Genomic DNA, 902228 nt, shown 5'->3' with positions numbered 1-902228 from the left:
GCGGGCTTTGTCGAGCGCACCGGCCGGGTGCTGGCGCTCGTCGAGGGCCTGATGCCACACGCCGTGTGGCTGGGCGACGCGGAGACCCTGAGCTTTCTGCACGGTTCGGTGTCGACCCGCCGGCAAAGCGTGGCGGTCCCCGAAACCCCGATGTTTCTCGACGCCATGCTGGCGACGCAGGCGCTCGACGGCGGACTCGAGCCACGCCTGGGCGAAGCTCATCTTCGCGTTCTGACCATCGTCGGCTTTCCGGGTTCTACCGTCCCAGGCCTGCTCGACGAGCTCAATCGGCTGGCCTTTCCCTATCGCTGGACCAGTCGCGCCATCTTCCTCGACAAGGTCCAAGCCCAAGGCTTGCTGACCAAGATCCGCCGGCAGTGGTTCGCCAAGCGAAAGTCGATCGCCGCGCTCCTGCAAGAGGCGCTGACCCAGCAGCCGGCGGCGCTCGTCGACAACGATGCGTCCAACAAGGCCGCCGACGCGGACCTTGCCTTGCAGGATCTCGGCGAAGACGCCGTCGCCTATGCCTACGTCACGGCCAATGTCGTCGTCTGGGATGAAGACCCGGCCCGCGCTGAGGCCAAGCTCGCCCTGGCCGAAAAGGTCATTGCCGGCCGTGACTTCACGGTGATCCGCGAGCGGGTCGGCGCCGTCGAGGCCTGGCTCGGGACCGTGCCGGGCCACGCCTACGCCAATGTCCGCCAGCCGCCGCTCTCGACGCTCAACTTGGCCCACATGGCCCCGCTGTCGGCGGTGTGGGCCGGCCCGGAGCGCAACGGCCATCTGGGTGGACCGCCGCTCTTGATGGCCAGGACGGAGGGCTCGACGCCGTTTCGACTGTCGCTCCACGTGGGCGATGTCGGCCACACCTTGATTGTCGGACCGACCGGCGCGGGCAAGTCGACGCTGCTGGCGTTGATGGCCCTACAGTTTCGCCGCTACCCCGGGGCGAGGGTCTTCGCCTTCGACTTCGGGGCCTCGATCCGCGCGGCGGCCCTGGGCATGGGCGGCGAATTCCATGACTTGGGCGGCGTGTTGCGCGACGCCGAGCGTCCGGCCGTCGAGCTTCAGCCCCTGGCCCGGATCGACGACGACGCCGAGCGAATCTGGGCGGCCGGCTGGATCGCCGCGATCCTGGGGCGCGAGGGTGTTTCGGTCACCCCGGCCGTGCGCGAACACATCTGGTCGGCGCTCGCCAGTCTGGCCAGTGCGCCGGTCGAAGAGCGCACGCTCACCGGACTATCGGCGGTGCTGGCCAGCCTCGAACTCAAGCGGGCGCTGGCGGCGTACTGCCTGGGCGGGCCGTGGGGGCGTCTCCTGGACGCCGATCGCGAGACGCTCGGCGACCACGCGGTCGAAGCCTTCGAGACGGAGGGACTGCTGGGCACCCCTGCGGCGCCCGCCGTGCTCGCCTACCTTTTTCACCGGATCGAGCGTCGGCTGGACGGCGCCCCGACCCTGATCCTGATCGACGAGGGCTGGCTGGCGCTCGACGATCCGGACTTCGGCGCGCAGCTGCAGACCTGGCTGGGTACGGTGCGCAAGAAGAACGGGTCTGTCGTTCTGACGACCCTTTCGCTCGTCCAGATCGAACAGAGTCAGGTCGCGTCAGCCGTGATCGAGCTTTGCCTCACGCGGATCTTCCTGCCCAACGCCTGGGCCCTGGATCCGGTCGGCTCCGCTGCCTATCGGCGGTTTGGCCTCAACGAGCGCCAGACCGAACTGATCGCCCGGGCCACGCCCAAGCGCGACTACTACGTCCAGTCGCGGGCTGGCGAGCGCCTGTTCGAACTGGGTCTTGGGCCGGTGGGCATGGCCTTCGCGGGCAGCGCGTCAAAGGCCGATCAGGTCGCCATGGCGATGATCGCCGCCACCGTCCCACGCGACCAGTTCGCAGCCGAATGGCTGCGCGCCAGAGGCCTCTCCTGGGCCGCCGACCTCCTTCCCAACCTCAAGCTTTCCGGAGATTGATCAATGATCGCTCGCCGACGTCGCGTCGTGCTGGCCCTGGCGCTCGCCCTGGCCGTTCCGGCTGGGCCGGTCCTGGCCCAGTTCACCGTCTACGATCCTACGAACTACGTGCAGAACGTGCTGCAGGCCGCGCGCGCCTTGCAGCAGATCAACAACCAGATCAGCTCGCTGCAAAACGAAGCGCAGATGCTGATCGGCCAAGCCAAGAACCTGGCCAGCCTGCCATACTCTTCCCTGGCCAGTCTCCAAGCGCAGGTGGCGCGCACCAAGGCGCTGCTGGGGCAGGCCCAGCGGCTCGCCTACGACGTCTCCTCGATCCAGCAAGCCTTCACCCAGAACTATGGCGCCGCCAGCCTGTCGGCGACCAACGCCGATCTCGTCGCTCGCGCCGACGCGCGCTGGGCCACCTCGGTGGCCGGCTTCGAGGACGCCCTGAAGGTCCAGGCCGGCGTGATCGGCGGCATGGACGCCAACGCCAACGAGATGAGCGCCTTGGTCGGTGAGAGCCAAGGCGCCAGCGGGGCCTTGCAGGCGGCGCAGGCCGGCAACCAGCTGTTGGCTTTGCAGGCCCAGCAGCTCTCCCAGTTGACGGCGCTGGTCGCCGCCCAGGGGCGGGCGCAGGCGCTCGAGGCCGCCGACCGCGCCGCCGCCCGGGCCGACGCCAAGGCCCGGTTCTCCAAGTTCATGGGGCGCAACCCATGAGACGGGCGATCGTCTGGAGCCTGGCCGCGTGGATGGTTCTGATCGCCGGTTTCCTCGCGGTCCGCGCCGCCAAGACCACGCCGCAGAAACCCGCTGCGGTTTCTGTCGCCCGCGTCGATCCGGCGCTCGCGAAATGCCGGGCGGCTGGGGAGGCGGCGGCGCGTGATCCCGCCTGTCTGGAGACTTGGCGCGCGGCGCGCGCCCGCTTCTTCGGGAGGCCGACGTCATGAACGACACCGGCGTCATCGACACCTTCTTCGCGACCTTCAATCGCTACATCGACAGCGGCTTTGGCCTGCTCGGCGGCGACGTCGGCGCGGTGGCCAATATCCTGGTTGCCATCGACATGACCCTGGCCGCTCTGATGTGGAGCCTGGCGGCTGGCGAGGACGTGCTGGCTCGCCTGATCCGCAAGGTTCTCTACGTCGGCTTCTTCGCCTTCCTGATCGGCAATTTCCACACCTTGTCGACCATCATCTTGGAGAGCTTCACGAGTCTGGGCCTCAAGGCCGCTGGCTCGGGGCTCTCGGCCGACGACATCCTGCGGCCGGGCAAGCTGGCGGCGCTCGGCATCTCAGCGGGTAAGCCGCTGCTGGAAGCGGCCGCCGAGCTTTCGGGCTGGCCGGGCGTGTTTGAGAACCTCGTCCAGATCCTGGTCCTGCTCGTCGCCTTCCTGTTGGTGATCGTCGCCTTCTTCGTGATGGCGGTCCAAGTGTTCGTCGTCCTGATCGAATTCAAGATCTCGACCCTGATCGGCTTCGCCCTCGTGCCCTTCGGCCTTTTCGGCCGGACTGCCTTCATGGCCGAACGGGTGCTGGGCGCGGTGATCGCCACCGGCGTTAAGGTCATGGCCCTAGCGGTCGTCATCGGCATCGGCTCGACCCTGTTCGACCAGTTCGTTCAGACCTGGCAAGGCGGCCAGCCGACGCTGGAGCAGGTGTTGGCCCTGGTGTTGGCGAGTGTCGTCCTCCTGGGCCTGTCGATCTTCTGTCCCAGCATCGCCTCGGGACTGATGTCTGGCGCACCGCAACTGGGCCTGGGCGCGGCGGTCGGCACCGGCTTGACCGTCGGCGGCATGGCCGTCGCGGGCGCGGCGCTCACTCAGATGGCGGTCGGAGCTGGAGGTGGTCTGGCGGCCAAGGCCGCCCTTGCAGGTGGCGGTCGCCCACCACCCGGCGGGGGTAATGGCGGCGGCCAGGATGGGCCGCCGGCGCCCGCCAACGATCCGGTTCCGCCGTGGCGCCCGCCGTCCGCGCCGGCCGGCACGCCTTCGCCCGCCAACGATGAAACCGCCCCGGGGCCGAAAAGGGCCAAGAGCGCCGCGCAAGGGGCGGCCGGCGGAGGCTCGGCGCCGTCGGACGCAGTGTCGAACGCCGGGGCCGGTGCCGCGCCCGAGGCTGATGGGCCGGCCAACGCCGCGCCGCAGTGGGCCCGCGACCTCAAGCACCGTCAGGACCTGGCGCATGGAGCGGGCCTGACCATGCACGCCCTCGCCAGCGGCGACGACCACAGCGCGGGCGCTTCACCCTCACTTTCGGAGAACTAGAGCCATGAACCCGTTCAAGGGCGCGCCGCGATACGGCGTAACGCCCGGTCCCGAGACGCCCTACCAAAGGGCCGGCCAGGTGGTTGATGACAGAGACGGCGCGATACGCGTCCAGGCGGCCAATTGGCGGCTGATGGCGTTAGGCCTTCTAATCCTGAGCGGCGGCCTGGGCGGCTGCCTGGCCTGGCTCTCGGCTCAAGGCACGGTGACGCCGTGGGTGGTCCAGGTCGATCGGCAGGGGCAGGTCCAGGCGGTCGGCCCCGCCGCCAAGGGCTACGCGCCCACCGATGCTGAGGTGCGCGCCGCGCTTGGACGCTTCGTCGAAGATGTGCGCTCGATCTCGAGCGACCCGGTCGTCGTCGGCAAGGCTTGGGACCGTGCCTACGCCTATGCCGAAGGCGACGCGGCCCGCTACATCACAGACTACGCCGAGGCCAGTCAGCTGACGAGCCAGATCGGCAAGCTTCAGGTCGGGGTCGAAGTCACGAGCGTGCTGCGCGCCTCGCCCAGCAGCTTTCGCACCACCTGGATCGAGCGCCGCTACGCCAACGGGCAGCTTCAGGCCACCGAGCGCTGGGCGGCGATCCTGACCGTCGCGGTGCGCAGGCCCAGGACCGACAAGGAAATCCTGGCCAACGGCCTGGGCGTGCGGATCACCGCCATCAACTGGTCGCGGGAGTACGGCGCATGAAAGCCCTGATCTATGCCCTCCTGTCCGCGGCGGTCGCGGCGCCCAGCGTGCAGGCCGCGGCGACGCGTTCACCGCAAGCGACCGCCCCCGTCGAGTTTCTGTTCGACGAACGGGGCGTCTATCCGCTGGTCGCCGCGCCGGGTCGGCTCACCGACATCGCGCTGGAGCCGGGCGAGACCCTGGTCGAGTCCAATCCAATCGCGGCTGGCGATACTGCCCGCTGGATTATCGGTGACACTGTCAGCGGCGCAGGCGACACGCGTCGGGTCCATGTCCTCGTCAAGCCGACGGCGGGAGATCTTTCCACCAACCTGGTCATCAACACCACGCGCCGGACCTACTTCCTGGAGCTGCGCGCCTCCAATCGCGCCTTCCTGACCCAAGTCCGTTGGCGTTATCCCTCTCCTTCGATCACGACGGTGATTGCGCCGGCTCCGGTGTCGTCCGTTCCGATTGTGGCGCCCGCGGCGCCATCGTCGCCGTCGCCGCATCTGAACCTGGCTTATCGGGTTCGCGGGCCCTCCGCGTTCAGGCCAAGCCGGGTGTGGGATGACAGCGCGCGCACCTACCTGGAATTTCCGCCGGCCACGGTGCTTGCAGACCTGCCACCGTTGTTTTTGATCGGGGAGGACGGCAAGGCCGTCGAACTGATCAACTACCACGTCGCCGGGCGCGTCCTGATCGTCGACCGCCTCTTCCAAGCCGCCGAGTTGCGCTTGGGTGTCGGCAAGGCCGCACGCCGCGTCAGGATCGAGCGAAAGGCCGCGCGCGGGGAGGTGGCCCAATGAGCGCGCCCCAGTCGCCGATCGATCGCGAGCAGCAGGCCATCGCCAAGGATCTTCGTCTGCGGGGCGCGCCGGCCCCGGTCGCACGCGTCTCGCGCAAGGCGCTGATCGTGGCGGGCGCCGTGTTGTCGGCGGGCTTGGCCGGCGCCATCGGGTGGTCGTTGACCGAACATCCGAAAAAGTCGCCGCCGGAGGCCGCGCCGCAGAACCCGCCGCCGCCCGAGAAGCTCAGCACTCTGCCCAAGGATTATCTGGAACGTGGCGCGCCGCCGGCGCTTGGACCGCCGCTCCCGGGCGATCTGGGACGGCCCATTCTCAGCGCCCAGGCCCAGGGCGCTCACGCGCCGGACGTGTCGGGCGCCGCGCCAAGCAGTCCGCCTACGCAGTCGGGCTCTCCTGCGGCCCAAGCGTCGGCGCCAATCGATCCTGTCGTGCAGGCCCGGCGCGCGGAACTGGTCGCCGCACGGCAAAGCGATGTCTTCCTGAAGAAGCAGGGCCCCGCCGGAACCTCGGCGACTGCGCCAGCGGATAATGCGCCAGTTCCGGGCGGGACCGCCGAGGATGCACGGACCACCAGTCCTGAGCGGCTTCAGTCTCCAGCCTCGCCCTATCTGCTGCAGGCCGGGTCGATCATTCCTGCGGCCTTGGTGACCGGTCTCCGATCGGATGCTGCTGGTGCGGCGATCGCCCAGGTGACGCAGGACGTCCATGATAGCCTGGGCGGGGGCTACCTGCTGATCCCGGCCGGGTCCCGGCTGATTGGGGAGTACGCGACCGCGACGGTCGATGGCCAGAGTCGCTTGGGCGTCGCCTGGACGCGCCTGATCCTCCCCTCGGGACGCTCGATCGTGCTGGATAAACTTCCGGCCGCCGATCCGCAGGGCCAGGCTGGGCTTAAGGACGGCGTCGATCGGCACTGGAGCCGGGTCTGGGCTGCGGCTGGCCTGAGCACGGTGCTGGCGGTCGGCGCCGAAGCCGGCTCGTCTGGCGAAGACGATCTCAGCCGCGCGGTGCGTCGCGGCGCGAGCCAGACGGCCAGCGACGTTGGCCAGCAGATTGTTGGTCGTGGGCTGTCTTTGACGCCGACCCTGACCATTCGCCCAGGCGCGCCGTTGCGCGTGCTGCTGACGCGCGACCTGATCCTTGAACCCTTCACTGCGGAGAGCCGCCGATGAGCAAGCTGAAACTGGGCCCTATCGAGGACGACACTCCTGTGAAAGTTACGGTGGAGTTGCCGGCGGCCCTACACCGCGACCTGCTCGAATATGGCAAGCAACTGGCGACGGAGACCAATTCCAAGGTCGCCGAGCCCGGCAAGTTGATCGTACCAATGGTCGGCCGGTTCATGGAGTCCGATCGAGGCTTCACTCGTGGACGAAAGCAAAGAGCAAGGTAACGGAGGGGGCTCTTGTTGCGTGCGATGTCCGGTCTGTACTTGCCAACGGCTGTTTCCGTTCGCACGGTGAAGTTCGACCGAGAAGGCGAACTATGGCCCATCAGATATTCTTTTCGTGGCAGAGCGACACGCGCGGGGCAATCGGTCGGTTCTTGATCCATCAAGCGCTGAGCGACGCGATCGCAAAACTCAAAACTGATGCGGCGATCGACGCGGCTCAACGGGAGATTGCCGTCGACAGCGACACCCAGGGCGTTGGTGGGTCACCGCCGATCGTCGATACGATTTTTCGCAAGATCGACGGCGCGTTGCTATTCGTTTCGGACATGACCTATGTCGGCCTGAGGCCAGGCGGCGGCGGCACGCCCAACCCCAACGTCAGCATTGAGCATGGTTGGGCACTTAAATCCCTGTCGTGGCGTCGGGTGATTTCGGTGATGAACACGGCCATGGGACATCCAAAGACCCATGAGCTGCCGTTCGATCTGCGCCATGCAAAGGGGCCGATCTTCTTCGATTGTCCGCACGACGCCACCGCGGATCAGCGGCGGACGGCGAAGGACGGGCTCGCGCGAGACCTCACCAAGGCGATCCGGCTTGTCCTCGATGATCCCGAAGTTCATGCGCAACTGAAGACACCCGCGCCCGCAGACCCCCATCCGCACGACGTCGCGCTGCTGGGGCGCGCGCACCGCCAGTTCCCCGACAATCTTCGAGACCTTCTGCGCAATCACAACTTCGGAGATCCCTATCGGCGCGCAACGGTGGAACCCTTGTTTGAGATGACCGCGACTTGGTCAGGGGCGCGGTATGAATTTCATGACCCTGAAGTGCAGGCTGCCTTTGGTGACATGCGTGCGAAGGCAAACGCCTTCGAAGAGTTGCTGTTAGAGCGAACCCACGCGATGGATCGCAACATCGACATGGCTTGGCCGAGGACCACCCAGGACGTTCAACAGGGGCTGCAACCGTCCACCATCGATGCGATTAAACGCCTCAATCAACGTTCGACCGAACTAGCCGATGGTTTGGACGCCTTCGAACGCGTGGCTTCCGTCAGGCTTCGGATTGCGCTCGATGATGCTCTCAAGGCAGCCGAGCCAGATCTTCGGGTTAAGGAGGCCGCGCAAGCTCTTTATGAGATGGCGGTCGATCCGCATCGCGGCGGGTTGCCCGAAATCGTTCAGACGCCGCGGATAACTGTCCGGTTGGCGCCCTTGGCAGCGCGCGATCATGCTCGACTCGATCCCAAGCGGATCGCCAAAGTCCAAGGTCAGTTTCCACCACCGACGACGCAGGCGATCGAGACAGGCGTCGATGGTCGCCAGTGGTGGAGTTGTGGCCCGCGGGTTCGCCCGCAGCCCCTGCACAATCCAGAGACGCCATGGCGTATGCGGCTAGTTCGGCCTGGCGATCTCGAATTTCAGGCGCGCATCGGTCGGCAGGCGGAAGTCGACGCCGCAATCGAGATCGATGGACTTCTCCTCGAACACCTCGCGGTCACGACCGTTGAACGGATGGCCGCCATCGCGGTGGATCTTGGGTTCGACGGCCCAGCCTTGGTTCAGGTGTCGTTCAATGGGATGCACGAGGTCGCATTGCGGCAAGGTGATCTGGCGGCACCGCGAAGGATGCTTTTGCCGGATTTAGGTTTACCGACAGTCGAGATCCCCAACTTACGTGGCAAGATCGCTGGGCCGCTTCAAGACGGCTTTGATCGTCTTTGGCAGACTGCGGGCTGGCCGATAGGCTCGCCATCTTTCGATCGCGGCGAATGGTCTGGTTATGATCAACCGACTCGGCTGGATCTCGACAGTATATAGCCCTGTCATTGGACGATGAACGTTGGCGGCGGATTATTGGTCGAGCGCCTTTGGCGTGGTGTGTCGCCTCGCCTAAATCCCAAGAGGGATATTCTAGTTATTGTGTATTCTGCCCAGGTTGCCTATTTTGCCAAGCGGAGGACGAGTCATGAGCACCGCAAAGCAGGCCCACCCAGGCCGCGTCGCATTGACCCGAGCGATCGAAAGCAAAGTCGAGCGCATGGATATGGCTGGCCTGATCGAGCTCGCCAGCACCTTGAAGGTGCCTGTGCCCGCAGCAGCTAAGGCGCTGCGCGGGCGTGAGCGAAAGCCACTCGTTCGTGCTCCGGCGCGCGAGAGCAAAATTCTTCAAGGCAGCGGTGTCGGGCCAGTCGTCTCGGCGGCGGAAGGCAGCAAGCTTCTGGACGCCATTACGGTTGACGATGGATCGGCCGACTGGATCGAAAGCGATCTGGTCGGCGCAGGCGAATTGGCTGAACGGCTGGGCATATCGCGTGGCACGCTCGATAACTGGCGCAAGGCCAAGAAGATCATCGCCTTCCGCAAGGGGCTGCGGAACTTTGTTTACCCGCTCAGGCAGTTCGAGCGACGCGGGCCGGTTGAAGGGCTCGATCTTGTCGCGCCCTTTTTCACGTCGGATGAAGAGGCCTGGGAGTGGTTGGTCGCTCCCAACCAGATGACGGATGGAAAGCCGCCCGTCGAGGCGCTTCGCGATGGCAAGGTTCCCGCGGTCACAGACGCGGCGGCGAGTGCGTTTGACTACGCGTGAGCATTGTCACCTCCAAGCTTCGTGACCGTGTCATCCACGCCCGCATCGCAGACTGGCCGCGCATTTTGCCGAGTCGGCACCGCGCGACGCCGGCTGACGCAGGCTTTGGCTCGAGCCGCTTTTCTAGCCCATCGCGGGCCTTTCGCGTCCTGTACGCCGCCGACAACTTCGCCACCGCCTTCGCGGAAGCCGTCGTGCGCGACCGATTTGAGGGCAAGGCAAGGCGATTCCTTTACCGGCCGCATCTCGATCAGCTTTGTGTCACCGCCATTTCCTCGCATCGGGAACTGGCGTTGCTCGATCTGACGGGGGGCGCGCCCTATGAGCTCGGTATCGACACGGATGCGAGTCGGGCGCGCGATCACCTGGCGGGGCAGGCCGTCTCGGAAGCAGTTCACGCGGAGATGCCCGACGTCGACGGCATTCTGTTCAATTCGCGCCTGACCGCGGCTGGGTGCGTTGTCGTCTATGATCGGGCGTTTTCGACGCTATCGGGTACGCCGCCCATCGGGGTGCTGCAGTCGGCTATGTTGCCAGCCGAACTGACACGTCTGGGGATCACGGTGCGGCGCCAACGCGGATTCGTCGTCCCATGACCCAAGGCGCCGCCAGGGGGCCAGGGAGGGCACCGTCGTCCAGGGTGGCGAAGCTCCACATCATTTCTCCTAAACGCAACAAGCGCCTGCAGACGGGGTGGGAGGGGTTCTTCCCCTACTATGCCGGCTATCCGGAGCTCTTCGCGCGAGAGCTTTTGCGGAGCGCCAAGCTCCCACGCGATGCGATCATCCTGGATCCCTGGAATGGCAGCGGAACGACCACCTATGCCGCCAGCACCCTGGGTTTCAGTTCGATGGGCATCGACCTCAACCCGGTCATGATCATCGTCGCGCGCGCACGCCTGCTGCCGCCGAGCGAAGCCGATCACCTGCGTCCCCTGGCCGCGACGATCCTGTCGCACGCCCATGCCGCGCCCCCGACCTTGGCTCCGGACGACGCGCTGCTCGGTTGGTTCGAGCCGAGCACGGCCGCGTTCATTCGGGGTATCGAGCAGAATATTCGCCGCAGTCTGGTCGGCAGCATGACGAAGTCGCCGGATGGCGTTCATCTGGACAAGATCTCGGGGACGGCGGCCACGCTCTACGTCGCCCTGTTTGCCGCTTGCCGTAAGCTTGTCGCGCCGTTCAAGTCATCGAACCCGACCTGGCTGCGTGCGCCCAAGGTCACCGAAGCGAAGATCGCGGTCCCGCAAATCACGGTCGCTCGCTACTTTGCTGAAAACGTTCGGGGCATGTCGGCGGCGCTGGCGGCCAAGCAGGACGCCGACCTGTTGACGCCGGGCATACCGCGCGCCGGCGACTGCAAGATCAACCTGTCGGACACGGTCTCCATGACCTTGGCGGCCGAGAGCATAGACTTCGTGCTCACCTCGCCGCCCTATTGCACCCGGATCGACTACACGGCCGCGACCCGAATCGAATTGGCGGTGCTGGGCCCGCTTCTGAAGACCGAGGCGCGGGCCTTGGGAAAGCAGATGATCGGCTCGACCCAGGTGCCCGGCGCGCCGATCGAGGTCAGCGACCAGTGGGGCAGGGCCTGCGCCCTCTTCCTCAAGACCCTGAAAGCCCACCCCTCCAAGGCTTCGGCCGGCTACTACTACCGGACCCATCTCGACTATTTCGACAAGATGTCGCGATCAATGGAAAGGATGTCGATAGGGTTGAAGGTCGGCGGTCGGGCCGTGCTTGTGGTTCAAGATTCCTACTACAAGGATCTCCACAATGATCTGCCGAAAATCATCTGTGAAATGGGTGTCCAGCATGGTCTTCGTCTGAGCCAGCGTGAAGATTTCCACCTGCATTCCATGTCGGACATCAATCCAGGGCGTCGATCCTATACGCGCCCGTCCGGAGCCACCGAGTCGGTGCTCTGCTTCACCAAATAGTCGAGCGACAGTTTGATCTGCGCTGACAAGGGCGTGGCCTGGCCGTCTCACGCCCGGCGATTCTAAGCGTGGTATTGCGTGGAAGAGCGTGGAAGAGTATGTAATGAGGCATGTCCCGTCCGCTGTCCCTTGCTGATCAGCTCGTGCGCAACGCCAAGCGCCAGCAGGACGCCTATGCCGACCTGACCAAAGCGCTCGGTGCGAACAACACGGCGGCCCGCGAGCACGCGCAGGCAAAGATCACCGAGTTGACGGCTGAGTATCAGCGCCTTTCGGACGCCTTACGGTTCAGTGAGCTCGAGGCGCGGGACATCGCGACGCCCCGCGCGCGACGCCCTGGCAAGCCGCTGCGCGAATTGGCCTTGGATGCGCTCGACGATCTTGGCGTGCCGGCGCCGCCGGCGCTGATCGCTGACCTCACCGCGGCGCTCACAGGCAATCGGCCGTCCCCGTCGCGTTTCGCGAGCCTACGACGCGATGAGGAAAACGCGGCCCGCCGCAATTTGGCGGCCCGACCGGCCTGGGTCGTTCCGGCGATCAGCGCGGCGCAGCTGACGGCCATTCCCAGGCTGCTCACCAGCTCCTCCTGGGACGTCGAGCGCCGCATCATCGGCTCTCGCAGCATCCGCACGGACAACCTGCGGATCGCGATCAGCCTGGCCGGGCGCCTGGCGCGGCTGCGCGAAACGGGGGCGACCGAGGCCAAGAGTGTCGAGCGCTTGCTCTTCCCGTTCGCGCGGTCAGTTCCCGGCGCTCTGGAAACGGGCCAGGCGATCGACACGAACCGAACCATCGAAGCCGCCCAGGGCGAGCTGGTCTTGCTGGAAGGCCCCGATCTCGAAGAACGCCGCGCCGCTGCGGCCAAGCTTTCGTCGAGCAGCGCTCATTTGAAACTGTGGGGCAGGCCTATGTTGGTCGACACCGACACGATCGAGAGAGCTGTCCGGTGACCCCAGAGAATGCGCGTCTCGCTCGGTTGCGTGGTGGCATTCCGGCCGTTGAGGTCGGAGCCCGCGGCATTGAGAGCGTGGCGCGCAACGCCGGCTGCACCCGCCTTCGAGCGATCGTGATCGCCGGCCTGACCCCGAGCGCGGTCATCAAGTTCATCTTCAAGGGCGATCCCGACAACATGTCGCCGTTCGCCATGACGCTGACCCAGGCGTTCGAACGCCGGTTACTGGGCAATGGCGGCTCGTCTCTGCTGACGGCCTATCGCGAAAAGGGCCTTCTGGCTCAGCACGAAGTGAAGATCTCGTCGGTCGCCGATACCGCCCCGGGCGATGGCGTCGTCGCCCGAAACCGCCGCGAACTCGAAACGCGCCGCCTGATCGACCTCAAGCTGGACGGCGATCCGCTCGCGCCTAATCTCATCCTCAACCCGCGACTGACCCTGGAGCTTGTCGGCGTCACCCACGCCATCGAGCTCGACTATCTGATCGCAAGCGATGACGCCCGCTTCTATCGGGTCGGCGTGATCAAGTCGTTCGCCGACCGGGGCGGCAAGACCGACAGGTCGGATATCCGGGCCGCGTGTCGCGAAGCCGCCGTCGGCACCCTGGCGCTTCGCCAACATATCGCACGGCGAGGCGGCGACGCCGATCTTGCCGGCGATCGAGTGGACATGGTGTTGCGCGCCCCGGGGTCGTTCAATCCGCGGCTCTTTGCGTCGATGCGGGCCGAGGCGGAACTGGCCTCGCTGGTGCGGGTGCTGTCGACCGCGCCTGCCGACCTCGACGAGGTCGAGCAGCTTGTCCCGGCGGACGCGACCTTCGCCGACCCCAATGTGATCGAACAGCTACCCAACAACTATCGTTCGAACTGCAAGGAGCACTGTGCGCTCTGGGAGCGCTGCCGCGCCCAGGCGCTCGCGGCGGGGCAGCCCATCATCCTGGGGGATCTGGCGGCCGAGCAGCTCGCCGCCGCCGGGTCCATCGCCCGCGCGCTTGATTTGCTCGACGGGCGTGGACGGCCGCCGGACAACCGCGCTGAAGCGGCCCTCTCGGCGGAACTGCGCGCCGCTTCCCTGGTGCTGGATCGGATCGCCAATGGCTGACCTCATTCAAGTCGCCGCTCGTTTGCGCGCCCTGCAACGCGGCCAGGCCGTGCCGGTCGTCCTGCAGCGCCAGGTCGTCATCCAGCCGCATGCGCGAATCCTCACGCTTCTGTCGATGGCGGGGGAGGACACCTCCGTCCACGCCGCCGCGCTGGGACGGTTTGGCGAGCCCGCGCAAATCCAGGTCGTCGCCGATCCCCGTCGGCGCGACGATCAGTACGCCTTGCTGCGCTGGCTGCTTCCGCACTTCGAAACCTACTATGCCGAATGTCTTGCCAATGGGACCTTCCCGCAGATCTGGGTCTCGTCGACCGGGGCGCTGGGTCATCTCGACACCCTGGCCGACCGCCTGCGCTTTACCGACGAGCCCGACATTCAGCGCCTGGGCACCCTGTGGACCTATGCCGGCGAGCGTTCCCCCGTGGCGGGACAGCAAGCCCTCATTAGCGCTAGCGGGGCGCTGCGCCTGCACTACGCCACAGGCCAGCAGGAGTCGGAGGACGAGCACCTGGGCTCGCTCCTGACCTGGATCGAGCCGCCCTTGGGCCGTGACATCTTCGCGGCGGTCGCCGCCGCCGAAGCCCAGCCCATGGGGGCGAAGACCGATCCCCAGTTCGACCGGAATTTCCTCCAGCCGGCCATCGAGGATTTTCACAAGGCGACCTCTGCTGGCGAAATCGCCTTCCACCAAAGCCGTATCCAGCAGATGCTCGAAGGGGTCATCCGCCCGATCTACACCGCGACACAAAAGGCCATGGCCTTGCTGATGGCCTCGCGTTGGACGGCCAACCCCGCCCTCGACGCGCTAGCTGGACAAGAAGCCCAAGAGTTCGAGCGGTTCATGGCCGCGCGAACCAGCGGGCACTTCCTTCCGTATCACGACTCGCCCAAGGCCGGCGTGATGAAGATCCTCGCGCGCGAGCGGGCGGTGTCCAACGTCGAGTCCGGAAGGCTTCGCCATGATCATGCGGCGCGGGAGCGAGGTGTCGTAAGCGGCAGTGTTCTTAGAGCTCATGTGGTTGATAAAATTGAGGAGCATGTTGGGCCCAGGCTCTTCGAGTATCAGCTTGTGCTCAATAGCGATCAGGACAGCCTCCACCTGCGCGTTGGTGACGTCCTCTGGGCGCTCGATGGTCCCACCCTTTCCGTTCGCATTGATCAAGTGGAGCGCCGCGGGCCGTTCACGTGGGTGACCGGACAGGTGCTCAAGGGCAAGAACGTCGCCAAACGCATCGCGCGAGACGATACGTTCGACTTTGGCCCAGACGCGCCGAAATGGGATATGGGCCACGAGCTGGGCCAGATGGGTAATCGGCTGGCCAACCCGCCGTGGACCCACGGCAACGCGCTGCCCGCGCCGACGCCGTCGAGTCGACCTATGCCGTCCAACCTGCTCGCGGCCGTTGAGGGCCTCACATGAGCGAGCCATTCGATCCGGAAGCCGTCGCCAACGCCGCGCTAGAACGGGTCCTGGCCAGCCAGTGGCAGGGCGAGCCGGCGCTTGTCCTGCGGTCCCCGCCAGGCGCGGGTAAGACCGGGGTGGCGCAACGGGTGGCCTTGCAGAGCGCGACCTTGCTGGATCAGCGCTGCATGGTGGTCACCCAGACCAACGAGCAGGCCTTCGATCTGACCCGGCGGCTGGCCGCGAACGCGCGAGCGATGCCGATCCATCTCTTCGCCAAGCGCGACCTCAACCTGCCAGACGATGTGCGCCAACTGTCGAACCTCGTCATCGTCAACGACGTCGCCAGTCTTCCGCGCCAGCCGTCGATCACGATCGGCAATGCGGCGAAGTGGTCATGGATTCAGACGACCGAGGCCTACTTTGACGTCCAGATCGTCGATGAGGCCTTTCAGCTGCCCGACTACCGGTTCCAACTGATCTCGAACCTGGCGCCGCGCCACGTCCTGATCGGCGATCCGGGCCAGATTGATCCGTTTGTGAGCTGTGAAATCGAGCGTTGGCGGTGTGATCCGTCGGGGCCCCAGGTATCCTGTCCCGCCGCTCTCGTACGTCGCCACCCGAACGTGCTGCAGCTGAACCTGCCGATTTCTCGCCGGCTCAACGCCGACACGGTCAGTCTGGTGCAGCCGGCCTTCTATCCGGATATGCCGTTCCAGGCGATGAGCCGAAACCGATCCATCCGGTTCGAAGCGGCCGGGATCATGCCGTTCGATGCGGCGCTTGACGCCGTCACGACCGGCGCCTCCATCGTGATGGTCGAGCTTCCGCCGCAGACGACGGGCGAAGCCGACGGCGAACTTGCCCAAGAGCTGGTCGCTTCGATCGAGCGCCTGCTGCGTCGCCGCGCCTGGATGAGCGACGATGGTCGGGTTTCCGAAGTCACGCCCGAGAACATCGGCGTGGTCTGCGCGCATGTCAGCCAGGTCAACGCCGTGCGCGAACGACTTGGCCCCCTCCTGGCCGGGGTCTTCGTGGAAACCGCAAATCGCTTCCAGGGTATCGAGCGGCCCTTCATGTTCGTCCATCATCCGCTGTCGGGTCGGGCCGACGCGACGGCGTTTCACCTCGACGCTGGCCGCCTGTGCGTCATGCTCTCGCGGCATCGGATCGGCTGCTGGATCTTCGGCCGCCAGGGCATCAGCGAGCAACTGATGCGCTTTACGCCGGCCGGCGATCGCGCGTTGGGGATCGATGATGACGCCGAGTATCGCGGCTGGCGGGCTCACCTGACCCTGATGGCCGCTCTCGGGAGGACCAATCGCGTGTTCCCGGCGGTGAACGGGCTGACGCCGTCAAACCCAGCCCAATTGACCGGGTGATCGGACGCTCTCTTCACAACACGGGTTTCGACTGGCCCTTGATCGTTCGACCCAGCGCTGCGAGGGCGAAGGTCACTAAGCGGTGTCGACTGCCCTCAGGTTTGCGTCGGCGCGAGCAGGCCGCTGCGGGCGGCCAGGATGCGGGCTTCGAGCCGCCGCTCAAGCTCGCCTTCAGGCAAGCCCATGAAGGCGTTGATCGTGGCGGGCGTTCGTTCTTCAAGCAGGAAGTCCTCGGTGAGGCCCGCAGTTTCAACGTCCAGCCCGACCACCGTGTGGGACAGACGGGTGTGATACTGGTTGAGACGCAGCTGAAAGGGATCGTTTAGCTCGCGTAGCAAGTCCTCCGGCGTCGGGTTCGCGCCGGTCCAGAGACGATGATAAACCGCATTTACGATTGTCTCGGCGTTGAGGCGGGCGTGTACGGCGAGGTCCGGCTCCTCGAAGAACTTCGACAGCGCCGAGTAGTCATAGAAATGGACACCGCCGGTCTGCCCTTCGCGAGCGTAGGTCAGGTTTCGCAGCGCCACGAGCACCAGCGCCTTTTGCGAAGCGCCCTGGCCAAAACGCTTGTCGAGTTCCTCGGGGTGGTCCTCAAGCCCCTTGCGCAGCCGTTGCAGTTGGCGAAGGTTCTTCCGTAATTCCATCTGGAAATAGTACGCCGGCTGCGCCCGTGTGCTGGGCAGGCTGCGGTTTTTGCATTCGATTAGGAAGACATAGTCCCCCCAAACCGCGACACAGTCGTACTCATACTCCTCCGTGCCGCGTTTGAACTTGAAGCCCTCGGCGGTGACCCCGTGATCGGTGAAAAGCGATCGTACGCGGTCCTCAAACGGCGCGCCGTCGAAACCTTCTGCGGCGAGCACCGACAGGGTGATCGCCGCAGGGCTGTTGTGGACGACGGTCTGGGCGAAGATCAGAAACTGACCATCGTGCGCGCCGATCAGCGGAGCGTCATAAAGGTCGTGACTGGATTTTTTGAATCGCACGATCTCGATGAAGGCGTTCGCCTTGTCCGAGCCAAGTCCGGCGCTGATCAGCACCGTGTGGATCTGGGATCGCGTCCAGGACTGTAGCGATGCCTGATCAGCGGCAAGCCGAGACTCGACCGCGCGGCTGAGCGCGGCGTATCCCCTCAGCCATTCCACGAGCCTGAGGCCGAGATAGAGCTTGCGATGTTCTCCAACCTGCAGGCCCAGCCGCTCGCACAGCTCTAGAAACCCATGGGTTTCGCTCTCGGTTACGAACGCTGCCGGAGCCAGCGGGGGCGGGGCGCTGGGATCGGGCGTGACGATCTTGTCGCTCGCCACGCCTTCGTTGAAGGCTCGGCTTTGACGGACCCGCTCCAAAGCGCGCCAGCTTGCGACATGATTGAACCACAGGGCTCGTGGCGGCGTATAGGCGTAGACCCGCTGGACGTTGGGCGCCGCCGCGTCGGCCGGCAAGGCTTCACGGCCTTCACGCCGAAGCGCCGGGCCCAAGAACCGCGCCTGTTCTTCAATTCGCGTCCATCGTCCCCAATAACTGGCGAGCATCAGCGGACTGCCAGCCTTGTACTGATCTTCGGCGTCGGCGGGAGGGAGCGCCGGGAGCTTGACTACGTCATTCTCGAACCACTTGTTTTCGTAGGCCTCCATCATCAACGTGTCGCCCAGCGCGGTGACGATCCCGTTGATCGGCGCCTCCGCATCTATGGGGCGGCCATGGGCGTCACGAAGCGTCGGGGCGCTCATGTTGAATCCACCGCTCTGCGCGACCTGCGAGCTCGCCAGGGCGCGCGCGTGGTTCACCTCTACCTCAGCGCGCGCAAGCACAGCCGATACGCGCCGTGCCTGCTCAAGGTTTTTCCAGTCCGTTCCCGCCGTGACGGTAAGGATGCGCCGATAGCCATCCTCGGCGATCGCTAGCTGATCCAGCGCAGCCTCGATTTCATCCGTGCCGTCGGCATATTGATCTGCGACAAGCGCTCTGAGCTCGGCCGTGAAGGCGTCGCGGCGCGCTTCGGCTGTGGGATCGCTGTGCTTGAGCAGCAGGGCGCTGCATCGGCGCACGTAGCCGGCCAGCTCCGCCATCGTGGCGGGACTCCAGCCTTTGTCCTTCAGCTCGGCTTTGACCCGATTGATCTTTCGCTTGGCAAGGGCGTCGGTGATGACGCTTTCCGAAAGGCGCGGTGGGGTGGCATCTTGGCTCATAGCCAAGCTTTAAGTTGTGTGAGCGTGTTCGTGAACGGTGATTATCGCTATCGCCCATCGTTCGGCTGCGGCGTTCGGACTTGTGCTCTATCAGAGCGGCTCGAAACTGGCCTGGCCGACCTGAAACACGATGAAGGCCTCGGCCTTGACCTTGGCGATCGAGCGGACGGACGGATGGCAGAGGTGGCGCGCGTCGCCGTGCGTGATCCGGTAGTCGCGGCCGGCCTTATACACGCTGACCACAGCAGGCGCGCCGGCAGCGTCCACACCCTTTAGATGGCCCAGTAAAACTTCCTTCGCTCGCGCCAAAGCCGCCGTCTCCAGAGGGGGAATGTCGCGGCAAGCCTACCACCGCCGCAGGCGAAGAGGAGCGGATGAAATTTGGGGTGCGACCGGTTTTGTCGTTCACTCGTTGCGACGTGATTGCGTCGCTGGGAAGGACGCTGGTCATGCGCTCTGTGTCCCCTTAGACCGCTAGGTTAGGCGTCTGCCGATTCCGTAAGCTTGGGACTTCGCGTCGTGTTCAAGACCACCCGCGCCGAGGCGCTCGTGACCGCTCGCCGACTGTTGCGCGGCTATGCCAGCGCGCCCGATCCGCGGCGCCACGTTCAACAGTTTCATAGCGCGCTGATCCATGGCGAGGGTTGGTCGGCCAGCCATACGGCTGAAATCTTGGCCTTCGGAGCTTGGCTGCACAGCCGTCCCAATCTCGGCGAGCTCAAGCCCGGGTGCGAGGCGCTGCTGGGCAAGCTGGATTAGGATCGTCGGGGGAGGACGTCCGGATTCACACAGATCCTCATCCCATAGCCGTAGCGCGTCCGATGATGCAGCGCTTCAACGAGACATCGGGTGGGCGTGTGCGCCATGGGCCATGATGGTACCCTCGGGCCGAGAGCGCAGCGGCGACCTCTTAGCGCAAGCGTTTTGGATCCGAGGGTGGAGGGACCCATGACCGAAGTGAAGCTATCTGCCACCCCTAAGGGCAACGGCTACCAGGCAACGGTGAGCTTCTCGACGGGCGTTTCACTCAGTTCCGCAGAAACCTATCCAACCGTCTCCGAAGCGATCACTGCGGCCGCCCTGAAGCTATTGGATATGCCTGAGCGGATTGAGGCTCTCGGACCCGCAGAGCGGTAGAGTCAGGCGACTAGCGCCGTAATTCGTACGTAGTCGAAGCCGCACGAGTAGGGCCTCGCTGTCAGCGACGTTCAGCGTACAAGCGCCACCTTGTCGGTGATGAATTCGCCCTGACCGGTTCGGCCGCCAGCGCTCGCAGAAAGCAAATATTTGCCCCGGCGCTCGCGCGACCATGGACCGTGTTCGGAGCGGTTCCGAGCACCCAAACGCCCGTTTGCTTACTGGGCGCTTACTGGAGCGATTTCGATGACGTTCTCTTCGGGAATGGTCGGGACCCAAAGCGTTGAATTGCTTTGGGTCCCGATGGTGCCACGACAGGGACTCGAACCCTGGACCTCAGCCTTACCAAGGATGCGCTCTACCACTGAGCTACCGCGGCGAAGAGGAGGGGCGTATAGCGAGGAGAATCGCGGATGCAAAGCCCTAAATCGTCTTGACCACGGAACTTTGTCGCCGCACCCCGTGCGCATGGCGACCAGCGACGACAAGACGACCCGCGAGGCCAAGCTCGCCGAGGCGCTCAGAACCAACCTCCGTAAGCGGAAAGCCGCGGCGCGCGGGAGTTCCGGCGATCTGGACCCGGCGATCGCCGCGGCCGAGGCGGCTCCGAAGCCGTATAACGTCGTTCGAAACTTGCTGGGGATAACTCACCGCGACGGAAGCCGCGTCGACCTGGCGGTCGAACTCTCGGCGCCGTTTCCGAATCCGGACGGGCAGGGCTGGGCGGTCGCCGTGCGGCTGACGGGCGATGGCGGTCAGTTCGACACCGAGCATGGCAAGGCCGCCTTCGGCCGCGACGGCCTGGCCGCGACCCGCAAGGCGCTGGACCTGGCCCAGGTCGCCCTGGATCTGGCCAGCACGACCCACGACCTGCGCTGGCCCGGGGACGAGCGGCCCTACGACCTGTCCGCTCCGCTATAGTTGGGCCGCTTTAGCCAGCCAATTTCGGTGTGGAGCCCTTGCAACCCCTCTTGCAACGGATAGAACGCGCCCCTCACATGTGAGCCGCGCGGCGACCCCCACCTCCGCGCGCCCGAGGGACTTGAATGGATCGCATCGCCATCACCGGCGGCGCGCGGCTGAACGGGACGATCCCGGTCAGCGGCGCCAAGAACTCCGCCATCAAGCTGATGGCGGCCAGCCTGCTCACGGACGAGCCGCTGCGCCTGACGAACATGCCGCGCCTGGCCGATACGCGCTTCCTGGGCAAGCTGCTGTCGCGCCTGGGCGTCGAGGTTACCGAGAGTGACGGTCCCGACGGCCAGCAGACCCTGCTGCACGCGGCCGAGATCACCAGCGGCTTCGCGCCCTATGACCTGGTCCGCCAGATGCGCGCCTCGTTCAACGTGCTGGGTCCGCTGGTCGCCCGTTCGGGCCAGGCCAAGGTCTCGCTGCCGGGCGGCTGCACCATCGGCGCGCGTCCGGTCGACCTGCACCTGCAGGCCCTGGAAGCCCTGGGCGCCAAGATCGACCTGCACGAAGGTTATGTCTACGCCCAGGCCCCGCGCGGCCTGAAGGGCGCGGAGATCCACTTCCCGATGGTGTCGGTGGGCGCCACCGAGCACGCCATGCTGGCCGCCGTGCTGGCCGACGGCGTCTCGGTGATCCACAACGCCGCCTGCGAGCCGGAACTCGTTGACCTGCAAGAGTGCCTGAACGCCATGGGCGCCAAGGTCGAGGGCGCGGGCACCCCCACGGTGACCATCACCGGCGTCGCCCGCCTGCGCGGCGCGACCCACGCGGTGATCCCCGACCGAATCGAGATGGGCACCTACGCCGTCGCCGCGGCCATGGCCGGCGGTGAAGTGCGCCTGACCAACGCTCGCCCGGGTCTGATCGACAGCCTGCTGGTCAAGCTGGAAGAGGCCGGCGCCGGCGTCGAGCACACCGCCGACGGCTGCATCATCCGCCGCAACGGTTCGCGCCTGAACGCCGTCGACATCGAGACCGCGCCGTTCCCGGGCTTCGCCACCGACCTGCAGGCGCAGTTCATGGCCTTGATGACCACCGCCAATGGCGAGAGCCGCATCCGCGAGACCATCTTCGAGAACCGCTTCATGCACGCCCCCGAGCTGATGCGCCTGGGCGCGGACATCTCGGTCTCGGGCGGCGAGGCCCGCGTGCGCGGCGTAGAGCAGCTGGAAGGCGCCGAGGTGATGGCCACCGACCTGCGCGCCTCGGTCAGCCTGGTGATCGCCGGCCTGGTCGCGCGTGGCGAGACCACCGTCAGCCGCATCTATCACCTGGATCGCGGCTTCGAGCGCCTGGAAGAGAAGTTGGGCGCCTGCGGCGCTCAGGTCCGTCGCATCCAGGGCGACGGCGAGGCGGAGCTCTAGGATATGGCTGAACACAAGCCCCTGCGCCTGCTGGCTCAAGACGCCGACGATCTAGGCGTGCTGTCGGCCGCCTTGCAGGACGCCGTGGCCAAGATCGGCGACATCCGCTGGGACGCGCAAAGCCGCACCCTGACCATCGCCTGCAACCGCTTTCGCTGGGAAGGCGCCGGGAAGAAGGGCGAGCGCGTGCGTTCGGCCCTGCAATTTGGCGACGTGGCCGGCGTGCAGGCCCGCAACCTGCGTCGCGACGCCAAGGGGGCGGTGGTTGAACTGCTGTCGATCGGTTTCGAACCGGCCGAGGAAGCCCCGGCCGGCATCGTCACCCTGACCTTCGCGGGCGGCGGCGACATGCGCGTCTCGGTCGACTGCCTGGACGTGGCTTTGGCCGACGTCTCCGATCCGTGGGCCACGCCCCGGACGCCCGGTCACGCTGACTGAGCGCAAGCGAGCCGAAGCTTCCGAATTAGGCGCCTGCTCAATCCCTGAGCGGCGCCTTTTTTCTGATCTCTGACGAGCAGGCCGCGCGCTTGCGATTCGTCCCACGCGGTAGTGATTGGCTGGCCAATTCGCCTGAGGCGCGAGCGGTGTTAGGTTAACGCCACGCGCCCACCAGAGGCGCGGCCAAGCCTGTTCGAGAGAACAGGCTCTGTTTCAAAGATAGAGCGCGCAGACGGCGAAACCGCTCACATTTTCGCCTGCGCGCTCTCGTCAGGGAGGCCAGGATGGCCAGAAGGACAGCCTATTCGACTGGGGAAACCCAGTCGGTTTTCTTCCGCTCGTGCGACATCACCAAACCCGAACCGCCCGTGCTGCGCCACGGCGGCCCCTGCTTCGACTGGGGCCGGGCGACGCTGGTGACGCTGTGCCTGGTGTTCTGCGCCGGGCTGGCGACGCTGGCCTACGCGGCGCTGGGCTAGACGCCACTCCTCTCCCCTTGCGGGAGAGGGCGGCCGCCAGGGCGGTCGGGCAAGGGGTTGATGAAAAGATCCGCCGCGAGACGCGGTTGAGCCGGGCGCCAACCCGACGGGACTATCGACCCCTCATCCGGCCCTTCGGGCCACCCTCTCCCGGAAGGGGAGAAGGAGAAAGAACGCCGTTCCGTCGATTGCCAAGGGTCGTGAAGCGCCCATAAGCTTCGCCGCATGAGCACGCCCGACAGCGATCTGTGGAACGAAGACCTGGCGCCGACCAGCGCGGCCCAGCGCAACTGGCGCTGGCGGCACTTCGCGGCCCTGTGGCTGGGCATGGTCATCTGCGTGCCGGCCTACATGCTGGCCTCGGGCCTGATCGAGCAGGGTATGTCGGCGGGGCAGGCGGTGCTGACCGTCTTGCTGGGCAATCTGATCGTACTGGTCCCGATGCTGCTGATCGGCCACGCCGGGGCGCGCTGGGGCGTGCCCTACGCGGTGCTGGCCCGCTCGTCGTTCGGCTGGAAGGGCGCGCGGGTCCCGGCCGTGGCGCGGGCGGTCGTCGCCTGCGGCTGGTACGGCATCCAGACCTGGATCGGCGGCGGGGCGCTGCTGACCCTGCTGGGCGTGATCGTCGGCAAGACGCTGGAGGGCGCGCCGCTGCCGCTGCTGGGCATTGGCCTCGGCCAGCTGCTGGCCTTCTTCGCCTTCTGGGCCATCCAGCTCTTGTTCGTCACCAAGGGGCTGACGGCGGTGCGCAAGCTCGAGACCTGGACCGCGCCGATCAAGATCCTGATCTGTGGCCTGATGGTCTGGTGGGCGGTCAGCAAGGCCGGGGGCCTGGGGCCGATCTTTCATCAACCCTCCGCCTTCGTCGAAGGCGGCGCCAAGGCGGGTCAGTTCTGGAGCGTCTTCGCGCCCGCCCTGACAGCCATGGTCGGGTTCTGGGCGACGCTGGCCCTGAACATCCCCGACTTCACCCGCTTCGCCCGCGCGCAGTCCGACCAGATCATCGGCCAGGCCGTGGGCCTGCCGGCGCCGATGGGCTTGCTGGCCCTGGTCAGCGTGGTCACGACCTCGGCCACGGTCATCGTGTTCGGCAAGGCGATCTGGGACCCCGTCCAGCTGGCCGGCGACATCGGCGGCATCGCGGTCGTCGTGGGCCTGCTGATCATCAGCCTGGACACCGTGTGCTGCAATATCGCCGCCAACCTGGTCGGGCCGGCCTACGACTTCTCGGCCCTGTGGCCGTCCAAGATCACCTACCGCATCGGCGGCTGGATCACGGCCGGCATCGGCGTGCTGATCATGCCCTGGAAGCTGTTGGAGACCACCCAGGGCTACATCTTCACCTGGCTGGTCGGCTACGGCGCGCTGCTGGGGCCGATCGCGGGGATCCTGATCGTCGACTACTGGATCGTGCGAAAGCGCGAACTGGTCGTGGACGACCTCTACGCCAAGGACGGGGCCTATGCGTATCGGGGCGGCTGGAACCCGGCGGCGATCGCGGCCCTGGTCCTGGGCGTGCTGCCGAACCTGCCGGGTTTCCTGGCGGCCGCCGCGCCGCACCTCTTCGCCGGGGTCGGGACGTTCTGGACGGGGCTCTACACCTACGCCTGGTTCGTGGGTCTGGCGATCGCGGCGACGGTGTATGGGGTGATGATGCGGAAGACCCAGGCTTTCCCTCCCCCTTGATGGGGGAGGGGCAGGGGTGGGGGTGATGCGGCGTCGGATGCCGCGCACCGGGCCAACTCAGTAGCCACCCCCATCCCCAACCCTTCCCCCATCAAGGGGGAAGGGAGGAATTCTGGCTTGCATACCGGTAAGTTTACCGCATTTAGACCCCATGCGCCGCTTTTCTTTCACCGCCCCGGATTTCCCAGCCGCCTTCAAGGCCTTTCTTGACGAGCGTCGCGGCTCGCCGGCCGATGTCGACGCCGCCGCCGCCCAGGTGCTGGAAGCCGTGAAGACCCGGGGGATCGACGCGCTGCTCGATTACAGCCGAAAGTTCGACAAGGTCGAGCTGACCGCCGAGACCATCCGCGTCACGGCCGAGGAGATCGAGCAGGGCGCCGCCGAGACGCCCGCCGACGTCCGCGCCGCCATCGCCTTCGCCGCCGCCCGCATCCGCGCCTATCACAGCCGCCAGCGCCCGGCGGACCAGGCCTGGACCGACGAGGCCGGCGTCGAGCTGGGCTGGCGCTGGACGCCGCTGGAGGCCGTGGGTGTCTATGTGCCCGGCGGCCGCGCGGCCTATCCCTCGACCGTGCTGATGAACGCCGTGCCCGCCCAGGTGGCCGGCGTCGACCGCATCGCCATGGTCACCCCGCCCGGCAAGCTGCAGCCGGCCGTGCTGGCCGCGGCCAAGGAAGCCGGCGTCACCGAGATCTGGCGCGTGGGCGGGGCCCAGGCCGTCGCCGCGCTCGCCTATGGCGCGGGTCCGATCCAGCCGGTCGACAAGATCGTCGGTCCCGGCAACGCCTATGTCACGGCCGCCAAGCGTCGCCTCTACGGCGTGGTCGGCATCGACGCCCTGGCCGGTCCGTCCGAGATCGTCGTGGTCGCCGACAACAAGAACAATCCCGACTGGATCGCCGCCGACCTGCTGAGCCAGGCCGAGCACGACCCGGCCGCCCAGTCGATCCTGATCACCGACGACGAGGCCTTCGCCGCCGCCGTCGAGGCCGCCGTGATCGAGCGTCTCAAGACCCTGGCCACCGGCGAGGACGCCGCCGCCTCGTGGCGCGACCACGGCGCGGTGATCATCGCCCCGCTGGACGAGAGCCCGGCCCTGGTCGACGCCATCGCCCCCGAGCACGTCGAGTTCGCCCTCGACAACCCGGAAGCTCTGTCGGACCGTGTGCGCCACGCCGGCGCGATCTTCCTGGGCCGCGTCACGCCGGAAGCCATCGGCGACTATGTGGCCGGCTCCAACCACGTGCTGCCGACCAGCCGCGCGGCGCGCTTCCAGTCGGGCCTGTCGATCTACGACTTCATCAAGCGCACCTCGATCGTGAAGTGCGACGCGGCCTCGTTCGGCGTCCTGGGACCGCACACCGTGGCGCTGGCCAAGGCCGAGGGGCTGCCGGCCCACGCCTTGTCGGCGTCCATACGGTTGCCTTCCGCTGACTGACGCGCGAACCTTTGCGCAGATGAGCACCGACGACCGCGCCAGCCACAAGATCAAGTCGATCGAGATCGACGAGGACAGCCTCGCGGCCGCGTCGCGCGACCAGGAGCAGGAGCGCCAGGTCGCGATCTTCGACCTGCTGGAAGCCAACTATTTCGAACCGGCCGAGGCGGGCGGCGGGCCGTACGACATCCGCCTGTCGCTGATCGAGAACCGCCTGGCCTTCGACATCCGCGGGCCGGATTACGAGCGCCGCCACCTGCTGTCGTTGTCGCCGTTCCGGGGTGTGATCAAAGACTATTTCATGATCTGCGACAGCTACTACACGGCTATTCGCAGTTCGACGCCGCAGCAGATCGAGGCCTTGGACATGGGCCGGCGCGGCCTGCACAACGAGGGCTCGAGCCTCCTGCGCGAGCGGCTGGAGGGCAAGGTCAAGACCGACCTGGACACCGCTCGCCGCCTCTTCACCCTGATCTGCGCGCTGCACTGGCGAGGCTAAGGCGTGTCGGACTCGCTGCCCGACGCGGTGCTGTTCACCTGCAACTACAACCGTGTGCGCTCGCCCATGGCCGAGGGGCTGTTCAAGCGCTTCTACGGCAAGCGGGCCTTCGTCGATTCGTGCGGGCTGAAGGCGGATCCGGCCGGGGAGGGGGTCGACCCCTTCGTCGTGGTGGTCATGGACGAGCTGGGCCTGGACGTTTCGGACCACCAGCCCAAGACCTTCGCCCAGCTGGAGGACGACAGCTTCGACGTCGTCGTCTCCCTGACCCCCGAGGCCCAGCACCGAGCCGTGGAGCTGTCGCGCGATCGTTCGGTCGAGATCGAGTACTGGCCGACCCACGATCCCACCCTGCTGGACGGCTCGCGCGAGGCCCGGCTGGAGGCCTATCGCGAGGTTCGCGACACCCTCGCCGAGCAAATCAAGCGACGTTTCGGGGCGCCATCGACGTTTGGGGGGTGAATGCGTTATAGAGGCGCCTCGCCGCGACGGGCCCCGTCCTGACTCACCCGTCAGGCGCGCCCTCGCGGCTATCCGATTCGCTCTATTTGAGAGGCCTGATGGCTAAGGAAGAACTGCTCGAGTTTCCCGGTACGGTCAGCGAACTGCTGCCGAACGCCACCTTCCGGGTGACGCTTGAGAACGCGCACGAGATCATCGCCCACACCGCCGGCAAGATGCGCAAGAACCGCATCCGCGTGCTGGCCGGCGACAAGGTCCTGGTCGAGATGACCCCCTACGACCTGACCAAGGGCCGTATCACCTACCGCTTCAAGTAAGCGCCGATGGCCCAAACGACGGCTGTCCAGGCGACGGCCGCCCAGCCGGCGCTGGTGCTGGCCAGCGCGAGCCCGCGGCGCCTCGACCTGCTGGCCCAGGTCGGCGTTACGCCCGACCGGGTCGACCCCGCCGACATCGACGAATCTCCGTTGCGCGACGAGACCCCGCGCCGCCACGCCCTGCGCCTGGCGCGGGAGAAGGCGCGCGTCGTGGCCGCCCGCGCGCCGGGCGACTTCGTCCTGGCCGCCGACACGGTGGTGGCCGTTGGCCAGCGCATCCTGCCCAAGGCCGAGACGCGGGCCGACGTCCTTTATTGCCTGAAGTTGCTGTCCGGCCGGAACCACAAGGTGCTGACCGGCGTGGCCTTGATTGCCCCGGACGGCCGCGAATCCTCGCGTCTGGTCGAGACCAAGGTCGGCTTCAAGCGCCTGTCCGACGCCGAGCGCGACGCCTATGTCGCCAGTGGCCAATGGCAGGGCAAGGCGGGCGGCTACGGCGTCCAGGGCCTGGCCGGCGGCTTCATCACCGAGCTGCGGGGCTCGTATCCCAGCGTGGTCGGCCTGCCGCTCTATGAGACGCTGAACATGCTCTCGGGGCTGGGATACCGGCCATGAACCCCAGGACCGACCACGCTCGGGCCGCCAAGGCCCCCAGCGAGCGACGCGCGTACCTTCACAAGGGCGTCGGCGAAACCGTCGGGGTGGTGACCCTGGACGGCCGCCCCGAGCGCCTGTTCGTGTCCTGGCCCTCCGACGACCCGCTGGACGCCGAGGGCGTGCGGGGCGTGGCCCGCGTCAAGACGATCGAGAAGGCCTTCGCCTCGGCCTTCGTGGCCCTGCCGGGTGGCCAGGACGTGCTGCTGCCCATCCGCCCCGACATGCCCAAGCTGGTCGAGGGCGGGCTGGTCGAGATCGAGATCAAGACCGCTTCCCGCCTGGGCAAGGCCGCCGTGGCCCGCTTCGTCGCCGAAGGGCAGGGCGAGCCGCGCGTGCTGGAGGCCGCTCCTTCCGTCGAGGCGCTGCTGCGCCATCATGTGAAGGCCGGATCGCCCACCACGGGCGACAAGGCGCTCCTGGCGGTCGAGGAAGCCGAGGCCGACGCGCTGGCGATCGTCTTCGCCCTGCCGGGCGGCGGCGACATCGCCGTGGAGCCCACCCGCGCCCTGACGAGCGTCGACGTCGACCTGGGCGCGCGGGAAGCCGCCGATTCGAAGCGGGCCTCGCGCCAGGCCAACATGGCCGCCCTCAGCGTCGCCGCTCGCGTGCTGCGTCTGAAAGGGCTCGGTGGAATCATCGTCTTCGACCTGGTGGGGCGCGGCCATGACGGCCAGGCCCTGACCACGGCCGCCCGCAACGCCTTCGCGCCGGACAATCCGGGCGTGGGAATCGGGGCGATCAGCAAGTTCGGCACGCTGGAGATGATCGTCCCGCGCCGCGCGCCGCCGATTCTCGACCGGTTGCTGGCTCAAAATGGGTCGCTAAGTCCCCGCTATGTCGCGCGCCGCCTGGCGCGGGCGCTGGAGCGTGAGGGCAGGGCGGATCCCGGCGGCCGCCTGACGGCCCGCTGCGCGCCATCCGTGGCCGAGGCCTTCGCCAGAGAGCTGGACGCCGGCGTCGCCGAGCGCCTGGGTCGCCGCTTCGTCATCGAATCCCAATTGAACGTCCTAGGGCCGGGCTGGCCCGACGACCTTATCGAGGTGTCCGCCGCATGAGCACGGGTTGCGCCATCTGCGGCAAGCCGGTCGAAGCCGCCTTCCGCCCCTTCTGCTCCAAGCGCTGCGCGGATGTGGACCTCCAGCGCTGGCTGAGCGGTCGCTACGTCGTTCCGGGCGGCGAGGACGATGACGATAATCCCGAAGGGAATCTCTCTTCGGAAGACATCCACAGAGAATGAAAAAGGGCGCTGGACATCCAATCCGGCCTCACTTATAGACCCGGCTCCTCGCCGCACAGCGAGGTCGCCGACGCGGTTTCAACCGCCGAACGCAAGATGCCTGGGTAGCTCAGTTGGTAGAGCAGCGGATTGAAAATCCGCGTGTCACTGGTTCGATTCCGGTCCCAGGCACCACTTCCCTCGGAAGTTAGACTTTCTCGAAGACCGCCCTGAAGTCAGGCCGGTCGTCTTGTCGTTTTTCCGTCATGATGGCGGTTGACCCGCCGCCGGGACGCCCCACCTGCTGAGTGGGCAGGCGCCTTTCTTCATCGACCGATGTTTTGTTGCCTTGCTGCGGTGCAGCATGGTTTTTCTCGTTGTCAGGGAAAAACCGTCCCTTTTTCCAGAAAACCCTTTTGTGCGGCGCGGCAATGGGCGGGGGCGCGGGCCGTCTACGACGATTTTGTGCCCACATGAGCCCCTTGACGGTGCGAAAAGGGGTTGCCAAAGGACCACAGCCGCAATTCTAACATTGCGGTAAGGCCGGAGCCCCGAAAGGGCGTCGGTTGCCCGCGCTTCGAAACGATCCTTCTGGAGGGCTTGGTCCTCGTGAGGGGCGTAACGGATCGAGCGCAGCGAAGCGGGTCCGCCAGGTTGGGAGAGCAATCGACCTCCAGGTGGGCTATTCAGAGTTAGGGTGGAGACGCTCTCGCGCGACGACCCTCGGTCCAAACGTGCTAGACCAATCAGGAACTGGCGAAAGATGCTCGACATTAAACGGAAGACCCCCCTCATCGCTCTCGTTGGCGCTATCGCGCTGATGGCGAGCGCCCCGGCTTTCGCCCAAGACGCCGCGGCTCCGGCCCCCGCGACTTCGGAAGCCGCCGCCCCCGCTCCGGCCGCTGACGCCGCCGCTGCTGCTCCGGCTCCGGAAGCCGCTCCCGCCGAAGAAGGCGGCGAGACGAAGGCCTCTCACTCGCTGACCCCGGTCGGCATGTTCCTGGCCGCCGGCGCCGTCGTTAAGGTCGTCATGATCGGCCTGCTGCTGGCCTCGGTCTTCTCGTGGGTTCTGCTGCTCACCAAGATTTTCGAGTTCGCTGGCCTGAACAAGCAATCGGACAAGTTCCTGGAAGCCTTCCGCGGCGCTCGCTCGATCGCCGACATCGCGCGCATCAGCTCGTCGGAAGAATTCGAAGGCAACCCGATGGCCGACATGGCCGCCGCCGCCTCGCAGGAAGTCGAACTGTCGCGTCAAGCGGGTCTGGCCGTCGCCGGCGAGCACCGTGACTCGACGCTGGCTCGCGCCACCTACGCCATCAACGCGGTGCAAGCCTCGCTGGCCAAGCGCCTGTCCGGCGGCATGGTGTTCCTGGCCTCGGTCGGTTCGGCTGGTCCGTTCATCGGTCTGTTCGGTACGGTTTACGGCATCATGACGTCGTTCATCGGCATCGCGAACACCAACACCACCAACCTCGCCGTCGTCGCGCCGGGTATCGCTGAAGCCCTGCTCGCCACCGGTATCGGCCTCTTCGCCGCTATCCCGGCGGTTATCTTCTACAACTACTTCCAGACCCGCATCTCGGGTTACGGCACCCGCTCGGAAGGCTTTGTTGCTGAACTGATGAACGCCATCTCGCGTCAGCTCGACAAGGGGGCGTAACACCCATGGCCGCCAAACTCTCAGGCGGTGGGGGCGACAGGTTCAACGTCGAACAGAACAGCGAGATCAACGTTACGCCCTTCGTGGACGTTATGCTGGTCCTCCTGATCATCTTCATGGTGGCGGCTCCGCTAGCCTCCGTGTCGGTCGAAGTGAACCTGCCCGCGGCGGTGGCGAAAGCAACTCCCAACCCGCCGAAGCCGGTCTACATCTCGATCAAATCGACGGGACAGCTCTATATCGGTGACAACCAGACCTCGATCGACGAGATGGGTCAGGACATCGTCAAAGGTATGGGCCGACGCGACCCGTCCAAGGAGCGCATCTTCATCCGGGCCGACGAAAAGGTTCGCTACGGGGCTTTCATGGAGGTGATGAACACCCTCCAGGATAACGGCTTCTACAGCGTGGCTCTCGTTGGACGGGATGATAGCTAAGTAGGGGTGCTGCATGGCTGAACAACAAACGCCCGAGCATCGCCACTACGATCCGCTCACCTCTGACGGCCCGCGTCGCAAAAAGGGTATGGGGCCGTTCGGCGTCGCCCTGGTCGTGGTCTGCGGTCTGCACGCGCTTCTTTTCGCCTACCTGGCGAAGCAGAAGTTCGAAGCGGTGTTCCAGGAGTACTCGGACGAAGCCGTGGATGTGGAGTTGCCTCCGCCTCCGCCGCCGCCTCCGCCGCCTCCTCCGCCGCCTCCGCCGACCAACGAACCGCCGCCGCCTCCGGCCGTGGTCCAGCCGCGTCCCCCGGTGGCTCCGCCGCCGGACGTGACGCCGCCGCCGCCGCTGCCGATCCCGCCCGTTGAAAAGCGGGTCGAGACGACGGCTCCGCCGGTGATCTCCGCCGTGCCGCCGGTTCCCACGAACCCGCCGGCCCGCGCTTCGGTGATCACGCGTCCTGACTGGGCCCGCAAGCCCAGCGGCGACGACATGGCCCGGTACTATCCGGACCGTGCTCAGCGGATGGAAGTCTCCGGTCGCGCGACGATCTCGTGCACCGTGACGGCCAAGGGTACTCTGGAGAGCTGCTCTGTAGTCTCCGAGAACCCCGCGGACATGGGCTTCGGCGACGCTGCCCTGCGTCTGGCCCGTCTGTTCCGGATGAAGCCCAAGACCCTCGACGGCGCGCCCGTCGACGGTGGCCAGGTGACCGTCCCGCTGGTGTTCCAAGTCCCGCAATAGGACCTGGATCCAGGCGAAAGCTAAGAAGCGCCCCGGAGTTTCGGCTCCGGGGCGTTTTTCTTTGGAAAAACGGCAAAAGGAAACGCGCGCGTTTTCCTGTGAAAATAGCGTGTTTCGGCGCTTGATCCGGGAAGCGCGTCCGACTAAAGACACTCCCTCGCGATGCGCCGCCTTAGCTCAGTTGGTTAGAGCGCTGGTTTGTGGAACCAGAGGTCCTCAGTTCAAGCCTGAGAGGCGGTACCATCGTCATCGAAAAGCCCGGGGCTCGCCCCGGGCTTTTTGCGTTTTGGTCGCCCCCTTCGCGTTTTAGTCGCCTGGTCGACCCTTGCCTCCAAAATGTCATCGGTGTGGGATCGAACAGCTCTGCTTCGCGTTGAGATTCCCATGGGGGACAGGCGTATGGTTTTGGGTTTCCCGCCGCGCGCCCCTGGGCCCAGGCCCGGTTGGCGCATATGGTCGTCGCGGTTCTTCGCGGCGGCGGCGTTCGCGTGCGCGCTCGGCGGCGCGGCGCGAGCGGGCGAACAGGAACCCGGCTACGCCCTGAAGGCTGGCTATCTCGCCAAGTTCACCCCCTTTGTCGACTGGCCCGATGGGGCGTTCGAGGGGCCCGCCAGTCCGTTCCGGCTGTGCATCGGAGGACCTGATCCGTTCGGCGGGGCCATCGATCGTGTCGCTGGCGCCCTGCGGGTCGGCGACCATCCCGTGACGGTCGTCCGGCTGCCGATCGTCGCCAAGGGCGCGGGCTGCCACCTGCTGTTCCTCAGCGCCTCGCGCCAGCAGACGCCTCGGCAGATGCTGGCCGTGGTGGCCGGCAGGCCGGTCCTGACCGTGGCCGACGAAGCGTTGGATGCGCCCGGGGCGATGGTCCAGTTCGTGATCGTCGAGAACCGCCTGCGCTTCGCGATCCGCGCCGAGGCCGCCCAGGCGGCTGGCCTGACCCTGAGTTCGAAGCTGCTGGCGCTGTCGGCCCAGCCCAGGGAAGGGGCCAAATGACGTCGCCGACCGCTCGACCGGGCTGGCGGCCCGCCCTGACGGTGTCGATGGCGATCGGCCTGGCCGTGGCCATCGTCGCGGCCGCCTTCGCCATGGCCGCCTATAACGAGCACCTGGGCCAGCAGGAACGCTATCGCCAGGCCGAGGTGCAACTGCGCATCCTGGCCGGCAGCATGGCCGCGCCCCTGGCCTTCGACGACCGCTCGGCGGCGCGCGAATATGTCGGGGCCCAGAGCTCCAATCCGGATGTCGAGGCGGTGGCCGCCTACGACATGCAAGGCGCGCTGACGGCCAGCTTCGCGCGGCCCGGCGCGCCGCCGCCGCCGACCCGCAACACCTTGGGGCCGCCGCGCGTGGACGGCGCGCGTCTGATCCTGACCTCGCCGGTGACCGAGGGCGAGACGGTTCTGGGCTCGGTCTATCTGCGCTCGGTGCTGGAATCGCCGTCCCGGCGGGCGATGCGCTACGCCGGCTTCGCGCTGCTGATCGTCATGGCCGCCCTGCTGGTCGCGGTGCTGGGCGCCAGCAACGCCCGCGAGCTCGTGACCAATCGCAAGCTCCAGGCCGAGATTCGCGAGCGCGAAAAGGCCGAGGAGGCGCTGCGTCAGTCGCAGAAGATGGAGGCCATGGGCCAGCTCACCGGCGGCGTGGCCCACGACTTCAACAATCTGCTGATGGTGGCCTCCAGCGGCATCGACCTGCTGGACCGCACGACCGACCCCGCACGGCGCGAGCGCCTGCGCCAGGGCGTGCGCCAGGCCATCGACCGCGGCGCCAGCCTGACCCAGCAGCTGCTGGCCTTCTCGCGTCGCACGCCGCTGAAGCCCGAGGTCGTCGATATCGCGAACCGCCTGGCCGGCATGCACGCCCTGCTGGACCGTTCCCTGCGCGAGGACGTCAAGGTCGAGATCAACCTGCCGCCCGACCTGTGGCGGATCGAGGTGGACGCCTCGCAGCTGGAGGTGGCGGTGCTGAACATCGCCATTAACGCCCGCGACGCCATGCCCGACGGCGGGACCATCACCATCGAGGCCCGCAACGAGCCCTCGGGGCGTCCGGACGGGGCGGGGGACACGATCCGCCTGGCGATCCGCGACACCGGCGTCGGCGTCGCCCCCGAGATGCTGACCCGGCTGTTCGAGCCGTTCTTCACCACCAAGGCCGTGGGCAAGGGCACGGGGCTGGGCCTGTCGCAGGTCTACGGTTTCGCCCGCGCCTCGGGCGGTGAGGCGGGCGTCGAGAGCAAGCTAGGCGAGGGCACCACGATCTGGCTGCGTATCCCGCGCTCGACCAAGGCCCTGGCCGCCGAGCCCGCCGCGATCGCGCCGCGCAAGGCCGGCCCGATCGGCCGCTACCGCATCCTGCTGGTCGAGGACGACGACAGCGTGGCCCAGCTGGTCGAGGAGATGCTGCGCGAGCTGGGCTACGAGGTGGTCCGCGCCGGCGAGGCCCTGGCCGCCCTGGAGGTGCTGCGCAAGGATGGGGCCTTCGACCTAGTGTTCAGCGACATGGTCATGCCAGGCGACATCGGCGGCCTGGACCTGGCGCGCGACATCTCTCGCCTGCGCCCCAGCCTGCCGGTGATCCTGACCACCGGTTACAGCGCCGCCGCGGCCGCCGCGACCAACGAGGGCCGGCGGGTGCTGATCAAGCCCTACCGCATCGAGGCCCTGGCCAGCGAGCTGGATACGGCGCTGACGGGCGTGCAGCGGGCCAGCTAGGGTGTAGGAACCGCCCTTGCCGCGGATCGGTTGGAGTCTTTCACCGATCAAGGAGGAAGCCATGTCCAAAGCGCCCCCCATTCCGCCCGAACAACGCGCCTTCAAGGGTCAGAAGCCCGACATCGAGGGCCAGGGCGGTCGCCACGACGACCCGCGGAGCCAGGACGTCGGCAATGCCGACGTGAACCTCGACGAGCAGGGCCGTTCCGGCAACCTGCGCCAGAACACCAGCCATTCGGGCAACGTCCAGGATCGCTGATCGCGCCATGTCGGGCGGCCGACCGTCGGCCGTCCGACACTGATAACCTCTCGCAAAAACTCTTTTGATTTAGGGGCTTAGTGTTCGGAACGCCTAGTGCGGCGAACGAGTTGGTAGGCGGTCGGGGATATCGAGGGAGCCTTTCCATGGCAGCCGCCGCCAAGTCATCCAGCAAGACCAAATCCGCCAAGCCGCGTAAGTCGACGCGCCGCACCGGCCGTCGCGATCCGCTGGCCATCACCCTGCTCAAGAAGGACCACCGCGAGGTGGAAGCGATGTTCGACGAGTACGAACAGCTCGAGAGCGACGCCGAGAAGCTGGCCCTGTTCAACCAGATCGCCCTGGCCCTGAAGGTCCACACCCAGATCGAGGAGGAGGTCCTCTATCCGGAGAGCCGTGGCGAGGTCGAGGACGACCTGATCGACGAAGCCTATGTCGAGCACGACGGCGCCAAGAAGCTGATCGCCGAGATCGAGGCGATGAAGCCGGGCCAGGAGTTCTACGACGCCAAGGTCAAGGTGCTGGGCGAGTACATCAAGCACCACGTCAAGGAAGAGGAACAGCCCGGCGGCTTCTTCGCCCAGGCCAAGAAGGGCGACGAGGACCTCGAGTCCATGGGCGAACGCATGAAGGCCCGCAAGGAGGAGCTGATGGCGGAGTACGGCGGCAAGGCCGCGCACTGACGCCAGCAAAGCGCTGAACGGACGCCCGGCCGAAAGGCCGGGCGTTTTGTCATGTCAGGCCCGCCAGTTCGCCCGCCATCCGCAGGTCCTCCACGAAGTCCGCATAGGCGCGCGCCTTGGTCTCTTCGTCGGGGACACGCAGCAGGAACGACGGGTGATAGGTCACCACGCCCTGGGCCTGGTCGGGCAGTCGCAGCGCCTTGCCACGATTGGCGCCGATCGGCGTCGGCTTGCCCATCACGCCCAGGGCCGCCGTCGCGCCCAGCATGACGATCACGCGCGGCTTGACCAGGCGGCGCTCGGCGTCCAGCCACCCGCGGCAGGCGGTGACCTCGCCACGATCCGGCGTCTTGTGGATGCGCCGCTTGCCGCGCGGCTCGTGCTTGAAGTGCTTAACGGCGTTGGTGACGAAGGTCCGGTCGCGCGGCACGCCGGCTTCCGCGAGGGCCTTGTCGAACATCTGGCCCGCGGGGCCGACGAAAGGACGGCCGGCGAGGTCCTCCTGGTCGCCCGGCTGCTCGCCGACGAACATCAGCGGCGCGCGCGCCCGGCCTTCGCCCGGCACGCCCTGGGTCGCGTCGCGCCAGAGGTCGCAGCGGCGGCAGACATGGACGCCCGCCTCGACCTCTTCCAGCGTCGTCGGCGCGCCCTGACCGTACGAGGCGTCACGCGCGTGGCGCAGGGCGGCCTTCAGCACGCGGTCGGACGGTTGGCGAGGCGTGGAGGCGACCATGGCCGCGGCGCGCTCCTGGGCGGTTTCGATCAGCTCCGGAATGAGCGCCGCCTCCGGCAGGTTCCGCCAGTAGCGTTTCGGCATCTCCTGGCGCATCTGTTTCGGGTTCAGCCGGGCCGGATTGAAGATCGAGGCGTAGTAGGTGCGCCAGAGTTCCTCCTGGGCGTCCTCGGACGGCGCGTCGGCGGGATCGGCGCCCTCCGACACCATCAGCCGCTCGCGGTCCCAGGCCACGCAGGCGTCGGGCGTCAGGATCGTCCAGTCCATGTTCGTGAAGCGCCGCACGAAGAACGGCGCGGTGGCTTCGGTGACGCGGTGGGCGGGTTCGAACCAGGCGGCGTAGGTTTCCGTGGCTGTCCCCTCGATCAGACGGAAGCGGACGAAGGCCTTCATCTTGTGCGACGCGCGGCTGACGGCCTTGGCCATGTCGCGGGCGCGGGCCATGTCGGGATCGGCTGGATTGTCGATCAGTCGCGGCTCGCGCTCCAGCCGCCACAGGATGCGGTAGAGCAGGGCGAAGCGGTCGGCGCCACGGTTCTGGATCACCTGCTCGGCCAGCTCGACGAAGGCGGCGGGGACGGTGAAGTTGGCGGACGCACCGGAGGCGACGACGGGCGTATCCCGGTCGAACAGCTCCCGCTCCACCGTCCACACCACGGTCCGCGGCTCTACCCCCTCGGCCCGCAGCGCCCGCGCGGCCGTGCGCCAGCCGGCGAAGTCGATCTCGGACGCCAACCGCACCACCCGCATCAGAACAGGCTCAACTGCCGCGGCTGGACCAGGGCCGCCCTCAGGCTCTCTCGATCCGCCAGCGCCCCCGGCGTCCAGTCGGCGGTGACCACGAAGGCCCTGGCGCGCTTCAGGACGGCCCCGACACGCTTGAGGTCATCGAGGGTCAGGCGGGTGACCCTCCGGGCCGCCAGGATGCGTTCCACGGCCTTGGCGCCCAGGCCCGGCACGCGCAGCAACGTTTCCTTGTCGGCGGTCTGGATGTGGACCGGGAACTTGGCCCGGTTGCGCAGCGCCCAGCTGGTCTTGGGATCGACGGTGAGGTCCAGGTCCTCGCCCTCGGCCACGATCTCGGGCCGTTCGAAGCCGTAGAACCGCATCAGCCAGTCGGCCTGGTACAAACGGTGCTCGCGCAGCAGCGGCGGCCGGGCCAGCGGCAGGCGCGAACTGGCGTCCGGGATCGGACTGAACGCCGAATAGTAGACCCGCCCCAGGCGGTAGGCGCCGTACAGGCTGGCGCTGCGGGCCAGGATGTCGCCGTCCTTGGCCTCGTCCGCCCCGACGATCAGCTGGGTCGACTGGCTGCGGGCGAAGCCCCGCTTGCCGGCCTTCTTGGCCGGCTCGGCGTGGTCGTCGATGGCCAGGCGCATGCGGCCCATGGCGCGCTTGATGTCGGTCGGGCTCTTCTCGGGCGCTAGGGCCTTGAGGTCGTCGTCTCGCGGCAGCTCGATATTGATCGACACCCGGTCGGCATAGAGCCCTGCCTCCGCCGCCAGTTCGGGCGAGGCCTCGGGGATCAGTTTCAGGTGGATATAGCCGCGGAAGTCGTGGTCCAGCCGCAGCGACTTCGCCACCCGGACCATCTCTTCCATCGTGTAGTCGCCCGTGCGGATGACGCCCGACGACAGGAACAGGCCCTCGATATAGTTGCGCTTGTAGAAGTTTAGGGTGAGGTCGACGACCTCCTTCACCGTGAACCGCGCCCGGGGCGTGTTCGAGGACACGCGGTTGATGCAATAGGCGCAGTCGTAGATGCAGAAGTTGGTCAGCAGGATCTTCAGCAGGCTGATGCACCGCCCGTCGGGCGCATAGGCGTGGCAGATGCCCATGCCCTCGGTCGAGCCCACGCCCTGGCCGCCCACGGAGGTGCGTTTCTCGGCCCCGGAGGAGGCGCACGACGCGTCGTACTTGGCGGCGTCGGAGAGGATGGCGAGCTTGCGCCTGAGATCGAGAACGGCCATGCGCGGCACGTTACAGTTCTTATTTTGTTCTAGATAGTCTTCACGCGCGACAAGGGCATGGAGCACAATGTCGCGCGTGAAGTGAAGCGTCGGGGAGCGGACTTCGCGGTCCGCCCCCGCCCCAGATTTTTCCGTTAGCGGAAAAACCGAGGTTTGAAGCATGGAGCGCGACAGGCGCCGAAACCGGTATCCACTTTCGGCTGTCGCGCTCTCAAAGGCTTAGCCGTTGACGGCGTCCTTCAGTTGTTTGGCCGGCGTGAAGGCGACCTTCTTGCTGGCGGCGATCTCGATGGTCGCGCCCGTGGCCGGGTTGCGGCCGGTGCGGGCCGGCTTGGCCTGGACCTTGAACTTGCCGAAGCCCGGGATCGAGACTTCTTCGCCCTTCACGGCGGCGTCGGAGATCGACTTGAAGACGCCGTCGATGATGGCCTTGGCTTGGGTCTTGGTCAGCTTGTCGTCGGCGGCGACAGCAGCGTCGACCAGATCGGAAACGTTCGTCATCTCTAAGCTCATGTCCTGTGAATCAGGGAGTTGTGAGCCTGCCGAGGCGTTTTGGGTTTGTCACGCGTTAGGGAAGGTTAAAACGTCGATTCATGGGGGCAAAACGCCCGTGGGGCGGGGATTTTTACGAAATCGTCGCCTCCCGAACGGCCAAGTTAGGGGCAAAAGCGTTAATGTTGGTCTCGTAAGTGGACCATGTGGCGACTCGCGCACTAGGTGATTCTGCACGGAATCACCTCCGATCCGGGCCGCTTCTGGTTCAAATCGACAAGACCGGAACGCCGCGCCGGCCCCAGCCATTCCTCCTGAACACACAGGAGAGACCGCCATGACCGACGTAGACAATGGATGGGACGGACAGGACGGCGCCGAAGCGCTGGACGAGGATGTCGTCGGCAAGGACGGCGAGCTGCGCACCTTCGAGGAGCTGCCGGACGTGCTGGACGTCACCCAGTCCGAGGGCGACGCCGACGATGACGACGCCCTTACGGCCGAGGATCTGGACGACGACGAGATCATCGAACTCGAGCAGGACGAGGACGGCGATCCGGACGAAGAGCGTCCCGAAGTCTTCGACGGCGAATAACGACGATGGCGGCGCGCGAGCTCGCGGCCTACCAGGCCAAGCGCGACTTCAAGCTCACGGCCGAGCCTTCGGGCGAGGTCGAGGTCGCCGCGTCCGAGCGGGCGCGCTTCGTCATCCAGAAACACGACGCCACCCGGCTGCACTACGACCTGCGGCTGGAGCACGAGGGCGTGTTCCTGTCGTGGGCGGTGACCAAGGGGCCGTCGCGCGATCCGCGCGACAAGCGCCTGGCGGTCCATGTCGAGGACCACCCGCTGGCCTATGGCGACTTCGAGGGCACGATCCCCGAGGGCCAGTACGGCGGCGGCACGGTGATGCTGTGGGACCGCGGCTGGTGGGCGCCCGAGCCGGGCTTCGACCTGGAGAAGGGGCTCAAGAAGGGCGAGATCAAGCTGGTCTTCGCCGGCGAACGGATGAAAGGCGGCTGGGTCCTCGTTCGGATCAACAACGACAAGTTCGCCAAGGGCGGATCGAGCGGGAAACGCGAGAACTGGTTGCTGATCAAGCACCGCGACGAGTTCGCGATCGAGGGCGATCTGGACTTTCTCGAAGACACGTCGTTCTCGATCGCCTCGGGGCGTACGATGGACAAGATCGCGGCCGGCAAGGGCAAGGCGCCGACGCCGTTCATGACGGAAGCTGGGCCAAGGTCCGACGCGGTCTGGAACAGCAAGACCTCACCCGAAGCCAGCGGCGAGAAGGCCGCCGAGGAGACCGGCGCGCCGAAGCGCAAGGTTTCAAAGCCGGCCCAGAAACCGGCCCAGAAACCGGCCCAAAAACCGGCGAAGACGCTGGCGAAGAAGCTGGCCATGCCCGACTTCGTGCCGCCGCAGCTGTGCAAGCTGGTCGACCGGCCGCCGGGCGGCGGGGACTGGGTCCACGAGATCAAGTTCGACGGCTACCGCATGCAGTTGCGTGTCGAGGGCGGCAAGGCGGCTCTGCGCACCCGGACAGGTCTGGACTGGAGCAAACGCTTTCCGCGGCTGATCGAGGACGCAGCCGATCTGCCCGACGCCCTGATCGATGGCGAGGTCGTGGCCCTGGACGAAGCTGGCTCGCCCAGCTTCGCGGGGCTGCAGGCGGCGCTGTCGGAAGACAAGACCGACGACCTGATCTTCTTCGCCTTCGACCTGCTGCACGCCGAAGGCCAGGACCTGACCGAGCTGCCGCTGTCGGACCGCAAGAACCAGCTGAGGACGCTGCTGCCGGTCCAATCTCAAGAAGGGGGTGAGCGCATCCGTTATGTCGAACATTTCACCAGCGGCGGCGAGGCGGTGCTGCGGTCGGCCTGCCGGATGTCGCTGGAGGGCGTGGTCTCCAAGAAGCTGGACGCGCCGTACCGCTCGGGAAAGGGCGCGACCTGGACCAAGGCCAAGTGCCGCGCGGGGCATGAGGTGGTGATCGGCGGCTGGACCACGACGGGCGACGCCTTCCGCTCGTTGATCGTCGGCATCTACAATGACGAGGGCCAGCTGGCCCATGTTGGCCGGGTTGGCACGGGCTTTGGTCGCGACAAGGTGGCCAAGCTGCTGCCGGCCCTTAAGACGTTGGCGCGGAAAAGCTCTCCCTTCGCCGGCAAGGGCGCGCCACGTGGCGGCGCCAACATCCACTGGGTGGCGCCGGAGCTGGTGGCCGAGATAGAGTTCGCCGGCTTCACGGGCGACGGCTCGGTGCGCCAGGCCTCGTTCAAGGGTCTGCGCGAGGACAAGCCCGCCAAGGCCGTCGCGGCCGAGGCTCCCGCGCCGGTCGAGGATGTCGAATTGGCCGAACCGAAACCCGTCCCGGTCAAGCGCACGAGCGGCAAGGCCTCGGTGCTGGGCGTGGCCATTTCCAATCCCGACAAGCCGCTATGGCCCGACGCCGGCGATGGGACGCCGGGAACCAAGCTGGACCTGGCCCAGTACTTCGAAGCGGTCGGCCCGTGGATGCTGGAGCATGTGAAGGGCCGGCCCTGCTCGGTGATCCGCATGCCAGACGGCATCGGCGGCGAGACCTTCTTCCAGCGCCATTCGGGCAAGGGCGTCTCGGCCCTGATCGACGACGTCACGGTCAGTGGCGACCGCAAGCCGTATCTGATGTTCAACACGCTCGAGAGCCTGGTCGCCGCCGCCCAGTGGGGCGCGACCGAGCTGCATCCCTGGAACTGCCGAGAAGGCGCGCCGGAGATCCCGGGGCGGCTGGTCTTCGACCTCGATCCCGCGCCGGACGTGTCGTTCGACGCCGTGGTGGAAGGGGCTCGGGAGATCCGCGACCGGCTGGAAGCCCTAGGCCTCGTGCCGTTCTGCAAGACCACCGGCGGCAAGGGGCTGCACGTCGTCACGCCTCTGAAGGGGACGAAGGTCGACTGGCCCGCGGCCAAGGCCTTCGCCCGCGAGGTCTGCGCCCAGATGGCCGCCGACAGCCCCGACCAGTACCTGATCAGCATGGCCAAGAAGGATCGGGGCGGGAAGATCTTCCTCGACTACCTGCGCAACGACCGCATGAGCACGGCGGTGGCCCCGCTGTCGCCGCGCGGCCGGCCGGGGGCGCCGGTGTCATGGCCGGTGGCGTGGACCCAGGCGCGAAAGGGCCTGGATCCCTCGCGCTTCAACATCCGGACGGTTCCGGGGCTGGCGAAGGATCTCGACGCCTGGGACGCCTATGCGGAGAGCGAGCGGGATCTGGCGCCGGCGATCAAGAAGCTGGGGACGAAGCCGGCCAAATGACCAACCCCACAACCGTCATCCCGCGCTTTATGCGCGGGATGACGGGGAGGGAGCTAGCCAGCTTTCTTTCTGGGCGTAGCTTTGGCCGCCGGAGCCTTCTTCGCCGCCGGCTTGGCCTTCGCTGGCGCCTTGCCCAGGCTGTTGCGCAGCGCCTCCATCAGGTCGACCACATTGGTGTCGGCGGGCTCGTCCGGCGCGGAGACCTTCCGGCCCTTGCCCTTCTGCTTTTCCTTGATCAGCGCCCGCAGGGCGTCCTCGTAGCGGTCGTTGAACTGCTCGGGATCGAAGGGGCCTTCTTTCTGCTCGATGATCTTCTGGGCGATCTGGATCATCGCCGCGTCGGGCTTCTTGTCGGGGATGGCGTCGAAGTACGAGGCCGCGTCACGGACCTCGCGACGGTTGCGCAACGACCAGGCGACCATGCCGTTGTCGCGCGGCTCGATGGCCAGAAGGCGCTCGCGCTGGTGCATGACCACGCGGCCCAGGGCGACCTGGCCTTCCTTGGTCATCGCCTCGCGGATCACGCCATAGGCCTCCGCGGCCAGCTTGCCGTCGGGGACCAGGAAGTAGGGATTGTCCCAGTACAGTCGGTCGATGTCGCCGGCGGGGACGAAGCGCTCGATGTCGATGGTGCGGGTGCTTTCCAGGCGGACGCTGTCGATCTCGTCCTGGGTGACGACGATGTACTCGCCCTTCTCGTACTCGTAGCCCTTGACGATGTCGGCGCGCTCGATCGGCCCAAGATCCGGATCGGTCGGGATCATCCGGATCCGGTTATGGGTCTTCTTGTGCAGCATGTTGAAGTGCACGTCGCCGCGCGAGTCGGTGGCGGTGTACATCGCGACGGGGCAGGTCACGAGCGACAGGCGCAGGTGGCCCTGCCAGGTGGGACGGCCGGCGGCCATGGGCGTTTCTCCATTCGAGCCGACTCAACGATGCTTGGCGAGCGGCCGTTCCCGTCAGGCTTCCGAGCACGAGGCGCGGGCGGCCTCCAGAAAACGGATCACCGCCAGTTCGAAGGCCCGTTCCGAGCGGCCGGGCTTCAGCGGCAGGACGCCCTGCTGATAGGCCTCCAGCACCAGCGGGTGGATGTACGAGCCCCGGCAGACGGCGGCGGTGTTGCCCAGGAGCCCGGCGACAGCCTTGACGCAGGTGTTGACGTTGCGCTTGGCCTCGGTGGCGGTGCCGGCCTTGGGAATCAAGCACAGGGCCCGCGCCGCGGCCAGGGTGCCGGCCCAGGTGCGGAAGTCCTTGGCCGAGAAGTCCTGGCCCATCGCCGCGCGGATATAGGCGTTGACGTCGGCGCTCTCGACCGAGCGGCGCTGGCCGTCGTCGTCGAGATACTGGAACAATCGCTGGCCCGGCACGTCCTGACAGGCCTTGACGATGCTAGCCAGGCGCCGGTCGCGAAAGCCCGTCGTGTGGACCTTGCCGCTCTTGCCCTTGAACTGGAACGTGCCGCCCACGCTGGACAGCTTGGCGTGGCGGTCGCGGAGCGTCGTCAGGCCGAAGCTCTTGTTGGCTTGCGCGTATTCCTCATTGCCGACCCGGATCAGGGTCAGCTCCATCAGGCGCACGACGGCGGCGATGACCTTGTCGCGCGGCAGGCCCCGGCGGGCGAGGTCGGTCTCGACCCGGGTCCGCAGCTTGGGCAGCGACCGTCCAAAGGCGATCATGCGGCCGAATTTCAGCCCGTCGCGGTCGCGCCGCCAGGCCTCGTGATAGCGATACTGCTTGCGGCCCTTCTGGTCGCGGCCGGTCGCCTGGATGTGGCCGCGCGGCGAGGGGCAGATCCAGACGTCGGTCCAGGCCGGCGGGATGGCCAGGGTCTTGATGCGCTCCAGAGTGGCGTCATCGTCGACGCGCTCGCCGTCCGGGTCGTGATAGGCGAAGCCTTCGCCGGCCTTGACCCGGCGCAGTCCCGGATCGTCGTCATTCACGTAAAGGAGGCCGGGCGCCGCCGGCTGAAGTTCGAGCGTATCGCGCGGCATCTCGCAGGCCCTCCGTCCTTCCTCGGATCAACGGCGGCTGAGAGCGGGGGTTCCGAATGCGAAAAGGCCCGCGACTTTGACGGCGCGGGCCTTTCGAAGCTTACTGATTTCGAGAGGGCCCTATGGGGCCTCGTCGTCCACCATGGCGCGGACCAGGTCGACCACGCGGCGGCGCAGACGACGGTCGGCAAGGCGGGGGAACAGGCTGGCCAGTTCCAGACCTTCCGGCGTGGAGACGAACTCGGTCATGCGCTGGGCGAAGCCGTCGTCGATGCCGCCGTCGGTGTCCTCGAGACCTTCAAAGAAGTAGGACACCGGCGCCTGCAGCAGCTTGGCGGCGTCATAGAGCTTGCTGGCGCTGATACGATTGGCGCCGCGCTCGTACTTCTGGATCTGCTGGAAGGTGATGCCCAGGGCGTCGGCGACCTGGGTCTGGCTCAGGCCCATCATCTTGCGGCGAATTCTCAGCCGGGCGCCCACATAAAGGTCCACGGGGTGGGCTGGTTCGACTGCGGGTCGATCGTTCATCCGCCTCTATTCCAATTGCGCCGCAATGGCGGCCTTCGTGCCAATATTAACGGATATAGACCGAGCTTGGCTGCATCGTCACGTCCGGACGTGCACGGAACGGGTCTTCGCGCCAAAGTGTCGCGCCCGATTTACTATCGTTAACGATGAATGGGCCAAGTCACGGACGTGGTCGTTCCGGACTTGACGTTGGCGCGCCCGGAAGGTGTCTGCGCGCCATGACAGTTCAATCGGGCGCGCGTATCGCCGTGGCTGGGGCCGGGGCGTTTGGATCGGCGGTGGCGCTGCGCCTGGCGCGGGCCGGTTTCAAGGTCACCGTCTTCGATCCGGCGCCGACGGGCGACAATGCCTCGGGCGTGGCCGCGGGCATGTTGGCGCCGGTCAGCGAGGCGCTGTTCGACCCGGCTTCGCGAGATCACCTGGCCCTGATGCGCCGCGCCCGCGACCTGTGGCCGGCCTTCGCCGAGGACCTCGGCCTCACGATTCACCGGGCCGGCGTGCGAATCGAGGGCTCCGAAGCCTGGCGCGCCCAGGTCGGCCAGAAGCTGCTGGATCTGGGCCTGCCCGCCGGCGAGATCATTCCCGAGGACTGGCGCATCGAGGCGCGGGCGGCGCTGGAGACGCTGCGGGCGGCGGCCCTGGCGGCGGGCGCGCGGTTCGAGCCGATCGCGGTCGAGTCGTTCACGCCCGGCGCCCTGGGCCTGGCCGATGGCCGCACCGACGCTTTCGACGTTCTGGTGCTGGCCACCGGTCCCGGCGCGCGCGACGGCCGCTTGGCGCCGGAGACCACCGCGCTGACGCCCATCAAGGGTCAGCTCCTGCGGACACCTGCGATAGACGGCGATGTGGTCGTGCGGGGCGAGGGCGTCTACCTGGCCCCCGGTGAAGCCCTGGCCATCGGCGCCACCATGGAGGTCGGTCGCGACGACCTGGATCCTGACGCTTCCGCCACCCAGGCCTTGCGCTCCGCCGCCTGGGCGCTGCGACCGGAGCTGGATCTCGACAAAGCCTCGGTCGAGGTCGGCGTGCGGGCCACCACGACCGACGGCCTGCCGCTGGTCGGCTGGAGCGCTGCGCCCGGCGTGCTGCTGGCCGTAGGCGCGCGGCGCAACGGCTGGCTGTTCGCGCCGCTTGTGGCCGACATGGTCGCGGCGTATCTGAATGGCGATAACCCGGGCCCGGACGCCGCTGTCATGGACGCGCGCCGTTTCGAGAAGTCCGAGGCTGACAACGCAGGGGAGTAGGGCCGGATGTCCGGATTCTGGTTGACCGAAGAGCAGGAAGCCATTCGCGAAGGTGTCGCCAAGGTGTGCGCGGCCTTCGATGACGAGTACTGGCGCCGCACCGACGAGACCGGAATCTTCCCCGAGGAATTCGTGGCGGCGATCGCCGAGGGCGGCTGGTTGGGCGTGGCCATGCCGGAGAGCGTCGGCGGGGCCGGCCTGGGCCTGACCGAGGCCGCCGTGATGATGCAGACCGTGGCCCAGTCGGGCGCGGGCTTCTCGGGCGCCTCGGCCATCCACCTCAACATCTTCGGTCCGATGCCGCTGGTGAAGTTCGGCTCGGACGAGCAGCGCGATCGCCTGCTGCCCCGGATCATCTCGGGCGAGGACAAGATGTGCTTCGCGGTGACCGAGCCGAACTCGGGCCTCGATACGTCCAGCCTGGAGACCCGCGCCGAGAAGGTCGACGGCGGCTATCGCCTGAACGGCCGCAAGATCTGGACCACCGGCGCCCAGCGCGCCAACAAGATCCTGATCATCGCCCGCACCACGCCCAAGGACGAGTGCGCCAAGCCGCACCAGGGCCTGTCCCTGTTCTACACCGACGCCGAGAAGATCGAGGCCAAGCCGATCCCGAAGATGGGCCGCAAGGCCGTCGAATGTAACATGCTCTTCATCGAGGACCTGTTTGTCCCCGCCGAGGATCTGGTCGGTGAGGAAGGCAAGGGCTTCCAGTACCTGCTGCACGGCCTTAATCCCGAGCGGGTGCTGTTCGCCGTCGAGGCCATCGGCCTGGGCCGCGCGGCTCTGGCAAAAGCAACGAGCTACGCCAACGAGCGGATCGTGTTCGGCCGGCCGATCGGCAAGAACCAGGGCGTGGCCCATCCGCTGGCCAAGTCGTGGGCCGAGCTGGAGGCCGCCAACCTGCTCGCCTTCAAGGCCGCCGCCCTCTACGATCAGGGCAAGGACTGCGGGGCCGAGGCCAACGCCGCCAAGTACCTGGGCGCCGAGGCGGGCTTCCACGCCTGCGAGAACGCGGTCCTGGCCCATGGCGGCATGGGCTACGCCAAGGAATACGACGTCGAGCGCTACTTCCGCGAGGCGATGATCGCCCGCATCGCGCCGGTCAGCCGCGAGATGATCCTGAACTTCATCGCCGAGCGGGTGCTGGGCCTGCCCAAGAGCTATTAGGAGAAAAGGCCGGGTCGAGGCGAAACGACCCGGCCACCGTTTCAACGCCGGAGGAGGGCGCCCGCGAAAAGGGGCTGTCAAGCGCCCGCGTTGAAGCGGATCGGGATGCGGACCGTCGCGCCGTCGACGGCCTCGCCGTTCTCGGTCTGCGGCTTCATCTTGAAGAAGCGCGAGACCTTGATGGCGGCGACGCCGAAGCCTTCGTCGACCGGGGTTTCCGACAGAACCGTGCAGTTACGGACCGTGCCGTTGATGGCGACCACGCAGTTGAGCGTGGCCGAGCCCGACAGGCCGCGCCGCTGGGCGCTTTCCGGATAGTAACGGGCCATGTCGTCGGCCGAGGGCAGCTTGAGCCAGTTGGCGCGGGTGATGACCTTGGGCTGCGGGGCCGGCGGCACATTGGGCTGGGCCGGAACCGTGGGCAGGGTCGGCGGGCCGGCGATGGGCGGGCCTTCCGGGATATCCAGCGGCTTGATCGGCAGCGGATCGGGCGTCGGCAGCGGTGTCGGGACAGGCGTATGCAGCCGCATCTGGTTGCGCGGCGGCGGCTGGTCGGTCGGCGGGGGAGGGGGCGGCGGCTCCGTCGTGGGCGTGTAGGGCTCGATGAGCAGAGGCCTGTCGTCGGTCATCGGCGGCAGCGGCGAGACGTACTTCTGATAGGCCAGATAGCCGATCAGCCCGATGTGCAGCGCGCCCGAGACGCCGAGGCCGATCAGCAGCGCCTTCGAGGGCTTGCGCGGCGGGGCGCCCAGGCCGGGAATGCCGGAGCCGCTGGAGTGGAGAGCCAGGTTCATGTCGACCTCCTAAGCGAAATTACATTCGTAGCATTAGGTCAACATGGGTGGCGCGTGTTGTAAATTGACAATCGTAATCCGCGTGACGATTTGTCTTACGTCTGTAAGAATGGGTGCGGCATCTCGTCTCCGGACCCCAGCTCCGGAACGTGGTTAATCCTGAATTAACCATAGTCGCCGACTCCTGAGGCCCATGCCCGCCGTCAGTTCCATCCGCAGCGTCGTCGAGTCGGCGATCCAGCGCGCTTCCAGCGCGACCGGGGTCGACTTCACGTTCCTGATGGGCACGGCCAAGCGCGAGAGCGGCTTCAATCCGGCGGCCAAGGCCCGGACGTCGTCGGCCTCGGGCCTGTTCCAGTTCGTTGACCAGACCTGGCTGTCCACGCTGAAGAAGCACGGCGCCAAGTACGGCTACGCCCGTTACGCCGACCTGATCAGCCAGGGCTCGGACGGCCGTTTCCGTGTCGACGGCGACGAGGCCCGCAAGGCCGTGCTCGGCCTGAAGACCGATCCGCACGCCGCTTCGTTGATGGCCGGCGAGCTGGCCAGCGACCACGCCTCGTACCTGCGCGGCCGGGTAGGACGCGACCCCACGGCCGGCGAGCTGTACGCCGCCCACTTCCTGGGTCCGTCGGGTTCAGCCCGTCTGATCCAGGCCGCCACCGCCTCGCCGGGCGCCAGCGCCGCGGCCATGTTCCCGGACGCCGCCCAGGCCAACAGGTCGATCTTCTACAAGGAAGGCCGCGCCGCCACGGTGGGCGAGGTCTACGCCAACCTGACCAAGACCGGCGGCGCGACCCGCGTCGACATGGGGCCGGCTCAGCCGGTGGTCGCCCCCGACCAGGGCTTCATGCAGTACGCCAGCGGTCGCCGGCTGGAGCGCATCCGCCAACAGGAGGCGATGGTCGACCTGATCCTGCGCGGCTCGCAGGACGCTGGCGGCCCGTTCGGCAACACCGACAAGGCCAGCATGGGCGGCGGTCAACGCCTGGCCAGCTCGATGTTCTCGGCCGAGATGCTGCGCGTGCTGGCCGACGCCAACGAGAAGGTCAAACGCTAGACCTCGATCCGGCTCCCCGGCGAAAGCCGGGGTCCAGGTCTCGGAGTGCTGGGCTGACTGGACTGGCGCGGCGCTTCTAGAGTTCGCCCCAACAGTCTTCCATCTGGGTCCCGGCTTTCGCCGGGAAGACGGATTTGGAGTGGCTAGGCGGAGGCGGAAATCAGAGCGGCGACCCGATCCTCGTCCCACCCCAATTCCCTGAACACCGCCGCCGTATCCACGCCTAGCTTGGGCGCGGGCCCGCGCGGACCGTCCTCTGAACCGGGGAAACGCGCTGGACCAGCCGGGGCCTTGAACGTGCCGCCCGCGCCGTCAGGCGTGTCGACGAAGCAGCCCGCCGCCTCGGCCTGGGCGTCGTCGACCAGTTCGCGCGGGGTCTGATAAGGCGCCCAGGTGATGTCACCGGCGTCCAGGGCCTCGGCGGCGTCGTCATAGGCCATGGCGCCGAACGCTTCGTCCAGGATATCGACCAGCGCCTGGCCGTTCTCGCGGCGGGCCTTGGCGGAGGCGAAGCGCGGATCCTCGACCAGCTCGGGCCGGCCGGCGGCGGCGGCGATGCGCGGCCAGTCGACCGAGCCCTGGCGCGGCAACAAGCAGATCCAACGGCCGTCGGCGGTCTTGTAGAAGTTGGCCAGTGGTTGAACCGCCTCGCGCCGGCCACGCGTGGACGCCAGTTTCCCGAAGCGCAGCTGGATCGCCATGTCCGAACCGATGGCGTAGACGCCGGTGCGCAGCAGCGAGGTCTCGACCAGCCGCCCGACGCCCGTGCGGCTGCGCTCGTGCACCGCCGCGAGGATCGCGGACACCGTGGCCAATGAGGTGACGTGGTCGCCCATGCCGGTGCGGATCGGGAAGGGCTCGGTCCCCTTCGGTGCGGTGATCGCCCCGACTCCGGCTCGCGACCAGAAGGCCGCCACGTCCATGCCGGGCTTGTCGCGATCAGGACCGGTCAGGCCGTAGCCCGTCAGGCTGCAATAGATCAGCCGCGGATTGACCGCCTTCAGCGTCTCGAAGTCCAGGCCGGCGCGAGCCAGGGCGGCGGGGCGGACATTGGTCAGGAAGATGTCGGCGGTCGCGGCCAGAGCCTTCAGCGCGTCACGGCCCAGGTCGCCGCGGATGTCCAGCACCACCGCCCGCTTGCCGCGATTGTCGAGCTCGAAGATCGGATTGGCGTCCTGATCCGAACCGATGGTGTCGAAGAAGCGTCGCATCGGATCGCCCTCGGGCGACTCGACCTTGATCACCTCGGCGCCCCAGTCGGCCATGATCCCGGCCGCGCCGGGGGCGGCGATATAGGTCGCCAGCTCGACGACCCGCAGTCCCTCCAGCATCGTTCTCTCCCTTTTTCTCGTTGGGGGGAGGATGGGCGCGGAGAGCCTATGGGGGAAGGCTTACCTTAGGAGAGGCTACTCAGGCGGCTTCAGGCTTGGCCAGGTTGCGGTCGAGGGCGGCGGCGTCGGCCAGGGCGCGGGCCACGGCGGCCACACTGACCGGCTTGCGCAGGGTGAGGTCGGCGCCGGCGTCGAGGAATTCGGAGGCTTCCTCGCCATCGCCGTCGATGACCGCCACGATGGGCGTGTAACGGTTTGGACCCTCGGCCTCGCGCAGCGAAGCGGCGGCGCCCGGGCCGTCCAGCACCGGCATGCGGTGGTCGAACATCAGCAAATCGAACTCGGCGATCTTGGCCAGGTCGGCCGCGCGGCGGCCATTCTGGGCGTGGACCACCTGGTGGCCCAACTGCTCCAGGATGGCGCGCAGCATGGCCGCGTTCAGGGCGTCGTCCTCGGCGATCAGCACGCGCAGCGCGCGCGGCGTCCCGGGCGCCTCGGTCGAGACGGCATCCAGCTCCTGCTCCAGCTCGCACTCGGCGACGGCGTCGAAGGGCAGGGTCAGGGTGAAGCAACTGCCGACGCCCACGGCGCTGCGGGCCTCCAGGGAGCCGCCCATCAGCCGCGCCAGTTGGCGCGACAGCGATAGGCCCAGGCCCGCGCCGTTGACGCCGGCGCCGGTGCGTTCGACACGGCGGAAGGGTTCAAAGGCCTGCTCCATCTCGTCGGGCGTCAGGCCGGGACCGGTGTCGGCGACGTCGATGGCCACCACGCCCTCGCGGAGCTCCAGACGGATCTCGATGCGGCCGCGCACGGTGTATTTGACCGCGTTGCCCAGCACGTTGGCGATGATCTGGCGGGTGCGCAGGGCGTCGGCGACAACCGCGCCCTTGTCGCGACCGCGCAGTAGCGGATCGATGTGGACGGCCAGTTCCAGGCCCTTGGTGGCGGCGTGGGGCTTGTCCAGCAGAACCAGGTCCTGGACCAGGCGGATAGGGTCGAACGGCTGGGTCTCGACATTGAGACGGCCGGACTCGGCGGTCTCGCTGTCGAGGGTGGCGTTCAACACCGAGATCAGGTCCTGGGCCGCGTCCAGGGCGGCGTTCAGCTGTTCGCGTGACGGCGCGGCGCGACCGCCCTTGCCGGCGGCGGCGGCCAGAACGTGGGTGACGCCGGTCAGGCCGTTGCGGATCTCGTGGCTGAGGGTGGCGACGATGTCGGACTTGCTGCGAGCGACACGCTCGGCCTCCTCAAGCACGCGCAAGCGCTCGTCGACCAACTCCTCGTGCGAGACGGCCAGGTCGTGCTGGCGGCGGAACATGCGGTTGAGGATCAGGCCCAGGGTCAGGGCCAGGGCCGTCGCGCCCCAGGTCAGCTCGCCGGCCTGGCGGCCGTCCGGGTGCGAGAACTGGGCGATCAGCGGGCCGGCGGCGGCCAGCGGGGCGACGATCAACAGGGCCGGCAGGTACGGGGCGGCGAAGAACGCGCACAACACCGCGCCGGCCGTGGCCAGCATCAGCAGGGTGTCGCGAGCGGGGCCGGCGCCTTGAGCGAAGGCCGAGATCTGCACGACGCTCAGCGCCCAGAGCACGCCGCACAGCACCTGGATCCGGGCGCGGCGGTTAAGATCTTGCGACGCATCGTCGCGCAGCCAGTTCACCGCGGCGTAGAAGGCGCCCCAGTTGATCGCGAAGATCGCGAAGCTGGCGCTCATCCAGACGCGGTTGACCGCGAAGGACCCAACCCACACGAACAGGGCCAGACTGACGGCGAAAACGCCCAGCGCATAAGGCAAAAGCGCGGCCTGGGCGTCCAGGGCCTTGGCCAGTCGGGCGCCATCCATCGGGCTTGTCTTCAGGCGGCGCTCGGCGAGCAAGGTCGCGCTCCTCTTCAGTCCGCGCGCACCCTAGCGGATCGTGGTTTGTACCCGGTTACGGGACATCGTTAATCCACAGGTTCCTGGTTCAATCGATCATTAAGCCTAACCGCCCACCATGCGACTCCAAGCATAGCTCTCCGCAGGCGAACCATGGCCACGACACGCGCTGCACTCACCGACTCCGATATTCGCATGCTCGTGAAGGGCGCGACGCCCGACGAGCGCGCCCTGGCGGCGCACAAGCTTTGCCGGAACATCGACCGCGCCGTCATGACCGACGAGGAGCGCCAGGTCGCGCACGACATCCTGCGGGTGATGGCCGCCGACGCCGCCGAGCTGGTCCGCCGCGCCATGGCGGTCACGCTCAAGAACTCCCAGGCCCTGCCGGCCGACGTCGCCAACCGCCTGGCGCGCGACGTCGAGAGCGTCAGCCTGCCGATCATCAGCTTCTCGCCGGTGTTCACCGACACCGATTTGGCCGAGATCGTCCGCGTGGGCGGCCCTGTGCGCCAGATGGCGGTGGCCAAGCGCCCCAAGCTGTCGGCCAAGATCACCACGATGCTGGTCGAGCAGGGCAACGAGGACGTGGTCGCCACGGCCTGCGCCAACGACAACGCCCGCTTCTCGGAAGTCGCGTTGCAAAAGGCCCTGGACCGCTTCGCCAAGTCGGAACACGTGCTGCAGGCCGTCGCTTACCGGGCGGCCCTGCCGATGGCGGTGACCGAGCGCCTGATCGAGATGGTCGGCGAGCAGCTGCGCGACCACATCCTGACCAACCACGCCTTGTCGGCCGAGTTGACGATGGAGTTGATCGTCGGCGCCAAGGAGCGGGCCACGATCGACCTGGTGGACCAGGCCGGCCGCGCCTCCGATCCCAAGGCCTTCGTCGCTCACCTGCAGAAGGTCGGCCGCCTGTCGCCGTCGCTGATCCTGCGGTCCCTGGCCCATGGCCACATGACCTTCTTCGAGTGGGCCGTGGCCGAGCTGGCCGGCGTGCCGCACCACCGCACTTGGTTGATGATCCACGATGCCGGCCCCTTGGGCCTGAAGGCGATCTGCGAGCGCGCCGGCCTGCCGCCGCGCCTGTTCTCCGCCTTCCGCGCGGGTGTCGACGCCTTCCACGGGCTGGAGTTCGACGGCGGAGCGCACGATCGCGCGCGCTTCCAGGAGCACATGATCCAGCGCTTCCTGACCTCGCCGCACACGGTCTCTCGCGAGGACAACGAGTACCTGCTGGAACGCATGGACCGCAGCAGCAACAAGCGTCGGGCCGACCGCAAGGACCAGGGCGCCGCCTAAGCTCCAAAGCTAAACGAGAAAGCCAAGCGGGAAAGCTAAACGGTCGTTCGAAAGAAGTCTGGGCAAGCGCACGCGGCGGCGCCAGACTTCCTGGCATGTCTGACTCCATGCCGGGCGCGATCCGACCCGCCGCCACCGTACTGCTGCTTCGAGACGCGCCTTCGTTCGAGGTGCTGATGGTCAAGCGGCACCACCAGATCGACTTCGCGGCCGGGGCCCTGGTGTTCCCGGGCGGCAAGAGCCATCAGGGCGACAGCGACCCGCGCTGGCGCGACCTGGCGATCGGCTTTGACGAGGTCGGTCATGATGGCGTGGCCTTGCGCATCGCCGCCCTCCGCGAAGCCTATGAAGAAGCCGGGGTTCTGCTGGCCCGCGACCGGGATGGGGCCTTCTATGCCGGTGAGGCGGCCAAGGACATCCGGGACGCGGTGGCGCGGGACAAGGTCGCCTTCATCGACGTGGTCGAGGACCTGGGGCTTAGGCTGGATCTGTCGGCGCTGACCGTCTTCGCCCGCTGGATCACGCCCAAACCGATGCCCAAGCGCTTCGACACCTGGTTCTACGTGGCCCACGCGCCGCTGGCCCAGCAGGCCATCTGCGACGGCCACGAGGCGGTTGACGCCGAGTGGATCGCGCCGGGCCTCGCGCTGGAGCTGGCGGCCTCTGGCCGGCGCAAGGTGATCTTCCCAACGCGCATGAACCTGCGGCTGTTGGCCGAGAGCGCCGACCCCGCCGACGCGGTGGCGCGGGCCGAGGCGCGTGAACTGGTCACTGTCGAGCCTTGGATCGACGGGCCGGTGCTGCGAATCCAGGAGAACGCCGGGTATGGGCCAGTGACGGAGCCCCTAGACGCTCTTTGAGCGTGGTCCCTCATCCCTTCAGGCCAGACCCCGACGCGTTGACCCAAGCCACGATGTCGCCCAGCACCTTGGCCACCGCCTGGTCGTAGGCCGGCACGATGGCGCCGACGCGGTTGTCGGTCGCCTTCACGCGGGCCTCGAAGATCTGGTCGCCGACCAGGGCGCGGTCCTGGCTGCGGGTGAGCACGCTCCGCACGCGCACGACCACTTCCGGCGCGGCCTTCGGGCCGTTGACGTAATCGGCCTCGAAGGTCCGCACTTCCAGGCGCAGCATCATGTCGGCCTTGGCCACCTCGCCGCGACCGATCAGGCGGGCGCGACCGGGGTCGTTCTCGAAGGCGCGGGCGGTGGCTTCCTCGAACAGCACGAAGGCCGGCGAGACCCAGCGGGCGTCGGCGATATAGGCCATCTCGCCATTGGTGCTGGTCAGGATGCGGTCGCCGGCGGCGGCGCGGGTGAAGGACGAGGGCGTCTTCAACACCCCGAACATAGTCCCCGGAGGACCCTTGGGCACACTGACTTCGGCCTCGCCGAAGCGGTAGAGGCTGGCCGGCTCGGCCTTCGGGAAGAGGCTGATGCAGCCGGAGAGGCCGACGGCCAGGGCGGCCACCGTCATCAGGCGTGCGGCGTTGCGGATCATCGGGTTCACGGCTTGACCTCCATTTCCTTGGCGGGCGCCTTGCTGACCAAGCCTCGAGGATTCTGTTCGACGTCGGCGACCAGGCGGTCCAGGGACTCGGCGGCCGACTGCAGGGTGACGATGGCCGACGAAAGCTGCGGCAGACCGGTGGTGGCGAAGTCCGTGGTCGGGCCTTCCAGCTTGCCGACCATGCCGCGGGCGTCCTTGGCGGCGGACTTCAGCTCGGCGGCGGCGTCGCCCAGTTCCTTCAGGGTCCGCTTGGCGTCGCCCCCGACCAGGCCATTGGCGTTGTTGGTCAGGTTGGTGATCGACTGAGCGGTCTGGTCGATGCTCTGCAGCGCCTTCTGGGCGTCGGCGATGATCTCCTTGCGCTCGCGCAGTTCGGCGGTGACCGCCTGTACGTCGCTGAGCGAGGCGCTGAAGGTCTTGATATTCTGGTCCGAAAGGACCCGGTTGACGCGGTCCAGGGCCTCGATGGTGCGGGTCAGCACCGTGCCGCCGCCTTCCAGCAGGTCGGAGAGGGCGCTGCGCTGGCTACGCAGGACCGGGACCTTGCCGTTCTTGACGGTGTCCTTCAGCAGCTCCTTGGTCGGCGAGCCTGCGGTAATCTGGACATAGTTGACGCCCGTGATGCCCTGCGGCTCCAGAGTGGCGTAGCTGTCGACCTTGATCGGCACATCCGAGGTCACTCGCACGCGGGCGATCACGCGGTTGGGGTCGGTCTTGTCCAGCTCGATGCGGCTGACCTCGCCGACCTTGATGCCGTTGAAGTGCACCTCGCCGCCTTGCGAAAGGCCGCGCACGGGACCGATGAACAGGATGTCATAGAGGTCGTAGTCGCGGCTGAAGCTGACCTTGGCTAGCCAGACGACGAAGATCACCAGCCCCATGAACAGGGCCAGCGATATGGCCCCGACCAGGGCGTAGTTGGCGTTTCTTTCCATCAGAAGTCGGTCCTCGCCTAGAGCATGACGCCGAAAGTGGAAACCGGTTTCGGTTTAAGTCATGCTCTAAATATTTGATTTAAATACCTTTCCTTTCAAGCGACGTCCGTTTGAAAGGAAAGGTATTTATGGCGGATCCTCGGCGGTCGCGGCGGCGCGACCTCGGGGGCCCAGGAAGTATTGCTTGATCCAGGGATGGTCCGAACGCTCGAGCTCGCGCACGGGCGCCACGGCCACCACCTTTTTGTCGGCCAGTACGGCGACGCGGTCGGTGATGGCGTAGAGGCTGTCCAGATCGTGGGTGATCATGAAGACGGTCAGATCCAGGCTGTCCGACAGGTCCTTGATCAGCGCGTCGAAGGCCTGGGCGCCGATCGGATCCAGGCCGGCGGTGGGTTCGTCCAGGAACAGGAGCTCGGGGTCCATGGCCAGGGCGCGGGCCAGGCCGGCGCGCTTGCGCATGCCGCCCGACAGCTCGGCGGGCTTGAGCAGAGCCGCGCGGGCGGGCAGGCCGACCATGGCGATCTTCAGATCGGCGATCTCCTCGACCTCGCGGCGGGGCAGCTTGGTGTGCTCGAAGAGCGGCGCGGCGACGTTCTCGCGCACCGTCAGGTTCGAAAACAGGGCGCCCTGCTGGAAGAGGACGCCCCAGCGGCGCTCGACCGACGACCACCGCCGGCGCGAGGCCGTGCGCATATCGCCGCCGAACAGCCGGACCGTGCCGCCATCGGGAGCCTTCAGGCCGATGATGGTGTTCAGCAGCACCGATTTACCGGTGCCGGAGCCTCCGACAACGCCCAGCACCTCGCCGCGCTCGACCTTCAGGTCCAGGCCATCATGCACGGTGTTGTCGCCGAAGCACGAGACCAGGCCCCGCACGTCGATGGGATGCTTCTCGGCGTCGGCCGTGTCGATCGCTGGCGGGATGGCGGCGGGGCCGGTCATATGTCCAGCTCCATGTAGACCAGGGCGAAGACGGCATCGATCAGGATGATGGCGAAGATGGCGTGCACCACCGCCGCCGTCACGCGCCGGCCCAGCGACTCGATGTCGTTGCCGACCTCCATGCCCTGGCGGCAGCCGATCGCGGCGATCACCGCCGCCATCACCGGCGCCTTGGACATGCCGATCCAGAAGTGGGTGGCCCCGACGAAATCGATGATCCGCTGCAGGAAGAAGGTCGGCGACAGGTCCAGCACGACCCAGACCACCAGCATGCCGCCGGCCAGGCCAGCGATGGTCGCCACGAAAACCAGCAGCGGAATGGTGAAGAGCAGGGCCGCGAAGCGGGGCAAGACCAGCGCCTCATAGGGGTCCACGCCCATGACCTGCATGGCGTCGATCTCCTGGTTCATCTTCATCGAGCCGATCTCGGCGGCGAAGCTGGAGGCCGAGCGGCCGGCCAACAGGATGGCGGTGATCAGGATGTTGAATTCGCGCATGACCGAAATGCCGATCAGCTCCACGGAATAGACCTGGGCGCCGAAGTCGGTGAGCATGTTGGCGCCGAGCAGGGCCACCACCGCGCCGATGAAGAAGGTCGTGGTCGCCACGATCGGCATGGCGTCCAGGCCCGCGCGCTCGCACAACGACACCACGGGCGCCCAGCGGATGCGGCGAGGGTCGGCGATGCAGCGACCCAGGGCGACCAGCAGGTGCCCCAGGAAGATCATGGTGCTGTACGCGTCGCCGAACAGGCCGAAGACGCCGCGGCCGATCCGGTCCAGCAGCGCATGGAAGCCGCCGGGGCGCACGGTGGGCTCGGGTTCGACCTGGATGGCGGCGCCGACCAGCTCCAGCAGGCGCAGCACCTCGCGGCGGGCCTGGACCTGCTCGGGCTTGAAGCTGTCGCCGGCCGAGCGGAGAATGGCGTAGGCGCCGGCCGTGTCGCAGCGATTGACACCCGTCAGGTCCAGATCCAGCGCGCGCGGAGCGGCCAACGCTTCGGACAGCCGCAGACCGGCGTCGAACAGACCGCGCGCGGTCCAGTCCCCCGACAGGACCGCCAAGGTCCGGCCGTCCTGTTCGGTCAAGGTGAAGTCCGCGGGAAGCGCCATGAAGTCCTTAGAGGGTCTTTTCTTGGTTATATCCAAGCCCTGCCGTGGACCTGACAAGTGCAAAACGCGCCAAGGCGCAGCTTGGTTCTATTCAAGGCGAGAACGTGGCCGAAAGCTCGAAAGGCGTGGGTGTTTCCCGCGTCATTCCAAAGGGTGTGTCCACGGGCCGCATCGCGCCGAACTTCAATGTTGGTTAACAGATTCCGGTCACCAACGTGGTCAATCAAATCTTACCGTCGAGTCGGAGTTCCAAAGGCATGAGCGCGCACAAGCTTGACCAGCGGATGGCCTTCATGCGCTTCGACGAGCGCTCGCGGTCGGCCTTGCGCGCGATCAAGCCGGTGATCGACGCCGAGATCGGCTCGGCCCTGGGCAAGTTCTACAATCAGGTCCGCACCTTCCCGGAAACGCGCGGCAAGTTCCGCGACGACGCTCACATGGCCGGGGCCGAGCGCGCCCAGGCCGCCCATTGGCGCCGGATCGCTCAGGCCGATTACGGCGACACCTATGTCCGTGACGTCGAGCGCATCGGTCGCGCGCACGTCGACGCCGACCTGAAGCCGCAATGGTACATCGGTGGCTACGCCCTGGTGGCCGAGGAACTGATCCGCGCCGTCGTCGCCAAGCGGGCCAAGGGCCTTTTCAGCAACGCCGCCAAGTCGGACGCCGAACTGGCCGACGGCCTGGCCGCCCTGAACAAGGCGGTGTTCCTGGACATGGAGCTGGCCATCTCCAGCTATCTTTCCCTGCTGCAGGAAGAGCGCGACGCGATGGAAGCGGAGCGCGAAGCCGCCGAGACCCGTCAGGCCGCGGCCGTGAAGGCGGTGGGCGAGGCCCTGTCGCGCCTGGCCGCCGGCGACCTGACCGCCCGCGTCGAGGGCGACCTGGCCCCCGAATTCCAGAGCCTGAAGGTCGATTTCGAACAGGCGGCCGGCGCTCTGGCGGAAGCGATGCGTTCGGTCGAGCACTCGGCCGGCGGCATCCGCTCCGGCGCGGACGAGATCGCCCGCAGCGCCGAGGACCTGTCGCAGCGCACCGAACAGCAGGCCGCCACGCTGGAGCAGACGGCCGCCGCCGTCGAGCAACTGACCAGCGCCGTCGGCAAGACCGCCAAGAGCGCCCGCGAGGTCTCCTCGCGCGTCGGTGAAGCCTCGGCCGAGGCCGAGCGTTCGGGCCAGATCGTCACCCGCGCCGCCGACGCCATGACCAAGATCGAGGCCCAGTCGCAGCAGGTGAACCAGATCCTGGGCATGATCGACGAGATCGCCTTCCAGACCAACCTGCTGGCCCTGAACGCCGGCGTCGAAGCCGCCCGGGCCGGGGATTCCGGCAAGGGTTTCGCTGTCGTCGCGCAGGAGGTGCGGGCCCTGGCTCAGCGCTCGTCGCAGGCGGCCAGCGAGATCAAGTCGTTGATCACCGAGAGCAGCCGGCAGGTCAGCGAAGGCGTCGACCTGGTCGGCCAGACGGGCGAGGCCCTGCGCGGCATCGTCGACAAGGTCGACGGCATCGACACCCTGGTGAACGCTATCGCCGCCTCGGCCAGCGAGCAGGCCACCGCCCTCAATCAGGTCAATTCGGCGGTGAACCAGCTGGACCAGGTGACCCAGCGCAACGCCGCCATGGTCTCGCAGTCAACCGAAGCCACCCACGCCCTGCGCGTCGAGGCCGCCGATCTGTCGAACCGCGTCGGCGCCTTCCGCCTGGGCTCGCGTCCGCAGGTGACCTCGACCTTCCAGTCGACCTATCAGGAGCGTCCGGCCGAGAACCCGGTCCACGCCGCCCGCGCCCGCGTCGCCGCCTTCGCTCGCCCGGGCCGTTAGGCGGCGGTAAGGCCTACTTCGGCGGCGGGGCCGTCGAGGCGCGGTGGATCAGTTCGAAGGGCAGGAGCATGTCGACCGGCCGTTCGGGCGGTTCGCTGCTCTTGGCCCGGGTGATCAGCAACTTGGCCGCCGCCGAGGACATCTCCGCCACCGGCTGACGCACCGTGGTCAGCTGCGGCCGGCTGAAGCGCGAGCTGGGGCTGTCGTCGAAGCCCGCCACCGAAATATCGCCGGGGATCATCAGCCCGGCCTCCGCGATCGCCGCGATGCAGCCCAGGGCCATGTCGTCGTTCGACGCGAAGATCGCCGTCGGGCGGTCGGGTAGGGCCAGCAGGGCCTTGGCCTGCTCAAGCCCCGACTGGAAGGTGAAGTCGCCTTGGCGCACCCAAGCATCGGCCACCGACAGGCCGCGGCCTTTCATGGCGTCCAGATAGCCTTCCCGCCGCGCCTGGCTGGCGCCGTAGCGCGGCTCGCCGACGATGAAGCCGATGCGCTTGTGGCCGAGGTCGGCCAGGTGCTGGGTCATTTCGCGGGCGGCGGCGACGTCGTCCATGTGCACGCGCGGGCCCAGGCCCTCGGCGCGTTCGGGACCGACGCGCACATAGGGCGTGCCGGCCTTGTCCAGGGTTTCCAGCACGCCCGACTTGTCCGAGGAGGGCGGCGTCAGGATCACACCGTCGGGTTTGAGGGCGGCCAGGAAGGCGGCCACGTCCTGGCGCACGTTCGGACCGTCATTGTCGATCAGTTCGATCAGCAGGTGGTAGCCGGCTTCACGGCAGACCAGGGTCGCGCCCAGCTGGATGCGGGACAGGTAGTCCGCGCCGCGCTCGCTTTGCCAGTGGTCGATGGTCAGGGCCGCGTCGACGAAGACGGCGATCACGAACGAGCGCGACCCGGCCAGGCTGCGCGCCGAAAGATTCGGACTGTAACCGAGGTCCCCGGCCGCCTCGAGCACACGGTCGCGCATGGCGGGCCGAACGTTCGGCTCCTTGTTCATCACCCGCGAAACGGTCTTGATCGAGACGCCCGCCTTCGCGGCGACGTCGTAGATCGTCACCGAAGCCATAAACCCGCCCCGACTGCCTTGAGACTCACGCCCATCCGCGCAGACTAGGGCCTGTCGGCGCTAGAAGGAAACTCCCCGCTTAACCTCACGCGACCCCTTGTGCCGTCAGGGACGGACAGTCAGTGTGCCCTCGACGCGGCGCAAGACCGCGCAGAGCCTGTCCGTTTCCGATGTTCCATCGGAAGCGGGCAAACAGGCTCTGGTCGGGAGTTCGGAGCATGGCGGCGCCATGCTCTCGGGGAGGTGTGATGCGGCCTGACGACGGAGCGCGGCCAAAGGAGCCGGTGCGCGCGAATTTCATCGCCGCCTATACCCTCGCGCAGGTCGGGGCCTTCGTATCCTTCCAACCACTGTTGCAGGTGCTGCTGCCCCTGAAGGCCGAGGCGATCGACCATGCCTCCAAGGCGGTGGTGCTGAGTCAGGTCGCCTTCTACGGCGCCATCGTCGCCAGTGTCGCCAACCTTCTGGCGGGCGCGATCAGCGACCGCACCACCTCCCGCTTTGGCCGCCGCCGGCCGTGGATGGTGGTCGGCGCGATCGGCGCCTCCCTGGCCTATCTGGCGATCATGAACGCCAAGACGCCGCTCGCTCTGATCGGCGGCGTGATCCTGTTCCAGCTGACCTTCAACCTGTGCTTTTCGGCCCTGGTGGCGGTGATGCCCGACCGGGTTCCCGACACCCAGAAGGGCATGGTCGCCGCATTCCTCAGTCTCGGAAACCCGATTGGCACGGCCGCCGGCGCGCTGATCATAGGCGGCCTGCTGGTGGTCGAGTGGCAGCGCTACGCGGTGATCTCGGCGGCGCTGCTGCTAGGCCTGGCGCCGTTCGTGATCCGGCTGCGTGACCCGCCGCTGGCCAAGGAGGACGTGCCGCCATTCCATCTGCGCGAGTTTATCGCCGGCCTGTGGGTCAGTCCGCGCAAGCATCCCGACTTCGCCTTCGCCTGGGCGGGCCGGTTCATGGTGCTGGTCGCCTTGAGCCTGGTGCAGTGCTACATGCTCTACTTCCTCCAGGACGTGATGGACTATCCCAAGCTGTTCCCCGGCCGCCGCGCCGAGGAGGGGCTGGCGTTCCTGACGACGGTCTCGACCATCTCCAACGTCGCCCTGGCCATGCTGGGCGGCATGCTGTCCGACCGGCTGAAGCGGCGGAAGCTGTTCGCCTTCGCCTCGGCCGTCGTCCTCGCCGCCTCGATGATCGTCTTCTCGCTGTCGCCCAGCTGGCCGGTGCTGGTGGCGGCCTATGTGGTGTTCGGCTGCGGGGCGGGCTGTTTCTGCGCCGTCGACATCGCCCTGGTCACCCAGGTGCTGCCCTCGCAGCGTGACGCGGGCAAGGACCTGGGGGTGATCAATCTGGCCAATACGCTCCCGCAGGCCCTGGCGCCGGCTCTGGCGGTCTGGAGCCTGGGCCCGACCCACGAGAACTTCCAGCTGTTCTTCCTGATGGCCGCCGGGCTGGCCCTGGCTGGCGGTCTGGCGATCCTGCCGATACGAGGGGTGCGTTAGCCTCGAGGTAGTCGTGCCCCAATTCCGCGTCGTCACCGATCCCGCCGATCCCGCCGTCGCTCCGTTCCGGGCGATCAAGGAGCGCGACCTGGTCGGGCGCGAGGGCCTGTTCATCGCCGAGGGCGAGACGGTGCTGCGGGCCTTCGTCCGCGACGCCCCCGAACGGGTGGTGTCGCTGCTGATCGATCCCAAGCGCCAGGACAAACTGGCGGAGGTGTTCGTCGGCCTGCCGGACGAGACGCCGGTCCACTTCGCCGACCAGGCCGTGCTGGACGCCATCGCCGGCTTCCATCTGCATCGGGGCGTGCTGGCGGTGGGCCGGAAGCCCGAGCCGGTTTCCGCTCGCGACCTGCTGGCGAGTCTGCCCGAGCGCGCTGTCGTGCTGGTGCTGTGCGGTATCGCCAACCACGACAACATCGGCGGCATCTATCGCAACGCCGCCGCCTTCGGGGCCGACGCGGTGGTGCTGGACGCCGACTGCTGCGATCCGCTGTACCGAAAGGCCATCCGCGTCTCGGTCGGGGCGGTGCTGTCCGTGCCCACGGCGCAGTTGGGGCGAGGCGAGGACATCGCCGAGCTGCTCGCGACGACCGGTTTCGAGGGCCTGGCGCTCAGTCCGTCCGCCTCCGAGATCCTGGCTCACCTGAAGCCCGCGCCGCGCACCGCCGTGCTACTGGGCGCTGAGGGACCCGGCTTGACGCCCGAGGTCATGGCCAAGGCGCGGACCATCGGCGTCCCGATGGCGAACGGCTTCGACTCCCTGAACGTGGCGACGACGAGCGGCATCGTCCTGCACCATCTTCGCTTTGCCCAAGTCTAAAAAACTTACGCTAGGAAACCGGTTTCCAAATCGCCCGAAGCGGTTTTAGGGTCGCGCCAGACAACAACCCGTCAGAAGGCTTTTCCCATGCTGAACCGTCGCGGCGCCCTCGCGGCCTTCGTCACCGGCGTCCTGGGATCCCTGACGGCGCGCAAGGCGGAGGCCGCTCCGGTGCAAGCAACTCCGTTGGCCGACCCGACCGAAGTCATCACGCTGTGGCCGAACGGCGCGCCGGGCGGGGAGGGTGTCACGGTCGCCGAGGAGATCCTCGAGCGCGGTGATCCCAAGGGCGTCCGAGACCGGGCCATGGCCCATACCCGCGAGCCGACCCTGGTGGTGTTCCGGCCCAAGAAGCCCAACGGCGCGGCGGTCATGTTGATCCCCGGCGGCGGCTATCAGCGCGTGGTGCTGGACAAGGAAGGCTACGAGATGGGCCGGTGGCTGTCCGATCGTGGCTACACTTGCTTCGTACTGTTCTACCGCATGCCGGCCGATGGCTGGACGGCGGGCGGCGATGCTCCATTGCAAGACGCCCAGCGCGGCATTCGCCTGGTGCGCTCCAAGGCCGCCGAGATGGGCTTCTCGGCCGATCGCTTGGCGATCATGGGCTTCTCGGCCGGCGGTCACTTGGCGGCCAACCTGACCGTTCGGTATGACGCCCAGACCTATGCGTCGATCGACGCCGCCGACCAGCTGCCGGCCAAGCCGAACCTGTCGGCCCTGATCTATCCGGTGATCAGCATGGATCCGGCCATCGCCCACGCCGGCTCGCGCGCCAACCTGCTGACCAAGGACGCCTCGCCCGAGCGCGCCCTGCGGCTGTCGCCGGAGAGGCAGGCGCGGGAGGGGCTGTCGCCGGTGTTCCTGCTGCACGCCGTCGACGACAAGACCGTGCCGGTCGAGAACACCCTGGCCATGTTCGCGGCCCTGAAGGCCAAGGCGATCCCGACCGAGATGCACGTCTTCGAGGAAGGTGGGCACGGTTTCGGCCTGCGTGGCACGCCGGGCAAGCCCGTGGCGGCCTGGCCCGGCCTGTTCGAGACCTTCGCCAAGCGCCACGGGATCTAGCGGCTACTTCGCCGCCGTGGCGAAGATCTTCGATTTCATGGACGTTCCCGAGGGGACAGTGTCCCTGAGCGCGGCCGTCGCGCAAGTCCGTCAGCAGGCGGCCTTTTCCTTCAGCTTCCAGGCGGCGATCTCGGCGTCGCGGAACTTGATCCATTCGCCTCGCAGGACAGCGGGCCGCTTGCCGTGGCGCTCGTCCAGGAACTGAGCCCCGACCACGCGGTCGGTGCGGAAGGTGCGGAAGGCCTCGCGCAGCTCGCACCAGGCGATGATCATCCGGACGGTTTCGCGATAACCGACCGTGACCGGCCAGATCACCCGGGCGCTGATCGCGCCGGCCTCGTCGCTGTAGTCGAGGCGGATCTTGCGGCCGGCGTGAATCCAGGCGCGGACCTGGGCGACGTCGATGCGGTCGGTCTGCGGCTTCCAGGCGGGAGAGGCGGCGGCCGCTGGTTCCAGGACGTAGGGCCGCAGGCGATCGGGGACGGCGGCGGCGATCTTGCTGATCAGGTCGCTGGCGGCCTTGGCCAGCACGGGGTCGCCACGTCCCGCCACCCACTGGGCGCCCAGCACCGCCGCCTCGATCTCGTCGGGGGTCAGCATCAGAGGCGGCATGTCGAAGCCGGCCTCCAGCACGTAGCCCACGCCGGCCTCGCCACGGATCGGGGCCCGCTGGCCGACCAGGGCGGCGATGTCGCGATAGACGCTGCGCTTGGACGTCTCCAGCTCGGAGGCGATGGCGTCGGCGGTCACCGGCGCGCGGCTGCGGCGCAGGATCTGGATGATCTGGAAAAGGCGTTCGGCGCGTCTCATGAGCTCGACTATCGCGGATCGTTGCTGACAGCATGCTGGCAGTAGCCTGGCGGTAGCAAGTCGTCACCACGACATTCGAGATCGGAGAGGGACGATGATCACGCTGTTCGCCGCCGGAGCCGGGTTCGGGCTGCCCGAGATCAGCCCCTATGTGACCAAGACCGAGGTCCAGCTGATGATGGCGGGTCTGCGCTATCGCAAGACCAAGGGCAGCCGCGAGACCGCGCCCAAGGGCCAACTGCCGTGGATCGAGGACGCCGCCCAGGCGATCGGCGACTCCACCTTCATCCGCGCCCATATCGAGCAGAAGTACGATGTCGACCTCGACATGGGCCTTTCCGGCAAGGAGCGCGCCCAGGCCTGGGCGATCGAGCGGATGATCGAGAACCAGTTGGGCTGGGTGTCGAGCTATTTCCGTTTTCTGGATCAGGCCAACTTCGCCAAGGGCCCGGGCCGCTGGTTCGACCAGGCGCCAGAGCATGTCCGCGACGACCTGCGCAAGGGATTGCTGGAAGCGGTGGCGGCCCATGTCCGCGCCGTCGGCGTCGGTCGGCACCTGCGTGAGGAAGTGGTCTGGCTGGGCAGCCTGTCGCTGCGCTCGCTGGACGAATTGCTGGAGGACAAGGTCTATCTGATGCGCGACAGCCATCCGGTCGGGGTCGACGCCACGGCGTTCGCCATGCTGGCGGCGATCATGACGCCCTTCTTCGACTCGCCCTTGCGGCGCGAGGCCGAAAGCTATCCTCGGCTCGTCGACTATGTCGGTCGGATGATGGCTCAATTCTATCCGGCCCATCCCTGGAACCTGCGCCAGGCCGCCTAGGTTGAGATTGCTAGCGAATTGGTCGTACAAATCCCGTAAATTGGTCAGGCCATTTTCCGTTGCATGGCTAGCCAATTTGGCTAAGGTGTTTGGGCGCGACCGGATGGGGTCCTGGCTCTGTTCGGTCGTTCGCTCGTCGACCACACGCGCTGCGTAACTTGCGCTGAACCTCCTCCCGGGGCGGACGACGATGGCGGCCGGAGTCCTTACCCTCCGGCCGCTCGCCGTCCCTGGTAAGGCCACTTGTTCGCGGGCGCTTGTGAGGCGACCGAACCGGCGCTAGTCCTGTGTGACGCGCCGGTCTTGGCGCGCGTCTGCGGCCGCTTACGATGTCGACCCCTCCGTCCACGGAATCCACGCGGCTCTACCAGCAGGTGGCGGCCTCGATCAGCGCCTCGATCGCCGACGGTTCGTTCCAGCCCGGCCAGCGCCTGCCGTCGGAACGCGACCTGGCCGATGAGTTCGGCGTCAGCCGCCCTACCGTCCGTCGCGCCGTCATCGCCCTCGAAATGCGCGGCCTCCTTGAAGCGCGCCAGGGCTCGGGCGTTTACGTCCGCCTGGACCAGCCGCCGCCGCCGGCCAAGGACCTCGACATCGGAGCCTTCGAGCAGGCCGAGGCCCGCCGGTTGTTCGAAGGCGAGGCCGCCGCCCTGGCCGCCACCCTGATCACCGACGAGGAACTGCTCTATCTCGAGACCCTGGTCACCGAGATGAACAGCGAGGAGTCGACCAAGGAGCAGTCCGAACTGGCCGACCGTCAGTTCCACATCTCCATCGCCACGGCCACGCGCAATGTCGCCGTGGCGCGGATCGTCGAAAACACCTGGGACCTGCGCTACCGCTCGCGCCTGTGCATGCAGATGCTGGAAAAGGCCCGGCATGTACGCAAGCGGCCGCTGAAGGACGAGCACCAGGAGATCGTCGAGGCCCTGCGCACCCGCGACCCCAAGGCCGCCCGCGCCGCCATGCAGGCGCACTTGGGCGGGCTGATCGAGAACCTGCTGCTGACCGCCGAGCTGGAGGCCATCGAGCGCACGCGCGAGAGTCTGGCGGCCAAGCGGGAAGAAATCGCGCTCCGGGCGGCCAGCGCCGCGAAGTAGGCTTCCCGACTTCCGCGCAAAAAAAGAGACCGAACCCCCGAAGGAACCCGGCCGCGCCGAGAACGGTGCTGGCGAAGATCGTCTTGTCGAGCTTGTGGCTCATCTCTTCTGGCGGTTGAGGCGACCTCCGCCGGTCGGGGCCAGCTTGTCGGTGATGCCCTAGGTGGCGTTGGCGTTCTCGCCGGTGTTTAGGTTCTTGTGGTCGCCGGTTCGAGCTAATGGCTAATTGGTATGCCCAGCTGATGGCGCATGGCCAGGCCAATTGTTAAGTCGCGTCGTTATTCGACAGGCCGTGGTCTGGGTGATTGAATTTATTGCCCTATCCGCCGTACCGGAAAGCTGAATGGACTCAATGACAACGTTGGACACGCCCTGTGCGCGTCTTCGGCCTTTACGGCCGTGCATGCGGATTGGTAATGTCACTTCAGCAACCACAAACGAAACGGGGGATGGGTGCGCGCCTGCGAGCGACCGTCGACGAGGTCGGCGGCCAGCGGTCCGACGTCCCCCCACGAGGCCGTGACCCGCCGATGACCGTGCAGATGGACTACCGTGAAAGCACCGACCGCGCGGGTATCAGCCGCATGACGGGGCGCGAGCTGCGCGACACCTTCGTCATCGACAGCCTTTTCCGTCTAGGCGAGCTGGGCTTGTCGTATCTGGAAATCGAGCGGGCGGTGGTCGGTTCGGCCACGCCGACGACCGCGGCCCTCAGCCTGCCGACCCACAAGGAACTGGCCTCGCGGTTCTTTTGCGAACGCCGCGAGGTCGGCGTGATCAACATCGGCGGTCCGGGTTCGATCACCCTGGACGGTCAGCGCTTCGAGATGACCCGCCACGACAGCCTCTATGTCGGCCGTGGGACCGAGAGCGTCAGCTTCGAGAGCGACAACGCGGCCGATCCGGCCAAGTTCTACTTCGTCAGCTATCCGGCCCACGCCAGCTATCCCAGCAAGCGGGTGCGCCGCGACGAGGCGCGCACGATCCAGGCGGGGGAGGCGGGGACCGCCAACCGCCGGGTGATCCGCCAGGCCATCCGTCCCGGCATCGTCGAGACCTGCCAGCTGGTGATGGGCTTCACCGAGCTGGAGGACGGCAATGTCTGGAACACCATGCCGCCGCACACCCACCGCCGGCGCAGTGAGATCTACATGTACTTCGACGCCGCGCCGGGCCGGGTCATGCACCTGATGGGCGAGCCGGCCGAGCCGCGCGCGGTGTTCATGGACGAGGGCGAGGCGGTGTTCTCGCCCAGCTGGTCGATCCACAGCGGCGTCGGCACCGCCCGCTACAGCTTCGTGTGGTGCATGGGCGGCGAGAACCTGGAGTTCGACGACATGGACATGTTGGCCGTCTCCGACCTCGGTCCGGGCGCATAAGCACGAGACAACGGTACAAGAAAAGAATGGGGAGAACGCTTCGGTGACATTCAAGACCTTCCTGAAGGCGGCGGCCGCGGTGGCCATCCTGGCGGGAACCGCCGCGCCCGCCGTGGCTGGGCAGAAGTCCGCCGTGGTCGGCGCGCCGGTCTCGGCGATCGACGCCGCCGGCCGCAAGGTCGCCGCCTGGCAGCTGGCCCACATGGACAATTTCGACTACGTGCCGGTGACCTCGTTCCGCAAGGACACCGAGGCCCCGCGCGACTGGATCCAGGCGGCGTTCTACATCGGCCTCTACACCTTCGCCGACCAGACCCAGGATCCGTACCTGGCGACGGCTGTCCTCAAGCACGGCGAGGCCGAGCAGTGGGGCTTCGACCACCGCCCGCGCCACGCCGACGCCGACGCCACCGGCGCGGTCTGGGTCTGGGCCGCCGGACGCACCAAGGATCCCAGCAAGCTGACCCCGATCCGCGCCCGCTTCGACGCGGTGCTGGCCGATCCCTCCAAGGTCTCGCTGGACTTCGCGCCCAAGCCGGCCAAGGGCGACCCTTACTGCCAGGCGCGCTGGTGCTGGAGCGACGCCATCTTCATGGCCCCGCCGGCCTGGGTGTCCCTGACCAAGGTCAGCGGCGACAAACGTTACCTGGCCCATGCGGACAGCGAATTCTGGGCGACCCACGACTATCTGTTCGACAAGACCGAGCACCTCTATTTCCGCGACAGCCGCTTCATCACGCGGCGCAGCGACGCCGGCCAGAAGATCTTCTGGGGGCGTGGAAATGGCTGGGCCTTCGCCGGCCTCGCCCGGATCCTGCAGGACTTGCCGGTCAACCACCCCAGCCGTCCGAAGTATGAGCTGGCCTTCAAGCAGATGGCCGCCAAGATCGCGACCCTGCAAGGCGCGGAGGGCTACTGGCCCGTCTCGCTGCTGGAGCCGCAGAAGACGCCGGAGACCAGCGGCACGGGCTTCTTCGTCTACGGCCTGGCCTGGGGCGTGAACCATGGCCTGCTGTCGCGCGCCAAGTACGGTCCGGTCATCGACAAGGGCTGGAAGGCGCTGGACGCGGCGATCGAGCCGGACGGCCGTCTGGGCTGGGTGCAGCGCGTGGGCGTGGCGCCGGACCAGGTCGGTCGCGACGACACGCAGCTGTACGGCGTGGGCGCGTTCCTGCTCGCCGCCAGCGAAGTGCGCCGGCTAGGCCAATCTTCTTCCCAAGGTCAGGTCAAGCAGTAGAATAGCCCGGTAGAATCCATAGCGAGGATCAATGCGCGGAGCGCCGGACCCCCAGAAGCTCTATCAGCAGGTGGCCCGCTCCATCGCGGCCTCGATCGCCGAGGGGCGCTACGCCCCCGGCGACCGCCTGCCGTCGGAGCGCGGGTTGGCCGACTCGTTTGGAGTTAGCAGACCTACGATCCGCGACGCCATGATCGCCCTGGAGTTCCAGGGCATGGTCGAGGCGCGGCAAGGCTCGGGCGTCTATGTGACGGCGCGCGGCAAGTCCGAGGACGATACGACAGAGGCCGAGGTCAGCGCCCTGGAGTTGACCGAAGCCCGGCGCCTGTTCGAGGGCGAGGCCTGCGCCCTGGCCGCCGCCGCCGTCAGCGACGAGCAGATCATGGCCCTGGAGCGCATCGCCCGCGACCTGGCCGGCCTTGCCGGAACCGAGGACGGCGAGCGGCTGGAGCACGACTTCCACCTCGCCGTGGCCCACGCCACCCGCAACGCCGCTATCGTCGCGGCGGTCGAGGAGATCTGGACTCTACGCCGCCAGTTCCCCGGCTGCGGCGGCCCGCTGCGACGCGTGCGACTGGCCGACCCGGAAGGCTTCGCCGAGGATCACCGCCGCGTCGTCGCCGCCTTGCGCGACCGAGATCCCAAGGAGGCGCGCCGGGTGATTCACGAACACCTGAACCGCACGGTCGAGGCCCTATTGTCCATGGCCGAGCGCGACGCGCTGGAGCGCACGCGTGTTGAAATGGCCGAGCGCCGCGACGAACTCCTGCGCCGCACAGCCATCTGACGTTGTCCTTGACGACCCGATGTTCCGAGGCGCGATAATTCGCCGCACAAATCAAGGCCTTGCCGCCGTAGGGCGACGCGTGTTGACCTCCCTCCCAGGAATCAGGGGGTAATGATGTCGGATAATTTGGCGCCTGCGAGCGTTGAGACGGTGCTGAAGGCGATCTCCACGGAGATGTCGCTGGCCGCCGTCGCCTGTGGGCATCTGGATGTGGCGCTGGGCAAGATCCTCGAGGTCGTGCCGGATGAGCACCGCCTGTCGGTGATGCAGGAGCTGCACACCGTCGACCTGCTGGCCCAGCACATCACCGCCCTGACGGACTTCACCGGCAACCTGTCGCAGCAACACGGCCAGGGCGTTCTGGAGGTCAACGACTCCCTGAACGCCATCACCCTTGGCGATGTCGCCGCCCGCCTGCGCGCCTCGATCGCGCCTGAATAACTAGCTGGTGCGCCAGTCGGCGCCCGTCGCCGCGAACAGGCGGATAGCGTCCACAAGTCGCTGACCCTCGGCCCGCGCGCGGGCCGAGCGGGCGGCGTTCAGCGTGCGCTGGGCGTCGATCACTTCCAGCATCGTGCCGCCGCCCTTGTCGAAGGCCGCCTTGGCCAGGCGAAGGCGTTCGCCCGCCTGCTGCTCGGTGCGGTCGTGGGCGGCCAGGGCGTTCTCGTCCGCCGACAGGGCCGACAAGGCGTCCGCCACCTGGCCGAACGCGGTCAGCACCGTCTGCTGGTAGCGGGCCGAGGCCGCGCGGGCCGCTTCGCGGGCCTGCTGCCGGCGAGCCTTCAACGCGCCGCCGTCGAACAGCGGTGCGGTGAGGCCCGCGCCGATGTCCCAGCCGCTGGCGTCATACGAAAAGAGGTCGCCCGGCTTCAACGCGCCCTGGGTCAGCGACGCGCTCAGCTTGATATTCGGATAGAGGTCGGCGGTCGCCACGCCGATGTCGGCGGTGGCCGCGTGCAACTCGGCCTCGGCGGCCAGGATGTCCGGACGCTTGCGGACCAGCTGCGAGGGCAGGGCGACCGGGACCGGCGCGCTCAGGGCCATGGCCTGGAGGTCGAAGGCCGGCGCGGTCCAGTCGGCCGGAGCCTTGCCGACCAGAACGGCCAGGGCGTGGCGGGCGGCGGCCAGCTCGCCTTGCAGGGCCGGCAGCTGGGCGCGGTCCTCTTCCAGCTGGCTGGCGGCCGAGACCTTGGCCAGGCTGGTCGAACCGCCCAGGGCGTTGGCCTTGCGGATCAGCTCGATATTGGCCTGGTCGTCGGCGATCATCCGCTCGACGCTGGCGATCCGCGAGCGCAGCGTGGCGATGGTCGCCGCCTGCAGGGCGACATTGGCGGTCAGGCTCAGATAGGCCGCCTCGGCGCGGCGGCCTTGCGCCTCGGTCCGCGCGGTCGCGCTCTCGATGCGCCGCTTGTTGCCGCCCCACAGGTCGAGGTCGTAGCTGACCGCGCCACCGACCGAATAGAGGCTGAAGGTCGGGTTGGTCAGCTTGATGTCGCCGAAGCCCGTGAAGCCGAACGCTTGCAGGTTGGCGCGCTCGCGGGCGATGCCAGCATTGCCGGTGACCTGCGGGCCGGCGACGCCGCGCGCCTGGGCCAGGGCCGACTGCGACTGCGCCAGGGTGGCGTCCGCCTCTGCCAGGGTGGGGCTGTCCTTCAGCGCCTGGCGGATCACGGCGTCCAGCTCGGGTGAGTTCAGGGCCGTCCACCATGGGCCTGCATTGGCCGCATCGGCGTCGAGGCGCGCGGCGGCCGGAGCGGTCTCGCCCGCGCCCAGGCTCGAGGCCGTGGTCGGCGCGGCGGGAGCCTTGAAGTCCGGACCCACGGTCGCGCAGGCCGTGAGAGAGGTGGCCGCCAGCAGGACGGTGATCAGCTTAGTGGTCGGAGACATTGGCGGCCTTCGCCCCGGGCTTGGGGGTACGCATGAGAAGGATGAGCGGCGCGCAGGCGATGGTGATCACCAGCATCAGCCGGAAGTCGTCGAGATAGGACAGCATCGCCGCCTGCTTGCCGATCAGGCCGTTGAAGGCGGCCATGGCGGCCTGGCTGGAGAACAGGTGCGGCATGTAGGCCTGGTACAGCGGGTTGTCGGGCCGGGCGTGCTCGACCAGCACCGCGTGGTGCTTCTCGATGCCGCTAACGAACAGGGCCTGCATGATCGAGATGCCGGCCGCCGAGCCGATGTTGCGGATCAAGGTGAACAGGCCCGCGCCCTCGGCCCGGTGCCGCGGCATCACCTTGGCGAAGGCGATGGTGCTGAGCGGCACGAAGATCAGGCCGGTGCCGACGCCGGACAGGAAGCCCGAGGTCACCAGCAGGGTGGTGTCCATCTGCAGATTGTAGTGGCTCATCTGCCAGAGCGAGAGGGCGCTGATGGCCAGGCCGATGCTGAGCAGCAGCTTGATATTCATCCGCCCCATCAGCTGGCCCACCGCGAACATGGCGATGAAGGAGCCCAAGCCGCGCGGCATCGAGACCAGGCCCGTGAAGGCGACCGGATAGCCCAGCAGGGTCTGCATAAGCGGCGGCAGCAGGGCCAGGGTGCTGTAGAGCAGAATGCCGATGAAAAAGCCGAACAGGCAGCAGGTGATGAAGTTGCCGTCGGCCAGCAGTTCGCGGGCCACGAACGGCTTCTCGGCGGTGGCTAGCTGCACGCCGAACACCCAGACGGCGATGATCGCGATGATCAGCTCGATCCAGATCTCGCGCGAGCCGAACCAGTCCTGGCTGGGGCCGCGATCGAGCATCAGCTGGAAGGCGCCGATGGCGATAGCCAGGGCCAGGAAACCCAGGGTGTCGAACTTGCGCTTCTCGCTGCTCTTCTTCTCGGACAGGAAGAAGAACACGCCGCAGAAGGCCAGGATGCCGATTGGCAGGTTGATGAAGAACACCCAGCGCCAGTCGAGATTGTCGGTCAGCCAGCCTCCAAGGCCGGGGCCGAGGAGGGGACCCAGCACCGCGCCGGCGCCCCAGACGGCCATGGCCTGGCCGTGGCGCTCGGGCGGATTGATGTCCAGCAGCACGGCCTGCGACAGCGGGATCAGCGCCGCGCCGAACAGGCCTTGAAGCAGGCGGAAGAGGACGATCTCGACCAGGTTCTGGGCCACGCCGCACAGCATCGAGGCCGCCGTGAAGCCGATGATCGAGACGATCAGCACCATCTTGCGGCCCATCCGCTCGGTCAGGAAGCCGGTCAGCGGCGTCATGATCGTCGAGGCCACGATGTAGGAGGTCAGCACCCAGGTGATCTGGTCCGCCGACGCCGAGACGCTGCCCTGGATGTGGGGCAGGGCGACGTTGGCGATGGTGGTGTCCAGCGAGATCATGATCGTCGCCAGCATCACCGAGATGGTGATGGGCGTACGATTGGCGACGTCCCGGGCGTGACCCTCCTGGAGCGCCTTGGGGGTCATCCGTGGCGGCCCGACCGGATGTCGACGGTGGCTTTTGCGCTGAGGCCGGCGGACAGGTTGGCCGGCGGCGCCTGGTCAAGCGTCAGGCGCACGGGCAGGCGCTGGACGACCTTGACCCAGTTGCCGGTGGCGTTCTCGGCCGGCAGCAGGGCGAAGCTGGAGCCCGTGCCGGGGCTGAAGCTGGCCACATGGGCCTTCAGCGGCTTGTCGTAGGCGTCGACCTTGATGGTCGCGGCCTGGCCGACGCGCATATGGGCCAGCTGGTCTTCCTTGAAATTGGCCTCGATCCAGGGCTGGCCCGAGATCAGCCAGAACACCGGCTGCGAGGCAGTGACGCGGGCGCCGACCTGGAGCTGCTCGACCTTGGCCACCACGCCATCGGTGGGGGCGACCACGGCGGAATAGGAGCGGTCCAGCCTGGCGCGTTCCAGCTTGGCGGCGGCTTCAAGCACGGCCGGCTGGCGCTCGGTGGCGGGGCTGGCGTCGCCGCCCAGGTCGGCCAAGGCGGTGACGACCTGCTGCTTGACCACCGCGATCTGGCGCTGGGCCTGGTCGGCGGCGTGGCGGGCCTCGTCGGCTTGCGCCTTGGTGGCGACGCCGGCGGCGGCCAGGTCGCGCTGGCGGGCGGCCTCGCGCTGGGCGTAAGCGGCGGTTTCCTGGATGGCGGCCAAGTCGGCCAGGCGCTGGGCGTAGACCGCGCGCTTGCCCTGGACGTCGAAACGGGCCTGGGCGAGGGCGGCCTCGGCCTCGGACACCGCGACCTGGTAGTCGGCTGGGTCGAGGCGGAACAGCACCTGGCCCTTCTTGACGGGCTGGTTCTCGTGGACAACGATCTCGACGACGCGGCCATCGATGCTGGTGCTGATCGCCGTGCGGCTGGTCTGGACGTAGGCGTTGTCGGTGGTCTCGGACTTGCCGCCGCTCAGCATCACGACGCCAGCACCGACCAGGATGATCGCGGGCACGCCGATCATCAGCGGCCAGCGCAGCCGCTGGCCCAGGGTCTTGCTCCGCCGCTTGCGGGCCGCATCGACCTCGGCCTCAGCGATAGCGTCGTAACCTTCAGCGTCGCTCACGCGCTGCTCCACGTATCAATAGGTTTTGGGGAATCCTCGAGGTTCGTTCGGGTCGCGAACCTTGGCCGGTCAAATAGGACTCCGCCTGTCATGAGGGAAATGATATGTCTTCACGACAGCCATGAATGCCGTGAATTTCAGAACCGCCGACCTCAATCTCTTCCGGGTGTTCGTCACCCTGCTGGAAGAGAAGAACGCCACGCGCGCCGGCGAGCGGCTTGGCCTGTCACAGTCGGCGGTCAGCCACGCCCTGCGCCGCCTGCGCGAGATGGTCGGCGACGACCTCTTCATCCGGGGGCGGACAGGACTGCGTCCGACGCCCCGCGCGCTGGAGATCGCCGACACCGCCCGCACGGCCCTGAAGCTTTTGGAGACCGCGGTCACCGCCCAGAAGTTCGACCCGGCCGTCGACCAGCACGTTTTCCACATCGCCACCGGGACCTACATCTCCTACGTCCTGGGTCCGTTGATCGCCGAGCGGGTGCTGGCCACGGCGCCAAACATCCAGATCCACTTCCGCGGCCTGTACGCGGGCATGACCGAGGATCTCGACACCGGCGGCCTCGACATGGTCATCGGCTGTTTCGAGGCGGTCCCGGGGCGGTTCACCCATACTGAGCTTTTCGAAGAGTCCGGCGTCTGGGTGCTGCGCAACGGCCACCCGGCCCTGGCCGCCGGCGTCGACTACGAGACCCTGGCCCGCCTGCCGCGCCTGGGGGTGAAGGGCGGCAACGACGATCCCGACCGCACCTCGGCCGGCCATTTGGGCCTGCGTCGCATCACCTCGTGGGGCGAGACCTACGCGCTGGGCGACGATCCCTACCAGCCGTTCTCGGTGCAGGACTCGTTCAGCGCCATGAACATGGTCAGCCGCTCGGACATGACCTGCATCCTGCCCCGTCGCCTGGCCCAGATGGCGGCCGAGCGCGGCAAGGTGGCGATGATCGAGCCGCCGAACGCCCCGCCGCCGACGCCGTTCGGCGCGGTGCTGCGGGCCACCGACGGGCCGGACTCGCCGAACGCCTGGCTGCTGCGCCTGTGCCTTGAGGCGGCCTTGGCCCTCTAGCCGCAATCGCGTCACAATCGGCGCCCGGCCAATACAAACCGGCCAAGTTTTCCGCCCCCGCCAACGGTTAAGCCTAGCCGATGCGGCCCAGGATCCTGCTTGTCGATTCCAACCCCGAGGTACTGGCCAGTCTGGCCGACTTCCTGGCGCGGCATGATCTGGAGGTTCTCCAGGCCAGCTCGGCGCGGGAGATGGAGCAAATGCTGGGCCGGGCCGAGGTAGACGCGGTGGTCCTCGACCTGATGCGGCCCGGCGAGCACGGCCTGACGGCCTGCGGCAAACTGCGTGAGCGTACCCCCGCGCCGGCTGTCATCGTGGTCAGCGCCGTGGCCGACGAGGCCGACATCGTCGTGGGGCTGGAACTTGGCGCCGACGACTACTTGGCCAAGCCCTGTCGACCGCGCGAACTCTTGGCCCGTCTGCGGGCGGTGCTGCGCCGGCGTGGAGACGCCGCGCGGCTGGTCCGGGATCTTGCGCTCTCCGACAGCTATCGCTTCGAGGGCTGGCGGCTCAACCCGGCCACCCACCAGCTGTTCGACCCCCGCGATCGACCGGTGGACTTGTCGCCGGCCGAGTTCAACCTGCTGCGCGTTCTGGTGGCCAAGCCGCTGGAGATCGTGCCCCGCCGCGAACTGATGCCCGGCCGCTCAGCTGTCGAAGACCAGGCGCGGGACTTCCAGATCAACGTCGCCATGAGCCGCCTGCGTCGCAAGCTGGCGCGGGCCGAGGGCGGGGCGCGGCTGATCCGCACCGTCCGCCACTCCGGCTACCTGTTCACGGCGCCGGTCGAGCGCATCTCCGCCTCTTAAGCCGCCGCGCGCATTGACCGGGCCTGCGGCAGGCGCAGTTCGGCGATCAGGCCTGGATCGGCCGCCCGCAGGCGCAACTCGCCCCCGTGGGCGCGGATGGTCGAGCGCGACACCGACAGGCCCAGGCCGACCCCGGCCTTGCCCGACGCCCGCGCGCCCTCGCTGCGGTAGAACGGCTGGAACACCCGCTCCATGTCGTCGGGCGACAGGCCGGGGCCCTTGTCGGCGACCTCGATGAAGGCCTCACCGTCGCGGACGTCCAAGCTGACGCTGGCCTGCTCGCCGTACTTCAGGGCGTTGTCGATCAGATTCTCGACCACCCGCTGGACGCCGACCACGTCGATCTCGGCCAGCACGGCCGGACCAGGTTCCAGCCGCGCGGGGCCCGGGGCGTCGTCCACCACCACCTCCAGCAGCGAGCGCAGGTCGACGATCTGGCGCGAGGCCACGTGGGTTTCGTCGCGCATGAAGGCCAGCACCGAAGCGATCATCTCCTCCATCTGGTCCATGTCGCGTCCGATCGCCGAGCGCAGGGCGGGGGAGGCGCGTTCCAGCTTGAAGCGCATGCGGGTCAGGGGCGTGCGCAGGTCGTGCGAGATCGCCCGGATCATGCCCGTGCGGTCGTCGACATAACGCCTCAGGCGTTGCTGCATCAGGTTGAAGGCGTCGGCGGCCTTGCCGATCTCGGCCGGACCCGACAGCGGCGGCAGGTCGGCCGAGGGTTCGCGGCCCAGCCGGTCGGCGGACTCGGCGAACACTTTCAGCGGCGCGGCCAGACGCCAGGCGACGAAGAAGGCGAGCGGCGCGATCAGGGCGACCGACAGGCCAAACCATAGCAGCACCCGGCGCTGCCAGCTGTTGGGGAAGCCCTCGGGGCGCGGACGCACGGTGGCCCAACGGCCGTCGTCCATCTTCATGGCGGCGACGAACTCGCCCTCGACATAGGGCGCGCGGCCCAGGCTGAAGGCGCTGGCGACGGTCGGCGGCGGCAGGGTGTGCTCGGCCACGGCGGCGACCGCGGGCGCGGTGGCCTGGGGCAGGTGGGTCAGCGGCGCCCGGGCGACCTCGGCCTCGACGGCGGGGCGGATGGGCTCCAGCGGTTCGGGCGTAATCACCGGCGGGGCGGGAGCCGGCGCGATGACCGCTGGCGCGGGCGTGGCCAAGCTGGGCGTTGGCGCGCGCGGGGATGTCTCGGCGGAGGATGTGCTGGTGAAGACGAACCGCGGCGCGGGACGCGCGAACACGGCGGCGTCCAGCCGCGAGCGGATGATCGGCCCACGCGCCGGACCGTTCAGGATGTCCGGTCGGCCCGACATCTGGCCGCCGATGGCCGGGCCCATCCCTGGCGAGGCGCTCGGACCCCGGATCGCCGAGGCGCTCGGCATAGGGTTGACGCCCGACGGGCGCGGGACGCGGGATTGCCGCTGTGACATCGGCGGGCGCTGGAAGACGCTCTGGGCGGATATGAAAGGCCTGCGGGCCTCGCCCACGAGGCCGGGGCGGACCATGGGCGCGCCACCCGGCATGCGGCCAGGACCGCCCATCATCATCGGCGGCGGACCGCCAGCGCCGCCAGCCTGTCCGACCTGGATCATGCGGGGGCGCGGACCCTCGACGCGCGCCGGAGGCGGCGGCATCGGTGCGCCGGCCAGGGGCGGCGGGGCGTAGAACAGCAGGCGCACGTCGCTTTCGGCCGCGCCGACCAGCCTGGCCAGGTCTTTCGTCGCGGGGGGCGAGACCACCCAGCCGGGGCTGGCCAGGCTGGGGGCGGTATCCTCGAACGAGAGCACCAGCGGACGCTCGCGATCGCCCGACGTCTCGCCGCCGCGCAGGGCCGCGCCGATGTCCGAAAGGCTGTACTGGCTGGGCGGGGCCGGTGGGAAGAACACCGTCAGCACCAGGGTCACCACCTGGGCGGTGGCCAGGGCCCCGACCACGATGGCCAGGATGCGGGCCCACATCGGCGGGCTGAGGCGTTTGCTCCAGGTCATTCGCGGACCACTCCGGCGTCCAGCATGTAGCCGACGCCCCGATAGGTTCGGATCAGTTCACGATCCGTCTGGTCCTGGATCTTGCGACGCAGGCGGCTGATATGCAGGTCGACCGCCCGGCCCGTCTCGTCGGCCTCGTCGGAGCGCAGGAGGGCGATCAGGTCCTCGCGCGGCGCCACCTGGCGAGCGCGTTCGAGCAGGGCGCCCAGGATGGCCAGCTCGCTGCGGGTCAGCAGCAGGATCGCTCCGTTCGGCGCGCGCAGCTGACGCGCGGCCAGGTCCAGGCGGAAGTCGGCGAAGCGGTAGACACTGGTCTTGCGTGTCGCGGCGCCGGCCGGGCGGCGACGCAGCAGGGCCTTTACGCGGGCCAGGAGCTCGCGTGGCATGATCGGCTTGACCACGTAGTCGTCGGCTCCGAGCTCCAGGCCCAGGATCCGGTCGATAGGGTCGCCTTGCGCCGTCAGCATCAGGATGGCCGGACCGTCGCCCCCGGCCAGGGTGCGGCACAGCGACAGGCCATCCTCGCCGGGCAGGTTGACGTCCAGCACCGCCACCTGGATCGCGCGCTCGGCCAGGATCTTCCGCGCGGTCGGCACGTCGCCGGCCTCGTGCACGACATGGCCGTTGTCGACGAGGTAGGCGGTCATTTCCCGGCGCAGTTCGAGGTCGTCCTCGACCAGCAATATTTCGGCGACGGGAGACGTGTCGGTCTGCGGAGTCATGGCGTCGAGCATAGACCATGAGCGTGGCCGCGCGTGCGTCTCGTTTGCCGTCCCTCGCGGGACCGAACGTCGCGCCCATGTCGCGCTGATGGCCTGCTGGCCGCCGCTGCTCACAATCTGGTCTCCGCGCCGCCCCTTCGGAAGTCGGTCGGACCATTAGACCTTAAGATTGTGGGAGCAGTCGGGCGGGTTCGTATTGCGAATGTATCAAACCCTGTCGGCGCCGACACAGTCCCCGCGCGACCAGTGTTCGGCGGCTCGCTGATAGGCCAGCCCTCGGCGCCGGCCTAGGCGGCCGTCTCGGCGCTCGACAGGCCTAACCCGCGGTGGCGGCGGCCTCACGTTGGGGCAGCCGCCAACCCGGGCGAATGAAGTGGCAGGTATAGCCGTTCGGAATCCGCTCCAGATAGTCCTGGTGCTCGGGCTCGGCTTCCCAGAAGTCGCCGGCGGGCGCGATCTCGGTCACGACCTTGCCGGGCCACAGGCCCGAGGCGTCGACGTCGGCGATGGTGTCCTCGGCCGTCTCGCGCTGGGCTTCCGAGGTGTAGAAGATCGCCGAGCGATAGCCGCGGCCGATGTCATTGCCCTGGCGGTTGCGGGTGCTCGGGTCGTGGATCTGGAAGAAGTATTCCAGGATCTGGCGATAGCTGATCACCGTCGGATCAAACTGGATCTCGATGGCCTCGGCGTGGTCGCCGTGGTTGCGATAGGTGGCGTTGGGCACATCGCCGCCGGAATAGCCGACCCGGGTCTTCAGCACGCCCGGATAGCGACGCAGCAGGTCCTGCACGCCCCAGAAACAGCCGCCGGCCAGGATGGCGGTTTCGACTTGGGTGCTCATCGGTTCAAACCCTTTCTGATCCCGGCCTTTTTGATCCTGGCCGGGAAGGCTCCGTTGAAGTGGGAACGCGCGAAGGGATTTCCAGGGTCATGCGTGGGCCTTGGCGGCCCGCGCCGCCCGAGGCGCTTCGTTGCGCATTCGCCAGAGCGTACGCGCGAAGTGTTCGAGGATCGGGCCGCCGCTGCTCTCGGCGATGAGCAGATGGAAGCGTTCATCCGCCGCTTCGCCCGCATCGTCGAGGCTTATCTGGCCGCTGAGGCCACGGTGATCGTCGACAATGGCGAACGGTCGAGCTCGGTCCTGGAAGCCAGCGCCTAAAGACTTGCCGCGCCGCGCACAGATCGCTGGCCGGCGCCGCCCAACGGCCATAGAAGAGGCATGGCGAGCCGCGCGAGTTCGCCGTGATGTGAAAGTCCGTGGTTTGATCAGACAGTACGGATGGTCCGACGCGCTGGAGCGAGCCTTCGAGCCGCATATGCGCGCGGGCCACGTTCCGGGGCGCATTATCGTCCAGCATCGCGATGGCTACAGGGTCGTCACCGCCGAAGGCGAGCTGGGCGCCAAGCCGAGAGGCCGCCTGTTCCACGAGGCCGAGGAAACCGACTATCCCGCCGTCGGCGACTGGGTGGCGCTGTCGCTGGACCCCGTCGACCGCACGGCCGCCGTACACGCCATCCTGCCGCGCCGCACCGCCTTCGTGCGTCGGGCGGCCGACAGCGTGCAGGGCCTGCAGGTCATCGCCGCCAACATCGACGTCGCCTTCGTGGTCACCTCGTTGAACGCCGACCTCAATCCGCGCCGCATCGAGCGCTATCTGGCGGCCGCGTGGCAAAGCGGTGCGCGGCCCGTGGTGGTGCTGACCAAGTCCGACCTCGCCGAAGACCCGCAAGGCCAGGCCGAGGCGATCGCCGTCCTCGCGCTCGGGTGTCCGGTGGTCGTGGTTTCGGCGCGGCAAGGACTGGGGCTCGAGGCTCTGCTGACCCACGTGGCGCCCGGCGAGACCTGTGTGCTGATTGGCTCTTCCGGGGTGGGCAAATCCACGCTGGTCAACGCCTTCCTCGGCGAAGAGCGCATGGCGACCCAGGCGATCCGGGAGACCGACGATCACGGTCGCCACACCACCAGCCACCGCCAACTGGTCCTCCTGCCCGGCGGCGGCCTGATCCTGGATACGCCCGGCATCCGCGAGGTGGGCCTGATCGACGCGGAGGAAGGCTTGGCCGTGGTGTTCGACGACATCGAGCGCCTCATCGAAACCTGCAAGTTCAACGACTGCGGCCATGTCAGCGAGCCCGGCTGCGCGGTGCGGGGGGCGCTGGAAAATGGCGCCCTGGACCCTGCTCGTTGGGCCCATTTCCAGAAGCTGGGAGCGGAATTGGCCGCGATGGAGGAGAAGGCCGCGCGGCTGGCCAGGGAGGCCGAGCGCCGCCGCTTGGCGGGGCTTCAAAAGGCTTACCGCGCCACGAAACGCGACGCCCGCGGTCAGGACTGATCAGGACCGTCGTCGGGTCGTGTTCAGAATGTAGACGTCACCTCGCGCGAACCGGGCTAGGTGAAAGTTCAACCTTACGAGAGATGCCCCATGTCCGCCTTCACCATCGTTACGACCAGCGCGACCCAAGGCAGCGATGCGGCGGAGGTGAGCACGTTGAGCGACGATTTCGCCAACGAAAGCGAAGCCTTGGGATATTCGCGCCGCATGGCCGAGGAGATGGTGGGCATGGCCCATCAGCTCGCGCTCGACTTCGACTACAGCACCGTCGGCCTCTATGACGGCGACCTGATCGACGAAGAGGTCGACCCGACGCATCCCGCCTTCCTTGGCGCATGGGTCCTGGACGAGGAGGGCGTCGCCTTCGTCGGGGCGGACGAATTCCGTGACGGACCGGACGCCGCCTAGGGCGCGGCCAACCATAAGGCGTGGTCGTCGGCGCCGGACCAAGGTCCTCGGTCGGCGCCTAGAACGGAGCTGGGTCCGCGCTCCCCTTGGGGAGCGCGGACGATTGGCTAGAAGGTCTTGCGGATGCTGGCGTAGAAGTACCGGCCGTAGGGCTGGTACACCGTGCCGAGATAGCCGTTCGACGACAGCGGCGGGGCCTCGTTGGTCAGGTTGCGCACACCCAGCTTCAGGCGGGTGTTGGCCGCCCAGCCCTTGGTGAACTCGTACTGGCCATAGACGTTGGTCGTGACCTGGGAGTCGATGATCCAGGGCGCGCCGGCGGAGTCGATCAGGCCGGTATCGTCGATATCCGAGACGTATTGGGTGAACACCCCGGCCGAGAACTGGTCGAGGCTCCAGCTCAGGGCCGCGGTCCACTTCCAGTCCGGCTTGCTGTTCTGGCGGATGTAGCTGCCGCCGCCGCTGATCGTGGTGCCCGCGTTGATGGTTCCGGCCGCCCGCGCCGCCATCAGCGCCGCGATCTGCGGCGACGGCTGCTGGTAGAACTTGATCAGGTGAGCGCCGTTGACGTTGAGGTCGAAGTCACCGATCGGCGTGCCGTGCTTGCGCCACATCAGGCCGATGTCGATGCCGCGCGCTTCCTGCGGCAGGGTGTTGACGTACTGATCCTTGACGTAGAGCACCGTGCCGACCGGGGTCAGGCCGGTGCCGGCGAAGGCGGCGACGTCATCGGCCGTCGGGGCGGCGCGGACGACATTGGCGTTCGAACCGCCACCGACGCGTTGCAGATAGTCCAGGATCAGGGCGTTGCCCTCGCCGAACAGGCCGACGATGCCCTTCTGCTTCACGCGCCAATAGTCGGTGGTGAGCGTGAAGTCGCCGAACCGCGACGGGATGAACTTCGGCTGGAAGACGAAGCCGAAGCCCATGGTCTCCGAATCTTCCGGCTTCAGGTCGGGATTGCCGGAGCGCTGCGCCTGGACGCTGAGCGTGCGGCTGCAGTTGCTGAAGCTGGTGATCCGCCCGGCGCGCAGGTCAGCCTCGCAGCGCACATAGTCGGTGCGGGTGTTGGCGCGGGTGACGACCGTGGCGTTGATCTGTTCCAGGTTCGGGGCCTTGAAGCCCTGGGCCCACGAGCCGCGGACGCGGAAACCGTCGACCAGATCCCAGGCCACCGCGACCTTGGGCTTGGCCACCGAACCGACGTCGCTGTACTTCTCGGCGCGGCCCGCGAGCTGGACCTCGACGCTGCGGACCAGCGGAATGCCCATCTCGGGCGAGATCACCGGCACGGCGAGCTCGACATAGGCGGAGCTGACCTTGCGCGAGCCCTTGGTGTCGGGCGACGGGCTGGTGCCGACCATGTCGCTTCCGTAGACAATCCCCGTGACCGAGTTGGTGTAGGTGATCGTGCCGTCGACGTGGGCGTCGCGGTCGTCGTGCTGGGTCTCGCGGCGCCATTCGACGCCCGCCGCCACGCCGACGTCGCCGCCGGGCAAGTGGACAAGGTCGGCCTTGGAGACGCGGAAGTCCCACGAGGCCAGCGAGCTGGTGCTCTCGCGCTTGGACTTGAAGCGGATCGCGTCGATCGCGGCCTGGCTGTTGGGCGTGGCGTCGCCGACGCTGGGATTGGTCACCGTGCCGCCATTGAACGGATTGTAGGCGTCGGCGGTCGACAGGCCGATCTGTTTCTGAGCCGCCGTGGCGCTGATGCCGTCGGAGACGTCCTTGACCGTGGCTTGCGAGTACAGCAGCGCCGACTCCCACTTCCAACCCATGGCGTCGCCGCGCAGGCCGGCCAGGAAACGGGTCTGGTCGTTGGTGACGTCAACCTGCTGCTTGCCGGCGTCGACGAAGTTGTAGCTGGTCAGGGTGACGGCCAGACCCGTGGCGGGGGCGTTGATGCCCGCCAGGCGGTTGGGATTGGCCGCGCCGGCGAAGGTGGTCGGGCCGAAGGGGTTCCAGTAGCTGGAGGCCGGGGCCGTGATCACCTGGGCCGAAGTGGTCGTCGTCGAGGCTTGGAAGGCCCTGGTCTTGGCGTGATAGACGCCCACCTCGCCAAAGGCGGTGATGGTGTCGGTCACGTCGTAGTGACCCGTCACGAAGACGTTCAGGCGCTTCAGCGCCGGCATGACCGTCAGGTCGCTGGCGGCCGCGTTATAGCGCAGGTTGCGGTCGTCGCCCGAGGTGGCCGGGGCGCCGTCGTCGATGCTGACGCCCGCGCCGACGCTGACCAGGCTGCCTGGATAGGTTGTCGGTTGGACGTGGAAGGCGCCGGCCGAGCTGGTGATCAGGCTCGTGCCGACCCGGACCGCCGAAGCGGCCGTGAAGCTGCCCCATGGCGTGACCGTGCCGCGGCCGTCCAGGGAGGTGGCGCCATCGAACCGCGTGCCGGTGAACAGGCCGCGCTTGTCGGCCGAGGCGGTGTAGTCTTGGTCCAGCGTCCGCAAGGCGCTGCGCTTGTCGTAGGTGACGAGGGCAGTCAGGTTGCCGCGCTCGAAATTGCGGCCGAACAGGCCGTTGAACTCGTATTCCTTGAGGTGCGTGCCCTCGGCCGCGCCGTACTGGGCCTCGACATCGACGCCGTCGAAATTGTCCTTCAGCACGGTGTTGACCACGCCGGCCACGGCGTCGGTGCCGTAGATGGCGGCGGCGCCGTCGCGCAGGACTTCCAGGCGCTTGAGGCCCGAGGTCGGGATCGCGTTGGTGTTGTAGGTGATGGTCGGCACCAGGCTGTTGCCGTCGGCCTGGCTGGTCGGGTGGGCGACCACGCGACGGCCGTTCAGCAGCACCAGGGTATTGCCCGATCCGAGGTTGCGCAGGTTCACCGAACCGATGTCCCCGCGGGCGGAGTTGCTGCTGCCCGGCAGGTAGCTGCTGTTGTAGTTGACGTCGCCCATCTGCGGGATAGCCCGGAACAGGTCGTCGCCCGAACTGGCGGCCATGGCGTCCAGCTGCTTGGCGTCGACCACGGTGACGGGCAGGGCGGCCGTGGCCTTCGCGCCTTCGATGCGCGAGCCCACGACCACGATCTCCTCGACGGTGCTTTCCGGCGCGGAGGCGGCGGTCTGGGCGGCGGCTTGACCGCTCCAAGCCGCGCATAGGGCGGAAGTCGCGAGCATGGCGGCGCGTAGCGCCTTGGTGTTGGTCATCTAGTTCCCCTCTTCTTGAATCTCCGCCCCCCAAGAGCGGAGTTTGTCCGTTTTGATCCGACCTGATCGCTCCCTCTCGCCGTCCCTATTTTCGGGCTCGACGGCCCGGACGCGGTCTTCAGGCCGCGCGCCGGGCGAACTCTTATCGATCCTTAGAAGAAGACGACGTTGTCGACCTCGAGCCAGAACTTCTCGCCGCCCTTGCGGCCGCCCATGAACTCGACCTCGGTCAGGTCGGAGGCGGTCCACTCGCCCTTGGCGCCGCGCTCAGAGGCGGGCTTGAGGGCGGAGAACGGAATTTCCACGGTCTTCCAGGTCGAGCCCGCCGTGAACGGCGCCGACCAGCGACCACTGGTCGCGGTGACGCCGAGGGCATAGTCGCCATCGCCGCGGATCTCGAACCGCACGCCCTTGAAGGCGCGGGCGTCGACGGGCTGGATCGAGCCCCGCGTCAGCGGGATGATCACCCCGGCATAGGGCTTGGGCTTCACCGACATGCGGGCGTTGATCGACAGGGCGCGGCCCTGCTCGCCGCGCGGGATCAGCTGGCTGATCTCGACCGTGCGATCCAGACCGCCGTCGGGATCGTCGGTGCGCAGGGTGTCGAGGCTGGAGCGACCGTCGGTACGCTCGAAGTCGTCGATCTGGGCCTTGGCGGGAACCGACGGCATGGTCGTGGCCTGGTTGGCCGTCATGGGCGGTGCGCCCGGACCGAAGACCAGCTTGCCGTCGATGAAGACGCGGTCGGTCTTGCGCACGTCGCCGATGGCCTTCCACGGCTCGCCCTTGATCAGGACGAGGTCGGCGCGCTTGCCCTTCTCGATGGTGCCGCGATCATCCAGCAGGTTGATGACCTTGGCGCTCAGCGCTGTGCCGGCCATCAGAGCCTCCGTCGGCGTCAGGCCCGCGCGGACCATCAGCTCCATCTCGTGCAATGTCGAGACGCCGTGCGGCGTTCCCGGCATGCCCGCGTCGGTGCCCAGCGCGATGATCACGCCGGCGTCGTGCAGCTTCTTGGCGTTGCCCAGGGCGTAGTCGAACTTCTTGAAGCTCTGCTTGACCCGAGGATCCCCCTCGGGGTCGCGCGGCGGCTGGCCGGGCTTGACGGGCTCGTAGACCGCCAGGGTCGGCGTGTCGGCCGTACCGCCCGTCTTGAGGATCTCGATCGCCTCGGCGTCCAGGAGGCGGTCCTGCAGGCTGTGAGTGATGACGTCGACCTTCGAGCAGCCGGCGACCTCGCCGCGGTCGACGCTGACAGTGTGGGTAAAGACCTTGAGGTTGTTCTTGTGGGCTTCGTCGACCAGGGCGGTCAGGGTCCACTCGTCCATGCTGGTGTTGTCCGGCGCGACGCCGTAGCGCCAGCCGTCGGTGAAGGCCTTGATCAGGTCGGGCTTGTAGGGGATCAGCGCCTTGACCGCCGCGCGCGCGGCTTCGGGTGTGTTGACCCACTTGGTCGTGGCCGTGTCGGCCCAGTCGGCGCCGTGGCCGCCCGGCGTGCTCATGCGCGCGGCGAAGTTCACGTGGGGCGCGACCAGGCTCGACAACCACTGGCGACGCGGCGCGAACGATTCCGGCGCGGCGTTGAAGTCGCTGACCGTGGTGACGCCCGAGGACACGTAGGCGGTGGCGATCTGCGGCGTCGTGGCCGGAACGCCGCCCGGCGTCCAGTGGGTGTGCAAGTCGAAGAAGCCTGGCAGCAGGGCCTCGCCCTTGGCGTCGATCACCTTGGCCCCGCGCGGCGCCTTCACGTTCGGCCCGACCTCGGCGATGCGTCCGTCGCGGATGACGACGTTGGCCACATGGGGCGCCGCGCCCGTGCCGTCGAAGACGTTCGCGCCCATGATCGCGATGACTTGGCCGTCCGCGGCCTTGGCCGTCTGGGCGCCTCCGAAAGCGGCGGGCCCGAGGCTTCCCGCCAGCGCTGTGGCCGCCAGAACGGTCATACGGATAGATTTCATGGGCGCGTAATCCCCGACTTCGCCGATACAGACTATCTGATCGACGTGTGGGATTTCCGTTTCCGCCAGTCAGCCGTGTTCAAGGGCGCACAAAGGCGCTCGCGAGCAGAGGTTGGAATGGGCCGCCGCGGTTACAGCGCCAATGTTGGCGCATAAATGGAAACAATGAATTTCTATCATTTCCATTTATGCGGCGATGCGTCGCGGCCAGAGTGTTGTTGTCAGAACAACGGGGCGGCCGGGGAGCGGCCCTCCAAACATCGAAGGACGCAAGCCATGACCCAAGCCACCGCCACCCCCGGCGCCCGCCTGCTGAACGCCGACGATCACACCCTGATCATGATCGACTACCAGTCGCAGATGGCCTTCGCGACCAAGTCGATTTCCGCGACCGAACTGCGCAACAACGCCGGCCTGGTGGCCAGCGCCGCCGCCGGCTTCGGAGTCTCGACCATCCTGACCACCGTCGCCGAAAAGAGCTTCTCGGGCCCGATGTTCTCGGAAGTCACCGCGCCGTTCCCGGGCAAGGCCCTGCTGGACCGCACCTCGATGAACACCTGGGAAGACGAGGCGGTGATCGCGCGGGTCAACGCCATCGGCAAGAACCGTATCGTCCTGGCCGGCCTGTGGACGTCGGTCTGCATCGTCGGCCCGGCCCTGTCGGCCCTGGACCAGGGCTTCGAGGTCTATGTCATCACCGACGCCAGCGGCGACGTCTCTGACGAGGCGCATGAACGCGCGGTGTCGCGCATGATCCAGGCCGGCGCCCAGCCGATCACGTCGCTGCAATATCTGCTTGAGCTGCAACGCGACTGGGCGCGGGGCGAGACCTACGACCTGACCACCGGCATCGCCCGCGAGCTGGGCGGCGCCTACGGCCTGGGCATCACCTACGCCAAGTCGATGTTCGGCGCTTCGGAGAGCCACGCCGCCACGGCCTGACTCCATTCTTGAAGGAGCGGCGCGAGGCCGCTCCTCCTCTTCGGAGCGACTATCATGAAGCCCTATCTGTTTTCGCTCGGCGCCGGCCTGCTCGTCGGCGTGATCTATTCGCTGCTCAACGTGCGCTCGCCCGCGCCGCCGGCCATCGCCCTGCTGGGCCTGCTCGGCATGTTGCTGGGCGAGCAGGCGGTCCCGATCGCCAAGCGCCTGCTGACCAGGGCCCCGGTCGCGGCCTATCTGAAGACCCCCGAATGGGCCGGTCAGGTGCTGGGTCCACAGGCCATCGCCGGCGACGGCCCCGACTCGAAGAGGGACCAGGCATGACCACCCTCGATCGCCGACAAGCCGTGGCCTTGGGCGCGGCCTTCCTGTCCAGTTCCGCTTTCGCCCAGCCCCGGAGGCCCGGCCCCATGACCGATCTGCTGCTTATCAACGGTAAGTTCACGACCCTGGATCGTGGCAACCCGCGCGCCGACGCCGCCCTGGTCCGCGACGGCAAGTTCGCCGCCGTCGGCGAGGAGGGCGAGGTTCGCGGCCAGGCCGGTCCGAACCCGACGATCATCGACCTGAAGGGGCGTCGGGTGATCCCCGGCCTGATCGACAGCCACATGCACATCATCCGCGGCGGGCTGAACTACAACATGGAGCTGCGCTGGGACGGCGTGCCGACCCTGGCCGACGCCATGGCCATGCTGAAGAAACAGGCCGCCAACACCCCGCCGCCGCAGTGGGTGCGCGTGGTGGGCGGCTTCACCGAGCACCAGTTCGTCGAAAAACGCCTGCCGACCCTGGACGAGATCAACGCCGCCGCGCCCGAGACACCGGTGTTCATCCTCCACCTCTACGACCGCGCGCTGCTCAACCGCGCCGCCCTTCGCGCCGTCGGCTACACCAAGGACACGCCCAACCCGCCGGGCGGCGAGATCCAGCGCGACGCCTCGGGCGAGCCGACGGGCCTGCTGCTGGCCCAGCCCAACGCGACGATCCTCTACGCCACCTTGGCCAAGGGGCCCAAGCTTCCGCCCGAGTACCAGCTGAATTCCACCCGCCACTTCATGCGCGAGATGAACCGCCTGGGCGTGACCGGCGTGATCGACGCCGGCGGCGGCTTCCAGAACTATCCCAACGACTATGAAATCATCGAAAAGCTGCACATCGACGACCAGCTGACCCTACGCATCAGCTACAACCTCTTCACCCAGAAACCGAAGGCCGAGCTGTCGGACTTCCAGAGCTGGTCCAAGCAGGTCAAGCCCGGTCAAGGCGACGACACCTACCGCCACAACGGCGCGGGCGAGATGCTGGTCTACAGCGCCGCCGACTTCGAGGACTTCCGGGTCGAACGCCCCGAGATGCCCGCCAACATGGAGACCGACCTGGAGCCGGTAATCCGTCACCTGGTCGAGAACCGCTGGCCCTGGCGACTGCACGCCACCTATGACGAAACGATCACCCGGGCGCTGGACGTGTTCGAGAAGGTCAATCGCGACATGCCATTCGACGGCCTGCACTGGTTCTTCGACCACGCCGAGACGATCAGCGACCGCAACATCGATCGGATCGCCGCGCTCGGCGGCGGCATCGCCGTGCAGCACCGGATGGCGTTCCAAGGCGAGTATTTCATGGAGCGCTACGGGGCCAAGGCCGCCGAGGCGACGCCGCCGATCGGCAAGATGCTGAAGGCCGGCGTTCCCGTGGGCGCGGGCACCGACGCCACGCGGGTCGCTAGCTACAATCCCTGGGTCTCGCTGAACTGGTTGGTCACCGGCAAGACGGTGGGCGGCACGCGGCTCTACCCGCCGGCCAACCGCGTCGACCGTGAAGAGGCCCTGCGCCTGTGGACCACGGCCAACACCTGGTTCTCGAACGAGGAAGGCAAGAAGGGCCAGATCGCCGTCGGCCAGCTGGCGGATCTGGCGGTTCTCTCGGACGACTACATGACCGTGCCCGAGGACGAGATCCCGCGCCTGTCGGCGGTGTTGACCTTGCTGGGCGGCAAGGTCGTCCACGGTCAGGGCGAGTACGACAAGCTGGCGCCGGTCCTGCCGCCGCCGATGCCCGACTGGTCGCCGGTGCGCACGTTCGGCGGCTACCAGAACCGCTCGCGCGGACACGCGCGCGCCCTGGCCAGCGCCTGCGGCTGCGCCAGCGGCTGTAACGTCCACGGTCACGACCATGCGGCCGCCTTGGGAGCTCAAGCCCCGACCTCCGACACGCGTTCGTTCTGGGGCGTGATGGGCTGCGGCTGCTGGGCGGTATGATCATGACCAGCCCCAAGCCCATCGCCGTCCTGCTGCGCGCCCCGGCCTTCGGACCGGTCGCCCGTGCGGTGTTGACCACGCCGTTCTGGTTCGCCGGCCTCTACAAGCTGACCCATCCGCCCGCCGCCTTGGGCGAGGCCGCCCACTTCGGCCTCGAGCCCGCCGGTCTGGTGGTTGCCGCCACGATCGCCGTCCAGCTCGGCGGTTCGGTCCTGCTGATCGTCGGTCGTCTTGGCTGGCTGGCGGCCGGCGCGCTGGCCGTCTTCACCGCCCTGGCCACCCTGATCGCCCATCCCTACTGGACGGTCGCCGACCCGATGGAGCGCTTCCACGCTCTGAACACCTTCCTCGAACACGTCGGCCTGATCGGCGGCTTCATGCTGGCGGCGATACTCCTCGACAAGGAACGCGCCGCATGAGCCCGCAACCGAAACGGCTGGCCGGCGCCACCAGCATGGGCATGGCCTTCGTCGGTGGTTATGTCGACGTGATCGGCTTCGTCCTGCTGTTTGGCCTGTTCGTCGCCCACGCCACCGGCAACCTGGTCATGCTGGGCGTGGCCCTGGCCGGCGACACGGGCGGCCTGGCGACCAAGGTCCTGGCCCTGCCGGTCTTCGTCGGCGCGGCCGCCGCCACCTACGCCCTGATCCGCTGGCGCAACACCCGGGGCCAGCCTTGCGAGGTTCTGGTCCTGGCTCTGCAGGCCGTCCTGCTGCTGCTCTTCATGCTGCTGACCGTGCGGGCATTGCCGTCGGCGAGCGCCGATCAGCCGGCCGTCATGCTGGCCGGCCTGGTCGGCGTGGTCGCCATGGCCGTGCAGAACGTGGGCGCGCGGGTGGTCTTCTCGCAGCTGGCGCCGACCACGATGATGACCGGTAACGTCACCCAGATCGCCATCGACCTCGTCGACCTCGCCGTCGCGCGCGGCCGTCCCAACGAGGCGCTGCGGGCGCGGATCGCCAAGACCTGGCCCCCCGTCGCGGCCTTCGCCCTTGGCGCGATCAGCGGCGCCGTCGGTGTCCTGCTCGCGGGCGCCTGGAGTTTGGTCCTAGGCGTCATCATCGTCGCCGCGCTGGCCGTGCTTCACAGCTGGCCAGGCGGAACAGCCGCCGACTGATGGTCATATTTGGGAAAGGGAATGGTGGATGCGACAGGGATTGAACCTGTGACCCCCTCGGTGTGAACGAGGTGCTCTCCCGCTGAGCTACGCATCCGCCGGTGTGGAGAGGCCCGTGAAGGACCGATCCGCGAGAGGAGGGGGCCTATAGCCCGGTGTTCGGCGCGGGGCAAGAGGCCAAAAGCGAGATGCAGGCCTGCGGCACATCCAAAAAGCTGTGGATGACCAGATCGCCCCCCAGGCTCTCGACGGGTTCCTCGGTGTAGCCAAAGCTGACCAGCACGCTGGGGACACCCGCGTTTCTGGCGCCCAGGGCGTCGTTGATGCTGTCGCCGACCATGACGGCGCGGGCCGGATCGCCGCCCGCGGCCGCGATCGCCGCCGTGACGTGACGGCCATCGGGCTTGGCGGCCGGGGCGCCGTCGGCGCCGATCACCGCGTCGAAGAAGGGCAGCAGATCCACCGCCTCCAGCAGGGCGTCCGACAGGTTGGTCAGCTTGTTGGTGCAGACGACCAGCTTGGCGCCAGCGGCCTTCAACCCCGTCAGGACCTCGACCACGCCGGGGAAGGGCGCGCTCTCCTGGGCGATGCGGGTCAGGTAGTGGGCGATGAAGCGCTCGACCAGCGGCGGGGCGCGCTCGGCGTCCAGCGGCGCGCCGGCGGCGGCGAAGCCGCGTTCCAGCAGGGCGCGGGCGCCGCGACCGACCATCAGCCGCACCTCGTCGAAGGGTAGGGGCGGCAGGGCTTCCTGGGCCAGAATGATGTTCAGCGCGCCCACCAGATCGGGCGCGGTGTCAACCAAGGTGCCGTCGAGGTCGAAGGCGATGGTGGCCCCATTCAGGGCCTCGTTCAGGTCATGAAGCTGGCTCATGGGTCTGGCGTTTCCGCCAATTGCGCGGCTAATGCAACGCTGAACGCTCTTCAGGGAGTCGCCCGCGCCCATGACTGATTCCGCCTCTATACCGACGCGCCCGCGCGCCGCCGTGATCCTGGCCGCCGGCCAGGGCACGCGGATGAAGTCCCCGACCCCCAAGGTGCTGCACAGGCTGGCCGGCCGCACCCTGCTGGACCACGCCATCGACGCCGCCGAGGGGCTGGGCTGCGAGCGGATCGTGGTCGTGGTCGGCGCGCACAGCCCGCGGGTCGGCGAGAGCGCCCGCAAGCGCCTGGGTCCGAACGCGACCGTGATCCAGGATCCGCCGCTAGGCACTGGCCACGCCGTGCTGGCCGCCAAGGACGCTCTGGCCGATTTCGACGGCGACGTGGTCGTGACCTATGCCGACTGCCCGCTGACCACCGCCCCGGTCATCGCGCCGCTGTTCGATCTCTTGGCCGCCGGCACGGACGTCGCGGTGCTGGGCTTCGAGGCTCACAGCCCGACCGGCTATGGCCGCCTGATCCTGGCGCCGGGCCACGTGCTGCTGCGTATCGTCGAGGAGAAGGAAGCCGACCTCGCCACCAAGCAGGTCAAGCACTGCAATTCCGGCGTGCTGGCGGCTGATCGCTCGACGCTGTTCAGCCTGTTGGCCGATATCCGCAACGACAACGCCAAGGGCGAGTACTACCTGACCGACGTCGTGGGCCTGGCCCATGACCGCAAGCTCGCGACTCGCGCGGCCTTCGCGCCGGAAGCCTCCGTGCAGGGCGTCAATTCCCAGGCCGAGCTCGCCGCCGCCGAGGCCGTATGGCAGAAGGCTCGCCGCAACGCCCTGATGGTCGAGGGCGTGACCATGCCCGCGCCCGAAACCGTCCACCTGTCGTGGGACACCAAGGTCGCGGGCGGCGCCGTCATCGAGCAGTTCGTGGTCTTCGGCCCCGGGGTCAGCGTCGCGGCCGAGGCGATGATCAAGGCCTTCAGCCATCTGGAAGGCGCGGTCGTGGGCCAGGGCGCTCTGATCGGCCCGTATGCCCGTCTGCGCCCGGGCGCGGAGATTGGCCCGGAGGCCCACATCGGCAACTTCGTGGAAGTGAAGAAGGTCAAGGTCGGGGCGGGGGCCAAGGCCAACCACCTCAGCTATCTGGGCGACGGCTCCATTGGCGAGAAGGCCAACATCGGAGCCGGCACGATCTTCTGCAATTACGACGGCTTCGAGAAGTTCGAGACCCATGTCGGCAAGGGCGCCTTCATCGGCTCCAACAGCGCCCTGGTCGCGCCCGTGCGGGTGGGCGATGGGGCGATGACCGGCTCGGGCTCGGTGATCACCAAGGACGTCGAGGACGGGGCGCTGGCTCTGTCGCGCGCCGTACAGACAGCGAAGGCGGGATGGGCGACCAAGTTCCGCGCCCTCAAGCAAGCCAAGAAGGACAAGAAATGAGCGCCGACGATCAGAAGCGCGCCTCGGGCGAAGCGGCCGCCGAGCTTGTCGAGAGCGGCATGACGGTCGGCCTGGGCACCGGCTCGACGGCCGCCTGGTTCGTCAAGGCGCTAGCCGCCCGCGGCCTGAAGGATATCCGCGGCGTGCCGACCTCGGAGGCCACCGCCAACCTGGCCCGCGAGCTGGGCATCCCGCTGGCGGCGCTGGATGACGTCAAGACCATCGACCTGACCGTGGACGGCGCCGACGAGGTCGGCCCCGGCCTGTCCCTGATCAAGGGCGGCGGCGCGGCCCTGCTGCGCGAGAAACTGGTCTGGGAAGCCTCGACCCGCTGCGTGGTCATCGCCGACGCCGCCAAGAAGGTCGAGGCCCTGGGCAAGTTTCCGCTGCCGATCGAGGTGGTCCGCTTTGGCCACGTCCACACCAGCTGGCGGCTGGCCGATATCGCCGCCGAGTTCGACCTGCCGCCGCCGCGCCTGCGCCAGGCCGATCGGGGCATGGTGGTCACCGACGGCGGCAACCTGATCTACGACATGGCTTCGGGCCGCATCGACGAGCCGGCCGCCTTGGCGACGGCCCTGAAGAGCGTGACGGGCGTGGTCGACCACGGCCTGTTCCTGGACCTGGCCGACGAGGCCTTGATCGGCACGGAGCAGGGCGTAGTGCGCCTCGTTCCCTGACGTCCTACATAGAGCGCCCGAGCTTTGTCTGTAGGCAAAGCTCAGCTTTTGCTTTTGAGCATTTTTCGATCCGATAACCGCACACACTTATCGAAAAATGCTCTTTAGGTTACCCGGAGGCCGGTGATGGCTGACTACGACTTCGATCTTTTCGTCATCGGCGCGGGCTCGGGCGGCGTGCGCGCCGCGCGACTGGCGGCCATGAGCGGCGCCAAGGTCGGCGTGGCCGAGGAGTATCGGGTCGGCGGCACCTGCGTGATCCGCGGCTGCGTGCCCAAGAAGTTCATGGTCTATGCCAGCGAGGTCACCAGCCAGCTGAAGACGGCCAAGGGCTATGGCTGGACGATCGGCGAGGCCAGCTTCGACTGGAAGGGCTTCATCCACGACAAGGACGTCGAGATCGCTCGCCTGTCGGGCATCTACGTCACCAACCTGCAGAAGGCCGGCGCCAACCTGCTGCACGGCCGGGCCCAGGTCGTCGACGCCCACACCGTCGAGGTGCTGCCCAAGGAGGGTAGCAAGGACGCCGGGACCTATACCGCCAAGAAGATCCTGATCGCCACCGGCGGACGCCCGGTGCGCCCCGAGTTCCCGGGCGCGGAGCTGGGCATCACCTCGGACGAGGCGTTCCACCTACCGAAGCTGCCGAAGAGCATCATGGTCGTCGGCGGCGGCTATATCGCCGTCGAGTTCGCCGGCATCTTCGCGGGGTTGGGCGTGCAGACCACGCTGCTCTATCGCGGGGCCAACATCCTGCGCGGCTTTGACGACGACGTCCGCTCGCATCTGGCCGACGAACTGGGCAAGAAGGGCATCAAGGTCGTGCTGGGCTGCTCGCACACCTCGATCGAGAAGCAGGAAGACGGGACGCTGCTCAGCACCCTGACCAGCGACCTGACCTTCGAGACCGAAGCGGTGATGTTCGCCACGGGCCGCGAGCCTTACGTTCAGGGCCTGGGCCTGGAGAAGGCGGGCGTGAAGCTCAACGACAAGGGCGCGATCGCGGTCGATGAATTCTCCAAGACCAATGTCGCCAGCATCTGGGCGGTCGGCGACGTCACCGACCGGATCAACCTGACGCCGGTGGCGATCCGTGAAGGCGCGGCCTTCGCCCAGACCGAGTTCTACAACAACCCGACGACCTTCGATCACGAGATGGTCGCCTCGGCGGTGTTCTCGCAGCCACCGGTCGGCTCGGTCGGCATGACCGAGGCCGAGGCGCGCCATGCGTTTGGAACGGTCGACGTCTATCGCGCCGTGTTCCGCCCTATGAAGATCACCTTCTATGGTGGCCAGGAGCGCTGCCTGATGAAGATCGTGGTCAAGCAGGATGACCAGAAGGTGGTCGGCGTCCACGTGGTGGGTCCGGACTCGCCCGAGATCATCCAGATGGCCGCCATCGCCGTGAAGATGGGCGTGACCAAGCAGCAGTGGGACTCGACCTGCGCGGTGCACCCGACGCTGGCCGAGGAACTGGTCACCATGCGTGAGAAGTACGTCCCGGTCGAAGTCGGCGGGGTTGGATGACGCCTTCTAGCGTCCTGGAGACTGAACGGCGTACACGCTGGCTGGGAGGGCTCGCTGTCTTCCTGATGGCGCTGACGCCGTTGGTCGGTTACCTGGCCCCGCTGGGGTCGGCGACCGTGCTGAGCCTGGTCGGCCTGCTGGCCGTGCCGGGCCTGGCGCGCTCGCGGCCGCCGGTGTTGCCGATGTTCGCCCTGCTGCTGTTGGTGCTGTGGGCGATGGTCAGTCTGGCCTGGAGCCCCGCCGCGCCGCATCTGGCCGACTTCAAGCGCAGCAAGGACCTCGAGGATCTGACGATCCTGAAGCTGGTCGTGGAGTTGGGCGTCTATGCGGCCGCCTATGCAGCGCTTACCGACCTGTCGCGGCGCTCGGCCCGGCTGGCCGGCCGCGTGATGGTCGTCGGCGTCATCCTGCTGGCCCTGGTGACCTTCCTGGATGGCTTGTCGAAGGGCTTCGTCTACCAAGCCCTCCGCCGGCTCGACGGCGACCCCGTCAGGCCCGACATCGCCCTGGTGAAGGTCTCGATGGGGACCTACACCCTGGTGCTGCTGTTCTGGCCCGTCGCGCGCCTGCTGGACGCCTGGAAGTTTCCGGGCCGCAATATCCTGATCGCCCTGACCGCCGTCATGATCGTGGTCGGCGCGCACTTGACCGGCGCCGACGCCCCCATCGCCGCGCTGGGCCTGGCCGGCATGGCCTGGCTGGGCGTGCGACTGATCGGCAAGCCGTTCATCCGGGCGATGATCCCGATCGTCTCGGCGATCTTCATCTTCGCGCCGATGGCCATTCTGTGGGCCGTGCGCTCGGGAGCCTTCGCCTGGCTGCACGTATTGGCGCCGCCGTCCTGGGACGCACGCCTGAACATCTGGGCCCACGCCGCCAACCTGACGGTCGACCACGCCCTGCGCGGCTGGGGCTTCGACGCCGCCCGGACCTTCCCGGGCATCCCGCTGCACACACACAACGCGGCCTTGCAGCTGTGGCTGGAGCTGGGTTCGGTGGGCGCGGCTCTGGCGGCGGCCTTCTTCGCGTGGATCCTGTACCGCATCGTCGGCTGGACCGGGATCAACCGTCGCGACGGCGCGATGGCGGCGGCCACGCTCACGGCCTTCCTGGTGATCGGCGGCGTCAGCTTCGGGGTCTGGCAGGAATGGTGGGTGGCGCTGGGCGTCATCGCCGCCATCGCCTGCGGGGTCGCGCAAAAATCGAGCTCTATCCCCAAATAGCGCCGCAATGAATTTCCCCATCGGGTGGGGCGGCGGTATGATCTCGCACGATTTTGCCTTTCGTCCCTTTCGCGGTATCAACGCCGCCCTTTTTGCTTATCGAGCCTGTCATGACCGCCCGTTGGACGCCCGCCTCTTGGAGAGCCAAACCCGCCAAGCACATGCCCACCGACTATCCGGACATGGGCGCGGTGGAACGGGTCGAGCAGACGCTGCGCCAGATGCCGCCGCTGGTCTTCGCCGGCGAGGCGCGCAGGCTGAAGAGCCTGCTGGGCGATGTCGCCGAAGGCCGGGCTTTCCTGCTGCAGGGCGGCGACTGCGCCGAGAGCTTCAAGGAATTCCACGCGGACAACATCCGCGACACCTTCCGGCTGATCCTGCAGATGGCGGTGGTGCTGACCTTCGCCGGCGGCAAGCCGGTGGTGAAGGTGGGCCGCATCGCCGGCCAGTTCGCCAAGCCGCGCTCCGAGCCCATCGAGACGATCGGCGACGAGACCCTGCCGTCCTATCGCGGTGACATCATCAACGGCATGGACTTCACGGCCGAAGAACGCGTGCCGGATCCGGACCGCCTGCTGAAGGCCTATGGCCAGTCGGCCTCGACCCTGAACCTGTTGCGCGCCTTCGCCAACGGCGGCTATGCCGACCTGCACAACATCCATCGCTGGACCCTGGGCTTCGTCGGCGACAGCCCGCAGGGCGCGCGCTACCGCGAGCTGTCCGACAAGATCACCGAGAGCCTGGCCTTCATGGCCGCCATCGGCGTCACGCCGCAGAGCCATCCGGGCATGCACCAGGTGGAGTTCTTCACCAGCCACGAAGCCCTGCTGCTGGGCTTCGAGGAAGCCATGACCCGCATCGATAGCACCTCGGGCGACTGGTACGACACCAGCGCCCACCTGCTGTGGATCGGCGAGCGGACCCGCCAGCTGGACGGGGCGCATATCGAGTTCATGAAGGGCGTGAAGAACCCGATCGGCCTGAAGTGCGGTCCGACGATGGAGGGCGATGATCTGCTGCGCCTGATCGACGTGCTGAACCCTAACAACGAGCCCGGCCGCCTGACGCTGTATGGCCGCTTCGGCTCGGACAAGATCGCCGACCGCCTGCCGCGCCTGATGAAGGCGACCAAGGCCGCCGGCCGTTCGGTGGTCTGGGCCACGGACCCGATGCACGGCAACACGCTGAAGGCCTCGACCGGCTACAAGACCCGTCCGTTCGACCGTATCCTGAGCGAAGTGAAGAGCTTCGTGGAGATCGCTCAGGCGGAAGGTGTCCACCCCGGCGGCGTCCACCTGGAGATGACCGGCCAGAACGTCACCGAATGCCTGGGCGGCGCCCGCGCGGTTTCGGAGACGGACCTCGCCGATCGCTATCACACGCACTGCGACCCGCGCCTGAATGGCGAGCAGGCGCTGGAGCTGGCCTTCCTGGTGGCCGAGAAGCTGAAGTCCGCCCGCGACGACCAGCGTCGTCTCGCCGCCGGCTAGGTTCGTCGATCAGCGAACGGCGCTATCTGGCGTCGTTTCACGCCTGCCTATACCGTCCTCCCTCGGGAGGAAAGCGCATGGAAGATCAAGGCGTTGAGCGCCGCGTGCTGATGGGGTTGATCGCGGGCGCGGCGGTCGCGCCCCGCGCGGCGCTGGCGTTCCAGGACGCGCCGCCGGCTGTCGATCCGCTCAGGTATCTCGACGCCGCCAGGCGGCTGGCCGTCAAGGCGCGGGTGAACGGGGAGGGGCCGTTCGACTTCCTCGTCGACACCGGCGCCAACAGCTCGGTGATCACCGCCGAGCTCGCCGCCCAGCTGAGGCTGCCGCGTGGCGCGCCCAGCCGGCTGCACAGCATCGCTGGCGCCCAGTCCGTCGAGACCGTCAGGGTGGCCAGGCTGGCGGTCGGCGAGCGCTCGCGCCAGGACATCACCGTCTCCATCTTGGCGCGCGAGCAACTGCGGATGGACGGCGTCCTGGGCCTGGACTGGCTGGACCGCGCCAGCCTGCTGCTGGACTTCAAGCACCGCCGCATGACGGTAGGCGAGGCGCTGCCGCTGGCCGACGGCCAGACCGTAATCGTCAAGTCCAAGCTGCTGCGTAGCGGCCTGACCCTGATCGACGCCTTCATGCCCCTGCAGCGGCTCATCGCGTTCGTCGACAGCGGCTCGACCACCACCGTCGGCAACTTGGCGCTGCTGGAGGCGGCCCGAGAGAACAACGCGGTGCTAGGGTCGCTGGCCGCGACCGAACTGCGCAGCGTGACGGGCCAGGTGCTGCCCGGACGTTCGGCGATTCTCTCCCGTCTGACGCTGGGGAAGATGACGTTGCGGAACGTGCCGCTAATCATCGGCGCGATCCATACCTTTGATTATTGGGGCTTTCGCGAGCAGCCAGCCATCGTGATCGGGTCGGACATCCTGCAGAAGTTCGACAGCGTGGCGATGGACTTCAAACGCAACGAGGTGCGCTTCCGCGTTCCTGGCTAAGGCGCCTTTTTCGACGAACGGCGAAAGGTTTGCGATGCAGCGCGCGGCGTCTTGACCGGCCGCGCGGCGCTCTCCAATGGTTGTTCGAAGGGAGAGCCATACATGCGTTTGCGTCAGAAAATCCGGCGGGAGATCAAGTTCCTCAAGGGACTGTCCCGGACGCTCAAGCGCGTTAAGTCCATCGCTCCCGACAGTTCGAACCTGATCTGCGACGACCTCGAGGCCGCGGTCGACAAGTGGCGTGACCGCAAGGCGATCACATTCGAAGGTAGGACGGTGAGCTACGCCGAGCTCGACGCCATCGCCAACCGCTACGCCCACTGGGCCAAGGGGCAAGGGCTGACGCGGGGCCAGACGGTGGCGCTCTTCATGCCCAACCGGCTGGAGTACATGGCCATCTGGTACGGCCTGTCCAAGGTCGGCGTGGCCACGGCGCTGATCAACAACCAGCTGACCGGCGCGGCCCTGGCGCACTGCCTGAACATCTCCCAGGCCCTGCACTGCATCGTCGACCCCGAGACCTCGCCGTGCTTCGAGGACGTGAAGGGCCAGCTGCAGCGTCACATGCACCAATGGGTGCTGGGCCCGGTGACGGGCGAGCAGCGCGACCTGGTCAAGGCGCTGAAGAGCTGCAGCCAGCTGCGTCCCGACCGCGAAACGGCCCGCGACGGCATCGTCGCGAAGGACACCGCGCTTTACATCTTCACTAGTGGCACCACCGGCCTGCCCAAGGCCGCCCGCATCACCCACATGCGCGCCCAGCTCTACATGCGCGGCTTCGCTGGCTCCACGGGATCGAAAGAGACCGACCGCATCTATGTGACCCTCCCGCTGTACCACGCCACCGGCGGCCTCTGCGCCATGGGCGCGGGCCTGCTGAACGGCGGATCGATCGTGCTGCGCAAGAAGTTCTCGGCCACCCACTTCTGGCCCGAGATCGTCGCCGAGAACTGCACCATGTTCGTCTACATCGGCGAGCTGTGCCGTTACTTGGCCAATCAGCCCGAGCACGAGCTGGAGCGCGCCCACAAGATCCGTATGATCTTCGGCAACGGCCTGCGGCCCGACGTCTGGAACGACATGCTGGACCGCTTCAAGGTCGGCGAGGTGCTGGAGTTCTACGGCGCGACCGAGGGCAACGTCTCGCTGTTCAACTTCGACGGCCGCCGCGGCGCCATCGGCCGGATTCCCGGCTATCTGAAGAAGAAGTTCAACATCCGGATCGTCAAGTTCGACGTCGAGACCGAGACGCCCGTGCGCAGCGCCAACGGTTGCTGCATCGAGGTCGCGCCCGGCGAGGTCGGCGAGTGCATCGGCCATATCGGCAGCGACGCCCGCTCGAACTACACTGGCTACGCCGACAAGGCCGCCACCGAGAAGAAGGTGCTGCACGACGTCTTCGCCAAGGGCGACAACTGGTTCCGCACCGGCGACCTGATGAAGGTGGACAGCGACGGCTACATCTATTTCGTCGACCGTATCGGCGACACCTTCCGCTGGAAGGGCGAGAACGTCGCCACCAGCGAGGTGTCCGAGCGCATAGCGGGTTTCGAGGGCGTTCAGGAGGTCAATGTTTACGGCGTCAAGGTTGGCGACCTGGACGGCAAGGCCGGCATGGCCTCGCTGGTCGTCGAGGGCGAGTTCGACATGGTCGCCTTCGCCAAGTACGTCGATGAACAGCTGCCCAGCTACGCCCGCCCGATCTTCGTGCGCCTGCAGAAGGCGATCGAGACCACCGGCACCTTCAAGTACCGCAAGATGGACCTGGTCAATGAGGGCTTCGACCCGGCCAAGACCAAGGACCCTCTGTACTTCCGCGATCCCGCCAAGGGCTATGTGAAGATCACCAAGGCCTTGCACGCCAAGATCGAAAGCGGTGCGTTCAAACTGTAGGCCTTTTGGACCCCTTAGAGATAAGGGGCCCACATGAACGCGATCGTGCCGAAGACGCCCAACGCCATGAAGACGGAGGCCGCCACCACCGCGGCCGCCGTCAGGGCCTTCAGAGCGCCATTGGCGCTTCGCTCCGCCGCGCCATGCAGTTCCAGAAACGCCAGCGGGATCAGGTAGCTGCCGAAGGTCAGGACGATGTCGGCGGGGCCGGACATGTCCTTGGTCATGCCCACGGGGCCTCTGTTGACGACGACCCAGCCCATCAGGCCAACCCGCAGGAACCAGACGCCGCTGACCACCATGAAGGTCCGCAGGGCCCACAGGCGATGCTCCGTGAACCGCCGCTTGACCGCGTGGCGCCAGGCCAGCCCGGCGAAGATCAGGATGAGCAGGCCGTTGATCAGGATGGCGACCGCCGAGATCACCGACAGGTAAGTGCCCCTGACCACCGACAGCCCGGCGCCGCTCAAGGCCATGAAGATGGCTAGACCCAAGAAGGTGCGGCCGGTCCAGCGATGCAGCCGGGGCCACCCGCGGCGCAGGCCGGGGATCAACTGCATCAGGCCGCACAGCGTCACCACCGAGGCCAGCAGGACGTGGGCGGCGAAGACGACGTTGCCCAGGTCGTCGCCCTTTATGTAACCGTCGATGAGGGGCTTGTCGTTCCAGCCGGCGAAGTTTCCGGTCGCCGTGCGGACGCCATAGAAGGCGAGGATGAAGCCGATGAAGGCGGCCTGGCCGACGGCCGCGACGACGAACCAGAGGACGCTGGCCCAGCGCAGGGCGGCCGCGCTTCGCGGGGATGGGGTCGACATGAAAGCTCCTGACGCGACCACGAGACTGAGGTCGACGGCAGGGATGGCGGCGACGCGAACGTCGGGTCTCGCCGATTTGGAATTCGGCTAGAGATATTGTCCAAAGTCTGGGGCAATTTCGAACGGGGAGGCGCGGCATGGCGTCGGCGGCGACATTCAGTGCTTCGATCGCGGCCGTGGGCAGGGGCCTTCGACCGTGGCGCCCACGTGGTCGGCTGCGGGTTCACGCGGCGATCGCGACAGTCTCGTTTGTCTCCTACGCCCTGAGCCGGTTCGTCGAAGGCTGGGCCGCGACGGCCCTCTCTGTGGTCGGCGTCGGCGCCTGCGGCTGGGCCTGGCTGGTGGCGCGCGCCCTTTTCGACCCGGCGGAGCGGGACGTCGGGTGGGCCCGGGTCGTCGCCCTGGTCGTCGCGGTCAGCGGAGGCCTGTCGGTCCTGGTCCCGACCGGCGGCCTGGTCGGACGCGTCGCCGACAATGTCTATGCGTTGAGCGGCTCGGCCGCCCTGCTGCTGACCTTCGTGGAGCCCTTCCAGCGCCATGCGCGCGACCTGTCCGACGTCGAGAAGCGCTTCCGGTTCGGTTTCGTCACGGTCTACGCCGTCCTGGTGGCGGTCTCGGTCCTGGGCCTACGCGCGCCCGACGACGTCCTGCGCGACGACGTGGTCAAGAGCGCCTGCGCCGTCGTGGGGCTCGTGGCCGTCCTGGTCGCGGTCTGGTTCCGCCGGGGTCATCCCCTTGCCCCCGCGGCGCCGCGCCGCGCGCCGACCGACGATGACGCCCGCTTGGCCGAACGCCTGCGGCGGCTGGTGGTCGAGGAGGGCATCGACAGTCTGCACGAGCTCAAGATCGGCGACGTCGCCGCGCGACTGGGCGAGCCCGAACACAGGGTCTCGCAGTGCATCGGCGCCGCGCTGGGTTTTCCGAACTTCAATCGCTGGATCAACCACCACCGGATCGCGCGCGCCAAGATGCTGCTGGCCTGTCCCAACGAGCGGCGGTCGATCCTGGCGATCGCCTTCGCCTGCGGTTTCGCCTCGATCGGCCCATTCAACCGCGCCTTCCGCGACGAGGTCGGGACGACGCCTCGGGCCTATCGCTCGGCGGCGCGGGCCAGCGCGCGTTAGGGCGCGCCGCACACCTTGCCATCCAGCTTGCGCTGATAGGCCTCGGCCAGGCTCAGATAGGGCGGCAGGAAGGTCAGCAGCGCCACCGCCTTGCCGTCGGAGGTCGTGCCCGTCACCCCCGCCCGCAGCTCGAAGTGCAGGTGGATGGTCGTGGGCGTGCCGCCGAAGTCGTTCGACACCTTGCCCAGCTTCTGGCCGATCGCGACCTTGTCGCCTTCCTTGACCGCCAGGGTCGCTACCTGCATGTGCAGGTAGCGGTAGGTGTAGTGCGGCGCGGCCTTGGCCACGAGGGTCACGCTATAGGAGCCGATATCGGTGATCGTGCCGGCCTCGGCGGCCACGGCCCAATGCTCGTTCTTCTTGCAGGTGGCCGGGCGGATGTCCTGGCCCTGGTGGCCCGTGCCGGCCCCCGCGCACAGCGGGTTCGCGCGCGAGCGCGCCTCGCAGAAGGTGTCGCGCCAGGGCAGGGTGTAGTTCAGCGTATCGCATTGGCTGGGCTTGCCCGGCGGGCCCATGCCGCCGCCGGGGCCGTAGACCTGCGAGTTGGGGAAGCCCGCGTCGGCCATCGGCCAGCACATCTTGGGCGACCACACCGTGCGGTCCAGATAGCCCGGACCCTGGCCGGCCGGGATCGCGCCCGCGGGGGCGTGGTCGAAGGTCGCCGGCGATGGCGCGGGTGGTTCTGGCGGCTGTGGCGCGGGATCAGGGCTGGGCGGCACCGGCTCGCTTGACGGCTGCTCGGCCCCGCCGTCGACGGGTGTGTCGTCGGCCGTGGGCGGGCCGGGCTCGGGCGAGGCCGGGGTCTTGACCGAGTCACCGGTCGCGGGCGGCTTGGTGGTGTCGTCGCAGGCGGCCAGGGCCGCGAGCGACAGGACCGTGACGACGAGGAGCGGGGAGAGGCGCATGATCAACCTCCCAGCCCGGCGGCTTGCCGCGCGGCCTTGCCCATCACCACGGCCGTGGTCTTGCCGACCAGACCCAGCACATAGTTGTCGTCGATGCAGCGCGGGTCGCTGGGCGCGTCACAGCGGATCTCCACCGTGTAGAGCACGCCGTAGCGCACGAAGCTGGCCAGCTGGCCGTCGACCGTGCGCTGGATGGTCAGCTGTTCCGGCCCGGTCTCGATCTTCAGAGGCTTGCTGGCGGGCAGGGGCACGGTGGTCGTCGTGCCGCTGAACGACACCCCGCCACCGGCCGTGTCGGCGGTGATCGTGTAGTAGTCGCCGAAGCTGTAGATCCGCGCGTTGGCGGCCAGCTTGGCGTCCGTCGGCAGCAGGATCGGCACGGCGGTGAGGTCGACCTGCTCGCGGTTAAGATTGCCGCCCAGGTTCTCACCGACGCCGCCCGACTGGCGCAGGCCGCCGACCGCGCCCTGCCAGTCCACGCGGCCGCGCGGCGCGGCCACGAAGGCCGCGGCGTTCGGGCGAAAGACCGGCCGCGCGGCCGGAGCCGCCGCGCCTGGTATCGGCGCGCCCGTCGCGTCTCGCGTCTGGGCGGAGCTTGTGGTGATCCAGGTCGCCCCCGCGACCAAGGTCACGGCGACGGCTCCCGCCGCCGCCAGCCATTTTCCGTGACGCATGGTTTCCCCCGCAGAACCGCGTTCGGCGAAACCCTAGCGCGAAACGGCGCCGGTGTTAACCTTTGTCGTCATGCCGCGGTGCGATTGAACGCCGGAGGCTTCGTGCTATAGGACGTGACCTGCTTTTTACGGGCCTTGTGTGTGGCGGCCCGGAAGACCCCAAACCATTCAAAGGGATAGGCTTCCCCGCCATGCTGCTCACCATGCTCAAGGCCAAGCTGCACCGCGCCACGGTGACCCAGGCCGACCTCGACTACGAAGGCTCCATCGCCATCGACCGCGACCTGCTGGACGCCTCGGGCATCCTGCCGAACGAGCAGGTCGACGTGCTGAACATCACCAACGGCGCGCGCTTCACCACCTACGCCATCGAGGCCCCGCGCGGCTCGAAGGTGATCGGCGTCAACGGCGCCGCCGCCCGCCTGGTGCAGAAGAACGACCTGGTGATCGTGGTCACCTACTGCCAGATGGCCGCGGAAGAGGCGCGCAACTACGCCCCGACCGTCGTGCTGCTGGAAGACGGCAACCTGATCAAGAAGGCCGCCTGATGCGTCGCATCGCGCTCGGCGTGCTGGCCGCCGCGAGCCTGTCCGCCTGCTCCCCGAAGTTGCCGGACGGCGTGGACAGCAGCATCCTGACCCAAGCGGTCGGCAAGTCGATCGGCTCGCCCTCGACCTGCGTGGTCATCGCCGACGCCGGCGGCAAGCTGGTCTGGCGCGGCGGCGGCTATGTCACCTGCGCGCGCGACCTGCCCGATTGCGAAGGCGGCCAGACCACGGCCGAGGCTCTGCTCAAGGCCAGCCTGGGCAAGCCCGCCCGCTTCATCAGCTGCCCCAGCGGCTCGGCCCCCGCGAACACCGTCGGCTGGTCCATCGGCCCCGTGCCGACCGGCGACGGCAAACCGGCGCGTAACCTGACCTATGTCGCGGTCATGGAAGGCGAACGCGCCCTTCCGGGCCTGGAGATCAAGGACCGCGTCGAGCGGGCCTTCAAGAAGGCCGGCTTCTAGAGACATCAAAGCCGCCGCCGGGTCTTCCCGACGGCGGCTTTTTCATGCCTGCTAGGCAAGGCTACTTCGTGACTTCGTAGACCGCGCTGACGTCGATGCGAACCTTCAGCTCACCGCCGGCGATGCTGGTCGAGTCGGCCATCTCGCGCTTGGCGGCGAAAGCCATCATCGGGACCGGCGGCGGGGCGGGCATGTAGCCGCCGCCTTCGCTCAGATTGACCAGACGCACGGTCTTGTAGCCGGTGGCGCGGCCGTACAGCTCGGCCTTGGCCTGAAGGGCCTTGACGGCCTCCAGGCGCGCGGCGTCCTCGGCGACCCGCGGGTTGGCCAGGCCGAAGCTGACGCCGTTGATCGTGTTGGCGCCGGCGCCGACCGTGGCGTCCACTGTCGCGCCCAGCTTGGCCAGGTCACGCACCGTGATCGTCACCTGGTTCGAGGCCTGGTAGCCGGTCAGCTTCGGCGGTTGGTTCTGCTCATAGGCGTACTGGGCGTTCAGATTCAGGTTCGAGGTCTGGATGTCGCGCTCGGCGATCCCGGCCTTCTTCAGGGCGGTCATCACCTGGTTCATGCGCGCGCCGTTGGCCTTCAGGGCCTCGCCAGCGGTCAGGGCCTCGGTCTGGACGCCCAGATTGATGGTGGCCATGTCCGGCGCCACACGGGTCTCGCCATAGGCCGACAGGCTGAAGGTCGTGGCCTTGAAGGCCGCGTCGGTCGAGGTCTGGGCCAGGGCCGGAGCGGCCGCGCCCAGCAGCAGAGCACCGCCGATCAGGGCGGGCAGGGCGTAAGCGGCCAAGGGGCTGACGGTACGGCGAGCGGTGTTGGTCATCGTTCTTTTCTCCAGGGCGGGCCAGCGCAGGGAAGCGTCGCCGGACCACTATGGTTCCTTGGTGACAGCCCCAACCTGAACCGGAGCTTTAAGCCGCGTTCGGCTCATGTTATTCGCCGGCTCTCGCGTACGCTCACCCGTATCCGCGCGGGCCTGTAGCTCAATGGTTAGAGCCGACCGCTCATAACGGTCTGGTTGGGGGTTCGAGTCCCTCCAGGCCTACCAATTCTTCCAATAAATACAATGCGTTACGCTTGCATGAACACGTTTTGGGAAAATTGTTCCTTTTTTGTTCCAAATTTCCAGGAAAATATAATCATGCCGAGTCGGCGTCAGAACCGGACGTATGCGTCCTTGGAGCTAATCGACTCTTGCGCCGCTCATAGGCACATTTGTTAACGGCGAGGACGGTCCGGGCGCCGTCGCGGCCGCGATGCAGATCGGAACGTCCTGACGCCGTCATCCAAGATCCCAGGCCGTAAGGAGGCTGTGATGGACATCGATCCCGACCGCCTGCGCGCGATCGTAGGCGCGCTCGGCGGCGTGGCCATCTATGGCCTGGTGCAGGTGGGCGCGCCGAGCGGCGCGAGCCCTCGCGAACTGACGATCCGGCTGGCCTGCGCCACGGCTTCGGCCGTCATCCTGGCGGCGTTCTTCGTCAAGGCGGCGCTGCCGCTGATCCCCTGGGCGCCGATGCGCGAGGCCCATCTGTTCGGCTTCGCGATCGGGGCCTTTAACTGGGACCTGCTGCCGCTACTGTTCCGGGTCGTTAGGCGTCGCGCGGCCGAGCGGGCGGAGAAGCTCTAAGTCGCCCTGGCCAAAAAAGAAGCCCCTGTCGGGCAGGACCGACAGGGGCGCTCAAGGCTTTGGGGGAAATTTACGCGCTTAGAACTTGTAGTTCAGGCCCACCAGGAAGGTGCGGCCGTAGTTCTGGTAGTCGATGACCTGGCGCGGATCGTTGTTCTGATAGGTGACGAAAGGCTCGTTGGTCAGGTTGTTGACCTGGGCCAGCACCGACAGGCCGTCCATCGGGCCGTCGCTGAAGGTGTAGCCGATCTGGCTGTCGACCACGGACTCGCCCTTGACCATCCGGTAGTTGCGGCCGTTGCCGAAGCCGGAAACCTCGCCCAGGAACTTCGAGCGATAACGGTCGCTGACCCGGAACGAGAAGCCGTTCTTCTCGTAGTAGACGGTCAGGTTGGCCACGGTCTTGGACAGGCCGGGGATCGGGGCGGTCCGGTCGGTGGGGTTCGGCTGGATCGAGCTGTCGGTGTACGACGCGCTGAAGGTGGCGCCGAAGCCGTCCAGGATCGGGGTCAGCAGCGCGCCCGGCATCGAGGCGGCGAACTCGACGCCCTTCACCTTGCCGCCCTTGCCGTTCTGCGGGGTCGTCACCAGGCCTTGACGGGTGGCGGGCGTGCCGCCGCCGGTCGGGAAGCCGGTGAAGTCGAAGATCACGCTCTGGTCGTAAACGTAGGTCTTCAGGTCCTTGTAGAAGGCGGCCAGCGAGATGTAGGCCTGACGGCCGAAGTACTTCTCGTACGACACGTCATAGGCGTCGGCGCGCCAGGGCTCGAGCTCCGGATTGCCGCCCGTGCCGCTCCACGGCGAGAAGTTGATGTCGGTGTTGCCGGCTTTGGCGGGATCGTAGCTGAAGGTCTTGGACGCGCGCATCTGGTCCATTCGCGGCCGGGCCAGGGTGCGGGCGACGGCGAAGCGCAGGCTCTGCTCGTTGGGCAGGGCGAACTGCAGGTTCACGCTGGGCAGGAAGTCGACGTACGTCTTGCCGCCGGCCAGGTTGGCGCGGGTCACGCCCGCGCCGGTGCCCGAAGCGCCCAAGGCGGTCGAGCTCTGGTCGGTGTGAACGATCTGGAAGCCGAAGTTGCCCGTCACCGGCACGCTGCCGACGGCGGCGTCGATATTGGCCTTCAAATAGCCGACCGCGACCTTCTCCTCGACGTCCCAGCTCTTGACCAGCACGTCGGCGTTCGGGTTGCGGACCAGGTCGTACGTACCGTTCTTGATCAGGGCGAAGGGGTCGTAGCTGACCATGCCCTGGATGCCGATGAAGGCCAGCGAGGTGGTGCCGACGATCGCCGATTGCGGGATCGACACGCTGGCGGGCGACCCCTTCACGCGCAGGAACCACTCGTCGTTCACCAGCGCCTTGGAGCGTTCGCTGTAGTTGAAGCCGGCCTCGAACGACGACAGGCCATCGTCCAGGGCCTTGGTCGCCGAGAAGCGGGCCGCCTTCAGTTCGTCCTCGATCTTGGGCTGGTTCAGATAGCCGTCCTGGCCGCCGGCGATGATGTCGCTGCCCCAGCCTTGCGAGCTGGTCAGCTTGATCAGGTTGGGATCGGCGTAGTTCAGGCTCGACTTGAAGATCGCCACGCCGTCACTGTTCATCGTGAAGGTCATGTTGTCGGTCGCGCCCGTGCCCGAGCGGCCGGTGCCGGCGTAGCTCTCGACGATCTGGTCGGTGCGCTCGACCTTCGAATAGGAGAGGTCGCTGACCAGGGTCCAGTCGTCGCCGACGTTCAGCTTGTTGTTCCAGCCGACCGACTTGATCGTGGCGTCACGATCGTTGCCGTCGTTGCGCACCACGCCCTTGACGCCGTTGAAGGCGCCGCTGGTGACGAAGCCGTTCTCGATCTTGGCATTGGTCAGGGGCACGCCGCCCCAGACCAGCGGCAGTTCGATGCCGCGCTGGATCTGGTGGTTCTTGAACTCCGAATAGAAGACGTCCAGCGACGAGCTGAAATTGTCGGTCGGCTTGAATTCCAGGACGCCGATGACGCCGTCGCGCTTGAGCATGCTGGACTGGACGTACGGCTTGGCGCCGCCGATCACCAGGTTGCCGGCCGCGTCGGCGGTGGGGTAGCCCCACGAATTCCAGCGCTCGGCCTGGTAGGGCGACTCCATGTGGGCGTAGCCCAGGGCGACGCCCAGCTTACCGTCCATGAACTGGTCGATGTACGAGATCGACAAGCGGTTGCCGTGGGCCTTGGTCCCGGCGTTCAGGGCGCCGATGTCGTTCCACTCGTAGCGGGCGCCGATGGCCAGGGCGCGCTTGCCATAGGCCAGCGGGCGGACGGTGCGCATGTCGGCGGTGCCGGCCAGGCCCTGGCCGATCAGGCCGGCGTCCGGGGTCTTGTAGACCACGACGGCGCTCAGCAGTTCCGACGGATACTGGTCGAACTCGACGCCGCGGTTGTCGCCGGTCGAGACCTGCTCGCGGCCGTTCAGCAGGGCGGTGGTGAAGTCCGGCGCCAGGCCCCGGATCGAGATGACCTGTCCGCGGCCGTCAAGGCGCTGGGCGGTCAGGCCGGGGAGGCGGGCGATCGACTCGGCGATCGACACGTCCGGCAGCTTGCCGATGTCCTCGGCCGAGACGGCTTCGACGATCGAGGTCGAGCTTTTCTTCAGCGAGATGGCGCCTTCGATGCCGCGGCGGATGCCGGTGACGACGATCTCTTCGACCTTCGAGTCGTCCTGAGCGGCGGTCGTCGTGGTCTGGGCCTGGGCCGAGCCGGCCATGGCGAACGCCAGCGCCAGGCTCGTGGCGCTGCCGGCCATCAGCCACGCGCGGCGGCGCGAGAATTGGGTGTTCATCGAGTCTCCCTCCCTGTCCGGCTCTGCGCGTTTTACGTCTGCGGCGGGCCGTTGGTGCAAACTACTGCAAATTAACGCGCTGTAATCAACCCAAAAAATTGCAAGTCGCCAGCCTCGAGGCCCGCGTTTTCGGTGGAATAGCGCCGCCTGTGGCTTCTTTGCGCCACATGGTGTGAGCTTTTCGCGGCCAAAGCGCCGCAAATCCCTTCAATGAGATGGATTGACAGCCTGCGATCGGCTCTGCAAATTCTTGCAAAGAGTTGCAAGGGCGATCCCAAGGTCGCCGCGAACGGGAGGGGAGCGATGTCGACCTTGACGTCCTGGCGACGGACGCTGCTGGTCATGACGGCCGCGAGCGCGCTTGCCGTGGGCGCGCTGGCGACGGCTGTGTTCGCCGCTCCCCAGCCGTACCAGCAGCGCAAGCCGCAAGACGAGGTGATCTACTTCGTCCTGCCCGATCGTTTCGAGAATGGCGACGCGACCAATGACCACGGCGGACCCGCTCTGGGGAGCTTGGTCGACGGCTTCGATCCGGCGCGGGCGGGCTTCTATCACGGTGGCGATATCCGGGGGGTGACCCGGCGGCTGGATTACATCCAGGGCCTGGGCGCGACGGCGGTGTGGCTGGCGCCGATCTTCAAGAACCGCGCGGTGCAAGGGCCGCCCGGCCACGAGTCGGCCGCGCACCACGGCTACTGGATCACCGACTTCACCGACGTGGATCCGCATCTCGGGACCAAGGCCGACTTCAAGGCCCTGGTCGACGCGGCCCATGACCGAGGCATGAAGGTCTATATGGACATCGTCGTGAACCACACGGCCGACGTCATCCAGTACAAGGAATGCCCCGACAGCCGCTGCGCCTATCGCGGCGTCGCGGACTATCCGTATGTCCGCCAGGGTGGGGTGGCCGGCGCGCCGATCAACGACGGTTTCGACGGCAAGGACTTCAGCAAGCTCAAGCGGACCGACTGGGCCTATACGCCTTACGTCCCGGCCGGGCAGGAGCACGCCAAGAAGCCCGAGTGGCTGAACGATCCGATCTACTATCACAACCGAGGTGACAGCACTTTCGCCGGCGAGAGCTCGCTACTGGGCGATTTCGCGACGCTGGACGACGTGTTCACCGAGAACCCACGCGTGGTGCGGGGCTTCATCGAGGTCTATGGCCGCTGGATCGACGAGTTCGGCGTCGACGGCTTCCGCATCGACACCGCGCGCCACGTGGAGCCCGCCTTCTGGCAGGCCTTCGTCCCGGCCATGTTGGGTCGCGCCAAGGCCCGAGGCATCCCAAACTTCCACATCTTCGGCGAGGTGTTCGATCACGACGTCGCCGCCCTGGCGCGCCATGTGAAGGTCGATCGTTTGCCGGCGGTGCTGGATTTCGCGTTCCAGTCTGCCGCGACCGATGTCGCCATCGGCCGGACGGGCACGGATCGCCTGGCCGCGGTGTTCGCCGCCGATCCCGTCTACGAGGGCGGCGAGACGACCGCGCGCCAGCTGCCGACCTTCCTGGGCAATCACGACATGGGCCGCATCGGCTGGTTCATGATCAAGGCCAAACCGGCGATCTCGGACGAGGAACTGCTGGCCCGCGTCACCCTGGCCAACGCCCTGATGCTGACCGCGCGCGGCGTGCCGACCGTCTACTACGGCGACGAGCAGGGCTTCACCGGCGACGGCGACTATTCGGATAGTCGCGAAGACATGTTCCCCAGCCAGGTCGCCAGCTACAACGACAACCGTCTGGTCGGCTCGAAGGCGAAGGGACCGTTTTCGGCCTTCAGGACCGACGGCGTGCTCTACCAGCGCATCGCCGCGCTCTCGAAGCTGCGCGTCGCCACGCCCGCCTTGCGCGAGGGGCGTCAGGTGATCCGCGCGGCGACCGAAAAGCCGGGTCTGTTGGCCTTCTCGCGCATTCTGGGCAAGACCGAGGTGCTAGCGGTGTTCAACACTAGCGACCAGCCGCTGAAGGCCAATGTCGTGGTCGAGTCCAATTCCATCGCCTGGCGGGCGCTGCGCGGCGCATGCGTGTCGTCGGCCGGCGCGCCGGGCAGCTATTCCGTCGAGCTGAAGCCGCTCGACTACATGATTTGCGTTTCCGAGGGACGATAGTGACTGTGCAGGTTCTGGTTCGCCCCGGTGCGGAGACGTCGATGAACGCCGAATGGTGGCGCGGCGCGGTCATCTATCAGGTCTATCCGCGCAGCTACGCCGACTCGAACGGCGATGGCGTCGGCGACCTGCCGGGTGTCACGGCGCATCTGGACCACATCGCCTCATTGGGCGTGGACGGGGTGTGGCTGTCGCCGTTCTTCACCTCGCCGATGAAGGACTTCGGCTATGACGTCTCGGACTATCGCGACGTCGATCCCATCTTCGGGACCCTGGCCGACTTCGACGCCCTGATCGCCAAGGCCCACGACCTGGACCTGAAGATCATCATCGATCTGGTCTTCTCGCACACCTCGGACGAGCATCCCTGGTTCGCCGAGAGCCGCCAGGACCAGGCCAACGCCAAGGCCGACTGGTTCGTCTGGGCCGACGCCAAGCCCGACGGCAGCCCGCCCAGCAACTGGCAGTCGGTTTTTGGCGGCCCGGCCTGGACGTGGGACGCCCGCCGCGGCCAGTACTACATGCACAACTTTCTCAGCAGCCAGCCGCAGCTGAACCTGCACAATCCGGCGGTCCAAGAGGCCCTGCTGGCCGTCACCCAGTTCTGGGTCGACAAGGGCGTGGACGGCTTTCGCTTCGACGCCATCAACTTCTCGATGCACGATCCGAAGTTCACCGATAATCCGCCCTTGCCGCCGGGCGGCAAGCGCACGCGGCCGTTCGACTTCCAGGACAAGATCCACAACCAGAGCCACGCCGACATCCCGAAGTTCCTTAGCCGCCTGCGGGCGCTGACCGATGCGGCGGGCGGTCGGTTCTCGGTGGCCGAGGTCGGCGGCGACCACGCCGACCGCGAGATGAAGCTTTTCACGGCCGGCGATGATCGCCTGAACAGCGCCTACGGCTTCCTCTATCTTTATGCCGAGAAGCTGACCGGCGAGATGATCCCGCGCGGCGCGGCCATGTGGCCGGGCGCGGACGGGGAGGGCTGGCCGTCCTGGACCTTCTCGAACCACGACGCCCCGCGCGCGGTGTCGCGCTGGGCCGAGGGCCGCGACCGCAAGGCCTTCGCCGAGATGTGCCTGCTGCTGCTGATGGGGCTGCGCGGCAACGTCTTCGTCTACCAGGGCGAGGAGCTGGGTCTGCCCCAGGCCAATGTTCCGTTCGAGCGCCTGGTCGATCCGGAAGCCATCGCCAACTGGCCCCAGACCCTGGGCCGCGACGGCGCCCGCACGCCGATGCCGTGGACGGTGGGCGCGGTGAACGCCGGCTTCTCGCCGGTCGAGCCGTGGCTGCCGGTGGATCCCGAACACCTGCCGCTGGCGGTGGACGCCCAGGAGGCCGACCCGACCTCGACCCTGCACGTCGCTCGCCGCCTGATCGCCCTGCGCCGCGCCTATCCGGCCCTGCGCACCGGCTGCATCAGCTTCGTCGAGACCAACAGCCCGCTGCTGATCTTCCAGCGCGGGGAAGGGGCGGAGGCGATGCTGCTGGCCTTCAACCTGGGTCATGAAGCGGCGACCTGGTCGCTGCCCGAGGGCTGGGCCCTGATCGACGGCGTCAACCTGGGCGGCGAGGGCGAGATGCCGCCTTGTGCCGGGCTGATCGCGCGGCGGGTTTAGCAAGGACTCTGCTCCCCCGCGATGCGGGGGAGCTGTCGCGGAGCGACTGAGGGGGCGAGCGCTGCTTAAGTCCAGCTAGCCCCCTCCGGCCCTCTGGGCCACCTCCCCCGCATCGCGGGGGAGGAGAGGTTTTGTCTAGCCCCCGCAGCTCTCGCGGATGATCAGGTCGGTCGGCACCCGTTCCGACCGGCTCGCCCGCTCGCCGCTATCCAGCAGCTTGGACACCATCAGGCGGCCGGCCTTGGTGGTGTCCTGGGCGATGGTGCTGAGCGCCGGACTGGCGTAGCGGCTGAAGGGCACGTTGTCGAAACCCATGACCGAGACGTCGCCCGGCACCGACAGGCCCGCGTGCTTCAGGGCGCGCATGGCGCCCAGTGCGATCAGGTCCGAGGCGGCGACGACGCCGTCGAACGTCACGCCGTGGTGGATTAGGCTGTCGAGGGCGGCCTCGGCCGACTCGACCTCGAAGTGGGCGGGAACGATCAGGTCCGGATCGACGCCCAGCTTGGCGTGCTCCAGGGCGTCCAGATAGCCGCGATGGCGCTGCATGGCCTCGGGCGCTTCGGTGTCGCCGAGGAAGACGATGCGCTTGCGGCCCAGGCGTTGCAGATGCAGCGTGGCGCGGCGACCGCCCATGACGTTGTCCGAGCCGATCGAGCAGTAGTTCTGGTCGGGGAACTGCGCGCCCCAGACCACGAAGCGGTTCTCGGTCTCGGCCAGGCGGTTGAAGGCTGCGTGCAACGAGCTCTGACCCAGGAAGATCACGCCCTCGGCCCGGCTGGTGGTCATGGCCGCCGACAGGTCCTCGAAATTGGCCGGGGCGATGTGGCTGAGGATGACGTCACAGCCGCGTTCGCGGGCGGCTTCGCCGACCCCGGCCAGCAGTTCCTGGAAGAACGGGTCGGACATGCCGCTGTCGCGGCTCTGGACGCGTGGGGTGACGATGGCGATCGTCGCCTCGGCCCCGATCGGACCGGCGGGCATGTAGCGGCGGAAGGGGTAGTCCATCTCGCGCGCCAGCTTCCAGATCAGCTGCTTGGTGCGCTTGTTGACGGCGGGGCTGTCATTGAGGGCCCGCGAGGCGGTCGAGATCGAGACCCCTGCCAGCTTGGCCAGGTCCTCCAGTCGCGTCGCCCCCTTGCTCACTCCGAACCGCCCTTAATGCAAAGATTTCTGCAAACTTTTTCAGTCGCCCATAAGGCGCCGTTCGATCGCCTTTGCAAGCTGGGTGCTGCGAAATTTAGCTTGAAAACTGTTGCAAACTGTCCCGCGGGCTTTGCCGTTCGAGAGGGCGAGGTCGTGGGCGACTGAATGTCCTCATCCGCCTATAACCTCAATTAATCCTGGATTTCCCGTTGCACCTCACGGCGGCGCATGCGCAAATGTCCGCCACGAAGGTTTATGAAAAAACTTGCGAACCAGCCGGGAGCAACCGGCGGTCGGAGCGGGCGGAGGATCCATGGCCAGGCAAAGGCTGAACTTCCTGCAGATCTGGAACATGTGCTTTGGCTTCTTCGGAATCCAGATCGGTTTCGGCCTGCAGAACGCCAACACCAGCCGCATCTTCCAGACCCTGGGCGTCGACGTGAACCACCTGGCGATCCTGTGGATCGCCGCGCCGGCCACGGGCCTGCTCGTCCAGCCGATCATCGGTCATCTCTCGGACAAGACCTGGGGACGCCTGGGTCGCCGCCGGCCTTACTTCTTCTGGGGCGCGATCCTGACCACCCTGGCCCTGGTGGTCATGCCCAATTCGCCGACCCTGTGGGTGGCCGCCGCGGCGCTGTGGATCATGGACGCCTCGATCAACGTCACCATGGAGCCGTTCCGGGCTTTCGTCGGCGACAACCTGCCCGACGAGCAGCGGGCGACCGGCTACGCCATGCAGAGCTTCTTCATCGGCCTGGGCGCCGTGCTGGCCTCGGCCTTGCCGTGGATGCTGACGAACTGGTTCCATGTCGCCAACACCGCCCCGGCGGGCCAGATCCCCGACGCGGTGCGGATCGCCTTCTATACCGGCGGCGCTGGGCTGCTGCTGGCGGTGATGTGGACCGTCTTCACGACCAAGGAATACACGCCACAGCAGCTGGAAGCCTTCGAAACAGCCGAGTTCGATCAAGGCGTCCACGAGAACCCGGAGCCCTCGGTCAACGCCTACATCGGTCTGGCGGCGCTCGGCCTGCTGGGCGGGGCGGCCCTGGCCCTGATCGTCTGGACCGTCCGGCTGGAGAAGGAGCTCTACGTCCTGGCCGGCCTGCTGGCCGTGTTCGGCGTGGCCGGCGTCGTCGGCGTGCGGCTCAAGCGCATGGGCAAGACCCGCAACGGTTTCTCCGAGGTGCTGGAGGACTTCTTCAGGATGCCCAAGACCATGCGCCAGCTGGCGGTGGTGCAGTTCTTCTCGTGGTTCGGCCTGTTCGCCATGTGGATCTACACGACCCCGGCGGTGGCGGCGGTCCACTTCCACGCCGTCGACGCGACATCCAAGGCCTATAACGAGGGCGCCGACTGGGTGGGCGTGCTGTTCGCCGTCTACAACGGCGTGGCGGCCCTCGCGGCCCTGCTCATTCCGCTGATGGTCCAGGCCACCAGCCGCCGGGTCAGCCACGCGGTTTGCCTCGTGCTGGGCGCGCTGGGCCTGCTGTCGTTCCTGCTGATCCGCGAACCGGGCCTGCTGTGGGTCGGCATGATCGGTGTCGGCTTCGCCTGGAGCTCGATCCTGTCGGCCCCGTATTCGATCCTGGCCGGGGCCCTCCCGGCGCGGAAGATGGGCGTCTACATGGGCATCTTCAATTTCTTCATCGTCATCCCGCAACTGCTGGCGGCGACGGTGCTGGGCCTGCTGCTGAAGAGCTTCTTCGACGGCGAGGCGATCTGGGCCCTGGTCCTGGGCGCGGCGTCCTTTGCGATCGCCGCGGCCACGACCTTCTTGGTCCAGGACCGATCCACTCCTTCCCTTCAAGCCTGACGAGGTCCTCGCCATGCGCGCTCTGAAACGTCTCGCCCTGGCCTCGGCCGCTACCGTCATCGCCGGCGCGGCCCATGCCGCCGCGCCCACCACCTGGGCCTATTCCGCCAAGACCGGCGTCGGCGCGTCCTACGAGGCCTATGTCGACGGCGCCTACAAGGCCGGCGGCAAGACCGGGGCGGTGTCCAAGGTCTGGTTCTCGATCGCCGACGGCGTGCTGACCGAGACCATGTACGGCCTGATCCACGAGGCCCAGATCAAGCAGATGCGCATCGCCGTCCAGACCGCGACCGGCCTGGCTGTCGAGGGCGCGGACACGACCTCGAAGACCGAATACCTCCACGTCGACGCCGCTGGCCGGCCGCTGTCGCCGGCCTACAAGATCACCACCACCGACAAGCAGGGGCGCTTCGTCATCGAGAAGCGGATCTTCACCGATCCCGATCGCAACAGCCTGTTCTTGCGGGTGACGGTCAAGGCGCTGAAGGGCCCGGTGACCCCGACCCTGGTGCTGGAGCCGCACATGGCCAACACCGGCGGCGGCGACGTCGGATCGTCGTCGGTGGCCGCCCTGACCGCTTCCGAAGGCAAGGCCTTCCTGAGCCTGAAAGGGGGCAAGCCCTTCGCCAAGGCCGGCGCCAGCGTACTGAAGGACAACGATGCGCTGCTGGGGCTGACGGCGACCACCACCTCGGCCAAGGGCGCGATCGTTCTGACCGGCCAACTGCCGGCCGTGGCCAAGGAAGCCACCTTCGACTTCGCCGTCGGCTTCGGCTCCGACGCCAAGGCCGCCGATGCGACCGCCGCCGCCACGCTGAAGACGGGTTATGCCGAGGTGCTGGCCCGCTACAACGGCGAGGGCGCGCGGGTGGGCTGGGAAGACTATCTGGCCTCGCTGAGCGAACTGCCGCGCCTGCGCGAAGCGTCGGAAGACGGCGGCAAGCTGCTGCAAGCCTCGGCCCTGATGCTGAAGGTCCAGGAGGACCGCACCCACGCCGGCGCCCTGATCGCCTCGCTGTCGAACCCGTGGGGCGACACGGTCGACGCCACCCAGTCCTCGACCGGCTACAAGGCCGTCTGGCCGCGCGACTTCTACCAGTGCGCCATGGCGCTGGCGGCCTTGGGCGACAAGGATACGCCGCTGGCGGCCTTCCACTACCTGCCGACCGTCCAGGTCGGGGCGAAGACCGCTGGCAACAAAGGCGACGGCGGCTGGTTCCTGCAGAAGTCGCACGTCGATGGCACGCCCGAATGGGTCGGGGTCCAACTGGACCAGACGGCCATGCCGATCATGCTGGGCTGGAAACTGTGGAAGCTGGGCTGGCTGTCCGACGCCGACCTCAAGACCTTCTATGGCAGGATGCTGAAGCCCGCCGCCGACTTCCTGGTCAAGGGCGGCAAGGTCGACCTGGGCTGGAACCACTCGACCATCACCCCGCCGTTCACCCAGCAAGAGCGCTGGGAAGAGCAGGGCGGCTATTCGCCGTCGACGACCGCCGCCGTGATCGCGGGCCTGGTCGTGGCCGGCGATATCGCCGAGGCCGCTGGCGACACGGCGTCGGCGCGCACCTACCGCAAGACCGCCGACGACTATTCCGCCAAGGTCGAGGCCCGCATGGTCACGACCAAAGGCGGCTTCGGCGACGGCCACTACTACCTGCGCCTCAACAGCGACCAGGACGCCGACAACAAGAGCCCGGTCGAGGAGCGCAACGGCCAGGCGGCCGTGCCCGAGGACAAGATGCTGGACGCCGGCTTCCTGGAGCTGGTCCGCTACGGCGTGCGCCGCGCCGACGATCCGGCCATCGTCGCCAGCCTGCCCAAGGTCGACGACCAGTCGCTCGAGGACCTCCACCGCGTCCGCTACGACTTCACCTTCCCAGGCGTGGATGGGAGCTTCCCCGGCTGGCGCCGCTACGGCGTCGACGGCTACGGCGAGGACACCAAGACCGGCGCCAACTACGGGGCCGACAACCAGATGCGTCCGGGCCAGCGCGGCCGTGTGTGGCCGATCTTCACCGGCGAGCGCGGCCACTATGAGCTGGCCCTGGCGGGTCTCGCCGGCAAGCCCGACGCGGCGGCGGTCAAGAAAATCCGCGACACCTACGTCAAGGCGATGGAGCTGTTCGCCAATGAGGGGCTCTTGATCCCTGAGCAGGTCTGGGACGGCGTTGGAGCCAAGAGCGCTCACGACTACGCGCGGGGCGAGGGGACCGATAGCGCCACCCCGCTGGCCTGGAGCCACGCCGAGTATGTCAAGCTGCTGCGCTCGGTGAGCGACGGCCAGGTCTGGGACACCTATGCGCCAGTGAAGGCCCGGTTCTCGCGCTAGAGTAAGGCCATTTGGGCGCGGATTGTCGCAGTTTCGCGTCCTCATGGCATAGTTAACGAGCGCTTTAGGATTCGGCCGCGAAGACATGGTTAACAGCCACTCTCGCGGCCGGAGACCTTTGAAATGACAGCGTTCCGTCGTTTGACCATCGCCTGGAAATTGATCCTGGTGGCCGGTCTGGCGATCGGCTTCTTGCTGATCGCCGCGGCGGTGGCGGTGTCGTCGCACACCAGCGCCATCGTCTCGGGTCTGACCGACCAGTATGCGAGCGCCGTCGCCGAGGAAGCGATCGACCAAGTCAACGCCGACATTTCTTCGGCCGCCGCCGCCGCGCGGGCCATGCAGGCCTCGATCGCCGCCGCCCACGAGGCCGGCCTGACCGAGCGCGACAAGTACATGGCGATGGTCAAGCCGAACGCGCTGGCGACCAAGAGCGTCATGGGCGCTTGGCTGATGGCCGAGCCAAACGCCCTGGACGGCAAGGACGCCGAACATGTCGGCGACGCCGCAACGGCCTCGAACAAGGACGGTCGGTTCTCGGTCTACTGGGTCAATCATGACGGCAGGCCGGGCCTTGAGCTGGAATCCGACGGCAGTGACTTCGCCCAGTCCTACTATACCGACACCGTGAAGGCGGCCGGGGCGCGGCTGACCGAACCCTATTTCGACACCGTGGCGGGCGGTCAGGTCGCCATGACCTCGGTGGCCTATCCGGTGATCTCGGGCGGCAGGGTGATCGGCGCGGCCGGTCTCGACATGTCGCTGGACAACCTGTCCAAGGTCCTGGGCGAGCTGCATCCGCTGGGCGACGGACGGGTCATGCTGCTCTCGTCGGGCGGCGAGTGGGTCGCCCATCCCGACCCCGCCAAACGCATGAAGCCCTATGGGGACGCGGACGCGGAGGCCGTGCGCGGCGTCCTGGCCGGCGGGGCGGCCGTTGAGATCAAGGGCGTGAAGAACGGCGATACGGCGATGATTCGCATCGTCCGCCCGATCCCGATGCCCGAACTGAACGCCACCTGGGCCCTGGTCATGGACGTGCCGGTGGCCGCCATCACCGGTCCGGCCGACCGGCTGGCCAAGATCCTGTTCGTGGGCGGCCTGGTGATTACCGCCGCCGTGCTGGCCGCGTTGTTCCTCGCCAGCGCGGTGCTTGTGAAGAAGCCGCTGACGGGTCTGACCCGCAGCGTCGATAAGCTCTCCGCCGGCCGCTATGACGAGGCCGTCCCCGGCATCGACGGCGGCGACGAGATCGGCGCCATCGCCCGCGCCCTGGACGGCTTCCGCCACGACCTGGCCGATGGCGAGCGCCGCCGGGCCGAGCAGGAGGCCGAGCGCGCCGCCGCCGAAATCGAACGCCATCGCCACGAACGGGAGGCGCAAGCCTTCGCCAGCGCCCAGGCCAAGGCCGTTTCAAGCCTGGGCGAGGGTATGGAACGCCTGGCCGACGGCGACCTGATCTGGCGTATGCGCGAGGACGACTTCCAAGGCGACGCGACCAAGATGCCGCGCGACTTCAACGCCGCCGTCGAGAGCCTGCAGGCGACCATGGCCGGCATTCTCAACGCCGCCCGCAGCATCCGCACCGGTTGCGCCGAGATCAGCGGCGCCGCCGACGACCTCTCGCAGCGCACCGAGCGTCAGGCCGCTGGCCTGGAGCAGACCGCCGCCGCCCTCGACCAGATCACCGCCACGGTGAAGCGCAGCTCGGAAGGCGCCGAGCGCGCGCGTCAGGTGACGATCAGCGCCAAGGCCGCCGCTGAACGCAGCGGCGCGGTCGTGGCCGAGGCCGTCCAGGCCATGGGCGGCATCGAGAAGTCCTCGCGGTCGATCACCCAGATCATCGGCGTCATCGACGAGATCGCCTTCCAGACCAACCTGCTGGCGCTGAACGCTGGGGTCGAAGCCGCCCGCGCGGGCGACGCCGGTCGCGGTTTCGCGGTGGTCGCCCAGGAGGTGCGGGCCCTGGCCCAGCGCTCCGCCGACGCCGCCAAGGAGATCAAGGGCCTGATCAGCGCCTCGACCGACCAGGTCGGCAAGGGCGTCAAGCTGGTCGGCGAGACCGGCGACACCCTGCGCGAGATCCTCACCCAGGTGGCCGAGATCAACGAACTGGTCGGCGAGATCGCATCGTCCTCCAAGGAGCAGGCCGTCGGCCTGGCCGAGGTGAACCAGGCGGTGAACCAGATGGACCAGGTCACCCAGCAGAACGCCGCCATGGTCGAGCAGTCGACCGCCGCCAGCCACGCGCTGTCGACCGAGGCCGCCGAGCTGGAACGCCTGATCGGCCGCTTCCAGGTCGGGGCGGTGGTGCACGAGATGCCGGCCCGCGTCGAGCGTCGTCCAACGGCTCCGGCTCCGCGTCCGGCGTCGGCGCCAACCCGCGAAACCTTCCGCCAGCGCTACGTACAGGGCTCCAGCGCCCTGAAGATCCAGCCGGGCTCGCGTCCGGGCGAGTGGGAAGAGTTTTAAGGGGCAGGGCTGCGACGCCGCGTCCCATTGGCCGATGGCGCGTCTTTGCGGAGACTCCTACTGTGCGACGCGCGACAGCGGCGCGACGCCGTCCGGATTTTAGAGGCGACCTGTCAGGCTGGGCCTCGTGTCCGCGTGGCGTTGGCTAGTAGGGGGATCAATCATGACCGACCCGAAGGACCAAATCCCGCACATACTGCTGGCGGACGTGAACGGCCTGCGCGCGAGTATCGCGCTGGTCGAACGGGGGGGAGCGCCGGCCGACGTAAGGGTGGTGGACTGCGCTAGCCAGGACGAACTCATCGCGCTTCTTGCCAGGCTCCGCGACGGCTTTGAGGGGCCGGTTCTAGGCGTCGGAATCGCCGCGCCGGGCCCCAACCTGGACGGCGTCATCCAGCTGACGCACGCGCCCATGCGCCTGGAGGCGAAGGTCATCGCCGAGCGGCTGGGCCTGCACCGTCTGCATCTGGTCAACAATTTCACCGCCAGGGCGATGGCCGTGCCGTTGCTGGAAGGGCCGGCTCTGGAGCAGATCGGCGGCGGCGCCCCGCATCGCGACGCGCCGGCCGGAGCCATCGGCCCTTCCGAGGGGGGTGTCGGCATGTCCATCCTCAATCCGGACGGTTTCGTCGGGTGGATGGCCGCGGCGGCCGAGGGCGGCCACGTGGACCTGGCGGCGGCCAATGCCCGCGAGGCCGAGGTGATCGGCGTGCTGCGCGACATGCACGGCCATGTCTCGACCGAACACGTCCTGGCCGGGCGAGGGGTTTTGGACGTCGCCTACGCGCTTTCGGTTTTAGGGGGCGGGTCGAAGCGGCCCGCCGACATGGCGGCCCTGCTGGCGGCGGCGCGTCAGGGAGATCCTATCGCGCGGGAAACCTTCGCCCTGGTCTCGGGGTGGCTGGGCGCGGTGTCGGGCAACCTGGTCCTGATGGCCGGCGCGCGCAGCGGGGTCTACATCATCAGCGCGACCGTGCTGTCGTGGGGCGAAATGCTGGACCGGACGATCGTGCGCGAACGCTTCGAGGCCAAGGGCCGGATGGCCGCCTATCTTCGGGACGTGCCGCTCTATCTGGTCAACGAACCCAATTGCGGCCTGCTGGGGCTGACCGCCTTCTTCAACTGAACGCCCGGTCGCCCTGAAACGCGGGCGGCTCAGTTGCGATAGGGCAGGTTGAGCGCCGGGCAGGCGACCTCTCCGGCCGGGACGGGGGCGAGCGGGGCCACCATCGGACCGCTGAGGAAGGGGGCTTTCAGACGACGGCACAGGTCCAGCTCCCTCAGGCTGTTGACCATGGCCACGCCTTGCCAGGTGCGCTTGGCGCGATAGATCTCGGGGTCCTCGAGAAAGCGGCTGATCGCCGCCAGGCGCGCGCGTTCGTCGGCGCCCTCAAGGACGAGGGTGACGCTGTTGACCGCCCCGGTCGGCAAGCTTTCGATCCGAAAGCCTGGATCCCGCACATGCAGGTCGATCAACGAGAAATAGGGGCCGAGGAACTTCCGGATCTGGCCTATCGCGCCGTAGGACGGTTCTCGCGGGACATCGTGGACGCTGGCCGCCATCCGTGGGCGCAGCCCGCGTGGCAGCTTTTCGATGCTCGCCCTGTACCGCTCGCGCACCGACGGCTTGATCAGCGACGAGAAGCAGAACGGCAGGAACATGTAGCCCGGCCGCGGGCGCGCCATCTGTTCCCGCGCGGCGTCCAGGCACGCCAAGTCGCGAGCGGCCACGTCGGCGTCCTCGATCGCGCCGAAGGCCTGATCGTTCCAGGCCATCCGCCAGTCGACGCCGCTGCCGACGAAGCGCTCCTTGTTCAGATAATAGATGCCCCACCAGCCGGTATTGGGCTTGGGCGCGTCCAGAAGGTCGTTGATATCGCCCGGCGGCGGCTCGGGTTCGATCGCGGCCAGCTCATCGGCTGGCGGCGCGCCTTCCAGCGGGCCGCCCGGGGGCTTGATGCTGGTCACGGTGTTTGGGGTGATTTTGCATACGCGGCCGGTGAACTCGCCATCGTCCTCCCCGGCCAGCAGGGCCTTGAGCGCCTCGCCGTGCATGCTGGCGAAACGCATGACGTCGGTCTGGTCGCCCTCGAACGTCAGCAGCGTGACTTCACCGTCGCCTCTGTCGCCGAACATTTTGAGCTGCAGGTCTCGCGCCATGGCCTGCAGTTCGTTCGCATCCAGCCGTGTGGCGCGGGGATCGGCAAGGACGAAGGAGTACGGTGCGACCAGGCCATAGCGCCTGGGCCAGGCCCAAGCGGTTTCCAGGTAAGCGCTGGCGACCTTGCCCACGAGCGCGGCCATGGCTTCGGAACTGGCGAATCGCAGATCCTCGCCGACGAAAACCTTCAGGCAGGCGATCGCAGTCATGCCCGGAGGATGCCGATTTTACTGATTAGAATCCATTACCAGTGCGGCATGGGCGGCGCGACTCGGCGTCGCAAGGCCGAGAGAACGTCATGGAGACCCCTCGCATCCGCCGCCGGTCGCGCTATATCCGCGGCATGGCCGAAGCGTTCAACGACCTCACCCTCTCCGCCGACAAGGCGACCCGCTACGCCGAGGTCGCCGAGGAGATCGCCTCCGTGCTGGACGGCGAGCCGAATGTCACCGCCCGCATGGCGACGGTGGCGTCGATGCTGGCCAACAGTTTCGACAGCTATTTCTGGACCGGCTTCTACGTCGTCGATCCCACGAAAGAGCGCGAGCTGGTGGTCGGCCCGTATCAGGGCACGCTGGGCTGCCTGCGTATCGCCTATGGGCGCGGCGTCTGCGGCGCGGCGGCGGCGACCGGCGAGACCCAGCTTGTCCCGGATGTGCACGCCTTCCCGGGCCACATCGCCTGTGACGGCCGTTCGGAGAGCGAGATCGTCGTGCCGGTCTTCGGCCCCGACGGTCAGCTGATCGCGGTGTTCGACGTCGACTCCGACCAGCCCGCCGCTTTCGACGAGACCGACCAGCACTGGCTGGAAAAGATCATCAAGGCGACGTTCGAGACGACGATTGCATAAACGGGTAGCCGCTTCGTCGGATTCCCCACACATGGCCCGCTGATTGCAGCGCGAGGTCCATCTTTCCCTAACCCGACCCGGAGTAGGACAGGTGGACATGCTGGACGTCGAGACCCTTCACCCGAGCCTGCTGAGCGCCGCCGACGTGGCGCTGTGGCGGAGCCTGGCCGGCGCGCAAGGTGCGTTCTGCAACCCTCTGCTGGGGCCTGACTTCGCGCAAGCCGTTGGAAAGGTTCGTGAAGATGCACGGGTCGCGGTGGTCCGCCGCGATGGCCAGACCCAGGGCTTTCTGGCCTATCACCGTCGCCCCGGCGGCCTGGCGCGGCCGATCGGCTCGCCGCTGTCGGACTATCACGGCTTGGTGGCCCGTCCCGATGCGGGACTGGATCTGGCGCGGGTGCTGCGCGGCGCCGACGTCTCGGTGTTCCGCTATAGCGGCCTGATCGATCCGAACGGCGTCTTCCCAGCCTCGCCCGAGACCGACCGGACCGCCTATGTCATCGATCTGGCCGAAACGTCCGTTGAAGACTATCTCGAGGCCGTCCGGGCCGCGAGCCCCAAGAAGATCAAGAACTACCGCCGCCTGGACAACAAGCTGGACCGCGAGGTCGGGCCGGTGCGCCTGGTGGCCGGTGACGTCAGCCGTAAGGCCTTCAACCAACTGATCGACTGGAAGCGCGAGCAGTTGCTGCGCACCGGCATGCACGATTTCCTGCGCGCCGACTGGACGCGCGAGCTGATGGCCGACCTGTTCTCGGCCCGAGATGGCGACTTCCGCGGTCTGATGATCAACCTCTATGCCGGCGACACGCTGGTCGGCGGTCACTTCGGCATCCGCCAGGGCGCGACCTATCACCCTTGGCTCGCTTCGATGAGCCCCGAGCATGCCGCTTGGTCGCCGGGGCAGATCTTCTTCCTGCGCGCCATCGCCGCGATGCCGGAGCTGGGCCTGACCCGCTATGATCTCGGTCCCGGCCACGACCACTACAAGCGGTCCTACGCCCTGAAGAGCATCACGATCGGTGAGGGGGCCGCGACGGCCTCCAGCATCGGCGGGCGCGTGGCGTCGTCGATGGAGAGCGTCTGGAGCATGGCAGGCGGCCATGGCGCGGGGCCGGTCGGCCAGCTGCGCCGCAGGATGGACGCCATCGCCAGCAGCGAGCTGACCATGTCCGGCCGCGTGCGCGACTTCGTCGGGGCCGTGGCCTCGAAGGCGCAGCGCCGTGGCGGGGATCATCCGGAGGTCTGATGGCGCGCATCACGATCATGATCCCGACCCAACGACGTCTCGATGGCCTGGCCGTCGCGGCGCGTTCGGTGTTCGGCCAGACCGGCGTCGACCGCACCGAGCTGGAGCTGGTGATCGTCGACAACGACCAGGTCCCCTCGGCCAAGCCGGTCGTGGACGACCTGGCCAAGGCCGCGCCGTTCCCGGTGATCTATGTCCACGAAAAGCGCCCCGGCGTCGCCTTCGCGCGCAACGCCGGCATGGCCCGGGCGTCGGGCGAGCTGATCGCCTTCCTGGACGACGACGAGGAGGCGCCGACCAGCTGGCTGGCGGCGCTGCTGGCCGCGCGGATCCGCTTCGACGCCGACGTGGTGTTTGGCCCCGTGCGCACCCGCGCCCCGGCCCACATCGTCGAGAACCGCGACTACCTCGAGCGCTTTTTCTCGCGCGTCGGTCCGGCCGAGGCTGGGCTTCTCGATCATCACTACGGCTGCGGCGATAGCCTGATCCGCCGGGCGGCCCTGCCGGACCCGGTCACGCCCTTCAGTGTCGAGCGCAACCACATCGGCGGCGAGGACGACCTATTGTTTGGCCACATGGGCGCGGCCGGCGCGCGGTTCGCCTGGGAGCCGGCGGCCTGGGTCTGGGAAGAGCCGGTGCTGTCGCGCCTGAACCTGCGCTACACGATCGCCCGCGCCTTCGCCTACGGCCAGGGGCCGACCTCGCACTGCGCCGCCGCCATCCCGCGCGACAATGTGGGCGTCGCCCGCTGGATGATCATCGGCCTGGGCCAGGCCGCCGTCTTCGGCGTCGTGGCTGGCTTCAAGTGGCTGACCCGCGCCAAGGATCGCGCCGAATGGCTGGACCGCGCCGCGCGGGGCCTGGGCAAGACCTTCTGGTGGGGTCCCTTCAAGATCCATTTCTACGGGAGGACCGCGTGAGCGTGATCACCGACTGGACGGCGGGCAAGGCCAAGGCCTTCGGCCGCGAAAACCTGATGTTCAAGCACGCCTTGCATGAGCGTCCGATGTTCGACGACGAGGGGCTGGCGCGCCTGCTGGACCTGTATCCCCGCGACAAGCTGGGCGTCTTCACCATGGGCGAGGATCCCAAGGCCTGGACCACCTGGCGCAAGGGCTCGGCCGGCGATCTGACGGGCGACCAGTTGCTGGACGCCGCCAAGACCGGCCGCATCTGGCTGAACCTGCGCCAGACCAACGATCACGTGCCGGAGTACGCCGCCCTCAGCGACGAGATCTTCGCCGACAAGGAGGCCCATGTGCCGGGCCTGAAGACCTTCAAGCGCGACGTCGGCATGCTGATCTCCAGCGCCAACGCCCAGGTCTTCTACCACCTCGACGTGCCGCTGGTGTCGCTGTGGCAGATCCGCGGCGAGAAGAAGGTGTGGGTCTATCCGGTGGCCGATCCCTATGTGGGCGACCTGGCCTTGGAGAAGATCGTGCTGCGCGAGACCGCCGAGCAGTTCGCCTTCGAGCCCGAATGGGACGCGGGCGCCCAGGCCGTCGACCTGACGCCCGGGAACATGGTCACCTGGAAGCAGAACGCCCCGCACCGGATCGAGAACGGTCCGATGCTGAACGTCTCGATCTCGATCGAATTCATGACCCCGCCGGCCCTGATGCGGGCCAATGTCATCTATGCCAACGGCGTGCTGCGTCGCCGACTGGGCGCCAAGCCGCGCGTGCAGGACGGTTTCGGACCCACGGCCCTGGGCAAGCTGGCCGTGGCGCGCGGGGCCAAGGCGCTGGGCCTGCAGACCCCGCACGTGCGCCACCTGCCGGTCACCTTTGGCCTTGATGCGGCGCGGCCGGGTGTTTTGGTTGAAGGCTGAAGATCCTCCCCCTCTGGGGGAGGTGGCCCGAAGGGCCGGAGGGGGCAGCTCGGAGGTGGCGGTTCTGCCCCCTCCGTCAGCTTCGCTGACACCTCCCCCAGAAGGGGAGGATCTGATCTTGCCGACCGTTCCGCTTTGCCCCACTGCTTAGGCGATGAGTAAAGCGGTTACGATCGAACTGGGGGAGGGCGCCGAGCACGACGCCCGGGCTCTGCGCAATGCGTTTGGGTGCTTCACGACCGGGGTGACGGTGGTCACGACCGTCCGCGAGGACGGGCACAAGGTGGGGCTGACGGCCAATTCCTTCACTTCGGTGTCGCTGGACCCGCCGCTGGCCCTGGTCTGTGTCGACCTGAAGTCCTCCAGCCTGCCGGTTCTGGACGCCGCCGGGCGCTGGGCGGTCAACGTTCTGCATGCCGAGCATCAGGCCCTGGCCCGGCAGTTCGTCCAGAAGGACACCGACCGCTTCGCCGGCATCGACACCGAGACCTGGCGCACCGGCGTGCCGATCCTGCCCGGCTGCATGGCCAATTTCGAGTGCGAGACGCACCACGTCTTCGACGCCGGCGACCACCGGGTCTATGTCGGGCGGGTGGTCAAGCTGCGCTACGACCCCGACCACGAGCCGCTGGTCTACCTGCAAGGCAGGTTCCGCCGCGTCCATGTGGACGCCGAGTAGGGCGGTCTGAGTAGAATTTCGCGCGATACTGCGCGAACCTTGGATGCTATTGACGCCAAAAACCGCGTTAGGGAGCGCATCATGCGAGACATCGCCCATTTCGTGAACGGTCAGACCCTGGCTGGTTCCTCCGGCCGCTTCGGCGACGTCTTCAATCCCAACACCGGCGAGGTCCAGGCCCGCGTGCAACTGGCGACCGACGCCGAGCTCGACGCCGCCGTTCAGGCCGCCGCCAAGGCGCAGATCGGCTGGGCGCAGACCAATCCGCAACGTCGCGCCCGGGTGATGTTCGAGTTCAAGCGCCTGATCGAGCGCGACATGAACAGCCTGGCCGAGATCCTGTCGTCCGAGCACGGCAAGGTCATCGCCGACAGCAAGGGCGACATCCAGCGCGGCCTCGAGGTCATCGAGTTCGCCTGCGGCATCCCCCATATCCTGAAGGGCGAATATACCGAAGGCGCGGGCCCCGGCATCGACGTCTATTCGATGCGCCAGCCGCTGGGGGTCTGCGCGGGCATCACGCCGTTCAACTTCCCGGCCATGATCCCGATGTGGATGTTCGGCATCTCGATCGCCGTCGGCAACACCTTCATCCTCAAGCCGTCGGAGAAGGATCCGACCGTGCCGGTCAAGCTGGCCGAGCTGATGATGGAGGCTGGCGCGCCGGCGGGCGTGCTGAACGTCATCCACGGCGACAAGAGCGCCGTCGACGCCATCCTCACCCATCCGCTGATCCGCGCGGTCAGCTTCGTCGGCAGCTCCGACATCGCCCACTATGTCTACCAGACCGGCACGGCGCACGGGAAACGCGTCCAGGCCATGGGCGGCGCCAAGAACCACGGTGTCGTCCTGCCCGACGCCGATCTGGATCAGGTGGTCAAGGACCTGTCGGGCGCGGCCTTCGGTTCGGCCGGCGAGCGTTGCATGGCCCTGCCAGTGGTGGTGCCGGTGGGCAAGGCCACGGCCGACGAACTGCGCGAGCGGATGGTCGCCGAGATCGGCACGCTGAAAGTGGGCATCTCCACCGACGCCGACGCCCACTACGGGCCGGTCGTCTCCAGCCAGCACCGCGCCAAGATCGCCGACTACATCCGCATCGGCCAGGAAGAGGGCGCCGAGCTGGTCGTCGACGGCCGCGACTTCCAGCTGCAAGGCTTCGAGAAGGGCTTCTTCATCGGCCCGTCGCTGTTCGACGGCGTCAAGAAGGGCATGAAGACCTACCAGGAAGAGATCTTCGGCCCAGTGCTGCAGATCGTCCGCGCCGAGAGCTTCGAGGAGGCCATGGCCCTGCCGTCCGAGCACCAGTACGGCAACGGCGTCGCCATCTTCACCCGCAATGGCCGCGCGGCGCGCGAGTTCGCCGCCCGGGTCAATGTCGGCATGGTCGGCATCAACGTGCCGATCCCGGTGCCGGTGGCCTATCACACCTTCGGCGGCTGGAAGCGCAGCGCGTTCGGCGACACCAACCAGCACGGCGTCGAGGGCGTGAAGTTCTACACCAAGGTCAAGACGGTGACCGCCCGTTGGCCGGAAGGCGATGTGGGTGACTCGAGCTTCGTCATCCCGACGATGAAATAACGGCCTGGCAGCAGTCTTTGGGGCGCGGTGATGAGCATGCTGGTTCGACGATCCTTCCTGTCCATCGCCGCCGCCGGGCTTTTGGCGCCGGCCGCCCTGGCGCGGACAAAGGCCGAATGGGCCGCCATCGGCCAGTACGGCGACAAGGCCGCGCCGTTCACCGTCTTCGAGCAGGACGGGGCGCTGCACATCGATGGCGAGGGCTTCAAGTCCGCTAGGCTGACGCCCTCGGGCGGTGGTCGCTATGTCATCGCGGGCGGCGGTGAGCTGGCGCTGGAGAAGGGCGGGGTACGCCTGAACGGCAAGTCCCTGGCCTTCCACGACTTCGGCCTGGAGACGCGGGACCGCATCCGCAAGGCCGTCCGCGCCGATCCGGTGGCGCTGCGCAAGCGGGCCTTGGCCGCGACGCCGCCGGTCGAGACCGATCGCCTGCCGTCCGACCTCGTCGACGTCAAGACTGTCGATCCCGGCATCAAGCTCGACATCCGGTACGCCACGCCCGACAATTTCATGGGCATTCCGCTCTACGAGAAGCCGGCGGCGTACATGCAGCGTCCGGCCGCCGAGGCTCTAGGGCGGATCCACAAGGCGTTGGCCGCCAAGGGTTATGGCCTGCTGATCCACGACGCCTACCGGCCTTGGTACGTCACCTGGATGTTCTGGGACGCCACGCCGCTCGAGGACCACGTCTTCGTCGCCGACCCCTCGCAGGGCTCGCGCCACAACCGCGGCTGCGCGGTGGACCTGACGCTGTACGACCTGAAGACAGGCGAGGCCGTGGAGATGCCCGGCCGCTACGACGAGTTCTCGACCCGCTCCTATGCCGACTTCGTGGGCGGCACGACGGCGCAGCGGGCGCGGCGTTTGGTGCTGCGCCAGGCGATGGAGGCCGAGGGCTTCACCGTCTATCCGGAAGAGTGGTGGCACTTCGACTTCAACGACTGGAAGCGCTACCCGATCGGGACGAAGACCTTCACGGAACTGGCGGGCGGGCCCTAGGCGTCCCAGGTGAACTCCACGACCGCCCAGCCGTACGAGCGGATCCGCCAGCGGTCGCCGTCGCGCGCCTGCACGAAGGTCCAGCCGCCCAGTTCCTTGAACGGCGCGCCGTCGCGCACGCCGACCCAGCGGGTGGGCAGGGTGAAGTGGACGGTGTCGCCGGTGACCCCGAAATCGTTCGGCCGCTCGAACGTGTGACGCAGCTCGCCGATCGCGCCGGCGTGCTTGGCCATCAGGGCCTTCCATTGGGTCAGGCCCGACTGACCGTTGAAGACGTGCGGCGGGAAGTTCTCGAGAATGGTAACGTCGCCGTCGGAGAACACGCCGTCCAGCAGGGCTTCGTCGCCGGTTTCGAGGAACCGGGCCACGGCCTCGGGGCCGGCCATCATCGCGGGGTCGAACGCGGTCATGGGGAACTCCGTGGACCGAAACCTCGCCCTTCGACGGGCTCAGGGTGAGGTTTCTACTCGAACGACACGCTAAATGGAGTCCTCACCCTGAGCTTGTCGAAGGGCGAGGGCGGACCCGCGGGTGATCCAGCATCGCCAGCGCATCCCGCGTCGCCGCGCCGAATTTGGTGTTGTCAAAGACACACCAGGTTTCGGCCTCTCTGGTCAGCTGAGCGGCCAAAGCCTCAAGCGTCTCCGCCGGATAGGCGCTCTCGTAGATCGCCGGCGATCCATGCCAGCGGCGATAGATCAGGTCCGGCCAGCCGCCGGGCTCCGCGGCGGCCGGAACCAGGGCCGGATCCGCCGCGACACGGGCCACCTGGAAGTTCGCCAGCATCGCCTGCGGCTCCGCCGCGAACCAGCTCGCATGCCTCGGCTCCAGCACCGTCGGCGCGTCCGTGCGCGCTCGCCAGGTCTCCAGGAACGGCTCGACCCGTTCGACCTCGAACCTCAGGCTCGGCGGCAACTGGATCAGCAGTGGTCCGCGCTTGGCGCCCAATCCGTCCGTCTCGTCCAGGAACCGCGCCAGCAGATCGTCGATCGCCGTCAGCCGCCGCTCGTGGGTGACCGCCTGCGGAACCTTCACCGCGAACCGAAAGTCCGCCGGCGTGCTGGCCGCCCAGCGCGCGTAGGTCTTGCGCTGATGCGGCCGGTAAAAGGAAGAGTTGATCTCCACGCAATCGAACCGCGCCGCGTAGCGCTCCAGCCCCGTGCCCTCGACCGGGAAGTCGAGGTCGCGCGGGAAGCTCCAGCCGGCCGTGCCGATGCGGATGGTCATGCTTCCATCAGCGCACGATTTCGTGTCAGGTTCAGCTTCGCGGTTTCCACGCCAGAACGTCGGCGCTGTGACCGACCCCGACCTTGGCGCACATCGCCTTGACCGGACAGGCGCCGCACTTGGGGCCTTCGTGCGGGCACAGCATCTGGCCCAGGCCCCGCTTCATCAGCCAGTGCAGCTCGAACAGGTCGTCGGCGGTCCATGTGTCCGGCGCCAGGCCCATCAGCGTGTGGTAGGTGTGGTTGCTGTCGCCCGCGCCCACCAGGCCGATCCGCTTGGCGACGCGGTCGATGTGGGTGTCGACCACCAGGGCGCGCATGGCCAGCTCGCTGAAGTTCAGCACGCAGGCGGCGACCTTGACCCCCACGCCGGGCAGGGCCTGAAGCTCCCAGCGCGCCTGGTCGACCTCGAGGGTCTTCAGGTGGCTGAGCGACAGCCAGCCGACCTTGGCCTCGATCATCTTCAGGGCGGTGGTCAGGTGGCGGGCCTTGTCGCCCGGAAAGGTGACGTCGTCGATCAGCCGCGCCACGGCGGCGACCGGCGCGCGGGCCAGATCCTCCCAGCACTTGAACTCGGCCCGCAGGCGCAGGAACGCGCCCCACGAGACGGCGTCCTGGGTGCGGCCGCTGATTGACGACTTCACCAGCTGCGACACCGGATCCATGCGCGCCACGGGTCGCTGCGGGCCGAACTCGCAGAGCAGGGCGTCGCGTACGCGCTCCAGCGGGGACCGGGCCAGGCCTAGGGACAGCTGCATGGGGTCTCGTCGCTGAAGAACATAATGAGAACATTATGCGCCCCGCGCGAACTTGTCCACAGCGTGTGGGTTAACTTCGGTACCGCCCCCACAGCGCCGTCACGCGGCGGCGCAGGCGCTGAAAGGCCACGCGGACCGGCGTCGGCGCGGGATGAGGCGAGGGGCGTTCTTCCTCGGAGAGCTCGACGCCGGCGAAACGGGCGATCAGGTCGCGCAGCTCTGGCTCCTGGACGGCGAGGGCGGCCTCGACCGGGGTCATCCATTCCAGGGTGCGCTGGCCCTTCTCCGGCCACGCCTCGAGTTCGCCGGTGACCTTCAGCGGATAGACGTCGACCTTGACCAGGCGGGCCGCGCCGCTCTTCAGTTTCTTGAGGTACTCGTACTCGCCGATCGGCCGCCGCGCGATCACGCCATCGAGGCCGGCTTCCTCATAGGCTTCCTGGGCGGCGGCGGCGAAGTCGGTCTTGTCCTTCATCGGCCAGCCCTTGGGGATCACCCATCGGCGGGTTTCGCGCGAGGAAACGAGCAGGACGCGCAGGGCCGCGCCCTCGCCCCGCCAGGGCAGGGCGGCCACTTGGCGGCGCTTGCCGCCGGACTTGCGTCCCTCCTGCTTCCCCCCAATGTCGGTCACTTCATCCAGAACCCTAGATAGTAGAACAGCGCCGCCGTCAGGGCCGCCGCCGGCAGGGTGACGATCCAGGCCGTGACGATGTCCTTGGCGACGCCCCAGCGCACCGCCGAGACTCGGCGCGAGGCGCCAACGCCGACGATAGCGCCTGTGATCGTGTGAGTCGTCGAGACCGGAACCCCGACATGGGTCGCCAAAAACAACGTGATCGCGCCGCCGGTCTCGGCGCAGAAGCCCTGCATCGGGGTCAGGCGGGTGATCTTGCTACCCATGGTATGGACGATACGCCAGCCGCCGAACAGGGTTCCCAGGCCCATGGCCGTCTGGCAGGCCAGGACCACCCAGAACGGGATGTGGCCCGGCTGGTCGGTGGCGCCGTGGGCGAACAGCAGGGCGGCGATGATGCCCATGGTCTTCTGCGCGTCGTTGCCGCCGTGGCCCAGGCTGTACAGCGCGGCCGAGACGAACTGCAGCTTGCGGAAGATGCGGTCGGCGAAGAACGGCGAGCTCTTCACGAAGGTCCACGAGACGACCAGCACCAGAACCAGGGCCAGCAGGAAGCCCATGGTCGGTGAGACCACGATGCCGGCGGCGGTCTTGCCCAGGCCCGCCCATTGGATGGCGCCGATGCCGCCGACCTTGGCGATGGCCGCGCCGACCAGGCCGCCGATGAGGGCGTGCGAGCTGGAGGAAGGGATGCCCGCCCACCAGGTCAGCAGGTTCCAGCTGATCGCGCCCATCAGGGCCGCGAAGATCAGCCGATCGCTGATCACGTGCGGGTCGACGATGCCCGAGCCGACCATCTTGGCCACGTGCAGGCCGAAGAACAGGAAGGCGATGAAGTTGAAGAACGCCGCCCAGATCACCGCCCACTTGGCCGACAGCACGCGGGTCGAGACAATGGTGGCGATTGAGTTGGCGGCGTCGTGCAGGCCGTTCAGGAAGTCGAACGCCAGGGCGACGACGACCAGGAAGACCAGGATGATGAACGTGGGGTCCACGAGGCTCAGACCTGTTCGACGACGATGCCGCTGATGCGATTGGCCACGTCCTCGAAGCGGTCCATGACCTTTTCCAGGTGGCTGTAGATGTCGACGCCGACGATGAAGGCCATCGGATCACCGCCTTGGCTGGCCAGGAACAGCGCCTTGCGGCCTTCGTCGTACATCACGTCCGACTGCTCCTCGATCTCGGTGATCCGCACCGCGATCTCGCTGAGCTTATGCGCGTTGAGGCGCATCTTCGGCAGCAGCCGCACGGCCTCTTCCGTCAGCTTGGCGGCCTCGACGATCACGCGGGTCATGTCGCGCATCTGCGGCTCGAAGGTCTTGACCTCGAACAGGCTGACGACCTTGGCGGTCTTGCGCATCTGATCGATGGCGTCGTCCAGCGAAGTGGTCAGGCTCTGGATGTCGCTGCGGTCGAATGGGGTGATGAAGCTGCGGCGCACGGCGATCATCACCTGCCGGGTGACCTCGTCGGCCTCTTCCTCGTGCTGGTAGACCCGGGCGCTGGCGGCCTCGACGGCGTCGCCGCCGGCGGTCATGTCGTGCAGCGCCCGCGCGCCCGCGACCAGGGTCCGCGCATGGGCGGAGAACAGGTCGAAGAAGGCGTCTTCCTTCGGCATGACGGCCTTGAACAAGCCCAGCATCAGCGTCTTTCCTTGCTGTGGAATCGCATTCGTCCGTGAACGGATCGCTGCGCGGGCGCACCGGAACCACGGAAGGAAAGAGGCGTCAAATCCTATCTATGAAAGTTATGTGACAGTCCTCGCCCTAGCGGCGCCGTTGGGGCAAGATCGCCGCAACCTTGAGGACCGGAGCACGTCATGGCCTTCACGCTCAGCATCAACGGCGAGACCAAGACAGCGGACGTCGACGGCGACACGCCGCTGCTGTGGGTCCTGCGCGACACCCTGGGCCTGGTCGGCGCCAAGTTCGGCTGCGGGGCGGCCCTGTGCGGGGCCTGCACGGTGCACCTGGACGGCGCGCCGGTTCGGGCCTGCGTCACGCCGGTCGAGAGCGTGGGCAAGAAGAAGGTCACCACCATCGAGGGCGTCGGCAAGACGGCGGTCGGCGCCAAGGTCCAGGAAGCCTGGAAGGCCATCGACGTGCCGCAGTGCGGCTACTGCCAGGCCGGCCAGATCATGTCGGCCACGGCCCTGCTCACCGAAAAACCCAAGCCGACCGACGAGGACATCGACGCGGCGATGAGCGGCAACCTGTGCCGCTGCGCGACCTACATTCGCATCAAGAAGGCGATCAAGGTCGCTTCCGGCCAGGTGGAGGCTTGATCATGGACGGCGAGATCCCGCGCGACCCCACCCGCCGTTTCGTGCTGAAGACCGGCGCGGCGACCAGCGGCGGCCTGCTGCTCAGCTTCACCATGGCGAGCGAGGGCAGCGCCGCCGGCGCGACCCAGGTCAACGCCTATGTCCGCATCGCGCCGGACGGCAAGGTGACCATCGCCTCTAAGGTTCCGGAGGTGGGGCAGGGGATCAAGACCTCGCTGCCGATGCTGATCGCAGAGGAGCTGGACGTCGAGTGGTCGGCCGTCACCGTCGAGCAGGCCATCGCCGACACCAAGGTCTATGGCCGCCAGGTGGCCGGCGGCAGCATGGCCACGACCCTGGAATATGACGGCCTGCGCCGGGTAGGGGCCACGGTCCGCGCTCTACTGATCCAGGCGGCGGCCGCCCGCTGGAACGTCCCGGCGGAAGGCTGCAAGACAGAGCCGGGCTTCGTCGTGTCCGGCGGTCGTCGCGCCGCCTATGGCGAGCTGGTCGAGGACGCCGCCAAGCTGCCGGCCCCCGATCCCAAGAGCCTGACCCTGAAGGACCCCAAGGCCTTCCGGATCATCGGCCAGAGCCACAAGAGCCAGAACCTGGACGCCATCACCACGGGCAAGCCGCTGTACGGCATCGACACCCGCGTGCCGGGCATGCTGTTCGCCACCTTCGCCAAGGCGCCGGTGTTCGGGGCCAAGGTTGCCTCGGTCGATCTCGCCCCGGCCAAGGCGGTCAAGGGCGTCAAGGACGCCTTCGTGATCGAGGGCGGGACCAACCCGCAGGGCCTGCTGCCCGGCGTGGCGGTGGTCGCCACCAGCTGGTGGGCGGCGCGCAAGGGCCGCGAGGCGCTTGAGATCAAATGGGCCGACCACCCGACCTCGGCCCAGAGCAGCGCGGCCTTCGCCGCCAGGGCCGCCGAGCTGGCCAAGGCCCCGCCGCAACGCGTCGACCGCGCCGACGGCGACGTCGACGCGGCCCTGAAGGGCGCGGCCAAGACGGTCAGCGCCGCCTACAGCTATCCGTTCATCGCCCACGCGCCGCTGGAGCCGCAGAACTGCACCGCATCGGTCAAGGACGGCAAGGTCGAGATCTGGGCCCCAACCCAGAACCCCGAGCCCGGCCGCAAGCTGGTCGCCGCCGCCCTGAGCGTGCCGGAAGACGCGATCACCATCCACCTGGTGCGCGGTGGCGGGGGTTTCGGCCGGCGGCTCAACAACGACTACATGGTCGAGGCCGCGGCGATAGCGGCCAAGGCCGGCGTCCCGGTCCAGCTGATCTGGACGCGCGAGGACGACATTCAGCACGACTTCTACCGCCCCGGCGGTTGGCACAACCTGACCGCCGGCCTGGACGCCTCGGGCAAGGTCGTGGCTTGGAACGACCACTTCGTCAGCTTCGGCGAGGGCGACAAGTTCGCGCCCAGCTGCGGCTTCAACGCCACCCAGTTCCCTTGCCGGGCTCTCGACAACTACCGCGTCCAGGTCTCGGTGATGCCGCTGGGCGCGCCGACTGGGCCGTTGCGGGCGCCGGGCAACAACGCCTTCGGCTTTGTGCTGCAAAGCTTCACCGACGAGTTGGCCATCGCCGCCGGCAAGGATCCGATCGCCTTCCGCCGCGAGCTGCTGGGCGAGCCGCGCCTGCTGGGCGCGGCCACTGAGCGCGATAGCTTCCACACCGGCCGCATGCGCGGCGTGCTCGACCTGGTGGCCGAGAAGTCCGGCTGGGGCCGCAAGCTGCCGGCAGGAACCGGCATGGGCGTGGCCTGCCACTACAGCCACATGGGTTATGTGGCGGTGGTCCTGCGGGTGACGGTCAAGGACGGCTCGCTGAAGATCGACAAGGCCTGGACCGCCGTCGACTGCGGCCGCCAGATCATCAACCCCAAGGGCGCCGAGCAGCAGGTGCAGGGCTCGATCCTGGACGCCGTCGGCGCGGCCCTGGCCCAAGAGATCACCTTCGAGAACGGGGCGACGACCCAGAGCAATTTCGGCGACTTCCCGCTGCTGCGAATGGCCGACGCCTTCGACGTCGAGGTCCACTTCAAGCTGTCTGACAACAACCCGACCGGCCTGGGCGAGCCGGCCTATCCGCCGGCCCCGGCGGCGCTGTGCAACGCCATCTTCGCCGCCACCGGCAAGCGCATCCGCTCCCTGCCGGTCGGCGATCAACTGGCCTGATTCGCAAAGCGTGCTAGGAGCGTGGGGTCACGTTCCTAGCAGAGCCTTTCCATGACCCAGGTCACCGTCGTCAGCCACCCGCTCGTCCAGCACAAGCTGACCAAGATGCGGGACAAGCAGACCTCGACGAAGACCTTCCGCGCCCTGATGCGCGAGGTCGCGACCCTGATCTGCTACGAGATCACCCGCGACCTGCCGATGGACACGGTCCAGATCGAGACCCCGGTCGCCCCGACCACGGCCTATGAAATCGCCGGCAAGAAGCTGGTCTTCGCCCCGATCCTGCGCGCGGGTCTGGGCATGGCGGATGGCATGCTGGACCTTGTCCCATCGGCCCGTGTGGCCCATGTCGGCCTCTATCGCGACCACGAGACGCTGGAGGCGGTCGAGTACTACTTCAAGGCGCCCGAGGACATCGCCGGCCGCCTGGTCATCGTGGTCGATCCGATGCTGGCCACCGGCCACTCGGCCATCGCCGCCATCGCGCGCTTGAAGGCCGCCGGCGTCACCAACCTGCGCTTCGTCTGCCTGCTGGCCGCCCAGCCCGGCGTCGACGCCCTGCAAGCCGCCCATCCGGACGTGCCGATCTGGACGGCGGCGGTGGACGCGCAGCTGAACGAGCACGGCTATATCGTGCCGGGTCTGGGCGACGCGGGCGATCGGACGTTCGGGACGCGCTGAGACCAAGCGTCGCGCTCAGGCGTTGACCTTGATTGCCACATGAAATGACGCCATATTCGTCATTCTGAGTGGCAGTGACACAAAGGGCATCGCCATGGGTTTGGCCAAATACGCCGACGACGGGTTCTTCGCCCCGCGCAAGATCGCCGATGTCTTCCGTACAACCAGCGAAGAAGTGGCGCGCACGGCGGGGCTGGGCCGGGACGCGGTCCAGCGCCAGGAACGCTCGCGCTCGGCCAAGACCCAGCGCCGCCTGCGGGAAATGGTCGAGGTCATCAACAAGGTCGAGCCGCGCTTCGGCTCCGAGCTGATCGCCTATGCCTGGTATCGTTCCGAACCGCTGCCGGGCTTCTCCGGCCAGACGGCGATGCAGCTCGTTCGCGAGGGACGCATCGACGAGGTGCTGGACTATGTCGACGCCGTCGACGCCGGCGTCCACGCCTAGTCCGGGATGTATCGGGGGCTTCTGTACCGCGCCTTGAACCCGATCCATGCCCGTGAGCCGTTGTCCGGCCGAGGCGCGGAGCTCTATGGCGGCCGGTTCAACGCCAAGGGAACGCCGGCGCTCTACGCCTCCCTGAGCGTCATGACGGCCCTGCGCGAGGCCAACCAGGTTGGCGCCCTGCAACCCACGACGCTCGTCTCCTACGACGCGGAGATCGAGCGGGTGTTCGACACTCGCGATGCGACGGCGCTGGCCGCCCACGACATCGACGCCGAGGCGCTGGCCGACTCCGGCTGGCGGGATCAGATGCGGGCGCGGGGTGAAGCGAGAACCCAGGCCTTCGCGCGACGCCTCGCGGGCGCCGGCTACCAAGGCCTGCTGGTCAGGAGTTTCGCCCGCGGCGCTGGGGCTGACGACATGAACCTCGTGCTGTTCTCCTGGAGCGCGGGGCCGCCCTCGCGCCTGACCCTGATCGACGACGAAAAGCGGCTGACCTAGTTCGGCAGCGCCTTCACGAAGGCCTTCACCACGGTCGCGGAGTTGTCCGAGGCCAGGGCCATGAAGGTCCCCATCTCATTGGCGCCCGCGCCGCCGCCGGCCAGGTCCGAGAGGCTGCGGAAGGCGATGAACGGGGTCTTGCCGACCAGCGCGACGTGAGCGACGGCGGCGCTTTCCATGTCGACCACGCGGGCCTCGAACGTGGCGCGCAGATATTTGCGGTAGGCGGCGTTGTCGAGGAACACCGGGGCCGAGACGCCCTTGCCGCCCACGACGACCTTGGGCGGATGCGCCAGGCACTTGTCGGCGGCGCAGCGCTGCAGGGCGACCTGGGCGGCGACCTTGCGAGCGGTGTCCAGCAGGGCCGGGTCGGCCGGGAACCAGACGCGAGCGGGCGCGCCCAGGGCGTCGCCGGGCAGGACGATCCCGCGCGGATAGATCATGCCGTAGTTGGCCAGGTCGCTGTTGCGGATGAACGACTGCACCTCGAAGCCCTTGTCGGTCTCGCGCGCGAAGGCGCTTTCCAGGTTCTGGGCCCACTGGTCGGCGACCACGACGTCGCCGATGTCCAAGCTCTCGTCGACGCCGCCGGCGATGCCGGAGAAGACGATGCGGGTGATGTTGAAACGGTCCAGGGCCATCTGGGTGGTCATGGCGGCGTTGACCATCGACACGCCGCTCAGAAATACCACGACCGGCTTGCCTTCCAGCTGGCCGGTGGTGAACTGGACGCCGTTCACGTCGTAGCTCTTTTGCTGGCTGGTCGCCGCGTTCAGGGCGCCGATCTCGGGCGGGAAGGCCGAGATCACGGCCACGCGCGGGGTCTCATCCAGGCGTTGGGCTAGCGCCGGCGAGACGACCAGGAACAGGCAGGCCAGGACGAGGGCGGCCAAGGACTGAAAGGGGGGGCGCATGGGAACTCCTTCAACGGCCACGCCTGATTAGCCGTCCCGTGGCGCGGACCCAAGCACCTTGGGCGGAAAGCGCCGAAACCCTAAGAACGTGGTTTGACGCCTTAACCATCTTGAGCTTCAACCGCTCGAACGGCGTGCATCGCCGAACACGAGTCCAGGCATTGATGTCCAAGAGCGTTCCGTTGATCTACGTCGCCGATGACGACGAGCCGACGCTGGAGCTGATCGAGACCTTCCTGGCCCGCGACGGGCTGGAGGTCGTCGGTTTTCCCGCCGCCGACAGGCTGATCGGCGCCGTCGCGACGCGACGGCCCGACGCTATCCTGTTGGATGTGCGCATCCCGGGCCTGAGCGGCCTGGACGCCCTGAAGACCCTGAAGGAATCGGCCCATGCTGACATCCCGGTGTTGATGCTGACCGGTGACGGGCGCTTCGACCGCATCGTCCAGGCCATGCAACTGGGCGCCAAGGGTTATGTGATGAAGCCGTTCGACGGCCCCAAGCTGGTCGGCGAAGTCCGCGCGATGCTGAAATAGCTAGCCGACCAGGCTCCGCAGCCAGGCGACGACCTCGTTGCACCAGGCCAGGAAGTTCTCGAACAGGCTGGGCTGTTTCGGCGGGATCGGCGGCTTGATCTCGGCCGGCACGAACCAGCTGGGCGCGGCCGGTGGGGCGCAGTTCATCCGCATGCCGACGCCCTTGAGGTAGCCGCGCCGCACGCCGCCGGACGCGATGGCCTTGGCGACCGCCTTGTCGTGCTTGGCCGCGCCGGTCAGCTTGCGGATCCAGCCCCGGAAGGGCAGCACGTCGCGGGTGGTGTCACGCACGCCGGAAACGCCCACGCTGTAGGCGGCGTCCGCGACCTTCTTGCCCTTCGAGCGGTTGTCGGGCGGCGGGGCTTCGTCGAGGTCGGGACCAAGGGCCGCGTCCAGCCGGCCGACTTCGGCGGCGATCGGCTCGCAACGGTCCAGGCCGGTCATGTCGTAGGGATCGGCGACCGCCCGTTCCAGCACGGCCGGGATGCTCTTCTGCTTGAGGTTCAGGTCTTCCAGCGGCGCGGTGGCGGCGTCGCGGAAGGTGTCGTGCCGCTGCATCGTCCCCGGGTCCGTCTGAGCGACGGCCGGGCTCGCGAGGGCCAGCAGCAGGAGGGCGGGCGTTGTTCGCATCACGGCCTCCTCACCACCTGGCCGCCCTTCATGACGAAGACCACGTCGCGGGTCGCCTCGATCGCCTGGGTCGGGTCGCCCTGGACGGCGACGATGTCGGCCAGGTAGCCGGGCTTCAACTGGCCCAGGTCGTTGGCGCGGCCCAGCACCTTGGCGTCGACGGCCGTGGCGGCCAGCAGGGCCTGGGCGGGGCTCATGCCTTCCTTGACCAGCCAGACCAGTTCGCGGGCGTTGTCGCCGTGCTTGAAGACCCCGACGTCGCTGCCCATGCCGATGGTGACGCCGTTCTTCACGGCCAGCTTGAAAGCCCGCTCGGCATTGGCCATGGCGGCCGTCGGCGGGGTCTTGCCGGCGACATAGCCGCCGAAATAGGTCGAGGTGCTTTCGACCGCCGTCAGGGTCGGGAAGAAGACAACACCCTTCTCGGCCATCAGCTTGAAGGTCGCGTCGCTGCCGCCATAGCCGTGCTCGATGGTGTCGACGCCGGCCAGCACCGCCCGGCGCATGCCCTCGTCGCTGGAGGCGTGGGCCGAGACCGGCCTGCCGCTGGAATGGGCCGCGTCGACCAGGGCCTTCAGCTCCTCGATGCTGAAGGTCGGTTGCGTCGAGCCGTCGGGGCCGATGCGATAGTCGGCATAGACCTTGATCCAGTCCGCTCCCGCGCCGGCCTGTTCGCGCACGGCCCTGACCACCTCGGCGACGCCGCTGGCTTCCTGGGCGCCCTGGGGGAGTTCGGCCTCGGGGTTGTAGTTCTTGCGGGCGGGTCCGTACGAGCCGGTGGCCACGATCGCGTTGGTCGCCACGAACAGGCGCGGACCTGGGATCAGGCCGTCATTGATCGCCTTCCTCAACGGGACGTCGGCCGCGCCGACACCCTCGGTGCCCAGGTCGCGCAGAGTGGTGAAGCCGGCCTCCAGCGTCGCCTTGGCCTGCACCGCCGCCCGCAGGGTGCGGTAGGTCGGCGTTTCCTTCAGCACCTGATCGTCCCACAGGGTCTCGTCGTAGGGATGCAGGAAAAGGTGGCTGTGCAGGTCCATCAGGCCTGGAATGACGGTCGCGCCCGGCAGGTCGACGACCTCGGCGCCCGTGCTGTCGACCTGGGAGCCGGGACCCACCGCGGCGATCTTCCCGTCCTTGACCAGCACGACCCAGCCCTCGCGCGGAGAGCCGGCGTTCTCGGCGGTCCACACGCGGGCGGGCTTCAGCAGGATCGGCTGGGCGGCGACCGCGAGGCCGGGGCTCAGAAGCAGGGCGAGGGCGGTAAGCAGGCGGCGCATTGGACGACTCGTAGGTTGGACGCCCAGCTAAGCCGAAATCGCCTCAACCACCAAAGCGCAGATGGATCAACGGATAGGGCCGGCCTTGGCCGTCGGTCGCCGACCAGCCGGTGCGTTCGAAACCCATATGTTCGTAGAAGCCTACCGCCTGGGCGTTCTGCTCGTTGACGTCGGTGGTCAGGGCGGGGTGCACGGCCAGGGCGTAGTCGATCATGATCGCGCCGACGCCGGCCCCGCGATGCTCGGGATCGATGAACAACGCCTCCATGTGGCCGTCGGCGATCAACATGAAACCCAGGGCGCGGTCGCGGTCGTCGACGGCCAGAGTCAACGGGGCGGACGGCAGGAAGCCCTCGACCTCGCGACCGATCGCGACCCGGTCCTCGGGCGTGAGGAAGTCATGGGTGGCGTCGACGGCGGCGGCCCAGATCTGGACGACGCGGTCGCCGTCCTCGGGTCGGGAGGGGCGGAGCTTGATCATGGGCGCTGACCTAACCCGCCGTCGCCTTACACGCCAGCCGATCGGCTTATTACGGGGCGCCCCTGATAAACGTGGCCATGGCTCCCTATATGCGGATCAGTCGCCGTCGGGAGCGAACCGCGTCGCGGTCAACGCTTGGGCTTGGCGACACTTGAGATTTCCCCAAATGGACTGGCTCTTCCAGCTTTCCGCAGGCTGCGTTATCGCTGCGGCGCTAATGCTTCCGATCTTCCGTCTCTTCATCGTGACGCCCAGCCGCTCGCGGGCGACCTATCGCCGGGCCAAGGCGGAGGTCTGATCGTCCACGGCTGAAAGCCGATGACAAAAGGGCCGGCGCCTCAGCGCCGGCCCTTTTCATTGAGCCATTCGAGACGGCTCAGATTTCCTGGTTGTACTTGCCGACCCGATCGCCCAGGCGCGGCTTCACTTCCTGGCGGAACAGCGCCCGCATGTCGTCTTCCGACTGGGTGCTCTCGACCACGACCACCACCTCGGGCTTGTTGGACGAGGCGCGGACCAGGACCCACGAGCCGTCTTCCAGGTGCACGCGCACGCCGTTGACGGTGATCACCTCGGTGATCTTGCGCCCCAGGATCGAGCCGCCAGCGGCGAACAGGTCCTGGTATTCCTTCACCACGTCGTCGACGACGCCGTACTTCACCTCGTCGCCGCACTTGGGGCTCATGGTCAGCGAGGTGAAGGCCACCGGCAGGGCCTTGCGCATGTCCGACAGCTTCACGCCGGGATTGCGGTCCAGCATGGCCAGGATGGCGGCCGCGGCGGTCAGGCCGCAGTCGTAGCCGTAGCCCAGGTCGCCGTTCATGAAGAAGTGGCCGCTCTTCTCGAAGCCGGCCAGGGCGCCCAGCTCGGCGCTCTTGCGCTTGATGTAGCTGTGGCCGGTCTTCCAGTAGATCACCTTGCAGCCGTGCCGCTGCAGGATCGGGTCGGTGGCGTAGAGGCCGGTCGACTTCACATCGACCACGAAGGTCGCGCCCGGGTTCAGCGGGGCCAGGTCGCGGGCCAGCATCAGGCCGATCTTGTCGGCGAAGATCTCCTCGCCCTCGTCGTCCACCACGCCGCAGCGATCGCCGTCGCCGTCGAAGCCGAAGGCCAGGTCGGCGCCGGTCTCGCGCACGGTCGCGGCCATGGCGTGCAGCATCTCGGCGTCTTCGGGATTGGGATTGTACTTCGGGAAATTGAAGTCCAGATCGGTGTCCATCGGCACGACCTCGGCCACGCCCATCTTCCGCAGGGCCTCGACCACGAAGGCGCCGGCCGTGCCGTTGCCACAGGCGGCGATGACCTTCAGGGGGCGGGTGACGCTGGCGCGCTTGGCGACGTCGTCGATATAGCGCTGGGCCTGCCCCTGCACGCGGATCAGCTTGCCGCCGTCACGCTCGACGAACTGGGCGCCGAGGACGATTTCCTTCAGGCGGCTCATCTCGTCGGGACCGAAGGTCAGCGGCTTCTGGGCGCCCATCTTGACGCCGGTCCAGCCGTTCTCGTTGTGGCTGGCGGTGACCATGGCCACGCACGGGATATCCAGGTCGAACTGGGCGAAATAGGCGGTCGGCGACAGGGCCAGGCCGATGTCGTGGACTTCGCAGCCGGCGCTGATCAGGCCCAGCATCAGGGCGTTCTTGATCGAGGTCGAGTACGAACGGAAGTCGTGGCCGACCACGATCTTCGACTGGCCCAGCTCGTGGATGTAGGTGCCCAGGCCCAGGCCCAGGGCCTGCACGCCCAGCAGGTTGATCTCGGGTCCGAACAGCCAGCGCGCGTCGTACTCGCGGAAGCCGGTCGCCTTGACCAGCGGTTCGTTTTCATACGCGGCGGTATTGGCAACGAGATCGGCGCGGGGCGCGGAGAACATCGAAAGCTCGCTTCAGTTGAGATGGGGTGGCTTTAGCCGTGCGAGGGCCGCGCGACTAGCGCGTTCGCATGACAAAGTTCGATTAGTTCGGATGTGACTTAGATCACGCCGGCGCGGAGCAAGTCGTGAACATGCAGGATGCCGACCGGGCGACCGGCGTCGACCACGAACAGCACCGTAATCCGGCGATCGTTCATGATCTTCAGCGCCTCGGCCGCCAAGGCGCCGGGCGTGATGGTCCGCGGGGCCTGGGTCATGACCTCGCCGGCCGTGTGGGTCAGCAGGCCGTCCATATGCCGGCGCAGGTCGCCGTCGGTGATCAGCCCGGCCAGGGCGCCCGCGCCATCGATCACGCCGACCGCGCCGAACCGCTTCTCGCTCATGACCAGCAGGGCGTCGGGCATCGGCGCCTCCAGGCCGATCAGCGGCAGTTCGTCCTCGCCATGCATCAGGTCGCCGACCGTGCGCAGCATGGCCCCCAGCTTGCCGCCGGGGTGGAAGACGCGGAAGTCGCTGGCCGTGAAGCCGCGCCGCTCCAGCAGGGCCACCGCCAGCGCGTCGCCCAGGGCGATCTGCAAGGTGGTGGAGGTGGTCGGGGCGTTGACCTCGGCCGTGGCCTCCGGCGCGTCGGGCAGCAGCAGGACGATGTCGCCACCGCGACCAAGCTGGCTGCCTTCGAAGGCGGTCATGGCGATCAACGGGATCGAGAAACGATTGGCGTAGGCGATGACGTCGGACAGCTCGCGCGCCTCGCCCGACTTCGACAGCGCCAGCACCACGTCGTCGGGGCCGATCATGCCCAGGTCGCCGTGCGAGGCCTCGGCGGGGTGGACGAACATCGCCTGCGCGCCGGTCGAGGCCAGGGTGGCGGCGATCTTGCGCGCCACATGACCCGACTTGCCCATGCCGGTGCAGACGATGCGGCCCTTGGCGCTGAACAGGGCCTCGACCGCGCGGGTGAAGGCCTCGCCCAGAGAGTCGGCCAGGGTGCGCAGGGCGTCGGCCTCGGTGCTCAGCACGCGGCGGCCGATGGCGACGGCGTCGAAGTCCTTCACTTCCTTGGCGCTCATTGCGGGGCTTGATCCGGCATCTGGCTGGCCGCCTCGACGGCCTTCTTGGCGGCCTCGTCGCGACGCTGGGCGGCGTCCTTTTCCTTCTGGATCTTGGCCTTCATCTCGGGCGTCTGTTGCACCGGCGTGTGGCCGAACGGACCCCAGGAGCGGTCGCCCTCGCCTTGCGGCCAGACGAGCGAAAAGGCGATCAGGGCCAGGGCGATAAGCCCCATCAGCGGCATGAAGATGCGATCAGGCATGGCCCGCCTATAGCACGGCCTTTAGGGCAGGGGAGAGGCGATCGCGGCATCCGCGCTTGACGCTGCGGTCGCCTGGCCTTAGCCCGCGCCTGACATCTCCCCGATCTACGAAGGAAGCCCGATGCCGACGCTTGTCCTGCTCCGTCATGGCCAGAGCCAGTGGAACCTGGAAAACCGCTTCACGGGCTGGGTCGATGTCGACCTGACCGCCGAGGGCGAGGCCCAGGCCAAGAAGGGCGGCGAGCTGATCGCGGCCGCCGGCATCCAGATCGACCACCTGTTCACCTCGGTGCAGACCCGCGCCATCCGCACGGGCAACCTGGCCCTGGACGCCGCCAAGCAGAGCTTTGTGCCGGTCACCAAGGACTGGCGCCTGAACGAGCGCCACTACGGTGGGCTGACGGGCCTGAACAAGGCCGAGACGGCCGAGAAGCATGGCGAGGCCCAGGTCACCATCTGGCGCCGTTCGTACGACGTGCCGCCGCCGGAACTGGCGGCGGGCGGCGAATACGACTTCAGCAAGGATCGCCGCTACAAGGGCGCGGACCTGCCGTCGACCGAGAGCCTGGCGACCACCCTGATCCGCGTACTGCCGTACTGGGAGAGCGACATCGCCCCGCACCTGAAGGCTGGCGAGACCCTGCTGATCGCCGCCCACGGCAATTCGCTGCGCGCCATCGTCAAGCACCTGTTCAACGTGCCGGACGACAAGATCGTCGGCGTCGAGATTCCGACCGGCAATCCCCTGGTCATCGAACTGGATGGTGAGCTTAAGCCCACCGGCGCGCGTTATCTCGACGAGAGCCGCGCGGAGGCCCTGCCGCAGGTCGGTTAATTTCTATCGGCGTCATCCGAAGCCTTTGGAAATCCGGCGTTAATTTTGGTCTGCGCATGGTGCTCCCTCACTCTGGGATTCTATGCGAGCCATGAGCGCCGCCGCGCCGACCACACAGGAATACAAGCGCCTGACGCAGTATGACGTTGACGTCATCTGCGCCAAGCACGACCGCCTGTGGTCCGCGCGGATGGGTGGCGCGCGCGCCGTGTTCGCCTTCTGCGACCTCTCCGGTCTGTCGATGACGGGCCGGAACCTGTGCGACGCCGATTTCACCGGCGCCATCCTCGTCGGCTGCGACCTGCGCAAGACCAAGCTCGACAACGCCAACTGCTACGGCGCCGACATGCAGGGCGCGGACCTGACCGACGCCAGCATGCGCCGCGCCGACCTGCGCGGCTCCAGCCTGCGCGGCGCGAACCTGACCGGCGCCGACATGTTCGAGGCCGACCTGCGCGAAGGCACCATCGCCGCCGCCGACCGCAAGGAAGGCTACAAGGTCATCGAACTGACCCAGCGCGAGGCCTATGCCAGCGGCGCCAACCTGTCGGGCGCCAACCTGGAGCGCTCGCGTCTCTCGGGCATTGTCGCGACCAAGGCCGACTTCAGCGACGCGATCCTGAAGGACGCCAAGCTGGTCCGCGCCAATCTCAAGCAAGCCAACTTCAATGGGGCCAACCTGGCCGGCGCCGACCTCTCCGGCGCCAACCTGGCCGGGGCCGATCTACGCAACACCGTTTTGGTCGGCGCCAAGACCATGTCGTGGAACATCAACGACACCAATCTCGACGGCGCCCTGACCGACAAGCCGTCGGGCACCAGCGTCTCGGACCTGCCCTACGAGCAGATGATCGCTGACCACGCCAAGTGGATCGAGACCGGCGGAGCCGAGGGCAAGCCGTCGGTGTTCGACAAGGCCGACCTGCGCAATCTGCGCTCGATCCGGGGCTATAACCTGACGGCCCTCTCCGCCAAGGCGGCGGTGTTCTACGGCCTCGACATGGAGGGCGTGCAGATGCAGGGCGCCCAGCTGGAGGGGGCGGACCTGCGAGCCTGCAACCTGCGCCGCGCCGACCTGCGGGGCGCGCGGCTGAAGGGCGCCAAGCTGACGGGCTCGGACCTGCGCGACGCTCAGTTGGGTCCGTTGCTGATCGCCGCCGATCGTACGCTGCCCTGCGACATGACGGGCGCCATCCTGGCCAATGCCGATTTCGCTCGCGCCGACCTGCGCCAGGCCCGAATGGCCGGCGCTGACGTCTCGCGCGCCAACTTCACCGGAGCCCAGCTCAAGGACGTCGACCTGACCGGCGCGATCCGTCTGGCCGCGCGCGGACTGGACGACGTCATCTAAGAAATTGAAATTTTTCGCGACAAACGGACGCACGTTTAACAGTTCGCTCGTCCCTCGCCGCTACAGTCCGCGTAACACACAAAAGAACACTAACGGGGACCATCGTTATGAACGCCGCGCAAAGCGTGGCCGGGCGGCGACGCCTGAGCCAAGCCGAGCTCGACATGATCGTAACGGCGCACGAGAAATTCGTTACCGGCAAGCAGGGAGGCAAGCGAGCTTCCCTACGCTTCATGCAGCTGTCGGGCCTAGATCTGTCGTTCCGGAATCTGATCGACGCCGACCTCACCGCCTCGGTGCTTGAGGGTTGTCGCCTGGTCCGCACCAAGTTGGATCGCGCCAGCCTGTTCGGCTGCGACCTGCGCAAAAGCGACATGCGTCAGGCCTCCCTGGTGCGCGCCGACCTGCGCGGCGCCTGCCTGCGCGGCGCGAACCTGGCCCAGGCCGACCTGACCCAGGCCGACTTCCGTGAGGGCCAGATCGCCATCCCGCATCCCCGCAAGGGCCTCGAAACCATGCGCCACGAGACGCGCCAGGGCGAGGTCGACGAGGTCAACTTCTCGGGCGCCACCCTGGACGGTTCGCAGTTCGAGGGCGTCTCGGCGTTCAAGGCCGACTTCAGCGACTGCTCGCTGCGCGGCGCCAAGCTGTCGGGCGCCAACCTCAAGGAAGCCAATCTGGTCGGGGCGATCCTGGACGGCGCCGACGTCAAGGGCTGCAACCTGGAAGGCGCGAACCTGTCGGGCGCGGTGATGGCCGGCGTCGACACCTCCACGGCCCGCACCAGCGGCGCCAGCATGAACGGCGCCGTGGGCACCGTGACGCGCGAGGCGCTGGGCAAGGCCGAGGCGCTCTACAACCGCTGCGTCGATAATCAGCGCTGGTGCCAGACCGGCGGCAAGGAAGGGCAGGCGGCGCGTCTCGACGGCGAGGATCTGCGTCCGCTGGGCAATAGGCTGAAAGGCCTGCGCCTGACGGCCATGAGCGCCAAGGGCGCTTGCATGGTGGGTCTGGACCTGTCCGGCGCCCAGCTGCAGGGCGCCAACCTTCAGAACGCCGACCTGCGCGCGGCCAATCTGCGCGGGGCCGACCTGCGCGGGGCCAAGCTGACCGGCGCCAACCTGACCAAGGCCGACCTGCGTCAGGCCTTCCTGTCGCCATTGCCCCTGGGGCCGACGCGCCAGACGCAAGCCAATCTGCAATCGGCCCGCATGCGTTACGCCATGGTCCAGGCGGCGGATCTCAGTGAGGCGGTGCTGGACGGCGCCGACCTGCGCGGCTCGGACTTCACCGGCGCGCGCGTGGCCAAGGCCAGCTTCCGCGACGTGGACCTGAACCAGGTCCAGGGCCTGGATTTCTCACTGCCCTAAACATGAAAAAGGCGGCGCCTTTCGACGCCGCCCAAGTTCAGAGGGGATTGGGGAGACTAGGAACAGGGCCGCCGGTTAGGCGGCCTTTTCGCCTTCGATCAGGGTCGAGGAGGCGGTCGTCTTGATCTCCACCGTGCGGGGCTTCAGGGCTTCCGGCAGTTCACGCTTCAGCGCGATCGACAGCAGGCCGTTCGACAGATCGGCGTCGACCACCACCAGGTAGTCGGTCAGCTGGAACTTGCGCTCGAAGTTACGCTCGGCGAGCCCGCGGTGCAGGTACTGCTTGGCGTCGCCATCATTGGCGGCCTTGCGACCGGTGACGGTCAGCAGGTTTTCCTTCACCTCGACGGTCAGTTCGTCGGGCTTGAAACCGGCCACCGCGATCTCGATGCGGTAGTCGTTCTCGCCGGTGCGTTCGATGTTGTAGGGGGGGTAGCCCGAGGCCGCTTCGGTGCGGGCGGCGGCGTCCAGCTGGTCGGCGAGGCGGTCGAAGCCGACGAGCGAGCGGTACAGGGGCGAAAGGTCGATCGTACGCATTGGGTCAGATCCTTCTTATCAAGCAAGGTCTTTGAATGTTCGTCCCGTAGGCGACCCGAATTCGGCATCGCCAAGTGGTCCGGAAGGCCCGGGTGTCCAGCGCCTTCGTGAAAGTAGTTGGTGAGCGGATTTAGGGGTTCAAGGGGGCCGTCTCGTCAAAGAACGTGAATCGTTTGACGCACCGTCCGCCCCGGCTAAGGTCGCGGCCTCCGTTACGCCGAAGGACACGTCCCCCATGCCGCTTCGCCGCCACATGCTGTTGCTCGCCGCCGCCATCACCCTGGCCGCCCCCGCCGCCTTCGCCGCTACGGACCCGGCCCTGACGGCCGCCGTCGCCTCGCCGACCCGCCCGGCCGGCGACGTCGCCCGCGACGGCGCGCGCCATCCGGTCGAGAGCCTGACCTTCTGGGGCCTCGAGCCCAAGCAGACGGTGATCGAGATCTCGCCCGGCGGCGGCTACTGGACCGAGATCCTGGCCCCGTACGCCAAGGCCACCGGCGGAACCTACATCGCCGGCGTCGCCGACCTTTCCAATCCGAAGATTTCAGAGGGGGCTCGAAAGGGCCGCGCCGACTTCGAGGCCCGGTTCTCCGACTCCGCCAAGTACGGCCAGCCGCGGTTCGCCAATTTCGGCCCCGTGTCGGGACCGCTGGGCGCGCCGGGCTCGGCCGACCTGGTCCTGACCGCCCGCAACGTCCACAACTGGACCCAGGCGCCGGGCATGGCCGACAAGGTGTTCGCCGACTTCTTCGCCGTGCTGAAGCCGGGCGGCGTGCTGGCCGTCGAGGATCACCGCGCCGACCCGCGCTCGGAGAAGGCCGCCGGCGCCGATGGCTATCTGAACACCGCCACGGTGATCGCCCTGGCCGAGAAGGCCGGCTTCAAGCTGGACGCCAAGTCAGAGATCAACGCCAATCCCAAGGACACCAAGGATCACCCGTTCGGCGTCTGGACCCTGCCGCCCACCAAGCGCACCGCGCCGGGCGGCCAGCCGGCCGATCCGAACTTCGATCGCGCCAAGTACGACGCGATCGGCGAGAGCGACCGCATGACCTTGCGCTTCCGGAAGCCGGCCTGACTTTGGCCAAGGTCGATGGGTACGCTGGAGACGTTGTCGGGGGGATGATGGCTCCAGCTCAGTATTGGTCGCGGCGTGGGGTCCTGGCGAGCGTCGGCGCGCTGGGGCTCGCCGCCTGCGGCAAGAAGGCCGATCCGGCCAAGGTCGAGGCCAAGGCCGCCGAAAAGGCCGGGCCCAATACGATCGAAGCGGCCGTGGCCGGCGACTGGCGCCTGCCCGCCGACCGCGCCCGCGACGTCTGGCGTCACCCGGTCGAGAGCCTGAAGTTCTGGGAACTGAAACCCGGCCAGACGGTCGTCGAGTTCTGGCCCGGCGCGGGCTGGTACACCGACATCCTGGCCCCGTTCCTGGCCGACACGAAGGGCAAGCTCTACGAGGCGGTGCTGCAGACCAACGACCCCTCCGACCCGGCGGCGGCCGAGATCGTCGAGGGCTACCGTCGCAAGTTGACCGAGAAGAAGAAGGTCTATGGCGACGTGGCCTTCACCGCCTTCGGACAAACCAGCGGTCCGGTGGCGCCGGACGGGACGGCCGACCTGGTGCTGTTCCTGCGTAACCTGCACAACTGGATGGCCGGCGGAATCGCCGAAAAGGCCTTCAAGGACGCCCTGGCGGCCTTGAAGCCTGGCGGGATCCTGGGCGTCGAGGAGCATCGCGCCGACGCGGGCCGGGTGCAGGACGTGCTGGCCGCCGACGGCTATGTCCAGCAGGACTACGTGATCCAGATGGCCAAGGAGGCCGGGTTCGTGCTGGCCGGGACCAGCGAGATCAACGCGAACCCCGAGGACACCAAGGACCATCCGTTCGGCGTCTGGACCCTGCCGCCCACGCGGCTGTCGTCGCCGCGCGGCGAACCGGCCGAACCCGGCTTCGACCACGCAAAATACGACGCGATCGGCGAGAGCGACCGCATGACGCTCAAGTTCGTGAAACCCAAGTGAGGGGGGTTCAAGTGAGAGTGGCCTTAGTCCTTGCCGCCGTCTTGGCGACCTCCGCCACGCCCGCACTGGCCGAGAAAAGCGCGCCCGCCAACAAGGTGCTGTCGTACCTCGACAAGTACCTGAAAATCCCGCCGGCGGAGCGCGCGCGGGTTAGGCTGGCCTATGCGATCCGCCACGAGGGCAAGCCGGTCCCGAACCTGAAGGTGACCCTGGTCGAGAAGAGCGGCGTCAAGACGCCGATGCCGCTCACCGCCGACGGCTATTTCGAGCGCCTGCCGACCCTGGCTCAGCTGGAGGGCGATCCGACGTTGGTGTTCGACGTGCCCGCCGACTGGAAGATGGGCTCGGTCATGAATTTCCAGACCCAACTGAAGCCGGCGACCGAGTACGATGTCCGTGACCTGACGGCGACGGTGGGCGAAGCCAATACGGTGATCGGGAAGGCCGCCGGCGTCGCCAGCTTCATGGCCCCGAAAATGTCCGGCATCGCGTTTCTGAACGCCCAGGACGGCGTGGTCGTCTTCGCCGACGGTCGCACCGCGCCCCTGCCCAAGGCCAAGGAGACGCCGTACTTCCTGGCCGCCGGCCATCAGGGCGCCGTACGGGTAAAGTTGACAAAAACCCCGACTAGAGTCGCCTTCTATCAAGGGAAGAAATAGGACCCTGGGTCGTCTGAACGCTGTTTACTTAACCGGGCGGCCCGGTCTAGCTATTTGCAACTTACATCGCGCAGAGGGAGATCGCGCTCATGGCCACGCTTCAGGAAGTTACCGATCGCATCAAAGGCGCCGTGGGCGACGACAGCGGTCTCGGCAAGAGCCTCAAGTTCGACCTCAAGGACACCGGCGTCATCCACATCGATGGGGGCTCGGTGACCAATGAAGACAAGCCGGCCGACCTGACCATGACGCTCAGCCTGGACGACCTGCTGGCCATCGGCGCCGGTTCGCTGGACCCGACCATGGCGGTGATGACCGGCAAGCTGAAGCTGTCGGACATGGGCACGGCCATGGCCCTGCAGCCCAAGATGGGCGCTCTCTTCGCCAAGATGCGCTAAGCCGAATGGGAGAGGAACCGCGTCTCGTCTCGATTGCGGACGCTCCGGTTCCCGACCACGGTAAGGCTGAATGGTTTCGCGGCGCGGATGGGGCGACCCTCCGCGCCGCGACGTTTTTCCCGAAAGGTCCATCCACGTCTGAAAGAATGCGTGGAACGGTGGTGCTCAGCCCCGGCCGCACCGAGCCGATCGAGAAGTATTTCGAGGTCGTCGACGACCTCGTAAAGCGCGGCTTCGCCGTGCTGATGCACGACTGGCGAGGGCAGGGGCTGTCGGCGCGCGCTCTGCCGGACCGCCTCAAGGGCCATGCCCGGGGCTTCAAGACCTTTGTCTCGGACTACAAGGCGCTGCTCGACACCTTCGAGGACCGCATGCCCAAGCCGTGGATCGCCGTGGCCCACTCGATGGGCGGCTGCCTGACGATGCTGGCCCTGGCCCATGGCGAGACGCGGTTCGCCGCCGCCGTGATGTCCGCGCCGATGCTGGGCCTGAACACGGCCGGCGTGCCGCCCTGGCTGGCTAAGCCCCTCGCCTGGACGATGTCCCGGGTCGGGATGGCCGGCGAGTACGTATCGGCCGCCTACGATCCGTTGACCCAGACCTTCCAGGGCGATGGCCTGACCCACGACGAGACGCGCTACGATCGATACCAGGCGCAGCTGCGGGCCGATCCGGAGATCGCGCTGGGCGCCATGACCTGGGGTTGGGCGGACTTCGCCATCTCGGCCTGCGCGTGGCTGCGGAGCAGCAAGGGCGTCGAGAAGATCGCCGTTCCAGTCACGATCGTCGCGGCTGAACTCGACAACCGCGTGCTGAACGCCGACGCGGAATCAATCGCGGGACGTATACCCAAGGGCCGCTATGTCGAGGTCCCGGGCGCCTTCCACGAGATCCTGATCGAGACCGATGCCCGCCGGGCGATCTTCTGGCGGGCCTTCGACGAGACCGTCGATCCGGTCGCGCCGCGCGAGCCTCTTATTTCGCCGAACGCCTCAGACTGACCAGGGCCTCGTCCAGGGGGCGGCGGTCGCCGGAGATGACCATCTGGCCGCCGTTCGGGCCGATGGGGTCGCCGCGCCAATTGGTGACGACGCCGCCGGCGCCTTCGATCAGGGGGATGGCGGCCTCGATATCCCAGGACTTCAGGCCGGCCTCGATGACCATGTCCATCTTGCCCATGGCGACCATGGCGTAGGCATAGGCGTCGCAGCCCATGCGGGCCAGCTTGGCGGCCGCGCGCACCTGCAGCCAGGCGCCGCGCTCGGCCCCGTCGAAGCAGGCGTCGGCGTCGGTGGTGGCGATCACGGCGTCGGTCAGGTCGGCGCATTCGCGCACGTGGATCGGCGTCTCCTGGCCACGGGCCAGCAGGCGCGAGCCACCGGCATGGCCGACGAAGACCTCGCCCACATAGGGCTGGCCGATGGAGCCCAGCACGGGGCGGCCCTGGTGGCGCAGGCCGATCAGGGTGGTCCACAGCGGGAGGCCGGAGATGAAGGCGCGCGTGCCGTCGATGGGGTCCAGCACCCAGACGAACTCGGCGTCCGGGCGGTCCTCGCCGTATTCCTCGCCGATCACGCCATGCTCGGGATAGCGCTCCGAAATCAGTTGCCGGATCGCCGCTTCCGCGCCGCGGTCGGCCTCGGTCACCGGGTCGAACGCCGCGTGGGTGTCGCGCGGCAGGTTCTTGCCCGCCCCCTTGTCCTCGAGGCCGTGGTCGGCCCGGAACAGCGGCAGGATCACCTGCGCCGAAGCCCGGTTGAGATCGATGATGAAGGCGTCGAGCGTCGCGAGCGTGTCAGCGGAGAGCGTCATGGGCGGGGTTTAACGCCCCCGCCGCACGTACGCTACAACCGATCTTACGCGTCGGCGTGCTCGGGAGCGCCGCCGTTCAGTGACTTGGCCAGGTCCAGCAGGCGACGGCGCGGACGCTCGCCCAGCAGGTAGTAGGCGCGGATCAGATCCAGCGTCTCCTTGCGGGCGAACATTTCGCCGCCCTCGGCCGAGTCCGCGGTCTCGCGGCGGACCTCTGACAGGCCGTCGTAGAAGTAGCCGACCGGCACTTCCAGAGCCTCGGACAGCTGCCACAGCCGTGCGGCCGAGATGCGGTTGGCGCCGCACTCGTACTTTTGGATCTGCTGAAAACGAACGCCAACGGCGGCGGCCAGCTGTTGCTGGGTCAGACCCAGCAGACGGCGGCGGCGACGCAGGCGCTTGCCCAGATGCGTATCGATGTCGTTACCCATGGAAGCCGTGCCCCCTAGCTTTTCCGGAGCCGTCCCGAAACGGAACGGTCTGGTTCGACAGCCGCAAGTCGCGTGCCGGGCGAGAGCGCGTCAGGCGAAAGTGCGCGCGGTTTCGCCGACTAACGCGCTCTCTGTGTTTGAACTTGGAGCCTGTCTGAAATCAGACAGGCTCCGGACGGCGTTGCGCGATACGTGTGAGCTAACCTAGTAAGGAGCCATGTCGGATAAGCGTCAGCCCTGGGTTCAGGACCTTCTTTGGCGGTTGGAGGCCCTGGGCTTCGACCTTTTCATCGGCGCCGTGCGTCTGATGGGCGTCGATCGCGCTTCGGATTTCGGAGGCTGGCTGGGCCGCACGTTCGGCCCGATGAGCGGGGCGCACAAGGTCGCCACGCGGAATCTGAAGCTGGCCTTCCCGGAAAAGGACGCCGCCTGGCACGCGCGGATCCTTGACGAACAGTGGGAGGGGCTGGGCCGCTCGTTCGCCGAATTCCCCTTGATGGACAAGATCTTGCCGTCCACGGGCCGGGTCGAGGTGGTCAATGGCGAGCGCCTCGCCCAGATCGCCGAGCAGAAGATTCCGGTGGTGTTCGTCTCGGGCCACCTGTCGAACTGGGAGGTCATGCCGGCGGCCATCGTCGACAGCGGCGTGGTCTGCGAGATGACCTATCGCGCGGCCAACAACCCCTATGTCGACAAGCGCATCCGCGACAGCCGTTTCCGGTACGGCGTGCGCCTGTTCGCGCCCAAGGGCGGGGATGGGTCTCGCGAGCTGCTGAAGGGCATGATGGAGGGCCGGTCGGTCGCCCTCATGAACGACCAGAAGTTCAACAGCGGCGTGGCGGCTCCGTTCTTCGGCCACGATTCCCGCACCGCGCCAGCGCCGACACGGATGGCGATCCGTTTTGGCACGGTGCTGCAGCCCATGTCGGTGCAGCGCCTGAAGGGCGCTCGGTTCCGCGCGGTGGTGCATGACCCGATCGTCCCGCCCAGCACGGGAAACCGCACGGCCGACATCGAGGCCGGGGTGCGGATGATCAACGCCTTCATGGAAGATCGCATCCGCGAGCGGCCGGCCGAGTGGTTCTGGGTCCACCGGCGCTGGCCGAACGAAGTCTACGCGGACCTGGCCGAGCGCGAGCGCGCGGCGGCGGCCGGACAGGGCGGCTAGATCTCGACGGCGCTTCCGGCGGCGTCCTTCTCGCCGACGCGGCGGAAGGGCCCCGAATGGTGCGGGTCGACGCGGCGGCGGCGGCACGGGCCGAAATAGTCCGCCGAGCGAATGAACGGCCGCGGGTGATAGATCACCGTATTGATGCGATCCAGCAGCGAGCGGGCGGTGACCGGCTTGACCACCACCTCCGTGACGCCGGCGTCGCGAGCCTCGAACACGCGGTGACGCTCGGCGAAGCCGGTCAGCATGATGATCGGCAGGAACGGATCGACGCTGTCGGGCGAGTTGCGGGCCAGCTGGGTGAACTGCACGCCGTCCAGCGGCGACATCTTGAAGTCGACGATGGCGATGTCGGTCTGCCAGTCGCGCAGGATCTGCAGCCCCTCGGCGCCGTCCATGGCCTCACGGATGTGCCGGACGCCGACGCCCTTGAGGATGGCCGACACGATCGCGCGGATATGCTGGTTATCGTCCACCAGCAAAAAGCGCAGCTTTTCGAGCGCCGCCGACATGCGGGAGCCGCCTCCTCAAGAATCTCGCGGAAAGACCAGGACCATGGCGACCGCTCCCACGACGATCCCCTATCCCGATACGGCGGCATAGCTAGCGAATGATTGGAACTCGCGCCAGGGGGGAAACTAGGCCCGGAATGGTCCCGCGCCAACCAGGAGGGACGGGTCCAGGTTGCGGCCGCGCCACTTCATGCGCCAGCACAGGTGGGGGCCTGTCGCGCGGCCTTCCTTGCCAGTCTCGGCGATCAACTGGCCCTGTTTGACGTAAGTACCCGTGGGCACGAGGATTTTAGACAGGTGAAGATAGGCGGTCACCAGACCTTGGCCGTGATCGACCAGGACGAGACCGCCTTCGTAATGCAATCCCGTCTCGGCGAAGGCGATCACGCCGCCCGCCGGAGCGCGCACGGGCGTGCCGACCGGGGTCGCCAGATCAACCCCATAATGGGGACGCTTGGGTTCGCCGTTCAGGATCCGCTGGCCGCCGAACCGGGCCGAGCGTCGCGCGCCCACAACCGGGAGTATGAAGCCGTCGCGAAACCCTTCCAGGTCGGCCTGGCTGGCGAAACCGGCGACCTTGCGGACATTCTCGGCGGTGATGCGCGCCAGCAGGGCCGGGTCGGTCGGCGTGACCTGCTCGGACGGCAATCCGTCGATGCGCTGGATGTCGAAGTCGCCGACCGCGATCGGCCGCTCGTTGACGGCCGAGCCGTCGGGCGTGGCGATCGTCAGCGTGCTGGCCGGCGCGGCGTCGCGGTCGAAGCCGACCACGAACCAGCCGTTCGTCGAGGCGGTGCTCAGGACCTGGCCATCGACGTCGATGGTCGCGCCGGGCGTGGTGCGGCCGACGGCATAGCCGCCCTGGATGAACTTGCCCGACAGGATGAGGCCCGGCGCGGCGGCGCGGGTCGTCGTGGCGAAGACGGTGGAAAGCGGAAGCGCGGTGAGGACCGCGCGGCGGCTCAGGCCCCTTGCCAACGCTTCAGCGCCTCGCCCGGGCCGGCATAGGCTTCCTGATGCTCGGGGCTCCAGTACCGCAGGGCTTCCAACGGGATCTGCTTGTTGGTGATGGCGCACAGCACGAAGCGGCCAGGGCTGAGCACGGCATATTCACCGTCGCCATAGTGCAGGACGGCCAGGCCGTCGGACTTGCCGAGATCACGATCGAAAGCGTTCATGGCTCTTACTTTACGCCAGTATGGGGCTTCAGAACAGATCGCCCTGATCGGTCTTGGGCGGAACCGGCCTGGGCCGTGGCGGCGCCGGCGGCGGGCGCGCCGGTGTGGCCGAGGAGGGCGGCGGCCCTTCGTTGCCGATCACCGCCTCGCGCTCGCCGTCGGCGAACTGCAGCGAGACGTGATCGCCCAGCGCCAGGGCGGCGGACGAGCGGATGATGGTCCCGTCGGCCTTGCGCACCAGCGCGAAGCCCAGCTCCATCGGCCGACGCGGGTTCAGCGACTGGCGCAGCTTGTCCAGATTGGCCAACTGGTCCTCGGCGCGAACCAGGCGGCGCTTGCCGGCCGACCGCAGGCGTTCCCAGAGCAGGGGCAGGCGCGCGTGGGTCCGGGCGCGTTCCGGCGCGCGGGTCCCGCAAGCGTTCAAGCGCGCGCCCAGGTCGGCCACCCGGTCAGCCTTGGCCGCGTGCTGACGGCGCAGGGCGTCCGGCGTCAGGCGCGCGGTGACCTTGAGCAGCGCCTGGGCGTGGACGGTGGTGTTGCGGTGCAGGGCCGCGTCCAGTCGTCCCGAGGCGATGTCGAACCGCTGCTGGGCCAGGGCCAGGATGTCGTCCGGACGGGGCAGGCCGCGCGCGGCGCTGACCAGGCGGGTGCGGCGATCCTCGATCAGGCGCGCGCCCGAGCGGTTCAGGCGGCGGTCGAAGTCGGAGATCAGGGCGCGCAACTCGGCCAGCACTGGCGTCGCCATCTCGGCGGCGGCCGTCGGGGTCGGCGCGCGACGGTCCGAGACGAAGTCGATCAGGGTGGTGTCGGTCTCGTGGCCGACGGCCGAGATCAACGGGATGGTCCCTTCGGCCACGGCGCGGGCCAAGGCCTCGTCGTTGAAGGCCCACAGGTCCTCGACCGAGCCGCCGCCGCGCGCGACGATCACGATCTCGGGACGCGGCACGGAGCCGCCGGGCGTGATGGCGTTGAAGCCGCGAATGGCCGCGCTGACCTGGGCCGCGGCGGCGTCGCCCTGCACCACGCACGGCCAGACCAGGACGTGGCAGGGCCATCGGTCGCGGATGCGGTGCAGGATGTCGCGGATCACCGCGCCGGTCGGGCTGGTGATGACGCCGACCACGGCCGGCATCGAGGGCAGGGGCTTCTTGCGCTCGGGCGCGAACAGCCCTTCGCCCGCCAGCTTGGCCTTCAGCCGTTCAAGCTGCGCGAGCAGGGCGCCGACGCCGGCGGCCTCCATGCTGTCGATGACGATCTGGTAGCGCGAGCCGGCTGGATAGGTGGTGATCTTGCCGGTGACGATGACCTCGAGCCCGTGCTCGGGCCGCACGCCCAGGCCCCGGACATTGCCCTTCCAGACGACGCCGTCGATCGCGGACTTGTCGTCCTTGATGGTCAGATAGACGTGGCCGTTGGAGTGGTGGGTGACCTTGGACAGCTCACCGCGCAGCCGCACGAAGCCGTAGCGATCCTCCAGCGTCCGCTTCAGGGCGAAGGCCAGCTCGGAAACCGAATAGGGCGGCGCGTTGGAATCGTTCGGCGCGAGGTCCGTCATGGGCCCTATCTAGAGCCTCTCCCGGAAATGGAAAATCCCGGGCAGCTGTCGAGCTGCCCGGGATCCGCCGCCTGAGAGACTTTTGTTCTTATTAGATGTAGCGGCGAAGCGAGCGGGCGAGCTCGGTGGCGCCGCCCTTTTTCTTGGTCTGCTGCGGCTGGTAGGCCACCCGGGCGTGCTCGACGCAGTAGGGGCCTTCCGAGGAGCGGCGACCGCAGAAGGTGAAGCCTTCCGACGACGGGTCGCCGATCGGCCACTTGCACATGTGAGCGCCCAGGGTCAGCACGGTGGCCGAGCCCGGCTCCTCGTGACGGAAGGCCGGCAGCGGCGCGGGGGCCGAGGCCACCGGAACCGACGACGACGGCGCTTCGACCGGCGTCACGCGGCGCGGCGCCGACGGCATGGCCTGGGCGGCCGGACGCGCCGGACGCGGAGCCTTGAAGGCCGGCCGCGCCGGTTGCGAGGGCGCCGCGCGGCCCGAGAGGCCCAGGCGGTGCACCTTGCCGATGACGGCGTTGCGCGTAACGCCGCCCAATTGCTTGGCGATCTGACTGGCCGACAGGCCGTCCAGCCAGAGCTTCTTCAAGGTCGAGACCCGTTCGTCGGTCCAGCTCATAACCCGTCTCCGCCGTTGAATGGAGAGAAGCGCGTCCCCACGCTCTTCAACCCCACATCTGGTGATCAAACCGCCCCGCCGGCGGTCGTCCTACTAGATATCGTAAAGAATGTGTTAAAACGCACAATGGGCGCCATCGACTCTGTCCACAGAAACAAGATGTTGATTCAGGCAAGCCCAAGCTTGCGGAAAGGCCCCCCAAGGCGCACATGGCCAAGCAGAACAACGGGTTGAGCCTATGAGAGACATGACGAACAGCGTCATTCCGCCGCGGCCGCGCGACTATCACGGCTGGAACTGGTCCGGGTTCGTCACCCTGTATCAGCGCGAAATCCGCCGGTTCTGGAAGGTCGGGACTCAGACGGTGGCCGCGCCGGTGGTCACCACGCTGCTCTACATGCTGGTCTTCGTGGTCGCCGTCGGCTCCAGCCGACCGGCCGTGGGCGGGGTGACCTTCGGCCATTTCGTGGCCCCTGGCCTGATCATGATGGCGATCCTGAACAACGCCTTCGCCAATTCCTCGTCGTCGCTGATCCAGGCCAAGATGATGGGCCTGACGCCCGACTTCCTGACCCCGCCGCTGTCGGCGCTGGAACAGGTGCTGGGCTTTGCCTTGGGCGCGGCGACGCGCGGCGTCGTGGTCGGGGCGGTGACCGCCATCGTCATCGGCTTGCTGCCGGGCGCGGGCCTGCAACTGGCTCACCCCTGGGCGATCGTCTATTTCGCCGTCACGGCCTCGCTGATCCTGGGCCTGGCCGGCGTGCTGGCGGGCCTGTGGGCCGAGAAGTTCGACCAGCTGGCCGCCGTGACCAACTTCCTGATCATGCCGATGACGTTCCTGTCGGGCACCTTCTACCTGGTCGACAAGCTGCCCGAGCCGTTCCGCTCGGCCAGCCACTTCAACCCGTTCTTCTATCTGATCGATGGCTTCCGCTATGGCTTCATCGGCCATGCCGACGGCTCGATCGCGATCGGCGTCGTCGCCACGGGCGCGCTGACGGTAGCGCTGTTCCTGTGGTGCTGGCGCCTGTTCGTCACCGGCTATCGCCTGAAGAGCTGACACCGGTGGCCTTTGGGGCCGCCTCGCGGCTGTCCGGGAAGATCGCCGGATTTCGTCGGCTTTTCAGCGCGCTTTCACAGTCCGTTGATTGACACGACGTCGTTCCACGGCGACAACCTGCGGCCTTCCGGTCCCCGCATGAACAGTGCGGGGGCTTCTTTCCTTTTAGGAGGGCCGGTCTTGAGCACCGCGAACGCGTCCAACTCCTCGCAACACCACATCATGGGCGTCTACAACCGCGCCCCGCTGGCGTTCGAACGAGGCCGAGGCGCGCGACTGTTCTCGACCACGGGTGAGGAATATCTGGACTGCGTGGCCGGCATCGCCACCTGCGGCCTGGGCCACGCCCATCCCGTGCTGGTCGATGCGCTGAAGGCCCAGGGCGAGAAGCTCTGGCACGTCTCCAACATCTACACGATCCCCGAGCAGGAAGTGCTGGCCGACAAGCTGTGCGCCGCCACCTTCGCCGACGTGGTGTTCTTCACCAATTCGGGCACCGAGGCGATCGAGTGCGCCCTGAAGGCCGCGCGCCGCTATCACGTGGTGAACGGCCAGTCGGAACGGATTGACGTCATCGGCTTCGACGGGTCGTTCCACGGCCGCTCGTACGCCGCCGTGAACGCCTCGGGCAACGCCGGCTACCTCGACGGCTTCGGCCCGCGCCTGCCGGGCTTCGTCCAGCTGCCGTTCGGCGACATTGACGCCGTGAAGGCCGCCATCGGCCCGACTACCGCCGCGATCATAATCGAGCCCGTGCAGGGCGAGGGCGGGGCGCGGTCGCTGACCGAAGCCCAGTTGCTGGAACTGCGTCAGATCACCCGCGACGCCGGCGTCCTGCTGATCTACGACGAAGTCCAGAGCGGCATGGGCCGGACCGGCAAGCTGTTCGCCCACGAATGGGCGCCGGGCAGCGAGCCGGACATCATGTGCGTGGCCAAGGCCCTGGGCGGCGGTTTCCCGGTCGGCGCATGCCTGGCGTCGAACGAAGGCGCCAAGGGCATGACGCCGGGCACGCATGGTTCGACCTACGGCGGCAACCCGCTGGCCATGGCGGTCGGCGCGGCGGCCTTCGATGCGATCAATACCGAAGAACTGCTGGACAATGTGAAGACCGTCGCCGGCTACTTCACCCAGCAGCTGAACGGCCTGAAGGATCGCTTCCCGGACGTCATCGTCGACATTCGTGGCAAGGGCCTGCTGATCGGCATCAAGGTCGTGCCGAACAACCGCGAATTCATGGTCATGGCCCGCGATCAGAAACTGCTGATCGCCGGCGGCGGCGACAACTGCGTGCGCCTGCTGCCGCCGCTGAACCTGACCGTCGAGGAAGCCAGCGAAGCGATCGCCAAGCTGGAAAAGGCCTGCGAAACCGCGCGCGCCAAGGCCTCGGCTTAAAACGACAACCAGCACTAGCCGCCCGCTCCGGACCACGGGGCGGGCGGAACCGTTAGGGATATGGCCAAGATGACCACCCCCCGGCACTTCATCGACCTGTGGAAGCTGGACGGCGCGACGCTGCGCCTGCTGCTCGACGACGCCCACGCCCGCAAGGCGGCCCGCGAGGGCTGGCCGCGGGGTCGGGTCGACGCCGACGCGCCGGCCAAGGACCGCGTGCTGTCGATGATCTTCCAGAAGAACTCGACCCGCACCCGCTTCTCGTTCGACGCGGCGATGCGCCAGCTGGGCGGCAGCGCCATCATCTCGACCTCGTCGGACATGCAACTGGGCCGGGGCGAGACCATCGAGGACACCGCCAAGGTGCTGTCGCGCATGGTCGACGCGGTGATGATCCGCGCCAACAGCCACGCCGACGTCAAGCGCTTCGCCCAGGTCTCGACCGTGCCGGTGATCAACGGCCTGACCGACAAGAGCCACCCCTGCCAGATCATGGCCGACATCCTCACCATCGAGGAGCATCGCGGCCCGATCGCCGGCAAGACGATCGCCTGGGTCGGCGACGGCAACAATGTCTGCTCCAGCTTCATCCACGCCGCGCCGCTGCTGGGCTTCGAGCTGAAGATCGCCTGTCCGGCGGTCTATCACGCCGACCTGCACGACCTGGCCCGCGCCGAGGGCCTGCGGGGCAAGGTCAGCATGACCACCGACGCCAAGGAAGCCGTGAAGGGCGCCGACGTCGTCGTGGCCGACACCTGGGTCTCGATGGGCGACACCGACCACGACGAGCGCCTGGCCGCGCTCGAGCCCTACCAGGTCGACGACAAGCTGATGGACCTGGCGGCCGGCGACGGCGTCTTCCTGCACTGCCTGCCGGCTCACCGGGGCGAGGAAGTCACCGACGCCGTCCTTGACGGCCCGCGCTCGCTGGTCTGGGACGAGGCCGAGAACCGCATCCACGCCCAGAAGTCGGTGCTGGCCTGGGTGTTCGGGGCCATCGGTCAGGACTAAAAAGTGGGGTGTCGCCTGGCGCGCCTTCGGTAGGCTCCTTCCCAACAAGATCGGGAGGGACCTCATGAAGGCTCGTCATTTCACCGCCGTCTGCGTGGCGGCCTGCCTCATGGCGAGCCAGGCCCTGGCGGCTGATTGCTGGCTGGGCGCCTGGGGCTTCGCGCCCACGCCGCCGGCCGCGCCGCCGCCAGCCTCCGCGCCCAATCCCGCGCCCGCGCCGGCTCCCGCGCCGCCGGCCACGCAACAGACCCCGCCGCCGCCGGCCTCGCCCTCGACCGTGACCGACGTCACCCTGCGCCAGCTGGTCCGGGTCTCGGCGGCCGGGACCAAGGTGCGCGTACGCCTCTCCAACGAGTTCGGGACCGCGCCGCTGGTCATCGGCAAGGCGGTGGTCGCGCTGGCCAAGGCCGACGGCTCGGCGGGGGAGGGCAAGGCCCTGACCTTCGGCGGCCAGGCCCAGGCGATGATCTATCCGGGCGCGCCGCTGTACAGCGATCCCGTCGACCTATCCGTGGCGGCGCTGCGGGAACTGGCCGTCAGCCTGTACCTGCCCGAGGAGACCAAGCTCCCAGCCCACAGCCTGCGACAGACCCTGTCGGACAAGGGCGACTTCACGACCGCCGCCCGCTTCGGCGACAAGCCGCTGCGCCTGGGCGCGATCGTCACCGGGGTCGAGGTCGCATCACGCCAGCCGCGGCGGGTGATCGTCACCCTGGGCGACTCCATCACGGAGGGCGCGGGCTCGACGCCGGGCGCCTACCAGTCCTGGCCAGACCAGCTGGCCGTGCGTCTGGCGGGCCGCGCGGCGGTGGTCAATGTCGGCATCAGCGGCAACCGCGTGCTGCGCGAGCGCTCCGGCCAGAGCGCCCTGGCGCGTTTCGACCGCGATGTCCTCTCCGTGCCCGGCGCGACCGACGTGGTGCTGTTGGAAGGCATCAACGACATCAATCGCGCGTTCAATCCGCAATTTGGCGAGCGGGCCAATGCCGAGGATCTGATCGGCGCCTACAAGCAGCTGATCCTGCGCGCCCACGCCAAGGGCCTGCGGATCCATGGCGGCACGCTGACGCCCCAAGGCGGCTATCGCAGCCACTCGCCCCAGACCGAGGCGATCCGCCAGGCGGTCAATGCCTGGATCCGGACCTCGGGCGCGTTCGACGGGGTGATCGACTTCGAGGCCGCCGTGCGCGATCCGGCCAAGCCCGACGCCATGGTCGCGGCCTATCAGAGCGGCGACTGGCTGCACCCCGGCGACGCGGGTTACAAGGCCATGGCGGCGGCGGTCGATCTGCGGCTGTTCGGCGTCAGATAGCGGTTCCTCTCGCTTTTTTGGAAAGACGCCCTATCTAGCCTCCCCATGACCGACATCGCCCCCAACACCGGCGTCCTCGACGACGTCGTTTCCGCATTCCAGATCGAAGGCCTGCCCGTGCGCGGCCGCATGGTCCGTCTCGGCGCCGCGGTCGACGAGGTGCTGACCCGTCACGACTATCCCGAGCCGGTGGCCAACCTGCTGGGCGAGGCGTGCGCGCTGGCCGCCCTGGTCGGCTCGAGCCTGAAGTTCGAAGGTCGGCTGATCATCCAGGCCCAGGGCGACGGCCCCGTGCGCTACGTCGTGGTCGACTACGACACCAGCGGCGGCCTGCGCGGCTATTGCCGGTTCGATCCGGAAGAGGTCGCCAAGGCCTCGGAAGGCTTCACGCGTCCGGGGGCCAAGACCCTGCTGGGCGGCGGCGTGTTCATCATGACCCTGGACCAGGGCGCGGACATGGACCGCTACCAAGGCGTCACGCCCATCGAAGGCGAGACCCTGGCCCTGTGCGCCGAGCAGTACTTCGCCCAGTCGGAGCAGACCCCGACCCGCGTGCGTCTGGCCGTTGGCCAGGTCGATACGGGCGAGGGCCCCAAGTGGCGCGCCGGCGGCATCCTGATCCAGGTCATCGCGGGCGACCAGGCCCGGGGCGAGACCCAGGACGCCTGGACCCACGTGCAGGCCTTGTTCGAGACCACCGGCGAGGACGAACTGCTGGACCCGACCCTGACGACGCCCACTCTGTTGTGGCGGCTGTTCAACGAGGACGGCGTGCGCCTGCTGGAGGAAAAGCCGCTGCGGGCCTTCTGCCGATGCTCGGAAGAGCGGATCGGCGTGGTGATGGACTCGTTCTCGGCCGAGGAAGTGGCCGACATGGTCGAGCCCGACGGCAAGGTCCACGTGACCTGCGAGTACTGCTCGCGCGTCTACAAGTTGGACCCGCCGGCGGCGGCCTCGGCCTAGATCCGACAACGAAAGAAGCGGACGGTCGCCCGTCCGCTTCTCCCCGTCTGTTTCAAGCGCGCTGACTAGAGGGCCAGCGTGATGCGCCACAGGCTGGAGGCGCGGTAGTAGACGCCCGGATTGTCGTCGTCCTGCAGCAGGGTGTGGTTGTAGACCGAGAACTGCTTCTTGATCGTCCGTTCCCCGAAGCCGAAGTGCAGGTGCAGCTGGCCCGTCAGCACGGCCGAGTGCTGGCCTGGCAGCGTGAACGGCTTATCCCAATGCACCTCGCGCACGAGCACGCGGATGTCGATCGTGTCCTCCGACCGCTGCGGGATGGCGTGATGCGGCCGATAGTGGGCGTGCTTCAGCTGCTCGAGCGTCGTGCGCACGAGGTTGCTGAGCAGGTGCAGGTGGACGTCGCCCGAGGGCGGCGACACGACCTGCGGCGGCGCGATCGTCGGCGGCACGGCCTGGGGCGTGGCCACCTGCCATTGCGAGTTGGCCTCCAGCGTGAAATCGCCGTTGCCGTCGCAATAGATCAGCCCCGTGGGTCCGTAGACATTGACGCCCACGGCCTTGGCCAGGTCGTGGAGCAGCTGGGCGCCGTCCTCGCCCGCGCCGACGTGGCAGCCATAGAGGGCCAGGCCCGTCATCGTGCCGGTCATCGGTGAGAACAGCGGGCTCCAGACGTTCTCGTTGTCGATCCCGATATGCTGGTTGGCCGTGCCGACCGCCTGGCCGGCGCCGGTGACGATCAGGCCTTCCATGCCGTGGCCGACGATGTTGGCCGTCTGGCCGCCGGGCTTCTTGGGACCAAGGCACTTGGAAAGCGCCGTGGCGGCCGTCTGGACGCTGGTGTTGGGCGAGGCGGTCGGCGTCCCGGCGCGGGCGTTGTTCAGGTAGCCATCCAGCGTGGCGTCGATCGTGACGCAGCCCGCGAGGGGATGGGTCATCTTGGGCGTGGTCGCGCCGGTTGGCGTTGGGGCAGGGGCGAGCATCGTCTCGCCGCCGTATTGGGCGGTGGTGGTCATGATGAACTCCGAATGTCAGGGAGGAGGGGCGCAAGGCGAGCCGCCTGGGCGGAGGCGGCTCGCCCGCCCTCGGCGGGGCGTCGACGCGTGGTGGGGCCGCGCCGACGCCGGGCCGTCAGAACGACACGGTGAAGGCGCCGTTGATGCCTTGGATCACGGTGGCGGTGGTGCTGGCCTGGTTGGTGAAGTCGATGGTGGCGTACTCGTTGGAGATCGTCGTGACGTCGATCACCTGGCCGGCCTGGTAGTTGCCGTCGCCGACATAGAACTTGATCACCGGGGCGATGTTGTAGATCTCGTTCGGCAGGGCGTCGAAGGTGGCCACCGGCGACGGAATGGCCGAGCCGTTGTCACGGGCCAGGCCGAACACGAAGTGGTTGTTCGGATTGAAGTCGGTCGACGAGACGATCGAGAAGCAGCCAGGGCTGGCGGAGCCGGGGCTGTTCACCTGGCTGAAGCCGCGAGCGCCGGGGGCGTTGCTGAACAGGACGGTGTCGGTCGTGGCGGTGTTGACCGGGATGGTGCCGCCGGAGTCGATGATCGTGGTCGGGCTCAGGGCCGCGGCCGGCTGCGACCAGCAGGCATAGGTGGCGTCGGTATATTGCGCCGTGTCCCAGCTGCCCTGGGTGATCCCGGGGAACGAGACCCAGACGTTGCTGTAGACCTTCGGCGCGGAGCCGCCCGTACTGACATCCGGCACTTGCATGAAGGCGAAGTAGTTCTTGTCCACGCCGGAATTGTTCAGGATCTTGATGTTGTATTGCGCCATGATCGATGTTCCTGGTTTTGAGGTCGATGTGCTCGGCGAGGAACACCGTCAATCTGAAGAGAATGTTGTTTCTTTGTTTTGATCTGTGCTCTTCGCCGATGTCCAAAACCTAGATTTGTCTTGCGGAGATAAATAGATCTGGCGGCTTGCGCTGCGAGCAAACGAGCGCGTCAAAACTTGCGCTGGGCTCAAGGCGGTCCTGCTCAGGGTGTCTGGGTCACGTCGTCCAGCAGGGCCAGCAGGTGGACCCGGGCGGTGCGCCGCAGCTTGCGGACGATCTGGACGAGTTCGAATTCTTCGGAGACCAGGCTTTCGGTCGTGTGGCCGTCCATGTCGCCGCGACCCAGCACCAGCCAGTCCAGCGAGATGTCGAGCACCTCGGAGATGCGCGCGGCGTTCTCCAGGGACATGGGGCCGCCTTTGCGCCAACGGCTGATGGCGCTTTCGTGCACGTCTAGGTCCAGCGCCAGGGCCATCATCTTGGAGATGCCGCGACCCTTGATGGCGTGGCTAAGCCGATCCCCCCTGGACTCCATTACTCTGCCACTCAAAGGGACGAGGCCGAACCGAGCCGCGCCCATCCCAGGCGAAAGTTATAGAAAACAACCGGTGTTCGTATCCGGTATTGATTTACCTTATGGTTGCATTTTCGAGCGTGCTCGCGAAAACACGGGGCGCGCGAATTTCACCGCGACCGGATCGCCGTTCGCAGAGTGTGATCGGTCGTCAGGAGGGGAGGCCTGGGCGGGCGCCTAGTTCAGCTTGGACGCCGCGCCGGGCAGATGCAGCGAGAACTCAGGGATCTCGACGTCGAACACTTCGCCTTCGTCGGTGACCATCGCATAGCTGCCCTTCATCGCGCCCGAAGGCGTGGGCAGGGGGCAGTTGGAGACATAGCGGAAGGCCTCGCGGGGCTTCAGCTCCGGCTGTTCGCCGACCACGCCCGAGCCCTCGACGTCGTTCACGCGGTTGAAGGCGTCGATGATCGTCCAGCGGCGCGACACCAGGGTCACCGTCTCCTGGCCATGGTTCTCGATCTCGACCGTGTAGGACCACAGATAGAGACCCTGCTCGGGCGAGGATTCCTCGGCCGCGTAGGTCGGAAAGACGCGCACGACGATGTCGCGCGTCCGTGCTTCATAGGCCGCGCCATCCTGGCCGCGACGACGCCGCATCCGCTGCATGGGCGGAGAGGTTTCACGCCTGATCGAGCGCACGGATCACATCCCGCTTGAGGTCTTCGACGCTTTCCAGGCCCACCGACAGGCGCACGCCGCCCTCGGTAACGCCCAGCATCGGGCGTTGCTCCTCGGGCACCGAGCGGTGCGTGGTGGTCGGCGGATGGGTCGCCATGGATTTCGCGTCGCCCAGATTGTTGGAGATGTCGACGATCTCCAGGGCGTTCAGGAACTTGAAGGCCGCTTCGCGCGAACCCAGGTCCAGAGCGATCACGGTGCCGCCGCCGGTCATCTGCGACTTGGCGACGTTGTGGCCCGGATGGTCGGGGCGGAAGGGGTAGAGCACCTTCTGGACCTTCTTGTGCTCGGCGATGGTGTTGGCCAGGGCGAAGGCGCTGTCGGTCTGGCGGCGGACGCGCAGGTCCAGGGTCTCGAGGCCCTTGACCATGACCCAGGCGTTGAACGGCGACAGCGACGGGCCGGTGTGGCGCAGCATGTCGCGGTAGAACTCCTCGTTGATCGCCTCGCTGGTCAGGATCGCGCCGCCCAGCACGCGGCCCTGGCCGTCGATGTGCTTGGTGGCGGAATAGACGACGATGTCGGCGCCCAGCTCCAGCGGCTTCTGGAAGATCGGGGTGGCGAAGACGTTGTCGACGATCACCTTGGCGCCGACCGCGTGGGCCATCTCGCAGACGGCGCGGATGTCGGTGATTTCCAGCACGGGATTCGAGGGCGTCTCGATCAGCACCGCCTTGGTGTTGGGGCGCATCGCCGCTTCCCAGGCCTTGGGATCGGTCGCGTCGACGAACGTGGTCTCGACGCCGAAGCGCGGCAGCCATTCGCTGACGATCCAGCGGCACGAGCCGAACAGCGCGCGGCCGGCCACCACGTGGTCGCCGGCGCGGACCAGGCCCATCAGGGCGGCGTGAATCGAGGCCATGCCCGTCGCCTGGGCGCGGCACACCTCGGCGCCTTCCAGCAGAGCCAGACGGTCCTCGAACATCTTCACGGTCGGATTGTTGAACCGCGAATAGACGAAACCCGGGTCCTCGCCGGCGAAGCGGCGGTCGGCGCCCTCGGCGCTGTCGTAGGTGAAGCCTTGCGTCAGATAGAGCGCCTCGGCGGTCTCCATGAACTGCGAGCGCGCGATCCCCCCACGAATGAGCTTCGTCGCGACGTCCCAGTCTTTTGGATCCTCGGCCACGGGCCTTGCCTCTCTTACGCGTAAAACCGCCGGCATAAGGAGCGGCGAGGGGGTCTTGGTCAAGCGTCAACGCCCCATCCGCGACCGGAGAATTGTCACGGGCGAAAAGCGTATTGTCACAGGCGAGCAAATTCAGCTCTCGCCTTGCCTTTGCGGCGAGGTTTCGCGAGTGTCGCGCCAATGACCGACGCCCACGCCGCAGGGATTCTGCCCTGCCAGAACATCGAAGACCTGATCGCCGAAGAGGCCATCACCGCGGCCACGCCGTTCGACGTCGACCAGGTGCAGCCAGCCAGTCTGGACCTGCGCCTGGGCGCGCGCGCCTGGCGGATCCGCGCCTCGTTCCTGCCCGGCCTGCATCGCAAGGTGCCCGACCGCCTGCGTGACGTGGCCATGCACGAGCTCGATTTGACCAAGGGCGCGGTGCTGGAGAAGGGCTGCGTCTATATCGCCGAGATCCAGGAGCGCCTGGCCCTGCCGATGACGATCTCGGCGCGGGGCAATCCCAAGAGCTCGACCGGCCGGGTGGACGTCTTCGTGCGCCTGCTGACCGACCATTCTCGCGCCTTCGACGACGTCGACGCCGGCTATACCGGTCCGCTCTATATCGAGATCGCGCCGCAGACCTTCTCTGTGCTGGTGCGCGCCGGCACCCGCCTGAACCAGCTGCGCCTCAAGCGCGGCGAGCCGGCCAAGCTGGCCACCCGCAGCGTCGGCGTCGACCTGGTGTCCGACAACGGCGTCGTCGGCTTCCGCGGCCGGCGCCATGCCGGCGTCGTCGACCTGGACCACGAGGACGGCCACGACCCGCGCGACTACTGGGAGCCGCTGGAGGCCCGCCACGGCGAACTGCTGCTGGACCCGGGCGAGTTCTACATCCTGGCCTCCAAGGACGACATCGAGATCCCGGTGCTGGAAGCGGCCGAGATGACTCCGATCGATCCGTCGGTCGGCGAGTTCCGCGTCCACTATGCCGGCTTCTTCGACCCGGGCTTCGGCACCGAGGAGGCCGCCGCCGTCGGCTCCAAGGGCGTGCTGGAGGTTCGCAGCCACGAGACGCCGTTCCTGCTGGAAGACGGCCAGACCGTGGCGCGGCTGGTCTATGAACCGCTGACCTCGCGGCCGGTGCGGCTGTACGGCGAAGGCGGCTCGCACTACCAGCGCCAGGGCCTGAAGTTGTCCAAGCATTTCAAAGCCTGGAGCTGATCGGCCACGCTCTGAGTCGTTATGTCGCGGCGGCCGTTCACTAACGGCTGACCAGTCTCGCGCTTATCTCGGGGCCTAGTTTCGGTCGGGCCTTGAAGAGATGTTCAGTGGCGTATTGAGACGTCTGTCGCGCGGGGCGCTCGCGGCGGGCCTTGTCTGGATGGCGGGTGTTGGCGCAGCCAACGCCGCGCCGGCGATGTGGGAAGTCCGCGACAAGGACTCCGTCGTTTACCTGTTCGGCTCGATGCACGTGCTGCGTCCGGACGTGCGCTGGCGCACCCGGGCCTTCGAGCACGCCTACGCCGTCGCCGATCGCGTCTGGTTCGAGACCCGCGCCGACTTGGCCCCCAGCGAGGTGAAGGTCCTGCTCGACCGCTACGGCGTCGACACCGATCGCTCCCTGACCCAGAAGCTGTCGCCGACGGCCCTGGCCACCTTGCGGCCGGTGCTGGATCGCGGCGGCGTGCCGCTGGAGCGCGTCGAGCGCCTGCGGCCGTGGGCGGCGGCGATGATGCTGTCGGTCGCGCCGATGACCCGCGAGGGCGGGGCGGTCGCCAGCGGCGTCGACTCGGCCACCACGCAGCGCGCGAAGAACACCGACAAGCCGATCGCCACCTTCGAGACCTTCGAGCAGCAGCTGCGCATCTTCGCCGACCTGCCCGAACAGGCCGAGCTCGACTACCTCGACGACGTCGCCCGCGAGCAACTGACGCCGCCGCGCGACGGCGTGGCCTTGGAGCGCGCCTGGCTGGGCGGCGACATGGGGCGGCTGGGGACGCGCCTGGTCGACCGGATGAAGGCCGACCGTCCGGCGCTCTACGACGCCTTGCTGCTGCGCCGCAACCTGGCCTGGGCCGACCGGCTGGACGCCGAGATGCGGCAGGGCGGGGGGACGGACCTTGTCGTCGTCGGGGCCTTGCACATGGCGGGCGGGGAGGGCCTTCCGGCCCTGATGAAGGCCCGGGGCTATGCCGTCCGGAGGATCCAATGAGCTGTCGCAGCGCCTGTCGCGCGGCAACCCGCCGCACCACATCTGGTGGACAGTGGGTGCGAATACACAAATTCTAGCCCTTGTCCTCTCGGGGCGCGACTCAGTCACGCTTCGACGCGGAGGATGCGGAAAGTCCACGGAGGCCCCTTTGGCCCGCACTGTTCAAGACCCGTTCCTGATCCTGCAAGGCCGCGTCGAGGCCTGGGAGCGGTGTGCGCGTATTCCCGGCTGTGACAAGGCGGTCTGGCGCCAAGATTCGGAAGGGCGGGTGATCCGCTGGGCCGACTTCGGTGATCGCTTCTCACGCTACGGCTGGGAGGCCGTCAGCCGTCCGCGCCCGGGCATGCTGGGGCGCGCCCTCAAGCGTCTGGAGGCCGTCCACTGGCGCGGCGTCACGGGCGAGTCGCTCTCCGTCGACCCGTTCCTGGGCCGCAAGGCAGCCTGATCCCGTCCAAAAACGTCAAGTGTCTCCGTCGTTTAGTCGATGGTGCATGACAAAATGACAACCTTCCTTGACATTGCCTTGCTCCGATGTGACAAGTTTGCTTGTCAAATTGAGAGGGGTGCTTGTCATGGATGACGCAAAGCCCAAGTGGACCAACTGGGTTCTGTTCTTCGCCGGAGCGGCGGCCCTGTCGGCCATTCCGTTCTGGCTGGCCTTCGCCCGCCCGTTCTCGGGGGTGGCGATGCTGGTCGCGATGGGGGTTTGGTTTCTGATCTACATGGCCTATGTCTATGCCGGTTCGTCCCGACTGAAGGCCGGCCAGATCGGGCCGGTCATGAAGCGCTATCGCCGGCGGCTGGCCGTCACGATGATAGCCTATTTCCTCATCCTCATCGGCTCGCTGTCGTTGTTGCGCGGCGTCGATCTCGCCGGGCCGCTGCTGTGGATCGTGGCCGCCGCGCCGGCGATCCCGATCCTGGGCGTGCTGGTGGTCATGGGCCTCTACCTGAAGGAAGAGCCCGACGAGTTCGAGCGGATGATTCACGTCGAGGCCATGCTGTGGGGGCTCGGCGTGGTTCTGGGCGTCAGCACCGTCTGGGGCTTCCTGAGCAACGCCGGCGTCGTCCCCACGCCGCCACTGTTCTTGACCTTCCCGCTGTTCTGCCTGGTCTGGGGCTTCAGCCAGCCCATCATCCGGAGGCGGTACCGATGAAGAACCGCCTGAAGGTCCTGCGCGCCGAGCGCGACTGGAGCCAGGCCGACCTCGCCGAGAAGCTCCAGGTCTCGCGCCAGACCATCAACGCGCTGGAGACCGGCAAGTACGACCCCAGCCTGCCGCTGGCCTTCAAGATCGCTCGCCTGTTCGAACAGCCGATCGAAGCGATCTTCCAGGACGACCTCTGAGCCGCGTCCCCTAGGGCCGGCTCGCCTCCTCCGACTTTCCTTTCAAGCCGCGTGCGGCGCCGAGCGCCGAAGCCTTCCGCGCGCCCATATCCAAGGAGAAAGACCCATGCGTACGCCCAAGCCGCGCTTCCGCTTCTTCATCATGCTGATGGCCATCATGGCCGCCTGCGGTGTCTTCGGCGGCGACCACGCCCACGCCGCCGCCCAGTCCGATAGCCGCTTCACGGTCACCGTCACGGGCAAGGGGCCCGACGTCGTACTGATCCCGGGCCTGGCCTCGTCTGGCGCGGTCTGGGACGCCACCGTCAAGCAGTTGTCGGCCACGCACCGTGTTCACGTCGTGCAGGTGGCCGGGTTCGCCGGCGCGCCGGTCGCCGGCAATGCCGAGGGGCCGGTCGTCGAGCCGCTGATGGAGGCGGTCGACGCCTATATCAAGGCGGCGCGTCTGGAGTCGCCGGCCGTGATTGGCCATTCGATGGGCGGTTTCACGGGTCTGCTTTTGGCCCGCCGCCACCCCGAGGACGTGAGCCGCCTGCTGATCGTCGACAGCCTGCCGTTCTTCGCGGCGCTGTTCTCGCCGACCGCCACGGCCGAGAGCATGAAGCCCCAGGCCGCCGCCATGCGCGACGCCACGGCCGCCATGAGCGCCGACGCCTTCGCCAGCCAGCAGGCCATGACCCTACCGCGCATGATCAAGTCGCCGGAAGGCCAGAAGACCGCCCTGACCTGGTCCGTCGCTTCCTCTCAGTCGGTCGTGGCCCGCGCCATGTACGACCTGCTGACCACCGACGCCCGCGCCGAGCTGCCGGCGATCAAGACCCCGACCACGCTACTCTATCCCTATGACCCCGCGATGGGCGCGCCGACGGCGATGATCGACAAGACCTATGCCGACGCCTACGCGGCCCTGCCGGGCGTGACGCTGAAGCGGATCGACGACGCCCGTCACTTCATCATGCTGGACCAGCCCCAGGCCTTCGCCGCGGCGGTCGAGACCTTCCTGAAATAAGGCCTCCGGAGTCTGAAATGGCATTCCGCCTTGCGCGGCCGCGCGGGCGCCCCATTCTCAACCGCAAGTCACTCGGGGATCTTCATGCTTCGTCAAATGCGCCGCGCCATGACCGGTCTGGTTTCGGCCCTGGCCCTGGGTTTCGCCGGCTCGGCCCTGGCCGAGCCGGCCCTATGGGCGATCAAGGACAACGACTCGACCATCTACCTCTTCGGCACCGTGCACGTGCTGAAGCCCGACACCCGGTGGCGCTCGGCCACGATCGACCAGGCCCTGACCTCCAGTGGCGACCTGACCCTGGAGATCATCGGCGCCGACGACCCGGCGGTGATGCAGCCCCTGATCCTGAAGTACGGCCTGGATCCGTCCAACCCGCTGTCGTCCAAGATCTCGCCCGAGCAGTTCAAGCACGCCACCGAGGTGGCCCAGGGCGGCGGCGTGCCGCCCCAATCGCTGAACATGATGCGCCCTTGGCTCGCGGCGGTGTCGCTGTCGATGATCCCGGTGATCAAGGCCGGCTACGATCCCCAGAGCGGCGTCGAGATCGTGCTGGCCAAGGAGATCAAGGCGGCCGGCAAAACCGAAAACGCCTTCGAGACCCCCGAGCAGCAGATCCGTTTCTTCGCCGACCTGCCGGACAAGACCGAGGTCGACTTCCTCAGCGCCACCCTGGACGACGTCGACGAGGGCCTGGGCAAGATCGACAAGATGGTCGCCGCCTGGGCCGCCGGCGATCTGGCCAGCCTGGAGGCCGAGTTCGTCTCGGAGATGAAGAGCGACTATCCCGAGCTCTATGAGCTGCTGATCGTCAAGCGCAACCAGGACTGGGCCCAGCAGCTGAAAACCAAGCTGGCCGGCTCGGGCGTCAGCTTCGTCGCCGTCGGCTCCGGCCACCTGGTGGGCCCCGACAGCGTCCAGGCCCAACTGGCCAAGCTGAGCGTCAAGGCCGAGCGGGTGGAGTAGGGCCTATTCCGCCGCCGCCCGCAGGTAGATCGAACGTTTCGGCACGCTCATCACCCGCCGCAGCATGGGTTCGAACGCTTCCAGGGGCATCGACTTGAAGTTCGGGTCGAAGGCCTCCTGGTCGTACACATGGCAGAACTTGGCCGTGTGCTCGAAGTCCGGATGGCCCCGGAACTGGTCGCGCATGTCGCGGTCCAGGCCCAGGTGGTGGAAGAAGTAATAGCCTTGGAAGATCGCGTGGTGGGCCACCATCCAGTGGTTCCGCTCCGACACGAAGGGCTGGAGGATGGCGGCGGCGATGTCGGCGTGATTGCGCGGACCCAGGATGTCGCCGATGTCGTGCAGCAGGGCGCAGACGACATACTCTTCATCCTCGCCGGCCTGGTGGGCGCGGGTGGCGGTCTGCAGGCTGTGGTCCAGCCGGTCGATGGCGAAGCCGCCGCAGTCGCCCTTCAAGAGGTTCAGGTGCGCGATCAGCCGGGTGGGCAGCTCGCGCCCGAACTCGACCGACGCGCTGGCGATGATGCCCCAGTCCTCGGGCGTGCCGTCGGTCATCGCGTGGAACTTTGCCCGGGTTTCTTGGGCGCGCGGATGATCTTCGCCGTCGGCCATCACGGTTCTCCCCAAACGTCTGTTTGAAGCGATCGTGCGCTCGAAGCCGCCAGAGGTCAACGGAAGCGACCGTCGACGCGATGTGGGGAGCCTTGGAGCGGGCGGGGGGAATCGAACCCCCGACATTCAGCTTGGGAAGCTGACGTTCTACCTCTGAACTACGCCCGCCAAAGGGACGCTCCGTTTAGCCCGGCTCGCCCCCGTACTCAAGTCCAGGAAGCTTGGCGAAGGCTTCGGACCTAATTGCGCCCCACATTGTTTCCTACATGCCGGCCCGAACCCGAAGGGAGTCGATCGTCGCGTGCAAGTTCTGACGGAAAACCCTCGCATGGCGTTCGGTGACATCGTCATCGACATCGAAAGCCGCCGCGTCCAGGCCCCCAATGGGGCCGTTGAACTGGAGCCGCGCGTCCTCGACCTGCTGCTGGCCCTGGCCGAGCGACCCGGCCTGACGGCGTCGCGCGACCACCTGATCGAGACGCTCTGGAGCCGCCACGAGGGCTCGCATGGCGCGCTGAACCGCGCGGTGGCCGACCTGCGCAAGGCCTTGGGCGACGACGATCGCGCGCCGCGCTTCATCGAGACGGTGCCGGCGATCGGCTATCGCTGGATCTTCGAGGACCAGCCCGGCCGCGCGCCGCCCGCGCGGCGCTGGAGCCTGGGTCCCAACTGGGTCGCGGCCGGCGCGGCCTTGGCCATCGCCGTGGGCGGGGTCGCCAGCGTCGGCGCCTATGCCTGGGCGCGGGATCGGGACCCTGAGCCGCGGTCCTTCGTTCGGCGCTAGCGAGCCCTGACCTAGCGCGAGGTGTCGTCCAGGAACACCGAGGCCCAGACCAGCGGCGCGTTCCAGTTGATCGCCACCTCGTTCTGGGTGAAGGCGCGGTAGTCGTCGGTCCAGCAGGTCTGGGGCTTACACCGACCCTTCATGTCCTTGGCCACGTCGTCGCCCATGTTCGTCGAGTTGGGACCGCCTGACAGGACGCCGGCCGGAGGGGCGGGATAGGCCGGGTCGGCCTGCTTGGCCCAGAAGCGGTGGTGCGGATTGCGCATCGCCCGAGCGCCGAAGCCCGTGACGTATGAGCGGTCCAGCGGATTGCGGCCCAGGACATAGTCCATGGCGTCGACCGCGCCGTGGCGATAGGCCACCTCGCCCGTGAAGTCGTAGGCCAGGCCCAGCACCACGGCGCGGTTCAGCACCGAGCTGTTCGAGCCCCACGGATAGCCCGGGGCGGCGTAGGGCAGGGCGTAGCCTTGGCCAATGTCGTCGGCCAGGTACTTGCCGGCGCTGGTCGTCAGGTTGGCGCGGGCCTGGGCGATCTCGGCCGGCTTCAGGCCGTTGGGCGCGAGGGCCAGGGTGATCGTTCCGAGCGCCCCGACCGAGCCCCAGCTGATGTCGCCGGTCGGCCGCGCCCCCTGGGTCGTCCCTTGGGTCGGGGAGGCCAGGAACAGCGGCGAGGCGCGCAGCGCCTTCTCGACCTCGGCGTCGCCGGTGGTGGCGTAGAGTTCGGCGGCGGCCCAGTAAAACTCGTCCGTCAGGTCGCCGTCGCCATAGCCGCCCGAGCCGGTGAACGGACCCAGCTGATAGATGTCGGGATGGCGGCGGGCGGCGGCGAAGGCGCGGCGGGCGGCGTCCAGGCACTGGGCCGAGAAGGCTGGGTCGATCGTCTTCCACACCCGGGCGGCCTGGGCGGCGACGGCGGCCAGGTTCAGGGTCGCGGCCGTCGTCGGATAGTAGAGATACCGCACCTGCTTGTCGTCGGCCGGGGCGGTCGGCAGGCCGGTCCAGTAACGGTCGGCGATCTTCTGGTGGGCCATGCCCGAGGCGTCGATGGCGGTCAGCTTCAGCTTGCCGTCGGAGGGTTGCTGATTGCCGACCGGGACCCGCTGCGTCTTGCCGTCCGGGACCTGCATGGCCAGCAGGAAGGAGAGCTCGAAGCGGGCCTCGTCGAGGATGTCCGGCACGCCGTTGGCGTTCTCCGGCAGGGCCTGGGAGCCGTCGCTCAGGGCCTTCAGCGCGCCGGGGCGCTTCAGGACGGCGGTGCGTTCATAGGCGTTGACCAGGGTCCAGACCGAGATGCCGCCGTTGACGACGTACTTGCCGTGGTCGCCGGCGTCGTACCAGCCGTCGCTGGCGTCCAGGGTGTAGTCGCAGCCCGGCCAGACTTGGCCGCGCTCGTCGGCGAGGTCGAAGCAGGTCGCCTTGTCCGGCGCGTGGCCGGCCGGGCGGGCCAGGTCCGGGCGCTCGACGAAACGGGCCTCGATCGGGACGCTGGCGCGCTGCTGGTAAAAGAACGACAGGGCGGCCTTGGTCAGCTCGCCGTCGGGTTTGGCGCGCAGGGCGAAGGGCCGGCTCCGCGCCGCGCCGACCTTCAGCCGGTAGCCGTCGCCGGTTTCGCGGAAGGCCGAGAAGTCGATCTGGTGGACGTGCTCGCCCGAGGCGGGGTCGTCGCCGAACACCTTGGTCTTGCCTTGGGCGACCGCCGCGCCCGACGCGTCCAGCAGCGTCCAGTCCAGCGGGCTCTTGGAAGCATCGGCCAGCACGGCGCGCTTGGGGCCGTTGGCCTCGAGGCCGGTCTGGTTCAGGCGGATGGGCTGGACCGCGTCCTCGGCGCGGGCGGCCCCAGCCAGCACAAGCAACGAGGCGAACGACAGGGCGGCCAGACGGATCATCAACGCTTCCTCCGTGGCGCGTCTTGAAACCCCATTGGGCAGCGCGCCTTGGCGGTGACGCTAACGGATCCTAGACAGCGTTGTCATCATCTTTGTTACCGGTATCTCGATACTGGCCCCCAGAAACGCGAAACGCCGCCCGAGGGGTGTCGGGCGGCGTTCGTGGCGGCGCTGTGGATAGCGCCTAGTTCTGCGGCGGCGGGCCTTCCGGCGGCGGGCCGGCAGGCGGGCCATCGCCCTGCTGGGCGCGACGCTGGCGCATCTTCTCGAAAGCGGCCTTCATTTCGTCCAGGGTGACCTTGCCGTCCTTGTCGGCGTCGATCATGGCGAAGCGGTCTTCGGGACGGCCGGCGCCGGTCCATTCGGCCTTGTCGACAACGCCGTCGCTGTTGGCGTCCCAGCGCTTGAAGATGTCTTCCGGAGCCGGCATCTGGCGCGGACCAGGAGGCGGGCCGTCCTGGGCCATGGCCACGCCGGCGCCGACGACCGTGGTGAGCGAAGCAAGCGCGACGAGAAGCGTGCGGCGCATAGAGGGTGTTTCCTTCCGGGGTTGGACTGCTGAGATGGGCTTCGATTGTTGCGGGCTTATTTCCCGATTAGGGCCGGAAAGGGCTGGGCGCGCTCTTGAAACCCTTTCTCCGTGAGAGAGATACAAGGGATTCACGAGACCACGGGGATTGAGGGCGCTGTATCCTCGGAACTGGCGAGATCGAACCCAGCGAAATCAACCGCTTGTCGATTTTAGACGCCCCTGAATGATCCGCGTTCAGAACCACCCCCATACTCATAGCCATCCCCGTCGCGGGGGAGGGCGTTTGGATCCGGCCCAAAACGGCGGCGGGGCTAGGTTGAGCGGGGCCGCTGGCGGTTCCCGGCGGCTTCGCCAGGTCGCGTGGCTTACTCTTTAGGATCGCACGCGAGTGACGGGTCGTTTGGGGCCAAGGCCGAGCAGCGGAGCGACAGGGCGGTGATCGTATAAACCGCCTATCGTGGATCGCCGAGCTGGAGACGGATTGAGCCGATCCAGTTGGTCCACGCCCGTCCGGGGGCTCTTGGGGACCCGAGCAGACAATGCTCACGCCTCCCGTCCTCACGGAAAAAACAGCCTGGCGGAGCGGTCAGCGAGCCGAAACACACAAACCACTACGGTCTCCGGGTTCGCCCGGCCGCTCCGTCGCCTCCCCATACACCTTCAGCGGCTGGCCGCGTGAAGATGCTCCCCCGTCTGAAGGAGCGGACCAGCGAAGCCGGTGGAGAGGTCCGCGCCGTTCCATCCTCACGATGAGGGGTTAGTGCTTCCCGCGATCCCGTCCGAAGTTCGGCTCGGCGCTTTCCTGGCCGGCGGCGACGATCCCTCGCCGGATCGCCCGCGTCCGGGTGAAGTGGGCGTGCAGCGTGTCGGCGTCGCCCCAGCGGATGGCGCGGCTCATGGCCTGGAGGTCCTCGGTGAAGCGGCCCAGCATCTCCAGCACCGCGTCCTTGTTGGCCACGAAGATATCGCGCCACATGGTCGGGTCGCTGGCGGCGATGCGGGTGAAGTCGCGGAAGCCCGAGGCCGAGTACTTGATGACCTCGTTCTCGGTGACGTTCTCCAGGTCGGCCGCGCTGCCGACGATGGTGTAGGCGATCAGGTGGGGCAGGTGGCTGACGACAGCCAGCACCAGGTCGTGGTGTTTTTCCTCCATCAGCTCGACCTGGGCCCCGAAGGCGCGCCAGAAGGCCGACAGCTTGGCGACGGCGGCGGCGTAGTGCTCGTCGTCGCTCTCGAAGGGGGTCAGGATCGTCCAGCGATTCTCGAACAGCTCGGCGAAGCCCGAGTCGGGGCCCGACTGCTCGGTGCCGGCGATCGGGTGGCCGGGGATGGCGTAAATCTTCGACAGGTCCTGGGCGCGGAAGGCCTCGGCGACATTGGCCTTGGTCGAGCCGACATCGGTCAGGGTGGCGCCGGCCTTCATGGCGGGGATCACCACGGCGGCCAGTTCGGGGATCGACAGCACCGGGGTGGCGATGACCACCAGGTCGGCGTCCTTGACCGCTTGCGCGATGTCGCCGGTGACGTGCTCGGCGATGCCCAGCGCGACGACGCGGGCGCGGTTGGCCTCGCTGGCGTCGGCCACGGTGACCTCGCCGACGACGCCGTGCTCACGCGCCGCGCGGATCACCGACCCGCCGATCAGGCCGCAACCGATGACGGTGAGCTTGGGGTAGAGGAGACCGGGCGTCGACATCTAGCGCCCCATGAACTCGGCCAGCAGGTCCACGACGGCGCGGTTCTGCTCTTCCAGGCCGATGGTGATCCGGATCGCGTCAGGCAGGTTGTAGTTGCCCACGGCGCGGACCAGGTAGCCCCGCGACGCCAGGAAGGCCTCGGCCTCGCGAGCGGTCTTGCCCGGCGTCCGCGGGAAGGTGGCCAGCACGAAGTTGGCCGCCGATGGCGTGACCTCGAGGCCCAGACCGCCCAGCTGCTGGGCCAGCCACGGCCGCCATTGCTCGACCAGGGCCAGCGAGCGGGCCTGGAAGTCGTCGTCGAACAGAGCCGCGACGGCGGCTTCCTGGCCGGGGATCGAGGTGTTGAACGGCGGACGGATACGCTCGATCGGCGCGATGATGTGCTCGGGCGCATAGCCCCAGCCCACGCGCAGGGCGGCCAAACCATGCAGCTTCGAGAAGGTGCGGGTGACGATCACGTTCTCGGCGGAGCGGGCCAGATCGAGGCCGTCCTCGAAGCGCGGATCGCCGCAGAACTCGGCATAGGCGCCGTCCAGCACCAGGACCACCGACGGCGGCAGGGCCGCGTGCAGGGCGCGGATCTCCTCGCCCGTCAGCCAGGTGCCGGTCGGATTGGCCGGATTGGCGATGAACACGAGGCGCGTGCGTTCGTCGACGCACTTGACCGTCTCGTCGATGTCGATGCGGTGGTTGATCTCCTTGGCCATCCGCACCTCGGCCTGGCAGGCGCGGGCCCCGATGGCGTAGGCGGCGAAGCCGTGCTCGCCCTGGACGATGTTGTCGCCGGGCTCCAGATAGACCTGGCACAGCAGGGCGAAGATCTCGTCGCTGCCGTCGCCGAACGTCAGGCGCTCGGGCTCCAGCTTGAAGCGTTCGGCCACGGCGGCGCGCAGGATGCCGGCCTTGCCGTCCGGATAGATGTGCATCCGGTCGACGGCGTTGCGATAGGCGTCCTTGGCCTTGTCGCTGCTACCCAGGATGTTCTCGTTGCTCGACAGCTTCACCGGATGGGCGACGCCTTCGATCTTCGACTTGCCGCCGACATAGGCATGGATGTCCATGATGCCGGATTTCGGGACAGGACGGGGCGCGGCGAAGCGGTCGGTCATCGGGTTACTCAGTCTAGAGACATCCAGCTTAGGGACGGGCGTCTCTTACACGTCGAACTGTTCGGGCGCAGCCCCGATGACGCCGGTAAGGTCGCCGGGGGCGCGGACCAGACGCTCGTCCTGGGGCTGGAAGAAGCCCGACAGGGAAAACAGCTTCAGGCCGCCGGCGTCGGCGATCAGTTCGGCGGCGACGTCGGTCTGGCTCAGGGCCTCGACGATGGCCTGGGCGCTCTTGGGCGAGTCGGTGACCCAGAAGGTCTGGTCGCCGCCGGTGGGCTCGACCTCGACCTCCGCCACGGCCAGCGCCGCCTGAGGGCCCCAGGTCGCCAGGCAGGGCAGGGCGGCGAACACCTTCAGCTTCGGCTCGGCCAGCAGACGGCCCCACCAGGGCGTGTCGGCGGCCAGCGGCAGGACGCCGACACCCCAGGGCGCGCGGGCGATGGCCAGGGCGTCCTGGGCGGTGGGCAGGATCGACAGGCGCGGCGCCGTGCCGAAGCGCAGGCGGGTGAGCTCGACGGTGCGGGCGGCCTCGCGGCCCCCGAAGACGCCCAGGTGATAGGGGCCCTGGCGCGCCAGGTTGTCGGCCATGATTTCGCGCCAGATGCGGATGATCAGGGCGTCGCCGGCGCCGGTGCGTGGCGCGGCCAACAGTTTGCGGACGATCTGGGCCTCGCGGCCGGGGCGCAGGCCAAAGCCGCTGTCGCCGGAGGCGCGCTTCGCGGCCGCGACAGCGCTGGCCAGGCCGGCGCGCTCGTCCAGCAGCTTCAGGAGTTCAGTGTCGATGGCGTCGAGCCGCCATCGGACCTCTTCGAGAGACGGCGTGGCCACCGTCGCGTCGCTGCCCATGTTCTTCCCCGAAATTGGAGGCGGGACCATAGTCTTTGCCGCCAAACACGCAATAGCCAGCTTTCACGGGAAGAAAATTGCGTTTCAAGCAATCCATGGTCGATCAATAGACGGTCGGCGCGGGTCCCGTGTCGATGACGCCCAGATACGTGCGGCCGTTGTCGAATTTGAGATCCGCCTCGATCACCGGTTCCTGGCCGACGGCCTGGGCGGCGGCCGCCAGGGCCTGCTCGGGCGTCCTGATCGGCTGGGAAAGATCGGCCCGCTCCTTGATCGCTACATTGAGCGAGCCGGTCACGCGGCCCTTGTCGTCGACCGACAGCACGCCGGACTTGGCCTTGCCCTCGGCGTCGCCGGCCAGCAGCTGGCTCTGCCGCACGCTGATCTGGCCCCCGGCCTCGCTCCAGCGCTTGACGGCGGCTTCCCAGTTGCGGCCCCGCAGGTACGAGACGTGCGACAGGCGGGTTTCCAGCAGCAGCGAGGCGGTCTTGTCCTGGGCCAGGCGGCCCAGCAGGCCGGTGAAGGCGGTCTTGGCGCCGTCGGCCTTGAAGAAGATCGCGCCCTGGTCCTCGGGGCCGCCGCGCAGATGCAACTGCATCCTGTCGGCCGAGACCAGCTGGAATGGTTCGGCGCCGGGCGCGGGGGCGAAGGCCAGCTTGGCCCCCTCGACCGAGACGCGGGGCGGATATTCGGTGACATGCGAGATGCTGGCCCGCAGCGCCTCGCCGGTGATGGTCACGTCGCCGGCCTCGGGACGAGTCATGACCACGCCTCGCGGCGCGACGAGGACCCAGTGGGTCAGGTTGAAGATCTCGGCCTCGCCCTTCAGCACCGGAGCGCGAACGGCCCAGCCCGTGGGCTCGGCGACGCGGGCGTTGGCCAGGTCGACATTCATCCGGAACGGAAAGCCGTGGAAGGCGCGAGCGCTCCATGACAGGTCATAGCCGCGCGACTTCAGGTCGGCCGCCTGGGCGTCCATCCGCTGCTCGGCCTGGCCACGCAGCCAGAACCAACCGTAGCTCCAACCGCCCGCGACGAGGGCGGCGAGGATGAAAGGCGTGAACAGACGGCCGCGCCGAGCCTTCTGGGGGGCTTTGCGGGATGGGGCGGCGTCGGTATGGGTCATGAATGGGGCGTGTCCAGTCGGGATCGGGAATGAGTTTGGCAGGCGACAGTGAAGATCGCTGGGTGTTCGGATACGGATCGCTCATGTGGCGTCCCGGGTTCCCGTTCATAGACCGAAGAACGGCCGTGCTCCACGGTCGGCGACGCGCCTTCTGCATCTATTCGGTGCATCATCGCGGCACCTACGAACGCCCCGGTCTCGTCTTGGGCCTGGCGCCCGGCGGCGCCGTGCGCGGCATGGCCTATCGCGTGGCGGCCGCCGAGTGGGAAGAAGTCTACGCCTACCTTCGCGAACGCGAGCAGCCGACCGAGACCTATTTCGAGACCTGGCGCGAGGTGAAGATCGACGGCGCCGGCAAAGTGCCGGCCCTCGTCTTCCTCTCCGACATGAAGCACAGCCAGTGGGCCGGGAACCTGACCCTTGAGCAGCAGGCCCAACTGATCGCCGGCGCCCGGGGGCTGTCGGGCCGCAACATCGAGTACCTGACCGACCTCGTCCTGCACCTGCGCGAGGACGGGGTGCGCGACTACGCGATGGAGAAGCTCCTGAAGATGGTCGAGGCGACCGAGCCGAGCTAGACGCCGGAGTCCTCGAGCGCCTTGGTCGCCGTGTCGATCCGGGTCTGCAGCTCGCGCATGAACTCGCCGCGCTTCAGGCCGGCGGGGATCGGGTCGAGATATTCGAAGACGATCGTGCCGGGCTTGATGAGGAAGCCCTTGTTCCAGTGGCTGCCGCAGTTCAGCGCCAGTGGCGTGACGGGCATTTCCAGCTCGCGATAAAGCGCGGCGATGCCAGGCTTGTAGTCGCCGGACTGACCGGGAACGCCGCGCGTGCCTTCGGGGAAGATCACGATCTGGCGGGTCTCTTTCATGCGCTCGATGGCGTCGCGGACCAGCTTCTTGAGCGCCGTCGAGTGGCCGGCGCGGTCGACGACCAGCATGCCCGCCTTCAGGCCGTGCCAGCCGAACAGCGGCACCATCAGCAGTTCCTTCTTCATCACGAAGCAGGCGTCGGGCAGCAGGGCGAACTGGCTGAAGACGTCGAACATCGACTGGTGCTTGGGCGCGACCAGGGCGTTTCCGGTCGGGCGCTCGCCGCGCACCTCGACCTTGACGTCGGCCAGCCAGCGCAGGCCCCAGATCAGGCCCTTGGCCCAGGTGCTTAGCGCCCAGGTGTTGACGCGTCGCGGCAGGGGATAGGTGGCGATCATCAGGACCGCCGTCCCGATCGACCACAGCCAGAAGAACAGCTGGAACAGCAACGAACGCAGATAGATCAAGACGCTTCCTTCGCCGCCGGGGCGGCTTTCTCCTTAGGACCCAGCCCTAGGAACGCTTCGCGGCCCAGGATCGCCAGGTACTTGCAGTATTCCACGATCATCCGCCGGGCGCTGATGCTGGTCTTCCACCAGCGATGGGCGTTCAGGTCGGTCTTGACCGGGTAGGGCGACAGCGTGACGCCTGGCATGGCGGCGCTGAGCTCCAGCATCGAGCGCGGCATGTGGTAGTCGGCCGTCACAACGATCAGGCTCTTATAGCCCTTGGACTTGGCCCATTCGGCCGTTTCCAGCGCGTTGCCCACGGTGTTGGCGGCGGTGAAGCCCAGGTCGACACAGCAGTCGTAGATCGGCTTGACGGCCTTGGTCACCGTCTGGACGTCGGCGCGAGTGGCCTCGCGGTTGACGCCGGAGATCAGCAGGCGCTTGCCCTTGCCCTCTTCCAGGAGGCGGGTGGCGGCTTCCAGGCGGAGGTTCGAGGCGCCGGTCAGCACCACGACGCCGTCGGCGGTGGGCGGTTCGGGCGCGGGGGTCGACTGGTCCACGCGGCCGGTGAAGGCCAGGAGCCCAAGGCCCCAGATCATCAGCGCGATAAACAGCGCGGCCAAGGTCTTCACGGCATCTCCCCCACGATGCGCGACGCCGCCAGACGGGCCGAGAGGCCGGCGATCAGGGCCGCCACCACCGGCGCGGGCAGGGCGGCCAACAGATCGATCCAGGCCAACGGCAGAACCGGCGCAACCCCCGCGCCGCCGCCGAAATAGCGCGCGACAGCGCCGATGATGGCCGCGCTCGCGCCCCCCAGCAAGCCCGCCAGCGCGCCCATGGTCGCGAAACGGTTCTGGAACAGACCGGTAATGAAGCCCTGCTCGGCCCCGGAGAAGTGCAGCACCTCGATCACGTCGCGGCGAGCGGCCAGGCCCGCGCGGGTGGCGAAGGCGATGACGGCCGCCGTCGCCGCGGCGATCAGGGCGAAGACGCCCAGGGCCGCCAGGCGCGCCAGGTTGGCGGCGCGCTCGATATCGGCGATCCAGCGGCTATGGTCGTCCACCGTGGCGTCGACCCCGGCGACCTTGAGGGCGCGGTCCAGCGTCTCGGCGGTTGGCGGGACCTTGGGATCCAGGTCCAGGGTGACAAGGCGCGGGGTCGGCAGGTCGTCGACCAGGGCTTCCTTGCCGATCCACGGCTCGAGCAGGGCCTCGGCCTTCTCGCGGGTCAGGGCCTGGGCCTCGACCACGCCCTTGATGCCGGCCAGGGCCTCGGCGGCGCGAGCGGCGGCGCTGTCGGGCGTCTCGTTGGCGCGGGCGCGGACCACGACGGTGGCCGAGCCGGTGAGCTGGCTGGTCCAGCCGTGGGCGGCGCGGTTGGCGGCCAAGGCCGCGAAGCCGGTCAGGCAGGCCAGGAAGCACAGGACGGCGACCACGAAGACGAGCGCTCCGTCGCGGCTGTCGCGCGGCGGCAGCAGCGGGCCGGGTTTCCAGCGGGCGACCTGGAAGAATTCACTCATCCCCGTCCTCCCGCGCTGACCAGCCGGCCTTGGTCCAGGTGCAAGGTCGGACGCGCGGCGCGGGCCACCAGGTCCTCGTCGTGCGTGGCGATCAGGACGGTGGTGCCCAGGCGGTTCAGTTCGACGAACAGCCGCAGCAAGCGCAGCGACATGGCCGGGTCGACATTGCCCGTCGGCTCGTCGGCCAGCAGCACGTCGGGACGGTCGACCACGGCGCGGGCGATGGCCAGGCGCTGCTTCTCGCCGCCCGACAGGGTGGCGGGCAGGGCGTGCATGCGATCGCCCAGGCCGACCCAGCTGAGCAGCTCGGCGACGTCCTCGCGATAGGTGGCGGGCTTTCTCTTGAGAATGCGCAGGGGCAGGGCGGCGTTATCGAACACCGAAAGATGCTCCAGCAACCGGAATTCCTGGAAAACAACCCCGATCCTACGGCGCAGGAACGGCAGGTCCGAAGTGTGGGTCAGGCTGACATCGCGCCCGAAAAGCTCGACGCGACCCCGTGACGCACGGTGGGCCAGATAGATCAGCTTGAGCAGCGAACTCTTGCCCGCGCCCGAGGCGCCGGTCAGGAAATGGAACGAGCCCTGATCCAGGGAAAAGCTTATGTCCCTTAGGGTTTCGGGCGCTCGCCCGTACCGCATCGACACGCCTTCGAAGCGGACCACCGGAAGGGCGTCATCGCCCTGTTCTGTGTCGATCCGCAAGGCGCGTCACTTGGGTTTCTGGACATCAGGGTTAAAATCAGCGACCCCCTTTAGGTGTGTGGGGAGCGTTCGATTCGCGGCCATGATACTGACCTGTCCGGAGTGCGCCAGCCGCTATTTCGTCGAGGACTCCAAGGTGGGTTCGGCGGGTCGCGTCGTGCGCTGCGCCTCGTGCGGGAACCGTTGGACGGCCCGTAGCGAAGAGCCGCTCGACCTGTTCGAGGATCCAGAAACCCCGACCCTGGCCAGCCAGGCCGAAGCCCTCGATGGGGCTTCCGAGACGCTGGCCGCCGAAGGCGATGAACCGCCCGTCAGCGCCCTGCCGGGCGAGGAGCTTCCAAAGGTCTTCCGGGCCCGCGCCGACGCCGAGCGTCGCCTGCGTGAAGCCACCGCCACGGGCGTCATCTGGGCCGGCATGGCCGCCGCCATGGCGGTTGTCGTGGTGGCCGCTCTGATCTTCCGCATCGACGTGGTCAAGATCCTGCCGGGCTCGGCGGGCGCCTATGCCGCCGTCGGCCTGCCGGTGAACACCGTCGGCCTGGTCATCGATCGCGCCAGCATCAAGGCCCAGCCCTCGATGCAGGACGGCCATGCGGTCGTGATCGTCACCGGCTCCATCCGCAACATCACCGAACACGAGGTCCTGTCCCCGCCGCTACGTGTCGAGCTGCTGAGCAAGGACGACAAGCGCGTGGCCGGCCAGTTGGCCGCGGCCGCCGACGCCAAGATCCCGCCGGGTGAGGTGCGTCACTTCTCGATCACCTTCCTGGATCCGCCGCGCTCAGCCAAGGACCTGCAGATCGGCTTCGCCACCGAACCGGGCGCCGCCAAGGCGGTGAAAACCGCCCTGAAGAAACCTGAAGCGCATGGCGCCGAGCCGGAATTGTCGCTGCGCGGGGCTCAGGACGCCCCCGCCGAACACGAAGCGGCTGGACAGGAACCCCCGGGACATGAGAGCGGGGAGGAAACGCCTCCCCCTTCGGACTCTCACGAACCCGCGCATCATGAATGACACCAAGAAACCCGAAGTCCTGATCTCGGAAGCCGAGATCGCCGACCGGGTCCAGAAGCTGGCCGAGGCCATCGCGCCGCGCATCGACGACGACACCGTCGTGGTCTGCCTGCTGACCGGCGGCCTGTGGTTCGCCGCCGACCTGACCCGCGCCCTCTACAAGGCCGGCCGCGACGTGCGGTTCGACGCCCTGTGGCTGGCCTCCTATCACGACGAGCGCAAGAGCTCGGGCCGCTGCGAAGTGCGCGCCGACCTGCAGCGCCCCCTGGTGGGCCGCCGCGCCCTGGTCGTCGACGACGTCTTCGACACCGGCCTGTCGCTGTCGGAAGCCGCGCGTCTGGTCAAGGACGCTGGCGCCAGCGAAGTGCTGACCGCCGTCTTCGCCCGCAAGCCCTGGCCCAAGGACCGTGGCATGGAGCCCGACTTCGTCGCCTGGGAAGCCCCCGCGCGCTACCTGGTCGGTTACGGCCTGGACGACGAAGGCAAGAGTCGCGGGCTCCCCTACATCGGCGCGATGGACTAAGCCGCGCGCTGACCGCGCGCCGCCGATGTCTCGCCGATGTCGAACAGATCCACGCGGTCGGCCAGTTCCAGCGTCTCGTTGCGCAGGGCGTGAGCGGCGGCCGTGGTCTCCTCGACCATGGCCGCGTTCTGCTGCACCACGCGGTCCATCTCGCCCATCGTCGCGTTGACCTCGCCCAGGCCCTGGGCCTGATCGCGGGCCGAGGCGGCGATGGCGTTGACCTGGGTGTCGATCTCGGCGACGCGGGCGATGATCCGCTGCAGGGCTTCGCGGGTGCGGCCCACGCGCTCGACGCCCGCGCTGACCTGCTGGCTCGAAACGTTGATCAGGTCCTTGATTTCCTTGGCCGCGCCCGCCGAGCGCTGGGCCAGCGCCCGCACTTCCTGGGCGACGACGGCGAAGCCACGCCCGGCGTCGCCCGCGCGCGCCGCCTCGACCCCGGCGTTCAGCGCCAGGAGGTTGGTCTGGAAGGCGATCTCGTCGATCACGCCGATGATCTTGCCGATCTGACCGGATGAGGCCTCGATCAGGGTCATGGCCTCGACGGCCTCGCTGACCACGGGATCCGACCGCTCGGCTTCCTGGCGCGCCGAGGCCGCGGCGGCGTTGGCCTGGCTGGCGCTGTCGGCGGTGCTGCTGACCGCGATGGTGATCTCGCCCAGGGCAGCCGTGGTCTGGACCAGGCTGGCGGCCTGGTGCTCGGTCCGGCGCGCCAGTTCGTCCGAGGCGCGCGACATGTCGGCCACTCCGGCGGTCATGCCAGCGGCGTTACCGGCGATCTCGCGCATGGCGGCCTGCAGGCGGGACAGGGCGTCGTTGAAGTCCGCGCGCAACGGCTCGTAGCGATTGGCGAAGGTTTGTTCCAGCCGCCAGGTCAGGTTGCCCCGGGACAGGTGGCCCAGCGCGGTGGCCAGGGCCTCGACGACCTGGGTCTGCTCGGCTTCCACCGCGGCCTTCTGGCGAGCCTGTTCGGCATTGGCGGCGTCGCGGGCGGCGCGCTGGGCCTCCGCCTCGGCGTTGGCGGCGTCGGCGCGGGACGCCGCATCCAGGGCCTTGTCGGTGCGGGCGTTGACGGTGACGAACAGGCGCGAGACACCCGCGGTGAGCCAGATCAGCGACCAGGCCGTGACAATCGTGACGCCCGCGGCGAAGGCCAGGCGCAAGAGCGTGACTTCACCGCTCATCAGGACGTGCGGGGCGATCGCGGCCATGGCCAGTTCGATCCCCACCACGGTGGCCGCGCCCGCGGCGATGGCGCGCCAGTCACCATAGGCGACCAGCAGGGCCAGGGCGGCGAGATACGCCAAGCGGGCGTCGGCCTGAAGCGGATGGCCCGAGAACGCGGCGATGAACAGGCTGACCTGGCCCATCAAGGTCAGGGCGGTGGAGATGCGCTGAGCGGCGTTGTCCCGCCAGATCACCCAGCCGCCCCAGGCCAGGCCCGCCAGCAGCACTGAACCGCCGGCCAGCGGCAAGCTCGGGCGGCCGGCCACCATGGCGGCGGCCGGGGTGATCAGCACCAAGGCCGCGATGCAGGCCAGCACCAGATGGCCGCCGAGCTTCCGCTGGGCCTCGATGCTGTCGAATTCAATGAGATTACGCATCGCCGAGCTCCACTGTTCCCGAGACGGGACATCAAGTGCGGCCGCGGTGGTTAACCCCCAATGATACTAGGGTCTTTTAGGGCTTCCGTACGATTACCTACACCCAGTCCGGCACGAGGTCGCGCGCCAACATCTCGTCATAGGTCGGCCGCTCGCGGATCACCGCGTAGCGATCTCCGTCGACCAGGACCTCCGGCACGAGCGGCCGGGTGTTGTACTCGCTGGCCATGGCCGCGCCGTAGGCGCCGGCCGACATGAAGGCGACGAGGTCGCCGGCCGCGAACGGCGGCAAGGCGCGATCGCGGGTGAAGGTGTCGCCGGTCTCGCAGACTGGACCCACCACGTCATAGACGGTCTCGCCCCCTCGCTGATCTTTGGCGCGCTGGATCACCGGGCGGATGTCGTGGAAGGCGTCGTACATGGCCGGGCGGACCAGGTCGTTCATGGCCGCGTCGATGACCAGGAACTTGCGGCCTTCCGGACGCTCGTGGACATGGATCACTTCCGACACCATTACGCCGGCGTTGGCGGCGATCACCCGGCCCGGCTCGAAGGCCAGCTTGACGGGCAGTTCCTTGGTCACCTCGCCGACCATGGCGGCGAAGTCGGCGGGCGAGGGCGGTTCGGGGTTGTTGAAATAGGGCACGCCCAGGCCGCCGCCCAGGTCCAGGCGCTCGACCGACAGGCCTTCGCCCAGCAGTTGCTCGACCAGGCCCCGCATCTTGGTGAAGGCCTCGCGCATGGGCGAGAGGTCGGTGATCTGGCTGCCGATGTGGCAGGCCACGCCGATGGGCTCCAGGGCCGCGTTGTTGCTGGCGTTGGCGTAGAGGCGCGCGGCCTCGGCGAACGAGACACCGAACTTGTTCTCGGACTTGCCGGTGGCGATCTTGGCGTGACCGCCGGCCGCGACGTCCGGATTGACCCGGAAGGCGATCTTGGCGCGGACGCCCAGCTCGGCCGCGACCTGAGCGATCAGGTTCATCTCCGGCTCGGACTCGACATTGATCTCGGCGACGCCGGTCTTCAGGGCGAATTCGATCTCGCGACGCGCCTTGCCGACGCCCGAGAAGACGATGCGCTCGGGCGGGATGCCGGCGGCCAGGGCGCGGCGGACCTCGCCTTCCGAGACCGTGTCGGCCCCGGCGCCCAGGTCGCCCAGCACCTTCAGCACCGCGACATTGGAATTGGCCTTCACGGCATAGGCGACCAGCGGGTCGACCACGCCGGCCGCCGTCAGGGCGTCGCGGAACACGGTGAAGTGCCGCTCCAGCGTGGCGCGGCTGTAGACATAGACGGGCGTGCCGACCTCGGCCGCGATCTTGGCCAGGGGCACGCCCTCGCAGGCCAGGCCCTCGGGGCCGTACTCGAAGTGATTCAACTTATCGCCTTAGTTCGGGGTCGCGCCGGGGAAGCCCGCCTTGGAGGGGCCGCCGAACGGGTCGTTGGTGCCAGGCAGCGGCGCTTGGCGGATCGTGCGGTTGGCCGAGGCCGGGTCGCGGATCTCCTGGGCGCCGCCAGCGCGGGCCGGCTGGTTGGCCTGGGCCGAGGCCGCGCGGCGCTCGGCTTCCCACGCCGCCTTCTTGGCCGGATCCCACATCGGGGCCGGACGCTCCAGAGCGCCTTGCTTGCCGCAGGCGGCGGCCGTGAGGGCCAGGGCGGTCAGCGCGAGAATGGTGCGCGGTTTCATGCGAGGACTTCCTTCCAACGCGCGATCTGGGCGCGGACCTGGGCGGGGGCGGTCCCGCCGTAGCTCATGCGGCTGGCCGCCGAGGCGGCCGGAGTCAGAACGGCGTAGACATCCTGGGTGATCCGCGACTCGATCGCCTGGAATTGTTCCAGGGAAAGATCCGACAGATCGACGCCCAGACCCTCGGCCGTCTTCACGGCGGAGCCTGTCACGTGGTGGGCGTCGCGGAAAGGCATGTTCAGCGTCCGCACCAGCCAGTCGGCCAGGTCGGTAGCGGTCGAGAAGCCCGCGCCGGCCGCCTTGGCCATGTTTTCGGTGTTGGGAGTCAGGTCGGCGACCATGCCGGCCATGGCCAGCAGGCTCAGCTCCAGGGCGTCGAAGGCCTCGAAGGTCGGGACCTTGTCCTCCTGCATGTCCTTGGAATAGGCCAGCGGCAGGCCCTTCATGACCACGGTCAGGGTGGTCAGCGAGCCCAGGATGCGGCCGACCTTGGCGCGGATCAGCTCGGCGGCGTCGGGGTTCTTCTTCTGCGGCATGATCGAGCTGCCGGTCGTGAAGGCGTCGGTCAGCTTGATGAAGCCGAACATCGGCGTCGTCCACAGCACGATCTCCTCGGCCAGGCGCGACAGGTGCGTGGCGGTGATCGAGGCGGCCGACAGGGCCTCCAGGGCGAAGTCGCGGGCCGAGACGCTGTCCAGCGAGTTGGCGGTCGGGCGATCGAAGCCCAGGGCCGTGGCCGTCTGCTGGCGGTCGATCGGGAACGGCGAGCCAGCCAGGGCCGCCGCGCCCAGCGGGCACTCGTTCATGCGGGCGCGGGCGTCGCGGAATCGGCTGGCGTCGCGGCCGAACATCTCGACATAGGCCATCAGGTGATGGCCGAAGGTCACCGGCTGGGCCGGCTGCAGGTGGGTGAAGCCCGGCATCAGGGTGTCGGCATAGACCTCGGCCTGGGCCAGCAGGGCCTTCTGAAGGGCTTCCAGTTGGGCGGCCGACCGGTCGGCGGCGTCGCGGACCCACAGGCGGAAGTCGACGGCCACCTGGTCGTTGCGCGAGCGGGCGGTGTGCAGCCGGCCGGCGGTCGCGCCGATCAGCTCGCGCAGCCGCGCCTCGATGTTCATGTGGATGTCTTCGTACTCGTCGCGGAACGGGAAGGTCCCGGTGGCGATCTCGTCCTGGATCTTCGCCAGGCCGCCGAGAATTTCCTCGCCATCGCTGCTTGAAATCACGCCCTGGTTCATCAACATCCGCGCGTGGGCGCGGGAACCCGCCAGGTCTTGCGCCCAAAGGCGCTTGTCGAAGCCGATGGAGACGTTGATCGCCTGCATCAGTTCCGCCGGCTTGGCCGTGAACCGACCGCCCCACATGGCTTGGCCCTGGCCGTTCGGCTTGGGCGTATTGGAGGCGTTGTCGGTCATATGAGCGAAGTCCAATCGGAGGCGGCGGCCAAGAAGCGCAACCCTGTGAGGCTGGCGCTGGGTGGCGTCATCCTCGTCGGCGTGGCGGCGGTTCTATACGTCATCGCCACCGCTTCGTTCAAACCCTCTGGTCCCGCAGACCTCACAGAATTCAAGAAAGGGACCCTGGTAAAGCTGGACGTGCCCGCCACGCCGCGCGCCGCGCCGACCACGGTCTTCACCAGCCTGGACGGCAAGCCGGCGACTCTGGCCGATTTCAAGGGCCGCGTGGTGGTCATGAACCTGTGGGCCACCTGGTGCGCGCCGTGCAAGGCCGAGATGCCCACCCTGGCCAAGCTGCAGGCCGTCTACGCCACCCAGCCGGTCACCGTGCTGCCGATCAGCGTCGACCGCGACAGCGATCTGAACCTGATCAACGAGGAGATGGCCGCCAACCCGCCGCTGAAGACCTACCGCGATCCGGGCTACAAGCTGTCGTTCGCCATGGAGCCGCGCGCGGCCGGCTATCCGACCACGGTGATCTATGACCGCCAGGGCCGCGAGCGCGCCCGCATGGCCGGTCCGGCCGACTGGTCGGGTCCCGAAGCGCGGGGCATCGTCGAGAAGCTGCTCGCCGAGAAATGACCGACCCCGCCATTCTGGAGCCGCTGGCCGACGACGCCTGGCCGGCGCGCGAGCGTCAACGGCTGGGCGGTTGGCGGTTGAACGCCTCGTCCGGTCGCTCGATGCGGATCAACGCCTGCTGGCCGCTGGGCGCGCCGGACCGCGATCCGGAGGCGGCGCTGGACGCGGCCGAGGCCTGGTTCGTGGCGCGGGGCCTGCCGCCGCGGTTCAAGCTGACCGATGGAGTCGTCGCGCCGACCGACCTTCCCGAGCGCCTGGCCGCGCGCGGCTATGGCGCCTGCAAGGAGACGGTGGTCATGCTGGGTCCGACAGGCGGGAAGGGCGATCCAGACCTGCGTGTCTCGGCCGCGCCCGACGCGACCTTCGAAGCGGTGTTCACCGCCACGGCCGGCGATCCCGAGGACGGCCGCGAGCGCCTGGAGGCTCTGGGACGTATCCCCGCGCCGGCTCGGTTCGTCCGGCTGGACATCGACGGCGCGCCGGCGGCGATCGGGGCCACGGCGATCGGCGGTGGTTTCGCCGGCGTGTTTGGCATGCGCACGACGCCCGACCATCGCCGCAAGGGGTTGGCCCGCCGGGTCCTGCGTGGCCTGCTCGCCGAAGCAGGCGCCCTGGGCGCGGAACGGGCGTGGCTGCAGGTCGAGGCGGATAATGCGCCGGCGATCGGTCTGTATGCCGATGAGGGCTTCGCGCCGGCGTATCGGTATCGGTACTGGACGCGCTGAGCGGACCGGAAAGCGCTCGACTTCCCCCGACCTCAACACACCTCCCCCAACCCCACCACGTCTTCCTAGGCGCAAGGCCCAGGAAGGCAGTTTGGGGGATTGAGGGGTTTCACGCGTGAGTTCTCGAAGGTCGTCGGTTGGTAGACTAGTTTACAAATCAAACTTGTTGATCCACGTTGTGGCCAACTTGAGAGGGGAGCCGACCCATGCACGCGCCACTCAGCGCCACCGACCGATCGACCGTCGCCCAGATCGGCGGCCGCAACGCCCCGATCGGCGCCTTGCGCGCCTTCGTCACCCTGCTGGTGATCGCCCACCACACTGCGCTGGCCTATCACCCGTTCGCGCCGCCGCCGAAGGCGTTCGACGCCCAGCCGATCCTGTGGACGGCGTTCCCGGTTGTGGATCCGCAGAAGGTCGGCGGGTTCGGCATCCTCACGCTCGTCAACGACATGTTCTTCATGTCGTTGATGTTCTTCATCTCGGGCCTGTTCGTCGTCGACGGCCTAAGGGCCAAGGGCGATGGCGGGTTCCTGAGAGGGCGGGCTCTGCGCCTGGGCGTCCCGTTCGTACTGGGCGCGGGGCTGCTGGCGCCGCTCGGCTACTTCCCGGCGTGGCTGCAGGCGGGCGGGGCCAATTCGCTCCCGGCCTTCGCGGACGCCTGGATCCACCTGCCGTTCTGGCCCAGCGGTCCAGCGTGGTTCCTGTGGGTGCTGCTGGCCTTCGGCGCCATCGTCACCGCGTTGCACCTTGTGGCCCCCGGTGTGATCGACGCCCTGGGCGGCCTGGCCAAGGGGGCGGAGCGCGAGCCGGCCCGGTTCTTCTGGGGTCTCGTGGCGCTGAGCCTCCTGTTCTACCTGCCGCTGGTCATGACCACGCCGTTCGGTCACTGGACGATGGTCGGGCCGTTCCTGTTCCAGACCGCCCGCATCGGCCACTACTTCGTCTATTTCCTGGCCGGGATCGCCGTTGGCGCGGCCGGCGTCGGCTACGGCCTGACCGATCCCGAGGGCAAGCTGGCCAAGCGCTGGTGGCTTTGGCAACTGACTCCGATCCTGCCGATCATCGGCGGCGTGGCGACCATGATCGTGGCCTTCTCGCCCAACCCGCCGCCCCGGGCCGCCCTGGATGTGGTCGGCGGCGTCAGCTTCGCCCTGGCCTGCGCCACCCTATCCTTCGCGGCCCTGGCGACCTTCCTGCGCTTTGTCCGCAAGACCGGTCCGGTGGGGCGGAGCCTGCAGGCCAACGCCTACGGCATGTACCTGACCCACTACGTCTTCACCTCGTGGCTGGCCTTCCTACTGCTGCCGCAGAGTTGGGGCGGCCTGGCCAAGGGCGTGGTGGTGTTCGTCGGCGCGGTGGTCCTGAGCTGGCTGACGACCATGCTTCTGCGCCGCGTGCCGCTGTTGGGTCGAATCCTGTGACCGTCCATGATGCAGCGCTGAAGGGGGCAGGGCCCATGAACGATAAGCTGAAGACCGCCCAGGACGACCTGGCCTTTCTGCGTGGCCTGGCCGAAGGCGGCAACGAGCGGGGCGGGCTGGGCGTGGCCGGCGGCGCGCTCTATGGCTCGGCCGGCGTGCTCTACGGCGTTCAGACCCTGAGTTATTTCGTCCAGGAGAAGGGCCTGCTGACGTTGGGGACGACCGGGAATATCGTGATGGCCTGGGCGCCGACGGTGATCTTCCTGATCCTGATGACCATCGTTATCATCATTGATCGCAAGAACCCCCAGCGCGGCGTCACCAACCGCGCCGTCAACGCCGCCTTCTCAGGGACTGGCATCGCCAATCTGGCGCTGGTGCTGGTCTTCGCCTCGGCCGCCGCGCGCAACCACGACTTCCGCTACTGGCTGTTCCATCCGGCGGTGGTGTTCATCCTTCAAGGCGCGGTCTGGTACGTCATCTTCGTACTGCGCAAGCGGGCGTGGATGGCGCTGGTCGCCATCGGCTGGCTGGTGTCAGGCGTGGCCATGGGGATGCTGATCCATCGCGCGGACCTCTATCTGGCGATCGCGACCTTCGGCCTCTTCGCGCTCATGGGAGCTCCCGGCTTCTTCATGATGCGCCAGGCCATGCGGCCGGCCGCCTGAGGCCATCGTGACCGGCAAGTTCGACATCAGCGGGCTGGACGACGTCATCCATGGCCGGGTGCGGCTGGGGATCGTCGCCTATCTGGCCAGCGCCGAGGTGGCCGACTTCACCGAGCTCAAGGACGTGCTCGAGGTCACCCAGGGCAACCTGTCGATCCACCTGCGCAAGCTGGAGGAGGCCGGCTACGTGCTCATCGACAAGAGCTTCGTCGGTCGCAAGCCCCTGACCCGCGTGCGCCTGACCGAGCCGGGCAGGACGGCCTTCGCCAGCTACCTCAAGGCCATGAGCCAGCTGGTCGAGCAGGCGGGCGGCGGGAGCTAGAAGCCCAGTTCCGCCCGCAGGGCTTCGGGCGACATGCCGGCCGCTCGCAGCTCCCGTAGCGTCTGGGCCTTGTCGCGCTTGGCGTAGCGCTTGCCGTCCGGACCGACCAGCAGCCCGTGATGCCGGTAGGTCGGCGTCGGCAGATCCAGCAGGGCCTGCAGCAGGCGTTGGATGTGGGCGGCCTCGAACAGGTCCAAGCCCCGGATCACGTGGGTGACGCCTTGCAAAGCGTCGTCATGGACCACGGCCAGGTGGTAGGCGACGCCGACATCCTTCCGGGCCAGGACGATGTCGCCGGCGGTCTCGGGGCGCGCCTGGATGACGCCGGTCTCGCCGTCGGGACCCGCGCCTTGCTCCACGAAGGTCAGGCCCTGGAAGCCGCCCAAGGCCTCTAGCGCCGCCGCCAGCGACAGTCGCCACGCGAAGGCCTCGCCACGCGCGAGGCGTGCGGCCTCCTCATCGGCGGGCAGGGGCGCGCCAACGTATGGAACCGCCGGCTCGTGCGGGGCGCGGCCGATGTCGATTTCCTTGCGGGTCTTGAAACAGCGATAGACTAGGCCGCGCTGGCGCAGGGTCTCGATGGCGGCGTGGTAGTCGGCCAGGTGCTCGGACTGCCGGCGGACCGGCGTCTCCCACTCAAGGCCCAGCCAAGCCAGGTCCTCGAAGATCGCCGCGTCATACTCGGGTCGGCAGCGAGTGGCGTCGATGTCCTCGATGCGCAGAATGAAACGACCGGCGGCCTCTTGCGTGGCGCGACGGGCCGTCAACACCGAGAAGGCATGGCCGCGATGCAGGTAGCCCGTCGGCGACGGGGCGAAGCGGGTGACGAAGGTCACGCGGGAGCTCAGGCCGGATCGGTGAACTTCGCGAACATGCCCAGATGCTCGAACACGGCGCGCAGGAAGGCCTCCTCGCCGCCCAGCAGATCCTTCAGCGGGGCGAACTGCTTGAAGCCGATCATCTCGGCCAGGCCGTGGCCGGCGCACCAGGCGGCGATTGTCGCCAGCTCCAGGTCGATCTCGCTGACGCCGCCGCCGGCGTTCTCGTCGATCGTATTGCGCACCTGGCAGTAGGCGCCGTCGTCCTTCAGTTGGTCGGGCAGGGCGTCCTTGTCGCGCGAGCGATCGTACATCACGCGGTACAGCGCCGGGTTGTCGCGGGCGAAACAGACATAGGCCACGCCCAGATTGGTCATCCGCGCGCGGGGATCCTGGGTCGAGGCGCGGGCCGTGGACAAGGCGACGTCCAGCTCGTGCCAGCCCTCATGGGCCACGGCCTCCAGCAGTTCGGCCTTGTCCTTGAAGTGGTGGTAGGGCGCGGCGGGGCTGACCCCGGCCTCGCGCGCCACGGCCCGCAGCGAGAGGGCGGCGGGGCCGTCCGTCTCGAGGATCTTGCGCGCGGCGTCGACCAGAGCGCGGCTCAGGTCACCGTGGTGATACGGGCGGGATTCGGCGGTCGCGGTGCTCATCGGCCTCACTCTAACCCTACCTTTCTAAAATTTCATCCAAACGCTGTAAAGATTATCTTGACGGCGTTTAGATCGGTGCTATTTAAGCATCGTTCAGATTGGTTCGGCCCTATCACTTCTTAGAAGGGGGCGGCCAGGGACCCGCTGGGGGTCAGGACACAAAGAAAGGCACTATCGTCATGCAACGCACGCTCAACGCCGTTGAAACCACCTTCGACCGCCTGGCCGGTGGCTATTTCCTCGTGATCGCCCTGGGCGTCGCCGCAGCCCTGATCGGCGTGGCTATCTAAGTTCGATTGCTCGCGAACGGCGGGCGCGCGTTCTGATCCCCCTTCTGGGGAGGAACCGCCCGCCGCGGCGTTCGGCTTGAACCCTCGCTGAGAGGGAGCTAACCAAGCCAGGACGCGTTAGGCCTCCGCGCCGGATCTTCCGTACGCGTCGCAGGCATTTCCATGATCCTAGACTTCTTCCGAATCCAAGACGTTTTCCGATGAGCGTCGCCTTCACGAAAGAGGGCGACAGCGAGGCCTTCGCGGCGGACCTGCCCGATCGCCCCATCTCGACCCATCCCAACCTGGTGACGCCGCAAGGCCTGGCGCAGATCGAGGCCGAGCTCGCCGCCGCGCGCGCCGCCTACTCTACGGCCCAGAGCGCCGGCGGCGCGGCCGATGGCGACCGCACGGCCATGGCCCGCGCCACGCGCGACCTGCGCTATTGGTCGGCCCGCCGCGCCACGGCCCAACTTCTCGAGCGCGACCCGGCCAAGACCGTCGTGCAGTTCGGCGACCGCGTGACCTTCGAGCGCGAGGACGGCCGTGTGCAGACCTTCCGCATCGTCGGCGAGGACGAGGCCGATCCCGCCCAGGGTTCGGTCTCCTACGTCGCGCCGATCGCCCGGGCTTTGCTGGGCAAGGCGGTGGGTGACACCTCGCCCGCGCCGGGCGGCGAGATCGAGATCACCGAGATCGAATAGTTCAGCAAGTTCCGGATTGTCATCGAGCGCCGGGCAGGGTCCCTTGCGGCCGATGTTCGTCCCGCCGACCGCGCAAGCCATTCTCGACGCCCGCAAGTATCTGGCCGCCGTCGATCCGGCCCTGGCCGCCATGGAGGCCGTCACGCCTTCGTTCGAATGGCGCGTCAGCCTGGGCGGCTTTCCGGGCTTGCTGAAGATGGTCGTGCAGCAGCAGGTCAGCCTAGCCTCGGCCGCCGCTATCTGGGCGCGGGTCGAGGCGGGCCTGCCGGAGATGACGCCCGAGGCGGTGATCGGCCACGAGGACGCCTATCTGCTGACCCTGGGCCTGTCGCGGCCCAAGGCCCGGTACGCCCGCGCCCTGGCCGAGGCCCACGTCACCGGCGTCTGCGATTTCGCTGCGTTGCACACCCTCTCGGACGAGGAGGCCATCGCGGCGCTGACCGCCATCACCGGCATCGGCCGCTGGACCGCCGAGGTCTATCTGATGTTCACCCAAGGACGCCTGGACATGTTCCCCGGCGGCGACATCGCCCTGCAGGAAGCCATGCGCTGGGCCGACAAGGCCCAGGTCCGTCCGAACGAGAAACAGGCCTACAAGCGGGCCGAACTCTGGCGTCCGTATCGCGGGGTGGCGGCCCATCTGCTGTGGGCCTGCTACGGCGCCGTCAAACGCCGCGAGATCGCGCCTTTCTGAGGTCAAGGATCAGGATGTCTTGGTTCTGTCGCCGACATGGCCCATCCTTTCCATGCGTTCGGGAATGAATGGCGATTCCCTGAATAGCGTAGGAAGGAGGCCCGTCTTCAGTCCTGTCGCGTACCACATCAGCCGAGACGCTGAGCGTTCCGACGTTCGCCTCGAAGGGAGGATCTGATGCAGGTCCTCACACGCCCACCATCCGGCATGCCGGCCCTGGTGCTCAACGCCGACTTCCGGCCCTTGAGCTATTACCCGCTATCTCTCTGGCCGTGGCAGGAGGTGATCAAGGCGGTGTTTCTGGATCGCGTCGACGTCGTGGCCAGCTACGACCAGGTGGTCCATTCGCCGTCGTTCGAGATGCGGCTGCCCAGCGTCGTGGCGCTGAAGCAGTACGTCCCGCAGGAGCGTCCGCCGGCCTTCACCCGCTTCAACCTGTTCCTGCGCGACGGCTTCAGCTGCCAGTACTGCGGCTCGCCCGAGGACCTGACCTTCGACCACGTGATCCCACGCTCTCGCGGCGGGCGAACCACCTGGGAGAACATCATCACGGCCTGCGCGCCCTGCAATCTGGCCAAGGGCGGCCGCACGCCGCGCGAAGCCGGCATGCAGCCCTTCCACCACGCCCGCCGCCCGTCGATGCACGAGCTGCAGGAACGGGGACGTCGCTTCCCGCCCGGACGGCTGCACGTCAGCTGGCTGGATTACCTGTACTGGGACATCGAGCTGGAGGCGTAAGGCTGCAGACAGCAAAACGGCCCGGGCTATCTTTTGAGGAGAGGTGTCCCGGGCCGTGGCTGTGAGGCGGAAGGGGATCGGACCGCCCGAGCTGCAGCTTAGAATGCGGCTCTACGGCGAAGGTTCCGGGGCCGCGCGGAAAATGTTTCAGCCGCGTAACATGACCAGTGTCGGAGGTTGGACCATGCAACCCGAACCTCGACCAAAGGGTTTTTACATCCGAGGCAAAAGCCACGGGAGTTACCCAATGAACCGCAATGCGACCGACGAAGGCGAAAAGCGCCATTTCACCCACGGCACCGCCGCTTCCACCGCCGACATGGCCTCGGAGGACAAGGTCCGTTCCGAAGACCGTAACATCGATGCGCCGCACGCCCGCGAGGCCAAGCGCCCCTTGGCGGAAGGCGAGAAGCACGACCAACTGGCCGGCAAGGTCGCCAAGTCCGAGAGCCGTCAGGAAGCCTTGCTGGACGAGGGTCTTGAAGAAAGCTTCCCAGGCAGCGACCCGGTCAGCGTCAAGCGCATCACTTGATTAGCGCGGAAACCGGCGGGCGGCGCGTTCGGCGAAGCTGAGCACGACGCCCGTCTCCGCGACAACCGTCGGTTCGAAGGCCACGGCCGGACGAGCGCGCGGCTGGCGACGGTCTAGCGCGGCGATCTGGTCGAAGGTCAGGTCGCCTTGCTCGCGGGCCATCTTGCGGACCGTCTCGATCATGCTGGCGCCATAGATGGTCAGGACGCCAGCGGCGTCGGCCAGCCAGTCGGGGATATTGCCGTCGCGATGGGCGATGACCTGCGCGACCTCGACGCCCGCGCCCAGCGCCAAGGCCGCGATCATCAGGTCGTTGCGGCGCATGCGCGGAAACGCCAGGAACGAGACCGCCAACAGGCCGCCAAATGCGATCGCGTGGGCGGCCTTATCGTTCAAGCCGAAGATCGCCTCGGCGCCCTGGAACGGGCCCAAGGTCAGCACGGCCACCGCCAGGGAGCCGACCACCAGCGTGGCGCGGGCGGCGGTGACGAAATGGACGGGCTTGAACATGGAACGCGACCTCCGGAGGACACCGAAGGTCCTAACAGCGAAGGTCGCGCCATCCGGTAAATGGGCAGGGTTAGCGAGACCCTACTTCTTCTCGGCTTCCGCCTTCTTCTTGGCCTCGGCTTCGGCCTTGGCCGCGTCTTCCTGGGCCTTGTTCCAGACCTGGTACGCTTCGATGTAGGGCTGGCGGCGCAGTATCTTGGAGGCCGGATCGACGATCACCGGCGCGCTGTCGCCCACGGTGACGCGCCCGGTCCCATCGGCCATCGGCATGGTGACGAGCCTGTCGCCGACCTTGACCTCGACCGGCATGGGGAAGGGCTTGTCCTTCGGCGTCTTCCACTTCAGCACCAGGTCGCCGCCCTCGCGGGTTTCGAGCAGCTCGGGCTGGGCGGCCTCGTACAGATAGACGTCGAAGAACCAGTTGTAGTCCTTGCCGGTCACCTGGTTGACGATCTTGATGTAGTCCTTGGTGCCCAGATAACGCGGCGTGAAATTGCCGGGCTTGGGATCGTCGCGGCCATAGACGGCGATGCGGGTGATCTTGAAGAACTGCTCGTCGCCCAGCAACTGCCGCAGCGTGTGCAACATGTTGGCGGCCTTGTAGTAGATGTCGTTCCCGGGGCCGCGGTCGCCGTTGTAGACGTCGTCTTCCTTGAGCTGCTTGCCCGACACGATCGGGAACTTGTTCTTGCTGTCGACGCGCATCTTGTTCAGTCGCGCCATGTATTCCATGTCGCCATGCAGCCATTGCGACATCAAGGGTTGCATGTAGCTGCCATAGCCTTCGTGCAGCCACATGTCGTCATTGTCGGTGTTGGTCAGCTGGTTGCCGAACCACTCGTGCGCGAACTCGTGCTGCAGCAGCCAGTCGAAGCCGTAGATCTCTTTCTTGTACTTGTTGCCGTAGGCGTTGATCGTCTGGTGCTCCATGCCCAGGTGCGGGGTCTCGACCACGCCCATCTTCTCGTCCCGGAACGGGTAGGGGCCGATCATCTGTTCGTAGAAGTCCAGCATCGGCGTGAACTCGGCGAACAGGCCCTTGGCCTTCTCGGCATTGCCCTTCAGGTACCAGAACGCCATCGGCACGCTGTCGCCGAAGCGGCTCTTGTACGTCCCCGACAGTTCCTCGTAGGGGCCGACATCCAGGGCGATGGCGTAGGTGTTGGGGTTCTTGGTCCGCCAGTTGTAGGTCCGCCAGCCGTCCTTTTCGGTCATGCCCTTGAAGACGCCGTTGGCCGGGGCGACCAGCGGGGCGGGGACGGTGATGTGCAGGTCCACGAGCTTGGGCTCGCCCATCGGATAGTCGACGCAGGGCCAGAAGATGTCGCAGCCGTCGCCTTGCACGGCGGTGGCGATCCAGGGTTCCCCGCTCTCGGTCTTGCTCCAGACGAAGCCGCCGTCCCACGGGGCGCGCTTGGCTTCCAGCGGAACGCCGTCATAGGCGACGACCACGGTGACCGACTTGCCCTTGGCCACGGCCTTCGGGAGCTTGATGGTCATCCGGCCTTCCGGATTGGTCCAGTCTGAAGGTTTTAGGACCTTGCCGTCCACGGTCAGCTTGCTGATCGCGAACACGCGGTCGAAGTCGAGAACCAGGGTCTTCAGCGGCGACTTGGCCGTGAAGGTCAGGGTCGCTTCGCCCTCGATGGCCTTCTTCTCGGGCAGGATCTTGAGCTTCAGGTCAGCGTGGTCGAAGGCCAGGGCCTGCTGCTCGGCGGGCATGGCGCCGCCGGTCTCGAGCGACAGGGCGCTGGTCTTCAGAGGCTCGGCGGCCCAAGTGGGGGACAAAGCCGCTGTGGACAGGGCGAGCAGCGACGCCGCGCAGGCGGCGAAGATACGGAAGGACAAGTGGGCGACTCCCCAACGCGACGACGTGTTGGGGCGTATCGGTAGGCTCGTCGGGCCTAAACGCCAAGAGCGTGACAGTTGAAAGTGGAGGCCGGTTTCAACGACCGTCACGCGACAAGCAAAAAGAGCTTCAGATCTTCTCGCTGATCTTGATGGCGGCGCGGCAGCCGGCCTGGATCACGGCGGTGAGCAGCGGATAAGCAGCGGCCTCGTGAGCGCCTTCCTCGATGGCCAGGTCGCGGTGGGCCAGTTCGTCGTCGCGGAACTGGGTCAGCTCGGCGGCGAGCGCCGGATCGCGGTCCTTCAACTCCTCGATCTGGCCGGCATAGTGCTTCTCGATCACCGTCTCGACGGCCTCGGTGCAGGCGTGGGCGGCTTTGTCGCCGAGCAGGGCGGTGCCCGCGCCCAGGGCGAAGGCCGCCGCGCGCCAAACCGGCGACATCAGGGTCGGGCGCACATTGCGCTCGGTCAGCAGCTCGTTGAAGCGCGAGAGGTGGACCTGCTCATGGCCCTCCATCTCCTTCAACTGGTCGGCGATGCGCTGGCGGCCGGGGGCGTTGCGCATGACCGCCGCCTGGCCGCGATAGATGTGCACGGCCGCCAGCTCGCCGGCCTGGTCGACGCGCAGGATCTCGGCCAGGCGCGAACGCAGCGCGCCCTGGCCTGGGCGGGGCGGAACCGGACGCGTCATCGAAGAGTCTCCGCCTTGCGCAGGCCCGCCAGCACCGACCAGACGGCCAGCTTCAGCGAGACCAGGGCGTTCCAGCCGGCCATCGACAGGCCCAGAAATACCCAGGCGGCCTTGTCGCACATCGGCGGCTTGGCCTTCATCGTACCGTTCAGCATGGCCGAGAGGTTGGTTGCGCTGGCCGCGCCGCTGCCGGTGCAGGTGGTCGGTCCTGGCCACCACTTCCACTCGACGCCAGCGTGGAATACCGCCAGGCCGGCGCCGTACAGGAAAATCGCGCCCAACAGCAGGTTCACCGGCTGGCGCAGGCGGGTCCACAGCGGCGTGCGTTGCAGGACGGCGCCGACCAGGCCGACGGTCCCGGCGACCCAGTAGACCTCCCGCGCCTTCAGGCACAGGTGGCAGGGGGCGAGATGGCCGAAGGTCTCGAAGCCGTGGGCGATGGCCAGCATCAGCGCGCTGGACAGGAAGGCGATCAGCGGCCAGTGGCGCGTGACCAGGTCATAAGCCTGGCCAATGAAGGTCGGCGCCGCGGTCTCGATCGCCGGCGTTGGACCGCGCACCGGCGTGGCGGTCGGTGTCCCATTGTCGGTCGGGATCTTAGGCTCTTCGTTCGTCATGCGGCGCAAGCTCCACCATGTCCGCCCCCGCCCAGGAAATGGCTAGCCGTGAGGCCGATGACAATGAGGGCGATGAAAAGACCGGCGAACAAGGCCAGGCGGCGCTCGACGACCGGCAGGAGGGCCGGGCCGAACTTCTTGATGATGAAGGCCACGAGGAAGAAGCGGGCGCCGCGCGTCACGGTCGAGGCGACGATGAACACCGGGAAGCTGAACGCGGCCAGGCCCGAGGCGATGGTCACCAGCTTGTAGGGGATAGGGGTCAGGCCCTTGGCCAGGATCACCCAGACGCCGTACTTGGCGTACCAGCACTGGAACTCCGCCAGGCCGCCAGCGTGTCCGGTGGCGGCCATCATCCACAGGCCGAAGTCGCGCAGGAAGTAGCCGATCGCATAGCCCAGGCAGCCACCCAGCACCGAGGCGATCGTGCAGATGAAGGCGTAGCGCCAGGCCTTTTCCGGCTTGGCCAGGCACATCGGCGCCAGCATCACGTCTGGCGGAATTGGGAAGAACGAGCTCTCGGCGAACGAGACGGCGAAGAGGCTCTTCGAAGCGTGTTTGGAAGCGGCCAGGCCCATGACCCAGTCGTACATACGGCGCAGCATGCGAACTCCGAAGAAACGTGATGCGCCGTAGCTAGCAGGGCAGGGCCAGCTTGTCCGCAAGGATCGGCGCGCGCGGCTTCCCGGTCCACGCGCGCCTACCCCCGAGCGCCTTTCCCGCCTACGGGAAAGGCGCTCTAGGTCAGGAAAGCTTGTCCCGATTGGCGCCCGCCAATCGGGACGGGCCCGGTTAAAACCTCAGCGCAAGGGAGACGCTGTAGTTGCGGCCGGGCTGGCTGTAGCCGTCCTTGACGGTGGAGTTGTCGGCGAGGCCGCGGGCGTCGGCCCACCACCAGTATTTTTCGTCGGTCAGGTTGAAGACACCGCCGCGCAGGGTGACGTTCTGGGTGACCGCCCACCAGGCCGTCAGGTCGCCGACGGTGAACGACGGCGGCGTGAAGCAGTTGAGCGGCGAGCTGCCGGGCACGACCCCGGTGCACGACACCCCGGCGCGGCCGGCCGACTTGCGGTCCGAGTGAATGACGGAAAGGTCGCCGCCGAACTTGCCCGACGGCGCGCGATAGCCGACACCGCCCGTCAGCTTGACTGGGTCGATCGAGGTCAGGGGCGTGTTGACGCCGTTGACGCGTGAAGCGCCGCGAGCATACGAGGCCGCCGCGCGGGCGGTAAAGCCGCCGCCCAGCTCGAACGCGCCCTTGGCCTCGGCGCCGCTGATCTTCACGCCCGACAGGTTGGTGAACTGATAGACGGCCGGATTGGTCGGCGTGAAGTTACCGGCCACCTGCACCTGCTCGATGAAGTCGTCGTACTCGCCGGTGAAGCCGGTGACGGCCACGCGCCAGCCGCCGCGGTGCAGGCGGAAGCCGGCCTCCAGGGTCTTGCTGGTCTCGGGCTTCAGGTCCGGGTTCGAGATCGAGCGATAGTTCGAGATCGGGTTGGCGAAGCCGGTGTTGACCTGCGACGGCGAGGGAGCCTTGAAGCCCGCCGCCACGTTGGCGAACACGGTCACCAGGTCGGTGGCGTCCCACACCAGGCCCAGCTTGGGTGAGATGTGCGTGTCGCTCTGGCCCGACGAGGCGATGGTGAACAGCGGGTCCGACTTGGGGTCCAGCTTATAGTAGTCCAGGCGCAAGGCCGGATAGAGGGTCAGCGGACCGGCGGTGATCTCGTCCTGCACATACAGGCCGGCCAGGGTGAAGTCCGTGGTCGGGAAGGCCTTGGCGGGGAAGGTCTCGCCGGCCGGCGGCACGGCGCCGTCGCGCGTGCCCTGCTGGCGGGTGATCGAGGCGTCGCCGCCCCAGACGATCTCGTGCTTGAACGCGCCCTGGTCGAACACGCTGTGCAGCTCGACGGCCGCGCCCAGCACGCGGTTGTCGAAGGTGGCGTCGCGGGTGCGGTCGGCGGCGGTGGAGCGGTCCTCGGCCGAGAACTGGCGGGTGGTGCTCTTCTGCCAATACAGCGAGGCGCGGGCGGCGTTGATCAGGCCCTGGCCGTTGTCGAAGCGGTGGTCCAGGGCGACGCGGTCGCGCTTGACGCGGTCGAAGGCGGTCAGGCCGATGACGCTGGTCGCGGCCAGCGGCGGCTTGGCGATGGCCGACAGCACGGTCCAGTCGACGTCGCGATCCATGTGGTCGACGGTCAGGCGGAAGCGATTCCGATCATCAGGGCTGTAGACCAGCTTGCCCAGCACCGAGTTGGACTGGTTGTCCTCGGGGTTGGCGGTGGTGCGGTCGGTGTTGGCCGAATCGTTCGTACTGGCCGTCTCCTGGCCCTCGCCGTCGCGGCGGGTGTAGGCGATCAAGGCCTCCCAGCGATCGGACTTGCCGGCCAGCACCAGGCTCTCGCTCCAGCTCTCGTCGGCCGAGGCGTAGCCGACGCGGGCGCGGACGGCGAAAGTCTTGCCGTCCTTCAGGATGTCGGACGGGTCCTTGGTGATGAAGGCGACCGAGCCGGCCAGGCCGTCGGCGCCGTACAGGGCCGAGGCGGGGCCCCGCACGATCTCTACCGACTTCAGGATATCCAGATCGACATAGTCGCCGCGGCCGGTCGACTGGGCGCCGAAGGCGAAGCCGTCCGGCACGCGCACGCCGTCGACGACGATCAAGACGCGGTTGCCTTCCAGGCCACGGATGTTGAAGCCGGCGTTGCCGTCACGGCCCGTCGAGGCGCCGGCGGCGGTGAAGCGGGCGGGGGCGTTGCGTACCGACACGCCCGGCTCGTCGCGGACCAGGTCCTTGATGTCGCGGACCAGGCCGTCCTCGATTTCTTCCGACGAGATGACGCTGACGGTGACCGGGGCCTGCGAGACGGTCTTTTCCGAGCGCGTGGCGGTGACGGTGACCTTGTCGAGCTCTACCGCGTCGGCGGTGTTGTCGCCGGCGCGAGCGGTGGTGGCCAGCAGCGCGGCGGTGGAGGCCGCCGCCAGGGCGGCCAGCTTCAGGTGAGACATCGATATCCCCTTCGATGGTTTTTGCGACTTATTCGCAATTTGGCGTCGACGGCCTAAAGCGGCCCGCCGAACCGGTCAAGCTATTTGCAATTGATTCTCAGAACTAATCGCAATATGCCGAGTTCGCCGCGACTGGAGCGGCGCCTGGGGTGCTTCCGATGATCCGTTCTCTTCGCGCTGGCCTGTTGGGTGGCGCGCTCCTGCTCAGCCTGGTCACCTCCGCTGCCCAGGCCCACTCGCCCTATCTGCTGCCCAGCGTGTTCGACGCGTCCGACCGCAAGATCGTCACGGTGCAGGGCGCGTTCACCGAGAGCTTCTTCACGCCGGAAGTGGTGATGAAGTCCGACGCCTATGCCGTGGTCGGCCCCGACGGCGTCCGCACGCCGCTGACCCCGACCTACATGCGCGAGCTGGCCTTGGTCGAAGCCACGGTCGACAAGCCGGGCACTTACCGGATCACGACCGGCCAGCGCGGCGGCCGCACCGCCAAGGCGGCGTTGGTGAACGGCGAGTGGAAGTTCTTCGAGGGCGAGAAGGCCCCGGCCGACGCCATCGACATGCGGAGCATGACCATGGCCGAGGTCTATGTGACGCGCGGCGCGCCGAACGACACGGCCTTGGCGCCGCTCGGCCAAGGCCTGGAATTCAAGGCTATCACCCATCCCAGCAAGATCGTCACCGGCCAGGACGCCCTGTTCGAAGTGCTGTTCGACGGCAAGCCGCTGGCCAACCAGGCGATCGCCGTGCAGTGCGCCGACGACCGCTATGCCGACACCAAGGCCGCCGCCATGATCGTGATCAGCGACGCCAAGGGGCGCTTCGCCGTGAAGGCCGCCAAGTCGGGCGTCTACCAGATCCAGACCCGCCACCGCGTGGCCCCGGCCGCCGCCGGTCAGCCCGGCCAGAGCTTCACCTACGCCCTGACCTTCGAATCTCTCCGCTAGGACATCCCATGAAGATCCGCACGATTCTCGTCGCCGCGCTCGTCGCCTCGCTGGGCGCCGGCTCGGCTTTCGCCGCCTCGCACGCTCGCGACACCTTCATCAAGGAGCAGGACCAGAACGGCGACGGCGTCGTCTCCAAGGACGAGTTCGCCGCCACCCGCGCCCTGCAGTTCGCCGCCACCGACGTCGACAAGAACGGCGCGTTCTCGCAGGCCGAGTATGTCGGCGAGTTCAAGGCGCGCCTGGAGAAGAAGCTGGCCGCCGACACCCGTACGCCCGAGAAGAAGCAGGAAGAGCGTGAGCGCCAGATGCGCCAGGCCGACGTCCGCTTCGGTGTCCTCGACAGCGACAGGAGCGGCGCCATCACCCGCGCCGAGTTCGACTATTCGGGCTGGCGGATGTTCAACCACCACGACACCAACAACGACGGCGCGGTTTCGACGGCCGACCCGGTCAAGGAAGACCAGCAGGACTAGTGGGGGAGGGGCGGCGCGTCGCCAAACTTGGATTTTGAGCGTTTCGTGGCTATGACCGCCGGCCAGACACAGGGCCAGCCGCCCAGACCGAAAGCTTGAAGACCATGAGCGACACGCCTCCCGACCGCCTCTCGAACAATCCCGACAGCCCGCACTACGACGCGGACCTGCTGGAGCGCGGCATCGGCATCCGCTTCAAGGGCGTCGAGAAGACCAATGTCGAAGAGTATTGCATCAGCGAGAAGTGGGTGCGGGTCGCGGCCGGCAAGACGCTGGACCGCAAGGGCAACCCGATGACGATCAAGCTGCAAGGCGAGGTCGAAGCCTATTTCCGCGACGACGCCGAAGGCTGAGGGTGGCCGACGCTGACCTCGAGGCGATGGCGCGCGACGAGCTTTCGCGCGCCACGACCCTGCGCTGGCAGGACCTGCGCGGGATCGTGCCGTGGGGGGACACGTTCGAGGGCGTCTCGCCGGCCGGTCGGTATGTCGAGGTCGAACGCAGCTATATCTGGGCCTCGGAAGAGGGCGGCGACATCCTCTGCGAGGTCACCGTCTATGCCGGCCCGTCGCGCTATGACGCGGGCGAACGCGTCTCCAGCACCATTTATCGTCCATCCTGAGCACCTTGGCCGTGCATCGATAACGCTGTTGCGTTAACCATATGGCGCGCCCGTCGTCGGCGCAGCCTGTGGGGCCAAGGGGGATCGCCGTGTACCAGTCAGAATTTCCGGTCGAAACGCCGGTGCCGGTCTTCGATCCCACCCTGGTGTTCCTGCTGATCCTGGCCGGCCTGGCCATCGCGGGCCTGGCCTTCTTCGCCGGCCGCCTGACCGGGCGCGGGGACAAGGGCGAGAAGCAGAGCGACGTCGCCAAGATCATCCACGAGGCCGTCAAGGCCAAGTGCGTGGCCGCCAGCAGCGCCCATTCCGGCGAGCTGATCGTCAAGACCCAGGACCTGATCGACGAGGTGCGCTTGCGCATCGGCCCGGTGCTGGCCTTCGGCGGTCCGTGCGCCAAGGCCTTCGAGCACCTGGGCAAGGCGATGAAGGGCGACCCGCCCGAGGAGAAGAAGAAGGACGACCACGGCAAGGCCGACAAGCATGGGCACGGCCACGGCAAGGGCCACGACGCCCACGGTCATGAGCCGCATGGCCACGGCGATTCGAAGGGCCATGGCGGCGCCGAGATCGACGTCCTGACCCGCAATGTCACCATCCTGGCGCCCCAGACCGTGGTCATCGCCAACGCGCCCAAGCCCGACAAGCCGCACGATGACCACGGCCACCACGACGACCACAAGGACGAGGCTCCCAAGGTCCTGGACCACAAGGAGTTCATGCAGCTGCTGCGCCTGTCCGTGGCCGAGTTCTCGGACTTCTGGAACCGTCCCAACTGTCTGCGCGAACTCGAGGACTGCCAGAAGGCCCTGACCGAGACCAAGCCGCTGCCCAGGCTGAAAGTGCGTCTGTCCGAGCGCGATTGATCGGCCTCGAGCCAAGCCGGGGGCACAAGAACGCCATTCAGGAAGGCGAGACGACTATTCTCTGCCCAAGCGGCGTGCGAAAGTACCTGTTCGTGCAAGTGAACTCGTCGGGGCGTTGAGCCCGCGACGCGAGACGGCCACATCAAGCTTATGCGCGCGGTTCGACGCTACGAGCCGCTGACGTGAAACGGATTGGCGAAAGGCCGCTCCTCTCAAGGCGGCCACGCCCGGGAGGACGAAAGGAAGGGTATGACCGCGACGGTCTCTCCGATTACCCCTGGCGCGTCCGAAGCGCCCGAACCTGGCGTCAGCCTGGTGGACTACGTCCCTTACCGCCTGGCTACGGCCTCGGCGGCGGTCAGCCGCCTGATCGCCCGAGCCTACGAGGACCGCTTCGGCCTGACCATTCCGCAATGGCGGCTGATGTCGGTGCTGGCCGAGGGCTCCCTGACCCAGCACACCGCCGTCAGCCGCACGGCCATGGACAAGGTCCGGGTCAGTCGCGCGGCCCAGGAGCTGGTCGTCCGCCGCCTGGTGGCCCGCACCACGGTCCGCTCGGACCGCCGCTCGCACACCCTGGAACTGACCGCCGCCGGTCGCCGCCTGTTCGCCGAGATCGCTCCGCTGGCCCTGGCCTACGAGGCGACCCTGCTGGCCGGCCTGGCTCCCAGCGAGGTGGCGATGTTCAAGCGCCTGCTCGACCATCTGGAAACCGCGGCCATCCAGCTGACCGGTGGCGAGACGATCTCGCCGCCCCACGGAACCGAAGACTAATCACGGCTGGAATTCGTGCGCGGCCTTTGCTAGGAAGGCCACCCTTCGCGGTGACGCGAAGCCTGCGGGCGTGGTGAAACTGGTAGACGCGCCGGACTCAAAATCCGGTTCCGAAAGGAGTGTCGGTTCGACCCCGACCGCCCGCACCAACAATCTTTTCAATGAGTTGAGGCCGTCGCCGGGATCGGCGTGGAGGGCAATTGTGCGCTCTCTCCCGGTTTTGTGAGCGCACAGAGTTTCGGACCCTGTTCTTCCCACCTTGCCTAACCCCCTCATCCCCGCTTGAGCGGGAAGGGCTGGCCGCGACTAGCTAGGCCGCTCCGCCGCCTCGACCTTCTGCATCAGCCCCCGCAGCAACCCACGTCCTTTCATCCACGCCCCGTGGCCGCTCTCCACGTTGATGTGCCCGGCCCGCCCCAGATCGACGAACGCCGACCCCCACCCGCGCGCAAACGCCTCGGCGCGTTCGATTTCGACATAGGGGTCGTCGCGGCTGGCCACGACCAGGCTGGGGAAGGGCAGGCGTTGGCGGGGGATCGGTGAGAAGCCGACCAGCAGGCGGCCGGCCGGGCCTTCGCGATTGACGTCGGCCGGCGCGACCAGCATGGCCCCGCCGACGCCGCGTCCGCCGGTGACCTGGGCGAAGTGCGAGACCAGGGCGCAGCCCAGGCTGTGGGCCACCAGGATCGCGCCTGGCCGCTGGCGCACGGCCTCGGCCAGGCTGATCATCCAGTCGCCCAGCAGCGGGCGCTCCCAGTCCTGCTGGTCGACACGCTCGGCGCGCGGCAGCTCGCGCTGCCAATGGCTCTGCCAGTGGTCGGGGCCAGAATTGTAGAGGCCCGGCACGATCAGGATCGGCGGGTCTTCACGGTCGCCGCGATGGGCTTGCGCGGGTTCGAAGGCGGGGGGCGGGGGCATCATCATGCGAAACTCGAAGGCTGGGCCGTCGAGAGTCAGGTAGGCCCGGTCCGCCCGCCCGCTCAATTCATATCAATTGGATAGGAATTCAGAAAAGCTGGGGGAGACCGGTGCGCAACGTTGGAACTAGTTGATCCGATCGCCGCGATGCAGCGGATCGGGCAGAGGATCGCCTTCCTTCACGAACCGCAGCGACACCGAGTTGATGCAATAGCGCAGCCGCGTCGGGGGCGGGCCGTCCGGGAAGACGTGGCCCTGGTGGCTGTCGCAGCGGGCGCAGCGGGTCTCGATGCGGACCATGCCGTACGAGGTGTCGCGGATGCCCAGCACGTGGTCCTCGGCGAACGGGGCGTAGAAGCTGGGCCAGCCGGTGCCGCTCTCGAACTTGGTCTCGTGCTTGAACAGCGGCAGGCCGCACAGGCGGCACGCGTAGACGCCGGGGTTCTTCTCGCCCAGCAGGCCGCCGCAGAACGGGGCCTCGGTGCCGTGTTGCAGAAGGACGCGGGCCTCTTCGGCCGTCAGGTCGGCCTCCAGGCGTTCGCGTTCCGGCTCCGTCGGCGGCGAAAGGTCGAAACCGGCGGTTGAAAGGGTGGCTGCGTCTGTCATGAACGCCAATGTAAGCGCTCGAGCGTTGATCCGGTAGGGATCGAGGAGATCAGCATGACCATCGCCGTCGCATTCCTGCAGCCGGGTTGGGCCGATTGGGAGGCCGGCGCCGTGCTGGCCCTGCTGCGCGAATATCTGAAGGTGCAGATCGAGGTCGCCACCCCGACCGGCGATCCGGAGACCTCGATCGGCGGCGTGCTGGCGGCGGCCGACTACCGGTTCGACGATCCGGTGCTGAGCGACGCCGACGTCTACATCCTGATCGGCAGCGACGAATGGACCAAGGGCGAGAACCCGGCGATATCGGCGCTGATCCGCCAGGCCTTCGCCGACGGCAAGCCGGTGGCGGGCATCTGCGCCGGGACCACGGCCCTGGCCCATGCGGGCCTCTTCGACGGGCGGGCGCACACCTCGAACGGCGCCGAATGGCTGGCCGAGCAGGTCCCGGGCTATGCCGGCGCGGACGGCTATGTCGACAGCGCCAAGGCGGTGGTCGACGGCAAGCTGGTCAGCGCGTCGGGCCTGGCGCCCGTGACCTTCGCCGCCGCCGTCGCCCGCCTGATCGCGCCCGAACAGGAAGAGATGATCGCGGGCTACCTGGCGATGTTCGCCCGCGAGCACTCCGAGGGTTAGGCCTATTTCAGCGCGGCCGCGCCGGCGCGAGCGACGACGCCGTCCTGGGCGCCCGAACCGCCCGAGACGCCGATCGCGCCGACGATCTTGCCGTCGGACAGGATGAGCTCGCCGCCCTCGACCGCCGTCGCGCCGCTGAAGATCGGGTTCAGCGTCCCCGACTTCACCTGCTCCTGGAAGAAGGAAGTCGGGCGGCGGAAGTTGGCCGAGGTCTGGGCCTTTTTCAGCGCGACGCCGTTCGAGCCGTACTGCGCGCCATCCATCTTCTCGGCCAGGACCTGGGCGCCGTTCGACTCCAGAATCACGATGACCATGCTCCAGCCGTTCTTGCGCGCCTCGGCCTCGGCGGCCGTGACGACGGTCTTGGCCTCGGCCAGGGAGATCACCCGGGCCGAGTAGGGCGGCGCGGGGGCCGGGGCCGCGGCCGGGGCGGTCTGGGCGAGGGCCGAACCGCTGGCCAGGACGAGGCCGGCGGCGATCAGGGCAAGCGTCTTCTTCATGGCAGCACGACCTCGTCGTTCAGAGCGGTGTTTTGTGGTTGGGTGGAGACGATGCGGACCCGCAGGCCTTGAGCCTTCACGCCGGCGGGGATCTTCAGCTTCACCGTAGCGACCTTCGGCGACAGGTCGCGCGGGGCCATCAGGGTCGGGACCCCGGTGCTGGCCAGCACCTTGCCGGCCGCGTCGACCAGCTCGAGCTTGGCCGCCGCGGCGTCCTGGGCGCCCAGGCTGTGGACCTTGGCGGTGATGGACGAGCCCTTCACCACCACGTCGCCACGACCGATGCCGAGGTCGGCGCGCTTTGCCGGATCGTCGCCGGCCGTGACCAGCTTCATGTCGATGACCGTCGTCTGGCGCGGCCCCAGGGTGACCTTGGTCCCCAGGCTGCGCTCGAAGGCGACCGAGCGAGTCCTGGCCGCGCCATCAATGGCGTCGTCGCCGTTGGCGTCGAGTCCCTCGGAGAGGCTCCACTGGCCGGGCGCGACGTTCCAGCCGGTCATGGTCGCCGTCACCGGCTTGTCGGTGGTGTTGTAGGCGATGACCTTGAAGCCGGTCTTGGTCGCGTCCTTGACCAGCAGCGCCACGTCCGTGCCGTCGGCGTTGTCGAAGCGCCAGCTGACGACGTGGCCCGGCGTCATCTGGCCGCGCTTGTTGGCGATGCCGCCCAGGCGCGTGCGTTGCAGGATGTCGGACGGCAGCTCCACACGGTCGGACCACCAGTGGCCCTCGGTGTGCATGTACATGTGCTGGGCGTTCCACTGGATCTCGTCGGCATAGAGATTCTCGAGGAAGCTCTTGTCGCCGGTCAGGGTCCAGGCGCTGTAGCGCTCCAGAGCGCCGCCCTTTTTCGCGGCGCTGACGATCTGGTCCTTATTGGCCTCGCCCAGCTTCAGCTCGGCCAGGGCGTTGTCGTTGAGGCTGCCCAGCGACCGGATGCCGGCCTTGCCGATGCGCCACTTGATCGGGGTCAGGTACTTGGCGTCGCCGGTCAGGCGGTACGCGGCCCAGAACACCTGGAACGGACCGTCCGCGCCCGAGCCCTGCAGCACCGTGCCGCCGCGCTCGGTGTCGGTGCGCCAGTTGATCTCGTTCGGGTAGGAGCCGTCCTTGGCCACGTGGGCAAGGTAGCCGTCGGCCAGGCCGATGACCGTCGCCTTGGCGGTGGCGTCACCGTTATAGTCGCTGATCAGGATCGACGGGTGGACGACGCCGAACGAGTAAGGCTTCTGCCATTCCCACGGGCCTTCGCGGTACGCGATCTTGCCGCTGTACCAGTTGGTGTTGAAGTGGACGTGGCCGGCCGGGTTCTTGTCGATCACCCGGGGCAGGGCCCTCACGGTCGTGAACAGGCGCTCGACGGCCAGCGGGTCGCCGTAGTTGACGTACATCGCCTCGGAGTTGGAGTTGATGCCCTCTTCATAGGCGTGCAGCTCGTCGGTCACGATGGTCGAGAGACCGTCGGTGAACATGCCGTTCTTGTAGACCGCGTCGGTCATGCGGTTCAGCGCGTGGGTGATCTTGTCGGGCTGGACGCCCATCAGCGCCACGCCCGGCCACTGTTGCAAGAGGTCGCTGTCGTCCGACAGGCCGCCGCCGAAGTCTCCGAAATCGGCCTGGCGCTCGTCGATCCACCAGTTGATGAACTTGGCTACCAGCTTGAGGTCTTCCGTCTGGCGGAAGGCCCACAGCGGGGCGCCATCGGTCGGCTTGGGCTGATCGAAGGCCGGCCAACCCTGGCTGCCATAGGTGATGTCGCCCCAGTACTCTCGGCCGATCTGGTTGTCGGGATCGACCTTCAGCAGGTCGGTGATGTCGGCGTACAGGCGGCGATACAGGCCTTGGCGCTTGGAGGTCGTGTGCTCCTCGACCAGGAAGGCCCAGTTGTCCTTCACCTGGTTCAGGCGATCCTGGATGTGCTCGGCCTTGGCCTTGTCGCGGTCCTTGAGGACGAGGCGGATCTTGGCGCCGTCCAGGGCTTTCGGACCGAAGTCGGCGCTGTCGGCGGCGATGGTGAGATAGAGGCTGTCGGCGGTCAGGATGCGGTCGCGCAGGTCGAGCCAGACGGTGCGAGCCTCGCCGGCCTTCACCGAGACGCTGACGTCGATCATGTTGCGGCCCGGCCAGATCGGGTCCTTCACCTGGATATTCAGCGGGATTGTGGCGCCAGCGGCGCCAGGCAGAGGAGGAATGTCGATGGCCACGCCGTCCAGGCCGTCGCGGGCGTTCTCCCAGCCATAGGCCCAGTTGCGGGCCAGCGGCTTGGCGGCCGGGGCGTCGCCGAAGCCCGACGGGATCAGCACGTGCACGATCGGCAGGCCGGGCGCGGTCAGGTCGCTCGCCGGGCGCGAACGGGTCGGCGCGGCGTCCGGAATGGCCACGACCGTGGCGCGCTCGCCCGCCGGGTGACGGCCAGCGATATAGGCGTTGAGGTCGGCCAGGTTCAGATAGTCCGGCGCCACGTCGGCGCGGACCGTGTAGGTCATCTTGAAGGCGTCCTTCGGCTCGGCCCCGGCCGAGACGTTGTAGGCCCAGATCTCCTGGATCGGGGTCTCCTGCGCCAGGTTGGTGAAGGTCAGGACGCCGCCCTTCAGCGGCTGGGCCAGGGTGTTGACGGTGCGGGCCTGGTCCTTGGCGCGGAGGCCAACGCGCGAACCCTTCTCACCGGTCTTGGTGGCCCAGGTCAGGTCGCCGTAGGCCGGGCCTTGGATCTCGATGCGGTTGATCGGTTCGTCGGGCAGGGTGAGCGTCAGGGCCTTGCCGCCGTCGACATAGACGTTCCAGTCGGGCAGCTGGAAGTAGTCGTCACGGCCGGGCAGGCGCGAGCGGTTGTAGACGCCGGGCCAGGTGGTCTCCTGGATGCCGTCGTTGGCGCGCCACATCCATTGCTTGATGTCCTTGGCGTCGGCGAACTCGACCTTGCGGATCGTGGTCTTGGCGTCGGCCAGGACGGGCGGCAGGTCCTTGTTCCAACCGTAGCGCTGCTTCCAGGCGGCGTGGACGGCCGGGTCGGCCAGGGTCGGAACGGGCGCCTGCGCGGCCGGGGCCTCGTTGCGGGCAAGGGCGGCGATGGCGTCGGCCGCCAGCGGGCGGTCGTAGACGCGCAGCTCGTCCAGGTCGCCGCCACGGGTGAAGTTGTAGCGGCTCTGCACCTGGTGCGGGGCGACCACCCGGCCGGCGACGCCGAACTGGTCGAGACCGGCGTCATAGACCGCCTTGGTCTCCTTCTTGGCCGCCAGCTTGCCGTCGACATAGAGCTGGACGCCGGTGGTCTCGTCCCAGGTGAAGGCCAGGTGGGTCCAGGCGTCGGCGGCCGGGGTCTTGTCGACCTTGAACGAGACGCGGGTGCGGGCCAGGCCGTTGTCGGTGACGAAGGCGTCGAAGCCGTGGCCGTTCCAGTCGATCCGCAGGAACGCCATGTCCCAGCTTGAGTGATCGGCATAGCCGACGCGGAAGATCACGAACGGCGCGACGCCGACCGGATAGCCCGAGCGCCAGAAGAACGAGAGGGTCCCGCGTTGGGCCTGGATGTTGCCGGGCGCGTTCCACGAGACGACGCCGTCGTCCTCGGCATGGAAACCCTTGCCGGCCTTGCCGTCGATCGGCGTGACCTTGTCGGCGAAGTTGGGGATGGGATCGCCCGTGGCGACGTCCGCGACCAGGCCCTTGTCGCCGGAGACCTTGAACAGCAGGGCGGGCTCTTGCGCCACGGCCGCGTTGGCCAGGATCAGCGCGCACGCCGAGCCCAGGAAAATCGCCTTCATGTGAACCGTCTCCTCCCGATGGTCGACATCGCGGAACCATACTCTCGGTAACCGGTGTCATACCTGGGCCAAGGTTTAGCGCCGTAAGGGCATGCTTGCAAACCCGGGAGGGCCTGATAGGCCGTGCTGCAAAGCACAAAAGATACGGGCGGAAGTTTGCCGATGTTTTCCAAGATCCTGATCGCCAACCGGGGCGAGATCGCTGTCCGCGTGATCAAGACCTGCCGCCGACTGGGGATCGCGACAGTGGTGGTCTATTCGGACGCCGACGCAGGTTCTCTGGCCGTCGAGATGGCCGACGAGTCCGTGCATATCGGCGCCTCGACGGCCGCTCAGAGCTACCTCGTCGCCGACAAGATCATCGCCGCCTGCAAACAGACGGGCGCCCAGGCCGTGCACCCGGGTTTTGGTTTCCTGTCCGAGAATGCCGGCTTCGCCCAGCGTTGCGCCGACGAGGGCATCGTGTTCATCGGTCCCAACCCTGGCGCGATCCAGGCCATGGGCGACAAGATCGAGAGCAAGAAGTTCGCCCAAGCCGCCGGCGTCTCCTGCGTGCCCGGCCACATCGGCGAGATCGCCGACACCGCCGAGGCGATCAAGATCTCCGAGCAGATCGGCTATCCGGTGATGATCAAGGCTTCGGCCGGTGGCGGCGGCAAGGGCATCCGCGTGGCCTGGACCCTCAAGGACGTCGAGGAGGGCTTCCCGGCCGTCCGCGCCGAGGCCAAGGCCAGCTTCGGCGACGACCGGATCTTCATCGAGAAGTTCATCGAAAGCCCGCGCCACATCGAGATCCAGGTGCTGGGCGACAAGCACGGCAATGTCGTCCACCTGTTCGAGCGCGAGTGCTCGATCCAGCGCCGAAACCAGAAGGTCATCGAGGAAGCCCCGTCGCCCCTGCTGGACGAGGCCACCCGCGCCGCCATGGGCGCCCAGGCCGTCGCCCTGGCCAAGGCCGTGAACTACGACAGCGCCGGCACGGTCGAGTTCGTCGCCGGCCAGGACAAGAGCTTCTTCTTCCTGGAGATGAACACCCGCCTGCAGGTCGAGCACCCGGTCACCGAGCTGATCACGGGCCTGGACCTGGTCGAGCAGATGATCCGCAGCGCCTACGGGGAGAAGATGAGCTTTGGTCAGGATGACCTGAAGATCAACGGCTGGGCCATCGAGAGCCGCATCTACGCCGAGGATCCCTACCGCAAGTTCCTGCCGTCGATCGGCCGCCTGGTTCGCTACGACCCTCCGGAAGAGGGGCAGCGTGAAGGCTATAAAGTCCGCAACGACGCCGGCGTCCGCGAGGGCGACGAGATCTCAATGTACTACGACCCGATGATCTCCAAGCTGTGCGCCTGGGCCCCGACCCGGATCGCGGCGATCGACGGCATGGGCCGGGCGCTGGAGGACTTCCACATCGAGGGCCTGGGCCAGAACATCCCGTTCCTTGCCGCCGTGATGGACCAGGAGCGCTTCCGGTCCGGCAAGATCTCGACCAACTACATCAAGGACGAGTTCCCCGAAGGCTTCGCCGGCACAGAGCCGACGCCCGAGCAGCTCGACATCCTGACCGCCGTCGGCGCGGCGATGCAGCGGGTCTACGCCGCCCGCGCCCGCTCTTACGCCTCGGGCCTGGCCAGCGCGCCGCGTACGGACTGGGTCGTGGCTGTCGGCCACACCAAGCGCCGCGTGAAGGTCAGCGGGGAGGGCGACATCGCCGTCGAGATGCTGGACGAGGGCCGCACCCTGGTGCTGACCGACATCGACTGGCGTCCGGGCAAGCCGGTGTTCAAGGCGACCCTGGACGGCAAGGCCTTCACGGTTCAGGCCTCGCCCGCCGCCGAGGGTTTCGACATCCGCCACCGCGCGACCAGGGCCCGGGTGCTGGTCCTGACCCCGCGCAACGCCGAACTGCACGACAAGCTGCCCGAGAAGCAGGCCGCCGACACCTCCAAGCTGGTGCTCTCCCCGATGCCGGGCCTGGTGGTGTCGATGGACGTCACCGCCGGCCAGCAGGTCCGCGAGGGCGAGGTCGTCTGCGTGCTCGAGGCCATGAAGATGCAGAACATCATCCGCGCCGAGCGGGATGGGGTGGTCAAGGCCGTCAACGCCAAGGGCGGCGATCCCGTCGCGGCCGACGAGGTGCTGGTGGAGTTCGCGTAAGTCAGCGCCTAGATTGCCGACACGAGTCGGAGCTGAGGCGAAATGAGCGATCGTAGCGAATGGGCGGAGCTGTTCCTGTCGTCGAACGGCAGGCTGGCGCGGACGCCGTTCCTGATCGCGGCCGGCGTGTTGCTGGGGCTTGCCGTCCTATACGAGGCGACGATTGGCGACGCGCGTCCTCTCCACCTGCTCACCGGCTGGCTGGTGTATCCCGCGCTGCTGTTCTCTGGCGCGTGCGTACTGTCCAAGCGCCTGCATGATCGCGGGCGCTCGGGGTGGTGGGCGCTATTGATCCTGATGGCCACGATCGCGGTGTGGCCGATCCCCAAGAGCTTCACCGACTTTGCTTTCTCGCTCGTGCTCGTCTGGGCGATCGTCGAGCTGGGCGTCATGGGCGGCGAGCAGGGCGCCAACCGCTATGGCGTGAACCCGTTGAAGCAGGTCGCGATCTAAGCCCCACCCTCCGTTTCCCCGGCGAAAGCCGGGGCCCAGCTGGAAGAATGCTGGGGTTGGTTCCGTGAGCGCCGGTGCTCTTCCAATCAGCCCAAGCGCTCTGGGATCTGGGTCCCGGCTTTCGCCGGGAAGATCGGATTAGGGGAGGGGCGCCGCCGCCTCGGCGACCGGCCCGAACACCTTCACAAAGCTAGCCTTCAGCGCCGCGTCCGTCTCATCCAGCGTCACCGGCAGCCCCAGGTCGACCAGGCTGGTCACCCCGTGCTCGGTCTGGCCGCACGGCACGATGCCGGAGAAGTGGCCGAGATCCGGCTCCACGTTCAGGCTGATGCCGTGGAAGCTGACCCATTTGCGCAGCTTGACCCCGATCGCGGCGATCTTGTCCTCGCGGCTCCAGCCCGCGCCCTTGCGCTCGACCCAGACGCCCACCCGGCCATCGCGCAGCTCGCCAGTGACGTTGAAGGCGGCCAGGGCGTCGATGATCCAGGCCTCCAGCGCCGCGACGAAGGCGCGTACGTCACGGCCGCGCTGGGTCAGGTCCAGCATGACATAGGCCACCCGCTGGCCGGGCCCGTGATAGGTGAACTGCCCGCCACGCCCGCTCTCGAAGACCGGGAAGCGGTCGGGCTGGATCAGGTCGTCCGGCTTGGCCGAAACGCCCGCCGTATAGAGCGGCGGATGCTCCAGCAGCCAGATCAGCTCGCCCGCCGCGCCCTCGGCGATGGCGGCGGCGCGGGCCTCCATGGCGGCAACGGCTGCCGGGTAGGGCACGTAGTCGGTCGAAACCGCCCACCCCACGGGCGCGGCGTCGTCGCGTTCCATGGTCGGAAGTCCAGTATTTTCAGCGTTTAACGGGAGAGCAAGCATGTGGCCCTAATCTTGCGATCGAGACGGCGGCGACCTGTGTCGGTCGCGTGTGTCAGTTCAAGGGTCTTACTTCGTGAGCCAGGTCAACGCCGTCAATGTCGAGATCTCCGTCCTGCTCGGCCGGTCGATCCTCCCCATGCAGCAACTGCTGCGCATGGGCCGCGGCGCGGTGATCCCGCTGGACGCCAAGACCAATGACGAAGTGTGGATCCTGGCCAACAACCACCCGATCGCGCGTGGCGAGATCCAGATCAGCGACGACCGCATCGCCATCCAGGTGACCCGCGCGGCCGACGTCTACGACTACATGGCCGGCGGCGCTTAATTCGTCGCAGGCTCGAAGTTCGCACAGAGCGAACTTCCGGCTTCCCAAACCCGATTCAGTTTGCTACCTGCCGCCCCTCACCACGATGCGGTCGTGGCGGAATTGGTAGACGCGCAGCGTTGAGGTCGCTGTATCGCAAGATGTGGAAGTTCGAGTCTTCTCGACCGCACCAGTGTTGAACACAGAATAGAGCGCTCCCGGCGAAATCGGTTTCCGACTCGCTAGGGGCGCTCTAATCGTTTCGGGCCCTGATTTCGCCTCAGGGTCGCTTCATCGGACCAAAACCACGAACCCAGCAGCTCTTGAGCTCAGGAGGCCCCCATGACCCGGGACACCGCCGAACTGACTGACGAAATGCTGGACGACATCCCGCTGGCCAAGTCCGAGACCGCCGAGGAGCTGGAAGATCTCGCCCTTGGCGACGACTACGCCCTCAATCCCGAATATGTGGAAATGGTCGTCGACGCCGCCGACAGCGGCGACACCAAGCGCCTGCGCGAGCTGGTGGGCGCGCTGGACCCGGCCGATGTCGCCGACCTCATGGGCTTCCTGACGGCGGACTACCGCGAGGAGGTGATCCCGCTGCTGGATCCCGAGGCGCTGGGCGAGATCATTTCGGAGCTGGAAGACAACATCCGCGAGGAGGTGCTGGAGGCCACCCCGTCGGTGACCTTGGCTCGCGCGCTGGAAGAGTTGGACACCGACGACGCCGCCGACGTGATCGACGACCTGGACGACACCAAGCGCTTCCAGGTGCTGGCCGCCATGGGCGAGCTGGACCGCGCCGCCATCGAGACGACGCTGTCGTACGAGGACGAGACCGCCGGCCGCCTGATGCAGCGCGAGTTCCTGGCCGCGCCGGAATTCTGGACCGTCGGCCAGACCATCGACCACGTCCGCGAGGCGGGCGACCAGCTGCCCGAACTGTTCTTCGACGTCTACGTGGTCGATCCGACCTTCAAGCCGGTGGGAGCGATCCCGATCAGCATCCTGCTGCGCAGCCGCCGTGAGACGCCGCTGGCCGAGCTGATGGAGGCCGTCACCGAAATCGACGTGGCGATGGACCAGGAAGAGGTCGCCTACATCTTCGACAAGTACCACCTGATCAGCGCCCCGGTGATCGAGCCGGGCGGCCGTCTGGTGGGCCAGATCACGGTCGACGACATCGTCGAGGTCATCCGCGACGAGGCCCAGGAGGACATTCTCGCTCTAGCCGGCGTGTCCGACGCCGGCCGCGACGCCTCGGTCATCGAGATCGTCAAGTCGCGCCTGCCGTGGCTGATGCTGAACCTGGCCACGGCCACCCTGGCGGTCAGCGGCGTCGCCATCTTCCAGGCCGAGATCGCCCAGCTGGTGGCTCTGGCCATCCTGATGCCGATCGTCTCGTCGCTGGGCGGCAACGCCGGCACCCAGACCCTGGCCGTCGCCGTGCGCGCGCTGTCCAGCAAGGAGCTGACCACGGCCAACGCCCGCCGCATCGTGCTGCGCGAGCTGCTAGTCGGCCTGGTCAACGGCCTGTGCCTGGCCCTGGTGATGGGCACGGCGACCTATCTGTTCTTCGGGCCTCAAGACCATCACGGCAAGCTGGCGATCATCGTCGGCGCGGCGCTGATCGCCAACATCTTCACCGCCGCCCTTGGGGGCATCCTGGCGCCGCTAGCCCTGGAGAAGATGGGCCGCGACCCGGCGGTGTCGTCGTCGATCTTCGTGACCTTCCTGACCGACTTCACCGGCTTCTTCGCGGTGCTGCTGATCGCGGCGCTGCTGCTGCACTAGGAAGTTTATCGCCTCGCCAGGGAAAACTGGCGCCGACCTTGCGCCGGGACAGACGAACGCATCCGCGTCTGTCTCAAACTGGGTCAAACTCCGCGATGAAACCGCGCCATCAGGTCACCCGGACGGCCGTCGATCTCATCAAGAGATTCGAAGGCTACCGTCAGAAGGCCGCGCAGCTCCCCGACGGGCGCTGGACGGTCGGCTATGGCCACACCCTGACCGCTCGCGCCGGCGCCTCCGTCTCTGAAAAGGACGCCGAGGCCCTGCTGCTGTACGACCTGATCTCGGTCGCCCACTCGGTCAACGAACACACCTACGCGCCGCTGAACCAGAACCAGTTCGATTCTCTGGTCTGCTTCGCCTTCAACATCGGCCTCGACAACTTTCTCCGCTCGGGCGTGCTGCGCCGGATCAACGAGGGCTCGCTGCTGCAAGCCGCGTGCGCGATGGAGATGTGGCGCAAGGCCGACTTCGAGGGCGAGCGGATCGTCATCGACGCCCTGGTCCGCCGCCGCTCGGCCGAGAAGACCCTGTTCCTGACGCCGGCCAACGGCGAATGGGTGCCCGCGCCCAGCCCGGTGCTGCGCCCCAAGGTCGACTACGACGCCAGCTGCGCCATTCCGAAACAGACGCCGATGGCCGTCAACACCCGCACGGAAGGCGACCGTGTCGTCGCCGAGCGGGAAGAAGGCCTGCCGCTTAACGTCGTTGTCCCGGAAGAGGACGGTCCGACCGCCACGGAACAGTCGGCCGCCGCCGTCAGCGCCCGCCTGGAGGCCATCCTCTCGGAGCCGCCCCCGATCGAGACCACCACGACGACGAAGCCGGTCGTTCGCCAGGACGACCTGGGCCTGCCCGAGCCGCCGGCCCCGCCCCAGCCGGCCGTCACCGAACCGACGCCTGTCCTGTTTCAGGACGCGCCGACCACCACGCCGGTCGAACCCGCTCCGACGGCTCCGGTCGAGTTCACGCCATTCCGCCTAACCCCGCAGCCCGCCGAGGCCGAGGAAGTCGCCAAGCCGGCCCCGGTCGAGGCCTTCGCGCCCGCGCCGAAGCCGGCCCCCAGCGAGCCGAGCCTGTTCGGCGCGCCGGCCACCGGTTCGTCGGTGTTCAATCTGGGCGGCTTCTCGACCAGCGAAGAGGTCGACCTGCACCCGATGGACGTGCCGATGGTCGAGTCGGAGCAACCGCGTTTTGGCAACACCAGCCTGCTGATCAGCCTGGGCATCCTGGGCCTGGCCCTGTTCGGCGGCGGCGTCCTGTGGATCCTGACCGTGGCCGCCGGCTCTGACGGCCAAGTGAAGCTGTTCGGCTATGGCGCCAGCATGATTGGCGCGATCTGCTTCGTGGTTTCGGCCTATCTTCTGCTTCGCCGCCTTGCCGGTCCGGATACGGGTGAAGACGAAGAATAGTTTTCTTTGCTTCCCTCGCGGAAACTGAGCAAGAACGCCCACGGGTCCCAGTGATCCGTGGGCGTTCGTGCTATGGGAGGAAACTTATGACGATGAATTTCGCACCCTCGATGGATTTCGCGCTGGGCGAGACGGCCGACGCGATCCGTGAGACCACGGCCCGCTTCGCGGCCGACAAGATCGCGCCCCTGGCGGCCCAGATCGACGAGACCAATGAATTTCCGCGCGGTCTGTGGGTCCCGATGGGCGACCTCGGTTTGCACGGCATCACGGTCGAGGAGGAGTTCGGCGGCCTGGGCCTGGGTTATCTCGAGCACGTGATCGCCATGGAGGAGATTTCCCGCGCTTCGGCCTCGGTGGGCCTGTCGTACGGCGCGCACTCGAACCTCTGCGTCAACCAGATCCGCCGCTGGGCCACGCCCGACCAGAAGCAGCGCTATCTGCCCAAGCTGATCAGCGGCGAGCATGTCGGCTCGCTGGCCATGAGCGAGGCGGGTTCGGGCTCGGACGTCGTGTCGATGAAGCTGCGCGCCGAGCAGGTCGGCGACCGCTATGTCCTGAACGGCACGAAGTTCTGGATCACCAACGCCCCGCACGCCGACACCCTGGTGGTCTACGCCAAGACGGGTGAAGGCAGCCGCGGCATCACCGCCTTCATCGTCGAGAAGGGCATGAAGGGTTTCAGCGTCTCCAAGAAGCTGGACAAGATGGGCATGCGCGGCAGCGACACCGCCGAGCTGGTGTTCGAGGACTGCGAGATCCCGGAAGAGAACGTCATGGGTCCGGTCGGCGGCGGAGTCGGGGTGCTGATGAGCGGCCTGGACTACGAGCGCGCCGTGCTCAGCGCCGGCCCGCTGGGCATCATGCAGGCGTGCCTCGACATCGTCCTGCCGTATGTCCGCGACCGCAGGCAGTTCGGCCAGGCCATCGGCTCGTTCCAGCTGATGCAGGGCAAGATCGCCGACATGTACGTGGCCCTGAACTCGGCCCGGGCCTATGTCTACGCCGTGGCCCGCGCTTGCGACGCCGGCAAGACCACGCGCTTCGACGCGGCCGGCGCGATCCTGATGGCGTCCGAGAACGCGGTGAAGGTGTCGCTGGAGGCCATCCAGGCCCTGGGCGGCGCCGGCTATACCAAGGAGTGGCCGGTCGAGCGTCTGCTGCGCGACGCCAAGCTCTACGACATCGGCGCGGGCACCAATGAGATCCGCCGCTTCCTGATCGGCCGCGAGCTGATCGGGGCCTGATCCTCCCCCAGCGGGGAGCAAAAGAAAAAGGGCCGCCCCGATCGCTCGGGACGGCCCTCCATCGTCGTGGCCGCTTTCGCAGCGCGTGACTTAGAAACCTTGGGCGCTCAACGCCTAGGCGGAGACCTCACTCTTAAGGCTCCAGGTCACGACTTGCGACCGCGGTTGGAGACAATGAGACACTGGTCACCTCCTTTCAGTTGGTTGAACACTACAGCCAGCATATGGGGCTGATCGCGTGGTTGAAAAGAGGGTATCGCGCGCGGCGCGATGTCGCGGTGTCGGTGATCAAACCGACAGCAGCTTGAGCCCCACCAGGATGGCCGCCCACAGGACGAGGGCTACGCCGACCGCGATAGGGCGGTTGAAATTGAAACGACGGATGTTGGGGGCCGGGCCAGAAGGGCCGTTCGGCGCCAAGTGAATGCGCGTGGGCATACCGCGTGAATCCTTCCCTAGTAGTCCCTCTGTCGGAGACCTGACTCGGACCGTATGATGAATCTTCGCCTATAGGAAGAATTCTTCACAAAGGCGCAGGTTGCATCGGTCCGCGCGATCGGACGAGGGGAGGGATTCGCATGGCCAGTTGGGATCCGGATACCTATGCGCTCTATCGCCGATACCGTGAGCGGCCGGCCCTGGACCTGCTGACAGCCATTCCCCGCGACCTCGACCCTCTCGACATCTGGGACTTGGGCTGCGGCCTGGGCGAGCAGGCGGCCTTGCTGGCCGCGCGGCATCCGCGAGCGCGGGTGAGGGGGTTGGATTCCAGTCCAGAGATGCTGGAGCGGGCCAAGGCCCTGCCGGCGAAAGTCGAATGGATTCTGAGCGATATCGGCGACTTCGCGCCTAAGACGCCCGCGGGCCTGATCTTCTCCAACGCGGCCCTGCAATGGGTCGACGACCACGCGACCCTGGTCCCGCACCTGGCCGAAGGCCTGGCCCCCGGCGGTGTGCTGGCGATTCAGATGCCGGTGGCCGACGGCCTGGGTTGGCGGGGAACCCTGACCGAGGTCGCCGCCGACGGCCCATGGGCCCGGCGCCTGACCGGCGTCGAAGGCGTGCGCCACGCCAATGGGGCGGAGGACTACTACGCCTGGCTGGCGCCGGTGTGCCCGGACGTCGACATCTGGACCACGACCTATCTGCACGCCTTGCATGGCCAGGACCCGATCGTCGACTGGACCATGGGCACGACGCTGCGGCCTTACCTCGACGCCCTGCCGGACGAGGCCAAGAAGCCGTTCCTGGACGCCTGGCGGGCGCGGTTGGCCCAGGACTATCCGCGCCGCGAGGACGGCGTGACCCTGTTCCCGTTCAAGCGTCTGTTCATCGTCGCGCGCGCCCGCTCGGTTTAGGTGTCTCCCCTAAACCGGATCGGCGGGTGCGATTCTTAAAGTGAAGCGCGATAGCCGCCGAAACCGGCGTCCACTTTCGGCTATCGCGCTTTGGAAGGGGGGAGTCCGGCGCGCTTCTCCATCAGGCTGGGGCGACGGCGCAGTTCGGTCACCACCGCGTGCAAGCCGTCCAGCGCGAAGCTGGCCGCGATGTAGCCGGCTCGGACGGCGGGTTCGAAGGCGCGCCAGTCACGGATGTCGATACCTTCCAGCTTGGGCGTGACCAGCACGTCGGTGGCCTCGCGAGCGGCGGCCAGGTCGCGGCCCGTGGTCACCGTGGCGGCGCGCATCAACAGGGCCACGATCGGCGGGCCCTTGCGCCACTCGCCCGAGATGATCCAGCTCCAGATCGACGGCGGGCGATAGACGTCCTCGGCCGTGATGCTGCGGCCGCGGGTGACGTCGACGCCGACGATCGGGCCCGGTTGGAACGAGCGCATGACGTCGGCCGGGAAGTTCTTCATCACCGCCCCATCAACCAGAACCGAGCCGTTCTCGGTCGCTGGCGGCAGCACGCCCGGCAGCGAGATCGTGGCCCGCAGCGCGGTCTGCAGATCCCCGGTGCGATGCAACTGGTACGCGCCCGAGGTCAGGTTCGAAGAGACGCAGAAAAACGGCAGCCACAGGTCGCTGATGTCGACCGTGCCGAAATGCTCGTCCAGCCGCGCCTTGACCTTCTCGCCCCGGGTCATGGCGATCAGGGGGAAGGCGATGTCGTCCAGCGGGCTGGTGTCGACGAAGGCCTTGCGGATGCGGGTCTCCATCTCGCCGTCGTCCCAGCCCATGGCGATGCCGGCCGCGACGATCGCGCCCATCGAGGCGCCGCCGACGAAGTCGATCGGGATCCCGCGTTCGCGCATGGCCTGGATCGCGCCGATATGGGCGTAGGCCCGCGCGCCGCCACCGGAGAGGACAAGCCCCACCGACTGGCCGGTCAGCACGCGCGCCAGCCGCTGCATGTCGGCCAGGCCGTTCTCGCGCAGATGGAACAGGCGGGCGGCCCGGGTGGCCTCGACCCAGACGGCCGAGCCACTGGGGCGGGCCAGATTGGCCGGTTGCAGCAGGATCAGGTCGACCAGCCGCTGGGCCTGCAACGGCCCGGAGGCATAGCTGGGGATGCTGGCCGGTGGCGCGCGGTCGCCGCGCCCGACCCGGAACAGCCGGTCCACCTGGCGGCCGACCACGTGTTTCCAGGCTGTCTCGTCGGCCTCGGCGACATAGAGGACGAAGTCGTGCTCGCGCTCGACATTGCTGAACCACTCCGTGGGAGCCAGCAGGGACTCGCCGCCCTCGACGGTGACCGAATAGCCCAGGGTCTCGATGCAGCGGGCCAGGCGCTCGACGATCGGCCGGATCGCCGCGCCAGGCTCGACGGCGATGAAGCCGAACACGGACGGGTCGCCGATCGCCGCGTGGGTCTGGGCCTGGCGGGCGCGGCGGATCATCAACCGCGACAGCTCGAGCATGACGGTCGGATCTTCTTCGGCCGCCTCGAAGAAGTCCTCGCGCGGCAAGGCCAGAACCTCGCTGTCGCGCAGGGCCACCATGTTGGCCGAATGGGCTGTGCCGCCGATCAGGGCCATCTCGCCGGCCGGCTCTCCGGGACGGATCACGCCCAGGAACTGCGGCTCCTGGCCTTCTTCTCGGCGGAAGGCGCCCAGGCGTCCAGTCTTCAGGAAGTAGAGGTTGTCGGCGTCCTCGCCGGGCTCGAACAGCGTCGCCCCGCCAGGCAGGGAGAACCACGCGGCCACGCCGGTCCGCCGCTCGCGGGCGAAGAGGCGCGCTAGGGCCGAGTCGTCTTGCAGGGGCGTTTCCACGGCGCGGACGCTAGCGCTTTGCGGCAGGCTTGACCACGGGGGCGGGTTCAGGCGCAACTGTTGATCCCGAAGCTGAAATGTCCGAGAACGGATTTGGCTCGGAATCTTTCTGTTCGGGGTCCAAAAAACTACGACTTCCGGGATAGGGTGGAAGAGGCTAAGCGTCGGTCATGCCGAAGTTGAACTCCGTTATCGACGCGTCCGGTGACGCCTTCGCCCGTAACGCGGCCCATAACCGCGCGCTGGCCGAGACCTTGCGCGCAAAAGTCGCGGAAGCGGCCCTGGGCGGTCCCGAAAGCTCGCGCGAGCGCCACGCCGCGCGCGGCAAGCTGCTGCCCCGCCAGCGCGTCGAGCGTCTTCTGGACCCCGGCTCGCCGTTCCTGGAAATCGGCCAGCTGGCCGCCTGCGACCTCTACGACGGCGAAGCGCCCGGCGCGGGCATGATCTGCGGCGTAGGCCGGGTGTCGGGCCGCGAGGTGATGATCGTCGCCAACGACGCCACGGTGAAGGGCGGCGCCTACTTCCCGATGACGGTGAAGAAGCACCTGCGCGCCCAGGAGATCGCCGCCCAGAACCGCCTGCCGTGCGTCTATCTGGTCGACAGCGGTGGCGCCAACCTGCCGCACCAGGCCGAGGTCTTCCCCGACCGCGACCACTTCGGCCGCATCTTCTTCAACCAGGCGCGGATGAGCGCCGTGGGCATCCCGCAGATCGCCTGCGTCATGGGTTCGTGCACCGCCGGCGGGGCCTATGTCCCGGCGATGAGCGACGAGACGGTGATCGTCCGCGACCAGGGCACCATCTTCCTGGCCGGCCCGCCGCTGGTGAAGGCCGCCACGGGCGAGGTCATCTCGGCCGAGGAACTGGGCGGGGCCGAGACTCACGGCCGCCGCTCGGGTGTCGTCGACCATGTGGCCGAGAACGACGAGCACGCGCTGGAGATCGTCCGGTCGATCGTCGCCAACCTCAACACGAGCAAGCCCGAACAGCTGGTCCTGGCCGATCCCGAGCCGCCGCTGTACGATCCCGAAGAGATCTACGGCATCGTCCCGACCGACGTCCGCGCGCCCTACGATGTGCGCGAGGTCATCGCCCGCATCGTCGACGGCAGCAAGTTCGACGAGTTCAAGGCTCTGTACGGCACGACCCTGGTCTGCGGCTTCGCCCGTATCTGGGGGCAGCCGGTGGCGATCCTGGCCAATAACGGCGTGCTGTTTTCCGAGAGCGCCGTGAAGGGCGCGCACTTCATCGAGCTGGCCTGCAAGCGCAAGATCCCGCTGATCTTCCTGCAGAACATCTCGGGCTTCATGGTCGGCGGCAAGTACGAGGCTGGCGGCATCGCCAAGGACGGGGCCAAGCTGGTCACGGCCGTCGCCTCGGCGGAGGTGCCCAAGTTCACCGTCCTGATCGGCGGCAGCTTCGGGGCTGGCAACTACGGCATGTGCGGCCGGGCCTACAGCCCGCGCTTCCTGTTCACCTGGCCCAATTCGCGCATCTCCGTGATGGGCGGCGAGCAGGCCGCCAGCGTGCTGGCCACCGTGCACCGCGACGCCGCCAAGTGGACGCCGGAGGAGGCGGAAGCCTTCAAGACGCCGATCCGCCAGCGCTACGAGGACGAGGGCAATCCGTATCACGCCACGGCGCGGCTCTGGGATGACGGCATCATTGATCCGGCTCAAACCCGGGACGTCCTGGGTCTGGCCATTTCGGCTTCGCTGAATGCGCCGATCCCGGAGACGACCTTCGGCGTTTTCCGAATGTAGCGCTTAAAAAGGAACGAGCCCGCCATGACCAACCCGATCGCCGATCCCATCGTCGAGGTGAACGACACCGAGACCATGACCCCGCTCGTCCACATTGATAGCACCCCCGAGGGCGCGGTCACGGTCTGGGTCAACCGGCCCGAGAAGAAGAACGCCTTCGACGCCGAGACCATCTCGGGCCTGCGCCAGGCGTTCGGAACCCTGCACGGCGCCGAGGGCGTGCGGGTCGTGTTCCTGCGCGGCGTTGGCGGCGTGTTCAGCGCCGGCGCCGACCTCGACTGGATGGCGGCGTCCATCGAACAGGACGAAGACGACAATCGCGCCGACGCCCTGGAGCTGGCGCACATGCTCAAGGCCCTGCACGACATTCCGGCGCTGACCGTCGCCATGGTCGAAGGCCCCGCGTTCGGCGGCGGCGCGGGCCTGGTGGCCGCCTGCGATCACGCCATCGCCCTGGTCGACGCCAAGTTCTCGTTCTCGGAAGTGAAGCTGGGCCTCACGCCGGCGACCATCAGCCCCTACGTCATCCAGGCCTTGGGCCCGCGGACGGCCAAGCTGCTGTTCGCCACCGGCCGGGTGTTCGACGCCGACGACGCCTGGGGATACGGCCTGGTCGACGAGGTGTTCGAGGACGTCGCCAGCCTGGAAGTCGCCCGCGACGCCCTGATCGAGGAAATGGCCCCCTGCGCGCCCGGCGCGATCGGCGACGCCAAGGCCCTGGTCAACGACTTCGCTGGCCAGAAAATCGACAAGGGCCTGATCGAGGAGAGCGCCAAGCGCATCGCGCGCCGTCGTGTGTCGGAAGAGGGACAAGAAGGCGTGCGCGCGTTCCTCGGGCGCCGTAAACCGTCCTGGGCTGAATAGACTCAACCAGGGGGTATGGGGCGTGGTGACAGGTGTTGAACTGGAAGCGGCGGCGGCGGACTCGGCCGCCGGGCTCGTCGGGCGTCGCAAGAAGCCTTTCACCCATCAGGGCGAGCCTTGCAAGAACTGCGGGGCCACGCTCGAGGGCTGGTTCTGCCACGACTGCGGCCAGAACGCCGACACCCACCACCGGTCGATCCTGCATCTGATCTGGGAGGCCATCGAGGGGATGTTCCACCTCGACGGTCGCCTGGCCAACACCCTGCCGCTGCTGTTCTTCAAGCCGGGCAAGCTGGCCAAGGATTACATGGAAGGCCGGATCGTGCGGCACGTGCCGCCTTTCCGGACCTTCCTGGTCGCCCTGCTGCTGTTCATCTTCGCGGCCGAGCACGCCATCCACGGCATCCGCCACGAGCAGGAGCTCAAGGAGGAGAAGGAAGCCCAGGCGCTGATGACGCCTCAGGGCCGCAAGGCCAAGGCCGACGAGATCCGCAAGGACGCGACGGCCGACCGCGCCGAACGTCTGGCGGGGGCCGTCGAAGAACGCGACAGCGACCTCAAGGAAGAGGGCGCCGACAAGGCCGCGATCGCCGCCGAGTATGCCGACGACGTCAAGAAGGCCGAGGACCGCTACGCCAAGAAGGTCGCTCAGGCCGACGCGCTGCAGAACAATCCCAATGCCGGCACGGAGGCTCTGGACCGGCTGCACAACCGCAACGCCAATGCCGCCGCGCAGATCCAGAGCCTGGACTTCCAGAGCCCGGAGAAGCTGCAAGCTGACGCCAACAAGATCGCCGACGCCCAGATCGCGGGCCAGCACTTCAACGTCGTCGTGCCCGACGAGAAACAGCAGGCTGAGATCAAGGCCAAGGTTGCCGAGCAGGGGCACGTCCCGAGCGGGAAGCACGCCTCCAACGCGGAGGCGCTGGGCGGCTGGAAGGATGGCCTGGCCAAGGCCGTGGCCAATCCCGACTACTACCTGCTGGTGACGTTCGGCTGGGCTCACCGCCTGGCGGTGCTGCTGCTGCCGATCACCGGCCTGGCCCTGGCGCTCGTTTATGTGAACCGTCGCCAGTACTTCATCTACGACCACCTGCTGGTGGCGACCAACCTGCTGTCGTTCTCGTTCTTGATCAACGCCGTGTGCATGGTCTTGCCGATGTCGGCCTGGCCGGCGGCGTTTGGCGTGGTGTCGCTGTGGACGCCGATCAATCTCTTCCAGACCCTGCGCGGCGGCTACGGCTCCGGCTGGTTTGGCGCGCTGATCAAGACGTTCATCGTCTGGATGATCAGCGTCACCTCCTTCGGCGTTCTGCTCACGGGCCTGATGCTGTTCACCCTTTCCCAGATGTAGGTCTCCGCCTTGATCTCCTCCGTCCTGATCGCCAACCGCGGCGAGATCGCCCGACGCATCATCCGCACCGCCCGCGAGCTGGGCGTGCGGACGATCGCCGTCTATTCGGAAGCCGACACGAACGCCCCGTTCGTGTTGGAGGCCGACGCGGCGATCCTGATCGGTCCGGCGCCGGCCAAGGAGAGCTATCTGGATCCCAAGAAGATCCTGGCGGCGGCCAAGCAGATGGGGGCCGAGGCGATCCACCCCGGCTACGGCTTCCTGTCCGAGAACGCCGACTTCGCCCAGAGCGTCACCGACGCGGGCCTGGTCTGGATCGGTCCGCCGCCCTCGGCGATCCGCGCCATGGGCCTTAAGGACGCGGCCAAGAAGGTCATGATCGAGGCCGGCGTGCCGACCACGCCCGGTTATCTGGGCGAGGACCAGTCGGTCGAACGGCTCACGGCCGAAGCTGGCAAGATCGGCTTCCCCGTGCTGATCAAGGCCGTGGCCGGCGGCGGCGGCAAGGGCATGCGCAAGGTCGACCGCGCCGAGGATTTCGAGGCCGCCCTGGGCTCGTGCCGTCGCGAGGCCGCCGCCAGCTTCGGCGACGACCGCGTGCTTTTGGAAAAGTACGTCACTCGCCCACGCCACATCGAGGTGCAGGTGTTCGGCGACCAGCACGGCAATGTCGTCCATCTGTTCGAGCGCGACTGCTCACTGCAGCGCCGCCACCAGAAGGTCATCGAGGAAGCCCCGGCCCCCGGCATGGACGAGGCCACCCGCCAAGCCGTCTGCGCCGCCGCCGTGAAGGCCGCCCAGGCGGTGGGCTATGTCGGGGCCGGCACGGTCGAGTTCATCGCCGACGCTTCGGAAGGCCTGCGCGCCGACCGCATCTGGTTCATGGAGATGAACACCCGTCTGCAGGTCGAGCATCCCGTCACCGAGATGGTCACCGGCCAGGACCTGGTCGAGTGGCAGCTGCTGGTCGCGTCTGGCGAACCGCTGCCGCTGGAGCAGGACGAGATCACGCTGGACGGCTGGGCCATGGAGGCCCGCCTCTATGCCGAGAATCCGGCCACCGGCTTCCTGCCCTCGACCGGCAAGCTGAAGCACTTCCGCCTCCCCGAAGGCGACGTCCGCGTCGACAGCGCGGTGGAGGAGGGCGGCGAGGTCACGCCCTTCTACGATCCGATGATCGCCAAGCTGATCGCCCACGGCGCCGACCGCGAGGACGCCGCCCAGCGCCTCGCCGAAGCCTGCGCCCTGGTCGAGGTCTGGCCGGTCAAGACCAACGCCGCCTTCCTGGCCAAGTGCGCCAGCCATCCCGATTTCGTCGACGGCGCGGTCGACACCGGCTTCATCGAAGCCCGCCTGGGCGAACTGGTCGAGCGCAGCTTCAGCGACGAGCCGGCCATGGCCGCGATCGGCTGGCGGCTGGACAGTTTCCTGGAGGCCGAGGCCCGCCGCGATCCGTGGGAAAGCGCGCCGTCCAAGCTCTTGGGCTTCCGCATGAACGGGAACCGCGCGCCGATGCGCCTGCCGATGTCGGCCGACGGCAAGGCCATGCCGCTGCGGGTCGCCCTGATCGGCGGCGGGACCGACGACTGGTCCTGGGACATCCGCCACGAGAGCGGCGAGACCTTCGACGAGGTCAATCGCCTGCCGACGACCTACGGCAAGGGCCCGATCCAGGTGTTCGAGGGCGGCGACGTCCAGACCTTCGACTTCGAGGCCCAGGTCGGCGGGGCGGGCGAGGGCGCGGCCTCGGACGGCGCGATCCTGTCGCCGATGCCGGGCAAGATCGTCTCGGTCGCCGTGGAAGCCGGCCAGGCCGTCAGCAAGGGTCAGACCCTGCTGACCCTGGAAGCCATGAAGATGGAACACGCTCTGGCCGCGCCGTTCGATGGCGTGGTGGCCGAGCTCTCGGCCGTGGCCGGCGGCCAGGTCAGCGAAGGCGTGGTGCTGGCGCGGCTGGAAGCCCAGTCCTGACCCGCGTCCCGTTAGCCCTACGGCGGCGTTCACCATTTTTGGAAATGATTAACCGCGAACCTTGGCCATTCCTTAGGACCCGCCTGCGATAACCATCCTCACAAGTTCGGTTCGGTTCCAGAAGGAATTAGGTGGGTATGAAACTCTCGATCGCTTTCGCCGCGGGTCTCGCTGGCAGCTTCTTCGTCGCTCAGGCCGCTTCGGCCGCTGGTGGTTTCGAAGACCAGATGGGCCGCTGCCTGCAGCAGTTCGCCAACACCCGTGACGCCGCGCAGGTGATGCTGGAATGCAGCGCCGCCGACGGCAAGCTGTCGGACTGCAAGGTCGTCGACAACAGCGCGGCCGGCAAGGGTTTCGACAAGGCCGCCATGTGCATCGCCGAGAAGCTGCCGATGGGCGCCAAGACCGGTTCGGTGAAGGTTCCCTTCCGCTTCCCGGGCGGCGCGTAAGTCTCTTAGACTTAGCGTCTACGCTCAAATCGCCCCCGCTGGTTCGCCAGCGGGGGCTTTTTGCGTTCTGGGCCTAGAGCAGGGTGCGCTGGGCCGGTTCGGGCGGGGGCGGATCCAGCGTCTCGCCGCGGCGGCGCAGCTCGGTCTCGGCGCTGAAACGCAAGGCCGCATCGCGGTCCTTGGCAAAGGCTCGCAAGGTCTCGGCGTCCAGGCGCTGCCACGGCTTGCCGCGATCCGGGCCCGTGGGAACGCGCGGAAGCAGGCCCGGCTCGCGGCTCCAGACCAGCAGCTGTTCCAGTGAAGCCTCGTTCAGCATGTCGCGCAGGTGATGGGCCGTGACATAGGCGTCGGGCAGGGCGCGATGGGCGGGTAAGCCTAATGCGTGGACCAAGCCCTCGGGCATGCGCTGGTAGCGCAGCATCTGGTTCGAGAAGCTGATCAGGTGCGGCCACAGTCGCAGGGCGCATTTCCACGTGCAGATCCAGGGCGTGTCGCCCGTGAACCTGGGGGTGCAATAGCGCTGCTCGAAGGCCGCGCGATGGGCGGCCAGGGCCTGGGCGCCGCCGTCGGGTCGCAGGACGCTCGCGGCGATCTCCCGCCAGAACGGCGCGCCGGCGACCTCGGCGTCGAGGATATGGTGCACGGCCATGGTTTCCGGTGGGATCGGATGGCCCGGATTGACCAGAAGCGCGCCGCGTTCCTCGTCGAGACGCCAACGGCCATCGGGAGCCTGGACGACGTCCTGCCAGCCGATCTCGCAGACGGCGGTGGGGGCGGAGCCAGCGGTCTCGAGGTCGATGACACGGAGGCGGGGTAGGGACATTCAAGGATAATGGCGCGTTGGGGTCTTCGATCCAACCGGGTCCCCAAACGAGAACCGCCGCTGCGGACGGCCCCCCACAAGGCATCCGTAACGGCGGTGTCGGGCTTTCGCCCCCCGCGCCCCCACAGAACGCGATTGGCTAAGGGATAACGCTGTCATGCGGGTCGTCGATCGCTTTCCCCCAACAAGCGAGCATGCGGCGAGAGCGCCTGTTGTCTTGCTGGACCCACACGCTATCTAGCGATCCATGGCGCTTCACATCATCAAGCTGGTCGTCGGTTGCGACACCGTCGAGGATCTCCTGGCCTGGCACAAGGAGAGCGACCGTCCGTGGATCATGCACACCCGCATGACGCCCAAGCGGATCGACGAGGTGCTGGACGGCGGCTCGCTTTACCGGGTGTTCAAGGGCCAGATCCTCTGTCGCCAGACGATACTGGCCATCGATACCGTGGGCGAGGGCGCCGCCTCGCGTTGCGAGGTGACGGTGGATCCGACGATCGTTCGGGTGGCGCCGCAGCCGCGCCGGGCCTTCCAGGGTTGGCGCTATCTCAAGCCCGAGGACGCGCCGCAGGATCTGACCGAACGCGAAGCCGCCGATCTGCCGCCTGATCTCGCGCGGCAGCTGCGCGAATTGGGCGCCTGGTAGAACTTTCTGGCGAGCCGTTATCGTTTCGGCAACCGTGGCGGGTGTCATCTTGTCGCAGGGATTGCGGAGGGATGATGATGAAGGCCGGTTTCGCCGCCTTGGGCGTTGGGATGCTGTTCGTGGGCCTGATCGCAGGCTTGTTGCTCGCCTTACGACCGATCTAATCAGCCGACAGCCATGTTGTCGATCAGCCGCGTCTTGCCCAGCCACGCGGCGACCAGGATCCGGCCGCTAATACGTGCATTTGGGGCGTCGCCGATCGGACCCGGACCCAGGCGCGACAGGTCGCTGGCTTCGCGCACTTCGACATAGTCGACCTGACCAAAGCCGGCCGCCTTCAGGGCGGCTGTCGCCCTTTGCTCGGCCTCGTCGATGCGGCCGCCGGCGGCGACCTCGGCCGCGGCGGCCTTCATCGCCGTGGGCAGGGCCACCGCCGCGGCGCGCTCTTCCGCCGACAGGTAGGCGTTGCGCGAGGAGAGGGCCAGGCCGTCCTCGGCCCGCGCGGTCGGGGCGCCGATGATCGCGATGGGAATGTCCAGGTCCCGGGACATGCGCTTGACCACTTGCAACTGCTGGTAGTCCTTCTCGCCGAACACCGCGACGTCGGCTTGGCTCTGGATCAACAGCTTGGCCACCACGGTCGCCACGCCGCCAAAGAATTGCGGCCGCGCCGCGCCTTCCAGGGGCTCGGAAACGCCCGAGACCGTGATCGCCGTGGCGAAGCCGGGGGCGTACATTTCCGCGCCGTTGGGAGCAAACAACAGGTCGCAGCCAACCGAGGCCAGCTTCTCGACATCGGCCGCCTCACCGCGCGGATAGGCGTCGAAATCTTCGTGCGGGGCGAACTGCTTGGGATTGACGAAGATGGTGGCGATCACCCGGTCGGCTTGTTGCCGGGCCAGGCGGATCAGCGACAGGTGACCTTCGTGCAGGGCGCCCATGGTCGGGACCAGGGCCACGCGCTGGCCGGCGGTCTTCCAGGCGCGCACGTGCTCGCGCATCTCGGCGACGGTGCGGACGATCGTCGGGCTGCTCATGCCAACTTCACCAGACATTGGGGGCTCCACGCGGACAGGCCCGGCTTATGACCTCGCGGCCCTGAGAGGTCCACTATCCCTTGCGGGAACCCTCGTTTGGGGTGCGACAATTATGCCTGTGGATTGAACCGGTTGACCCGATAGGGCGCTGGTAACATCGTGTTAACCTTCAGTCCAAGGTCGCGCGAGTCGCGACGCATCGAGGATCGAGCCATGGCCGAAACGCGCGTCATCGTCGTCGGCAACGAAAAAGGTGGTGCGGGCAAGTCCACTATCGCCGTCCACCTTGTCACCGCGCTGCTGTACGGCGGCGCCAAGGTCGCCGTCCTCGACCTTGATCTTCGTCAACGCACCTCGGGCCGGTTCTTCGAGAACCGTGTCGCCTGGACGGCCAGCAAGAAGCTGGACCTGCCCATGCCGCTGTCGCTGGCCCTCAGCGACAACGACATCGCCCTGGCCGAGAAGTCGGAAGACGAGCAGGTCGCCGGTTTCGAGGCCGCTTTCGCCAAGGCGGCGGAGGAATGCGACTTCATCCTGATCGACACCCCCGGCGGCGACAGCGCCATCACGCGCCTGGCCCACGGCCGCGCGGACCTGGTCGTCACGCCGATGAACGACAGCTTCGTCGACTTCGACATGCTGGGCACCGTCGACCCGGTGACCCTGGAGCTGACCAAACCCAGCCTCTATTCGCTGACCGTCTGGGAAGGCCGCAAGCAGCGCGCCCTGTCGGGCCAGCGCCAGGCCATGGACTGGGTGGTGCTGCGCAACCGCCTGGCCACGACCGAAGCCCGTAACCGCAAGCGCCTGGAGGACCGTCTCACGGCCCTGGCCAAGCGCGTCGGCTTCCGCATCGGCCCCGGCCTGCGCGACCGCGTGATCTATCGCGAGCTGTTCCCCTTCGGCCTGACCATCGCCGACCTGTCGCCGCAGGTGCGCCCGGTGCCGGTGTCGCTACAGCATCTGGCGGCCCGTCAGGAACTGCGCGCCCTGATGCACAGCCTGGGCCTGTCGGCCTATTCGGGCGAGACGCTTCTGGCGGCGCAGTAGGCGCTCGACTAGAGATACAAGTGAGCGGGCGGTCGGGGTAACCTGCCGCCCGTTTTCGTATTCGGAGTTCCGATGCTGTACCTGCTGCTGGGCGCGGCCATCCTCGTCTTTCTGCTCTGGCCGAAGGGGCGCGCTTTCCTGAACGGCGACGGCTGGCGAGTGGGCGCGGGCGCGGCCTCGATCGCCGCCTTCGCCGCGGCGGCCTACGCCACGATCCGCGGCTCGTGGGGCACGGGGATCGTCCTGGGCGTCATCGGCCTGTGGAGCGTCACGGAGGCCCGTCGCCGGCCCGTGATCCGCCGCGAGATGGTCCAGCCTCAGAAACCCGAACTCAGCCTGTCGGAAGCGCGCGCCATCCTGGGCGTGGGCGCCGAGGCCAGCCTCGCCGAGGTCAAGGCGGCCTATACCCGCCTGATTCAGATGGCCCATCCCGACAAGGGCGGCACCGAAGGTCTGGCCGCCCAGCTGAATGCCGCGCGGGATCGTTTGATCAAGCGCCGCAGCTGAGCTAGGAGTGACGCATGATCAATCGCGAACGCTTCTGGCGCCGCCGCTCGTCCGGCCCGACCTGCTCTGTATGACGCTCTGACCTTGTTCAGAGCGAGCCGCCGCATGCGGCTCTGATACGTCATTTCAGTTCGGACTTCTGATCACCCCATGACCACCCAAACTATCGATTGGGCCGAGCGCTTCAGCGAGCGCATGGCCCGTGTCCGCGCGAGCGAGATCCGCGAACTCCTCAAGCTGCTGGACCAGCCCGACATCCTGTCGTTCGCCGGCGGCATTCCCGATCCCGGCCTGTTCCCGGCAGAGCGGATCCAGGCTGGCTACGACGCCATCCTGGCCGATCCGGCCCTGTCGCGTCAGGCGCTGCAATACTCTGTCAGCGAGGGCTACCTGCCGCTGCGCCAGTGGATCGCCGAGCGCATGACCCGCGATGGCATGCCCTGTACGCCCGACAACATCATGCTGACCGCCGGCTCGCAGCAGGCCCTGGACCTGATCGGCAAGCTGTTCATCAGCCCCGGCGACACGGTCGTCGTGGCTCGCCCGACCTATCTGGGCGCGCTGCAGGCCTTCAACGGCTATGAACCCGCCTATCGCGATCTGCCGGACGGCGCGCTGCGGGACCCGGAGAGCGCCGACCTGCCGGCCGGCGCGCTGGGCTACTTCGTGCCCGACTTCGCGAACCCGACCGGCGTGAGCCTAACCCTGGAAGAGCGCCAAGGCGTGCTGGCCCTGGCCGACGCCCTGGACATGACCCTGGTCGAGGACGCCGCCTATCGCGAGCTGCGCTTCATCGGTGAGCCGACCCCGACCCTGCTGGCCCTCGACATCGCCCGCTCGGGCGACATCGACCACGCCCGCACCCTGTTCCTGGGCACCCTGTCCAAGACCCTGTCGCCGGCCCTGCGCATCGGCTGGGTCTGCGGTCCCAAGCCGGTGATCGAGAAGCTCGTCCTGCTCAAGCAGGGCGCGGACCTGCATGTCTCGACGATCAATCAGATGGTCGCCCACCGCGCCGTGTCGGAAGGCTACGACCAGCACCTGCACCGCCTGCGCGGCGCTTATGGCGCCAAGGGGCGCGTCATGCTGGCGGCCCTGGAGCGGACCATGCCGGAAGGGGTGACCTGGTCGCGTCCCGAGGGCGGCATGTTCGTCTGGATCGACCTGCCGGAAGGCGTCGACGGCGCGGCGCTTCTGGCCCGGGCCATCGCAGAGGAGCGCGTGGCCTTCGTGCCCGGCGCGCCGTTCTATGCCGAGGTCCAGAAGGCCAACGCCATCCGCCTCAGCTACTCCCTGCCGACCGACGCCCAGATCGAAGAGGGCGTCGCGCGGATCGCCAGGCTGATCCGCAAGGTCATCGCCGAGGCCTAGAAAAGCAAAACCCCGGAAGGCCAGGCCTTCCGGGGTTTTATTGTATCTGGACCGTCCGAGCGCCTTACGGCTGCAGCACCATGCAGGGCATGCGCCTGGCCTTCAGGGCCGAGCACGCGCTGCGGGCGGCGTCCGAGGTCATGCCCTGGAACTGGGCGCGGAACGTACCGCCAGCGCCTTCGACGGCCCCTTCGGCGTCCGACACCATCTTGGCGAAGCGGCCGCGCACCAGCTTCAGCTGGTCGTTGGCCAGCGACTTGGACTTGAACGCGCCGACCTGCACGCCCCATTCGCCCTTCGGCTTCTTGGTCGCCTTGGAGGCAGGGGCCTTCTTGGTGGCTTCCTGGGCGCCGCGCAGGGTGGGGGAGACCTTCACCGGCGTCGGGTGCGGGTTCTCGGTCAGCACGATCCGCAGGCCGGCCTGGTCGCCATCGCCCTGTTCGGTCGAGGGACGCTCGATCGGGCCCGACGGTTCTTCTTCGAAGATGTTGGCGGCGATGCTGGTGCGCTCGCCGCGCGACCGGCGCTTCATCACGTCGAAGCCGGTCAGCAGCAGGTCTTCCATGTTGTTGTCGCGCCAGGCGGTCGAGGGGCCGCCCAGGACCACGGCGATCAGGCGGCGACCGTCGCGCACGGCCGAGCCGGCGAGGTTGAAGCCCGAAGCGTTGGTGTAGCCGGTCTTCAGGCCATCGAACCCTTCCATGCTGTCCAGCAGGCGGTTGTGGCCCTTGATGTAGTTGCCCCGGAAGTAGAAGCCCTTCACGGCGAAGTAGCTGTAGTACTGCGGGAAGTCGCGCATGGTGGCGCGAGACAGGACGGCCAGGTCGCGCGCGGTCGAGATCTGACGGCTGTCGGGCAGGCCCGAGGCGTTCACAAACCGGGTATTACGCATGCCCAGCTCCTGGCCGCGCAGGGTCATCAGGGCCGAAAAGCGCGACTCACTGCCGGCGAGTCGCTCGGCCATGGCCACCGCGACGTCGTTGGCCGACTTGACGGTCATGGCCTTGATCGCCTCGTCGACGCTCATGCTGTCGCCGGGGGAGAGGCCGATCTTGGTCGGCGCCTGGGCGGCCGCGCGGGGCGACATGGTGACCCGATCCGTCAGCTTCAGGCGGCCTTCGCTTAGCGCCTCGAAGGTCAGGTACAGGGTCATCACCTTGGTGACCGAGGCGGGGTAGCGGGGGCTGTCGGCCCTTTTGTCGTAAAGGACTTCGCCCGAATTGGCGTCGATCACGATCGCCGCGTATTTGGGCTCCTGAGCGTTCAGCTGCAGATAGGGTATGGCCGCCTGAGCGATGCTGGGCGCGGCGACGCCGAACAGGCACGACAAGGCCAGGCCGGCAGCGGCGAACAGGGAACGGGCGGAGGTAAGCTTGGCGAACATCGAGCAGCGTCCGTCATTTGAACTGGGAAGCGGTTCCGCACCGCTACACGCGTGACCAGTAACATGAAGGAAGCGGCCTTTCGCTAAAGTAAACAACTGGTGAGCGATCTTGCCGCAGGCGCGAATAAATCAGGCGCGTGCTTCCCATGCTGCAGCTTTGGGGTGCTGACCCTACGTAATGGTGCGCTGCACAAATTTGTTGACTGCTGCACTGCAACATGAGAGAACCACGGTGTTCCAACCGCAGATGGGCGAGTTGCAGCTCGCTATCCGCCCCGCCCGACTTCTTCCTCCCCAGGAGACTCCCATGGCCGCCGCCGAAACCGTCAAGAACACCGTCGAGCAATACACCGCCGCTTCGAACCAAGCGTTCAAGGATGGTGTCGAGAAGTCGCTGGCCGCCCTGGCCGAAGCCAACACCCACTCGAAGAAGAACCTGGAAGCCGTCGTCGCCTCGGTGACGGCCGCCACCAAGGGCGCTGAAGCCCTGGGCGCCCAGACCTTCGCCTACGGCAAGAAGGCCGCCGAAGACCAGGTCGCCGCCGCCAAGTCGCTGGCCGCCGCCAAGAGCGTCCAGGAAGCCGTCGAGCTGCAGACCGCCTGGGCCAAGTCGGCCCTGGAAGCCTACATCGCCCAGGTCAGCAAGGCCTCGGAGATCGTCTCGGCCTCGATCAAGGACTCGGTGAAGCCGCTGAACGAGCGCGTCACCGCCGCCGTCGAGAAGTTCCAAGCCGCTCGCTAAGAGCAGCCTTCGACGCAAGATCGAAAAGCCCGGGCCTCACGGTCCGGGCTTTTTTCTTTTGTGGTTGATCGGGCCGCGTTAAGCATGCCGCACCAGTTCAAGGGAGCGCGTGCATGTCGAAGGTCGAGGAACGTCTGAAGGCGATCGGAATCGAGTTGCCCCAGCCGGTGGCGCCGGTGGCCAACTACGTGCCCTTCGTCCGTTCCGGCAATCTCGTGACCATTTCCGGCCAGATCTCGATCGCGCCCGACGGCGGCGTCAAGGGGACGGTCGGCGTCGACGTCGACCTGGAGACCGCACAGAAGGCGGCGCGCCTGTGCGGGATCAACCTGCTGGCCCAGATGAAGGCCGCCTGCGACGGCGACCTGGACCGCGTGGTCCGCGTCGTGAAGCTGGGCGGTTTCGTCCAGGCCGGCCCCGACTTCATCGACATCCCCAAGGTCATCAACGGCTGCTCGGACCTGATGGTCGAGGCGTTGGGCGACGCCGGCCGTCACGCCCGCTCGGCGGTGGGCGTCTACAAGCTGCCCCTCGGCTTCGCGGTCGAGGTCGACGCGGTGGTGGAGATCGCCTGATGCGCTCGCGCGAACGCCCCTCGACCGACGTCTTCGGCGAGGCGTGGGAGCGCCTGTTCGATCCGCCGGTCGCCCATCGCGGCCTCTGGACCCCCGATGGCGCGCCGGAGAACTCCCTGGCCGCCTTCCAGGCTGCGTGCTCGCATGGTTATGGCGTTGAGCTGGACGTCCAGCTGACCGCCGACGGCGAGGCCGTGGTCTTCCATGACGAGCGGCTCGAGCGGATGACCGGCCAGGAAGGCCGCCTGCGCGACCATACCGTCGCCGAGCTCGGGGCCATGGCCCTGAAGGGCACGGACGAGACCATCCCCACCTTGGCCGATACGCTGACCATGATCGGTCACCGCGCCATGGTCTTCATCGAGCTGAAGACGCCCTTCGGCGATGTCGGGCCGCTGGAGAAACGAGTCACCGAGGTGCTGGTCGACCACAACGGCCCGACCGCCGTGATCGGCTTCAACCCCTATTCGCACGCCTGGTTCGCCGACCATCACCCGCAGATCCTGCGCGGCCTGGACAGCTACGGCTGGAACGACGACAGCGCCCGCAAACTCGCCCCTGAAATGCGCAAGTCGCTGGCGGCCCTGGAGCAGGTCGAGATCGCCCGGCCCGATTTCCTGGCCCTGGGCCTGGACATGTTGCCCAGCCCGCGCGCCGACCTATATCGCTCGAAGGGCATGCCCGTGATCGCCTGGACGGTCCGGTCGCCCGACCAGTGGGAAGGCGTGCGCGACCATTGCGACAACCTGATCTTCGAGGGCTTCACGGCGTGAGTTCTGTCCAGTCGGCGGTTCGCGTCCATCGCGACATCGCCGAGATCGGCAAGGACGCGTGGGACGCCTGCGCCGCCCATACCGGCGACCCCTTTGTCAGCTACGACTTCCTATCGATCCTGGAAGAAAGCGGCTGCGTCGGCCCGCGAACGGGCTGGGCGCCGCAACACCTGTCGGTCCTGGACGACAACGACGTCGTGGCCGGCGTCATGCCGCTGTATCTCAAGTCTCACAGCCAGGGCGAATACGTCTTCGACCATGCCTGGGCCGACGCCTATGAGCGGGCCGGCGGGCGGTATTATCCCAAGCTCCAGTGCTCCTCGCCGTTCTCGCCGGTGACCGGCTCGCGGCTGATCGTGCGGCCGGACGTCGACCCCGATGACGGCCGCAACGCCCTGCTGGGCGGGGCCCTGACCCTGTGCGACCGCATGGGCGCCTCGTCGCTGCACGTGACCTTTCCGGTCGAGGACGAGTGGGCCTGGATGGGCGAGCGCGGCATGCTGCTGCGCCAGGATCAGCAGTTCCACTGGGAGAACCGAGGCTACGCGACCTTCGACGACTTCCTGGCGGCCCTGTCGGCCAACCGTCGCAAGACCATCCGCCGCGAGCGCCGCGACGCTCAGGACGGACTCGAGATCGTCGCCCTGACCGGCGACGAGCTGAACGAAGAGCACTGGGACGCGTTCTTCGGCTTCTACCTGGACACTGGCTCGCGCAAGTGGGGCCGGCCCTATCTGAACCGCCGCTTCTTCTCACTGCTGCAGGCGCGGATGGCCGACAAGGTGCTGCTGATTCTGGCGCGCCGGCCGGGCGGTCCCTGGATCGCCGGGGCATTGAACCTGCTAGGCCGCGACTGCCTGTACGGTCGCCATTGGGGCTGCACGGAGGATGTGCCGTTCCTGCACTTCGAGCTCTGCTACTACCAGGCCATCGAGCACGCGATCCGGCTGGGCCTGCCGCGCGTCGAGGCCGGCGCGCAGGGCCAGCACAAGATCGCCCGTGGCTACCTGCCTAGCGCGGTCTACTCCGCCCACTGGATCGCCGACCCGGCCTTGCGGGAGCCGGTGGCCCGCTATCTCGAACGCGAGCGCGAGGCGGTGGACGCCGACATCGAGATGCTGACGGAAGAGTATTCGCCCTTCCGCCACGCACCGGATACGCCTCGCGGCGAGCGCGACTAGTTCAGCCGCACCTCGCCGACCTTGTCCTTGTATTCCTTCTTCGGGTCGGCCCCGAGCATCATCTTCACGCCGGCGAACAGGCTGTTCTCGTTCAGCCAGATCTGGGCGTCGGCCGGCTCGAAGCGCAGCAGGCGCAGCTTGGGATCGTCCTTGCCCTCGAACCAGGCGGCGATGAAGGGGTTCCAGAGGCGATCGATCGTCTCGTAGTCGGTGTCGATCCGCAGGCGGCCGTCGACGGCCGCGAACAGATGGTGGCCCTTGTCCTGGAAGTGGATGAAGGCGTCGCGACCCTGGCTGTCCAGCGAGTGGACGAGATCGGTCTCCGACGAGGTGAAGATCCAGATCGGCCCGGAATGGTCACCCTCGATCAGGGCGGTCATCGGCTGGGCGCGGCCGCCGTCGACATCGGGCAGGCCCAGCATCACGGTGCGGTCGGACTTCAGGGCCTTCCAGAACTTGGCGGCCAGATCGGCTTCCTTGGACATGTGGATCTCCTTGTTTCGCGGAGACCAACGGGGAGCGGGAAGGGGCGTTCCTAGGGCGAAGCTATGACCGCTCCCAGGCCGCCTTGAGCAGCGCCCTGACCTCGTCGTCGACCTCGGCGGGCGAGGCCAGCGGCAACTTGGCCTTCAGGCGCTCGGACCACGCCTCGTTCTTGGGCACCAGAAGGCGGGAAGAGGCGTCGGGCGTCACGGCCAGGCCCAGCATCGCCTTGCCGCCCTTGACCGGCTTCAGGGCCGCGAACTGCGCCTTGTTGGACCAGGCGGTCACCGCCTTGCGCTGGCCGGTCACCAGCCCCGGAAAATCGGCGACGGCCGCCTCCACCGTCTCCAGGATCGCCGTCGCGGCCGGGTCGGTCCACAACGCCGCGCGTAAGCCGTCGGCGTCGTCCCAGCCCATTTCCGACGGGAAGGCTACGCCGAAGATCGTGGCGGCGCGGTTCTGGCCGATGCCGTAGGTCGCTTTCAACCAGTCGGCGCGGGCCTTGGGCTTGGTCTCCTGGCACTCGACGCGGACGATCTCGACCCATTGCTCCAGCGTCTTGCCGGTCTCGCGATCCAGGTTGGCGCGCACCGAGGCGAACCACTTCCGCTGCTGCTCGGTCAGGCCCTGAGGCGTAGAGTCGTGGGGCTTGTTATCCATGGTTGCGCGCGTCCCCCCGTTTGCTACGACCGTCCTCCAGAAGGAGACGACCATGAGCCTCGACGGACGCTACGACGCCGACAACATCTTCGCCAAGATCATCCGCGGCGAGATCCCAAGCGTGAAGGTGTTCGAGGACGAAAAGGTCCTGGCCTTCATGGACGTCTTCCCGCAGTCGCGCGGCCACGCCTTGGTGATCTCCAAGGTCAGCCAGGCCCGCAACCTGCTGGAGGTCGAGCCCGAGGCGCTAGCCGAACTGATCGCCGCGACCCAGAAGCTGACCCGCGCGGTGGTCGCCGCCCTGAAGCCCGATGGCGTGGTCGTCACCCAGTTCAACGGCGCGCCGGCTGGCCAGACGATCTTCCACCTGCATTTCCACGTCATTCCCCGCTACGAGGGCGCGGCCCTGGGCCGTCACGGCGAGGGCGGCATGGCCGATGTCGAGGAGTTGAAGGCCTTGGCGGCGACGATCTCGGCGGCGCTTTAGCGGCGCGGAGTCGAACCCGTATCGGGAACGGTCTTCGTCCGCGCTCGGCGCTCTTTAACGTTTGGCGCGTTAGCGGTACCGGCGATCGCGCCGACCTGGAAACGCCATGCCTGAATTCGAAGAGGGCCGCAAAGGCCTTCGTCGCCTGATCTATGCCAGCCGCTTCACCGGCGAAGGGGACTTCGGCGAGGTGATGCGGACGATCGTGGCCGCGTCCATCCAGAACAATCGCCTCGTGGACGTCACCGGCTTTCTGCTGGCGGGGGAGGGGCTGTTCCTGCAATGGCTGGAAGGCCCCGCGACCGCCGTCGAGGAGACCTTCACGCGGATCGCCCGGGATAAGCGCCACGCCGACGTGCTGGCTCTCGCCGATGGCCCGGCCGAGCGCCGTAAATTCCGCGACTGGAACATGGGCCAGCACCGCATGGGCGTCGCGGATCAGACCTTGCTGTCGGAAGTCGGTCTGGAAGTCTTCAATCCCGCAGGCCTGGACGCCGACCGCGCCGAACGTTTGCTGCAGCGCGCCGGCGAACGGCACCTGCGGGGCGGCTAGGGGGTCAGCTTGATCAGCGCGGTGGAGATGGTCATCAGCACGGCCACGCCGCTCAGGATCGCCCAGCCCTGAAGGCGGATCTTCTCGCTGAGATCGGCGCGGAGACGGCTTTCCATAAGGGCCATGTCGGCCCGCACCAGGGCGATCTCGCTTTTGAGCTCAGCCTTGGTCGCGCAGAGTTCGACCTTGGAGGACAAGTCACCGAGGTCGGATGATAGTGCGCCGAGGTCGGTTCTGGTGGCCAAGCCGCTGATGTCAGGAAGCATAGTCGTTTGCTGCACCAGTTCGACAATCGCTTCGGCCATGGGCTGATCCATCCCGGCTTCTCGAAGCCGTTTGGAGGCGCTGAGCGTGTCGAAGCCAATCGCGGTCATGAACACACGCTAATCGTTTGTTCTCGTTATGTCCGCAATTTTCACGCGACCGAAACGAAAAGGGCCCGGATCGCTCCGGGCCCTTCGCTTAAGTCTGGCGCTAAGCCCTAGCCAGCCATTTCCGGTTCGGCTTCGTCGGTCTTGCTGGCCTTCGGATCCGGCGTGCCTTCGATCTCGAAGGCGATCTTGCCGTTTTCCAGCACCACGGTGACGTGGCCGCCGCGCACCAGGCGTCCGAACAGGATGTCGTCGGCCAGGGGCTTCTTGATGTGCTCCTGGATGACGCGACCCAGAGGGCGGGCGCCGTAGAGTTCGTCGAAGCCGTTCTTGGCCAGCCAGTCGGCCGCGTCGTCGGTCAGCGAGATTGTCACGTTCCGGTCGGCCAGCTGGGCCTCCATCTGCATGACGAACTTCTGCACGACCTGGCGGATGATGTCGGCCGTCAGCGGCTTGAAGGCCACCACCGCGTCGAGACGGTTGCGGAATTCCGGCGTGAACAGGCGCTTGAGGGCGGCCTCTTCCTCGCCGACCACCTTGTCGCGGCCGAAACCGATCGACTGGCGCTGGGCGTCCGACGCGCCGGCATTGGTGGTCATGATCAGGATAACGTTCCTGAAGTCGACCTTCTTGCCGTTGCTGTCGGTCAGCACGCCGTGATCCATGACCTGCAGCAGGATGTTGTAGACGTCCTGGTGGGCCTTTTCGATCTCGTCGAGCAGCACGACCGCGTGCGGGTGCTGGTCGACGGCGTCGGTCAGCTGGCCGCCTTGGTCATAGCCGACATAGCCGGGAGGGGCGCCGATCAGGCGGCTCACGGTATGGCGCTCCATGTACTCCGACATGTCGAAGCGGATCATCTCGATGCCGAGCGTCTGGGCCAGCTGCTTGGCGGCCTCGGTCTTGCCGACGCCGGTCGGGCCGCTGAACAGGAACGAGCCGATCGGCTTGTCCGCGTCGCGAAGGCCGGCCCGAGCCAGCTTCATGGCCGAGGACAGTTGCAGCAGGGCCTCGTCCTGACCGAACACGGCGCGCTTCAGGTCCGCTTCCAGTTCCTTCAGGGCCTCGGTGTCCGACTTGGAGACGGACTTCGGCGGGATGCGGGCGATCTTGGCCACGACGGCCTCGATCTCCTTGACGCCCAGGACCTTCTTGCGACGGCTTTCCGGCAGCAGCATCTGGCCAGCGCCGGCTTCGTCGATCACGTCGATCGCCTTGTCCGGCAGCTTGCGGTCGGTGATGTACTTGGCCGACAGCTCCACCGCGACCTTCAGGGCCTCGGCGGTGTACTTCAGCTTGTGGAAGTCCTCGTAGTAGGTCTTCAGGCCCTTGAGGATCTTGATGGTGTCTTCCACCGTCGGTTCGTTCACGTCGATCTTCTGGAAGCGACGGACCAAGGCCCGATCCTTCTCGAAGTGCTGACGGAACTCCTTGTAGGTGGTCGAACCCATGCAGCGCAGCGAGCCGGAGGCGAGCGCGGGCTTCAGCAGATTGCTGGCGTCCATCGCCCCGCCGCTGGTCGCGCCGGCGCCGATCACGGTGTGGATCTCGTCGATGAACAGCACCGCGTTCGGATGGTTCTCGAGTTCCTTGACCACCTGCTTGACGCGTTCCTCGAAGTCGCCGCGATAGCGGGTGCCGGCCAGCAGCGCGCCCATGTCGAGCGAGTAGATGGTGGCGCCTTCCAGGACCTCGGGGACCTGGTGCGTGACGATCTTGCGGGCCAGGCCCTCGGCGATGGCGGTCTTGCCGACGCCGGGATCACCCACGAGCAGCGGGTTGTTCTTGGTGCGACGGCACAGGATCTGGATCGCGCGTTCCACTTCGTTCGCGCGGCCGATCAGCGGGTCGACCTTGCCCTGGCGGGCCTTTTCGTTGAGGTCGACGCAGTAGGCTTCGAGAGCCTCGCCGCCCGTCTTGGTGTTGGGCTTCTCGCCGTCTTCCTCGGCGGCGTTCGAGCCGGCGCTGGCGCCCTTGACGCTCTTGGCTTCCGAGGCTCCGGCCTTTTTGGCGATGCCGTGGGCGATGAAGTTGACCGCGTCGTACCGCGTCATGTCCTGCTCTTGCAGGAAGTAGGCGGCATGGCTCTCGCGTTCGGAGAAGATGGCGACCAGCACGTTCGCGCCGGTCACTTCTTCACGGCCGGACGACTGGACGTGGATCACCGCGCGCTGGATCACGCGCTGGAAGCCGGCGGTCGGCTTGGCGTCCTCGTCGTCGTCCACGACCAGCGAGGACAGCTCGACATCGAGATAGTTCGAGAGGCTCTTCTTCAGCGCGGCGAGATCCACGTCGCACGCCCGCATAACGCCGGCGGCGTCCTCGTCATCGGTGAGGGAAAGCAGAAGATGCTCCAGCGTGGCGTACTCGTGCTTACGCTGGTTGGCGTACGCGACGGCGCGATGCAGGGACTCTTCCAGGGGGCGCGAAAAAGAGGGCAACGGGGAGGCTCCTCAGTCCTTTTCCATGGTGCACTGTAGAGGGTGCTGATGGCGTCGCGCCGAGTCTATGACTTGGGCGACCTTGGTTTCTGCGACTTCGTATGTGTAGACACCGCAGACGCCGACGCCGTTCTGGTGGACGTGCAGCATGATGCGAGTAGCGTCTTCACGCGACTTGTTGAAGAACCGTTCGAGAACGTAGACCACGAACTCCATGGGAGTGTAGTCGTCGTTGAGAATCAGAACTCGATAAAGCGAGGGCTTCTGTGTCTTCGGCTTCACTTCCGTGACGACCGACGACCCAGCGCCGTTGCTTTGTCCGCCTTGCTTCCGCTCGGCCATCGACTTGTTCTCTCCTGGCGAGCAAATCACCCGCCTGCCTGAATTAGATATGGAAACGCGGCGGCATTGGAAGAGCCTGACACGCGCCTGCGCCGCTTTAGCACAGGGACGCCCAGGAATTCGGCTTCACATTTGGGAGAGCGAAGACCGCCAACGAACGGTTCCAGAGCATGGCAGCCGAAAGTGTGAGCGGTTTCGGCGCCCGCCATGCTCTGATTTTAGAGGATGAACAGATCGATCGCGATCGATCTGTTCGGGGGGAGAGGTCCAAATGGTTAGCGACGATGCGTCGCGCAAGAGGGGGAGCGTCGCGACTCGCCTAACGGCCTTTTAGAGCTCGCCCGCTGACGACGGCGGCGGCCCCGAACTTGCCGCGCAGGGCGTCGATGGTGGTCTCGTTCTTCAGGGTGCGGCGCTCGTCGTCGGCGAACATGTCGGAGCCGGCGGTCTCGGCGTCGACAAACTCGGTCAGGCCCGCGCCGATCAGGCGGTAGGAATGGCCCGGTTTCTCCGCCGCCAGCAGTTCGCGCGCCACCTGGAACAGGGTCCGAGCCGTCTGGGTCGGCACCGCCAGGGTCCGCCGGCGGGTATGGATCTTGAAGTCGGGGGTGCGCAGCTTCAGCGTCGCCACCCGACCGGCGACGCCCTCCTTGCGCGCCTGCTTGGCGACCTTCTCGCACAGCGGCCAGAGTTCGTCCTCCAGTGCCTCGCGCTTGTGCAGGTCGTCGTTGAAGGTGGTTTCGGCGCTGATTGTCTTGCGTGATTGATCCGGATCGACCATGCGGCTGTCTTGACCATGGGCCAGGCGATGCAGGCGCAGGCCGCCCGAGCCCAGGCGATTAGCCAGCAGTTTCAGGTCCGCCGCGGCGATGTCGCCCACCGTCTTCAATCCGATCTCGGCCAGGGACGCGACGGTGGCCGGGCCCACGCCGGGCAGGATGCCGACCGGCTTGTCGGCCAGGAAGCCCTGGGCCTCGGCCGCGCCGATGGCCGAGAAGCCGCGCGGCTTGTCCAATTCGGACGCGATCTTGGCCAGGAACTTGTTGGGGGCCAGGCCGATCGAGACGGTCAGGCCGATGTCGCGCTCGATCTCGGCCTGCAGCCGCGCCAGCATCTGGGCGGGCGTCGCGCCATGCAGGCGCTCGGTGCCGGTCAGGTCGATCCAGGCCTCGTCCAAGGACAGCGGCTGGATCAGCGGCGTCAGCTTGTCCAGCTTCTCGTGGATGCGCCGGCTCTCTTCCTTGTACTTGGCGAAGTTCGGCTTAATGACCACGGCGTCGGGGCACAGCTTCAGCGCCTTGAACATCGGCATGGCCGAGCGCGGGCCGCTCATGCGGGCGATGTAACAGGCGGTGGTCACCACCCCGCGCTTGCCGCCGCCGACGATCACCGGCTTGTCGCGCAAGGACGGATCATCCCGCTTCTCGACCGAGGCGTAGAAGGCGTCGCAGTCCAGGTGGGCGATCGAGAGGGTCCCCAGCTCCTCGTGGAAGAGGGTGCGTGGCGAGTGGCAGGACGGGCAGCGCGGGGCCTTCGCCTCGCCCGTCCACCCGCAGTCGCGGCACAGGGACTTCATGGAGTGGTCCTTAAGCCTCCGGCGGCCACAACCACACGGCGCCGCGCACGCCGGAGCTGTCGCCGTGGACGGCCTTCTTCACCGGCGTCTCGAACACATCGGAAAAGACGTGCGGGGCGATGGCGGCGGGCAGGCGGTCATAGAGGGCGTCGACATTCGACATGCCGCCGCCCAGAACGATGACGTCCGGGTCGATGACGTCGCAGATCGCGGCCAGGCCTCGGGCCAGGCGATCGACATAGCGGTCCAGGGCCTGGGCGGCCGAGGCGTCGCCGGATTGGATGGCGTCCATGGTCGCCTGGCCCGTGGGGAAGCCCGCGTCGCGCGAGAACGCCGGGCCGGCGACCCACGTCTCCATGCAGCCCTTGCGGCCGCACCAGCAGGCGGGGCCGGGATATTCCTCCGGCTTGGGCCAGGGGAGGGGCATGTGCCCCCATTCGCCGCCGAAGCCGTTGTGGCCCTCGATGATCCGGCCATCGACCACGACCCCGCCGCCGCAGCCGGTGCCGATGATGACCGCGAAGACCACGCGCTGGCCCGCGCCCGCGCCGTCTGCGGCTTCCGAGAGGGCCAGGCAGTTGGCGTCGTTGGCCAGGCGCACCGGCCGGGCCAGTCGCTGAGTAAGGTCCTCGCCGAAGGGCTGGCCGTTCAGATAGGTGCTGTTAGCGTTGCGGATCAGGCCCGAACGCGGCGAGATCGAGCCGGGGATGCCCATGCCCAGCCGGGCGCAGGTCACGCCGGCCATGGCCTCGGCGTCCTTGACCAGCTCGGCCACGGCGTCCAGCGCGTCTTGGTAGTTCCCCGGATTTGGCTTGCGGACGCGGGCGACGAACTGGCCCTTCGCGTCCAGGGCGGCGGCCTCGATCTTGGTGCCGCCGAAATCGATGCCGAAGCGGATCATTTGAACAGACGCTCCTCGATCGCCGCCTTCAGGGCGGGCCATTCGTCTATGCGCGCGTGACGATCGGGGGCGGAAGGGGCGAAGGGGCGCAGGCGCTCGTCGCTGACCATCTGGAACCGGCCGACACGCGGGGCTTTCTCCGCCACCGATTCGAGCTGCGGCAAAAGGTCGTCGATGAAGACGGCGGGGCCTGAGGTACGACCGGAGAGTTCGGCGGCCGGCGGTCCCTTGGGACCGCTGTTGATGATCAGGGAATAATCGAAGCCGTGGGTTTTCAACCACTTGATCCGCGCCAGCCGACCGTGCTCGGGCGCATTGGTCAGAATGACGACCTCCGCGCGCGTCGACAGGTCGGCCAGGGCGTCGGCCGCGCCGATCGCCGGCGGCAGGTCGTCGGCCCCGTCGCGGAAGAAATCGTCGAACAGGGCCTTGCCCGCGATCAGATCGAGGTGTTCCGTCTCTCCAGGCCGATACAGGTTCTGGAACAGGGCGAAACGGTCGACCCGCAGCTCGAAGCCAAAGCGCTCCACAAAGGCGCCGAAGCCGCGCATGAACTGGGCCAGCACCTCGTCGACATCGACGATGACCAGCGGCGCGGCGGGGGAAATGGCGCAGGCCTGGAGGTCGGAGTAACGCTGTTCCATGATCTCGGATCGTTGGGTCTTAACGCGATTAGCGCGGGCTTAAGGATATTCGTGCCATCAGGAACTGGAAGACGGCGCGAATCCCTAGGCGTCGCCACGTGACCGTATGGTCGGGGTAAGGATGACGAAGAAGGTCCTCATCGTGGAGGATAACGAGCTGAACATGAAGCTCTTTCATGATCTGCTCGAAGCCCAGGGTTACGAGACCCTGCAGACCCGCGAGGGTCTGTCGGCGTTGTCCATTGCGCGTGACAACAAGCCCGATCTGATTCTGATGGACATCCAGCTGCCGGAGATCTCGGGCCTGGAAGTCACCAAGTGGCTCAAGGAAGACGACGACCTGGCCCACATCCCCGTGGTGGCCGTGACGGCGTTCGCCATGAAGGGCGATGAGGAGCGTATCCGCGAAGGCGGCTGCGAGGCCTACATCTCCAAGCCGATCTCGGTGGTCCACTTCCTGGAAACGATCAAGCGCCTGCTGGACAAGGTCCCGGTCGCATGAGCGCGCGGATCCTCGTCGTCGATGACATCGAGGCCAATGTCCGCCTGCTCGAGGCCAAGCTGACGGCTGAGTATTACGAGGTCTCGACCGCCATGGACGGGCCGTCGGCCCTGGCCATGGCCGCCAAGGACCTGCCCGACATCATCCTGCTGGACGTCATGATGCCCGGCATGGACGGCTTCACCGTCTGCCGCAAGCTCAAGGAAGACCCCACGACCCGTCACATCCCGGTGGTGCTGATCACGGCCCTCGACGGGCGCGGCGATCGTATCCAGGGCCTGGAGTCGGGCGCCTCGGACTTTCTGACCAAGCCGATCGACGACGTCATGCTGTTCGCCCGCGTGCGCAGCCTGACCCGCTTCAAGCTGGTCATCGACGAACTGCGCCAGCGCGAGGCCTCGGGCCGTCGCATCGGCGTGATCGCGGGCGCCGCCGCCCGCCTTGACGGGCTGGGCGGCCGGATCCTGATTGTCGACGACAACGAGCGCCAGGCCGCGCGCATCGCCGCCGAGCTGGGCGTCGAGCACCGTCCGGTCATTGAGAGCGATCCCGAGAAAGCCAAGGTCAGCGCCGGCGGTCCCGTCGACCTGGTCATCGTCAACGCCTCGGCCAAGGGCTTCGACGGCCTGCGCTTCACCGCCTCGCTGCGGTCCGAAGAGCGCACCCGCCAGTTGCCGGTCCTGGCCATGGTCGATCCCGATGATCGGGGGCGGATGGTCAAGGCGCTGGAGATCGGCGTGAACGACATCCTGTCGCGTCCCGTCGACCCGCAGGAGCTGTCGGCTCGAGTCAAGACGCAGATCCAGCGCAAGCGCTACACCGACTATCTGCGCAACAATCTCGATCACAGTCTGGAGCTGGCCGTCACCGACCAGCTCACCGGCCTGCACAATCGCCGCTACATGACCGGCCAGCTGGACTCGCTGGTCAAGCGCGCGGCCATGGGCGGCGAGCCGGTCTCCGCCCTGCTGATCGACATCGATTTCTTCAAGAAGATCAACGACACCTTCGGCCACGACATCGGCGACGAAGTGCTGCGCGAGTTCGCCCTGCGCCTGGCCTCGAACGTCCGGGCCATCGACCTGCCGTGCCGCTTCGGCGGCGAGGAGTTCGTGGTGGTGATGCCCGACACCGCCCTGGCCGACGCCCTGCGCATCGCCGAGCGGATCCGCAACAACGTCGCCGGCTCGCCGTTCAAGGTGGCTCAGGGCCAGGAACTGCTGACCGTGACCATCTCGGTCGGCGTCTCGGCCACGCTGGGCGAGGGCGACACGCCCGAGGCCCTGCTGAAGCGCGCCGACGAAGGCGTCTACCAGGCCAAGGCCTCGGGGCGGAACGCCGTGGTCGGCAAGGCCGCCTGATCGCGGCTCGCCTGATACGACGGCGCCGCTAATACATTTCCGACCTGAAACCGTTCCGTTCTTGCGCGGACGATCCGTTCGGGCGAAATCGCTTCGGATGAAGAAGATGCTTACCCGCGGCGTCCTGGCCGCCGCCGTCTCCGTGGGCTTCGCCGCGCACGCCCAGACCAAGCCCGATCCCAAGCTGGTCGTGGTCATCTCGATCGACCAGTTCAGCGCCAATCTCTACGCCCAGCATCGTGGTGAGTTCACCGGCGGCTTGGCGACGCTGAGCCACGGCATCGTCTATCCGAACGGCTACCAGTCGCACGCCTTCACCGAGACGTGCCCGGGCCACTCGACCCTGCTGACGGGCAAGCATCCCAACAAGACCGGCATCAGCGCCAACGACTGGTACGATCGCGAGACCGGAAAGACCGTCTACTGTCTGGCCGATCCCAGCGTGACCCTGGCCGATGATCCGAAGGGCAGGGCGGTCAGTCCCGCCAACATGATCGCCTCCACCTATGGCGACTGGCTGAAGGAGGTCTCGCCCAAGAGCCGCGTGTTCGGCGTCTCGGGCAAGGACCGCGGGGCGATCACCATGTCGGGCCACCACGCGGACGGCCAGTTCTGGTACCAGCCGGGCTTCGGCTTCACGACCTATGTCCGCCCAGGCCAGACGGCGGAAGAACGCCTCAAGCCCGTCGCCGCCCTCAACGCCAAGCTGGCGGCGGACCTCAAGAAGCATTCTTTCACATGGGACTACGCCAAGGACTCGGCCAAGCGCTGCAAGGCTCTGGAGGCCGACTACGAGACCGGCGGCCGCAAGTGGCGCGCGGCCCTGCCGATCGCGGCGGCGACCAGTGAAGCCGACAAGCAGCGCGACCTCTACGCCAGCCCCTATACCGACGCCGCGACCCTGGATCTGGCTCGGAGCCTGCGCGAGACCTACGGACTTGGCGATGGCCCGCAGGTCGACGTGCTGACGATCAGCCTGTCGGCCACCGACTTCATCGGCCACCGTTACGGCACGCGCGGTCCGGAGATGTGCGACCAGATGGCTCGCCTGGACGCTGGCCTGGGCGCCTTCCTGAAGAGCCTGGACAAGGTGAAGGGCGGGGTGCTGGTCGCCCTGGCCGCCGACCACGGCGGCGCCGACTTCGTCGAGCGGCTGCATGACGAGGGTTATGATAGCGAGCGCGTGATCGGCAAGCCGTGGGTGGCCAAGCTGAACGCCCGGATCCGCGCGGACCTCGATCTGTCGTGGGATCCGCTGGTGGCTGACGGCGGCATCGACCAGATCTATGTCGTGGGGGCCGATCGCAAGACGCCCTCCGTCACCGACCGCGCCCGCATTACCGCCGCCGCCGTGGCGCTGATCAAGCGCGACCCGGCGGTGGCCGACGCGTTCGATTCCAACGTCATCCTGACGATGGAGCCCGCGCCCGCCGACGCCGCGATCGAGGAGCTGTCCGTGGCCGAGCGCGTGCGCCGCAGCGTCTATCCGGGCCGGGTGGGTGACATCCTGATCGCCTTCAAGCCCAACCGCGTGCCGGCCACGGCGGGGGCGACCTACATCTCGACGCACGGCAGCCCCTGGGACTACGACCGCCGTGTGCCGATCCTGTTCTGGTGGAAGGGCGCGACCCCGCACGAGCGCGTCCTGCCGTTGGACACGGTCGACATCGCCCCGACGATCGCCGCGGTCACGGGCGTCAAGCCGCCCACCGATATCGACGGCGTCTGCCGCCCGCTGGCCTATGGTCAAGCTTGCTAAAACCGTTACAAGCGGTCGCTAGTCTTGCTCCCCTCCGGGGGACGGCATGGGCTACGATCGCTTCTACTTCCTGAAGAAGGCGTACGGGATCTATCCGGGCGTCACGGCGCCGGTGTCGGCGCGCTGCCTCGAGCCGCACTACGCCCGCCGTCAGACCCGGCGCGGGCCGCTGCGCGCGACGCTGGACGCGATGGTGGGCCTGGCGTTCAAGGCCTGGATCCCGTGGCGCGCCGCCAAGGTGCAGAAGAAGTTTGGCCTGGATGACGCTTGGCGGAGCCGGACCGTCCAGATCGCCCGCGCCCGCTTCGCCGATCCCAACGACCTTGCGTTGTTCCGCATCACCGAGGCGGCGCAGCTGGACGATTATATCCGCCGCTACGAGGACGCGGCGCTGAACAAGCGCATCAACCCACTGGGCTGGACCTCGCGCTGCGCTCTGGCCGACAAGGCCCGCTTCCAGGCCCGCTGTGACGCCGCCGGCCTGCCCACGCCCCGAACCGTGGCCATCGTCCGCGACGGCCGCCTGGACCCAAAGGCCGAGCCCGGTGGTCGCGACCTGGTGCTGAAGCCGGCGGACGGCGAGGGCGGCGACGGCGTCGCCATCCTGGAGCGGGTCAAGGACGCGGCCGATCTGGCGTCCCGCCTGCCGCGCGGCCGAGGCGTCTTTGTGGTCCAGGACCGCGTCTCGACCCACCCGGCGCTGCTGGGCCTGGCGCTGGACGCGCTGCCGACGGTGCGGATCGTGACCATGATCGACGAGGTCGGCGCGCCCGAGGTCGTCAGCGCCACCTTCCGCTTCGCCTCGGTGACCGGGGCGCGGGTCGACAACATGAAGGCCGGCGGGCTGATCGCGGCCGTCGACCTGCCGATCGGGACGCTGGGGCTGGCCTGCAAGGGTTATGGCGGCGGCGACCACGCGGTGCATCCGGTCACCGGGGCGACGATCATCGGTCGGCGGCTGCCCGACTGGCCGGCCGCTAAGGGCCTGGTCCGCCGCGCCCACGCCGAGGCCTTCGCCGACTATACGCTGATCGGCTGGGACGTGGCCCTGACGCCCGACGGCCCGGTGCTGATCGAGGGCAACGGCAAGCCGGGCGTGCTGATGCCCCAGCGCGCCGCGCGCCAAGGCCTGGGCGGCGGCCGCTACGGCGCGCTGTTGGCTTATCATCTTGCCATCAAACCTTAGCGAGCCCGTCACGAGGGGCGCTTAGGCTTGGAACCTCGTCATCCGGAGCGACCCGTGGGTAAGGGGCCCATTGGTCGCCGGGCCTGGGGAGGCAACCGATGACCCGCTACGCCCAAACCGGTCTCAAGGGGCCGCGAAGCCTTCCGCTCGAGGCCAAGCGCGCTCTACGCATCATGCTGATCGCCAAGCACGCCAAGGGGCGAGGCGAGCTGCATCCCGAGGATGGCACGCACGCGGTCTATCACTGCGAGATGCGCGAAACCCTGGAGGATATCGGCGTCAATCTGGTGGTCGCCGACGAGTACCAGGTGCTGTTCGAGCGACCGAACGTCGACTTTGTCTTTCCCCTGCTGAACCGGGCCGGTTTCCTGAACTCGGAGATGCTGGTTCCTCTGCTCTGCAATCGCCTGGGTTTGCCGTATCTGGGCGCGACCCCGATCCTGCGCGGCCTGTCGGACGACAAGCACCTGACCAAGCGCGCCGCCGTCGCGCGCGGCGTGTCGACCGCGCCGTGGGCCATCTATCGCCGCGGCGCGCCGCTGGACGAGACGCGGCTGCCGCCGGGCGACCACTTCGTGATCAAGCCCAACGCCTCGTCGGCCAGCTGGGGTGTCGGCGACGCCTTCGACTGGAACGGCGTGCGCGAGGCGGTCGAGCGTCTGCAGGACGAAGGCCACGACGTGATCGTCGAACCGTTCATCCAGGGTCACGACATCGAGGTCTCGGCCATCACGCTCGATGGCGAGCCCTTCGTCCTGCCGACCCAGATCGTCGAGCAGATCAATCCCGCCCAGCTGCGCACCTACCAGGAGAAGCGCAACCTGACCTCGGGCCAGGCCTATGAGATCCGGCCGCTGGAGGAGGGCGTCCTGCGCCGCGTCGCCGAGGAGCGGGCGCGGGTGATGATGCGTGAGTTCATGCCGTTCGACTACGGCCGCTTCGAGTTCCGTCTCGACGTCGCCACCGGCCAGGTCCAGTTCCTGGAGGTCAATCTGAACTGCAATCTGTGGTCCAAGAAGACGATCTCGATGGCCGCCCAGCAGATGGGCTGGAGCCATGCGCAGCTGATCGAGACCATCCTGGCCGAAAGCCTGGACCGCCAGGGCCTGCTGCGGAAAGCGCTCGATGTCGTCGCCGCCTAAACCGTTCGCCAATCCCTCGTTTGTAGGCGTCATTCTCGCGGGGCAACGGCCCGGCCGTGTCGATCCGCTGGCCGAGTCGGCCGGGGTCGTGAACAAGAACCTCGTGCCGATAGAGGGCGCGCCGCTGGTGCGCCATGTGGTCGACGCCCTGGCCGCGACGCCGGGCCTCACCCGCCTGCGCATCGTCGTCGAGCCCGCCACCGCGCCGTTGATCGACGCGGCCCTGCCGCATGGCGGCGAACCGCAGATCGACTACGTCCCGGCCGCCAATAACCTCGCCGACAGCGTCTATGCCGCCGTCGAGGGCGTGGGCGACATGCCCATCCTGGTGACCACGGCCGACAACGTCCTGCTGACGCCAGGCGCGGTGACGCAGGTCCTGGCGGCGCTGGAAGGCGGCGCGGACGTCTCCCTGGCCATGGCCACGCAAGCGTCGGTGCTGGCGGCTCATCCGGAGGGCCAGAGGCGGTTCTACAAGTTCCGGGACGACGCCTATTCGAACTGCAATCTCTACGCCTTCGCTGGACCGGCCGCGACGTCGGCGGCCGAGAGTTTCCGCAGCGGCGGGCAGTTCGCCAAGAAGCCGATGCGAATGATCATGGCTCTGGGTCCCATCAATCTGGCTTTGCTGCTGATGGGCCGGCTGTCGCTGCGCGGGGCGCTCAATCGGCTTGGCCGCCGATTCCGACTCAAGGTCGAGCCGGTGGTCCTGGCCGACGGCGCCCACGCCATCGACGTCGACAACCAGCGTACCTACGCCGTGGCCGAAACGCTGCTGGCCAAGCGGGCGCTGACCGCCGCGGCCTGATCGTCCAGGCGGCGCCTTATCTTGGCTAACGTGAGTTAAGGCGGTTTTTTAGGACCTCGAACATTCCTGTCGCACATCCTCCGTATGCATCCTATGCGGGAGGGCGTGGCGATGAGAGCGAGAGTTCGGGCGAGAAAGCATCCGTTTCCGGGCGGATGGCTGGTCTTGGGCCTTATGACCTGCGTGGTGCTGTTCGTGCTGGGCGCGCAGGCCAGCGATCACCTGTCGGGCGGACTGTCGACGGCCGCGATGCTGGCCGCGTTCGTCGCCGTCTGCGTCGGACCCGTGCTGCTGATCATCACGGTGCTGTGGGGGAGCTTCGCGTTCTTCCGCTGGCTGTGGGTCGGGCGGTAGGTTCTCCACCAAGCGGGGGAGGATGGAATCAAAAACGCCCGGCTATCGCTAGCCGGGCGTCTTCGTGTCGTAGCGCGTGAAGCGATCTTACTTGATCTTGCCTTCGCGGAATTCGACGTGCTTGCGGATGACCGGATCGTACTTCTTCAGCACCATCTTTTCGGTCTTGGTGCGGGCGTTCTTCTTGGTGACGTAGAAGAAGCCGGTGTCCGCCGTCGAGTTCAGGCGGATCTTGATGGAAGCCGGTTTGGCCATGGTCGAATCCCTGCGGTGGTCGCGCAGGTTCCCGCGCGTTGGAAATAAGAGGCGCGGAACATACTCATCGGCAGCTTAAAGTCAATTGCTCGAGTTCGTTCCTGTTGGGCACCGCTGGTAAGGAAAGTCCGCCGACCGGGCCTGGCCTCCGACGGAGCCCTCGATCCGGGCCACCAGGGTGTCCTTGTCGACCAGCCGGTACAGGATCCGCTGGGGGAAGTCGTGCTGCGGGTTCTCGAAGGTCACGGTGTTCTCGCCGATGTCCTTCACCGGGAAGGCCGACTCGGCCTGGCCCGAGGGAATCGCCACGTACTGCAGCTTGCCGTCGGGCGCGGGCAGGATGCGCATGAACTCGTACTCGCGCAGCTTGCCGTCGCGGACCGTGCGACTCATGCCGATCATCGCCCCGCCGGCGGGCGCCAGCCACTGTTCCTCGATCTTGGCGCCGTTGGGCCGGGTCAGGGTCCAGCAGCCGCCGATGAAGGCCAGCTTGTCGATGTCGGATGGCGCGGCCGGCGTGGCGACCAGGGCCAGGGCGATCAGTGTGGCGAGCATGTGCTTCCCCCCGGAAGCTCACCTACAAATGGGTGAGATGCCGTTTGCCATTCAGGAAGCGCATGAAGGGAGCCGGGCGTCCAGTCTCGGCAAGCCTTTGTCCGACTTCGTGAAGGACGAAGCGGGTGATGTTGGGCAAATCCAGCGCCATGGCCTCCTGGAAATCGACCCAGGCGATCTCGTCCAGCTCGCCGCAGTCGGGGCGGCGATCCAGGGACAGAAGGGCCTCGGCCGGGGCCATGAAGAAGCGGGCGTCGAAGCGGCGCGGGCGATAGGGCGGGGTGATGGCCCGGGCCACGAAGGACAGCGGCGCCAGGTCGGGCAGGGCGCCCTGGGCCAGGAATGGCCGCCAGGGCCCCGCGCCGGGGCGCTCGGGGGCTTGCTTGGCCAGAAGCAGGCCCGTCTCCTCGAAGGTCTCGCGCACGGCCGCCAGGGCCAGCGCGCGGGCCAGGCGCGTGGGCTTGGGATGGCGCGGATCCTGCTCGAGGCGCGCGGCGATGTCGGGAGAGAGTTCGGTGGCGCTGGGGGCGTCGTAATCTGTGCGGTCGACCCGGCCGCCGGGGAACACCCACTTGTCGGGCATGAAGGCGTGGCCGCCGTTGCGCCGCCCCATCAGCAGGCGCGGTCGCGGGCCGTCGGTGCGGACGATGATCACCGTGGCCGCGTGCTTGGGTTTCAGCGCCGCGCCGGTCTCGCGCACGGCGCCGTCGTTGATCGTGTCGAATTTCGCGTCGATCGGCGGCAGGCTCATGGGCGCGAGGTTAGACCGATTGCGCCGCCTGGAAAGACCGACGTAACGTCAGGCGTATCTTTGAGGGGCTCATCATGATCGGACGGATTTCGACGCTGGCGCTGGTCGCCGGCCTGGCTCTCGGCGCGCCGGTCCTGGCCGCGCCCTCGCAGGCCCAGGTCGCCGCGGCGGTAAAGGCCGTCCAGCCCAAGGTCATCGCCTGGCGACGCGACATCCATGAGCATCCCGAACTGGGCAATCAGGAGGTCCGCACCGCCGCCCTGATCGCCAAGGAACTGAAGGCCCTGGGCTTCGAGGTCCGCGAGACCGTCGGCAAGACCGGCGTGGTGGGCGTGCTGAAGGGCGGCAAGCCCGGCAAGGTGGTGGCCCTGCGCGCCGACATGGACGCCCTGCCGGTCGAGGAGAAGACCGGTCTGCCGTTCGCCTCCAAGGTCACCGCGACCTGGGAGGGGCGCACCGTGCCCGTCATGCACGCCTGCGGTCACGACACCCACGTGGCCATGTTGCTGGGGACCGCCACGGTGTTGGCCAGCATGAAGAAGGACATCAAGGGCACGGTCGTCCTGATCTTCCAGCCCGCCGAGGAAGGCCCGCAGGCCGGCGAGGAGGGCGGCGCCAAGCTGATGATCCGCGACGGGGCGCTGGACCAGCCCAAGGTCGACGCGATCTTTGGTGTCCATATCGGCCCTGGCGACGCGCATCAGCTGAACTACCGCCCCGAGGGCTTCTACGCCTCGTCCGACCGGCTGACGATCACGGTGAAGGGCAAGCAGACCCACGGCGCGCGGCCCTGGGCGGGCGTCGACATGGCCAGCGTGGCCGCCGACATCATCCAGGCCATGAACCAGATCGCCGCCCGCCAGGTCGATGTCGGCGCCTCGCCGTCCGTGGTGACCATCGCCGTGATCAACATGGGCATGCGTCAGAACATCATTCCCGAGGACCTGAAGATGGAGGGGACCATGCGGACCTTCTCCACCGCCCGCCACGACGACCTGGTCGCCAGGGTCCAGAAGGCGGTGACCGCCATCGGCGACCGTTACGGCGCCAAGGCCGAGGCGGTGTTCAGCCAGCCCTATCCAGTGACCTATAACGACCCGCCGCTGTCGGCCTGGGTCAAGGCCAGCCTGGAAAAGGCCTCGCCCGGCAAGGTCGACGACAAGGCGGCGCTGGTGACGGGGGCCGAGGATTTCTCGATGTACGCCGAGAAGGTCCCGGGGGTGTTCGTGCAGCTGGGCGGGCGCAAGGCCGACATGCCGGCGGCGACGGCTCCGGCCAACCACTCGCCGTTCTTCGACGTGGACGAAGCGGTGTTCGAGACCGGCGTGAAGGCCGAGGTCTTCATGGCGCTGGACTATCTGGAGAAGAAGTAGCGGCCTACTAGCCGCGCCGCGCCGCGAACCACGGCGTGATGCGGCGCAGGGCTTCTTCGACCTCGGCCTTCGAGACCGCGAAGCTGAAGCGGATGAAGTGCTTGCCCTCTACGGGATCGAAATCGACGCCCGGCGCGGTCGCCACGCCAGTGTCGCGCAGCAGCCGCTGGCAGAAGCCCAGCGAGTCGTCGGTCAGGTGGCCGATGTCGGCCCAGATGTAGAAGGCGCCGTCCGGCGGGGCGATTTTGCGCAGGCCCAGGGCCGGCAGGGCGTCCAGCATCAGTTGGCGGTTGGCGCGGTAGACGTCGATGTGGGCTTCCAACTCGTCGATGCAGTCCATGGCCGCCAGGCCCGCGTGCTGGGACAGCGACGGGGCGGTCAGGAACAGGTTGCCGACATAGGCCCGGGCCCGCTCCAGGTCCTCGCCCTTGGGCGTCAGCAGCCAGCCCAGCCGCCAGCCGGCCATGCTGAAATACTTGCTGAAGCTGTTGACGATCAGGGCGTCCGGCGCGAACTCCAGCATCGAGGGCGTGCGGCCGGTGTAGCTGAGGCCGTGATAGATCTCGTCGCTGATGATGCGGATGCCGCGTTCCCGGCAGACTTGGGCGATGGCCTCCAGTTCCTCGGGCGCGATAATCGTGCCGGTCGGGTTGGCGGGACTGGCGACGATGACGCCGGCCGGGGCGGGGTCGAGCTCGGCCAGGTGCTTGGCGGTCAGCTGGAAGCGATCTTCCGGCCCGCAGGCGATCTCGACGGGTTCGAGGTGCAGGGCCTTGAGGCTGTTGCGGTAGGCGACATAGCCGGGGCGGGCCAGGGCGATGCGGTCGCCGGGCGTGAACACGCTGGACAGCGCCAGCACGAGGGCCGGCGAAGCCCCACAGGTCAGCACGATCCGCTCGGGCTCGACCGTGACGCCGTAGAGGGTCTGGTAGCGCTGGGCGATCCGCTCGCGCAGCAGCGGGCTTTCCCAATAGCCCATGGCCTCGGCGTCGAGGATCTGGTGGGCGGTCTCGATCGCCTTGCTGGGCGCGCCGGTCGAGGGCTGGCCGAACTCCATGTGGATGATCGAAGCGCCTTCGGTTTTCAGCTGGTGAGCCAGGCGGCTGATGGCGATGGCGTGGAACGGTTCGATTTCGGCGCGCATGTCCGTGGCATAGCTGGGTTTGACGCGGCGCGCATCCCGCATGAGAAGAGGGCATGCTTGCTCTGCTTCTCGCCGCCGCCATCACCCAGACCGCCTTGCCGCTGAACATCGGCGGCCGCGTCGCGCCGGAACCGGAAGGGGGCTACGATTTCGGCTGGCCGGGCGTCTATTTCGAGGGGCGCTTCACAGGGGCCGAGGTCGAGATAGCGGTCGACACCAAGGCCGAGCACCTGGCCGTCAGCATCGACGGCGTGCGCAAGGCCGAGCTGACCAAGACCGGCGATATGCGGCTGAAGCTGGATCGTCTGGGTCCTGGCGACCATGTCGTGCGCCTGGATAAGCTGACCGAGAGCCAGACCGGCTTGGCGCGGTTCGGGGGATTCTTCGTCGAGAACGGCAGGGCGCTGCCGGCGCCCATGCGCCCGCGCCGGATCGAGTTCATCGGCGACTCTCACACGGTCGGCTACGGGGTGCGCTCGACCAGCCGCGACTGCACCGAGAGCCAAGTCCACGACCTGACCGACACCAGCCTGGCCTTCGGACCGATCCTGGCGGGCAGGTTGGACGCCGACTACCGCATCGAGGCCTTCTCAGGCCGGGGCGTGGTGCGCAACTACAACGGCATGGCGGCCGGCGAGCCGCTGCCGTTCCTGTTCCCGCGCGTGATCCCGGGCCTAGCCGAGCCGCGCGTGGCGAACGACGCCTGGAAGCCGGACGTGGTGGTCATCGGCCTTGGCACAAACGACTTCTCCACGCCCCTGCGCGCTGGCGAGGCCTGGGCCGACGAGGCGGCGTTGCGGAAGGACTATCGCGAGACCTACGTGACCTTCGTCCAGGGGCTGAAGGCCAGCCGGCCCGGCGCGCGGGTCTTCCTGATCGCCGGCGACACCTTCGCGGAGGATGTCGCCGAGGTCGCGGACCGGACCGGCGCGAGGGCGGTCCGGATCACCGACATGGACCGTGGCGCGTGCCACTGGCATCCGTCGGTCGCGGATCAGAAGATGATGGCGGATAGGCTGGAAGCGGCGATCACGGCGAACTAGCGCCGCTTCCCGCGCCGGACGCCTTTCGGCAAGCCGCCACGCGGCTTCACCGCCGCCTGACGCCTGGCCCCCAGCCTAGGACGCGGAGCCTTCGGATCGGGCGCCAGCGGCTCGCTGAGCATCTCGAACAGCAGGCCCCCGGTCACCGGCGTGGCCTCGACCAGCTTCACCTCGACGCCCATGCCCAGCGGCCAGCGCTTGCCGGTCCGCTCGCCGACCAGGGCGTGCATCTTGTCGTCGTGGACGAAGAACTCCGCGCCCAGGGTCGAGACCGGGACCAGGCCGTCGGCGCCGGTGTCGGCCAGCTTGATGAACAGGCCAAAGCGGGTGACGCCGGTGATGCGGCCCTCGAAGGTGGCGCCCACCCGGTCGGCCAGGAAGGCGGCGATGTAGCGGTCGGTGGCGTCGCGTTCGGCGGCCATGGCCCGGCGCTCGGCATGGGTGATGACCTCCGCCGTGTCCTTGATCTGGGCGATGTCCTGGTCCGTGAGGCCGTCGTCGCCCAGCCCAAGCGCCCGGATCAGGCCCCGGTGGACGATCAGGTCGGCATAACGCCGGATCGGGCTGGTGAAGTGGGCGTACTTGGCCAGGTTCAGGCCAAAGTGGCCGATGTTGTCGGCGCTGTAGTGAGCCTGCATCTGGGTGCGCAGGACCACCTCGTTGATGATCGCCGCGTTGGGGCTCTCGCGGGTTTCTTCCAGCAGCTTGTTGAACCGCGAGGTCTGCGGGGCCTCGCCCTTGGTCCAGCGGATCTCCAGGGTCTGCAGGAAGTCGGCGAGGTTCTGCACCTTCTCCAGGCTAGGGGTGTCGTGCACCCGATAGATCAGGGGCGAGCGCTTGGCCTCCAGGCTCTCGGCGGCGCAGACATTGGCCTGCACCATCATCTCCTCGATCAGCTTGTGGGCTTCCAGGCTGGCGCGCTTGGTGATCGAGGTGATCTCGCCGTCGCGGATGATGATCCGGCGCTCGTCGCTCTCGATGGCCAGGGGCGAGCGGGCGTCGCGGCCGATCTTCATCGTCCGATAGGCTTCCCACAGGGGTTGCAGGATCGGCTCCAGCAGCGGCCCGCTCTTGTCGTCCGGCTGGCCGTCGATGGCGCCTTGCGCCTGCTCGTAGCTGAGCTTGGCGGCCGAGCGCATCAGGCCGCGCACGAACTTGTGGCCCTTCTTGCGGCCGGACTTGTCGAACACCATCCGGACCGCGAGCGTGGCGCGGTTCTCGGCTTCACGCAGGCTGCACAGGCCATTCGAAAGCGTCTCGGGCAGCATCGGCTCGACCCGGTCGGGGAAGTAGACGCTGTTGCCCTTCTCGCGGGCGTCGCGGTCCAGGGCCGAGCCGGGGCGGACATAGGCGGCGACGTCGGCGATGGCCACCCAGACCACCCAGCCGCCGACATTGGTCGCGTCTTCGTCGAGGTGGGCGAAGACAGCGTCGTCGTGGTCGCGGGCGTCCACGGGGTCGATGGTCACGAACGGCAGATGCCGCAGGTCCTCGCGACCCGTCAGCGTCGGCTCAACGGCGGTCTTGGCCTCGGCCTCGGCGGCCTCGGAGAAGCCGGTCGGGATGCCGTGGCTGTGGATGGCGATCAGCGAGGCCGCGCGCGGGTCGTTCTCGCTGCCGACCACCTCCAGCACCTTGCCGGGCTTGGGACCGTAGCGGCCGCCGTGCGTGCCGACCTGGGCCAGCACCAGGTCGCCGTCCTTCAGGTCGTGGGCGACGCTGGGATCCAGGACCAGGACTTCCTTGGACTTGCGGTCGACCGGCTCGACGCGGATCTCCTTGCGGTGCTTGCGGATGACGCCGAGGATCTTGTGGGCGCTCTGGCCCAGTTTCTTGATCAGCTTGGCCTCGAACTCCCCGGTCTCCAGCCGTTCGAAGCGGACCAGCAGGCGATCGCCCAGACCCGGCGCGCCGGCGGCGGCTTCGCCTTTGGAGGGGGCCAGGCGGACGTTCGGCACGTCGTCGTCGGACTTTGTCAGCTTGACGTAGAGCTCGCCGTCGCCGTCGCGCTCGACCACGTCGGCCACCCCCACCGGCGGCAGGGAACCGGCCTCGGCGAAGCCCTTGCGGCCCCGCTTGGCCAGGGCGCCCTGAGCTTCAAGTTCGCGGATCATCTCGCGCAGGGCCCGGCGGTCGCCGCCCTTCAGCCCGAAGTGGCGAGCGATGTCGGCCTTCCCGGTCTCGCCGGCGTCGCGCAGGAACGCCAGCAGCGTCTCGCGATCAGGCAGGCCGGCGGCGGGCTTGGGCTTAAAAGTCTTGGGCGGGCGAATTTTGGCCATGTCCTGCCTTAACCCGTTCGGGGGGCTTAGGGAAACAGGAGGTCCGCCCACAACCCGTTTCCCCGGCTTTTCGCCGGGGAAACGGAGATGGGTTTAGTACAGGTCCTCGATCGAACGCGGCGGCGGCGGTTCGGTCGGCTTGGTCGCGGCCGGAGCGGCGGCGGGTGTGGGCGCCGGAGGCGGGGCCTCGACGACAGGGACGGCGATCGGCGCTTCCTGCTCGACGGTCTCGACCTCGACGGCCTTGGGCTTGGGCTTCTCGACCGGCGGCGGTTCGTAGGCGAGGGCGGGGGCGGCGTCCTTGACCGGCACGCCGGAGGTCTCCGCCAGCGGCTGGCTGGAGGTGTCCACTCCGCCGCGGTCGATCTTCATGGCGTTGGTCAGGCCCATGGCGAAGCCGCCCACGCAGCACAGGATCAGCGCGGACACCACGACATGGAGGGGCAGAGGACGTTCCAGCGTCGTCATGGTCGAACTCTACTCCCCTCCCTCAAGCCTGGATAGGCTTACGCCTCGTCGTCCCACGGCGCGGCGCCGTCGTCCGAAGACGCCGCGACCTTAGTCTTGGGCGCCGCCTTCTTGGCGGCTGGTTTCTTGGCGGCCTTGGCGGCCGCAGGCTTCTTCGCGGCCGTCTTCTTGGCCGGCGCGTCGGCATCCTCGCCCTTGGCGGCCTTCTTCGGAGCAGCCGCCTTCTTCGCCGGCTTCTTGCCACCGCCCTTGGCGGCGCGCTCGGCGATCAGGGCCACGGCCTCGTCCATGGTGATGGAGGCCGGGTCCTTGCCCTTGGGCACATTGGCGTTGGTGTCGCCGTGCTTGATGTAGGGACCGAAGCGTCCCGATAGCACGCGCACCGGCTTGCCGTCCTCGGGGTGATTGCCCAGTTCCGCCAAGGCCGCCGCGGCTCCGCGTTGCGGACGTCCGCCGCCGGCGCGCTTGTCGGCCAGGATGGCGACGGCGCGGTTCAAGCCGACGTCGAACACCTCGTCGGCGTTCTCCAGATTGGCGTAGGTGCCGTCGTGCAGCACGAACGGTCCGAAGCGGCCCAGGCCGGCGGTGATAACCTTGCCGTCGTCCGGGTGCTTGCCGACTTCGCGCGGCAGCGAGAGCAGGCGCAGGGCCTTCTCCAGGTCCATCGCCGAGGCGATCCAGCCCTTGGGCAGGGACGAGCGCTTGGGCTTCTCGCCGCTGTCGGGGGCGGCCAGCTCTTCGACATACGGACCAAAACGACCATTCTTCAGCCACACGGCCAAGCCGGTCGCCGGATTGGTCCCCAGTTCCTTGTCGGCGCTCTCGGCCTCGCCGTCGCCTTCCGACACGCCCAGCTGGCGGGTGTAGCGGCATTCGGGATAGTTCGAGCAGCCGATGAAGGCCCCGAACTTGCCGGTCTTCAGCGACAGCTGACCGCTGTGGCAGGTCGGGCAGAGGCGCGGATCGGAACCATCGCCCTTGTCCGGGAAGATGTGCGGGCCCAGGGCCTCGTTCAGCGCGTCCAGCACATTGGTCGTGCGCAGCTCGGCGATTTCGCCGACGGCGGCGTGGAAGTCCTTCCAGAAGTCGCGCAGGAACTGCTTCCAGTCCAGCTTGCCGTCCGACACCAGGTCCAGCTGCTCTTCGAGCGCGGCGGTGAAGTCATATTCGACATAGCGCTTAAAGAACTGCTCCAGGAACGCCGTGACCAGACGGCCCTTGTCCTCCGGGACGAAGCGCTGCTTCTCCATCTTCACATATTCGCGGTCGCGCAGCACGGTCAGGACCGAGGCGTAGGTCGACGGACGGCCGATCCCCAGCTCTTCCATCTTCTTGACCAGGCTGGCTTCCGAATAGCGCGGCGGCGGTTCGGTGAAGTGCTGGTCGGCGCGGGCCTCGATGACCTTGGCGCTGGCGCCTTCCTCGATCATCGGCAGGCGGGCGCTGTCCTCGTCGCCCTCATCATCGCGGCCTTCTTCGTAGACGGCCAGATAGCCGGGGAAGAGCACGACCTGACCCGTGGCGCGCATGCCGGTCTGGCCATCGCTGCTTTCCAGGTCGACCGTGGTGCGCTCGATGCGGGCGCTTTCCATCTGCGAGGCGATCATCCGCTTCCAGATCAGCTCGTACAGACGGCCAAGGTCCGACTCCAGGCGCAGCGAGCCCGGGTTGCGGTTCAGGCTGGTCGGGCGGATGGCTTCGTGGGCCTCCTGCGCATTCTTGGCCTTGGCCTTGTAGTAGCGCGGGGTCTCGGGGACGTAGGGCGCGCCATAGACGCTGCCGATCACGCTGCGCGCCTCGGCGATGCCTTCCGGCTCGACCGACACGCCATCCGTACGCATGTAGGTGATCAGACCGACGGTCTCGCCGCCGATGTCGATGCCCTCATACAGCTTCTGGGCGGCCTGCATGGTGCGCTGGGCTGAGAAGCCCAGCTTGCGGGCGGCTTCTTGTTGAAGCGTCGAGGTGGTGAAGGGCGGGGCGGGCGAGCGCTTGCCGGGCTTCTTCTCGACGGCGGCGATCTTGAACACGGCGGCGCCGACCGCGGCCTTGGCGGCCAGGGCCGAGGTCTCGTTGTTAAGGTCGAACTTGGTGAGCTTCTTGCCCTCGTGCTTGACCAGGCGGGCCAGGAACGGATCGGCGCCGGCCGAGACGTCGGCGTCGACGGTCCAGTATTCCTGGGTCTTGAAGCGTTCGATCTCGATCTCGCGGTCGACGATCAGGCGCAGGCAGACCGACTGCACGCGGCCGGCAGAGCGGCTGCCCGGCAGCTTGCGCCACAGCACCGGCGAGAGGGTGAAGCCGACCAGATAGTCGAGGGCGCGACGGGCCAGATAGGCCTCGACCAGCTCCATATCGACGTCGCGCGGATTGGCCATGGCCTCCAGCACGGACGTCTTGGTGATGGCGTTGAAGGTGACGCGCTGGATCGACTTGTCCTTCAGCGCCTTCTTCTTGTTCAGCACTTCCAGCACGTGCCAGCTGATCGCTTCCCCTTCGCGATCCGGGTCGGTGGCCAGGATCAGGCGGTCGGCCTTCTTCAGGGCGTCGACGATGTCGCTGACCCGCTTGGAGGCCTTGGCGTCGACCTCCCAGCTCATGGCGAAGTCGTTGTCGGGTTCGACCGAACCGTCCTTGGACGGCAGGTCGCGGATGTGACCGTACGAGGCGAGAACCGTGTAGTCGGACCCGAGGTACTTGTTGATGGTCTTGGCCTTGGCCGGGCTCTCGACGACGACGACGTTCATTCTGACTCTGGGCTGGAAAGCGGATCGCCCTGGAGGCGAGCGCCGGGAAAGTGGGGCTACACTAGGGGTCTGTCAACGCAAGCCGCTCGCAACGGCGCCGCTTAGCCGGTTGTTAAGACCGTTGTGACAGCATCTGCCTGTCGTTTTATGACCGGATGCCGATGGACCTGACCGTCAACCGGATCGCCACCGAGGCTTACGTCTCGCCGATCCAACCGATCAAGGCCGTGACCTCGAACGCCGAACGCGCGGAAATCGCCGATCGGCTGAAGCAAGCCGTGCGCGCCGCGCCGGCCGCCGGTACGGGTTTGCTGGTCGATCTGAGCGTCTAGACTCGGTTCGCCCGTCTAGGGCTCGGTTCGCTTCCCATAATCACCCCACAGTTGCCTTCCTAGGCCTTGTGCCTAGGAAGGCAGTGCGTGTGGGCAAGCTAGACCAATCGCCACGTTCCTGACGCGGGGGCGTGGCCTAAGTCGAGTCTTGGGCCGGCGCTTTCGGCCTGTGACATGGCGGACTGATGGCGCGCTGGAGACGACGCGGCGGGAAGGGTGTCGCCCTGATCGTGAGCCTGGGCGCGCATGTCGCGGCCGTGGCGGTGCTGCTCGCCGCCCATGTCACGCCGCCGGCGCCCGAGCCGCCGTCGATCATGGTGTCGCTGGTCGATCCCCCACCGCCGCCTCCGCCTCCGCCACCGCCGCCGCCCCCTCCGCCGCCGCCGCCCGCGCCGCACGATGCGCCCAAGTCGCCCGTGAAGGCGCCGACCAAGCCGCCTTCGCCCGAGAAGCCCAAGGCCAAGGCCAGGGCCGCGCCGCGCTCGCCGCTGCGGGTGACCAAGACGCCGCCCAAGGATGTCCCGACCCTGGTCGCCAGCCGCGATCCGTCGCCCAGTCCGGTGATGGGCCTGGGCGAATCCGAGCTGCGGGGCGCGGCGACCGCTGGTTCAGGTTCGGGTGGCGGCGGCGGCGGGGCGGGGTGCGACATGGTCCGGTTACTGCAGGACGGGCTGCGCAAGAACCCGCGCGCGCGCGCCTCGCTGCTGCGCGCCCACAGCGCCACGGTCGGCGCCGGCCGCGCGCCGCTGGTCTGGAGCGGCGACTGGGCGCGGGTGACCGGCGAGGAGGGCGACGGGCTGGCCGGATTGCGCGAGATGATCATGATGGAGGTCGCCTTCGCCCCGGCCGCCTGCAAGGCCGAGCCGATGCGCGGCCTGGTCCTGATCTCGCTGAACGACGGTCCCGGCGGCGCCCGCTTCGCCCTGGGCGGCGGTCATTGGCGGTGGTCGGACCTGCTGTTCGCCAAGGGCGCGCGCAGAAGCGGTGGTTAGAGCCGTTCCAGCACGTAGAGGCAGCCGAGGGTGACGGTCGTGGCTTCGCGGCGCAGGGGGATTTCCTGGCGTTCGACGATCCGGAAGCCGCGCGCGCTGGTCTCGCGGACATAGGCGTCGCCGTGGGCGTAACGCGCGGTCGGCAGCAGTTTCCAGCCATGCTCGCCCAGCTCGGTGCTGAAGGCCATCAGGCCGCCCGGCGGCAGCGCCGCCGCGGCGGCGGAGAATAAAGGCGCCAGATCGCCGAAATAGATCAGCACGTCGGCGGCTAGGATCAGGTCGTAGGCGCCGGGGTGGCTGGCGAGGAACTCGACCGCCTCGCTCTGAACCAGGGTGTCGTACCCGCCGCGCTCGGCGGCCTTGGCCAGCATGGCCGACGACAGGTCGACGCCGGTCAGCCGGCCGCCGAACCGGGCCAGATGCGGCCCGGCCAGGCCGGTGCCGCAGCCCAGGTCCAGGATACGCTCGAACCGCTCGCCGTGTTTCGCCACGAGGTCGGCCAGAAGGGCGGGGGCCTCGTAGCCCAGCATGTCGACCAGCTGATGGTCGAAGCGTTCGGCGAAGTTGTCGAACAGGGCCTCGACATAGGCGGCCGGGGCCTTGTCGATGCCGGGCTCGACCAACACCCGCAGCTCGTGCGCCCGGATGGCGTCGGCCGGGCTCCGCGTCTCCAGCCAGGCGCCGAGGGCGCGGGCCGCGTCCAGGCGCTGGAAGGCCACCAGGATGCCGAAACTCTCCCGCGCCACGGTCTCCAGGTCCTCGGCCAGCGGGCCGGCGATCCGGACGTAGAGATCCAGGGCCTCGTGCGCCGAGGCCTTGTCGAGGGCGGCGTAGGCGGCGGCGCGGGCCCAGGTCAGGCGCGCGCCCTCGGGCACGGGCTGGATCGCGTCGGCGGCGGCGAAGGTCTCGGCCGCGCGGTCGAAGGCGCCGGTCATGAACTGAGCTTGAGCCAGACACTGGCGGCGGATCGGCTCGGCGTCCGGCGCGCCGGCGGCGAGGGTCAGCGGCTCGACAGCATCGGAAAAGCGCCTGGCGTTCATCAGCGTCAGACCCAGGCCGAACTGGGCTTCGTCGTGGTCGGGGCTCATGACCAGGACGGCGCGGAAGGCGGCTTCGGCGTCGTCCAGCCGGCCCTCGGCGCTGGCCGCGATGGCGACGCCGAACATGTCCTCGATAGCCTGCATGTCCATGACACTCCTCCCGATCGACTCGGAGAGGACGTTACACGCTAGCGGCCATGCCGCCGTCCAGCAGTTCCGCGCGGCCCGCCAGGCTTAATTCCACCAAGGCCGCCATCACGGCCGAGGCGGGGGCGGCGGCGGCGCGGACCAGGTCGTTGCGCGAGACGGGCGTGGGCGAGAGCAGGGCGGCGACCCGCTCGCGCAGGGCGTCGTGGTCGATGTCCGGGTCGGGTTGGGCCTCGTAGCCGCGCTCGCGTTCGCGCAGGTGGATCTGGCCCGACAGCGAGCGCAGCACGTCCTCGGCGCCCTCGCACAGGATCGCGCCCTGGCGGATGAGGTCGTTCGTGCCCTTCGAGCGCGGGTCCAGCGGTGAGCCCGGCACGGCGAAGACGTCGCGCCCCTGCTCCGCGGCCAGGCGGGCGGTGATCAGCGAGCCGGACTTCAGCTCGGCCTCGACGACGACCACGCCTAGCGACAGGCCCGAGATGATGCGGTTGCGGCGGGGGAAGTCCTTGGCCTGGGCGCGGCGGTCGGGCGCGCTTTCCGAGACCACGCAGCCCTCGGCGGCCAGGCGCGCGTGAAGGCGGTCATGCTCGGGCGGATAGACGTCGCCGACCCCGCCGCCCAGCACCGCGATCGCGCCAGTGGCCAGGGATCCCTCATGCGCCGCGCCGTCGATGCCGCGCGCCATCCCTGAGACCACCACATAGCCGGCGGTCCCGAGGTCCGTGGCCAGTTGGCGAGCGAAGCGCTGGCCGGCCGCCGAGGCGATGCGGGCCCCGACGATGGCCAGGCTGGGCTCGGACAGCAGTTCGGCGCGTCCCAGCGCCCAGATCAAGGGCGGCGGCGGATCCAACGCCGCCAGGCGAGGGGGAAAGTCAGGCTCGCGGCCGCAGATCAGGCGCGCGCCCATCTTGGCGCCGGCCTCCAGCTCCTGCTCGATCGCCTCGCGCGGCGGCAGCGACAACGGCACGGCGCGGCCGCCGCGTCGGGACAGGTCGGGGAGGGCGGAAAGCGCCCGCTCGGGCGTGCCGTAGCGGGCGATCAGATGCTCGAAGGCGACGGGGCCGACGGTCTCGGTGCGCGCCAGGCGCAGCCAGGCGAAGCGCTGGATGTCCGAGAGCCGGCCGGCGATCATGGGGCGTCGGCGACGGGAGGGGCTTCCTCAGCGTCCTTCTTCTTGCCGATCTTGGGCTCCTGGCCCTTGAGCAGGCGGGCGATGTTCTCGTGGTGGCGGATGAAGATCAGCACGGCCATGAACAGGCCCAAGGCCACCATCGGATAGGGCTGGTCGGTGGCCAGGGCGAACGGCGCGGCCAGGACGGCGGCGGTCAGGGCGGCCAGCGAACTGATGCGGAACAGGACGGCCATGGCCAGCCAGGTGATCGCCGCCAGCACGCCCACGGGCCAGCAGGCGCTGAGCAGCACGCCGTAGAAGGTGGCCACGCCCTTGCCGCCCTTGAACTTCAGCCAGACCGGGAACAGGTGGCCCAGGAACGCCGCGCCGCCGGCCAGGGCGACCACCAGCGCGGTGTCATGGGTCAGGAACCGCGCCAGCAGCACCGCGACCACGCCCTTGCCGGCGTCGCCGACCAGGGTGATGGCCGCCAGGTCCTTGCGTCCCGAGCGCAGCACATTGGTCGCGCCGATATTGCCCGAACCGATCCGCCGGATGTCGCCGGCCCCGCCCAGCCGCGTGGCGATCAGCCCGAACGGAATGGATCCGAGCAGGTAGCCGCCGACGATGGTGATGGCGAGCGTCAGATAGGCGGTGGCGGCGAGATCTTGCACGTTTCGACCCTAAGGCGAGTTGCGCGCGAATTCAACCGCTGCGCAAGCGAGAGTTGTGGCGTTAGGTGTAGTGCAGAGTCGGGATGCTTCCAAATCTCCTCCCCCGCGATGCGGGGGAGGTGGCCCGGAGGGCCGGAGGGGGCGGGCTCGGCCTACGCCGCATTAGCCCCCTCAGTCGCTCCGCGACAGCTCCCCCCGCATCGCGGGGGAGCAGATCTTCTACCCCTCCGCCCGGTGCACCACGCGGCCGTCGACCACGGTCATCAGCACCTGGCCCTGCAGCCTGCGTCCGTCGAACGGCGAATTCTTGGACTTGGACAGCAGGCGGGCGGCATCCACGATGATCGGGGCGTCGATGTCGCACAGCACCAGGTCGGCCGGGGCGCCGGAGGCGATGCGGCCGCCGCGCAGGCCAAGCAGTTCGGCCGGCGCCAGGGTGACGGCGCGGATCAGGTCGACGAGGGCGATGCGCTCGTCGTGGTACAGCGAAAGCAAGGCCGGCAGCAGGGTCTCCAGGCCGACGGCGCCGGGGGCGGCCTCGTCGAACGGCAGGCGCTTGTCCTCGGCGGGAGCCGGGCTGTGCGAGGAGACGACGATGTCGATCAGCCCGCTGGCCAGCGCCTCGATCAGGGCCTGGCGATCGTCCTCGCCGCGCAGGGGCGGGTTCAGCTTGGCGAAGGTGCGGTAGTCGCCGATGTCCAGTTCGTTGAAGGACAGGTGGTTGATCGACACCGAGGCGCTGATCCGCAGGCCTTTTTTCTTGGCGCGATCCAGCGTCTCCAACGCTTGGGCCGAGGTGATCTGGTCGACCAGCAGCTTGCCGCCGGTGGCTTCCAGCAGGGCGACGTCGCGCTCCAGCATGATCCGCTCGGCCATCGGCGAGATCGAGGGCAGGCCCATGCGACCGGCGAACTCGCCGCCGATCGCCGCGCCGCCCTTGGCCAGCCACGGGTCCATCGGACGGTGGGCCAGCAGGGTGTCGAAACCCTTGGCGTAGGTCAGGACGCGCTGCATGACCTTGCTGTCGACGATCGGCTTGCCCGCATCGGTGATGTAGACGCAGCCGGCTTCGCGCATCAGGCCGATCTCGGCCATCTGCTCGCCGTGCAGGCCCTTGGTCGCCGCGCCGGCCACCAGGATGCGGGCGCTGTCGATGTCGCGGGCCCGGCGCAGGATGAAGTCCACCACGCTGGGATCGTCGATGGCCGGGGCGGTGTCGGGCTGGACGACCATCGAGGTGACGCCGCCGGCCGCCGCGGCCTTGGCCGCGCTGGCCAGGGTTTCCTTGGTCTCGGCCCCGGGCTCGCCGGTGCGGACGCGCAGGTCGATCAGGCCGGGGGCCAGCAAGGCGCCGCCGCAGTCGACGACCCGCACGGCCTTGGAAAGCTTGCCGAACTCGCGGCCCTTGGCCACGTCGGCGATGACGCCTTCCGAGACGATGACGCCGCCGGGACCGTCGTAACCGCTCTCGGGGTCGACCAGGCGGGCGTTGACGAGGGCGAGAGGCTGGGCGGACGTCATTGCTTCGCCTCCAGGCGGGCCGAGAGGCTGGTCAGCACCGCCATCCGGGCGGCGACGCCCATCTCGACCTGGTCCTGGATCAGGCTGACGGCCGGATCGTCGGCGACGTCGCTGTCGATCTCGACGCCCCGGTTCATCGGGCCCGGGTGCATGACCTTGGCGCCGGGCGCGGCGCGGGCCAGCTTTTCGCGATCAAGGCCGTAGAAGCGGAAGTATTCACGGGTCGAGGGCACGAAGGCGCCCTGCATCCGCTCCAGCTGCAGGCGCAGCATCATGACGACGTCGGCCCCGGCCAGGCCCGACTTCATGTCGTGGTGCACGGTGACGCCCCAGCGCTCGGCCTGGGCCGGCATCAGGGTGGGCGGACCGACCAGGCGCACGCTGGCGCCCAGGGTGTGCAGCAACGCGACGTTCGAGCGCGCCACCCGGCTGTGCAAGACGTCGCCGCAGATCGCCACGGTCAGGCCCGAGACGCGACCGAAGGCGCGGCGGATCGACAGGGCGTCCAGCAGGGCCTGGGTCGGGTGCTCATGCTGGCCGTCGCCGGCGTTGACGACGTGGCCGCTGACCTTCTGGCTGAGCAGGCTGGCCGCGCCCGACGAGGCGTGGCGCACGACCAGCAGGTCGGGCCGCATGGCGTTCAGCGTGACCGCCGTATCGATCAGGGTCTCGCCCTTGGCCACCGACGAGGTCTTGGGGTTCATGTTGACGACATCGGCGCCCAGCCGCTTGCCGGCCAGCTCGAACGAGCTCTGGGTCCGCGTGCTGTTCTCGAAGAACAGGTTCATCAGCGTCCGGCCGTGCAGCAGGTCCAGGCTCTTGGACGTCTGCCGGTTGAAGGCGACGAAGGCGTCGGCCAGATCCAGCAGGTCGGTGGCCTGTATCGCGTTCAGGTCGCCGGCGGACAGAAAGTGGCGTTTTGGAAAGGCGAAGACGCGGGCGCGGATCGCATCGATGGCCGCGCGGGCGGGGTCATGGGCTGAAGCCGTCATGAGCCCGCGTCTTAGGCGGCTTTGGCGGGGAAGGGAAGGCGCGCAGAGTGGACGGTGTGGTTCGCTCCACAGCAACATTCTTCGTCGTCATCCCGCGCTTTGCGCGCGGGACCCATTTATCCGCCGGTGGGGAGGAGCGGATATCTGGCTCTTCCGTAGAAGCTGAACCATGGATCCCGCGCTATTCGTCCGGGCGTGGCCCGGCGCTCCGCGTCCCTTTCCATGACTTCAGCGGCTGGCCGCGTGAGGGCGATGTCACTTGCCCCGCCTGACCGCTTCGCGGTCGTCCGCCCCCGGAGGGGGCAGAAGGTGGCGCGCGATCTTCTTCCCCCTCCGGGGGAGGAGCGCCGTAGGCGCGGAGGGGGCAAGTGCGTGTCTTACAGCCCCCGCATCCGCTCCAGCGCGCCCTGCAGGATCCACCCGGCCGCCATCTTGTCCACGACCTCGTCCCGGCGCTTGCGAGACACGTCATGCTCATCAATCAGCACCCGGGTCACGGCCGCCGTCGACAGGCGCTCGTCCCAGAAGGTGATCGGCAGCTCGGGCTTGATACGCAGCAGGTTCCTGGCCAGGGCGCGGTTGGACTGGCAGCGCACGCCTTCGGTGCCGTCCATGTTCATCGGCAGGCCGACGACGATGCCGAGGGCGCCGCGGCTGGCCATCAGCTTGAACAGGGCGTCGGCGTCCTGGGTGAACTTGGTCTTTTCGATCAGGGCCAGGGGGCTGGCGACCGTGCGGGTGACGTCGGAGACGGCCACGCCGATGGTCTTCTCGCCGGGGTCCAGACCCACGATCGGCGCGTGTTGGGGGAGGGCGGCGGCGAAGTCGGCGATGTCGAGAACGGGCATGGCTCTAGATAACAGAGGAGGGCGTGCTTGAAACCTTGTCTCGGGACCGCTAACCCACGCTCTCGAATTTCAGGAGATCCTCATGGCCATTGACGCCGCCACGGTGCGGAAGGTCGCCCGGCTCGCCCGCATCGCCGAACCCGAAGAGCGCCTGGAAGGGCTGGCTCAGGAACTGAACGGCATCATGACCTGGATCGAGCAGCTGGCCGAGGTCGACACCGACGGCGTCGAGCCGCTGACCAGCGTCGTGGCCGCCGGCCTGCCGCTGCGCGACGACGTCGTCACCATGGGCGGCGATCCGGCCCGCGTGACCAGCAACGCGCCCAAGTCCGTGAACAACTTCTTCGTCGTGCCGAAAGTGGTCGAATAAGATGAGCCTGACGAAGCTGACCCTGAAGGCCGCCGTCGACGGCCTGGCCAAGCGTGAATTCACCTCGGTGGAACTCACCAAGGCCCACATCGAAGCCATCGAGGCCGCGCGTGGCCTGAACGCCTATATCCTGGAGACTCCGGAAAAGGCCCTGGACATGGCCGCCAAGTCCGACGCCCGCCGGGCGCTGGGCGAAGCCGGCCCGCTGGAAGGCGCGCCGCTGGGCGTCAAGGACCTGTTCTGCACCGACGGCGTGCGAACCACGGCCTGCTCGAAGATCCTGGAAAACTTCGTGCCGACCTACGAATCGACCGTCACCAGCCAGCTGTGGCGCGACGGCGCGGTGATGCTTGGCAAGCTGAACCTTGACCAGTTCGCCATGGGCTCGTCCAACGAGACCTCGTACTTCGGTCCGGTCACCAACCCCTGGCGCGCGTCGAACTCGAACAAGGCCCTGACCCCGGGCGGCTCCTCGGGCGGTTCGGCCGCGGCCGTCGCCGCCGACCTGTGCCTGGGCGCCACGGCGACCGACACCGGCGGTTCGATCCGCCAGCCGGCCGCCTTCACCGGCACCGTCGGCATCAAGCCGACCTATGGCCGTTGCTCGCGCTGGGGCGTCGTCGCCTTCGCCAGCTCGCTGGACCAGGCGGGGCCCATCGCCAAGACCGTCGAGGACGCGGCGCTGCTGCTGACCTCGATGTCGGGCCATGACGCCAAGGACTCGACCAGCCTCGACATCGCCGTCCCGGACTTCACCCAGTTCGTCGGCAAGTCGGTGAAGGGCCTGCGCATCGGTATCCCCAAGGAGTACCGCGTCGACAACATGCCGGCCGAGATCGAGAAACTCTGGCAGGACGGCATCGCCTGGCTGAAGGACGCCGGCTGCGAGATCGTCGACATCACCTTGCCGCACACCAAATACGCCCTGCCGGCCTACTACATCGTGGCTCCGGCCGAGGCGTCCTCGAACCTCGCCCGCTACGACGGCATGCGCTACGGCCTGCGCGAGGACGGCGCCAACCTGACCGACATCTACGAGAAGACCCGCGCGTCGGGCTTCGGCGACGAGGTCAAGCGCCGCATCCTGATCGGCACCTATGTGCTGAGCGCGGGCTATTACGACGCCTACTATCTGAAGGCCCTGAAGGTGCGCCGCCGCATCGCCGAGGACTTCGACAACGCCTGGGAAAAGTGCGACGCGATCTTGACCCCGACCGCGCCCTCGGCCGCGTTCGGTCTGGGCGAAAACAGCAACGACCCGATCGCGATGTACCTGAACGACGTCTTCACGGTGACGACCAACCTGGCGGGTCTGCCCGGTCTGTCCCTGCCGGCCGGCCTCGACGCCAACGGCCTGCCGCTGGGTCTGCAGATCATCGGCAAGCCGCTCGACGAGGGGACGGTGTTCTCGGTCGCCGGGGCGGTCGAGAAGGCCGCTAACTTTTCGGCGAAAGCCGAAAAGTGGTGGTGAAAGTGATCTTCACGGCCAAGGCCGAGAAGTGGTGGTAAAACGAAAAGGGCGGCTCCTCGCGGAGCCGCCCTTCTTCTTGATCGGGGTGTGGGACCCTGATGTTACATCGGCGCGACGGGCTCGGCTGGCGTCGCCGGAGCCGGAGCGACCGGCGCCGGGATGACCAGCGGAGCCGGCTCGGCGATCGGAGCGCTCACGGTCGGCGGGGCGGCCGGAACGGTGGCGCTGACGTTGGCCGAGGCGCTGTCGGCGGCCGGAGCGCTTTCGCGGACCGGCGCGGCGCGGCGAGCGGCCGGACGGGCCGGAGCCGTGGCGCGGGCCGGGGTCGATCGGGCGACCGGAGCCGGCTCATTGGCGGCCAGTTCGGTCGGCCGCGGGATCGGGGCCGGCGTGGCGGCGGTGCTGGCCGGGACCGGCGTGGCGCTGGCCGGCGGCGGGCTTTCGGCGGCGGCGGTCCGCAGAGACTGCGGATCGGTCGGGGCCTCGGCGCGATTGGCCGTCATGGCCCAGATCATGCCGCCGGCGACGACGGCGACGATCGGCGCGCCGACCAGAAGCGGCAGGTTGCTGCCCGCCTTTTTCTTCGGCGTGCGAGCATAGACCGGTTGGCTGGGAAACAGAGCCGAAGCATTGGGATCGGTCATGACGACCGGTTCGGGAGCATCAAAATTGAGAGTAGGGCGGGCGGTGGGCATTTCTACCTCCGTGAGTGAGCTGTTCGAGAAAATGAACGGTGCGATAACTCGGCGGTTCCCTTGCCCTGCAATGGCGCCGGATTTGACTCAATCCGGCCTTATTCAAGGAAGTCGAAAATCGAACGGCTTGGCTTACCAGGAACTGGCGCGAAGCCTTGCCGGCCTTGGGCCGGAGAAGATGCTACTAGCGACGTCCGAGAGCTTTTCCGGCCCGGCCCGCTTGATGTAGAGAGACGGCCATGACGCAAGATTCCAAACAGATCCAAGGTCGCACCGGCCCCTGGGAAATGGTCCTCGGTCTCGAGGTGCACGCCCAGGTCGCCAGCAAGTCCAAGCTCTTCTCGGGCGCCGCCGTCGGTTTCGGCGCGGGTCCGAACGAGCAGGTCAGCCTCGTGGACGCGGCCATGCCGGGCATGCTGCCGGTCCTGAACCGGTTCTGCGTCGAGCAGGCGGTGAAGACGGGCCTGGGCCTGAAGGCGCAGATCAATCTGAAGAGCCGCTTCGACCGGAAGAACTACTTCTATCCCGACCTGCCGCAGGGCTATCAGATCAGCCAGTTCGACCAGCCCATCGTCGGCGAGGGCGTCGTGACGGTCGAGCGCGACGACGGCACGACCTTCGACGTGCGCATCGAGCGCCTGCACCTGGAACAGGACGCCGGCAAGTCGCTGCACGACCAGGACCCGAACGCCACCTATGTGGACCTGAACCGGGCGGGCACGGCGCTGATGGAGATCGTCTCCAAGCCCGACATGCGCACCTCGGAAGAGGCGGCCGCCTACGTCAAGAAGCTGCGGACGATCCTCGTCTATCTGGGCACCTGTGACGGTGACATGGAAAAGGGCAACCTGCGCGCCGACGTCAACGTCTCGGTCTGCCGTCCGGGCGCCTACGAGAAGTTCCGCGAGACCGGCGACTTCAAGCACCTTGGCACGCGCTGCGAGATCAAGAACGTCAACTCGTACCGCTACATCCAGCAGGCCATCGAGTACGAGGCCCGGCGCCAGATCGAGATCCTGGAGGACGGCGGCAAGATCGACCAGGAGACCCGCCTGTTCGATCCGACCAAGCTCGAGACTCGCTCGATGCGCAGCAAGGAAGAGGCCCACGACTACCGCTACTTCCCCGATCCGGACCTGCTGCCGCTGGTCCTGGACCCGGCCTGGGTCAAGGATCTGGAAGCGAAGCTCCCGGAGCTGCCCGACGCCAAGAAGGCGCGCCTGCAGAGCCAGTACGGCCTGTCGGCCTATGACGCGGGCGTCCTGATCATCGAGAGCGACCGCGCCGACTACTTCGAAGCGGCCGCCAAGGGGCGTGACGCCAAGCTGGTGTCGAACTGGGTGACCAACGAGCTGCTCTCGAAGCTGTCGTCGGGCGGCCACGAGATCGCCAACTCGCCGCTGCCGTCGTCGGACATCGCCCAGCTGGTCGAGCTGATCGAGAACGGCACGATCTCGTCGAAGATCGCCAAGGAGGTCTTCGAGCACATGTGGGCCGGCGAAGGCCGTCCCTCGGAGATCGTCGAGAAGCGCGGCCTGGTGCAGATCAACGACACCGGGGCCATCGAGAAGGCCATCGACGACCTGATCGCTGGCAATCCCGACAAGGCCGAGGCCGTGAAGGACAAGCCGCAAGCGCTGGGCTGGTTCGTCGGCCAGGTCATGAAGGCCACGGGCGGCAAGGCCAATCCCGGCACTGTCAACGAGCTCCTGCGCAAGAAGCTCGGCGTCGCCGACTAGGCGCTAGCGACGGTCTGGAAACGACGAGGGCCCGCGGCGAAAACCGCGGGCCCTTCTTCGTTGATGCGAATGTCTTGTTATTGCGGCGTCGTCGGCTGGGGCGGCGCGCTCGAAGCGCCCGGATCCGCCGTCGATGACGTGGTCGCGTCATCGTGCTTCTTGTGCTTCTTGCCCTTCTTCATGGGCTTTTCGCCGGTCATGGCCGACTGATCGTCGGTCGCCGGGGCTGTGGTCGAGCTGGGAACGCCGGCGCTGGTGGCGCTGTCGGCTGGCGCCGGAGTCTCGGTGGCCGGCGGGGCGGCGGAGGTCGTCGGGTCGGTGGCCGGCGGGGTCGTGTTCGTCGGCGCCGGCGTGGTCGTCATCGGCTGTGGGTTGGCGGGCGAGGTCTGTGGCAGGGTCGATTGGGCCAGGGCCGAACCGGCGTAAGCGGCGGCGGCCAGGGTCAGGGCGGCGGTGGTGATGCGCAGGGTCTTCATCGGGTCATGACCGTTTGCTGCAGCGTCGGAATGTGACGCGAGGCCAACGCTGGCTCGGCAATGCGGTCGAAATGACTTCGCAATCGGGCCGTTAAGCCTAATACGCGGCGAGGTTGCGGCGCTTGTGGCCGCAAAACGGCGTCCCAGGCATTGCCCAGGACGCCGTCTCGACGAACTCAAAAACTGGCAGGTCTAGTGGTTGGCGATGACGTCGAAGATCAGGCCGCTGGCGATGGCGGCGAGCACATAGTCATTGCCGGTCCGATACCAATAGTAGCCCCGGGGCGGCGGGCGCAGGCGATAACGATGATAATCGCTCACGACATAGCTGCGTCCGCGATAGTATCCGGGAAGATACGCGCCCCGTTGCCACGAGGTATAACCGGGGCGGAAGCCAGGGCGGCCGTAGTAGGCGGCCGGCGGCGGGCCATACGACCAGCGATTATTGTAATAATATCCGTTGTGACGGCCGCGGTCCCAGCGATCACCGCGGTCCCAGCCGCCACGGCGGTCGTCGCGATCCCAATGACCACGGTCACGGTCCCGGCCGCGATCCCGGTCATGATGTTCCCAGCGTCCGCGATCCTGGGCGGCGGCCTCGGTGGCCGTCAAGGCCAGCGGCCCGGCCACGGAGGCCACGGCGGCGATGGTGAGCAGCAGACGTTTCATCTCGTCTTCTCCTAGTGGTCGGGCGGCCCTTTCGAAGCGCCGCCTAGAAACTTCCCTCGACCTTGAAACGCACAATGTCCGTCTTCGGCTGAACCCAAGCTGAACGGCGCGCTCAGGCTTTCGCTCGGATCACCCTTGGCGTGGCGAACGGTCGCGACCATGTTCTGAAACAACGACGATGATAGGGGAGGGAGGGCCGATGAGCCGTCCGATCGAGCTGCACTACTGGCCTACGCCGAACGGCTGGAAGGTCTCCATCGCGCTAGAGGAAATGGGTCTGCCCTATGAGATGATCCCGGTGAACATCGGGACGGGCGAGCAGTTCAAGCCGGAATTCCTGGCCATCAGCCCCAACAACCGCATGCCGGCCATCGTCGATCCCGAAGGTCCAGACGGGGAGCCGATCTCGATTTTCGAGTCTGGAGCCATCCTGCAGTATCTGGCCCGAAAGAGCGGCAAGTTCTACGGCGAGACCGAGCGAGACCGGGTGGCGATCGACCAGTGGGTCATGTGGCAGATGGGCGGCCTGGGTCCCATGGCCGGCCAGACCCACCATTTCCGTCAGTACGCTCCGGCGATCATCGCCGACCAACGCCAGATCGCATACGGCGCCATACGCTATACCAACGAGACCCACCGCCTTTACGGGGTGCTCGACAAGCAGCTGGAAGGCCGTGATTTCATCTGCGGCCAATTGTCCATCGCCGATTTCATGAGCTGGCCGTGGGTTGTGCCTTGGAAAAATCAGGGCATCATTTTGGATGAGTTCCCCAATCTGAGGAGCTGGTTCGAGCGCGTCGGCGCGCGCGAGGCGGTGCGGAAGGGCTTCAAGCTCGGCGCGGAATTGCGGGCCGGAGGGCTGCAAGCGTCTGGAAAGGCTGCGGAAGATGCTCGCAGAGTCCTATTCGGACAGCGCGCGCGTTAACCTGCTGTATACTGGCCTTTACGGGAAGTAATCACTTCTAATAACCAGTATACTAAGTGTCGCATTCATGATGTCCGCGCGCTTAACTATATGTTCAGTGGCTCTGGACTTTTCTGCTCTCAGGCTCAGATCCGGCAAAACGTCGGGGGCGAGCTCGAGAGAGGAGACTGAGCCATGATGATGATGCAAGAACCGCCGGCCGCCGTGGTGATGCTGCCGCTACCGACGCCTGAGTCCACCGGGGACGAACTGTTCCGCATGGGCCTGCTGTATTCGACCGGTCAGGGCGGCGCGCCGCTGGACTACGTCTCGGCTCACATGCTGTTCAACCTGGCCGCTATGCGCGGTTCGGTCGAGGCCAAGCTTTACCGCAAGGAACTGTCGCAAGAGATGGCCAGCGACGAAGTCGCCGAAGCCCAGCGTCAGGCCCGCGAATGGCTCGCCCACGGCTGAGCCCGGTCCCCCGGGTTCAGGCTATCCTCGGGTTGACCGGGAACGCCTCTAGTTGACGTTCCCGTTGACCGCGTAGCTGAAGCTGATCGGCAGCAGGTCCCGGAAGTACTGCTGCATGAACAATCCCGTCTCGGCCACGCCACTGCGCGGCACGTAGACGACGTCGAAGCGGCGCAAGGGCACCAAGTCCGCGCCGCCCGGACTGGTCAGGCCCTGCAGAAGATTGGCCGTCCGCAGCATCGCCCGCCCATCGGGGCCGCGACGAATGATCACGACCTGATTGCGCTTGGCGCCGTTGGTGAAGCCGCCGGCCTGGATAACCGCGCGCAGAGCGTCGCCGTCGCCCGCCATGTCGAACACGCCGGGATTCTTGACCTCGCCGCCGACGAAAACCTTGAGCGGCTGCGTCGATTTGACCGACACCTGAACCTGTGGCCGCAGGAGCGTGCCGGCATAGGCCTGGCTGATCGAGCCCTGCAACTCCTCGATCGTGCGATCCGCCGCCATGACCGGCTGGGCAAGGGGCAGGCTGATCCGCCCGTCCGGCTGCACCGTCGCGGTCTTGCTGAGTTCAGGGGCCGACGGCACCGTCACTTCGACCTCGTCGCCCGGATAGAACCGGTAAGAAGGCTCCGCCTCGCTCCAGTCGGCGTAACCGATATTAGAGAAGTTCGCGCTAGATCGAGGGCCCGGCGTGATCGGCTCGGCGTCGATATGGCCGCAGGCGGAGACTCCGCCGGCCAGCAGGATCACGGCCAAGGCTGTCATGAGGTGCGTGCGACGTTGCATGCGACAAGTCTTAACAGGAATGGGTAACGAACCCTTAAGGCCGGCCACCCCAGGGTGCGAGACAGATTGAACCGCTTGGATTCGTATGTCGACGAGCGCCTGGACCAGCGTGCCGCACGACCCGCCGCCTAGAATGGCCGCGGGGCTCGGTGGCGCGCGTCCGAAATATGCGCCGACCGACTTCGTCACCCTGCTGTGGCGCGAGCGTTTCCTGATGCTGGTCGTCTTCTTGGTCATCGTGATCGCGGGCTTCGCCTTCGCCACGACCCTGAAGAAGAACTACACCGCCGAATCCAGCCTCTTCGTTCGCTTGGGCCAGGAATATGTCTACGAACCCCGCGCCGGCGACGCCGGTCGCGGCGCGGTGCCCAACATCGACGAGGTCATCCAGTCGGAAGCCGAGATCCTGGGCAGCGGCGAGCTGCGCGAGCGGGTTATCCGCAAGATCGGCTTCGCCAAGATCTTCCCAAAACACGCCGCCAAGTACGCCGGCGCGACCCCCGAGGGTAAGCGCAAGCTGATCATGGAAGGCCGTGACGCGATCGGTAAAAGCCTGAAGATCCAGACCGCGCCGGACAACTCAATCATCCGCCTGGGCTACCAGAGCGACGATCCGGACATGGCCGAGAAGGTGCTCAACACCCTGCTTGAGGAATACCTCGTCTATCGCCGCAGCCTGCTGATCGGCGGCGACACCACTATTCTCCAGCGCCAGCGCGACATTTTTTCGCGGAAGCTGGCCGAAGCCGACACGGCCTATCAGTCGTTCCTGACCACGAACGACATCGGCGACTTCACCGCTCAGAAGACCGCCCTGACCCAGCTTCAGGCCCAGGTCGAGCAGCAGAAGTACTCGATTGAAGCGCAGCTGCAGGACCGCGTCGGCCGCCTGGCCGCCGTGGAATCGGAGCTGGCGCGCACGCCGCCCGAAGCGATCCTCTATCGCGACATCGACATGTCGGCCTCGACCAAGCTGGCCCAACTGAAGCTGGACCGCGAGAGTCTCCTGGCCCGCTATACGACCGGCGCCGCGCCGGTGCAGGACATCAACGCCCAGATCGCTCAGCTGGAGGCCGGCCTCGCCGCCGGCCGCACCAATGGCGAGGGGGCGCGCCGCAGCGGTCCGAACCCGATCTGGCAGACCCTGACCACCACCCGTAATGACCTGCGGGCCGAGGTCGCGGCCCTGCGGCAGTCGCAGGCCGCCTACGCCCAGCAGGTCACCGACGTGAATAGTCGCTTGCTGCGCCTGGCCGGGCTGGAGCCGCAGTTCAACGAGCTGTCGCGCGACCGGGACGTCCTGTCCTCGAACGTTCGCGACTTCACGGTCAAGGAACAGCAGGACGAGGCCCAGCGGCAGATGTCGGCCGAGAGCAGCGACAACATCCGCATCGTCCAGCGCGCCGTGGCGCCCACGACGGGCAAGAGCCTGAAGAAGCCGGTGCTGATGCTGGCCATCATGTTCGCGGCCTTCACCGCTCTGTGCGTCGGCCTGGTCCGCATGTTCCTGCGGCCCGGGCTGCAAACGCCGGAATCGGCTTCGCGCACCTTGGGCATGCCCGTCCTGGCCACGGCCGGGGTTAAGCGGTGAGCTGTTTCGTCGCCTTCCGCCGACAAGGTTAATGTCGCAAGTTGCGGGCTTCTGAGTACGCGGCGATTCGTTAGATGGTCGATTTGAACGTCGAGATGACCGAGCTTTGGGGTGCGCTGGGCGCGCCTCCGGCCGGCCGTCCGCACGTCATTCAATTCGTGTCCGCCCGGCGAGGTGAGGGAACCTCGACGGTCGCCCGTGAGTTCGCGCGTTTCGCCTCGCGTCGCGCCGGCCGCAAGACCTGGCTGATCGACATGGACCTGAACAGCCCCAGCCAGTTCCGCGAACTGGCCTCCGAGCCAGGCCGCTTCGGTCCGATGGGGCCTCCGGTCGCGGCTTCGCCCGACGGTTCGGTCTTCTTCACCGTCCAGCCGCCCGCGCCGCGCGCCGAGGGCGGCGTTTGGCCCGACGCCAAATACCTGACGGGCCACAGCGTCGGCGGACCGCGCCTGTGGGTCGCCCGCTTCAATCGCGAAGCCCTCCGGGGCCGCCAGCAGGCCCATGTCATTCCGTCGGCCGACTATTGGCGGGCGCTGCGCAAGCACGCCGAGGTGATCGTCGTCGACAGTCCGTCCATCGACCGCTCCCAGGCCGGCCCCACCGTGGCCCAGCACATGGATCAGACGGTGATGGTCGTCTCGGCTGACCAGCCCGACGTGCGTCAGCCGGCCATGCTGCGTGACGCGCTTACCGCGGCCGGGGGACGCTGCGCGGGCATGTTCTTCAACAAGGTCTCGGTCGAGCCGCCCGGCTTCCTGAAGGCGATCCTGCCGTGACCAGCGTGGCTTCGGGCGCGGCCTGGGACCGCCAGGAGGCCCGGACGCTCGAGCCGTCGCTGCTGACCGTCCTCTTCGCCGTGGTCATGCTGCTGATCTACACCGGCGGCTGGCAACTGCCGCTGTTCGGAGAGAAGGCCGACGAGTCCGCCTCGGGCCTGCTGCGCGTGGCCTTCCTGCCAGCCTACGGCCTGGCTTTCCTGCTGGTTCTGGGGCGGCCGTGGAACATGGTCCGGGTCACCATCCGGCAGCCGTTCCTGATCATCCTGATGGGCGTCGTGGCCGCGTCGATCTTCTGGTCGATTCAGCCCGACGTCTCGATAAGGCGAGGCTTCGCGGTAGGCTGCACGACCGTCTCAGGCCTGGCCTTGGCCTCCCGGTTCAAATGGCTCGACTTGGCGAGGGTGTTCTCGATCACCTTCTGCGTCCTGATCGTGGCCTGCTACATCGCCTGTATCGCCTTCCCGTCGATCGGCATCATGACCGAGCTCTTCCCCGGCGCCTGGCGCGGCCTGTGGCTGGAAAAGAACTCGTTGGGCGGGATGATGGCCCTGGGGTGCTGCCTGCTGTGCGCCACGGCCCTGCTGGACCCGCGACACGCCCGCGTTTGGCTGGGCTTCGCGGCTCTGTCCGTGGGGCTGGTGATCATGTCGCAGTCCAAGACCTCGCTGGCCTCGCTGATGCTGGGCCTGATGGCGCTAGGCTTCGTCTGGATCTGTCAACGCGGTCCGGCCTACGCCGCCGCGGCGACCTGGACCGGAGTGACTGGCTTCCTGCTGCTGCTGGCGTTCATCGTGTTCGCCTCGGACGTCTTCTTCGGCATTCTGGGTAAGGACGCCACCCTGACCGGTCGCACCCAAATCTGGGAAGCCGCCTTCCGCCAGATCGAGCTGAGACCCTGGCTAGGCTATGGCTACGCCGCTGTCTGGAGCGACAAGTCCGGCTGGGGGCCGCTGGCCTGGATCGTCCATGACGCCAAGTTCACCCCGCAGCACGCCCACAATTCCTGGATCGAGCAGTTGGTCGGCATGGGCGTGGTCGGCCTGACCGCCTGGGGTTTCTTTTATCTGCAGACCATGGCCGTGGCCTTGATCGCGGTGTTCCGCGACCGTGGCGCGATGCTGGCCTTCCCGTTCCTGATCGTCTTCACTCTGGTCAGCCTGACCGAGAGCATCGCGGTCGTCTACAACGACTTCCGCTGGGCCGTGTTCGTGGCCTTGGCGGCGAAACTAGCCTTCTCGGACCGCGCCCAGGATAAGGTCTAGAGCCCGATCCGCTTGGCGCCTTCGGCCACCGTCACCACGTCGAAGCCTTCCGCCACCGCCCGGTCGATCAGTCGTTCCAGCGCGCCCGTCGTGCAGCCCCATTGCGAGGGCTCGTCGGCCACATCGTGGGTGTAGAGGATCAGCCAGGCCTTGCGGGCCTTGGCCCTGTCCAGCCAGCCGTTGGCCACGGCCTCGCCATTCTCGCCCTCGATGCCCACGGCTGGAGCCTGGTTGAGGTCGGCGCCGTCGGCGATCAGGCCGTGGTGCAGGGCGCGCAGGGTCTTGAAACGGCCGGCCAGCGCCGTCTTGGCCGGCGCGCCGACATCGCCATACGGATAGGCGAAGCTGACCGGATCGGGCGTGCCCCATTGCGCCAGGCTCTCGGCGTTCTGGTCGACATCGGCCAGGGTCACGGCCTTGGACGACTGGCCGCAGTCCAGGTGCGAGAAGGTGTGGCAGGCGATCTCGTGCCCGGCCTCGTGCAGGCGGCGGGCGTCCGCGCCCGTGGCGAAACGGCCCATCGGACCCTCACGGCCGGCCAGACCGGCGGCGAAGTAATAGGTGCCCAGCAGCCCGCGCTTCTCCAGCGCCTTGGCGCCGGCCTCGCAGGCGGTGGCGGGGGCGTCGTCGAAGCTGAACGAGACCATCGGCCGTTCCAGCGCCACCTTGGCCGGCCGGCGGTGCGCCAGGCGGATCAAGCGGCGGCGCAGCTTGCCCTTCAGGCCGCGGTCGGGCTCGTAGGCGTCGACCTTCTCGAATTGCACCTGCATCAGACGGCCTCGATATAGAGGGACGCGCGGTACAGCCGCATGGCGAACGCGCGAAGGGATAGGGGAGCGGCCTCGGCCAGGGCGAAGCTCTTCAGCATCGGCCGCCACACGCCACGCAGCGGGAAGGGCTTCAGAGCCTTGGCGACCTTGTAGCTGGGATAGGCGCTGACGATGTCGCGGTGGCTAGCCACCACGCGGGCGAAGTTGGCCGCCGACTGCTCGTACTTGGCGGCCATGGCCGGCGCCGGATCCAGGCCGAGGTGCGTGGCGGTGTTGTCGATGTGCAGGATCGGATGCCGGCGCACGACCCGCATCGCCCACTCGACATCCTCCCAGCCCCAGCCGGCGAAACCCTCGTCAAAGCCGATGGTCTCGAAGACGTCGCGGCGGACCAGCAAATTGGACGTGAAGACGTGCTTCTCCGGCGCCTTGGCGCGCCCGGGGGCGGGGGTGCAGTCGCTCTTCAGCGCCATGGCCCGGTGCAGGGCGGTCTCGGGCCGCTGCGGCGTCTGGTCCAGGGTGAAGCCGCCGAACGCCACCGAGGCGTCGCTGTCGGCCACGGCGGCCCAGCGCGAGAGGAAGTCCGGCGTGTCGGGCAGCATGTCGCTGTCCAGGAACAGGAAGTGACCACCGCGCGCATGGCTGGCCAGACGATTGCGACCCTTGGCGCGGCCCTCGTTGCTGGACAGGCGCACGAAGCGCACCGGGACGCGCAGCTTCTCGATCCGGCGGGCGATGCGTTCGGCCAGGGCGTCGTCGCCGCCGCCATCGTCTAGCACCACGATCTCGGCTCCGGCGCTGGGATCGTCCAGCGCCTTGAGCAGGGCGACGGGATCGTCGCGGAAGGTCGGGATCAGGACCGACAGGCGCGGCCGCGCCTTGGTCCAGGCGGCGTTCTCGATACGGATTTCGGTGATGGGCGCGGTCATGACGCTTGGGCCCTCCGGTGGAGGATTACAGAAAGCTTGGCCCGCAGGCCGCCGACGTCCAGGGCGAGCACGATCGCGCCATAGACGGCCGCGCCGACGCCGGCCTTCAGGGCCAGCTCCAGAACGCCGCCGAACGAGGGCAGGAGCCGCACGACCAGGGCCATGGCGACGCAGGCCGCGCCGGCCTTGGCCAGTACGTCCCACGGGATCGGCAGCGGGCAGGCGCGGCGGCCCAGGGCCCAGGCGGCGACGGCGCCGATGCCGTAGCTGACCGTCGTGGCCCACAGGGCGCCGTCCAGGCCCATGCGGGGGATCAGGACGAGGTTCAGGATCACATTGACGACGGCCGGCGCGCTCATGCTGACGATCAGCAGCGGCGTGCGGCGGGCCAGGGTGAAGGCCTGCAGCAGGTAATAGGTCGTCACGCCCGACAGCCAGCCGCTGGCGGCGATCCAGGGGGTGACGTGGCTGGCGCCGACGCGCAGATCCTCGCCGACCATCAGCTCGGCCAGCGGGCGGGCGACCAGGGCCAGGCCCACGGCGGCGGGCAGGGTCAGCAGGGTCATGAAGCCGGCCTGCTCACGCGCGGCCTCGGTCAGGGCCGGTTGGCCGCCGCGCTCCAGCGCCGAGATCAGGGCCGGCGCGCCGGCCATGCCCAGCCAGATGAACACGACGTCCAGGGTGCGGCTGCCGAGGGAATAGCCAGCGTGATAGACGCCGACCGTGGCCTCATCCAGGAACGCGCCCAGCAGCAGGCGGTCGGTGCTGGCCAGCACCAAGGCCAGGATCAGCGACATAGACACCGGCAGGCCGTAGGCGGCGTAGATTTTCGCCAGGCTCTTGTCGAACTTGCCGCCCGCCATGCGCTTCAGCTCGCCGGGCAGCACCAGGATCACGCACAGGGCCGAGATCACGCCGACGCCGAGGATCGGCGCCGCGCCGCCCAGGCCGGTGAAGGCGAGGGCGAGGCCGACGAGAAAGCCGCCCAGGGTCTGGACCATGGTCAGCATCGCCGCGCCCGATACCTCGCCGGCCGCGCGTCGGCGCTCCAGGGCCAGCTTCATCAGACTGTTGACCAGGCTCGAGGCCAGGGCCGCGACCACGGCGATCTTCAGCGGCGCGTTCAGCGGCAGGATCGTCACGATAGCGCAGGCCAAGGGCACGACGACCGCCGCGCCGATCCACAGCCGGAACAGGGTCGCGAAGTGGTCGGAGAGGCGGCCGTCCTCTGTGCGTGTCGCCAGGAAGCGGGCCATGGCGGCCTCGGTCCAGGTCAGCAGGATCGTCTGGGTCAGGCTGCCGACCGAGAACGCCAGGGCATAGACGCCGTACTGCGCGGGATCCAGCACACGCGTGAACAGGACGATGGTGAGCAAGCCCACCACGCCCTGCACCACGTTGACTGGCAGATAGCCGAGAACGCCGCGCCAGAACATCGCCGGCCGCCTAGCGCACGGCCGACCGATCCCCCAGCAGGCAGGGGATGGTCATGACGATGACGTAGAGGTCCAGCCAGAACGACTGGCGCTCGATATATTCGACATCCAGGGCCACGCGCAGGCGCACGCTCTCGGGGGTGTCGACCGGGCCGCGCGAGCCCTTGATGGCGGCCCAGCCGGTCAGGCCGGGCTTCATGCGGTGACGATGAGCGTATTGCGCGACCAGCTTGGCCGACTCCACGCCGCCGGTCTTCATGCCGATGGCGTGGGGGCGGGGACCAACGATCGACATCTCGCCACGCAGCACGTTGAACAGCTGCGGCAGCTCGTCGAGGCTGGTCTTGCGGATGAACTTGCCGACCTTGGTGACGCGGTCGTCGTCGGCGCTGATCTGGCGCGCGGCGCTGGCGTCGGCCATCTCGTGGCGCATCGACCGGAACTTCCAGACGAGGATCTCCTCGTTGTTGAAGCCGTGGCGACGCTGGCGGAAGAAGATCGGGCCGGGGCTGTCCAGCTTCACGGCCACGGCGACGATCAGCATGACCGGACCAGCGACCAGCAGGCCCGCGACCGTCACGGCCAGGTCCTGGGCGCGCTTGATCCAGGCGTGGCGCGCATTGGCGACAGCGCCCGACAGCTCGTTCTCGCCGCCAGCCGCGATGCGGGCCAGGGCCGCGTCGTCGTCGGCCGGACCGCCCACGTCGATGAAGAGGTTCAGCGGATTGGGCAGGACGCCCAGCTTGTCGACCAGCTGCCGCACGCGGTTCTGGGCGGTCGACTGCACGGCGATCACCACGCGGTCGACATAGGGCATGATGCGGTGGTCGAGCAGGGCGGTGGTGTCGCCCAGCACCGGCACGCCCATGATGTTTTCCGGCGCGCGGTCCAGGCGATCGTCGAACACGCCCAGCACATTGACTTCACCCGTGCGCATGGCCGCGTCGATCAGGCGCTCGGCATTGGCCGTGGCGCCGACGACGACGATGTTGGGGGTCAGGCGGCCTCGCTGGCGGCCGCGCGCGATCACGCTCCACCAGATGGCTTGCAGCGCGGCGAGCGCCGCGGTCGCGCCCGCCAGCGCCCACGCCGTGAAGGGCCTGGCCTGGCCGGACAGCAGCATGGCCGCGACGGTGATGGCCAGGCTCGCGCCCAGGGCTAGAGCGGCGCGGGTCAGGTGGCGCGGCAGGGTCTGCTGGCGCGGAAATTCATAGGCGCCCAGGGCGCGCAGGGCGATCAAGGCCGTGACGGCCCACAGTCCGCCCGACAGCGGATGGCCCTTCAGCGCCAGAACCAAGGCGGCCCCGGCGGCGACCACGATGTCGACGATGCGGAAGGCGCGCGCCAGCACGCGGGCTTCCAGCCTGGCCCGCGTCGGGATCAGCTGGCCAGGCCGGAACGGCCCCCGCCGCGCCCGCCCGGGATTACCCCCACCGCTTCCGCCGACGCGCGCGGACGCCTCCGGCGCGGCCACGAAGGCTGAGGCGTTTTCAGCGTGAACACGGGACTGGGAAGCAGGAGGCATGGCGCTCTTCATTGAGAAAACCATGTTCAACCTAGCGTCGCCGTCTGAGCGTCACGTTAACACCGGAATTTTCCGATATCGGCCGTTGTCATCCTGAAGCGAACAGGCTATCGAACCGCTCCCTCTCAGGAGGAGACGTGGCCGAGAGGCTGAAGGCACCGCTTTGCTAAAGCGGCATACCTCAAAAGGGTATCGAGGGTTCGAATCCCTCCGTCTCCGCCATCCCCGCTTTCATTATCATCCAGCCGTGTCCAGGTCTGTCCAGGATTGCGTATAAAATTGCTTATTTTCAAGCGTTTATGACGCTTCGGTGTGATTCTGGAGTCCGGGTGCGTCCATTCGGGTTCACTCCTATGAGTTTCCAGACCGTATAAAGAACCGTATAAAGAACCGTATAAACGATCGAGATGCACTCCATGCCTCGTCTGGTTCAGCGGCTGAATGCCATGACGCTCAAGCGACTCGTTGAGCCTGGGCTTTATCCAGATGGCGGCGGCCTTCACCTCCAGGTCACCGGCGTAGGCGGGCGGTCGTGGGTCTTTCGCTATTGGATATCGGGGCGCGAAAGGCGCATGGGCCTTGGGCCGCTGAATACGGTCTCACTCGCCGAGGCGCGGGTTGCAGCAGACAGTGCCCGCCGGCTGCGGGTCCAAGGTGTCGACCCGCTCGAGGCAAGGCGCGGAAAGCAGGTGGGGCTCCGCCCGGAGACCCATTCGCAAACGCCGTCGAACCCGGAAACTGCGCAACTGATTCCTGAGGGGGCGATGCCGGCTGACGTGACCCCCATTTCTCATCCAGCCATAACGAGAGTCCTGGGTTGATTTGAGCCTTGGTGTTGGTGGGTGGCAAGAGGCCGGCGCGCGGAGCTATCAGCCTGCGCAGCGTGCCGGCCGGTCTCTCCGCAGAAGGCGCTGGCGTACTCCCTGGGCGTCATCCAGCCGAGCTTGGAGTGCGGCCGGCGCTCGTTGTAGTCGCGCCGCCAGGTCTCCAGTACGGCGCGGGCGTGCGGCAAGGACCGGAACAGGGTCTCGTTCAGCAGTTCGTCGCGTAGCCGGCCGTTGAAGCTTTCGTTGTAGCCGTTCTGCTGGGGCTTGCCCGGTGCGATGTAATGCCAGCCCACGCCGCTGTCGTCGGTCCAGGCCAGGATGGCGTTGGAGGTGTATTCGGTCCCATTATCGCTGACGATTGTGTCGGGCCGCCGCCCGCGCTGGGCGATGATGGCATCGAGCTCGCGCGCCACTCGCCGGCCTGACAGCGAGGTGTCGGCCACCAGGGCCAGACACTCGCGCGTGCAGTTGTCGATCACCGTCAGGATCCGGAAGCGGCGGCCGTCGGTCATCTGGTCGGAGACGAAGTCCAGGCTCCAGCGCTGGTTGGGCGTCAGCGGGACCTCCAGAGGCCGCCGCGTGCCGATCGCCCGCTTGCGCCCGCCGCGCCGGCGCACGGTCAGCTTCTCCTCGCGATAGAGCCGCTGGATCCGCTTCTTGTTGACGACATGGCCCTCGCGTTTGAGCAGCACGTGCAGCCGGCGATAGCCGAACCGGCGGCGTTCCTGGGCCAGGGCCTTCAGCCGCTCGCGCAGCACGCCGTCGTCGGTCCGCGTGGCCGCGTAGCGCACGCTCGTCCGATCCACGCCCAGAACCCGGCACGCCCGCCGCTCGCTCATCTCGTAGGCCGACCCCAGATAGGCGGCGGCCTCCCGATGCGCGGCGGGCGTCACCACTTTTTTCCCAGCAGATCCTTCAGCGCGACGTTGTCGAGCATCGCCTCGGCCAGCATCCGCTTGAGCTTGGCGTTCTCGTCTTCCAGCGCCTTGAGCCGCCGCGCCTCCGACACGTCCAGCCCGCCATACTTGGCCTTCCACTTGTAGAAGGTCGGCGAGCTGAGCCCATGCTTGCGGCACAGGTCCGCCACCGGCACGCCCGCCTCCTGCTCGCGCAGGATTCCGATGATCTGTTCTTCCGTGAACCGTGATCGCTTCATTCGTCCGTCCCTTTCCTGGGGCGGACTCTAGTTATTTCTGGAGGAGTTTCAGGGGGTCACGTCACGGCCCTCACTTTTGCGGCGGCAGTAGAGGCGTACATTGATGGGAACCGAGCCGCTTGGCGAAATGAAAAGCACGCCAAGCAGTGGACCAGCACGCTAACCACTTACGCCTTTCCGCATATGGGGACTCTTGCTCTTCATGAGATAGAGACAAAGCAGGTGCTGGCGGCGTTGCAACCGATCTGGGTTGAAAAGTCCGAGACGGCCAGTCGGGTGCGCGGGCGCATAGAGGCGATACTCGACTGGGCGACGGCCCATGGGCATCGGTCAGGCGAGAATCCCGCCCGCTGGAAAGGACATCTCGACATGATCCTGCCGGCGAAGTCGAAGGTCGCTCCGGTAACGCATCACCCGGCCCTCCCTTTTGCGGAGATACGAGCGTTTATGAAGCGGCTTGCCGCCGTCAACGGTACTGCGGCGCGCGCACTTGAGTTCACGATCCTCACTGCGGCGCGCACGGGGGAGGTCATCGGCGCCGAATGGTCCGAGATCGACGTGACGGCCGGGCTATGGACCATCCCCGCTGGGCGGATGAAGGGGCAGAAGGAGCACCGTGTTCCGCTCTCGTCTCAGGCGCTCGCCATACTCAGTGACGCAAAAAAACGTGCGCTCGACCGAGGAGCGGATGCTCTTTCAGGGCCAGTTTTCCCAGGCATGCGGGAAGGGCAGGGGTTGAGCAATATGAGCCTGCTGAAGGTGCTCAAAACTTTGAACCGGCGTGACCTAACAACCCACGGCTTCCGGAGCACCTTCCGTGATTGGGCCGCCGAGACGACAAGATATTCTGGCGAGATCGTGGAAATGGCTCTCGCACACACCATCGCCAATCGCGTTGAGGCGGCTTATCGGCGCGGCGATTTACTTGAGAAGCGCCGAGGGCTGATGGAGGAATGGGCTATCGCTTGCACGCCATAGTGAAGCAGGTCACCTGCGAGCAGGCGTGTCGGCGCCGCTATCTCGATTCGATCTAAGCCCAACTCATTCGTTCGAAGCCTGTCCGGGGGCGCCGCTCCGCCCTAGCGGGCGTCTAGCTCGTGGAGGCGCGCCAACGGCGGCAAGTGGGCCTCAGGGCGCCATCGCGCAGGCGAGTTCTATTCGCGCAGTGGGGGCCACTGCCGCGAAGCGTGGAGCAGCGCCAGGATCCACACCGTGTCACCGGCCACTTCATAGACGAGCCGATAGGACTCATGGGGGAAGAGTTCGCGCGTCCCCGCGACCAAACCGGGGCGTCCCCTAGTCGCAAAGTCGGCCAGGGAGGATGCCGCACCAGAAAACAGCTGGTCCATGCGCGAGGCCGCTTGCGGGTTCTGAGCGGCGATGTAGTCCATGATGTCGAGACGATCTAAACGGGCCGAGGCCGTCCAGCGGACGTTCACCTTTGCGCCCCATCCGCCTTTCCTTCAAGCGCAAGGCGGCGTGCGGCAAACTCTGTTTCGACTTCGTCGTTTGACCAATCCAGACCCGCGACCCGATCAAGACGACCCGCCTCGACCTTGGCGCGGACGAAGACGTCATGATCACGCATCTCGCGTTGGCGCTGTACATAGTCGCGCATCATATCGCGTACGATCTGCGAGGCTGGCCGATGGGCAGCCTGTGCTTCGGCGATGAAGGCGTCGCGCAACTGTGGTTCGAGCTTCATGGTGAAGACGGCGTCTTTACCCATCAGGCGTTCTCCGTGCCGAGTACTGAAAACGTATATACGTTGTTCGCATGTCAAAAACCAGCTCCCGACGTGACCTCGCGGTGCGGCACTCTTAACCGCCGCGACCTGCAATCAAACGTATGAGCTTTTCGACGAGCATTGGCGGAGGCTTTGCCTTTGCTCCGTCTCCGCCATCCCCGCTTTCCAGCATAATCCACTGGCGTCCACAGACGTCATAAGGTCGTTGATTTATCGCGGAAAACTCGCGTTTCTGTGTCTCGACGCGTCCAGCCACATCCGCCCCTATGATGAACAGCCGTGGGGGTTAAAGCGGGGGTTTGCCCCGCGTGGGTCAAAGTGTGGGTTAGCGATGGCTCGGGTTTATGAGCGACTCACGGCCATGACGGTTCGGCAACTGCGAGATCATGGCCGGTATCCGGACGGCGGCGGCCTCTATCTTCAGGTCACGCCCGGTGGCGCGAGGTCATGGATTTTTCGCTACCGCGTCTCTGGTCGCGAACGTCAGATGGGCCTTGGCCCTCTGGAGTTGGTCTCCTTGGCCGAGGCTCGCGAAAAGGCGCGAGCGGCGCGCCTGCAACGGTACAACGGTGAAGATCCGCTAGGCGCGCGGGCTGACGCCAAAGTCCTTGCCACCAAGCTGGAGCGCAAAGGCGTCACCTTCGCCGAGGCGATGGTCGCCTACATCGCCGGCAACAAGGCCGCTTGGCGGAACGAGAAGCACATTCAGCAGTGGTCGAGCACGCTCAACACCTACGCTGTCCCGCATTTCGGATCCAAGGCCCTGGACGAGATCGAGACTGCCGATGTCCTCAACGCGCTCGAGCCTATCTGGCTGACAAAATCCGAGACCGCCAGCCGACTACGCGGACGGATCGAAGCCGTGCTGAGTTGGGGCGCGGTGCACGGCTATCGCCGGGGCGATAACCCCGCGCGGTGGAAGGGTCACATCGAGATGATCCTGCCCGCAAAGTCGAAGGTGGCGAAGGTCAAGCACCACGCCGCGCTCGACTACCGGGAGATGCCGCGCTTCATGGCCTCCCTGCGTTCGCAAGGCGGCGTAGGGGTTATGGCCCTGCGGTTCGTCATCCTCACGGCCGCGCGCACTGGCGAGGTGATTGGCGCCGACTGGAGCGAGATCGATTTCAAGAACAAGGTCTGGACGGTGCCGGCCTCGCGGATGAAGGCCGGTCGCGAGCACCGTGTGCCGCTTAGCGCGCCGGCGATCGAGATCCTGGAGCGCCAGCGCGCTGTATGGTTCGAGATCGAGGGGCGGCGACATCGCAAGACACTGAAGGAGGGTGAGACCGGGCCGACTGGGCACGTGTTCTGGGGGCAGGTGGCTGGCAAAGGGTTGAGCAATATGGCCCTGCTCGCCGTGTTGCGTCGTATGGGCCACGATGACCTCACCAGCCATGGCTTCCGCAGCACGTTCCGCGACTGGGCGGCTGAAGAAACTGAGTTCGCGAGCGAGGTGGCGGAGATGGCGCTTGCTCACGCCATCGGCAACAAGGTCGCGGCAGCCTATCGCCGCGGGGACCTCTTTGAGAAGCGGCGGACGTTGATGAATCGGTGGGCTGAGGCGTGTGCTTTGCAGGTACGTACCTAGCGCAGAGGATTTGCAGGCCCGTGCGAACATAGTGAATTCAAGCGGTTGGCTGCAAAGAGGCCGTTTTTAGCCCCTAGCAAAATCAAGGGCTTAGCCGACCCCTGCAAACCAAAGTCGGGCCTCTTGGGAGGCGCGAAATGAGCCTCGAAGCCCGCAACTGGGCGCGCCGCATCGCCGGCCTGTCGATCGCCGCCAAGGCCGTCCTGATGGCCCTGGCCGACCACGCCGACGCCGAAGGCAAGGCCTGGCCCAAGCTCAGGACCCTCGCCGAAATCACCAGCATGACCGAGCGCCACGTTCGACGTCAGATTGGCGTGCTGGAGGGCAGGGCGCTGCTGGTGCGCGAGGACCGCTTCCGAAAGGACGGCGGCCAGACCAGCAACATCTATCGCCTGGCCATTGAGCGACCGTCTCCCTCAGGTCCGCCCCCGAAGGACCCGCCGAGCCGGGGGAGGCGGACAGTAGAGTCCGACCTAAGAACCCCACCTGAACCTTCCTCTTTTGACAAAGAGGAGTGCGCGGACACGGCCGTCCCGGACGCCCGTGCGGCGTTCGACCAGGCCTTCGAGGCCTGGAAAACAGTGAGCCCGGCGAGACTGTCCAGGCCTCGCGCTTGGCCATTATGGCGTCGCTTCGCCCAGCAGCTCTCGCCTTCGCGCCTCCTAGCTGCTGCGCTACGCTATCTGCGCGAGGATCCTGATGTGAAGCGTTATGGCTCACCGCAAGGGCTCGCCAGCTGGCTAGCCGATGAAAAGTTTGAGGCCTGGCTGCTGGCGGCGGTCAAAACGACTCCTGCAACGGCGTCGTCAGTCCCCGCTGCGCTGCGAGAGGCAGCGACTTTGCGGAAGGGCGCTGCCTGGGCGACCAGTTGGTTAGCTCCATGCCGGTACGACGCGCTCACCCGCGTGCTCTATGCCAAGACTGTCTTCGCGGCGAAGACGATCGCTTCGGAGGTGGGAGGGCTGTTGCGCGATCTTGGGATCACGCTTGGCTCATTTCCGGAGCCCCATCCCGACAAACTCCATAAGGTTGCGAATTGACAACCGCTCGCGGAAGGTTGCCCATTCAATATTAACAATAAGTACGGGGGGTCTTGATGGGGCGCATTGGGAAAATCCTATCGTTGGCGATGTTTCCCGCGGCTTGGAAAGCCGCTCTCACGACAAAAACGGCTGCCGCAGTCGAGCATCGCGCGATCGTAAAGAGTGTCGCACCAACCACGTTGATAGATGTTGGCGCAAACAAAGGGCAGTTTTCACTGCTAGTGCGCGGTATGCTGGGTAAATCTGTGAAGATTTATGCCTTCGAGCCGCTTCCAGGTGAGGCTGACATCTTTGAGCGGAACCTTGGTAAGGATCCTCAGTGTCATCTGTATCGCTACGCCTTGTCTGAAGCGGCCGGGACCGCAGTATTCCATGTGGCGAGCAGGGCCGATAGTTCGTCCTTGTTGCCTTTGGCGCGCGGGCAGAACAAAGCGTATGGCGTCACCGAAGCCAGTAGAATTGAAGTCGATGTCCGTCGATTGGATCAGGTTATCACGCCAGAGATGCTAACCGGTCGAACGATGCTGAAGATCGATGTGCAAGGCGCAGAGGATATGGTGTTGGGCGGTGCCACGAAAATTCTAGATCACATAGATTTGGTCTATCTGGAGGCGTCATTCGTAGAGCTCTATTCCGGTCAGAAATTGGCGGGAGAGATCGTCTCGATAATGCACAAGCTCGGATTTTGTCTCAGGGGTGTGGGGAGCGCATCCTATACGGAGCACTTCGGGGCTACGCAGGCCGATCTGCTGTTTTCGAAAGCTGAGCTGCGAGTCTGAATGGCGCGATCTAGCGGTGGCGGTGGAGGTTTTACCGCTCCATGGCCGTTCTGTCAGGTCATTCAATTCCCTAGGCGCTCCGCCAAGTCCTGAAAGGCGATCAGGCTTTCGCTTGCCCGCTGTCATGCTATTGGCGGCGTCATGCGCCTGATGCTGCAGCTCTTGGACATCCTTGTTCGCGGCACCGCCTTGATGCTGGGCTTGTTCGGCGCGGGGATGGCGATCGCTTGCATGGGCGGCGCGTGGAGCGATCGGCTAGACACGTTCACGCATGTCGCGCCGCTATGGTTGGCGATGGGCGCCGCCAGCATACTTCTGGCCGGTCTGTTTATTAGGGGCGACGAGCGATGGGTGGCGACCACTCTCGGAGGTGTCGCTGTAACCATTTGCGCGGGGCTAATGGTCCCTGAACTCGTAGCGAGCCAGAATTTCGCACCTGGTCCAGCGCGGCCAGGCGATTTGAAGGTTATCCAGCTCAATGCCTGGGGGAGTAATTGGGCTCCTGAAAGGACTGCCGACTGGATCTTGGCTCAGAAAGCCGACGTGGTTGTCATTGAAGAGGGCGCGGGAAAGGCGCTCCCTCTCATCAAAGTTCTAAAAGAGACATTCCCTTTCTCTTCCTGTGAGCCGCATCGCCTGTGCGAAGTTTGGATCTTCTCACGAAGGCAAATTGTTACGGGCGGATCTTTTCCGGCCGTTGCGCCCTACCCATCGGGATCCTGGGCGAAGATAGCGGATGCCGCCGGCGTCTTTACCGTGATCGGTGTTCACTACGCATGGCCGGTGCCGGCCGGGCTTCAGCAAGCGCAAAGTCGCAAGCTCGTCGCGCTCATGTCGCGCTTTGATAAGGCGCGTGCGATCATCACGGGTGATTTCAACTCCACCCCGTGGTCCTTCACCTTGAGGCGCCAGGACAAGGCGCTTGGAATGAGGAGGTGGACCCGTGCTCTGCCTTCGTGGCCAGCGCAGCAGTTCTCGCGGGTGATGAGCGCGCCAACGCCCTTTCTGCCTATAGATCATGTTTATGCGGGGAGGGCGTGGCAGGCCGTGAAAGTGGAGCGCGGCCCTGCGCTAGGCTCGGATCACCGGCCTATTGTTGCGACTTTCAGGCGCCAGTAGCCGCTTCGATATATGAGGAAGCTAGAGATCGTCGGCGGAGTTTCGCCATCTCTCAGCTGCCATCGACAAGTCGATTAGAGCGTCAGTGCAATCCGTCACATCCAGGCCGATCGAATAGGTTATCCTCAAGGTTTGAGGGGCGGCCAAACTTGAGAGCGGCGCCTCACGATCGGGCGAGTATGTCCTTTGATCGTACAAGAATCGCTGCGTTGCGAAAAAAGGTTGGTTAACAACCACGGCGGGCGGTTGTTTGCGGAACGCTGATTTAGTAAAGGCTTCCTAAATCATCGGGCAAAGACCCGGCACATACACTGGTGGGGACCACGTGCTGATCGTATCTAATCCGTCAGCGGAACAGCGAAGCTGCGTCGTGAAAACGTCGCCGGTCGCCAAAGATCCGCTTAAACGAGCGATGGATATTCTGGTGGCGGGCGGCGCATTGCTGTTCTTCGCCCCTCTTCTCGCTCTCGTTGCCATTCTGATTAAACTGGAATCGCCGGGTCCGGTGATGTTCCGACAGTCGCGCGGTGGGCTAAACGGCCAAGCCTTCACGATCTTCAAGTTCCGCTCGATGCGGTGCCAGGAGAATGGGGCCAAGGTCGTTCAGGCCAAGCGAGACGACGACCGGATCACCACGATTGGCCGCATCATCCGCAAGACCAGCATTGATGAGCTTCCCCAGCTTCTCAACGTGCTGAAGGGCGACATGTCGATCGTCGGGCCGCGTCCCCACGCCCTGGCTCACGATGAACAGTATGGCGCTGTGATCGCCAACTATCATCTGCGCTTCCGCGCTCGCCCAGGCCTGACTGGCCTTGCCCAGATCAAGGGCCTGCGCGGCGGCACCGGCGCGGTCGAGGCGATGGCCGCCCGCATTGACGCGGACAACGAGTACATCGAGCGCTGGACGCTGGGCGGCGACGTCAAGATCCTGCTGATGACCGTGCCGCATCTGCTGATGGCCGAAAACGCCTACTAGCTGTGATGGCAGCGGTGGCTTTGAGGCCGCTGCTGTCGGGGGATTTTAATGCAGACCGTTCTTGTTACGGGTGGCGCCGGTTATGTCGGCTCACACGCCTGCTTGGCTTTGGCTGAAGCAGGGTTCCGGCCTGTCGTGTTCGACGATCTGTCGAACGGCCACCGTGAGCATGTCCAATGGGGACCGCTCGAAGAGGGCGATATCCGCGACGCTTTACGTCTCGATGCCGTTTTCGCCGCTCATAATCCGGTGGCAGTGCTGCATTTTGCTGCCCGGATCGAGGTCGGGGAGTCCGTCAAGAATCCAGGGACGTTCTTCGACAACAATGTCGGCGGGGCTGTGACTCTCATCGAGGCGGCCCGTCGAGCTGGCGTGAACGCCATGGTGTTTTCGTCCACCTGCGCGACCTTTGGTGATCCCGTAAACTTGCCCATGGCGGAAACCCATCCGCAGGCGCCGCTCAATCCTTATGGCCGTAGCAAGCTGATGGTCGAGCAGGCCTTGGCGGATTATGACCGCTATGTCGGGTTCAAGAGCGCGGTGATGCGCTACTTCAACGCCGCCGGTGCCGACCCGGAGGGGCGTATTGGCGAATGGCATGAGCCCGAGACCCACGCCATTCCGCTGGCGATCCAGGTCGCCATGGGGCAACGCCCCCATTTCACGATCTTTGGAGACGACTACGACACCCGCGATGGGACGGCCGTGCGCGACTATGTGCATGTCCTTGATCTTGCCGACGCGCATGTCGCGGCGCTGCGCCGCTTGCTCGCTGGCGGTTCTTCGGAAGCCTACAATCTCGGGACAGGCACCGGCACGACCGTACGGGAACTGGTCGATGGTGTCGGTCAGGCGGCGGGTCAGCCTTTGCCGGTGCAAATGGCAGCCCGACGTCCCGGCGATGCTCCCATCCTGGTTGGCGACAATGGCAAGGCGCGAGATCAGCTCGGTTGGAAACCCGTTCGTAGTCTTGACGCCATTCTTTCCAGCGCTTGGCGCTGGCACCAAGCCCAAGTTGAGCGAGGTCATTGATGAACCGGCAGCTTGAGAAGCCAGAACAATCCAATTGTCACGTTTGCGGCTTAGCCGCTGTGCAGATGAAGGTCGGGGTAAATCGATGCGCGTAGCGATGATTGGCACGGGTTATGTGGGCCTGGTGTCGGGGGCGTGTTTCGCCGATTTCGGCCACGTGGTGACCTGCATCGACAAGGATCCCAGCAAGATCGAGCGCCTGGAACGCGGCGAGATCCCGATCTTCGAGCCGGGCCTGGACGACTTGGTGGCGCGAAACGTCCGCGAAGGCCGTCTGTTCTTCACCCTGGAAGGCGCCCAGGCCATCAAGGACGCCGACGCGGTGTTCATCGCCGTCGGTACGCCCACGCGTCGCGGCGACGGTCACGCCGACCTCTCCTACGTCTACGCGGCCGCTGAAGAGATCGCCGGCCTGATCGACGGCTTCACCGTCGTGGTCACCAAGTCGACCGTGCCGGTCGGCACCGGCGACGAGGTCGAGGCGATCATTCGCAAGACCAACCCGAACGCCCAGTTCGCGGTCGTCTCCAACCCCGAGTTCCTGCGCGAAGGCGCAGCCATCGAGGACTTCAAGCGTCCCGACCGCGTGGTCGTGGGCACCGATGACGAGCGTGGCCAGGCCGTGATGCGCGACCTCTATCGCCCGTTGAGCCTGAACGAGACGCCGCTGGTCTTCACCGGTCGTCGCACCAGCGAGCTGATCAAGTACGCCGCCAACGCGTTCCTGGCGATGAAGATCACCTTCATCAACGAGATGGCCGACCTCTGCGAAGCGGTCGGCGCCGACGTGCAGCAGGTCGCCAAGGGCATCGGTCTCGACAAGCGGATCGGCGGCAAGTTCCTCAACGCCGGCCCCGGCTACGGCGGTTCGTGCTTCCCGAAGGACACCATCGCGCTCGTCAAGACCGCCCAGGACTACGGCGCGCCCACGCGACTGATCGAGACGACCGTCGAGGTCAACGATGCGCGCAAGAAGGCCATGGCCGGCAAGGTCGCCAAGGCCATCGGCGCCGAGGATCTCTCGGGCAAGACGATCGGCGTCTTAGGCCTGACCTTCAAGCCCAACACCGACGACATGCGCGACGCCCCCAGCCTGGATATCGTCCCGGCGCTGCAGGCGCTGGGCGCCAAGGTCCAGGCCTTCGATCCGGAAGGCGCCAAGGAAGCCGCCCACATGCTGCCCGGCGTCGAGTTCAAGTCGGGCGCGTATGAAGTCGCCGAGGGCGCCGATGCGCTGGTGATCATCACCGAGTGGGACCAGTTCCGAGCCCTGGATCTGGATCGCCTGAAGCTGCTGCTCAAGTCGCCGACCGTCGTCGATCTGCGCAACGTCTACAAACCGGCCGAGATGGTGAAGCACGGCTTCACCTATGCCAGCATCGGGCGAGGGTAAGATCATGAAGGCTCCGATCATCGTCACGGGCGCGGCCGGCTTCATCGGCATGCACGTGGCTGAGCGTCTGCTGGATCGCGGCGAGGCCGTGGTCGGAGTCGACGTCTTCAACGCCTACTATGACCCGGCCCTGAAGGACGCTCGGGCCGCGAAGCTGGCGAGCCGAGACGGCTTCACGATGGTCCGAATGGATATCGCCGAGCACGAGACCTTCGCCGAGCTGGTGAAGACCTCGGGCGCCAGGCACGTGATCCACCTGGCCGCTCAGGCCGGCGTCCGCTACTCGATCGAGAACCCTTTTGCTTACGAGCGCAGCAACCTGGCCGGTCACCTGTCGGTGCTGGAAGCCTGCCGCCATGCCGGCGTCGAGCATCTAGTCTATGCTTCGTCATCGTCGGTCTACGGTGATCGCCCGCTGAACGGCGAAGGGTTTCGTGAAAGCGATCCGGCAGAAAGCCCGGTGTCGCTGTACGCGGCTACCAAGCGGTCGTGCGAGCTGCTGAGCCAGAGCTACGCCAAACTCTACGGCTTCCCGCAGTCGGGTCTGCGGTTCTTCACGGTCTACGGCCCATGGGGACGCCCAGACATGGCCTATTTCGGCTTCACCGAGAAGATGCTGAAGGGCCAGTCGATCGAAGTCTATGGCGAGGGCCAGATGGCGCGGGATTTCACTTACATCGACGATATCGTCGACGGCATAGTCGGGATTCTGGACAATCCGCCCGCTAAGGGTGGGCACGAAGTCTATAACATCGGTGACAACGATCCTGTCGGCCTGATGGACATGATCACGACGCTGGAGCGCGCGCTGGGTATCGAGGCCGAGAAGGTCATGCGCCCGATGCAGCCGGGTGACGTAACGGCGACCTTCGCCAATATCGACAAGCTGCAAGCCCTGTGCGGCTACAAGCCCAAGATCAAGCTCGCCGAAGGCCTGGCGCGCTTCGTCGAGTGGAGAAGGTCGTACGACCATGGCTGAGTTGGTTTTGGACGATGCCGTCACTCGGGAGGCCACCGGCGTGAACGTCGAGGGACGAGATGGTCATCATGAGGCCGTTGTCGCCGGAGCCGAGAAGCAGTCGCTTCGCGTGCTGATCGTGGCGTTGAACTACGCGCCAGAAATGGTCGGTTGCGCCAAATACACGACGGAACTCGCGGAGGCTTTGGTCGCCGACGGCCATCAGGTTGAGGTCGTGTGTGGCCCTCCGTACTATCCGAAGTGGCAGATCCAGGACGGGTATTCCGGCGCGACCTGGCGTCGGGAAGAACTGAATGGCGTGAAGCTTACCCGGACCCCTCTCTTCGTGCCGAAGAAAGTTTCGGGCCTGTCGCGTATCCTTCACCTCGCATCCTTTGGCGCGGGCACCTTTCCGGCGGCGATCGGTGCCGCGATGCGATTCAAGCCGGATCTGGTTTTCACCGTGGCGCCGTCGTTATCGTCGTCCGTCTCGGCTGCTGTCGCGGCGCGCCTCGTGGGGGCGCGGAGCTGGCTTCACATCCAGGACTTCGAGGTCGATGCGGCCTTTGATTTGGGTTTGCTGAAGAGCCGGGCAGGGCGGAGTCTAGCCCTTGCCGCGGAGCGGACGATCTTCAAGGCGTTCGACCGTGTTTCGACGATCTCCGCTGCGATGATGAACTTGCTACTCCGAAAAGGCGTACCGCAGGAAACGATTGTCGAGCTGCGCAACTGGGTCGACGTGGACAAGACGCCGAGACTGCCTTCGTCCAACACCGCTTATCGCGCCGAGCTGGGGATAGGCGCCTCTGACGTCGTCGCGCTCTATTCGGGCAACATGGCAGCCAAGCAGGGCATCGAGATGCTTGCGGAGGTGGCCAAGGAAGCGGCTGCGCGGAACGATGCGATCAAGTTCATCTTCTGTGGCGAGGGGCCGGCGCGTTCACAGCTGGAGGACGGTTGCCAGGGACTGAGCAATGTCAGCTTCCTTCCCCTGCAGCCCTTGGAGCGCCTGCCAGAACTGCTTGGGACGGCTGATATTCATCTGCTGCCGCAACGTCCTGAAGCGGCCGATCTGGTGCTGCCGTCGAAGCTTACGGGTATGCTGGCCTCGGGACGTCCTGTCGTCGCGATGGCGGAAGCGGGATCAGGTTTGGCAGAAGAGGTTGCTGGCTGCGGGCTCGCCGTTTCTCCGTCGGCCGCTGCAATGGCCGATGCGGTTATCAAGCTGGCCGCTTCGCCCAAAGAGCGGCTTGCGTATGGCGATGCGGCTCGCTTGAAGGCCGAACAGCGCTGGCGAAAGACAGCAATCATCGGGGCCTTCGAGCAGGCGGCTATAGCGTTGGTCGGAAAGAAGAGGGCTAGGGGTGGATAACGAACCTCTGGTTCAAGACCTGCGTTTGTTTCAAAATCCACCAGGCTTCCGAGGGCGTTCGAGCCTCGTCGTCCAGCTGTGGTGGATCGTGCAGGCGACGCTCTTCGCGTGTTCTCCCCAGTTCATGTACGGCTGGCGGGCGGCGCTTCTGCGCTTGTTTGGAGCTGAGATTGGAACAGGTACGGTCATTCGACCGACAGCCCGTATCACCTATCCTTGGAAGCTCAAGGTTGGCGACTACAGCTGGGTCGGGGACTATGCCGAGCTCTATAATCTAGCCGACATCGAGATAGGCAATAACGCCGTCGTTTCGCAGTACGCCTACCTGTGCACCGGATCGCACGATCCAGCCGCGCGGGCTTTCGATATCTTTGGCAAGCCGATCATCGTCGAGGACGAGGCCTGGATTGCGACGGGAGCCTTCGTGCACCCCGGGGTAAGGGTCAGTCGTGGCTCGGTCGTGGCGGCTCGAGCAATGGTGACCAAGGATACCAAGCCCTACTTCATCCACGTCGGTGCGCCGGCCAAGTCGACCCGCGACCGCCGTTTGCCAGCGTCATAGAGCGTCGACCAACTTTTCCAGTTGGCCGGCAGCCTCGATCTTCATCTCCGCAAATCGCGCTTGCGCCCGCTGGGCCAGGTCCCGTCGGATAGACTTGTCCGCGTGCCGGGTAAGCCATGCCACTGCTTCGCGGTGGAAGCTTTCGATCGGAGCCACCAGGCCGGGCGACGAACCATGATCGCATGACATGCAGCCCCGCTTCGTGGTCAGCACGGCGGAGCCATGGGCCAGGGCTTCGAGCAGCACCAGCGGCTGGGCCTCGTTGTCGTAGTCGCTGGGGAACACAAAGGCGTCTATGGACGAAAAGAAGCGGTCCTTCTCTGCGCCGTAGAGTGGGCCAAGCCATTTGAAATCCTCGGGGAAGGCGGCCTCGGCCGCCTCGATCGCTTGCCGCGAAGCTTGGTCGCCGATAGGGCCTGCGATGCGGCCGCGGACCGATACGTTCGCTGCGCGAAGCGCCTTGTAGATCTCGACGAACCGGGAGGCACCCTTTTCAGCGGTCAGGTTCGAGAGATGGCCTATGGTCAGCACGTCGTCCCGGACGTTGTTGGCGCCTCCGGCGGCGATCATGAAGGCGTTGGGCAGAACTAGGCCTTCATTTCGCCGTGAGCTCCACTCGCTCGCATAGCGCGTTTTCAGGCCGTCCAGCATGTCTTGGCACAATGCAATGTGCGTCATTCCCGGCGGCGCCAAGCGGATCAGCGACGCCATCAGCCCCGAGCGTCTATTGACGTAGGCGAAGCTGTGGTGATGAACCCAGACCTTGTAGCCCAGCACACCGGCGGCGACCGCAATGGCAATATTCAGCGCGATGCCGGAGCCGCCATCCGAAGGCATGTAAAGGACACGGGCTCCCTTGGACTTCGCCTTCGCAAGCGTGGCGATGGCGGCCAGGGTGCGACCCACTCGGAAGACTTGCTTTCGGGCGCCTCTGTGCGCTCGCGGGCTGAGGTCCACGGTGGCTGCGACGAGGCCCCGCTCCGCCAGCTCTTGAACAACTCGCTCGTTGACCGCCGACAATCCCGTAACGGGAGGCGGCAGTTGAATAGCGGCGACGACGTACGGCGCGTTGGTCATGGGGGCGAGATTTCCTAACTTGAACCTATCGCTTCCGCGCCGAGAGGGTCTGTTCGAAGAAGTCCAGATAATTGCGGCTGACGACTTCAGGCGTCATGGCTCGTAATCGATCTTGAGCGAAGTCCAGCGTGGATGCGGTTTCGTCGCTTGCCAGCAGCTTGTCGAGCACACGCACACAAGCATCCGGATCATCTCGATCGGTGACGTAGAAGGGGTAGGAGGGGCCCAGAACGGCGCGATGTTCGGGGATATCCGACGCTACGATAGGCGTCCCTTGCGCCACGGCCTCCAGCACCACATTCGGCGTTCCTTCGTGGTGGCTTAGCGTGACGAGTGCGGCGGCGGATCCGATAAGCGAGGGGGCGTCGGAACGGAAGCCGAGTAGGGCGACGTTGGTGGCGCTGCTTTGGGCGATCAGCGTCTCCAACTCGCTCTGCAATCCGCCGCCACCAATTAGTTGGAAGCTAAAGTCGGGCCTTGATGCTGCAAGATTGCAGAATGCCTGAGCCGTGGTGGTGACGTTCTTCTGCGGTTCGAGACGGCCGACATAGACCACCGTCTTAGCGCGCGGGGACGGAGCGGTCGATCGCGGAGATTGGTCGACAATATTGGAAACGACAAAGAGATTGCCTTTGGCACCGTTGTTCTTCCAATAGGCGCGCCCGGGTTCCGAGTTGCTGATGATAGCATCCGAAAATCGTCCCAGGAGTTTCCGAATATTGTAGCGAATTTCGTTCGGATAGTAGGAGTCGCGTTCATTCAAGATCCAGCGAATACGCGGCATAGCCTTCTTGATGAAGAAGCCGTAGACATCGCAGGCGTGAAGCCAGCTAAGGACGATATCTGGCTTTATATTCTTAACCGTGCGGATGGCTGCGGCTATATTTCTGGGATCGTAGTTTGATCGAGCCGGAAGTTTATGGGTAGTGACACCGTCAGACTTCAGAAGATGATCGTGCACCCCTTCGTGAAAATACACGATGTGGAGATCAACGAGTTTGTTTTCGCCCAGATAGTTGGCGAGCTTGATGCATTGCTTTTGAGCCCCGCCGTCCCCGAATCCTGGGATCAGAAAGCAAACTCGCATACGAAACTTTCTATAAAGTAGTTGTTCAGATTTTCTCAGATTATAGCGACGCTTTTGCGTTGAACATATCTAGATAGAATTTTTTCTTTTCCGCTTCCGAAAGGTTCTTGGTCGGAAGGCCAGTGCTCAGAATCTTTGCTTCGTAGTCCCGTATCGGCTTGATCACGCGTGCGGGGACGCCTGCCGCCACGCAATTGTCCGGGATGTCTTTTGAGACAACAGAGCCCGCACCGATGACGACGTTGCTGCCGATGGTGACGCCGGGGAGAACGATGCTGCCGTAGCCGATGAAGACGTTGTCGCCGACCTTGATTGGCTTGACGATGTCGATGTCGGGATTGCCGTCCCTGAAAACCCAAACGCCGCCGTCGTGAGTTTCAAATCGAGTTGCGGTCGCGCTGACATGGTTGCCAAGCGTGATGAGGTAGGGCTCAGTGCTGAAATCGACCTGGATCAGCCGGCACTTTTCGCCGACGGTGACGCCGAGGCTTCTAGCATAGCCGATTGGATCGCGACGCTTGTACAGCGCCTGGCTCAGGGCCTTGAAAATGCCGAGCATGCTGTTGTGGGCCTTCAGTTTGATTTTGAGGCGACTGTGGGGTTCTAGCGACGGGCGACCATCTGCGCGGATGGGCGTCGGCTTTTCTTTGCGGCGGCGAGATAGCCGAGGACGCACAGCAACAGGAACGTCCAGAACATCATCCGAACGGGGGAATCCAAGCTGTAGCGTGGGAGTTCGCCGAATAGCGGCAGTGCGACCAGATAAAAGATCGTTTGCCCTGTAGAGTTATAGCGCTCGGCGGTGCGCTTCTGAATAATGCCGGCGATGAGGCCGGCCAGAGTCATCACCACTCCGACGCCTATGATCCCGAAATCAATATAGATATCCGAAATGACGTTCGAGCCGACGTTCCAAACCGCGTGTGCGCCTACCATGTAGTAGGTGATTAGATCAGCAGTGCTCAGGAACCCACTATAACCCTCGAGCACGAAGCCTCGGACGAGGGGAATAATCCCCGAGAAGCCGATGACTTTATACCACCCAAAACCATAGTTCTGGGTTTGTGGGACGATCGCCAAGGAGGCTTTCAGGGTCGTTGTGGAAATGCTGAAGCTGCCGCTCGCTAGGTTGCGATCCTGGGTCGTGCTTGTGGTCAGCTGTTCGACAAAGCCTTCAAGAGACTTTTCCGGCATCATCCGGAAGGCTTCGACGCCGTTGTAGACGAACATGGACGCCACGATGCAGGCGATCAGAATATAGGGCTGCATGCGGTACCTGAAGGTCATCAGGCCGCCGCCGGCTGCGATCGCCAAAAGGAAGAAGTTGTTCCGGTCGCCGTTGAACAGCATCTGGAAGGACCAGAGCGCCGTCACCGCAATCGAGATCCAGAGCGCGGGGAAGATCTTTCGCTTCTTGGCGACCGTATCCACGACGATGGCGATCGAGATCAGGCTGAGCATGACGATCAGCAGATAGACGCCGTTCGCGGCGGCGCCACCGCTTTCCGAGCGCGTGTAGCGCCCCACGTCGGCGCTTTGCCAGCCCGACAGCATGTACAGCGCGATGAGTGCGACCTGCAGGCCTAGCACGAGAATTTGGAACGTATTCACGGCCTGGGCAGACTCTGCCGGTCCTCCGTTCGATTCCTTGCCCGTATGGGGGCGGATCGTGGGCATACGGATGCCGGTGCAAAAGCCGACGGCTCCGATGGACGATGCAATCAACGCACGATCGGTCTGTGTGGAATAGGTGTGTTGTACGAAGTAGTTTCTGAACAGATCCGTTAGGCCAAGCACGTGATATTGGTAGGGCAGATAGAAGATGACGTAGTAGAAAATCAGGAAGAGAATTTCGATAGAGGCGTAGGAGGGCGTGTTCGGCTTGATCTTTACGGGCGACACGGCCGCCCGGGCGAAGAGAGCGTAGAATATGATGAGGTTGATCCAGATGGTGAACGTCGTTTCGCCTTCCGGGGTCAGAAAGAAGAAGGCGGTGAGCACCACGAGGAGGAGCAGCCCGACAATGACGCCGAGTTTCTGCGCTTGGTCGGTGATAGGCGAGGCTGTCAGTTTCATTTTCACGCTCGCCTATTGAAGTACGAAACAATCCTGTTGCGCGTGTTCGTGGACAGTATGCCCCAGAACGTCACGAGAACGAGAAGCGGGGCCGCGGTCGCGCCACTCAAGGCTAGCAGCAACCAATGTTTCACCTCGATCCTCAAGCCCACGAAATAGCATAGGATCAGAAGCGAAATCGCAACGAGAATGCGCCCGAATGGAAAGGCGGCCTCGTCGAACATCCTGTCGACGAAGCGCGGGAACAGGGCGGTCATCAACATGCGGCCCAGCAGGATGCCGGCGAAGACGAAAACCAAGTTGTGGAAGATCGCGAAGCCCAGCCAGCCCAGGAAAATTCCCAGGGCGGCGCTCAGAGCGCCAGTCAGCACCTTCTGGCGAATGTTGAGCCCCACGTCTTGAATCTGAGCTTCGCAACGCGCGAGGGCGAGCTGGAAAAAGGTCGCGACCATGAGGCCGTTAACGGGGTCGCCGAGGTATGATTGCGCGCCCGCCCACAGTGTCACGAACGACTTGTTGAAGAGCAGAATCGCTGCCGCAGTAATGGTCGCGATCGAAAGAATGATTTCCCGCGTCTGCCGCACCAGACCCGCCGCGTCCTGGCGTTGGCCTTCGCCCAGGAGCAAACCGATCTTAGGGGCTATGGCGCTGGCGGTAAGCAGGCACATGGAGAGTGCGAACTGCACCACATAGGACGTGAAGGTGTATTTCGCGACCTCCAGAGCCCCGAGCAGATACCCTACCAGCATGATCTCGGTGGACATCAGGAGCATCTGCACCAAGCTCCATCCCATAGTCCAACCGCTGAACTGAGAGATGCCCTTGATGTCAGCGAGTGTGGGCTTCTTGACGCCCCACCAAGACACGCGGCGTCGCGCTGACAGCAGGGTGAAGAAGCCGTTCAGCGCCGAGCACAGCACGGTAATGGTCGCCAGCAAGATCAGGTTGCCGCCCATCATGGCGGCCACGAGCATCGCTATGTTGCTGACGATCAGAAACATCGTGTTGATGTTCATGGACCGGAAGCCTTGATTGGTTCCGGTTAGAACCGCGTCTGGCACCCCGATCAGGCCGGCGATGACGACATTCAGCCCCAAGATCGCGCACGTCCACCGCAGCGTCGAGAATTCGGACGACGCCACGCCCTTGATCGCGTGAGGCGCGATGAAGACGATAAAGGCCAGGACGGCCAGCAGCAGGGGGAGCCAGGCTAGCCACAGAGCCATGGACGCGCCGACTTCGCGCCGCTTGCTGTCGTCGTCGAGTTGGGCGGCGCGATAGGCGACCAGCCATTTCAAGGCCTGGGTCGAGCGACCATCGGCCGTGGTCGCGAACTCAAGGTATCGAAGGCTAGCCTTCCACAAGCCAAAGCTGGCAGGGCCCAGTGAGCTCGCGAGTAGCGGGCTGAGCGCAAAGTTGAGCGCGCCCAGAACAATGAAGTTGGCGTAGTTCGCGATCGCGTTGAGCTTTGTCTGGCCTATCTTCATGGTCTTGGTGCTGTCAGCCAGCTAAGCTCCAGGTACATCTCCGGTGGTTCTTCGGCTCCGGATAGCTCGTGAAATCGACGGGCGGGGCAGGGTTAGGCTGATGCCGCTTCGAGCTTGTATTTTTTGAACCACTCGTAGGCTGCAGCGATACCGTCCCGGAGCTCGATGGAGGGCTTCCAGCCCATGCCGCGCAGCTTGTCCGCGCTCATGAGCTTCCGCGGCGTGCCATCCGGCTTGCTCGTGTCGGTGATGATCTCGCCCTTGAAGCCAACCACTTCGCAGACCAGTTGCGCCAACTCCAGGATCGTGACGTCCTCGCCCGAGCCTACGTTGACGTGCTCGAAGTCGGAGTAGGTCTTCATCAGGAACACGCAGGCGTCGGCGCAGTCGTCGGCGTTCAGGAACTCGCGGCGCGGTGTTCCCGTGCCCCAGATCGTGATGCTCTCCGCGCCTGCCAGCTTGGCTTCATGAGCCTTGCGGATCAGCGCTGGCATCACGTGGCTGCTGTTCAGGTCGTAGTTGTCGCCCTGGCCGTACAGGTTGGTCGGCATCGCGCTGATGAAGTCGCAGCCGTGCTGCTTGCGGTAGGCTTGGGCCAGCTTGATGCCGGCGATCTTGGCGATCGCGTACCATTCGTTGGTCGGTTCGAGCGGGCCGGTGAGGAGGCTGTCCTCCATGATCGGCTGCGGCGCGAACTTCGGGTAGATGCACGAAGACCCGAGGAACAGCACCTTGCCGACTCCGCTCCGCCAGGCCGCATCGACGATGTTCGTCTCGATGACCAGATTGTTGTAGAGGAAATCGGCCGGATAGGTGTCGTTGGCCAGGATGCCGCCGACCTTGGCCGCCGCCATGAAGATGGCGTCCGGCTTTTCCTTGGCGATCCAGGACTCGACAGCGCTTTGGCGCTCGAGGTCGAGGACGTCACGGCCGGCGGTCAGAACTTCGCAGTCCTCGGACTGCAGCCTGCGGACGATCGCGGACCCGACCATGCCTCGATGGCCGGCGACCCAGATGCGCTTGCCTTGTAGGGGGTAGAGAGCGGTATTCACGGTATCGTCCTTAAGAGAAGACGTCATCTAGACCACTTGGCCTTGAGTGCGGGTGAAGTAAGCCAGCTCCTGCGAGAGCGCTTTCACGGGTTTGGCGGGGACGCCGCTATAGAGCTGGTAGGTTTCATCGAACTTCCCGCCGAGCACCGAGCCAGCAGCCAGAATGCTGAAATCCGGCAAGCTGGAGCCTTTCAAGAAGATGCTGCGCGTGCCGACGAAAGCGTATTCTCCGATCCGAACCGGCGCGCAACGCTGGCGGCACTCCTCAACATCAATGCTGTGGGTGAGGACCTGAGATCCCCAGCCGCCGAACGTTGCATATGCCCCGACCTCGATCGTGTCGGTGCAGTCGAGGAGGTGCCGGTGGGTCACCGCTGCTTGTTTCCGAATGAGCAGGGCAGGGCGGCGGTCGGGTTGATCTTGGAAGTACTGAGAGGTTCGGGGCAAGCCCGTTACCCAGTTCAGATTGCCAAGAATGGCGCCCTCTTCGAGCACCAATTCTTCCAGCCCTTTGACAAAAGTCAGCGAGCCGATCCGAGCGTCCGCCCCCATGGTTAACTTGGCGGCGGAAACCACCGAGTAACCGATGCGCGCAGTCGGTTCGATCTGATAGCCGAGGAAGCTACGCAGGAGTGCCCTGCGTAGCGGCCACGGAAAGATCATCAGAGCGAGTTGAACCAAAAGGCCCATGGGTTGCCTCGTCTGTATGCGCTGGCGCGTTGAAGCCTACTCGGCGTTCCGACGCTGCTCCTTGGCGACATTGATCATGTCGGCGGCGACCATTTCGGAGCAGAGCTGCTCCCACTTGGTCTCGTGGACCCAGCCGAGCTTTTCCTTGGCCTTGGTCGGATCGCCGATCAGCAACTCGACCTCGGTCGGACGGAAGTAGCGCGGGTCGACCTCGACCAGCACCTTGCCGGTCTCGGCGCACGAGCCCTTTTCGTCGACGCCCGTGCCCGACCAGTTGATCGTGATACCGACTTCCGAGAAGGCCTTGGCGACGAAGTCGCGGACCAGGGTAGTCTCGCCGGTAGCCAGGACGTAGTCGTCGGCCTGTTCCTGCTGCAGCATCAGCCACATGCCACGGACATACTCGCGGGCGTGGCCCCAGTCGCGCTTGGCGTCCATGTTGCCCAGGTACAGCTTGTCCTGGAAGCCTTGCTTGATGGCCGCGACGGCGCGCGTGATCTTACGGGTTACGAAGGTCTCGCCGCGCAGCGGGCTCTCGTGGTTGAACAAGATGCCGTTGCTGGCGTGGATGCCGTAGGCCTCGCGATAGTTGACCACGATCCAGTAGCTGTAGAGCTTCGCAGCGGCGTAGGGGCTGCGCGGATAGAAGGGCGTCTTCTCGCTCTGCGGCACTTCCTGGACCAGGCCGTACAGCTCAGACGTCGAGGCCTGATAGAACTTGGTCTTCTTTTCCAGGCCCAGAATGCGGATGGCTTCCAACAGGCGCAGCGTGCCCGTGCCGTCGGCGTTGCTGGTGTATTCCGGCGTCTCGAAGCTCACCTGGACGTGGCTCTGGGCCGCCAGGTTGTAGATCTCGTCCGGCTGGGTCTGCTGCACGATCCGGATCAGGTTCGTGCTGTCGGTCATGTCGCCGTAGTGCAGGATGAAGCGCGGATTATCGACGTGCGGATCCTGATAGATGTGTTCGAGACGGCCGGTATTGAACGACGACGAGCGTCGCTTCACACCATGGACCGTATAGCCTTTCGACAGAAGCAGTTCCGACAGATACGCGCCGTCTTGCCCGGTCACGCCCGTGATGAGCGCAACCTTACCATTGCTTTCAACCGTCATTAGATCCCCACCTTCGAGAACGCAGCTATTCCGCTTTGCGTAATGGCCTCATAGCGTAAGCTTTTCGTTGATGCGACCTTGTTATTGCGATGCAGCGCTAAAAGTTGTGATTGAACGTCCCGTGGGCGCCATTAACCGTAAATAACGGATCATCTTAGTCGCCAGTTGTGACGTCGGTTTGTCGTGACCGAGATGCGAGCACCCGTCTGGCGAGACTTTACCTTAGTCGTTCTCCACTGATCTAGCGGTTGTGCGCATGCCGCTGGGAGTGAAGGTTAACCGTGGAGCGGTATGTCTAGAGTAGCGTCAAATCCGCCGGTGCGATCGACGGGAAGACCTCGCTGGTCTGGCGGCTGTTCAGGCCGTAAAGGCGCGCAATGACGCCCCCGATCAGGGCGCGGTAGTCGGTCAAGACTGGAAGATCTCTGTTTTCATTGAGCGTATCGGTGCCGAGCTTGACCTGCGGACCCGCCATGCGACCTCCTCGGACTGCTCCGCCTAGAACCCAGTAGATGCTTCCATGGCCGTGATCGGTGCCCTTGTCGCCATTCTCCCTGAAGGTCCGGCCAAACTCGGACACGACGACGACTGTGGTTTTGGCCCAATCCTGGGGCCCCATTTCCTCGGCCAAGCCGGCCAGTCCTCGACCCAGCTGACCGATCCGATCGGCGAGCACGCCGGTTGCGCCACCTTGATTGACGTGCGTGTCCCAGCCGCCGACGTCGAGGAACGCGACATTATAGTCTGACAACATCATGCGAGCGACGCGGCGCGCCGCCAGTTCAAAGCCACTGGCCGCCACGGCGCCGCGGTTAGCCGCCACCATTTCACCGGCGAGGGTGGAGTAGGCTTTGTCGCGAACTGAAAAGCCCTGGTCGACCGCGGCCCGCAATTGATGGCCTTGATACATTTGCTGAATAAGCGCCGCTTGCCGGTCGCTGACGCCGGGTTTGCCGATACCTGCGACCGCGATATTCGGAACGACCTGAGCGCCGTGGAAGATAAGCGGCGGCTGCATAGTGAAAGAGATTGTCCGGGCGGTGGCCAGTTGGGCGGCCAAACGTGCGAGAAAGCCTGAGCGATAGTCTCTAGAGCCCGCAACGGGCTGGCCCAGTTCGATAGTGTCCTGTGTTTCGAAATGGCTGCGCGTTAAGTCATCGCTTCCCACAAAAGGCACGAAAGCAATCTGCTTTTTTTGCCAAAGGGGATAGATGCTTTCCTTGAGGGCGGGGTGAAGACTCCAGTCGCCGTCAAGTTCTAGGGCGCTGCTAGCGTTCTGTCTGTCCACCCGCGCAATCGCAATGTTGGGGCGCGTTTCATGATAGAGGTCACTGTAACCCGGAATGACGACGCTGATCGCGTCGTATCCTCCCCGTAGAAAGACGACCAGAAAGCGTTGATCGGTGGCAGGAGCGCTCCACGCTCTGCCGGTAATCGCTAGTGACGATGCGCCGAAGCCGGCGGCCAGGAAATCGCGTCGATGCATGGTGACCTCATCGATGCAGGAATTCGGGCGACGAAAGGTACAGGGCATTCCACTCCGACGACGATCGAGCTTGTGCGAGGGTGGCTCTCGTGGGAGGGCTTAGTGTCTGTTGCGTCGAACTGTAGAAGAGGGCGTTCTGAAGCTGCGGGAATGCCGGCTGATCTTCAGCACTCAGCGTGTCGGGCTTGAACAGGCCGGCAGAGCCCAGGCCGATCTGGCGTGCGACCTCGAACAGCGCGGTAAGCTGGCCCGGCCCCGACCAGGCGATATCCTCGAGCGGGTAGCCGTCTGGAGTGTCGCGACCATAGAAGCTCTGACCTAGACGGCTGATCCAGCCTTGCAGCGGCGCGGTATTGAGGATCGGGCGATCGTCGTAGGCTAGGCGAACTGCCGATACGGCATAGTGGACAGGATCTTTGAGCTTCTTCCCGAGCGAGTCCCTGAATTCCGCGGAGTTGAAAAGAACGGACAGCGTCTCTGCGATATCGCCGTCGCTGCGCAGGAAGGCGGTCGTCATTCGCGCAATCAACTTGGGAGGCGCGGAGCCCATAAAGTAGAGCGCTATTTTTGCCGACACATGTCTTGCTGTGGCTGGTTGCTTCGCCAGCGTATCGAGTGTGACTTCGAACTCTAGCAGGCCCTTTCCTGATATGGCGTGACCAAGGAGAACCTTGTCGCCAAAGTCATGACGGGCCGGATTGAATTCCATGAGACCGTTTCGAACATAGAACTCTCGCTGCTCAGGCTTCAGCTTGGGTGGTGTTGGCGAGAGACTGACGCCGACGCCTGTAAGCACTCTTGCCATCTCCTCGACGTCTCTCTGGGTGTAGCCTGATCCAACTCCCATGGTGTGCAGTTCGAGGATTTCGCGCGCGAAATTCTCGTTGATCCGCCCAACTGCATTCTGGTCGTTGTCGAGATACCGCAACATCGCAGGATGAAGCTCGGCGGCTTTCAACAGGTCCTTGAACTTGCCCAGAGCATGCGGTCGAATTGCCTGATCTTCGTAGTTGCCGATCATCGCGCGTATGTCGCGCTTGTCGGCCTGAACGTTGAAGTGGTTGAACCAAAACCAAGTCATCTGCTCTTGAAGTTGGTTCGGAGAATAGAGGTCTCGTAACAGCGAGCGTGCCGCCGTCTGTTGCTTCAGGTCAGCCATCGCCTTCTGGTGCGCCTGTTGCGCAGCCTGCCGCGGGGCGGAGTCCACGATCTGGTTGGCGGCCTTGATCATCGCGTCCATGTCGACCGCTAGCTTGGTTATCGGCTCTCGTGAGATCCGCATCGCGTCGATCTGGGCTTGGACGGCGGCAGGAAGCGGGGCATTGGGGGAGGGGTGCAATTGGCCTTTCAGCCACTTCTCGGGGCCGAGACGCTCGGCCTCCTCTACGGCGCCAGAATTTTTTCCCCAGGTGATGCGGTCGACCAGGAGCGCGGTTTGAGGGCGAGGCGATGCGTTCGCGGGGTAGGCTGCGAAGGTTGCGGCTAGGGCAAAAGCCAGGATCGCTCGAGGCATACTTGAGTCCGCGGAAAGAGGCTGACGACTCTTTCGCGCTTTACGGGGCCGTTTCAAGGCTTTCCGCCGACCCGAATATGACTCGCGCGGGAGCGCCGTCCCCAGGTGCAGTCGCCGCGATCGCGCCTAGCCGAACAGCGGCACGGGCCCGCGTCCGCCGCCGTTCCAGTTGGCCCAGTTGGGGAAGATGTAGGGCATGTCGGCGGCGCTGACGCCGTACCATTTGGCGATGGCGCCGACGTATTCTTCCGTGGCGATGGACGGGATCCAGCGGCCGTCGTTGGAAGTGTCTTCCGAACCGCCGAAGGTCATATCCGGATAACGGCCATGGACCTTGCCGTTGGCCAGTGCGCCGCCGATGACGAGGTGGTTGGAACCCCAGGCATGGTCGGTGCCGCCGCTGGCGTTGCCTTTGAACACGCGGCCGAAGTCCGACATCGTGAAGGCGGTGACGTTGTCCTGCAGGCCCAGAGCCTTCATGGCGTTGTAGAAACCGGCTAGCGCGTTGGCGAGGTCGCCGTAGAGGGTGTTGTGGCTGGCCAGCTCGTTGGTGTGGGTGTCGTAACCGCCCTGGCTGACGAAGAAGGTCTGCTTGGCGTGACCCAGCGTGCCGCGCGCCTCGATCATCCGGGCCGCGCGCAGCAGCTGGCGGGAGATGTCCGAGGTCAGGGCCGCGCCGGTGGTCGGATGGACGAAATACTTGTCCACGGCCGAGGTGGTCGAGCTGATGATGGCGTTGGCGGCCACGGCCTGGGCGTAGGCCGACGACATGCCCTTGCCGGTCAGGTCGGTGATCGCGCCGTAGGACGAGCCGTCGGCGAACACCTCCAGGGCGGCTTGGCGGGCCTTCACGGAGGCATCCGTCGAAGCAGCGTTATAACCATTCCGAACGATCGATCCGCTTGACGGCAGGATCAGCGGCGCGGTGCGGTCGCCGATCAGGCAGAGGTTCGAGCCGGCGATCGAGATCAGCGGCGGCAGCGACGCGGCCTGGGCGCGGTCGTTCATGCGGCCCATGAAGCCGTCATTGTTGGTGGCGCGCGTGCGCATGCCTTGCCACTGGTTCTGCTGGTCCTCGTGAGACATCAGGTTCACCGGGCGCAGGTCCGGGCGGCTGGTATAGAGCGCCTTGGTCAGCGGGGCGAACAGGGTGCCGGTATTGAGCACCGCGCTGAGCGCGCCTTCGTCCCAGGCCGGCTTCAGAGCGGCCATGGAGCCGTGCAGGCCAAAGGCCGTGCCGGTCAGCGGAACCAGAGTGTCCTGTTTCAGGGCAATGCCCGAGCCGCGCTGCTTGGCGTAGTCGGCGTAGCGACCATCATTGGGCACGACCATGTTCCAGGCGTCGTTGCCGCCGAACAGGAAGACGCCAACCATGGCGCGATAGCCGGACGTATCGGCGGCCAGGGCGCTGGAGATGCCGAGCTGGCCCAGGGCAGCGACGGCCGAGCCGCCGGCGGTCAGGCGCAGGAGTTCACGACGAGAGACGGTCATTACGCTTACCGATCGACTTGGAAGAGCGGCGAGGACGCCACGATGTACAGGGCGTTCTGCGCGCGCCGGCGAGCTTGGAGTGCGGTATCTGTGTACTTCACGGCGGCCATGGTCGCGGCCACCGCCTTGCGTTGAGCCGGGGTCATCGTGCCGTTCAGCAAGACGAGATTGATCCGATCGATAGTCTTGTTGTCGTCTGTGCCGTTGGTCTCCCACGAAGCCCAATCTGGCGTGCTGCCCGTCGCCCCGGCGATCGTACTTTGAGTTTGAAACTCGCTGCGATTGCCGTCGCCGCCCACCGTCCAGTCATAGATGAAGTTGTGCCGGACGGTTGCCGTAGCCGTGTTGACCAGCTTGCTCTGTGGGCTGTTGAGTCCTCCACCTTGGGGGAGCGGGAATTCGTTCGGGTAGTAGTTGAAAACAGACGGGGCCCGAAACAGCGCTTGCCCCATGCCCGCGTCGCGCGTGGTCAGGGCGAAGCCGTCGGTCTTGTATCCAATGGCGCGAGCCAATGAGGTCACGACCAGGACGGGCTCTTTCACCTTGCCCGGCATTTGCGAGGTGCTCCGAGCCTCGCTATCCAGATAGATCGCGCGTACCACGGCCTTCATGTCGCCCCGGACGCCCGAACCGTTGTTGGTGAACACGGCCGCCACGCGTTCGACATAGGCCGGCGTCGGATTGGACAGCGTGAGCTGCCTGATCAGTCGTTTGCTGATGTAGGGCGCGGTGTTGGGGTGGTTGAACGCCGCATCGACGACCGCGTCGATATTGGCTTGTTGGGTTGCGTCCGTTGGTACGGTTTTGCCCAAGAACGTCTTCTCCCCGGTGTCGAAGCGCGTCGGGTACATGACCATCGGCTGGGAGAAGTCGCGATTGTACCAATCCGTGGCCGAAGCCCCATTCATTCGCGCCCATGTCCAACCGGTCAGCGCGCGGGCGATCTCTTTTACGTCGCTGTTGCTATAGGCCGTGATCGGAGTGCCAGCGTTGTCAGTCTGAAGCGTTCCATCGGGATTGAGAAGATCTGTCCCGATCGAGAACAGCTGGAGTAGTTCGCGGGCATAGTTCTCGTTGGGCTGGCTCTTGCTGGAGTCCGCCATGTCGAGGTAGTCGCCCATATAGGCGTTCAAGGTCACCGCTTTGAGAATATCGCGGTAGTTGCCAAACGCGTTCGACAGTAGGACTTGCTGGAAAGCGGCTAGTCCTGCCGTGTTATGTACTTCGACGTCAGACGCCACTACGATCTGTGACAGAGCGAAGGCCACGCGTTGACGCAACTGGTCGTCTTTGTGCACAGCGTTCGCATAGAAACGCATTTGCATTGGCGTGGCTGAGAAGTTGTCGCGGATGCAGTTCGACTGATCAGTCGCTGTCAGCGCGGAGCAGCTATTACCTGGAACTGGCTTTGCGGCCAGATCCGCGTAGGTGCTCGAAGACAGGCCAAATTGCTCGTCTAGCCAAGCGGCGACGGATTTTTTGGCGACGATAGCTGCGATCAGCTCGGGGGTTGGGCCGAAGCTCGCCTGCTTTGCAAATCGCGCAGCCTCAGCCGGCGAAAGGGCAGCTTCGGGGAGAATTGATAGCGCTGAGCCGATGTTGCTCGGGCTCTGCGAGGGCGCCCCGCCCATGCCGAAGGACGCTGTGGCGGCGGCCGCAATCGCAGCCGCTGAGCCAAACAGTTGAATACGCATACCTTTGCCACCACGCACTAGATGCCCGCGGGCCCAAGCGACAACATCGATTGACGATGTCTGTGCCGAGACTTTGAAATAGGGCGGGCCTACAATCAGATTTTGAGAAGTGTAACTCGGTCAATTAAAGTAATAAATGCGTCAGTGTGGCGCATTAAACAAAAATATAATGCACATTAAATGGTCATGTGTCGGGTATGTATCTAAATTACCAGTAATGTTTCCTAATTTACATTAATAATCATTATGAAAACATCTGCCGCATGCCAATTTGGGGCGCGAGTCGCGCTAACTTAAAATGCCTTGGTTTTTAGAAGGCGAGCGTTTCGGCGACGGCGCCGGTTTGGCGTGATCCTCTAAATGGCCAAGGCGCCAAGGCATGTCGTCGATCTCTAGCGCCGTCACTGCTCAAAACGGGTAGGGCTTCGGGTTTGCACCCGTAGATTGCCCACTTGCGGTTAAGGTATATGTCGAATGCGCGACATATACGCGCCGAGCGTCGCCCATGGCGATGCTTCTGCAACCTTCGGGGGGAGGGGCGGTGAAAAAGGCTATTCTAGCGGGGAGCGCACTGGTGGCGCTCGCTATTGGAGTGTCTGCTTTTAGCAGGCAATCATCCGTCATCATCGTCGGCGATAGTACCGCATCGCCCTATTCGCTCAGAATGATGCCGCAGGCTGGCTGGGGCATGAAGCTCCATTGCAAGCGCCATGTGATCAACCAGGCCTATCCTGGGGAAAGCACCCGTTCCTTCTTGGCTAATCGTTGGGAAGGCACATTGCGGGCGATGCGCCCAGGGGATGCGGTATTGATCCAGTTCGGCCGCAACGACGACGTCGGCAAAGCTGGTGTCGCGACCTCGCCAGAACAATACGCGCACAATCTGCATCAGATGATTGATGGTGTCAGGGCAGAGTGGGCGGAGCCCGTCCTGCTGACGCCGTCAGCGCGCCTGACTTACGTGAATGGCGAATTGATTGACGACTTGGCTCCATACAGCGCCGCAACACGTCAGGTGGCCACAGAGCGCGGCGTTCGCCTAATCGATCTCAACGCCGAGCAAGCGGAGCTGATGCGAGCCATTGGCAGGCAAGAGGCGGGGAAGTTCTACATGCTGCTGCGAAAGCGCCCGCCGTCCGACCCCGATCTGACCCACTTTACCGGAGTTGGCGCGAAGGCGGTGGCTGGGATCGTCGCCAGCCATCTGCCGGATTGTTCTGCCGGCTAAGCTTCGGGGGGGGCTTCGGCTATTCCGTCCTCGCGGAGACGGGCACCCTCCACTGATCGCAGTATCGCTGCTGCCGAGGTAGTGCGTAAGCTTATGTTCCTTCAGGCTTCTCTTCTTAGGGGGGGGGCTAGCGTCAGTCTGGTTCGACAATTGCGTCTTTGATGATGGCCGCCAAGATCGCTGTCGTGGCGGGATCGGGATGGATTTCGTCGCGATAGCTGGCCTTCGACCAACGCGGATCGCTGCCGACGTCGATGATGCGAGCAGTGGAGCCCACCACCGTTGTAAGCGGAGTGATAAGTTGACGATTTCGGGCTGCCTTGTCGTTCGCTTCCAATTTTGTCGGATAAGCAACGATGAGCAATTTTGCTCGGTTCTTGTCGCTGAACGCCGACCAGTCGTCTTTTGCCGGATAGGCCAGCTTGGCCGTCGGCGTGATCTTGGTGAACTTTTTTCATCGCGACAAAATGAAGTGCCGATACCGGGCGTCGCACCGGATGGGTGATTGGATTGCTCCAAACCGAAGGCTGTAGAAAATCTGCCGAGTTAAGAACGAAGACAATGCGATCCGCGCCGCTGGCCACATCCTTGTTGAGGCGCAGATAGGTCAATTCGTTGGCCAGGCTCCAGCTGTTTGCGCTGATCGGCCAGACATGCCCACCGATCTTGCCTTCAAGTTGCGGCCCTAGGCGTTCGACCTGGCGATATGGGTTTCCACCAGAAACGATGCTATCGCCGATTAGAACTGTGTCGGCTTTATCGGACGCCGCGAACGGCCGGGCAATGCCCATGCTACGCTCATTGAAGACCCAGTCGTTTCGGTTGAGAAACTCGCCGTGCTGGTTGGCGTGTGGGATGTAGCCATAAGGCAGCCCCGCTGAGAAAAGCGGAAAGTCAAGAACCCCCAAAAGTCTTATCGCGATTTCGATTGCGATGGCGGCCGCGACAAACGTGGCGCATGCCCAACCCAAGATTTTCATGTTTGCATCCCCGCGCGTATTACGAGTGCCTATCGTCAAGCTGTCTAGCTTAACCGTACCCGATTTCGGTGGGTCCTGAGGGGAAAGCTTCGCGCCGCTGCCGGCGGCGAGGGGGGGGGCGGCGTGAAGTCGAAGGCGTCCGAAGTTGCGGTTCTTGAGATCAAGATCGCTGCCGCATTGTCTCGGAATGGGCTATAAGCGAATCCGCCTCGCCCCGAGGCGCGGCTGCTGCCATTGCAAAGGACCAGGGGTCCACGGGGTTTCATAATCCGCGACCGTCCTCATCAACGGCCGTTGAAACGAGCAGCATGTTTCGCCAGGCCGACCTGGGGATCTTCCAATGTACGCCACCTATGAAGGCGCGAAGCGCCTTGCGCGTCGTCTTCACTATCTGCTGCGCGACGCCGAGGTTGAGATCGCGCTGCACGAATGCATGTTCGCCATGGCCCGCGGCGGCGGATATCGGGATTGGGGCCATCTGCGGGGCGCCCTTGCGCGCGGGCAGGATCGGCGCGCCGAGCTTGGTGGATTTCTGGAGCGCGCCATACTGAGTTTGCCTGAAGGCGCGGTGGCGCCGGCGACGCGGTGGATTGATGCTCAACTGGCACGCTTCGACGCCGATCTCGCAGAAGCGAGCGATTGGCGTCGAGCCGCCGCAGGCGCTGGTGTCTCGGATTTTGTCTATTCGATCCAGATCGTGCACAGGGCGCACACGCCACTCTTTCGGCCGGGATCTGGAAGCGGGCTGCGCGTTCGGCTATCGATCCTGTCCCGGTTTTCTCAGTCTATGGGCGGAGAGATGATCGACGGGCAGTCGCTGGTCATGAGGCTGTCGGGCCAGCTTGAAGCGCTCGGCTTTGTTTACATCGACCATCCGCATTTCCGGCGGGAGTTCGCTCGTCTGTCTCAGGCGGGGATCCTGAAATGGGATCCTGCTGAGAACGTGTTGCGGCTGAATCCTCCCCCGGTCGAACTGGTTCGTGCTCGGGTCGCTAACCGGCGCGCTGACGATGCCGCGTATTGGCGAGAGATGGCGGAAAGTCGCCTAAGCTGAGCGGTGACGGAGGTGTCGGGCCGCTTCCATATACCAGCGGCGATCGCGGACGAGCGGCGTCGGTGCGAGAAAAGCACGAGCTTCAGCCGTTCGGCCGTTGATCGTCATATTCGAGCCAAGCATGCGCGGATCCCGCTCGATGTGGCGGACATCCTGGCGGAGCGCATTGCCTCCCGTGAGTGGCGGGAGCCACTCACTCTTGGCCACGCGTTTGCACTGGCCGCGCAAGCGTATGTGCGTCACCGGATGACCGACTACGAGAGGCTCCTGCGCGTACCTGCCTTAACGCGAGAGGAGGCGCTATTGATTGTCAGGGGCGAGGTCGCAGCCGTCCTCAAGGCGTGGGCGACGCCAACGGCGGATTGAACAGCTCTAGGCCTCAGGTGTGATGGAGTGAGTGCAATTTGGTGAAAATAACTGCAATTCGGTGCAATTAAGTGGAATTGAGTGCACGGGAGTAGAATTCGGCGTCTCCGATGGGGCGTGATTTTGGGAATTGCACAAAATATCACTCCGTAACCTGTCGCTCGAGGCAGGATGTGTAATGTAGGCCTACATTACTGCTTACTCGCCAAGGCTCGACGGGGTTTGGGGCGGCTTCTTTGTTAAGTCGATCCGTCATACAGGCGCGCTGATGCGATCCGTTTGGGCGCGTGGTTCACCTCGGCTTGCAGGGCGTGCAGCCTTCTCTTCTAGCGTCCAATCTCGCCGGACAATCCCGTCCTTGCTTACCCGTATCCCTGGCGCTCCCGGCGCCAACTCTGACGCGAGGGAGGTGCTGTCTGTTGCCAGCAGTCGGGTTGCGGTTGTCGTAGAGGCGTGGATGGCCGCCACTGGCGGCTTGAGTATCTCTAAGAAGTTTATGCGATGAGAGCGAGTGCAATTGGGTGAAAATAACTGCAATTCAGTGCAATTGACTGCAATTCGGTGCAACAGAGTGGAATTGGGTGCTCGTGAAGGGGCGCGAGTTGGGGGAGTTTCACAAAATTCCACTCCGTAGACTGTCGCTCGAGGCAAGATAGGTAATGTAGGGTTACGCCATTCGGCGCAAACCCTACATTACGGACTTTCTCGCCAAGGGCTCGACGCAAAATCGGGCAAAAGTCTCACCTGTTTCCACTCAATTGAAGTCGTTCTCGCGTCATAGAGACAGATCGCTTCGATTTTCGGTTTCGGCCCCCCGGTGTCCCAAAGTTATGGGATACCGTGTCAGCGTATTTTCGTGACGAACGAAAATCAAAATCTGTCTCATATTGAGCCAATTTTCCGCAATTTATGGAAAATTTTGCCTTATCCATATATTCTATTTGATGTTCTGCATTTGTCCGTGAAATGAAAAGGAGGTTGTCTTCAGCTGATGAGAAATTGAATTGAGCGTCAAAAAGCGATCTTCGTCGTGGTGTTTCAGTCTCGTCAGCGTGCTCATGGCGCTGAAGGAGGCGGGGTTTTGCCCTATCGAGCTGTGGCTCGGTAACTTGCGAATTGTGATCGGCAAGGCCGGTAGCGCCTCCTCAAGTTCCACTTCGCCAGTTCATGACTACCAAGACGAGATAGCCAAGCACTTTGCCAATGCCCGCTTCTAAGCGCAGCCTGCCTAAGGGCGTCTGGTTTCAGAAAAAGCGCCTGAGCGGTGGCGAGATCATCCGCTACGGCTACCTCGGCCGTGGGCCGGGATCGATCGCGTTGGGGCGAGAGGGAAGTATAGAGTTCTATGGCGCGCTGGCTCAGGCCGTGAAGAAAGAGCCGCCCAGCAATACGGTTCACAACCTGATCTGGCGCTATAAGCAGTCGCCGGAATACCGCGACCTCGCCGACCGGACGCGGGCCGACTACGCCAAACAGCTCGACAAGATCCAGACCGTGTTCGGTGGACTGTCGTTGCGGGCCATGGCGGCGCGGGAGGTGGCGACGCATATTTATGGCTGGCGGGACAGTATGCGGGAGAGCCCGCGTCGGGCCGACTACGCCGTGGCTGTGCTGAAGCTGGTGCTGGCCTGGGGCGTTCGGCGAGGTCTGCTGGAGTTCAACCGGGCCGCCGGCGTCGAGAAGCTGTCCAATACCGACCGGCGAGAGAAGACCTGGAGCGCCGAGCAGGTCGACGCCTTCATGCGCGTGGCCGCCGAGCCGATGAAGCGCGCCATGATCCTGGCGCTGGAGACCGGGCAGCGGCAGGGCGACCTCATCACCCTGGGCTGGGGCGCGGTGCAGGGGAATGTGATCCACCTGCGGCAGGCTAAGACCGGCGTGCGGGTGGCTGTGCCGATCTCAGCAGCCCTGCGCGAATGTCTGGAGGCCGTTCCGCGCGGCGACGCGACAACCATCCTCACCAAACCCGACGGCCGGCCCTGGGAGATCAAGGGCAACGGCTTTCGGTCGGCCTGGCGGCTGACCTGCCAGGCGGCCGGGATCAAGGGCGTCACCTTCCACGATCTGCGCGGGACATTTGTCACGCGGCGGCTGTCGGAGGGCTGGACGACGCAGGAAGTCGCCATGTGCACCGGCCACACGTTGCGCGATTTGGCGTCGCTGGACACCTATGCCGACCGGGGCGCGATCGCCGAAGCGACCGCCAAGCGGATCAGCGAGCGGCTCGCCCGGGGCTGAACCGAGAACAAATTCTGCAAACCGACCTGCAAACTGGTCGAACAACGAAGGGGCTAAGTGCTTGAAAAATGGTGGAGGCCCGGCCCGGAATCGAACCGGGGTGCACGGATTTGCAGTCCGCTGCGTCACCACTCCGCCACCGGGCCATCCGGGTGTCGACGCAATCACGTCGGCGGGGGAGGGCGTTCGATACAGGAGCCTCAGCAGGGCTGCAACTTCGAATTTGCTTTATCGCCATCCCCCGGTTGGATGACGGCTGTGCTCGATGAGGAGGCCTCTCAAGTGGCGCAGTCTCATCAGAACCCGAGCACAATGCTACGCATCGTCATCATTGTCAATGCGCCTTCCCAAGACCATCCAACAGAGGGGGAAGGCGACCTCAGCGGTCGACAGGCAGGCCCTTCCTGTCGGTCGGAGGCCTTCCCTGAATTTGACGCCGCCGCAGCGGTTCGCTCGCGCAGGCCTTGCTGGCGGAAGGGCCCGCTTCCAGCCGCTCATGCAGAGCCTTCCAGCGCTGCGGATCGGCGACGGTGAGCAGTCTCTCCCCGGCGGCCCAGGGGTCACGATCGAGGGTCCGGGCCGCGAGTCTCTCCGGCCATGTCCAGCGATCAGGAGCCGCGCGCGCAATGGTGTTTGGCACCCAGATCCCGAGGAGCGTGCCGACCAGTAAAGCGGCAGCTGCGAGCTGAAGCCGGAGCCGCTTTTGGATGCTCGCCAGACGCGCGCCGTCGATCCAGCCCCGGAGATCTCGGGTGGCCTGCTGCAGCGCGTCCTGCGCTTGCTGGAGCAGAGCTTTGTCCTGTCGCCGCGCGTCCTCGGCCGCCATCGTGATCTGCCGCGCCATCTCCGCCGGACCCATCTCTAGGGTCGCTCTGGTCATTACCTTTCCCAATCGGCTGACCGCGACCGAAACGCCCTTGGAGATCTCGCCTAGCGTCTCGCTGTAGTCCGGCGCCTGAGTCCGCTCGGCCGCGAGCCCCGCGACGGCGACATTCAGGAGCGCCACCTCGCGACGCAGGGCTTCGAACGCCGTCGCCGCATCGGCTGGCTCTTTGGCGCCAACATCCTGCTCCATCGTTTTCCTCCTAGATGCCAAGCCCGCGCCCCCGGCCGATGCCGAGGTACTGCGACAACCCTTGCCCGACGCTGCGCCCCAGGTCGAAAGGCAGGCCAAGCTCGGCCCGCCGTCCGCGCAGCAGCGACTCCACCTGCGGGTCGCGCTCCAGGCTCTTGGCCATGGCGCCCAGACGCTCCTTGACCAGGCGGGCGCCCGTCATGTCGCCCTCGCGGTGCAGGGCTGACCGTTGCCGCTCCAAGCCCTGCCAGCGCTCGACGAACCGATCGGCGCGCAGGCGCGGATCTGCCCGAACCTCCGCCTCAAGCTGTAGGACCCTGATCGCCCGCTGCGTCCGCCCCGACGCGACGTCGCCGGCCAGACCCGGCTCGCGCAGATAGGCCCGCTCCAGATCCTTGGCCACGTGCGGACCGACCTCAGCCAAGGCCTCGCGCGCTTCCACCAGCGCCCGCCGCTGATGAGCCAGCACCGGCAAGCCGCGGTCGTTCATCCGCATGACGTCGGCCGCGGCGCGGGCGTGGCGCTCGATCGCGCGGTTCTGGTCGAACTGTCCGATCTCCCGCGCCGGCGCCGGCGCCGGCTGACGCGCCGGGGTGATCGGCTTGAACCCATCGAACATCCCGCGCTGGCGTCGCGGCGGTTCCTTCGGCCTCATCGACGCCGGCGCGTGGATGTCGCGCCGCTCGGCGAAGTCGCTGGCCATGTCCTTGGCCCGCTCGCGCGACAGCACGCGGGTCAGCTTGCCGAGATCCTCGAACTCGTCGCGGCCATAGTGGATCTGGACGCTGTCGCGATGGCGCGAGAGCGCCACATAGGCGCCGTGACGATCCATCCCCGGAGTCGCCAGCACGTGGGCGCGATCGACCGTGACGCCCTGGCTTTTGTGGATGGTGGCCGCGTAGCCGTGATCGACCTGGGCATAGTCCTTCAGGTCAAAGGCGACCGACCGGCCAACGTCGAGCCGCACGGTCATCTGGGTGGACGAGACCTGCTCGATCTCGCCGAGCATGCCGTTCTTCACGCCCAGCCCGCGATCGTTCTTCAAGAACATCAGCCGATCGCCAGCCGCGAAGGCGCGCTCGCCCCGTTCGGCCTTGACCGTCACGTCCTCGCCCAAGGCTCTGGCCTGGCGCAGCCGATCCCGCGCCGTCAGATTGAGATCGCGGACCTCGTCGTTGGTGTGGGTGAGGATGATGCGGCTCTTGCCCGGCTCGGCCACGCGGTCGCGATCCCAGCGCTCGACCAGATCCTCGCGCGCATGGTCGCGGGTCTCGGCGGCATGGACCATGCCGCGCGCCTCGTATGCCGCCAGCGCCTCGCCCGTGCGGCCGGTCGCCAAATGCCGGGTGGCGTCGCGCTGCCAATCCTCGTGCTGCCGCCGAACCTGGGTGATCTCGACATGGGAGTGCCGCTCGGCGATCGACCGAAATGCCGCGCCGGCCTCGATCGCCTGGAGCTGCTCGGGATCGCCGACCAGCACCACCTTGGCCCCGGCCTTCTCGGCGGCCGACAACAGCCGCTCCATCTGGCGCGAACCGATCATGCCGGCCTCGTCGATCACCAGCACGTCGCGCGGGTCCAGCAGCTCGCGGCCCTGCGCCCACTGATGCTCCAGGCTGGCAATGGTGCGCGAGGCGATGCCCGATCCGCCCTCCAGGTTCTCGGCGGCGATGCCCGACAGCGCCAGGCCTTGAACGCGATAGCCGGCGTCCTCCCAGGCCTCGCGCGCCACACCCAGCAGCGCCGACTTGCCCGTGCCGGCATAGCCGACGACGACGCCCATATCGCGGGTGGCGGTGACATGCTCGAACGCCGCCTTCTGCTCACCCGACAAGACCAAACCGCGTTGCTCGGCGCGGGCCAGAGCGCGGCGCTGATCCAGTTCGCTGACCCGGTGCGCCCGGCGCTCCGCCATCACGGCGGAGGCGCGATGTAAGCGGTCTTCGACCGCGATCATTTCCCGGCTGGTGAACCGGTCCTGGCCACGTCCGTCCTGGCCCAGCGCCACCATCTCGGGCGAGGCCTGCACCGCGCTCATGGCGCGGTCGAACTGGTCCTTGCCGTCCGAATGGCGGTGGATGAACTTCGCCAAGTCGTAACGCGTGAACGTCGCCTGCTGGTGCGTGATCGCATCCAGCGCGATGCGCGGATCGGCGATGATCTTCTCGCCATTCTCACGGGCGATGCGGTGATGATCTTCGAGCCGCTCGGTCTCGACGCCTTCGCCGGCCATACGTCCAGCCGCCGGGCCAATCTTGTTCTGCGGTTCAAGGTCGATGCCCTGGTCTTCCAGGCTGCGGTGATCGATCCGCGCGTCGATATCGAGCTGGGCCAGCCGCTCGTTGACGTGGTCGGCCCAGGCCTCGCGCCAGTGCTCAACCAGCTCGGCGCGGTTCCAATCGCGGACCTTGGCGCCGAAGACGTCTTCGTCGACGTCGCGCCCAACAACTTCACGCATGGTCAGCATGACGTGGGCGTGGGGTTTGGCCAGGCCATCGGCAGCAATGTCCCAATGCACATTGAGGTCAGCGACCATGCCGCGATCGACCATCTCGCGCTGGACGAAGTCGCGGGCCAGCGCGATGCCCTGCGCGTGGTCCATCTCGCGCGGGATGGCGAACTCGACCTCGCGGGAGAGCTGGGCGTCCTTGCGCTTTTCGCCGGCCTCGACCGTGTTCCACAGCGCCGCGCGGTCGGTCAGGTGCTCGGGCGCGCCGTCCGGCAGCATGACCTCGGAATGGACGACACCGCTCTTGTTGGTGAAGTCGTGGTCGCGATCGAGCCGCTCATCATGCAGCCGCGAGGCCGAGCGATAGGCGGCCGAGGCCACGGCGCTGGCCCCGGTGGCGCGGCTGATGACTTTGACGGAGAAGTGGTAGATCGCCATGGCGACAGACCACGTACTACTCTGAGCGCACGTCGGCACGACGTATAAGCGCGCCCTCCCAGATAAGAATCTCGGGAGGGACCGGACCGTCCCAGTGTGTTCCGGCGACCTTACAGCATTCCCGGACGTCTTGTTTTACGCTTCCACCATCATCCAAACCCGGAGACTTGGGATGCGCAAACCACGAGACTTCGACGCCGAACTTAAGAGCCTCGAAGACAAAGCCAAGACCCTGAAGGATCGCAAGGTTAGGCAGCTTGGCGAGCTTGTGATCGCCACCGGCGCGGACGCCCTCGACATCGACACCCTGGCCGGCGGGCTTCTGGATCTGGCCGATGCCGGGAACGCCGCACGCAAGGAGGGCTGGAGGAAGCGCGGCGCCGGATTCTTTCGCGGCGGGAGTGACGGCGTTCCGCCTAGCCCTGGCGGCGACCAATGACGCCGAGCGCCGGGCCAAGGCCGCGCGCCATCGCCTGGAGGCGCGTCGCGCACGCATGGACACGCGGGCCTGGGTGGTGAAGCGGCGCGAGCGCACCCGCCACCTGATCGAGCTAGGCGGCCTGGTGCAAAAGGCCGGCCTCGTCGAGCTGGCCCGCGACGATCGCACGGTGCTCTACGGAGCCTTCACTTTCCTGGCGACCATGCTCAAAGCCGACGACGTCGAGCACACCCTGGCGCTCTGGCGGCGCGGCGGAAAGCGGGCGTTCGAGGCTGAATCCCGCCCGGCGTCGGAGATCCGTTAAAGAGATCGTCAGGCGGTATCGCGGCTTTCGTCGTCGGCCATCGCGCGCACCAGATCGAGAACCTGGCGACGCACGCGACCTCGGCCGATCTTCGGGAACGTTTCGGCCAGTTCCAGGCCCTCGGGCGTGTTCAGGAACTCGGTGACGACGCGTTCGGCAGCGGCGCCGACTTCGTCGACCTCGTTGGTCATCGGGTCAGCCAAACCGTCGAAGAAGAACGGCACCGGGACCTGGAGCGTCTTGGCGATGTCATAGAGCTTGCTGGCGCTGACGCGGTTGGCGCCGCGCTCGTACTTCTGAACTTGCTGAAAGGTGAGCTTCAGCGCGTCAGCGAGCGTTTCCTGGCTGATACCAAGCATCTTGCGGCGCATGCGCACGCGGCCTCCGACGTGGATATCGACGAGGTTGGGTGTGCGGGCTTCAGGCGTATCGGTCACGAAAGTCTCCATGGTCGGCTCGCCGGCCACGCCGCCGATCCGGGAATGTGCTTGCGGCGCAGAAACACCCCGAAGCGTGGCTCTTCAAGGTCGTTCTCCACTCGCGCTCGTCACGTGCGGATTCGACGTGTGCGGACCAATCGGCGATGCTTGGGAATGTCCAAGTACGTTCCCCTGTCGGGTCATCTGCGTCGCCAGCGTCAAGACGAACTCGAACTGACCTTCGCCGAGATCGAGCGCATCCTCGGCGCCATGCTTCCCAAGAGCGCGGCCCGGCAACAGTGGTGGGCGAACACCACCGATCCCTACACGAGCCAAGTTCAGCGTAAGGCCTGGGGTGACGCCGGCTATGACGCCTTTCTCATCGCGGGCAAGGACCGTGTCCGCTTCAAGCGCGTGCGCTGACGAGGGGGTTGGGCTGAGTTTATCCGGCTGACCACCGAACTTCCGGCCATCGCCGACCTTCGCTCGGAGACAAGACGCCCTGGATCGCTTGGTGGAACAAGGGCCGGACGGGCTGGCGCGCGTCAAGGGCGCGCCCGGCGGGCGCGTCGCGGAGCGACGGCGAAGCCGCCCTTGACCCGCACCATCCCGCCCGGCAGAGGCTCTCCAAGCGCTCCAGGGCGAGCACCGACCGTTCCGGTCCTGGCTCCCGCTCATTGGGATGGGCAAGGCGGTTGCCGTAGGTGGCGCGGCTAGCGCTTGCAAACGGGCGCCCCGCAGTTCGGACAGCGCGCGTTGCGCAGCTCCTCCATCGTCGCCTTGAAGAGGTCGTACCCGTCGCCCTGCTGATGGACCATGACCTGTAGCGCCACCTCCAGCTTGGCGACGACACCGTGCAGATCGCGCGCGCGAACCTTGGGCAGGGCTTCGAGCCAGGCCTCGCGTTGGTCGAACAGCGGCTTCAACTGCTCGTCGATGGCGTCCATCTCTTCGGAGGGCAACAATTCCCCACGCTCCTCTGGCGTCATGCGCTCCCATCGCTTCTGGCGCACGAGGATGGTTTCCAGGTCAGACCAGCGCAGACCCAGACGGTCGATCTCCGCGTCGAGCGCCAGCCACTCGGCGCAGCGGGCAACGGCCGCGTCCGGGACTGCGACGCCACCGGCCCCGGCGACCACCGGTGCAGCGCTGGCCGCGCCGATGACGACGCGCCGGGAAACGGCGAAGGGCTTCCTGTCTTCAGACATCGGGATGCTCCGCGTTGGAAAGGTTGATGGGCTTGGGGCGGACGCGCTCGATCAGATCGACCGTCCGGGAAATCTCGCAGAGCGCGTCGGCCAGGCGCGCCTGAACGTCGGCGACGGAAAGCCCCAGGTGGCGAGCGATCAGCGCGTAGTCGAGCGCCTCGATGTGATTGAGCAGGAAGACGTCCCGGGTCTCCCGCCGAAGGCGGAGCACGGCGTAGGACATGACTTGCTGGGCGTTGTGCGGATCAAAGACACGGCCGCGCCAGAGACCAGGATGTCGCCACCGCCACCACTGGTTGGCCACCAGCGGCCAAGGCCTGCGGACGGGCGCCATCACGCGGCCCCTTCATGATCGGAAGCTTCGCGACCGGCGGCCACGACAACGGCGTCGATCAGATCCCGGACCGTCGTACAGGCCTGCGACCAACAGACCGATGCGACGGCCTCCGGCGGCATCTGTGAAATGGCATGGACTTGGTAGTAGGGGCCAAGAAGCGCGGCCAATTCGGGAAGGGCCGCTGGGGCGCCGTTGAACCCCGCGCGCCGCGCGAACCTCAACGCCTTGCTCAGGTCGTGGCGGAGGTAGACACGGTTCCAATCGTCGCTGATCCCTCTTTGCAGCAGGTGCGCCTTCAGCGCCAGCTCGATCGCGATGGCCAGGAAGTAACGGGTGGCCTCGGGATGTCGCGGCAACGCCGCCTCGGCCGCTTCGTGGAAGCCGGCCGCGTTACGGCGGAACGTCGCCGCCAACGGGCGGTCGGCGCCGTCGCGCCGCCGGGTGCCCCCGTCGGTCACTTGCCACCGGAGAACGCCGCGAGGTCGCGGACCGCGCGGGTGATCAGGCCGTGGGCTTCAGGATGGTCTTCCACGAAGACCAGGCGGGCCGCCACCGCCAAGTTGGCGATGACCGCCTCAACGCTCTTTGCGGGCTTGGGCCGCATGGCCTTCAGGAGGGCGTGCCGCTCGACCTCCAGCACGTCGAGCCGTGCGTCGATCTCGGCGAGCTTGGCGCCTTCTGGGATCGCGGCCTGCTGCTCCGATGCCAGCTTGTACCAATTGCGCTTGGTGATCAGCCAGCCTTCGAGCGTGCCCCACTCCAACTGGAGCCGCCGTTGTTCTGTGTCGACGGCCAGCCAGCGGTGGCAGATGGCGACTGACGGGTCGGTATCGGCTGCGACCGTGCCCCCAGCCACAAGGGGTGCTGCGGAGCCGACAGCGAGCACGGCGCGCCGTGATAACTGCGGCGCGCGCACGTCCGCACTCTCCGCCTTGCGGCGCGAGTCCATGGCCTGAACCTTTCTGTTCACGTAAGAACAGTGTCGTACCACGTCACAACGCACCGAAGCAACAAAAAATGTTCTCTTCGGAACATAAAATGTTCAACATGCTTCTTACTGCTTCGCAGATCAGGGCCGCGCGCGCTCTTCTGGAATGGTCCCAGCCTCAGCTCGCTGAAGCTGCGGGTCTCTCCATGATGAGTATCCGACGTATGGAGGGGCCATCTGGACCCGGCCAACGATCCGCCGGCAACGTGGAGGCCGTGAGAAAGGCCCTGGACGACGCTGGTGTAATATTCATTTCGGCAGACGACGCGGCTGGTCCAGGCGTGCGGCTGAAGAAGTAACGCGCGCGCCGCAGCGGACCGCCGCCGACGTCGTTAGGCACGCCGCCGCCGCCGCCCGGCGCGCCGACCTACTCTATTGTCGCCTAGAGCCTGTCTTTCTTTCCCATAGTACGATCTGGCCCCGCGAGGCCTTGCCGCCAGCGGCGAGCAAACCAATTCTGGCTCATCGAATGCCTTGAGATCCCAGTGTGTGGAGCTTGTAGCGATGGCCGACCTCGACCGAATAGTCCGCCTCAAGACCGTGCTTGCGCGCACGGGCCTGAGCCGCTCGACTCTCTACCGGAAGATCGGCGAGGGCACCTTTCCTCGCCAGATTCAGATCAGCGTGCACGGCGCCGGATGGCATGAATCCGCGATCAATCGTTGGATCGCCGATCCCGTGGGCTTCCGGCCTGAGGCTTCATCGTGACAAACGCTGAACGTTCGCGCCCTGAACGCATGGCCTATCGGGTTAGTGAAGCCGCCGAGGTTCTCGCCATCAGTCGGAGCCGCTTCTACGAGCTCGTCGCCGAAGGGCGGATCCGAACTCTCAAGGAAGGCGCAAGAACGCTGGTGCGGCGCTCCGAACTCGAGCGTTACCTCGATGATCTCGATGTTCGTGCAGAGCGTTGAACCGGCCCTATTCGATTTACGCGAGGGCAGGGGGCGTGCCTTGGAGGCCTCGAAACTAAATTTCCATCAGCGGCTGCAAAGGGAAGCGACCTTCGCGCGTAAAACAGCGCGCTGCGGGGCGGCGATCTCAATGACCAGTTTCGGTCCGGGCGCTCATTTCCGTTTTCGACCGATTGTGTTGAAAAAGGCCGGTTGAAGCGGCGCCTGCGGCCTGTTCACTCCTGTTGAAGCAGGAGGTCGCGGCCATGATGGGCGAGCGTCGGATCGAGCAGCCGGCTCTGTTCTACGAGTTCTCGCTCGATGGGCACGTGCCCCAGGATCACCTGCTGCGCGCCATCGATCGGTTCGTCGATCTGGAAGGCGTGCGGGCCCATTTGGCGCCGTTCTACAGCGCGATCGGCAGGCCCTCGATCGATCCGGAGCTGATGATCCGGATGCTGCTGATCGGCTACTGCATGGGCGTGCGCTCCGAGCGCCGACTGTGCGAGGAGGTCCACCTCAACCTCGCCTACCGCTGGTTCTGCCGCTTGGGCCTGGACGGCGACGTGCCCGATCACTCCACCTTTTCCAAGAACCGCCACGGCCGCTTCCGTGACAGCGATCTGCTGCGAGAGCTGTTCGAGAGCGTGGTGCGCCGCTGCATGGCCGAGGGCCTGGTCGGTGGCGAGGGCTTCGCCGTTGACGCCAGTATCATCCGCGCCGACGCCAGCCGGCACAGAACCGCCGTCGACGGCGCCGCAGGCTTGCCGGCAGAGGCCGCCGGGCGGGCCGTCGAGGAGTATCTGGCGGTCCTGGACGACGCGGCCTTCGGCGCGGCCACGCCCGTCACCCCCAAGTATATCTCACTTTCGGATCCGGCTTCGCGATGGACCGCCGCCCAAGCCGGGCCGGCCAGCTTCGCCTACTGCACCAACTACCTGATCGACCTGGATCATGCGGTGATCGTCGATGTTGAGCCCTCGACGGCGGTCCGCCAGGGCGAGCTGGCCGCCTGTCGCACCATGATCGAGCGGGCCAACGACCGCCTTGGTCTCTATCCCGAGCGCCTGGCCGCCGACACCGCCTACGGCACGGCCGAGATGCTCGACTGGCTGGTCCATGATCAGGGCATCGAGCCCCACATTCCTGTCTTCGACAAATCCCAGCGCGATGACGGGACCTTCTCCCGAGCCGACTTCAGCTTCGACCACCAGGCCGACGCCTACACCTGTCCGGGCGGCAAGCTGCTCAAGTCCAGCCGGCGCGCCTTCAAGGTCCCTCGCAACAACGCTCCGGCCGACGACACCATCCGATATCGCGCCAGCACCCACGACTGTCAGCCATGCCCGCTCAAGGCGGCCTGCTGTCCCAAGCAGCCCTATCGAAAAGTGACCCGCTCGATCCACGAGGGCGCGCGCGACATGGCCCGCGACATCGCCAAGACCGACGCCTACATCACCTCCCGGCGCGAACGGAAAAAGGTCGAGATGCTCTTCGCCCACCTCAAGCGCATCGTCGGGCTCGATCGCCTCAGGTTACGAGGTCCCAACGGCGCCAAAGACGAGTTCCTCCTCGCCGCCACCGCCCAAAACCTCCGCAAACTCGCCAAGCTCGCCCAGCAGCAGCCTCAGGTCTCACCAGCCTGGAGCGACAACAACTCTCAACGCTGCTCAGCGCTCGCCAGATCAGAGGCCTTTTTCAACAACATCGACCCATTGCGGACGTTGAGACCTGAAGCCAAAGTGCTCGACATGACCATCCTAGCGCGCATAGGCGCACTCGACATCGCCGAAGCCATCGCTGAGCGCATCGGGTCCTATGTGGACATGAACTTCATTCAGTTCTTGGCCGCTGACAGTGAACGTATCCATTGCTGGTACATGAATAGCGGCGGCGAAGGCCCTTCGTTTCGGATTGATCTGCTCCGAGCGGAAGGTGGATGGAAGCTCGATCTGAGCGAACTACAGCCTGGCGCAGAACAGGACGTTGAAGTCCCCTAACCACCCTGAGCTGACGCCAGGATGGTGCGCTCGGTGGCGACGGGTGCCAAGTCCGCGTTCCGCGCCGGCGCTAATCCCCGCTCCCGACCCTAATCGGACGTTGCGCACATCGAGTGTATGCTTATGGCTGAGCTATGAGCCAATCTTCTCGCCCAACCTCGTCTCAGCTCACGCCGCGCGAATACGTTCGCTTTTGGTGGGCGATCATGTGGAGGAGTTCTCTTCTTGGCTTTTTCGCTGGAAGTGTTCTCGGTGCCGTCGTCGGCATGATCCTAGGGGCGCTAGGTTACGCACGTTTCGGGGCGGCAGGTGGCGCTGTGGCTGGAGGGGTTGCGAACTTCGTCGTCAGCTACTTTGTAATTCGACATGTACTGGGCAAGCAGTTCGCCGGGTTCAAGTTGGTTGTTGAACGTCCAGCGGGGATCGTCCGAACGTGAACGGCCGCGCGTTGATCATTGCTCTCGCTGCTTCGCTGGCTTGCGGCGGCTGTACACCGAAGCGGCCAGACATCGCGACAGCGTGCGCGCGGGCAACTGAGAAGCCCGCGTCCGGCGCGACGGCGCATCGCCAAAATAGTTCAAAGCGCTGCCAAGCTGCTCCCTATATTGCCGCTTGCTCATCGCCGAGATGGGTCCCGTTCCCGACCCGGTATGTGTTTTCGGCTGGGTCGACGGGGATTTGCGGTAGCGACCGCATCTACGGCTGGGTGCGCGTCCCGGACGCGTAGTCGCAACGTCCGACATCACCCCGACCTGAACTTGATGACGTCCGCTAGTCGGAGCTTAAGGCCGCCGCGGTCCTCACCGGACGCGTACTAGTGAGACTCGGGCGCTAACCAGTCCTCGCAGCGTAGGCCGTCCACGCGCTGAAACTCTGACAGGTTGCCCGTGACGACGATCAGGCCGCGCGATCGTGCGTGGCCAGCGATCAGCACATCGTAGCCGCCGATCGGCTGGCCCACACGTTCCAACGCCGCGCGGACATCGGCGGCGTGGTCCGCGGCCACGGCGTCGAACGGCAACACCTCCAACTTCGCGGCGAAGCGCTCGACTTCATGCCGGTTGTGCTCGGGGCGCGCGGATTTGGCCGCGCCGTGCAGCAGCTCGGTCAGGACCACCGTGGAAATGCACAAGGCGTCGGCGTTGAGATTGAAGCGCTCGCGCAAACCCGGCGGCCGATCCCTCAGGACGCGGATGCACAGGTTGGTGTCCAACAGATAGCGAAGCACTAGAAGGCCTCGCGCTCTGGGGCTTGAGGTTGGTCGCGTTGACCAAGATCGACGCCAGGTGCGCTGAAGAAGTCGTCCCACAGCGCGTCGGACGGAACGATGACGCGACGATTGCCCTCACGGAGGACCGTTACCGAGCGAACACCCTCAGGGAACGCCACGTCCTTTGGCAACCGAACGGCTTGGGTTCGGTTGGATTGAAACAGCGTGGTCTTGGTCATGACTGGACTCCGGATATACGCATTGTATATCCCTGACCGGTGAAGTCCATCTTGTGTGGCTGCAGCGCCATATTCGCGCATCGCCATCAAGGCCCTTCCGGCAGCATGGCGACACCGGCTGGAGCTGGAAGGGGCAGAGGCGCGGGCGCGATCCGCCGCCGCGCAAGGGCCCGTGCGATGGCGCCACGATCGGCATAGCGCTCCAGGCAGCCCAGGTTGCGGAAACTGTGCCCGGTGCAGAACGCGACTTCTTGCAGTGTCCAGCCGGCCGCCAGTCGTTCTGTGACGAAGGTCCCGCGAAGATCGTGGAAGGTGAGGTCGGTGATCCCGGCCTTGCGGCAATAGAAACGCCAGGCGTTGCGAAAGCCGCCATCCGAAGCCCAGGGCAGGCCGTCCTGGCGCACGAGCACGAAGGCGCTGCAACGAGGCGCCATCGCCAGGGCGCTGGCCAGCCTCGGCGTGATCGGTACGGCGACGTCCTGACGGGTCTTGGCCTGACGCAGACCGATGACATCGCCGTCGATATCATTCCAGCGCAGGGAAAGGAGATCGCTCTGTCGCTGGCCCGTCTCCAGGGCCATGATCATCGCCAGGCCAAGGCCCGGCGGCGCGACGGCGACAAAGCGTTCGACGTCGTCCGGCTTCCAGACCTTGTAGCGACGATCACTGCGGTAGAGCGGCGGAATGCCCGCGGCGCGATTGCGCTCGACGAGGCCGCGGCCCGCCGCCCAGCCGAGCAGGGCCTTCAAGACCTGGACGCCGTAGTCGGCCCTGCGCGGACTGGCCGCGCGCCGGTCGCGCCAGGCGAAGATCCGCTGGGCGGCGCTTTTGTCGTCGAAGGCCGCCAAGGCCTCGCGGCCGAAGGCCAGGCGGATCCGCCCAAGCTGCTCGCGATAGTCGTCCTGGGTGCGGGCGGCCAGGCGCTTGAATTCCGGGGACTGCTGATAGCGCCAGATCAGATGAGCAAGGCTGCCGGCCTTGGGCTCGGTCCCGAGGAGCGCTTGATCGAGCCGGGCGGCGAAATCCTTGGCGTCTGGCGCGCCGAGGGGAATGTAGCGGCGGCCGCGCCGAAGATAGGCCTGAGCGTGTCCGCCACATTGGCGGGGGAGGGCGACGACCACGCCCTTGGGCATGGCGCTCGATCGCGAGATCGCATTCATCCAACAGCTCCAAATCGTCATGTTGGCGCATGAATGCTACGTATCGTCATCATCGTCAATGCTACTTATCGTCTGTCGATCCAGAGTCATCATTTTTGGATGGTGGTGACGATGAAAGCCGCGCCCTCCGCCCTTCGCCGTATTGTCGCCGACAATGTTCGCCGCCTGCGCCATGGCCTGGAGATGAGTCAGGAGGAATTGGCCGCGCAGGCTCAGCTGCACCGGACCTATGTCGGCGCGATCGAGCGGGCCGAGCGCAATCTCTCGCTTGATAATATCGAGCGACTGGCCGTGGCGCTGAAGGTCGCCCCGGCGGCGTTGCTCACGCCGTAAATGTGCTGAACGTCGCGATCACCGGCGCGCGCAAAATCGCGCAAATTTTGCGCTATCCGTCCACCCCCGTGCAGGACCGTCCCGTCGCTTCCGACCGGCGAAGGGAGGTCAAAACGGGGGTTGGTCTTCGTGGAAAAATCGTAAGTATTTGAAAGGTTTGCGGTTAATCCGGCAAATGCCCGGACTCCGTCTCCGCTGCGTCACCACTCCGCCACCGGGCCATCCGGGTGTCGACGCAAATCACGTCGGCGGGGGAGGGCGTTCGATACAGGAGCGTCCGCAGGGCTGCAACTGGCAATTCGTGGAGCCGGCGCCGCTCGGTCCCTCAATCAACGGTCGAACGTCAAAGAGGCTGCGGCCGCGGGTGGCCGCCCAAGCGCTTGGCGCGGCGTGACCATTCGCTTGGCGCGGGGTGTCCAGTGTAGTTGGCGCTGGGTGATCAGATTGATGGCTGCATGCAGCCAGCATCATGCCCGCAGCTGGCGCGCGAATTGAGCAGCATGCGTGCTGACGATGAAGCTTAGGCGCTCCAAGAACTCGCCGTCGGGATAGGGGCTCGGCCAAGCGACTCCGTTGGCCAACCGGGAGGCGTGCATCAGGGGCCATTATTCTGGTCTCGCCGAGCCGAGGCCTCGCGCGCCCATGCAGTACGGCGTTCGTAAAAGCCGCGCGCGATGTGCCGACAGTGAGCTGGGTCGGTAATGCGCTCTTGAGCGGCCCAAACATAAGAGTCAGACATTGCGCCAGCTTCGGAATGTCCGAGTTCAGTTCTGACCTCGCATCAACGTCAGGAAATGGGGCTCCGCAGCCGCCGCGGCCGGCTAACATGGCCGCGGGCGATCTAGCGGACGTCGGGCCGTGAGCTCTCCAGATATCGGAACAGATCGGCGACCAGGTCCTCCGGATCAGCTTTGCCCTTACCATCCGAAGCTAAGTGTCCGGAGAGAGCGAGATCAGCGGCGCCGTGCGCGAGCGCCAGGAGTAGCGCCGAGAGACGCTCGGGCTCGCCGGGAGGCAGGTCACCGGCCTTCTGTCCGGCGATGACAGCGGCGACCAGGTTCGTGCGGGATTCCTCCGCGGCTTGCCTCAGGCCGGGATTGTCCCTCGTCCAGCGGCCGAAGGTCAGTTTGAAACGCTCCGGGTAGCGGCTCGCCCAGCGAACATATCCGATCATGAGGTCGCGGGCCGTTGGCGCAGCGCCGGTCGTTCGAGACGCCGACGGCGGTTGTCGTTTCAGCTCGCGGCCGGCGACGGCGGCAAGCAGATCATCCTTGTCAAGGAAGTGCTTGTAGGCCGCATTGTGCGAAACGCCCGCAGCATGACCCACGGCGCGCATGGTGACGGCCCCAGGCCCGCCGCTGTCAAGCAGCTTGGCCGCCGCTGCTATCAGGTTGTCACGCGTCGTTTCGATCATAAGGCTTCTTGCTGCGGCCAGTTGACAACGTCAACCTCGGTGCGCAAGGTTGACGTTGTCAGCCGCGAGGCGCGTCATGTCCTATAACAATCCTCCACCGCTCGATTTCCATGCCCGACGGCTCGAGGGGCGGGTCATTTTCGTGACCGGCGCCTCGAGCGGCATCGGCGCTGCGGCTGTCAGGCTGTTTGCCCTGGAAGGCGCCCGAGTCGTTGCGGCGGCGCGGCGGGAAGACCGCCTGGAAATCCTAGCGGCTGGTCTGAAAGCCGAGGGCCTGACGGTCGAGGCCGTGATCTGCGACGTCACTGACGAGGAGTCCGTGAAGGCCGCGATCGACTTCAGCGTGAAGACCTTCGGGCGACTGGACGGGGCGTTCAACAACGCTGGCGTGGGAGGGGCGCGCGCGCCGCTTCACCAGGCGGACGCGTCGGCTTTCGATCGGGTGATCGGGGTAAACCTGAAGGGCGTCTTCCACTGCCTCAAACATGAGATCGCAGCGATGCTGGATTCCGGCGGTGGCTCCATCGTCAATACCTCCTCCATCGGCGGACTTGTCGGCGCCCCGGAAAACAGCATCTATGCGGCCAGCAAGTGGGGGCTTGCGGGGCTCACGAAGTGCGCGGCGCTGGACTATGCGCGTCGCGGCATCAGGGTGAACGCCATCGCGCCGGGGCCAACCCGTTCTGAAATGTTCGACCGTTGGATGTCGAGCGACGATGCGCGCGCAGCGATGGCGAACGCCTTTCCGATGAACTACGTCGCAGACCCGGATGACATGGCCCGCGCCGCCCTGTTCCTTCTCTCCGACGAGGCGCGTTGGACCACCGGCGCGATCCTGCCCTGCGAAGGCGGCGCGAGTGCTGGCTGATCCTGCTGGCTAAGGTTCACGATGGGCGTCCCCGGTCGACCGCTCGCCTAAAAGGCTGCATCTCTGGAGCGGCGTGGAGTTTGCGGATGGCCGAACCACCCATAGCGCCGCCTTAGGCGGGCAAGCGCAGGATAAGGGCTGGCGCGCTCTCGATGGGGTTTAGCGACCGCGTGGATAGTCTTGGGGGCTCAGCTCTGGGATTGGATACGGTCAACAGACGATCAATCCTGGGCGGTCGGTCGGATAACGATGCTGCCGACATCCACATCAGCGGGTTGCTCGATCGCGTAGACGACGCCGCGAGCAATCGCGTCAGGTGAAATGGCGGCGTCGCCGATGCGTTTGCTCATGGCCTCCTTCACGGCCGGGTCGGTCATCGAGTCCGCGAAATTCGTCAAGATCATGCCCGGCGATATTTCTGTGACCCTGAGGTGCGGCCCAGCCTCCAGCCGCAAGGCCTCGGTGATGGTCCGCACGGCGTTCTTGGTCGCGGCATAGACGCCCATGGTCGGCAGGATTTTCAGGCCGGCGGTCGACACGATGTTGACGAAGTGGCCCGATCCTTGTCGCTGGAAGACCGGCAAGGCCGCGGCGACGCCATAGAGGGTCCCGCGCAGATTGACGTCGACCATGGCGTCCCAATCGTCCACGCGCAGAGCATCGAAGCGCGAGATGGGTCCAATCCCGGCATTGTTGACGAGCACATCGAGCCGTCCCCCTCGCTCGATAGCCAAATGGACGAGGGCTTCGAGATCGCCGCGCCGGCGAACATCGGTCGCTTTATGGACGGCCTTGCCGCCAGCGACGGTGATCTCTTCGACGACGGCCGGGACGTGGCGCGGCTTGGCGGCGACGATACGATCGGGCTCGGAGGACCTTGGCGGCGAACTTGGGATCGTTGGGCAGTTTGAAGGTCCGGGTGCGATGCGGCGCCAGGCCATGGGTCTTCCAGATCCGCCGCACCGAGGCCAGACCACACCGCCACCTTGGCCATCAGCCGGCCGGTCCAGTGAGTGGTCGGGCGGCCCCGTCTTGTCGCGCAAAAAGGCCTTCGACCCCGGCCTCCATGAACCGCGCCCGCCAGCGCCAGGCGGCGGTTCGCAGCTGAACGTTCAGGCGCCAGGAACCCAGCGGCGACAGTAAGGACGGCGGCGATGGTCGTCGCCAACCAGAGGCTCGCCAGACCCAGACCCAGACCCAGACCCAGACGAGGCAAGGCGAGTGCGCCGGCCCAGGCCCCTGAAACCAGCCCCGCCCCGCGCATGAGAGGCGCCTACGCCCAGAGCGGCCCGCCGCGCGCCGCCATGATGGGCGTGCTGGGTGGCCAGTTTCCAGGGCGTTCCAGGAGGAGCCAAGGCGCACGCGAATGCAGGCGGCGCTAGGTGCGCGTGTCGATCTGGGGGTATGACCAGCGATCAAGAGACGCCGGGTTGAGCCGCCGGGTAGGCGCTGTCGGGCTTGGCGCGTTCCAGCGCGATCAGCTGTTCGATGCGCGCCCGTTGCTGCGCGTCGGTGGTTTGGGTCAGGATCTGGCTGAACCGCGCGATGTTGAGCCGCCTGAGTTCTGTCGGCGACATGGGCGCCTCCATGGGGCGGGCCGATAGTCCGGCCCGCGTCACCACGCGCGCCGAAACGTCTCCTGGCAAGCTCAAACTTCGCCTTTGACGCGAAGGTGTCGCGGGCGGGATGGTGATTGTGGCCGCGCTCAGAGCGACTCCGCATCAGGCTCGGTTCGTAGCTGATCGCGAAACGTCTTCAAGCGCTGGCGGTAGCCTTCGGCGTCGCCATAGTCGACAAACTCCCAATAGCGTCGATGCGGGTCGCTCAGGCGAACGGCATGCTTGATCGGGCACCAATACTGTTCGGTGCGGCTGGCCACCTCGCGAGCATAGGCGATGACGCCGTTAGCGTAGGCGCAATAGGCGCAGTTGAGCCGCTCAACGACATTGAGATAGGTCAGGCGGTCGCGGTCGAAGGCCAGGTACTGGCTTCGCCGCACGCGCGCGATGCCATAGACGCGAAAGCAGATGGCCTGATAGGCGCTCACCCAGGCGTCGGCCAGCACTAGGGGCAGGATCAAGGAATAGATCATCGGGGCGGTCAGCACCGTGATCAGCGAACTTCGGCTCAGGAACTTGCCCAGGCCCAGGCGCAATTGCCGGTGCTGGGCGGTGACGCCGAACTCGAACTCACCAATCTGGCTGGAGAGCCGCCACCCCAGCGCCTGGCGCCGACGCTCGATCTCTCGATCAAGCTCGGCCTGCAGGCCGACGATTTGGTCGGCCAGCTCCTTCATGCGCTGGGTCATTGTGAAACCGCGTCTTTGGCGACGCGGCGCGCGCCCGGCGGTGGCCCGATCAACGATCCCGGATCGCCAGGGGTGTTGCGAGCGGTCGGGCGCCGGGCGCGGAGTTCAGGTTTCAAGCTCGCCCGCCTCGACTTGATCGACATGGCCAACCCCCTTGCCGTAGTCGGCAGGGAAATCACCAGCGGCGTAATGCAATAAAGCGCCGTTTCCTTGGTCTCCCAAGCCAAAGCCCCCGCGCGGCGCCGGGAACTTGGCGACGAACAGCCGGCCCACCCGCGGAATCTGGCCGGGCTCGCTGAGCTTGGCGGCCAAGCCGCCCAAGGAGACGCCGCGAATATCGCTCCATCGCTCATAGGGCAGGTCGATGGTCAATGAGACTCGCTGATCGCGCCCCAGGTTGCGCGCCTTTGCGATTGGCCTGAGTGTCCTCGGGACCGCGGGCCTTGGACAGGCTCGAGTAGTACCGCGCATATCGCGCGCAGTGTTCGGACCAGCCGCGCGCCATACGCTCCTGGCTGCTTTGAGCGGCCGAAAGGACGGTGTTGAGCACGGACTCCGCCCCTTTGTTTGGGGGTGTCGGCTTTGGCCATGGCAAGTCGCCTTCGAGCTGAGACGCCCATCCTGCGCCCACGCCAGCGGTCAGTTTTGACCAGGGTCAATAGGCCTCTTGCGGCGAGCGCGATGATCGACAAGCGCCAAACCGGCGCGTCATCCCGACGGAGCACGCCATGTCCCTGCATGAAACCAAAACCCTCCTGCCGGCTCTGGGCCAGCAAGCCACCCACATCTTCGCGCCGCTGCAGCGCGAACTGGATCGTGTGTTCAGTGACTTTGGCCGCGGCCTGGGCGTCGCCGAAGTCTTTTCCGCGCCGAACCTGGACTTCAGCGAGACGGCCGAAGGCGTCGAGCTGAAACTCGATGTGCCCGGCTATGACGAAGGCGAGCTCAGCATCACCCTCGACGACGAAATCCTGACCATTCGGGGCCAGAAGGCCACCGAAACGGAAAGCGACGACAAGACCTATCGGGTGTTCGAGCGCCGCTCCGGCGCCTTCGCGCGCCGGGTCACCCTGCCGCGCACTATCGACGGCGACAAGTTCAACGCCACCCTCAAAAACGGTGTCCTGACCATCACCGCGCCGAAGATCGCCGACGCTCCGGGGCGACAGATCGCCATCCAGACCGCCAAAGCCGATCCTGGCGCCTGAACATGCTGGCCGTGGTCCCGGAGGACGGTCGCCTGACGACCGCCCTCCGGCCGCTCCCTCATCCTGGGCCCGGGCAAGTGCGACTACGGGTCTGCCCCTGGGGCGTTTGCCGGGCCGACCTGCACCTGCTCGATGGCGGTCTGGTCGTGAAAGGCGCGATCGTCCCGGCCACCAGATCGTCCGGACCATCGAGGCTTTAGGCCAGGGCGTGACGCGCCTAGCGCAAGGCCAGAGGGGCGGGGGTCACCTGGCCGGCCCAGGCTTGCGGACACTGCGCCTTTCGCCAGGATGGCCTCGAAAACCTCTATGAGGCCGCCCGCTTCACCTGTTGGACACAGGACGGCGGTTTCGCCCAGATGGCCCTGGCCCAGGCAGCGTTCTGCCCGCCGATTCCCGAGGCCTTCACCGACCTTGAAGCCGCGCCCCTGTCGCGTCGCCCCACCGCCTTCTGCGTATAATTGCGGATGCCGGCATGCGGCCCCAGCCACTAGCGTCTCGTCAACCCGATCCCCAAACGCCGGAGGCGACGATGAAGACGGTTCTGTTGCTCGTGCATCAGGACGAAGGTCAGGAGGCGCGGCTGCAAGCGGCGCTGGATCTGGTCCGCGCCCTGGACGGCCACCTCTACTGCCTCGACGTCACGCCCGTGGTGGTCCTGGCCGCCGACGACGGCGGCGTGGCCCAAGCGCTGGTCCAGGCCGAGGCGCAGAAGCTGGAAGCGGCCAACCGGATCACCGTGACCTCCCGCCTGACCCATGAAGACATCCCCTGGGACTGGAGCGACACGCGCGGCGACGTAGCGGGATGCCTGCTCGCTGCGGCCGGCTTGGCCGACCTCCTGGTGATCAACTGCAAGCGCGACAGTTTTATGCAGATCGAGCCGCGGGCCGTGGCCAGCGCGGTCGTCTCGGCCGCGCGCTGTCCGGTCGTAGCGGCGCCAGACAAGGCCCGCGGATTCGACGTCGGCGGTCATGCGCTGGTGGCGTGGGATGGCTCCGGGCCAGCGATGGCCGCCTTGCGCGGGGCCGCGCCGCTTTTGCGCCGGGCCGGATCGGTGGTGCTGTTCACCGTTGAGGACAAGGCCAAGGGCGCCCCCGCCGAGGCCGCCGCCGCCTACCTCTCCCGCCACGGTGTTCATGCGACGATCGAGCGGGTGTCCGCGCGAGGTCAGCGTCCGGAGGCTCTGATCCTTCAGGCCTGCGCCGACCAGCACGCCAGCTACTGCGTCATGGGCGCCTATGGTCATGGACGGTTGCGGGAGGATCTGTTTGGCGGCGTCACGCGTGCAATGCTCGACGCCGCGCGCCTGCCGCTGGTGCTGGCGCGCTAATCGGCGCCTTGGCGAGGTTGGAGCCCGCCGCCCCTCAAGCAGCGGCGTCGCCATCGGCGACAGGTCCGTGAGCACGCCGTCACGCTCTTGGGCCAGATCGGCCAAACCTGTAAGCCTCCGAAAGCGCCGGTCCATCAACCGGAACGCCAGATCGTAAAGTCCGTTGGTGGTCGTCGGCGCCAGATCGAACCCCAGCGCGTCGAAGGACGTGCCTTGCCTTCGAAAATGCAGATGTTGTGAAGGTGCACTTCGCCATGTCGCTCGCGATCCCACCCGGCTAGGCGGCGCGCTTCGATCAGCGGCGCCTAACGCTCAAAGGCGTGGCTAAGGCTCGAAAACAACGGCTCGGAGGGGGACGCGAGGCCCAGAGTCGCCGCGCCCGCCGTCTCGGTGGCGCCAGCCCGGTGACCTGGGCCTGGTAATCGACCACCCTGGGTGAGCGCCTGGACCAGACCCGCCTGGTCGGGGGGATCCGAACGATTATCATGGGACTCCCACGGCCGCCGGCCTAGTGGGCGAAGAACAGATTGAAGGCGCGACTCTTGGCGATCAACGAGGCGGTGACGCCGCCCAGGATGTCCTCGCGCAGGCGCGAATGTTCGAACGCCCCGGCGATCACCAAACCGGCGTCCCAGTTGCGGGCCTGACGCACTAGACCGTCGGCCCGCATGCCGCCGGCTTCGATGCAGATCTCGATATCGCGCACCTGATGCAGGCGCAGGTACTCGGCCAGACGCTCGGGGTCGGTGGTCGCACGCTCGCTCAGCCTCAGATGCTCGGGATCCTGTAGGATCACCACCTGGCTCGTCGGCTTGAGCAGGGGCAGGGCGGCGCGGACCGCGCGCGCGGCCGAGGGGCCGCCGTTCCAGGCAATCACGGCCGCCGGGGAGGCCTCTTGTGGCGCGGTGCTGATCGCCAGGACCGGCGTGCGGGCGGCCAGCAGGGCGTCCGCCACCAGACCACTCCAGGGGCCGAGTATCTCGAGCGTCATGCGCCCCACCACCACCAGATCGGTCAGTAGCGCCAAGCGCGACAGATCCAGGCTGTGGGCCGACTGCTCCTCGACCAGCACGATGCGGCCGGCGTCGACATCGATGTCCAGGCCCAGCTGCTCGGTGATTTGCCGAACCTGGGCTTCGACCCCGCGGCGCAGCGCCGCCTGGGCCGCGCGCGCTGCCTCGCGCACCACCGGCGCCACGCCAAAGCCGTCAGGCCCGCCGGCCCAGTCCCCGACGACCGCCAGGGGCGGGGCCAGCACCACCTTGACCTGGCCATGGGCGGCGTGCGCCATCGCCGCGGCCGATCGCAGGGTCAGCGCGTCGTCGGCCGCGCCGGTCAGGACAGTCAGGATGCTTGCAAAGCTCATGGTGGGGTCTCCTGACAACAGCTTGCGCTCGCCGATCGGGCTCACCTTGCGCTGGATCAAGACCGGGGCGCGACGCGAACGGCACGCGCGGCGCTCCTGGCCAAACGCGGTCACATCCGGGTTACGGAAAAGGGGCGGCCCACTCGCCGCGCTCCCGGCGGCGAGTGGGCCGCCCGCCCGAGAGATTTGACCTGGGTCATGATGGCCGTGAGTAGACCGGCGAAACTGGCGCAAGCTGGGAGGTAGCGCCATGACACCGGACATGAGAACCTTGGTGATCGTCGCCGATGGAGAGCGGGCGCGGGTCTTCGATGAGGCGCGCCGCGGCGGTCGGCTCATCGAGCACGCCGACTGGCTGGCCGGTCTTGAGGCGCACCCCGGATCGCGGCCGCCGGTCGGCGCGGTGCACGACCGGATGGGACATGCCCTGCATGGGCTGGCGACCGAAAGCCGCGCCGACAAGACGGCGCGGGACTTCCTAGTCCGGCTCGGCGAGCGGCTGGAGCGCCTGGTGCGCAGCGAGCGCTTCGACGCCTTGGTGATGTTCGCGCCCCCACGTGCGCTTGGACTGCTGCGCGTCGCGCTCAGCCCGGCCTTGCGCGCCAAGCTGCGCCATGATTCGGCGGCCGATCGACTGGGCGACACGCCAGATGACCTGCGTGATCACCTTCGCTCGCTGCGATTGTCCGACGCGTGAGGCTTTTCACACCCACGCAGCCGCCACGCCTTAAGGTCCCCACCATGCAACGCCCCCTAAGCGAGCTCCTCTACGTCAGCCGCAGCCGGGTTAGTCCGACCCAGGGGGCTGAGGCGGTCGCCGACATCGTCAAGGTGTCGGTTGCGCGCAACGCTGGTCTGGGTGTGACGGGCGCTCTGATGTGGACCGGCCGCGCCTTTGCCCAGACGCTCGAAGGCGATGTGGCGGCCCTCGACGTTTTGATGACCAGCATCAACCGCGATGGCCGCCACCACCAGGTGCGCGTCGTTCAGCAGGGCGCTCTAGACACCCGTCGCTTCCCGGGCTGGGCCCTGGCCTATGCGGGGGGCGCCAGCTTTGTGTCTGGTCTGATCGAGCCTCTGCTCGAAGACCCTTCCCAGCCCTGCGACTCCGCCGCAGTCGCCAAGCTGTCTCGAGCCATGCGCGCGTTCGCCGAACAGGCCGGCTCCGAGCCATACGGTTGACGACGACCCGCGGGTCAGACGGGCCGCGCCATGCTTGATTGCTCGCCCATCTCTCTGATCTTGCATCACTGAACGTGGAGCCGGTCAGCCGCCGGCCGCGATCCTATCGGCGGCCTCCGCCACGATCGGGCGTTGGCCGACAAGGATCTTGTCCAAGGCTGTCGCCAGATCGAAATAGGCCAAGGCGTCGACCTCGGGCGCCTTGGTCCATCGTCCCGATCGCGGCGGCCATTCCAGGCGGAAGGATCCGCTGTGAAAGCCGGCGAGGTCGAGATCGGCGGGGGCGAGCCAGGGCGAAATGGTCTTGCCGCGATAGGCCGGGCGTGGCGTCAGCGCCTCAAGCGGCGCGGTGAGCGTCAGTCCCGTCTCCTCGGAAAATTCCCGGCGCGCGGCGTCTTGGGTCGTTTCGCCGGGGGCGACCAGTCCCTTGGGGATCGACCAGGCGCCGGCGTCGCGGTGACGCCAATAGGGCCCGCCGGGATGGACCAGCAGGAATTGCGGCGCACCGGGATCGCCGCGCCAGACCAGAATGCCCGCTGACTGTAGCGCCATGACCGCACCTTCAAGGGCCGAGCGATCCTGGCGAGCCAGGAACAAAAAGAAATGGCCGTCCCGCCGGGGCGGTGGGACGGCCAGGGCTCATGCGGCGGGGAAAGACGCACGAGGGAGCGCGACGTCGGGGTGTGGGCTCGGCGCCGCGACCGCCGCCTCGGCGTTCAGACGCCGATGGAGACGCGGTCCTCGACGGCGCTGACGCCCGGAGCGGCCCAGGCGGCGCGTTCGGCGATGTCGCGCTCGAACCAGGCGCGCACCTTGCCGTCTAGCCGCACCTTGCCGCCGTCAACGGAGACACGAATGGCGTCAGCGTCCAGATCGGCTTGGCGCGACAGGGCGCTTTCGATACGCCGCTTGATGTCCGAGGCTTCCACGTGTGGCTTGACCTCGATCTGGTTGTAGAGGCCTCGAACGCCCTGGATGCTGCGCACGCCGCTTTCGGCGGCCGACCGCTGGAACTGCCAGTCGACCGATCCCGACAGGGTCACGAAGCCCTTGTCGACCTTGACCTTCACCGCCCCGGCCGGCACCGAAACGTGCCAATCGATGAGATTGGCCACGCGGCCGGCGATGGCTTCGTCCGACAAGATGTCAGCGAACACGCGGATCTGCAGGTCATCGACATAGCCGCGCACGCCCTTGACGCGCTTGATGCAGGCCTCGGCCGACATCTTCTGCAGGTAGTTGGCCACATGGCCGGTCAGCCGCACCACGCCGTTCTCGACCGTCACGCCAACGTCGGCGGCGTCGATGCTCGGCTCCCACTCCAGCTCTTCCTGCACCATCTTCTTGATCGTCTTGTCTTGCATCGTCTCGACTCCAAGTTTGGGATCCCAGAAGGAAATCCTCATGCAGTGTGCGCCCCACGAGCGGGACGGGTTTGACCGGCCTCAAGCCGGCGGCGAGGCGGCGATGTCATCGCCGTGCGGCACGGCGACGGGCGTCAGTCGCCAATCGGTTTGCACCGAAAAATGCTGGGCCGCGGCGGCGGCGGAGCTGTAGTCGATCAGCGACAGCAGCTTTGGACGGGCCTCCAGAAGCGCCACGGAGACGCCGGATGGATGAGGGGCGAAGCGCTGATCGTCCGGCGCGCCCCAGATGCGGCGGTTGAGCGCCTGGATGCGAACCGGGTCGTCGACCTGGCTCACCCAGGCGGCCATGGACAGGCCCAGCGGCGCGCCCTCGATCTCGGCGCCCAGGGCGATGGCGACGCGAGAATCGTGAGTGACATTGGCCAGCTTCTGGCTATCGCGGGCCACCAAGAAGAACAGCGACAGACCCTCGGCCAGGTAGTTGACCACCGTGGCCTGCGGCCATCCGTCGGGCCGTACGGTGGCCAGGGTCATCAGTCGCCCGTGGGCCAGGATGTCCAAGGCCAGCGCCTTGGCCGCTTCCGGATCGCGCGGCGCGGGGGCCGCCTTGAGATCGTCTTGCGACATGGGAACCTCCCGAAGGCCGCGCCTCGGGCTTAGGCGAGCGCCAGGTGCGCCAGCCGAGGAGCGGCCAGCACCCGAAAGCGGCGGCAGCCGTCCAAGGCGATCAGGCCATCGCCTTGCAGCTGGGTGAACATCCGCGAAACCGTCTCGATGCTCAACCCTAGATGGTCGGCGATGTCCTGGCGGCCCATCGGCAGGTCGCAGCTGGGGCCAGGCTGGCGCTTGGCGATCTGCGACAGGAAGCCAGCCAGCCTTTCGACGGCGCTCTTGCGGGCCAGGAGCATCATGTGTTCGTGGGCGCGTTCCAGTTCGCCGCCCGTGGCCCGCCAGATGAGGCGCTCCAGGCGCTCTCCGGCCTCGCCATAATGCTTGAGCGCCGCGCGCTTGGTCACCAGAATCCGGGCCGCGCCCAAGGCTTCCGCCGAGGAGCGATACACAGGACCCGTCTCCAGGCCAAAAAGGTCGCCCGGATAGTAGAAGCCAGCGATCTGGCGGCGGCCGTCGCTGAGCAGGCGCGAGGCGCGGACCGCGCCGCTCTGGACCTGGTAGACCATGTCGGTCTCCTCGTCCTGGGCGTAGATCTCCTCATCGCCCGCAAAGCTCATGCTGACGCCGATGAGAGTGAAATCGTCCCGGGTGGGACGCGGCGCGATCGCCAACGCGGCGCTGGACGCTAGAAAACCTGGCATGGACATGGCGGCTCTCCCTGAAACGTTGAAGCAGGGATAAGCCAGCGATCAGATTTCGCCCATCGTGGACAATACTTAGACCTTCCTAGCTCTTGGAAATATCTTGAGAAACCTCGGACGCTTAGAGGTCTCGCGCGGTAGCGGTATCCGTATAATCCCGCATTTCTTCGGCTTTTCCGCCCTCCTAGGGTCGATCGCCAATCCGGCGAAGCGCCATGGAGGCGGTGATGAAAACGGTACTTTTGCTTGTGCATGACGACGCGGGCCAAGAAGCCCGCCTGCAGGCGGCCCTGGACCTGACCCGCTCCCTCGACGGGCATCTGACCTGCGTCGACGTCACCCCCATCCCGACATTCATCGGTGATATCGGCGGCGCCGCCGAGGCGATGGTCCTGGCCGAGGAGCGCAAGGTCGAAGCGGCCAACAGAGCCGAGCTCCAAGCGCGCCTTACGCAAGAGGCGGTGGCCTGGGACTGGATCGACACGACCGGCGATTTTACCCATTGCCTGATGCAGGAGGCGGGACTTTCGGACATCATCGTCGTCAACAGCAAGCGCGACACCTGGCGGGACCTGGAGCCGCGCGGCGTAGTGGCCTCGATCCTTGCCCAAGCGCGCTGTCCGGTCGTCGCCGCGCCTGATCAGGTTCGCCGTTTCGACGCCAGCGGGCCAGTTCTGGTGGCGTGGGATGGCTCCCAGGCCGTCGCGGCGACGCTGCGCGCCTGCGTGCCGCTGCTCAAACTGGCGAGCTCCGTACGCCTGTTCACCGTGGAGGACGGCGGCAAGGGTGCTTCGGCCGAGGCGGCCGCGCTTTATCTGTCCAAGCACGGCATTCACGCCGTGGTCGAACGGGTCGCCGCCGAAGGCGCCAAGCCTGACGACCTGATCCTCACGGCCTGCGCCGCCCAGGGCATAGGGTACTGCGTGATGGGCGCGTTCGGCCACGGTCGCTTGACGGAAGAAATCTTCGGCGGCGTCACGCGACGCATGCTGGATGCGGCTCAGTTGCCGCTGGTCATGGGGCGCTGACAGACACTTCGGGGGACGATGGCGGCCAAGCGTGGGATCCGGAGTCAAGCCTACGATGACTTCCTGTCCGCGGCGCGCGATCATCGGCGCGACCGCCCCCCGAATCTGGGCGTCCGGCTTTTGCGCCGCCAGACGGGCGGCCATGGCCTGGGCGCCGCCGCAACGTTCGTCGTCGTCTGGATCCGCCCGATTCATCCTCAGATCCGCCGCGCAAATCCGGGCCCTTGCCGCATCCGCGGCATGGCCTTGGAGCCGACGGTCACTTCCCCCGAGCAAGCGCCCAGTTCCATCTCCAAACATCGGAGCGGCGGCTTGGGGGGCGGACGTGACCAGAGCGTCGACACCGTGGTTCGAACGGCCCGTGCGTCACGCCACCAGCCGGGTTCCACTCGCGCCGTCCAGCAGCCCAGGCAGATCATCCAAGGCCCCGATCAGCACCTCCCGGCCGGTGGCTTCGACAAACTGGCGCGCGGCCCGGACCTTTGGTCTCATGGTGCCCTCGGCGAACTCGGCCTCCACAAGCTCGGCGGCGCGGACCCGTTTCAGGGCCGTTGGGGCCGGGCCGCCCCAGCCCCTATAGAGAGCGTCGACGTCGGTGAGGATGATCAGCCGATCGGCCCCCAGGCGGATCGCCAAAAGCGCGGCGACCAAGTCCTTGTCTATCACCGCCTCGACGCCAAGCAGTCGGCCGGCCCCGTCGCGGATCACCGGCGCGCCGCCGCCGCCCGCGCAGATCACCAGGACGCCGCGAGCCACCAGCGTTTCGATTGTCGCGTGCTCGATGATCTCCAGCGGCGCGGGCGAGGGGACGACGCGACGTTGACCCGCCCCGTCCATCGCGAAGGACCACCCGCGCGCGGCGGCCAGGGACAGGGCCTGGCTGAGCGGGTAGATCGGACCGATCGGTTTGGTGGGGCGATCGAAGGCCGCATCCTTGGCGTCGACGCGGGTCTGGGTCACCACGCCAAGGGTGGCGCGCTGGGGATAGGCCGCGCTCAGCGCCTGGGCCAGCAGATACCCCACCATGCCTTGGGCCTCCGCGCCCAGGACATCGAGCGGATAGGCCGGAACGTCTTCGTAGGCCTGGGCCTGCAGCGCCAGCAGCCCGATCTGCGGACCGTTGCCGTGAACCAGGGCGGTCTCGACGCCCTCGCAGGCGCGCGCCAAGGGGCCGGCCGCTTGGGCGATGTTGCGCCTCTGGTTCTCGACCGAAGCGACCTCGCTTCTTTTGAGCAGGGCGTTGCCGCCAAGAGCGATGACCTGTCGCATTCCTAAGCCCGCCGCACGATCGTCGCGGGCCCGCCGCCGGCGGGCTCCTGCTGGGTGATGCAATGGATGTTGCCTCCGCCCAGGAGGATCTCGCGGGCCGGCACGCCCACGACCCTGCGATCCGCGAACAGTTTGGCCAGGAGCGCGTGGGCGGGTGCGTCTTGAGGATCATCGAAGGCCGGGGCCACCACAACGCCGTTTGCGATGTAGAAGTTGACGTAGGAGGCCGCCATTCGGTCGCCGGCTTGACGGGGCAGTGTGCCCGGCACGCGATCAACGCCCGCCGCCTCTTGGGCGGTGATCACCACGGGCGCGGGCTGGCGCAATTTATGGACCCGCAAAGCCCGGCCTTTAGCGTCTCGCGCGCCGCTCAGAACCCCCAGCGCCGCCGCCGAGCGGGGCCATTGCGGGTCGGACAGATCATCGGTCCAGGTCAGGACGACCTCGCCGGGCGCCACGAAGCGACAGAGATTGTCGACGTGACCGTCCGTCTCGTCGAGATAGACGCCCTGGTCGAGCCAGATCACGGTCTCCACGCCCAAATAGTCGCGTAGGCGCTGTTCGATCTGGCTCTGGCCAAGGCCGGGGTTGCGGTTGGGGTTGAGCAGGCATTCCCGTGTGGCCAGGACCGTGCCCTGGCCGTCGACATCGATGGAGCCGCCTTCGAGAATGAAGTCGGGCCCGTAGCGATCGTCTCGCTCGAGTTCGATGACCTTCTCGCCCACCAGATCGTCCTGGTCCCAGGGAAAGTAGAGCCCCCCCGCCAAGCCGCCCCAGGCGTTGAACTTCCAGTCGACGCCTCGCACGCGGCCGTCCCCATCGACCACGAAGCTGGGCCCGCAATCGCGGATCCAGGCGTCGTTGCTGGTCATCTCCACCACGCGCACCGCCGGGTCGAGCATTTCTCGGGCGATGACGTACTGCGCTGGCGAGACGCAGACGGTGACGGGCTCGCCCTGAACGATGGCGGCGGCCACGGCGGCGAAGGCGTGCTGGGCCGGCTTGGCGCCGCCGCGCCAGTTGTCGGAGCGCTCGGGCCAGAGCATCCAGCAACCAGCGTGCGGCTCCCACTCGGCGGGCATGTGGAAGCCGTCGGCGCGCGGCGTGGTGGTCAGGAGGCGGCTCATGGAAGCGGTCCGTTCGAGAGCTGTCGGCCTGGGCGGTTTACGGCTTAGGCTGACGGGGTTTGGGGCAGGGGCGGAGAGGGCCGGGGCGCGCGGCGGTTGGCCTTCATCGCGCCGATCACCCCTTCCCCGATCGCCAGGGTGACGGTGATCCCGGCCAGGATCGGGCCCGTCTTGCTCCAGTCGACCGCAACGCCCGGAACCCAGAGGAAGAAGACGATGGCCTGGAGGATGAACAGGGTGCACAGCGCCGCCAGGATCCACGCGCCCAGGACCCCGCCGGGAACGCGGTAGGGGCGGGGCGTCGCCCCATCCTTGTGCCGAAGGCGCAGAAAGGCTGGAAAGAGCGTCAGGTAGGGCAGAAGGAAGATCACCGAGCTGAAGGCGAACAAGGACCAGAACAGGTCCTCGGCGCTACGGGCCAGCACGCCGTAGGCGATGATCACGCCGGTCGAAACCAGGCCCGTCAGCACATAGGCGCCCACCGGCGTCTGGTTGGATTTGCGCAGCAGGCCAAACACCTTGGGCAGCTCGCCGTCGGCCGCCGCGGCCTGCGCGGCGCGGTTGGCCCCCATCGACCAAGTCACCAAGTTGGCCAGGATCGTGAACACCGCCGCGCCGCCCAGCACGACGATGATGAGGTTCAAGGCCGGCGCGCCGGCCAGCAGGGCGCGCAGGGTGTCGAGAAGGCCCTCGATCAGGCCAATGTCGGCGATCGGCAGAGCCACGAGGATGCCGAAGGTGGCCAGCAGATAGAAAGCCGAGATCAGCAGGCCCGCGGTGATCACCGCGATGGGGATGTCTCGCCCCGGATTGCGCATCTCCTCGCCAGCCCCGGAGACGAGCTCAAAGCCCATGAAGTTGTAGACGATGACCGGAAGAAAACCCAAGCCTGCGCCCCACCGCGGCGTCAGGCTGGCCCAGGACAGATCGTTGGCCGCGCCGCGCGTGAGCAGGACGTAAAGCCCAGCCCCACCGATCAGCAGCATGATGCCAGCCTTGATGACAGCGCCCAGATTGGGCACCCATTTGGCGGCCGACAGCCTGGTGATCCCGATCAGCACCGTGAGCCAAGTCGCCACGATCCCGATCAGGATCTTGCTCCAGAGCCCCATCTCCACGCCCGTGATCTGAGAGATCAGGCCCGCCAGCAGGATGTAGCCGGAGGGCATCCACAGCGCGACATTGACCCAGTAGTACCAGGTGGCGCGGGCCGCCCAACGGTCGCCAAAGGCGCGGCGGATCCAGGTCTGGATCCCACCCTCGCCGGGATAGGCCGCGCCCAGTTCGGCGGCGATCAGCCCGTAGGGAATGAAGAACAGGCCGAAGGTGATCACCCACCAACTCAGGGCCGAAGCGCCGATCGCCGCCGAAGCGGCCAAAGTGTCGATCACGAGGATCGCGCAGACGGTGAAGAGGGTGACATCGAGCAGGCCCATGACACGCGCGAAGCGCGGGCGGGCTCGAGCGGTTGACGGCTCGGTCATGGGTTCAATCCTCGTGCTGTGCGGCGGGCGCGCCGGCCCCCGCCAAGCGGTGATCGTGCAGGAAGGCGCCCAGGGCATGGGCGTACTGCGCCGAGCGCTTGGCCGAGGGGATCTTGAGGCGCGGGCGAACGAAGGCCACGAGAATGGCCTTCTCCGCGTGCAGGCGGTTCTCGGCCTGGTCGTAGATGATCGATCTTGGGCCATCCATCACCGCGTCGATGACTTCGACGCCGCGAGACGCAGGCAGGCAATGCATGAACTTGACGTGAGGTGAGGCCTTGTCCAGAAGCGCCGGGGTCACCTGGTACGCCGGCATGAACGCGGCCTTGCGCTCGGGAATTTCGGCCTCCTGGCCGATCCACCACCAAAGGTCGGTATAGACGAAATCGGCGTCGGCGACGGCGGCGGCCGGGTCGTCGGTCGTCGAGAACCGGCCCCCCGACTGCGCGCAATTGGCCCTGGCCACTGATTGCCAGGCCTCCGGCGCCTGATAGCGGCCCGGCGCGCAATGCACGAACTCCATGCCCATCTGGGTGCAGATCATCATCAGCGAGGAGCAGACGTTGGTCGCATCGCCGATGAAGGCCACCTTGAGGGCTTCGAGGGGCTTTCCGGGCGGGCGGTGCTCGCGCATGGTGAAGACGTCGCAGAGCACCTGGGTCGGGTGATTATAGTCGGTCAGGCCATTGATCACGGGCACGGTCGCGTAGCGGGCCAGCTCGGTCACCGTGGCGTGTTTGAGCGTCCGGGCCTCGATCGCGTCGACCATGCGGCTGATCACGCGCGCGGAGTCCTTGATGCTCTCGCGCACGCCCAGGTGTATCTCGCCGGGTTTGAGATAGAGCGCATGACCGCCCAGCTTGGTCATCGCCACCTCGAAGGAGATCCGTGTGCGGGTCGACGGCTCCTCGAAGATCATGCCCAGAGATGCGCCCGCTAACAGCGGCGGCAGCGCGCGCTCGCGATCCGCGGTCTTTAGGAGACCGATCAGATCCATGAGCCACACGAGCTCGGTCTTGGAGAAGTCCTGGGTGTCGATGAAGTGGCGCACGGCGGGGCTCGCGTGAGGAATTCTGACGCAGCCTAGACGGGCTAAGACGGGGCGGACTGATCTGGATCAACTGGCCAAGTTGGGTTCTGACGCACGACGTAGCGCGAGTAAATCGCCCCCGATCGATCCCGATTCCCGCGGCCAGGGCGGGGGCTGATGCGCCTGTTTCGGCGTCGTCTCGCCCCTGACCGGGCGAGGGGCGCCCAGTGAAAACCGAGGCCGTGACGTGCTGGTTTTGACCTTGATCAAGCCGCGCGCGCCAAAGTTCGTGCGTCGTGCGCTTTTCGCGGACGAATGGACCCGCCTGGACGCCGCTGGTCGTGAGGTTTTGGTGCCGGATCACAAGTTTGATTGGGCGTTTGACGAACTCTGGTCACGCCGCCTGCCCGCGCCACCCTCGCCCTCGGCCCAGCCGAGCGGCTTTGCTGGGGTGCGACTCAGTTTCGAGGAGGCGGAAGCCTCGCTCGAGGCGGCCGCCGAGCGCCTGGCGCTTCCGCGCCCTCGGCTGGGCGGCGGCGAGTTCAACGTGCTGGCCATCTCCGGCGGCGCCGCGGGCGGGGCCTATGGCGCCGGGGTTCTGGTGGGCCTTGGCCTGGTCGGGCGCCGCCCGCGCTTCGATATCGTCACGGGAGTTAGCACGGGGGCCCTGATCGCGCCGTTCGCCTTCCTGGGGCCGGCGTGGGATGAGCGGCTGGAGCAGGCCTATACGGGCGGCCGCGCCGCCGAGCTTTTCGGGTGGACAGCGCTCGCGGGCGTGCTCCAGGGAGGGCTGCTGACCGCCGAGAGCCTTGATGGGTTGATCGCTCCGTTCATCGACGAGACGTTGGTCGCCGCCGTCGCCGCCGAGCATCGCCGCGACCGCCGCCTGCTGATCGCCACCACCGATCTCGACAGCCAGCGCCCGGCCATCTGGGACATGGGCGAGATCGCGTGTCGCGGCGGATCCTCGGCCGTGGAGATGTTCCGGCTGGTTCTCGCCGCCTCGGCCAGCCTGCCAGGTCTGTTTCCGCCGCGGCTGATCCGCTGCGAAGCGGACGGCCAACCCTTCGACGAACTGCACGTCGACGGCGGCGTCACCACGCCGCTGTTCATCCTGCCCGAGGCCCTGTTGCGCTGGCTGCGGGTCGGCCGGCGACTGCGGCGCGGTCGCGTCTACGTCCTCATCAACACGGTGATCGATCCGTCGTCGCGCACGACATCGCCGAGCCTGCCGGCCGTCCTGATCCGCAGTTTCGACACGATGCTGCGGGTCTCCTATCGTCAGGCGCTGAATGTCGTGACCACGTTCTGCATAGGCAACAACATCCCCTTGAGCGTCGCCTCGATCCCCGCCCGCCCCGCCGCGGCGGCGAACGGCGTCATGCTCGACTTCAACACCGAAGCCATGAAAGCCTCCTTCGAGGCCGGTCGCGTGGCCGCGGCGAAGGCGGGCTTCTGGAAAACCCCCGCGGTGCGTCTGGAGCCATGGGAAAAGTTCGTGAACTCGCTATGACACTCCTCCACCCGGGCGAAACTTGCTGGCGCCTGGAGACGGCGACGCGATTGGCGTTCCTGATCGACGCCCAGGCCTACTACGCCGCCCTACTCGAGACCTTCGAGGCGGCCAGGCAGTCGATCTGGATCCTGGGGTGGGCTTTTGATCCGCGCACGCGCCTCGCGCCCGATGGCCATGAGGGGCAGAACGACCCCGACGAGATCGGCCAGATGCTCATTCGCCTGGCCAAGGCCAATCCCGCGCTGGACGTGCGCGTGCTGATCTGGAAGTCGACGCTTTCGATCAACGGTAGCCACGGGATCCTGGAGCACAGGGCGCGCAAGGCGTTCCATGGCACGCCGATCCGGTATCGAGAGGACGGCGAGGCTCCTTTCGGCGCATGCCATCACCAAAAGGTCGTGGTCATCGACGGCGAAATCGCATTTTGCGGCGGCGCTGACATCGCCGTGAACCGCTGGGACACGCGCGGACATCGAGACGACGAGCCGCGTCGCATCTTGCCGCATAGGGCGCGCCATGCGCCCCGTCACGACGTGATGGTGCTGGTTGAAGGCGCGGCGGCCGCGGCGCTGGCCGATCTCTTCAGGAGCCGATGGGCGCGCGCCTGGGGAGATGACTTCGTCGCCGACGATGTCGGCGCCGCGTGGCCGCGGGTCCAGTCGGCTGATCTTCTGGAGACGCCGGTCGCCATCGCGCGGACTGAGCCAGCCTACAAAGGGCGCCCCTTGGTGGACGAGATCCTCCGGCTCCATCTGGCCTGCATCGCGAGCGCGCGTGAGACGATCTATCTGGAGAACCAGTACTTCACCTCGCACCTGCTGGCGGACGCCTTGGCGGGCCGACTGGCCGAACCCGAGGGACCCGAGGTGATCCTGGTCCTCACCGGGCGCGCGCCGAGCTGGTTTGACCGTCTCACCATGGATCCCGCCCGCGCGCCGCTGATCCGACGGCTGAGAAGCGCCGACAGGTATGATCGCTTCCGCGCCTACGCCCCGGAGACGGCGCAAGGACGACCCATCGTCGTGCATTCCAAGGTCAGTCTGTTCGATGATCGGGTGGCCCGTGTCGGCTCGGCGAACCTTAACAACCGCGCCGAAGGCTTCGACACTGAGTGCGAGATCGCGCTCGAGGCGCGGGATCTGGACACGCGGCGCGAGGTCGCAAAGCTGCGCGCCGTTCTCCTGGCCCACTATCTTGGCGTCTCGGAAGCGGCGCTCAGCGCGACGCGAGGGGAGGTCGGCCGGCTCATTCCGGCGATCGAGGCGCTCAACAAGGGGAGGCGACTGCGGCCGATCAGACCGGGGCGGCCGGGCTGGTGGAGCGCCGTCGTCTCCGCCTGCCGGCTGGGCGATCCGGCGCACGCGCGCGAGAGTTGGCGACTGTTCAAGGATCGCCGCCGCGCGCCGCCGCCGCGCAACGGTGGCCGATGACGCCAATGAAACAGGATCGTCCATCCCTCGGAATCGGGCGTCGAATCGCCGCCAGGACTCGTCGTCATCGAAAAGTCTTGACCGCGCTCGGGGCCGTTCTGGTCGCCGCCGGCCTGGCCGCGGCCGCCTTGCCGCGGGTCGCGCCGCTGGTTATCGGCGCGCTCGCCGGCTGGCTGCTGTGGCTGTTCGGCGCGGCCATGCTGCTGGTGTCGCTGCTCATCGCCACGGGCAAGTCCCTGTGGGGCGGGATCGCGACGAGCTTGGCGGCCGTCGCCGCGGGCGCCTTTCTATTCTTCAACCCCGACGCCGGGCTGATGGCCGCCACGCTGCTGATCGGCGCCGTTCTGATCCTGGACGGCGCCAGCGAGCTCGTCCTGGCCCTGGATCTGCGGCCCGCCGGCGTATGGCGCTGGGTGTTGGCCTCGTCGCTCGCCAGCGGTCTGGCTGGCGTCGTGGTGGCGGGCGCGGGGCGAACGCGGGACCTGACGGCGATCTTCCTGGGTCTGGCCCTGGCCAGCAGCGGCGCGGCGCTCATCTCTCTGGGACGCCGGCCTCGTTTCGGCCGGCGGCGGACGCCGGGCGTTCAGGCCGGCGGGCCCAGATCCTCGCCCAGGACGCCCTCCACATAGACCATGCGCACGAAGACGTAGACGACGACCGCGAGCGGGGTGGCGAACAACACGCCCAGGGGACCGAGCAGGACGCCCATGGCCAGCACCGCGAACAGGGTCACCGCCATCGGCAGCTGCGCCAGTTGGCGCAAGACCAGCGGGGTGATCAGATTGGCTTCGAGCTGCGCCGACACCAGATAGACCAGTCCGGCCCACAGCAGGGTCTGAGGACCGGACTCCAGCGCGACCAGCAGGCCGGGCAGGGGCGCGACCATCGGACCGATCACCGGCACGAACTGGCCGATCCCGGCGATCAGGCCGAGCGCCGCGGCGGAGGGGACGCCAACGACCGCCAGGCCGATCCCGGTGGTGACGCCGACAAGGGCCATCGAGCAAAGCTGCCCCATGAGCCATTGGCGCAGGGCGCGGTGAATTTGGCCGAGCACCTGCCGCGCCCGTTCCCGACGCGGCCGCGGAAAGAGCATGAGCGCGCCGCCCACGTAGGAACCCGGATGGTAGGCCAGATAGAGCCCCGCGAACAGCACGATGATAGTTCCGGCCAACCCGCCGGCCGCGTCGGCGGCGAGCTTGGGGCCCAGGCTCACCAACCAGCCAAAGCCGCGCCAGTCTTCCAGCTTGGCCAGGGCCGCGCCGCCGAACGGCGCCGTCGACAAGCGCGCGTGGAGTTCGCCCCAGGCGCGCGGAAGCACCGCGTTGAGGGCCAGGAACTGGGCCTCGGCCTGGCGGCCGAAGATCCAGATCGCGGCGGCGACGCACGCGATGGTCACGACGACGGCCAGCGTCAGCGCCAAGGGGCGACGCAGGCGAAGCTGCGTGTGGAGCGGTTCGGCCAGCGCGTTGAGCAGCACCGCCACGAGCACGGCGCCGAACGCCATCAGGATGACGTCGGCTAGGCGGATCGCCAGCAAGGCCAGGATGACGATGGCCACGGCCAGCGCGATGGTCTGCTGGATTGCGCCGTCCGGCGGCCTTTGGTTCGTCGTCCCCATGAACGCAGCTAACCTTGGGCGATTGTCGCCGACCTTGACCCTCGTCAAGTCGACCGCCGGGCTTGACCGAGGTCAAATCGTCGCCGAGGCCCCTGGATAAGCTGCCTCGGCTCGCGATGGGCGACAGGATCGCGCGCGGGCCAAAGGAACCGTCCAACGCAGCAAGGCGCTCGGCTCGCCGCGACCCTGAAGGCGAAGATGACGCCGGCTCCGAAGTCGCAATGGGAGCACGGCGACGCGGCGACCTAGGCGATGGAGGCATTCATGTCGCCGCGCTTCCGACACGTCCAGCCCGCCATACTTGGCCTTCCACTTGTGGAAGGTCGGCTAGCTGAGCCCGTGCTTGCGGCACAGGTCCGCCACCGGCACGCTCGCCTCCTGCTCGCGCAGAATCCCGGTGATCTGTTCTTCCGTGAACCGTGATCGCTTCATTCGTCCGTCCCTTTCCTGGTCCGGACACCAATTATTTCTGGAGGAGTTTCAGGGGGTCACGTCACGATCCGCGCCTACTCACCGGGATGAGGCCGCCGTCACGATCAGATCCGCGATCGCCTTGGGGTGCGAGATCATCGCCACGTGGCTGGACGGCAGCTCGATCGTCGTGGCGTTCATCCGCTTGGCCAGGAAGCGCTCAAGGTCCGGGTTGGTTGTCTGGTCGTTGGCCGACACGGCGTAGAAGCTGGGCTTCTCGCGCCAGGCGGCGAGCGTGGTCTTACTGGCGAACAGGCTGGCGGCGATAGGCTGTTGGGTGGCGTAAAGCGCCAGGGCGCTGGCCGGTGGGAGGTCGCCAGCGAAGAAGCGCACGAAAGCGTCCTTCGACAGCCACGAATAGCCGTCGACCGTCACCACGCCCGCTCGCGCCGGCATGGCCGGGTAGGTCGCCGCCAGGGCGTTGAAGTCCTCGCCGGCGTCCGGCGCGCGGGCGGCGACATAGACCAGGGCGGTGACCTTGGGATCCAGGCCCGCCTCGGTGATCGGCACGCCGCCCCACGAGTGGCCGACCAGCACGGTCGGGCCGTCCTGCCGCGCCAGCGCCCGCCGGGTCGCGGCCACGTCGTCGGCCAGCGAGGTGAGGGGGTTCTGCACCGCCGTGACGTTGAAGCCCCTGGCTTGGAGGAGCGGGATCACCTCGCTCCAGCATGAGCCATCGGCCCAGGCGCCGTGGACAAGGACGATGTTGCGGGCCGTCGCACGCGCCAGGGCTGGCGTGGCGAGGCCGGCGGCGAGCGCGCCCAGCAGGACGGCGCGACGGTCGGGTTGAGCTTTCATGGACTTGCCCTCGAAGGCGATGATTGAGGCGGTCACGCTCCATTCGTGTCGACAAGGACAAAGGTAACGCGGTTGACGGCTTCGTGATCGCGGCGCACGCGGCGCTTGACCTTCAGGTCAAGGGGCCTAGTGTCCGGCCGTTGTTCACCGGGGGGTCGCTCGCGCGGCTGAGATTGGGCTTAGGCCCTGACCCGTAGAACCTGATCCGGGTCATGCCGGCGAAGGGAGGGAACGCGGCCGGAGCTCGCAGCCGTCCGTAAACCGACTTAAGCGCGACACGTCCGGGTCTCCTCGAAGCCGAAGGAGCGCCCGAATATGAACATCCAGACGACCATCAAGTCCGTGGCCGAGACCATCTCGACCGGTGCTATCCCCGGCTCGCGCAAGGTCTATCAGGCCGGCGAGCTGTTCCCCGACATCCGCGTGCCGTTCCGGGAGGTGGCCGTCCACCCGTCGGCCAACGAGCCGCCGGTGACGATCTACGACCCCTCGGGTCCCTACAGCGACCCGACCGTCAGCATCGACATCGAGAAGGGCCTGCCGCGCACCCGCGAGGCCTTCGTCGTGGCGCGCGGCGACGTCGAGCTGGTCACCGATCCCCGCCAGGTGAAGCCCGAGGACAACGGCTTCGCCCAGGGCAAGCATCTGGCCCCGGAGTTCCCGGACCACAGCCGCCCGATCTACCGCTCCAAGCCGGGCAAGCTGGTCACCCAGCTGGAATACGCCCGCGCCGGGATCATCACGGCCGAGATGGAATATGTGGCCATCCGCGAGAACCTGCGCCGCGAGCAGAACCGCCCGTGCGTGCGCGACGGCGAGGACTTCGGCGCCTCGATCCCCGATTTCGTGACCCCCGAGTTCGTGCGCCAGGAAATCGCCCGCGGCCGCGCCATCATCCCGGCGAACATCAACCACGGCGAGCTGGAGCCGATGGCGATCGGCCGCAACTTCCTGGTCAAGATCAACGCCAATATCGGCAACTCGGCGGTGCTCTCGACCGTCGCCGACGAGGTCGACAAGCTGGTCTGGGCCACGCGCTGGGGCGCGGACACGGTCATGGACCTGTCGACCGGCCGCAACATCCACAACATCCGCGACTGGATCATCCGCAATTCGAGCGTGCCGATCGGCACGGTGCCGATCTACCAGGCGCTGGAGAAGGTCAACGGCGTGGCCGAGGACCTGAACTGGGAGGTCTTCCGCGACACCCTGATCGAGCAGTGCGAGCAGGGCGTCGACTACTTCACCATCCATGCCGGCGTGCGCCTGCCGTTCATCCCGATGACCGCCAAGCGCGTCACCGGCATCGTCTCGCGCGGCGGCTCGATCATGGCCAAGTGGTGCCTGGCGCACCACAAGGAGAACTTCCTCTACGAGCGCTTCGAGGACATCTGCGAGATCATGCGCGCCTACGACGTGTCGTTCTCGCTGGGCGACGGCCTGCGTCCGGGCTCGACCGCCGACGCCAATGACGAGGCCCAGTTCTCGGAACTGCGCACCCTGGGCGAACTGACCAAGGTGGCCTGGAAGCACGGCGTCCAGGTGATGATCGAAGGGCCGGGCCACGTGGCCATGCACAAGATCAAGGCCAACATGGACGAGCAGCTGAAGCACTGCCACGAGGCCCCCTTCTACACCTTGGGCCCGTTGACCACGGACATCGCGCCTGGCTACGACCACATCACCTCGGCGATCGGGGCGGCGATGATCGGCTGGTTCGGCACGGCCATGCTCTGCTACGTCACGCCCAAGGAGCACCTGGGCCTGCCGGACCGCGACGACGTCAAGACCGGCGTCATCACCTACAAGCTGGCCGCCCACGCCGCCGACCTCGCCAAGGGTCACCCGGGCGCGGCGATGTGGGACGACGCCATCAGCCGCGCGCGGTTCGAGTTCCGTTGGGAGGACCAGTTCAATCTGGGCCTCGATCCGGAAACGGCCCGCAAGTTCCACGACGAGACGCTGCCGAAGGAGGCGCACAAGACCGCCCACTTCTGCTCGATGTGCGGCCCCAAGTTCTGCTCGATGAAGATCAGCCACGAGGTCCGCGACTTCGCCGCCGGCCTCGCGCCGAACAACGCCGAACTGGGCATGGCCCAGATGAGCGAGAAGTTCAAAGAGCAGGGGTCCGAGATCTATCTGAAGACCGAGTGACGGCGCGAGGCTAAGGTGATCAGCATCGGGGAGGCGACATGCCGACGGTGCTGATCATCGCTGGTCCGAACGGCGCCGGCAAAACCACCCTTGCCAACGCTCTGCTTGCCGACCGGGAAGAGGCGTTCGAATTCGTCAACGCGGACGAGATCGCGCGTCGGATCGGCGGGCGAGGCGCGGGGCGTACGGCCGACCTCTTGGCTGGTCGACAAATGTTGCGGCTGCTGGACACGCTGACGGCCCAGCGCCGCGACATCGCGCTGGAGACCACGCTGGCCACTCTCTCCCATGCTCGGCGGGTCATGGCATGGCGCGCATCGGGTTATCGCGTCGAGTTGGTCTATCTCCGGCTCGCCGACGTCGAGCAGTCGATCGAACGGGTTCGGCGGCGGGTGGAGTTGGGCGGGCACGACATTCCGGAAGATGACATTCGCCGCCGCTTCCCTAGAAGCCTTGAGTATTTGGACAGCGTCTACAAGCCAATCGTCGACATCTGGCAAGTGTGGCGGAGTGGCAAGGATGGCTTGAAGCTGATAGAGTTAGGCCCGTGACAAAACCGATCTTCGATATTGAGCGCGTCGAGAAAGCGCTTCACGAGGCTGCTCGGACGGCGCGTGAGGGCACGCGAGAGGAACGGTCTGGCAGGTTTCTTGGCAAGCAGATCGCTGTCGAGAACGCGATCGCCGCCTTCCAGCAGAAGAAGAGCGCCGCGCGAGACTGACCACAATTTCACTGGCGCGGCGGGGGAGACATCTTCACCGTCGCGCCCATGAAACGTCTGAGTCTCCTGGCGGCCGTCGCCGTTGTGTCGTTCGCCGCGCCCGCCTTCCCAACACCGGCTTGGGCCGGAAGCCCGTTCTGGCCTGTGCAGGCCAAGGGCGGATCCGTGGCGGCCGAGTTGCGGGGTGCGTGGAAGTCGCGGGGTTATGGCTGGATCGTCCAGTTCGGGCCCGACGGCGCCCAGCTGTTCCAGACGGCCGGCGAGGCTTGCTATCCCGATCCGCGTAACGAGCGTGATCCCGACGGCGTGCTGAGCCAATGGCGACCCGAGGGGCAGGGGGTGATTTCCCTGACCGGCGATCCTGACGGCACACGCTATCTGTTCGACCGCCTGCCCAACCTCCACAATGCCTGCATCAGCGCCGCGGCTTGGACGCCGGACCGTATTGTCGCCTTTACCGCCGACGCTTTCGCCGAGCTCTATCCGCGTCCGGGCATCGACTGGAAAGCGCGCAAGGCCGCGGGGCTGGCCAAGGTCTCGCCGACAGCTTCTGAGTTCCAGCTGTGGACCGCCCTGTCGGACCTGCTGGCCGGCCTGGATGACCCGCATGTCGAGCTGCACGGCATGGTCGACGGCGCTCGCCGCGACCTGGAGCCTGGCGACGCCCCGACCCTGATGCGCGTACGCGCCGCCGATCCGGCTGGTGACGAGAAGGCTTGGCTGCAGGCCTATCGCGAGGGGGTCCTGACCCAGGTCCTGCAAGGCCGGGGTCGCCAGGCCGGCAATAACCGCGTGTTCTGGGGCCGCGTCGACGACATCGGCTACCTGAACCTGGTGACCATGGGCGCCTTCGCCCGCAACGCCGCGCCGGATGATCCTCGGCCGCTGGACGCCATCCTGGACGAGGCCATCGCCGCCTTCACGGGGGCCAAGGCGGTGATCGTCGACGTCAGCAACAATCGAGGCGGCTACGACACCATCAGCGCGCGTGTCGCGGGCCGTTTCACCGACCAGTCGCACCTGGCCTATTCGAAGGTCGGCGTCGGGGCCAAGGCGCCGCTGCAACCGGTGCGGGTCGAGCCCGCGAGCGGGGCGCGTTTCACCGGCCCGGTCTATCTCGTCACCAGCGACATCACGGTCAGCGCCGGCGAGACCTTCACCCTGATGATGAAGGCTCTGCCCAACGTGAAGCAGGTGGGGGCGACCACGCGCGGGGCGTTCTCGGATCAGATGCCCAAGCCGTTGCCGAACGGCTGGGCCCTGGGCCTGCCGGTCGAGATCTACATGGATCCCAAGGGCGAGGACTTGGAGGGTCGGGGTTTGGCCCCGGAGACGCCTTTGGAGGTGTTCCCGGAGGCGGACCTCAACGGCGGCCACGCCAAGGCCATCCGGAGCTTGATGCAGAAAATTCGCGAGGATGTTCGATAGGCTGTCGGAACCGGTCGCCTTCGCACGTCCTTGGTCCGTCAACGACGATCACAAGGAGGAACGTGATGGCCTATGTCGATGGTTTCCTGGTGCCGGTCCCCAAGGACAAGCTGGACGCCTACAAGGAGATGGCCCGTCTGGGCGCGGAAGTCTGGATGGAGTACGGCGCGCTGTCCTACGTCGAGTGCGTCGCCGACGACGTGCCCTATGGCGAGCTGACCTCGTTCCCACGCGCCGTCCAGGCCAAGGACGACGAGATCGTGATCTTCTCGTGGATCACCTACAAGGACCGCGCCAGCCGCGACGAGATCAACGCCAAGGTCATGGCCGACGAGCGGCTGAAGGCCTATCAATCCGACATGCCGTTCGACGGCAAGCGGATGATCTACGGCGGCTTCCAGCCCTTCCTGGAAAAGTAGCGCGTTCTGGTTGCGTCGCTCGCGTGGCCAGTCCCGCGAGCGACGCCCCGTCCTAGCAGGATCGAATGCCCGCGACCTAACGGCGCAGTTTGTTTCTCATTTGTAACATCATTTCCCGCGCAACATGCCGTTGCCGAAAATGTGACGATATTTCAATGCTCAGAGCGCAATAAGGGCGCCGTGGGACACACCAGTGTGCGCTTTATGCTGCATTGCCTTTTCTTAACGCTGGGGGGCGTTGCGAGGTGGGGCTCAGGCCCGTAAGGAGCGACAACCCAGCGTTGGCGGCGGCATGTCCGGCGTCTTCCGTCACTCCTGTTCCGCGGGCCTGTATGACCCTTTCGACCGTCCTTCTCTACGGGCTGGCCGCCGCCGCGCTCGACCCCACGACCGCCGCCGCGACCGCGCCCCTGGCGCCGCTCGCCGCTCCGGCCGAGGTCGTCGCTAGCGAGGAAGGGCAGAAGAAGCCGGAGGTCCTACCGGCCAGGGATGACGGCCCCAACGAGGTCGAGGGCCTGACCATTCAGGCCGACCCGCGCGGCAAGGTCGAAGGCAATATCGAGCCCGAGATCGAGCTGGGCGAGGCCGAGATCCAGAGCTTCGGCGCCGCCAGCATCGGCGAGTTGCTGACCATGCTGACGCCCCAGACCACCAGCACGCGCGGCCGCGACGGCGGTGGTGGGCCGGTGATGCTGGTCAACGGCCGCCGCATCTCGGGCTTCCAGGAGATCCAGGGCATTCCGCCCGAGGCGATCGAGAAGTTCCAGATACTGCCGGAAGAGGTCGCGCTCAGCTACGGCTACAAGGCCGACCAGCGGGTCGTGAACATCATCCTGAAGAAGAACTACAGCGCCCTGATGAGTCAGGTGGCGGCCACGGTCGCCACGGATGGCGGCCGCATCGACCCGAACGCCGGCGCGAACCGCGTGCACATCAATGGCGACAAGCGCTGGAACCTCGACCTGCAGGTCTCGCACGACCCGTACCTGCTGGAGAAGGATCGCGACATCATCCGCTCGCCGAACGGCCAGCCGTTCGATCTGGTGGGAAATGTCAGCGGCATCGGCGGCGCACAGCTGGATCCGGCCCTGTCGGCCCTGGCCGGAAACCCGGTGACCTTCGCCGGCGTGCCCAGTTCGGCCCTGGTCGGCCGCGCTGGCCTGTCGGAGTTCGTCTCCAGCGCCAACCGGTACAACACCGGCGACCTGACCCGCGACCGCTCGCTGCTCTCGCAGTCGGACAAGGCCACGCTGAAGGGCTCCTATAGCCTGGATCTCAACAAGCAGACCCAGCTGACCGTCAGCGGCAATATCGAGGACGGCAGCAGCCGTTCGCTGCTGGGCCTGCCGGGCGTGACCTTCAACCTGCCGGCCGGCAGCCCGTTCTCGCCGTTCTCGCAAGCCGTGACCGGCTATCGTTTCATCGACGCGCCCAGCGCCATGGCCCGCGACGTCGACACCTTGCGCACCCAGGCCAGCATGGCCGCCAACGGGCGGATCAAGGACTGGCGCTGGAACGTCACCGGCGACTTCGACCGCACCACCACCGACACCACGACGGGCCGGGGTCTGGACACCACGGCCTTCCAGGCGGCGGTGACGGCGCGCGACCCGAACGTCAATCCGTTCGGCTACATCTCGCCCAGCCTTTACAAGACCGCCGCGCCTGACACCGCCCATTCGGTCTCGACCTCGGCCAGCGCCGAACTGGTCTTGAACGGCAATCTGTTCCAGCTGCCGGCCGGTCCCGCGCAGACCACCTTCAAGGTCGGCGCGAATAGCAAGGGTCTGGATTCGGAGACCGTCCGTTCGGGCGTGACGACGAAGCGGGACATCACTCGCACCACCGAAAGCATCCAGAGCAGCTTCAACCTGCCGCTGACCAGCGCGCGCCAGAACTTCCTGGCCAAGGCCGGCGACCTGTCGGTCAATTTCAACGCCGGTTATGACGAGCTGTCGGACCTGGGCGGGTTGACCACCCTGGGCGGCGGCCTGAACTGGAGCCCGATCAAGAAGATCAGCTTCATCGCCAGCTTCACCGACGAGGAAGGCGCGCCGACCACCAACCAGGTCAACGATCCGGTGGTCGTGACACCCAACGTCTCGGTGTTCGACTTCACGACCGGTCAGACGGTGATCATCACCCGCACCGACGGCGGCAACGCCGCGCTGCGCAACGATAACCGCCAGGTCCAGAAGCTGGGCCTGAACTACAAACCGATCGAGAAGATCGAGCTGACCTTCAACGCCACCTACACGCGGGCGCGGACCAAGAACATGATCGCCTCGTTCCCGGCCATCACGCCGGACCTGGAGGCCGCGTTCCCTGAGCGCTTCACCCGCGACGCCACGGGCCGCCTGCTGGCGATCGACGCCCGGCCGGTGAATTTCGCCAGCGCCGAGAACGAGAACATCCGTTGGGGCTTCAACCTGTTCAAGCCGATCGGCGCGCCGACGCCGGGCGCACCGGGTGGCCCCGGCGGCGGTCGCTTCGGCGGCGGACCGGGTGGTGGTGGCGGCATGATCCGCATGGGCGGCGGCCCCGGTGGTCCGGGCGGCGGCGGCCCGCCTCCGGGCATGATGCGGCCTGGGCAGGGCATCTTCCAGCTGTCGGTCTACCACACGTGGCGCCTGACCGACGACATCACCATACGCAAGGGCCTGCCGGCCCTGGACCAACTGGACGGCTCGGCGATCAGCGCCCGCAACGGCCAGGCAAGGAACGAGGTCCAGGTCCAGGGGGGCTACTTCAAGGACGGTCTAGGCGTGCGCTTCAACGGCGCCTGGAAGGCCTCGACCTGGGTCAATGGCGGCGCGACCGGCGGCCAGACCCTTTACTTCTCGGACCTCGCCACCGTGGGCGTGAACGTCTTCGCCAACTTCAGCGTTCCGGCGCGCAAGAAGGCGGTCGACAAGTTCCCGATCCTGAAGGGCGCGCAGGTGTCGCTGAACTTCGAGAACATCCTCGACACCAAGCAGGCCGTCCGCGACCAGAACGGCGCCACGCCCCAGGCCTACCAGAAGGACTATCTGGACCCGCTGGGCCGGACGGTGCGGATCAACTTCCGCAAGCTGATCAGCTAGGGTTGACTCGATAATCAACCCCTGCGTTAGCAATCAAGCTGTAATCGCTCCTTAAACTGTGAGGCGCACTCTGGAGGCCTGAGCGGCCAATTCCCGGCCGGATCGGAGACCGTCATGGCGATCATGACTTCCAGCACCCGACGCACGGGCGACCACTTCGAGCCCAGCGACGTCGATCCGCAGGTCCAGCGTCGTCTGCGAGGTTATCTCGAGCAGATCGACTATACCGCCTTCGCCTCGAACAAGGCTGTGTTGGGCGCGACGATTCCCCACGTCGACGCCGAGCGCTTCCAGCGCCTGGCGGTCGCGGCCGCCACCGCCCGCGCCAAATGGGTAGCCGAGGCCGCGTCGATGGCCGACGCGGGGGCGTCGCTGTCCGAGGCGCAGATCGCGCGCTTGGCCCACCTGCGTTCGGCTTACGATGAGCTATCGGCGGTGTATGAGGCCACGCGGCGCATGGTCGAGCGGGGCTATATCCCCTACCGCTCCAGCCAAGGGTAATTTACCCGGGTCTTATTGACTTCGTATTTCATCCGGGTAAAAGCGCGCCACAGGAGGTGCGCATGTCCGGACGCAAGGCGCTGTTGCGCGCATACAAGGAGCGCAAGGTCGAGGCCGGCATCTATGTCGTGCGCTGTCTGACGACTGGCGACGCGTGGGTCGGCTCGACGGTCGATCTCGCCACGCGCCAGAACGGCATCTGGTTCTCGCTGCGCCTGGGCTCGCATCGTGACAAGTCTCTACAGGCGGCATGGGCCGAACATGGCGCCGAGGCCTTCGCCTTCGAACCCGTCGAGACGATCGACGCCGAGGGCCTGGACAGGTTCGGCCGCGACAGTCGACTGAAAGAGCGCCGCGGGCGCTGGATCGCGGCTTTGAGCGCCACGGGATTGATGTGATGGAAGAACGATACGTGGTGTTCCATGGTCATACGCGCGTGGCCATCGGCTCGCGTCTGGCCGTGGCCCTGGCGGCCCAGCGGCTGGTGAGCGAGGCTCCGGTTCTTATATTCGGACCGGATGGTCGCGGCGTGGACTTCGACCTCAGCGGCGGACCCGACGCCTTGGCCGCGCGTCTGGCGATGCCCGAGGAAGCGCCGCGCGGACGCGGGCGGCCCAAGCTGGGTGTCGTGGCCCGCGAAGTGACGCTGCTGCCGCGTCACTGGGACTGGCTAGCTACTCAACCGGGCGGGGCGTCGGTGGCGCTGCGCAAACTGGTCGAGGCGGCTCGCCGCGAGAGCGAGGGACCTGACCGCATCCGCGCGGCCCGCGAGGCGGCCTACCGCTTTGCCTCGGCTATCGGCGGCGACCTGACGGGCTTCGAGGAGGCCATGCGGGCCCTGTTCGCCGGCGACGACGCGGGCTTCGAGGCGCGGATCCAGACCTGGCCGGTCGACATCGCCGGCCAGTTGCGCACCTATGCCGCCGAGGCGTTCGGCCCGGAAGGGGGCAGTGAAGGATAGTGCGCTCTCGTGGACGCGTCCGGGTCAGCGCGAGGTCGTGACGAGCAGCGTCGCCGGGCCAATGGCGCGGGCTCGGACCTCTGTCTCCAGCGGGATGATCGCGCCAGCGACATAGATGTCGCCATTCATCTCCAGCCCGCCTTGCAGCAGTTGCACGTTAGAGGCTGGCAGGATGACCGTCTCGCCGTCCGGGGCGCGGCGCAGCGCGACGTCGAAGCCGTCGGTGCTGACCAGGGTTTCAACGCCGTTGGGGTGGGCGGTCTTACGCGATGCGATCGAGCGCCCCCTGGCCTTGAGGCCGTCGACCAGGGTCTTCACGGACTGGCTGTCCTTACGGTGACAGACCAGAACCGCGTCGGGCTCGGCGATGACGACGATGTCGCTGATCCCGATCACCCCGACATAGGGACCTGTCGTACGCACCAGAACACCCGTGGCCTGGTGAAGGTCGACGTCGCCGTCCTGCGCGTTGCCGTCGTGGTCGCGGGTCGAGGCTTCCCAGATCGCGTCCCAGGCGCCCAGATCCGACCAGGCGAAGGCGGCCGGCACGACGGCGGCCTTTCGGGTGTGCTCCATCACCGCGTAGTCGAGCGAGATCTTCTTGGCCTGAGCGAAAGTTTCGCGGTCCAGGCGGCCGACGCCGGCTTCCAGCTCAAGGGCGGCGATGCAGGCCTTGGCGGCGGCGGCGACGGTCGGCTCGAAAGCTTCGAATTCTCCGAGCAGGGTGCTGGCCTTGAACGCGAAGTTGCCGCTGTTCCAGAGATAGCCCTCTAGCAGGTAGCGCTCGGCGGTCTCTTGGTCGGGCTTTTCGACGAAGGCCGCGACGGCGCGGACCGAACCGTCCAGCAACGCGTCACCGGGGCGGATGTAGCCAAAGCCAGTGGCGGGCACGGTGGGTTGAACGCCGAAGGTGACGATGAGGGCGCTCTCGGCCGCCTTGGCGGCGATCACGGCCGCCTCGCCGAAGATCTCGGGCTGGGCGATGTGGTGGTCGGCGGCCAGCATCAGTACGACCCCGTCCGGATCCAGGCTCTCGACATAGGCGGCGGCGGCGGCCACGGCTGGGGCGCTATCACGGGCCTCGGGTTCGACCAGGATGGTAACCCGCGTATGGATCTCGGCCGTCTGCTGAGCCACGAAGTCGACCATCGCTCCGCCGGTGACGATGACGATCTCGGCGACGCCGGGAATGTCCTTCACCCGCAGGACGGTCTCCTGGAACGACGAGCGGTCGCCGACCAGCTTGAGGAATTGTTTGGGCTGATCGCTGCGCGAAGCCGGCCAAAGTCGCGTGCCTGAGCCACCGCACAGGATCACCGGATAGATCGAAGCCAAGATAAACCCCACCACGTTTTAGTCTTTGCCCCTGATAGGGCGTTATTGCGAAGGGGGCTTAAAGGCAAAGCATCGAGGAACGAAGAGTTTTCATCATCTTGGCGTATGGGCGGGCATTTTTGGCGCGCGATCCGAGGTCGCGGCCACGGCATCGGTAAGGCGGTTGCCGACGCCGAGACGAGCCTTCGCCGAAACCAGAGGATACGGCGATCTGGGAAAGCTCGGATTCTTCGGCTATGCCGGTTCCTGGCAGGGGCATGCCAAGAATAGGATGATGAGGGGAGGTTGCGGGAGGTCCCTTGTTTCGTAGAGGGTTTTTCCGCGAGGCGCTCAGCGCCGTCCCCTGAACACAGAATGAGTTTGCAGCCTATCCATATTTTGATCACCGGCGGCGCCGGCCAAGTCGGTCTGGAGCTCCTGCGCGCGACCTGGCCAAGTGATGTCGTCCTGCATGCGCCGACACGCGATGAGCTGGACCTGACCGATGCGGCGTCGATCCAGACTCTGTTCGACAAGGTCTCGTTCGCGGCCGTGATCAACAGCGCGGCCTGGACCGCCGTCGACAAGGCCGAGACCGAGGTCGCCGGGGCGTTCGCGGCCAACGCGGGCGGCCCAGCTTTGTTGGCCGATATCACCCGCGAGCGCGGCATTCCGCTGGTCCAAGTGTCGACCGACTACGTCTTCGACGGTGACAAGGCCGAGCCCTATGTCGAGAGCGATCCGGTCGCGCCGATCGGCATCTATGGCGCTTCGAAGCTGGCCGGCGAGATGGCGGTGCGGCTGGGCAATCCGCGTTCGGTCGTGCTGCGGACGGCCTGGGTGCTGAGCGCTCATCGCGCCAACTTCCTCAAGACCATGCTGCGACTGGCGGCCGATCGGCCGGCGCTCCATGTGGTCGATGACCAGCATGGCTGCCCGACCTCGGCGACCGATATCGCCGAGGTGCTGAAGATCATCGTTTTGCGCCTGATCGCCGACGAGGGCGCGCCGACCGGCGTCTACCACTTCGTCAATGCTGGTGAAGCGACCTGGGCCGGTTTGACGCGTGAGATCTTCCGCCTTAGCGCGGCGGCTGACGGCCCCTCGGCCGAAGTCGAAGGCATTCCGTCCGAGCAATATCCAACACCGGCGCGCCGCCCCAAGAACTCGCGCCTGTCGACCGCCAAGCTCACCGCCGACTATGGCGTCCAGCCTCGGCCCTGGCAGACCGCCGTGGCCGACATCATCACTGAATTGAACTCGCCCGAACTGAACTCTCAAGGAGCCCGCGCATGAAGGGCATTATCCTGGCCGGCGGCTCCGGCACCCGCCTGCATCCCATGACCTTGGTGACGTCCAAGCAGCTGATGCCGGTCTACGACAAGCCGATGATCTATTATCCGCTGTCGACCCTGATGCTGGCCGGCATTCGCGAGGTGCTGATCATCTCGACGCCGCGCGACGTGCCCAGCTTCCAGGCGTTGCTGGGCGATGGCTCCCAGTGGGGCATGGAGATCCAGTACGCCGTCCAGCCCAGCCCCGATGGCCTGGCGCAAGCCTATATCATCGGCGCCGAGTTCGTGGGCGACAGCCCGTCGGCGCTGATCCTGGGCGACAACATCTACTACGGCCACGGCATCACCGACCTCTTCACCAACGCGATGAAACGTGAGCGCGGGGCCACCGTCTTCGCCTATCACGTCAACGATCCCGAGCGTTACGGCGTGGTCGAGTTCGACCGCCAGATGAAGGCGGTGTCGATCGAGGAGAAGCCCAAGTCGCCGAAGTCGAACTGGGCGGTCACCGGTCTCTATTTCTACGACGCCGACGTCATCGACATCGCCCGTGAACTGAAGCCATCCGCGCGCGGCGAACTTGAGATCACCGACGTGAACCGGGCCTATTTGGAGCGTGGCGACCTGGCGGTCGAGATCATGGGGCGGGGCTATGCCTGGCTGGACACGGGCACGCCGGATTCTTTGCTTGAGGCGGCGGAGTTCGTGCGTGTCCTGGAAAAACGCCAGGGTTTCAAGATCGCCTGCCCGGAAGAGGTCGCTTTCCAGAAGGGCTTCATCGGCGCCGCGCAACTCGAGAAGCTGGCGGATGCGCTCGGGAAAAGCGCCTATGGCCAGTATCTGCGGACCCATGTCCTGAGCCGATAGGGCAGGGCAGACTGTTCTAAAGCTAATGCGACGGTCTGACTTCACGCGCTATCCGCGTCTTTCGCCCGACCCGGTCCCAAACCTGGGACCGGGCGCCGTCCGAAGCCCATTTTTTGCCAGCGCTGGCAGCAATGCGTTGACACGGGTTCGGGTTTGCCGAAGTTTTGTCTCAAGCGCGTCGTGACTCTCGTCGCGCAAAGAAAAACGGGTGCGCGGCGTCGCTGTATGACACCGGTATCATTGAAAGGGGGGAGCTGATGACCAAGTTCATCCTCGCATGTCGCGCCGATGCGTCGACCGCCCCCTTCGTCATCGCTATCGCCAGGGAACAAGCCCGCCGTGGTCCAAGGAAGCCGACGTTTGTCAGCTCCCGTCTCTTGGTTGGGGCCCCACGCGCGAGGGTCTGAGGTCATCGCGCCCGTACGTCGACTTGAGAAGAGCGACGGGCGCTTTTGGGAGGGAGAAACCAAATGAGCAACTTGAGCTGGAGGGCGTCGGCGACCGTGCGCCGTCGCCGGGCGCCGCTGGCCGCCGCCGTCGACTCGATCGTGGCCGAGGGCATCGCCAAGTTCCCCGACAACAACCTGTCCGAAGCGATCCAGCGGGCGCCGGGCGTGGCCATCACCCGCGACGGCGGAGAAGGGCGCAACCTGTCGGTTCGCGGCCTCTCGGAAGAATTCACCTACAGCGACTCCGCCAGCGAACGGCTGAGCGACGACTTCCAAAGCGGTCGCCAGTACTTCGTCGGCCTGCCTTACAGCTTCTGATCCCTTTCTTGCCTTTGGGGGAGGGCCGGCGAAGACCGGCCGTCCATTCTTCATTGGGGCGCCCAGTATGAAGACCGCTTATGGCGCGGCCGCCGCGCTGCTGCTCATGTCCGCCGCGCCGGTTCTGGCCCAGAGCACGCCGGCTCCGAATACACCGGGCGGCGGCCGCGCCGAACTCACCAGCTATATCGACGGCCTGGCCCGCGAACGCCTGAAGGCGCGCGAGGGCGCGGTCGCGGGCCTGAAGTCCCAAGCCGACGCGGAGGCCCGCAAGGCCAGGAACCGCGCCACGATCCTGAAGCTGATCGGCGGCCTGCCCGAGACCCGCACACCCCTGGCCGCCAAGACCTGGGGCGTCGTCCTGGAGGACGGCTTCAAGGTCGAGAAGGTCACCTATGACAGCCTGCCGGGTTATCACGTCACCGCCAACCTCTATGTCCCGGCGGGGAAGGGGCCGTTTCCGGCCATCATCGTCGCGCCCGGTCACGGTCTGGACGGCAAGATCGGCAACCGTGGTTTCGCCGTGAACCTGGCCCGGGCCGGCATGATCGTGCTGGCCTATGACATCGTCGCCGAGGGCGAGCGGCTGCAGCACTACGATCCCGAGCTGGGCGCCTCGAAGGTGGGCCGGCCGACGGGCGAGCACAGCCTGGCCTTCTGGCAGACCGCGCCGGTGGGCGACCATGTCTCGCGCTACTTCATCTGGGACGCCATCCGGGGCCTGGATTACCTGGCCGCCCGCCCCGACGTCGACGCCCAGCGCCTGGGCGCGTTCGGCTGCTCGGGCGGCGGCACGCTGACGGCCTTCCTGTCGGCTCTGGACGAGCGAGTGAAGGCCACGGCCACGGCCTGTTATGTCACCGACTTCAACCACCTGCTGTCGACCGTCGGGCCGCAGGACGGCGAGCAGTCGATCCCCGGCTTCCTGGCCGCGGGCCTCGACATCCCCGACTTCGTCGAGCTGGCCGCCCCGCGACCCTATGCGGTGGTCTCGACCACAGAGGACATGTTCCCGTTCGAGGGCGCCAAGAAGGCGGTCAAGGAAGCGCGGGGCGTCTACGCGTTGTACGGCGCCGAGGACCGCTTGAGCTTCATCCACGGCCCAGGCGGCCACGGCGCCTTGCAGCCGATCGCCTCGGAGATCGTCGCCTTCTTCACCCGCTGGCTGAAGAACGAGCCGGACAAGCGCGCCTTCATCCAGCCCCCGCGTATCGCGCCCGAGAAACTGTGGGTCACGCCCACCGGCCAGATCTCGACCTCCATCGGCGGCGAGACAATTCAGAGCCTGAACGCCAAGCGCCTGAAGCAGGTGATGGCCGAGCGGCCGACGGTGGCCTCGGCCGCCGACGTCGCCGCCCTGCGCCAGCGGCTAGCGGCGGACATCCGCGCGGTGACCTTGGCCACGGCCAAGCCCGGCGGCGCGCCGCCCGAGGTCACGGAAGGTCCGAACGGCGCGCTGCGGTTCAAGGTCGGTGACGGTCAGTGGGCCGACGCGATCCTGAGCCTATCCGAAGGTGGCGGCCGCAAGCCCGCCGTGCTGCTCCTGACCCGTGAACCCCAGGCCGTGAAGGCCGAGGCCGCGCGCTTGGCCAAATCCGGCCACGTCGTCCTGACCTTGGTCGCGCGCGGCGCCGGCGGGACCGAGGAGATCAAGGCCAGCGTCCTGGGCGACTGGAATCTCTTGGCCACCCGCATGCTGCTGGTCGACAAGACGCCGCTGGGCCTGCGCCTGGACGACGCCGTGCGGGCCATGGACTGGCTGACGGCGCGGCCGGACGTCGACGCCAAGGCGATCAGCGTCTACGGCCTCGGCGCGCTGGGGCCGGTGGCCCTGCACCTGGGCGCGATCGACGACCGGGTCGCGGCCATCTACGCCGACAACAGCCTGGCGGCTTATCGCCTGGCCGTCGACCAGCCGATTCAACGCGAACTGCCTGAGGTGCTGCCGCCCGGCGTGCTGCGACGCTACGAGCTGGGCGACTTGGCGCTGTCGGCGTTCCCGCGCCCGGTGATCTTCATCAATCCGACCGACGCCGTGGGCGCGCCTTTGACCCAAGCCGCCTTCGACAAGGAGTTGGCCTTCGTTCGCGCCGCCGATCGCAAGTTGGGGCAGGGCGAGCGGGTGCGCTGGACCTGGAGGGGCGGTCGCGATCCGCTGGTGTCGCCATGAGCGTCTCTCGCCGTCATCTCCTGGCCTCGGCCGCTAAGGCTGGTGGTGGTCGTGCCTGCTGGCGTTTCGCGGCCCGACATGGTCAAGCACGTCGAGGGCCCGACCTTCGAGAACGTGCGCATCAACGGCCAGCCGGCCCAGCCGCCCGCGTAACAAGTTCAGTGAGTTAGGGACTTCCATGAGCCAAAGCCCAGTCTCCGCCACCCGTCGCCTGATCGTCGGTGGCATCGGCCTCGCCGCTGCTAGCGCCGCCTTGCCGGTGCAGGCCCAAGCCTCGAAGGCCAAGACGCCCGCCCGGCCCGCGCTGCCGGTCCGAAAGCTGAAGAACCCTGTCGTGCTGGATCCTCGCGACTTCGGGGCCAAGGCCGACGGCGTAACCAAGGATACGGTGGCGATCCAGACCGCCCTCGACCGTTGCGGCATGCTCGGCGGCGGCGAGGTGGTGCTGAGCGGCGGGACCTATCTGAGCGGCGCTATCCGCATTGGCTCGCGCACCACCCTGCGCATCGACAGCGGCGCGACTCTGCAAGGCTCGCCGGATCTCGCCGACTATCCGGTGGTGCAGGTGCGCTGGGAGGGCCGCTTCGTGCCAGGCTATGTCGGCCTGGTTTGGGCGCGGGAAGCCTACGACGTCGCGCTGACCGGCAAGGGCCAGATCGTCGCCTCCTCAGCGATCAAGCGGCGCATCGAGACGGCCACCGGTTACCGCCATCCGGCGCTGCTGGAGTTCGTCGAGGTGAAGGGCCTCAGCGTCACCGACCTGCGCACCGAGCAGAACGACATGTGGTCGATCCACCCGGTCTATTGCGAGGACGTCGTGTTCCGCGATGTCACCGTGCACGGCGGCGCCGACGGCGTCGACGTCGACTCGTGCAGCCGCGTGCTGATCGAGCGCTGCGACTTCGACGTCGCCGACGACTGCATCTCGCTGAAGTCCGGCCGCGGCCTGGAAGGCAACATGATCGCCCGGCCGACCGAGGACGTCACCATCCTGGACTGCGTGTTCCGAGACCGTCGCTGGGCCTGCATCGGCATCGGCAGCGAGACCTCGGCGGGCGTGCGCCGGGTGCTGGTCGAGCGCTGCAAGTGCCTCTCGGCCTACACCTTCGCGATCTACATCAAGAGCCGTCCGGGGCGCGGGGCCTTCATCGAGGACATCGTCATGCGCGACCTCGAGGTCTCGAACACTGGACAGGGCTTCCTGCGCCTGAACTTCCTGGACAGCGGCAAGCAGGACCAGTTCCCGGTCCCGGGCCTCGCCGGCATCCCGACCGTGCGCAACTTGGTCTTCGAGCGCATCAAGGTGACCGACGCGCCGGTACTGGTCGAGGCCGTGAACGTCCATCCCGACAAGCCGGTCGACGGCTTGGTGCTGCGCGACATCACCGGCACGGCCAACCGCGGCATCCGCCTGGCCAATCTGCGCAATGTCGACCTGAAGAACATCAACGTGACGATCGCCGAAGGGCCAAGGCTGGCGACCAACAATGTCACCGGTCGCGGGCTGGACGGCGCCGTGGCCGGGGATCCCACCCCGCGACCGGCCGACGTGGTCGCGACCGAGCCGGCCTATCGTTTCGGCCAACTCAGCGGGCGGCCTAACTAGAGGGAGAGACGAACGTGCGAGACCTGCGAACCGACGGGCGCTGACGGGCGCCCTGGCCCCGAGCCTGGCCGCCGCCACCCTCACGCGTCACGACGCCACCGTAGGGCGGCCACGGTTTCGGCTTCAGCCCGCGGCCGACAATCCGGCCTCGCGTTGGCCCGACGCCTTCGAGGCCTGGCCGCGTCGTCTGAATTTCATTTGACGGATGCGTTCGGGTCGTCGAGCCGGCGGGGCTCGACGACCACTCGCGTCGCACGCCATGCCCCACCGACATCTAGCGTGCTGCCGGATGTGGTTCTCGCTCAAGGTGACGGGGGCTGTCATTGATCGGAAATCCACGTTCTATTGTCCGCCGGTCCCCGACCCCGCCTTTAGAGATGTCCTTGTCCGATTCCGCCTTGCGTAGAAATGTCTGGCTACTGGACGCCCAGGACGAGGACGACGCGTTCGAGCAGTATCGCAAGGGCTGCGCGCACCTGTTCGACATCACGCTGCGGTCGCCCGAGGCGAGCTTCTTCAACAGCCTGGAAGCCTATCACCTGGGCGCGGTCGTCCTGGCCAAGTGCTCGGGCGTGCCACAGCGGTTCGAGCGCAAGCTGTCGCATATCCTGATCGACGGCGGCGACACGGTCATGGTGGTGGTCGAACTGGAGGACAGCGGCTGGCGCGGCGAGTATGACGGCCGCGCCGCGGGCGGCCACATGGGCCAGATCCGGCTAGTCGACATGGCCCGGCCATTCGACATATCGACGGGCGGCTACCGCTCGCTCTATGTGATGGTCCCGCGCGCCTTGCTGGAAGGGCAGGGCGGTTTGGATTTCCATGGTCTGGTGGTGTCCGAGGACAGTGTCAGTGGTCACCTGCTGAGCACGCACCTCCAGGCGCTGAGCGAGGTGCTCGACCGGATGACGCCGGATGACGCCGAGGCCGCCGCCAAGGCCATCGTGGCGCTGATCGGCGGCGCCATCGCCGCCCACGCGGCGCCCGCTCCTGACGATCCGCGCCCTGTCGAGAAGATGCTGCTGGCCTCGGGCCGGCGGTTCGTCGAGCGCAATCTGGACGACGTCGAGCTGTCGCCCGAAGCCGTCCGCCGTCACCTCGGGGTGTCGCGTAGCCTGCTCTACAAGGCGTTCGAGCCAGTAGGCGGGGTCAGCGCCTTCATCCAGGGGCGACGCCTGGACCAGGCCTTCGACGCCATTCTACACGACCGCGCCGAGCGGCATACGCTGGGCGAGATCGGCTATCGGCACGGCTTTCGGTCCGACGCCCATTTCAGCCGCGCCTTCCGCGCCCGGTTCGGCGTCACGCCGGGTCGCCTGCGCCGCGTCGGCGAGACCGCGCGGGGGGAAGGCCTCTCGGTGCTGGAGCGGCCGGACGACGTCTGGGCATGGCTGCGCAGCCTTTAGACCGATCAACGGCGTCGGCGCCCAAGCAAAGGCGCCTTACGGTTAAGCTTCACGCATGGGGCGAGCGGGGTTGCCCTGAGCGGTCCCGGCGACGTAGTGTCCGCGCCCTCTCGTCACCCCACCGACGAGCACCTAGCCGGCGGCGTTCAGTGAGTGCTGCCGGCCTTCTCTCTCCTCATTTTCGGGAAATACTGGCGGCCCGCGCAAACAAAACGCGCCGCCTCCGGGAGGAGAGGCGGCGCGAGTATATCCGGGCGGGGGGTAAGGAAGGACGCCCGAAGAGCGGGGAGGAAGCGCGGGTCTAGAAGCTATAGCGGAGGCCGACGATGAACTGGCGGCCGCTGTGGGTGTAGACGTTCAGGCGGTTGCTATCGCCGACGTATTGGTCGTTGAATTCGTCGGTCAGGTTCACGCCTTCCACCGAGAGCTTCAGGTTGTCGCGGATGTTCCAGCTGGCCTGCATGTCGACGTTCAGGGTCGAGTTGGTGCCCTGGATGGTGTTTCCGTCGCTGCCAGGAACCTGGGTCAGGTAGCCGCCGCGATAGGCCAGCGAGCCACGGACGCTCCATTCCGGGGTCTCGTAGTAGAGCGTCAGGTTGGCGGCGTTCTTCGACAGGCCGGTCAGGGTGTCGGTGACCGTGATCGCGCCTGGCAGGTTCGTGGTCGGATACTGGATCTTGGACGCGACGTAGGTGTAGTTGGCGATGGCGCCGAAATGGCTTAGCCAGCCCGGCAGGAAGGTGAAGGGCTGCTGGACGTTCAGCTCGAAGCCTTTCAGGTCGCCGCCGTCCGAGTTCACCGGCTGGGTGACCTGGAACACCATGTCCGACGTGGCTCCGGTGCCGGCGATCAGCGAGTCCGGCAGGCCCAGAGTGCTGTAGACGGCTTCGCGGCGCAGGGTGGTGACGAAGGTGTCGATGCGCTTGAAGAAGAAGCCCGCGGCCAGCATCGTGCCCGACGACGGATACCATTCCAGCGACACATCGATGTTCTTGGACTGGGTCGGCCGCAGGAATGGGTTGCCCGAGCTGTAGTTGCGGTTGGCGCCCTGCACCGAAACGTCGCCGCCCGGCGACAGTGAGCCGATGCCCGGGCGGGCGATCGTCTTGGCGGCGCTGAGACGGGCCACGAAGGTGTCGGTGACGTCCGCGGCCAGGTTGAACGAGGGCAGGGTCAGATTGTAGTCGCGCTTGACCTCGACCCGCCGGATCGAGCCGGCGACGGCGGCATAACCGGCCGACTCCTGCTGAGTGTGGATGCGGCGCACGCCGGCGTCGCCGCGGAAGGGGATGCCGAAGGCTTCGAACCGGTACTCAGCCTGGACGTAGGCGCCGGTGTCCTGCTCCTCGACCGCGCCATACTGGCCGCGCGCCGAGCTGTTGTTGGTGCTGGTCAGGGCGTAGATGCCGGTGTTGCTGTAGATGTTCAGCAAGGCGGCGTACTTGTCGATGTCGGGCACGAGCCAGGCGGTGGCGTTGCCGGTCGGCATGTCCAGGCCCTTGCCGAAGCCGCTGAACACCTTGGACACCGAGGCCAGTTCGGCGGGGGTCAGGGTCTGGCTGACCGTCTCGCTGGTGCGGTAGGCGCCGTAGCTATCGTACTCGAACTTGCGCCAGTCGACGCCGGCCTTGATCTTCAGGTTCTGGTTGGCTTCCCATTCGCCGTACAGCTTGGCGGTCGAGAACTGGTTCTCGACGAACTGCGGGCGGATGCGGACTTCCGACGTACCGTTGGTGGCCGACCAGTTGGCGGGATTGGTCGGGTCGAAACCCAGGTCGATCTTCGGCGGGCGAGAGTCGCGGAAGTCGTAGACGTAGTTGGCGCTGTTGGCCCGGTCGAAGGTGACGATCGTCGAGACCGGCTGGGTGAAGGTCGAGTCCGCGTAGCCAGCCAGGGCGCCGACCACTAGGCGCGAACCGATGTTGCGCTTGGCCGAGAGGGTGAACTGCTTGAACTCGGTGTTCAGCTCGTCATAGGCCGACTGGGTGCGCAGATCGACATTGTCCATGCGGGCATAGACCAGATCCTTGCCCACGACGACGCCATCGCGAATGATCGTCTGAGGCTTGCCGGTGGTGGCGCGCGACAGGCCGATGGCCTGCAGTTGGGCTTCCTTTCGCGTACCTTCCAGGTAGGCGTAGAGGGTGTCGAAGGTGATCTCGGTGTCGGCGTCCGGCTTGAACTGCAGCGTGCCGGTCAGGCCCAGGCGCTTGTTGTTGATGTCGTAGCTGACATAGGCCGGAATCCGTGGGGCGAAGATGCCACCCGCGTCGTTCTGGTTGATCTGGGCGATGGTGTAGCCCGGCACGGTCGAGGCCGAATTGAAGCCGCCATTGCTGCCGCCATAGGTCCAGCGCGTGATGTTGGCGCCTTCTTCCTTCAGGTGGCGCTCTTCGTAGGCCACCGAGAACAGGGCGCCCAGCTTGCCGTCGAAGAAGGTGCGGCTGGCCAGGGCCGAGACGCGCGGCGTGGCCTTCTCGGAGAGGTCATTGTAACTGCCGCCGACCGCCAGCACGAGCTGGGGCTTACGGGTGTCAAAGGCGCGGGCGGTGGTCAGGTCGACCGTGGCCCCAAGCGAGCCTTCCTCGACATCGGCCGAGGCGGTCTTGCGCACCGCGATGCTGTTGAAGAGATCCGAGGCGAAGACGTTGAAGTCAAAGCCGCGGCCGCGATTGGTGCCGCCGCTATTGGCGGTGCCGCCGGTGGTGGAGATGGCCTCCATGCCATTGATGCGGACGCGAGTGTATTCCGAACCCAGGCCGCGCACGGTGATCTGACGGCCTTCGCCATTGATGCGCGAGATCGAGACGCCGGGGATGCGTTGCAGGGACTCGGCCAGGTTCAGGTCGGGGAACTGGGCGATGTCCTCGGCCTTGATGGCGTCGACAACGCCAGTTTCGTTGCGCTTGAGGTTCATCGCGCTCTGCAGGCTGGCGCGGAAGCCGGTGACGACGACGGCCTCGACCTCGTCGGAGGCGGGCGCGGCCGGGGCGTCTTGCGCGGCGGCGGCGGTCGCCAGCGTCAAGGCCAGGGCCGAGGCGCTGAACGCCAAGACGGCGCGCGCGGGTTTGCGGTTGATCGACATCATCCCTCCCAGTGCCCGCGTGTCGCGGGTCTCTTTCGATCCGAAGGCGGTCGAACCACCTTCTTTGTTGGCTTCAGGATAGGAGCGGGTTTTCGTCCAGGGCCAATCTCAATCAGGTATGGACTGATGCGCTTTCGGCACGGATCGAGAGGGCAAGCTTCGCGAGAGGCCCGGTTTGGATCCGTTTTTGAGGATTCCAGAACGATGGAAGTCCGCCCAAAGCCCGATCTGGACATACTTCGATACACGAACGGCCTCGATCCATGTCGCCCGTGGATCGGTCGATAGGCTAATTGACTTAGACCTGAGGGGCGGGCGCCTCTAGCGTCACCCTGAACGATGCCGACGACAGATCGGCCCACAAGGGAAGGGATGCGTATGACCGATTCCACCAGGCGCACACGGGTGCGCTGGCTGATCATCACGGTCCTCTTCATCATCACCACGATCAACTACGCCGACCGGGCGACCTTCTCGATCGCCGGCCAGTCGGCGTCCAAGGAGCTTGGCCTTGATCCGGTGGCGATGGGCTACATTCTGTCGGCCTTCGCCTGGGCCTATGTCCTGGGCCAGATCCCGGGCGGAGCGTTGCTGGACAAGTTCGGCTCCAAGAAGATCTACACCATCGCCCTGATCGTCTGGTCGGGCTTCACGGCCCTGCAGGGTTTCGCCGGCTTCTTCACCGGCCTGATGGCGGCCAGCGTGTTGTTCGCCATGCGCTTCGCCGTGGGCCTGGGAGAGTCGCCGTCGTTCCCGGCCAACGCCCGCATCGTCGCGGCCTGGTTCCCGGGCTCCGAGCGGGGCACGGCCTCGGCGATCTTCAACTCGGCCCAGTACTTCTCGCTGGTCGCCTTCGCGCCGCTGATGGGCTGGCTGGCCCACAGCTTCGGCTGGCGCTCGGTGTTCTGGGTGATGGGCGTGGTCGGCATCCTGGCGGCGCTGGTGTTCGTGAAGCTGATCCACAGTCCGCTGGCCCATCCGGCCGTCAACAAGGCCGAGGTCGACTACATCGAGGCCGGCGGCGGTCTGGTGCGGATGGAAGAGAAGAACACGGCCAACGGCGCGGCCTTCAACTGGGCCAACGTCAGGCAGGTGCTGACCAGCCGCATGCTGCTGGGCGTCTATCTGGGTCAGTACTGCATCAACGTGCTGACCTATTTCTTTGTCACCTGGTTCCCGATCTACCTGGTCAAGGAGCGTGGCTTGTCGATCCTGCAGGCGGGCTTCACCGCCGCCTTGCCGGCTCTATGCGGCTTCGCCGGCGGCATCCTGGGCGGTATGATCTCGGACGCACTGCTGAAGAAGACCGGCAATCTGGACATCGCCCGCAAGACGCCGCTGTTGCTGGGCATGGTGCTGGCCACCTGCATCATCCTTTGCAATTACGTCGAGCAGGAGTGGCTGGTCATCGTGATCATGGCCGCGGCCTTCTTCGGCAAGGGCGTGGCGTCGCTGGGCTGGGCGGTGGTGGCCGACACCTCGCCCAAGGAGATGGCCGGCGTCACGGGCGGGATCTTCAACACCTTTGGGAATGTCGCCGGCATCGTGACCCCGATCGTCATCGGCTACATCGTCAAGGCGACGGGTTCGTTCGACGGGGCCCTGATCTTCGTCGGCGCCCACTGCGTGATCTGCATCCTGGCCTATTTCCTGATCGTCGGGAAAATCCAGCGGCTGGAACTGAAGGCGGCCTGAGCGACATGACGACCCGACGTTCCGTCCTGGCCGGCGCCTCGGCCCTGGTTTTCGCCGCCCTGGCGCGTCCTGCTTCCGCTGCACCGATCGTGACGGTCGCCACGCCGATGGCGCCGCCCGAGTGGGCGTTGCTGCAACGCGCGCTGCTGAAGGCCAACGAGGAAGCCTGCGAAGCCTTCTTCGCCCGCTATTTCGACGATCGCGGCTATCTGCTGGCGGTCGAGCGCTGGGGCGCCAACGACGGTCCCGACGACGCCATCGAGAACGTCAACGACTGGCCCACGCTCCACGCCTTGGGCGCGGGCGACCAGGTCCTGGCCATGGCCAAGAAGGCCTTCGAGGGCAATGTCGCCCAGTACACGGCGGCCAAGACCGTCGAAGTGCCCTTCGCGCGTGAAGGCATGTACTTCCGCGAATTCCCGGTCATGACCGACTGGCAGCACCTGTCCGAGGGGCTGTCGGTGTTCAACCTGCTGGGCCTGTCGGACCCGCATGACCCGCGCTATCGCGACCGGGTCAAGCGCTTCTCGGGCTTCTATACCGGCGAGGACAAGGCGGTCCCCAATTACGATCCCAAGCTGAAGATCATCCGCAGCATGATCACTGGCAGCAAGGGGCCGCTGCTGCGCCCGGCCACGCCGCTGGACTGGGCCGGCGATCGGTTCGACCCGACCCATTTCTTCATGGAGCACGGCGAGAACACCTACGAGCAGACCCTGCACCACTACGACGAATACGGCGACGTGGTCGGCGACGCGCCGCTGAACCTGCAGGCCACCAGCCTCGTTTTGAACGCCTACATGCTGGACCACGAGCCGAAGTACCGCGATTGGATCGTCAGTTACGTCGACGCCTGGATCGAGCGCGCCAAGGCCAATGGCGACGTCCTGCCCAGCAAGGTCGGCCTGGATGGCAAGATCGGCGGGCCCAAAGGCCAGTGGTGGAGCGGGACCTACGGCTGGGGCTTCTCGCCCGTCGTGCCGCAGACCGGCAAACGCGAGGACCGCAACCGCGTGCCGCGCGCGGTGGTCGGCTTTCTCAACGCCTATCTGCTGACCGGCGACGACAAGTATCTGGATGTCTGGCGTCGCCAGAACGACGTGATCAACGCCCAGAAGAAGACCGTCGACGGCAAGGTCATGACCCCGCGCATGTACGGCCCCAAGGGCTGGTACGGCTATGCGCCCGGCGAGTACCGGCTGAACGGGCTCGAGATCTGGTACATGTCGCAGAAGCCGAGCGACCGGGCCCGCGCCGCCGACCATCCATGGGTCTCGTACCTGGAAGGCAAGGACGCCGGCTATCCGGTGGCCGCGCTGCGCAAGGACCTGGAGCGGGTCCGGGCCAAGGCTCAGGCCCAACGCGACGACAATACCTCGCCCGACACCCGCCTGGCGGACGCCACCCTGGACATCACTCCGGCCAGTGTCACCGCGCTCATCCACCTGATGGAAGGCGGCATCAACATCGCCCGGCCGGCCTGGTCGGGGACCTCGCCGTCGCAGGGCGGGGCGCTGCGGTATGCGCGCCTGCGCTGGTTCGACCCCGAGCGCCGTCGCGCCGGCATCCCGCAGGACGTAGCCGCCCTGGTCGAGAAACTCGGCGAGGACGAGACCGTGGTGACCCTGGTCAACACCAACCAGGTCGGCGCCCGCACCGTGACCGTGCAGGGCGGCGCCTATGCCGAGCACCAGATCCTGAGCGCGGTGGTGGGCGAGGGGGCAGCGACGGTGGTCGACTCGTCGGCATTCACGCTGCGCCTGGCGCCCGGCGCTGGCGCGCGGATGACGCTGAAGATGAAGCGCTATACGAACGCTCCGACCCTGAGCTTCCCCTGGGACAGGGCCTAGTTTCGTGAGGAGAGATCGATGATCGGCATGATGCTGGCGCTGGCCTTGGCTCAAGCGGCGGATCCGAAGCCGATCGCGGCGGTGGCCGCCGGCGGGCCGGCCGCCACGGGTTCCGAGACCACGCTGCTGCTGGTCGACCGCGAGGCCGATGACGAGGCGCGAGGCTCGCTGCGCTGGGCGATCACGACCAGCAACGCCGAGCCCGGCCGCTATCGCATCGAGATCGCCGCTTCGACCATCGTGCTGAAATCGGCGCTGCCGCCGATCAAGGGTCCGGTCGCGATCGAGGGCCGGGCCTTCGCCCGCTCGGGCGGCCACAACGTGGTGGATGGTTCGGGCTACCTTCCGCGCGACCTGAAGTCCTGCCCCGGCATGGTGCCGGGCCAGTACGGCACGAATGTCCGCACCGCCAGCAATCCCGGCTTCGCCCTGGTCGACACCAAGGGCGTGACCTTGCGGGGTCTGGAGATCCGCAACTTCTGCATCGGCGTGCTGATCCTGCGGACCTCCAACGCGGTGGTCGTCGACAACCGCATCGTCCGCAACATCGGCGGCGCGGGCGTCATGCTCAGCGGCGACGACGGCAAGGGCGGCTCGACCTCGAACACGACCCTGGACAACAAGGTGCTGCGCAACACCTTCCTGGAGAACGGCGACGGTCTGGAGCTGACGCGCGGCGCGGCCTTCAACCTGATCGCCGACAACCTCTTCGATGGCGGAACCGACAATCTGGAACCCTCGCAGGGCATCGAGATCCTGTGGGGCAACGACAACACCGTCGTGCGCAATCGCTTTGTCCGCTACTCCGACGGCCTGCAGTCGAACTGGGGCGCGCGCAACTACGTCGGCGCGAACACCTTCGAGGCCAACGCCTTCGGGATCAGCCTGACGGGCGCTGGCAATATGGTCGTGGGCAACGAGATCCGCGGCAATGGCATAGGCATCGCCGTGCGGCCGGAAGCCAAGGTGGCCGTCAACCGGATCAGCCAGAACAGCATCGCCGGCAACGGCTTGCCCATCATGCGCTGCTCGGCGGGCGGCTCGTGCGATCCGAAGATGGCCCGGGGCGGCATCGTCATCGGCCCGCCGGGCCTGGAGCACGGCAGCTTCGTCGGCTCGCGAGGCATGGGCGTGGTGTTCGACAAGGCCGGCGCGGCGGTGATTTGCCTGAACCAGGACGATCCCGCCAACTGCCATCCGCAAGCGCAGTTCGGCCTAGCCCCGCCCAGCGTCTCGGCCGTGCGCCTGGCCGCCGGCAAGCTGTCGGTGAAGGGCGTGCTGCAAGGGCCGCCGGTCAGCCTGGTCACCGTCGAGGTCTTCGCCGGCAAGGCTGGGACCGCCGAGGGCGAGCGTTATCTGGGCGCCATCCAGGCCATCACTGACGGCGTCGGTAACGCCGAATTCGCCGGTGTGGTCGATGGCGCGGCGGCCGGCTCGGCGATCACCGCCACGACCACAACGGCGGCCGGCGCGAGCTCGGCGTTCTCCAAGCCTGTGGCCCTCCGCTAGGTCCCTTCTTTCAGGAACGGCGCGGCCGAGAACAGCTCGCGTTCTTCCTTGCGCGGATCGTCGACCATCTTCGAGGTCTCGTTGATCACCAGGGTTGGGCGGCGGGGCAGGGTGTACGGCTCCCAGGCCGGGATCGCCGCGCCGTTGGGATCGCCGGTGCGCGCGAAGTTGACGAAGGCGCCGCTCATCTGATCGCGCACCTTCTGGGCCGCTGGCCCAGTGCCGGTCTTCGAACCCTCGGCGTCCAACGTGCCGAACACCAAGGCGATGTCGTAGCTGTGGTAGGCGCCCATCTTCGGATCGGTCTGGGCCCCGAAGTCCAACTGGTACATCCACGCCGGCGCGCCGATCCTGGCCCGCTGCTCGGCCTGGATCAGGTGGCCCGGCCACGAGCGCCCCGCCGTGGTGATGGCGAAGAAGCAGTCCGAGGGGCTGTAGTCCGGATAGAGCTGGCGGTACTTGGCGACCAGGTATTCGGGCGACATGTCGAGCACCAGTTCGTTGTCCAGCTTGCCCGGCAGCTCCTCCCAGGTCAGGGCGAAGTTTTTGGGATCGCCACCCAGGAAGGCCTTGGTCTCGTCGTGAGTGTTGCCGATGATCATCGGGATGTGGCCGCTCTCACGAGGAGCATCCGGATAGAACGGGTGGCGGGCCAGGACGCCATGGTCCAGCACCGACCAGAAGACGATATTGCCCTTGCGCTCCAACGGATCGCGCATCTTCAGCGCCGCGACCAGCTGGGCGGCGGGCAGGGTCTTGAGCGCCTCGGTCTGGTCGGGCTTGAGGCCCAGCTTCTCCATGAAAGCCCTGGCGCGGATGGTGGCGTGGATCGGCCCCATGGCGGTGACGTGCTGGCCGCTCATGGTCGCGACCTTGTGGTAGAGGCCCGCCGCGCGCGGCATGGCCATCAGGGTCACCAGCTTGCCGCCGCCGCCCGACTGGCCGAACGTCATGACGTTGCCAGGGTCTCCGCCGAACGCGGCGATGTTGTCGCGCACCCACTGCAAGGCCAGGATCAGGTCGAGATTGCCGACGTTGCCGCTGTCGGCCAGCTCCGGCCCGCCCAGCCGCGCCAGATAGGCATAGCCGAAGCAGTTCAGGCGGTGGTTCACGGTGACGACCACCACGTCATAGGTCTTAGCCAGCCAGGTCCCGTCGTACAGCGGGCTGGAACCCGAGCCGTTCGCGTGGGCGCCGCCGTGGACATAGACCATCACTGGCCGCTTCTTCCCGTCGGCGATCCCCGGCGTCCAGACATTGAGGAACAGGCAGTCCTCGCTGGTCCCCTCGTCGGCCTTGCTCTGAGGACTGGCCGCGCCATAGGCGAGAGCGTCGGCTATCCCCTTCCATGGCTGGGCGGCCTCGGCGGGTTGGAACCGCCGCGAAGACGTGTCGGCGCCATAGCGGACACCCTTGAACACCTTGATCCCGTCGACCTGCGCGCCGCGCACCCGGCCGGCCGTTGTGACCGCGACCGGCGCGGCGACGCCTCCGGCGTTGACTCTCGTGGCGACGGATAGGGCGGCGGCTCCGGCCAGCACGGCGCGGCGATCGAGGGTCATGTGGTTTCTCCCAAGGTCTTGTCGTTGGGCCTTGGCCCGCCGAGGGAGAGGCGGCGCTTCAGCGCGCGCCGGGCTCCGACGGCGAGGCCTCGGCCAGGCATAGGTCGATGAAGGTCTGCAGGATCGGGCTCTCGTTGTCCTTGCGCCAGGCCATGTAGAGCTCGACCGGCCGGTCGGGCGTGGTCTGGACGGGACGGAACTGCACGTCGTCGAAGTGCAGGCTCATGGCGGCTTCGGGCACGATCGCCGCGCCCAGGCCGGCATGCACCAGGGCCAGCATCGAGTGGATCTGGGTGACGTGCTGGACGTAGTTCGGGGCCACGCCATTGGCGTCGAACAGCGTCGTCAGCATGTTGTAGAAATAGCCCGCGCCTTCGGGCGAATACATGATCAGCGGTGCGGCGTCGAAGTCGGCCAGGCTCAAGGTCGCCTTGGCCAGGCGCGCGTCGCCGGTGGGCAGGGCGGCGACCAGGGGCTCGGACAACACGCGGGCGGTGGCGAATTCGACCCGCTCCATCGGCGGGCGGACCAGGCCGATGTCGATGCGGCCGGTCAGCAAGGCCTCGACCTGCTCGCGGGTGACCATCTCGCGCAGGGTCAGGTCGGCATTGGGCAGGCGGGCCTTGGACAGGATCACCAGCCGGGGCAGGAAGTTGTAGCCGGAGGCGGCGGTAAAGCCGATGGCGATCTGGCCGGCCTCGCCGCTGGCGATGCGGCGGGTGGCGAGCGCGGCGCTTTCGGCCAGCCGCAGGATGCGGCGCGCCTCCAGCAGGAAGGCGCGGCCGGCGGGGGTCAGCCGCACCGAACGGCTGGTGCGGTCCAGAAGCACGACACCGAGGATCCGCTCGAGCAACTGAACCTGCCGGCTCAGCGGCGGCTGGGTCATGTTCAGCCGCTGGGCGGCGCGCCCGAAATGCAATTCTTCGGCCGTGGCGACGAAGCAGCGCAGCTGGCTCAGTTCGAACATCGGAAAACGCCCATCGACGACACCCTGGAGGCGCGAAGCTAGACGCTCGTTCGGCCCGATGGCCAATGTCTTCTTGCCGGGCAGGGGCGTGAACGCGTTCATCGGGGGCGCAAAGCGGGTCAATGCGTCGGATGCATCGACCCGTTCAGCTTCAGCCGTTGGCGGCGCGGCGCTGGTCGGTGATGTTGACGCGAGCGATCAAGCCCTGCAGTTCGCCGAACTCCGCCGGCGTCAGTTCGGTCAGCGGCAGGCGCACAGGACCGGCGTCGCGGCCGATGGCCTTCATGCCGGCCTTCACGATCGAGACGGCGTAGCCTTTGCCGCGATTGCGCAGGGTGATGTAGGGCAGCACGAAGTCGCGCAGGCCGGCCATCACCGCCTCGCGGTCGCGGGCGCGGACCGACTTGTAGAACTCCAGCGCCCATTCCGGCATGAAGTTGAAAATGGCCGACGAATAGGTCGTCACGCCCATCTCCAGATAGGGCAGGGCGAAGGTCTCGGCCGTCGGCAGGCCGCCGATATAGGTCAGGCGGTCGCCCATGCGGGCATAGACCCGCATCATCAGCTCCAGGTCGCCGACGCCATCCTTGAACCCGACGAGGTTCGGATTGCGGTCGCACAGCTTCTCGAGGGTGTCCTCATTGATGATGGCGTTATCGCGATTGTAGACGATGACGCCCAGCTTGGTGGCCTTGCAGACCGCCTCGATGTGACCGGCCAGGCCTTCCTGTGTGGCGTTGGTCAGGAAAGGCGGCAGCAGCAGCACGCCGTCGGCGCCGGCCGCTTCCGCGTCAGCGGCCAGGTCGGTGGCGATGGCGGTGCCATAGCCGCAGCCGGCGATGACCGGGATCTTGCCGTTGGTCTCGGCGACGGCGGCGCGAACCACCTGGCCGACTTCCGCGGGGCGCAGCGAGAAGAACTCGCCCGTGCCGCCGGCGGCGAACAGGCCGGCCAGCTCGCGCTCCAGCATCCACCCGCAGTGCTCACGGTAGGGCGCTTCCAGGAACTGGTGCTGGTCATCGAAATGGGTGACGGGAAACGACAGCAGGCCGCCGCCGAGCTGGCGGGCCATTTCCGTCGGCGACATTCGGCTCATGAAGTCCTCTCCGAGCGGCGGCCTCGTCTCGGGTCTTTCCGGGAGGCCGCTTGTTGATCGTCACGGTAGAGAGGGCTTGGGTCGCGGTCTAAGCCAAAGGCGCTATGGACCGATACAGAATTTGGCTTGATGCGGTGGAGGCGCGAACCTCCACCGCGAACGCGATCACCCGAACAGCGGCACGGGTCCTCGGCCGCCACCGTTCCAATTGGCCCAGTTGGGGAAGATGTAGGGCATGTCGGCGGCGCTGACGCCGTACCACTGTGCGATGGCCCCGACATACTCTTCCGTGGCGATCGACGGGATCCAGCGGCCATCGTTGGAGGTGTCCTCGGGACCGCCGAAGGTCAAATCCGGATAACGGCCGTGGACCTTGCTGTTGGCCAGAGCGCCACCGATCACGAGGTGGTTGGAGCCCCAGGCATGGTCGGTGCCGCCGCTGGCGTTGCCTTTGAACACCCGGCCGAAGTCCGACATCGTGAAGGCGGTGACGTTGTCCTGCAGGCCGAGCGCCTTCATGGCGTTGTAGAAACCGGCCAAGGCGTTGGCGAGGTCGCCATACAGGTTGTTGTGGCTGGCCAGCTCGTTGGTGTGGGTGTCGTAGCCACCCTGGCTGACGAAGAAGGTCTGCTTGGCGTGACCCAGCGTGCCGCGGGCCTCGATCATCCGCGCCGCGCGCAGCAGTTGGCGTGAGATGTCCGAGGTCAGGGCCGCACCGGTGGTTGGGTGGACGAAGTGCTTGTCCACGGTCGAGGTCGCCGAGCTGATGATCGTGTTGGCCTGAACCGCTTGAGCGTAGGCCGATGACATGCCCTTACCAGTCAGGTCTGTGATCGCGCCGTAAGACGAGCCGTCGGCGAAGACTTCGAGCGCCGCTTGGCGAGCCTTCACGGCGGCGTCGGTGCTGGTGGCGTTGTAGCCATTCCGCACGATCGAACCCGAGGACGGTAGGATCAACGGCGCGGTGCGGTCGCCGATCAGGCAGAGGTTGGAGCCGGCGATCGAGATCAGCGGCGGCAACGACGCGGCCTGAGCCCGGTCGTTGATCCGACCCATGAAGCCGTCGTTGTTGGTCGCGCGGGTGCGCATGCCTTGCCACTGGTTCTGCTGGTCCTCGTGGGACATCAGGTTGACTGGGCGTAGGTCGGGACGGCTGGTGTAGAGCGCCTTGGTCAGAGGGGCGAAGAGCGTGCCGGTGTTGAGCACAGCGCTCAGCGCGCCTTCGTTCCAGGCCGTTTTGAGGGCGGACATCGCCCCGTGAAGACCGAAGGCCGTGCCGGTCAACGGGACCAGAGTGTCCTGTTTCAGCGCGATGCCCGAGCCGCGCTGCTTGGCGTAGTCGGCGTAACGGCCATCATTGGGCACGACCATGTTCCAGGCGTCGTTGCCGCCAAACAGGAAGACGCCAACCATGGCGCGATAGCCGCTGGTATCGGCCGCCAGAGCGCTGGAGAGGCCGAGCTGGCCCAGGGCGGCGACGGCCGAGCCGCCGGCGGTCAGGCGCAGGAGTTCACGACGAGAGACGGTCATTACGCTTACCGATCGACTTGGAAGAGCGGCGAGGACGCCACGATGTACAGCGCCACCTGGGCGCGTTTGCGGGTTTGCAGGGCGGCGTTGCTGTTCTTGACGGCGGCCATGGACGTGAGAACCGACTGCCGTTGGGCCTTGGTCATCGTGCCGTTCAGCAGGACGAGGTTGATCCGGTCGACGATCTTGCCGTCGTCCGCGCCATAGGCCTCCCAGCTGGCCCAGTTGGGGACCGTGCCGGTCGGACCCAGGGTCGGCTTGAACTCGCCGCGCGTGGCGTCGCCGCCGACCGTCCAGTCGTAGAGGAAGTTGTGGCGGCTGATGGTCGTCGAGGTGGTCATCAGCTTGCTGACGGGGCTGACCAAGCCATCGCCTTGCGGCAGCGGGAACTCATAGGGATAGAAGTTGAAGACCGATGGGGCGCGGAACGGCGCCTGGCCCATCCCGGCGTCGCGGGTGAGGAAGGCGTAGCCATCGGTCGTGTAACCGATGGCGCGCGCCAGCGTGGTGGCCAACAGCACCGGCTCCTTCACCTTGCCAGGCAGTTGCGAGACGGTGCGCGCTTCCGGATCCAGATAGATCGCCCGCACCACGGCCTTCATGTCGCCGCGCGCCCCCGAGCCATTATTGGCGAACACGGCCGCGACGCGACCGACATAGGCCGGGGTCGGATTGGCCAGGGTCAGCTGCTGGATCAGGCGCTTGCTGATGTAGGGCGCGGTGTTGGGGTGGTTGAACGCCGCATCGACCACGGCGTCGACATTGGCCTGCTGCGTCGCGCCCGCCGGAACGGTTCGGCCTAGGAAGGTCTTGGCGCCGGTGTCGAACCGCGCGGCGTACATCACCATCGGCTTGGACCAGTCGCGCTTGCTGTTGTCGGTCAGCGCGGCGTTGTTGAGGCGGGCATAGGTCCACCCCGTAAGGGCACGGGCCACTTCCTTGACGTCCGTGTTGCTGTAGGTGGCGATCGTCGCGCCGGTGTTGTCGGTCTGTGGCGTGCCGTCCGGATTTAGGAGGACGGTGCCGACCGCGAACAACTGCATCAGTTCGCGGGCATAGTTCTCGTTGGGCTGACTCTTGTTGGAGTCGGCCATGTCCAGATACTCGCCCATGTAGGGGTTCAGGGTGACGGCCTGGAGAATGTCGCGGTAGTTGCCGAAGGCGTTGCCCAGCAGGATCTGGTTGAAGGTCGCCAGGCCGGCGGTGTTGCCGACGTCGACGGCCGAGGCCACCACGATCTGCGACAGGGCGAAGGCCACGCGCTGGCGCAGCTGGTCGTCCTTGCCGATGGCGTTGGCATAGAACCGCATCTGCATCGGCGTGGCCGAGAAGTTGTCGCGGTTGCAGTTGTTCAGGTCCGCGCCCGCGGGAAACTGGGCCGAGCAGAAGTTGCTGGGCACCGGCTTGGCGGCCAGGTCGGCATAGGTGCTGCTCGACATGGAAAACTGCAGGTCCAGCCAGGCCGGGACCGATTTCATCGAGACGATGAGATTGATCAGCTCCGGCGTTGGGCCGAAGCTGGCCTGTTTGGCCAGGCGCGCGGCCTCGTCGGGCAGGATATCACCCGAGGGCGCGACGCCGATCGTGTCGGGCAAGGGCGAGCTCGCCGGAGTGGATTCGCCCGTGCTTGACCCGCCACCGGAGCCGCCACAGGCCGAGAGAAAGATCGTCAAGCTCAGCGCCGCCGCCGAACCAAAATACTGTTTACGCATGACAGGGTCCTCGGCGCGCCGCGAGGGCGGCGCGCCTGAAGCTGAAAACTGAACAGAGTTAGGAGGTTAGCGCTCCTGGAAGGTGATCTCCCGAACCGCTCGGACGCCGTTTTGGCGGTGAAGTTGGACGAAGATGTCGACGACGCGCCGGACATGGTCGACGACGTCGGCGCGCCGCAGGTTGGCGCCGGCCTGCAGGGCCATCAGGGCCAGCTGGTCGACCGCGCCGGCCGGATCGTCGGCATGGACGGTGGTCATCGAGCCGGGATGGCCGCTGGACACCGCGCGCAGGAAGCTGAAGGCCTCGGCCCCGCGCAGCTCGCCCAGGATGATCCGGTCGGGGCGCAGGCGCAGCGAGGCCTGCAGCAGATCCTCGGTCGTCACGCGGGCCTCCCCTTGATCGCCACGGACAGCTACCAGGCCGACGGCGTTGGGGTGGACCAGGCGGACCTCCGGCGCGTCCTCGATCAGCACCAGGCGCTGGTCGAGCGGGACCTCCTTGAGCAGGGCGTTGAGGAAGGTGGTCTTGCCGGTCGAGGTGCCGCCGCTGACGACGATGTTCTTGCCCGCCCGCACGGCGGCGGCCAGGAAGTTGCGGATGTCGCCGGCGTTCAGGAAGGCGCGCAGGATGGCGTCGGAATTGGGCTTGGGCTGCGTTACTCCGGCGAAGGCGCCGTTGCTGGCGTAGTCGGTGAGGCTGAGGTCGCTGACCACGTGCTTGCGGATCGCCAGGGCCAGACCCTCGCGCGTCGCCGGCGGGGCCACGACCTGCACCCGCGCGCCGTCGGGCAGCACGGCCGAGAGCAGGGGGTGCTCGCGGCTGACGCCCTGGCTGGACAGGCTGGCGACCTGGCGGGCCAGGCGCCACAGGTTCGTCTCGTCCAGGGCCGGGACCTCGACAAGTTCAGCGGTTCCACCGAGCCGCTCGACCCAGAGTTCGCCGGGGCGGTTGACGTAGAGATCCGTCACCGCCGGATCGGCCAGCCATGGGGCCAGGGGCGCGAGATACGCCTCCAGATAGACGCCCATTCTCGACGCCTGGGGCTTGAGTGCGTGGGCGGTCATTTGCGGACGCCCGAGAAGTCCAGGTCGCGGGCCACGAAGATCGTCACCGGCGCGCCTTGAGGCGTCTGGATGGTCGGGGCGACCTGGTCGGTCTTCATCACCGTGCCGGCCATGCTGGCCGCCTGGGACGCCGAGCCGATATAGATCTGAGAGGTCGAGCGGGCGTTGCCAACCGCGGCCACGCCGGCGTTCAGCACCGACATCAGGATCGAGCCGCCGAAGCGGCTGAAGAAGTGGCGGTCGACCTTGCCCTCCAGGCCGCCGCGGCCCAGCGGGTCGGCAGCGGGCGACGCGATCTGGATCGAGACGCCGTCGGGGCGGATCACCCGGGTCCAGATCACGAAGACGCGCGAGGCGCCCATGGCCACGCCGGACTTGTACTGGCCGATGACGCGGCTGCCGCGCGGGATCAGCACGGTCGAGCCGTCGAAGCTCTTGATGTCGCGCACGACCATGGCGCGGGCCAGGCCCGGCAGATCGGAATTGATCGCCGTCTCCATCACGGCCGGGATCACCGCGCCCTGCGGAATGACGGCGTCCAACTCGCGCATGGCCGTGGCCTTGGCGGGCTCGGCGTCGCTGGCGCCGATGCGGTCGGCGAACTTCTCATCGGGGTTTAGGCCGGTGTCGACGGCCTTGGTCGCCATCGAGGCGGCCGGCGTCGTTTCGGCATTGGCCTTGATCAAAGCCGGGGCGCCGCCGAAGTCGACCACCAGGGTCGGGGCGCGGCGGCGCTGGTCCATATCGACGGCCGGAACCGGCGGCAGCGGCTCGGCGGCCATGGCGGCGATCTGGGCCGGGGTGGCGGGCAGGCTGTTGTTCTCGGTGAACTGCGGGCCAGGGATGACGGCCCGCGGCGCAGCGGGGGCGGTGAGGGCGGTCGCGGCGACGGCCGGGGCGTTGCGCGGCGGACGCGGCTGGGCGTCGGCGCGGTGGCTGGCCATCCACAGGAAGACGCCGACCCCGAGCACGCCGAAGCCGGCCATGATCACGGGCGTCGGCAGACCGGCATGGGCGCGGGCGACCCGAGGCCGCGCCTGGGCGTCGGCGGCGGCGAGGTCTTCCTGGACTTGGGCGGACTGGCGGGGATCGCTCATCGGGCGGCCTCGTTGGTCACGGTGAGGCTGGACTTGCCCGAGCGCAGCACGAACTTCGGCGCCAGCTGGTCGACGACCAGATAGCCGTCGCGGACCACGGCGTTGGCCAGGCCCTCGACACCGTCGGCGCCGACGACGAACACGGCCGGCAGATCGGCTTGTACCGGCCAGGCGAAGTAGGTCGCCGCACCGTCGTCGAAGACCTTGGTCGGCTGGATGGCGGCGTCGCCTTTGACGCTGTAGCTGGCGTTGCGGGCCACAGGCGCGGCGGGCGGCGGCGGAGGGGGCGCGGCCATCACGACGGCAGGGGCGGGAACCAGGAAACGAACCACATAGGCCAGGTCCTTGGTCGTGGCCTTGGGGCCGGCGACGACCAGCTCGAACACGTAACGGCGACGGTCGGTCACGACGGTCATGTTGGTGGCGGCCGTGCGGTCCAGCGGCTTGAGGAACAGCAGGTTGGCCTTCTTGTTCGGCGTGACCTGCCAGCCCAGGGCGTCGCCGATCGAGACGTTCTCGATCCGCTCGTCGGGAGCGAACTCCAGCATGGTCTGGATGCCGAAATAGCCGGTCAGGCGCACGACCTGGTCGGGGTCGTAGGCCACGGTGCGGATGCGCGGGTCGACGGCGCCGGGGCGCGGGGCGTCGGCGGCCAGTACGGGGCCAGCGAGAGCCGAGGCAAGCGCGAGCGCGGCCAGCAGCGTGCGGGGGTAAGCGAGGGTCACTGGTCTCTCCGGGCGCCCGAGGCGGCGCGGCGGGGGGCGGGGGTACGGCGATAGGTCTGGCCGAGCGGAGCGCTCGGGGCGGCGTAGGCGGTCTGGGTCGCGGCCTGGCCACGGTCGGAGACGATCGTCAGCAGGCGCGGACCGATCGGATCGGACGAGGTCGAGGCGACATCGCGGCGGTCGAGGGCGGCAGCCGCGGCGGCGACGGTGGCGGCGCGGCTCAGAGGCTCGACCTGCGAGGTCGTGTAGCGCGGCGCTTCCGGCGCGGCGGCCTGGTCGCTCCAGGCGCCGCCAGCCAGGCCGCGGGGCAGACGCAGGCCAGCGGCGATGACGCCCAAGGCGATGACGGCCAGCACCATGACCAGGGCGAAAACCAGGCTCAGCACCAGCACGGTCACGGCCGGGCCAATGTCGAAGGCGGCGAACTGCTGGGCCGCGCGCGCCTCGGCCAGGGCCTTCAGCGAGGGGGCCAGCATGGCCAGTTCCAGCGACAGGGTCAGGACGGCGACCATCGGGACCATGGCCAGGGCGATCATCGCCTTAAGCCAGCCCTCGACCAGGCCGCGCGTGGCCTCGAACAGCAGCAGGCCGGCGACCAGCGGGGCCAGAGCCAGCAGGATGGCCAGCACGACCTTGGAGGCCAGCAGCACGCCCAGGGTCGACAGCAGCAGCGTCATGCCGCCGGTATTGACCGCGAAGGCGCCGAAGCCCGGTCCGCCCTGCGTCGCCGCGGCGCCGGGACTGGCGCGACTGGCCATCAGGGTGGCGGACTTCTGCAGGCCGTCGAAGGCGTCCTGCAGCCCCGCGAACGGATGGACCGCTTGGCCGAGCAGGAGACCGCCGACCTCGGCCGGAGCCTTGGTCAGGGTGTCGTAGACCAGGGTCTGGAAGAACGGCCAGTTGGTGGCCAGGGCCACGACGATGCCGATCTTCAGGACCGACAGGGTGGCGTCGCCGACACGAAGGCCGCCGCGGCCCAGCATCAGGCGATAGCCGATGAAGACCACGTAGAGGGTCATCAGGCCGGTCAGCAGCAGGGCGACGGGCGAACCCGGACCGGCCAGGGCGGCGTAGCCGTTCATGGCCAGCTCGTGGACCCGGCAGTCGACCGAGCCGATCAGGCCCTGGACCATCGGGGCGTCGACGGGGAGTTGCGCGCAGGCGACCACGGTCATGCGGCCCTCACCAGCTTGGGCATCCAGGTCGCAGGATCGTCGCCCAGCTGTTCGCGCAGGGCGTCCAGCTTGCGCACCGTGCTCTCGCGGCCCGACAGCACGGTCAGCAGCTCGGGCTCGCCGGCCAGGTTCAGGCGGGCGACGACGCTGTCGGTCCCGTGCTTGATCAGGAAACAGCGCGAGGTGTCGGGCAGGGTCTTCACCAGCTCGAACTCGTGCTGGGTCAGGCCGAAGCCTTCGCAGTAGTCCTTCGCTTGAGCCTTCGGGTTGGCCATGAAGATCTGCGTCGCGGCCTGTTCGATAATGGCGCTGGCGATGCGGCTTTCCAGGGCGTCCTGGGCGCTCTGGGTGGCGAAGCCGACCACGCCGTTGCGCTTTCGCAGGGTCTTTTCCCAGTCGCGGATACGGGCCACGAACACGTCGTCGTCCAAGGCCTTCCAGCCCTCGTCGATGACGATCAGGGTCGGGTGGCCGTCCAGGCGCTGCTCCACGCGGTGGAACAGGTACATCATGGCGGGCGTGCGCAGAGCCGGGTCGTCCAGCAGCTGGGTCATGTCGAAGCCCAGGGTCAGGGTGTCCAGATCCAGGCCGTCGGCCTCGTTGTCGAACAGCCAGGCGTGCTCGCCGGTCCCGTGCCAAGACGCTAGACGAGCGGCCAGGTCGGCGGCGTCGGGACGGCGCGAACCCCGGAAGAGTTCGGCGAAATAGCGCAGGCGACGCAGGTTCGGGACCTGGTCGTAGCTGGCGTCGACAGCATCCTTGATCCGCGCGGCGTCGTCGGCCGAGAGGGCCTCGCCCGGGATCGAGACCAGCTTGGCGACCCATTCGGTCAGGAACTTGCGGTTGGTCGCCGTGTCGGCCAGGGCCAGCGGGTTGAAGCCGGTCGGCTGGCCCGGACGCAGGGTCTCGTAACGGCCGCCGATGGCGCGCAGGAAGATCTCCGCGCCGCGGTCCTTGTCGAAGAACACGATGCGCGGATTGTACTTGCGGGCCTGGGCCAGCAGGAAGTTCAGCACCACGGTCTTGCCCGAACCCGACGGGCCGATGATCGTGAAGTTGCCCAGGTCGCCCTTGTGGAAGTTGAAATAATACGGACCGGCCGAGGTGGTCTCCAGCAGGGTCACCGCGTGGCCCCAGTGGTTGTTCTCGGCTTGACCGACCGGGAAGTTGTGGCCGCTGGCGAAACCGGCGAAATTGGCGGTCGAGATCAGAGCTTTCCGGGCGATGTCCTTGAAGTTGCCCGGGAACTGGGCCCAGAAGGCGGGCTCCAGATTGATGTCCTCGCGCACGGCGATGGCACCCATCTCGGTGAAGGCCGACATCACCTCGGCGGTCGAGCGGTCGAGGCCTTCCAGGGTCTCGCCGCGCACCAGCACGGTCAGGTGATGCTCGCCGAAGGCGGCGCGGCCAGAGACGACGTCATCCTTGGCGCGGGTCAGGTCGGCGCGCAGGGACAGGCCGTCATCGTCGGCGGCCTTCATGCGGCGCAGGGCCAGGTTCATGCGCTCCAGAGTCGGCTGGCGGTCGACGAAGCCGAAGCTCTGGGTGACGACCATCTCGCACGGCAGGCGCAGCAGGTCGTCCAGCATCCCGGGCGTGGTCTGGGCCGGGTAGTCCTTGATCGAGACCATGGTCCCAAAGCCGCGGGCCAGGGCGCCGGCGCGCGAGAGCTCCAGCGTCTCCAGGCCAAAGCTGGCGCGGCGATAGGGCAGGTACTCGCCGGCGTCGCCTTGCGGAACCAGCACCGGGCGCATCTCGCCATTGTAGAGACAGGACAGGAACTCCAGCGGCTCGGAGCAGCGGCCAGTCGCGCCGTCATAGGTTCCAAGCACCCGAGCCCCGTAAGGCGCCAGGGCCGAGATCAGGCTGTCGCGGGCGCTGTCCAGCTCGCGGCGGTCGGCGGCCTGGACGGCGGCGGCCTCGACCTTGCCAGTCCCCTTGAGGGCGCGCAGGAAACCGTCGATGACGCCGCCATGCCCTTGTAACGGTCGGCGGACGATCGTCAGGAACAGGTCGTTGACGTAGAGCTTGCGGGCCGACAGGCGCTCGCTCCAGGTCGCGTCGAGGTCGGCGCTGAAGGCGTCGGCGAAGGCGCCTTGGGTGCGGGCGTCGACCTGCCGACGGACGATGTGATGGTAGATGGCGAAGCGCGAGCTGGACAGGCCGCGCAGCATGACGTCGCGCACGGCCTTGCGGTAGTTCAGCTCCTCGCTGTCGGCCGTCTCGAACGGCAGGCCGGCCAGGTGGATCACCTGCATCAGCAGGCCGTCGCGGGTCTCGAGCGTGACGTCGTCGAGATGGCGAGCATAGGGCAGGCGCTTGCCAGCCGTGGCCTCTTTACGCGGGTTCAAGCGCTGTAGCTGTTGCATCGCCAGGCTCGGAAATTGGGTACGCGGGGACAGCGGCTGACCTTGGTCAGCCAGAGATCGAAGATGCGGGGCTCGCGCAGGCAGGCCGCGTAGCCGATCGCGTGGATCACCAGCGCGGCCGCGATGGCCCAGAACGACTTGGTGATCAGAAAGAGTTCAGCGGTGACCACGCCGTTGATCACGAAGTAGCTGTAGGTCACGCCCGCGAACATCTGCGGGCGCGTCAGGGCGCCGAACACCACGTCGCGATCCAGCGGGGCGGCCATCGCTTAGGCGGCGCCCGAGGCGGCACGGATGCCGCTGACGATCGTGGTGGCGCCGAACAGGATGAAGCAGCCCAGGATCACCGTCGCGCCGTAGCGCCAGTTCAGGCGGCCGGTCAGCATCATGAAGCCCACGGCGGCCACGGCCATGACGGCCACGGCGGTGGCGACATTGCCCATCAGACTGCCTTGCAGCCACATGACACCGGCCAGCAGAGCGCCGGAGCCCCGCGGATCGGCTTGCACGGTCTGGGCGTGCGCCTGCGAGGCGGCGGCGGTGAGGGCGGTCGCCAGGGCGATCGCTTTGGCCTGGAAGAACTTACGCATCAGTTGGGGGCTCCGAGAGCGGGTACGGCGAGGGCGGCCCCGGTCGCGGTCCCCATGGAGGACATGCGGCCGAGGATCGAGGTCACGTAGGCTTGGGTTTCGGCGTAGGGAGGCACACCGCCGTGCTTGCGGACAGCGCCGGGACCGGCGTTGTAGGCGGCCAGGGCCAGGCGGACATCGCCTCCGAACTCCCAAAGCATGCGGCGCAGGTACATCGCGCCGCCGCGGATGTTCTGAGCGGGGTCGTGCGGATCGACGCCGAGGTCGCGAGCGGTGCCGGGCATCAGCTGCATGACGCCGATCGCGCCCTTGTTCGACAGCGCGTTGGAACGGAAGCGGCTTTCGCGCCAGGCCACGGCCTCGACCAGCTTGGGGTCCAGGGCGTAGGCGGTGGCGACGGTCGAGATCTGAGCGCGCACGGCCTCCGCGCCTGGCGCGGCGGTTGGCGGGGCAGGCGCGGGCGCGATGGTCTGGACGCCATCCTGCGTGAAGACAGACGGACCTTCGAAGCGCGTGACCGCGCCGTCGGCGCCGATCTCCAGCACCTGGGCCTCAGCGGGCTGGGTCAGCAGGCAGCAGGCTGCCGCGGTAGCCAGGAGCAGGGCCTGGCGGGCGATGTCAAACGTCAAGGACGCCCCCTCAAGTCCGTGGGTTACAAATCAACAGAGTTAATTGGTATCGGGAGCGTCGTTTCAGTGTAATGCGGCAGGACAGCGCATTTAATTTTGTTTTAATTGTCAAAATTGCTGATGGATAAGGAGAATTTATGCTCAAGCTCGGCGTAAAGTCGGGCCGCTGACTTATCTAATTTCTTAATCTATCATTAACATTTGTCGATATTGACCTGAATACATAACTTCTTTGGCCATGGCCTATCCCGAAGCCTGAAGACTGCTTGCCTGTGGATAGAATCACTTGGCAGCTTGGGTTCAAGTGCGTTCAGGGGCGTTGCATGTTGGCGTTGAACAAGACTCGCGAATGGCTGATCCGGAACTTCGTCGGCAGCCTGCTTGGCGGATGGCTGGTGATCATGGTGGTGGGCTGGAGCGCGCTTAACGGCTGATCGGCGCCGCTTCAGGCAAACGGCGAGGCGGCTCGTGGATCGGCCCGCTATGGCGCCTGTGCAACTTCGTTAAAGAATGTTGCGGAACGCCGTCATCTGAAAGCCCGGTTTTTGCGTTGAAAGCTTGTCTACAAACGCCGGAACCGATTTTGCCGCTCGATATCGAAGACCTGAATCGCTTGCTCTTCCAGACCGAACAGGCCCGCCGCCTGTTCGTGAGCGACCGGTTGAGCGAGCATGGCGTCATCTTCGGCCAATGGCTGGTGCTGGACGCCCTGTACAAGGAAGGCCTGTCCTCGATGACGGCTCTCGCGGCGGTGATCGGCGCCGACCGCACCACGCTGACACGCACGATCGACGGCCTGGTGAATGTTGGCTATGTCGAGCGCAAGACCCCAGACCAGGATCGCCGCCTGGTCGTCGTCGACCTGACGCCTGAGGGGAAGGCCCTGGCGGAGGCGGTGCTGGCCAGCTTGGCGTCGACCCACGAAACCGTCTTCGCCGGCTTTTCGCGTCGGGACCTGGACACCCTATCGGTCCTTCTTGCCCGATCGTTGGCGCAGATAAAGCTGGCCGCCGCTGAAGGTCCAGGGGCTAAGGCGCTGCCCCGGGTGGAGCGACGGGGCTTGCGTGCTGGCGAAACGAAGGGGCGAGCACGCCTGCGGTTCTAGGTCGATCTCGGCCAGCACGTGACCGGCGTCATCCAGAATGACCATCTGCCACGGACCCGGCTTCGCGAAGGCTTCGGGGTAATCGCGGACCAGGGCCGCTCCTAGCCGCCAGGCCTCGCGCTTGGCTTCGTCCAGATTACGCAGCAGCGCGCCTTCCGGATCGGGGAAGTGTTCAGGCGAGACGACCTCGAACCGAAACCTACGCATTACACCCTGCGCGACGCTGAATGCGTCGAGTTCGAGAACGCGCTTCCGACAAAAAGGCGCCGCAATCGGACAAGGGGGAGTTGAAAAAGCGACTTCTGGTTCCCCCGTGGCGCGATAGCTACACTAGGGCTTGCCCCTGGTATTCGTTCCGCTTTTTGCCGTTGAGCTCTGTGCGATAACGGCTTTCGCGCGTCTCCGCGTCACGGAGTCCCATGAACAGTGGGTTGCAAATCATGGAAACCAGTCGCAGCATGTGGGCAATTGATACCGGTGTCATAAGAACACCGTTCTGGGAGGGAATGAGGAAATGCCAGCATCACATCTGCGCGCTCGCCTGTTCTGCGGAGCCGCGACGCTAGCCTCGGTCCTGGCTGTCGGCGCCGCCAGCGCTCAAGAGGCCACGCCGCCCGCCGCAGCCGATGACACCGTCGAGGCCGTGGTCGTCACCGGTTTCCGCAACAGCCTGGCGCAGGCCCTGAACGTCAAGCGCCAGTCGGCCGCGGCCGTGGATGCGATCTATGCCGAGGACATGGCCAAGTTCCCGGACCTGAACCTCTCTGAATCCATCCAGCGCATCCCGGGCGTCGCCATTTCGCGCGACGCCGGTGAAGGCCGTCAGATCTCGGTGCGGGGCCTGGGCGCCCAGTTCACCCGCGTGCGCATCAACGGCATGGAAGCCCTGACGACCTCGGGGGGCACCGACGCCTCGGGCGGAACCAACCGTAGCCGGTCGTTCGACTTCAACGTCTTCGCTTCGGATCTTTTCAACCGCATCACGGTGCAGAAGACCGCCTCGGCCGAGACGGAAGAGGGTTCGCTGGGCGCGACCGTCGATCTCAACACCGCCCACCCGTTCGACAAGCGGGGCTTCAACTTCGCGGCGTCGGCCAAGATGGGCTACAACGACCAGGCCGAGAAGGCCTCGCCCCGGATGGCGGCCCTGATCTCGAACACCTGGCGGGACGACACGATCGGGGCCCTGTTCTCGATCGCCTATTCCAAGCGCGAGCTGCTGGACGAAGGCACCAGCACCGTGCGCTGGCAGACCGGTACGGCCACCGCCCCGGGCTTCCGCAGCGTGAAGGGCGTGACCTGCGCCACCAACGCCGCCGCCTGCGCCGAAGCCAACGGCGCGGTGCACCCCCGCATCCCGCGCTTCGACTGGTACAAGAACAAGCAGGACCGCCTGGGCATGACCGGCTCGCTACAGTGGGCGCCGGACGACAAGACCCAGGTCTCGTTCGACGTGCTGTACGCCGACTTCAAGGGCGAGCGTAACGAGGATTTCCTCGAGACCTTCACGCCCCAGACCGCCGGCGCCTGTACGGCGTCCTCGCCGGCCTCGTGCGGCATCAATCAGGTCGACGTCGTCGATTACACGGTGACGTCGCCACGCACGGGTCTCTCGGTCATGACCAAGGGGACCTGGAACAATGTCGACCTGAAGACCGAGCAACGCCACGACGAACTGGAAACCGAGTTCCGCCAGTTCACGCTGGCCGGCGAGCGCCAGATCACTGACAAGTTCAAGGCCAAGGGCGTGCTCGGCTTCTCGAAGTCGACCTTCTCGAACCCGGTCCAGAACACGGTCCAATGGGACCAGTACAACGTCCAGGGCTACAGCTTCGACTACAGCGCCGGCGACGCCTATCCTGTGATCAAGTACGGCACCGGCGACACGGTGAACGCCGACGCCTGGACCCTGGCCGAGATCCGCATGGTCCAGGGCTATGTCGACAACAGCTACAAGACCGCCCAGTTCGACCTCGCCTATGACTTCAGCGACGCCTTCAAGCTGAAGGGCGGCCTGTCCTACAAGGCCTATGGCGTCGAAAGCACGGCCTTCGCCCGCTCGAACGGCACGACGGCGAACATCAACCCGATCTCGTCGGCCGATCTGCGCAATGTTCCGCGCTCGTCCTATGCCGAGACGATCGACTTCTCGAGCCTGAACATCCCTGACGGCAATGTGAGCTCGTGGGTCACCCCCGACCTGGAGAAGGCCATCGCGGCCCTGCACATGAACGACGTGAACTACGGCAAGACGGTCACGACCACGCCGGGCACGGTGTGGGTCAGCCCGTTCGGCAACTCGTGCTTCACCCAAGGCTGCGGGATCTACAACCTGGGCCGCGAGCCCAGCTTGGGCAGCAATTACTCGATCGATGAGTGGGACACGACGGGCTACGTCCAGGGCGACTTCAACTTCGACGTCGGCGGCGTGCCCGTGCGCGGCGACGTCGGCGTGCGCTACGTGAAGACCCGCCAGAAAGCCCTCGGCTACGGCGTGGTGCCCTCGAGCGTCAGCGGCGTGAACTACCAGACGATCTCGGCCACGACCGCAACGCGCTCCTACACCGACGTGCTGCCGGCCATGAACGTGGTCGTCGAGCCAACCGAGGACCTGCTGCTGCGCTTCGGCGCCGCCAAGGTCATGTCGCGTCCGAACCTGGGCTCGCTGACCCCGGGCGTGAACATCGGCACCGGCAGCAACAAGACCGTGACCTCGGGCAACCCGTTCCTGGATCCGTACCGCGCCAAGACCGCCGACGCCGCGATCGAGTGGTACTTCCAGCCGGGCGCGCTGCTGTCCTTCGCCTACTTCTACAAGGACATCTCGACCTTCGTGCAGAGCTACACCTCGGCTTTGTCGACCTTCGACAAGAACCCCTTCGGCCTGCCCGACAGCGCGGCGGTCGCGGCGTGCGGCACCACGCCGGGCTGCTCGCCCAGCCTGCCGGTCTGGCAGTTCAGCACCTCGGTCAACACGCCCGGTGGTCCGCTGAAGGGCTTCGAGATCAACTACCAGCAGCCCTTCACCTTCCTGCCGGCGCCGTTCGACAAGTTCGGGTTCCTGGGCAACTACACCCACGTGACCTCGAACGTGACGTACCTGTCCTCGACCGGCGCGGTGGCGGCCATCGGCCCGCTGACCAACCTGTCGAAGGACAGCTACAACGCCACGCTCTACTTCGAGAACAAGAAGATCAGCAGCCGCGTCTCGGCCGCCTATCGCAGCAAGTACCTGACCCAGATCCCTGGCCGTAACGGTTCGGACGTGGAAGGCACCAAGGCGACGCTGAACTTCGACGCCTCGCTGACCTACACCTGGAACAAGCACCTGGCCTTCACGCTCGAGGCGGTCAACCTGACCAACGAGAAGCAGGACCAATACTACGATAGCAGCCAGCTGGTGTCGTTCTACCACGAGACGGGCCGCGAGTTCTTCGCCGGCTTCCGCTACACCTTCTAAGACGCCACGGCGCGGCCCCCTCGGAGCCGCGCCGTTTCTTTTCAAGGCTTCCCATGTCCAGATTTCCCGACCGTCGGTCGGTCGTGCTGGCAGGCCTCGCGGGCCTGACCGCCGCGCCGGCCTGGGCCAAGCCCGCGCGTTTCCCGAAACACTTCGACGCCATTCTCTCGGCCAAGCCCGATCCGCGCGCCGCCCAGCACTTCGCCACCCTGGCCCAGGCGCTGGACGCCGCGCCGGCTTCCGGCGACCGACCATTCCGCATCCTGGTTCCCAAGGGGACCTGGCGCGAGCAAGTCACCGTGCGCCAGCCCAACATCCACCTGGTGGGTGAGGGCCGGGCGGCCAGCGTCATCGTGTTCAGCGAGTACGCCGGCGGCCGCAATCGGCCGGGCGGGCCGCCCGAGATCGCGACCATGACCGTGCTGGCCCCAGGCTTTCGCGCCGAGCGCCTGACGATCGCCAACGACTTCGACTATCCTCGCAACATGCCGCCCGAGGTCGACTACGACCGCACCGGCGCCAGCGGGGCCCAGGCCACGGCGCTGAAGCTGGGCGAAGGCTCGGACCGCGCCTATTTCGAGGATGTGGCTCTGACCGGCTGGCAGGACACCCTCTTCACCGACGCCGGGCGCGGCCTGTTTCGCAACTGCTTCGTCAGCGGCTGCGTCGACTTCATCTACGGCCGGGGCGTGGCGGTGTTCGACCACTGCGAAATCCGATCGCGCACGCGGCCGGGCAAGGACTTCCACGGCTTTATCGCCGCGCCCGACACCGACCGCCGCCAACCCTACGGCCTGGTGTTCCTGGACTGCCGCCTGACGCGCGACGCCGACATGCCCAAGCACACGATGGCCCTGGGGCGCCCTTGGCGCCACACCATGAGCTTCCCGGACGGGCGCTACGGCAATCCGGACGCGGTGGGCCACACGGCCTTCATCCGGTGTTGGATGGACGATCACATCGTCCCGGAAGCCTGGTACCCGATGCACTACAATCTGAAGGGCGGACGCCGGGCCATGTACCAACCCGAGGACGCCCGGATGTTCGAATACGCCAGCAAGGGCCCCGGGGCCGGCAAGCCGTCCAAGCGGCGGCGCCAGCTGACCGCGTCTCAGGCCAAGGCCTATACGGTCTCCAACCTGCTGAGGGGCTGGAGACCGTAGCAAGTCCTACATCGGGGCCACGCCACCGCCCGGCGCGCCAAAGTCGAAGGCCGGCTCGCGCGGGCGGCGGGGATTGGGAACGCCCTTGCCGCCGAAGCCGTAGGTGAAGCCGATGAAGACGGCCCGCAGGTCCAGGTCCATGGCCCGGCGGTCCTTCAGGGCGGCGGTATTGATCACCAGCTTGTCGCCGAAGGTGTTCAGGGCGTCCTGCACCGTCACCACGCCCGACAGGCGGTCGTTGAACTTGTGGCGGTAGCCCAGGTTCACCATCCCCGTCGGCTCGCGATAGCCCTGCGGCGTCAGGCGCTTGCCGATGGCGAAGCCGCTGATCTGCAGGAAATCCTTGGGCGTGGCCTGCACGTTCAGCGCCGCGTAACCCGAGACGGTCCAGGCCGAGCGCTTGTCGGCGAAGCCCAGGTCGGTGGCGCCGATCTCGTTCCAGGCCGCGTTGCCGCTGATCGTGTACGAGACCTTGGGCGAGAGCCGGGCGTTAGCGACCAGCTCCAGCCCGCCGCTGCGGCTCTTGGCGAGGTTGGCCTTGGTGGTCAGCAGCACGCCGCCGCCCAGGTCGCGAACCACGTCGGTCACCCCGTCGCGGGCCTCGCGCCAGTACAGCGTGCCAAGATAGTAGTTGAAGCCCTTGCGCAGCTGGTAGGCGACCTCGAACGAGTCCGTGGTCTGGGGCTTCAGGCGCGGGTCGCCCTGGCGGTAGCTGTAGGGGTCCTGATAGATTCGGTAAGGGTTCAGGTCCTGGGCCGACGGACGCTGGATGCGGCGGCTGTAGCTGGCGTTGACCTGGCGCGCGTCGTCGACCTTGTACTGCACGTGCAGCGACGGGTAGGCGCGCAGGTAGTCGTAGCTGTCCTTCAGGCTCGAGGTGACTTGGTTGGTGTCGATGGTCACCTCCTCGACACGCAGGCCCGGCATAACCGTCAGGTCGCCGAAAGACCGGCTGTAGGTGGCGTAGGCGGCGTGGACGGTCTGATCGTACCGGAACTGGTTGGTCAGGGCCGGATCGACGATCAGCGCGCCGGTGTTGGGGCCACGCGCCCCGTAGTTGTCGTAGTCGTTGTCGTCGACCTGCAGCTCGTAGCCGATGTTCAGCTTGGCGCCGCCGGCCAGGGTTTTCTTGTAGTCGGCCTTCACGCGGCCCTGGACCAATTCGTCGCCGACAACCACGCGTTCGACGAAGTTGGACACGACCGGCAGCTGATTGAAGGCGTCGGACAGGCTCGTCTGGCGGTTGCGGGTGCGCTCCAGGCTGGTGTGCAGCGTGAACTCCTCGTCCTGGCCCGACATCTTGCGGCGCAGGTCGCCCGACAGGCCGGCCACCGAGCGCTTCATCTCGCCGTCGGCGCGGCGCTGGAAGCGGGCGTCGGGCACGCCGTTGATGTCCTTGCCGTCGTAGAACGAGCCGGCGTCGCTCTGGTAGGTCACGTCGTTATAGCGGGCCTCGGCGCTGAGCCGGGTCTGCTTGTCCAGGTCATAGTCGACGCCGGCGCGGGCGTTGTACGACTGGCCCCGGCTGGCGAAATTGATCTTCTGTTGGCTGGTCGCGTACTTGCCGCTGGCGAGGTCCAGGCGCTCGCGGTCGTCCAGGATCTCGCCCTTGGCCTTGTCGCGCCGCCAGCCCGCGTCACCTGACAGGGTGAGGTTCTTGGTGTTGCGAGCCAGGGTGATGCTGCCGTTCTTGCGCCCGCCCGTGCCGAGGTTGGCGCGGACCGAGCCGGTCGTGCCGACGCCGCGCTGCTGCTTGGTGATCAGGTTGATGATCCCGGCCGTGCCCTCGGGGCTGAAGGCCGCCGACGGATTGGTCATCACCTCGACCCGCTCGAACTGGCTGGCGGGGATCTGCTGCAGCACCTGGCCGCGGTTCTCGCCCCGGAACATGCCGGACGGCTTGCCGTCGATCATGATGGTGACGTTGGCGTCGCCACGCAGGCTGACATTGCCCTGCACGTCGACCTGCACCGAAGGCACGTTGCGCAGCACGTCGGCGACCGAGCCGGTGGTGGCCTGGATGTCCTTGCCCAGGCTGTAGCTGCGGCGGTCGATCGAGGTTTTCATGTCCTGCGAGCCGGGCGCGGTGATGGTCACGCCCTGAACCTGGGTCGATTGCTCCTTCTTGGCCGGAGCAGGCGTCGTCGTCGTGGTCTGGGCGAGAGCGGCCGTGCTCAAGGCGGCCAGGCCCGTGGCGGCCAGCAGGGCGGCGCGGCGGGTCGGGAAGGTCATGGAAGGTCTCCTCTGTTGGCGAGGAACCTGACCGATCGACTCGAAGCGTTGCAGTGTCTGGGGTCACGCGATCGGGGTGACGTTTGTCATGTCGCGACCAGAAGTTGCCGCGCCACACCAAGTTTTAACGGCGCCGGGCGCATCAATGCCCCGGATTTCCAGGGGAGCGGAACGTCTTTGAAACCCGCAGCGCTACATCCGGCCGCCGAGATCGGAGTCGAGACGACCGCGTCGAACGGCCTGGGCCGCGCGGCCCTGATCGCCGGTTTCGTGATGTACGCAGCCGCCGCGGGCGCGGCCTGGTGGCTGTCGCTGCGGCTGATCCCGGCCGAGCTGACCCTGACCATCCTGGGCAAGACCCTGCACACGGCGTCGGTTCACGACCACCTGAACAACATCTTCCTGGTCTTTCTGCTGTTGCCGACGGCGCTCTGGATCGAGTGCGTGGTGGTAGGCTGGCGGGAAAGCTCCCTGCGCCAATTGCTGTTCGCCCGCACCCCGTCGCTGAACACCGACATCGCCGTCTTTATCCTGGGCCAGGGCCACGTGACCGACATCGTCGGTCGGATCCTGATGCTGGGCGCCTCGATGATCTCGGGAAAATGGATCCATGACGCCATCGCGACCCATACGGGCGTCAACCTGGGCCCGCCGCCGCTGCCGTTCCTGCTGCAGCTGCCGCTCTATTTCGCGCTGTATAGCTTCTTCGACTACTGGACTCACCGAACCGACCACACCCGGTTCATGTGGCCGCTGCACCGCTATCACCACTCGGCCGAGGACTTCGGCGTGGTGACGTCGGGTCGGCAGCATCCCGTGACCTTCACCGCCATCTTCGTCGTCAACCTGCCGCTGGCCGTGCTGGGCGCGCCGGGCGAAGTGATGATCTATGTCAACGTGCTGGTCGTCGCCCTTGGTTTCATGATCCACTCCAAGATCGACTCCGACTGGGGCTGGGTGGGCCGCTGGGTGGTCCAGTCGCCGAACCATCACCGCGAGCACCACAAGCTGGACATGAGCCGCCCCACCGGCCACTTCGGCATCGCGCCGATCTGGGACCGCCTGTTCGGCACCTGGTACCAGGACAAGCCCGACCCGAAGCTGGTGATCGGCGTCGACACGCCCTACCAGCACGGCTTCTTCGTGCCGCGCGACATGCTGCGCGACTACGTGCACTTCTGGATGGGCTGGTTTGGTGGTCGCAGCGACGGCCCGGAGTCGGACCCGAAGCTGTTCCGCCGCAAGCCCTAGGCGGCTTTCAGCAGTCCGTCGAAATACTCGATCGTCCGCATCAGCCCGACCTTGAGCGGCGCCGTCGGGGTCCAGTCCAGGTGCTGCTTGGCCAGGGTGATGTCGGGCTGGCGCTGGCGAGGGTCGTCCGAGGGCAGGGGACGGTGGACCAGTCCCGACTTGCCGCCCGTCAGCTCGAGAACAAGCTCGGCCAGCTGCCTCATCGTGAACTCGACCGGGTTGCCCAGGTTGATCGGGCCGGTCACCTCGTCACCGGTGTTCATCAGCCGCATCAGGCCGTCGACCAGGTCGTCGACATAGCAGAACGAGCGCGTCTGGTTGCCGTCGCCGTACAGCGTGATGTCCTCGCCCTTCAGCGCCTGGACGATGAAGTTCGACACCACGCGCCCGTCGTTGGGATGCATGCGCGGGCCATAGGTGTTGAAAATCCGCGCCACCTTGATGCGCAGCCGGTGCTGGCGCCAGTAGTCGAAGAACAGCGTCTCGGCGCAGCGCTTGCCCTCGTCGTAGCAAGAGCGGATGCCGATCGGATTGACGTTGCCCCAATAGGTCTCGACCTGCGGGTGGATGGTCGGGTCGCCGTACACTTCCGAGGTCGACGCCTGCAGGATCTTAGCCTTCACCCGCTTGGCCAGGCCCAGCATGTTGATGGCGCCGTGAACGCTGGTCTTGGTCGTCTGCACCGGGTCGAACTGGTAGTGCACCGGGCTGGCGGGGCACGCCAGATTGTAGATCTGATCCACCTCGACATAAAGCGGCATGGTCACGTCGTGGCGCAGCAGCTCGAAGCGCGGATTGGTCAGGTTCTGCGCCACGTTCAGGCGCGAGCCGGTGTAATAGTTGTCCACGCAGAGCACCTCGGCGCCGGTCTCCAGCAGCCGGTCGCAAAGATGCGAGCCGACGAAGCCCGCGCCGCCCGTGACGAGAATTCTCTGCGTATGCATGGACGAACCAGACCTTTCGGGACTCAGCGTCGAACTGTGTTTGTACAGCGACGCCGAGCCCGGCTCCAAGGTCGTGTTTCTAGGCCGGGGCGCGACCGATTGTCGGCTCGGCGATCACCGCCGTGCGTTGGCGCTTTGACGAGGCCGCGGGTGGCGGTTCGGCCGAGGGGCCGGCGAGCTCCTCCGGCGCGAAGTCGTCCACGGCGATGACCTTGGACACCGCCAGGTCGGCGGCGGCCAGGGCGGCGGTTTCGTCCGGCGTCAGCAGGCCCTTGTCCAGGCCGTACTTCCAGGCGCGGACGCCCTGGTCCTTCAGGCGGTCGTGGATCGGCTGGGTGGCCACCACGCGCTCGAAGGCGTCGATCAACTGGCCGATCGCCTCGTCCTCGCCGCCGACATAGACGCCCTCGACCAGGCGGTCGCGGGTGGGCGAGGGGTGCAGGATCAGGTCGGCGCAGGCGCGGGTGACGCGGTCCGACGGCCCCCGGCGGCGCGCCCCGAACGGCAGCACCGCCGCCCGCAGCAGCCAGCCGGCCAGGCGATTGGGCAGGTTGGCGAAGATTTCGTCGAAGCGCTGTTCGATCGTGGCGAAGGCGGTGTCGGCGCTCCACTGCAGCAGCGGGAAGTCGTCATCCTGCCGACCCTCGTCCTCCCAGCGCTTCAGGGCGCCCGACAGGAAGTACATCTCGGACAGGATGTCGCCGAGGCGCGCCGACAGCATCTCCTTGCGCTTCAGCTCGCCGCCCAGGGTGAGCAGGGCGATGTCGGAGGTCAGGGCGAAGGCGGCGCTGTAGCGGCCCAACTGGCGGTAGAAGCGGCTGGCGCGGCCGGCGTCCGGCGCGGGCGCCAGGGCGCCGTCGGTCCAGGCGCGAGCCGTGGCCTTGATCCCGTTACGGATGGCGTGGGCCACGTGCCGCCAGAAGGCGTCGTCGAACGCGGCCAAGCCCTTGGCCTCGTCGGCGTCGCCCAGGGCCAGGATCTCGCGCAGCATGTAGGGATGGGCCCGGATCGCGCCTTGGCCGAAGACCATCAGGCTGCGGGTCAGGATGTTGGCGCCCTCCACCGTGATGCCGACCGGCACGGCGCGGTACTGGCTGCCCATGTAGTTGCGCGGGCCTTCCATGATCGCCTTGCCGCCGTGGACGTCCATGGCGTCGTTGACGACGATCCGCATGCGCTCGGTCGCGCCGGACTTCAGCAGGGCCGAGATCACCGACGGGTGCTTGCCCATGTCCAGGCCCGCGCAGGTCAGCCGCCGCGCGCCGTCGACGAGGTAGGCGTTGCCGGCGATGCGGGCCAGGCGCTCCTGAACGCCCTCGAACTTGCCGATGGCGATGCCGAACTGCTGGCGCACCCGGGCATAGGCGCCGGTCGTCAGGGTGCTGTAGGCCGCCGCCGCGCCGGACATAGCCGGCAGCGAGATGCCGCGCCCGGCCGCCAGGGCGGTCATCAGCATCTTCCAGCCCTGACCCGCGCGCTCGGCGCCGCCGATGATCAGGTCCAGCGGGATGAAGACGTCCTCGCCCCAGTTGGGGCCGTTCTGGAAGGTCTGGAAGGCCGGCAGGTGGCGGCGGCCGATGCTGACCCCGGCCGTGTCGGTCGGGACCAGGGCGCAGGTGATGCCGATGTCCTCCTCGCCGCCCAGCAGGCGGTCGGGATCGCGCAGCTTGAAGGCCAGACCCAGCACCGTGCAGACGGGGCCCAGCGTGATGTAGCGCTTGTGCCAGTTCAGCCGCACGCCCAGGACGGTGTCGCCCTTCCACATCCCGCGACAGACCACCCCCTCGTCGGTCATGGCGCCGGCGTCGGAACCGGCCTCGGGGCTGGTCAGGCCGAAGGCGGGGATTTCGCGTCCATCGGCCAGTCGCGGCAGCCAGTATTCCTGCTGCTCTTTCGTGCCGAACCGCAGGATCAGCTCACCGGGACCCAGCGAGTTGGGCACCATCGCCGTCACCGCCGCCGAGGTCGAGCGGGTGGCGATCTTGCGGACGATCTCGGCGTGGCCCAGGTGCGAGAAGCCCAGGCCTCCATGCTCCTTCGGGATGATCATGCCGAAGAACTTCTCGCGCTTGAGGAAATCCCAGGCCTCGGGCGGCAGGTCGCGCGTCTCCCAGGTCATGCGCCAGTCGTCCAGCATGGCGCATAGGCTCTCGACCGGGCCTTCCATGAAGGCCTTCTCGTCGGGGCTCAGCTCGGGCTTGGGGAAGGCGAGAAGCTCGTTCCAGTCCGGATCGCCGGTGAACAGCGCCGCGTCCCACCAGGTGTCGCCGGCTTCGATGGCGTCGCGCTCGGTTTCCGACAAGGCGGGCAGCACGCCCTTGGCCCATTGGAAGATCGGCCGGGTGATCGTGTCCCGGCGGAAGGAAGAGCTAATCATGACGCTACCTCGTTGCTACGCGAAGTGGAAACGCTGGTCGGGCGTGACGGCTCCAAGGAGAGCGGATCTCGTCAGCCCTCGCGCAACACGGCCAGGCGTTCCAGCCGGAGCGCGGCGTAGTCTAGGAACGCTCGCGCCAGCGGCGGCATGAAGCGTCCGCCGGCGGTCAGCAATTGGACAGTCAGGGGCGGGGGCTCGAAGTCGCGGAGGAGACGGACCAAGCGGCCCGCCGCGATGTCGTCGGCGACCTGGTAGGAGAGGGCGCGACCGATCCCCTGGCCCGCCAGCACGGCGGCCAGCGCGGCCTCGACATCGTTGATCCGCAGGCGCGGATCTAGTCGCACGGCGCGGGGCCGCCCGCCGGTTTCGAACCGCCACTCCGGGGTGACCGAGACCGCCGTGGTCAGCACGGTTTCGTGGTGCGCCAGATCGGCCGGTGTCTTCGGCTCGCCGCGCCGGGCCAGATAATCGGGAGACGCGATGGTGACCCTGCGAACGCCACCCACCCGCCGCGCCACCAGGCTGGAGTCGGCGAGCGTTCCGATACGCAAGGCGACATGCAGCTCGGATTCGATCAGGTCGAGGTTCCGATCGTGGAGCGTGACCTCGGCTCTTACGTCCGGGTGCTCGGCCAGGAAGGCGTTGATCACCGGCGCCAGATAACGAGCGCCGAACACCGTGGGACCTGTGACGCGCAGCAGGCCGCGCACAGCGTCGGGGGCTGAGGTCTCGAGCGCGGTCTCGTAGTCGGCCAGCAAACGGCGGGCGCGCTCGGCCAGTTCGCGACCGGCCTCGGTCGGGGCCAGGCGGCGCGTGGTGCGCTCGATCAAGCGCGCGCCGGCGCGTTCCTCCAACGCCGCTAGGGCCCGGGTCATGGCCGCGGGCGAGCGCCGCAACCTCCGGCCAGCAGCGGCCAGGCCACCGGCGTCGATCACCGCCACCAGCAGGGAAAGCTCGTCCAGACGATCCATCTAAAATTCCGAAAAATGGAAAAATATATTGCGGATTTGTTCAATTCATTGCGTCGGGCGCAACGGCCAATATGGCGTTATCGCAACGCGCTGGAGATTTCCCATGGCCGCCATTGTCCTGCACGGCACGGCTCTGTCCGGGCACACCCACCGAGTGGGGCTGATGCTGAACGCTCTCGGGCTAAGCTACGCATTCGTGGACTCGCCGAAGGACGTACGGGCGTCGCCGGCGTTCCTGGCGCGCAATCAGCTGGGCCAGATCCCCGTGCTGCAGGACGGCGAGGTGACCCTTAGCGACAGCAACGCCATCCTCGTCTACCTAGCTCGCCGCTACGCCCCGGACGGGCCCTGGCTGCCACAGGAGCCGGCGGCGGCCTCCGCGGTGCAACGCTGGCTGTCGATCGCGGCGGGCGAGGTCATGCACGGTCCGGCGATGGCGCGGATGATCGCCCTGTTCGGCCTGCCCGACGATCCGGTCCGCGCCGCCCGGATCGCCGCCCGGGTCCTCGTGTTCATGGAGGCGCACCTCGAGGACTGGACCTTCCTGGCCGCCGACCACATTACCCTCGCGGACCTCGCCTGTTACAGCTACGTCGCTCACGCGCCGGACGGTGGGGTAACGCTGGACGCGTATCCGAACGTCCGAGCGTGGCTCGCGCGGGTCGAGGCGCAGCCCTGGTTCCAGCCGATGCCGGACTTCGTCCAGGCCGCGGTGGCTTGAGATGGACCAGCCTTTCCACCGCGGCGAGTTGGCCGCCCAGGCGCGGGCCGGCCTGCACCCGCCCGGCATGACGGGCATCAGAGCGTTCATGCCCGACCAGCACCGGGACTTCTTCGGGCTGCTGCCATATCTGTTCGTCGCCACGATCGACGAGGGCGGCTGGCCTGTGGCCACCGTGCTGACGGGGGACCCGGGCTTCATCACCAGCCCGGATCCGACGACGCTGGTGATCCATGCGACGCCGCGTGACGGCGAGCCGGGCCATGAACTCTTCCGCGCCGGCCGGCCGTTCGGGGTTCTGGGCCTGGACTTCGCCACCCGTCGCCGCAACCGCGTCAATGGGGTGATCGAGGCCGCCGACGCCGGGAGTTCGCGCCTCAAGGTGCTTCAAAGCTTCGGCAATTGCCCACAGTACATCCAGACCCGCGCCGTCGAGAGCGCGCCGGGATCCACGGTTCCGGCGGAGCCGGTCACTATGGATGCGCCGGTGGTCCTCGCCCAGATCGCCGATGCCGACGCCTTCTTTGTCGCCACGGCTTCGGGCGCGGCGGTTGTCGATAACGGCGGCGTCGACATCTCGCACCGAGGTGGCTTGCCGGGCTTCGTCAAGGTCGTCGACGGCGAGCTGATCGTGCCGGATTTCCGCGGCAACCGGTTCTTCAACACCCTGGGCAACCTAGTCGCCGATCCACGGGCGGCGCTGCTGTTCGTCGACTTCGACACGGGTGACCTGCTGCATCTGCAAGGGCGCGTGGAGATCGATTGGGATCCGCCGCTTGGCGGGACTTGGCCCGAGGGTGTCCAGCGCCAGTGGCGGTTCAGGCCCAAGAGGCTTTGGCGGCGGCCCGCCGCGCTGCCGTTGCGCTGGGCGTTCGGCGACTTCTCGGCGGTCACCCTGATGACAAAGGCCTGGAACGCGGCGGCCTGAACCGGAAGGTGACGCCAAGAAGGTGACGTCAAGAAGGTGACGTTTGTCATGTCGGCCCGGTGACGGCCGGCACTGATACGCCGTCCGGCGAGGCGGCAATGTTGGCTTCACTTCGAGGGAGCCGACCAATGTCAGCCAATCTTTCGCCGACCCCAAACCTTCCACTACCGGTCGCGGCGATCTCCAAGGCGGTCAAGCGGCGGGGCGCGACCCTGGCCCTGAACGGTCTGGACCTGATGATCCGCCCCGGCCAGTGCGTGGCCCTGCTGGGTCCCAACGGCGCGGGCAAGAGCACCAGCGTCGCCCTGCTGACCGGCCGTCTGCGCCCCGACGCGGGCGAGGCCTTCCTGTTCGGCGGCGATCCGCGCGACGTCGCCGCGCGTGGCCGCATGGGCGTCATGCTGCAGGAGGCCGGCCTGCCGCGCACCCTGACCGTCCGCGAGCAGGTCGATCTGTTCCGGGGTTACTACAAGAAGCCCCGCCCGCTGGACGAAATCATCCGCCTGGCTGGCCTCGAGGGCCTTGAGCGCCGCCGCTGCGGAGCGCTGTCGGGCGGCCAGCAGCGTCGTGTGCAGTTCGCCTTGGCCATCGCCGGCCGCCCGGACTTTCTAGTCCTGGACGAGCCGACGACCGGCATGGACATCGACGCTCGCCGCGCCCTGTGGACCGCCGTCCGGGCCGAGATCGCCCGCGGCTGCGCGGTGCTGCTGACCACCCACCACCTGGACGAGGCCGAGGCGTTGGCCGACCGCATCGTGGTCATCGACCACGGCCAGGTCATCGCCGACGGCTCGCCCGAAGCCATCAAGGGCCGTGTCTCGGGCGTCGCCATCCGCTGCCGCTCGCGGCTGTCGGACGCCGAGCTGACGGGCCTGGCCCGCGTCACCGGCGTCAGCCGCGACGGCGGCCGGGTCACGCTGCTGACCACCTCCGCCCCCGCCACTCTGCGCGAGCTCTTGGCCCGCGACGAGACCGTCGACGACCTGACCGTCGCCGGCGCCTCGCTGGAAGACGCCGTCACCCGCCTGGTCGGGACCCAACGCCAAGCCGAGGCCGCCTGAGATGCACACGCTGCTCGTCTACATTCGTGAAGCCCGCGCCCAGGTCCTGGCCACCTGGCGCACCCCGCAATTCCTGATCCCCAGCGTGGCCCTGCCGCTGCTGTTCTACGGGGTCATGGGCCTGGGTCTCAGCAAGGGACGCGAGGAGATCGCCCACTTCATGCTGGCCAACTACGTGATCTTCGCCGCCATCGCCCCGGCCATGTTCGGCTTCGGCGCGGCCGTCGCCGCCGAGCGCGAGGCCAAGCTGATCGAGCTGAAGCAGATCGCGCCGCTGCCGGCCGGCGGCTATCTGGTCGGACGCCTGGCCGCCGCGCTGGCCCTGGTCGCCGCGTCGATCGCCCTGCTGGGCCTGCTGGCCTTCTTCGGCGGGGTGAAGATGGTCCCGTGGCGCTGGGCCGCGACCCTGGGGCTGGGCCTGGCCTCGGCCATCCCGTTCGCCCTGATCGGCCTGAATGTCGGCCTGCGCCTGGGCTCGCAAGGCGCGACCGCCGTGGCCAACCTGCTGTTCCTGGGCTTCTCCCTGTTCGGCGGCCTTTGGATGCCGCTGAACATGATGCCCGACTGGTTCACCCGCATCGCCCAGGTCATGCCGTCCTATCACCTGGGGCAGCTGTCGCAGATGCTGTCGGGCATGCAGCCGATGGCCGACGTCCAGGGCCACGTCTCCATCCTGCTCGCGATCAGCGTGGCGGCCCTGGTCGGCGCGTGGGCGGCTTGGCGGCGGCAGGCGGCTTGACCGTGGAGAAGCCCGCGCGCGACATCGCCGGCATGGAGACTTCGACTCGCCCTAGCAGCACTCCTCTGGCGGACGGCCACTCGCGCCGCCGCTGGAGCCTGGTCTTCCTGTGCTACGTGCCGTTCTACTTCATCTCGTGGATTTTCCGCCGGCCGGGACCGTTGGAGCTGGCGGCCTCGATCGGCGGAGTGCTGGTTTTCCTGGCGCTGTTCTACGCGATCTGGATGCGCAAGGGCCGGCCGGCGCTGTGGCATGTGCTGGCGATCTACGCCATCGGCCTATCGCTCGCGCCGTTCAACACCGGCTGGAGCGTCTACACGATCTACGCCATGTCGTTCGCCTCGCGCCTGGGCTCGCGCAAGCTGGCGGTGCGGACGATGATCGGGCTGGAGTTGGTGCTGCTGGCGCTGGGCCCGTTCTTCATGAACTACAACTGGCCGGTCTGGGCCTCGGGCGTGCTGTTCGGCGGCATCACCGGTTTCGCCGGCCTGATGCAGGCCGATATCGAGCGCAAGAACGAGGAACTGGCCCTGGCTCACGAGGAGGTCCGCGCCCTGGCCACCACGGCCGAGCGAGAACGGATCTCCCGCGACCTGCACGACTTGCTGGGCCACACCCTGACCCTGGTGGCGGTGAAGGCCGAGCTGGCCGCCAAGCTGGTCAGCCGCGACGCCGTGGCCGCCGAGCGCGAGATGGAGTCGGTGGCCGCCGCCGCCCGCGAGGCCCTGGCGGAAGTCCGCACCGCCGTGGTCGGCATGAAGGGCGCTTCGCTGACCACCGAGCTGGAGCGGGCGAAGACCGCCCTGGCCGCCGCCAACATTCAGGCCGAGGTCTCGGCCGCCGAGACTGACGGCTATCCTGGCCAGGAGGCGGTGTTGGCCATGGCGCTGCGCGAGGCCGTGACCAATGTCATTCGCCACGCCGGTGCGACGCATTGTCGGATTCGGGTAGCGCCCAGCCCCGTGGCCCTGACCCTCAGCATCGTCGACGACGGCAAGGGCGGCAGCTTCATCGAGGGCTCGGGCCTGAAGGGCATGCGCACCCGGCTGTCGGCGATCGGCGGCGACCTCGACATCGTATCGGACAAGAGCGGGACGCGCCTCGTGGCTTCCGCCCCTGTGAGCGCCCTTGGGGAGACCGCCTCGTGATCCGCGTCGTCATCGCCGAAGACCAGAAGATGGTGCTGGGCGCCCTTTGCGCGCTACTCGAGATGGAGGGCGATATCCAGGTAGTCGGGCGTGCGCCTGACGGCCAGGCGGCGCTGGATCTGGTGCGGTCCGAGAAGCCTGATGTGCTGATCTCCGACATCGAGATGCCCAACCTGACCGGCATCGACGTCGCATCGAAGCTGAAGGCGGACGGCGCCGGCACACGGGTCTTGATCGTCACCACCTTCGGCCGGCCGGGCTACCTGCGCCGGGCCATGGAGGCGGGGGTGAAAGGCTACCTGCTGAAGGACGGCCCCAGCAGCGTGCTGGCCGCCGCCGTTCGCACCATCGCGGCCGGCGGTCGGGCCATCGCGCCGGAGCTGTCGGAATCCATCTGGGACGCCGCGCCCGATCCCCTGACCGACCGCGAGCGCGAGATTCTGCGCCTGGCCGAGGAGGGGCGTTCGAACAAGGACATCGCCGAGGTGCTGGACCTCTCGCCCGGCACGGTCCGCAACTACCTGTCGGAAGCGGCCCAGAAGCTGGGCGCGGCCAACCGGGTTGAAGCGGGCCGCATAGCCCGCTCCAACGGTTGGCTCTAGGCGCGGCCCCAGAGCTTCTCCCACTTCCAGCCGGTCAGGTCCTCGACGATGGCCTTTGACTCCTCGCTCTCGGGCGCGGTGGCGCCGGCGCGCAGGCGTTCGACCTCGTGGACCAGAACTGCGTGGGTGCCGGCGTTGAGGTGGAAGCGCCACGAGATCAGCATGCCGGCGATCATCACGATTAGCGGCCCGCCAATCATCACCAGCACCAGGGCCTGGATCGCCTGGGGCGTCTGTACGGGCATCGGCTGGCCCTTGGCGGCGGACACGAAGCCGCCCATGCCGATCAGGGTGGTGGTCACCAGGATCGCGCCGGACTGGGCGATCTTGCGCACGAAGGTCATGACCCCGGCGAAGATGCCTTCGCGGCGCTGGCCGGTGACCGCCTCGTCGACGTCGGGCAGGTAGTTGTAGACGCCCCACGGCACGAAGTTCAGCGTCCCGCGGCCCAGGCCCGCCAGGATGATCGGCACGAACAGCCAGAACAGCACGGCCGGACCGGCCTTGGCGCTGAAGATGTTGCCCTCCAGGCCCGCCACGCCTTGGGCGAAGCCCGTCGGCTTGGTCAGGTAGAAGGCCAGGAACAGCAGCAGGGCCGCGCCCACGAAGCTGATCGCCATGCGGTAGGCGGCGGTGGGACCGGTGCGGATGATGACCCGGATGGCGATCATCACCGAGATCAGCTGGGCCACGTACATGGTCGTCATCAGCTGCGAGATCAGCAGGGTCGAGCCCAGCATCACCGTGGCCACGAACAGCGGGAAGGCGGTGTTGAAGATGTCCTGGCTGATATAGCCGCCCAGATAGAGCGAAAGGTGCTGGCGGAAGGCCTTGATGCGCAGGGTCGAAAACAAGTCGCGGAACATGTTGACCGGGATCAGCGCCGCCTTTGACCAGTCCATGGGCTCCGGCTGGATCAGCTGTTCAGCCTCGGTATAGGGGCGCTCCCACGAGAGCAGGACAACGATCGTCACGACGATGCTGAACAGCACGCCGAAGATGGCGGCCATGATCAGGAAGGTGTTGGGCGAGTCCTTGCCGCCGAAGTTGTTGATGATCAGGGTCGGCAGATACGAGGCCAGGATCGCCGAGCTCTGGGCGACGAGCATGCGGGCGCCCGCGAACTTGGCCTTCTCCTTGTAATCCTTGGTCATCTCCGCCGCGAGGGTCTCCCACGGGATCAGGAACATCGTGTAGACGAACTCGAAGAAGATGAAGGTCACCAGGTAGTAGGCGAAGGTCTGGCCGGTGACGAAGATCAGGGCGAAGGCCGGCAGCAGCGGGATGGTCAGGATCAGGAAGATCTTGCGTCGGCCGATCTTCCGCCCGACCCAGGTGTGGCGCAGGTTGTCGGAGATGTAGCCGATCAGCGGGCAGGTGATCGCTTCCAGCAAGCGAGGCAGGCCCAGGATCAGGCCCGTCTCGACCGGCGACAGCCCGCAGAAGGTGATGAAGAAGTAAGCCAGCCAGCCGGTGATCACGGCTTGCGCGCCGGCCCCCAGCATGTCGCCGGAGCCCCAGCCCCAATAGTTCACCCAGGTGGGTTTGCGGATGTCCGGCGTGGCCATGGTTGTCTCTAGTCCCTTTGAGGTGGGGTCTTGGCGCCCCTTACCGGTCCGACCTGATGGCCGGACCGGATGATGTGGAGTGGGTTAGATGAAGGCGCGCTGGAACTCGCCCAGGGCCAGCATGGCCAGCGACTGGCCGTACGGCATCGAGGTCAGCGGGATGTCCTTGTAGCCCTGGATCGTGTCGAACACCGGGGTGCCGAACGAGACCTGCTGCAGCTCGCCCTTGTCGTCGATATTGGCCAGCACGCCCTTGATGGCGCGGATGGCGACGGCCTCGTATTCCTTGCCGATGTAGCGCTTGCGCACGGCCTTCAGGACGCCGTAGGCGAAGCCGGCCGTGGCCGAGGCTTCCAGGTACGAGGTCTTGTCGTTGATGATCGTGTGCCAGAGGCCGGTCTCTTGGTCCTGGAATTCGGTGAGCGCCTTGATCTGGGCTTCCAGGGCGTCGATCAGGAAGGCGCGCAGGCCATCGCCCGGCTTCAGGTCCAAGAGCTCGATGAACTCGGGGATGGCGATCGTCACCCAGCAGTTCCCGCGCGCCCAGAGGGCGTCGGCGAAGTTGTGACGGCCCTCGAAGGTCCAGCCGTGGAACCACAGGCCGGTCTTGCGGTCGGCCAGGTACTTGATGTGGACCATGAACTGGCGTTTGGCCTCCTCGACGAAGTCGGGGCGGTCGAGCAGCAGGCCGATCTTGGCCAGCGGCAGCACGCTCATCATCAGCGTGTCGTCCCACAGCTGCTGCGGGTTCTCGCTGTTGAAGACGATATGTTGGAAGCCGCCTTCCTCGGTGCGCGGACCCTCGTACATGACGTAGTCGGCCCAGGTCTCGAGATAGGGGATGTAGGTGTGGTCGCCGGTGGCCTCGTAGAGGTAGGCCAGGGTCAGGAACGGCGAGACCGTGTTGATGTTCTTGGTCGGGGTGCCGGCCTCGAAGCGGTCGGCGAACCACTGGGTTATGATGTCGAAGGCGCGCTCGTCGCCGTGCATCTCGTACTGCTTCCACAGGCCGTACAGGCCAACGCCGTGGGTCCATTCCCAGTCGTTCCAGCCCTTGGTGTCGATCACCCGGCCGTCGTCCAGGCGCAGCAGGAACTCGCCGGTCTCGTCGGTGATGTCGACGAGGTTGCTGATCAGCGAGGCGATCTTGGCCTTGATGTCCTTGGCGTCCAGGCCATGAGCGAGATTGGGCACGGTAGTCTCCAGGAGTTCGGTATCAGGGTTTGAAGTCGGGAGCGGGCACGCGGGCGACGGGGACGCCGCCGCGCACGGTCCGCAGGTTCACGAGCTTGACGGCCTCCAGCGCGTCGTCGGGGGCGCCGTCGCTGGTCACCGCCAGGGCGAGGGTGTTCTTGCCACGCGGATCGACGATGCCATTGGGCAGGACGAAGGTTCGCTGCGGGCCGACATGGGCGATGAACTGGCCCATGTTCCAGCCGTTGACGAAGATCAGCACGCGGTAGCGCTTGTGCGGCGAGCGCGGCTTGTCCGGATCGCCGATCGATAGGCCCAGGGTCACGTCGTGGTCCTTGGGCAGGGCCAGATCGAAGCTGGTCCGGTACCAGGTCGTGCCGGCGGCGGGCTTGGTCGCGGCCATGTCGGCCTTGGCCCAGGTGGCGTCCGGGAAGCCCGGCAGGTGCCAGCCCTCGCGCTCGCCGTACTGGCCGCCATTGTTGGCGTTGCCGCGCACGGGGTCCTGGATGTCCTCGCCGCCCCTATTGCCCTGGATCTTCCAGGCGATCGGGACCGCGAAGCTGTAGGTCCCCGGACCCGACAGCGAGGCCGAGACCAGGCCGCGGGCTTCCTTGTGGAAGTCGTCGGCGTCGAGGTCCCAGTTGTGGCCGTTGTTGCGGACCATGACCGACAGCACGTGTTCGCCGGTCCCGCGCAGGTCTTCCGGCAGCTTGAAGGTCGCCACGCCGGTGGTGATCGGGCGTGGCAGACCGCCATCCAGCTCATGCTCGCCCAGGAAACGACCGTCCAGCCAGACTTGCAGCAGGCCCGCGCCGCCGGCCCCGTAGTGCAGGGTGAGGGTGTCGGTGGCGGCCTGGCCCTGGTAGCGGCCGCGATACCAGACATCGCCCTGGTGGAAGCCGTAGGTGCTCATGTCCAGGGCCGGCTGGCCGGTGGGGCCGCGCACGGTCGAGGCGCTGCGGCGGCCCTCGGCCTTCATCCAGGCGGCATCGTCGAACTTGGGATCGGCCTCGGGCGAGCCGGGGGCGGTCTTCCAGGTTAGAGTGGCGAGGTCGGGCAGGGCGATCACGCCGGGGCCGGCCAGGGCCTTGTCGGCCAGCAGGCTGCCCGAGGCGGTGGTCTTGGCCGCGACCTTGGCGCCGTTCCAGCGGATCGCGGTCACGGCCTTGGGCGCGAAGACTTCCAACGGGCTGTCGGTCTCGGTGTCGCCGGTCAGGGACAGCACGCCGCCCTTGATCGGGGCGCCGCGAACGAGACCCGGACCGCGCACCAGCACGTCGTCGCGGCGCCAGAAGGTCTGGCCCGTCTCGGCGTCGGCCAGCAGCAGGGTCAGGGGCGGCCGACCGCCGCCGGTGATCCGCACGCGGGCGAGGCCCTTGTGCGTATAGGTCAGTTTCAAGTCGCCCTTGGCGGCGTCGAAGGCCGAGGCGACCTCGCCCTCGATCGCCTCCACCTTCGGCGCGCTAGCGTAACGCAGCACGGTCTCGCCCGCCTCGCCGACGCGGCCATAGAGCAGAGCCAGGTCGCCGCCGTCCTGCTTCAGGTGCGTCTGGATTTCGGACGTCGAATAGACCAGCCGCTGGCCGCCCAGGTCATAGCTGGCCATCAGCATCTTGCTGTCCTGGCCCTTGATCCGCGAGGGGACCACATACTCGCCGTCGCGGGTCTTCAGCTTGAAGGTGAAGGCCTCGTCGCCGGTGGCGCTGCTGGGGTTGTGGACCACCACATAGAGGTGGCTTCCGGTCTCGGTGTTGACGTTGTGATAGACGCGGACCTTGTCGTTCGACGGAACGACGGCCTCGCCCTTGTCCATGCGGGTCAGGTCTGGGACGGCGGCGATGAACTCGCCCATCTGCTTCATCACGCGGATCTTGTCGCGCAGGCCCCGGGTCTCGTCGATGGCCGAGCCGTAGTCGTACGAGGTGAACACCACCGGGGCCGGCAGCCAGCCCCAGCTGGTCCCGCCATAGGTCATGTAGAAGCTCTGCAGCGTCAGGCCGTTGGCGATGTTGGTCCCGTAGAACACCCGCTGATAGCCGACGCCGCGATGGATGGCCGTGCAGTCGTAGTCGCCGTTGCTGCCCCAGTAGTCGAACCAGCCGCCGCCGAACTCGGCCAGGAAGCCGGGGGTGTTCGGGCTGGCCAAGGCGCCGCCTTTGGCGCCGTTCGCGCCATAGATCCCCCAGTCGGGCGCGACGCCGGGACTGGCCGGCCTACTGTCGACGCGGCAGTTGCCGCCGGGATAGCCGTCGAAGGCGTAGAGGTCATTGGGGCCTTCCACCGTGCCTGGGACGTTGGAGCCCTTGGGCACCCAGTAGCCGTTGCGGCCCTTGTCGTTGTGGAAGATCGGGACGGTGATCCCGTCGGCTTTCGCCTTGTCGTACAGCCACTGCATGTAGCGCTGCTGCGGGGCGCCGACGACATCCAGCTCGTTCTCGATCTGGTGAGCGATCACCGTGCCCTGGCCGGTGGTCAGCTGGTGGCGGGCGATGACGGCGTTGATCCGGGTCAGCCACTCGTCCGAGGCCTGGATATATTCCGGCGCGTCGGTGCGGGCGCGGGCCTGCTGGTTGACCATCCAGCCGGGGAAGCCGCCGCGGGTCAGCTCGGCGTTCACGTAAGGCCCGGCGCGGGTGATGACGTACAGGCCTTCTTCCTTGGCCATGGTCAGCACGCGATCCATGTCGCGCACGCCGCTGAAGTCGTAGACCCCCTGCTTGGGCGAGTGGTAGCCCCAGTCGAAATAGATCGCGACCGTGTTGTAGCCGCTGGCCTTCATCTTCTGGAGGATGTCACGCCACAGGTCGGGGCTGGGCACGCGGAAGGGGTGGAACTCACCGCCCCACGAGAAGAGCCGCTGGCCGTCGACCTTCAGGGAGTACTTGTCCCAGGTGATCTGGTGAGCTTGCGGCGGCTTGGCCGCGACCGCCTGATCGCCGCCTTCCTTCAGCACCGTGAAGTGGCGGACCGTGCCGGAAAGCTCAGGCAGTTCAGCCTTCTGGCTCCAGGTCCTGAAGCCGTCCTCGCTGTCGGAACGCCAGTAGCGCTTGGCCATGTACTCGTCGAAATAGATCCGCCACGCGCCGTCTGGCGTGCGGCTCATGGCCGGGCCTTCCAGGTAGCGACCCCAGCCGGCCCAGTCGCCCGTACCCTTGGGCGCCCACGGCCCGTCCAGCGACGGGGCGGTGTAGAGCTCGATGAACTTGGTCGTCTCGTTCTTGGCGAAGGCTTGATAGAGCCCGTCCTGGCGCACCACGAACGTGTCGATGAAGTTTGGTCCTAGGCCCGACAGGACCTTGGGCGCGCTCCAGGTCGCCAGCGAGGCATCGGAAGCGGTGATGCGATAGGGCTGGAACTGGCCGGCGATGCCCGTGGTCGAGACCGACAGGATCAGGCTGATCGACCCGTCCTGGTCGACGAACCATTCTGGCGCCCAGCTGTTGGTGGCGCCGGCGACGTCGATTTTCACGTCGCGCAGGAAGGTCCAGTCGGCCAGGTCCTGGCTGCGGGCCAGGCCGATGGTGTCGCCGGTCCAGCCGGTGGTGTACGCGACATAGTACCAGCCGTCCGTATGCTTCATCACGCTGGGATCGCGGATGAGGCCCTTGGGCGGCGTGTAGGCCAGCGGCTTCTTCAGGGTGAAGCGCGTGCCGTCGGCGGAGTCGTACACGCTCATGTTCGACTGGCTGGCGTTGGTGAACGCCGTCATCGTGTAGCGGACGGGTTCGGCCAGCGCGGTGGTCGCCAGCAGGGCCGTCACAAGGCCAAGAGCGGGGAGGGCGCGCATGCTCAGCCCTCGAAGTAGAAGACGGGCTTCAGCGGCCACTCGACGGGCTTGTTGTCGGGATGGACCTCCATCAGGTCCGCCATGAAGTCCCACCAGCGCTTCATCACCGGCTGCAGCGGCAGCGCGTCCTTCTTGTTGTCCGGACGCAGGCGCAGCACGGCGAAGAGGCTCATGGTCTCCTCGTCCAGGAAGATCGAATAGTCGTGGATACCCGCGTCGCGCAGGGCCTCGGCGAGGTCGGGCCAAAGCTCGTCGTGGCGGCGCTCGTACTCGGCGGCGACGCCTGGCTTCAGCTGCATGCGGAAGGCGAGGGGGCGGCTTTCCGTCGTCGTGCTCCCCATCTGGGTGCTCATCGTCTTCCTCCTGGTGTCGTTCTTGTTCTTTTTGGTTCTGGTCAGTTGGCCAGCCGGTAGACCCGCCTGGCGGTCCCGGCGAACAGCGTCTCGCGCTCGTCGTCACTGAAGTCGGCCGTGATCGCGTCATAGGCGGCGTAGAAACCGCCGAAGTTGCCGTGCGCGCGCTCGACCGGGAAGTTGCTGGCGAACATGCAGCGTTCGACGCCGAAGGTCTCGATGACCTGCAGGACGAAGGGCTTGAGGCTGGCGGTGGTCCACGACCGGTCGACCATGGCCAGGCCCGAAATCTTGCAGCTGACGTTCGGGCGCTTGGCCAGTTCGGCCAGGCCGTCGCGCCAGGCGGCGAGCCCGGCCTCGTCGCGGTCTGTCGGCATGCCAGCGTGGTTGACGATCAGCGGGATGTCAGGATGCGCGTCGGCCAGCTGCGCGGCCGTCGCCATCTGCGAGGCATAGAGCTGTAGGTCGAAAGACAAGCCGTACTTGGCCAGCAGGGCGAAACCCTTGCGCCATTGCGGGTCCAGCAGCTTGTCGGTCGGGCCGTAGGTCTTGGTCGGATCCTCGTGCCAGTTGACGATCTGGCGGACACCCCGGACGGCCTCGCGGGCGGCATGGGCCTCCAGCATCGCCTCGACGTCCGGATCGTCCAGATTGGCCCCGGCGACGATGCCGCCGATCACGCCGCGCTGGTCGGCGATGCTCTGGAGCCAGTCGGTCTCGGACAGCTGGTCCTTGGGCGGCAGGCCGCATTCGACATGCACGACCTGGACGACGTTCCAGCCCTTGGCATCGGCCAGATAGTCGTCCAGCCCATAGGACTTGTAGGCGATCCCCGACATGTCGCCGGCCGGGTTGTTCGGCAGCGGCGTGTCCTGGAGCCAGGCGTAATAGTGCCGATCGAGGTCCCACAGATGCATGTGAGGATCGACGATGGGGCCCGTATACGCCATGGCTCCAGTACTCCTAGAACGTGGTCCGGCCGCCGGAGGTGTCGAAGGTGGCCGCGGTGGTGAAGCTGCACTCCTCCGACGCCATGAAGCAGACCATGGCGGCGCTCTCGTGGATCTCGCCCAGGCGGCCCATCGGAATCTTGCCGCGCATGTAGTCGACCTGGCTCTGGGGCAGTTGCTCCAGGATTGGGCTCTCGAAGGTGGCCGGGGTCAGGCTGTTGACGATGACGCCCTTGGTGGCCAGTTCCTTGCCCAGCGACTTGGTCAGGCCGATCACCGCCGCCTTCGACGCCGAATAGGCGCCGGCGTTGGGGTTGCCTTCCTTGCCGGCCACCGAGGCGACGTTGACGATCCGGCCGTAGCCTTGGGCGATCATCAGCGGCGCGATCGACTTGGCGCAGTAGAAGACGCCGTTGACGTTGATGTCGAAGACACGCTTCCAGCTGTCGGTCGGATACTCGTACACCGGGGCCGTGGCGCCGGTGATGCCGGCCGAGGCGACCAGGATGTCGACGCGGCCCAGGGCCGCGTTGGCGGCCTGGCCGGCGGCCATGACGGCGGTTTCGTCGGAGACGTCGAGGGCGACCGTGTGGGTCGCGCCGACTTCGGCCGCGGCGGCCTTCAGGCCATCGGCGTCCAGGTCCCACAGCGAGACCTGGCCGCCTTCGGCGACGATGCGGGCGGCCACGGCCTTGCCCAGGCCCGAGGCGCCGCCGGTGATGACCGCGACGCGGCCAGCGAAACGATTGGGATAGATTCTGGGGGAGGCGGTGCTCACGAAACGCCTTCCTTCGACCAAGCGACGACGATCTGGCGCTGCTCGCCCAGCTTCTCGATACCCAGGCGGATTTCGTCGCCGGCCTTCAGGTAGACGGGCTCGGGCTTCTGGCCCATCCCGACGCCGGGCGGGGTGCCGGTGGTGATCAGGTCGCCCGGCTCCAGCGTCATGAACTCGCTGATGTACGAGACCAGCTTGCTGATCGGGAAGATCATGGTCTTGGACGAGCCGTCCTGCTTTCGCTGGCCGTTGACGTCCAGCCACATGCCCAGGTTCTGCGGGTCGCCGACCTCGTCCGAGGTGACCATCCACGGGCCCACGGGGCCAAAGGTGTCGCAACCCTTGCCCTTGTCCCAGGTGCCGCCACGCTCGATCTGGAAGGCGCGCTCGGAGACGTCGTTGATCAGGACGTAGCCGGCGACATGGTCGAGGGCCTCGTCCTCGGTGACGTAGCTGGCGCGCGAACCGATCACGACGCCCAGCTCGACTTCCCAGTCGGTCTTTTCCGAACCGCGCGGGATCATCACCGCGTCGTTCGGGCCGGTCAGGCAGCTGACGGCCTTGGTGAACAGCACCGGTTCGGCCGGGATCGGCAGGTTCGACTCGGCGGCGTGGTCGGCGAAGTTCAGGCCCACGGCGATGAACTTGGAAACGCCGTTGACCGGCACGCCGTAGCGGGGCGAGCCCTCGACGACGGGCAGGGTAGCCGGGTCGATGGCGGCCAGGGCCTTCAGGCTGGCCGGCGACAGCTGGGCGCCGGTGATGTCGGCCACGTGGCCCGACAGGTCGCGGATCTTGCCTTCGGAATCGAGCAGGCCGGGCTTCTCGGAGCCGCGCGGGCCATAGCGGAGCAGTTTCATGGATCTACGCTTTCAAATGAATCAGCGGGCGTAAGGACGGTGCAAGCCGACCTCGCGATTGAGTTCGACGCCGAAGCCCGGCGCGTCGGAGAGCTTGAGCTTGCCGTTCACCGGGACGGGCTCGCCGATCAGCTGCGGGTGGAACATCGGCACCACCTCGTCGGCCTTCGGGGCCATCATCAGGAACTCGGCGAACGGGCTGTTATGGCGCGTGATGACGAAGTGGTAGCTGTACACGGACGAGCCGTGCGGGATCATCATCACGCCCTTGCTGTCGGCCAGGTTGGCGATCTTGATCAGTTCGGTGACGCCGCCGCACCAGCCCACGTCCGGCTGGATGATGTCGCAGCACTCCATCTCCAGCAGCATGCGGAAGCCCCAGCGAGTGGCCTCATGCTCGCCGGTGGTGACCAGCATGCCGGTCGGGGCGTTCTTCTTCAGGTCGCGATAGCCCCAGTAGTCGTCGGGGCTGAGGGCTTCCTCGATCCACTTCAGGCCATACTCGTGGGCCTTGTGGGCCAGCTTGGTGGCGTAGTTGAGGTCCAGCGCCATCCAGCAGTCGAACATCAGCCAGAAGTCCTCGCCACAGCGCTCGCGCATGGTGGCCAGTTCCTCGATGTTCTTGCGCAGGCCTTCCTCGCCCTCGGCCGGGCCGTGGTGCAGGGGCATCTTGCCGCCGATGAAGCCCATCTGCTTGGCCAGGTCCGGACGCGCGCCCGTGGCGTAGAAGGTCAGCTCGTCGCGGACCTTGCCGCCCAGCAGGGCGTAGACCGGCTCCTGGCGCAGCTTGCCCAGCAGGTCGTACAGCGCCAGGTCGACGCCCGAGATGGCGTTCACCACCAGGCCCTTGCGGCCGTAGTACTGGGTGGAGAAGTACATCTGGTCCCAGATCTTCTCGACCTCGGTCGGGTCGCGGCCTTCCAGGAAGCGGGCCAGGTGCTTTTCGACGATGTAGGCGGCGGGCTCGCCGCCGGTGGTCACCGCGAAGCCGATCGTGCCGTCGGCGGCCTCGATCTCGACGACCAGCGTGCCCAGCACGTTGATGCCGAACGACTGGCGGCTCTGGCGATATTCCGGGTAGCGCGACATCGGCGTGGCGATGTGGTCGTCGATCCAGTGGCCGTCACCCTGGTCGTGATAGTCGGCGCCGCCGCCTCGAACCACGAAAGCGCGAACATGCTTGATGACCGGAAACGCCATGGACGACGAGGCTCCAACCTTGCGGCGGCCGTACTCGACGCCGCCTTGGGACAAGGGGGGCGCGCCAGCTGGAAGCGTTCCAGCAGGCCCGCGGCGAAGCCTTTAGGCCGCGCCTACCTCCCCAACATAACCTATGACACGCTATCGGTTCGCGAGGCGGGCGCGCTCATACAGAGTCGCCGTCGTTCCGCTTGCCTTGCGTTCCACAATATGAGAGGTAGTGCTACAAAATGAAACCAGCGTCAAGGGGAGCGGAACCGGTGGCGGCGGACGAAAACGCGACGACCAAGTCTCCCAGCGGCAGCCAAACCCTGTTCCGAGGCCTGGATCTGCTGGACGTGGTCGCCGAGTCCGGGACCATCGCCCTGCCGGCTCTGGCCAAGCAGCTGGGTCTGACCCGCAGCACGACTCACCGCCTGGCCACGGCCCTGGTCGAGCGCCGGCTGCTCTCGCAGGCGCCGCGCGAAGGCTACAGCCTGGGCTCCAAGCTTCTGGAGCTGGGCTATCTGGCCAGCCAGCAGATGGACCTGCCGCGCATCGCCCGTCCGCACCTGGAAAAGCTGTGGGAAGAGACCGAAGACACGGTCCACCTGGGTGTGCTCGACGATGAGCGAGCCCTGTATCTCGACAAGCTGACCGGCCGTCGCCGTATCAACATCAGCTCGCGCGTGGGCGATCGCCAGCCGATCCGCTCGACCGGCCTGGGCAAGGCCCTGGTGCTGGACGACACCGAGGACCGCTGGCGCGCGCTGTACCGCTCTGAAGGTTCCGCGCTGCCGGGCGCGCCGGACGAGAAGCAGTGGATCGACTGGATGCGCGACTACTCCAAGCGCGGCATCGCCTTCGACCTGGAAGAGAACGAGGACCGCATCCGCTGCGTCGCCGCGCCGATCCGTGGGGCCTCGGGCCAGATCGTCGGCGCGATCAGCGTCTCGGGCGCGGCGCAATACATGGACGACGACCGCATGAAGACGCTGGTCGACGACGTGCGTGACACGGCCAACGCCATCGGCCGTGACCTGGGCTGGAACGGAAAGCGGCTGGCCCGCTGATGAGCATAAAAAAGAGGTAGTGATGCTGCTGAAGGACAAGGTGGTGCTGGTGACCGGCGCCTCGCAGGGGATCGGCAAGGCCGCCGCGATCGGTTGCGCCCAGCACGGCGCGGACGTGGCGATCAACTACCACTCCGACGAGGCCGGCGCCGCCGACGCCGTCGCCCAGATCGAGGCCCTCGGCCGTCGCGCCATCGCCGTCAAGGGCGACGTCGCCAATGTCGAGACCGCCCATTCCTTCGTGCAGGCCGCCGTGGACGCGTTCGGCAAGGTCGACGTGTTCGTCAACAACGCCGGCATCTGCCCCTTCCACGCCTTCCTCGACATGCCGCCCGAGGTCATGGAGCGGACGATGAAGGTCAACCTGTTCGGCGCCTATTACATGGTGCAGGCGGCGGCCAATCAGATGGTCAAGCAAGGCCACGGCGGCGCGATCATAGCCGTCAGCTCGATCAGCGCCCTGGTCGGCGGCGGCATGCAGACGCATTACACCCCGACCAAGGCCGGCGTGCACAGCCTCATGCAGTCGACCGCCATCGCGCTGGGCAAGTACGGCATCCGCTGCAACTCGGTGCTGCCGGGCACCATCGAGACGGCGATCAACAAGGAAGACCTGGCCGACGTCGCCAAGCGCGAATACATGGCCGGCCGCATCCCGCTGGGCCGCCTGGGCGAGCCCGACGACCTGGCCGGCCCGATCGTGTTCCTGGCCTCGGACCTGGCCAAGTACGTGACCGGCGCGGCCCTGTTGGTCGACGGCGGCGCCTTCGTGAACCTGCAGTAGTCCGGTGATCGTCTCGTCCACGACGGACTTCCGCGAGGCGGCGCGGCGCAAGCTGCCGCGCTTCCTGTTCGACTATATCGACGGCGGCGCCTATGCCGAGCGGACCCTTGGTCGCAACGTCTCGGACCTGGCCGACATCGCCCTGCGCCAGCGGGTGCTGAAGGACGTCTCGGCCGGCGATCCCTCGGCCACGCTGTTTGGCGTCAAGCAGGCCCTGCCGGTGGCCCTGGCTCCCGTCGGGCTGACGGGCATGTATGCCCGCCGGGGCGAGGTCCTGGCGGCCCGCGCGGCGGCCAAGAAGGGCGTGCCGTTCTGCCTGTCGACCGTGTCGGTCTGCGATGTCGACGAGGTCAGCAAGGCCTCGTCCGCGCCGATCTGGTTCCAACTCTACGTGCTGCGCGACCGCGCCTTCATGCGTGACCTCTTGGCCCGCGCCAGCGCGGCCGGGGCCACCGCCCTGGTGTTCACGGTCGACATGCCCGTACCCGGCGCCCGCTATCGCGACGCGCACTCGGGCATGAGTGGTCCCAACGCCGCCGCGCGCCGAATGGTGCAGGCGATGTTCAAGCCGCAATGGGCCTGGGATGTCGGGCTGATGGGCCGTCCCCATACCTTGGGCAATGTCGCCCCGGTGCTGGGCGCCAATTCGGGTCTCGAAGACTTCATGGGCTGGCTGGGGGCGAACTTCGACCCGTCCATCCAGTGGAAGGACCTGGAGTGGATCCGCGACCTGTGGAAGGGCCCGTTGATCATCAAGGGCGTGCTCGACCCCGAAGACGCCAAGGCCGCCGCCGACATCGGCGCGGACGGGGTCGTGGTCTCCAACCATGGCGGTCGCCAGCTGGATGGGGTGTTATCTTCGGCCCGCGCCCTGCCGGCCATCGCCGAGGCGGTTGGCGACCGCCTGACCGTACTGGCCGACAGCGGCGTGCGCTCGGGCCTGGATGTGGTGCGGATGCTGGCCTTGGGCGCCAAGGGCGTGCTGCTGGGCCGGGCCTTCGTCTACGCGCTCGCGTCGCGTGGTGAAGCGGGGGTCACCCAGTTGCTGGACCTGATCGAGAAGGAGATGCGCGTGGCCATGGCCCTGACGGGCGTGCGCGACGTCGCCAGCATCGACCGGTCTATCCTGGCGGAGCTGGAACGGTGATTGCCGCGCTGGCCTTGGCGGCCGCGGTGGCTGCCCAGGGGATGGGGACGCCGCCCCGCATCGTCATCGCCAGCGACTCCACCGCCGCCAACTATGGCCCGTCCCAGTATCCGCAGATGGGCTGGGGCATGGTGCTGAAGTGCTCGCTGGATTCGCGTGTCGAGGTCGTGAACCTGGCGCGCGGCGGCCGCTCGACCAAGACCTTTATCGAGGAAGGCCTCTGGGACCAGCTGCTGGCCCAGCTGAAGCCCGGCGACACGGTGCTGATCCAGTTCGGCCACAACGACGCCGACACCAAGAAGATCGTCCGCTTCACCGACCCCAACGGGGCCTACGAGGTCAATCTGCGCCGCTTCGTGGCCGACGTGCGGGCCAGGCAGGGCGCGCCGGTTCTGGTCACCCCGATCGCGCGCTGGCTGTGGGAGAACGGTGAGCCCAAGGACGCCCACGCGGCCTATGCGGCGACCATTCACCGGGTGGCGGCCGACCTGAAGGTTCCGCTGGTCGACCTGGACGGCGACATGATGGCGGCGCTGAAGGCGAGGGGGCAGCTGGCCTCGCGCGGGCTGTACATGCACTACCAGCCCTATGACGGCGTCGCCCGCTTCCCCGAGGGGATCAAGGACGACACCCACATCAACGAACAGGGCGCGCGTCTGGGCGCGGCTCTGGTGGCGACCCGCCTCGCCAAGTTGAAGCTACAGGTCTCGCGCTTGGTGCATCCCGCGCCGTTGGACAATCAGACCCGGCTTGGCGGACCCAGCTGCCCATAGGCTGAAAGAAAAAATGGAGCGCCTCGCGGGGGAGGCGCTCCATATGCCCGCACGGGGGGAATGGCGGGCGAAAAGTGCGCGGCGGGGGCACGAGGAGGCGACCGCCCGCCGACAGATAAATCCCAAATTATGAGATATCATCCAATATAATGAGATTGCTTGACAGCTCGCCGGGTGTCAAGCCAAAGGTGCGAGAGAGCCTAAAGTGGCCTGACCAAACGGGAGGTGTCGTATGTCGCGCGTGTTCAGGCCGGTTCCGCTCGCGTTCGCCGTACTGGCCGCCATCGCGCCGGCCCAGGCCCTGGCCCAGCGGGCCGAGTACGCCTTCAACGACGGCTGGCGCATGGCTACGGGCGAGATCGCCGGCGCCGAGACGCCCGGCTTTGACGACACCGCCTGGAAGCCCGTCACCCTGCCGCGCGCCTTCAACGAGGACGAGGCCTTCAAGGTCGACATCCACGATCTGAAGGGCGGGATCACCTGGTACCGCAAGCGTTTCATCCTGCCGGCGGATTTCCAGACGGGCGGCAAGGCGTTCCTTGAGTTCGAGGGCGTTCGCCAGGCCGGCGAGGTCTATGTCAACGGCGTGCTGGCCGGCGGCCACGAGAACGGTGTCACGGCCTTCGGCGTCGACGCCTCCAAGCTGCTCAAGCCCGCGCCGTTCGAGAACGTGGTCGCCGTGCGCGTCGACAGCGACTGGAAGTACAAGGAGAAGGCCACCGGCAGCGGCTTCCAGTGGAACAACAACAACTTCAATGTGAACTACGGCGGCATCCACCGCGCGGTGCGGCTGCACCTGACCGGCGGCCTGCACCAGACCCTGCCGCTGTATTCGAGCCTGGGCACGATGGGCGTCTACATCTGGGCCGATGACTTCGACATCAAGGGGAGGGCGGCCACCGTCCACGCCGAGTCCGAGGTGCGCAACGAAACGGATCGCCCGCGCGCCTTCAGCTATCGTGTCACCGTTCGGGACGTCGATGGCGAGACGGTCGCCGAGTTCGCCGGCCCGACGATCACCTTGGCGCCGGGCGAGACTCGTGTCGTCTCGGCCAAGCAGCGGCTGAACGGCCTGAACTTCTGGAGTTGGGGCTACGGCTATCTCTACGCGGTCGGCACGGCGCTGGTGGAGGACGGCAAGGCGGTCGACGAGGTCGTCACCCGCACCGGCTTCCGCAAGACCGGCTTTGGCCAAGGCATGGTCCGGCTGAACGACCGGGTGATCCAGGTCCACGGCTACGCCCAACGCACCAGCAACGAGTGGCCGGCCCTGGGGACGGACATCCCGCCGTGGATCAGCGACCTGTCCAACGCCCTGATGGTCGAGAGCGGCGGCAATCTGGTGCGCTGGATGCACATCGCGCCGGCCCGCCAGGACGTGACCTCGGCCGACCGGGTGGGGCTGATGCAGGCCATGCCCGCCGGCGACGCCGAGAGCGACGTCACCGGCCGCCGCTGGGACCAGCGCAAGGAGGTCATGGCCGACGCCATCGTCCGTTTCCGCAACAACCCCTCGATCGTCTTCTACGAAGGCGGCAACGAGAACATCAGCGACGAGCACATGGCCGAGCTGAAGGCCATCCGCGACAAGCTCGATCCGCACGGCGGCCGCGCCATCGGCTCGCGCGAGATGCTGTCCAGCGAGGTCGCCGAGTATGGCGGCGAGATGCTCTACATCAACAAGAGCGCCGGGAAGCCTGTCTGGGCCATGGAGTACTCGCGCGACGAGGGCGCGCGGAAGTTCCAGGACGACTTCACCCCGCCGTTCCACAAGGACAGCCCCGACTACAACCGCAACCAGGACAGCCACGCGGTCGAGAACGTCCGCCGCTGGTACGACTACTGGCGCGCGCGGCCGGGTGGCGGCGACCGGGTCAGCTCGGGCGGCGTCAACATCATCTTCTCCGACAGCAACACCCACTTCCGCGGCGACAACAACTATCGCCGCAGCGGCGAGGTGGACGGGATGCGGCTGCCGAAGGAGGGCTTCTACGCCCACCAGGTGATGTGGGACGGCTGGGTCGATGTCGAACGGCCGCGCAGCCACATCATCGGCCATTGGAACTACGCGCCGGGCACGGTGAAGGACGTGCTGGTCGTGTCCAGCGCCGACAAGGTGGCGCTGATGCTGAACGGCCGGGCGCTGGGCTATGGCAAGAAGAGCGACGGTTTTCTGTTCACCTTCCCGCAGGTGGCGTGGGCGCCGGGCAAGCTGGAGGCGGTCGGCTACGACGCCAAGGGCAAGGTCGTCTCGCGCCATGCGCTGGAGACCACCGGCGAGCCCGCCGCCCTGCGCCTGACGCCGCGCACGGGGCCGGGCGGCTGGAAGGCCGACGGCGCGGACTTGGCGCTGGTCGATGTCGAGGTCGTCGACAGCCAGGGCCGCCGCGTGCCGACGGCGCTGAACACGATCAGCTTCTCGACGACGGGTCCAGTGGAATGGCGCGGCGGCATCGCCCAGGGCGATAGCCTTGGCCGCAAGCCGCCGCCGCCGGCCTCTACGGAACCCGAGAAGGCTGCGGGCGCGGACCAGGTGACCAAGTTCGCGGGCGCGGCGCGGTCGGACGACAACTTCATTCTCGCCAAGACCTTGCCCGTCGAAGCGGGGATCAATCGGGTCTCTCTGCGCTCGACCCTGGAGGCGGGGAAGGTGACCGTCACGGCCAAGGCCGAAGGGTTGCCGGACGCTTTTCTGACCCTGGACGTCGCCCCGCCGGTGAAGGCCGACGGCCGCTGGCCCGTGGGCGACGACGCCTCGCCGGTCAGCTTGGTGCGCGGTCCGACGCCCGCCACGCCGTCCTTCAAGCCCTGGCGCGTCACGGTGCGTCCGGCGGAGACGCTCGCGGGCTCGAACGCCGACACGGTCGCCCTGACCCAGGACGACGACGAGATGACCCATTGGGCCAGCGACGGCCACTTGGCCAACGCCTGGATCGAGTACCGCCTGGACAAGCCTCAGGTGGTCGATGAGTTGGAGCTGAAACTGATCGGCTGGCGGCTGCGCTCATACCCGCTGCGCGTCACCATGGACGGGGCGGTGGTCTATGAGGGCGTGCCGGCCAAGAGCCTGGGTTATGTGGCGCTGCCGCTGAAGGCCGTGAAGGGCTCGCGCCTGCGGATCGCCTTGACCGAGCCGACGGTGGACCGGGATGCGTTCGGCAAGATCGTCGAGATCACCGGCGCGAGAGCGGGGTTGGACACCGGAGCCGAGAAGGTCGCGGCCGGCGGGCGCCTGGGGATCATCGAGGCGGAGCTGCACCGGCGGGTGAGGTAGCTCCTCAAACCCCTACAATACCGTCATCCCGCGCTTTATGCGCGGGACCCATTTGTCCGCCGCAAGTGAAGTGCGGACCAAAGCTCTCATGTGGAAGCTAAACCATGGGTCCCGCGCATAAAGCGCGGGATGACGGATGTGGAGCTATAGCGAAGGGCGGCTACTGCGCCTTCGCCACCTCCACCGCGTACACTTGGCTCTGGCCGTGCATGTTCGACCTGAACACCAGCCACTTGTTGTCCGGGGTGAAGTTGACGTTGGGCTCCAGCCGATAGTCATGCCCCCGCATGTCGACGAGGCGCTCTGAATCCAGCACGCCCGGCGCGATCAGGTGCTCGGCCCCCGGGGCGTGGATGCCGGCCACGTCCGGCACCGTGCGGGGCTTCAGCAGCACGATCCACTTCCCGTCCGGCGCGTGGGCGACCATCTCGCTGTCGCCGCCGTCGCCAGCGAACAGCTTGCCGTCCGACGAGCTGTTGAAGTGCACCGACCAGTCGTTGCGTTGGACGTGCATCCAGTTGCGCTTGCCGGTGGCGACGTCGTAGCCGGCCACCCAGAAGTCCTCGCCGCGCGGGGTCTGCAGGTCGTACCAGACGGTCTTGCCGTCGGCGCTGAACCACTCGTGGCCCGCGATCTCCATGTTCATCGTGCGGGTGTGGATCTTGACCGGCTGGTCGCCAGCCTTGTCCGTTCGGATCAGCCACAGGCGGTCGACCTTGTGCCAGGGACCCTCGTGGCAGAACATCAGGAGGCCCGGATCGGTCGGCGAGAACTGCAGGTGGTTCAGCCAGTCGGTGGCCTGGTGGACGATCTTGCGCTCGCCGGTCACCGTGTTGATCGTGAAGATCTCCATCGGGATGCGGCTGTCCAGGCGGGCGTTCAGCTGCACCTCGCGGCCCTCGGCATAGGACAGCTCCTTGCCGTCGGCGCTCTTCACGTCGTCGGGGTTCTTGGGCAGGGCGTCCATCATGTTCGGCGGGATCGGCACGTCGTTGCGCACCACCACGCCGGCCAGCAGGGTCTCGTCGGCGTTGATGGTCTGCAAGGACCCGCGATCCATCTTGGCGACCTCGCGGACCGCCTTGGTGTAGGGATCGACCGCCATGACGGCCTTGGGGCCGCCGGGATTGTCGGTCAGGGCCTTCTCGTAATAGACCGCCCCGGTCTTGCGACCGACATACAGCAGCCGGACCTTGCCCTCGACGATCTTCGTCAGGGCGCGGGTCTTCAGGTCCATGGCGACGATGCCGGTCGGCGTCGCGAAGATCAGCCGGTCGCCCTTGGGCGTGTAGCCATTGTAGTTGAAGTACAGGCTGGAGCTGCCAGGCTCGCGCGACAGGCGGACGATGCGGTGGCCCGTGGCCTTGTCCACCCACTCCAACGGCGGCTCGGGCGCGCCGGGCTTGGCCATGGTCATGACGTCCTGGGCGTTCGCGGCGCCGGCCACGAGAAGGGCGGCCATGCCGCCGATGAGAAACGACTTCATTGGGACGCTTTCCGGGTAACGATGGCCGCGGGCTTGGGCTGTTTCATGCCTTCGCCCAGGTGGAAGCTGGTGTGGGGCGGCTGGTTGTAGGCGGTATTCTGCCAGGCGATCGAGACGCGATACTGGGGATCGTGCATCAGCGTCACCAGCCGGCGGTCAGTGGGGTAGGGCGTGGCGTAGATCCGCAGGGATCTGTTATCCTCGGCCCGCCAGATCACCTCCTCGCGCCAGTCGCCCAGGATGTCGGCCGACAGGGTCGGGGTGGCCTTGGTGCCATTGTTCGAGGTCATGCCCTCGGCGGTCAGCAGCGGTACGGCCTGGCCGGTCTTCCAATCCCACTTGCTGATCTGGTTCTTGTCCAGAAGCTCGCGCAGGGGATCGCCGTCCCACCAGATCGCGAAGTTAGTCTGGCGCGGGTGCTTGGCGCCTTCGATGGCCTTGCCCTGGGCGGTGTAGAGCGCCTCCGCGTTCGTGCCCCAGGCCTCGTCGCCGGGGAAGCGCGGGTCGATGTCGGCGGCGAGGCCCCGGCCGGTGTCCCTGTCGGTCGGCGTGCTCCACAGGACCTTGCCGGTCTTGGCGTCCAGCATGGCCGCGCCGATGCCGCCGTTCATCTTCGGGCTCTCGTGGACGCCGAACTTCTCTAGGCCAGGATGGGTCGGGTCCAGGTCGCCGACGTGCATCGCATCGCCGTGGAAGAGGCGGGCGCTCCATAGGCCCTTGCCGTTGTCGTCGACGGTCATCGCGCCGTAGACGATCTCGTCGCGGCCATCGCCGTCGACATCGGCGACGCTGAGCTGGTGGTTGCCCTGGCCGCCGAAGGCCTCGTTGCCGGGCGCGGCGCTGTCGAACAACCAACGCTCCGTCAGCTTGCCGTCCCGGAAGTCCCAGGCCGAGAGCGTGCTGCGACCGTAGTAGCCGCGGGCCATGATGATGCTGGGCCGCTGGCCGTCCAGATAGGCCGTGCCGGCCAGGAAGCGGTCGGAACGGTTTGCGTAGCCGTCGCCCCAGACCTGCGTCATCTGCTCGACGGTCGGCGCGTCGGTGCGCGGATCACGTTGCGGCGTATAGCGGGCGCTGGCCAGCGCCTTGCCGGTCGCGCCCTCGAAGACGGTCAGATATTCGGGGCCCTTGAGGATGCGGCCTTGGACCTTGGCGACCTTGGTCCCGTCCGGCTGGACGAAGGCGCCGGTGCGGTCGGCCTGGGGCCGCTCGCCGCCGCTCTCGCGCCAGTCGGCATTGGCGTCGCCCAGCACCTTGCCGGTCCCGTCGATCGTCCCGTCGCTGGTGCGCACGGCCAGTTCGGCCTTGCCGTCGCCGTCATAGTCGAAGACCTGGAACTGGGTGTAGTGCGCCCCGGCCCGGATGTTGCGGCCCAGGTCGATGCGCCACAGGCGCTTGCCCTCCAGGGTGTAGGCGTCGAGATAGACGTCGCCGGTATAGCCGCCGAAGGCGTTGTCCTTCGAGTTGGTCGGATCCCACTTCAGGATGATCTCGTAACGACCGTCGCCGTCCAGGTCGCCGACGCTGGCGTCGTTGGCGGTGTAGGAATAGGCCTCGCCCGTGTGCGTCACGCCGGCCGGCGGCGGATCCAGCGGGATCGAGAGGTAGCCGTCGGTCCAGACCTGGGCGGCGGCGCTGGCCGCGTCTTCCTTACCCTTGGCGACACGGCGGACGGTGTAGGCGCCCGCGCCGGCGGTCTTGTCGACGAAGTCCGTCGCCCCGCTCAGCGGCTTGGCGTTCAGCCTCTCGCCGTCCTTGTAGAGGTTGAAGGCCACGCCCGCCGGTTCGTCGCCCAGGAGACGCCAGCTGACCAGCACCCCGCCGTCCTTGGCGGGGACGGCGACCACGCCGCGATCCAGTGATTCCATCCAACGGGGCGCCGCGCGGGCCGCTCCCGTCGCCAGCAGCGCGACCATGCAGACAGTTGTCGCGAGTCGCCTGTGTTCTGGGGTCGTCATGAGCGCCGCGCCTCCCTCAAAGCCTTGCGCGATCCCGAAGGTTTCTATCGTGCGCGCTCACGCGGAGCGCTCCCAGGATCGCTGAGGGTTACACCACGAAAGCTTAGTCGTGTCTTCCCATAAATTGCGTTGACATCTCAACATATGAAACTACAGTATTTGTATTAAAAATGCGCCGTGTGTGTCGGGTCCGCCTTCGGGCGTCCGGCTCGCGTCAGGCGTCCGGCGCGTCCAGGGAATGCGCGCCAGGCCAACTGATAAGGGAGGGACTACCCGTGCAATTTTCGAAGGTTCGCCGCCACGCGGCCGCCGCTACGGTTTCCTGGCTAGCGCTTGGCGCCGGGCTCATGATCGCCGACCAGGCCTGGGCGCGGCAAGCGCCGACTGGCCAGGGCGCGACGGGTCAGGGCGCGAACGAAGCCACCGTCGTCGATGAGATCGTCGTCGGCACGCGCGCCAGCCTGCAATCGGCCATGAATCGCAAGAAGCGCGCCGGGACCATCTCCGACTCGATCGTCGCCGAAGACATCAGCCAGTTTCCCGACAAGAACGTCGGCGAGGCCCTCGGCCGCATCACTGGCGTCCAGCTGGCCCGCGATTTTGGCGAAGGCAACGCGGTGTCGATCCGTGGCGTCGAACCCGACCTGAACCGCGTCGAGATCAACGGCATGAGCACGTTGTCGACCGCCGGCAACCTGCAGGTCTATGGCGGCGGCGGTCGCTCGAACGACTTTCGGGAACTGGCCTCCGAGCTGGTCCAGTCGATCGACGTCTTCAAGGGCTTCACCGCCGACATGACCGAAGGCGGCGTCGGTGGCACGGTCTCGGTCAAGACCCGCAAGCCTCTCGACTTTAAAAAGCCGACGCTGTCGCTCACGGCGTCGGCCCAGAACCTTGACACCGCCGACACCTGGAAGCCGCGTGGCAACCTGTTCGCCGCGACCCGCCTGTTCGACGGCCGCCTGGGCCTGATGGCCAACGTCACCTACGACAATGTCGACACGCGCGGCGACTACGTCCGCAACTCGTCCTGGGGGCGCTTCGCTGACTTCGACGACTCGGCCAGCAAGACGGTCGACTACTACAGCACCGCCTATAACGAGCAGATCAACGCCTTGGCGCGCGGTGTCGCCAGTGAGGCGAGCTGCAATACCCTGACCACGCCGGACGCGACGCAGATCTCAACCACCAACCTGCGCAACGCCTGCCTTTCGCAATGGTACGACTACGCGCCCCGGGTCGCACGCTATGGCGTGTGGACCCGAAATGACGAGCGCATTTCGGCCGAGTTCACGGCCCAGTACCGGTTCACCGACAAGATCGACGCCTGGGTCAGCTACAACCGCAACGAGCGTAAGCAGCGCCTGAACGACATCAACTACGGCACCGACTTCACCTCGGCCACCCGTCTGCGCAACGCCGCCTCGGCCACGGCCTGCTCGGGAACCGACACGACCGCTGGCTCGGTGAAGGTCGACGCCAACCACAACGTCACCGCCTACACCCTGGGCAACTGTCTGACCACGTCGGGCGCCGGCGGCTTCAATGGCTTCGGCGTCAGCGCCCGCGACTTCGCCTACGAAAGCACGAGCAACTACTACAGCTTCGGCGCCAACTATCGCGGCGACCGGCTGCAGGTGGAACTCCTGGGTTCGAAGGCCGACACCAGCACCGTGTCGGAGACCAACAATGTCAGCGTGAGCTTCGACACGCCCGGCATGACGGTGGCCCTGGATCCATCGACCGGCAATCCGGCCTTCACCTTCGCCACCGGCTACAGCCCGGCGGACGGCTCGGCGATCCGCCAGTGGCAGATCCAATACCGTCCGTCGAACTCCGGTTCGAAGGAAGAGCAATACAAGATCGACTTCGATTACGACACGCGTCTGCCGTTCATCCCGAAGGTCGAGTTCGGCGGTCGCATGACCGACTTCTCGACCAAGGGCTACGGCTACGGCGGCTTCATCCTGAACCCGGGCGCCAACCCGTATTCGACCACCGACGACACCGTCATCTACTCGAACGCGGTGAATTCGACGGCGACGATCCTGGCCAGCCAGACGATCGACCAGACCAACCCGCTCAACGCCTCGGCGGCCTCGACCACGGGCTACTGGGCGACGACGGAGACCTGGTCGCGGGCCTTCTCGAACTCGATCTTCGCGTCGGCGATGACGAACCTGCCCAGTGACTTCTACTTCGGCGGCGGCGGCATCCCGTCGACCTGGAAGTATCCCGACTTCAGCACGGTGGCGGCCCAGCTCGACACCTCGCACTTCAACCTGAACAACCTCGAGCAGACGACCGGCAGCGACGGCAAGGCCTACGGCCAGTTCCCGTACTACATCGCGGAAAAGACCGACGCCCAGTACATCAAGTTCGACTACGAGTTCCCGCTGGGCAACTATGACGTCGAAGGCAACTTCGGCTGGCGCCGGGTCCACACCGAGACGACCGGCAGCGGCGTTTCCACCCGCCAGCAGACCTATGCGGCGACCAACGGGGGCTCCGCCACCACCTATACGATTGGCAACTCGCTCGCGAGCATGAAGAAGTCGTACACGGTGTGGCTGCCCAGCTTCAACGCGGGCCTGTGGGTCATCCCGAACAAGCTGACGGCGCGCGCCGGCTTCGCCCAGCTGATGGCGCGTCCGCGGATGGACTTCCTGATGCCGACGGTGACTTGCACCACCGACAATTCGCCCGACGCAAACGGCGAGTTCGATGAACCGAGCTGCACCGCCGGCAACCCGGAGCTGAAGCCCTATCGCGCCAACCAGTATGACCTGTCGTTCGAGTACTATCCGAACAAGGACACCCAGGTGTCGGTCGGCCTGTTCAAGAAGGACATCAAGTCGTTCTACGTCTCCAGCCGCACCCTGATCGGCAAGCGTGATGTCTATGGCGACGGCGTGCTCTACAACTACAACACCTACATCAACGGCGACGGCGCCAAGGTCCAGGGCGTGGAAATCACGGCCAAGACGGCTTTCACCTTCCTGCCGGGCATCTTCTCGGGCTTCGGCGTCGATGCCAACTACACCTACCAGAAGGCCAAGGACGTCGAGCTGTTCTCGCAGCTGGACGGCTCGCCGCTGCCGTTCCCAGGCTTGTCCTCGGATAGCGCCAACCTCACGGTCTGGTACGACAAGGGCCCGATCAACGCCCGCCTGGCTTACAACTACCGCTCTAAGTACCTGGTCTCGGCCGCGGACACCTCGGGTCAGCCCGTGTTCCGCGATCCGACCGGCTATCTGGACGGCAAGGTCACCTGGAAGCCGAAGCAGCTGTTCAACCTGCAAGGTCTGTCCTTCTTCGTCGAAGGCAAGAACCTGACCAAGGAAGAAGAGCGCTCGACGGCCGGTGACATTCGCCTGACCGAGCTCGGCTACTTCGGTCGTCGCTTCTTCGTCGGCATGGGCCTGAAGTTCTAGTTCCAGGAGCGTAAGCGTGACCAAGGGAGCGACGCGTCGCGGCGTGCTGATGTCGAGCCTGGCGCTCACGGCCGTCGCCCCTGAAGCCGCGCGGGCCGCCAAGCCCGCGTCGGCTTCGGCCGACCTGCACTGGCTGGGTGACGCCCCGCCGTCCGCGCCTGGCGCGGCGGTCTGGGGCGCGCCCTGGCCGCGCGGGGCGGTCAAGCCCAAGACGACCCTGACGGCGATCGACGCCGACGGCCAGGCCCTGCCTTTGCAGACCTGGCCGCTGGCCTATTGGCCCGACGGCTCGCTGAAATGGACAGGTCACGCGTTGGCCGGAGCGGCGGCCAAGGGCTTCCAGGTCAAGCCTGGCAAACCAATGACGCCGTCCAAGCCTGTCCAGGTGCGCGAGGCGGCCGAGCGGATCGAGGTGGCCGCGGGCGACCTCGTCTGCCGGTTCGCGCGGACAGGTTCGACCCTGATCGAGAGCGTCAGCCTGGCCGGCCGCGAGACCCTGCGTGGCGGCCGGCTCGTCGCCCTGAACCAGACCACCCCGCCTGGCGACCTGTCGCCGCGCGAGACCCAAGTCTTCGACGGCGCGATCGACGCGGTCGCGGTCGAGCAGCGCGGCCCGGTGCGGGCGGTGGTTCGCTTCGAGGGCCGCCATCGCGGCGCGGGTCGTGACTGGCTGCCATTCACCCTGCGGGTCGCCGTCGACGCCGACGGTCGGCTGACCCTGACCCACGGCTTCGTGTTCGACGGCGACGGGAACAAGGACTTCATCGCCGGACTGGGGATCCGCTTCGACGTCCCGCTGACCGACGAACTTCAGAACCGTCATGTCCGCTTCGCCGGCGAAGGCGAGGGGATGTGGGGCGAGGCCGTCCGCAACATCCCCGGCTGGCAACCGACCAAGTTCGCCCTGGCCGGCAAGTTCCAGGATCAGCTGCGCGGCGAGCGCGTCCCGGACCTCGCGGCCATGGACGCCAAGACCCGCGACCAACTGCTGACCGTGCCCGCCTGGAACGGCTACCGCCTGTTCCAGGGCGACGCCGACGCCTTCACGATCGACAAGCGGACCAACACCAAGAGCAGCTGGCTGCGCGCCGACCGTGGGGGCCGCGCGCCGGGCGTCGGCTATGTCGGCGGCGTCTCGGGCGGGGTCGCCTTCGGCCTGCGCCACTTCTGGCAAAGGCATCCCACCGCCCTGGAAATCGACGGGGCGACAACCGACGCGGCGACCGTGACCCTGTGGCTGTGGTCGCCCCAGGCCGGCGCCATGGACCTGCGCCACTATAGCGACCGCGCCCACGGCCTGGAGATCCAGTACGAGGATGTCGAGGAAGGCCACAGCACGCCGCTGGGGATCGCCCGCACCAACCAGGTCTTCCTGTGGCCTGTCGCCGCCACGCCGACGCGCGAGGCGCTGTCGGCCATGGCGAGGACGACGTCCGAGCCGCCGCTGCCGGTCGCCGCTCCGGCCTATTATCAGCGCTGTGGCGCCTTCGGTGGCGTCTGGACGCCGGTCGACCGCTCCACCCCCGTGAAGGCCAAGCTGGAAGCCGCGCACGAGCGCCTGCTGGGCTTCTATCAGCACGAGATCGAGCAGCGTCGCTGGTACGGGTTCTGGGACCACGGCGACGTGATGCACACCTACGACCAGGATCGGCACGTCTGGCGCTACGACGTTGGCGGGTATGCCTGGGCCAACAGCGAGCTGGTTCCGGACCTGTGGCTGTGGACGGCCTTCATGCGCACCGGGCGCGCCGACATCTTCCGCATGGCCGAGGCCATGACCCGCCACACCGGCGAGGTCGACGTCCATCATCTGGGTCCGTTCAAGGGCCTGGGCTCGCGCCACAATGTCAGCCACTGGGGCGACGGGGCCAAGGAGGCGCGGATCAGCCAGTCGCTGCTGCGCCGCCATTACTACTATCTGACCGCCGACGAGCGAACCGGCGACCTGATGGCCGACCTGTACGACGGCGACCATGCCCTGCTGGCCGTGAACCCGGTGCGCAAGGTCGCCGCCAAGACGAAGTATCCCACCCAGGCCCGCTCGGGTCCGGACTGGTTCGCCTTCGCCAGCAACTGGCTGGTCGCCTGGGAGCGGACCGGGGACACCAGGTGGCGCGACAAGATCGTCAAGGGCCTGGACGCCATCGCGGCCTCGTCCCACGGCATGTTCACCGGTCCGCCGTTCGGCTACGACCCGGCGACGGCCACTCTTTACGACCCCGGCACGGCGTTCCAGAGCAGCTACCACCTGGTGACGATCATGGGCGGGGCCGAGCTGGTGTTCGAGCTGGACGGGCTGATCGACGATCCAGCCTGGGACAAGGCCTGGACCCGCTTCTGCGCCTACTACAACGCGCCGCTGGCCGAGCGGCAGGCTGCTTTGGGTCCCGCGGCCGTCGACCGCTACTTCGCCTATCCCGTCTGGCACGCGCGCCTGACGGCCTGGGCGGCCAAGAAGCTGAACGACCCGGTGTTGGCCAAGCGGGCCTGGACCGAGTTCCTGGCCAAGACCAAGACGGGCCAGGAGAACAGCCCCGCGTCGATCACCCGCGTGGCCGGGACGGCGGTGCTGAACCCGATCGACGAGATGGAAGGCGTCTCGACCAACCAGTCGGCGCAATGGGCGCTGAATCTGTTCGAGCTCTTGGCCCTGGTCGGCGACGCCGCGCCGGAGAGCCTACCGGCCGGCTGGGAGTAGGCGGAACACTTCGAAGCCGCGGACCCGCAGATGGCTCTGCGTGGTCCGCAGACCGAACCAGCCGCGGGTGTAGGGCCGCGGATCCCGGTGCTCGAACAGCCGCCGGCCGTCGCTCCAGTATTCGATGCGCTGACCGTCGGCTATCAGCCGCACGGTCGTCCAGTGGTTGGGCGTCAGGAGCTCATCGGCGGCGGAGTGGTCGTGCCGCGGCAGCATCGGCCGGTCGCCGGCGCGGCCGACATAACGCCGGAAGCGGGTGCTGGTGTTCGTATTGCCGCCCTGGCCGACATAGTAGGTCTCCAGGGTGTCGTAGTCGGCGAAGGCGCCCGAGCGCGGGTGGTCCAGCGGCGAGCCGCCGTCGGCTTCACGCGCCATCCAGAAACAGTTGAGGTCGCTGACCCGGTCGAACGGTCCGCCGGCCGAGACCGCCTGGGCCTGGTAGGTGATGGCCATCGGGCCGACCAGTTCCGGCCTGAACCAGGCGGTGAAGCCGGCCGGGGCGACGATGTCGAGCACCCCGTCCTTGGCCGTCACGGTCGCCGGCTTCTCGGCCTCGATCGTCCAGCGCTTCAGGTCGCGGAAGTCGTCGGCATGGAGCCGCTTGCCCTGGCCCGCGAACGGCGTGGCGGCGAGGCCCGCGATCAGCGTGCGGCGGTCCAGGATCATGCGTCGACCTCGCGGACGTTCTCGAACAGGCGCTCGGGACGGGCGTCCGGCGTCGTGGTCTCGATGGTCAGGTTGTCGATCTTGAGGCCGTCGACATGCCGGGCCCACAGGCCGTGGACCGGGGAAGGGCCGAACATGCTGGGCTCGGGATAGGCCTGCGGCAGGTCGCCTGGTCGCCGCTCGGCCCAGGCCGCCGTGCCACCACCACGATAAGACAGCCGGATATTCGATAGGGTCACGCCCTCGATCGGCGAGTCCGGCAGGCCCGCGATCGTGGCGGCGTAGTCTGGCAGGACGTCGAAGGCCTCGATGTCGCGCAGCACGATATCGCGCATCGCCCCCAACGGCGTTCCCTCTGGCCCTCGCCGGCGGTCGCCGACGCGCAGGAAGATCGGGGCGGTGGTCACCTCCTGCAGGCGCAGGCGTTCGCAGATGATGTTCTCCATCGTCCCGCCGTCCACGACCTCCAGCGCCAGACCCCGCGAGCGGACGAAGCGGCAGTCGCGGATGGTCACGTCCTTGAAGCCGCCGTTGGACTCCGTGCCCAGCTTGATGCGGCCGGTGACGCGGTCCTGGTCGGGCGAGACCCGCTGGGTCCGGCCGAAGGTTCCGTCCAGCATCGTGCCGAGATCGAAGCCGCTGACCTCGCAGTGCTCGATGGTCACCTGCTCGGTCGGGATCAGCTCGCCCAGGGCCAGGGAACTTTTCAGCACGATGGCGTCGTCATTGGGCGTGTTCACCCGGCAGCCGCTGACCAGCACGCGCCGGCAGGCGTCGATGTCCAGGCCGTCGCGGTTGGTGTCGACGATCAGATCGCGCAGCACCAAGTCCTCGCAACCCGTCGCCAGCACCGCGAAATGTCCGCCCTGGAAGATCGTCAGCCCCTCGATCCGGGCCCGCTTGGCGCGCTTGAGGGCGATGGCCTTGTTGCCAAGGCCCGCCATGGCCTCGACCCGCGGCGACAGCTCGGCCATCGCCTCGGCCGACAGGCCGGCCATGCTGAGCGGAAACTCGCCGGCCTGCTTCGTCCAGCGTGAGCCGGGGCCTTCGCGGGTCAGGCCGGCGCCGTCGATGCGGCCGGGACCCAGTATGGCGACGGCCTCGACGTCCTCGCCCCAGATCAGGCTGTTGCGCCAGTGGGAGTGACCGAAGTCCTGCCACAGGTCGTGCGGATTGGGCTCGGCGGCGTCGTAGGTTCCGCCGTGCAGGGCCGGATCGGCGGCTTCCAGCACACAGCCGTCCTCCAGCCTCAGGGTCACGCCGCTGAGCAGGCGGATCGAGAACGACAGGTGGCGACCGGCCGGCAGCACGACCTCGCCGCCGCCGCGCGCGTGGGCGTGGACGATGGCGGCGTTGATCGTGTCGGTGGCCAGTTTCACGCGTAGAGGCCGTGGCGCTTGAAGAAGGCGTCCAGGGCCAGCGCGACCGGAGCGACCTGGCCGCTGCGATCCTTGAGCCCGAAGCCGTGACCGCCGACCTCCTGCAGGTGCATCTCGACCGGGACCTTCTTGGCGCGCAGGGCCTGCCACATCAGCATGCTGTTCTCGACCGGCACGGTCTTGTCGTCCGCCGCCGCGGCGATGAACACCGGCGGCGTGTCGGCCGGCGTGTTCAGCTCGACCGAGATCGCCTGGCGTTGGGCGTCCGTCGGGTTCGCGCCCAGAAGCTGTTTCAGCGATTGCCCGTGGGCGTAGGGAGCCGTTCCGGTGATCACGGGATAGAACAGACCGGCCGCGAACGGCCGGGTCGACAATTTGTCGGCCTCGTCGACCGGTGCGTAGGTCTCGCGGGCGAACTGGGTGGCCAGGCGCGCGGCGACGTGGCCGCCGGCCGAGAAACCGATCGCCGCCACCTTGGCTGGATCGACGCCTAGGGAAGGCGCGCGGGCGCGGATCAGGCGCATGGCCCGCTGAGCGTCCTGCAGGGCGACGTCGGGGCCTGCCGCCCAGCCGTCGGCGGGCAGGCGGTAGTCCATGACGAAGGCGGTGATCCCCAGGCTGGCCAACCAGGCGTCGATCGATCCGCCGTTCTTGCCTACGGCCACGCGCACATAGCCGCCGCCGGGGATCATCAGCACCGCCGCGCCGTTCGGCTTGGCCGGGCGGCGCATGGTCAGCCAGGGCTTGGTCACGTTCAGGAAGGCGGTGTCGTTCGGATCGCCGCCGGGCGTGCGCGGGATCACGCTTTCGGTGACGGTGACCTTTTCGCCGCCGGGCGCCGCGCCGGGCCACAGGTCGACGGTCTCGACGGCGCTATCAGCGGCGCGCGCCAGGGCCGGGGCCGCCATCAGGCCGGCGGCGAGACTCAGCAGGGCGCGGCGGTCGGTTTCCACTCTAGTTCCCACGGGGGATTTCCTGGCTGGACGCGGCGCTGGCGGGCACTGCGAAGGTCTCGGGCGAGGGGGGCCTGGCCGGATCGAACGGCGGCAGGTCCGCGACGAGGTGGACGGCGAGGTCGGGCACATTGGCCCGGATGCCCTCGACCACGCAGCGCGCCAGCTGATACGCGCCGTAGTTGTTGTGGTGGGTGGCGTCCTTGCCGCCGTCGTTGAAGGCCTTCCAGGCGTTGTCGGGACCGAGCGCCTCGTAGAAGGCCGCGCTCATCGTGTGCAGGTCGATCAGCGGCACGCCCAGCGCCTGAGCCGTCTCGCGCACCGCCCGCGGATAGTCGCCGTGGGTGTTCACGATCTTGCCGGCTTCGTCGAACTTGCGCCGATGCATCGAGGTGACCAGCACCGGTGTCGCGCCGCGCAGCCGCGCCTCGCCGACATAGGCCCGCAGATAGTCGCGATAGGTGGTGGCGGCCTCGACATAGGTCTGGGGCCACTGGAGCTTCTGGTCGTTGTGGCCAAACTGGATCAGCAGCCAGTCGCCGCGCTTGATCTTGCTGAGGATCTTGTCGAAGCGCCGCTCGACCAGGAAAGCCTTGAGCGTCTCGCCGGACTCGGCCTGGTTCGAGACCGACAGGTCCGGCTTGAAGAATCGCGGCAGCATCTGACCCCAGCCGGCGGCGGGCTCGAAGCGCTGGTCGGTGACGGTGGAGTCCCCGGCCAGATAGACGGTCGGCACGGTGACGGCTTCGATCTTCAGCCGGCGCACGGCGGCGGTGGGGCCGCGGAACTCCAGGGTCAGCTTGTCGTCCCAGTCGTAGCTGCCGTCCTCGCGAGCATTCAGCGCCACGCGCTTGCCGCCCGGCGCGTTGACCGGCGGCGGGGTCAGCTCAGGCCGGCGGACGTTGACGACGATGGTCCGGGTCTCGGTCTTGCGGGCGGCGACGCGGACGGTCTCCAGCATCAGCCGTCGGGACTCCGCCTTCACGGTCGTCTCGCTGGCCTTGTCGCCACCCAGCTCCAGAATGACGCGGTAGTCGCCCTCGGGCACGCGCACCGAGAACAGGCGGCCGGGGCCCGGCTCGAAGCCATGGCCGATGGCGGGATCATAAGCCCCGATGGATGTCGTGGCGAAATCGAAGGCCCACACGGGGACGTCCTCCCTGGCGAGCGCGGCGCTCGGCGCGAGAACGAGGCCAGCCAGCAGCGTGCGCCGATCCAGGATCATGCCGCCTCCCTATCGCGTGCAGAGTCCAAGCGCTTTGGTAACGCCACCGGGGATGGGGTTCAATGCCAAAATGCAGGACAATATACCGTAATGTGGGATTTAGACCTGGGCTGGCGCTTGAGCCGGCGTGGCGACCTCCGGCCGGGTCGTCCGCCACATGACGAGGCCGATGCCGCCCAGCACCAGCTCACGCAGGCGGCGCAGCAGCGACAGGGCCAGAGCCTGGTCGGGCGTCAGGCCCAAGGCGCCGCCCAGCAACAGGTAGCCGCCTTCCTGCACGCCCAGGGCGCCGGGGATGGCGAAGCCGACGATCTTGGCCGTCTGGGCCAGGCCCTCCACGATCAGGGCTTGGAGAAGGGTGGGGTTCAGGCCCAAGGCCCACATGGCGACGTAGGTCTCGAACGCCCCGGCGATCCAGGCGGCCAGGTGCCAGGCCCAGGAGGCGAACAGGTTGTTGCGCTGACGGCCCATCACGCGGAAGGCCTCGCCCAGTTCGCCGACCCTGCCGGCGAGAGTGGTCCAACGTTGGGAAAATTGGCCCAGGCTCCGGCTGACCCCCGCCTTGTGGGCGACGTATGCTGAGGCGACGATAGCCGCGACGATGCCGACCAGGGCCAGGCCCGCCTGGGCCAGGCGCGGATCGTGCAGGGTGACCATGGCGACGATCAGGCTGGTCAGGACGAACATGACCAGGCCCACCGTGCCGGCCAGGACGTCAACGATGCAGCTGGCGGTGGCCTCGGCCAGGGTGAGGCCGTTGCGCGCCGACAGCTTGGCCCTCACGACGTCGCCGCCGACCTGGGCGACGGGCAAGAGGGCGTTGACCGCTTCCTTGATGAAGCGGACGCGGAACAGGAACGACAGGGGTGGACGGCGATCGGGTGGCAGCAGCACCTGCCAGCTCACGGTGGCGAGGAAGGTGACGGGCAGGTGGACGGCGATGACCAGCACCGCCTGCCAGCCGACCTGGGCCACCAGCTCGCGCACCGCGCCCGCGCCATGTGTGGCCAGCATGATCGCCAGCAGCCCGACGCCGATGGTCAGCAGCCAGCCTCTCAGGGGGGAAGGTTTCTTGGCTGTCTCTAGCGTCATGCCGCCGAGCGCGCGCCAAGAGTCGGGGCGGCGCCCAGATCGCGATAGACGTCCAGCACCGAGGCGCAGATGGCGTTCCAGTCGTAGCGGGCGCTGGAGACCCGGGCCGCGCGGCCCAGGCGCAGGCGGCGCATCGGCTCGTTGACCAGGGCCAGGATCGCGGCGGCGTAGGCCTCGGCGTCCGCGCGCGGCGTCAACACGCCGTCCTGGCCATGGATGACCAAGGCGCTGGTGCTGGGCGCGCGCGGGCACAGCACGGCCAGGCCCGCCGCCATGCCCTCGAGCGTGGCGTTGCCGAAGGCCTCGGTCAGGCTGGGATTGAACAGGATGTCGGCGCTGGACACCGCGCGGCCCAAGGCCTCGCCATCCAGGTGGCCGGTGAAGATCGCTTCGGGCAGACGTTCCTCCAGGAAGTTCCGGGCGGGGCCGTCGCCGATGATCAGCGGACGGATTGGCTGGCCACGCAGGTGGACCATGGTCTCAGCCAGCACGTCCAGGCCTTTCTCCATGACCAGGCGGCCGAGGAACGCGACGACGATCTCATTGTCGGCGACGCCTCGCGCCCGACGCCAGTCAGCGTCGCGGCGAGCGGGGGAGAAACGGTCGCGGTCGACGCCTCGGCCCCAGATCTGGACGCGTTCGCCCAAGCCCTCGCCACTAAGGCCGTGTTCCCGCAGCAGGTCGGCGATGGGCGCATTGGGGGCCAGCACGCGGTCGCAGCCGCGATAGAAGCGGTCCAGATAGCGCTCGGCGCTGGGGCGCAACCAGTCGAGGCCATAGTACGAAAGATAGGTCTCGAAGCGCGTGTGCAGGCTGGCGACCAGCGGCAGGCCTTGCCGGCGGGCCCACTTGCCGGCTTGCGAGCCCAGCAGGTCAGGGGCCGAGAGGTGGACAGCGGTCGGCTTGAACTCGGCCAGGTCGGCGCGCAGGGCGCGGTTCAAACCCAGGGCCAGGCGATACTCACCGCGACCAGGGATCGCCACCGACGGGGCCGAGACCAGTTCGCCGGCCGGTTCGAAGGCTGGCGTGTCGGTGGTCGGCGAGTAGACGCGGACCTCCGCGCCCTGGCCGATCATGTAGGCGGCCAGGCGGTTCAAGGCCTGGTTGGAGCCGTCTCGCGTGTAGTTGTAGTTGCCGGAGAAGAGGGCCAATCGCAGGCCTTGGGCCGGTTTTTCCTCAGCGGGCTGACGAATGAATCTCTGCGCGAACCGCACAACGCCTCCGTAATCTACGCTCCGAGGCCCCCGCCCAATCCTCCGTATGACAATGGGCATATGGTGGAATGGTTCAGTTTCCGGAAGGGGCGCCTCCGTCGTCGGACGGACAATCTTCAGGTCAAGCTGAACCCAAGCTGAACCATGGGGCGCGGCAAGGCGCGGACGGTGGAACAGGGGCGCACCGTCACCTGTTGGACGCGGTTTGTGAAAAAGCGCGGGCAGGGGTTGCGCCGCGACGTCATGACAGGTTCTTGGCGGGCCGAGCGCCCTTGCCGTAAGGCGGGTTCGTGCTCAGTTATGCGCTCGCGGCCGCCAGGGTCGCGGTCCAACGATTCCTAAGCGGGCGAATTCAAGCCCGATCCAGCGAGATTTCGAAACGTCATGCAGCCGGTCAAGACCCTCATTCTCAGCGCCGGCCAGGGCAAGCGTCTGTCGCCGCTGACCGACGACCGTCCCAAGTGCCTGGTCGAACTGGCTGGTAAGACCGTGCTGGAGTGGCAGCTGCGGCACCTGCATCAGGCGGGCGTGGCCGAGGCTGTCGTGGTCACCGGCTTTCGCGCCGACCTGGTCGAGGCCGAGGTCGCGCGCCTGAACCTGCCGGGCATGACGGTCCGCACGCTCTACAACCCATTCTACAGCGTGACCGACAACCTCGCGACCTGCTGGCTGGCGCGCGAGGAGATGCGCGGCGCACCGTTCATGATCCTCAACGGCGACACCCTGTTCGAGCCGGGCATCGCCGAGCGCTTGATCAGCGCCCCGGACGCGCCGATCACCGTGACGGTCGACCGCAAGGACGACGGCGTCTACGACAGCGACGACATGAAGGTGCTGACCGACGGCGACGCCCTGCGCGCCATCGGCAAGACGATCACCCAGTACGACGCGGAGTCCATCGGCTTTCTCCGCTTCAACGAGGAAGGCTCGGCCCTGTTCATCGAGACGCTGGAAGGGATCATGCGCCGGCCGGAAGGCCTGAAGCGCTGGTACCTCAGCGTCATCAACGAGATCGCCCAGGCCCACGACGTGGTCCGCGTGCGCTCGATCCAGGGCCTGGACTGGGCCGAGATGGATTTCCCGGAAGACCTGGTCCACAACCGGGCGCTGACGGCGCGGTGGGCGGCCAAGGAAACCGTAGCGGTTTGAGGGCCGTCCTCGTCCTTCGACAAGCTCGGGATGAGGACTGCTTTCCGCGGCGGTTCACTAGAAGCCTCACCCTGAGCTAGTCGAAGGGCGAGGTTTCACTGCTCAGACCTCGCCCACCAGCTCCCGCACCAGATCCAGGTCGGACGGCTTGTCGACATCGACCGCCGCCAGGCCGTCGTGCGCGCGCACGGCGGCGGCCTTGACGTTGGCCAGTTTGCCCAGCTTCAGCACGGCCTCGTCCAGCGTCAGCCAGTTCAGCAGGTAGCGCAGCAGGAACGACGGCCCCAGCATGGCGGCGATCTTCCAGGGCTGCTTGCGCAGCGCTTCGACCTTGCGCCAGACGTGGACGACGTTCAGGGCGTTCTCGTTGCGCAAGAGGAAGAGGTTGCAGCCCGAATAGCGGCCGTCCTGGAAGCGCAGATAGGTGCGCTTGGTCTGGGGCGCGGCGGCCTGGACGCGCGCTTCGGGCGCCAGCAGCACGGCGACATCGGCCCAGTCGGGTGTGTCGGCCAGGAACCGCATGATCCATTCGGGCTTGAGCAGCGCGTGGTCGACGGTGGTGACCAGCAGCGGGAAACCCAGTTCTCGCGCGGCGTTCTCGACGCTTTGGCTGGGACCCGCGGCGGTCGGCAGGACCACGACCTTCGCGCCGGCGAGGGCGGCCTTGATCGCCTCGTCATTGGTCGCGACGCCGATGGTCTCGGCCTTGGCGCCCTCGACGGCGCTCAGCACGCGGCTAAGCAGGGTGCTGCCTTGCAGGGTGATCAGCCCCTTGTGCGTGACCCCGGCATAGGCGGCGGCCGGATCGACCTCGCCGCCACGCGAGCCGGCCAGGATCAGCGCCTTGAAGGGGATCCCTCCTTCCACGTTCACAGCGGCTTCTCGTAGATGCGATAGGTCTTGTAGTGCGTGCCGCCGACATTCTCGGCGATGTGGCACATGGCCTTGTTGGCCTCCAGCACCCACGAGATCTCGTATCGATTATAGCCCAGGCTCATCGCCATATCGCGGCTGGCCTTCATCATCCAGAACGGCAGCATGCGGCCGCGCTGGGTGGTCTGGAACTTCTTCTTCACGCCCATCAGCGGGATGCGGGCCGATTTCACGCCCTTGACCTTCAGCCGCCACAGCAGCTTGGCCCAGCCGAATGGCAAGAGCTTGCCCTTCAGGTCGGCGATGGCCTCGTTGACGTTGGGCAGGAAGACCACGACGCCGGCCGCCTCGCCGTCGATCTCGGCGAACCAGATCAGGCGCTTGTCGATCACTTGCTTGAGCGCCTTGCCCAGCTGGTGGGTCTCGGCCTCGGTGGTGGGGGTGAAGCCCCAGTTGTCCGACCAGGCGTCGTTGAGGATGTCCGTCAGCGTCTGGACCTCCGCGTCGTAGCGCTTCATGTCCAGCTGGCGGAGGACAACGCCCGAGGGCAGGCCGCGCTTGACGCGGCGCTGGGCGATCTCGGGGATGTCGCCGGTCTCGTCGGCGCGATAGGCGAAGACATCCTGCGCCTTGGCGTAGCCCTGTTCCTCGACGCGCTTACCGGCATAGGCCGGGTCGTGGCCCATCAGGATCATCGGCGGGGTGTCGAAGCCGTGGACCAGCAGGCCGACCTCTTCGTTGATCGACAGGTTGAACGGGCCGACCACGTGGGTGCGGCCGCGCGCGCGCAGCCAGTCCTCGGCGGCGCGGAACAGCACCTGGAACACCGCCGCGTCGTCCTCGGCGGCGATCATGCCGAAGTGGCCGTCCAGGCGGCCGGGCGTCGGCTGCGGGGTCAGCCGGTCGATCTGGGCGCTGATCCGGCCGACGTCACGGCCGCCGCGCGTGGCCAGGAACAGCTGGACCTCGGCATGGGCGAAGAACGGATTGGTTTTGGGCGTCAGGGCCTCGGTGCGCTCCATGAACAGCGGCGTGATCCAGTTCGGATCCGCGGCGTTCAGGAGGGCGGGCAGGGCGATGAAGCGCTTCAGCTCGGCCGGGGTCGAGACGGGAATGACGTGCAGGTCGGCGTTCGCGGAGTCGAAAGGCATCACCCCTCCAGGGCCAAGAAGGTGCGGACGGCCAGGGCGCCGAAGATCGCGGGCGCGGCCCAGACGGCCAGGATCGGGGACAGGGAGCCGGACTCGCCCAGAGCGGTCAGCATGCCGTTGGCCACGAGGAAGATGAGACCGGCGGCGAGGCCGGAGGTCAGCAGCACCGCCCCCTGGCCGCTGCGGAAGTTGGCCAGGGCCACGGGCGCGCTGAGCAGCAGCATGACCAGCGATACGAACGGGCCGGCGAAGGCCGCCTGCAGGTGGGTGGCGTAGAAACTCTCCGGCCGGTCCGAGGCACCGTTTTGCAGGGCGCGCTGGGCCGAGGCGGCGGTGGGCGCGGCGTCGTCGCCGAACAGGCCCTGGACGTCCCGTGGCCTCAGCCTGCTGGGCCAGGTCGTCGAGGCGGCCGTCGAGGTCTGGGCCAGGTCGCCGGTGAAACGGGTGGTCTTGGGCTGGTCCAGGATCCAGGCGTCGTGGTTGTAGCGAGCCTTCGGAGCCTCGACCTTTTCCATCAAGATGCCCTTGGCGTCGCGGCGGAAGATGGTGACGTTGGTGATCTCGCGACCGTTGGCGGAGGCGCTGGCCCCGATGACCAGGTCGGCGCCGGCCCGGAAGGTGCGCGGCGCGGCGACCTTGCGTTCGGCGACGGGGGTCGTGTTCTTCCACCAGTCGGCCAGGGCCGGATCGGCGCGCGGAGCCAGGTACTGGCCGCACAGGACGTCCAGCAGCATCACCACCACGGCGGCGGGGATGGCCATGCCGACGATGCGATAGCCCGAGACACCGGTGGCGCGCATGGCGACGACGGCGCTTTCGCGGGCCAACCCTGAGAAGGCGAACAGGCCGCCGGCCAGCACCGAGATTGGGGCGACCTGCTCGTACAGGCGCGGCAGGCGCATGAAGGCGTAGTAGGCCACGCCGGCCATGCCGAGGCCTCGGTCGAGGATGTCGGGCGTCACGTCCAGCAGGTCCAGCACCTGCAGGATGGCCATCAGGATCATGGCCGCGCCGAGAATATGGGTGGAGACGGTCCGCAGGACGTAGAGCTGCAGTCTCATGCGGCTTGTCGCTTCTTCGGCAGGGGCAGGGCGCGGACGATGCGCGCGACCAACTTGTTGATGCGGCGGACGGTGCGCGAGACCGGGGTGTCGCCCGGTCGCGTGCGGCTCCCGACGAACAGCCAGACCGCCAGGGCCGCGAATACGGTGAACGGCACCCAGATGGCCGGGAACGGCGCGAGCTTGCCCGCCTTGGCCAGGCCCTGGCCCATCAGCAGCGAGTGCTGGAAGGCCAGAAGCAGCAGGCCCGCCATGACCAGGCCCGGCGCGCGGTTGCCGCGCTTCGAAGCCAGACCCAACGGGAACGCCAACAGCGGCAGAAACGGCAGGAAGATGGCCCGCGCCCAGCGGCCGTAGAATTCGCTGAGCAGATTGGCCTCGGAGACCACGGGGTTCGGCGAATGGGCCTGCCGGTACAGCTCGCCCAGGGTCAGCTCGCGCTCGTCGCTGCCCCGGTCGCGCAGCAGCACGGCGGCGGCCGCCAGCGGCGTCTGGGTCGTGAGGCTGTCGAAGGCCAGGTTACGGTACTGGCCATTGGTGTCGCGGGCGATCCGGCGACCGTCCTTCAGGTCCATGGTGATGGTCTTGCCGCCGGCGTCCATCTTCAGGTCGGCGGAGGCGGCGGTGATGATCTCTTCCTGGCCGCGCGCGTCGAGGCGGCGGATGAACACCCGCGTAAGGCTCTGGCCGGCCAGGTCGGCGCTGTCGGCGGTGAGCAGCGAGCCCTTGTCGTCGATGAAGGCCCCACCTGCGAGCCGTCCGTTCCAGCCTGCGTTGATCGCCGCGTGCATGACGGCGCGATAGGCGTAGCGGCTATAGGGCTGCATGTAGCCGAATACGCCGACGCTGAAGACGCTGAGGAACACGGCCACGGCCAGGAACGGCGCGGCGATGCGCTCCAGCGACTGGCCGCTGGCCAACAAGGCGTCGATCTCCGAGCCGTCCGACAGCTTGGTGATGACGATGAACAGCGCCACGAAGAACGCGACCGGCAGGGCCAGGCCCAGATAGTGCGGCACCAGATTGGCGGCGAGCTGGGTGACGTAGCCGAAGCGGGCGCTGCTCTGGGACAGCACGTCCAGCAGGCGCAGAACGCGCTCCAGCAGGAGGGCGATGACCGTGACGCTCAGGCAACCCACCAGGGGCCAGAACAGCAGGCGCAGCAAGTAGCGGTCGATCAGGCGCAGGGGCCCGCTGGTCAGGTCGTTGGCGCTCACGCGGCGACCCAGGCTTGCGCGAAGTCTTGCGCCAGGCGCTGGAGGGCGTCGTCCGACAGGGCCACGGCCGAGCCCAGGGCGGGGGCGGCGGGCCAGCCGGCGTCAGGGAAAGACCGTCCCTCGTGCTCGCGAACGCCATCGTAGCGCGGAAGCACGTGGAAATGGACGTCTTTGTCGACCATCATCAGCATGAGGTAATTGATCTTCTCGTAGGCGATCTTGGCTTTCAGAAGGCGCTCGATCCCGCTCACCGCGACCCCCAGGTCGGCGAAGGCGGCGGGACTCACGTCGGAGAAGGCCTGGACAGCTTCCTTGCACACCAGGACCAAAGACCCAAATGTCGGTTGCTTCGGACGAACCAGAATCAGCCAGTGGTCTGTCTCCGCGACCTTCGAAGCGGGATAGCCGAACGCCAGGGCGGTGGGATTGGTCATGAGAAAGCCGGAACTTCAGGCGATATCACCTGCCGGCAACAATAAGGATGCGGCCTTTTAGATGAAAGCACGATCCGTTCTCGTCGGCGTAATGTTCGCGATGATCGCGACGGCGGGGACCGCGCGCGCCGAGGGCATGGCCCGCGCGCTGGTCGACAAGGAATGCGTGGGCCGCAAGACCGCCACCCGACTGAACGTGCAGGTCGGCGCCCTGCGCTCGAACGCCGGCGACGTGGTCATCGTCGTCTATCCGGGCGATCCCAGCCGCTTCATGACCGCGCGTGGCAAGGTGGCGCGCGCCAAGATCAAGACCTCGGCGCCGATGAGCCAGGCCTGCTTCTTCCTGCCCTCGCCCGAGGACGCCTATGCGGTGGCGGTCTATCACGACGCCGATGGCAACGGAGACCTGAGCCGTAGTCCGGGCGGCATGCCGACCGAAGGCTACGGCTTCTCGAACGACGCCCCGACCAGGTTCGCCTCGCCGTCGTTCGACGCGGTGCGCTTTGGCGTCAAGCCGGTCGGCGAGACGACCATCCGCGTCAAGGTCCGCTACCCGTCTAGCCGCTGATGTCGGCCAGGCTGTAGCGGCCAAGCTCGGCCAGGCCTTCGCGCCCAAGCGTGACGCCGCGCGCCACGATGCGGACGTGGCGGCCGCCTTCGCGGCGCTCCTCGATCTCGATGGCGTGCCAGCGGGCCGGCGAATGGCCCGTGGGCTGAGCCGAGGCGGAAGGCACGCCCAGCACAGGAATGGCCGCGCCGTTCGGGCCGGGCACCGAGCCGATCAGCGACTCATGGGCGTGGCCGTGCAGGACGAGATCGGCCCCGTGCCGGGCCAGGATCGCCCGTAGCTCCTCCTGGTCCTCCAGCGCCTTGCGCTTGGCCACCGCGCCCTTCTGCGGCGGGTGGTGCAGCACCACCAGGCGGAAGAGGCCAGCATAGGCGGAATCGGCCAGCAGGGCGTCCAGGCGTCGCAGCTGCGCCTCGCCCAGACGGCCGGTGGCCAGGTGCGGGGCGGTGCGGACAGCCGAGCAGAGATTGAAGATCGCGACCGGGCCACGCAGCCGCACCTGCGGGAAGCCCGTCTCGCCCGCATCCCCCAGCCACGGCCTCCACGCCCCGAACCGCTCGACCTCGTCCGGGCCGGCCAGGGCGTCGTGATTGCCCGGACTGACGGTGAAGTCGGCCGAGTTTCCCAGAGATTCCAGCCATGTGCGAGCCGCCGCGATCTCCGTACGCGAAGCAAAGTTGGTGAGATCGCCGCTGATCACCACATGATCGGGCGTCGCGGCCTTCACGTCGGCGACCAGCTCCGACAGCACATCGGGCCGGTGGATCTTGCGCTTCCGGCGCCAGGCGATGCGGCTGAGCAGGCGCTTGGTGAAGACGTCCTTCCATCCGAACGCGCCCGGCGGCGGCGGCAGGTGGGGGTCGGAGAGGTGCGCGATGCGGTATATGGACAAGACGGTTCGGGTCGTTCTGGTCGAAGCAGGCGAAGCTGCGTATCAATCGGGTCGAGATTCAAGGGGTATAACTGTCTTTGGGTAGTGAAATTCAAAACGGGCCGCGCGCTCTGACCGTTGGCGTAGCCGGTGGTCGTATCTGGGGCATGAGCTCGCCCGAGCGCCTGTCGCGCATCTATCGCCGCCTTGGCCTGATCGAAACGCCGGCCGTGGACCTGTCGAACGCCGTGGTCGCGGTCGACGCCGGCTGGGTGTTCGACGAGTCTCTGATCAAGGCCCTGGCCGGCCGCGAGGGCGCCGTGCTGGTCGACGACGCCGGTCGCGCCGTGGCCGTGCATGCGCCCGCCGCGCTGGCCTATGCCGCCACCGAGGCGCTGAACGTCGGCCAGGATCCGTCGGGCCTGGACCCGCGCCTGACCCGCCTGACCGCGTTGGAACTGGGCTCGGCCTATAACAGCGCCCTGCGCAAGCGCGAGCCGCCCGTGCTGGAGCGCCTGACGCCGGAGACCGTCCGCGCGGTCGAAAAGCGCCTGTTCCAGGGCTCTTACAAGGGCGTCACCGACTTCATCACCAAGTACGTCTGGCCGACCCCAGCCCGGATCGTCACCCGCTGGGCGGCCATCGCCAAGATGACGCCGAACCAGGTGACCTTCATCGGCTTCCTGATGACCCTGGCGGCCACCTGGCTGTTTTGGCACGGCCAGTTCGGCTGGGGCCTAGTCTGCGCCTGGATCATGACCTTCCTCGACACGGTCGACGGTAAGCTGGCCCGCGTGACCCTGACCTCGTCCAAGTGGGGCAATGTCTTCGACCATGGCATCGACCTGCTGCACCCGCCATTCTGGTGGTGGGCCTGGTTCATGGGCGTCTACGCCGTCGGCCAATCGATCCCCTATGCGGGCCTCAGCCTGGCCATCGTCGTCGGCGGCTATGTCGCCCAGCGGGTGGAGGAGGGAATCTTTCTGTCCCTCTTCAAGCTGGAGATGCACGCCTGGCGGCCGTTCGACAGCTTCTTCCGCCTGATCACGGCGCGCCGGAACCCGAACCTGCTCCTGATGACCGGCTGTGTCGTCATGGGCCGGCCGGACGTCGGCTTCACCCTGGTGGCTATTTGGACCGCCGCGTGCTTCCTGGTGCACGCCGTCCAGATTCTGCAGGGCTTGGCCGCACCGAAGGGCTCTATCCAGTCTTGGCTGTCGAAATGACGCGTATCGGAGTCGTCCGCAATCCTAAGAGCCATGGCAACCGGCTGCATCCGCCCGGGCCGGCGCCCGAGGGCGTCGTGCTGGTCGAACCCTTCGGCCGCGACGCCCTGAGGACGGCGCTGGAGGACTTCGCGCGTGACGGCCTCGACCTGCTGGTCATCGACGGCGGCGACGGCACGGTGCGCGACGTCATCAGCCTGCTGCCTCACACCTTCGGTGAAAACCTGCCGATGCTGGCGGTGCTGCCCTCGGGCAAGACCAATGTGCTGGCGATCGACCTGGGCACGCCCGACGACTGGCGGCTGGAGGAGGCCCTGGTCGCCGCTCGCCGGTCCGAGCCGACGGTCAAGTCGCGACCGCCGCTGCGGGTTAGCTGGACCGACGGCCACCGGCCCTGCCTGCAGGGTTTCTTCTTCGGTGTCGGCGCCCCGGTGAAGGCCACCACCCTGGCGCAGAAGGTCCACAAGGTCGGCTTCTTCCACAACCTGGCCGTGGCCGTGACCATCGTCACCGCGGCGCTTCGGGCGGTATTCGGCGGCAGCCGCGACGAGTGGCGCGAGGGCGTGCCGGCCACGATCGCCCTGGACGGCGAGATCCAGCCCGAGGGCGAGCGCTTCGCGGTGCTGGCCACCGCCCTGAAGCGCCTGCCGTTCGGCGTCATGCCTTTCGGCGCGCCGCGCGAGGGGCTGAAGCTGCTGGACGTCGACGCGCCCCCGCGCCGCCTGCTCAAGGCCTTCCCGATGGTGCTGAGCGGTAAGGTCGCGCCGGCGCTGGAGGGCATGGGCTATCGCCGTCGCGACCCGCGCGAGATCAGTCTGGCCGGCGGCGCGCCGTTCGTGTTGGACGGCGAGGTGTTCGAGGGCGGCGAACTGACGATCGGCCTGGGGCCGGCCTTGAGGTTCCTGGTCGGATGAGCCGCCTTCGCGACCTGGTCGCGGCCGAGCTGTCCGTTTCGACCCCCGCGCCGATCACCGCCTTCGCCGAGCACCTGGCGACGATCTTCCCGGACGCAAGGGCGGTGCTGTTCTACGGCTCGATCCTGCGGACCGGCGACCTGTCGGGCGTGCTCGACTACTACGTGCTGACCGAGCGGCCGCCAAAGGGCTGGCGAGGCTTCTTCACGCGCATCCTGTGGCCGGACGTCAGCTATCACGAGCTGGCGCATGGCGGAGCGGTGCTGCGGGCCAAGGTCGCCTCGATGACCCTGGAGCAGTTCCAGCGGGCCGCCGCCGGCGCGACCCTGGACACCACCATCTGGGCCCGCTTCGTCCAGCCCTGCGCGCTGATCTGGGCGGGGGAGGGCGCGCGGGAACAGGTCATCGACGCGGTGACCGACGCTTGCCGTACGGCCGCGTGCTACGCCCAGGCTCTGGGACCGGCCGGCGGCTCGCCGCACGCCTTGTGGGCGGCCCTGTTTCAGGAGACCTACAAGGCCGAGCTGCGGGTCGAGAAGGCGGGCCGCGAGGTTTCGATCCTGACCTTCGATCCTGGCCGCTACGACCGCGTCATGGAGGCCGTGCAGGCCGATCAAGCCGGGGCGTTGGACGCGGGCGAGCGGAGCCGCGTCCGCGAGGCCTGGACGCCGCGCAAGTTGATGGGCAAGCCGCTGAACGCCGCTCGGCTGATGAAAGCGTCCTTCACCTTCCAGGGCGCGGCGCGCTACGCCGCCTGGAAGATCGAGCGCCACACCGGCGTGGCCGTCGAGGTCACGCCCTGGCGCGAGCGACACCCGATCCTGGCCGCGCCAGGCGTGTTGATGAAGGTCTGGAGCGCGCGGCGCAGGACCTGAAAACAAAAACGCCCGGGTGTGAGCCCGGGCGTCTTCGTTTCAGCGAAGGGAGCGCTGCCGAGCGCGTAGGGACGCGCTCTATCTCTTGAATCTAAAGCCTGTTTATCGAATTTGGATGTGCATCCAAATTCGACAGGCTTTAGGCGCGGGCGCGCTTGAGGGGCTCGATGACGCCAAGAGCCGCGCCGATTTCGGCGAAAGCGCTCAGGACGGCGTCGATCTGCTCGTCGGTGTGGGCGGCGCTGACGCTGGCGCGCAGCAGCGGGCGGCTGTCGGGCGTCGCGGGCGGCAGCGCCAGGTTCAGGTAGACGCCGGCCTGCAGCAGGCCGTTCCACATGGCGATGGCGCGTTCCTGGTCCGGGATGGTCGTGGCGACCACCGGGCTGGCCGTCGGGCCGGTGTGGAAGCCCATGGCGGTCAGGCCGTCATAGAGGCGCTTGGCGTTGCGGTTCAGGCGGTCGCGCAGCTCGGGCTGTTCGACCATGCGGCGCAGGGCGGTGATGGTCGAGGCGACCACGGCCGGCGGCAGCGAGGCGGTGAACATGTAGGGGCGGCAGACGACGCGCATGACGTCGAAGTCGTCCATGTTCGAGACGCAGAAGCCGCCGATGGCGCCCAGGCTCTTGGAGAAGGTGCCGACGATGAAGTCGACGTCGTCTTCCACGCCGGCCGCCTCGGCCAGGCCGCGACCCGTCGCGCCCAGCACGCCCATCGAGTGGGCTTCGTCGACCAGCAGGTAGCCGCCCAGCTCACGCTTCACGGCGGCGATTTCCTTGAGCGGCGCGACATCGCCGATCATCGAGTAGACGCCCTCGACAACGATCAGGCGCTCGCCCGGCGTATCGCCCAGGCGACGCAGGCGCTTGGCCAGGTCTTCGGGATCGTTGTGACGGAAGCGGATGACCTCGGCGTGGCCCAGGCGCGAGCCGTCGTAGATCGAGGCATGGCTGTCGGCGTCGAGGATCAGGTGGTCGCCGCGACCCACCAGGGTCGACAGCACGCCCAGATTGGCCTGGTAGCCGGTCGTGAAGACCATGGCGTGCTTGCGGCCGTAGAACTTGGCCAGTTCCTGCTCGAGCTCGACGTGAGCCTCGAACGAACCGTTGGCGATGCGTGAGCCGGTCGTACCGGTGCCGCGCTCCTGGACGGCCTTCACCGAGGCGGCGATCGCCTCTTCGTCGAAGGTCAGGCCCAGATAGTTGTTGGTGCCCAGCAGGATGGTCCGGCGGCCTTCGACGACGCCTTCGGTCGGCGAGGTGACGGCGTCGAAGCGGACCTTGAACGGGTCGGCCCCGGCGTCCTGAATGGCCTTGTACGCGTCGCGATAGGCCAGGTGCTTATCAAACAGCCCCATTAGTTAAGCCCTAGTCCGGAGATCATTGATCAGTTTGGAAAGATCGCCGGCGGTCTCGACGGAGGCCAGGCGATCGAGAGGAATGGAGATGTCGAAGGTGTCTTCGAGCTCCATGATGATGTTCATGAGGGCCAGGGAGTCCACGGCGAGGTCACGGCCAATATGCGACTCCGCGCGCACTTCTACAGGGCGTCCCAGAACCTTGGTCGTCGCTACCCCGATCTCGCGCAAGCTGAGATCCGTCACCGTTTCCATTCTAAATCAAACCTCCGGGAGCCCCACCCGTGACACTACTGTAACGGCGAGTCTGTCAGATTTCCGCCATATTCGAATTAGGCGCCGATATTTTCAGGCAACCAACCCTCTGTCCGGTACCAATCGACGGTGTGAGCGAACCCATCGATCAGGCCGAACACGCTGGGTACTCCCTCCGCCTTCGGAGCGCTAGATAGTGACCAATCAGCGTGAAGCAACTCCTTGACCTTGCCGGAGCCGAACACGGTAGGGGTTTTCGTTGCGTAAGACCAAGCGTCCGCAAGGGTTCCGGCCAACGTCAGCACCTTGTCGGGAAGCCTTGCCAGGCGCGGGTTTGCGCCCATTGTCGCCCCCGCGGCGCTCATGATTTCCGCCCAAGTGTAACCGTCGCGCCGCACATCCGAGAGTTCGATAAGGCCCGAAACCGGATTTTCGCAATAGTTCGCAAGCTTGGCCGCGGCGTCCTGGACGTGGATCATGGCGATCCGGGTGTCGGGAGACAGCACCGGCAGGATCGGGCTTCTCGCCGCCAGCTGGAACAGGGCCAGGGTCTCGGTGTCGCCGGGGCCGTAGATGGCCGGCGGGCGGACGACCAGGGCGTCAGGCAGGATTTCACGCACCGCGTCCTCGCCGGCCCGCTTGCTGGCGGCGTAGTTCGAGAGTTGAGGCTCGCGCGCGGCCAGGCTGGAGACCAGGATGAACCGACTGCCCGCGGCCTTCGCGGCCAGGGCGACGGCGCGGGCCCCGTCGCGGTTGACGGCGTTAAAGCCTTCAAGCGAGGCGGCCTTGATCAGGCCAGCCGCGTGGATCACCACTTCGGCGCCCTTGCACAGGCGGTCCAGCGCGCCCGGGGTCTTCAGGTCGCCGACGACGACGTCGACCTCGATATCGCGCCAGAACGGATGAACCGGGTCGCGGCGCGCCAGGACGCGCGGCGTCCAGCCGTCCCGGGCCAGGGCGCGGACCAGATGACGGCCCAGAAAGCCCGTGGCGCCGGTGACGGCGACGATCCGGTCAGTCACCGTAGGTTCCGGCCAGATAGGCGGTCTTGGCCTTCGAGCGGCTGAGCTTGCCAGACGAGGTCTGGGGCAGGGCGTGGGCGCCGACCAGCTTCACCTTGGCGTCGACGCCATGGCGGGTGCGCAGCAGGGTGGCGACCTGTTCGACCATCAGCGCGCGTGTGTCGGCGTCGCCGCCGCGGGCCTGGACCAGCACGACGATCTGGTCTTCCGGCTCGGCGGGGATGGCGAAGGCGCAGACGTCGCCGCTGCGCAGGCCGTCGATCTCATGATCGGCGGTCCACTCCAGGTCCTGGGGCCAGATGTTGCGGCCGTTCAGGATGATCAGGTCCTTGGCGCGGCCGGTGATGACGATCTCGTCCTCGATCTTGAAGCCGATGTCGCCAGTGTCCAGCCAGCTGTCGGTCGACAGCACGCGCGCGGTCTCGTCCGGATTGGCGAAATAGCCGCTCATGATCGAGGGGCCCTTGGCGAAGATGCGGCCGACGCCGCGCTCGGGCAGGACTTGGCCGTCGTCACCGCGCACTTCCAGGAAGTGGTGGGGCAGGGCGGGGCCGCAGCGAGCGAAGTCGCGGGCGCGTTCGGAGCCTTCCGGCGCGTCGACGGCCAGGTTGTCACGCTCCAGGCGCTCGACATCCAGGGTCTCGGCGCGCAGACCCTTGCCCAGCGGGGCCATGGACAGGGCCAGCGTCGCCTCGGCCATGCCATAGCTGGCCACGAACGCCTTGGGCGAGAAGCCGGCCGGCTCGAAGGCCTCGACGAAGGCCTTCAGCGGCGGCATGCGGATCATGTCGCCGCCCAGGCCGGCGCTGCGCCAGTGACTGAGGTCATAGGCGTCCAGCGGCTGGCCCTGCACGCGGCGGGCGCACAGCTCGTAGCCGAAGGTCGGGCTGTAGGCGATGGTCGCCTTGTTGCGGCCGATCAGGTCGATCCACAGCAGCGGACGGCGGACGAAGGCGCCGGTGGGCAGCAGGTCGACCGTCATCTGGCAGGACAGCGGCGAGAGCAGGAAGCCGATCAGGCCCATGTCGTGATAGAGCGGCAGCCACGAGATGGCGCGGTCCGACGCCGTCACCTGCAGGCCGTCGCGGGTGATCGCGACGCAGTTGGCCATCAGGGCCTTGTGCAGCACCAGCACGCCGGTCGGGGTGCGGGTGCTGCCCGACGAGAACTGCAGGTAGCAGGGGTCTTCCGGGCTGATCGTCGGGAGCTGCGCGCCGCCGTCCTCCGGCAGGTCGGCCAGGACGCCGGCGAAGTCGAGACCCGCGCGCTCGCCGATCTCGGCCACCCAGTCCTTCAGGCCGACCGGACCGATCAGGATCTTGGCCTTGGCCGACTTCGCCAGGTTGGTGATCTGCTCGATATAGGCCGCGCGGCCGCCCAGCGGGGTCGGCAGGGCCATCGGCGCGGGCAGCAGGCCGGCATACTGGCAGGCGAAGAAGGCGCGGACGAAGTCGGCGTCGGTCTCGGCCAGCAAGGCCACGCTGTCGCCGACCTTGGCCCCCGTGGCCAGCAGGCGGCGAGCCAGCACCAAGGCGTCCTCACGCAGCTTGGCGTAGGGGATGGCCTCGACCAGCTCGCCACGCAGCGAATACAGGTTGACGCCCGTCTCGCCCGTCGCGGCGAAATCGAGAGCCTGGGTCAGGGTCGGGAAGTCGGCGAACCGGACAGTACGCTCAGACGCCGTGGGGGTGATCATAGGATAGTCTTTCATCGTCTTTGTCGGTGCGCGCGGCGTTTTCGTCCGCGGCGAGTCGGGCGAGCCTGTGGCGCGCCATGAAATACATGCCGGCGGCCATCGCCAAAGCGGACGCAACCAGGGCGGCGCCCGCGCCCGTCAGTCCGAAGGCGTTGATCAGCGGAACCAGGGCCGCCAGATAGGCCACGACGACCACTAGGCGAACCGTCAGAGCCGCGCCCGCGGCGCGCATCGAGACCAGCATCGGCTCCAGCGGCAGGGACAGGATGGCGATGGCCGCGGCGGCCACCTGCCAGTTCATGACGCCCGCGGCCGCTCCATACGCCTTGCCCATCACGATTTCCAGGATCGGGCGTCCCGCGACCAGGCTGACCAGCAACAGTACGCCGGCCGCGGCGCCGCCGATCAGGCCGATCTGAATGGCCAGCTTGGTCATGGCCTGTTGGCCGCCCGTGGCGCGCATCTTGGCCAGTTCGGGATAGAGGGCCGGGACCATCAGGCGGGCCGGCTTGGCCATGCCGTCGGCCACCTGCTTGCCGATCCGCCAGTAGGCGGCCTGCACCGGACCCAGCATGGCGCCGACAACCAGGGTCAGCACGTGGGTGAAGCCGACGTCGACCGTGCTGGAGAAGTTGGTGGCCATGGCGAAGCGCCAGACGCCGGGCAGGCCTTCAGTCGTGGGACCCGCCAGGGTGAAGCCCTTCAGCAGGCCGCGCTTGTTCAGGTCCCAGATCGCGATGGCGGCGATGTAGAAGAACGAGGCGAAGGTGCCGGCCGCCCAGGCCAGCAGGAACCACTGGATCGGCGCTGTGGTGACGGCGCAGATCGCGCAGCCGACCATCCGCACCAGCGAGCTGACCGCCTGCTGGCCCGCCAGGAAGCGGAACCGGTCGAACAGGCGCAGCAGGCCGACGCCCGTGGCCGAGGTCATCACCCCGATCGACAGGGCGTAGAGCGCGCCGTGGCCGATCACCTCGGCGGGCCATTGCAGCTGGCGCCAGAACAGGAAAGCCCCGGCCACGCCCAGGGCGGTGCCCAGGACGCCGCTGATCAGGTCCAGCAGCAGCGACAGGCGCAGCACCTGGTGGAACTTGGGCTTGTCGCCGTCCATCGCGGGCGCCGTGCCGTAGGTGATCAGGGTCTGCCAGGACTGGAAGTGCGCCACCTCGCCCAGGAACTGGGCGAAGGCGTTGATCAGCACCACGACGCCCATCGCCTCCTTGCCCAGGCTGCGGGCGGTCAGGGCGATATAGGCCAGGCCGACGACGGCGTTGACCACGCGGCCGCTCAGCAGCTGGCCGGCGTTGCCGAGCACCTTCCTGAGCGGAGAGGCCGGCTGGGCCGCGTCGGTCATGCCACGCGCTCCAGCTTGTCGACGATGGCGCGGGCCGCGCGCACCGAGGCTGGCGTGTTGCTGACGTCGAAGGTCTCGTCGATGCCCAAGGTCTGGGTCTCGAGATAGTCCTCATGGGTCGCGAAGGCCTGGTCCAGGCCCTCGCCCAGGCGGTCGATGCTCTCCAGCACGGGGCCGAACAGCCAGTGGTGAAAGCTGGGGTCGCCGCGCCAGGCCGCGCCGCCGCTGTTGAGGAACAGGCACGGCTTGGGCGTGCGCAGGAACTCGTAGACCTGACTGGAGACGTCGCCGAGATAGAGGTCGGCGGCCTTGGTGTAGGTCATGTCCGCCGCCGCGGGACCGCCCAGATCGACATGGATGCGCGGATTCTCGGCGAAGGTCTTGAACGCCGCGCGCTCTTCCATCGAGGCGGTCTCGAATAGCCGGATATGCGGGGCGAAGATCAGGTTGTAGCGGTCGTTGGTCGCGAAGAACTCCAGCACCTGCTGGCCCCACTTGGGCCAGGAGCCGAGCTCGGCGTGGAAATGCGGATTGTACAGCACCACCGGGCCGGGGTGGTCGAAGCGCGGAGCCTCGCGCTGGGGCAGCTCGTCGACCAGGTCGAATTTGGGATAGCCGACCATGGCGCAGGTGTCTTCGGTGACCCAGCCCTCCTGCAGCATGCGGTCGCGCTGTTTGCGGCCGGCGGCCATGACCAGGTCGAACAGCTTCAGGCGCGGTTCGAACGGCCCTTCGCGGTCGCCGGCGCCGTGCTGGGTGTAGACCAGCAGCGGATGGCGCACCCCGATGCGGCGGAGCAGGGCGGTGGTGCGCTCGGGCGTGATCACCGCGTCATAGCGGGCCAGGCGCAGGGCGTTGGCGATCAGCATCGGCGCCTTCGGCGGGGCGCCGCCCTTGCCGAAGCGGCGCAGCCAGGCCGGGGGCAGCAGGACGAGCTCGATCGGCGCCCCGCCCAGCTCGGCGATCAGGCCGGCGACATAGTCCAGCAGGTCGGGCGTGGTCGTGGCGATCTCGACCTTGATGGCCGGCCAGCGCCGAGCCATGGCGACGGCCACCGACAGGCTGTGCCAGACCTGATGGTGTTGCGCGATGTAGAGAAAGCAGACGCGTTTTAGGGCGGCCACGTCAGCGCCCGGGCTCCAGCCGCGTGCGCACACGGCCCTTCAGCACCACGCGGTCCCCCTTGTCGGTGACGTTGTAGCTGTTGGCCTGGGTGCTGCCCTGGGGCGCGGAGCCCGCGATGCCCGAATTGCCGCTGACCTCGCCCGTGCGCATGTCGATCAGCGCCTGCGGGGCGTCGAAGTCGTAGCCCTCGGCGCTGGTGATCTTCACCTCGTCCGACAGCAGCAGGGTGTGCTCGGTCTCGCGATAGACGCCGGTCTTGGCCGTGGCCTGAGTGGGATCGGGCGCCCCATAGCCGCGCACCAGCAGCGGCGCGGTCAGGCGCACCAGATTCGGGTCCTTGGCGTCGCGTTCGGCGTGGTCGGCGGTGATCAGGAAGGCGCGGCCGTCCTTCAGCACGCCGGTGAAGCGCGGCTTGTTCAGCACTAGGGGCGTGTTGGCCGCCTGGGTCCGGAGCTTGTTCGACGCGAAGCTGCGCAGCGACGCCTGGCCGACGACGGCCACGCCGACGCCGATGGCTAGGACGGCCAGGGCGAAGCGCAAACGACGGACCGGCGCCCGGCGACGATTCCGGGCCCGTTCCGCGGCGCTTTCAGTTGGGGGGACGGCGGAAGCGCCATCGGTCTGGGTGAGCATTTGGGGAATGGATAATCCTGTGTCGCCATTCGCCCAAGACCTTTGTTTTCCGGTGCGCGGTCCTGGCACATGTAAGTTGCCCGCGGATGGCGGCGACTGGCGCTCCGTCAAGTGCGGTTGTCCCTCGGGTTGTTTGGGGCGATGAAGCGCGTGATGATCCGCGCCATGTTCGATCGACCCACGCAGCATAAGGATTTCGGCGTCTTTCTGCCGGTCGCGAACGGTGGGTGGATCGTCTCCAAAACCACGCCCAGGCTGGACGGGCTTTATGCCCAGAACCGGGCCGCCGCGATCACGGCCGACCAGGTCGGCATGGATTTCGTGATGTCGATGGGCAAGTTTCGCGGCTTCGGCGGCGAGACCGACCACTGGGGGACCTCGCTCGAGTCGGTGACCCTGATGGCCGCCATCGCCGAGGCGACCAAGAACGTCCGCATCTGGGCCACGGTGCACCCGCTGCTGCGGAATCCGGCCGTGGCGGCCAAGATGATCGCCACCCTGGACCACATCAGCGGCGGCCGGGCGGGGCTGAACATCGTCGCCGGGGCCTACAAGGCCGAGTTCGACCAGATGAGCGCCTGGGACGATTCGTTGTCCCACGATGACCGCTACGGCCTGGCGGAGGAGTGGACGACCATCGTCAAGCGCCTGTGGACCGAGGACAGCGTCGATTTCGCCGGCAAGTACTTCACGATGAAGGACTGCCAGTCCAAGCCCAAGCCCGTGTCCAAGCCGCGTCCCGAACTGATCTGCGCGGGGATGTCCGATCGTGGCTTTCAGTTTTCCGTGCGCGAGGCCGACGCCTGCTTCATCGGCGGACGGTCGCGAGGGGAGCACCGCGAGGCCTCGCGCCGGGCCAAGGCCCTGGCCGCGACCCTGGGCAAGAGCATCCGCACCTATGCCATGTGCACGATCATCCACGCCGATAGCGACGCGGGCGCCCAGGCCCTGGTTCAGCGCTATGCCGAGGGCGCGGACATGGGCGCGATCCTGGCCATGCTGGCCAGCTGGGGCGTGCCGGCCGATCGCCTGGCTTCGGTGGCCGAAAAGCAGGGCGCGTTCATGACCCAGACCATGGTTGGTTCGCCCGCCACCTGCCGCGAGCAGGTCGAGGCCTTCATCACCGAGTGCGAGCTGGATGGGTTGATGCTGATCTTTCCGGACTATGTGGAGGGGTTGTCGATGTTTGGCTCCGAGATCCTGCCTCACCTGCGGTCGGCATTCTCGTGACCTTGCCCAAGGACTTGCGGGACTGGGTCGCGCCGGACCGCACGGCGCTGCTGATCGTCGACATGCAGGTCGATTTCGGCGCGCCCGAAGGCTTGGCCGCCCAGTGGGGGCTGGACCTCTCGACCGTGCCGGCGGCGCTGGCGGCGGCCGAACGCTTGGCGGACGCCGCGCGGGCGGCGAGCGTTCCGGTGGTGTTCGTCGGTCTGTTCACGACGCGTGAAACCGATTCCGACGCCTGGGACGAGCGAATGCGCCGGCGCGGCGCCGACCCCGAGGCTGGCCCGGCGCTCTGCCGCGCCGGAACGCCGGGCGCTGATTTCGTCGGACCCCGGCCCAAGCCAGGCGAGCGCGTCTTCCGCAAGACTCGCTACAGCCCCTTCTGGGACACCGACATCGACGCCGAGCTGGAGTCTTTGGGTGTCGACACCTTGGTGATCGCCGGCCTGACCACCGAGTGCTGTGTCGCCGACACCGCCAAGGACGCTTTCAACCACGACTACCAGGTGTTCATCGCGGCCGACGCTTGCGCGGCCTACGAGCCCGACCTGCATGCCGCCGCGCTGAAGATGCTGGATCTGAACACCGCGATCCTGACCGACACGGCCAGCGTCACCGACGCTTGGGACGCTTGATGGTGACGCCTTTCAAAGTGACTGGGGCCCCGCCGCTGGTGACCGAAGCCGAAGGACTTGGCCGACAGCGCTTGGTGTACGCCCTGACGGCTCTGGAGATCCGCGGCTGGGCCGAGCTGGGCGTGACGGCGAAGGGGCCTTCGGTCTATCGGCGCCTACATCTTGGCATGGGATGAGGTTCGTACCGACTCGATGGCCGCGCGGATGTCGTCCTCCAGCATCCACAACCGGTCTTGACCCCAATGGGCAGGCTGGCCGCTGACCCGGAAGCTGGGCGCGCCCCAGACGCCGGCGTCCAGCAGGGCGGCGCGGTTGGCCTCTGCCCGGTCGCGCCAGGTCTCGTCGGCCAGGGCGGCGGAGACTTGAGCGTCGGTCAGCCCCGCGCGTCGGGCCACGGCGTAGAGGCCGTCGTCCTCCGCCAGGGCGATCCCGTCGGCGAAGGCGGCCTTCAGGCCCAGCTCGGCGAAGTCCTCGCCAAGGCCCAGCGCGATCGCGTGGTGCAGCACCGCCAGGGCCCGTTCCGCGCCGGCTCCGACGGGATCGACGATCTTGCCGAACGGCAGGCCCAGGCGCTCGGCCTCGCGTTTGCAGTCCAGGGCGATGTAGAGGGTCTTCACCCGCGGCACGGCCAGGCCGCGCATGACCATCGGCAGGATCGGCTTGAGCTCGAGCCGCGCGCCATAGGCCCGCGCCAGTTGCCGGATCCGCGGCAGGACCAGCCAGGAATAGGGGCTGCGGAACGAGAACCACAGTTCGATGGTCGGCGCGATCAGGTCCAGCGGCGAGCCCAGTGGCGAGCTCAGCGTGGGCTCGAGGGCGGGGGCCATTGGCGGCTTTCCAGCCTCGCGGTCCAGGCCCCTGTCGGCCAGGCGGCGCTCCAGCCAGCCCAGGCGGTCGACGCCCCAGAACCACTCGCCCTCGAAGTGGAACATGCCGCCCAGATAGTGGCCGAGATCGGCGCGCTGGCGTTCGCCGGCGATCAGGATGTCGTCGACCAGGCGCGGGGCCTGGCCGCTGGCCCAGGCCGCCATGCCGGCCAGCGTCCTGGTGTCGCTGGACCATAACGCCGCCCCGGCCGCCGAGACGACGTCCTCGAAGCGGCCGCGTTCCAGGGCGTCGGCCAGCACGACTTCCAGCCGCCGGACGGCCTCGGGATCGGGCAGGCTGGCCTTCGCCGGAAAGCCCAGGCCTCGGGCGCGAGCCAGCCGGGCGGCGTCGCGCAAGCCGTAGGCGCGCAGGCGTTCGCGGTCGGGCGCGGCCGAGTCCTCAGGCGGCGGGACCAGCCAGGTGAGGACTTCGACGTCGTAGCGGACCCGCAGGCGCGGCAGCATCTGCGCCGCCAGGTGCGAATAGGGATCGTCGGCCTGGTGGAAATAGCGGACGGTCGGCCGCTCGCCACGCAGCTTGGCGCGCGCGGCGGCGAGGTCGCGGGCCAGCCGGCGGCGGGTCGGACTGGTCAGGGCGGCGGTCACGCCGCGCATGAGGACGGTGCGCAGGGACAAGGCTGGCCTCCTAGTGTCGAGAGGATGACATCTAGCGGCACGACGAATGTCAATATATGCTTCGTGGCTCGATAGGGAGGTGCGTGATGAAGGCCTGGAAGGGACTCCTGGCGGCGTTCGGGGGACTTGCCGTCGCCGTCGCCGCGGCCTGGCATTTCCGCACCGACCTGATCATCCAGATCGCGCGGGCCAAGCAGCCTAAGGCCGAGGCCAATCACCCGGTGACCTGGACCAAGGGGCCGGAAGCGGCGCCGGAAGGGCGACGGCCGCCAAACGTGGTTTTCATCCTGGCCGACGACCTCGGCTACAATGACATCACCCTGAACGGTGGTGGCGTCGCGGGCGGGACCGTGCCGACGCCGGCCATCGATTCGATCGCCCACCAGGGTGTGACCTTCGCCAACGGCTATAGCGGCAACGCGACCTGCGCCCCGTCGCGCGCGGCGATCATGACCGGCCGCTACGCCACCCGCTTCGGCTTCGAGTTCACGCCCACGCCGGTGGCCTTCTCGCGCGTGGTCGGCGGCCACGGCGGAGACGCCCTGCATCCGGCCCGCTTCAACAAGGACGAGGTCAAGAACGCGCCCAAGGACGACAACACCGAGGCCGTGCCGTCGACCGAGATCACCATCGCCGAGGCGCTGAAGACGCGCGGCTACCACACGATCCACCTGGGCAAGTGGCACCTGGGCGGGGTGAAGGGCTCGCGGCCCGAGGATCAGGGCTTCGACGAGAGCCTGGGCTTCATGGCCGGCGCCTCGATGTTCGCGCCGCCCGGCGACCCGTCCGTCGAGGAGTCGCGCCAGGACTGGGATGCGATCGACAAGTTCCTGTGGGGCGTGCGGCCCTATGCGGTGCAATTCAATGGCTCCAAGCCGTTCAAGCCGGCGACCTACATGACCGACTACCTGACGGACGAAGCGGTCAAGGCGATCGACGCCAACAAGAACCGGCCGTTTTTCCTCTATCTGGCCTACAACGCCGTCCACACGCCGTTGCAGGCGCCCAAGGCCGACTACGCCGCCCTGAGCCAGATCAAGGACCACCGGATGCGGGTCTACGCCGCCATGGTGCGGAACCTGGACCGCAATATCGGCCGGGTGCTGCGGGCGCTGAAGGACAAGGGCCTGGACGACAACACCCTCGTGATCTTCACCTCCGACAACGGCGGCGCGAACTATATCGGCCTGCCCGACATCAACCGGCCTTATCGGGGCTGGAAGGCGACCTTCTTCGAGGGCGGTATCCATGTGCCGTTCCTGCTGCGCTGGCCCGGGCAACTGCCGGCGGGCGCGGTCTATCGCAGCCCGGTGGGCCACGTGGACATCTTCGCCACCGCCGCCGGCGCGGCCGGGGCCAGCGCGCCCAAGGATCGGGTGATGGACGGCGTCGACCTGGTGCCGTTCGTGAAGGGCCAAGCGGGCGGAGATCCGCACAAGGCGATCTACTGGCGCTCGGGTCGTTACAAGACGGTGCTCGCCGGCGGCTGGAAGTTGCAGGTCGCCCAGGAGCCAAACCGCACCTGGCTGTTCGACCTGACCTCCGATCCGACCGAGCGGCATGACCTCTCCAAGGTCCGGCCCGAGAAGCTGCGCGAATTGCGGGCGACCCTGGCCCAGCTGGACGGTCAGATGGTCAAGCCGGCCTGGCCTTCGCTGGTCTCGGGCGCCTTCTATATCGACCATCCGGGCGGCCAGACGCCCAAGCCCAGCGATGAGTACGTCTATTGGGACAACTAAGAGCGGTCTCGATCCTGGCGGCCTTGGTGTTGACGGGCTGCGGTCAGCCGACGCCCAAGGCCTGTCTGGCGAGCCTGCCGATCGCCGATCCCGACCATCGGACGGCCGGTATGGTTCGGCTGGCCGGCGGCGACTTCCTGATGGGCGCGGCGCCGCTGCGACCGGAGGAGGGGCCACCGCGGTCGGTGAAGGTCGCGCCGTTCTGGATCGATCGCACCGAGGTCACCAATGCCGCCTTCGCGCGGTTCGTCGAAGCCACGGGTTACCGCACCGTGGCCGAACGGCCGCTCGATCCCGCGCGCTACGCCCAGTTGTCGGCGGCGCAGCGGCGTCCGGCCTCGCTTGTCTTCGTCGGGGGGACGAAGGGGGCGAGGTCGGACGATCCCTCGGCATGGTGGGAAGTGGTCCCCGGCGCGGATTGGCGGCATCCGCTGGGGCCGCGCTCGAACATCAGGGGCAAGGAGGCTTGGCCCGTCGTCCACATCGCCTGGGAGGACGCCATGGCCTACGCCAAGTGGCTGGGCCACGATCTGCCGACCGAGGCCGAGTGGGAATACGCCGCGCGCGGCGGCCTGACCGGTAAGCGCTACGCCTGGGGCGACCAGCCCCAGGACGCGGCCCATCCAAGGGCCAACACCTGGCAGGGACCGTTCCCTGCCCAGGACCTGGGAACCGACGGCTACAAGGCCAGCCCCGCGCCGGTCGGCTGCTATCCGCCCAACGGCCATGGTCTGGTCGACATGGCCGGCAATGTCTGGGAGTGGACCAAGGACTGGTTCCGGCCCGGCCTGGAGCCGGTCGAGGTGGTCGAGGCCGGCGGTCCGCCTCAGGTCCGGGCGCTGGACCCCGGCGAGCCCGATACGCCCAAGCACGTGGTCAAGGGCGGCTCGTTCCTGTGCACGGACGACTTCTGCTTCCGCTACCGGCCGGCCGCGCGTACGCCCGGACCGCCCGACAGCGGGGCCGCGCACGTCGGCTTCCGCACGGTTTTGCGCGACTAGTTGAGGGCGCCGGCCAGTTCGGGCTTCCACATCCGGTCGTCGTTGTGCAGGTCGCGCGGCGCGTAGCCCTGGGCGGGACGGGTGCGGATGTTCAACTGGCCGGCCAGGCCCGCCTTGCGATGGTGCTCGATGGCGTGCATCTCGGGCGAAATGGCCATGGCCTGGAAGGCGGCCAGCGACGGATACTCGGCCAGGGCCACGGCGTCCCAGAGCTCGTCGACCTCGCCTAGCAGCAGGCCGGTGACCGCGCCGCTGTAACGGATTCGCCCGCCCAGGGCCTCGATCAGGCCCGTGACGACCGCGCCGTAGCGGCCATAGGCCTCACGGCCCGACAGCTCGGCGTCCGAGCCGTCGGCATACTCCGCCTTTTCCTTGAACTTCAACAGGTTGACCATCACGAACGGACCGTCATCAGGCGCGCCGAAGAACTCTTCGAACTGGTCGGACGAGGGGAAGACGGCGTTGATGACCTTCATTCAGCGGGCTCCGCGAACGCTTTGGGCCAGACTGTGAGCGGTCTGGTCTGCAAAACGGGGTAACTGTGAAGCTAAAGGGTTTCCAGTTCATCCGAACTGGAAACGGGTAGGGACGCCGCCAGGCCATCCAGCAGGGCGGCGATTTCGCCCGGGCTGTCCTCCTGCACGAAGTGGCCGCCCTTGAGCGTGGTGTGGGCGACGTTCCTGGCGCCGGGCACGCGGCTCTGGAACACGGTCTCGCCGCCACGGGTGATCGGGTCGGCGTCGCTGAAGGCGGTGACGAAGGGCTTCTCGTAGCGCTCCAGTACGGCCCAGGCGGCCTTGTTCTCGGCCACCGAGGCGTGCTCGGGCGTGATCGGCACCAGGGCCGGGAAGATCCGCGCGCCTTCCTTGTAGGTCTCGTCGGGAAAGGGGGCGTCGTAGGCGGCGCGCTCGGCGTCTGTGAGGTCACGCGCCGCGCCGCCGTTCAGGATGAAGCCGATCGGCAATTCCGGGACGTTCTGGCTGAAGGCGAGCCAGGCTTCGAAGCCCTCGCTCTTGCCCGCGCCGATCGGCAGGCCGGTGTTGGAGACGACCACGGCGGCGAACCGCTCCGGGAAGGCCGCGACCAGCCGCAGGCCGATCAGCCCGCCCCAGTCCTGGCAGAACAGGATGATGTCGGTCAGCTCGTTGCGGACCAGCCAGTCGCTCATCCACGCGACGTGCCGCTCATAGGTGTAGTCGTCGCGCGAGGCGGGCTTGTCCGAGCGGCCGAAACCCACGAGGTCCGGCGCGATCGCTCGACGGCCGCGTTGGGTCAGGCCCGCGATCACGTGGCGGTAGAGGTAGGCCCACGAGGGCTCGCCGTGCATCAGCAGGATCGGCCGCTGGTCCTTGGGGCCTTCGTCGACATGGTGGATGCGCAGCGTCGTACCGTCGGCGTCGAACACCGGAGTATAGCGTGGCGCATAGGGCCAGTCGGCCAGCCCCTCGAACCGGTCGTCCGGTGTCCTCAACACGTCCATGGCGCGCCCTCCCATCCGGTTGTCGGATTCATATTGACACTACGAGTGTCATTATGTGGTCATCTGGTCAAGGCTTGGGGAACAGGTCGGGGAGGCGGATATGCGCAGGGTGTGGATCGGTCTTGGCGTCGTGGGCGTCGTCGCGGCTTTGGTCGCGGGCGGCGGCTGGGTGTTCCGCGGCCGCCTGGCCGAGGCGGCGATGAGCAAGGTCTACCAGCGGATTCTCGTGGGCGACCCGATCGCGGCGCTGCCGGACGGACTGCATGTCGGCCTCTGCGGCTCGGGTTCGCCGATGGCCGACCCGACACGGACCGGACCCTGCGTGGCGGTGGTGGCGGGCAGGGACCTGTTCGTGGTCGACTCCGGGCCGGGCTCGACCCGCAACCTGCTGCTGATGAACCTGCCGCCGCCCCAGATCAGCGACGTCTTCATCACCCACTATCATTCCGACCACATCGGCGACCTGGGTGAGCTGATGCTGCAGCGCTGGGCGGCCGGCGCGAGGCATGAACCGCTGCCGATCCACGGCCCGCCGGGCCTGGAGCAGGTGGTGAGGGGCTTCCAGGACGCCTACGTCCTGGATCGCGGCTATCGGATCGCCCACCATGGCGAGGCCGTCGCGCCGCCTTCGGGCTTCGGCGGGAGGCCGCACGCCTTCACGGCCGATCCGAACGCGCCCGACGTGCTGGTGCTGGAGAAGCCGGACCTGAAGGTCTGGGCCTTTCCGGTGGCGCACCATCCGGTGGCGGGGGCGGTCGGCTATCGCTTCGACTACAAGGGGCGCAGCGTCGTGATCAGCGGCGACACCGGTCCGTCCCAGCGGCTGGTCCAGGCCTCGAAAGGCGCTGACCTGTTGCTGCACGAGGGGCTGGCGCCGAACCTGGTGGCCGACCAGCGGAAGGCGGCCCTGGCGGCGGGCCGCGAGAACTACGCCCGGATCTTCCACGACATCCTGAGCTACCACACCCCGCCGGAAGTGGCCGCGCGCGAGGCCAAGGAAGCCGGGGTCAAGGCGCTGCTGTTCTACCACGTCATCCCGCCGGTCCCGGTGTCGGCGCTGGAGGGACCGTTCCTGGGGCGCTCGCGGGCGATCTTCGGCGGGCCGTTGAAGGTCGGGCACGATGGTGATTTCGTTTCGCTGCCGGCTGGGAGCAAGGATATCGAATGGTCCAACCGGCTGAACCTCCTGCCGTTTTGAGGTGGTCGAGCGTTCACCAGCGGTCTAATCAGGCCAGCAAGCCAAGGAGAAGCCGGTTCGTGAGCGCCGCCACGCGCCAAGTCCGTCCAGACGTCGAAGCGCCGGCCAAGGCCGCCGAGTCCGACGGTCGCCGCCGGCGTTCGCAGGACAGCCGGGCCCGCATCGTCGCCGCCATGCTGGAACTGGTCCGCGAGGGCGATCCCTCGCCGGCGGCCGAACTGGTCGCCACGCGCGCCGATGTCGGCCTGCGCACGGTCTTCCGCCACTTCAAGGACCTCGAGAGCCTGTATCGCGAGATGTCGGCGGAGATCGAGGCCGAACTGATGGCCCTGGTCCACACGCCGTTCAAGGGCGAGACCTGGCGTGAACGGGTGCTGGAACTGGTCGAGCGGCGCGGCGGAGCCTACGAGAAGGTTGGGCCATTCAAACGAGCCTCGGAGGCTCACCGCCACCATTCGCCGGCCCTGGCCCTGGACAACGCCAAGATGGTCGAGATCTCGCGCGAGATCCTGCGCCGTCAACTGCCGCCGGAACTGGCCAGGCGCCGCGTCCGCTTCGAGGCCATCGATTTGCTGCTCAGCTTCGACGCTTGGAACCGCCTGCGCCGTGACCAGGAGTTGTCGCCCAAGCGCGCGACCGAGGTGCTGCAATCGATGATCGACGCCTTGCTGGACGCGCCGCTGGAAGACTAGGTCTCCGGGGCTTTTTCGGGCGTGGGACGCCGGTCGGAGCTGCTCAATTCCCCGACCGGCAAGTTCGTCGACGGTAAGGGGCAGCCGACGTCCTCCGATTGGTAGACGTCTTCGCGAACGCTCACCCTCCAGCCTGTTCGAGCCCGATTTGGGTTTTTCCGTTCAAGCCTTGCATGTCGGCTCCTGTCACATCCTGGCAGCAGCGTGCGCGTACCGTCCTTGCCAGGATCGGGTGGAACGCCGAAGTTCCGGAAACGTTGTCGTCGCCAGGGCTAAAGCTTGGCCCGCTGCTTCCCGCAGGAGTGCTTATGACCCCGGACGATATGCCCGCGATGACTTTCGCGGAGACCTCGGTTGAAGCGCTTGTCGAACGCTACCAACTGGTTCGCCGCCGCACCGAAACCTTGGCGGCGCCGTTGTCGCCCGAGGATCAGGCCGCCCAGTCGATGCCGGACGCCAGCCCGACCAAGTGGCACCGGGCCCATACGACGTGGTTCTTCGAGACCTTCCTGCTGACGCCGTTCCTGCCGGGCTACAAGGTCTATGATCCGGCCTTCGGCTATCTTTTCAATTCGTATTACGAGGCTGTCGGCCCGCGGCAGCCGCGCCCCCAGCGGGGCCTGCTGACTCGCCCGTCGGCCCAGACGGTCGGCGCTTATCGCGCCCATGTCGACGCGGCCATGGTCCGCCTGCTGGACGGCCCGCTGACGCCCGACATCCACGAGCGGGTGGAACTTGGCCTGAACCACGAAGAGCAGCATCAGGAGCTGATCCTGATGGACATCCTGCACCTGTTCGCCCAGTCGCCGATCAGCCCGGCCTATCAGTCCGGTCCGGCGCCCGCGCGACCGGATCCCGGCCCGCAGCGCTTCCACCGCTTCGCCGGCGGCCTGGTCGAGATTGGCGCCCCTGAAGACGAAAAGGGGGAGGCGGGCTTCGCCTTCGACAACGAGCGTCCGCGTCACAAGACCTACGTCGCGCCGTTCCGTCTGGCCGACCGCCTGGTGACCAACGGCGAATGGCTGGCCTTCATCGAGGCGGGCGGCTACCGCCGCGCCGACCTGTGGCTGTCGGAGGGCTGGGCCAAGGTCAACGCGGAGGGCTGGGAGGCCCCCGGCTACTGGCGCCGTGACGACGCTGGCGTCTGGACCACCATGACCCTGCGCGGCCGCCATCCGATCGATGCGAACGCGCCGGTCATCCATATCAGCTACTATGAGGCCGCCGCCTACGCCGCCTGGGCCGGCCGTCGCCTGCCGACCGAGGCCGAGTGGGAAGCCGCCGCCACGGCCTCTGGCAAGACCCCCATGCGCCAGCTCTACGGCGCCGCCTGGCAGTGGACCGCCAGCGCCTACGGCCCTTACCCCGGCTTCAAGCCCGGGCCTGGCGCGCTGGGCGAGTACAACGGCAAGTTCATGGTCAGCCAGATGACCCTGCGCGGCGGCTGCGAGGCCACGCCGCCCGGCCATACGCGCGCGACCTACCGCAACTTCTTCCATCCTGGCAGCCGCTGGATGTTCGGCGGCCTGCGCCTGGCCGACGACGACCGCCTGGTCGAGGTCAAGCCGGGCGACAGCTTCCTGGACGAGGCGATCGCGGGCCTGTCGGCTTCGCCCAAGACCCTGCCGGCCAAGTACTTCTACGACGCCGAGGGGTCGCGCCTGTTCGAGGCGATCTGTGAACTGCCGGAATACTACCTGACCCGCACCGAGACGGCGCTGCTGCGGCGGGTCGCGCCCGAGATCGCCGCGCGCATTCCGGATGGGGCGGCCCTGGTCGAATTCGGCAGCGGAGCCAGCACCAAGACCCGCATCGTGCTGGACGCCGCGCCGCGGATCGCCGTCTACGCGCCGGTCGACATCAGCCCAACGGCCCTGGACGAGGCCGCCGCCAGCTTGCGCCAGGACTATCCGAACCTGGCCGTGGCGCCGCTGGTCGATGACTTCACCAAGGCCATGACCTTGCCACCGGGCGTCAAGGGGCGAACGCCCGTCGGCTTCTTCCCCGGCTCGACGATCGGCAATTTCGCGCCGGACGAGGCCGAGGCGCTGCTGCGCCAAGCCCGGGCGTTGCTGGGCGAAGGCTCGTTGTTCATCGTCGGGGCCGATGTCGCCAAGGATCCGGCGGTGCTGATCCCGGCCTATGACGACGCGCAAGGCGTGACGGCGGCGTTCAACCGCAACGTCCTGGTCCATATCAACCGCGAGCTGGGCGGGACCTTCGATCCGGGGGCCTTCGCCCACAAGGCGGTGTGGAACGCGGAAGAGAGCCGGATCGAGATGCATCTGGTGAGCACGCGCGACCAGATCGTCATGGTCGGCGATTACGGGTTCCGGTTCGCCGCCGGCGAGACCATCCACACCGAGAACTCGTACAAGTACCCGGCCGAGGCCTTCGAGATGATCGCCCAGCGCGCCGGCTGGACCGTGGCCCAGCGCTGGGTCAGCGAGGACCCGACCTTCGCCGTCTACGCCCTCACCGCGTAGACGGCAGGGGCGTTGCTGGCGCACACGCGCGAAAACGCGCCGGTTCCGAAGATCGGGACCGGCGCGTTTGGGATCGTATTCCGCTTTCGCCCTCTTTTAGAGAGCGCGTTCGCCGGGACGACCGCCGCGCGAGGACGAACCGCCCTTGCGCCCTGCGTTGGCCGCGAGATCGCGGTCCTTGGCGAAGCTGCGCTTTTCGCTGGGCACGCTAGCTCCGCCTTTCCTGGCGATTTCGCGGCGGCGTTCCGGGTCCATGGCGGCGAAACCGCGACGGCCGCGGGGACGTTCGCTATCGGTGTCCATGTGGGGCTCCTAGTCGGGACTGGTCACAAGGCGGACGGGCTAAGTCGCGGCGTCATAGGGACGGTCGTCCCCTGGATCGACCGGCGGCGAGGTGGGGGGCTCCTCGACGGGGGTGACGCCGGGCTCATACTCGGGCGGTTTAGGCTCGGGCGGGGGCGGGGTGTCTGGGTCGGTCACTGGCGTCGTTTCCTGCGCGTTCCGGTGAAGTAACCAGCGAAGACGCTTTCGGTTCACCGTGAGATCGCACTAATTACGCCGCACCGGGACAGACCGGGCGTCAAGGAGTCGTCGTGGAATGACCCGCAAGACCAAGCAGCTGGTCGATCGCGCCGCGTCTCACTGGCGTTTGGCGGCTGGTTTAGCCGCCGGAATTATCGCGTGGAGCGTGGCGAAATATTCTGGCGCGCCGCGTGGATCGCACCTGTTGCTGGGCTGGGACAGCGCCGCGTTGGTCTATCTGGTGACGACCTGGTCGCTGTTTCTCAAGGCCGACGAGGCCGAGGTCCGCCTGCGCGCCGCCCAGGAGGACGAGGGGGCGCCGGTCCTGCTGCTGATCGTGCTGGCCGCCATCGTCGCCAGCCTGGCGGCGGTGGTCGACGCCATGATCGTGGCCAAGACCGTCGCCGCCGGCGCCAAGGCCTTCATCGGCGCCTGTGCGGGGACGACCCTGGTCTTGTCGTGGTTGGTGCTGCAGTCGGCCTTCGTCCTGCACTATGCCCACCGCCACTTCGGCGACGGCAAGGGGAAGGGCGGCATCCAGTTCCCCGGCGAGCCCCCGACTAGCTACATGGACTTCGCCTATCTGGCCTTCAGCGTGGGCGCCACCTTCCAGGTCTCGGACAACAGCATCCTGACCTCGAAGCTGCGCAAGCTGGTCACCGCCCACGCCGCGGCGGCTTATTTCTACAACACCGCCATATTGGCGCTGGGCATCAACATCATCGCCAGCTTGGTCGGCGGCTAGCCGGGGCGGCCCATGCCGCCGCCACGACCTCCACGTCCGCCGCCGCCACGTCCCATGCCGCCGCCCTTTCCTTGGCCGCCCTTGGCGCCAGGGCGCGGGCCGGTCTGGGCCGGGGTCTTGGGCAGCCCATCCAGCTTCAGGACGCCGTCCTTGTCGGTGTCGAGCAAAGCAAAGCGGGTCTTGGCGGCCTTGGTCGCCTCGTCCTTGGTGATGCGGCGATCGAAATTCCCATCCGAGGCCATGACCGGCTCGGGCTCGGCGATCAAGCTGTACAGGGCGGCGCCCTGCAGGACATTGGCGCCTTGAGGACGACGGCGCGGGGCGTCGTCGCCACCGCCCTCGCCGGGACCCTGGCCCATCGGTCCGCGTCGCATCGAACCCGGCGCGGGCAGGCCGACGATCTCCGGCGCGATGCGGGTTTCGTAGGTCGAGACCTCGAAACCGTCGATGACCCCGTTCTTGTCGGAGTCGACCACGGCGAAGAAGCGCAGGGCGTCGGCCACGAACTCGTCGCGGCTCAGCGCGGCGTCATGGTTGGCGTCGGCGCCGTCGAACCACGCCTTGACGGGGTAGGGGGCGCCCGGCGGGGCGCGGAAGGGCTCGCCGGCCGGGCTGATGAACAGCCGCGGGCCGCTCGTGGGGCCGGGACCGTCGCCATGAGGACCGCCACGCCCATGCGGGCCGCGCGGCCCCTCTGGCGGCGCGGAGGCGCAAGCCGCGAGCGTGGCGGCGAGGAAGGCGGTCAGGCCAAGCGAGCGAAGGGTCATGCGCGGGGTCTCCAGTCGGCCAAGCTTTGAAGCCCAACCGGATGTCCCGGCGATGTCAGGCTTGGCCGCGGGACTTGCGCGGCGGCAACATTCGCCAAGGTTCGGCCGCAAAGGGCCCGCGAGCCTTGCCGCCGGATAACAGGAGGGCAGCTATCAGGCCGGCAGGACGACGCAGGCGCGCAGCCCACCGCCGGTGCGATTGTGCAGCGTGACGTCGCCGCCATGGGCGCGGGCCAGCGAGCGGACGACCGCCAGGCCCAGGCCGATGCCGCCCGTCTCGCGATTACGCGAGGGCTCGCCGCGATAGAAGGGCTCGAACACTTTCTCCTGCTCGCCGAGAGGGATGCCGGGGCCGTCGTCCTCGATCTCGATGATGGCCATGTGGCCCTCGGTATAGACACGGCCGCGGGCCGCGCCCCCGTACTTCAGGGCGTTGTCGACGAGGTTGGTGACCAGGCGCTTCAGGGCCACCGGGTCGCCCTCGATCACAACCTTTTCGGACCGGTCCACGGTGGTGTCGCCACCGGTCTCCGCGGCTTCGTCCATCACGCTTTCCAGCAGCGAGGACAGTTCCAGCTTGGTGCGCTCGGCCGGGCGGGTGGTGTCGCGCACGAAGCCCAGGGTGGCGGCGATCATCGCCTCCATCTGGTCGATATCGGCCGCCAGCTTGGGCCGGACATCGTCGGGCGTGGCCTCGATGCGGAACTTCAGGCGGGTCAGCGGCGTGCGCAGGTCGTGGGCGATCGCCCCGACCATGGCCGTGCGGTCCTCGACGTAGCGACGCAGGCGCTCCTGCATCATGTTGAAGGCCGTGGCGGCGGCCAGCACCTCGCTCGAGCCGGACATGTTCAGCGGCGGCGTACGCGGGTCCTTGCCCAGGCGTTCGGCGGCGTCGGCGAAGGCGGTGATCGGCTGGGCGAGGCGGCGGGCGAACAGCCAGGCCAGCGGCGACACGGCGGCCACCGACAGCAGCAGGATCAGCAGGACGCGCTGCTGCCAGCTGTCGAACCGGAAGAAGGTCGGCTTGGGCTCGACCACCAGCCAGTGGCCGTCGCTCTGGCGCACGCCCAGCTTGAAGCCGCCGAACATCAGCTGCTCGTCCTTGCCCTGCGGACGGCCGCCAGGCTCACGCGCGAAGGGTTCGCGCGCGCGGGTGGTGGGGCCTAGGGGTTTGGGCGGAGTGACGGGTTGGCGGCGTACGAAAAAGCGCGGACCGTTGTCGATCTGGATTTCTATGCGATTGACCGGCACGTCCAGCAGGCGGCTCATCTCGGCCTTGAACTCGGCGCGGCGGGGATTGTCGGGGCCGATGGCGCGGACCGAGCCGTGATGCTTGACCACCAGGAGACGGCCGTCGCGGGGCTGCACCGGCTGGCCCGTCTTGATGGCGCGCGCGATCTCGCTGGACCGGTAGAACTCCGGCGGGGGCGGGGGCAGGTTGAAGATGACCGCGATCGAGATCAGCTGGGCCGCCACCAGGGTGATGATGACGAGCCCCAGGGCCTGGACGAACAGCGGCGCGCCGCGCCGGAGCAAGGTCATGGGGTGCGGACGACCTTGGCGGTGAACATGTAGCCTTCGCTGCGGATCGTGCGGATCAGCTCGCTGCCGCCGCCGTCGTCCAGCTTGCGGCGCAGGCGGCTGATCTGGACGTCTATGGCGCGGTCATAGGCGTCGCTGTCGCGGCCTCGGGCCAAGTCCAGCAACTGATCACGGGTCAGCACCCGTTGCGGGCGCTCGACGAAGGCGCGCAGCAACGAGAACTCGCCGCTGGAGAGGTTCACCACCACCGACTGCGGCGAGCGCAGTTCGCGGCGCACCAGGTCCAGGCGCCAGCCGGCGAACTCACAGGCCGCGCCCATGGCGTCATCGACCGCGCGCGGCTCCTGCCGGCGGCGCAGTACGGCGCGGACGCGGGCCAGCAGTTCGCGGGGATTGCAGGGCTTGGGCAGATAGTCGTCGGCGCCGAGCTCCAGGCCGACGATGCGATCGGTCTCCTCGCCCATGGCCGACAGCATGATGATCGCCGGACCGTCGCCGCCGGCCGACAGGCGGCGGCAGATGGCCAGGCCGTCCTCGCCCGGCAGCATGACGTCCAGCACGATCAGGTCGATGGGGCCGCGCGCCAGGACCTGCTCCATGGTGCGGGCGTCCTGGGCGGCCTCGACCGCGTAGCCGTGGCGGGTGAGAAAGTCGGAGACGACGTCGCGGATGCCGGGGTCGTCATCGACGATCAGGATGCGCGGAGCCGCACCCCGCGGCGCGTCGTGGTCGCCTTGGCCAATCGTCCCTGGGACGGTGTTCTGGACATTTTCCATGCGTCGTTCCTGTCACGCCCCTATCACGTTCAGATTTCACGCCTGAAACAGCGACGCAACCCGGTCGTGCGATCTGATGTCGCACCGGCGGCCCGCCTTCCCCCACCCTGGTTGGCCGGCGGCGTTGGGACCTGGTCCGCTTTAGCCCCCCTTGAGCGGACCGGGTCTCGATGATCTTTCCCTAGCCGGGCGAGTGGTTTGTCGGCGCCTGGTAGCCGGCCCCTTGGGCCCGCATCGCCGCGACCACGCGGTCTCCCACGAACGGATTGCTGCGTCGCTCGGCCCCGAAGGTCGACATCGGCCCGTGGCCCGGCACGAACCGCACGTCCTCGCCCAACGGCCAAAGCTTCTGGGTGATCGAGTCGATCAGGTCCTGGTGATTGCCCAGCGGGAAGTCGGTCCGGCCGATCGAGCCCTGGAACAGCACATCGCCGACCTGGGCGAACTTGGTCTCGCGGTGGAAGAACACCACGTGGCCGGGCGTATGGCCGGGGCAGTGCAAGACCTCGAATTGCGTCTCGCCCAGAGTGACGGTGTCGCCGTCCTTCAGCCAGCGGTCGGTGACGAAGATCCGGGCCTCGGGCATGCCGTACTGCTCGCCGGACTGCTGGATGCGGTCGATCCAGAACTGGTCGTCCTCGTGCGGGCCTTCGATCGGCGCGCCGGTGCGGACCTTGAGCTCGGCGGCGCCGCCGGCGTGGTCCATGTGGCCGTGGGTGATCCAGATCTTCTCCAGCGTCAGGCCCTTGTCGGCAAGGGCCTTGAGCAGGCGGTCGACCTCGCCGCCCGGATCGATCACGGCGGCCTTCATGGTCTTGGCGCACCAGACGATCGTGCAGTTCTGCTGCAGCGGGGTGACCGGAGCGATCACGGCGCCGATGGGCATGGCGGCTTGGGTCATGAGGCGACCTCCAAAAGAAAAGGGCGGGAGCCGAAGCGCCCGCCCTTTCCGACCTAAAGCCTATCGGCTGAAGATCAATCGCGTTCTTCCTTCGAGCCCGGCGCCGGAGCGCCCGGCATCGGCGGGATGCCCACGCCCGGAGCGTTCGGATCCAGTTCCGGAACGTCCGTCAGGCCTTGGCCGACGTGGCTCTTGCGGAAGCCGTAGGCGAAGTAGATCACGAGGCCGATGGCGCCCCAGACCGGCAGCACGGCCATCGCCTCGAAGGGCAGGTTGAAGTACAGCACCGCGCAGCCGAGCATGGCGATCGGAGCGATGACCCAGACCATCGGCGTCTTGAACGGACGCGGACGGTTCGGGTCCTTCACGCGCAGCACCATCACGGCGATCGACACCATGAAGAAGGCGAACAGCGTGCCCGAGTTCGAGATGTCGGCCAGCTGACCCACCGGGAAGAAGGCGGCGGCGATGGCCACGCAGACGCCGGTGAAGATGGTGACGACGTACGGCGTCTTCCACTTCGGGTGGATGGTCGCGAAGCTCTTCGGCAGCAGGCCATCGCGGGCCATGACGAAGAAGATGCGGGTCTGGCCGTAGATCATCATCAGGATGACCGAGGGCAGGGCCAGGTTGGCGGCCAGGCCCAGCAGGTTGCCCAGGACCGGGAAGTTGATCTGGCGCAGGACGTGGGCCAGGGCCTCGTTCGAGCAGACCAGTTGGTCCTTGTTGGCGGCCAGGTTGCAGGCGGCGGTGAAGGCGGCCGAGCCCGGCTGGACGACCGAGCCGTCGATGCCGTGCACCGGCTGAGCGCCGACGGCGCCGATCGCGCCCGCGGCGACCAGCAGATAGAAGACCGTGCAGAGGGCCAGCGAGCCGATCAGGCCGATCGGGACGTTGCGCTGCGGGTTCTTGGTCTCTTCGGCGGCCGTCGAGACGGCGTCGAATCCGACGTAGGCGAAGAAGATCGAGGCGGCGGCGCCGACCACGCCCATGCCGGTGGTGCCGGTCGGGCCGAACCAGCCGTTCGGGGTGAAGGGCGAGAAGTTGCCGGTCTTCAGAACCGGCAGGGCCATGACGACGAACACGGTCAGGGCGGTGACCTTGATGGCCACCAGCACGGCGTTGACGCGAGCGCTTTCGGTGGTGCCGATGACCAGCAGGGCGGTCACGGCCAGGGCCACGATGATGGCCGGCACGTTGACGATGCCGGCGCTGAAGTCGGCGACGGGCATGAAGCCGTTCATCGACCAGGCGGGCCCGTGCCGTAGCGCGTCAGGCCAGTGGAATCCGAGCGCGTTCTCGATCAGCCCCAGGAAGTAGCCGGACCAGCCGACCGACACGGCGCTGGCGGCGACCGCGTATTCCAGGATCAGCGCCCAGCCGACCATCCAGGCCAGCAGTTCGCCCATGACGGCGTAGGAATAGGTGTAGGCCGAGCCCGAGACCGGGACCATCGAGGCCAGTTCGGAGTAGCAGAGCGCGGCGAAAGCGCAGACGGCGCCGGCGATCACGAAGGACCACATCATGCCCGGGCCGGCCTTCTGGGCGGCGGCGGCGGTCAGAACGAAGATACCCGTACCGATGATCGCGCCGACACCCAGCAGCGTCAGCTGAATGGGACCAAGCGAGCGGTGAAGGGCTTTTTTCTCAGCCGTCGCTAGGATCGCATCAAGCGATTTAACGCGCCACATAGTTCCTCCTGATAGGCAAGACTCCCCCCGGGGGTCGCCTTTAGAAAATTTTGCGGACCGTGACCCGTTTATGAGCATGGGGTCAAGGTCGAGCAGCGGATGCGCGTAAATGTTCTCCGCCGCCGTGCCTAGTCCAGAGTTGCTTGGCGCGAGGTGGCGTGACCGCTAAAGCGGGCGCGATGTTGCCCATTTTCGAGGCCCTTCCCGCGCTGAAAGGCGCCCTTGCACAGCGGGAGACCGCCGTTCTCGTCGCGCCGCCCGGCGCGGGCAAGACCACGGCCGTGCCCTTGGCGCTGCTGGAAGAGGCGTGGGTGCAAGGGCGAAAGATCATCGTCCTGGAGCCGCGCCGCCTGGCCGCCCGCGCCGCCGCCTCGCGCATGGCCGCCAACCTGGGCGAATCCGTCGGTGAGATGGTCGGCTTTCGCGTGCGCCTGCAGTCCAAGGTGTCGGCCCGCACTCGGATCGAGGTTGTCACCGAGGGCGTCTTCACACGGATGATTCTCGACGATCCGGGCCTGGACGGCGTCGCTGCCGTGCTGTTCGACGAGTTCCACGAGCGCAGCCTGGACGCCGACCTTGGCTTGGCCTTCGCCCGCGACGTCCAGAGCGTGCTGCGCGACGACCTGCGCCTGCTGATCATGTCGGCGACTCTGGACGGCGCCCGGATCTCGGCCCTGCTGAACGACGCGCCGGTGGTCGAGAGCCAGGGGCGGATGTTCCCGGTCGACACCCGCTACCTCGGCCGCGACGAGCGCCAGCGTTTGGAAGAACGCGTCGGCCGCGCCGTCGAGCGCGCCTTGGCGGAGGAGGGCGGTTCGATCCTGGTCTTCCTGCCGGGCCAGGGCGAGATTCGCCGCGCCGAGAGCTGGCTGAACGAGCGCTTGCGCCGGCCCGATGTCGATGTCGCCCCGCTTTATGGCGCGCTCGAACCCGCCGTGCAGGACCGCGCCATCAGCGCAGCGCCGGCGGGCCGCCGCAAGGTGGTGCTGGCGACCTCGATCGCCGAGACCAGCCTGACCATCGAAGGCGTCCGGGTCGTGATCGACGCTGGCCTGGCCCGCGTGCCGCGCTACGATCCCGCCTCGGGCATCACCCGGCTGGAGACCGTCCGCGTCAGCCGCGCCGCCGCCGACCAGCGCCGGGGCCGCGCCGGCCGTACCGAGCCGGGTGTCTGCTACCGCCTGTGGGACGAGCCCGAGACCCGGTCGCTGCCGGCCTTCGCGCGGCCCGAGATCCTGGAGGCCGACCTGTCGCGCCTGGCCCTGGACCTTGCCCGTTGGGGCGCGCGCGATCCTTCCGGTCTCACCTTCCTGGACCCGCCGCCGGCCGCCGCCTTCGCCGAGGCGCGCACCTTGCTCACCCGCATCCAGGCGCTGGACGCATCAGGCGATCTGACTGTCCACGGCAAGGCCCTGGCCGAGATGCCGCTGCCGCCGCGCCTGGCGCATATGGTGGTCCGCGCCGCCGCCTCGGGCCAGGCTCGCGAGGGCGCGGAGATCGCCGCCCTGCTGACCGAGCAAGGCCTGGGCGGGAAAGATGTCGACCTGCGCAGGCGGCTCGAAAATCTGCACCGCGACCGCTCGCCGAGAAGCCGCGACGCCATGGCCCTGGTCGAGCGCTGGAGCCGCGCGGCGGGGCGGAAATCCGGCGCCAAGGAACTGGAAATCGGCCTGATGCTGGCCGAGGCCTATCCCGAGCGGGTGGCCAAGGCGCGCGGCAAGCCCGGCGAGTTCCAGCTGGCCGGCGGGCGCGGCGTCTATCTCGAACCGACCGATCCTCTGGCTCGCGAGGCCTGGCTGGCGGTGGGCGAGTTGGGTGGCGGCGACAGCCGTGACCGCATCCTGCTGGCGGCCGCCGTCGACGAGGCCGACCTGCGCGAGGCCTTCGCCGACCGCCTGGTCGCCGAGGACCGCCTGGAGACCGCCGGCGGCAAGGTCCGGGCCAAACGCCTGCTGCGCCTGGGCAAGCTCGTTTTGGCCGAGCGCCTGATCGAGAACCCCGACCCGGCGATGATCGCCGGCGCGCTGATGGACCAGGTCCGCGACCAGGGCTTTTCGGGTCTACGGCTGGGGCAGGGCGTGCAGAGCTTCCGCAGCCGGATCGCTTTCCTGAAGGCGCTGGATGACGCGGCCTGGCCCGACCTCTCGGACGCCGCCCTGATCGCGCGCCTGGACGAATGGCTGGAGCCACTGCTGCACGGTCGCTCGTCGCTGGGCAGCATCGACGAAAACAGCCTGGACGGCGCGATCCGCTCGCTGGTCCCCTGGGACCTGCAGCGACAAGTCGACCAGATGCTGCCAGCCCGCTTTCAAGCCCCGACCGGCACCACGGTGGCCATCGACTACGCCGCCGAGGCCGGGCCACGCATCGACATTCGTGTGCAGGAGCTGTTCGGCCTGACCGAGCACCCCAGCATCGCCGGCGGCAAGGTCCCGCTGGTGCTGTCGCTACTGTCGCCCGGCCACAAGCCGATCCAGATCACCCGCGACCTGCCGGGCTTCTGGAAGGGCTCCTGGCGCGAGGTGAAGGTCGAGATGAAGGGGCGCTATCCCCGCCACGTCTGGCCTGATGATCCGGCGGCGGCGGCCCCGACGACACGGGCGAAGCCTCGGGGAACCTAGCCCGTGACCGTGTAGATCATGATCCCCGTGGCCACCGATAGGTTCAGGCTGTCGGCGCGGCCGCGCATCGGGATCTTGACGTTGACGTCGCAGGCGGCGGCCAGCTCGGGCGGCAGGCCCTGCTGCTCGTTGCCCATCAGGATCAGCGACGGCTTCACGTAGTCGGCGCTCTTGTGGTCGACCGTGGCGGTCAGCAGGGTGCCGACCACGCTGCCGGGCCAGGTCTCGCGCCAGGCCAGGAACTCGGGGATGGTGGCCTTGGCGATCTTCACCGCGAAGATCGAGCCCATGGTCGCGCGCACGCCCTCGACCGAATAGGGGTCGACACAGTCGCCGACCAGGATCACGCCGCCGCAGCCGGCCGCGTCGGCGGTGCGGATAACGGTGCCGAGGTTGCCCGGATCGCGGACGGCCTGCATGGCGACCCAGCACGGCGCGCTCTCGGGCACGATGGCCGACAGCGGCGTGTAGACCTGGCTGAAGACGGCGACCACCGCCTGCGGGTTGTCGCGGCGCGAGACCTTTTCCAGGATCTCGCGATTGACCTCGATGACTTCGCCGCCGGCCGTCAGGCAAGACGCGACAGCCTTCTTCAGCATCGGGTGGTCGGCCGCGTCGGGGCCGTACATGACGATCTTGGGCGCGTGGCCGCAGTCGATCGCCTCGATGACGATCTTCAGACCCTCGGCCAGGAACAGGCCGCTCTCTTCCCGCTCCTTGCGCATGTGGAGGGCGCGGACGGCCTTGACGGTGTTGTTGGTCAGGGAGGTGACGGTCTTGGTGTTCATCGCCGTCACCCTTCACCCATCTTGTCTTGGGCAGACCAGCGGGCGAAGAACGACAGGCCGATCTGGCGGTCGCCCTTTTCCTCGACCAGGGAAAGCTCACCCCAGTCGATGACGCCGCCGCGACCGCCCAGCTCCTGGGCCAGCAGCCCCGACATCGCCGCGCCCGAGACACGGGCGGCATAGGCGTTCATCAGCAGGAACGAGGCGTCTTCCGAGAGGAGGGCGGCGCAGTCCTTGGTCAGGGCGGCCAGGTCTTCGAACAGGCGCCAGACCTCGCCGTCGGCGCCGCGGCCGAACTTGGGCGGGTCCAGGATGATGCCGTCATAGGTGTTGCCGCGCCGGACCTCGCGGGCCACGAACTTGCGGGCGTCCTCGACGATCCAGCGGATCGGCTTGTCGGCGAGCCCGGCGAAGGCGGCGTTCTCGCGCGCGAAGCCGACCGACTTCTTGGAGGCGTCCACATGGGTGACGGCCGCGCCGGCGGCGGCGCAGACCAGCGAGGCCACGCCGGTATAGCCGAACAGATTCAGGATCTTGGGCTGAGGGGCTGACGTCTTGCAGAGCGCCCGGACGCGTTCGTCCTGCCAGGCCCAGTTGGCGGCCTGCTCGGGGAAGAAGGCCAGATGGCGGAAGGGCGTGAACTGGCCGTGGAACTTGGCGCCGCCCCATCCCAGGTCGAACTTCTCGATCGGCTTGCCCTTGAAGCGCCAGCGGCCGGCCTCGTCCTCGTCGCTGGGATCGAAGACGGCGTCGGCGTTGTCCCAGACCTTCTGATCCAGGCGCGGAGCCCAGAAGCACTGCGGTTCGGGGCGCACGACCGTGTAGCGGCCATAGCGCTCCAGCTTCTTGCCGTTACCACTGTCCAGCAGGGCGTAGTCGGCCCAGCCGGTGGTGCGCATGACGATGGGGGCGGGAGCGATCTTCGGAGCCATCGCCCGCCCATACCTTTTTACAGGTGGGGAGGTCCAGAGCGCGGCGTGTGCCGGGTCTTGTCCCAGCGGTGCGGCGCCGTGATGAACTGGTGCAGCGCCTTGACCGCCGCGGCGCTCTGCATGAGCCAGTAGAGGGGCATGCCCAGCAGGTGCAGCGACTTGGGCTGGCCGCCGGCCCGCATCACGCCGCGCGCCCCGGCCATCGCCGCCGAGCCCCAGCCCAGGGCGTAGAGCATCAGGTCGCAGGCCGGGATGCCGAAGGCCGCGTCGGGCAGGTAGTCGATGATCGCCGCCGCGATCGCCACGACCATCACCGGCCCATGCAGGTGCGAGGAAGCGACCGACTGGGCCAGAGTCAGGACGAGCGCCGCCGCGTTCCGCGGTTGAAGCGGCACGGGCCCGCGCGCGTGGACGGCCAGGGTCTGCATGTGGCCCTTGATCCAGCGGGCCCGCTGCGGGAACCACTGCTCGGCCGTGGTCGGAGCAGTCTCCCAGGTGGGGCGGCTGATCACGCCCAGGCGATAGCCGGCGGCCGCCAGGCGAAAGCCGACATCCGCGTCCTCGGTGACGTTGTAGGGATCCCACCCGCCGATCCGGCGCAGTAGCGCGGTTTTGAAGTGATTGCTGGTGCCGCCCAGCGGAAAGGCCAGACCCCAGCGCGCCAGGGCCGGCAGCAGCACCTCGAAGTGCGCGGCGTATTCCAGCCGAAACTGCGAGGGCAGGAACAGCGAGAAGCCCGGATCCTCGATCCGCAGCGGCGCTTGCAAGCAGGCCAGGCGCGCGTCCGAGGCGGCGAACCGGGCGGCGGCCTCCCGCAGCTGGCCCGGATCGGGCATATCCTCGGCGTCGTAGATGACGACCAGTTCGCCCCGCGCCCGGTCCAGGGCGTGGTTGCAGGCGCGGGGCTTGGTCTTGGGCGTGCCAGGCGGGGCGATCAGCACCTGGACGAAGGCGGGCAGGGCGATGGCGCGGACGGCGGCCTTGGTGATCTCGTCGTCGGCCTCCAGCACGATCAAGGCCTGGAGACGATCGCGCGGATAGTCGATGGCCGACAGGTTCTGGACCAGTTCGGCCACGACCTCGGCCTCGCGGTAGAGCGGGGCGATGACCGTGTAGCTCGGCAGGTCCGCGTCGGCCAGCCGCGGCGACAAGGCCGGCGGCAGCGGCGTGCAGGCCGCCGCCAGGCGTGTCGCCCCGCCCAGCAGGAAGACGCCGAAGAACAGGTGATGGATCGCCGTCATCGCGCTGGTCGGATCCAGCGCCAAGCCAAACGCCGCCAGGAAGCCGGCCAGGGCGATGAGCCCCGCCTGCCCACGCGACAGCGTCTGGTGCGCCCCATCGCGCGCCCGGATCTCGACCGGTCCGGCTTGCCCTACGGACGCAGGTCCGCCCATCGGCGTGGACCCAAGGTCCAGCCGTCTTTCTTCGCGCGCCATGATGTCTCTGCCTACCTCTGTTCAGGTGGCGGTCGCCCCAACGGCGTGCATAACGGAATCACAACCAAAGGCTGTCAAATGGAAAAATGCGCGTTTTGGGACGTGTTCCTCGCGCGCGCGAGGGCGGGCTCGCCCGAAATTCTCCTGCCACGCACGTTCTTGCGACGTCTGAGTGATTCCCGTTTAGTGTCGAACCGGGGAAACGCAGGGGAAGCCAAGTCCGTGACGGTCGTTCTGAAGAAGCCTCACAAATCCGCGCGAAAGCCCAAGGGCGACGGACACTTGCGTCGAGGCGAGATCCTGGCGGCGGCCGAGAAGATCTTCATCGCCGAAGGTTATTCCGGCGCGACCATCCGCAAGATCGCCGATGCGGTGGGGGTGTCGTCGACGGCGCTCTACATGCACTTTCGCGACAAGGACCAGATCCTGCTGGAAATCAGCAACGACGCCATCGAGCGGCTGCTGGAACTGAACACGCAGATCGCGGCCCAGCCGATCGATCCGGTCTCGCGGGTGCGGGTGATGCTGGAGGCGTACATGAAGTTCGCTCTCGATAATCCCAACACCTACCAGCTGGTGTTCTGCAGCACGGGAGAACACGTCTCGTCGGACAAGAGCGCCGACGTCATGGCGCTGGGCGACCGCTGCTTCGAGAAGTTCAGCGAGCCGGTGCACCAGATCGCCGCCCAGGGGCGCCTGCGCTCGGGCTCGGCGGTCGAGGCGGCCGAGGTGTTGTGGAGCGGTTGCCATGGCCTGGTCTCGCTGCTGATCACCAAGCCTTCGCGCGGCTGGTCTGATCCCGATCACCTGATGAAGGTGATGCTGGACGGCCTGCTTTATGGTCTGGTCACGGACTGATTTCGTGAACGCCGTCAAGGCTTTGCTGGCGCTTGTGGCGGCGATGACGTTCGCGCCCGCGGCGGCGCTCGCCGCCCCGCGCGTCATGTCGCTGGACTCCTGCGCCGACCAGTATGTGCTGGCCCTGGCCCCGCGCGAGACCATCGTCGGCCTCTCGCACCGCGCCGTCTCCCGCGACAGCTACATGCGGGATCACGCCGGCGGCCTGCCGCTGCGGCGGGCGACGCTCGAGAGCCTGGTGGCGGCGCGACCCGATGTGGTGGTGCGCCTGTGGGGCGGCGACGCGCGGCTCTCCAAGGCCTTGGAAAAGAAGAACATCACCACCGTCGCCCTGGACGACGCCACCGATTTCGACGGTCTGCGGGTCAATGTCCGCAAGGTCGCCGCCGCCCTGGACCGCCGCCCCGAGGGCGAGACGATCATCGCCCGCATGGACGCCCGGTTGGCCCGCTCGGCCAGGGCGGGGAAGGGGCGATCCGCGCTGTACCTGACCCCGGGCGGCTTCACGGCCGGCTCGGGCACCCTGATCGACGCCATGCTGAAGAGCGCCGGCTATTCGAACGCCACCAAGGATCCGTATTTCGCGCCGGTGTCGCTGGAGCGGATGGTCATGCAGCCGCCGACGGCCGTGGTGCTGGGTCTGTTCGACCGTATCCGCGCCGGTTCAGACCGCTGGGGTCCCGGCCGTCACGCCGCCTTGCAAAAGGTGGTGGCGACCCGGACCGTGGCCTCCTTGCCGGGAGCGGTGGTCGGCTGCCCGGGCTGGTTCGCGGCCGAGGGCTCCGAAATGCTGGCCAAGGCCGCGCGATGAGCGTGACCCGCCTCTGTCTCCTGATGCTGCTGGCCCTGGCCGGCTTGACGGCGCTGGCCGTGTCGCTGGGCGAGACGCCGCTGGCCTTGGCCCAGTACGCTCGGGCCCTGAGCCATCCGGCCTCGCCGCCGGGCGAAGTGCTGTGGACCATCCGCGCGCCCCGCGTGGCCGTCGCGGCCCTGGTCGGGGCGGCGCTGGGCCTGGCGGGCGCGACCATGCAAGGGCTGCTGCGCAATCCTCTGGCCGATCCCGGCGTGCTGGGCGTGTCGGCCGTCTCGGGGCTGGGCGCGGCCCTGGCGATCTCGGCCGGGCTGACGGTCCTGCCCGGCGCGATCGAGGTCTCGGCGCTGGTCGGGGCGCTGGTCGCCGGGGTCGTGGTCGTCGCCCTGACCGCGCGCTTTCGCGAGCCCGAGGCGCTGATCCTGTTCGGCGTGGCCCTGTCGGCCTTCGGTGGCGCGCTGACGGCGTTGGTCTTCAACCTGTCGCCCTCGCCAGTCACGACGGCCGAGATCCTGGCCTGGCTGATGGGCTCGGTCGAGAACCGCGACGGGATGGACGCCCTGCGGGCCCTGGTCCCGATGGCGCTGGGCGCGGCCCTCTGCGTCCGGGCTGGGCGGGGGCTTCGCATGCTGACCCTGGGCGAGGAGGCCGCGCGGATGTCGGGACTGCCGATGGCGCGCCTGAGGGTCTATGCCGTCGCTGGCTCGGCGCTGCTGACGGGCGCGGCCGTGGCGGCGGCGGGCGTGATCGGTTTCGTCGGCCTGGCCGCGCCGCACCTGGTGCGCGCCTTGGTCAAGGACGATCCCCGTCGGATCCTGTGGCCCTCGGCGCTGGCCGGGGCGTTGCTGCTGGTGCTGGCCGATCTGGCCGCCCGCCTGATCCCGACCGAGCAGGAGCTGAAACTGGGCGTGGTCACGGCCCTGTTCGGCGCGCCGGCCTTCGCCCTGCTGGCCTGGCGAGCCTCGCGGAGCTGGCGGGCATGAGCGTCTGGACCCTGGAGGGGCTGACCGCGCGCCAGGGCCGCGAGACGGTGCTGGAGGCCGCGTCCCTGACCGTCACGGCGGGCGAGGTGGTCGGCGTGGTCGGTCCCAACGGCGCCGGCAAGACCAGCTTGCTGCGGGCGGGCCTGGGTTTGCTGCCGTTGTCGGCGGGCGAGGCGCGGCTGTCGGGCAAGGCGCTGGCGCGGCTGAAGCCGGACGATCGCGCCAGGCTGGTCGGCTATCTGCCGCAGGACCGCCGCGTGGCCTGGAACCTGCCGGCCCGCATGGTCGCGGCGTTGGGGGCGAGCGACCTCGCCGACGAGGTCGCCGACGCCCTGGCGCTGGAGTGCCTCGACCGCGTGGGCGCCGAGGCGCTGGCCGACCGCGGCGTGCTGGACATGTCGGGCGGCGAGCGGGCCAGGGTGCTGCTGGCGCGCCTGCTGGCGACCCGCGCGCCCCTGCTGGTCGCCGACGAGCCGGTGGCGGGCCTGGATCCAGACGCCCAGCTGCTGACGCTGGACCTGCTGCGGGCCGAGGCCGGGAAGGGCGCGGCGGTGGTGGTGACCCTGCACGACCTGGGTTTGGCGGCCCGCGCCTGCGACCGCATCGTCGTCGTCGACCACGGCTGCCTTGTCGCCGAGGGGCCCCCGCGCGAGGCGCTGTCGCGGTTCATCCTCGGGCACGTCTTCCGGCTGGACGGCGAACTGGTGGAGACCGAGGCCGGCCCAGTGCTCGCCGCCCGCCGGGCTTAAGGCTGCGCCGTCGCCGTGTCGGCCGAGGCCACCGACGGGATGTAGACATAACCGCCGCGCTTGAGGTCGGACGAAAGGGTCAGCGGGCTGACGCCGCCATTCAGGCGGGCGCGGTAGACCATGGTCGTCTCCAGGGTCCGCATCACGTAGTTGCGGGTCTCGGAGAACGGGATGCACTCGATGAAGTCCAGCGGATCGGTGCCGGCGCCGCGCGGGTCGCCGCACAGGCCCGCCCAGGCGGCGGGGCGACCAGGACCGGCGTTATAGGCGGCCGCGGCCATGATGTACGAGCCGCGGAAGCCGTTGATCATGTCGCCCAGATACACCGAGCCCAGGCGCATGTTGTACGAGGCCTCGCCCAGGCGATCGATCGAATGGTTCTCGCCCAGCTTTCGCGCGACCAGCGAGGCGGTCGCGGGCATCAGCTGCATCATGCCGCGCGCGCCGACGCCGGAGCGGGCGGCCGGGTCGAAATTGCTTTCCTGGCGCGAGATCGAATAGACGAAGGCGGTCTCGGCCGCGCCCGGACCGGGCGTGAAATGGTGGTCCAGCAGCGGATAACCCCGCTCGGCCAGGATCATGCCGCGCTGGGCGGCGGTGCGGACCGCGCGCATGGCCAGGTCCTGGTCGCCATAACCACGCGCCAAGTCGACCAGCAGCGCCGACTCCTCGGCGTTGGGCAAGGTGTCGTCGATATAGAGCACCAGGCCGCGGAAGAGGTCGCGTTGCCCGATATCGGCCAGGATCCGCGCGGCGCGCACCTGTTCCCGACCATAGAAGCGCGCGCGGTCGGCCTGGGTGATGACCGGGTCGCGGTCCAGGCGCAGTTCCTTGACGCCGGCCTTCTCGGCGGCCAGCTGGCCATAGAAGGTGGTGATGTAGCGCGCGCCCTCGGAGTAGAAGGCTTGGGCGGCGATCAGGTCGCCTTGCGCCTCGGCCGCGCGGCCCTGCCAGTAGAGGGCGCGGCCGCGGGTGATCGGCGAGGCGCCGACGGCGGCGATCTGGGCGAAGTGGGCGGCGGCCGCGTCGGCGTTCTTCAGCCGGGTCAGGGCGATCCAGCCGGCGTAGAACTCGCTTTCGGCGATGTCGGCCGGGGCCAGGGCCTGGGTGTTGTCGGCGGCGGCGTAGGCGGCGGCGCTGTTTCCTGATTTCAGCGCCGAGACGACCAACTGCTTGCGCTCCCGCCAGATGGCGGTCGAGGCTTCCTCGGTCGGCGGGACGGGGAAGTTGACCACCATCGGCAGGGCCAGGGTGTCCATGCCGGCGCGGCGCAGATAGGCGGCGCGCTCGAACACCACGCCCGGCGAGGCCTGCAGATCCGGCGTCAGGCCGTTGTACAGCGTGTTGGCGCTGCTGGAATTGGAGCGGTAGGCCATGCGCACGCGGGCGGCGGCCGCTTGGGTCTCGGACAGCATGGCGACCATGTCGCGGGCGGCCGGGCCTTGCTGGCCGTACAGCAGGATGTCGGCGCGGCGGTTGTAGTCGTCGGCGGTGAGCATGCCGCCGAAGCGGGCGATCATGCCGCGCTGGACGTCGAGCTCGAACACCTTGTCGCGAAAGGTGCGGCGGATCAGGTCGGTCGCCTGCTGGGTCTTGCCGGTGGCCTGATAGGCGCTGGCCAGGGCCATGGCGCCGTCGGCGGTGGCGGGCTCAGCGCCGCCGAACCAGGCGATGATGCGGGCCGGATCAAGGCCCGAGGTCGACAGGGTCTTCTCGGCGGCGGCGTCGCGACGGGCGCCGCGCGGCCAGCCGGCGAGATCGCGGCGGGCGGCGTCCAGTTCGAAGAAGCTCAGGGCCTCGGCGTTGTTGTCGACGAACGCCCACTGGGCGATCTTCCTGGCGATCGGGTCCTGAAGGCTGTCCATGGCCATGCGCGCGCCCGAGACGTCGCCGCGCTTCGAGGCGGCCAGCGAGGTCCGCAGATTGGCCGAGTCGGTGTCCGACAGGGGGCTGGGAACGGCGGTCGGCGGGGTGGTGATCAGGCCGGGGTTCTGGCCAGGCGTGGCGTAGCCGGCCGTCGTCTGGGCGTCAGCGGCCCCCACGACCAAGGCCACGATGCAGGCTCCCCCGAGCAAAATCCGACGCGCCACTGAAGCCAAAGCACTCTCCATCACGGGCCCCCGAAAGGCCTTGTACTCGAATCTAGAGCCGTCCCCTATGCGACGATTCAGGCCCTAATAGGTTTAAGAGCGGTTGGCGGGGCTTGACCGCAACCGCTTGGCCCATCAAATCCCGCACCTGCCTTGAGGCGCCCATTGCGGGACCGAGGGGCAGGGACATATTGTCCGCCCCCATCATCCTGCCGCAACCGATGCGGCGTCTGCTCACGGCAATTTGCAAGTCATGGTCCAGTCTCACTTCAAGGGCGTCATTCCGGCCCTCGTCACGCCGTTCCGCGACGGTGAGGTGGACGAAAAAGCATTCGTGGCCCTGGTGGAGCGCCAGATCTCGGGCGGCGTCCACGGCCTCGTGCCGGTCGGCACCACCGGCGAGACCTCGACCCTGTCGCATGACGAGCACAAGCGTGTCGTCGAGCTGTGCGTGAAGACCACGGCCGGCCGGGTGCCGGTCATCGCCGGCGCGGGCTCGAACTCGACCGACGAAGCCATCGAACTGGCCGCCCACGCCAAGGCCGTCGGCGCCGACGCCTGCCTGGTCGTGACCCCGTACTACAACCGCCCCAGCCAGGAGGGCATGTACCAGCACTACAAGGCGATCAACGACGCCGTGGAGCTGCCGGTGTTCGTCTACAACGTGCCGGGCCGTACGGGCGTCGACATCTCCAACGAGACCCTGGCGCGCCTGTCCAAGCTGCCCAACGTCATCGGGATCAAGGACGCCACCGGCGACCTGACCCGGATCAGCATGCAGCGCCTGCTGTGCGGTCCCGACTGGGTGCTGCTGACGGGCGATGACCCGACGGCCCTGGGCTACATGGCCCACGGCGGCCACGGCGTGATCTCGGTGACCTCGAACGTCGCCCCGGACGCCTGCGCGGCTTTCATGAACGCCTGCATGCAGGGCCAGTGGGAAACCGGCCTCTACTGGCAGGACCGCCTGGTGCGCCTGCACAAGGCCCTGTTCCTGGACAGCTCGCCGGCCCCGACCAAGTTCGCCCTGGCCCATCTGGGCCTGTGCTCGGAAGACGTTCGCCTGCCGATCGTCCCGTGCGCCGACGCCGTGCGCCCGACGATCATCGAGGCCATGCGCGAGGCCGGTATCGATTAATGACCAAGCCGATCGCGGAGAACCGGCGCGCCCGGTACGACTACTTCATCGAGGAGGTCTTCGAGGCCGGCATCATGCTGACCGGCACCGAGGTGAAGAGCTTGCGCGTCGGCCGGGCCAACATCGCCGAGTCCTATGCGTCGGTCGAAGGGCGCGAGATCAAGCTGATCAACGCCGACATCCCGCCCTACGGCCACGCCAACCGGTTCAACCACGAACCGCGTCGGCACCGTAAGCTGCTGCTGCATCGCAAGCAGATCGACAAGCTGATCGGCGCGGTCCAGCGCGACGGCCGGACGATGATCCCGCTGAAGCTCTATTGGAACGACAAGGGCCTGGCCAAGCTGGAGATCGGCCTGGCCAAGGGCAAGAAGAACCACGACAAGCGTGAGACCGAGGCCGCGCGCGACTGGGCGCGTGACAAGGCCCGTCTGATGAAGGGCGACCGGGGCGACTGAGGCTCTTCTAAGTAACTAGGAGAGCCCGCCCAGGCTGACGAAGCCGATGATCAAGCCCAGGGCGAAGGCGCTCGCGCTGACCAGAAGGTAGGTCCGGACTTCGGTACGCAACTGGTTACGCGTGATCTGGGCCATGTGGTGGCTCCGGCAAACCGCGCCATCCCAAGCGCGGCAAATCAGTCCCCGGTGAATATGTTAGCCTTACCAGCGCTTGGCGATTGTCAACGATTGTAAAGGCTTGCGGTTTGGTCTTTGGAACGGGCCGTGGTCGAGGTTTCGGCGGGGTTGATTTAAAGCCAAACCTCGCAGCGGGCGCCAAGCCGTGTCAGCTACCAGCGGTCGCGCCGACTTCCTATCCCGACCCATGGCGGACTTCACCGCCACGAACAGACGGCCGTAGCAAACGTTGCTCCGAACAACTTTGGGGCGTATCGTCCCGCGCATTACGGAGGTCGCCGATGTTTCCAATGTGGGTGTATCTTGCTGTTGCGCTCGCGATTGCGGGCATCGCATTTGTTCTGGCCCAGTTCGCTGAAGGTCTCGGTGCGATGTTTGTTATAGGGGCGGCCACCATGTGGACCGCCTTCTCTGCTTACCGCGCCGGGAAAAGGCACCATCGATGCAACAGGTATTGATCTCTGGCGCGGTTTCATTCTTCGCGATTGCGCTTCTATTCGCGATGTCATTACGCGCAAACCACCGGTGCAAAATGGAACCTCGGCTACCCATGCAATGGGGGCTGGATGGCTCTGTGAACTGGACCGCGCCGCGCCGGACGGCTCTTGCCTTCACGCCCATCTTGGCTGGCGTCTGCCTCGCAGCCATCGTTGCACTAACGGCCTTCCTGGAGCCCAGAGCAGGTCAAGAGGACCTTGTCGTCCCTGTGAACTTCTTCGTGGCGATGGTCTTCGTTTGTGCGCATGCACTCCACCTTTGGTTCATTCGGAGAACGGTGCAGCGGCGAGGGTATCGGCCCTAGGACCCATTCGGCGATGATCGCAATTCGGCCGTATGCGCCGTCAGACCTTGATGCGCTCTATGCAATATCTATGGCGACAGGTGACCGGGGCAGTGACGCGGCGCATCTCTACTCCGACCCCAGATTGATGGGGCACATCTACGCGGCGCCCTATGCCACTCTCCAACCCGAGTTGGCGTTGGTCGTAGAGGACAGCGAGGGGGTTGCGGGCTACGCCGTCGGCGCAGGCGACACGGAAGTGTGGCAGCGAGTCCTTGAGGAAAGTTGGTGGCCGTCGCTCCGGCTACTCTATCCCCAGCCCGCTTTATCGACCCGCGAACCCACGGCGGACGAGCGCAGGATCGCGGTGATCCACAAGCCAGAGCACGCGCCGCCCAGCGTGGCCGCTCGCTTTCCTATGCACATGCACCTCAACCTGCTCCCGAGACTTCAGGGCCAAGGTATCGGTCGGCGAATGTACGAGGCCTGGATTAATCTGAGCGTCACCGGTGGCTGCAAGTCGATGCACATAGCGACCAATAGGGCGAACGCACGCGCGATCGACTTCTGGTCGCGGCTGGGCTTTTCAGACGTCACGCCGCTAGAGGACGCAGGCGGCAGGACGATATGGATGGGGCGCGCTTAAGACCGCTCACCACCCTTCGCTGAAGTTGAAAGCGGCCGCTGTCGGACAGCCTTCCGCGATGCGTATTCGCGCGCGCGCTTGCCCGCACGCTTCGTTGCGCGTGAGAAGGCCGCGGCTTTCTCCTCGCGTCGGTCTCAATCTCAGGCCTGAAGTCTCAGGCCAAGACTGGCAGTTGGTAGACCTTGGAGGGCACGCCGCGTTCGAACAGGTCGCCGCAGATGGCGAGGGCCTGTTTGTAGGCGGTTTCGACACTGTCGAAGTGGCCGGCTAATCGGCCGCCTTCGGTGACGACCCAGCCTTCGGAGACGTGGGTGATTTCTATACGCTGGCAGTGGGCGGCGTCAGGCATGACGACGAACTCCCCGAACTAGAAACGCGCCCCTGAGCTCGAGCGCGCGTTCATCCTTAACGCGAACCCGCTGCCTTGCATTGTCAACGATTGTAAACCGTGTGCGGACATTCGTGCAAGTGAGATAATCGCGAGGGTTGCACGCCCTAGCCGTTTTCAAGCGCCAGCAGGGCGAAGGTGGCTAGCCAATGCTCGCCCATATAGTCGCCAGAGACGTGCGGAATGGCCGCCGCCAGGTGGTTCAGGGCGGCGTTGATCGCGAGAGGCTTGGCCGGGTCGACCTCGGACATGGTGGCGGCCAGGGTCCGCCAGCACCAGGCGCGAGACAGGTTCAGGCCGTCCAGGTGGGCGATCTTGCCGTCGCCGCGGTCGCTGACCCGGGCGGGGGCGAACAGGGTCGCGGGTTGCTTCTGGGCCAGGTCGGGCAGGAAACGCGGGAACCACAGCTCGAACCGCTCGCGCGAGAGCAGGCGGCGCATCGCCTCGGCCTCGATCAGGGCGGGCGAGAGGAAGTCGTCGCCGGAAGGCTCCCAGGCCGGGCAGGCGGCGTCCTGGCCGTACCAGACGACGGCTCGGCTTCGCAGCAGGTCGAAGAAGGCCTGGTCGCCGGTCATCTCGGCATATTCGTAGGCCAGGACCAGGGCGAAGGCGGTATTGTAATGCGTGCCGGTGCGGACCGGATAGTCGGCGATCGGCAGGAAGGCCTCGAACCGCGCCTTGAAGGCGGCGGCTAGCGGCGCGTGGGTCGCGGCCCAGGGGCGGGCGTGGCGCAGCAGTTCGGCCTGCAGCATCAGGCTCCAGGCCCAGCCATAGGGACGCTCGAAGCCGCGGCTCTCCGGGCGGGCCAGATAGGCGACCTCGCCGACGACCTTCGCATCGGTGAAGGCGTCGTCGAACAGGGCGATGATCGTGTCCGCCTCGGGCATTTCGGGGCGCAGGCGCAGCAGGGTGGCCAGCAGCCAGTAGCCGTGGACGCACGAGTGCCAGTCGAAGCTGCCGAAAAAGATCGGGTGCAGGTCGCGCGGCGAGCGGACGTCATCCGGTCCCGCCATCACGTGATCCAGCTTGTTGGGATATTCGCGGGTCAGGTGGCCCAGAGCGATCTTGGCGAAACGCGAGGCGGTGGAGCGGGCGAGGCTCATTTGTGAAAGGCGAGGGCGTTCATCAGCACCACATTGACGACCAGCATCAGCACCGCGGTCGGCGCCTGGGCGCGGATCACGGCGTAGCGGTCCTTCAACTGTAGCAGCGCCGCCGGCACAAGGTTGAAATTGGCGGCCAGCGGCGTCAGCAGCGTGCCGCAGAAGCCCGACAGCATGCCGATGGCGCAGACCACGGCCGGATCGCCGCCGAAACGGCCGATGACCAGGGGCAGGGCGATGCCGCCGGTCATCACCGGAAAGGCGGCGAAGGCGTTGCCCATCATCACCGTGAACACCGCCATCCCCAGGCAATAGGCGGCGACGGCGGCGAAGCGGCTGTCGACGGGGGTCAGCTGCACGGCCAGCTCGCCGATGGTCTTGCCCACGCCCGCGACGGCGAACACCGCGCCCAGGGCCGCCAGCATCTGCGGCAGCAAGGCGGCCCAGCCGACCAGGTCCATCAGCCGGCGGCCTTCCTGCAAGGGCGCGGAGGCTGGCTGGCGAAACATGACCTTGGCCAGGATCGCCGCGACCAGGGCGGCGAAGGCCAGGGAGATCAGCGTCGCCTGTTTGGGGTCGACGAACGACAGGCGCTTCAGGCTCAGCGAGCCGATCAGGACCAGCACGGGAATGACCAGGGCCGGGACGAACAGGCGCGCGCCGTAGGTGGCGGCCAGGCTCTCGCGTTCCTCGGGTGAGGTGGTCTTGGGCGCGCCGACGCCCAGCTGGCCGGTCCCGGCGATCAGGGCCAGGGCCAAGGCCAGGAAGCCGTTGCCCAGGTCGCCGAAGAGATCGCCGAACAGGAAGCTCAGGGCGAACAGGCCCCAGAAGGCGGCGTTGCCGAAGCGCTTGGGGTTCTCGCGGTCGGCGGCGCCGAGGCCGGCGAAGGCCGCGAACATCAGGCCGGCCAGCAGATAGACGAGCGGCAGGCCGATCATGCTTTGAGCTTCCTGTCGAACAGCAAGAGCCGGCCGCCATGGATCACGAAGGCCGCGATCGCCGAGGGGATCGCCCACATCGACAGGCGCAGCGGCTCCACGGTGATGCCGCTCTGATCGAGAAAACCGACGATCAGCAGGATCGAACCGATGGCCAGGAAGATGTCCTCGCCGAAAAAGAGCCCGACATTGTCGGTGGCGGCGGTCATCGCCTTGACCTTCTCGCGCTGATCGTCGTCCAGGGGCTCGGCGGCGGCCTCGGCCATGGGGGCGACCAGGGGGCGGACGGTCTGGGCCTGGCCGGCGATCGAGACCAGGCCCAGGGCGGCGGTGATCTGGCGCAAAGCGAGGTAAACCAGCAGGATCCGCCCGGTGGTGGCGGCCTGGATCGAGCGGATCATGGCCCGCGCCTGGGCTTGCAGGCCGGCCCGCTCCAGCAGGCCGATGGCGGGCAGGACGAGCCAGACGACGCTGACATAACGGTTGGTGTTGAAGGCCTTGCCGAAGGCGGCCAGCACCTCCAGCGGCGACAGGCCGGCGGCCAGGCCCGAGGTCAGGGCGGCGGCGATCACGACCAGCAGCGGATTGAAGCGCAGGGCGAAGCCCAGCACGATCACCGCCACGCCCAGCAGGGTCAGCATTGGTTCCGACTCGTCCCCTCGTTCGAAGGGACGGTCCGATGGCGCGACGAGGCTGGCAAGCGGTGAGGCGGGTTTATCTTGCCTCTTGACGGCCCCCCTTGACGAGTTTGGGCCCTGGCGCGACGCTCTAAGTCAACAATGATAACCTAGGGAGGCCCACCATGGCCGACGGTGCTCTGTCCACGACGTCCCTGAAGGGCAAGGTCAGCGAAGCGGAGTGGCAGGCGCGGGTCGATCTCGCCGCCCTCTATCGTCTCGTGGCCCTGCACGGGTGGGACGACATGATCTTCACCCACATCTCGGCCCGCATCCCGGGTCCCGAGCATCACTTCCTGATCAATCCGTACGGGATGTTTTTCGGCGAGATGACCGCCTCTTGCCTCGTAAAAGTCGATCTGGATGGCAATGTCATCGACAAGACGCCGTACTACATCAATCCGGCGGGCTTCACGATCCACTCGGCCATCCACGCCGCGCGCGAGGACGCCCACTTCGTCATGCACCTGCACACCGACCAGGGCACGGCGGTGTCGGCGCATGCCGAGGGTCTGCTGCCGCTGACACAACATTCATTGATTGTCTTGCCTCAAGTCGCCTATCACGATTATGAAGGTATTGCGCTCAACTTGGACGAGCGGGAGCGGCTGGTGGCCGATCTCGGGACCAAGAAGCTGATGATGCTCCGCAACCACGGCACGCTGTCGGTGGGGGCGTCGGCGGCCGAGTGCTGGTTGGGGATGTTTTTCCTGGAGCGCGCGTGCACCCAGCAGGTCATGGCCCTGTCGATCGGACGCGACAACGTCCTCCTGGCCCCCGACGGGGCGCGGGAGGAGGTGCGCAGGCAAACCGGCATGGGCATGGGCATGATCGGCGGCCTGGCTTGGCCGGGTTGTCTGCGCAAGCTGGATCGCGAGCTGCCGGGCTACGCGGACTAGGCTTCGTCTCGGGCGTTTGGAAAGCCGTCGCGGTCCTGGCGATCGCGGCGGCTTTTTCGTTCGTGGGCGGGGCGGCCCACGCGGGCGCCTGGCCGATCGAGCCGGGCCGCGCCCTGCTGATCGCCAAGTACGAGCGCACCAGCGCCGACGAGGGCTTCGGCCCGGACACCGCGTTGGTCGACATCGGCCATCGTCGCGACGAGGCGCTGTCGGTCTTCGTCGAGCGCGGCCTGACCCCGCGCTTGACGCTGCAGGCCAAGGCCGGGGTCACGCGCGGTCATGACCAGTGGGTGGACTATTCCGGGCGCGGGCCGATCGAGGCGGGTCTGCGGTGGGCCGTGCTGCGCGGCGACCGCTCATCGCTTGCCGTCTATCTGGGCGCCGGCGAAGCGGGGGCCGGTCGCAACGCCGGATACGCCGCGCCAGGGCAGGGGAGCCTGGATCTGGAAGCGCGGGTTCTCTACGGCCGCTCGGGCGCTTGGCGGGGCCGCGAGGTCTATGTCGACCTGCAAGTCGCGCGACTGAAGCGCCAGAGCCTGGCGGACGAGACCCGGATCGACGCCACCCTCGGCGTTCGGCCGGCCCGGAACTGGCTGATCCTGACCCAGACCTATGCCGGTCAAGCCGACCGTGGTCCGGTCCGCTCACGCTGGCTGAAGGCCGAACTCTCCGTCGTCCGATCGTTCGGAGATTGGAGCGTCCAGGCCGGCTGGCGCGATACGCTTTCCGGGCGCGAAACCGCCCGCGATCGTGGCGTCGTGCTCGCTTTCTGGCGCCGCCTCTAGCTTGTTTCAGGGCTGCAACAGTCAGTCATCCGCGTGTCACTGGACGCCGCTTTAGGCTGCGGTGCATATCTCGCCGCACTTATCAGCTTCGCCGAGTCATCGGCGCCCGGAGCGTTTTCTTGATCCGCAGGCACTTCTTCCTCGTGGTGGCGCTGGCCGCCGTCGTCCTCATGCTGGTCGTGGGCGGCTTCAAGCTGGCCTTCGCCGACAAGGAAGCCACGGGCGCGGGCGGCGGCGGGCGGGCGACCGCCGTCTCGCAGGCGGTGGTGGGCGAAAAATCGTTCACCGACCGGATCGAAGTGTTGGGCGCGGCCAAGGGCCGTCAGTCCGTGACGATCACCTCCAATACACCGGAGCTGATCACCTCCGTGCATTTCAGCGACGGTCAGACCGTCTCGCGCGGCCAGGTTCTGGTCACCCTCAAGGCCGACCAGGAGGACGCCGGCGTCTCGGAGGCCAAGGCTCGCCTGGCCCAGGCCGAACGCGAGTACACGCGCTGGAAGACCTTGGCCGACAAGGGTATCGCCCCGCGCGCCACGGCCGAGCAGTATCTGTCGGCCCTGGAGGTCGCCAAGGCCTCGGTGGGCACGGCCCAGGCTCAGAAGCTGGACCGCGTGCTGCGCGCGCCGTTCTCGGGCCGCGTTGGCATCTCTGACGTCGCGCCGGGCATGCTGATCGCCGCCGGCACGCCGATCGTCAGCCTGGACGACGCCTCGGTGATCCGCGTCGACTTCTCGGTGCCGGACCGCTACCTCTCGACCCTGCGCGTGGGCCTGCCGATCGCCGCGCGCCCCGACGCCCTGCCGGGTGAGACCTTCCAGGGCAAGATCGCCCAGATCGACACCCGCATCGATCCCGCCACCCGCGCCATCAAGGCCCGCGCCGAGTTCCCCAACGCCGGCGGTCGCCTGAAGCCGGGCATGCTGGTCAAGGTCGCCATCGACCAGGGCGTGCGCAACGCCCCCGCCGTGCCCGAAGCGGCCGTGGAGTTCGAAGGCAGCCAAGCCTCGGTCTACCGCATCGCCAAGGGCCCCAAGGGCATGGTCGCCCGCCGCACCGAGGTCGAAACCGGCATCACCCAGGGCGGCTTCGTCGAGATCCGCGGCGGCCTGAAGGCCGGCGACAGGATCGTCGCCGACGGCCTCAACCGCATCCAGGACGGCGCCGCGATTGGCGGCGGCCAGGGGGGCGGCCAAGGGGGCGGCAAGCCGGGTGAAGGCAAGAAGCGCGAAGGCGTGGCCGGCTGATGCTGTCCGACCTTTCCGTCCGCCGTCCCGTCTTCGCCGCCGTCGCGGCGATCATTCTCTGCGTCATCGGCTTCGCGGCGTTCTCGTCGTTGCCGATCCGTGAGCTGCCGAACGTCGATCCGCCCGTCGTATCGATCTCGACCACCTATCGCGGCGCCTCGGCCGAGGTCATCGAAGAGCGCATCACCCAGGTGATCGAGCGTCAGGTGGCCGGCATCCAGGGCATCGACCGCGTGAACAGCAGCAGCCGTGACGGTCGCTCGCAGATCACCATCACCTTCAACCTCGATCGCGATCTGGACGCCGCCGCCAACGACGTGCGGGACGCCGTCAGCCGGGTGACCAGCAACCTGCCCGACCAGGCCGACCCCCCGCAGATCGCCAAGGCGAACGCCGACTCGTCGCCGATCATCATCCTGAACCTGACCTCGACCACGCTGGATCCGTTGCAGCTGGCCGACTACGCCGACCGCTACCTGGTCGAGCGGATGTCGACGATCGACGGCGTGGCCCAGGCCAACCTGTTCGGCGCCAAGATCTACGCCATGCGGATCTGGCTGGACGCCAACGAGATGGCCGCCCGCGGCGTCTCGGTGGACGACGTCGAGAACGCCCTCAACGCCCAGAACCTGGAACTGCCGGCCGGCTCGCTGGAAAGCGCGTCCAAGGACTTCACCATCCGCGTGGCCCGCAGCTACGCCAAGCCCGAGGACTTCGCCCGCCTGCCGCTGCGCGCGGCCGACGCCAACGGCTTCGTGCTGCGCCTGGGCGACGTGGCGCGTATCGAGGAGGGCGCGGACGAGCGTCGCCGGGTGTTCCGTGGCAACGGGACCGACCAGGTCGGCATCGGCCTGACCCGCCAGTCGCAGGCCAACGACGTCGCCATTTCCGAAGCCGTCCGCAAGGAGGTCGAGGTCATCAACGAGAGCCTGCCGGCCGGCACCAAGATGGTCGTGGCCGTGGACAACTCGATGTTCACCGCCGAGGCCATCCACGAGGTCTGGATCACCATGGGCCTGTCGATCAGCCTGGTGGTGCTGGTCAATCTGATCTTCCTGGGCAGCTGGCGCTCGGCGCTGATCCCCTCGCTGGTCGCGCCGATCTGCATCCTGTCGACCTTCATCGTCCTGGCTCCGCTGGGCTTCTCGCTGAACCTCTTGACCCTGCTGGCCCTGGTGCTGGCCGTGGGTCTGGTCGTCGACGACGCCATCGTGGTGGTCGAGAACATCCAGCGTCGCGTGGACGAGGGCGAGCCCGCCCTCGTCGCCGCCGAGCGCGGCACCCGCCAGGTGTTTTTCGCCGTCGTCGCCACCACCATCGTGCTGATCTCGGTGTTCGCGCCGCTGATGTTCCTGCCCGGCTATATCGGTCGCCTGTTCGTCGAGCTGGCTGTCGCCATCGCCGCCGCCGTCGGCTTCTCGGCCCTGCTGGCGCTCAGCCTGTCGCCGATGATGGCGTCAAAGCTGCTGCGCCCCGCGCACGGCGAGGGCTGGCTGGCCCGCCGCGTCGACAAGGCCATGGACGCGCTGAAGAACTCGTACCGCGCCTCGCTGGAAAGCATCCTGGGCGGCTGGTCGGCGGCCATAGCGGGCGGCATGGTCGTCGTGCTCGCCGCCTTCGCGGCCCTGTTGTTCGTGAGCCTGCCCAAGGAGCTGGTCCCGCCCGAGGACCGCGGCCGGGTCGACGTGTCGATCAACGGGCCGGAAGGCGCGGGCTACGACTACACCCTGGGGATCGGCCTCCAGGTTGAAAAGATCGTCGACCGATACCGCCAGGAAGGCGTCGCCGAGCGCGTCATTCTGACGATCCCGCGTTTCGGCGGCAACTCGTTCAACAGCGGCAACAGCGTCGTCGTGATGAAGCCTTGGGGCGAGCGCAAGAAGACGGCCGACCAGGTGGCCGCCGAGCTGAACAAGGACCTCGCGAAGATCACCAGCGTGAGGGCCATCGCCAGCGTGCGCGGTCCGTTCCAGCGCGGCGGCGGCGGCGGAGGGGGCGGCGGCACGAACGTCGACCTGATCGCCGTCGGCAACGACTACGTCCAACTGGCCAATTGGCTGAAGCCGATCCTGGCCGACGCCCAGGGTAATCCGGGCTTCGCGCGGCCGCGCCTCGACTACGAGCCCACCTCGCCGCGCCTGTCGGTGCAGATCGACCAGGACAAGGCCGCCACGCTGGGCGTTTCGGCTCAGTCGATTGGCCGGGCGCTCGAAACCATGTTCGGGTCGCGCCAAGCCACGACCTACATCAAGAACGGCCAGGAATACGACGTCATCCTGCAGACCAACCTCGACCAACGGCGCAGCGTCGCGGACCTGAACCAGCTGCAGGTGCGGACAAATTCAGGCGCGCTGGTGCCGCTGTCGACCGTGGTGACCACGCAGCTTCGCGGCGACACCCCGGACCGTCCGCGCGTCGACCGCCTGCGCTCGGTGACCCTGACCACCCAGCTGAACCCCGGCTTCACCGTCGAGGACGCCGTGCGCTTCTTCAAGGACGAAGCCGATCAACGCCCGACGCCCGGAATCAGCATCAAGTGGGGCGGCCAGGCCAAGGACTATCTGGAAGGCTCTGGCGGCATCGCCGTCGCCTTCGGCCTGGCCCTGCTGCTTGTGTTCCTGGTGCTGGCGGCCCAGTTCGAAAGCTGGATCCACCCCGCGGTGATCATGTTGACCGTGCCCCTGGCGGCGCTGGGCGGCCTATTCGGTCTGCTGATCATGGGCTCGACCATCAACACCTACAGCCAGATCGGCTTGATCATCCTGATCGGCATCGCCACCAAGAACGGCATCCTGATCGTCGAATTCGCCAATCAGCTGCGCGACGAAGGCCTCACCGTGCGCGAGGCGGTGATCGAGGCGGCGGCCCTGCGCCTGCGTCCCATCATCATGACCTCGGTCTCGGCCGCCATGGGGGCCTTGCCGCTAATGCTCTGGGCAGGCGCTGGCGCGGGAAGCCGCAAGACCATCGGCTCGGTGATCTTCACCGGCTCGATCTTCGCGACCCTGCTGACGCTGTTCATCGTTCCGGTGTTCTATGACCTCTTGGCGCGCTTCACGAAGTCGCCGGAGTGGACGGCGCGCCAGATCGAAGAGTATGAAGCCGCCGAGAAGAGTGGCGAGGGGCAAACCTCGCCCGCGTAGAGCGCATTAGGCGAAAGTGTTCGCGGTTTCGCCGGCTAACGCGCTCCCAGAAAAGGGGCCGAGCCTGCTTTCCGGTTCAGATGTTCCATCTGAACCGGGCAGGCTGGCGCAGGTGAGGAAGCATGGCTGATGGCCATCTGACGGCCAGGCGGCAGGAAATCGCTCTGCTGCGCCGTCTCGAGGAACGGATTCTGTGGTTGGCGGCGTGGACGATCCACAACGCCAACCATCTCCGCGAAAGTCGCGATGGTCTGAAGGTCGGCGGTCATCAGGCGTCCAGCGCCTCCATGACCACGCTGATGACGGCCCTCTATATGAAGGCGCTGCGTCCGCAGGATCGGGTGGCGGTCAAGCCGCACGCCAGCCCCGTCTTCCACGCCATCCAGCACCTGTTCGGCCGCCAAAGCCTGGACAACCTCAAGCGCTTCCGGGCGCTGGGCGGGGCGCAGTCCTACCCCTCTCGCACCAAGGACGTGGACGACGTCGACTTCTCGACCGGCTCGGTGGGGCTTGGCGTGGCCATGACGGCCTTCGCCTCGCTGACCCAGGACTACCTGGCGGCGCGCGGGGCGGTGAAGCCGGAGAAGATGGGCCGGATGATCTCGCTGCTGGGCGACGCCGAGCTGGACGAGGGCAACATCTACGAGGCCCTGATCGAGGCCTGCAAGCACGACATCCGCAACACTTGGTGGATCGTCGACTACAATCGCCAGAGCCTGGACGCGACCACCCAGGATCGGATGTTCACCCGCTATGGCGAGATCTTCGAGGCCGCCGGCTGGACGGTCGAGACGCTGAAGTGGTCCAAGCGCCAGCGCGAGGCTTTCGGGAGGCCCGGCGGCGACACGCTGAAGGCCTGGATCGAGACCGCGCCCAACGATCTGTTCGCGGCCTTGACCTACCAGGGCGGCGCGGCCTGGCGCGAACGCCTGACCGCCGACCTGGCCGATAGCCCCAAGACCCTGGCCCTGATCGCGGCCTACAAGGATGTCGACCTGGCCGAGCTGATGACCGAGCTGGGCGGCCACTGCCTGGAGACCTTGCTGGAGGCCTTCGAGAAGGCCGGGCAGGACGACCGGCCGCGCTTCTTCATCGCCTACACCGTCAAGGGCCTGCGGCTGCCGTTCCAGGGTCACAAGGACAACCACGCGGGCTTGATGACCCCGTCCCAGATCGCCGAGCTGCGCGAACGCCTTGGCGTGGTCGAGGGCGAGGAATGGGACCCGCTATCGGGCCTGTCGGCCGCCGAGCGCACCGCTTTGAAAGGCCTGGTCGCCCGCGCCCCGTTCGCCGCCGAGGCCGGGCGCCAGCACGTCGCGCCGACCATCCCGACGCCGACCGCCGACGAATTGCTCAGCGCCGTCGCGGGTGGCGGCGAGCAGTCGACCCAAGCCGCCTTCGGCAAGGTGATGTTCGAGATCGCCGCCCGCAAGGACGAGTTCGCCGGCCGCGTCGTCACCACCTCGCCGGACGTGACGGTCTCCACGAACCTCGGCGGTTTCGTGAACCGCCGGGGCGTCTTCCAGCGCCGCGCCCACGAGGACGTCTTCAAGCGCCGCCGCATCCCCTCCGCCCAGGTCTGGTCCAAGGCCGAGACCGGCCAGCATGTCGAACTGGGCATCGCCGAGAACAACCTGTTCATCGCCCTGGCGGCGCTCGGCCTGACCGCGCCGCTGTTCGGCGAGCGGCTGTTCCCGGTCGGGACCCTGTACGACCCCTTCATCGCCCGGGGCCTCGACGCCCTGAACTACGCTTGTTACCAGGACGCCCGCTTCCTGCTGGTCGCCACGCCATCCGGCCTGACCCTGGCCCCCGAGGGCGGCGCGCACCAGTCGATCAACGCGCCCGTCATCGGCATGGCCCAGCCGGGTCTCGACACCTATGAGCCGGCCTTCGCCGACGAAACGGCGGTGCTGATGGCCCGGGCCTTCGACCGTATTCAGGCCAAGGACGGCGCCTCGACCTATCTGCGGCTGTCCACGCGGGTCATCGCCCAGCCCGAGCGTACGGATGAGGCCTGGCGTCAGGGCGTGATCGACGGCGGCTATTGGCTCAAAGCCCCCGCGCCCGGCGCGCGCCTGGCTCTGGTCTACAGCGGCGCCCTGGTCCCCGAGGCGCTGACGGCGTTAGAGGCGCTTTCGGAGGACATGCCCGAGGCCGGCCTGCTGGCGGTCACCTCGGCCGACGTCCTGCACCGGGACTGGACCGCTTCCGGCCGCTCGCGCTGGACCGGGGAGGGCGCTCGCGCCTCCACGATCGAGACCCTGCTGGCCCCGCTGGACCGCGACGCCGGCCTGGTGACGCTGACCGACGGCGCGCCGCTGGCCCTATCGTGGCTGGGCTCCGTGCGCGGACAGCGGGTGCGGGCCCTGGGCCTGGAGGCCTTCGGCCAGTCGGGCGACCTGCCGGACCTCTACGGCAAGTATCGCCTGGACGCGGAAGCTATCCTGGACGCCTGCGCGGACCTGCTCGCTTAGAAAGTTAGGGGCCTAGAAGCCGCCGACGATCGTCATCCCGATCAGCAGGCGGTCGCGGAAGTGATAGGTCAGGGTCGCGCGCGTGTCGGTCCAGATTTGGCCGGCTGGACTTTCCACCGAGTACTGGGCCTCGACCGTCACGGCGTCGGCGGTCTCTTCCAGCACCCGGATCAGCTGGATGTTGGGCACGATGGTCGCGAAGATGTGGGCGAACTGCGCCATCGTGGCTTCCCGTCCCACGAAGGGCGGACCGCTTTGCAGGGTGTCGGGCCAGATCACGTCGGGATGCAGCGCCGCGCGAATGCCCGCCAGATCGCGAGCGTTGAAGGCCTCATAGGCCTCTTCCAGCACGGCTTGCAGCGCGCTCATGGTCGGTTTCCGTCCGAGTCCTCCCTGGAACCGACATCCATGCGCCAGAAAAGGCCGTCGCGGAGCGTGTAACAATGCCGCACGCACAGGTCCGACCACAGCTGGCCCGTTCGGTTCCAGACCACCTGGTTGGCGTCGACCACGATGCGGCCTTCGTCGTCCAGATGGACCTCGACCGGCGTGATCTCCACCCGGATCGACGCGTCGTTATAGGCCCAGTATTCGCGGACCGCCTCGGGGCTGATCAGCAGGCCGCCGCGTGTCACGTCCGGCCATTCCAGGTCCGGCGCGACCAGGGCGCGGAAGGCCTCGAAGTCGCGCCGCTGGTTGGCGTCGTAGAGACGCTGGACCAGCGCCTCGATCTCGGGCGGGGCCGGGCGCATCTCTAGGGGGCCGGTTTGTAGCCGGTCTCGACCTTCAGATAAGCGATCAGATCGATCCGGTCCTTGGGGTCATGCAGGCCCGCGAAGGTCATCTTGGTGCCGGGCATGAATTCGCGCGGGCTGGACAGCCATTTGTCCAGGTGCTCGGCGTCCCAGGTGAAGCCGGCGGCCTTCACGGCGTCGGAGTAGTTGTAGCCGGCCTTCGAGCCCGCCTTGCGGCCGAACACGCCGTGGAGGTTGGGGCCGGTCAGGTCCGGGCCGCCGTCGGTGATGGTGTGGCACGAGCGGCAGAGGGCGAACTTGCTCTGGCCGTTCGACAGGTCGCCGGTGTTGTAGGGCGCGGGGAGGGCGGCCAGGGCCGCGGCCTTCTGCGCATCGGTCGGCTTGGGCGCGGCGGCCGGAGCGTCGGCGGGCGCTTCGGCCGAGCCGCCGCCGTCCTTCGAACAGGCCCCAATGGCCAGGGACGTGGTCAGGCAGAGGGCCGCCAGCAGCCCCAGTTTCACAATACGCATGATGGTCCCCGACTGACGTTTGGCCGCATGGTCTGCGACGGCTCGACGCATTCCAAACCCTTATAAAATCAGGGCCGTGGGCTTGTCACGGAACAATGTTCCTTAAGAGAAGCTCCGCCGCGCCCCTGCGACAATCGCCGGTATCTACGTGATTCTTCTCACGAAAAGTGAAATCGCAAACCGTGGGTCTGCACATAACTGTTTGACGAGCGTTAACCATAAAATCTACCACTTTTCTCACGGAGCGGGCTGGCTCCGGACGGGCAGGGAAGAACGACGATGGACTGGAGCGAAGAGCGGACCGCCACCCTGAAGAAGCTGTGGCTCGAAGGCCTCAGCGCGAGCCAGGTGGCCCGGCAACTGGGCGGTGTCAGCCGCAGCGCCGTGATCGGCAAGGTGCACCGTCTGGGCATCACCGTCCGCGAGGTTCCGGTGCGCAATCGCGTCACCAGCATCCGCGTCCCGTCGCGGATCCCGGCCCGCCGGCCGACCCGCGAGACCACCGCCGCGCCGCACGTCGCGCCGCGCTTCGAACGCACCGAGGAAGACCTGCTGCCGACCTCGGGCATCCTGGAGCTGGGCGCCCACTCGTGCCGCTGGCCGATCGGCAATCCGGAAGGCGACGACTTCGGCTTCTGCGGTCGCCCCAAGCTGACCGCCCGCGGCTCCTACTGCGAGCAGCACACGGCCGGCGCCTTCCGCCGCCTTGGCAACGCCAAGGCCGTCGAGGCCTGGGCGCTGAAGGGCCTCAAGGAACGCGTCCAGCCCAGCCAGATGTAGGGCCGGCCTAGACCTTATCCTTCCGCACGATTTCCACATTTCCTCGAGATCACCGAGTAGAACCCATGAACATGGTCCTGATCGAGAACGCCGCCGGCAGCAGCCAAGTGATCACCATCATCGAGGAGTTCGCCGGCCACTCGGTGTCGCGCGACCTCAACCCCGGCGACCACGCCAAGATCCCCGTCACCCAGTTCAAGTCGATCACCGTGCGTGAGACGTATCCGGACGATTGGTTGACCCGCGGCGCCGCCCGCAACCGCGCCGCCGCCTGACCCAAGGGGCTCACGCCGGAGACCAGCGCCGCCTGGCGAGCGCGTTTTGGCGCTTCGGTTGCGCGCTTAAATTGAAAGAGATGACCCCGCGAAGCCTTTCGCGGGGTTTTTCGTTTGCCGTAGGGGCGCCGCAGATTGCGTGACCGTTAACCTTATGAGACACAGAGCGCCGCTTTGGGGGGCGAAACGACTATGCGTGAGGGGGATGAGCGGGCTGGCTTGGTCGAGGACCACGCCTTGCCGCTACCGAGCTATCTCAGTTACTTGCTTTATCAGACCGAGCAGCATCGCCGCGCGGTCGCCGCCGACCTGTTGGCCCAGCACGGCCTGACCTTCGCCAAGTGGGTGGCGATGATCTCCCTGCGCCGGTTCGGCGACCTGTCGATGACCCGGTTGGCCAAGCTGGCCGCCACCGACCGCACGACCCTGACCCGCTCGATCGACAGCCTGATCGCCGACGGCCTGGTGGCCCGGGAAGCCTCGCCCAGCGACCGCCGCATCGTCGTGGTGTGCCTGACCGACACCGGCCGCGACCTGCTGGAAAAGATCCGCGCCGAGATCCGCCCGCTGAACCGCGAGGTCTGCGCCAACCTGACGACCGAAGAGCAGGCGGCCATGACCGGCTACCTGCAGAAGATGCTCACGGGGCTGATCGTCGAGCCTGACTGGAAGCAGGACGTGATCGGCTTCTCTACGCCCGCGCCGCCTGAGACGGTCTAGCGAAGGTCCGGCGCAGCGTCGCGCCGGCCCAGGCGCCGATCAGGCACCAGCAGAGGACGGCGCTGACGCCGACGACCGGCGGGGCGTCCATGACGTGGATCTTGTCGCCCCAGGGCCAGTGCAGGACATAAATCCAGTTGATGATGGCGACGGCCTGGTTGGTGAGCACGTGGATGATCGCGGCGGCGGCGCCCAGTCGCGGACGCCAGGCGGCCAGCAGGGCGCACAACAAGGCCTTCTGAAGCAGCCAATAGCTGTAGATGGCGGGCGATCCGAGCCCGTCCAGCAGGTCGTAGATCGGAATCTCGGCGCGGAACGTCAGCTGGCTCCAGATCGGCAGGGTGCTGGCCAGGACGATGGCCCAAAACAGCCCATCCACCCGCACGCGCCAGCCGGTGGCGCTGAGCAGGCCGCCCAGCGCCCAGGAGAGGCGGCCTTCGTCCAGCACGTCGAGCTCGGCCCGCATCGCCTGGCACATCGTCCGCCGGTTCGGCGGCGCGACCCATCCGGCCAGTTTCAGGATGGCGCGAGACAGCGAGACGGTCATCGACATCAGACGGCTCCCTTCGGCGTCAGCGCCGTGAGGATGGGGGCGGGGAGGGGATTGTCGCGCAGCACGGCCTTGCCGGCGGCGGTCAGGCGATAGGCGTGGCGCGGCGGTCGGTTGGGATGTTCAGGCTCCAACCACTGGCTTTCCAGCTGGCCGCGTTCGTCCAGCCGGGCCAGGATTGGATAAAGACTGCCGGACTTCAGCCCGGTGACGCGCGCGAGCTCCAGCCCATAAGACCAGCCGCCGTCACTCAGGGCGTCGAGGACGGCGAGGGTCTGGGCGGACGGGCGACGCTGGCGAGGGCTCATGCAATAACTCTACACGGGTAGAGTTATTGCGCAATGCCTGATTGTGTAGTCGGCAGCGGTCCGTCAGTCGTCGAACTTCACCCGGCCGCGGCCGGATTTCACCGTGCCGCGCTTGGCCTTGCCGTCCAGGCGCTTGAGCTTGCTGGAATAGGTCGGCTTGGTCGCCTTGCGGGGCTTGGGGCGTTCGGTGGCCCGGCGGATCAGGTCGACGAGGCGTTCCTGGGCGTCCTGGCGGTTCATCTCCTGCGAGCGGCTGCCCTGCGAGAACAGGATCAGGACGCCGTCCTGGGTCAGGCGGCTGCCGGCCAGGGTCTCGAGCCGGGCCTTGACGTCTTCGGGCAGGGCCGGGGAGTTGCGCACGTCGAACCGAAGCTCGATCGCCGTCGAGGTCTTGTTGACGTGCTGGCCGCCGGGACCGGAGGCGCGCGTGGCCTTCCAGACCAGCTCGTCCTCGTCGATCCGCAGCCAGGACGTGATCTCGATCATCGGGGCGGGTCGTTTTTCGGTAGGGGGGCGCGCTTGGCCTTGACCACCAGCTGATCCAGCGCCTGGAGAAAGCGCGAGCGGTCCGCGTTGGCGAAGGCGGCGGGGCCCTTGGTGACTTCGCCCATCGAACGCAGGTGCTCGCCGATCGAGCGCGAGGCCAGGGCCGAGCCGATCATGTCGGGGCTGAACACCCGGCCGTTCGGGGCGAGGGCCGCGCCGCCGGCCTTGAGCACGCGGTCAGCCAGGGGAACGTCGTTGGTCACCACCACGTCGCCGGGGCCGCAGCGCTCGGCGATCCAGTCGTCGGCGACGTCGGGGCCGGCGTCGACCACGATCTGCTCGATCACCGGCGTCAGCGGCACGCGGATCCAGCTGTTGGACACGACGAAGGTCTTGAAGCCATGGCGGGCGGCGACCTTGTAGGCCTCGTCCTTCACGGGGCAGGCGTCGGCGTCGATGAAGAGGATGGCGGTCATCGACCTGAAGCCTACCGGAAAGGGGACCTGGAAGAGAATGGTGCCGGCGGAGAGGATCGAACTCCCGACCTTCGGTTTACAAAACCGCTGCACTACCGCTGTGCTACGCCGGCATTGGGCCTGAAGACCCGAGGTCAGGGCTTATGCCGTTTGCTGGCGCGGGGGGCAATACCCGTCGGGATGTGAGTGCTTCTCCTTGTCCCCTCGCGGGAGAAGGTGGCCCGCGGGGCCGGATGAGGGTTTGATAGGCCTGTCGGATTAGCGTTGTGGCGTGGGCGGTTAGGCTTGCGCGGCCCCTCATCCGACCGCCTTCGGCGGCCACCTTTTCCCGCGAGGGGAGAAGGGTGAGGCACGAGCATTCACCGCCCTCCGTCCCCGGCCTTAAAACCCGCCGTACAGTCTACTCACCTCGTCGCGAGGAAAGGGCGCATGGCCAGCGACCGTTGCGGCGACGGGGGGCGATCGAGCGGGCGCGCTCGTCGGCGCGGAACTCAAGGCGACTTGGGTCCGCGACCACGCCATCCCCGAGGTAGTCGACCGTGGAACACAGAAACGACGGTGGATGCGGGCCGAGGAGAGCGACAGGGGAGTCGAAAGGCTCCTGACCGGGACCAGGCTTCGCGGCCAGGCCCGCCCGTCGGAGGCTTCAAGGGCGGCAAGGCGCGAACAGCGTCGGGACGTCACGCTTCCGGAAAATGATCGCGCGGAGCGTCTGGCTTCGTCGAAACGGTATTCAAGTGTCAAACTCCGGACGCTGTCCGGCGCTCCGCGTCCCTTTCCATGACTTCAGCGGCTGGCCGTGTGAAGGGGCGGAGCCGTGCCGTCACAGATCAAACCGCACCCCCTGGGCCAGCGGCAGCGCCTCCGAATAGTTCACCGTCGCGGTCTGGCGCCGCATGTACTGCTTCCAGCTGTCCGAACCGCTCTCACGACCGCCGCCGGTTTCCTTTTCCCCGCCGAACGCGCCGCCGATCTCGGCGCCGGAGGGGCCGATGTTGACGTTGGCGATGCCGCAGTCGCTGCCGGCGGCCGACAGGAAGGCTTCGGCCTCGCGGACGTCATTGGTCATGATGCAGGAGGAGAGGCCTTGCGGGACGTCGTTCTGGATCGCCACCGCCTCGTCGAAGTCGCTGTACGGCACGACGTGCAGCAACGGCGCGAAGGTCTCGCGCTGCATACAGGGCGCCGGGGCGGCGAGGCGGGCCAGGGCCGGGCGGACGTAGAAGGCGTCCGGGTGCTGGTCGATCAGCAGGCGCTCGCCGCCGCTGACCGTCCCGCCCTCGGCGCGGACTTGGTTCATGGCCTCGACGAAGGCGTCATAGGCGGATTTGTCGATCAGCGGACCGAGCAGGGTCGTGATCTCGCGCGGATCGCCGACCGGCAGGCGCTGGAAGGCCGCATCCACCGCGTCGGCGACCTTGTCGACCAGGCTCTCGTGGACGATCAGCCGGCGCAGGGACGTGCAACGCTGACCCGCCGTGCCGGCCGCCGAGAAGACGATGGCGCGCAGGGCCAGCGACAAGTCGGCCGAGGGCGTGACGATCATGGCGTTGTTGCCGCCCAGCTCCAGGATCGAGCGGCCGAAGCGCGCGGCGACCAGGGGCGCGACGGCCCGGCCCATGCGGGTCGAGCCGGTGGCGCTGACCAGGGCGATACGGGGATCGCGGGCCAGGCGCTCGCCGGCGTCGCGGCCGCCCTGGATCACGGCGCACAGGCCGTCCGGGGCGTCCTCGAAACGATCCAGGGCGCGCTGGAGGATGGCGTGGGTCGCGAGCGCCGTCAGCGGTGTCTTCTCGGACGGCTTCCAGATCACCGGATCGCCGCAGACCAGGGCCAGGCAGGCGTTCCAGGCCCAGACCGCGACCGGGAAATTGAAGGCGCTGATCACCGCCACCGGGCCCAGGGGATGCCAGGTTTCGCGCATGGCGTGGCCGGGACGCTCCGACGCGATGGTCAGGCCGTGCAGCTGGCGCGACAGGCCGATGGCGAAGTCGCAGATGTCGATCATCTCCTGGACCTCGCCGGCCGCCTCGGATGTGATCTTGCCGGCTTCCAGGGTGACGAGGGCGGCGAGGTCGGCCTTGGCGGCGCGCAGTTCCTCACCGAACAGCCGGACCAGCTCGCCTCGGCGCGGGGCTGGAACCGTGCGCCAGGTTTCGAAGGCGTGGCGGGCTTCGAAAACCTTGGCGCCGATCTCGCGGGCGTCGTCGAAGGTCACATGGGTCAAAACCTGGCCGTCGATCGGACCGCGGACCGGCTGGCCGGCGTCGGCGGGCAGGGCGGGGACGCCGAGCTTGCTCAGCAGGTCGCGGGCGTGGGCGGCGGGAGAAGGCTGGCTCATGGCCCGAGCACACGCCGGCGCCGGGGCAGGGTCAAGCCCCTCCTAAGACGGTGGGCGGCGTTGCGAGTCTCGCCTCCAGGGGTTAGGGACGGGCCAAGCAGGAGATCGACCATGGCCCAGGGCAAACTCATCGACGGCAAGGCCCTCGCGGCCGATCTGCGGGCCAAGGTCGCCAACGAGGTCGCCGCCCTGAAGGCCGAACACGGGATCACCCCCGGCCTGGCCGTCGTCCTGGTCGGCGAGGATCCCGCCAGCCAGGTCTATGTCCGCAACAAGGGTCAGCAGACGGAAGAGGCGGGGATGTATTCCGAGACCCACCGCCTGCCGGCCGAAACGACCCAGGACGAGCTGCTGGCCGTGGTCGCCAAGCTGAACGCCGACCCCAAGATTCACGGCGTGCTGGTGCAGTTCCCGGTGCCGGCGCACATCAGCCAGATGGACGTCGTGGCGGCCCTGTCGCCGGACAAGGACGTCGACGGCCTGACCGTGACCAACGCCGGCCGCCTGGCCAGCGGCCTGCCGGCCCTGGCGCCCTGCACGCCGACGGGCTGCATGATGCTGATCAAGGACGTGATCGGCGACCTGAAGGGCAAGAACGCCGTGGTCATCGGCCGCTCGAACCTGATGGGCAAGCCGATGGCCCAGATGCTGCTGGCCGCCGACTGCACCGTGACCATCGCCCACTCACGCAGCCAGGACCTGCCGGGGATCGTGCGCCAGGCCGACATCGTCGTGGCCGCCGTCGGCCGGGCCGAGATGGTCAAGGCCGACTGGATCAAGCCGGGCGCGGTGGTCATCGACGTCGGCATCACCCGCTTCCCGGCCCGCGATCCGGAAGCCGCCGCGGCCGGCAAGACCCGGCTTGTCGGCGACGTCGCCTTCGACGAGGTTAGGGAAATCGCCGGCGCCATCACGCCGGTTCCGGGGGGAGTCGGGCCGATGACCATCGCATGCCTGCTGGCCAATACGGTGACGGCGGCCAAACGCCTGGCGGGGATCGCCTGATGCCCTCCTTGGGTGGAAGAATGGGGGCGTTCGTCTTCGTCGCGTCCGCCCTTTTTCTTACCGCCTGCGGATCGAAGACTCCGCCGCCGCCCACGCCCGAACAGGCGGCGGCGCTGCGTCCGGCTGACGCCAAGCTGGCCGGCCTGTACGAAACCTCGTGCCACGCCTGCCACGCCACGCCGGGCACGGGCGCGCCGCTGGTCCACGACCACGCCGCCTGGGACCCACGCTGGAAGCAGGGAGAGGCCGTGCTGCTGGACCACACCATCCAGGGCTTCAACGCCATGCCGGCCACCGGCCAGTGCGTGGCTTGCACGCCGGACGATTTCCGGGGTCTGATACGATTCATGGCGGGGCGCGAAGACTCCAAAGGCTAGAACGGGAGGCGGCATGATCTCGAGGCGCGGAGCCCTGATCGCGGGCGGAACCGGAGCGGTGGCGGTCGCCGGAGGTGGCGTCGCGGCCTACAAGGTCGCCACCGGAGACAAGCCCGAACCGCCGTCGCCGCCCTCGGTCAACTCCGAGGGCAAGCTGCTCTGGCGCAACTGGTCGGGCGTGCAGCACGCCTATCCCGCCGCTCGCCTGGCCCCCAAGGATGAGGGCGAGCTGGCCACGGCCCTGAAGGTCGCCCAGGGACCGATCCGGCCCGTCGGCGCCGGCCACTCCTTCACGGCCTTGGCGCCGACCACCGGGACCCTGGTCTCGCTGGACGCCATGGCCGGCCTCGTCGGCTGGGAAGGCGACGAAGCCATCGTCCGCACCGGCACACGGCTGGGCGCCCTGGGCCCGCTGCTGGCCGAGAAGGGGCGGGCGCTGCCGAACCTGCCCGACATCAACAAGCAGTCACTGGGCGGGGCGCTGGGCACCGCCACCCACGGCACGGGTCAGAAGATCCAGGCCATGCATGGCGACGTCACGGGCCTGCGGCTGGTCACGGCCTCGGGCAAGGTCATTGACGCCGACGCGGCCACGAACCCGGAGATCTTCCAGGCGGCCCGTGTCTCGCTAGGGGCGCTGGGGGTGATCAGCCAGGTGCGGATGCGCACCAGCGCCAACCGCCGCCTGCGCCGCCGCGTCTGGCTGGAGCCGTTCGACGAAGCCCTGGCCAATGCCGAGTCCCGCTGGGCCCAGCATCGCAATTTCGAGTTCTACGCGGTGCCGTTCACGGGTCTGGCCGCCAATATCAGCCACGACGAGACCGACGATCCGGCCGAGGCGCGGGGGCCCGATCAGGACACCGAGTTCCTCCAGGCGTTGCGGGGGCTGCGCAACCTGCTGGGCTTCGCCACGCCGCTGCGCAGGGCCGCCGCCAAGGCGCTGCTGTCGACCGCCAAGCCCGAGACCGCCGTCGACGAGGGCTGGAAGCTGCTGTCGACCGAGCGGCCGGTGCGTTTCAACGAGATGGAGTTCCACCTGCCGGTGGAGAACCAGCTGAAGGCCTTGCGGGAGGTCGTGGCGACCATCGAGAAGGAGCGTCCCGACGTGTTCTTCCCGATCGAGGTGCGCCGGATCGCGGCGGATGACGCCTGGCTGTCGCCATTCCAAGGCGGGGTGCGCGGCTCGGTGGCGGTGCACGCCTACTACCGCGACGACTTCAGCTTCCTGTACGAGCTGATCGAGCCGATCTTCCGCCGTCACGACGGCCGGCCGCACTGGGGAAAGCTGCACACGCTGAAAGGCCAGCAGCTGGAGGCGATCTACCCCCGCTGGAAGGATTTCCTGGCCGTGCGGCGGGAACTGGATCCGGAGGGCCGGATGCTCAATCCGTATTTGAAGGGGCTGTTCGGCCTGACCTAGAGGATCTTTGGTTTGGCGAGCCTGCTTGTCCGGTTCGAACATTCCGTCCGAACCGGGTAGGCCGCCCTCAGGCCGCGGCGCCCAGATACTCGGTGACGCGAGCTTCCAGTTCGGTGACCAGGGCCTTGCCCACGGGATGGGTGTCGACCTTGATGTCGTCGCGGACGCAGGCCTTGATCGCGTCGATGTGGGCGTCGACCAGGAACATCGGCGCCGACAGGCGGGTGTCCGGATCGTCGATCAGCTTGCACAGCGAGGCGGCCAGGCGGGTGATCAGCGGGAACTCGTAGGTCGCGCCGAGACCCTTCAGATCGTGGGCGCGAAGATACAGGGTCTCGACCGTCTGGGCGTTGAGGCCCTCGGTGCGAACCGCTTGGCGAGCGGCTTCCAGCTTGACGATCTCGTCGTTCAGCCACTGCGCGAAATTGCCCGACAGGCTTTTCAGCGCGGCCTCGGCCTTGGCGATGGCGGCCATGTCGATGCCGCCACGCCCGCCCACCTTGAGCTTGAGCATATTCGGCACCTGAATGACTTCAGCGGTCTTGTTCGTCACGGAGCGCCTCCCCAGTGGCGGATAGTTGGAGAACGCTAGCATAGCAGGCGTTAACATTAGATGAGACCGTTGTTTCCCGCGACCCAACGTCTCAGGGCCCCAAAACGAGGTCTTCGGATCAGGCGGAGAACTGCTCGGCCAGAACTCTCTCCTCCAGGCTGCGACCGGCGTCGAAAAGCATGGAGAGCGAGGTCCCGCGATCCTCCGAGATGTGGACCTCGATCACGTCGCGGACCTCGAAATTGTCGGCCACGGCGCTGACCGGGCGCTTGTCGGCCTCGAGGATCTCGAAGGTGACGCGGGCCGATTGCGGCAGCAGGGCTCCCCGCCAGCGGCGGGGACGGAAGGCGGAGATGGGCGTCAGGGCCAGCACCTGGCCGTCGATCGGAATGATCGGGCCGTGCGCCGAGAGATTGTAGGCCGTCGAGCCGGCCGGGGTGGCCAGCAAAGCGCCGTCACAGACCAGTTCGCCCATCCGCACCTTGCCGTCGATCGAGATGCGCAGCTTGGCGGTCTGGCGGGTCTGGCGCAGCAGCGAGACCTCGTTGATCGCCAGGGCCCGGTGCTGGGTCCGGCGTGAATCGATGGCGACCATGGCCAGCGGATGGATGACGGCGCGCTCGGCGGCGTTGATCCGCTCCAAGAGGTCGTCCTCCGAGTACTCGTTCATCAGGAAGCCGACCGAGCCGCGGTTCATGCCGTAGATCGGGGTCTGGGTGGCGATCGCCTCGTGCAGGGTCTCCAGCATGAAACCGTCGCCACCCAGGGCCACGATGACCTGGGCGTTCTCGTCGCCGACGTCGCCATAGCGGGCGGCCAAGCGCTCACGGGCTTCGATAGCCTCGGGCCGGTCGCTGGCCTTGAACGCCAGGCGAGTCACGAAGGGTTGCGCTTGGTACATGGGGCCAAGTGGCGGGAAGGCCCCACACTTGTCAAACGTGGGATCAGACCTGGCCGACGGCCTGACGGAAGGCCATGCCGGCGATGTCCGGCGTGAACGGCCCAAAGGCGCTGGCGGCGCGACGCACGCCTTCGTCGCCGCCGCCCGGACGGCCGCCGTTCAGCTGACGGACGTGCTCCAGGATGGTCGGGAATACGCTGCGGTCGATGCCGATCGCCGAGCAGGCCAGGGCCAGCAGCTCGGGGCGGCCGCTGTCGATCGCGCGGCGGATCTGGGCGGGCTCGAACTTGCCCAGACGCGCCAGGGCCATGACGAACAGCTGCAGCCGGCCTTCACGGAGCACGCGCAGCAGATAGCCGGGCCGGAGCTGTCCGGCGGAGTCGAGCTTCTCGATCAGCGAGCGCTCCATCTCCTCGCGGTCTTCATCCTGCTCGATGGGGCCAACATCGTCGTCGCTTTCGCCGCGATGGGCGGCGCGCAGGGCGTCGGTGACCGCCAGTTGCATCTTGGCTGAATCGAGGTGGAAGCGGGTCGCCAGCGCATCGCGCAAGGCGCGGCCGACCAGCAGGTAGAGCTGCTCGGCTAGGTCGCTGGAAAGCTTGGGATGCTGGGCCAGGGGCGAACGCAGGGCGACGACTTCGCGCGAGCGGCCCACCAGACGGCTCATGGCGTCGGGCGAGATCTCGGCGGTCTCGTTGGAGGCCAGGGCGGTCAGCACGGCCGGCTCGTCGCGGCTGATGATCGCCTCGACCACGGCGCCCGGCAGGCGCGGACGGCGGGCGATCTCGATCTGGTGCTCCAGCGTGGCCTGGACCAGCAGCCGGATCAGATCGTGGTCCTGCAGCACCGGGCTGCGGGCGATGATCGGTCGGGCGATCTCGATCTCGTCGAGAGCCATGATGTTGATCAAGGCGGACGGCGCCCAGTCGGCGTCGGCCAGGCGTTCGGACAACCGGCGACGGATGTCGCGTTCGGCCTCGACCACCAGGGTCATGAAAATGGAGTTCAGCAGGGCCTGGATGTCGGGGTGGGTTGGCTCGCCGCTGGCCTGGCCGGCCTCGCACAGGTCGATGATTCCGGTGAGCAGGCGTTCACGATCGCCTGCCTCGCGACTGCGAGCCAGCTTCATGAGCGAAGCGATCTGGACGGCTTGGATGGCCCGCCTCCTTCGAATCCGGAAGACCCGAGAAGGATGACCTTGCAGGCCTCAAATGAAAACATGCTTAAACAGGGCAACAGCGCCGACGCGTCGTATCGCGTCGAGATGTCGCAAGCTTGAGTGGAGGAGCGTATGGTGTCCAATACGGACGAGGATCTGATCCTGGCCCTCGACCAGGGCACGACCAGCACCCGCGCCATCCTGTTCGACCGCGCCGGCCAGCCGCTGGCCGAGGCCTCGCGGCCGCTGCGCCAGAGCTATCCGCATGACGGCTGGGTCGAGCACGACGCCGAGGAGATCTACGCCGCTTGCGTGGCGGTGCTGCGCGAAGCTTCCGAGAAGTCCGGCCGCGCCGACCGCATCGCCGCCATCGGCATCACCAACCAGCGTGAAACGGTGGTGATTTGGGACCGGAAGACCGGCCGCCCGATCCATCCGGCCGTCGTCTGGCAGGATCGCCGCACCGCCGAGGTCTGCGCCAAGCTTAAGGGCGAGGGTCACGAGCCGCGCGTCACCGAGGTTACCGGCCTGCTGCTGGATCCGTACTTTTCCGGCACCAAGATCGCCTGGATCCTGGACAAGGTCCCCGGCGCGCGGGCTCGGGCCGAGGCCGGCGAGCTGCTGTGCGGCACCATGGACTGCTGGGTGATCTGGCGGCTGACCGACGGGGCGGTGCACGCCACCGACGCCACCAACGCCTCGCGGACCCTGCTGTTCGACATCGCCGTCCAGGACTGGTCCGCCGAGATGCTGGACCTGTTCAACGTGCCGGCGGCCTTGCTGCCCAAGGTGCTGGACTGTGTCGACGACTACGGCGCGACGGGAACCGAGGTGCTGGGCCGGCCCGTGCCGATCCGGGGCGTGGCCGGCGACCAGCAGGCGGCGCTGATGGGGCAGGGTTGTGTGGCGCCCGGCCAGATGAAGGCCACCTACGGCACCGGCTGCTTCATGCTGATCAACACCGGCGAGGAGCGACCGATCTCGCGCTCGCGGCTGCTGACCACGGTGGCGGCGCGGGTGGGCGGCAAGACGACCTACGCCCTGGAGGGCTCGATCTTCGTGGCCGGCGCGGCGATCCAGTGGCTGGGCGAAGGGCTGGGCGTCACCGGCGGCCCTCGGGCGGCCGAGGCCTTGGCGCGAGCGGCGAAGGTCGACCACGGCGTCGTCGTGGTGCCGGCCTTTACTGGCCTGGGCGCGCCCTGGTGGGACGCCAATGCCCGTGGCGGCATCTTCGGTCTGACCCGCGACGCCGGCCTGCCCGAGATCGCGGCGGCCACCTTCGACAGCTGCGCCTTGCAGAGCCGGGACCTGATCGAGGCCATGCGAGCCGACGCGCCTTTGGCGTTCGGCGAGGCGGCGCAGCTGCGTATCGACGGCGGCATGTCCAAGAGCGCCTGGTTCTCGCAGCGCTTGGCGGACCTGACCGGCATCCCGGTGCGCCGGGCCAACTACCAGGAGATGACGGCGCTGGGCGCGGCCCTGTTCGCCGGGGTCGGGGCAGGGCTTTACGCGTCGGTCGAGCAAGCGGCTGAGGTCAGTCCCGCCGCTGAAACCCTGACGCCCTCGATCCGGGAACACGAGCGCGAAGCGGCCTATGCCCGCTGGCTGGACGCGGTGCCTCGTATACGACTTTAGTCGTACACCCGATTGCGGCGACAACGCTGTCTCCGCATAAAGGTCAGACCAATCAAGAAGCGGAACTCGACATGACAACCCGCCGCGCCGTGCTGGGCGCTGGAGCCGCCCTGTTGGCCTCGAGCCAGGCCTTCGCCGCGATGCCGGCCTATCCGAAGATCGGCCGCATCCGTCGCCTGTCGCCGGAGCTGGACGCCATCATCGACGCCAGCGCGCCGATCGAACAGATCGCTGACGGCATTACCTGGGCCGAGGGGCCGACCTGGGTCTGGGAAGGCAAGTACCTGCTGTTCTCGGACGTGCCCGGCAACGTCATGCACCGCTGGGACGCCAAGAGCGGCAAGACCGATTTCCTGCGGCCCTCGGGCTATGACGGTCCGCCGACCAAGATCTTCCGCGAGGCCGGCACCAACGGCGCGATCATCAGCCTGGCCGGCGAGCTGCTGGCCGCCGACTGCGGCAATCGCGGCATCGCCAAGATCGACCTGGCGACCAAGCGGAAGACGATCTTGGCCGGGACCTACAAGGGCAAGAAGTTCAACAGCCCCAACGACCTGGTCGAGGTGCGCGACGGGCCGTTGAAGGGCTCGCTCTATTTCACCGATCCACCCTATGGCTTGGAAGGCGGCGACGCCTCGCCGGCCAAGGAGCTGTCGTTCAACGGCGTCTACCTGCTGCGGCCGAACGGCGAAGTGGCGCTGGTCGACGACAAGCTGTCGTTCCCCAACGGTGTCGGCCTGTCGCCGGACGGCAAGCGCCTGTACGTCGCGATCTCGGACCCGAAGCGCCCGGTGATCATGGCCTACGACCTGGGCGCCGACGGCCTGCCGACCTCGTCCAAGGTGTTCTTAGACGCCTCCGACCTGCTGAAGGCCGGCGGTCCGGGGCTGCCGGACGGCATGAAGGTCGACGTCAAGGGGCGGCTGTTCGCCAGCGGCCCGGGCGGGATCCTGATCCTGACGCCGGAGGCCGAGCTGCTGGGCGTGATCGAGACGGGCGGGCCCGCCGCCAACTGCACGTTCGGCGAGGACGGCAAGACGCTGTTCGTGACCTCCAACCACGTCGTGGCGCGGGTGCGCACCAAGACGTCCGGCCTGGCCTGGTAAGGGAAAAACATCATGGACGAGATCAGCAAGAGGTCATTCCTGGCGGCTGGTCTCGCCGCCGCTTTGCCCCTGGGCGCCAGAGCCGCCGAGCCCGGCCGCAAGCTGGGTTACGCGATCCTGGGCCTGGGCTACTACGCCACCAGGATCATCATGCCGCGCTTCGCCGAGTGCGAGCACTCGCGTCTCGTCGCCCTGGTCAGCGGCACGCCTGAGAAGCTGAAGACGTTCGGCGAGCAGTACGGCATCCCGGAAAGCCACCGCTACAGCTACGAGACGTTCGACAGGATCATCGACAATCCGGACGTCGACATCGTCTACATCATCACGCCCAACAGCCTGCACCGCACCTTCACCGAGCGGGCGGCCAAGGCCGGCAAGCACGTGATGTGCGAGAAGCCGATGGCCACGACGGCGGCCGACTGCGAGGCGATGATCGCCGCCTGCAAGAAGGCCGGCCGCAAGCTGATGATCGGCTATCGCAGCCGCTTCCAGGCCCACAACATCGAGGCCATCAAGCTGATCCGCGACGGCGCGCTGGGGCCGGTGCGCACCGTCGTGGCCGACCATGGCTTCACGATCGGCGATCCCACGCAGTGGCGGCTGAACAAGGCCTTGTCCGGCGGAGGCAGCCTGATGGACATCGGCATCTACAGCCTGAACGCCGCCCGCTACCTGACAGGCGAGGAGCCCGTCGCCGTCAACGCCATCGAATCCACGGACCGCAGCGACGTCCGCTTCAAGGAGGTCGAGGACGTCATCAGCTTCCAGCTCAAGTTCCCCTCGGGCGCGACGGCCAACTGCTATTCGGCCTACAGCGCCAACTTCAATCGCTATCGGGTCACGGGGCCGAAGGGCTTCGTCGATTGCGAGCCGGCCACCAGCTACGAGGGCCAGTCGATGCGCGCCCGGTTCAGCGGCCAGAACGGGCCGCGCGAGCCGGCGCCGCAGCCGAAGAACCAGTTCTCGGCCCAACTGGACCATATGTCGGAGTGCATCCTCACGGGCCGCGAGCCGATCGTGTCGGGCGAGGAAGGGCTGAAGGACCTGCGGGTGATCGAGGCCATCTACCGCGCCGCTCGCGAAGGCCGGACGGTGAAGCTGTGAGGGCGCTGGTCCTGGCGGCGGCCTTGCTCGCACCGGGCCTTGCCCAGGCCCAGCAGCAGATCCCGCTGTGGCCCAAGGGCGCGCCGGGCTTCGAGAGCCGCAAGGACATCCCCGAGCAGGCCGGCGACTACTGGCTCAGGAGCATCAACAACCCCTCGGTCACGGTCTATCTGCCACCCAAGGACATCGCCACCGGCGCGGCCCTGGTCGTGCTGCCAGGCGGTGGTCACAAGATCCTGGTGATCCGCTCGGAAGGCACGGACGTCGCCAAGGTGATGAACCCGGCCGGCGTGGCGGTCTTTATCGTCAAGTACCGCCTCTGCCGCGAGGAAGGCTCGCCCTACACGATCGAGCACGCCCGCCAGGATGCCGTGCGGGGTGTCCGGTGGGTTCGCGGCCATGCCGCCGAGTACGGGATCGACCCCAAGCGGATCGGCCTGATGGGCTTCTCGGCTGGTGGCGAGACGGCCAACCTCGAGATCTACCAGGGCGCGTTGGCCAGTGACCCGAAGGTCGACGCCATCGACCAGGTCAGCGCCCGGCCGGATTTTCAGGTGCTGGTCTATCCGGGGCCGCTGGGCGTGCCCGACAAAATCCCGGCCGACACGCCGCCGGCCTTCCTGGTCGCCGCCAATGACGACGAGTGCTGCTCGGCGCCGCTGGTCGACCTGCTGTCCAAGTTCCGCGCCGCCAAGACGCCGGTGGAGCTGCACCTGTTCCAGGCCGGCGGCCACGCCTTCAACATGGGCCTGCGCAAGGAGCAGGCCTCGTTCAAGCATTGGCCGAACCTGCTGGTCGACTGGCTGGCTGACAACGGTTGGACGAACCCTCAGGCTTCGTCCAAGTAGGCCTTCACCCGCTCGAACAGCGCCTCGAACATCGGCGTCGTCAGGCGGCCGGTGTTCGTGTTGAGCCGCGAGCAGTGATAGCTGTTGAAGATCCGGTAGGGGCCGGCCTGGAACTCCGAGCCATGGCCGGGGATGCCCGCCGAGGCCTTCAGGCCAAGGGCTTTCAGCACATTGCGCCGCGACACGTCACCAAGGGTGACGATGGCCTTCAGGTTCGGGAACATTTCCAGCCGCGCGGTGAGGAACGGACGGCAGTTGTTCTCTTCCGACGTCTCGGGCTTGTTGCCCGGCGGGGCGCAGCGGACGGCGTTGGTCACGGCGGCGCCGACCAGCGTCAGGCTATCATCGGGCCGCGCCTCGAACTTGCCGGTGGCGAAGCCGTACTTGATCAGGGTGTCGTAGAGCAGGGTCCCGGCATAGTCGCCGGTGAACGGCCGGCCCGTGCGGTTGGCGCCCTTGCGACCGGGAGCCAGGCCCGCGACCAGCAGGCGCGCGTCCTTGTCGCCGAACGAGGGGGCAGGGCCGTTGAACCAGTCGGGATAGAGCGCCTGGTTCTCGCGGCGATAGGCCACCAGGCGCGGGCACAGCGGGCAATCGCGTGGCGGCTCGGCGGGGTTGGGGACCACTTCGCCGACGATGTTGGAATATTGGCTCATCTCAATACTCGTCGTCGGCTTCGCGTTCGGCCGGGGTGCGGCTGTCGCTCATCTGGCGCGGCTGGACCCGTTGCGGGCGGCCGATGATGTTCCCGAGGTCGGCGAGATCGACGAAGTTGTCGGCCTGACGGCGCAGGTCGTCGCTGGTCATTGGCGGCTGGCTTTTCATGGTCGAGACCACGGTGACGCGGCGGCCCTTGCGTTGGACCGCCTCGACCACGGCGCGGAAATCGCCGTCGCCGGAGAAAAGCACCAGATGGTCGGCGGTCTCGGCGATCTGCAGCATGTCGACGGCGATCTCGATGTCCATGTCGCCGCGCCAACGCTTGCGGCCCTGGCTGTCGGTGAACTCGCGCGCCGGCTTGGTCACCAGGGTGAAGCCGTTGTAGTCCAGCCAGTCGACCAGCGGCCGGATCGGCGAATAATCGTCGTTCTCGGCGATCGCGGTATAGTAGTAGGCTCGGATCAGGACGCCGCGCTTTTTGAACTCGTCCAGCAGCTTGCGGTAGTCGATGTCGAAGCCCAGCGCCTTGGCGGCGGAGTACAGATTGGCTCCGTCGATGAACAGGGCCAGCCGGTCGGTTGGATAGAAGGTCACGATAATCCCTTGAAAAATCAGGTCTCTAGAAATGACTTGGATGAGGCCGTGATCGTGGCGCTCGGGTGCAATCTGCCGGGAGCCTATACGAGTCGCGAGGCCTTGTTGGAAGCTGCTCTGGCGGCCCTGCCGAGCGAGGGGCTGGAGCTGGTCGCGCGCTCGACCTGGTGGGCCTCTGCGGCCTGGCCGGACCCGGCAGGGCCCGAATATCGCAATGGCGTGGCGATCGTTCGCACCGTCTTGGATCCGCATGGGACCCTCGACGCCTTGCATCGGATCGAAGAGGCGTTCGGGCGGGCGAGGGGAGAGGCCAACGCGGCCCGCACCCTGGACCTCGACTTGGTGGCGCACGGCCGCACGGTGCTGGAAGACGACGTCTGGGTCCCCCATCCCCGCGCCCACGAGCGCCTGTTCGTGATGGGGCCGTTGGCCGAACTGGCCTCGGCCTGGATCCACCCGGTCAGCGGCGAGCCGGCCTTCCGCTTGGCCGCGATGGCGACCGTGGGGCGCGACGCGCGCTCCATTGCCAAAGTTTAATCCCCGATCGGACCAAGCGGCGCCCATAGTCCCGCCAAATTTCCGCGCCAAGCGTCCCGCACGCTCACTATGGATCCGCCCGAATGAACCTGACCCGTTCGCTGCTCGCCTGCGCCGCCGCCTGCGCGCTGCTGACCGCCGCTCCCGCTTTCGCGGGCGATAAAAGCGGCGTGGACCTGACCTCGATCGACAAGACGATCAAGCCGGGCGACGACTTCTGGACCTACGCCAACAACGAATGGATCAAGGCTCACCCGATCCCGGCCGACCGCAGCCGCTATGGCATCGGCGCGGTGATGACCGAGGAGGCCAGCAAGCGCACGGTCGACCTGATCCAGGACGCCGCCAAGGGCGGGGCCGGCGACGGCAAGAAGGTCGGCGACTACTACGCCAGCTACATGGACGAGGCCGGCATCGAGGCCAAGGCGCTGACGCCCCTGAAGGCGGACCTGGCTCGCATCGCCGCCATCAAGGACAAGAAGCAGCTGGCGACGGTGCTGGGCGGCAATGTCCGCGCCGATGTCGACGCCCTGAACGCCACCGACTTCTACACCGACAACGTCCTGGGCCTGTGGGTCTCGCCGTCGTTCGACGACACCAGCAAGTACGCGCCGTTCCTGCTGCAAGGCGGTCTGGGCATGCCCGACCGCGAATACTACCTGTCGGACAAGGCCTCGATGGTCGAGGCGCGCGCCAAGTACCTGGCCCACGTCGAGAAGATCCTGACCCTGGGCGGCGTCACCGGTCCGGTTGCCAAGGCCAAGGCGATCATGGCGCTGGAGACCCAACTGGCCAAGGCCTCGGGCAGCCGCGCCGACAGCGCCGACGTCCAGAAGGCCAACAACAGCTGGACCCCGGCCGACTTCGCCGCGAAGGCCCCGGGCCTGGACTGGACCGCCTTCTTCGCCGCCGCCAAGCTGTCGGGCCAGCCGCGCTTCATCGTCTGGCATCCGACCCTGGTCACGGGCCTGGGGCAGGCGGTCAGCGACACCGGCCTGGAGACCTGGAAGGACTATCTGACCTTCCACCTGCTGGATCACTACAGCAACGTCCTGCCCAAGGCCTTCGTCGACGAGCGCTTCGCCTTCTACGGCCAGGCGCTGCAAGGCACGCCGGCCCTGTCGCCGCGCTGGAAGCGGGCGGTCGGCTCGACCAACGCCGTGCTGGGCGAGGCGGTCGGCAAGCTCTACGCCGACAAGTACTTCTCGGCGCAGGCCAAGGCCGAGGTCACGGCCATGGTCGACAACATGAAGGTCGCTTTCGAGAAGCGCATCGACGGCCTGGACTGGATGGACCCCGCGACCAAGGCCGAGGCTCGCAAGAAGGTCGCCGTGCTGAAGGTCGGCGTCGGTTATCCGGATACCTGGCGTGACTATTCGGGCTACTCGGTCGTGCGAGGCGACGCTTACGGCAACATCAGACGCTCGGAGCAGTTCGACTACGCCACCGCCCTGGCCAAGCTGGGCAAGCCCGTCGATCGCGGCGAGTGGGTGATGACCCCGCAGACGGTCAACGCCGTGAACCTGCCGATGCTGAACGGCCTGAACTTCCCGGCCGCCATCCTGGCCCCGCCGAACTTCGACCTGAACAACGACCCGGCCGCCAACTACGGCGCGACCGGGGCCACGATCGGCCACGAGATCAGCCACAGTTTCGACGACCAGGGCGCGCAGTTCGACAGCCAGGGCCGCCTGCGCAACTGGTGGACGCCGACTGACCTCGATCACTTCCAGAAGGCCGGGACCGCGCTGGCCGAGCAGTTCGACACCTACAAGCCGTTCCCGGACTTGGCGGTGAACGGCAAGCTGACGCTGAGCGAGAACATCGCCGACGTCGCCGGCCTGGGCGCGGCGCTGGACGCTTATCACGCCTCGCTGGGCGGCAAGCCCGCGCCGGTGATCGACGGCATGACCGGCGACCAGCGCTTCTTCCTGGCCTTCGCCCAGAGCTGGCTGGGCTATGCGCGCCCGGCGGCCCTGCGTCAGCAGATCATCACCGACGGCCACGCCCCGGACCAGTATCGCGCCTTCACGGTCCGGAACCTGGACGACTGGTACGCGGCCTTCGACGTGAAGCCGGGGGATTCCATGTATCTGCCGCCCGAGAAGCGTGTGAAAGTCTGGTAGACATTGACTCGCGAAGGGGGCATAAGCGCCCCCTCGCGAAAGCTAGAACATCGTGCGCGGCGTTGCGTGTCGCCGCACGGAAGCCTATTTTGCGATTGCTAATCGGCAACCCGAGGAACTCATGGCCCGCGTCACCGTCGAAGATTGCGTCGAGAAGGTTCCGAACCGCTTCTCGCTGGTCCTGCTCTCGGCGCACCGCGCCCGCGCCATCTCGGCCGGCGCCGCGCTGATGGTCGACCGCGACAACGACAAGAACCCCGTCGTCGCCCTGCGCGAGATCGCCGATGACGTCATCGACCACGAAGGCCTGAAGGAACACCTCATCAGCACGCTGCAACGCGTCGATGAGCACACCGAGGCCGAGGAAGAAGCCGAAACCCTGGCCCTGCTGGCTGATCCGAGCCACATGCAGATGAGCGAGCTGGAACTGGTCCGCGCTCTGCAGAGCGACCGCGATGGCGGTCAGGAGGAGCGGTACTGAGCCCCGAAGGCGCAGACCCTCTGACCCTGGAAGCGGTCCAACCGACCGCTCTTTCCGAACGCGCGCCCGATGCCCCTTCTTCTGGAGGGGAGTCGGGCGCGTCTTCGTCCGTGGCTCCCACCACGACGCCCGAGCCGGCGCCCAAGCCGCGCCCCAAGTTTCTTCGCCAGTATGAGCTGATCGAGCGGGTCCACGCCTACGACCCGACGGCCGATGAGGCCCTGCTCAACCGCGCCTATGTCTACGCCATGCGGATGCACGGTTCGCAGACCCGGGCCAGCGGCGACCCGTACTATGCCCACCCGATCGAGGTGGCGGGCATCCTCACCGAGTACCGGCTGGACACCGCGACCATCGTCACGGCCCTGCTGCACGACGTGATCGAGGACACCCCGGTCACCAAGGACGAGATCTCCAAGCTGTTTGGCGAGGAGATCGGCGAGCTGGTCGAGGGCGTCACCAAGCTTTCCAAGCTCGAGCTGCAGGCCGAGCACATGCGCCAGGCCGAGAACCTGCGCAAATTCATTCTGGCCATCTCCAAGGACGTCCGTGTCCTGCTGGTGAAACTGGCCGACCGTCTGCACAACATGCGGACGCTGCACTTCATCAAGAACCAGGCGAAGCGCGAGCGGATCGCTCGCGAGACGCGCGACATCTACGCGCCGCTGGCCCGTAACATCGGCTGTCATCGCATCTGCGTGGAGCTGGAGGAGCTGTCCTTCCAGCACACCAATCCGGTAGCCCGCGACGCCATCCTGCGCCGTCTGGATGCGCTGCGCGAGGAGCAGGGCGGGGCGGTGGCCCTGGTCAGCCAGGAAATCGCCGCACGCCTGGAGGCGGCCAATCTGCCCGCCCGGGTCTTCGGTCGCGAGAAGTCGCCTTATTCGATCTGGCGCAAGCTGCAGCGCAAGTCGATCGGCTTCTCGCAGATGTCGGACATCTATGCGTTCCGCGTGATCGTCGACAGCGAGGAAGACTGCTACCGCGCCCTGGGCGTCGTGCACCGGGCCTGGTCCAGCGTGCCCGACCGCTTCAAGGACTACATCTCGACGCCGAAGCGGAACAATTACCGCTCGCTGCACACCACGGTCGTGGGGCCGCGCGGCATGCGCATCGAGATGCAGATCCGCACCGAGAGCATGGACCGCGTCAACGAAGAGGGCGTCGCCGCCCACTTCCGCTACAAGGACGCCTCGTACGGCCTCGACCTGGAAGGCATGGAAGCCGCCGGCGGCCGCGACCCGCTGGCCAACCTGCGCCAGCTGGTCCAGGTGCTGGAGCACGGCGGCGACAGCGAGGAACTGGTCGAGCACGCCAAGCTCGAGATGTTCCTCGACCAGGTGTTCGTCTTCACCCCCAAGGGCAAGTTGGTCAGCCTGCCGCGGGGGGCGATGCCGCTGGACTTCGCCTATGCGGTCCACACCGATGTCGGCGACACCTGCATCGGCGTGAAGATCAACGGCGAGCTGAAGCCGCTGCGAACCCCGCTGGTCAATGGCGACGTGGTCGAGGTGGTGCGCGGCTCCAAACCCGTGGTGCCGCCGGACTGGCGCTCTCTGACGGTGACGGGGCGAGCCCGGTCGGCCATTCGCCGCCATATCCGCCTGGCCGAGAAGGAAGAGTTCCTGCGTCTGGGCAAGTCGTCGCTGGAGCAGGTCTTCGAGCGCGCCGGCAAGAGGCTGAAGGATGTGTCGCTGCGGCCGATCCTGGAACGCTTCGCCCTGGACAACGACGAGGGGCTGTTCGACGCCGTCGGCCGTGGCCGCGTCTCGCCCAGTCAGGTGCTCGAGACCGCCTATCCGGGCATGAAGGACGCCGATCGCGAGGCGGCCACGGCTCGTCGCAAGATCGAGGGGGGGCGGGACGCAACGCTCTATGTGCGTGGCGGCGGCCTGACGCCGGGCGTCTCGTTGCACTTCGCCCACTGCTGCAGCCCGGTGCCGGGCGACCGCATCGTCGGCATCCTGCGCGAGGACGGCGCCGAAAACCAAGATGGGGGCCTGGACGTCCACACCATCGACTGCCCGCGCCTGGCCGAGTTCGAGGACCGCGAGGAGCTGTGGCGCGACCTGAACTGGACGCCCGAGGCCGAACGCTCGACCATCTCGCTGACCCGCCTGCACGCCACGATCCAGAACGCCCCGGGCGTGCTGGGGCAGGTCTGCACGATCATCGGCGAGGCCGGCGGCAACATCGTCAACCTGCGCATGCATCATCGGCAGAGCGACTTCTTCGACACCGACATCGACGTCGAGGTCCGCGACGCCAAGCACCTGACCAACATCTCGGCCGCTTTGCGAGCCTGCCCGTCGGTCGAGACCGTGGACCGGACGCGCGGTTAGGCTTCAGGCTGAGTTGTTGCCGGTTTCCCGCTAGAAGCGCACTGTCAGGCCTCCAAACGGGAGGCGACCATGGGTGCGGTGCGGGTCTATTTCGCGACCAATCGCAACGAACTGCCGGACAACAAGAAGCTGGTCTTCGGGCCGCGCTTCAATCCCGACGGCGTCGCGGCCTTGCGATTTGGCCATGTCGATTTCCCGGACGGCGTCGAGACGCTGCAGGGCGGGGCGGTCCACGTTTATCCCGACATCAAGGGCGAGCCGGACGTCTCCAAGACCGGCGGCGGCCAGTTCCTGGACGACCTGCGCGAGGCGATGCTGGCCGGTCGCGACACCCTGGTGTTCATCCACGGGTTCAACGTCACCTTCGCCGGCGCGATCGAAGCCGGGGCGCGGCTGGCGCGGGAGGTCCGGATCCGGAGCGGGGCCGTCGCCGATGAGGGGCGGCCGGTCAATGTCGTGGTGTTCAGCTGGCCGTCGGACGGCGAGGCCGTTCCGTACATGTCGTACTACAGCGACCGCGAGGACGCCCGGGCTTCGGGACCAGCTGTGGCGCGGGTCTATCTGAAGCTGCGCGACTTTCTCAAGACGGTGCGGGTGGAGGACCGCTGCGAGCGCAGCGTCCACCTGATGGCCCACAGCATGGGCGCCTATGTCCTGCGCCAGGGGCTGCAGGCGGTGATCGCCAAGGATTCCGACAGCCTGGTGCGGATGTTCGACCAGATCCTGCTGGCCGCGCCGGACGAGGACGACGACGCCTTCGAGCTGGACAGCAAGCTCAAGCCCTTGCCCAGGATCGGGCGGCAGGTGACGGTCTATTTCAACCCGTCGGACCGGGCCCTGGTGGTCTCGGACAAGACCAAGGGCAATCCCGACCGGCTGGGCTCGGACGGGCCGCGGCTGATCGACATGCTGCCCAAGAAGGTGGTGCTGGTCGACTGCCGCAATGTCGCCGGCGACGCCGATGCGCTGATCCAGCACAGCTACTATGCCCGCAGCCGGGCCATGGCCTTCGACATTGGCGCGGTGCTGGCCGGCATGGACGCCGAGACCATCGGCAACCGCACCTACGTCCTGCCGCTGCGCGCCTGGCGGATCGCTGGCGAGCTTAGCGCGCCTTGAGGGCCGCCACGGCGTCGACGCTGCCGGCCGTCATCGGCGAGGGCAGGGCGTCCAGCGCGAACCAGCCCCACTCATGGATCGCGTGAGCTTCCTGGATCACCGGCTCGCCCTCGAAGCTTTCGACGGCGTAGGTGATGGCCACCCAGTGATAGTCCGGCGCGACCATGTCGGTGACCGCCAGGACGCGGCCGGCCTTGATGGTGAGGCCGAGCTCTTCGTTGATCTCGCGTTCGGCGCACGAGCGGGCGGCCTCGCCCCAGTCGAGCTTGCCGCCGGGCACGCCCCAGTGGTCGGCCTCGGGGTTCTTGACCCGCTTGACCAGCAGCAGCCGGCCCTGATCGTCGAGGATGGCCGCGCCGCAGCCAACGCGAGGGCGTTGAGGTTCTTCGCTCATGGGCCGGGTAGAGCTCAAAACGCCCGTCCCAGGCAAGCCAGCGTTTGAAGACTCAGGCTCCTGCTTCTATATCCAGCCCTCATGACCAACGATGACGTCCTCGACGAATTCCGCGCCGCCGGCGCTCTGCGCGAAGGCCACTTCGTGCTGTCCAGCGGCCTGCACAGCCCGGTGTTCCTGCAGAAGAACCTGGTGTTCATGCGGCCCGAGCGCTGCGAGCGCCTGTGCAAGGCCCTGGCGGAGAAGATCATCGCCACGGTCGGCCAGGTGGACGTCGCCGTCTCGCCGGCCGTCGGCGGCATCATCCCCGGCTACGAGACCGCCCGTCACCTGAACGTGCCGTCGATCTATGTCGAGCGCGAGGGCGGCGGCTTCAAGTTCCGTCGCGGCTTCCACCTGGAGCCCGGCCAGAAGGTCGTGATGGTCGAGGACATCGTCACCACCGGCCTGTCGTCGCGGGAATGCATCCAGGCGATCGTCGACGCCGGCGGCGACGTCGTCGCGGCGGCCTGCATCGTCGACCGCTCGGGCGGCAAGGTCGATGTCGGCGTGCCGCTGATCTCGCTGTGCAGCCTGGAAGTGCCGGCCTATCCCGCCGACGCCCTGCCGCCCGAACTGGCCGCGATCCCGATCGAGGATCCCGGTTCCCGCCGTCTGAAGGGCTGAGCCATGCTGCGTCTGGGCGTCAACATCGACCACGTGGCGACGATCCGGAACGCGCGCGGTTCCTCCTATCCCGAGCCGGTCCGAGCCGCCGAGCTGGCTCTGGCCGCCGGGGCCGACGGCATCACCGCGCACCTCCGCGAAGACCGCCGGCACATCAGCGACGCCGACATCGCCGTCCTGACCGACCTGTGCCACAAGCGCGGCAAGCCGCTGAACTTCGAGATGGCGGTGACCGACGAGATGGTCGGCATCGCGATTGGCGCACGACCCCACGCCGCCTGCCTGGTGCCTGAACGCCGGGAAGAAGTGACCACCGAAGGCGGCCTCGACGTGGTCAAGGGCCAAAGCCGCATCACCGACGCCACGACCCGCCTGCGCACCGTCGGCGCCCGGGTCTCGCTGTTCATCGAGCCCGATCCCGACCAGATCCGCGCCTCGGCCGCCGCTGGCGCCCAGGTCGTCGAGCTGCACACCGGCGCCTATTGCGACGCGGCTCGCGCCGGTGAGGTCGAGCGTGCCGAAGCCATCCTGGAGCGCCTGAAGGCGGGCGCGGCACTGGCGTCGGACCTCGGACTGGAAGTCCACGCCGGTCATGGCATCGACTACGCCACGGTCAAGCCGATCGCCGCCATCCCGCGGATCGCCGAGCTGAACATCGGCCACTTCCTGATCGGCGAGGCGATCTTCGTGGGTCTGCCGCAGGCGATTCAAAGGATGCGCGCCTTGATGGACGCCGCCCGCCTGGAAGCGGAGCAAGCGGCGTGATCATCGGGATCGGCTCGGACCTGTGCGACATCCGCCGGATCGAGAAGTCCCTCGAACGCTTCGGCGACCGGTTCACCAACAAGGTCTTCACCGAGATCGAGCGCAGCCGATCCGAGCGCAAGCCCGACCGCGCCTCCAGCTACGCCAAGCGGTTCGCGGCCAAGGAGGCCTGCTCCAAGGCCCTGGGCACGGGGCTGAAACGCGGCGTGCATCTGGCCGGCATGGGCGTGGTCAACCTGCCGTCGGGCAAGCCGACCATGGCGCTCACCGGCGGGGCCCTGAAGCGGCTGGAGGAGATGACGCCGCCGGGCATGGAGGCGGTGATCCACCTGTCCCTGACCGACGATCACCCCTACGCCCAGGCCTTCGTGATCATCGAAGCGCTGCCCAAGGCGTGATCCGCCCCAACACCGCCTCAAAGCCAAGCTAACGCGCCGCACTTGCCCCTGTGCTAAGTCCCGTCTAGCAAAGCCGAACCGGTTCGCCGGCAAACCATCTTCGAAGAGCTCAGCGCCCGCATGACCGACGCCGCCGACGACATCACGCCGCCCGAAGAGAAGGGCGTCGTCGCCGAGTTCATCGAGATCATCAAGACCGTCGCCTACGCCCTGGGCATCGCCCTGGTGCTGCGGGTCCTGCTGTTCCAGCCGTTCACGATCCCGTCGGCCTCGATGGAGCCCAACCTCTATCAGGGCGACTACATCATCGTATCCAAGTTCAGCTACGGCTGGAGCAAGCACTCGATCCCGTTCAGCCCGCCGATCATCAAGGGCCGCATCCTGGGGCATGCGCCCAAGCGGGGCGACATCATCGTCTTCAAGCTGCCGCGCGATAACCGCACCGACTACATCAAGCGCCTGATCGGCATGCCGGGCGACAAGGTCCAGATCCGCGGCGGGCAGGTGTTCATCAACGGCAAGGCCTTGCCGCGCAAGGAACAGGCGCCGGCCCTGGTCGACACTGGCTACGGCTTCACCCAACAGGTCCAGCGCTTCGCCGAGACCAATCCGGAAGGCCGCCAGTACAACACCCAGGACTTCGGTCCCGACAGCCGTGGCGACAATACCGGCGTCTACACCGTGCCGGCTGGCTGCTACTTCTTCATGGGCGACAACCGCGACAACTCGGCCGACAGCCGCTTCGACCCGGGCGTCTCGCCGTACAAGGTCAGCGCCTGCAAGTGGGACTACGAGCTGGATCAGTACATTGGCGACGAGGTCGGCGTCGGTTTCGTGCCGGAAGAGAACCTGGTCGGCCGCGCCCAGATCATCCTGCTGTCGTGGAGCGCCGAGGCCAGCCTGTTCAAGCCGTGGACCTGGTTCCTGAACGCCCGTCCCAGCCGCTTCTTCCACGTGCTGAAGTGATCGCCTCCAATGGATAGACGGGTCGCCGCCGTCGGCGACCTGGAGCGCCGGATGGGCCATCAGTTCAACGACCGGGAACTGCTCGAACGCGCCCTGACGCACGCCAGCGTCGGGGATGGGGCCAAGAAGGTCCGCGACAACGAGGTGCTGGAGTTCATCGGCGACCGCGTGCTGGGCCTGCTGGCCGCCGAGGCCCTGGCCGAGCGGTTCCCCAAGGCCAAGGAAGGCGAGCTGGCTCCGCGCCTGAACGCCCTGGTCAGCCGCGAGACCTGCGCCCGGGTGGCCCGCGCCGCCGAGCTGGGCTCGGCCCTGCGCCTGTCGGCCTCGTCCAGCAAGATCGGCGGCCGTGAGACCGACTCGATCCTGGCCGGCGCCACCGAGGCCCTGATGGCCGCCCTCTACCAGGACGGCGGTCTGGCCGTCGCCCGCAAGGTCTTCCTGGACCTGTGGAGCCAGGAGTTCGATCGGGCCGGCGAGGGGCGTCCGCGCGATCCCAAGACCGCGCTGCAGGAGTGGGCGCAAGGCAAGGGCCGTCCGCTGCCGACCTACCGCGTCTTGGACCGCGCCGGCCCCGACCATGCGCCGGTCTTCACCGTCGAGGCGACCGTCGTCGGCGTCGATCCGGCCATCGCCAAGGGCAAGTCCCGCCAGGAAGCCGAAAAGGCCGCCGCCAAGGCCCTGCTGGAGCGCGAGGGGGCGGAGTAGGGCGCTTGACCGACCCCCTCCACCGGCTTCGCCGGTCCCCCTCCCCCAAGCGGGGGAGGAGAGATATTCCTCCGCCCCGCTTGGGGGCGGACAGACCGCGCAGCGGTCAGGTGGGGGCCAGTGCTGAGCCATGGGCTCTCGTCCTCACGCGGCGGCCCGCTGAAGGTGTGTGGGGAGGCGACGGAGCGGCCGGGCGAACCCGGAGACCGTGATGGTTTGTTGCGTTTCGGCTCGTCGACCGCTCCGCCAGGCTGTTTTTTCCGTGAGGACGGGAGGCGTGAGCGTATTTCAGCTCGGGTCCCCAAGAGCCCCCGGACGGGCGTGGACCAACTGGATCGGCTCAATCCGTCTCCAGCTCGGCGATCCACGATAGGCGGCTTGTACGATCACCGCCCTGTCGATCCGCTGCTCGGCCTTGATCCCGGACGGTCCGTCACCCGCGTGCGATCCTAAAGAGTAATCCACGTGACCTGACGAAGCCGCCGGGAACCGCCAGCGGCCCCGCTCAACCTACCCCCGCCGCCGTTTTGGGCCGGATCCAAACGCCCTCCCCCGCGACGGGGATGGCTATGATTGTGCAGGCGGTTTGGACGCGGATGATTGGGCGGCGCATAAAATCGACAAGCGATTGATTTCATACGCTTCGATCTCGCGAACGCCGAGCGTTGAGTCGCGCCAATCCCCGTCGGGTCAGCCTTCGGGTCGCTCCGAACCTGATTGCGTCCCTGAGTGTGTGTAAAAGCAATCGCTCGATATTTATAAAGTATAACTACTTGGTATTTTACAATTTAATACATTCTTTACCTGAAAATTCCAGATTTCCACAGAAACCAAAATGAGTTTCTCGCAAATGCCTATGCGAAGTGACCTGAATTCTACATAGGATTTATTCCGACGCCGCAAGGTGTCTCCCACCATTGACGACTTTCTTGATCGCGGTCCGGTGGCCCACGGGGGGCGACGACGGCGCGCGGCAAGGAGACCTTGGAACGTCGTAGAAGAGATGCGCCCCGTGCCCAGTATTGTGCGTTCGAGTGACCTGAAGCCGGAAAACAAGGTGCTGGTGGTCGTCACGACCATTCTGCAGTTCTCGGCCATCATTCTGGTCTGGCTTCTGGCGATCGTGCCCGCGGCCTTGCTAGCGCTGGCGGCGATCATCGGAAAGGCGATGGCCGGGATGATCTCCAAGTCCGCCAACCGCCCGCCGACCGCCTAAGCCGCACCCTTTCCAGACGGACCTCAATGCTCGATCCTAAACTTCGCCGCGCAGCCCGGATCTGAGCGCCCGCATGGAACTTCGCCATATCCGTTACTTCCTGGCCGTCGCCGAGGCGCAGAACTTCACGCGGGCCGCGGCAAAGATCGGCATCGGCCAGCCGCCGCTGAGTCAGCAGATCCGCGACCTGGAGAGCGAGATCGGCTTCGCGCTGTTTCGCCGCCGGCCGCACGGGGCGACCCTGACCGAGGCCGGAGAGGCCTTCCTGCCCGAGGCTCGGAAGATCCTGGCCCAGGCCGAGCGCGCCATTCGCGCGGCGCGACGGGCGGGCGGCGGCGACGATGGCGCATTGCGGGTGGGCTTCACCTCGTCGGCCAATTTCCATCCGATCGTCACCGAGGCCTTCACCGTCTTCCATTGGACGCACCCCGACGCCAGCCTGGTGGTGGAGGAGGGCAACACCGCGCGCCTGGTTGAGCGGCTGCGCAACGCCGAGCTGGACGCGGTCTTCGTGCGGCCGGACAATGTCGAGGACGACAGGGGGCTGCGTCTGATCCCGCTGGGCGACGAGCCGCTGATCGTGGCCCTGCCGGTGGGCCACGCCCTGACCGGACGAGCCAGCGTGCCGCTGTCGGCCCTGCGTGCCGAGCCGTTCGTGATCTTCTCGCGCGGCATCGGCCAGACCTTCCTGGGGCTGATCGTCGAGGCCTGTCGCCGCCAAGGTTTCGAGCCCATGGTCGCCCAGGAGGCGCCGCAGATCGGCGCGATGGTCAATCTGGTCGCCGCCGGCCTGGGCGTGGCGATGGTCCCGGCCTCGATCGCCCAGTTGGCGGTCAAGGGCGTCGTCTATCGGCCCATCGACGGCGAACCGCCGCGGGTCAGCCTGGCCCTGGCCACGCGGGCCGGCGATATCCCGGCCAGCGCCCGCAACTTCCTGGCGCTGATCCCGACCGCCGAAAAGGAGGCGTGACGGCCGGTCGCTACCCCCGCGGGCCCATCGGTGCTACACGCACGCGCAATGACTGACACCACCTCCCAAACACCCACCCAGACTCGGGCCGGTTTCGCGGCCATCATCGGCGCGCCGAACGCCGGCAAGTCCACCCTGGTCAACCGCATGGTCGGGGCCAAGGTCTCGATCGTGACCCAGAAGGTCCAGACCACGCGCTTCCCCGTGCGCGGCGTCGCCATCGAGGGCGACACCCAGATCGTGCTCGTCGACACCCCCGGGATCTTCAGCCCGCGCCGCCGCCTGGATCGCGCCATGGTCCGCTCGGCCTGGGCCGGTTCGGAAGACGCCGAGGCCACCGTCCACCTGGTCGACGTGCAGGCCGAGCTGTCCAGCCGCGCCGACAAGGCCACGCCAGGCGAGTTCCGCTCGGCCCAGGACGTCCAGACCATCATCGAGGGCCTGAAAGCCGCCGACCGCAAGGTTATCCTGGCCCTGAACAAGATCGACGGCGTCAAGCGCGACACCCTGCTGGCCGTGGCCAAGGAGTTCTTCGACCAGGGCGTCTATACCGACGTCTTCATGATCAGCGCCACGACCGGCGCCGGCGTCGATGACCTGACCGCCAAGCTGGTGACCATGATGCCGGAGGGGCCCTGGCTGTATCCGGAAGATCAGACCGCCGACCTGCCGGCCCGCCTGCTGGCCGCCGAGATCACCCGCGAGAAGGTCTATCTGCGCGTCCACGAAGAGCTGCCCTATGCCGCCACCGTGGAAACGACCGCCTTCGAGGAGCGCCGGGACGGCAGCGTCCGTATCGAGCAGACCATCCTGGTCGAGCGCGAGGGACAGCGGATCATCGTGATCGGCAAGGGCGGCCAAACCTTGAAATGGATCGGCCAAGCCTCGCGTGAGGAGCTGTGCGACATCCTCGATCGCAAGGTTCACCTGTTCCTTCACGTGAAGGTCAAGGAGAACTGGGCCGAGGAGCGCGGTCTGTTCAGCGACATCGGCCTGGACTTCGATGTCTGACGAAAGGTCCGCCATCTAAATGGAGTGGGAGGACGAGGCCTATGTCCTGTCCGCCCGCTCGCATGGCGAGACGGGGGCGATCGTCGAGCTGTTGACGCAGGATCGCGGCAAGTTCGCCGCCCACGTGGCCGGCGCGGCCTCGCGGCGGATGAAGCCGTTCCTGCAGCCAGGCGCGCGGGTCATCGCCCGCTATCGCGCCCGGGTCTCGGACCAGCTGGGGTCCGCCACTCTGGAGCCGATGGGCGAGGGGCCTTCATCCCTGTTCGACGATAGCCTGGCCCTGGCGGGTCTTTCGGCCGCCGCCTCGGTCGCCGCCTCGGCCCTGCCCGAGCGCGAGGCCCATCCTGGCGCCTTCCACGCGCTGGAGGCCCTGATCCGCGTGCTGGAAATCCCGGAGATCTGGCCGGCCGTCTATGTCCGCTACGAGGCGGGACTGCTGCAGGAACTGGGCTTTGGCCTGGACCTTTCCAAGTGCGCCGCCACCGGGACCTTCGACGACCTGGTCTATGTCAGCCCACGCACCGGTCGCGCCGTCAGTCGAGCGGCGGGCGCGCCGTATCATGACAAGCTGCTGCCGCTGCCGCCGTTCCTGCTGTCCGCCCAAGGCGGCCTGGCGGAGGGGGACGTGAAGGCCGGCTTGGACATCACCGGCCACTTCCTGGAGCAGTTCGTGTTCGGCCCGCTGAACCGGCCGCTGCCGCCGGCGCGAATGTGGCTGCTGGATCGCCTGACGGAAGCCAATAGGCTTTAGTCAGCGGCTTTAAGAACCGTCACATACCCGAGCTATCGGCGGAGCTTCAGTTTCGGAGTTCCGCCATGTCCGTCCTCGACCGCTACGCCTTGAGCCGCCGTCGCCTGCTGAGCGTCTTCGGCGCCTCGGCCGTCACCGCGCTGTCGATCCCGCTGGAAAGCGGCAAGGCCCTGGCCCAGGTCCCGTTCCGGACCTATCCGTTCCAGCTGGGCGTGGCCTCGGGCGATCCCGCGCCGGACGGCTTCGTGATCTGGACCCGCCTGGCCCCCGAGCCGTTCGAGATCGGCTACGGCATGCCGACAGCCCCGGTGGCGGTCGAGTGGGAAGTCTCCGACACGGCCGGCATGCGCAATGTCGTGGCCAAAGGGACGGCCATCGCCCCGCCGGAGCTGGGCCACGCGGTCCATGTCGAGGTCGGCGGCCTGCAGCCGGGCCGCGACTACTGGTACCGCTTCACCGTCGGCAAGGAGCGCAGCATCGTTGGCCGCGCCCGCACGACGCCGGCGCCGGGCGCCGCCCTGGACCGCGTCCGCTTCGCCGTCGCCGGCTGCCAGCACTACGAGGCCGGCTACTACACGGCCTACCGGCGCCTCGCCGAAGACAATCCCGACTTCGTGTTCTGCTACGGCGACTACATCTACGAGGGCCGTGGCAATCGCACGTCGAACGGCGCGGGCGGCCCGACCGAGAACGTCCGCCAGCACTTCGGCGGCGAGATCTACAGCCTGGACGACTACCGTCGCCGCTACGCCCAGTACAAGATGGACACCGACCTGCAGGCCGCCCACGCCGCCGCGCCGTGGTTCACCGTCTGGGACGACCACGAGACCGACAACAACTGGGTCGGCGATCTCGACCAGGACGGCACGGACCCGAAGATCTTCAACCTGCGCCGCCAAGCCGCCGTCCAGGCCTACTACGAGAACATGCCGCTGCGGGCCTCCAGCTTCCCGGTCGGGACCAGTTTGCAGATCTATCGCCGCGCCGCCTACGGCCAGTTGCTGAATCTCAACCTGATGGACACCCGCCAGTTCCGCACCGACCAGCCGTGCGGCGACAAGTACGCGGCGACCTGCGCGGAAATCGGCGCGCCCAAGGCCGAGGTGATCGGCCAGGCGCAGGAAAAGTGGCTGATGGACGGTCTGACCGGCTCGAAGGCGACCTGGAACGTGCTGGCCCAGCAGATCATGATGATGGACCTGGATCGCGACCAGGCCCCCGGCGTCGCGGTCAATCCGGACAGCTGGGCCGGCTACCGCATCCCGCGCGCCCGCCTGCTGCGGAAGATCAAGGACGCCAAGGTCGGCAATGTCGTGGTGCTGACCGGCGACGAGCATCAGAACTTCGCCGGCGACCTCTATGTGGACGGTACGAAGAACGAGAGCGCGCCGATCGCCTCGGAGTTCGTGGTCACCTCGATCAGCTCTGGCGGCGACGGCGTCGACCAGCGGCCCGACATGGCCAAGGTCCAGGCCGGCAACCCGCAGCTGAAGTTCAACAACAGCCAGCGCGGCTACGCCATCTGCGACGTGACCCCCAAGGCCTATGTCACCGAGTTCAAGGTGCTGGACGCCATCTCTCGCCGCGACGGCAAGCTATCGACCCGCGCGAAATGGGCGCTGGAGGCCGGAAAGCCGGGGATTACCCAAGCCTGACGGGTCGAATCGTAGGGGGGATTTCTGCTAGGGTCCTGACCCGGAGTACGAATCCCCTCGATGAACAAGCCTGTCCTGCCCCCCGGCGGTCCCGACGACGGTGATCGCATCCTCGACGAGCCGCTGACGGAAGCCCTGTCGCGGCGCTATCTGGCCTATGCGCTGTCGACCATCGGTTCGCGGGCGCTGCCCGACGTGCGCGATGGCCTCAAGCCCGTGCACCGTCGCGTCCTGTACGCGATGAGCAACATGCGCCTGAATCCCGAGTCCGCCGCGCGCAAGTGCGCCAAGGTGGTCGGCGAGGTCATGGGTAACTTCCACCCGCACGGCGACCAGTCGATCTACGACGCCCTGGTCCGCCTGGCGCAGGAGTTCAGCCAGCGCATCCCGCTAGTCGAGGGCCAGGGCAACTTCGGCAATATCGACGGCGATAGCGCCGCGGCCATGCGCTACACCGAGTGCAAGATGACGGAAGCGGCGACGCTTCTGCTGGACGGCATCGACGAGGACGCGGTCGACTTCAAGCCGACCTATGACGGCCAGGACGAAGAGCCGTACGTCCTGCCGTCGGGCTTCCCGAACCTGCTGGCCAATGGCTCGTCGGGCATCGCGGTCGGCATGGCCACCTCGATCCCGCCGCACAACGCCGCCGAGCTGATCGACGCCTGCCAACTGCTGCTGAAGAACCCCGACGCGACGACCGAAGACCTGCTGGAGAAGGTGCCGGGGCCGGACTTCCCGACCGGCGGCGTCATCGTCGAGCCACGCGCCTCGCTGCTCGAGACCTACGAGACCGGTCGCGGCGGCGTGCGCATCCGCGCCAAGTGGGAGAAGGAAGACACCGGTCGCGGCACCTACCAGATCGTCGTCACCGAGATCCCGTACCAGGTGAAGAAGTCGGACCTGGTCGAGCAACTGGCCGACCTGATCGACAGCAAGAAGGCCGCCCTGCTGGGCGACGTTCGCGACGAGAGCGCCGAGGACATCCGCCTGGTCCTCGAGCCGAAGTCCAAGAACGTCGAGCCCGAAGTGCTGATGGAGAGCCTGTTCAAGCTCTCGGCGCTGGAAGCTCGCTTCCCGGTCAACATCAACGTGCTGGACGCGCGTGGCACGCCGGGCGTCATGGGCATCAAGCAGGCCCTGATGGCCTTCCTGGCCCACCGCCGCGAGGTGTTGACCCGTCGAGCCCGCCATCGCCTGGCCAAGATCGAAGCCCGTCTGCACATCCTGGACGGCCTGCTGATCGCCTATCTGAACCTCGACGAGGTCATTCGGATCGTCCGCTACGAGGACAAGCCGAAGGAAAAGCTGATCGAGACCTTCGGGCTTTCGGACGTCCAGGCCGACGCCATCCTCAACACCCGCCTGCGCCAACTGGCCAAGCTGGAGGAGATGGAGATCCGCCGCGAGCACGCCGAACTGGTGGAGGAGCGCGACGGTATTCTCGCGATGCTGGCCAGCGACGAGAAGCAGTGGAAGCTGGTCGGCAAGGGCCTGGCCGAGGTCCGCGCGACCCTGCTGAAGATCAAGCACCCGCTGGACAAGGGCGGTCGCCCGACGGGCGCCATCGGCCGTTCGATCTTCGCCGACGCGCCGGTGGTCGACGCCGACGCCGCCATCGAGGCGATGATCGTTCGCGAGCCGATCACGATCATCCTGTCGGAACGCGGCTGGATCCGCGCCGCCAAGGGCAAGATCGACGATCCGTCCGAGCTGAAGTTCAAGGAAGGCGACAAGCTGGGCTTCCTGGTCCCGGCCGAGACCACCGACAAGCTGCTGATCTTCTCCAGCGACGGCCGCTTCTTCACGCTGGGCTGCGACAAGCTGCCCAGCGCGCGCGGTCATGGCGAGCCGGTGCGGATGATGATCGAGCTGGACGACAAGGTGAAGATCATCGACGTCTTCCCGTTCAAGGCCGGCCGCAAACGTATTCTGGCCTCGAAACTGGGCTACGGCTTCCTGATGCCCGAGGAAGAAGCGCTCGCGAACCGCAAGGCCGGCAAGCAGGTCCTGACCGTCGACGCCGCCGGCGCCGCCTTCTGCCTGGAAGCCGTGGGCGACCAGTTCGCGGTGATCGGCGACAACGGCAAGATCCTGATCTTCCCGATGGAAGAGCTGCCGGAGATGCCGCGCGGCAAGGGCGTCAAGCTGCAGGCCTACCGCGAGGGCGGTTTGCGTGACGGCCTGTCGTTCAACGCCGAGACCGGGGCCTACTGGATCGACACCGCCGGCCGTCGCCGTGACTGGGCGGAGTGGAAGGAATGGATCGGCCGTCGCGCCGGAGCCGGCAAGCTGGCGCCCCGGGGCTTCGCGACCAACAAGCGGTTCCGGCCGAAATGACGAGGGGGCGGCTGCGTCGTCGCGCGTTGAGCCTGCTGGCCAGCGTGTTCGGCTGCGCGGCCGTCGCCGCGACCCCGGCCCTGGCCTTGGCCCTGCCCAAGGGCAAGCCCGAGGAACTGGGCTTCAATGTCGAGCGCCTGAAGAAGCTCGACGAACACATGCAGGCCATGGTCACGGGCGGCCAGGTCGCCGGCGGCGTGACCCTGCTGGCCCGCCATGGCCGCGTCGTCCACGCGAAAGCTTTCGGCCGAAGGGCCTTGAACGGCGAGCCGATGCCGTTCGACGCCATCTTTCGCATCCGCTCCGAGACCAAGCCGGTCACGGGCGTGGCCATGATGATCCTGTACGAGCAGGGCAAGTGGCAGCTGGACGATCCGATCAGCGAATACGTGCCCGAGTTCGCCAACCTGCGGATCGCCACCGGCGTCGACGCGGCCGGCCGGCCCATCCTGGCCCCGATCACACGCCCGCCCACCATGCGCGAGCTGATGACCCACACGGCCGGCTTCGCCTACGGCCTGGCCGACGACCCCGCCAGCCCGGCCGACCAGGCCTATTACCAAGCGGGGGTGCTGCAGTCCTCGTCCCTGACCGACCTGGTCCAGAAGGTCTCGGGCCTCCCGATGTTCTCCGAGCCCGGCCAGCTTTGGCGCTACAGCGTGGCGGCCGACATCCAGGGCTACATCGTCGAGAGACTGTCGGGCGAGACCCTGCCGGTCTTCATGGAAGAGCACATCTTCAGCCCGCTGAAGATGAAGGACACCGCCTTCTACGTGCCCGAGCAGAAGCAGCCGCGGCTGGCGGCGCTGTATGACGGCGATCCGGCCACCGGCCAACTGGTGCCGGCCGTCGAAGGCTCTTGGAGAGATGTCAGCAAACCCCCGGCCGCGCCGCTTGGAGGCGGGGGGCTCGTCTCGACCGCCGAGGACTTCGCTCGCTTCGCGCAGATGATCCTGAACAAGGGCCAATTGGACGGGGTGCGGATCCTCACGCCCGAGTCCGTGGCCTTGATGACCCAAAACCATCTGCCGCCCGGCTTCGTGGTCACGACCAACGGCACGACCGGCGTCCTCAAGCCCGGCCCGCGCCCGTTCCCGTTCGCCGCCGGCATGGGTTATGGCCTGGACCTTGCCGTGGCCGTCGACCCAGCCGCCTCGGGCGCGCCGGTGGGGGCGGGCACGGTCAGCTGGGGTGGCAGCGCCGGCACCTGGTTCTGGATCGACCCGGTCAACGACCTGTTCTTCGTCGGCATGATCCAGCGTCTGGGCGGGGTTGGGCCAGGGCTCGACGCCCAATCACGCAGCCTTGTCTACCAAGCCATCGAGCGCCCGCCGGTCGTGCCCGCGCCGTCGGGACAACAGCCGGCGAAGGTGGCGGCGGTGAAGACGACCGGGGCGCGGTAGGTCCCGAATTAGGGATTGGAGCGGGCGGGCTGTTTCACTATCTTCGGTTGTCTAACCGGGGGCGTTCATGCGGCTTGGATTTCTGTTCGCGGCTGCGTTTATGGCTGGCGTCCTGGCGCGATCTGTTTCCGCCGAGCCTCTCCAAGGTGAGAACCTGCTGGTTCCCATGCCGAAGGGCTTCAAGGTCGGCGCGGCCGGGCGTCGCCCCAATAGCCAGCTCGTCGAATACGTGCCGACGGGTGAGACGGTGGAGGCTTGGTCCCGTCTCATCACCCAGCAGATCTTCTATGGCGCGCGTGCGATGGATCCCGACGCCCTGCCCAATTCCATGACCGGTGGATGGAGTAGGGCGTGTCCTGGCGGAGCCGCGCGGAAGGTCCATGCCGGCGTCGAGAACAGTTATCCCGTCTCGATCTGGATGTTCCTGTGCCCGCTCAACCCGGCGACGCGGAAGCCGGAAAGCATGTGGATCAAGGTGATCAGCGGCGCGGACAGCCTCTACAGCGTCCAGTACGCCTATCGCAGCGCCGCGACAGCGGAGATGGTGTCGCCGACCATGAGTTATCTGAAGAGCGTCACCGTCTGCGACACGCGCCGCGGCGACGCGAAATGTCCGGAGGTTGGCGGCGCGCCGTCCAAGCCCTGACAAAGAAAAAGCTCCCCCCGCGGTGGGCGAGGGGAGCTCCGTCACGGGCCTTGAAGGGCTGAAGTTCTAGGCCGCGAACAGGATGTCGGCCACCTCGTTGGACTTGCCGACGGTCAGGCCGGTGACGCCGGCCAGCTTGATCAGGCCGTCGCCCGCATCGACCCCGGCCACGCCGTTGTTGTGGAAGATGTAGGTGTCGGCGCCCCACTCGAAGACGGTGTTGCTGTTGGCGGCGGTCAGGCCGGCATAGGCGGTCAGGGCCTCGTCGAAGGTGGCGGTGGTGATGAAGAACAGCTGCTTCTTCTCACCCGGCCCGACGGCTCCGGGGAAGCCGAGCAGGTCGAAGCCCTTCTGGAAGTCCTCGATCACCGGGATGCCGGTCGCCTTGCCGTCGACCAGATGCAGGCCGGCGAACGAGCCGATGTCGATATTGTCGTAGCCGGCGCCGGTGATGATGCGGCCATCGAACATTTCGACGAAGATGGAGTCGTTGCCGGTCCCGGTGTCGATCAGCCCGCGCATGGAGCCGTTGTCGACGAACACGGTGTCGTTGCCGCCGGCGGTGCGGATGTGCTTGCCGGCGTCCAGCCCGCCGACGTCGGCGATCACCGGCCTGATGACGTCGTTGCCGTCGCTGGCCAGGACGTGGGTGTTGTCGTCGGGCTCCTCGTTGAAGGCGTCGACGTTCCAGTCGTGGGCGAAGCGGGCGCTTTCGCCGGGCAGGCCCGGATCGGAAGGGCCGCCGGGGGCGTAGTCGCCGCCCTCGCCATAGGCCGAGATGAAGATGTTCAGGGGCGAAGCCTCGCCGTCCAGGCCGACGTCGGCGAGATAGGCCTTCATGGCCTCGACATAGGGGCCCTGGCCGCTCTTGACCGCCTCGGCCATCAGCCAGCCGACCATGGCCGCGCGGGTGCCCAGGCCGTTGCCGCCATCGCCGCCCAACTCGGCGAAGTATTCGCCGCGCGTATAGGTCCCGCCGCGACCGTTGGGGATGTCGTCGCTAAGGATGGCGATGATGTCGTCGATGGGCTTCTCGACGCCGAACAGCTTCAGATAAGCCTTCTGGAAGGTGGCGTAGGACGTGCCGTTCTCACCGTAGGCCTTGATGAAGTCGTCCTTGGCCTCGCCGAACTTCACCAGGTTGAGGGCGAAGTTGATGAAACGGTTTTCCAGGCTGAAGCCCGCGTAGTACGCGCTGTTCAGGTTGTTGGGATTGCTGCCCGTCGCCGAGACCAGGTAGTCGAGCCCCGCCGAGCTGAGGGTGAGGTCGGCCAGGAAGCCGTAGGACATGACCGCCACCTCGGTGGTGGCCTTCGTGCTGTCCTGGATCCAGCCGACGGCGGCGGCATAGGTCCAGATGTCGCCGGCCACCTGGCCGCCGCGCGCGATGTCGATGCCTTGCGCCATCAGCGTCAGCTGGGTCCAGGCGTTCTCGGGCAGGTCCGAATTCGCCGGCAGCCGGTGAACGTTGCGGTAGATCGAGACCAGGTTGTCGATCGTGGCCATGGTGGGTTCCCCCAATTATTTCGTAATCCCTCGTGCAGTTAAAAATATACATGAACGCCGTTCGATCAACCCAGCTTCACATTAAAAGACCTTAACGTGAGGCGAGGCGGATAACGTCCGCGTCGGCCGTCAAAAAGCGGGTTTCATCGCGGGAACACCCGCTCTAAGGTCGCTCAAACATCTGTTCGGGAGGGCGCGTTGGCGTTTCGTAGAGTAGTCGCGGCGGTGCTGGCCGCGACGTTGATGACGGGCGGGACGACCGCCGCCTTCGCCGCCGCTCCCGCCGCTATCGTGGCGGCCGCGCCCGAGAGCGTCGGCTTCTCGGCCGAGGGGCTGAAGAAGCTGGACGCTCACATGCAGGGCCTGGTCGACACCGGCCACCTGCCGGGCGTCACCACCATGCTGGTCCGCCATGGCAAGGTCGTGAACTTCGAGGTCCACGGCAAGAAGGGCTTCGACGGCCCGCCGATGACCAAGGACACGGTGTTCCGCATCTACTCCCAGACCAAGCCGGTCACGGGCGTGGCCATGATGATCCTCTTCGAGGAGGGCAAGTGGAAGCTGGACGACCCGGTCAGCAAGTACATCCCCGAGTTCGCGTCCCTGCGGGTCTTCAAGGGCGTCAACGCCGACGGCTCGTTCGAGACCGTGCCGGCCGACCGTCCGCCGACCATGGCCGAGATCATGAGCCACTCGGCCGGCTTCGCCTATGGCCTCAACCCCGACAACCCGATCGACAAGGCCTATGTCGACACCGGCGTGCTGGGCGCCAAGTCGCGCGACGAGTTTGTCCAGAAGGTCGCCGCTCTGCCGTTGGTGGCCCAGCCGGGCAAGCGCTGGAAGTACAGCGTCGCCGTCGACATCCAGGGCCTGATCGTCGAGAAGCTGTCGGGCATGTCGCTGGGCGACTTCATGCGGAAGCGCATCTTCGCGCCGCTGAAGATGACCGACACCGGCTTCTGGCTGCCGGCCGCCAAGAGCGACCGCCTGGCCTCGCTCTATCTGTGGGGGCCCAAGCAGAACAAGCTGGTCCCGGCCGAGGGCTTCATGGTGCTGGACATCACCAAGCCGCCCGCCATGCCGTCGGGCGGCGGCGGCCTGGTCTCGACCAATGCCGACTACGCCCGTTTCGCCCAGATGCTGTTGAACGGCGGCGAACTGGACGGCAAGCGCATCCTCAAGCCCGAGACGGTCAAACTGATGCGTACGAATGTGCTCGGCGACGCGATCATGAATTCCGAGGATCCGGGGTTCAGCACGGCCGCGGGCCGGGGCTTTGGTCTCGACTTCGCGGTGGTGCTGGATAGCGCCAAGGCTGGGCCGTATGGGCAGGGGACCTACAGCTGGGGCGGCGCGGCCGGCACCTGGTTCTGGATCGACCCCACCAACGACCTGTTCTTCCTCGGCATGATCCACATCCTCAACAAGGGCGGCGATCCGGCGATCAAGAACATCGACGATGACAGCGCCAAGCTCGTCTACGACGCCCTGGTCGACCCGAAGAAATGATCGACCCCAAGAAATAACAAGAACGCTGGGAGGAACGCCATGAAGGCCGCCGTCTACTACGAGACCGGGGCGCCGGACGTCTTTCGCTACGAGGACGTCGCCGATCCCGTCTGCCACCCGCAAGGCGTGGTCATTCGCGTCGAGGCGGTCAGCATCGAGGGCGGCGACACCCTCAACCGCGGCGGCGGCCAGATGGCGGGCAGCCCGCACATCGTCGGCTACCAGGCCGCGGGCGAGATCGTCGAGGTCGGGGCGGAGGTCACCCACCTGAAGGTCGGCCAGAAGGTCGTGACCGTGAACGCCTTCGGCTCTCACGCCGAACTTCGGGCGGTCCCGGCCCGCAACGCCTGGCCGATCCCAGCCGGCTTCGACATCCACAAGGCCTCGGCCATCCCGGTGCCGTTCGGCACGGCGCACGAGTGCCTGTTCGGCGCGGGTCGCCTGAAGGCCGGCGAGACCGTGCTGGTCCAAGCCGGCGCGGGGGCCGTGGGCATCGCCGCCATCCAGCTGGCCAAGCAGGCCGGCGCCACCGTGCTGGCCTCGGCCTCCAGCGACGAGCGGTTGGAGCGTCTGAAGGTGTTCGGCCTGGACCATGGTATCAACTACAGCCGCGACGACCTCGTGGAGCAGGTCATGAAGCTGACCGGCGGCAAGGGCGTGGATCTGGTCGTCGATCCGGTCGGCGGCGCGACGCTGCAGGGCAGCCTCGGCGCTCTGGGCTATCGCGGCCGCGTCTCGCTGGTCGGCAACGCCGGGCGCGAGCCGATGAAGGTCGATGTGAGCTCGCTGATGGGCGGCAACCGCTCGCTGACCGGGGTCTTCCTCGGGGCCGAGATCATGACCGACCGCGTCCACGACATGATCCAGGAGCTGATCGACCGCGCCGCCAAGGGTGAACTGGAGGTCGTGATCGACAAGACCTTCCCGCTGTCCGAAGCTGCTGCCGCCCACGCCTATATCGAGAGCCGCCAGGCCGTCGGCCGCGTGCTGCTGATCCCATGAACCGGGTTCTAGCGCACACCGGGGCCAAGTACCCGATCGTCCAGGCCCCGATGGGCTGGATCGCCCGTTATCCGCTGGCCTCGGCGGTTTCGCGGGCGGGCGGGCTCGGGATCATCGAGACCTCGTCGGGCGAGACCGAAAACTGCAAGGCCGAGATCACCAGGATGGCGGCCAGCGGCCTGCCGTTCGGGGTGAACCTGCCGATCCTGTTCCTGCGCGACGACGCCATGCTGCGCTTCGTCTGCGAGAGCGGGGTCAAGTTCGTCACCACCTCGGCCGGCAGCCCGGCCAAGTTCGTCGGTCCGCTGAAGGACGCCGGCATCGTCGTCTATCACGCGGTCCCGACCGTCGACGCGGCGCTGAAATGCGTCGACGCGGGTGTCGACGGCCTGGTGGTCGAGGGCGCGGAGGGCGGCGGTTTCAAGAACCCCGAGGAGGTCTCGACCCTGGTCCTGCTGCAGGCCATTCGCGCCCGGACCGACGCGCCGATGATCGCCGCCGGTGGCATCTGCGACGGGCGTGGCATGGCGGCGGCTTTCGCCCTAGGCGCCGAGGCGGTCCAGATGGGCACGCGCTTCGTCAGCTCGGCCGAGAGCCCGGTCCACGCTAACTACAAGGCCGCGATCACGGGCGCCAAGGAGACCGGCACCTGGGTGCTGAACAGGAAGGCCAGCCCCTGCATCCGGGCCATCAAGTCCGAGCTGACCAAGGAGATCCACGACGCCGGCGTCATGCCGCCCGACGTGCTGAAGAACATCCTGGACGTCTATTTCGGCGGCGACATGGAGGCCGCGCCCGCGCTGGCCGGCCAGACCGTCGGCCTGATCGATGAGGTCAAACCCGTCCAGCGGATCATCGACGAGACGATCGCCCAGTTCCACGACATCACCGGACGCCTCGGCGCCCTGGCCGCCGCGCGCGGCTTCTAGGAGACTTCTCCATGCAAGACCTGTTCTCGCTCGAAGGCCGCGTGGCGGTGGTGACCGGCGGCTCGCGCGGCATCGGCGCGATGATCGCCAAGGGCTTTCTCACGTATGGCGCGGCGCGCGTATACATCACCGCCCGCAAGGCCGCCGCCTGCGACGCCGCCGCCGAGGAACTGAGCCAATACGGCGAGTGCGTCTCGCTGCCGGGCGACATCTCGACGATGGACGGCATCCAGGGCCTGGCCGATCGGCTCAAGGAACGCGAGAGCAAGCTCGACATCCTCGTCAACAACGCCGGCGCGGCCTGGGGCGCGGCCTTCGACGAGTTCCCGGAAGCCGGCTGGGACAAGACCGTCGACCTCAACATGAAGACGCCGTTCTTCCTGACCCAGGCCCTGATCGGCCAGCTGCGCGCCGCCGCCAAGGATCGGGTGGCCAAGGTCATCAACATCGCCTCGATCGACGGCCAGTCGGTGGCGCGCGAGGAGACCTATCCCTACGGCGCGTCGAAGGCCGGCCTGCTGCACATGACCAAGCGCATGGCCCTGCGCCTGGCGCCCGAGAACATCGCCGTCAGCTGCATCGCCCCCGGCGCCTTCGCCTCGGACATGAACAAGGTCGCCCGCGATCACGCCGACGCGGTCGCCAAGGCCATTCCGGCCGGCCGCATCGGCACGGAAGAAGACATGGCCGGCGCGGCCATCTACCTGGCCTCGCGGGCCGGCGACTATGTGATGGGCGGCGCGGTGACGGTGGACGGCGGGGTTTCGTTCGCCCGCTAAACCCCACCATCCGATTTCCCCGGCGAAAGCCGGGGCCCAGATGCAAGAGCGCCCGCGGTCCGGACAGGATCGCGGGCGTTTATGCGTGCGTCTCACAACCATACGATCTGGGTCCCGGCTTTCGCCGGGAAGATCGGAATTAGGAGAGCTCCTCGATATCCGCCGGCTCGGCGTCGCTGAGCGGCAGGTCACACGGATCCTTCGCGCCGCCCCGCATGCTGGGCGGGCGGGCGCCGCGCTCGCGGGCCGACATCAGCGACCAGCCGCCGGGCTTGAGGATCTCCAGCGGCGAGAAGCGCGCCTTGTAGGCCATCTTCTCGCTGCCCGGGACCCAATAGCCCAGATAGACGTAAGGCAGGCCGCCCTGCTGGGCCTGGACGATGTGGTCCAGGATGATGAACGAACCCAGGCTGCGCTTGACCAGATCGGGATCGTAGAAGCTGTAGACCAACGACAGGCCGTCGGCGAGGACGTCGACCAGCACGCAGGCGATCAGGTCGCCCGGGCCGCGATCCTGCGACTTCTTGCGATATTCGATCAGGTGGGTGCGGACCGCGGTGTCCTCGACCATGGCCACGTAGTCGGGCCAGGTCATCTCGGCCATGCCGCCGTCGGCGTGACGGGCCAGCAGGTAGCGGCGCAGCAGTTCGAACTGCTCCAGCGTGGCCTCGGCCTCGACCAGGTGGCGCTCGAGGTCGTCGTTGCGGTTCAGGACCTTGCGCTCCGAGCGCGACAGCACGTACTCGGCGGCCGGCGCGCGGGCCGACTGGCAGGCGCGACACGTTTCGCAGGCGGGGCGGTAGGCGATGTTCTGGGAGCGACGGAAGCCGACCTGGGTCAGGCTGTCATTGACCGTGGGGCCATCGGACAGCGGCAGGTGGGCGAACACCTTGCGTTCCTCGCGACCGGGCAGGTACGGGCAAGGCGTGGGCGCCGTCAGAAAGAACCGAAGCTGCCGCGTCGGAAAATGCTGCGTCACTGTCGCCCTAACCCCTGTCTTACCTGTCGATCAGCCCTGAACGAGATTAGGGGGCATAGCGTTCAGTTGCGCAAGCTTCGCAACGCACGCACGCGGCGAACGGTCACAGGTCCTACAGGTTATCTGGCAGGACGGGCTTTTCGCGCAACAGCACGATCGAGATCCGGCGGTTGCCGGCCAGGGTCGGATCGTCGGCGTACAGCGGTTCGGAATTGGCCTTGCCCGACACCTGGTAGATGCGGTCGTCGTCCACGCCCGCGCCGCGCAGCACCTGGCGCGAGGCGTCGGCGCGCTGGGCCGACAGCGCCCAGTCGCCGTCCTGCTTCTTGCCATAGGCGTTGGCGCTGGTGTGGCCGGAAATGGTCACGCGGTTGGGCAGCTGATTGATCACCTTGGCGACGGCGCGCAGCAGGATCTTGGCGCGGTCGTTCGGCTCCTTGCCGTTTTCCTTGAACATCGAGCGGCCTTCCTGGTCGACCAGCTGGATGCGCAGGCCTTCCGGGGTCTGGTCGATCATGATCTGCTTCGACAGTTCGGCCAGTTCCGGCATGTCCTGCAGCGACTGGCGCAGCGACTGGGCGGCCGAGGCGAAGGCGTCCTGTTCCTTCTTGGCCAGGGCGTCGCGCAGCGCCTGCTCGCTGGCGGAGTCTAGGGCCGCGGTGTCGGTGCTCTGGCCTTCCTTGTCGACATGGTCGGGGGCTTCGGGGGCCATCTGCTGGATGACCGACATCTTGCCGTCGGCCTTGGCGCCGTCGTCGCCCAGCGAGGTGCCGCCCAGGATGCCGCCCGAACCGCTGGTGGTCGACGAAATCGAGGCCGGGGCGAAGTAGTCGGCGATGCCTTGTTTCTGTTCGGGGCTGGTCGTGTTCAGCAGCCACATCAGCAGGAAGAAGGCCATCATGGCCGTCACGAAGTCGGCATAGGCGACCTTCCACGCGCCACCGTGGTGACCGTGTCCGCCGCCTTTCTTCACCTTCTTGATGATGATCGGCTGTTCGCTGTTGACCGCCATCGTGCTTAAGCCTGCTTAACCATGAAGCCGGAACGTGCCCGAAGGTCGTTAAGATGGGGTTGCCGAAGCCGCCGCTGGGCGCGTAAGCGGGCGCTCTAAAGCACGGAGCAGCGGCATGAAGACGGCGTTTATCGGCCTGGGCGTGATGGGCTTTCCGATGGCGGGCCACCTCAAGGCCGCCGGCCACGAGGTCGCCGTCTATAACCGCACCGCCGAAAAGGCCCGCAATTGGGCGCGAAAGCACGGTGGGCAGGCGTTCGGGACCATCGCCGAGGCGGTGGCGGGCGCGGAGATCGTGTTGCTGTGCGTGGGCAACGACGCCGACGTCCGCGACGTCGTGGCGCAGGCGCTGCCGGCCCTGGCCGAGGGCGCGATCGTCGTCGACCACACCACCACCTCGGCCACCGTGGCCCGCGACATGGCCGACCTGCTGGCGAAGACTGGTCACGGCTTCGTCGACGCTCCGGTCTCGGGCGGTCAGGCCGGGGCCGAGAACGGCCAGCTGACGATCATGGTCGGCGCCGACCAGGCGGCTTATGACCGCGTGCTGCCGGTCATCGACGTCTACGCCAAGGCCGTACGCCGCATGGGCGAGGTCGGTTCTGGCCAGCTGACCAAGATGTGCAACCAGATCGCCATCGCCGGCGTCGTCCAGGGCGTGGCCGAGGCGCTGCATTTCGCCAAGCGCGCCGGCCTGCCGACCGACGACGTCCTGGCCGCCATCTCCAAGGGCGCGGCTCAGTCGTGGCAGATGGAGAACCGCTGGCCGACCATGGCGCAGGGCAAGTTCGACTTTGGCTTCGCGGTCGACTGGATGCGCAAGGACTTAGGCATTGCGCTGGAGGAAGCGGGCCGCAACGGCGCCAATCTCGAAAGCACGGCCCTGATCGATCAATTCTACGCCGAGGTCCAGGCGATGGGCGGCAACCGCTGGGACACGTCGAGCTTGGTGGCGCGGTTGGAGAAGTAATCTCCGCCACCCAAACCTAACCCGTCATCCCGCGCTTTATGCGCGGGACCCATGGTTCAGCTTCCACGTGAGAGCTTAGGTCCGCACTTCACTTGCGGCGGACAAATGGGTCCCGCGCTTTATGCGCGGGATGACGGGTGGGGTTAGGGCAGGAGAAAATCCGCTAACTCCTCAGCATCCCATTCCGCATCCCTCGGCGCGATCACGATCGGCGTCTGCCGTTCGAACGCCCGCAACATCTCCACCGTCTGGGTCAGGTCCGGCGCATCCAGGCTCTCACTGACCACGATCGCCGCCACCGTCAGGCCGCGCGCCCGCACCACCTCCAGCGCCGTCAGCAGATGGCTGGCCGTGCCCAGATAGCTGCCGGCGACCAGCAGGACAGGCAGGCCTAGCGCGGTCATCAGGTCGAGGTTCGTCGCGTCGTCGGTCATCGGCGACATGACGCCGCCGGCGCCTTCGACCAGGGCCAGGTCGACGTCGCGGCCCTCCAGCCACGTCCGGCAATCGGCGACGAGGTCGGCCATGGCCAAGCAGGCTCCCTCCAGCCGGGCGGCCAGGTTCGGGGCCAAGGGCGCGCGGTAGCGGCGGGGGGAGATCTGCGGCCAGGCGTCGGGACGGCCCAGAGCGGCCGCCAGGCGGGCGGGGTCGCTGGCTTCGGGCGCGGCGGGATCGAAGCCGCTGACCACGGGCTTGAAAGCGCCGACCGTCAGTCCGCGAGAGCGGGCGGCGCGGAGCAGGGCGCAGGCGATGTGGGTCTTGCCGAGGTCGGTGCCGGTTCCGGCGACGAAGAGGCTTGTCATCGCAGGGCCGCCACGGCGTCGGCCAGGCGGATGACGTCGGCGTCGGCGTGCTCGGCGCTGAAGGCCACGCGCAGGCGGGCCGTGCCTTCGGGCACGGTCGGCGGGCGGATGGCGACGACCAGGAAGCCCCGCGCCTCCAGCGCGGCAGAGGCGCTCAGGGCGGCGTCGGCGCTTCCGATGATCACTGGCACGATGGGGCTCTGCGCGTCCGGCAGGCCCAGGTGGCGGGTGAAGAGGCGGGCCTTGGCCAGCGGCTGCTGGGTGAAGGCGGGATCAGCCTCGATCAGGTCCAGCGAGGCCAGGGCGGCGGCGGCCGAGGCGGGCGGCAGGCCGGTGGCGTAAACCAGGGTGCGGGCGCGGGTCTTCAGGAGGTCGATCACCGCCCGCGAGCCGCACAGATAGCCGCCGTACGAGCCCAGAGCCTTGGAGAGCGTGCCCATCTGCAGCGGGATTTTGGCGTCCGGGAACAGGGCGGCCGAGCCTTTGCCCTCCGCCAGCACCCCGACACCGTGCGCGTCGTCGCTGAGCAGCCAGGCGTCGTGTTGTTCACAAAGGTCGGAGAGCCGCCCCAGCGGCGCGACGTCCCCGTCCATGGAGAACACGCCGTCGGTGGCGACCAGGGCGCGGCGGGCCAGCGGGCGCTCGGCGTCCAGCAGGCGGGCCAGATCGTCGACCTCGTTGTGGGCGAAGCGGATGATTTTCGCGCCCGACAGCTGGGCGCCGGCCCAGATGCAGGCGTGGGCCAAGGCGTCGACGAAGATCGTGTCGCCCGGACCGATCAGGGTGGGGATGACGCCGGTATTGGCGAGATACCCCGAGCCGAACACACAGGCGGCCTCGGTCCCCTTCAGGCGAGCCAGGCGCTTTTCCAGATCGGACAGCAGCGGATGGTCGCCGGTCACCAGCCGCGAGGCGGCCGCGCCGGCGCCGTAGTTCAGCGCCGCTTCCGCCGCCGCCGCCCGGACGAGGTGGTGATGCGACAGGCCCAGATAGTCGTTGCACGAGAACGAGATCAGCCGCTTGCCGTCGCGCTCGACCACGGCGCCGTCGTGGCGGCGGGTGGGCTTGAGGCGGCGGCGCAGGCTCTTGGCGTCCAGGGCGGCCAGCTTCTCGCCGGCGAAGGCGTCGAGGCTCTGCATGTCGTTTCCCTTTGCGGCCGATGGAGCGGGGCCCCAGAGCCTGTCCGAAGCGGACAGGCTCCGTGCATTGAATTTTGAGCGTGGCTAACGCCGAAACCGCTTCCCACTTTCGGCTGCCACGCTCTAGGCAAGGCGCCCCGAGTCCGCAAACGGAAAGCGTCATGACCCAACCCGACTGGCTCACCGCTGGCGCGCCCCATGTCTGGCGTCCGTACTGCCAGATGAAGACCGCGCGGCCCCCGCTGCCGGTCGTGGCGACGCGGGGTTCGCGGCTGGTGCTGGCCGATGGGCGCGAGTTGGTCGACGGCCTGGCCTCGTGGTGGACGGCCTGCCACGGCTACAATCATCCCCACATCGCCAACGCGCTGCGGGCGCAGATCGAGACCATGCCGCACGTGATGTTCGGCGGCCTGGCGCATGAGCCGGCCTATCGCCTGGCCGCGCGGCTGGCCAAGCTGCTGCCGGGTGAGCTGAACCACGTGTTCTTCGCCGAGAGCGGCTCGGTCTCGGTCGAGATCGCCATGAAGATGGCGCTGCAGTTCCAGATCAATCGCGGCGTCGCGGGACGGACGAAGTTCCTGGCCTTCCGGGGCGGCTATCACGGCGACACTCTGGCGACGATGACGGTCTGCGATCCGGAGGAGGGCATGCACAGCCTGTTCGCCGGCGTCATGCCCGACCAGGTCATCGCCGACCTGCCGCGTGATGCGGCGAGCGAAGCGGCCTTGGACGTTCTGCTGACCCTGCGCGGCCACGAGATCGCGGCCATGCTGGTCGAGCCACTGGTCCAGGGCGCGGGCGGCATGCTGCTGCATCCGCCGGAAGTGCTGCGCACCTTGCGCCGCCTGGCCGACAAGCACGGCGTGCTGCTGGTGTTCGACGAGATCTTCACCGGCTTTGGTCGCACCGGGCCCCTGTTCGCCATGCGGGCGGCGGGGATCGAGCCCGACATCGTCACCCTGTCCAAGGCCCTGACCGGCGGCACCCTGCCGCTGTCGGCGGCGGTGGCGTCGCGCAAGGTGTTCGAGGCCTTCTGGTCCGACGACGCGGACGCGGCGCTGATGCACGGCCCGACCTACATGGCCAATCCGCTGGCCTGCGCGGCGGCCAACGCCTCGCTGGACCTGTTCGAGGACGGGAGCTGGGCCAAGGACGTGGCGCGGGTCTCGGCGGCGCTGGCCGAGGGCCTGGAGCCGTGCCGGGCGGGGCAGGGCGTCGTCGACGTCCGCGTGCTGGGCGCGATCGGCGTCGTGGAGTTCGACGCGCCCGTGGCGGTCGGCGATCTGTGCGCCCGTTTCGCCGAGTTGGGGGCCTGGATCCGGCCGATGGGCAAGGTGGTCTATCTGACGCCGGCCTTCACGACCCCGGACGCCGACCTCGCGCTGCTGACAGCGGCTGTCCGCGAGGTGGTCGGCGTTCATTGACCCGAGCGGCCGTGTCTGGTCCAAGCACGGCCATGTCGTCCAAGTCGTCTCCGCTTACGGTCGTGGAATACCTCGCCATCCTGGCGATCATCCTGACCTGGGGCGTCAACAACGCCGCCGCCAAGGTGGCGACGGCCTATCTGCCGCCGATGCTGATGGGCGGCCTGCGGTTCGCCTCGGCCCTGGCCTTTCTGTTCCCGTTCATCCGGCCGCCGTTTCCCGAGCCCCGGAAGCTGCTGACCATCGTGCTGCTGACCGGGCCGATCCACTTCGGCGTGATCTATGTGGCCTTCGGCATGGCCGGCGCCCTGAGCCCGTTGGTGGTGGCCAGCCAGCTGTGGATCCCGTTCACGGCCATCTTCGCCTGGAGGATGCTGGGCGAGACCATGCGTCCGCCAGCGGTGATCGGCTTGGGCGTCGCCTTCGTGGGCGTGGCCTGGATGAGCCTGGACCCGCACGCGGCGGGCGACCTGCCGGCGATCCTGCTGATCGTCTTCGCCGGCGCCTGCTGGGCCGTTGCCACGGTGCTGGTGCGCAAGACGCCGGGCATCAAGCCGCTGAAGATGCAGGGCATGACGGCGCTGGTCGCCACGCCCGTGCTGCTGGCCATGTCGTTCCTGTTCGAGAGCGACCAGGTCGAAAAGATGCGCGCCGCCCCGCCGATCGCCTGGCTGTGCGTGCTGTTCGCCGGGGTGGTCTCGACCATCGGGGCCAGCGCCCTGCTGTTCTGGCTGGTCCAGAAGCGCGAGGCCGGGCGGGTGACACCTTACTTCCTGCTGACGCCGCTGGTCTCGTGCTCCATCGGCATCCTGTTCCTGGGCGACAAGCTGACGGCCCAACTGCTGATCGGCGGCGGCGCGACCATGGTCGGCGTGGCGCTGGTGGCCCTGACCGAAAAGCGGGTCAAGGTGGCCGAAGTCGTGGTCGAGACCGCTAACCCTTGAGGGGCGGGCATTGCGTGGCCGGCTGGCGGCGCAGCAGGGCCGGCGTCGCCGCGACCTCGCTCTGGCCGCCGTCGTCGGCATAGACACCGGTCAAGAGCTCGCCGCTGACGCCCAACGCCTGGCCGGCATGGGTGCGGATCAGGAAGAGGCCCTCGAGGTCGTCCAGATACTCGGCGCCGATGAACCCCGCGCCGACCGTGGCGTAGCCTTTGATCGCCGCGCCCGAGCCCTCGATGATCCAGCCAGGCGGTTTGCGGCAGACCGAGACGACATCCGCGCCGGTCAGCCGCAGCTCGAAGGACTGGAGGTTCTGGTCGGTGTTCGCCGGCTTCCAGGCCAGCGAGATCAGTTCGGTCGTCGGCGCCGGCTTCGAAGGGGGCTTGGCCTCCTTCGATCCCTTGGAATCGTGGCAGGCGGCCGTCGCGGCCAGCAGGAGAGCGAGAAGCGACAGCCGCCAGGGACGCATGACTACTTGATCACGCCGCAGGCCGCGCGCGCGCCGGCGCCGCCGATTGGCTGGGTGTTGTGGTCGTCGGGGCTGGCGTGGACGACGATCGAGCTGCCGTCGCCGTCCAGCAGGGCCGGACGGCCGCCGGCGCCCTTCAGCGACACCAGGGTCGAATAGACCTCGGCCGTGGCCGCGCCGTCCGAGCCGGCGAAGACGTTCGGCAGGTCGCCGCTGTCGTTGGCGGCCGGGTTCAGCAGGCCGTGGGTGACTTGGGCCGTGGTGTGGACGTGGGCGCCGGCCGACTTGAAGTCCGGCGCGCCGCAGTCGCCCTTTTCATGGAAGTGGATCGCGTGCCAGCCCGGCGTCAGGCTCTTCAGTTCCAGCTTCAGCAGCACGCCGTGCGGCGCTTCGGTGGCCGTCACCACGCCGGCGTCCTTGCCGTCGCCGGTCTTGATCACGGCGGTCGCGGTCGTCTGAGCCAACGCGGGCGAGGCGGCGAGCAGGGCGGCGATGACGGCGCCGGTGGCGGCGGGGAAGCGGATCATGCGTTTTTCCTTCGGATTCAAGCGAACGGACGGGGAGAAGCGGCCGGAAAGGTGGCGCCTTCCTTGTCCCAATGCTAACAGTTTCAGACTGTTCCGTGTCCGATTCTGACGGCGAAAAATCCCCTTGAGCGACGAACACACCACGATCCCCGCTGACGGTCCGCGCGGGGATGTCGCCCCGATCAATATCGAGGACGAACTCCGCCGATCGTATCTCGACTACGCCATGAGCGTGATCGTCAGCCGCGCCCTGCCGGACGCGCGCGACGGTCTCAAGCCCGTGCACCGTCGGGTCCTGTTCTCGATGCACGAGCAGGGGCAGACGCCCGAGCGTCCTTATGTGAAGTCGGCCCGCGTGGTCGGTGACGTCATGGGTAAATATCACCCGCACGGCGACGCCTCGATCTACTTCACCCTGGTCCGCATGACCCAGTCGTTCTCGATGGGTCTCGTCCTCATCGACGGCCAGGGCAACTTCGGCTCGGTCGACGGCGATATGCCCGCGGCCATGCGCTACACGGAATGCCGCATGGCCCCGCCGGCCATGTCGCTGCTGGCCGACCTGGACAAGGATACGGTCGATTTCGCCGACAACTACGACGGCAAGGAGCAGGAACCGACCGTCCTGCCGTCGCGGATCCCCAACCTGCTGGTCAATGGCGCGGGCGGCATCGCCGTCGGCATGGCCACCAATATTCCGCCCCATAATCTGGGCGAGGTCATCGACGCCTGCCTGCTGCTGATCGACCAGCCGGACGTGACGACCGACCAGTTGCTGGATCTGGTGCCCGGCCCCGACTTCCCGACCGGCGGCGAAATCATCGGCCGCGCGGGTCCGCGCCAGGCGCTGCTGACCGGTCGTGGCTCGGTCATCATGCGCGGCGTCGCCAGCGTGGAGGAGCTGCGCGCCGGCCGCGAAGCCATTATCGTCACCGAGATCCCGTATCAGGTGAACAAGGCCAATCTGGTCGAGCACATCGCCGAGCTGGTTCGCGACAAGAAGCTGGAGGGCATCGCCGACATCCGCGACGAGTCCAACCGCGACGGCATGCGCATCGTCATCGAGCTGAAGCGCGACGCCTCGGGCGAGGTGATCCTGAACCAGCTGTACCGCTTCACGGCGCTGCAGAGCTCGTTCGGCGTCAACATGCTGGCCCTGAACCGCGGCCGGCCCGAACAGATGGGCCTGCACAAGCTGCTGCACCTGTTCGTCGAGTTCCGCGAGGAAGTCGTCGTCCGCCGGACCAAGTTCGAACTGGGCAAGGCCCGCGATCGCGGCCACGTGCTGGTCGGCCTGACCATCGCCGTCGCCAATATCGACGAGTTCATCCACATCATCCGCTCGTCCAAGGACCCGACCGAGGCCCGCGAGCGCCTGGTGGCCAAGTCCTGGCCGGCCGGCGATATGCTGCCGCTGGTCGAGCTGATCGCCGACCCGCGCACCGTGCAGGAAGAGGGCGGCCTGATCCGCCTGACGGACGAACAGGCTCGCGCCATCCTGGCCCTGACCCTGTCGCGTCTGACCGGCCTTGGCCGTGACGAGATCGGCAACGAGGCCACCAGCCTGGCCGACGCCATCCGCGGCTACCTGGAACTGCTGTCGGACCGCGCCAACATCATGGCCGTGGTCCGCGAGGAGCTGGTCGAGGTCCGCGAGAAGTTCGCCATTCCGCGCCGCTGCCAGATCGTCGACGGCGACGCCGACATGGAAGACGAGGACCTGATCGTCCGCGAGGACATGGTGATCACCGTCACCATGAGCGGCTATGTCAAGCGCACGCCGCTGGCCAACTACCGCACCCAGCACCGGGGCGGCAAAGGCAAGTCGGGCATGGCGACCAAGACCGAGGACGCCGTCACCCGCGTGTTCTCGGCCTCGACCCACGCGCCTCTGCTGTTCTTCACCTCGGGCGGCAAGGTCTACAAGCTGAAGGTCTGGAGGCTGCCCCTGGGCGCCGCCAACTCGCGCGGCAAGGCGTTCGTCAACCTGCTGCCGATCGAGCCGGGCGAAACCATCACCTCGATCCTGGCCCTGCCGGAGGACGAGGCGACCTGGGGCGGCCTGGACGTGATGTTCGCCACCCGCTCGGGCAGCGTGCGTCGCAACAAGCTCAGCGACTTCGTGGACGTCCGTCGCAACGGCAAGATCGCCATGAAGCTCGATGAGGGCGATGGCATCGTCGGCGTCTCGGTCTGCAACGCCGACCAGGACGTGCTGCTGACCACCGCGGCCGGCCGTTGCATCCGCTTCTCGGTCGATGAGGTCCGTGTGTTCGCCAGCCGTGATTCCACGGGCGTGCGCGGTGTGAAGCTGGCCGGAGAGGACACCGTCATCTCGATGGCCGTGCTGCGCAGCGTCGCCGCCACCCCGGCCGAACGCGCCGCCTACCTCAAGCACCAGCGCGCCATGCTGCGCGCCGCGGGCGAGGAAGGCGACGACGCTCCGGCCGTGGTCGAGGAGGGCGAAGAGGACGGCGACGAAACCACGCTGACGCCGGAACGCATCGCCGAACTGGGCGCGGCCGAGGAAATCCTGCTGACCGTGTCGTCGGAAGGCTTCGGCAAGCGCACCAGCGCCTACGACTTCCGCCGCACGGGCCGTGGCGGCCAAGGCCTCGCCGCGCAAGACCTGAGCAAGCGCGGCGGCCGTCTGGTGGGCTCCTTCCCGATCGACGACAGCGACCAGATCCTGCTTGTGACGGATCAAGGTCAACTCATCCGGGTGCCCGTCTCGCAAATTCGTGTTGCAGCGCGGAATACTCAGGGCGTAACCATCTTCCGCACCGCGCAGGACGAACACGTCGTCAGCGTCGAGCGCCTCGCCGATTCCGGCGGAGACGACAACCAGGGCGAGGACAGCGGGGCGGAAGAGACCCCGTAAACCCTCGGCCCTTAAAGCAGGGGGTAGCATGCGGGTTGGGCTTTATCCGGGGACTTTCGATCCGGTCACCAATGGTCACCTCGACATCATCGGTCGGGCCGTGAAGCTGGTCGACAAGCTGGTGATCGGCGTGGCCGTGAACATCGGCAAGGGGCCGCTGTTCTCGCTGGAGGAACGGGTCGCCATCCTGGAGAAGGAGACGGCGCACCTGACCAAGGTCGCCCAGATCGAGGTCAGGCCGTTCGAGAGCCTGCTGATGCACTTCGCCCGCGAGGTGAACGCCCAGATGATCGTGCGCGGCCTGCGAGCCGTTGCCGACTTCGAATACGAATTCCAGATGACGGCGATGAACCAGCAGCTGGATCGTGAGATCGAGACCGTCTTCCTGATGGCCGACCCGCGTCACCAGGCGATCGCCTCGCGGTTGGTCAAGGAGATCGCCGCCCTGGGCGGCGACATCTCGAAGTTCGTCCCCGCCGGCGTGGCCGAACAACTGGTGGCGAAGGTCCGCAAGGGCTAGAGCGCCGGCCTTTCGGAACCTTTGGCGTTTCCCGGCGTAGGCCTCCTGATCGATTGGTCGTGCTTGGCGACCACGTTCAGAGGGAGCCAGACCATGCCGGGTCAGACGCTAGACGTCTCCACCAGCCGCCGCGAACACGACGCGAAAGCGCGGGCCGTCGCGAAGGCCAAGGCCATCGCGCCGAACATCTCCGCCCGCATCGGCAGCACGCCGAAGACGACGTTTCGGGGCGATCCCGATGTCTTCGGCCGTCTTGTCGAGGATCATGATCGTCATCGGGCCCTGCTGGCCATGATCGAGGAAACCCACGGCGACTCGGAAGACCGCCGAACCCTGTTCGAGGAGTTGGTGCGGGAGCTCAAGGCCCACGCGGCGGCCGAGGAACAGGCCCTGTGGTCGACGGTGCTGCGCGATCCGGCCACCACCGACTTCGCCCGCCACGCCATTTCCGAGCACAAGGAAATCGAGGACATGCTGGCCGACCTGGCGGCCCGCGACATGGGCTCTTCGGGCTGGCTGCGTCGGTTCGCCGGACTGAAGGAGGAATACCTGCACCACATCCGCGAGGAGGAGCAGGAGCAGTTCGTCGCGGCGGAAGAGCATCTCGGCGCCAACGACGTGCGTCACATGCGCCAAGTCTTCGAGCGCCGAAAGAAGGCCGAGAAGGCTGACGTGGTGATTGAAAAGAAGATCAAACTCAAAGACTAACGCACGGCCCCCGGAGCCCGAGGGCTCCGGGGGCAAGGGCGGCTATTTAGTCCGATAAAGCTTGTACATTTCGTCGCGGCGCATCCCACCGATCGCCGCGGCGACGCTGGCGGAAAAGGCGCTGGTCAGGGCGCCGATCCCCACGAAGAAGGACAGCTGGGCGGCCACGCGCGCGGCGCGCAGCGTCGCTTCGGCCGACAGGGGCGCGGCGGGCAGGGCCGGAGCGGCCGGCGACAGCAGGGCGCCAAGGGCCAGGAGGCCCACCACGCTGCCCGCCCAGGCCAGGAGGCCGTGGGCCGTGTCGCGGAAGTGGGTCTCGTGGTCGTGGACGTGCAGCCACTTGGTCCGCAGCCTGCCGGCCAGATAGCCGCCGAACATGCTGGCGACGACCTGGGCCGCCACGAACGTCGCCCCGACGGCGGGCGTGAAATCGTCGGTCGACAGGCCGGTCGGCCAGCGCGGCGAGACCTTGAGGCCGAAGCCGGCGGCGATCGACAGCGTCACGAAGGTCAGGGCGACGGTCGCCACCGACCCCGCCAGGATCGCTTCCCAGCTGACGGCGGACTGGTTTTCCTCGAGCGCGCGGTCCAGGTCCGGCGCGTCGGTTCCATAGGCCATGATGGGGCTCCGCCTCTAGAAATGGCCGGAACAGAAGGCCAGCAGGAGAATGACGGGAAGGGGGACGCCCAGAAGAACAAGAAGGATCGATCGCATCGCGAGGTTGTCCTGACTTGAAGGTGAATGACTGGATCCGCCGAAACGGCCGTGCTTCTTGAGAACGGAGGGCGGGCGCGACAGTTCCTCGCCCCGATCCGGCCGGAATCGTGCGGTTCAACGGCTGTCGCACTTGTCGGGGAGGCCGTGTCGTTCTACGCCCACCCCGGCCTATTCTGTTCGGGGAATTCGATGAAGCTCGCCATGACCGCCGCCGTGCTGGCGCTTACCGCCACGGCGACCTCTTTTGGGGCGGCTTCGGCCCAGACGGCTCCAGTGGGCTCGGACTGGCGCACGCCCGATCCCAATAACGTCATCGTCGTCGAGACGAACAAGGGCCGGATCATCGCCGAGCTCTATCCGCAGGCCGCGCCGAACCATGTCGAACGCGTGCGGGGGCTGGTGAAGAGCGGATTCTACGACGGCCTGACCTTCTTCCGCGTGATCAGCGACTTCATGGCCCAGACGGGCGATCCGCGGAACACCGGCGAGGGCGGTTCGGACCTGCCGAACCTAGTGGCCGAGTTCACCTTCCGTCGTGGCGCGGACCTGCCGGTAGCCCAGAGCTTCAAGGTCGGGAGCAGTGAGTCCGGCTGGGTCGACGCCCTGCCGGTGACCAGCCAGAACTCGGCCCTGGCCGTGATGACCGCCGACCGCAAGGTGGCGACCTGGGGCAATTTCTGTCCGGGCGTCCTGGGCATGGCCCGCGCCGGCGATCCCGACAGCGCCAACAGCCAGTTCTTCTTCATGCGCCAGACGAACGCCTCGCTGGACAAGACCTACACGGCCTTCGGCCGGGTCCTGCAGGGCCTGGACGCCGTCCGCGCCATCAAGACCGGCGAGCCGGTGCCAGATCCGCAGGACAAGATGATCAGCGTCAAGCTGCTGGCCGACCTGCCGGCCGATAAGCGTCCGTCGGTCCAGGTCATGAACACCGGCTCGGCGGCCTTCAAGGCCCTGGTCGCCAAGCGCCAGGGCGAGCTGGGCGGCGGCTTCACCAACTGCGACGTCGACGTTCCTGTCCAGGTGAAGTGACATGACCCTGGCGCTCGCCCTCATGGCCGTCGGCGCGGCGGCCGCGGTTCCGGCCAAGCCGACCGAGGCGGACTGGCGGACGCCGGCGCCCGAGACCGTGCTGGTGATCGACACCAACAAGGGCCGCGTGCTGGTCGAGATGGTCCCCGAGGTCGCGCCGGGCCACGTGGCGCGTCTGCAGGACCTGACCCGGGCCGGGATCTATGATGGCCGGACTTTCTTTCGCGTCATCGACCGCTTCATGGCCCAGACCGGCGATCCGACGAATACGGGGGAGGGCGGCACGGACCGCCCCAACCTGAAGGCCGAGTTCACCTTCCGCCGCACCGCCGACACGCCGTTCGTCGCCATGGCCGCGCCGGCCGGGCTGGAGGTCGGTTTCATCAAGTCGTTGCCCGTCGTCAGCCAGGCCTGGAGCTGGGCCGAGATGACCAGCGACAAGAAGGTCGCGGCCTGGGGAACCTACTGCCCCGGCGTGCTGGGCATGGCGCGCGACGAGGACCACAACTCGGCCAACAGCCAGTTTTTCCTGATGCGTCAGCCCTATCCCTCGCTGGACAAGCGCTACACGGCGTTCGGACGGGTGATCAGCGGGCTGGAGGCCGTCCGCGCCATCAAGACCGGCGAGCCCGTGCCCGCGCCGCAGGACCTGATGCGGAAGGTCCGGCTGCTGAGCGACATCCCAGAGAGCGAGCGCCCCAAGGTCCGGGTGATCGATCCGAAAGGACCCTGGTTCGCGGCCGAGACCAAGCGTCTGCGGACCTTGAAGGGAGCCGATTTTTCGGTGTGCGACATCAACCCGCCGGTCGAGGTCCGTTAGCCGCTACCGTTTCCGGGTCGAACTTGGTTCACATCAGGGCGTAAACCACGCTAGAAGCGCGGTCACACATTTTCCATCCAAGGGAAGACCATGTCGGCCGACCTCGAAAACACCCTGATCCTCACGCTCGAGAGCGGTCCGGTCACGATCACGCTGCGTCCCGACCTGGCGCCGGGCCACGTCGCCCGCATCAAGGAACTGGTCCGCGAGGGCTTCTATGATGGCGTCGTCTTCCACCGCGTGATCCCGGGCTTCATGGCTCAGGGCGGCGATCCGTCGGGTACTGGCCGCGGCGGTTCGGACAAGCCGGACCTGAAGGCCGAGTTCAACGACGAGCCGCACGTGCGCGGCGTGGTCTCGATGGCCCGCACCCCGAACCCGGACTCGGCCAACAGCCAGTTCTTCATCGTGTTCGACGACGCCACCTTCCTGGACAAGCAATACACCGTCTGGGGCCAGGTGACCGAGGGCATGGAACATGTCGACGCCCTGCCGAAGGGCGAGCCGCCGCGCGCGCCGGGCAAGATCGTCAGCGCCAAGATCGCCGCCGACGCCTAAGGCGGGTCGACGACCTGAGTTTTGGAGCGGCCTCGGACCTCGTCCGGGGCCGTTTCTATTTGCGGCGGAAGGTCACGAGCACGGGGCGGTGATCGGAGCCCAGCGCCGGACCGCGCTCGACCTTGACCGCGTGCCATTCCGAGCCGGCATAGACGTGGTCGATCGGCAGGAAGGGCGCCGGGGCGGCGATGATACGCGAGAACTTGCCGGCCGGCCACGAGGGCAGGGCGCGGGTCCAGCGGCGCAGGCCCAGGGCCTTGTCCTGGCGCTTGAGGGTCCATGACCAGGGCGTGGAGTTGAAGTCGCCGGTCAAGATCGTGCTCTTGTCGCCGAACTGGGCGACCTGCGCGATCAGCTTGCGGCTCTGGGCCTGCTGCAGGCCGGCGGGTACGGGCCAGGTATAGTGGACGCCGATCACGGTAAACGCCCCGCGCGGATCGGCCAGGGTGGCCCAGGATCCTGAGAGATAGGGCTGCTCCGCGGGCGGGAGGCCGCGCGCCAGCATCTTCTTGCGCGAGAAGATCCAGGTCTCGCAACGGTCGCCCTTGCCGCAGGACGCGAACGGATAGGTCTCGCGCAGGGCCCGCACGATCATCCTGGACTCGCCGGCGCCTTCCTCGATGACCACGATGTCGGCGTCCTGGGCCAGGATCCAGTCGAGGCTCTTCTCGGGCGTTCGGTTCTCATGCCAGACGTTGAACTGCAGGACCTTCAGGTCGCTGGCGGCGGGCGTCGCGGGCTTGAAGCGCGCGGCGGTCCACAGTTCGGGCGCCATCAGCACCGCGCAGGCGACCAGGGTCGTCGCGCCCAGGCCGACCATCACCCAGCGCTCGCCGCCGCGCGCGAAGATCCCGCCCAGCACCAGCGCGCCGACACCCATCAGCAGCCACAGCGGCGTGGCGTGGGTGAAGGCGTCGAGCTTGTCGCTGAACGCGCCGCCCAGGCTGGCGACGGCCATGCCCAGGCCGACCAGGCCCAGCATCAGGGCGGTGCCACGGGCGAGCAGGCTGAGAAGCTGGACGATCAGGCGCATACGCCGCCCTTAGCACGCCTTCTATGAAGGATGCGTCGCTTACTCCCCTGGGTGGTACGAGAAGCTGAGATTGCGGATCCGTTCGGCGCCGATCTGCAAGGACCCGGTGAAGACAGGCTTCTGCAGGCCGTCGCTCGGGCCGCTGGAGCGGGCCTTCTTGTAGGCGGCCAGGTCCGGATAGAGTTCCAGCACCACCTCGCCCAGACGCTTGTCGTTGGCGTGGAAGCGCACGGTCTCGCCGTCGACGCTGTAGCGGTCGGGCATCAGGCGCAGGCTGACCTTGTGATAGGTCTGGCCCAGCTCGTTCTCGGCGGTCGGGCTGGTGACGTCGTCGAAGGCCAGGAAGATCGGGGCGTAGGTCTCGGTGCGCTTGCCGGCTTCCCAATCGGCGAAGTCGGACGGCTGGCCGATATCCAGCGAGGTCAGCTTCCAGTTCCCGGCCTGGACCGGCGTCTCGGTGAAGTAGAAGCCCGTCAACTCGACGGCGGCGTCGTGCTGGAACGCCGTCTCGGCGGTCGCCGGGGTGGCCGGCGTGGCGACGGTGCGCTCCTCGGCGGGCTGAGCGGGGGCGGCCGGCGCGGCGGTCTTCTGCTCGCAGGCCGCCAGCAACAGAAACGGCGCGAGCGCCGGGATGAGCAGGCGTTTCATGGCGTTCTTCCCCCGAAGATTGTCGTTATGCGAAACCATGCCGTTGTATCGCCAGGGTTGTCTATCCGGCTCGCGTGACGGCCTATGTCTTGACGTCCTTGGCCCATCGTGCGCTTGAAGCCCGCCCATGCGCCTTTCCGACTTCGATTTCGACCTGCCCGAGGACCGTATCGCCCTGCGTCCGGCCGAGCCGCGCGACGCCGCGCGTCTGCTGGTGGTCCGTCCGGGCGAGACGCTCGCCGACCATGTGGTCCGCGAACTGCCCGACTTCCTGCGTCCCGGAGACGCCCTGGTGTTCAACGACACCCGCGTGATCCCCGCGCGCCTGTCGGGCCTGCGCGAGGGGCGCACGACCGGCGGAGCGGACGGTACGCCCGTGGCCGTCGAGGCGACCCTGCACCGCCGCGTCTCGCCCAGCCGCTGGAGCGCCTTCATGCGCCCGGGCAAGCGGCTGAAGGTCGGCGACCGAGTGGCGTTCGGCTCCAGCGAGGACCGCGCCTGCGACGCCGATCGCCTCGACGCCGTGATCGCCGAGAAGCACGAGGGCGGCGAGGTCGTGCTGAGCTTCGATCTCTCCGGGCCCGATCTCGACATCGGCATAGCCAGGCACGGCGACATGCCGCTGCCGCCCTATATCGCCGCCAAACGGGGCGAGGACGAGCGCGACCGCGCCGACTACCAGACCGTCTATGCTCGCGAGGACGGCTCGGTGGCCGCCCCGACCGCCGGCCTGCACTTCACGCCGCAACTGCTGGAGGCGCTGAAGGCCAAGGGCGTCTCGCTGCATTTCGTGACCCTGCACGTTGGGGCGGGGACCTTCCTGCCGGTCAAGACCGACGACGTCTCCGAACACAAGATGCACGCTGAGTTCGGCGAGGTGACCGCGCAGGTCGCCGACGCCCTGAACGCCGTCCACGCCGCCGGCGGCCGCATCGTCTGCGTCGGCACCACGTCCTTGCGCCTGCTGGAGAGCGCCACTGGCGAGGACGGCGTCGTGCGGCCGTTCGCCGACGAGACGGCCATCTTCATCACGCCCGGCTACCGCTTTCGCGCCGCCGACGTGCTGATGACCAACTTCCACCTCCCCAAGTCGACCCTGTTCATGCTGGTCAGCGCCTTCGCCGGCCAGGCCACGATGCGCGCGGCCTATGAGCACGCCATATCGACGGGCTACCGCTTCTATTCCTACGGCGACGGCAGCCTGCTGTTCAAAGACGAGGCCCGCTGATGGCTTTCCCCTTCGAGATCAAAGCCACGGAAGGCAAGGCCCGCACTGGCGTCCTGAAGACCCCGCGGGGCGACATCCGCACCCCGGCCTTCATGCCCGTGGGCACGGCCGCGACCGTCAAGGCCATGACCGTCGACCAGGTCAAGGACACCGGGGCGGACATCATCCTGGGCAACACCTATCACCTGATGCTGCGGCCCTCGGCCGAGCGGGTGGCGCGCCTGGGCGGCCTGCACAAGTTCATGCGCTGGGACAAGCCGATCCTGACCGACAGCGGCGGCTTCCAGGTCATGAGCCTGTCGGGGATCAGCAAGCTGACCGAGGAGGCGGTGACCTTCTCCAGCCACGTCGACGGCTCCAAGCACGTACTGACGCCCGAGCGCTCGATCGAGATCCAGGCCGACCTGCTGGGCAGCGACATCGTCATGCAGCTGGACGAGTGCGTCGCCTGGCCGGCCGAGGAGGCGAGGGCGCGCAAGGGCATGGAGCTGTCCGCGCGCTGGGCCCAGCGCTCGAAGGACGCCTTCGGGACCCGCGATAGCCAGGTGCTGTTCGGCATCCAGCAAGGCTCGACCTTCGAGAACCTGCGCCGGGAATCTTCCGACCGCCTGCGCGAGATCGGCTTCGACGGCTACGCGATCGGCGGTTTGGCGGTCGGCGAAGGTCACGAGGCCATGTGCGAGGTGCTCGACTACGCGCCCGGCATGCTGCCCGAGGATCGTCCGCGCTACCTGATGGGCGTGGGCAAGCCGATCGACCTGGTCGAGGCCGTGGCGCGCGGGGTCGACATGTTCGACTGCGTGCTGCCCACCCGCTCGGGCCGCCACGGCCAGGCCTGGACCTGGGACGGGCCGATCAATCTGAAGAACGCCAAGTTCGCCGAGGACGAGTCGCCGCTGGATCCCGATAGCGACTGCCCGGCCAGCCGCGACTATTCGAAGGCCTATCTGCGCCACCTGTTCAAGGCCGAGGAGATCCTGGGCCAGGTGCTGCTGTCCTGGCACAACATCGCCTTCTTCCAGGCCCTGACCGCCGCCATGCGCGCGGCGATCGAAGAGGGCCGCTTCGAGCAGTTCCGCCGCGACTTCCGCGCCCGGCACCTGAACGAAGGCTAATACCGAGGTCCTTGCGGGACCGTCGGGACCTCTTCCTTGTTGATCGGGAAGCGCGGCTTTAGCGGGCCGTAGGGATCGCGCGGCGGCGGCATGCCCGGCTCGATCACCGGCGCCTGCGTCGGCGGCTTGTGCTGCGGCGTGGCCGGGGGATCGCAGCCGCGCGCCTCGCCCAGCCCCTTCAGATAGGCCCGCCGCACCGCGCCAGAAGCGACGGCGCTCTGCACCAGGCGGTCATGGCGCTCGGCCCCGGTCAGCTTCCGCACCCAGCCGCGCATGGGGATCATGTCCTGGGCCGCGCTGGCCACCGCGCCCAGGGCCGCGCCGCCGGCCGCCCTGCGCCCGCGATCCATCAGGTCCTCGTTCTCGGAAGGCGGATTGCGGTCGATGTCCTCGCCCAGGGCGGTGTCCAGGGGCTGGACCAGGCTGATCAGCGTCCTGCAGTCCGCGCGGACCGGGCGCTGGTAGGGGTCGCCCATCGCTTCCAGCAGCACGCGGGGGATCTTGGTGCGGACGATGTTCACGTCGCGCAGCGGCGCGGTCATCGCCCCGGTAATGCCGTCGCGGTTGGCTTCCGAGGTCGATCTGATTCGGCCGTCGTCGGTCGGCTGGACAGGCGAATCCTCGCTGGGAGAGGGCGGGGCGCCCAGCAACGGCGGCGGCTGCTGCTGCCCGGCCAAGGCCGTTCCAGCCAGGCTCGCGCCGCAAAAGACCGCCAAAAGCAAGGTTCCACGCATGACTCACCCTAACCCGCTCACAGCTTTACCGTCTTCCATCGGAAAAACGGCGAAACCATGCTTGCGACGCGGAAGTCCCCCGCCTATGGTCCGCGCCGCTTCCAACCGGCTCCCGCCGGACGTTAGCGGGCCGGTAGCTCAGTGGTAGAGCATTCGACTTTTAATCGAATGGTCGTGGGTTCGAACCCCACCCGGCCTACCATTCTCAAGCCTCTGATCCGTAGAGGTTCTTCGGCGCGAGAAGCGCTGTCTACTGATCATCGTCAAACTCACACGGTCTTGGGCTCCTGGACTCGAGGCTGATGGCTTGGCCGTCCGAGCGCCAGTTTTTCTCCCACCCCCACCCGCCTTTTCTCATTTGCCCCATTGGCGCGGTAGAGATTTAAGCGGCTCAGTTTCAGCGGCGCCTCGGGACCCTTATCCGTTCCGGCGCGTTCAACCTTTGCCTTGAGCTATGTGGCGAGCCCGGACCCTGGACGACGATCAGACGATGACCGCCGACACGGCTCCGCGCCGGTCGCCTGAACGGCAGGGCAGGCGGCCGCTGTTCCGCCGGCGTTCGGCTATTCCGGGCTTTGGCCTGACGATGGGCGTGACGCTGACGGTGCTGTCGCTGATCGTCCTGATCCCGCTGAGCGCCGTGGTCCTGAAGGCCGCCGACCAGTCGCCCGCCGACTTCTGGGCGGTCGCGACCTCGCAACGGTCGATCGCCGCCTATCGCCTGAGCTTCGGCGCGGCCTTCGTGGCGGCGGTGATCAACAGCATCTTCGGCGTGCTGACCGCCTGGGCCCTGGTCCGCTACGAGTTTCCGGGCAAGACGATCATCAACGCCCTGGTCGACCTGCCATTCGCCCTGCCAACCGCCGTGGCCGGCATCGCCCTGGCGACCCTCTATTCGCCCAACGGCTGGGTGGGGCAGTTCCTCACCCCCCTGGGCATCAAGGCCGCCTATAACCCGGTCGGCGTGACCATCGCCCTGATCTTCATCGGTCTGCCGTTCGTGGTCCGCACCATCGAGCCGGTGCTGCGCGACGCCGCCGAGGACGTGGAAGAAGCCGCCGCCAGCCTGGGCGCCAACCGCATCGACACCATCCTGCGCATCGTCCTGCCGGCCCTGGCGCCGGCCTGGCTGACCGGCTTCGCCATGGCCTTTGCCCGGGGCGTGGGCGAGTACGGCTCGGTGATCTTCATCGCCGGCAACATGCCCTACAAGTCCGAGATCGCGCCGCTGCTGATCATCATCCAGCTGGAGCAGTTCGAATATGCGCGCGCCGCCACGATCGCCGTCGTGATGCTGGCCGTCTCGTTCACGATGCTGCTGGTCATCAACGCCATCCAGGCCTGGGCGCGGAGGTTCGACTGATGAGCGCTGCAAGCAGGCGCCGCAAGGCCACCGACGATCCGCTGTGGGCCAAGGTCCTGGTCATCGGGACTGTCATGGCCTTCCTGGCCCTGGTCCTGATCCTGCCGCTGGTCGCCGTCTTCGCCGAGGCCCTGCGCAAGGGCCTGGACGCCGCCCTGGCCGCGATCAACAACACCGACGCCCTGGCGGCCGTGAAGCTGACCCTGCTGACCGCCGCGATCTCGGTGCCGTTCAACGCCGCCTTCGGCCTGTGCGCCGCCTGGGCGATCGCCAAGCATGAGTTCCCCGGCAAGTCGCTGCTGATCACCCTGATCGACCTGCCGTTCTCGGTGTCGCCGGTCGTGGCGGGTCTGATCTATGTGCTGATCTTCGGCTTGCAGGGCTGGTTCGGCGAGACCCTGGTCGACAACGACATCAAGATCATCTTCGCCGTGCCCGGCATCGTGCTGGCGACCGTCTTCGTGACCTTTCCGTTCGTGGCCCGCGAACTGATCCCGCTGATGCAGGAGCAGGGGACCAGTGAGGAGGAGGCGGCCGTCTCGATGGGCGCTGGCGGGCTCTACACCTTCTGGCGGGTGACCGCCCCCAACGTGCGCTGGGGCCTGATGTACGGCGTGCTGCTGTGCAACGCCCGCGCCATGGGCGAGTTCGGCGCGGTGTCGGTGGTCAGCGGCCACATCCGCGGCCTGACCAACACCATGCCGCTGCACGTCGAGATCCTCTACAACGAGTACGACTTCGTCGGCGCCTTCGCCGTCGCGGCCCTGCTGTGCCTGCTGGCCGTGGTGACCCTGGTGCTGAAGACCGCGGTCGAGGCCGCCCAGCCCGGCAATGGCGGGTTCGGGCGCGGCCGCGGCGGACACTGAACGGACTAGACATGACCATCTCCATCCGCTCCGTCGAAAAGAAGTTCGGTCGTTATCCGGCCCTGAACAAGGTCGACCTCGAGATCGCCGACGGCGAACTGCTGGCCCTGCTGGGGCCGTCGGGTTCGGGCAAGACGACGCTGCTGCGCACGATCGCGGGCCTGGAATTTCCGGACGCCGGCCAGGTGCTGTTCGACGGCGAGGACGTGACCTTCGCCTCGGCCGCCGACCGCCGCGTGGGCTTCGTGTTCCAGCAGTACGCTTTGTTCAAACACATGACCGTGGCCAAGAACATCGCGTTCGGCCTGGATGTGCGGAAGGGCAAGGACAAGCCCGACAAGGCCGAGATCGCGCGCCGCGTCGATGAGCTGTTGAAGCTGGTCGAGCTGGACGGGCTGGGCAGGCGCTACCCCTCGCAGCTGTCGGGGGGGCAGCGCCAGCGCGTGGCCCTGTCGCGGGCGCTCGCCGTGCAGCCCAGCGTGCTGCTGCTGGATGAGCCGTTCGGCGCCCTGGACGCCACGGTCCGCAAGTCGCTGCGCAAGGAACTGCGCCGCGTGCACGACGCCACGGGAGTCACCACCATCTTCGTGACCCATGACCAGGAAGAAGCGCTGGAGCTGGCGGACCGCGTGGCTATCCTGAACAAGGGCTCGATCGAGCAGATCGGCACGCCCGACCAGGTGCACGACACCCCCCAGACCGCCTTTGTCTGCGGCTTCGTGGGCGAGGCCAACTGCTTCGACGGCCAGGTCGGTGGCGGCCAGTTCAACGCCGGCCTGCTGCGCCTGCCAGCCGCCGGCGTGCGCGACGGCTCGGCCACGGCCTATGTCCGCCCCCACGACTTCGTGCTGGATGAAGGTGGTTTCGAGGTCCGTGTCGAACGCGCTCACGTGCAGGGCGCCCTGACCACGGTCAACGCCACGGCCCTGGACGGCCGTCCCATCGAGATCAGCGCCTCGCGCGCCGAAGCCGCCCGTTTCCAGGGCACGGTGAAGATCGCCGCGCGCAAGGCTCACGTTTACGCCGCCTAAGCTTCTCTCGGTTAGACTGATCCCGGACGAACGCGGTTCAACGTAGGCGCGCGTTGCGTCTGGTTGCGCTAGAATCGTCTTCGACGACTCGGCGGAGGTCTAAGGTCGCATGGTCATGGTCGAGCCCACCGGTGCGGAACGTCGGGTGCATCCCCGGATGCCGGCGGCGCGCAAGATCTACATCGTGGATGATCCGCGCTCGTGGAAATGCTCGCTGCTGGACGTCGCCGAGAAGGGCGCGCGCCTTTCGACGGCCGGCATCGCCGAACCGCCGGACAAGTTCATTTTCGTCGACGCCGGCGGCCGCCGGGTTCACCTGGCGCATGTGGTGTGGCGTTCGGGCACGGAAGCGGGCGTGCAGTTCCTGAAGACAGAACGTATCGGCCCGCGGGCCGGCGGCGCGGCCGGGGCGCTGGACATCGCCCGCCGCTTCGCCGCGACCCTGACCCCCGAGATCCTTCAGTAGATCACTACTGCTGCTGTTGCTGCTGTTGCTGCTGCTGATGCAGCTCTTGCTTCAGGGCCGCGTCCGGACGGCGACGGCCGCCGGCGAAGCTGGGGCGGGCCATACGCAGGAACTCCGGCTCTGCGATGGCCGCGCGGGCCCGGCGCACCGTGACGCCCACCGCCAGCTGGCTCTCGGCATTGCCCTTGTAGACCCCGCGTGACGGTGTGACGTCGGCATAGTCGCGGCCGACCGCCACGGCCACGTGCCGCTCGCAGGTCATCATGTTGTTGGTCGGATCCAGGCCCACCCAGCGCAGGCTGGGCAGGAAGACCTCGACCCAGGCGTGGGTGGCGTCAGGATCGGAGCGGTCGCCGGCGTCGCGGTCGGTGAACAGATAGCCCGAGACATAACGAGCCGGGACGCCCCACTCGCGGCAGACGGCCAGCATGATGTGGGCGAAGTCTTGGCACACGCCGCTGCCGGCCTCCAGGGCCAGGTCGATCGGGCTGTCGGCGTCGGTGACCCCTGGCTGGTAGTCGAAGGCCTTGTAGATGGTCTCCGACAGGGTGCGGACCGCGGTCAGCGGGTCCTTGCGCTTCAGGTCGTCCAGGTCGTGGGCCTTGATGAAGCCGCGTAGCGCCTCGGTCGTCTCGACGAAGCCGTGCGGGCGCAGGAAGTCGAAGCACTCACCGCGCACGAACTCGCTGCGCAGCCGGTCCCATTCGCCCATGTCTAGGTGATCGGGACGCTCGCCGGTCGGCTCGGTCTCGACGGCCGACCGGGCGATGATGGTCAGCTTGTCGTGCGGCTGGGGCACGTCGAAGTGATAGACGGCGTTGCCGAAACTGTCGGCGTACGAGAACACCTGAGCGGCCGGCTCCAGGTCCAGCTCGAAGCTGACCAGGCGCTGGCGGGCGGTCTTCTGGGGCTGCATCCACAGCTCCATCAGGCTTTCCCGGACAGGCTTCTCATAGTGGTACTGGGTGACGTGGCGGATTTCGAGCAGCACGGGATCGGACCTTAAGCCGGAAGACGCATTTCGAGCGGATAGGCCACGAAGGTGTCGTAGATCGCTTCGTGGATGCGGGCGCACTCGTTGACGACAGTGGTGAGCAGCGGGCCGGCGCCGACGGCTTCCAGCTCGTCGACATCGGCGAACTGCAGGCGGGCCTTGAGCCGGCCGGCCAGGCGTTCGGGGCCGGAGCGCTCGCCGCCGCCGCCGCGAACCATGGCCGACAGGTGCTGTTCGATCTGAGAGGTGGCGAAGCGGATCGAGCGCGGGAAGTCCTCGTCGAAGACCAGGAATTCCAGGATATGCCGCGGCTCGATCTCGGCGGTGTAGACCCGCAGATAGGGCTCCAGCGCGCAGGCCATGCGCAGTACGCTGACCAGGGCCACGTGGTCGTCGACCTGGCCGTGGGCCGGGCTTTCGGCGAAGCAGACCTCCAGCAGGCGCGAGACCAGCTGGGCGCGCTCCATGTAGATGCCCAGCATCATGAACCGCCAGCTCTCGCCGTGGCTCATGGTGGTGTCGGCCGCGCCCTTGAACAGGTGCAGGTCGGCGATGACGTCGTGCAGGAAGTTGGCCGAGCCGTCCGAGAATGCCTTGCCGGCCTCCTGGTCGGTGACCTTCAGGTACAGCAGGTTCAGCCGTTCCCAGGTCTCGGTGGTGATCTGGTCGCGAACCTGCCGAGCATTCTCGCGCGCCCTCGCCAGGGACGAGACCACCGAGTTGTGGTCCTTGCGGTCCAGCACCAGGGCCTGGGCGGCCTCGAAGGAGTTGATGCTTTCGCCGTCATTGGCTTCGCCGACGGCGGCCATGGCGATCCACACCGCCTGGGCGCCGGAATCGGTCTGATCCAACTGGGCGTTCAGCATGACCGACGACAGGCGCGACAGATGCTCGGCCCGTTCGATGTATCGGCCCAGCCAGTAGAGGCTGTCGGCCACGCGCGCGAGCATCATGGGCGGACGCTCCCGTTCGTGTGGCCATTGGAGTGGCCGTTCTCCTCGGCCAGCACCCAGGTGTCCTTCGAACCGCCGCCCTGGCTGGAATTGACGACCAGCGAGCCGCGCTTCAGCGCCACCCGCGTCAGGGCCCCGGGGGTCACGACGGTCTTCTCGCCCGACAGGATGAAGGGGCGCAGGTCGACGTGGCGCGGCTCGATGCGGCCGTCCACCAGGCAGGGCGCGGTCGACAGCTGGATGGTCGGCTGGGCGATGTAGTTGTCGGGATCGGCCTTGATCGCGTCGGCGAAGTCGTCGCGCTCCTTCTGGCTGGCGTGCGGGCCGACCAGCATGCCGTAGCCGCCCGAGGCCCCCACGGCCTTGACCACGTACTTGTCGAGGTTCTCCAGCACGTGGCTCATCTGGCGCTTCTCGCGGCAGAGGAAGGTCTCGATGTTGGGCAGGATGGCGTCCTCGCCCAGATAATAGCGGATGATGTCGGGGACGTAGGCGTAGACGGCCTTGTCGTCGGCGACACCGGTGCCGGGGGCGTTGCAGATCACCACATTGCCGGCGCGATAGGCGTTGAACAGGCCGGCCGCGCCCAGCGAACTGTCGCGCCGGAAGGTGAGGGGATCGATGAAGTCGTCATCGACCCGCCGGTAGATCACGTCGATCCGGCGGATGCCGCTGGTCGTGCGCATGTAGACCATGTTCTCGTGCACCACGAGGTCGCGGCCTTCGACCAGCGGCACGCCCATCAGGCGGGCCAGATAGGCGTGCTCGTAATAGGCGCTGTTGTAGACGCCTGGTGTCAGCACCACGACCTGTGGCTCGTTGCGCCAATCGGCGGCCATGCTCTTCAGCGTCGACAGCAGGAGGTCGGGATAACGCTCGACCGGCCGCACGCCGGCGGCGCGATAGGTGCCGGGGAAGGTGCGCTTGGCCGCGTCGCGATTGGCCAGCATGTACGACACGCCGGACGGGACGCGCAGATTGTCCTCCAGCACCGCGAACTGGCCGTCCTGGCAGCGGATCAGGTCGCTGCCGCAGACATTGGCGTAGGCCTTGTGCGGCACATACAGGTGCTGCATCTCGCGACGGTACGAGGGCGCGCCCAGCACCAGCTCGCGCGGCACGACGCCGTCCATCAGGATCTGCTGGTCGCCATAGATGTCGGCCAGGAACAGGTTCAGCGCCTGCAGTCTCTGGGTCAGACCCGCCTCGATCCGCTTCCACTCGTCGGCGGGGATGATGCGCGGGAAGAGGTCGGTCGGCATCACACGCTCGGTGGTGTTGTCCGCGCCATAGACCGTGAAGGTGATGCCCTGCAGCAGGAACGACCGTTCCAGCGTCCGCTGGCGGCCCGCCAGTTCCTCGGCGCCCAGGGTCGACATGCGCCCGTGCAGCGGGTCGTAGTGCGGCCGGACCTCGCCATCGGGCGTGAACATCTCGTCGTAGGCGACACCCGGCAGGTACGCCGCCTCCGTCATTGGCAGGGTCGGTGCGTCGTCGAGGGTCTGGGTCTTCGCCGCCACGCTTTTATCCACGTTCTCATTGCTTTGGACGCGTCGCTGGAGGCGCCGCGTCGTCCCGACTCTAGAGCCTTGCGAGCGTCTCGCGCGGCGGATTCGTCTTTCGCCACGAAGATGCGCACGACTGCCTGGCATTTGGGCGCCGATCGCTCGCTTTGAGAAGCGCCGCTAGGGTCAAGTTCGTTGCATTTCCTGTCGTGACACGGCGCGAACCCCAGACTACAGCAGGGACGGGGGCGCTTCGCGCGGGGAACGTGATTTGGTGCTTGGGCGGACTTCCCTCGCGTTGACGGCGGTGACTTTGCTGGTGGCCTCGGCCGCCCGCGCCGACGAACCGATGGCCCAGATCCAAGGCGTCGAAGACAAGGCCTTGCGCGAGGCCATCCAGCGCGCCCTGACCGAATCCAAGCATCCCGCCCAAAGTCGCGCGGAAGCGCGCCGCCGCGCCCGCCAGGCCGGCGAGGACTCCATCGCCGTGCTGCGCGCCGAAGGCTACTATGCCTACACCGTCGAGCCCGACGTGCTGGACGGCGAGCCGCCCCGGGCGGTGGTCAAAATCACGCCGGGCCCAGCCTTCGTCATCGCCGAGCCGCGCATCGACTGGTCCGGCGCCCCGCCCGACGAGGGCACGCGCCAGCGCGCCGCCACCGCCATGCGCCTGACCCAGGGCGAGCCCGGCCGCGCCGCCGACGTCGTCGGCGCCGAAGGGCGCATCGTCGCCCAGGTCGCCAAGCTGGGCTATGCCGATGCCGCGGCCGAGCCTCGCGAAGTCATCGTCGACCATGCCGACCACACCGTCCGCCCAGCCTTCAAGATCGCTTCGGGCAGCCTGGTGCACCTCGACGGAATCGAGGTCGTCACCAAGGGGCGCACCAATCCGGCCTGGGTCTCGCACCTGGCGCCCTGGAAATCCGGCGAGGTCTATGATCCCGAGGACGTCGCCGAGTTGGAACGCCGCCTGCGCGACACCAGCGTCTACGATTCGATCTCGGTCTCGCTGGCGGGGCCGGAAAGGGCGACGCCAGAGGGGTTGCGGCCCGTCGTCGTCACCCTGGCCGATCGCCGTTCGCGGACGATCGAAACCAGCGCCGGCTATTCGACCAGCGAAGGGGCGGGCATTGACGTGCGCTGGAGCCGCTACAATCGCCTGAAACGCGCCGACACCACGACCTATGCGCTGCGCTTCGCCAAGCTGGAGCAGAGGCTGGGCGCGGAAATCTCGCTTCCCCACTGGCGACGACCACAGCAGACCCTGAAGCTGAACAGCTCGGTCTATCGCAACGACACCGACGCCTATAACGAAACCGGCGCCACGGTCGGGGTCGACCTGACCAAGCGGCGGCAGACCACATCCTATCGCACCTTCGGCGTGTCGCTGGACCTGTCCCAGACCAAGGAGCAGATCAGCCAAAACGGCTCGGTCGCGGGCCGTAAGCTGAACCTGGCCACCTTGGCGGGCCTGGCCGCCTATGCCTGGGATTTCTCGGACAGCATTCTGGATCCCAAACGCGGCTGGCGCCTGGAGGCCCGGGGCGAGCCGACCTACGTGGTCGGCGACACGACGCTGCCTTATCTGAAACTGACGACCCAGGGTTCGGTCTACCTGCCTATGGGCAAGGGGGCGAGCACCGTGCTCGCCAGCCGGGTCAAGCTGGGGGCGATGCTTGGCGGCAGCATCCCCGACGTGCCCGCCTCTCGGCGCTTCTACGCCGGTGGCGGCGGCTCGGTGCGCGGCTACGCCTACCAGGCCATCGGCCCGCGCCTGACCGACAACACGCCCCAAGGCGGCGTCTCTCTGGTCGAGACCTCGTTCGAGCTGCGCCAGAAGATCACGTCGAAATGGAGCGGCGTGGCCTTCATCGACGCCGGCGCCATCGGCAGCGACAAGACCCCGCGCCGCGAGGACTTCCGGGCCGGCGCGGGCTTCGGCATCCGCTATGACCTGGGCTTCGGCCCCATCCGCGCCGACATCGCCGCGCCCCTGGGCCGCCGCAAGGGCGACCCGGCGTTTCAGATCTACCTCAGCATCGGGCAAAGCTTTTGAGCGGGGAGCAGGACAAGCCTGACCTGACCGAGACGGTCGTCCACGCCGCCGAGGCGACGGGCGAGGCCGCCGTGAAGGTCGCCAAGAAAGTTGGTTGGGGCGGCGCCCTGCTGATCGCCTCGGCGATCCTGGCGGCCATCCTGATCGTCATGGCCGGCGGGCTGCGTTTCGTCCCGATCACGCCGCAAGGCCGCATGTTTCTGGAGGCCCGCGCCTCGGGCCTGAAGCTGGGGCGGATCGGCAAGCTGCACATCGAGGGCCTGTCCGGCGATATCTGGAAGGACTTTGGCGTTCGCCGTTTGACCATTACCGACGAGAAGGGCGTCTGGCTGGAGGCCCACGACATCCGGGTCGCCTGGCGCGCCACCGAGCTGTTCGGCCGTCGCTTCCATGCCGAGCGGGTCGACGCCCGCGACGTTATCGTCCTGCGCCGTCCGACCATGGCGCCCAAGGGACCGAAGTCCGGGGCCGCGCCGGTGTCGGTCGACCTGGACGCCTTCAAGTTCCGCCTGGTCACCCGCCCCGAGTTCAGCGGCCGCGAGGGCGACTTCAACGTCGCCGGCGAATACGAGATGGCCCGGCGAGGCGGGCAGAAGGGCAAGCTGGCCGTCGCCTCTCGCCTGCATGTCGGCGACCACCTGGACCTCGATTTCGACCTGGGCCGCTCCAGGACCCTGCACCTGAAGGCCGACGCGACAGAGGCTAATGGCGGCGCGATCGCCGGCGCCCTGGGCCTGCCGGCCGACCGGACCTTCGACCTGAAGGCCAAGGCCGACGGCACGATCAGCCGCGCGGCCTTCAACATCCTGGCCCGCTCCGGCGCGACGACCCCGCTGCGGGCCGACGGCGCCTGGACCGAGCAGGGCGGCTCGGCGCGCGGCCGCCTGGACCTCGGCGCCTCGCGCTGGACCCAGCGGCTGGAGAAGATGTTCGGCCCCGAGGCCAACTTCACGCTCGACGGCAAGAAAGCCACCAAGGACGGCCTGTCGGATCTGAACCTGGCGATCATGGCCCAGAACCTGACGCTTCATGGCCACGGCCTGGCCGATCTGGCCAAGAAGCGGACCGGTCCCGATGGCGTCGCCTTCTCCGCCCAGGTCGGCGCGCTGAAGCGGATCGTGAGCATTCCGCAGATGGGCCGAGGCCTGGCCGACGGCGTCTTCCGCCTGGAGGAGGGCGGCTTCTCGGTCGAGGGCGATATCGACGTCGCCGACCTGGAGCTGCTGGGCTATCGCCTGAAGCGCGCCAAGGGGCCGGCCATGGTCCGCTGGGCCAAGGGGGAACTGGAGATCAAGGCCGCCGCGACGGCTTCCGGCGGCGGCGGCACGGGCCTGCTGGCCCTGCTGGGCTCCAGCCCCAAGGCGACCTTCGAGGGCGCGCGGGTCAAGGGCGGTCGTTTCCTGATCAAGGCGGCCCGCATCGACGCCCCGAACCTGATCGTCACCGGCAAGGGCGAGCGAGGCGTGCTGGGCGGCCTGTCGTTCGACGGCGAGATGCGCGTGGCCAGCATGGGGCCGGTGCGCCAGGGCGCGAAGGGTTCGCTGCTGGCCAAGTGGACGGCCTCCAGCTTCGCCAATCGTCCGTGGAGCTTCACCGTCGACAGCCGCGCCTCAAGCTTCGCCACCGGCTATGCCGAGATCGACCGCTTGTTGGGCCAGACTCCGCGCCTGGGCGGCAAGGGCGCCTGGAACGACGGCGTCCTCAGCATCTCCGACGCCAAGCTGGACGGCGCCAACGCCAGCCTGAAGTCCTCGGGCAAGATGACCGTCGCCAAGGCCCTGGGCCTGGACTTCAAGCTGGACTGGACCGCCACGGGCCCGTTCAGCGCCGGGCCGGTCGAGATCGCCGGCAAGGCGGCGGGTGACGGCCATGTCGGCGGCACGCTGGCCGCGCCTCAAGCCGAGCTGAACGCCGACTTCGACAGCATCGACCTGCCGCGCCTGCCGCTGACCAAGGCGCGCCTGACCCTGACCTTCGCGCGGGGGCCGAACGCCACTGACGGCGCCGCGGCGCTGCGGGCCGACAGTCAGTACGGCCCGGCGCGCGGCCGCGCCGCCTTCCGTTTCTCGCAAGGCGGCATCGAGCTTTCCGAACTGGACGTGGACGCCGGAGGCGCGAAAGCCAAAGGCGCGATGTCCTTGCGCGACGGCCTGCCGGCCACCGCCGACCTTACCGTCGCCGTCGGTCCCGGCGCCTTCCTGCCGCAAGGCCAGGTCAAGGGTTCGGCCAAGCTGGTCGACCCGCCTGGCGGAGGTTCGGCCGCGGCGACCCTGGACCTGACCGCCGAAGAGGTGGCGTTCGGCGCCTGGAAGGTCCGTTCGGCCCGGATCAAGGCCGACGGCCCGCTGGGGCGCCTGCCGTTGTCGATCGACGCGCGGGGCGAAGCTCCCGGCGGCCGCTGGCGTCTCGGCGGCACGGGCGAGCTGGCCCAGAGCGGCAAGGTCTATGACCTGTCCCTGGACGCCGCCGGCCGCCTGGGTCGCACCGAGATCAAGACGCGCGAGACCGCCAAGGTTCATTTCGGCGACGGTCCGACCCAGGCTCGCCTGCGCCTGGCCATCGACAAGGGCCGCGCCGACATCGACGCCGACATCGGCGGGGCGACGGCCATGCTCAAGGCCGAGCTGGCGGACGTCGCCATCACAGCCTTCAACCCCGACCTCGAAGGCGACATCAACGGGGCGTTCAACCTGCGGGGCCAGGGCGAAACTCTGACCGGCGACTTCACCATGCAGCTGGCGAACGCCCGCGAGCGCGGCGCCAAGATCGAGCAGTCGCTGGACGCCAAGATTCACGGCGACTTGACTGACAGCAAGCTGACCATCGTGGCCGATGGCGACAACCGCCAGGGCCTCAAGGCCGAAGCCAATCTGGTCCTGCCGGTCGAGGCCTCGGCCCGGCCGTTGCGCCTGGTGGTCGACAGGAAGCGCGGCGTGCAAGGCCAGTTCTCGGCCCAGGGCGAGATCAAGCCGCTGTGGAACCTCCTCATGGGCGCCGACCGCTCGCTATCGGGCCGGATCAATCTACAGGCCAGTCTGGGCGGCACCCTGGCCGACCCGCGCCTGATCGGCCAGGCCACCCTGGACAGCGGCGGCTTCGAGGACGGCCAGACGGGGCTGCGCCTCAAGAATGTCACCCTGCGTTCGACCTTGGCCGACAACGCCATCGACGTCAGCCAGGCCATCGGCGAGGACGGGCAGGGCGGGACGATCTCGGGCGCGGGGCGCATCAGCCTGGCCCGCGACGGCGTCGGCAGCTTCAAGCTGGACCTCAAGGGTTTCCGCCTGATCGACAACGACCTGGCCTCGGCCGTGGCGACCGGCTCGGCGACCGTCAACCGCTCGGCCGATGGCAAGATCAAGCTGGCCGGCGCGGTGACCATCGACCGCGCCGACGTCTCCGCCCAGAGCAAGACGCCGGTTGGCGTCGTGGCCATGGACGTCATCGAGCGTAATCGCCCGCCGGACCTGGACCAGGGCCTGCAACGCCGCCCGAACACGGGCGGCATGATCCTGGACCTTGATCTCAAGGCGTCCCGGCGAATCTTCGTGCGTGGGCGCGGCCTGGACGTCGAGCTGTCGCTGGACGCCCATGTCGGCGGCACGTCCCTGGCTCCGTCGCTGAGCGGCGTCGCCCGCGTGGTGCGCGGCGAGTACGACTTCGCCGGCAAGCGGTTCGAGTTCGACGACGACGGCACGGTCTATCTGTCCAGCCAGCTGGACCGCATCCGTCTGGATTTGTCGGCGACCCGCGAGGACGCTTCGCTGACGGCGGTAGTGCGGATCCTGGGCACGGCGGCCAAGCCGGAGATCACGCTGACCTCCAAGCCCGAGCTACCCAGCGACGAGGTGCTGAGCCAGGTGCTGTTCGGCTCGTCGGCCGCGCAGCTGTCGCCGATCGAGGCGGCTCAGCTGGCCTCGGCCCTGGCGTCGCTGGCCGGCGGCGGGGGCTTCGACGTGATCGGCAACCTGCGCAGCTTCGCGCGGCTGGACCGCCTGGCTTTCGCGGAAAGCGCCACGGGCATGACGGTCTCGGGCGGCAAGTACGTGACCGACGACGTCTATGTCGAGATCATCGGCGGCGGCCGCGAAGGTCCCGCCGCCCAGGTCGAGTGGCGGATACGCCGAACCCTGTCGCTGGTCTCCAGGATCGGCGGCCAGAACGACGCGAAGCTTTCCGTTCGCTGGAGAAAGGACTACTAAGCGACACGCGACAGCCGAAAGTGGATGCCTGTTTCGGCGCCCGTCGCGTGTCTAATGTCTGGACGAGCTCGCTTATCCATTTTCGATTTCATCGAAAATGGGCGAGCTCTGGCAAGGCTGTTGCGTGGGTGACCGGTTTCCTCAGGTGAGGTGACAACGTTTTGCCCGCGGCCCTTGGTTATCGTGACTGAGGGAGGACCGGCCTATATGCATCTCACTTCAGAAGATCGCGCCGTTCTGGATCACATCGCGCGTGACGGCGGCCAGATCGTCGACCGCGCCGTGGACTGGTGCGCGATAAACTCCGGCAGCCGGCATCTGGCCGGACTGGAACGCCAGAGGCAGGTCCTGCTCGACGCCGCTTCGCGCCTGCCGGCCGCGCCGATCGACGTGCCGCTGTCGCCCTCGCGCGAAGTCGCCGCCGACGGCCGCGAGACAGAGTTCGCCCATCCGCCGTCCCTGGCCGTCATCGTCCGTCCCGAGGCCCCGGTCCAGGTCGTGCTGACTGGCCACTACGACACCGTCTATCCCGAGACGAGTCCGTTCCAACAGGTCCGCACCCGTCCCGACGGCGCGCTGCACGGCCCCGGCATCGCCGACATGAAGGGCGGCATCTCGGTCATGCTGGCGGCGCTGGAAGGGTTCGAGCGGTCGCCTAACGCCGCGAACCTGGGCTACCGCGTGTTGCTATCGCCCGACGAGGAGATCGGCTCGATCGCCTCGGGACCGGTGCTGGCGGAGTTCGCTCGTCTGGGTCATGTCGGCCTGACCTATGAGCCGGCCCTGGCCGACGGGGCCCTGGCCTCGGCGCGCAAGGGCTCGGGCAATTTCCACATCGTCATCCACGGCCGCGCGGCCCACGCCGGGCGCGACTTCGCCGCCGGCCGCAACGCGGTGATCGGCGCGGCGAGGGTCGCCGAAAAGTTGCACGGCCTGAACGGCCAGCGCGACGGGGTCACGGTCAATGTCTCCCGCATCGACGGCGGCGCGCCGCTGAATATGGTGCCGGACGTGGCGGTGGTGCGTTTCAATGTCCGCTTCCCGCAAGCAGAGGCCGCCGCCTGGTTCGAGGCGCGGGTCGCGCGGATCGTCGACGAGATCGGCGATGACCTGCACGCCCATCTGCATGGCCTGATCACCCGTGGCGCCAAGCCGTTCAATTCCGCCCAGCAGCAGCTGTTCGGGGCGGTAAAGGATGTTGGGGCGCTGCTGGGCCAGGACATCGCCTGGAAGCCGTCCGGCGGGGTGTGCGAGGGCAACAACCTGTTCGCGTCTGGTCTTCCGAACGTCGACACCCTGGGCGTGCGCGGCGGCGACATCCACAGCGAGGCCGAGCACGCCTTTCCCGAAAGCTTCGTCGAGCGCGCCCAGCTCTCGACCCTGATCTTGATGAAACTGGCCAGCGGCGAGATCGACGCCCGCGCCATCCGCGCAGCCATGGAGACCGTCTGAATGCTCGTCGTCCGTCCCGCAGGGTCCACCGATTTCGACGCGCTAATGGAGTTGGCCGTGCTGTCCGGGCGCGGTTTCACCAGCCTGCCCGAGGATGAGCCGACCCTGCGCGCGCGCCTGGCCCTTTCGGAAGCCAGCTTCCAGGCCGGCGTGACCCCGCCCGAGGCCTGGTACACCTTGATGCTGGAGGACCTGGAGACCAGCGACGTGATCGGCGTCGCCGGGGTCAAGGCGGGCGTGGGGCTGAAGCGGCCGCACTTCTCGTTCCGGGTGGTCACCCTGGCCCAGTCGTCGCCGACCCTGGAAAAACGCTTCGACCACCGGGCCCTGGTGCTGGTCAACGAGTGCGCCGGGTGGTCCGAGGTCGGCTCGCTGTTCCTGCGGCCCGAGCGGCGCAAGGGCGGGGCGGGGCGCCTGCTGGCCCAGTCGCGCTATATGCTGATCGGCCTGGAGCCCCAGCGCTTCGCCGAGATGGTGCTGGCCGAGCTGCGCGGCTGGTTCGACGAGGACGGCGGCTGTCCGTTCTGGGACCACGTGGCCAGCAAGTTCTTCCGCCTGGAGTTCGACGAGGCCGACATGATGAGCGCCTCGACCGACGGCCAGTTCATCCTCGACCTGGCGCCGCGCCATCCGATCTATGCCGAACTGTTGCCCAAGGAGGCCAGCGAGGTGCTGGGCCGCGTCCACCGCGAGGGCGAGGCGGCGCGGGCCATGCTGGAGACCGAGGGCTTTCGCTATCAAGGCCTGATCGACATCTTCGACGCCGGGCCGACCGTCGCGGCGCGTCGCGACGACATCAAGACGGTGCGCGATGCGCGGGCCTTGCGCGTGAAGATCGGCGAGGACGCCTTTGGCGAGGAGGCCCTGGTCTCCACCGGCGCGGTGGCGCGGTTCCGGGCCGTGCGCGCGCCGGTGCTGGTCGACGGCGACAACGCGATCCTGGGACGAGACGCGGCGCGGGCCCTGGGCGTGGGTGAGGGCGAGATGGTGCGGGTGAAGGCATGAGCGGCTTGTTCATCGATGGGAAATGGCGTTCGGGGCAGGGCGCGGAACTGGTCTCGACCGATCCGGCCACGGGCGAGGTCGTCTGGCGCGAGACGAGCGCGACGCAGGACGACGTCGCCGAGGCCGTGGCCGCCGCGCACCAGGCGTTCCCCGCCTGGGCCGACCAGCCGCGCGAGGAGCGGATCGCCGTCCTGCGCCGCTACAAGGAAATCCTGGTCGAGCGCACCAGCGCCTTCGCCGAGGCCCTGAGCCGCGAGACCGGCAAGGCGCTGTGGGAGACCAAGGCCGAGCTCGCCTCAATGGCCGGCAAGGTCGATCTCTCCATCAAGGCCTATGACGAGCGCACCGGCGTCACCGAGACCGCCATGCCGTTCGGCCGCGCCGTGTTGCGCCATCGGGCCCATGGCGTCATGGCGGTGCTGGGGCCGTTCAACTTCCCGGGCCACCTGCCCAACGGCCACATCGTGCCGGCCTTGCTGGCGGGTGATACGGTCGTGTTCAAACCCTCCGAAGAGACGCCCCTGGCCGGCCAGCTGATGGTCGAGGCGCTGGAGGCGGCCGGCGTGCCGGCGGGGGTCGTCAACCTCGTGCAGGGCGGTCGTGAGACCGGCCAGGCGCTGATCAACCAGCCGATCGACGGCCTGCTGTTCACAGGCTCGGCCACGGCCGGGACCTTCTTCCGCCGCCACTTCGCCGACCGGCCCGACGTGATCCTGGCCCTGGAGTTGGGCGGCAACAATCCGCTGGTGGTCTGGGACGCCGACGACGCCGAGGCGGTCGCGGCCCTGGTCGTGCAGTCGGCGTTCATCACCACCGGCCAGCGCTGTTCGTGCGCCCGACGGCTGATCGTGCCGGACGACGCCTTCGGCAAGGCGGTGATCGAGGCGACGGCGGGCTTGGCCGAGCGGCTGTCGGTCGGTCCCTGGAACGGGCAGGGCGAGGCCTTCATGGGGCCGCTGATCTCGGCCCGTGCCGCTCACGCCGCCCGCGCCGTGGCCGACACCATGGGCGGTGACCGCATCCGGTCGCTGGGCTCGGTAGAGGGTCTCAGCGAGGCCTTCGTGACCCCTGGCCTGGTCGATGTCACTGGCGTCGACACCCCCGACGAGGAGCTGTTCGCCCCGTGGCTACAGGTGCGCCGCGTGGCCAGTTTCGACGACGCCCTGAAGGCCGCCAACGCCACTCGCTATGGCCTGTCGGCCGGACTTATCTCCGCTGAGTCAAAGCGTTGGGACCAGTTCCTGAACCGCATCCGCGCGGGCGTGGTCAACTGGAACCGGCCCACCACGGGCGCGGCGGGATCGATGCCGTTCGGCGGGCTGGGGGCCTCGGGCAACCATCGGCCCAGCGCCTACTACGCCGCCGACTACTGCGCCTATCCGGTGGCCAGCTTCGAGGCCGAGGCGGTGCTCGACACATCCAAGGACATCAAGGGCCTGCGCGGATGACCAGCGCGGTCGAAGCCAATTGCGACGGCCTGGTTGGACCGACCCACAGCTATGTCGGCCTGTCGCCGGGCAACCTGGCTAGCCAGAAGAACGCCGGTGAAGTCTCCAACCCGCGGGGCGCGGCGCTGGAAGGCCTCTCCAAGATGCGGCGGCTGTCGGACCTGGGCGTGCCGCAGTTCGTGCTGCCGCCGCATGAACGGCCGGCCGTAAGCCTGCTGAAGTCGCTCGGCTTTTCGGGATCGGAAGAGGCGGTGATCGAAGCCGCCTGGAAGGATGCGCCGGCCCTGGCCGCCGCCGCCTGTTCGGCCTCGCCGATGTGGGCCGCCAATGCCGCGACGGTGACCCCCGGCGCCGACACGGCCGACGGCCGCGTCCACTTCACGCCGGCCAACCTGCTGACCAACCTGCACCGCAGCCTGGAGGCGCCGCAGACCACCCGCGCGCTGCGCCGCCTGTTCCCGGACGAGGCCCGCTTCGCCGTGCACGACCCGCTGCCGGCCCAGCCGCACTTCGCCGACGAGGGCGCGGCCAATCACGTCCGGCTGTGCGCCGAGCATGGCGCGCCGGGGGTCAATATGTTCGTCTGGGGCCGCGAGGCCTGGGCGCATTGGGACGGCAAGTTCCCGGCTCGCCAGACTCGCGAGGCCTTCGAGGCCATCCAGCGTCGCCACGGCGCGGCCCGCGCGGTGTTCCCGCGGCAGGGCAAGGCGGCGATCGAGGGCGGGGCGTTCCACAACGACGTGGTCTGCGTCGGAACCCGAGAGTGCCTGTTCTTCCACGAGCGCGCCTTCGAGGACCGCGCCCTGATGGAGCGCCAAGTCCGCGCCGCCGCCGACCGCCTGTTCGAGCCGGCCTTCGTCGAGGTGTCGGAAGCCGACCTGCCGATGGCCGACCTGGTGGCCAGCTACCTGTTCAATTCGCAGCTGCTGGTCGTTCCCGGCGAGGATCGCCTGGTGCTGCTGGCCCCGGCCGAGACCCGCGACAACCCGCGCGCCTTCGCGGTGGCCGAGGGCCTGGCGTCCTCCAACGGTCCGATCGGCCGGGTGGAGTATGTCGACGTCCGCCAGAGCATGCGCAACGGCGGCGGGCCGGCCTGCCTGCGCCTGCGGGTGGTGTTGGCCGAGGCCGAGCTGGAGGCGGCCAATCCGGCCCAGCGCTTCCTGCCGGGCTTGCACACCCTGCTGGCCGACTGGATCACGCGGCGCTATCGCGACCGCCTTGCGCCGGCCGATCTGGCCGATCCGCTGCTGCTGGACGAGAGCCGCGTTGCGCTGGACGAACTGACCCAGATCCTCGACCTGGGCGGCGACTTCTATCCGTTCCAGAGGACCGCGTGAGCTTCACGATCCGACCCGCCACGCCGGCCGATCGCGACGGCATCGTCGCCGTGCACCAAGCCGCCGCAACCACACCGGGGAACCTGGCCCGTGCTCCGGAAGAGGTCACGCCAGCCTATGGCGACTACGCGATCACCAGCGACATCTGCCTGGTCGCGGTCGGAGCCGACGGGGCCGTGGTCGGCGAGATCCACGCCAGGCGCGAGACCATCGCGCTGTTCGCCCACGTGCTGGGCGGACTGACGGTGGCGGTGCATCCGCGGCGGCAAGGGCAGGGGATCGGCTCGAAACTGTTCGAGGCCCTGATCGCCTGGGCGCGAGCGGCTCAGCCGGAGATCCTGCGCATCGAGTTGGCGGCCGGCGCGGGCAATCCGGGCGCGGTGCGACTTTATGAGCGGCTCGGCTTCCAGCACGAGGGGCGGCAGGTCGCGCGCGGCCGGCTGCCCGACGGCCGCTTCGAGGACGACATCCTGATGGGGATGCTGCTCTAGCCGCGCAGCGCGGCCAGGGCCTCGGGGAAGCGTCGCGACAGCGGGACTTCCAGCGCGCCCAGCTCCACGGCGTAGTCTCCCGAGCCCTCGGGCTTGAGGCCCGTGACGCGGGCCTTGTTGGCCAGCCAGGACTTGTGTGTGCGGACGAAGCCGTGCGGGGCCAGGCCTTCCAGCACCGCGCTCAGCGACGAGCGGGCCAGTGGTCGCCGTCCGTCGGCCAGAACGAACTCGGCATAGTTGCCGGCCGAGCGCACGGCCAGGATCTCGGAGACCGGCACGCGGATCAGCCGGGCGCCATCCTGGATGTCGAAGGTGACGGGTGGGGCAGGGGCGAGCGCCTCCGCTGGCTTCTGGGCGCTGCGCCGCAAAGCCAGCCAGTAGATGATCGTCGCCAGGCCGTACGACATCATGTCCTTGCGGAACTCGTACGGGAACTCGGTGGACAACGGCCCGAAGTCGTAACCCTGGTGCAGGATGACGGCGTGACCGAGTTTGCGCAGGGCCACGAAGCCGGAGACGTGCAGCACCGAATAGACGAACACCGCGACCAGATGCGCCGGAACCGCGAACCACCAGCGCGGCTGGGTTCGCACCATCCAGAAGGCCATGGCCGCCGGGATGCCGAAGATGACGAGGGTGATCAGCGCGCTGCTGCCCTCCCAGATGGACGGCGCGATGACGCCCAGCCGAGGCGCGTCGTGCTGGATGGTCAGGACGTTGACCACGGAGATCGCGCTGATCAGGCAGGCGCCCAGCAGCCATGCGCGAGTCAACCACAGGCGCTCCTCGCCGGTCATCCCGAACGGGCGGCCGCTTGTCCCTGAACGTTTTCCGCTCGTCCCAGCCAGCGACCGCTGATCCCCGGACGCTTGGCCCGTCGCGGCGGCGTGCGGCAGGTCCTTGGCGTCGATCTTCACCACGGACGCCCCTTCATGACCACGACCGCCTTACCCCTCGACCGGCGCCACGACCTCGACTGGATTCGGGTCGGCGCATTCTTCCTGCTGATCCTGTACCACACCGGCATGTTCTATGTGCCTTGGGAGTGGCACGTGAAGACCCCGCATCCCGTCGATGGCTTGATGCCGTTCATGTTGATGACCAACCCCTGGCGACTGACCTTGCTGTTCCTGGTCTCGGGCGCCGCGACGCGGTTCATGGCCGACAAGACGCCGGTCGGGAAACTGACCTGGGCTCGGATCGCGCGGCTGTTGCCGCCGCTGCTGTTCGCCATGTTCGTGATCGTGCCGCCGCAGTCCTACTACCAGGTGGTCGAGTACATCGCCCTGCATCCCAACAGCGGTCTGTCGGTCGACAACTTCTGGGTCCGCTACGCCACCGCCCAGGGCCATTGGTGCGGGACCGACGGCGAGTGCCTGACCACCCCGACCTGGAACCACATGTGGTTCGTGGCCTATCTGCTATTCTACACCCTGGTCTTGGCCGTCATGCTGCTGGCCTGGAAGAAGGCCGGCGCGCACATCCAGAAGGCCGCCGAGTGGACGCTGAAGGGCGTTGGCCTCTTCGCCTGGCCGATCCTGTTCCTGGGCATGCTGCGCGCGACGCTTTACGCCAAGTACGGCGAGACCCACGCCCTGGTCGGTGACCACTATGTCCACGCGGTCTCGTTCAGCGCCTTCCTGCTGGGCTTTGGCCTGGCCAAGTCCGAGGCGCTGCGTGATCGGCTGATCGCCGTGCGATGGCCGGCGCTGGCCCTGGCCGTCGCCGCTTGGGCGGGCTGGAGCGTCTATGTCTGGACCTATCGCGCCGACGACGCCGTCCCGCCGCCGCAGCTGAAGCTGATGATGCGCTTCATTTTCGCGACGGACACCTGGTGCGCCATCGTCGCCATTCTGGGCTTCGGGGCCAAGCACCTGACCAACAAGGGAGGGCCGGCGCTGCGCTACCTGACCCTGGGCGTCTTCCCGTTCTATCTGGTGCACCAGACCCTGATCGTGGTCATGGCCTATCACCTTGCCAAGCTGGGCCTGCCCCAAGGCCTGGAAGGCGCGATCCTGGTCGTGGCGACCTTCGCCGGCTGTTTCGCCACCTATGAGATCGTGCGGCGCATCCCCGGCGTGCGGATTCTGTTCGGCCTGAAGGGTCAGCCCGCCGAGGCGGTCGCCAAACGCCCGCCAGCCTTCGCATAGGCTTGGGTCCCGTGCGTGACGACGGTGTCGCCGGGAACGATCTCGGCGACACCGATGTTGCTGGCACCGGCCAGGCGCTCGTACAGGGCGGCGAAGTCGCGCAGCGTGACCTCCTGCAGGGTCTGGATCGAGTCGATCACGAAATAGACCTGCTGGAAGTCGTCGATCCGGTAGTCGGTGCGCATCACCCGCTCGAGGTCGAAGCCGATGCGATTGGGCGAGGGATCGTCCAGGGCGAAGATCGATTCCGTGCGCGAAGAGACGATGCCGGCCCCATAGATGCGCAGGCCGGCCGGCGTGTTCATCAGGCCGAACTCCACCGTGTACCAGTAGAGGCGGGCCAGGTTCTTCAGCCGGCCCAGACCCAGGGCCCGCTGTCCGCCCTGGCCATAGGCTTGCATGTAGTCGGCGAAGGTCGGGTCGGTCAGCATCGGCACGTGGCCGAAGACATCGTGGAAGATGTCCGGCTCCTGCAGGTAGTCCAGCTCATGCGGCTTGCGGATGAACTGGCCGGCCGGGAAGCGGCGGTTGGCCAGGTGGTCGAAGAACACGTCGTCGGGCACCAGGCCCGGCACGGCGACCACGCTCCAGCCGGTCAGGCGCTGGAGTTCCTCATTGATGCGATGGAAGTCGGGGATGCCCGTGCGGTGCAGGTCCAGCGCATCCAGGCCGCGCAGGAACTCGTCGCAGGCGCGGCCGTGCAGCATCCGCGCCTGGCGCTCGTACAGGGTGATCCAGACGTCGTGCTCGGCCTGGGAGTAGCTCTCCCAACCCTGATCGATCGTCCAGTCGGGTCGGGCGCCTGGGGGCGGCCCGTTGCTAAAACCATCTCCGCTCATGCGATGACGCTACGCCCCGAATTTCGCAATTGCTGTTCGCAGTTTGCGCCAAAAGGGCAGGCCGGCGGATAGACGTTTCGTCTAGTGAGAAATCCGGGGACGAAGCTTGTACAGCCCGTGATCGAAGGACTCGAAGATCACCGCCGTCTGCGGATGGCCGACCGGCTCGCCGCTGTCGTCGGGCAGCAGGTTCTGTTCGGAGACGTAGGCGACGTAGCTGTTGTCGTCGTTCTCGGCCAGCAGGTGGTAGAACGGCTGGTCCTTGGTCGGCCGGATGTCCTCGGGGATGGACTGCCACCATTCCTCGGTATTGGCGAACACCGGGTCGACGTCGAACACCACGCCCCGGAATGGGAAGATGCGGTGCCGGACGACCTGGCCGATCGCGAATTTGGCGAGTCGAGAGTTCATGGCGTTAAGGATAGCAGGCCCACCTGACTGAATCCTGAACGGTGAGACCTCCGAACCCGGAAGACAAGGCGGCGCCTTCCGGCGCGCGAACGGCGTGCTATGGTCGACTCGAAGTGAGGCGTCGCAACCGTTCGCGGCGCCTGCGAGACAGGTAGAGACCATGTCGGAGGCGCCGCGCGCGCCCGGCGCCGCTCCGCAAGGCCGGCGCCGGCGGTCTCAGGACGAGTCGGTCGCGTGCTACGCGGCGCTGGACCTGGGGACCAACAACTGCCGCCTTCTGGTGGCCACGCCCACGCCGCGCGGCTTCCGCGTCGTCGAGGCCTATTCCCGCATCGTGCGCCTGGGCGAGGGTCTGTCGCAGACCGGCGAGCTGTCGGACGCGGCCATGGAACGCTCGCTGGCGGCCTTGAAGGTCTGCGCCGAGAAGATCCGCCGCCGCAAGGCGATCCGCGTGAAGGCCGTGGCGACCCAGGCCTGCCGGGGCGCGACCAACGGTCCCGACTTCGTGCGCCGCGTGCATGAGGAGACCGGCCTCAAGCTCCAGATCATCAGTCCACGAGAAGAAGCCCAGCTGTCGGTCGCCGGCTGCATGAGCCTATTCGACCGCGAGCAGGACGCGGCCCTGGTGGTCGACGTCGGCGGCGGCTCGACCGAGCTGTCGTGGGTGGACCTGAACGGCGGGGGCCTCGACGCCAAGCCGCGCCAGTTCGCGGCCTGGAAGCTGCCGATAAAGGCCTGGCTGTCGATCCCCGTCGGTGTCGTCACCCTGGCCGAGCGTTTCCCCGAGGGCGAGCGCGCCGACGCGGGCTGGTTCCGGGCCATGGTCGAGGACGTCAAGGCGCGGATAGAGACCTTTCCGCACGCCGAACCCATGCGCGAGATCTTCGCCGAGGGCAGGGCGCATCTGGTCGGCACCTCCGGCGCCATCACCAGCTTGGCCGGCCTGCATCTGGGCCTGCCGCGCTATGACCGCAACGTCGTGGACGGTCTCTGGATGAACCGCACCGATTGCGAAGCCGCGTCCGAACGCTTGCAAGGTCTGACCGCCGCCGAGCGTGCCCTGGAGCCGTGCATTGGCGCCGACCGCGCGGATCTGGTCTTGGCCGGCGCGGCGATCCTGCAGGCCGTGCAGGAGCTGTGGCCATGTTCGCGCGTGCGTGTCGCCGACCGAGGGCTTAGAGAGGGGCTCCTGATGTCCCTGATGTCCGACCAGCAGAAGCGCCCGCGTCGGCGCCGTCGCGGCGGCTCATCCAAGAAACCGGTAGCCGCATGAGCGATGAAGAACCGCCCCGCAAGCGTATGGTCAAGCCGCCGGCCGGGGGCAACGAAGGCGGCCGCGCCAAGCCGGCTCGCCTGAAGACCGCCTACGGCCGCACGCCCAGCCAGCAGGCCTGGCTGGAGCGGCAGATCAACGACCCGTTCTCGGCCAAGGCCCGCGCCCTTGGCTATCGTAGTCGCGCGGCCTTCAAGATCAGCGAGATCGACGACAAGTTCCGCTTCTTCCACAAGGGGGCGAAGGTCATCGACCTGGGCTGCGCGCCAGGTGGCTGGCTGCAGATCGCCGTCGAGCGCGGCGTGACCCAACTGGCCGGGATCGACTTGTTGCCCGTGGATCCGGTCGCCCCGGCTCACCTGCTCGAGATGGACTTCACCGCCGAAGACGCGCCGGCCCAGCTCCTGGAGCTGCTGGATGGCCAGCCGGATGTCGTGCTGTCGGACATGGCCCCCAACACCGTCGGTCACCGCGAGACCGACCACCTGCGCATCGTGGGCCTGATCGAGATCGCCGCCGAGTTCGCCATTGACGTCCTCAAGCCCGGCGGCGCCTTCGTCGCCAAGGCCTTCCAGGGCGGCGAGACGGCCGAGGTCATCGCCCGGCTCAAGAAGCACTTCGAAAAGGTTCAGCACTACAAGCCCAAGGCCAGCCGAGCGGACAGCTCCGAGGTGTTCCTGGTCGCGACCGGGTTCAAAGGGCGGCGGGACTAGAGCAGGTTGGTGATGTCTCGCGCGCCGTCCAGGATGCGCACGACTGAGATGTGGCTCGCTTCCGCCCGATACAGGACAAGATAGCGGCTGTACGGCGCACGCCTTACGCCTTTGTCCTCGCGGCCTTCCGCGAACTGGTAGGCGTAGGGCTGCTTGGCGAGCATTGCGCATGCGACGCGCAGGCCCACCGCGATCTTTTGTGCCGCTAGCGGGCGATCCTTCGAGATCCAAGCGGCGATCGCGCGCAGATCGCGCCGAGCCCGCTCGGAGAAGATCACCTTCATTCCTCGGCGAAGCCGGCGGGGCGAGCCAACAGCAGGTCCAGGTCGGCTTCGACCTCGGCGAACGCGTCTTCCATCGAGACCGTCCGCCCAGCTTCGATATCGGCCAAGCCCTCATCGATTGCGGCATGGAATGCCGTCAGTTTGGTCTCGCGATCCTGCAACAGCCGCACGCCCTGGCGGAGCACGTCGATCCTCGATCCGTATCGACCCGTCTCGGTCAGCGCGTCGATAGCGGCTTCCAGCTCCGGATCCAGATCAACGCTGATCGCCATGGATGTTCTCCTTTTGATCCAATATCCGCCATCGGCCTTGGATCGGCAAGCCGGTCTCGCCGGATATCGCCCTTGAAAAATTCATCTCCATTTCGCACCCGCGGCGGGTCGACAACCGCCCCCCTCACGGCTATATCCGCGCCGCAAAATGGAGACTCCGATGGAGATTCGCGAAGGGCTTACCTTCGACGACGTTTTGCTCGAACCCGGCCCGTCCGACGTCATGCCCACTCAGGTGACGACCGAGACCCGGTTCACGCGTGAAATCAGTCTGAACATTCCGCTCGTGTCCGCCGCCATGGACACGGTGACCGAAAGCCGCCTGGCCATTGCGATGGCCCAAGCCGGCGGCCTGGGCATCCTGCACCGCAACCTCACCAACGAGGAGCAGGCCGACCAGGTTCGCGAGGTCAAGCGCTACGAAAGCGGCATGGTCATCAATCCGCTGACCATCCATCCCGACACCACCCTGGCCGAGATCCGCGAGATCACGGCCCGCCGCAAGATCTCCGGCTTCCCGGTGGTCGAGCGCGGCAGCGGCAAGCTGGTCGGCATCGTCACCAACCGCGACATGCGCTTCGAGGGCGACGCCAACGTCCCGGCCTCGGCGATCATGACCCGCGAGAACCTGATCACCGTCGGCGAGGGCGTCGACCAGGTCGAAGCCCGCGAGCTGCTGCGCAAGCACAAGATCGAACGCCTGATCGTGGTCGACGAGGGCTATCACGCCGTCGGCCTGATCACGGTGAAGGATATAGAGAAGGCCCAGGCTCACCCCCTGGCCGCCAAGGACGACAAGGGGCGCCTGCTGGTCGGCGCGGCCTCGACCGTCGGCGACGCCGGCTTCGAGCGCTCGATGGGTCTAGTGGACGCCGGTGTCGACGTCGTCGTCATCGACACCGCCCACGGCCACTCCAGCCAGGTCGCTCAAGCGGTCAGCCGCCTGAAGCGCGAAGCCAACCGCGTCCAGATCGTGGCCGGCAACATCGCCACCTACGACGCCGCTCGGGCTCTGATCGACGCCGGCGCCGACGCGGTGAAGGTGGGCATCGGCCCGGGCTCGATCTGCACCACCCGCATCGTCGCGGGCGTGGGCGTGCCGCAGCTGACCGCGATCATGGAAGCCGTGCGCGCCGGCCGTGAGAGCAACACCCCGATCATCGCCGACGGCGGCATCAAGTACTCGGGCGACCTGGCCAAGGCCATCGCGGCCGGGGCCTCGACCGCCATGATGGGCTCGATGTTCGCGGGCACCGAAGAGGCTCCGGGCGAGGTGTTCCTGTACCAGGGCCGCTCGTACAAGAGCTATCGCGGCATGGGCTCGGTGGGCGCCATGGCCCGCGGCTCGGCCGACCGCTACTTCCAGAAGGAAGTGACGGACAATTTCAAGCTCGTGCCGGAAGGCATCGAGGGCCAGACCCCGTTCAAGGGCCCGATCTCGCCGGTGCTGCACCAGCTGGTCGGCGGCCTGCGGGCGGCCATGGGCTATGTCGGCGCGCCGACGATTCCCGAGCTGCAGAAGCGCGCCAAGTTCGTGCGCATCACCGGCGCCGGCCTGCGTGAAAGCCACGTCCACGACGTGATGATCACGCGCGAAGCCCCGAACTATCCGAGCGCGGTCTAGGCGATGAGGATGGCCTTCGAGCTGCAGATGGTGGCGGTGGCGATCCTGATCGGGATCGTCCACCTCTTGTGGGCGGCCGCGGCCGCCCAGCCTCAGCGCGGCTTGAAGTGGAATACGGGCCCCCGCGACGAGCCGGTCGTGCTGACCGGCGTCGCGGGGCGCCTGGAACGCGCCTTCGCCAACTTCCGCGAGACGTTTCCGTTCTTCGCGGCGCTGGTGGTGATCGACTATCTCGGCGGTCGCCTGGGCGAGCTCACCTCCCTGGGCGCGCTGATCTATGTGGCGGCGCGCGCCGCCTATATCCCGCTCTATGCCTTCGGCGTGCCCTATGTGCGCAGCTTGACCTGGGTCGCCTCGATGGTCGGGATCTTGATGTTGCTCGCGGCCCTGGTGGTCTGATGCGCGACGGCGGACGGGTTTCAGCAGCGATCGAGGTTCTGACCGAGATCGAGGCGCGGCATTTTCCGGTGAAGATGGCCTTGAAGCGCTGGGGCGAGACCGCGCGCTACGCCGGGTCGAAGGATCGGGCCTTCGTCTCGGGCCTGGTGCTGGACGCTCTGCGCCGCAAGCGCTCGCTGGGCTGGATGATGGGCGATACGAGCGCGCGCGGCGTCGTGCTGGGCGTGTTGGCCTTCACCTGGAAGTGGACGGCGGAACGCATCGCCGAGGCGGCCTCGGAAGAGCATGGCTTCGGCGCCCTGACCGACGCCGAGCGCGAGCGCCTGGCCGATCCTGTCTCGTTGGACACGGCTCCGGCCCCAGTCGTCGGCGACTACCCCGACTGGCTGGAAGAGCGCCTGGTCCGGGCTTTCGGCGCTGACCAGGCCGTCGAGATGCGGGGGCTGTCCGAGCGCGCTCCGGTCGACCTGCGGGTCAACACCCTGAAGACCGACGCCGAGCGCGCCGCCAAGGCCCTGGCGCCAATCCACGCCGCGCCGGCCGGGATCCTGCCCAACGCCTTCCGCATCCCGCCGCCGGCCGCCGCCGATCGCACGCCGTCGGTCGAGGCCGTGCCGGCCTTCTCCAAGGGCTGGTTCGAGGTCCAGGACCTGGGCTCACAGATCGCCGCCGCCGTGGCTGGCGAGGTCAAGGGCAAGCAGGTGCTGGACTTCTGCGCGGGCGGGGGCGGCAAGACGCTCGCCCTGGCCGCCGCCATGGGCAACACCGGCCAGATCTTCGCCCACGACAGCGACGCCCGGCGCCTGGCTGACTGCATCCGGCGCGGCCAGAGGGCAGGGGTCCGCAACCTGCAGATCCGCTCGCCGATCGAGGCCACGCCGCTGAAGGGCCTGGAAGGCAAGATCGACGTGGTCTTCGTCGACGCCCCCTGCACCGGCGCCGGCACCTGGCGCCGCCATCCCGATGCGAAATGGCGTCTGTCGCCCGACCAACTGGCCAAGCGCCAGATCGAACAGGACTCGGTGCTGGAGGACGCCTCGACCTTCGTGAAGGTCGGCGGCCGCATGGTCTATGTCACCTGCTCGCTGCTAGTCGACGAGAACGAGGACCGCGTCGCCGGTTTCCTCGAGCGCCACCCCGAATTCACCGTGAAGCCGATCGCCCTGGAGGGCGTCGAGCACGTCACGCCCGAAGGCTATCTGCGCCTGACCCCGCATCGCGCTGGAACGGACGGCTTCTTCGCCGCCGTGCTTGAGCGCTCCTCGTACACGCCCTGATCCGATTGACCGCTAGACCGCTGGAGACTTGCCGATGACCACAGAAACCCACCACCAGCGCGTCCTGATCGTCGACTTCGGCAGCCAGGTGACCCAGCTGATCGCGCGCCGGGTCCGCGAGGCCGGCGTCTATTGCGAGATCCATCCGTTCGACAAGGCCGAAGACCTGGTCGACACTTACAAGCCCACGGCCATCATCCTGTCGGGCGGCCCGGCCAGCGTGCTGGAGGACGACAGCCCCCGCATCGGCCGCAAGCTGTTCGACCTGGGCCTGCCGATGCTGGCCGTCTGCTACGGCCAGCAGCTGCTGTGCGATGTAATGGGCGGCAAGGTCGAGGGCGGTCACGCCGGCGAATTCGGCCGCGCCGAGCTGACCATCGGCAAGCAGAGTCCGCTGTTCCAGGGCCTGGCCGGCGTCGGCGAACTGGAAACCGTCTGGATGAGCCACGGCGACCGCGTCACCGCCATCCCGGACGGCTTTGAGGTTATCGCCACCTCGACCGGCGCGCCGTTCGCGGCCATCGCCAATGACGAGAAGAAGATCTACGCCGTCCAGTTCCACCCCGAGGTGGTCCACACGGTCAATGGCAGCAAGATCTACAAGAACTTCCTGGCCCTGGCCGGCCTGAAGGGCGACTGGACCATGGCCGCCTTCCGCCAGGAGATGGTCCAGAAGATCCGCGACCAGGTCGGGACCGGCAAGGTGATCTGCGGCCTGTCGGGCGGCGTCGACAGCTCGGTGGCCGCCGTCCTGATCCACGAAGCGATCGGCGACCAACTGACCTGCGTGTTCGTCGATACCGGTCTGCTGCGCAAGAACGAGGCCGACCAGGTCGTCACCCTGTTCCGCGACCACTACAACATCCCGCTGGTCCATGTGGACGCTGGCGAGATGTTCCTGGGCGAACTGGCCGGCGTCTCCGACCCCGAGACCAAGCGCAAGACCATCGGCCGCCTGTTCATCGAGGTCTTCGACAAGGAAGCGGCCAAGATCGACGGCGCGCAGTTCCTGGCCCAGGGCACGCTGTATCCCGACGTCGTCGAGAGCGTCTCGGCCCGTGGCGGCCCGTCGGCGGTGATCAAGAGCCACCACAATGTCGGCGGCCTGCCGGACTACATGAAGCTGAAGCTGGTCGAGCCGCTGCGCGAACTTTTCAAGGATGAGGTCCGCGCCCTGGGCGTCGAGCTGGGCCTGGCCCCGGCCTTCGTCGGCCGCCACCCGTTCCCTGGCCCGGGCCTGGCCATCCGCATCCCCGGCGAGATCACGCCCGAGAAGGTCAAGGTCCTGCAGGACGCCGACGCCATCTACCTGGAAGAGATCCGTAACGCCGGCCTCTACGATCAGATCTGGCAGGCCTTCGCCGTGTTGCTGCCCGTGAAGACGGTTGGCGTCATGGGCGACGCCCGCACCTATGAGAACGTCCTGGCCCTGCGCGCGGTCACCTCGACCGACGGCATGACCGCCGATTTCTTCGAATTCCCCTGGCCGATCCTGGGCAAGACGGCCACGCGCATCATCAATGAAGTGCGCGGCGTCAACCGGGTCGTCTACGACGTGACCAGCAAGCCGCCCGGCACGATCGAGTGGGAATGATTCAGGGCCTTTCGGGGCCCTTCGCGGTCCATCTCGGATATCGGTTAAATCATTGAAATAATAAGTGTTCTGGATCTCCAACGATCGGCGACGATCGAGGGGAGCCAGTTCAAATTTCGTGCGATTGACGGTACGCTCGCGACCTTGCTCGCGAGGGCGAGCGGCTGATACCGTCAGGCAAGTCAGGCCTGACGGTATTTTTTCTCACATCAAGCCCCTGAATTTCCTCAGAAAAGGCGCACCCGACATGCCGTTTTTGGCGTGACGGTATTTTGCGGCTTTTTCTTCGGTTTTCGGGGCAAGAAGGAGGCCGTTCATGCTCACCGATGCCGCACTCAAGTTCCTGAAACCAAAGAAGAAACCGTACAAGGTCGCGGACCGTGACGGTATTTACGTCGTGGTCTCTCCCGCCGGCTCGATCACCTTCCGGCTCGACTACCGGATCAACAACCGCCGGGAGACTCTGACGCTAGGTCGCTACGGGCGCGATGGCGTCAGTCTGCTCAAGGCCCGCGAGCTTGGGATGGAAGCTCGGCGCAGGGTGAGGGAAGGGGTCTCGCCGGCCATCGAAAAGCAGCGTGACAAGGCGCGCATCAAGGCGGCCAAGACCTTCGCCGATTTCGGGCGCAAGTGGATCGAGGAAGGCCGTATGGCCGACAGCACCCGCGCCATGCGCCGCGCTATCTACGAGCGCGACGTCGAGCCGGCCTTCAAGAACCGGATGCTGACCGAGATCGAACCGGGCGATGTTCGCGCGCTCTGCCAGTTGGTGAAGGATCGCGGGGCGCCCGCGACCGCCATCCACATTCGCGATCAGATCAACCTGATCTTCGCCTTCGCGCGCCTGCACGGCGAGAAGGTGGAGAACCCCGCCAAGGACGTCAGCCCGTCGTCGATCTGGTCTTTCACGCCGCGCGAGCGGGCGCTGTCGGCCAAGGAAATCCGGCTGCTCTATCCGCTCCTTGAGCAGGTCCCGACCTTGCCGACGATCCGGCTTGGCATGAAGCTCATCCTGCTGACCCTGGTGCGCAAGAGCGAGCTGCAGGACGCGACCTGGGACGAGGTCGACTTCGTCAACGCGATCTGGAGCATTCCCGCAGCCCGGATGAAGGCAAGTCGGGCCCACAACATCTACCTGTCGACCCAGGCCCTCGACATCATGATCGCGCTGAAGACCTGCGCGGGGAATTCGCCCTATCTGCTGCCCTCGCGCTACGAGGCCGACCAGCCGATGTCGAGGGCGACGTTCAACCGCGTGACGATGTCGATCGCCGAGCGGGCCAAGGAGCAGGGGCTCCCGCTCGCGCCGTTCACGGTCCACGACCTACGGCGGACCGGATCGACTCTGCTGAACGAGATCGGGTTCGAAAGCGACTGGATCGAGAAGTGTCTGGCCCACGTCGATCGCCGGACCTCTCGCCGGGTCTACAACGTCGCCGAATACGCCCAGCAGCGGCGCCACATGCTTCAGGAGTGGGCGGATATGATTGACGCCTGGGTGCGGGGCGAGCGGCATGTGCCGACCTTGAAACCGGCTGACATCCACGGGGTTACGCTGGATCCACGGGCCTGAACGCCGCCCCGACCCTCTCGGTGTAAACGAGAGGGTCGGGGCAAGGCGGGGCGATTAGGTCAGCGATTTCGCACCGGCCTGGTCTTGCGATCGCGGACATCGGGCAGGGGCGCGCGCTCTTGGATCCCCTCCTGAGCCTGGCGCTTGCGCTCGGCCAGCCAGGTCTCGACCTCCGTCAGATCCCAGACCACGCAGCGGCGGGTCAGGGCGAAGCGGCGGGGGAACTCGCCGCGCCGCTCCATCTCGTAGATGGTCGTGTCGGCCAGCGGGACGATCTTGTGGAGTTGGGCGCGGCGGATCGCACGCAGGGGCGGGCCGTCGGCGGTCCGGGCTTTGTCAGGGGATGGGGTTTGGGTCATGGCGTCCTCACGCCGTGACCCTGCTGCGCCGCCGATAGATCGCGCAACCGACAAGCGGCGATCGGCGCGGGCCGGAAATCAAAGGCAACAAGACGGCGGGGCGACGCGACCGCGGTCCGTTCGGGACCTGGGTCGCGCCGCCGTAGCGTCAGCCGTTGACGGCGTCTTTCAGCTGCTTGGCGGCCGTGAAGGCGACCTTCTTGGAGGCGGCGATCTCGATCGCGGCGCCCGTCGAGGGGTTGCGGCCGGTGCGGGCCGGCTTGGCCTGGACCTTGAACTTGCCAAAGCCCGGGATCGAGATCTCCTCGCCCTTCACGGCGGCTTCGGTCAGCGCCTTGAAGACCCCGTCGATCAGGGTCTTGGCTTGGCTCTTGGTCAGTTTGGGTTCGGCGGCCACGGCCGCATCGATCAGGTCCGAAACGTTCATCAGCACTGTCCTTGTTGAGAATCGAAGCCGAACCCTGCTGCGAGCGCAGCAGATTGTCACGCGCCGCCGGCCGTTCGGGCTGGATGGTTCGAGGGGACCCCGTATTTCTCCGGTATTGCGCGGTCACGGATCCTGCGCCAGATTTGCCTCCGTCGCCGGTTGCGTGAGAACGGCCGGTGACAGGCCCGGCGGCGTGAGAAACGTCGGGCCACCCCCGAGGACCCACGATCCGGCGGGTAGCGGCCTCGCTTGAAGAGGGTCCGCTCGCCCGCTTGCGCGGTCGGCTTCCCCAATATCGAGAGCAGCCGGCGGTCACGCTCGGTCCCGCGGCTTTCGCCGCTCCCTCGGGCGCGACGCCTGGGGGGCAGGCCCCAGTAGAGAAGAATGGGGCCTGCCGCCGGCCGCTCGACGCCGCTTCCCGCCCCGCGCATGCGCGGGCTCCTAGCAGTCTTCATTTTGCATAAGAGACGGCCGCCGGCGCGGCCTGGGGCATTTGTCTGGCCGCTCCGCGGGCTTGTCCTTCTGGCCGCTCCCGCGGCCGGTGGCTTAGGGCTCCGCCCCCAGCGCGCTACGGACCGGCTTCCGCCCAGCTTCGGTCGTCTCGACAATTTGGCGACAGCGGCAGTCGACGCCCTGCAGCCGGGTCCCCGCGAAGCCGGCCACTCCGCTTCACCCCCGGTCTCGCCGACGGGCGTCGGGGTCAGGCGCGCTTTTTGCGCCTGAACCCCGAGCCCCCAAAGGAGGCCATCATGTCCCTGCAAACCCAAACCCCGACGAACCCCGGCCGAGCGCCGGTGCAGTCCGGCGACGTGCATGAGATCGCCCTCAACAAGCTGAAAGCCTCGCCGCGCAATGCGCGGCGCGTCGGCCATACGGCCGACGATGTCGAGGCCCGCGCCGCGTCCATCCGCGTCAAGGGCCTGCTCCAACCCCTGGTGGTCGAACCCGAGGTCAAGGAGGGCGGCCAGGAGAGCGGCTATTACCTCGTCACCATCGGCGAAGGCCGCCGTCAGGCCCTCAAACTGCTGGCCAAGCGCAAGCTGATCGGCAAGGCCGAGCTTGTGCGATGCGTGGTGGATACGCGGAACGACCCCGCCGAGATTTCTCTCGATGAAAACGTTTCGCGCCGCGACATGCACCCCGCCGACCAGTTCGAGGCCTTCAAGGACCTTGCCGACCGCAAGGGCTACGGGGCCGAGGAGATCGGCGCGCGGTTCGGGGTCTCGCCGCAGATCGTGCGTCAGCGCTTGCGCCTGGGCTCGGTCGCCCCGGCGCTGCTGGACCTCTATCGCGAGGACGCCCTGACGCTGGAACAGATGATGGCCTTCGCCGTCGCCTGGTCGCGGGAGTACGGCGCATGATCCGGCCGCTTTTGATCGCCTCGCTCGGCGCGAGCCTGACCGCCGGCTTGGGCGGGTCGGCCTTGGCCGCGCGAACCGCGCCCGCGCCCCAGACAGTGGCCGACGTCGAGTTCCTTTATGGCGAACGCGGCGTTTTCGACATCGTGGCCGCGCCAGGACGGATCACCGATCTGGTCCTCGAAGCCGGAGAGGCCCTGGTCGACACCAATCCGATCGCGGCGGGGGACACGCTGCGCTGGGTGATCGGCAACACCACCAGCGGGGAGGGCGCGGCGCGCCGCGTCCACATCCTGGTCAAACCGGTGCAGGGCGGGCTGTCGACCAACCTGATCATCAACACCAATCGCCGCACCTATCATCTGGACCTGCGGGCCTCGGAGCGCGCTTTCCTGTCCCAGGTGCGGTGGCGCTACCCGGCGGCGGCGCCGGGCGCCCAGGACAAGCCGGCCGCCGCGCCCGTCGCGGCGGTCGTCGCAATCGCGTCGGGCGCCGGCGCGCCGACGGCGGCGGCCCTGGCCGCCGCGCCGCTCAATCGGGCCTATCGGATCAAGGGCGCGGCGGCCTGGCGGCCCACCGGGGTCTTCGACGATGGGGTGCGAACCTATGTCGAGTTTGGACCGGGCGTCGTGCTCGCCGATCTGCCGCCGCTGTTCCTGGTCGGCGCGGACGGCAAGAGCTCCGAACTGGTCAACTATCGCGTCGAGGGCCGGCGGCTGGTGGTCGATCGCCTATTCGACCGCGCCGAGCTGCGTCTCGGGCTCAAGCGCTGGGAGCGTCGGGTGCGTCTCGAGCGAGTTTCCGCGGCCCAGGAGATCGGACGATGAACGAGACGATCGAACAGGAGCAACAGGCCATCGCCAAGGACCTTCGGCTGCGTGGGTCGGCCCGGTCGGTGACCCAGGTGTCGCGCAAGGCCTTGGTGGTCACCGGCGCGGTCCTGGCGGCCGGCGTGGCCGGGGCCTTGGCCTGGTCGCTACGCGACCACGATCGCGCGCCGCCCAGCCGTGTCGTGACGCAGGTCGCCTCGCCCCCCGAACAGGTCACGGGCCTGCCCAAGGACTATCTCAAACGCGGCGACACGCCGGTCCTGGGACCGCCGTTGCCCGGCGACCTTGGCCGTCCCATCCTCAGCGCCCAGCGCGCCCGTGAGGCCGCCGGCGCCGGTGGCGGTCCGCCGCCGCCGCGGCCGAGCGCGTTCGAGGCTCAGTCGCCCTCTAGCGCCCGTCCCGCGCCGCGGCCCAATCCGGTCATCGCCGCGCGTCAGGCCGCCCGGGCCAGCGCCTTGTTCGCGGCCGCCACGCCGTTGCCGTCGGCGCCGGTCGCGTCGGTCGTCGCCTCCAGAGCCGACGATCCGCGAACGACCAGCCCCGAGCGGCTGCAGGCGCCAGCCTCGCCCTACCTCCTGCAAGCCGGGTCGATCATCGCCGCCGCCCTTGTCACCGGATTGCGATCGGACGCCAGCGGTCTGGCCATCGCCCAGGTCAGCCAGGACGTCTTTGACAGCCTGGGCGGTCATCACCTTCTCATTCCTGCGGGCGCCCGCCTGATCGGCGACTACGAAACCACGACCAAGGCCGGGCAGAGCCGGCTGGCGGTGATCTGGACGCGCCTGATCCTGCCGTCGGGACGCTCGATCGTCCTGGACAAGCTGCCGGCCGCCGACGCCCAAGGCATGGCCGGCTTGCAAGACGGTGTCGATCGCCATGGCCGGGCGGTGCTCGCCGCCGCCGCGCTCAGCACCGTGCTGGCGATCGGCGCTGAGGCTGGGCAATCCAGCGATGGCGGCGACCTTGAACGGGCGATCCGCCGCGGCGCCAGTCAGTCGGTCAGCGATGTCGGCCAGCAGGCCGTGGGCCGGAGCCTGACCTTGACCCCGACCCTGACGATCCGGCCCGGCGCGCCGCTCCGCGTTCTGCTGTCGCGGGATCTGGTGCTCGAACCCTACAACGAGGAGACGCGACCATGAGCAAGCTGAAGCTGGGGCCGCTCGAAGACGACCTGCCGGTCAAGATCACGGTCGACCTTCCGGCCGCGGTGCATCGCGACCTGGCCGACTACGCAAAGGCCCTGGCCGCCGAGACCGGGGGGAAGGTCGCCGAGCCGGTCAAGCTGATCGCTCCGATGCTGGCGCGGTTCATGGCCACTGACCGCGGGTTCGCGCGTGGCCGAAAGCGCAACGACTGACAGCGTCTAGGGCGCCTTGGCCAGGCCTTTGGATTCGCTTCGGGGTCGGAGACGGGACAAGCCGGGCAGAGCGCCGACGATCAAGCGCGGACAGGCCCGGCGCCAGTCGCGCCTGGTTCCAGGGCCTGCATTGAGCCATCGCCGTTGCGGTGCGTCTGGCGCCGGATCCCTGAGACAGGCCGCGTTTGGTAGGGCGCCGACTCATGATTTCGTCCGTCCGCGATCGAAGTTGACCTGGGAGACGCGCCGATGAGCCCTGAAGCCTTTGCCGCGATCGGCGCCGGATTGGCCATGGTCAAGTCCAAGGCCGTGATGGGCGCGGTGCGCCTGGCCGTCCACGGCAAGGTTTTCGCCACGGTCGGCTGGCCTGGGGCCGACTGGGCCGTCGTCAAGCTGTCTCCCCCGGACCAGGCTCAGTTGATCGAAGTCTCGAGCGCGCTTGAGGCGGAGTCAGGGCGACGCGGGTCCAGGGGCGTGACCCTCGTGCGTCTGGCCGTGCTCAGCGAAGCGGTCGCCAATCGTGTGCTGATCGCCGCCTGGCAGTCGGCGATGTCTTCGCCGGCGCCGTTGTCCAAGACGGGTTAAGCCGGATCGCGGCCTGTCAGGGGCCGCCAAGCCCGTCGATTTCGATCAAGCCGCGCCGTGATCAAGCTGGTCGGGGCGCGCGTGTCTTGCTCACCCCATCGAATGCGGTTCACCGCGGCGATTTTGGATCATCCTCCACGCTGAGCGTGGGCCAGGACCAAGCGTGCTCGACATTGGCGTCGAGCCATTCAGCCCAAGCCTCGATCTCGCCAATGGCCGCCCAAAGCGTTTCACGGGAGATCCGCAAGGGCGGGGCCAAATAGGACCCAAAGAGATCGTCGCGCGGAACCCAGGCCTGGACCTCCGCGGGGCGGGCGAAGAACGGCAAGGGGTGCTTGTCGAGTGTCTTGCGATCGTGCCGCGCGCGCATGGAGAGCAGGCTGTCGCCGTGCTGGCTGCGATTACGCGCCAGCACGACCTGGTCGATGATGTCGAAGCGGACGGCGCACTGGCTCCATCGCGGGCCGAAGATGTCGGAGAAGGCGGCGCGATAGGCGGCGACAAAGCCTTCGCGCGCGGCCAGCTTGTCTTCGTGCTTGTCGAAAGCGAACCGAAATTCGCGCTGGCGCCAGGTGTTCAGATAGAGCTTCAGGCTGTCGGCCAGCAGCGATACGCAGGTCTGGCCGATCAGCGCGATCGCGATCTCAGCGCCCTCCCATTCGGCTTGATACAGGGGCTCGCCGTCTTCTGGATCGCCGTAGGGCTCGAACGGTGAGGTTCCTGCATCGATGCGCTCGTGGATGTCGACGAACGGTTTGGCGGCCTTGTCGAAATAGTAGCGGATGAAAGTGGTGCGATCTTTGAGGAAGTAGGTCGTCTCGCTTTCGGCGGGCCGCATCAACCGTCTCCCTGGAGGTCAGCGCGTACACTGGCATTTCCTGCGGACAGCGTCGCTCGCAAGGCTTGGGGCTCCGCCCCTGGCGCGCTTCGGATCGTCTTCCGCCCAGCTTCGGCCGGCTTTGCCGGCCTGCCAGCCGGGTCCCCGCGAAGCCGCCCCTCCGCTTGCACCCCCGGTCTCGCCGACGGGCAAGGGTTCATGCTGAACCCCTGCTATGAGGATGAAGATCATGGGACAAGCCACTGAAAAGCTGGAACCCCGCATCTATGTCGCCTGCCTGGCCGCCTATAACAACGGCTGGCCGCATGGCGCCTGGATTGATGTCGAGGATGACGCCGACGCCGTTCGCGACGCCATCAACGCCATGCTGAAGGCCTCGCCCGTGTCGGCCGCCGAGGAGTACGCCATTCACGATCATGAGGGCTTTGGCGGGGTGGAGATCGCCGAATATGCCGGGGTCGACAAGGTGGTCCGGATCGCGAGTTTCCTACGCCAGCGCGGGAGCCTGGGCGCCTTGGTGCTGGAGCACTTCTGCGGCGACCTGGACGCGGCGGCGGGCGCGCTGGACGAGGATTATCGCGGCGTCTTCGAGAGCCTCGCCGACTGCTACCAGGACATGACCGAGGAGACCCTGACCATTCCAGAGGCCTTGCGCCTCTATATCGATTGGGAGGCCATGGGGCGGGACGCGCGGTTGAACGGCGAGGTCTTCACCGTGGAGACCGCCCACGACGAGGTCCATGTGTTCTGGTCTCGTTAGGGCCGCCCGTTGCTGGCCGGCGTGGCGCTGGCCGGAAAGCCGAAGCAGGCCCCCGTCAGATCCGGATGTTCCAACTCGATATCGACGAAGTGCCATTCCGTCGTCTCCCGATGATCCTTGCGCCAGGCGTCGGCCCAGGAGGCGCGTGCGCCCAGGTCTGGGTTCGTCAGGGCGTCGGTGTCGGCCGCCAGCAGGGCGTCCACGGCGGCGGCGGCCTTGGGCGTGAGATAGCCCCGGGCGATCTGGGCGACCACGGCGTGGCCCTCGCGGCCCCAGGCCAGGGCGGCGTTGGGGGCGGCGAGGAGGAGCAGGGCGCAGAGCAGGGCCAGACGACGCACGAGACGGTTCCTTCGCGGATGAGGGCTGGTCATGCCCGCGCGGTCAGGACGCGGCAAGACGCGCGACGGGCAGGCCTAGCTGTCGAAGCTATGAAGGTTGTTCACCCGGGGTCGGGCTGAGAAGCTGGGGTTGCGACGCTCCAACCTCCAAGCCGGGAGACCCCGGATGAACATGCACAAGAATGCTCGGCTGACGCCTGTTGGTCGAGCCCTGATGATTTTCCGCATCGAACACCAGGGCTGGTCGGTGGCGCGGGCCGCCGAGGCCTCGGGTGTTTCCCGGCGCACGGCCAGCAAGTGGCTGCAGCGGCATCGGCGGGGCGGCGAGCGAAGGCATCACGACCGCAGCTCGGCGCCGCGCCGATGTCCGCGCAAGACGCCGGCCGGGGTGGTCGAGCAGATCGGGGTGCTGCGCCGCCAGCGGATGACTGGTCCGGCCATCGCCCAGGCCCTGGGCCTGGCCCGCTCGACGGTAGGCTTGATCCTGCGGCGACTGGGCCTGGGCAAGCTGACGGCCCTGGATCCGAAGGTCCCGATCGTCCGCTACGAACGCGCCGCGCCCGGCGAGATGATCCACCTGGACATCAAGAAGCTGGGCAAGTTCAACACCCAGGGCCACCGCGTCACCGGCGACCCTCGCCTGGGCCGCTCGCGCAAGGCCGGCTGGGACTTCCTGCACGTCTGCGTCGATGACGCCTCGCGCCTGGCCTATACCGAGGTCCTGCCGTCCGAAGGCCAGCACGATACGACCGCCTTCCTCCAACGCGCCCTGGCCTGGCTCGCCCGCCACGGCGTCACCGTCCAGCGGGTGATGACCGACAACGGCTCGGCCTATCGCTCCAAGCTGTTCGCCAAGGCCCTCCAGGCCGCCGGCGCCAGGCACGTGCGAACCCGGCCCTACACCCCTCGCACCAACGGCAAGGCCGAGCGCTTCATCCAAACCAGCCTGCGCGAGTGGGCCTATGGCCGGCCCTACGCCTGCTCGGACGACCGCGCCAAGGCCATCAAGCCCTGGACGGACGCCTACAACCTCAAGCGTCCACACGCCGGCATCAAAGGCCTCACCCCCTGGCAGCGTGTGAACAACCTTCTTGGAAACGACACCTAGCGCAGCCAGCGCGCCGCCATCACGGCCGCCGCCACGACCAAGGTCGCCAGCCCGGCAAGGCTGGCCCAGCCGGCGGTCGTCAGCAGTTTAGTGGTCGGGCGGCGTCGAGGCGGCATGGGGCGAGCCTTAGGCGAAGTGGACGGCGCGCGCCAGCGTCGGCGCGGCGAGAGGGCTGTCCAGGCCCAGGCCCAATTGCTCGTCCTTCAGCGTTATCGCCTGGTCGAAGTTGGACAAGGTGACGCCGACCAGGCGAATGCCCAGGCGCGGCGGATAGACCGAGCGGACCAAGTCCAGGCTCGCGCGGCGCAAGGTCGCGCGGTCAGCGACGGGCGAGGGAAGGGAGCGGCTGCGGGTGGCCTGCTGGAAGTCGGCCCATTTGATCTTCACGGTGACCGTGCGGGCGCGTGCGCCGGTCTTCTCGCACCACGCCCAGACATCGTCGGCCATGGCCAGGACGCCCGCTTCGATCAGTTCGGGCGCGGTGTGGTCCTGGTCGAAGGTCGTCTCAGAGCCGGACGATTTGCGCACCCGGTCCGGATTGACCTGACGCTGATCCTCGCCGCGGGCGATGGCGTAGTACCAGGACCCCGACTTGCCGAAATGATGCTGCAGAAAGGCCAGGGTCTGGCGGTGCAGGTCCTCGCCGGTGTGGATGCCCAGCCGCTTCATCTTGGCTTCGGTGACCGCGCCGACCCCGTGGAAACGGCCGATCGGCAGACCCTGCACGAAGGCCTCGCCCTTGCCGGGCGGGACGACGAACTGGCCGTTGGGCTTGCGTTGATCCGAGGCCAGCTTGGCCAGGAACTTGTTGTAGGAAATCCCCGCCGAGGCGTTCAGGCCGGTCTCGGCCAGGATCCGAGCCCGGATTTCCAGGGCGGTGTCGGTGGCGGTGGTCAGGCCCCGTCTATTCAAGGTGACGTCAAGATAGGCTTCGTCCAGCGACAGCGGCTCGATCAGGTCGGTGTAGTCGGCGAAGATCGCGTGGATCTGGCGCGAGACGGCCTTGTAGACCTCGAAGCGCGGCGGCACGAAAACCAGCTGCGGACACAGGCGTAGCGCCGTGGTCGAGGGCATGGCCGAGCGGACGCCGAAGGCGCGCGCCTCGTAGCTGGCGGCGGCGACCACGCCGCGTCTGGCCCCGTGGCCCACCGCCAGCGGGCGCCCCTTCAGGCTGGGGTCGTCACGCTGTTCGACCGACGCAAAGAAGGCGTCCATGTCGATATGGATGATCTTGCGCGGTTCCGACTCCATCAACGAACAGCTTAGCAGGGTGGGAACGAAACGGAAACATCGCGTAACGTCGCGGCGCTAGCCGCTGGCCTTCAGGCGGCCGCCTGTCCGGCCAACGCTTCGATGACCCGGCAGTCGGCGGCTCGGCCGTCGCAGGTCGCCTCGACCATCCGCCGCAGTTCGCCGCGCAAGGTCTCCAGTTGGGCGATCTTGGCCTCGACGTCGCCAAGCTGGCGGGTAGCCAGCAGGTTGGCCTCGCCGCAAGGGCGTTCGGGGTGATCGGAAAGATCCAGCAGATTGCGGATCGCTTCGACCGAGAAACCAAGCTGCCGGGCATGGCGGATGAAGGCCAGGCGGCGGACGGCGGCGGCGTCATAGACGCGCCGGTCGTTGGCGGTCCGGATCGGTTCCGGCAGCAGACCGATCTCCTCGTAGAATCGGATGGTCGGGACCTTGACGTCCGAGGCCTTGGCCAGTTGGCCGATCGATAGGGTCATGGGATTTTCCTCGCCCGACGCAAATAGGCCCTTGATCCTCTAGTGGCTAGAGGATGCACGGTGGCGTCATGAGCGACTCTTGTTCCAGCAAGCCGGTCGCCTCGGGCTGTGGTTGCGGCGCCGAGGTGAAGTTCGACGGCGCTACCCCAGCCTATCGCCGCGCCCTGGCGTGGGTGATCGCGATCAATCTGGTCGGCTTTGTCGTGGTGCTGATTGGTGGCCTGATCCAGGGCTCGGCCGCCTTGTCGGCCAACGCCCTGGACTTCCTGGCCGACAGCGCCACCTACGCCATCAGCCTGTGGGCCATCGGCCGCTCGGTCGCCGTTCGCACGGGCGCGGCGCTGTTCAAGGGCGTCAGCCTTGGCCTGGTCGCCCTGTCCGTCGCCGGTTTCGCGGCCTGGCGCGCCTGGAGCGGCGCGGCGCCGTCCGGTGAGGCGATCTCGGCCCTAGGGCTGTTTGGCGCCCTGGCCAATCTGGTCGCCGCAGGGCTCCTGGTTCGCTACCGCGACGGCGACGCCAACGTCCGTTCGGTGTGGCTCTGCACGCGCAACGATCTGATCCAGTGCCTGGCCGTCGCCGCCACCGGCGTTCTGGTCTGGCTGACCGGCTCGCGCTGGCCCGACCTGATCGTGGGCGTGCTCCTGGCTGGGGTCTTCCTCATGTCCGCCTACCAGATCATCCGCCAAGCCCTCGACGAACACCGCGCCGACCTCGCGACCTCCTGACACATGCTCAAGCTCTTGCCACATGCGCCGCCTTGCGCCCATGGATTGATAATGATTACTGATCTCAAGGGCCGCTTGGCCTCGATGTTTGCCGGTCTGTTGGCGGTCCTGGTTTTCGCGGTCGCGCCGATGGCCCATGCCCAGGAGGCGACCTCGTCCCAGACCGCCTGGCGGCTGCTGGACTACCTGTCGGTTGACTACGCCGGGGCGGTCAAGGACGGCAAGGTCATCAGTCCGTCCGAATATGCCGAGATGAACGAGTTTGCCGGCCAAGTGCGCGAGCGCATCGCCGGCCTACCGGCCACCAAAGCCCAGCCCGCCCTGGTGTCCAAGGCCGAAAGCTTGCAAGCCGCGATCGCCGCCAAGCAGGCGCCCGATGTCGTCTCGGCCAAGGCCCACGCCCTGGCCAACGCTCTGCTGGCCACCTATCCGACGCCCCTGGCTCCGACCCGGGCGCCGGACCTGGCGCGCGGCGCGGCGCTCTATGCCGAGAACTGCTCGGCCTGCCATGGCGAGACCGGCAAGGCCGACGGTCCCAATGCGGCGGGTCTGGATCCGCCGCCGATCGCCTTCGCCGACGCCGAAAGGGCGCGCCAGCGCAGCGTCTTTGGCCTCTACCAGGTGATCCAGCAGGGTCTCGACGGCACGGCCATGGCCAGCTACGCCCACCTGCCGTCCGACGATCGCTGGGACCTGGCCTTCTATGTCGGGCGCTTTGCGTTCAGCGACGCCGAGGCCGCCGAGGGCGAGAAACTCTGGAACGGAGACGCCGCCGTGCGCGCCCATTTCGCCAATCTCCAGGCCCTGACCCAGGAGACGCCCGGCGCCCTGGCCAAGACCATTGGCGAGACCAGGGCGCGCGCCCTGACCGCCTATCTGCGCCGCCACCCGGAGGTCGTCACCCGCAAGGACGGCGGCTCGCTCGAAGTGGCCCACCAGAAGCTGGCCGCCAGCCTCAAGGCCTATGAGGCCGGCGACCGCAAGGCCGCCGCCGACCTGGCCCTAGCCGCCTATCTCGACGGCTTCGAGCCTGTCGAACCGATCCTGGGCGCGCGCGACCCGGCCCTGATGCGGCGCATCGAGGGCGCGATGGGCGATGTGCGTGGTGCGATCGGCAAGGCCGCGCCGGCCAGCGAGGTCCGCAGCCAGATCGAGCGCCTGGACGCCCTGTTCGCCACCGCCGGTCGGGCCCTGGCGCCGGAGAAGGCCAGCCGCCTGTCGAGCTTCGCCGGCGCCTTCACCATCCTGCTGCGCGAGGGTCTGGAGGCCCTGCTGATCGTGGTCGCCATGATCGCCTTCCTGCGCAAGGCCGAGCGAACCGATGTCCTGCCTTACGTCCACGGCGGCTGGATCGCGGCCTTGGCGGCCGGCGGCCTGACCTGGGCGGCGGCGACCTTCTTCATCTCGATCAGCGGCGCCAGCCGCGAACTGACCGAAGGGTTTGGCTCGGTGATCGCCGCGGCGGTGCTGATCTCGGTGGGCCTATGGATGCACGGCAAGGCCCAGGCCGACGCCTGGCAGGTCTATATCCGCGAGAAGCTCTCCCACGCGCTCTCCAAGCAGTCGGCCTGGTTCCTGTTTCTGCTGGCCTTCATCGTCGTCTATCGCGAGGTCTTCGAGACGATCCTGTTCCTGACCGCGCTCTGGACCCAGAGCGGCGCGACGGCCGTGCTGTCGGGGGTGGCCCTGGCCGTCGTCGTGCTGGCCATCATCGCCTGGGCCATGCTGCGGTTCTCCAGGCGCCTGCCGATCGGCCAGTTCTTCGAATACAGCGCCAGCCTGATGGCGATCCTGGCGGTCGTCCTGGCCGGCAAGGGCGTCGCGGCGCTGCAGGAGGCAGGCCTTCTGGACCTGCATCCACTGGCCCTGCCGCGCATCGAGCTGCTGGGCTTCTTCCCCACGATAGAGGGGGGCGCGGCCCAGGCGCTGACGCTGGCGATCCTGGTCATCGGGTTCTGGTGGTCACGGCGTGGGGCGAGCGCGGCCGGGCAGGCAGGCGACCCAGCGTGATCTTGTAACGCATTCACGGATCGATCCTCGAAGGCTATAGGGCGAGCATGAAGCAGCTGAGAACATGGTGGCGCGGCGTGGGAGGGCTCCTGTTGCCCTGCCTGCTGGCGCTCATGGTTCTCTCGCCGACGATCGACGCCGCGGTCTGCTTTGGCGACAGCGGCGTGGCTTCCGCGCCGGTCGCCGAGGTCGCCTCCGTGGCCAAGCCGGACTCCAAGCCGGCCGATCGCCATGACGGCGGGGATGTCTGCCAGCACGGGCACTGTCACCACAGTGCGCCGATGTTGATCGCCCAACTGGACAGTGAGCCGGTGCGTCCCTTGCGCCAGACCTTGCATCCGACCCTCAACGCTAGCCCCGCGCCGTCCCTTGCCCCGGCCGGCCCCGAACGTCCTCCACGCGCCTGACGGACTGCGCGCGATTTCGCGCGCGCTCTTTTCCGTCACATCGCGAGGATTCTCATGTCATCGACTCGATGGCCGCTCCGTGCGGCCTTGGCCTGCGCCGCCGCGGGAGCGCTTTGCGCCGCGCCGGCTTATGCCGACCCGGCGCCCCCGTTCGCCGAACTCCTGCGGCGGGCCCAGTCCGCCGCCCCCCGTCTGGCCGAAAGCCGCGCGGACGTCGCCCAATCCGAAGGCCTGGCCCGCCAGGCCGGAGCCCGTCCCAACCCGACGCTCAGCCTCAATGTCGAGAACTTCGGCGGATCGGGCCCGTTCAAGGGCGGCGACGCCGCCGAAAGCACTGCCGCGTTCGAACAGGCGCTGGAACTGGGCGGCAAGCGTCCGGCCCGCATCGCCGCCGGTCGCGCCGAACTCGAAGCGGCCCGCGCCAAGGCCGCCCAAGCCCAGGGCGATTACGCGTTCGACCTAGCCGCCGCCTACGCCCAGGCCGAAGCCGCCGATCTGCGGCTGAAGCTGGCCGGCGACGCCATCGTCCTGGCCGAGGAGGACCTTCGTGTCACCCGCGCCCTGGTCGAGGCCGGCAAGGAGGCCGACCTGCGCAGTCTCCAGGCCCAGTCGGTGATCGAAGCGGCCCGCGCTCAGTTGGGCGAGGCCCGGGCCGAACGCGCCAGCGCCTTCGCCAAGCTGACAGCCCTGGCCGGCGGCGACCTGTCGATCACCTCGATCGCTGTCAGCCTCCTGGCTCATGCCGACCGGATGGAGCCCTTGCCGGTTGTGGATCCGATCGCCACGCCGCCCTATCTGGCGGCGCGGGCCGAGCGGGAGGCGGCCGCGCGCCGGGTTCGGGTCGAACAGACCCGCGCCGCGCCGGACGTCTCGGTGTCGCTGGGCGTTCGCCGCCTGGCGGGCGATGACGCCACGGCCCTGGTCGCTGGCGTCTCGGCGCCGTTCCCGATCTTCGACCGCAACAAGGGCAACATCTCCGCCTCGCAAGCGGCCCTGGTCGCCGCCGACGCCCGCCTCAACGCCGCGCGTCTCGACGCCCAGGCTGAGATCGCCTCGGCCCTGGCCAAGGCGGACGCCGCCCAGATCCGGGTCGGGGCCAGCCGGCAGGCCGAGGCGACCGCCACCGAGGCCTATCGCCTGACCCGGCTGGGCTACGAAGGCGGCAAGCTGCCGCTGGTCGAAGTCCTCAACGCCCGTCGCGCGCTGATCGACGCTCGCGACCAGATTCTCAACGCCCGGCTCGAGCGGCTCACCGCCGAAGCCGGCCTCGCGCGCCTGCAGGGCGCCGCGCCGTTTGGAGACCAACCATGAAGTCCTCTTCCATGCCGCTCTATGGCGGCGTCGCCGCAGCCGTGCTGATCGCCGGCGTCGGCGGGTTTGGCCTGGCCAAGCTCACCCAAAAGGCTCCGGCGGCTCCGGCCGCCCAAGCGCCCGCGGCCGCCGAGGGTCATGTCGACCAGGTCGTGCTGAAGCCCGAGGCGATTACCTCGGCCGGCATCCTGACCGAGACCGTCGCGGCCGGCGGTCTTTCGGCCGAGATCCTGGCGCAGGGGGCGGTCACGGCCTCGCCCAGCGGCCAGGCGGTCCTGACCGCCCGGGCCGGGGGCGCGGTCACCCGCATCTTCAAGCGCCTAGGCGACCCGGTGCGCGCGGGGGAGACCCTGGCGATCGTCGAAAGCGGCGACGCGGCCCAGATCGCCGCCGACCGCACCGCAGCCGGCGCTAAGGCGACCCTGGCCCAGAAGACCCTGGCCCGCGAGAAGTCGCTCTACGACCAGCGCATCTCACCGCGCCAGGACTATGAGCAAGCGCAGGCCGAAGCGGCCGCCGCCAACGCCGAAGCGCGCCGCGCACAGGTCGCCGCCGGCGCCGCGCGGGTCACGGCCGATGGCCGGGGCGTCATGGTCACCAGTCCGATCGCCGGCCGCGTCACCGCCGCGTCGGTCAGCCTGGGCGCCTTCGTCGAACCCCAGACCGAACTCTTCCGGGTCGCCGATCCGCGCCAGATCCAGATCGAGGCCTCGGTCACCGGACCCGACGCTCAGCGTATCGCGCCCGGCGACCGCGCCGTCCTCGAATTGACGGATGGTCGCACGCTCAACGTCGCGGTCCGCTCGATCACGCCCGGCCTCAACGCCGAAACCCGCGCCGCCACGGTGGTGCTGACCTTGCCGGAGGGCGCCAGCATCCTGCAGCCGGGCCAGACCTTGCGGGTTCGCATCCTGCCGGCCCGCGCGTCGGGGACCGGCGGCATCGTCGTGCCCGAGGAGGCGGTCCAGACCCTGGAAGGCAAGGACGTGGTCTTCGTCCGCACCGCCCAGGGCTTCAAGGCGGCACCCGTTCAGGTCGGGGCGCGCAGCGCCGGCCGCGTGGAGATCCTCGGCGGTCTTTCGGCCGGCCAGAAGGTCGCCACCAAGAACGCCTTCCTGCTCAAGGCCGAACTCGGCAAGGGTAGCGGGGAGGAAGAATAGTCATGGCGTCGATGAACCTCCCGCCGCCGCCCGCGGCGGTCGCCGGGCCTGTGATCGAAACTCGATCCAGCCCGCGACTCAAAATTCTCTGGGCCCACGCCAATCCGGACCCAAAAGGTCTGCTCGTCGCCGGCCAGGTGCGTCGCGGCAGCGCGACGGTCGTCGTGGCCGGTGGCCATCTCGATGTCGACGCCTATGCGGCGACCGGTGTGCTGATCGCGCATCGCACGACGCGATGGAACGGTCTTCTGAACGGCGGACGCGGATCCCACCCGGCCGGCTACGCCGTGCGCTTGGATGTGGCGGCCTCGGATGTCGCCCGGATCGTGGTCAGTCATCACTTGGCTGACCATCGCGCGATGGAGGCGGGCCGATGATCGCCAAGCTTCTCTCTTTCTCGGTGCGCGCCCGCTGGGCCGTGCTGTTCGTCGTCCTGGGCATCTCTGTTCTGGGTGCCTGGCAGTTGACCAAGCTGCCGATCGACGCCGTGCCCGACATCACCAACAAGCAGGTGCAGATCAACACCAGCGACCCGTCGCTCTCGCCCATCGAGATCGAAAAACGCGTGACCTTCCCGGTCGAGACGGCCTTGGCCGGCATTCCGGGTCTTGAGACCACCCGGTCGATCTCGCGCAACGGCTTTTCCCAGGTCACCGCCGTTTTCAAGGAGAACGTCGACCTCTACTTCGCGCGCCAGCAGGTCAATGAACGCTTGGCCCAGGCCCGCGACAGCCTGCCCGAAGGGGTCCAGCCGCAGATCGGCCCGGTCACCACCGGTCTGGGCGAAGTCTTCATGTACGCCATCGATTTCGCCAATCCCGGCGGTCGCGGCGCGAAGATCCAGAACGGCAAGCCGGGCTGGCAAAGCGACGGGTCGTTCCTGACGCCTGATGGCGCTCGGCTGAACGACGATGTTTCCCGCGCGGCCTACCTGCGCACCGTCCAGGACTGGATCATCAGTCCCCAGCTGCGCGGCGTGTCCGGCGTCGCCGGCATCGACACCATCGGCGGTTTTGAAAAGCAGTACGTGGTCGAACCCGATCCCGTGAAGCTAGCCGCCTATGGCGTCTCGTTCTCCGAACTGGCCAAGGCGCTGGAGGCGGCCAATCTCTCGGTCGGCGCCAACTTCGTCGAGCGGGCGGGCGAGGCCTATCTCGTTCGCGCCGACGCCCGGATCCGAAGCATCGACGAGATCGCCAACGCGATTATCGCCACGCGTGGCGGCGTCGCCGTCGCGGTCAAGGACGTCGCCGCCGTCAAGCTGGGCGGCGAGCTTCGCACCGGCGCGGCCAGCATGAACGGCCACGAGGTGGTGATCGGCACTTCCTTGATGCTGATCGGCGAAAACAGCCGCACCGTCGCCAAGGCGGTCGGCGATAAACTCGCCCAGGTCGAGAAGTCTCTGCCGCCGGGGATCATCGTCACCCCGACCCTGGATCGCTCCAAGCTGGTCAACGCCACCGTCTCCACCGTCGAGCGCAACCTACTCGAAGGCGCGATCCTGGTCGCCGCGGCCCTGTTCCTGCTTCTGGGCAATGTCCGCGCCGCCCTGATCGCGGTGCTGATCATCCCGTTCTCGTTCCTGATGACCGCCATTGGCATGAACGGCCTGAAGGTCTCGGGCAATCTGATGAGCCTGGGGGCGCTGGACTTTGGCCTGATCGTCGATGGCACGGTGATCATCATCGAAAACTGCCTGCGGCGCCTGGCCGAGCGCCAGCACCACGAGGGCCGGCTGCTGACCCTGCGCGAACGCCTGCAGGAAACCGTCCTGGCCTCGCAGGAAATGATCCGTCCGACCGTCTACGGTCAGGCGATCATCTTCCTGGTGTTCGCGCCGCTGCTGACCTTCACGGGCGTGGAGGGCAAGACCTTCTCGCCGATGGCCATCACCCTGATGCTGGCCCTGGCCAGCGCCTTCGTGCTGTCCCTCACCTTCGTGCCGGCCATGATCGCCCTGCTGATCCGGGGCAAGGTCGCCGAGAAGGACGTCCCGGTCGTCGCCTGGATCAAAAAGGTCTACGAGCCGGTCCTGCGCCGCTCGGTCGCTCGGCCCTGGCCGTTCATCGCCGCCGGCGTGGGCATCTTCGCCATGGCCGGCGTGGTCTTCACCTTCCTGGGTCAGGAGTTCATTCCGCAACTGGACGAGAAGAACATCGCCCTGTCCTCGCAGCGCATTCCATCGACCTCCTTGGAGCAGTCGCTAGCGATGCAAAGAAAGGTCGAGCAGGCGATCACCAGCCTGCCGGAAGTGGAGCGGATGTTCTCCAAGACCGGCACCGCCGAGGTCGCCACCGATCCGATGCCGCCCAACATCTCCGATGGCTTCGTGATCCTCAAGCCCGAGAAGGATTGGCCCAAGGGCGTCGACAGCAAGGCCGATATCCTGGAACGGGTGCAGGCCAAGCTCGACGGCCTGGTCGGCAACAGCTTCGAGCTGACCCAGCCGATCCAGATGCGGTTTAACGAACTGATCGCCGGGGTGCGCGGCGATGTCGCCATCAAGCTCTATGGCGATGATCTGGAGGAGATGAGCGCCGCGGCCGCCAAGATCGGCGCGGCTCTGCAAGCAACCCCTGGCGCCGCCGACGTCCGGGTTGAACAGACCGACGGGGCCCCGACTCTCGACGTTCAGTTCGACCGCGCGGCCATCGCCCGCTTTGGCCTGACCGTCGAGGATGTGGCCGACACCGTCGCCGCCGCCCTGGGCGGTCGCGAGGCGGGCCTGGTGTTCGAAGGCGATCGGCGTTTCGCCGTCGTCGTCCGCGTCCCGGCCGCCACCCGCAACGACTTGGACGTCCTGGGCGCCATGCCGGTGATGCTACCCGAAGAAGGCGGTCACGCGCGCGGCTCCGTGCCGCTTCGCGCGGTCGCCCAGTTCAAGTTCGCCGATGGTCTCAACCAGATCAGCCGCGAGAACGGCAAGCGGCGGGTGGTGATCCAGGCCAATGTTCGAGGCCGCGACGTCGGCTCGTTCGTGGCCGAGGCCACCGGCAAGGTCGAGGCGGTGGTCCTGCCGTCCGGGGCCTGGCTCGAATGGGGGGGGCAGTTCCAGAACCTGAAGGCCGCTTCCGATCGCTTGGCCATCGTCGTGCCGCTGTGCTTCGCCCTGATCTTCGCCATTCTCTACATGGCGTTGGGCGGGATCGGCCGGGCCCTGGCGGTGTTCACCGCCGTGCCCTTGGGCCTGGCCGGGGGCGTCTTCGCCCTGGGCCTGACCGGGATCGCGTTCTCGGTTTCGGCGGCGGTGGGCTTCATCTGCCTGTCGGGCGTGGCGGTGCTCAATGGCCTGGTGGTCATGAGCAGCGTGCGCCAGCGGCTTGAAGACGGCGTCGAACTGACCCAGGCGATCATCGACGGGACCATGGAGCGGGTGAGGCCGGTGATCATGACGGGCCTGGTTCCGGCCATCGGCTTCGTGCCCATGGCCCTGGCCCATGGCACGGGGGCCGAGGTGCAAAAGCCCCTGGCCATCGTCGTCATCGGCGGCCTGATCACCGCCACGGCCCTGACCCTGCTGGTCCTGCCGGCCATCAGCCAGGTGATCCTGCGCATCGGCGGCCGGTCGACCAAGGTCGAGCACGACGCCGAACCCCTGACCGCCCACTAGCCCTGCGCCCCGACGCCGCTTGGCGTCGGGGCGTTCCTTCCGGAGAGCGCCATGAGTCCTTCAATGATGCTGCTGAGGATCTACACAGACGAGGCGACCTATTTTGGCGACCGCCGGGTCTTCGAGGTGATCGCCGCGCGCGTCCGCGACGCCAAGCTGGCCGGGGCGACCGTGCTTCAGGCCCTGATCGGCTTTGGCAAGTCGGCCCATACCCATACCCGCCATATCCTCGACGATGACCAGTCGATCGTCATCGAGATCATCGACGAGGAGGAGCCCTTGCGGGCCTTTGTCGCGACCTTGGACGACCTGCCCGACATCGGCCTCGTCACGCTGGAGCGCGTGGAGGTCCTGCGCCGCGGTCCGCCAAGCCCCGTCCGGGCGGTTTCATGACCGCCGTCGCGCAGGCTGATCCGTTCATTCTGACCACCAGCCAGATCGTCGCCGCCAAGCCGCAGATGGCGTTCAAGTTGATCAGCGATCTTCCGGCCTATGCAACCTGGGCGCCGTTCCTGACCATCGTGCCGGCGGCCAGGCAAGCCGGGCCCGGGCAGCTGGATTTTCGGATTTGGGTCGGCAAGATCCCGGCGCCCTTCGTGATGGCCGGCGAGGTCGTGGTCAGTGAGCCCGGCCGCCTGATCGCCTGGCGGATGGGTGGGTTTGGCATCCGGCTCCTGGAGACCTTCGAGATCGCCCAGGTGCGGGCCGGGACGCAGATCAGCCATAGCGTCCAATGCGATGGCCGGCTCAGAGGGCTGATCGGCAAGGGTCTGCTGCGCACCTATGGCGGGGTCATGCGGGCGCTCGACGCCGCCATCGCCCGTCGGCTAGCCCTGCCAAAGATCCGACTTTGACGCCGAGACTTTTTCATACCGCCGAGGGGCTTGGTGAGCCTTGAAGCCATCTCGACCGTTGGGTTTGGCGGCCATCGCCGCCAAACCGCACCCTGACGCCGGAGACGACCCCATGGCCACCGCCAAGCCACACCCTGAAGACGGCGAAAAGCCCGGTCACGAGCACGACCATGATGGTGGCGGCGAAGCGGGCGGTCACGACCACGCGCATGGCGGCGTCTTCGGTGAGCGCACCGAACTGATCTTCGCGATCGGCTCGGGCGTTGCCCTGGCCACGGGCTGGTTGATAAGTCTGCGCCTGACCGGCCTGGCGCCCCTGGCCTTCTTCCTGATCGCCTACGGCCTGGGCGGCTTCTTCACGCTGAAGGAGGCGATCGAGAACCTTCGCAAGCGCCAGTTCGAGATCGACAGCCTGATGCTGGTCGCCGCGGCCGGCGCCGCGGCCCTGGGACAGTGGGCCGAGGGCGCGCTGCTGCTGTTCCTGTTCAGCATTGGCCATGCACTGGAGCATTTCGCGATGGGCCGCGCGCGCCGCGCCATTGAGGCCCTGGCCAAGCTGGCGCCGGAACGCGCCAGCGTCCGGCGCGGCGACACGGTCGTCGAGGTGCCGGTTGAAGACCTGCAGATCGACGACATCGTCTTGGTCCGGCCCAATGAGCGGATCGCGTCGGACGGCGTGGTGGTGGCCGGCCAGAGCAGTGTCGATCAGGCCCCGGTCACCGGCGAAAGCGTGCCCGTCGACAAGCGCCCCGTCGCCGACCCCGCCATCAGCTTCGAGCGCGCCAGCGCCGAGCACCGCGTGTTCGCCGGGACGATCAACGGGGCGGGCGCGCTCGATGTCCGGGTGGCGCGTAAGGCGTCCGAAACCACCCTGGCCCGGGTCGTCAAGATGGTGGCGGAAGCCGAAGCCCAGCGCTCGCCGACCCAGCAGTTCACCGACAAGTTCGAACGCATCTTCGTGCCATCGGTCCTGATCGGGGTCGGCCTCCTGATGCTGGCCTTCCTGGTCATCGACGAGCCGTTCAGCGTCAGCTTCTATCGCAGCATGGCGGTGCTGGTCGCCGCCAGTCCCTGCGCTCTGGCGATCTCGGTTCCCAGCGCCGTTCTGAGCGGTGTGGCCCGGGCCGGACGCGGCGGCGTCCTGGTCAAGGGCGGCGGCCCGCTCGAAAACCTGGGCACCCTGAACGCCATGGCGTTCGACAAGACCGGGACCCTGACCGAGGGCAAGCCCCGGGTGACGGACGTCCGCCCGTTGGAGGCTGTCGATGAGCGCGAACTGCTCGCCGTAGCCGTGGCCGTCGAAGCGCTCAGCGATCATCCGCTGGCCGCCGCGGTGGTTCGGGATGGCGGCGAGCGTTTGGGGGATCATCCGCGTCTTGTCGCTGACGGGGCCAGCAGTCTGACAGGTAAGGGCGTCCAGGCGCGGGTGTCAGGCCAGGACGCCGTGATCGGCAAGCCGGGCCTGTTCGACGGCAAGGATGCGCCGGTCCTGTCTGAGGCCATGCGCGCCTTGGCTGAAGACCTGGAAGCGCAGGGGCGCACGGTGATGGTCGTGCGCCACGGGGATCGCTTTCTGGGCGCCCTGGGCCTGATGGACACGCCGCGTTCGGCCGCCAAGGGCGTGATCGCGCGGCTTCGCACCTTGGGCGTCAAGCGCATCATCATGCTGTCGGGCGACAACCAGACCGTCGCCAGCGCGGTGGCCAAGGAGCTTGGTCTGGACGAGGCGCGCGGCGGGCTGATGCCCGCGGACAAGGTCGCCATCATCCGCGAGCTGAAAGCCCAGGAAGGCAAGGTCGCCATGGTCGGCGACGGCGTCAACGACGCGCCGGCCATGGCCAATGCGACCGTCGGCGTCGCCATGGGCGCGGCGGGATCGGACGTGGCGCTGGAGACGGCGGATGTGGCCTTGATGGCCGACGATCTGAGCCATCTGCCTTTCGCTGTTGGTCTCAGCCGGCAGACCAGCCGGATCATCAAGCAGAACCTCTGGGTTAGCCTGGGCATGGTTGTGGTGCTAATCCCGGCGACGCTGTTTGGCCTGAAGATCGGCGCGGCCGTGGTGTTCCACGAAGGATCGACTTTGCTGGTGGTGGCCAACGCGCTGCGATTGCTGGCCTATCGGGATCGGACCGCCTGAGTCCGGGCTAAAAGGCCTTCGCCGGCTCCGCCCCTTCGGGCGGGGTCAAGCTTACGACCTGTGGACGCGCGGTCAGGTGACGATCGCGCCAACCGCCTGAACGGCGAGGATCAAGCCGACGATGGTGATCAGCGCGCCAGAGGCGTAGGGCGCGCGACGGGCAAGGGTCGCGAAAGCGCTCCCGAACCGCTTTTCGGCATGGCGCATACCCAAGGCGGCCACCACGCCGACGGTGACCATGGTGATGGCCAGGCCGATCGAGAAGCACAGCACCAGGGTCGCGCCGAGCGCGACCTGTTTGAGCTGCAAGCACAACAACAGGACCGTGATCGCGGCCGGGCAGGGGATCAGCCCGCCGGTCAGTCCAAACAGGAGGATCTGGCCGGTGGTGACGTCGCGGCCGGCGAAGCGCTGCTTGATGTCGTTGGCGTGGGCGCGCTCGTGCGCGTCCTGGTAGCCAGGATCGGAGACGTCTAGGCCGCCATGGTCATGGCCGTGCCCATGGTCGTGTTCGGCGAAGACGACGTCGAAGTCGTGGCTGTGCGAGCCATGGGCGATCGACAGCCGCGCATCGAACGCATGGGGCTCGGGGATCGTCTCCACCGACTCCAGGAAAGCGCCCTTGTCGGCGAAGGCGAAGGTCTGGACCGCGCCATCGGGCCGCGTGGTGGTTACGGTCAGTTCGCTGGCCCGCGGCGGGCGCCCGCGCTCTGCGGTGATGCGGAAGCAGGGCGGCACGCCATCCTCGAAGATCGCCAGGGCGACGACGCCGTGTCCGGTGTCGATCCGCCGGACTTCGTCGTCGTGGTCATGAGCATGGCCATGATCGTGGTCCTGCTCGTTGGCCGCGGCGCGTCCTTCGCGCCAAGTTCGCCAGACCATCCACAGCGCGACGGCGACGATGATCGCCGCCGAGGCCAGTTGGAACCAGGGCTCGGCCGTGTCGAGGTCGAGGTTGCGGCCAAAATAGAGGCCCGCCAGACCGATGATCCAGACGATCGCCGTGTGGGAGGCGGTCGCTGACAGCCCCAGCAGAATCGCCTGCCAGACCGTGCCGCGCACCGCGACGATGAAGGCGGCCATCATCGTCTTGGAGTGCCCCGGCTCAAGACCGTGCAACGCGCCCAGCAGCAGGGCCGAGGGCACGAACAGCCAGGCATGCCCCGCGCCCTGCGCGAGGAGATCGGCGAGGGATGTCATGGGCGCCTCAGAGGTACTTGGTAATGGTCTTGAGTTCGTCGATCGCCTTGGCCGCGCCCTTGGGATCATTTTCGGCCGCATGGGCCAGGCAGTGATCGATATGGTCGTGGATCAAGGTCTTTTTGGCGGCGGCGACCGCCTTCTCGATGGCGTGCAGTTGCTGGGCCAGGTCCAGGCACGTGCGGCCCGCCTCGATCATGGCGATGGTCTTGCGCAGATGTCCTTCGGCGCGCTTGAGCCGATTGACGATCTCGGGATGGGTTTCGTGGACGACGTGAGCCATGCAAATGTCCTATCCCCCAGGAGGGGATTAAGTCCAGCCAGTTTCGGACGATCGCCCTGCCTCGCACGCGGGCGTATCGCTTGACTGCTGAGGCGCGGGGGCCAGGATGCGCAACGAGGTGACGATGACCGCGATGCGACCGCACGGCCCCGATCCGCTTGAAGATGAGCCGCCGTCATGGCGAGGCGAGCTGGTGGTCGGCGACCTCTGGGCCTCATGGCGCGGGGCGGCCGGCGACGCCGCCCCGCATCGCCATCTGGCGGCGCAAGCCGTGATCGCGCCGATGGGGGCGTGTGTTGTCGATGGCGAGGGCCAGCGGCATGGCGCGACCGTGATCCTGATCGATCCGCTTGTCCGCCACGCGCTCCTGCCCATCGTGGAGGCCCAGATCCTGTTCGTGGAGCAGGGCGCGATCGGCGCGCCCGCCGTCGCCCCGCTGCTTGAGAGCATCAGGGCGGCGCGGGACACGATCGCCATCATTGGCCCGCCCGAGGCGGGCTTCTGGCGCGCATGGCTCGACGGAGAAGCGCGATCGTCGCCCTGGCCGCCGCCTGGTTCGGAACGCCTCGCCGATCTGATCGATCGGCTCGCGCCGCTCGGGCTGCTGCGCCTCGAAACCGCCGCCTCGGCGTTCGGGCTTTCCAGCTCTCGGTTCCGGCATCGCTTTTCCGAAAGCTTCGGACTGCCGTTCCGCCGGTATGTCTTGTGGCGACGGCTGCGCCTGGCGGCCGTCGCCATGATGCAAGGGGCGGATGCGACCGACGCCGCCCACGCCGCGGGCTTCGCCGACCAGTCCCATTACGCCCGGACCCTGCGAGCGATGTTCGGCGTGACCGCCGGTCAGGCCTTGTCGAAGCCCCGGCTGGCGCCTGGGTCGCGCCTATCCTGAGCCCCGGTCTGCGGGTGAAACGGTTCGACGAGTTGGCGGACATAGCCAGACGGATAGTCGGGGCGTTCCTCGATCCCCAGGTCCCGCGAGGCAAAGCGGCGCTGGGCGTCGAAGACCGCCGTTCCCAGCAGGTGGTCCCAGATCGTCGTGAACAGGCCGAAATTGACATTGCCCAGGCGAGCGCTGCTCTGGTGGTGGAAGCGATGCACCGGCGCCAGCGCCAGGATGCGGCGCAGCGGCCCGATCCGCATGTCGACGTTCGAATGCTGCAGGAGCAACTGGATCGCCACGGCGAAGGCCAGCAGGGCGCCGATGTTCAGTGGCAGGCCGATCAGGATCAGCGGCGCGACCCCCATCGAGGTTTCCACGGCCTGATGCACCGGATGTTTCATCAGCCCATTGAGGCCGTAGAGGCGGCTCGCCGAATGGTGGACGGCATGGAAGCGCCACAGCCAGCCGATCTTGTGGCTGGCGTAGTGGGTCAGGGTGATGCCGGCGTCGGCGACCACAATGGCCAGGAGAAGCTGCAGCGCGAGCGGCAGGTTCGCCGGCCACAGGGCCTTGAACGGCGAGATCAGCGTCAGGAGGGGGATCAGGCCGAGGGCCAGGCTGTTGCTCGCCTCGTTGACCAGGGCATGGGCGATGTCGCGGCCGCGATCGTGATGGTCGCGGTTCCAGTCGGCTTCATAGGGCGCCAGGCGCTCGGCCAGGAACGAGGCGCCGATCGCCATGACAAGCAGCGGCGCCAGCAGCCACAGCGGCGCGCCCATGGCGACCAGGGCTATGGCCAGGCCGTTGAAGCCCAGCAGCATGGCGGGCGCATAGAACAGGGTCAGGGCGGCGCGCATGGCAAGTCTCCGGGCGGATGATCCGTCCGCCGGACTGTGGAACCTGCCTTGCCGGGGCGCTTGAACGTAGGGGCTGGTTGGGGCGGCATGTCTCGACGCTGGCCGATGACGGCCTTCCGGCCTTGGCGGCGCCGACGCGTCTAGCGGCGCAACAGCGCGTGCCGCCGACGCGCGCCGTATCGCGTCAGGCCTTGCGGCTTGTAGATCGACAGCACCGCGGGCACGAGCAGCACCAGCAGCCCGCCTGCGGCGTGGACGAGAAGCTGGATGCCCACGGCGCGAAGATCCGCCCTGGCCAGGATCGTCTCGGAGGCCAGACGGGCGGCCTGGTCGATCAAGTCGAGCTTCACCAGCAGTACGGCGGTGGCGAACAGGGTCATCAGCAGCTTGATCAAGACCCAGTAGTGGCGAAACAGCCCCCAGGCGGTGCCCAGCGACTGGATGAGCCCGGTGGCCAGGGCCGCCAGGGCCAGGGGCGTAACGACCAGCCGGGCGATCAAAGCCATGGCCGGATAGGCGGCGCGCACCATCTGAGGGTCGCGGCCGGCCAGGCCGGCGACGGACAGCGCCAGGAAGGCGGCGATGGCGCCGAGCAGGCCGACCGATGCGGTGACGTGGACGGTGAGCGCCAGCTTGCGCAGACCCGGCGACATGATCACGACGGTCGAGGTCCGTGATCCATGGCGGCGGACGGGTTTCGGCCCGAACCGCCAAGGCCGTGCCGCGGCGCCAGCCCGGTGAGATGCAGGACGACGAACAGCAGGACGAGGACGACGCCGACCACCTGAAAGACCCTCACCCAGGCCGGCGTGCGATGCGGCGGCGCGCGGCCGGACGCGTCGTCGGTCTCGCCGGCTGTGTCGGGAGAGGGGGTGGCCATGTTGGTCCTCGACGAAGGAGAGGGGCTGGGGGCGTGCGTCCGCCATTTATCAATACATAGTGTCTCGATGAAGTCAAAATGTCTCGACCTTGGACATCGTCGTCGAGCCGCCTATGCTGGGCGGATGCCGAAGCTGTGGGACGAGACGATCGAGACGCATCGCCTGGCGGTGCGCGAAGCGACGCTGGACACTACGGCGGCGCTGGTCGCCGAGCACGGGCTGGCGTCGGTGACGATGTCGAAGATCGCCGCGCAGACCGGTATCGGCCGCGCGACGCTCTACAAGTATTTCCCCGACATCCAAGCGATCCTGATGGCCTGGCACGAACGGCAGGTCGGCCACCACCTTCGACAGCTCGCCGCGGTGCGCGACCAGGCGGGCGATCCTGGCCAGAAGCTGCAAGCCGTCCTTGAGGCCTTCGCGCTGATTTCCCATCAGCGCCATGATGGCGAGCTGGCGGCGCTGCTGCATCGTGGCGACCATGTCGTCCGGGCGCACCAGCAACTGCATGACCTCATTCGCGATCTGGTGATCGAGGGCGCGAAGACCGGGGCGCTGCGCGACGACATCGCGCCGGATGAGCTTGCGACCTATTGCCTGCACGCCCTGACGGCGGCCAGCCGTCTTGCGTCCAAGGTCGCCGTTCAGCGGCTCGTCGCCGTCACCCTGGCGGGCTTGCGCCCGCAGCCCTGACCCTGTCCACCTCGGCTCAGAGCTTCACGACCCGAAGCCGCAGGGCGTTGCTGATCACGCTGACCGACGACAGCGCCATGGCCGCCGCGGCGATCTGCGGCGAAAGCAGCCAGCCAAACATGGGATAGAGCGCCCCGGCGGCGATCGGGACTCCGGCCACATTGTAGATGAAAGCGAAGACCAGGTTCTGGCGGATGTTGCGCATCACCATCCGCGACAGGCGGCGCGCCCTGACGAGGCCCTGCAGGTCACCCTTCAGCAACGTCACCCCGGCGCTTTCGATGGCCACGTCCGAACCGGCGCCCATGGCGACGCCGACATCGGCGGCGGCCAGCGCCGGGGCGTCATTGACGCCGTCGCCGGCCATGGCCACGACGCGGCCCTCGGCGCGCAGTTTCTGGACGACCTTGGCCTTGTCCTGCGGCAGCACCTCGGCTTCGACATCCTCGATGCCTAGGCGCTTGGCGACGGCCAGCGCCGTGGTGCGGTTGTCGCCGGTCATCATCACCAGCCGGACGCCGTCGGCCTGCAAGGCCCGCACCGCCTCGGGCGTGGTCGGCTTGATCGGGTCGGCGATCCCAAGCACGCCGGCCAGGCGTCCGTCGATCGCCGCGAAGACGGCGGTCGTCCCGTCCTGGCGCAGGGCTTCGGCCTGCGTCAGCAGCGCGGTTAGGTCGACACCCTGCTCGGCCATCAGCGGCGCGCCGCCGAGCACGATCTTCTTGCCATCGACCACGCCGATCACGCCCCGGCCGACCGGCGAGTCGAAGTCGGCGGCCTCCGACAGCGACAGGCCGCGATCCTTGGCCGCGCGCAGCACCGCGTCGGCGAGGGGATGCTCGCTGCCGCGCTCCAAGCTGGCCGCCAGCCGCAGGAGCTCGCCTTCATCGACGCCGGCCACGGTCTCGATGGCGGTAACGGCCGGCCGACCCTCGGTGAGGGTGCCGGTCTTGTCGATCACCAGGGTGTCGATCTTCTCGAAGCGTTCGAGGGCTTCGGCGTTCTTGATCAGCACGCCGGCCTGCGCGCCCCGACCCACCCCGACCATGATCGACATCGGCGTGGCCAAGCCCAGCGCGCAGGGGCAGGCGATGATCAGCACCGAGACGGCGGCGACCAGGGCATAGGCCAGCCGGGGGTCTGGCCCGACGATCGCCCAGGCGGCGAAGGCGACGGCCGCCACGGCGATGACGGCAGGCACGAACCAGCCGGAGACCTGATCGGCCATCCGCTGGATCGGCGCGCGGCTGCGCTGCGCGTCGGCGACCATCTGCACGATGCGCGACAGCAAGGTGTCGGCGCCCACCTTCTCGGCCCGCATCACGAAGGAGCCGGTCTTGTTGATGGAGCCGGCGATGACCTTGCCGCCCGGCTCCTTGGTCACCGGCATGGACTCGCCCGTCACCAGGGACTCGTCGATCGACACGCGGCCCTCGACGATCTCGCCATCCACCGGCACCCTCTCGCCCGGACGGACCCGCAGTCGATCGGCCACGAGGACGAGGTCGAGCGTGACCTCTTCGTCGGTCCCGTCATCGCGGATGCGCCGCGCGGTCTTGGGAGCAAGGTTGAGCAGGGCCTTGATCGCCCCACTGGTCCGCTCGCGGGCTCGCAGTTCAAGAACCTGGCCCAAGAGCACCAGCACGGTGATCACGGCGGCCGCTTCGAAATAGACCGGAACAGCGCCCGCGGCGTCGCGGAAAGCGGGCGGGAAGACGCCGGGAGCCAGCACCGCCACCATGCTGTAGAGCCAGGATACGCCGACGCCCATGGCAATGAGCGTGAACATATTGAGCTGGCGCGTGCGCAGTGAGGCCCAGCCGCGCACGAAGAAGGGCCAGCCGGCCCAGAGCACGACAGGCGTCCCCAGCGCCAGCTGGATCCAGTTGGATGTCTGGCGGCTCATCAACATCATCAAGCCGCTGAGGTGACCGCCCATCTCCAGCGCGAAGACCGGGACGGTGAGCGCCAGGCCGATCCAGAACCGCCGGGTCATGTCGTCGAGTTCGTGACTTGGTCCCGAGTCCGCCGTCACCGTCACCGGTTCGAGCGTCATGCCGCAGATCGGGCAGGAGCCGGGGCCGACCTGCCGTATCTGCGGGTGCATGGGACAGGTGTAGATCGTCCCTTCGGCCGCGGCGGGCGCGGCCTGCGTGGCCGTCGCCAGATAGCGCTCGGGGCTGGCGATGAACTTGTCGCGGCAGCCCGCCGAACAGAAGGAAACCGTCCTGCTCCCATGCTCGACATGGTGGGGCGTTTTGCGCGGATCGACCGTCATGCCGCAGACGGGATCGATGGCCGGATCGGCTTGGGGCGATACGCTCGTCTGCGCCCCATGGTCGTGATCGTGACTCTGGGCGCGGGTCATGTCGTCCCTATCTAGCCTCGCGACGGCTTCGCAAATCGTGTGGACGCGCGCCCATATGCGCAATGGAGAATGGGCGAGACGCCTTCGCGGGGTATATGCCGCAACGTCACAGCTGGGGATTTGATCCAAGACAAGCCCAGGCCGCTCAATCGCCTAGACCGCATCAAAGGCCCGGCGCGACTTCGGCCGGCGTTCAGGACGATCGCTGCGGAGACGACTTGCTGCGCCCGCCGTCAGATGACGAAAACCGGCGCGAAGCCTCCGCCCGGCGTCCTGAAGTTGGTGGTCTGTCCCTGGTAGACGCGCGCGGCCACCAAGAGCGGCGAACCGACATAGGTGTAAAGGCGCACGTCCAGCTTCAGCGACTTGGTCTCGCCGTCGATCCTGATCCGCCGCTCGCCCGGCGCGGCGAAGGCCTGGGCGATGTAGCCGCCCTGCCGGATGTCCTCCCAGACGCCTCGCGTGACCTTGTCGCCGCGATAGACCGCCTTGCCCCCATAACCCGCCGCCGGCTTGAAGAAGTAGCGCTTGCGCGCCGCCCAGAGTTGGTCGGCATTGTCCGCGGTGATCATGACGGTCGCGGGCACGGCCTTCAGGCTCTGCCGCTGACCGGGCGTGATCGCCCACCCGCTCATCATGCCCGGATCCGACAGCAGGGTCAGGTTGCGCTTGTCGGCCAGGAGCGCGTGGTTGCGAGGGTTGGGGGTGAGGACAACGGCGCCCGCCAGATAGGCCTCTCGCAGCGGTTGATGGCTGCTTTCGCTGAGGGCGAAGTCCACCAGGCGGTTATAGACAAGATCGACCGTCTGGCCCTCGAACGCCAACCGGCCATCGGCGAAGCGCAGTTGCCCTGGATCGACCACCCAGGCCTCCAGGCCGTGGCGCTCGAAGAAGCGTTGCGCCAGTAGAAACTCAGGGAACAGGTACTGCTCCGCGGGGCGATCATCGACGATGGCGATGGTTCGCGGCTGTCCCACGCGCCCCTGCGCCCGCCACTCCGCCAGGAGCATCTCCCAGACGATCGCGTCGAATTGACCTGGCGGCGCGCCACGCATCGCATCGTCCGCCTCGCGACAGCAGGCTCTTTGCGCGCGCGCCAGCATGGCGTTGAGGAAGGCGCCCCCCGCATTGGTGTTGACCTCGATAAGCTTGGGCCCGTCTGCGCCGAGGTGAAAGTCGTAACCCATGAAGACCCCGCGCGGGCCAAAGTCCTGTCGCGCGATCGCCGGCGCCCAGCGCAGGACCGCCGCTTGGTAGGCGGGGTCCTGGACGGCCGCCTCGATGGCCCCGACAATATCGAGCATCGCCGCCAGATCGCCCTTGGCGATGAACACCGGTCCGCCGGAGAACAGATTGGGTCGCGCGGCCATCAGGGTCGCGACGAGGCCTGGCTCCGGCGCTTGCGCCTGGATCGCGGCCAGCAGGCCGGCGCTGTCGAGCGTGATGCAGAAACACTCCCTGTTCAGCACCGCGTCGCGATCAGGGGGACGGTTCATCTCAGCGCTCGTTCAGGCGGCCCGCGTCGCGCGCGGCCAGGGCGATGGCGCCGGCCCAGGTCGCGACGGGAAGGATCAGCAGCCATCGGAAGTCGGACGCCAGGACAAGGTTCACCACGCTCATCGTTCCCACCGACAGCGCGCCCGCGCCGCCAAGCAAAGCAAGTTCGCGCCGATCAGGCGCATGGCTCCGGCTTAGGCGCAATGCAAGCGCCGCGGTCAACACCCCCACCGCCGCCATCTGCCCGCCCAGCACGACGAACACCAACTGCAGCCAGCGCTCCAGCCTTGGCGCCGCCGCCGTGAGCGCTCCGGACGCCGTCCCAAGGAACCGAAGATCCTCCGCAAGGAGCGGCGGGCGGAGCATGGCGAAGTAGAGGCCGATCGCCAGTTGATAGGCCGCGCAAGCACCCAGCAGCAGGGCGGCGAGGCGATGGGGGCTCGCCGACGCTGCGCCGGGATCTGGGGGCTGGTGGTCAGCCGCATGGGAGGGGCGATCGATCAACGTTCCAGGAACGAAAGCGCATTGTAGGCCAGCGCGAGCAACGCGCCGACCAGGGTCCCAAAAGCCAGCGACCAGCAAAGGCCCGTCGCCAGGGCCGCCACCGATCCGGCGGGCTCCACCGTGAAAATCGCAACGTACATGTGGCTGGCGCTGAGCCATCCGATCGCCGCGCCGCTCCAGCACAGCAGGAACACCGCCCCCAGCGTGGCGGCGACCGCGAGCGCGCTACGAAGAACGGGGAGCCGCCCACGGATAGCGCGGGTGTCGCCGGAATTCGCCATGACCAGGGGAGTCCTTCCGAGAGTCCAAGCCGCCGCGTCCGCAATGGTTCCACGCGTTCAGGCCTCCTTCACCGCCGATGGCTCCCCGACCAAGGTTTCAGGGCGAAAAGGCCAGGCGCCACGCCCGCGGCTAGCGGACGTCGATCACCATCATCAGGCCGCCGCCGCCCTGGGTCTCGACGTTGTTGTTGGTCGTGTGGTGGCCGATATGGCAGTGGATCAGCCATTTTCCGGGCTTGAGCGCCGTCCAGATGACGTCGTAGCGCTGACCAGGTCCGATATTGATCGTGTCGGCCTTGAAGCGGGCCGAGGGCTGCAGGGTCTCGCCGTCGCGGGCCACCACCTCGAATGGACCGCCGTGGATGTGAATCGGGTGGATGAAACCGTTGTTGGAGCCGATCATCCGGACCTTGAGGGTTTCGCCCACCCTCATGTGAATGGTGTCCGTTGCCGGAAACGCCTTGCCATTGAAGGTGAAGAAGTTGGGCTGGCCGCCGTCCATGGGCATCGCCGGGTAGGTCAGGCCCTCGCGCTTCAGCCATTCCTGCAATTGCAGCACATATTCGTGGTCGGCCCTTAGACTGGGGTCGGGTGTCTTGGGGTCGATGATGAGCGCGCCGTAAAGCCCAAGGCCCTGCTGGCGGTCAACATGGTCGTGCGAGTGATAGAGGTAGGTGCCGCTCTGCACCGCGGTGAAGGCGTAGCGATAGGCCTTGCCGTTCTCGATCGGCGCCTGGGTGATCATCGCCGGGCCGTCCATGATATTGGGCAGGATCAACCCATGCCAATGGACAGTGGTGGACTCTGGAAGTCGATTGGTCACGTCGATCCGAACCTTGTCGCCCTCGTTGAAGCGGATGGTCGGGCCCGGGACCTGGCCGTTGAAGCCATAGGCGTCGACCGTGACGCCCGGCAGGATCGTCCAGCGGAACACCGAGGTCTCCAATTCGAAAATCTTGACGCCGTTCTCCAGGCGGAAGGGCAGGGGGCGGGCTCCGCGCACCTCCACGCCGTAGGTCGCCTTGACCTGACGCGGATCGACCGCCGCCATGTCGATCATCGCCTCGGCCGGCGTGTCGCGATCCATGATCATGCCTGGCGGCATGATCGCGCCGCCGACCTGGTGGGCCGACAGTGTCATGTTGATCCAGTTCCAGGGTGCGATCATCCCCGCGACCAGGGCCAGACTCGAGACGATGCCGAGCGTGGCAATCTGGGCCGAGGTGGCGTCGGACGCCATACCGGGGCTGTCGGGGGCCATGGTCGCGTGGGCGCCATGATCCGGATGTTCGCCGCCGGCCATCGCCTTGGCCATCTTGTGGCCGGCATGCGGGTCGGCGGTCGCCTTCGCCTTGGCCTGGGACCCAAGGTCGAACTTCGCGCCCGATTTGCGCTCGGTCATCAGGCCGTGCTTGAGAGCCTTGGAGACCAGCCAGACATTGGACGGAAAGGCCAGGGCGAAGCCGGCGATGACGCCCACGCTCATCACGCCCCAGAAGATCAGTTCGGTCGGAACCATGGCCCGCATGTCGCGGCCCATCATCAGGAAGCTCATCACCGGAGCCATGCCGGCCATCATGAAGTTCATGCTGATCAGTTCGGGAATGAAACTGCGGCGGACATTCTGCCAATAGGTCCCGCCCATCATCGACTTCATGAACAGGGCCTGGAAGATGAACAGGCCGAACGCGAAACCGAAGGCGTATTCGACCAGGAGGTCCAGCCACATCGGCAGGCCCAGGGTCGCGGTGATCACCGCCGCCAGAATGATCCCCGTAGCGTCGCCGGCGATGCAGTGGATGGTCGAGCCGACGCCCTGCTTCCACAACGGCTTGACGAAGGCTTCGTGCTCACCGGGACGGGGCTCCTTGTCGGCCAGCACGTACAGCAGCAGGCCGATGGGGCCCGTATAAAGAGTCACCAGGATGAAACCCCACTTCATCACAACCGGCTCGGGGTTGTTGCGATACTGGTCGACGGCGACATAGACCGTGCAGAGCGCGGCGACGGAAAACCAGCCCGCCAGGAAGTAGTCGATCGGTTGGATTAGCATCGGTGCTTCCTGCCGGAATAAAGATTCCAATGATGGGAAGGATATCGACCCGGTCAAATTCATTGGAACCAGCCATCGACACGACAACGGCGAATGAGCGGTCGAGGTTGCCCGCTTCTTGACTTGGAAAGCAAGGCATCGCCGCCTATTGACCAAGGGTGCGGCCGGGGAGAGCTGGATTGTCCGACGACTTGATGCGCGATCTTCTGCGGCGCTGGCGCGACGATCCACGCGGCGCTTATCGCACCTGGTTTCTCTGGGAAGACCGGATCAAGAACTTCCGTTCTATCCGGCGCGGCGTGCAGCAGGTCGCCGAGGAGATCGCCGAGGGACGGTTCGGCGTGGCCTATCGCGGCTCCTCGCTCGAGACCGTCGTCCACTCGATCGCCGAGCAGCGCCAGGTCTTCAAGGGCGCCGACCACGCTTTCCTGTGGAAGCCCAAGCTGCGCATTCCCGACATCTACGAGCATCCCGGCAACCAGCGGGCCTTCGGGCGCCTGCTGGACGCTTGCGTCTGCTGCGACACCGCCGAGCATGTCCTGGCCGAAATCCATCGGATCGACGCCCTGCAGATCAAGGGGCTCGGACCCGCCGTCGCCAACATCCTCTACTTCCTGCACCCGACGATCGCCCCGCCGTTCAACACCGCGATCGTCCGCGGCTACAACGCCCTGTTCGGGGCGAATGTGAAGCTCGGGCGCTGGGAGCAGTACCTGGCCATGCGCCAAGGCTTGATCGCTTTCAACAGCAAGCATCGAGATCTGCTCTCCAACGATCTGGGCGCGGCCGCCGCCTTCTGCTTCGATATCGGCATGGGTCTCTATGCGCCGCCGCCACGTCAGGACGACGTCGCCGCCCTGGCGTCTTGGCGCGAGGATCTGGCCAAGGTTCGGGAAGCCGCGGCCCTTAAGCCCGGGGTCGAACAGGACGAGCGCACCCATACCCAGGTCCAGGGCTGGCTGCGCGATCTGGGCTTGGCCCTGGGCTACAAGGTGTTCATCGCCCAGAACGATCAAGGGCGTCTGCACGAGGGCGGCAAGCTGGGCGAGGGGTGTCTGACGCGGCTGGGTGGCCGGCTGGAAGCGGCGCCCGGCGCGGACGCCGTGCGGCTGATCGATGTGTTGTGGCTGTCGGACCCGGACACGATCATCGCGGCCTTCGAAGTCGAGCACAGCACCTCCATCTATTCGGGCATCGTGCGGATGCTCGATCTGGCGCTCGGCGGCGCGGCCGGCAGCCTGCATGCGCTCTACCTGGTCGCCCCCGACAAACGGGAAGTCGATGTTCGCGCCCAGATCGCCCGGCCGGCCTTCAGCCGGATCGGGGATCTGTCGGTTCGCTACCTGCCCTATGGCGAACTGGACAAGCATCGCGAGGCCATTGGGCGGTTCGGAACGGGTATCCAGGCGCTGGAATCGGTGTCCCATCGGCTTACCCCTGGCGAGGGGGTGTCGCGCTAGCGATCGCGAAAGGCTTCCGGATCCAACGACGCCGCCAGGGCTTTGCGCGCCCGATAGACGCGGGTCTCGACGGACTTGGGCGAGACGCCCAGGATCGCGGCGGCTTCATGATGTGACAGGCCTTCGAAGGCGGTCAGCACGAGCGGCGCCTTCAGGGCGTCGGGAAGTTTCGCCACCGCCTGGTTGAGAAGACCCATCGACTGGTGTTGGCGCAGCTGGTCGTCGGCCAGCGCACCGGGATCGACGGCTTGGGCCAGGGCGTCATCGGGCGCGACGGACCCGAAAAAGAAGCGGCGCACGGCCATCTTCCGCCCGCGGTCTCGCGCCTTGTTGATGGCGATGGTGCGCAGCCAGGAGCCGAAGGAGCGCGATGCGTCATACCGATCCAAAGCCGCCCAGGCCGCGATGAACGCTTCGTGGGCTGCTTCATAGGCCTCATCGGCATCGCCCGTATAACGCCGCAGCAGGCGGTAGAGACTTTCCTTGTGTCGGCCGACCAGCTGCGCGAACGCGCGCTCGTCACCCCTCGCGGCCTGCGCCGCGAGCGCTTCGTCGGTGGGCGTCGCCGCGATCACTGCGCCTGTTCGGTCAGGTTCTTGACGACGGTGTCGTCGAAACGGGCGGCTTGTTGCGGGGTCAGCACGGCGCGCATGGCGATAACGTGCTGGATGCTTTCCTTCTGCAGGGCGCCCATTGCCATGTGGAAGCGGTCGATGGCCGCCTGGACCTTGGGCGTATAGCTGTGCTGCTCCTGAATGGCCTGGGCGAGCTCGGCGTTGGCGGCGCGCATTTCGGCCTCAAGGACCTTGCGGCGCGCCGCGTAGTCACGCTCCAGCCCGTCGATCCGCCGTTCCTGATCCGGCGTGAGGTTGAGCTTCTCATGCACCAACTGATGCAGGGGCGTGGCGTGGTGCATCCGGCGCACGACATACTGTCCGCCGCCCCAGGCGCCGATCGCCGCCGCCAGGGTCGAAAGCACTAATGTCAGAATGATGCTGCGGGTAACGCTCACTGATCACCCTCGAGCAGGGTGGACGGCGCCAGATGAGCCGAGACCGAAAAGGTGCTGAACTGCTGTGGCGCGGAGACGGTGCTGGCCGCGGCCAAGCCGCCGGCGGTGACGCCCATCGCCAGCGCCAGACCGACCGATGCGACCCGGATCGGCGCCAGGGCGGCCCCTGTCTTGAGGTCGGCGCGTCGACGGGCAATGCCGCGCGCCACGTCCCATTCCAGGCCGTCCAGCGATCTGTCCAGCGGCTGAGCCGCCAGCTGATCGACCAAGTCATCCAAGTTCAGAGTCATGCTCGGTCCTTCGCCCCCGGAGGTGTCCCGCTGACTATACGCAGCAGAACCCCTTTATCCCGCAAGTCTGGAACGCGCGCGAAAATGACGCGCGGCGCAAGGTGCGCCGGCGCCAGTTTCTACAGGCAGCCTATCCGCCGTGCTTGCGGACGAAAGCCTCCAATTCGGCCTTGGCCTTGGTGTTTTCGTCGATGGTCATCTGCGCCATGCGCTTAGCCTCGGTGTCGCCGCCGTGCTTGAGCAGCGATTGGCTCATGTCGATCGCGCCTTGGTGATGAGCGATCATCTTCTTGGCCCACAGCACGTCGAAGTCGGCGGCCTTGGCCGCCATCATCGCTTTGCTCATCCGCATCTCGTCCATCTTCAAGGCGTCGCGGCCCATCTGAGCGTGACCCTTCATGCTGGTCTTGGACATATCCATGCCCTTCATGTCGTGCCCGGCCATGGACTGAGCCGAGGCGCCGACGGCGCCGACGGCGCCGAGCAGGCCCGCCACGCATAACGTAGTCAAAATCTTGCGCATTTGTTCGTCTTCCAGAGTGCTGCTGATCCGGTCGCGCCAAGAGCGGCGCTGGTCGTCCGACTAGAACAGCAATCGAAGGTATTCGTTGCCGAATACGAGCGCACATACATCCATCGAACATTCCCATCATTGTAGGCATAGATTGGATGATTTGGATCGGCTGTCGTGTGTGTGGTGAGTGTTTTTCGACTTGCAGAGAAACCTTCCGATGAGGGGAAGCCCTGGGCCGGCGCGTACACCTCTCGGGCGCCGCCAAATACCGCCTTGACCTTCCCATGATGGGAGGGATCACAAAGCTGGGCATCGAGAACAGGAGACAGTCGATGCCCGACCAAAACCTCAACATCCTGGACCTGCCCGTGGTCGGAATGACCTGCGCGTCCTGCGTGCGGCGGGTCGAAATGGCGGTTGCCGCCGTGCCGGGCGTGACGTCCGCCAGCGTCAATCTCGCGGCCGAGCGCGTTCACGTTGAAGGCGGCGATCCCATCGCGATCGGCGCCGCGATCCGCCAGGCCGGCTATGATCTCGTCGATCAGACGATCGATCTGCGCATTGTCGGCATGACCTGCGCATCTTGCGTCTCTCGCGTCGAAAAGGCGTTGCTGAAGGCGCCTGGGGTTGAGCGGGCGGTGGTCAACCTGGCCACAGAACGGGCTAGCGTCAGCGGCGCGCGCGGCGCTCTGGACCCCGATGCGCTGATCAAGGTAGTTGCCGAGGCGGGATACACGGCGAGCCTGGCGCCAGACGCCAGCGGCGACGCCGGCGACGACGAAGCCAAGGCCCGCGAGGCGGAGATCGCTGGCCTCAAGCGCGCGGTTCTGATCGCCGCCCTGGCCACCGCGCCGCTCTTCGTCGTCGAGATGGCCCGCCATTTCGTCCCAGGCGCCCACCATCTGCTGGCGGCGACGCTAGGCGAGCAAGCCTGGCGGCTGATCAGCCTGGTTCTGGCCAGCATCGTGCTGTTCGGGCCTGGACTGCGCTTCTATCGCAGGGGCGTCCCAAACCTGCTGCGCCTGACGCCCGACATGAACAGCCTGGTCGTGCTCGGCGCGAGCGCGGCCTTCGGCTATTCGCTGGTCGGGACCCTGGCGCCGGGCCTGCTGCCGGCCGGGACGGACGGCGTCTACTACGAGGCCGCCGCGGTCATCGTCACCCTGATCTTGATGGGTCGATGGTTCGAAGCCCGGGCCAAGGGCGCGACGAGCCAGGCGATCAAGCGGCTGATGACCCTGCAAGCCAAGACCGCGCGGGTCGAACGCGATGGCCAGGCCGTCGAGGTCGCCATCGGCGAGGTCGTGCCCGGCGATCTGGTGCTGGTCCGTCCTGGTGAACGCCTCCCGGTCGATGGCGTCGTTATCGATGGCGTGTCATTCGTCGATGAGGCGATGATTACCGGGGAGCCGATCCCGGTCGAGAAGTCCGTCGGGGCCTTGGTGGTCGGCGGCACGGTCAACACCACCGGCGCCTTGCGGTTCAAGGCGACCAAGGTCGGCGGCGACACCCTGCTCGCCCAGATCGTGCGCATGGTCCAGGCCGCGCAAGGTTCCAAACTCCCCATCCAGGCCTTGGTCGACAAGATCACCGCCTGGTTCGTGCCCGCCGTCATCGCCGTGGCCGTCGCGACCTTCCTGGCCTGGCTGGTGTTCGGCCCGTCGCCCGCCCTGGGCTTGGCGCTCGTTCACGCGGTGGCGGTGCTGATCATCGCCTGCCCATGCGCCATGGGTCTGGCCACGCCGACCTCGATCATGGTCGGGACCGGCAGAGCCGCCGAGCTGGGCGTTCTGTTCCGCCGTGGCGAAGCCCTGCAGGCGCTGCAGGACGCCAAGGTCGTGGCGCTCGACAAGACCGGCACCCTGACCAAAGGCAGGCCCGAACTGACCGATCTGATCCTCGCGGAAGGGTTTGGCCGGGGCGAGGTCCTGGGCCTGGCGGCGGCGGTCGAGGCGCGTTCCGAGCACCCGATCGCCCAGGCCATCGTCTCCGCGGCCAAGGCCGAAGGCGCGACGCTCGGCGCGTTGAGCGACTTTGCCTCGACGCCAGGGTTTGGAGCGCAAGGGATCGTGGCCGGCCACCGCGTCGAGATCGGCGCCGATCGCTACATGCTGCGCCTGGCGCTGGACGTCGGGCCCTTCGCCAGAGACGCCGCCCGCCTAGGGGACGCCGGCAAGAGCCCGCTCTATGTGGCGCTCGACGGACGACTGGCGGCCATTCTCGCGGTGTCCGATCCCATTCGCGAAACCGCGCCGGCCGCCATAGCCGCCCTGCACGCCCAGGGCCTGAAGGTGGCGATGATCACCGGCGATAATCGCCGCACCGCCGAGGCGGTCGCCAAGATCCTCGGTATCGACGAGGTCGTGGCCGAGGTGCTGCCCCAGGGCAAGACCGAGGCGATCGCGGCGCTGCGCGCCCTCTATGGCGCGACGGCGTTCGTCGGCGACGGCGTCAATGACGCGCCGGCCCTGGCCAGCGCCGATGTCGGCCTGGCCATGGGGCAGGGGACAGACATCGCCATCGAGAGCGCCGACGTCGTGCTGATGGGCGGGGATCTGCGCGGCGTGGTCAACGCCTTGGCGCTGAGCCGGGCGACCTTGCGCAACATCCGCCAGAACCTGGTCTGGGCCTTCGGCTACAACGTCGTCCTGATCCCGGTGGCGGCGGGCGCGCTCGCGACGACCTTTGGTCTGTCGCTTTCGCCGATGGTGGCGGCCAGCGCGATGGCGCTGTCCAGCGTCAGCGTCCTGTCCAACGCTTTGCGCCTGCGCGCCTTCACCTCGCCTCTGCCCGCCGCCAAGCCAAGGAACACGCACGCATGAACATAGGACAGGCGGCCAAGGCGTCCGGGGTCTCGGCCAAGATGATCCGCTACTATGAGCAGATCAAACTGATCACGCCCGCCGGCCGCACCGACAGCAATTATCGCAGCTTCAGCGAACGCGAGGTCAATGAGCTGCGATTCATTCGCCGCGCCCGTTCGCTGGGGTTTTCGGTCGAGGAGATCGCTCACCTGCTGTCGCTCTGGCGCGACCGTGTCCGTCCCAGCCGCGAGGTCAAGGCGATCGCCGATGGGCATGTCCAAGCGTTGGAGGCCAAGATCGTGGAGATGCGGGCCATGGCCGACACGCTACGCGACCTGTCTCGCGATTGCGCTGGCGATGATCGGCCCGACTGCCCGATCCTGGCCGACCTCGGTTCGGGCGCGCCGCCACGGCGCGAGCCAGCTCCGTCCCGGGGCTTCCGGTGAAGCGGCCTCTGGCCTGGCTGTCGGGCGTCTGCCTGATGGCGGGGCCGCTGGCAGGCCACGCCGCCGACTACAGGTTCGAGGCCGTTTCGCCAAACCTGACCCGCGGCGTGGCGACGACCATTATGGTGAAAGTCACTCCCGTCGAACCCGCCCGCATCATGCCGCGATTGTCGGCGCGCGACGCCACGGTCAGCTTGACCTCGGGGCGTGGAACAGCGGTGTTTCCCGCCTTCTTCGAGCCTTCGCTCGACTATGACCAGCTTCGGTTCCGCGCCGACCTGCCCATGACCGGCGACTGGGTGCTGGCCTTCACCCTTCAGCCCGTCGGCGAACCGACCAAGGCCGCGAACGTCAACCTCAAGGTCGCCGATCCACCGCGCGCCGCGGTGCCGTCACCGGCCACCGGACCTGTTCGCCCGCCGCGTTGATGCGCCGGGCGAACCGTCCCGAGACGTTACTTGGCCGACATCGCCACGACTTCGGCCGCAGCGCCCATCGGCTTGAGCTTGAAATTGACGGCCTGACCGACCTTGAACGACTTCAGAACGTCCGGAGCGGCCTTGAACTTCATGGTCATGGCCGGCCACTTCAGCGCCGGGATCGGTTGGTGCTGCAGGGTCACCGTGCCGCCCTTGGCGTCGATCGCCTTGATGACGCCCTGACCGTCGGCCGTCTTGGCCGGAGCAGGCGCGGCGTCATGCTTCATGCCCGCCATGTCGCCCATCTTCATATCGCCCATCTTCATGTCGGACTGAGCAAGGGCGGGTCCGGTGAGCGCCAAGGCCAAGGCGCCGGCGGCGAGGAAGGTCTTCATCGGTTTGGTCTCCAGTCGGGCGGATCGACCGGGGAGGGCCGTCCTGCGCCAGAGAGATACGCGCCGGCCAAGGCCGATCCCTCAGCCAGGATTTCGGCGAGACGCCCCTTGACCTTGCCATGATGGGAAGCCCCATCTGTTGCAGCGAAGTCGAACAAGGACGAACAAGATGCTTCGCTACACCATCGAGAACATGACCTGCGGCCATTGCGTCGCCACCGTCACCAAGGCCGTGCGCGGCGTGGACGCCCATGCCAAGGTTCGGGCCGATATCGCAGGGCGACGACTGGAAATTGCCACGGCCGCAGCTTCGGACGGCATATCGGCAGCGATTGCCGCCGCCGGCTATCGTGTGACTCCGGCTTGACCGCCTTGGCCACCCCGACCTTTGGCGTGGACGACCAAGTCGGCCGGGGCGGCCGTCACGCCTGCAAGGCGACAGGCTTCGCATAAAGCGTCTGGATCAGCGGGCAGCCGGACTCGCGCCCGGCGTCGCAGGCTTGCACCGAGGAAGTCAGAACCGCTTCCATCCGCTTCAGATCCGTGATCCGCGAACGCACGTCATTCAGGTGCGCCGCCGCAAGGTCTCGCACATCGGTGCATGCGCCCTGCGGCCCAGCCGAGAGGTCCAGCAGCACGCGCACCGTCTCCAAGGTAAAGCCCAACTGCCGGGCGCGACGCACGAAACCCAGACGCGCCACGTCACCATCGCCGTAGCTTCGGTAGCGGCCCTTGCGTGGCGGCGTCAGCATCAGGCCGATGCGCTCATAATAGCGGATCGTCTCGATGTTGCAGCCGGTGAGGCGGGATAGCTGGCCGATCTGTATCGTTTGTGGGGACATCGGAGGGCCTTGCGATTGGGGCTTGAGTCTGTAGCCGCTACAGATGGCATCCTGCTGGCGCACGCGCCAGGAGACGACGATATGACGACCAAAAGCGATCCTCGCCCCGAGATCGGCGACAGGACCCGCCGCGTAGCGGAGAACACCTTGAGCGGCGCGGCGGTTCTCGCCGCGTTCGGGGCCGTTTTCGCATGGTCCGCGTGCTGCGTTCTGCCTATGTCCCTGGCGTTGGCGGGTTTGGGGCTGGGCGGTTTGAGCTGGGTCGCCGGCCAACGCGTCTGGCTCACGCTCGCGGCGCTTGGCGTGATCGTCGCCGGCTGGATCGTGACTTGGCGGCGGAGCCGGCCGCGTCGCGGAGACTGCGCTGACCGCGCGCCGTCGCGGCTGGCGATCGGCCTGCTCAGCGCGGCGACGCTTCTTGTTCTCCTCGCCTTGGCCTGGCGCCCGGTCATCGAGCCCTGGGCCTTGGCCCTTATCCGGAGCGCTCGCGCATGACCGGCAAACCGATCACGCTTGAATCCACGCTGACCTGCCCGCATTGCGGCCATCGCGAGACCGAAACCATGCCGACGGACGCTTGCCAGTATTTCTACGACTGCAAGGGTTGCGGTGTGGTGCTCAAGCCAAAGCCGGGCGATTGCTGCGTCTACTGCTCTTACGGCGACGTCGCCTGCCCGCCGATCCAGGCCGGGGATGGCGGGCCATGCTGCGGGTAGCCGGCTATCCGTGAGCAATGGTGGGGCCGCGAGGTCGACTAAGACGCCGACGTTCGATGAGCAGATAGGCGGCCGGCACCACGAACATCGACAGCAGCGGCGCGCTGAGCATGCCGCCGATCATTGGCGCGGCGATCCGGCTCATCACTTCCGAGCCGGCGCCGTGGCCGATGAGGATCGGCATCAAACCGGCCAGGATCACCGCCACGGTCATGGCCTTGGGCCTGACCCGCAACAAGGCGCCCTCGCGGATCGCTTGGCTGAGGTCGGCGTCGCTCAGAACACCCTGGCGCTCGGCCAAGGCCTGCTTGAGATAGATCAGCATCACCACCCCGAACTCGGCCGAGACCCCGGCCAGGGCGATAAAGCCGACCCCGGTGGCCACCGACTGGTTGAAGCCCAGCAGATAGAGCGCCCAGAAACCGCCGGTCAGGGCGAAGGGCAGGGCGCCCATGATCAGGGCCGCCTCGTCGAAGCGGCGGAAGGTCAGGTACAGCAGCACGAAGATGATCAGCAGCGTCGCCGGTACGACGATCTTCAAGCGCTCGACCGCGCGCTGCAGATATTCGAACTGTCCGGAATAGCTGATGGTCACGCCGGCGACCGGTCTGACGTCCTTGGCCACCGCCCGCTGCAGATCGGCGACCACCGAAGACAGGTCGCGGCCGCGCACGTCGACATAGACGAAGGTGGTCGGCCGACCGTTCTCGCTTTTGAGCATCGGCGGCCCTTCGTTGACCACCACCTTGGCCACGGTGCCCAGGGTGATCTGCTGCAGGGACGGGGTGAGGATCGGCAGCGCCCGCAGGGCCTCAAGATCGCCGCGCACCTCGCGCGGATAGCGCACGCTGATCGGATAGCGGGCCAGGCCCTCGACGGTCTCGCCGACCGTCTGGCCGCCGATCGCGCCCGAGACGATAGCCTGGACGTCGGCGATGTTGAGGCCGTAGCGGCCGGCGGCGGCCCGGTCGATGCGGACATCGACATACCGCCCGCCTGCCAGCCGCTCGGCCAGGGCCGAGCTGACGCCCGGCACGGTCTTGGCGACCTGGGCGATCTGCTGGGCGACGCGGTCGAGCTGGGCGAGATCCGCGCCCGACACCTTGACCCCGATCGGGCTCTTGATGCCGGTGGCCAGCATGTCGATGCGGTTGCGGATCGGCGGCACCCAGACGTTGGAGAGGCCCGGAACCGCCACCGTGCGGTCCAGTTCCTCGACCAGCTTTTCCGGGGTCATGCCGGGGCGCCATTGATCGCGCGGCTTGAAGCGGATGGTGGTCTCGAACATCTCCAGCGGGGCCGGATCGGTCGCCGACTCCGCGCGGCCGGCCTTGCCGAACACGCTGTCGACCTCGGGCACGGTCTTGATCAGCCGATCGGTCTGCTGGAGCAACGCGCTGGCCTTGGCCGCCGACAGGCCCGGCAGGGCCGACGGCATATAGAGCAGATCACCTTCATTCAGCGTCGGCATGAACTCGCCGCCCAGCCGCGACAGCGGGACCAGGGTGGTGGCGAAGACCAGGGCGGCGATGACCAGCGTGGTGCGCGGACGCCCAAGCACCCAGTCCAGGGCCGGGGCGTAGAGCGCGCTCAGCGCCCGATTGATCGGATTGGCGGTCTCGGCCGGGATCCTGCCGCGGATCAGATAGCCCATTAGCACTGGGATCAGGGTGATCGACAGCAGAGCCGCGGCCGCCATGGCATAGGTCTTGGTGAAGGCCAGCGGCGCGAACAGCCGCCCCTCCTGGCCCTGCAGGGTGAAGACCGGGATGAACGAGAAGGTGATGATCAGCAGGCTCAGGAACAGGGCCGGGCCGACCTCGACAGCGGCGGTCGCGATCTCGTCCCAGCGCTCCTGTGTCCCGATCGTTTGGCCGGGATGGTCGTGCGTCCAGCGCTCCAGATGCTTGTGGGCGTTTTCGATCATCACCACGGCCGCATCGACCATGGCCCCGACGGCGATGGCGATGCCGCCCAGCGACATGATGTTGGCGTTGACCCCTTGGGCCCGCATGACGATGAAGGCGGCCAGCACGCCCAGCGGCAGGGCGATGATCGCCACCAGGGCCGAGCGCAGATGCCAAAGGAAGAGCGCGCAGACCAGGGCGACGACGATGAACTCCTCGATGAGCTTGGACTTTAGGTTGTCGATAGCGCGGTCGATCAGACCCGAACGGTCATAGGTGGTGACGATCTCCACCCCGGGCGGAAGGCTGGCCTTGAGCGTTTTCAGCTTGTCCTGCACGGCCTTGAGCGTGGCGCGCGCGTCCTCGCCCGAGCGCAGAACGACCACGCCGCCGGTAACCTCGCCCTGACCATTGAGTTCGGCGACCCCTCGGCGCATCTCCGGTCCGATCTGGATCGTGGCGACCTGACCCAGGGCGATCGGCACGCCGCCGGCGGCGGTCTTGACCGGTACGGCGGCGAAGTCGTCCAGGCTGCTCAGATAGCCGCTGGCCCGAACCATGTATTCGGCCTCGGCCATCTCGACGACGGAGCCGCCGGCCTCTTGGTTGGCCCGGTTCAGCGCCTCGACCACGGCCTGGTGGGTGACCCCGTAGGCCGCCAGCTTCTGCGGGTCGAGCACCACCTGGTACTGGCGCACCATGCCGCCGATACTGGCCACCTCGGCCACGCCCGGCAGAGTCTTGAGCTCATAGCGCACGAACCAGTCCTGCAAGGATCGCAGCTGGCTGAGGTCATGGCGGCCGGTGCGATCGACCAGGGCGTATTCGAAGATCCAGCCGACGCCGGTGGCGTCAGGACCCAGGGCCGGTCGGGCTCCGGCCGGGAGCCGGCTTTGCACCTGGCTCAGCGACTCCAGCACGCGCGAACGGGCCCAATAGGGGTCGGTCCCGTCGGCGAACAGCACATAGACGAAGCTGTCGCCGAAGAAGGAATAGCCGCGCACGGTCTTTGCGCCTGGCACCGACAACATGGTGGTGGCCAGGGGGTAGGTGATCTGGTCCTCGACCAGGCGCGGGGCTTGGCCCTGTGCCGGCGTGCGGATCACCACCTGCACGTCGGAGAGATCAGGCAGGGCGTCGAGCGGGGTTTCGCGCAGCGCCACGAGCCCGCCGGCCAGCAGCGCCAGGGCGCCGAGCAGCACGAAGAAGCGATTGGCCAGGGACCAGCGGATGACGGCGGCGATCATCGGCTGGCCTCCGCGCGGTGAAGGCTGCGCACGACGGGACCGTCTGGGCGCTGCTCGAAACCGAACGCGGCCTGGTCGCCCGTCTTCAACCCTCGCGCCAGGGTCGGCGGATCGAGCTTGAAGGTCATGGTCATCGCCGGCCAGCCGATCGCCGGCACCGGTCCATGGCTCAGGGTGATGGTGTCGGCGGTGATCTCCTCGATGCGTCCCTCCGCTTGCAACAGCGCCTTGGCGGCGGCCGGCGCCGACTTCATCGCCGGCGCGGCGGACTTCGTGGCCGGACCCGCCGGCATTGAGTTCACCGGTTCATCCGCCGACAGCGGCCTGGGTTCCAAGCCGGCGAGGCTTGCTTCCGAGTCGAGCAGGAACTGGCCGGAGGCCACGACCTGATCGCCAGCCTTCAGGCCGCCGAGGATTTCGGTGCGACCGCCGGCCTGTCGACCGACACGGACCTCGGCGGCCTGGTAGCGGCCGCCGCCCTGGGCCAGCATCACCAAGTCCCGACGGCCGGTGCGGATCACCGCCTCGCTGGGGACGGTCAGGACCGGCGCCGCATCACTCCCGAGGCTGGCCGTGGCGAACATGCCCGGCCGCAGCCGGCCGTCGCGATTGGCCAGTTCGACCCGTACCTGCAGGGTGCGGCTGTCGACTTGGGCGGAAGGCAGGATGGCGCTGACCCGGCCGTTGAAGGTCTCGCCAGGAAAGGCGGCCAACTGGGCGGAAACCGCCTGGCCGATCTTGATCAGTCCGGCCTGGGCCTCGGGGGCCGACAGGATCAGCCAAACGCTCGACAGGCCGCTGATCTGCGCCAGGGTCTGGCCCGAGGTCAGGCTCATGCCGGCCCGGACGTCCAAGGTCTGAATCACCCCGCCGATCGGCGCGCGCACCGTGGAGATCGGCTGGACCCTGCCGCCGCGCTCGACCGCAGCGATCAAGGGCTCGCTCATCCCGGCCAAGACCAGGCGTGAGCGCGCCGCAGCCGTCAGGCGCGGATCGCCGATGCGGCGCACGGCCAGATATTCGGTCTGCGCGCCGGCCCAGTCGGGATTGAGCAGGTCTGCGATCGGCGCGCCGGCCGCGACGATGTCGCCGGGGGCGTGGCCATAGACACGCTGGACGAAGCCGGCGGTTCGGGTCTGGACGATGGCCAGGTCACGCTGATTGAAGTCGATCGACCCCGGGACGGTCAAGCCAGAGGCGAGCGGCGTCATCTCGGCGCGGGCCAAACGCAGGCCCAGGGTCTGGGCGCCGCGCGGATCGACGGCCACGCCAGGCGACGCCGCGCTCGCGGCTTCGTCCGCGTAGCGGGGGACCAGCTGCATGTCCATGAACGGCGACTTGCCCGGCTTGTCGAAGCGTTGGGCCGGCACCATCGGATCATACCAGTAGAGAACCTTGCGGCCGGGCGCATCGCCCGCCGCCGGGACGGGCGCCTTGCGCCACTGGCCCAGGCCATAGCCCCCGGCCGCAGCCAGAAGGGAGATGGCGGCGGCGCCCGCGATCAGGGATCGGGGCGAAAGGGTTGTGGCGCGGCTCATGACGCGGTTCCATAGGTCAGGTTGATCTTGGCGCTGTCGCGCGTGACGAGGGCTTGGCGGTCGAGGATCGAAAGCTTGGTCTCGGCCAGATCGAGCAGAGCGCCGAGCACGTCGGTCAGGCTGGCGCGGCCGGCGCCGTAGCTGGCGGTCTCCAGGTCGGCGCGCTGCTGGGCCAGCGGCGCCAAGGTCTCTTGGGCCCTCGCCAACTGCTCATGGTGCATCTGGTGGTCTGCGAGGTCGCTCTCCAGCGCGGCGAGAAGTTGGCGCGCGCCCGCCGCCTTCTGGCTCTCCGCGCCGCGAACCCGCGCGCTCTGGGCGGCGATTAGCGGTTCGCGCCGGGATTGGCCAAACAGCGGTAGGCCGAAGGTAACTCCTAGCGACACCATGTCGCCGTAGGCGCCGTCGCGCTTCTGATAGGCGATGTCCCAACTGGTGTCGGGATGGGCCTCGGCGCGGGCCTGGGCCAGCTGGGCTCCGGCCATTTGGCGCGCCGCATCCAGCGCCATGAGGCTGGGATGGTTGGGGAGGCCGGCGCGCAGCGTCTCGGGGTCGATGGGAAAATCGGGCGCCGGTCCGATGGGTTGTGGCCCTGGCTCTCCGGTCCAGCGGGTCAGTTCGGCGGCGGCGCGGGCGCGGTCGGCCAGCAGTTCGCTGCGCCGATCGGCCAGCAGGGCCAGCTTCTGTTGCGCTTCCAGGGTCTGGCCCGGGCGAGCGTCGCCAGCCGTCAAGGCAGCCGGCGTCGTGTCGCGCAGCGGCGTGATCGCTTTCTCGACCGCGGCGAGCGCGGCCAGCTTCTGGTCGGTGTAGTAGAGATCGATCCAGGCCAGGGCGACGGCCAGCCGCGTCTCGCGCGCCACCAGCGCCTGGCGGGCGCCGGCGGTCGAGACCTCCGCCGAAGCGGCTCGACGCGCGGCCTCGCGCTTGGCGGCGCTGGGCCGATCCTGCATCAAGCCGACGCTGACCATGGTCATGCTGTCGCCGCCGAACGTCCCGGCCGGCGGTCCGGAGATCGGGGCATTGTCCAGACCCAGCCGTAACCTGGGATCGGGCAACTTGCCGGCCGCCCGTCCCTGGGCCTTGGCGGCCTCCAGATCGGCGGCGGTTCCATCCAGAGCCGGTGACTGCAGGGCCAGCCGCTGAGCGGCTTCGAAGGTCAGAGGGCCAGCCTGGGCCGCGCTGGCCAGGCTAAGGCTGCCCGCCAGAAGCAGTATGAAGCGCATTGAACAGAAGATCCTGTCGCGTAGCGCGCGGCGTCGGCCGCCGCGCGAGAAGGGGAGAGGCGCTCCGGCGGAGCGGTTGCAGCCAGTCCGCCGGAGCCGACCGAGCGGGCGACGGGGGGGATCGCCCGCCGCCCGGTTCAGCCGATCCTAGCGGGTCGGGCCCGTGGCTTCCGGCTTGGCCGGGGAAGCCGGGCCGGCCATCATCGACATCATCCCGCAGTTGGCCGGCATGTCGCAGATGCGCAGGGCGGTCCGGAAAACGTCCTTGGGATTGGACGGCGGGGACTGGGCCTGCAGGTGGCTGCAAGGCGCGGGCTTGGCGGCCAGGGCGGCCGAGGCGGCGAAGGTCAGGCCGGCGGCCAAGGCGGCCAGCATCGTGGTGCGAAGAGTCATGGAATCGTTCCTTGAAAATCGTGATCTGAAGCGCCCGCGAGCGGGCAAGCGACCGCGCGCTTGGCCGGGTGTGGGATGCACGACGGCGGGCGCGGAAGCGTCAAACCGGCGCTTGGCCGGTCGCTAGATCAGCGATCTTGGAGGAGGATCTTCCGGGATGGGATCGTGGGTCTGGCCGCTGGTGTTGGACCAACTGACCTCGACGCGGTAGACGATCGGCGAATGGCTGATCGCCGCGTCGCCGGGCACCCCGACCGCCAGCGCGCAACTGGTGGCGCAGGCCTTGGCGCAGTCCTTGGCCGACATCGCCTTGCCGTGGTCGCAACAGGGGTCTGGCTGGGCGGTGTCGGGGGCGGTTTCAGCGGCGGGCATCGTCATGCTCATCGCGCTCATGTCCATGCCGGCCATGTCGCAATCAGCCTGCGCGGCGTTGACCGCCAGCGGGCTGAACGCGACGGCCATGGCGGCCAGGAAAGCGAGCGCATGTCTCAGCATGGCTTCACCCTAGTCTGTTTACGCGACCCCGTCATCAGGCGTTGGCCGGGGCGGGGCTCGCCGCCCTGGCGCGGCCGAAGGGCGGACCGTGGCGGCGCATCAGCGTGCGCATCGGCCGCTCGACGGCGTGATGCAAGACCATGGCCACGGGGATGACCCCAACATAGAGCGCCAGCCACAAGCCTATGGGCATATGGGAGGGCTCCAGCCCGATGACCTTGCCCAGGCCTTGGGTGAAGACCGACTCCCAAGGAATGCAGACCATGTAGACGGCGAAGCTGACCTCGCCGAGATAGACCAGGGCCGGTTGGGCCAGGAATGACGAGCCTGAGGTGGAGATCGCCGCCAGACCCAGGATCAGCGCGCCAAACAGCGCCACGGCGACAAAGTCCGGGGCCTGCAAGAGCGCCGCGGCCACGACGCCGGACAGCGCCATGAGAGTCAGGCCGAGGCCCGAGGATTTGCCGGTGACCAGATCAGCGCGCCAGGCCAGCCAGATCGCGCAGCCGAGCGCGAAACACGGCACGATCCGCAGGGCTCCCCAGAGCAAGGTAGCCTTGGTAAGGGGAAAGCCGGCGACGGCCGGGAAGCCGATATTGAGCGCCACCACCAAGCCCAAAGCCAGGACCAGGGCCAGTCTTGGCCGGCTGATCAGCCGCCAGGCCACGAACGCGAAGACCGGGAAGCTCAGATAGGCGAACCATTCGGCGGAGATCGACCAGGACGGATGGTTCCAGCCGCCCAGCGGCGACAGGCCCCAAGCCTGGGTCAGGGTCAGTTGGGCTGGCAGGGATGGCCAGATCAGCAGCTTGTCGCCCGCCGAAACGCCCATCATGGCGGCCGTCGCGATCAGCAGCATCAAGCCCAACAGAACCGCCAGATGAACCGGATAGATCCGCGCCAGGCGAGCCCAGAGGAACTCGCGGTAGTCGAACCGACCCTGGCCAAAATTTTCCAGGTAGACGTGGCAAAGGATGAAGCCAGAGAGCACGAAGAACAGCTCAACGCCCAGATAGCCCTTGGCGATTACGGCGGGCATGGCCAGGCCGAGGTTGGGCCAAAAATGATAGGCCACGACCCACATGGCGGCGAAGAACCGCAGGCTGGTGAGGGATTTGAGGTTCAGCGGCATGGTCATCGGGCCTGGTGTTGCGGCGCTGGGCCGACGGTCATGGCCAAGCCTAGCGCCGAACTACCTAACAGCTTGAGAATCGCCTTTGGTTTCAAGACCTTGCCCATTATGGGAAGGTTCGCGCCGCAGACCTGCCCAACCGGCCGACGCGCACCTGGCTGGGCGGGGCTACGCGCTGGCGCGTACTGCAGTTGGGTGGGTGACGCCGCGGACCATCGAGCTCCTGCCCGGAGCCTTACCCGCAGTCGTGGCCCGTTGCCGACGCGCTCCCTTTGGCGACGACCATTGGCGACGACGAAACCACCGGCGAAAGCAGCTTGAAAGATCGGTGAGGCTCGCCGGCGCCATTTGAAGAGATCCTCGAAAAATACGCGATGTGACATCTACGTATTCAGACCCGGGACCCGGGACCTTAGTCCTGGTGGGGAAGGAAACCTCATTCCCCTCGGTCTCTCCGAGCGGCTCAACTTCAAAGGAGACAATCGTGAAAAAGTCGATCGTAGCGGCTCTGGCTGGCGTCGCGATGCTGGCCGCCACCCCCGTCCTGGCCCAGGGCATCGGCCACACCTTCTTCATGCGGGGCTCGATCGTCCAGGCCGACAGCACCGGTACGGTCATCTGCATCGGCAAGGCCGATGGGGCTGAAGTTGGCCAAAGCCTGGAGGTCTATCGGGTCAAGACCCTTCCGGGCCCAGCAAAGGGTCCCCCGTCGTATCGCCGTGATCTCGTCGGCCACGTGACGATCGACCATGTCTTCGACGAACACTTCGCCCATGTGCGCGTCGCCGACGGCGCCGCCGCCAAGCACGACATCGTCGAACTCGTTCGCAACTGATCCATCGGGGGGCGGCGTCCGCCCCCCCTTCCGCCGAGCAGGACATCGACCGGGGCCCTAGCTCAGAAACCTTGAGCAAACCCCGCATGCCTCGCTTGACCTTGGACCACGGTCCAACCTGCAGAAGGGGCGGATGCCATGGGAAAGTTTAAAATCGGCGAACTGGCTACGGCCGCGGGTGTCAGCCGCGACACCATTCGCTACTACGAACGGACGGGTTTGCTGCTTTCGCCGGGTCGGTCGGGCGCGGGCTATCGGCTCTACGGCGACGACGATCTTCTCCGGCTCAGATTCATCCGTTCGGGACAGGGGTTGGGCTTCACGCTCGCCGAAACCAGCGAGCTTCTCACCCTACAGACGTCTGACACCGCCAGAGCTACGGCTGTGCTCGCGATCACGTGCGACAAGATCCGCCAGGCGGAGACGCGCGTGGATGAGCTCAACCGTATCCGGACGATTTTAGAGGGGCTGGCTGCGGCGTGTCCGGGCGAGGCCCCAACCCGCGACTGCCCGATCCTGGCCTTCATTTCGGCGAGGCCCCGCGCCCGCGCCGCGGCGAAGCCAGAAACGACGAGGGGGGAGAAGAACCGTGAAACCTGACAGCGAAGGAATGACCATGAAGACTTATGCAATTGCTGCAGCCCTTGCAGCCGCCACGCTTCTCAGCGCTTGCGCCACCACGGCGCCGACCGAGAGCCAGATCGCCAGCTGTCGTCAGATGGAGAGCGATATGGGGGTCGCCGACCGACACGATCACTCGGAGATGAAGGGACAGGGGCGCAACCCCATGAACCTCTCGCACGATCGCTGCCGGCAGATCCTGCGGCAGTCGAAATGATCGGCGCCGGGTGATCAGCGCTCTGGTCACCCGGACCACACGTTCGCAAAAGGAAGACCTTGATGACAATCAACGGCAACTGCCGATCGCTGCTGATCAGCGGCGTGGCGGTCATGGCGGGACTCGCACTCGCCGGCTGCAACCGCGACAGCTCAACCTCGACCGCCAACACACCGGCGGCCGCTACCGCGAGCACGACGAACCCCGTCGGATCGACGCCGCCGCCTTCGCCCGCTGATGCGTCGGCCCAGCCCGCCGATGGGACCGGCAACGAGGTCGCCGACATGGAACATCATCACAAACAGGCGATGGATCATGCCGACATGCGCGCGGGCGCCGCCAAGCCCGACGCGCCGCCGCCCGCCGACAGCCCGCCCGCGCCGATGAAGCACATGTGAGCCTTGGGGGGCGGGGGCCATCGATGCGCTTACCGACAACCCTTTCAGGTCTGCTCGCGGTCGCGCTTTTGGTCGTCGTCGCCGCCGCCGCGGCGCCGGCGCCGGCGCAGGACGCTGACGAGCACGCCGCCCATCATCCCGTGGCCGCCGACCCAGCCGCGCCTGGCGCGATGGCGCCCGCGTCCGCCTCCGCCATGCCGACACCCGCCATGCCAACCACCGCCATGCCGGGGGCGGGCGCGCCCCAGGACGCCGCCATGGCGGGGATGGGGGGGATGATGGAGAAGATGGACCAGATGGCGGGCTGTTGCGGCCCCGGCCAGAACAACGGTCCGTTCTTCTCGCGCCTGCTGGGCCTACCAGGCCTCGATTCTGAGGCCCGCCAAGCGCTGGCGCGAGACACGGAGGCGCGGGTCCACAACGGCCTTGTCCTCGCGGGCGAGGGCGCCGCCGAAGGCATGCACGCCTCCAATTCGACCGCCCGTGCGGCGGCGGCGCGGAAGCTTCGAGAGGGCGCCGATCTCTACGCCAGCAGCGCGGCCGCGAAGAGCGCTCTGGAAGGCGAGACCTCGGGACCGAACGTTGCGACCAATTGGTTCCGGACGCAGCTTTCGGTCGGCACGGTCCTGTCGGGCGAGCACGCCGCCCATCCGTTCGGGATTTCGCCGGCGCATCTGCTGCTGATGTTGTTTCTGACGCCCGTCAGCGCCAGCCTCATCGCCCTGCAACTGTTTCGCCTGCAACGCATCCGCAAGATCGTCGCCGGGGCGCCGGCTGCGCCAGGCGCCACGGCGGTCTCGGCCGCGGCTGGAAACGACCGAAAAGCCGCCGCGCCGGCTCCGGCCGCGACAGTCGCTCCAGGCGGGGCGAAGGCAGTGGCCCCAAGCAGCGCCCTGGACCCGTCCGGCGCGACGCCGCGCAAGCCAAGAAGCTGGACCGGCGCGTTGCGAGTCGCGCAGATCCTGCGCGAAACGCCGACCATCTTGACCTTCCGGCTCGCCGACCCGGCCGCCGACCGGCTGCCGTTCGACTTTCTTCCCGGGCAGTTTCTCCAGGTCGAGGTGGAGCCCGAGCCTGGCAAGACCGCGCGCCGGTCGTACACCATCGCCTCATCCCCGACCCAGCGCGCCCATGTCGAACTCTCCGTGAAGCGCGAAGAGCAGGGCGCTGTCTCGCGCTTTCTCCACGATCACGTGAAGGTCGGAGAGTTAGTCAAAATCTCTGGCCCCTTTGGCGCCTTCACCTTCACGGGGACCGACGCTGACAGCGTCGTGCTCATCGCCGGCGGCGTCGGGATCACGCCGATGATGTCGGTCCTGCGCTATCTCACTGACACCGCCTGGCCAGGCGAGATCTTCTTCCTCTACGGCGCACGGTCGACCGAAGAATTTGCCTTCCGCGAGGACATCGAGCGCCTCGAACGCCGCCACGAGAACCTGCACGTCTTCGCCGCCATGCACCGGGCGCCCGGCACCGTGTGGCATGGGGCCGAAGGGCCGATCACCAAGGAGATGCTCACCAGCGCGGTCCCGGACCTCGCGCGCCGCCGCATTCACCTTTGCGGTCCGCCGGCCATGATGGCGGCCATGAAGGCCCAACTCGCCGAGCTTGGCGTCCCCGAGGCGCAGCTCCATACCGAGGCGTTCGGGCCGGCGTCCCTGCCGATCGATCCGCTCGAGCCGCCGGCCCAAGCCGCGACCGTCGCCCCGGCCGTGGGCAAGCCCGGCCCGACGCCAACGCCGCCGCCCGCAGGGGGGGCGGAAACCTTAGCTGCCACCATCACCTTTTCGGTTTCCGGGGTCTCGGCGCCGCTGCCCGCCACCCAGACGGTGCTCGAAGCCGCCGAAGGCGCGGGAGTCGAGATTCCTTACTCCTGCCGTGTCGGCGAATGCGGCGTCTGCGTCACCAAGCTCATCGACGGCGAGGTCACCATGGCCGTCGAGTCCGGCCTCGCGCCGGAGGACAAGGTCCAGGGCTACATCCTCGCCTGCCAGGCTAAGACGACCGGCAAGCCGCTCGTGGTCGAAGCCTGATGCGCGAGCGTGGCGACATCCTCGTGGCGCTGCTCGCGGGCTTCATCCTCGTCTTCCCGCTGGGGTTCGTGATCCACGTCTCGTCGCGGTTTCCGGGCAGCTTCGCCGGCGGCATGCTTGGCGTTCTCGCCGTGCTGATGATGTTGCTGACGCTCCCCTATGTGGCGGCCAAGCACATCGGCGCTGTCGACCGGTTCCTGTCGAGATTTGTGGCCAAGCCGACCCTCTTGGCGGTCCACGTCTACGCCGGCGTGCTCGCGCCGCTGCTCGCCCTGCTTCACGCGGCGCACAAGCTCGACAGTCCCCTCGGGGTGATGCTGACCGGCCTCCTGCTGCTCACCGTCCTGAGCGGGTTCGTTGGCCGATTTCTCCTGGCCGAGCTGGCGCGGGCGCTGCGCGGGCGCAAGACCGAGCTGGCCTCGCTCAAGGCGGCCTATCTGAACCTGCCGCCGCCGCCCACGGGCGTGGAGCCGCCGCCGCGCCAACTCGGTCGGCTGGCCCGCTTGTTGTTCAGGCCGGGTGACCCGCCCGCGGCGCCGGCGCCCGCCGACAAGGCGACGCTGGCCGCCGCGCTGTCGGACAGCGAATACGCCGTTCGGGCGGAAGCCGCGACCAGTTCGCTGTTCGCCAAGTGGCGCCTGCTGCATATCGTGGCCGGGGTCATTCTGTATGGGCTGATCCTGCTCCACGTCGGGGCGGCCCTCTATTACGGGCTGCGTTGGCTATGAAGCGATCGACGCTGTTCTATGGCCTGTTCATCGCGGCGCTGCTGGTCGTTGTGGTCGGCTTGCCGGCGGTCATGCGGACGAATACGCCGGCCAACAGCGGCATGATCGAAGGTCTTGTTTCACCAGGGCCGCTCTCCGCAGCCCACCAGACCTTCGCCGGTCAATGCACGACCTGCCACACGCCGCTGAAGGGCGTGGAGACGAAAACCTGCCTGAGCTGCCATGCCGGGCAGGATTTCGGCGGCAAGCAGTCGACCCAGTTCCACGCGACCGTCGCCGAGTGCACATCGTGCCACGTCGAGCACGACGGCGGCCGTAGTCTCGCCCGCATGAACCATCCGGCGTTGTTGGATCCGAAGGTCTGGAAGCATCCGATGGGGATTCCGGCGGTGGCCAGGAATGCCGGGACCGCCGGCCTGGACTGCGCCAGCTGCCATTCGATCCGGGACCCGCACCAGGGATTGTTCGGAGAGACCTGCGCCAGTTGCCACAGCGTGACCAGTTGGCGCGTCGAGGGGTATCGGCATCCCTCGGTCAACTCGACCCAATGCTCCGAATGCCACAAGCCGCCGCCCAGTCACCAGATGATGCATTTTAGCATGGTGTCGCAACGGGTCGCCGGGGAGAAGGCGCGCGTCGATCAATGCTCCGCCTGTCACACGACCGACAGCTTCAACAACATCCGCAAGCGAGGCTGGTATGATCACCACTGATTTTACCGGCGACATCCTCAGCGCCTTCTTCAAGCTGGCCGTGGTCGTCCTCGAACTGGCCGGCGCCCTGACGATCTTGGCCGGGGCCGCCCTGGCCACCTTCCTGTTCCTCAAGCGCGCCTGGCGCGCCGACCATTCCGAGGCCTACAGCCCGTTCCGCTCGGCCCTGGGCCGCAGCATCCTGCTCGGTCTCGAATTCCTGGTCGCGGGCGACATCGTCAAATCGCTGGTCATCAACCCCACCCTCGATGACCTGATCGTGCTGGCCGGACTCGTTCTGGTGCGCACCTTCCTCAGCATCTCGCTCGGGGTCGAGATCAACGGCCATTGGCCCTGGCAGGACACGCGCATGGCCCGGGAGGCCGTCGCGGCTTCGTCCCAAGCACCGGGGGCGACCAGGGGGCGCAGGCCTGGAGCATCGTCGACGCCGCCCGCCGCCGCCTCGTCAACCTGATCGGAGACACCCTATGCAAGACCGACGCGGACTTCTCGTCTCGAGCTTGGCGCTCGCCGCCGTTGCCGCCGCTGCCCGGGCCCAGCCCACGACCATGGCCCCTGGTCAGGGCGCCATGTCGATGCAGGCCTGCATCGACGCCTGCCTCGCCACCTATCGTCTGTGCATTGAGACGTCCCGGCATAGCCTGGAGAAGGGCGGCGCCCACGCCGCCCCGGGCCATATCGCGATCTTGCTGGATTGCGCCGACCTCTGCCAGGCGACGGCGACGTCGATGATGCGGGGATCGCCGATCCATACGGTCCTCTGCGAGGCCTGCGCCAAGGCCTGCGAGGCCTGTTCGAAGGACTGCGCCGGCTTCGACGATGTGCGGATGCAGCGATGCGCGGCCAGCTGCCGCGACTGTGCGGCCAGCTGCGCGATGATGGCGATGACCAGTCGTTGAGAGGCGACGGCCGGTTCGCCGCCGTTGCTCTGGCGACGAACGGTAGGACGAGCATCGTCGATGTGAACTCCACGTATATGGCCGCCGATCGCCGCCACGCATGCTGACCGCAAGCTGGCCGAGGGCGAAAACCATGCTCCCTCAGCCTAGAACGGCCCCTTTTTCTTGGAGAAACCCAATGCGCAAGACGTCACTCTTGATCGCCGCCCTCAGCCTTCTTGCGCTGGGATCGGCGGCACACGCCGACGACGACATGAAGATGCCCATGCCGGCCAAGCCGGCCGCCGCCGCCAAGCCGACCCCGCAGCATCAGCAAGGGATGCAGCACGGCGGCGACCAGATGCACGAACAGATGATGAAGGACCATGCGGCGGGCATGGCGAACATGGCTGGCATGCCGCCCAAGAAGGACCCGCCGGCCTCGTCGGGCATGAAGATGGGCTGCAGCGACGGCTCCGGCTGCAAGGGCAAGACGATGCCCGCCATGCCCGCCATGCCCGCTGATAAGCCGGACGCGCCCATGCCGATGAAAGACCACATGTAAAACGGCGTTGATGAGGAGGAAAGGCCCGCCCCGGTGATCGGGATGCGGGCTTTTCTTAAGTCAAGGTTGGGGGGTGAGTTCTGCGGACTCTACCTATTCACTCCCCGCCTGGCTGACAAATACCGTTCGATCTCACCATTGGAGGAGCGGCGTCATGTTCGAGCAAGCCATCAAGACCGTCAAATCCACGCCGCTCTTCCGCGAGCGCTACGACAACTGGATTGGTGGACGATGGGTCGCGCCGCTCGGCGGCGCCTCATTCACCGACCATAGCCCAATCAATGGCCGCGCCATCGCCACCTTCGCATCGTCCGGGCCTGAAGACGTGGAACTCGCCCTCGACGCCGCTCACGGCGCCAAGGCGGCCTGGGCCCGGGTCTCGCCCTCGGATCGCGCCCGAATGCTCAACCGCATCGCCGACCGGCTGGAGGACAATCTCGAATTCTTCGCCCTCGCCGAGACGATCGACAACGGCAAGCCCATCCGCGAGACGCGCGCCGCCGACGTTCCCTTGGCGATCGACCACTTCCGCTATTTCGCCGGCTGCATCCGAGCGGAGGAAGGCGCCATCTCGACCATCGACGACAACACCATCGCTTACCATTTCCGCGAACCGCTCGGCGTGGTCGGCCAGATCATCCCGTGGAATTTCCCGCTGCTGATGGCGGCGTGGAAAATCGCCCCGGCGCTGGCGGCGGGCAACTGCACCGTGATCAAGCCTGCCTCTCAGACGCCGCTGACCCTGCTGTTGTTCGCCGAACTGACGGCTGACATCCTGCCGCCGGGCGTCCTCAACGTCCTGACGGGTCCCGGCGGGACCGTCGGTCGCGCGATCGCGGAGAATCCGCGGATCGCCAAGGTGTCCTTCACCGGGGAGACGACGACCGGGCGCCAGATCATGCACTACGCCGCCGACCATCTGATCCCCCAGACGATGGAACTCGGTGGCAAGTCGGCCAACATCTTCCTGCCCGACGTGATGGATCAGGACGATCGCTTCCTCGACAAGGCCCTGGAGGGGTTTGCGCTGTTCGCCTTCAACAAGGGCGAGGTCTGCACCTGCCCATCACGCGCGCTGGTGCATGAATCGATCTTCGACAGGTTCATGGAAAGGGCGCTCGGCCGCGTCGCGGCCATCCGTCAGGGCGACCCGCTGGATCCGGTCACTCAGGTCGGCGCTCAGGCCTCCGAGGACCAACTGCGCAAGATCCTCGGCTATGTCGAGATCGGCAAGGCCGAGGGCGCCGAGTGCCTGATCGGCGGAGAGCGAGCGCTTCCGGGCGGCGAGCTGAACCAGGGCTATTTCGTCCAACCGACCGTGTTCGTCGGTGAGAACCGCATGCGGATCTTCCAGGAAGAGATTTTCGGCCCGGTGCTTTCGGTGACGCGGTTCAGCAGCGTCGAAGAGGCGATCGATATCGCCAATGACACGCCCTACGGCCTTGGCGGCGGTGTCTGGTCGCGCAACGGCAACAACGCCTACCGCGTCGGCCGCGCTCTGCAGGCTGGGCGGGTCTGGACGAACTGCTACCACGTTTACCCGGCCCACGCCGCGTTCGGCGGCTACAAGGCCTCGGGCTTTGGCCGTGAGAACCATAAGATGATGCTGGATCACTACCAGCAAACCAAGAACCTCCTCGTCTCCTACGACGAGGCGCCCCTGGGTCTGTTCTGACCGGCTGCTGAGGACACCCATGGAAAAGACAATGAAGGCGGCCGTGGTCCGCGCCTTCGGCCAGCCGCTCGTGATCGAGGAGGTGCGGGTTCCGCAGGTCGGCCCCGGCCAGATCCTGGTCAAGATCGCCGCCGCCGGGGTTTGCCACACCGATCTGCACGCCGCGCAGGGCGATTGGCCGGTCAAGCCCAATCCGCCCTTTATTCCAGGCCATGAGGGCGCCGGCCATGTGGTCGCCGTGGGCGCGGGCGTCACCCATGTCCGGGAAGGAGACCGCGTCGGCGTGCCCTGGCTCTACTCCGCCTGCGGTCACTGCGTTCATTGCCTCGGCGGCTGGGAGACCCTCTGCGAACTGCAGCAAAACACCGGATATTCGGTGAACGGCAGCTTCGCTGACTATGTGCTCGCCGATCCCAACTATGTCGGCCACTTGCCCGACAACGTCGGCTTCGTCGAGATCGCCCCCGTGCTGTGCGCGGGCGTCACGGTCTATAAGGGCCTCAAGATGACCGAGGCCAAGCCGGGCGACTGGGTGGCCATCTCTGGCGTCGGCGGCCTTGGGCACATGGCTGTCCAATACGCTAGAGCGATGGGATTGAACGTCGCCGCCGTCGATATCGATGACCAGAAGCTGGCCCTGGCGCGCGCTCTTGGTGCGACCGTGACCGTCAACGCGCTCCACGCCGACCCGGTGGCGGTGCTCAAGAAGGAGATCGGCGGCGCCCACGGCGTCCTCGTGACCGCCGTCTCGCCAAAGGCCTTCGCCCAGGCGCTGGGCCTGGTGCGCAGAGGCGGCGCCGTCGCCCTGAATGGATTGCCGCCGGGGGATTTCCCCCTCTCCATCTTCGACACCGTGCTCAACGGGATCACCATCCGCGGTTCGATCGTCGGCACGCGGCTGGACCTGCAAGAGGCTCTGGCCTTTGCCGGTGAGGGAAAGGTGCGCGCCACCGTCTCGACCGATCGGCTCGAGAACATCAATGCAGTTTTCGACCGCATGCGTCGCGGCGAGATCGAGGGCCGGGTCGTGCTCGACCTGTCGGATGGACCCCGCAGTGGTTCATGACTCGCCGTCTGGAAGAACGACGATGCCGACAAACCTAGAGACCCTGGTCCATATCGCGGCGCCGGCGATCGCTGTCTTCGCCCGACTCGACGATCAGACTCGGCTGGGCGCGCACATGGAACGACCTTCCCCGATGATGGGCGGCGGCCGCATGACCTTTGAGTTCGATGGGAGGCGCGGTCAGGCCATAGGCTCCCACATCAAGATGGGCGGCTCGGCGTTCGGAATCTCCCTCTACGTGGACGAAGTCGTGACGGAGCGCGAGCCGCCGCGCCGCAAGGCCTGGGAAACGGTCGGCCACCCACGCCTACTCGTGGTCGGCGCCTACCGGATGGGCTTCGACATCACACCGGTCGCTGGTGGTTCGGACCTGCGCGTCTGGATCGCCTACAACCTTCCGCCGGGCCTGCTCGGCCGCTGGCTAGGCCCGTTCCTGGCGCCATTCTACGCCAAGTGGTGCGTGGGCCAGATGGCGCGCGACGCGGCGACCTATTTTGCCCAGTCCCATTCACTCTAGGCGCGCTCCGAGCGATCAGGCGCTACCAGCGAGGCGTTGCTGATCATTCGAGTGTCGCGCCACAGCGTCAAGAACGGCCCTGAAAATGATCGGCTTTGCGATCACATCGTCAAAGCCGGCCTCTTGCGCCCGCTTTTCCAGCCGCGGGTCATAATAGGCGGAGATCATGATGGCGCCGCCCCGCCAGCCCTTACTCCTGAGACCCTTGAGAAGCGCCAGGCCGTCGATGTCGGGCATCCGGTAGTCGACGATGAGGCAGTCGGCGCACAACGACTGGGGATCGGCCAGAAGGGCGCGCCCGCTGGTATATCCCCGCACGTGATAGCCACGGGCCGTCAGCATCAGCTGGATCGACCGGCGCACCCCATGATCGTCATCCGACAGCAGGATCGTAAAGCGCTGCTCGGCCGTATAGCCGGTGGTCGGGGGCATGGTTTGGGTACGCTCGCACAGGGCAGGGGTCGAGATACGATCTCAGACCCGCCCCGCGCAGTCGCTACGTAAACGTCCTAGCGCTTGGAGGACGCCCCCATACCGGCCGCAAAGGCGATCCTCAGCGCGTCGGAAAGGCAGTGAACTCCCAATTTCGTCATCAAGCTCGCGCGGTGAACTTCCACGGTGCGCGAAGACACGCCCAGATCATAGGCGATAGTCTTGTTGGGGTAGCCTTGGGCCAGACCCTCCAGGATTTCCTGTTCGCGCGGCGTTAGCGCTGCAACGCGCACCAGCGCTTCGGCCTCTTCCGTCGCTCGAATGTCGGCATTGTCGAGCCGGGCGAACGCCCGCGCGACGGCGTCGAGCACGGCCGCCTTCTCGAAGGGCTTCTCAAGGAAGTCGATGGCTCCGGCCTTCATCGCCTGCACGGCGATCGAGACGTCTCCGTGTCCGGTGACCACCACAACGGGCATGTTGACCCCACGAGCGGCCATCTCGGTCTGCACCTGAAGCCCGTCCATGTCAGGCATCCGGACATCGAGAAGCACGCAACCGACCTCGGCGTTCCGGGCGACCTTCAGGAACTCTACGCCGGACGCGTAGCTATGGACGAGATAGCCCGAGGACCGCAGCAGGAACCCTGCGGACTTTCTTATGGCCTCCTCGTCGTCGACGAGATGGACGATCCGCTTGTCTCTCATTTCTCTTCGTCCGCCCGCCCATGAATGAGTGTGAATCGGAAGGCCGTGCCGCCGCCCGGCAACGCGTCGGCCAAGATGCGTCCGCCATGCGCCTCGATGATCGTTCGGCAGATCGACAGGCCAAGACCCATGCCTTCGGCCTTGCTGCTGACGAAAGCCTGGAACAGTCGAGGCGCGATCTCGTCGGAAATGCCGGGCCCCGTATCCTCGACCGACACCTCGATCGCGCCGTCGGGCCGGAGCAAGGTCGACACGGTCAGTTCTCGCACCTCTGATTCCGCCATGGCCTCTACGGCGTTGCGCATGAGGTTCACGAGGACTTGCTGGATCTGCACGCGATCGACGAGGGCCGGCGTAGCCTCGAGATCGAACCTGAAAAAGCTCCTGACGCCGCGCTCTCGCGCACCGACCAGAGCCAGATTGCCGGCTTCCTCGATCAGCCGGGGTAGGTCCTCGATGCTCTTGTCCACGTCGCCGCGCGCGACGAAATCCCGAAGCCGGCGAACGATAAATCCTGCGCGCAACGTCTCGCTCGCGGCTTCCCCAACGGCCTCGCGCAATAGGGAGTGGTCGATCTCGGCGTCGCCGATCAGCAGATCGCGGATTGTCTCAAGGTAGTTGGCCACCGCCGTCAAAGGCTGGTTGATTTCGTGGGCGAGGGTGGAGGCCATAGTGCCCATGGCGCTCAGTCGCGAGACGTGAACGAGTTCCGCCTGCAGTTCCTTGAGCCTGAGCTCGTCACGCTCCTTCGCGGTCAGGTCCCGAACGAAGCCGGTGAAGATCCGGCTGCCGTCCTCGCCGGCCTGGCCGACGGATAGCTCCATGGGAAAGGTGGTCCCGTCACGGCGCTGGCCCACCACCACGCGACCCATTCCGATGACGCGGCGCTCGCCGGTTTCGAGATAGTGGGCGATATACTGGTCGTGGCGGCCGCGGTCAGGCTCCGGCATGAGACAGGAGATGTTCCTGCCGAGCAGCTCGCTTTCCCCGTAGCCGAACAGGCGCTCGGCCGCCGCGCTGAACGAGGTAATCGTACCTCGCTCGTCGATGATGATCATGGCGTCGGGAACGGTGGCGAGTATGGACTGCAGATGCTGCTCTCGGGCCTCGATCGACGCCCGCACGGCAACATCCACGGTGATGTCGCGCGCGATGCAGCTAAAGCCCCGCAGGACGCCGCTCTCGTCCCACAGCGCGTTTATCGTCAGCCGTGCAAGATACTCGGAACCGTCGTGACAAACGCGCCAAGCGTCACGTTCCAGGAGGCCGTCCTTCACTGCGGCAGACAGATCGGCCGCGGGCCGTCCCTCGGCAATTCCGTCGGGCGGGTAGAAGAGTTCGTGGGAACGCCCACGCACTTGTTCGGGAGGCCAATATCCGACGACCTCGGTCGCGTTGTTCATATCGAGGATGACGCCTTGCGGATCCAGCAACACGATGGCGTAGCCGCTCGCCTGGCGCATCATCAGGGCCCCAAGCGCGCTCGCCTTCGAGGCCGCGCGGGCATTCCCATCGCTAACGCTCATGCCAATCTCCGCGCGTGATCAAGCCGCTGGGATGGACGAGGGGGGCGCTTCATCAGTGTTTTGCCGGCGCTGCGCAGGCTTGGAACACCCCACTGCCGTGAAGCCGCCGCCCGCTGACGCGCCACAGCTTGGAGTGTCCCGTCGTGTAAGCACCGGCCATGCATCAAGAGGTCTCACAAGGAAACGCTTCGAGGGATACGCGTCCGGTTGGGTCTATCCCTCAAGCAATCGGCCCAAGGCGATTTCGAAGCGCCCTGATGCGGCAAGGCCCCAAAGAACGGAGCCGAGCAGGAGGTGACCGCCGAGCCCGCCGAGTGGCCGCCCTTTGCCGGCCATATCCATTGTGCGGTAGATGCTAGAGGGCCGCTGGCGGGGCCAACGTGCCCAGCCAGGCGACGAGCGCGAGCACCCCGAGCCCGGCGGCCGATTCCAGCGCCACGCTGCGTTTGAGCGCGGAAAGCGCTGAGGTCCCCCTGGCGCGGGCCATATCCCGCTCCAGCCGAGGCGTGAGCGCGAAACGGTTGAGCGCGGCCAGGCTGAGCATCAAGCCAAAGACGACCAGCTTGGCCAGCAGCGCCACGCCCCACGCGGTCGAGGCCGCCAAGACAATTTGGCTCGGCCCGACGAGGAACCAGACATTGACCAGGCCGGTCAGCACCAGGGCCGCGACGACCAGCGAACCGACGCCGGAAAACCCCTCAAGGGCCTGGTGGAGTTCGCGCAACGACGTCTCGCTCGGGGTGCGAGCGCCAAGGATCAGGGCCGCCAAGGCCGCCAGGGCGCCCAGCCAGACACCGGCCGCCAGCAGGTGGACGATGTCGGCGACCAGCTTGAACGCGCCGCTCAGGCCCGCGCCGTCGGCGCCATGTCCGCTCCAGGCGAAGCTGCCCAGGGCAATGGCGCCCAGGGCGGACGCGGCCGACCACAAGGCGCGCGAGGGGCGGCCGCCCAGGGCGACAATCACGGCGGCGAGACCCGCGATCAAGCGGACGATCACCGACAGGCCAAATTGCGTGCCGGTCGCGACCATCGCCAGGGTCTCGCGATCAAAGGCGTCGGCCGCGCTTCCGGCCATCATCGCGGTCTGGGCCAGCAGGGCCAGACCCGATCCGATCATCACGGCCACGCCGCCAGCCAGGACCAGGCGTCTCGGCCAGATCATCGTGACCCCGCCACTCGCCAAGCCATAGAGACAAAAGAGCGGCGATCCGAATAGGACCGCCGCGCCGATGTACTGGACCAGGCGCGCGAGAACGACGGCCAGTTCGATCATGGGCCTAGCGCACCGTGAAGGTGTAGGCGCCGTTCATGCGGTGCGCGTCGGCGGTGACGGCGTGCCAGGTGACCTTATAGGCGCCGGGCGCGAGCGGAGCGGCCAGCGCGCCCTCCAGACCCATGCCGTCGGCGGCGACCGTCGTCTTGATCGAGACAGCCGCGCCGGCGGCGTTGGCGATCTCGAAGCCCGAAAATTTCGGTTCCAACTTTTCGCTGAACTTCAGGTTCAGCGCCTTGGGGGCGGCGACCGTGGCGTTGGGCGCCGGATTGGCGGTCACCAGCTTGGCGTGGGCGAGCGCCTGGGACGCACCCAGGAGCATGGCGCCGGCGGCGATCGTCGCCAGCAGGGTCGAGGTGGTCTTGGTGGTCATGACTTGTCTCCAGGAGACGACGCCCCGGTCGCCCGATGATGATACGCGCCATTCAGAGCCGAGCCCTCGCGACGCCGTGAAGAATTCTCCCGATCGCGAAGTCCGCGGTCAGCCATGGCGCGCGAAAACGCGCGTGGAGCCCTTGGCGTCCAGCAGCAAAAGAGTGGCATAGGATTCGGAGGGCGCTCCCGCGATTTCCATACCGGGCGAACCGATCGGCATGCCTGGCAGCACCAGGCCCAGCGCCTTGGGCCGTTCTCTCAGCAGCCGCAGGATATCGGCCGGTGGAACATGGCCTTCGATAGTGTAGCCGCCGATCCGCGCGGTGTGGCAGGACGACAGCGCGTCGGGCACTCCATAGGTCGCCCGCACGCTCGTCAGATCGTTGAGAACCGATACCCGCGGCTTGAGGCCAGCCGACGCCAGGGCGTCGATCCACTTACCGCAGCAGGCGCAGACCGGCGTCTTGTAGACCTGAATGGCGAGCGGGTCGGCGGCTTTGGCGCAGCCGGCGAGCAGGGTGGCCGCCGCAGCCGCGCCCAGCAGAACGGTGCGCCGGGCCATGGGCGAGACCGGGGTGAAACGTGTCATTGGGAGGTCCTGCGGTTCCAAGGCCAAGGCGCCGGGCGAGGCTAAGGTTTGCCGGCGGGCATCGGCATGTTCGACATCCCCGGCATGTCACGCATCATCGCGTCGTGATCTTCCGGGGCGCTCTTGATGGCGGCCTGGTATTGTTCGGGCGACATCGATGGCAATTGGCGCACGAAGGCGACCATGTCCCACATCAATTCGTCGCTGTGGGTGCGGCCCCAGGCAGGCATGGCGGTCATCTTCACCCCATGCTTGATCATCCAGAACTCCTGGGCCGGGCTATGACCCAAGGTGCGGTAGAGTTCGGGCGCTTGCGGGTAGAGACCCTGGCTGATCTCGGTCTTCTCAAGCCCTGGTCCTAGATGGCAGCCGCTGCACATCTCGGTGTAGAGGCCCGCGCCGACGGCGATGCGCTTGGGGTCATTGAGGTCGGCCGGGACCTTGATGTTGCGAGCGCGCACGGCGATGGAGCGGTCGCGGAGGCTTTGGATCATCCAATAGGTCGGCTTTGTGTGCGGAACATCGGCGCCGATATTGTAGAGCCCGGCGTAGAGACCCGCGCCGACGATCCCGCCAATCAACAGGGCCGCGACCGCGACGAAGGGCAGGCTCGGAAAGTGCCGCTTGAAATCGAGACGCTGCTTCTCGGTCATCGTTCGGCTCCGCGAAACGATCGGCGGCCAGGACGCCGATCTTGGATGTGATCCTTGCAACGTCTACGCGCCAGCCGGCGTCCATCCCTCGCCGCACCGTGATTGTGCCTGAGGCTATTTGGGTTTGGCGGCGCGCGACGACCAATGGATGTGGACGATCTTCCATCCCGCGGGTCCGTTGCGCAGCATCATGGATTCGGCTGACAGCCTGTCCACCGGCTTGCCGTTGTAGGTCCCGGTCATGCGGCTCTCGGTGACGATGTAGGCCAAGTCGCCGATCGCCTCACCGGTGCTGGCCAGCGGCGTGCTGGGCACCGCGTGGGTGAAGGCGGCGTCGGCCGCCAAGTGATGGCTGGCATATTCGGCCCGCGAACGCTCCGCGCCGCCCTCCTCGACAATGAGGACATCAGGCGCCAGATAGTCCAAGGCCCGTTGCGTCTCGCCCGCGGCCAGAGCCGCGTGGAACCCTTCCACCGCCTGTCGAGCGGCGCGGGCCGACGGCGACACCTGGCCTGATGGGGCTGCTGTCTTGGCCGGTTCGTGGGCCTGCGCGGCGCTCGCCGCCACAAGCACGACCGCGGCTAAGAGCGATATCGAACGTGTCATTCAGATCTCCAACCGATGGGCGCTGAGGCCGTTCTAGAACCAGGCGCGAAGGCCCAGTACGACGCGAGCGTCTTCGACATCCTCGCCGCCGGTTCGGGCGTAGTCGGCGGTCTTGCCGAACTTGCGGTCGTAGGTGACGCCGACATAGGGCGCGAACTCGCGGCGGATCTCGTAACGCAGGCGCAGGCCAAGCTCGACATCCGACAAACCGGAGCCGACGCCGGTCGCCCGGTCGTTCGAGGCGGCGAGATTGAGTTCGGCGCGCGGCTGAATGATCAGGCGCTGAGTCAGGCGCTGATCGTAGTAGCCCTCCAAACGCGCCGACAGGTCGCCTTTGTTGGACAGGAACGCCGCGCCGCTGACCTCGAACCAATAGGGCGCGAGGCCCTCGAAGCCGATAGTCGCATAGGTCCGTGAAGGCCTGGGCTCGAAGTCATGGCGCACACCGGCCTGGAGATTGAAGTACGGCCCGACGCTGCGCGAATAGAGCGCTTGAAGTTCGGCGCGGTTCAGCCCATCGCCACTGAGGCCTTCGCCTTCCGATTTGAGCGTCAGGCGGTTGATGTCGCCGCCAAACCAGGCTTCGCCCTCCCAGCGATAACTGTCCTTGCCCGAACGTGGCGCCCATTCGGCGAAATTGGCCATCACCAGCGAGGTGACGCCACCGCCGTGTTCCTTACGCAGCTGCGCGCGCGCCTTGGCCATGCCCGTCGGGTCAAAGACATTGTCGGCTGCATGGTCGGTGGGCGCGGGCGGCGGCGGCGTATTGGGAATATCGCCCATGTCAGCCATCGAACTCATGGCCTGGTCCGTGTTCATCCCTGGCATGGGCATCGCGGCCATGTCGTGGCCGGCGTGCGGATCGGCGGACGTGGCAGGCATCGGCATGGCCCCCATGTCCTGGCCCGTCGGGGCGGCGGGCATGGCCATCGTGCTCATGTCGTGGCCAGCGTGGGGATCGGCGACCTGGCCGCTGGCGGGCGATGGCCTGGCCATCGCGCCCATGGCGCGCCCGGCGGCGGGCTTGGCCGTCGTCCGTGGCGCAGCGGCCTTCCGAGGGGCCGCCTTCTTCTTGACGACCGGCTTCTGGGCAGGCGGTTTTTTGGCAACCGGCTTGGCCGTGGGCGCGGGCATCTGCATGCCCGGCATCATCGAATGGTCCATGGTCTGAGCCAGCGCCGGCGCGCCCAACATCAGCGGCAGGAGGCCGATCAAAGCTGCGGTCTTCATGCTGCGGCTCCTTCAAGCGGCCGCACGCTGAACACTTGGAACATGCCCGCGTGCATGTGGTAGAGCATGTGGCAGTGGAAGGCCCAATCACCCGGGTCGGCTGTGAAGTCCCACGACACCTTGCCGCCCGGCAGCACGATGACCGTATGTTTTCGCGGGCCGTAGCCGACCGGCGCATGGGTCAGCTCGAAGAAGTGGCCGTGCAGGTGGATTGGGTGTGCCATCATGGTGTCGTTGACCAGGGTGACCCGGACTCGCTCGTTCTTTTCGAAGGCGTAGGGCTTGGTGGTCTCGCTGAACTTCTGCCCGTCGAACCCCCACATGAAACGCTCCATGTTCCCGGTCAGCCGGATCTCCAGCGCCCGCGTCGGCGCGCGCACGTCGGGGTTTTGTGTCAAGGCGACGAGGTCCTTGTAGACCAGCACCCGATGGCCGACGCTTTCCAGGCCCTGCCCAGGCTCGCCAGTGCGATCCATGGGCATCGGCGCGATCGTCTGGACCCCGGGGCCGAGCTTGATCTGGGGCGCGTTGGCCCCGTCCCGCATCGACATCTTCATGCCGCCCATATCGCCCATGGCGTCCGACCCGCGGGGTTTGGGCGCGGCCATACCCGGTGGCGGACTCATGCCCGCCATCTCATGACCCATGGCGGCGTGGTCCATCCCCTGCATCGCGCCTGGACTGCTCATATCCATGCCGCCCATGTCCATGTTGCCCATGTCCATGCCCATGTCCTTCATGGTGGCCAGGGGCCGCTCGCGCAGGGGCGGGACCGGCGCGGTCATCCCCGCGCGCGGTGCCAGCGTGGCGCGCGCCATGCCCGAGCGGTCGACGGCCTCGGCGACGAGCGTGAAGGCCTTGTCCTCGGTGGGTTGGACGATGACGTCGTAGGTCTCGGCGTTGCCGATCTGGAACTCGTCGACTTCGACGGGACGCACCGTCTGGCCGTCGGCGGCCACCACGGTCAGCTTCAGGCCGGGAATCCGCACGTTGAACATCATCTGGGCGGCGGTGTTGATGAACCGCAGGCGCACCCGCTCGCCCGGCGTGAACAGGCCGGTCCAGTTGTCGGCGGGGCCGTGGCCGTTGACCAGGAACGTCATCACCGCGCCGGTGACGTCGGAAATGTCGGTGGGGTCCATGCGCATCTTCCCCCACTCCATCCGCTCCTGGAGTGTCTGGTCCTTGCCGGCCATCAGGCTGGAGAGGGTCTGCTTCTGGTAATTGAACACGCCGGCCTGCTGCTTCATGCGCTGGAAGATCAGGTGGGGGTGCATGAAGCTGAAATCGGAGAGCACGATCACATGCTCACGATCATAGGCGACCGGATCGGGCCCGGCCGGCTCGATGACGAGGGGGCCGTAGTGCCCCTCGGCCTCCTGCAGGCCCGAATGGCTATGATACCAGTAGGTGCCCGATTGCTTGACCGGGAATTCGTAGACGAAGGTCTCGCCGGGCGGGATGCCGGGGAAGCTGACGCCTGGCACGCCGTCCATCTGGAAAGGCACGAGCAACCCGTGCCAGTGGATCGAGGTCTCCTCGTCCAGAGTGTTGGTCACCGAGAGCCGGACGGTCTGGCCTTCCTTCAGGCGGATCAGGGGGCCGGGCACCGTGCCGTTGATGGTCACCGCGTGGCTCGTCTTACCGTCGATCGTTACCTCGGAATGGCCGATGGTCAGCTTGATATCCTGTCCCGAAACCGTGGGCAGGGTGGAGCCGAGGCCCTGCGTCGCGCTCTGCGCCCAGGTCGGGAGAAGAGCCCCGGTCGCCAGGCCCGCGCCCACCGCGGCGGCTCCGCGCAACAGCTGCCGACGGTCAAATTGAGTCATCATCCGAGATCCTGCGACTGGTGACCAGGATGCGGCTAGAGCAATCCCGTCCTGGTCACTACGTTTCAACACGATCATAGCCCTCGCCGATCCAGCCGATTTTTGCCGCATGCTCAATATTCGGGACCTCGCCGCGCCTTCAGCGGCGCGGAAGATCGTCGGGCTCGCGGCCGAGCAGGAAGGATGAGGGCTGACCTCTCCCCCGCGCGTATGGACACGACAGGGTGGGGACCAGAATGCGATCAGCCAAGCCGCTTAAACGCGAAGCTACGCCCTTCCCGAACGATCTGCCCGCGCTGACCTCGGTCCGCTTTGCGCTCGCCATGGGGGTGGTGCTCTTCCACTATCAACTCCAATGGCCTTGGGACGCCATGGCCTCGACCGGGATCCTCGATCGAGCCGGGCTCGGCGTCGACGCCTTCTTCATCTTGTCCGGCTTCGTTCTCACCCATGCCTATCGTCAGGCGCTGGTAGAAAGGCGGCTGAACTACCGCCGCTTCTTGGCGGCGCGCTTCGCACGCGTCTACCCGGCCCACATCGCCGTTTTGGGGTTCGTGCTGGTGATGGTTGGCGCGGGAACCCTGATCGGCGCGGAGTTTGATCGGCGGCTCTACAATCCTCTCGGTCTGCTCACGACCGTCCTGCTGGTGCATGCTTGGTTGCCTGAAACCGTCGTGGCGGAATGGAACGGCCCCTCGTGGTCGCTCTCCGCCGAATGGTTCGCCTATCTCGCCTTTCCCGCCTTTGCCTGGATCGGCCTCGTTCTGGCCCGTCGACCATGGATCCTGCTCGCCCTGTCGGCGCTGGTCTTCCTGGCGCTGGATTTGATCTACCAGGCGGTGTTTGGCGACCTGGTCGTCCACGCCCAACTGAACATGGGTGTGCTGCGGATCATACCCGAGTTTCTCTATGGCATAGGCCTCTACCGGTTGGGACAGCGGATGCGGCTCACACGGCGCCAAGCGATCGGCGCGGCCTGGCTGTCGACGATCATTCTGTTGCTGCTCATGCACTTCAAAGCGGACGAGCGGATCGTGGTGGCTGCGGCGGGGCCCTTGGTCCTCAGTCTGGCCCTTCTGTCGAAATCGGGCGCTGATCGCGCGGTCGCCCGGCCATCGATGCTGGCCGCAGGCGAGGCCTCCTACGCCTTGTACTTGGTCCACATGCCTATTCTGATTGGATGGAAGGGCGTCAATTCCGCTCTGACGCAGCGGCCGAGCGCCTATGTGCTGGCGTGGTGGGAGGTATCGTGCCTGCTCATGCTCACGCTCGTTGCCGCGTTCGCTGTGCATGTCTTCGTCGAGAGACCCGCGCGAACATGGATTCGGCGCGGCGCCGACCGTTTGCTACCCGCGACCGGCGCAAAGGCGATCATGGGGTCCGGATCGCAGCCTCCGGACGTCTAGGCAGGACTGCGCGAGCCGTTGTTGGAGTGCGCCGCATCGGCCTCCGCGCTGGCCCGGCCAGGTTCAAGGCTGCTCGCGTTCGGTGGCGCGGCGCCGACGGTCTTGGCTGGCCACGGCGAAGGCCAGGCCCCGCAGGCGGCCGGACAGGGTCAGGTCGACCTTGGCGATGGCGTCCATCCGTCGCCGCAGGCGGCCGACCGGCCCGGGGCTTTCGGCGCCGGCCAGCAGCCAGGCGGCGTCGATGGAGCGGGCGATGTCGCCGGCCAGGTTGCCGGCGGTCGCCAGGCCTGCGGTCACGATGCGGGTCCGCAAGGCGTAGACGCTCTTGTAGTGATCGTGACCGCAGCCGAGGTCGTAGGTTGTCAGGCCCAGGGCGGGCATGGCCGCGATCGCACGCGGGAAGAGCTGATGCCCGGGAGACCAAGGCCCATAGTCTGGGTGGGTGGAGGCGATCCAAGGGTGAAAGACCTCGCCCTGCCGCACGCCGAAATGCCCCGCCACCAGGGTGTCGCCGGCATAGAGGCAGATCATCAGGCCGCGAAGCTCGCCCTGTTGGCCTTCGAATAGCCCAGTCACCAGGTCGCGCGACCAAGCCGCGCCCAGGAAGTCGTGGGTTCCGGTGCGCATCAGCTGCTGGCGCTTCCAGGCGATCAACTGGTCGAAAGCCGGTCGTGACCGGTCGTCGGCGACCAGGCGCACGGCGCCGCACTCGCGTTCCAGCTTGGCGCCCAGCCGGCGGTAGTTCTTGATCTTCTTGGGATTGGCCGCCCGGACCTGCTCCAGATAGGCCTCGGGGCCGTCGCCCGGCGCGATCACATGGCCGACCTGATCGGCGCCTGGGCCGAACACCCCGAACGGATCGACCAGGCCGCCGAAGCGGAACGCCGACAATCCGGCGGCGGCGAGGGCGTCACGGCCGTCGAGCCCGGCGTCGGCGACGCCGACCAGGGCGTGATAGTCCGACAACGGCGCGCCGATCGGCCAGGCTTGGCCGCAGGCCCGGCGATGATAGGGCAGGTAGCCCAGCACGCGGCCGTGGCGCCGAAAGATCGCCACGCGCGCATCGGGCCGAAGGGCGCCGACCGCCTGGGTGAAATCCGGGCCGAGCAGAGGGTTGCGGAACTCGGGATGCGCCGAGGCCATGGCGCGCCATGTCTCGACGTCCTGGCTGTCCAGCGCGCACGGATGAACGGATCGGGTCTCGAGCATCGCGATCTCCCAGATCCGAGCGGCCGAAACCCTGGGATTGGCCGGAGCGCCCAGGCTTCATGTGGGTTCAGGGAAGTTCAGTCTGACGGCGAGACCTTACCGTGCTGTAAAAGTAAAATTCAACATTCCCATGATTGGAATGTTCAAATGCTCGTACATCTGAGTTGATTGACGGCTGTGACTCGATAACGGGTAACTCCAAACCTTACCATGATGGTATAGCATGTCGCCATGCGAGGTGATTATCTATCCCTCACGAGGTGATATTTTGTGACAATTTCAGCGCCTTTGTGTTCGAAGGGCGTTGATTATGATTTTTTGTGAAATAGTCATGTCGTCGTGGGCAATGCGGAAAATTGGGGCATTATTTTCCGCGCAGACTGGATATGCCACGGATGATCTCGTTTCCGGGGTTGCGTGATGGCAAGAATGGACCCCGTCTGCCTCCTCCCAAATGTATATACATAGATTGACTTGATCCCGGACGAACCCGGAACCTCGCCCGACGTGACCGCCAAAGGGACGGCGGACGGGGCCATGAGGTGAGGGGATCGCCATGAAACTGATCGACAAACGAACTCTGCTGGCGAGCGTCGCCGCCATGGCGACGCTGGTCGGCGCCGGACAGGCTTTCGCCCAAGCGACCGAGACGGCCACGGTCGAGGAGGTGATCGTCACCGGCAGCCGAATCAAGCGCGCCGACATCACCGGGGTTGGGCCGGCGACCGTGATTTCGCAGGACCAGATCGAGCGGACGGGCCTGACCAATGTCGAGTCCCTGTTGCAGCGCCTGCCGGCCTCGGCCGGCAACGCCGGCAACCAGACCAACGCCTATTGGACCGGCAACGGCTACGGCACCGCCCAGGTCAACCTGCGCGGCCTGGGCATCAACCGCACCCTGACCCTGATCAACGGCCGCCGGGTGGTGAACGGCGGCACCGGCGCCAACAGCGCGCCCGACCTGAACATGATCCCGACAGCGATCATCGGCCGCATCGACGTGCTCAAGGACGGGGCCTCGGCGATCTACGGCGCCGACGCCGTGGCCGGCGTCGTCAACATCATCACCCAGAACAACTTCGAGGGCCTGAAGCTCTCGGCCAAGTACGGCGTCACCGACGAGGGCGACGGCCAGGACTATACGGTCGACGTGCTCTGGGGCATGCGCAACGAACGCGGCGGGGTGACGGCGGGGCTGACCTACCAGAAGACCGAGGCGGTCAACCTGGCCAGCCGCGCGCCCTGCGGCCTGGGCGAGGTCGGCGGCCAGCTTGTCTGCATTTCCAGCGCTTCGACCATCGGCGGCCGGGCCGTGCTGCCCAATGGCCAGCAGATCAATTTCAACCAGACCCCCGGCGGCAACGGCAATTTCTACGAGCCCTACAGCGCCGCCAAGCATAACTTCAACTCCAACCCGTTCCTCAACGCCGTCAGCCCGATCGAGCGGATCAGCACCGCATTCCTGGCCGACTACAAGCTGACCGACACCGTCACCCTGTTTGGCGAGCTGTTCTTCACCCACCGTGAAAGCCACCAGATCGCCACGCCGGGAACCCTGCGCAACCTGGCCATCTCGGCCAGCAACCCGACCAATCCGACGGGCCAGAACATCACCTTGCTGCAGCGCCGCCTGGCCGAACCTGGGCCGCGGATCTTCTCGCAGGAGACCGACACCTACCGCTTCGTCGGCGGCGCGCGCGGTTCGCTGGCGGGTGACTGGACCTGGGAGGCGGCGGCCAACTGGGGCCGCAACACCGGCGTCGATGCGATGAGCAACATCGCCAATCTTGAGCGGGTGCGTAACTCGGTCAACACCAGCGTCTGCAGCACGACGCCCGGCGCGGCGATCCCCTGTATCGACTATCTCGGCGCTGGAGATGTGACGCCCGCGGCCCTGAAATACATCCTGTTCAATTCCCGCGACACCGGCGGCAACGAACAAAAGAGCGTCACCGCCGATGTCACCGGCACGCTGCTCAGCCTGCCTGCCGGCCGTCTGGCGGTGGCCGCCGGCGTCGTCTATCGCCAGGAAAAGGGCTGGCGTGATCCCGACGCCCTGACGGTGCTGGGCATCGCCAACACCAACCAGCAGGACCCGATCTCGGGTTCGGTGACCGCCAAGGAAGCCTATCTGGAACTTTCGGCGCCCCTGCTGGCCAACCTGCCGATGGTCCAGAGCCTGGATTTGGACGCGGCGGTCCGCTACTCGGATTATGACCTGTTCGGCTCGAACGAGACCTACAAGGTTGGTGTCAACTGGGCCGTGGTCCCGAGCCTACGCCTGCGCGCCACCTACGGCACCGGATTCCGCATCCCCAGCGTGCCCGAGCTGTTTGGCGGGGTGGCCGAGGGCAACCTGACGACCACCGATCCGTGCAGCCGCTACGCCAGCAGCGGCAACGCCACCCTGATCGCCAACTGCCAGGCCACTGGCGTTCCGGCCAACTACGTCCAACTGGGCAATACGGTGCTGACGACCGTCGGCGGCAACCAGAACCTGCAGCCGGAAACCGCCAAGACCCTGACGCTGGGGGCGGTGATCCAACCGCCGATCATCCCGGGCCTGTCGGTGACGGTCGACTACTTCGATATCGAGATCAAGGACGCCATCCGCTCGATCCCCGGCTCCACCAAGTTGGCCGTCTGCTATGCGACCCCCAGCCTGGCTCACCCGTTCTGCGGCGCCGCTAACTTCACGCGCAGTCCGCTGACCGGCGAGATCACTTATCTGTCCGCCCAGCCGACCAATGCCGGCCTGGAGAAGATGAAGGGCGTCGATGTCGGAGTTCGCTATGACTTCGACATCCGGGGCCTGCGCGCCAGCCTCGACTGGAACACCACCTATCTCGACAGCTATGTGGTGACCCCGTTCCAAGGCGCCGATCCTATCGTCTTCGACGGCCATATCGGCGGCGGCAACGGCGGCTATCCGCACTGGCGCTCCAATGGCAGCTTTTCGCTGATGGCCGAACGCTGGACGGGGACCTATTCGGTGCAGTGGATCGGCGAGGCCACCGACTTCAACGCCGCGCCCACGGCGATCGGCTACAAGTCGCCCGACGTCTTCTACCACAACGCCCAGTTCGCCTACCGGCTGGGGGGGCAGGCCGACATCGCCGTCGGCGTCGACAACCTCTTCGACAAGAAGGCGCCGTTCATCCAGAGCTGGACCGACGGCAACACCGACACCATGACCTACGACCTGCTGGGTCGGCGGGGCTATGTGCGGCTGAGCTACAAGTTCAACTAGTCCGTCTCCGCGCCTGGCTGGCCTCGCGGGCCGGCCAGGCGCCTCTCGATCAGGTGAAGACTATGCGTTGGCCGGCCCTCGCCCGGAACACTCACAAATGGCTCGGCCTCGTCATCGGCGTGCAGGCGGTCTTCTGGACCTTCAGCGGCCTCTACATGACCGCCGTCCATCTCGACATCATCCATGGCGACCACCTGGTGCGCCACGCGCCATCGCCGCCGCTGGAGCTTGCCAACCTGGTCGAGCCCGGCGCGGTGATGACGGCGGCGCCTAGCCAGGCCGTGCGGCTGGAGACCCAGTTGGGTCAGCCGGTCTACGTCGTGACGGGCGGCTCGGAGCGCGCCTTGTTCGACGCACGCACCGGCGACAAGCTGTCGCCGCTGGGCCAGGCCGCTGCGGAAGCTCGCGCCAAGGCGCTTTATGCCGGCGTCGGGCCGATCAAAGCCGTCGAGTTGCTCGGCAAGGCGCCGCCGGAAATCCGCGGTCGTCCGGCGCCGCTCTGGCGCATCGAGTTCCAGGGCTGGTGGCGACCGACGCTCTACATCTCGGCCCAGACCGGTGAGCTTGTCGCCAAGCGCCACGACCTGTGGCGCATCTTCGACTTCGTGTGGATGTTCCACATCATGGACTACCAGGAGCGCGAGAACGTCAACAACACGCTCCTGCGCGTCGCCACCTGGGCGGCCGTGGCCAGTTGCGCCAGCGGCGCCTGGCTCCTGATCTTCAGTTTCCGCCGTCGTCGGCGGGCCCGCAAAGCCGCCGCGTGAGACCGTCATGTTGCTGATCCGCACCCTGCACAAATGGTTTGGCCTGATCTTGGGCCTGCAGTTCCTGCTATGGACGGTGAGCGGGGCGATGATGGCCTTGCTCGACCACCACAAGGTCTCGGGCGAGCACACTGTGCGTGCGCCTGTTGCCTTGGCGGCGCCGACGAAGCTCGTGCCGATCGGCGAGCTAGCCACCTTGGTTGGCGCGCCAATCCAGAGCGTCAAGCTGCGGCCGCTGAACGGCCGCTACGTGTACGAGGCGAAGACCTCCGCAGGGACTTCGATGCTGGACGCCACCACCGGCCGGCCGGTGGTCATCGACGCCGTCGCCGCGCGCGGCCTGGCCGACGCCGCCTATGTCGGCGATGGCAAGATCACCGCCGTCGAACCGGTGACCCAGCACGGCCTGGAGACGCGCGGCCTGGTCCTGCCCCTGTGGAAGGCCAGCTTCAACGACGCGGACCACACCACCCTCTATGTCGCCGCCGCCACCGGCGACGTGGTCGAACGCCGAACCGACACCTGGCGGTTGTGGGACGTCTTCTGGATGCTGCACATCATGGACTATTCCAATCGCACCAGCTTCAACCACCCGCTGATCATCACGGTGGCGACAGGCGTCGCCTGGTTGGCCCTCAGCGGAGTCATCCTGCTCTTTCGCAGCTTCAGGCGATCGGATTTCGCCTGGGCTCTGGACGGACTGGACCGCTTGCGCTCACGTTAGCCTCCGCCACCAGCGCGGCCCCGCGCCACCTCGTCCCTTGCGTCCGCGAGATCTCCTTGGCCATGGCCCGCGACACTCCCTCGACGCTACATCAGCGCATCCGAACCGATATCGGCGAGCGCATCCGATCGGGCGCCTGGCCGCCGGGCCATCGGATCCCCTTCGAGCACGAACTGATGGCGCAGTACGGCTGCTCGCGAATGACCGTGAACAAGGCGCTGTCGCCGCTCGCCGAGCGGGGCCTGATCATCCGCCAGCGCGGGGCGGGCTCCTTCGTCTGCCACCCCAGGGTCCATTCCGTGGTCCTGGATATCCCTGACATCCAGGCCGAGATCAGCGGGCGCGGCGCGGCCTATCGCTACGAACTTCTGTCACGCCAGCTGCGGCGGCCTGATCGCGTCGAAATGACCAAACTCGACCTGACCGCCTCGAGTAGGGTTCTGGCCTTGACGTGCCTGCATCGCTCCAACGAGCGCCCGTTCGCGCTGGAGGAACGGGTGATCAATCTGACGGCCGTGCCCGACGCCGCGGAGGCAGATTTCTCAAGGGCGCCGCCAGGGGCCTGGCTGCTCGGGACGGTCGCTTGGACCGAGGCCGAGCATCGCATCAGCGCCGTCAACGTCTCACGCTTCACGGCCAATTTGCTTGGCATAAACGCCAGCGCGGCTTGCTTGGCGTTGGAGCGTCGCACGTGGCGAGGTGATGACCAGATCACCTGTGTTCGGCTGCTATTCCCAGGTGAAGTCTACGATCTGATGGCGCGGTTTTCGCCCACGCCGACGGGCGTTTGACATCAAGATCCTCTGCCGCTCTAGGTCAGCCCTGTAACCACCTGTCTGCGAGCGGCGGCGGCTCCTGCTGGCATATCAGCGATGCGTTAGTTTGCGCTGCGCTTAGGGCAGGGGGCCTAAAAGCTCATCGAGGACTGAGCTGAGATGGGTCTCGATCACCCTTACCTCCTGGATGGTTATAGGAACGCCATCGGGCCAGTCATCGGTGACCACGATCACTGCCGGCGTTCTTCTCGAACGTCGCTTCGGACCGGTCACAGTGCGGGTCGTAGGGTTTTCGGGTCCTTTGGCCAATGACCGTTCCTCACTCAAGATCACCTGGTGCGCCGTTCTGAGACGTCTCAAACGCTCATGGGAGACAGTCACTGGATGAAATTTTATCGGCGAGTCCGCGCGGGACATCGCACTGCCAAGCCGTGCCCTAGGCTTTCAGCGCCTTGGAAAATATCGGGACCTGGGACGTGACTGGATCGAGCGCGTCGGCTTCCGCCAGCGCCCAAGTTGCCCACGCCATGAGGGACTGCGTCGCATCTGATCGGGCGAGAGCTGCGGCCACGAAGCCCCGGACGTCTTGGGCGGCGCGCCATTCTGCGGCTTGGGTGAGCAGATGTTGGCGCCCCTGTTGTGGGAAGGCGATCGGGGGATCGGGTTGCTTCCTGGGCTCGACCCGTCGCCTTTCCATCGTTTGAGCCAGTTGCGCCCTGTACTGGAGTTGTCGGGCATGAGCGCGCGCGGCCTCCGCCCGAAACTCCGCTTCGCCAGCCACCAGGATTTCCAGGGCCACGGCGGACAGGCGCTCCTCAAGCGGATCATCGGCGACATCTTCCCAGAAGACCTGATAGCCGTCCGCGCGGCCTGTACTCGGCCCGATCATCAGCCTCAAGGTGTCGGCAGGGCCTTGTCGGACTTGCCACTGGCCTTGCCTGTCCGGCTCCGCCAGCGGGTGGTCCAGGCGAAGCGGAACCCGAGTATCGCCGACGAGGACGGAGACGTCCCGGCCAGCCTTGCCGCGAACCTCGATGCGGGCCCGCGCCTTGGCCATGCCCAGGCCCAGGCTGTTGAGGATTCTCAAGCGCCGTTTCTCGAACCCGCTTTCAAAGAGCGGCTTGTTCCAGGGGGAGGCCGACTTCTCCGACCGCTGGCGGGCGGCGCGCTTTTGGTCCTCCTGGAGAATTTGACGCAACCCGGCCCATGGACTGGACAGGTCGCGCACGTGTTTGACCGCGCCCAATCGCACCTGCGATCGGGCGCGCACGCTCTCCAGAGATTCATCGAAGCGTGGCGGTTTCGGTAGGGGCTGAGCCAGCTGTGCTTCCGGCGTAGCCCGCGAGGCTTGATAGTCCAGCTCGCCGATCCGCAGCATCTCGTTTGCGCCGGGCGTGCGGCAGGGCAGGGCAATGGGCCTGGTCGGCTGCCCGGCCGCGAGTTTGGTCCAGTAGCCGGAATATGGCACCGGCACGTCGCCGCTCATGCAGGCTTTCTTGATCGCGACCTCGGGCACGCCAAGACGCTGCGCAGCGGCTTTGATCGGTTCAGACCAGAGCAAGTCGTAGAGCGCTTGCCGACTCAGAGCTTCGTCCATTTTGCTCCTCGCGTTGTTCTGGGAGGGAGGTGACCAAGGCTGCGGCCCATGGGTCGTACCGTGAGGCGAAATGCCGATGGCGTTCGCGATAGATCGTGAATGATGCGGAAGGTTCTCGAAAGATATCGAGAGGAGATTTAAGGTATTTGTCGCGACTTAGCGCGAATTCGATCCATGCGCGCCGCTATATGTCAAGCATCCGAAATTCTGAGTGAATTCAAAACGCTAATATTTGGCGGTATTGATCACAGGTATACACGAACGCGTGATCATTGAAATCCAATAAATTCAATAGCTTGATATAATTACTGGAATTGAGTGGGAATGACGGTAATATAATACCGCTTTCGCCGGATTTGCATCCGTCGTCCAGGGCTCACTTCGTTGGCCCGCCTCTGACGTTGGGAACGCATGTTCGTGGGCGACTAGGCGGTGGGGAGTCCCTCGGGATTGCACGCCGCGCAACGCCGTTGCGGTCTTTGCGTTCACGCCGCGGTCAGACCCCAGACTAAACGCCTCGTCACGAGACGGGGAGTTTAGTCATGACGGTGTTCAAGGGTCTGGCGGCGGGTGCGGCGCTGACGATGTCGTTTGGAGCGACGGGGGCGTGGGCGCAATCCTCGCCGCCCACGGAAGCGGTGCTGGACGAAGTGCTGGTGGTCGGATCGCGGGTGCCAGGACGCCTTGCGACCGAGACCGCCGCGCCCGTCGATGTGTTCAGTGGCGAGGTGCTGGCGCAGCGCGGTTTTACCGACCTGGGCAAGATCCTGGGTTTCCTGGCGCCGTCGTTCAACTATCCGCGCTCGCAGACCTCGCCGTCCTCCAGCAGCACGCGCGGCTTCTCGTTGCGGGGGCTGGGCCCCGATCAGGTGCTGATCCTGGTCAACGGTCACCGCCGCCACGCTTCGTCGGTGCTGAACTTCAACAACGGCGTCGGCCGCGGCACGGTGCCCGTCGACATCAACACCATTCCGGTCGCGGCCATCGCCCGCGTCGAGGTGCTGCGAGACGGCGCGGCCGCCCAGTACGGCTCTGACGCCATCGCCGGGGTGATCAATATCGTGCTGCGCTCCGACGCGCGCGGCGGCGAGGCGACGGCCACGGCCGGCGTCACCGAGGACGGCGACGGCCAGTCCGGCGTCATCAGCGGCCGGATCGGCCTGCCGTTGGGCCAGGACGGCTTTTTGACCGTGACCGGCGAGGCCAGGACGCGGAAGCCCACGAATTCGGCCGAGATCGACCCGCGCGTCGGTCGCGTCAGCCAGCGTACGGGCGATCCCGACGCCCAGAACCTGCTGCTGACCGCCAATGCCGAAGCGGCTCTGCCCGCCGGGGCGCGAGCCTATGGCTTCGGCACGCTGGCTCTCCGTGACTCCACCAGTACGCCGTTGTTTCGCCTGCCCAGCGTCGCGCCGGCGCTCTATCCGAACGGCTTTCTACCGAACATCAATTTGGACATGCTGGATCTGGGCGGCGCGGTGGGCGTGCGAGGCGAGGTCGCGGGTTGGCGCTATGACCTCAGCGATACGGCTGGCTACGACCGGGGTGACTTCGCGGTCTCCAACAGCGTCAACACCTCGCTCGGCGCGACCAGTCCGACACGGTTCGATTCCGGCGGCGTGACCTATGGCCAGAACATCGCCAACCTGACGGTCAGCCGATCCTTCGATCGCTTGATGGCCGGCGCCAATCTGGCGCTTGGCGCTGAGTATCGCCGCGAGACCTTCAAGATTCGCTCGGGCGAGCCGGCCTCGTTCAGCGGCGCGGGCGCGCAGGGCTTTCCCGGCTTCAACCCGCCGACCCCGATCGACGTGGATCGCAACGCCTTCAGCGCCTTCGTCGACGCCGAGATCAGCCCGGTCAAGGGCCTGGACATCGGCGTCGCCGCGCGCGCCGAGGACTATAGCGACTTCGGGCGCAAGGTGACGGGCAAGGCCTCGGCGTTCTGGCGGGCCACGCCCTGGCTGGCGGCGCGGACGACGGTCAGCACCGGCTTCCGGGCCCCGTCGTTGCAGCAGCAGTACTTCTCAACCGTGACCAGCCAGCTCAGCGCTGGCGCGCTGGTCAATATCGGCACCTTCGCGGTCACCGATCCGGTCGCCCGCGCCCTGGGGGCCAGCGACCTGCGTCCGGAGACCTCCAAGCACTATTCGGGCGGTTTCGTGCTGACGCCGCGCGAGGGCCTGACCTTCAGCCTGGACGCCTTCCGGATCGAGATCGAGGATCGCATCGCGCTCAGCGAATCCCTGACGGGCCCGGCCGTGGTCGCCATCCTGCAGCGCGCCGGCATCACCAACGCCAGCCAGGTGCGGTTCTTCACCAACGCCATCGACACCCGGACCCAGGGCTTCGAGGCGACCGGCAACTGGCGCACCCGGATCGGTCACGACGGACGCCTGAACCTGACCGTCGGCTATGCCGCGTTCGACACCGATCCGCGCAACCCGCGAAGCAATCCGGTGGTCCCGACCCTGCCTCTGCTGGCGGCCGCGTCGCTGAACACGCTGGCCGACGCCGAGCCTCGCAACAAGCTGACGCTCTCGGCGGACCTGCGGGTCGGTCGCTGGAGCCTGACGGCCGACGCGGCGCGGTTCGGGCGCTACAAGGCCGCACCGGTCGGCCCGATCCAGGTGTTCGGCTCCGACACCACGCTGGACCTGACCCTGGCCTATCAGGTGACCGAGCGCATGCGGGTGCAGGTTGGCGCGCTGAACGCCACCGACGCCTATCCCGACCGCGTGAAGGGCCAGACCGACGGCCGGCCCTATACCGAGGCGGGCGGGATCGGGGTCGACGGCCGCGAGTACTTCATCCGCCTTGGGGCCAGCTTCTGATGGGCGCGCTGGAGCGGCTCGGCAGAACGGGACTGGCGCTGGTGACGGCCTGGTCGCTGGGCGCGGCCCCGGCCGCGGCCTGGACCCGGCCGGGACACATGGTCATCGCCGCGATCGCCTTCGATGATCTGGAAGCCAGCGATCCGGCGATCGTGGATCGCGTGGTGGCGGTGCTGGACGGCCATCCCGACCGGGGACCGTTCGAGGTGGCCGAGGACCGCAGCGAAGGCCGCGAGCGGGCGCTGAGGCTGATGATGGAATGCGCGCGCTGGCCCGACGACGCGCGCCTGACCAGCTATGACCAGCCCAGCTGGCACCTGGAGCTGAAGCCGGTCGTCCGGGCCGGGGACCCGCCCGCGATCCCGCCCGACGACAGGATCTCCATGGACGGCGTCGAGGCCTTCGCCCTGAACGCCCGGGTCATGGCCAATCGCGCCGCCACACCGGCTCAGCGCGCCATGGCCCTGTGTTGGGTGATGCACCTAGCCGGAGACGTGCACCAACCGTTGCACACGGCGCAGCTGTTTTCCGCGCGGTATCCGGACGGCGACAAGGCCGGTAGCCTGCAGTTTGTCATCGATCCTCTGACGAAGCGCCCAGAAACCCTGCATTGGTTCTGGGACGACAGCCTCCATCGCGCCGGGGACGTCGCCTCGGTCACGGCGCGGGCGAAGGCCCTGGAGCGTCGCCTGCCGCGCGCTTCGGTGTCGCCGGGCGCGGCGCGCGCGGCGGATTATGGCGCCTGGGCCAATGAAAGCCGGGCGCTAGCGGCGTCCCATGCCTATGCTTCGGGAGCGGTCGGCGGCTTGTCGGCCAGCCAGGCCAAGGCGCTGGCGCCGGGCTATGCCGAGGGGGCGGCGGCCCTGGCCGAGGAACGGGCCGCGATCGCCGGATACAGACTGTCCGACCTGCTGCGCGAGGCTTTCGCGAAATAGGTGGCGGGAGTGTTCGCCGCTTGGCCTTCCAGCCACGACCAGACCGCGGCGACGGAACGGCGTCGTCGTCCAGCGCTCGTGGCCGCCAAGCGGTATTCGCCGGGATATTTGAGCCAGGGCAGGCCCAGCTCGACCAACCGGCCGTCGTCGAGATAGGGTTGGACGGTGGGCAGGGCGCCAAGGACGACGCCCATTCCCTGCGCCGCCGCCTCGTAGGCGGCTTGCATGACGTCGAAGCGGGTCGTAGCGGCCAGGCGAGTCAGGCCGGCTTGATCCGTCCACCAGTCCCAGATGTTGAGCGGCACACTGACGGCCAGCCGGGGAAAGGCCGACAGGTCGGGATTGGCCCGAAAGCGCGCCGCGACCTGGGGCGAGGCGACCGGCGTGCCCGAAACGGTGATCAGGGAACGCGAGGACAGGCCCGAGAAATCCGTGTCGCTGAAGCAGATCGCCAGATCGACCGCGCCCCGCCGCAGCGCCGAGGCGTCGCGAATGGTGTCGAACGACAGCCGGATGTCGCTGAGGCCGCCCAGGCGGGGGATCAGCCAGCCCACCGCCAGCGAGTGCGAAAGAGACAGGCGCACTTCGGTTTGCTCGAGGTCATCGCCCACCGCGGCGCGCGCGGCGCGGCGCAGTTCCAGATAGGCCGGCTCCAGTTCGCGCAAACAGCGCGCGCCCGCCTCGGTCAGCTGCAGGCCGTCGGGCGTGCGCTCGAACAGGACCCGATCGAATTGCGCGGCCAGCGCCTGCAGGCGGCGCGAGAAGGCGGCGGGACTGATGGCGCAGCGCTCGGCGGCGGCGCGAAAGTTCGGACCCCGGGCGGCTTCGATGAACGCCTGGATGTTCTCAAGGGGTGGAAGCCGGCGTTGCATCGATCACTCGGACATTGGGCGTTCAGCACGCTAGCCATGGACTGTGACAAACATCGCAGAAGACGCCGCCAGCCAGACGTCTGGATCTCGTGTGTTCGGAACGGTGTCAGAGCCGGCTTCCGGCGCCGAGGGGCGCGGTTCAAGGCGTCCAGGGCGCCGAACGGCTCGTCCCGCTAGGCGTCAGAGCTTGTATTCGAGGGTGATCCAGGCCTTGGTTCGCGAGGCCGGCGGCGTGGCCGTGCCCGCGGGCGCCGTCCTCTCGCGCTTGAAGTCGGCGTACTTCAGCTGGATCGAGAGTTTGGGCGTGATGGAGGCGGCGAAGGCGACGTCCCACTCGTGGCCCAGGTCGGCGCCGGTCCGATGGCCATTGAAGTCGTGGTAGCGGACCAGGAACTCGGTGTTGAAGAAGTAGGTCCGCTTGAAGCGGGGCTTGGCGGTGAAGGTGAGGTTGGCGTCCTCGATCCCGTCGACGAAGCTCTTGTTGCCGCCCGGCGAGACGAAGGCGTCGGCCCAGCCCTGGAAGGCGTGGACGGTGGCCAGGGGCGTGGTGAAGCCGCGCACTCCGTCGCCTTCCAACGACTCGTAGCTGGCCTTGACCGTGTAGATGTCGAACGTCCCGGCGATGTCGCCGCCAAAATAGGTCAGGTCGAAGCCGGGCGTGTTGTGATGGTAGTCCGACTGCTTGGCGTAGGTGGCGCTATAGGCCAGCTGATAGAGTCCGGTCCATGTCTTGCCGGAGGCCTTGGCCCCGGTGGTTAGCGACGAATTGATCGCCGAATTGCCGAAGTCCAGGGCGTAGACGAAGCCTTGCAGGCGCAGCGCCTCGGCCGGTGACCAGGTGGCGTTCAGCAGGTGGCTGTCGCTCTCCCAGTCCGTCATCTCGCCCAGGATGCGATTGACGCGCGTGACATAAGCATAGGTCGCCTTGAACCGGCCGTAGGCGAGATCGGTCCGGATCGCGTCGAAGGTCTGCTCGTCCTGGCGCCAGCCCACATTGCCGACGAAGCGTTGGTCGTCGAGCAGGATGCGCTGGCGGCCGGCGACCACCTGAATGGCGGTGCTGGGAGTCCAGGCTAGCTGGAGACGGTTCAGTTCCGTGACGTCCGGATCGTTACTGATCGGATACTTGGCTTTGTGGGCGCCGTTCAGCGGCGGCGTCGGCGCACCGGGCGCGTTGACGGCGAAGTGCTCGGGTCCGATGTGACGCACGTCCTCGACTTCGATCAGGCCCTTCACGCCGCGAAACTCGGCGGTCTCCCAGCCCAGGCGGGTGCGGATGGTGTAGGCCGCGGCGTCGTCGGTGAGCGTTGCGGTCTTGGCCTGGTCGACGCCCTCATAACGGCCACGCACCTCCAGGATCAGTTTTCCGTCCGCGACCTGGTCGCTGAACGTGGGCGACGCGACGGAGGGCGCCGATTCCGGCACGGATTCGACCGTCGCTTCGGCGACCGCTCGAGGAGCCGAAACCAGCGCGGCCCGCGCCATCGCGGTTGTACTCCAGGCAAGCGCGCTCAGTGCCGCGCCGCAGCGCAGCATGACTGTCGATCGCATGACGCCTCCATCCCCTAGGGCCAAAAAAAAACGCCCGGCGGGATCGCTCTCGCGATCTCTCCGGACGCCATTGTCCAAGCTTACCAAGCCGCTACGTCGCGACTGGCGACCCTCATGGGTCAACACGGAACGTCGTTGTCCCGCGTGTCGTCATCAGGAGGAGGCAGACCTGGTGAGCCGACAATCGAAAAGCGGCGTTCTTGTTCGCCGCGCCGCACAGGCGGCGTTGTTTTGCACAGTGGCCATGCAGGCCTGAGCAACACCTTGCTCGCTATTTCCGCGTTTGGACCGTCCATCGAGAGCGCCGCGCTGTGCGGCGCCCTGGGTTCAACGCTCGATAGGCGAGATAAACAACGACCGCGGCGCAAGGCAGCGAGGCCCTCGGCGAAGCGCGTCTAGCCGTATCGGTTGGATGGCCGGAAACTGGAAGGATCCCAAGTTCGCCTTACGACGCGGCTTTCATATCGCTGGCCGGCAACCTCCGCCGCGCGATGGCTATCCGAAGGGCGGTGTGGTTGGGGTGTCCGTTTCCCACGCTCGCGATGGACCTGGGTCAAGCTTCGTCCCGCTCACGGAAGACCCGATCCCGTTCGACCCTTCCCGTTTGTCCGCCGCATGGTTTCATGCGCCCTGGAGCCGGGACGCGACATCCAGGAGCCATGGTCATGATGGACGATCAATCCCAAAGGCTCCGCCTTTTCAGCAGAAGGCGGTTAGTGGCGCTCGTCGCCGCCGGGACGCCGATGATCGTGATCCTTGAGCCGATCTCGGCCAGATCGGCGGTCGCCGCGACCAAGGCGTCTGGAGCGGCGAAGCCAAGAAAGGTTCCAGTGGCGTGGGCCGCGGAGATCCAACGCCGGAACGCCGACCTCTCGGCGGCCTGGCTGAGCGGGGATGTCGACCGACGAATGGTCCACTACGCCGCCGACAGCATCAGCAATCCCGACTACCAGCCTCGATTGTACGGTCCAGGTTCGATCGCCCGCTACTATCGGGTCCTGGCGTCTCGCCAGCGGGTCAGCGCCTATGCCCGCCGCACGACCGAGATCGTTCCGCTTGATGATGAAAGCGGACTGGAACTTGGAGGCTTCGACCTTACCTACGCCCTCCTGGCGGACGGGGTGTCGCATAGTCTTCAAGGTCGGTACGCGAACCTGTGGCGTCGCCAGCCCGACGGCGCCTTGAAGCTGAAGGCGGAGGTCTGGGGCTATTTCGAGCGGATCGAGAATCCCGCCTCCCATAGCCTGGGCGAACGCGAGACGACGGGCCGCGCGGCCCCGCCGGGAGATCCCGAGGTCGAGGCCGAACTTGGTAGGCTCAACGCCCTCGACGCCGAAGCGGTCAAGAGCCACGACGCCGCCGCCAAGATCGCACGGTATGCCGACGACGCTGTCTTCATGCCCTACGCGGACACGCCGAAGGTCGGGATCAACGACATTCGAACCCATCTGGTTCGCTACACCGAACAGGGCCGAGGCGTGGTCTTCGAGTCGGTCAAAGTCTGGAACGAGGGCTTCGAGGTGCTGGACGGCTACGTGGTCGAGTATCCCAAGTTCGAGGTGCGCTGGCGCAACGGCGCGGATTCTGGGATCGTCTCGGGGGGAGGTCTTCGGCTGTGGCGGCGGCAAGCCGACGGCTCGCTGAAGATGTTCCGCCAGATCGCGACCCACGACCATCGGGCCTAGCGTCGGCGAAGGCCGTCTCGGCCAGGCTGCCCAGGATCAGGAGCATCGTCGGATGAACGTCGTGGGTCGTGGCCGACGTTACGTGCTCTGGGGCGCCGCCCTGGCGGGCGTCTGGTCGATCGTTGCGCTGCTCAATTCCTGGCAATGGTACATGGGCGGCCTCGTGACGGGCCAGGATCCCAAATGGCTGGAGCTTCTCGGCTACTCGGTCGCCGGCAACAGCATCTGGGCGCTTCTGACGCCGCTGGTTGTCGCCTTCGCCCGCCGCTCGCCCTTCGAGCCGCGACGCGGCGTCCGGTTCTTCATCGTGCATCTGCTCGCGGGCGTTGGTTTCGCTCTGCTGCAGACGGCGCTCTACGTCACCCTCATGTGGACGCTGGGCGCCGAGGCGCCGGGGCGGATTCTCGTGCAGAAGCTGGCGGGAAATTTCCAGATCAATCTTCTGATCTACGCGATCATCGTGGCCCTCGTGGTCGGAGCGCGAGCCTATCGCGCGCTCCGCGACCGGGAGGTGGCCGGCGCGCGCATGGAGGCGCGACTGGCCGAGGCCGAGAGCGCGGCCCTGCGCGCGCAACTGCAGCCGCACTTCCTGTTCAACACTCTCAACGCGATCTCGGCGCTGGTCGAGGACGAGCCGCGCCGGGCCCGGCGCCTGATCGCCAAGCTGGGCGACTTGCTGCGCCTGTCCATCGAGGAACATCGCGCGCCGCAAAGCGCGTTTGGCGACGAACTGGATTTTACCGAGGCCTATCTCGCCATCGAGCAGGCGCGGCTGGGGCCACGGCTGCGGGTCGTCCGAGATGTCGCGCCCGACGCCTTGACGTGTCTGGTGCCGACCCTGCTGCTCCAGCCGCTGGTGGAGAACGCTGTTCGCCATGGAATTTCGCCCCTGGTGGAGGGCGGCACGGTGACGATCGCCGCCAGGGTGGTCGACGGGCGACTGCATGTGACCGTGGCCGACGACGGCAAGGGCGCCGGCGCCATCGTCGAGCGCGTGGGGCTGGGGAACGCGCGCCGACGCCTGCGACAGCTTTATGGCGACCGCCATTCCCTGGAGATCGACACGGCCCCGACAGCAGGGTTCAGAGTCGTGCTGGTGACGCCGCGATGATCCGGACGCTCATCGTCGACGACGAACCCCTGGCGCGGCGCCGTGTCGCGACCCTGCTGCGCGCGCAATCGGATTTCGAGATCGTCGGCGAGGCGGCGCACGGCGCTTCGGCCATCGCCCAGATCGAGGCGACGCGGCCAGACCTTGTCTTCCTCGACGTCCAGATGCCGGAGGTGACGGGCTTCGACGTCGTCGAGGCGATCGGCGCCGAGGCGATGCCGATCACCGTCTTCGTGACCGCCCACGACGCCTTCGCCGTTCGCGCGTTCGAGGTGCAGGCCATCGACTATCTGCTCAAGCCCTTTGGCGACGGCCGGTTCGCTCAAGTCCTCGATCGGGTCCGCCGCCAGACAGCCGTCGGTTCTGGACCGTCGCGCGCCTTGACCTCGCTGCTGGCCTGCGTTCCCCGGACGCCACGGCTGGTGGCGCGCGGAAACGGCGTGGCCCGGATCATTCCGCTGGAGGACGTCCATTGGATCGGCGCGGCCGGCAACTACGCGGAGGTCCACACGGCCACGCGAGCGCTGCTGATCGACGAGTCGATCGCTTCCCTGGCGGCCCGACTGCCAGCCGAGTCCTTCGCTCGCATCCATCGCGCCGTGATCGTGCGCCTCGACGCCATCGCCGAAGTTCGCGCCGGATCGCACGGCGATGGCGCCCTGCGCCTGACCAATGGCGTCAAGCTGAGGATCAGTCGTCGCTATCGGGAGGCTGTCCAGACCTATTTGAGCGCATGCCTTCGAAGGGGTGATGATCGCGGAGTCACTTCCGCCGGAACGGTATGACCAGCGTCTCCCGCTCCTCCTGACCGGAGCGATTGAGAAAATAGACCGTGAAGCTGTCCTCGCCGGTCCGGGAGAAGGTGATGCCGTCGAAAAACAGGGTCTTGGAGTCCCGGTCGACCAGCGGGCGGTCGATATAGGCGTCCTGCGCCTCCCAGCCGGCGAGAAGCGGCGTGAAGTGTTTGACCCGGACGGTGACGCTGTCCCCAGCCTGCGCGAATACGCTGATCTCGTAGAAGATCACCCCGCTCGGGCTCACCGCGCGAACAAAGCCCGGCATGTGCCCAAACCTATGATCCAGGATGACGTGCTCGACGGGGCCTTCGGGCATGTCGCCGATCCAGTGCCCCTCGAGCCAGGCTAGATCGGCGATGCTTGTCGGCGGACCGGAGGCCCCCTTGGTCAGTAGCTTGACCATGGACCGTGGCGTCGTCGCGGCGACCTGGGCGGAGGATGGCGACGCGGTGATGAGCATGGATGTGATCAGGAACGCCCGAAGGCTGGAGCGGAGATAGCGCGGGCTCATCGCGGCGCTCCCTCGAAGACAAGGTGGTGGGCGAAGAACGGCAGGACGCCGGTATGGACCCGTCCGCCTTCCCCCCAATGGCGGTCGCCGAAGCCGCCTCCATGTTCCTCTGCCTTGCGCGGCGCCCCGCCCATCGCCCTGTCGAATAGTTTGCCCATGCCAACCCTCCATCGCTCGGAGGCTCAATGGGCCCCGCAAGGACTTCCGTCGCAACCGCCGCTGGCTAGGCGGGATCGACGGCGCCGTGGGCGGGAGCCGCCGTCAAGATCAGGGAATAAATTCACACCGGGGTTCGGGGAATTTCCGTCACGCTGCGTCTTCATATCGTGGGTGCGTCATCTGGCGACGTGACCCATGGGAGATGCGACGTGATTGGGGGCGGGCGTTGAGACAAACCGGTCGCCTGGACGCTCCCGTCGCGGGTTCGCGGACCGGCCGGCATGCGACCGGTCCGCGTAAGGCGACGACCTCTCATGAGCAGAGGGCGTTCGGGGATGGGTTTAGAACTTGCCGCGGAGCGTCAGCGAGACCGTGCGGCCCCAGTGATAGATCTCCATCGGCTGGTCCTTGCTCTTGCCGTACAGGTAGCGGATCTCATCGGTCAGGTTCGAACCCTCCAGCGTCACCGCGTACCACGGGGTGATCTGGTACGAGAGCGAGCCGTCGAGCGAGCCGTAGGCGTCGACATAGGACTGGGCCGTGGTGGTGCTGCCGATCGACGATAGGTAGCGCGAGCGCCAGAACCAGCCGAGACGGGCGCTGATCGGCCCCTTCTCGTAGTAGCCGACCAGGTTGTAGCTCTGCTTGGACAGGCCCACGAGGTCGTCCTTGATCTGGCGGTTGCCGGCGAAATAGTTCGCCTTGCTGTCCACCAGGGTGACCGAGGCCTGCACGCCCAGGCCGTCCAGCAGGCCGGGCAGGAACGACAGCGACTGATTGTAGGCTGCCTCGAAGCCGCGCACCTCGGCGTCGCCGCCATTGACGCTGGACGACAGCAGGACGTCGCCGCGGCCGGGCACCTGGATGGTGACGTTCTGGGCGGTGATGTAGTCGTCCATCTTCTTGACGAAGATCGCGCCGGTCACGGCCGTGGTCGGGGCCGGGTACCATTCCAGCGAGACGTCGTACTGATCGGCCAGGAACGGGTTCAGGTCCGGATTGCCGCCCGAGGCCGTTGGCGAGTCGCGGCTGACGCTGATGCGTGGGGCGCTGTCGGTGACGTTGGGGCGGTTGACGACGCGCGAGGCGGCGAAGCGGGCGACGAGGTCGTCACGCAGCTCGACCTTGACGTTCAGGCTGGGCAGCCAGTTCTTGTATTCCTTCAGATAACCGACCGGCACCGGCGTCGTGCCGCTGGTCAGGGTGCCGGAGGCCAGTTGTTTGGTCTCGGCGTAGCGCACGCCGGCGTTGCCGCTGACCGGCAGGCCGCCCAGCTCGAACTTGAAATCGCCGCGCACGTAGGCGCTGTGGATCTTCTGGTCGACGATGAACGAGTTGCGCAGGTCGGCCGTCGACCACGGCTGGGCCGCCACGGCCGGCGTGTACAGGCGGTTGTAGTAGGCGTCGCGGGTCGGGGTGACCCAGGTGCGCGGCGTATTGCCGTCGAAGCTCTTCAGGAAGCCCGAAAAGGGCATGGCTTCGTAGAAGCTGGAGCCCAGGGTCGTCAGCGGCACGTTGAGGATGTCGTTCAGCACCCAGTCACGGCGTAGGTAGGTGCGGTTCATGTTGTGCTGCTCGACGCCGAACGCGAGCTTGCTGAACCAGCTGTCGAACACCCGCGCGCCATCCAGGCGGAAGGTCTCGTCGCTGTCGCGCGAGTCCTTCCAGGTGTAGTCGAACGCCTGGCCGACATAGTTGGCCGGGTTGGTGTAGTCGACGGGCGTGGTCAGTTGCGGGATCGCCGTGTAGCCGCGCGAGAAGTCGTAGGTCAGCGGGGCGAAGAAGGCGATGCGGTTGCGCGTCGTGGCCTTGCCGTCCGGATGGTAGCTGCGGGCGCGCGAATAGCCGTACTCGGCGTTGAAGGACCAGGCGCCGGGCGTCCAGGCCTGCTTGACGCCGAAGATCGTCAGGTCGTGGCGGTTCAGGCTGGTCTCGCGCGAGCCCATCCAGCGGACGTTGTTGATCGTGCCGCCGACCACCGTGTCGCCAACGACCTTCTGGCTGCCGGCCACGAAAGTCGGGATCGCGAAGGTGCTGTCATCCGGATAGATGTCGAGGCCGAACTCGTCGTAGTCGACGTCCAGGCGGGTCACCAGCAGGTCGACGTCGGTCTGGAAGTCACTATTGGGCTTCCACTGGCCCGAGACGGCGCCCGAATAGAGCTTGCGGTGCTCGGTCTCGATGGTCGGGCGGGTGCGCGACGGGGTGTAGAGGCCGCTGCCCAGCACCGAGGTGAAGCGGTTCAGGTTCCAGCCGACCTGGTACAGGCGGTCGTTGCGGACGTGGCGCTCGTCATAGAGGCCCGAGGCCAGCAAGCCGATCGTCTTGTCGGCGTTGGTCCAGCTGAGCAGGCCCGAGGCCGACGGGTCGGCCTTCTTGCGCACGTCGTTATAGGTCTCGCGCACCGAGAAGGCGGCCTTCTGACCCAGGTCCAACGGCTTGAAGGTCTTGATGTTGATGTTGCCGCCCAGGGCGCCTTCATCCATGTCGGCGGTGGGGCTCTTCACGACCTCGATCTGCGAGATCAGCTCGGCGGGCAGCACCTCGAAGCGGAACTGGCGACCCTTGGCGCCGCCGTTCTCGATCAGCTCGTTGACCGCGATCGAGCGGCCGTTCAGCTCGGTATACTGGAACTGCGGGCCCAGGCCCCGGACGCTGACATACAGGCCCGCGCCCCGCTGGCGGTCGATGGTCACGCCGGTGACCAGCTGCAGCGCCTCGGCGGCGTTGCGGGTCGGGAATTTGCCGATGTCCTCGGCGTTGACAGCGTCCAGACCGTAGTCTGCCGAGCGCTTCAGGGCGGCGGCGGCCTGCAGGCTCTTGCCGTACGAGGTGATGACGACTTCCTCGACGGAGTCGGCGGGTTCAGCGGCCGCCGGCGCGCCGGCGGTGTCGGCGGCTTTGGCCTGGCTCACGCCGAGCGCGGCGAAGGCGAGGATGGCGACGGCGCCCGCGCAGCGCGCGCCCTGGAATTTCGAACTGAACTTGGAGCTGGACATTTTATCCCCCGATCTCTGGTGGGCCCGCGGGGAGGCGCGGGTCAGGGCAGAAGAACGGAAGCGCGCGCGCCGACCCTCAGTCCGGCGTCGGTGAAATATTTGCGACAATCCTGTTGAAAAGTCTGGATTTTATCCGTGTCAGGAGGGCTTTGCGGCGGGGGAGACGACGAGGTCGCCCCCGGTCGTGATCCGCGCGCGCACCGGCAGCAGAGCCTCCAGCGCCGCGCCGACATCGTCCATCCGGCCGATGTCCAGCGAGCCCGACAGCCGCAGGCGCGCCAGGCTCGGATCGGTCAGTTCGACCCGCCGACCCGAGGCCCGCGACAGCCGCTCGGCCGCGTCCGCGAGGCTGGCGTCGGCCAGGACGACCCGGCCGCTGGTCCACGCCGCGTCGCTCTGCACATCGCCGGTCTGCGAAGCGCCGCCGACGCCGGACGCGCCCACATAACGCTGTCCCGGACGCAGTAGCACGCTGACCGCGCCCGGCTGGCTGACGCGCAGCGAGCCCTCGACCAGCGACACCGTCAGCCGGCCGCCGCTGGCCACGTTGAAGCGCGTGCCCAGCACCGTCAGGGCCCGGCCCGACGTCGCGACCTCGAACGGCCGCGTCTTGTCGTGGGCGACATCGAAGAAGGCGTCGCCGGCGTCCAGCGAGACGTCGCGCGCGCCGGCCTTGAAGCGGGTGGTCAGACGGCCGCCGGGGCTCAGCATGACGTGACTGCCGTCGGCGAGGGTCAGGCGGGCCGGGGCATGGGCGGGCGCGGCATAGGTCTGGACTTGCGGCTGGACCTTCAGGACGACGCCGACGACCAGGGCGGCGGCGAGCAGCGTCAGGCCGGCGACCAGGGGGCGGCGATCCGGCCCGGCTGGACGATCCAGGCGCGCCTCGCGGCGAACGTCGCGGCGCAGGGCGCGGACGGTGGGATCGTCGGCGGCCAGGCCCATGGCCAACCACACCTCGCGCGTACGGGCGATCTCCTCGCGCGCCTCGGCCGAGGAGGCCGACCAGGTGTCCAGCGCGGCCTCCTCGGCGGCGGTCAGCTGGCGGGTCAGGCTGGCCGCCATCAGGCGGCGGGGGTCGAAGTCTTGGTCAGGCGTCATGCGCGATCTCGATGGCTTCGCGCAGGCGCGTCAGGGCGTTCATCATGTGTTTCTCGACGGCGCTGAGCGACAGGTTCAGTCGCGTCGCCGCCTCGGCTTGGGTCAGGTTCTCGAAGCGGCACAGCACGAAGACCGCGCGCGCGTTCGGATGCAGGTCGTCCAGGGCCGCGACCAGCTTGGCCAGCCGCTCGCGTCCGGCCAGGGCGGCTTCTGCGGTCGGCTCGTCGGCGGGCAGGGCGGGGTCGACCTCGACGTGGCGTCCGCGGTGGCGGGATCGCTGGTGGCGCTCGTGGTCGACCAGGGCGTTGGCGGCGACCGTGAACACCAGCCCGTCCGGATTGCCCCAGTGCAGGCGCGCGAACCGTTGGGAGAGCCGCATGAAGACCTCCTGAGTCAGGTCCTCGGCGTCCTCGACCCCGACCGACCGGCGCTGGAAGAAACGCAGCAGCGGACGACGGTAGCGTGACACCAGCGCCTCGAAGCGCGGGGCCTCGAGCGGCGGGTTGGCCGGGGCCGACTCACTGGGCCCATCGGGCGGATCGGCGTGCGCACCCACGCCACGGAAGGTCAGAACGCCCATCTCATCCTCGCGGACAGGTACCGGCCCCAGTGATGGATCTCCATCGGCTGATCGCGGCTCTCGCCATAGACGTAGCGGCGGGCGTCGGTCAGGTTGACGCCCTCCAGGGAAAGGGTCGCGCGGCGGTTCAGCCGCCAGGAGACCGCCCCGTCCAGCGAGCCGAACGGCGCGGTGGTGGCCGGCGCGGTGACCGAGCTGCCGATCGACGTCAGGTACGCGCCCCGCCAATTGTAGCCGACTCGCACCGAGCCGCGGCCCTTCTCGTAGAAGACCAGTGCGCTGTAGGTCGAGCGCGACAGGCCTAGCAGGACGTTGCGGATCACCCGGTCGCCGGCGAAGTAGTTGGCCTGGCTGCGCACCAGGGTCGCGGCGCCCTGCACGCCCAGGCCGTCGAACGGCGCGGGCAGGTCGCGAAAGACCCGGCTGAAGGTCAGCTCCAGCCCCTGGATGCGGGCGTCGCCGCCATTGACGTTGGTCGACAGCAGCACCTGTCCGCGACCGGGGACCTCGATGAAGGTGTTCTGGGCGGTGATGTAGTCGTCCAGCCGCCGGTCGAAGGCCGCCAGGGCCAAGGCGCCGCCGGCCGGGAAGTACCACTCTAAGCCGGCGTCCAGCTGAGTGGCCAGGAACGGGTCCAGCTCGGGATTGCCGCCATTGGCGGTGGGGGTGTCGCGGGCCACGGTGATGCGCGGGGCGCTGTCGATGACATTGGGCCGGCTGACCACGCGCGAGGCGGCCAGGCGCAGATAGAGGCGCGAGGTCAGCACGACCCTGAGGTTGGCGCTGGGCAGCCAGTTTCCGTAGGCCTTGCGCCACTCGGCGGGCAGGGGATCCGAGCCGCTGGACAGCACGCCTTGCGAGACCTGCCGCGTGTCGGCGTAACGGACGCCCAGATTGCCGTCGACCGGTCGCCCGAACACCATGGTCTGGACGTCGAGGCGGGCATAGGCCGAACGGATCTTCTCCTCGACCACGAACGAGTTGCGCAGGTCGACGGCGGTGGGGACGCGGGCGGCGACCTGTGGAGTGTAGAGCCGCGCGTACAGGGTCTGGGCGCTCGGCGCGACCCAGCGGCGCGGCAGGTCGGCGTCGACGCCCGACAGGAATGCCGAGAACGGCGTCAGGCCGTAGGCGTCGGAGCCTAGGCCGACCAGCGGCTGGCCGACCAGGGTGTCCAGGGTCCAGTCGCGGCGGCGATAGTCGCGCGATCGGCGATGGCTCTCGACGCCTAGGGTCAGGTCGAACAAGCCGATGGGCCGGGCCAGGTCCAGCTTGACGGTCTCGTCGAGGTCGCGGGAGTCCTTGAACGTGTAGTCGAACGACTGGCCGACATAGTTGGCCGGGTCGGCGTAGTCGACGGTCGTGCGCAGGTCTGGACCACCAGCCAGGCCGTGGCTGAAGTCGTAGGTCAAAGGCGCGAAGAAGGCCACGCGGGCCCTCACCGTGCCGCGACCGTCCGGATGATAGCTGCGAGCCCGTGAGTAGCCCCAGTCGCCGTCGAGCGTCCAGACTCCGGTGACCCAGCGGGCGTGGGCGCCCAGGGCGACCAGGTCGTGGCGGTTCAGGCTGATCTCGTGCGAGGCCATCCAGCGGACGTTGTCGATAGCGCCGGCCTGGGCCGTGTCGCCCTTGATCACCTGCGTGCCCGCCACGAAGCGCGGGCTCGAGACCGACGGATCGTCCGGATAGATGTCCAGGCCGTACTCGTCGTAGTGGGCGTCCAGGCGCGTGGCGAGGAGATCGAAATCGAGGCTGAGGGCGTTCGTCGGCCGCCACTGCAGGGTGAAGTCGCCGGACGCCATGCGCCGGTCCTCCAGCTCCACCGTAGGCCGGGTGCGCGTGGGCGTGTAGACGCCAGGACCCAGCACCGAGACGAACCGATCCTGGTTCCAGCCGGTCTGGTAGAGGCGGTCGTTGCGGATCCGCCGACGCTCGACGACCCCACCGGCCAGCACGCCCAGGCGGCCACTGGCGTCGACCCAGCTCCAGACGCCCGAGACCGACGGGTCGGCCTTGTCGGTCCGGCCCTCGGAGAGGCGCACGGACAGCACCGAGCGCTTGCCGCGATCCAGGGGCTTGAAGGTCCGCACGTCGATGTCACCGCCCAGGGCGCCTTCGTCCATGTCGGCGGTGGTGGTCTTCACGACCTCGATCTGGTCGATGACGTCGGCGGGCAGCACCTCGAAGCGGAACTGGCGTCCGCGAAAGCCGCCGTTCTCGACGAGATCGTTCAGGGCGATCGGGCGACCATTCAGCAGCACGTTCTGGAACTGCGGCCCCAGGCCCCGGATACTGACATAGAGACCCACGCCCCGGTGGCGCTCCAGGCTGACGCCCGGCGCCAGTTGCAGGGCTTCGGCGGCGTTGCCGACGGGCAGGCGGGCGATGTCCTCGGCGCTAACGGCGTCCAGGCCGTAGGCGGCGGCGCGCTTGAGGTTCTGGGACCGGGCGAGGCTGGCCGCGTAGGCGGTGATGGTGACGGCGTCGATGGCCGTCGGCCCATTTGGCTGCGGCGGCGGTTGCGTAGGTAGGGCAGGGCTCGGCGAGAGCTGGGCGTCTTTTCGCTCGAGCACGAAGACGCCCCGCCGGATCTCCCGCGCCGACACGTCCGTTCCCGCGACCAGCATCCTTATGGACGACCGCGCCGAAAGGCCCTTGGGCGGAGCAAGCCCTTTCTGGCCGGCGACGAGGTCGGGCGTGTAGAGGATCAGAACGTCCTTTTCCGCCGCCAATCGGTTCAGGCTTTCCGCGAGACTCAAGGGCGTGGGCGTCGCGGCGCCAAGAAAGGCTAGCGGAGCGATCGCGGACATCAGGAGGATGAAAGGCATGCCCGGCGAGGCGGCTCGCGGATGGAATGATCGGTTCCCTTAACGTTGGCCCGTGACAGCTGGACGACAGCCTTCGCCGGGCGGCTCGCTTCGCTGGGGGCTACGGGCTCGACCTTCGCTAGACGCCACCGCCGATCGTTCGCGCTTTATGATCTCGGCGTGAGCATGCCGTGCATCCCGATCCAACGCAGATAGGCGTCGAACCACCCGGTGCTGGAGGTGGTCTTCTGGTACATTCCAAAGCCATGACCGCCTCGCTCGTAGAGGTGGAATTCGACTGGGCGCTTGGCGGCTCGCCAGCTGTCGATCAAACCCTGACCGCTGTTGGCGAAGAACGGATCGTCCGCGGCGAGGGCCACGAACATTGGCGGGGCGTCGGCCGAGACGGTCACGGGCGAAAGGGGCCCATAGATCAGGCCGATCAGAGCCGGCTTGGCGTCCTCGTCCGACAGGGTCGTGGCCAGGGTCAGCATCGCGCCGGCGGAAAAGCCGATCATGCCGATCCGATCCGGATCGACCCGCCATTGCGCCGCCCTGCCGCGAACCAGCGCGAACGCCGCGCGTGCGTCGGCGATCTGGGGCGCCAAGCCGGCGATGGCGTCTTGCGGGGCGGGGCGCGGCCTCTGGGCGGTGGCCGAGAACATCTCGTTCATCGAGCGTTCGAAGCCCGCCATGTCCGGTGGCGTCTGGTTCAGTCTGTATTTCAGCACGAAGGCGGCCACGCCCTTCTCGGCGAGGGCGCGCGCGACGTTCCAGCCCTCGTTCTCCATGGATAGGGTTCGAAAGCCGCCCCCGGGGGCCACGATGACCGCCGCGCCGGTCGCCTTGGCGGGATCGGGGAGGAAGGGCGTGAGGGTCGCGACCGTGACGTTGCGGGTGAAGACGCTGCCGTACTGGCGATGCCAGGCTTCCGCGGAGGTGGCGCCCGGCAGAGGACCGGTGTTCAGCACGATAGCGTCGGGCTGAGCGGGCGGCGCCATCGGCGTCATCCTGTCGTCCTGCGCGCTGGCGCCGCCGGCAAGGGCCATCGTCAGCGCCAGCGCTAGGGCGCCCAGGCCGGTTCGTCGGCGCGTCGCCAAGCCCTCGGGGCGTGCGTGACTTTCGTGTCTCATGATGTTTCTTCCCTGCGCGTTTTTTGCGTGTCGATTAACTCGACCGCTTTATGTCGGACAAATGGTAGCGCTAACTTCTCGACTAGCGCAATACCTTCCGACGTGGCCTGAATGACCATGCGCGCCAGCTATCCGTCATCCGAAGCGCCCGAAAGGGTGCGCGAGCAGCGGATGCTCGACACTCGGATCCGACCAAGGTCGATCATGACAGTGGTTTTTGTCTGAGTTAGTCTGGGGCGCGTGTGGGGAAGGGGACAAGCATGAAACGGATTTTGGCGACGCTTTGGCTGATCGCGGCCCTAGGAGGCGCGGCGCCCTGCTGGGCCGGTGAAGCGCCGTCGGCGCCAGGCTCCAATCCTCTCTTCCGCGACAAGTTCACGGCGGATCCGGCGCCGCTGGTCGTGGGCGATCGCCTGTTTCTCTATGTCGGCCACGACGAGGCGCAGCGCGACGAGATGTTCAACATGCGCGAGTGGCTAGTCTACTCCACCACCGACATGAAGACGTGGACGTCCTATCCGCCGATCATGAAGGCCACCGATTTCAAGTGGGCTCAGAAGGATGCGTGGGCGTCCCAGGCGACCCAGAAAAACGGGAAGTTCTACTTCTACGCCGCCGTCGAGCACGACAAGTCGCATCCCGGCAAGGCCATCGGTGTCGCTGTGTCGGATCGGCCCACGGGGCCGTTCGTCGACGCGCGCGGCAGCGCCCTGATCACCAACGAGATGACGCCCAAGGGCACGCACAGCTGGGAAGACATCGATCCCACGGTGTTCACTGATGACGACGGGACGACCTGGATCGCCTGGGGTAATCGCCAATGCTACATCGCCAAGCTCAAACCCAACATGATCGAGATCGACGGCCCGATCACGGAGATCACGCCGCCGCATTTCGAAGAGGGGCCGTGGCTGCACAAGCGCGGCGATCTTTACTACCTGACCTACGCTTCGCTGGACCGCGCGACCCAGCGGGACGAGCATGTATCCTACGCGACCGCGCCTTCGATAACCGGCCCTTGGACGTATCGAGGCCTGCTGACCGGGCCCGGAAAGTACAGCTTCACGATCCACCCGGGCGTCATCGAGTTCAAGGGCGATTGGTATATCTTCCTGCACAACGCGACCCTTGCGGTCGGCGACCAAGGCGGGGCGATCGGGCGCCGAGCGGTGACGGCCGAGCGCCTCCACTTCAATGCGGACGGCTCCCTAAGGCCCGTGGTGCAGACCCGGGCGGGTGTCTCGGCGCTGAGTTCCAAGACAGCCCGCTAGCAAGCCGGAGACAGCTTCTGGCGTGTCGAGAATGCGCGCGATAGGCGTCGCGGTCGCGGGCGATGATGGACGATGAATCCGCCCTAGGCCGCACGTTTCAGTTGACGTCTGACTTCATCGGCCAGGGGATGCAAGGTCTCGAGCTCCGCCCGCCCAACGACGCTGTAGCCCATGCCGCCGTCGGCCCAGGACACTCCGCCAAGCTCGCCGTCGGCGCGCTCGGACATACGGGTGTTCTTCTCTAGGCGCATGGGGCGAACTAGCCTGGTGGTGCGGGATCATCATGGCTACGAAGTCGCGGTCGACGTCGCCTGTCGGCTTGACGTCCATGCCGGCCATCATTCGGGTCATGGCGGCGTCGTTCTCGGCCTTGAAGCCTTGGTTGGGCGCATCGGCGCGCAAGGGTCCGGCGATGACGACGAAGGCCGCGACTGACAGCCAGGGCGCGTGGCGGCGTAGGATCTGGAACGGGAACATGGCGCGGTTTTGGAGCGGGGCTGGGAATGTGGCCCTGACGAACTGACGCTCTCCACGGCCAGTTATTCCCAAGGCTGGAATTTTTGTGGTCACGCCGCGTCGACGGATGCTGGCCTTCTTCGCCAAGCTGGATCCGGGCCTCGTAGACACCGCGGCCAGCGGTCATGCGTAACCGCACCATGGCGCGCGTCGGCGGGCCACCTGCACGCAATCGGCATTCCACGCCCGCGGCGCTGTCCAATCCCTAGGCGGCGAACAATCTCAGCGGGAGCCGCGCCACTTCAGGGCAATCGAGGCCGGCGTCCTGACATAACAACGTTAGCGTTGTGACGTTTTTTATCGGGGAGCGGCGGGTTCATGTCTCAAGCGAATGTGTGGAAGAGCCTTCGGTGGCGCCTCTTGAGCGGCGTCGCCGTCGCGGCGGGTTCCGCCTTGAGTCTCGCGGCCAATCCGGCCGAGGCGGACGAGCAGATTCAGTTTCTCCAGATCGCCGCCCAGGCGACGGGCGCGCGGCCTCTAGCGCTGAGCTCGGAGACTCCGTCTTCGGAAGCCAGCCAGGTCGAAGAGGTGGTCGTGACCGGCTCGCGCATCGTGCGCAACGGCAATGAGGCGCCGACGCCGACCACCGTCCTTTCGGCGGCGGACATCCAGGAGCGCAACCCAGCCAATATCGCTGACTACATCACCCAGCTGCCCTCCATGGGGACGGGCAACACGCCGCGAACGACGACGCTATTCGCCAACGCCACCGGCGGCGCGAACCAGTTGAGCGCCCGTGATCTGGGCGTCACCCGTACGCTGGTGCTGCTGGACGGCCGTCGCGTTGTGGGCTCGGGCATGTCGCCGGCCGTGGACGTCAATCTGCTGCCGCAGAACCTGGTGCAGCGGGTCGATGTCGTGACGGGCGGCGCCTCGGCCGCCTATGGCTCCGACGCCGTCGCCGGCGTCGTCAACTTCATCCTCGACACCGGCTTCACCGGCCTCAAGGGCGGCGTCAATTTTAGCCAGACCGATCGCGGCGACGGCCGGATCGCCTCGGGCGATCTGGCCTATGGCCGCAAGTTCGCGAGCGGCCGCGGCCAACTCCTGCTGAGTGGAAACTACTACAAGGGCGATCGGATCGATTTCTACGACGACCCCCGCGACTGGTTCCAGCCGGGGCTGCGGCTGATGAACAACCCGACCTGGACGGCCACGAACGGCCAGCCCGGTCAGATCGTCCGCACTGACGCGGGCTACAACAGCACCCCCGGCGGCGTGATCGCGGCCGGGCCCCTGAGGGGCATGTCCTTCGGTCCTGGCGGGTCGGTCCAAAACTTTGTCTTCGGCCCTATCCAGCAAGGTCAGGTGCAGGCCGGCGGAACGGTCGAGTCCATGCCCATCCGCGGCGCGCTCCTGCCCGATGATGAACACTGGAGCATCTATGGTCGGGGCAGCTACGAGCTGACCGACAAGATCACCGCCATCTTCGAGGCCAGCTACGCCGGCAACGACACCGTCAACTGGTCGGCGGTCTACAACCGCCAAGGCGCCACCGCGATCACGATCAACAGAAGCAATCCGTTCATCCCGGTGGTGACGCAACAGGCCATGGACCAGGCCGGCGTCACCTCGTTCCAGATGAACCGGCTCTTCTATGACATGATCAACACGCCGGGGACGCATATCGGCGAGGCGGGCTATTATCGACGGCAGGATCGGGTCCTGGCGGCGCTTGAAGGGCGTTTCCTCGAGAGCGGCAGGTGGCGGGCCTATTACCAGCGTGGCCACAGCAAGGTCTGGTACACCCGCGACAACAACATCATCCTTGGCCGGTTCAATCAGGCGATCGACGCCATCGCCAATCCGGCGACCGGCGGCGTGCCGGGCGTCGCGGCCGGCGCTCCGATCTGCCGCTCCACCCTGACCAGTCCCACGAACGGCTGCGTGCCGATGAACCTGTTCGGCGAGGGATCGCTCGGCGCTGCGTCCATCGCCTGGGTCACGGGCTACGGCGAGGGGCTGCGGACGCGTCAGGATCTCGATTTCAACCAGGATGTCTGGTCGATCGATGGCCAGTATAGCCCTTTCTCCACCTGGGCCGGGCCGGTCTCGGTCGCGGCGGGCTTCGAGTATCGCAAGGAGTCCTTCTCCTCGACGGCCGACGCGTACTCGGTTCAGTCGCTTTGGAACGTCGGCAACTACAAGGGCGGTAGCAACGGCTACAACGTCAAGGAGGTCTTCGGCGAGGTTCTGGTCCCGTTGCTGAAGGACACCGTCCTGGCCAAGAGCGTCGAGTTCAATGGCGCGGTCCGCCGGACCGACTATTCGACCAGCGGGCCCGTGACCACGTGGAAGGTGGGGCTCACCTGGGACATCAACGACGACCTGCGGCTGCGCGGCACCCGCTCGCGCGACATCCGCGCGCCGAACCTCAACGACCTGTTCGCCCCGAGCAGCCAGTTCGTGAACGCCTATCTGGACCGAACCCAGGCCGGCAGCCCGCAGGTGCCCAACATCACCTTGAGCGGCGGGAATCCGAATCTGACGCCTGAGGTCGCCGATACGTGGACCGCCGGGGGTGTCTACCAGCCCCACTGGCTGCCCGGTCTCAGCCTCTCGGTGGACTGGTACAAGATCGATATCGCCGACGCCATCACGGCCGTCGGCGCGCAGCAGATCATCGACATGTGCTACGGGTTCAACCGACCGCAAAATCCGGCGGCCTGCGACTCGATCGTCAAGGCGCCGGGCGCGACCAACCTGGTCAACGCCACCATCTACACCAGCGGCATCAACGCCCAGACCGTCGCCGTCGAGGGGGTGGACTACGAAGCGGGCTACCGCGCCAGTCTCGACCGGTTCAACGATGCGCTGCCTGGCGCCATCAACCTTCGCCTGTTGATCTCCCAACGGCTCAAGGATGAGACGGTGCTGCCGGGCGACGTCGCGCCTCCGACCCTGGGCACCGTCGCCAGCCTGAAGTGGCGCGGCCTCTTGACGGCGACCTACGTCGTGGGCTCGAGCCGCACGACCCTGACCACCCGCTATCTCGGCAAGGGTAGGATCACCAACCAGCCCGAAACCAGCCGCACCGGTATTCCCGAGGCGTTCAACCACGTCGATCCGGTCTGGTACGTCGAGCTTTCCGAGAACTATGACGTGACCATCGGCGGCCGCCGCGTGACGCTGTTCGCGGCGGTGGAGAACCTGTTCGATCGCGACCCCGAACCGATCCCCAGCAGCGGCACCTCCTTTGGTACGAGCGCGCCCTACGACCTGTTGGGCCGCTCCTATCGTGCGGGAGCGCGCTTCCGCTTCTAACGGGCCGAAAGGTCATCGAGACAAAAAGAACCCGCGCGGGTTTGCCTGCGCGGGTTCAATCTTGTTCGGCGAGCCTCTAGCGCGCGGGGCGTGGGGCGCGTCCGCCGAAGGTGACAATGCTGTCGACCCCGTTGGACGATAGCGCCGACACGCCGATGAAGACGTCGTCGACGATCACATCCTTGAGCAGGGTCTCGGTCGCGTCAGCCGGAACGTCCCGATGGTCGGTCCAGTCCTGCTTGTCGTTGCGGCGCCAGACAATCCTGTAACCCGATGCGCCGGGCACGGGGGTCCAGGATACGGTCGTATCGCTGCCCAAGGCGCCGCGCAGCAGCACCTGATCGGGCGCCGCTGGCGCCGTCGCCAAACGCGCGATGGTCGCCACGTTGATCGCCGTCACCTTGGCCAGGTACGGGAAGTCCATCTTGTCGACCGTGTCGCCATATTCGACGCCGTTCGCGGTGCGCAGGTCCTGGTGTTGCTGATTGTAGTTCTCAATCCCAACCGAGAAGCGGACCGCGGGATAGCCCAGCTTGAGGAAGGGCTCATGATCGCCGCCACGGCCGAAGCGGTCAGGCCGCCGGTCGACAAATACGTCCAGGCCGCCCGGAATGCTCTCCGCGACATGATCGACGGCCTTGGCGAGCGCGCGGCTGGGGCCGTCGTCTTCGCCGCCGTTGCCTCGGCGCACGAGCTGTTCGGGCGCGCCTTCGATCGCCCGGATCCCCTCGGAGAACACCCGCACCCGGTCGGCGACGCGCGCGCCGCTTTGGCCGACCGTGTTGCCGACAATGTCGTTGTTCAGCACGGCGGTGACCTTCCAGCCGCGTTCCTTCGCCGTCTCGGCCAACAGGGTTCCGCCCAACAGCCCCTGTTCCTCGCCCGAGAGCGCCGCATAGATGATCGTGGCGTCGTACGTCTTGCCTGACAGCAGCCGGGCGGCTTCCAGCACCAGCGCCACGCCCGAAGCGTCGTCATTGGCGCCGGGCGCGTCGCTCGTGAAATTCATGACGTCCGTCACGCGACTGTCGATGTGGCCCTGCACGATCACCACACGGTTCGGATCGCGACCGGGCTGGACAGCCAGGACGTCCACCACGTTCACGCCCTTGGGCGCGCGATCATTGGTGAACACGCGCTCGATGGTGGAGACCTGGAGGCAACCGCCGCAGCGCGCCCCGATTCGCTTCATCTCTTCGGCGTACCAGCGCCGCGCCGCGCCGATCCCGCGCGTCGGGTGATCGGGGTCGGACAGCGTGTGCCGCGTCCCGAAACTCACCAGCTTGGCGACGTCCGCCTTGAGCCGAGCCGGATCGGGCCCGGTCTGGGCGGAGACGGCTGTAGGCAACAACAACGCCGCAAGGACCATTGACGATAATCGCACGACATCCCTTTCGTCTTCCGGTGAACCGGTCTGATCTTCCAAAGCAACATCAGCGCCGGCGCCACGCAACTCGCGTCGTCAACCAGCGCGTATTTGGAACCGTGACCTATGCCGACCGAGCAAGGGTAACTCTAGGTCCTGATCGGCGACGAGCACATGCTCGACGCCTTCTTGGCGCCCGGAAGGCGACGCCCCTCGGCCAGGGCGCCCCGGATCGTGCTGGCGGCGTCCAAATTTCGCTCTGAAGACGCCACGGCGACCCGCGTCGAAAGCGTTCGGCGAAAGGCCGAGCCAGATCGATGATTCAATGCTCATCGTTGATAATCGAGTAGGAGTGATTTGGGGGAGGGGCCCTCCTAGCTCTTCGCCAATGCGGCATTGAGCGGCGCGACGCATCCATGCTTGAATGGGCGTTCTTCAGCGCTTGGCCGCGACGGGCGTTTGGGCGGGCTGAAGTGCGTTCCGGGATTGACCAGATGGCGCTTGTGAAGACGACGAGGCTGGCTGGTCGCGCGAAGACGCGCGGAAGGCCCGCCGGGCCGGATGAACAGCCCGCCGTCGTCAAGCGCGCCCCATCGCGCAAGCCTCGAGCCCACCGGGAAGGGGCCGAGGGTCGCATCAGCGCGGCCGTTTTGGAGCTGGGCGGCGGCCTGACCGAGGCCGCCAGCGCGGTCGAGGAACTGCGGCGCGCGCTGGCGCAGATTTCCAGCGGCGCCGAGGAAGCGGCCGGGGCGGCGCACGAATCCCTCGCGGCCACCCACGCGATGACCGAGCGGTTCCGGCAGGGACGCGAGCGGGCGGAGGCGGCTCGCCAGAGGGCCGAGGCGCTGCAGGACGTCCTGACAGAGTTTGGGACCGCCGTCGGCGCGTCGATCAAGGCCGTCGCGATGAACGCCCGCCGCCAGTTGGCGAGCGTGGACGCCGTCGCCTTGCTGGACCAGCACGCGGCGCGGATCAACGATATCACCGTCGCTGTCTCCGACATCGCTGACCAGACGAACCTCCTGGCGCTGAACGCCGCCATCGAGGCCGCGCGGGCGGGTGACGAGGGGCGCGGCTTCGCGGTCGTCGCCGACGAGGTGCGGGCTCTGGCCGAGGCGGCCGAGACGCGGTCGCGACACATCCAGGGCTCGGCTGATCGCATGGCCGCCATGGTGCGCGAGGTTGGCGAGCGGTTGCGCGGCGCCGCTACGACGGCCGAGGCCGAGGCGAACTCGGCGGCCGTGATCCTGTCGACGCTGGAGACGATCCGAGCCGAGATGGCGCGACTGAGCCAGGACAGCCAGCTGATCCTGATCGCGGCCGTCGAAGCCGCGTCGGCGACGACCGAGGTGCGGCGCGGCGCCGAAAGCATCTCCAGCGCGGCCGAGGAACAGGCGGCAGCCACCACGGAAGCTCAGCGGTCGATCCAGCAACAGGGCCAGTCCCTGGATCAAAGCCAGACGGCGGCCGAGTCCTTGAGTGAGTTGGTCGAGGCCGGGACCGCGGGCGACGGCGCGGCTGCGGCTGCCGCCGAGACCGCCGCGGCGGCGGAGGAGCTTTCCGCGGCCATCCAGGAGCTTTCCGGCTCGGCCGACGAGATCCTGGTGGCCATCGACCAGATCAGCCGGGGCGCTCAGATCCAGGCGGCGGCGACGCAACAGGCCAGCGCCGCGATGGTCGAGATCGAACGCGCGGCGCGGTTGTCCAGCGCCAATGGCGCCGAAAGCGCGACCCGGGCCGAGACGATGGCCAGCCTGCTGGAGGAGAGCCGCAAGACGATCCAGTCGCTGGTCCAGAACGTTGAGGCGGCCGCCGCCGAAAACCGCTCGGTGTTGGAAGCGGTCGAGATGCTGGAGCTGGAAAGCGCGGCGACGGCCAAGCTGGTGGACGGGCTGGCGCTGGTGGCCGTCCAGACCACCATGCTGGCCACCAGCGGCGCCGTCGAGGCGGCCAGGGCGGGGGAGGCCGGTCGCGGCTTCGCCGTGGTGTCGGGCGATATCCGGACCCTGGCGCGCGACGCCTCGAGCAATGCCGAGTCGGTCAAGGACTTGATCGCGGCGATCTCGATCCAGATCGGCAAGGTTCGCCGCGAGGTCGACCAGACCGTGGCCGTGGCCGAGGTGGAAGTCGACCGCAACCGCGCCATCGCGGAACGGTTGGGCGCGGTCGTGAAGGAGGCCGAGGCGCTGCGCGTCGGCGCCGACGAGATCGCCCAGGGCGGCGAGAGCATCCTCTCGGCCTGCGCCCAGGTTTCGGCGGGCGTGACCCAGATCGCCGCCGCCGCCGAGGAGGCCAGCGCCGCCGCCAGCCAGGCCGCCGTCGCGGCTCGCCAGCAATCGCAGGCCGCCGAGGACTTGGCGGCGGCTATCGAGGAGATCGCCCTGCTGGCCGCCGAGCTTCAGCGCGCGGCCGACGCATGAGCACGGACCACGGCGCTCGACGACGGTTGACCGTCCGAGCCGCCGGCGCTCGCATGTCGCTGCCCGCCCAGGCGGTGTCCGAGGTGATCAAGCGTCCCCGGCTGACGCGCGTGCCACACGCGCCGCCGGGCCTGCTGGGCGTGGCTCACCTGCGCGGGGCCGTCCTGCCGGTCATGTCGCTGGGGCGGATGTTGGGGCTGGACGGCGGCGACGGCGACCGCATCGTCGTATTGCGGCGCGACCCGCCCGTCGGCCTGGCCGTCGATGGCGTCGAGGCCCTGGGATTCGCTGACGACGACACCGACGCCGCTGACGGACTACGCCTGTCGCGTGGCGATGGAACGCCCTGGCTGGACCTGGGCGAGGCGCTGGACGCCCAATTCGCTTCCGACCGAGGGCGACGCCGGACAGCCGTCGTCGACGTCGGCGCGGGGCGTTCGGCCTTCCAACGTTCCGACGAGCGCGAACTGGCCTTTTTGGGCTTTGGCCTCAAGGGCCAGAATTACGGCCTGCCGCTGGACGCCGTTGTCGAGGTGGCCGCCGTCCCCAAAGCCATCTCCGAACTCCCGAGAACCGAGGCCGTGCTGCTGGGTGTCTGCGACTATCGCGGCCAGATCCTGCCCGTGCTGTCGGCGCGAGGCCTGCTGGGTCTGGCCGGAGAGGCTTTGGACGGGCCCGGCCGCCTGGTCGTCGCGCGCATCGGCGACGAGCGGATCGGTCTCGTGGTCGACGAGGTCGACGCGATCGTTCGCGCCTCGGCCGATCGTCTGGGCAAGGCGCCCAGCCTTTTCAATCGCGGCGGCGGGGAGGCGCGCATCGACATGGTGCTACGCCTGGCCGACGGTCGCGGCGTCCTGGCGATCCTGACCCCGGATCGCCTGCTGGCCGACGAGCGGGTGACCCAGTGGCTGGCCCTGGGCGGTGGTTCCAAGGAGGCCGAGATGGCCGAGACCCGACAGGCGACGGTTCGCGAGCGCTTCGTCATCCTGCGTCTCGGCGACGAGCGTTATGGTCTGCCGATCGCCGCCGTCGACGAGGTGGTGCGCGCGCCTGACCAGCTTACCCGGCTTCCCAAGGCCCCGGCCTATGTCCGGGGCGTCATGAACCTGCGCGGCAAGACCCTGCCGGTGATCGACCAGCGTCTGCGGTTCTCGGCGCCGGGCGAGCCGGCGGCGAACGGCCGCGTGGTCGTGGTCACGGTCGACGGCCTGCAGGCGGGCTTCGCGGTGGACGGCGCCAGCGAGATCCTGGAGGTCAGCGCGGAAGAGCTGCTGCCCGCGCCGGAACTGTCGGATGATCAGGCCCGTTTGTTCGATCGCGCCGTGGAGCGCGGGGGCGAGGTCATCTTGCTGGTCGATCCGAAAACACTGCTCGCGCGGGCCGAGGCCGACCTGCTGCGTGATCTGACCCGGGCGTCACCCACTTCGTGACCAAGGTCCTGATCGTTGACGACTCGGCGCTGATCCGACGTGTCCTGAGCGAAATCCTTTCGGAAGCGGGCTTCGAGGTCGCGGTCGCGCGTGATGGCGTCGAGGCCCTGGCCAAGCTGAGCGCCTTCCTGCCCGACGTCGTGACCCTGGACGTCCAGATGCCCAACATGAGCGGGCTGGAGTGCCTGGACCGGATCATGCTGCAGCGGCCGTGTCCGGTCGTGATGGTCTCTTCGCTCACCGCTGAAGGCGCGGAAGAGACGCTGACCGCCTTGGAGCTGGGCGCTGTCGACTTCGTGCCCAAGCCCGACGGGGTCGTGTCACTGGCCGTCGAGGCGCTGGCGCCGGTCCTGGTGGAGAAGGTCCGCGCCGCGGCGACCGCGCGGGTCGGACGGGCCCATCGCCTGGTCGAACGCCTGCGCGCGCGACGCGGCGAGGTCAAAAGCCCGGCGCCGCCCGCTCGCTCGGCCCGGGCCGTCAAGGCCGCGCCCGGGCAGGTCGGAGGAGAGCCCAAAGGCCTGGTTCTTGTCGGCGCCTCGACCGGAGGGCCGGCCGCGCTTGAGGCCTTGCTCTGCGACATTCCTGGCGACTTCCCGTGGCCCATCCTCGTGGCTCAGCACATGCCGGCGACCTTCACCGGATCCCTGGCCGCGCGGCTGGACGGGCTGTGCGCCCTGGCGGTCAGCGAGGTGACGGGCCCCACGCGCCTGGAGACGGGAGTGGTCTACATCGCGCGCGGCGGCGCCGACATGGTGGTCAGCCGCCGCGTGGCGGGCCTGGTGGCCCTGCCGGCGCCGGCGGACGCGAAGTATCGCTGGCATCCCAGCGTCGATCGAATGGTCGCCAGCGCCATGACCCAGGTCGCGCCCGGGCGGTTGGTCGGCGTGCTGATGACGGGCATGGGCGATGACGGAGCCAGCGCCATGACCGCGCTCCATCAGGCCGGCGGACGAACGATCGCCGAAGCCGAGGAGACGGCCGTGGTCTGGGGCATGCCGGGATCGCTGGTCCGGGCCGGTGGCGCGACCGCGGTCGCGCCGCTGGAGGCCATCGCCAGCCGTCTGGTCGCGATGGTCCCGCGATGACCGTCATCTTCACCGACGACGAGCTGGAGCGGCTGCGGGACTATCTCTACCGCCAGACCGGCATGTGGTTCGGCGAGACCAAGCGCTACTACATCGAGCGCCGCCTGAACGATCGTCTTGCGCACGCGGGCGGCGATTTCGCCGGCTACATGTCGCTGCTGCGCATCGACAGCGAAGAGCGCCAGGCGCTGGTCAACGCCTTCACGGTCAACGAGACCTATTTCTATCGCGAGGAGCACCAGTTGACCTGCCTGGGCCGCGATCTGCTGCCCGATATCGTTTCCCACCGGCGGCCCGGCGACAAGGTGCGGATCTGGTCGCTGCCTTGCTCAACCGGCGAAGAGACCTATTCCATCGCCCTGTGGCTGCTGGAAAACTGGCGCATGGTCGACGCCTACAACATCGAGATCGTCGGGTCGGATATCGACACCCATGCGCTCGACGCCGCCCGAGCGGGGCTCTATGGCGAGCGCGCCCTGGCGCGGCTGCCCGAGAGCGTTCGCGAGGACTATTTCGAGCCCACGAAGCGCCATCGCCGCAGGATCATCGACGACCTGCGCGAGTCGGTGGTCTTCACCCACGCCAACCTGGTCGACGGCGCGCGCCTGCGCGAGCAGGGAACGTTCGACGTAATCTTCTGCCGGAACGTCCTGATCTATTTCGACGAGGCCTCGCGCCAGACGGCCGCCCAAAACCTCTATGACCGGCTGACGCCGGGCGGTTATCTGTGCCTGGGTCACACCGAGTCCATGAGCCGGATCGACGAGCGTTTCATCGTTCGCCGGTTCGAGGACGCGGTGGTGTTCCAGCGCCCGGAGGACACGAGGTGATCGACGAGCTCCTGGCCCAGTTCCTGATCGAAGGGCGCGAGCAGGCGATGGAGGCCAGCGCCGATCTGATGGCCCTGCAGCGCGCGCCCCATAACGCCGCGCGGCTGGATAACTGCTTCCGCGCCGTCCACACCTTGAAGGGCTCGGCCGATCTGCTGGGCCTGAAGCCGCTGGGCCGTGTGCTGCACGTCGCCGAGGACCGTCTGGGCGCCCTGCGTGGCGGGACGGAGTCCGCGCCAGACTTCGGCGAACTGGTCGCGGTCGTGGATCAGGTCGAGCGCTGGCTGGACGCGCTGGAAACGACGGGCGCCTTGCCGGCCGACGCGGACGGGATCGCCGAGCGCCTGCTGGCGATGCTGGGGGCGGCGCACGTCGCTCCACCTCCGGCCATCCTCCGAAGCAACGTCGCCTTCGCGGGCGAGACCGGTGTCGCCATCCGCTATACGCCGCGCACGGATTGTTATTTCGCGGGCGATGACCCGATCGCGATCATCTCGAGCGTACCGAGCCTGGCGTCGCTGCGGGTGGGCCTGCGTGAGCCCGTGGCCGACTTGGCGCTGTACGATCCCTTCTCCTGCAACCTGACGATCGAGGCGCTATCCACGGCGGAGTGGAGCCAGATCGAGGCCGCCCTGCGCTTGGTGCGCGACCAGGTCGAACTGACCCGGCTGGCGCCCGCGCCGGCCGGGCCAGCGGTCCCTGTCGAGGCGGACGCGGGGCGGCGCACCTTGCGCATCGACGCGGCTCGGATCGACCAGCTGGCCGACATCGCCGACCAATTGGTGGTCGCCAAGAGCGGGCTCGGCGATCTCGCCGCCCAGGCCGACCGCCTGGCGGGAGGGCAGGGGCTGGGCTCGACCTTGCGGGCGCGGCAGGCGGAACTGGACCGGCTGGTGGCGACCCTGCACGCCACGGTCGGCCGCGCGCGGCTGACGCCGCTGACGCCTCTGTTCGGACGCTTCCCGCGCCTGGTTCGCGAGATCGCCGCCGACCTGGGCAAGTCGGTGGCGCTGGAAGTCGAGGGCGGCGAGATCGAGGTCGACAAGGCCGTCGTCGACGGACTGTTCGAGCCGTTGCTGCATGTGGTGCGCAACGCCGTCGATCACGGCGTCGAGGCCGAGGCTGTCCGTCTGGCGGCCGGCAAGACCGCTCAGGCGACTCTGCGGCTGTCGGCCCGCGCCGTGGGCGATCAGGTCGTCGTCGAGGTGACGGATGACGGCGGCGGCATCGATCCGGCGCGCATCCGCGCCCGGGCCTTGGCGCGCGGACTGATCGACGAGACGGCGGCGCGTGAGCTGGATGAGGCGGCTCTGGTCGACCTGATCTTCCAGCCCGGCTTTTCGACCGCCGAAATCGTCAGCAGCGTCTCCGGACGCGGGGTCGGCATGGACGCGGTGCGGTCGGCGACGACCAAGCTGGGCGGCCGCGTCGAGGTTGGCGGTCGGCTGGGGCGCGGCTCGACGATCCGCCTGGTTCTGCCGATCCGCATGGTGCTTGCGCGGTTGCTGATGGTGGCCTGCGGTGACGAGCGCTTCGGCCTGCTCCTGGAAGACATCGTCGAGGTGACGCGGGTATCGGCGCGCCAGGTCGTTCCGGTCCGCGCCGGCCACGCCTTCGTCTTGCGCGACGAGGTCGTGCCGCTGGTCTGGCTGGCGCGGATGGTCGGCGGCGCCGAAGGGGCCGTTGTCGACCGCGTCGTGGTGGCGAAGGTCGAGGGCGAACTGATCGGTTTCGCCGTCGACGCCGTCCTTGATCGTATCGACGCCGTCGTCAGACCGATGAGCGGACTGCTGTCCGGCGCCGTTGGCGTCGTCGGATCGACCCTGACCGCCGATGGCGATGTGTTGCTGGTCCTGGATCTGGCGGAGCTTTTGGCATGAAGGCCTCGCGTGACGGCGACGTCATTTATTTGAGCGGCCACTGTCGGGTGGAGGACGCAGAAGCGCTCGCGGCTCTGCTACAGCCCTCAGAGCGGGTCGTGGTCGACATATCGGGATGTGACAGCCTCCACGCCGCTGTCGTACAGGTTCTGCTGGCGTTTGGTGCGCCCGTCGTCGGCGCGCCCGTTGAGCCATTCCTGCGCGATCGTCTTTTTCCGGCGCTTTCTCGGACGGTCGGCTAGATCGGACTACAGTTGTTTGTCGCCACCGTGGGCGGCGAGGTTGGAGGGTTTCATGGGTACGACGGTGCTGATCGTCGACGACAGCAAGCTGGCGCGTATCGTCGTCGGCAAAGCCATCTCGGCCCTGCAGCCCGAGTGGCGCCGGCTTGAAGCCGGCAACGCCGACGAAGCGTTATCGCTGTTCGAGAGCGAGAAAATCGATCTGGTCGTCGTGGACTTCAACATGCCCGGGCGTGACGGGCTGGAGCTGGCCGAGGAGCTGCGCGAGCGGTTCGCGGACATGCCGATCGCGGTCGCCACGGCCAACGTCCAGGACGAGATCGTCGAGCGGGCCAGGGCCGCCAACGCGACCTTCATCGCCAAGCCTGTCACCGAAGACGGCGTGCGTGGCTTCATCTCGGGCGCGGCGCTTCGGCTGCGGTCGAGCGGCCAATGACCCTCCAATCGATATTTCTGGAAGAACTCGAACGCGACGCGCTCACGGAACTCGTCAATATCGGCGTCAGCCGCGCCGCCAGCAGCCTTCGCAAGATGGTCGGCGAGCAGGTCCTGCTGTCGGTTCCCTCGGTTGAGGTGGTGACGCGGCAAGGCGCCGCCATCCTGATCCGCGAGCGCGAGAGCGGCGAACTGGTCGCGGTCCGCCAGGACTTCGAAGGCGTGTTCTCAGGCCGGGCCCTGTTGATCTTCCCCCAGGCCAACAGCCTGGCTCTGGTGCACGCCGTCACCGGGGGCGCGCTGTCCGCGGGCGAAGCAACGGAGATGGAAGACGAGGCGCTGTCCGAGACGGGCAATGTGGTGCTGAACAGCTGTCTGGCGACCATGGCCAACATGCTGCAGCGCCCGCTGCAGATGTCCCTGCCCGAGGTTCTGCGAGGCGACGGCGGAGCCCTGTTCAACCTGTCCGACAAGCACGCCGATGGCGGCGTGGTGCTGTTTCTCTATATCAACTTCGCGATCAACGACCGCGACATCCGCGGTTATATCGCCATGTTGATGGACCTGCCGTCGCTCCAGGCGCTGAGGACGTTGATCCACGATTTCATCGAACGTGTCGCCGGCGATGTCGCTTGATGGGCGCGCTGCTGAACCTATTGCCCAGCTTGACGTTGTGACGAGGTGATGACCGAGATCGTCGATCCAGCGATCCGCCGAAGGGACCGGGGGGCGGCCGTGGACCTGGACGCCCTGCGCGCCCTGGCGGGACCACTTTTCGACGCCCTGGTCGGCTCGGGCATGGCCGTCGCCGTCAGCGATCCGCGCCGCAGGGACGATCCGATCGTCTACGTGAACGCCGCCTTCGAGGCCTTGACGGGCTACGAGGCCGTCGAAATCGTCGGTCACAATTGCCGTTTCCTGCAAACCAGCGAGACCGACGCCGCGACGGTGGCCGGGATCGCCGCCGCCCTGGCCGAGACCGGCGCGGCGAATGCCGACCTGCTCAACGCTCGCCGTGACGGATCGCGGTTCTGGAACCGCCTGAACGTCACCACCGTCTTTGACGCGACGGGGCGTCCGGCCTTTCGCATCGCCACCCAGGCCGATGTCAGCGGTGAATATCGCAACGAAGACCTGGGGCGCGAACTCAACCTCACCCGCCAACGCCTGATCGAGGCCAAGGAGCGCCTGCGGGTGGCCCAGGCCGTGGCGGGCGCGGCCGGCGCCTGGGAGTGGGACATCGCCAGCGGTCGCCTGGTCGCCGACGCGCGCTTCGCCAGCCTCTATGGCCTGGAGCCGGTTTCGGCCTCGCAGGGACTGCCGACCTCGGTCTTCTTCGACACGGTCTTCGCGCCCGATCGGATGCGCCTGAAGATCGCCGTGGCCGGCGCGCTCAATGGCGCGGAGGTCTTCGCGCGGGACTATCGTGTCGTGATCGACGGGGAGGTGCGTTGGGTCTCGGCGCGCGGACGAACCTTCCTGGACGAGCAGGAGAGGCCGATCCGGTTCTCCGGGGTCCTGGCCGACATCACCGACCAGAAGCGCGTCGAGGAGCGTCTCCGGATCGCCCAGACCGCGGGCGGCGTCGGCAGCTTTGAATATCTGAGCGGCTACGGTACGGCCGAGGTCTCCGACGAGTTCTGCCGGTTGCTGGGCCTGCAGCCCGCCCGCAGCCTGCCCATCCGGACGATCAACGCCGTCATGCACCCCGATGATCCGCCGCTGATCAGCGGGCGCGAGCGCGAGACGGGTATCGGCGCGGCTTTCCATGAGTTCCGCATCCGTCGCGCCGACACCGGCGAGGAGCGCTGGCTGGTCTGTCGCGGCGAGTATCAGCAGGCGCCGACGGGCGGCGTCAGTTTCATCGGCGTCCTCTACGACATCACCGCGACCAAACGGTCCGAGGCGCGGTTGCGGACCCTGGCGGCGGCGCTGGAAGAACGGGTCGAGGTCAGCCGCCAGGAGCGCGACCGGATCTGGAACCTGTCGCGAGATCTGCTCAGCATCAGCGATCGCGGCGGTGTGTACCGCGCCGTCAATCCGGCTTGGCGGGATCTGTTGGGTTATGACGCCGCCGACCTGGTCGGCGAGCCGATGGGCGGGCTGGTCCATTTAGACGACAAGGCCCACGCCCGGGAGCGCGCCGAGGGGCTGAAGGCTGGCGAGGCGGTCGCTGACTTCGACTGTCGGGTCCTCACGAAGGACGGCGGCTATCGCTGGATCAACTGGACCGCCGTGCCCGAAGGTGATGTCGTCTACGCCGTTGGCCGCGACATCACTCAGCGCAAGCTGCTGGAAGACCAACTGCGCCAGAGCCAGAAGATGGAAGCCGTCGGCCAACTGACCGGCGGTCTGGCCCACGACTTCAACAACATGCTGACCGGTATCCTGGGCGGGATCGACATGGTCCGCCGCCGCATCGGCGAAGGCCGTGTCGCCGACGCGGACCGGTTCCTGGAAGCGGCCATGCAGTCGGGCCAGCGCGCGGCCGCGCTGACCCACCGCCTGCTGGCCTTCTCGCGCCGCCAATCCCTGGACAGCCGGCCTCTGGATGTCGGGACGCTGGTCGGGTCGATGGAAGACCTGCTGCAACGGACGCTGGGTGAGCAGGTCCGTCTCGAGACCGCCGTGTCCAAGGACGTCTGGACGGCCGTCGCCGACGACAACCAGCTGGAAAGCGCCATTCTCAACCTGGCGATCAACGCGCGCGATGCGATGCCGCGCGGCGGACGGCTGACGATCGGGGCCCGGAACGTGGCCTTGTCGGCGGAACGCCTGGCCAAGAGCGACCGCGCCGAGCCTGGCGACTATGTCGAACTCAGCGTCTCCGATACGGGCCTGGGCATGTCGCCCGACATCCTCAACAAGGTGTTCGACCCGTTCTTCACGACCAAGCCGCTGGGGCAGGGCACGGGCCTTGGCCTGTCGATGATCTACGGCTTCGTCCAGCAGTCGCGGGGGCATATCGAGATCGAGAGCCAGGAAGGCGCCGGCACCACGATCCGTCTCTATCTGCCGCGCCACCACGGCGATGTCACTGAGGCGATCGCCGATCTCGACGAGGCCACGCACGTCGGCGCCGGCGAGACGGTGCTGGTCGTCGAGGACGATCCGTCGGTGCGGATGCTGGTCATCCAGGTGCTGGAAGAGCTTGGCTATCGGGCGATCGAGACCGAAGGCGGCCGCGACGCGACGCCAATCCTGCAGTCCCGACGTCCGATCGACCTGATGATCAGCGACGTGGGCCTGCCGGGCTTGAACGGTCGCCAGCTGGCCGAGATCGCCCGGGAGAGCCGGCCGAGCCTGCCGATCCTGTTCATGACCGGCTATGCGGAGCAGGCGGCCGACCAGGCCGCATTCCTGGCCGAGGGCATGGAGATCATCACCAAGCCCTTCGCGATCGACCACCTGGCCCGCAGGATCGGCGCCATTCTCGAGCGCGCGGCGCCTAGCTAGCCGCGGTCGATCAGCGCGCGCAGGAGGCCATGATAGGTCTCGAAGCCGGCGACTTCCGCTTCCGGAGCTTTGCCGGCCTCGTCGTAGCCGCGCAGCCGCAGGGCCGCGGCGGCGGCCGGCTCGGCCATAAAGGTCTCGATCTCGCTAGGGCTCATCGGACCACCTTGTAGCGCCAAGCTCTGCAAGGAGGCGGGGCTCAGGCGCTCGAGATAGTCCGGATCGACCGCGACACGGTAGCGTTTGGCCGCCACGTGCAGGCGGACCGGTTCGGTGACGTCGGGGCCGAAGGCGCGGGACAGATAGCCGGCGCTGATATGCTCATGGCGGGTGTCGATGCCGAGGTCGGCGGCATTCTCCCCGACCTTTTGCATCATATGGCCGACATCGTGCAGCAGGGCGGCGACGATCATCGTGGGCGGCGCATCGTCCAGCTTGGCGTGGTGCGCGGTCTGCAGAGCGTGCTCCAGTTGGGTGACGCCCTCGCCGTAGCGCAGGCCGCCCAGGCGGGTGAACAGATCGGTCAGTTCGGCCAAGAACGCATCGGCCGCGGGGCGAGAAGTCATCGAATATCCGTAGGCTCTTCTAAAGACGCATCCGGCCGATGCCGGGATCGGTGCGGCTTGCGCGGCCGGTTTCCAGGTGGCCGGCCAGCCGCTGGGTGAATGAAGGATCATCGGCCAAGGTCAGTGTCAGGTCGTACCAGTGGTCGCTGCCGCGCAGGTCCCAGATCGAGCGGACGACACCCTTGGGCTTCAGCACGAGGCTTTGCCGGGCCTCGCCTTCGGCCAGCGGATAGGCCTCGGCCATGCTCAGGCTGGCCATGCCCGCGCCCACCAGGCTGACGACCAGGCGCGAACGGGCGTCGGCGGCGACGGTGACGAGCGGTTGGGCCTTGGAGGTGTCGCCCGCGAAGCGACGATAGAAGCCGTTTGGACCATGGACGGTAAGGTCGTAGGGACCAGGGCCGCGACCGGCCGTGTTCCAATGGCCGCCCGCGTATTTCTCGCCGGCCGCCAGGGTGAAACGCCACGGACCGTCGCGGTCGGTGTTGTCGAAGACCTGGAACACCGCGCCCGCGCGGCCGGCATTGACGAGGTCAATCCACAGCGCGCCGTTCTTCACGCGTGCGTCGGCCGAGATCGCGTAGGGCAGGGCGCGGGCGCCGCGCTGCGGGCCGTCCTGGGCTGACGGGCTCTGCGTTTTCGGGATCTTCAGGGTCGGCGCGGCCTTGGAACGAGCGACGCGCTGCATGTAGTCGGCGGTGGCCGGCAGGGTCAGGGCCGTCCAGTCCTGGTTGGGCGTGGCGAAGTCGAAGGCCGAGGTCAAGTCGCCGCAAACGGCGCGGCGCCAGTCGCTGATATTGTCCTCGCGCACCCCGAAACGCTTCTCCAGGAACTTGAGCGTCGAGGTGTGATCGAACACCTCCGAGCAGACGAACCCGCCCCGGCTCCAGGGCGAGACGACGATGGCCGGCACACGGATGCCCAGGCCCAGCGCATGGGCGCCCTTGTTGGCCGCCTTGGCGTCGTCGCCATAGTCCTTGATCTCGCCGGCCACCGACACCGAGCTCCAGCCCTGCTCGGCGGTCAGCGGCGGCATCGGCGGCTGCATGTGGTCGTAGAAGCCGCCGGCCTCGTCGTAATTGACGATGAAGACGGTCTTGGCGAACACCTCGGGATGGTCGACCAGGGCCTTGATCAGCTCGGCGCAGACATGCTCGCCCTTCGAGGGCTCGGCCGAGGGATGCTCCGACAGGTCGGCGGCGGTGACGATCCACGACACCTGCGGCAGGCGGTCGGCGGCGACATCGGCGCGGAAGGCCTCTGCCAGTTGCACCCCGTCCGAGCGAGTGCGGTCAGCGCCCGGCTTGCCTTCGCCCACCCAGGAACGGCCGCGCGCGTAGAGCTCCGAGTCCTTTGCGCACGGGCGGAAATTCTTGAACACCGACAGGATGTTGTCGCCGAAGTTGTCGTACTCCTGGTAGACCTTCCAGCTGATCCCGGCCGCCTGCAGGCGCTCGGCATAGGTCGTCCAGTCGTGCGGCCCGTTGGCCATGACCTTGTCGGTGGCCATATCGGCGCTGGGGGTCTCGTCCTCGCCGTAGTTGCTCATCTCCGGATCGCCGCCGACCTTGCCGCCGCCATTGCAGCCGGTCCACAGGTGCAGGCGGTTTGGATAGGTCTGGGTCAGGGTCGAGCAGTGATAAGCGTCGCAGACCGTGAAGGCGCTGGCCAGGGCGTGGTAGAACGGCAGGTCCGAGGCCTTGTAGTAGACCATCCGCTTGTGTAGCTCGCCTGTATGACCCCACTGGTCGTAGCGGCCGCCGTTGACGATGGTGATGGCCGCCTGGTGGCCCTGGTCAGCCCCGTCGACCGTGTAGGCGTTGGTCACCGAGGCGTCGCCGTGGAACGGGGCGACGAATCCGTCCGGATGCTCCCGGCTGGGCTGGCGCCAGACCGAGCCGCCGCCGGGCAGACGCTGCGGGCGTGGATCGCCCAGGCCGCGCACGCCGTTCAGGGCCCCAAAGTAATGGTCGAACGACCGGTTCTCCTGCATGAAGATCACGACGTGCTCGACGTCCATGATCGTGCCGGTGCGATGGTGGGCGGGGATGGCCAAGGCCTTGGCGACCGTCGCCGGCAACAGGCCGACGGCGCTGGCCGTGGCGGCGGCGCGCAGGAAAGAGCGGCGGTCGGTCGTCATCGGCACATCTCCCATGATCCAGATTTGGTATAGACCAGAATGCGCGGGGCGTCGGCGAAACTTTCGTGACGCCTTCGGGCGTCGTCGGAGCGGCGCACTCGAGGTTCGATGCGGTTCCTTGACCCTAAGGGGACAGCCTCCCATCCTCGCGCCAGGCGGGATTCGACCGCTGTTCAGGTCGTCCGATGCAGCAGCCCGACAGTCTTCAGTATCTTGGCGTGCGTGACGACATCGCCGCGCGCATCGGCGGCGGTGAGTTCAAACCGGGCGAGCGGCTGCCGTCCGAGCGCCAGCTGCAGGCCGGCGGCGGCGTCGCCCGCGGCACCGTCCGCGAAGCCCTGTTTCAGCTCGAGGCCGAGGGGATCATCTACCGCAAGGACCGCAGCGGCTGGTACGTTTCTCCGCCGCCGGTCGTCTATGACCCGACCCGCTGGGAAGGGTTCATGTCCTATGTCGAGGCCCAGGGGCGCCGTCCCGAGACCGAGACGCTGAGCAAGGTCGAGATCGCCGCGGACGGCGTGCTCTCCCAGATCTTCTCGCGTCCGGTCGGCGCGCCGCTTTACTGGATCCGTCGTCGGCGCTCCATCGATGGTCGGGCGGTGCTGATCGAAAGCATCATCGTCGACGCGTCCCGGGCGCCGGGCCTGATCGAGCACGATCTCAACGGCTCGCTGACCAGTGTGCTGAAGTCGGTCTACGGGATCGGTGTCGCCCGCAACAAGGTCGATATGCGGCCCTGCGCCCTGACCCGCGACGAGGCCGAGGCCCTGCGGGTCAAGTCGGGCCTGCCAGGTCTCAGCCTCGTGCGTGTCTGCTACGACGCCCAAGGCAATGTGGTCGAGTTCGACCGAGAATACTGGCGTCACGACGCCCTGACGGTCAGCGTCGACATCCGGGTCCGCTAAGTCTGAGCCGCCGTCATCGAGACGACATCTCCGTGGTATAGACCAAAACGCTCCAATTGAGGGGCGTTCCCATGATAACTGGTCCTCGGCGCTGGCTGGAGCGGGCCAATCCGCTGGCCTTCACCCTGTTCGCGGGCCTGGCCGGCTTCTGCGCCTATTTCTCGATGTACGCCTTCCGCAAGCCGTTCGCGGCGGCCACCTTCGGGACGGTCGAGGGCTGGAGCTTCGCGGTCGACTACAAGATCGCCCTGGTCCTGGCCCAGGTCGCCGGTTACGCCCTCTCCAAGATGATCGGGGTCAAGGTGATCTCCGAGATCGCGCCCCGGCATCGCGGCGTCGCCATCCTGGGCTTGATCGGCGTCTCGTGGGTGGCGCTGCTGGCCTTCGCGGTGATCCCCGCGCCCTGGAACGTCGCGGCGCTCTTCTTGAACGGTCTGCCGCTGGGCATGATCTGGGGGCTGGTGTTCGGTTTCATGGAAGGCCGCCGCACCTCCGAGGTGCTGGGCGCCATCCTCTGCGCCAGCTTCATCCTGTCGTCGGGCGTCGTGAAGTCGGTTGGCAAGTGGCTGATGGTCGACCTGCATGTGTCGCCGTTCTGGATGCCGGCCGCCACCGGGGCGATCTTCATGCCGCTGCTGGCCGTCTCGGTCTGGGCCCTGGCGCAGATGCCGCCTCCCAGCGCCGCCGACGAGGCCGCCCGCGTGCGCCGCCAGCCAATGGACCTGGCCCAGCGCCGCGCCTTCCTGGCGACCTACGCGCCGGGGATCGTGCTGCTGGTCCTGGCCTACATCCTGCTGACGGCCCTGCGCGACTTCCGCGACAACTTCGCCGCCGAGATCTGGACCGCGCTGGGCTTCGGCGAGGCCTCGGGCGTCTTCACCGCCAGCGAGCTGCCGGTGGCGGTGGTCTCCCTGGCCGTGATGGGCGCGGTGATGCTGGTGCGCGACAACCTGCGGGCCCTGCTGGTCATGCACGGCGTCATCCTGGCCGGCTTCCTGGTGCTGGGCGGTTCGACCCTGGCGTTCCAGGCCCACATGATGTCGCCGCTGACCTGGATGGTCCTGACGGGCGCGGGGCTCTACATGGCCTACACCCCGTTCAACGCCATGCTGTTCGACCGCATGATCGCCTTCAGCGGCCGGGTCGGCACGGCGGGCTTCCTGATCTATGTCGCCGACGCTTCGGGTTACCTGGGCAGCGTGGCCCTGCTGCTCTGGCGCAACTTCGCCATGGTCGATCTCGACTGGCTGGGTTTCTTCGTCAACAGCGCCTATGCGACCAGCGCCATCGGCGCGGTCTGCACGATTCTGGCGGGGCTATACTTCTTGGGTCGCCGAGCGCCGTCGACGAGCGGGCAGGGCGCGACGGCGTTCCCGGCCCAGATGGTCGAGCCCTGACCGTGGAAACGCAATTCGATCTCGCCGTCGTCGGCGCCGGCATTGTGGGGCTGGCCCATGCCCTGGCCGCCGCGCGCCTCGGCAAGCGTGTCATCGTCATAGACCGCGACGCCCAGGCCAATGGCGCCTCGGTGCGCAACTTCGGCTTCGTGACCGTCACGGGCCAGGCGCGCGGCGAGGTCTGGCGGCGCGCGCGGCGCTCGGCCCAGGTCTGGGACGAGGTCGCCGGCCAAGCCGGGATCGAGGTGGTGCAGCGCGGCTTGACCATGGTCGCCCGCCGCCCCGAGGCCAAGGCGGTGCTGGAGGCTTTTCTGAAAACCGAGATGGCCGAGGGATGCGCCTGGCGTGACGACTTGACCGGTCTCCTGCCGAATCCGGGCGAGGGGCTCGGGGCCCTGACCAGCACGGTCGACCTGCGTGTCGAGTCCCGCACCGCCATTCCGCGCCTGGCCGCCTGGCTGCAAGCCGCCCACGGCGTGACCTTCCTGCGCGGGGCGGCCGTTCGGGGCGTCGAAACCGGGCGGCTTGAGACCTCGGCGGGGCTGGTGCGCGCCGGCGCCATCGTGGTCTGCCCGGGCGATGACCTCGTCACCCTGTTTCCCGACAGCTTCGCCCGCGCCGATGTGACGCGCTGCAAGCTGCAGATGCTGCGCCTGGCCGCGCCAGGCTGGCGCATTCCCGCTCCAGTGATGTCCGACCTCGGCCTCGTTCGCTATCTCGGCTACGCGACCCTGCCGGAGGCGGCCGCCCTGCGCGAGCGGCTGGAGGCGGAGCAGGATGACCATCTGGAGCACGGCGTCCACCTGATCGTGGTGCAGAGCGCCGACGGCTCGCTGGTGGTCGGCGACAGTCACCACTACGCCGCCACGCCCGATCCTTTCGCCCGTGATGACGTCGACGCGCTGATCCTGGACGAGTTCGCCAAGGTGTTCGGTCAGGCCCCGCCGCCGGTGCTGGAGCGCTGGACCGGCACCTACGCCTCGGCCGCCGGCCACAGCTTGATCGAGGCGCCTCTGCCGGGCGTGCGCCTGGTGACGGTAACCAGCGGCGCTGGCGCCTCGACCGCCTTCGGCCTCGCCGAGGATGTGATCGCCGGCCTCTACGACCTGCCCCAACAGGGAGCCGCCGCATGACCAAGAGCGCCATCCAGGCTGTCGTGCTCGACTGGGCCGGCACCATGATCGACTTCGGTTGCCGCGCGCCGGTCGTGGCCCTGCGCGACGTGTTCGCCGAGGTGGGGATCAAGATCTCCGAAGCCGAGGCGCGGGCCGACATGGGCAAGGCCAAGCGTGACCACGTACGGGCGCTGCTGGCCATGCCGCGTATCGCCCGACACTGGGCGGAGCGTTATGGCGCGGCTTCGACCGAGCTCGATGTCGATCGACTGCACGACGCGGTTGAGCCCAAGATGCGCGCGGCCGCCCGCGACTGCGCCCAGTTGATCCCGGGCGCGGCGGAACTGTTCGCCGACCTGCGGGGGCGGGGCGTCAAGATCGGCTCCACCACGGGCTACACTCGGCCGATGATGGCTGACATCCTGCCGCTGGCGGCCGAGCAGGGCTACGCGCCCGACGTCGTGATCTGCGCCGGCGAGACGGCCGCGGGGCGACCGTCGCCGCTGATGATGTGGAAGGCCCTGGTCGAGCTGGGCGCCTGGCCGGCGCGGGCCTGCGTCAAGGTCGACGACGCCGTGGTCGGGATCGGCGAAGGGCTGGAGGTCGGCGCCTGGACGGTGGGGCTCTCGGCGTCCGGCAATGGCGTTGGGCTGGCCCAGGATGCGCTGGCGATCCTGCCTGCCGCCGAACGCGCCGCGCGCATCGAGGTTTCGGCCCAGGCGCTGCGTGAAGCCGGTGCGCACTATGTGGTCGAGAGCGTTGCCGATCTGCCAGCCGTGCTGGCGCGGATCGATGCGCGGATCGAGCACGGCGAGCGGCCCTGACCTCGGTCGACGATCAAGGAAAGTATTTTTGGTATAGTCCAAAAACTCGCCTAATCAGCGGGAGCAGCGGAACCACGCGATGGCGCGTGCGTCGCGGGACGTTCGCGAATTGAGCGTCTACGGACATATAGCGGCGAGGCGACAAAAAATATGCTGGCGAGCTGAACTGTCACGCGGGTGTCGCCGCAACCTGCTCTAAGCCGTCTGGTCCATACCAGTTGGGAGCAGGGGATCTCTCATGCCGAAGCAATACTCCGTTCCGGGCTTGCGCCCGAACTTCAAGGCCTTCTTGTTGGCCACCGTCGCGGCGCTGGCCGTCGGCGCCAGCCCGCGGCTCGCGCTCGCGCAGCAGGCCACCGGCGACGCGGTCGACGAGGTCGTCGTCACCGGCTACCGCAAGTCGCTCAGCGACGCGCGCGCCATCAAGCGGGACTCGGTCATCCAGAAGGACGCGATCGTCGCCGAAGACATGGCGAAGTTCCCGGAGCTGAACCTGGCCGAGTCGCTGCAACGCCTGCCGGGCGTGCAGATCAACCGCGAAGCCGGGGAAGGCCGTCGCATCTCGCTGCGGGGCCTGGGTCCCGACTTCGCCCGCGTGCAGTTGAACGGCATGGAAGTGCTGGGCAATGTCGACTCCGCCCAGGACAGCCGTGGCCAGCGCTCGCGCGACCGCGCCTTCGACTTCAACATCTTCGCCTCGGAACTGTTCTCGAAGGTCGAGGTCGAGAAGACCTTCGAAGCGGCCCAGAACGAGGGCGGCATGGCCGGCACGGTCGGCCTGTTCACCGGCAAGCCGTTCGACTACGCCACCGGCTCGAAGGGCGCCCTCTCGGTCAAGGTCGGCACCAACCAGTACACCAAGGACACGCAGCCGCGCGTCGCCGCGCTGTTCAGCCACAACTGGGACAACAAGTTCGGCGCGGCGGTGTCGGTCGCCTACTCCAAGCGCCGGACCACGGAGCAGGGCCACAACACCTACAACTACGACCAGCCCGATGCGTCGAGGCTGGCCGACATGGTCGCCGCGGGCCTGGACATCTCCAAGCTGAGCGCCGCCCAGCAGACCAAGTTCCTGTCCGGCGACCTGATCTTCGCCGACGGCAACCGCGTTTCGTCGTGGGACGCCAAGATGGAGCGCCTGGGCGTGACGGCGGCGCTGCAATGGCGCCCGGTCGACAACCTGCTGCTGACTCTGGACGCCCTGCACGGCCGGTTCACCACCCACCGCGATGAGCTGCACCTGGCCACCCGTCCGCTGAATTCGGACGGCTCCATCGCGTTCGACGCCCCGGCCGGCGGCGTCTGGCCAGCCGCGTTCCAGAAGGGCTCGGTGATCAACAACCTGGCCTGGGACGCCAACAATTACGTCACCATGACCGACGTCACGGGCACGACGTTCGGCAGCGAGCACCGCCGCTCGCTGAACAAGAACCGCTTCAACCAGCTGGCCCTGACCGGCAAGTGGGACGCGTCCGACCGCCTCTCGTTCGATGGCCATGTCGGCTACGAGAAGTCGACCTACAAGACGCCCTACGACGACAAGCTCTACATGCGCGCCAAGGGCAACCTGATCGCCAACTATGGCGCGGACGGCCAATCGGCGTCGTTCCAGTATCCGAACTGGGACGCGACCAACGCGGCGAACTACGCGATGGACTCGTTCTACTACCGCGGCTTCAATAATGAGTCGGAGCTGAAGGAAGGCGTGCTGAACGCGCGCTACGAGCTGAACGACGTGCTGACCCTGCGGGCCGGCGTCGCCTACCACCGCTTCCGCCAGGACGGCCAGGACCTGTTCTACGACGACAACGTCAATGGGACGCGGGCCAAGACGCGCGGCACCTCGGTTGGCGACATCACCTCGGTGTTCACCAACAAGTTCGGCTCGTGGCTGATCGGCGACTATGAAAAGGCCTTCGCCAAGTACAACGAGTACCACCGCTTCGGGCCCAACAAGGACGGGTCGGGGGGCGCGCTGCAAGACATCGAGAACGTCTACACGACCACGGAAGAGACCATCTCCGAGTACGTCCAGGCGGACTGGGACAGCGATCTCTTCGGCAAGCGCTTCCGCGGCAATATCGGCCTGCGCGGCTACCAGACCGACACTCACAGCACCGGCTGGATCCAGGGCGACAGCTACGCCTATCTGGGCACGACCGACGTGGAGGGCAGCTATGACGGCGTGCTGCCGGCCCTGAACACGGTGCTGGAGCTGACGCCTGAAGTCCTGGTGCGCTTCTCGGCCACCAAGAACCTGAACCGTCCGGGCCTGGGCTCGATGGCGGCCGAGGGCAGCGCCTTCCAGGACTCGGGCACGGGCAAGATCACCGCCTCGCGCGGCAATCCCAACCTCAAGCCCTACAAGGACACCACGCTGGACGTGTCCGTGGAGTACTATTTCGGCCAGGTGGGCCTGCTGTCGGTCAGCGTTTTCCAGAAGAATATCGAGAACTTCATCGGTTCGCTGACGCTGGAGAACGTGCCCTTCAGCCAGACGGGCGTTCCGTTCGGGACCATTCCGGGCGCGACGGCCAACACCATCGTCTCGGAATTCTCGATGCCGATCAACGTGGCTGGCAAGAAGAAGCTGACCGGCGTGGAACTGGCCGCCCAGACCCAGTTCTCGTTCCTGCCGGCCCCGTTCGACAAGCTGGGCGCGGTGGCGAACTACACCCATGTGGACGCCGACGAGGCGCTGACCGGCATCTCGCCGACCAGCTACAATGTCACGCTCTACTACGAGACCGACCGTTGGGGCTTGCGAGGTTCGCTGAGCCACCGCAATCGCTGGTACACCGGACACAGCGACGACGTGATGAGCGCCAGCACCCGCGGCTTCGAGGGCTCCACCTATGTGGACGCGGCGGCGTTCTACAAGATCACCGAGAAGCTCCAGCTGTCGCTGGATGCGATCAACCTGACCAACCAGAAGGATACGCAGTTCTGGGGTCAGAACCGCTACCTCTACAACCAGACCCAGAGCGGCTCGACCTACATGCTGGGGCTTAGCTACAAGTTCTGACATGAGCGCACGCTAGGCTGGGCGTCCGCTTCCTTCGGGAGGCGGGCGCCTTCGCCGTGTGTCCAGAAACATGATCGTTTCCCATAACCACCGTTTCATCTTCGCCGCGGTGCCCAAGACCGGCACCCATTCCGTGCGGCGAGCCCTGCGCGAGCACCTGGGCGACGGCGACGTCGAGCAGGTGGGGCTGTTCGTCAACAAGCGCTTCCCGTGGGACGAGCTGGCGTCGATCCAGCATGGTCACCTGTCGTTGCGGCAGGTGCGGCCCTACCTCGGCGAGGAGGCCTTCGACGCCTATTTCAAGTTCGCCTTCGTTCGCAACCCGTTCGATCGCTTCGTTTCGTACTGCGCCTTCATGCTGCGGGGCGGCGATGTCTTCGAGCGTCAACCGAGAGAGGCGATGCGCCACTTCATGTTCGCGGCGCCGCCCGAGCAGCACATCCTGTTCCAGCCACAGGCCTCCCTGCTGGTGGACGAGGACGGCGCGACCCTGCTGGCCGACATGGTCGGCCGCGTCGAGGACATGCAGGGTTCGTACGACGCGATCTGCGCGCGCCTCGGCATCGCCCGCCGTCCGCTCGACAAGGTCAACGGCACCCGGCGCGGGGACTATCGCCACTATTACGACCAAGCCTTGATCGACGGCGTGGCCGCCCGCTATGCCCAGGATCTGGACCTGTTCGGCTATACCTTCGAAGGCCTGAAATGAACGGGCCCTCCGCCAATCCGCGCAAGACCACGACCATTCGCGAGCTTGGCCCGGTTGGCGTCTCCGCTCTGCGCGACGCCGTGTCGGTGATCCCGGAAGAGGTCTGGGCGGCGGAGAATGCCGCCAAGCCGAACCGGTTCGAGGCGCTGGGCGCGACACGTCATATCGTCTTCCGCTTCATCGACAGTCCTCGTGACTGGCGCGGCTCGCATGATCGCCCGGCCTGGGCCCCTTGGCGCGAGCTGCTGGAGCCGGTGCTGGCCCAGGCCGTCCGCGACTACGGCTACGCACGCGGTGTGTTTCCCCGAGTGATGCTGGCCAGCATGCCGCCGGGCGGGGTGATCCATCCGCATATCGACGCCAATCCGGCGGCGAAGTGGCCGCACAAGATCCACGTGCCGATCACGACCAATCCTGACGTGGTGTCGTTCTTCGGCGGCGAGGAGCATCGCTTTCCGGTCGGCCAGGCGGTGGAGGTCAACAACCTCGGCCCGCACTGGGTGCGCAACGACGGCGCGACCGACCGCGTCCATCTGATCTTCGAATATTACGACGCCGACCAGCCGGATCCGGACTGGCTGGCGAGATGAGCGATCGCGACGCCCTGTTGCGGCAGGCCCAGGACCTGCGCACTGGCCAGCGCGTCCCGGACGCCTTGGTCACGCTGGCGCGGCTGGAGGCGTTGCATCCTCGGTTCAGTCGCCTTCATCAGGAGCGTGGACACTGTCACATCCTGATGCGCGATGGGCCGGCGGCGATACAGGCGTTGCACGAGGCCGTGCGCCTGAACCCGATGCTGCAGGCCAGCTGGGACATGCTTGAGCAACTCTATCGCCTGCGGGGCGACTCCGCCCAGGCGGCGACGGCGGCGGGACAGCTGGAGATCCTGAAGCAGCTGCCGCCGGCGGTGGTGGCGGCGCAAAGCCTGCTTGCCGATGGCGACTTGGAGCCGGCGGAAGGCGTCCTGCTGGGCTATCTGCGCCAGGACCATCTCAACGTCGGCGCGCTGCGTCTGCTGGCGCGGATCCGCCAGGCGCGGGAGGCCCTGGACGAGGCCGAGTCGTTGCTGGCGTCGGTGCTGGAGCACACACCGGACTACCACGCCGCTCGCTTCGACTACGCCATGGTGCTGTTGCGGCGCCAGAAGCCAGAACTGGCGCGCCAGCAGGCCGAGCGCCTGCTGGAGCACGAGCCCGACAACCGCGACTATCTCAAACAGTATGGCGCGGCCTGTATCGCCTTGGGCGACCACGAGCCGGTGATCGATCTTTATGAGCGTCTGCTAAAGCAGCCCTGTTCGGATGCGGAGGTCGCCGACCTGCGACTGTGGCGGGCCAATGCCTTGAAGGTCACGGGCCGACAGTCGGAAGCCGTCGCCGACTATCGAGCCTCCCTGGCGGCGCGGCCTGACAACGGCGTGGCGTGGTTCAGCCTCGCCAACCTCAAGACCTATCGCTTCGACGACGACGAGGTGGCGCGGATGCGTGCGGCGGAGACCCGCAACGCTCTGCAGGACATGGACCGCGTCTACCTGAACTTCGCCCTGGGCAAGGCGCTGGAGGATCGCGGCGACCACGAAGCCTCGTGGCGGTCGTATAAGCGCGGCAATGCGGTGCGAAAAAGCCTAGGTCGCTGGCGTCCGGACGTGGCGGAAGCCCGGGCCGCCCGGCTGAAGCAGGTCTTCACCGCCGAGGCCTTCGCGGAACGGGCAGGATGGGGCGTGGAGGATCCCGCCCCGATCTTCATCCTGGGCCTGCCGCGTTCGGGCTCGACCCTGATCGAGCAGATCCTGGCTTCCCATTCCCAGGTTGAAGGCACGCAGGAGTTGACGGAGATCGGTCGTTACGCCGGCGAACTGTGCGGCCGTGATCCGGACTGCGGCCTGCCGATGAATTTTGAGGCGCTGCTGCGCCTGACGGCCGGGGAGACGAGGGCGCTGGGTGAGCGGTTCCTGGCCGAGACCCGGACCTATCGCCGGCTGGGGCGGCCCTTCTTCATCGACAAGATGCCGAACAATTTCTGGCACATCGGCCTGATCCACCTGATCCTGCCCCGGGCCGTGATCATCGATGTCCGGCGCGAGCCGATGGCCTGCGGCTTCAGCAATCTCAAGCAGCTGTTTGGTACGACCAACCAGGAGTTCACCTACGGCGTCGAGGACATCGCCCGCTACTACCGGACCTATCTCGAGGTCATGCGGCACTGGGACGAGGTGCTGCCGGGGCGGGTGTCGCGGGTCTCGTACGAGGATGTGGTCGACGACCTCGACGGCGGCGTGCGGCGGATGTTGGCCCATTGCGGCCTGGACTTCGAGTCGGCCTGCCTGAGCTTCCACGAGACCCGCCGCAGCGTGCGCACGCCCAGCTCCGAACAGGTGCGCCAGCCTCTTGGCCGGGAGGGACTCACGCAGTGGGAGCGCTACGCGCCCTGGCTGGCGCCGCTGGGCGATGCGCTGGGCGACGCCCTGACCGGCTACAGGAGCTGAACCCGATGCGGCTGTCGCAACCGTTCTTCCAGCTGCCCGTGCTCTTCGACGTGGCGCGCTTGCAGGCCGAGGTCGCCGCCTTGCCCGACGAAGCCTGGGTCGCCCACCCGGACCAGGTCGCCGGTAACAGCGCCGCGCGGCTGATCAGCGCCAGTGGGGCTGAGGTCGATTCCGTGCACGGACAGATGCTGCCGACCCGCTGGCTGGAGGGCATGCCCTATGTTCAGCAGGTGCTGGCGGGCTTTGGCGTGGTGTGGAGCCGCTCGCGGCTGATGCGGCTGGCGCCGGGCGCGGGCGTGCCCGAGCACGCCGACATCAACTACCACTGGCACACGCGCGTGCGGCTGCACATCCCGGTCTTCACCCAATCGGCGGTGCGTTTCCACTGCGATGGAGAGGTCGTGCACATGGCCGCCGGCGAGGCCTGGATCTTCGACAACTGGCGGCGCCATCACGTGGAGAACAAGGCCAGCCAGGACCGCATCCATCTTGTCGCCGACACCACCGGCACGGCGGCGTTCTGGCGGCTGGCCCACGGACCCAGGCCGCCTCGGGAGCAATGGCGGACCGTGGGTTGGGAGCCGGGGCGTGGTTTCGATCTGCTGACCGAGGACGACCAGCGCTCGCCCGTGATGCCGGCGGCCGAGGTGCAGTGGCTGGTCGACGATCTGCGCGCGGAACTGGTGGTCGCCAGCGACACGGCCGAGGCCAGGGCGCGCGCGGCGCGGTTCGACAAGTTGCTGGAGAGCTTCGTGTTCGACTGGCGCCAGCTCTGCGCGCTGCACGGTGTCGGCGGACGTGGTCGCCCGGACTTTCTGCGGTTGGCGCGCGCCGTGCACCAGGCCGCGAGGCCGCTGGCCGAGGGTCTGATCATGCGCGCCAATGACGTCAGCGCCCTGCATGTGCTGGAAAATCGCGTGTTGCAACATCTGGTCGCGGACGAAGGTGCGTAGGCATCGATCGCCATAACGCCGACGAATCAATGATATACGGCCGCCTGTCGTTGGCGCGCCGGAGGTGGCCCTGGCGATCTGGCCGACCGATCGTTCGCGCGGACTTGTGACGGCGTTAATTCTCCCGTCACGGTTGTTAGCGCTTTATTATATTACGACGTTCGTCGAATTTCGGCGACGGCCCTTAGGGGTGAGCTTCTCGGGGGAGGGGGGCTTTGCAAAATTCAACGAGTCAAACCAAGGCGGGCGCCGACCGCCTGGCCAGCCTGACGTCGGCGCTTGCGCAGCTGAACGCGCGCATCCGCGCCGAAAGCGTCGATGTCGCCACCGCGATGGCGCTGCGGGAGCGGTTCCTACCTTCCCTGCCTTCGATCGACGCAACGCGGGAAATCATCCTGTCGCAGATTGGCCGTGGTTCGGGCCGGGTCTCGTCCGATACGCTGCTGATGCTGTACGGCGCCCTGGGCGAGCTGTCGCGCGCCTTGACCTCGCCCCTGCCGGAACAGACGGTAGTCCCGTTATCGCGTCAGGCCGATCGTCGCGCGCGGCAGCGCGCCGAGCAGCTGGACGCTAGCGCCCGCAAGATGCTGGGCTCCATCAGCAAGGCCCTCGCCGCCAGCACCGGCGCGGCGGCCCTGTTCGCCACGCCTGTCGCCGCCAGTATGTCGACCAATCCGGCGAACACCAATTTCTCGGTCCAGAACATGGCGGCCGCCCTGGCGCTGAAGCCCGCCGCGCCGGTCGTGTCCGTGAAGGACCAAGCCGGTAATGGCGGTGGCGGCGGCGCCTGGTCGGATGGCAAGCGGGGGGGCGACTCCGCCAACCTATCCCGCGACATCATCGATCCCGACCATACCATCATCGCCACCAGCGAGCCCGGCATTCTGATCAGCTCGCGCGCCGGCTATGGCGGCGGCGGCGGCGATGCGGGCCTCGGCGGTAGTGGCGGCGACGGCGGTTGGGGCGGGACCGGCGGCAGCGTGACCTTGAAGGCCGCGATCGACATCTCGACCAGCGGCGACGACGCGCACGGCATCGTGGCGATCAGCGCCGGCGGCGGCGGTGGCGGCGGTGGCGACTTCGCCGTGGGGGTCGGCTCGGCCGGCGATGGCGGACAGGGAGGCGCGGGCGGAGCGGTCAGCGTCACCCTAGGCGCCAACGGCATCGAGACGAACGGAAGCAACGCGGACGGCGTCTTCGCATCCAGCGTCGGCGGTCCGGGCGGCAACGCGGGCAGCTGCGATGTCGCGATCTGCGGCGGCAGCGGCGGCGGCAACAGCGCCATTGGCGGCGCGGTGTCGGTCTATACCGAGGCCGGCGCGTCGATCACCGTCAACGGCAAGTTCTCCAAGGGCATTCGCGCGGCGAGCCTGGGCGGCTTCGGCGGCAATGGCGGAGACTCCTATTTTTCGGCCGGCTACGCCTCGAACGGCGGCAGCGCCGGCGACGGCGGCCAGGTGTCGGTGACCAACAACGGCGCCATCACCACCAAAGGGATCAATGGCGACGCGATCTTCGCCCAGAGCGTCGGCGGCGGCGGGGGCGATGGCGGCGACACCGGCATCAGCCTGTTCTCGCTGGGCGGCGGCGGTTCGCACGGCGGCGCCGGCGGCTCGGTGCAGGTCACCAATGGCGCCACGGGCGTCATCGAGACCTGGAACGCCTATTCGCGCGGGATCCTGGCTCAGTCGATCGGCGGCAGCGGCGGCTCGGGCGGCTCGGCCTCCAGCCTGGTCTCGATCGGCGGCAATGGCAGTGGCACATCCAACGGCGGCGTGGTCACGGTGGACAACGCCGGCGCGATCACCACCCATGGCGAAGGCTCGCAGGCGATCTTCGCCGAAAGCATCGGTGGCGGCGGCGGTGACGGGGGCGGCGCGGCCGGCCTGGCGGCGGTCGGCGGCATCGGCGGCGGCGGCGGCGATTCCAAGAAGGTCACCGTCGGCAACACCGGTTCCCTGAAGACCAGCGGCGCGGACGCCTCGGCCATCTACGCTCAGAGCGTGGGCGGCGGCGGCGGCGACGGCGGCGGTACGGGCGGCATGATCTCGATCGGCGGCTCGGGCGGCGACGGCGGCAAGGGCGGCGTGGTCGACATCAGCAACAGCGGCGCGATCCGGACGGGCGGCGACCGCTCGATCGGCGTCTTCGCCCAGAGCGTGGGCGGCGGCGGCGGTAACGGCGGCGGCGCGGCCAGCTTCGGGGCCTTCCTGAACATTTCGGTCGGCGGCACCGGCGGCAAGGGCGGTGACGGCGACATCGTCACGGTCAATGCCGGCGCGGGCAGCGACATCCGCACGGCGGGCGAGCGCGCGGCCGCGATCTTCGCGCAGAGCGTGGGCGGCGGCGGCGGCAATGGCGGCTACGGCGCGGGCGCGGCGGTCGGGGCCTTCGGCGCGCTCAGCATCGCCGTCGGCGGCACGGGCGGCGACGGCGGCGACGGCAAGACCGTCACCGTCAACACGAGCGGCTACCTGGAAACGATCGGCGCGGACTCGCAAGGCGTCTTCGCGCAGAGCGTGGGCGGCAGCGGCGGCAATGGCGGCTTCGCGGTCGCGGCGGCGCTGGCGGGCGGCAAGGTCGCCGTGTCCGGCGCGGTGGCCGTGGGCGGCGCAGGGGCCGGAGCCGGTGACGGTGACCTGGTCAAGGCGAACAACAGCGCCAACATCAGCACGACCGGCGATCGTTCCAGCGGCTTGCACGCCCAGAGCGTGGGCGGCGGCGGTGGCCATGGTGGCTGGAGCGGCGCGATCGCGGGCGCGGGCGGCATCGTGGCCGGCGCGATCTCGGTCTCGGTCGGCGGCGCGGCCGGCGGCGGCGGCGACGGCGGCGTGGTCGACCTGACCAACACCGGCGATATTGGCGCCAAGGGCGCGGACTCCTACGGCATTCTCGCTCAGTCGGTGGGCGGTGGTGGCGGCACGGGCGGCTTCTCGGTCAGCGCGGCGATCGCCGGCGGCAAGACGGCGGGCGGCGCCAGCCTGGCCCTGGGCGGTTCCGGCGGCGACGGTGGCGACGCCAAGACCGTCACGGTCGACAGTAAAGGGACGATCCTGACCGGCGGCGACCGCGGGGTCGGCATCCTGGCCCAGAGCCTGGGCGGTGGCGGCGGCGCGGGCGGCTGGAGCGGCGGCCTCTCGGTCGGCGTGGGCCAAACGGCCGGCTCGGCCTCGGTCACGGTCGGCGGCACGGGCGGCAAGGGCGGCGACGGCTTCGTGGTCGGCGTCGACAGCGCGAGCGATATCGGCACTGGGGGCGACGGCGCCCACGGCATCTTCGCCCAGTCGGTGGGCGGCGGCGGCGGCGCGGGCGGCTTCAGCCTCTCGGGCGCATTGTCGGGAGGCAGCCAAAATAGCCTGGCCCTGAACGCCAGCGTCGGCGGCGCGGGCGGCGTGGGCGGCACGGGCAATGACGTCAAGGTCGAGGTCGCGGGCCTGACCCACACCACGGGCGACGGCTCGCACGGCGTCTTCGCTCAGAGCGTGGGCGGCGGTGGCGGCGATGGCGGCTGGGCCGGACGGCTGACCGGCGCGGTCGGCGCCAATAAGAGCATTACCCTGGGCGTCAGCCTGGGCGGGAAGGGCGGTTCCGGCGGCGCCAGCGGCGATGTCGAGGTCGACATCATCAACGAGATCCTGACCACCGGCGAGGCCTCGCACGGCGTGCTTGCCCAGTCAGTCGGCGGCGGCGGCGGCACGGGCGGCTTCACCGTCGCGGCCAATCTCGGCGCGACCAAGGCGATCAATGTCGGCCTGACGATGGGCGGCGGCGGCGGCGGCGCGGGCGAGGCCGGCGACGTCCACGTCACCACCACCAAGACCATCAACACCAAGGGCGATGGCTCCATCGGCGTCTTCGCCCAGAGCGTGGGCGGCGGCGGCGGGGCGGGCGGCTCGGCCGGCAACATCGCCATGTCGGGCAGCCAGTCCGTCAATGTCACCGCCAATATGGGCGGCTTCGGCGGCAACGGCACGACCGGCGGCGATGTCGAGGTGAAGAACAGCGGCGCCATCTGGACCGTCGGCGAGCTGTCGCACGGCATCCTGGCCCAGTCGGTGGGGGGCGGCGGCGGCCACGGCGGCATGACCGGGCTCGACTCGGACGACTGGGGCCAATACCTCGCCGGCGGCAGCGGTTCTGTCTCGTTCGGCGACCGCAGCCAGAACATCTCGATCGCCATGGGCGGCTCGGGCGGCAAGGGCAACGACGGCGGCGACGTCAAGGTCGTCAACTCGGGCGCCATGCGCACCGATGGTTCGCTCAGCCACGTGATCTATGCCCAGAGCGTGGGCGGCGGCGGCGGTGATGGCGGCGTCGCCACCTCGGTGTCCGGCGCGATGGGCGCGGGCAAGAACGGCGTCTATTCTATCGCCATGGGCGGCTTCGGCGGCACGGCGGGCGACGGCGGCAAGGTGACGGTCCAGAACACCGGCACGCTGGCCTCGAACGCCGACGGCAGCCATGGGGTCTTCGCCCAGAGCGTGGGCGGCGGCGGCGGCGCGGGCGGCGACGCTCGGGGCTTCGCCTTGGCCTTCTCGTCCTCGAAGTCGAAAGGCGCGACGTCGGTGTCCGTCTCGTTGGGCGGCTACGGCGGCGCGGCGGGTGACGGCGACGAGGTCACGGTCGACAACAAGGGCGGGATCTATACCGACGGCGCCCAGTCCTTCGGCATCCTGGCCCAGTCGGTCGGCGGCGGTGGCGGGGCCGGCGGCGTCGTGTCCACCGAAGGCGAAGAGATCCCCAACATCCTCGACCTGATCAACAAGGGCGAGGGCAAGGGCGCGCAGATCGCCATCGGCGGCAGCGGCGCGGCGGCCGGTGATGGCGGATTTGTCCGTGTACTGAACGATGGCGTCATTCACACGGTTGGCCAAGGCAGCCATGCCGTCTTCGCCCAGTCGGTGGGCGGCGGCGGCGGCCTGGGCGGCTCTGGCCTGGCAGGCGAGGTCAGCGTCGGCGGTCAAGGCGCGGCGGCCGGCGACGGCGGCGAGGTCTATGTCCAAAACAAGGGCTCGATCGTCACCGAAGGCAGTATGGCGCGCGGCATCTACGCCCAGTCGATCGGCGGCGGTGGCGGTGTCGGCGGCGCGACCGACGCGGAAAGCTACGACGAGGAACGCGGCGCCTATGCGGCGACCATGTCCACGGTCGGCAACCTGACGGCCACGGCCGAGTTCGTGAAGTCCCTGCAGGAGCCGGCTTTCGGCATCGGCATCGGCGGCATGGGCGGCGCGGCCGGCGACGGCGGCAAGGTCACGGTGATCAACGAAGGCAAGATCACCACCTCCGGCGTCAACGCCAACGGCATCTTCGCCCAGTCGGTGGGCGGCGGCGGCGGTCAGGGCGGCGAGGGCATCATGTCCGCCGTCGGCCAGGTGGTGTTCTCTGGCCTCGGCGGCTCGGCCGGCGACGGCGGCGAGGTGATCGTCACCAATAAGGGCGACATCACGACCTCCGGCGCGGGCGCCACGGGCATCTTCGCCCAGAGCGTCGGCGGCGGCGGCGGCCTGGCTGGCGACTATTCGCTTGGCCTGGCCTCGTGGGGCAACACCACGGCCTTCGGCGGCCAGAACTACAGCGACATCCTGGACCTGCAGCTGAACCCGATCCACGCCAACGGCGGGAACGGCGGCGACGTGACGGTGACCAACACGGGCAACATCACCGTCACCGGCACGGGCGCGGTGGGCATCTTCGCCCAGTCGGTGGGCGGCGGCGGCGGCCTGTTCGGCGGCAAGATGCTGCTGGGCTTCATCGGTTCGATGGAAGGCGTCGGCGAGGGCGGCAAGGTGACCGTCGTCCAGAACGGCAACGTCATCGTCGGTGGCAAGAACGGCATAGGCGCGGTCTTCCAGAGCGCCTCCAAGGACGGCAACGACGACATCACCGTCACCCTGAACGGCGACGTGAAGGGCGGCTCGGTCTACGGCATGGGCGTCCTGATGGACGGGGGCAAGAATAACACCCTGACCCTGAACGGCGTGACCTGGTCGGACTCCAAGCTGGCCATCACGGGCACGGGCGGCAACGACGCGGTCATCTCCAACAAGGGTCTGGTCGGCAATGTCGACCTGGGCTTGGGCGTCAACAGCGTCACCAACAACAGCAAGTCGTTCTTCGTCTCGCTGGACTATGTGAAGCTGAACGGCGGCAACCTGGTCAACCACGGCCTGCTCAGCCCCGGCGACGCCGGCGTGGTGCAGACGACGAACGTTCAGGGCGGCTTCATCCAGTCGGCCACCGGCAACATGCTGACCGATCTGGACTTGTTGCGCACCGGCAAGTCGGGCGAGATCGACCAACTGAAGCTGACCGGCTCGATCGATATCAAGGGCGCGTTCACGCTCAACATCCTGAACCCGGGCTACGCGCTGCCGGGCAGCCACACGGTGACCCTGCTGGATGGCTCGGGCACGCTGACCCAGTCGGGCGTGACGCTGAACAAGCCGATCTCGGCCGTGGCTGGCTTCGCCCTGGCCGCGACTAGCCAGGACCTGACCCTCAAATACGACATCGACTTCTCGCCGAACGGCCTGAACCGCAACCAGACGGCGCTGGGCGACCACGTCAACGCCATCCAGACGGCCGGCAGCTCGCCGACCTTCGCGCCGATCACGGCAGAGCTGTTCTACGTGCCGACCGTCAGCGATTTGGCGAAGGTCTATGACGGCTTCTCGCCGGAGACCTACGCCGCCCAGCAGACGGCGCAGATCTTCGCCAGCCAGCAGTTCGCGGACTCGATGTTCAGCTGCCCGCGGGCCAGCGAGGGCGTCGCCTTCTCCGAACGGGGGTGTATCTGGGTGAAGCCCTCGGCGCGTTGGCTGGAACTCAAGGGCAGCTCGGCGGCCATGGCCTATGACGAGAACTCGACCGGCCTGGCTGGCGGCTTCGAGGCGGCGGTCAGCGGCGACGGCGCCTGGCGCGTCGGCGGCGCCCTCTCGGCCGAGGATGTCGGCGGCGGCGTGAAGGGCCGCGTCAACGCCGATGGTCAACGCTACCAGGGCGGCCTTGTCGTCAAGCGCGACCCGGGCCAAGGCTTCGGCGTCGGGCTGGCGGTCCACGGCGGCCAGTCGGATATGAAGACGCGCCGCCTGGTTCCGCTCCCGGCTTCCCCCGCGCGCTTGGCCCGAGGCAAGCAGGACATGAGTTTCCTCGCCGCCAGCGGTCGCGCCTCGTATCGTTGGGGCTCGGACCGGGCCTATGTGAAGCCGATGGTCGAGGCCAGCGCGGTGAAGGTCGAGACCAAGGGCTTCACCGAAACCGGCGCCGGGGCGGTCAATCTGGTCGTGCCCGATCAGAAGGACACCTACGGCCGCGCCAGCTTCAAGGTCGAGGCGGGCGCCGAGTTCCAGGGCCGCGGCGCCGTCTACCGGCCCTATGGCCGGGTGGGCGCGACCTATTCGTCGGATGCCGAGAAGGCGCTGTTCGAGGCGGCCTTCCAGGGCGCTCCGGCCGCGGCGGCGAGTGGCTTCACGGTCAATCCGGGCCTGGACAAGACGACCTTCGACACCGAGCTGGGCGTGTCGGTCATCGGCTCCAAGGCCAGCGGCCGCCTGGCCTGGACCGGCCAGTTCGGCGACCGGACCCGGAACCAGACGCTGTCGCTGAAGATCGCGATCCCGTTCTAGGCACGAGGCGCGGGCGGCAGCGACGATGTTGCGCCGCGTCTAGCCCGGCTAACCGCCCGACCTCAGCGTCTGTTCGAAGTGGGTGACGAGATCAGCGCCATCCGCTCGAACGCACACCGTGGTCGAGGGGCCGCTGGTGGCCCAGGTTGTCTGTCCAGTGCGCTCGCCGGAGATGGTGACCGAGAGGACCCCCGAGCGCGTCGAGAACAGATCGGGCCGGGTCAGGCTGATAAGCGCGGCGACGTCATGCAACACGCACTGGGGCTGGCCGTCGTGCCGGGCGTAGGCCTGGGCGTAGGTCCGGGTGACCTCGTAGGCGAAGCGGCCCGCATCACCGCGCTGGGCGAGATCTCGCGCGGCGGCGTCGGGCCACACGCAAGACATGGTGGCGTCCAGCGGGATCAAGGTGATGGGCCACGGCGCCGCCAGCACCTCGGCCGCCGCTTCGGGGTCGTTGTGGATATTGGCTTCGGCGAAGGGCGTGACATTGCCGGTCCGGCCGTCGCCGCCGAAAGCCCCGCCCATGATCGTCACCCCATGGACCAGTCCAGCGATGTCGGGGGCCGCGCGCAGGGCCAGGGCCAGGTTGGTCAGCGGACCAATGGCGACCAGCGTCACCGCCCCAGGATGCGCGCGGATCAGGTCGATGATGCGCTCGTGGGCGGCGCCGGGATCGGCGGGGTGGGGCGGGGCGCCGCCGAGCGCGATGTCGCCCAGTCCGTTCTGGCCGTGCACATGCACGGGCGAGGGGCCGCGTGGCCGGCTCAGCGGCGAGCCGGCGCCGCGATGGACGGGCGCTGAGAGGCCCAGGCGGGCGCGCAGCCACAGGGCGTTGCGGGTCGTGGTCTCGACATCGGCATTCCCAAACACCGTGGTGATGGCCAGCAGGCGCAGGTCGCTCCTCGCTCCCTGGCTTCTGGCGCGCAGGTAGAGCAGCGCCAGGGCGTCGTCGACGCCAGGATCGGTGTCCAGGATCACCAGCCGCGGCGAAGCGCTCATCCGTAGACCGCGCGGCAGACGGCCTCGCACTTGGCCAGGTCGAAGGCGCCGTCGGTGCGCACGCCAGACTCCATGTCGATCCAGTAGAGCGCGCCCTCGGCGGCGGCGATACGGGCCAGGATCTCGGTCACGGTGTCGGGCCCGATACCGCCCGAAAAGCCACAGAACGGTCCCTCGGCCGGCGGCGGCGCGGGCCAGCGATCGGGCCGCGCGCCCGTGCCGAACGAGACGTCATACAGCCAGTCGACGCCGGTCTGGTTTAGCGGGAAGGCGGCCGAGCACTGCAGCACCGTCCGCACGCCCAGGCGACGGCCATAGTCGCGCGCGGCGGCGATCTGGGCCGGCGTGCTGCCCTTGAAGCTGTGATTGACCTGAACCCGCTGGACGCCGGCCGGGGGCAGGGGCGCGGTCAGAGGGGCCGTCGCGATCGTTCGCGCCGCCTCGCCGCAGACATGGGCCGCCCAGCGCAGGTCGCGCGCGGCCAGCAAGGCGTCCCGGATCTCGGCGCGAGGGAAGAGGGCGTTGTCCTCCTGGGCCGGGTCGACCAAGACGCCCCATTCGATCGGATACCGTGACGACAGCGCCTTGAGGCCTGGCAGCAGCTCGAGGCGGTCGACGCCGGTGAAAGCGATGAAACTGGGCGGATGCATGACGGTGTCCGAAGGTCAGAATGTCCTTGCAAACTAGCTAGTGAAACGTTTCAGTCAAGTCGCTGAAACGAGAGGTGGCGGATGGTGCGGGTGGCGGTCGCGGGGTTCGCGACGATCGACTATGTGGTCAGGGTCGAGGGCGACTTCACCGGACGCGGCACGCGGCTGATGCGCGAGGCCGCCTGGCCGCGCGCGGGCGGAGCAGCGCTGTACGCCAGCGCGGCGCTCGCCAAGGCGGGCTTGAACGCCGCGCCCCTGACCTGGATCGGCGACGACGCCGATGGCGAGGCCTATCTGGCGGCCTGCGTGGCGCTGGACGGCGTCGCGGTCACGCCGGGCGCGCCGTCCACGCGGTGCCTGCTGATCTACAACGCCGACGGAACCTATGGTTGCCTGCTGCGGCCGGGGCTCGCCGAACTGACCGAGACTCAGCTGCGCCTTGTCGCTCAGGCCGAATGGCTAGTCATCGCGGCCGGCCCGCCGGAAATCACTGCGCGGCTGCTCGAGGTCGAAGGCGGCCGCCTGGCCTGGATCGCCAAGGACGATCCGGCCTGCTTCCCGCCCGACCTCGTGGCGCGGCTGACGGCGCGGGCGGAGGTCATATTCTGCAACGCCGGTGAGCGCGCCTGGCTGGAGCGCGGTCGTACCGATGCCGTCCCCGCAGGCCAGATCCTGTTCGAGACGCGCGGTGCGGACGGTGTGCGGGTCGAGGCCGGAGAGGCCTTCCACCTGCCGGTCCCGCTCCTGATCGTCGACGACGCCACCGGCGCGGGCGACACCTTCGCCGGCGCGGCCTTGGCGGCGTTGATCACCGGCGACTCGCCGCGCGCGGCGGCCGAGGCTGGGATCGCGGCGGCGGGCGCTCTGCTGGCGACCAGACGATAGGTCAGCTTCTGTACTTGAAGAGGCCCAGGCTGTTGCCCTCGGTGTCCTTGGCGTAGAAGAACGACCCCACCGGGATGTCGATGACGTCCGACACGACCTCGCCGCCGCCTTCGCGGACGCGCTCCATGGCGTCGCTCAAGGCGTCGTTCACGGCGAAGTGGGTTGTCGCGCCGGCGCCGTTCGTCGCCGGCTGTCCGGGATAGATATGGCCCGTCGCGTGCCCGTCCTTGGCGTGCGGAAGCAACCAGATCGGATTGGGGCCGCCGTCCTCCAGGGTCACTTCACCCTGCAGCAGGATTTCATAGAACCTGCGCGCCCGCTCGGGGTCCGAGGCGGGGATTTCGGTGAATACGATTTGCGCGCTCATCGGCTTGTTCCCTCCAGGTTGAACACGCCATTCCTTCCACACCGCTCCTGACAGCCTGCTGGCAGGAGTGAGGGTCCCTAGCCCGCGATCACGCCCATGATCGTCGCCGTCAGACAGGTGGTCAGGAACGCCGCCGCCAGCGCCCTGAAGCCCAGCTCGACGACCTCGCCGACCTTTTCCGGGGCCATGGACGACAGGCTGCCGATCAGGATCGCGACGCTGCCGACATTGCCGAAACTGCCCAGGGCGTAGGTCAGGATCAGCAGGCTCTTGTCGCTGAGCGCGCCGGGCGGCAGGGCCATCATGTCGCTGTAGGCCACGACCTCGTTGGCGGCGACCTTGGTTCCCAGGATCGACCCGACGGTTTGCAGGTCGGGCAGCGGCGCGCCGGTCAGCCAGACGATCGGCGTCAGCAGCCAGCCCAGGATCGCGCCGAGCGTCAGCGGCGCGCCCGCATGAGGAATAGCGCTCAGGCCCATGTTGATCAGGGCGATCAGGCCGACGAAGACGATCAGCAGGCCGGCGATGTTCAGCACCATCTTCACCGCGTCCAGCGTGCCGAAGGTCAGGGCTTCCAGGCTGCCGCGATAGGGGCTGGCCAGGACGATCGGCTCATGCGCCTCGCCAATCTTGCCTGGGGAGGGCGCATCACCGGGAATGATCAAGCGCGCCATGCCGATCGCCATCGGCGTGCTGATCAGCGAGGCGATCAAGAGGTGGCTGAAGGCGTTGGGCACCTTGATCGCGATCAGCGAGCCCAGCACGATCATCATCGAGCCGCCGATCACCGACAGGCCATCGACCATGATGATGAAGATCTCGGCGCGGGTCAGGCGCGGCAGGAACGGCTTGATCAGCAGCGGCGCCTCGACCATGCCGAGGAATACACAGGCCGAGGTCGAGACCCCGACCGGGCCGCTGACGCCGAACAGCTTGCCGAACGCCCAGGCGGCCGCGCGGACGATGACGATCAGCACCTTCCAGTGCCACAGCAGTGCCGACAGCGCCCCGACCAATAGGATGGCCGGCAGGGCCTGGAAGGCGAAGATGAAGGCGGCGCCGGGGTCTTCCATACTGAACGGCGCGCGGCCGCCGCCCAGATAGCCGAACATGAAGCTGGACCCCGCGCGTGATGCGGCCTGCAACGCGTCCACCGCATGGGTGGCGGCGGCGAAGCCGGCGGTGATGGCGGGGACCTTGGTCAGCAGCAGGGCCAGGGTGACCTGGCACGCCAGACCGACCAGCACGGGGCGCCAGGGCAGGGCGCGGCGGTTCTCCGACAGCAGCCAGCCGATCCCCAGGAACACCACGACGCCCAGCAGCGCCCGCGCGGTTTCGTTGTCCGGCATGTCCCCTCCGACGACGGTCCGGTCGAATCTATAGAGTGAAACGTTTCAAGGAAATAGCATCTGAGCGCGTGGATTATGGGTGCAACCGTTTCGCTGTCGGATCGTCCTGACTTTGTAGGCCTGCCCGAAAAATCTCATAGATAGCAATGTGCGCGGCCGAATTGAGCACGGAGCGATCTCCGCTCGCCTGTGATGAAATTGTCATTGAACTCGAATATGAAACGTTTCACTAAATTGTACCGACGCCCGCCGAGGCGGGTCGCCTGAAGGGGGCTTGAACATGAAGACGTCCATCTGGCTGGCTTCGAGCGCGCTGTGCCTGGTCATGGCCGCGCCCGCCATGGCTCAGCAAGCCGCGCCGGCTACCGAAACCGTTGACGAGGTGGTGGTCACCGCCGAGCGCTTCGGTTCGGGCCTAGCCCGCGCCACGTTCACGATCGGCGCCGAGGACATCCAGGAGCGTCCGCTGGGCGCCGAGATCGCCCAGGCCCTGGTCAAGGTGCCGGGCGTGCAGGTCTCGACCGGCGACAGCCGCGGGGGCAGCTTCTCGTTCGAGATCTACATGCGTGGCCTGTCCGACGAGCAGGTCGGCCTGACGCTGGACGGCATCCCCACGGGCGACAGCCGCTTCAACGGCGGCTCGCCGCCGCAGCGCTTCATCGAGAGCAGCAACGTCGGCAAGATCACCGTCTCGCAGAGCGCGGGCGACATCGGCGCGCCGTCGCGCTTCGCCCTGGGCGGCTTCATCGACTTCGTCACCGACGCGCCGCGCAAGGACTTCGGCGGCACGATCGAGGCGGGCCTGGGCTCGTTCGACTTCCGTCGGATCTATGGCCGCGTCGACAGCGGCGAGATCGCGCCGGGCCTGTCAGGCTACCTGACCTATTCGCACCAGGAGAACGATGTCTGGGCCGGCCGCGCCAGCCGGGGCAGCGAGCGCGATCATTACGAGTTGAAGGTCGTGAAGGACTTCGACAACGGCTCGTTCGTCAAGGCTCGCGTCTCGTACAACGATCAGAAAGACAACGACTTCAACATCGTCACCAAGGGCGAGTTCGAGGCCGCGCCGCGCAGCGACCGCGCCCTGGACGCTATCACTGGCGTCCCGGCCAAGGACATCGATTTCGGCGGAGCCCTGGGCGGTTGGCGCAAGGACTGGTTGGGCTATGCCAACAGTCACGTCATGCTCAGCGACGCGGTGAGCATCGACGTCAATCCGTACTACCAGACGCTGAAAGGCGAGTCGTTCCGCTACCAGGACCGCCAGCGCGTGCTGACCGGCGGCGATCCGCGCGCGGTGACCGGCTACAACGCCAATGGCGGGGCGGTGCGGCCGACCCTGACCACGATCCGCAACAGCAATGTCGTCGGCGGTCCGGCCGACATGCGGGTGACGCCCCGCGACCGCGATCGTTACGGCGTGACTGGTGAGCTGAAGGCCAGGTTCGGCGGCCACAGCCTGCGCTTCGGCGGCTGGTGGGAAGGCGGCGATTCCACGGAGAAGCGCAACTTCTATCCGATCATCAATTCGGCCCAGAGCACCGCCTATGACCGCTCGAAGCTGAACTATGTAGAGTACGAACGCACGGCGTCGGTCGAGACCACCATGCTGTACGCCCAGGACGAGTTCCGGCTGCTGGACGACAAGCTAAAGGTCGACCTGGGTGTCACCTGGTACGACGTGAAATACGACGCCAAGTCGCCGCTGGAATACAAGGCCAACGTCAAGTTCTCGCAGCACTCGGACCTCAATCCGAAGCTCGGCGCGACCTATCAGCTCGCCGACGCCTGGGAGCTGTTCGGCGGCTACGCCAAGAATTTCGCCGGCATCCCGGAGGACGCCTTCCTGGGTTCGACGGCGGTGATCAGCCCCAAGGACCTGGATCCGGTCGCGACCGAGAACCTGGACCTGGGCCTGCGTTACGTGAAGGCGAACATGGCTTTCTCGATCCAGGCCTATGACGTCGAGCTGAAGAACAATGTCGGCATCGTGCCGCGCGACCCGACCGCGACCCTCGACCCCGACGAAGTCGTACGGGGCAACGTCGCGACCAAGGCGGTCAACATCGCGGGGATCAAGACCAAGGGCGTCGAGCTGACCGCCTACTACGACTTCGGGGCCTTCGATCTCTATGGCTCCTATTCGCGCCAGGACGCCAAGCACGACAATCCGGCCGTCGGCGGCGCCGCGCGCAAAGCCCTGGCCGCCGTCGCCGTGATCGGTGGGGCAGGGGTGCGCGACATCCCCAAGAACAGCGTCTTTGGTCAGGTCGGCTGGAAGCCCTTCAGTGGTCTGAAGATCGACGCCAATGTCCGTTATGTCGGCGAGCGGGTGGGCGGCCACATCGTGGCGCCGACCACCTTCCAGGAACTGGGCGTCGAGATGATCGACGCCTACACCCTGATCGGACTGTCGGCCACATACGACCTCAAGCGCGCCGTTAATTCAAAGGGTTGGGGCGTTCCGGACCTGCGGCTCCAGTTCAACGTCGATAACCTGTTCGACGAGGAATATATCGGCGCGGTCAGCGGCTCGACGGCCACCCAGCCGGAGTTCGGCTACACCGCCGCCTCACCCAACGCCCGCACCCTGGACCGCTACTTCGTCGGCGCGCCGCGCACCTATACCGTCTCGGTGAAGGCGCGGTTCTAGGGGGGGGCTAGGACCAGGGGCGCTCTCTCCCCTTGTTGAGCGCTCTTGCGGGGCGGATCGCGACTCCGCCCCGATCCCTTTCTTGACGCTGGCCCTGAAAGCTTTCACCTCGTGGCCGAGCAACGGAAACCGAGTATGGCCAAGTCCGACCCGCCGCCTATTGATCCGCCGCGCAGGGCGACCTTGAAGGAGGTCGCCAAGGCCGCAGGCGTGTCGCTGGCCAGCGCCTCCTACGCGATCAACGGCGCGGGCTCGGTGGGCGAGGCGACGCGGGAGCATATCCTCAAGGTCGCCGCCGAGCTGGGCTATCGGCCCAACCAGAGCGCCAAGGCCATGAAGACCGGCAAGACCGGGGCGATCGGCCTGATCCTGCCGGACCTGACCAACCCGTTCTTCCCCAGCCTGGCCCAAGTCGTGATCCAGGCCGCGCGGGCCCACGGCTATAGCGTCTTCCTGACCGACACCGAGGGTTCCGCCGAAGCCGAACAACGCGCGGTCAGCTTGCTGGTCGATCACGGCGTCGACGGGGTGATCTGGTTTCCGATCGCCGACGACGGTCCGGTCGGGCGCCTGATCGAGGGCGTGCCGACCGTGGTGCTGGACCGCAACCTGTCGGGTTATGACGTGATCCAGGCCGACTATGCCGAGGGCGGACGTCTGGCGGCCGAGCACCTGATCGCGGCGGGGCATGTGAACATCGGGGTGATCTCCGGCCCGCACGCGGCGTCCAGCGCCCGCCAGCGCGCCGAGGCGGCCATCGCCACGGTTCGCGAGCGGGGCAACCTGGTCTGGCACGTTCACAACGCCTTCTCGCTGGACCTGGAGCCGGCCGTGACGGAGGCGCTGGAGAGCCGCGCCGCCACCGCGGTGATCGCCGGCGCCGACTTGATCGCCATCGGGGCCATGCGCCACATTCGGGGCATGGGGCAGGTCGTGCCGGACGACGTGTCGGTCATCGGCTTCGACGACATCCCGTGGGCCCAGCTGCACACGCCAGCCCTGACCACCATCGACATGCCGGTCGAGGACATGGCCGCCGCCGCCGTCGAGACCCTGATCCGCCGCATGGCCGCCCGGGGCGAGCCTCGCCGCCGGGTGGTGTTCAATGTCGAGCTGATCGAACGCGACAGCGTGCGCGTCCTGAGGTGAGCGCGCTGCTCGGCCTCGCCCTGGCTCTGAAGCTGCTGGCGAGCTTCGAGGTTCCGAAGGCCCTGGCCGTCGACGGCGCGCCGTTCGGCGGGATCTCCGGCCTCGACTACGACCGGCGCAGCGACGAGTGGCTGATGATCTCCGACGATCGGTCGGACAAGGCGCCGGCCCGGTTCTTCGTCGGGCGGCTGGACGCCAAGGGTCTGGCCGTCACGCGCCAGGTCCCATTGCGCCGCGAGGATGGCTCGACGTTCCCGAATACCGGAAATGGCGAACGCGCCGACGCCGAGGCGTTGCGGATCGATCCGCGGAACGGCGATCTCGTCTGGTCGACCGAGGGCGACGCCTCGCGTGGTTTCGACCCGGCCGTCCGTAGGATGGACCGCGAGGCGACGGCGAAGGGGACGATCCCGACGCCGTTCAGCTTCAAGGATGGCGCGCGGCCGAACCTGACCCTGGAGGGGCTGAGTTTCTCGCCGGATGGCCGCTGGCTGTGGGTCTCGATGGAGGCGCCGCGGGTCCAGGACGGGCCGGTCAGCACCGTCGCGGCCGGGGGCGTCACGCGGATCACCAAGCTGGATCGCCAGGGCAACGTCGCCGCGCGATACGTTTATCGCCTGGACCCCATCCAGGCCGCGCCCGCCCGTCGCGGCGACAACGGCGTCAGCGAGATCCTGGCGCTGGACGATCACCGCCTGCTGGTGCTGGAGCGGTCAGGCGTCGAGGACGCCCAAGGGCGCTTTGCCTATCACTGCCGGCTCTACCTGGTGGACATGCGCGACGCCAAGCCGGGCAGGGTTCTGGCCAAGCGCCTGCTGGTCAATTTCGATCGCATCGCCAGCGGCGCCGCCAATTTCGAGGCGATGGCCTGGGGGCCTCGGATCGAAGGCCGAAGAACGCTGGTGCTGTTCGCCGACGACAACTTCAACGCCGGCGACGCGGGCCGAGTCATGGTCTTCGTGGACACGTCTTCAGACTGAAATCCCAGCATCCTCATCGACCGGCGGAAATTGGATAATCCAATTCCGGGTCCTTGGCTGACGTGGGCTTGACGTCGCCATACGGCGTTTCGTTTCCAGACTGCAGTTCATAACGCATTGATAAACAAAATAACTATCGCCTCCGCGACGCCTTTCTCGGCGTCCTCGAGAGACGTGGCGTCCCTGTAGGCGGCGGTCGTTCCAGCGGATTGGTCTGCCCGCATGGATGAAATTCCATTCATTAGTGATTGACTTGCGCCCGACTAACGCGTTCCATCATGTGATTGGTAAGGCCAACATCTGGGATAATGGTGTGCGGCATGGTAGGCCTCGCAGCGCGCCGGTCGGCGTGAGTCGAGACCGGGCATCAGCGTTGTTGGCAATAAGAACAGTCGGGTGAGGAAGTGACGCAGAAAAACGGACTGGCCAGCGCGGCCGTCACTGTCATCGTTGGTCGTTCAGGGCTCGCTGGCGGCGTTTGCCTGGCGGCGCTCCTGGCTTTCGCCCAGCCAACGCTTGTCCACGCATCCGTGATCGGTAAGAACCAGCCCGCGCAGTCGCTGACCGTTGAGCGCCTGTCGGAATTGCCGGCCTCCCAGCGCGCGTCCTGGGCCGCCTATATCAAGCGCTCGCAAGCTCAGATGCAGAAGGACAAGGCGACCTTGGCCGAGGAGCTAACGCCGGGCCAGACGCCGCCGCCTCCGCCGGAGGCCGGCAGCGGCCACATGCCGCTCGACAAGGACCCGGCCTGGTACGCTGGTCCCGAAGCCAGGGCGATCGCCGACACCATCGTCAGCTTCCAGACGCCCGCCGGCGGCTGGAGCAAGAACCAGGATCGCACCAAGCCCCCGCGCCTGAAGGGCCAGCGCTACGCCAACAACGCCGAGCACATGGCGTTGGACGACAGTTTCGATACCCCAACGGACCGCTTCTGGACCTTTGTCGGCACGCTCGACAATGGGGCGACCACGACCGAGATGCGGTTCCTGGCCAAGGTGCAGCAACAGGCTCCCGGCAAGGAGGGCGACGTCTACCGCGCCAGTATCATCAAGGGCGTGAACTACCTGCTGGCGGCGCAGTATCCCAACGGCGGATGGCCGCAGAACTATCCGATCGAAGGAGGGTTCCACGACGCGGTGACGTTCAACGATAACGCCGTGGCCGAGGCCGCGATGATCCTGGAAGACGTCGCCGAGGCCAAGGAAGGCTTCGATTTCGCCCCGCCGGCCCTGCGCGAGGTCGCCGGCGCCGCATCGGCGCGGGCGATCCGACCCATCCTGGACGCCCAGGTCGTGGTCGACGGCAAGAAAACCCTGTGGCCGCAGCAGGTGGACCCGCTGACGCTGAAGCCCAGCTCGGCGCGCGACTACGAGATGCGCTCGCTGGCCAGCGGCGAAAGCACCGACATCCTGCTGTTCCTGATGCGTCAGTCCAAGCCCACGCCGGAAATCAAGGGCGCGGTCCATGCCGGTGTGGCCTGGCTCAAGGCTCATGCCGTCCGCGACAAGGCCTTCACCAAGGTGAGCGACGAGGAGGGGCGCAAGCTGATCGATCAACCCGGTGCGGGTCCGATCTGGTCGCGCAACTACGATATCCGCACCGGCCAGCCGATTTTCGGCGACTGGGGCAAGACCATCCACGACGACGTCAACGAGATCTCGAAGGGGCGTCGTAATGGCTATTCCTGGTACTCGGCTGGCCCTCAAAAGGCTCTGGACGTCTATGAGCGCTGGGCGCCGGCCAACCCTTAGGACCCTTAGGACCCTTAGGACCCTTAGGACCCTTAGGACGCTTAGGCGCGCCTGAGTGGCGAGGACCAGGAAGACCTTCGACTGAACGCGAAAGCGGCTTTCCCACGGGGGTGGGGAGGCGAGGAAGACCTGTGGGCGTGACCGTGAAAACACGGCGCGCCCATCGAGACGCGAAGAAATAAGGCCGAAAGGCCGGGGCAGGGAACAACATGAAACTCTCGAAGAACACAGATGCCGTCGCTGTGAAGCTGATGGTCGGCGCGTCGATCCTGGCGCTTGCCACCGGGGCCGCGACCGCCGTCCGCGCTCAGGCCGTCGCCGTCGCGGCCGCGACGCCGGCCGCCAGCGAGCAGGTGGAAGAGATCGTCGTGGTCGGGGCGCGCAAGGCCGAGCAGTCGGCGATCCAGCGCAAGAAACGCGCAGCCACCAACCAGGACTCGATCGTCGCCGACGACATTGGCAACTTCCCCGACAAGAACGTTGGCGAGGCCGTCGCCCGCATCGCCGGGGTTGCTCTGGATGTCGCCGACGACGGCGAACAGGGCGGATTCTCCATTCGGGGCCAGGGCGCCGACCTCGTGCGCGTCGAGGTCGACGGCATGTCGATGTTGTCAACCCGCAGCCAGGACGGTCGCTCCGTGACCAGCCTCGGCGACATGTCGTCTGACCTGATCAAGAGTGTCGACGTGATCAAGGGACAGACCGCTGACATGACGCCCGGCGGCGTCGGCGGCACGGTGAAGATCGAACAGCGCGGCGGCCTGGATTTCTCCAAGCCGATGGTGAAACTGAACGTCCAGTACCAGAACAGTTCCCTGGAAAGTAAATGGACGCCGCGCATTAACGGCTTCGCCACGCGCAAGTTCTTCGACGGCCGTCTCGGGGTCCTCGTCAATTTCACCTATGATGACGCGCGCGCGGTTATCGACACCGCGCGGGTTTCGGACAAGCAGGCCGGCTATCTGCCGCTCGGCGACCATGACAACGCGGCGGGCAAGAGCTTCACGACGCCGTTCGACCCGATCGCCGCGGCCGTGACCAGCAAGGCCGGCTGCGCGGCCTTGCCCGCGCCGGCGGCCAACCAGGCGGACTCCCGCCTGAACTGCTATGCGCAGTTCGAGGATTTCGTCCCGTCACTGGTCCGCTTCAGCCGAGGCGTGCGGCAGGACAAGCGCTATTCGGCCCAGTTCCGCGCCGACTTCCGAGTCAACAACGACCTGACCGTCTTCGCCTCTTACAACCCCAACATTCTCCGGCAGGATTCCGACGCCTTCAATCTCAGCGTCGCGAGCCCCACCGGGACAACCAGCACGGCTGGCGTCCTGACGACCAACATGCGCAACGTGACGGTCAATCCGAACCACTACGTCACGCAGTATGATCTGATCCGGGGCAACGGCGCGACGACCCTGAACTGGACCTCTCAGGACCGCTACATCGAGCGTCGTGACCAGCAGCACTATCTCCAGGCCGGCGCTGACTTCAACAAGGGCCCCTGGATCGTCAAGGCTCGCGCCCAGTACGGCCTTGCCAAGGGCAAGCGCGAGGACGAGGCCTTCAGCTTCGTGGCCTCGATCCCCCAGGCGACATTCAAGATGGTGCCGGAGAACGGTCTCTGGACGATCCTGACCCCGTCCTCGGTCGATCTGACCAGCGCCGCCGCCTACTATCCTGTCCTGGGCGCCAACGGCCTGAGCGCGACCTCGCAGCTGGAATACACGCCTCAAGCCGACAAGAGCAGCGAGCTGAACTACCAGATCGACGTCACGCGCGAGTTCGACCACTTCGGGCCGGTGAGGACCTTCAAGTTCGGCATCCAACGCCGAGACCACGACAACACGACCTGGCGCGAGGCAGGCTTCGATATCGCGCCAGGCGTCACGCTGTATCGCGCCCGCAGCCTGGACCTCGTCCAGTTCTGCCTGCCGTCGGCGGCGCCGGCCTCGGCGCCCTGCCAGTTCGGCACGGCCAACCGCGCCAGCACCACGGTGCAGGATCAGCAGTACCGCGTCCACACCCTGACCCAGGATCAGTATCAGTCGCTGATCAGCAACAGCCTGCAGGACATTCCGGGCGGCCAGTTCTTCGGCGGCATGCCGGGGCGCGGCAACCTGCTCGACACGTGGTCGGCGTACAACTTCCAGACCTTCTTCAAGGAGCTGGGGCAGTCCGCGGACCTCAGTCGCCATAATCCCGACTGTCTGTATCGCTGCCAGGCGTCGGACGGCAAAACCTACGATCGCCCGTCATACTCGACCAACGAGAAGACCACCTCGGCCTACGCCATGATCGACTTCGAGACGCGGTTGGGCTGGATGCCGCTCATGGGCAATTTCGGTGTTCGCTACCAGAAGGTGGACGTGTCGGGCCAGCCGTCGATCATCATCAACAAGCTGACCATAGACCCGGCGACCCTGGCGGCCCTCAACGCCGGACAGATCGTCGACCCCAACAACGTCATCTCCAGCACATTCGTCTCTCGGCAGATGACCGACATCAAGCGGACCTCCAACGACTTCCTCCCCAGTCTCAACCTCGCCCTGTGGCCGATCGAGGACCAGTTCGTCGTCCGCTATTCGATCGCCAAGCAGCGCGCGCGGCCCAGCATGCTGCAGCTGACCGGCGCCTCGGCCGCGACTTGCGGGAAGATAGACGCCGCGACGCGGGACGCGCTCGAGAAGCTGATCGCCCAGTATCCCGGTCAGTTCAACGACCCGAGCGTGGACGACGACGATGCGGCTGGCACGATCCGCGGCGATGCGGTGAACAGCTGCTCGGGTCGCATCGGCAATCCGGAACTGAAAGGCTATGCGGCGACGACCCAGAACCTGTCGGCCGAGTGGTATCCCAACCCCGACACCCAACTCAGCGTTGGCCTTTTCGCGATCGACGTGAAGTCGGGTTATCCCGACACCGCCACGGTGAACAACTACGACATCCAGGGCGACACCTACACCGTCAGCACCTATCGCGATGGCCCCAGCGGCCTGAAGCAGAAGGGCTTCGAAGTCGCTGGCCGTACGGCCTTCACCTTCCTGCCCTGGCGTTTGAAGTACACCGGCGCCGGCTTCAACTATGCGAAAACGGAGTCGAACGAGACCAATACGGAAATCGACCTGTTCTCGGGCAAGGCGCTGCCGCCAGCCAAGCAGTCCAGCTTCACCTACAATCTGAACTTCTGGTACGACGATGGCCGATTGAATGCGCGCGTGGCCTACCAACGCCGTGACATGTACTACGATCGCACGGAGGTGGCGGGCATCAACCGCATCCCGGCCGCCGGGGGCGGAACGACGACCTCGTACTACAAGATCGTCTCGCCGATCTTCAAGATCGGCACCAAGTCGTTGGATGCGCGGGCCTCATACAAGCTGAACAAGCGGATCCAGCTGTTCGCCGAAGGCAAAAACCTGCTCGACGACAGCATGTCGCGCTTCACGCCGGACGCTTACCGCGAGATCGGCAACGGCACGCCTTACGTCTACGACACGACCTATTTGGGCCGTCGTTATTATGTCGGTCTGATCGCGACGTTCTAGAGTTCAAGACAGGACCGGCCTCCCGCGAGGCCGGTCCGTGGGGTTTCAGCCATGCCGGCGACACGTCGTGGATTCCTGCTGGGCGCCAGCGCACTGGGCTTGCTCGCCGCCCTACCGTCGATGGCGGCGGAGCGGCCTGGCCTGGCGCGGCTGGCCGCCAGCTTCGTCCATCCGCCGGACGATAGTCGGCCCATGGCCCGCTGGTGGTGGTTCGGCGGCGCCGTCGAGGCCGACGAGATCGTCCGCGAGATCAAGGCGATGAAGGCCGGCGGCTTCGGCGGTTTCGAGATCCAGCCGGTCTATCCCCTGTCACTGGACGATCCGAAGCTGGGCATCCGCAACAAGCCGTATCTGTCAAAGGACTTCCTCGACATGGTCGCCGTCGCGGCGCGAACCGGCCGGGCGGAAGGGCTGCGCGCTGACATGACCCTGGGCTCCGGTTGGCCCTTCGGTGGACCGCACATCGATCCCGAGCACGCCGCCGCTCGCATCATCAAGCAGGACCTGCCCGCGCCCGGCGGCGCCGAGGCCGTGGACCTGCCGGCGCTCGAGCCGGGCCAGCGCTATGTCGCCGCCTTTGTTGGGACCTCGCCGGTCGACGCCCGGCCCGCCACGATCAACGGCGCCCGCGCGGCATTCGCCAAGGCTTCGACGGACCGGACGCTCTACCTCATCCTGCAGACGCGCACACGCCAGCAGGTGAAGCGCCCGACGGTCGGCTCCGAGGGCTTCGTGCTGGATCACCTGAATGCCCACGCCGTCCGCAAGCATCTCGAGACCGTTGGCGAGCCGCTGCTGGCGGCGTTCGGCGACGATCGTCCGCACGCCATCTTCAGCGACAGCCTGGAGGTCTACGGCGCCAACTGGACCGACGACCTGTTGCCGGAGTTCAAGGCCCGTCGCGGCTATGACCTGACACCATATCTGCTGGATCTGTTCCACGACACCGACCACGCGGCCGGGGTGCGGTACGACTGGGGACTGACCCTCTCTGAGCTGGTCAACGAGCACTACCTGTCCCAGGTCAGCGCCTGGGCCAAGTCGCGCCAGACTCTGTTCCGCTCGCAGACCTACGGCACGCCGGCCGTGACCCTGTCCTCCAACCGCCTGGTCGACCTGGCGGAGGGCGAGGGCGCGGAATGGCGGAGCGCGACCTCGACCCGCTGGGCCAGCTCGGCCAATCACCTGTACGGCCAGGCCGTCACCTCGGCCGAGAGCTTCACCTGGCTGCACAAGGGCGCCTTCCGGGCCACGCCGCTGGACATCAAGGCCGAGGCCGACGTGCTGATGCTGCAGGGCGTCAACCAGGTCATCGTCCATGGCTGGCCCTATTCGCCGCCCAAGGTCGCCGAGCCCGGCTGGGCGCTCTACGCGGCGGCGGTGTTCAACGACCACAATCCGTGGTGGCCGGTGATGGCCGACGTGAACCTGTATCTCCAGCGTTTGAGCCACTTGCTGCGCCAGGGCGAGAACGTCGCCGACGTGGCCCTGTACGTGCCCACCGAGGACATCATGTCAGGCTTCCAGCCGGGCAAGGACGTTTCGATCAACGACGTGCTGCGCAAGACCTTCCCGGCCGCCATCCTCGAGAGTCTGATCGATGGGGGCTACAACTTCGACCTGATCGACGGCGACGCCATACTGCGGCGGGGGATCCGCTACAACGTCCTGCTGCTGCCGCACATCGAGCGCATCGCGCCGGAAGCCTATGAGCGCATCCGCGCCTTCGCCGAAGCAGGCGGCATCGTCATCGCGGTCGGCGCGCCGCCCTCCAAGGCTCCGGGCCTGAAGGACGCCGAGAGCGGCCGCGTCGCCGCGCTGTCGAAGGCGGTGTTCGGCGCCAGGCGCGCGGCCGTCACGGACGAGGCGGGACTGGTCGGCGCGCTCAACGGCCTCCTGCCGCCCGATCTTGGCCACGCGCCCAAGGGCGTCGGCTACGTCCACCGTCGCCTGGCGGGCGGGGATCTCTATTTCGTCGCCAACACCACCAATGCGCCAGTCGTCGCGCCGCTGGCTTTCGGCGTATCCGACCGGGTCGGCCAGGCCTGGGATCCGGTGACGGGCGTCGTCGACAGCTTCAAGCCGGGCAGCGAGGTTCGCCTGGCGCCCTTCGAATCGCGGGTCTTCGTTTTCGGCCACGACCTGCCGGCGCCGCGAGAAGAGGCCCTGGCCAACGACCGCAGCCTGTCCCTGTCCGGCGGCTGGCGCGTGAAGATCGGCACGAAGACCCGCGATGCGCTCGGGTCGTGGACCGATGACCCGTCGCTTCAGCACTATTCCGGCCAGGGAACCTACAGCCGCGACATCGAGCTGACGGCGGCGGACCTGGCTTCACCGGTGATCGCCCTCGACCTGGGGCAGGGCGGGCCAGGCGTGGCGAACGAGCGCAAGGGCCCCGGCTACTACGCCCAGTACGACGCGCCGGTTCGCGACGCGGCCGAGGTGTTCGTCAACGGCCAGCGGGCCGGCGCGATCTGGTGCGCGCCATTCCGACTCGATCTCAGGCGCTGGTTGAAAGCGGGACGAAACCGGCTGGAAATCCGCGTCTACAACACCGCGATCAACAGCCTGGCCGGGCGTCCGCCGACCGATTACAGGGCCCTGCGCGATGTCTATGGCGACCGCTTCCAGCCGCAGAACATGGGTGAGCTCAAGCCTCTGCCGTCGGGCCTGCTGAGCGAGCCGACCCTGTGGTTCGGCCCGGCCTGACCCTGGTCGCGCCGGTCCAGGACCGCTACGGAAGTGGGATCCAATCTGAGTTGAAACGATGAAGCCGAAGATCCTGATCAGCCGCGGTTGGCCCGAAGTCGTCCAGCGGCGCCTGACAGCGCGCTACGATGTGACGCTGAATGCGACCGACACGCCGATGACGCTCGCCCAACTGCGAGCGGCGATGGGCGAGTACGACGCCGTGTGCCCGACCGTGTCCGACAAGATGCCCGCCGAGGTGCTGAGCACGGCTGGCGCGCGGGTGAAGATCATCGCCAACTATGGCGCGGGCTTTGAGCACATCGACCTGGAGGCCGCCAAGGCCGCCGGCCTGGTGGTGACCAACACGCCCGACGTTCTGACCGACGCGACCGCCGAACTGGCCGTGCTCTTGATGCTGATGACCAGCCGCCGCGCCGGGGAGGGCGAGCGCGAACTAAGGGCCGGGCAGTGGGCCGGTTGGCGGCCGACGCACCTGCTGGGCCAGTCGCTGGCCGGCAAGACCCTGGGCCTGGTCGGCTACGGCCGCATCGCCCGCGCCACCGCCTTGCGGGCCAAGGCGGCGCTGGGCATGGAGGTCGCCTATTACAGTCGTCGGCGCGCGACCGATGAGGATGGCGCGACCTATCACGAAAGTCTGGAAGGCCTGGCGACGGTCTCGGACGTACTGTCGCTGCACACGCCCGGCGGGGCTGAGACGCATCACCTGATCGATGGCGCGCTTCTGGCGCGGATGAAGCCGACGGCGATCTTGATCAACACCGCGCGCGGCTCGGTCGTGCATGAAGCGGACCTGGCCCAGGCCCTGACCGACGGCGTCATCGCCGGGGCGGGCCTGGACGTCTATCAGGGCGAGCCCAAGGTCAATCCGCTGCTCCTGGCCGCGCCCAACACAGTGCTGCTGCCGCACCTGGGCAGCGCGACCCTGGAAACTCGCACGGCCATGGGCATGCGGGCGGCCGACAATCTCGACGCCTTCTTCGACGGGAAGCCACCTCTTGACCGCGTCGCTTGACGCTGTCGAGGAGGCGCTGGAGGGCTGGCGTAGCGACGGACCGTTCATCCTGGGCGTTTGTGGCGCGCAAGGCTCGGGCAAGTCGACCCTGGCCGGGGGGCTGAGGGCGCGTCTGACCGCGAAGGGCCTGCGGGCGGCGATACTCTCGTTGGACGACCTTTATCTCTCTCGTGCGGAGCGCGCGCGGCTGGGCCAGATCGTCCATCCCCTGTTCGCGACGCGCGGTGTCCCAGGGACTCATGACGCCGCGTTGGGCGTCCGCCTGTTGGACGCCATCCGCGCCGGCGCCGACGTGGTGCTGCCACGCTTCGACAAGGCCATGGATGATCCCGCGCCGACCGGAACGCTGGTGAATGGCCCGCTGGATGTCCTGATCTTCGAGGGCTGGTGCGTTGGCGCGCGCGCTCAGGATGACGCGGCCCTGATAGCGCCGGTCAACGCCCTGGAAGCCGAGCGCGATCCGCATGCCACCTGGCGGCGCTTCGTGAACCTGGCCCTGGACACCGACTATGCCGACCTCTTCGCGCGGATCGACCGGCTAGTCCTCCTCGCCGCGCCCGGCTTCGAGATCGTGCGGGACTGGCGGATCCAGCAGGAACACGACCTGCGCCGCCGCGTCGGCGAGGTAGCTCGGACGATGAGCGACGACGAGATAGGCGTCTTCATCCAGCACTATGAGCGCCTGACCCGTCACATCCTTTCCGACATGCCGGCCTATGCTGACCTGACGCTATGGCTCGACGAGCAGCGGCGCCCCGCCTGATCGGCTTGGGGCTGGGGCGGCGGCCCGCCGGGACTTTCCTCACCGACCGGATGAGGATTTCGTCCAAGCCTGCGTTCTGCCCTCTCGAAAGCCAGCATCCGTTGGCCGTTGGACAGGCGGCGGAGTCTCTGATGGGAATGGCGCGAGAGGGGCTCATGGTCGACGCTTCCGACGCCTCCAATGCAGCCGCGCGGGCGGACGCCTTCGCCCGACAGGCGGCGGCGATGCGCGGACCCCTGGCCGCCTACTTCCGTCGCCGGGTTCGCAACGCCGGCGAGGTCGAGGACCTGGTGCAGGAGGTCTTCCTGCGTCTGACCGTGCGGGGCACGCCCGACAACACCGACCACGCCAGCGCCTACATCTTCCAGACCGCGGCCAGCGTGCTGGCCGATCGTTATCGCCGCCGCACGGTCCGGCATGCGGACGAGCATGTGGCGCTGGATCCGGACCTTCGCGGCGAACAGGATTTCGACCCCGCGCGCATCTATGCCGGCAAGCAGGCCTTGAATGCCGCCGCGGCCGCTTTGATGACCATGCCCGAACGCACGCGCACGATCTTCCTGCTGCGCCGGATCGACGGCCTTCGTCATCAGGCGATCGCTGCCCGGCTGGGCTTGTCGGTGAGCGCGGTGGAAAAACACATGGTCCGCGCCATCGAGCACCTGATGGCCCATGCGGGAGGCGCCCGATGAGCCGCGCCGCCCTGACCCCGGCCCAGGTCGCCGCCCAATGGCTGGCCCGCGAGGACCTCGACCAGTCGCCCCAGCGCGAGCAGTTCGCGGCCTGGCTGGACGAAAGCCAGGAGAACCGCGACGCCTGGAACCAGGCGCGTCAAATGTGGACGATCTTCGACGACGCCGACGACAGCGACCTGATCGCCGCCATGGCGAGGGCGGCCCGGCAGGCCGGAGCCGAGCCCGTCTCCAAGCCCTGGTGGCCGCGCCTGATCGCGGCGTCGATCGTCGTCGCGGCCGTGTCGGCGACACTGCTTCTGGGCGCCCAGCAAGGCTGGTTTGGTCGCGCGGCCAAGCCGGTTCAGGTCGCCGAAGCGCCGTCCCTGGCCGCCGTCGGTCGTCCGGACTACGTCACCGGCAAGGGCCAGAAATCCATCGTCGACCTGCCGGACGGCACGCGGGTCACGCTGGACGCTAGCAGCGCGATGGACGTGGCCTTCGCGAGCGGCCGGCGCGATGTACGCCTGCTGAATGGCCGGGCGTTCTTCGACGTCGCTCACGATCGCGTCCATCCTTTCGCCGTGCGGGCGGGCGGGCGCGTGGTCACCGCCCTGGGCACCCAGTTCGACGTGCGGCTGACCCAGAACGCCGTACAGGTGGTGCTGGCCGAGGGCAGCGTGTCGGTGGCTTCCGGCGCCGCGGTGGTCCGGCTCGCGCCGGGCGAGGCTTTCACGGCCAAGGCCGGAGCGGCCGGCAAGGTAACTTCGGCCAATGTGGACGAGGCCTTGGCCTGGAAGCAGGGCGTGGTCGAGTTTCGCGATCAGCCGCTGTCCGAGGCGGTCGCCCTGCTGAACCGCTACACGCGGGCCCGGATCGTCATTCGCGATCCCAAGGTCGCGGCGCTGCGGATCACGGGGGTCTTCAAGACCGGCGACGCCAGGCGGTTCGGCCGCTCGGTGTCCGAAGTCCTGCCGGTGCGGATGATCGCGCGCGACGCCGACACCTACGAGCTGGTCTCGACCCGGCGCTGAGGACTTCCGGGAGGCCTGCGTTCCCCCTTAGTGGGCGTCGCAGGTCGTCGCTCGAAACCCTTGAGCGAGAACCGAAAATGACTTCGCCCCCGAGCATCCGCGACCCGCTGGCCGACCACCTGCTGACGCCTCAGAACGCCGCCTTGCTGATCATCGATTTTCAGCCTGTCCAGGTCTCGTCCATCGTCACGATGGAAAAGCGCCTGCTGATCGCCAACGTCACCAACCTGGCCAAGACGGCCAAGCTGTACGGCCTGCCGGTGGTGCTCACCACGGTGAACGTGGCCACGGGCCTCAACACCCCGACCATCACGCCGATCACCAACGTCCTGCCAGACGCCAAGCCGATCGACCGCACCGCCATCAATGCCTGGGAGGACGAGGACTTCGTCGCCGCCGTGAAGGCCACCGGCCGCAAGAAACTGATCATGGTCGCGCTGTGGACCGAGGTCTGCCTGGCGTTCCCGGCCCTGGACGCCCTGGCCGAAGGCTATGACGTCTTCGCGGTGGTGGACGCGGTGGGCGGCACCTCGGAGTTGGCGCACCGCGCCGGCATCGACCGCGTCGTCCAGGCGGGCGGCAAGCCGGTCAGCTGGATCCAGGTGGCGTGCGAGCTGCAGCGCGACTGGAACCGCAAGGCGACCGCCGAGGGCTTCGCCGACATCGTCCTGCGCGCGGTCGGTCACTGAGGCGGCGAAGGGGAGCAGGGCGGTCCGCCTTGCTCCCCACGCTTGATCAAGGCTTGGGCGTGTCGCCGGCCTCGACATAGTCGGTGCTGGTCGGGCCGAAACCGGAGATGTAGACGACCGCGCCTTCCGGCCCGGTCATGGCGAAGTGCTCGACCCCGGCCGGTTCGCTGTAGAAACTGCCTGGCGGGAGGACCTTGACCAGGGTCTCGTCCGCTCCGCGCCCGTAGCCGAAGCGCCAGACGCCGCCGACCACGATGGCGGTGCGATCGTCGCGGTGGGCATGGGCGGCGATGCGGGTGCTCGGCGGAACCTTCAGCGCGATGGTGTAGGGACCGGCCTTGGTCGGGTCGCCATAGAGCACCGTCGTGCGGATGCCCGCCACACCAGAGGTTCCGGCCGTGGCGCCGCCCTGGGTCAGGCCTTGGATTTCCGGCGGGGTCAGACGTACCTGGCGTTCCTGGGCCGAGGCCGTACCGGCGATCAGCAGGAGCGCCGCGCTGACGATGACGAGACGGCGGCTCACGGTTTGGCGTCCAGGAAGTCGCGCACCAGGGCCACGGTGGCCTTGGGGTTTTCTTCCATGATCCAGTGGCCGGAGTCGGGCACGACGCCTTCGGTGACGTCGCTGGCGGCAAAGCGCATCACGGTCGCCATCATCGGGCCGAACGACTTCTCGCCGCCCAGGGCCAGCACCGGCATGGCCAGCTTGCCCCGCGCCATGAAGGCCTTGTTGTCGATGGCGTCCTGGTCGAAGGCGGCGAATTGCGAGAAGCCGCCATGCATGGCGCCGGGCTGGGCGTAGAGCTTGGCGTAGTGCTGGCGCGAGGCTTCGGTGAAGCGGGCCGGGGTGGCCGAGAACTCGTTCCAGAAGCGGTCCAGATAGATGCGCTCGCGGCCGGCGACCAGACGCTCCATGTCGGGGCCGCCGAACCGGAAGTGCCACAGCAGCGGGTTCTTGAGGATCTCTTCCCACGGCCCGACGCCGGGCAGGGGCGCGTCGATCAGCACGAAGCGGCGGACGCTGTCGCGATGCTCGGCGGCGAAGGCGTAGCCGACCATGTTGCCGATGTCGTGGGTGACCAGATCGACCTTGGTGATCTTCAGCGAGGCCAGCACGCCCGCCACGTCACCGGCTTGGGTCTTCTTGTCGTAGCCGCCGGACGCGGGCTTGGACGACAGGCCAAGACCTCGAAGGTCGGGCACGATCACGGTGTGGTCCTTGGCGAGATCGGCGGCCAGCGGCTCCCACATGTCGCCGGTCTCGCCATAGCCGTGCAGCAGCACGACGGCCGGGTCGGAACCGCCGACGCGGACGTGGATCGTGACGCCGTTGGTGGCGATCTCCTGGGTCTTGAACCCGGCGGGGAAGGGTTTGACCTGGGCCAGGGCCGGGGTTGAAAGAAATAGGGCCGCCAAGGCGACGGGGATGAACTTAAGCACCTGCTGTCCTCCGGAAAGCTGGCGTTCGGTCGAACGCCTTCACCAGGGTGAACGCAGGTTTTCGCGGAACCCTCACCGGGGGGCGCGAGGCCTAGAAATGGCCGGAGAGGCTGAGCTCGAAACGCCGCCTGCGCGGGTCGCTACGATAGTCGTAGCCCATGTTGTTGGCGTCGGCGACGATGGGCGGTGTGGTGTCCAGCAGGTTCTGCACGGCGAAACGGACGTCCAGCGACCGCAGCGCATGGCCATCCGCGAAATCAAACCGGCGGCGGGCGGTCAGGTCCAGATAGATCCGCGACGGGATGTATTTCCGTGCCTGGCTGTAGGCCGCGCCTTGGGCGCGGACCGTGCTGTACGGGGAATACAGCGGGAGTGAGCGCCCCATGTACTGGGCGTTCAGATCCATCAGCAGCGGGCCGCGCGTCCATTGGACGCCCGCATTGCCGCGCCATTCCAGCGGGCCATCTCGGAAGCCGACGCGGTCCAGCCACGGCAGTTCCGGTCGGCGCCGGGTCCGCAAGGTCGGCTGCCAGGTGGCCGCGCCGTAGAACCGGGTCTCGCCATCCATGACCGGCGGCAGCGCCCAGTCGAGCTGCAAGTCCACTGTCTCGGCGACGGTGCGACCGACATTCGCTAGCCCGCTGTAGACGACGATTATCCGGCCGGCGGTATAGCCCTGGGCGGCGTCAGCGGCGGACAGGGGCTCGCGTACGACGCGGTTGGGATAGCGTTCCTCGGCGTCGATCACCTGCTGGGGATTGAGGGCGGAGAGGCCGATCTCGTCATGGATCTCGACCCGGGATGCGTCGATGGATAGGCGCGGGCCGCCGCGGCCCGAAGGGTTGAGCACGACGCCGACCGATTGCGTCACGCCCTTTTCCTGGCCGATGTCGTGCCATCCGCTGCGGCCCAACCGATAGGGGCCGTCGGCCAGGAGGTTTCGCCCGCCGCGTTTGGGATCCGTATAGGGACTGCCGAGCGGGTTCGTGTTCAGGATGGTGATTTCCTGAAGGTGCGTCATGTCCGGCGGCGATTGGCCCGTCGCGGCGCTGGCCCGCAGCATCAACCAGTCGGTCGGAAACGCGCGGGCGCCGACGGTGAACACATCCGCCTGGTGGCGGACGGTGGCGCGGACATAGCTGGTGACGCCGGTCAGGAGCGTGTCGGGAAAGGTCGTCCTGACCTCGTCTCGCCGCACCGCCAACTGAAGCTCCAGGCCACGCGCGGGCGCGAACCGGGAGTCGCGGGACAAAAGGGGCGCTCGAAGCTCGAGGTATCCGGACGTCACGCGCTGAACCCGGTCGGGTGTCGGCGTCCTGCTCGGTCCGCCTTCGCCCGAGCCCGCGAGCACCGTTTCGGGCATCCGCTCGCGCCGAATCTCTCCCAGCACGGTCGCCGTGAGCGGACCGCCAGGAAGGGTGACCACCGGGCCGGCCGCGCGCACGGTCCCGTTGCTGAAACGCGTGGTCAGTCGGCTATGCTCGCGAGATGGGACGGCATAGGCCATGGCCGCCGACTGCAGGCCCGCATAGTCGCCCAATGGAGTGACGGGCGCCTGGCCGCGCGCACCGACGAAGCCGTCCCAGAAAGCATTGCCGATGTTGGAGGCGATGACCATTCCCTCGCGCCGGTACTCCAGCAGCGAATGGCCGACCGTATAGTCCGCGGACGCCTGCCACCGCCCGGGTAGGGTGGCGATCAGGCCGCCGGTGAGGCGGCGGACGTCGACCTCGACCGACTTTCGGTCCGTCAGGCCGGGGAGGGGGAAATAGAAGTAGACCGAGTTGGCGAACAGGTTTTCGGCCGCGTTGGCATGGGTCACGCTGCGCTGTTCCAGATACCTCGGCGAGGTCGCCCGCGCCTCGTCGTGCAGGTCGAGCCCGTCGACGAATGCCTCGAGCCGGTCGTTGATCCGGCGGCGGGCATTGAACAGGATGGAATAGGTCTTAGGCGTGGAGATCAGCGATGTGTCGCCGTCGGCTGGGTCGGTCGGCAGGCGTCCGGCGTTGGCGACCAGGACCGCTGCTTTCTCCTGGTCGGTTCCCTGGAAGTCGAGCGGCAGGAACGTGTAGCTGCTGTTGAGCACCGTTCCGCCATAGGCGGCGTCCAGTTTGAGCGGCTCGCCCAGACTGCTGCGAACGGTGATCGCGTTGACCGGCCTGCGCTGCAGCAGAAACTGGCCCGGATCGTTCTGGGCCTGCCATTCAAGCGAACGGCGGGCATAGTCGCGCTGACCCACGGTGAGCGGCCGCGCGGCCGAATATGACGCGGCCAGCATCACGTCCGTGCGTCCGTGGTCGGGCGTGAAGCCAAGGTGCGCCTCGATGCGTCCGCGACCGGCATCGCCGCGGCTGGAGACACCGGAGACCATGGTCAGGTCCGCGCCGCGATAGCCGCGCTTCAGCACGACATTGACGACCCCGCCGATGGCGGTGGGGCCGTGGATGCCGCCGGCCGTGGCGGTCAGGGTCTCGATCCGCTCGATCGCGCCCAGCGGAATGGCGTTGATGTCGCTCTGTTCCAGCCCGGCCACGCGCGATGGCAGGCTGGGCAAGCGTCGGCCGTCGACCAGGACCAGGGTCCGTTGCGGACCCACGCCGCGCAGGTCGATCGCCGAATTGGGCGCGCCGGTGTAGGGCACGTTCTGGCTGGGCGAGATCACCTGGCCGTTGGCGGGCAGGCGCTCGCGCAGGTGCTGATCGATGTTGTCCTGCGCCGCGACGGCGAGGTCGCGCGGTCCGATCACTCGGTATGGCTGGATGTCGTTCTCGGTGCGCCGGATGTCGGCGTTCTGGGTGCGGCGACCCAGGACCAGCACCTCGGAGATCGCGCCGTCGCCCGGATCGGCGATCTCGCGCTTGGGCAGTTCGAACAGTACGAAGACGCCGTCGGACGTGATCCGATGGCCGACGCCAGACCCGATCAGCAGTTGGGCGACGGCCTGCTCGGCGCTCAGCCGTCCCTTGACCCCGGGAGTCCGTCGTCCCCTGACCAGATCCGCCGAATAAAGGATGTCGACACCGTTTTCGCGGGCCAGCTCGGTCAGGGCGTCCTGCAAGGGACCGGCGCGGACATGGACGAGGGTAGGGGCCGCCTGGGCGGTCGCCGCCGTGGCCAGCAGCACGCCGACGCAGGTCCAGAGCCGAAATCCGGGTCGGTGTGGATGCATACCTTCCCCCAAAGGCTGGACCACCAGAACGCGGTTATCTATCGCCGTCCAGCAAGCGGCGCGAGTCTCTTCCGGGACGATCGTCAGCAAACTGACACGTCCGCTCGTTAGTGCAGCGCTTCAAGGAGTCGGCGAGGTCGCCGACGGGACAGGGCGCCATGGCCTGGCTACGTGAGATCGACAAGTGGTTCGCCGAGGCGGTGCTGCCGTCCGCGCCGGTCTATCGCGCCTATGCCCGCAAGCTGACCGGCGACGCGGTCGAGGCCGAGGACCTGGTTCAGGAGGCCTATGCCAAGGTGCTGGCCGTCCCGGACTGGCGACGGCTGGAGCAGCCCGAGCGCTTCGTCCTGACCATCATCCGCAACCTGGCCTTCGAGCGATTCCGCCGGGCCAAGGTGGTGGGCATTCGCCAGATCGGGGTGCTGGAGATGGAAGCCCTGCCAGACCCGGCGCCGGACGCCCACGCCGTGACCAGCGCCCGCGAGGAGCTGCTGAGGGTGCTGGAGGCGGTCGACCGCCTGCCCGAACAGTGTCGGCGTGTGGTCACCTTGCGAAAAATGGAGGGACTTTCGCCGGGCCAGATAGCGGTTCGGTTGAACTTGTCCATCTCTACGGTTGAGAAGCATCTGGCCAAGGGGCTGATGCTCTTGACCAAGTCCCTGGCGGCGAGTGAAGGCCGCAGGATCGGGAGTAAAGCGGGTACATGGCGAAAACGGGCGATCAAGACAGAGACGCGCTGATCGCCCAGGCTTCGGAATGGCTGGCGCGTCTGGACGCGGGCCGTGCCGACCCCGCCGAGTTCGAGGCCTGGCGCGACGCCGATCCGCGCCGCGCCGCCGCCTTCGCCGAGGTCGCCGCCGCTTGGAGCAGGCTGGACGCCTTGCGCGACGCCGAACCGCGCGCCCATCGATCCGGGCGGCTGGCGATGACCCGTCGCGCCTGGCTGGGCGGGGGCATGGCGCTCGCGGCCGGCCTTGCCGGCGCGGCCTATCTCGGCCGAGAACAGCTGCTGCGCGCTCGCACGGTCACCGGCGTTGGCGAGCGTCGCACCCTAGCCTTGCCCGACGGCAGTTCGGTCGAGCTGAACACCGATACCGAGTTGCTTTGGCGCTTCGATCAAAAGCACCGCCGCCTTTGGCTGCGGCGTGGAGAAGTGGCCCTGACCGTCGCCCAGGACGTCCTGCGGCCGTTCGAGTTGTTCACTCAGCAGGGCCTGGCGAGGTTGACGCCTGGCCAGTTCAATGCGCGCCTGCGGCCGGCGGGTCTGGACCTGATCGTCCTGGCCGGCCGCGCGGCGATCGTAACGGCCGCCGGACAGGCCCAGGCGGTGGTGGAAACCGCCACCGACGCGCGCCAGACCCTGGCCGTCACCGCCGCCGGGGTGGCCGTGGCCGCCGCGCCCGAGGCCGAGGTCCAGGCGGTGCAGGCCTGGCGTCGTGGTGAAATCGTTTTCGAAGGTCAGAGACTGTCCGAGGCGGTCGAGGAATATAACCGCTACCTGGTTCGCAAGCTGGTCATTGAAGACGCCAAGGTCGGCGCCATGCGTCTGGGCGGCCGTTTCCTGACCGACAATCCCGAAACCTTCCTGGAAGCCCTGCGCACGACCTTCGGTCTACGGATCATCGAAGATGGTCCGTCACGAATTCTTCTCAAATCTCGATAGAGGTTTCTCGCGCCCCTTTCATCTTCCGGAGCGAGACGCCGATTTCCGGCGACGACAAGAGGGGCGAAAAACAATGACCAAGACTTGGACGCCGCGCATCGGCGCTCTGCTTCTGGCCACGACGGCGCTGGTCGCCGTCGTTCCGGCCGCCGCTCAGGCTCAGGCCGCCGCGCGGGTGGAGTTCAACATCCCGGCCGGCGACACGGCCCAGGCCCTGAACGCCTTCTCGCGCCAGGCCGGCGTGCAGATCCTGTTCCCCTACGAGGTGGCCGCCCAGCACCGCACGACCGGCTTGCAAGGCGCGTTCGGCCGCGAGGACGCGGTCCGCAAGCTGATCGACGGCAGCGAGCTGGAGATCGCCTCCGCCAACGCTCAGGTCATCACCCTGCGCCAGCGGGGCGCCGGCCCTTTGGCCGCCGGCTCGGCCGCCGCTGATGTGTCGACGGTCGAGGAACTGATCGTCACCTCTCGCGCCGGCTCGGACGCCCGCACCCGTTTGGCGACCAGCTACGCCGTCACCACGATGAACGAAGAGGCGCTGCGCCTGCGTTCGCCGATGGGCGTGGCCGACGCGCTGAAGTCGGTGCCCGGCTTCTGGGTCGAGGCTTCGGGCGGCGAGGCCAGCGCCAACATCCGCGCCCGCGGCATCCCGCAGGAAGGCTTTTCAGCCATCGCCCTCCAGGAAGACGGCGCGCCGATCCAGCACGACGGCGGCCTGGGCTACCTGAACGCCGACCAGTCGTTCCGCCTGGACGAGACCATCGACCGCATCGAGGTGGTGCGCGGCGGCCCGTCCTCGATCTTCGCCTCCTACGCCCCGGGCGGCACGGTGAATTTCATCACCCGCAAGGGCGATGTTCGCGAAGGCATCGTCAAGATTCAGGGCAGCGACTACGGCCTCAAGCGCGTCGACGCCTATTATGGCGGTCCGGTCGGTGATTGGCGCATGGGTGTCGGCGGCTTCTGGCGCGACGACAAGGGCATCCGCGACCCGGGCTTCACGGCCAACAAGGGCTACCAGGTCCGCGCCTCGATCGGCCGTGACTTCGAGCGCGGCAGCTTCGACTTCAACATCAAGCATCTGGACGACAACGTCATCCTGTTCGCCGGCGTGCCGCTGAAGTTCAACGCCGAGGGCGAGCCGAGCGCCGCCCCGGGGTTCGACCCGCTGACCGGCACGCTGTCTGGCCCGGAGACCAACAAGCTGACCCTGCGTGGGCCGAAGGGGCCGTTCGACTGGGACCTGTCGCGCGGCACCGAGGTCAAGCTGACCCAGGCCACCGCCGAGCTGAAGTACGAGATCGCCGATGGCTGGCATCTGCAGGAGACGCTGCGCTACCGGACGTCGGAGTCCAAGCGTATCGGCCTGTTCCCGAACACGCCGGTGACCGGCGCTGCCCGCATCGCCCAGTATCGCGCGGCCCTGCTGTCCGCGACGCCGGGCGCGACCGACGTGCAGTTGCGCTACTCGACCAACCCCAACGAGGTGTTCAACACGGCCGGCGCCGGCCAGAACGGCAATGGCCTCGTGCTGGACGGTTCGCTGCGCTACGTCTCGGTGCCGCTGGACGAGCTGATCAGCGACACCCGTCTGCTGCACAAGTTCGAATTCGGCGGCCAGACCCACGATGTCGCGTTCGGCTTCTACCGCGCCCACGTCGAGGAAGCCTTCAACCGCTACTCGGCCAACACCCTGCTGGACGTGCGTGAGAACGCCCGCCGCCTGGACCTGGTGGCCGTCGACGCCTCGGGCAAGATCCTCTCCAGCCTGACCGAGAACGGCATCAGCCGCTATGGCGCCGAGTTCGCCAACGGCGACGGTAAGTCCAACACCACGGCCCTCTATCTGACCGACGAGTGGCAGGTGACGCCGGCCTTGCGCATCGACGCCGGCGTGCGCTGGGAGCGGATCGAGTTCGAAGGCCGAAGCGAGCGCACCGCCACCATCAATCTGGGCCTCTCGCCCACGCCCGCCGATGACACCGTGCTGGCCGGCTCGGGCGTCTATGACCGCCTGAACAAGAAATTCGAGCACAGCGGCTGGACGGTCGGCGCCGACTACCGGATCAACCAGCGCATGGGCCTGTTCGCCCGCTACACCTCGGCGTTCCGCCTGCCGTCGCTGGGCGACTACATCACCAACGCCAGCAACACCTCGCCGTTCATCCAGACGATGGATCTGATGGAGGGGGGCTACAAGCTGTCCACCGGCAAGCTGGACATCTACGCGACGGTGTTCCACACGGCCTATGACGCGCTGAGCTTCGGCAGCCTGGTGTTCAATCCGACCACCGGCGCCTACGTCTCCCAGACCAGCATCACCGACACCAAGACCCTGGGTCTGGAACTGGAAGGCACGCTGCGTCCGGTTTCGTGGTTCGACCTGGGCTTCAGCGCCACGATCCAGGATCCCGAGTTCGGCGACTACAAGTTCGAGGAAGCCTGCACGGTCGCGGCCAGCGACCCGACCTGCCAGGTCAAGCCGCCGGCCGGAACCGCCAGCCGCACCCGCGACTTCACGGGCAAGCAGCTGATCCGCGTGCCGAAGACGGCCTTCCGCCTGACGCCGGGCCTCAACCTGATGGACCGCCGCCTGCGTGTCGAGAGCAGCATCGAGCGCTACGGCGATCGCTTCTCGGACGCGGCCAACACCTCGAAGCTGTCGGCCTACACGCTGGTCGGCGCCACGGTGCGGTTCAACGTCACCGACCAGCTGTCGATCTATGCCTACGGCACGAACCTGACCAATGAGCTGGGCCTGACCGAGGGCAACCCCCGCGCTGGCCAGATCATCAGCGGCGAGGCCGGAGCCCTGTACGGCATCGGCCGGCCGGAGTTCGGCCGAGCCTTCAAGGCGGCGCTTCTCTACAAGTTCTAGGGCGCCTGCCTGACTTCATTCCCCACTTCCCCTGAACTTGGGGCGGCCGCAGCCTCGGCCGCCCATTCTTTTTTGGACCTTGCCCATGCTTCGCTGGCTCGCCCTCGTCCTGCTGTTGATCGCGTCACCGGCCTTGGCCCAGGAGGCGGGCAAGCCCGACCTCGTCCTGACCGGCGAGATCACCGGAGCCGACCACCAGACGTACAAGCCCGTAACCTTCGAGGTCCCGGCCGGGGTCATGCGCCTGTCGGTGGCCTTCGAATACACGGGCCGCGAGAACAAGACCGTGGTGGACCTGGGCCTGTTGGATCCTGTTCGCTTCCGGGGCTGGAGCGGCGGCAACAAGAGGGCTTTCTTCGTCTCGACCGAGGCGGCGACGGCTAGCTACCTGCCTGGGCCGCTGCCGGCCGGGCAATGGACCCTGCTGCTGGGCGTGCCCAACGCGCGGCCGAACTCCAAGGCGACCTACGAGGCCAAGGTCTGGTTCCAGCGCGACCCCGCGCCGCTGCCGGCGACCTTGCCCAAGGCGGCGACGCCGGGCTGGTATCGCGGCGACCTGCACATGCACACCGCCCACAGCGATGGCGGCTGCACGACGGGCGAGGCGCCGCGCGCGCCGTGTCCGGTCTATCGCACCGTGCTGGCCGCCCAGGCCGCCAGCCTCGACTTCATCGCCGTCACCGACCACAACACCACCAGTCAGGCGCAGGCGCTGGCCGAGCTGCAGCCGTCGTTCCCCGGCCTGCTTCTGATGACTGGCCGCGAGGTCACGACCTTCCAGGGTCACGCCAACGTCTTCGGACCCGCGGCCTTCATCGATTTCCGCCTGGGCTCCAGGACCGTGCCGACGATCAAGAGCCTGCAACAGGCGGTGAAGGCCGCCGGCGGCGTGTTCTCGATCAACCACCCGGCCGTGCCGTCGGGCGAGATCTGCATGGGCTGCGGCTGGACCGCCAAGGACACCGACTTCGACGCCGTCCAGGCCATCGAGGTCGCCAACGGCGGTAACGAGAAAGCGTTGGGCGGCTTCGAGGGCGTCCTGTCGGGCGTGCCCTTCTGGGAGGCCCAGCTGAACCAGGGCCGCCGGATCACCGCCATCGGCGGCAGCGACAACCACGACGCCGGCATCCCGCACGACAAACCCTCGGCCGTCGGTCGTCCGGCCACGGTGATCCAAGCCGCGGGGCTGTCGACCGAAGCGCTGCTGGGAGGGTTGAAGGCGGGCAGGGTGTTCATCGACCTGGACGGGACCCGCGATCGGATGCTGGACCTGTCGGCCAGCGTCGGCGAGCGCCGCGCAGTGATGGGCGAGACCTTGGCGGCCAAGCCTGGAGAGGCCGTGACCTTCGTCGTTACGATCGCCGGCGCCGATCTTGCGGGCCTTGAGATACGGCGCGACGGCGCCAAGGTCGCCGCCGCCGTGTCGGCCAATGGCCGTTTCACGCTCGACATGGGGCCGGGCGCCAGCTGGGTGCGGGTCAATGTCCGCGACGCTAGCGGCCGGTTGCTGCTGATCGGCAATCCCGTCTATCTGACGGTCGCGCGCTGAGGAGCGAACCTCGCCGAGCCAGCATTGTCCGCTTGGCCGTCGTGCAAATCGCGGCATTTTGCCTAAAGATCGGATCGCGAGGCGCGTCGTAGGGGAAAGGAGTCGTCCAGATGGACGGCGCCGCACAGCGGCCGAAGAGTCGCGCAGGGAGGTGAAGATGGATCGGCGCGCTGCTCGCGCTCGTCGCCGCAGGCGTGTCGGAGCGCTGCTGAGTCTCGCCCTGCTGGCGCCCATCAGCGCCATGGCCGCCAACGCCGTCGCGACCTTCGATCAGGACGCTTCCAGTCTCAACATGGCGCTGCAGCGCCTGGGTCAGGCGACAGGTGAGCAACTGCTGTACGCGCCGGAACTGATCGCCGACCAGCGCGCCCCGGCCCTGCGCGGGCGGATGAGCGTGGATCGCGCCCTGGATCTTCTGCTGGCGCGCACCGATCTGGCGTTCCGCCGCACCCCATCGGACGTGATCGTCATCTATCGGATCAAGCCCGGCGCCCGCCCATCGCGCGACCCTCCGTCCGCGCGGATGGCGCGGGAGGTCGAGCCAGTGATCGGCCTGGAGGCGGTGGTCGTCACCTCGGGCAAACGACTGGAGACCCTGGGGCGCTCCGACGCCTCGGTGCAGGCCCTGTCCAGTCGGATGATGGATCGCGCGGGCGTGCGCGACTTCGACGACCTGACCCGGCTGGCCCCGACGCTGACGATCTCCAAGACCACCCAGCCCGGCAACAACAGCATCAATATCCGGGGCGTGGGCACCTACTCATACTCGATTGGCGCCGAGCCCAGCGTGGTTGTGGTCGTCGACGACGTGCCGCAGGCTTTCCAGGCCATCGCCTTCACCGCCTTGGCCGACGTGGAGCAGGTCGAGGTCCTGCGCGGGCCGCAAAGCACCCTGTTCGGCAAGTCGGCGTCGGCTGGCGTCATCTACATCACGACCCGGCCGGCCAGCGACGTCTTCTCCGCCCACGTCGAGACGATGTTGACCGACGATCATGAGCGGCGCTTGCAGGCGGTGGTGACCGGGCCACTGTCCGGCGACCTGAAGTTCCGGCTCTCGGCCGCTTACGGGCGTTATCGCGGCAACGTGTTCAATTTGGCGACTGGGCAATGGCTGAACGGCCAGTCGGACTTCAACCTGCGTGGCAAGCTGGTCTGGACGCCGGGCGACAATTGGACGATCGCGGTCTCGCCCTATCTGACCCGGACACTGTCCTCGTGCTGTGTCGGCGCCGATACCTATGTCTCGCCACAGGCGACGATGGGCCGGGCCGAGATGCCGCGTGAGACCATTCTGCGGGGCATCGTCCCCGGGCCGAACAACCGCGTGGCCCGCTACGACATCAACGCGCGCGGCAACGCCACTGACAAGGGCGTCAACATCCGAGCGGTCGGCGCGGTGGGTTCCTGGCGGCTGACGGCGATCTCGGCCCTCGACCGCTATTATCTTTATGATCGCCAGGACACCGACGCCACGGACCTCGACTTCAGCCTCCAGGTTCCGCGGGCGCCGCGCGGTGGTTCGGCCAATGGCGGCTATTTCCGGGTCCGCGCCGAGAGTCAGGAGCTGCGTCTGAACAGTCCCATTGGCGGACGCTGGGACTATGTCGGCGGCGTCTATGTCGGCCAGACGCGGGCCCAGCGCTATTTCGTGCGCGGTTCCAACAGTCTGGGCGACTACAACGGCCTGCCGTCGCTGCCAACCACCAACAGCACGTCCTATTCGCGCTATCGCGCCCGGACCTTCAGCCGGACCTTCGCGGTGTTCGGCCAGGGCGCCTACGCCGTGAACGACCGGATCTCGATCCTGTCGGGCGCCCGGATCAGCCACGAGAAGATCGGCTACCGTTTTGACGACCTGGGCAACGGCGTCGTCTATGGCGCCCCGTCGTGCTCGCGCGCCTCGCCCACCGTTCCGATCGAGACTTGCCACGGCGACACCGCGTTGAGCGGCCGCATTGGATTGCAGGGCAAGCTGACGCCGGGTGTCACGGCCTATGCCGTCTATTCGACGGGGTACAAGGGGCGGGCCTACGACCTGACCAGCAGCCTGACCACGCGCACGCGGTTGACCTCGGGACCGTTCGCCGGACAGCCGGTGGCCGACGCCATCGCGGCCCAGCAGCCGGTCGCTTCCGAGACGGTCGAGAACCATGAGATCGGCCTGCGGGCGGTCTCGCCCGATCGGAATCTCAGCTGGAACCTGACGACCTACCGGGAAGGGTTCTCGGGCTTCCAGGTGCAGAGCCGCGACGACGCCACCGGTTTCAACGTGCTGAACAGCGTCGGCAGCGTGCGCGCCGAAGGCGTGGAGAGTGAGTTCAGCGCCCGCCTGACCTCGCGCTTCACCGTGGCGGGGGCAGGGGCTTACAGCCGGGCGGTGATGGGCGATTTTGACAGCGCCGCCTGCTATTTTGGCCAGACGGCGGCGCAGGGCTGTGTGGGCGGTCGCCAGAACCTCTCGGGCAAGACGCTGTTCAACGCGCCGCGCTGGTCGCTGAACCTCAACGCCTACTACCAGCGGCCGCTGGGCGCGGACCGCCGGCTGGAGGTCAATGCGGGCTATCGTTGGCGCTCGCGCGTGTACTACAGCCTGCTGCAGGATCCGGCCTCGATCGAGCCGGCCTATGGCGTGCTGGACGCCTCGGTCATGCTGGGCGGCGAGGGCTGGCGGCTGACCGGCTTCGTCGACAATCTGTTGGACCGGCGCTTCGCGGTGACACGCGGACGGGACGTGCAGTGGAACCTCCTGGGCGCCGACGGCAAGCCTGCCTTCGCCACTCACTGGAAGCCGGCCCGCGACAGCGGCCGCCACCTGGGCGTCCGCCTGGCGGTGAACTACTGAGAATGAGCACGCGTGCGATATTCTCGTTGAGGATCGGCGCGGCGGGCGCGTCGGAACCCCATGGACGCGACGTAGATCCACGCGCCAGGGAGGACTTGTCATAGGCATGGCCGCGCAGCCAAAACTCGATCCGCGCGAGCAGGCCTTCCTCCAGCGCCTGTCGGAGGCCTATCGCGGGCCGCTGACGGCGTATTTCGAGCGCCGGGTGTATTCGCGGGACGAGGCCGAGGACCTGACGCAGGAGGTGTTCCTGCGGCTGGTGCGGCGGCCGGACGGGGCGGACATCGACAATCCCGAGGCCTTCGTCTTCCGGACCGCGGTCAACCTGCTCCGCGACCGATCCCGGCGCCAGAAGACGTATCGAAGCCACCTGAGCGAGACCGAGCTTCGCCAAGATCGCTTTGAGGGTATTTCGCCCGAGCGCGTCTTAAGTGACAGGCAGGCGTTGGAGGCGGCGATGCGGCGCCTGGACCAACTGGATGAGCGGACCCGTGACGCCTTCATTCTGCACCGGCTGGAGGGATGGAAACACGCCGAGATCGCCCGGGCTTTCGGCGTTTCCGTCAGCTCGGTCGAGAAGTACATCATCAAGGCCCTGGCGCATCTGATGCGCGAGGCCGGTCCGTTTCAGAGCTGAGCCGTTGTCGAACCCGCTTCACCAGTCCCTGATCGACGAGAGCGCCGCCGGCTGGGCCGCGCGACGGCTGGGCGGTGGCGTGTCCGACGAGGCCGGCTTCGCGCGCTGGCTGGAGCAGGATCCGGCCCATGCCGAGGCCTATGATCGCGCCCAGGCCGTCTGGCGGTTGATGGGCGATGCGGCCGGGACCGACGACCTGCTGGCGGTTCGCCGCGAGGCGCTGTCGCGCGCCCGCGCCGGGCGTGGACGCCGTCCGGACTTCGACCGCCGCCTGATCGCCGCCGGCCTGGTCGCCGCCGTCGCCGCGCCGGCGGGCGGCCTGTGGTGGCTGCGCCATCGCGGCGGACAGGACGAGCTGATCCAGACGGCCCTGGGCGAGCAGCGCACCCTGACCCTGTCCGACGGCAGCCGCGTCACCCTGGACGCCCTCAGCGTCATGCGAGTCCGCTACACGGCCTCGCTGCGCTCGATCGACCTGGTCGGCGGGCGCGCCTATTTCGAAGTGGCGCACGACGCGAGCCGCCCGCTGCGGGTGCGGGCCGGGCCGCGCACGGTCACGGCCGTGGGTACGGCCTTCTCGGTCCGCCGCGAGCCGCGCGAGACCACCGTCGTGCTGGCCGAGGGCAAGGTCGCCGTCAGCAATCACGAGAGCGCCGCGACCCTGGCGATGATGACTGCTGGACAGTCGATGCAGATGGTCGACGGCGTGCGTCCTGGCGAGCCCTTGAAGGTCGATCTGGACCGCGCCCTGGCGTGGCGGCGCGGGCAGGTGGTGTTCGACGACGTGGCCCTGGTCGACGCCGCGGCCGAGATGAACCGTTACTCGACCCTGCAAGTCGTTGTCGCCGATGCCCGGCTGCGATCCTTGCGGATCAGCGGCACATTCAATACCGGCGAAAGCCGAGCTTTCGTCGAGGCGGTGCAGCTCTATTTCCCCGTGCGCGCCCAGACCAGCGCCACGACGGTCGAGCTGCGCGCCGCGCCCTAGGATAGCGCTGGCGGCGAAAAACTTTCGAATTCGATTGAGGAGGTCGCCGACGGGCGCGTCGGAACGGTCAAGAGCAAGGTCGGAATGACCGCTCGGGGAGGACCGTAGACTTGTACCTGACACCGGTTACCAGCGTAGCGCGCGGCGTTTCGATTTCGGCCCTGATCCTGCTGGGCCCGATCCTGCTGGGTAGGGGCGGCGTCGCCCAGGCGGCCGAAGCTCCGGTCAGCGCCATTCCGGCATACGACGCCACGGTCCGCGACCGCATCCAGCCCCAGACCGAGCAGCTGCTGATCAAGCTGGTCAAGGATGGCCGCAAGCTGGAGCTGGACGGTCAGCCGGTGTTCAACGGCAGCGACAAGTTCCTGCCAGGCAAGATCGCCCTGGGCCTCGTCGACTTTTTGGTCACCCTGCCAGACGACGACCCGCGCCTGCCAACCTACCTGGCCGACTTCCGCAAGATCGCCAAGCTGACGGCCGACGACGCCAACGACAGCTGGGGCGCCTACTACTACCTGTCGGCGCTGAACAAGCTGCGCGAGGCGGGCCGCCTGAAGGACGCCGTCGACCCGCTGACCCTGGCCAAGCTGCGCGTGCGGCTGGACTGGCGGATGTTTGTCGACGTCGACACCTACGCGCTGATCGACCACCCCAACAACTACTACTGCGTGGCCTTCGCCATCGCCCGACTGCGCACCCGCATGGGCTGGGACGACGGCGCGCCGGCCGAGAAATTGTACGCCAAGATCGCCGAGCACTACGACCTCTACTCGGGCCAGTACGGCTTCGCCGACGAGACCGACGGGGAAGGGCGGTTCGACCGCTACAGCGTCCTGCTGGCCGGTGAGATCGCCCAGCGCTTCATCGAGACCGGCGGCAAGCCGCCCCCGCAAGTTCTAACCTGGTTGCGCAAGTCGGCCGACGTGATGCTGATGCGCCTGGACGCCGAAGGCCGGGGCTTTGAGTACGGCCGCAGCATCGGTCCCTACGGCGAGACGGCCATCGTCGAGACCCTGACGGCCGCGGCGGTGCTGGACCTGCTGACGCCGCGGGAAAAGGACCTGGCCTATGCCTATTCCGCTCGCGCCGCCCAGCGCTACGTCGAGTTCTGGCAGGACGCCAAGACCGGTTCGGTGAACCTGTGGGACGGCGGCCGGCGCACCGACGACTATCGCGGTAAGTTCAGGATCCTGGGCGAGAACCTCTCGCTGGCCCACCAGTATGCCTATACCAGCGCCCACTGGACCCGCATGGGCTATGGCGGCAAGGCGCCCGCCAGCGACTGGGCCAAGGGGCTGTCGACCCTGCCGCGCCGGCAGGTCACCTGGTTCCAGCGCGGCGACTACGACCGCCTGCTGGTCTCGGTCCGCGACGGCGCGCGGCTGGTCAGCCTGCCGGTGATCAACGGCGGCGAAAGCCAGCACATGCACAACCCGTATTTCCCGATCCCGTTCTCGCCGGGGATGCTGGAGGCCTCGCCCGACGGCGTCGCGCCGTTCCTTACCCCCCGCCTGACCCTGGAAGACGGCTCGGTCCTGATGCCGCTCGCCTATTTCAAGGACGTCAAGGTCGAGGCCAAGGGCGCCAAGACCAGGGTGTCCTGGCGCCAGGACGCGCTGGACAAGATGGGCCAGCGCGCCCCCGTCGCCGACAGGCGCGTCTCGGTCGTGACGACCTATGTCCTCGAGCCGGGCGGCATCACCCGCACCGACGTCTTCACTCCGACCCCCGGCGTCAAGGTCAAGGACGTCGAGCTGCAGTTCGGCTCGTTCTCCAGCGGTGCGAAGCAGGCCGGGACGACCACCGCCTTCGCCGATGGAGCGGTGCGCCGCTTCGCGGTCCAGGGGCTGAAATCCTGCCAGTCAGGGCCAACCGGTCAGGACAAGGAATATCGATCCGCGACGGGCGCCATGACGACCAAGGTCGTCTGCCATGGCGCGCCGACGGACCCAGCGACGCCGTTCAAGATCACCTGGCGCCTGGACTACCGCTGAGGGGAAGGCCTTGGCGAAAACAACCAAAAATCAAGGGGAGAACCATCAATGAAATCATTGTTCTATCGCAATCTTCTGCTGACGGCCGCCATCGTGCTGCCAGCTCAGGCGCTGGCCCAGACGGCGCCGGCGGCCCCGCCCGCCGCCGCGCAGGCCGACGACACGATCGACGCGATCGTCGTCACCTCGGCCCGGGCCACCCAACGCAGCTCGATCGAGACCAAGCGGAACGCCAGCGTCATCGTCGACGGCATCGTCAACGACGAGATCGGCGCGCTGCCGGACAACTCGGTGGGCGATACGCTGGAGCGCATCACCGGCGTCACCGCCGACCGCTTCAAGGGCAACGCCAACGAACTCAGCGTCCGGGGCCTGGGTCCGGCGCTCAGCTTCTCGACCTTCAACGGCCGCGAGGTCTCGACCGCCGGTCCCGATCGGTCCGTCGCCTTCCAGCAGTTCCCGTCGGAGCTGGTCAACGGCGTGCTGGTCTATAAGAGCCAGCAGGCCGACTTCCTGGACGGCGGCATCGCCGGCGTGATCGAGCTGAAGTCGATCCGGCCGATCGACTACGGCAAGCGCCGCATCCAGATGGAAGTCCGTGGCGCCTACCTGCCCAAGGACGACGACATCCGCGGCCATAATGGCCTGGGCTATCGAGGCAACGTCTCTTACACCGACAGCTTCGACACCAAGTTCGGCGAGATGGGCGTGAGCCTGGGCTACCAGCGCCTGGATCAGGCCACGCCCGAGGACTACTACATCACCAACTCGGCCTTCGTGCCGTGCACTACCTATGCGGCGGTTCCGGGGACTTCGACGGCCAACTGCTCGAACGCCACGACCGCGCCGGCCGGCTCGACGATCGGTCCGCGTTACTTCGCCACCAGCTCGCGCACCTTCCAATCCAAGGTCACGGACGAGAAGCGCGAAGCGCTGATGGGCACGTTCCAGTGGAAGCCGACCCCCAATCTCGACGTCAGCCTGGACGGCCAGTACTCGACGCGGAAGAGCGGCGAATATCGCAACCAGCTAGCCATCACCGAGGGGCTGCGCGGCATCCAGCCGTTGGTCGTGGGCGGCGTGTCGAACGACGACAGCACCGGCGCCCTGCTGAAGTACAGCGGCAACTCGAACCTGGAGATCCAGGTCGAGGACCGTCAGCGCGACGAGAAGTACATTGGCGGCGGCGGCGCGGTGACCTGGACGCCCACGGATCGCCTGACCATCAGCGGCGACCTGTCCTATTCGCAGTCGCACCGCACCGAGCTGCAGAAGGCGACCAACATGCGTTCGCGGACGCGCGTGGCCTATACGCTGGACGGCACGACCGACGAGGTCCCCTCGGTCACTTTCACGAACTTCGACATCAACGATCCGGCCAACTTCCTGATCGGCACGCCGACCAACAACAGCAACTATGCGCGCTATCGCCTGGTCACCGACCGCTTCGACAAGATCGGCGCCGTGCGGGCCGATGTGACCTATGAGCTGGGCGACGGCTTTTTCCAGAACATCAAGGTCGGCGGCCGCCTGTCGGATCACCGCCGCACCCAAGACGCCAACAACAACAGCGATCAGGCCATCCCGGTCGCCTATGACGGCCGCACCCCGACTCAACTGGTCGCGGACGCCAACGCCAACTGCCGCGTACCATTCTCGACGTCCGATTTCATGGGCGGCAAGACGAACGTGAAGTCGTGGGCCCTGTTCGACAATGACTGCCTGTACCGCGCCTATACCGGCAAGGACAGCGTGGCGTTGCCGTCCAACGCGCCAGGACCGGAAGACTCCAACATCCGTGAGCGGATCAGCACCGCCTATGTGATGACCAACTTCCGCACCCAGCTTGGCGACACGCCGGTCTCTGGCAACGCGGGCGTCCGCTACGTCCGCACTCGCGTGCTGTCGAAGGGCTTCCGCGGCGAGCTGACCGTGACGCCGTCGATCGGCGGCGCGGCCGCGACCGTGGTCCGCACGCCGGGCACGCCGCTGCAGGAGATCGAGGGCACGGGGGGCTACGAGTATTTCTTGCCCAGCGTCAACGTCGCCTTCGACCTGACCGATGTCGTGAAGCTGCGCCTGGCCGGCTACAAGGCCCTGTCGCGCTCGGGCATCGAGGACTTCAACGTGGGCATCACGCCTGGCGTCGACGCCAACGCGACCACGGTGCAGGGCGTCCTGGCCAACAGCACCACCGGCAATCCGGATCTGAAGCCGATCCGCGGCTGGAATCTGGACGCCTCGCTGGAGTTCTACGTCAACCGCGACACCTCCTTCGCCGTCGCCACCTACTACAAGTGGTTGAAAGGCGCGGCGTTCGACGCCCAGGAGCCGCGCGAGACCAGCATCGTCGCCAACGGCCAACTGGTGACCTTCAACGCCATCGCGCCGGCCAACGACCCGGAAACCCGCGACCTTTACGGCATCGAGTTCTCGGGCAACCACGCGTTCAGCTATCTGCCGGGCGTCCTCAGCGGGTTTGGCGTGCAGGGCAGCTTCGCGATCACCGAAGCCAATTTCGAGATCCCCGATCCATCGACCGTCAGCCCCTACATGGGCGCGGCCAACCTGAACGGCCTGTCGAAATACACCGGCAACGGCTCGGTCTACTGGGAGAACGACAAGCTCTCGCTGCGCGCCTCGTATCGGTATCGTTCAGACTACTTCAAGCCCAACAGCAACACCAACCGCAGCGCCAAGGGCTCGGGATACCTGAACCTGTCGGCGTCGTATGATCTGACCAAGCAGGTGCAGCTGAAGCTCCAGGCCTTGAACGTCACCAGCACCCGCGACGTCATGTACAAGGCCGGCGAAGACTCGATCACCGAGGTCTCGGACAACGGTCCGCAGATCTACTTCGGCGCCCGACTGCGCTTCTGATCCAATCGGTCGGCGGGGCCTTCTCCAACGCCCCGCCGACCGCGACCGATCACGCCGCATCGCCGGCCTGATTTCGCTCGGAGCGTTTCATGAACCGACGTGACGTCTTTCTCGGGACCGCCCTGGCGTTGACGACGCTTGGGCGTGCGATCGCGGCGCCGCTAGACATCGCCGCGATCGACCGCGCTCGGATACTGAAGGCGGCCGACCGCTTTCTGCTCGAGGGGCCGGTGACCATCACCGCCTTCGCCGCTCCGCGCAGCCCCGGCGGTCGCCAGGATTACTATTCCGAGGCCGACTATTGGTGGCCCGATCCGGCCAACCCAAAGGGGCCGTACATCCGCAAGGACGGCTATTCCAATCCTGACAAGTTCACCGCTCACCGCGACGCGGTGATCCGGTTGGGCATGCAGCTGCCGGCGCTGGCGGCGGCCTACAAGGTGACTCGGGACGCCCGCTACGCCGAGCACGCCGAGAAGCATCTGCGGGCCTGGTTCGTCGCACCCGACACCCGGATGAACCCGAACCTGGAGCACGCCCAGGCGATCATCGGCGTGAACACGGGTAGGGGCATCGGCGTCATCGACACCCTGCACTTGGTCGAGGTCGCGCGGGCGATCTCGGAGCTCAAGGCCGCTCGACCCCTGATTGGCGTCTACGCTCCAACCACGGCCTGGTTTGGCGCCTACCTGACCTGGATGACCACCTCGGCCAACGGTGTCGCCGAGCGCGACCAGAAGAACAACCACGGCACGTGCTGGGCGCTGCAGGCGGCCGAGTTCGCGCGGCTGGCCGAGCGTCCGGCCGAGCTGGAGGTCGCGCGCGGGCGGATCAAGGCGCTTGTCCCCGGCCAGATCGCCGCCGACGGCTCTCAGCCGCTGGAACTCTCCCGCACCAAGCCTTACGGCTACAGCCTGTTCAACCTCGATGTCCTGGCCGCCTGCGCCCACGTGATGTCGACGCCTGGCGACAACCTTTGGACCTTCAAGGGGCCGTCGGAAGAAGGTTTGGGCGGCGGTTCGATCGCCGACGCCCTGGCCTACATGGCCCCGTTCATCGCCGACAAGAAGACCTGGGGAAGGCCGCCCGACGTCGAGGCCTGGGACGGCTGGCCCGTCCGTCAGCCCAGCCTGCTCTTCGGTGGCCTGGCCCTCAAGCGGCAAGACTATCTCGACCTCTGGAAACGGCTTGATGCCGATCCGACCGAGGCCGAGATCATCCGCAACTATCCGCTCCGCCAACCGGTGCTCTGGACCCATGCCTGATCTCGTCCGCCACGGAAGCCGCACGGGCGCGGCGGCGGCGCTGGTCGCCATGATCGCCGTCGCGGGCGCGGGCCACGCCGCCGAGGTCCGCCGCTTGCCGTTCGGCGAGACCAGGGCCGGCATGACCGTGGTTAAGACGGTGCTGCGCAACGACTTGGGCATGAGCGTCGCGGCCATCGACTACGGCGCCACCCTGACCGCGATCGAGACGCCCGACCGCCAGGGCAAGATCGCCAACGTCGTGCTGAACCGGCCCGACATCGGCTCGTACGAGACCAACCAGCGCCGTCATGGCGCGATCATCGGACGTTATGCCGGCCGCATCACCGACGCGCGCTTCACGCTGGACGGGGCGACCCACGCGCTCGAGGCGGGTCGCAACAACATGACCCTGCATGGCGGCTCTCAAGGCTACGACAAGCGGGTGTGGTCCAGTCAGACCGTCTCCGACCGCCGGTCGATCGGCGTCCGCTTCAGCCTGCTCAGCCCCGTCGGCGATCAAGGCTTTCCCGGCGCGCTGCGCCTGACGGTGACCTATCGCCTGATGCGCAAGTCCAACGAGCTGCGCATAGAGTACGCCGCCCGGACCAGCGCGCCGACGGTGGTCAACATCACCAATCACGCCTTCTTCAACCTAGCCGGGGCAGGGGCGGGGACCATCGCCAACCACCGGGTTTGGATCGACGCCGATCGTTATGCCGAGGTCGACGCGCGCAAGGCCCCGACCGGCAAGCTGCCTTCGGTGGCGGGCACGGTGCTGGACTTCAGGACGCCTCGGCGCATGGGCGACGTGCTGCGGCTTGAGGATCCGTTGTTGGCGTCCTCGAACGGCTTCGACCACAGCCTGGTGCTGCGCGCCGTCGTGGCGACGACGCCGCGGCTGGCCGGCTGGATCGAGGATCCCGTCAGCGGCCGGCGCATGACGGTGCTGACCACCGAGCCTTCCGTCCAATTCAACAGCGGCAATGGCTTTGACGGCGGCGAGAGCGGTTCGGAGGGCGTGGCCTATCCTCGCCACGCGGGGCTGGCCTTCGAGACGCAGCACCTGCCCGACAGCCCCAACCAGCCAGCGTTCCCCTCAACCGAGCTACGACCGGGTCGGGTGTTCAAATCGACAACGATCCTGAGGTTCACGAAATAGCGCCCTCAAATATTGACTGTCTAGTAAGTCAATATTGACACGCGCGTCAGTGTGATGCGACGGTGAACACTGTTCGCGGAATAGCGCCGAAAAGGCGCGGCCGGCGACAGGGAGGGAACCATGAAACGCATCGCCTACACGGTGTCGGCGCTGGCGCTGACCATCGCCGCGCCCGCCATCGCGCAGACCGCTTCCGCATCGACCTCGAGCACGGAGCAGGTCGACGAGATCGTCGTCACGGCCACCCGGCGCAGCGAGCGCCTGCAGGACGTGCCGCTCAGCGTCACCGCCTTCTCGCAGGCCGAGCTGACCAAGAAGGGTATCGTCAACTACGAGGGCATCGCCCGCGAAACGCCCGGTGTCGTGCTTAACCGCGCCAGCGATAACAATGTCCGTTTCACCGTCCGGGGCATCTCGACCAACGGTTGGGGCGCGGGCCTGCAGACCACCACGACGATCTATCTTGACGAGCTGCCGGTCACGACGATCGGCAATACCGTGACCCTGGATCCCAACCTCTATGACGTTGAGCGGGTCGAGTTCCTGCGTGGACCACAGGGCACGTTGTTCGGGTCCGGCTCGCTGTCGGGCGCCCTGCGGGTGCTGACCAAGAGCCCGGACCTGACCGGCCACGACTCCTCTGCCCTGGCCGATATCGGCTACACGCCCGACAGCGAAGGCTGGCGGCAACGTTACAACGCCATGGTCAACCTGCCGCTGGTCAAGGACGAGCTGGCCCTGCGGCTGGTCGGCTTCTACCGAGACGAGGACGGCTACGTCGATAACCTGGGCACCGGCGTCAAGAATGCCAACGCGCTCAAGAACTGGGGCGGTCGCGGCATCCTGCTGTGGAAGCCGAACGACCGGCTCAGCGTGCGCCTGCTGGCCTCCTACGAGGACAGCAATCCCCAGGACTCGTCGCTGACATCGCCCAACCTCGGCGATCTCAAGCGCTACAGCACGGTTCCGGACCAATATACGTCCAAGACCCAGGTCTATAACGGCACGGTCGAGTACCAGTTCGACGGCGCGCGCCTGACCAGTTCCTCGACCTATTCGGTCGCCGACAGCCTGTTCAATGTCGACCTGGCCGGCACCTTCGCGCTGGCCGTGCCATTCTATCTGTTCGACAGCTTCACCTCGAAGACCTTCGTCCAGGAGACGCGTCTGGCCTCGGACGCTGGCGGCAAGTTCGACTGGGTGGCGGGCGGCTTCTATCTGCATCGCGACACCGACCTGAACGGCGAGAACCGCTCCAACGTGGCCTTCCTGACCGCCCGTGGCCTGACGGGCCTACCGGGCGCGACCTTCTCGAAGTTCGGCAGCGACACGCGCACCTACGAGCTGGCCGGATTCGGTGAGCTGACCTACCACCTGAGCGACAAGCTCTCGGCCACCGGCGGTCTGCGTTACGGCAAGTACGGCGGCGAGGTCGACACCAACGCCGGCTTCAACTCGGCCTATTTCACCTACGCGCTGCTGAACCTGTCCGGGCCGTTGGCCCTGACGCCAAGTGCCGCGGCGACGACCAAGTATCCCTCGGCCTCGAAGGCGTCGTGGAAGGCCAGCCTGACCTACAAGCCATCACGCGATCTGACGACCTACGCCACGGCCTCCACCGGTTACCGCACGCCCGTCTACAACGCCCGCGCCGGCAGCGTCAGCACCGTTACGCCCACCGACCTGATCATCCCGGCGGGCGCGGGCTCGGACAATCTGACCAACTATGAAGTCGGCCTGAAGGGCCGTTTCCTCGATGGCCGGCTGACCGCAGCCTTGGCGGCCTACTACATCGACTGGAAGAACATCCAGGTGCAGGCCAACCGCCAGTCGGACTCGATCCAGTTCGCGACCAATGTCGGCCGCGCGGCCAGCAAGGGTATCGAGGCCGAGGTCAGTTTCACTCCGGTCAAAGGTGTCCTGCTGGGGGTCAACGGTTCACTGAACGATGCGAAAGTTACCGAGCTGACGACGTCGGAAGCCACCATCTCCGGCGCGGTGGATGGCGCGCGCCTGGCGTCGCCGCACGTGCAGGGCTCATTCTTCGGGACCTTCACCTACGCCCTGAAGGACCAGGCCCAGGGTTTCACCAGCTTTCAGGTCCAGCACGTGGGATCGTTTCCGAACGGCTTCCCCAACACGCCAGGCAAGGCCGGGATCCAGAGCCCGCTCTACGGCCATACCGACCGCTACACCTATGTGAACCTGCAGACAGGGGCGCGGTTCGGGCGGACCACGGTCACGGTCTATGGCGAGAACCTCGGCAACAGCCGGGCCACGACCTACATCCATCCAGAAGCCTTTGTGTACAGTCGCTTCGCCGTCCTGCGGCCGCGCACCTTCGGCGTTCGTGTAGGCTACAACCTGTGATGCGGCCCTGGGCCAGCCTTGTCCTGGCCGGCGCCGCGCTCGCGGCGGCGCGCCGCTGGGCGGCGGCCAGGCGGAGCCGCGCGCCATGCTGAACCACTGGGTCTCGTTCGTCCGAACCGGCATTCCGGCCGCGCCGGGCGAGACGGCGTGGCCGCGCTTCGCAGCCAAGGAGCGCGGCTACCTCGACATCGGCTTCTCGACCTACCCGTCGCACGGGCGCATTGACGCCTCGGACACGAACCGGCAACCAGGGGCGCGATGAGCATCGATCAGACCCAAGACCCCAAGGCTCCCCGCCCCAGGAACCACAAGGCGCGCGCGCGCGAGCAGTCGATCGAGCGGATCCTGGACGCCGCCGAGCAGTTGTTCGCCGAGTTCGGCTATCATGGCGTCACCCTGAAGGACGTCGCCGCGCGGATCGGGGTCAGCTCAACGCTGATCCACTACCATTTCAACGGCAAGGAAAGCCTGTTCGAGGCCGTTTGGGCGCGGCGGGCGCCGATCTCGGCCCGCAATCGCCTGGAGGCGATGCGGCGCTATGCCGAGGCGGTGGGCGACAAGGTCACCGTCGAGGGGGCGCTGCACGCCTGGATCGACACCGACCTGAACGTCCAGATTCACGACACCGAGCAGTGGCTGGCCTTCGGTCAGATCAGCGCCCAGGCCAACAGCGCCGCTGGCTGGGGCGCGGAGAAGATGGGCAAGTACTTCAACCCCGTCGTCCTGGCGCTGATCGATCTGCTGAAGAAGGCGATGCCCGACTGCGACGAGGCGACGATCTTCTGGGGCTATCACTTCGTCTCGGGAGCCATGACCCACAACATGGCCCGCACTGGACGGCTGGACGAGTTGTCCCATGGCCTGTGCTCGTCCAACGATTTCGAGTCCATCCGTCAGCACATGGCGACCTTCATGGCCGCGGGCTTCAAGGCGATTTGCCAGTGTCCGCATACGGAAAGCGCGACATGACCAAGACCCTGGGCGGCTTGTTCGACCTAACCGGCCGCGTGGCGATCGTCACCGGCGGCTCACGCGGGCTGGGCCTGCAGATCGCCAGCGCGCTCGGCGAGTACGGCGCGGCGCTGGCCCTGGTGGCTCGCAAGCAGGGCGAACTCGACGCCGCCGTCGCCGAACTGGCGGCCATCGGCATTCAGGCACAAGGTTTCGCCGCCGACCTGGGGGAGCCGGGCGCCGCCGCGCGCCTGACCGAGCGGGTGCTGGCCCACTACGGCCGTATCGACATCCTGGTGAACAACGCCGGCACGGTCTGGGGCGCGCCCGCCGAGGACTTTCCGCTGGAGGGCTGGAACAAGGTCATCGACCTGAATGTCACCGGCTTGTTCCTGCTGACCCAGGCCGTGGCGCGCGAGGCGTTCTTGAAGCAGGGCAAGGGCGCGGTGGTCAATGTCGCGTCGATCGAGGGGCTGCTAGGCCACCATCCAGACCAACTGGGCACCATCGCCTACAACACCGCCAAGGGCGCGGTGGTCAACATGACCCGGGCCCTGGCCGCGGAGTGGGGACCGCGCAACATCCGCGTCAACGCCGTGGCGCCGGGCTACTTCCCGTCGAAGATGACAGCCGTCACCATCGGCGAACACGGCGAGCGGATGCTGCGCGACACGCCACTTGGCAAACTGGGTGGCGAGACCGACCTGATGGGGCCGGCTCTGCTGCTGGCCTCCGACGCCGGCGGTCACATGACCGGTCAGATCCTGGTGGTCGACGGCGGGGCGACGATTATTTGAGCGCCTTTCGCTGGCGATTGCGGTCGAGGGTCAGGGCGATCAGGGTCGCGATCGAGCCCGAGGCCAGGTACAGGCCGATGGCCGGCAGGCCCCATAGCGAGGCCAGCCCCAGAGCGGCCAGCGGCGCGAAGCCCGCGCCGATCAGCCACGACAGGTCCGAGGTCACGGCCGCGCCGGTGTAGCGATAGCGCTTGGAGAAACGCGAGCTGACCGTGCCGGCCGCCTGGCCGAACGACAGGCCCAGGATGGCGAAGCCGATCACGACATAGAGGGTCTGGCCCACCGAGCCGCCGTCGAGCAGGCGCGGGGCCAGCAGGCTGAAGCCGCCGATCAGCAGGGCCGACAAAGCGAGCTGGTTCTGGCGGTTGATGCGGTCGGCGATCCAGCCCGAGGCCAGGATGCCCAGGACGCCGACCGCGGCGCCAACCAGCTCGATGCGCAGGAAGGTCAGGGCCTGGCCGCTGTCGTGCAGCGCCACCCACGACAGCGGGAAGACGGTGACCAGGTGGAACATGGCGAAGGTGGCCAGCGGCGCGAACATGCCGATGAGCACGTTGCCGCCCTCGGCCCGCAGCAGCGAGGCGATGGGAGCGGGGCGGAGCTCGCGCTTCTCGAACAGGGCGCCGTATTCCTCGGTGGCGACGATGCGCAAGCGAGCGAACAGGGCCACGACATTGATCGCGAAGGCCGCGAAGAAGGGATAACGCCAGCCCCAGTCCAGGAAGTCGGCCGACCCGAGACTGGCGACGAAATAGGCGAACAGGCCGCTGGCCAGCATGAAGCCGAATGGCGCGCCCAGCTGCGGGATCATGGCGTACCAGCCGCGCTTGTTCTCGGGCGCGTTCAGGGCCAGCAGCGATGACAGGCCGTCCCAGGCGCCGGCCAACGCCAGGCCCTGGCCGATGCGGAAGGTCGCCAGGGCCCAGATGGCCAGGGGACCGGCGACCGCATAGCCTGGCAGGAAGCTCATGGCCGCGGTCGAGCCGCCCAGCAGGAAGAGGGCGACCGTCAGCTTGGCTCCGCGGCCGAAGCGTCGGTCGATCATGCCGAAGATCACCGAACCGATCGGGCGGGCGATGAAGGCCAGAGCGAAGATCGCGAAGGCGTACATGACGCCGGTCAGACGATCGACGAACGGGAAGAACAGCTGCGGGAACACCAGCACCGAGGCGATGGCGTAGACGAAGAAGTCGAAGAATTCCGAGGTGCGACCTATGACCACGCCCAGGGCGATCTCGCCCGATCGGACGCCGTGGGAATCCGCATGCATCCGGCGCGCGTCGCGCTCCAAACCGGACGAGGTGGGTACTGTGAACTCTTGAGCCATGAACTGACGCGCCTATTCCTCGTTTCCGTCCCAACTTCCAACTGTCGCGCCGCTTGGATGGCGGTCTGGAGGCGAGCATGGGGCCAAGGGACGCGATCTGGCAAACGCCTTTGCGACGCTTCCGCTCCGGCCATACGGCCGACCTAGGACAAACGGTCCAATGTCGCGCGCCGCGACCTTGGCCTATCGGCCGCCGAATGCGTCCGAAACTCCTTCCGTCGCCCCGTATCCTGGCGAAGCTTACCTCGCTGCCCATCCTCCTTGCGCTGGGCGGCTGCGACTGGGTGGTGATGAACCCGTCCGGCGACATCGCCGTGCAGCAGCGCGACCTGATCATTGTCGCCACCGTGCTGATGCTGCTGATCATCGTGCCGGTGATCGCCTTGACCCTGTTTTTCGCCTGGAAATACCGGCGCTCGAACGAGGAGGCCGAGTACGATCCCGACTGGCACCACTCCACGCGCCTGGAGATCGTGATCTGGGCCGCGCCGCTGGTGATCATCACCATCCTGGGCGCGGTGACCTGGACCAGCACGCACCTGCTGGACCCGTATCGCCCTCTGGATCGCCTGGCGCCAGGCCGCAGCGCCGAGGGCGTCAAGCCGCTGAAGGTCCAGGTCGTGGCCCTCGATTGGAAATGGCTGTTCATCTATCCGGAACTGGGCGTCGCCACGGTCAATGAGCTGGCCGCGCCGGTCGACACGCCGATCGACTTCCAGCTGACCAGTTCGTCGGTGATGAACTCGTTCTACGTGCCCGCCCTGGCCGGCCAGATTTACGCCATGCCTGGCATGACCACCCAGCTGCACGCGGTGATCAACAAGCCCGGGACCTTCGACGGCTTCTCGGCCAATTTCAGCGGCGAGGGCTTCTCGCACATGCGCTTCAAGTTCCACGGCATGGGCCGCGCGGACTTCGAGCGCTGGGCCGCCGGCGTCCGCGAGGGCGATCAGCGCCTGGACGGCGCGCGCTACCTCGTCCTTGAAAAGCCTAGCGAAAAATCTCCGGTGCAGCGCTTCGCGTCAGTCGACGCGGGCCTGTTCGACAAGGCCGTCAACCGCTGTGTCGAGCCGGGCAAGATGTGCCAGCACGACATGATGCGCATCGACGCCAAAGGCGGCCTGGGCATGGCCGGCGTCTACAACGTCACCACCCTCGAATACGACAAGCGTGTGCGCCGGGGCCAGTTGGGCGGCCAGGAGGGCGGCCTGCGAGCCTTCGTCGCCGCGCTCTGCGCCCCCCAAGTGGCCCCGAAGCCCGCCGAAGCGCGCTGAGCCAAGGTTAGAGACCCAGTATGTCCCCGGACCTCGTCAAATTCATCTTCGGCCGTCTCACCTGGGACGCCATTCCGCTGCACGAGCCCATCCTGCTGGGCACGTTCGTCGTGGTCGCCCTGGGCGGCCTGGCGACCCTGGCCCTGCTGACCCGCTACAAGCTGTGGGGCTATCTGTGGCGCGAGTGGCTGACCAGCGTCGATCATAAGAAGATCGGGGTGATGTACATCATCCTGGCGATCATCATGCTGCTGCGCGGCTTCGCCGACGCCCTGATGATGCGGGCCCAGCAGGCGATGGCGTTCGGCGACAACGCCGGCTACCTGCCGTCGCACCACTACGACCAGATCTTCACCGCCCACGGCGTGATCATGATCTTCTTCGTGGCCATGCCGCTGGTCACCGGCCTGATGAACCTGGCCGTGCCGCTGCAGATCGGCGCGCGCGACGTGGCTTTTCCGTTCCTGAACAACTTCAGCTTCTGGATGACGGTGGGCGGGGCTGTGACGGTGATGCTGTCGCTGTTCGTCGGCGAGTTCGCCCGCACCGGCTGGCTGGCTTATCCGCCGCTATCGAACCTGGCCTACAGTCCGGATGTCGGGGTCGACTACTATATCTGGGCGCTACAGATAGCCGGGGTAGGGACCACGCTGTCGGGCATCAACCTGGTCGTGACCATCATCAAGATGCGCGCGCCGGGCATGAGCCTGATGAAGATGCCGGTCTTCACCTGGACCTCGCTGTGCACCAACGTCCTGATCGTGGCGACCTTCCCGATCCTGACCGCCACCCTGGCCCTGCTGACCGCCGACCGGTACCTGTATACGAACTTCTTCACGAACGACTTCGGGGGCAACCCGATGATGTACGTGAACCTGATCTGGATCTGGGGTCACCCGGAGGTCTACATCCTGATCCTGCCGGCCTTCGGCGTGTTCTCCGAAGTGGTCTCGACCTTCTGCGGCAAGCGCCTGTTCGGCTACAGCTCGATGGTCTACGCGACGGTGGTCATCACCATCCTGTCGTACCTGGTGTGGCTGCACCACTTCTTCACGATGGGCTCGGGCGCGAGCGTGAACTCGTTCTTCGGGATCACGACGATGATCATCTCGATCCCGACCGGGGCCAAGATCTTCAACTGGCTGTTCACGATGTACCGCGGCCGCATCCGGTTCGAGGCGCCGATGCTGTGGACGCTGGGCTTCATGGTCACCTTCGTGATCGGCGGCATGACCGGCGTGCTGCTGGCCGTCCCGCCCGCCGACTTCGTCCTGCACAACAGCCTGTTCCTGATCGCCCACTTCCACAACGTGATCATCGGCGGCGTGGTGTTCGGCATGTTCGCCGGCATCACCTACTGGTTCCCCAAGGCCTTCGGCTTCAAGCTGGATCCGTTCTGGGGCAAGGTCTCGTTCTGGTGCTGGCTGGTCGGCTTCTGGGTCGCTTTCACGCCGCTGTACGTGTTGGGCCTGATGGGGGTGACGCGCCGCGTCAGCCACTTCGAGGATCCCACCTTGCAGATCTGGTTCGTGATCGCCGCCATGGGCGCGGTGATCATCCTCGGCGGCATCGTCGCTTTCATCGTCCAGATCGTCGTCAGCATCCGCAATCGCGAGGCCCTGCGCGACGAGACTGGCGATCCCTGGGGAGGCCGGACGCTGGAGTGGTCGACTTCGTCGCCGCCGCCGGCCTACAATTTCGCCTTCACGCCGGTCGTCCATCAGCTGGACGCCTGGTGGGACATGAAGGCGCGTGGCTATGAGCGCCCGACGACCGGCTACATCCCGATCCACATGCCGGCCAATACCGGCGCGGGCGTGATCCTGGCCGGGATCAGCACGGTGCTGGGCTTCGCGCTCATCTGGCGCATCTGGTGGCTGGCGGCGCTGTCGTTCGTCGCTCTGGTGGTCACGGCCATCGTCCACACCTTCAACTTCAAGCGCGATTACTACATCCCCGCCGAGGACGTCGTCCGCGTCGAGGACGCGCGCACCGAAGCCCTGCGGAGTCTGACCTGATGGCCGCTCAAGCCCATGCCCTGACCGAGGCGGACAAGAACCGCTTCCACATGACCGAGGAGCACCATCCGGAGAACGGGACCCTGCTGGGGTTCTGGATCTACCTGATGAGCGACTGCCTGATCTTCGCGGTATTGTTCGCCACCTATGCCGTGCTGGGCCGAAATTACGCGGCCGGCCCGTCTGGCGCGGACCTGTTTGACCTGCCGCTGGTCGCCGTGAACACCGGTTTGCTGCTGTTCTCGTCGATCACCTACGGCTTCGCGATGCTGTCGGCCCAGGCCGGCCGCAAGTCGTCGACTTTGATCTGGCTGGCGATCACCGGCCTGTTCGGCGCCGGCTTCCTGTCGCTGGAGCTCTACGAGTTCGCCCATCTGATCCACGAGGGGGCGGGGCCGCAGCGCAGCGCCTTCCTGTCATCGTTCTTCACGCTGGTCGGCACGCACGGCCTGCACGTGACGTTCGGCATCCTGTGGCTGATCACCCTGATGATCCAGGTCGCCCAGCGCGGCCTCGACGAGGCCGTGAAGCGCCGGCTGATGTGCCTGTCGATGTTCTGGCACTTCCTGGACGTCATCTGGATCGGCGTCTTCTCGTTCGTCTACCTGCTGGGATCGCTGAAATGACCGCCGCTGGCCACGACACGCACCATGCTCCGGGCGCCCACGAGGGCCACGGCCACGACGCCGGCCACGGCTCGCTGAAGGACTACGTCATCGGCTTCGTGCTGGCGGCGGTCCTGACGGCCATCCCGTTCTGGCTGGTCATGGGCCACGTCCTGCCGACCGCCCAGATGACCGCCGTGGCGGTGATGGGGCTGGCGGTGGTCCAGGTGCTGGTCCACATGATCTATTTCCTGCACATGAACTCGCGTTCGGAAGGCGGATGGACCCTGCTGGCCCTGATGTTCACCCTGATCCTGGTGGTGATCACGCTGAGCGGCTCGCTGTGGGTGATGCACAACCTCAACACCCACATGATGCCGCTCGACGCGCACGACATGAAGCAGATGCCGTGACCACGGGAAGGCGCGCACGGTCGATCGCCCTGATCGGGCTGTGCGCCGCCTTCTCCTTGGTTTTCGTGTTGCTCGGCGGCTGGCAGGTCCAGCGCCGGGCGTGGAAACTGGATCTGATCGCACGTGTCGAGCGGCGCATCCATGCCCAGCCCGTTCCCGCGCCGGCGCCGAGCGCCTGGTCCGAGGATCAGATCTATCGCCGGGTGCGTCTCTCCGGCGTCTTCGATCATCGCCAACAAACCCTGGTCCAGGCCGTCACCGAGAAGGGCCCCGGTTTCTGGGTCCTAACGCCGCTGAAGACCGATCGCGGCTTCACCGTGCTGGTCAATCGCGGCTTCGTGCCGGCCGAGCGCAAGGGCGCGGCTTCACACCCCGCCGGTACCGTTACGATGGTCGGCCTGCTGCGGGCGACCGAGCCCAAGGGCGGTTTCCTGCGTCAGAACCAGCCGGGGAAGGGGCGGTGGTATTCCCGGGACGTCGCGGCCATCGCGTCCGCGCGCGGTCTGCCCGATGTCGCGCCGTATTTCGTGGACGCCGACGCCACGCCCAATCCGGGCGGCTGGCCTTTAGGGGGTCTTACGGTCGTGCGTTTCCCCAACAGCCATCTTATCTACGCCCTGACCTGGTTCGGCCTGGCCCTGCTGACGAGCGGCGCCGGCGTCTATGTCGCGCATGACGCGCGGAGGAACCCAGAAGGAGCTTCATGAGCCCGACCGCCAGCATCCTGTTCTCCGGCGTGGCGGGCTGGCTCTCGGGCGCGCGGGCGGCGGACAACGCCAGCGGTCCGGCCGACGCCATCGCCCGCCAGAACATGCTGCAGCTGATCCACCTGCGCTGGATCGCGGTGCTAGGCCAGGTGGTCACCATCCTGGCGGTGCATTTCAGCCTGGGCTTCCGTCTGCCTCTGGCCGCCATGATGCTGGTGCTGGTCGCGCTGGTGGCGTTGAACCTGTTCAGCCTGGCGCGCCTGAAACGATCGACGCCGCTGGGCCGCTACGATCTCTTCCTGGCCCTGGCGCTGGACGCCCTGGCCCTGACCGTTCAGCTGTATCTGAGCGGCGGCGCGACCAACCCGTTCACCACCCTCTACCTGCTACACGTGATCCTGGGCGCGGTGCTGCTGGAGGCCTGGGCGACCTGGGCGATCGTGGCCCTGACCAGTTTCTGCTTCGTCATGCTGGTGGCCTTCGACCGGCCGATCGTCGCCACCGGGCTCAGCGATCAGACCTTTTTCGATCTGTTTCTGATGGGGATGCTGGTCGGCATCGTGCTGGACGCGGTGCTGCTGGTGACCTTCGTGGCCCGCATCAACGCCAATCTACGCCGGCATGACGCGCGTCTGGCCGAGCTGCGCCAGCGGGCCGCCGAGGAGACCCACATCGTCCGCATGGGCCTTTTGGCCTCCGGCGCCGCGCACGAGCTGGGCACGCCGCTGGCGACCCTGGACGTGATCCTGGGCGACTGGCGGCGCATGCCGGTCTTCGCCAGCCAGCCAGACCTGGCCCAGGAGCTTGAGGACATGCGCGGCGAGGTTCGACGCTGCAAGACCATCGTCACCGGCGTCCTGCAGTCGGCCGGCGAGGCGCGAGGCGGCGAGGTGCGGGCCAGCACCCTGCGGGCCTTCATGGACGAGGTCGTCGCCGACTGGCGCGCGACCCGCAACGGCGAGGCCCTGGTCTACGACACCGACCTGATCGCCCCGACCCCGATCGTCGCGGAATCCACCCTGAAGCAGGTGATCCACAACGTGCTCGACAACGCCCTGGACGCTTCACCGGCCGCCGTGCGGCTGTGGGCGGGCGTGCGCGAGGATCGGCTGCTGATCGAGGTCGAGGACGACGGACCTGGCTTCACCGCCGAGACGCTGGCCAACTTCGGCACGCCGTACAACTCCACCAAGGGCCAGGCCGGCGGCGGGCTCGGGCTTTTCCTAGTCGTCAATGTCCTGCGCAAGCTGGGTGGTCGCGCCGAGGCCGAGAACCTGGCCGAGGGCGGGGCCCGCGTGGTGCTGGACCTGCCGCTGTCGTCCCTGGAGATCAGCCGTGCCGACTGACCGCAAGCTGATCATCATCGAGGACGACGAGAAGTTCGCCGCGACTCTGAAGCGCTCCTTCGAGCGGCGCGACTACGAGGTCGTCCATGCGCGCGGCCTGGACGAGGCGATGGCGGCGCTGGCGACCTTCGCGCCGCGGTACGCGGTGGTCGACCTCAAGCTGGCCGGCGAGTCCGGCCTCGCCTGCGTGCGCGCCTTGGCCGAGCGCGATCCAGCCATGCTGATCGTGGTGCTGACGGGCTTCGCCAGCATCGCCACGGCCGTCGAGGCCATCAAGCTGGGCGCCCGCCACTACCTGGCCAAGCCCTCCAACACCGACGACATCGAGGCGGCTTTCCACAAGGGGGACGGCGATGTCGACGCCGCCATCGGCGAGCGGGCGACCTCGATCAAGAACCTGGAATGGGAGCGGATCCATCAGACCCTGGTCGAGGCCGACTTCAACATCTCCGAGACCGCACGACGCCTCGGCATGCACCGCCGGACCCTGGCCCGGAAGCTGGAGAAGCGCCGGATTACCTGATCTTCGGCAGGGCGGTGATCGGCTCCAGAACGATGTCGCGGAAGAAGGTCTCGGCGCCTTCCGACTGCAGCTGGATCGCGCCGTGGGTCAGGGGCTGGTCGCCGGCCGTGAGGTCCCGGACCTCCAGCACCGGCACACCGTTGACCACGTGCACGGCCCGGTCGCCCAGGACGTAAAGGTCCAGGGTGTTCCATTCGCCGGCCGGCTTCTCGGCGTCGCCATAGGCCTCGACGTTCCAGTCGGGCGTGCCGCCCTTGGCGGTGACGGCGCGGCCGGTTGGGGCAAAGCGCAGGTTGGGCTTGATCAGGGACGGATCGTCGACGGCGTTGGTGACGACCGAGATGGCCTCGCCGACGGGGACGACCATGCCGATCGAGCCGGTCATGATCTCGAACTCGACAGCCTGGCTCCAGGTGCCCCAGACCACGCCCGGCGCGCCATGCGAGTGGTAGAGCAGGCCGTTGTTGGGGGCCTGGGCCTCGCGCGGCGCCCAGCGGCCCTGGCCCCACTTGTACTGCAGGCGCAGATGATAGTCCTTGAAGTCGCCTTTGTGGACCAAGCTGCCCCAGGTCTTGCCGTTGACGTAGAGGGCGGGGCGGCCGTCTTCCCGCACCACCTTGAAGATCTCGGCGCTCTGGACCGTGGCGCCGATCGGGGTCACGGGCGGGCGCTTGTAGGTCAGGGCGGGATCGGCATAGCCCAGCCAGGCGTCCCAGTCCTTCAAGTCCTTGCCGTTGAACAGCGAGACTGCCGGTCCAGTGGCCCTGGGAATGTCGCTCAAGGTCAGGGCAGGGCGTGGATCGGCGAGGGCGGGCGCGGCGACGGCTAGCGTCAGGGTGAAGGCCAGGGTCTTGAGCATGTGTCCTCGCACTCGGGTTTCGAGCGCAACCTAGCTGGCAGCGCTGTCACGGCAAGGTTCCCGTGGTCGTAAGTCGGGCAAGAAAAATGGCGGGCGACACGAGGCCGCCCGCCAGGCGCGAGGTGGAACTTAGAACGCCTTCTTGACGCCGATCTCGATGGTTCGGCCCAGCGGGTTGCCGGTCCACGGGTCGTAGCCGAACTCTTCCTGGGCCGGCGGCGGGTCGCGATCGAAGATGTTGGCGACCGTCGCGGTCAGGGCCATGTCGTCGCCCAATTGGATGCGATAGGTGAAATCGGTCGTGATCCAGTTCTCGCCTTTCTCGCCGTACTGCACGCCGACCCGTTCGTCCTGGACGGCCGAGACGAAGTTGACGCCCAGGCGGAAGTTCTGGCGGCCCAGGCCGTAGTTGACGCCGAGGTTGGCGCGCCACTTGGGCGCGGCCTGGGCGAAGGTGGCGAAGTTCAGCGTGCCCAGGCGATCATCGCCGGTCGAGATCGTCACGCCGTCCAGGGTGGTCGCGCCGGTCTTCAGCTCGGTGACGCGGGTCGCCGTGACATTGATGTCCAGGTCGCCGGGACCCAGCGGCAGGCCGTACTTGGCCTGGATGTCGAACCCCTTGGTCGTCTGACCTGGGCCGTTGCCATAGCGGGTGGAGACGGCCGAGAAGCTCCCGACGCCGCTCATGCCCACCGTGCAGCCATTGTTGAAGGTGATGCGGGCCAGCAGGGGCTGCTTGGTCGCGTCGCAGGTGGTGATCGTGCCGCCAGCGCCGTTGAACACCAGGCTGGCGATCTGGTTCGGGTCGGCGACCTGGCCGATCTGGTCCCGCGTCTTGATGTCGAAATAGTCGACGATCAGGCGGAAGTCATGATCGTCGGCGAAGCCTCGGCTCTGCCAGATCGCGCCGATATTGCTGGTCCTGGCGGTCTCGGGCTTGAGGTTGGCGTCGGTGATGAACTGGGCCGCCAGCCAGTTGCTGGCCGCGACGGTGTAGGTGCGCGCGGCCACCGTGATGGCGCCCGGCGTCACGCCCAGCGGCGGCGTCTGGTAGTTGGTGCCGTACGAGGCGCGGAAGGTCAGCGGCCCCCAGACGTTCCACTTGCCCGACACCTTGTAGACCGTGGCGCCCAGGTCGTTGGAGAAACGCTCGCGGCGCGCGGCCAGCTGGATGTCGACGGTCGAGAACAGCGGCACCTGCAGCTCGCCGAATAGAGAGTACTGGCTCTGCTCCGCCTGGCTGGGCAGGGTCGGTGCGAACAGCACGAACGGCCCCGGCGCGTCCGGCGTGCAGCCCCGGAAGTTGGCGCTGGTCGTCGCGGTGGGCGTGGGGCTGAGATTGCCCGAGCCGGCGCCGTTGGCGCTGGTGGTGTTGCTGGGCCACTCGCACTGGATCGAGCCGTTGTTGAAAGCGCTGGGCACGTTCACGCGGTTGGCCAGCGAGCGGTACTGAGCGCCCAGCGCCCAGCCGATTTCGCCGCCCGGCAGCTTGATCCCCGAGCGGCCGTTGAACACCAGGTCGGCCGTGAAGTTGTGGCTCAGGGTCTCGACCGCGCGCGGGTCGAACATCCACAGCGCCAGGTCCTCGGGGTTCTCCTTGCCCGCGACGTAGTTGGGATTGGCCAGGCCCCGGACGGGCTGGCCCTTGAACGAACTGGAGAAGGGGTTCCAGTATTGGCAGCCGTTCTTGCCGGCGGCGGCAGCGTTCTGGGTGCCGAAGCGGCTGGGATCCAGGTCCGCGGCCTGGCAGCTGGGCCCGCCGAAGCCGTTCAGAGCCTCTTGAAGGCGGTAGCCGATGGTGTCGGCGTGGGTGTTGTAGTTGTAGGCGTCGTTGTAGGTCAGGGCGAAGTCGTAGCCGACCTGCTTGGCGAATGGCGCCATATCTCCCAGGTCGCCGGTCAGTCCGGCCGAGATCCGCCAGACCTTGTTGTCGATGCGATCGGCCACGCCGAAGCCGTCGCCGCCGGAGTAATAGGGGTTACCCCCGTGGCCGAACAGCCGGTAGGTGATCGGCGTGAAGCCCGACGCGCCGACGATGCCGTTCTTGGCGGCGAACTCGGCCGCGAACGGGTTGCTAATCGGCACATAGAACTGGTTGACGGCGCCGGTCGTCAGGGCCGGACCCCGCGATACCGGCTGGGCCGGCGAGCCCATCACCTGCGGCAGGTTCACCCGGCCGTAGGACGCGTCCATGTGGAACTTCATGCTGTCGGTGATCTGCGCCTTTAACTGAGCGTAGAGCCGATAGGTGTCCTGGTTCTCCACCAGCCGGTAGTACGGGATGTAGTTGTAGGCGCAGGTGAAGGCGTTGTCGTAGCGACCGCCGACGGCCGCGCAGCTGGCGGGCGTGAAGTCCGAGACGATGCCGCCCAGGGCCGGCCCCCATTCGCCCACATCGGTGGCGCTGGGCGTGGCGGGCAGGGCGCCGCGCGGCTGCCAGCCGGTCAGGTTGGTCAGGGTTGACCACGGCGCGGGGTTGTAGCCGGTCACCGGGTTCAGCGACGGCTCGGTGAACTTTCGCTCCAGGGTGTTCAGGCGCGAGCGGTGCTCGTACTCGGCCGAGACCAGCAGGTTGACGCGATCCGCGCCGACGCCGCCCATCACGCCGACCGAATAGTCGCCCTTCGAGCCCTTGATGTGCTTGTACTGGGCCTGGGCCTGCACGCCGACGAAATGGTCCAGGGTGATGAAGTTGACGACGCCGCCGGTGGCGTCCGCGCCGTAGATCACCGCCGCGCCGTCCTTTAGCACCTCGGTGCGGGCCAGGGCGATCGACGGGATGTTGGCGGTGTTCTGGTTCATCCGCCGCCCATTCAGCAGGGTCAGCGTCTTGTCCGCCCCCAGGCCGCGCAGATTGTAGTTCACCGAGCCGACCAGCGCCGGGCCACCGAAATAGTACGACTCGCCCGTGGTCGGGCCCGAGATCGTCAGGCTCTTGGCGAATTCCAGCGCCGTCGGCGAGCCCTGCTTTTCCAGATCCTGTTGCGAATAGACCTCGACGGGGAGGGCGGCGTCCAGCGCCGAGCCCCGGATGTTGGAGCCGGTGACGACGATCTCTTCGACTTGGGTGCTTTGGTCCTGAGCCCAGGCCGGTGCGCCCAAGCCCGTGATCCCGATCAGCAGCGCGACGCCCGACGCGCCGTATAGCCCGATTTTCATGTGGCGAACCCTCCCGTTGAATGAGTCTCTTAACGCTCATTCTCACAAGAGTGAGTGTTGTAGCATTGCCGTTACCGCGTCAATGATCATTGTTCGGCCATCTGGTCGTAGGCCCCGGATGGGGTGGCGCCGCTAAGGGAACGATTGACAGGAGCGCCCCGCGCCCCGACTACGCGGCGCACGGAAAGACCAGGAGGACGGCTTGACGGGAGCGACGGCAGGCGAGACCAAGGCGCGGCGGACCAAGGCCGAGCAGCGCGCCCAGAGCCTGGAGCAGATCCTGGACGCGGCCGAGTACCTGTTCTCGCAGAACGGTCTCTATGGCGTGACGCTGCGCGATGTCGCCGTGCGCGTCGGCATCCACACCACGCTGCTGAACTACTATTTCAAGGACAAGACCAACCTGTTCGAGGCCGTGTTCGCGCGGCGGGCCGGCGTCACGTCCGGCCGCCGGATGGTCGCGCTGGAGCAGTACGAGCAGGCGACAGGGGACAAGCCCACCGTCGAGGGCGCGCTGCACGCCTTCCTCGATACCGATCTGGACCTCTACTACGAGGGTGGCGAGCACTGGATGAACTACGCCGCCTTCTGCGCGCGGGTCAGCAACACGCCCGAGGGCGCGGCGCTGATGGACGAGCACTTCGACCCCGTGGTCCTGAAGCTGGTCGGCATCCTCAAGCGCGCCCTGCCGGACTATGCCGACGAGGAGATCTTCTGGGGCTACCACTTCGTGTCGGGCGCCCTGATGAACACCCTGGCGCGGACCGGACGGATCGACCGGCTGTCCAGCGGCCTGTGCCATTCGGACGACTTTCCGGCGATCAAGAAGCGGATCGCCCGCTTCATGGCCGCCGGGTTCATCGCCCTGAAGGGCTAGGCCTTCTCGGCCTTGGCGAAGATCCGGGCCAGCCACAGGAACAGGCCGATCGCCAGCACGTAGAACGGCGTCAACGTGTAGAGCGCCATCTGCAGCGAGTTGTGCGGATGGTCGGCGCGGAAGAAGTCGCTGGCCGCGCCGACATAGGTTGGGCCAAGGCCCAGGCCGATGAAGTTCATGACCAGCAGCAGCAGGGCGCCGGACATCACCCGCTGCTCGGGCCGCACCTCTTCCTGGACCAGCGCCACCGCCGACGACAGGTAGAAGTAGTTCAGGAAGGTCGGGCCGATCAGGAACGCTAGCGCGAGAGGCCAGGTCGGCGCCCAGACGAAGCCCAGATAGAACGGGATCGCCAGGGTCAGCGAGATCACCGGAGCCAGGGCGTAGACCGTCTTGGACCGACGCGCGAAACGGTCGATGACCCGGCCCGAGATATAGATGCCGGCGCTCATGCCGACGCCGACCACCAGGGCGTACCAGACGGCGACCTCGCTCAGGGTCATGCCCTTTTCCCGCATCAAGAATAGGGTGGTGAAGTTGCCCAAGCCGTAAGTCACGAACTGGGTCGCGCCGCTGCCCAGGGAGGCCAGCACCAGGGTGGGGCGCGAGAAGAACATCCGCAGCGTCGCCCAGAAGCCGGCCTTCTCTAACTTGAGGCCCGCGCCGTCCAGGCCGCCGCGGCGCGGCTCCTTGACGATCAGCGGCAGGACGGCGGCGGCGATGATCCCGACGACGCCCAGGACGATGAAGGCGTAGCGCCAGTTGAACGCCGCCGCGATGGCCGCGCCGAAGGCTATGCCCAGCGCCGCCCCGACCGGAGGGCCCAGATTATAGACGCCCAGCGCCGTGCCGCGTCGGCCTGGTGGGAAATAGTCGGTGATGATCGCGTAGGAGGGCGGCACGCCGCCGGCCTCGCCAAAGCCCACGCTCATCCTTGCGAAGGCGAACTCGCCATAGCTGCGCGACAGGCCGCAGGCCACCGTCGCCGCGCTCCAGATCCCGCAGGCTAGGCTGAGAACCGCCACGCGGTTGGTGCGATCAGCCAGCCACCCGACCGGGATGGCGATGAAGCAGTAGAACATCGCGAAATAGAGGCCTCCGATCAGGCCCAGCTGGCTGTCGGAGACGTGCAGCGTGTCCTGGATCGGCTTGGCCAGGATCGACATCAGCTGCCGGTCCAGAAAGTTCAGGACGTAGACGAACCACAACATGCCCAGGACGATCCAGGCTCGGGGGCCGGGGGCGGGGTGAAGGTGGTCTGGACGCGCGGACAGGGCCGCGGCGCCATCGCGCTCGAGGTCGTTCAAGGTTTCCTCCCAGCTGCCCGTTCTCGAGCTTTGCTTGTCGCGAGATGACCTCAATCCCGACCTCACGTCAATATTCACGCGCGAGTGAGTGAGTGTTGACAGCGAGCCGGATCGCCTCCACCGTGGTCCCACAACGTCGACGGCAAACGATCGACGCTCGTTCGGGGAGTGAACGTCATGAAGGCTGGATTGCTTGCGTCGGCGTGCGCCGTCGCGCTCGTCGCGTTTTCAACAACACCGGTGCTGGCCCAGACGGCCGGCGCGGATCAGGGGAGGGGCGACCGCAAGGACGCCGAACTGGTGGGAGAAGTCGTCGTCACCGCCACCCGCCGTCCCGAGAAGCTGCAGGACGTGCCGCTCAGCGTCACCGCCTTCGATCAGAAGGAACTGACCGCCAAGGGCATCGTCGGCTACGAGGGGCTGGCCCGCCAGACGCCCGGCGTGGTGCTGAACCGCGCCACCGCCAACTTCAACAACTTCACCGCCCGCGGCATCGCCACCAATGGTTATGGGGCCAACCTGCAGAGCACGGTGGCCGTCTATATCGACGAACTGCCGATCTCGACCATCGGCAACACCACGGTGCTGGATCCCAACCTGTTCGACGTCGAGCGGGTGGAGTTCCTGCGCGGTCCGCAGGGCACGCTGTTCGGCTCGGGCTCGCTGTCGGGCGCGCTGCGGATCCTGAACAAGGCGCCAAACCTCTCCAGCCGCGAGGGCGCGGCCCTGGTCGACCTTGGCCTGACCGGCTCGGACTCGCTGCGCCAGCGCTACAACGGCATGCTCAACCTGCCGATCATCGAGGACAGGCTGGCCCTGCGCGTGGTTGGCTTCTACCGGCACGAGGAAGGCTATCTCGATAACGTCGGCACCAAGGTCCACAATTCCAACACCCTGGTCGACTGGGGCGGCCGCGCGAACCTGCTGTGGAAACCCAATGACCGCCTGACGGTGAAGGCCCTGTTCTCGTACGAGGACAGCAACCCCGAGGACTCGTCGATGATCAGCCCGTCCCTGGGCCGCGAGAAGCGGATCTCGGACCGGCCGGACCTGTTCGTCGGCAAGCTGCGCACCCACAACGTCACGATCGACTACCAGTTCGACGGCGCGCGCCTGACCAGCTCGTCGACCTATTCCAAGTTTGACCAGAAGTTCTTCGTCGACCTGGCCGGCACGTTCGGCGGGGCGATCGCCTTCGCGCTGGACGCTGGCGGCTTCCAAAAGACCTTCGTCGAGGAGGCGCGGCTGGCGTCCGATCCGGGCGGCAAGGTCGACTGGGTGGTCGGCGGCTTCTACATGGATCGCCGCCTGGACGTGGACTACTTCTACCGCTCCAACCCGGCCTTCCTGACCGCGCGCGGCATCACCGGCCTGCCGGACGAGTACTATCAGCGCCAGTACACTCACTTCCTGTCGCACGAGAAGGCGGCCTTCGGTCAGCTGACCTACCGCTTCAGCGACAAGGTCTGGGCCACCGGCGGCGTCCGCTATGGCAAGGTCGACAGCCAAGGCTTCACCGAGGCCGGCGGCTACAACAGCGCCTATCTGACCAACGCCCTGCTGGGCATCCGCGGGCCGCTGGCGTTGATACCGATCGCCGCGGCCACGGGCGTCAAGGCGACCGGCAGCAAGCCGTCGTTCAAGGTCAGCCTGTCGTACAAGCCGTCATCGGCCCTGACGACCTACGCCACCGTCTCGACCGGTTTCCGCACGCCCGTGGTCAACGGCTTCGCCGGACGGGCCAGTCTGGTCAATCCGGCCGACCTGATCATTCCGAACGGCGCCTCGTCGGATGACCTCGTGAACTACGAGCTCGGGGCCAAGGGACGGTTCCTGAACGGCCTGGTCTCGGCCAATGTCGCCGTCTACCTGATCGACTGGAGCAACATCCAGGTCCAGGCCAACCGTGTCTCCGACAGCGTTCAGTTCGCCACCAATATCGGCGCGGCGCGCAGCAAGGGCATCGAGCTGGAACTGCTGGCCTTCCCGGCCAAGGGCCTGACCATAGGCCTGAACGGCTCGTTGAACGAGGCCAAGGTCACTGACCTGACCCCGGCCGAGGCGGCGATCTCGGGCGCGGTCGCCGGCGCGCGGCTGGCCTCGCCCAAGGTGCAGGGCTCGCTGTTCGTCAATTACGGCTGGGACCTGACGCCTAAGGCCAAGGCCAATCTGTCGGTGTCGCTGCAGCACGTCGGCTCGTATCCGGGGTCGTTCCCGCATGTGCCAGGCCAGCCGACCGTGACCAGCCCAACCTATGGCTTCACGGACTCGTACCAGAACGTCAACGCCACCTTCGCCGTGGCCATGGGCGACACGACGATCGGGGCCTATGTCGAGAACCTCTTCGACGACCACTCGATCACCTATGTCCACCCCGAGGCCTTCCTCGCCAGCCGGTTCGCGACGATGCGGCCGCGCACGGCCGGGGTGCGCCTGGGCTATGCGTTTTAAGGGGGGGTGATGAGCAAGCGTCTTCTCGTTTCGGCCTTGGCGGTTCTGGCCCTCGCGCCGGCTGCCGCCTTGGCCGAGCCTGTGGTCAAAGCTCCGGCCGGCGCCGTTCGCGGCGTCGAGGCGGGCGGTCTCCAGGTGTTCAAGGGCATCCCGTATGCCGCCCCGCCCGTCGGCGCTCTGCGCTGGAAGCCGCCGATCGCCGCGCCGGTCTGGACGGGCGTGCGCGACGCGCTCGACTTCGGCCCGGCCTGCCCGCAGCCCAAGCCGCGCGCGGGCAGCATCTACGCCTCGCCCCTGAAGGCGTTCAGCGAGGACTGCCTGTCGCTGAACGTCTGGGCGCCGGGTAAAGCCAAGAAGGCCCCGGTGCTGGTCTGGATCCACGGCGGCTCGCTGATCGCCGGCTCCAGCGCCGAGGGCATGTACGATGGCGCGGCGCTCGCGAAGCAAGGCGTCGTGGTCGTCTCGATCAACTACCGCCTGGGCGTGCTGGGTTACATGGCCCATCCGGAACTGAGCGCGGAGTCGCCCGACCACGTCTCTGGCAACTACGGGCTGTTGGACCAAATCGCGGCCCTGAAGTGGGTGCGGGCCAACATCGGCGCCTTCGGGGGCGATCCGGCCAATGTCACGATCGCCGGAGAGTCCGCCGGGGCGCTCAGCGTCATGTATCTGATGGCCTCGCCGCCGGCGCGCGGCCTGTTCCACAAGGCGATCGCCCAGAGCGCCTACATGGTCTCTACCCCGCAGCTGCGCGACCCGAAGTTCGGCCATGTCCCGGCCGAGACCATGGGCGCGGCGACGGCCGCCAAGCTGGGCGCCAAGAGCCTGGCCGAGCTGCGGGCCATGGACGCCGAGACGATCACCACCTCGGCCCTGATGGCCGGCTTCCAGACCTTCGGCGCGGTCGATGGCAAGATCCTGCCCAAGCAGCTGGTCGACACGTTCGACGCGGGAGAGCAGGCCCGGGCGCCGATCCTGGCCGGCTTCAACAGCGGCGAGATCCGCTCGCTGCGGTTCCTCGCTCCGCCGCCCCCGGCCGACGCGGCGACCTACGAGAAGGAGATCCGCGCCCGTTATGGCGACCTCGCGGACGACTTCCTGAAGCTCTATCCGTCCACGGACGTTGCCGAGAGCGTGCTGCTCGCGCCGCGCGACGCTCTCTACGGCTGGACGGCCGAGCGACTGGTCGCCAAGCAGACGGAGGCCGGGTCGCAAGGCTATCTCTACTACTTCGACCACGGCTATCCGGCGGCCGAGGCGGCGGGCCTGCACGGCTTCCATGCCAGCGAGCTGCCCTATGTCTTCGGCACGGCTGACAAGACGCCGCCCGCCTGGCCCAAGAATCCCGCCACGCCGGCCGAGGCCAGGCTGTCGGCGGCCATGATCGGCTACTGGACCTCGTTCGCCCGCGACGGCGTTCCCAAGGCGGACGGCGAGCCCGCCTGGAAGCCCTACGGAAACGCGCGCGCCTATATGGCCTTCGCCGAAGGCCCCCAGCCCGGCGCGCACCTGCGCCCGGGCATGTACGAACTCAACGAGGCGGTGATGTGCCGACGCCGCGCCCAGGGCGACACGCCCTGGGTCTGGAACGTCGGCGTCGTCTCGCCTCCGCTTCCCCCTGGAGTTACGCAGTGTCGCTAAGTCGTGGGCCGATGATTGACGGCGAGATGCAGGCCTTCGCCCTGACGCTCGAAAAGTTCCTGGACCACGCCGCCAAGTGGCGACCGACCGGAGAGGTAGTGACGGCGCGCGAGGGCGGGCGGATCGACCGGATCGGTTATGCCGACCTGCGCGACCGCGCCTTGCGGGTGTCCTCGGTGCTCGAAGGCATGGGCGTGAAGACGGGCAGCCGTGTCGCGACCCTGGCCTGGAACAGCCAAGACCATGTCGAGGTCTGGTTCGCGATCATGGGCATGGGCGCGGTCTGCCACACTCTGAACCCGCGCCTGACCGCCGAGCAGCTGGCCTCGATGGTCGTGCAATCCGAAGCCGACATCCTGATCGCCTCGTCCGATCTCGCGCCTCTGGCCCGCAAGATCATGGACGCCGCGCCGGGCGTCACCCGGTTGCTAGTCATCGACGGCGAGGCCGCCGAAGGCGAGAGCCTAGCGCCGTTGGTCGACGCCGAGGCCCGGCGTGGGACCTGGGGCCAGTTCGACGAGACGACGCCTTGCGGCCTCTGCTTCACCTCGGGCACGACTGGCGCGCCGAAGGGCGTGACCTACACCCACCGCTCCAGCTACCTGCACACTCTGCGCGTGTTGCAGGTCGACGGGATGGCGATTTCTGGCGCCGACGCGGTATTGGCGGTGGTTCCGATGTTCCACGCCAACGCCTGGGGGCTGCCGTTCGCGGCGCCGGCCGTGGGGGCCAAGCTGGTCCTGCCTGGCCGGAACGCCGACGGCGCCAGCCTGGCGCGCCTGATCGCCGCCGAGAAGGTCACGGTCTGCGTCGGCGTGCCGACCGTCTGGCTCGGCTTGATCGAGCACCTGGAAGCGACAGGCGAGACGCTGCCGTCGCTCAAGCGCATCATCGTCGGCGGCGCGCCGATGCCGCCGGCGCTGATGGATCGCATCGAGCAGCGCCTGGGCGTCCGCGTCCAGACAAGCTGGGGCATGACCGAGCTGTCGCCCTGCGGAACCCTGGCCCCGCTCAGCGCGCCGGCGGAAGCCGCGGTGTCTGGGCGTCCGGCCGTCGGCGTCGACCTGCTGCTGACCGACGCGGAGGGCGTGGCTCTGCCCCAGCAACGCGACGTCGAGGGCCATCTGCGGGTGCGCGGCACCTCCGTGATCGAGCGCTATTTCGGCCACGAGACCTCGGCCACCGACGGCAACGGCTGGTTCGCCACCGGTGACCTCGCGCGCATCGACGCCGAGGGCAACCTGATCATCACCGGCCGCGCCAAGGACCTGATCAAGTCCGGCGGCGAGTGGATCAATCCGGCCGAGATCGAGGCGGTGGTCTGCGCTCTGCCTGAAGTGTCCCTGGCCGCCGTGATCGGCCGCACCCATCCCAAGTGGGGCGAGCGCCCGATCCTGCTGGTCGAGACCCAGGGCGAGGTCAGCGACGAGGTCCTGCTGGCCTCGCTGCGCGGCCGGGTGGCCAGTTGGTGGATCCCGGACGCGGTCTTCCGCCTGGACCGCATGCCTCTGGCGTCGACCGGCAAGATCGACAAAATTCGGCTGAGGTCGGAGTACGGCGCGGGCTGATGCGCCGCCCGCCGTCCCGCCCGTATGAAACCGATGGAAAACTCAGTGTCCGAAGCCGCACCGCGCCGCCGCAACACCAAGGCCGAACAGCGCGCCGAGAAGATGGAGCAGATCCTCGACGCGGCCGAATACCTGTTCTCCAAGCACGGGCTGCACGGGGTCACGCTGAAGGATGTCGCCAAGATGGTCGGCGTGCACCACACGCTGATGAACTACTATTTCGACGACAAGAAGACCCTGTTCGACGCGGTTTTCGCCCGTCGGGCGGTCGTGACCAGCGAGCGGCGGATCCGGGCGCTGGAGGACTATGAGGCGGCCTGCGCGGGCAAGCCGACCGTGGAGGGCGCCTTGCGCGCCTTCCTCGACACCGACCTGGATCTCTACATCGAGGGCGGGGAGGGCTGGAAGAACTACGCCGCTCTCGGCGCTCAGGTGGCCAACACGCCCGAGTGGGGCGCGGACCTGATGGACCAGCACTTCGATCCGGTCGTGCTGCGCCTAATCGACCTATTGAAGCGGGCGCTGCCCGACTGCGCGGAGGCCGACATCTTCTGGGGCTATCACTTCGTCACCGGGGCGCTGATGCTGACCCTGGCGAGGACGGGGCGGATCGACAAGCTGTCGGGCGGGGTCTGCCGGTCTGACGACTTCCACGCCGTGAAGGAACGAATGGCCGCGTTCATGGCCGCCGGTTTCCTGTCGGTGTGCGGCCGCAAGGGCGCGCCAGTCTAGCTTTCGGGCGCCTCGACTTGGCGAAGCCTTATCCAAAACATTCACTGTCGAGTTAGTGAAGAACTGTGCGAACCTTGGTTCGCGAAACGAGAAGGGGATTTCCATGATGCTCGAAGGACGTGTCGCCATCGTCACCGGCGCGGGTGGCGGCCTGGGTCGCGCCCACGCGCTGTACCTGGCCAGCCAGGGCGCCAAGGTGGTGGTCAATGATCTGGCCCAGGAAGCGGCCGACCGTGTCGCCGCCGAGATCGCGGCCCAAGGCGGCGCGGCGATCGGCGTGGCGGCCTCGGTCACCGACGAGGCGGCCGTGGCCGACATGGTCGAGCAGGTCGTGGCCCGCTGGGGCCGCGTCGACATTCTGATCAGCAACGCCGGCATCCTGCGCGACAAGACCTTCGCCAAGATGAGCCTGGACGACTTCCGCCTGGTGGTCGACGTGCACCTGATGGGCGCGGCGGTCTGCGCCAAGGCCGTCTGGGCGATCATGCGCGAGCAGGGTTATGGCCGCATCGTCATGACGACCTCGTCCTCGGGCCTCTACGGCAATTTCGGCCAGGCCAACTACGGCGCGGCCAAGATGGCCCTGGTGGGCCTGATGCAGACCCTGGCCATCGAGGGCGAGAAGTACAATGTCCGGGTCAATTGCCTGGCGCCGACGGCCGCCACGGGCATGACCGAGGGCGTGTTGTCGGAAGAGAGCCTGCGGCGCCTCGACCCAGCCCTGGTCAGCCCCGGCCTGTTGGCGCTGGTGTCGGACGACGCGCCGACCCGCGCCATTCTGTGCGCCGGCGCTGGCCACTTCGCCACCGCCCACGTCACCCTGACCGAGGGGCGTTATGTCGGCGGCGGCGCGGACGCGGGCGAGCAGCTTATCCGCCAGTGGAACGGCGTCGCCGACCGCAAGGACGAGATCGTGCCGGCCTACGGCTTCACCCAGGCCGAGCGCGAGGTGGCCAGCGCCGGTCTCATGGCGAAAGCCGTGGGAGGTCGCGCGTGATGCGTCAGGCCGTCATCGTCTCCACGGCGCGCACGCCGATCGGCCGCGCCTATCGTGGGGCCTTCAACGACACCCCGTCGCCGACCCTGGCCGCCCACGCCCTGAGCGCCGCTGTCGCGCGGGCCGGCGTGGCGCCGGACGAGGTCGAGGACTGTATCCTCGGCTGCTCGCTGCCGCAGGGCTACCAGCAGACCATCGGCCGCACGGCGGCGCTGCGGGCCGGACTGCCGGTCACCGTGCCGGGCATGACCATGGACCGCCAGTGCTCGTCGGGCCTGATGACCATCGCCACGGCCGCCAAGCAGATCATCGTCGACCGTATGCAGGTGATCGTGGCCGGCGGGGTCGAGTCGATCTCGCTCGTCCAGACGCCGGAAATGCGGGTCGATCAGGACCCCGGCCTGCTGGCCCTGCATCCAGACGCCTACATGCCGATGCTGGACACCGCCGAGACGGTCGCGGCCCGCTACGGGATCAGCCGCGAAGCCTGTGACCTCTATTCCCTGGCCTCGCAGTACCGCGCGGCCGCCGCCCAGAGCACCGGCCGGCTCGACGCCGAGATCATGCCGATGACCACGACCATGAAGGTCGTCGACAAGGCCACCCAGGCGGTCTCGCACCGCGAGGTGACCCTGGAGCGCGACGAGGGCGTGCGGCCCGAGACGACGTTGGAAGGCCTGGCGGCCCTGAAGGCGGTGCGGCCTGGCGGCGTGGTTACGGCCGGCAACGCCAGCCAACTCTCCGACGGCGCCTCGGCCTGCGTGGTCATGGAGGCCGGCCTGGCCGAGAAGCGCGGCCTGGAGCCGCTGGGCCGTTATGTCGGCATGGCCGTCGCTGGGACCAAGCCCGACGAGATGGGCATTGGCCCGGTCTTCGCCATCCCACGCCTGCTGGAGCGCTTCGACCTCGAGCTCGACGACATCGGCCTGTGGGAACTGAACGAGGCCTTCGCCTGCCAGGTCGTCTATTGCCGCGATCGCCTGGGCATCCCGGACGAGCTGTTGAACGTCAACGGCGGCGCCATCGCCATGGGCCACCCGTACGGCATGTCGGGTTCGCGCCTGGTCGGCCATGCCCTGCTGGAAGGCAAGCGGCGCGGCGCCAAGCATGTCGTCGTCACCATGTGCGTTGGCGGCGGCATGGGCGCGGCGGGTCTGTTCGAAGTTCTGTGATTACGTAGCGCGCCGACAGAGCGCGCGGGGGAGAAAACCATGGCCCGCACGAGGCCGCCTTCGGGCCAGTCCATCATCAAGATCGCCGTCACCGCCTCGGCCGGGGCGGCGATCGAGTGGTACGACTTCTTCATCTACGGGACCGCCGCGGCGCTGGTGTTCCCGAAGCTGTTCTTCCCCGCCGACCTGCCGCCGTTCGTAGCCCAGATCGCCGCGTTCAGCACCTTCGCGGTCGGGTTCCTGGCCCGGCCGATCGGCGGGCTGCTGTTTGGCCACTTCGGCGACCTGTTCGGGCGCAAACGCGCCCTGGCCGTCGCCCTGCTGATCATGGGCGCGGCGACGACCTGCGTGGGCTTGCTGCCGACCTATGCGACGGCGGGCGCCCTGGCGCCGCTGCTGCTCGTGGTGCTGCGTTTCGTCCAGGGCCTGGCCGTGGGCGGGCAGTGGGGTGGGGCGGCGTTGCTGGCGATCGAGAGTTCGCCGCCGGGCAAGCAGGGCTTCTACGGCAGCTTCGTGCAGATCGGCGTGCCGCTGGGCGTGGTGCTGGCCAATGTCGTCTTCCTGCTGGCGGGCGTGCTGCTGCCGGCCGACCATTTCCTGGACTGGGGCTGGCGCGTTCCGTTCCTGCTGAGCGTGGTCCTGGTGCTGATCGGCCTCTACGTCCAGTTCGTGCTGGAGGAGCCCGAGACGTTCGAGGCCGCCAAGGCCGCGGCCGACGCGCCCAAGGCCCCGCCGCTGGTGCGGATCCTGAATGAGCACCTGGGCGACGTCCTGCTGGCGGGCGGCGCGTTCGTGGCCAACAACACCTGCTTCTACGTCGCCATCACCTATGCGGTGGCCTATGGCGCGACGAGCGTCGGGGTCTCCAAGGAGACCATGCTTTCGGCGGTGATGATCGGCAGCGTGGTGATGGTCCCGGTGCTGGTGGCCTGCGGGGCGGCTTCGGACCGATATGGGCGGCGCGGCATCTTCATGGCTGGCGCGGTGCTATGCGGCCTGTGGGCCTTCGCCATGTTCCCGCTGATCGACACCGGCTCGGCCCTGGCCATCACCGTGGCGATCACGGTGGCCCTGGTGCTGATCAGCCTGATGTACGGACCGCAGGCGGCGCTCTTCGCCGAGCTCTTCCCGGTGGAGGTTCGTTATTCCGGGGCTTCGCTGGGCTATCAGATTGGCTCGGTGTTCGGCGGCGGCTTCGCGCCGATCATCTCCACGGCGCTGTTCGAGCGCTTCCACTCCAGCCTGTCGATCGCGGTCTACATGGCCGCCATGTGCCTGGTGTCGCTGATCAGCACCGCGATGCTGGCCCAGCGCGCCAAGGCGTCCGAGAGGAGGGCGCTCGCTTAGCCGAGCGCCTTCGACAGCCGCAGCCACAGCTGCTGGTCGAAGTCCTTGTCCAGCGCCGCCTGGCCGGTGCGGACGACGACCAGCTCGCGGCTGGGCGCGATGTAGAGGCGGCGGTCCATGAAGCCCAGGGCCGCGACCAGGTCGGTCGGGGCGGCGGGGATCAGCTGGCCGGGCGCGCGAACGCCGCCGCTCCTGATCGTCTCGGAACCGCCGTTCAGCCACCACAGGCGGCCGTAAGCGGGATTGGTCGTCGAGCGCTCGAACAGCGACTTGAGCGCCTGCTCGGAAACGATGCGGCGGCCGTCCCTGGCCTTGCCGCCGTCCAGCACGATCTGGCCAAACACTGCGGTGTCGCGCGGCGTGGTGACCAGGCCCGTGGCGTTGCCGACATTGCCCAGGGCGGCCGGACGCTGACGCCACGCGGTGTCGGCCATGCCGGCCGGGGCCGTCAACCAGTCGCGGGTGATCGTCTCCAGCGACGCCTTGGCCGCCGCCGCGACGACACGCTTGGTCACCGCGTAGACGGGGGTGTTGTAGAAGAACCGGTCGCCGGGCGAGGCGACGAAAGCGAAGCCCTCGTTCAGGCCCGAGGACATGGTCAGCAGGTGGATCACGCGGATCGCCTGTTCCTGCTCGGGCGAGGCCTTGGACCAGCCGGCGCCGATATAGTCCGAGACGGGCTTGTCGACCTCGATCAGCCCCTTGTCGATCGCCACCGCCACCAGCAGGGCCACGAAGCTCTTCTGCTGCGAGGCGACATCCTCGAGAAGCGCGCCGTCCGGAGCTGTCCCGTGGGTGAAGGCCGCGCGGAAGTCGGTGGCGTCGGCGGGCAGGGGCCAGTTCTTCTCGACCAGGGTCTTGTGGTCCTGGACGATCAGGAAGCCGGTGGTCCTCTGGCTCTGGACATAGTCCAGCACGGGCTGGAAGTCCGGCGCGGCCAAAGCCGGCGAGGCCGCCAGGACGCCCGCGCCGGCGAGCAGGTTTCGACGGGAAATCGCGAGTGTCATGGGTATTCTTCCTAGGCCTTGCGGGCCCGCGCGGGCCGGGTGTCCTCGGCGGGCATCAGGCCGTGGCCGCGCGAGATCATCAGGCGCATGGCCTCGTTCTGCATGTGATAGAGAATGTTGCGCGCGCCCTCGGCGGCCACGGCCCCGTCGCGCTTGGCCAGGCCCTCGCGCACGACCAGCCAGTGATTGAACGGCGCGCCGTCGGTGCTTTCGGCCAGGCTGACATAAGAATAGTGCCAGCGGGTCTTGCGTCGGACGGACTCGATCATCCGCTGAGCGTCCGCGCTGGAGACGCTGGCCAGGCGGCTGAAGATCACCTCGCTCTGGTGGATCAGATCCTCGGCCGAGGCGCCGTTCTCGGAGGCCTTGAGCAAGGTGTCGACTAGGTCGAGCGTCTCGGCCATGTGCTTGGGCGTGGCGCGGATGCAGGCGAAGCGGGCCGCGCAGCCATAGAGCGCCGCGCGCACCTCGTAGAGGTCGAACACCTCCTGCACGGTCGTAGCCGCGACATAGGCCCCGCGGTTCTCCTCGATCACCACCAAGCCGTCGTCGGCAAGGATGCGCAGCGCCTTGCGGGCGATCGACCGCCCCACGCCGAACTCGTTGCAGATCCGGGCCTCGCGCAGCCACTCGCCCGGAGAGATGACGTCGTCCTGGATCTGGCGACGCAACGAGGCCGCGAGATCGGTGGCGCTCGGCGGCTCTTGGGATTCAGGCATGGAGACAGGGGCCTCGGGAAAAACGGTGACGGTCATTCTGGCGCTTGAAAGGGGATCCGGGAAGCAGGGGTGGATTAAATCCTACTGCGTTGATAGAAATTCGGTGCGGCGATCGAGAGAATATTGTTCAACAATTTGTCTAGCATCGTCGTACGGTCTGTGTATCCTTTTTATCAACGGCGCACAAAAGCGTCAGAAGGAGGGGGGTATGCGACAGTTATTTTTGTCAGCAGCGTCAATTTCACTCGCGGTCGCGTCTTCGGCGGCGGCTCAGACCGCGCCAGCCAATTCGCCTGACACCATCCAGGCCATCGAGGAAATTATCGTCACCGCGCAGCGGAAGGAGGAAAGCCTCAAGGACGTTCCGGCGACGATCTCGGCCGTAACCGCCGAGCAGCTGGAGGCGATGGGGCCGACCACCAGCACCGGCGACCTACTGCGCACCATGCCGGGCGTGCGCTTCAACGACCTGCAATCCAACAATCTCAGCGAAATCTCGATCCGGGGCTCCGGCACCCAGCGCGCCACCGGCGCGGACTCTGGGGTCGGCCTGTTCGTCAACGGCGCCTATGTGGGCTCCAGCACCCTGGGCGGCCGCAACTTCCGCCACATGGACTTCTTCGACCTGGAGCGGGTCGAGGTGCTGGAAGGCCCGCAGGGCGCGCTGTACGGCCGCAACTCCGAATACGGCGTGGTCAACATCATCTCGGCCAAGCCGAAGTTCAATGACAGCGGCTATATCAGCGCCAACTACACCGGCGATCTGCGGCAGACGAAACTGACCGCCGTCATCAACGAGAAGGTCAATGACGAGGTGGCCGTTCGCGTTGGCGTGCAGGGCATCGCCCAGGGCAAGGGCTTCTTCTACAATCCCAACAGCGACAAGTATTACGACCACACCGACGGCTGGATCTTCCGGGGCCAGGTCCGCTACCGCAAGGGTCCGCTGGACATCGACTTTCTGGTCGACGCGCAGGACCTGAACCTGCCGACCTTCCTGAACACCTATGCGCTGCCGCCGGGGGTCAACACCGCGATCCCGCTGGGCCTGACCCAGGACCGCTTCGTGATCCCGCACGACGGCAAGGATGGCGTCCGCCAGCAGGCCCAGCGAGCCATGATCCTGGCCGACTACGACCTGGGCTGGGGCAAGCTGACCTCCACCACCATGGCCACCCACTGGATCTCGCGACAGAACTACGCGGCGGCGATCGACTTCGCCACAGAAGCGCAGTTGCAGCGCCAGGGGCAACTGGGCCTGTACCCTTTCGGCCAAACCTCGACGGTGGCCAAGGACCGCACCTTCTACCAGGATTTCCATCTGGCCGGGCAGGCGCTGAGCGGCGATCTGGACTGGCTGGCGGGCGCGGACTACCTGATCCAGCATGACCTGAACGGCACGGACTCGGCGACCTCGCCCTGTGTGTTCCGTTTGAACGCGGGCATCTGCACGGGCACGCCCAACCAGCCGCAGTGTTACTTGCCGACCCCGACCTCCACGGCCTGTCCGACGCTGTTCCCGGCCGCCTTCGGGACCTCGGCCCGCGCGCCGCTGCGTAACGAGTCGGTGTCGACCTACGGCCTCGTCCGCTATCGGACGGGTAACTTCACCTTCGCCGGCGAGCTGCGCTATTCGCACGACAAGAAAAAGGCCAGCCAGGAGACGGTGCTGCTGTACACCAGCACGCCGGCCTCGCCGCGCGCGGCCTATGTGTTCGGCTCCGAGCGGGTGAACTACACCCTGACGGCCAGCTACAAGATCCCCGGGGCGATGCAGTCGCTGGTCTACGCCAAGGTCGGCACCGGTTACCGCGCCGGAGGCGTCAACGCCCGGACCTCGTCACCGGCCGCGCCCAACCCGTTCCGCTCGACCTACGGCAACGAGGACACGACCAGCTACGAGGTCGGCTTCAAGGGCAACCTGGCGCGCAACATCTATCTGCGGCTGGCGACCTATCGGTCGACGACGGATGACGCGATCACCTCGATCACCGACGGCTGCACCGTGCTGAACGCCTGCCAGAAGGCCGGGACGATCTTCAACATCAACGGCGGCACGGTCCACGCGCGCGGCGTCTCGGCGGCGATCGATGGCCGCTTCCACGTCGCCGACGGCCTGCTCAGCGTCAGCGTCAACGGCGCGCGTCAGCGGGCCCCCTATGTCGAGACGCCGGATAACTATTCGGGCCTGCCGGTGGTCGGCTCATCGGTCGCCCAGATCCCGAAATGGACGGCTTCGGCGACGGTCGACTATCGCCATCGTATCACCCAGACCATCACCGGGTTCGGCAACGTCTCGTACAACGCCCAGGACGGTGGGGTGCAGGACACGGTGACGGTCGCCACGCCGGCGATCTATCTGAGACCGGTGGACTTGATCAGCCTCCGGGCCGGGGTCGATATCGGCAAGATCCAGGCGGCGGTGTTCGTCCAGAACCTGGCGGACAAGACCATCGCGCTCTTGCAGTTCCAGAACGCCGGGGCGCCTTTGGCCAACCGGTACAATGCGCCGCGTACGGTCGGCGCGAACATCATCTACCGCTGGTGAGGGAGATCGGCATGAAAGCGTCGCGGCGGGATCTTCTGGTGGGAGCGGGCGTGCTCGCGGCGGCGTCTCAGGCAAGGGCGGCTCCGGCCGCACCATCGCCCGATACGGCCTGGTTGCAGGCCGCGCTTGAGCGCTTCGCCGGCTTCGGGGTGAAAGCCTCGGGCGGGCCGGGCGACATCGCCAGCGGCGCATGGCTGGAGGGCGACCTGACCGCCCTCGGCTATCGCTGCGAGCGTCAGGCGTTCGAGGTCCCTTATGCGCAGGTCCGCAAGGCCACGTTGGTCGCTGGCGACAAGACGGCGGCCGTCCTTCCGCAGGCGATCGTAAAGACCACCGGCGCGGACGGCCTGACCTTGCCGATCAAGCTGGCTGGCGCGGGCGGCGACCTGGACGGGGCCATCGCCCTGGTCGTGCTGCCGTTCAGCCGCTGGGTCAGCATGGCTCAGCCCGCGATCGGCTCGGCCCTGAAAGACGCTTTCGACCGTGGCGCGGCGGCGGCTGTCGTCGTGACCACCGGCCCCACGGGCGAGGTGATCGGCCTGAACGTCAGTCCGTCCAAGCCCGGCTTCCAGAAGCCCGTCGTCCTGCTGGCGCCCAAGGACGCCGAGCCGTTCGTCGCCGCCGCCAAGGCGGGCGCGACCGTGACCCTGACGGTCGACGCCGAGGTCGGCCGCCGGCCAGCCTACAACCTGATCGCCCGGCTGGATCGCGGCGCGGCCAAGACCATGATCGTCACGACACCGCGCTCTGGCTGGTTCACCTGCGCCGCCGAGCGCGGGGCTGGGGTGGCGGTGTGGCTGTCACTGGCTCACGGCCTGGCGGCGGCAAAGCCCGGCGTGAACCTGGAGTTCGTCGCGACCAGCGGCCATGAGTACATCTATCTGGGCGGCGAGGAATATCTGGAGCACCACGCGCCCAAGCCCGCCGACACCCGCCTGTGGGTGCATATCGGCGCCAGCGCGGCGGCGCGGGATTGGCATGAGCTGGCCACCCTGCGGCCTCTGCCGAGCGCCGACAGCCAGCGGGTGCTAACCGCCACGCCGGATCTGATCGCGCCGACCAGGGCCGCCTTCAAGGGGCTGAGCGGCCTGGAGGCGGTCTATGAGGCCAACAAGACCAACGCTGGCGGTGAGCTGGTGAACGTGATCGAGGCTGGCTATCTCTCGGCGATCGGCCTCTATGGCGGCCACCGCTTCTTCCATACGCCGGGGGACGACATGCGCTGCGTGTCGGGCGAGCTGGTCCTGCCGGTGGCCAAGGCCTTCCAGACGGCGATCGACGCGGCGCTGAAGGCCTAGGCCGGTTGCTGCGCGGCCTTGGCGGCGATGAAGCCGGGGCGGGCGGCCAGACGCTCCCAATAGGCCGCCACCTCGGGGCTGAACTTGTGGGAGAGGCCCAGGTCGCGGGCCAGCAGCAGGGCGTAGCCGACGCAGATGTCGGCCATGGTGAAGCGTCCGGCGCACAGCCAGTCGCGATCGGCCAGGGCGCGGGTCACGTGGCGCAGGCGCGACAGAAACCACTGGGCATAGTCGTCGGCCGCTTGTTTCAGCCGGCGCTCCTCGGGTTCCAGCTGGGTGTAGCGCAGCACGATGGTCTGCGGGAACGTCAGAGTCGCCTCGCTGCGATGCAGCCAGTCCAGCCATAGGCCGTAGTCCGGCTCGTCGACCTCTACGGCCAGCGGCGAGGGGCCATGGCGGGTGGCCAGGTACTGCGGGATGGCGGCGCTCTCGGTCATCCGCGTGTCGCCGTCGATCAGCAGCGGGATGGTGCCCAGCGGGTTCTGCTCCAGATATTCCGGCTGCAGGATGCGGGGCGGGAAGGGCAGCAGGTGTAGGCGATAGGGCAGGCCCATCTCTTCCAGGGCCCACAGCGCGCGGAAAGATCGAGCGTCGTGGCAGTGATAGAGCTCGATCATTCCAGGCCTCCCCAAGTGCGACCACGGGGGACCGCTGAATGATTGTTGAACAATCATTCCATTATTGATCAACGAAAATCTTGCCGCCGTAGCGAAGCGGCCATACGATCGTATTAAACAACAAGATTGGGGAGAGCGCGATGAAGATCAAATCGCCAGAAAAGCACGGCTTTGATGCGAGCCGACTGAACTTCATCGATGCGTTCCTGAGGGAACGCTACATCGACTCGGGCCGGCTGCCGCACGCCCAACTCTTGATCAGCCGCGACGGCGAGGTCGTCCACTTCAGCAGCCAGGGCGTGGCGCGCGAGGGTTCGGACAAGGCGATCGACGAAGGCTCGATCTTCCGCATCGCCAGCATGACCAAGCCGGTCACCTCTGTCGCCTTCATGATGCTGGTCGAGCAGGGCAAGGTCGCGGTGGACACGCCCGTCAGCCACGTCCTTCCCGAGTTCAAGGGCGTCGGCGTCCATGCCGGCGGCGGTGGCGACGCGCCGTTCATGACCAAGCCGACGGCCGAGCCGATGCGCATGCTGGACCTGCTGCGCCACACCTCGGGCCTGACCTACGGTTTCCAGAACCGCACCAATGTCGACGCCGCCTATCGCAAGGGAAAGATCGAGGAGTGGCATGGCGCCTACGATCTGGACGGTTTCATCGGCGAACTGGGTAAGCTGCCGCTGGAGTTCTCGCCGGGCGAGGCCTGGAACTATTCGGTGTCGACCGACGTGCTGGGCGCGGTGATCCAGCGCGTGTCGGGCATGCCGCTGGACGAGTTCTTCGCCGAAAACATCTTCAAGCCGCTGAAGATGCACGACACCGGCTTCGTCGTGCCGGAGGACAAGCGTGATCGCCTGACCGACTGCTGGGTCTGGAAAGGACCCGACCAGCCGCGCGGCATGCTGGATCGCGCCGAGGAAAGCGCCTGGGCAAAGCCGCCCAAGCTGCTGTCGGGCGGGGGCGGCCTGGTGTCGACCGCCCTGGACTATCATCGCTTCTGCCAGATGTGCGCCAATGGCGGCGAGCTCGACGGCGTGCGTCTGCTGGGCCGCAAGACGCTGGAGCTGATGACCCTGAACCACCTGCCGGGCAAGTCGGACCTGTCGACCCTGTCGCGGTCGCTGTTCAGCGAGACCCAGAACGGCGGCACGGGTTTTGGCCTCGGCTTCGCCGTGACCCAGGATCCCACCAGGGCGATGATCCCAGGTTCGGTCGGCGAATATTATTGGGGCGGAATGTTCTCGACCTCGTTCTTCATCGATCCGGTCGAGAAGCTGCACGCGGTGTTCATGACGCAGATGAGCCCATCATGGATCTATCCCATCCGCCGGGAGCTTAAGACGCTGATCTACTCGGCGCTCACCTGATTACTCCGCCGCATAGACCAGTGGGTGCGTATGGGCCCACAGGTGGGCGCGGTAGGTGTCGAAGCACTGCTCGCCGCAGATCAGGCGCATGATCGCGCCCTCGGCGATGTGGCGGGCCCGCGACGGATCCTCCGACACCAGCGGGACGAGGGCCTCGGCGTTCCAGGCCTTGGAGTGCTCGATGTCCAGCTGGGCGTGCAGGGCGAAATACTTGCGGGCCTCGGGTGAGACGCCGTTGCGCTTGAGGCCCGCATCGACGCAGGCCACGCGCGTGGGAGCGGTCAGCTCGACCACGCCCAGGGCGCCGATCGACTGCCAGACATAACGGCGGGTCGTGGCGAAGGCGGTCATGACATTGGCCAGGCACAACGACTGCCACAGGGTGCTGTCGATAGTCGGCGTCAGGCCTAGGGTTTCTGTCGTCTTGGTCAGCATCGGTCCGTGCATGCCCTTGGCGCTGCCGCGGCCCATTTCGTCCCAGTAGTTGCGGGCCAGTTCGAGCTTGGCGCGGTCGGGAACCTTGACCTGGGTCATGGCGACCAGGTCGTCGAAGCCGGCCTCGCCAGCCGCCTCCTGGGTCAGGAACCACTTGAGATCCTCCAACGAGGCCTCGCCTTCCAGCCAGTCGAACAGCGGGTCCCATTGGCCGGGGCCATGCTCCTTCAGCGCCTCGAACCAGGCGATGAAGCCGTCGGCGTCCGTCGGGACGTCCTCGACCAGCGGCGCGACGTGGGCGCGGAAACCCTCGATGAACGCGCCTTCGATCCGGCGCATCCTGATCTCTTGATCGAGCTCTTCTCGCCAACGATCGGAGGGCGCGGTCGGCGCCAGGCGCTCGTGGTTCCAGTGCGCCAAGCCGCGATGCAGGGCTTCGGCGTCGGGAAACTGCGGGCTGAAAGCGCCCAGGCGTGAAAGACGTTCGCCACCGTACACGGATGACCTCCTCATGACGCCCCGCCGAGGGGCGGGGTGGGAAGGCAAACGGCGGGTAGGCGATAGCGTTCCTATGTCGGCGAAGCGACGCGCTATACGGTCAAGTCTTTGATTGGCGTAGGGTTCAGTCGGCCGGCGTGAGCGAGATGTCGACCATGATCTCGCCGGAGATGGCTTCAAGCGCCGCCTGGACGGCTTCGGCCTTCAGCGAAGGCGGCAGCCGCAGGCGGGCGTCCATATGGAATAGCGGGCCGCCGGAGTGGGGCTCGACGCTCAGGCGGGTGTTGAAGGCTTCGATATTGGCGTCCAGGCCGCTCAGCACGCCGGTCACCTGGTGGACGATGCCCGGTCGGTCGCCGCCGACCAGGCTGAAGCGGACAACCTCGCCCTCGGTGCTGGCGCTCTCGATGGTTGGAGCGATGCGGACCTCAAGGCCCTCGGCGTCGACCGCGCTAACGGCCTCGCGCAAGGCGTCGGTCCGATCCGCGTCCAGCTCGACCAGCACCGAGCCGACATAGAGGCCTCCCAGCTGGCTGAGGTGGCTCTCCAGCCAGTTGCCGCTGGCCGACAGCACCGCGCGCGCCAGCGCCTGGGTGAGGCCGGGACGGTCGCTGCCGATGACGCTCAGGATCAAGGTGGCCATGGATCACTCTTCCGAAAAGACGGGTGCGAACGAGCCACGCGCGTCCGCGTCCGTCAATCGCCAAGCCGCGTCCACCGCGCCGGTCTATCGGACCCCGAAGGCCGCCATGAAGGTGCTGACGGCCGCCTCGACCTCGGCGTTGACCTCGTCGGGCGTGGGCTGGCCGATATAGTTGACCAGGCGGGCCTTCAGCATGCGATTCTGGCACAGGCCGATGAACTGATGGCCGGCGGCGATCGGGTCGGCGACGTCGATCCGACCCTCCTGTTTCATCCGCGCCAGGAAGCCGCCCAGCAGACGTGCGCCGCGCAGCGGGCCGGCCTCGTAGAAGGTGCGCCCCAGGTCCGGTGAGCGTTCGGCCGCCATGGCGATCAGGCGGAAGTGGCGCATGTTGCGGTCGGACATGACGTTGGTGACATAGCGCCGGCCCAGGCGGGTCAGCGCCGCGCGCAAGTCCCCGACCTCGTCATCCAGCAACTGGAACATCTCCGCGCCCTGCCAGCCGCAATAACGCTCGATATGGGCCTGGAAGATCTCTTCCTTGCTCTTGAAGTAGTTGTAGAGGGTGCTTTTCGAACCGCCGACCTTGGCCGCGATGGTCGACATCGAGGCGGCGTCGAAACCTTCCTGCAGGAACACCTCGGCGGCGACGTCGAGGATCGCTTCGCGACGGGCGTCTCGGTCCAGTTTCGGTTTGGCGTCGATCATCGAATTTCTTTCCGACCGTACGGTACGGTCGCCTTGACTGTAGCGCAAGAGAGGCCTACTTGCACCCTTGCATATGACTATACCGTACGGTCACATCAAGGCGCCTGCCCATGCCGACCCTCTCTCCGCGTAGCGTTCCTTTCTTCGCCGCCGCCAGCGCCCTGGTGTTGGCGGCCTGCGCCAGCCTGCCGCCGACCCAGGGCGCGCGGGTGGCCAAGGCCCCGCAAGCCTACGAAACCGCCCAGACCCTCGCGGCCCCGACCGCCGACTGGCCCGCCGACGCTTGGTGGACGGCCTATGGCGACGCCCAGCTGAACGCCTTGGAAGACGAGGCCCTGAAGGGCTCGCCGACACTGGCCGCCGCCGAGGCCCGCCTGCGCCGCGCCCAGTCGCTGGTCGCCCAGGCCAAGTCCGCCGACCTGCCGCAGGTCTCGCTGGGCGCCTCTGCCGCCGAGAGCAAGCAGAGCTACAACGCCGGCATCCCGCCCGCCTTCGTGCCGCAAGGCTATAACGACATTGGCCGCATGGCCCTCGACTTCAGCTGGGAGCTGGACTTCTGGGGCAAGAACCGCGCGGCCGTCGCCGCCGCGACCTCGGAAGCCAAGGCCGTCCAGGCCGACGCCGCCCAGGCCCGCCTGACCCTGTCGACCGCCATCGCCTCGACCTATGCCGAGCTGTCGCGCCTTTACGCCCAGCGGGACGTGGCCGAGCAGGCCGTGCGCCTGCGCCAGCAGACCAGCGACCTGGTGTCCAAGCGCGTGGCCAACGGCCTCGACACCAAGGCCGAGAGCGAGCAGGCCGCGGCCGGGCCGCCGGCCTCCAAGGCCGAACTGTCGGCTATCGATGAACAGATCGCCCTGACCCGCAACGCCCTGGCCGCCCTGGTCGGCGCGGGGCCTGATCGTGGCCTCGCCATCGCCCGTCCGGCCAACGCAACGATCAAGCCGTTCGGCCTGCCAGAAAACCTGCCGGCCAACCTGATCGGCCGCCGCCCCGACGTGGTCGCCGCCAAGTGGCGCGCCGAGGCCGCGACCGCGCGCACCAGGCAGGCCAAGGCCGCTTTTTATCCCGATATCAACCTGACCGGCTTCGTCGGCGTGCAGTCGCTGTATCTCGACAAGCTGTTCTCCAGCGGCTCGGACATCGGCCAGGTCGGGCCCGCCCTGCGCCTGCCGATCTTCGAAGGCGGTCGCCTGCGCGCCGGGCTCCGGGGCGCCGAGGCCGATCGTGACGCCGCCGTCGCCAGCTATGACGGCGCCCTGACCCAGGCCCTGCGCGAGGTGGCCGATGTCACCGCCAGCGAGAAGGCCCTGGCCTCGCGCCTGACGGACGCCCGCGCGGCGTTGACCGCCAACGAGAACGCCTACCGCATCGCCCGACTGCGCTACGAAGGCCAGCTGTCGACCTACCAGTCGGTACTGTTGGCCGAGCAGTCGGTCCTGGCCCAGCGCCGGGTCGTCGCCGACCTGGAAAGCCGCGCCTTCGCCCTCGACATCGCCCTGATCCGCGCCCTCGGCGGCGGCTTCACCGGCGCCTGAACTCCGATCAACACAGCCTTCGCTTCCTAGGACTTGCACCTATGTCCGATCAACAACCCGCATCGAATGGCCAGGCCGTCGCCAACACTAAGCGTCGCCGCCAACTGACCCTGCTTGCCGGCGTCGTCGCCGTCGGCGTGGTCGCCTATGGCGCCTGGTGGCTGGCCTTCGACAGCCACTATGTCGAGACCGACGACGCCTATGTTGGGGCCGAGACCGCCCAGGTCACCGCCCTGTCGCCAGGCCCGGTGGCCAAGATCTTCGTGGTCGAGACCCAGGCCGTGAAGGCCGGCGACCCGCTGGTCGTGATCGACGACGCCGACGCCCGCATCGCCGTCGCCCAGGCTGAAGCCGCTCTTGGCCAGGCCGAGCGCAAGGTGAAGGGCTACTTCGCCAGCGACACGGCCCTGGCCGGTCAGTTCGAGGCGCGCCAGGCCGACGTGGCCCGCGCCGACGCTCAGATCACCGCCGCCCGGTCCGACGTCGAGCGCGCCCGCGTCGACCTCTCGCGTCGCCAGGCGCTGGTGGGCGAGGGCGCCGTCTCGGGCGACGAACTGACGACGGCCCAGAACCGCCTGCAGAACGCCCAGGCCGCGCTGAACGTCGCCCAGGCCGGTCGCGCCCAGGCGCTGGCCAGCCGCGACGCCGCCATTGGCGCCCGTGAGGTCAACACCGCGCTGATCTCAGGCGTCTCGGTCACCGAGAACCCGGAAGTGAAGGCCGCCCAGGCTCGTCTGGACGCCGCCCGTCTGACCCTGGCCCGCACCGTGGTCCGCGCCCCGACCGACGGCATCGTCGCCCGCAAGTCGGTGCAGGTCGGCCAGCAGGTCGCCATGGGCACGCCGATGATGGCCGTGGTGCCCACGACCCAGGCCTATGTCGACGCCAACTTCAAGGAAGTGCAGCTGGACAAGGTGGTCCCCGGCCAGCCGGTGATCCTGACCTCCGACCTCTACGGCGGCGGCGTGAAGTTCCACGGCAAGGTGCGCGGATTGGCCGGCGGCACCGGCTCGGCCTTCTCGCTGATCCCGGCCCAGAACGCATCGGGCAACTGGATCAAGGTGGTCCAGCGCGTGCCTGTCCGCATCGTCCTGGACCCTGCCGACCTCGCCAAGCACCCGCTGCGCGTGGGCCTGTCGATGAAGGCCAAGATCGACGTCGCGAAGTAGTCGGCAGCGTACTCGAGGAGCCGCCCCATGGCGTCCGAACAATCCCAGGCGGCCGGTCCGCCGCCGATGACCGGGATCCTCCTGGCCGTCACCTCGATCGCGCTGGCGCTGGGCACCTTCATGCAGGTGCTGGACAGCACCATCGCCAATGTCTCGATTCCAACCATCGCCGGCAATCTCGGCGTCAGCTCCAGCCAGGGCACGTGGGTGATCACCGCCTTCGCCGTGGCCAACGGCGTCTCTGTGCCGCTGACTGGCTGGCTGATGGGCCGCTATGGTGTTGTGAAGACCTTCGTGGTCTCGGTGATCCTGTTCACTCTCGCCTCGCTGCTGTGCGGCCTATCCTGGAACCTGGAATCCCTGATCCTGTTCCGGATCCTGCAAGGCGCGGTGTCGGGGCCGATGATCCCCGGCTCGCAAGCCCTGCTGATCATGATCTTTCCGCCCAACAAGCGCGGCACGGCCCTGGCCATCTGGTCGATGACCACCCTGGTGGCCCCGATCTGCGGGCCAATCCTGGGCGGCTACATCTCCGATAACATCTCGTGGCCGTGGATCTTCCTGATCAACGTGCCCGTCGGGATCCTGTGCGCCGTCATCTGTTGGCGAAACATGGCCAGCCGCGAGACGCCCACCCGCAAGCTGCCGATCGACCGCACCGGCTTCATGCTGCTGCTGATCTGGGTCGGCGCGCTGCAAGTGATGCTGGACACCGGCAAGGAAGCCGACTGGTTCTCCTCGCCGGCCATCGTGGTCGAGCTGGTCCTGGCGATCATCTTCTTCATCGCCTGGGTGATCTGGGAGCTGAACGAGAAGCACCCGATCGTCGACCTGTCGCTGTTCCGCTCCAGTAATTTCACGATCGGCACCATCGCCTTCTGTCTCGGCTACGCCGTGTTCTTCGGCAACAACCTGCTGCTGCCGCTGTGGCTGCAGACCCAGATGGGCTATATCGCCACCTGGGCCGGACTGGTGGCCGCGCCGAGCGGCGTGGTCGCGGTGCTGCTGACGCCGTTCGCGGCGCGGATCATGACCAAGGTCGACGCTCGCTGGACGGCCAGCCTGTCGCTGGCGGCGTTCGGCCTCTCGTTCTTCATGCGCTCGGGTTACAACTCACAGGCCGACTTCTGGTCCCTGGTCATGCCGATGCTCGTTCAGGGCGTGGCGATGAGCACCTTCTTCATCTCGATGGTGACCATCTCGCTGAACGGCATCCCGCCGCAGCAGACGCCGCAGGCTTCGGGACTGTCGAACTTCTCGCGGATCACCGCGGGCAGCTTCGCCGCCTCGCTGGCCACGACGATCTGGGACCGGGGCGAGGCCGTGCACCAGACCCGCCTGGCCGAGACGATGAGCTCGGGCAGCCCGGCCTGGATCGATGCGGTGAACAAGCTGCAGGCGGCGGGCATGACCCACCTGCAGGCGGTCGGGGCGGTGACCCAGCAGGTGGTCAACCAGGCCTATCTGCTGGCGGCGCTGGACTTCTTCCGCGTCTCGGCCTGGCTGTGCGTTATCCTGATCCCGCTGATCTGGCTGACCCGCAAGGCCAAGAGCGGCGGTGGTCCAGTCGCCGCCGATTAGGATGTATCTTTCATAATGTGAGATTGACTCCTATAGAATGGAATGGCGGGGTGTTGATCCGAAACGGTCGACGCCCCATCGTTCAACCGCGGTCCACCGCGGACAAAGCGTTCTGGGAGTAAACGATGCGACGCGCGCTTCTGGCCGGTCTGGCCACCCTTGTCCTGGCCCCCGTCGTTCTATCTGGGCCGGCCCTGGCCCAGCCCATCGATCGCCACGCGCTCGTCAGTCGCCACGACGTCAAGCTGACCAAGGTCGACCCGTCGGCGCCCCTGATGGTTGGCAATGGCCAGATCGGCTTCACCGCCGACATCACTGGGCTGCAGACGTTCCCGGAAGCCTATTCCAAGATCGCGCCGCTGCTGACCGAAGCCCAGTGGGCCTGGCACGCCTTCCCGAACCCGAACAAATACACCTACGCTGATGGCACGACGCTGATCGACGTGCGCGGGACCAAGCAGCCCTACGCCTACATGAAGGACTGGAACGAGGCCGAGAGCCGTCCGGCCCTGGCTTACCTACGTGAAAACCCGCATCGCTTCTCGTTGGGCCGCGTGGCCCTGGACCTGCGCGACAAGGCGGGCAAGCCGGCGAAGTTCGAGGACCTGACCGGGACCGAGCAGACGCTGGACCTGTGGAGCGGCGTCCTGACCAGCCGCTTTGTCTATGACGGCGAGGCCGTGACGGTTCGCACGCGGGTGCATCCGACCCTGGACATGATCGTGGTCGAGGTGGACTCCGCGCTGGTCGAGCAAGGGCGCTTGAAGTTCTCGGTGAAGTTCCCGGGCGTCTCGAAGGCCCTGAACCCGGATCCGTCCGACTGGAGCCATCCGGAGTTGCACACCACCAAGGTGACCGGGGAGGGCGCCTCGCGTCTGGACGTTTCGCGTCAGCTGGACGCCACCAAGTACTTCGCTGCCCTTCAGGCCGATCGCGCCGTCGACTTCACCGCCGCCGGCCCCCACGCCTTCGTCGTCGCGCCCAAGGCCAAGGGCCGGACGCTGGGCCTGGAGGTCGCCTTCTCGCGCGCCGCCGTGGCGAAGCTGCCGACCGTGTCGGTCGCCGACCAGGCCACGCGCGCGCATTGGAAATCCTATTGGACCCAAGGCGCCGCTGTCGACTTCTCGGGCAGCACCGACCCCCGCGCCGCCGAACTGGAGCGCCGCGTGGTGCTGTCACAGTACCTGATGGCCCTGAACGGCGCCGGCGAGGTCCCGCCGCAGGAGGAGGGCCTGTTCTCCAACAGCTGGAACGGCAAGTTCCACCTCGAGATGCACCCATGGCACGCCGGCCACTTCGCCCTGTGGAACAAGCCGGAGTACCTCGAGCGCAGCCTGCCCTGGTACGTAGGCCATCTGAAGGACGCCAAGGCCCGCGCCGCCAGTCACGGCCTGAAGGGCGCCTGGTGGCCCAAGATGGTTGGCCCCGACGGCGTCGACAGCCCCAGCAAGGTCTCGCCCTTCATCATGTGGCAGCAGCCGCATCCGATCTGGATGTCCGAGCTGATCTGGCGCGACAAGCCGACCAAGGCCACCCTGGCCAAATACGGCCAACTGGTTTCCGAGACCGCCGACCTGCTGGCCAGCTTCCCGCACCGCGACGATAAGGGCCGCTTTGTGATGGGCCCGCCGATCATCCCGGTGCAGGAGAACTACGACCCGCTGACCACCTTTAACCCGGCCTTCGAGCTGGAATACTATCGCTGGGGTCTGGAGACCGCGCAGCAGTGGCGGCTCCGCCAAGGCCTGACGCGCAAGCCCCAGTGGGACGCGGTGATCAAGGGGCTGGCCCCGCTGGCGACCAAGGACGGCCTGTACCTGCCCACCGAGTCCACGCCCGACTTCTGGGACGTGGCCAAGAGCAAGGACTGCTCCAAGCACGCCGTCGGCGAGCAGTGCATGAACCGCGACCACCCTTCGTTCCTTATGGCCTATGGCCTGATCCCTGGGAAGGTCGATCCGGAGACCATGCGGCGCACCCTGCGGGCCGTGGAGAGCGATTGGGACCTGCGCCAGACCTGGGGCTGGGACTATCCGATGGTGGCCATGACCGCCGCCCGCCTGAACGAGCCCGACAAGGCCGTCGACTGGCTGTTCTTCGACGCCAAGAACAACAAGTTCGGCGTCTCGGGCATGACGCCGCGCGTCCACCTCGACGCCCATGCCCAGGCCTTCCTGGCCACGGCCAAGGACGGCGAGCCGGTCGGCCCCGACGGCCCAGGCTATACCCGCGCGGCCGAGACCTATTTTCCGTCGAACGGTTCGCTGCTGGCGGCCGTGGCGATGATGGCGGGCGGCTGGGACGGCTCCAACGGACCCGCGCCGGGCTTTCCGAAGAACGGCAAATGGACCGTCCGCGCCGAGGGCTTCAAGCCGATTCCCTAGCCGCCCAACGGTCGTCGAATGTAGTCCTCATCGGGAGCCGCCGAAGGGTAGGGCGACTTCCGTAGCGTCATCTTTTTGAGTTCGACAACGCTATCATTCGCCGCGAGGCTCAACTGGTAACTCCAGTAAATACTTGAGAAAAAACAAGTGGTTGGCTGGCCATTTGCCCGGCTTTTACACCTCACTTAATTAGCCGGTTTCAGCGAAATCGCGACAAATTGGTAAGACCAGAGTTGCGCATTTCCGCATCGGTGTTACAAGATATGGATAGATATCCCACATTCTGAGAAATGTGGTTAGTGAAGACACCGGTGTCACACGCCGGTTGGGGAGAAACACAGGATGATTTTGAGCACCTTCAAAGCGCGTCTGCTCGTCTCGTGCGCGGCTCTGGCTGTCGCTAGCCTTGCCAGCGCTGGCGCCGCCCTGGCCCAGACCGCCGCTCCCGCCGCCGGGGAAGACACCCAGGTCGAAGAAGTCATCGTCAGCGGCTACCGCTCCAGCCTGAGCAAGGCCCTGGGCGCCAAGCGCACCAGCATCGGCGCGATCGACGCCATCCTGGCCGAGGATATCGCCGCCTTCCCCGACCAGAACCTGGCCGAAGCCATCCAGCGCCTGCCGGGCGTGACCATCGACCGCGTCGGCGGCGAGGGGCGCCAGATCTCGGTGCGCGGCCTGAACGCCGACTTTACCCGCGTGCGCATCAACGGCGTGGAAGCCATCGCCACGGGCGGCGGCAACCGCAGCCGCGGCTTCGACTTCAACGTCTTCGCCTCGGAACTCTTCAGCGGCATCACGGTGCGCAAGACCCAGTCGGCTGACGTCGCCGAAGGTTCGCTGGGCGCCACGGTCGACCTGCAGAGCGGCCGTCCGTTCGACTACACCGGCTTCAAGGCCGCCGCCTCGGCCGAGGGCAGTCTGAACAGCATCACCGACCGCATCCTGCCGCGCGCGGCGGGCCTGCTCAGCTGGTCCAACCCTGACAAGACCTTTGGCGTGCTGGCCTCGGTGGCCTATTCGAAGCGCCAGCCGGTGGCCGAGGGTTTCAACACCACGCGTTGGCAAGGCGCCGACGCCAGCGATAACTTCGCCAGCTGCTCCAAGTGCGCGACGCCGGAAGAGCTGGCCAAGGTCCAGAACGCCTTCTATCCGCGCATCCCGCGCTACACCGCCTCGAAGATCGACTCCGAGCGCCTGGGTGTCACCTTCGCGACCCAGTGGCGCCCGAACGACAAGTCGGAACTGTCGCTGGACGTCCTGTACTCGGACCTGAACCAGTTCACCGAGAGCCCGAACCTGGAGGCCATCTCCTTCAGCCGCTCGAATGCGGCCGGCGTCGGCTCGACCATCGTCCGCGACTACGCGCTGAACGACCGCAACACCTTCACCTACGGCGTGTTCGACCAGGTCGACGTGCGCTCGGAGAACGGCTCTCAGCGCGACCACACGACCTTTACCCAGGTGACCCTGGCCGGAAAGTACGAGTTCACCGACCGCCTGCGCGGCCAGGCCCGCCTCGGCGTGGCCAACTCGGACTACCGCATGCCCGAGCAGATCTCGTTCCAGCTCGATCGCAACAACGTCAACGGCTACACCTATGACGCCCGCGCCAATGACCGCACGCCGATCATCACCTACGGCTTCGATGTCGCCAATCCGGACCTCTACACCCTGACCGAGATGCGTTCGGCGGTGCAGACCTCGCTGAACATCACCCGCACCGCCAGCGGCAGCCTGGAGTTCGACGTCGACGAGCACCTGAAGCTGCGTGGCGGCCTCGACGCCCAGCAGTACGTGGTCAAGTACCGTGGCGCGAGCCGCAATCAGGTCCTGACCGGCACGAACCAGATCGTCGGCGTCGGCGGCTTCTCGAAGGTCGTCTCGTTCGGCCGCGACTTCCCGTTCCCGGGCGGTGACCGCAAATACGTGGTGGCCGACATCGACAAGGCCCTGGCGCGCACCAACCTGCTGAACTTCCCGCTGATCGTGCAGCAGGGCGACACCCGTGACGTCGAGGAAAAGGATCTGTCGGGCTTCGGCCAGGCGGTCGTCGACGCCACCGTGTTCGGCGGCAAGCCGCTGCGCGCCGACTTCGGCTTCCGCGTGGCCAACACCAAGGTCACCTCGCAGGGCTTCATCGGCTCGGGCGTCTATCTCACGGCCAAGAACGACTACACCGACGTCCTGCCGTCGATGAACGTCACGCTGGAGCCGCGCGACAACTTCATCCTGCGTGGCGGCATCGCCAAGGTCATGGCTCGTCCGACCCTGGGCAGCCTGACGCCCGGCGGTTCGGTCGGCGCGACCACGCGCACGGTAAGCTTCGGCAATCCGGACCTGGAGCCGTTCCGCGCCACCAACTTCGACCTGGCGGCCGAATGGTATTTCGCCTCGGAATCCCTGATCGGCGTGGCGGTCTTCTACAAGAAGATCGACAGCTTCATCGCCAGCCAGACCACGCGCGCCGTCTATAGCTCGCTGGGCCTGCCGGCCAGCCTGCTCAGCACCAGCGCCGGCGTCACGGTCAACGACATCTTCGACGTGACCAACCCCTACAACGGCGAAGGCGGCTGGCTGAAGGGCGTCGAGTTCCAGTACCAGCAGCCGTTCAACTTCCTGCCCGACTACCTGCGTGGCTTCGGCTTCATCGGCAACTTCACCTATGTCGACTCAGAGGTGAACTACGGCACCAAGGCCGCGCCGAAGCTGAACAAGCTGACCGGCCAATCGAAGACCACGGCCAACGCCACGCTGTACTTCGAACGCGGCAAGTTCAGCGCCCGCACGTCGCTGGCCCGTCGTTCGGGTTTCCTGACCCAGTTCCCGGGCTCGAACGGCAACAGCGAGCACGGCACCCACGGCAGCACGTACTACGACTTCTCGTCGAGCTATAAGCTGCGCGACAATCTCGTGATCACGCTGGAAGGCATCAACCTGGGCGACAAGTTCACCGACGCCTATGTCGACACCGCCGACCGCGTCAGCGACTACCGCCACACCGGCCGCGAGATCCTGCTGGGCGTGCGCTGGACGTACTGATCTTTCTTCTCGACTAGGTCCTCCCCTGGGGCTCGGCGTGATCCATTCCTCGCGCCGAGCCCATCTTTTCCGGAGAGTAGTGACGTGATCGCTCGCAGAACCGTTCTTGGCCTGGCCGCGGCGGCCCTGGCGACGCCCGTCCTGGCCCAGCAGCCGGCGACCCCGCCGGCGGCGACGACCGCCCCGAAAGACTGGATCGATCCCAAGACCGGCCACCGCATCGTGCGGCTGTCGGAGGAGGGCGGAAGCAAGAACCTCTATTTCCACCAGCACGGCTACACCCCCCAGGGCGACCGGCTGGCGATCACCACGCCGTCGGGCATCGCGCTGGTCGATCTCGCGACCTTCAAGCTGACCACGCTGCCGAAGACCAAGGACGCGGACCTGCTGTTCTTCCCGCGCAACTCGCGGCGGCTCTACTACTCGGTCACGGCGCCAGGTGAAGGCCAGCCGACCGATCGTCCCAAGACCATCTACGCCCTCGACATCGATAGCGGCAAAGCCAAGGTCGTGGCCAAGCTGGCCCAAGGCGGCATCACCTCGATCAACGCCGACGAGACCCTGCTGCTGGGCGTGGTGACCTATGGCGGCAAGCCGCTGCAGCCCAAGACCGCCGACGACCTCAAGCGCTTTGGCCAGGCCGAATACGCGGCCAACGGCCCGGACGGCAAGCCGCTGTCCTTCGCCAAGGCCAAGGGCGTGCGGATGACCGAGCGTTTCGAGACGCCGACCCCGATGGAGATCTTCACGATCGACCTGAAGACCGGCGAGCGCAAGGTGATCCATGCCTCGGACAAGTGGCTGGGCCACGCCCAGTTCTCGCCGGCCGATCCGGCCCAGGTGATGTTCTGCCACGAGGGGCCCTGGCACCGGGTGGACCGCATCTGGACCATCCGCACCGACGGCACGGGCCTGACCAAGATCCATACCCGGACCATGAACTTCGAGATCGCCGGCCACGAGTTCTTCTCGGCCGACGGCAAGTGGGTCTGGTACGACCTGCAGACGCCGCGCGGCCAGGTGTTCTGGATCGCCGGCCACGAGCTAGCGACCGGCAAGAAGCTGTATCGCCGGGTCGAGCAGAACGAGTGGTCGGTGCACTACAACGTCGCCAAGGACGGTGTGCTGTTCGCCGGCGACGGCGGTGACGCCGACATGGTCGCCCATGCGCCCGATGGCAAATGGCTCTACGCCTTCCGTCCGGAGACGATCCGCGACGCGGCGCTGCCTTACTACACCGACGACCTGATCACCGTGGACAAGATGGCCAGCGAGCGGCTGGTCGACATGTCGGCCCACGACTACCGTCTGGAGCCGAACCTGACTTTCACGCCCGACCAGAAGTGGATCGTCTTCACGTCGAACATGCACGGGGCCAACCACGTCTACGCCGTCGAGGTCGCCAAGGCGGGCGCCTGATCTAAGGGAGCGGGAATGAGCGGTATCCGTCGAAGCGTCGGACGGGTGGCTAGTGGTCTGGCCCTGGTTCTGGTCGCGGGCCTGAGCTGCGGCGGGGCCCTGGCCCAGACCGCGCCGGCGGCGGTCGGCGGACCCCGTCCCAACCTCGTCGACAACATCGATCGGCCGATCCGCTACCGGCCCGACGGCGGCGACTTCGTCATCGAGAACGGCGTCGAGACCTTCAACCGCCCGCTCTATGGCGGCGACACGGCCTTCCGCGTGGACGGCGGCGATAAGCCCGAGTTCGTGCTCTACCTGCCGGGACGCGGCGGCAATCTGCGGCTGGGCCTGGTCGGTCCGGCCGGCGCGCGCTGGCTGCACGAGGCGGCCAGGATCACCACCCGTTATCGGCCCGGCGAGCTGATCTACGAGATCCGTGACCCGCTGCTGGGCGATGGCGTGCTGCGTGTCGAGGCGGTGGCCTACGCCGTCACCGAGGGCCTGTCGCTGCGGATCGACGGCACGGGCCTGCCGCCCGGTCTGGAGCTGGTCTGGGCGTTCGGCGGGATCACCGGCCAGCGCGGTGCGCGGGATGGCGACATCGGCACCGAGAAGGTTCCGATTTCGGAGTGGTTCCAGTTCAAGCCGGCCTTCGCCGAGACCAACCGTGTCACCCTGAGCGATGACGGCTTCAAGCTGACCGCGCCCCAGGCGGTGATCCTCGGCGGCGCCAGTGGGCCGGCACGCTTCCAGCGGGGCGAGGCGGACGCCTGGAACGACCTCCCGCGCCTGTTGGCCGGCGGTGCGGCGGAGCAGGGCGCCGTCGCCGTCGGCCGCGCGGCCCTGGCCTCGAACACGCCGCTGACCCTGTCTCTGCAGCGCGTCGATCCGGGCGTCGCCGACGACCTGGCCGACTACAAGGCCGTGCGCGCCGCTCGGCCCGAGGACAAGCTCGCGCCCGCCAACCGACCGCCGGCCTTCGCCAAGGCCGAGCTGCCCGCGCGGTTCGAAGAGGCCCGTCGTCACTTCCAGGCGCTACGCGAGCAGGTGCGGGTCGAGACGCCCGATCCCTACATCAACGCCGCCATGGCCGCCCTGAACGTCGGGGCCGAGGCCACCTGGGACGGGCCACAGCAGGCCGTCATGCACGGCGCGGTCGCCTGGCGCACCAAGCTGCTAGGCTGGCGCGGGCCGTACTGGCTGGACGCCCTGGGCCGCGCCGATCGCGCCGACCGCCACTTCCGCGACTGGGCCAGAGGCCAGAACGTCTCGCCCATACCCGCGACGATCCCGCCGGCCGACGAGGACGCCAACCTGGCGCGGGCCGAGAAGGCGCTGCACTCGAACGGCGACCTGTCGAATTCCCACTACGACATGAACACGGTCTATATCGACGCGCTGTTCCGGCATCTGGAATGGTCCGGCGATCTGAAGCTGGCTCGCGACCTGTGGCCGACCATCACCCGGCACCTGGCCTGGGAGAAGCGATTGTTCCGCCGCGAATACGGCCCCCGCAAGCTGCCGCTTTACGAGGCCTATGCCGCGATCTGGGCCAGCGACCACCTCTCGTACAATGGCGGCGGCGCGACCCATTCATCGGCCTACCAGGCCTATCACAACCGCATGGCGGCCAAGGTCGCGCGGCTGATCGGCGAGGATGCGGCGCCCTACGACCGCGAGGCCGACGCCATCCAGGAGGCCATGCGCGCCCTGTTGTGGATGCCGGGCGAGGGCGCCTTCGCCGAGTACAAGGACCTGATGGGCGAGCAGCGCCTGCATCCGGCCTTCGGCCTGTGGACCTACTACCACACGATCGATTCCGAGATCGTCCCGCCGGCCGACGCCTGGCGGATGTCGGACGCCCTGAAGCGGTTGCCGCGCATTCCGATCAAGGGACCGGGCGTGCCGGACGACGCGTCGTACGGCCTCTACGCCACGACCGACTGGCTGCCCTACGCCTGGTCGATCAACAACGTCGTCACCCAGGAGAACCTGCATACGGCCTTGGCGCTGTGGCGGGCTGGGCGGCGCGACGAGGCCTTCCGCCTGACCAAGAGCGGTCTGCTGGCCAGCATGTTCATGGGTATCTCGCCCGGCAACATGGGCACCTTGGCCTGGCCCGATGTCTATCGCCGGGAGTCGCAGCGCGATTTCGCCGACAGCGCCGGCGTGACCGCGCGGACCATGGTCGAGGGACTGTTCGGGCTGCATCCCGACGCGCTGGCCGGGACGCTGACGATCCGTCCGGGTTTCCCGGCCAGCTGGGATCACGCGTCGATCGCTCATCCGGCCTTCGCTTATGACTTCAAGCGCCAGGGCGATGAAGATCGCTGGACGTTGAAGCCGGGCGACCGCCGCTTCAAGGCCGTGGTCCTGCGCTTGCCGGCGCCGCGCGAGGGCGTGGCCAGCGTCGAGATCAGCGGCGCGAAGGCGGCCTGGCAATCGGCGCCCGATGCCATCGGCGGTCCGGCCATCGAGATCACCGCGCCGGGCGACAAGGTCGTCCAGGTCGTCGTGCGCTGGAGCGGCGCGGCTGTCGCCAGTCCCGCGAGCGCGCCGGCGCAGAGCTTCCAGCGTGTGTCCCGCAACGGTCTGACCTGGCTGGCGCCGGTCGCTGGGCCGGCTGTAGCGAAACCGACGCCGCCCGTGGCTCCGGCCGTGGCCGGGCGTATGGATCCCGTGACCGTGGCCTTCAACGACCGCGTCACGGCGATCTACGCCAAGAACAAGTACCGCTCGCCCCGGCCGCGCGGCCCTTCGCTCAGCGTGCCGGCCCAAGGCCTGGGCGGCTGGGCCGGGCACGTGAACCAGATGGCCAAGATCGACGACGCGGGACTGCGCCGCGTCGCGGCCGGGCAGGGCGACCAGATCACGACGCCCTCGGGCGTGGTCTTTCGCACGCCGGGCGCGGCCGACGTTCCGAACATCGTCTTCACCTCGCTGTGGGACAACTATCCCGAGCAGGCCGTCACGCCGCTGACCGGCAAGGCCTCTCGAGTCCACCTTTTGATGGCCGGCTCGACCAATCCGATGCAGAGCCGCTTCGACAACGGCGAGGTGGTGGTGACCTATCAGGACGGGACCACGGCCCGGCTGGCGCTGCGCAATCCCGATACCTGGTGGCCGATCGAGGAGGACTTCTTCCTCGACGACTACCAGTTCCGCGTCGAGACCCCGCCGCCCACGCGGGTGGACCTGGCGACTGGCCAGGTGCGGGTGCTGGATGCGGCGACCTTCAAGGGCCAGGGCCGCGAGGTCCCCGGAGGGGCGGCCACGGTGCTGTCTCTGGCGCTGGACCCCCGCAAGCCGCTGCGTGACCTGACGGTGCGCACAACGGCCAACGAGGTGGTGATCGGCCTGATGGCCGTCACCCTGGAGCGGCCGAACTAGAGACCGGTCACGCCGGTCGAGGCGGCGACCTCGGGCGGCTTGCCGTCCAGGGTGTCGATCTTGCTGTGCGTGAAGGTCCAGTCCTTGGCGTTGGCGATGCGACCGCCGGCCTGCACGTCCAGGTCGAGGTTGTCGAACGCGAAGCGCTCCAACGGCAGGTCGGGGAAGGCCGCGACCTCGAAGCCGGTCTTGGCGCCGATGGCCTTGATGTCCTTGATCCGCACGTCGCTGAGACGGCAACGGCCCTGTTCCGGCGCCACGTGCTGGGTCATCACCCTCCAGTACGGCGGCACGTCGGTCATGCCCGCCGGGATCTCGGCGTAGCTATAGCTGGGGTTCCAGTTCAGGTTCACCCGCAGGACGGTCGGCACGTCGTGCAGCCGCATGCCGGCGATGTCGATGTCCTTGACCGTCCCGCCGCGCGTGTGGGCCGACTTGAACAGGATGCCGACCGGGGTCGGGTGATAGACGGTCAGACCCGAGACCTTGATGTCGTGGAAGCCGCCCGAGGTTTCGCTACCGAAGGTGATCCCGGCGGAGGCGTCGCGGATCACGCAGTCGCGGATGGTGACGTTGTAGGTCGGCCGATTCACGCGCAAGCCGTCGGCGTCGCGGCCGGCCTTCAGGCATAGGGCGTCGTCGTTGCAGGCCACGTCGATCCGCTCGACCAGCACGTCGTGCGAGGAGTCGATGTCGACACCATCGGTCGAGGGACCACGGCCGCCCTCGTTGTTGCGGATTTCAAGATCGGCCACGTGGATGTCGTGCGAATAGCAGACATGCACGGTCCAGAAGCCGGCGCGGCGCAGGCGCGGGCCGGCCAGCTCGATCTTCTCGCTGTCGAACACCTGGATCAGGCGCGGGCGCTTGCAGTCGTAGTCGGCGGCCCAGCGCAGGCCCTTGGGGTCGTACCGGCGGCGCAGCGCCCAGTAGCTGTCCCAGAACACCTTGCCGTCGCCGTCGATGGTCCCGTCGCCGACGATGCGGACGTTCTTCTGCTTGTAGACGTTCACTAGCGCCGCCGGCCAGGTCAGCTCGATGCCGGCCACGCGGGTCGGGATCTCGGGATAGTCGGCCAAATTCCGCGAGCCGAGCAGGGTCACGCCCTTGTCTAGCCGCAGGGTGACGCCCGACTTCAGGAAGATCGAGCCGGTGCGGTAGACGCCGGGTTTCAGGGCCACGGTCGCGCCGGTCTTGGCGGCTTCGTCGATGGCGGCCTGGATGGCCTTGGTGTTCAGCGTCTTGCCGTCGCCGACCGCGCCATGGGCGTTGGCCAGGATCGCCTTGCCGGCGGCCAAGGCCAGAGAAGGCGTCGAGGCGGCCACGAGGCCGAGCTGGAGGAGGGTGCGTCGCTGCATGATGGGCCTCAATGCGCCGGGTTGAAGTCGGGCTTCTGGGCGAACACGTAGGTCTCCCAGTCGGCGCGCGAGTGGAAGTCCAGGCCTTTGTCCCAGGCCGCGCCCATGTAGTAGACGAACGGCTTGCCGGGCGTGACCTTGACCAGCACCAGCCAGTCGCTGTCGGTCTCGACGACGTCGACGATCTGGCTTGGATCGATCAGAAGCGACACGCCCATCGTTCCCTTGTCGGGATCGGTGACATCCCAGAACGAGAAGACACCCTTGGCCTTGTCGGCGCGCAGGTCGCCGGCCTGCTTGGCGGTCGGAGCCTTGGTGACGCCGATGGCGACGGTGATCGGACCCTTGGCGTTGGAGCCGAAGGTGGAGACCAGGCGGGTAAAGTTCGTGCCCATCGGCAGGGTGAAGGTCCGGCTTTCCCAGACTTCACGCTTTTCACCCACCTTCCAGGGGGCGTAGCTAACCTTGAACGACGCCGCGTCCGGGCCGTTCTTCAGGATCTTGTAGTCCTTCCAGTTGCGCGACACCCACAGCTTGCCGCCGTCCCAGACGCCCAGACCGCCAGCGCCGCGCCAGGTCTTGACGTTGTAATAGTCGATGCCTTCGCCGTGATAGGCATGCTGGTCGCCGGTCCGTAGCTGGCGGGTCATGAAGGGGTAGCGGACGCTCTTGCCCCAGGCGTCGATGCCCGAGGTCGAGGGCGGCTCGTACTGCTCAAGCGCCGGGCCGTAGATGCGGTGGGCCGTGCGGTCGTTCTCCCACAGGATGTCGTCATAACGCTCGGGCGCATAACGCACCGTGGCGCGGGGAGCCTCCTGGCCGGCCGGCGGCGGGGCCATGCGGAAGATCATCTTCGGCGGTGTCGGCTGGCCCGGCGCGGCGGGCGGGACTTGAGCGGGCGCCAGGCCGGGGCCTTCGATCGTCGGATCATAGGCGAGGGCGGCGACGGCCCTCATCTCGGTGGCGTGGCGGGCTTCTTCCTCCGGACCGCGCACCGTGCGCGGCACGGCCGGAGTCGGGCTGGTGGCGGCGACGAAGGCGGACGCGTCCGGCGCGGGCTCGGCGAGGGGCAGGGCGGTGACCGGCTTGCCGAGATTCATGACCTCCAGGCCGGCCAGCAGGAAGGCGCCGGCGCCATAGGGGCCGATGTCGTCCGGGGCCGTGGTGACGGGCTGGTCGCCGGTCTTCTGCACCGCGCCCAGCATGCCATTGGGCAGCACCTGGGCCTCCAGGCCCTTCCAACCCTTCACAACCACCGGCAGGTAGGTCGCCCGGTCCAGGACGCCGTGATTGATCCCCCAGGCCAGGGCGTAGACGAAGAAGGCCGAACCCGAGGTCTCGGCTTCCGGGAAGCGGTCCGGCTGCAGCAGGCTGGACGACCACAGGCCGTCGGCGCGCTGCAGGCCGGCGATGCGCTTGGCCATCGACTGGAAGATGGTGACGTAGCGCGGCCGCTGGATGTAGTCAGCCGGCATCGCCTCCAGCACCCGGGCCATGCCGCCCATCACCCAGCCGTTGCCGCGCGACCAGAACAGCTTGCGGCCCTGTTCGTCGCGTCGTTCGATGAAGCGCTCGTCGCGATAGTAGAGGCTCTCGTCCGGATCATAGAGGCGGGCGAAGGTGCGCCACCACTGGGTGTCCATGGCCTTGAGGTACTTGGCGTCGCCGGTCTGGGCGCTCATCCGGGCCAGGACGGGCGGGGCCATGAACAGGGCGTCGCTCCACCACCAGACCAGATGTTCGGGGATGGGCTGGCGGGTCAGGTGCGGCAGGGCCCAGTCCAGGCGCTGGCGCAGGGGCATGATCACGCCTTCCTGGCGGCGCCGGGCGTAGAGCTCCTCATAGAGGTCGCCGATCGCCATTTCGTCGGCGTTCAGCATGGCCTTGCCTGACTTGGCCCCGCGCAGGGCGTAGTTGTAGTGCTCGGCGGCGTCGGTCAGGAACTTCAGGGTTTCTTTGTCCTGGGTCACGCGGGCCAGGCGCGCGGCGCCGATATAATAGGTGGCCGAGACCCAGTTGGACGAGATCTCGCGCACCGCGCCGCCGGTGGTCAGCGGAATCGGCTCGGCGCGCATGGCCTTCATCTGGGCGGAATTGGCGCGGTTCAATGTGGCCAGGACCGCGTCGGCGGAGGGCAGAGCCTCCTGTTTCGCCGAGGCGGCCTTGGGCTGGCCGGCCGGCGCGGCGGAGGCGATCGCGCCCGTCGTCAGCGCCGTCCCGGCGAGCGCGAGGGCGACAAGAGTGCGGTGGTTGGAGACGACTCGAAACATCCGTGATTTCCTCCGCCCAATGCCACTGCAACCGGTGTCATTGTCATTATGTGGAAGCTTGTGCCACAAAGTGGAACGGCTGAAAAGGTGATCGGGGAGGATCATATGACGCTCAAGTGGAGCCGACGCGAAGCGCTGGCGGCGGCCGCCGCGCTGCCGGTGCTCGGCCTGGCGACGACCGCCTCGGCCGGAAAGAAGCCGAAGGACCAGGCGGTGTGGACCTTCGACAACCTCACCAAGATTGGCGGTGTTCCGGCCCATGCCGAGGGTGCGCCCAAGATCATCGACAGCCCGGTTGGCAAGGCGATCCAGTTCGATGGCGTCCAGGACGTGCTGTTCGTCGAGCAACATCCGCTGGCCGGCGCCGAGACCTGGACCTTCGAGGCCGTGTTCCGTCCCGATGGCGGCGCCGAGGCCCAGCGCTGGTTCCACCTGCAGGAGATGGCGCCCGAAGGCGCGCCGCCCTCGACCACCCGCTTCCTGTTCGAGATCCGAACCGTCGGGACCGAATGGTGGCTGGACGCCTTCGTCACCGGTCCCGGCTACAAACACACCCTGATCTTCCCGGAGAAGCGTTTCCCGGTCGGCCAATGGTTCCACGTCGCCCAGAGCTACGACGGCAAGATGTATCGCGCCTATGTCAACGGCGTGCCGCAGGGGGAGGCCGAGATCGCCTTCAAGCCGCAGGGCGAGGGCCGCGCCTCGATCGGGGCGCGGATGAACAAGGTCGACTTCTTCAAGGGCGCGATCCGCGAGGCCCGCTTCACTCGCCACTTCCTGGAGCCGAAGCGTTTCACGGGCCTGCGCTAGCAACCTTTCGAAAGGTCACGGGAAGCTGCGCCAGGTTGCGAGGCGCGGCGGACGGGAAATAAGCCAGCCACGCGGTGGCCAAGCGTGGCGGCTAGGCCTTCGGGGATTGTCCTCGAAGGTTCCCAATGCCGCGCAAGCTTCTCGTCGCCACGGCCGCCGCCGCCCCGTTGCTTCTTTATGCCGGCCACGCCTTCGCCGAGGTCGAGGTCACCAGCAGCACGCGGACCACGCCGATCACCACCGCGAGCCCGAACGACGGGGCCGCCGACGACGTCAAGGTCACCGAGGACGGCGTCATCACGCTCAGCACCGCGGGCGCGATCGTTACCCTGAACAGTGACAACATCGTCACCCTGAACGGGGGTGTGGCCAGCGTCGGCGTCGACGATTCGGTCGGCATCCTGGTGATCGGCGGCAAGACCGGGACCGTGACCAGCGCCGGCTCGATCAGCCTGACCGAAGACTACGACTACGAGGACACCGACGAGGACGGCGACTATGACGGCCTCTTCGCCAAGGGCTCGCGGCGCTACGGGATCCAGGTCACCGGGACCGAGCCCTTTACCGGTACGATCACCAACTCCGGCTCGATCACCATAGAGGGCATGGACTCGGCGGGGATCAGCGTCGAGGCGCCGCTGGTTGGAACCCTGGTCCACTCCGGCTCGATCAGCGTCACCGGCGACCGTGGCTACGGCGTCCGCATCGCCGCGCCGGTCACTGGCAAGGTTCAGATCGAAGGCTCGACCAGCGTCATCGGCGCGGGCTCGGTCGGCGTGGCGGTCGACGCCCCGATCGAGGGGGCGTTCGTGCTTCAGGGCTCGGTCTATTCGACCGGCTACCGCGTCACCTCGCGCTACAGCGATCCGGACGACCGGGCGTTGCTGGACGCCGATGACATGCTGGAGGGGGGCGGCGGGGTGAACATCGCCGCCAACGTCTCGGGCGGGGTCCTGCTGGATGTGCCGCCGACCGACACCAATGACGACACCACCGACGACGAGGATGGCGACGGTGTCGCGGACAACGCGGAAGGCTCGTCCTCGATCAGCGTTTATGGCGGCGCGCCGGCCCTGAAGATCGGCTCGGACACCAGCACGGTGACCATCGGCGCGGTGGGGGAAGGCGACAACGCCTATGGTCTGATCATCAAGGGCGCGGTCAGCGCCTACAGCGTCTATGACGGCGTCGAGACCACCGGCGTGCAGATCGGCGGCGACGCGGATTACCAGACACTGATCGCCAACGGCATACGGGTGACCGGTTCGGTCGGCGCATCGGGTTACGAGGCCCAGACCAACGGCCTGCGGCTGAAGGCCGGCGCGGTCGCCGACACGATCTGGAACGCGGGCTCGATCAGCGCCTCGACGGTGTCCGAGGGCGCGTTGTCGGCCCGGGCGCTGGTCGTCGAGTCGGGCGCCGTGGCTCGTGTGCTGAACAATGACGGGGTGATCAGCGCCACGGTGTCGGGCGAGAAGGGCGACGCCTACGCGATCCTCGACAACGCCGGCACGCTGACGACCATCAACAACGCCGGCACGATCGCGGCCTATGTCGTGGCCACCGACGACGACTACGACACCGACGACGACAATACCGACGCCTCGGACGAGACGATCACCGGCAAGGCCATCGCCGTCGACGTTTCCACGAACGCCACGGGCGTCACGCTAACCCAGACGGGCGTCAATGACGGGGATGACGGCGACGACGAGGTGGCCGACACGGATACGGACGGCGACGGCGTGGACGACGCCGACGAGCCGGCCATCATCGGCAAGGTCCTGTTCGGCTCGGGCGACGATAGCCTCAACGTCCTGAACGGCACGGTCATCGGCGCGATCAGCTTCGGCGACGGCGCCGACACGCTGAAGATCGACGGCGGGGCCTATGTGCTGACCAGCCTGTCCGACAGCGACGGCCGCCTGAACATCACGGTCGGCGACGGCGTGCTGGCGATGACCAATACCGACGACCTCAGGGTCACCAACCTGAACCTGGGCGGCAGCAGCAAGTTGGTCTTCAGCGTCGACCCGGCCTCGGGGACCTGGACCCGCATCGTGGCCGACACCGCGACCATCGAGTCCGGCGCCAAGCTCGGCCTGGTGCTCAACAACCTGCTGACCAACGCCTCGACCTTCGAGGTGATCCAGGCCGGCGGCCTGACCGCCGGGTCGATCGACCAGGACCTGCTGGGCAGCGCGCCCTACCTCTATGTCGCCGACGCCTATCAGTCGGGGAACAGCATCAATATCGACGTGCGGCGCCGAACAGCGACCGAGGCGGGCATGACCTCCAACCAGGCCTCGGCCTATGACGCGGTGTTCGCGGCCCTGTCCAAGAACGACGACATCGCCAGCGCCTTCCTGCAGCAGTCCTCCCGCGACGGCTTCTACAATCTCTACAACCAGATGCTGCCCGACCAGGGCATTGGCATGTTCTCGGCCCTGCAGGCGGTGAACCAGCAGATCTCGGCCGCGACCGCCGTCCGACCCGACCTGGGCGACCGCTACGGCCCGGACAGCGTTTGGGTGCAGCAGATCAACACCATGGTGAAGCGCGAGGACGGGACCGACCAGGGTTCGGACACGGCCGCCTTCGGCTTCGTCGCCGGCTACGAGGCCATGGGCGATGCGGGCGGGGCATTGGGCGTGACCCTGGCCATGGTCAATGTCGAGGAGCACGACACGACCGCCAAGGCCGGCGAGCACACGGTCAACACGATGGTCCAGGCCGGCCTATACTGGCGGCGCGCGGTCGGCGGCTGGCGCTTCAATCTTGGCGGCGGGGCCGGCTATGGCTGGCTGACCGGCGACCGCAGCTTCTACAGCGAGGACGTCGACGGCGACGGTCTGGCTGACGCCTCGGCCACCAGTGTCGCCCACTGGAACGGGGCCATGGCCAACGCCTTCGCCGGGATCGCCTACGAGCAGAAGATCGGCGGAGTCTTCCTCCGGCCAGAAACCCGCCTCGACTATCTCTACTTCTCGGAAGGCAAACGCAGCGAGACGGGGGGCGGCGACGGTTTCGACCTGATCCGCGACGCGCGCGCCTTCAGCAATCTCAGCGGCGATGTCGGCCTGGTGCTAGGCGCCCAGTTCGGCGAGGCGGTGTGGTGGCGGCCAGAGGTCCGAGTCGGGTACCGCAAGACGCTGTCGGGCGACATCGACGACACCGTGGCGCGTTTCCGGGGCGGAGAGTCGTTCACCCTGACCTCGATCGCCGACAAGCAGGGCGCGGCCACCCTGGGCTTCGCCATCCGCGCCGGCTCGGCCTTCTCGTACCTGGCCCTGGAAGGCGGGGCGGAGGCCGCCAAGAAGCAGACCCGCTACTACATGCGGTTCTCGGGACGGGCGATGTTCTAGGCGTCTTGCTTGTGGATTTGCGCCACAATCGCGCCTTAATCGCGAACCTCGCAATACAAACGGAAAGTAATTTCGCCGCGCCGCCTAGCTAAGCCTGAACCCGTACCAGAGGACGGAGAGCGGGCGTGCGGCAAAGGATCCTACTTCTCGATGCGGACCATTCCTCGCGATCACAGATGCACGATCTGCTGTGTCGGCACGAGTACGAGGTGGTCACCGCGTCTTCGGCCCGCCAGATGGACAAGATCCTGACCACGGTGCCGGTCGACGCTGTGGTGTTGGACATCATGCTGCCGGGCGAGGGCGGTTTTTCGGTCTGCAACCGGCTGCGCAACCAACAGCCCCAGCCCGGCGTGATCGTGGTCAGCGCGATGGCCGACGAGAGCGACATCGTCGTGGGGCTTGAGATCGGGGCCGACGACTATGTGGCCAAGCCTTACCGCCAGCGCGAGCTCCTGGCCCGTATCCGTTCGGTGCTCCGTCGCCGTCAGGCGGGCATGCGGGGCCGTGGCGACGATGGGCGCGCCAATATCTTCCGCTTCGACGGATGGCGGCTGAACCTGATCACCCGGCAGCTGTTCGACCCCTATGACCGTGGGGTCGAGCTGTCCTCGGGCGAATTCGCGCTGCTGAGCGCCCTACTGGCCAGTCCGCAACAGATCGTGCCGCGCGCTCGGCTGTTACAGGATCCCAAGACCGGTGAACGCGCCGACGGCGAGCGCCAGATCAACGTCATCGTCAGCCGGTTGCGGGCCAAGCTGGCGCGGGTCGACGGCGGCGACCTCCTGATCCGGACGGTGCGCGGGCAGGGCTATCTACTGACCGTGCCGGTCGAAAGCATAGTGGTCGACTAGGTCGCCCCACTGAAGGGCTGAGCCCGAAAACGCGCGGCCGCCTCGATTCTGACCGCTTCACCTGATCCCATCGAACGTCTAGCGTGCGCCCGCGATCAGGGTGGCGCGGGTCTGTGAGTTGGAAGAGGGCTTCATGAGCCGAAGGAATACGCAGCTGGCGGCGGCCGTTCTGGCGTTGTCGAGCATGGCGAGCGCATCGCTCGCCGCCGATGTCGCGCCGCCCAAGCCGGGTGACGTCTACGGTGTCTGGCGCAACCCCAAGGGCAGCGTCCACATCGAGATCAAACCGTGCGAGACGCGCACCTGCGGCTATGTCGTCTGGGCGAATGCCGAGGCGCGGGCCGACGTGAAGAAGAAGAACAACCAGGATCTGGTCGGTATGCAGCTGCTGCGCGACTTTTCCGCCTCGGATCCCAACGAGTGGAAGGGGCGGGTCTATGTGCCCGACCTGGACATGACCTTCTCGGGCCAGGTCCGTCTGCTGGATCGCGCCTCGCTCAAGGCCAAGGGCTGCCTGCTGCCCAACTTCCTGTGCAAGTCGCAGACCTGGACTCGGGTCGACACCGCGTCGACCGGCCGGGCGCTCTAGCGGCTTCGGGGGGCGAGTTCCGGGTCGGAGGTCAACGGTCCGTCTTGGCAACCCGGGCCGCTTCAACGGCGCGGGCGACGTAAGCCGCGTAGCGTTCACCCACACGCTGGCCTCCGTCTCAGCCTTCCCCCCCCCCGTGGCGGATGGACGTCGGGGAGCCCGCCGATCAGTGGTGCTTGTGGCGGCCGGACCCGCCGGGCTTCTTGCCGCCGCCGTCCTGCTTGTTGACCGTGGCCCAAGCGCGGCGCTCGGCTTCCTTCTCCGAAACGCCCCTGTCCTCGTAGCCTTCGGCGATGTGGTCGGCCTTGCGCTCCTGCTTGTCGGTGTACTTGCTCTTGTCGCCCTGGGGCATGACGGATCTCCTCTGCTGAGCAAGCCAACCCGTCATGCCGGCCGGGGTTCCTTGGGCTCCAGCGACAGCAGGGCGAACAGCGAGCCTTCCGTGTCAGACAGGCGCCAGCCACGATAGGTGAACACCGCGCCCTCGCGGAAGTCGGCGGCGGCCTGGGCGCGAAGGCGAGGCAGGGCGCCTGGGCCGCGCCCGGCGGGGAACAGGCGGTTCGTGAGCTCACGGGCGGAGGCGGTCGGGTGCTGTTTGCGCCAAGCCTCGCCGATCCGGCGGACGGCGGCGGGATCCAGGCCGGCGAAGGCGTCCGACGCGCGCGCCAGGGCGGGTGTGGCGGCCAGCGCGACGAGGGCGGCCAAGAGATCGCGACGGCTGGTCATCGGATGGTCTCGCTCTTGAGATGGTCGGCCAGGCGCATGCACAGCGCCAGGATGGTCAGGGTGGGGTTGGCGATACCGGAGGTCGGGAACACCGAGCTGCCGGCGACATAGAGGTTCTTGGTTTCGTGCAGACGCAGGTCCGCGTCGACGACGCCCTTCCCGGGATCGGAGTGCATGCGCGTCGTCCCCATGTGGTGGCGCGAGGCGCTGGAGATCGCCAGCAGCTTGCCCCGGGGGATCGCCCAGCACATCCGACCTTCGCCAGAAGCGCCCAGGGCGTCGGCGAGGCCGGTGACCGAGCGCTCCAGGCCGGCATGGTCCTCGGGGCCATAGGTCCAGGTCAGCCGCACGCGCGGCATCCCCAGGGCGTCCTTGTGCTCCGGATCGAGAGTCACCCGGCTGTCGGGGTTGGGAAAGTGCTCGGTCATGGCGAAATAGCCGAGCAGCTGGCCCTCGCCCTCGCCCTCGCCCTCGCGGGCGTTGGCCTTGGCGATCGTCTTGCTGTCGGGGTCGGGTACATCGGCGCGGAACAGGGTGGCGGTGAAGTTGCCGGTCCTCATCCGGGTCTGGGCCTTCAGACCGGAACCGATCACGCAGTGGGACATCAGGCCCTTGCCGGGGGCGTAGAGCTCCATCGGCGCGGCGCGCGAGATGGCGATCGCCGTACCCTCGTTCCCAGCGTCGCCGTCGTTCGAGCAGGTGACGTGACCCTGGAAGAAGCGGCCGACCAGGTCGTTCCCGTTACCCAGGTTCCCGGACGCCAGCAGCAGGCGGACGTTCTCGATGCCACCGGTCGCCAGCACATAGCGCGCGGCCTTGGCCGTGTGGCGCTTGCCATTCAGGCAAGCGACGTCGAGACCGATGATCTGGTCAGCCTCGCGCCGGATCTTCAGGACGTTGGCGTACAGATAGACGGTGATGTTCGGCGCGTTGGCGAACCGGGTGCGAAAGGCGTCGAAGGCGGCCTTGTCCCTTCCGCCCGTGAACTTGGAGAACTCGCGCGGGGCCGGGAAGAAGCCGTCGGCGGGGTCCAGCGCCAGGGGCTGCAGATTGGCCTGCGTCGAGGCGGGTCGCTCCAGCGGAAAGCGCGGGATCTCCAGCAGGTCGCAGGCCCGGTCGTAATAGGGCTGCATCTGCGCACGGGTGACGGGCCAGCCGCTGTGCGGGATCCAGGCCCGCTCGGCGAAGTCGGCCGGATCCAGCGGCGCGCACTTGCCGCCCCAGACCATGCCGGAGCCGCCCAGGGCGCGAACCCGGGACTGGATCGGATAGTCGTCAAACGGGCGGTCGGGATTGCCCGGCGCCGTCTGGACCCCCGAGCCGGCGTAGAGCGCCTGATTTTCCATGTCGATCTCCAGGCCGCCGCTCTCCAGGATCACGACCTTCAGCGGGCCGCCGGCCAGCTCCTTGGCCAAAGCGATGCCGGCCAGGCCGCCGCCGATGATCAGCAAGTCGGCCTGGATTTGGCTGGCGTCAGGCAAAGTTCGGGCGTCGATGATCGCCATCGTTTTGAAACTCGCTGATTTTAAAGGGAAAGTTTCGGGGTGGATCCCTTAGGACCGCGCGCCCCGGCTCTTCAGGTAGTTGATGACGTCGGCGTGGCCGTTGCGGCGGGCCTCGCTCATGGGCGAACGCATCTGGCCCGGATTGGCGGGCACCGCGCGGTTCACGTCGGCGCCGCGTTCGACGAGATAGGCGACGACACGCAGATCGCCGGCCTGGGCGGCGTTGATCAGTGGGGTCTCGTCGCCAGGGACGAAGACCTCGACATTGGCGCCGTGCTCCACCAGCAGGCGAACGATCTCCAGCTGGCCGGAGAGGGAGGCCTGGATCAGCGGGGCGCCGTCGCCGCGTACGGCCAGGTTCGGATCCGCGCCGGCCGCCAGCAACATCTGGACGATCTCCATTCGGCCACGGCGCGCGGCCTCGATCAGCGGCGAGCCGTCACCGGGCAGAACGGCGTTGGCGTTCGCGCCCAGAGCGATCAGTTCACGGACGGTTGCGACGTCACCGGCGCGGACGGCGTCGAACAAGGGCTGGCCGAGGTGGCGGGCGATGGCGCGCTTGGCCTGTTCGGGGCTCTGCTGGACGACCTGCGCCGGCTGGGCCGCCCAGGCGGCGACGCCGGCCGACAGGCTCAAGACGGCGACGGCGGCGGCGCCGGCCAGGTGGCGGCGGCGATTAGCGTGATGATGGGCGAGCAAGGTGAAACGCTCCTTCAGTTGTTTGTTGGCCGAGGCTGGCCAATGGCAGCCCAGCGGCGGGGCGAACAGCGCCAGCTGGGTCTTCAGCATGGCTTCGCCATAGGCGCGGCGGGTCTTGGGGTGGCGCGCCAGCACGGCGGCGTCGCAGGCGATCTCCTGGTCGATCCGCAGGACCGCCGCGCCGACATGGATCAGCGGGTTGAACCAGAAGAGGCACTGCAGCGCCGTCACGGCGGCGTTGATCTGGGCGTCGCCGACGGCCAGGTGGTTCTTCTCGTGCGCCAGGATCAGGGCCTGTTCCTCAGGCGAGAACCGATGGGCGAAGTCGGCCGGCAGCACCACGCGCGGCGCCAGGGCGCCGATCACGGCGGGGCCGACGCCGGGGCGATCGGACCACAGCAGGCCATCGGCGGCGCTGAGCTTGCCCAGCGAACGCACGAACCGCCGCTGGCGCTCGGCCTGGACGACCAGGGCGCCAAGGGTGACGGCGAGCCACAGGCCTAGGACGATCTCACCGATCGGGAGGGTTCGCGCCGGTCCGGGGACGGGCTTGAGGGCGGGGACGGCCGGCGCCGACGCTTCGACAGCGAGCGCGGGCTTGGTCGCTGTCGGCGCGGGCAGGGTGACGGTGCGCGCTGGAAGCAACAGGGCCACGATCGACAACGGGACGACCAGCCATAGGGCATAGGCGCTACGGGCGCCGAACGCGGCTCGGACCGGCTTTCGCAGGGCCAGCACCAGCAGCACGGCCGCCGCCAAGGCCAGGTTGGCCTTCAGCAGGAAAGGAAAGACCTCATTGGCCATCGTCGAGCTTCTCCAGCAGGCGGCGCAGTTCGGCGACATCCTCGGGCGCCAGCTTCTCGCGCTTGGAGAAGTGGCTGACCAACGGCGCCAGGCGACCGTCGAACAGGCGGTCCAGCAGGCCCTGGCTCTCGGTGTCGACATAGTCGTCGCGGCCGATCAGCGGGCGGTAGAGGAAACGGCGGCCATCCTTCTCGGCGGCGATCGCGCCCTTGGTCAGCAGGCGGTTGAGCAGGGTCTTCACCGTGCCCTCGGCCCAGCCCTGTTCCTTGGTCAAGATCGCCACGACGTCCTCGGCGGCCTTGGGGCTGTCGAGCCACAGGACCTTCATGACTTCGCTCTCGGCGGCGCTGATGCGGTGCGTGTTCGTGTCCATGTCCTGACGATTACGCACGTAAACGATCGCGTCAAGTCAACGATTACGCACGTAAACGAAATGTAATGCGGGGTTTGCCGGCCCAGTTGGAGGGAGAGCCGAAGCGGCGTAATCCTGGCGGCGACCAAGGAGGGAGCCGGATGGCCGACACGTTGCAGATGGGCCTGCCGGGCTTCGACCCGCCCACGCCGACCGACCGGCTGATGTTCCTGCTTTATCCGGACGCCCAGACCGCCGAGCGGATCGCGCGCGAGGCTCGCCGGCTCAAGGAGAGCTTCGGCCTGCGCGGCCAGCCCCTGCTGACCGACCGCTTTCACATCACCTTGCAGCATCTTGGCGACTATGTGGGTCTGCCGAATGACATGGTCGCCAGGGGGAAGATCGCGGGCGCGGCGCTGGCCCACGCCCCGTTCGAGGTCGTGTTCGACAAGGCTGTCAGCTTCGCCAATCGTCCGGGCAACAACCCTTTCACCCTGCAAGGCGGGGAGGGCGTGCGGGACCTGATCGCCTTCCAGAAGGCGCTGGGCCTCAAGATGGCCGGCGCGGGCCTCAAGCCGGACAAGAGTTTCACCCCGCACATCACGCTGCTCTACGACGGCCAGGTGATCCCGGCCCAAGAGGTCGCGCCGATCCGCTGGACGGTCGACCGCTTCGTGCTGGCGCAGAGCAAGCTGGGCCAGACCCAGCATATCGTGCTCGGCGAGTGGGGGCTGAGCTGATGGCGACGGTCGCCGAGGTTCTCCAGGACCTGGAAACACTCGGCGACGACGGCTATCGCGAGCGCATGGCCGGCTTCGCGATCACCTACGAGAAGGCCTTTGGCGTGGCGGTGGGCCAGCTGCGCACGCTGTCCAAGCGGCTGGGCCGTGACCACGCCCTCGCCCAGGCCCTGTGGGACACCCGCTGGTACGAGGCGCGGCTGCTGGCCGGCATGGTCGATGATCCCCAGCTGGTCACGCCCGGGCAGATGGACGCCTGGCGCGCCGAGTTCGACAGCTGGGCGGTGACCGACACCCTGTGTTTCGACCTCTTCGACCGCACGCCGCACGCCCTGGACAAGATCGACCAGTGGGCGACCCTGGAGGGCGAGTTCGACAAGCGCGCCGCCTTCGCCCTGCTGGCCAGCGTGGCCTTGCATCGCAAGGAGATGCCGGACGCGGTGTTTCTGGCGCGCTTGCCGCTGATCGAGGCGGCGGCCACGGATCCGAGAAATTTCGTCAAGAAGGGCGTCAACTGGGCGCTGCGGGCGATCGGCTCGCGCAAGAGCACGGTCCTGAAGGCCGCCGCCCTGGACCGCGCCGCGCGGCTGGCGGCGATGCCGGATGCGACGGCCCGCTGGAACGGCAAGGACGCCCTGCGGCAGTTGAACCGACGGAACCAGGCGGGCTAGGGCAGGGGGAGAACAAGCGGCGTGGATTCGTCGCCCGAAGGAGGCCCGGCCATGACCGCGACGATGTACGGCATCAAGAACTGCGACACGGTCGCCAAGGCCCGTAAATGGCTGGAAGAGCGCGGCCACGCCTACGCCTTCCACGACTACAAGACCGCCGGCGTCGACCGCGCCACCCTGGAAGGCTGGGTCGAGGAGCATGGCTGGGAGACGATCCTGAACCGCGCCGGCACGACATTCCGCAAGCTGGACGAGATGGACAAGCAGAACCTGGACGCCGACAAGGCCATCGGCCTGATGCTGGCCCAGCCGTCGATGATCAAGCGTCCTGTGCTGGACCTGGGCGACCGCCGCCTGGTCGGCTTCAAGCCTGATATCTACGAGACGGCGCTAAGCTAAGCCGCGAATTGTCCACGCTTTCCGTCGCCTGCTGGGCGAAGTTTAAGACGACAACTTGCGAGGGATCGGTCTATCACTGGACGGAACGTTCGGCTGAAACGGACTCAAGGTGGGGGCATAGACGCGTGGGGGAATACGCCGTCTCGCGATACGAGCTGGTCATCTTCGACTTCGACGGCACGCTGGCCGACAGCGCGGCGTGGATGATGCGGGCCGTCAACCCGATGGCGCGACGGTACGGCTTCAAGACCGTCACCGATGACGAGATCGAGATGCTGCGCGGCCGCAGCACCCGCGAAGTCATCCGTTATCTGGGCGTCTCGCCCTGGAAGCTTCCGCTGATCGCGCGGGCCGGCAAGAAGCTGATGGCCGCCGACGCCCACACGATCCCGCTGTTTCCCGAGACCGCCAGGATGCTGCGCGCCTTGCACGAAGGTGGCGTGAAGATCGCGGTGGTCAGCTCCAACAGCGAGGCGGTGATCCGCCGGGTGCTGGGCGAGGAACTGGGCAATCTGATCAGCCTCTATGCCTGCGGCGCGTCGCTGTTTGGCAAGGCCCGCAAGTTCAAGCAGGTGACCGCCAAGGGCGTGTCCCGCGACAAGGTCATCTGCATCGGCGACGAGACCCGCGATATCGAGGCCGCTCGCGCGGTGGGTCTGGACTGCGGCGCCGTCGGCTGGGGTTACGCCAAGCCCTCGATCCTGGCCCAGCACCAGCCCACGGTGTCCTTCAGCTCGATGTCCGAAATTATTTCGTATGTCGGCGCATCCAAGGCGGCGGTCGGCGGCGACTAACCTTCGAAGGCGCGAGAGATCGCGCCTCTGATCGAAGGGATCGACCGATGGACAATCTGTTCTGGCACTTCTGGTGGCTACTGTTCCCGATGGGCTTCATGGCCACGGGGATCTTCCGTTCGTGGCTGGAGTATCGGTCGCGTCGCGACCTGGCCCAGGTGCTGCGCGAACTGGCGGCCGCTGGCCGCGAGCCGCCCGCCGCCCTGATCAACCGCGCGCGCTAAGGGGAGCCGACATGTCCGAGCAAATCTTCTGGCAATTCTGGTGGCTGATCTTCCCCGTGGGCTTCATGCTGCTGGGCGCTTTCCGGACCTGGCTGCAATACCGCTCGCGCCGCGAGGCCCTGGACCTGATCAAGACCTATGTCGCTTCGGGCCGTGAACCGCCGGCGGAACTGCTGAGCAAGATCAGCCGCCGTCTGCATGACGACGATGAGGATGAGCGTCCGCGTTATCGCCGCCGTCGGGAGCGCGGCTGGTATCAGGTGGTGCTATTTGGCCTGCTGGCTTCCGGCTTCGCCGTCGCCGCGGCGACCAACATGTTCGGCGCCGGAGAGGCCTTCGTGATCGTGGCCTTCGTCTTGGGCGCCCTGTGCGCGGCGACCCTGGTGCAGGTGGTGCTGGACCAGAAGGGGCCGACCATCTGATGGACGCCGCGCTCGTCAGGCAGGCGCGCGCGGGGTCTCGGGGCGCCTTCGCCCGGCTGATGGCGATCCACGAAAAGCCCTTGCGGGGTTTCCTGCGCAAGAGCGGCTGGATCGACGCCGACGACATCGCCCAGGAAGCCTTCGTGGCGGCCTGGGGCGGCCTTCACAAGCTGCGGGACGACGAGGGCTTTCGGGCCTGGCTGTACGGCGTGGCGTGGAGGAAGGCCCTGTCGCAACGGCGCGGCGCCCAGCGCGCCGCCGCTCGCGACGAAGCCTGGCGGGGCGAGCAGGAACTGGAGACCGCCGCCGAGATCGCGCCCGAGGACCGCATGGCCTTGGAGACGGCCCTGGCGACCCTGCCGGAAGACCAGCGGGCGTGTGTCACTCTGTGCTTGGGCCAAGGCTGGTCGCATGCCGAGGTCTCCCAGGCCTTGGGGCTTCCCCTGGGCACGGTCAAATCGCATGTTGTCCGTGGCCGCGAGCGGCTGCTGGCGGTTATGGGAGGTTCGCGATGAACCTGGACGATCAACTCTCGGCCTTCCTGGGCGAAACGCCCAAGCAGAGCCGCGCCGATATCTTCGCCGCCGAGGTGATGAAGCGGGTCGAGCAGCAGGCGTTCCTGGAGCAACTCAAGACCGTCGTGATCGGGGCCGGGGCCAGCGCCCTGGTCTTGTGGGCCTGCGCGCCGGCGCTGAATGCGGCTGTATCCGCGATCGCGCCCAGTCTGGCGCCGACCGCCGCCGTGCTGGCCTTCATCGCCGCGGTGGTGATGGCCGGCGGTCCCGGTGTCTGGCGTCGCCTGGGCTTGCTGGTCGGCTGAAATTGGCCTTACGAAAGTTTCATCCGGGCGGGCGCCTCCAAACGAGGCCATGAACGCCTCTTACTAGTGAAGGCGGCGCGGGGGCGTCGTCCAACAAGCTGTCGGAGGAATTGAAATGGGTCCGGAAATCGTCGTTCCCGTCGTCGGCTGCATGATGATCGTCGCCGTCGTCGTGCTGCCTTTCTACTTTAAAAGCCGCGAGCGTCGCGAAATGCAGCGCACCCTGCGCGTGGCTATCGAAAAGGGCCAGCCGGTCCCGCCCGAGGTGATCGAGGCGATGACCCGCTCGGTCAAGACCCCGCCGACCCGCCTGCGCGACCTGCGCACCGGCGTGATCTGGCTGGCCATCGGGATCGGCATCGCCGGAGCCACATACTTCGGTGATTTCATCCACGGCGACGGCGATTTCGACGGCTTCGGCATCGCCTGCATCCCGGCCGTGATCGGCCTGGCCTTCATCGTCCTGAGCTTCTTCAATCCGAACAAGGAAGAGCGGGTCTAGAGCCTCGAGGCCTTGGGAGGGGCTTGAATCCAATGGGCATGGAACGCCCGCCAACCGGTCACGATGTCGAACTCGCCGCGCTCGCGGCGGGCGGCGACCGCCGGGCCTACGGGGAGCTGGTGCGACGGCACGGCTCGGCCGTCCGGGGTCTGCTGAGACGCCTGGGCGCCGACTCGGCCACCGCCGACGACCTGGCCCAGGACGCGTTCATGACGGGTTTCGAACAGGCCGCCGAGTTTCGCGGCGAGGGGACGTTCGGCGCCTGGATCAGGAAGATCGCCGCGCGGCTCTATCTGAAGAAGGTCAAGCGCGAGGCGCGGCTGATCTTCTCGGACACCATCGAACCGGTGGAGGACGTCATGGTGGGCGCCGCGTCGAAGGACGCCGCCAGCCGGATCGACCTCGACGAGGCGCTGAAGACGCTGTCTCGCGGAGAGCGCCTGTGCGTTTCCCTCTGCTACGGGGCCGACTGGTCCCACGGCGAGGCGGCGGAGGCCTTGAGTATCCCGATCGGCACGGTCAAATCCCATGTCAAACGTGGTTTGGACAAACTTCGGGCGAAACTCGCCCGACCCGAGGAAGGCGCGAGGAGGGAAGCTAATGGCTGAACCCGATTTCGAAGCCCAGCTGAGCCGCATGTTCTCCGAGGCGCCGTCTTTTCCGGACGCTTCGCTGTTCAACGCCGAGGTCGCGGCCAAGCTGGACCGCGGCTGGATGATGCGCCGCATGTTCATTGGCGGCGCTGGCGTCTTGGCCGGCTTGTTCGCCGCATTCCAGATTCTGACGACCCGCTTCTCCAGCGAGGTCGCCCAGCTGTCGAAGAACGGCAGCCACAGCCTGGAGAACGAGATCAGCGCGGGCCTGGCCAAGTTCAACGCGGTGCTGACCACCCCGTCCAGCGCCGAGGCCGTCTGGTTGGCGGCGGGACTGGCGGTGGTGGCGATCGCCTTTTTCGTCACGCGCGCGGTCGAGGACTTCTAGGCCTCTCCGAGCGCTCCCTGGCGGTTTTCCTTGGCGCCGTTCATGTTGCGGTGCGGCGCGATCCGGCCCACAAACGGCGCCCAAGGAAAAACCGCTAGGGAGCGCTCGCCCTGTCCGCCCATCGTGAAGAGACGGTCCGCCGTCTGGCCGCTCCCGACATCGCCTCCCGCAAGGGTGGCGTGCCCGTCGTCTGTCTGACGGCCTATACGGCCCCGGTCGCGGCGGCCCTGGACGAGGCCTGCGACCTGCTGCTGGTCGGAGATTCGGTGGGCATGGTCGTCCACGGCCTGCCCAACACCGTCGGCGTGACCCTGGAGATGATGATCCTGCACGGCCAGGCGGTCATGCGCGGCTCCAGGCGGGCCATGGTCGTGATCGACATGCCCTTCGGCTCCTACGAAGGCTCGCAGGAGGAGGCCTATGCCAACGCCGTGCGGATCATGAAGGAAACCGGGGCCCAGGCGGTGAAGGTCGAAAGCGGCCCGACGGTGCCCGACACCATCCGCTACCTGACCCAGCGCGGCGTGCCGGTCATGGGTCACGTGGGCCTGCGCCCACAGGCCGTGCTTGTCGACGGCGGCTTCAAGGCCAAGGGCAAGGACGCCGCCGAGCGCGAGCGCATCCTGGAAGAAGCCCGGGCCACCGCCGACGCTGGCGCCTTCGCCGTGGTGGTCGAGGGCGTGGCCGAGGCCTTGGCCCGCGAGATCACCGCCGCCATTGACGCGCCCACCATCGGCATCGGCGCCTCGGCCGGCTGCGATGGTCAGATCCTGGTCACCGACGATATGCTGGGCCTGTTCGACTGGACCCCGAAGTTCGTCCGCCGCTACGCCGACCTGAAGGGCGAGATCACCCGCGCCGCCGCCGAGTACGCGCGTGACGTGAAGGATCGCAGCTTCCCCGGCGAGGCCGAGACCTACTACGCCAAAAAGCCCTGAAACGGCTCGTTGCGGCACGGCGCGGCACGCTATAGGTTCGCCGCCTCGGCGAGCGGCCCTCCGCTAGCCACATTCTGTCTTAAACCAGCGACGTCGGCCAAGTTCGGGCGCGACGTCCAAGGGGGGCCTCGCCCGTTTCGGAGCCTCGTTTCGTGGTCGATGTTTTTGACGAAGTCGAAGAGCAGCTTCGGTCGGAGCGCTATCGCAGCCTGGCGGTGAAGTCGCTGCCCTGGGTGGCGGCGGCGACGGCGGCCGTGGTGATCGGCGTCGGCGGCTACTGGGGCTGGACCTCGTATCAGACGACCCAGGCCAACAAGGCCTCGGAAAGCTACCAGGCCGCGCTGGAAACCGCCCAGAAGCAAGGGCCGGACAAGGCTTTCGGCCAGTTCAAGACCGTCGCCGACACCGACGCCAAGGGCTACAAGGCCCTGGCTCTGCTGCAGATGGGCGATATCCGCCTGGAAGCCAACAAGACCGCCGAAGCGGTGGGTTATTTCGACGAAGCCGCCAAGGCCGCGCCGAATGTGCTGTTGGGTGACCTAGCCCGCCTCAAATCCGCCTTCGCCCTGATGGACACCGCCTCGTACAAGGACATCGAGTCGAGGTTGACGCCGTTGGCGGGGGAAAAGAGTCCGTATCGCGTCTACGCCAAGGAAGCCCTGGCGTTCGCGAAGCTGCAGGCCGGCGATCTGGCCGGCGCGCGCGCCGAATTCGTCATCCTGGCCAACTCGCTCGACACCAGCACGTCCGAAGACGTTCGCCAACGCGCCCAGGCGGCCATGCAATTGATCGACTCGGGCGCCGCCAAGGAACTAGGCGCGGCCGTGAAGGCCGCCGCCAAACTGCCCCCGATGCCTCCGATCGGCCAACCGCCGGCCGGCCTCGCGCCCGACGCCGCCGCCGCCCCCAACGCCACGCAATGAGCCGCCTGATGATCTCCAAGCGTTCCGTCGCCCTGGTCGCGCTGATGTCCGCGTCCATGGCCGTCACCGGCTGCTCGACGGTTTCGAAGCTCAATCCCTTTGGCGGCAAGGACAAGAACAAGTCCACGGCCAGCCAGGGGCAGCGGATCTCGATCATCGCCTTCGACCAGAAGGTCGAGGCCAATGAATCGCTGAAGGGCGCCGACTTCTTCCTGCCCGAACCCGTAGCCCAGACCGAATGGCGCCTGCCAGGCGGCAACGCCGAGCAGTCGATCGAGCATGTCGACGCGGGCAAGGGCTTCCAGATCGCCTGGAAGAAGGGTTTCGGCAAGAAGAGCGGGAAGAAGTTCCACGTCACCGCCCCGCCGGTATCCGCCGACGGCCGCATCTATGTGATGGACGGTGAAGCCGACGTCGTGGCCATCGACGCCAAGTCCGGCTCGCAGATCTGGCGCAAGGACCTGCGTCCGGCCGCCGGCCCCACCATCAAGGGCGGCTTCCTGGGCCTGATGCCCAAGAAGAACGACCGCCTGGGCTTCGGCGGCGGCGTCGCCGTCGGTCCGGACAACAAGCTCTATGTCGCCTCGGGCTTCCGCTTCGTGGCCCAGATCGACGCCGCGACCGGCAATCTGGGCTGGAGCCAGCAGACCTCGACGCCGATCCACGGCGCCCCGACCGTCGTCGACGGCCGCTTGTTCGTGGTCTCGACCGACAACGAACTGCTGACCTATTCCACCGAGAACGGCGCGCCAGGCTGGACCTACCAGGCCCTCAGCGAACCGGCTCGTATCCTGGCCGCCTCCAGCCCAGCCGTCAGCGGCGACACCGTGGTGGCCGGCTTCGCCTCGGGCGAACTGGTGGCCCTGCGCACCACCAACGGCAACGACCTGTGGAGCGAGGCCTTGAGCCGCGCCAGCCGCACGAACGCGCTGTCGGAAATCCGCGACATCCCGGGCCGCCCGGTGATCTACAAGGGCGACGTCTTCGCCGTCAGCCACTCGGGCGTGTTCGCCGCCACCGACCTGCGCACGGGCCAGGCCCGCTGGAGCCTGCCGGTGACCGCGATCACCACGCCGTGGGCCGCCGGCGACGTCGTCTTCGTCGTCGACAAGGCCGGCCAGGTTATCTGCGTCTCGCGCGAGAACGGCTCGGTCTACTGGATTCAGGACCTCAACAACACCGAGAGCCTGTCCAAGAAGCAGAAGAAGAAGCGCGCCAAGCATCCGATCCTGTGGTCGACCCCGATCCTGGCCAATGGTCGCCTGATCACGGTGTCCAGCACTGGTGAAGCCGTCGCCCTGAACGCCAAGACCGGCGCCAAGGAAAAGACCCTGAAGATCGGCGCCCCGGTTTTGCTGAACCCGATCGCGGTCGGCGACATGATCTACTTGGTGACGGACGAGGCCGAACTGGTCGCCATCCGATAACCAAAGCGGGTCCTTCCGGGCCCGTTCGACAACTTGAAATGCTCTTGAGCCCGGGTCCGCGAAAGCTGGCCCGGGCGTTCGCTTTTGCGAGAAGAGCGAAAATCGACTACTGGACGCCTATGCCTTTGAAACTCGCCATCGTCGGCCGCCCCAATGTGGGCAAGTCCACGCTGTTCAACCGTCTGGCCGGCAAGAAGCTGGCCATCGTCGACGACCAGCCGGGGGTCACCCGTGACCGCCGCTACGCCGACGGTCGCCTGGGCGACCTCGACCTGCACCTGATCGACACCGCCGGCTTCGAGGACGTCGCCGACGAGAGCCTGGAAGCGCGCATGCGCGCCCAGACCGAACTGGCGATCGAGGAAGCCGATCTCTCGCTGTTCATCTACGACGCCCGCGAAGGCGTGACGCCGCTGGACGAGGTGTTCGCCACGCTGCTGCGCCGTCGCGGCAAGCCGGTGATCATCGCCGCCAACAAGGCCGAGGGCAAAGCCGGCCAGTCGGGCATCGGCGAGGCCTACAAGCTGGGCCTGGGCGAGCCGATTCCGATCTCGGGCGAGCACGGCGAAGGCATGGCCGAGCTCTACGCCGCCATGCTGGAGGCCGTTCCCGAGGAGATGTACTCGGGCGAGGAGGACGACGAGGACAAGCCGATCCGGCTGGCCATCGTCGGCCGTCCGAACGCCGGCAAGTCCACGCTGATCAACCGCCTGATCGGCGAGCAGCGCCTGCTGACGGGGCCCGAGGCCGGCATCACCCGCGACTCGATCTCGGTCGACTGGATCTGGGGCGACAAGAAGGTCCGCCTGGTCGACACCGCCGGCCTGCGCAAGAAGGCCAAGGTGCAGGAGAAGCTGGAGAAGCTCTCCACCCAGGACACCATACGCGCCATCACCTTCGCCGAGGTCGTGGTGCTGGTGATGGACGCCACCCATCCGTTCGAGATCCAGGACCTGCAGATCGCCGACCTGACCGAGCGCGAGGGCCGGGCCCTGGTCTTCGTGCTGGCCAAGTGGGACCTGATCGAGGACCAGGCCGCGACCCTGGCCGCCTTCCGCGAGCACGCCGAGCGCATGCTGCCTCAGGTGCGCGGCGCGCCAGTGGTGGCGCTGTCGGGCGAGACCGGCAGCGGCGTCAACAAGCTGATGCCGGCCGTGCTGAAGATCCACAAGGACTGGTCGACCAAGGTCAAGACCCGCGACCTGAACGACTGGCTGCAGATGGCCATGCAGCGCCACCCGCCGCCCGCCGTCAGCGGCCGCCGCGTGAAGCCGAAATACATGGCCCAGACCAAGGCCCGTCCGCCGACCTTCGTGCTGTTCTCCAGCCGCGCCGACCAGATGCCCGACCACTATCGGCGCTATCTGATCAACTCCTTGCGTGAAAGCTTCGACCTGCCGGGGGTGCCGCTGCGCATCACCATCAAGTCGGGGGCCAACCCCTATGCCGACGGCGAGGCCAAGGGCCACAGCGGCCGGGGCAAGCGCGAGTTCGAACGCCGCGAGCGCGAGGAGGAACGCATCCGCGCCTCGCGCAACACGGTCAAGAAGTCCAAGCGCATCGCCGACGAAGCCGCCGCCAAGGCCGCGATCGAGGCGGGTCTGCCGGATCCGCGCGAGGCCAAGCCGGTCAAGAAGAAGGCTCCGGCTGGGCCTAAGGTCGCCGCGGCGCCCGTCGAAGGCGCGGTCGCGGCCGAACCCGGCAAGGCGGCCGTCAAGTCGGTCAAGAAGCTGGGCCCCAAGGTTCAGAAGAAGGTCTCGACCACGCCCAGCTACAAGGTCGGCGCCAAGTCGGCCGGCGGCAAGGCGGCGGGGCCCAAGCGCCCGACGGCCGGCTCGCGCACCGTGCGGGGTAATACGGGGCCGGGGCGCACCAAGCGCTGAGCCTAAACTTCGCCATACGCGTTTAGCTTCCTGAAGCTGAAGCGGAGGGATGGCGATGCGGGGCATGGGACTGGCGTTGGCGCTGGCCGCGCTGCCGGCGAGCGCGCTGGCGGCCGACTACAAGCCTGTCGTCTGCAAGAGCGCCGTGACCTATGCCGGTCCGCCGCTGCATGGGCCGGTCGCGCCGCCGCTGCTGGCCGAGGTTCCGAAGGCGGTGCTGGATCCCGAGACCGTCGCGCGGCTGGAGGCGGGGTTCCCGCAGGCCAAGGCCGCGACCAAGGCGCCGGCCATGACCGCCGCCGTTCTGATCCCTGGCAAGGGCGCGTGGGAACGCACCGATAGCGGCGAGCAGCCGCCGATGCTGTTCTGGGCCAGCGCGGGCAAGAGCCTGGTCGCCATCGTGACCCTGCAACTGGTCGAGGCCGGCAAGCTGAAGCTGGAGGATCCGATCGGCGAGTACGTCGCCGGCGTGCCCAACGGCGACGTGGTGACCATCCGCGACCTGCTGGCCCACACCGGCGGCCTGTTCAGCGCCAACGAGGACCTGAAGGCGAGGGCGGAGCACCGCGCCCATACCCTGGACGAGGACGTCAAGATCATTGCGCGCCACGGGGCCATGTCTTGTCCCGGAGAGCGCTGGCGCTACTCCAACACCGGCTACGCCCTGCTGGGCAAGGTGATCGAGACGGTCGACGGCCAGTCCTGGCAGGCGTCCATCGAAGCCCGGATCGTCAAGCCGTTGGGGCTGACGTCATTGCGGATGCTCGCCGATGGCGACAAGGCCGAGGACGTGGCCAAGCTGGTCTCGGCCAAGGAGGCGCCGATCGAGCCTGCCTGGGCCGGTCCGGCGGGACCCGCCGTGGGCTCGGCCGGCGACATGGCGCGAGTCTGGGCGGCGCTGCTGGGCGGCAAGCTGCTGAAGCAGGAGACGGTGCAGGCGATGTTCGGGAAGCTCTATCCGATGGCCGACGCCGGCGCCTTCTACGGCCTGGGCGCGATGGTCGTGGAGGTCCCGCGGCCGGACGGCGCCAAGAGCCTGTGGCTGGGCCATCTGGGCGGCGCGCCTGGCGCCAGCGCGGTCGTGGCCTATTCGGTGGGCGACGGTGTGATCGTGGCCGCCGCCCTGACCGGTGACGGCTCGGCGGCGGCCACGGCGAACCTGCTGCTAAGGCAGGTCCGCTCCCCCCACTAGAACTCTTCCCATTCTTTCGCCGGCGCGGCGGCCGTAGCGGCGCCGCCCGGACGGGCGAAGGTCTTGGCGCGCGGCGTGTGAACTGGGGCGCGGCTAGGCTCGGGACGCCGGGCCGGCGCATGGGCGCCGGTCTGGAAGCGCGACACCTGGCGAGCCAGGTCCTGGGCCTCGCCGCGCAGGGCGGCCGAGGAGGTGTTGGCCTGTTCGACCATGGCGGCGTTCTGCTGGGTGACCTGGTCCATCTGGTTCACCGCGGCGTTGACCTGGTTCAGGCCCGTGGCCTGTTCCGACGAGGACTCGGCGATCTCGCGGATCAGGCTGTTGATCTCGCCGACCTTGCTGACGATGCCGCTCAGCGCCGTGCCGGTGTCGCCGACCAGCTTCACGCCGCGCTCGACCTGGGCGGTCGAGTTGGCGATCAGGGTCTTGATCTCCTTGGCCGCGTCGGCCGAGCGTTGGGCCAGGGCCCGGACCTCTTGCGCGACGACCGCGAAGCCGCGACCGGCTTCACCGGCGCGGGCCGCCTCGACGCCCGCGTTCAGGGCCAGCAGGTTGGTCTGGAAGGCGATCTCGTCGATCACCCCGATGATGTTACCGATCTGGGACGAGGACTTCTCGATTTCGCCCATGGCCGTGATGGCCTGCTCGACGACCTCACCCGAACGGTCGGCGTCGGTGCTGGCGGCCGAGGCGGCGGCCGAGGCCTGCTTGGCGCCGTCGGCGCTGCGCTTGACCGTGGCGGTGATTTCGTCGAGCGCGGCGGCCGTCTCTTCCAGGCTGGCGGCCTGCTGCTCGGTGCGCTTGGACAGGTCGTTCGAGGCGCTGGCGATCTCGTTCGCGCCGCTCTCCATGCCGCTGGCCGATGCCGCGATCGCGCCCATCGCGTCGCGTAGGCTGTCGATGGCGGCGTTGAAGTCTTCCTTCAGCTGGGCGTAGCGGCCGTCGAAGCGGGCCTCGATGCGGGCGGTCAGGTCGCCGCGGGCCATGCGGCCCAGGCTGTCGGCCAGAACCGAAACGATGTGATCCTGTTCCTGGCGGAGCTCTTCGCGCTCAGCCTCGCCGCGGGCGCGTTCAGTCTCGATCGCGGTGATGTCCGAGGCGAACTTGATGACCTTCACGGGCTTGCCGTTCTTGTCGAAGACCGGATTGTAGGAGGCTTGGATCCAGATCTCGCGACCGCCCTTGCCGATGCGCTTGTACTTGCTGGCGAAGAACTCGCCGGCGTTCAGGCGGCGCCAGAATTCACGATAGTTTGGGCTCTCGGCCTCCGAGGCCTCGAGGAACAAGCTGTGCTTGCGGCCCTGGATCTCCGACAGGCTGTAGCCCAGCGTCTTCAGGAAGTTGTCGTTGGCCGTGATGATCGTGCCGTCGAGATTGAACTCGATGACCGCCTGCGAGCGTTGGATCGCGGCGACGACGCCTTCCAGGTCCGCGATGCGGCTCGTGTCACCGTTGTCACGGCCGCGAGAGAACAGCGCCATTTTGCAGACCTCAAGACACGGCGTCGTTGCCGTGCGGCAAGGTGTCGCGGCGCGAGGTTAGCGAGGGGTTAATTCGCGAGGGCGTTGCAAAACATTGTTCCCTCGATCAGCGTCAGGGTAGTATTTTTTACCAGAATACAACTTCAGAGGACATTTCTGTAACAATTCCAACCCCGAGGGAAAGGTACCGGTCTCAGGCGTCGAGGCTGGGTGATTCCTGACCGCGGTCCTTGAAGCGCGCGACACCCTTGGGCGGCGCGCGGTCGGGGCGGACCAGATCGACGACGAACGGGACGATGGTTTCCGGCGCCGGCACGGTCTTGGGATCCTCGCCTGGGAAGGCGCCGGCCCGCATGCGAGTGCGCATGGCGCCGGGGTCCACGCACAGGGCGCGGATGGGGGTGTTCTCGGTTTCGTCGGCATAGACGTCGACAATGGCCTCGAGCGCCGCCTTGGTCGCCGCATAAGCGCCCCAGAAGGCCGGGCGGCTCTTGGCCACGCTGCTGGAGAAGAACAGGACCCGGCCGGCGTCCGACGCGCGCAGCAGCGGGTCCATGGCGCGGATCAGGCGCCAGTTGGCCGTCAGGTTGGTGGACAGGATCATGTCCCAGCCCTTGGGCTCCAGGTGGCTGACGGGGGTGAGGGGGCCCAGGAGACCCGCCGCGCCGACCACGATGTCCAGCTTGCCCCAGCGTTGGTGGATGGCCGCTCCCAGATGGTCCAGGCCGTCGGGCTCGCGCAGGTCCAGCGGGACGAGGGTGGCGCGCTCGCCGGTCGCTTCCAGGATGGCGTCGTCCAGGGCTTCCAGCGCGCCTTGCGTGCGGCCGACGGCGATCACGTGGGCTCCGGCCTTGGCCAGGCCCAGGGCGACCGCTTCGCCGATGCCGCGCGTTGCGCCCGTGACGAGGGCGATGCGGCCGGCCAGCGGCTGTTGAGAGTCGGAAGTCATGGGCGGGTTCTTAGAGCAGGGAAGGGCGTACGGAAACCGGCCGAAGCCCTTAAGCTTCCATGTCGCGTTCGGCGGCCTTGGTGGCGTAGTGCTGGGCGATGACCGAGCAGGCCATCAGCTGGATCTGGTGGAAGATCATCAGCGGCAGGACGATGATCCCGGCCGTCGGTCCCGGGAACAGAATACCCGCCATCGGCACGCCGGTGGCCAGGCTCTTCTTTGAGCCGCAGAAGGTGATGGCCCGCTCGTCCTCGGGCGAGAACCCAAGTGCGCGGGCGCCGAAGGTGGTGGCGGCCAGGACGATGGCCAGCAACACGCCGCAGACCAGCAGCAGCAGCACCAGTTGCAACGGCGAGATCTTGTGCCAGATGCCGCCGACAACGGCCTCGCTGAAGGCTGAATAGACGACCAGCAGGATCGAGCCTCGGTCGACATAGCCGATCAGCTTCTTGTGTCGTTCGATCCACGCGCCGACCAGCGGGCGGGCCAGCTGGCCAAGGATGAACGGCAGCAGCAGCTGGACGACGATGTCCTGCACGGACTTCCAGCCGCCGGCCGCGCCGCCTTGGGTGTGCATCAGCAGGCCCACCAGCACCGGCGTGATGAAGATGCCGAACAGGTTCGAGGCCGAGGCGGCCACGACGGCGGCGGCGACATTGCCGCGGGCCATCGAGGTGAAGGCGATCGACGACTGCACGGTCGAGGGCAGGCAGCACAGGAACAGAACCCCCGCCGCCAGGGTCGGGGGCAGGACGCCGACCTTGCTGATGACCAGGCCCAGGACCGGGAACATCAAGAAGGTGAAGGCCAGGATCAGCAGGTGCAGCCGCCAATGGGTGACGCCCGCGATGACGTTCTCGCGCGACAGCTTGGCGCCGTGCAGGAAGAACAGCAGGGCGATGGCCAGCTTGACGATCAGCGACAGGCCGTGCGCCGCCTCGCCGCGCACCGGCAGGATCGAGGCCAGCACGACCATGCCGAACAGCGCGATGACGTAAGGCTCGATCTTCAGCTTATCGAGCAGGCTCTTGAAACCCATGGACTAATCCTCGTCCCGCCAGTCCTTGATCTAGACCGTGGGGGACGAGGGATATGTCACGCGCTGACCAGCAGCGAAAGCTGCTTGTCGTTGGTTTCGTTGCGGCCTTCGGCGATCTCGCGGTCCGTCAGGCGGGTAGGATAGTCGCCGGTGAAGTAGTGGTCGGTGAACTGCGGGGCGGCCGGGTCGCGGGGACCGGCTTCCAGGGCGTCGTACAGGCCTTCGACCGACAGGAAGCCCAGGCTGTCCACTTCCAGGAACTTGGCCATTTCTTCCAGCGATTTGTTGGCCGCCAGCAGCTGTTCGCGCTCGGGCATGTCGATGCCGTAGAAGTCGGGCCACTTGATCGGCGGGCTGGCCGAGCGGAGGTGGACCTCCTTGGCGCCGGCTTCGCGGACCATGCGGACGATCTTCAGCGAGGTGGTGCCGCGCACGATCGAGTCGTCGATCAGCACCACGCGCTTGCCGGCCAGCACGGCGCGGTTGGGGCTGTGCTTCATGCGCACGCCCAGTTCGCGGACGCCTTGGGTCGGCTGGATGAAGGTGCGGCCCACATAGTGGTTGCGGATGATGCCCATTTCGAACGGGATGCCGCTCTCCTGGGCGAAGCCCAGGGCCGCTGGCACGCCCGAGTCCGGCACCGGCACCACGACGTCGGCCTCGATGCCGGTTTCCTTGGCCAGGTTGCGGCCCATGCGCTTGCGCACGCCATAGACCGAGCGGCCATTCACGACGCTGTCAGGACGGGCGAAATAGACATATTCGAACACGCAGGGACGCGCGGCCTGGGTCTGGAATGGCTTGGTCGAGGTGATGCCGGTCTCTTCGATCACCACCATTTCGCCATGCTCGATATCACGCACGAAGCGGGCGCCGATCATGTCGAGGGCGCAGGTTTCCGAGGCCAGGACCGGCTTGCCGTCCAGGTCGCCCAGCACCAGCGGGCGGATGCCCAGCGGGTCGCGCAGGCCGATCATCTTCTTGTTGGTGATCGCCACCAGGGCGTAGCCGCCTTCGATCTGGCCGACGGCGTCGACGAACCGGTCGACGATCTTGGCCTTCCGCGAGCGGGCGATCAGGTGAAGGATCACTTCCGAGTCCGAGGTCGACTGGAAGATCGCGCCTTCCTGGACCAGACGCTCGCGCAGGGTCAGGAAGTTGGTCAGGTTGCCGTTGTGGGCGATGGCCACGCCGCCGGTCTCGAGATCGGCGAACATCGGCTGAACGTTGCGGATGCCCGCGCCGCCGGCCGTGGAATAGCGGGTGTGACCGATGGCCAGGGCACCAGGCAGGCGCTGGACGAGGTCGGCGCCAGTGAAGGCGTCGCCGACGTGGCCCATGTGGCGTTCGGTGTGGAAACGGTTGCCGTCGAAGGCGGCGATGCCGCAGGCTTCCTGACCGCGGTGCTGCAGGGCGTGCAGGCCCAAGGCCGCGATCGCCGCCGCGTCACGGACGCCGAACACGCCGAACACGCCGCACTCCAGGCGCAGCGTATCGTCCTCGGGGTCACGTACAGGAGAAGAGGAATAGCGGTCGGTCGATTGGCCCAGGAAGGTCATCGCGATTTCTCCACCAGGTCGTCGAGCTTGCGACGCTGGTCATCATCATAGCCTTTTCCGGACGACTTCTCGCCGGACGTATTGTCGCCGCCCTCATTGGCCCCATCATGGACGGCGTCCTTGATCGCGGGGGCCAGCTTGCCGGCCAGCGCCTTGCCCTTGGGCGCGAAAACCTTCAGCACTTGGCCGCTGGCTTCGGACAGAGGGTAGAACATCGAGTCTTCCACCCAGCGCGGCATGCGGTCCGGCGGGGTGGCCAGGTGCAGCAGCAGGTTGAAGACGCCCAGGATCACGCAGGCGCGGATCACGCCGAAAGTCGCGCCGACCGCGCGGTCCAGCGCGCCGGCCGAGGTCTCGTGCAGATTGGCGGTCAGGCGGCCGCCGATCAGGCGGAAGATCAGGAAGAAGACCACGAACACCACGAGGACCGCGGCGGCGGTAGCCGCCCAGTCGGGATCCATGAGCTTGCGGAAGATCGGGCCGCTGATGCGCAGGCCGAGCAGGGCGATGGCGGCGGCGAAGATGAACGACAGCGCCGAGGTCAGCTCGCGCGAGGCCCCGCGAATCCAGCCGGTGACGCCAGAGACCAGCAGCAGAAGGCCGGCGATGATGTCGAAAGGCGTCACGTCAGGCTCGTCCAGATCTCGTCGCCGATGCGGCGTACGGCGTCGGCCACGCGGGCGACCCCCGCGACCGGCAAGGCTCCGCCGCCTTCAGGGAGGCCCGAGAGCGGTCCGAGCGCCCGGCCAAATCCCAGTTTCGCGGCTTCCTTCAAACGCGTCTCCATCCGGCTGACGGGCCGTACTTCACCCGACAGGCTGAGTTCGCCGAACACGACGCAGTCCTGGGGCAGGGCGACGTCCAGGGCGGAGGAGGCCAGGGCCGCCGCCGCCGCGAGATCGGCCGCCGGCTCCGTGATCCGGAGGCCGCCAGCGACGTTCAGATAGACGTCCTTGTCGCCAAAACCAAGGCCGCATCGGGATTCCAGGATCGCCAGCACCATGGCCAGGCGTCCAGAGTCCCAGCCAACGACGGCGCGACGCGGTGTTCCGTACGCGGAAGCCGCGACCAGGGCCTGGAACTCCACCAGGACGGGCCGCGAGCCCTCGATGCCGGCGAACACCGCCGCGCCCGCCGCGCGCTCGCCGCCTTCGTTCAGAAACAGGGCCGAGGGGTTCTTGACCTCGCGCAGGCCGACGTCGCCCATCTCGAAGACGCCGATTTCGTCGGTGGCCCCGAAGCGGTTCTTGGCCCCGCGCAGGATGCGGAACGGGTAGCCGCGCTCGCCCTCGAAGGCCAGCACCGCGTCGACCAAGTGCTCGACCACGCGCGGGCCGGCGATCTGGCCGTCCTTGGTGACGTGGCCGACCAGCAGGATCGCCACGCCCTTCTTCTTGGCCAGGCGCACCAGCTCGGTGGCGCAGGCGCGCACCTGGGTGACGGTGCCGGGGCCCGCCTCGTGGGCGTCGCTCCACATCGTCTGGATCGAGTCGATGACAACCAGATCGAAGTTGTCGCGCTTCAGGCCATCGAGAATGTCGCGCAGCGAGGTCTCGGCGGCCAGACTGACATTGGCCTTCGCCAAGCCCATGCGGTCGGCGCGGCCCCGGATCTGCTCGACGGCTTCCTCGCCGGAGATATAGGCGCAGGAAACGCCACGCAGGGCGGCGCTGGCGCACACCTGCAGCAGCAGTGTGGACTTGCCGACGCCCGGGTCGCCGCCGATCAGGATGGCCGAGCCCGGCACCACGCCGCCGCCGCAAACCCGGTCGAACTCGTCGACCCCGGTCATGATGCGCGGCGGCGGGGCGGTGTCGCTCTCCAGTCCCGTGAACTGCAGGCCGCGCACGCGGGTCGCCTTGGTGGACGCCAGGGCGCCGGGCGGCCTGGCGCCGACCTCTTCGGCCAGGGTGTTCCAACTTTGGCAGGCGGGACACTGTCCGGACCACTTGGTCTGGACCGCGCCGCAGGACTGGCAGGCGTAGACGGCGCCGTCGCGGGCCATGAGGTCTCCTGATTCTCGGATGATCGCAGACTACAGGCTGGCGGGCCGCTGCGCCAAAGCCGGACGCAGCCAAGCTGTGGGTCGATGCGTTTGGGATCCAGGCGATCGAGGAGCGGTACGATGTGGAGCAAGGCCCTGTGCGCGGCGATCCTGGCGACGGCCGCCCTGACGGCTTGCGGTCGCGCCCAGCCGAAGGACCCGGACGCTTCCGCCCGCGTCGAGGTGAATGGCGGCGAGGTCACGGTAGGTCAGCTGCAAAAGGAATCCGCCCGCGCCGAGACGGCGGCGGCGAAAGGGACCCGGCCGCTGGCGCCGGCCAGCCTGCCGGCCTTGCTGCCGGCGACGGTCGGCGGCTTCGCCCGCGCCGATGTGAAGAGCAAGGCCGGGACGGAAGCCGGCATGACCACGGTCAGCGCCCGCTACGTCAAGGGCGACGCGGCTTTCACGCTGGAGGTCGTCGATCTGGGCGCCATCGGTTCGGTCGGGGCCAGCGACGACGCGCGCGGATCCCAGACCACCCGCCGCTCGGCCACCGGCTACGAGAGTGTGACGACGGCCGCCGGCCGCACCGTCACCGAGCAGTGGGACGACGCGGCCAAGTCGGGCCGCTACGCCGTGGTCGCCGCCGACCGCTACAGCATCGCGGCCGAGGGGGCGGCAGGCAGCGCGGCGGTGCTGAAGGCCGCCGTCGAGACCGTCACCGCCGCGCGGCTGCGGGCCCTAGCCGTTCGCTAGAATGCCTACTGGCTGACGATCACCTTCTCGACGCCCAGGCCGATCCGGCGCGGGTCTTCCGTTGCGGGCATCGGGGCGCCGATCGTGTATTCGAGGGTCAGGGGCTCACCCGGCTTGACCAGATCGGCGGGGATGCTGACGCGGTAGGGACGCCAGTTGGCCTTCTCGACGTTCCAGGTGACCAGCTTGCGGCCCTTCACGGTCACCTCGATCTTCTGCATCACCTCGGGCGGCTTGTTGAAGCTCATGGCGTGCAGCTCGACGATCAGCGGCGCGCCAGGCGCGGCCGTCGGGACGTTGATGGTCATGACCGAGTTCGGACCACTGGACCACACGCCCTTCGGATCAGGGGCCGACCAACCGGAGACCAGTTCCGACTTGCTGACGCCCTGGTCGAAGTTGACCTGGGTCAGCACACGGCCGCCGTTGGGCACATAGGGCGCGATCTCGGTCAGACCAGGAACCTTGTCCAGGCCGTGGCCGCAGATCAGGCCGCGCAGGAAGCGGTGGCAATCGTTGCGCTGGGTGAAGCGGCCATAGTCGGCGCCGGCGCTTTCTTCCATGACCACGGTGATGCGCGGATCGCCCGGCGCGGCGACCTTGAAGGCGTCCTCGGGCGTCTTGCACTCCGTACCCTGGCCGCGCGCGGTCGAAGCGCCGTTCGACGTGCCGCCGGTGCGCACGGCCACCAGGGTCAGCTGGGTGATCTCCATGCGGTCGATATTGTCGGTGGCGCAGAAGTAGATTGGCGCGAACACCCAGGGGCGGTTGCGCAGCGCCGGCGCCCTGTCCAGATCCAGCGGATGGAACGACGGGGCGGGCTCGCTGAAGGTGTGGCGCACGCCCGCGCGCATCTCGGCGCTGTCGGCCCACTGCAGGCCGATGGCGGCCACGACGATCACCAGCAGGGTCCCGGGCCTGGCGTGGCGACCGATCTGGCCGATCGAGACCGCGATCAGCAGGTAGGCCGCGCTCCAGAACAGGCGGCCATGGGCGCGGAACAGGCTCAGCCATTCGAAGACGCCCGCCAGCTTAGGACCGGTGAACAGCAGGCGCTGGGCCAGGTACGGATTGGGGCCGATCGCCCACAGGGTCAGCACGACCATGGCCAGGGTCAGGGGCAGCCAGCGGCGCATCCAGTCGCCGGCCGGCGTCGACAGCCAGCCGTGCCGGGCCGACAGCAGGATCCCCGCGGCCAGGGTCAGCAGCACGCCCGCGCCCAGATAGTTATAGCCCTCGAACCATTGGCCGCCATTGGGGTCCAGAGTCTGGGCGAACCAGCCGCCCTCGAACGTCTGGCCGAACAGCGCCGAGCCCTGCGGCAGCAGCGGACCCAGGATGTTCATCGAATAGAAGCCGATCGGGCTTTTTCCCCCGCCCACGCCCTGGCCCATGCCGTAGCCCAGCAGAACGACCGTCAGCACCATGGCGATGAGGACCAGGCTCGAGGCCTTGGCGACGTTCAGCAGGGCTCTCGGGCGGCGCTGGGCCAACTCTGACGCGGCGGCTGCGGCGAAGGCCAGGCCGACCGGCGGCAGGTGATAGGCGTGGAGACCGAGCGCCAGGGCGACCAGGCCCGCGAAGGCGCCGGCGTGGCGCGGGCTAAGCCCGTTGCGGGCGCTGTCGACCGACGTCGCCAGGGCCAGGATGATCACGAAATGACCGGTGAGGGCCACGTGGCCGTGCCGCATCAGGAAGGCGGGCAACAGCAGGGCCAGGATCGCGCCGGTCACCTGCAGGGCGACCTGGCGCACGCCGCAGGCGCGCAGCAGCAGGACCATGGCCAGGGGTTGCAGGGCGTAGGCCAAAAGGAAGAACAGGCCCAGACCGTTCAGCAGTTTCCACAGGCCGGTCAGCTTCAGCCCGATCGTCATCCACGGAATACTGTCGGTGTAGACGGTCGAGAGCGAGGTCGGCGCCAGCAGCCGGTCGGTGGCAACCAGCGGGAAGCGCCAGTCGTCGCGGAACACGGCTTCCTGGCCCGCCAGCATGGCGGCCATGTCGTTATGCGGCGCGCGCCAGAACGGTGCGTGGGCGCCGACCAGCGGGAAGCCGAACAGTTGGCCGAACAGCAGAAGGCCGATGACGGCGACCGTCAGCGCGACCCAGCATGTCTTGGCTTCCAGGCGAGCGACGGTCAGCGCGGCGCGCTTGGCCCTCTCGAAAACTTGCCCCATCGGTACGCTCCCCCAAGAACGTCCCCCAAAGACGTCCGGACGAGGTCGCCGCCATCCCAGGCTGAGCGCCCCGTCGCTCTACAGCTTCACATAGCGACGCGTCGCGCGCAGCGTCAATCGGGTCAGCAGTTCGTAGGCCGAGGTGCCAGCCGCGCGGGCGGCCTCGTCGATCGGCAGGTTGGCGCCGAACAGTTCGATCATCGCTCCGGGGCGAGCCGCGTCGCAGTCGGTGATCTCGACGGCGATAAGGTCCATCGAGACGCGGCCCAGGAGGCGCCGGCGCGCGCCGTCGAACCAGGCCTGGCCGTTCGGGTGGCTGGCGCGCGGCACCCCGTCGGCATAGCCCGACGCGACGACGGCCACGCGGGTGGTGTCGGGCGCGGTCCAGTCGGCGCCGTAGCCGACGGTCTCACCCCGCGGCACGACTCGGACCTGCAGGATGGGCGCTTCCACCGTGGCGACGGCGCGGATCTCGGGATGCGGAACGCCTTCGGGCCCGCCGCCATAAAGACTGATGCCCGGCCGCGCCTGGTCGAAACGGTAGGCCTCGCCCAGGAACAGACCGGCGGAATTGGAGAGGCTGCGCCGTGCGTTCGGCAGCAGGGCGGTGACCTCCTGAAAACGCTCCAGCTGAGCCTGGTTCAGCGGATGCGAGGGGGTGTCGGCGCAGGCCAGGTGGCTGATGACCAGGTCGAGGTCCAGGCGCTTGAGGCGATCGGTCGCCCCAACCAGCACCTTCACCTCCTCGGGGCGCAGGCCCAGGCGGTTCATGCCGGTGTCGACATGCAGCGCCGCCTTCAGCCGGCCCGAGCGCGCCTGGGCGTTCCAGGCCTCGATCTGCGGCAGGCTGTTGAGTACGGGGACGAGGTTCGCGCCCTCCAGCGTATCGCCCGAGCCCGGCGTGGCGCCATCCAGGACGTAGATCGTCGCCTCGCGATCGCCCAGCGCCTGGCGCAGGGCCACGCCTTCGGACAGGCGGGCGACATAGAAGCTCCGCGCGCCCTCGGCCCACAGACGGTCGGCGATCCTTCCCGCGCCCAGGCCATAGCCGTCGGCCTTCACCGCCGGCGCCAGTTCCACGCCGCCGGCGCGCTGGCTCAGGGCCGCGTGGTTGGCGGCCAGGGCGTCGAGGTCGAGGGTCAGGCGGGCTTCGGTCACAGGGCTTCGCGTAGCGGACGCGGCCTTCGGGTTCAACGGTCTAACCGTGGTGCGTGGTCATGAACTTGGCCACCAGGCTCTCCGCGCCCGAGGCTATGATCTGGACGCCGATGCACAGCAGCAGGAAGGCGACCAGTCGCGACAGGACGCGGGCGCCGGACGGGCCCAGCAGGCGCATGACGCGGCCCGAGGCGCTGTAGAACAGCCAGACCATCACCGCCACCAGCGCCGCGGCCAGGCCCGCGCCGAGGAAGAACGGAGCCACGGCCGCGCCCTCGGTGGGACGCTGGGAGGAGAGGGCGATGGCCACGGAGATCGAGCCGGGGCCGGTCGTGAACGGCATGGTCAGCGGGAAGAACGCCACGTCCTCGTGGGTCTGGGCCGACTCGGTCTGGCTGGCCTTGCGGTCCTCGTGCTCCTGCGGATCCATCAACAGGCCCCAGGCGCGGATCGCCACGACCAGCCCGCCGGCCACCCGCAGGGCGCCCAGGCTGACGCCGAAGAAGTTCAGGATGTAGCCGCCCAGCAGCAGCGAGCCCAGCAGCACCAGGAAGGCGTAGAAGCCGATCCGCCGCGCCAGCTTGCGTCGCTCGTCGCGGCTGCGGCCACCCATGGCCTGGTCGAAGATCAGCGAGGCCCCGACCGGATTGACGATCGAGAACAGCGCCGGAAACGCCAGCAGGAAGGCGCCGACCAGGCTGGAGGTGGGCAGGGGGCTGAAGTCCATGTGACTCGTCGAGCTGAAGGGCGAGGCGTGGACGGTGGCTCAAACACCCGACCTTGTCATCTTGGCCGCTACTCGTCCGACGGAATGTTCCGCGCCTGGGCGAAGTAGTGGTCGCGGGCCAGGTTGCCGAAGCGGGTGGTGTCGCTGTTGAACGACAGGCGGACGGTGCCGATGGGACCGTGACGCTGCTTGGCGATGATCACCTCGGCCAGACCGTGCAGGCGGTCCATCTCTTCCTGCCAGGTCAGGTGCTCGGGCGTGCCTTCGCGCGGCTCGGCGCGGCCGACATAGTAGGCCTCGCGATACACGAACCACACCATGTCGGCGTCCTGTTCGATCGAGCCCGATTCCCGAAGGTCGGAGAGCTGGGGCCGCTTGTCGTCGCGCTGTTCGACCTGACGCGACAGCTGCGAGAGGGCGATGACGGGGCAGGCCAGTTCCTTGGCCAGGGCCTTGAGGCCCATGGTGATCTGCGAGACTTCCTGCACGCGGCTGGCGTTGGACGACAGGTCCGAGCCGGTGACCAGCTGGAGGTAGTCGACCACGACCAGGTCCAGGCCGTGCTGGCGCTTGAGGCGACGGGCCCGGGCGGTCAGCTTGGCGATCGAGATACCACCGGTGGCGTCGATGAAGAGGGGCGCTTCCTGCAGCTCCATGGCCGCGTCGCGGACGCGCCCGAACTCCGAGGCGTCGATCTCGCCCTTGCGCAGCTTGTCGCCCGACACGCCGGACGCGTCGGCCAGCATACGCAGGGCCAACTGCTCGGCGCTCATTTCCAGCGAGTAGAAGGCCACGACGCCGCCCTGGACGGTCTTCTTGGTCCCGTCAGGCTGGATCTCGTAGGCGTACTTCTTGGCGATGTTGAAGGCGATGTTGGTCGCCAGCGCGGTCTTGCCCATCGACGGACGACCGGCCAGGACGATCAAGTCGGAAGGGTGCAGGCCGCCGATCTTCTGGTCGAGATCGATCAGGTCGGTCGAGACGCCCGACATGCCGCCTTCGCGGCTGTAGGCCTCGGCGGTCATCTCGACGGCGCCGCGCAGGGCGTCGCCGAACGACACGAAGCCCGACGAGGCGGTGCCGCTTTCGGCCAGGCTGTAGAGCTGCTGCTCGGCCGCTTCGATCTGGTCGCGGGCGGGTTTCTTCTCTTCGTCCTTGCCGATGCCGCTGTGGGCGGTCGTGGCGATGTCGCCGCCAATGCGGATCAGCTCGCGGCGCAGGGAGAGGTCGAAGATCACGCGGGCGTAGTCGCCGACATTGGCCGCCGGCGGGGCGCGGTCGACCAGGTCGGCCAGGTAGCGCAGGCCGCCCAACTCCTCGAACGCGGCGTCCTTCTTGAACTCGTCGGCCAGCAGGATCGGCTCGGCCAGCTGGCCCTTGCGGACGTGGGTCTCGATCGACTGGAACAGCCGCTGGTGGAAGGGCTCGTAGAAGCAGCGCGCCTGCAGGCTGTCGGTCAGCCGCTCATAGGCGGCGTTGTCATAGAGCAGCACCCCGAGCAGCGCCTGCTCGGCTTCCATGTTGTGGGGAGCCACGTTGATGACGGGCTCGGGAAGGTGGGGAGGGACGAGGTCGAGCGCGGGCACGAGAGACATCGGGGGATATTAACGCCAGGCGATTTTTGACGCCCGTCCCGATGACCCAAAGCGGTCAGATGAACGGGGATGTTCTATGTATGTTTTGACGGCCTTTACGTCAGAAGCGGACGTTTGTGTCCAGACCGTGCGCTTGCACTTTTATCCACGAAAAAGGCCCGGAGATCGCTCTCCGGGCCCAAACGTTTGCGCGGTTTTCAGCTTACCAGTTGATGGCCAGGCGCGCGTAGACGAAGCGGCCGTTGAAGCCGAACGGCGAGAAACTGGACCACGGGTTGCCGCCGCTGGTGTTCAGGTTCGGCGGAACCTGGGCGGGGTACTGGTCGAACAGGTTGTCCGCGCCGACCGAGACGGTGGCGTGCTCGCCGAAGCGATAGCGGCCTTCCAGGTCCACGACGCCCTGGTTGCCCGTGTACCAGTCGCCGCTGCCGTCGGCGGCGGTGCCCGGCGACAGGACGTCACCGTAGAAGGTGGTGCGCAGGGTCGCGCCCCACTGGTCCTTGCTCCAGTCGCCTTGCAGCGAGACCTTGGTGCGCGGCGTGCCCTTCTCGAAGCGCAGGGTGGCCTGCCGCGCGAACAGGGTCACCGGCGTCGGCAGCACGGTGGTGGTCGGGGTCCGCAGGACATTGAAGTCGTTGACATTGGCCGCGGCCGTCAGGTCGAACGTGCCGGCCTGGTCGTCGACGATCCGGTAGCGGGCCACCACGTCGACGCCCTTGGTCTTGGTGTCGACGCCGTTGGTGAAGTAGCGCGCCGCCGACGCGCCGTAGGGGGCCAGCAGGTCGAAGATCACGCGGCCGTTCGTGCCCACCGCGGCCGTCGCCGAGCCCGTCAGGGTCTCGGTCAGGACGATGCGGTTGTCGACGTCGATCTGATAGGCGTCGACCGTCAGCTCGAAGGCGCCCTTGTGATAGACCGCGCCCAGCGAGAAGTTCTTGGACTTCTCCGGTTCCAGCGGCTTGCCGCCCAGGGCCGCGCCGACCTGGCTGAGCGAGGGATAGGTGCCGGTCTCGAACGGCACGGCCGTCGTCACGCCGCCGACCGTCTGGTTGATGTACAGGATGGAGGTCGAGGTGAAGTACTGCTGCTGCAGGCTCGGAGCCCGGAAGCCCGTCGAGGCCGCGCCGCGGATGGCGAACGAGTCGGTGAAGTCGTAGCGACCCGACAGCTTCCAGCTCGTGTTGGTCCCGAAGTCGGAATAGTCCTCGTAGCGGATGGCGGCCGAGCCGGTCAGCTTCTCGGTGATCTTGCCTTCCAGGTCCAGGTAAACGCCGACGGCGTCACGATCGACGTCGACCGCGTTGCTGGGCGTGAAGCCGGTGAAGCCGCGCGAGCCGAACGACAGGGACGGGGAGACCGTGCCGCGTGCGTAAGAGGCCACTTCGCCGGCGTTGATCTTGTAGCTCTCGCGGCGGGCCTCCACGCCGAAGGCGACGTTCAGCGGACCGGCCAGGCCGACCTCGAACTCTTGGCTGGCGTCCAGGCCGAACACGATCTGGTCATAGGTCAGGCCGCCGGCCTTGAAGCTGGTCGGCGAGGTCGGGCCGTACGACGGGTTGATGGTGTTCTTGACCCCGAAGTCGAGGTCGTTCTTGCCGTAGACCAGGTTGGTGTCGAGTTTCCAGCCGGCCAGCTCGCCGCGCAGACCGACAGCCGCCGTGACGTCCTCGGTGTTGGTCGTGATCAGCGGCAGGTAGCCGTTGGGATAGACGCTGGGGATGTTCTGGCTGGCGTCGGTCGGCAGGCGATAGGTGGCCGAGGCCTCGGCGTCGCGCTGCTGATAGCCGTACCAGCCATAGGCTTCCCAGTTGTCGCCGATCGGCTTGCCGGCGTTGGCGTAGAAGCTGACCTGCTCGACCTCGGGATCGCCGAAGCGCGAGGTGACGCGCTGGGGCGTGACGCGGGTGTCGGTGTCGCTACGGTTGGTGAAGTCGCGGTCCACATATTCGGCCGATAGCGTCAGGAAGCCGTCCGAGCCCAGTTTCAGGCCCTGCCAGCCGGCGACCGTCTTGGTCACGCCGTCGCGGCGCTTCTGCTTCTGGCCGGTCTGCAGGCCATCGAAGCTGGTGATGTACTTGCCGGTCGTGACCGTGACGCCGCCGCCATGGTCGGCTTCGCGCAGGCGCAGGTTGACGACGCCGGCGATGGCGTCCGAGCCGTACTGGGCGGCGGCGCCGTCACGCAGGACCTCGATGCGGTCCAGGGCGACGGACGGGATGGCGTTCAGGTCGACGGCGGCCGAGCCGCGCCCCACCGAGCCGTTCAGGTTGACCAGGGCCGTGGCGTGGCGGCGCGTGCCGTTGACCAGCACCAGGGTCTGGTCCGGGCCCTGGCCGCGCAGGACGGCGGGGCGGACCGAGTCGGTGCCGTCGGTGTTGGACGGGCGCGGGAAGTTGATGGACGGCACCGTGGCGGCCAGGGCGGCGGCCAGTTCGGTGCTGCCGCGCTGTTGCAGCGTCTTGGCGGTGACCACGTCGACCGGCGCCAGGCTGTCCAGGCGCGAGCGACCCGCGGTGCGGGTGCCGGTGACGATGATCTCTTCGACATTGGTGTTGGCGTCGTCGCCGCCAGCGGGGGCGGCGGTCTGGGCTCGGGCCGTGGCGGCGAAGGCCGTCAGCGAAGCGGCGGCCAGCAGCAGACTTCTGTAGCGCATGAGATATCCCCTCTTTTTTGTCGGGGATGACGGCCATTCGGCCTGGCGCCCCCGAAGGGGTTCAACCCCCATCGAGAACATGGGATTTGACACTTATGCGAACAAGCTAAGCATTTCTGGACAATTGTGCAGAAAAAAACGGCGCGGATCGCTCCGCGCCGTTTCTCGATAAAACCTGTTATCCCGGAAGGGATTAGGCTTCGTAGTGGTCGCCTTCGAACGAGCCGGCGCCGCCTTCCGCCATGTCTTGGGCGGCTTCGGCTTCGGCCGCGCGATCTTCCTCGAACTGCGAGTTGATCACGTTCTCGCCGCGCGCTTGGCGCTCGGCTTCGTCGGCGCTGCGCGCGATGTTGAGGGTGACCGTGACGGTCACTTCAGCGTGCAGCTTCACCTTCACTTCGTGGACGCCCAGCGTCTTGATCGGCTTGTCCAGCACGACCATCGAGCGGTCGACCTTGCCGCCTTCGGCCTTGATGGCGTCGGCGACGTCGCGGCCCGCGACCGAACCGTACAGCTGGCCGCTTTCGCCAGCCTGACGGATCAGGACGTACTGCGTGCCGTCCAGCTCTTCGCCGTTCTTGGCGGCCGATTCGCGGTTCTTCACGTTGCGGGCTTCGATCTCAGCGCGCTGAGCTTCGAAGTTGGCTTCGTTGGCCTTGGTGGCGCGCAGAGCCTTGTGACGCGGCAGCAGGAAGTTACGGGCGAAGCCGTCCTTCACGGTGACCACGTCGCCCAGGACGCCAGTGCCTTCAACGCGTTCGAGCAGAATGACTTTCATCGTGGTGTCTCCCTTACTTCACGACGTAGGGGAGCAGAGCCAGGAAGCGGGCGCGCTTGATGGCCTTGGCCAGCTCGCGTTGCTTCTTGGCCGACACCGCGGTGATGCGCGACGGGACGATCTTGCCGCGCTCGGAAACGTAACGCTGCAGCAGCTTCACGTCCTTGTAGTCGATCTTCGGCGCGTTGGCGCCCGAGAACGGGCAAACCTTGCGGCGACGGAAGAACGGGCGGCGAGCGCCGCCAGCGGCGGCGGCCGGCGCGGCGCCGGCTTCGGGAGCAGTCGTATCGGTCATGATCTCTTTCTCCCTTACGCTTGAGCTTGCGCTTGCGGCGCGAAGTCTTCACGCGGACGTTCCGGGCGATCGCCACGGTCACGACGGGCCAGAACCGGCGACAGTTCCAGGTCCAGCTCTTCCACGCGGATGGTCATGAAGCGCAGCACATCTTCATTGATGAGCAGCTGGCGCTCCATTTCCTTCACGGCCGGCGCCGGGGCGTCGATCGCGAGCAGGGAGTAGTGGCCCTTGCGGTTCTTCTTGATGCGGTAGGTGAGGTTGCGAAGGCCCCAGTACTCGATCTTGGCGATGTGGCCGCCATTCTCTTCGATGAGGGTCTTCAGTTGCTCGTTCAGAGCTTCGGCCTGTTGCGGCGAGATATCCTGCCGCGCGATGACCACGTGTTCGTAGAACGCCATGTTTTCCTTCTTCCGTTGTGGAAGGCGGCGCGGCAGTCGGCGGAAGTCCGACGTCCACGATGGATCCCGCACACCGAGCGGGTAAAACCCGGTCCCGGATGGGTGCGTGCGAGACCGCCTTCCGTGAGAACGCGCGCTATTACAGAAGACGGGGCCGAAAGGCAAGCGGCGTCGGGCTTTTGGCGTGAAAACGGGCGGCGCGTGAAAATGTCGGGAGGGCGACGCCGCGCCGTCTTCAATCCCTCA

827 protein-coding genes, 12 tRNA genes, 11 pseudogenes and 1 riboswitch (1 of these 851 running past the window's edge) are annotated in these 902228 nt (G+C 67.4%); of the genes and pseudogenes, 486 read left to right on the top strand and 364 right to left on the bottom strand.

Translation table 11 applies throughout. The features are described from left to right. The 16 genes from trbE to ACW173_RS24575 form a co-directional block, all read left to right on the top strand. Positions 1–1971 carry the 3' portion of a conjugal transfer protein TrbE gene (trbE, locus tag ACW173_RS24650; RefSeq protein WP_492082785.1) on the top strand. The gene continues 462 nt to the left of window position 1, outside the view, so 1971 of the gene's 2433 nt are visible here — the last part of the coding sequence; its start codon lies off the left edge, out of view; the stop codon is at positions 1969–1971. A gap of 3 nt (positions 1972–1974) precedes the next feature. Next, a complete protein-coding gene (gene trbJ / locus ACW173_RS24645) occupies positions 1975–2673 on the top strand; it encodes a P-type conjugative transfer protein TrbJ (protein ID WP_492082784.1) in 699 nt (232 codons plus the stop codon). Then, positions 2670–2903 (top strand): putative entry exclusion protein TrbK-alt, encoded by a 234-nt coding sequence (trbK-alt, locus tag ACW173_RS24640; RefSeq protein ID WP_492082783.1) that lies wholly within the window; start codon positions 2670–2672, stop codon positions 2901–2903. The genes trbJ and trbK-alt overlap by 4 nt, the downstream gene beginning before the upstream one ends. Continuing rightward, positions 2900–4219 carry a P-type conjugative transfer protein TrbL gene (gene trbL / locus ACW173_RS24635; protein WP_492082782.1) on the top strand — a complete coding sequence of 440 codons (1320 nt, stop codon included), beginning with the start codon at positions 2900–2902 and terminating at the stop codon, positions 4217–4219. The genes trbK-alt and trbL overlap by 4 nt, the downstream gene beginning before the upstream one ends. Before the next feature lie 4 nt (positions 4220–4223). Then, positions 4224–4910: a conjugal transfer protein TrbF gene (gene trbF / locus ACW173_RS24630; RefSeq protein WP_492082781.1), complete on the top strand. Its 687-nt coding sequence runs from the start codon at positions 4224–4226 to the stop codon at positions 4908–4910. Beyond that, the gene (gene trbG / locus ACW173_RS24625; protein WP_492082780.1) at positions 4907–5698 is read left to right on the top strand and encodes a P-type conjugative transfer protein TrbG; all 792 of its coding nucleotides are present in this window, start codon (positions 4907–4909) and stop codon (positions 5696–5698) included. The genes trbF and trbG (ACW173_RS24625) overlap by 4 nt, the downstream gene beginning before the upstream one ends. Continuing rightward, positions 5695–6870 carry a TraB/TrbI/VirB10 family type IV secretion system protein gene (locus ACW173_RS24620; RefSeq protein WP_492082779.1) on the top strand — a complete coding sequence of 392 codons (1176 nt, stop codon included), beginning with the start codon at positions 5695–5697 and terminating at the stop codon, positions 6868–6870. The genes trbG (ACW173_RS24625) and ACW173_RS24620 overlap by 4 nt, the downstream gene beginning before the upstream one ends. Continuing rightward, positions 6867–7091, top strand: a complete 225-nt coding sequence (locus ACW173_RS24615; protein WP_492082778.1) for a DUF2274 domain-containing protein — start codon at positions 6867–6869, stop codon at positions 7089–7091. The genes ACW173_RS24620 and ACW173_RS24615 overlap by 4 nt, the downstream gene beginning before the upstream one ends. 92 nt (positions 7092–7183) lie before the next feature. Continuing rightward, complete coding sequence (locus tag ACW173_RS24610; RefSeq protein WP_492082777.1) at positions 7184–8914, top strand: hypothetical protein; 1731 nt, start codon at positions 7184–7186, stop codon at positions 8912–8914. A 148-nt stretch (positions 8915–9062) separates the two neighbouring features. Then, on the top strand, positions 9063–9683 hold the full coding sequence (locus ACW173_RS24605; RefSeq protein WP_492082776.1) for a helix-turn-helix domain-containing protein: 621 nt from the start codon (positions 9063–9065) through the stop codon (positions 9681–9683). Next, positions 9680–10279, top strand: a complete 600-nt coding sequence (locus tag ACW173_RS24600) for an RES family NAD+ phosphorylase (RefSeq protein WP_492082775.1) — start codon at positions 9680–9682, stop codon at positions 10277–10279. Before ACW173_RS24605 ends, ACW173_RS24600 begins: the two co-directional genes overlap by 4 nt. After that, on the top strand, positions 10276–11625 hold the full coding sequence (locus ACW173_RS24595) for a DNA methyltransferase (RefSeq protein ID WP_492082774.1): 1350 nt from the start codon (positions 10276–10278) through the stop codon (positions 11623–11625). Before ACW173_RS24600 ends, ACW173_RS24595 begins: the two co-directional genes overlap by 4 nt. A 110-nt stretch (positions 11626–11735) precedes the next feature. Continuing rightward, positions 11736–12575 carry a hypothetical protein gene (locus tag ACW173_RS24590; protein ID WP_492082773.1) on the top strand — a complete coding sequence of 280 codons (840 nt, stop codon included), beginning with the start codon at positions 11736–11738 and terminating at the stop codon, positions 12573–12575. Further along, positions 12572–13678 carry a hypothetical protein gene (locus ACW173_RS24585; RefSeq protein WP_492082772.1) on the top strand — a complete coding sequence of 369 codons (1107 nt, stop codon included), beginning with the start codon at positions 12572–12574 and terminating at the stop codon, positions 13676–13678. Before ACW173_RS24590 ends, ACW173_RS24585 begins: the two co-directional genes overlap by 4 nt. Then, the gene (locus ACW173_RS24580) at positions 13671–15098 is read left to right on the top strand and encodes a hypothetical protein (protein ID WP_492082771.1); all 1428 of its coding nucleotides are present in this window, start codon (positions 13671–13673) and stop codon (positions 15096–15098) included. Before ACW173_RS24585 ends, ACW173_RS24580 begins: the two co-directional genes overlap by 8 nt. Further along, the gene (locus tag ACW173_RS24575; protein ID WP_492082770.1) at positions 15095–16462 is read left to right on the top strand and encodes an AAA domain-containing protein; all 1368 of its coding nucleotides are present in this window, start codon (positions 15095–15097) and stop codon (positions 16460–16462) included. Before ACW173_RS24580 ends, ACW173_RS24575 begins: the two co-directional genes overlap by 4 nt. 95 nt (positions 16463–16557) lie before the next feature. On the opposite strand, the gene ACW173_RS24570 is transcribed toward ACW173_RS24575, so the two are convergent. Beyond that, entirely contained in the window at positions 16558–18651 is a 2094-nt protein-coding gene (locus tag ACW173_RS24570) for a nuclease-related domain-containing protein (protein WP_492082769.1), read from the bottom strand. A 90-nt stretch (positions 18652–18741) separates the two neighbouring features. Beyond that, on the bottom strand, positions 18742–18960 hold the full coding sequence (locus tag ACW173_RS24565) for a hypothetical protein (RefSeq protein ID WP_492082768.1): 219 nt from the start codon (positions 18958–18960) through the stop codon (positions 18742–18744). A 210-nt stretch (positions 18961–19170) separates the two neighbouring features. Here ACW173_RS24565 and ACW173_RS24560 point away from each other — a divergent pair, with 210 nt between their 5' ends. Together ACW173_RS24560 and ACW173_RS24555 are read left to right on the top strand one after the other, a co-directional pair. Next, complete coding sequence (locus ACW173_RS24560; protein WP_492082767.1) at positions 19171–19410, top strand: hypothetical protein; 240 nt, start codon at positions 19171–19173, stop codon at positions 19408–19410. Between the two features lie 189 nt (positions 19411–19599). Further along, the gene (locus ACW173_RS24555) at positions 19600–19788 is read left to right on the top strand and encodes a hypothetical protein (RefSeq protein ID WP_492082766.1); all 189 of its coding nucleotides are present in this window, start codon (positions 19600–19602) and stop codon (positions 19786–19788) included. A 304-nt stretch (positions 19789–20092) separates the two neighbouring features. Here the strand turns inward: ACW173_RS24555 and ACW173_RS24550 are convergent. Next, a tRNA-Thr gene (locus tag ACW173_RS24550) sits at positions 20093–20167 on the bottom strand. Between the two features lie 89 nt (positions 20168–20256). Between ACW173_RS24550 and ACW173_RS24545 the strand changes: the two genes are divergently transcribed. From ACW173_RS24545 to ACW173_RS24445, 21 genes are all read left to right on the top strand, one after another. After that, on the top strand, positions 20257–20709 hold the full coding sequence (locus ACW173_RS24545) for a hypothetical protein (RefSeq protein WP_492086059.1): 453 nt from the start codon (positions 20257–20259) through the stop codon (positions 20707–20709). 125 nt (positions 20710–20834) lie between these two features. Then, positions 20835–22124, top strand: coding sequence for a UDP-N-acetylglucosamine 1-carboxyvinyltransferase (gene murA / locus ACW173_RS24540; RefSeq protein ID WP_492082765.1), 1290 nt, complete (start codon positions 20835–20837; stop codon positions 22122–22124). Between the two features lie 3 nt (positions 22125–22127). Continuing rightward, on the top strand, positions 22128–22562 hold the full coding sequence (locus tag ACW173_RS24535) for a DUF2948 family protein (protein ID WP_492082764.1): 435 nt from the start codon (positions 22128–22130) through the stop codon (positions 22560–22562). A gap of 284 nt (positions 22563–22846) precedes the next feature. Next, positions 22847–23041, top strand: a complete 195-nt coding sequence (locus tag ACW173_RS24530) for a hypothetical protein (protein WP_492082763.1) — start codon at positions 22847–22849, stop codon at positions 23039–23041. A gap of 225 nt (positions 23042–23266) precedes the next feature. Beyond that, positions 23267–24727 (top strand): NCS1 family nucleobase:cation symporter-1, encoded by a 1461-nt coding sequence (locus tag ACW173_RS24525; protein WP_492082762.1) that lies wholly within the window; start codon positions 23267–23269, stop codon positions 24725–24727. 151 nt (positions 24728–24878) lie between these two features. Continuing rightward, a complete protein-coding gene (gene hisD, locus ACW173_RS24520) occupies positions 24879–26165 on the top strand; it encodes a histidinol dehydrogenase (protein ID WP_492082761.1) in 1287 nt (428 codons plus the stop codon). A 19-nt stretch (positions 26166–26184) separates the two neighbouring features. After that, a complete protein-coding gene (locus ACW173_RS24515; protein ID WP_492082760.1) occupies positions 26185–26664 on the top strand; it encodes a UPF0262 family protein in 480 nt (159 codons plus the stop codon). Between the two features lie 3 nt (positions 26665–26667). Further along, positions 26668–27126 (top strand): arsenate reductase/protein-tyrosine-phosphatase family protein, encoded by a 459-nt coding sequence (locus tag ACW173_RS24510; RefSeq protein ID WP_492082759.1) that lies wholly within the window; start codon positions 26668–26670, stop codon positions 27124–27126. 98 nt (positions 27127–27224) lie between these two features. Then, entirely contained in the window at positions 27225–27443 is a 219-nt protein-coding gene (infA, locus tag ACW173_RS24505; protein ID WP_035044427.1) for a translation initiation factor IF-1, read from the top strand. A 6-nt stretch (positions 27444–27449) separates the two neighbouring features. Then, positions 27450–28058, top strand: coding sequence for a Maf family protein (locus ACW173_RS24500; RefSeq protein ID WP_492082758.1), 609 nt, complete (start codon positions 27450–27452; stop codon positions 28056–28058). Continuing rightward, positions 28055–29155, top strand: a complete 1101-nt coding sequence (locus tag ACW173_RS24495) for a ribonuclease E/G (protein ID WP_492082757.1) — start codon at positions 28055–28057, stop codon at positions 29153–29155. Before ACW173_RS24500 ends, ACW173_RS24495 begins: the two co-directional genes overlap by 4 nt. Beyond that, positions 29152–29337, top strand: coding sequence for a DNA gyrase inhibitor YacG (locus ACW173_RS24490; RefSeq protein WP_492082756.1), 186 nt, complete (start codon positions 29152–29154; stop codon positions 29335–29337). Before ACW173_RS24495 ends, ACW173_RS24490 begins: the two co-directional genes overlap by 4 nt. Before the next feature lie 98 nt (positions 29338–29435). Continuing rightward, positions 29436–29511, top strand: a tRNA-Phe gene (locus tag ACW173_RS24485). Positions 29512–30079: 568 nt separating this feature from the next. Then, the gene (locus tag ACW173_RS24480) at positions 30080–30976 is read left to right on the top strand and encodes a MotA/TolQ/ExbB proton channel family protein (protein ID WP_492082755.1); all 897 of its coding nucleotides are present in this window, start codon (positions 30080–30082) and stop codon (positions 30974–30976) included. 5 nt (positions 30977–30981) lie between these two features. Then, positions 30982–31413 carry a biopolymer transporter ExbD gene (locus ACW173_RS24475; RefSeq protein WP_492082754.1) on the top strand — a complete coding sequence of 144 codons (432 nt, stop codon included), beginning with the start codon at positions 30982–30984 and terminating at the stop codon, positions 31411–31413. Positions 31414–31426: 13 nt separating this feature from the next. Beyond that, entirely contained in the window at positions 31427–32158 is a 732-nt protein-coding gene (locus ACW173_RS24470; protein WP_492082753.1) for an energy transducer TonB, read from the top strand. 166 nt (positions 32159–32324) lie between these two features. Then, positions 32325–32401 (top strand) — tRNA-His (locus tag ACW173_RS24465). Positions 32402–32557: 156 nt separating this feature from the next. Beyond that, the gene (locus tag ACW173_RS24460) at positions 32558–33151 is read left to right on the top strand and encodes a YfiR family protein (RefSeq protein WP_492082752.1); all 594 of its coding nucleotides are present in this window, start codon (positions 32558–32560) and stop codon (positions 33149–33151) included. Then, positions 33148–34872 carry an ATP-binding protein gene (locus ACW173_RS24455; protein WP_492082751.1) on the top strand — a complete coding sequence of 575 codons (1725 nt, stop codon included), beginning with the start codon at positions 33148–33150 and terminating at the stop codon, positions 34870–34872. The genes ACW173_RS24460 and ACW173_RS24455 overlap by 4 nt, the downstream gene beginning before the upstream one ends. Before the next feature lie 61 nt (positions 34873–34933). Continuing rightward, entirely contained in the window at positions 34934–35131 is a 198-nt protein-coding gene (locus ACW173_RS24450; protein WP_492082750.1) for a hypothetical protein, read from the top strand. Between the two features lie 146 nt (positions 35132–35277). After that, positions 35278–35814 (top strand): hemerythrin domain-containing protein, encoded by a 537-nt coding sequence (locus ACW173_RS24445; RefSeq protein WP_492082749.1) that lies wholly within the window; start codon positions 35278–35280, stop codon positions 35812–35814. A 49-nt stretch (positions 35815–35863) separates the two neighbouring features. Here the strand turns inward: ACW173_RS24445 and ACW173_RS24440 are convergent, their stop codons facing one another. From ACW173_RS24440 to ACW173_RS24430, 3 genes are all read right to left on the bottom strand, one after another. Continuing rightward, the gene (locus ACW173_RS24440) at positions 35864–37297 is read right to left on the bottom strand and encodes a UdgX family uracil-DNA binding protein (protein ID WP_492082748.1); all 1434 of its coding nucleotides are present in this window, start codon (positions 37295–37297) and stop codon (positions 35864–35866) included. Further along, a complete protein-coding gene (locus tag ACW173_RS24435; protein ID WP_492082747.1) occupies positions 37297–38517 on the bottom strand; it encodes a putative DNA modification/repair radical SAM protein in 1221 nt (406 codons plus the stop codon). Before ACW173_RS24435 ends, ACW173_RS24440 begins: the two co-directional genes overlap by 1 nt. A 219-nt stretch (positions 38518–38736) precedes the next feature. After that, the gene (locus tag ACW173_RS24430; RefSeq protein ID WP_066682603.1) at positions 38737–39018 is read right to left on the bottom strand and encodes an HU family DNA-binding protein; all 282 of its coding nucleotides are present in this window, start codon (positions 39016–39018) and stop codon (positions 38737–38739) included. 328 nt (positions 39019–39346) lie between these two features. On the opposite strand from ACW173_RS24430, the gene ACW173_RS24425 reads away from it, so the two are divergent. Together ACW173_RS24425 and ligD are read left to right on the top strand one after the other, a co-directional pair. Next, on the top strand, positions 39347–39604 hold the full coding sequence (locus ACW173_RS24425) for a hypothetical protein (RefSeq protein ID WP_492082746.1): 258 nt from the start codon (positions 39347–39349) through the stop codon (positions 39602–39604). 5 nt (positions 39605–39609) lie between these two features. Beyond that, positions 39610–42309, top strand: a complete 2700-nt coding sequence (gene ligD, locus ACW173_RS24420; protein WP_492082745.1) for a DNA ligase D — start codon at positions 39610–39612, stop codon at positions 42307–42309. 53 nt (positions 42310–42362) lie between these two features. Here the strand turns inward: ligD and ku are convergent, their stop codons facing one another. The 3 genes from ku to ACW173_RS24405 all read right to left on the bottom strand — a co-directional run bounded on the left by ku (position 42363) and on the right by ACW173_RS24405 (position 44828). After that, a complete protein-coding gene (gene ku / locus ACW173_RS24415) occupies positions 42363–43214 on the bottom strand; it encodes a non-homologous end joining protein Ku (protein WP_492082744.1) in 852 nt (283 codons plus the stop codon). Between the two features lie 54 nt (positions 43215–43268). Continuing rightward, positions 43269–44300: a DNA topoisomerase IB gene (locus ACW173_RS24410; protein ID WP_492082743.1), complete on the bottom strand. Its 1032-nt coding sequence runs from the start codon at positions 44298–44300 to the stop codon at positions 43269–43271. Between the two features lie 120 nt (positions 44301–44420). After that, positions 44421–44828, bottom strand: coding sequence for a helix-turn-helix domain-containing protein (locus tag ACW173_RS24405; RefSeq protein ID WP_492082742.1), 408 nt, complete (start codon positions 44826–44828; stop codon positions 44421–44423). A 218-nt stretch (positions 44829–45046) separates the two neighbouring features. Between ACW173_RS24405 and ACW173_RS24400 the strand changes: the two genes are divergently transcribed. Then, a complete protein-coding gene (locus ACW173_RS24400) occupies positions 45047–46072 on the top strand; it encodes an NAD(P)/FAD-dependent oxidoreductase (protein WP_492082741.1) in 1026 nt (341 codons plus the stop codon). A 6-nt stretch (positions 46073–46078) separates the two neighbouring features. Continuing rightward, positions 46079–47242 (top strand): acyl-CoA dehydrogenase family protein, encoded by a 1164-nt coding sequence (locus tag ACW173_RS24395; RefSeq protein WP_492082740.1) that lies wholly within the window; start codon positions 46079–46081, stop codon positions 47240–47242. 77 nt (positions 47243–47319) lie between these two features. Here ACW173_RS24395 and ACW173_RS24390 read toward each other — a convergent pair whose 3' ends face one another. Then, the gene (locus ACW173_RS24390) at positions 47320–48036 is read right to left on the bottom strand and encodes an energy transducer TonB family protein (RefSeq protein ID WP_492082739.1); all 717 of its coding nucleotides are present in this window, start codon (positions 48034–48036) and stop codon (positions 47320–47322) included. A 193-nt stretch (positions 48037–48229) separates the two neighbouring features. Here ACW173_RS24390 and ACW173_RS24385 point away from each other — a divergent pair, with 193 nt between their 5' ends. Then, on the top strand, positions 48230–49096 hold the full coding sequence (locus tag ACW173_RS24385; protein ID WP_492082738.1) for a transglycosylase SLT domain-containing protein: 867 nt from the start codon (positions 48230–48232) through the stop codon (positions 49094–49096). 143 nt (positions 49097–49239) lie between these two features. Here ACW173_RS24385 and ACW173_RS24380 read toward each other — a convergent pair whose 3' ends face one another. Both ACW173_RS24380 and ACW173_RS24375 read right to left on the bottom strand, forming a co-directional pair. After that, entirely contained in the window at positions 49240–50427 is a 1188-nt protein-coding gene (locus ACW173_RS24380) for a CaiB/BaiF CoA transferase family protein (RefSeq protein WP_492082737.1), read from the bottom strand. A 79-nt stretch (positions 50428–50506) separates the two neighbouring features. Beyond that, positions 50507–52300, bottom strand: a complete 1794-nt coding sequence (locus tag ACW173_RS24375; protein ID WP_492082736.1) for a hybrid sensor histidine kinase/response regulator — start codon at positions 52298–52300, stop codon at positions 50507–50509. 153 nt (positions 52301–52453) lie between these two features. Here ACW173_RS24375 and spbR point away from each other — a divergent pair, with 153 nt between their 5' ends. Together spbR and ACW173_RS24365 are read left to right on the top strand one after the other, a co-directional pair. Continuing rightward, positions 52454–53602 carry a pole-localized protein SpbR gene (spbR, locus tag ACW173_RS24370; RefSeq protein ID WP_492082735.1) on the top strand — a complete coding sequence of 383 codons (1149 nt, stop codon included), beginning with the start codon at positions 52454–52456 and terminating at the stop codon, positions 53600–53602. A gap of 95 nt (positions 53603–53697) precedes the next feature. Next, on the top strand, positions 53698–54462 hold the full coding sequence (locus ACW173_RS24365; RefSeq protein WP_492082734.1) for an NUDIX hydrolase: 765 nt from the start codon (positions 53698–53700) through the stop codon (positions 54460–54462). Positions 54463–54472: 10 nt separating this feature from the next. Here the strand turns inward: ACW173_RS24365 and ACW173_RS24360 are convergent, their stop codons facing one another. The 4 genes from ACW173_RS24360 to ACW173_RS24345 all read right to left on the bottom strand — a co-directional run bounded on the left by ACW173_RS24360 (position 54473) and on the right by ACW173_RS24345 (position 58103). Beyond that, complete coding sequence (locus ACW173_RS24360; protein WP_492082733.1) at positions 54473–55111, bottom strand: ABC-type transport auxiliary lipoprotein family protein; 639 nt, start codon at positions 55109–55111, stop codon at positions 54473–54475. Further along, positions 55108–56046 carry an MlaD family protein gene (locus ACW173_RS24355; protein ID WP_492082732.1) on the bottom strand — a complete coding sequence of 313 codons (939 nt, stop codon included), beginning with the start codon at positions 56044–56046 and terminating at the stop codon, positions 55108–55110. Before ACW173_RS24355 ends, ACW173_RS24360 begins: the two co-directional genes overlap by 4 nt. A gap of 126 nt (positions 56047–56172) precedes the next feature. Further along, positions 56173–56991, bottom strand: coding sequence for an ABC transporter ATP-binding protein (locus tag ACW173_RS24350; protein WP_492082731.1), 819 nt, complete (start codon positions 56989–56991; stop codon positions 56173–56175). After that, a complete protein-coding gene (locus ACW173_RS24345) occupies positions 56988–58103 on the bottom strand; it encodes an ABC transporter permease (protein ID WP_492082730.1) in 1116 nt (371 codons plus the stop codon). Before ACW173_RS24345 ends, ACW173_RS24350 begins: the two co-directional genes overlap by 4 nt. A gap of 44 nt (positions 58104–58147) precedes the next feature. Between ACW173_RS24345 and ACW173_RS24340 the strand changes: the two genes are divergently transcribed. Further along, positions 58148–58300 (top strand): hypothetical protein, encoded by a 153-nt coding sequence (locus ACW173_RS24340; RefSeq protein WP_492082729.1) that lies wholly within the window; start codon positions 58148–58150, stop codon positions 58298–58300. 60 nt (positions 58301–58360) lie between these two features. Continuing rightward, a complete protein-coding gene (locus ACW173_RS24335; protein WP_492082728.1) occupies positions 58361–59923 on the top strand; it encodes a methyl-accepting chemotaxis protein in 1563 nt (520 codons plus the stop codon). 13 nt (positions 59924–59936) lie between these two features. Here ACW173_RS24335 and ACW173_RS24330 read toward each other — a convergent pair whose 3' ends face one another. Continuing rightward, complete coding sequence (locus ACW173_RS24330) at positions 59937–60989, bottom strand: LacI family DNA-binding transcriptional regulator (protein WP_492082727.1); 1053 nt, start codon at positions 60987–60989, stop codon at positions 59937–59939. 248 nt (positions 60990–61237) lie between these two features. Between ACW173_RS24330 and ACW173_RS24325 the strand changes: the two genes are divergently transcribed. From ACW173_RS24325 to ACW173_RS24315, 3 genes are all read left to right on the top strand, one after another. Then, a complete protein-coding gene (locus ACW173_RS24325; RefSeq protein WP_492082726.1) occupies positions 61238–62494 on the top strand; it encodes an MFS transporter in 1257 nt (418 codons plus the stop codon). Positions 62495–62507: 13 nt separating this feature from the next. Next, positions 62508–63314, top strand: a complete 807-nt coding sequence (locus ACW173_RS24320; protein WP_492082725.1) for a TrmH family RNA methyltransferase — start codon at positions 62508–62510, stop codon at positions 63312–63314. An 87-nt stretch (positions 63315–63401) separates the two neighbouring features. Beyond that, positions 63402–64382 (top strand): alpha/beta hydrolase, encoded by a 981-nt coding sequence (locus ACW173_RS24315; RefSeq protein ID WP_492082724.1) that lies wholly within the window; start codon positions 63402–63404, stop codon positions 64380–64382. A gap of 90 nt (positions 64383–64472) precedes the next feature. Here ACW173_RS24315 and ACW173_RS24310 read toward each other — a convergent pair whose 3' ends face one another. Next, a complete protein-coding gene (locus tag ACW173_RS24310; protein WP_492082723.1) occupies positions 64473–65192 on the bottom strand; it encodes a helix-turn-helix transcriptional regulator in 720 nt (239 codons plus the stop codon). 94 nt (positions 65193–65286) lie between these two features. Here ACW173_RS24310 and ACW173_RS24305 point away from each other — a divergent pair, with 94 nt between their 5' ends. From ACW173_RS24305 to ACW173_RS24280, 6 genes are all read left to right on the top strand, one after another. Next, positions 65287–66015: a glutathione S-transferase family protein gene (locus ACW173_RS24305; RefSeq protein WP_492082722.1), complete on the top strand. Its 729-nt coding sequence runs from the start codon at positions 65287–65289 to the stop codon at positions 66013–66015. A gap of 329 nt (positions 66016–66344) precedes the next feature. Then, positions 66345–67115 (top strand): FadR/GntR family transcriptional regulator, encoded by a 771-nt coding sequence (locus ACW173_RS24300; protein ID WP_492082721.1) that lies wholly within the window; start codon positions 66345–66347, stop codon positions 67113–67115. Between the two features lie 449 nt (positions 67116–67564). Beyond that, a complete protein-coding gene (kduI, locus tag ACW173_RS24295; RefSeq protein WP_492082720.1) occupies positions 67565–68494 on the top strand; it encodes a 5-dehydro-4-deoxy-D-glucuronate isomerase in 930 nt (309 codons plus the stop codon). A 43-nt stretch (positions 68495–68537) separates the two neighbouring features. Next, positions 68538–69731, top strand: a complete 1194-nt coding sequence (locus ACW173_RS24290; protein ID WP_492082719.1) for a glycoside hydrolase family 88/105 protein — start codon at positions 68538–68540, stop codon at positions 69729–69731. A 31-nt stretch (positions 69732–69762) separates the two neighbouring features. Then, the gene (locus ACW173_RS24285; protein WP_492082718.1) at positions 69763–70518 is read left to right on the top strand and encodes a FadR/GntR family transcriptional regulator; all 756 of its coding nucleotides are present in this window, start codon (positions 69763–69765) and stop codon (positions 70516–70518) included. 114 nt (positions 70519–70632) lie between these two features. Beyond that, complete coding sequence (locus ACW173_RS24280) at positions 70633–70959, top strand: DUF8776 family protein (RefSeq protein WP_492082717.1); 327 nt, start codon at positions 70633–70635, stop codon at positions 70957–70959. Here the strand turns inward: ACW173_RS24280 and ACW173_RS24275 are convergent, their stop codons facing one another. Genes ACW173_RS24275 through ACW173_RS24265 form a run of 3 tightly spaced genes read right to left on the bottom strand, consistent with a single transcriptional unit; the run spans position 70960 to position 75003 of the window. Then, positions 70960–72405, bottom strand: coding sequence for an efflux transporter outer membrane subunit (locus tag ACW173_RS24275; RefSeq protein ID WP_492082716.1), 1446 nt, complete (start codon positions 72403–72405; stop codon positions 70960–70962). Then, positions 72389–73927, bottom strand: coding sequence for a DHA2 family efflux MFS transporter permease subunit (locus tag ACW173_RS24270; RefSeq protein WP_492082715.1), 1539 nt, complete (start codon positions 73925–73927; stop codon positions 72389–72391). The genes ACW173_RS24275 and ACW173_RS24270 overlap by 17 nt, the downstream gene beginning before the upstream one ends. Further along, positions 73924–75003, bottom strand: a complete 1080-nt coding sequence (locus tag ACW173_RS24265; RefSeq protein ID WP_492082714.1) for an HlyD family secretion protein — start codon at positions 75001–75003, stop codon at positions 73924–73926. Before ACW173_RS24265 ends, ACW173_RS24270 begins: the two co-directional genes overlap by 4 nt. A 121-nt stretch (positions 75004–75124) precedes the next feature. Between ACW173_RS24265 and ACW173_RS24260 the strand changes: the two genes are divergently transcribed. Then, positions 75125–76069 carry a LysR family transcriptional regulator gene (locus tag ACW173_RS24260; RefSeq protein ID WP_492082713.1) on the top strand — a complete coding sequence of 315 codons (945 nt, stop codon included), beginning with the start codon at positions 75125–75127 and terminating at the stop codon, positions 76067–76069. 80 nt (positions 76070–76149) lie between these two features. Continuing rightward, complete coding sequence (locus ACW173_RS24255) at positions 76150–76878, top strand: response regulator transcription factor (RefSeq protein WP_492082712.1); 729 nt, start codon at positions 76150–76152, stop codon at positions 76876–76878. Here the strand turns inward: ACW173_RS24255 and ACW173_RS24250 are convergent. From ACW173_RS24250 to msrA, 3 genes are all read right to left on the bottom strand, one after another. Beyond that, positions 76875–78869, bottom strand: a complete 1995-nt coding sequence (locus ACW173_RS24250) for a HAMP domain-containing sensor histidine kinase (protein WP_492082711.1) — start codon at positions 78867–78869, stop codon at positions 76875–76877. The genes ACW173_RS24255 and ACW173_RS24250 overlap by 4 nt on opposite strands. Then, entirely contained in the window at positions 78866–79591 is a 726-nt protein-coding gene (locus tag ACW173_RS24245) for a response regulator (RefSeq protein ID WP_492082710.1), read from the bottom strand. The genes ACW173_RS24250 and ACW173_RS24245 overlap by 4 nt, the downstream gene beginning before the upstream one ends. A gap of 316 nt (positions 79592–79907) precedes the next feature. Beyond that, positions 79908–80432, bottom strand: coding sequence for a peptide-methionine (S)-S-oxide reductase MsrA (gene msrA / locus ACW173_RS24240; protein WP_492082709.1), 525 nt, complete (start codon positions 80430–80432; stop codon positions 79908–79910). Between the two features lie 159 nt (positions 80433–80591). Here msrA and ACW173_RS24235 point away from each other — a divergent pair, with 159 nt between their 5' ends. The 3 genes from ACW173_RS24235 (at position 80592) to ACW173_RS24225 (ending at position 82332) form a co-directional block, all read left to right on the top strand. Continuing rightward, positions 80592–80750: a hypothetical protein gene (locus ACW173_RS24235; protein ID WP_492082708.1), complete on the top strand. Its 159-nt coding sequence runs from the start codon at positions 80592–80594 to the stop codon at positions 80748–80750. Positions 80751–80907: 157 nt separating this feature from the next. After that, positions 80908–81924, top strand: coding sequence for a ribosome small subunit-dependent GTPase A (gene rsgA, locus ACW173_RS24230; RefSeq protein ID WP_492082707.1), 1017 nt, complete (start codon positions 80908–80910; stop codon positions 81922–81924). A gap of 90 nt (positions 81925–82014) precedes the next feature. Continuing rightward, positions 82015–82332, top strand: coding sequence for a hypothetical protein (locus ACW173_RS24225; RefSeq protein ID WP_492082706.1), 318 nt, complete (start codon positions 82015–82017; stop codon positions 82330–82332). A 107-nt stretch (positions 82333–82439) separates the two neighbouring features. Here ACW173_RS24225 and ACW173_RS24220 read toward each other — a convergent pair whose 3' ends face one another. Then, positions 82440–85484 carry a TonB-dependent receptor plug domain-containing protein gene (locus ACW173_RS24220; protein WP_492082705.1) on the bottom strand — a complete coding sequence of 1015 codons (3045 nt, stop codon included), beginning with the start codon at positions 85482–85484 and terminating at the stop codon, positions 82440–82442. A 152-nt stretch (positions 85485–85636) separates the two neighbouring features. Beyond that, a complete protein-coding gene (locus ACW173_RS24215; protein WP_492082704.1) occupies positions 85637–87442 on the bottom strand; it encodes a CIA30 family protein in 1806 nt (601 codons plus the stop codon). A 276-nt stretch (positions 87443–87718) separates the two neighbouring features. Here ACW173_RS24215 and ACW173_RS24210 point away from each other — a divergent pair, with 276 nt between their 5' ends. From ACW173_RS24210 to ACW173_RS24190, 5 genes are read left to right on the top strand one after another with little or no spacing between them, the layout of a single operon-like run. Beyond that, positions 87719–88384: a hydrolase gene (locus ACW173_RS24210; RefSeq protein WP_492082703.1), complete on the top strand. Its 666-nt coding sequence runs from the start codon at positions 87719–87721 to the stop codon at positions 88382–88384. Between the two features lie 54 nt (positions 88385–88438). Then, a complete protein-coding gene (locus ACW173_RS24205; protein WP_492082702.1) occupies positions 88439–88708 on the top strand; it encodes a DUF1427 family protein in 270 nt (89 codons plus the stop codon). Next, positions 88705–90645: an amidohydrolase gene (locus ACW173_RS24200; RefSeq protein WP_492082701.1), complete on the top strand. Its 1941-nt coding sequence runs from the start codon at positions 88705–88707 to the stop codon at positions 90643–90645. Before ACW173_RS24205 ends, ACW173_RS24200 begins: the two co-directional genes overlap by 4 nt. A 2-nt stretch (positions 90646–90647) precedes the next feature. Continuing rightward, positions 90648–91064 (top strand): DoxX family protein, encoded by a 417-nt coding sequence (locus tag ACW173_RS24195; RefSeq protein WP_492082700.1) that lies wholly within the window; start codon positions 90648–90650, stop codon positions 91062–91064. Then, positions 91061–91762, top strand: coding sequence for a YoaK family protein (locus ACW173_RS24190; protein WP_492082699.1), 702 nt, complete (start codon positions 91061–91063; stop codon positions 91760–91762). Before ACW173_RS24195 ends, ACW173_RS24190 begins: the two co-directional genes overlap by 4 nt. Positions 91763–91784: 22 nt before the next feature. Here the strand turns inward: ACW173_RS24190 and ACW173_RS24185 are convergent. Then, positions 91785–91859: transfer RNA gene (locus ACW173_RS24185), tRNA-Val, on the bottom strand. A gap of 48 nt (positions 91860–91907) precedes the next feature. Then, complete coding sequence (locus tag ACW173_RS24180; protein WP_492082698.1) at positions 91908–92633, bottom strand: phosphoglycolate phosphatase; 726 nt, start codon at positions 92631–92633, stop codon at positions 91908–91910. 70 nt (positions 92634–92703) lie between these two features. On the opposite strand from ACW173_RS24180, the gene glmU reads away from it, so the two are divergent. The 7 genes from glmU (at position 92704) to ACW173_RS24145 (ending at position 101876) form a co-directional block, all read left to right on the top strand. Then, positions 92704–94077: a bifunctional UDP-N-acetylglucosamine diphosphorylase/glucosamine-1-phosphate N-acetyltransferase GlmU gene (gene glmU, locus ACW173_RS24175; RefSeq protein WP_492082697.1), complete on the top strand. Its 1374-nt coding sequence runs from the start codon at positions 92704–92706 to the stop codon at positions 94075–94077. Continuing rightward, positions 94074–94757 (top strand): ribose-5-phosphate isomerase RpiA, encoded by a 684-nt coding sequence (rpiA, locus tag ACW173_RS24170; RefSeq protein ID WP_492082696.1) that lies wholly within the window; start codon positions 94074–94076, stop codon positions 94755–94757. Before glmU ends, rpiA begins: the two co-directional genes overlap by 4 nt. Positions 94758–94883: 126 nt before the next feature. Further along, positions 94884–96284, top strand: a complete 1401-nt coding sequence (gor, locus tag ACW173_RS24165) for a glutathione-disulfide reductase (protein WP_492082695.1) — start codon at positions 94884–94886, stop codon at positions 96282–96284. Continuing rightward, a complete protein-coding gene (locus ACW173_RS24160) occupies positions 96281–97507 on the top strand; it encodes an O-antigen ligase family protein (protein ID WP_492082694.1) in 1227 nt (408 codons plus the stop codon). Before gor ends, ACW173_RS24160 begins: the two co-directional genes overlap by 4 nt. A gap of 110 nt (positions 97508–97617) precedes the next feature. Next, positions 97618–98997, top strand: a complete 1380-nt coding sequence (locus ACW173_RS24155) for a class II 3-deoxy-7-phosphoheptulonate synthase (RefSeq protein ID WP_492082693.1) — start codon at positions 97618–97620, stop codon at positions 98995–98997. A gap of 77 nt (positions 98998–99074) precedes the next feature. Next, the gene (locus ACW173_RS24150; RefSeq protein WP_492082692.1) at positions 99075–99983 is read left to right on the top strand and encodes a retropepsin-like aspartic protease; all 909 of its coding nucleotides are present in this window, start codon (positions 99075–99077) and stop codon (positions 99981–99983) included. A 102-nt stretch (positions 99984–100085) separates the two neighbouring features. Continuing rightward, on the top strand, positions 100086–101876 hold the full coding sequence (locus ACW173_RS24145; protein WP_492082691.1) for a long-chain-acyl-CoA synthetase: 1791 nt from the start codon (positions 100086–100088) through the stop codon (positions 101874–101876). 14 nt (positions 101877–101890) lie between these two features. Here the strand turns inward: ACW173_RS24145 and ACW173_RS24140 are convergent, their stop codons facing one another. Then, positions 101891–102691 carry a DUF2306 domain-containing protein gene (locus ACW173_RS24140; RefSeq protein WP_492082690.1) on the bottom strand — a complete coding sequence of 267 codons (801 nt, stop codon included), beginning with the start codon at positions 102689–102691 and terminating at the stop codon, positions 101891–101893. Between the two features lie 137 nt (positions 102692–102828). On the opposite strand from ACW173_RS24140, the gene ACW173_RS24135 reads away from it, so the two are divergent. After that, the gene (locus ACW173_RS24135; protein WP_492082689.1) at positions 102829–103815 is read left to right on the top strand and encodes a helix-turn-helix domain-containing protein; all 987 of its coding nucleotides are present in this window, start codon (positions 102829–102831) and stop codon (positions 103813–103815) included. Here ACW173_RS24135 and ACW173_RS24130 read toward each other — a convergent pair. Then, entirely contained in the window at positions 103812–104720 is a 909-nt protein-coding gene (locus ACW173_RS24130) for a M23 family metallopeptidase (protein ID WP_492082688.1), read from the bottom strand. The two genes, ACW173_RS24135 and ACW173_RS24130, sit on opposite strands and share 4 nt — an antisense overlap. Before the next feature lie 2 nt (positions 104721–104722). Further along, entirely contained in the window at positions 104723–105394 is a 672-nt protein-coding gene (locus ACW173_RS24125; protein WP_492082687.1) for a hypothetical protein, read from the bottom strand. Between the two features lie 191 nt (positions 105395–105585). On the opposite strand from ACW173_RS24125, the gene panD reads away from it, so the two are divergent. Then, the gene (gene panD, locus ACW173_RS24120; RefSeq protein WP_492082686.1) at positions 105586–105942 is read left to right on the top strand and encodes an aspartate 1-decarboxylase; all 357 of its coding nucleotides are present in this window, start codon (positions 105586–105588) and stop codon (positions 105940–105942) included. Further along, positions 105942–106403 carry a hypothetical protein gene (locus tag ACW173_RS24115; RefSeq protein ID WP_492082685.1) on the top strand — a complete coding sequence of 154 codons (462 nt, stop codon included), beginning with the start codon at positions 105942–105944 and terminating at the stop codon, positions 106401–106403. Before panD ends, ACW173_RS24115 begins: the two co-directional genes overlap by 1 nt. 61 nt (positions 106404–106464) lie before the next feature. Here the strand turns inward: ACW173_RS24115 and ACW173_RS24110 are convergent, their stop codons facing one another. Further along, positions 106465–107229: an SIMPL domain-containing protein gene (locus ACW173_RS24110; RefSeq protein WP_492082684.1), complete on the bottom strand. Its 765-nt coding sequence runs from the start codon at positions 107227–107229 to the stop codon at positions 106465–106467. A gap of 149 nt (positions 107230–107378) precedes the next feature. Here ACW173_RS24110 and ACW173_RS24105 point away from each other — a divergent pair. Both ACW173_RS24105 and ACW173_RS24100 read left to right on the top strand, forming a co-directional pair. After that, positions 107379–107454: transfer RNA gene (locus ACW173_RS24105), tRNA-Ile, on the top strand. 267 nt (positions 107455–107721) lie between these two features. Continuing rightward, entirely contained in the window at positions 107722–108036 is a 315-nt protein-coding gene (locus ACW173_RS24100) for a hypothetical protein (protein ID WP_492082683.1), read from the top strand. 78 nt (positions 108037–108114) lie between these two features. Here the strand turns inward: ACW173_RS24100 and ACW173_RS24095 are convergent, their stop codons facing one another. Then, complete coding sequence (locus tag ACW173_RS24095) at positions 108115–110841, bottom strand: TonB-dependent receptor (protein WP_492082682.1); 2727 nt, start codon at positions 110839–110841, stop codon at positions 108115–108117. Positions 110842–111144: 303 nt separating this feature from the next. On the opposite strand from ACW173_RS24095, the gene ACW173_RS24090 reads away from it, so the two are divergent. Both ACW173_RS24090 and ACW173_RS24085 read left to right on the top strand, forming a co-directional pair. Continuing rightward, complete coding sequence (locus tag ACW173_RS24090; RefSeq protein WP_492082681.1) at positions 111145–112956, top strand: alpha-amylase family glycosyl hydrolase; 1812 nt, start codon at positions 111145–111147, stop codon at positions 112954–112956. Then, a complete protein-coding gene (locus ACW173_RS24085; RefSeq protein WP_492082680.1) occupies positions 112935–114578 on the top strand; it encodes an alpha-amylase family glycosyl hydrolase in 1644 nt (547 codons plus the stop codon). Before ACW173_RS24090 ends, ACW173_RS24085 begins: the two co-directional genes overlap by 22 nt. Positions 114579–114713: 135 nt before the next feature. Here the strand turns inward: ACW173_RS24085 and ACW173_RS24080 are convergent. Then, positions 114714–115801, bottom strand: a pseudogene (locus ACW173_RS24080) (LacI family DNA-binding transcriptional regulator). 236 nt (positions 115802–116037) lie between these two features. Here ACW173_RS24080 and ACW173_RS24075 point away from each other — a divergent pair. The 4 genes from ACW173_RS24075 to ACW173_RS24060 all read left to right on the top strand — a co-directional run bounded on the left by ACW173_RS24075 (position 116038) and on the right by ACW173_RS24060 (position 123473). Beyond that, positions 116038–117543, top strand: coding sequence for an MFS transporter (locus tag ACW173_RS24075; RefSeq protein WP_492082679.1), 1506 nt, complete (start codon positions 116038–116040; stop codon positions 117541–117543). A 13-nt stretch (positions 117544–117556) separates the two neighbouring features. Further along, positions 117557–119875 (top strand): glucan 1,4-alpha-glucosidase, encoded by a 2319-nt coding sequence (locus ACW173_RS24070; protein ID WP_492082678.1) that lies wholly within the window; start codon positions 117557–117559, stop codon positions 119873–119875. 123 nt (positions 119876–119998) lie between these two features. After that, on the top strand, positions 119999–122347 hold the full coding sequence (locus ACW173_RS24065) for a methyl-accepting chemotaxis protein (RefSeq protein ID WP_492082677.1): 2349 nt from the start codon (positions 119999–120001) through the stop codon (positions 122345–122347). Between the two features lie 163 nt (positions 122348–122510). After that, a complete protein-coding gene (locus tag ACW173_RS24060) occupies positions 122511–123473 on the top strand; it encodes a glucokinase (RefSeq protein ID WP_492082676.1) in 963 nt (320 codons plus the stop codon). Positions 123474–123502: 29 nt separating this feature from the next. Here the strand turns inward: ACW173_RS24060 and ACW173_RS24055 are convergent, their stop codons facing one another. Further along, a complete protein-coding gene (locus ACW173_RS24055) occupies positions 123503–124717 on the bottom strand; it encodes a hypothetical protein (RefSeq protein WP_492082675.1) in 1215 nt (404 codons plus the stop codon). 134 nt (positions 124718–124851) lie between these two features. On the opposite strand from ACW173_RS24055, the gene ACW173_RS24050 reads away from it, so the two are divergent. The 7 genes from ACW173_RS24050 (at position 124852) to ACW173_RS24020 (ending at position 131694) form a co-directional block, all read left to right on the top strand. After that, positions 124852–125358 carry a GAF domain-containing protein gene (locus tag ACW173_RS24050; protein WP_492086058.1) on the top strand — a complete coding sequence of 169 codons (507 nt, stop codon included), beginning with the start codon at positions 124852–124854 and terminating at the stop codon, positions 125356–125358. 97 nt (positions 125359–125455) lie between these two features. Further along, entirely contained in the window at positions 125456–126607 is a 1152-nt protein-coding gene (locus tag ACW173_RS24045; RefSeq protein ID WP_492086057.1) for a GNAT family N-acetyltransferase, read from the top strand. Then, positions 126607–127527 (top strand): glycosyltransferase family 2 protein, encoded by a 921-nt coding sequence (locus ACW173_RS24040; RefSeq protein ID WP_492082674.1) that lies wholly within the window; start codon positions 126607–126609, stop codon positions 127525–127527. The genes ACW173_RS24045 and ACW173_RS24040 overlap by 1 nt, the downstream gene beginning before the upstream one ends. Continuing rightward, the gene (locus ACW173_RS24035; RefSeq protein WP_492082673.1) at positions 127413–128438 is read left to right on the top strand and encodes a hypothetical protein; all 1026 of its coding nucleotides are present in this window, start codon (positions 127413–127415) and stop codon (positions 128436–128438) included. Before ACW173_RS24040 ends, ACW173_RS24035 begins: the two co-directional genes overlap by 115 nt. 154 nt (positions 128439–128592) lie before the next feature. Further along, a complete protein-coding gene (locus tag ACW173_RS24030; RefSeq protein WP_492082672.1) occupies positions 128593–129117 on the top strand; it encodes a flavin reductase family protein in 525 nt (174 codons plus the stop codon). Positions 129118–129198: 81 nt separating this feature from the next. Further along, entirely contained in the window at positions 129199–130695 is a 1497-nt protein-coding gene (locus ACW173_RS24025) for a CoA-acylating methylmalonate-semialdehyde dehydrogenase (protein WP_492082671.1), read from the top strand. A 30-nt stretch (positions 130696–130725) separates the two neighbouring features. Continuing rightward, positions 130726–131694, top strand: a complete 969-nt coding sequence (locus ACW173_RS24020) for a M15 family metallopeptidase (protein WP_492082670.1) — start codon at positions 130726–130728, stop codon at positions 131692–131694. On the opposite strand, the gene ACW173_RS24015 is transcribed toward ACW173_RS24020, so the two are convergent. The 6 genes from ACW173_RS24015 to ACW173_RS23990 all read right to left on the bottom strand — a co-directional run bounded on the left by ACW173_RS24015 (position 131691) and on the right by ACW173_RS23990 (position 135957). Further along, entirely contained in the window at positions 131691–132104 is a 414-nt protein-coding gene (locus ACW173_RS24015; protein WP_492082669.1) for a hypothetical protein, read from the bottom strand. The two genes, ACW173_RS24020 and ACW173_RS24015, sit on opposite strands and share 4 nt — an antisense overlap. A gap of 82 nt (positions 132105–132186) precedes the next feature. Then, a complete protein-coding gene (locus tag ACW173_RS24010; protein WP_492082668.1) occupies positions 132187–132921 on the bottom strand; it encodes a DUF72 domain-containing protein in 735 nt (244 codons plus the stop codon). Positions 132922–132952: 31 nt separating this feature from the next. After that, complete coding sequence (locus ACW173_RS24005; protein ID WP_492082667.1) at positions 132953–133678, bottom strand: endonuclease III domain-containing protein; 726 nt, start codon at positions 133676–133678, stop codon at positions 132953–132955. 70 nt (positions 133679–133748) lie between these two features. After that, complete coding sequence (locus ACW173_RS24000) at positions 133749–134318, bottom strand: NUDIX hydrolase (protein WP_492086056.1); 570 nt, start codon at positions 134316–134318, stop codon at positions 133749–133751. Continuing rightward, entirely contained in the window at positions 134306–135307 is a 1002-nt protein-coding gene (locus ACW173_RS23995; RefSeq protein WP_492082666.1) for an inorganic phosphate transporter, read from the bottom strand. The genes ACW173_RS24000 and ACW173_RS23995 overlap by 13 nt, the downstream gene beginning before the upstream one ends. 5 nt (positions 135308–135312) lie before the next feature. Continuing rightward, positions 135313–135957, bottom strand: a complete 645-nt coding sequence (locus ACW173_RS23990) for a DUF47 domain-containing protein (protein ID WP_492082665.1) — start codon at positions 135955–135957, stop codon at positions 135313–135315. Positions 135958–136134: 177 nt separating this feature from the next. On the opposite strand from ACW173_RS23990, the gene ACW173_RS23985 reads away from it, so the two are divergent. From ACW173_RS23985 to ACW173_RS23965, 5 genes are all read left to right on the top strand, one after another. Beyond that, entirely contained in the window at positions 136135–136599 is a 465-nt protein-coding gene (locus ACW173_RS23985; RefSeq protein ID WP_492082664.1) for a (2Fe-2S)-binding protein, read from the top strand. A gap of 2 nt (positions 136600–136601) precedes the next feature. Further along, on the top strand, positions 136602–138770 hold the full coding sequence (locus tag ACW173_RS23980) for a xanthine dehydrogenase family protein molybdopterin-binding subunit (RefSeq protein WP_492082663.1): 2169 nt from the start codon (positions 136602–136604) through the stop codon (positions 138768–138770). A 51-nt stretch (positions 138771–138821) separates the two neighbouring features. After that, complete coding sequence (upp, locus tag ACW173_RS23975; RefSeq protein WP_492082662.1) at positions 138822–139451, top strand: uracil phosphoribosyltransferase; 630 nt, start codon at positions 138822–138824, stop codon at positions 139449–139451. A gap of 94 nt (positions 139452–139545) precedes the next feature. After that, positions 139546–139896: an MbcA/ParS/Xre antitoxin family protein gene (locus ACW173_RS23970; RefSeq protein WP_492082661.1), complete on the top strand. Its 351-nt coding sequence runs from the start codon at positions 139546–139548 to the stop codon at positions 139894–139896. Between the two features lie 6 nt (positions 139897–139902). Then, complete coding sequence (locus tag ACW173_RS23965) at positions 139903–140394, top strand: RES family NAD+ phosphorylase (RefSeq protein WP_492082660.1); 492 nt, start codon at positions 139903–139905, stop codon at positions 140392–140394. Here the strand turns inward: ACW173_RS23965 and ACW173_RS23960 are convergent. After that, positions 140391–141308 carry a 5'-methylthioadenosine/S-adenosylhomocysteine nucleosidase gene (locus ACW173_RS23960; RefSeq protein ID WP_492082659.1) on the bottom strand — a complete coding sequence of 306 codons (918 nt, stop codon included), beginning with the start codon at positions 141306–141308 and terminating at the stop codon, positions 140391–140393. The genes ACW173_RS23965 and ACW173_RS23960 overlap by 4 nt on opposite strands. A 164-nt stretch (positions 141309–141472) precedes the next feature. Here ACW173_RS23960 and ACW173_RS23955 point away from each other — a divergent pair, with 164 nt between their 5' ends. Next, positions 141473–141844 (top strand): response regulator, encoded by a 372-nt coding sequence (locus ACW173_RS23955; RefSeq protein WP_492082658.1) that lies wholly within the window; start codon positions 141473–141475, stop codon positions 141842–141844. Here the strand turns inward: ACW173_RS23955 and ACW173_RS23950 are convergent, their stop codons facing one another. The 6 genes from ACW173_RS23950 to ACW173_RS23925 form a co-directional block, all read right to left on the bottom strand. Then, positions 141845–142474 carry a hypothetical protein gene (locus ACW173_RS23950; protein ID WP_492082657.1) on the bottom strand — a complete coding sequence of 210 codons (630 nt, stop codon included), beginning with the start codon at positions 142472–142474 and terminating at the stop codon, positions 141845–141847. Beyond that, the gene (locus ACW173_RS23945) at positions 142474–143751 is read right to left on the bottom strand and encodes a metal-dependent hydrolase family protein (protein WP_492082656.1); all 1278 of its coding nucleotides are present in this window, start codon (positions 143749–143751) and stop codon (positions 142474–142476) included. Before ACW173_RS23945 ends, ACW173_RS23950 begins: the two co-directional genes overlap by 1 nt. Before the next feature lie 43 nt (positions 143752–143794). Further along, positions 143795–144232 carry an acetyltransferase gene (locus ACW173_RS23940; RefSeq protein WP_492082655.1) on the bottom strand — a complete coding sequence of 146 codons (438 nt, stop codon included), beginning with the start codon at positions 144230–144232 and terminating at the stop codon, positions 143795–143797. Between the two features lie 376 nt (positions 144233–144608). Beyond that, the gene (locus ACW173_RS23935) at positions 144609–146105 is read right to left on the bottom strand and encodes a phosphomannomutase/phosphoglucomutase (protein WP_492082654.1); all 1497 of its coding nucleotides are present in this window, start codon (positions 146103–146105) and stop codon (positions 144609–144611) included. A 98-nt stretch (positions 146106–146203) separates the two neighbouring features. After that, the gene (locus ACW173_RS23930; RefSeq protein ID WP_492086055.1) at positions 146204–147160 is read right to left on the bottom strand and encodes a KpsF/GutQ family sugar-phosphate isomerase; all 957 of its coding nucleotides are present in this window, start codon (positions 147158–147160) and stop codon (positions 146204–146206) included. Between the two features lie 11 nt (positions 147161–147171). Continuing rightward, positions 147172–147399 carry a hypothetical protein gene (locus ACW173_RS23925; protein ID WP_492086054.1) on the bottom strand — a complete coding sequence of 76 codons (228 nt, stop codon included), beginning with the start codon at positions 147397–147399 and terminating at the stop codon, positions 147172–147174. Between the two features lie 139 nt (positions 147400–147538). On the opposite strand from ACW173_RS23925, the gene gpmA reads away from it, so the two are divergent. The 3 genes from gpmA to ACW173_RS23910 all read left to right on the top strand — a co-directional run bounded on the left by gpmA (position 147539) and on the right by ACW173_RS23910 (position 150973). Continuing rightward, positions 147539–148252 (top strand): 2,3-diphosphoglycerate-dependent phosphoglycerate mutase, encoded by a 714-nt coding sequence (gene gpmA / locus ACW173_RS23920; RefSeq protein WP_492082653.1) that lies wholly within the window; start codon positions 147539–147541, stop codon positions 148250–148252. 91 nt (positions 148253–148343) lie between these two features. After that, positions 148344–149603: a pentapeptide repeat-containing protein gene (locus tag ACW173_RS23915; RefSeq protein WP_492082652.1), complete on the top strand. Its 1260-nt coding sequence runs from the start codon at positions 148344–148346 to the stop codon at positions 149601–149603. 107 nt (positions 149604–149710) lie between these two features. Beyond that, the gene (locus ACW173_RS23910; protein WP_492082651.1) at positions 149711–150973 is read left to right on the top strand and encodes a pentapeptide repeat-containing protein; all 1263 of its coding nucleotides are present in this window, start codon (positions 149711–149713) and stop codon (positions 150971–150973) included. 75 nt (positions 150974–151048) lie between these two features. On the opposite strand, the gene ACW173_RS23905 is transcribed toward ACW173_RS23910, so the two are convergent. After that, positions 151049–151510, bottom strand: coding sequence for an Hsp20 family protein (locus tag ACW173_RS23905; protein ID WP_492082649.1), 462 nt, complete (start codon positions 151508–151510; stop codon positions 151049–151051). Positions 151511–151745: 235 nt separating this feature from the next. Between ACW173_RS23905 and ACW173_RS23900 the strand changes: the two genes are divergently transcribed. The 5 genes from ACW173_RS23900 (at position 151746) to ACW173_RS23880 (ending at position 155587) form a co-directional block, all read left to right on the top strand. Further along, the gene (locus tag ACW173_RS23900) at positions 151746–152588 is read left to right on the top strand and encodes a class I SAM-dependent methyltransferase (protein ID WP_492082647.1); all 843 of its coding nucleotides are present in this window, start codon (positions 151746–151748) and stop codon (positions 152586–152588) included. A gap of 44 nt (positions 152589–152632) precedes the next feature. Beyond that, positions 152633–153529, top strand: coding sequence for a class I SAM-dependent methyltransferase (locus ACW173_RS23895; RefSeq protein ID WP_492082645.1), 897 nt, complete (start codon positions 152633–152635; stop codon positions 153527–153529). Between the two features lie 17 nt (positions 153530–153546). Further along, complete coding sequence (locus ACW173_RS23890; protein WP_492082644.1) at positions 153547–154188, top strand: hypothetical protein; 642 nt, start codon at positions 153547–153549, stop codon at positions 154186–154188. Positions 154189–154277: 89 nt separating this feature from the next. Next, positions 154278–154586 (top strand): SCP2 sterol-binding domain-containing protein, encoded by a 309-nt coding sequence (locus ACW173_RS23885; RefSeq protein WP_492082642.1) that lies wholly within the window; start codon positions 154278–154280, stop codon positions 154584–154586. 5 nt (positions 154587–154591) lie between these two features. Next, positions 154592–155587 carry an alpha/beta fold hydrolase gene (locus ACW173_RS23880; RefSeq protein ID WP_492082641.1) on the top strand — a complete coding sequence of 332 codons (996 nt, stop codon included), beginning with the start codon at positions 154592–154594 and terminating at the stop codon, positions 155585–155587. Here ACW173_RS23880 and hisN read toward each other — a convergent pair. Further along, entirely contained in the window at positions 155562–156398 is an 837-nt protein-coding gene (gene hisN / locus ACW173_RS23875; RefSeq protein ID WP_492082639.1) for a histidinol-phosphatase, read from the bottom strand. The two genes, ACW173_RS23880 and hisN, sit on opposite strands and share 26 nt — an antisense overlap. A gap of 44 nt (positions 156399–156442) precedes the next feature. Then, complete coding sequence (locus ACW173_RS23870; RefSeq protein ID WP_492082638.1) at positions 156443–156829, bottom strand: helix-turn-helix domain-containing protein; 387 nt, start codon at positions 156827–156829, stop codon at positions 156443–156445. Between the two features lie 217 nt (positions 156830–157046). Here ACW173_RS23870 and ACW173_RS23865 point away from each other — a divergent pair, with 217 nt between their 5' ends. Further along, positions 157047–157997 (top strand): lysophospholipid acyltransferase family protein, encoded by a 951-nt coding sequence (locus ACW173_RS23865; protein ID WP_492082636.1) that lies wholly within the window; start codon positions 157047–157049, stop codon positions 157995–157997. Here the strand turns inward: ACW173_RS23865 and ACW173_RS23860 are convergent. From ACW173_RS23860 to gcrA, 5 genes are all read right to left on the bottom strand, one after another. Further along, positions 157994–158512, bottom strand: coding sequence for a response regulator (locus ACW173_RS23860; RefSeq protein WP_492082634.1), 519 nt, complete (start codon positions 158510–158512; stop codon positions 157994–157996). The two genes, ACW173_RS23865 and ACW173_RS23860, sit on opposite strands and share 4 nt — an antisense overlap. Before the next feature lie 126 nt (positions 158513–158638). Then, the gene (locus tag ACW173_RS23855) at positions 158639–159490 is read right to left on the bottom strand and encodes a M23 family metallopeptidase (RefSeq protein ID WP_492082633.1); all 852 of its coding nucleotides are present in this window, start codon (positions 159488–159490) and stop codon (positions 158639–158641) included. Next, positions 159475–159690, bottom strand: coding sequence for a DUF2093 domain-containing protein (locus ACW173_RS23850; protein ID WP_492082632.1), 216 nt, complete (start codon positions 159688–159690; stop codon positions 159475–159477). Before ACW173_RS23850 ends, ACW173_RS23855 begins: the two co-directional genes overlap by 16 nt. A 28-nt stretch (positions 159691–159718) precedes the next feature. After that, entirely contained in the window at positions 159719–161245 is a 1527-nt protein-coding gene (gene xseA / locus ACW173_RS23845) for an exodeoxyribonuclease VII large subunit (RefSeq protein WP_492082631.1), read from the bottom strand. Positions 161246–161336: 91 nt separating this feature from the next. Beyond that, a complete protein-coding gene (gcrA, locus tag ACW173_RS23840; protein ID WP_492082629.1) occupies positions 161337–161861 on the bottom strand; it encodes a cell cycle sigma 70 cofactor GcrA in 525 nt (174 codons plus the stop codon). Positions 161862–162099: 238 nt separating this feature from the next. Here gcrA and ACW173_RS23835 point away from each other — a divergent pair, with 238 nt between their 5' ends. The 5 genes from ACW173_RS23835 to ACW173_RS23815 all read left to right on the top strand — a co-directional run bounded on the left by ACW173_RS23835 (position 162100) and on the right by ACW173_RS23815 (position 167602). After that, positions 162100–162921, top strand: a complete 822-nt coding sequence (locus ACW173_RS23835; RefSeq protein ID WP_492082627.1) for an ABC transporter permease — start codon at positions 162100–162102, stop codon at positions 162919–162921. Between the two features lie 180 nt (positions 162922–163101). Next, the gene (locus tag ACW173_RS23830) at positions 163102–164316 is read left to right on the top strand and encodes an aspartate aminotransferase family protein (RefSeq protein WP_492082625.1); all 1215 of its coding nucleotides are present in this window, start codon (positions 163102–163104) and stop codon (positions 164314–164316) included. 69 nt (positions 164317–164385) lie between these two features. Beyond that, the gene (argF, locus tag ACW173_RS23825; RefSeq protein ID WP_492082623.1) at positions 164386–165327 is read left to right on the top strand and encodes an ornithine carbamoyltransferase; all 942 of its coding nucleotides are present in this window, start codon (positions 164386–164388) and stop codon (positions 165325–165327) included. 64 nt (positions 165328–165391) lie between these two features. Continuing rightward, positions 165392–166639, top strand: a complete 1248-nt coding sequence (locus ACW173_RS23820) for an SGNH/GDSL hydrolase family protein (RefSeq protein WP_492082621.1) — start codon at positions 165392–165394, stop codon at positions 166637–166639. Between the two features lie 45 nt (positions 166640–166684). After that, positions 166685–167602 carry an Hsp33 family molecular chaperone gene (locus tag ACW173_RS23815; RefSeq protein WP_492082620.1) on the top strand — a complete coding sequence of 306 codons (918 nt, stop codon included), beginning with the start codon at positions 166685–166687 and terminating at the stop codon, positions 167600–167602. A 65-nt stretch (positions 167603–167667) separates the two neighbouring features. On the opposite strand, the gene ACW173_RS23810 is transcribed toward ACW173_RS23815, so the two are convergent. The 5 genes from ACW173_RS23810 to metZ all read right to left on the bottom strand — a co-directional run bounded on the left by ACW173_RS23810 (position 167668) and on the right by metZ (position 171766). Then, a complete protein-coding gene (locus ACW173_RS23810; RefSeq protein WP_492082618.1) occupies positions 167668–168615 on the bottom strand; it encodes a DUF4347 domain-containing protein in 948 nt (315 codons plus the stop codon). A gap of 115 nt (positions 168616–168730) precedes the next feature. Further along, a complete protein-coding gene (locus ACW173_RS23805; protein ID WP_492082617.1) occupies positions 168731–169384 on the bottom strand; it encodes a hypothetical protein in 654 nt (217 codons plus the stop codon). Between the two features lie 203 nt (positions 169385–169587). Continuing rightward, positions 169588–169920, bottom strand: a complete 333-nt coding sequence (locus ACW173_RS23800; RefSeq protein ID WP_492082616.1) for a helix-turn-helix domain-containing protein — start codon at positions 169918–169920, stop codon at positions 169588–169590. Positions 169921–170136: 216 nt separating this feature from the next. Further along, entirely contained in the window at positions 170137–170601 is a 465-nt protein-coding gene (gene apaG, locus ACW173_RS23795; RefSeq protein WP_492082614.1) for a Co2+/Mg2+ efflux protein ApaG, read from the bottom strand. Next, positions 170582–171766: an O-succinylhomoserine sulfhydrylase gene (gene metZ, locus ACW173_RS23790; RefSeq protein ID WP_492082613.1), complete on the bottom strand. Its 1185-nt coding sequence runs from the start codon at positions 171764–171766 to the stop codon at positions 170582–170584. Before metZ ends, apaG begins: the two co-directional genes overlap by 20 nt. Positions 171767–171946: 180 nt before the next feature. Between metZ and ACW173_RS23785 the strand changes: the two genes are divergently transcribed. The 7 genes from ACW173_RS23785 (at position 171947) to ACW173_RS23755 (ending at position 177283) form a co-directional block, all read left to right on the top strand. Further along, on the top strand, positions 171947–172972 hold the full coding sequence (locus ACW173_RS23785) for a 2'-deoxycytidine 5'-triphosphate deaminase (RefSeq protein WP_492082611.1): 1026 nt from the start codon (positions 171947–171949) through the stop codon (positions 172970–172972). 115 nt (positions 172973–173087) lie between these two features. After that, positions 173088–173963 carry a TraB/GumN family protein gene (locus tag ACW173_RS23780; RefSeq protein WP_492082610.1) on the top strand — a complete coding sequence of 292 codons (876 nt, stop codon included), beginning with the start codon at positions 173088–173090 and terminating at the stop codon, positions 173961–173963. A 148-nt stretch (positions 173964–174111) separates the two neighbouring features. Next, complete coding sequence (locus tag ACW173_RS23775; RefSeq protein WP_492082608.1) at positions 174112–174408, top strand: hypothetical protein; 297 nt, start codon at positions 174112–174114, stop codon at positions 174406–174408. A 127-nt stretch (positions 174409–174535) separates the two neighbouring features. Next, a complete protein-coding gene (locus ACW173_RS23770; protein ID WP_492082607.1) occupies positions 174536–175120 on the top strand; it encodes a hypothetical protein in 585 nt (194 codons plus the stop codon). Next, positions 175117–175311, top strand: coding sequence for a helix-turn-helix transcriptional regulator (locus tag ACW173_RS23765; RefSeq protein WP_099576561.1), 195 nt, complete (start codon positions 175117–175119; stop codon positions 175309–175311). The genes ACW173_RS23770 and ACW173_RS23765 overlap by 4 nt, the downstream gene beginning before the upstream one ends. A 106-nt stretch (positions 175312–175417) precedes the next feature. After that, complete coding sequence (locus ACW173_RS23760) at positions 175418–176320, top strand: alpha/beta fold hydrolase (protein WP_492082605.1); 903 nt, start codon at positions 175418–175420, stop codon at positions 176318–176320. An 84-nt stretch (positions 176321–176404) separates the two neighbouring features. Then, positions 176405–177283: a TraB/GumN family protein gene (locus ACW173_RS23755; RefSeq protein ID WP_492082603.1), complete on the top strand. Its 879-nt coding sequence runs from the start codon at positions 176405–176407 to the stop codon at positions 177281–177283. Between the two features lie 3 nt (positions 177284–177286). Here ACW173_RS23755 and ACW173_RS23750 read toward each other — a convergent pair whose 3' ends face one another. Together ACW173_RS23750 and ACW173_RS23745 are read right to left on the bottom strand one after the other, a co-directional pair. Beyond that, the gene (locus ACW173_RS23750; RefSeq protein WP_492082601.1) at positions 177287–177895 is read right to left on the bottom strand and encodes an HD domain-containing protein; all 609 of its coding nucleotides are present in this window, start codon (positions 177893–177895) and stop codon (positions 177287–177289) included. A 93-nt stretch (positions 177896–177988) separates the two neighbouring features. Next, positions 177989–178063, bottom strand: a tRNA-Gly gene (locus ACW173_RS23745). A gap of 160 nt (positions 178064–178223) precedes the next feature. Here ACW173_RS23745 and ACW173_RS23740 point away from each other — a divergent pair. Continuing rightward, entirely contained in the window at positions 178224–178679 is a 456-nt protein-coding gene (locus ACW173_RS23740) for a winged helix-turn-helix domain-containing protein (protein WP_492082600.1), read from the top strand. A gap of 11 nt (positions 178680–178690) precedes the next feature. Here the strand turns inward: ACW173_RS23740 and ACW173_RS23735 are convergent, their stop codons facing one another. The 6 genes from ACW173_RS23735 to ACW173_RS23710 form a co-directional block, all read right to left on the bottom strand. Next, a complete protein-coding gene (locus ACW173_RS23735) occupies positions 178691–180565 on the bottom strand; it encodes a glycoside hydrolase family 9 protein (RefSeq protein WP_492082598.1) in 1875 nt (624 codons plus the stop codon). Between the two features lie 184 nt (positions 180566–180749). Beyond that, complete coding sequence (locus ACW173_RS23730; RefSeq protein ID WP_492082596.1) at positions 180750–181094, bottom strand: EF-hand domain-containing protein; 345 nt, start codon at positions 181092–181094, stop codon at positions 180750–180752. Between the two features lie 760 nt (positions 181095–181854). After that, the gene (locus ACW173_RS23725; RefSeq protein WP_492082594.1) at positions 181855–182793 is read right to left on the bottom strand and encodes a prephenate/arogenate dehydrogenase family protein; all 939 of its coding nucleotides are present in this window, start codon (positions 182791–182793) and stop codon (positions 181855–181857) included. Continuing rightward, the gene (gene hisC, locus ACW173_RS23720) at positions 182794–183903 is read right to left on the bottom strand and encodes a histidinol-phosphate transaminase (RefSeq protein WP_492082593.1); all 1110 of its coding nucleotides are present in this window, start codon (positions 183901–183903) and stop codon (positions 182794–182796) included. It lies immediately after the preceding gene. Between the two features lie 45 nt (positions 183904–183948). After that, positions 183949–184749, bottom strand: coding sequence for a chorismate mutase (locus ACW173_RS23715; protein ID WP_492082591.1), 801 nt, complete (start codon positions 184747–184749; stop codon positions 183949–183951). 103 nt (positions 184750–184852) lie between these two features. Further along, on the bottom strand, positions 184853–185875 hold the full coding sequence (locus ACW173_RS23710; protein ID WP_492082590.1) for a DUF2125 domain-containing protein: 1023 nt from the start codon (positions 185873–185875) through the stop codon (positions 184853–184855). Between the two features lie 29 nt (positions 185876–185904). Here ACW173_RS23710 and ACW173_RS23705 point away from each other — a divergent pair, with 29 nt between their 5' ends. Further along, the gene (locus tag ACW173_RS23705; protein ID WP_492082588.1) at positions 185905–186453 is read left to right on the top strand and encodes a gamma-glutamylcyclotransferase; all 549 of its coding nucleotides are present in this window, start codon (positions 185905–185907) and stop codon (positions 186451–186453) included. Here the strand turns inward: ACW173_RS23705 and ACW173_RS23700 are convergent. Genes ACW173_RS23700 through ftsE form a run of 4 tightly spaced genes read right to left on the bottom strand, consistent with a single transcriptional unit; the run spans position 186450 to position 189362 of the window. Then, positions 186450–187154 carry a lysophospholipid acyltransferase family protein gene (locus ACW173_RS23700; RefSeq protein WP_492082587.1) on the bottom strand — a complete coding sequence of 235 codons (705 nt, stop codon included), beginning with the start codon at positions 187152–187154 and terminating at the stop codon, positions 186450–186452. The genes ACW173_RS23705 and ACW173_RS23700 overlap by 4 nt on opposite strands. After that, positions 187151–187768, bottom strand: coding sequence for a YdcF family protein (locus ACW173_RS23695; RefSeq protein ID WP_492082586.1), 618 nt, complete (start codon positions 187766–187768; stop codon positions 187151–187153). Before ACW173_RS23695 ends, ACW173_RS23700 begins: the two co-directional genes overlap by 4 nt. Further along, on the bottom strand, positions 187765–188658 hold the full coding sequence (locus ACW173_RS23690; protein ID WP_492082584.1) for a cell division protein FtsX: 894 nt from the start codon (positions 188656–188658) through the stop codon (positions 187765–187767). Before ACW173_RS23690 ends, ACW173_RS23695 begins: the two co-directional genes overlap by 4 nt. After that, positions 188655–189362: a cell division ATP-binding protein FtsE gene (gene ftsE, locus ACW173_RS23685; RefSeq protein WP_492082583.1), complete on the bottom strand. Its 708-nt coding sequence runs from the start codon at positions 189360–189362 to the stop codon at positions 188655–188657. The genes ACW173_RS23690 and ftsE overlap by 4 nt, the downstream gene beginning before the upstream one ends. 58 nt (positions 189363–189420) lie before the next feature. Between ftsE and ACW173_RS23680 the strand changes: the two genes are divergently transcribed. After that, on the top strand, positions 189421–190374 hold the full coding sequence (locus ACW173_RS23680; protein WP_492082581.1) for an MJ0042-type zinc finger domain-containing protein: 954 nt from the start codon (positions 189421–189423) through the stop codon (positions 190372–190374). Further along, positions 190313–190897 carry a phosphoribosyltransferase gene (locus ACW173_RS23675; protein ID WP_492082580.1) on the top strand — a complete coding sequence of 195 codons (585 nt, stop codon included), beginning with the start codon at positions 190313–190315 and terminating at the stop codon, positions 190895–190897. Before ACW173_RS23680 ends, ACW173_RS23675 begins: the two co-directional genes overlap by 62 nt. Here the strand turns inward: ACW173_RS23675 and ACW173_RS23670 are convergent. From ACW173_RS23670 to argH, 4 genes are all read right to left on the bottom strand, one after another. Further along, on the bottom strand, positions 190894–192501 hold the full coding sequence (locus ACW173_RS23670; RefSeq protein ID WP_492082578.1) for a methyl-accepting chemotaxis protein: 1608 nt from the start codon (positions 192499–192501) through the stop codon (positions 190894–190896). The two genes, ACW173_RS23675 and ACW173_RS23670, sit on opposite strands and share 4 nt — an antisense overlap. 97 nt (positions 192502–192598) lie before the next feature. Continuing rightward, on the bottom strand, positions 192599–193879 hold the full coding sequence (gene lysA / locus ACW173_RS23665) for a diaminopimelate decarboxylase (RefSeq protein WP_492082577.1): 1281 nt from the start codon (positions 193877–193879) through the stop codon (positions 192599–192601). Positions 193880–193888: 9 nt separating this feature from the next. Next, the gene (locus ACW173_RS23660; RefSeq protein WP_492082575.1) at positions 193889–194188 is read right to left on the bottom strand and encodes a hypothetical protein; all 300 of its coding nucleotides are present in this window, start codon (positions 194186–194188) and stop codon (positions 193889–193891) included. After that, positions 194185–195603, bottom strand: a complete 1419-nt coding sequence (gene argH, locus ACW173_RS23655) for an argininosuccinate lyase (RefSeq protein ID WP_492082574.1) — start codon at positions 195601–195603, stop codon at positions 194185–194187. Before argH ends, ACW173_RS23660 begins: the two co-directional genes overlap by 4 nt. On the opposite strand from argH, the gene ACW173_RS23650 reads away from it, so the two are divergent. The 5 genes from ACW173_RS23650 to ACW173_RS23630 all read left to right on the top strand — a co-directional run bounded on the left by ACW173_RS23650 (position 195604) and on the right by ACW173_RS23630 (position 199366). After that, positions 195604–196227, top strand: coding sequence for a TlpA family protein disulfide reductase (locus ACW173_RS23650; protein WP_492082572.1), 624 nt, complete (start codon positions 195604–195606; stop codon positions 196225–196227). After that, positions 196224–196952, top strand: a complete 729-nt coding sequence (locus tag ACW173_RS23645) for a GNAT family N-acetyltransferase (RefSeq protein WP_492082570.1) — start codon at positions 196224–196226, stop codon at positions 196950–196952. Before ACW173_RS23650 ends, ACW173_RS23645 begins: the two co-directional genes overlap by 4 nt. 206 nt (positions 196953–197158) lie before the next feature. Further along, positions 197159–198376 carry an acyltransferase family protein gene (locus ACW173_RS23640; protein WP_492082569.1) on the top strand — a complete coding sequence of 406 codons (1218 nt, stop codon included), beginning with the start codon at positions 197159–197161 and terminating at the stop codon, positions 198374–198376. A 35-nt stretch (positions 198377–198411) separates the two neighbouring features. Continuing rightward, on the top strand, positions 198412–199044 hold the full coding sequence (locus ACW173_RS23635) for a hypothetical protein (protein WP_492082568.1): 633 nt from the start codon (positions 198412–198414) through the stop codon (positions 199042–199044). Between the two features lie 7 nt (positions 199045–199051). Next, a complete protein-coding gene (locus tag ACW173_RS23630; protein WP_492082567.1) occupies positions 199052–199366 on the top strand; it encodes a winged helix-turn-helix domain-containing protein in 315 nt (104 codons plus the stop codon). On the opposite strand, the gene gluQRS is transcribed toward ACW173_RS23630, so the two are convergent. Further along, positions 199363–200202, bottom strand: coding sequence for a tRNA glutamyl-Q(34) synthetase GluQRS (gene gluQRS, locus ACW173_RS23625; protein WP_492082565.1), 840 nt, complete (start codon positions 200200–200202; stop codon positions 199363–199365). The two genes, ACW173_RS23630 and gluQRS, sit on opposite strands and share 4 nt — an antisense overlap. Before the next feature lie 8 nt (positions 200203–200210). After that, on the bottom strand, positions 200211–200834 hold the full coding sequence (locus tag ACW173_RS23620; protein ID WP_492082564.1) for a TetR/AcrR family transcriptional regulator: 624 nt from the start codon (positions 200832–200834) through the stop codon (positions 200211–200213). A 179-nt stretch (positions 200835–201013) separates the two neighbouring features. Between ACW173_RS23620 and ACW173_RS23615 the strand changes: the two genes are divergently transcribed. The 5 genes from ACW173_RS23615 to ACW173_RS23595 all read left to right on the top strand — a co-directional run bounded on the left by ACW173_RS23615 (position 201014) and on the right by ACW173_RS23595 (position 203771). After that, positions 201014–201124, top strand: coding sequence for a hypothetical protein (locus ACW173_RS23615; protein ID WP_492082562.1), 111 nt, complete (start codon positions 201014–201016; stop codon positions 201122–201124). 200 nt (positions 201125–201324) lie between these two features. Continuing rightward, a complete protein-coding gene (greA, locus tag ACW173_RS23610; protein ID WP_492082561.1) occupies positions 201325–201807 on the top strand; it encodes a transcription elongation factor GreA in 483 nt (160 codons plus the stop codon). A 52-nt stretch (positions 201808–201859) separates the two neighbouring features. Further along, complete coding sequence (locus ACW173_RS23605; protein WP_492082560.1) at positions 201860–202501, top strand: DNA-3-methyladenine glycosylase family protein; 642 nt, start codon at positions 201860–201862, stop codon at positions 202499–202501. Positions 202502–202675: 174 nt separating this feature from the next. Continuing rightward, positions 202676–203239 carry an HNH endonuclease gene (locus ACW173_RS23600; protein WP_492086053.1) on the top strand — a complete coding sequence of 188 codons (564 nt, stop codon included), beginning with the start codon at positions 202676–202678 and terminating at the stop codon, positions 203237–203239. Between the two features lie 247 nt (positions 203240–203486). Further along, a complete protein-coding gene (locus tag ACW173_RS23595; protein ID WP_492082558.1) occupies positions 203487–203771 on the top strand; it encodes a hypothetical protein in 285 nt (94 codons plus the stop codon). Here ACW173_RS23595 and ACW173_RS23590 read toward each other — a convergent pair whose 3' ends face one another. From ACW173_RS23590 to ACW173_RS23565, 6 genes are all read right to left on the bottom strand, one after another. Next, entirely contained in the window at positions 203772–204281 is a 510-nt protein-coding gene (locus tag ACW173_RS23590) for a VanZ family protein (RefSeq protein ID WP_492082556.1), read from the bottom strand. 81 nt (positions 204282–204362) lie between these two features. After that, positions 204363–206129, bottom strand: a complete 1767-nt coding sequence (locus ACW173_RS23585; protein WP_492082554.1) for a M1 family metallopeptidase — start codon at positions 206127–206129, stop codon at positions 204363–204365. A 130-nt stretch (positions 206130–206259) separates the two neighbouring features. Beyond that, a complete protein-coding gene (locus ACW173_RS23580) occupies positions 206260–206820 on the bottom strand; it encodes a demethoxyubiquinone hydroxylase family protein (protein ID WP_492082553.1) in 561 nt (186 codons plus the stop codon). Next, positions 206817–207437, bottom strand: coding sequence for a disulfide bond formation protein B (locus ACW173_RS23575; RefSeq protein ID WP_492082551.1), 621 nt, complete (start codon positions 207435–207437; stop codon positions 206817–206819). The genes ACW173_RS23580 and ACW173_RS23575 overlap by 4 nt, the downstream gene beginning before the upstream one ends. Next, positions 207434–208042 (bottom strand): YqaA family protein, encoded by a 609-nt coding sequence (locus ACW173_RS23570; protein ID WP_492082549.1) that lies wholly within the window; start codon positions 208040–208042, stop codon positions 207434–207436. The genes ACW173_RS23575 and ACW173_RS23570 overlap by 4 nt, the downstream gene beginning before the upstream one ends. Before the next feature lie 187 nt (positions 208043–208229). Next, the gene (locus tag ACW173_RS23565) at positions 208230–210449 is read right to left on the bottom strand and encodes a TonB-dependent hemoglobin/transferrin/lactoferrin family receptor (RefSeq protein ID WP_492082547.1); all 2220 of its coding nucleotides are present in this window, start codon (positions 210447–210449) and stop codon (positions 208230–208232) included. Positions 210450–210607: 158 nt separating this feature from the next. Between ACW173_RS23565 and ACW173_RS23560 the strand changes: the two genes are divergently transcribed. The 7 genes from ACW173_RS23560 to ACW173_RS23530 all read left to right on the top strand — a co-directional run bounded on the left by ACW173_RS23560 (position 210608) and on the right by ACW173_RS23530 (position 214277). After that, complete coding sequence (locus tag ACW173_RS23560; protein WP_492082546.1) at positions 210608–211393, top strand: DUF4198 domain-containing protein; 786 nt, start codon at positions 210608–210610, stop codon at positions 211391–211393. 8 nt (positions 211394–211401) lie between these two features. Beyond that, entirely contained in the window at positions 211402–211869 is a 468-nt protein-coding gene (locus tag ACW173_RS23555) for an EF-hand domain-containing protein (RefSeq protein ID WP_492082545.1), read from the top strand. Between the two features lie 104 nt (positions 211870–211973). Further along, positions 211974–212222, top strand: coding sequence for a DUF3297 family protein (locus ACW173_RS23550; protein ID WP_492082544.1), 249 nt, complete (start codon positions 211974–211976; stop codon positions 212220–212222). 26 nt (positions 212223–212248) lie between these two features. Next, entirely contained in the window at positions 212249–212491 is a 243-nt protein-coding gene (locus ACW173_RS23545; RefSeq protein WP_492086052.1) for a hypothetical protein, read from the top strand. An 89-nt stretch (positions 212492–212580) separates the two neighbouring features. Next, positions 212581–213354, top strand: coding sequence for a hypothetical protein (locus ACW173_RS23540; protein WP_492082542.1), 774 nt, complete (start codon positions 212581–212583; stop codon positions 213352–213354). Positions 213355–213603: 249 nt separating this feature from the next. Next, positions 213604–214128: a MarR family winged helix-turn-helix transcriptional regulator gene (locus ACW173_RS23535; protein ID WP_492082541.1), complete on the top strand. Its 525-nt coding sequence runs from the start codon at positions 213604–213606 to the stop codon at positions 214126–214128. A gap of 64 nt (positions 214129–214192) precedes the next feature. Beyond that, a tRNA-Leu gene (locus ACW173_RS23530) sits at positions 214193–214277 on the top strand. 157 nt (positions 214278–214434) lie between these two features. On the opposite strand, the gene ACW173_RS23525 is transcribed toward ACW173_RS23530, so the two are convergent. Together ACW173_RS23525 and msrB are read right to left on the bottom strand one after the other, a co-directional pair. After that, complete coding sequence (locus tag ACW173_RS23525) at positions 214435–215046, bottom strand: alpha/beta hydrolase (protein ID WP_492086051.1); 612 nt, start codon at positions 215044–215046, stop codon at positions 214435–214437. 126 nt (positions 215047–215172) lie between these two features. Next, positions 215173–215652 carry a peptide-methionine (R)-S-oxide reductase MsrB gene (gene msrB / locus ACW173_RS23520; RefSeq protein ID WP_492082539.1) on the bottom strand — a complete coding sequence of 160 codons (480 nt, stop codon included), beginning with the start codon at positions 215650–215652 and terminating at the stop codon, positions 215173–215175. A 54-nt stretch (positions 215653–215706) separates the two neighbouring features. Between msrB and ACW173_RS23515 the strand changes: the two genes are divergently transcribed. After that, entirely contained in the window at positions 215707–216285 is a 579-nt protein-coding gene (locus ACW173_RS23515) for a type 1 glutamine amidotransferase family protein (RefSeq protein ID WP_492082538.1), read from the top strand. A gap of 2 nt (positions 216286–216287) precedes the next feature. On the opposite strand, the gene ACW173_RS23510 is transcribed toward ACW173_RS23515, so the two are convergent. Further along, positions 216288–216785, bottom strand: coding sequence for a GlcG/HbpS family heme-binding protein (locus ACW173_RS23510; protein WP_492082536.1), 498 nt, complete (start codon positions 216783–216785; stop codon positions 216288–216290). Then, positions 216782–220685: pseudogene (locus ACW173_RS23505) on the bottom strand (LamG-like jellyroll fold domain-containing protein). Before ACW173_RS23505 ends, ACW173_RS23510 begins: the two are co-directional and overlap by 4 nt. Positions 220686–220708: 23 nt before the next feature. On the opposite strand from ACW173_RS23505, the gene ACW173_RS23500 reads away from it, so the two are divergent. Both ACW173_RS23500 and ACW173_RS23495 read left to right on the top strand, forming a co-directional pair. Next, positions 220709–222703, top strand: coding sequence for an acetyl-CoA carboxylase biotin carboxylase subunit (locus ACW173_RS23500; RefSeq protein ID WP_492082535.1), 1995 nt, complete (start codon positions 220709–220711; stop codon positions 222701–222703). Positions 222704–222745: 42 nt separating this feature from the next. Next, positions 222746–223156 (top strand): DUF805 domain-containing protein, encoded by a 411-nt coding sequence (locus tag ACW173_RS23495; protein WP_492082534.1) that lies wholly within the window; start codon positions 222746–222748, stop codon positions 223154–223156. A gap of 138 nt (positions 223157–223294) precedes the next feature. Here ACW173_RS23495 and lipB read toward each other — a convergent pair whose 3' ends face one another. Then, positions 223295–224023, bottom strand: a complete 729-nt coding sequence (lipB, locus tag ACW173_RS23490) for a lipoyl(octanoyl) transferase LipB (RefSeq protein WP_492082532.1) — start codon at positions 224021–224023, stop codon at positions 223295–223297. A 34-nt stretch (positions 224024–224057) separates the two neighbouring features. Between lipB and ACW173_RS23485 the strand changes: the two genes are divergently transcribed. From ACW173_RS23485 to ACW173_RS23465, 5 genes are all read left to right on the top strand, one after another. After that, positions 224058–224348, top strand: a complete 291-nt coding sequence (locus ACW173_RS23485) for a FliM/FliN family flagellar motor switch protein (protein ID WP_492086050.1) — start codon at positions 224058–224060, stop codon at positions 224346–224348. 87 nt (positions 224349–224435) lie between these two features. Further along, positions 224436–224520: transfer RNA gene (locus ACW173_RS23480), tRNA-Leu, on the top strand. A 149-nt stretch (positions 224521–224669) separates the two neighbouring features. After that, positions 224670–226124 carry a magnesium transporter gene (mgtE, locus tag ACW173_RS23475; RefSeq protein WP_492082530.1) on the top strand — a complete coding sequence of 485 codons (1455 nt, stop codon included), beginning with the start codon at positions 224670–224672 and terminating at the stop codon, positions 226122–226124. A gap of 95 nt (positions 226125–226219) precedes the next feature. Continuing rightward, complete coding sequence (gene spmX / locus ACW173_RS23470; RefSeq protein WP_492082529.1) at positions 226220–227536, top strand: lysozyme-family localization factor SpmX; 1317 nt, start codon at positions 226220–226222, stop codon at positions 227534–227536. Positions 227537–227622: 86 nt separating this feature from the next. Next, on the top strand, positions 227623–228783 hold the full coding sequence (locus ACW173_RS23465) for an isovaleryl-CoA dehydrogenase (RefSeq protein ID WP_492082527.1): 1161 nt from the start codon (positions 227623–227625) through the stop codon (positions 228781–228783). Between the two features lie 114 nt (positions 228784–228897). Here the strand turns inward: ACW173_RS23465 and ACW173_RS23460 are convergent. Continuing rightward, positions 228898–228983, bottom strand: a pseudogene (locus tag ACW173_RS23460) (hypothetical protein). A gap of 88 nt (positions 228984–229071) precedes the next feature. After that, on the bottom strand, positions 229072–229221 hold the full coding sequence (locus tag ACW173_RS23455; protein WP_492082525.1) for a hypothetical protein: 150 nt from the start codon (positions 229219–229221) through the stop codon (positions 229072–229074). 140 nt (positions 229222–229361) lie between these two features. Between ACW173_RS23455 and ACW173_RS23450 the strand changes: the two genes are divergently transcribed. Next, positions 229362–230141, top strand: coding sequence for a methyltransferase domain-containing protein (locus tag ACW173_RS23450; RefSeq protein WP_492082524.1), 780 nt, complete (start codon positions 229362–229364; stop codon positions 230139–230141). Between the two features lie 80 nt (positions 230142–230221). On the opposite strand, the gene ACW173_RS23445 is transcribed toward ACW173_RS23450, so the two are convergent. Beyond that, positions 230222–231997 (bottom strand): patatin-like phospholipase family protein, encoded by a 1776-nt coding sequence (locus tag ACW173_RS23445; RefSeq protein ID WP_492082523.1) that lies wholly within the window; start codon positions 231995–231997, stop codon positions 230222–230224. Between the two features lie 170 nt (positions 231998–232167). Here ACW173_RS23445 and ACW173_RS23440 point away from each other — a divergent pair, with 170 nt between their 5' ends. The 5 genes from ACW173_RS23440 (at position 232168) to ACW173_RS23420 (ending at position 238398) form a co-directional block, all read left to right on the top strand. Beyond that, positions 232168–233760: a carboxyl transferase domain-containing protein gene (locus ACW173_RS23440; protein WP_492082521.1), complete on the top strand. Its 1593-nt coding sequence runs from the start codon at positions 232168–232170 to the stop codon at positions 233758–233760. Positions 233761–233784: 24 nt separating this feature from the next. After that, positions 233785–234624 carry an enoyl-CoA hydratase-related protein gene (locus tag ACW173_RS23435; protein ID WP_492082520.1) on the top strand — a complete coding sequence of 280 codons (840 nt, stop codon included), beginning with the start codon at positions 233785–233787 and terminating at the stop codon, positions 234622–234624. A 22-nt stretch (positions 234625–234646) separates the two neighbouring features. After that, on the top strand, positions 234647–235978 hold the full coding sequence (locus ACW173_RS23430) for a DUF3667 domain-containing protein (RefSeq protein ID WP_492082519.1): 1332 nt from the start codon (positions 234647–234649) through the stop codon (positions 235976–235978). Positions 235979–235987: 9 nt separating this feature from the next. Further along, on the top strand, positions 235988–237949 hold the full coding sequence (locus tag ACW173_RS23425; protein ID WP_492082518.1) for an acetyl/propionyl/methylcrotonyl-CoA carboxylase subunit alpha: 1962 nt from the start codon (positions 235988–235990) through the stop codon (positions 237947–237949). A gap of 137 nt (positions 237950–238086) precedes the next feature. Further along, the gene (locus tag ACW173_RS23420) at positions 238087–238398 is read left to right on the top strand and encodes a hypothetical protein (protein ID WP_492082516.1); all 312 of its coding nucleotides are present in this window, start codon (positions 238087–238089) and stop codon (positions 238396–238398) included. A 73-nt stretch (positions 238399–238471) separates the two neighbouring features. On the opposite strand, the gene ACW173_RS23415 is transcribed toward ACW173_RS23420, so the two are convergent. Continuing rightward, complete coding sequence (locus tag ACW173_RS23415; RefSeq protein WP_492082515.1) at positions 238472–239221, bottom strand: DNA polymerase III subunit epsilon; 750 nt, start codon at positions 239219–239221, stop codon at positions 238472–238474. 247 nt (positions 239222–239468) lie between these two features. Between ACW173_RS23415 and ACW173_RS23410 the strand changes: the two genes are divergently transcribed. Further along, positions 239469–239870 carry a DUF1489 family protein gene (locus ACW173_RS23410; protein ID WP_492082514.1) on the top strand — a complete coding sequence of 134 codons (402 nt, stop codon included), beginning with the start codon at positions 239469–239471 and terminating at the stop codon, positions 239868–239870. Positions 239871–239947: 77 nt separating this feature from the next. Continuing rightward, positions 239948–240034 (top strand): hypothetical protein, encoded by an 87-nt coding sequence (locus ACW173_RS23405; protein ID WP_492086049.1) that lies wholly within the window; start codon positions 239948–239950, stop codon positions 240032–240034. Here ACW173_RS23405 and panC read toward each other — a convergent pair whose 3' ends face one another. Beyond that, complete coding sequence (panC, locus tag ACW173_RS23400; RefSeq protein ID WP_492086048.1) at positions 240035–240907, bottom strand: pantoate--beta-alanine ligase; 873 nt, start codon at positions 240905–240907, stop codon at positions 240035–240037. A gap of 213 nt (positions 240908–241120) precedes the next feature. Here panC and mipZ point away from each other — a divergent pair, with 213 nt between their 5' ends. The 4 genes from mipZ (at position 241121) to ACW173_RS23380 (ending at position 243835) form a co-directional block, all read left to right on the top strand. Further along, positions 241121–241957, top strand: coding sequence for a division plane-positioning ATPase MipZ (gene mipZ, locus ACW173_RS23395; RefSeq protein ID WP_492082513.1), 837 nt, complete (start codon positions 241121–241123; stop codon positions 241955–241957). A 72-nt stretch (positions 241958–242029) separates the two neighbouring features. Next, complete coding sequence (locus tag ACW173_RS23390; protein WP_492082512.1) at positions 242030–242464, top strand: J domain-containing protein; 435 nt, start codon at positions 242030–242032, stop codon at positions 242462–242464. A 14-nt stretch (positions 242465–242478) separates the two neighbouring features. Then, positions 242479–242538, top strand: a complete 60-nt coding sequence (locus ACW173_RS23385; protein ID WP_106907314.1) for a hypothetical protein — start codon at positions 242479–242481, stop codon at positions 242536–242538. A gap of 76 nt (positions 242539–242614) precedes the next feature. Further along, on the top strand, positions 242615–243835 hold the full coding sequence (locus ACW173_RS23380) for an aminotransferase-like domain-containing protein (RefSeq protein WP_492082510.1): 1221 nt from the start codon (positions 242615–242617) through the stop codon (positions 243833–243835). Between the two features lie 64 nt (positions 243836–243899). On the opposite strand, the gene ACW173_RS23375 is transcribed toward ACW173_RS23380, so the two are convergent. After that, positions 243900–245219, bottom strand: a complete 1320-nt coding sequence (locus ACW173_RS23375; RefSeq protein ID WP_492082508.1) for a serine hydrolase — start codon at positions 245217–245219, stop codon at positions 243900–243902. A gap of 307 nt (positions 245220–245526) precedes the next feature. Between ACW173_RS23375 and ACW173_RS23370 the strand changes: the two genes are divergently transcribed. The 4 genes from ACW173_RS23370 to ACW173_RS23355 all read left to right on the top strand — a co-directional run bounded on the left by ACW173_RS23370 (position 245527) and on the right by ACW173_RS23355 (position 248490). Then, positions 245527–245961: a phasin family protein gene (locus ACW173_RS23370; RefSeq protein WP_492082507.1), complete on the top strand. Its 435-nt coding sequence runs from the start codon at positions 245527–245529 to the stop codon at positions 245959–245961. A 113-nt stretch (positions 245962–246074) separates the two neighbouring features. After that, entirely contained in the window at positions 246075–246536 is a 462-nt protein-coding gene (locus ACW173_RS23365) for a RidA family protein (protein ID WP_492082505.1), read from the top strand. Beyond that, positions 246536–247309, top strand: coding sequence for a glycerophosphodiester phosphodiesterase (locus tag ACW173_RS23360; protein WP_492082504.1), 774 nt, complete (start codon positions 246536–246538; stop codon positions 247307–247309). The genes ACW173_RS23365 and ACW173_RS23360 overlap by 1 nt, the downstream gene beginning before the upstream one ends. Further along, positions 247273–248490 carry a GNAT family N-acetyltransferase gene (locus tag ACW173_RS23355; RefSeq protein WP_492082503.1) on the top strand — a complete coding sequence of 406 codons (1218 nt, stop codon included), beginning with the start codon at positions 247273–247275 and terminating at the stop codon, positions 248488–248490. The genes ACW173_RS23360 and ACW173_RS23355 overlap by 37 nt, the downstream gene beginning before the upstream one ends. On the opposite strand, the gene ACW173_RS23350 is transcribed toward ACW173_RS23355, so the two are convergent. Together ACW173_RS23350 and ACW173_RS23345 are read right to left on the bottom strand one after the other, a co-directional pair. After that, a complete protein-coding gene (locus tag ACW173_RS23350; RefSeq protein ID WP_492082501.1) occupies positions 248487–248975 on the bottom strand; it encodes a pyridoxamine 5'-phosphate oxidase family protein in 489 nt (162 codons plus the stop codon). The genes ACW173_RS23355 and ACW173_RS23350 overlap by 4 nt on opposite strands. 61 nt (positions 248976–249036) lie before the next feature. Then, positions 249037–249633, bottom strand: a complete 597-nt coding sequence (locus tag ACW173_RS23345) for a DUF4287 domain-containing protein (RefSeq protein WP_492082500.1) — start codon at positions 249631–249633, stop codon at positions 249037–249039. 52 nt (positions 249634–249685) lie between these two features. Between ACW173_RS23345 and ACW173_RS23340 the strand changes: the two genes are divergently transcribed. Both ACW173_RS23340 and ACW173_RS23335 read left to right on the top strand, forming a co-directional pair. Then, positions 249686–250120: an HIT family protein gene (locus ACW173_RS23340; protein WP_492082498.1), complete on the top strand. Its 435-nt coding sequence runs from the start codon at positions 249686–249688 to the stop codon at positions 250118–250120. Between the two features lie 106 nt (positions 250121–250226). Beyond that, a complete protein-coding gene (locus tag ACW173_RS23335) occupies positions 250227–250673 on the top strand; it encodes a BLUF domain-containing protein (RefSeq protein ID WP_492082497.1) in 447 nt (148 codons plus the stop codon). Here the strand turns inward: ACW173_RS23335 and ACW173_RS23330 are convergent. From ACW173_RS23330 to ACW173_RS23300, 7 genes and pseudogenes are all read right to left on the bottom strand, one after another. Next, positions 250670–251047, bottom strand: coding sequence for a hypothetical protein (locus ACW173_RS23330; RefSeq protein ID WP_492082496.1), 378 nt, complete (start codon positions 251045–251047; stop codon positions 250670–250672). The genes ACW173_RS23335 and ACW173_RS23330 overlap by 4 nt on opposite strands. Before the next feature lie 107 nt (positions 251048–251154). Further along, on the bottom strand, positions 251155–253485 hold the full coding sequence (gene clpA / locus ACW173_RS23325; protein ID WP_492082495.1) for an ATP-dependent Clp protease ATP-binding subunit ClpA: 2331 nt from the start codon (positions 253483–253485) through the stop codon (positions 251155–251157). 12 nt (positions 253486–253497) lie between these two features. Further along, on the bottom strand, positions 253498–253827 hold the full coding sequence (gene clpS / locus ACW173_RS23320) for an ATP-dependent Clp protease adapter ClpS (RefSeq protein WP_013079900.1): 330 nt from the start codon (positions 253825–253827) through the stop codon (positions 253498–253500). A 26-nt stretch (positions 253828–253853) separates the two neighbouring features. Next, positions 253854–253994 (bottom strand): annotated as a pseudogene (locus ACW173_RS23315) (hypothetical protein); the annotation flags it as partial. Between the two features lie 152 nt (positions 253995–254146). Next, on the bottom strand, positions 254147–255403 hold the full coding sequence (locus ACW173_RS23310; RefSeq protein WP_492082493.1) for a DNA polymerase IV: 1257 nt from the start codon (positions 255401–255403) through the stop codon (positions 254147–254149). A gap of 10 nt (positions 255404–255413) precedes the next feature. Then, positions 255414–256304: an ROK family protein gene (locus tag ACW173_RS23305; RefSeq protein WP_492082492.1), complete on the bottom strand. Its 891-nt coding sequence runs from the start codon at positions 256302–256304 to the stop codon at positions 255414–255416. Then, positions 256301–256948 (bottom strand): hypothetical protein, encoded by a 648-nt coding sequence (locus ACW173_RS23300; protein WP_492082490.1) that lies wholly within the window; start codon positions 256946–256948, stop codon positions 256301–256303. The genes ACW173_RS23305 and ACW173_RS23300 overlap by 4 nt, the downstream gene beginning before the upstream one ends. 121 nt (positions 256949–257069) lie before the next feature. On the opposite strand from ACW173_RS23300, the gene divK reads away from it, so the two are divergent. The 7 genes from divK (at position 257070) to ACW173_RS23265 (ending at position 264060) form a co-directional block, all read left to right on the top strand. After that, positions 257070–257450: a cell-cycle response regulator DivK gene (divK, locus tag ACW173_RS23295; protein ID WP_492082488.1), complete on the top strand. Its 381-nt coding sequence runs from the start codon at positions 257070–257072 to the stop codon at positions 257448–257450. Beyond that, positions 257447–258811, top strand: a complete 1365-nt coding sequence (locus ACW173_RS23290; protein ID WP_492082486.1) for a PleD family two-component system response regulator — start codon at positions 257447–257449, stop codon at positions 258809–258811. The genes divK and ACW173_RS23290 overlap by 4 nt, the downstream gene beginning before the upstream one ends. Positions 258812–258917: 106 nt before the next feature. After that, positions 258918–260570, top strand: a complete 1653-nt coding sequence (phoY, locus tag ACW173_RS23285; protein ID WP_492086047.1) for an alkaline phosphatase PhoY — start codon at positions 258918–258920, stop codon at positions 260568–260570. Between the two features lie 46 nt (positions 260571–260616). Next, complete coding sequence (locus ACW173_RS23280) at positions 260617–261756, top strand: sugar-transfer associated ATP-grasp domain-containing protein (protein ID WP_492082485.1); 1140 nt, start codon at positions 260617–260619, stop codon at positions 261754–261756. 98 nt (positions 261757–261854) lie between these two features. Further along, entirely contained in the window at positions 261855–262898 is a 1044-nt protein-coding gene (locus tag ACW173_RS23275) for a D-alanine--D-alanine ligase family protein (RefSeq protein WP_492082483.1), read from the top strand. Continuing rightward, on the top strand, positions 262882–263706 hold the full coding sequence (locus ACW173_RS23270) for an NTP transferase domain-containing protein (RefSeq protein ID WP_492082481.1): 825 nt from the start codon (positions 262882–262884) through the stop codon (positions 263704–263706). Before ACW173_RS23275 ends, ACW173_RS23270 begins: the two co-directional genes overlap by 17 nt. Positions 263707–263871: 165 nt before the next feature. After that, positions 263872–264060, top strand: a complete 189-nt coding sequence (locus ACW173_RS23265) for a hypothetical protein (RefSeq protein ID WP_492082480.1) — start codon at positions 263872–263874, stop codon at positions 264058–264060. An 87-nt stretch (positions 264061–264147) separates the two neighbouring features. On the opposite strand, the gene rpmG is transcribed toward ACW173_RS23265, so the two are convergent. From rpmG to ACW173_RS23250, 3 genes are all read right to left on the bottom strand, one after another. Then, positions 264148–264315 carry a 50S ribosomal protein L33 gene (gene rpmG, locus ACW173_RS23260; RefSeq protein WP_010920317.1) on the bottom strand — a complete coding sequence of 56 codons (168 nt, stop codon included), beginning with the start codon at positions 264313–264315 and terminating at the stop codon, positions 264148–264150. A gap of 81 nt (positions 264316–264396) precedes the next feature. Then, complete coding sequence (locus ACW173_RS23255; protein ID WP_492082479.1) at positions 264397–264870, bottom strand: DUF6265 family protein; 474 nt, start codon at positions 264868–264870, stop codon at positions 264397–264399. 22 nt (positions 264871–264892) lie between these two features. After that, positions 264893–265621 (bottom strand): NUDIX hydrolase, encoded by a 729-nt coding sequence (locus ACW173_RS23250; RefSeq protein ID WP_492082477.1) that lies wholly within the window; start codon positions 265619–265621, stop codon positions 264893–264895. Positions 265622–265695: 74 nt separating this feature from the next. Here ACW173_RS23250 and ACW173_RS23245 point away from each other — a divergent pair, with 74 nt between their 5' ends. Then, positions 265696–266994 carry an amidohydrolase gene (locus tag ACW173_RS23245; RefSeq protein ID WP_492082475.1) on the top strand — a complete coding sequence of 433 codons (1299 nt, stop codon included), beginning with the start codon at positions 265696–265698 and terminating at the stop codon, positions 266992–266994. 7 nt (positions 266995–267001) lie between these two features. Here the strand turns inward: ACW173_RS23245 and ACW173_RS23240 are convergent, their stop codons facing one another. Continuing rightward, positions 267002–268138 carry a pyridoxal phosphate-dependent aminotransferase gene (locus ACW173_RS23240; protein ID WP_492082473.1) on the bottom strand — a complete coding sequence of 379 codons (1137 nt, stop codon included), beginning with the start codon at positions 268136–268138 and terminating at the stop codon, positions 267002–267004. Positions 268139–268191: 53 nt separating this feature from the next. Here ACW173_RS23240 and ACW173_RS23235 point away from each other — a divergent pair, with 53 nt between their 5' ends. Next, positions 268192–269181, top strand: coding sequence for an SGNH/GDSL hydrolase family protein (locus ACW173_RS23235; RefSeq protein ID WP_492082471.1), 990 nt, complete (start codon positions 268192–268194; stop codon positions 269179–269181). Here the strand turns inward: ACW173_RS23235 and rnr are convergent. The 3 genes from rnr to topA all read right to left on the bottom strand — a co-directional run bounded on the left by rnr (position 269178) and on the right by topA (position 274675). Beyond that, positions 269178–271460 carry a ribonuclease R gene (gene rnr, locus ACW173_RS23230; protein WP_492082469.1) on the bottom strand — a complete coding sequence of 761 codons (2283 nt, stop codon included), beginning with the start codon at positions 271458–271460 and terminating at the stop codon, positions 269178–269180. The genes ACW173_RS23235 and rnr overlap by 4 nt on opposite strands. A gap of 93 nt (positions 271461–271553) precedes the next feature. Then, positions 271554–271928, bottom strand: coding sequence for a hypothetical protein (locus ACW173_RS23225; protein WP_492082467.1), 375 nt, complete (start codon positions 271926–271928; stop codon positions 271554–271556). Positions 271929–271966: 38 nt separating this feature from the next. Beyond that, positions 271967–274675, bottom strand: coding sequence for a type I DNA topoisomerase (gene topA / locus ACW173_RS23220; protein WP_492082465.1), 2709 nt, complete (start codon positions 274673–274675; stop codon positions 271967–271969). Positions 274676–274836: 161 nt separating this feature from the next. Between topA and ACW173_RS23215 the strand changes: the two genes are divergently transcribed. Both ACW173_RS23215 and ACW173_RS23210 read left to right on the top strand, forming a co-directional pair. After that, positions 274837–275007 (top strand): hypothetical protein, encoded by a 171-nt coding sequence (locus ACW173_RS23215; protein ID WP_492082463.1) that lies wholly within the window; start codon positions 274837–274839, stop codon positions 275005–275007. A 185-nt stretch (positions 275008–275192) separates the two neighbouring features. Beyond that, complete coding sequence (locus ACW173_RS23210) at positions 275193–275999, top strand: hypothetical protein (RefSeq protein ID WP_492082461.1); 807 nt, start codon at positions 275193–275195, stop codon at positions 275997–275999. Here the strand turns inward: ACW173_RS23210 and ACW173_RS23205 are convergent. From ACW173_RS23205 to ruvX, 6 genes are all read right to left on the bottom strand, one after another. Further along, entirely contained in the window at positions 275996–277189 is a 1194-nt protein-coding gene (locus tag ACW173_RS23205) for a class I SAM-dependent DNA methyltransferase (protein ID WP_492082459.1), read from the bottom strand. The two genes, ACW173_RS23210 and ACW173_RS23205, sit on opposite strands and share 4 nt — an antisense overlap. 31 nt (positions 277190–277220) lie before the next feature. Then, on the bottom strand, positions 277221–278318 hold the full coding sequence (gene dprA, locus ACW173_RS23200; RefSeq protein ID WP_492082457.1) for a DNA-processing protein DprA: 1098 nt from the start codon (positions 278316–278318) through the stop codon (positions 277221–277223). Further along, positions 278315–278971 carry a glycerol-3-phosphate 1-O-acyltransferase PlsY gene (gene plsY, locus ACW173_RS23195; protein WP_492082455.1) on the bottom strand — a complete coding sequence of 219 codons (657 nt, stop codon included), beginning with the start codon at positions 278969–278971 and terminating at the stop codon, positions 278315–278317. Before plsY ends, dprA begins: the two co-directional genes overlap by 4 nt. Before the next feature lie 219 nt (positions 278972–279190). Beyond that, positions 279191–280492, bottom strand: coding sequence for a dihydroorotase (pyrC, locus tag ACW173_RS23190; RefSeq protein ID WP_492082453.1), 1302 nt, complete (start codon positions 280490–280492; stop codon positions 279191–279193). Further along, entirely contained in the window at positions 280489–281484 is a 996-nt protein-coding gene (locus tag ACW173_RS23185; protein WP_492082451.1) for an aspartate carbamoyltransferase catalytic subunit, read from the bottom strand. Before ACW173_RS23185 ends, pyrC begins: the two co-directional genes overlap by 4 nt. 377 nt (positions 281485–281861) lie before the next feature. Then, positions 281862–282332, bottom strand: a complete 471-nt coding sequence (gene ruvX, locus ACW173_RS23180; protein WP_492082449.1) for a Holliday junction resolvase RuvX — start codon at positions 282330–282332, stop codon at positions 281862–281864. 82 nt (positions 282333–282414) lie between these two features. On the opposite strand from ruvX, the gene gatC reads away from it, so the two are divergent. Next, positions 282415–282702: an Asp-tRNA(Asn)/Glu-tRNA(Gln) amidotransferase subunit GatC gene (gatC, locus tag ACW173_RS23175; protein ID WP_492082447.1), complete on the top strand. Its 288-nt coding sequence runs from the start codon at positions 282415–282417 to the stop codon at positions 282700–282702. Between the two features lies 1 nt (position 282703). After that, on the top strand, positions 282704–284173 hold the full coding sequence (gatA, locus tag ACW173_RS23170) for an Asp-tRNA(Asn)/Glu-tRNA(Gln) amidotransferase subunit GatA (RefSeq protein ID WP_492082446.1): 1470 nt from the start codon (positions 282704–282706) through the stop codon (positions 284171–284173). A 101-nt stretch (positions 284174–284274) separates the two neighbouring features. Here the strand turns inward: gatA and ACW173_RS23165 are convergent, their stop codons facing one another. Further along, positions 284275–284868 carry a hypothetical protein gene (locus ACW173_RS23165; protein ID WP_492082444.1) on the bottom strand — a complete coding sequence of 198 codons (594 nt, stop codon included), beginning with the start codon at positions 284866–284868 and terminating at the stop codon, positions 284275–284277. Between the two features lie 239 nt (positions 284869–285107). Between ACW173_RS23165 and gatB the strand changes: the two genes are divergently transcribed. Then, complete coding sequence (gene gatB / locus ACW173_RS23160) at positions 285108–286607, top strand: Asp-tRNA(Asn)/Glu-tRNA(Gln) amidotransferase subunit GatB (RefSeq protein ID WP_492082443.1); 1500 nt, start codon at positions 285108–285110, stop codon at positions 286605–286607. A 77-nt stretch (positions 286608–286684) separates the two neighbouring features. On the opposite strand, the gene ACW173_RS23155 is transcribed toward gatB, so the two are convergent. Continuing rightward, complete coding sequence (locus ACW173_RS23155; protein ID WP_492082441.1) at positions 286685–287083, bottom strand: proteophosphoglycan 5; 399 nt, start codon at positions 287081–287083, stop codon at positions 286685–286687. A 192-nt stretch (positions 287084–287275) separates the two neighbouring features. Beyond that, positions 287276–287752 (bottom strand): RcnB family protein, encoded by a 477-nt coding sequence (locus ACW173_RS23150; protein ID WP_492082439.1) that lies wholly within the window; start codon positions 287750–287752, stop codon positions 287276–287278. A 199-nt stretch (positions 287753–287951) separates the two neighbouring features. On the opposite strand from ACW173_RS23150, the gene ACW173_RS23145 reads away from it, so the two are divergent. Next, on the top strand, positions 287952–288677 hold the full coding sequence (locus ACW173_RS23145) for a glutathione S-transferase N-terminal domain-containing protein (protein ID WP_492082437.1): 726 nt from the start codon (positions 287952–287954) through the stop codon (positions 288675–288677). Positions 288678–288851: 174 nt separating this feature from the next. Further along, complete coding sequence (locus ACW173_RS23140) at positions 288852–289130, top strand: sel1 repeat family protein (RefSeq protein ID WP_492082435.1); 279 nt, start codon at positions 288852–288854, stop codon at positions 289128–289130. Positions 289131–289178: 48 nt separating this feature from the next. Here ACW173_RS23140 and ACW173_RS23135 read toward each other — a convergent pair whose 3' ends face one another. Beyond that, a complete protein-coding gene (locus tag ACW173_RS23135; RefSeq protein WP_492082433.1) occupies positions 289179–289919 on the bottom strand; it encodes a polysaccharide biosynthesis/export family protein in 741 nt (246 codons plus the stop codon). 85 nt (positions 289920–290004) lie between these two features. Here ACW173_RS23135 and ACW173_RS23130 point away from each other — a divergent pair, with 85 nt between their 5' ends. From ACW173_RS23130 to ACW173_RS23120, 3 genes are all read left to right on the top strand, one after another. Beyond that, complete coding sequence (locus ACW173_RS23130; RefSeq protein ID WP_492082432.1) at positions 290005–291510, top strand: GumC family protein; 1506 nt, start codon at positions 290005–290007, stop codon at positions 291508–291510. A gap of 74 nt (positions 291511–291584) precedes the next feature. Next, positions 291585–292286 carry a P-loop NTPase family protein gene (locus tag ACW173_RS23125; protein WP_492082430.1) on the top strand — a complete coding sequence of 234 codons (702 nt, stop codon included), beginning with the start codon at positions 291585–291587 and terminating at the stop codon, positions 292284–292286. 86 nt (positions 292287–292372) lie between these two features. Continuing rightward, the gene (locus tag ACW173_RS23120; RefSeq protein WP_492086046.1) at positions 292373–293551 is read left to right on the top strand and encodes an O-antigen ligase family protein; all 1179 of its coding nucleotides are present in this window, start codon (positions 292373–292375) and stop codon (positions 293549–293551) included. Here the strand turns inward: ACW173_RS23120 and hfsH are convergent. Genes hfsH through hfsE form a run of 4 tightly spaced genes read right to left on the bottom strand, consistent with a single transcriptional unit; the run spans position 293548 to position 298211 of the window. Then, a complete protein-coding gene (hfsH, locus tag ACW173_RS23115; protein ID WP_492082428.1) occupies positions 293548–294321 on the bottom strand; it encodes an oligosaccharide deacetylase HfsH in 774 nt (257 codons plus the stop codon). The genes ACW173_RS23120 and hfsH overlap by 4 nt on opposite strands. Next, a complete protein-coding gene (gene hfsG / locus ACW173_RS23110) occupies positions 294321–295250 on the bottom strand; it encodes a polysaccharide biosynthesis protein HfsG (protein ID WP_492082426.1) in 930 nt (309 codons plus the stop codon). Before hfsG ends, hfsH begins: the two co-directional genes overlap by 1 nt. Continuing rightward, positions 295247–296686: a polysaccharide biosynthesis protein HfsF gene (gene hfsF / locus ACW173_RS23105; RefSeq protein WP_492082424.1), complete on the bottom strand. Its 1440-nt coding sequence runs from the start codon at positions 296684–296686 to the stop codon at positions 295247–295249. The genes hfsG and hfsF overlap by 4 nt, the downstream gene beginning before the upstream one ends. 10 nt (positions 296687–296696) lie before the next feature. Then, the gene (hfsE, locus tag ACW173_RS23100; RefSeq protein ID WP_492082423.1) at positions 296697–298211 is read right to left on the bottom strand and encodes a polysaccharide biosynthesis protein HfsE; all 1515 of its coding nucleotides are present in this window, start codon (positions 298209–298211) and stop codon (positions 296697–296699) included. A gap of 131 nt (positions 298212–298342) precedes the next feature. Here hfsE and ACW173_RS23095 point away from each other — a divergent pair. After that, a tRNA-Ser gene (locus ACW173_RS23095) sits at positions 298343–298433 on the top strand. A gap of 185 nt (positions 298434–298618) precedes the next feature. Next, positions 298619–299032, top strand: a complete 414-nt coding sequence (locus ACW173_RS23090) for an Arm DNA-binding domain-containing protein (protein WP_492082422.1) — start codon at positions 298619–298621, stop codon at positions 299030–299032. Here ACW173_RS23090 and ACW173_RS23085 read toward each other — a convergent pair. Further along, positions 299002–300075 (bottom strand): IS3 family transposase, encoded by a 1074-nt coding sequence (locus ACW173_RS23085; protein ID WP_492080530.1) that lies wholly within the window; start codon positions 300073–300075, stop codon positions 299002–299004. The genes ACW173_RS23090 and ACW173_RS23085 overlap by 31 nt on opposite strands. Beyond that, positions 300042–300194, bottom strand: a pseudogene (locus ACW173_RS23080) (transposase); the annotation flags it as partial. The pseudogene ACW173_RS23080 and the gene ACW173_RS23085, both read right to left, overlap by 34 nt. 15 nt (positions 300195–300209) lie before the next feature. Between ACW173_RS23080 and ACW173_RS23075 the strand changes: the two are divergent. Then, a complete protein-coding gene (locus ACW173_RS23075; protein WP_492086045.1) occupies positions 300210–301172 on the top strand; it encodes a tyrosine-type recombinase/integrase in 963 nt (320 codons plus the stop codon). A 176-nt stretch (positions 301173–301348) separates the two neighbouring features. On the opposite strand, the gene ACW173_RS23070 is transcribed toward ACW173_RS23075, so the two are convergent. Further along, on the bottom strand, positions 301349–301633 hold the full coding sequence (locus ACW173_RS23070) for a type II toxin-antitoxin system RelE/ParE family toxin (protein ID WP_492082420.1): 285 nt from the start codon (positions 301631–301633) through the stop codon (positions 301349–301351). After that, the gene (locus ACW173_RS23065) at positions 301630–301923 is read right to left on the bottom strand and encodes an antitoxin of toxin-antitoxin stability system (RefSeq protein ID WP_492082418.1); all 294 of its coding nucleotides are present in this window, start codon (positions 301921–301923) and stop codon (positions 301630–301632) included. Before ACW173_RS23065 ends, ACW173_RS23070 begins: the two co-directional genes overlap by 4 nt. Before the next feature lie 379 nt (positions 301924–302302). Between ACW173_RS23065 and ACW173_RS23060 the strand changes: the two genes are divergently transcribed. The 10 genes from ACW173_RS23060 to ACW173_RS23015 all read left to right on the top strand — a co-directional run bounded on the left by ACW173_RS23060 (position 302303) and on the right by ACW173_RS23015 (position 312766). Beyond that, positions 302303–303529 (top strand): tyrosine-type recombinase/integrase, encoded by a 1227-nt coding sequence (locus ACW173_RS23060; RefSeq protein ID WP_492082416.1) that lies wholly within the window; start codon positions 302303–302305, stop codon positions 303527–303529. Positions 303530–303666: 137 nt separating this feature from the next. Then, positions 303667–304569, top strand: coding sequence for a helix-turn-helix domain-containing protein (locus tag ACW173_RS23055; protein ID WP_492082414.1), 903 nt, complete (start codon positions 303667–303669; stop codon positions 304567–304569). A gap of 89 nt (positions 304570–304658) precedes the next feature. After that, positions 304659–305351, top strand: coding sequence for an FkbM family methyltransferase (locus tag ACW173_RS23050; protein WP_492086044.1), 693 nt, complete (start codon positions 304659–304661; stop codon positions 305349–305351). Between the two features lie 141 nt (positions 305352–305492). Further along, positions 305493–306470 (top strand): endonuclease/exonuclease/phosphatase family protein, encoded by a 978-nt coding sequence (locus ACW173_RS23045; RefSeq protein ID WP_492082412.1) that lies wholly within the window; start codon positions 305493–305495, stop codon positions 306468–306470. A gap of 325 nt (positions 306471–306795) precedes the next feature. Continuing rightward, a complete protein-coding gene (locus ACW173_RS23040) occupies positions 306796–307449 on the top strand; it encodes a sugar transferase (RefSeq protein WP_492082410.1) in 654 nt (217 codons plus the stop codon). Positions 307450–307497: 48 nt separating this feature from the next. Next, complete coding sequence (gene galE / locus ACW173_RS23035) at positions 307498–308481, top strand: UDP-glucose 4-epimerase GalE (RefSeq protein ID WP_492082409.1); 984 nt, start codon at positions 307498–307500, stop codon at positions 308479–308481. A gap of 85 nt (positions 308482–308566) precedes the next feature. Continuing rightward, complete coding sequence (locus tag ACW173_RS23030; RefSeq protein ID WP_492082408.1) at positions 308567–309874, top strand: UDP-glucose dehydrogenase family protein; 1308 nt, start codon at positions 308567–308569, stop codon at positions 309872–309874. A 1-nt stretch (position 309875) separates the two neighbouring features. Continuing rightward, a complete protein-coding gene (locus tag ACW173_RS23025; protein WP_492086043.1) occupies positions 309876–310853 on the top strand; it encodes an NAD-dependent epimerase/dehydratase family protein in 978 nt (325 codons plus the stop codon). Then, positions 310846–312204 carry a WcaI family glycosyltransferase gene (locus ACW173_RS23020; RefSeq protein ID WP_492082406.1) on the top strand — a complete coding sequence of 453 codons (1359 nt, stop codon included), beginning with the start codon at positions 310846–310848 and terminating at the stop codon, positions 312202–312204. The genes ACW173_RS23025 and ACW173_RS23020 overlap by 8 nt, the downstream gene beginning before the upstream one ends. Further along, a complete protein-coding gene (locus ACW173_RS23015) occupies positions 312197–312766 on the top strand; it encodes a putative colanic acid biosynthesis acetyltransferase (RefSeq protein WP_492082404.1) in 570 nt (189 codons plus the stop codon). Before ACW173_RS23020 ends, ACW173_RS23015 begins: the two co-directional genes overlap by 8 nt. Here ACW173_RS23015 and ACW173_RS23010 read toward each other — a convergent pair. The 12 genes from ACW173_RS23010 to ACW173_RS22955 form a co-directional block, all read right to left on the bottom strand. Further along, entirely contained in the window at positions 312761–313843 is a 1083-nt protein-coding gene (locus ACW173_RS23010; protein ID WP_492082403.1) for a glycosyltransferase family 4 protein, read from the bottom strand. The two genes, ACW173_RS23015 and ACW173_RS23010, sit on opposite strands and share 6 nt — an antisense overlap. A 25-nt stretch (positions 313844–313868) precedes the next feature. Then, on the bottom strand, positions 313869–314930 hold the full coding sequence (locus ACW173_RS23005) for a glycosyltransferase (RefSeq protein ID WP_492082401.1): 1062 nt from the start codon (positions 314928–314930) through the stop codon (positions 313869–313871). A gap of 40 nt (positions 314931–314970) precedes the next feature. After that, the gene (locus ACW173_RS23000) at positions 314971–315489 is read right to left on the bottom strand and encodes an acyltransferase (RefSeq protein ID WP_492082400.1); all 519 of its coding nucleotides are present in this window, start codon (positions 315487–315489) and stop codon (positions 314971–314973) included. 44 nt (positions 315490–315533) lie between these two features. Then, positions 315534–317006 carry an O-antigen polysaccharide polymerase Wzy gene (gene wzy / locus ACW173_RS22995; RefSeq protein ID WP_492082398.1) on the bottom strand — a complete coding sequence of 491 codons (1473 nt, stop codon included), beginning with the start codon at positions 317004–317006 and terminating at the stop codon, positions 315534–315536. Positions 317007–317008: 2 nt separating this feature from the next. Next, positions 317009–318493, bottom strand: a complete 1485-nt coding sequence (locus ACW173_RS22990) for an oligosaccharide flippase family protein (protein WP_492082397.1) — start codon at positions 318491–318493, stop codon at positions 317009–317011. Positions 318494–318585: 92 nt separating this feature from the next. Further along, complete coding sequence (gene fcl / locus ACW173_RS22985) at positions 318586–319545, bottom strand: GDP-L-fucose synthase (RefSeq protein WP_492082395.1); 960 nt, start codon at positions 319543–319545, stop codon at positions 318586–318588. Between the two features lie 27 nt (positions 319546–319572). After that, the gene (locus ACW173_RS22980) at positions 319573–320235 is read right to left on the bottom strand and encodes a hypothetical protein (protein ID WP_492082394.1); all 663 of its coding nucleotides are present in this window, start codon (positions 320233–320235) and stop codon (positions 319573–319575) included. 36 nt (positions 320236–320271) lie between these two features. Then, positions 320272–321348, bottom strand: a complete 1077-nt coding sequence (gene gmd / locus ACW173_RS22975) for a GDP-mannose 4,6-dehydratase (RefSeq protein ID WP_492082393.1) — start codon at positions 321346–321348, stop codon at positions 320272–320274. A gap of 295 nt (positions 321349–321643) precedes the next feature. Continuing rightward, the gene (locus ACW173_RS22970; protein WP_492082392.1) at positions 321644–322834 is read right to left on the bottom strand and encodes a DUF1501 domain-containing protein; all 1191 of its coding nucleotides are present in this window, start codon (positions 322832–322834) and stop codon (positions 321644–321646) included. Between the two features lie 7 nt (positions 322835–322841). Next, complete coding sequence (locus ACW173_RS22965) at positions 322842–324347, bottom strand: DUF1800 domain-containing protein (RefSeq protein WP_492082391.1); 1506 nt, start codon at positions 324345–324347, stop codon at positions 322842–322844. Positions 324348–324473: 126 nt separating this feature from the next. Next, positions 324474–325838: a DUF1501 domain-containing protein gene (locus tag ACW173_RS22960; RefSeq protein ID WP_492082389.1), complete on the bottom strand. Its 1365-nt coding sequence runs from the start codon at positions 325836–325838 to the stop codon at positions 324474–324476. Positions 325839–325843: 5 nt separating this feature from the next. Then, the gene (locus ACW173_RS22955) at positions 325844–327532 is read right to left on the bottom strand and encodes a DUF1800 domain-containing protein (protein WP_492082387.1); all 1689 of its coding nucleotides are present in this window, start codon (positions 327530–327532) and stop codon (positions 325844–325846) included. 505 nt (positions 327533–328037) lie between these two features. On the opposite strand from ACW173_RS22955, the gene ACW173_RS22950 reads away from it, so the two are divergent. Next, positions 328038–328760, top strand: a complete 723-nt coding sequence (locus ACW173_RS22950) for a GDSL-type esterase/lipase family protein (protein WP_492082386.1) — start codon at positions 328038–328040, stop codon at positions 328758–328760. Positions 328761–328861: 101 nt separating this feature from the next. On the opposite strand, the gene ACW173_RS22945 is transcribed toward ACW173_RS22950, so the two are convergent. Then, a complete protein-coding gene (locus tag ACW173_RS22945) occupies positions 328862–329740 on the bottom strand; it encodes a hypothetical protein (RefSeq protein ID WP_492082385.1) in 879 nt (292 codons plus the stop codon). Positions 329741–330080: 340 nt separating this feature from the next. On the opposite strand from ACW173_RS22945, the gene ACW173_RS22940 reads away from it, so the two are divergent. The 4 genes from ACW173_RS22940 to ACW173_RS22925 all read left to right on the top strand — a co-directional run bounded on the left by ACW173_RS22940 (position 330081) and on the right by ACW173_RS22925 (position 333398). Then, the gene (locus ACW173_RS22940) at positions 330081–330794 is read left to right on the top strand and encodes a hypothetical protein (protein ID WP_492082384.1); all 714 of its coding nucleotides are present in this window, start codon (positions 330081–330083) and stop codon (positions 330792–330794) included. A 3-nt stretch (positions 330795–330797) separates the two neighbouring features. Next, a complete protein-coding gene (locus tag ACW173_RS22935; protein ID WP_492082382.1) occupies positions 330798–331160 on the top strand; it encodes a DUF2293 domain-containing protein in 363 nt (120 codons plus the stop codon). Positions 331161–332164: 1004 nt separating this feature from the next. After that, positions 332165–332377 (top strand): hypothetical protein, encoded by a 213-nt coding sequence (locus tag ACW173_RS22930; protein WP_492082381.1) that lies wholly within the window; start codon positions 332165–332167, stop codon positions 332375–332377. Then, entirely contained in the window at positions 332364–333398 is a 1035-nt protein-coding gene (locus ACW173_RS22925) for a tyrosine-type recombinase/integrase (protein WP_492082380.1), read from the top strand. The genes ACW173_RS22930 and ACW173_RS22925 overlap by 14 nt, the downstream gene beginning before the upstream one ends. A 72-nt stretch (positions 333399–333470) precedes the next feature. Here ACW173_RS22925 and ACW173_RS22920 read toward each other — a convergent pair. The 3 genes from ACW173_RS22920 to traA all read right to left on the bottom strand — a co-directional run bounded on the left by ACW173_RS22920 (position 333471) and on the right by traA (position 337360). After that, a tRNA-Cys gene (locus tag ACW173_RS22920) sits at positions 333471–333544 on the bottom strand. A gap of 233 nt (positions 333545–333777) precedes the next feature. Then, the gene (locus ACW173_RS22915) at positions 333778–334473 is read right to left on the bottom strand and encodes a DUF6118 family protein (protein WP_492082379.1); all 696 of its coding nucleotides are present in this window, start codon (positions 334471–334473) and stop codon (positions 333778–333780) included. Positions 334474–334483: 10 nt separating this feature from the next. Continuing rightward, positions 334484–337360 carry a Ti-type conjugative transfer relaxase TraA gene (gene traA, locus ACW173_RS22910; RefSeq protein WP_492082378.1) on the bottom strand — a complete coding sequence of 959 codons (2877 nt, stop codon included), beginning with the start codon at positions 337358–337360 and terminating at the stop codon, positions 334484–334486. A 172-nt stretch (positions 337361–337532) separates the two neighbouring features. On the opposite strand from traA, the gene ACW173_RS22905 reads away from it, so the two are divergent. Next, positions 337533–337799: a conjugal transfer protein TraD gene (locus ACW173_RS22905; protein ID WP_492082377.1), complete on the top strand. Its 267-nt coding sequence runs from the start codon at positions 337533–337535 to the stop codon at positions 337797–337799. Beyond that, positions 337762–338103 carry a conjugal transfer protein TraD gene (locus tag ACW173_RS22900; RefSeq protein ID WP_492082376.1) on the top strand — a complete coding sequence of 114 codons (342 nt, stop codon included), beginning with the start codon at positions 337762–337764 and terminating at the stop codon, positions 338101–338103. The genes ACW173_RS22905 and ACW173_RS22900 overlap by 38 nt, the downstream gene beginning before the upstream one ends. 8 nt (positions 338104–338111) lie before the next feature. Here the strand turns inward: ACW173_RS22900 and ACW173_RS22895 are convergent, their stop codons facing one another. Then, positions 338112–338540 carry a helix-turn-helix domain-containing protein gene (locus ACW173_RS22895; protein WP_492082374.1) on the bottom strand — a complete coding sequence of 143 codons (429 nt, stop codon included), beginning with the start codon at positions 338538–338540 and terminating at the stop codon, positions 338112–338114. Between the two features lie 156 nt (positions 338541–338696). Between ACW173_RS22895 and ACW173_RS22890 the strand changes: the two genes are divergently transcribed. Next, entirely contained in the window at positions 338697–338945 is a 249-nt protein-coding gene (locus tag ACW173_RS22890) for a DUF7662 domain-containing protein (RefSeq protein ID WP_492082373.1), read from the top strand. A 290-nt stretch (positions 338946–339235) separates the two neighbouring features. Here the strand turns inward: ACW173_RS22890 and ACW173_RS22885 are convergent, their stop codons facing one another. From ACW173_RS22885 to ACW173_RS22870, 4 genes are read right to left on the bottom strand one after another with little or no spacing between them, the layout of a single operon-like run. Beyond that, positions 339236–339730 (bottom strand): hypothetical protein, encoded by a 495-nt coding sequence (locus tag ACW173_RS22885; RefSeq protein WP_492082371.1) that lies wholly within the window; start codon positions 339728–339730, stop codon positions 339236–339238. Then, entirely contained in the window at positions 339723–340064 is a 342-nt protein-coding gene (locus ACW173_RS22880) for a sigma factor-like helix-turn-helix DNA-binding protein (RefSeq protein ID WP_492082370.1), read from the bottom strand. The genes ACW173_RS22885 and ACW173_RS22880 overlap by 8 nt, the downstream gene beginning before the upstream one ends. Then, positions 340064–340480: a hypothetical protein gene (locus tag ACW173_RS22875; protein WP_492082369.1), complete on the bottom strand. Its 417-nt coding sequence runs from the start codon at positions 340478–340480 to the stop codon at positions 340064–340066. Before ACW173_RS22875 ends, ACW173_RS22880 begins: the two co-directional genes overlap by 1 nt. 41 nt (positions 340481–340521) lie before the next feature. Beyond that, positions 340522–341016, bottom strand: a complete 495-nt coding sequence (locus ACW173_RS22870) for a hypothetical protein (RefSeq protein WP_492082367.1) — start codon at positions 341014–341016, stop codon at positions 340522–340524. A 543-nt stretch (positions 341017–341559) separates the two neighbouring features. On the opposite strand from ACW173_RS22870, the gene ACW173_RS22865 reads away from it, so the two are divergent. The 3 genes and pseudogenes from ACW173_RS22865 to ACW173_RS22855 form a co-directional block, all read left to right on the top strand. After that, a complete protein-coding gene (locus tag ACW173_RS22865; protein ID WP_492082366.1) occupies positions 341560–341763 on the top strand; it encodes a helix-turn-helix transcriptional regulator in 204 nt (67 codons plus the stop codon). Beyond that, positions 341760–341966, top strand: coding sequence for a helix-turn-helix domain-containing protein (locus ACW173_RS22860; RefSeq protein ID WP_492082365.1), 207 nt, complete (start codon positions 341760–341762; stop codon positions 341964–341966). The genes ACW173_RS22865 and ACW173_RS22860 overlap by 4 nt, the downstream gene beginning before the upstream one ends. 245 nt (positions 341967–342211) lie before the next feature. Next, positions 342212–343588 (top strand): annotated as a pseudogene (locus ACW173_RS22855) (transposase); the annotation flags it as partial. Positions 343589–344759: 1171 nt separating this feature from the next. On the opposite strand, the gene vapC reads toward ACW173_RS22855, so the two are convergent. From vapC to ACW173_RS22840, 3 genes are all read right to left on the bottom strand, one after another. Then, positions 344760–345173, bottom strand: coding sequence for a type II toxin-antitoxin system tRNA(fMet)-specific endonuclease VapC (gene vapC / locus ACW173_RS22850; protein ID WP_492082364.1), 414 nt, complete (start codon positions 345171–345173; stop codon positions 344760–344762). Then, positions 345173–345394: a type II toxin-antitoxin system VapB family antitoxin gene (gene vapB / locus ACW173_RS22845; protein ID WP_492082362.1), complete on the bottom strand. Its 222-nt coding sequence runs from the start codon at positions 345392–345394 to the stop codon at positions 345173–345175. The genes vapC and vapB overlap by 1 nt, the downstream gene beginning before the upstream one ends. 86 nt (positions 345395–345480) lie before the next feature. Continuing rightward, entirely contained in the window at positions 345481–346554 is a 1074-nt protein-coding gene (locus tag ACW173_RS22840) for a tyrosine-type recombinase/integrase (RefSeq protein ID WP_492082361.1), read from the bottom strand. 33 nt (positions 346555–346587) lie between these two features. On the opposite strand from ACW173_RS22840, the gene ACW173_RS22835 reads away from it, so the two are divergent. Next, a complete protein-coding gene (locus ACW173_RS22835) occupies positions 346588–346887 on the top strand; it encodes a helix-turn-helix domain-containing protein (protein WP_492082360.1) in 300 nt (99 codons plus the stop codon). Positions 346888–347728: 841 nt separating this feature from the next. Here the strand turns inward: ACW173_RS22835 and ACW173_RS22830 are convergent. Beyond that, on the bottom strand, positions 347729–348301 hold the full coding sequence (locus tag ACW173_RS22830) for a TetR/AcrR family transcriptional regulator (RefSeq protein ID WP_492082359.1): 573 nt from the start codon (positions 348299–348301) through the stop codon (positions 347729–347731). A 76-nt stretch (positions 348302–348377) separates the two neighbouring features. Between ACW173_RS22830 and ACW173_RS22825 the strand changes: the two genes are divergently transcribed. After that, positions 348378–349169 carry an SDR family NAD(P)-dependent oxidoreductase gene (locus ACW173_RS22825; protein ID WP_492082358.1) on the top strand — a complete coding sequence of 264 codons (792 nt, stop codon included), beginning with the start codon at positions 348378–348380 and terminating at the stop codon, positions 349167–349169. Between the two features lie 221 nt (positions 349170–349390). On the opposite strand, the gene ACW173_RS22820 is transcribed toward ACW173_RS22825, so the two are convergent. The 4 genes from ACW173_RS22820 to ACW173_RS22805 all read right to left on the bottom strand — a co-directional run bounded on the left by ACW173_RS22820 (position 349391) and on the right by ACW173_RS22805 (position 351849). After that, complete coding sequence (locus tag ACW173_RS22820) at positions 349391–350110, bottom strand: SDR family oxidoreductase (protein ID WP_492082356.1); 720 nt, start codon at positions 350108–350110, stop codon at positions 349391–349393. Between the two features lie 474 nt (positions 350111–350584). After that, positions 350585–350746 (bottom strand): hypothetical protein, encoded by a 162-nt coding sequence (locus tag ACW173_RS22815; RefSeq protein WP_492082354.1) that lies wholly within the window; start codon positions 350744–350746, stop codon positions 350585–350587. A gap of 128 nt (positions 350747–350874) precedes the next feature. Then, a complete protein-coding gene (locus tag ACW173_RS22810) occupies positions 350875–351477 on the bottom strand; it encodes a hypothetical protein (protein WP_492082353.1) in 603 nt (200 codons plus the stop codon). Positions 351478–351582: 105 nt separating this feature from the next. After that, positions 351583–351849, bottom strand: coding sequence for a hypothetical protein (locus ACW173_RS22805; protein WP_492082352.1), 267 nt, complete (start codon positions 351847–351849; stop codon positions 351583–351585). A gap of 356 nt (positions 351850–352205) precedes the next feature. On the opposite strand from ACW173_RS22805, the gene ACW173_RS22800 reads away from it, so the two are divergent. After that, positions 352206–352685: an Hsp20/alpha crystallin family protein gene (locus ACW173_RS22800; RefSeq protein ID WP_492082351.1), complete on the top strand. Its 480-nt coding sequence runs from the start codon at positions 352206–352208 to the stop codon at positions 352683–352685. Positions 352686–353214: 529 nt separating this feature from the next. Beyond that, positions 353215–354015: a universal stress protein gene (locus ACW173_RS22795; RefSeq protein WP_492082349.1), complete on the top strand. Its 801-nt coding sequence runs from the start codon at positions 353215–353217 to the stop codon at positions 354013–354015. A 508-nt stretch (positions 354016–354523) separates the two neighbouring features. On the opposite strand, the gene ACW173_RS22790 is transcribed toward ACW173_RS22795, so the two are convergent. Then, a complete protein-coding gene (locus ACW173_RS22790) occupies positions 354524–355381 on the bottom strand; it encodes a universal stress protein (RefSeq protein ID WP_492082348.1) in 858 nt (285 codons plus the stop codon). A gap of 250 nt (positions 355382–355631) precedes the next feature. On the opposite strand from ACW173_RS22790, the gene ACW173_RS22785 reads away from it, so the two are divergent. Further along, positions 355632–356078 (top strand): host attachment protein, encoded by a 447-nt coding sequence (locus tag ACW173_RS22785; RefSeq protein WP_492082346.1) that lies wholly within the window; start codon positions 355632–355634, stop codon positions 356076–356078. A gap of 44 nt (positions 356079–356122) precedes the next feature. Then, the gene (locus tag ACW173_RS22780) at positions 356123–356563 is read left to right on the top strand and encodes a BLUF domain-containing protein (protein ID WP_492082345.1); all 441 of its coding nucleotides are present in this window, start codon (positions 356123–356125) and stop codon (positions 356561–356563) included. A gap of 84 nt (positions 356564–356647) precedes the next feature. Here ACW173_RS22780 and ACW173_RS22775 read toward each other — a convergent pair whose 3' ends face one another. The 4 genes from ACW173_RS22775 to ACW173_RS22760 form a co-directional block, all read right to left on the bottom strand. After that, entirely contained in the window at positions 356648–357115 is a 468-nt protein-coding gene (locus ACW173_RS22775; RefSeq protein ID WP_492082344.1) for an NUDIX domain-containing protein, read from the bottom strand. Positions 357116–357279: 164 nt separating this feature from the next. Then, positions 357280–357927, bottom strand: coding sequence for a BON domain-containing protein (locus ACW173_RS22770; RefSeq protein WP_492082342.1), 648 nt, complete (start codon positions 357925–357927; stop codon positions 357280–357282). 81 nt (positions 357928–358008) lie between these two features. Then, complete coding sequence (locus ACW173_RS22765) at positions 358009–358557, bottom strand: pyridoxamine 5'-phosphate oxidase family protein (protein ID WP_492082341.1); 549 nt, start codon at positions 358555–358557, stop codon at positions 358009–358011. Between the two features lie 29 nt (positions 358558–358586). Beyond that, the gene (locus tag ACW173_RS22760) at positions 358587–359249 is read right to left on the bottom strand and encodes a helix-turn-helix domain-containing protein (protein ID WP_492082340.1); all 663 of its coding nucleotides are present in this window, start codon (positions 359247–359249) and stop codon (positions 358587–358589) included. 209 nt (positions 359250–359458) lie between these two features. Here ACW173_RS22760 and ACW173_RS22755 point away from each other — a divergent pair, with 209 nt between their 5' ends. Then, positions 359459–360271, top strand: a complete 813-nt coding sequence (locus ACW173_RS22755) for a universal stress protein (protein WP_492082339.1) — start codon at positions 359459–359461, stop codon at positions 360269–360271. A 366-nt stretch (positions 360272–360637) separates the two neighbouring features. Here the strand turns inward: ACW173_RS22755 and ACW173_RS22750 are convergent, their stop codons facing one another. Genes ACW173_RS22750 through ptcA form a run of 4 tightly spaced genes read right to left on the bottom strand, consistent with a single transcriptional unit; the run spans position 360638 to position 365202 of the window. Next, positions 360638–361540 carry a carbamate kinase gene (locus tag ACW173_RS22750; protein ID WP_492082338.1) on the bottom strand — a complete coding sequence of 301 codons (903 nt, stop codon included), beginning with the start codon at positions 361538–361540 and terminating at the stop codon, positions 360638–360640. 2 nt (positions 361541–361542) lie between these two features. Further along, a complete protein-coding gene (aguA, locus tag ACW173_RS22745; RefSeq protein WP_492082336.1) occupies positions 361543–362667 on the bottom strand; it encodes an agmatine deiminase in 1125 nt (374 codons plus the stop codon). A 44-nt stretch (positions 362668–362711) separates the two neighbouring features. Continuing rightward, complete coding sequence (locus ACW173_RS22740) at positions 362712–364151, bottom strand: APC family permease (RefSeq protein ID WP_492082335.1); 1440 nt, start codon at positions 364149–364151, stop codon at positions 362712–362714. A 4-nt stretch (positions 364152–364155) separates the two neighbouring features. Further along, positions 364156–365202: a putrescine carbamoyltransferase gene (ptcA, locus tag ACW173_RS22735; protein WP_492082334.1), complete on the bottom strand. Its 1047-nt coding sequence runs from the start codon at positions 365200–365202 to the stop codon at positions 364156–364158. Positions 365203–365437: 235 nt separating this feature from the next. Between ptcA and ACW173_RS22730 the strand changes: the two genes are divergently transcribed. The 3 genes from ACW173_RS22730 to ACW173_RS22720 all read left to right on the top strand — a co-directional run bounded on the left by ACW173_RS22730 (position 365438) and on the right by ACW173_RS22720 (position 368756). Further along, positions 365438–366694, top strand: coding sequence for a patatin-like phospholipase family protein (locus ACW173_RS22730; protein WP_492082332.1), 1257 nt, complete (start codon positions 365438–365440; stop codon positions 366692–366694). Positions 366695–366744: 50 nt separating this feature from the next. Continuing rightward, on the top strand, positions 366745–368127 hold the full coding sequence (locus ACW173_RS22725; RefSeq protein WP_492082331.1) for a phospholipase D-like domain-containing protein: 1383 nt from the start codon (positions 366745–366747) through the stop codon (positions 368125–368127). Positions 368128–368204: 77 nt separating this feature from the next. Then, positions 368205–368756 carry a DUF308 domain-containing protein gene (locus ACW173_RS22720; protein WP_492082329.1) on the top strand — a complete coding sequence of 184 codons (552 nt, stop codon included), beginning with the start codon at positions 368205–368207 and terminating at the stop codon, positions 368754–368756. On the opposite strand, the gene ACW173_RS22715 is transcribed toward ACW173_RS22720, so the two are convergent. The 3 genes and pseudogenes from ACW173_RS22715 to ACW173_RS22705 all read right to left on the bottom strand — a co-directional run bounded on the left by ACW173_RS22715 (position 368711) and on the right by ACW173_RS22705 (position 371053). Next, positions 368711–369748: an AI-2E family transporter gene (locus tag ACW173_RS22715; RefSeq protein ID WP_492082328.1), complete on the bottom strand. Its 1038-nt coding sequence runs from the start codon at positions 369746–369748 to the stop codon at positions 368711–368713. The genes ACW173_RS22720 and ACW173_RS22715 overlap by 46 nt on opposite strands. 255 nt (positions 369749–370003) lie before the next feature. Continuing rightward, positions 370004–370180 (bottom strand): annotated as a pseudogene (locus ACW173_RS22710) (transposase); the annotation flags it as partial. A 78-nt stretch (positions 370181–370258) separates the two neighbouring features. After that, positions 370259–371053, bottom strand: a complete 795-nt coding sequence (locus ACW173_RS22705; protein WP_492082326.1) for an alpha/beta fold hydrolase — start codon at positions 371051–371053, stop codon at positions 370259–370261. 102 nt (positions 371054–371155) lie between these two features. Then, a riboswitch (TPP riboswitch) is annotated at positions 371156–371261 on the top strand. Positions 371262–371332: 71 nt separating this feature from the next. On the opposite strand from ACW173_RS22705, the gene thiC reads away from it, so the two are divergent. From thiC to ACW173_RS22665, 8 genes are all read left to right on the top strand, one after another. Further along, positions 371333–373171 (top strand): phosphomethylpyrimidine synthase ThiC, encoded by a 1839-nt coding sequence (gene thiC, locus ACW173_RS22700; RefSeq protein WP_492082325.1) that lies wholly within the window; start codon positions 371333–371335, stop codon positions 373169–373171. 38 nt (positions 373172–373209) lie between these two features. After that, entirely contained in the window at positions 373210–373722 is a 513-nt protein-coding gene (locus tag ACW173_RS22695) for an ATPase (protein WP_492082324.1), read from the top strand. 218 nt (positions 373723–373940) lie between these two features. Next, positions 373941–375320, top strand: a complete 1380-nt coding sequence (locus ACW173_RS22690; protein WP_492082322.1) for a S41 family peptidase — start codon at positions 373941–373943, stop codon at positions 375318–375320. Between the two features lie 65 nt (positions 375321–375385). Continuing rightward, a complete protein-coding gene (locus ACW173_RS22685; RefSeq protein ID WP_492082321.1) occupies positions 375386–375739 on the top strand; it encodes a DUF1428 domain-containing protein in 354 nt (117 codons plus the stop codon). 332 nt (positions 375740–376071) lie between these two features. After that, on the top strand, positions 376072–378822 hold the full coding sequence (locus ACW173_RS22680; RefSeq protein WP_492082320.1) for a TonB-dependent receptor: 2751 nt from the start codon (positions 376072–376074) through the stop codon (positions 378820–378822). A gap of 114 nt (positions 378823–378936) precedes the next feature. Next, complete coding sequence (locus ACW173_RS22675) at positions 378937–379323, top strand: hypothetical protein (RefSeq protein WP_492082318.1); 387 nt, start codon at positions 378937–378939, stop codon at positions 379321–379323. 62 nt (positions 379324–379385) lie between these two features. Next, positions 379386–379721: a GIY-YIG nuclease family protein gene (locus ACW173_RS22670; RefSeq protein WP_492082316.1), complete on the top strand. Its 336-nt coding sequence runs from the start codon at positions 379386–379388 to the stop codon at positions 379719–379721. After that, on the top strand, positions 379721–380284 hold the full coding sequence (locus ACW173_RS22665) for a DUF2239 family protein (RefSeq protein WP_492082314.1): 564 nt from the start codon (positions 379721–379723) through the stop codon (positions 380282–380284). The genes ACW173_RS22670 and ACW173_RS22665 overlap by 1 nt, the downstream gene beginning before the upstream one ends. 24 nt (positions 380285–380308) lie before the next feature. Here the strand turns inward: ACW173_RS22665 and ACW173_RS22660 are convergent, their stop codons facing one another. Then, positions 380309–381619: a mannose-1-phosphate guanylyltransferase gene (locus tag ACW173_RS22660; protein WP_492082313.1), complete on the bottom strand. Its 1311-nt coding sequence runs from the start codon at positions 381617–381619 to the stop codon at positions 380309–380311. Positions 381620–381973: 354 nt separating this feature from the next. Here ACW173_RS22660 and rfbD point away from each other — a divergent pair, with 354 nt between their 5' ends. From rfbD to ACW173_RS22630, 6 genes are all read left to right on the top strand, one after another. Next, positions 381974–382894 (top strand): dTDP-4-dehydrorhamnose reductase, encoded by a 921-nt coding sequence (gene rfbD, locus ACW173_RS22655; RefSeq protein ID WP_492082312.1) that lies wholly within the window; start codon positions 381974–381976, stop codon positions 382892–382894. Next, positions 382891–383760: a glucose-1-phosphate thymidylyltransferase RfbA gene (gene rfbA, locus ACW173_RS22650; RefSeq protein WP_492082310.1), complete on the top strand. Its 870-nt coding sequence runs from the start codon at positions 382891–382893 to the stop codon at positions 383758–383760. The genes rfbD and rfbA overlap by 4 nt, the downstream gene beginning before the upstream one ends. Before the next feature lie 470 nt (positions 383761–384230). After that, positions 384231–384527, top strand: coding sequence for a TonB-dependent receptor plug domain-containing protein (locus ACW173_RS22645; RefSeq protein ID WP_492082309.1), 297 nt, complete (start codon positions 384231–384233; stop codon positions 384525–384527). Positions 384528–384594: 67 nt separating this feature from the next. After that, entirely contained in the window at positions 384595–386697 is a 2103-nt protein-coding gene (locus ACW173_RS22640; RefSeq protein ID WP_492082308.1) for an alpha/beta hydrolase family protein, read from the top strand. Between the two features lie 178 nt (positions 386698–386875). After that, entirely contained in the window at positions 386876–388303 is a 1428-nt protein-coding gene (locus tag ACW173_RS22635; protein ID WP_492082306.1) for a glycoside hydrolase family 28 protein, read from the top strand. A gap of 377 nt (positions 388304–388680) precedes the next feature. Further along, complete coding sequence (locus tag ACW173_RS22630) at positions 388681–389709, top strand: helix-turn-helix domain-containing protein (protein ID WP_492082305.1); 1029 nt, start codon at positions 388681–388683, stop codon at positions 389707–389709. Positions 389710–390010: 301 nt separating this feature from the next. On the opposite strand, the gene ACW173_RS22625 is transcribed toward ACW173_RS22630, so the two are convergent. Further along, a complete protein-coding gene (locus ACW173_RS22625; protein WP_492082303.1) occupies positions 390011–392794 on the bottom strand; it encodes a TonB-dependent receptor in 2784 nt (927 codons plus the stop codon). A 378-nt stretch (positions 392795–393172) separates the two neighbouring features. On the opposite strand from ACW173_RS22625, the gene ACW173_RS22620 reads away from it, so the two are divergent. The 3 genes from ACW173_RS22620 to ACW173_RS22610 are packed head-to-tail and all read left to right on the top strand — an operon-like array spanning position 393173 to position 397848. Further along, positions 393173–394489, top strand: a complete 1317-nt coding sequence (locus ACW173_RS22620) for an MFS transporter (RefSeq protein WP_492082302.1) — start codon at positions 393173–393175, stop codon at positions 394487–394489. 5 nt (positions 394490–394494) lie between these two features. Next, positions 394495–396339, top strand: a complete 1845-nt coding sequence (locus tag ACW173_RS22615; protein WP_492082301.1) for a DUF8034 domain-containing protein — start codon at positions 394495–394497, stop codon at positions 396337–396339. 18 nt (positions 396340–396357) lie between these two features. After that, complete coding sequence (locus ACW173_RS22610) at positions 396358–397848, top strand: right-handed parallel beta-helix repeat-containing protein (RefSeq protein ID WP_492082299.1); 1491 nt, start codon at positions 396358–396360, stop codon at positions 397846–397848. On the opposite strand, the gene ACW173_RS22605 is transcribed toward ACW173_RS22610, so the two are convergent. The 13 genes from ACW173_RS22605 to ACW173_RS22545 all read right to left on the bottom strand — a co-directional run bounded on the left by ACW173_RS22605 (position 397845) and on the right by ACW173_RS22545 (position 412365). Beyond that, positions 397845–399410, bottom strand: coding sequence for a carboxylesterase/lipase family protein (locus ACW173_RS22605; protein WP_492082297.1), 1566 nt, complete (start codon positions 399408–399410; stop codon positions 397845–397847). The two genes, ACW173_RS22610 and ACW173_RS22605, sit on opposite strands and share 4 nt — an antisense overlap. 58 nt (positions 399411–399468) lie before the next feature. Then, positions 399469–400479 (bottom strand): LysR substrate-binding domain-containing protein, encoded by a 1011-nt coding sequence (locus tag ACW173_RS22600; RefSeq protein ID WP_492082296.1) that lies wholly within the window; start codon positions 400477–400479, stop codon positions 399469–399471. Positions 400480–400528: 49 nt separating this feature from the next. Then, a complete protein-coding gene (gene kdgD, locus ACW173_RS22595; protein WP_492082294.1) occupies positions 400529–401473 on the bottom strand; it encodes a 5-dehydro-4-deoxyglucarate dehydratase in 945 nt (314 codons plus the stop codon). 165 nt (positions 401474–401638) lie between these two features. Beyond that, positions 401639–403003: a DUF1501 domain-containing protein gene (locus ACW173_RS22590; RefSeq protein WP_492082293.1), complete on the bottom strand. Its 1365-nt coding sequence runs from the start codon at positions 403001–403003 to the stop codon at positions 401639–401641. 5 nt (positions 403004–403008) lie between these two features. Then, entirely contained in the window at positions 403009–404598 is a 1590-nt protein-coding gene (locus ACW173_RS22585) for a DUF1800 domain-containing protein (RefSeq protein WP_492082292.1), read from the bottom strand. Positions 404599–404781: 183 nt separating this feature from the next. Continuing rightward, the gene (gene virB11 / locus ACW173_RS22580) at positions 404782–405780 is read right to left on the bottom strand and encodes a P-type DNA transfer ATPase VirB11 (protein WP_492082291.1); all 999 of its coding nucleotides are present in this window, start codon (positions 405778–405780) and stop codon (positions 404782–404784) included. Next, the gene (locus ACW173_RS22575; RefSeq protein WP_492082289.1) at positions 405777–406877 is read right to left on the bottom strand and encodes a TrbI/VirB10 family protein; all 1101 of its coding nucleotides are present in this window, start codon (positions 406875–406877) and stop codon (positions 405777–405779) included. Before ACW173_RS22575 ends, virB11 begins: the two co-directional genes overlap by 4 nt. After that, on the bottom strand, positions 406874–407602 hold the full coding sequence (locus ACW173_RS22570; protein WP_492082288.1) for a TrbG/VirB9 family P-type conjugative transfer protein: 729 nt from the start codon (positions 407600–407602) through the stop codon (positions 406874–406876). Before ACW173_RS22570 ends, ACW173_RS22575 begins: the two co-directional genes overlap by 4 nt. Beyond that, complete coding sequence (locus ACW173_RS22565) at positions 407599–408777, bottom strand: TrbL/VirB6 family protein (protein ID WP_492082286.1); 1179 nt, start codon at positions 408775–408777, stop codon at positions 407599–407601. Before ACW173_RS22565 ends, ACW173_RS22570 begins: the two co-directional genes overlap by 4 nt. Next, the gene (locus tag ACW173_RS22560) at positions 408774–411146 is read right to left on the bottom strand and encodes a VirB4 family type IV secretion/conjugal transfer ATPase (RefSeq protein ID WP_492082284.1); all 2373 of its coding nucleotides are present in this window, start codon (positions 411144–411146) and stop codon (positions 408774–408776) included. The genes ACW173_RS22565 and ACW173_RS22560 overlap by 4 nt, the downstream gene beginning before the upstream one ends. Further along, on the bottom strand, positions 411125–411412 hold the full coding sequence (locus ACW173_RS22555; RefSeq protein ID WP_056045755.1) for a VirB3 family type IV secretion system protein: 288 nt from the start codon (positions 411410–411412) through the stop codon (positions 411125–411127). The genes ACW173_RS22560 and ACW173_RS22555 overlap by 22 nt, the downstream gene beginning before the upstream one ends. Before the next feature lie 3 nt (positions 411413–411415). Then, on the bottom strand, positions 411416–411736 hold the full coding sequence (locus ACW173_RS22550) for a TrbC/VirB2 family protein (RefSeq protein WP_492082282.1): 321 nt from the start codon (positions 411734–411736) through the stop codon (positions 411416–411418). Beyond that, on the bottom strand, positions 411736–412365 hold the full coding sequence (locus ACW173_RS22545) for a lytic transglycosylase domain-containing protein (protein ID WP_492082280.1): 630 nt from the start codon (positions 412363–412365) through the stop codon (positions 411736–411738). The genes ACW173_RS22550 and ACW173_RS22545 overlap by 1 nt, the downstream gene beginning before the upstream one ends. Positions 412366–412948: 583 nt before the next feature. Between ACW173_RS22545 and ACW173_RS22540 the strand changes: the two genes are divergently transcribed. Further along, on the top strand, positions 412949–413470 hold the full coding sequence (locus ACW173_RS22540; RefSeq protein WP_492082278.1) for a MarR family winged helix-turn-helix transcriptional regulator: 522 nt from the start codon (positions 412949–412951) through the stop codon (positions 413468–413470). 9 nt (positions 413471–413479) lie between these two features. Here ACW173_RS22540 and ACW173_RS22535 read toward each other — a convergent pair. Next, positions 413480–413677, bottom strand: a pseudogene (locus ACW173_RS22535) (DUF6894 family protein); the annotation flags it as partial. Between the two features lie 307 nt (positions 413678–413984). Between ACW173_RS22535 and ACW173_RS22530 the strand changes: the two are divergent. Together ACW173_RS22530 and ACW173_RS22525 are read left to right on the top strand one after the other, a co-directional pair. Then, complete coding sequence (locus ACW173_RS22530; RefSeq protein ID WP_492082277.1) at positions 413985–416930, top strand: TonB-dependent receptor; 2946 nt, start codon at positions 413985–413987, stop codon at positions 416928–416930. Between the two features lie 53 nt (positions 416931–416983). Beyond that, positions 416984–418093 carry a pectinesterase family protein gene (locus tag ACW173_RS22525; protein ID WP_492082276.1) on the top strand — a complete coding sequence of 370 codons (1110 nt, stop codon included), beginning with the start codon at positions 416984–416986 and terminating at the stop codon, positions 418091–418093. Positions 418094–418099: 6 nt separating this feature from the next. Here ACW173_RS22525 and ACW173_RS22520 read toward each other — a convergent pair whose 3' ends face one another. Beyond that, positions 418100–420325 (bottom strand): TonB-dependent receptor domain-containing protein, encoded by a 2226-nt coding sequence (locus tag ACW173_RS22520; protein ID WP_492082275.1) that lies wholly within the window; start codon positions 420323–420325, stop codon positions 418100–418102. 177 nt (positions 420326–420502) lie between these two features. On the opposite strand from ACW173_RS22520, the gene ACW173_RS22515 reads away from it, so the two are divergent. Further along, the gene (locus ACW173_RS22515; protein ID WP_492082273.1) at positions 420503–421576 is read left to right on the top strand and encodes a sterol desaturase family protein; all 1074 of its coding nucleotides are present in this window, start codon (positions 420503–420505) and stop codon (positions 421574–421576) included. Here ACW173_RS22515 and ACW173_RS22510 read toward each other — a convergent pair. The 3 genes from ACW173_RS22510 to ACW173_RS22500 form a co-directional block, all read right to left on the bottom strand. Beyond that, on the bottom strand, positions 421573–422520 hold the full coding sequence (locus tag ACW173_RS22510; protein ID WP_492082272.1) for a UDP-glucuronic acid decarboxylase family protein: 948 nt from the start codon (positions 422518–422520) through the stop codon (positions 421573–421575). The two genes, ACW173_RS22515 and ACW173_RS22510, sit on opposite strands and share 4 nt — an antisense overlap. Positions 422521–422599: 79 nt before the next feature. Next, positions 422600–424897 (bottom strand): acyl-CoA dehydrogenase, encoded by a 2298-nt coding sequence (locus tag ACW173_RS22505; RefSeq protein ID WP_492082270.1) that lies wholly within the window; start codon positions 424895–424897, stop codon positions 422600–422602. 71 nt (positions 424898–424968) lie between these two features. Continuing rightward, the gene (locus ACW173_RS22500; protein ID WP_492082269.1) at positions 424969–425868 is read right to left on the bottom strand and encodes a LysR family transcriptional regulator; all 900 of its coding nucleotides are present in this window, start codon (positions 425866–425868) and stop codon (positions 424969–424971) included. Positions 425869–425971: 103 nt separating this feature from the next. Here ACW173_RS22500 and ACW173_RS22495 point away from each other — a divergent pair, with 103 nt between their 5' ends. The 3 genes from ACW173_RS22495 (at position 425972) to ACW173_RS22485 (ending at position 428578) form a co-directional block, all read left to right on the top strand. Then, positions 425972–426589, top strand: a complete 618-nt coding sequence (locus ACW173_RS22495) for a glutathione S-transferase (protein ID WP_492082267.1) — start codon at positions 425972–425974, stop codon at positions 426587–426589. A gap of 1 nt (position 426590) precedes the next feature. Beyond that, complete coding sequence (locus tag ACW173_RS22490; RefSeq protein WP_492082266.1) at positions 426591–427517, top strand: pyridoxamine 5'-phosphate oxidase family protein; 927 nt, start codon at positions 426591–426593, stop codon at positions 427515–427517. Between the two features lie 128 nt (positions 427518–427645). Continuing rightward, positions 427646–428578 (top strand): ABC transporter ATP-binding protein, encoded by a 933-nt coding sequence (locus ACW173_RS22485; RefSeq protein ID WP_492082264.1) that lies wholly within the window; start codon positions 427646–427648, stop codon positions 428576–428578. Between the two features lie 2 nt (positions 428579–428580). Here the strand turns inward: ACW173_RS22485 and ACW173_RS22480 are convergent. Continuing rightward, positions 428581–428649: pseudogene (locus tag ACW173_RS22480) on the bottom strand (hypothetical protein); the annotation flags it as partial. On the opposite strand from ACW173_RS22480, the gene ACW173_RS22475 reads away from it, so the two are divergent. Genes ACW173_RS22475 through ACW173_RS22465 form a run of 3 tightly spaced genes read left to right on the top strand, consistent with a single transcriptional unit; the run spans position 428625 to position 431067 of the window. Further along, entirely contained in the window at positions 428625–429317 is a 693-nt protein-coding gene (locus tag ACW173_RS22475) for an ABC transporter permease (protein ID WP_492086042.1), read from the top strand. The pseudogene ACW173_RS22480 and the gene ACW173_RS22475 sit on opposite strands and share 25 nt — an antisense overlap. A 2-nt stretch (positions 429318–429319) precedes the next feature. Further along, a complete protein-coding gene (locus ACW173_RS22470; RefSeq protein WP_492082263.1) occupies positions 429320–430465 on the top strand; it encodes a sensor histidine kinase in 1146 nt (381 codons plus the stop codon). Further along, positions 430462–431067 (top strand): response regulator transcription factor, encoded by a 606-nt coding sequence (locus ACW173_RS22465; protein ID WP_492082262.1) that lies wholly within the window; start codon positions 430462–430464, stop codon positions 431065–431067. Before ACW173_RS22470 ends, ACW173_RS22465 begins: the two co-directional genes overlap by 4 nt. Here ACW173_RS22465 and ACW173_RS22460 read toward each other — a convergent pair. The 8 genes from ACW173_RS22460 to rhmD form a co-directional block, all read right to left on the bottom strand. Further along, on the bottom strand, positions 431064–432635 hold the full coding sequence (locus ACW173_RS22460) for an MFS transporter (protein ID WP_492082260.1): 1572 nt from the start codon (positions 432633–432635) through the stop codon (positions 431064–431066). The genes ACW173_RS22465 and ACW173_RS22460 overlap by 4 nt on opposite strands. A gap of 84 nt (positions 432636–432719) precedes the next feature. Continuing rightward, positions 432720–433829 carry a beta-galactosidase BglB gene (gene bglB / locus ACW173_RS22455; RefSeq protein WP_492082258.1) on the bottom strand — a complete coding sequence of 370 codons (1110 nt, stop codon included), beginning with the start codon at positions 433827–433829 and terminating at the stop codon, positions 432720–432722. A 22-nt stretch (positions 433830–433851) separates the two neighbouring features. Then, complete coding sequence (locus ACW173_RS22450) at positions 433852–437616, bottom strand: beta-galactosidase (protein ID WP_492082257.1); 3765 nt, start codon at positions 437614–437616, stop codon at positions 433852–433854. 2 nt (positions 437617–437618) lie between these two features. Further along, positions 437619–437969: an L-rhamnose mutarotase gene (gene rhaM, locus ACW173_RS22445; protein WP_492082255.1), complete on the bottom strand. Its 351-nt coding sequence runs from the start codon at positions 437967–437969 to the stop codon at positions 437619–437621. Positions 437970–438010: 41 nt separating this feature from the next. Beyond that, complete coding sequence (locus tag ACW173_RS22440) at positions 438011–438919, bottom strand: amidohydrolase family protein (protein ID WP_492082254.1); 909 nt, start codon at positions 438917–438919, stop codon at positions 438011–438013. A gap of 13 nt (positions 438920–438932) precedes the next feature. Beyond that, on the bottom strand, positions 438933–439697 hold the full coding sequence (locus tag ACW173_RS22435; RefSeq protein ID WP_492082253.1) for an SDR family NAD(P)-dependent oxidoreductase: 765 nt from the start codon (positions 439695–439697) through the stop codon (positions 438933–438935). Beyond that, positions 439694–440557: a 2,4-didehydro-3-deoxy-L-rhamnonate hydrolase gene (locus tag ACW173_RS22430; RefSeq protein ID WP_492082252.1), complete on the bottom strand. Its 864-nt coding sequence runs from the start codon at positions 440555–440557 to the stop codon at positions 439694–439696. The genes ACW173_RS22435 and ACW173_RS22430 overlap by 4 nt, the downstream gene beginning before the upstream one ends. Before the next feature lie 21 nt (positions 440558–440578). Beyond that, on the bottom strand, positions 440579–441757 hold the full coding sequence (gene rhmD / locus ACW173_RS22425) for an L-rhamnonate dehydratase (protein ID WP_492082251.1): 1179 nt from the start codon (positions 441755–441757) through the stop codon (positions 440579–440581). A gap of 230 nt (positions 441758–441987) precedes the next feature. Between rhmD and ACW173_RS22420 the strand changes: the two genes are divergently transcribed. From ACW173_RS22420 to ACW173_RS22400, 5 genes are all read left to right on the top strand, one after another. Further along, the gene (locus ACW173_RS22420; protein WP_492082249.1) at positions 441988–442809 is read left to right on the top strand and encodes an IclR family transcriptional regulator; all 822 of its coding nucleotides are present in this window, start codon (positions 441988–441990) and stop codon (positions 442807–442809) included. 22 nt (positions 442810–442831) lie between these two features. Then, positions 442832–443593: an L-rhamnose 1-dehydrogenase Lra1 gene (gene lra1, locus ACW173_RS22415; RefSeq protein ID WP_492082248.1), complete on the top strand. Its 762-nt coding sequence runs from the start codon at positions 442832–442834 to the stop codon at positions 443591–443593. A gap of 4 nt (positions 443594–443597) precedes the next feature. Further along, complete coding sequence (lldD, locus tag ACW173_RS22410; RefSeq protein WP_492082247.1) at positions 443598–444740, top strand: FMN-dependent L-lactate dehydrogenase LldD; 1143 nt, start codon at positions 443598–443600, stop codon at positions 444738–444740. Next, a complete protein-coding gene (locus ACW173_RS22405) occupies positions 444737–445513 on the top strand; it encodes a rhamnogalacturonan acetylesterase (RefSeq protein ID WP_492082245.1) in 777 nt (258 codons plus the stop codon). The genes lldD and ACW173_RS22405 overlap by 4 nt, the downstream gene beginning before the upstream one ends. 232 nt (positions 445514–445745) lie before the next feature. Then, the gene (locus ACW173_RS22400) at positions 445746–448787 is read left to right on the top strand and encodes a glycoside hydrolase family 2 protein (protein ID WP_492082244.1); all 3042 of its coding nucleotides are present in this window, start codon (positions 445746–445748) and stop codon (positions 448785–448787) included. A 160-nt stretch (positions 448788–448947) separates the two neighbouring features. Here the strand turns inward: ACW173_RS22400 and ACW173_RS22395 are convergent, their stop codons facing one another. Both ACW173_RS22395 and ACW173_RS22390 read right to left on the bottom strand, forming a co-directional pair. Continuing rightward, a complete protein-coding gene (locus ACW173_RS22395) occupies positions 448948–450273 on the bottom strand; it encodes an oligogalacturonate lyase family protein (RefSeq protein ID WP_492082242.1) in 1326 nt (441 codons plus the stop codon). Beyond that, positions 450270–452231 (bottom strand): rhamnogalacturonan lyase, encoded by a 1962-nt coding sequence (locus ACW173_RS22390; protein ID WP_492082241.1) that lies wholly within the window; start codon positions 452229–452231, stop codon positions 450270–450272. The genes ACW173_RS22395 and ACW173_RS22390 overlap by 4 nt, the downstream gene beginning before the upstream one ends. A gap of 275 nt (positions 452232–452506) precedes the next feature. On the opposite strand from ACW173_RS22390, the gene ACW173_RS22385 reads away from it, so the two are divergent. Then, positions 452507–455665, top strand: a complete 3159-nt coding sequence (locus tag ACW173_RS22385) for a TonB-dependent receptor (protein ID WP_492082240.1) — start codon at positions 452507–452509, stop codon at positions 455663–455665. 16 nt (positions 455666–455681) lie between these two features. After that, positions 455682–458363: an exo-rhamnogalacturonan lyase family protein gene (locus tag ACW173_RS22380; protein WP_492082239.1), complete on the top strand. Its 2682-nt coding sequence runs from the start codon at positions 455682–455684 to the stop codon at positions 458361–458363. Here ACW173_RS22380 and ACW173_RS22375 read toward each other — a convergent pair. The 6 genes from ACW173_RS22375 to ACW173_RS22350 all read right to left on the bottom strand — a co-directional run bounded on the left by ACW173_RS22375 (position 458343) and on the right by ACW173_RS22350 (position 464829). Then, a complete protein-coding gene (locus ACW173_RS22375) occupies positions 458343–459029 on the bottom strand; it encodes a DUF6250 domain-containing protein (RefSeq protein WP_492082238.1) in 687 nt (228 codons plus the stop codon). The two genes, ACW173_RS22380 and ACW173_RS22375, sit on opposite strands and share 21 nt — an antisense overlap. Then, positions 459026–460408: a rhamnogalacturonidase gene (locus ACW173_RS22370; protein WP_492082236.1), complete on the bottom strand. Its 1383-nt coding sequence runs from the start codon at positions 460406–460408 to the stop codon at positions 459026–459028. The genes ACW173_RS22375 and ACW173_RS22370 overlap by 4 nt, the downstream gene beginning before the upstream one ends. After that, positions 460405–461361, bottom strand: coding sequence for an alpha/beta hydrolase (locus ACW173_RS22365; RefSeq protein WP_492082234.1), 957 nt, complete (start codon positions 461359–461361; stop codon positions 460405–460407). Before ACW173_RS22365 ends, ACW173_RS22370 begins: the two co-directional genes overlap by 4 nt. Position 461362: 1 nt before the next feature. Continuing rightward, the gene (locus ACW173_RS22360) at positions 461363–462586 is read right to left on the bottom strand and encodes a rhamnogalacturonan acetylesterase (protein ID WP_492082232.1); all 1224 of its coding nucleotides are present in this window, start codon (positions 462584–462586) and stop codon (positions 461363–461365) included. A 99-nt stretch (positions 462587–462685) separates the two neighbouring features. Next, positions 462686–463678: a flippase-like domain-containing protein gene (locus ACW173_RS22355; RefSeq protein WP_492082231.1), complete on the bottom strand. Its 993-nt coding sequence runs from the start codon at positions 463676–463678 to the stop codon at positions 462686–462688. Beyond that, complete coding sequence (locus ACW173_RS22350) at positions 463675–464829, bottom strand: glycosyltransferase family 4 protein (RefSeq protein ID WP_492082229.1); 1155 nt, start codon at positions 464827–464829, stop codon at positions 463675–463677. The genes ACW173_RS22355 and ACW173_RS22350 overlap by 4 nt, the downstream gene beginning before the upstream one ends. A gap of 447 nt (positions 464830–465276) precedes the next feature. On the opposite strand from ACW173_RS22350, the gene ACW173_RS22345 reads away from it, so the two are divergent. After that, complete coding sequence (locus tag ACW173_RS22345; protein ID WP_492082228.1) at positions 465277–466041, top strand: phosphocholine cytidylyltransferase family protein; 765 nt, start codon at positions 465277–465279, stop codon at positions 466039–466041. A gap of 102 nt (positions 466042–466143) precedes the next feature. Here ACW173_RS22345 and ACW173_RS22340 read toward each other — a convergent pair whose 3' ends face one another. Genes ACW173_RS22340 through ACW173_RS22320 form a run of 5 tightly spaced genes read right to left on the bottom strand, consistent with a single transcriptional unit; the run spans position 466144 to position 470777 of the window. After that, positions 466144–467007 carry a nucleotidyltransferase family protein gene (locus tag ACW173_RS22340; protein ID WP_492082227.1) on the bottom strand — a complete coding sequence of 288 codons (864 nt, stop codon included), beginning with the start codon at positions 467005–467007 and terminating at the stop codon, positions 466144–466146. Beyond that, on the bottom strand, positions 466911–468065 hold the full coding sequence (gene bcerS / locus ACW173_RS22335; RefSeq protein WP_492082225.1) for a ceramide synthase: 1155 nt from the start codon (positions 468063–468065) through the stop codon (positions 466911–466913). The genes ACW173_RS22340 and bcerS overlap by 97 nt, the downstream gene beginning before the upstream one ends. Further along, complete coding sequence (locus ACW173_RS22330) at positions 468065–469126, bottom strand: LptF/LptG family permease (protein ID WP_492082224.1); 1062 nt, start codon at positions 469124–469126, stop codon at positions 468065–468067. Before ACW173_RS22330 ends, bcerS begins: the two co-directional genes overlap by 1 nt. Beyond that, on the bottom strand, positions 469123–470343 hold the full coding sequence (locus ACW173_RS22325; protein WP_492082222.1) for an LptF/LptG family permease: 1221 nt from the start codon (positions 470341–470343) through the stop codon (positions 469123–469125). The genes ACW173_RS22330 and ACW173_RS22325 overlap by 4 nt, the downstream gene beginning before the upstream one ends. Further along, on the bottom strand, positions 470340–470777 hold the full coding sequence (locus tag ACW173_RS22320; protein ID WP_492082220.1) for an HIT family protein: 438 nt from the start codon (positions 470775–470777) through the stop codon (positions 470340–470342). Before ACW173_RS22320 ends, ACW173_RS22325 begins: the two co-directional genes overlap by 4 nt. Before the next feature lie 61 nt (positions 470778–470838). Here ACW173_RS22320 and ACW173_RS22315 point away from each other — a divergent pair, with 61 nt between their 5' ends. Beyond that, positions 470839–471345, top strand: a complete 507-nt coding sequence (locus ACW173_RS22315) for a DUF2141 domain-containing protein (RefSeq protein WP_492082219.1) — start codon at positions 470839–470841, stop codon at positions 471343–471345. On the opposite strand, the gene ACW173_RS22310 is transcribed toward ACW173_RS22315, so the two are convergent. After that, complete coding sequence (locus tag ACW173_RS22310; RefSeq protein WP_492082218.1) at positions 471335–472237, bottom strand: metallophosphoesterase family protein; 903 nt, start codon at positions 472235–472237, stop codon at positions 471335–471337. The two genes, ACW173_RS22315 and ACW173_RS22310, sit on opposite strands and share 11 nt — an antisense overlap. A 77-nt stretch (positions 472238–472314) precedes the next feature. Between ACW173_RS22310 and ACW173_RS22305 the strand changes: the two genes are divergently transcribed. Genes ACW173_RS22305 through ACW173_RS22295 form a run of 3 tightly spaced genes read left to right on the top strand, consistent with a single transcriptional unit; the run spans position 472315 to position 475231 of the window. Beyond that, entirely contained in the window at positions 472315–473442 is a 1128-nt protein-coding gene (locus ACW173_RS22305; RefSeq protein ID WP_492082216.1) for a CDP-alcohol phosphatidyltransferase family protein, read from the top strand. After that, positions 473361–474356, top strand: coding sequence for a diacylglycerol/lipid kinase family protein (locus ACW173_RS22300; RefSeq protein ID WP_492082214.1), 996 nt, complete (start codon positions 473361–473363; stop codon positions 474354–474356). Before ACW173_RS22305 ends, ACW173_RS22300 begins: the two co-directional genes overlap by 82 nt. Beyond that, positions 474353–475231, top strand: coding sequence for a hypothetical protein (locus tag ACW173_RS22295; RefSeq protein WP_492082213.1), 879 nt, complete (start codon positions 474353–474355; stop codon positions 475229–475231). Before ACW173_RS22300 ends, ACW173_RS22295 begins: the two co-directional genes overlap by 4 nt. 139 nt (positions 475232–475370) lie before the next feature. On the opposite strand, the gene spt is transcribed toward ACW173_RS22295, so the two are convergent. The 7 genes from spt to lptC form a co-directional block, all read right to left on the bottom strand. Further along, positions 475371–476585, bottom strand: coding sequence for a serine palmitoyltransferase (gene spt, locus ACW173_RS22290; protein WP_492082212.1), 1215 nt, complete (start codon positions 476583–476585; stop codon positions 475371–475373). A gap of 3 nt (positions 476586–476588) precedes the next feature. Continuing rightward, positions 476589–476840, bottom strand: coding sequence for an acyl carrier protein (locus ACW173_RS22285; RefSeq protein WP_492082211.1), 252 nt, complete (start codon positions 476838–476840; stop codon positions 476589–476591). 77 nt (positions 476841–476917) lie between these two features. Beyond that, the gene (gene cerR / locus ACW173_RS22280) at positions 476918–477862 is read right to left on the bottom strand and encodes a ceramide reductase (protein ID WP_492082209.1); all 945 of its coding nucleotides are present in this window, start codon (positions 477860–477862) and stop codon (positions 476918–476920) included. After that, a complete protein-coding gene (locus tag ACW173_RS22275) occupies positions 477855–479573 on the bottom strand; it encodes a fatty acyl-AMP ligase (protein WP_492082208.1) in 1719 nt (572 codons plus the stop codon). Before ACW173_RS22275 ends, cerR begins: the two co-directional genes overlap by 8 nt. Further along, positions 479536–480912: a lipopolysaccharide biosynthesis protein gene (locus tag ACW173_RS22270; protein WP_492082207.1), complete on the bottom strand. Its 1377-nt coding sequence runs from the start codon at positions 480910–480912 to the stop codon at positions 479536–479538. Before ACW173_RS22270 ends, ACW173_RS22275 begins: the two co-directional genes overlap by 38 nt. After that, positions 480909–482036, bottom strand: coding sequence for a CDP-glycerol glycerophosphotransferase family protein (locus tag ACW173_RS22265; RefSeq protein ID WP_492082205.1), 1128 nt, complete (start codon positions 482034–482036; stop codon positions 480909–480911). Before ACW173_RS22265 ends, ACW173_RS22270 begins: the two co-directional genes overlap by 4 nt. Before the next feature lies 1 nt (position 482037). Beyond that, a complete protein-coding gene (gene lptC, locus ACW173_RS22260; RefSeq protein WP_492082203.1) occupies positions 482038–482670 on the bottom strand; it encodes an LPS export ABC transporter periplasmic protein LptC in 633 nt (210 codons plus the stop codon). Between the two features lie 165 nt (positions 482671–482835). Here lptC and ACW173_RS22255 point away from each other — a divergent pair, with 165 nt between their 5' ends. Continuing rightward, entirely contained in the window at positions 482836–483900 is a 1065-nt protein-coding gene (locus ACW173_RS22255; protein WP_492086041.1) for an LLM class flavin-dependent oxidoreductase, read from the top strand. A gap of 2 nt (positions 483901–483902) precedes the next feature. Beyond that, positions 483903–484532, top strand: a complete 630-nt coding sequence (locus ACW173_RS22250; RefSeq protein ID WP_492086040.1) for a cysteine hydrolase family protein — start codon at positions 483903–483905, stop codon at positions 484530–484532. 155 nt (positions 484533–484687) lie between these two features. Here the strand turns inward: ACW173_RS22250 and ACW173_RS22245 are convergent, their stop codons facing one another. Beyond that, complete coding sequence (locus ACW173_RS22245) at positions 484688–486013, bottom strand: 2-hydroxychromene-2-carboxylate isomerase (RefSeq protein ID WP_492086039.1); 1326 nt, start codon at positions 486011–486013, stop codon at positions 484688–484690. Between the two features lie 107 nt (positions 486014–486120). Here ACW173_RS22245 and ACW173_RS22240 point away from each other — a divergent pair, with 107 nt between their 5' ends. Then, on the top strand, positions 486121–487773 hold the full coding sequence (locus ACW173_RS22240; protein WP_492082202.1) for a sulfatase-like hydrolase/transferase: 1653 nt from the start codon (positions 486121–486123) through the stop codon (positions 487771–487773). Next, entirely contained in the window at positions 487761–488774 is a 1014-nt protein-coding gene (locus tag ACW173_RS22235; RefSeq protein ID WP_492082201.1) for a formylglycine-generating enzyme family protein, read from the top strand. The genes ACW173_RS22240 and ACW173_RS22235 overlap by 13 nt, the downstream gene beginning before the upstream one ends. Here ACW173_RS22235 and ACW173_RS22230 read toward each other — a convergent pair. Continuing rightward, on the bottom strand, positions 488771–489250 hold the full coding sequence (locus tag ACW173_RS22230) for a DUF1330 domain-containing protein (RefSeq protein ID WP_492082199.1): 480 nt from the start codon (positions 489248–489250) through the stop codon (positions 488771–488773). The genes ACW173_RS22235 and ACW173_RS22230 overlap by 4 nt on opposite strands. 71 nt (positions 489251–489321) lie before the next feature. Beyond that, positions 489322–490254, bottom strand: a complete 933-nt coding sequence (locus tag ACW173_RS22225) for a haloalkane dehalogenase (RefSeq protein WP_492082198.1) — start codon at positions 490252–490254, stop codon at positions 489322–489324. A 100-nt stretch (positions 490255–490354) separates the two neighbouring features. On the opposite strand from ACW173_RS22225, the gene ACW173_RS22220 reads away from it, so the two are divergent. The 3 genes from ACW173_RS22220 (at position 490355) to egtB (ending at position 494630) form a co-directional block, all read left to right on the top strand. Further along, on the top strand, positions 490355–491452 hold the full coding sequence (locus tag ACW173_RS22220; protein ID WP_492082197.1) for an MBL fold metallo-hydrolase: 1098 nt from the start codon (positions 490355–490357) through the stop codon (positions 491450–491452). Between the two features lie 59 nt (positions 491453–491511). After that, on the top strand, positions 491512–492144 hold the full coding sequence (locus ACW173_RS22215; RefSeq protein ID WP_492082195.1) for a TetR/AcrR family transcriptional regulator: 633 nt from the start codon (positions 491512–491514) through the stop codon (positions 492142–492144). A gap of 308 nt (positions 492145–492452) precedes the next feature. Next, positions 492453–494630: an ergothioneine biosynthesis protein EgtB gene (gene egtB, locus ACW173_RS22210; protein ID WP_492082193.1), complete on the top strand. Its 2178-nt coding sequence runs from the start codon at positions 492453–492455 to the stop codon at positions 494628–494630. A 96-nt stretch (positions 494631–494726) separates the two neighbouring features. Here egtB and ACW173_RS22205 read toward each other — a convergent pair whose 3' ends face one another. Then, positions 494727–494933, bottom strand: coding sequence for a con-10 family general stress protein (locus ACW173_RS22205; RefSeq protein WP_047413350.1), 207 nt, complete (start codon positions 494931–494933; stop codon positions 494727–494729). Between the two features lie 39 nt (positions 494934–494972). Beyond that, positions 494973–495110 carry a hypothetical protein gene (locus ACW173_RS22200; protein ID WP_492082191.1) on the bottom strand — a complete coding sequence of 46 codons (138 nt, stop codon included), beginning with the start codon at positions 495108–495110 and terminating at the stop codon, positions 494973–494975. A 118-nt stretch (positions 495111–495228) separates the two neighbouring features. Between ACW173_RS22200 and ACW173_RS22195 the strand changes: the two genes are divergently transcribed. Then, positions 495229–495897: a DUF1345 domain-containing protein gene (locus tag ACW173_RS22195; protein WP_492082190.1), complete on the top strand. Its 669-nt coding sequence runs from the start codon at positions 495229–495231 to the stop codon at positions 495895–495897. Here ACW173_RS22195 and ACW173_RS22190 read toward each other — a convergent pair. The 5 genes from ACW173_RS22190 to ACW173_RS22170 all read right to left on the bottom strand — a co-directional run bounded on the left by ACW173_RS22190 (position 495894) and on the right by ACW173_RS22170 (position 501574). Further along, positions 495894–496664, bottom strand: coding sequence for an EF-hand domain-containing protein (locus tag ACW173_RS22190; protein ID WP_492082189.1), 771 nt, complete (start codon positions 496662–496664; stop codon positions 495894–495896). The two genes, ACW173_RS22195 and ACW173_RS22190, sit on opposite strands and share 4 nt — an antisense overlap. A 153-nt stretch (positions 496665–496817) precedes the next feature. After that, the gene (locus ACW173_RS22185; RefSeq protein WP_492082187.1) at positions 496818–498206 is read right to left on the bottom strand and encodes an ATP-binding protein; all 1389 of its coding nucleotides are present in this window, start codon (positions 498204–498206) and stop codon (positions 496818–496820) included. After that, positions 498203–498982 carry a response regulator gene (locus ACW173_RS22180; RefSeq protein WP_492082186.1) on the bottom strand — a complete coding sequence of 260 codons (780 nt, stop codon included), beginning with the start codon at positions 498980–498982 and terminating at the stop codon, positions 498203–498205. Before ACW173_RS22180 ends, ACW173_RS22185 begins: the two co-directional genes overlap by 4 nt. Positions 498983–499163: 181 nt before the next feature. Continuing rightward, positions 499164–499883, bottom strand: coding sequence for an MBL fold metallo-hydrolase (locus tag ACW173_RS22175; RefSeq protein WP_492082184.1), 720 nt, complete (start codon positions 499881–499883; stop codon positions 499164–499166). Between the two features lie 74 nt (positions 499884–499957). Then, a complete protein-coding gene (locus ACW173_RS22170; RefSeq protein WP_492082183.1) occupies positions 499958–501574 on the bottom strand; it encodes an amino acid permease in 1617 nt (538 codons plus the stop codon). A 179-nt stretch (positions 501575–501753) separates the two neighbouring features. Between ACW173_RS22170 and hrpB the strand changes: the two genes are divergently transcribed. Continuing rightward, the gene (hrpB, locus tag ACW173_RS22165) at positions 501754–504195 is read left to right on the top strand and encodes an ATP-dependent helicase HrpB (protein ID WP_492082182.1); all 2442 of its coding nucleotides are present in this window, start codon (positions 501754–501756) and stop codon (positions 504193–504195) included. Here hrpB and ACW173_RS22160 read toward each other — a convergent pair. The 3 genes from ACW173_RS22160 to ACW173_RS22150 are packed head-to-tail and all read right to left on the bottom strand — an operon-like array spanning position 504192 to position 507351. Next, entirely contained in the window at positions 504192–504983 is a 792-nt protein-coding gene (locus ACW173_RS22160; protein ID WP_492082181.1) for a TrmH family RNA methyltransferase, read from the bottom strand. The genes hrpB and ACW173_RS22160 overlap by 4 nt on opposite strands. A 5-nt stretch (positions 504984–504988) precedes the next feature. After that, a complete protein-coding gene (locus ACW173_RS22155) occupies positions 504989–505915 on the bottom strand; it encodes an RsmD family RNA methyltransferase (RefSeq protein ID WP_492082180.1) in 927 nt (308 codons plus the stop codon). Between the two features lie 17 nt (positions 505916–505932). Beyond that, positions 505933–507351, bottom strand: a complete 1419-nt coding sequence (locus ACW173_RS22150; protein WP_492082179.1) for a glycosyltransferase — start codon at positions 507349–507351, stop codon at positions 505933–505935. A gap of 222 nt (positions 507352–507573) precedes the next feature. Here ACW173_RS22150 and ACW173_RS22145 point away from each other — a divergent pair, with 222 nt between their 5' ends. The 4 genes from ACW173_RS22145 to ACW173_RS22130 are packed head-to-tail and all read left to right on the top strand — an operon-like array spanning position 507574 to position 510752. After that, positions 507574–508209 (top strand): TetR/AcrR family transcriptional regulator, encoded by a 636-nt coding sequence (locus tag ACW173_RS22145; RefSeq protein WP_492082178.1) that lies wholly within the window; start codon positions 507574–507576, stop codon positions 508207–508209. A 4-nt stretch (positions 508210–508213) separates the two neighbouring features. After that, positions 508214–509020, top strand: coding sequence for an ABC transporter substrate-binding protein (locus ACW173_RS22140; RefSeq protein WP_492082177.1), 807 nt, complete (start codon positions 508214–508216; stop codon positions 509018–509020). Continuing rightward, positions 508963–510003, top strand: a complete 1041-nt coding sequence (locus ACW173_RS22135) for a FecCD family ABC transporter permease (RefSeq protein WP_492086038.1) — start codon at positions 508963–508965, stop codon at positions 510001–510003. The genes ACW173_RS22140 and ACW173_RS22135 overlap by 58 nt, the downstream gene beginning before the upstream one ends. Continuing rightward, positions 510000–510752 (top strand): ABC transporter ATP-binding protein, encoded by a 753-nt coding sequence (locus ACW173_RS22130; RefSeq protein ID WP_492082176.1) that lies wholly within the window; start codon positions 510000–510002, stop codon positions 510750–510752. The genes ACW173_RS22135 and ACW173_RS22130 overlap by 4 nt, the downstream gene beginning before the upstream one ends. Here ACW173_RS22130 and ACW173_RS22125 read toward each other — a convergent pair. Beyond that, positions 510749–512851, bottom strand: a complete 2103-nt coding sequence (locus ACW173_RS22125) for a lytic transglycosylase domain-containing protein (RefSeq protein ID WP_492082175.1) — start codon at positions 512849–512851, stop codon at positions 510749–510751. The two genes, ACW173_RS22130 and ACW173_RS22125, sit on opposite strands and share 4 nt — an antisense overlap. A gap of 244 nt (positions 512852–513095) precedes the next feature. Between ACW173_RS22125 and dapA the strand changes: the two genes are divergently transcribed. After that, a complete protein-coding gene (dapA, locus tag ACW173_RS22120; protein WP_492082174.1) occupies positions 513096–513980 on the top strand; it encodes a 4-hydroxy-tetrahydrodipicolinate synthase in 885 nt (294 codons plus the stop codon). Further along, positions 513980–514438, top strand: coding sequence for an SsrA-binding protein SmpB (gene smpB, locus ACW173_RS22115; RefSeq protein ID WP_252630248.1), 459 nt, complete (start codon positions 513980–513982; stop codon positions 514436–514438). Before dapA ends, smpB begins: the two co-directional genes overlap by 1 nt. Positions 514439–514453: 15 nt before the next feature. On the opposite strand, the gene ACW173_RS22110 is transcribed toward smpB, so the two are convergent. Further along, on the bottom strand, positions 514454–514573 hold the full coding sequence (locus tag ACW173_RS22110; RefSeq protein ID WP_492082173.1) for a hypothetical protein: 120 nt from the start codon (positions 514571–514573) through the stop codon (positions 514454–514456). Between the two features lie 785 nt (positions 514574–515358). Here ACW173_RS22110 and ACW173_RS22105 point away from each other — a divergent pair. Then, the gene (locus ACW173_RS22105; protein ID WP_492082172.1) at positions 515359–516042 is read left to right on the top strand and encodes a GNAT family N-acetyltransferase; all 684 of its coding nucleotides are present in this window, start codon (positions 515359–515361) and stop codon (positions 516040–516042) included. Positions 516043–516196: 154 nt separating this feature from the next. Here the strand turns inward: ACW173_RS22105 and ACW173_RS22100 are convergent, their stop codons facing one another. From ACW173_RS22100 to ACW173_RS22085, 4 genes are all read right to left on the bottom strand, one after another. Continuing rightward, positions 516197–516391, bottom strand: coding sequence for a hypothetical protein (locus ACW173_RS22100; protein ID WP_492082171.1), 195 nt, complete (start codon positions 516389–516391; stop codon positions 516197–516199). Between the two features lie 146 nt (positions 516392–516537). Continuing rightward, complete coding sequence (locus ACW173_RS22095) at positions 516538–517533, bottom strand: DUF2891 domain-containing protein (RefSeq protein WP_492082170.1); 996 nt, start codon at positions 517531–517533, stop codon at positions 516538–516540. Then, complete coding sequence (locus ACW173_RS22090; protein WP_492082169.1) at positions 517530–518471, bottom strand: DUF979 domain-containing protein; 942 nt, start codon at positions 518469–518471, stop codon at positions 517530–517532. Before ACW173_RS22090 ends, ACW173_RS22095 begins: the two co-directional genes overlap by 4 nt. Then, positions 518468–519112 (bottom strand): DUF969 domain-containing protein, encoded by a 645-nt coding sequence (locus tag ACW173_RS22085; RefSeq protein ID WP_492082168.1) that lies wholly within the window; start codon positions 519110–519112, stop codon positions 518468–518470. The genes ACW173_RS22090 and ACW173_RS22085 overlap by 4 nt, the downstream gene beginning before the upstream one ends. A gap of 161 nt (positions 519113–519273) precedes the next feature. Here ACW173_RS22085 and ACW173_RS22080 point away from each other — a divergent pair, with 161 nt between their 5' ends. The 5 genes from ACW173_RS22080 to ACW173_RS22060 all read left to right on the top strand — a co-directional run bounded on the left by ACW173_RS22080 (position 519274) and on the right by ACW173_RS22060 (position 527699). Continuing rightward, a complete protein-coding gene (locus ACW173_RS22080; protein WP_492082167.1) occupies positions 519274–520047 on the top strand; it encodes a class II aldolase/adducin family protein in 774 nt (257 codons plus the stop codon). Between the two features lie 62 nt (positions 520048–520109). Next, positions 520110–520832, top strand: a complete 723-nt coding sequence (locus ACW173_RS22075; protein WP_492082166.1) for a hypothetical protein — start codon at positions 520110–520112, stop codon at positions 520830–520832. Positions 520833–520951: 119 nt separating this feature from the next. Beyond that, complete coding sequence (locus ACW173_RS22070; protein ID WP_492082165.1) at positions 520952–522079, top strand: efflux RND transporter periplasmic adaptor subunit; 1128 nt, start codon at positions 520952–520954, stop codon at positions 522077–522079. Then, complete coding sequence (locus ACW173_RS22065) at positions 522079–525222, top strand: efflux RND transporter permease subunit (protein ID WP_492082164.1); 3144 nt, start codon at positions 522079–522081, stop codon at positions 525220–525222. The genes ACW173_RS22070 and ACW173_RS22065 overlap by 1 nt, the downstream gene beginning before the upstream one ends. 122 nt (positions 525223–525344) lie before the next feature. Further along, positions 525345–527699 (top strand): thiamine pyrophosphate-binding protein, encoded by a 2355-nt coding sequence (locus tag ACW173_RS22060; protein ID WP_492082163.1) that lies wholly within the window; start codon positions 525345–525347, stop codon positions 527697–527699. A 12-nt stretch (positions 527700–527711) separates the two neighbouring features. On the opposite strand, the gene ACW173_RS22055 is transcribed toward ACW173_RS22060, so the two are convergent. Genes ACW173_RS22055 through ACW173_RS22045 form a run of 3 tightly spaced genes read right to left on the bottom strand, consistent with a single transcriptional unit; the run spans position 527712 to position 528963 of the window. Further along, positions 527712–528068: a nuclear transport factor 2 family protein gene (locus ACW173_RS22055; protein WP_492082162.1), complete on the bottom strand. Its 357-nt coding sequence runs from the start codon at positions 528066–528068 to the stop codon at positions 527712–527714. Continuing rightward, positions 528065–528451 carry a nuclear transport factor 2 family protein gene (locus ACW173_RS22050; RefSeq protein ID WP_492082161.1) on the bottom strand — a complete coding sequence of 129 codons (387 nt, stop codon included), beginning with the start codon at positions 528449–528451 and terminating at the stop codon, positions 528065–528067. The genes ACW173_RS22055 and ACW173_RS22050 overlap by 4 nt, the downstream gene beginning before the upstream one ends. A gap of 2 nt (positions 528452–528453) precedes the next feature. Beyond that, positions 528454–528963: a c-type cytochrome gene (locus tag ACW173_RS22045; RefSeq protein ID WP_492082160.1), complete on the bottom strand. Its 510-nt coding sequence runs from the start codon at positions 528961–528963 to the stop codon at positions 528454–528456. A 279-nt stretch (positions 528964–529242) separates the two neighbouring features. On the opposite strand from ACW173_RS22045, the gene ACW173_RS22040 reads away from it, so the two are divergent. From ACW173_RS22040 to ACW173_RS22030, 3 genes are all read left to right on the top strand, one after another. After that, positions 529243–529743 carry a GcrA family cell cycle regulator gene (locus tag ACW173_RS22040; protein ID WP_492082159.1) on the top strand — a complete coding sequence of 167 codons (501 nt, stop codon included), beginning with the start codon at positions 529243–529245 and terminating at the stop codon, positions 529741–529743. Positions 529744–529808: 65 nt separating this feature from the next. Continuing rightward, positions 529809–530018, top strand: a complete 210-nt coding sequence (locus ACW173_RS22035; RefSeq protein ID WP_492082158.1) for a hypothetical protein — start codon at positions 529809–529811, stop codon at positions 530016–530018. 192 nt (positions 530019–530210) lie between these two features. Then, positions 530211–530738: a MarR family winged helix-turn-helix transcriptional regulator gene (locus tag ACW173_RS22030; protein WP_492082157.1), complete on the top strand. Its 528-nt coding sequence runs from the start codon at positions 530211–530213 to the stop codon at positions 530736–530738. Here ACW173_RS22030 and ACW173_RS22025 read toward each other — a convergent pair. From ACW173_RS22025 to amaB, 6 genes are all read right to left on the bottom strand, one after another. Further along, positions 530710–531291, bottom strand: coding sequence for a hypothetical protein (locus ACW173_RS22025; RefSeq protein ID WP_492082156.1), 582 nt, complete (start codon positions 531289–531291; stop codon positions 530710–530712). The two genes, ACW173_RS22030 and ACW173_RS22025, sit on opposite strands and share 29 nt — an antisense overlap. Beyond that, the gene (locus tag ACW173_RS22020; RefSeq protein ID WP_492082155.1) at positions 531291–531596 is read right to left on the bottom strand and encodes a PadR family transcriptional regulator; all 306 of its coding nucleotides are present in this window, start codon (positions 531594–531596) and stop codon (positions 531291–531293) included. The genes ACW173_RS22025 and ACW173_RS22020 overlap by 1 nt, the downstream gene beginning before the upstream one ends. Positions 531597–531659: 63 nt before the next feature. Beyond that, a complete protein-coding gene (gene arfB / locus ACW173_RS22015) occupies positions 531660–532082 on the bottom strand; it encodes an alternative ribosome rescue aminoacyl-tRNA hydrolase ArfB (RefSeq protein WP_454716787.1) in 423 nt (140 codons plus the stop codon). After that, on the bottom strand, positions 532079–532558 hold the full coding sequence (locus ACW173_RS22010; RefSeq protein ID WP_492082154.1) for a YaiI/YqxD family protein: 480 nt from the start codon (positions 532556–532558) through the stop codon (positions 532079–532081). The genes arfB and ACW173_RS22010 overlap by 4 nt, the downstream gene beginning before the upstream one ends. A gap of 38 nt (positions 532559–532596) precedes the next feature. Beyond that, positions 532597–532671: transfer RNA gene (locus ACW173_RS22005), tRNA-Thr, on the bottom strand. Positions 532672–533381: 710 nt separating this feature from the next. Then, positions 533382–534899, bottom strand: coding sequence for an L-piperidine-6-carboxylate dehydrogenase (amaB, locus tag ACW173_RS22000; RefSeq protein ID WP_492082153.1), 1518 nt, complete (start codon positions 534897–534899; stop codon positions 533382–533384). Positions 534900–535010: 111 nt separating this feature from the next. Between amaB and folD the strand changes: the two genes are divergently transcribed. The 3 genes from folD to ACW173_RS21985 are packed head-to-tail and all read left to right on the top strand — an operon-like array spanning position 535011 to position 537701. Next, positions 535011–535904 (top strand): bifunctional methylenetetrahydrofolate dehydrogenase/methenyltetrahydrofolate cyclohydrolase FolD, encoded by an 894-nt coding sequence (gene folD / locus ACW173_RS21995; protein ID WP_492082152.1) that lies wholly within the window; start codon positions 535011–535013, stop codon positions 535902–535904. A gap of 20 nt (positions 535905–535924) precedes the next feature. Next, positions 535925–536281, top strand: a complete 357-nt coding sequence (locus ACW173_RS21990; RefSeq protein ID WP_492082151.1) for a c-type cytochrome — start codon at positions 535925–535927, stop codon at positions 536279–536281. A 13-nt stretch (positions 536282–536294) separates the two neighbouring features. Further along, a complete protein-coding gene (locus tag ACW173_RS21985; protein ID WP_492082150.1) occupies positions 536295–537701 on the top strand; it encodes a D-arabinono-1,4-lactone oxidase in 1407 nt (468 codons plus the stop codon). A 67-nt stretch (positions 537702–537768) separates the two neighbouring features. Here ACW173_RS21985 and ACW173_RS21980 read toward each other — a convergent pair whose 3' ends face one another. The 3 genes from ACW173_RS21980 to ACW173_RS21970 form a co-directional block, all read right to left on the bottom strand. Further along, positions 537769–538254, bottom strand: coding sequence for an Hpt domain-containing protein (locus ACW173_RS21980; RefSeq protein ID WP_492082149.1), 486 nt, complete (start codon positions 538252–538254; stop codon positions 537769–537771). 118 nt (positions 538255–538372) lie between these two features. Further along, the gene (locus ACW173_RS21975; RefSeq protein WP_492082148.1) at positions 538373–539155 is read right to left on the bottom strand and encodes an NAD kinase; all 783 of its coding nucleotides are present in this window, start codon (positions 539153–539155) and stop codon (positions 538373–538375) included. A gap of 43 nt (positions 539156–539198) precedes the next feature. Next, a complete protein-coding gene (locus ACW173_RS21970; RefSeq protein ID WP_492082147.1) occupies positions 539199–540284 on the bottom strand; it encodes a DUF2336 domain-containing protein in 1086 nt (361 codons plus the stop codon). Positions 540285–540446: 162 nt separating this feature from the next. Between ACW173_RS21970 and glpK the strand changes: the two genes are divergently transcribed. The 4 genes from glpK (at position 540447) to ACW173_RS21950 (ending at position 545007) form a co-directional block, all read left to right on the top strand. Next, a complete protein-coding gene (gene glpK, locus ACW173_RS21965; protein ID WP_492082146.1) occupies positions 540447–541949 on the top strand; it encodes a glycerol kinase GlpK in 1503 nt (500 codons plus the stop codon). A 71-nt stretch (positions 541950–542020) separates the two neighbouring features. After that, positions 542021–543055 (top strand): SMP-30/gluconolactonase/LRE family protein, encoded by a 1035-nt coding sequence (locus ACW173_RS21960; RefSeq protein ID WP_492082145.1) that lies wholly within the window; start codon positions 542021–542023, stop codon positions 543053–543055. Positions 543056–543067: 12 nt separating this feature from the next. Further along, positions 543068–544159: a Gfo/Idh/MocA family protein gene (locus ACW173_RS21955; RefSeq protein ID WP_492082144.1), complete on the top strand. Its 1092-nt coding sequence runs from the start codon at positions 543068–543070 to the stop codon at positions 544157–544159. Further along, complete coding sequence (locus ACW173_RS21950) at positions 544045–545007, top strand: alpha/beta hydrolase (protein WP_492082143.1); 963 nt, start codon at positions 544045–544047, stop codon at positions 545005–545007. The genes ACW173_RS21955 and ACW173_RS21950 overlap by 115 nt, the downstream gene beginning before the upstream one ends. On the opposite strand, the gene ACW173_RS21945 is transcribed toward ACW173_RS21950, so the two are convergent. Both ACW173_RS21945 and ACW173_RS21940 read right to left on the bottom strand, forming a co-directional pair. After that, a complete protein-coding gene (locus tag ACW173_RS21945; protein WP_492082142.1) occupies positions 544989–545663 on the bottom strand; it encodes a uracil-DNA glycosylase in 675 nt (224 codons plus the stop codon). The genes ACW173_RS21950 and ACW173_RS21945 overlap by 19 nt on opposite strands. A gap of 1 nt (position 545664) precedes the next feature. Further along, positions 545665–546261 (bottom strand): LabA-like NYN domain-containing protein, encoded by a 597-nt coding sequence (locus ACW173_RS21940; RefSeq protein WP_492082141.1) that lies wholly within the window; start codon positions 546259–546261, stop codon positions 545665–545667. 48 nt (positions 546262–546309) lie between these two features. Here ACW173_RS21940 and folK point away from each other — a divergent pair, with 48 nt between their 5' ends. The 5 genes from folK (at position 546310) to ACW173_RS21915 (ending at position 552866) form a co-directional block, all read left to right on the top strand. Then, positions 546310–546798, top strand: a complete 489-nt coding sequence (gene folK, locus ACW173_RS21935; protein ID WP_492082140.1) for a 2-amino-4-hydroxy-6-hydroxymethyldihydropteridine diphosphokinase — start codon at positions 546310–546312, stop codon at positions 546796–546798. 83 nt (positions 546799–546881) lie between these two features. Beyond that, positions 546882–548924 carry a M13 family metallopeptidase gene (locus ACW173_RS21930; RefSeq protein WP_492082139.1) on the top strand — a complete coding sequence of 681 codons (2043 nt, stop codon included), beginning with the start codon at positions 546882–546884 and terminating at the stop codon, positions 548922–548924. A 121-nt stretch (positions 548925–549045) separates the two neighbouring features. Next, positions 549046–549405 carry a DNA-directed RNA polymerase subunit omega gene (gene rpoZ / locus ACW173_RS21925; RefSeq protein WP_099577049.1) on the top strand — a complete coding sequence of 120 codons (360 nt, stop codon included), beginning with the start codon at positions 549046–549048 and terminating at the stop codon, positions 549403–549405. Positions 549406–549653: 248 nt separating this feature from the next. Further along, positions 549654–551747 carry a RelA/SpoT family protein gene (locus ACW173_RS21920; protein ID WP_492086037.1) on the top strand — a complete coding sequence of 698 codons (2094 nt, stop codon included), beginning with the start codon at positions 549654–549656 and terminating at the stop codon, positions 551745–551747. A 69-nt stretch (positions 551748–551816) separates the two neighbouring features. After that, positions 551817–552866 (top strand): alpha/beta hydrolase, encoded by a 1050-nt coding sequence (locus ACW173_RS21915; protein WP_492082138.1) that lies wholly within the window; start codon positions 551817–551819, stop codon positions 552864–552866. Here ACW173_RS21915 and ACW173_RS21910 read toward each other — a convergent pair. Next, positions 552853–553260: an NUDIX domain-containing protein gene (locus ACW173_RS21910; RefSeq protein ID WP_492082137.1), complete on the bottom strand. Its 408-nt coding sequence runs from the start codon at positions 553258–553260 to the stop codon at positions 552853–552855. The genes ACW173_RS21915 and ACW173_RS21910 overlap by 14 nt on opposite strands. Positions 553261–553341: 81 nt before the next feature. Between ACW173_RS21910 and pyrE the strand changes: the two genes are divergently transcribed. The 13 genes from pyrE (at position 553342) to ACW173_RS21845 (ending at position 566752) form a co-directional block, all read left to right on the top strand. After that, positions 553342–553926 carry an orotate phosphoribosyltransferase gene (gene pyrE, locus ACW173_RS21905; RefSeq protein WP_291873256.1) on the top strand — a complete coding sequence of 195 codons (585 nt, stop codon included), beginning with the start codon at positions 553342–553344 and terminating at the stop codon, positions 553924–553926. A 3-nt stretch (positions 553927–553929) separates the two neighbouring features. Further along, positions 553930–554691 carry a pyridoxine 5'-phosphate synthase gene (locus tag ACW173_RS21900; RefSeq protein WP_492082136.1) on the top strand — a complete coding sequence of 254 codons (762 nt, stop codon included), beginning with the start codon at positions 553930–553932 and terminating at the stop codon, positions 554689–554691. After that, on the top strand, positions 554688–555089 hold the full coding sequence (gene acpS / locus ACW173_RS21895; protein ID WP_492082135.1) for a holo-ACP synthase: 402 nt from the start codon (positions 554688–554690) through the stop codon (positions 555087–555089). Before ACW173_RS21900 ends, acpS begins: the two co-directional genes overlap by 4 nt. A gap of 120 nt (positions 555090–555209) precedes the next feature. Next, positions 555210–556055, top strand: coding sequence for a signal peptidase I (gene lepB, locus ACW173_RS21890; protein WP_492082134.1), 846 nt, complete (start codon positions 555210–555212; stop codon positions 556053–556055). 9 nt (positions 556056–556064) lie between these two features. Beyond that, positions 556065–556760, top strand: coding sequence for a ribonuclease III (rnc, locus tag ACW173_RS21885; RefSeq protein WP_492082133.1), 696 nt, complete (start codon positions 556065–556067; stop codon positions 556758–556760). Positions 556761–557772: 1012 nt separating this feature from the next. Next, positions 557773–557976, top strand: coding sequence for a hypothetical protein (locus tag ACW173_RS21880; RefSeq protein ID WP_492082132.1), 204 nt, complete (start codon positions 557773–557775; stop codon positions 557974–557976). A 73-nt stretch (positions 557977–558049) separates the two neighbouring features. Next, positions 558050–558946: a LysR family transcriptional regulator gene (locus tag ACW173_RS21875; RefSeq protein WP_492082131.1), complete on the top strand. Its 897-nt coding sequence runs from the start codon at positions 558050–558052 to the stop codon at positions 558944–558946. Between the two features lie 48 nt (positions 558947–558994). Then, positions 558995–559957 carry a GTPase Era gene (gene era, locus ACW173_RS21870; RefSeq protein WP_492082130.1) on the top strand — a complete coding sequence of 321 codons (963 nt, stop codon included), beginning with the start codon at positions 558995–558997 and terminating at the stop codon, positions 559955–559957. 19 nt (positions 559958–559976) lie between these two features. Further along, the gene (gene recO / locus ACW173_RS21865) at positions 559977–560708 is read left to right on the top strand and encodes a DNA repair protein RecO (RefSeq protein WP_492082129.1); all 732 of its coding nucleotides are present in this window, start codon (positions 559977–559979) and stop codon (positions 560706–560708) included. A 65-nt stretch (positions 560709–560773) separates the two neighbouring features. Next, positions 560774–562363: an alkaline phosphatase D family protein gene (locus tag ACW173_RS21860; RefSeq protein WP_492082128.1), complete on the top strand. Its 1590-nt coding sequence runs from the start codon at positions 560774–560776 to the stop codon at positions 562361–562363. 60 nt (positions 562364–562423) lie between these two features. Further along, a complete protein-coding gene (gene parC / locus ACW173_RS21855; protein ID WP_492082127.1) occupies positions 562424–564703 on the top strand; it encodes a DNA topoisomerase IV subunit A in 2280 nt (759 codons plus the stop codon). Next, complete coding sequence (locus ACW173_RS21850; RefSeq protein WP_492082126.1) at positions 564700–566106, top strand: serine hydrolase domain-containing protein; 1407 nt, start codon at positions 564700–564702, stop codon at positions 566104–566106. The genes parC and ACW173_RS21850 overlap by 4 nt, the downstream gene beginning before the upstream one ends. Before the next feature lie 67 nt (positions 566107–566173). Next, positions 566174–566752, top strand: a complete 579-nt coding sequence (locus ACW173_RS21845; RefSeq protein ID WP_492082125.1) for a hypothetical protein — start codon at positions 566174–566176, stop codon at positions 566750–566752. A gap of 66 nt (positions 566753–566818) precedes the next feature. Here the strand turns inward: ACW173_RS21845 and ACW173_RS21840 are convergent, their stop codons facing one another. Then, a complete protein-coding gene (locus ACW173_RS21840; protein WP_492082124.1) occupies positions 566819–568258 on the bottom strand; it encodes a hypothetical protein in 1440 nt (479 codons plus the stop codon). Between the two features lie 198 nt (positions 568259–568456). Between ACW173_RS21840 and ACW173_RS21835 the strand changes: the two genes are divergently transcribed. The 4 genes from ACW173_RS21835 to ACW173_RS21820 are packed head-to-tail and all read left to right on the top strand — an operon-like array spanning position 568457 to position 572477. Beyond that, positions 568457–569767, top strand: coding sequence for a serine hydrolase domain-containing protein (locus ACW173_RS21835; RefSeq protein ID WP_492082123.1), 1311 nt, complete (start codon positions 568457–568459; stop codon positions 569765–569767). 39 nt (positions 569768–569806) lie between these two features. Then, a complete protein-coding gene (locus ACW173_RS21830; protein WP_492082122.1) occupies positions 569807–570769 on the top strand; it encodes a quinone oxidoreductase family protein in 963 nt (320 codons plus the stop codon). Then, a complete protein-coding gene (locus ACW173_RS21825; RefSeq protein ID WP_492082121.1) occupies positions 570766–571698 on the top strand; it encodes an NAD(P)H-dependent flavin oxidoreductase in 933 nt (310 codons plus the stop codon). The genes ACW173_RS21830 and ACW173_RS21825 overlap by 4 nt, the downstream gene beginning before the upstream one ends. Before the next feature lie 11 nt (positions 571699–571709). Next, positions 571710–572477: an SDR family NAD(P)-dependent oxidoreductase gene (locus ACW173_RS21820; protein ID WP_492082120.1), complete on the top strand. Its 768-nt coding sequence runs from the start codon at positions 571710–571712 to the stop codon at positions 572475–572477. Between the two features lie 139 nt (positions 572478–572616). Here ACW173_RS21820 and ACW173_RS21815 read toward each other — a convergent pair whose 3' ends face one another. Both ACW173_RS21815 and ACW173_RS21810 read right to left on the bottom strand, forming a co-directional pair. Next, positions 572617–573456: an arginyltransferase gene (locus ACW173_RS21815; RefSeq protein WP_492082119.1), complete on the bottom strand. Its 840-nt coding sequence runs from the start codon at positions 573454–573456 to the stop codon at positions 572617–572619. A gap of 112 nt (positions 573457–573568) precedes the next feature. After that, positions 573569–574468 (bottom strand): flagellar motor protein MotB, encoded by a 900-nt coding sequence (locus ACW173_RS21810; RefSeq protein ID WP_492082118.1) that lies wholly within the window; start codon positions 574466–574468, stop codon positions 573569–573571. Positions 574469–574577: 109 nt separating this feature from the next. On the opposite strand from ACW173_RS21810, the pseudogene ACW173_RS21805 reads away from it, so the two are divergent. After that, positions 574578–575438, top strand: a pseudogene (locus tag ACW173_RS21805) (NAD(P)-dependent oxidoreductase); the annotation flags it as partial. Positions 575439–575581: 143 nt separating this feature from the next. Here ACW173_RS21805 and bioD read toward each other — a convergent pair. Then, on the bottom strand, positions 575582–576241 hold the full coding sequence (gene bioD, locus ACW173_RS21800; RefSeq protein ID WP_492082117.1) for a dethiobiotin synthase: 660 nt from the start codon (positions 576239–576241) through the stop codon (positions 575582–575584). Continuing rightward, the gene (bioF, locus tag ACW173_RS21795; protein ID WP_492082116.1) at positions 576238–577380 is read right to left on the bottom strand and encodes an 8-amino-7-oxononanoate synthase; all 1143 of its coding nucleotides are present in this window, start codon (positions 577378–577380) and stop codon (positions 576238–576240) included. Before bioF ends, bioD begins: the two co-directional genes overlap by 4 nt. Positions 577381–577541: 161 nt before the next feature. On the opposite strand from bioF, the gene ACW173_RS21790 reads away from it, so the two are divergent. Continuing rightward, positions 577542–578804 carry an adenosylmethionine--8-amino-7-oxononanoate transaminase gene (locus ACW173_RS21790; RefSeq protein WP_492082115.1) on the top strand — a complete coding sequence of 421 codons (1263 nt, stop codon included), beginning with the start codon at positions 577542–577544 and terminating at the stop codon, positions 578802–578804. Then, on the top strand, positions 578801–579748 hold the full coding sequence (locus ACW173_RS21785; RefSeq protein WP_492082114.1) for a DMT family transporter: 948 nt from the start codon (positions 578801–578803) through the stop codon (positions 579746–579748). The genes ACW173_RS21790 and ACW173_RS21785 overlap by 4 nt, the downstream gene beginning before the upstream one ends. On the opposite strand, the gene ACW173_RS21780 is transcribed toward ACW173_RS21785, so the two are convergent. Together ACW173_RS21780 and sodC are read right to left on the bottom strand one after the other, a co-directional pair. Continuing rightward, a complete protein-coding gene (locus ACW173_RS21780; RefSeq protein WP_492082113.1) occupies positions 579738–580214 on the bottom strand; it encodes a hypothetical protein in 477 nt (158 codons plus the stop codon). The two genes, ACW173_RS21785 and ACW173_RS21780, sit on opposite strands and share 11 nt — an antisense overlap. Before the next feature lie 2 nt (positions 580215–580216). Then, entirely contained in the window at positions 580217–580741 is a 525-nt protein-coding gene (gene sodC / locus ACW173_RS21775) for a superoxide dismutase[Cu-Zn] (RefSeq protein ID WP_492082112.1), read from the bottom strand. A 124-nt stretch (positions 580742–580865) separates the two neighbouring features. Here sodC and gyrA point away from each other — a divergent pair, with 124 nt between their 5' ends. The 3 genes from gyrA (at position 580866) to ACW173_RS21760 (ending at position 584850) form a co-directional block, all read left to right on the top strand. After that, on the top strand, positions 580866–583622 hold the full coding sequence (gene gyrA / locus ACW173_RS21770; protein WP_492082111.1) for a DNA gyrase subunit A: 2757 nt from the start codon (positions 580866–580868) through the stop codon (positions 583620–583622). Positions 583623–583650: 28 nt separating this feature from the next. After that, positions 583651–584142 (top strand): pantetheine-phosphate adenylyltransferase, encoded by a 492-nt coding sequence (gene coaD / locus ACW173_RS21765; protein WP_492082110.1) that lies wholly within the window; start codon positions 583651–583653, stop codon positions 584140–584142. 93 nt (positions 584143–584235) lie between these two features. Then, complete coding sequence (locus ACW173_RS21760) at positions 584236–584850, top strand: hemerythrin domain-containing protein (RefSeq protein WP_492082109.1); 615 nt, start codon at positions 584236–584238, stop codon at positions 584848–584850. A gap of 42 nt (positions 584851–584892) precedes the next feature. Here the strand turns inward: ACW173_RS21760 and ACW173_RS21755 are convergent, their stop codons facing one another. Continuing rightward, entirely contained in the window at positions 584893–585468 is a 576-nt protein-coding gene (locus tag ACW173_RS21755) for a hypothetical protein (RefSeq protein ID WP_492082108.1), read from the bottom strand. A gap of 288 nt (positions 585469–585756) precedes the next feature. Between ACW173_RS21755 and ACW173_RS21750 the strand changes: the two genes are divergently transcribed. From ACW173_RS21750 to ACW173_RS21740, 3 genes are all read left to right on the top strand, one after another. After that, positions 585757–586599 carry a peptidylprolyl isomerase gene (locus tag ACW173_RS21750; protein WP_492082107.1) on the top strand — a complete coding sequence of 281 codons (843 nt, stop codon included), beginning with the start codon at positions 585757–585759 and terminating at the stop codon, positions 586597–586599. Position 586600: 1 nt separating this feature from the next. Then, positions 586601–587419, top strand: coding sequence for a peptidylprolyl isomerase (locus tag ACW173_RS21745; protein ID WP_492082106.1), 819 nt, complete (start codon positions 586601–586603; stop codon positions 587417–587419). A 90-nt stretch (positions 587420–587509) separates the two neighbouring features. Beyond that, positions 587510–587977, top strand: a complete 468-nt coding sequence (locus ACW173_RS21740; protein ID WP_492082105.1) for a peptidylprolyl isomerase — start codon at positions 587510–587512, stop codon at positions 587975–587977. Positions 587978–588032: 55 nt separating this feature from the next. On the opposite strand, the gene ACW173_RS21735 is transcribed toward ACW173_RS21740, so the two are convergent. Continuing rightward, on the bottom strand, positions 588033–589010 hold the full coding sequence (locus ACW173_RS21735; RefSeq protein ID WP_492082104.1) for an endonuclease/exonuclease/phosphatase family protein: 978 nt from the start codon (positions 589008–589010) through the stop codon (positions 588033–588035). A gap of 39 nt (positions 589011–589049) precedes the next feature. After that, entirely contained in the window at positions 589050–589658 is a 609-nt protein-coding gene (locus ACW173_RS21730) for a hypothetical protein (RefSeq protein ID WP_492082103.1), read from the bottom strand. A 127-nt stretch (positions 589659–589785) separates the two neighbouring features. On the opposite strand from ACW173_RS21730, the gene queA reads away from it, so the two are divergent. After that, on the top strand, positions 589786–590886 hold the full coding sequence (queA, locus tag ACW173_RS21725; protein WP_492082102.1) for a tRNA preQ1(34) S-adenosylmethionine ribosyltransferase-isomerase QueA: 1101 nt from the start codon (positions 589786–589788) through the stop codon (positions 590884–590886). Then, on the top strand, positions 590883–592001 hold the full coding sequence (tgt, locus tag ACW173_RS21720) for a tRNA guanosine(34) transglycosylase Tgt (protein WP_492086036.1): 1119 nt from the start codon (positions 590883–590885) through the stop codon (positions 591999–592001). The genes queA and tgt overlap by 4 nt, the downstream gene beginning before the upstream one ends. Here tgt and ACW173_RS21715 read toward each other — a convergent pair. Further along, a complete protein-coding gene (locus ACW173_RS21715; protein ID WP_492082101.1) occupies positions 591998–592735 on the bottom strand; it encodes a hypothetical protein in 738 nt (245 codons plus the stop codon). The two genes, tgt and ACW173_RS21715, sit on opposite strands and share 4 nt — an antisense overlap. Before the next feature lie 127 nt (positions 592736–592862). Here ACW173_RS21715 and ACW173_RS21710 point away from each other — a divergent pair. From ACW173_RS21710 to ACW173_RS21690, 5 genes are all read left to right on the top strand, one after another. Next, a tRNA-Lys gene (locus ACW173_RS21710) sits at positions 592863–592937 on the top strand. Positions 592938–593225: 288 nt separating this feature from the next. Further along, positions 593226–594098, top strand: coding sequence for a sulfate ABC transporter permease subunit CysT (gene cysT, locus ACW173_RS21705; RefSeq protein WP_492082100.1), 873 nt, complete (start codon positions 593226–593228; stop codon positions 594096–594098). Next, the gene (gene cysW, locus ACW173_RS21700) at positions 594098–594964 is read left to right on the top strand and encodes a sulfate ABC transporter permease subunit CysW (RefSeq protein ID WP_492082099.1); all 867 of its coding nucleotides are present in this window, start codon (positions 594098–594100) and stop codon (positions 594962–594964) included. The genes cysT and cysW overlap by 1 nt, the downstream gene beginning before the upstream one ends. 11 nt (positions 594965–594975) lie before the next feature. Next, the gene (locus tag ACW173_RS21695) at positions 594976–595995 is read left to right on the top strand and encodes a sulfate/molybdate ABC transporter ATP-binding protein (protein WP_492082098.1); all 1020 of its coding nucleotides are present in this window, start codon (positions 594976–594978) and stop codon (positions 595993–595995) included. Positions 595996–596104: 109 nt separating this feature from the next. Next, a complete protein-coding gene (locus ACW173_RS21690; protein ID WP_492082097.1) occupies positions 596105–596461 on the top strand; it encodes a PilZ domain-containing protein in 357 nt (118 codons plus the stop codon). A 4-nt stretch (positions 596462–596465) separates the two neighbouring features. On the opposite strand, the gene ACW173_RS21685 is transcribed toward ACW173_RS21690, so the two are convergent. From ACW173_RS21685 to ACW173_RS21675, 3 genes are read right to left on the bottom strand one after another with little or no spacing between them, the layout of a single operon-like run. Further along, the gene (locus ACW173_RS21685) at positions 596466–597452 is read right to left on the bottom strand and encodes a transglutaminase family protein (protein ID WP_492082096.1); all 987 of its coding nucleotides are present in this window, start codon (positions 597450–597452) and stop codon (positions 596466–596468) included. An 11-nt stretch (positions 597453–597463) separates the two neighbouring features. After that, positions 597464–598408: an alpha-E domain-containing protein gene (locus ACW173_RS21680; protein ID WP_492082095.1), complete on the bottom strand. Its 945-nt coding sequence runs from the start codon at positions 598406–598408 to the stop codon at positions 597464–597466. After that, positions 598405–599928 carry a circularly permuted type 2 ATP-grasp protein gene (locus ACW173_RS21675; RefSeq protein ID WP_492082094.1) on the bottom strand — a complete coding sequence of 508 codons (1524 nt, stop codon included), beginning with the start codon at positions 599926–599928 and terminating at the stop codon, positions 598405–598407. Before ACW173_RS21675 ends, ACW173_RS21680 begins: the two co-directional genes overlap by 4 nt. A 256-nt stretch (positions 599929–600184) precedes the next feature. On the opposite strand from ACW173_RS21675, the gene ACW173_RS21670 reads away from it, so the two are divergent. The 7 genes from ACW173_RS21670 to ACW173_RS21640 all read left to right on the top strand — a co-directional run bounded on the left by ACW173_RS21670 (position 600185) and on the right by ACW173_RS21640 (position 611904). After that, a complete protein-coding gene (locus ACW173_RS21670) occupies positions 600185–601969 on the top strand; it encodes an autotransporter assembly complex protein TamA (protein ID WP_492082093.1) in 1785 nt (594 codons plus the stop codon). 71 nt (positions 601970–602040) lie between these two features. Then, positions 602041–606171: a translocation/assembly module TamB domain-containing protein gene (locus ACW173_RS21665; RefSeq protein WP_492086035.1), complete on the top strand. Its 4131-nt coding sequence runs from the start codon at positions 602041–602043 to the stop codon at positions 606169–606171. A gap of 207 nt (positions 606172–606378) precedes the next feature. Further along, a complete protein-coding gene (locus ACW173_RS21660; protein ID WP_492082092.1) occupies positions 606379–607623 on the top strand; it encodes a hydrolase in 1245 nt (414 codons plus the stop codon). Beyond that, the gene (locus ACW173_RS21655) at positions 607624–608628 is read left to right on the top strand and encodes an arginine N-succinyltransferase (RefSeq protein ID WP_492082091.1); all 1005 of its coding nucleotides are present in this window, start codon (positions 607624–607626) and stop codon (positions 608626–608628) included. Then, the gene (gene astD / locus ACW173_RS21650) at positions 608625–610076 is read left to right on the top strand and encodes a succinylglutamate-semialdehyde dehydrogenase (RefSeq protein ID WP_492082090.1); all 1452 of its coding nucleotides are present in this window, start codon (positions 608625–608627) and stop codon (positions 610074–610076) included. The genes ACW173_RS21655 and astD overlap by 4 nt, the downstream gene beginning before the upstream one ends. Continuing rightward, complete coding sequence (gene astB / locus ACW173_RS21645) at positions 610073–611413, top strand: N-succinylarginine dihydrolase (protein WP_492082089.1); 1341 nt, start codon at positions 610073–610075, stop codon at positions 611411–611413. The genes astD and astB overlap by 4 nt, the downstream gene beginning before the upstream one ends. Then, positions 611410–611904, top strand: coding sequence for a GNAT family N-acetyltransferase (locus tag ACW173_RS21640; RefSeq protein ID WP_492082088.1), 495 nt, complete (start codon positions 611410–611412; stop codon positions 611902–611904). Before astB ends, ACW173_RS21640 begins: the two co-directional genes overlap by 4 nt. Here ACW173_RS21640 and ACW173_RS21635 read toward each other — a convergent pair. After that, complete coding sequence (locus tag ACW173_RS21635; protein WP_492082087.1) at positions 611901–612824, bottom strand: LytTR family DNA-binding domain-containing protein; 924 nt, start codon at positions 612822–612824, stop codon at positions 611901–611903. The genes ACW173_RS21640 and ACW173_RS21635 overlap by 4 nt on opposite strands. A 12-nt stretch (positions 612825–612836) precedes the next feature. On the opposite strand from ACW173_RS21635, the gene ACW173_RS21630 reads away from it, so the two are divergent. Next, positions 612837–614054 (top strand): acyltransferase family protein, encoded by a 1218-nt coding sequence (locus ACW173_RS21630; RefSeq protein ID WP_492082086.1) that lies wholly within the window; start codon positions 612837–612839, stop codon positions 614052–614054. On the opposite strand, the gene phhA is transcribed toward ACW173_RS21630, so the two are convergent. Both phhA and hspQ read right to left on the bottom strand, forming a co-directional pair. After that, positions 614009–614893, bottom strand: a complete 885-nt coding sequence (gene phhA / locus ACW173_RS21625) for a phenylalanine 4-monooxygenase (RefSeq protein WP_492082085.1) — start codon at positions 614891–614893, stop codon at positions 614009–614011. The genes ACW173_RS21630 and phhA overlap by 46 nt on opposite strands. A gap of 81 nt (positions 614894–614974) precedes the next feature. Then, positions 614975–615304 carry a heat shock protein HspQ gene (gene hspQ, locus ACW173_RS21620; protein WP_291873144.1) on the bottom strand — a complete coding sequence of 110 codons (330 nt, stop codon included), beginning with the start codon at positions 615302–615304 and terminating at the stop codon, positions 614975–614977. Positions 615305–615464: 160 nt separating this feature from the next. Here hspQ and ACW173_RS21615 point away from each other — a divergent pair, with 160 nt between their 5' ends. Both ACW173_RS21615 and ACW173_RS21610 read left to right on the top strand, forming a co-directional pair. Continuing rightward, positions 615465–616577, top strand: a complete 1113-nt coding sequence (locus tag ACW173_RS21615; RefSeq protein ID WP_492082084.1) for a Ppx/GppA phosphatase family protein — start codon at positions 615465–615467, stop codon at positions 616575–616577. Further along, a complete protein-coding gene (locus tag ACW173_RS21610) occupies positions 616574–617290 on the top strand; it encodes an RlmE family RNA methyltransferase (protein WP_492082083.1) in 717 nt (238 codons plus the stop codon). Before ACW173_RS21615 ends, ACW173_RS21610 begins: the two co-directional genes overlap by 4 nt. On the opposite strand, the gene ACW173_RS21605 is transcribed toward ACW173_RS21610, so the two are convergent. Both ACW173_RS21605 and ACW173_RS21600 read right to left on the bottom strand, forming a co-directional pair. Next, positions 617287–617574, bottom strand: a complete 288-nt coding sequence (locus ACW173_RS21605) for a type II toxin-antitoxin system RelE/ParE family toxin (protein ID WP_492082082.1) — start codon at positions 617572–617574, stop codon at positions 617287–617289. The two genes, ACW173_RS21610 and ACW173_RS21605, sit on opposite strands and share 4 nt — an antisense overlap. Then, positions 617571–617846: a type II toxin-antitoxin system ParD family antitoxin gene (locus ACW173_RS21600; protein ID WP_492082081.1), complete on the bottom strand. Its 276-nt coding sequence runs from the start codon at positions 617844–617846 to the stop codon at positions 617571–617573. The genes ACW173_RS21605 and ACW173_RS21600 overlap by 4 nt, the downstream gene beginning before the upstream one ends. Positions 617847–618006: 160 nt before the next feature. Here ACW173_RS21600 and guaB point away from each other — a divergent pair, with 160 nt between their 5' ends. From guaB to ACW173_RS21575, 5 genes are all read left to right on the top strand, one after another. Continuing rightward, complete coding sequence (gene guaB / locus ACW173_RS21595) at positions 618007–619470, top strand: IMP dehydrogenase (RefSeq protein WP_492082080.1); 1464 nt, start codon at positions 618007–618009, stop codon at positions 619468–619470. Positions 619471–619473: 3 nt separating this feature from the next. Next, positions 619474–619869, top strand: a complete 396-nt coding sequence (locus ACW173_RS21590; RefSeq protein ID WP_492082079.1) for an MAPEG family protein — start codon at positions 619474–619476, stop codon at positions 619867–619869. Next, positions 619869–621146, top strand: a complete 1278-nt coding sequence (locus ACW173_RS21585) for an RsmB/NOP family class I SAM-dependent RNA methyltransferase (RefSeq protein ID WP_492082078.1) — start codon at positions 619869–619871, stop codon at positions 621144–621146. Before ACW173_RS21590 ends, ACW173_RS21585 begins: the two co-directional genes overlap by 1 nt. A 34-nt stretch (positions 621147–621180) precedes the next feature. Further along, positions 621181–622740 (top strand): glutamine-hydrolyzing GMP synthase, encoded by a 1560-nt coding sequence (guaA, locus tag ACW173_RS21580; RefSeq protein WP_492082077.1) that lies wholly within the window; start codon positions 621181–621183, stop codon positions 622738–622740. 316 nt (positions 622741–623056) lie between these two features. After that, positions 623057–624313, top strand: a complete 1257-nt coding sequence (locus ACW173_RS21575; protein ID WP_492082076.1) for a tyrosine-type recombinase/integrase — start codon at positions 623057–623059, stop codon at positions 624311–624313. A gap of 59 nt (positions 624314–624372) precedes the next feature. Here ACW173_RS21575 and ACW173_RS21570 read toward each other — a convergent pair whose 3' ends face one another. Both ACW173_RS21570 and ACW173_RS21565 read right to left on the bottom strand, forming a co-directional pair. After that, positions 624373–624672: a helix-turn-helix transcriptional regulator gene (locus ACW173_RS21570; protein ID WP_492082075.1), complete on the bottom strand. Its 300-nt coding sequence runs from the start codon at positions 624670–624672 to the stop codon at positions 624373–624375. Positions 624673–624820: 148 nt separating this feature from the next. Beyond that, complete coding sequence (locus tag ACW173_RS21565; RefSeq protein WP_492082074.1) at positions 624821–625099, bottom strand: HU family DNA-binding protein; 279 nt, start codon at positions 625097–625099, stop codon at positions 624821–624823. A 749-nt stretch (positions 625100–625848) separates the two neighbouring features. Between ACW173_RS21565 and ACW173_RS21560 the strand changes: the two genes are divergently transcribed. The 5 genes from ACW173_RS21560 (at position 625849) to ACW173_RS21540 (ending at position 629229) form a co-directional block, all read left to right on the top strand. Continuing rightward, positions 625849–626460, top strand: coding sequence for a ParB/RepB/Spo0J family partition protein (locus ACW173_RS21560; protein WP_492082073.1), 612 nt, complete (start codon positions 625849–625851; stop codon positions 626458–626460). Beyond that, complete coding sequence (gene trbG, locus ACW173_RS21555) at positions 626457–627284, top strand: P-type conjugative transfer protein TrbG (RefSeq protein ID WP_492082072.1); 828 nt, start codon at positions 626457–626459, stop codon at positions 627282–627284. Before ACW173_RS21560 ends, trbG (ACW173_RS21555) begins: the two co-directional genes overlap by 4 nt. Then, positions 627281–628426 (top strand): TraB/TrbI/VirB10 family type IV secretion system protein, encoded by a 1146-nt coding sequence (locus ACW173_RS21550; protein WP_492082071.1) that lies wholly within the window; start codon positions 627281–627283, stop codon positions 628424–628426. Before trbG (ACW173_RS21555) ends, ACW173_RS21550 begins: the two co-directional genes overlap by 4 nt. After that, complete coding sequence (locus ACW173_RS21545) at positions 628423–628644, top strand: DUF2274 domain-containing protein (protein ID WP_099578408.1); 222 nt, start codon at positions 628423–628425, stop codon at positions 628642–628644. Before ACW173_RS21550 ends, ACW173_RS21545 begins: the two co-directional genes overlap by 4 nt. 249 nt (positions 628645–628893) lie before the next feature. Next, positions 628894–629229: a hypothetical protein gene (locus ACW173_RS21540; protein WP_492082070.1), complete on the top strand. Its 336-nt coding sequence runs from the start codon at positions 628894–628896 to the stop codon at positions 629227–629229. Positions 629230–629338: 109 nt separating this feature from the next. Here the strand turns inward: ACW173_RS21540 and ACW173_RS21535 are convergent, their stop codons facing one another. Next, positions 629339–630067 (bottom strand): hypothetical protein, encoded by a 729-nt coding sequence (locus ACW173_RS21535; RefSeq protein ID WP_492082069.1) that lies wholly within the window; start codon positions 630065–630067, stop codon positions 629339–629341. Between the two features lie 229 nt (positions 630068–630296). Here ACW173_RS21535 and ACW173_RS21530 point away from each other — a divergent pair, with 229 nt between their 5' ends. After that, positions 630297–630827, top strand: coding sequence for an antirestriction protein ArdA (locus ACW173_RS21530; protein ID WP_492082068.1), 531 nt, complete (start codon positions 630297–630299; stop codon positions 630825–630827). On the opposite strand, the gene ACW173_RS21525 is transcribed toward ACW173_RS21530, so the two are convergent. Next, positions 630824–631165: a S1/P1 nuclease gene (locus tag ACW173_RS21525; RefSeq protein ID WP_492082067.1), complete on the bottom strand. Its 342-nt coding sequence runs from the start codon at positions 631163–631165 to the stop codon at positions 630824–630826. The genes ACW173_RS21530 and ACW173_RS21525 overlap by 4 nt on opposite strands. A 166-nt stretch (positions 631166–631331) precedes the next feature. On the opposite strand from ACW173_RS21525, the gene ACW173_RS21520 reads away from it, so the two are divergent. Continuing rightward, positions 631332–632273: an IS481 family transposase gene (locus ACW173_RS21520; protein ID WP_492081504.1), complete on the top strand. Its 942-nt coding sequence runs from the start codon at positions 631332–631334 to the stop codon at positions 632271–632273. Positions 632274–632399: 126 nt separating this feature from the next. On the opposite strand, the gene dinB is transcribed toward ACW173_RS21520, so the two are convergent. After that, complete coding sequence (gene dinB, locus ACW173_RS21515) at positions 632400–633524, bottom strand: DNA polymerase IV (protein ID WP_492082066.1); 1125 nt, start codon at positions 633522–633524, stop codon at positions 632400–632402. Positions 633525–633595: 71 nt separating this feature from the next. Beyond that, positions 633596–634000, bottom strand: coding sequence for a MerR family transcriptional regulator (locus ACW173_RS21510; RefSeq protein ID WP_492082065.1), 405 nt, complete (start codon positions 633998–634000; stop codon positions 633596–633598). Positions 634001–634068: 68 nt separating this feature from the next. Here ACW173_RS21510 and ACW173_RS21505 point away from each other — a divergent pair, with 68 nt between their 5' ends. The 10 genes from ACW173_RS21505 to ACW173_RS21460 all read left to right on the top strand — a co-directional run bounded on the left by ACW173_RS21505 (position 634069) and on the right by ACW173_RS21460 (position 646217). Further along, positions 634069–634725: a cation efflux transmembrane domain-containing protein gene (locus ACW173_RS21505; protein WP_492082064.1), complete on the top strand. Its 657-nt coding sequence runs from the start codon at positions 634069–634071 to the stop codon at positions 634723–634725. 51 nt (positions 634726–634776) lie between these two features. Continuing rightward, positions 634777–636735 carry an FTR1 family protein gene (locus tag ACW173_RS21500; protein ID WP_492082063.1) on the top strand — a complete coding sequence of 653 codons (1959 nt, stop codon included), beginning with the start codon at positions 634777–634779 and terminating at the stop codon, positions 636733–636735. Between the two features lie 47 nt (positions 636736–636782). Continuing rightward, positions 636783–637142, top strand: coding sequence for a hypothetical protein (locus ACW173_RS21495; protein ID WP_099578395.1), 360 nt, complete (start codon positions 636783–636785; stop codon positions 637140–637142). A gap of 54 nt (positions 637143–637196) precedes the next feature. Continuing rightward, positions 637197–638453: a TolC family protein gene (locus tag ACW173_RS21490; RefSeq protein WP_492082062.1), complete on the top strand. Its 1257-nt coding sequence runs from the start codon at positions 637197–637199 to the stop codon at positions 638451–638453. Then, complete coding sequence (locus ACW173_RS21485) at positions 638450–639613, top strand: efflux RND transporter periplasmic adaptor subunit (protein ID WP_492082061.1); 1164 nt, start codon at positions 638450–638452, stop codon at positions 639611–639613. Before ACW173_RS21490 ends, ACW173_RS21485 begins: the two co-directional genes overlap by 4 nt. Positions 639614–639615: 2 nt before the next feature. Beyond that, complete coding sequence (locus ACW173_RS21480; RefSeq protein ID WP_099578389.1) at positions 639616–639990, top strand: hypothetical protein; 375 nt, start codon at positions 639616–639618, stop codon at positions 639988–639990. Further along, a complete protein-coding gene (locus ACW173_RS21475) occupies positions 639987–643223 on the top strand; it encodes a CusA/CzcA family heavy metal efflux RND transporter (protein WP_492082060.1) in 3237 nt (1078 codons plus the stop codon). Before ACW173_RS21480 ends, ACW173_RS21475 begins: the two co-directional genes overlap by 4 nt. 51 nt (positions 643224–643274) lie before the next feature. Further along, complete coding sequence (locus ACW173_RS21470; RefSeq protein WP_099578385.1) at positions 643275–643616, top strand: DUF190 domain-containing protein; 342 nt, start codon at positions 643275–643277, stop codon at positions 643614–643616. Then, positions 643613–644077, top strand: coding sequence for an SRPBCC family protein (locus ACW173_RS21465; protein WP_099578383.1), 465 nt, complete (start codon positions 643613–643615; stop codon positions 644075–644077). The genes ACW173_RS21470 and ACW173_RS21465 overlap by 4 nt, the downstream gene beginning before the upstream one ends. Positions 644078–644189: 112 nt before the next feature. Then, entirely contained in the window at positions 644190–646217 is a 2028-nt protein-coding gene (locus ACW173_RS21460; protein ID WP_492082059.1) for a heavy metal translocating P-type ATPase, read from the top strand. Between the two features lie 72 nt (positions 646218–646289). Here the strand turns inward: ACW173_RS21460 and ACW173_RS21455 are convergent, their stop codons facing one another. Both ACW173_RS21455 and ACW173_RS21450 read right to left on the bottom strand, forming a co-directional pair. Continuing rightward, on the bottom strand, positions 646290–647417 hold the full coding sequence (locus tag ACW173_RS21455) for a nickel/cobalt efflux transporter (RefSeq protein WP_492082058.1): 1128 nt from the start codon (positions 647415–647417) through the stop codon (positions 646290–646292). A 7-nt stretch (positions 647418–647424) separates the two neighbouring features. Continuing rightward, the gene (locus tag ACW173_RS21450; RefSeq protein ID WP_099578376.1) at positions 647425–647700 is read right to left on the bottom strand and encodes a metal-sensing transcriptional repressor; all 276 of its coding nucleotides are present in this window, start codon (positions 647698–647700) and stop codon (positions 647425–647427) included. Between the two features lie 106 nt (positions 647701–647806). On the opposite strand from ACW173_RS21450, the gene ACW173_RS21445 reads away from it, so the two are divergent. Beyond that, complete coding sequence (locus ACW173_RS21445; RefSeq protein WP_199170593.1) at positions 647807–648589, top strand: helix-turn-helix domain-containing protein; 783 nt, start codon at positions 647807–647809, stop codon at positions 648587–648589. On the opposite strand, the gene ACW173_RS21440 is transcribed toward ACW173_RS21445, so the two are convergent. The 3 genes from ACW173_RS21440 to ACW173_RS21430 all read right to left on the bottom strand — a co-directional run bounded on the left by ACW173_RS21440 (position 648541) and on the right by ACW173_RS21430 (position 650317). Continuing rightward, the gene (locus ACW173_RS21440) at positions 648541–649437 is read right to left on the bottom strand and encodes a sterol desaturase family protein (RefSeq protein WP_492082057.1); all 897 of its coding nucleotides are present in this window, start codon (positions 649435–649437) and stop codon (positions 648541–648543) included. The two genes, ACW173_RS21445 and ACW173_RS21440, sit on opposite strands and share 49 nt — an antisense overlap. A 140-nt stretch (positions 649438–649577) precedes the next feature. Next, complete coding sequence (locus tag ACW173_RS21435) at positions 649578–650090, bottom strand: hypothetical protein (protein ID WP_492082056.1); 513 nt, start codon at positions 650088–650090, stop codon at positions 649578–649580. Positions 650091–650092: 2 nt separating this feature from the next. Then, positions 650093–650317 (bottom strand): hypothetical protein, encoded by a 225-nt coding sequence (locus tag ACW173_RS21430; RefSeq protein ID WP_492082055.1) that lies wholly within the window; start codon positions 650315–650317, stop codon positions 650093–650095. Positions 650318–650441: 124 nt separating this feature from the next. Between ACW173_RS21430 and ACW173_RS21425 the strand changes: the two genes are divergently transcribed. After that, a complete protein-coding gene (locus tag ACW173_RS21425) occupies positions 650442–651011 on the top strand; it encodes a TetR/AcrR family transcriptional regulator (protein ID WP_492082054.1) in 570 nt (189 codons plus the stop codon). 16 nt (positions 651012–651027) lie between these two features. On the opposite strand, the gene ACW173_RS21420 is transcribed toward ACW173_RS21425, so the two are convergent. From ACW173_RS21420 to ACW173_RS21400, 5 genes are all read right to left on the bottom strand, one after another. After that, positions 651028–653379 (bottom strand): heavy metal translocating P-type ATPase, encoded by a 2352-nt coding sequence (locus ACW173_RS21420; protein ID WP_492082053.1) that lies wholly within the window; start codon positions 653377–653379, stop codon positions 651028–651030. Between the two features lie 233 nt (positions 653380–653612). Beyond that, a complete protein-coding gene (locus ACW173_RS21415) occupies positions 653613–654875 on the bottom strand; it encodes an ATP-grasp domain-containing protein (protein ID WP_492082052.1) in 1263 nt (420 codons plus the stop codon). A 1-nt stretch (position 654876) separates the two neighbouring features. Then, positions 654877–655380 carry a hypothetical protein gene (locus ACW173_RS21410; protein ID WP_492082051.1) on the bottom strand — a complete coding sequence of 168 codons (504 nt, stop codon included), beginning with the start codon at positions 655378–655380 and terminating at the stop codon, positions 654877–654879. Next, positions 655377–655661 (bottom strand): hypothetical protein, encoded by a 285-nt coding sequence (locus ACW173_RS21405; protein ID WP_143324385.1) that lies wholly within the window; start codon positions 655659–655661, stop codon positions 655377–655379. The genes ACW173_RS21410 and ACW173_RS21405 overlap by 4 nt, the downstream gene beginning before the upstream one ends. 130 nt (positions 655662–655791) lie before the next feature. Then, a complete protein-coding gene (locus ACW173_RS21400) occupies positions 655792–657714 on the bottom strand; it encodes a multicopper oxidase domain-containing protein (protein WP_492082050.1) in 1923 nt (640 codons plus the stop codon). Between the two features lie 179 nt (positions 657715–657893). Here ACW173_RS21400 and ACW173_RS21395 point away from each other — a divergent pair, with 179 nt between their 5' ends. Beyond that, the gene (locus ACW173_RS21395; protein WP_012286344.1) at positions 657894–659174 is read left to right on the top strand and encodes a type II restriction enzyme NmeDI-related protein; all 1281 of its coding nucleotides are present in this window, start codon (positions 657894–657896) and stop codon (positions 659172–659174) included. On the opposite strand, the gene ACW173_RS21390 is transcribed toward ACW173_RS21395, so the two are convergent. The 4 genes from ACW173_RS21390 to ACW173_RS21375 all read right to left on the bottom strand — a co-directional run bounded on the left by ACW173_RS21390 (position 659171) and on the right by ACW173_RS21375 (position 660999). Next, positions 659171–659749, bottom strand: coding sequence for an RNA polymerase sigma factor (locus ACW173_RS21390; RefSeq protein WP_012286345.1), 579 nt, complete (start codon positions 659747–659749; stop codon positions 659171–659173). The two genes, ACW173_RS21395 and ACW173_RS21390, sit on opposite strands and share 4 nt — an antisense overlap. After that, on the bottom strand, positions 659746–660186 hold the full coding sequence (locus ACW173_RS21385; RefSeq protein WP_012286346.1) for a Spy/CpxP family protein refolding chaperone: 441 nt from the start codon (positions 660184–660186) through the stop codon (positions 659746–659748). Before ACW173_RS21385 ends, ACW173_RS21390 begins: the two co-directional genes overlap by 4 nt. Beyond that, positions 660183–660476, bottom strand: a complete 294-nt coding sequence (locus ACW173_RS21380) for a hypothetical protein (RefSeq protein ID WP_012286347.1) — start codon at positions 660474–660476, stop codon at positions 660183–660185. The genes ACW173_RS21385 and ACW173_RS21380 overlap by 4 nt, the downstream gene beginning before the upstream one ends. A 130-nt stretch (positions 660477–660606) precedes the next feature. Further along, entirely contained in the window at positions 660607–660999 is a 393-nt protein-coding gene (locus tag ACW173_RS21375) for a DUF305 domain-containing protein (protein WP_012286348.1), read from the bottom strand. Between the two features lie 323 nt (positions 661000–661322). On the opposite strand from ACW173_RS21375, the gene ACW173_RS21370 reads away from it, so the two are divergent. From ACW173_RS21370 to ACW173_RS21360, 3 genes are read left to right on the top strand one after another with little or no spacing between them, the layout of a single operon-like run. Beyond that, a complete protein-coding gene (locus tag ACW173_RS21370; RefSeq protein WP_492082049.1) occupies positions 661323–663812 on the top strand; it encodes a heavy metal translocating P-type ATPase in 2490 nt (829 codons plus the stop codon). Beyond that, positions 663809–664240: a Cu(I)-responsive transcriptional regulator gene (gene cueR, locus ACW173_RS21365; RefSeq protein ID WP_012286350.1), complete on the top strand. Its 432-nt coding sequence runs from the start codon at positions 663809–663811 to the stop codon at positions 664238–664240. The genes ACW173_RS21370 and cueR overlap by 4 nt, the downstream gene beginning before the upstream one ends. After that, the gene (locus tag ACW173_RS21360) at positions 664237–664668 is read left to right on the top strand and encodes a hypothetical protein (protein WP_012286351.1); all 432 of its coding nucleotides are present in this window, start codon (positions 664237–664239) and stop codon (positions 664666–664668) included. Before cueR ends, ACW173_RS21360 begins: the two co-directional genes overlap by 4 nt. 26 nt (positions 664669–664694) lie before the next feature. On the opposite strand, the gene ACW173_RS21355 is transcribed toward ACW173_RS21360, so the two are convergent. Further along, positions 664695–665054, bottom strand: coding sequence for a copper-binding protein (locus ACW173_RS21355; RefSeq protein WP_492082048.1), 360 nt, complete (start codon positions 665052–665054; stop codon positions 664695–664697). A 169-nt stretch (positions 665055–665223) separates the two neighbouring features. Here ACW173_RS21355 and ACW173_RS21350 point away from each other — a divergent pair, with 169 nt between their 5' ends. Then, a complete protein-coding gene (locus ACW173_RS21350) occupies positions 665224–665421 on the top strand; it encodes a heavy-metal-associated domain-containing protein (RefSeq protein ID WP_041538975.1) in 198 nt (65 codons plus the stop codon). A gap of 55 nt (positions 665422–665476) precedes the next feature. Here ACW173_RS21350 and ACW173_RS21345 read toward each other — a convergent pair whose 3' ends face one another. Further along, on the bottom strand, positions 665477–665896 hold the full coding sequence (locus ACW173_RS21345; RefSeq protein WP_012286354.1) for a MerR family transcriptional regulator: 420 nt from the start codon (positions 665894–665896) through the stop codon (positions 665477–665479). 81 nt (positions 665897–665977) lie between these two features. Here ACW173_RS21345 and merT point away from each other — a divergent pair, with 81 nt between their 5' ends. Next, positions 665978–666391, top strand: coding sequence for a mercuric ion transporter MerT (merT, locus tag ACW173_RS21340; RefSeq protein ID WP_041538976.1), 414 nt, complete (start codon positions 665978–665980; stop codon positions 666389–666391). Continuing rightward, on the top strand, positions 666388–666612 hold the full coding sequence (locus ACW173_RS21335) for a GDCCVxC domain-containing (seleno)protein (protein ID WP_012286355.1): 225 nt from the start codon (positions 666388–666390) through the stop codon (positions 666610–666612). The genes merT and ACW173_RS21335 overlap by 4 nt, the downstream gene beginning before the upstream one ends. A 4-nt stretch (positions 666613–666616) precedes the next feature. Here the strand turns inward: ACW173_RS21335 and ACW173_RS21330 are convergent, their stop codons facing one another. The 6 genes from ACW173_RS21330 to ACW173_RS21305 all read right to left on the bottom strand — a co-directional run bounded on the left by ACW173_RS21330 (position 666617) and on the right by ACW173_RS21305 (position 674550). Beyond that, positions 666617–669766, bottom strand: coding sequence for an efflux RND transporter permease subunit (locus ACW173_RS21330; protein WP_012286356.1), 3150 nt, complete (start codon positions 669764–669766; stop codon positions 666617–666619). Continuing rightward, entirely contained in the window at positions 669763–671304 is a 1542-nt protein-coding gene (locus ACW173_RS21325) for an efflux RND transporter periplasmic adaptor subunit (RefSeq protein WP_012286357.1), read from the bottom strand. Before ACW173_RS21325 ends, ACW173_RS21330 begins: the two co-directional genes overlap by 4 nt. After that, positions 671301–672524 carry a TolC family protein gene (locus tag ACW173_RS21320; protein ID WP_012286358.1) on the bottom strand — a complete coding sequence of 408 codons (1224 nt, stop codon included), beginning with the start codon at positions 672522–672524 and terminating at the stop codon, positions 671301–671303. Before ACW173_RS21320 ends, ACW173_RS21325 begins: the two co-directional genes overlap by 4 nt. A 147-nt stretch (positions 672525–672671) precedes the next feature. Then, positions 672672–672917, bottom strand: coding sequence for a hypothetical protein (locus ACW173_RS21315; RefSeq protein ID WP_099578332.1), 246 nt, complete (start codon positions 672915–672917; stop codon positions 672672–672674). A 123-nt stretch (positions 672918–673040) separates the two neighbouring features. After that, the gene (locus tag ACW173_RS21310; protein ID WP_012286360.1) at positions 673041–673412 is read right to left on the bottom strand and encodes a hypothetical protein; all 372 of its coding nucleotides are present in this window, start codon (positions 673410–673412) and stop codon (positions 673041–673043) included. A gap of 34 nt (positions 673413–673446) precedes the next feature. Beyond that, on the bottom strand, positions 673447–674550 hold the full coding sequence (locus ACW173_RS21305; protein WP_492082047.1) for an acyltransferase family protein: 1104 nt from the start codon (positions 674548–674550) through the stop codon (positions 673447–673449). A 478-nt stretch (positions 674551–675028) separates the two neighbouring features. On the opposite strand from ACW173_RS21305, the gene ACW173_RS21300 reads away from it, so the two are divergent. The 13 genes from ACW173_RS21300 to ACW173_RS21240 all read left to right on the top strand — a co-directional run bounded on the left by ACW173_RS21300 (position 675029) and on the right by ACW173_RS21240 (position 684790). Then, on the top strand, positions 675029–675379 hold the full coding sequence (locus ACW173_RS21300; RefSeq protein ID WP_012286362.1) for a hypothetical protein: 351 nt from the start codon (positions 675029–675031) through the stop codon (positions 675377–675379). Positions 675380–675517: 138 nt separating this feature from the next. Then, positions 675518–675979, top strand: a complete 462-nt coding sequence (locus tag ACW173_RS21295; protein WP_012286363.1) for a heavy metal-responsive transcriptional regulator — start codon at positions 675518–675520, stop codon at positions 675977–675979. Further along, positions 675969–676217 carry a hypothetical protein gene (locus ACW173_RS21290; protein WP_492082046.1) on the top strand — a complete coding sequence of 83 codons (249 nt, stop codon included), beginning with the start codon at positions 675969–675971 and terminating at the stop codon, positions 676215–676217. The genes ACW173_RS21295 and ACW173_RS21290 overlap by 11 nt, the downstream gene beginning before the upstream one ends. Before the next feature lie 62 nt (positions 676218–676279). Beyond that, a complete protein-coding gene (locus tag ACW173_RS21285; protein WP_012286365.1) occupies positions 676280–676615 on the top strand; it encodes a hypothetical protein in 336 nt (111 codons plus the stop codon). A gap of 23 nt (positions 676616–676638) precedes the next feature. Further along, complete coding sequence (locus tag ACW173_RS21280; protein ID WP_012286366.1) at positions 676639–678648, top strand: 2Fe-2S iron-sulfur cluster-binding protein; 2010 nt, start codon at positions 676639–676641, stop codon at positions 678646–678648. Beyond that, on the top strand, positions 678648–679376 hold the full coding sequence (locus ACW173_RS21275; RefSeq protein WP_012286367.1) for a hypothetical protein: 729 nt from the start codon (positions 678648–678650) through the stop codon (positions 679374–679376). Before ACW173_RS21280 ends, ACW173_RS21275 begins: the two co-directional genes overlap by 1 nt. After that, a complete protein-coding gene (locus ACW173_RS21270; RefSeq protein ID WP_012286368.1) occupies positions 679373–680089 on the top strand; it encodes a cytochrome c3 family protein in 717 nt (238 codons plus the stop codon). Before ACW173_RS21275 ends, ACW173_RS21270 begins: the two co-directional genes overlap by 4 nt. Beyond that, positions 680076–680543, top strand: a complete 468-nt coding sequence (locus ACW173_RS21265; protein WP_012286369.1) for a DUF1622 domain-containing protein — start codon at positions 680076–680078, stop codon at positions 680541–680543. Before ACW173_RS21270 ends, ACW173_RS21265 begins: the two co-directional genes overlap by 14 nt. Positions 680544–680556: 13 nt before the next feature. Beyond that, the gene (locus ACW173_RS21260) at positions 680557–680988 is read left to right on the top strand and encodes a four-helix bundle copper-binding protein (protein WP_012286370.1); all 432 of its coding nucleotides are present in this window, start codon (positions 680557–680559) and stop codon (positions 680986–680988) included. 178 nt (positions 680989–681166) lie between these two features. Then, on the top strand, positions 681167–681532 hold the full coding sequence (locus tag ACW173_RS21255) for a hypothetical protein (RefSeq protein WP_012286371.1): 366 nt from the start codon (positions 681167–681169) through the stop codon (positions 681530–681532). Positions 681533–681686: 154 nt separating this feature from the next. After that, positions 681687–683207, top strand: coding sequence for an aldehyde dehydrogenase family protein (locus ACW173_RS21250; RefSeq protein WP_012286372.1), 1521 nt, complete (start codon positions 681687–681689; stop codon positions 683205–683207). A gap of 19 nt (positions 683208–683226) precedes the next feature. Next, complete coding sequence (adhP, locus tag ACW173_RS21245) at positions 683227–684273, top strand: alcohol dehydrogenase AdhP (protein WP_012286373.1); 1047 nt, start codon at positions 683227–683229, stop codon at positions 684271–684273. Positions 684274–684295: 22 nt separating this feature from the next. After that, complete coding sequence (locus ACW173_RS21240) at positions 684296–684790, top strand: SRPBCC family protein (RefSeq protein WP_012286374.1); 495 nt, start codon at positions 684296–684298, stop codon at positions 684788–684790. 15 nt (positions 684791–684805) lie between these two features. On the opposite strand, the gene ACW173_RS21235 is transcribed toward ACW173_RS21240, so the two are convergent. From ACW173_RS21235 to ACW173_RS21190, 10 genes are all read right to left on the bottom strand, one after another. Next, positions 684806–685222 carry a response regulator gene (locus ACW173_RS21235; protein WP_012286375.1) on the bottom strand — a complete coding sequence of 139 codons (417 nt, stop codon included), beginning with the start codon at positions 685220–685222 and terminating at the stop codon, positions 684806–684808. Between the two features lie 77 nt (positions 685223–685299). After that, the gene (locus tag ACW173_RS21230; protein ID WP_012286376.1) at positions 685300–685926 is read right to left on the bottom strand and encodes a response regulator transcription factor; all 627 of its coding nucleotides are present in this window, start codon (positions 685924–685926) and stop codon (positions 685300–685302) included. Continuing rightward, positions 685923–687452 carry a PAS domain S-box protein gene (locus tag ACW173_RS21225; protein ID WP_492082045.1) on the bottom strand — a complete coding sequence of 510 codons (1530 nt, stop codon included), beginning with the start codon at positions 687450–687452 and terminating at the stop codon, positions 685923–685925. The genes ACW173_RS21230 and ACW173_RS21225 overlap by 4 nt, the downstream gene beginning before the upstream one ends. Before the next feature lie 355 nt (positions 687453–687807). Beyond that, entirely contained in the window at positions 687808–688725 is a 918-nt protein-coding gene (gene copD / locus ACW173_RS21220; protein WP_492082044.1) for a copper homeostasis membrane protein CopD, read from the bottom strand. A gap of 4 nt (positions 688726–688729) precedes the next feature. After that, positions 688730–689098, bottom strand: a complete 369-nt coding sequence (copC, locus tag ACW173_RS21215) for a copper homeostasis periplasmic binding protein CopC (RefSeq protein WP_492082043.1) — start codon at positions 689096–689098, stop codon at positions 688730–688732. A gap of 108 nt (positions 689099–689206) precedes the next feature. Then, positions 689207–689689: a DUF411 domain-containing protein gene (locus tag ACW173_RS21210; protein WP_492082042.1), complete on the bottom strand. Its 483-nt coding sequence runs from the start codon at positions 689687–689689 to the stop codon at positions 689207–689209. Positions 689690–689730: 41 nt separating this feature from the next. Continuing rightward, positions 689731–690342 (bottom strand): c-type cytochrome, encoded by a 612-nt coding sequence (locus ACW173_RS21205; protein WP_012286381.1) that lies wholly within the window; start codon positions 690340–690342, stop codon positions 689731–689733. A gap of 114 nt (positions 690343–690456) precedes the next feature. Continuing rightward, positions 690457–690948 carry a YybH family protein gene (locus ACW173_RS21200; RefSeq protein ID WP_099578302.1) on the bottom strand — a complete coding sequence of 164 codons (492 nt, stop codon included), beginning with the start codon at positions 690946–690948 and terminating at the stop codon, positions 690457–690459. 33 nt (positions 690949–690981) lie between these two features. Beyond that, a complete protein-coding gene (locus ACW173_RS21195; protein WP_492082041.1) occupies positions 690982–692178 on the bottom strand; it encodes a copper resistance protein B in 1197 nt (398 codons plus the stop codon). Further along, positions 692175–694010 carry a copper resistance system multicopper oxidase gene (locus ACW173_RS21190; protein WP_492082040.1) on the bottom strand — a complete coding sequence of 612 codons (1836 nt, stop codon included), beginning with the start codon at positions 694008–694010 and terminating at the stop codon, positions 692175–692177. The genes ACW173_RS21195 and ACW173_RS21190 overlap by 4 nt, the downstream gene beginning before the upstream one ends. Positions 694011–694243: 233 nt before the next feature. Here ACW173_RS21190 and ACW173_RS21185 point away from each other — a divergent pair, with 233 nt between their 5' ends. Continuing rightward, positions 694244–695413 (top strand): acyltransferase family protein, encoded by a 1170-nt coding sequence (locus tag ACW173_RS21185; RefSeq protein ID WP_492082039.1) that lies wholly within the window; start codon positions 694244–694246, stop codon positions 695411–695413. A gap of 63 nt (positions 695414–695476) precedes the next feature. On the opposite strand, the gene ACW173_RS21180 is transcribed toward ACW173_RS21185, so the two are convergent. Continuing rightward, positions 695477–696622, bottom strand: a complete 1146-nt coding sequence (locus ACW173_RS21180; RefSeq protein WP_492082038.1) for a GNAT family N-acetyltransferase — start codon at positions 696620–696622, stop codon at positions 695477–695479. Positions 696623–697178: 556 nt separating this feature from the next. Here ACW173_RS21180 and ACW173_RS21175 point away from each other — a divergent pair. The 4 genes from ACW173_RS21175 (at position 697179) to hutC (ending at position 702154) form a co-directional block, all read left to right on the top strand. Then, positions 697179–699872 (top strand): TonB-dependent receptor, encoded by a 2694-nt coding sequence (locus ACW173_RS21175; RefSeq protein WP_492082037.1) that lies wholly within the window; start codon positions 697179–697181, stop codon positions 699870–699872. 62 nt (positions 699873–699934) lie between these two features. After that, on the top strand, positions 699935–700639 hold the full coding sequence (locus tag ACW173_RS21170) for a hypothetical protein (RefSeq protein WP_492082036.1): 705 nt from the start codon (positions 699935–699937) through the stop codon (positions 700637–700639). A 7-nt stretch (positions 700640–700646) separates the two neighbouring features. Continuing rightward, on the top strand, positions 700647–701363 hold the full coding sequence (locus ACW173_RS21165; protein WP_492082035.1) for a PepSY domain-containing protein: 717 nt from the start codon (positions 700647–700649) through the stop codon (positions 701361–701363). A 62-nt stretch (positions 701364–701425) separates the two neighbouring features. After that, the gene (gene hutC, locus ACW173_RS21160) at positions 701426–702154 is read left to right on the top strand and encodes a histidine utilization transcriptional repressor HutC (RefSeq protein WP_099582280.1); all 729 of its coding nucleotides are present in this window, start codon (positions 701426–701428) and stop codon (positions 702152–702154) included. A 421-nt stretch (positions 702155–702575) separates the two neighbouring features. On the opposite strand, the gene ACW173_RS21155 is transcribed toward hutC, so the two are convergent. Then, the gene (locus ACW173_RS21155) at positions 702576–703736 is read right to left on the bottom strand and encodes a hypothetical protein (protein WP_492082034.1); all 1161 of its coding nucleotides are present in this window, start codon (positions 703734–703736) and stop codon (positions 702576–702578) included. A gap of 542 nt (positions 703737–704278) precedes the next feature. Between ACW173_RS21155 and ACW173_RS21150 the strand changes: the two genes are divergently transcribed. Next, on the top strand, positions 704279–706570 hold the full coding sequence (locus tag ACW173_RS21150; protein ID WP_492082033.1) for a TonB-dependent receptor plug domain-containing protein: 2292 nt from the start codon (positions 704279–704281) through the stop codon (positions 706568–706570). After that, positions 706570–707505 (top strand): S1/P1 nuclease, encoded by a 936-nt coding sequence (locus tag ACW173_RS21145; protein WP_492082032.1) that lies wholly within the window; start codon positions 706570–706572, stop codon positions 707503–707505. The genes ACW173_RS21150 and ACW173_RS21145 overlap by 1 nt, the downstream gene beginning before the upstream one ends. Here the strand turns inward: ACW173_RS21145 and ACW173_RS21140 are convergent. Both ACW173_RS21140 and ACW173_RS21135 read right to left on the bottom strand, forming a co-directional pair. Continuing rightward, positions 707412–708377, bottom strand: coding sequence for a LysR family transcriptional regulator (locus ACW173_RS21140; RefSeq protein WP_492082031.1), 966 nt, complete (start codon positions 708375–708377; stop codon positions 707412–707414). The genes ACW173_RS21145 and ACW173_RS21140 overlap by 94 nt on opposite strands. A gap of 180 nt (positions 708378–708557) precedes the next feature. Then, positions 708558–709928, bottom strand: coding sequence for an alginate export family protein (locus ACW173_RS21135; protein WP_492082030.1), 1371 nt, complete (start codon positions 709926–709928; stop codon positions 708558–708560). 716 nt (positions 709929–710644) lie between these two features. On the opposite strand from ACW173_RS21135, the gene ACW173_RS21130 reads away from it, so the two are divergent. From ACW173_RS21130 to ACW173_RS21120, 3 genes are read left to right on the top strand one after another with little or no spacing between them, the layout of a single operon-like run. Further along, positions 710645–711613, top strand: coding sequence for a YybH family protein (locus ACW173_RS21130; RefSeq protein WP_492082029.1), 969 nt, complete (start codon positions 710645–710647; stop codon positions 711611–711613). Positions 711614–711665: 52 nt separating this feature from the next. Continuing rightward, entirely contained in the window at positions 711666–712724 is a 1059-nt protein-coding gene (locus ACW173_RS21125; RefSeq protein ID WP_492082028.1) for a sensor histidine kinase, read from the top strand. Next, positions 712721–713509, top strand: coding sequence for a LytR/AlgR family response regulator transcription factor (locus ACW173_RS21120; protein WP_492082027.1), 789 nt, complete (start codon positions 712721–712723; stop codon positions 713507–713509). The genes ACW173_RS21125 and ACW173_RS21120 overlap by 4 nt, the downstream gene beginning before the upstream one ends. Here ACW173_RS21120 and ACW173_RS21115 read toward each other — a convergent pair. The 6 genes from ACW173_RS21115 to ACW173_RS21090 form a co-directional block, all read right to left on the bottom strand. After that, positions 713487–714032, bottom strand: coding sequence for a DUF6265 family protein (locus ACW173_RS21115; RefSeq protein ID WP_492082026.1), 546 nt, complete (start codon positions 714030–714032; stop codon positions 713487–713489). The two genes, ACW173_RS21120 and ACW173_RS21115, sit on opposite strands and share 23 nt — an antisense overlap. A gap of 500 nt (positions 714033–714532) precedes the next feature. Continuing rightward, on the bottom strand, positions 714533–717190 hold the full coding sequence (locus ACW173_RS21110) for a TonB-dependent receptor (protein ID WP_492082025.1): 2658 nt from the start codon (positions 717188–717190) through the stop codon (positions 714533–714535). 138 nt (positions 717191–717328) lie between these two features. Continuing rightward, entirely contained in the window at positions 717329–718291 is a 963-nt protein-coding gene (locus ACW173_RS21105; protein ID WP_492082024.1) for a FecR family protein, read from the bottom strand. Beyond that, positions 718281–718871 (bottom strand): RNA polymerase sigma factor, encoded by a 591-nt coding sequence (locus tag ACW173_RS21100; RefSeq protein WP_492082023.1) that lies wholly within the window; start codon positions 718869–718871, stop codon positions 718281–718283. The genes ACW173_RS21105 and ACW173_RS21100 overlap by 11 nt, the downstream gene beginning before the upstream one ends. After that, the gene (locus ACW173_RS21095) at positions 718859–721699 is read right to left on the bottom strand and encodes a TonB-dependent receptor (RefSeq protein WP_492082022.1); all 2841 of its coding nucleotides are present in this window, start codon (positions 721697–721699) and stop codon (positions 718859–718861) included. The genes ACW173_RS21100 and ACW173_RS21095 overlap by 13 nt, the downstream gene beginning before the upstream one ends. 146 nt (positions 721700–721845) lie before the next feature. Beyond that, positions 721846–722727 carry an alpha/beta hydrolase gene (locus tag ACW173_RS21090; protein ID WP_492086034.1) on the bottom strand — a complete coding sequence of 294 codons (882 nt, stop codon included), beginning with the start codon at positions 722725–722727 and terminating at the stop codon, positions 721846–721848. A gap of 344 nt (positions 722728–723071) precedes the next feature. Here ACW173_RS21090 and ACW173_RS21085 point away from each other — a divergent pair, with 344 nt between their 5' ends. Continuing rightward, positions 723072–724082, top strand: a complete 1011-nt coding sequence (locus tag ACW173_RS21085) for a glycoside hydrolase family 43 protein (protein ID WP_492082021.1) — start codon at positions 723072–723074, stop codon at positions 724080–724082. Between the two features lie 83 nt (positions 724083–724165). On the opposite strand, the gene ACW173_RS21080 is transcribed toward ACW173_RS21085, so the two are convergent. Next, positions 724166–724309: a hypothetical protein gene (locus tag ACW173_RS21080; protein WP_492082020.1), complete on the bottom strand. Its 144-nt coding sequence runs from the start codon at positions 724307–724309 to the stop codon at positions 724166–724168. A 4-nt stretch (positions 724310–724313) separates the two neighbouring features. Between ACW173_RS21080 and ACW173_RS21075 the strand changes: the two genes are divergently transcribed. Further along, positions 724314–724517, top strand: coding sequence for a hypothetical protein (locus ACW173_RS21075; protein ID WP_492082019.1), 204 nt, complete (start codon positions 724314–724316; stop codon positions 724515–724517). A 399-nt stretch (positions 724518–724916) separates the two neighbouring features. Next, positions 724917–727862: a TonB-dependent receptor plug domain-containing protein gene (locus tag ACW173_RS21070; RefSeq protein WP_492082018.1), complete on the top strand. Its 2946-nt coding sequence runs from the start codon at positions 724917–724919 to the stop codon at positions 727860–727862. Between the two features lie 76 nt (positions 727863–727938). Here the strand turns inward: ACW173_RS21070 and ACW173_RS21065 are convergent, their stop codons facing one another. Further along, the gene (locus ACW173_RS21065; RefSeq protein WP_492082017.1) at positions 727939–729288 is read right to left on the bottom strand and encodes a M28 family metallopeptidase; all 1350 of its coding nucleotides are present in this window, start codon (positions 729286–729288) and stop codon (positions 727939–727941) included. 434 nt (positions 729289–729722) lie between these two features. Here ACW173_RS21065 and ACW173_RS21060 point away from each other — a divergent pair, with 434 nt between their 5' ends. From ACW173_RS21060 to ACW173_RS21020, 9 genes are read left to right on the top strand one after another with little or no spacing between them, the layout of a single operon-like run. After that, a complete protein-coding gene (locus ACW173_RS21060) occupies positions 729723–731648 on the top strand; it encodes a methyl-accepting chemotaxis protein (RefSeq protein WP_492082016.1) in 1926 nt (641 codons plus the stop codon). Then, positions 731645–733078, top strand: a complete 1434-nt coding sequence (locus tag ACW173_RS21055; protein ID WP_492082015.1) for a chemotaxis protein CheW — start codon at positions 731645–731647, stop codon at positions 733076–733078. The genes ACW173_RS21060 and ACW173_RS21055 overlap by 4 nt, the downstream gene beginning before the upstream one ends. Then, positions 733075–734163, top strand: a complete 1089-nt coding sequence (gene cheB, locus ACW173_RS21050; RefSeq protein WP_492082014.1) for a chemotaxis-specific protein-glutamate methyltransferase CheB — start codon at positions 733075–733077, stop codon at positions 734161–734163. Before ACW173_RS21055 ends, cheB begins: the two co-directional genes overlap by 4 nt. After that, the gene (locus tag ACW173_RS21045) at positions 734160–734993 is read left to right on the top strand and encodes a CheR family methyltransferase (protein ID WP_492082013.1); all 834 of its coding nucleotides are present in this window, start codon (positions 734160–734162) and stop codon (positions 734991–734993) included. The genes cheB and ACW173_RS21045 overlap by 4 nt, the downstream gene beginning before the upstream one ends. Next, positions 734990–736873 carry a chemotaxis protein CheA gene (locus ACW173_RS21040; protein WP_492082012.1) on the top strand — a complete coding sequence of 628 codons (1884 nt, stop codon included), beginning with the start codon at positions 734990–734992 and terminating at the stop codon, positions 736871–736873. Before ACW173_RS21045 ends, ACW173_RS21040 begins: the two co-directional genes overlap by 4 nt. Next, positions 736870–737115, top strand: a complete 246-nt coding sequence (locus ACW173_RS21035; protein WP_492082011.1) for a hypothetical protein — start codon at positions 736870–736872, stop codon at positions 737113–737115. Before ACW173_RS21040 ends, ACW173_RS21035 begins: the two co-directional genes overlap by 4 nt. A gap of 52 nt (positions 737116–737167) precedes the next feature. Next, the gene (locus ACW173_RS21030) at positions 737168–737551 is read left to right on the top strand and encodes a response regulator transcription factor (protein WP_492082010.1); all 384 of its coding nucleotides are present in this window, start codon (positions 737168–737170) and stop codon (positions 737549–737551) included. Further along, positions 737548–738186 carry a chemotaxis protein CheX gene (locus tag ACW173_RS21025; RefSeq protein WP_492082009.1) on the top strand — a complete coding sequence of 213 codons (639 nt, stop codon included), beginning with the start codon at positions 737548–737550 and terminating at the stop codon, positions 738184–738186. The genes ACW173_RS21030 and ACW173_RS21025 overlap by 4 nt, the downstream gene beginning before the upstream one ends. 48 nt (positions 738187–738234) lie before the next feature. Further along, a complete protein-coding gene (locus ACW173_RS21020) occupies positions 738235–741006 on the top strand; it encodes a PAS domain S-box protein (RefSeq protein ID WP_492082008.1) in 2772 nt (923 codons plus the stop codon). Here the strand turns inward: ACW173_RS21020 and ACW173_RS21015 are convergent. Next, positions 741003–741569: an HD domain-containing protein gene (locus ACW173_RS21015; RefSeq protein ID WP_492082007.1), complete on the bottom strand. Its 567-nt coding sequence runs from the start codon at positions 741567–741569 to the stop codon at positions 741003–741005. The two genes, ACW173_RS21020 and ACW173_RS21015, sit on opposite strands and share 4 nt — an antisense overlap. A gap of 19 nt (positions 741570–741588) precedes the next feature. Beyond that, entirely contained in the window at positions 741589–743709 is a 2121-nt protein-coding gene (locus tag ACW173_RS21010; RefSeq protein WP_492082006.1) for a phosphocholine-specific phospholipase C, read from the bottom strand. Positions 743710–743894: 185 nt separating this feature from the next. On the opposite strand from ACW173_RS21010, the gene ACW173_RS21005 reads away from it, so the two are divergent. The 10 genes from ACW173_RS21005 (at position 743895) to ACW173_RS20960 (ending at position 762750) form a co-directional block, all read left to right on the top strand. Then, complete coding sequence (locus tag ACW173_RS21005) at positions 743895–744614, top strand: UTRA domain-containing protein (RefSeq protein WP_492082005.1); 720 nt, start codon at positions 743895–743897, stop codon at positions 744612–744614. Positions 744615–744685: 71 nt separating this feature from the next. Beyond that, entirely contained in the window at positions 744686–746011 is a 1326-nt protein-coding gene (locus ACW173_RS21000) for a DUF5690 family protein (protein ID WP_492082004.1), read from the top strand. 2 nt (positions 746012–746013) lie between these two features. Continuing rightward, a complete protein-coding gene (locus ACW173_RS20995) occupies positions 746014–747144 on the top strand; it encodes a TIGR03364 family FAD-dependent oxidoreductase (RefSeq protein WP_492082003.1) in 1131 nt (376 codons plus the stop codon). Continuing rightward, positions 747141–747950 carry a phosphonoacetaldehyde hydrolase gene (gene phnX / locus ACW173_RS20990; protein WP_492082002.1) on the top strand — a complete coding sequence of 270 codons (810 nt, stop codon included), beginning with the start codon at positions 747141–747143 and terminating at the stop codon, positions 747948–747950. Before ACW173_RS20995 ends, phnX begins: the two co-directional genes overlap by 4 nt. A gap of 238 nt (positions 747951–748188) precedes the next feature. Next, positions 748189–750975, top strand: coding sequence for a TonB-dependent receptor (locus ACW173_RS20985; RefSeq protein ID WP_492082001.1), 2787 nt, complete (start codon positions 748189–748191; stop codon positions 750973–750975). Between the two features lie 70 nt (positions 750976–751045). Beyond that, complete coding sequence (locus ACW173_RS20980) at positions 751046–751684, top strand: sulfotransferase family 2 domain-containing protein (RefSeq protein WP_492082000.1); 639 nt, start codon at positions 751046–751048, stop codon at positions 751682–751684. Then, positions 751681–752274 carry an aspartyl/asparaginyl beta-hydroxylase domain-containing protein gene (locus ACW173_RS20975; protein ID WP_492081999.1) on the top strand — a complete coding sequence of 198 codons (594 nt, stop codon included), beginning with the start codon at positions 751681–751683 and terminating at the stop codon, positions 752272–752274. The genes ACW173_RS20980 and ACW173_RS20975 overlap by 4 nt, the downstream gene beginning before the upstream one ends. After that, positions 752271–754169: a tetratricopeptide repeat-containing sulfotransferase family protein gene (locus ACW173_RS20970; RefSeq protein ID WP_492081998.1), complete on the top strand. Its 1899-nt coding sequence runs from the start codon at positions 752271–752273 to the stop codon at positions 754167–754169. The genes ACW173_RS20975 and ACW173_RS20970 overlap by 4 nt, the downstream gene beginning before the upstream one ends. A 5-nt stretch (positions 754170–754174) precedes the next feature. Beyond that, a complete protein-coding gene (locus ACW173_RS20965; protein WP_492081997.1) occupies positions 754175–755122 on the top strand; it encodes an aspartyl/asparaginyl beta-hydroxylase domain-containing protein in 948 nt (315 codons plus the stop codon). 215 nt (positions 755123–755337) lie between these two features. After that, positions 755338–762750, top strand: coding sequence for a hypothetical protein (locus ACW173_RS20960; RefSeq protein WP_492081996.1), 7413 nt, complete (start codon positions 755338–755340; stop codon positions 762748–762750). 48 nt (positions 762751–762798) lie between these two features. On the opposite strand, the gene ACW173_RS20955 is transcribed toward ACW173_RS20960, so the two are convergent. After that, a complete protein-coding gene (locus ACW173_RS20955; protein ID WP_492081995.1) occupies positions 762799–763749 on the bottom strand; it encodes a nucleoside hydrolase in 951 nt (316 codons plus the stop codon). Then, positions 763746–764399, bottom strand: coding sequence for a phosphoribosylanthranilate isomerase (locus tag ACW173_RS20950; RefSeq protein ID WP_492081994.1), 654 nt, complete (start codon positions 764397–764399; stop codon positions 763746–763748). The genes ACW173_RS20955 and ACW173_RS20950 overlap by 4 nt, the downstream gene beginning before the upstream one ends. A gap of 81 nt (positions 764400–764480) precedes the next feature. On the opposite strand from ACW173_RS20950, the gene ACW173_RS20945 reads away from it, so the two are divergent. Beyond that, positions 764481–765284 (top strand): carbohydrate kinase family protein, encoded by an 804-nt coding sequence (locus ACW173_RS20945; protein ID WP_492081993.1) that lies wholly within the window; start codon positions 764481–764483, stop codon positions 765282–765284. Position 765285: 1 nt separating this feature from the next. Here ACW173_RS20945 and ACW173_RS20940 read toward each other — a convergent pair whose 3' ends face one another. After that, entirely contained in the window at positions 765286–765651 is a 366-nt protein-coding gene (locus ACW173_RS20940) for a VOC family protein (RefSeq protein WP_492081992.1), read from the bottom strand. 77 nt (positions 765652–765728) lie between these two features. Continuing rightward, the gene (locus ACW173_RS20935; protein ID WP_492081991.1) at positions 765729–767000 is read right to left on the bottom strand and encodes a NupC/NupG family nucleoside CNT transporter; all 1272 of its coding nucleotides are present in this window, start codon (positions 766998–767000) and stop codon (positions 765729–765731) included. Between the two features lie 280 nt (positions 767001–767280). On the opposite strand from ACW173_RS20935, the gene ACW173_RS20930 reads away from it, so the two are divergent. The 11 genes from ACW173_RS20930 to ACW173_RS20880 all read left to right on the top strand — a co-directional run bounded on the left by ACW173_RS20930 (position 767281) and on the right by ACW173_RS20880 (position 783953). Continuing rightward, positions 767281–769653 (top strand): TonB-dependent receptor, encoded by a 2373-nt coding sequence (locus ACW173_RS20930; protein ID WP_492081990.1) that lies wholly within the window; start codon positions 767281–767283, stop codon positions 769651–769653. 135 nt (positions 769654–769788) lie between these two features. Continuing rightward, complete coding sequence (locus ACW173_RS20925; RefSeq protein ID WP_492081989.1) at positions 769789–770802, top strand: LacI family DNA-binding transcriptional regulator; 1014 nt, start codon at positions 769789–769791, stop codon at positions 770800–770802. Further along, positions 770799–771782, top strand: a complete 984-nt coding sequence (locus ACW173_RS20920; protein WP_492081988.1) for an esterase-like activity of phytase family protein — start codon at positions 770799–770801, stop codon at positions 771780–771782. The genes ACW173_RS20925 and ACW173_RS20920 overlap by 4 nt, the downstream gene beginning before the upstream one ends. A 404-nt stretch (positions 771783–772186) precedes the next feature. Next, positions 772187–773533, top strand: coding sequence for a pectate lyase (gene pelA / locus ACW173_RS20915; protein ID WP_492081987.1), 1347 nt, complete (start codon positions 772187–772189; stop codon positions 773531–773533). Positions 773534–773742: 209 nt separating this feature from the next. Next, positions 773743–777072, top strand: coding sequence for a TonB-dependent receptor (locus ACW173_RS20910; protein WP_492081986.1), 3330 nt, complete (start codon positions 773743–773745; stop codon positions 777070–777072). Between the two features lie 51 nt (positions 777073–777123). After that, a complete protein-coding gene (locus ACW173_RS20905) occupies positions 777124–779781 on the top strand; it encodes a glycosyl hydrolase (RefSeq protein ID WP_492081985.1) in 2658 nt (885 codons plus the stop codon). Between the two features lie 58 nt (positions 779782–779839). Beyond that, on the top strand, positions 779840–780796 hold the full coding sequence (locus ACW173_RS20900; RefSeq protein WP_492081984.1) for a 2-hydroxyacid dehydrogenase: 957 nt from the start codon (positions 779840–779842) through the stop codon (positions 780794–780796). Further along, on the top strand, positions 780780–781559 hold the full coding sequence (locus tag ACW173_RS20895) for a kinase (RefSeq protein WP_492081983.1): 780 nt from the start codon (positions 780780–780782) through the stop codon (positions 781557–781559). Before ACW173_RS20900 ends, ACW173_RS20895 begins: the two co-directional genes overlap by 17 nt. Positions 781560–781714: 155 nt before the next feature. Next, complete coding sequence (locus ACW173_RS20890; RefSeq protein ID WP_492081982.1) at positions 781715–782251, top strand: RNA polymerase sigma factor; 537 nt, start codon at positions 781715–781717, stop codon at positions 782249–782251. Beyond that, positions 782248–783264 (top strand): FecR family protein, encoded by a 1017-nt coding sequence (locus ACW173_RS20885; RefSeq protein ID WP_492081981.1) that lies wholly within the window; start codon positions 782248–782250, stop codon positions 783262–783264. The genes ACW173_RS20890 and ACW173_RS20885 overlap by 4 nt, the downstream gene beginning before the upstream one ends. Positions 783265–783341: 77 nt before the next feature. Beyond that, on the top strand, positions 783342–783953 hold the full coding sequence (locus ACW173_RS20880) for a hydrolase (RefSeq protein ID WP_492081980.1): 612 nt from the start codon (positions 783342–783344) through the stop codon (positions 783951–783953). 46 nt (positions 783954–783999) lie between these two features. Here ACW173_RS20880 and ACW173_RS20875 read toward each other — a convergent pair whose 3' ends face one another. From ACW173_RS20875 to ACW173_RS20865, 3 genes are all read right to left on the bottom strand, one after another. After that, complete coding sequence (locus ACW173_RS20875; protein WP_492081979.1) at positions 784000–784476, bottom strand: cupin domain-containing protein; 477 nt, start codon at positions 784474–784476, stop codon at positions 784000–784002. Next, on the bottom strand, positions 784473–785393 hold the full coding sequence (locus ACW173_RS20870; protein WP_492081978.1) for an alpha/beta fold hydrolase: 921 nt from the start codon (positions 785391–785393) through the stop codon (positions 784473–784475). Before ACW173_RS20870 ends, ACW173_RS20875 begins: the two co-directional genes overlap by 4 nt. A 91-nt stretch (positions 785394–785484) precedes the next feature. Then, positions 785485–788562 (bottom strand): TonB-dependent receptor, encoded by a 3078-nt coding sequence (locus tag ACW173_RS20865; RefSeq protein ID WP_492081977.1) that lies wholly within the window; start codon positions 788560–788562, stop codon positions 785485–785487. Between the two features lie 158 nt (positions 788563–788720). Here ACW173_RS20865 and ACW173_RS20860 point away from each other — a divergent pair, with 158 nt between their 5' ends. The 15 genes from ACW173_RS20860 to ACW173_RS20790 all read left to right on the top strand — a co-directional run bounded on the left by ACW173_RS20860 (position 788721) and on the right by ACW173_RS20790 (position 810517). Beyond that, a complete protein-coding gene (locus tag ACW173_RS20860; protein ID WP_492081976.1) occupies positions 788721–789302 on the top strand; it encodes an RNA polymerase sigma factor in 582 nt (193 codons plus the stop codon). Then, positions 789266–790225: a FecR family protein gene (locus ACW173_RS20855; protein WP_492081975.1), complete on the top strand. Its 960-nt coding sequence runs from the start codon at positions 789266–789268 to the stop codon at positions 790223–790225. The genes ACW173_RS20860 and ACW173_RS20855 overlap by 37 nt, the downstream gene beginning before the upstream one ends. 73 nt (positions 790226–790298) lie before the next feature. Further along, positions 790299–793103, top strand: a complete 2805-nt coding sequence (locus ACW173_RS20850) for a TonB-dependent receptor (protein ID WP_492081974.1) — start codon at positions 790299–790301, stop codon at positions 793101–793103. Between the two features lie 85 nt (positions 793104–793188). After that, positions 793189–794652, top strand: coding sequence for a CehA/McbA family metallohydrolase (locus ACW173_RS20845; RefSeq protein ID WP_492081973.1), 1464 nt, complete (start codon positions 793189–793191; stop codon positions 794650–794652). 157 nt (positions 794653–794809) lie between these two features. Then, positions 794810–797494, top strand: coding sequence for a TonB-dependent receptor (locus ACW173_RS20840; protein ID WP_492081972.1), 2685 nt, complete (start codon positions 794810–794812; stop codon positions 797492–797494). A gap of 106 nt (positions 797495–797600) precedes the next feature. Continuing rightward, complete coding sequence (locus ACW173_RS20835; protein WP_492081971.1) at positions 797601–798131, top strand: RNA polymerase sigma factor; 531 nt, start codon at positions 797601–797603, stop codon at positions 798129–798131. Between the two features lie 4 nt (positions 798132–798135). After that, the gene (locus ACW173_RS20830) at positions 798136–799119 is read left to right on the top strand and encodes a FecR family protein (RefSeq protein ID WP_492081970.1); all 984 of its coding nucleotides are present in this window, start codon (positions 798136–798138) and stop codon (positions 799117–799119) included. A 110-nt stretch (positions 799120–799229) separates the two neighbouring features. Continuing rightward, positions 799230–801113 (top strand): hypothetical protein, encoded by a 1884-nt coding sequence (locus ACW173_RS20825; protein ID WP_492081969.1) that lies wholly within the window; start codon positions 799230–799232, stop codon positions 801111–801113. A gap of 48 nt (positions 801114–801161) precedes the next feature. Further along, the gene (locus ACW173_RS20820; protein WP_492081968.1) at positions 801162–803993 is read left to right on the top strand and encodes a TonB-dependent receptor; all 2832 of its coding nucleotides are present in this window, start codon (positions 801162–801164) and stop codon (positions 803991–803993) included. An 89-nt stretch (positions 803994–804082) separates the two neighbouring features. After that, entirely contained in the window at positions 804083–805258 is a 1176-nt protein-coding gene (locus tag ACW173_RS20815) for an alginate lyase family protein (protein ID WP_492081967.1), read from the top strand. Further along, positions 805251–806399: an aldose epimerase family protein gene (locus ACW173_RS20810; RefSeq protein ID WP_492081966.1), complete on the top strand. Its 1149-nt coding sequence runs from the start codon at positions 805251–805253 to the stop codon at positions 806397–806399. The genes ACW173_RS20815 and ACW173_RS20810 overlap by 8 nt, the downstream gene beginning before the upstream one ends. Positions 806400–806519: 120 nt before the next feature. Next, on the top strand, positions 806520–808769 hold the full coding sequence (locus tag ACW173_RS20805; protein WP_492081965.1) for a TonB-dependent receptor: 2250 nt from the start codon (positions 806520–806522) through the stop codon (positions 808767–808769). An 85-nt stretch (positions 808770–808854) separates the two neighbouring features. Then, positions 808855–809031: a hypothetical protein gene (locus tag ACW173_RS20800; protein WP_492081964.1), complete on the top strand. Its 177-nt coding sequence runs from the start codon at positions 808855–808857 to the stop codon at positions 809029–809031. Next, positions 809028–809738 carry a TetR/AcrR family transcriptional regulator gene (locus tag ACW173_RS20795; RefSeq protein WP_492081963.1) on the top strand — a complete coding sequence of 237 codons (711 nt, stop codon included), beginning with the start codon at positions 809028–809030 and terminating at the stop codon, positions 809736–809738. Before ACW173_RS20800 ends, ACW173_RS20795 begins: the two co-directional genes overlap by 4 nt. Continuing rightward, positions 809735–810517 (top strand): SDR family oxidoreductase, encoded by a 783-nt coding sequence (locus ACW173_RS20790; RefSeq protein WP_492081962.1) that lies wholly within the window; start codon positions 809735–809737, stop codon positions 810515–810517. Before ACW173_RS20795 ends, ACW173_RS20790 begins: the two co-directional genes overlap by 4 nt. On the opposite strand, the gene ACW173_RS20785 is transcribed toward ACW173_RS20790, so the two are convergent. Then, entirely contained in the window at positions 810510–811844 is a 1335-nt protein-coding gene (locus ACW173_RS20785; RefSeq protein WP_492081961.1) for an MFS transporter, read from the bottom strand. The genes ACW173_RS20790 and ACW173_RS20785 overlap by 8 nt on opposite strands. 197 nt (positions 811845–812041) lie before the next feature. On the opposite strand from ACW173_RS20785, the gene cyoA reads away from it, so the two are divergent. Genes cyoA through ACW173_RS20750 form a run of 7 tightly spaced genes read left to right on the top strand, consistent with a single transcriptional unit; the run spans position 812042 to position 818730 of the window. Then, positions 812042–813118: a ubiquinol oxidase subunit II gene (gene cyoA, locus ACW173_RS20780; RefSeq protein ID WP_492081960.1), complete on the top strand. Its 1077-nt coding sequence runs from the start codon at positions 812042–812044 to the stop codon at positions 813116–813118. A 20-nt stretch (positions 813119–813138) separates the two neighbouring features. Continuing rightward, positions 813139–815136, top strand: a complete 1998-nt coding sequence (gene cyoB, locus ACW173_RS20775) for a cytochrome o ubiquinol oxidase subunit I (RefSeq protein ID WP_492081959.1) — start codon at positions 813139–813141, stop codon at positions 815134–815136. Continuing rightward, a complete protein-coding gene (gene cyoC / locus ACW173_RS20770) occupies positions 815136–815762 on the top strand; it encodes a cytochrome o ubiquinol oxidase subunit III (RefSeq protein WP_492081958.1) in 627 nt (208 codons plus the stop codon). Before cyoB ends, cyoC begins: the two co-directional genes overlap by 1 nt. Continuing rightward, positions 815759–816154 (top strand): cytochrome o ubiquinol oxidase subunit IV, encoded by a 396-nt coding sequence (cyoD, locus tag ACW173_RS20765; RefSeq protein ID WP_492081957.1) that lies wholly within the window; start codon positions 815759–815761, stop codon positions 816152–816154. The genes cyoC and cyoD overlap by 4 nt, the downstream gene beginning before the upstream one ends. Then, positions 816151–816861 (top strand): SURF1 family protein, encoded by a 711-nt coding sequence (locus ACW173_RS20760; protein ID WP_492081956.1) that lies wholly within the window; start codon positions 816151–816153, stop codon positions 816859–816861. The genes cyoD and ACW173_RS20760 overlap by 4 nt, the downstream gene beginning before the upstream one ends. Beyond that, entirely contained in the window at positions 816858–818207 is a 1350-nt protein-coding gene (locus ACW173_RS20755; protein ID WP_492081955.1) for an ATP-binding protein, read from the top strand. The genes ACW173_RS20760 and ACW173_RS20755 overlap by 4 nt, the downstream gene beginning before the upstream one ends. Further along, positions 818197–818730, top strand: coding sequence for a response regulator transcription factor (locus ACW173_RS20750; RefSeq protein ID WP_492081954.1), 534 nt, complete (start codon positions 818197–818199; stop codon positions 818728–818730). Before ACW173_RS20755 ends, ACW173_RS20750 begins: the two co-directional genes overlap by 11 nt. On the opposite strand, the gene ACW173_RS20745 is transcribed toward ACW173_RS20750, so the two are convergent. Next, positions 818723–819589 carry a 3-keto-disaccharide hydrolase gene (locus ACW173_RS20745; RefSeq protein WP_492081953.1) on the bottom strand — a complete coding sequence of 289 codons (867 nt, stop codon included), beginning with the start codon at positions 819587–819589 and terminating at the stop codon, positions 818723–818725. The genes ACW173_RS20750 and ACW173_RS20745 overlap by 8 nt on opposite strands. A 129-nt stretch (positions 819590–819718) precedes the next feature. After that, a complete protein-coding gene (locus tag ACW173_RS20740) occupies positions 819719–822748 on the bottom strand; it encodes a TonB-dependent receptor domain-containing protein (protein ID WP_492081952.1) in 3030 nt (1009 codons plus the stop codon). A gap of 202 nt (positions 822749–822950) precedes the next feature. On the opposite strand from ACW173_RS20740, the gene ACW173_RS20735 reads away from it, so the two are divergent. Beyond that, on the top strand, positions 822951–823625 hold the full coding sequence (locus ACW173_RS20735) for a TetR/AcrR family transcriptional regulator (protein WP_492081951.1): 675 nt from the start codon (positions 822951–822953) through the stop codon (positions 823623–823625). On the opposite strand, the gene ACW173_RS20730 is transcribed toward ACW173_RS20735, so the two are convergent. Then, complete coding sequence (locus tag ACW173_RS20730; RefSeq protein ID WP_492081950.1) at positions 823622–824932, bottom strand: spinster family MFS transporter; 1311 nt, start codon at positions 824930–824932, stop codon at positions 823622–823624. The two genes, ACW173_RS20735 and ACW173_RS20730, sit on opposite strands and share 4 nt — an antisense overlap. A gap of 177 nt (positions 824933–825109) precedes the next feature. Between ACW173_RS20730 and ACW173_RS20725 the strand changes: the two genes are divergently transcribed. From ACW173_RS20725 to ACW173_RS20695, 7 genes are all read left to right on the top strand, one after another. Then, positions 825110–827383 carry a TonB-dependent receptor gene (locus ACW173_RS20725; RefSeq protein ID WP_492081949.1) on the top strand — a complete coding sequence of 758 codons (2274 nt, stop codon included), beginning with the start codon at positions 825110–825112 and terminating at the stop codon, positions 827381–827383. 9 nt (positions 827384–827392) lie between these two features. Then, positions 827393–829024 carry a carboxylesterase/lipase family protein gene (locus ACW173_RS20720; protein ID WP_492081948.1) on the top strand — a complete coding sequence of 544 codons (1632 nt, stop codon included), beginning with the start codon at positions 827393–827395 and terminating at the stop codon, positions 829022–829024. 11 nt (positions 829025–829035) lie between these two features. Then, the gene (locus tag ACW173_RS20715) at positions 829036–830592 is read left to right on the top strand and encodes an AMP-binding protein (protein WP_492086033.1); all 1557 of its coding nucleotides are present in this window, start codon (positions 829036–829038) and stop codon (positions 830590–830592) included. A gap of 33 nt (positions 830593–830625) precedes the next feature. Beyond that, a complete protein-coding gene (locus ACW173_RS20710) occupies positions 830626–831324 on the top strand; it encodes a TetR/AcrR family transcriptional regulator (protein ID WP_492081947.1) in 699 nt (232 codons plus the stop codon). 103 nt (positions 831325–831427) lie between these two features. Continuing rightward, entirely contained in the window at positions 831428–832321 is an 894-nt protein-coding gene (locus tag ACW173_RS20705; RefSeq protein ID WP_492081946.1) for an SDR family NAD(P)-dependent oxidoreductase, read from the top strand. Then, positions 832321–833493, top strand: a complete 1173-nt coding sequence (locus tag ACW173_RS20700) for an acetyl-CoA C-acyltransferase (protein ID WP_492081945.1) — start codon at positions 832321–832323, stop codon at positions 833491–833493. Before ACW173_RS20705 ends, ACW173_RS20700 begins: the two co-directional genes overlap by 1 nt. Positions 833494–833532: 39 nt before the next feature. Then, a complete protein-coding gene (locus tag ACW173_RS20695) occupies positions 833533–834840 on the top strand; it encodes an MFS transporter (RefSeq protein WP_492081944.1) in 1308 nt (435 codons plus the stop codon). Here ACW173_RS20695 and ACW173_RS20690 read toward each other — a convergent pair. Continuing rightward, positions 834837–835847 (bottom strand): serine hydrolase domain-containing protein, encoded by a 1011-nt coding sequence (locus ACW173_RS20690; protein ID WP_492081943.1) that lies wholly within the window; start codon positions 835845–835847, stop codon positions 834837–834839. The two genes, ACW173_RS20695 and ACW173_RS20690, sit on opposite strands and share 4 nt — an antisense overlap. A gap of 11 nt (positions 835848–835858) precedes the next feature. Next, positions 835859–836566 carry a GntR family transcriptional regulator gene (locus tag ACW173_RS20685; RefSeq protein ID WP_492081942.1) on the bottom strand — a complete coding sequence of 236 codons (708 nt, stop codon included), beginning with the start codon at positions 836564–836566 and terminating at the stop codon, positions 835859–835861. Between the two features lie 208 nt (positions 836567–836774). Between ACW173_RS20685 and ACW173_RS20680 the strand changes: the two genes are divergently transcribed. Beyond that, positions 836775–839114 carry a TonB-dependent receptor gene (locus tag ACW173_RS20680; RefSeq protein ID WP_492081941.1) on the top strand — a complete coding sequence of 780 codons (2340 nt, stop codon included), beginning with the start codon at positions 836775–836777 and terminating at the stop codon, positions 839112–839114. A gap of 11 nt (positions 839115–839125) precedes the next feature. Beyond that, positions 839126–840412 carry a protease-associated domain-containing protein gene (locus tag ACW173_RS20675; RefSeq protein WP_492081940.1) on the top strand — a complete coding sequence of 429 codons (1287 nt, stop codon included), beginning with the start codon at positions 839126–839128 and terminating at the stop codon, positions 840410–840412. Here ACW173_RS20675 and ACW173_RS20670 read toward each other — a convergent pair. Further along, positions 840409–841029, bottom strand: a complete 621-nt coding sequence (locus ACW173_RS20670) for a glutathione S-transferase family protein (protein WP_492081939.1) — start codon at positions 841027–841029, stop codon at positions 840409–840411. The two genes, ACW173_RS20675 and ACW173_RS20670, sit on opposite strands and share 4 nt — an antisense overlap. 140 nt (positions 841030–841169) lie before the next feature. Here ACW173_RS20670 and ACW173_RS20665 point away from each other — a divergent pair, with 140 nt between their 5' ends. Then, complete coding sequence (locus tag ACW173_RS20665; RefSeq protein WP_492081938.1) at positions 841170–842396, top strand: serine hydrolase domain-containing protein; 1227 nt, start codon at positions 841170–841172, stop codon at positions 842394–842396. Here the strand turns inward: ACW173_RS20665 and ACW173_RS20660 are convergent, their stop codons facing one another. The 3 genes from ACW173_RS20660 to ACW173_RS20650 all read right to left on the bottom strand — a co-directional run bounded on the left by ACW173_RS20660 (position 842397) and on the right by ACW173_RS20650 (position 844680). Beyond that, positions 842397–843329 carry an iron-containing redox enzyme family protein gene (locus ACW173_RS20660; protein ID WP_492081937.1) on the bottom strand — a complete coding sequence of 311 codons (933 nt, stop codon included), beginning with the start codon at positions 843327–843329 and terminating at the stop codon, positions 842397–842399. A 124-nt stretch (positions 843330–843453) separates the two neighbouring features. Then, entirely contained in the window at positions 843454–843972 is a 519-nt protein-coding gene (locus tag ACW173_RS20655) for a glycine cleavage system transcriptional repressor (RefSeq protein ID WP_492081936.1), read from the bottom strand. An 84-nt stretch (positions 843973–844056) separates the two neighbouring features. Next, positions 844057–844680 carry a TetR/AcrR family transcriptional regulator gene (locus tag ACW173_RS20650; protein WP_492081935.1) on the bottom strand — a complete coding sequence of 208 codons (624 nt, stop codon included), beginning with the start codon at positions 844678–844680 and terminating at the stop codon, positions 844057–844059. 110 nt (positions 844681–844790) lie between these two features. On the opposite strand from ACW173_RS20650, the gene ACW173_RS20645 reads away from it, so the two are divergent. The 7 genes from ACW173_RS20645 to ACW173_RS20615 all read left to right on the top strand — a co-directional run bounded on the left by ACW173_RS20645 (position 844791) and on the right by ACW173_RS20615 (position 859182). Further along, positions 844791–846218 carry an efflux transporter outer membrane subunit gene (locus tag ACW173_RS20645; RefSeq protein ID WP_492081934.1) on the top strand — a complete coding sequence of 476 codons (1428 nt, stop codon included), beginning with the start codon at positions 844791–844793 and terminating at the stop codon, positions 846216–846218. A gap of 41 nt (positions 846219–846259) precedes the next feature. Beyond that, the gene (locus ACW173_RS20640; RefSeq protein ID WP_492081933.1) at positions 846260–847387 is read left to right on the top strand and encodes an HlyD family secretion protein; all 1128 of its coding nucleotides are present in this window, start codon (positions 846260–846262) and stop codon (positions 847385–847387) included. Between the two features lie 27 nt (positions 847388–847414). Continuing rightward, positions 847415–848968 carry a DHA2 family efflux MFS transporter permease subunit gene (locus ACW173_RS20635; RefSeq protein ID WP_492081932.1) on the top strand — a complete coding sequence of 518 codons (1554 nt, stop codon included), beginning with the start codon at positions 847415–847417 and terminating at the stop codon, positions 848966–848968. A gap of 125 nt (positions 848969–849093) precedes the next feature. Next, positions 849094–851352 (top strand): hypothetical protein, encoded by a 2259-nt coding sequence (locus ACW173_RS20630; protein ID WP_492081931.1) that lies wholly within the window; start codon positions 849094–849096, stop codon positions 851350–851352. A 342-nt stretch (positions 851353–851694) separates the two neighbouring features. Continuing rightward, positions 851695–854391: a TonB-dependent receptor gene (locus ACW173_RS20625; RefSeq protein WP_492081930.1), complete on the top strand. Its 2697-nt coding sequence runs from the start codon at positions 851695–851697 to the stop codon at positions 854389–854391. A gap of 84 nt (positions 854392–854475) precedes the next feature. Beyond that, positions 854476–855810 carry an oligogalacturonate lyase family protein gene (locus ACW173_RS20620; RefSeq protein ID WP_492081929.1) on the top strand — a complete coding sequence of 445 codons (1335 nt, stop codon included), beginning with the start codon at positions 854476–854478 and terminating at the stop codon, positions 855808–855810. A 15-nt stretch (positions 855811–855825) separates the two neighbouring features. Beyond that, positions 855826–859182, top strand: a complete 3357-nt coding sequence (locus tag ACW173_RS20615) for a DUF4450 domain-containing protein (RefSeq protein WP_492081928.1) — start codon at positions 855826–855828, stop codon at positions 859180–859182. On the opposite strand, the gene ACW173_RS20610 is transcribed toward ACW173_RS20615, so the two are convergent. Together ACW173_RS20610 and ACW173_RS20605 are read right to left on the bottom strand one after the other, a co-directional pair. Beyond that, a complete protein-coding gene (locus tag ACW173_RS20610; RefSeq protein WP_492081927.1) occupies positions 859179–860540 on the bottom strand; it encodes a glycoside hydrolase family 28 protein in 1362 nt (453 codons plus the stop codon). The genes ACW173_RS20615 and ACW173_RS20610 overlap by 4 nt on opposite strands. An 8-nt stretch (positions 860541–860548) precedes the next feature. Beyond that, entirely contained in the window at positions 860549–862810 is a 2262-nt protein-coding gene (locus ACW173_RS20605; RefSeq protein ID WP_492081926.1) for a glycoside hydrolase family 88 protein, read from the bottom strand. Between the two features lie 105 nt (positions 862811–862915). On the opposite strand from ACW173_RS20605, the gene ACW173_RS20600 reads away from it, so the two are divergent. From ACW173_RS20600 to ACW173_RS20585, 4 genes are all read left to right on the top strand, one after another. Next, positions 862916–863620: a LamG-like jellyroll fold domain-containing protein gene (locus tag ACW173_RS20600; RefSeq protein ID WP_492081925.1), complete on the top strand. Its 705-nt coding sequence runs from the start codon at positions 862916–862918 to the stop codon at positions 863618–863620. A gap of 125 nt (positions 863621–863745) precedes the next feature. After that, the gene (locus tag ACW173_RS20595) at positions 863746–866985 is read left to right on the top strand and encodes an autotransporter outer membrane beta-barrel domain-containing protein (protein ID WP_492081924.1); all 3240 of its coding nucleotides are present in this window, start codon (positions 863746–863748) and stop codon (positions 866983–866985) included. Positions 866986–867110: 125 nt separating this feature from the next. Beyond that, positions 867111–867839 carry a response regulator gene (locus ACW173_RS20590; RefSeq protein ID WP_492081923.1) on the top strand — a complete coding sequence of 243 codons (729 nt, stop codon included), beginning with the start codon at positions 867111–867113 and terminating at the stop codon, positions 867837–867839. Positions 867840–867972: 133 nt separating this feature from the next. Beyond that, positions 867973–868428, top strand: a complete 456-nt coding sequence (locus ACW173_RS20585; protein ID WP_492081922.1) for a DUF2147 domain-containing protein — start codon at positions 867973–867975, stop codon at positions 868426–868428. 166 nt (positions 868429–868594) lie between these two features. On the opposite strand, the gene ACW173_RS20580 is transcribed toward ACW173_RS20585, so the two are convergent. The 5 genes from ACW173_RS20580 to ACW173_RS20560 are packed head-to-tail and all read right to left on the bottom strand — an operon-like array spanning position 868595 to position 872535. Continuing rightward, complete coding sequence (locus ACW173_RS20580) at positions 868595–868780, bottom strand: hypothetical protein (RefSeq protein WP_492081921.1); 186 nt, start codon at positions 868778–868780, stop codon at positions 868595–868597. Positions 868781–868812: 32 nt separating this feature from the next. Further along, positions 868813–869154: a hypothetical protein gene (locus tag ACW173_RS20575; RefSeq protein WP_492081920.1), complete on the bottom strand. Its 342-nt coding sequence runs from the start codon at positions 869152–869154 to the stop codon at positions 868813–868815. Beyond that, a complete protein-coding gene (locus ACW173_RS20570; protein ID WP_492081919.1) occupies positions 869151–870659 on the bottom strand; it encodes a GMC oxidoreductase in 1509 nt (502 codons plus the stop codon). Before ACW173_RS20570 ends, ACW173_RS20575 begins: the two co-directional genes overlap by 4 nt. Positions 870660–870707: 48 nt before the next feature. Further along, positions 870708–872162, bottom strand: a complete 1455-nt coding sequence (locus tag ACW173_RS20565; RefSeq protein WP_492081918.1) for a M56 family metallopeptidase — start codon at positions 872160–872162, stop codon at positions 870708–870710. Then, positions 872152–872535, bottom strand: coding sequence for a BlaI/MecI/CopY family transcriptional regulator (locus ACW173_RS20560; RefSeq protein WP_492086032.1), 384 nt, complete (start codon positions 872533–872535; stop codon positions 872152–872154). The genes ACW173_RS20565 and ACW173_RS20560 overlap by 11 nt, the downstream gene beginning before the upstream one ends. A gap of 140 nt (positions 872536–872675) precedes the next feature. On the opposite strand from ACW173_RS20560, the gene ACW173_RS20555 reads away from it, so the two are divergent. The 16 genes from ACW173_RS20555 to ACW173_RS20480 all read left to right on the top strand — a co-directional run bounded on the left by ACW173_RS20555 (position 872676) and on the right by ACW173_RS20480 (position 884430). After that, positions 872676–873254: a 2'-5' RNA ligase family protein gene (locus tag ACW173_RS20555; protein ID WP_492081917.1), complete on the top strand. Its 579-nt coding sequence runs from the start codon at positions 872676–872678 to the stop codon at positions 873252–873254. After that, complete coding sequence (locus ACW173_RS20550) at positions 873254–873925, top strand: DNA alkylation repair protein (protein WP_492081916.1); 672 nt, start codon at positions 873254–873256, stop codon at positions 873923–873925. The genes ACW173_RS20555 and ACW173_RS20550 overlap by 1 nt, the downstream gene beginning before the upstream one ends. Before the next feature lie 51 nt (positions 873926–873976). Further along, entirely contained in the window at positions 873977–874324 is a 348-nt protein-coding gene (locus ACW173_RS20545) for an ArsC family reductase (RefSeq protein ID WP_492081915.1), read from the top strand. Positions 874325–874449: 125 nt separating this feature from the next. Beyond that, positions 874450–875118, top strand: a complete 669-nt coding sequence (locus ACW173_RS20540; RefSeq protein ID WP_492081914.1) for an HAD family hydrolase — start codon at positions 874450–874452, stop codon at positions 875116–875118. A 47-nt stretch (positions 875119–875165) separates the two neighbouring features. Then, on the top strand, positions 875166–875342 hold the full coding sequence (locus ACW173_RS20535; RefSeq protein ID WP_492081913.1) for a hypothetical protein: 177 nt from the start codon (positions 875166–875168) through the stop codon (positions 875340–875342). Positions 875343–875353: 11 nt separating this feature from the next. Further along, the gene (locus tag ACW173_RS20530) at positions 875354–875764 is read left to right on the top strand and encodes a hypothetical protein (protein WP_492081912.1); all 411 of its coding nucleotides are present in this window, start codon (positions 875354–875356) and stop codon (positions 875762–875764) included. Continuing rightward, a complete protein-coding gene (locus ACW173_RS20525) occupies positions 875764–876279 on the top strand; it encodes an RNA polymerase sigma factor (RefSeq protein ID WP_492081911.1) in 516 nt (171 codons plus the stop codon). Before ACW173_RS20530 ends, ACW173_RS20525 begins: the two co-directional genes overlap by 1 nt. Beyond that, entirely contained in the window at positions 876276–876584 is a 309-nt protein-coding gene (locus tag ACW173_RS20520) for a hypothetical protein (RefSeq protein WP_492081910.1), read from the top strand. The genes ACW173_RS20525 and ACW173_RS20520 overlap by 4 nt, the downstream gene beginning before the upstream one ends. 109 nt (positions 876585–876693) lie before the next feature. Next, complete coding sequence (locus tag ACW173_RS20515; protein ID WP_492086031.1) at positions 876694–877086, top strand: DUF6249 domain-containing protein; 393 nt, start codon at positions 876694–876696, stop codon at positions 877084–877086. A 23-nt stretch (positions 877087–877109) separates the two neighbouring features. Next, positions 877110–877694, top strand: a complete 585-nt coding sequence (locus tag ACW173_RS20510; RefSeq protein ID WP_492081909.1) for an RNA polymerase sigma factor — start codon at positions 877110–877112, stop codon at positions 877692–877694. Next, a complete protein-coding gene (locus ACW173_RS20505; RefSeq protein WP_492081908.1) occupies positions 877687–878067 on the top strand; it encodes a hypothetical protein in 381 nt (126 codons plus the stop codon). Before ACW173_RS20510 ends, ACW173_RS20505 begins: the two co-directional genes overlap by 8 nt. Before the next feature lie 110 nt (positions 878068–878177). Next, the gene (gene panB / locus ACW173_RS20500) at positions 878178–879005 is read left to right on the top strand and encodes a 3-methyl-2-oxobutanoate hydroxymethyltransferase (protein ID WP_492086030.1); all 828 of its coding nucleotides are present in this window, start codon (positions 878178–878180) and stop codon (positions 879003–879005) included. Positions 879006–879157: 152 nt separating this feature from the next. After that, positions 879158–879928, top strand: coding sequence for a tetratricopeptide repeat protein (locus tag ACW173_RS20495; protein WP_492081907.1), 771 nt, complete (start codon positions 879158–879160; stop codon positions 879926–879928). Further along, on the top strand, positions 879925–881355 hold the full coding sequence (locus ACW173_RS20490) for a PQQ-like beta-propeller repeat protein (protein WP_492081906.1): 1431 nt from the start codon (positions 879925–879927) through the stop codon (positions 881353–881355). The genes ACW173_RS20495 and ACW173_RS20490 overlap by 4 nt, the downstream gene beginning before the upstream one ends. Positions 881356–881474: 119 nt before the next feature. Continuing rightward, on the top strand, positions 881475–883238 hold the full coding sequence (gene der / locus ACW173_RS20485) for a ribosome biogenesis GTPase Der (RefSeq protein WP_492081905.1): 1764 nt from the start codon (positions 881475–881477) through the stop codon (positions 883236–883238). Positions 883239–883293: 55 nt separating this feature from the next. After that, positions 883294–884430: a serine hydrolase domain-containing protein gene (locus ACW173_RS20480; RefSeq protein WP_492081904.1), complete on the top strand. Its 1137-nt coding sequence runs from the start codon at positions 883294–883296 to the stop codon at positions 884428–884430. Here ACW173_RS20480 and ACW173_RS20475 read toward each other — a convergent pair. The 6 genes and pseudogenes from ACW173_RS20475 to radA all read right to left on the bottom strand — a co-directional run bounded on the left by ACW173_RS20475 (position 884427) and on the right by radA (position 891463). Further along, positions 884427–885911: a methyl-accepting chemotaxis protein gene (locus tag ACW173_RS20475; protein WP_492081903.1), complete on the bottom strand. Its 1485-nt coding sequence runs from the start codon at positions 885909–885911 to the stop codon at positions 884427–884429. The two genes, ACW173_RS20480 and ACW173_RS20475, sit on opposite strands and share 4 nt — an antisense overlap. Positions 885912–886104: 193 nt before the next feature. Beyond that, positions 886105–886860, bottom strand: coding sequence for an SDR family NAD(P)-dependent oxidoreductase (locus tag ACW173_RS20470; RefSeq protein ID WP_492081902.1), 756 nt, complete (start codon positions 886858–886860; stop codon positions 886105–886107). A 49-nt stretch (positions 886861–886909) separates the two neighbouring features. Continuing rightward, positions 886910–887952 (bottom strand): annotated as a pseudogene (locus ACW173_RS20465) (bile acid:sodium symporter family protein). 3 nt (positions 887953–887955) lie between these two features. Beyond that, a complete protein-coding gene (purF, locus tag ACW173_RS20460) occupies positions 887956–889458 on the bottom strand; it encodes an amidophosphoribosyltransferase (RefSeq protein ID WP_492081901.1) in 1503 nt (500 codons plus the stop codon). After that, positions 889455–890084: a CvpA family protein gene (locus ACW173_RS20455; RefSeq protein WP_492081900.1), complete on the bottom strand. Its 630-nt coding sequence runs from the start codon at positions 890082–890084 to the stop codon at positions 889455–889457. Before ACW173_RS20455 ends, purF begins: the two co-directional genes overlap by 4 nt. Next, entirely contained in the window at positions 890081–891463 is a 1383-nt protein-coding gene (gene radA / locus ACW173_RS20450) for a DNA repair protein RadA (protein WP_492081899.1), read from the bottom strand. Before radA ends, ACW173_RS20455 begins: the two co-directional genes overlap by 4 nt. 120 nt (positions 891464–891583) lie before the next feature. Between radA and ACW173_RS20445 the strand changes: the two genes are divergently transcribed. Beyond that, positions 891584–892198, top strand: coding sequence for a hypothetical protein (locus ACW173_RS20445; RefSeq protein WP_492081898.1), 615 nt, complete (start codon positions 891584–891586; stop codon positions 892196–892198). A gap of 5 nt (positions 892199–892203) precedes the next feature. Here ACW173_RS20445 and ACW173_RS20440 read toward each other — a convergent pair whose 3' ends face one another. From ACW173_RS20440 to rpsF, 8 genes are all read right to left on the bottom strand, one after another. Continuing rightward, entirely contained in the window at positions 892204–894375 is a 2172-nt protein-coding gene (locus ACW173_RS20440; protein WP_492081897.1) for a DUF6311 domain-containing protein, read from the bottom strand. Positions 894376–894453: 78 nt separating this feature from the next. Beyond that, positions 894454–895533, bottom strand: a complete 1080-nt coding sequence (alr, locus tag ACW173_RS20435) for an alanine racemase (RefSeq protein WP_492081896.1) — start codon at positions 895531–895533, stop codon at positions 894454–894456. Positions 895534–895573: 40 nt separating this feature from the next. Continuing rightward, entirely contained in the window at positions 895574–896260 is a 687-nt protein-coding gene (locus ACW173_RS20430; RefSeq protein ID WP_492081895.1) for a MarC family protein, read from the bottom strand. A 68-nt stretch (positions 896261–896328) separates the two neighbouring features. Beyond that, positions 896329–897855, bottom strand: coding sequence for a replicative DNA helicase (locus ACW173_RS20425; protein ID WP_492081894.1), 1527 nt, complete (start codon positions 897853–897855; stop codon positions 896329–896331). Between the two features lie 202 nt (positions 897856–898057). Further along, positions 898058–900508 (bottom strand): TonB-dependent receptor plug domain-containing protein, encoded by a 2451-nt coding sequence (locus ACW173_RS20420; RefSeq protein ID WP_492081893.1) that lies wholly within the window; start codon positions 900506–900508, stop codon positions 898058–898060. Between the two features lie 193 nt (positions 900509–900701). Continuing rightward, a complete protein-coding gene (gene rplI / locus ACW173_RS20415; protein ID WP_492081892.1) occupies positions 900702–901286 on the bottom strand; it encodes a 50S ribosomal protein L9 in 585 nt (194 codons plus the stop codon). Between the two features lie 13 nt (positions 901287–901299). After that, on the bottom strand, positions 901300–901581 hold the full coding sequence (rpsR, locus tag ACW173_RS20410) for a 30S ribosomal protein S18 (protein WP_172271605.1): 282 nt from the start codon (positions 901579–901581) through the stop codon (positions 901300–901302). Between the two features lie 14 nt (positions 901582–901595). After that, positions 901596–901982 (bottom strand): 30S ribosomal protein S6, encoded by a 387-nt coding sequence (rpsF, locus tag ACW173_RS20405; RefSeq protein ID WP_492081891.1) that lies wholly within the window; start codon positions 901980–901982, stop codon positions 901596–901598. Positions 901983–902228: the final 246 nt, after the last annotated feature.

Source organism: Caulobacter sp. ALps2 (genome assembly GCF_058681635.1).
The sequence above is the reverse complement of the archived record's forward strand: the minus strand, read 5'-3'. Positions and strand labels throughout refer to the sequence as shown.

Bases quoted from the DNA above. Each gene is read 5' to 3' on its own strand.
- ACW173_RS23235 (WP_492082471.1), top strand. From the start codon at position 268,192: ATGCTTGCTCTGCTTCTCGCCGCCGCCATCACCCAGACCGCCTTGCCG.
- guaA (WP_492082077.1), top strand. From the start codon at position 621,181: ATGACCACAGAAACCCACCACCAGCGCGTCCTGATCGTCGACTTCGGC.
- ACW173_RS21170 (WP_492082036.1), top strand. From the start codon at position 699,935: ATGCGTTGGCCGGCCCTCGCCCGGAACACTCACAAATGGCTCGGCCTC.
- ACW173_RS21875 (WP_492082131.1), top strand. From the start codon at position 558,050: ATGGAACTTCGCCATATCCGTTACTTCCTGGCCGTCGCCGAGGCGCAG.
- ACW173_RS20430 (WP_492081895.1), bottom strand. From the start codon at position 896,260: ATGGACTTCAGCCCCCTGCCCACCTCCAGCCTGGTCGGCGCCTTCCTG.
- phhA (WP_492082085.1), bottom strand. From the start codon at position 614,893: ATGAGCGGAGATGGTTTTAGCAACGGGCCGCCCCCAGGCGCCCGACCC.
- ACW173_RS20840 (WP_492081972.1), top strand. From the start codon at position 794,810: ATGGATCGGCGCGCTGCTCGCGCTCGTCGCCGCAGGCGTGTCGGAGCG.
- ACW173_RS22050 (WP_492082161.1), bottom strand. From the start codon at position 528,451: ATGCGCCCGGCCCCGCCCGAGATCGAGGCGCTGGTCCAGCGTCTCTAC.
- ACW173_RS21210 (WP_492082042.1), bottom strand. From the start codon at position 689,689: ATGACACGTTTCACCCCGGTCTCGCCCATGGCCCGGCGCACCGTTCTG.
- ACW173_RS21185 (WP_492082039.1), top strand. From the start codon at position 694,244: ATGCGATCAGCCAAGCCGCTTAAACGCGAAGCTACGCCCTTCCCGAAC.
- ACW173_RS21415 (WP_492082052.1), bottom strand. From the start codon at position 654,875: ATGAACCGTCCCCCTGATCGCGACGCGGTGCTGAACAGGGAGTGTTTC.
- ACW173_RS24025 (WP_492082671.1), top strand. From the start codon at position 129,199: ATGCGAGACATCGCCCATTTCGTGAACGGTCAGACCCTGGCTGGTTCC.
- ACW173_RS23715 (WP_492082591.1), bottom strand. From the start codon at position 184,749: ATGGGCAGCGACGCGACGGTGGCCACGCCGTCTCTCGAAGAGGTCCGA.
- ACW173_RS22220 (WP_492082197.1), top strand. From the start codon at position 490,355: ATGCGCAGGGTGTGGATCGGTCTTGGCGTCGTGGGCGTCGTCGCGGCT.
- wzy (WP_492082398.1), bottom strand. From the start codon at position 317,006: ATGAAACTGACAGCCTCGCCTATCACCGACCAAGCGCAGAAACTCGGC.
- ACW173_RS20885 (WP_492081981.1), top strand. From the start codon at position 782,248: ATGAGCCGCGCCGCCCTGACCCCGGCCCAGGTCGCCGCCCAATGGCTG.
- ACW173_RS20445 (WP_492081898.1), top strand. From the start codon at position 891,584: ATGTGGAGCAAGGCCCTGTGCGCGGCGATCCTGGCGACGGCCGCCCTG.
- ACW173_RS22490 (WP_492082266.1), top strand. From the start codon at position 426,591: ATGGACCAGCCTTTCCACCGCGGCGAGTTGGCCGCCCAGGCGCGGGCC.
- ACW173_RS23365 (WP_492082505.1), top strand. From the start codon at position 246,075: ATGTCGAAGGTCGAGGAACGTCTGAAGGCGATCGGAATCGAGTTGCCC.
- ACW173_RS23330 (WP_492082496.1), bottom strand. From the start codon at position 251,047: ATGACCGCGATTGGCTTCGACACGCTCAGCGCCTCCAAACGGCTTCGA.
- ACW173_RS24070 (WP_492082678.1), top strand. From the start codon at position 117,557: ATGCGCGCTCTGAAACGTCTCGCCCTGGCCTCGGCCGCTACCGTCATC.
- ACW173_RS22885 (WP_492082371.1), bottom strand. From the start codon at position 339,730: ATGTCTGAAGACAGGAAGCCCTTCGCCGTTTCCCGGCGCGTCGTCATC.
- ACW173_RS20475 (WP_492081903.1), bottom strand. From the start codon at position 885,911: ATGGCGCTGTTCTCTCGCGGCCGTGACAACGGTGACACGAGCCGCATC.
- hfsF (WP_492082424.1), bottom strand. From the start codon at position 296,686: ATGTTCTGGCGCGGCGTTCTCGGCTATCTGCCAGTCAACGTGGTGCAG.
- ACW173_RS24155 (WP_492082693.1), top strand. From the start codon at position 97,618: ATGACCGCCCGTTGGACGCCCGCCTCTTGGAGAGCCAAACCCGCCAAG.
- ACW173_RS22420 (WP_492082249.1), top strand. From the start codon at position 441,988: ATGAAACCAGCGTCAAGGGGAGCGGAACCGGTGGCGGCGGACGAAAAC.
- ACW173_RS21255 (WP_012286371.1), top strand. From the start codon at position 681,167: ATGCGCAAGACGTCACTCTTGATCGCCGCCCTCAGCCTTCTTGCGCTG.
- panC (WP_492086048.1), bottom strand. From the start codon at position 240,907: ATGAGCAGCCCGACGATCGTCCGCACCGTCGCCGAGATGCGCGAGCAC.
- ACW173_RS20705 (WP_492081946.1), top strand. From the start codon at position 831,428: ATGATGCTCGAAGGACGTGTCGCCATCGTCACCGGCGCGGGTGGCGGC.
- ACW173_RS23340 (WP_492082498.1), top strand. From the start codon at position 249,686: ATGAGCCTCGACGGACGCTACGACGCCGACAACATCTTCGCCAAGATC.
- ACW173_RS22185 (WP_492082187.1), bottom strand. From the start codon at position 498,206: ATGACCTTGCTCCGGCGCGGCGCGCCGCTGTTCGTCCAGGCCCTGGGG.
- ACW173_RS22010 (WP_492082154.1), bottom strand. From the start codon at position 532,558: ATGACCGCCATCCTCTTCATCGACGCCGACGCCTGCCCCGTGAAGGAC.
- ruvX (WP_492082449.1), bottom strand. From the start codon at position 282,332: ATGCCCGTTCTCGACATCGCCGACTTCGCCGCCGCCCTCCCCCAACAC.
- mipZ (WP_492082513.1), top strand. From the start codon at position 241,121: ATGGCCGAAACGCGCGTCATCGTCGTCGGCAACGAAAAAGGTGGTGCG.
- lra1 (WP_492082248.1), top strand. From the start codon at position 442,832: ATGCTGCTGAAGGACAAGGTGGTGCTGGTGACCGGCGCCTCGCAGGGG.
- ACW173_RS22640 (WP_492082308.1), top strand. From the start codon at position 384,595: ATGAAGACCGCTTATGGCGCGGCCGCCGCGCTGCTGCTCATGTCCGCC.
- ACW173_RS21900 (WP_492082136.1), top strand. From the start codon at position 553,930: ATGCTGCGTCTGGGCGTCAACATCGACCACGTGGCGACGATCCGGAAC.
- ACW173_RS21545 (WP_099578408.1), top strand. From the start codon at position 628,423: ATGAGCAAGCTGAAGCTGGGGCCGCTCGAAGACGACCTGCCGGTCAAG.
- ACW173_RS21380 (WP_012286347.1), bottom strand. From the start codon at position 660,476: ATGACTCTGAACTTGGATGACTTGGTCGATCAGCTGGCGGCTCAGCCG.
- ACW173_RS23820 (WP_492082621.1), top strand. From the start codon at position 165,392: ATGAAGGCTCGTCATTTCACCGCCGTCTGCGTGGCGGCCTGCCTCATG.
- ACW173_RS24220 (WP_492082705.1), bottom strand. From the start codon at position 85,484: ATGACCAACACCAAGGCGCTACGCGCCGCCATGCTCGCGACTTCCGCC.
- ACW173_RS23535 (WP_492082541.1), top strand. From the start codon at position 213,604: ATGACCGCGACGGTCTCTCCGATTACCCCTGGCGCGTCCGAAGCGCCC.
- ACW173_RS24160 (WP_492082694.1), top strand. From the start codon at position 96,281: ATGACGCCTTCTAGCGTCCTGGAGACTGAACGGCGTACACGCTGGCTG.
- ACW173_RS20785 (WP_492081961.1), bottom strand. From the start codon at position 811,844: ATGGCTCAAGAGTTCACAGTACCCACCTCGTCCGGTTTGGAGCGCGAC.
- bcerS (WP_492082225.1), bottom strand. From the start codon at position 468,065: ATGCCTTTCGACTCCGCGAACGCCGACCTGCACGTCATTCCCGTCTCG.
- ACW173_RS24110 (WP_492082684.1), bottom strand. From the start codon at position 107,229: ATGACCAACACCGCTCGCCGTACCGTCAGCCCCTTGGCCGCTTACGCC.
- ACW173_RS24055 (WP_492082675.1), bottom strand. From the start codon at position 124,717: ATGACTGCGATCGCCTGCCTGAAGGTTTTCGTCGGCGAGGATCTGCGA.
- ACW173_RS21265 (WP_012286369.1), top strand. From the start codon at position 680,076: ATGATCACCACTGATTTTACCGGCGACATCCTCAGCGCCTTCTTCAAG.
- ACW173_RS23150 (WP_492082439.1), bottom strand. From the start codon at position 287,752: ATGAAACGTCTGCTGCTCACCATCGCCGCCGTGGCCTCCGTGGCCGGG.
- kduI (WP_492082720.1), top strand. From the start codon at position 67,565: ATGGGTGCGCGCCTGCGAGCGACCGTCGACGAGGTCGGCGGCCAGCGG.
- ACW173_RS24050 (WP_492086058.1), top strand. From the start codon at position 124,852: ATGGCCGAAGCGTTCAACGACCTCACCCTCTCCGCCGACAAGGCGACC.
- ACW173_RS22450 (WP_492082257.1), bottom strand. From the start codon at position 437,616: ATGCGCGCCCTCCCCGCTCTTGGCCTTGTGACGGCCCTGCTGGCGACC.
- rnr (WP_492082469.1), bottom strand. From the start codon at position 271,460: ATGGCCAAAATTCGCCCGCCCAAGACTTTTAAGCCCAAGCCCGCCGCC.
- ACW173_RS21120 (WP_492082027.1), top strand. From the start codon at position 712,721: ATGATCCGGACGCTCATCGTCGACGACGAACCCCTGGCGCGGCGCCGT.
- ACW173_RS22505 (WP_492082270.1), bottom strand. From the start codon at position 424,897: ATGATTAGCTCTTCCTTCCGCCGGGACACGATCACCCGGCCGATCTTC.
- hspQ (WP_291873144.1), bottom strand. From the start codon at position 615,304: ATGAACTCTCGACTCGCCAAATTCGCGATCGGCCAGGTCGTCCGGCAC.
- ACW173_RS21400 (WP_492082050.1), bottom strand. From the start codon at position 657,714: ATGCTAATCCAACCGATCGACTACTTCCTGGCGGGCTGGTTTTCCGTC.
- ACW173_RS22765 (WP_492082341.1), bottom strand. From the start codon at position 358,557: ATGTCGCAAGACGATCTCAAGGCGGCCCCCGCGCCGCGCGATCCGGAA.
- ACW173_RS23620 (WP_492082564.1), bottom strand. From the start codon at position 200,834: ATGAGCACCGCGACCGCCGAATCCCGCCCGTATCACCACGGTGACCTG.
- ACW173_RS24065 (WP_492082677.1), top strand. From the start codon at position 119,999: ATGACAGCGTTCCGTCGTTTGACCATCGCCTGGAAATTGATCCTGGTG.
- ACW173_RS23800 (WP_492082616.1), bottom strand. From the start codon at position 169,920: ATGGAGTCCAGGGGGGATCGGCTTAGCCACGCCATCAAGGGTCGCGGC.
- virB11 (WP_492082291.1), bottom strand. From the start codon at position 405,780: ATGACCGCCCACGCACTCAAGCCCCAGGCGTCGAGAATGGGCGTCTAT.
- ACW173_RS21000 (WP_492082004.1), top strand. From the start codon at position 744,686: ATGATAACTGGTCCTCGGCGCTGGCTGGAGCGGGCCAATCCGCTGGCC.
- ACW173_RS22550 (WP_492082282.1), bottom strand. From the start codon at position 411,736: ATGCGTAAGTTCTTCCAGGCCAAAGCGATCGCCCTGGCGACCGCCCTC.
- ACW173_RS22950 (WP_492082386.1), top strand. From the start codon at position 328,038: ATGGCGATGCTTCTGCAACCTTCGGGGGGAGGGGCGGTGAAAAAGGCT.
- ACW173_RS21155 (WP_492082034.1), bottom strand. From the start codon at position 703,736: ATGGACGAAGCTCTGAGTCGGCAAGCGCTCTACGACTTGCTCTGGTCT.
- ACW173_RS23635 (WP_492082568.1), top strand. From the start codon at position 198,412: ATGAACGATAAGCTGAAGACCGCCCAGGACGACCTGGCCTTTCTGCGT.
- ACW173_RS24250 (WP_492082711.1), bottom strand. From the start codon at position 78,869: ATGACCTGGAGCAAACGCCTCAGCCCGCCGATGTGGGCCCGCATCCTG.
- der (WP_492081905.1), top strand. From the start codon at position 881,475: ATGCCTTTGAAACTCGCCATCGTCGGCCGCCCCAATGTGGGCAAGTCC.
- ACW173_RS20745 (WP_492081953.1), bottom strand. From the start codon at position 819,589: ATGCTCAAGACCCTGGCCTTCACCCTGACGCTAGCCGTCGCCGCGCCC.
- ACW173_RS24330 (WP_492082727.1), bottom strand. From the start codon at position 60,989: ATGGCTTCGGTGACGATCTACGACGTCGCCGCGAAGGCGGGCGTCTCG.
- ACW173_RS24470 (WP_492082753.1), top strand. From the start codon at position 31,427: ATGGCTGAACAACAAACGCCCGAGCATCGCCACTACGATCCGCTCACC.
- ACW173_RS22110 (WP_492082173.1), bottom strand. From the start codon at position 514,573: ATGGCCCAGATCACGCGTAACCAGTTGCGTACCGAAGTCCGGACCTAC.
- lepB (WP_492082134.1), top strand. From the start codon at position 555,210: ATGACCGACGCCGCCGACGACATCACGCCGCCCGAAGAGAAGGGCGTC.
- ACW173_RS21310 (WP_012286360.1), bottom strand. From the start codon at position 673,412: ATGCTGAGACATGCGCTCGCTTTCCTGGCCGCCATGGCCGTCGCGTTC.
- guaB (WP_492082080.1), top strand. From the start codon at position 618,007: ATGGAGATTCGCGAAGGGCTTACCTTCGACGACGTTTTGCTCGAACCC.
- ACW173_RS24255 (WP_492082712.1), top strand. From the start codon at position 76,150: ATGCGGCCCAGGATCCTGCTTGTCGATTCCAACCCCGAGGTACTGGCC.
- trbG (WP_492082072.1), top strand. From the start codon at position 626,457: ATGATCCGGCCGCTTTTGATCGCCTCGCTCGGCGCGAGCCTGACCGCC.
- ACW173_RS22105 (WP_492082172.1), top strand. From the start codon at position 515,359: ATGCACTCCACCTTTGGTTCATTCGGAGAACGGTGCAGCGGCGAGGGT.
- ACW173_RS23050 (WP_492086044.1), top strand. From the start codon at position 304,659: ATGTTTCCCGCGGCTTGGAAAGCCGCTCTCACGACAAAAACGGCTGCC.
- cyoA (WP_492081960.1), top strand. From the start codon at position 812,042: ATGCGTCCGAAACTCCTTCCGTCGCCCCGTATCCTGGCGAAGCTTACC.
- ACW173_RS23945 (WP_492082656.1), bottom strand. From the start codon at position 143,751: ATGCGCCGCCTGCTTACCGCCCTCGCCCTGCTTCTGAGCCCCGGCCTC.
- bioD (WP_492082117.1), bottom strand. From the start codon at position 576,241: ATGACAAGCCTCTTCGTCGCCGGAACCGGCACCGACCTCGGCAAGACC.
- ACW173_RS20985 (WP_492082001.1), top strand. From the start codon at position 748,189: ATGCCGAAGCAATACTCCGTTCCGGGCTTGCGCCCGAACTTCAAGGCC.
- ACW173_RS23390 (WP_492082512.1), top strand. From the start codon at position 242,030: ATGCTGTACCTGCTGCTGGGCGCGGCCATCCTCGTCTTTCTGCTCTGG.
- ACW173_RS21325 (WP_012286357.1), bottom strand. From the start codon at position 671,304: ATGAGCCGCGCCACAACCCTTTCGCCCCGATCCCTGATCGCGGGCGCC.
- ACW173_RS21990 (WP_492082151.1), top strand. From the start codon at position 535,925: ATGGGGGCGTTCGTCTTCGTCGCGTCCGCCCTTTTTCTTACCGCCTGC.
- recO (WP_492082129.1), top strand. From the start codon at position 559,977: ATGGAGTGGGAGGACGAGGCCTATGTCCTGTCCGCCCGCTCGCATGGC.
- ACW173_RS23435 (WP_492082520.1), top strand. From the start codon at position 233,785: ATGACCAACCCGATCGCCGATCCCATCGTCGAGGTGAACGACACCGAG.
- ACW173_RS23415 (WP_492082515.1), bottom strand. From the start codon at position 239,221: ATGTCCCTACCCCGCCTCCGTGTCATCGACCTCGAGACCGCTGGCTCC.
- ACW173_RS24095 (WP_492082682.1), bottom strand. From the start codon at position 110,841: ATGAACACCCAATTCTCGCGCCGCCGCGCGTGGCTGATGGCCGGCAGC.
- ACW173_RS20645 (WP_492081934.1), top strand. From the start codon at position 844,791: ATGCCGACCCTCTCTCCGCGTAGCGTTCCTTTCTTCGCCGCCGCCAGC.
- ACW173_RS21370 (WP_492082049.1), top strand. From the start codon at position 661,323: ATGCCCGACCAAAACCTCAACATCCTGGACCTGCCCGTGGTCGGAATG.
- ACW173_RS20835 (WP_492081971.1), top strand. From the start codon at position 797,601: ATGGCCGCGCAGCCAAAACTCGATCCGCGCGAGCAGGCCTTCCTCCAG.
- ACW173_RS22945 (WP_492082385.1), bottom strand. From the start codon at position 329,740: ATGAAAATCTTGGGTTGGGCATGCGCCACGTTTGTCGCGGCCGCCATC.
- ACW173_RS24365 (WP_492082734.1), top strand. From the start codon at position 53,698: ATGTCTGACTCCATGCCGGGCGCGATCCGACCCGCCGCCACCGTACTG.
- ACW173_RS21810 (WP_492082118.1), bottom strand. From the start codon at position 574,468: ATGGCGGTCAACAGCGAACAGCCGATCATCATCAAGAAGGTGAAGAAA.
- ACW173_RS21780 (WP_492082113.1), bottom strand. From the start codon at position 580,214: ATGCGTCCCTGGCGGCTGTCGCTTCTCGCTCTCCTGCTGGCCGCGACG.
- glpK (WP_492082146.1), top strand. From the start codon at position 540,447: ATGGTGTCCAATACGGACGAGGATCTGATCCTGGCCCTCGACCAGGGC.
- ACW173_RS22915 (WP_492082379.1), bottom strand. From the start codon at position 334,473: ATGGAGCAGGATGTTGGCGCCAAAGAGCCAGCCGATGCGGCGACGGCG.
- ACW173_RS24150 (WP_492082692.1), top strand. From the start codon at position 99,075: ATGGAAGATCAAGGCGTTGAGCGCCGCGTGCTGATGGGGTTGATCGCG.
- ACW173_RS21085 (WP_492082021.1), top strand. From the start codon at position 723,072: ATGAAACGGATTTTGGCGACGCTTTGGCTGATCGCGGCCCTAGGAGGC.
- ACW173_RS24590 (WP_492082773.1), top strand. From the start codon at position 11,736: ATGTCCCGTCCGCTGTCCCTTGCTGATCAGCTCGTGCGCAACGCCAAG.
- ACW173_RS22795 (WP_492082349.1), top strand. From the start codon at position 353,215: ATGAAGACGGTTCTGTTGCTCGTGCATCAGGACGAAGGTCAGGAGGCG.
- ACW173_RS22670 (WP_492082316.1), top strand. From the start codon at position 379,386: ATGTCCGGACGCAAGGCGCTGTTGCGCGCATACAAGGAGCGCAAGGTC.
- hfsE (WP_492082423.1), bottom strand. From the start codon at position 298,211: ATGCCTCCTGCTTCCCAGTCCCGTGTTCACGCTGAAAACGCCTCAGCC.
- mgtE (WP_492082530.1), top strand. From the start codon at position 224,670: ATGACCCGGGACACCGCCGAACTGACTGACGAAATGCTGGACGACATC.
- dprA (WP_492082457.1), bottom strand. From the start codon at position 278,318: ATGATCGCCGGCCGGCTCTCGGACATCCAGCGCTTCGCCTGGCTGCGC.
- ACW173_RS23730 (WP_492082596.1), bottom strand. From the start codon at position 181,094: ATGCGCCGCACGCTTCTCGTCGCGCTTGCTTCGCTCACCACGGTCGTC.
- sodC (WP_492082112.1), bottom strand. From the start codon at position 580,741: ATGATCCGCTTCCCCGCCGCCACCGGCGCCGTCATCGCCGCCCTGCTC.
- ACW173_RS21695 (WP_492082098.1), top strand. From the start codon at position 594,976: ATGACCATCTCCATCCGCTCCGTCGAAAAGAAGTTCGGTCGTTATCCG.
- queA (WP_492082102.1), top strand. From the start codon at position 589,786: ATGCGCCTTTCCGACTTCGATTTCGACCTGCCCGAGGACCGTATCGCC.
- ACW173_RS20610 (WP_492081927.1), bottom strand. From the start codon at position 860,540: ATGCAGCGACGCACCCTCCTCCAGCTCGGCCTCGTGGCCGCCTCGACG.
- ACW173_RS21250 (WP_012286372.1), top strand. From the start codon at position 681,687: ATGTTCGAGCAAGCCATCAAGACCGTCAAATCCACGCCGCTCTTCCGC.
- ACW173_RS23360 (WP_492082504.1), top strand. From the start codon at position 246,536: ATGCGCTCGCGCGAACGCCCCTCGACCGACGTCTTCGGCGAGGCGTGG.
- ACW173_RS24115 (WP_492082685.1), top strand. From the start codon at position 105,942: ATGCGTCGCATCGCGCTCGGCGTGCTGGCCGCCGCGAGCCTGTCCGCC.
- ACW173_RS23550 (WP_492082544.1), top strand. From the start codon at position 211,974: ATGAGCGACACGCCTCCCGACCGCCTCTCGAACAATCCCGACAGCCCG.
- ACW173_RS24090 (WP_492082681.1), top strand. From the start codon at position 111,145: ATGTCGACCTTGACGTCCTGGCGACGGACGCTGCTGGTCATGACGGCC.
- ACW173_RS23440 (WP_492082521.1), top strand. From the start codon at position 232,168: ATGCCGAAGTTGAACTCCGTTATCGACGCGTCCGGTGACGCCTTCGCC.
- ACW173_RS22355 (WP_492082231.1), bottom strand. From the start codon at position 463,678: ATGACGCTAGAGACAGCCAAGAAACCTTCCCCCCTGAGAGGCTGGCTG.
- ACW173_RS22525 (WP_492082276.1), top strand. From the start codon at position 416,984: ATGTCCAGATTTCCCGACCGTCGGTCGGTCGTGCTGGCAGGCCTCGCG.
- ACW173_RS20955 (WP_492081995.1), bottom strand. From the start codon at position 763,749: ATGAGCGCTTCGCCGCGGCTGGTGATCCTGGACACCGATCCTGGCGTC.
- ACW173_RS21745 (WP_492082106.1), top strand. From the start codon at position 586,601: ATGACCCTGGCGCTCGCCCTCATGGCCGTCGGCGCGGCGGCCGCGGTT.
- ACW173_RS21150 (WP_492082033.1), top strand. From the start codon at position 704,279: ATGACGGTGTTCAAGGGTCTGGCGGCGGGTGCGGCGCTGACGATGTCG.
- vapB (WP_492082362.1), bottom strand. From the start codon at position 345,394: ATGACCAAGACCACGCTGTTTCAATCCAACCGAACCCAAGCCGTTCGG.
- ACW173_RS23280 (WP_492082485.1), top strand. From the start codon at position 260,617: ATGGGCTACGATCGCTTCTACTTCCTGAAGAAGGCGTACGGGATCTAT.
- ACW173_RS21175 (WP_492082037.1), top strand. From the start codon at position 697,179: ATGAAACTGATCGACAAACGAACTCTGCTGGCGAGCGTCGCCGCCATG.
- ACW173_RS24350 (WP_492082731.1), bottom strand. From the start codon at position 56,991: ATGACCGGCCCCGCCGCCATCCCGCCAGCGATCGACACGGCCGACGCC.
- ACW173_RS21730 (WP_492082103.1), bottom strand. From the start codon at position 589,658: ATGAAACGCCTGCTCATCCCGGCGCTCGCGCCGTTTCTGTTGCTGGCG.
- ACW173_RS23065 (WP_492082418.1), bottom strand. From the start codon at position 301,923: ATGGGTAAAGACGCCGTCTTCACCATGAAGCTCGAACCACAGTTGCGC.
- ACW173_RS24260 (WP_492082713.1), top strand. From the start codon at position 75,125: ATGAATGCCGTGAATTTCAGAACCGCCGACCTCAATCTCTTCCGGGTG.
- ACW173_RS20725 (WP_492081949.1), top strand. From the start codon at position 825,110: ATGAAGGCTGGATTGCTTGCGTCGGCGTGCGCCGTCGCGCTCGTCGCG.
- ACW173_RS23465 (WP_492082527.1), top strand. From the start codon at position 227,623: ATGACGATGAATTTCGCACCCTCGATGGATTTCGCGCTGGGCGAGACG.
- ACW173_RS21095 (WP_492082022.1), bottom strand. From the start codon at position 721,699: ATGCCTTTCATCCTCCTGATGTCCGCGATCGCTCCGCTAGCCTTTCTT.
- ACW173_RS23900 (WP_492082647.1), top strand. From the start codon at position 151,746: ATGCCGCTTCGCCGCCACATGCTGTTGCTCGCCGCCGCCATCACCCTG.
- ACW173_RS22170 (WP_492082183.1), bottom strand. From the start codon at position 501,574: ATGTGGCGCGTTAAATCGCTTGATGCGATCCTAGCGACGGCTGAGAAA.
- ACW173_RS24270 (WP_492082715.1), bottom strand. From the start codon at position 73,927: ATGACCCCCAAGGCGCTCCAGGAGGGTCACGCCCGGGACGTCGCCAAT.
- smpB (WP_252630248.1), top strand. From the start codon at position 513,980: ATGACCAAGCCGATCGCGGAGAACCGGCGCGCCCGGTACGACTACTTC.
- ACW173_RS20755 (WP_492081955.1), top strand. From the start codon at position 816,858: ATGAGCCCGACCGCCAGCATCCTGTTCTCCGGCGTGGCGGGCTGGCTC.
- ACW173_RS20860 (WP_492081976.1), top strand. From the start codon at position 788,721: ATGGCCTGGCTACGTGAGATCGACAAGTGGTTCGCCGAGGCGGTGCTG.
- hrpB (WP_492082182.1), top strand. From the start codon at position 501,754: ATGTTGCCCATTTTCGAGGCCCTTCCCGCGCTGAAAGGCGCCCTTGCA.
- ACW173_RS20880 (WP_492081980.1), top strand. From the start codon at position 783,342: ATGACTTCGCCCCCGAGCATCCGCGACCCGCTGGCCGACCACCTGCTG.
- ACW173_RS21735 (WP_492082104.1), bottom strand. From the start codon at position 589,010: ATGCGCCTGATCGTCCAGCTTCTCAGCCTGCTCGCCCGTGGCACCGCC.
- ACW173_RS24180 (WP_492082698.1), bottom strand. From the start codon at position 92,633: ATGAGCCAGCTTCATGACCTGAACGAGGCCCTGAATGGGGCCACCATC.
- ACW173_RS23605 (WP_492082560.1), top strand. From the start codon at position 201,860: ATGTTCGTCCCGCCGACCGCGCAAGCCATTCTCGACGCCCGCAAGTAT.
- ACW173_RS20905 (WP_492081985.1), top strand. From the start codon at position 777,124: ATGCCGGCGACACGTCGTGGATTCCTGCTGGGCGCCAGCGCACTGGGC.
- ACW173_RS22665 (WP_492082314.1), top strand. From the start codon at position 379,721: ATGGAAGAACGATACGTGGTGTTCCATGGTCATACGCGCGTGGCCATC.
- ACW173_RS22790 (WP_492082348.1), bottom strand. From the start codon at position 355,381: ATGAGCTTTGCAAGCATCCTGACTGTCCTGACCGGCGCGGCCGACGAC.
- ACW173_RS23125 (WP_492082430.1), top strand. From the start codon at position 291,585: ATGGTCGATTTGAACGTCGAGATGACCGAGCTTTGGGGTGCGCTGGGC.
- ACW173_RS23140 (WP_492082435.1), top strand. From the start codon at position 288,852: ATGATGATGATGCAAGAACCGCCGGCCGCCGTGGTGATGCTGCCGCTA.
- ACW173_RS24315 (WP_492082724.1), top strand. From the start codon at position 63,402: ATGCTGAACCGTCGCGGCGCCCTCGCGGCCTTCGTCACCGGCGTCCTG.
- ACW173_RS20685 (WP_492081942.1), bottom strand. From the start codon at position 836,566: ATGCCTGAATCCCAAGAGCCGCCGAGCGCCACCGATCTCGCGGCCTCG.
- gor (WP_492082695.1), top strand. From the start codon at position 94,884: ATGGCTGACTACGACTTCGATCTTTTCGTCATCGGCGCGGGCTCGGGC.
- ACW173_RS21060 (WP_492082016.1), top strand. From the start codon at position 729,723: ATGGCGCTTGTGAAGACGACGAGGCTGGCTGGTCGCGCGAAGACGCGC.
- ACW173_RS24190 (WP_492082699.1), top strand. From the start codon at position 91,061: ATGAGCCCGCAACCGAAACGGCTGGCCGGCGCCACCAGCATGGGCATG.
- rpoZ (WP_099577049.1), top strand. From the start codon at position 549,046: ATGGCCCGCGTCACCGTCGAAGATTGCGTCGAGAAGGTTCCGAACCGC.
- ACW173_RS20975 (WP_492081999.1), top strand. From the start codon at position 751,681: ATGAACGGGCCCTCCGCCAATCCGCGCAAGACCACGACCATTCGCGAG.
- amaB (WP_492082153.1), bottom strand. From the start codon at position 534,899: ATGAGCCAGCCTTCTCCCGCCGCCCACGCCCGCGACCTGCTGAGCAAG.
- ACW173_RS24245 (WP_492082710.1), bottom strand. From the start codon at position 79,591: ATGACTCCGCAGACCGACACGTCTCCCGTCGCCGAAATATTGCTGGTC.
- ACW173_RS21460 (WP_492082059.1), top strand. From the start codon at position 644,190: ATGGCCACCGCCAAGCCACACCCTGAAGACGGCGAAAAGCCCGGTCAC.
- ACW173_RS21355 (WP_492082048.1), bottom strand. From the start codon at position 665,054: ATGAAGACCTTCCTCGCCGCCGGCGCCTTGGCCTTGGCGCTCACCGGA.
- ACW173_RS22740 (WP_492082335.1), bottom strand. From the start codon at position 364,151: ATGACCGAGCCGTCAACCGCTCGAGCCCGCCCGCGCTTCGCGCGTGTC.
- ACW173_RS21305 (WP_492082047.1), bottom strand. From the start codon at position 674,550: ATGACCATGCCGCTGAACCTCAAATCCCTCACCAGCCTGCGGTTCTTC.
- ACW173_RS23205 (WP_492082459.1), bottom strand. From the start codon at position 277,189: ATGGACATGCAGGCTATCGAGGACATGTTCGGCGTCGCCATCGCGGCC.
- ACW173_RS23650 (WP_492082572.1), top strand. From the start codon at position 195,604: ATGAGCGAAGTCCAATCGGAGGCGGCGGCCAAGAAGCGCAACCCTGTG.
- parC (WP_492082127.1), top strand. From the start codon at position 562,424: ATGAACAAGCCTGTCCTGCCCCCCGGCGGTCCCGACGACGGTGATCGC.
- ACW173_RS22025 (WP_492082156.1), bottom strand. From the start codon at position 531,291: ATGTCGATGACCGTCTCGCTGTCTCGCGCCATCCTGAAACTGGCCGGA.
- ACW173_RS23690 (WP_492082584.1), bottom strand. From the start codon at position 188,658: ATGAGTGAATTCTTCCAGGTCGCCCGCTGGAAACCCGGCCCGCTGCTG.
- ACW173_RS20805 (WP_492081965.1), top strand. From the start codon at position 806,520: ATGAAACGCATCGCCTACACGGTGTCGGCGCTGGCGCTGACCATCGCC.
- ACW173_RS22715 (WP_492082328.1), bottom strand. From the start codon at position 369,748: ATGGGGACGACGAACCAAAGGCCGCCGGACGGCGCAATCCAGCAGACC.
- ACW173_RS23970 (WP_492082661.1), top strand. From the start codon at position 139,546: ATGGGTTTGGCCAAATACGCCGACGACGGGTTCTTCGCCCCGCGCAAG.
- ACW173_RS24030 (WP_492082672.1), top strand. From the start codon at position 128,593: ATGAGTAAAGCGGTTACGATCGAACTGGGGGAGGGCGCCGAGCACGAC.
- ACW173_RS23965 (WP_492082660.1), top strand. From the start codon at position 139,903: ATGTATCGGGGGCTTCTGTACCGCGCCTTGAACCCGATCCATGCCCGT.
- ACW173_RS22390 (WP_492082241.1), bottom strand. From the start codon at position 452,231: ATGACGACCCCAGAACACAGGCGACTCGCGACAACTGTCTGCATGGTC.
- ACW173_RS23645 (WP_492082570.1), top strand. From the start codon at position 196,224: ATGACCGACCCCGCCATTCTGGAGCCGCTGGCCGACGACGCCTGGCCG.
- ACW173_RS20720 (WP_492081948.1), top strand. From the start codon at position 827,393: ATGAGCAAGCGTCTTCTCGTTTCGGCCTTGGCGGTTCTGGCCCTCGCG.
- ACW173_RS22095 (WP_492082170.1), bottom strand. From the start codon at position 517,533: ATGAGCCTCGCCCGCTCCACCGCCTCGCGTTTCGCCAAGATCGCTCTG.
- purF (WP_492081901.1), bottom strand. From the start codon at position 889,458: ATGACCTTCCTGGGCCAATCGACCGACCGCTATTCCTCTTCTCCTGTA.
- ACW173_RS24570 (WP_492082769.1), bottom strand. From the start codon at position 18,651: ATGAGCCAAGATGCCACCCCACCGCGCCTTTCGGAAAGCGTCATCACC.
- ACW173_RS22240 (WP_492082202.1), top strand. From the start codon at position 486,121: ATGAAGGCCTGGAAGGGACTCCTGGCGGCGTTCGGGGGACTTGCCGTC.
- ACW173_RS21140 (WP_492082031.1), bottom strand. From the start codon at position 708,377: ATGCAACGCCGGCTTCCACCCCTTGAGAACATCCAGGCGTTCATCGAA.
- ACW173_RS21465 (WP_099578383.1), top strand. From the start codon at position 643,613: ATGACCGCCGTCGCGCAGGCTGATCCGTTCATTCTGACCACCAGCCAG.
- ACW173_RS24145 (WP_492082691.1), top strand. From the start codon at position 100,086: ATGCGTTTGCGTCAGAAAATCCGGCGGGAGATCAAGTTCCTCAAGGGA.
- ACW173_RS24475 (WP_492082754.1), top strand. From the start codon at position 30,982: ATGGCCGCCAAACTCTCAGGCGGTGGGGGCGACAGGTTCAACGTCGAA.
- ACW173_RS23850 (WP_492082632.1), bottom strand. From the start codon at position 159,690: ATGAACGCTTTCGATCGTGATCTCGGCAAGTCCGACGGCCTGGCCGTC.
- ACW173_RS23675 (WP_492082580.1), top strand. From the start codon at position 190,313: ATGAGAGCGGGGAGGAAACGCCTCCCCCTTCGGACTCTCACGAACCCG.
- ACW173_RS24425 (WP_492082746.1), top strand. From the start codon at position 39,347: ATGACCGACGTAGACAATGGATGGGACGGACAGGACGGCGCCGAAGCG.
- ACW173_RS24430 (WP_066682603.1), bottom strand. From the start codon at position 39,018: ATGACGAACGTTTCCGATCTGGTCGACGCTGCTGTCGCCGCCGACGAC.
- ACW173_RS24405 (WP_492082742.1), bottom strand. From the start codon at position 44,828: ATGAACGATCGACCCGCAGTCGAACCAGCCCACCCCGTGGACCTTTAT.
- hisC (WP_492082593.1), bottom strand. From the start codon at position 183,903: ATGACCGACCGCTTCGCCGCGCCCCGTCCTGTCCCGAAATCCGGCATC.
- panD (WP_492082686.1), top strand. From the start codon at position 105,586: ATGCTGCTCACCATGCTCAAGGCCAAGCTGCACCGCGCCACGGTGACC.
- ACW173_RS23300 (WP_492082490.1), bottom strand. From the start codon at position 256,948: ATGGAACAGCGTTACTCCGACCTCCAGGCCTGCGCCATTTCCCCCGCC.
- ACW173_RS23335 (WP_492082497.1), top strand. From the start codon at position 250,227: ATGCCTGAATTCGAAGAGGGCCGCAAAGGCCTTCGTCGCCTGATCTAT.
- ACW173_RS23255 (WP_492082479.1), bottom strand. From the start codon at position 264,870: ATGCTCGCCACACTGATCGCCCTGGCCCTGGTCGCCACGCCGGCCGCG.
- ACW173_RS20490 (WP_492081906.1), top strand. From the start codon at position 879,925: ATGAGCCGCCTGATGATCTCCAAGCGTTCCGTCGCCCTGGTCGCGCTG.
- ACW173_RS22615 (WP_492082301.1), top strand. From the start codon at position 394,495: ATGACGACCCGACGTTCCGTCCTGGCCGGCGCCTCGGCCCTGGTTTTC.
- ACW173_RS23725 (WP_492082594.1), bottom strand. From the start codon at position 182,793: ATGTCGACGCCCGGTCTCCTCTACCCCAAGCTCACCGTCATCGGTTGC.
- ACW173_RS20700 (WP_492081945.1), top strand. From the start codon at position 832,321: ATGCGTCAGGCCGTCATCGTCTCCACGGCGCGCACGCCGATCGGCCGC.
- rpiA (WP_492082696.1), top strand. From the start codon at position 94,074: ATGAGCGCCGACGATCAGAAGCGCGCCTCGGGCGAAGCGGCCGCCGAG.
- ACW173_RS20855 (WP_492081975.1), top strand. From the start codon at position 789,266: ATGGCGAAAACGGGCGATCAAGACAGAGACGCGCTGATCGCCCAGGCT.
- ACW173_RS21435 (WP_492082056.1), bottom strand. From the start codon at position 650,090: ATGTCGCCGGGTCTGCGCAAGCTGGCGCTCACCGTCCACGTCACCGCA.
- ACW173_RS21285 (WP_012286365.1), top strand. From the start codon at position 676,280: ATGACAATCAACGGCAACTGCCGATCGCTGCTGATCAGCGGCGTGGCG.
- ACW173_RS23515 (WP_492082538.1), top strand. From the start codon at position 215,707: ATGACCATCGCCGTCGCATTCCTGCAGCCGGGTTGGGCCGATTGGGAG.
- ACW173_RS22960 (WP_492082389.1), bottom strand. From the start codon at position 325,838: ATGACCGTCTCTCGTCGTGAACTCCTGCGCCTGACCGCCGGCGGCTCG.
- ACW173_RS22565 (WP_492082286.1), bottom strand. From the start codon at position 408,777: ATGACCGTGGTCGCCTGCGCGCAACTCCCCGTCGACGCCCCGATGGTC.
- ACW173_RS22695 (WP_492082324.1), top strand. From the start codon at position 373,210: ATGCCGACGGTGCTGATCATCGCTGGTCCGAACGGCGCCGGCAAAACC.
- ACW173_RS23250 (WP_492082477.1), bottom strand. From the start codon at position 265,621: ATGAGCCTGCCGCCGATCGACGCGAAATTCGACACGATCAACGACGGC.
- cyoC (WP_492081958.1), top strand. From the start codon at position 815,136: ATGGCCGCTCAAGCCCATGCCCTGACCGAGGCGGACAAGAACCGCTTC.
- astD (WP_492082090.1), top strand. From the start codon at position 608,625: ATGAGCGGCTTGTTCATCGATGGGAAATGGCGTTCGGGGCAGGGCGCG.
- ACW173_RS21165 (WP_492082035.1), top strand. From the start codon at position 700,647: ATGTTGCTGATCCGCACCCTGCACAAATGGTTTGGCCTGATCTTGGGC.
- ACW173_RS21100 (WP_492082023.1), bottom strand. From the start codon at position 718,871: ATGGGCGTTCTGACCTTCCGTGGCGTGGGTGCGCACGCCGATCCGCCC.
- ACW173_RS21630 (WP_492082086.1), top strand. From the start codon at position 612,837: ATGACCACGACCGCCTTACCCCTCGACCGGCGCCACGACCTCGACTGG.
- ACW173_RS21425 (WP_492082054.1), top strand. From the start codon at position 650,442: ATGCCGAAGCTGTGGGACGAGACGATCGAGACGCATCGCCTGGCGGTG.
- ACW173_RS21970 (WP_492082147.1), bottom strand. From the start codon at position 540,284: ATGAAGCTGGCTCGCAGTCGCGAGGCAGGCGATCGTGAACGCCTGCTC.
- ACW173_RS20655 (WP_492081936.1), bottom strand. From the start codon at position 843,972: ATGGCCACCTTGATCCTGAGCGTCATCGGCAGCGACCGTCCCGGCCTC.
- ACW173_RS21330 (WP_012286356.1), bottom strand. From the start codon at position 669,766: ATGATCGCCGCCGTCATCCGCTGGTCCCTGGCCAATCGCTTCTTCGTG.
- ACW173_RS22880 (WP_492082370.1), bottom strand. From the start codon at position 340,064: ATGGCGCCCGTCCGCAGGCCTTGGCCGCTGGTGGCCAACCAGTGGTGG.
- ACW173_RS24005 (WP_492082667.1), bottom strand. From the start codon at position 133,678: ATGCAGCTGTCCCTAGGCCTGGCCCGGTCCCCGCTGGAGCGCGTACGC.
- ACW173_RS21295 (WP_012286363.1), top strand. From the start codon at position 675,518: ATGGGAAAGTTTAAAATCGGCGAACTGGCTACGGCCGCGGGTGTCAGC.
- ACW173_RS23980 (WP_492082663.1), top strand. From the start codon at position 136,602: ATGGACGGCGAGATCCCGCGCGACCCCACCCGCCGTTTCGTGCTGAAG.
- ACW173_RS22835 (WP_492082360.1), top strand. From the start codon at position 346,588: ATGCTACGTATCGTCATCATCGTCAATGCTACTTATCGTCTGTCGATC.
- ACW173_RS21750 (WP_492082107.1), top strand. From the start codon at position 585,757: ATGAAGCTCGCCATGACCGCCGCCGTGCTGGCGCTTACCGCCACGGCG.
- ACW173_RS21190 (WP_492082040.1), bottom strand. From the start codon at position 694,010: ATGATGACTCAATTTGACCGTCGGCAGCTGTTGCGCGGAGCCGCCGCG.
- ACW173_RS23750 (WP_492082601.1), bottom strand. From the start codon at position 177,895: ATGGCCGACGGCGAAGATCATCCGCGCGCCCAAGAAACCCGGGCAAAG.
- rfbA (WP_492082310.1), top strand. From the start codon at position 382,891: ATGAAGGGCATTATCCTGGCCGGCGGCTCCGGCACCCGCCTGCATCCC.
- ACW173_RS20695 (WP_492081944.1), top strand. From the start codon at position 833,533: ATGGCCCGCACGAGGCCGCCTTCGGGCCAGTCCATCATCAAGATCGCC.
- ACW173_RS22905 (WP_492082377.1), top strand. From the start codon at position 337,533: ATGCGCAAACCACGAGACTTCGACGCCGAACTTAAGAGCCTCGAAGAC.
- ACW173_RS20890 (WP_492081982.1), top strand. From the start codon at position 781,715: ATGGTCGACGCTTCCGACGCCTCCAATGCAGCCGCGCGGGCGGACGCC.
- ACW173_RS21135 (WP_492082030.1), bottom strand. From the start codon at position 709,928: ATGCGATCGACAGTCATGCTGCGCTGCGGCGCGGCACTGAGCGCGCTT.
- ACW173_RS22780 (WP_492082345.1), top strand. From the start codon at position 356,123: ATGCAACGCCCCCTAAGCGAGCTCCTCTACGTCAGCCGCAGCCGGGTT.
- ACW173_RS23525 (WP_492086051.1), bottom strand. From the start codon at position 215,046: ATGCCCCCGCCCCCCGCCTTCGAACCCGCGCAAGCCCATCGCGGCGAC.
- arfB (WP_454716787.1), bottom strand. From the start codon at position 532,082: ATGATCGAGATCACGTCCTGGCTGCGGATCGACGAGGACGAGCTGGTC.
- ACW173_RS20630 (WP_492081931.1), top strand. From the start codon at position 849,094: ATGCGACGCGCGCTTCTGGCCGGTCTGGCCACCCTTGTCCTGGCCCCC.
- ACW173_RS22800 (WP_492082351.1), top strand. From the start codon at position 352,206: ATGTCCCTGCATGAAACCAAAACCCTCCTGCCGGCTCTGGGCCAGCAA.
- ACW173_RS24615 (WP_492082778.1), top strand. From the start codon at position 6,867: ATGAGCAAGCTGAAACTGGGCCCTATCGAGGACGACACTCCTGTGAAA.
- ACW173_RS23895 (WP_492082645.1), top strand. From the start codon at position 152,633: ATGATGGCTCCAGCTCAGTATTGGTCGCGGCGTGGGGTCCTGGCGAGC.
- ACW173_RS24200 (WP_492082701.1), top strand. From the start codon at position 88,705: ATGACCACCCTCGATCGCCGACAAGCCGTGGCCTTGGGCGCGGCCTTC.
- ACW173_RS22230 (WP_492082199.1), bottom strand. From the start codon at position 489,250: ATGAAGGTCATCAACGCCGTCTTCCCCTCGTCCGACCAGTTCGAAGAG.
- ACW173_RS22225 (WP_492082198.1), bottom strand. From the start codon at position 490,254: ATGGACGTGTTGAGGACACCGGACGACCGGTTCGAGGGGCTGGCCGAC.
- ACW173_RS21105 (WP_492082024.1), bottom strand. From the start codon at position 718,291: ATGACGCCTGACCAAGACTTCGACCCCCGCCGCCTGATGGCGGCCAGC.
- ACW173_RS20545 (WP_492081915.1), top strand. From the start codon at position 873,977: ATGACCGCGACGATGTACGGCATCAAGAACTGCGACACGGTCGCCAAG.
- rhaM (WP_492082255.1), bottom strand. From the start codon at position 437,969: ATGAGCACCCAGATGGGGAGCACGACGACGGAAAGCCGCCCCCTCGCC.
- trbK-alt (WP_492082783.1), top strand. From the start codon at position 2,670: ATGAGACGGGCGATCGTCTGGAGCCTGGCCGCGTGGATGGTTCTGATC.
- ACW173_RS24020 (WP_492082670.1), top strand. From the start codon at position 130,726: ATGAGCATGCTGGTTCGACGATCCTTCCTGTCCATCGCCGCCGCCGGG.
- ACW173_RS24480 (WP_492082755.1), top strand. From the start codon at position 30,080: ATGCTCGACATTAAACGGAAGACCCCCCTCATCGCTCTCGTTGGCGCT.
- ACW173_RS23760 (WP_492082605.1), top strand. From the start codon at position 175,418: ATGCGTACGCCCAAGCCGCGCTTCCGCTTCTTCATCATGCTGATGGCC.
- ACW173_RS24620 (WP_492082779.1), top strand. From the start codon at position 5,695: ATGAGCGCGCCCCAGTCGCCGATCGATCGCGAGCAGCAGGCCATCGCC.
- ACW173_RS23455 (WP_492082525.1), bottom strand. From the start codon at position 229,221: ATGCCCACGCGCATTCACTTGGCGCCGAACGGCCCTTCTGGCCCGGCC.
- ACW173_RS22270 (WP_492082207.1), bottom strand. From the start codon at position 480,912: ATGACCGACGCGGCCCAGCCGGCCTCTCCGCTCAGGAAGGTGCTCGGC.
- ACW173_RS20965 (WP_492081997.1), top strand. From the start codon at position 754,175: ATGCGGCTGTCGCAACCGTTCTTCCAGCTGCCCGTGCTCTTCGACGTG.
- ACW173_RS23960 (WP_492082659.1), bottom strand. From the start codon at position 141,308: ATGCGCCCCCCCTTTCAGTCCTTGGCCGCCCTCGTCCTGGCCTGCCTG.
- ACW173_RS21610 (WP_492082083.1), top strand. From the start codon at position 616,574: ATGAGCGATGAAGAACCGCCCCGCAAGCGTATGGTCAAGCCGCCGGCC.
- ACW173_RS22150 (WP_492082179.1), bottom strand. From the start codon at position 507,351: ATGGCGCGCGAAGAAAGACGGCTGGACCTTGGGTCCACGCCGATGGGC.
- cysW (WP_492082099.1), top strand. From the start codon at position 594,098: ATGAGCGCTGCAAGCAGGCGCCGCAAGGCCACCGACGATCCGCTGTGG.
- ACW173_RS21015 (WP_492082007.1), bottom strand. From the start codon at position 741,569: ATGACTTCTCGCCCCGCGGCCGATGCGTTCTTGGCCGAACTGACCGAT.
- ACW173_RS21975 (WP_492082148.1), bottom strand. From the start codon at position 539,155: ATGTACCAAGCGCAACCCTTCGTGACTCGCCTGGCGTTCAAGGCCAGC.
- dinB (WP_492082066.1), bottom strand. From the start codon at position 633,524: ATGGAGTCGGAACCGCGCAAGATCATCCATATCGACATGGACGCCTTC.
- ACW173_RS21495 (WP_099578395.1), top strand. From the start codon at position 636,783: ATGAAGCAGCTGAGAACATGGTGGCGCGGCGTGGGAGGGCTCCTGTTG.
- ACW173_RS22190 (WP_492082189.1), bottom strand. From the start codon at position 496,664: ATGACCCTTCGCTCGCTTGGCCTGACCGCCTTCCTCGCCGCCACGCTC.
- ACW173_RS23290 (WP_492082486.1), top strand. From the start codon at position 257,447: ATGAGCGCGCGGATCCTCGTCGTCGATGACATCGAGGCCAATGTCCGC.
- ACW173_RS23805 (WP_492082617.1), bottom strand. From the start codon at position 169,384: ATGGCGCAATACAACATCAAGATCCTGAACAATTCCGGCGTGGACAAG.
- ACW173_RS21560 (WP_492082073.1), top strand. From the start codon at position 625,849: ATGTCCCTGCAAACCCAAACCCCGACGAACCCCGGCCGAGCGCCGGTG.
- rnc (WP_492082133.1), top strand. From the start codon at position 556,065: ATGGATAGACGGGTCGCCGCCGTCGGCGACCTGGAGCGCCGGATGGGC.
- ACW173_RS24605 (WP_492082776.1), top strand. From the start codon at position 9,063: ATGAGCACCGCAAAGCAGGCCCACCCAGGCCGCGTCGCATTGACCCGA.
- astB (WP_492082089.1), top strand. From the start codon at position 610,073: ATGACCAGCGCGGTCGAAGCCAATTGCGACGGCCTGGTTGGACCGACC.
- ACW173_RS20560 (WP_492086032.1), bottom strand. From the start codon at position 872,535: ATGGACACGAACACGCACCGCATCAGCGCCGCCGAGAGCGAAGTCATG.
- copD (WP_492082044.1), bottom strand. From the start codon at position 688,725: ATGATCGAACTGGCCGTCGTTCTCGCGCGCCTGGTCCAGTACATCGGC.
- ACW173_RS22925 (WP_492082380.1), top strand. From the start codon at position 332,364: ATGCCCGCTTCTAAGCGCAGCCTGCCTAAGGGCGTCTGGTTTCAGAAA.
- gmd (WP_492082393.1), bottom strand. From the start codon at position 321,348: ATGACGGTTGAAAGCAATGGTAAGGTTGCGCTCATCACGGGCGTGACC.
- rhmD (WP_492082251.1), bottom strand. From the start codon at position 441,757: ATGGCGTTTCCGGTCATCAAGCATGTTCGCGCTTTCGTGGTTCGAGGC.
- ACW173_RS22755 (WP_492082339.1), top strand. From the start codon at position 359,459: ATGGAGGCGGTGATGAAAACGGTACTTTTGCTTGTGCATGACGACGCG.
- rpsR (WP_172271605.1), bottom strand. From the start codon at position 901,581: ATGACCGATACGACTGCTCCCGAAGCCGGCGCCGCGCCGGCCGCCGCC.
- bioF (WP_492082116.1), bottom strand. From the start codon at position 577,380: ATGCAGAGCCTCGACGCCTTCGCCGGCGAGAAGCTGGCCGCCCTGGAC.
- ACW173_RS24015 (WP_492082669.1), bottom strand. From the start codon at position 132,104: ATGACCGCGTTCGACCCCGCGATGATGGCCGGCCCCGAGGCCGTGGCC.
- ACW173_RS24410 (WP_492082743.1), bottom strand. From the start codon at position 44,300: ATGCCGCGCGATACGCTCGAACTTCAGCCGGCGGCGCCCGGCCTCCTT.
- ACW173_RS22180 (WP_492082186.1), bottom strand. From the start codon at position 498,982: ATGGAAAATGTCCAGAACACCGTCCCAGGGACGATTGGCCAAGGCGAC.
- ACW173_RS23305 (WP_492082492.1), bottom strand. From the start codon at position 256,304: ATGATCCGCTTCGGCATCGATTTCGGCGGCACCAAGATCGAGGCCGCC.
- ACW173_RS21825 (WP_492082121.1), top strand. From the start codon at position 570,766: ATGAACCGGGTTCTAGCGCACACCGGGGCCAAGTACCCGATCGTCCAG.
- spt (WP_492082212.1), bottom strand. From the start codon at position 476,585: ATGGGGCTGTTTGATAAGCACCTGGCCTATCGCGACGCGTACAAGGCC.
- ACW173_RS21985 (WP_492082150.1), top strand. From the start codon at position 536,295: ATGATCTCGAGGCGCGGAGCCCTGATCGCGGGCGGAACCGGAGCGGTG.
- ACW173_RS22395 (WP_492082242.1), bottom strand. From the start codon at position 450,273: ATGAAGTCGTTTCTCATCGGCGGCATGGCCGCCCTTCTCGTGGCCGGC.
- ACW173_RS23710 (WP_492082590.1), bottom strand. From the start codon at position 185,875: ATGACCCATACCGACGCCGCCCCATCCCGCAAAGCCCCCCAGAAGGCT.
- ACW173_RS20635 (WP_492081932.1), top strand. From the start codon at position 847,415: ATGGCGTCCGAACAATCCCAGGCGGCCGGTCCGCCGCCGATGACCGGG.
- ACW173_RS23500 (WP_492082535.1), top strand. From the start codon at position 220,709: ATGTTTTCCAAGATCCTGATCGCCAACCGGGGCGAGATCGCTGTCCGC.
- trbJ (WP_492082784.1), top strand. From the start codon at position 1,975: ATGATCGCTCGCCGACGTCGCGTCGTGCTGGCCCTGGCGCTCGCCCTG.
- gpmA (WP_492082653.1), top strand. From the start codon at position 147,539: ATGCCGACGCTTGTCCTGCTCCGTCATGGCCAGAGCCAGTGGAACCTG.
- ACW173_RS23155 (WP_492082441.1), bottom strand. From the start codon at position 287,083: ATGAAGACCCTGCGCATCACCACCGCCGCCCTGACCCTGGCCGCCGCC.
- ACW173_RS23275 (WP_492082483.1), top strand. From the start codon at position 261,855: ATGACCCGCTACGCCCAAACCGGTCTCAAGGGGCCGCGAAGCCTTCCG.
- ACW173_RS23055 (WP_492082414.1), top strand. From the start codon at position 303,667: ATGAGCCTCGAAGCCCGCAACTGGGCGCGCCGCATCGCCGGCCTGTCG.
- ACW173_RS22035 (WP_492082158.1), top strand. From the start codon at position 529,809: ATGAACATGGTCCTGATCGAGAACGCCGCCGGCAGCAGCCAAGTGATC.
- ACW173_RS20935 (WP_492081991.1), bottom strand. From the start codon at position 767,000: ATGCCGGACAACGAAACCGCGCGGGCGCTGCTGGGCGTCGTGGTGTTC.
- ACW173_RS24545 (WP_492086059.1), top strand. From the start codon at position 20,257: ATGGCGACCAGCGACGACAAGACGACCCGCGAGGCCAAGCTCGCCGAG.
- ACW173_RS21430 (WP_492082055.1), bottom strand. From the start codon at position 650,317: ATGGCCACCCCCTCTCCCGACACAGCCGGCGAGACCGACGACGCGTCC.
- ACW173_RS21820 (WP_492082120.1), top strand. From the start codon at position 571,710: ATGCAAGACCTGTTCTCGCTCGAAGGCCGCGTGGCGGTGGTGACCGGC.
- ACW173_RS24575 (WP_492082770.1), top strand. From the start codon at position 15,095: ATGAGCGAGCCATTCGATCCGGAAGCCGTCGCCAACGCCGCGCTAGAA.
- ACW173_RS20615 (WP_492081928.1), top strand. From the start codon at position 855,826: ATGAGCGGTATCCGTCGAAGCGTCGGACGGGTGGCTAGTGGTCTGGCC.
- ACW173_RS24515 (WP_492082760.1), top strand. From the start codon at position 26,185: ATGAGCACCGACGACCGCGCCAGCCACAAGATCAAGTCGATCGAGATC.
- ACW173_RS22090 (WP_492082169.1), bottom strand. From the start codon at position 518,471: ATGATCGGCCTGCCGCTCGTCTATCTGCTGGCCGGCCTGATGTTCGCG.
- ACW173_RS23915 (WP_492082652.1), top strand. From the start codon at position 148,344: ATGAGCGCCGCCGCGCCGACCACACAGGAATACAAGCGCCTGACGCAG.
- ACW173_RS21010 (WP_492082006.1), bottom strand. From the start codon at position 743,709: ATGACGACCGACCGCCGCTCTTTCCTGCGCGCCGCCGCCACGGCCAGC.
- ACW173_RS21910 (WP_492082137.1), bottom strand. From the start codon at position 553,260: ATGAGCGAAGAACCTCAACGCCCTCGCGTTGGCTGCGGCGCGGCCATC.
- ACW173_RS22965 (WP_492082391.1), bottom strand. From the start codon at position 324,347: ATGCCTCGAGCGATCCTGGCTTTTGCCCTAGCCGCAACCTTCGCAGCC.
- trbG (WP_492082780.1), top strand. From the start codon at position 4,907: ATGAAAGCCCTGATCTATGCCCTCCTGTCCGCGGCGGTCGCGGCGCCC.
- ACW173_RS24500 (WP_492082758.1), top strand. From the start codon at position 27,450: ATGGCCCAAACGACGGCTGTCCAGGCGACGGCCGCCCAGCCGGCGCTG.
- ACW173_RS20815 (WP_492081967.1), top strand. From the start codon at position 804,083: ATGAACCGACGTGACGTCTTTCTCGGGACCGCCCTGGCGTTGACGACG.
- ACW173_RS22255 (WP_492086041.1), top strand. From the start codon at position 482,836: ATGTTCGATCGACCCACGCAGCATAAGGATTTCGGCGTCTTTCTGCCG.
- ACW173_RS20470 (WP_492081902.1), bottom strand. From the start codon at position 886,860: ATGACTTCCGACTCTCAACAGCCGCTGGCCGGCCGCATCGCCCTCGTC.
- rplI (WP_492081892.1), bottom strand. From the start codon at position 901,286: ATGAAAGTCATTCTGCTCGAACGCGTTGAAGGCACTGGCGTCCTGGGC.
- ACW173_RS20665 (WP_492081938.1), top strand. From the start codon at position 841,170: ATGAAGATCAAATCGCCAGAAAAGCACGGCTTTGATGCGAGCCGACTG.
- ACW173_RS20950 (WP_492081994.1), bottom strand. From the start codon at position 764,399: ATGCATCCGCCCAGTTTCATCGCTTTCACCGGCGTCGACCGCCTCGAG.
- ACW173_RS20525 (WP_492081911.1), top strand. From the start codon at position 875,764: ATGGACGCCGCGCTCGTCAGGCAGGCGCGCGCGGGGTCTCGGGGCGCC.
- ACW173_RS21440 (WP_492082057.1), bottom strand. From the start codon at position 649,437: ATGCGCGCCGCCCTGACCCTGTTCTATGCGCCCGCCATGCTGCTGGGC.
- ligD (WP_492082745.1), top strand. From the start codon at position 39,610: ATGGCGGCGCGCGAGCTCGCGGCCTACCAGGCCAAGCGCGACTTCAAG.
- hutC (WP_099582280.1), top strand. From the start codon at position 701,426: ATGGCCCGCGACACTCCCTCGACGCTACATCAGCGCATCCGAACCGAT.
- ACW173_RS22815 (WP_492082354.1), bottom strand. From the start codon at position 350,746: ATGTCGCCGACAGAACTCAGGCGGCTCAACATCGCGCGGTTCAGCCAG.
- ACW173_RS22195 (WP_492082190.1), top strand. From the start codon at position 495,229: ATGACCCGCAAGACCAAGCAGCTGGTCGATCGCGCCGCGTCTCACTGG.
- ACW173_RS21490 (WP_492082062.1), top strand. From the start codon at position 637,197: ATGTCATCGACTCGATGGCCGCTCCGTGCGGCCTTGGCCTGCGCCGCC.
- ACW173_RS21145 (WP_492082032.1), top strand. From the start codon at position 706,570: ATGGGCGCGCTGGAGCGGCTCGGCAGAACGGGACTGGCGCTGGTGACG.
- ACW173_RS22630 (WP_492082305.1), top strand. From the start codon at position 388,681: ATGTCCTTGTCCGATTCCGCCTTGCGTAGAAATGTCTGGCTACTGGAC.
- ACW173_RS21530 (WP_492082068.1), top strand. From the start codon at position 630,297: ATGGGACAAGCCACTGAAAAGCTGGAACCCCGCATCTATGTCGCCTGC.
- ACW173_RS24385 (WP_492082738.1), top strand. From the start codon at position 48,230: ATGCCCGCCGTCAGTTCCATCCGCAGCGTCGTCGAGTCGGCGATCCAG.
- ACW173_RS20925 (WP_492081989.1), top strand. From the start codon at position 769,789: ATGGCCAAGTCCGACCCGCCGCCTATTGATCCGCCGCGCAGGGCGACC.
- ACW173_RS23815 (WP_492082620.1), top strand. From the start codon at position 166,685: ATGACCGACATCGCCCCCAACACCGGCGTCCTCGACGACGTCGTTTCC.
- ACW173_RS22820 (WP_492082356.1), bottom strand. From the start codon at position 350,110: ATGGCCTGGCGCCGCATCGCACCCGGACCTTCAAACTGCCCAACGATC.
- ACW173_RS20605 (WP_492081926.1), bottom strand. From the start codon at position 862,810: ATGTTTCGAGTCGTCTCCAACCACCGCACTCTTGTCGCCCTCGCGCTC.
- ACW173_RS21110 (WP_492082025.1), bottom strand. From the start codon at position 717,190: ATGTCCAGCTCCAAGTTCAGTTCGAAATTCCAGGGCGCGCGCTGCGCG.
- ACW173_RS20740 (WP_492081952.1), bottom strand. From the start codon at position 822,748: ATGAAAATCGGGCTATACGGCGCGTCGGGCGTCGCGCTGCTGATCGGG.
- ACW173_RS22890 (WP_492082373.1), top strand. From the start codon at position 338,697: ATGTCCAAGTACGTTCCCCTGTCGGGTCATCTGCGTCGCCAGCGTCAA.
- ACW173_RS20970 (WP_492081998.1), top strand. From the start codon at position 752,271: ATGAGCGATCGCGACGCCCTGTTGCGGCAGGCCCAGGACCTGCGCACT.
- ACW173_RS20715 (WP_492086033.1), top strand. From the start codon at position 829,036: ATGATTGACGGCGAGATGCAGGCCTTCGCCCTGACGCTCGAAAAGTTC.
- ACW173_RS21195 (WP_492082041.1), bottom strand. From the start codon at position 692,178: ATGAAGACCGCAGCTTTGATCGGCCTCCTGCCGCTGATGTTGGGCGCG.
- ACW173_RS22680 (WP_492082320.1), top strand. From the start codon at position 376,072: ATGACCCTTTCGACCGTCCTTCTCTACGGGCTGGCCGCCGCCGCGCTC.
- phnX (WP_492082002.1), top strand. From the start codon at position 747,141: ATGACCAAGAGCGCCATCCAGGCTGTCGTGCTCGACTGGGCCGGCACC.
- ACW173_RS22130 (WP_492082176.1), top strand. From the start codon at position 510,000: ATGAGCGTCTGGACCCTGGAGGGGCTGACCGCGCGCCAGGGCCGCGAG.
- ACW173_RS22575 (WP_492082289.1), bottom strand. From the start codon at position 406,877: ATGAGCGATCCCCGCCAGTCCGCCCAAGTCCAGGAAGACCTCGCCGCC.
- ACW173_RS21500 (WP_492082063.1), top strand. From the start codon at position 634,777: ATGATTACTGATCTCAAGGGCCGCTTGGCCTCGATGTTTGCCGGTCTG.
- ACW173_RS21450 (WP_099578376.1), bottom strand. From the start codon at position 647,700: ATGGCTCACGTCGTCCACGAAACCCATCCCGAGATCGTCAATCGGCTC.
- ACW173_RS21520 (WP_492081504.1), top strand. From the start codon at position 631,332: ATGAACATGCACAAGAATGCTCGGCTGACGCCTGTTGGTCGAGCCCTG.
- ACW173_RS23185 (WP_492082451.1), bottom strand. From the start codon at position 281,484: ATGACGGCTTCAGCCCATGACCCCGCCCGCGCGGCCATCGATGCGATC.
- ACW173_RS22245 (WP_492086039.1), bottom strand. From the start codon at position 486,013: ATGCGCGGCGTGACCGCCGCCCTGACCAGTCCGACCCGCCGCCGGCTG.
- ACW173_RS22865 (WP_492082366.1), top strand. From the start codon at position 341,560: ATGGCCGACCTCGACCGAATAGTCCGCCTCAAGACCGTGCTTGCGCGC.
- ACW173_RS22810 (WP_492082353.1), bottom strand. From the start codon at position 351,477: ATGACCCAGCGCATGAAGGAGCTGGCCGACCAAATCGTCGGCCTGCAG.
- ACW173_RS23495 (WP_492082534.1), top strand. From the start codon at position 222,746: ATGAGCGATCGTAGCGAATGGGCGGAGCTGTTCCTGTCGTCGAACGGC.
- argH (WP_492082574.1), bottom strand. From the start codon at position 195,603: ATGACCGACAACGCCTCCAATACGCCCAAGCCGAACGGCCAGGGCCAA.
- ACW173_RS21020 (WP_492082008.1), top strand. From the start codon at position 738,235: ATGACCGAGATCGTCGATCCAGCGATCCGCCGAAGGGACCGGGGGGCG.
- ACW173_RS21090 (WP_492086034.1), bottom strand. From the start codon at position 722,727: ATGGCCCTTGCCGGCGGCGCCAGCGCGCAGGACGACAGGATGACGCCG.
- ACW173_RS21480 (WP_099578389.1), top strand. From the start codon at position 639,616: ATGGCGTCGATGAACCTCCCGCCGCCGCCCGCGGCGGTCGCCGGGCCT.
- ACW173_RS22685 (WP_492082321.1), top strand. From the start codon at position 375,386: ATGGCCTATGTCGATGGTTTCCTGGTGCCGGTCCCCAAGGACAAGCTG.
- ACW173_RS20520 (WP_492081910.1), top strand. From the start codon at position 876,276: ATGAACCTGGACGATCAACTCTCGGCCTTCCTGGGCGAAACGCCCAAG.
- ACW173_RS24300 (WP_492082721.1), top strand. From the start codon at position 66,345: ATGTCGACCCCTCCGTCCACGGAATCCACGCGGCTCTACCAGCAGGTG.
- ACW173_RS23880 (WP_492082641.1), top strand. From the start codon at position 154,592: ATGGGAGAGGAACCGCGTCTCGTCTCGATTGCGGACGCTCCGGTTCCC.
- ACW173_RS21660 (WP_492082092.1), top strand. From the start codon at position 606,379: ATGCATCTCACTTCAGAAGATCGCGCCGTTCTGGATCACATCGCGCGT.
- ACW173_RS24135 (WP_492082689.1), top strand. From the start codon at position 102,829: ATGGCGTCGGCGGCGACATTCAGTGCTTCGATCGCGGCCGTGGGCAGG.
- ACW173_RS23510 (WP_492082536.1), bottom strand. From the start codon at position 216,785: ATGAAGAAGACGCTTGCCCTGATCGCCGCCGGCCTCGTCCTGGCCAGC.
- ACW173_RS20650 (WP_492081935.1), bottom strand. From the start codon at position 844,680: ATGATCGACGCCAAACCGAAACTGGACCGAGACGCCCGTCGCGAAGCG.
- ACW173_RS23010 (WP_492082403.1), bottom strand. From the start codon at position 313,843: ATGACCAACGCGCCGTACGTCGTCGCCGCTATTCAACTGCCGCCTCCC.
- dapA (WP_492082174.1), top strand. From the start codon at position 513,096: ATGGTCCAGTCTCACTTCAAGGGCGTCATTCCGGCCCTCGTCACGCCG.
- ACW173_RS21850 (WP_492082126.1), top strand. From the start codon at position 564,700: ATGACGAGGGGGCGGCTGCGTCGTCGCGCGTTGAGCCTGCTGGCCAGC.
- ACW173_RS21035 (WP_492082011.1), top strand. From the start codon at position 736,870: ATGAAGGCCTCGCGTGACGGCGACGTCATTTATTTGAGCGGCCACTGT.
- galE (WP_492082409.1), top strand. From the start codon at position 307,498: ATGCAGACCGTTCTTGTTACGGGTGGCGCCGGTTATGTCGGCTCACAC.
- ACW173_RS21840 (WP_492082124.1), bottom strand. From the start codon at position 568,258: ATGGCCACGATCGACAACCTGGTCTCGATCTACCGCAACGTTCACCGG.
- rsgA (WP_492082707.1), top strand. From the start codon at position 80,908: ATGCGCGCGGGCCACGTTCCGGGGCGCATTATCGTCCAGCATCGCGAT.
- ACW173_RS21350 (WP_041538975.1), top strand. From the start codon at position 665,224: ATGCTTCGCTACACCATCGAGAACATGACCTGCGGCCATTGCGTCGCC.
- ACW173_RS22770 (WP_492082342.1), bottom strand. From the start codon at position 357,927: ATGCAAGACAAGACGATCAAGAAGATGGTGCAGGAAGAGCTGGAGTGG.
- ACW173_RS24225 (WP_492082706.1), top strand. From the start codon at position 82,015: ATGTCCGCCTTCACCATCGTTACGACCAGCGCGACCCAAGGCAGCGAT.
- ACW173_RS23555 (WP_492082545.1), top strand. From the start codon at position 211,402: ATGAAGATCCGCACGATTCTCGTCGCCGCGCTCGTCGCCTCGCTGGGC.
- ACW173_RS23810 (WP_492082618.1), bottom strand. From the start codon at position 168,615: ATGACCACCACCGCCCAATACGGCGGCGAGACGATGCTCGCCCCTGCC.
- ACW173_RS23580 (WP_492082553.1), bottom strand. From the start codon at position 206,820: ATGACGCGTCCGGTTCCGCCCCGCCCAGGCCAGGGCGCGCTGCGTTCG.
- ACW173_RS24610 (WP_492082777.1), top strand. From the start codon at position 7,184: ATGGCCCATCAGATATTCTTTTCGTGGCAGAGCGACACGCGCGGGGCA.
- clpS (WP_013079900.1), bottom strand. From the start codon at position 253,827: ATGGCCGAGCGGAAGCAAGGCGGACAAAGCAACGGCGCTGGGTCGTCG.
- ACW173_RS24310 (WP_492082723.1), bottom strand. From the start codon at position 65,192: ATGAGACGCGCCGAACGCCTTTTCCAGATCATCCAGATCCTGCGCCGC.
- ACW173_RS22020 (WP_492082155.1), bottom strand. From the start codon at position 531,596: ATGAGCCCTCGCCAGCGTCGCCCGTCCGCCCAGACCCTCGCCGTCCTC.
- pyrC (WP_492082453.1), bottom strand. From the start codon at position 280,492: ATGACGTCCGCCCAGCCTCTCGCCCTCGTCAACGCCCGCCTGGTCGAC.
- ACW173_RS23545 (WP_492086052.1), top strand. From the start codon at position 212,249: ATGGCGCGCGACGAGCTTTCGCGCGCCACGACCCTGCGCTGGCAGGAC.
- ACW173_RS21755 (WP_492082108.1), bottom strand. From the start codon at position 585,468: ATGGCCTATGGAACCGACGCGCCGGACCTGGACCGCGCGCTCGAGGAA.
- ACW173_RS21080 (WP_492082020.1), bottom strand. From the start codon at position 724,309: ATGTCCGAGCGCGCCGACGGCGAGCTTGGCGGAGTGTCCTGGGCCGAC.
- ACW173_RS21320 (WP_012286358.1), bottom strand. From the start codon at position 672,524: ATGCGCTTCATACTGCTTCTGGCGGGCAGCCTTAGCCTGGCCAGCGCG.
- ACW173_RS21315 (WP_099578332.1), bottom strand. From the start codon at position 672,917: ATGACTCTTCGCACCACGATGCTGGCCGCCTTGGCCGCCGGCCTGACC.
- trbL (WP_492082782.1), top strand. From the start codon at position 2,900: ATGAACGACACCGGCGTCATCGACACCTTCTTCGCGACCTTCAATCGC.
- ACW173_RS21225 (WP_492082045.1), bottom strand. From the start codon at position 687,452: ATGAGCGTTAGCGATGGGAATGCCCGCGCGGCCTCGAAGGCGAGCGCG.
- traA (WP_492082378.1), bottom strand. From the start codon at position 337,360: ATGGCGATCTACCACTTCTCCGTCAAAGTCATCAGCCGCGCCACCGGG.
- ACW173_RS21125 (WP_492082028.1), top strand. From the start codon at position 711,666: ATGAACGTCGTGGGTCGTGGCCGACGTTACGTGCTCTGGGGCGCCGCC.
- ACW173_RS24100 (WP_492082683.1), top strand. From the start codon at position 107,722: ATGGACATCGATCCCGACCGCCTGCGCGCGATCGTAGGCGCGCTCGGC.
- ACW173_RS20595 (WP_492081924.1), top strand. From the start codon at position 863,746: ATGCCGCGCAAGCTTCTCGTCGCCACGGCCGCCGCCGCCCCGTTGCTT.
- ACW173_RS21115 (WP_492082026.1), bottom strand. From the start codon at position 714,032: ATGAGCCCGCGCTATCTCCGCTCCAGCCTTCGGGCGTTCCTGATCACA.
- lptC (WP_492082203.1), bottom strand. From the start codon at position 482,670: ATGCTCACCCAGACCGATGGCGCTTCCGCCGTCCCCCCAACTGAAAGC.
- ACW173_RS23935 (WP_492082654.1), bottom strand. From the start codon at position 146,105: ATGTTCTCCGCGCCCCGCGCCGATCTCGTTGCCAATACCGCCGCGTAT.
- ACW173_RS22760 (WP_492082340.1), bottom strand. From the start codon at position 359,249: ATGTCCATGCCAGGTTTTCTAGCGTCCAGCGCCGCGTTGGCGATCGCG.
- ACW173_RS23090 (WP_492082422.1), top strand. From the start codon at position 298,619: ATGCACTCCATGCCTCGTCTGGTTCAGCGGCTGAATGCCATGACGCTC.
- rpsF (WP_492081891.1), bottom strand. From the start codon at position 901,982: ATGGCGTTCTACGAACACGTGGTCATCGCGCGGCAGGATATCTCGCCG.
- ACW173_RS22590 (WP_492082293.1), bottom strand. From the start codon at position 403,003: ATGACCGTCTCTCGTCGTGAACTCCTGCGCCTGACCGCCGGCGGCTCG.
- ACW173_RS23130 (WP_492082432.1), top strand. From the start codon at position 290,005: ATGTCGACGAGCGCCTGGACCAGCGTGCCGCACGACCCGCCGCCTAGA.
- ACW173_RS23135 (WP_492082433.1), bottom strand. From the start codon at position 289,919: ATGCAACGTCGCACGCACCTCATGACAGCCTTGGCCGTGATCCTGCTG.
- ACW173_RS24195 (WP_492082700.1), top strand. From the start codon at position 90,648: ATGACCAGCCCCAAGCCCATCGCCGTCCTGCTGCGCGCCCCGGCCTTC.
- ACW173_RS24345 (WP_492082730.1), bottom strand. From the start codon at position 58,103: ATGGCGCTTCCCGCGGACTTCACCTTGACCGAACAGGACGGCCGGACC.
- ACW173_RS22160 (WP_492082181.1), bottom strand. From the start codon at position 504,983: ATGAACACCAAGACCGTCACCTCCCTGACCAACAACACCGTCAAGGCC.
- ACW173_RS22030 (WP_492082157.1), top strand. From the start codon at position 530,211: ATGCGTGAGGGGGATGAGCGGGCTGGCTTGGTCGAGGACCACGCCTTG.
- ACW173_RS21715 (WP_492082101.1), bottom strand. From the start codon at position 592,735: ATGCGTGGAACCTTGCTTTTGGCGGTCTTTTGCGGCGCGAGCCTGGCT.
- ACW173_RS24130 (WP_492082688.1), bottom strand. From the start codon at position 104,720: ATGCGCCTCTCCCCGCTCCTCGTCGTCACGGTCCTGTCGCTCGCGGCC.
- ACW173_RS20530 (WP_492081912.1), top strand. From the start codon at position 875,354: ATGTCCGAGCAAATCTTCTGGCAATTCTGGTGGCTGATCTTCCCCGTG.
- ACW173_RS21955 (WP_492082144.1), top strand. From the start codon at position 543,068: ATGGACGAGATCAGCAAGAGGTCATTCCTGGCGGCTGGTCTCGCCGCC.
- ACW173_RS21270 (WP_012286368.1), top strand. From the start codon at position 679,373: ATGAAGCGATCGACGCTGTTCTATGGCCTGTTCATCGCGGCGCTGCTG.
- ACW173_RS20790 (WP_492081962.1), top strand. From the start codon at position 809,735: ATGACCAAGACCCTGGGCGGCTTGTTCGACCTAACCGGCCGCGTGGCG.
- ACW173_RS24075 (WP_492082679.1), top strand. From the start codon at position 116,038: ATGGCCAGGCAAAGGCTGAACTTCCTGCAGATCTGGAACATGTGCTTT.
- ACW173_RS24060 (WP_492082676.1), top strand. From the start codon at position 122,511: ATGACCGACCCGAAGGACCAAATCCCGCACATACTGCTGGCGGACGTG.
- ACW173_RS24380 (WP_492082737.1), bottom strand. From the start codon at position 50,427: ATGCTGGAGGGACTGCGGGTCGTCGAGCTGGCGACCTATATCGCCGCC.
- ACW173_RS24325 (WP_492082726.1), top strand. From the start codon at position 61,238: ATGCGGCCTGACGACGGAGCGCGGCCAAAGGAGCCGGTGCGCGCGAAT.
- ACW173_RS21420 (WP_492082053.1), bottom strand. From the start codon at position 653,379: ATGACCCGCGCCCAGAGTCACGATCACGACCATGGGGCGCAGACGAGC.
- ACW173_RS21590 (WP_492082079.1), top strand. From the start codon at position 619,474: ATGAGGATGGCCTTCGAGCTGCAGATGGTGGCGGTGGCGATCCTGATC.
- ACW173_RS21030 (WP_492082010.1), top strand. From the start codon at position 737,168: ATGGGTACGACGGTGCTGATCGTCGACGACAGCAAGCTGGCGCGTATC.
- ACW173_RS20850 (WP_492081974.1), top strand. From the start codon at position 790,299: ATGACCAAGACTTGGACGCCGCGCATCGGCGCTCTGCTTCTGGCCACG.
- ACW173_RS22645 (WP_492082309.1), top strand. From the start codon at position 384,231: ATGAGCAACTTGAGCTGGAGGGCGTCGGCGACCGTGCGCCGTCGCCGG.
- ACW173_RS23450 (WP_492082524.1), top strand. From the start codon at position 229,362: ATGGCCAGTTGGGATCCGGATACCTATGCGCTCTATCGCCGATACCGT.
- ACW173_RS21740 (WP_492082105.1), top strand. From the start codon at position 587,510: ATGTCGGCCGACCTCGAAAACACCCTGATCCTCACGCTCGAGAGCGGT.
- ACW173_RS23615 (WP_492082562.1), top strand. From the start codon at position 201,014: ATGCAACGCACGCTCAACGCCGTTGAAACCACCTTCGACCGCCTGGCC.
- ACW173_RS23565 (WP_492082547.1), bottom strand. From the start codon at position 210,449: ATGTCTCACCTGAAGCTGGCCGCCCTGGCGGCGGCCTCCACCGCCGCG.
- topA (WP_492082465.1), bottom strand. From the start codon at position 274,675: ATGAACGTCGTCGTCGTCGAGAGCCCGGCCAAGGCCAAGACCATCAAC.
- ACW173_RS22620 (WP_492082302.1), top strand. From the start codon at position 393,173: ATGACCGATTCCACCAGGCGCACACGGGTGCGCTGGCTGATCATCACG.
- ACW173_RS21570 (WP_492082075.1), bottom strand. From the start codon at position 624,672: ATGACCCAAACCCCATCCCCTGACAAAGCCCGGACCGCCGACGGCCCG.
- cyoD (WP_492081957.1), top strand. From the start codon at position 815,759: ATGACCGCCGCTGGCCACGACACGCACCATGCTCCGGGCGCCCACGAG.
- ACW173_RS24495 (WP_492082757.1), top strand. From the start codon at position 28,055: ATGAACCCCAGGACCGACCACGCTCGGGCCGCCAAGGCCCCCAGCGAG.
- ACW173_RS23370 (WP_492082507.1), top strand. From the start codon at position 245,527: ATGGCCGCCGCCGAAACCGTCAAGAACACCGTCGAGCAATACACCGCC.
- ACW173_RS20575 (WP_492081920.1), bottom strand. From the start codon at position 869,154: ATGACCAGCCGTCGCGATCTCTTGGCCGCCCTCGTCGCGCTGGCCGCC.
- coaD (WP_492082110.1), top strand. From the start codon at position 583,651: ATGCGGGTTGGGCTTTATCCGGGGACTTTCGATCCGGTCACCAATGGT.
- era (WP_492082130.1), top strand. From the start codon at position 558,995: ATGACTGACACCACCTCCCAAACACCCACCCAGACTCGGGCCGGTTTC.
- spmX (WP_492082529.1), top strand. From the start codon at position 226,220: ATGAAACCGCGCCATCAGGTCACCCGGACGGCCGTCGATCTCATCAAG.
- ACW173_RS23990 (WP_492082665.1), bottom strand. From the start codon at position 135,957: ATGCTGGGCTTGTTCAAGGCCGTCATGCCGAAGGAAGACGCCTTCTTC.
- ACW173_RS20440 (WP_492081897.1), bottom strand. From the start codon at position 894,375: ATGGGGCAAGTTTTCGAGAGGGCCAAGCGCGCCGCGCTGACCGTCGCT.
- ACW173_RS24530 (WP_492082763.1), top strand. From the start codon at position 22,847: ATGGCCAGAAGGACAGCCTATTCGACTGGGGAAACCCAGTCGGTTTTC.
- ACW173_RS22825 (WP_492082358.1), top strand. From the start codon at position 348,378: ATGTCCTATAACAATCCTCCACCGCTCGATTTCCATGCCCGACGGCTC.
- ACW173_RS23595 (WP_492082558.1), top strand. From the start codon at position 203,487: ATGAACCGCAATGCGACCGACGAAGGCGAAAAGCGCCATTTCACCCAC.
- ACW173_RS21510 (WP_492082065.1), bottom strand. From the start codon at position 634,000: ATGACCCTATCGATCGGCCAACTGGCCAAGGCCTCGGACGTCAAGGTC.
- hisD (WP_492082761.1), top strand. From the start codon at position 24,879: ATGCGCCGCTTTTCTTTCACCGCCCCGGATTTCCCAGCCGCCTTCAAG.
- ACW173_RS22635 (WP_492082306.1), top strand. From the start codon at position 386,876: ATGAGCCAAAGCCCAGTCTCCGCCACCCGTCGCCTGATCGTCGGTGGC.
- ACW173_RS21830 (WP_492082122.1), top strand. From the start codon at position 569,807: ATGAAGGCCGCCGTCTACTACGAGACCGGGGCGCCGGACGTCTTTCGC.
- ACW173_RS23570 (WP_492082549.1), bottom strand. From the start codon at position 208,042: ATGCTGCGCCGTATGTACGACTGGGTCATGGGCCTGGCCGCTTCCAAA.
- ACW173_RS24535 (WP_492082764.1), top strand. From the start codon at position 22,128: ATGGCTGAACACAAGCCCCTGCGCCTGCTGGCTCAAGACGCCGACGAT.
- ACW173_RS20625 (WP_492081930.1), top strand. From the start codon at position 851,695: ATGATTTTGAGCACCTTCAAAGCGCGTCTGCTCGTCTCGTGCGCGGCT.
- ACW173_RS21345 (WP_012286354.1), bottom strand. From the start codon at position 665,896: ATGTCCCCACAAACGATACAGATCGGCCAGCTATCCCGCCTCACCGGC.
- ACW173_RS21690 (WP_492082097.1), top strand. From the start codon at position 596,105: ATGGTCATGGTCGAGCCCACCGGTGCGGAACGTCGGGTGCATCCCCGG.
- ACW173_RS20910 (WP_492081986.1), top strand. From the start codon at position 773,743: ATGAAACTCTCGAAGAACACAGATGCCGTCGCTGTGAAGCTGATGGTC.
- ACW173_RS20640 (WP_492081933.1), top strand. From the start codon at position 846,260: ATGTCCGATCAACAACCCGCATCGAATGGCCAGGCCGTCGCCAACACT.
- ACW173_RS23005 (WP_492082401.1), bottom strand. From the start codon at position 314,930: ATGCGAGTTTGCTTTCTGATCCCAGGATTCGGGGACGGCGGGGCTCAA.
- ACW173_RS24285 (WP_492082718.1), top strand. From the start codon at position 69,763: ATGCGCGGAGCGCCGGACCCCCAGAAGCTCTATCAGCAGGTGGCCCGC.
- ACW173_RS24555 (WP_492082766.1), top strand. From the start codon at position 19,600: ATGACCGAAGTGAAGCTATCTGCCACCCCTAAGGGCAACGGCTACCAG.
- ACW173_RS22775 (WP_492082344.1), bottom strand. From the start codon at position 357,115: ATGGCGCTACAGTCAGCGGGCATTCTGGTCTGGCGCGGCGATCCCGGT.
- ACW173_RS22870 (WP_492082367.1), bottom strand. From the start codon at position 341,016: ATGGACTCGCGCCGCAAGGCGGAGAGTGCGGACGTGCGCGCGCCGCAG.
- ACW173_RS22510 (WP_492082272.1), bottom strand. From the start codon at position 422,520: ATGCATACGCAGAGAATTCTCGTCACGGGCGGCGCGGGCTTCGTCGGC.
- ACW173_RS21960 (WP_492082145.1), top strand. From the start codon at position 542,021: ATGACAACCCGCCGCGCCGTGCTGGGCGCTGGAGCCGCCCTGTTGGCC.
- ACW173_RS24140 (WP_492082690.1), bottom strand. From the start codon at position 102,691: ATGTCGACCCCATCCCCGCGAAGCGCGGCCGCCCTGCGCTGGGCCAGC.
- ACW173_RS21550 (WP_492082071.1), top strand. From the start codon at position 627,281: ATGAACGAGACGATCGAACAGGAGCAACAGGCCATCGCCAAGGACCTT.
- ACW173_RS22040 (WP_492082159.1), top strand. From the start codon at position 529,243: ATGGACTGGAGCGAAGAGCGGACCGCCACCCTGAAGAAGCTGTGGCTC.
- ACW173_RS23860 (WP_492082634.1), bottom strand. From the start codon at position 158,512: ATGTCGGCGGCGCTCGAAAAGCTGCGCTTTTTGCTGGTGGACGATAAC.
- ACW173_RS23225 (WP_492082467.1), bottom strand. From the start codon at position 271,928: ATGACGACGCTGGAACGTCCTCTGCCCCTCCATGTCGTGGTGTCCGCG.
- ACW173_RS23770 (WP_492082607.1), top strand. From the start codon at position 174,536: ATGGATGACGCAAAGCCCAAGTGGACCAACTGGGTTCTGTTCTTCGCC.
- ACW173_RS21535 (WP_492082069.1), bottom strand. From the start codon at position 630,067: ATGCGGCCCGCCGAAAGCGAGACGACCTACTTCCTCAAAGATCGCACC.
- ACW173_RS21005 (WP_492082005.1), top strand. From the start codon at position 743,895: ATGCAGCAGCCCGACAGTCTTCAGTATCTTGGCGTGCGTGACGACATC.
- ACW173_RS21455 (WP_492082058.1), bottom strand. From the start codon at position 647,417: ATGACATCCCTCGCCGATCTCCTCGCGCAGGGCGCGGGGCATGCCTGG.
- ACW173_RS23020 (WP_492082406.1), top strand. From the start codon at position 310,846: ATGGCTGAGTTGGTTTTGGACGATGCCGTCACTCGGGAGGCCACCGGC.
- ACW173_RS22940 (WP_492082384.1), top strand. From the start codon at position 330,081: ATGTACGCCACCTATGAAGGCGCGAAGCGCCTTGCGCGTCGTCTTCAC.
- ACW173_RS24355 (WP_492082732.1), bottom strand. From the start codon at position 56,046: ATGGAAAGAAACGCCAACTACGCCCTGGTCGGGGCCATATCGCTGGCC.
- ACW173_RS21280 (WP_012286366.1), top strand. From the start codon at position 676,639: ATGCGCTTACCGACAACCCTTTCAGGTCTGCTCGCGGTCGCGCTTTTG.
- ACW173_RS22275 (WP_492082208.1), bottom strand. From the start codon at position 479,573: ATGAAAGACTATCCTATGATCACCCCCACGGCGTCTGAGCGTACTGTC.
- lipB (WP_492082532.1), bottom strand. From the start codon at position 224,023: ATGCTTGCTCTCCCGTTAAACGCTGAAAATACTGGACTTCCGACCATG.
- ACW173_RS20845 (WP_492081973.1), top strand. From the start codon at position 793,189: ATGCTTCGCTGGCTCGCCCTCGTCCTGCTGTTGATCGCGTCACCGGCC.
- ACW173_RS23785 (WP_492082611.1), top strand. From the start codon at position 171,947: ATGACCGACGCCCACGCCGCAGGGATTCTGCCCTGCCAGAACATCGAA.
- greA (WP_492082561.1), top strand. From the start codon at position 201,325: ATGAGCGTCGCCTTCACGAAAGAGGGCGACAGCGAGGCCTTCGCGGCG.
- cyoB (WP_492081959.1), top strand. From the start codon at position 813,139: ATGTCCCCGGACCTCGTCAAATTCATCTTCGGCCGTCTCACCTGGGAC.
- ACW173_RS24445 (WP_492082749.1), top strand. From the start codon at position 35,278: ATGGCAGCCGCCGCCAAGTCATCCAGCAAGACCAAATCCGCCAAGCCG.
- ACW173_RS23060 (WP_492082416.1), top strand. From the start codon at position 302,303: ATGACGGTTCGGCAACTGCGAGATCATGGCCGGTATCCGGACGGCGGC.
- ACW173_RS24460 (WP_492082752.1), top strand. From the start codon at position 32,558: ATGGTTTTGGGTTTCCCGCCGCGCGCCCCTGGGCCCAGGCCCGGTTGG.
- ACW173_RS23270 (WP_492082481.1), top strand. From the start codon at position 262,882: ATGTCGTCGCCGCCTAAACCGTTCGCCAATCCCTCGTTTGTAGGCGTC.
- ACW173_RS21585 (WP_492082078.1), top strand. From the start codon at position 619,869: ATGCGCGACGGCGGACGGGTTTCAGCAGCGATCGAGGTTCTGACCGAG.
- ACW173_RS24595 (WP_492082774.1), top strand. From the start codon at position 10,276: ATGACCCAAGGCGCCGCCAGGGGGCCAGGGAGGGCACCGTCGTCCAGG.
- ACW173_RS24440 (WP_492082748.1), bottom strand. From the start codon at position 37,297: ATGCGGGTGGTGCGGTTGGCGTCCGAGATCGACTTCGCCGGCTGGCGC.
- ACW173_RS24305 (WP_492082722.1), top strand. From the start codon at position 65,287: ATGATCACGCTGTTCGCCGCCGGAGCCGGGTTCGGGCTGCCCGAGATC.
- ACW173_RS22295 (WP_492082213.1), top strand. From the start codon at position 474,353: ATGAGCCGCCTTCGCGACCTGGTCGCGGCCGAGCTGTCCGTTTCGACC.
- cueR (WP_012286350.1), top strand. From the start codon at position 663,809: ATGAACATAGGACAGGCGGCCAAGGCGTCCGGGGTCTCGGCCAAGATG.
- ACW173_RS22100 (WP_492082171.1), bottom strand. From the start codon at position 516,391: ATGCCTGACGCCGCCCACTGCCAGCGTATAGAAATCACCCACGTCTCC.
- ACW173_RS21485 (WP_492082061.1), top strand. From the start codon at position 638,450: ATGAAGTCCTCTTCCATGCCGCTCTATGGCGGCGTCGCCGCAGCCGTG.
- ACW173_RS22285 (WP_492082211.1), bottom strand. From the start codon at position 476,840: ATGGAAACGGTGACGGATCTCAGCTTGCGCGAGATCGGGGTAGCGACG.
- ACW173_RS23940 (WP_492082655.1), bottom strand. From the start codon at position 144,232: ATGATCAAGCTCCGCCCCTCCCGACCCGAGGACGGCGACCGCGTCGTC.
- ACW173_RS22600 (WP_492082296.1), bottom strand. From the start codon at position 400,479: ATGAACGCGTTCACGCCCCTGCCCGGCAAGAAGACATTGGCCATCGGG.
- ACW173_RS23660 (WP_492082575.1), bottom strand. From the start codon at position 194,188: ATGAAACCGCGCACCATTCTCGCGCTGACCGCCCTGGCCCTCACGGCC.
- rpmG (WP_010920317.1), bottom strand. From the start codon at position 264,315: ATGGCCAAACCGGCTTCCATCAAGATCCGCCTGAACTCGACGGCGGAC.
- ACW173_RS22485 (WP_492082264.1), top strand. From the start codon at position 427,646: ATGTCAGCCAATCTTTCGCCGACCCCAAACCTTCCACTACCGGTCGCG.
- ACW173_RS24395 (WP_492082740.1), top strand. From the start codon at position 46,079: ATGTCCGGATTCTGGTTGACCGAAGAGCAGGAAGCCATTCGCGAAGGT.
- ACW173_RS24490 (WP_492082756.1), top strand. From the start codon at position 29,152: ATGAGCACGGGTTGCGCCATCTGCGGCAAGCCGGTCGAAGCCGCCTTC.
- ACW173_RS22970 (WP_492082392.1), bottom strand. From the start codon at position 322,834: ATGCATCGACGCGATTTCCTGGCCGCCGGCTTCGGCGCATCGTCACTA.
- ACW173_RS21180 (WP_492082038.1), bottom strand. From the start codon at position 696,622: ATGCTCGAGACCCGATCCGTTCATCCGTGCGCGCTGGACAGCCAGGAC.
- hisN (WP_492082639.1), bottom strand. From the start codon at position 156,398: ATGACGCTCTCCGCTGACACGCTCGCGACGCTCGACGCCTTCATCATC.
- ACW173_RS24275 (WP_492082716.1), bottom strand. From the start codon at position 72,405: ATGTCTCCGACCACTAAGCTGATCACCGTCCTGCTGGCGGCCACCTCT.
- ACW173_RS22175 (WP_492082184.1), bottom strand. From the start codon at position 499,883: ATGACCCAAGCCGCCATGCCCATCGGCGCCGTGATCGCTCCGGTCACC.
- ACW173_RS20710 (WP_492081947.1), top strand. From the start codon at position 830,626: ATGGAAAACTCAGTGTCCGAAGCCGCACCGCGCCGCCGCAACACCAAG.
- ACW173_RS24205 (WP_492082702.1), top strand. From the start codon at position 88,439: ATGAAGCCCTATCTGTTTTCGCTCGGCGCCGGCCTGCTCGTCGGCGTG.
- ACW173_RS20505 (WP_492081908.1), top strand. From the start codon at position 877,687: ATGGCTGAACCCGATTTCGAAGCCCAGCTGAGCCGCATGTTCTCCGAG.
- ACW173_RS22080 (WP_492082167.1), top strand. From the start codon at position 519,274: ATGGCCGACGGTGCTCTGTCCACGACGTCCCTGAAGGGCAAGGTCAGC.
- ACW173_RS24045 (WP_492086057.1), top strand. From the start codon at position 125,456: ATGCTGGACGTCGAGACCCTTCACCCGAGCCTGCTGAGCGCCGCCGAC.
- ACW173_RS22690 (WP_492082322.1), top strand. From the start codon at position 373,941: ATGAAACGTCTGAGTCTCCTGGCGGCCGTCGCCGTTGTGTCGTTCGCC.
- ACW173_RS21275 (WP_012286367.1), top strand. From the start codon at position 678,648: ATGCGCGAGCGTGGCGACATCCTCGTGGCGCTGCTCGCGGGCTTCATC.
- ACW173_RS21760 (WP_492082109.1), top strand. From the start codon at position 584,236: ATGCCGGGTCAGACGCTAGACGTCTCCACCAGCCGCCGCGAACACGAC.
- ACW173_RS21505 (WP_492082064.1), top strand. From the start codon at position 634,069: ATGAGCGACTCTTGTTCCAGCAAGCCGGTCGCCTCGGGCTGTGGTTGC.
- radA (WP_492081899.1), bottom strand. From the start codon at position 891,463: ATGGCCCGCGACGGCGCCGTCTACGCCTGCCAGTCCTGCGGCGCGGTC.
- argF (WP_492082623.1), top strand. From the start codon at position 164,386: ATGACCACCCCCCGGCACTTCATCGACCTGTGGAAGCTGGACGGCGCG.
- ACW173_RS22430 (WP_492082252.1), bottom strand. From the start codon at position 440,557: ATGAAACTGCTCCGCTATGGCCCGCGCGGCTCCGAGAAGCCCGGCCTG.
- ACW173_RS20580 (WP_492081921.1), bottom strand. From the start codon at position 868,780: ATGCCCCAGGGCGACAAGAGCAAGTACACCGACAAGCAGGAGCGCAAG.
- ACW173_RS21260 (WP_012286370.1), top strand. From the start codon at position 680,557: ATGCAAGACCGACGCGGACTTCTCGTCTCGAGCTTGGCGCTCGCCGCC.
- ACW173_RS21470 (WP_099578385.1), top strand. From the start codon at position 643,275: ATGAGTCCTTCAATGATGCTGCTGAGGATCTACACAGACGAGGCGACC.
- gatA (WP_492082446.1), top strand. From the start codon at position 282,704: ATGAGCCTGACGAAGCTGACCCTGAAGGCCGCCGTCGACGGCCTGGCC.
- ACW173_RS23000 (WP_492082400.1), bottom strand. From the start codon at position 315,489: ATGCTCGGCATTTTCAAGGCCCTGAGCCAGGCGCTGTACAAGCGTCGC.
- ACW173_RS22315 (WP_492082219.1), top strand. From the start codon at position 470,839: ATGAAAGCACGATCCGTTCTCGTCGGCGTAATGTTCGCGATGATCGCG.
- ACW173_RS23735 (WP_492082598.1), bottom strand. From the start codon at position 180,565: ATGATCCGTCTGGCCGCCCTGTCGTTCGCCTCGTTGCTTGTGCTGGCT.
- ACW173_RS22610 (WP_492082299.1), top strand. From the start codon at position 396,358: ATGATCGGCATGATGCTGGCGCTGGCCTTGGCTCAAGCGGCGGATCCG.
- ACW173_RS23560 (WP_492082546.1), top strand. From the start codon at position 210,608: ATGATCCGTTCTCTTCGCGCTGGCCTGTTGGGTGGCGCGCTCCTGCTC.
- ACW173_RS23705 (WP_492082588.1), top strand. From the start codon at position 185,905: ATGAGTTTGGCAGGCGACAGTGAAGATCGCTGGGTGTTCGGATACGGA.
- ACW173_RS24210 (WP_492082703.1), top strand. From the start codon at position 87,719: ATGACCCAAGCCACCGCCACCCCCGGCGCCCGCCTGCTGAACGCCGAC.
- ACW173_RS21235 (WP_012286375.1), bottom strand. From the start codon at position 685,222: ATGCCCCCGACCACCGGCTATACGGCCGAGCAGCGCTTTACGATCCTG.
- ACW173_RS20865 (WP_492081977.1), bottom strand. From the start codon at position 788,562: ATGCATCCACACCGACCCGGATTTCGGCTCTGGACCTGCGTCGGCGTG.
- pyrE (WP_291873256.1), top strand. From the start codon at position 553,342: ATGACCAACGATGACGTCCTCGACGAATTCCGCGCCGCCGGCGCTCTG.
- infA (WP_035044427.1), top strand. From the start codon at position 27,225: ATGGCTAAGGAAGAACTGCTCGAGTTTCCCGGTACGGTCAGCGAACTG.
- ACW173_RS20820 (WP_492081968.1), top strand. From the start codon at position 801,162: ATGAAATCATTGTTCTATCGCAATCTTCTGCTGACGGCCGCCATCGTG.
- upp (WP_492082662.1), top strand. From the start codon at position 138,822: ATGACCCAGGTCACCGTCGTCAGCCACCCGCTCGTCCAGCACAAGCTG.
- ACW173_RS20680 (WP_492081941.1), top strand. From the start codon at position 836,775: ATGCGACAGTTATTTTTGTCAGCAGCGTCAATTTCACTCGCGGTCGCG.
- kdgD (WP_492082294.1), bottom strand. From the start codon at position 401,473: ATGAGCCGAATGTCGCCGACGGAAATGGCCCGCCAGCTCGGCGGCGGC.
- ACW173_RS24580 (WP_492082771.1), top strand. From the start codon at position 13,671: ATGGCTGACCTCATTCAAGTCGCCGCTCGTTTGCGCGCCCTGCAACGC.
- ACW173_RS20570 (WP_492081919.1), bottom strand. From the start codon at position 870,659: ATGGCGATCATCGACGCCCGAACTTTGCCTGACGCCAGCCAAATCCAG.
- ACW173_RS22750 (WP_492082338.1), bottom strand. From the start codon at position 361,540: ATGCGACAGGTCATCGCTCTTGGCGGCAACGCCCTGCTCAAAAGAAGC.
- ACW173_RS22500 (WP_492082269.1), bottom strand. From the start codon at position 425,868: ATGGATCGTCTGGACGAGCTTTCCCTGCTGGTGGCGGTGATCGACGCC.
- ACW173_RS22400 (WP_492082244.1), top strand. From the start codon at position 445,746: ATGTCGCGCGTGTTCAGGCCGGTTCCGCTCGCGTTCGCCGTACTGGCC.
- xseA (WP_492082631.1), bottom strand. From the start codon at position 161,245: ATGACGGACCTCGCGCCGAACGATTCCAACGCGCCGCCCTATTCGGTT.
- gcrA (WP_492082629.1), bottom strand. From the start codon at position 161,861: ATGAGCTGGACCGACGAACGGGTCTCGACCTTGAAGAAGCTCTGGCTG.
- ACW173_RS24390 (WP_492082739.1), bottom strand. From the start codon at position 48,036: ATGAACCTGGCTCTCCACTCCAGCGGCTCCGGCATTCCCGGCCTGGGC.
- ACW173_RS20675 (WP_492081940.1), top strand. From the start codon at position 839,126: ATGAAAGCGTCGCGGCGGGATCTTCTGGTGGGAGCGGGCGTGCTCGCG.
- ACW173_RS21615 (WP_492082084.1), top strand. From the start codon at position 615,465: ATGTCGGAGGCGCCGCGCGCGCCCGGCGCCGCTCCGCAAGGCCGGCGC.
- ACW173_RS20945 (WP_492081993.1), top strand. From the start codon at position 764,481: ATGGTGCGGGTGGCGGTCGCGGGGTTCGCGACGATCGACTATGTGGTC.
- ACW173_RS22330 (WP_492082224.1), bottom strand. From the start codon at position 469,126: ATGAGACTGCAGCTCTACGTCCTGCGGACCGTCTCCACCCATATTCTC.
- ACW173_RS23420 (WP_492082516.1), top strand. From the start codon at position 238,087: ATGAAACTCTCGATCGCTTTCGCCGCGGGTCTCGCTGGCAGCTTCTTC.
- ACW173_RS23835 (WP_492082627.1), top strand. From the start codon at position 162,100: ATGAGAGACATGACGAACAGCGTCATTCCGCCGCGGCCGCGCGACTAT.
- ACW173_RS22440 (WP_492082254.1), bottom strand. From the start codon at position 438,919: ATGGCGTATACGGGCCCCATCGTCGATCCTCACATGCATCTGTGGGAC.
- ACW173_RS21575 (WP_492082076.1), top strand. From the start codon at position 623,057: ATGCTCACCGATGCCGCACTCAAGTTCCTGAAACCAAAGAAGAAACCG.
- ACW173_RS23375 (WP_492082508.1), bottom strand. From the start codon at position 245,219: ATGTTCGCCAAGCTTACCTCCGCCCGTTCCCTGTTCGCCGCTGCCGGC.
- cysT (WP_492082100.1), top strand. From the start codon at position 593,226: ATGACCGCCGACACGGCTCCGCGCCGGTCGCCTGAACGGCAGGGCAGG.
- ACW173_RS22785 (WP_492082346.1), top strand. From the start codon at position 355,632: ATGACACCGGACATGAGAACCTTGGTGATCGTCGCCGATGGAGAGCGG.
- ACW173_RS23380 (WP_492082510.1), top strand. From the start codon at position 242,615: ATGACCACCCAAACTATCGATTGGGCCGAGCGCTTCAGCGAGCGCATG.
- ACW173_RS23740 (WP_492082600.1), top strand. From the start codon at position 178,224: ATGGCGTTCGGTGACATCGTCATCGACATCGAAAGCCGCCGCGTCCAG.
- ACW173_RS23765 (WP_099576561.1), top strand. From the start codon at position 175,117: ATGAAGAACCGCCTGAAGGTCCTGCGCGCCGAGCGCGACTGGAGCCAG.
- ACW173_RS23165 (WP_492082444.1), bottom strand. From the start codon at position 284,868: ATGCCCACCGCCCGCCCTACTCTCAATTTTGATGCTCCCGAACCGGTC.
- ACW173_RS22045 (WP_492082160.1), bottom strand. From the start codon at position 528,963: ATGCGTATTGTGAAACTGGGGCTGCTGGCGGCCCTCTGCCTGACCACG.
- ACW173_RS22460 (WP_492082260.1), bottom strand. From the start codon at position 432,635: ATGGCCACGCCGGACATCCGCAAACCCACCTGGGTGAACTATTGGGGC.
- glmU (WP_492082697.1), top strand. From the start codon at position 92,704: ATGACTGATTCCGCCTCTATACCGACGCGCCCGCGCGCCGCCGTGATC.
- ACW173_RS23210 (WP_492082461.1), top strand. From the start codon at position 275,193: ATGGCGCGCTGGAGACGACGCGGCGGGAAGGGTGTCGCCCTGATCGTG.
- ACW173_RS23245 (WP_492082475.1), top strand. From the start codon at position 265,696: ATGATCGGACGGATTTCGACGCTGGCGCTGGTCGCCGGCCTGGCTCTC.
- ACW173_RS23950 (WP_492082657.1), bottom strand. From the start codon at position 142,474: ATGCGAACAACGCCCGCCCTCCTGCTGCTGGCCCTCGCGAGCCCGGCC.
- ACW173_RS21230 (WP_012286376.1), bottom strand. From the start codon at position 685,926: ATGAGAGACAAGCGGATCGTCCATCTCGTCGACGACGAGGAGGCCATA.
- ACW173_RS23045 (WP_492082412.1), top strand. From the start codon at position 305,493: ATGCGCCTGATGCTGCAGCTCTTGGACATCCTTGTTCGCGGCACCGCC.
- ACW173_RS23350 (WP_492082501.1), bottom strand. From the start codon at position 248,975: ATGTCCAAGGAAGCCGATCTGGCCGCCAAGTTCTGGAAGGCCCTGAAG.
- hfsG (WP_492082426.1), bottom strand. From the start codon at position 295,250: ATGACCGCGCCCATCACCGAAATCCGTATCGAGAACGCCGCCTGGACC.
- ACW173_RS21025 (WP_492082009.1), top strand. From the start codon at position 737,548: ATGACCCTCCAATCGATATTTCTGGAAGAACTCGAACGCGACGCGCTC.
- ACW173_RS20980 (WP_492082000.1), top strand. From the start codon at position 751,046: ATGATCGTTTCCCATAACCACCGTTTCATCTTCGCCGCGGTGCCCAAG.
- ACW173_RS20800 (WP_492081964.1), top strand. From the start codon at position 808,855: ATGCTGAACCACTGGGTCTCGTTCGTCCGAACCGGCATTCCGGCCGCG.
- ACW173_RS21405 (WP_143324385.1), bottom strand. From the start codon at position 655,661: ATGGCGAATTCCGGCGACACCCGCGCTATCCGTGGGCGGCTCCCCGTT.
- ACW173_RS21055 (WP_492082015.1), top strand. From the start codon at position 731,645: ATGAGCACGGACCACGGCGCTCGACGACGGTTGACCGTCCGAGCCGCC.
- copC (WP_492082043.1), bottom strand. From the start codon at position 689,098: ATGACCACCAAGACCACCTCGACCCTGCTGGCGACGATCGCCGCCGGC.
- divK (WP_492082488.1), top strand. From the start codon at position 257,070: ATGACGAAGAAGGTCCTCATCGTGGAGGATAACGAGCTGAACATGAAG.
- ACW173_RS23925 (WP_492086054.1), bottom strand. From the start codon at position 147,399: ATGCCGCTGATGGGGCTTATCGCCCTGGCCCTGATCGCCTTTTCGCTC.
- ACW173_RS22320 (WP_492082220.1), bottom strand. From the start codon at position 470,777: ATGACCAATCCCACCGCCCTGGCGTTCGGCTATCCCGCTTCGAAGGTC.
- folD (WP_492082152.1), top strand. From the start codon at position 535,011: ATGGCCCAGGGCAAACTCATCGACGGCAAGGCCCTCGCGGCCGATCTG.
- ACW173_RS22980 (WP_492082394.1), bottom strand. From the start codon at position 320,235: ATGGGCCTTTTGGTTCAACTCGCTCTGATGATCTTTCCGTGGCCGCTA.
- ACW173_RS22840 (WP_492082361.1), bottom strand. From the start codon at position 346,554: ATGAATGCGATCTCGCGATCGAGCGCCATGCCCAAGGGCGTGGTCGTC.
- ACW173_RS22205 (WP_047413350.1), bottom strand. From the start codon at position 494,933: ATGGACACCGATAGCGAACGTCCCCGCGGCCGTCGCGGTTTCGCCGCC.
- ACW173_RS20690 (WP_492081943.1), bottom strand. From the start codon at position 835,847: ATGACACTCGCGATTTCCCGTCGAAACCTGCTCGCCGGCGCGGGCGTC.
- ACW173_RS22625 (WP_492082303.1), bottom strand. From the start codon at position 392,794: ATGTCGATCAACCGCAAACCCGCGCGCGCCGTCTTGGCGTTCAGCGCC.
- ACW173_RS22085 (WP_492082168.1), bottom strand. From the start codon at position 519,112: ATGCTGACCCTGCTGGGCGTGGCGGTGATCGTGCTGGGCTTCGCCCTG.
- ACW173_RS20420 (WP_492081893.1), bottom strand. From the start codon at position 900,508: ATGCGCTACAGAAGTCTGCTGCTGGCCGCCGCTTCGCTGACGGCCTTC.
- ACW173_RS21375 (WP_012286348.1), bottom strand. From the start codon at position 660,999: ATGCGCAAGATTTTGACTACGTTATGCGTGGCGGGCCTGCTCGGCGCC.
- ACW173_RS20795 (WP_492081963.1), top strand. From the start codon at position 809,028: ATGAGCATCGATCAGACCCAAGACCCCAAGGCTCCCCGCCCCAGGAAC.
- ACW173_RS24455 (WP_492082751.1), top strand. From the start codon at position 33,148: ATGACGTCGCCGACCGCTCGACCGGGCTGGCGGCCCGCCCTGACGGTG.
- ACW173_RS22155 (WP_492082180.1), bottom strand. From the start codon at position 505,915: ATGGCTCCGAAGATCGCTCCCGCCCCCATCGTCATGCGCACCACCGGC.
- gatC (WP_492082447.1), top strand. From the start codon at position 282,415: ATGGCCATTGACGCCGCCACGGTGCGGAAGGTCGCCCGGCTCGCCCGC.
- ACW173_RS21045 (WP_492082013.1), top strand. From the start codon at position 734,160: ATGACCGTCATCTTCACCGACGACGAGCTGGAGCGGCTGCGGGACTAT.
- ACW173_RS24280 (WP_492082717.1), top strand. From the start codon at position 70,633: ATGTCGGATAATTTGGCGCCTGCGAGCGTTGAGACGGTGCTGAAGGCG.
- ACW173_RS22830 (WP_492082359.1), bottom strand. From the start codon at position 348,301: ATGATCGAAACGACGCGTGACAACCTGATAGCAGCGGCGGCCAAGCTG.
- ACW173_RS23955 (WP_492082658.1), top strand. From the start codon at position 141,473: ATGTCCAAGAGCGTTCCGTTGATCTACGTCGCCGATGACGACGAGCCG.
- ACW173_RS21845 (WP_492082125.1), top strand. From the start codon at position 566,174: ATGCGGCTTGGATTTCTGTTCGCGGCTGCGTTTATGGCTGGCGTCCTG.
- ACW173_RS23345 (WP_492082500.1), bottom strand. From the start codon at position 249,633: ATGGATAACAAGCCCCACGACTCTACGCCTCAGGGCCTGACCGAGCAG.
- ACW173_RS24400 (WP_492082741.1), top strand. From the start codon at position 45,047: ATGACAGTTCAATCGGGCGCGCGTATCGCCGTGGCTGGGGCCGGGGCG.
- adhP (WP_012286373.1), top strand. From the start codon at position 683,227: ATGGAAAAGACAATGAAGGCGGCCGTGGTCCGCGCCTTCGGCCAGCCG.
- ACW173_RS20550 (WP_492081916.1), top strand. From the start codon at position 873,254: ATGGCGACGGTCGCCGAGGTTCTCCAGGACCTGGAAACACTCGGCGAC.
- ACW173_RS23590 (WP_492082556.1), bottom strand. From the start codon at position 204,281: ATGTTCAAGCCCGTCCATTTCGTCACCGCCGCCCGCGCCACGCTGGTG.
- ACW173_RS22530 (WP_492082277.1), top strand. From the start codon at position 413,985: ATGCCAGCATCACATCTGCGCGCTCGCCTGTTCTGCGGAGCCGCGACG.
- ACW173_RS22955 (WP_492082387.1), bottom strand. From the start codon at position 327,532: ATGCGTATTCAACTGTTTGGCTCAGCGGCTGCGATTGCGGCCGCCGCC.
- thiC (WP_492082325.1), top strand. From the start codon at position 371,333: ATGAACATCCAGACGACCATCAAGTCCGTGGCCGAGACCATCTCGACC.
- ACW173_RS21205 (WP_012286381.1), bottom strand. From the start codon at position 690,342: ATGACCGAGAAGCAGCGTCTCGATTTCAAGCGGCACTTTCCGAGCCTG.
- msrA (WP_492082709.1), bottom strand. From the start codon at position 80,432: ATGAGCACCCAAGTCGAAACCGCCATCCTGGCCGGCGGCTGTTTCTGG.
- ACW173_RS24435 (WP_492082747.1), bottom strand. From the start codon at position 38,517: ATGGCCGTTCTCGATCTCAGGCGCAAGCTCGCCATCCTCTCCGACGCC.
- rfbD (WP_492082312.1), top strand. From the start codon at position 381,974: ATGAGTTTGCAGCCTATCCATATTTTGATCACCGGCGGCGCCGGCCAA.
- ACW173_RS23410 (WP_492082514.1), top strand. From the start codon at position 239,469: ATGGCGCTTCACATCATCAAGCTGGTCGTCGGTTGCGACACCGTCGAG.
- ACW173_RS24040 (WP_492082674.1), top strand. From the start codon at position 126,607: ATGGCGCGCATCACGATCATGATCCCGACCCAACGACGTCTCGATGGC.
- ACW173_RS22990 (WP_492082397.1), bottom strand. From the start codon at position 318,493: ATGAAGATAGGCCAGACAAAGCTCAACGCGATCGCGAACTACGCCAAC.
- ACW173_RS21565 (WP_492082074.1), bottom strand. From the start codon at position 625,099: ATGAACGTTTCGGACCTGATCGATGCGGCCGTGGCCGCCGAACCCAAA.
- ACW173_RS22345 (WP_492082228.1), top strand. From the start codon at position 465,277: ATGCAGCCGGTCAAGACCCTCATTCTCAGCGCCGGCCAGGGCAAGCGT.
- ACW173_RS24335 (WP_492082728.1), top strand. From the start codon at position 58,361: ATGAGCGCGCACAAGCTTGACCAGCGGATGGCCTTCATGCGCTTCGAC.
- ACW173_RS20425 (WP_492081894.1), bottom strand. From the start codon at position 897,855: ATGTCTCTCGTGCCCGCGCTCGACCTCGTCCCTCCCCACCTTCCCGAG.
- ACW173_RS24010 (WP_492082668.1), bottom strand. From the start codon at position 132,921: ATGACCATCCGCATCGGCACGGCCGGCTGGAGCTTCCCGCGCGACCTC.
- gatB (WP_492082443.1), top strand. From the start codon at position 285,108: ATGACGCAAGATTCCAAACAGATCCAAGGTCGCACCGGCCCCTGGGAA.
- ACW173_RS21860 (WP_492082128.1), top strand. From the start codon at position 560,774: ATGTCCGTCCTCGACCGCTACGCCTTGAGCCGCCGTCGCCTGCTGAGC.
- ACW173_RS20900 (WP_492081984.1), top strand. From the start codon at position 779,840: ATGAAGCCGAAGATCCTGATCAGCCGCGGTTGGCCCGAAGTCGTCCAG.
- ACW173_RS22520 (WP_492082275.1), bottom strand. From the start codon at position 420,325: ATGACCTTCCCGACCCGCCGCGCCGCCCTGCTGGCCGCCACGGGCCTG.
- ACW173_RS22060 (WP_492082163.1), top strand. From the start codon at position 525,345: ATGGCTGATGGCCATCTGACGGCCAGGCGGCAGGAAATCGCTCTGCTG.
- ACW173_RS21790 (WP_492082115.1), top strand. From the start codon at position 577,542: ATGACCCAACCCGACTGGCTCACCGCTGGCGCGCCCCATGTCTGGCGT.
- ACW173_RS23670 (WP_492082578.1), bottom strand. From the start codon at position 192,501: ATGCGTAATCTCATTGAATTCGACAGCATCGAGGCCCAGCGGAAGCTC.
- ACW173_RS21445 (WP_199170593.1), top strand. From the start codon at position 647,807: ATGCGCAACGAGGTGACGATGACCGCGATGCGACCGCACGGCCCCGAT.
- ACW173_RS20810 (WP_492081966.1), top strand. From the start codon at position 805,251: ATGCCTGATCTCGTCCGCCACGGAAGCCGCACGGGCGCGGCGGCGGCG.
- ACW173_RS22055 (WP_492082162.1), bottom strand. From the start codon at position 528,068: ATGAGCGCGCTGCAAGCCGTGCTGGAAGAGGCCTATGAGGCCTTCAAC.
- ACW173_RS21240 (WP_012286374.1), top strand. From the start codon at position 684,296: ATGCCGACAAACCTAGAGACCCTGGTCCATATCGCGGCGCCGGCGATC.
- ACW173_RS24450 (WP_492082750.1), top strand. From the start codon at position 34,934: ATGTCCAAAGCGCCCCCCATTCCGCCCGAACAACGCGCCTTCAAGGGT.
- hfsH (WP_492082428.1), bottom strand. From the start codon at position 294,321: ATGCAGGTGCAATTCGAGAAGGTCGACGCCTACGAGCCCGACCGCGGC.
- egtB (WP_492082193.1), top strand. From the start codon at position 492,453: ATGACCCCGGACGATATGCCCGCGATGACTTTCGCGGAGACCTCGGTT.
- ACW173_RS23905 (WP_492082649.1), bottom strand. From the start codon at position 151,510: ATGCGTACGATCGACCTTTCGCCCCTGTACCGCTCGCTCGTCGGCTTC.
- ACW173_RS21945 (WP_492082142.1), bottom strand. From the start codon at position 545,663: ATGAGCCAATATTCCAACATCGTCGGCGAAGTGGTCCCCAACCCCGCC.
- ACW173_RS23120 (WP_492086046.1), top strand. From the start codon at position 292,373: ATGCTGCTGATCTACACCGGCGGCTGGCAACTGCCGCTGTTCGGAGAG.
- ACW173_RS23575 (WP_492082551.1), bottom strand. From the start codon at position 207,437: ATGACGAACGAAGAGCCTAAGATCCCGACCGACAATGGGACACCGACC.
- ACW173_RS24125 (WP_492082687.1), bottom strand. From the start codon at position 105,394: ATGCGTCACGGAAAATGGCTGGCGGCGGCGGGAGCCGTCGCCGTGACC.
- ku (WP_492082744.1), bottom strand. From the start codon at position 43,214: ATGGCCGCCGGCCGTCCCACCTGGCAGGGCCACCTGCGCCTGTCGCTC.
- ACW173_RS20670 (WP_492081939.1), bottom strand. From the start codon at position 841,029: ATGATCGAGCTCTATCACTGCCACGACGCTCGATCTTTCCGCGCGCTG.
- ACW173_RS21070 (WP_492082018.1), top strand. From the start codon at position 724,917: ATGTCTCAAGCGAATGTGTGGAAGAGCCTTCGGTGGCGCCTCTTGAGC.
- trbF (WP_492082781.1), top strand. From the start codon at position 4,224: ATGAACCCGTTCAAGGGCGCGCCGCGATACGGCGTAACGCCCGGTCCC.
- ACW173_RS20565 (WP_492081918.1), bottom strand. From the start codon at position 872,162: ATGGCCAATGAGGTCTTTCCTTTCCTGCTGAAGGCCAACCTGGCCTTG.
- ACW173_RS20940 (WP_492081992.1), bottom strand. From the start codon at position 765,651: ATGAGCGCGCAAATCGTATTCACCGAAATCCCCGCCTCGGACCCCGAG.
- ACW173_RS22065 (WP_492082164.1), top strand. From the start codon at position 522,079: ATGCTGTCCGACCTTTCCGTCCGCCGTCCCGTCTTCGCCGCCGTCGCG.
- ACW173_RS24525 (WP_492082762.1), top strand. From the start codon at position 23,267: ATGAGCACGCCCGACAGCGATCTGTGGAACGAAGACCTGGCGCCGACC.
- ACW173_RS20930 (WP_492081990.1), top strand. From the start codon at position 767,281: ATGAAGACGTCCATCTGGCTGGCTTCGAGCGCGCTGTGCCTGGTCATG.
- ACW173_RS22495 (WP_492082267.1), top strand. From the start codon at position 425,972: ATGGCCGCCATTGTCCTGCACGGCACGGCTCTGTCCGGGCACACCCAC.
- ACW173_RS22360 (WP_492082232.1), bottom strand. From the start codon at position 462,586: ATGATCCTGGATCGGCGCACGCTGCTGGCTGGCCTCGTTCTCGCGCCG.
- merT (WP_041538976.1), top strand. From the start codon at position 665,978: ATGACGACCAAAAGCGATCCTCGCCCCGAGATCGGCGACAGGACCCGC.
- ACW173_RS20480 (WP_492081904.1), top strand. From the start codon at position 883,294: ATGCGGGGCATGGGACTGGCGTTGGCGCTGGCCGCGCTGCCGGCGAGC.
- ACW173_RS23215 (WP_492082463.1), top strand. From the start codon at position 274,837: ATGGACCTGACCGTCAACCGGATCGCCACCGAGGCTTACGTCTCGCCG.
- ACW173_RS21200 (WP_099578302.1), bottom strand. From the start codon at position 690,948: ATGACACGTTCGATATCGCTCTTAGCCGCGGTCGTGCTTGTGGCGGCG.
- ACW173_RS23030 (WP_492082408.1), top strand. From the start codon at position 308,567: ATGCGCGTAGCGATGATTGGCACGGGTTATGTGGGCCTGGTGTCGGGG.
- ACW173_RS23870 (WP_492082638.1), bottom strand. From the start codon at position 156,829: ATGGGTAACGACATCGATACGCATCTGGGCAAGCGCCTGCGTCGCCGC.
- murA (WP_492082765.1), top strand. From the start codon at position 20,835: ATGGATCGCATCGCCATCACCGGCGGCGCGCGGCTGAACGGGACGATC.
- ACW173_RS23405 (WP_492086049.1), top strand. From the start codon at position 239,948: ATGAAGGCCGGTTTCGCCGCCTTGGGCGTTGGGATGCTGTTCGTGGGC.
- ACW173_RS21920 (WP_492086037.1), top strand. From the start codon at position 549,654: ATGCGGATGCACGGTTCGCAGACCCGGGCCAGCGGCGACCCGTACTAT.
- ACW173_RS21915 (WP_492082138.1), top strand. From the start codon at position 551,817: ATGGGTGCGGTGCGGGTCTATTTCGCGACCAATCGCAACGAACTGCCG.
- ACW173_RS21930 (WP_492082139.1), top strand. From the start codon at position 546,882: ATGAACCTGACCCGTTCGCTGCTCGCCTGCGCCGCCGCCTGCGCGCTG.
- ACW173_RS21680 (WP_492082095.1), bottom strand. From the start codon at position 598,408: ATGATGCTCGCGCGCGTGGCCGACAGCCTCTACTGGCTGGGCCGATAC.
- ACW173_RS21655 (WP_492082091.1), top strand. From the start codon at position 607,624: ATGCTCGTCGTCCGTCCCGCAGGGTCCACCGATTTCGACGCGCTAATG.
- ACW173_RS22560 (WP_492082284.1), bottom strand. From the start codon at position 411,146: ATGCAACAGCTACAGCGCTTGAACCCGCGTAAAGAGGCCACGGCTGGC.
- ACW173_RS23145 (WP_492082437.1), top strand. From the start codon at position 287,952: ATGAGCCGTCCGATCGAGCTGCACTACTGGCCTACGCCGAACGGCTGG.
- ACW173_RS23755 (WP_492082603.1), top strand. From the start codon at position 176,405: ATGCTTCGTCAAATGCGCCGCGCCATGACCGGTCTGGTTTCGGCCCTG.
- ACW173_RS21540 (WP_492082070.1), top strand. From the start codon at position 628,894: ATGAGCCCTGAAGCCTTTGCCGCGATCGGCGCCGGATTGGCCATGGTC.
- aguA (WP_492082336.1), bottom strand. From the start codon at position 362,667: ATGAGCCGCCTCCTGACCACCACGCCGCGCGCCGACGGCTTCCACATG.
- ACW173_RS23885 (WP_492082642.1), top strand. From the start codon at position 154,278: ATGGCCACGCTTCAGGAAGTTACCGATCGCATCAAAGGCGCCGTGGGC.
- ACW173_RS23865 (WP_492082636.1), top strand. From the start codon at position 157,047: ATGTCGGATAAGCGTCAGCCCTGGGTTCAGGACCTTCTTTGGCGGTTG.
- phoY (WP_492086047.1), top strand. From the start codon at position 258,918: ATGCTTACCCGCGGCGTCCTGGCCGCCGCCGTCTCCGTGGGCTTCGCC.
- ACW173_RS23910 (WP_492082651.1), top strand. From the start codon at position 149,711: ATGAACGCCGCGCAAAGCGTGGCCGGGCGGCGACGCCTGAGCCAAGCC.
- ACW173_RS22675 (WP_492082318.1), top strand. From the start codon at position 378,937: ATGGCGATCATGACTTCCAGCACCCGACGCACGGGCGACCACTTCGAG.
- ACW173_RS21600 (WP_492082081.1), bottom strand. From the start codon at position 617,846: ATGGCGATCAGCGTTGATCTGGATCCGGAGCTGGAAGCCGCTATCGAC.
- ACW173_RS21605 (WP_492082082.1), bottom strand. From the start codon at position 617,574: ATGAAGGTGATCTTCTCCGAGCGGGCTCGGCGCGATCTGCGCGCGATC.
- msrB (WP_492082539.1), bottom strand. From the start codon at position 215,652: ATGACAGACGCAGCCACCCTTTCAACCGCCGGTTTCGACCTTTCGCCG.
- ACW173_RS23240 (WP_492082473.1), bottom strand. From the start codon at position 268,138: ATGCGCGCCGAAATCGAACCGTTCCACGCCATCGCCATCAGCCGCCTG.
- ACW173_RS20555 (WP_492081917.1), top strand. From the start codon at position 872,676: ATGGCCGACACGTTGCAGATGGGCCTGCCGGGCTTCGACCCGCCCACG.
- ACW173_RS23640 (WP_492082569.1), top strand. From the start codon at position 197,159: ATGCACGCGCCACTCAGCGCCACCGACCGATCGACCGTCGCCCAGATC.
- ACW173_RS24215 (WP_492082704.1), bottom strand. From the start codon at position 87,442: ATGAAATCTATCCGTATGACCGTTCTGGCGGCCACAGCGCTGGCGGGA.
- ACW173_RS20585 (WP_492081922.1), top strand. From the start codon at position 867,973: ATGAGCCGAAGGAATACGCAGCTGGCGGCGGCCGTTCTGGCGTTGTCG.
- ACW173_RS22605 (WP_492082297.1), bottom strand. From the start codon at position 399,410: ATGACCCTCGATCGCCGCGCCGTGCTGGCCGGAGCCGCCGCCCTATCC.
- ACW173_RS23985 (WP_492082664.1), top strand. From the start codon at position 136,135: ATGGCCTTCACGCTCAGCATCAACGGCGAGACCAAGACAGCGGACGTC.
- ACW173_RS22375 (WP_492082238.1), bottom strand. From the start codon at position 459,029: ATGATCCTGGACCGCCGCACGCTGATCGCGGGCCTCGCCGCCACGCCG.
- spbR (WP_492082735.1), top strand. From the start codon at position 52,454: ATGGCCACGACACGCGCTGCACTCACCGACTCCGATATTCGCATGCTC.
- ACW173_RS21335 (WP_012286355.1), top strand. From the start codon at position 666,388: ATGACCGGCAAACCGATCACGCTTGAATCCACGCTGACCTGCCCGCAT.
- ACW173_RS20535 (WP_492081913.1), top strand. From the start codon at position 875,166: ATGGACAATCTGTTCTGGCACTTCTGGTGGCTACTGTTCCCGATGGGC.
- ACW173_RS23310 (WP_492082493.1), bottom strand. From the start codon at position 255,403: ATGAAGTCCCTGTGCCGCGACTGCGGGTGGACGGGCGAGGCGAAGGCC.
- ACW173_RS20600 (WP_492081925.1), top strand. From the start codon at position 862,916: ATGACGCTCAAGTGGAGCCGACGCGAAGCGCTGGCGGCGGCCGCCGCG.
- ACW173_RS21475 (WP_492082060.1), top strand. From the start codon at position 639,987: ATGATCGCCAAGCTTCTCTCTTTCTCGGTGCGCGCCCGCTGGGCCGTG.
- ACW173_RS22555 (WP_056045755.1), bottom strand. From the start codon at position 411,412: ATGGCCGCCCCGCTGGATCGCGACGTGGTGTTCGGCGCCCTGACGCGC.